The sequence below is a fragment of the Pseudomonas sp. LBUM1657 genome, from assembly GCF_059716075.1.
The window spans coordinates 1,952,773-2,875,518 of sequence record NZ_CP166799.1 but is presented as its reverse complement, the minus strand read 5'-3'; the positions used below and the strand labels follow the sequence as shown (position 1 = coordinate 2,875,518).

The 922,746-nt window shown below is 59.0% G+C and carries 833 protein-coding genes, 13 tRNA genes, 3 rRNA genes, 1 other RNA gene and 20 pseudogenes (1 of these 870 only partly in view); 421 read left to right on the top strand and 449 right to left on the bottom strand.

Annotated features, from left to right (window positions below):
- Nucleotides 1-72: 72 nt before the first annotated feature.
- Nucleotides 73-1,368: a serine/threonine transporter gene (locus ACA055_RS13300; protein ID WP_497684054.1), complete on the bottom strand. Its 1,296-nt coding sequence runs from the start codon at nt 1,366-1,368 to the stop codon at nt 73-75.
- A gap of 379 nt (nt 1,369-1,747) precedes the next feature.
- Between ACA055_RS13300 and ACA055_RS13295 the strand changes: the two genes are divergently transcribed.
- The 6 genes from ACA055_RS13295 (at nt 1,748) to ACA055_RS13270 (ending at nt 7,249) form a co-directional block, all read left to right on the top strand.
- Entirely contained in the window at nt 1,748-2,131 is a 384-nt protein-coding gene (locus tag ACA055_RS13295) for a tautomerase family protein (protein ID WP_497684053.1), read from the top strand.
- Nucleotides 2,132-2,162: 31 nt separating this feature from the next.
- Nucleotides 2,163-2,771 carry a TetR/AcrR family transcriptional regulator gene (locus ACA055_RS13290; RefSeq protein WP_497684052.1) on the top strand — a complete coding sequence of 203 codons (609 nt, stop codon included), beginning with the start codon at nt 2,163-2,165 and terminating at the stop codon, nt 2,769-2,771.
- A gap of 79 nt (nt 2,772-2,850) precedes the next feature.
- Nucleotides 2,851-3,816 (top strand): 2-hydroxyacid dehydrogenase, encoded by a 966-nt coding sequence (locus ACA055_RS13285; RefSeq protein ID WP_497684051.1) that lies wholly within the window; start codon nt 2,851-2,853, stop codon nt 3,814-3,816.
- Nucleotides 3,817-3,960: 144 nt separating this feature from the next.
- The gene (locus tag ACA055_RS13280) at nt 3,961-5,028 is read left to right on the top strand and encodes a phosphotransferase family protein (RefSeq protein WP_497684050.1); all 1,068 of its coding nucleotides are present in this window, start codon (nt 3,961-3,963) and stop codon (nt 5,026-5,028) included.
- A gap of 34 nt (nt 5,029-5,062) precedes the next feature.
- Nucleotides 5,063-5,830: an SDR family oxidoreductase gene (locus ACA055_RS13275; protein ID WP_497684049.1), complete on the top strand. Its 768-nt coding sequence runs from the start codon at nt 5,063-5,065 to the stop codon at nt 5,828-5,830.
- A gap of 303 nt (nt 5,831-6,133) precedes the next feature.
- Nucleotides 6,134-7,249, top strand: a complete 1,116-nt coding sequence (locus ACA055_RS13270) for a Gfo/Idh/MocA family protein (protein WP_497684048.1) — start codon at nt 6,134-6,136, stop codon at nt 7,247-7,249.
- A 473-nt stretch (nt 7,250-7,722) separates the two neighbouring features.
- On the opposite strand, the gene ACA055_RS13265 is transcribed toward ACA055_RS13270, so the two are convergent.
- From ACA055_RS13265 to ACA055_RS13250, 4 genes are all read right to left on the bottom strand, one after another.
- Nucleotides 7,723-7,971 (bottom strand): DUF1652 domain-containing protein, encoded by a 249-nt coding sequence (locus ACA055_RS13265; protein WP_497684047.1) that lies wholly within the window; start codon nt 7,969-7,971, stop codon nt 7,723-7,725.
- A 195-nt stretch (nt 7,972-8,166) separates the two neighbouring features.
- Nucleotides 8,167-9,663 carry a PAS domain S-box protein gene (locus ACA055_RS13260; protein ID WP_497684046.1) on the bottom strand — a complete coding sequence of 499 codons (1,497 nt, stop codon included), beginning with the start codon at nt 9,661-9,663 and terminating at the stop codon, nt 8,167-8,169.
- Nucleotides 9,664-9,910: 247 nt separating this feature from the next.
- Nucleotides 9,911-11,194 carry a Zn-dependent hydrolase gene (locus tag ACA055_RS13255; RefSeq protein ID WP_497684045.1) on the bottom strand — a complete coding sequence of 428 codons (1,284 nt, stop codon included), beginning with the start codon at nt 11,192-11,194 and terminating at the stop codon, nt 9,911-9,913.
- A 142-nt stretch (nt 11,195-11,336) separates the two neighbouring features.
- Complete coding sequence (locus ACA055_RS13250) at nt 11,337-12,821, bottom strand: NCS1 family nucleobase:cation symporter-1 (protein ID WP_497684044.1); 1,485 nt, start codon at nt 12,819-12,821, stop codon at nt 11,337-11,339.
- 623 nt (nt 12,822-13,444) lie between these two features.
- On the opposite strand from ACA055_RS13250, the gene hydA reads away from it, so the two are divergent.
- From hydA to preA, 3 genes are all read left to right on the top strand, one after another.
- Nucleotides 13,445-14,884 carry a dihydropyrimidinase gene (hydA, locus tag ACA055_RS13245; RefSeq protein ID WP_497684043.1) on the top strand — a complete coding sequence of 480 codons (1,440 nt, stop codon included), beginning with the start codon at nt 13,445-13,447 and terminating at the stop codon, nt 14,882-14,884.
- 154 nt (nt 14,885-15,038) lie between these two features.
- Nucleotides 15,039-16,406, top strand: coding sequence for an NAD(P)-dependent oxidoreductase (locus ACA055_RS13240; protein ID WP_497684042.1), 1,368 nt, complete (start codon nt 15,039-15,041; stop codon nt 16,404-16,406).
- On the top strand, nt 16,407-17,681 hold the full coding sequence (gene preA, locus ACA055_RS13235; RefSeq protein ID WP_497684041.1) for an NAD-dependent dihydropyrimidine dehydrogenase subunit PreA: 1,275 nt from the start codon (nt 16,407-16,409) through the stop codon (nt 17,679-17,681). It begins immediately after the preceding gene.
- Between the two features lie 115 nt (nt 17,682-17,796).
- Here preA and ACA055_RS13230 read toward each other — a convergent pair whose 3' ends face one another.
- Nucleotides 17,797-18,417, bottom strand: coding sequence for a TetR/AcrR family transcriptional regulator (locus ACA055_RS13230; RefSeq protein ID WP_497684040.1), 621 nt, complete (start codon nt 18,415-18,417; stop codon nt 17,797-17,799).
- 140 nt (nt 18,418-18,557) lie between these two features.
- Here ACA055_RS13230 and copC (ACA055_RS13225) point away from each other — a divergent pair, with 140 nt between their 5' ends.
- From copC (ACA055_RS13225) to ACA055_RS13185, 9 genes are all read left to right on the top strand, one after another.
- A complete protein-coding gene (copC, locus tag ACA055_RS13225) occupies nt 18,558-18,923 on the top strand; it encodes a copper homeostasis periplasmic binding protein CopC (protein ID WP_497684039.1) in 366 nt (121 codons plus the stop codon).
- Between the two features lie 3 nt (nt 18,924-18,926).
- Entirely contained in the window at nt 18,927-19,784 is an 858-nt protein-coding gene (gene copD / locus ACA055_RS13220) for a copper homeostasis membrane protein CopD (protein ID WP_497684038.1), read from the top strand.
- A 251-nt stretch (nt 19,785-20,035) separates the two neighbouring features.
- Nucleotides 20,036-21,331, top strand: coding sequence for an OprD family porin (locus tag ACA055_RS13215; RefSeq protein ID WP_497684037.1), 1,296 nt, complete (start codon nt 20,036-20,038; stop codon nt 21,329-21,331).
- 201 nt (nt 21,332-21,532) lie between these two features.
- Nucleotides 21,533-22,357: an NAD-dependent epimerase/dehydratase family protein gene (locus tag ACA055_RS13210; protein WP_497684036.1), complete on the top strand. Its 825-nt coding sequence runs from the start codon at nt 21,533-21,535 to the stop codon at nt 22,355-22,357.
- A gap of 53 nt (nt 22,358-22,410) precedes the next feature.
- Entirely contained in the window at nt 22,411-23,304 is an 894-nt protein-coding gene (locus ACA055_RS13205) for an SMP-30/gluconolactonase/LRE family protein (RefSeq protein WP_497684035.1), read from the top strand.
- Nucleotides 23,305-23,356: 52 nt separating this feature from the next.
- Complete coding sequence (locus ACA055_RS13200) at nt 23,357-24,328, top strand: TRAP transporter substrate-binding protein (protein ID WP_497684034.1); 972 nt, start codon at nt 23,357-23,359, stop codon at nt 24,326-24,328.
- Nucleotides 24,329-24,407: 79 nt separating this feature from the next.
- Nucleotides 24,408-24,935 (top strand): TRAP transporter small permease, encoded by a 528-nt coding sequence (locus tag ACA055_RS13195; protein ID WP_497684033.1) that lies wholly within the window; start codon nt 24,408-24,410, stop codon nt 24,933-24,935.
- On the top strand, nt 24,936-26,216 hold the full coding sequence (locus ACA055_RS13190) for a TRAP transporter large permease (protein ID WP_497684032.1): 1,281 nt from the start codon (nt 24,936-24,938) through the stop codon (nt 26,214-26,216).
- 186 nt (nt 26,217-26,402) lie between these two features.
- Nucleotides 26,403-27,272 (top strand): aldose 1-epimerase, encoded by an 870-nt coding sequence (locus tag ACA055_RS13185; protein WP_497684031.1) that lies wholly within the window; start codon nt 26,403-26,405, stop codon nt 27,270-27,272.
- An 8-nt stretch (nt 27,273-27,280) separates the two neighbouring features.
- Here the strand turns inward: ACA055_RS13185 and ACA055_RS13180 are convergent, their stop codons facing one another.
- The 13 genes from ACA055_RS13180 to pedF all read right to left on the bottom strand — a co-directional run bounded on the left by ACA055_RS13180 (nt 27,281) and on the right by pedF (nt 40,768).
- Complete coding sequence (locus ACA055_RS13180) at nt 27,281-29,008, bottom strand: PAS domain-containing hybrid sensor histidine kinase/response regulator (protein ID WP_497684030.1); 1,728 nt, start codon at nt 29,006-29,008, stop codon at nt 27,281-27,283.
- The gene (gene ercA, locus ACA055_RS13175) at nt 28,992-30,155 is read right to left on the bottom strand and encodes an alcohol dehydrogenase-like regulatory protein ErcA (protein WP_497684029.1); all 1,164 of its coding nucleotides are present in this window, start codon (nt 30,153-30,155) and stop codon (nt 28,992-28,994) included. Before ercA ends, ACA055_RS13180 begins: the two co-directional genes overlap by 17 nt.
- A gap of 231 nt (nt 30,156-30,386) precedes the next feature.
- Complete coding sequence (gene pqqE / locus ACA055_RS13170) at nt 30,387-31,529, bottom strand: pyrroloquinoline quinone biosynthesis protein PqqE (RefSeq protein ID WP_497684028.1); 1,143 nt, start codon at nt 31,527-31,529, stop codon at nt 30,387-30,389.
- Nucleotides 31,507-31,779: a pyrroloquinoline quinone biosynthesis peptide chaperone PqqD gene (gene pqqD, locus ACA055_RS13165; protein WP_497684027.1), complete on the bottom strand. Its 273-nt coding sequence runs from the start codon at nt 31,777-31,779 to the stop codon at nt 31,507-31,509. The genes pqqE and pqqD overlap by 23 nt, the downstream gene beginning before the upstream one ends.
- Complete coding sequence (pqqC, locus tag ACA055_RS13160; protein WP_497684026.1) at nt 31,776-32,528, bottom strand: pyrroloquinoline-quinone synthase PqqC; 753 nt, start codon at nt 32,526-32,528, stop codon at nt 31,776-31,778. Before pqqC ends, pqqD begins: the two co-directional genes overlap by 4 nt.
- Nucleotides 32,529-32,654: 126 nt before the next feature.
- Complete coding sequence (gene pqqB / locus ACA055_RS13155) at nt 32,655-33,569, bottom strand: pyrroloquinoline quinone biosynthesis protein PqqB (RefSeq protein WP_497684025.1); 915 nt, start codon at nt 33,567-33,569, stop codon at nt 32,655-32,657.
- Between the two features lie 55 nt (nt 33,570-33,624).
- Nucleotides 33,625-33,696: a pyrroloquinoline quinone precursor peptide PqqA gene (gene pqqA, locus ACA055_RS13150; protein WP_003253598.1), complete on the bottom strand. Its 72-nt coding sequence runs from the start codon at nt 33,694-33,696 to the stop codon at nt 33,625-33,627.
- Between the two features lie 256 nt (nt 33,697-33,952).
- Nucleotides 33,953-35,473, bottom strand: a complete 1,521-nt coding sequence (gene exaC, locus ACA055_RS13145) for an acetaldehyde dehydrogenase ExaC (protein WP_497684024.1) — start codon at nt 35,471-35,473, stop codon at nt 33,953-33,955.
- A gap of 182 nt (nt 35,474-35,655) precedes the next feature.
- Nucleotides 35,656-37,434 carry a PQQ-dependent methanol/ethanol family dehydrogenase gene (locus ACA055_RS13140; RefSeq protein ID WP_497684023.1) on the bottom strand — a complete coding sequence of 593 codons (1,779 nt, stop codon included), beginning with the start codon at nt 37,432-37,434 and terminating at the stop codon, nt 35,656-35,658.
- A gap of 277 nt (nt 37,435-37,711) precedes the next feature.
- The gene (locus ACA055_RS13135; protein WP_497684022.1) at nt 37,712-38,650 is read right to left on the bottom strand and encodes a quinoprotein relay system zinc metallohydrolase 1; all 939 of its coding nucleotides are present in this window, start codon (nt 38,648-38,650) and stop codon (nt 37,712-37,714) included.
- A gap of 16 nt (nt 38,651-38,666) precedes the next feature.
- Entirely contained in the window at nt 38,667-39,428 is a 762-nt protein-coding gene (locus ACA055_RS13130; protein WP_497684021.1) for a quinoprotein dehydrogenase-associated SoxYZ-like carrier, read from the bottom strand.
- On the bottom strand, nt 39,425-40,303 hold the full coding sequence (locus ACA055_RS13125) for a substrate-binding periplasmic protein (RefSeq protein WP_497684020.1): 879 nt from the start codon (nt 40,301-40,303) through the stop codon (nt 39,425-39,427). The genes ACA055_RS13130 and ACA055_RS13125 overlap by 4 nt, the downstream gene beginning before the upstream one ends.
- Nucleotides 40,304-40,306: 3 nt before the next feature.
- Nucleotides 40,307-40,768, bottom strand: coding sequence for a cytochrome c-550 PedF (gene pedF, locus ACA055_RS13120; protein ID WP_497684019.1), 462 nt, complete (start codon nt 40,766-40,768; stop codon nt 40,307-40,309).
- A 253-nt stretch (nt 40,769-41,021) separates the two neighbouring features.
- On the opposite strand from pedF, the gene exaA reads away from it, so the two are divergent.
- On the top strand, nt 41,022-42,914 hold the full coding sequence (exaA, locus tag ACA055_RS13115; protein ID WP_497684018.1) for a quinoprotein ethanol dehydrogenase: 1,893 nt from the start codon (nt 41,022-41,024) through the stop codon (nt 42,912-42,914).
- Between the two features lie 97 nt (nt 42,915-43,011).
- Nucleotides 43,012-43,662 (top strand): pentapeptide repeat-containing protein, encoded by a 651-nt coding sequence (locus ACA055_RS13110; RefSeq protein ID WP_497684017.1) that lies wholly within the window; start codon nt 43,012-43,014, stop codon nt 43,660-43,662.
- A 114-nt stretch (nt 43,663-43,776) separates the two neighbouring features.
- Here ACA055_RS13110 and ACA055_RS13105 read toward each other — a convergent pair whose 3' ends face one another.
- The 3 genes from ACA055_RS13105 to ACA055_RS13095 are packed head-to-tail and all read right to left on the bottom strand — an operon-like array spanning nt 43,777 to nt 45,799.
- On the bottom strand, nt 43,777-44,415 hold the full coding sequence (locus ACA055_RS13105; protein ID WP_497684016.1) for a response regulator: 639 nt from the start codon (nt 44,413-44,415) through the stop codon (nt 43,777-43,779).
- Complete coding sequence (locus ACA055_RS13100; protein ID WP_497684015.1) at nt 44,412-45,674, bottom strand: sensor histidine kinase; 1,263 nt, start codon at nt 45,672-45,674, stop codon at nt 44,412-44,414. The genes ACA055_RS13105 and ACA055_RS13100 overlap by 4 nt, the downstream gene beginning before the upstream one ends.
- 2 nt (nt 45,675-45,676) lie before the next feature.
- Complete coding sequence (locus tag ACA055_RS13095) at nt 45,677-45,799, bottom strand: hypothetical protein (protein ID WP_497684014.1); 123 nt, start codon at nt 45,797-45,799, stop codon at nt 45,677-45,679.
- 158 nt (nt 45,800-45,957) lie between these two features.
- Between ACA055_RS13095 and ACA055_RS13090 the strand changes: the two genes are divergently transcribed.
- From ACA055_RS13090 to ACA055_RS13065, 6 genes are all read left to right on the top strand, one after another.
- A complete protein-coding gene (locus ACA055_RS13090) occupies nt 45,958-47,142 on the top strand; it encodes an ABC transporter substrate-binding protein (RefSeq protein ID WP_497684013.1) in 1,185 nt (394 codons plus the stop codon).
- A gap of 36 nt (nt 47,143-47,178) precedes the next feature.
- Nucleotides 47,179-48,138: a YVTN family beta-propeller repeat protein gene (locus ACA055_RS13085; protein WP_497684012.1), complete on the top strand. Its 960-nt coding sequence runs from the start codon at nt 47,179-47,181 to the stop codon at nt 48,136-48,138.
- Nucleotides 48,135-48,866: an ABC transporter ATP-binding protein gene (locus ACA055_RS13080; RefSeq protein WP_497684011.1), complete on the top strand. Its 732-nt coding sequence runs from the start codon at nt 48,135-48,137 to the stop codon at nt 48,864-48,866. Before ACA055_RS13085 ends, ACA055_RS13080 begins: the two co-directional genes overlap by 4 nt.
- Nucleotides 48,863-49,654 (top strand): ABC transporter permease, encoded by a 792-nt coding sequence (locus ACA055_RS13075; protein ID WP_497684010.1) that lies wholly within the window; start codon nt 48,863-48,865, stop codon nt 49,652-49,654. The genes ACA055_RS13080 and ACA055_RS13075 overlap by 4 nt, the downstream gene beginning before the upstream one ends.
- A 227-nt stretch (nt 49,655-49,881) precedes the next feature.
- On the top strand, nt 49,882-50,439 hold the full coding sequence (locus tag ACA055_RS13070; protein ID WP_497684009.1) for a PQQ-dependent catabolism-associated CXXCW motif protein: 558 nt from the start codon (nt 49,882-49,884) through the stop codon (nt 50,437-50,439).
- 56 nt (nt 50,440-50,495) lie between these two features.
- Nucleotides 50,496-51,161 (top strand): response regulator, encoded by a 666-nt coding sequence (locus tag ACA055_RS13065; protein ID WP_497684008.1) that lies wholly within the window; start codon nt 50,496-50,498, stop codon nt 51,159-51,161.
- Nucleotides 51,162-51,299: 138 nt separating this feature from the next.
- Here ACA055_RS13065 and nahK read toward each other — a convergent pair whose 3' ends face one another.
- From nahK to ACA055_RS13045, 4 genes are all read right to left on the bottom strand, one after another.
- On the bottom strand, nt 51,300-53,894 hold the full coding sequence (gene nahK / locus ACA055_RS13060; protein WP_497684402.1) for a hybrid sensor histidine kinase/response regulator NahK/ErcS': 2,595 nt from the start codon (nt 53,892-53,894) through the stop codon (nt 51,300-51,302).
- Complete coding sequence (gene nosP, locus ACA055_RS13055) at nt 53,863-55,026, bottom strand: nitric oxide-sensing protein NosP (RefSeq protein ID WP_497684007.1); 1,164 nt, start codon at nt 55,024-55,026, stop codon at nt 53,863-53,865. Before nosP ends, nahK begins: the two co-directional genes overlap by 32 nt.
- A gap of 256 nt (nt 55,027-55,282) precedes the next feature.
- On the bottom strand, nt 55,283-56,467 hold the full coding sequence (locus ACA055_RS13050; protein WP_497684006.1) for a porin: 1,185 nt from the start codon (nt 56,465-56,467) through the stop codon (nt 55,283-55,285).
- A 209-nt stretch (nt 56,468-56,676) separates the two neighbouring features.
- Nucleotides 56,677-57,483 (bottom strand): sulfite exporter TauE/SafE family protein, encoded by an 807-nt coding sequence (locus ACA055_RS13045; protein WP_497684005.1) that lies wholly within the window; start codon nt 57,481-57,483, stop codon nt 56,677-56,679.
- A 163-nt stretch (nt 57,484-57,646) separates the two neighbouring features.
- On the opposite strand from ACA055_RS13045, the gene ACA055_RS13040 reads away from it, so the two are divergent.
- Nucleotides 57,647-58,510, top strand: a complete 864-nt coding sequence (locus ACA055_RS13040; protein ID WP_497684004.1) for an MBL fold metallo-hydrolase — start codon at nt 57,647-57,649, stop codon at nt 58,508-58,510.
- A gap of 119 nt (nt 58,511-58,629) precedes the next feature.
- The gene (locus ACA055_RS13035) at nt 58,630-61,611 is read left to right on the top strand and encodes a fibronectin type III domain-containing protein (protein ID WP_497684003.1); all 2,982 of its coding nucleotides are present in this window, start codon (nt 58,630-58,632) and stop codon (nt 61,609-61,611) included.
- Nucleotides 61,612-61,732: 121 nt separating this feature from the next.
- On the opposite strand, the gene bkdR is transcribed toward ACA055_RS13035, so the two are convergent.
- A complete protein-coding gene (gene bkdR, locus ACA055_RS13030) occupies nt 61,733-62,221 on the bottom strand; it encodes a Bkd operon transcriptional regulator BkdR (protein WP_016985245.1) in 489 nt (162 codons plus the stop codon).
- Between the two features lie 185 nt (nt 62,222-62,406).
- Between bkdR and ACA055_RS13025 the strand changes: the two genes are divergently transcribed.
- The 5 genes from ACA055_RS13025 (at nt 62,407) to ACA055_RS13005 (ending at nt 68,650) form a co-directional block, all read left to right on the top strand.
- Nucleotides 62,407-63,642, top strand: a complete 1,236-nt coding sequence (locus tag ACA055_RS13025) for a 3-methyl-2-oxobutanoate dehydrogenase (2-methylpropanoyl-transferring) subunit alpha (RefSeq protein ID WP_497684002.1) — start codon at nt 62,407-62,409, stop codon at nt 63,640-63,642.
- A gap of 1 nt (nt 63,643) precedes the next feature.
- On the top strand, nt 63,644-64,702 hold the full coding sequence (locus ACA055_RS13020; RefSeq protein WP_497684001.1) for an alpha-ketoacid dehydrogenase subunit beta: 1,059 nt from the start codon (nt 63,644-63,646) through the stop codon (nt 64,700-64,702).
- A complete protein-coding gene (locus tag ACA055_RS13015; RefSeq protein ID WP_497684000.1) occupies nt 64,703-65,974 on the top strand; it encodes a dihydrolipoamide acetyltransferase family protein in 1,272 nt (423 codons plus the stop codon).
- Nucleotides 65,975-65,977: 3 nt separating this feature from the next.
- A complete protein-coding gene (gene lpdA / locus ACA055_RS13010) occupies nt 65,978-67,360 on the top strand; it encodes a dihydrolipoyl dehydrogenase (RefSeq protein WP_497683999.1) in 1,383 nt (460 codons plus the stop codon).
- Nucleotides 67,361-67,630: 270 nt separating this feature from the next.
- Complete coding sequence (locus tag ACA055_RS13005) at nt 67,631-68,650, top strand: branched-chain amino acid aminotransferase (RefSeq protein WP_497683998.1); 1,020 nt, start codon at nt 67,631-67,633, stop codon at nt 68,648-68,650.
- 177 nt (nt 68,651-68,827) lie between these two features.
- On the opposite strand, the gene ACA055_RS13000 is transcribed toward ACA055_RS13005, so the two are convergent.
- The 10 genes from ACA055_RS13000 to ACA055_RS12955 all read right to left on the bottom strand — a co-directional run bounded on the left by ACA055_RS13000 (nt 68,828) and on the right by ACA055_RS12955 (nt 78,219).
- Nucleotides 68,828-69,586 carry a LuxR family transcriptional regulator gene (locus tag ACA055_RS13000; RefSeq protein WP_497683997.1) on the bottom strand — a complete coding sequence of 253 codons (759 nt, stop codon included), beginning with the start codon at nt 69,584-69,586 and terminating at the stop codon, nt 68,828-68,830.
- Nucleotides 69,587-69,676: 90 nt separating this feature from the next.
- Complete coding sequence (locus ACA055_RS12995; RefSeq protein WP_497683996.1) at nt 69,677-70,270, bottom strand: anthranilate synthase component II; 594 nt, start codon at nt 70,268-70,270, stop codon at nt 69,677-69,679.
- Nucleotides 70,267-71,742, bottom strand: a complete 1,476-nt coding sequence (locus ACA055_RS12990; protein WP_497683995.1) for an anthranilate synthase component I family protein — start codon at nt 71,740-71,742, stop codon at nt 70,267-70,269. Before ACA055_RS12990 ends, ACA055_RS12995 begins: the two co-directional genes overlap by 4 nt.
- Before the next feature lie 537 nt (nt 71,743-72,279).
- Complete coding sequence (locus tag ACA055_RS12985) at nt 72,280-73,152, bottom strand: alpha/beta fold hydrolase (RefSeq protein ID WP_497683994.1); 873 nt, start codon at nt 73,150-73,152, stop codon at nt 72,280-72,282.
- Nucleotides 73,153-73,181: 29 nt separating this feature from the next.
- Nucleotides 73,182-74,066: a DMT family transporter gene (locus tag ACA055_RS12980; protein ID WP_497683993.1), complete on the bottom strand. Its 885-nt coding sequence runs from the start codon at nt 74,064-74,066 to the stop codon at nt 73,182-73,184.
- A 7-nt stretch (nt 74,067-74,073) separates the two neighbouring features.
- Nucleotides 74,074-74,685 carry a flavodoxin family protein gene (locus ACA055_RS12975; RefSeq protein ID WP_497683992.1) on the bottom strand — a complete coding sequence of 204 codons (612 nt, stop codon included), beginning with the start codon at nt 74,683-74,685 and terminating at the stop codon, nt 74,074-74,076.
- A 4-nt stretch (nt 74,686-74,689) separates the two neighbouring features.
- Nucleotides 74,690-75,376, bottom strand: a complete 687-nt coding sequence (locus tag ACA055_RS12970; RefSeq protein ID WP_497683991.1) for an iron-containing redox enzyme family protein — start codon at nt 75,374-75,376, stop codon at nt 74,690-74,692.
- Entirely contained in the window at nt 75,369-75,923 is a 555-nt protein-coding gene (locus ACA055_RS12965; RefSeq protein WP_497683990.1) for an acetyltransferase, read from the bottom strand. The genes ACA055_RS12970 and ACA055_RS12965 overlap by 8 nt, the downstream gene beginning before the upstream one ends.
- Before the next feature lie 12 nt (nt 75,924-75,935).
- Entirely contained in the window at nt 75,936-77,291 is a 1,356-nt protein-coding gene (locus ACA055_RS12960) for a phenylacetate--CoA ligase family protein (RefSeq protein ID WP_497683989.1), read from the bottom strand.
- Nucleotides 77,292-77,433: 142 nt separating this feature from the next.
- Nucleotides 77,434-78,219, bottom strand: coding sequence for an ArsR/SmtB family transcription factor (locus tag ACA055_RS12955; RefSeq protein WP_497683988.1), 786 nt, complete (start codon nt 78,217-78,219; stop codon nt 77,434-77,436).
- Between the two features lie 82 nt (nt 78,220-78,301).
- Between ACA055_RS12955 and ACA055_RS12950 the strand changes: the two genes are divergently transcribed.
- The gene (locus ACA055_RS12950; protein ID WP_497683987.1) at nt 78,302-79,429 is read left to right on the top strand and encodes a cytochrome P450; all 1,128 of its coding nucleotides are present in this window, start codon (nt 78,302-78,304) and stop codon (nt 79,427-79,429) included.
- A 140-nt stretch (nt 79,430-79,569) separates the two neighbouring features.
- Here ACA055_RS12950 and ACA055_RS12945 read toward each other — a convergent pair whose 3' ends face one another.
- Nucleotides 79,570-79,908 carry an FKBP-type peptidyl-prolyl cis-trans isomerase gene (locus ACA055_RS12945; protein WP_497683986.1) on the bottom strand — a complete coding sequence of 113 codons (339 nt, stop codon included), beginning with the start codon at nt 79,906-79,908 and terminating at the stop codon, nt 79,570-79,572.
- Nucleotides 79,909-80,052: 144 nt separating this feature from the next.
- Between ACA055_RS12945 and ACA055_RS12940 the strand changes: the two genes are divergently transcribed.
- The 5 genes from ACA055_RS12940 to ACA055_RS12920 all read left to right on the top strand — a co-directional run bounded on the left by ACA055_RS12940 (nt 80,053) and on the right by ACA055_RS12920 (nt 85,951).
- A complete protein-coding gene (locus ACA055_RS12940; protein ID WP_497683985.1) occupies nt 80,053-81,117 on the top strand; it encodes a M4 family metallopeptidase in 1,065 nt (354 codons plus the stop codon).
- Nucleotides 81,114-81,437 carry a protealysin inhibitor emfourin gene (locus ACA055_RS12935; protein WP_497683984.1) on the top strand — a complete coding sequence of 108 codons (324 nt, stop codon included), beginning with the start codon at nt 81,114-81,116 and terminating at the stop codon, nt 81,435-81,437. Before ACA055_RS12940 ends, ACA055_RS12935 begins: the two co-directional genes overlap by 4 nt.
- 103 nt (nt 81,438-81,540) lie before the next feature.
- Nucleotides 81,541-82,614: a diguanylate cyclase domain-containing protein gene (locus ACA055_RS12930; RefSeq protein ID WP_497683983.1), complete on the top strand. Its 1,074-nt coding sequence runs from the start codon at nt 81,541-81,543 to the stop codon at nt 82,612-82,614.
- 261 nt (nt 82,615-82,875) lie between these two features.
- Complete coding sequence (locus ACA055_RS12925; protein ID WP_497683982.1) at nt 82,876-84,684, top strand: monovalent cation:proton antiporter-2 (CPA2) family protein; 1,809 nt, start codon at nt 82,876-82,878, stop codon at nt 84,682-84,684.
- A gap of 160 nt (nt 84,685-84,844) precedes the next feature.
- Entirely contained in the window at nt 84,845-85,951 is a 1,107-nt protein-coding gene (locus ACA055_RS12920) for a DNA alkylation repair protein (protein ID WP_497683981.1), read from the top strand.
- Here the strand turns inward: ACA055_RS12920 and ACA055_RS12915 are convergent.
- Nucleotides 85,932-86,504: a cytochrome b gene (locus ACA055_RS12915; protein WP_497683980.1), complete on the bottom strand. Its 573-nt coding sequence runs from the start codon at nt 86,502-86,504 to the stop codon at nt 85,932-85,934. The genes ACA055_RS12920 and ACA055_RS12915 overlap by 20 nt on opposite strands.
- A gap of 207 nt (nt 86,505-86,711) precedes the next feature.
- Here ACA055_RS12915 and ACA055_RS12910 point away from each other — a divergent pair, with 207 nt between their 5' ends.
- From ACA055_RS12910 to ACA055_RS12880, 7 genes are read left to right on the top strand one after another with little or no spacing between them, the layout of a single operon-like run.
- Complete coding sequence (locus tag ACA055_RS12910) at nt 86,712-87,389, top strand: thermostable hemolysin (protein ID WP_497683979.1); 678 nt, start codon at nt 86,712-86,714, stop codon at nt 87,387-87,389.
- Nucleotides 87,379-88,860: an AMP-binding protein gene (locus tag ACA055_RS12905; RefSeq protein WP_497683978.1), complete on the top strand. Its 1,482-nt coding sequence runs from the start codon at nt 87,379-87,381 to the stop codon at nt 88,858-88,860. Before ACA055_RS12910 ends, ACA055_RS12905 begins: the two co-directional genes overlap by 11 nt.
- Nucleotides 88,857-89,531 (top strand): iron-containing redox enzyme family protein, encoded by a 675-nt coding sequence (locus tag ACA055_RS12900; RefSeq protein ID WP_497683977.1) that lies wholly within the window; start codon nt 88,857-88,859, stop codon nt 89,529-89,531. Before ACA055_RS12905 ends, ACA055_RS12900 begins: the two co-directional genes overlap by 4 nt.
- The gene (locus ACA055_RS12895; RefSeq protein WP_497683976.1) at nt 89,518-90,327 is read left to right on the top strand and encodes an SDR family oxidoreductase; all 810 of its coding nucleotides are present in this window, start codon (nt 89,518-89,520) and stop codon (nt 90,325-90,327) included. Before ACA055_RS12900 ends, ACA055_RS12895 begins: the two co-directional genes overlap by 14 nt.
- Entirely contained in the window at nt 90,324-90,968 is a 645-nt protein-coding gene (locus ACA055_RS12890) for a tetratricopeptide repeat protein (RefSeq protein ID WP_497683975.1), read from the top strand. The genes ACA055_RS12895 and ACA055_RS12890 overlap by 4 nt, the downstream gene beginning before the upstream one ends.
- Nucleotides 90,969-90,979: 11 nt before the next feature.
- Nucleotides 90,980-91,642, top strand: a complete 663-nt coding sequence (locus ACA055_RS12885) for a response regulator (RefSeq protein ID WP_461950205.1) — start codon at nt 90,980-90,982, stop codon at nt 91,640-91,642.
- The gene (locus ACA055_RS12880) at nt 91,639-93,060 is read left to right on the top strand and encodes an ATP-binding protein (RefSeq protein ID WP_497683974.1); all 1,422 of its coding nucleotides are present in this window, start codon (nt 91,639-91,641) and stop codon (nt 93,058-93,060) included. Before ACA055_RS12885 ends, ACA055_RS12880 begins: the two co-directional genes overlap by 4 nt.
- A 190-nt stretch (nt 93,061-93,250) precedes the next feature.
- On the opposite strand, the gene ACA055_RS12875 is transcribed toward ACA055_RS12880, so the two are convergent.
- Nucleotides 93,251-93,466 carry a DUF4287 domain-containing protein gene (locus ACA055_RS12875; RefSeq protein ID WP_497683973.1) on the bottom strand — a complete coding sequence of 72 codons (216 nt, stop codon included), beginning with the start codon at nt 93,464-93,466 and terminating at the stop codon, nt 93,251-93,253.
- 76 nt (nt 93,467-93,542) lie between these two features.
- Nucleotides 93,543-94,427 carry a LysR family transcriptional regulator gene (locus ACA055_RS12870; protein ID WP_497683972.1) on the bottom strand — a complete coding sequence of 295 codons (885 nt, stop codon included), beginning with the start codon at nt 94,425-94,427 and terminating at the stop codon, nt 93,543-93,545.
- A gap of 120 nt (nt 94,428-94,547) precedes the next feature.
- On the opposite strand from ACA055_RS12870, the gene ACA055_RS12865 reads away from it, so the two are divergent.
- From ACA055_RS12865 to lldD, 3 genes are all read left to right on the top strand, one after another.
- Nucleotides 94,548-96,197, top strand: coding sequence for a GMC family oxidoreductase (locus ACA055_RS12865; RefSeq protein WP_497683971.1), 1,650 nt, complete (start codon nt 94,548-94,550; stop codon nt 96,195-96,197).
- A gap of 154 nt (nt 96,198-96,351) precedes the next feature.
- Nucleotides 96,352-97,974 carry an MFS transporter gene (locus ACA055_RS12860; protein WP_497683970.1) on the top strand — a complete coding sequence of 541 codons (1,623 nt, stop codon included), beginning with the start codon at nt 96,352-96,354 and terminating at the stop codon, nt 97,972-97,974.
- 102 nt (nt 97,975-98,076) lie between these two features.
- Nucleotides 98,077-99,219, top strand: a complete 1,143-nt coding sequence (lldD, locus tag ACA055_RS12855) for an FMN-dependent L-lactate dehydrogenase LldD (RefSeq protein ID WP_497683969.1) — start codon at nt 98,077-98,079, stop codon at nt 99,217-99,219.
- Nucleotides 99,220-99,273: 54 nt separating this feature from the next.
- Here the strand turns inward: lldD and ACA055_RS12850 are convergent, their stop codons facing one another.
- On the bottom strand, nt 99,274-99,642 hold the full coding sequence (locus ACA055_RS12850) for a DUF427 domain-containing protein (protein ID WP_497683968.1): 369 nt from the start codon (nt 99,640-99,642) through the stop codon (nt 99,274-99,276).
- 336 nt (nt 99,643-99,978) lie between these two features.
- Between ACA055_RS12850 and ACA055_RS12845 the strand changes: the two genes are divergently transcribed.
- From ACA055_RS12845 to ACA055_RS12825, 5 genes are all read left to right on the top strand, one after another.
- On the top strand, nt 99,979-101,928 hold the full coding sequence (locus ACA055_RS12845) for a DNA topoisomerase III (protein ID WP_497683967.1): 1,950 nt from the start codon (nt 99,979-99,981) through the stop codon (nt 101,926-101,928).
- Nucleotides 101,929-102,005: 77 nt separating this feature from the next.
- Nucleotides 102,006-102,635 (top strand): glutathione S-transferase family protein, encoded by a 630-nt coding sequence (locus tag ACA055_RS12840; RefSeq protein ID WP_497683966.1) that lies wholly within the window; start codon nt 102,006-102,008, stop codon nt 102,633-102,635.
- A 47-nt stretch (nt 102,636-102,682) separates the two neighbouring features.
- Nucleotides 102,683-103,186 carry a GNAT family N-acetyltransferase gene (locus ACA055_RS12835; protein ID WP_497683965.1) on the top strand — a complete coding sequence of 168 codons (504 nt, stop codon included), beginning with the start codon at nt 102,683-102,685 and terminating at the stop codon, nt 103,184-103,186.
- Between the two features lie 521 nt (nt 103,187-103,707).
- Nucleotides 103,708-104,037 (top strand): hypothetical protein, encoded by a 330-nt coding sequence (locus ACA055_RS12830; protein ID WP_059405521.1) that lies wholly within the window; start codon nt 103,708-103,710, stop codon nt 104,035-104,037.
- Between the two features lie 139 nt (nt 104,038-104,176).
- On the top strand, nt 104,177-104,479 hold the full coding sequence (locus ACA055_RS12825; protein ID WP_497683964.1) for a hypothetical protein: 303 nt from the start codon (nt 104,177-104,179) through the stop codon (nt 104,477-104,479).
- Here ACA055_RS12825 and cynR read toward each other — a convergent pair.
- A complete protein-coding gene (cynR, locus tag ACA055_RS12820; RefSeq protein WP_497683963.1) occupies nt 104,465-105,370 on the bottom strand; it encodes a transcriptional regulator CynR in 906 nt (301 codons plus the stop codon). The genes ACA055_RS12825 and cynR overlap by 15 nt on opposite strands.
- Before the next feature lie 121 nt (nt 105,371-105,491).
- On the opposite strand from cynR, the gene cynS reads away from it, so the two are divergent.
- The 3 genes from cynS to ACA055_RS12805 all read left to right on the top strand — a co-directional run bounded on the left by cynS (nt 105,492) and on the right by ACA055_RS12805 (nt 107,227).
- Nucleotides 105,492-105,959, top strand: a complete 468-nt coding sequence (gene cynS / locus ACA055_RS12815; protein WP_497683962.1) for a cyanase — start codon at nt 105,492-105,494, stop codon at nt 105,957-105,959.
- A gap of 87 nt (nt 105,960-106,046) precedes the next feature.
- Nucleotides 106,047-106,706 (top strand): carbonic anhydrase, encoded by a 660-nt coding sequence (locus ACA055_RS12810; protein ID WP_497683961.1) that lies wholly within the window; start codon nt 106,047-106,049, stop codon nt 106,704-106,706.
- A gap of 119 nt (nt 106,707-106,825) precedes the next feature.
- Nucleotides 106,826-107,227 carry a RidA family protein gene (locus ACA055_RS12805; protein WP_497683960.1) on the top strand — a complete coding sequence of 134 codons (402 nt, stop codon included), beginning with the start codon at nt 106,826-106,828 and terminating at the stop codon, nt 107,225-107,227.
- On the opposite strand, the gene ACA055_RS12800 is transcribed toward ACA055_RS12805, so the two are convergent.
- The 3 genes from ACA055_RS12800 to ACA055_RS12790 form a co-directional block, all read right to left on the bottom strand.
- A complete protein-coding gene (locus ACA055_RS12800) occupies nt 107,217-108,107 on the bottom strand; it encodes a LysR family transcriptional regulator (protein WP_497683959.1) in 891 nt (296 codons plus the stop codon). The genes ACA055_RS12805 and ACA055_RS12800 overlap by 11 nt on opposite strands.
- Before the next feature lie 133 nt (nt 108,108-108,240).
- Nucleotides 108,241-108,591, bottom strand: coding sequence for a BON domain-containing protein (locus ACA055_RS12795; protein WP_497683958.1), 351 nt, complete (start codon nt 108,589-108,591; stop codon nt 108,241-108,243).
- Between the two features lie 153 nt (nt 108,592-108,744).
- A complete protein-coding gene (locus ACA055_RS12790) occupies nt 108,745-110,247 on the bottom strand; it encodes an aldehyde dehydrogenase family protein (RefSeq protein WP_497683957.1) in 1,503 nt (500 codons plus the stop codon).
- A 165-nt stretch (nt 110,248-110,412) separates the two neighbouring features.
- Here ACA055_RS12790 and ACA055_RS12785 point away from each other — a divergent pair, with 165 nt between their 5' ends.
- The gene (locus ACA055_RS12785) at nt 110,413-111,201 is read left to right on the top strand and encodes an N-acetylmuramidase domain-containing protein (protein ID WP_497683956.1); all 789 of its coding nucleotides are present in this window, start codon (nt 110,413-110,415) and stop codon (nt 111,199-111,201) included.
- A 16-nt stretch (nt 111,202-111,217) separates the two neighbouring features.
- Here ACA055_RS12785 and glsB read toward each other — a convergent pair whose 3' ends face one another.
- Complete coding sequence (gene glsB, locus ACA055_RS12780) at nt 111,218-112,126, bottom strand: glutaminase B (protein WP_497683955.1); 909 nt, start codon at nt 112,124-112,126, stop codon at nt 111,218-111,220.
- Between the two features lie 365 nt (nt 112,127-112,491).
- Here glsB and ACA055_RS12775 point away from each other — a divergent pair, with 365 nt between their 5' ends.
- Genes ACA055_RS12775 through ACA055_RS12765 form a run of 3 tightly spaced genes read left to right on the top strand, consistent with a single transcriptional unit; the run spans nt 112,492 to nt 114,019 of the window.
- Nucleotides 112,492-112,695: an HvfA family oxazolone/thioamide-modified RiPP metallophore gene (locus ACA055_RS12775; RefSeq protein WP_497683954.1), complete on the top strand. Its 204-nt coding sequence runs from the start codon at nt 112,492-112,494 to the stop codon at nt 112,693-112,695.
- Between the two features lie 56 nt (nt 112,696-112,751).
- On the top strand, nt 112,752-113,267 hold the full coding sequence (locus tag ACA055_RS12770; RefSeq protein ID WP_497683953.1) for an HvfX family Cu-binding RiPP maturation protein: 516 nt from the start codon (nt 112,752-112,754) through the stop codon (nt 113,265-113,267).
- Between the two features lie 53 nt (nt 113,268-113,320).
- The gene (locus ACA055_RS12765) at nt 113,321-114,019 is read left to right on the top strand and encodes a dienelactone hydrolase family protein (protein ID WP_497683952.1); all 699 of its coding nucleotides are present in this window, start codon (nt 113,321-113,323) and stop codon (nt 114,017-114,019) included.
- A 162-nt stretch (nt 114,020-114,181) separates the two neighbouring features.
- On the opposite strand, the gene ACA055_RS12760 is transcribed toward ACA055_RS12765, so the two are convergent.
- Both ACA055_RS12760 and ACA055_RS12755 read right to left on the bottom strand, forming a co-directional pair.
- On the bottom strand, nt 114,182-115,150 hold the full coding sequence (locus tag ACA055_RS12760; protein ID WP_497683951.1) for a nitrilase-related carbon-nitrogen hydrolase: 969 nt from the start codon (nt 115,148-115,150) through the stop codon (nt 114,182-114,184).
- Nucleotides 115,151-115,254: 104 nt separating this feature from the next.
- Nucleotides 115,255-116,187: a GlxA family transcriptional regulator gene (locus ACA055_RS12755; protein WP_497683950.1), complete on the bottom strand. Its 933-nt coding sequence runs from the start codon at nt 116,185-116,187 to the stop codon at nt 115,255-115,257.
- Nucleotides 116,188-116,312: 125 nt separating this feature from the next.
- Between ACA055_RS12755 and ACA055_RS12750 the strand changes: the two genes are divergently transcribed.
- From ACA055_RS12750 to ACA055_RS12735, 4 genes and pseudogenes are all read left to right on the top strand, one after another.
- Nucleotides 116,313-119,804: a hypothetical protein gene (locus ACA055_RS12750; protein WP_497683949.1), complete on the top strand. Its 3,492-nt coding sequence runs from the start codon at nt 116,313-116,315 to the stop codon at nt 119,802-119,804.
- Nucleotides 119,805-119,826: 22 nt separating this feature from the next.
- Nucleotides 119,827-120,312 (top strand): adenosine-specific kinase, encoded by a 486-nt coding sequence (locus tag ACA055_RS12745; protein WP_497683948.1) that lies wholly within the window; start codon nt 119,827-119,829, stop codon nt 120,310-120,312.
- Between the two features lie 182 nt (nt 120,313-120,494).
- A pseudogene (locus ACA055_RS12740) lies at nt 120,495-120,656 on the top strand (LysR family transcriptional regulator); the annotation flags it as partial.
- 223 nt (nt 120,657-120,879) lie between these two features.
- Complete coding sequence (locus tag ACA055_RS12735) at nt 120,880-123,090, top strand: LTA synthase family protein (RefSeq protein ID WP_497683947.1); 2,211 nt, start codon at nt 120,880-120,882, stop codon at nt 123,088-123,090.
- A gap of 16 nt (nt 123,091-123,106) precedes the next feature.
- Here the strand turns inward: ACA055_RS12735 and ACA055_RS12730 are convergent, their stop codons facing one another.
- The 3 genes from ACA055_RS12730 to ACA055_RS12720 all read right to left on the bottom strand — a co-directional run bounded on the left by ACA055_RS12730 (nt 123,107) and on the right by ACA055_RS12720 (nt 125,434).
- Nucleotides 123,107-123,781, bottom strand: coding sequence for a phosphoribosyltransferase (locus tag ACA055_RS12730; protein WP_497683946.1), 675 nt, complete (start codon nt 123,779-123,781; stop codon nt 123,107-123,109).
- Between the two features lie 42 nt (nt 123,782-123,823).
- Complete coding sequence (locus tag ACA055_RS12725; protein WP_497683945.1) at nt 123,824-124,711, bottom strand: universal stress protein; 888 nt, start codon at nt 124,709-124,711, stop codon at nt 123,824-123,826.
- A 102-nt stretch (nt 124,712-124,813) separates the two neighbouring features.
- Nucleotides 124,814-125,434, bottom strand: a complete 621-nt coding sequence (locus ACA055_RS12720) for a cell wall hydrolase (RefSeq protein WP_497684401.1) — start codon at nt 125,432-125,434, stop codon at nt 124,814-124,816.
- Nucleotides 125,435-125,635: 201 nt separating this feature from the next.
- Here ACA055_RS12720 and ACA055_RS12715 point away from each other — a divergent pair, with 201 nt between their 5' ends.
- The 10 genes from ACA055_RS12715 (at nt 125,636) to ACA055_RS12670 (ending at nt 135,227) form a co-directional block, all read left to right on the top strand.
- A complete protein-coding gene (locus tag ACA055_RS12715; protein ID WP_497683944.1) occupies nt 125,636-126,487 on the top strand; it encodes a CAP domain-containing protein in 852 nt (283 codons plus the stop codon).
- 348 nt (nt 126,488-126,835) lie between these two features.
- Entirely contained in the window at nt 126,836-128,197 is a 1,362-nt protein-coding gene (gene chrA / locus ACA055_RS12710; RefSeq protein ID WP_497683943.1) for a chromate efflux transporter, read from the top strand.
- A 189-nt stretch (nt 128,198-128,386) separates the two neighbouring features.
- Entirely contained in the window at nt 128,387-128,977 is a 591-nt protein-coding gene (locus ACA055_RS12705; RefSeq protein WP_497683942.1) for an amino acid synthesis family protein, read from the top strand.
- A gap of 43 nt (nt 128,978-129,020) precedes the next feature.
- The gene (locus ACA055_RS12700) at nt 129,021-129,854 is read left to right on the top strand and encodes an alpha/beta fold hydrolase (protein ID WP_497683941.1); all 834 of its coding nucleotides are present in this window, start codon (nt 129,021-129,023) and stop codon (nt 129,852-129,854) included.
- Nucleotides 129,851-131,332, top strand: coding sequence for an aldehyde dehydrogenase (locus ACA055_RS12695; RefSeq protein ID WP_497683940.1), 1,482 nt, complete (start codon nt 129,851-129,853; stop codon nt 131,330-131,332). Before ACA055_RS12700 ends, ACA055_RS12695 begins: the two co-directional genes overlap by 4 nt.
- A gap of 12 nt (nt 131,333-131,344) precedes the next feature.
- Entirely contained in the window at nt 131,345-131,830 is a 486-nt protein-coding gene (locus ACA055_RS12690; protein WP_497683939.1) for a flavin reductase family protein, read from the top strand.
- A gap of 128 nt (nt 131,831-131,958) precedes the next feature.
- Entirely contained in the window at nt 131,959-133,434 is a 1,476-nt protein-coding gene (locus tag ACA055_RS12685; RefSeq protein WP_497683938.1) for an NAD-dependent succinate-semialdehyde dehydrogenase, read from the top strand.
- A complete protein-coding gene (locus tag ACA055_RS12680) occupies nt 133,431-133,820 on the top strand; it encodes a carboxymuconolactone decarboxylase family protein (protein ID WP_497683937.1) in 390 nt (129 codons plus the stop codon). Before ACA055_RS12685 ends, ACA055_RS12680 begins: the two co-directional genes overlap by 4 nt.
- 88 nt (nt 133,821-133,908) lie before the next feature.
- On the top strand, nt 133,909-134,661 hold the full coding sequence (locus tag ACA055_RS12675) for a GntR family transcriptional regulator (protein WP_497683936.1): 753 nt from the start codon (nt 133,909-133,911) through the stop codon (nt 134,659-134,661).
- A 2-nt stretch (nt 134,662-134,663) separates the two neighbouring features.
- Nucleotides 134,664-135,227, top strand: a complete 564-nt coding sequence (locus ACA055_RS12670; RefSeq protein WP_497683935.1) for an NUDIX hydrolase — start codon at nt 134,664-134,666, stop codon at nt 135,225-135,227.
- A 495-nt stretch (nt 135,228-135,722) separates the two neighbouring features.
- Here the strand turns inward: ACA055_RS12670 and ACA055_RS12665 are convergent, their stop codons facing one another.
- The gene (locus ACA055_RS12665) at nt 135,723-136,019 is read right to left on the bottom strand and encodes a DUF1330 domain-containing protein (protein ID WP_497683934.1); all 297 of its coding nucleotides are present in this window, start codon (nt 136,017-136,019) and stop codon (nt 135,723-135,725) included.
- 71 nt (nt 136,020-136,090) lie between these two features.
- Here ACA055_RS12665 and ribBA point away from each other — a divergent pair, with 71 nt between their 5' ends.
- The 7 genes from ribBA to ACA055_RS12630 all read left to right on the top strand — a co-directional run bounded on the left by ribBA (nt 136,091) and on the right by ACA055_RS12630 (nt 144,283).
- Nucleotides 136,091-137,200, top strand: coding sequence for a bifunctional 3,4-dihydroxy-2-butanone-4-phosphate synthase/GTP cyclohydrolase II (gene ribBA, locus ACA055_RS12660; RefSeq protein ID WP_497683933.1), 1,110 nt, complete (start codon nt 136,091-136,093; stop codon nt 137,198-137,200).
- A gap of 329 nt (nt 137,201-137,529) precedes the next feature.
- Nucleotides 137,530-138,555: an ABC transporter substrate-binding protein gene (locus ACA055_RS12655; RefSeq protein WP_497683932.1), complete on the top strand. Its 1,026-nt coding sequence runs from the start codon at nt 137,530-137,532 to the stop codon at nt 138,553-138,555.
- Nucleotides 138,552-139,496 (top strand): ABC transporter permease, encoded by a 945-nt coding sequence (locus tag ACA055_RS12650; RefSeq protein WP_497684400.1) that lies wholly within the window; start codon nt 138,552-138,554, stop codon nt 139,494-139,496. Before ACA055_RS12655 ends, ACA055_RS12650 begins: the two co-directional genes overlap by 4 nt.
- Before the next feature lie 6 nt (nt 139,497-139,502).
- Complete coding sequence (locus ACA055_RS12645) at nt 139,503-140,312, top strand: ABC transporter permease (RefSeq protein WP_497683931.1); 810 nt, start codon at nt 139,503-139,505, stop codon at nt 140,310-140,312.
- Nucleotides 140,313-140,328: 16 nt separating this feature from the next.
- Nucleotides 140,329-141,483, top strand: coding sequence for an ABC transporter ATP-binding protein (locus ACA055_RS12640; protein WP_497683930.1), 1,155 nt, complete (start codon nt 140,329-140,331; stop codon nt 141,481-141,483).
- A 248-nt stretch (nt 141,484-141,731) separates the two neighbouring features.
- A complete protein-coding gene (locus ACA055_RS12635) occupies nt 141,732-143,108 on the top strand; it encodes a pyridoxal-phosphate dependent enzyme (RefSeq protein ID WP_497683929.1) in 1,377 nt (458 codons plus the stop codon).
- Nucleotides 143,105-144,283, top strand: coding sequence for a trans-sulfuration enzyme family protein (locus tag ACA055_RS12630; RefSeq protein ID WP_497683928.1), 1,179 nt, complete (start codon nt 143,105-143,107; stop codon nt 144,281-144,283). Before ACA055_RS12635 ends, ACA055_RS12630 begins: the two co-directional genes overlap by 4 nt.
- Nucleotides 144,284-144,346: 63 nt before the next feature.
- Here ACA055_RS12630 and ACA055_RS12625 read toward each other — a convergent pair whose 3' ends face one another.
- The 3 genes from ACA055_RS12625 to ACA055_RS12615 form a co-directional block, all read right to left on the bottom strand.
- Nucleotides 144,347-144,727 (bottom strand): RidA family protein, encoded by a 381-nt coding sequence (locus ACA055_RS12625; protein ID WP_497683927.1) that lies wholly within the window; start codon nt 144,725-144,727, stop codon nt 144,347-144,349.
- 267 nt (nt 144,728-144,994) lie between these two features.
- On the bottom strand, nt 144,995-146,671 hold the full coding sequence (locus ACA055_RS12620; protein WP_497683926.1) for an MFS transporter: 1,677 nt from the start codon (nt 146,669-146,671) through the stop codon (nt 144,995-144,997).
- A gap of 376 nt (nt 146,672-147,047) precedes the next feature.
- On the bottom strand, nt 147,048-148,454 hold the full coding sequence (locus tag ACA055_RS12615; protein ID WP_497683925.1) for a purine-cytosine permease family protein: 1,407 nt from the start codon (nt 148,452-148,454) through the stop codon (nt 147,048-147,050).
- A gap of 325 nt (nt 148,455-148,779) precedes the next feature.
- Between ACA055_RS12615 and ACA055_RS12610 the strand changes: the two genes are divergently transcribed.
- The 6 genes from ACA055_RS12610 (at nt 148,780) to ACA055_RS12585 (ending at nt 156,541) form a co-directional block, all read left to right on the top strand.
- A complete protein-coding gene (locus tag ACA055_RS12610) occupies nt 148,780-149,265 on the top strand; it encodes a flavin reductase family protein (RefSeq protein WP_056740501.1) in 486 nt (161 codons plus the stop codon).
- Nucleotides 149,266-149,473: 208 nt separating this feature from the next.
- Complete coding sequence (locus ACA055_RS12605; RefSeq protein WP_497683924.1) at nt 149,474-150,517, top strand: LLM class flavin-dependent oxidoreductase; 1,044 nt, start codon at nt 149,474-149,476, stop codon at nt 150,515-150,517.
- Nucleotides 150,518-150,579: 62 nt separating this feature from the next.
- On the top strand, nt 150,580-150,732 hold the full coding sequence (locus ACA055_RS12600) for a hypothetical protein (RefSeq protein ID WP_497683923.1): 153 nt from the start codon (nt 150,580-150,582) through the stop codon (nt 150,730-150,732).
- A gap of 133 nt (nt 150,733-150,865) precedes the next feature.
- Nucleotides 150,866-151,543, top strand: a complete 678-nt coding sequence (locus ACA055_RS12595) for a cysteine hydrolase family protein (protein ID WP_497683922.1) — start codon at nt 150,866-150,868, stop codon at nt 151,541-151,543.
- 5 nt (nt 151,544-151,548) lie between these two features.
- Nucleotides 151,549-152,910, top strand: coding sequence for a purine-cytosine permease family protein (locus tag ACA055_RS12590; RefSeq protein ID WP_497683921.1), 1,362 nt, complete (start codon nt 151,549-151,551; stop codon nt 152,908-152,910).
- A 448-nt stretch (nt 152,911-153,358) separates the two neighbouring features.
- On the top strand, nt 153,359-156,541 hold the full coding sequence (locus ACA055_RS12585) for a hypothetical protein (protein WP_497683920.1): 3,183 nt from the start codon (nt 153,359-153,361) through the stop codon (nt 156,539-156,541).
- 79 nt (nt 156,542-156,620) lie between these two features.
- Here ACA055_RS12585 and ACA055_RS12580 read toward each other — a convergent pair whose 3' ends face one another.
- Nucleotides 156,621-157,409 carry a DeoR/GlpR family DNA-binding transcription regulator gene (locus ACA055_RS12580; RefSeq protein WP_497683919.1) on the bottom strand — a complete coding sequence of 263 codons (789 nt, stop codon included), beginning with the start codon at nt 157,407-157,409 and terminating at the stop codon, nt 156,621-156,623.
- Nucleotides 157,410-157,534: 125 nt separating this feature from the next.
- Here ACA055_RS12580 and ACA055_RS12575 point away from each other — a divergent pair, with 125 nt between their 5' ends.
- On the top strand, nt 157,535-158,425 hold the full coding sequence (locus tag ACA055_RS12575) for a serine hydrolase domain-containing protein (protein ID WP_497683918.1): 891 nt from the start codon (nt 157,535-157,537) through the stop codon (nt 158,423-158,425).
- 271 nt (nt 158,426-158,696) lie between these two features.
- Here ACA055_RS12575 and ydiJ read toward each other — a convergent pair whose 3' ends face one another.
- Complete coding sequence (gene ydiJ / locus ACA055_RS12570; protein WP_497683917.1) at nt 158,697-161,732, bottom strand: D-2-hydroxyglutarate dehydrogenase YdiJ; 3,036 nt, start codon at nt 161,730-161,732, stop codon at nt 158,697-158,699.
- Nucleotides 161,733-161,889: 157 nt separating this feature from the next.
- Between ydiJ and ACA055_RS12565 the strand changes: the two genes are divergently transcribed.
- Entirely contained in the window at nt 161,890-162,774 is an 885-nt protein-coding gene (locus tag ACA055_RS12565) for a LysR substrate-binding domain-containing protein (RefSeq protein ID WP_497683916.1), read from the top strand.
- A gap of 387 nt (nt 162,775-163,161) precedes the next feature.
- Here the strand turns inward: ACA055_RS12565 and ACA055_RS12560 are convergent, their stop codons facing one another.
- Both ACA055_RS12560 and ACA055_RS12555 read right to left on the bottom strand, forming a co-directional pair.
- Nucleotides 163,162-163,422 carry a hypothetical protein gene (locus ACA055_RS12560; RefSeq protein WP_497683915.1) on the bottom strand — a complete coding sequence of 87 codons (261 nt, stop codon included), beginning with the start codon at nt 163,420-163,422 and terminating at the stop codon, nt 163,162-163,164.
- Nucleotides 163,423-163,533: 111 nt separating this feature from the next.
- Entirely contained in the window at nt 163,534-163,776 is a 243-nt protein-coding gene (locus ACA055_RS12555; RefSeq protein WP_123410673.1) for an HP1242/YdcH family protein, read from the bottom strand.
- Between the two features lie 218 nt (nt 163,777-163,994).
- Here ACA055_RS12555 and ACA055_RS12550 point away from each other — a divergent pair, with 218 nt between their 5' ends.
- Nucleotides 163,995-164,516, top strand: a complete 522-nt coding sequence (locus ACA055_RS12550) for a DUF4142 domain-containing protein (RefSeq protein ID WP_497683914.1) — start codon at nt 163,995-163,997, stop codon at nt 164,514-164,516.
- A 56-nt stretch (nt 164,517-164,572) separates the two neighbouring features.
- Here ACA055_RS12550 and ACA055_RS12545 read toward each other — a convergent pair whose 3' ends face one another.
- A complete protein-coding gene (locus ACA055_RS12545) occupies nt 164,573-164,842 on the bottom strand; it encodes a hypothetical protein (RefSeq protein ID WP_497683913.1) in 270 nt (89 codons plus the stop codon).
- 250 nt (nt 164,843-165,092) lie between these two features.
- On the opposite strand from ACA055_RS12545, the gene ACA055_RS12540 reads away from it, so the two are divergent.
- From ACA055_RS12540 to ACA055_RS12515, 6 genes are read left to right on the top strand one after another with little or no spacing between them, the layout of a single operon-like run.
- The gene (locus ACA055_RS12540) at nt 165,093-165,944 is read left to right on the top strand and encodes an STAS domain-containing protein (RefSeq protein ID WP_497683912.1); all 852 of its coding nucleotides are present in this window, start codon (nt 165,093-165,095) and stop codon (nt 165,942-165,944) included.
- Between the two features lie 4 nt (nt 165,945-165,948).
- Nucleotides 165,949-166,311 (top strand): STAS domain-containing protein, encoded by a 363-nt coding sequence (locus ACA055_RS12535; protein ID WP_217870352.1) that lies wholly within the window; start codon nt 165,949-165,951, stop codon nt 166,309-166,311.
- Nucleotides 166,308-166,712: an anti-sigma regulatory factor gene (locus ACA055_RS12530; RefSeq protein ID WP_497683911.1), complete on the top strand. Its 405-nt coding sequence runs from the start codon at nt 166,308-166,310 to the stop codon at nt 166,710-166,712. Before ACA055_RS12535 ends, ACA055_RS12530 begins: the two co-directional genes overlap by 4 nt.
- On the top strand, nt 166,709-167,719 hold the full coding sequence (locus ACA055_RS12525) for an ATP-binding protein (protein WP_497684399.1): 1,011 nt from the start codon (nt 166,709-166,711) through the stop codon (nt 167,717-167,719). Before ACA055_RS12530 ends, ACA055_RS12525 begins: the two co-directional genes overlap by 4 nt.
- Nucleotides 167,712-168,587, top strand: coding sequence for a sensor histidine kinase (locus tag ACA055_RS12520; protein WP_497683910.1), 876 nt, complete (start codon nt 167,712-167,714; stop codon nt 168,585-168,587). Before ACA055_RS12525 ends, ACA055_RS12520 begins: the two co-directional genes overlap by 8 nt.
- Entirely contained in the window at nt 168,577-170,520 is a 1,944-nt protein-coding gene (locus ACA055_RS12515) for a PAS domain-containing hybrid sensor histidine kinase/response regulator (protein WP_497683909.1), read from the top strand. The genes ACA055_RS12520 and ACA055_RS12515 overlap by 11 nt, the downstream gene beginning before the upstream one ends.
- Before the next feature lie 107 nt (nt 170,521-170,627).
- Here ACA055_RS12515 and ACA055_RS12510 read toward each other — a convergent pair whose 3' ends face one another.
- From ACA055_RS12510 to ACA055_RS12500, 3 genes are all read right to left on the bottom strand, one after another.
- The gene (locus tag ACA055_RS12510) at nt 170,628-173,264 is read right to left on the bottom strand and encodes an excinuclease ABC subunit UvrA (RefSeq protein WP_497683908.1); all 2,637 of its coding nucleotides are present in this window, start codon (nt 173,262-173,264) and stop codon (nt 170,628-170,630) included.
- 142 nt (nt 173,265-173,406) lie between these two features.
- Nucleotides 173,407-175,518, bottom strand: coding sequence for a hybrid sensor histidine kinase/response regulator (locus ACA055_RS12505; protein WP_497683907.1), 2,112 nt, complete (start codon nt 175,516-175,518; stop codon nt 173,407-173,409).
- Between the two features lie 181 nt (nt 175,519-175,699).
- The gene (locus ACA055_RS12500) at nt 175,700-176,389 is read right to left on the bottom strand and encodes a GntR family transcriptional regulator (RefSeq protein ID WP_497683906.1); all 690 of its coding nucleotides are present in this window, start codon (nt 176,387-176,389) and stop codon (nt 175,700-175,702) included.
- Nucleotides 176,390-176,529: 140 nt separating this feature from the next.
- Between ACA055_RS12500 and ACA055_RS12495 the strand changes: the two genes are divergently transcribed.
- The 7 genes from ACA055_RS12495 to ACA055_RS12465 all read left to right on the top strand — a co-directional run bounded on the left by ACA055_RS12495 (nt 176,530) and on the right by ACA055_RS12465 (nt 183,897).
- The gene (locus ACA055_RS12495; RefSeq protein ID WP_497683905.1) at nt 176,530-177,615 is read left to right on the top strand and encodes an ABC transporter ATP-binding protein; all 1,086 of its coding nucleotides are present in this window, start codon (nt 176,530-176,532) and stop codon (nt 177,613-177,615) included.
- A gap of 1 nt (nt 177,616) precedes the next feature.
- On the top strand, nt 177,617-178,534 hold the full coding sequence (locus ACA055_RS12490) for an ABC transporter permease (protein WP_497683904.1): 918 nt from the start codon (nt 177,617-177,619) through the stop codon (nt 178,532-178,534).
- A complete protein-coding gene (locus ACA055_RS12485; RefSeq protein ID WP_497683903.1) occupies nt 178,531-179,319 on the top strand; it encodes an ABC transporter permease in 789 nt (262 codons plus the stop codon). The genes ACA055_RS12490 and ACA055_RS12485 overlap by 4 nt, the downstream gene beginning before the upstream one ends.
- 14 nt (nt 179,320-179,333) lie before the next feature.
- Nucleotides 179,334-180,386: an extracellular solute-binding protein gene (locus ACA055_RS12480; protein ID WP_497683902.1), complete on the top strand. Its 1,053-nt coding sequence runs from the start codon at nt 179,334-179,336 to the stop codon at nt 180,384-180,386.
- Nucleotides 180,387-180,526: 140 nt separating this feature from the next.
- Entirely contained in the window at nt 180,527-181,723 is a 1,197-nt protein-coding gene (locus ACA055_RS12475) for an amidohydrolase family protein (RefSeq protein ID WP_497683901.1), read from the top strand.
- An 11-nt stretch (nt 181,724-181,734) separates the two neighbouring features.
- Nucleotides 181,735-183,222 carry an amidohydrolase family protein gene (locus ACA055_RS12470; RefSeq protein ID WP_497684398.1) on the top strand — a complete coding sequence of 496 codons (1,488 nt, stop codon included), beginning with the start codon at nt 181,735-181,737 and terminating at the stop codon, nt 183,220-183,222.
- 12 nt (nt 183,223-183,234) lie between these two features.
- A complete protein-coding gene (locus ACA055_RS12465) occupies nt 183,235-183,897 on the top strand; it encodes a flavin reductase family protein (protein ID WP_497683900.1) in 663 nt (220 codons plus the stop codon).
- Between the two features lie 179 nt (nt 183,898-184,076).
- Here the strand turns inward: ACA055_RS12465 and ACA055_RS12460 are convergent, their stop codons facing one another.
- From ACA055_RS12460 to ACA055_RS12440, 5 genes are read right to left on the bottom strand one after another with little or no spacing between them, the layout of a single operon-like run.
- The gene (locus tag ACA055_RS12460) at nt 184,077-187,154 is read right to left on the bottom strand and encodes an error-prone DNA polymerase (protein ID WP_497683899.1); all 3,078 of its coding nucleotides are present in this window, start codon (nt 187,152-187,154) and stop codon (nt 184,077-184,079) included.
- Complete coding sequence (locus ACA055_RS12455) at nt 187,151-188,566, bottom strand: Y-family DNA polymerase (protein WP_497683898.1); 1,416 nt, start codon at nt 188,564-188,566, stop codon at nt 187,151-187,153. The genes ACA055_RS12460 and ACA055_RS12455 overlap by 4 nt, the downstream gene beginning before the upstream one ends.
- 7 nt (nt 188,567-188,573) lie before the next feature.
- The gene (gene imuA / locus ACA055_RS12450) at nt 188,574-189,191 is read right to left on the bottom strand and encodes a translesion DNA synthesis-associated protein ImuA (RefSeq protein ID WP_497683897.1); all 618 of its coding nucleotides are present in this window, start codon (nt 189,189-189,191) and stop codon (nt 188,574-188,576) included.
- A complete protein-coding gene (lexA, locus tag ACA055_RS12445; RefSeq protein ID WP_497683896.1) occupies nt 189,191-189,808 on the bottom strand; it encodes a transcriptional repressor LexA in 618 nt (205 codons plus the stop codon). Before lexA (ACA055_RS12445) ends, imuA begins: the two co-directional genes overlap by 1 nt.
- Before the next feature lie 38 nt (nt 189,809-189,846).
- Complete coding sequence (locus ACA055_RS12440) at nt 189,847-190,764, bottom strand: LysR family transcriptional regulator (protein ID WP_497683895.1); 918 nt, start codon at nt 190,762-190,764, stop codon at nt 189,847-189,849.
- Between the two features lie 103 nt (nt 190,765-190,867).
- On the opposite strand from ACA055_RS12440, the gene ACA055_RS12435 reads away from it, so the two are divergent.
- Both ACA055_RS12435 and ACA055_RS12430 read left to right on the top strand, forming a co-directional pair.
- The gene (locus ACA055_RS12435; RefSeq protein WP_497683894.1) at nt 190,868-192,610 is read left to right on the top strand and encodes an amidohydrolase; all 1,743 of its coding nucleotides are present in this window, start codon (nt 190,868-190,870) and stop codon (nt 192,608-192,610) included.
- 108 nt (nt 192,611-192,718) lie between these two features.
- Nucleotides 192,719-193,456: a TorF family putative porin gene (locus tag ACA055_RS12430; protein WP_497683893.1), complete on the top strand. Its 738-nt coding sequence runs from the start codon at nt 192,719-192,721 to the stop codon at nt 193,454-193,456.
- Between the two features lie 142 nt (nt 193,457-193,598).
- On the opposite strand, the gene ACA055_RS12425 is transcribed toward ACA055_RS12430, so the two are convergent.
- The 10 genes from ACA055_RS12425 to ACA055_RS12380 all read right to left on the bottom strand — a co-directional run bounded on the left by ACA055_RS12425 (nt 193,599) and on the right by ACA055_RS12380 (nt 203,043).
- Nucleotides 193,599-193,892 (bottom strand): DUF971 domain-containing protein, encoded by a 294-nt coding sequence (locus ACA055_RS12425; protein WP_497683892.1) that lies wholly within the window; start codon nt 193,890-193,892, stop codon nt 193,599-193,601.
- Nucleotides 193,889-194,851, bottom strand: a complete 963-nt coding sequence (locus ACA055_RS12420) for a HEAT repeat domain-containing protein (RefSeq protein WP_497683891.1) — start codon at nt 194,849-194,851, stop codon at nt 193,889-193,891. The genes ACA055_RS12425 and ACA055_RS12420 overlap by 4 nt, the downstream gene beginning before the upstream one ends.
- Nucleotides 194,848-195,696, bottom strand: coding sequence for an ABC transporter ATP-binding protein (locus tag ACA055_RS12415; protein WP_497683890.1), 849 nt, complete (start codon nt 195,694-195,696; stop codon nt 194,848-194,850). The genes ACA055_RS12420 and ACA055_RS12415 overlap by 4 nt, the downstream gene beginning before the upstream one ends.
- Entirely contained in the window at nt 195,696-196,478 is a 783-nt protein-coding gene (locus ACA055_RS12410; RefSeq protein ID WP_497683889.1) for an ABC transporter permease, read from the bottom strand. Before ACA055_RS12410 ends, ACA055_RS12415 begins: the two co-directional genes overlap by 1 nt.
- A gap of 136 nt (nt 196,479-196,614) precedes the next feature.
- The gene (locus ACA055_RS12405) at nt 196,615-198,021 is read right to left on the bottom strand and encodes an ABC transporter substrate-binding protein (protein WP_497684397.1); all 1,407 of its coding nucleotides are present in this window, start codon (nt 198,019-198,021) and stop codon (nt 196,615-196,617) included.
- Between the two features lie 276 nt (nt 198,022-198,297).
- On the bottom strand, nt 198,298-198,543 hold the full coding sequence (locus ACA055_RS12400) for a 4Fe-4S dicluster domain-containing protein (RefSeq protein ID WP_007946457.1): 246 nt from the start codon (nt 198,541-198,543) through the stop codon (nt 198,298-198,300).
- A gap of 24 nt (nt 198,544-198,567) precedes the next feature.
- The gene (locus ACA055_RS12395) at nt 198,568-200,313 is read right to left on the bottom strand and encodes a fumarate reductase/succinate dehydrogenase flavoprotein subunit (protein ID WP_497683888.1); all 1,746 of its coding nucleotides are present in this window, start codon (nt 200,311-200,313) and stop codon (nt 198,568-198,570) included.
- Complete coding sequence (locus ACA055_RS12390) at nt 200,310-201,062, bottom strand: GntR family transcriptional regulator (RefSeq protein WP_497683887.1); 753 nt, start codon at nt 201,060-201,062, stop codon at nt 200,310-200,312. The genes ACA055_RS12395 and ACA055_RS12390 overlap by 4 nt, the downstream gene beginning before the upstream one ends.
- Before the next feature lie 111 nt (nt 201,063-201,173).
- Nucleotides 201,174-202,139, bottom strand: a complete 966-nt coding sequence (locus tag ACA055_RS12385; RefSeq protein WP_497683886.1) for a Gfo/Idh/MocA family protein — start codon at nt 202,137-202,139, stop codon at nt 201,174-201,176.
- Nucleotides 202,140-202,155: 16 nt separating this feature from the next.
- Nucleotides 202,156-203,043, bottom strand: a complete 888-nt coding sequence (locus tag ACA055_RS12380; protein ID WP_497683885.1) for a Dyp-type peroxidase — start codon at nt 203,041-203,043, stop codon at nt 202,156-202,158.
- Between the two features lie 258 nt (nt 203,044-203,301).
- Between ACA055_RS12380 and ACA055_RS12375 the strand changes: the two genes are divergently transcribed.
- Nucleotides 203,302-204,927 carry an NADP-dependent glyceraldehyde-3-phosphate dehydrogenase gene (locus tag ACA055_RS12375; protein ID WP_497683884.1) on the top strand — a complete coding sequence of 542 codons (1,626 nt, stop codon included), beginning with the start codon at nt 203,302-203,304 and terminating at the stop codon, nt 204,925-204,927.
- A 46-nt stretch (nt 204,928-204,973) separates the two neighbouring features.
- A complete protein-coding gene (locus tag ACA055_RS12370) occupies nt 204,974-206,014 on the top strand; it encodes an FUSC family protein (RefSeq protein ID WP_497683883.1) in 1,041 nt (346 codons plus the stop codon).
- A 14-nt stretch (nt 206,015-206,028) separates the two neighbouring features.
- On the opposite strand, the gene ACA055_RS12365 is transcribed toward ACA055_RS12370, so the two are convergent.
- Entirely contained in the window at nt 206,029-206,922 is an 894-nt protein-coding gene (locus ACA055_RS12365; RefSeq protein ID WP_497684396.1) for a DMT family transporter, read from the bottom strand.
- A gap of 135 nt (nt 206,923-207,057) precedes the next feature.
- Here ACA055_RS12365 and ACA055_RS12360 point away from each other — a divergent pair, with 135 nt between their 5' ends.
- The gene (locus tag ACA055_RS12360) at nt 207,058-207,495 is read left to right on the top strand and encodes an Lrp/AsnC family transcriptional regulator (RefSeq protein ID WP_497683882.1); all 438 of its coding nucleotides are present in this window, start codon (nt 207,058-207,060) and stop codon (nt 207,493-207,495) included.
- 65 nt (nt 207,496-207,560) lie between these two features.
- Here the strand turns inward: ACA055_RS12360 and ACA055_RS12355 are convergent, their stop codons facing one another.
- Nucleotides 207,561-208,232 (bottom strand): Bax inhibitor-1/YccA family protein, encoded by a 672-nt coding sequence (locus ACA055_RS12355; protein WP_497683881.1) that lies wholly within the window; start codon nt 208,230-208,232, stop codon nt 207,561-207,563.
- Nucleotides 208,233-208,355: 123 nt separating this feature from the next.
- Between ACA055_RS12355 and ACA055_RS12350 the strand changes: the two genes are divergently transcribed.
- A tRNA-Ser gene (locus ACA055_RS12350) sits at nt 208,356-208,443 on the top strand.
- A gap of 210 nt (nt 208,444-208,653) precedes the next feature.
- Here the strand turns inward: ACA055_RS12350 and ACA055_RS12345 are convergent.
- From ACA055_RS12345 to ACA055_RS12315, 7 genes and pseudogenes are all read right to left on the bottom strand, one after another.
- Nucleotides 208,654-209,517, bottom strand: a complete 864-nt coding sequence (locus tag ACA055_RS12345; protein ID WP_497684395.1) for a methyl-accepting chemotaxis protein — start codon at nt 209,515-209,517, stop codon at nt 208,654-208,656.
- Nucleotides 209,512-210,294: pseudogene (locus tag ACA055_RS12340) on the bottom strand (MCP four helix bundle domain-containing protein); the annotation flags it as partial. The gene ACA055_RS12345 and the pseudogene ACA055_RS12340, both read right to left, overlap by 6 nt.
- A 188-nt stretch (nt 210,295-210,482) precedes the next feature.
- A complete protein-coding gene (locus ACA055_RS12335) occupies nt 210,483-211,802 on the bottom strand; it encodes an outer membrane protein transport protein (RefSeq protein ID WP_497683880.1) in 1,320 nt (439 codons plus the stop codon).
- A 152-nt stretch (nt 211,803-211,954) separates the two neighbouring features.
- Entirely contained in the window at nt 211,955-213,856 is a 1,902-nt protein-coding gene (locus ACA055_RS12330; protein WP_497683879.1) for an acyl-CoA synthetase, read from the bottom strand.
- Between the two features lie 2 nt (nt 213,857-213,858).
- Nucleotides 213,859-214,815: a fumarylacetoacetate hydrolase family protein gene (locus ACA055_RS12325; RefSeq protein ID WP_497684394.1), complete on the bottom strand. Its 957-nt coding sequence runs from the start codon at nt 214,813-214,815 to the stop codon at nt 213,859-213,861.
- A 175-nt stretch (nt 214,816-214,990) separates the two neighbouring features.
- Nucleotides 214,991-216,082: a VOC family protein gene (locus tag ACA055_RS12320; protein WP_497683878.1), complete on the bottom strand. Its 1,092-nt coding sequence runs from the start codon at nt 216,080-216,082 to the stop codon at nt 214,991-214,993.
- A gap of 84 nt (nt 216,083-216,166) precedes the next feature.
- Nucleotides 216,167-216,781, bottom strand: a complete 615-nt coding sequence (locus ACA055_RS12315) for a TetR/AcrR family transcriptional regulator (protein ID WP_497683877.1) — start codon at nt 216,779-216,781, stop codon at nt 216,167-216,169.
- Between the two features lie 228 nt (nt 216,782-217,009).
- Here ACA055_RS12315 and ACA055_RS12310 point away from each other — a divergent pair, with 228 nt between their 5' ends.
- A complete protein-coding gene (locus ACA055_RS12310; RefSeq protein WP_497683876.1) occupies nt 217,010-218,248 on the top strand; it encodes an NADH:flavin oxidoreductase/NADH oxidase family protein in 1,239 nt (412 codons plus the stop codon).
- Nucleotides 218,249-218,252: 4 nt separating this feature from the next.
- Here the strand turns inward: ACA055_RS12310 and ACA055_RS12305 are convergent, their stop codons facing one another.
- The 3 genes from ACA055_RS12305 to ACA055_RS12295 all read right to left on the bottom strand — a co-directional run bounded on the left by ACA055_RS12305 (nt 218,253) and on the right by ACA055_RS12295 (nt 221,912).
- Nucleotides 218,253-218,900 (bottom strand): TetR/AcrR family transcriptional regulator, encoded by a 648-nt coding sequence (locus ACA055_RS12305; protein WP_497683875.1) that lies wholly within the window; start codon nt 218,898-218,900, stop codon nt 218,253-218,255.
- 2 nt (nt 218,901-218,902) lie between these two features.
- Nucleotides 218,903-220,561, bottom strand: coding sequence for a bifunctional 3-(3-hydroxy-phenyl)propionate/3-hydroxycinnamic acid hydroxylase MhpA (gene mhpA / locus ACA055_RS12300; protein WP_497683874.1), 1,659 nt, complete (start codon nt 220,559-220,561; stop codon nt 218,903-218,905).
- Nucleotides 220,562-220,976: 415 nt separating this feature from the next.
- Nucleotides 220,977-221,912, bottom strand: a complete 936-nt coding sequence (locus tag ACA055_RS12295; RefSeq protein ID WP_497683873.1) for an AraC-like ligand-binding domain-containing protein — start codon at nt 221,910-221,912, stop codon at nt 220,977-220,979.
- A 571-nt stretch (nt 221,913-222,483) separates the two neighbouring features.
- On the opposite strand from ACA055_RS12295, the gene oxdA reads away from it, so the two are divergent.
- The 6 genes from oxdA (at nt 222,484) to ACA055_RS12265 (ending at nt 228,889) form a co-directional block, all read left to right on the top strand.
- On the top strand, nt 222,484-223,542 hold the full coding sequence (gene oxdA / locus ACA055_RS12290) for an aliphatic aldoxime dehydratase (RefSeq protein WP_497683872.1): 1,059 nt from the start codon (nt 222,484-222,486) through the stop codon (nt 223,540-223,542).
- A 133-nt stretch (nt 223,543-223,675) separates the two neighbouring features.
- On the top strand, nt 223,676-224,545 hold the full coding sequence (locus ACA055_RS12285) for a transporter (RefSeq protein ID WP_497683871.1): 870 nt from the start codon (nt 223,676-223,678) through the stop codon (nt 224,543-224,545).
- A 211-nt stretch (nt 224,546-224,756) separates the two neighbouring features.
- Complete coding sequence (locus ACA055_RS12280) at nt 224,757-226,271, top strand: amidase (RefSeq protein WP_497683870.1); 1,515 nt, start codon at nt 224,757-224,759, stop codon at nt 226,269-226,271.
- A gap of 96 nt (nt 226,272-226,367) precedes the next feature.
- Nucleotides 226,368-226,967 carry a nitrile hydratase subunit alpha gene (nthA, locus tag ACA055_RS12275; RefSeq protein WP_497683869.1) on the top strand — a complete coding sequence of 200 codons (600 nt, stop codon included), beginning with the start codon at nt 226,368-226,370 and terminating at the stop codon, nt 226,965-226,967.
- Nucleotides 226,968-227,006: 39 nt separating this feature from the next.
- On the top strand, nt 227,007-227,669 hold the full coding sequence (gene nthB / locus ACA055_RS12270; protein WP_497683868.1) for a nitrile hydratase subunit beta: 663 nt from the start codon (nt 227,007-227,009) through the stop codon (nt 227,667-227,669).
- Nucleotides 227,666-228,889: a GTP-binding protein gene (locus tag ACA055_RS12265; RefSeq protein ID WP_497683867.1), complete on the top strand. Its 1,224-nt coding sequence runs from the start codon at nt 227,666-227,668 to the stop codon at nt 228,887-228,889. The genes nthB and ACA055_RS12265 overlap by 4 nt, the downstream gene beginning before the upstream one ends.
- Before the next feature lie 233 nt (nt 228,890-229,122).
- On the opposite strand, the pseudogene ACA055_RS12260 reads toward ACA055_RS12265, so the two are convergent.
- From ACA055_RS12260 to ACA055_RS12170, 19 genes and pseudogenes are all read right to left on the bottom strand, one after another.
- Nucleotides 229,123-229,716: pseudogene (locus tag ACA055_RS12260) on the bottom strand (transposase); the annotation flags it as partial.
- The gene (feaR, locus tag ACA055_RS12255; RefSeq protein WP_497683866.1) at nt 229,694-230,635 is read right to left on the bottom strand and encodes a transcriptional regulator FeaR; all 942 of its coding nucleotides are present in this window, start codon (nt 230,633-230,635) and stop codon (nt 229,694-229,696) included. The pseudogene ACA055_RS12260 and the gene feaR, both read right to left, overlap by 23 nt.
- Before the next feature lie 117 nt (nt 230,636-230,752).
- Nucleotides 230,753-232,240: an aldehyde dehydrogenase family protein gene (locus tag ACA055_RS12250; RefSeq protein ID WP_497683865.1), complete on the bottom strand. Its 1,488-nt coding sequence runs from the start codon at nt 232,238-232,240 to the stop codon at nt 230,753-230,755.
- 21 nt (nt 232,241-232,261) lie between these two features.
- Nucleotides 232,262-233,137 (bottom strand): SphA family protein, encoded by an 876-nt coding sequence (locus tag ACA055_RS12245; protein ID WP_497683864.1) that lies wholly within the window; start codon nt 233,135-233,137, stop codon nt 232,262-232,264.
- 69 nt (nt 233,138-233,206) lie between these two features.
- Nucleotides 233,207-234,877: a GMC family oxidoreductase gene (locus ACA055_RS12240; RefSeq protein ID WP_497683863.1), complete on the bottom strand. Its 1,671-nt coding sequence runs from the start codon at nt 234,875-234,877 to the stop codon at nt 233,207-233,209.
- 147 nt (nt 234,878-235,024) lie between these two features.
- The gene (locus tag ACA055_RS12235) at nt 235,025-235,648 is read right to left on the bottom strand and encodes an NIPSNAP family protein (RefSeq protein ID WP_497683862.1); all 624 of its coding nucleotides are present in this window, start codon (nt 235,646-235,648) and stop codon (nt 235,025-235,027) included.
- A gap of 134 nt (nt 235,649-235,782) precedes the next feature.
- A complete protein-coding gene (locus tag ACA055_RS12230; RefSeq protein WP_497683861.1) occupies nt 235,783-236,781 on the bottom strand; it encodes a 3-hydroxybutyryl-CoA dehydrogenase in 999 nt (332 codons plus the stop codon).
- Entirely contained in the window at nt 236,778-237,884 is a 1,107-nt protein-coding gene (locus ACA055_RS12225; protein ID WP_497683860.1) for an NAD/NADP octopine/nopaline dehydrogenase family protein, read from the bottom strand. Before ACA055_RS12225 ends, ACA055_RS12230 begins: the two co-directional genes overlap by 4 nt.
- Nucleotides 237,885-238,101: 217 nt before the next feature.
- On the bottom strand, nt 238,102-239,283 hold the full coding sequence (locus tag ACA055_RS12220; RefSeq protein WP_497683859.1) for an alpha-hydroxy acid oxidase: 1,182 nt from the start codon (nt 239,281-239,283) through the stop codon (nt 238,102-238,104).
- Between the two features lie 140 nt (nt 239,284-239,423).
- The gene (locus ACA055_RS12215) at nt 239,424-240,701 is read right to left on the bottom strand and encodes an OprD family porin (protein WP_497683858.1); all 1,278 of its coding nucleotides are present in this window, start codon (nt 240,699-240,701) and stop codon (nt 239,424-239,426) included.
- 225 nt (nt 240,702-240,926) lie between these two features.
- Entirely contained in the window at nt 240,927-241,427 is a 501-nt protein-coding gene (locus ACA055_RS12210) for a flavin reductase (protein WP_497683857.1), read from the bottom strand.
- 19 nt (nt 241,428-241,446) lie between these two features.
- Nucleotides 241,447-242,406 carry a PDR/VanB family oxidoreductase gene (locus tag ACA055_RS12205; RefSeq protein WP_497683856.1) on the bottom strand — a complete coding sequence of 320 codons (960 nt, stop codon included), beginning with the start codon at nt 242,404-242,406 and terminating at the stop codon, nt 241,447-241,449.
- 79 nt (nt 242,407-242,485) lie between these two features.
- On the bottom strand, nt 242,486-243,226 hold the full coding sequence (locus ACA055_RS12200; RefSeq protein WP_497683855.1) for an SDR family NAD(P)-dependent oxidoreductase: 741 nt from the start codon (nt 243,224-243,226) through the stop codon (nt 242,486-242,488).
- Nucleotides 243,227-243,236: 10 nt separating this feature from the next.
- Nucleotides 243,237-243,716, bottom strand: coding sequence for an aromatic-ring-hydroxylating dioxygenase subunit beta (locus tag ACA055_RS12195; RefSeq protein WP_150632637.1), 480 nt, complete (start codon nt 243,714-243,716; stop codon nt 243,237-243,239).
- 15 nt (nt 243,717-243,731) lie between these two features.
- Nucleotides 243,732-245,006 carry an aromatic ring-hydroxylating oxygenase subunit alpha gene (locus ACA055_RS12190; protein WP_497683854.1) on the bottom strand — a complete coding sequence of 425 codons (1,275 nt, stop codon included), beginning with the start codon at nt 245,004-245,006 and terminating at the stop codon, nt 243,732-243,734.
- A 53-nt stretch (nt 245,007-245,059) separates the two neighbouring features.
- Nucleotides 245,060-245,593, bottom strand: coding sequence for a nuclear transport factor 2 family protein (locus ACA055_RS12185; protein ID WP_497683853.1), 534 nt, complete (start codon nt 245,591-245,593; stop codon nt 245,060-245,062).
- 16 nt (nt 245,594-245,609) lie between these two features.
- Complete coding sequence (locus ACA055_RS12180) at nt 245,610-245,969, bottom strand: IacB protein (protein WP_084317862.1); 360 nt, start codon at nt 245,967-245,969, stop codon at nt 245,610-245,612.
- Between the two features lie 26 nt (nt 245,970-245,995).
- Nucleotides 245,996-247,168, bottom strand: coding sequence for an acyl-CoA dehydrogenase family protein (locus ACA055_RS12175; protein ID WP_497683852.1), 1,173 nt, complete (start codon nt 247,166-247,168; stop codon nt 245,996-245,998).
- Nucleotides 247,169-247,194: 26 nt separating this feature from the next.
- Complete coding sequence (locus tag ACA055_RS12170) at nt 247,195-248,307, bottom strand: amidase (protein WP_497683851.1); 1,113 nt, start codon at nt 248,305-248,307, stop codon at nt 247,195-247,197.
- A gap of 789 nt (nt 248,308-249,096) precedes the next feature.
- Here ACA055_RS12170 and ACA055_RS12165 point away from each other — a divergent pair.
- The 7 genes from ACA055_RS12165 (at nt 249,097) to ACA055_RS12135 (ending at nt 257,420) form a co-directional block, all read left to right on the top strand.
- Complete coding sequence (locus ACA055_RS12165) at nt 249,097-250,248, top strand: ABC transporter substrate-binding protein (RefSeq protein WP_497683850.1); 1,152 nt, start codon at nt 249,097-249,099, stop codon at nt 250,246-250,248.
- A 107-nt stretch (nt 250,249-250,355) separates the two neighbouring features.
- Nucleotides 250,356-251,393 (top strand): branched-chain amino acid ABC transporter permease, encoded by a 1,038-nt coding sequence (locus ACA055_RS12160; protein WP_497683849.1) that lies wholly within the window; start codon nt 250,356-250,358, stop codon nt 251,391-251,393.
- Nucleotides 251,390-253,192 (top strand): branched-chain amino acid ABC transporter ATP-binding protein/permease, encoded by a 1,803-nt coding sequence (locus ACA055_RS12155; RefSeq protein ID WP_497683848.1) that lies wholly within the window; start codon nt 251,390-251,392, stop codon nt 253,190-253,192. The genes ACA055_RS12160 and ACA055_RS12155 overlap by 4 nt, the downstream gene beginning before the upstream one ends.
- Nucleotides 253,189-253,983 (top strand): ABC transporter ATP-binding protein, encoded by a 795-nt coding sequence (locus ACA055_RS12150; protein WP_497683847.1) that lies wholly within the window; start codon nt 253,189-253,191, stop codon nt 253,981-253,983. The genes ACA055_RS12155 and ACA055_RS12150 overlap by 4 nt, the downstream gene beginning before the upstream one ends.
- 75 nt (nt 253,984-254,058) lie before the next feature.
- Nucleotides 254,059-255,045: a ketopantoate reductase family protein gene (locus ACA055_RS12145; protein WP_497683846.1), complete on the top strand. Its 987-nt coding sequence runs from the start codon at nt 254,059-254,061 to the stop codon at nt 255,043-255,045.
- 23 nt (nt 255,046-255,068) lie between these two features.
- On the top strand, nt 255,069-255,833 hold the full coding sequence (locus tag ACA055_RS12140; protein WP_497683845.1) for a class II aldolase/adducin family protein: 765 nt from the start codon (nt 255,069-255,071) through the stop codon (nt 255,831-255,833).
- A gap of 27 nt (nt 255,834-255,860) precedes the next feature.
- Entirely contained in the window at nt 255,861-257,420 is a 1,560-nt protein-coding gene (locus ACA055_RS12135) for a methyl-accepting chemotaxis protein (protein ID WP_497684393.1), read from the top strand.
- Nucleotides 257,421-257,438: 18 nt separating this feature from the next.
- Here ACA055_RS12135 and ACA055_RS12130 read toward each other — a convergent pair whose 3' ends face one another.
- Nucleotides 257,439-258,419, bottom strand: coding sequence for an AraC family transcriptional regulator (locus tag ACA055_RS12130; RefSeq protein ID WP_497683844.1), 981 nt, complete (start codon nt 258,417-258,419; stop codon nt 257,439-257,441).
- A 326-nt stretch (nt 258,420-258,745) separates the two neighbouring features.
- On the opposite strand from ACA055_RS12130, the gene ACA055_RS12125 reads away from it, so the two are divergent.
- Nucleotides 258,746-260,089 carry a spinster family MFS transporter gene (locus tag ACA055_RS12125; protein ID WP_497683843.1) on the top strand — a complete coding sequence of 448 codons (1,344 nt, stop codon included), beginning with the start codon at nt 258,746-258,748 and terminating at the stop codon, nt 260,087-260,089.
- A 111-nt stretch (nt 260,090-260,200) separates the two neighbouring features.
- The gene (locus ACA055_RS12120; RefSeq protein ID WP_497683842.1) at nt 260,201-260,677 is read left to right on the top strand and encodes a MarR family winged helix-turn-helix transcriptional regulator; all 477 of its coding nucleotides are present in this window, start codon (nt 260,201-260,203) and stop codon (nt 260,675-260,677) included.
- On the opposite strand, the pseudogene ACA055_RS12115 reads toward ACA055_RS12120, so the two are convergent.
- From ACA055_RS12115 to ACA055_RS12100, 4 genes and pseudogenes are all read right to left on the bottom strand, one after another.
- A pseudogene (locus ACA055_RS12115) lies at nt 260,671-260,823 on the bottom strand (phage holin family protein); the annotation flags it as partial. The gene ACA055_RS12120 and the pseudogene ACA055_RS12115 sit on opposite strands and share 7 nt — an antisense overlap.
- Nucleotides 260,824-260,955: 132 nt before the next feature.
- Nucleotides 260,956-261,174 carry a hypothetical protein gene (locus ACA055_RS12110; protein ID WP_497683841.1) on the bottom strand — a complete coding sequence of 73 codons (219 nt, stop codon included), beginning with the start codon at nt 261,172-261,174 and terminating at the stop codon, nt 260,956-260,958.
- Between the two features lie 377 nt (nt 261,175-261,551).
- Nucleotides 261,552-261,743: pseudogene (locus ACA055_RS12105) on the bottom strand (hypothetical protein); the annotation flags it as partial.
- Nucleotides 261,744-262,071: 328 nt separating this feature from the next.
- Entirely contained in the window at nt 262,072-262,314 is a 243-nt protein-coding gene (locus ACA055_RS12100) for a hypothetical protein (RefSeq protein ID WP_497683840.1), read from the bottom strand.
- A gap of 58 nt (nt 262,315-262,372) precedes the next feature.
- On the opposite strand from ACA055_RS12100, the gene ACA055_RS12095 reads away from it, so the two are divergent.
- From ACA055_RS12095 to ACA055_RS12020, 16 genes and pseudogenes are all read left to right on the top strand, one after another.
- Nucleotides 262,373-262,672 carry a hypothetical protein gene (locus tag ACA055_RS12095; RefSeq protein ID WP_497683839.1) on the top strand — a complete coding sequence of 100 codons (300 nt, stop codon included), beginning with the start codon at nt 262,373-262,375 and terminating at the stop codon, nt 262,670-262,672.
- A gap of 83 nt (nt 262,673-262,755) precedes the next feature.
- A complete protein-coding gene (locus tag ACA055_RS12090) occupies nt 262,756-262,959 on the top strand; it encodes a hypothetical protein (RefSeq protein WP_497683838.1) in 204 nt (67 codons plus the stop codon).
- A gap of 33 nt (nt 262,960-262,992) precedes the next feature.
- Nucleotides 262,993-263,181, top strand: coding sequence for a hypothetical protein (locus ACA055_RS12085; RefSeq protein WP_497683837.1), 189 nt, complete (start codon nt 262,993-262,995; stop codon nt 263,179-263,181).
- Between the two features lie 664 nt (nt 263,182-263,845).
- The gene (locus tag ACA055_RS12080) at nt 263,846-264,073 is read left to right on the top strand and encodes a hypothetical protein (RefSeq protein WP_497683836.1); all 228 of its coding nucleotides are present in this window, start codon (nt 263,846-263,848) and stop codon (nt 264,071-264,073) included.
- 271 nt (nt 264,074-264,344) lie between these two features.
- The gene (gene psrA / locus ACA055_RS12075) at nt 264,345-265,436 is read left to right on the top strand and encodes an iron-containing alcohol dehydrogenase PsrA (protein ID WP_497684392.1); all 1,092 of its coding nucleotides are present in this window, start codon (nt 264,345-264,347) and stop codon (nt 265,434-265,436) included.
- A gap of 121 nt (nt 265,437-265,557) precedes the next feature.
- On the top strand, nt 265,558-266,853 hold the full coding sequence (locus tag ACA055_RS12070) for an MFS transporter (RefSeq protein WP_497683835.1): 1,296 nt from the start codon (nt 265,558-265,560) through the stop codon (nt 266,851-266,853).
- A 54-nt stretch (nt 266,854-266,907) separates the two neighbouring features.
- On the top strand, nt 266,908-267,780 hold the full coding sequence (locus ACA055_RS12065) for a LysR substrate-binding domain-containing protein (RefSeq protein ID WP_497683834.1): 873 nt from the start codon (nt 266,908-266,910) through the stop codon (nt 267,778-267,780).
- A gap of 85 nt (nt 267,781-267,865) precedes the next feature.
- Entirely contained in the window at nt 267,866-268,693 is an 828-nt protein-coding gene (gene phnX, locus ACA055_RS12060; RefSeq protein ID WP_497683833.1) for a phosphonoacetaldehyde hydrolase, read from the top strand.
- Between the two features lie 370 nt (nt 268,694-269,063).
- Nucleotides 269,064-270,230 (top strand): 2-aminoethylphosphonate--pyruvate transaminase, encoded by a 1,167-nt coding sequence (locus ACA055_RS12055; protein WP_497683832.1) that lies wholly within the window; start codon nt 269,064-269,066, stop codon nt 270,228-270,230.
- Between the two features lie 274 nt (nt 270,231-270,504).
- Nucleotides 270,505-271,848: an MFS transporter gene (locus ACA055_RS12050; protein WP_497683831.1), complete on the top strand. Its 1,344-nt coding sequence runs from the start codon at nt 270,505-270,507 to the stop codon at nt 271,846-271,848.
- A gap of 39 nt (nt 271,849-271,887) precedes the next feature.
- Nucleotides 271,888-272,715 carry a phosphonoacetaldehyde hydrolase gene (phnX, locus tag ACA055_RS12045; protein ID WP_497683830.1) on the top strand — a complete coding sequence of 276 codons (828 nt, stop codon included), beginning with the start codon at nt 271,888-271,890 and terminating at the stop codon, nt 272,713-272,715.
- A 75-nt stretch (nt 272,716-272,790) separates the two neighbouring features.
- Nucleotides 272,791-274,311 (top strand): acetaldehyde dehydrogenase ExaC, encoded by a 1,521-nt coding sequence (gene exaC, locus ACA055_RS12040; protein WP_497683829.1) that lies wholly within the window; start codon nt 272,791-272,793, stop codon nt 274,309-274,311.
- A 113-nt stretch (nt 274,312-274,424) separates the two neighbouring features.
- Nucleotides 274,425-275,450 (top strand): annotated as a pseudogene (locus ACA055_RS12035) (HAMP domain-containing protein); the annotation flags it as partial.
- Between the two features lie 144 nt (nt 275,451-275,594).
- Complete coding sequence (locus tag ACA055_RS12030) at nt 275,595-276,308, top strand: methyl-accepting chemotaxis protein (protein WP_497684391.1); 714 nt, start codon at nt 275,595-275,597, stop codon at nt 276,306-276,308.
- A 99-nt stretch (nt 276,309-276,407) separates the two neighbouring features.
- Nucleotides 276,408-278,363: an acetate--CoA ligase gene (gene acs, locus ACA055_RS12025; RefSeq protein ID WP_497683828.1), complete on the top strand. Its 1,956-nt coding sequence runs from the start codon at nt 276,408-276,410 to the stop codon at nt 278,361-278,363.
- Nucleotides 278,364-278,604: 241 nt separating this feature from the next.
- Nucleotides 278,605-278,889 carry a hypothetical protein gene (locus tag ACA055_RS12020; RefSeq protein WP_497683827.1) on the top strand — a complete coding sequence of 95 codons (285 nt, stop codon included), beginning with the start codon at nt 278,605-278,607 and terminating at the stop codon, nt 278,887-278,889.
- A gap of 527 nt (nt 278,890-279,416) precedes the next feature.
- On the opposite strand, the gene ACA055_RS12015 is transcribed toward ACA055_RS12020, so the two are convergent.
- Nucleotides 279,417-279,686, bottom strand: a complete 270-nt coding sequence (locus tag ACA055_RS12015; protein ID WP_497683826.1) for a hypothetical protein — start codon at nt 279,684-279,686, stop codon at nt 279,417-279,419.
- Between the two features lie 70 nt (nt 279,687-279,756).
- Between ACA055_RS12015 and ACA055_RS12010 the strand changes: the two genes are divergently transcribed.
- Together ACA055_RS12010 and ACA055_RS12005 are read left to right on the top strand one after the other, a co-directional pair.
- Nucleotides 279,757-280,047, top strand: a complete 291-nt coding sequence (locus tag ACA055_RS12010) for a hypothetical protein (protein ID WP_497683825.1) — start codon at nt 279,757-279,759, stop codon at nt 280,045-280,047.
- A gap of 311 nt (nt 280,048-280,358) precedes the next feature.
- Nucleotides 280,359-280,568 (top strand): hypothetical protein, encoded by a 210-nt coding sequence (locus tag ACA055_RS12005; RefSeq protein ID WP_497683824.1) that lies wholly within the window; start codon nt 280,359-280,361, stop codon nt 280,566-280,568.
- Between the two features lie 232 nt (nt 280,569-280,800).
- On the opposite strand, the gene ACA055_RS12000 is transcribed toward ACA055_RS12005, so the two are convergent.
- The gene (locus ACA055_RS12000) at nt 280,801-281,331 is read right to left on the bottom strand and encodes an efflux RND transporter periplasmic adaptor subunit (RefSeq protein ID WP_497683823.1); all 531 of its coding nucleotides are present in this window, start codon (nt 281,329-281,331) and stop codon (nt 280,801-280,803) included.
- A gap of 263 nt (nt 281,332-281,594) precedes the next feature.
- Here ACA055_RS12000 and ACA055_RS11995 point away from each other — a divergent pair, with 263 nt between their 5' ends.
- Nucleotides 281,595-281,789 (top strand): hypothetical protein, encoded by a 195-nt coding sequence (locus ACA055_RS11995; RefSeq protein ID WP_497683822.1) that lies wholly within the window; start codon nt 281,595-281,597, stop codon nt 281,787-281,789.
- A 427-nt stretch (nt 281,790-282,216) separates the two neighbouring features.
- A complete protein-coding gene (locus ACA055_RS11990; RefSeq protein WP_497683821.1) occupies nt 282,217-282,714 on the top strand; it encodes a YkgB family protein in 498 nt (165 codons plus the stop codon).
- Between the two features lie 96 nt (nt 282,715-282,810).
- Here the strand turns inward: ACA055_RS11990 and ACA055_RS11985 are convergent, their stop codons facing one another.
- Nucleotides 282,811-283,653 (bottom strand): AraC family transcriptional regulator, encoded by an 843-nt coding sequence (locus tag ACA055_RS11985; protein ID WP_497683820.1) that lies wholly within the window; start codon nt 283,651-283,653, stop codon nt 282,811-282,813.
- Between the two features lie 397 nt (nt 283,654-284,050).
- Here ACA055_RS11985 and ACA055_RS11980 point away from each other — a divergent pair, with 397 nt between their 5' ends.
- A complete protein-coding gene (locus ACA055_RS11980) occupies nt 284,051-284,758 on the top strand; it encodes an SOS response-associated peptidase family protein (protein ID WP_497683819.1) in 708 nt (235 codons plus the stop codon).
- Nucleotides 284,759-284,811: 53 nt separating this feature from the next.
- Entirely contained in the window at nt 284,812-285,060 is a 249-nt protein-coding gene (locus tag ACA055_RS11975) for a hypothetical protein (protein ID WP_497683818.1), read from the top strand.
- 176 nt (nt 285,061-285,236) lie between these two features.
- Here ACA055_RS11975 and ACA055_RS11970 read toward each other — a convergent pair whose 3' ends face one another.
- On the bottom strand, nt 285,237-286,160 hold the full coding sequence (locus ACA055_RS11970; RefSeq protein ID WP_497683817.1) for a LysR family transcriptional regulator: 924 nt from the start codon (nt 286,158-286,160) through the stop codon (nt 285,237-285,239).
- A 175-nt stretch (nt 286,161-286,335) separates the two neighbouring features.
- Between ACA055_RS11970 and gbd the strand changes: the two genes are divergently transcribed.
- The 11 genes from gbd to ACA055_RS11915 all read left to right on the top strand — a co-directional run bounded on the left by gbd (nt 286,336) and on the right by ACA055_RS11915 (nt 298,780).
- Nucleotides 286,336-287,475, top strand: coding sequence for a 4-hydroxybutyrate dehydrogenase (gbd, locus tag ACA055_RS11965; protein WP_497683816.1), 1,140 nt, complete (start codon nt 286,336-286,338; stop codon nt 287,473-287,475).
- Between the two features lie 85 nt (nt 287,476-287,560).
- Nucleotides 287,561-288,340 carry an enoyl-CoA hydratase-related protein gene (locus ACA055_RS11960; protein WP_497683815.1) on the top strand — a complete coding sequence of 260 codons (780 nt, stop codon included), beginning with the start codon at nt 287,561-287,563 and terminating at the stop codon, nt 288,338-288,340.
- Nucleotide 288,341: 1 nt separating this feature from the next.
- Nucleotides 288,342-289,547: a CaiB/BaiF CoA transferase family protein gene (locus tag ACA055_RS11955; RefSeq protein ID WP_497683814.1), complete on the top strand. Its 1,206-nt coding sequence runs from the start codon at nt 288,342-288,344 to the stop codon at nt 289,545-289,547.
- Nucleotides 289,548-289,634: 87 nt separating this feature from the next.
- Nucleotides 289,635-290,678: a TRAP transporter substrate-binding protein gene (locus ACA055_RS11950; RefSeq protein ID WP_497683813.1), complete on the top strand. Its 1,044-nt coding sequence runs from the start codon at nt 289,635-289,637 to the stop codon at nt 290,676-290,678.
- Nucleotides 290,679-290,693: 15 nt separating this feature from the next.
- Entirely contained in the window at nt 290,694-292,592 is a 1,899-nt protein-coding gene (locus ACA055_RS11945) for a TRAP transporter large permease (RefSeq protein ID WP_497683812.1), read from the top strand.
- 67 nt (nt 292,593-292,659) lie between these two features.
- The gene (locus ACA055_RS11940) at nt 292,660-293,118 is read left to right on the top strand and encodes a thioesterase family protein (RefSeq protein ID WP_497683811.1); all 459 of its coding nucleotides are present in this window, start codon (nt 292,660-292,662) and stop codon (nt 293,116-293,118) included.
- Nucleotides 293,119-293,135: 17 nt separating this feature from the next.
- Nucleotides 293,136-294,095, top strand: coding sequence for an amidohydrolase family protein (locus ACA055_RS11935; RefSeq protein ID WP_497683810.1), 960 nt, complete (start codon nt 293,136-293,138; stop codon nt 294,093-294,095).
- Entirely contained in the window at nt 294,088-295,047 is a 960-nt protein-coding gene (locus tag ACA055_RS11930) for an amidohydrolase family protein (RefSeq protein WP_497683809.1), read from the top strand. Before ACA055_RS11935 ends, ACA055_RS11930 begins: the two co-directional genes overlap by 8 nt.
- Nucleotides 295,048-295,078: 31 nt before the next feature.
- Entirely contained in the window at nt 295,079-296,656 is a 1,578-nt protein-coding gene (locus ACA055_RS11925) for an aldehyde dehydrogenase (NADP(+)) (protein ID WP_497683808.1), read from the top strand.
- Nucleotides 296,657-296,787: 131 nt separating this feature from the next.
- The gene (locus ACA055_RS11920) at nt 296,788-297,360 is read left to right on the top strand and encodes a PPC domain-containing DNA-binding protein (protein WP_497683807.1); all 573 of its coding nucleotides are present in this window, start codon (nt 296,788-296,790) and stop codon (nt 297,358-297,360) included.
- 112 nt (nt 297,361-297,472) lie between these two features.
- Nucleotides 297,473-298,780, top strand: a complete 1,308-nt coding sequence (locus tag ACA055_RS11915) for an OprD family porin (RefSeq protein ID WP_497683806.1) — start codon at nt 297,473-297,475, stop codon at nt 298,778-298,780.
- A 105-nt stretch (nt 298,781-298,885) separates the two neighbouring features.
- On the opposite strand, the gene ACA055_RS11910 is transcribed toward ACA055_RS11915, so the two are convergent.
- Nucleotides 298,886-299,923 (bottom strand): GGDEF domain-containing protein, encoded by a 1,038-nt coding sequence (locus ACA055_RS11910; RefSeq protein ID WP_497683805.1) that lies wholly within the window; start codon nt 299,921-299,923, stop codon nt 298,886-298,888.
- Between the two features lie 171 nt (nt 299,924-300,094).
- On the opposite strand from ACA055_RS11910, the gene ACA055_RS11905 reads away from it, so the two are divergent.
- Nucleotides 300,095-300,325: a DUF6555 family protein gene (locus tag ACA055_RS11905; protein ID WP_497683804.1), complete on the top strand. Its 231-nt coding sequence runs from the start codon at nt 300,095-300,097 to the stop codon at nt 300,323-300,325.
- Between the two features lie 177 nt (nt 300,326-300,502).
- On the opposite strand, the gene ACA055_RS11900 is transcribed toward ACA055_RS11905, so the two are convergent.
- Nucleotides 300,503-300,700, bottom strand: coding sequence for a YbdD/YjiX family protein (locus ACA055_RS11900; protein ID WP_497683803.1), 198 nt, complete (start codon nt 300,698-300,700; stop codon nt 300,503-300,505).
- A gap of 15 nt (nt 300,701-300,715) precedes the next feature.
- Nucleotides 300,716-302,776 carry a carbon starvation CstA family protein gene (locus tag ACA055_RS11895; RefSeq protein ID WP_497683802.1) on the bottom strand — a complete coding sequence of 687 codons (2,061 nt, stop codon included), beginning with the start codon at nt 302,774-302,776 and terminating at the stop codon, nt 300,716-300,718.
- A 367-nt stretch (nt 302,777-303,143) separates the two neighbouring features.
- Between ACA055_RS11895 and ACA055_RS11890 the strand changes: the two genes are divergently transcribed.
- The 3 genes from ACA055_RS11890 to ACA055_RS11880 all read left to right on the top strand — a co-directional run bounded on the left by ACA055_RS11890 (nt 303,144) and on the right by ACA055_RS11880 (nt 305,735).
- Complete coding sequence (locus tag ACA055_RS11890) at nt 303,144-304,505, top strand: cache domain-containing protein (RefSeq protein ID WP_497683801.1); 1,362 nt, start codon at nt 303,144-303,146, stop codon at nt 304,503-304,505.
- A gap of 33 nt (nt 304,506-304,538) precedes the next feature.
- A complete protein-coding gene (locus ACA055_RS11885) occupies nt 304,539-305,171 on the top strand; it encodes a response regulator (RefSeq protein WP_497683800.1) in 633 nt (210 codons plus the stop codon).
- 123 nt (nt 305,172-305,294) lie between these two features.
- Entirely contained in the window at nt 305,295-305,735 is a 441-nt protein-coding gene (locus tag ACA055_RS11880; protein ID WP_497683799.1) for a phage infection protein, read from the top strand.
- A 257-nt stretch (nt 305,736-305,992) separates the two neighbouring features.
- Here the strand turns inward: ACA055_RS11880 and ACA055_RS11875 are convergent, their stop codons facing one another.
- The 4 genes from ACA055_RS11875 to ACA055_RS11860 form a co-directional block, all read right to left on the bottom strand.
- Nucleotides 305,993-307,339, bottom strand: a complete 1,347-nt coding sequence (locus ACA055_RS11875) for a glutamine synthetase family protein (RefSeq protein WP_497683798.1) — start codon at nt 307,337-307,339, stop codon at nt 305,993-305,995.
- Between the two features lie 22 nt (nt 307,340-307,361).
- Nucleotides 307,362-307,916, bottom strand: a complete 555-nt coding sequence (locus ACA055_RS11870; RefSeq protein ID WP_497683797.1) for a helix-turn-helix domain-containing protein — start codon at nt 307,914-307,916, stop codon at nt 307,362-307,364.
- Between the two features lie 25 nt (nt 307,917-307,941).
- A complete protein-coding gene (locus ACA055_RS11865) occupies nt 307,942-309,231 on the bottom strand; it encodes an NAD(P)/FAD-dependent oxidoreductase (protein WP_497683796.1) in 1,290 nt (429 codons plus the stop codon).
- Nucleotides 309,232-309,390: 159 nt separating this feature from the next.
- Complete coding sequence (locus tag ACA055_RS11860) at nt 309,391-310,593, bottom strand: NAD(P)/FAD-dependent oxidoreductase (protein ID WP_497683795.1); 1,203 nt, start codon at nt 310,591-310,593, stop codon at nt 309,391-309,393.
- Between the two features lie 319 nt (nt 310,594-310,912).
- Between ACA055_RS11860 and ACA055_RS11855 the strand changes: the two genes are divergently transcribed.
- Nucleotides 310,913-311,476 (top strand): RrF2 family transcriptional regulator, encoded by a 564-nt coding sequence (locus ACA055_RS11855; RefSeq protein WP_497683794.1) that lies wholly within the window; start codon nt 310,913-310,915, stop codon nt 311,474-311,476.
- A 3-nt stretch (nt 311,477-311,479) separates the two neighbouring features.
- Here the strand turns inward: ACA055_RS11855 and ACA055_RS11850 are convergent, their stop codons facing one another.
- Complete coding sequence (locus ACA055_RS11850; RefSeq protein WP_497683793.1) at nt 311,480-311,815, bottom strand: hypothetical protein; 336 nt, start codon at nt 311,813-311,815, stop codon at nt 311,480-311,482.
- A gap of 58 nt (nt 311,816-311,873) precedes the next feature.
- Nucleotides 311,874-312,092: a hypothetical protein gene (locus tag ACA055_RS11845; protein WP_497683792.1), complete on the bottom strand. Its 219-nt coding sequence runs from the start codon at nt 312,090-312,092 to the stop codon at nt 311,874-311,876.
- Nucleotides 312,093-312,262: 170 nt separating this feature from the next.
- Here ACA055_RS11845 and ACA055_RS11840 point away from each other — a divergent pair, with 170 nt between their 5' ends.
- Nucleotides 312,263-312,544 carry a hypothetical protein gene (locus tag ACA055_RS11840; RefSeq protein ID WP_497683791.1) on the top strand — a complete coding sequence of 94 codons (282 nt, stop codon included), beginning with the start codon at nt 312,263-312,265 and terminating at the stop codon, nt 312,542-312,544.
- 32 nt (nt 312,545-312,576) lie between these two features.
- Here ACA055_RS11840 and ACA055_RS11835 read toward each other — a convergent pair whose 3' ends face one another.
- Nucleotides 312,577-312,780: an SPOR domain-containing protein gene (locus ACA055_RS11835; RefSeq protein WP_497683790.1), complete on the bottom strand. Its 204-nt coding sequence runs from the start codon at nt 312,778-312,780 to the stop codon at nt 312,577-312,579.
- A 220-nt stretch (nt 312,781-313,000) separates the two neighbouring features.
- Here ACA055_RS11835 and ACA055_RS11830 point away from each other — a divergent pair, with 220 nt between their 5' ends.
- Nucleotides 313,001-313,357 carry an NUDIX hydrolase gene (locus tag ACA055_RS11830; RefSeq protein WP_497683789.1) on the top strand — a complete coding sequence of 119 codons (357 nt, stop codon included), beginning with the start codon at nt 313,001-313,003 and terminating at the stop codon, nt 313,355-313,357.
- Nucleotides 313,358-313,362: 5 nt separating this feature from the next.
- Here the strand turns inward: ACA055_RS11830 and ACA055_RS11825 are convergent, their stop codons facing one another.
- The 8 genes from ACA055_RS11825 to ACA055_RS11790 all read right to left on the bottom strand — a co-directional run bounded on the left by ACA055_RS11825 (nt 313,363) and on the right by ACA055_RS11790 (nt 320,852).
- Nucleotides 313,363-314,136, bottom strand: a complete 774-nt coding sequence (locus tag ACA055_RS11825; protein ID WP_497683788.1) for a 1,6-dihydroxycyclohexa-2,4-diene-1-carboxylate dehydrogenase — start codon at nt 314,134-314,136, stop codon at nt 313,363-313,365.
- A gap of 7 nt (nt 314,137-314,143) precedes the next feature.
- On the bottom strand, nt 314,144-315,157 hold the full coding sequence (benC, locus tag ACA055_RS11820; RefSeq protein ID WP_497683787.1) for a benzoate 1,2-dioxygenase electron transfer component BenC: 1,014 nt from the start codon (nt 315,155-315,157) through the stop codon (nt 314,144-314,146).
- A 10-nt stretch (nt 315,158-315,167) separates the two neighbouring features.
- Nucleotides 315,168-315,656: a benzoate 1,2-dioxygenase small subunit gene (gene benB / locus ACA055_RS11815; protein WP_497683786.1), complete on the bottom strand. Its 489-nt coding sequence runs from the start codon at nt 315,654-315,656 to the stop codon at nt 315,168-315,170.
- A complete protein-coding gene (benA, locus tag ACA055_RS11810) occupies nt 315,653-317,017 on the bottom strand; it encodes a benzoate 1,2-dioxygenase large subunit (protein WP_497683785.1) in 1,365 nt (454 codons plus the stop codon). Before benA ends, benB begins: the two co-directional genes overlap by 4 nt.
- 265 nt (nt 317,018-317,282) lie before the next feature.
- Nucleotides 317,283-318,242 carry an AraC family transcriptional regulator gene (locus tag ACA055_RS11805; protein ID WP_497683784.1) on the bottom strand — a complete coding sequence of 320 codons (960 nt, stop codon included), beginning with the start codon at nt 318,240-318,242 and terminating at the stop codon, nt 317,283-317,285.
- Nucleotides 318,243-318,421: 179 nt separating this feature from the next.
- Nucleotides 318,422-319,351: a catechol 1,2-dioxygenase gene (gene catA, locus ACA055_RS11800; RefSeq protein ID WP_497683783.1), complete on the bottom strand. Its 930-nt coding sequence runs from the start codon at nt 319,349-319,351 to the stop codon at nt 318,422-318,424.
- A 51-nt stretch (nt 319,352-319,402) separates the two neighbouring features.
- A complete protein-coding gene (gene catC / locus ACA055_RS11795) occupies nt 319,403-319,693 on the bottom strand; it encodes a muconolactone Delta-isomerase (RefSeq protein ID WP_497683782.1) in 291 nt (96 codons plus the stop codon).
- Between the two features lie 10 nt (nt 319,694-319,703).
- Nucleotides 319,704-320,852 (bottom strand): muconate cycloisomerase family protein, encoded by a 1,149-nt coding sequence (locus tag ACA055_RS11790; protein ID WP_497684390.1) that lies wholly within the window; start codon nt 320,850-320,852, stop codon nt 319,704-319,706.
- Nucleotides 320,853-320,979: 127 nt separating this feature from the next.
- Between ACA055_RS11790 and ACA055_RS11785 the strand changes: the two genes are divergently transcribed.
- Nucleotides 320,980-321,882, top strand: a complete 903-nt coding sequence (locus tag ACA055_RS11785) for a LysR family transcriptional regulator (RefSeq protein ID WP_497683781.1) — start codon at nt 320,980-320,982, stop codon at nt 321,880-321,882.
- Nucleotides 321,883-321,895: 13 nt separating this feature from the next.
- Here the strand turns inward: ACA055_RS11785 and ACA055_RS11780 are convergent, their stop codons facing one another.
- The 4 genes from ACA055_RS11780 to ACA055_RS11765 all read right to left on the bottom strand — a co-directional run bounded on the left by ACA055_RS11780 (nt 321,896) and on the right by ACA055_RS11765 (nt 324,890).
- The gene (locus ACA055_RS11780) at nt 321,896-322,795 is read right to left on the bottom strand and encodes a polysaccharide deacetylase family protein (RefSeq protein ID WP_497683780.1); all 900 of its coding nucleotides are present in this window, start codon (nt 322,793-322,795) and stop codon (nt 321,896-321,898) included.
- Between the two features lie 148 nt (nt 322,796-322,943).
- The gene (locus ACA055_RS11775) at nt 322,944-323,891 is read right to left on the bottom strand and encodes an ABC transporter substrate-binding protein (RefSeq protein WP_497683779.1); all 948 of its coding nucleotides are present in this window, start codon (nt 323,889-323,891) and stop codon (nt 322,944-322,946) included.
- A 162-nt stretch (nt 323,892-324,053) separates the two neighbouring features.
- The gene (locus tag ACA055_RS11770) at nt 324,054-324,374 is read right to left on the bottom strand and encodes a DMT family transporter (RefSeq protein WP_497683778.1); all 321 of its coding nucleotides are present in this window, start codon (nt 324,372-324,374) and stop codon (nt 324,054-324,056) included.
- Between the two features lie 60 nt (nt 324,375-324,434).
- Complete coding sequence (locus ACA055_RS11765) at nt 324,435-324,890, bottom strand: carboxymuconolactone decarboxylase family protein (protein WP_497683777.1); 456 nt, start codon at nt 324,888-324,890, stop codon at nt 324,435-324,437.
- 92 nt (nt 324,891-324,982) lie between these two features.
- Between ACA055_RS11765 and pdxR the strand changes: the two genes are divergently transcribed.
- The 3 genes from pdxR (at nt 324,983) to ACA055_RS11750 (ending at nt 327,787) form a co-directional block, all read left to right on the top strand.
- Complete coding sequence (gene pdxR / locus ACA055_RS11760; RefSeq protein ID WP_497683776.1) at nt 324,983-326,401, top strand: MocR-like pyridoxine biosynthesis transcription factor PdxR; 1,419 nt, start codon at nt 324,983-324,985, stop codon at nt 326,399-326,401.
- A gap of 115 nt (nt 326,402-326,516) precedes the next feature.
- Nucleotides 326,517-327,149 carry an FMN-dependent NADH-azoreductase gene (locus ACA055_RS11755; protein ID WP_497683775.1) on the top strand — a complete coding sequence of 211 codons (633 nt, stop codon included), beginning with the start codon at nt 326,517-326,519 and terminating at the stop codon, nt 327,147-327,149.
- 38 nt (nt 327,150-327,187) lie between these two features.
- On the top strand, nt 327,188-327,787 hold the full coding sequence (locus ACA055_RS11750; RefSeq protein ID WP_497683774.1) for an LOG family protein: 600 nt from the start codon (nt 327,188-327,190) through the stop codon (nt 327,785-327,787).
- A gap of 108 nt (nt 327,788-327,895) precedes the next feature.
- Here the strand turns inward: ACA055_RS11750 and ACA055_RS11745 are convergent, their stop codons facing one another.
- On the bottom strand, nt 327,896-329,170 hold the full coding sequence (locus tag ACA055_RS11745; protein WP_497683773.1) for a glucarate dehydratase family protein: 1,275 nt from the start codon (nt 329,168-329,170) through the stop codon (nt 327,896-327,898).
- Complete coding sequence (locus ACA055_RS11740) at nt 329,167-330,564, bottom strand: MFS transporter (protein WP_497683772.1); 1,398 nt, start codon at nt 330,562-330,564, stop codon at nt 329,167-329,169. The genes ACA055_RS11745 and ACA055_RS11740 overlap by 4 nt, the downstream gene beginning before the upstream one ends.
- 106 nt (nt 330,565-330,670) lie before the next feature.
- On the opposite strand from ACA055_RS11740, the gene ACA055_RS11735 reads away from it, so the two are divergent.
- The gene (locus ACA055_RS11735) at nt 330,671-331,573 is read left to right on the top strand and encodes a LysR family transcriptional regulator (RefSeq protein WP_497683771.1); all 903 of its coding nucleotides are present in this window, start codon (nt 330,671-330,673) and stop codon (nt 331,571-331,573) included.
- Between the two features lie 39 nt (nt 331,574-331,612).
- Here the strand turns inward: ACA055_RS11735 and ACA055_RS11730 are convergent, their stop codons facing one another.
- The 3 genes from ACA055_RS11730 to ACA055_RS11720 all read right to left on the bottom strand — a co-directional run bounded on the left by ACA055_RS11730 (nt 331,613) and on the right by ACA055_RS11720 (nt 334,078).
- A complete protein-coding gene (locus tag ACA055_RS11730) occupies nt 331,613-331,840 on the bottom strand; it encodes a hypothetical protein (protein WP_497683770.1) in 228 nt (75 codons plus the stop codon).
- A 41-nt stretch (nt 331,841-331,881) separates the two neighbouring features.
- Entirely contained in the window at nt 331,882-332,820 is a 939-nt protein-coding gene (locus ACA055_RS11725; RefSeq protein WP_497683769.1) for a LysR family transcriptional regulator, read from the bottom strand.
- Between the two features lie 127 nt (nt 332,821-332,947).
- Nucleotides 332,948-334,078 carry an alkene reductase gene (locus ACA055_RS11720; protein ID WP_497683768.1) on the bottom strand — a complete coding sequence of 377 codons (1,131 nt, stop codon included), beginning with the start codon at nt 334,076-334,078 and terminating at the stop codon, nt 332,948-332,950.
- Nucleotides 334,079-334,423: 345 nt separating this feature from the next.
- On the opposite strand from ACA055_RS11720, the gene ACA055_RS11715 reads away from it, so the two are divergent.
- The 4 genes from ACA055_RS11715 to ACA055_RS11700 all read left to right on the top strand — a co-directional run bounded on the left by ACA055_RS11715 (nt 334,424) and on the right by ACA055_RS11700 (nt 336,599).
- On the top strand, nt 334,424-334,870 hold the full coding sequence (locus tag ACA055_RS11715; protein WP_497683767.1) for a GNAT family N-acetyltransferase: 447 nt from the start codon (nt 334,424-334,426) through the stop codon (nt 334,868-334,870).
- A gap of 103 nt (nt 334,871-334,973) precedes the next feature.
- Entirely contained in the window at nt 334,974-335,474 is a 501-nt protein-coding gene (locus ACA055_RS11710) for a GNAT family N-acetyltransferase (RefSeq protein ID WP_497683766.1), read from the top strand.
- A gap of 93 nt (nt 335,475-335,567) precedes the next feature.
- Nucleotides 335,568-335,867 (top strand): hypothetical protein, encoded by a 300-nt coding sequence (locus tag ACA055_RS11705; RefSeq protein ID WP_497683765.1) that lies wholly within the window; start codon nt 335,568-335,570, stop codon nt 335,865-335,867.
- Between the two features lie 60 nt (nt 335,868-335,927).
- The gene (locus ACA055_RS11700; RefSeq protein WP_497683764.1) at nt 335,928-336,599 is read left to right on the top strand and encodes a class I SAM-dependent methyltransferase; all 672 of its coding nucleotides are present in this window, start codon (nt 335,928-335,930) and stop codon (nt 336,597-336,599) included.
- A 123-nt stretch (nt 336,600-336,722) separates the two neighbouring features.
- On the opposite strand, the gene ACA055_RS11695 is transcribed toward ACA055_RS11700, so the two are convergent.
- On the bottom strand, nt 336,723-337,418 hold the full coding sequence (locus tag ACA055_RS11695) for a tRNA (adenine(22)-N(1))-methyltransferase (RefSeq protein WP_497683763.1): 696 nt from the start codon (nt 337,416-337,418) through the stop codon (nt 336,723-336,725).
- Between the two features lie 199 nt (nt 337,419-337,617).
- Here ACA055_RS11695 and ACA055_RS11690 point away from each other — a divergent pair, with 199 nt between their 5' ends.
- Together ACA055_RS11690 and ACA055_RS11685 are read left to right on the top strand one after the other, a co-directional pair.
- Complete coding sequence (locus ACA055_RS11690) at nt 337,618-338,202, top strand: hypothetical protein (RefSeq protein WP_497683762.1); 585 nt, start codon at nt 337,618-337,620, stop codon at nt 338,200-338,202.
- 163 nt (nt 338,203-338,365) lie between these two features.
- Nucleotides 338,366-338,680: a hypothetical protein gene (locus ACA055_RS11685; protein WP_497683761.1), complete on the top strand. Its 315-nt coding sequence runs from the start codon at nt 338,366-338,368 to the stop codon at nt 338,678-338,680.
- Nucleotides 338,681-338,825: 145 nt separating this feature from the next.
- Here ACA055_RS11685 and ACA055_RS11680 read toward each other — a convergent pair whose 3' ends face one another.
- Entirely contained in the window at nt 338,826-339,695 is an 870-nt protein-coding gene (locus tag ACA055_RS11680; RefSeq protein ID WP_497683760.1) for a LysR substrate-binding domain-containing protein, read from the bottom strand.
- 99 nt (nt 339,696-339,794) lie between these two features.
- Between ACA055_RS11680 and ACA055_RS11675 the strand changes: the two genes are divergently transcribed.
- Both ACA055_RS11675 and ACA055_RS11670 read left to right on the top strand, forming a co-directional pair.
- Nucleotides 339,795-340,730, top strand: a complete 936-nt coding sequence (locus tag ACA055_RS11675) for a DMT family transporter (RefSeq protein WP_497683759.1) — start codon at nt 339,795-339,797, stop codon at nt 340,728-340,730.
- 280 nt (nt 340,731-341,010) lie between these two features.
- A pseudogene (locus tag ACA055_RS11670) lies at nt 341,011-341,253 on the top strand (IS5/IS1182 family transposase); the annotation flags it as partial.
- Nucleotides 341,254-341,298: 45 nt separating this feature from the next.
- Here ACA055_RS11670 and ACA055_RS11665 read toward each other — a convergent pair.
- Entirely contained in the window at nt 341,299-342,516 is a 1,218-nt protein-coding gene (locus ACA055_RS11665; protein WP_497683758.1) for an MFS transporter, read from the bottom strand.
- Between the two features lie 129 nt (nt 342,517-342,645).
- Between ACA055_RS11665 and ACA055_RS11660 the strand changes: the two genes are divergently transcribed.
- Nucleotides 342,646-343,284 carry a TetR/AcrR family transcriptional regulator gene (locus tag ACA055_RS11660; RefSeq protein WP_497683757.1) on the top strand — a complete coding sequence of 213 codons (639 nt, stop codon included), beginning with the start codon at nt 342,646-342,648 and terminating at the stop codon, nt 343,282-343,284.
- 154 nt (nt 343,285-343,438) lie between these two features.
- Here ACA055_RS11660 and ACA055_RS11655 read toward each other — a convergent pair whose 3' ends face one another.
- Nucleotides 343,439-344,689 (bottom strand): MFS transporter, encoded by a 1,251-nt coding sequence (locus ACA055_RS11655; protein WP_497683756.1) that lies wholly within the window; start codon nt 344,687-344,689, stop codon nt 343,439-343,441.
- Between the two features lie 99 nt (nt 344,690-344,788).
- Here ACA055_RS11655 and ACA055_RS11650 point away from each other — a divergent pair, with 99 nt between their 5' ends.
- Entirely contained in the window at nt 344,789-345,760 is a 972-nt protein-coding gene (locus tag ACA055_RS11650) for an AraC family transcriptional regulator (protein WP_497683755.1), read from the top strand.
- A 323-nt stretch (nt 345,761-346,083) separates the two neighbouring features.
- On the opposite strand, the gene ACA055_RS11645 is transcribed toward ACA055_RS11650, so the two are convergent.
- Nucleotides 346,084-347,217, bottom strand: coding sequence for an aminotransferase class V-fold PLP-dependent enzyme (locus tag ACA055_RS11645; RefSeq protein ID WP_497683754.1), 1,134 nt, complete (start codon nt 347,215-347,217; stop codon nt 346,084-346,086).
- A gap of 255 nt (nt 347,218-347,472) precedes the next feature.
- On the opposite strand from ACA055_RS11645, the gene ACA055_RS11640 reads away from it, so the two are divergent.
- Nucleotides 347,473-347,886 (top strand): MerR family transcriptional regulator, encoded by a 414-nt coding sequence (locus tag ACA055_RS11640; protein ID WP_497683753.1) that lies wholly within the window; start codon nt 347,473-347,475, stop codon nt 347,884-347,886.
- Between the two features lie 11 nt (nt 347,887-347,897).
- Here ACA055_RS11640 and ACA055_RS11635 read toward each other — a convergent pair.
- Nucleotides 347,898-348,038 (bottom strand): annotated as a pseudogene (locus ACA055_RS11635) (NAD-dependent epimerase/dehydratase family protein); the annotation flags it as partial.
- Complete coding sequence (locus ACA055_RS11630) at nt 348,019-348,933, bottom strand: LysR family transcriptional regulator (protein ID WP_497683752.1); 915 nt, start codon at nt 348,931-348,933, stop codon at nt 348,019-348,021. The pseudogene ACA055_RS11635 and the gene ACA055_RS11630, both read right to left, overlap by 20 nt.
- Nucleotides 348,934-349,073: 140 nt before the next feature.
- Between ACA055_RS11630 and ACA055_RS11625 the strand changes: the two genes are divergently transcribed.
- Together ACA055_RS11625 and ACA055_RS11620 are read left to right on the top strand one after the other, a co-directional pair.
- Entirely contained in the window at nt 349,074-349,469 is a 396-nt protein-coding gene (locus ACA055_RS11625; protein ID WP_497683751.1) for a RidA family protein, read from the top strand.
- Between the two features lie 230 nt (nt 349,470-349,699).
- Nucleotides 349,700-350,080, top strand: a complete 381-nt coding sequence (locus tag ACA055_RS11620; RefSeq protein WP_497683750.1) for a hypothetical protein — start codon at nt 349,700-349,702, stop codon at nt 350,078-350,080.
- Nucleotides 350,081-350,401: 321 nt separating this feature from the next.
- Here ACA055_RS11620 and ACA055_RS11615 read toward each other — a convergent pair whose 3' ends face one another.
- From ACA055_RS11615 to ACA055_RS11600, 4 genes are all read right to left on the bottom strand, one after another.
- The gene (locus ACA055_RS11615) at nt 350,402-351,028 is read right to left on the bottom strand and encodes a 3D domain-containing protein (protein WP_497683749.1); all 627 of its coding nucleotides are present in this window, start codon (nt 351,026-351,028) and stop codon (nt 350,402-350,404) included.
- A 233-nt stretch (nt 351,029-351,261) separates the two neighbouring features.
- Nucleotides 351,262-352,659, bottom strand: coding sequence for a hypothetical protein (locus tag ACA055_RS11610; RefSeq protein WP_497683748.1), 1,398 nt, complete (start codon nt 352,657-352,659; stop codon nt 351,262-351,264).
- A gap of 660 nt (nt 352,660-353,319) precedes the next feature.
- The gene (locus ACA055_RS11605) at nt 353,320-353,610 is read right to left on the bottom strand and encodes a hypothetical protein (RefSeq protein ID WP_497683747.1); all 291 of its coding nucleotides are present in this window, start codon (nt 353,608-353,610) and stop codon (nt 353,320-353,322) included.
- Between the two features lie 169 nt (nt 353,611-353,779).
- Nucleotides 353,780-354,349 (bottom strand): DJ-1/PfpI family protein, encoded by a 570-nt coding sequence (locus tag ACA055_RS11600; RefSeq protein WP_497683746.1) that lies wholly within the window; start codon nt 354,347-354,349, stop codon nt 353,780-353,782.
- A 291-nt stretch (nt 354,350-354,640) separates the two neighbouring features.
- Between ACA055_RS11600 and ACA055_RS11595 the strand changes: the two genes are divergently transcribed.
- Both ACA055_RS11595 and ACA055_RS11590 read left to right on the top strand, forming a co-directional pair.
- Nucleotides 354,641-355,654, top strand: coding sequence for a DUF3800 domain-containing protein (locus ACA055_RS11595; RefSeq protein ID WP_497683745.1), 1,014 nt, complete (start codon nt 354,641-354,643; stop codon nt 355,652-355,654).
- A gap of 346 nt (nt 355,655-356,000) precedes the next feature.
- Nucleotides 356,001-356,777 carry a hypothetical protein gene (locus ACA055_RS11590; protein WP_497683744.1) on the top strand — a complete coding sequence of 259 codons (777 nt, stop codon included), beginning with the start codon at nt 356,001-356,003 and terminating at the stop codon, nt 356,775-356,777.
- Between the two features lie 129 nt (nt 356,778-356,906).
- Here ACA055_RS11590 and ACA055_RS11585 read toward each other — a convergent pair whose 3' ends face one another.
- The 3 genes from ACA055_RS11585 to ACA055_RS11575 all read right to left on the bottom strand — a co-directional run bounded on the left by ACA055_RS11585 (nt 356,907) and on the right by ACA055_RS11575 (nt 360,728).
- On the bottom strand, nt 356,907-357,638 hold the full coding sequence (locus ACA055_RS11585) for a carbon-nitrogen hydrolase family protein (protein WP_497683743.1): 732 nt from the start codon (nt 357,636-357,638) through the stop codon (nt 356,907-356,909).
- A 178-nt stretch (nt 357,639-357,816) separates the two neighbouring features.
- Entirely contained in the window at nt 357,817-358,890 is a 1,074-nt protein-coding gene (locus ACA055_RS11580) for an NAD(P)/FAD-dependent oxidoreductase (protein WP_497683742.1), read from the bottom strand.
- A gap of 410 nt (nt 358,891-359,300) precedes the next feature.
- Nucleotides 359,301-360,728 (bottom strand): GGDEF domain-containing protein, encoded by a 1,428-nt coding sequence (locus ACA055_RS11575; protein ID WP_497683741.1) that lies wholly within the window; start codon nt 360,726-360,728, stop codon nt 359,301-359,303.
- A 542-nt stretch (nt 360,729-361,270) separates the two neighbouring features.
- Here ACA055_RS11575 and ACA055_RS11570 point away from each other — a divergent pair.
- Together ACA055_RS11570 and ACA055_RS11565 are read left to right on the top strand one after the other, a co-directional pair.
- Nucleotides 361,271-361,507 (top strand): hypothetical protein, encoded by a 237-nt coding sequence (locus ACA055_RS11570; protein WP_497683740.1) that lies wholly within the window; start codon nt 361,271-361,273, stop codon nt 361,505-361,507.
- A gap of 179 nt (nt 361,508-361,686) precedes the next feature.
- Nucleotides 361,687-362,330: pseudogene (locus tag ACA055_RS11565) on the top strand (transposase); the annotation flags it as partial.
- 175 nt (nt 362,331-362,505) lie between these two features.
- On the opposite strand, the gene ACA055_RS11560 reads toward ACA055_RS11565, so the two are convergent.
- A complete protein-coding gene (locus tag ACA055_RS11560; RefSeq protein ID WP_497683739.1) occupies nt 362,506-363,327 on the bottom strand; it encodes a glucose 1-dehydrogenase in 822 nt (273 codons plus the stop codon).
- A gap of 80 nt (nt 363,328-363,407) precedes the next feature.
- Nucleotides 363,408-364,364 (bottom strand): threonine dehydratase, encoded by a 957-nt coding sequence (locus tag ACA055_RS11555; RefSeq protein ID WP_497683738.1) that lies wholly within the window; start codon nt 364,362-364,364, stop codon nt 363,408-363,410.
- Nucleotides 364,365-364,460: 96 nt separating this feature from the next.
- Here ACA055_RS11555 and ACA055_RS11550 point away from each other — a divergent pair, with 96 nt between their 5' ends.
- The gene (locus ACA055_RS11550) at nt 364,461-365,267 is read left to right on the top strand and encodes a helix-turn-helix transcriptional regulator (RefSeq protein WP_497684389.1); all 807 of its coding nucleotides are present in this window, start codon (nt 364,461-364,463) and stop codon (nt 365,265-365,267) included.
- A 5-nt stretch (nt 365,268-365,272) separates the two neighbouring features.
- Here the strand turns inward: ACA055_RS11550 and ACA055_RS11545 are convergent, their stop codons facing one another.
- Nucleotides 365,273-365,854, bottom strand: coding sequence for an eCIS core domain-containing protein (locus tag ACA055_RS11545; RefSeq protein WP_497683737.1), 582 nt, complete (start codon nt 365,852-365,854; stop codon nt 365,273-365,275).
- 264 nt (nt 365,855-366,118) lie between these two features.
- On the opposite strand from ACA055_RS11545, the gene ACA055_RS11540 reads away from it, so the two are divergent.
- From ACA055_RS11540 to ACA055_RS11530, 3 genes are all read left to right on the top strand, one after another.
- Nucleotides 366,119-366,625 carry a sigma-70 family RNA polymerase sigma factor gene (locus ACA055_RS11540; RefSeq protein WP_497683736.1) on the top strand — a complete coding sequence of 169 codons (507 nt, stop codon included), beginning with the start codon at nt 366,119-366,121 and terminating at the stop codon, nt 366,623-366,625.
- On the top strand, nt 366,622-367,590 hold the full coding sequence (locus ACA055_RS11535) for a FecR domain-containing protein (RefSeq protein WP_497683735.1): 969 nt from the start codon (nt 366,622-366,624) through the stop codon (nt 367,588-367,590). The genes ACA055_RS11540 and ACA055_RS11535 overlap by 4 nt, the downstream gene beginning before the upstream one ends.
- A 99-nt stretch (nt 367,591-367,689) precedes the next feature.
- Nucleotides 367,690-370,125, top strand: coding sequence for a TonB-dependent siderophore receptor (locus ACA055_RS11530; RefSeq protein WP_497683734.1), 2,436 nt, complete (start codon nt 367,690-367,692; stop codon nt 370,123-370,125).
- A gap of 286 nt (nt 370,126-370,411) precedes the next feature.
- Here the strand turns inward: ACA055_RS11530 and ACA055_RS11525 are convergent, their stop codons facing one another.
- The gene (locus tag ACA055_RS11525) at nt 370,412-370,975 is read right to left on the bottom strand and encodes a carboxymuconolactone decarboxylase family protein (RefSeq protein WP_497683733.1); all 564 of its coding nucleotides are present in this window, start codon (nt 370,973-370,975) and stop codon (nt 370,412-370,414) included.
- A gap of 12 nt (nt 370,976-370,987) precedes the next feature.
- The gene (locus tag ACA055_RS11520) at nt 370,988-372,316 is read right to left on the bottom strand and encodes an aspartate aminotransferase family protein (protein ID WP_497683732.1); all 1,329 of its coding nucleotides are present in this window, start codon (nt 372,314-372,316) and stop codon (nt 370,988-370,990) included.
- A 360-nt stretch (nt 372,317-372,676) separates the two neighbouring features.
- Between ACA055_RS11520 and glnH the strand changes: the two genes are divergently transcribed.
- From glnH to ACA055_RS11495, 5 genes are all read left to right on the top strand, one after another.
- A complete protein-coding gene (glnH, locus tag ACA055_RS11515; protein ID WP_497683731.1) occupies nt 372,677-373,420 on the top strand; it encodes a glutamine ABC transporter substrate-binding protein GlnH in 744 nt (247 codons plus the stop codon).
- 31 nt (nt 373,421-373,451) lie between these two features.
- Nucleotides 373,452-374,108, top strand: coding sequence for a glutamine ABC transporter permease GlnP (gene glnP / locus ACA055_RS11510; protein WP_497683730.1), 657 nt, complete (start codon nt 373,452-373,454; stop codon nt 374,106-374,108).
- Nucleotides 374,105-374,827, top strand: a complete 723-nt coding sequence (gene glnQ / locus ACA055_RS11505) for a glutamine ABC transporter ATP-binding protein GlnQ (protein WP_497683729.1) — start codon at nt 374,105-374,107, stop codon at nt 374,825-374,827. Before glnP ends, glnQ begins: the two co-directional genes overlap by 4 nt.
- 9 nt (nt 374,828-374,836) lie before the next feature.
- Nucleotides 374,837-375,877, top strand: a complete 1,041-nt coding sequence (locus ACA055_RS11500; RefSeq protein ID WP_497683728.1) for a C45 family autoproteolytic acyltransferase/hydrolase — start codon at nt 374,837-374,839, stop codon at nt 375,875-375,877.
- An 87-nt stretch (nt 375,878-375,964) separates the two neighbouring features.
- Nucleotides 375,965-376,870 (top strand): MurR/RpiR family transcriptional regulator, encoded by a 906-nt coding sequence (locus ACA055_RS11495; RefSeq protein WP_497683727.1) that lies wholly within the window; start codon nt 375,965-375,967, stop codon nt 376,868-376,870.
- 112 nt (nt 376,871-376,982) lie between these two features.
- Here ACA055_RS11495 and ACA055_RS11490 read toward each other — a convergent pair whose 3' ends face one another.
- The 3 genes from ACA055_RS11490 to ACA055_RS11480 all read right to left on the bottom strand — a co-directional run bounded on the left by ACA055_RS11490 (nt 376,983) and on the right by ACA055_RS11480 (nt 379,664).
- Complete coding sequence (locus ACA055_RS11490; protein WP_497683726.1) at nt 376,983-377,468, bottom strand: RES family NAD+ phosphorylase; 486 nt, start codon at nt 377,466-377,468, stop codon at nt 376,983-376,985.
- Nucleotides 377,465-377,971 (bottom strand): Xre family toxin-antitoxin system antitoxin, encoded by a 507-nt coding sequence (locus tag ACA055_RS11485; RefSeq protein ID WP_497683725.1) that lies wholly within the window; start codon nt 377,969-377,971, stop codon nt 377,465-377,467. The genes ACA055_RS11490 and ACA055_RS11485 overlap by 4 nt, the downstream gene beginning before the upstream one ends.
- A gap of 361 nt (nt 377,972-378,332) precedes the next feature.
- Nucleotides 378,333-379,664, bottom strand: a complete 1,332-nt coding sequence (locus tag ACA055_RS11480; protein WP_497683724.1) for an aminotransferase-like domain-containing protein — start codon at nt 379,662-379,664, stop codon at nt 378,333-378,335.
- A gap of 89 nt (nt 379,665-379,753) precedes the next feature.
- Between ACA055_RS11480 and ACA055_RS11475 the strand changes: the two genes are divergently transcribed.
- The gene (locus tag ACA055_RS11475; protein WP_497683723.1) at nt 379,754-380,650 is read left to right on the top strand and encodes a DMT family transporter; all 897 of its coding nucleotides are present in this window, start codon (nt 379,754-379,756) and stop codon (nt 380,648-380,650) included.
- A gap of 115 nt (nt 380,651-380,765) precedes the next feature.
- On the opposite strand, the gene ACA055_RS11470 is transcribed toward ACA055_RS11475, so the two are convergent.
- The 3 genes from ACA055_RS11470 to ACA055_RS11460 form a co-directional block, all read right to left on the bottom strand.
- On the bottom strand, nt 380,766-381,401 hold the full coding sequence (locus ACA055_RS11470) for a Vgb family protein (protein ID WP_497683722.1): 636 nt from the start codon (nt 381,399-381,401) through the stop codon (nt 380,766-380,768).
- 35 nt (nt 381,402-381,436) lie between these two features.
- Nucleotides 381,437-382,657, bottom strand: a complete 1,221-nt coding sequence (locus ACA055_RS11465; RefSeq protein WP_497683721.1) for a helix-turn-helix domain-containing protein — start codon at nt 382,655-382,657, stop codon at nt 381,437-381,439.
- A 197-nt stretch (nt 382,658-382,854) separates the two neighbouring features.
- Nucleotides 382,855-383,415 carry a MarR family winged helix-turn-helix transcriptional regulator gene (locus tag ACA055_RS11460; RefSeq protein WP_497683720.1) on the bottom strand — a complete coding sequence of 187 codons (561 nt, stop codon included), beginning with the start codon at nt 383,413-383,415 and terminating at the stop codon, nt 382,855-382,857.
- Nucleotides 383,416-383,536: 121 nt separating this feature from the next.
- Here ACA055_RS11460 and ACA055_RS11455 point away from each other — a divergent pair, with 121 nt between their 5' ends.
- The 3 genes from ACA055_RS11455 to ACA055_RS11445 all read left to right on the top strand — a co-directional run bounded on the left by ACA055_RS11455 (nt 383,537) and on the right by ACA055_RS11445 (nt 385,377).
- Complete coding sequence (locus tag ACA055_RS11455) at nt 383,537-383,800, top strand: DUF2024 family protein (RefSeq protein ID WP_497684388.1); 264 nt, start codon at nt 383,537-383,539, stop codon at nt 383,798-383,800.
- Between the two features lies 1 nt (nt 383,801).
- Nucleotides 383,802-384,080 (top strand): Rho-binding antiterminator, encoded by a 279-nt coding sequence (locus ACA055_RS11450; protein WP_497683719.1) that lies wholly within the window; start codon nt 383,802-383,804, stop codon nt 384,078-384,080.
- Nucleotides 384,081-384,402: 322 nt separating this feature from the next.
- On the top strand, nt 384,403-385,377 hold the full coding sequence (locus ACA055_RS11445; protein ID WP_497683718.1) for an EamA family transporter: 975 nt from the start codon (nt 384,403-384,405) through the stop codon (nt 385,375-385,377).
- Between the two features lie 99 nt (nt 385,378-385,476).
- Here ACA055_RS11445 and ACA055_RS11440 read toward each other — a convergent pair whose 3' ends face one another.
- Entirely contained in the window at nt 385,477-385,677 is a 201-nt protein-coding gene (locus ACA055_RS11440; protein ID WP_497683717.1) for a YbdD/YjiX family protein, read from the bottom strand.
- Between the two features lie 344 nt (nt 385,678-386,021).
- Here ACA055_RS11440 and ACA055_RS11435 point away from each other — a divergent pair, with 344 nt between their 5' ends.
- Genes ACA055_RS11435 through ACA055_RS11425 form a run of 3 tightly spaced genes read left to right on the top strand, consistent with a single transcriptional unit; the run spans nt 386,022 to nt 390,003 of the window.
- Nucleotides 386,022-387,320, top strand: a complete 1,299-nt coding sequence (locus ACA055_RS11435; protein WP_497683716.1) for a sialidase family protein — start codon at nt 386,022-386,024, stop codon at nt 387,318-387,320.
- Entirely contained in the window at nt 387,317-387,934 is a 618-nt protein-coding gene (locus tag ACA055_RS11430; RefSeq protein WP_497683715.1) for a hypothetical protein, read from the top strand. The genes ACA055_RS11435 and ACA055_RS11430 overlap by 4 nt, the downstream gene beginning before the upstream one ends.
- Before the next feature lie 32 nt (nt 387,935-387,966).
- Entirely contained in the window at nt 387,967-390,003 is a 2,037-nt protein-coding gene (locus tag ACA055_RS11425; protein WP_497683714.1) for an LTA synthase family protein, read from the top strand.
- 31 nt (nt 390,004-390,034) lie between these two features.
- Here the strand turns inward: ACA055_RS11425 and ACA055_RS11420 are convergent, their stop codons facing one another.
- Nucleotides 390,035-391,084 carry a GlxA family transcriptional regulator gene (locus ACA055_RS11420; RefSeq protein ID WP_497683713.1) on the bottom strand — a complete coding sequence of 350 codons (1,050 nt, stop codon included), beginning with the start codon at nt 391,082-391,084 and terminating at the stop codon, nt 390,035-390,037.
- Nucleotides 391,085-391,200: 116 nt separating this feature from the next.
- Here ACA055_RS11420 and ACA055_RS11415 point away from each other — a divergent pair, with 116 nt between their 5' ends.
- The 6 genes from ACA055_RS11415 to katG all read left to right on the top strand — a co-directional run bounded on the left by ACA055_RS11415 (nt 391,201) and on the right by katG (nt 398,686).
- Nucleotides 391,201-392,250: an ABC transporter substrate-binding protein gene (locus ACA055_RS11415; protein WP_497683712.1), complete on the top strand. Its 1,050-nt coding sequence runs from the start codon at nt 391,201-391,203 to the stop codon at nt 392,248-392,250.
- A 15-nt stretch (nt 392,251-392,265) separates the two neighbouring features.
- On the top strand, nt 392,266-393,333 hold the full coding sequence (locus ACA055_RS11410; RefSeq protein ID WP_497683711.1) for an ABC transporter ATP-binding protein: 1,068 nt from the start codon (nt 392,266-392,268) through the stop codon (nt 393,331-393,333).
- Nucleotides 393,330-394,172, top strand: coding sequence for an ABC transporter permease (locus ACA055_RS11405; protein ID WP_497683710.1), 843 nt, complete (start codon nt 393,330-393,332; stop codon nt 394,170-394,172). The genes ACA055_RS11410 and ACA055_RS11405 overlap by 4 nt, the downstream gene beginning before the upstream one ends.
- On the top strand, nt 394,169-394,957 hold the full coding sequence (locus ACA055_RS11400) for an ABC transporter permease (protein ID WP_497683709.1): 789 nt from the start codon (nt 394,169-394,171) through the stop codon (nt 394,955-394,957). The genes ACA055_RS11405 and ACA055_RS11400 overlap by 4 nt, the downstream gene beginning before the upstream one ends.
- A gap of 36 nt (nt 394,958-394,993) precedes the next feature.
- Entirely contained in the window at nt 394,994-396,007 is a 1,014-nt protein-coding gene (locus tag ACA055_RS11395; protein WP_462022764.1) for a proline racemase family protein, read from the top strand.
- Between the two features lie 423 nt (nt 396,008-396,430).
- Nucleotides 396,431-398,686, top strand: a complete 2,256-nt coding sequence (katG, locus tag ACA055_RS11390) for a catalase/peroxidase HPI (RefSeq protein ID WP_497683708.1) — start codon at nt 396,431-396,433, stop codon at nt 398,684-398,686.
- Nucleotides 398,687-399,076: 390 nt separating this feature from the next.
- Here katG and ACA055_RS11385 read toward each other — a convergent pair whose 3' ends face one another.
- The 6 genes from ACA055_RS11385 to ACA055_RS11360 form a co-directional block, all read right to left on the bottom strand.
- Nucleotides 399,077-399,739, bottom strand: a complete 663-nt coding sequence (locus tag ACA055_RS11385) for a hypothetical protein (RefSeq protein WP_497683707.1) — start codon at nt 399,737-399,739, stop codon at nt 399,077-399,079.
- Between the two features lie 191 nt (nt 399,740-399,930).
- The gene (locus ACA055_RS11380) at nt 399,931-400,137 is read right to left on the bottom strand and encodes a hypothetical protein (protein WP_497683706.1); all 207 of its coding nucleotides are present in this window, start codon (nt 400,135-400,137) and stop codon (nt 399,931-399,933) included.
- A gap of 128 nt (nt 400,138-400,265) precedes the next feature.
- Nucleotides 400,266-400,625, bottom strand: a complete 360-nt coding sequence (locus ACA055_RS11375; protein WP_497683705.1) for a DUF6124 family protein — start codon at nt 400,623-400,625, stop codon at nt 400,266-400,268.
- A gap of 503 nt (nt 400,626-401,128) precedes the next feature.
- Nucleotides 401,129-401,746, bottom strand: coding sequence for a hypothetical protein (locus ACA055_RS11370; RefSeq protein ID WP_497683704.1), 618 nt, complete (start codon nt 401,744-401,746; stop codon nt 401,129-401,131).
- 593 nt (nt 401,747-402,339) lie between these two features.
- A complete protein-coding gene (locus tag ACA055_RS11365) occupies nt 402,340-402,651 on the bottom strand; it encodes a putative antibiotic biosynthesis monooxygenase (protein WP_497683703.1) in 312 nt (103 codons plus the stop codon).
- Between the two features lie 24 nt (nt 402,652-402,675).
- Nucleotides 402,676-402,888, bottom strand: a complete 213-nt coding sequence (locus tag ACA055_RS11360; protein WP_497683702.1) for a putative antibiotic biosynthesis monooxygenase — start codon at nt 402,886-402,888, stop codon at nt 402,676-402,678.
- A 33-nt stretch (nt 402,889-402,921) separates the two neighbouring features.
- On the opposite strand from ACA055_RS11360, the gene ACA055_RS11355 reads away from it, so the two are divergent.
- Nucleotides 402,922-403,182 (top strand): hypothetical protein, encoded by a 261-nt coding sequence (locus ACA055_RS11355; protein ID WP_497683701.1) that lies wholly within the window; start codon nt 402,922-402,924, stop codon nt 403,180-403,182.
- Between the two features lie 81 nt (nt 403,183-403,263).
- On the opposite strand, the gene mqo is transcribed toward ACA055_RS11355, so the two are convergent.
- The gene (mqo, locus tag ACA055_RS11350) at nt 403,264-404,910 is read right to left on the bottom strand and encodes a malate dehydrogenase (quinone) (protein ID WP_497683700.1); all 1,647 of its coding nucleotides are present in this window, start codon (nt 404,908-404,910) and stop codon (nt 403,264-403,266) included.
- 384 nt (nt 404,911-405,294) lie between these two features.
- Between mqo and ilvD the strand changes: the two genes are divergently transcribed.
- Nucleotides 405,295-406,977 carry a dihydroxy-acid dehydratase gene (gene ilvD, locus ACA055_RS11345; RefSeq protein ID WP_497683699.1) on the top strand — a complete coding sequence of 561 codons (1,683 nt, stop codon included), beginning with the start codon at nt 405,295-405,297 and terminating at the stop codon, nt 406,975-406,977.
- Here the strand turns inward: ilvD and ACA055_RS11340 are convergent.
- On the bottom strand, nt 406,974-407,924 hold the full coding sequence (locus ACA055_RS11340; RefSeq protein WP_497683698.1) for an aromatic alcohol reductase: 951 nt from the start codon (nt 407,922-407,924) through the stop codon (nt 406,974-406,976). The two genes, ilvD and ACA055_RS11340, sit on opposite strands and share 4 nt — an antisense overlap.
- A gap of 100 nt (nt 407,925-408,024) precedes the next feature.
- Between ACA055_RS11340 and ACA055_RS11335 the strand changes: the two genes are divergently transcribed.
- From ACA055_RS11335 to ACA055_RS11325, 3 genes are all read left to right on the top strand, one after another.
- The gene (locus tag ACA055_RS11335; RefSeq protein ID WP_497683697.1) at nt 408,025-408,426 is read left to right on the top strand and encodes a winged helix-turn-helix transcriptional regulator; all 402 of its coding nucleotides are present in this window, start codon (nt 408,025-408,027) and stop codon (nt 408,424-408,426) included.
- Nucleotides 408,427-408,587: 161 nt separating this feature from the next.
- Nucleotides 408,588-409,172 carry a hypothetical protein gene (locus ACA055_RS11330; protein WP_497683696.1) on the top strand — a complete coding sequence of 195 codons (585 nt, stop codon included), beginning with the start codon at nt 408,588-408,590 and terminating at the stop codon, nt 409,170-409,172.
- 40 nt (nt 409,173-409,212) lie between these two features.
- The gene (locus ACA055_RS11325) at nt 409,213-409,560 is read left to right on the top strand and encodes an HNH endonuclease (RefSeq protein WP_497683695.1); all 348 of its coding nucleotides are present in this window, start codon (nt 409,213-409,215) and stop codon (nt 409,558-409,560) included.
- 42 nt (nt 409,561-409,602) lie between these two features.
- Here ACA055_RS11325 and ACA055_RS11320 read toward each other — a convergent pair whose 3' ends face one another.
- From ACA055_RS11320 to ACA055_RS11310, 3 genes and pseudogenes are all read right to left on the bottom strand, one after another.
- On the bottom strand, nt 409,603-410,328 hold the full coding sequence (locus ACA055_RS11320; RefSeq protein ID WP_497684387.1) for a methyl-accepting chemotaxis protein: 726 nt from the start codon (nt 410,326-410,328) through the stop codon (nt 409,603-409,605).
- 132 nt (nt 410,329-410,460) lie between these two features.
- Nucleotides 410,461-411,216, bottom strand: a pseudogene (locus ACA055_RS11315) (MCP four helix bundle domain-containing protein); the annotation flags it as partial.
- A 144-nt stretch (nt 411,217-411,360) separates the two neighbouring features.
- Nucleotides 411,361-412,095, bottom strand: coding sequence for a DUF72 domain-containing protein (locus tag ACA055_RS11310; RefSeq protein WP_497683694.1), 735 nt, complete (start codon nt 412,093-412,095; stop codon nt 411,361-411,363).
- Nucleotides 412,096-412,252: 157 nt separating this feature from the next.
- Here ACA055_RS11310 and ACA055_RS11305 point away from each other — a divergent pair, with 157 nt between their 5' ends.
- The 4 genes from ACA055_RS11305 to ACA055_RS11290 all read left to right on the top strand — a co-directional run bounded on the left by ACA055_RS11305 (nt 412,253) and on the right by ACA055_RS11290 (nt 414,696).
- Entirely contained in the window at nt 412,253-412,684 is a 432-nt protein-coding gene (locus tag ACA055_RS11305; RefSeq protein WP_497683693.1) for a nuclear transport factor 2 family protein, read from the top strand.
- Nucleotides 412,685-413,069: 385 nt separating this feature from the next.
- A complete protein-coding gene (locus ACA055_RS11300) occupies nt 413,070-413,522 on the top strand; it encodes an Ohr family peroxiredoxin (protein ID WP_497683692.1) in 453 nt (150 codons plus the stop codon).
- Nucleotides 413,523-413,612: 90 nt separating this feature from the next.
- Nucleotides 413,613-414,065 carry an Ohr family peroxiredoxin gene (locus ACA055_RS11295; RefSeq protein ID WP_497683691.1) on the top strand — a complete coding sequence of 151 codons (453 nt, stop codon included), beginning with the start codon at nt 413,613-413,615 and terminating at the stop codon, nt 414,063-414,065.
- A gap of 163 nt (nt 414,066-414,228) precedes the next feature.
- Nucleotides 414,229-414,696 carry a MarR family winged helix-turn-helix transcriptional regulator gene (locus tag ACA055_RS11290; protein WP_497683690.1) on the top strand — a complete coding sequence of 156 codons (468 nt, stop codon included), beginning with the start codon at nt 414,229-414,231 and terminating at the stop codon, nt 414,694-414,696.
- 25 nt (nt 414,697-414,721) lie between these two features.
- Here ACA055_RS11290 and ACA055_RS11285 read toward each other — a convergent pair whose 3' ends face one another.
- A complete protein-coding gene (locus tag ACA055_RS11285) occupies nt 414,722-415,111 on the bottom strand; it encodes a c-type cytochrome (protein ID WP_497683689.1) in 390 nt (129 codons plus the stop codon).
- Entirely contained in the window at nt 415,108-415,599 is a 492-nt protein-coding gene (locus ACA055_RS11280; RefSeq protein ID WP_497683688.1) for an Lrp/AsnC family transcriptional regulator, read from the bottom strand. Before ACA055_RS11280 ends, ACA055_RS11285 begins: the two co-directional genes overlap by 4 nt.
- A 142-nt stretch (nt 415,600-415,741) precedes the next feature.
- Between ACA055_RS11280 and ACA055_RS11275 the strand changes: the two genes are divergently transcribed.
- Nucleotides 415,742-416,959, top strand: a complete 1,218-nt coding sequence (locus ACA055_RS11275) for a diaminopropionate ammonia-lyase (RefSeq protein ID WP_497683687.1) — start codon at nt 415,742-415,744, stop codon at nt 416,957-416,959.
- 3 nt (nt 416,960-416,962) lie between these two features.
- Here the strand turns inward: ACA055_RS11275 and ACA055_RS11270 are convergent, their stop codons facing one another.
- Together ACA055_RS11270 and ACA055_RS11265 are read right to left on the bottom strand one after the other, a co-directional pair.
- Nucleotides 416,963-418,051 carry a polyamine ABC transporter substrate-binding protein gene (locus tag ACA055_RS11270; RefSeq protein WP_497683686.1) on the bottom strand — a complete coding sequence of 363 codons (1,089 nt, stop codon included), beginning with the start codon at nt 418,049-418,051 and terminating at the stop codon, nt 416,963-416,965.
- A 52-nt stretch (nt 418,052-418,103) separates the two neighbouring features.
- Nucleotides 418,104-419,405, bottom strand: a complete 1,302-nt coding sequence (locus ACA055_RS11265) for an NAD(P)/FAD-dependent oxidoreductase (protein WP_497683685.1) — start codon at nt 419,403-419,405, stop codon at nt 418,104-418,106.
- 167 nt (nt 419,406-419,572) lie between these two features.
- Between ACA055_RS11265 and ACA055_RS11260 the strand changes: the two genes are divergently transcribed.
- From ACA055_RS11260 to ACA055_RS11250, 3 genes are all read left to right on the top strand, one after another.
- Nucleotides 419,573-420,469, top strand: coding sequence for a LysR substrate-binding domain-containing protein (locus ACA055_RS11260; protein WP_497683684.1), 897 nt, complete (start codon nt 419,573-419,575; stop codon nt 420,467-420,469).
- Nucleotides 420,470-420,621: 152 nt separating this feature from the next.
- Entirely contained in the window at nt 420,622-420,972 is a 351-nt protein-coding gene (locus ACA055_RS11255; protein ID WP_497683683.1) for a DUF6152 family protein, read from the top strand.
- A complete protein-coding gene (locus tag ACA055_RS11250) occupies nt 420,972-421,481 on the top strand; it encodes a DUF6644 family protein (protein WP_497683682.1) in 510 nt (169 codons plus the stop codon). Before ACA055_RS11255 ends, ACA055_RS11250 begins: the two co-directional genes overlap by 1 nt.
- A gap of 6 nt (nt 421,482-421,487) precedes the next feature.
- Here ACA055_RS11250 and ACA055_RS11245 read toward each other — a convergent pair whose 3' ends face one another.
- The 3 genes from ACA055_RS11245 to ACA055_RS11235 form a co-directional block, all read right to left on the bottom strand.
- Complete coding sequence (locus ACA055_RS11245; protein WP_497683681.1) at nt 421,488-421,709, bottom strand: hypothetical protein; 222 nt, start codon at nt 421,707-421,709, stop codon at nt 421,488-421,490.
- A 106-nt stretch (nt 421,710-421,815) separates the two neighbouring features.
- Entirely contained in the window at nt 421,816-422,568 is a 753-nt protein-coding gene (locus ACA055_RS11240; protein WP_497683680.1) for an SDR family oxidoreductase, read from the bottom strand.
- Between the two features lie 23 nt (nt 422,569-422,591).
- On the bottom strand, nt 422,592-423,008 hold the full coding sequence (locus ACA055_RS11235) for a nuclear transport factor 2 family protein (protein WP_497683679.1): 417 nt from the start codon (nt 423,006-423,008) through the stop codon (nt 422,592-422,594).
- A gap of 128 nt (nt 423,009-423,136) precedes the next feature.
- Here ACA055_RS11235 and ACA055_RS11230 point away from each other — a divergent pair, with 128 nt between their 5' ends.
- From ACA055_RS11230 to ACA055_RS11210, 5 genes are all read left to right on the top strand, one after another.
- Nucleotides 423,137-424,057 carry a LysR family transcriptional regulator gene (locus tag ACA055_RS11230; protein ID WP_497683678.1) on the top strand — a complete coding sequence of 307 codons (921 nt, stop codon included), beginning with the start codon at nt 423,137-423,139 and terminating at the stop codon, nt 424,055-424,057.
- A 127-nt stretch (nt 424,058-424,184) separates the two neighbouring features.
- A complete protein-coding gene (locus tag ACA055_RS11225) occupies nt 424,185-424,955 on the top strand; it encodes an alpha/beta hydrolase (protein WP_497683677.1) in 771 nt (256 codons plus the stop codon).
- Nucleotides 424,956-425,084: 129 nt separating this feature from the next.
- The gene (locus tag ACA055_RS11220; RefSeq protein ID WP_497683676.1) at nt 425,085-425,342 is read left to right on the top strand and encodes a DUF2790 domain-containing protein; all 258 of its coding nucleotides are present in this window, start codon (nt 425,085-425,087) and stop codon (nt 425,340-425,342) included.
- Between the two features lie 110 nt (nt 425,343-425,452).
- Nucleotides 425,453-426,124: a heavy metal response regulator transcription factor gene (locus ACA055_RS11215; protein ID WP_497683675.1), complete on the top strand. Its 672-nt coding sequence runs from the start codon at nt 425,453-425,455 to the stop codon at nt 426,122-426,124.
- Nucleotides 426,121-427,536: a heavy metal sensor histidine kinase gene (locus tag ACA055_RS11210; protein ID WP_497683674.1), complete on the top strand. Its 1,416-nt coding sequence runs from the start codon at nt 426,121-426,123 to the stop codon at nt 427,534-427,536. The genes ACA055_RS11215 and ACA055_RS11210 overlap by 4 nt, the downstream gene beginning before the upstream one ends.
- A gap of 66 nt (nt 427,537-427,602) precedes the next feature.
- Here ACA055_RS11210 and ACA055_RS11205 read toward each other — a convergent pair whose 3' ends face one another.
- On the bottom strand, nt 427,603-428,256 hold the full coding sequence (locus tag ACA055_RS11205; protein WP_497683673.1) for a peroxiredoxin: 654 nt from the start codon (nt 428,254-428,256) through the stop codon (nt 427,603-427,605).
- 101 nt (nt 428,257-428,357) lie between these two features.
- Nucleotides 428,358-429,185, bottom strand: coding sequence for an AraC family transcriptional regulator (locus ACA055_RS11200; RefSeq protein WP_497683672.1), 828 nt, complete (start codon nt 429,183-429,185; stop codon nt 428,358-428,360).
- A 133-nt stretch (nt 429,186-429,318) separates the two neighbouring features.
- On the opposite strand from ACA055_RS11200, the gene ACA055_RS11195 reads away from it, so the two are divergent.
- Both ACA055_RS11195 and grxC read left to right on the top strand, forming a co-directional pair.
- The gene (locus tag ACA055_RS11195) at nt 429,319-429,837 is read left to right on the top strand and encodes a carboxymuconolactone decarboxylase family protein (RefSeq protein WP_497683671.1); all 519 of its coding nucleotides are present in this window, start codon (nt 429,319-429,321) and stop codon (nt 429,835-429,837) included.
- Between the two features lie 30 nt (nt 429,838-429,867).
- Complete coding sequence (grxC, locus tag ACA055_RS11190) at nt 429,868-430,119, top strand: glutaredoxin 3 (protein WP_497683670.1); 252 nt, start codon at nt 429,868-429,870, stop codon at nt 430,117-430,119.
- A 59-nt stretch (nt 430,120-430,178) separates the two neighbouring features.
- Here the strand turns inward: grxC and ACA055_RS11185 are convergent, their stop codons facing one another.
- The gene (locus ACA055_RS11185; protein ID WP_497683669.1) at nt 430,179-430,508 is read right to left on the bottom strand and encodes a hypothetical protein; all 330 of its coding nucleotides are present in this window, start codon (nt 430,506-430,508) and stop codon (nt 430,179-430,181) included.
- 186 nt (nt 430,509-430,694) lie between these two features.
- On the opposite strand from ACA055_RS11185, the gene potE reads away from it, so the two are divergent.
- The 4 genes from potE (at nt 430,695) to ACA055_RS11165 (ending at nt 435,510) form a co-directional block, all read left to right on the top strand.
- Nucleotides 430,695-432,104, top strand: a complete 1,410-nt coding sequence (gene potE, locus ACA055_RS11180) for a putrescine-ornithine antiporter (protein WP_497683668.1) — start codon at nt 430,695-430,697, stop codon at nt 432,102-432,104.
- A complete protein-coding gene (locus tag ACA055_RS11175) occupies nt 432,101-434,386 on the top strand; it encodes an Orn/Lys/Arg family decarboxylase (protein WP_497683667.1) in 2,286 nt (761 codons plus the stop codon). Before potE ends, ACA055_RS11175 begins: the two co-directional genes overlap by 4 nt.
- A gap of 171 nt (nt 434,387-434,557) precedes the next feature.
- Nucleotides 434,558-434,959, top strand: a complete 402-nt coding sequence (locus ACA055_RS11170; protein ID WP_497683666.1) for a hypothetical protein — start codon at nt 434,558-434,560, stop codon at nt 434,957-434,959.
- A 269-nt stretch (nt 434,960-435,228) separates the two neighbouring features.
- On the top strand, nt 435,229-435,510 hold the full coding sequence (locus tag ACA055_RS11165) for a DUF3303 domain-containing protein (protein ID WP_497683665.1): 282 nt from the start codon (nt 435,229-435,231) through the stop codon (nt 435,508-435,510).
- Nucleotides 435,511-435,577: 67 nt separating this feature from the next.
- On the opposite strand, the gene ligD is transcribed toward ACA055_RS11165, so the two are convergent.
- The 3 genes from ligD to ACA055_RS11150 are packed head-to-tail and all read right to left on the bottom strand — an operon-like array spanning nt 435,578 to nt 440,554.
- Nucleotides 435,578-438,166, bottom strand: a complete 2,589-nt coding sequence (ligD, locus tag ACA055_RS11160; protein WP_497683664.1) for a DNA ligase D — start codon at nt 438,164-438,166, stop codon at nt 435,578-435,580.
- The gene (locus ACA055_RS11155) at nt 438,163-439,158 is read right to left on the bottom strand and encodes a methyltransferase (RefSeq protein WP_497683663.1); all 996 of its coding nucleotides are present in this window, start codon (nt 439,156-439,158) and stop codon (nt 438,163-438,165) included. Before ACA055_RS11155 ends, ligD begins: the two co-directional genes overlap by 4 nt.
- 10 nt (nt 439,159-439,168) lie before the next feature.
- Nucleotides 439,169-440,554: an iron-containing redox enzyme family protein gene (locus ACA055_RS11150; RefSeq protein WP_497683662.1), complete on the bottom strand. Its 1,386-nt coding sequence runs from the start codon at nt 440,552-440,554 to the stop codon at nt 439,169-439,171.
- A gap of 193 nt (nt 440,555-440,747) precedes the next feature.
- Here ACA055_RS11150 and ACA055_RS11145 point away from each other — a divergent pair, with 193 nt between their 5' ends.
- Nucleotides 440,748-441,179: a cupin domain-containing protein gene (locus ACA055_RS11145; RefSeq protein WP_497683661.1), complete on the top strand. Its 432-nt coding sequence runs from the start codon at nt 440,748-440,750 to the stop codon at nt 441,177-441,179.
- Between the two features lie 141 nt (nt 441,180-441,320).
- On the opposite strand, the gene ACA055_RS11140 is transcribed toward ACA055_RS11145, so the two are convergent.
- Nucleotides 441,321-442,043 (bottom strand): tellurite resistance TerB family protein, encoded by a 723-nt coding sequence (locus tag ACA055_RS11140; RefSeq protein ID WP_497683660.1) that lies wholly within the window; start codon nt 442,041-442,043, stop codon nt 441,321-441,323.
- Between the two features lie 188 nt (nt 442,044-442,231).
- Here ACA055_RS11140 and ACA055_RS11135 point away from each other — a divergent pair, with 188 nt between their 5' ends.
- The 3 genes from ACA055_RS11135 (at nt 442,232) to ACA055_RS11125 (ending at nt 444,735) form a co-directional block, all read left to right on the top strand.
- Nucleotides 442,232-443,419, top strand: a complete 1,188-nt coding sequence (locus ACA055_RS11135) for an alkene reductase (RefSeq protein WP_497683659.1) — start codon at nt 442,232-442,234, stop codon at nt 443,417-443,419.
- 200 nt (nt 443,420-443,619) lie between these two features.
- Entirely contained in the window at nt 443,620-444,342 is a 723-nt protein-coding gene (gene pcsA / locus ACA055_RS11130; protein ID WP_497683658.1) for a phosphatidylcholine synthase, read from the top strand.
- 6 nt (nt 444,343-444,348) lie between these two features.
- Nucleotides 444,349-444,735 carry a DUF488 domain-containing protein gene (locus ACA055_RS11125; protein ID WP_497683657.1) on the top strand — a complete coding sequence of 129 codons (387 nt, stop codon included), beginning with the start codon at nt 444,349-444,351 and terminating at the stop codon, nt 444,733-444,735.
- A gap of 71 nt (nt 444,736-444,806) precedes the next feature.
- On the opposite strand, the gene ACA055_RS11120 is transcribed toward ACA055_RS11125, so the two are convergent.
- Nucleotides 444,807-445,880, bottom strand: a complete 1,074-nt coding sequence (locus tag ACA055_RS11120; RefSeq protein WP_497683656.1) for an NAD(P)-dependent alcohol dehydrogenase — start codon at nt 445,878-445,880, stop codon at nt 444,807-444,809.
- A 201-nt stretch (nt 445,881-446,081) separates the two neighbouring features.
- Between ACA055_RS11120 and ACA055_RS11115 the strand changes: the two genes are divergently transcribed.
- Complete coding sequence (locus ACA055_RS11115) at nt 446,082-447,008, top strand: universal stress protein (RefSeq protein WP_497683655.1); 927 nt, start codon at nt 446,082-446,084, stop codon at nt 447,006-447,008.
- Between the two features lie 3 nt (nt 447,009-447,011).
- Nucleotides 447,012-447,125, top strand: a pseudogene (locus ACA055_RS11110) (metal ABC transporter ATP-binding protein); the annotation flags it as partial.
- Nucleotides 447,126-447,144: 19 nt separating this feature from the next.
- Here ACA055_RS11110 and ACA055_RS11105 read toward each other — a convergent pair.
- Nucleotides 447,145-447,957, bottom strand: a complete 813-nt coding sequence (locus ACA055_RS11105) for a class I SAM-dependent methyltransferase (RefSeq protein ID WP_497683654.1) — start codon at nt 447,955-447,957, stop codon at nt 447,145-447,147.
- 37 nt (nt 447,958-447,994) lie between these two features.
- A complete protein-coding gene (locus ACA055_RS11100; protein ID WP_497683653.1) occupies nt 447,995-448,264 on the bottom strand; it encodes a DUF4242 domain-containing protein in 270 nt (89 codons plus the stop codon).
- Between the two features lie 181 nt (nt 448,265-448,445).
- Between ACA055_RS11100 and ACA055_RS11095 the strand changes: the two genes are divergently transcribed.
- Nucleotides 448,446-449,438, top strand: a complete 993-nt coding sequence (locus ACA055_RS11095) for an AraC family transcriptional regulator (protein ID WP_497683652.1) — start codon at nt 448,446-448,448, stop codon at nt 449,436-449,438.
- A gap of 9 nt (nt 449,439-449,447) precedes the next feature.
- Here ACA055_RS11095 and ACA055_RS11090 read toward each other — a convergent pair whose 3' ends face one another.
- The 3 genes from ACA055_RS11090 to ACA055_RS11080 form a co-directional block, all read right to left on the bottom strand.
- Nucleotides 449,448-450,677 (bottom strand): cytochrome c biogenesis protein DipZ, encoded by a 1,230-nt coding sequence (locus ACA055_RS11090; RefSeq protein WP_497683651.1) that lies wholly within the window; start codon nt 450,675-450,677, stop codon nt 449,448-449,450.
- 85 nt (nt 450,678-450,762) lie between these two features.
- A complete protein-coding gene (locus ACA055_RS11085) occupies nt 450,763-450,975 on the bottom strand; it encodes a hypothetical protein (RefSeq protein ID WP_497683650.1) in 213 nt (70 codons plus the stop codon).
- A gap of 47 nt (nt 450,976-451,022) precedes the next feature.
- Nucleotides 451,023-451,286: a DUF2790 domain-containing protein gene (locus tag ACA055_RS11080; protein WP_497683649.1), complete on the bottom strand. Its 264-nt coding sequence runs from the start codon at nt 451,284-451,286 to the stop codon at nt 451,023-451,025.
- A gap of 306 nt (nt 451,287-451,592) precedes the next feature.
- Between ACA055_RS11080 and ACA055_RS11075 the strand changes: the two genes are divergently transcribed.
- The 5 genes from ACA055_RS11075 to ACA055_RS11055 all read left to right on the top strand — a co-directional run bounded on the left by ACA055_RS11075 (nt 451,593) and on the right by ACA055_RS11055 (nt 455,954).
- Nucleotides 451,593-452,333, top strand: a complete 741-nt coding sequence (locus tag ACA055_RS11075) for a response regulator (protein ID WP_497683648.1) — start codon at nt 451,593-451,595, stop codon at nt 452,331-452,333.
- Nucleotides 452,330-453,637, top strand: coding sequence for an ATP-binding protein (locus ACA055_RS11070; RefSeq protein WP_497683647.1), 1,308 nt, complete (start codon nt 452,330-452,332; stop codon nt 453,635-453,637). The genes ACA055_RS11075 and ACA055_RS11070 overlap by 4 nt, the downstream gene beginning before the upstream one ends.
- A 154-nt stretch (nt 453,638-453,791) precedes the next feature.
- Nucleotides 453,792-454,424, top strand: a complete 633-nt coding sequence (locus tag ACA055_RS11065; protein ID WP_497683646.1) for a CDP-alcohol phosphatidyltransferase family protein — start codon at nt 453,792-453,794, stop codon at nt 454,422-454,424.
- On the top strand, nt 454,411-455,010 hold the full coding sequence (locus tag ACA055_RS11060) for a lysophospholipid acyltransferase family protein (protein WP_497683645.1): 600 nt from the start codon (nt 454,411-454,413) through the stop codon (nt 455,008-455,010). Before ACA055_RS11065 ends, ACA055_RS11060 begins: the two co-directional genes overlap by 14 nt.
- On the top strand, nt 455,007-455,954 hold the full coding sequence (locus tag ACA055_RS11055; RefSeq protein WP_497683644.1) for a phosphatidate cytidylyltransferase: 948 nt from the start codon (nt 455,007-455,009) through the stop codon (nt 455,952-455,954). Before ACA055_RS11060 ends, ACA055_RS11055 begins: the two co-directional genes overlap by 4 nt.
- 83 nt (nt 455,955-456,037) lie before the next feature.
- Here ACA055_RS11055 and ACA055_RS11050 read toward each other — a convergent pair whose 3' ends face one another.
- From ACA055_RS11050 to ACA055_RS11040, 3 genes are all read right to left on the bottom strand, one after another.
- Nucleotides 456,038-456,796, bottom strand: coding sequence for an HvfC family RiPP maturation protein (locus ACA055_RS11050; RefSeq protein WP_497683643.1), 759 nt, complete (start codon nt 456,794-456,796; stop codon nt 456,038-456,040).
- Nucleotides 456,789-457,628, bottom strand: coding sequence for an HvfB family MNIO-type RiPP peptide maturase (locus ACA055_RS11045; RefSeq protein WP_497683642.1), 840 nt, complete (start codon nt 457,626-457,628; stop codon nt 456,789-456,791). Before ACA055_RS11045 ends, ACA055_RS11050 begins: the two co-directional genes overlap by 8 nt.
- A 143-nt stretch (nt 457,629-457,771) precedes the next feature.
- Nucleotides 457,772-459,106, bottom strand: a complete 1,335-nt coding sequence (locus ACA055_RS11040) for an acetamidase/formamidase family protein (protein WP_497683641.1) — start codon at nt 459,104-459,106, stop codon at nt 457,772-457,774.
- A gap of 507 nt (nt 459,107-459,613) precedes the next feature.
- On the opposite strand from ACA055_RS11040, the gene ACA055_RS11035 reads away from it, so the two are divergent.
- A complete protein-coding gene (locus tag ACA055_RS11035; protein WP_497683640.1) occupies nt 459,614-460,660 on the top strand; it encodes a class I SAM-dependent methyltransferase in 1,047 nt (348 codons plus the stop codon).
- 88 nt (nt 460,661-460,748) lie between these two features.
- Entirely contained in the window at nt 460,749-461,591 is an 843-nt protein-coding gene (locus tag ACA055_RS11030) for an NAD-dependent protein deacetylase (protein ID WP_497683639.1), read from the top strand.
- 120 nt (nt 461,592-461,711) lie between these two features.
- On the opposite strand, the gene ACA055_RS11025 is transcribed toward ACA055_RS11030, so the two are convergent.
- Entirely contained in the window at nt 461,712-462,614 is a 903-nt protein-coding gene (locus tag ACA055_RS11025; RefSeq protein ID WP_497683638.1) for a LysR family transcriptional regulator, read from the bottom strand.
- 149 nt (nt 462,615-462,763) lie between these two features.
- On the opposite strand from ACA055_RS11025, the gene ACA055_RS11020 reads away from it, so the two are divergent.
- Genes ACA055_RS11020 through ACA055_RS11010 form a run of 3 tightly spaced genes read left to right on the top strand, consistent with a single transcriptional unit; the run spans nt 462,764 to nt 465,357 of the window.
- On the top strand, nt 462,764-463,462 hold the full coding sequence (locus ACA055_RS11020) for a CoA transferase subunit A (protein ID WP_403139705.1): 699 nt from the start codon (nt 462,764-462,766) through the stop codon (nt 463,460-463,462).
- Between the two features lie 36 nt (nt 463,463-463,498).
- Complete coding sequence (locus ACA055_RS11015) at nt 463,499-464,164, top strand: CoA transferase subunit B (RefSeq protein WP_497683637.1); 666 nt, start codon at nt 463,499-463,501, stop codon at nt 464,162-464,164.
- Between the two features lie 11 nt (nt 464,165-464,175).
- A complete protein-coding gene (locus ACA055_RS11010; protein ID WP_497683636.1) occupies nt 464,176-465,357 on the top strand; it encodes an acetyl-CoA C-acetyltransferase in 1,182 nt (393 codons plus the stop codon).
- Between the two features lie 129 nt (nt 465,358-465,486).
- Here ACA055_RS11010 and ACA055_RS11005 read toward each other — a convergent pair whose 3' ends face one another.
- Both ACA055_RS11005 and ACA055_RS11000 read right to left on the bottom strand, forming a co-directional pair.
- Complete coding sequence (locus ACA055_RS11005; RefSeq protein ID WP_497683635.1) at nt 465,487-466,089, bottom strand: NADPH-dependent F420 reductase; 603 nt, start codon at nt 466,087-466,089, stop codon at nt 465,487-465,489.
- Nucleotides 466,090-466,109: 20 nt separating this feature from the next.
- Nucleotides 466,110-466,862, bottom strand: coding sequence for a 3-oxoacyl-ACP reductase family protein (locus ACA055_RS11000; protein WP_497683634.1), 753 nt, complete (start codon nt 466,860-466,862; stop codon nt 466,110-466,112).
- 111 nt (nt 466,863-466,973) lie between these two features.
- On the opposite strand from ACA055_RS11000, the gene ACA055_RS10995 reads away from it, so the two are divergent.
- From ACA055_RS10995 to ACA055_RS10980, 4 genes are all read left to right on the top strand, one after another.
- Nucleotides 466,974-467,876 (top strand): LysR family transcriptional regulator, encoded by a 903-nt coding sequence (locus ACA055_RS10995; protein WP_497683633.1) that lies wholly within the window; start codon nt 466,974-466,976, stop codon nt 467,874-467,876.
- Nucleotides 467,877-468,148: 272 nt separating this feature from the next.
- A complete protein-coding gene (locus ACA055_RS10990; RefSeq protein ID WP_497683632.1) occupies nt 468,149-468,943 on the top strand; it encodes a hypothetical protein in 795 nt (264 codons plus the stop codon).
- Nucleotides 468,944-469,001: 58 nt separating this feature from the next.
- Entirely contained in the window at nt 469,002-469,919 is a 918-nt protein-coding gene (gene yddG / locus ACA055_RS10985) for an aromatic amino acid exporter YddG (protein ID WP_497683631.1), read from the top strand.
- A 116-nt stretch (nt 469,920-470,035) separates the two neighbouring features.
- Nucleotides 470,036-470,623 carry a DcrB/PsbP domain-containing protein gene (locus ACA055_RS10980; protein WP_497683630.1) on the top strand — a complete coding sequence of 196 codons (588 nt, stop codon included), beginning with the start codon at nt 470,036-470,038 and terminating at the stop codon, nt 470,621-470,623.
- 3 nt (nt 470,624-470,626) lie between these two features.
- Here the strand turns inward: ACA055_RS10980 and ACA055_RS10975 are convergent, their stop codons facing one another.
- Both ACA055_RS10975 and ACA055_RS10970 read right to left on the bottom strand, forming a co-directional pair.
- A complete protein-coding gene (locus ACA055_RS10975; protein WP_497683629.1) occupies nt 470,627-471,343 on the bottom strand; it encodes an alpha/beta hydrolase in 717 nt (238 codons plus the stop codon).
- Between the two features lie 197 nt (nt 471,344-471,540).
- A complete protein-coding gene (locus ACA055_RS10970; RefSeq protein ID WP_497683628.1) occupies nt 471,541-472,320 on the bottom strand; it encodes an ABC transporter substrate-binding protein in 780 nt (259 codons plus the stop codon).
- A 332-nt stretch (nt 472,321-472,652) separates the two neighbouring features.
- Here ACA055_RS10970 and ACA055_RS10965 point away from each other — a divergent pair, with 332 nt between their 5' ends.
- Nucleotides 472,653-473,297, top strand: a complete 645-nt coding sequence (locus ACA055_RS10965) for a type 1 glutamine amidotransferase (RefSeq protein WP_497683627.1) — start codon at nt 472,653-472,655, stop codon at nt 473,295-473,297.
- Nucleotides 473,298-473,351: 54 nt separating this feature from the next.
- Here the strand turns inward: ACA055_RS10965 and ACA055_RS10960 are convergent, their stop codons facing one another.
- The gene (locus ACA055_RS10960) at nt 473,352-473,786 is read right to left on the bottom strand and encodes a rhodanese-like domain-containing protein (protein WP_497683626.1); all 435 of its coding nucleotides are present in this window, start codon (nt 473,784-473,786) and stop codon (nt 473,352-473,354) included.
- Between the two features lie 101 nt (nt 473,787-473,887).
- On the opposite strand from ACA055_RS10960, the gene ftrA reads away from it, so the two are divergent.
- On the top strand, nt 473,888-474,862 hold the full coding sequence (ftrA, locus tag ACA055_RS10955) for a transcriptional regulator FtrA (protein WP_497683625.1): 975 nt from the start codon (nt 473,888-473,890) through the stop codon (nt 474,860-474,862).
- Nucleotides 474,863-474,980: 118 nt separating this feature from the next.
- Here the strand turns inward: ftrA and cobF are convergent, their stop codons facing one another.
- Nucleotides 474,981-475,736 (bottom strand): precorrin-6A synthase (deacetylating), encoded by a 756-nt coding sequence (gene cobF, locus ACA055_RS10950; RefSeq protein ID WP_497683624.1) that lies wholly within the window; start codon nt 475,734-475,736, stop codon nt 474,981-474,983.
- The gene (locus ACA055_RS10945; protein WP_497683623.1) at nt 475,733-476,308 is read right to left on the bottom strand and encodes a histidine phosphatase family protein; all 576 of its coding nucleotides are present in this window, start codon (nt 476,306-476,308) and stop codon (nt 475,733-475,735) included. Before ACA055_RS10945 ends, cobF begins: the two co-directional genes overlap by 4 nt.
- 580 nt (nt 476,309-476,888) lie before the next feature.
- Between ACA055_RS10945 and ACA055_RS10940 the strand changes: the two genes are divergently transcribed.
- The 3 genes from ACA055_RS10940 (at nt 476,889) to ACA055_RS10930 (ending at nt 480,042) form a co-directional block, all read left to right on the top strand.
- Nucleotides 476,889-477,905: an arginine N-succinyltransferase gene (locus tag ACA055_RS10940; protein ID WP_497683622.1), complete on the top strand. Its 1,017-nt coding sequence runs from the start codon at nt 476,889-476,891 to the stop codon at nt 477,903-477,905.
- Nucleotides 477,906-477,966: 61 nt separating this feature from the next.
- On the top strand, nt 477,967-479,001 hold the full coding sequence (astA, locus tag ACA055_RS10935) for an arginine N-succinyltransferase (RefSeq protein WP_497683621.1): 1,035 nt from the start codon (nt 477,967-477,969) through the stop codon (nt 478,999-479,001).
- 171 nt (nt 479,002-479,172) lie between these two features.
- The gene (locus ACA055_RS10930; RefSeq protein WP_497683620.1) at nt 479,173-480,042 is read left to right on the top strand and encodes an isocitrate lyase/PEP mutase family protein; all 870 of its coding nucleotides are present in this window, start codon (nt 479,173-479,175) and stop codon (nt 480,040-480,042) included.
- 176 nt (nt 480,043-480,218) lie between these two features.
- Here ACA055_RS10930 and ACA055_RS10925 read toward each other — a convergent pair whose 3' ends face one another.
- Together ACA055_RS10925 and ACA055_RS10920 are read right to left on the bottom strand one after the other, a co-directional pair.
- A complete protein-coding gene (locus tag ACA055_RS10925; protein ID WP_497683619.1) occupies nt 480,219-481,460 on the bottom strand; it encodes a M20/M25/M40 family metallo-hydrolase in 1,242 nt (413 codons plus the stop codon).
- Between the two features lie 212 nt (nt 481,461-481,672).
- Nucleotides 481,673-482,746: a diguanylate cyclase gene (locus ACA055_RS10920; RefSeq protein WP_497683618.1), complete on the bottom strand. Its 1,074-nt coding sequence runs from the start codon at nt 482,744-482,746 to the stop codon at nt 481,673-481,675.
- A 193-nt stretch (nt 482,747-482,939) separates the two neighbouring features.
- Here ACA055_RS10920 and ACA055_RS10915 point away from each other — a divergent pair, with 193 nt between their 5' ends.
- The 3 genes from ACA055_RS10915 (at nt 482,940) to hglS (ending at nt 486,866) form a co-directional block, all read left to right on the top strand.
- On the top strand, nt 482,940-484,394 hold the full coding sequence (locus tag ACA055_RS10915) for a flavin-containing monooxygenase (RefSeq protein ID WP_497683617.1): 1,455 nt from the start codon (nt 482,940-482,942) through the stop codon (nt 484,392-484,394).
- 22 nt (nt 484,395-484,416) lie between these two features.
- Complete coding sequence (locus ACA055_RS10910; RefSeq protein ID WP_497683616.1) at nt 484,417-485,373, top strand: alpha/beta fold hydrolase; 957 nt, start codon at nt 484,417-484,419, stop codon at nt 485,371-485,373.
- A 110-nt stretch (nt 485,374-485,483) separates the two neighbouring features.
- Nucleotides 485,484-486,866 carry a 2-oxoadipate dioxygenase/decarboxylase HglS gene (gene hglS, locus ACA055_RS10905; protein ID WP_497683615.1) on the top strand — a complete coding sequence of 461 codons (1,383 nt, stop codon included), beginning with the start codon at nt 485,484-485,486 and terminating at the stop codon, nt 486,864-486,866.
- A 52-nt stretch (nt 486,867-486,918) separates the two neighbouring features.
- On the opposite strand, the gene ACA055_RS10900 is transcribed toward hglS, so the two are convergent.
- Entirely contained in the window at nt 486,919-487,596 is a 678-nt protein-coding gene (locus ACA055_RS10900; RefSeq protein ID WP_497683614.1) for a type 1 glutamine amidotransferase domain-containing protein, read from the bottom strand.
- 424 nt (nt 487,597-488,020) lie between these two features.
- On the opposite strand from ACA055_RS10900, the gene ACA055_RS10895 reads away from it, so the two are divergent.
- The 8 genes from ACA055_RS10895 (at nt 488,021) to ACA055_RS10860 (ending at nt 498,281) form a co-directional block, all read left to right on the top strand.
- Nucleotides 488,021-488,539 (top strand): Hcp family type VI secretion system effector, encoded by a 519-nt coding sequence (locus tag ACA055_RS10895; RefSeq protein WP_497683613.1) that lies wholly within the window; start codon nt 488,021-488,023, stop codon nt 488,537-488,539.
- A 132-nt stretch (nt 488,540-488,671) separates the two neighbouring features.
- Complete coding sequence (locus tag ACA055_RS10890; RefSeq protein ID WP_497683612.1) at nt 488,672-490,714, top strand: type VI secretion system Vgr family protein; 2,043 nt, start codon at nt 488,672-488,674, stop codon at nt 490,712-490,714.
- A complete protein-coding gene (locus tag ACA055_RS10885) occupies nt 490,707-491,594 on the top strand; it encodes a DUF4123 domain-containing protein (protein ID WP_497683611.1) in 888 nt (295 codons plus the stop codon). Before ACA055_RS10890 ends, ACA055_RS10885 begins: the two co-directional genes overlap by 8 nt.
- A gap of 168 nt (nt 491,595-491,762) precedes the next feature.
- Nucleotides 491,763-495,206 carry a toxin VasX gene (locus ACA055_RS10880; protein ID WP_497683610.1) on the top strand — a complete coding sequence of 1,148 codons (3,444 nt, stop codon included), beginning with the start codon at nt 491,763-491,765 and terminating at the stop codon, nt 495,204-495,206.
- Nucleotides 495,199-496,254, top strand: a complete 1,056-nt coding sequence (locus ACA055_RS10875) for a DUF6708 domain-containing protein (RefSeq protein WP_497683609.1) — start codon at nt 495,199-495,201, stop codon at nt 496,252-496,254. Before ACA055_RS10880 ends, ACA055_RS10875 begins: the two co-directional genes overlap by 8 nt.
- Nucleotides 496,255-496,282: 28 nt before the next feature.
- The gene (locus ACA055_RS10870; protein ID WP_497683608.1) at nt 496,283-497,377 is read left to right on the top strand and encodes a DUF6708 domain-containing protein; all 1,095 of its coding nucleotides are present in this window, start codon (nt 496,283-496,285) and stop codon (nt 497,375-497,377) included.
- A gap of 121 nt (nt 497,378-497,498) precedes the next feature.
- On the top strand, nt 497,499-497,642 hold the full coding sequence (locus tag ACA055_RS10865) for a hypothetical protein (protein ID WP_497683607.1): 144 nt from the start codon (nt 497,499-497,501) through the stop codon (nt 497,640-497,642).
- Nucleotides 497,643-497,861: 219 nt separating this feature from the next.
- Nucleotides 497,862-498,281 (top strand): hypothetical protein, encoded by a 420-nt coding sequence (locus tag ACA055_RS10860; RefSeq protein WP_497683606.1) that lies wholly within the window; start codon nt 497,862-497,864, stop codon nt 498,279-498,281.
- A 55-nt stretch (nt 498,282-498,336) separates the two neighbouring features.
- Here ACA055_RS10860 and ACA055_RS10855 read toward each other — a convergent pair whose 3' ends face one another.
- The 6 genes from ACA055_RS10855 to ACA055_RS10830 all read right to left on the bottom strand — a co-directional run bounded on the left by ACA055_RS10855 (nt 498,337) and on the right by ACA055_RS10830 (nt 504,433).
- Nucleotides 498,337-499,158, bottom strand: a complete 822-nt coding sequence (locus tag ACA055_RS10855; protein ID WP_497683605.1) for a VanW family protein — start codon at nt 499,156-499,158, stop codon at nt 498,337-498,339.
- Nucleotides 499,159-499,741: 583 nt separating this feature from the next.
- Nucleotides 499,742-499,915: a hypothetical protein gene (locus ACA055_RS10850; RefSeq protein WP_497683604.1), complete on the bottom strand. Its 174-nt coding sequence runs from the start codon at nt 499,913-499,915 to the stop codon at nt 499,742-499,744.
- A gap of 11 nt (nt 499,916-499,926) precedes the next feature.
- A complete protein-coding gene (locus ACA055_RS10845) occupies nt 499,927-500,169 on the bottom strand; it encodes a hypothetical protein (protein WP_497683603.1) in 243 nt (80 codons plus the stop codon).
- Between the two features lie 62 nt (nt 500,170-500,231).
- Nucleotides 500,232-501,302, bottom strand: coding sequence for a lipocalin-like domain-containing protein (locus tag ACA055_RS10840; protein WP_497683602.1), 1,071 nt, complete (start codon nt 501,300-501,302; stop codon nt 500,232-500,234).
- Nucleotides 501,292-503,763 carry an FtsX-like permease family protein gene (locus ACA055_RS10835; RefSeq protein ID WP_497684386.1) on the bottom strand — a complete coding sequence of 824 codons (2,472 nt, stop codon included), beginning with the start codon at nt 503,761-503,763 and terminating at the stop codon, nt 501,292-501,294. The genes ACA055_RS10840 and ACA055_RS10835 overlap by 11 nt, the downstream gene beginning before the upstream one ends.
- A 1-nt stretch (nt 503,764) precedes the next feature.
- Nucleotides 503,765-504,433: an ABC transporter ATP-binding protein gene (locus tag ACA055_RS10830; protein WP_497683601.1), complete on the bottom strand. Its 669-nt coding sequence runs from the start codon at nt 504,431-504,433 to the stop codon at nt 503,765-503,767.
- 137 nt (nt 504,434-504,570) lie between these two features.
- On the opposite strand from ACA055_RS10830, the gene ACA055_RS10825 reads away from it, so the two are divergent.
- Nucleotides 504,571-506,544 carry an alkyl/aryl-sulfatase gene (locus tag ACA055_RS10825; RefSeq protein WP_497683600.1) on the top strand — a complete coding sequence of 658 codons (1,974 nt, stop codon included), beginning with the start codon at nt 504,571-504,573 and terminating at the stop codon, nt 506,542-506,544.
- Nucleotides 506,545-506,682: 138 nt separating this feature from the next.
- Here ACA055_RS10825 and ACA055_RS10820 read toward each other — a convergent pair whose 3' ends face one another.
- The 5 genes from ACA055_RS10820 to ACA055_RS10800 all read right to left on the bottom strand — a co-directional run bounded on the left by ACA055_RS10820 (nt 506,683) and on the right by ACA055_RS10800 (nt 514,539).
- Nucleotides 506,683-508,068 carry a DUF1254 domain-containing protein gene (locus tag ACA055_RS10820; protein ID WP_497683599.1) on the bottom strand — a complete coding sequence of 462 codons (1,386 nt, stop codon included), beginning with the start codon at nt 508,066-508,068 and terminating at the stop codon, nt 506,683-506,685.
- Nucleotides 508,065-509,411, bottom strand: a complete 1,347-nt coding sequence (locus tag ACA055_RS10815) for a DUF1254 domain-containing protein (protein WP_497683598.1) — start codon at nt 509,409-509,411, stop codon at nt 508,065-508,067. Before ACA055_RS10815 ends, ACA055_RS10820 begins: the two co-directional genes overlap by 4 nt.
- A gap of 165 nt (nt 509,412-509,576) precedes the next feature.
- A complete protein-coding gene (locus tag ACA055_RS10810; RefSeq protein ID WP_497683597.1) occupies nt 509,577-510,914 on the bottom strand; it encodes a DUF1329 domain-containing protein in 1,338 nt (445 codons plus the stop codon).
- 11 nt (nt 510,915-510,925) lie between these two features.
- Nucleotides 510,926-512,752, bottom strand: a complete 1,827-nt coding sequence (locus ACA055_RS10805; protein ID WP_497683596.1) for a DUF1302 domain-containing protein — start codon at nt 512,750-512,752, stop codon at nt 510,926-510,928.
- 947 nt (nt 512,753-513,699) lie between these two features.
- The gene (locus ACA055_RS10800) at nt 513,700-514,539 is read right to left on the bottom strand and encodes an AraC family transcriptional regulator (protein ID WP_497683595.1); all 840 of its coding nucleotides are present in this window, start codon (nt 514,537-514,539) and stop codon (nt 513,700-513,702) included.
- Nucleotides 514,540-514,634: 95 nt separating this feature from the next.
- Between ACA055_RS10800 and ACA055_RS10795 the strand changes: the two genes are divergently transcribed.
- The gene (locus tag ACA055_RS10795; protein WP_497683594.1) at nt 514,635-515,555 is read left to right on the top strand and encodes a LysR family transcriptional regulator; all 921 of its coding nucleotides are present in this window, start codon (nt 514,635-514,637) and stop codon (nt 515,553-515,555) included.
- Nucleotides 515,556-515,602: 47 nt separating this feature from the next.
- Here the strand turns inward: ACA055_RS10795 and ACA055_RS10790 are convergent, their stop codons facing one another.
- Nucleotides 515,603-516,517, bottom strand: coding sequence for a LysR family transcriptional regulator (locus ACA055_RS10790; protein WP_497683593.1), 915 nt, complete (start codon nt 516,515-516,517; stop codon nt 515,603-515,605).
- 71 nt (nt 516,518-516,588) lie between these two features.
- Here ACA055_RS10790 and ACA055_RS10785 point away from each other — a divergent pair, with 71 nt between their 5' ends.
- Nucleotides 516,589-517,629 carry an AraC family transcriptional regulator ligand-binding domain-containing protein gene (locus ACA055_RS10785; protein WP_497683592.1) on the top strand — a complete coding sequence of 347 codons (1,041 nt, stop codon included), beginning with the start codon at nt 516,589-516,591 and terminating at the stop codon, nt 517,627-517,629.
- 114 nt (nt 517,630-517,743) lie between these two features.
- Here ACA055_RS10785 and ACA055_RS10780 read toward each other — a convergent pair whose 3' ends face one another.
- Nucleotides 517,744-519,441, bottom strand: coding sequence for a sulfatase-like hydrolase/transferase (locus ACA055_RS10780; RefSeq protein WP_497683591.1), 1,698 nt, complete (start codon nt 519,439-519,441; stop codon nt 517,744-517,746).
- Between the two features lie 389 nt (nt 519,442-519,830).
- Between ACA055_RS10780 and ACA055_RS10775 the strand changes: the two genes are divergently transcribed.
- The 17 genes from ACA055_RS10775 (at nt 519,831) to ACA055_RS10695 (ending at nt 538,636) form a co-directional block, all read left to right on the top strand.
- On the top strand, nt 519,831-521,183 hold the full coding sequence (locus ACA055_RS10775; protein ID WP_497683590.1) for a UDP-glucose dehydrogenase family protein: 1,353 nt from the start codon (nt 519,831-519,833) through the stop codon (nt 521,181-521,183).
- Nucleotides 521,180-522,238: an NAD-dependent epimerase gene (locus ACA055_RS10770; RefSeq protein WP_497683589.1), complete on the top strand. Its 1,059-nt coding sequence runs from the start codon at nt 521,180-521,182 to the stop codon at nt 522,236-522,238. The genes ACA055_RS10775 and ACA055_RS10770 overlap by 4 nt, the downstream gene beginning before the upstream one ends.
- Entirely contained in the window at nt 522,235-522,981 is a 747-nt protein-coding gene (locus tag ACA055_RS10765; protein ID WP_497683588.1) for a sugar transferase, read from the top strand. Before ACA055_RS10770 ends, ACA055_RS10765 begins: the two co-directional genes overlap by 4 nt.
- Nucleotides 522,982-523,629: a CpsD/CapB family tyrosine-protein kinase gene (locus tag ACA055_RS10760; protein ID WP_497683587.1), complete on the top strand. Its 648-nt coding sequence runs from the start codon at nt 522,982-522,984 to the stop codon at nt 523,627-523,629. It begins immediately after the preceding gene.
- A gap of 22 nt (nt 523,630-523,651) precedes the next feature.
- The gene (locus tag ACA055_RS10755) at nt 523,652-524,677 is read left to right on the top strand and encodes a polysaccharide biosynthesis/export family protein (protein ID WP_497683586.1); all 1,026 of its coding nucleotides are present in this window, start codon (nt 523,652-523,654) and stop codon (nt 524,675-524,677) included.
- A gap of 17 nt (nt 524,678-524,694) precedes the next feature.
- The gene (locus ACA055_RS10750; protein WP_497683585.1) at nt 524,695-526,287 is read left to right on the top strand and encodes a GumC family protein; all 1,593 of its coding nucleotides are present in this window, start codon (nt 524,695-524,697) and stop codon (nt 526,285-526,287) included.
- Nucleotides 526,284-527,369: a glycosyltransferase family 4 protein gene (locus ACA055_RS10745; RefSeq protein WP_497683584.1), complete on the top strand. Its 1,086-nt coding sequence runs from the start codon at nt 526,284-526,286 to the stop codon at nt 527,367-527,369. Before ACA055_RS10750 ends, ACA055_RS10745 begins: the two co-directional genes overlap by 4 nt.
- Entirely contained in the window at nt 527,366-528,733 is a 1,368-nt protein-coding gene (locus tag ACA055_RS10740) for an O-antigen ligase family protein (protein WP_497683583.1), read from the top strand. The genes ACA055_RS10745 and ACA055_RS10740 overlap by 4 nt, the downstream gene beginning before the upstream one ends.
- Nucleotides 528,730-529,698 (top strand): glycosyltransferase family 2 protein, encoded by a 969-nt coding sequence (locus ACA055_RS10735; protein ID WP_497683582.1) that lies wholly within the window; start codon nt 528,730-528,732, stop codon nt 529,696-529,698. Before ACA055_RS10740 ends, ACA055_RS10735 begins: the two co-directional genes overlap by 4 nt.
- A complete protein-coding gene (locus ACA055_RS10730; RefSeq protein ID WP_497683581.1) occupies nt 529,691-530,827 on the top strand; it encodes a glycosyltransferase in 1,137 nt (378 codons plus the stop codon). Before ACA055_RS10735 ends, ACA055_RS10730 begins: the two co-directional genes overlap by 8 nt.
- A 12-nt stretch (nt 530,828-530,839) precedes the next feature.
- Nucleotides 530,840-531,841: a polysaccharide deacetylase family protein gene (locus tag ACA055_RS10725; protein ID WP_497683580.1), complete on the top strand. Its 1,002-nt coding sequence runs from the start codon at nt 530,840-530,842 to the stop codon at nt 531,839-531,841.
- Complete coding sequence (locus ACA055_RS10720) at nt 531,838-533,142, top strand: oligosaccharide flippase family protein (RefSeq protein WP_497683579.1); 1,305 nt, start codon at nt 531,838-531,840, stop codon at nt 533,140-533,142. The genes ACA055_RS10725 and ACA055_RS10720 overlap by 4 nt, the downstream gene beginning before the upstream one ends.
- Nucleotides 533,139-535,058: a hypothetical protein gene (locus ACA055_RS10715; RefSeq protein ID WP_497683578.1), complete on the top strand. Its 1,920-nt coding sequence runs from the start codon at nt 533,139-533,141 to the stop codon at nt 535,056-535,058. Before ACA055_RS10720 ends, ACA055_RS10715 begins: the two co-directional genes overlap by 4 nt.
- 86 nt (nt 535,059-535,144) lie before the next feature.
- Nucleotides 535,145-535,834 carry an N-acetyltransferase gene (locus ACA055_RS10710; protein ID WP_497683577.1) on the top strand — a complete coding sequence of 230 codons (690 nt, stop codon included), beginning with the start codon at nt 535,145-535,147 and terminating at the stop codon, nt 535,832-535,834.
- A gap of 4 nt (nt 535,835-535,838) precedes the next feature.
- Nucleotides 535,839-537,065: a GNAT family N-acetyltransferase gene (locus ACA055_RS10705; protein ID WP_497683576.1), complete on the top strand. Its 1,227-nt coding sequence runs from the start codon at nt 535,839-535,841 to the stop codon at nt 537,063-537,065.
- Complete coding sequence (locus ACA055_RS10700; RefSeq protein ID WP_497683575.1) at nt 537,037-537,828, top strand: ChbG/HpnK family deacetylase; 792 nt, start codon at nt 537,037-537,039, stop codon at nt 537,826-537,828. Before ACA055_RS10705 ends, ACA055_RS10700 begins: the two co-directional genes overlap by 29 nt.
- Nucleotides 537,829-537,943: 115 nt before the next feature.
- Nucleotides 537,944-538,636: an N-acetyltransferase gene (locus ACA055_RS10695; protein WP_497683574.1), complete on the top strand. Its 693-nt coding sequence runs from the start codon at nt 537,944-537,946 to the stop codon at nt 538,634-538,636.
- Between the two features lie 157 nt (nt 538,637-538,793).
- On the opposite strand, the gene ACA055_RS10690 is transcribed toward ACA055_RS10695, so the two are convergent.
- Nucleotides 538,794-539,600, bottom strand: coding sequence for a methyltransferase domain-containing protein (locus ACA055_RS10690; RefSeq protein WP_497683573.1), 807 nt, complete (start codon nt 539,598-539,600; stop codon nt 538,794-538,796).
- A gap of 179 nt (nt 539,601-539,779) precedes the next feature.
- On the opposite strand from ACA055_RS10690, the gene ACA055_RS10685 reads away from it, so the two are divergent.
- Nucleotides 539,780-540,166 (top strand): hypothetical protein, encoded by a 387-nt coding sequence (locus ACA055_RS10685; protein WP_497683572.1) that lies wholly within the window; start codon nt 539,780-539,782, stop codon nt 540,164-540,166.
- A gap of 3 nt (nt 540,167-540,169) precedes the next feature.
- Here ACA055_RS10685 and ACA055_RS10680 read toward each other — a convergent pair whose 3' ends face one another.
- The 3 genes from ACA055_RS10680 to ACA055_RS10670 form a co-directional block, all read right to left on the bottom strand.
- Entirely contained in the window at nt 540,170-541,600 is a 1,431-nt protein-coding gene (locus ACA055_RS10680; protein WP_497683571.1) for a sigma-54-dependent transcriptional regulator, read from the bottom strand.
- Nucleotides 541,569-543,062 (bottom strand): sensor histidine kinase, encoded by a 1,494-nt coding sequence (locus ACA055_RS10675; RefSeq protein ID WP_497683570.1) that lies wholly within the window; start codon nt 543,060-543,062, stop codon nt 541,569-541,571. The genes ACA055_RS10680 and ACA055_RS10675 overlap by 32 nt, the downstream gene beginning before the upstream one ends.
- Before the next feature lie 476 nt (nt 543,063-543,538).
- Nucleotides 543,539-544,987, bottom strand: coding sequence for a sensor histidine kinase (locus ACA055_RS10670; RefSeq protein WP_497683569.1), 1,449 nt, complete (start codon nt 544,985-544,987; stop codon nt 543,539-543,541).
- A gap of 281 nt (nt 544,988-545,268) precedes the next feature.
- Here ACA055_RS10670 and ACA055_RS10665 point away from each other — a divergent pair, with 281 nt between their 5' ends.
- From ACA055_RS10665 to ACA055_RS10650, 4 genes are read left to right on the top strand one after another with little or no spacing between them, the layout of a single operon-like run.
- Nucleotides 545,269-546,615, top strand: coding sequence for a hypothetical protein (locus tag ACA055_RS10665; RefSeq protein ID WP_497683568.1), 1,347 nt, complete (start codon nt 545,269-545,271; stop codon nt 546,613-546,615).
- Between the two features lie 35 nt (nt 546,616-546,650).
- Nucleotides 546,651-548,897, top strand: a complete 2,247-nt coding sequence (locus ACA055_RS10660) for an Ig-like domain-containing protein (RefSeq protein WP_497683567.1) — start codon at nt 546,651-546,653, stop codon at nt 548,895-548,897.
- 60 nt (nt 548,898-548,957) lie between these two features.
- The gene (locus ACA055_RS10655) at nt 548,958-549,419 is read left to right on the top strand and encodes a curlin (RefSeq protein WP_497683566.1); all 462 of its coding nucleotides are present in this window, start codon (nt 548,958-548,960) and stop codon (nt 549,417-549,419) included.
- A 27-nt stretch (nt 549,420-549,446) separates the two neighbouring features.
- A complete protein-coding gene (locus ACA055_RS10650; protein ID WP_497683565.1) occupies nt 549,447-550,898 on the top strand; it encodes a curlin in 1,452 nt (483 codons plus the stop codon).
- 231 nt (nt 550,899-551,129) lie between these two features.
- Here ACA055_RS10650 and ACA055_RS10645 read toward each other — a convergent pair whose 3' ends face one another.
- Nucleotides 551,130-551,486 carry a DUF6124 family protein gene (locus ACA055_RS10645; RefSeq protein ID WP_497683564.1) on the bottom strand — a complete coding sequence of 119 codons (357 nt, stop codon included), beginning with the start codon at nt 551,484-551,486 and terminating at the stop codon, nt 551,130-551,132.
- 1,094 nt (nt 551,487-552,580) lie between these two features.
- Here ACA055_RS10645 and ACA055_RS10640 point away from each other — a divergent pair.
- Nucleotides 552,581-554,109, top strand: a protein-coding gene (locus ACA055_RS10640; RefSeq protein WP_497681942.1) for an IS3 family transposase whose coding sequence is annotated in 2 segments (ribosomal slippage) — nt 552,581-553,022 and nt 553,022-554,109 — 1,530 coding nt in all. Because the reading frame shifts where the segments join, the coding sequence is not laid out codon by codon here.
- A gap of 265 nt (nt 554,110-554,374) precedes the next feature.
- Here the strand turns inward: ACA055_RS10640 and ACA055_RS10635 are convergent.
- The 20 genes from ACA055_RS10635 to ACA055_RS10540 all read right to left on the bottom strand — a co-directional run bounded on the left by ACA055_RS10635 (nt 554,375) and on the right by ACA055_RS10540 (nt 576,714).
- Nucleotides 554,375-555,241 carry a CsgG/HfaB family protein gene (locus ACA055_RS10635; protein ID WP_497683563.1) on the bottom strand — a complete coding sequence of 289 codons (867 nt, stop codon included), beginning with the start codon at nt 555,239-555,241 and terminating at the stop codon, nt 554,375-554,377.
- A gap of 31 nt (nt 555,242-555,272) precedes the next feature.
- Nucleotides 555,273-555,692: a curli assembly protein CsgF gene (locus ACA055_RS10630; RefSeq protein WP_497683562.1), complete on the bottom strand. Its 420-nt coding sequence runs from the start codon at nt 555,690-555,692 to the stop codon at nt 555,273-555,275.
- Entirely contained in the window at nt 555,689-556,081 is a 393-nt protein-coding gene (csgE, locus tag ACA055_RS10625) for a curli production assembly/transport protein CsgE (RefSeq protein WP_497683561.1), read from the bottom strand. Before csgE ends, ACA055_RS10630 begins: the two co-directional genes overlap by 4 nt.
- Nucleotides 556,078-556,620: a type II secretion system protein gene (locus ACA055_RS10620; RefSeq protein WP_497683560.1), complete on the bottom strand. Its 543-nt coding sequence runs from the start codon at nt 556,618-556,620 to the stop codon at nt 556,078-556,080. Before ACA055_RS10620 ends, csgE begins: the two co-directional genes overlap by 4 nt.
- Nucleotides 556,595-556,969: a type II secretion system protein gene (locus ACA055_RS10615; RefSeq protein ID WP_497683559.1), complete on the bottom strand. Its 375-nt coding sequence runs from the start codon at nt 556,967-556,969 to the stop codon at nt 556,595-556,597. The genes ACA055_RS10620 and ACA055_RS10615 overlap by 26 nt, the downstream gene beginning before the upstream one ends.
- Before the next feature lie 4 nt (nt 556,970-556,973).
- Entirely contained in the window at nt 556,974-557,447 is a 474-nt protein-coding gene (locus ACA055_RS10610; protein ID WP_497683558.1) for a type II secretion system protein, read from the bottom strand.
- 2 nt (nt 557,448-557,449) lie between these two features.
- The gene (locus ACA055_RS10605; protein ID WP_497683557.1) at nt 557,450-559,297 is read right to left on the bottom strand and encodes a secretin GspD/PilQ domain-containing protein; all 1,848 of its coding nucleotides are present in this window, start codon (nt 559,295-559,297) and stop codon (nt 557,450-557,452) included.
- Entirely contained in the window at nt 559,294-559,803 is a 510-nt protein-coding gene (locus ACA055_RS10600; protein ID WP_497683556.1) for a hypothetical protein, read from the bottom strand. The genes ACA055_RS10605 and ACA055_RS10600 overlap by 4 nt, the downstream gene beginning before the upstream one ends.
- The gene (locus ACA055_RS10595) at nt 559,803-560,351 is read right to left on the bottom strand and encodes a GspMb/PilO family protein (protein WP_497683555.1); all 549 of its coding nucleotides are present in this window, start codon (nt 560,349-560,351) and stop codon (nt 559,803-559,805) included. The genes ACA055_RS10600 and ACA055_RS10595 overlap by 1 nt, the downstream gene beginning before the upstream one ends.
- Nucleotides 560,338-560,883, bottom strand: coding sequence for a PilN domain-containing protein (locus ACA055_RS10590; RefSeq protein ID WP_497683554.1), 546 nt, complete (start codon nt 560,881-560,883; stop codon nt 560,338-560,340). The genes ACA055_RS10595 and ACA055_RS10590 overlap by 14 nt, the downstream gene beginning before the upstream one ends.
- A 1-nt stretch (nt 560,884) precedes the next feature.
- Nucleotides 560,885-561,688, bottom strand: coding sequence for a hypothetical protein (locus ACA055_RS10585; RefSeq protein ID WP_497683553.1), 804 nt, complete (start codon nt 561,686-561,688; stop codon nt 560,885-560,887).
- Nucleotides 561,669-563,375: a GspE/PulE family protein gene (locus ACA055_RS10580; protein ID WP_497683552.1), complete on the bottom strand. Its 1,707-nt coding sequence runs from the start codon at nt 563,373-563,375 to the stop codon at nt 561,669-561,671. The genes ACA055_RS10585 and ACA055_RS10580 overlap by 20 nt, the downstream gene beginning before the upstream one ends.
- Before the next feature lie 84 nt (nt 563,376-563,459).
- Complete coding sequence (locus tag ACA055_RS10575) at nt 563,460-563,993, bottom strand: response regulator (protein WP_497683551.1); 534 nt, start codon at nt 563,991-563,993, stop codon at nt 563,460-563,462.
- A gap of 221 nt (nt 563,994-564,214) precedes the next feature.
- Nucleotides 564,215-565,168, bottom strand: coding sequence for a peptidylprolyl isomerase (locus ACA055_RS10570; RefSeq protein WP_497683550.1), 954 nt, complete (start codon nt 565,166-565,168; stop codon nt 564,215-564,217).
- 13 nt (nt 565,169-565,181) lie between these two features.
- Nucleotides 565,182-566,732 carry a cytochrome c/ABC transporter substrate-binding protein gene (locus ACA055_RS10565; protein ID WP_497683549.1) on the bottom strand — a complete coding sequence of 517 codons (1,551 nt, stop codon included), beginning with the start codon at nt 566,730-566,732 and terminating at the stop codon, nt 565,182-565,184.
- A 9-nt stretch (nt 566,733-566,741) separates the two neighbouring features.
- Nucleotides 566,742-567,365, bottom strand: coding sequence for an SCO family protein (locus ACA055_RS10560; protein ID WP_497683548.1), 624 nt, complete (start codon nt 567,363-567,365; stop codon nt 566,742-566,744).
- Nucleotides 567,362-568,018 carry an SCO family protein gene (locus tag ACA055_RS10555; RefSeq protein ID WP_497683547.1) on the bottom strand — a complete coding sequence of 219 codons (657 nt, stop codon included), beginning with the start codon at nt 568,016-568,018 and terminating at the stop codon, nt 567,362-567,364. The genes ACA055_RS10560 and ACA055_RS10555 overlap by 4 nt, the downstream gene beginning before the upstream one ends.
- Before the next feature lie 12 nt (nt 568,019-568,030).
- The gene (locus tag ACA055_RS10550; protein ID WP_497683546.1) at nt 568,031-569,983 is read right to left on the bottom strand and encodes a cytochrome D1 domain-containing protein; all 1,953 of its coding nucleotides are present in this window, start codon (nt 569,981-569,983) and stop codon (nt 568,031-568,033) included.
- Between the two features lie 75 nt (nt 569,984-570,058).
- A complete protein-coding gene (mnxG, locus tag ACA055_RS10545) occupies nt 570,059-575,899 on the bottom strand; it encodes a manganese-oxidizing multicopper oxidase MnxG (RefSeq protein WP_497683545.1) in 5,841 nt (1,946 codons plus the stop codon).
- A 206-nt stretch (nt 575,900-576,105) separates the two neighbouring features.
- Nucleotides 576,106-576,714, bottom strand: a complete 609-nt coding sequence (locus tag ACA055_RS10540) for a lytic transglycosylase domain-containing protein (protein WP_497683544.1) — start codon at nt 576,712-576,714, stop codon at nt 576,106-576,108.
- Nucleotides 576,715-576,909: 195 nt separating this feature from the next.
- Between ACA055_RS10540 and gspG the strand changes: the two genes are divergently transcribed.
- Together gspG and ACA055_RS10530 are read left to right on the top strand one after the other, a co-directional pair.
- Complete coding sequence (gene gspG, locus ACA055_RS10535; RefSeq protein WP_497683543.1) at nt 576,910-577,344, top strand: type II secretion system major pseudopilin GspG; 435 nt, start codon at nt 576,910-576,912, stop codon at nt 577,342-577,344.
- Nucleotides 577,345-577,359: 15 nt separating this feature from the next.
- Nucleotides 577,360-578,547: a type II secretion system F family protein gene (locus ACA055_RS10530; RefSeq protein WP_497683542.1), complete on the top strand. Its 1,188-nt coding sequence runs from the start codon at nt 577,360-577,362 to the stop codon at nt 578,545-578,547.
- 194 nt (nt 578,548-578,741) lie between these two features.
- On the opposite strand, the gene ACA055_RS10525 is transcribed toward ACA055_RS10530, so the two are convergent.
- A complete protein-coding gene (locus ACA055_RS10525) occupies nt 578,742-580,184 on the bottom strand; it encodes a catalase (RefSeq protein WP_497683541.1) in 1,443 nt (480 codons plus the stop codon).
- A gap of 383 nt (nt 580,185-580,567) precedes the next feature.
- Here ACA055_RS10525 and ACA055_RS10520 point away from each other — a divergent pair, with 383 nt between their 5' ends.
- On the top strand, nt 580,568-581,512 hold the full coding sequence (locus ACA055_RS10520; RefSeq protein ID WP_497683540.1) for an alpha/beta hydrolase: 945 nt from the start codon (nt 580,568-580,570) through the stop codon (nt 581,510-581,512).
- Between the two features lie 3 nt (nt 581,513-581,515).
- Here the strand turns inward: ACA055_RS10520 and ACA055_RS10515 are convergent, their stop codons facing one another.
- Both ACA055_RS10515 and ACA055_RS10510 read right to left on the bottom strand, forming a co-directional pair.
- A complete protein-coding gene (locus ACA055_RS10515; RefSeq protein ID WP_497683539.1) occupies nt 581,516-583,330 on the bottom strand; it encodes an ABC transporter ATP-binding protein in 1,815 nt (604 codons plus the stop codon).
- Nucleotides 583,327-584,367: an AraC family transcriptional regulator gene (locus ACA055_RS10510; protein ID WP_497683538.1), complete on the bottom strand. Its 1,041-nt coding sequence runs from the start codon at nt 584,365-584,367 to the stop codon at nt 583,327-583,329. The genes ACA055_RS10515 and ACA055_RS10510 overlap by 4 nt, the downstream gene beginning before the upstream one ends.
- A gap of 167 nt (nt 584,368-584,534) precedes the next feature.
- Here ACA055_RS10510 and ACA055_RS10505 point away from each other — a divergent pair, with 167 nt between their 5' ends.
- The 5 genes from ACA055_RS10505 (at nt 584,535) to ACA055_RS10485 (ending at nt 587,903) form a co-directional block, all read left to right on the top strand.
- Nucleotides 584,535-585,386 carry a 3-hydroxybutyryl-CoA dehydrogenase gene (locus ACA055_RS10505; protein WP_497683537.1) on the top strand — a complete coding sequence of 284 codons (852 nt, stop codon included), beginning with the start codon at nt 584,535-584,537 and terminating at the stop codon, nt 585,384-585,386.
- The gene (locus ACA055_RS10500) at nt 585,373-586,032 is read left to right on the top strand and encodes a TetR/AcrR family transcriptional regulator (RefSeq protein ID WP_497683536.1); all 660 of its coding nucleotides are present in this window, start codon (nt 585,373-585,375) and stop codon (nt 586,030-586,032) included. The genes ACA055_RS10505 and ACA055_RS10500 overlap by 14 nt, the downstream gene beginning before the upstream one ends.
- A gap of 87 nt (nt 586,033-586,119) precedes the next feature.
- Nucleotides 586,120-586,533, top strand: a complete 414-nt coding sequence (locus ACA055_RS10495; protein ID WP_497683535.1) for a VOC family protein — start codon at nt 586,120-586,122, stop codon at nt 586,531-586,533.
- Between the two features lie 138 nt (nt 586,534-586,671).
- On the top strand, nt 586,672-587,100 hold the full coding sequence (locus tag ACA055_RS10490; RefSeq protein WP_497683534.1) for a YajG family lipoprotein: 429 nt from the start codon (nt 586,672-586,674) through the stop codon (nt 587,098-587,100).
- Between the two features lie 41 nt (nt 587,101-587,141).
- Complete coding sequence (locus tag ACA055_RS10485; RefSeq protein WP_497683533.1) at nt 587,142-587,903, top strand: bestrophin-like domain; 762 nt, start codon at nt 587,142-587,144, stop codon at nt 587,901-587,903.
- A gap of 96 nt (nt 587,904-587,999) precedes the next feature.
- Here the strand turns inward: ACA055_RS10485 and rrf are convergent.
- The 6 genes from rrf to ACA055_RS10455 form a co-directional block, all read right to left on the bottom strand.
- Nucleotides 588,000-588,115: ribosomal RNA gene (gene rrf, locus ACA055_RS10480) — 5S ribosomal RNA — on the bottom strand.
- A gap of 156 nt (nt 588,116-588,271) precedes the next feature.
- A 23S ribosomal RNA gene (locus ACA055_RS10475) occupies nt 588,272-591,163 on the bottom strand.
- A gap of 237 nt (nt 591,164-591,400) precedes the next feature.
- Nucleotides 591,401-591,476: transfer RNA gene (locus ACA055_RS10470), tRNA-Ala, on the bottom strand.
- A gap of 30 nt (nt 591,477-591,506) precedes the next feature.
- Nucleotides 591,507-591,583, bottom strand: a tRNA-Ile gene (locus tag ACA055_RS10465).
- An 82-nt stretch (nt 591,584-591,665) separates the two neighbouring features.
- Nucleotides 591,666-593,204 (bottom strand): 16S ribosomal RNA (locus ACA055_RS10460).
- The 16S, 23S and 5S rRNA genes sit together here with 2 tRNA genes alongside, the layout of an rRNA operon.
- 862 nt (nt 593,205-594,066) lie before the next feature.
- Nucleotides 594,067-594,282 carry a TOBE domain-containing protein gene (locus ACA055_RS10455; protein ID WP_497683532.1) on the bottom strand — a complete coding sequence of 72 codons (216 nt, stop codon included), beginning with the start codon at nt 594,280-594,282 and terminating at the stop codon, nt 594,067-594,069.
- 174 nt (nt 594,283-594,456) lie between these two features.
- Here ACA055_RS10455 and ACA055_RS10450 point away from each other — a divergent pair.
- The 4 genes and pseudogenes from ACA055_RS10450 to ACA055_RS10435 form a co-directional block, all read left to right on the top strand.
- Nucleotides 594,457-594,679 (top strand): annotated as a pseudogene (locus ACA055_RS10450) (hypothetical protein); the annotation flags it as partial.
- 42 nt (nt 594,680-594,721) lie between these two features.
- Nucleotides 594,722-594,994 (top strand): annotated as a pseudogene (locus tag ACA055_RS10445) (PAS domain-containing protein); the annotation flags it as partial.
- Nucleotides 594,995-595,201: 207 nt separating this feature from the next.
- On the top strand, nt 595,202-596,287 hold the full coding sequence (locus tag ACA055_RS10440) for a methyl-accepting chemotaxis protein (protein ID WP_497684385.1): 1,086 nt from the start codon (nt 595,202-595,204) through the stop codon (nt 596,285-596,287).
- Nucleotides 596,288-596,385: 98 nt separating this feature from the next.
- Complete coding sequence (locus ACA055_RS10435) at nt 596,386-596,622, top strand: hypothetical protein (protein ID WP_497683531.1); 237 nt, start codon at nt 596,386-596,388, stop codon at nt 596,620-596,622.
- 121 nt (nt 596,623-596,743) lie between these two features.
- Here ACA055_RS10435 and ACA055_RS10430 read toward each other — a convergent pair whose 3' ends face one another.
- The 3 genes from ACA055_RS10430 to ACA055_RS10420 are packed head-to-tail and all read right to left on the bottom strand — an operon-like array spanning nt 596,744 to nt 599,291.
- On the bottom strand, nt 596,744-597,505 hold the full coding sequence (locus ACA055_RS10430; RefSeq protein WP_497683530.1) for a PAS domain-containing protein: 762 nt from the start codon (nt 597,503-597,505) through the stop codon (nt 596,744-596,746).
- Nucleotides 597,506-598,177 (bottom strand): response regulator, encoded by a 672-nt coding sequence (locus ACA055_RS10425; RefSeq protein WP_497683529.1) that lies wholly within the window; start codon nt 598,175-598,177, stop codon nt 597,506-597,508.
- Complete coding sequence (locus tag ACA055_RS10420) at nt 598,146-599,291, bottom strand: ATP-binding protein (RefSeq protein WP_497683528.1); 1,146 nt, start codon at nt 599,289-599,291, stop codon at nt 598,146-598,148. The genes ACA055_RS10425 and ACA055_RS10420 overlap by 32 nt, the downstream gene beginning before the upstream one ends.
- Before the next feature lie 226 nt (nt 599,292-599,517).
- Here ACA055_RS10420 and ACA055_RS10415 point away from each other — a divergent pair, with 226 nt between their 5' ends.
- The 9 genes from ACA055_RS10415 (at nt 599,518) to folD (ACA055_RS10375) (ending at nt 610,589) form a co-directional block, all read left to right on the top strand.
- Nucleotides 599,518-600,030, top strand: coding sequence for a dimethylamine monooxygenase subunit DmmA family protein (locus tag ACA055_RS10415; RefSeq protein ID WP_497683527.1), 513 nt, complete (start codon nt 599,518-599,520; stop codon nt 600,028-600,030).
- The gene (locus ACA055_RS10410) at nt 600,027-600,956 is read left to right on the top strand and encodes a PDR/VanB family oxidoreductase (RefSeq protein ID WP_497683526.1); all 930 of its coding nucleotides are present in this window, start codon (nt 600,027-600,029) and stop codon (nt 600,954-600,956) included. The genes ACA055_RS10415 and ACA055_RS10410 overlap by 4 nt, the downstream gene beginning before the upstream one ends.
- Nucleotides 600,957-600,965: 9 nt before the next feature.
- Nucleotides 600,966-601,982 carry a heme-dependent oxidative N-demethylase family protein gene (locus ACA055_RS10405; RefSeq protein WP_497683525.1) on the top strand — a complete coding sequence of 339 codons (1,017 nt, stop codon included), beginning with the start codon at nt 600,966-600,968 and terminating at the stop codon, nt 601,980-601,982.
- A gap of 37 nt (nt 601,983-602,019) precedes the next feature.
- On the top strand, nt 602,020-603,150 hold the full coding sequence (locus tag ACA055_RS10400; protein WP_497683524.1) for an aminomethyl transferase family protein: 1,131 nt from the start codon (nt 602,020-602,022) through the stop codon (nt 603,148-603,150).
- A gap of 33 nt (nt 603,151-603,183) precedes the next feature.
- On the top strand, nt 603,184-604,050 hold the full coding sequence (gene purU / locus ACA055_RS10395; RefSeq protein ID WP_497683523.1) for a formyltetrahydrofolate deformylase: 867 nt from the start codon (nt 603,184-603,186) through the stop codon (nt 604,048-604,050).
- Between the two features lie 43 nt (nt 604,051-604,093).
- A complete protein-coding gene (locus ACA055_RS10390; RefSeq protein WP_497683522.1) occupies nt 604,094-605,461 on the top strand; it encodes a trimethylamine monooxygenase in 1,368 nt (455 codons plus the stop codon).
- A gap of 15 nt (nt 605,462-605,476) precedes the next feature.
- A complete protein-coding gene (locus ACA055_RS10385; RefSeq protein ID WP_497683521.1) occupies nt 605,477-607,819 on the top strand; it encodes a trimethylamine N-oxide demethylase in 2,343 nt (780 codons plus the stop codon).
- A 72-nt stretch (nt 607,820-607,891) separates the two neighbouring features.
- A complete protein-coding gene (locus ACA055_RS10380; protein WP_497683520.1) occupies nt 607,892-609,571 on the top strand; it encodes an APC family permease in 1,680 nt (559 codons plus the stop codon).
- Between the two features lie 85 nt (nt 609,572-609,656).
- Nucleotides 609,657-610,589: a bifunctional methylenetetrahydrofolate dehydrogenase/methenyltetrahydrofolate cyclohydrolase FolD gene (gene folD, locus ACA055_RS10375; RefSeq protein WP_497683519.1), complete on the top strand. Its 933-nt coding sequence runs from the start codon at nt 609,657-609,659 to the stop codon at nt 610,587-610,589.
- Nucleotides 610,590-611,358: 769 nt separating this feature from the next.
- Here folD (ACA055_RS10375) and ACA055_RS10370 read toward each other — a convergent pair.
- From ACA055_RS10370 to glnT, 5 genes are all read right to left on the bottom strand, one after another.
- Nucleotides 611,359-612,684, bottom strand: coding sequence for an ammonium transporter (locus ACA055_RS10370; RefSeq protein WP_497683518.1), 1,326 nt, complete (start codon nt 612,682-612,684; stop codon nt 611,359-611,361).
- A 138-nt stretch (nt 612,685-612,822) separates the two neighbouring features.
- Nucleotides 612,823-614,151, bottom strand: coding sequence for an FMN-binding glutamate synthase family protein (locus ACA055_RS10365; protein ID WP_497683517.1), 1,329 nt, complete (start codon nt 614,149-614,151; stop codon nt 612,823-612,825).
- A 20-nt stretch (nt 614,152-614,171) separates the two neighbouring features.
- Nucleotides 614,172-614,855, bottom strand: a complete 684-nt coding sequence (locus tag ACA055_RS10360; RefSeq protein ID WP_497683516.1) for a protein glxC — start codon at nt 614,853-614,855, stop codon at nt 614,172-614,174.
- A gap of 11 nt (nt 614,856-614,866) precedes the next feature.
- Nucleotides 614,867-615,772, bottom strand: coding sequence for a class II glutamine amidotransferase (locus tag ACA055_RS10355; RefSeq protein WP_497683515.1), 906 nt, complete (start codon nt 615,770-615,772; stop codon nt 614,867-614,869).
- Nucleotides 615,773-615,844: 72 nt separating this feature from the next.
- The gene (glnT, locus tag ACA055_RS10350; protein ID WP_497683514.1) at nt 615,845-617,179 is read right to left on the bottom strand and encodes a type III glutamate--ammonia ligase; all 1,335 of its coding nucleotides are present in this window, start codon (nt 617,177-617,179) and stop codon (nt 615,845-615,847) included.
- A 276-nt stretch (nt 617,180-617,455) separates the two neighbouring features.
- Between glnT and ACA055_RS10345 the strand changes: the two genes are divergently transcribed.
- From ACA055_RS10345 to ACA055_RS10315, 7 genes are all read left to right on the top strand, one after another.
- Complete coding sequence (locus ACA055_RS10345; RefSeq protein WP_109755155.1) at nt 617,456-618,061, top strand: helix-turn-helix domain-containing protein; 606 nt, start codon at nt 617,456-617,458, stop codon at nt 618,059-618,061.
- Nucleotides 618,062-618,301: 240 nt separating this feature from the next.
- Nucleotides 618,302-619,168 carry a formyltetrahydrofolate deformylase gene (gene purU / locus ACA055_RS10340; protein WP_497683513.1) on the top strand — a complete coding sequence of 289 codons (867 nt, stop codon included), beginning with the start codon at nt 618,302-618,304 and terminating at the stop codon, nt 619,166-619,168.
- Nucleotides 619,165-620,070 carry a bifunctional methylenetetrahydrofolate dehydrogenase/methenyltetrahydrofolate cyclohydrolase FolD gene (gene folD / locus ACA055_RS10335; protein ID WP_497683512.1) on the top strand — a complete coding sequence of 302 codons (906 nt, stop codon included), beginning with the start codon at nt 619,165-619,167 and terminating at the stop codon, nt 620,068-620,070. Before purU (ACA055_RS10340) ends, folD (ACA055_RS10335) begins: the two co-directional genes overlap by 4 nt.
- Complete coding sequence (locus ACA055_RS10330; protein WP_497683511.1) at nt 620,052-621,293, top strand: FAD-dependent oxidoreductase; 1,242 nt, start codon at nt 620,052-620,054, stop codon at nt 621,291-621,293. Before folD (ACA055_RS10335) ends, ACA055_RS10330 begins: the two co-directional genes overlap by 19 nt.
- Before the next feature lie 13 nt (nt 621,294-621,306).
- On the top strand, nt 621,307-621,609 hold the full coding sequence (locus tag ACA055_RS10325) for a sarcosine oxidase subunit delta (protein WP_497683510.1): 303 nt from the start codon (nt 621,307-621,309) through the stop codon (nt 621,607-621,609).
- A complete protein-coding gene (locus ACA055_RS10320) occupies nt 621,606-624,503 on the top strand; it encodes an FAD-dependent oxidoreductase (protein ID WP_497683509.1) in 2,898 nt (965 codons plus the stop codon). Before ACA055_RS10325 ends, ACA055_RS10320 begins: the two co-directional genes overlap by 4 nt.
- Nucleotides 624,504-624,506: 3 nt before the next feature.
- Nucleotides 624,507-625,103 carry a sarcosine oxidase subunit gamma gene (locus tag ACA055_RS10315; protein ID WP_497683508.1) on the top strand — a complete coding sequence of 199 codons (597 nt, stop codon included), beginning with the start codon at nt 624,507-624,509 and terminating at the stop codon, nt 625,101-625,103.
- A gap of 108 nt (nt 625,104-625,211) precedes the next feature.
- Here the strand turns inward: ACA055_RS10315 and ACA055_RS10310 are convergent, their stop codons facing one another.
- Nucleotides 625,212-625,694, bottom strand: coding sequence for a substrate-binding domain-containing protein (locus ACA055_RS10310; RefSeq protein WP_497683507.1), 483 nt, complete (start codon nt 625,692-625,694; stop codon nt 625,212-625,214).
- A pseudogene (locus ACA055_RS10305) lies at nt 625,693-626,502 on the bottom strand (glycine betaine ABC transporter substrate-binding protein); the annotation flags it as partial. The pseudogene ACA055_RS10305 and the gene ACA055_RS10310, both read right to left, overlap by 2 nt.
- Nucleotides 626,503-627,019: 517 nt before the next feature.
- Between ACA055_RS10305 and ACA055_RS10300 the strand changes: the two are divergent.
- Nucleotides 627,020-627,961: a LysR substrate-binding domain-containing protein gene (locus ACA055_RS10300; protein WP_497683506.1), complete on the top strand. Its 942-nt coding sequence runs from the start codon at nt 627,020-627,022 to the stop codon at nt 627,959-627,961.
- Nucleotides 627,962-627,995: 34 nt separating this feature from the next.
- On the opposite strand, the pseudogene ACA055_RS10295 reads toward ACA055_RS10300, so the two are convergent.
- A pseudogene (locus ACA055_RS10295) lies at nt 627,996-628,177 on the bottom strand (hypothetical protein); the annotation flags it as partial.
- Between the two features lie 212 nt (nt 628,178-628,389).
- Between ACA055_RS10295 and ACA055_RS10290 the strand changes: the two are divergent.
- On the top strand, nt 628,390-629,130 hold the full coding sequence (locus ACA055_RS10290) for a type II toxin-antitoxin system HicB family antitoxin (RefSeq protein WP_497683505.1): 741 nt from the start codon (nt 628,390-628,392) through the stop codon (nt 629,128-629,130).
- Nucleotides 629,131-629,314: 184 nt separating this feature from the next.
- On the opposite strand, the gene ACA055_RS10285 is transcribed toward ACA055_RS10290, so the two are convergent.
- Complete coding sequence (locus ACA055_RS10285; protein ID WP_497683504.1) at nt 629,315-629,512, bottom strand: hypothetical protein; 198 nt, start codon at nt 629,510-629,512, stop codon at nt 629,315-629,317.
- 71 nt (nt 629,513-629,583) lie between these two features.
- Here ACA055_RS10285 and ACA055_RS10280 point away from each other — a divergent pair.
- Together ACA055_RS10280 and ACA055_RS10275 are read left to right on the top strand one after the other, a co-directional pair.
- Nucleotides 629,584-630,190, top strand: a pseudogene (locus tag ACA055_RS10280) (site-specific integrase); the annotation flags it as partial.
- A 463-nt stretch (nt 630,191-630,653) separates the two neighbouring features.
- A complete protein-coding gene (locus ACA055_RS10275) occupies nt 630,654-631,787 on the top strand; it encodes a saccharopine dehydrogenase family protein (RefSeq protein WP_497673088.1) in 1,134 nt (377 codons plus the stop codon).
- Between the two features lie 115 nt (nt 631,788-631,902).
- Here the strand turns inward: ACA055_RS10275 and ACA055_RS10270 are convergent, their stop codons facing one another.
- Both ACA055_RS10270 and ACA055_RS10265 read right to left on the bottom strand, forming a co-directional pair.
- On the bottom strand, nt 631,903-634,572 hold the full coding sequence (locus tag ACA055_RS10270) for a winged helix-turn-helix domain-containing protein (RefSeq protein ID WP_497673087.1): 2,670 nt from the start codon (nt 634,570-634,572) through the stop codon (nt 631,903-631,905).
- Between the two features lie 177 nt (nt 634,573-634,749).
- On the bottom strand, nt 634,750-635,508 hold the full coding sequence (locus tag ACA055_RS10265; RefSeq protein WP_497683503.1) for an SDR family NAD(P)-dependent oxidoreductase: 759 nt from the start codon (nt 635,506-635,508) through the stop codon (nt 634,750-634,752).
- A 229-nt stretch (nt 635,509-635,737) separates the two neighbouring features.
- On the opposite strand from ACA055_RS10265, the gene ACA055_RS10260 reads away from it, so the two are divergent.
- The 3 genes from ACA055_RS10260 (at nt 635,738) to ACA055_RS10250 (ending at nt 638,103) form a co-directional block, all read left to right on the top strand.
- Nucleotides 635,738-636,925, top strand: coding sequence for a thiolase C-terminal domain-containing protein (locus ACA055_RS10260; RefSeq protein ID WP_497683502.1), 1,188 nt, complete (start codon nt 635,738-635,740; stop codon nt 636,923-636,925).
- Between the two features lie 39 nt (nt 636,926-636,964).
- On the top strand, nt 636,965-637,222 hold the full coding sequence (locus tag ACA055_RS10255; protein ID WP_497683501.1) for a hypothetical protein: 258 nt from the start codon (nt 636,965-636,967) through the stop codon (nt 637,220-637,222).
- Nucleotides 637,223-637,296: 74 nt separating this feature from the next.
- Nucleotides 637,297-638,103 carry an MBL fold metallo-hydrolase gene (locus ACA055_RS10250; protein ID WP_497674205.1) on the top strand — a complete coding sequence of 269 codons (807 nt, stop codon included), beginning with the start codon at nt 637,297-637,299 and terminating at the stop codon, nt 638,101-638,103.
- Between the two features lie 21 nt (nt 638,104-638,124).
- On the opposite strand, the gene ACA055_RS10245 is transcribed toward ACA055_RS10250, so the two are convergent.
- Complete coding sequence (locus tag ACA055_RS10245) at nt 638,125-639,189, bottom strand: AraC family transcriptional regulator (protein ID WP_497673083.1); 1,065 nt, start codon at nt 639,187-639,189, stop codon at nt 638,125-638,127.
- Nucleotides 639,190-639,375: 186 nt separating this feature from the next.
- Here ACA055_RS10245 and ACA055_RS10240 point away from each other — a divergent pair, with 186 nt between their 5' ends.
- From ACA055_RS10240 to ACA055_RS10210, 7 genes are all read left to right on the top strand, one after another.
- Nucleotides 639,376-640,392, top strand: a complete 1,017-nt coding sequence (locus ACA055_RS10240) for an AraC family transcriptional regulator (protein ID WP_497683500.1) — start codon at nt 639,376-639,378, stop codon at nt 640,390-640,392.
- A gap of 117 nt (nt 640,393-640,509) precedes the next feature.
- A complete protein-coding gene (locus ACA055_RS10235; protein WP_497683499.1) occupies nt 640,510-642,039 on the top strand; it encodes a DUF1254 domain-containing protein in 1,530 nt (509 codons plus the stop codon).
- 35 nt (nt 642,040-642,074) lie between these two features.
- Nucleotides 642,075-643,568: a DUF1254 domain-containing protein gene (locus ACA055_RS10230; protein ID WP_497683498.1), complete on the top strand. Its 1,494-nt coding sequence runs from the start codon at nt 642,075-642,077 to the stop codon at nt 643,566-643,568.
- 143 nt (nt 643,569-643,711) lie between these two features.
- Nucleotides 643,712-644,986, top strand: coding sequence for an acyl-CoA dehydrogenase family protein (locus ACA055_RS10225; protein ID WP_497683497.1), 1,275 nt, complete (start codon nt 643,712-643,714; stop codon nt 644,984-644,986).
- A gap of 115 nt (nt 644,987-645,101) precedes the next feature.
- The gene (locus ACA055_RS10220; RefSeq protein WP_497683496.1) at nt 645,102-646,670 is read left to right on the top strand and encodes an AMP-binding protein; all 1,569 of its coding nucleotides are present in this window, start codon (nt 645,102-645,104) and stop codon (nt 646,668-646,670) included.
- Nucleotides 646,671-646,727: 57 nt separating this feature from the next.
- On the top strand, nt 646,728-647,579 hold the full coding sequence (locus ACA055_RS10215; protein ID WP_497683495.1) for an SDR family NAD(P)-dependent oxidoreductase: 852 nt from the start codon (nt 646,728-646,730) through the stop codon (nt 647,577-647,579).
- A gap of 37 nt (nt 647,580-647,616) precedes the next feature.
- Nucleotides 647,617-649,065 carry an arylsulfatase gene (locus tag ACA055_RS10210; protein ID WP_497683494.1) on the top strand — a complete coding sequence of 483 codons (1,449 nt, stop codon included), beginning with the start codon at nt 647,617-647,619 and terminating at the stop codon, nt 649,063-649,065.
- On the opposite strand, the gene ACA055_RS10205 is transcribed toward ACA055_RS10210, so the two are convergent.
- The 9 genes from ACA055_RS10205 to qhpR form a co-directional block, all read right to left on the bottom strand.
- Nucleotides 649,040-650,716 (bottom strand): 3-(methylthio)propionyl-CoA ligase, encoded by a 1,677-nt coding sequence (locus tag ACA055_RS10205; protein WP_497683493.1) that lies wholly within the window; start codon nt 650,714-650,716, stop codon nt 649,040-649,042. The genes ACA055_RS10210 and ACA055_RS10205 overlap by 26 nt on opposite strands.
- A 56-nt stretch (nt 650,717-650,772) precedes the next feature.
- Nucleotides 650,773-651,741: a WD40/YVTN/BNR-like repeat-containing protein gene (locus tag ACA055_RS10200; protein ID WP_497683492.1), complete on the bottom strand. Its 969-nt coding sequence runs from the start codon at nt 651,739-651,741 to the stop codon at nt 650,773-650,775.
- 14 nt (nt 651,742-651,755) lie between these two features.
- Nucleotides 651,756-654,116 (bottom strand): efflux RND transporter permease subunit, encoded by a 2,361-nt coding sequence (locus ACA055_RS10195; RefSeq protein WP_497683491.1) that lies wholly within the window; start codon nt 654,114-654,116, stop codon nt 651,756-651,758.
- A gap of 64 nt (nt 654,117-654,180) precedes the next feature.
- Entirely contained in the window at nt 654,181-656,034 is a 1,854-nt protein-coding gene (locus ACA055_RS10190) for a DUF1302 domain-containing protein (RefSeq protein ID WP_497683490.1), read from the bottom strand.
- A gap of 30 nt (nt 656,035-656,064) precedes the next feature.
- Complete coding sequence (locus tag ACA055_RS10185) at nt 656,065-657,429, bottom strand: DUF1329 domain-containing protein (protein WP_497683489.1); 1,365 nt, start codon at nt 657,427-657,429, stop codon at nt 656,065-656,067.
- 66 nt (nt 657,430-657,495) lie between these two features.
- Complete coding sequence (locus tag ACA055_RS10180; RefSeq protein ID WP_497683488.1) at nt 657,496-657,879, bottom strand: hypothetical protein; 384 nt, start codon at nt 657,877-657,879, stop codon at nt 657,496-657,498.
- Entirely contained in the window at nt 657,876-658,268 is a 393-nt protein-coding gene (locus tag ACA055_RS10175) for a c-type cytochrome (protein WP_497683487.1), read from the bottom strand. The genes ACA055_RS10180 and ACA055_RS10175 overlap by 4 nt, the downstream gene beginning before the upstream one ends.
- The gene (locus ACA055_RS10170) at nt 658,265-659,722 is read right to left on the bottom strand and encodes a flavin monoamine oxidase family protein (protein WP_497683486.1); all 1,458 of its coding nucleotides are present in this window, start codon (nt 659,720-659,722) and stop codon (nt 658,265-658,267) included. Before ACA055_RS10170 ends, ACA055_RS10175 begins: the two co-directional genes overlap by 4 nt.
- Before the next feature lie 194 nt (nt 659,723-659,916).
- Nucleotides 659,917-660,927, bottom strand: a complete 1,011-nt coding sequence (qhpR, locus tag ACA055_RS10165) for an AraC-like transcriptional regulator QhpR (protein WP_497683485.1) — start codon at nt 660,925-660,927, stop codon at nt 659,917-659,919.
- A 263-nt stretch (nt 660,928-661,190) separates the two neighbouring features.
- Between qhpR and ACA055_RS10160 the strand changes: the two genes are divergently transcribed.
- Genes ACA055_RS10160 through ACA055_RS10145 form a run of 4 tightly spaced genes read left to right on the top strand, consistent with a single transcriptional unit; the run spans nt 661,191 to nt 662,938 of the window.
- Nucleotides 661,191-661,367, top strand: coding sequence for a hypothetical protein (locus tag ACA055_RS10160; protein WP_497683484.1), 177 nt, complete (start codon nt 661,191-661,193; stop codon nt 661,365-661,367).
- A 56-nt stretch (nt 661,368-661,423) separates the two neighbouring features.
- Nucleotides 661,424-662,239 carry an acid phosphatase gene (locus ACA055_RS10155; protein ID WP_497683483.1) on the top strand — a complete coding sequence of 272 codons (816 nt, stop codon included), beginning with the start codon at nt 661,424-661,426 and terminating at the stop codon, nt 662,237-662,239.
- 31 nt (nt 662,240-662,270) lie between these two features.
- Complete coding sequence (locus ACA055_RS10150) at nt 662,271-662,816, top strand: hypothetical protein (RefSeq protein ID WP_497683482.1); 546 nt, start codon at nt 662,271-662,273, stop codon at nt 662,814-662,816.
- On the top strand, nt 662,816-662,938 hold the full coding sequence (locus ACA055_RS10145; RefSeq protein ID WP_497683481.1) for a hypothetical protein: 123 nt from the start codon (nt 662,816-662,818) through the stop codon (nt 662,936-662,938). Before ACA055_RS10150 ends, ACA055_RS10145 begins: the two co-directional genes overlap by 1 nt.
- Before the next feature lie 128 nt (nt 662,939-663,066).
- Here ACA055_RS10145 and ACA055_RS10140 read toward each other — a convergent pair whose 3' ends face one another.
- The 16 genes from ACA055_RS10140 to thrS form a co-directional block, all read right to left on the bottom strand.
- The gene (locus ACA055_RS10140; RefSeq protein ID WP_497683480.1) at nt 663,067-663,441 is read right to left on the bottom strand and encodes a cupin domain-containing protein; all 375 of its coding nucleotides are present in this window, start codon (nt 663,439-663,441) and stop codon (nt 663,067-663,069) included.
- Between the two features lie 20 nt (nt 663,442-663,461).
- Entirely contained in the window at nt 663,462-663,950 is a 489-nt protein-coding gene (locus ACA055_RS10135; protein WP_497683479.1) for a hypothetical protein, read from the bottom strand.
- Nucleotides 663,951-663,976: 26 nt separating this feature from the next.
- The gene (locus ACA055_RS10130) at nt 663,977-666,412 is read right to left on the bottom strand and encodes an efflux RND transporter permease subunit (protein WP_497683478.1); all 2,436 of its coding nucleotides are present in this window, start codon (nt 666,410-666,412) and stop codon (nt 663,977-663,979) included.
- Between the two features lie 36 nt (nt 666,413-666,448).
- Nucleotides 666,449-667,507, bottom strand: a complete 1,059-nt coding sequence (locus ACA055_RS10125) for a WD40/YVTN/BNR-like repeat-containing protein (protein ID WP_497683477.1) — start codon at nt 667,505-667,507, stop codon at nt 666,449-666,451.
- A gap of 78 nt (nt 667,508-667,585) precedes the next feature.
- Complete coding sequence (locus tag ACA055_RS10120) at nt 667,586-668,947, bottom strand: DUF1329 domain-containing protein (protein ID WP_497683476.1); 1,362 nt, start codon at nt 668,945-668,947, stop codon at nt 667,586-667,588.
- Nucleotides 668,948-668,980: 33 nt separating this feature from the next.
- Nucleotides 668,981-670,810, bottom strand: coding sequence for a DUF1302 domain-containing protein (locus ACA055_RS10115; RefSeq protein WP_497683475.1), 1,830 nt, complete (start codon nt 670,808-670,810; stop codon nt 668,981-668,983).
- A gap of 68 nt (nt 670,811-670,878) precedes the next feature.
- Nucleotides 670,879-672,042, bottom strand: a complete 1,164-nt coding sequence (locus ACA055_RS10110; RefSeq protein WP_497683474.1) for a thiolase C-terminal domain-containing protein — start codon at nt 672,040-672,042, stop codon at nt 670,879-670,881.
- A 421-nt stretch (nt 672,043-672,463) separates the two neighbouring features.
- A tRNA-Pro gene (locus ACA055_RS10105) sits at nt 672,464-672,540 on the bottom strand.
- Nucleotides 672,541-672,629: 89 nt separating this feature from the next.
- Nucleotides 672,630-672,986, bottom strand: a complete 357-nt coding sequence (locus ACA055_RS10100) for a MerR family transcriptional regulator (RefSeq protein WP_003179985.1) — start codon at nt 672,984-672,986, stop codon at nt 672,630-672,632.
- Nucleotides 672,967-673,269 carry an integration host factor subunit alpha gene (ihfA, locus tag ACA055_RS10095; protein WP_002553164.1) on the bottom strand — a complete coding sequence of 101 codons (303 nt, stop codon included), beginning with the start codon at nt 673,267-673,269 and terminating at the stop codon, nt 672,967-672,969. The genes ACA055_RS10100 and ihfA overlap by 20 nt, the downstream gene beginning before the upstream one ends.
- Nucleotides 673,270-673,272: 3 nt before the next feature.
- Complete coding sequence (pheT, locus tag ACA055_RS10090; protein WP_497683473.1) at nt 673,273-675,654, bottom strand: phenylalanine--tRNA ligase subunit beta; 2,382 nt, start codon at nt 675,652-675,654, stop codon at nt 673,273-673,275.
- Nucleotides 675,655-675,680: 26 nt separating this feature from the next.
- Nucleotides 675,681-676,697: a phenylalanine--tRNA ligase subunit alpha gene (gene pheS / locus ACA055_RS10085; RefSeq protein ID WP_007905876.1), complete on the bottom strand. Its 1,017-nt coding sequence runs from the start codon at nt 676,695-676,697 to the stop codon at nt 675,681-675,683.
- 109 nt (nt 676,698-676,806) lie between these two features.
- Nucleotides 676,807-677,163 (bottom strand): 50S ribosomal protein L20, encoded by a 357-nt coding sequence (gene rplT, locus ACA055_RS10080; RefSeq protein WP_007905879.1) that lies wholly within the window; start codon nt 677,161-677,163, stop codon nt 676,807-676,809.
- Between the two features lie 28 nt (nt 677,164-677,191).
- Nucleotides 677,192-677,386 carry a 50S ribosomal protein L35 gene (gene rpmI / locus ACA055_RS10075; RefSeq protein WP_002553160.1) on the bottom strand — a complete coding sequence of 65 codons (195 nt, stop codon included), beginning with the start codon at nt 677,384-677,386 and terminating at the stop codon, nt 677,192-677,194.
- 60 nt (nt 677,387-677,446) lie between these two features.
- Nucleotides 677,447-677,998 carry a translation initiation factor IF-3 gene (gene infC / locus ACA055_RS10070; protein ID WP_172435341.1) on the bottom strand — a complete coding sequence of 184 codons (552 nt, stop codon included), beginning with the start codon at nt 677,996-677,998 and terminating at the stop codon, nt 677,447-677,449.
- A complete protein-coding gene (gene thrS, locus ACA055_RS10065) occupies nt 677,998-679,920 on the bottom strand; it encodes a threonine--tRNA ligase (RefSeq protein WP_010455934.1) in 1,923 nt (640 codons plus the stop codon). Before thrS ends, infC begins: the two co-directional genes overlap by 1 nt.
- A 374-nt stretch (nt 679,921-680,294) precedes the next feature.
- Between thrS and ACA055_RS10060 the strand changes: the two genes are divergently transcribed.
- On the top strand, nt 680,295-680,597 hold the full coding sequence (locus ACA055_RS10060) for a hypothetical protein (RefSeq protein ID WP_497683472.1): 303 nt from the start codon (nt 680,295-680,297) through the stop codon (nt 680,595-680,597).
- 292 nt (nt 680,598-680,889) lie between these two features.
- The gene (locus ACA055_RS10055; protein ID WP_007905882.1) at nt 680,890-681,102 is read left to right on the top strand and encodes a cold-shock protein; all 213 of its coding nucleotides are present in this window, start codon (nt 680,890-680,892) and stop codon (nt 681,100-681,102) included.
- A 72-nt stretch (nt 681,103-681,174) separates the two neighbouring features.
- Here the strand turns inward: ACA055_RS10055 and ACA055_RS10050 are convergent, their stop codons facing one another.
- Together ACA055_RS10050 and ACA055_RS10045 are read right to left on the bottom strand one after the other, a co-directional pair.
- Nucleotides 681,175-681,495 (bottom strand): I78 family peptidase inhibitor, encoded by a 321-nt coding sequence (locus ACA055_RS10050; protein WP_497683471.1) that lies wholly within the window; start codon nt 681,493-681,495, stop codon nt 681,175-681,177.
- Between the two features lie 165 nt (nt 681,496-681,660).
- Nucleotides 681,661-681,966 (bottom strand): hypothetical protein, encoded by a 306-nt coding sequence (locus tag ACA055_RS10045; RefSeq protein WP_497683470.1) that lies wholly within the window; start codon nt 681,964-681,966, stop codon nt 681,661-681,663.
- A 132-nt stretch (nt 681,967-682,098) separates the two neighbouring features.
- Here ACA055_RS10045 and ACA055_RS10040 point away from each other — a divergent pair, with 132 nt between their 5' ends.
- A complete protein-coding gene (locus ACA055_RS10040) occupies nt 682,099-682,305 on the top strand; it encodes a hypothetical protein (RefSeq protein ID WP_497683469.1) in 207 nt (68 codons plus the stop codon).
- Nucleotides 682,306-682,340: 35 nt separating this feature from the next.
- Here ACA055_RS10040 and ACA055_RS10035 read toward each other — a convergent pair whose 3' ends face one another.
- The 8 genes from ACA055_RS10035 to ACA055_RS10000 all read right to left on the bottom strand — a co-directional run bounded on the left by ACA055_RS10035 (nt 682,341) and on the right by ACA055_RS10000 (nt 689,972).
- Nucleotides 682,341-683,369: a nucleoside hydrolase gene (locus ACA055_RS10035; RefSeq protein ID WP_497683468.1), complete on the bottom strand. Its 1,029-nt coding sequence runs from the start codon at nt 683,367-683,369 to the stop codon at nt 682,341-682,343.
- 43 nt (nt 683,370-683,412) lie between these two features.
- Complete coding sequence (gene rbsD, locus ACA055_RS10030) at nt 683,413-683,817, bottom strand: D-ribose pyranase (RefSeq protein ID WP_497683467.1); 405 nt, start codon at nt 683,815-683,817, stop codon at nt 683,413-683,415.
- Nucleotides 683,814-684,731 (bottom strand): ribokinase, encoded by a 918-nt coding sequence (gene rbsK / locus ACA055_RS10025; protein WP_497683466.1) that lies wholly within the window; start codon nt 684,729-684,731, stop codon nt 683,814-683,816. Before rbsK ends, rbsD begins: the two co-directional genes overlap by 4 nt.
- A 41-nt stretch (nt 684,732-684,772) precedes the next feature.
- Nucleotides 684,773-685,792, bottom strand: a complete 1,020-nt coding sequence (locus ACA055_RS10020) for a LacI family DNA-binding transcriptional regulator (RefSeq protein ID WP_497683465.1) — start codon at nt 685,790-685,792, stop codon at nt 684,773-684,775.
- 3 nt (nt 685,793-685,795) lie between these two features.
- The gene (locus tag ACA055_RS10015) at nt 685,796-686,773 is read right to left on the bottom strand and encodes an ABC transporter permease (RefSeq protein ID WP_497683464.1); all 978 of its coding nucleotides are present in this window, start codon (nt 686,771-686,773) and stop codon (nt 685,796-685,798) included.
- The gene (locus ACA055_RS10010; protein WP_497683463.1) at nt 686,770-688,323 is read right to left on the bottom strand and encodes a sugar ABC transporter ATP-binding protein; all 1,554 of its coding nucleotides are present in this window, start codon (nt 688,321-688,323) and stop codon (nt 686,770-686,772) included. The genes ACA055_RS10015 and ACA055_RS10010 overlap by 4 nt, the downstream gene beginning before the upstream one ends.
- A 56-nt stretch (nt 688,324-688,379) precedes the next feature.
- Nucleotides 688,380-689,336 carry a sugar ABC transporter substrate-binding protein gene (locus ACA055_RS10005; RefSeq protein WP_497683462.1) on the bottom strand — a complete coding sequence of 319 codons (957 nt, stop codon included), beginning with the start codon at nt 689,334-689,336 and terminating at the stop codon, nt 688,380-688,382.
- Nucleotides 689,337-689,522: 186 nt separating this feature from the next.
- On the bottom strand, nt 689,523-689,972 hold the full coding sequence (locus ACA055_RS10000; protein ID WP_497683461.1) for a hypothetical protein: 450 nt from the start codon (nt 689,970-689,972) through the stop codon (nt 689,523-689,525).
- A 348-nt stretch (nt 689,973-690,320) separates the two neighbouring features.
- On the opposite strand from ACA055_RS10000, the gene ACA055_RS09995 reads away from it, so the two are divergent.
- The 3 genes from ACA055_RS09995 (at nt 690,321) to ACA055_RS09985 (ending at nt 692,553) form a co-directional block, all read left to right on the top strand.
- Nucleotides 690,321-691,409 carry an asparaginase gene (locus ACA055_RS09995; RefSeq protein ID WP_497683460.1) on the top strand — a complete coding sequence of 363 codons (1,089 nt, stop codon included), beginning with the start codon at nt 690,321-690,323 and terminating at the stop codon, nt 691,407-691,409.
- 180 nt (nt 691,410-691,589) lie between these two features.
- Nucleotides 691,590-691,859, top strand: coding sequence for a DUF1654 domain-containing protein (locus tag ACA055_RS09990; RefSeq protein ID WP_497683459.1), 270 nt, complete (start codon nt 691,590-691,592; stop codon nt 691,857-691,859).
- Between the two features lie 4 nt (nt 691,860-691,863).
- Entirely contained in the window at nt 691,864-692,553 is a 690-nt protein-coding gene (locus ACA055_RS09985) for an endonuclease (RefSeq protein WP_497683458.1), read from the top strand.
- 55 nt (nt 692,554-692,608) lie between these two features.
- Here ACA055_RS09985 and ACA055_RS09980 read toward each other — a convergent pair whose 3' ends face one another.
- Both ACA055_RS09980 and ACA055_RS09975 read right to left on the bottom strand, forming a co-directional pair.
- Nucleotides 692,609-693,517 (bottom strand): siderophore-interacting protein, encoded by a 909-nt coding sequence (locus ACA055_RS09980; protein WP_497683457.1) that lies wholly within the window; start codon nt 693,515-693,517, stop codon nt 692,609-692,611.
- Between the two features lie 103 nt (nt 693,518-693,620).
- Nucleotides 693,621-693,974 carry an SPOR domain-containing protein gene (locus ACA055_RS09975; protein WP_497683456.1) on the bottom strand — a complete coding sequence of 118 codons (354 nt, stop codon included), beginning with the start codon at nt 693,972-693,974 and terminating at the stop codon, nt 693,621-693,623.
- A gap of 250 nt (nt 693,975-694,224) precedes the next feature.
- Between ACA055_RS09975 and csrA the strand changes: the two genes are divergently transcribed.
- Nucleotides 694,225-694,419, top strand: a complete 195-nt coding sequence (csrA, locus tag ACA055_RS09970; protein ID WP_007938114.1) for a carbon storage regulator CsrA — start codon at nt 694,225-694,227, stop codon at nt 694,417-694,419.
- 222 nt (nt 694,420-694,641) lie between these two features.
- Here the strand turns inward: csrA and ACA055_RS09965 are convergent, their stop codons facing one another.
- The 5 genes from ACA055_RS09965 to ACA055_RS09945 form a co-directional block, all read right to left on the bottom strand.
- Nucleotides 694,642-695,097 carry a DUF2214 family protein gene (locus ACA055_RS09965; protein WP_497683455.1) on the bottom strand — a complete coding sequence of 152 codons (456 nt, stop codon included), beginning with the start codon at nt 695,095-695,097 and terminating at the stop codon, nt 694,642-694,644.
- Between the two features lie 169 nt (nt 695,098-695,266).
- Nucleotides 695,267-695,461 carry a hypothetical protein gene (locus ACA055_RS09960; protein ID WP_497683454.1) on the bottom strand — a complete coding sequence of 65 codons (195 nt, stop codon included), beginning with the start codon at nt 695,459-695,461 and terminating at the stop codon, nt 695,267-695,269.
- A gap of 108 nt (nt 695,462-695,569) precedes the next feature.
- The gene (locus ACA055_RS09955) at nt 695,570-696,169 is read right to left on the bottom strand and encodes a trypsin-like peptidase domain-containing protein (RefSeq protein ID WP_497684384.1); all 600 of its coding nucleotides are present in this window, start codon (nt 696,167-696,169) and stop codon (nt 695,570-695,572) included.
- 550 nt (nt 696,170-696,719) lie between these two features.
- The gene (locus ACA055_RS09950) at nt 696,720-696,914 is read right to left on the bottom strand and encodes a hypothetical protein (RefSeq protein WP_497683453.1); all 195 of its coding nucleotides are present in this window, start codon (nt 696,912-696,914) and stop codon (nt 696,720-696,722) included.
- Nucleotides 696,915-697,265: 351 nt separating this feature from the next.
- Nucleotides 697,266-697,342 (bottom strand) — tRNA-Val (locus tag ACA055_RS09945).
- A 183-nt stretch (nt 697,343-697,525) separates the two neighbouring features.
- On the opposite strand from ACA055_RS09945, the gene ACA055_RS09940 reads away from it, so the two are divergent.
- Complete coding sequence (locus tag ACA055_RS09940; RefSeq protein WP_497683452.1) at nt 697,526-698,809, top strand: NAD(P)/FAD-dependent oxidoreductase; 1,284 nt, start codon at nt 697,526-697,528, stop codon at nt 698,807-698,809.
- 10 nt (nt 698,810-698,819) lie between these two features.
- On the opposite strand, the gene ACA055_RS09935 is transcribed toward ACA055_RS09940, so the two are convergent.
- The 35 genes and pseudogenes from ACA055_RS09935 to leuC all read right to left on the bottom strand — a co-directional run bounded on the left by ACA055_RS09935 (nt 698,820) and on the right by leuC (nt 738,440).
- The gene (locus ACA055_RS09935) at nt 698,820-699,464 is read right to left on the bottom strand and encodes an RraA family protein (protein WP_497683451.1); all 645 of its coding nucleotides are present in this window, start codon (nt 699,462-699,464) and stop codon (nt 698,820-698,822) included.
- A complete protein-coding gene (locus ACA055_RS09930) occupies nt 699,455-700,237 on the bottom strand; it encodes an IucA/IucC family C-terminal-domain containing protein (RefSeq protein WP_497683450.1) in 783 nt (260 codons plus the stop codon). The genes ACA055_RS09935 and ACA055_RS09930 overlap by 10 nt, the downstream gene beginning before the upstream one ends.
- Nucleotides 700,234-701,025, bottom strand: coding sequence for an ABC transporter ATP-binding protein (locus tag ACA055_RS09925; RefSeq protein ID WP_128870248.1), 792 nt, complete (start codon nt 701,023-701,025; stop codon nt 700,234-700,236). The genes ACA055_RS09930 and ACA055_RS09925 overlap by 4 nt, the downstream gene beginning before the upstream one ends.
- A gap of 12 nt (nt 701,026-701,037) precedes the next feature.
- Nucleotides 701,038-702,069, bottom strand: a complete 1,032-nt coding sequence (locus ACA055_RS09920; protein ID WP_497683449.1) for a FecCD family ABC transporter permease — start codon at nt 702,067-702,069, stop codon at nt 701,038-701,040.
- Nucleotides 702,062-703,051, bottom strand: coding sequence for a FecCD family ABC transporter permease (locus ACA055_RS09915; RefSeq protein ID WP_497683448.1), 990 nt, complete (start codon nt 703,049-703,051; stop codon nt 702,062-702,064). The genes ACA055_RS09920 and ACA055_RS09915 overlap by 8 nt, the downstream gene beginning before the upstream one ends.
- Complete coding sequence (locus ACA055_RS09910; protein ID WP_497683447.1) at nt 703,048-703,968, bottom strand: ABC transporter substrate-binding protein; 921 nt, start codon at nt 703,966-703,968, stop codon at nt 703,048-703,050. The genes ACA055_RS09915 and ACA055_RS09910 overlap by 4 nt, the downstream gene beginning before the upstream one ends.
- Complete coding sequence (locus ACA055_RS09905) at nt 703,961-705,808, bottom strand: IucA/IucC family protein (RefSeq protein WP_497683446.1); 1,848 nt, start codon at nt 705,806-705,808, stop codon at nt 703,961-703,963. Before ACA055_RS09905 ends, ACA055_RS09910 begins: the two co-directional genes overlap by 8 nt.
- A 4-nt stretch (nt 705,809-705,812) precedes the next feature.
- A complete protein-coding gene (locus tag ACA055_RS09900; protein WP_497683445.1) occupies nt 705,813-706,586 on the bottom strand; it encodes an HpcH/HpaI aldolase family protein in 774 nt (257 codons plus the stop codon).
- The gene (locus ACA055_RS09895; protein WP_497683444.1) at nt 706,580-708,451 is read right to left on the bottom strand and encodes an IucA/IucC family protein; all 1,872 of its coding nucleotides are present in this window, start codon (nt 708,449-708,451) and stop codon (nt 706,580-706,582) included. Before ACA055_RS09895 ends, ACA055_RS09900 begins: the two co-directional genes overlap by 7 nt.
- Before the next feature lie 20 nt (nt 708,452-708,471).
- Nucleotides 708,472-709,899 (bottom strand): DHA2 family efflux MFS transporter permease subunit, encoded by a 1,428-nt coding sequence (locus ACA055_RS09890; RefSeq protein WP_497684383.1) that lies wholly within the window; start codon nt 709,897-709,899, stop codon nt 708,472-708,474.
- On the bottom strand, nt 709,896-711,107 hold the full coding sequence (locus ACA055_RS09885) for a type III PLP-dependent enzyme (protein WP_497683443.1): 1,212 nt from the start codon (nt 711,105-711,107) through the stop codon (nt 709,896-709,898). Before ACA055_RS09885 ends, ACA055_RS09890 begins: the two co-directional genes overlap by 4 nt.
- A complete protein-coding gene (locus ACA055_RS09880; protein ID WP_497683442.1) occupies nt 711,100-712,881 on the bottom strand; it encodes an IucA/IucC family protein in 1,782 nt (593 codons plus the stop codon). Before ACA055_RS09880 ends, ACA055_RS09885 begins: the two co-directional genes overlap by 8 nt.
- 210 nt (nt 712,882-713,091) lie before the next feature.
- Complete coding sequence (locus tag ACA055_RS09875; protein WP_497684382.1) at nt 713,092-714,468, bottom strand: diaminobutyrate--2-oxoglutarate transaminase; 1,377 nt, start codon at nt 714,466-714,468, stop codon at nt 713,092-713,094.
- 356 nt (nt 714,469-714,824) lie between these two features.
- Complete coding sequence (locus tag ACA055_RS09870; RefSeq protein WP_497683441.1) at nt 714,825-717,239, bottom strand: TonB-dependent siderophore receptor; 2,415 nt, start codon at nt 717,237-717,239, stop codon at nt 714,825-714,827.
- A 67-nt stretch (nt 717,240-717,306) separates the two neighbouring features.
- The gene (locus tag ACA055_RS09865; RefSeq protein ID WP_497683440.1) at nt 717,307-718,257 is read right to left on the bottom strand and encodes a FecR domain-containing protein; all 951 of its coding nucleotides are present in this window, start codon (nt 718,255-718,257) and stop codon (nt 717,307-717,309) included.
- Nucleotides 718,254-718,763 carry a sigma-70 family RNA polymerase sigma factor gene (locus tag ACA055_RS09860; RefSeq protein ID WP_497683439.1) on the bottom strand — a complete coding sequence of 170 codons (510 nt, stop codon included), beginning with the start codon at nt 718,761-718,763 and terminating at the stop codon, nt 718,254-718,256. The genes ACA055_RS09865 and ACA055_RS09860 overlap by 4 nt, the downstream gene beginning before the upstream one ends.
- A 381-nt stretch (nt 718,764-719,144) precedes the next feature.
- A tRNA-Asp gene (locus tag ACA055_RS09855) sits at nt 719,145-719,221 on the bottom strand.
- Between the two features lie 93 nt (nt 719,222-719,314).
- Nucleotides 719,315-719,391, bottom strand: a tRNA-Asp gene (locus ACA055_RS09850).
- A 55-nt stretch (nt 719,392-719,446) separates the two neighbouring features.
- Nucleotides 719,447-719,522, bottom strand: a tRNA-Val gene (locus ACA055_RS09845).
- A 280-nt stretch (nt 719,523-719,802) separates the two neighbouring features.
- A pseudogene (locus ACA055_RS09840) lies at nt 719,803-720,565 on the bottom strand (SDR family oxidoreductase).
- Nucleotides 720,562-721,773, bottom strand: a complete 1,212-nt coding sequence (locus ACA055_RS09835) for an O-succinylhomoserine sulfhydrylase (RefSeq protein ID WP_497683438.1) — start codon at nt 721,771-721,773, stop codon at nt 720,562-720,564. Before ACA055_RS09835 ends, ACA055_RS09840 begins: the two are co-directional and overlap by 4 nt.
- Before the next feature lie 64 nt (nt 721,774-721,837).
- Complete coding sequence (gene purF / locus ACA055_RS09830; RefSeq protein ID WP_007935163.1) at nt 721,838-723,343, bottom strand: amidophosphoribosyltransferase; 1,506 nt, start codon at nt 723,341-723,343, stop codon at nt 721,838-721,840.
- A gap of 41 nt (nt 723,344-723,384) precedes the next feature.
- Entirely contained in the window at nt 723,385-723,945 is a 561-nt protein-coding gene (locus ACA055_RS09825) for a CvpA family protein (protein ID WP_497683437.1), read from the bottom strand.
- Nucleotides 723,946-724,043: 98 nt separating this feature from the next.
- The gene (locus tag ACA055_RS09820; RefSeq protein ID WP_497683436.1) at nt 724,044-724,715 is read right to left on the bottom strand and encodes an SPOR domain-containing protein; all 672 of its coding nucleotides are present in this window, start codon (nt 724,713-724,715) and stop codon (nt 724,044-724,046) included.
- Nucleotides 724,699-726,006 carry a bifunctional tetrahydrofolate synthase/dihydrofolate synthase gene (gene folC, locus ACA055_RS09815; RefSeq protein WP_497683435.1) on the bottom strand — a complete coding sequence of 436 codons (1,308 nt, stop codon included), beginning with the start codon at nt 726,004-726,006 and terminating at the stop codon, nt 724,699-724,701. The genes ACA055_RS09820 and folC overlap by 17 nt, the downstream gene beginning before the upstream one ends.
- The gene (gene accD / locus ACA055_RS09810; protein WP_497683434.1) at nt 726,003-726,923 is read right to left on the bottom strand and encodes an acetyl-CoA carboxylase, carboxyltransferase subunit beta; all 921 of its coding nucleotides are present in this window, start codon (nt 726,921-726,923) and stop codon (nt 726,003-726,005) included. The genes folC and accD overlap by 4 nt, the downstream gene beginning before the upstream one ends.
- A gap of 220 nt (nt 726,924-727,143) precedes the next feature.
- Nucleotides 727,144-727,767, bottom strand: coding sequence for a phosphoribosylanthranilate isomerase (locus ACA055_RS09805; RefSeq protein WP_497683433.1), 624 nt, complete (start codon nt 727,765-727,767; stop codon nt 727,144-727,146).
- A 63-nt stretch (nt 727,768-727,830) separates the two neighbouring features.
- Complete coding sequence (gene truA / locus ACA055_RS09800) at nt 727,831-728,655, bottom strand: tRNA pseudouridine(38-40) synthase TruA (protein WP_497684381.1); 825 nt, start codon at nt 728,653-728,655, stop codon at nt 727,831-727,833.
- Nucleotides 728,656-728,966: 311 nt separating this feature from the next.
- Nucleotides 728,967-731,612, bottom strand: a complete 2,646-nt coding sequence (locus ACA055_RS09795; RefSeq protein WP_497683432.1) for a FimV/HubP family polar landmark protein — start codon at nt 731,610-731,612, stop codon at nt 728,967-728,969.
- A 208-nt stretch (nt 731,613-731,820) separates the two neighbouring features.
- Entirely contained in the window at nt 731,821-732,831 is a 1,011-nt protein-coding gene (locus tag ACA055_RS09790) for an aspartate-semialdehyde dehydrogenase (protein WP_497683431.1), read from the bottom strand.
- Between the two features lie 265 nt (nt 732,832-733,096).
- Complete coding sequence (gene asd / locus ACA055_RS09785) at nt 733,097-734,209, bottom strand: aspartate-semialdehyde dehydrogenase (RefSeq protein WP_054052925.1); 1,113 nt, start codon at nt 734,207-734,209, stop codon at nt 733,097-733,099.
- A gap of 69 nt (nt 734,210-734,278) precedes the next feature.
- Nucleotides 734,279-735,361, bottom strand: a complete 1,083-nt coding sequence (gene leuB / locus ACA055_RS09780) for a 3-isopropylmalate dehydrogenase (RefSeq protein WP_497683430.1) — start codon at nt 735,359-735,361, stop codon at nt 734,279-734,281.
- An 80-nt stretch (nt 735,362-735,441) separates the two neighbouring features.
- A complete protein-coding gene (locus ACA055_RS09775) occupies nt 735,442-736,209 on the bottom strand; it encodes a class I SAM-dependent methyltransferase (protein WP_497683429.1) in 768 nt (255 codons plus the stop codon).
- Between the two features lie 156 nt (nt 736,210-736,365).
- A complete protein-coding gene (leuD, locus tag ACA055_RS09770; RefSeq protein WP_497683428.1) occupies nt 736,366-737,010 on the bottom strand; it encodes a 3-isopropylmalate dehydratase small subunit in 645 nt (214 codons plus the stop codon).
- 11 nt (nt 737,011-737,021) lie between these two features.
- Nucleotides 737,022-738,440, bottom strand: coding sequence for a 3-isopropylmalate dehydratase large subunit (gene leuC / locus ACA055_RS09765; RefSeq protein ID WP_497683427.1), 1,419 nt, complete (start codon nt 738,438-738,440; stop codon nt 737,022-737,024).
- A gap of 150 nt (nt 738,441-738,590) precedes the next feature.
- Here leuC and ACA055_RS09760 point away from each other — a divergent pair, with 150 nt between their 5' ends.
- Entirely contained in the window at nt 738,591-739,481 is an 891-nt protein-coding gene (locus tag ACA055_RS09760; RefSeq protein ID WP_497683426.1) for a LysR family transcriptional regulator, read from the top strand.
- A gap of 66 nt (nt 739,482-739,547) precedes the next feature.
- Complete coding sequence (locus tag ACA055_RS09755) at nt 739,548-742,826, top strand: PAS domain S-box protein (protein ID WP_497683425.1); 3,279 nt, start codon at nt 739,548-739,550, stop codon at nt 742,824-742,826.
- Between the two features lie 46 nt (nt 742,827-742,872).
- Here ACA055_RS09755 and ACA055_RS09750 read toward each other — a convergent pair whose 3' ends face one another.
- From ACA055_RS09750 to gltX, 10 genes are all read right to left on the bottom strand, one after another.
- Nucleotides 742,873-743,319 carry an Hsp20 family protein gene (locus ACA055_RS09750; protein WP_497683424.1) on the bottom strand — a complete coding sequence of 149 codons (447 nt, stop codon included), beginning with the start codon at nt 743,317-743,319 and terminating at the stop codon, nt 742,873-742,875.
- 121 nt (nt 743,320-743,440) lie between these two features.
- Nucleotides 743,441-744,400, bottom strand: a complete 960-nt coding sequence (locus ACA055_RS09745) for a tRNA dihydrouridine synthase (protein WP_497683423.1) — start codon at nt 744,398-744,400, stop codon at nt 743,441-743,443.
- 167 nt (nt 744,401-744,567) lie between these two features.
- On the bottom strand, nt 744,568-745,023 hold the full coding sequence (locus ACA055_RS09740; protein ID WP_497683422.1) for an acyl-CoA thioesterase: 456 nt from the start codon (nt 745,021-745,023) through the stop codon (nt 744,568-744,570).
- A 47-nt stretch (nt 745,024-745,070) separates the two neighbouring features.
- Nucleotides 745,071-745,904 (bottom strand): alpha/beta fold hydrolase, encoded by an 834-nt coding sequence (locus ACA055_RS09735; protein WP_497683421.1) that lies wholly within the window; start codon nt 745,902-745,904, stop codon nt 745,071-745,073.
- A 28-nt stretch (nt 745,905-745,932) separates the two neighbouring features.
- Nucleotides 745,933-746,472 (bottom strand): TetR/AcrR family transcriptional regulator, encoded by a 540-nt coding sequence (locus ACA055_RS09730; protein WP_497683420.1) that lies wholly within the window; start codon nt 746,470-746,472, stop codon nt 745,933-745,935.
- A gap of 183 nt (nt 746,473-746,655) precedes the next feature.
- Nucleotides 746,656-746,731: transfer RNA gene (locus ACA055_RS09725), tRNA-Glu, on the bottom strand.
- A gap of 80 nt (nt 746,732-746,811) precedes the next feature.
- Nucleotides 746,812-746,887, bottom strand: a tRNA-Ala gene (locus ACA055_RS09720).
- Between the two features lie 53 nt (nt 746,888-746,940).
- Nucleotides 746,941-747,016: transfer RNA gene (locus ACA055_RS09715), tRNA-Glu, on the bottom strand.
- A gap of 79 nt (nt 747,017-747,095) precedes the next feature.
- Nucleotides 747,096-747,171: transfer RNA gene (locus ACA055_RS09710), tRNA-Ala, on the bottom strand.
- Nucleotides 747,172-747,359: 188 nt separating this feature from the next.
- Nucleotides 747,360-748,841: a glutamate--tRNA ligase gene (gene gltX / locus ACA055_RS09705; protein WP_497683419.1), complete on the bottom strand. Its 1,482-nt coding sequence runs from the start codon at nt 748,839-748,841 to the stop codon at nt 747,360-747,362.
- Nucleotides 748,842-748,938: 97 nt separating this feature from the next.
- Here gltX and ACA055_RS09700 point away from each other — a divergent pair.
- Nucleotides 748,939-749,056: pseudogene (locus tag ACA055_RS09700) on the top strand (LCI fold-containing protein); the annotation flags it as partial.
- Nucleotides 749,057-749,230: 174 nt separating this feature from the next.
- On the opposite strand, the gene uvrB reads toward ACA055_RS09700, so the two are convergent.
- Nucleotides 749,231-751,246, bottom strand: a complete 2,016-nt coding sequence (gene uvrB, locus ACA055_RS09695; RefSeq protein ID WP_149417093.1) for an excinuclease ABC subunit UvrB — start codon at nt 751,244-751,246, stop codon at nt 749,231-749,233.
- Nucleotides 751,247-751,584: 338 nt separating this feature from the next.
- Here uvrB and ACA055_RS09690 point away from each other — a divergent pair, with 338 nt between their 5' ends.
- Nucleotides 751,585-752,781 carry an amino acid aminotransferase gene (locus tag ACA055_RS09690; protein ID WP_497683418.1) on the top strand — a complete coding sequence of 399 codons (1,197 nt, stop codon included), beginning with the start codon at nt 751,585-751,587 and terminating at the stop codon, nt 752,779-752,781.
- Between the two features lie 235 nt (nt 752,782-753,016).
- Nucleotides 753,017-753,217 carry a hypothetical protein gene (locus ACA055_RS09685; RefSeq protein WP_497683417.1) on the top strand — a complete coding sequence of 67 codons (201 nt, stop codon included), beginning with the start codon at nt 753,017-753,019 and terminating at the stop codon, nt 753,215-753,217.
- Here ACA055_RS09685 and ACA055_RS09680 read toward each other — a convergent pair.
- Nucleotides 753,214-753,444, bottom strand: a complete 231-nt coding sequence (locus ACA055_RS09680; protein ID WP_008007186.1) for a hypothetical protein — start codon at nt 753,442-753,444, stop codon at nt 753,214-753,216. The genes ACA055_RS09685 and ACA055_RS09680 overlap by 4 nt on opposite strands.
- Before the next feature lie 227 nt (nt 753,445-753,671).
- On the opposite strand from ACA055_RS09680, the gene ACA055_RS09675 reads away from it, so the two are divergent.
- Nucleotides 753,672-753,747, top strand: a tRNA-Asn gene (locus tag ACA055_RS09675).
- Between the two features lie 119 nt (nt 753,748-753,866).
- Here ACA055_RS09675 and ACA055_RS09670 read toward each other — a convergent pair.
- Nucleotides 753,867-755,384: a nucleobase:cation symporter-2 family protein gene (locus ACA055_RS09670; protein ID WP_497683416.1), complete on the bottom strand. Its 1,518-nt coding sequence runs from the start codon at nt 755,382-755,384 to the stop codon at nt 753,867-753,869.
- A gap of 258 nt (nt 755,385-755,642) precedes the next feature.
- Between ACA055_RS09670 and ACA055_RS09665 the strand changes: the two genes are divergently transcribed.
- Nucleotides 755,643-755,924 (top strand): BrnT family toxin, encoded by a 282-nt coding sequence (locus tag ACA055_RS09665; RefSeq protein WP_497684380.1) that lies wholly within the window; start codon nt 755,643-755,645, stop codon nt 755,922-755,924.
- A 3-nt stretch (nt 755,925-755,927) separates the two neighbouring features.
- Nucleotides 755,928-756,257, top strand: a complete 330-nt coding sequence (locus tag ACA055_RS09660) for a BrnA antitoxin family protein (protein WP_497683415.1) — start codon at nt 755,928-755,930, stop codon at nt 756,255-756,257.
- 93 nt (nt 756,258-756,350) lie between these two features.
- Here ACA055_RS09660 and ACA055_RS09655 read toward each other — a convergent pair whose 3' ends face one another.
- The 6 genes and pseudogenes from ACA055_RS09655 to ACA055_RS09630 form a co-directional block, all read right to left on the bottom strand.
- Nucleotides 756,351-757,178, bottom strand: a complete 828-nt coding sequence (locus tag ACA055_RS09655) for an arylamine N-acetyltransferase family protein (protein ID WP_497683414.1) — start codon at nt 757,176-757,178, stop codon at nt 756,351-756,353.
- Nucleotides 757,179-757,285: 107 nt separating this feature from the next.
- Nucleotides 757,286-758,080, bottom strand: coding sequence for an exodeoxyribonuclease III (locus ACA055_RS09650; protein ID WP_497683413.1), 795 nt, complete (start codon nt 758,078-758,080; stop codon nt 757,286-757,288).
- A 180-nt stretch (nt 758,081-758,260) separates the two neighbouring features.
- Nucleotides 758,261-759,251, bottom strand: a pseudogene (locus tag ACA055_RS09645) (DUF1254 domain-containing protein); the annotation flags it as partial.
- 143 nt (nt 759,252-759,394) lie between these two features.
- Nucleotides 759,395-760,966 (bottom strand): sensor domain-containing diguanylate cyclase, encoded by a 1,572-nt coding sequence (locus ACA055_RS09640; RefSeq protein ID WP_497683412.1) that lies wholly within the window; start codon nt 760,964-760,966, stop codon nt 759,395-759,397.
- Between the two features lie 256 nt (nt 760,967-761,222).
- Complete coding sequence (locus ACA055_RS09635; protein ID WP_497683411.1) at nt 761,223-761,990, bottom strand: aldolase; 768 nt, start codon at nt 761,988-761,990, stop codon at nt 761,223-761,225.
- 17 nt (nt 761,991-762,007) lie between these two features.
- The gene (locus tag ACA055_RS09630; protein WP_497683410.1) at nt 762,008-762,712 is read right to left on the bottom strand and encodes a haloacid dehalogenase type II; all 705 of its coding nucleotides are present in this window, start codon (nt 762,710-762,712) and stop codon (nt 762,008-762,010) included.
- Nucleotides 762,713-762,823: 111 nt separating this feature from the next.
- Here ACA055_RS09630 and ACA055_RS09625 point away from each other — a divergent pair, with 111 nt between their 5' ends.
- Nucleotides 762,824-763,666 (top strand): LysR family transcriptional regulator, encoded by an 843-nt coding sequence (locus ACA055_RS09625; protein WP_497683409.1) that lies wholly within the window; start codon nt 762,824-762,826, stop codon nt 763,664-763,666.
- A 118-nt stretch (nt 763,667-763,784) separates the two neighbouring features.
- Here the strand turns inward: ACA055_RS09625 and ACA055_RS09620 are convergent, their stop codons facing one another.
- Nucleotides 763,785-764,576 carry a WaaZ-like lipopolysaccharide core biosynthesis protein gene (locus ACA055_RS09620; RefSeq protein WP_497683408.1) on the bottom strand — a complete coding sequence of 264 codons (792 nt, stop codon included), beginning with the start codon at nt 764,574-764,576 and terminating at the stop codon, nt 763,785-763,787.
- 189 nt (nt 764,577-764,765) lie between these two features.
- Nucleotides 764,766-766,517 (bottom strand): L,D-transpeptidase family protein, encoded by a 1,752-nt coding sequence (locus ACA055_RS09615; RefSeq protein WP_497683407.1) that lies wholly within the window; start codon nt 766,515-766,517, stop codon nt 764,766-764,768.
- 80 nt (nt 766,518-766,597) lie between these two features.
- On the opposite strand from ACA055_RS09615, the gene ACA055_RS09610 reads away from it, so the two are divergent.
- The 9 genes from ACA055_RS09610 (at nt 766,598) to dusA (ending at nt 774,707) form a co-directional block, all read left to right on the top strand.
- Nucleotides 766,598-767,302 carry a murein L,D-transpeptidase catalytic domain family protein gene (locus ACA055_RS09610; RefSeq protein WP_497683406.1) on the top strand — a complete coding sequence of 235 codons (705 nt, stop codon included), beginning with the start codon at nt 766,598-766,600 and terminating at the stop codon, nt 767,300-767,302.
- Between the two features lie 149 nt (nt 767,303-767,451).
- The gene (locus ACA055_RS09605; RefSeq protein WP_497683405.1) at nt 767,452-769,143 is read left to right on the top strand and encodes a copper resistance system multicopper oxidase; all 1,692 of its coding nucleotides are present in this window, start codon (nt 767,452-767,454) and stop codon (nt 769,141-769,143) included.
- A 10-nt stretch (nt 769,144-769,153) separates the two neighbouring features.
- Nucleotides 769,154-770,041 carry a copper resistance protein B gene (locus ACA055_RS09600; protein ID WP_497683404.1) on the top strand — a complete coding sequence of 296 codons (888 nt, stop codon included), beginning with the start codon at nt 769,154-769,156 and terminating at the stop codon, nt 770,039-770,041.
- Nucleotides 770,042-770,096: 55 nt separating this feature from the next.
- On the top strand, nt 770,097-770,480 hold the full coding sequence (copC, locus tag ACA055_RS09595; RefSeq protein WP_497683403.1) for a copper homeostasis periplasmic binding protein CopC: 384 nt from the start codon (nt 770,097-770,099) through the stop codon (nt 770,478-770,480).
- Between the two features lie 3 nt (nt 770,481-770,483).
- Complete coding sequence (gene copD, locus ACA055_RS09590; protein WP_497683402.1) at nt 770,484-771,419, top strand: copper homeostasis membrane protein CopD; 936 nt, start codon at nt 770,484-770,486, stop codon at nt 771,417-771,419.
- A gap of 87 nt (nt 771,420-771,506) precedes the next feature.
- The gene (locus ACA055_RS09585; RefSeq protein ID WP_497683401.1) at nt 771,507-771,896 is read left to right on the top strand and encodes a hypothetical protein; all 390 of its coding nucleotides are present in this window, start codon (nt 771,507-771,509) and stop codon (nt 771,894-771,896) included.
- A gap of 101 nt (nt 771,897-771,997) precedes the next feature.
- Nucleotides 771,998-772,390 (top strand): hypothetical protein, encoded by a 393-nt coding sequence (locus ACA055_RS09580; protein WP_497683400.1) that lies wholly within the window; start codon nt 771,998-772,000, stop codon nt 772,388-772,390.
- 232 nt (nt 772,391-772,622) lie between these two features.
- Nucleotides 772,623-773,414, top strand: a complete 792-nt coding sequence (locus tag ACA055_RS09575; RefSeq protein WP_497683399.1) for a transporter substrate-binding domain-containing protein — start codon at nt 772,623-772,625, stop codon at nt 773,412-773,414.
- Between the two features lie 297 nt (nt 773,415-773,711).
- Nucleotides 773,712-774,707 carry a tRNA dihydrouridine(20/20a) synthase DusA gene (gene dusA, locus ACA055_RS09570; RefSeq protein WP_497683398.1) on the top strand — a complete coding sequence of 332 codons (996 nt, stop codon included), beginning with the start codon at nt 773,712-773,714 and terminating at the stop codon, nt 774,705-774,707.
- Between the two features lie 93 nt (nt 774,708-774,800).
- Here the strand turns inward: dusA and ACA055_RS09565 are convergent.
- A pseudogene (locus tag ACA055_RS09565) lies at nt 774,801-775,108 on the bottom strand (undecaprenyl-diphosphate phosphatase); the annotation flags it as partial.
- 653 nt (nt 775,109-775,761) lie between these two features.
- On the opposite strand from ACA055_RS09565, the gene ACA055_RS09560 reads away from it, so the two are divergent.
- The 5 genes from ACA055_RS09560 to rfaH all read left to right on the top strand — a co-directional run bounded on the left by ACA055_RS09560 (nt 775,762) and on the right by rfaH (nt 780,373).
- Nucleotides 775,762-776,502 (top strand): winged helix-turn-helix domain-containing protein, encoded by a 741-nt coding sequence (locus ACA055_RS09560; protein WP_497683397.1) that lies wholly within the window; start codon nt 775,762-775,764, stop codon nt 776,500-776,502.
- Nucleotides 776,503-776,510: 8 nt separating this feature from the next.
- Nucleotides 776,511-777,287, top strand: a complete 777-nt coding sequence (locus ACA055_RS09555) for an EAL domain-containing protein (protein WP_497683396.1) — start codon at nt 776,511-776,513, stop codon at nt 777,285-777,287.
- Between the two features lie 34 nt (nt 777,288-777,321).
- On the top strand, nt 777,322-777,993 hold the full coding sequence (locus ACA055_RS09550) for a winged helix-turn-helix domain-containing protein (RefSeq protein ID WP_497683395.1): 672 nt from the start codon (nt 777,322-777,324) through the stop codon (nt 777,991-777,993).
- A 360-nt stretch (nt 777,994-778,353) separates the two neighbouring features.
- Nucleotides 778,354-779,748, top strand: a complete 1,395-nt coding sequence (locus ACA055_RS09545) for an undecaprenyl-phosphate glucose phosphotransferase (protein WP_497683394.1) — start codon at nt 778,354-778,356, stop codon at nt 779,746-779,748.
- 118 nt (nt 779,749-779,866) lie between these two features.
- Nucleotides 779,867-780,373 (top strand): transcription/translation regulatory transformer protein RfaH, encoded by a 507-nt coding sequence (rfaH, locus tag ACA055_RS09540; protein WP_497683393.1) that lies wholly within the window; start codon nt 779,867-779,869, stop codon nt 780,371-780,373.
- 138 nt (nt 780,374-780,511) lie between these two features.
- On the opposite strand, the gene ACA055_RS09535 is transcribed toward rfaH, so the two are convergent.
- The 19 genes from ACA055_RS09535 to ACA055_RS09445 all read right to left on the bottom strand — a co-directional run bounded on the left by ACA055_RS09535 (nt 780,512) and on the right by ACA055_RS09445 (nt 801,794).
- On the bottom strand, nt 780,512-782,602 hold the full coding sequence (locus ACA055_RS09535; RefSeq protein WP_497683392.1) for a YjbH domain-containing protein: 2,091 nt from the start codon (nt 782,600-782,602) through the stop codon (nt 780,512-780,514).
- Nucleotides 782,599-783,366, bottom strand: coding sequence for a capsule biosynthesis GfcC family protein (locus ACA055_RS09530; RefSeq protein WP_497683391.1), 768 nt, complete (start codon nt 783,364-783,366; stop codon nt 782,599-782,601). Before ACA055_RS09530 ends, ACA055_RS09535 begins: the two co-directional genes overlap by 4 nt.
- On the bottom strand, nt 783,363-784,022 hold the full coding sequence (locus ACA055_RS09525) for a YjbF family lipoprotein (protein WP_497683390.1): 660 nt from the start codon (nt 784,020-784,022) through the stop codon (nt 783,363-783,365). The genes ACA055_RS09530 and ACA055_RS09525 overlap by 4 nt, the downstream gene beginning before the upstream one ends.
- 15 nt (nt 784,023-784,037) lie before the next feature.
- Nucleotides 784,038-785,153: a polysaccharide biosynthesis/export family protein gene (locus ACA055_RS09520; protein WP_497683389.1), complete on the bottom strand. Its 1,116-nt coding sequence runs from the start codon at nt 785,151-785,153 to the stop codon at nt 784,038-784,040.
- A gap of 89 nt (nt 785,154-785,242) precedes the next feature.
- Complete coding sequence (locus ACA055_RS09515; RefSeq protein WP_497683388.1) at nt 785,243-785,479, bottom strand: hypothetical protein; 237 nt, start codon at nt 785,477-785,479, stop codon at nt 785,243-785,245.
- A 338-nt stretch (nt 785,480-785,817) separates the two neighbouring features.
- A complete protein-coding gene (gene rfbD / locus ACA055_RS09510; RefSeq protein ID WP_497683387.1) occupies nt 785,818-786,708 on the bottom strand; it encodes a dTDP-4-dehydrorhamnose reductase in 891 nt (296 codons plus the stop codon).
- 2 nt (nt 786,709-786,710) lie between these two features.
- The gene (gene rfbC, locus ACA055_RS09505; protein WP_497683386.1) at nt 786,711-787,250 is read right to left on the bottom strand and encodes a dTDP-4-dehydrorhamnose 3,5-epimerase; all 540 of its coding nucleotides are present in this window, start codon (nt 787,248-787,250) and stop codon (nt 786,711-786,713) included.
- The gene (rfbA, locus tag ACA055_RS09500) at nt 787,247-788,125 is read right to left on the bottom strand and encodes a glucose-1-phosphate thymidylyltransferase RfbA (protein ID WP_497683385.1); all 879 of its coding nucleotides are present in this window, start codon (nt 788,123-788,125) and stop codon (nt 787,247-787,249) included. Before rfbA ends, rfbC begins: the two co-directional genes overlap by 4 nt.
- A 52-nt stretch (nt 788,126-788,177) precedes the next feature.
- Nucleotides 788,178-789,248 (bottom strand): dTDP-glucose 4,6-dehydratase, encoded by a 1,071-nt coding sequence (gene rfbB / locus ACA055_RS09495; protein ID WP_497683384.1) that lies wholly within the window; start codon nt 789,246-789,248, stop codon nt 788,178-788,180.
- Nucleotides 789,249-789,326: 78 nt separating this feature from the next.
- Nucleotides 789,327-790,733, bottom strand: coding sequence for a mannose-1-phosphate guanylyltransferase/mannose-6-phosphate isomerase (locus ACA055_RS09490; protein ID WP_497683383.1), 1,407 nt, complete (start codon nt 790,731-790,733; stop codon nt 789,327-789,329).
- A 53-nt stretch (nt 790,734-790,786) separates the two neighbouring features.
- The gene (locus ACA055_RS09485) at nt 790,787-791,893 is read right to left on the bottom strand and encodes a DUF1972 domain-containing protein (RefSeq protein WP_497683382.1); all 1,107 of its coding nucleotides are present in this window, start codon (nt 791,891-791,893) and stop codon (nt 790,787-790,789) included.
- Complete coding sequence (locus ACA055_RS09480) at nt 791,886-793,031, bottom strand: glycosyltransferase family 4 protein (RefSeq protein WP_497683381.1); 1,146 nt, start codon at nt 793,029-793,031, stop codon at nt 791,886-791,888. Before ACA055_RS09480 ends, ACA055_RS09485 begins: the two co-directional genes overlap by 8 nt.
- 19 nt (nt 793,032-793,050) lie before the next feature.
- Entirely contained in the window at nt 793,051-794,115 is a 1,065-nt protein-coding gene (locus tag ACA055_RS09475; protein ID WP_497683380.1) for a polysaccharide pyruvyl transferase family protein, read from the bottom strand.
- Nucleotides 794,112-795,287 carry an MATE family efflux transporter gene (locus ACA055_RS09470; RefSeq protein ID WP_497683379.1) on the bottom strand — a complete coding sequence of 392 codons (1,176 nt, stop codon included), beginning with the start codon at nt 795,285-795,287 and terminating at the stop codon, nt 794,112-794,114. The genes ACA055_RS09475 and ACA055_RS09470 overlap by 4 nt, the downstream gene beginning before the upstream one ends.
- Before the next feature lie 19 nt (nt 795,288-795,306).
- The gene (locus tag ACA055_RS09465; protein WP_497683378.1) at nt 795,307-796,383 is read right to left on the bottom strand and encodes a glycoside hydrolase family 5 protein; all 1,077 of its coding nucleotides are present in this window, start codon (nt 796,381-796,383) and stop codon (nt 795,307-795,309) included.
- Nucleotides 796,358-797,269 carry an O-antigen ligase family protein gene (locus ACA055_RS09460; RefSeq protein ID WP_497683377.1) on the bottom strand — a complete coding sequence of 304 codons (912 nt, stop codon included), beginning with the start codon at nt 797,267-797,269 and terminating at the stop codon, nt 796,358-796,360. The genes ACA055_RS09465 and ACA055_RS09460 overlap by 26 nt, the downstream gene beginning before the upstream one ends.
- 356 nt (nt 797,270-797,625) lie before the next feature.
- Nucleotides 797,626-798,792 (bottom strand): acyltransferase family protein, encoded by a 1,167-nt coding sequence (locus tag ACA055_RS09455; protein ID WP_497683376.1) that lies wholly within the window; start codon nt 798,790-798,792, stop codon nt 797,626-797,628.
- 293 nt (nt 798,793-799,085) lie between these two features.
- A complete protein-coding gene (locus tag ACA055_RS09450; protein ID WP_497683375.1) occupies nt 799,086-801,314 on the bottom strand; it encodes a polysaccharide biosynthesis tyrosine autokinase in 2,229 nt (742 codons plus the stop codon).
- Between the two features lie 39 nt (nt 801,315-801,353).
- Complete coding sequence (locus ACA055_RS09445) at nt 801,354-801,794, bottom strand: low molecular weight protein-tyrosine-phosphatase (protein ID WP_497683374.1); 441 nt, start codon at nt 801,792-801,794, stop codon at nt 801,354-801,356.
- 467 nt (nt 801,795-802,261) lie between these two features.
- On the opposite strand from ACA055_RS09445, the gene galU reads away from it, so the two are divergent.
- Both galU and ACA055_RS09435 read left to right on the top strand, forming a co-directional pair.
- Nucleotides 802,262-803,095, top strand: coding sequence for a UTP--glucose-1-phosphate uridylyltransferase GalU (galU, locus tag ACA055_RS09440; protein ID WP_497683373.1), 834 nt, complete (start codon nt 802,262-802,264; stop codon nt 803,093-803,095).
- Nucleotides 803,096-803,446: 351 nt separating this feature from the next.
- Nucleotides 803,447-803,626 (top strand): hypothetical protein, encoded by a 180-nt coding sequence (locus ACA055_RS09435; RefSeq protein WP_497683372.1) that lies wholly within the window; start codon nt 803,447-803,449, stop codon nt 803,624-803,626.
- 37 nt (nt 803,627-803,663) lie between these two features.
- Here ACA055_RS09435 and ACA055_RS09430 read toward each other — a convergent pair whose 3' ends face one another.
- Both ACA055_RS09430 and ACA055_RS09425 read right to left on the bottom strand, forming a co-directional pair.
- Entirely contained in the window at nt 803,664-804,293 is a 630-nt protein-coding gene (locus tag ACA055_RS09430; RefSeq protein ID WP_497683371.1) for a hypothetical protein, read from the bottom strand.
- Nucleotides 804,294-804,394: 101 nt separating this feature from the next.
- Nucleotides 804,395-804,769, bottom strand: coding sequence for a hypothetical protein (locus ACA055_RS09425; protein ID WP_497683370.1), 375 nt, complete (start codon nt 804,767-804,769; stop codon nt 804,395-804,397).
- Nucleotides 804,770-805,384: 615 nt separating this feature from the next.
- Here ACA055_RS09425 and tal point away from each other — a divergent pair.
- On the top strand, nt 805,385-806,311 hold the full coding sequence (gene tal / locus ACA055_RS09420; RefSeq protein ID WP_497683369.1) for a transaldolase: 927 nt from the start codon (nt 805,385-805,387) through the stop codon (nt 806,309-806,311).
- A gap of 69 nt (nt 806,312-806,380) precedes the next feature.
- Here the strand turns inward: tal and rssC are convergent, their stop codons facing one another.
- The 3 genes from rssC to ACA055_RS09405 all read right to left on the bottom strand — a co-directional run bounded on the left by rssC (nt 806,381) and on the right by ACA055_RS09405 (nt 809,087).
- The gene (gene rssC / locus ACA055_RS09415) at nt 806,381-806,863 is read right to left on the bottom strand and encodes an anti-sigma factor antagonist RssC (protein ID WP_007935262.1); all 483 of its coding nucleotides are present in this window, start codon (nt 806,861-806,863) and stop codon (nt 806,381-806,383) included.
- The gene (gene rssB / locus ACA055_RS09410; RefSeq protein ID WP_497684379.1) at nt 806,860-808,044 is read right to left on the bottom strand and encodes a two-component system response regulator RssB; all 1,185 of its coding nucleotides are present in this window, start codon (nt 808,042-808,044) and stop codon (nt 806,860-806,862) included. Before rssB ends, rssC begins: the two co-directional genes overlap by 4 nt.
- A 353-nt stretch (nt 808,045-808,397) precedes the next feature.
- Nucleotides 808,398-809,087, bottom strand: a complete 690-nt coding sequence (locus ACA055_RS09405; RefSeq protein ID WP_497683368.1) for an MlaA family lipoprotein — start codon at nt 809,085-809,087, stop codon at nt 808,398-808,400.
- Nucleotides 809,088-809,287: 200 nt separating this feature from the next.
- Here ACA055_RS09405 and pcrP point away from each other — a divergent pair, with 200 nt between their 5' ends.
- Nucleotides 809,288-809,908 (top strand): HAD superfamily inactivated hydrolase PcrP, encoded by a 621-nt coding sequence (gene pcrP / locus ACA055_RS09400; protein WP_497683367.1) that lies wholly within the window; start codon nt 809,288-809,290, stop codon nt 809,906-809,908.
- A gap of 109 nt (nt 809,909-810,017) precedes the next feature.
- Complete coding sequence (locus ACA055_RS09395) at nt 810,018-810,281, top strand: DUF4404 family protein (protein WP_497683366.1); 264 nt, start codon at nt 810,018-810,020, stop codon at nt 810,279-810,281.
- A 170-nt stretch (nt 810,282-810,451) separates the two neighbouring features.
- Here ACA055_RS09395 and queF read toward each other — a convergent pair whose 3' ends face one another.
- Together queF and copI are read right to left on the bottom strand one after the other, a co-directional pair.
- Nucleotides 810,452-811,282: an NADPH-dependent 7-cyano-7-deazaguanine reductase QueF gene (gene queF, locus ACA055_RS09390; RefSeq protein WP_497683365.1), complete on the bottom strand. Its 831-nt coding sequence runs from the start codon at nt 811,280-811,282 to the stop codon at nt 810,452-810,454.
- 60 nt (nt 811,283-811,342) lie between these two features.
- Nucleotides 811,343-811,864: a copper-resistant cuproprotein CopI gene (gene copI / locus ACA055_RS09385; RefSeq protein ID WP_497683364.1), complete on the bottom strand. Its 522-nt coding sequence runs from the start codon at nt 811,862-811,864 to the stop codon at nt 811,343-811,345.
- 155 nt (nt 811,865-812,019) lie between these two features.
- On the opposite strand from copI, the gene ACA055_RS09380 reads away from it, so the two are divergent.
- Nucleotides 812,020-812,700, top strand: a complete 681-nt coding sequence (locus ACA055_RS09380) for a heavy metal response regulator transcription factor (RefSeq protein WP_497683363.1) — start codon at nt 812,020-812,022, stop codon at nt 812,698-812,700.
- Nucleotides 812,700-814,049, top strand: coding sequence for a heavy metal sensor histidine kinase (locus ACA055_RS09375; RefSeq protein WP_497683362.1), 1,350 nt, complete (start codon nt 812,700-812,702; stop codon nt 814,047-814,049). The genes ACA055_RS09380 and ACA055_RS09375 overlap by 1 nt, the downstream gene beginning before the upstream one ends.
- 106 nt (nt 814,050-814,155) lie before the next feature.
- Here the strand turns inward: ACA055_RS09375 and ACA055_RS09370 are convergent, their stop codons facing one another.
- The 3 genes from ACA055_RS09370 to ACA055_RS09360 all read right to left on the bottom strand — a co-directional run bounded on the left by ACA055_RS09370 (nt 814,156) and on the right by ACA055_RS09360 (nt 817,408).
- The gene (locus ACA055_RS09370; RefSeq protein WP_497683361.1) at nt 814,156-815,400 is read right to left on the bottom strand and encodes a lipoprotein-releasing ABC transporter permease subunit; all 1,245 of its coding nucleotides are present in this window, start codon (nt 815,398-815,400) and stop codon (nt 814,156-814,158) included.
- 66 nt (nt 815,401-815,466) lie between these two features.
- The gene (gene lolD / locus ACA055_RS09365; protein WP_497683360.1) at nt 815,467-816,150 is read right to left on the bottom strand and encodes a lipoprotein-releasing ABC transporter ATP-binding protein LolD; all 684 of its coding nucleotides are present in this window, start codon (nt 816,148-816,150) and stop codon (nt 815,467-815,469) included.
- Between the two features lie 7 nt (nt 816,151-816,157).
- On the bottom strand, nt 816,158-817,408 hold the full coding sequence (locus tag ACA055_RS09360) for a lipoprotein-releasing ABC transporter permease subunit (RefSeq protein WP_497683359.1): 1,251 nt from the start codon (nt 817,406-817,408) through the stop codon (nt 816,158-816,160).
- Between the two features lie 94 nt (nt 817,409-817,502).
- On the opposite strand from ACA055_RS09360, the gene ACA055_RS09355 reads away from it, so the two are divergent.
- Nucleotides 817,503-818,084 (top strand): PilZ domain-containing protein, encoded by a 582-nt coding sequence (locus tag ACA055_RS09355; protein WP_497683358.1) that lies wholly within the window; start codon nt 817,503-817,505, stop codon nt 818,082-818,084.
- Nucleotides 818,085-818,098: 14 nt separating this feature from the next.
- Entirely contained in the window at nt 818,099-818,821 is a 723-nt protein-coding gene (locus tag ACA055_RS09350) for a glycerophosphodiester phosphodiesterase (RefSeq protein WP_497683357.1), read from the top strand.
- Nucleotides 818,822-818,863: 42 nt separating this feature from the next.
- Here ACA055_RS09350 and sthA read toward each other — a convergent pair whose 3' ends face one another.
- Nucleotides 818,864-820,258 carry a Si-specific NAD(P)(+) transhydrogenase gene (sthA, locus tag ACA055_RS09345; protein WP_007907752.1) on the bottom strand — a complete coding sequence of 465 codons (1,395 nt, stop codon included), beginning with the start codon at nt 820,256-820,258 and terminating at the stop codon, nt 818,864-818,866.
- Nucleotides 820,259-820,465: 207 nt separating this feature from the next.
- Nucleotides 820,466-821,455: an FAD:protein FMN transferase gene (locus tag ACA055_RS09340; RefSeq protein WP_497683356.1), complete on the bottom strand. Its 990-nt coding sequence runs from the start codon at nt 821,453-821,455 to the stop codon at nt 820,466-820,468.
- Between the two features lie 193 nt (nt 821,456-821,648).
- Here ACA055_RS09340 and ACA055_RS09335 point away from each other — a divergent pair, with 193 nt between their 5' ends.
- Nucleotides 821,649-822,947, top strand: a complete 1,299-nt coding sequence (locus tag ACA055_RS09335; protein ID WP_497683355.1) for an MFS transporter — start codon at nt 821,649-821,651, stop codon at nt 822,945-822,947.
- Between the two features lie 118 nt (nt 822,948-823,065).
- Here the strand turns inward: ACA055_RS09335 and ACA055_RS09330 are convergent, their stop codons facing one another.
- The 5 genes from ACA055_RS09330 to ACA055_RS09310 form a co-directional block, all read right to left on the bottom strand.
- Complete coding sequence (locus ACA055_RS09330; protein WP_497683354.1) at nt 823,066-824,505, bottom strand: efflux transporter outer membrane subunit; 1,440 nt, start codon at nt 824,503-824,505, stop codon at nt 823,066-823,068.
- Nucleotides 824,506-824,514: 9 nt separating this feature from the next.
- Nucleotides 824,515-826,665, bottom strand: coding sequence for a glycosyltransferase family 2 protein (locus tag ACA055_RS09325; RefSeq protein ID WP_497683353.1), 2,151 nt, complete (start codon nt 826,663-826,665; stop codon nt 824,515-824,517).
- A gap of 1 nt (nt 826,666) precedes the next feature.
- The gene (locus ACA055_RS09320) at nt 826,667-827,911 is read right to left on the bottom strand and encodes a hypothetical protein (RefSeq protein WP_497683352.1); all 1,245 of its coding nucleotides are present in this window, start codon (nt 827,909-827,911) and stop codon (nt 826,667-826,669) included.
- Nucleotides 827,908-829,113, bottom strand: coding sequence for an HlyD family secretion protein (locus tag ACA055_RS09315; RefSeq protein ID WP_497683351.1), 1,206 nt, complete (start codon nt 829,111-829,113; stop codon nt 827,908-827,910). Before ACA055_RS09315 ends, ACA055_RS09320 begins: the two co-directional genes overlap by 4 nt.
- Nucleotides 829,114-829,640: 527 nt before the next feature.
- Nucleotides 829,641-831,104 carry a glyceraldehyde-3-phosphate dehydrogenase gene (locus ACA055_RS09310; protein WP_497683350.1) on the bottom strand — a complete coding sequence of 488 codons (1,464 nt, stop codon included), beginning with the start codon at nt 831,102-831,104 and terminating at the stop codon, nt 829,641-829,643.
- Between the two features lie 365 nt (nt 831,105-831,469).
- On the opposite strand from ACA055_RS09310, the gene mfd reads away from it, so the two are divergent.
- From mfd to ACA055_RS09295, 3 genes are read left to right on the top strand one after another with little or no spacing between them, the layout of a single operon-like run.
- Nucleotides 831,470-834,919 (top strand): transcription-repair coupling factor, encoded by a 3,450-nt coding sequence (mfd, locus tag ACA055_RS09305; protein WP_497683349.1) that lies wholly within the window; start codon nt 831,470-831,472, stop codon nt 834,917-834,919.
- A gap of 10 nt (nt 834,920-834,929) precedes the next feature.
- Nucleotides 834,930-835,496: a CsiV family protein gene (locus tag ACA055_RS09300; protein WP_497683348.1), complete on the top strand. Its 567-nt coding sequence runs from the start codon at nt 834,930-834,932 to the stop codon at nt 835,494-835,496.
- Between the two features lie 11 nt (nt 835,497-835,507).
- A complete protein-coding gene (locus ACA055_RS09295) occupies nt 835,508-838,198 on the top strand; it encodes an SNF2-related protein (RefSeq protein ID WP_497683347.1) in 2,691 nt (896 codons plus the stop codon).
- Between the two features lie 120 nt (nt 838,199-838,318).
- Here ACA055_RS09295 and ACA055_RS09290 read toward each other — a convergent pair whose 3' ends face one another.
- From ACA055_RS09290 to ACA055_RS09280, 3 genes are all read right to left on the bottom strand, one after another.
- Nucleotides 838,319-839,056 (bottom strand): S-methyl-5'-thioinosine phosphorylase, encoded by a 738-nt coding sequence (locus tag ACA055_RS09290; RefSeq protein ID WP_497683346.1) that lies wholly within the window; start codon nt 839,054-839,056, stop codon nt 838,319-838,321.
- 12 nt (nt 839,057-839,068) lie between these two features.
- Nucleotides 839,069-840,067: a beta-N-acetylhexosaminidase gene (nagZ, locus tag ACA055_RS09285; RefSeq protein WP_497684378.1), complete on the bottom strand. Its 999-nt coding sequence runs from the start codon at nt 840,065-840,067 to the stop codon at nt 839,069-839,071.
- A gap of 170 nt (nt 840,068-840,237) precedes the next feature.
- Nucleotides 840,238-840,945: a TetR/AcrR family transcriptional regulator gene (locus ACA055_RS09280; protein ID WP_105339557.1), complete on the bottom strand. Its 708-nt coding sequence runs from the start codon at nt 840,943-840,945 to the stop codon at nt 840,238-840,240.
- 229 nt (nt 840,946-841,174) lie between these two features.
- Between ACA055_RS09280 and lexA (ACA055_RS09275) the strand changes: the two genes are divergently transcribed.
- Together lexA (ACA055_RS09275) and sulA are read left to right on the top strand one after the other, a co-directional pair.
- Nucleotides 841,175-841,783 (top strand): transcriptional repressor LexA, encoded by a 609-nt coding sequence (gene lexA / locus ACA055_RS09275; RefSeq protein ID WP_054054288.1) that lies wholly within the window; start codon nt 841,175-841,177, stop codon nt 841,781-841,783.
- Between the two features lie 11 nt (nt 841,784-841,794).
- On the top strand, nt 841,795-842,268 hold the full coding sequence (gene sulA, locus ACA055_RS09270) for an SOS-induced cell division inhibitor SulA (protein WP_497683345.1): 474 nt from the start codon (nt 841,795-841,797) through the stop codon (nt 842,266-842,268).
- A gap of 94 nt (nt 842,269-842,362) precedes the next feature.
- On the opposite strand, the gene ACA055_RS09265 is transcribed toward sulA, so the two are convergent.
- The 7 genes from ACA055_RS09265 to ACA055_RS09235 all read right to left on the bottom strand — a co-directional run bounded on the left by ACA055_RS09265 (nt 842,363) and on the right by ACA055_RS09235 (nt 850,823).
- Nucleotides 842,363-842,596, bottom strand: a complete 234-nt coding sequence (locus tag ACA055_RS09265) for a hypothetical protein (protein ID WP_140893639.1) — start codon at nt 842,594-842,596, stop codon at nt 842,363-842,365.
- Between the two features lie 153 nt (nt 842,597-842,749).
- The gene (locus ACA055_RS09260) at nt 842,750-843,274 is read right to left on the bottom strand and encodes a DUF6586 family protein (RefSeq protein WP_497683344.1); all 525 of its coding nucleotides are present in this window, start codon (nt 843,272-843,274) and stop codon (nt 842,750-842,752) included.
- 140 nt (nt 843,275-843,414) lie between these two features.
- Nucleotides 843,415-846,042, bottom strand: a complete 2,628-nt coding sequence (gene topA, locus ACA055_RS09255) for a type I DNA topoisomerase (protein WP_497683343.1) — start codon at nt 846,040-846,042, stop codon at nt 843,415-843,417.
- A gap of 114 nt (nt 846,043-846,156) precedes the next feature.
- Nucleotides 846,157-846,393 carry a DUF1653 domain-containing protein gene (locus ACA055_RS09250; RefSeq protein ID WP_007953059.1) on the bottom strand — a complete coding sequence of 79 codons (237 nt, stop codon included), beginning with the start codon at nt 846,391-846,393 and terminating at the stop codon, nt 846,157-846,159.
- A 99-nt stretch (nt 846,394-846,492) separates the two neighbouring features.
- The gene (gene fadA, locus ACA055_RS09245; RefSeq protein ID WP_007944141.1) at nt 846,493-847,668 is read right to left on the bottom strand and encodes an acetyl-CoA C-acyltransferase FadA; all 1,176 of its coding nucleotides are present in this window, start codon (nt 847,666-847,668) and stop codon (nt 846,493-846,495) included.
- Between the two features lie 29 nt (nt 847,669-847,697).
- A complete protein-coding gene (gene fadB, locus ACA055_RS09240) occupies nt 847,698-849,845 on the bottom strand; it encodes a fatty acid oxidation complex subunit alpha FadB (protein ID WP_497683342.1) in 2,148 nt (715 codons plus the stop codon).
- Between the two features lie 540 nt (nt 849,846-850,385).
- A complete protein-coding gene (locus tag ACA055_RS09235; protein ID WP_497683341.1) occupies nt 850,386-850,823 on the bottom strand; it encodes a hypothetical protein in 438 nt (145 codons plus the stop codon).
- Nucleotides 850,824-850,927: 104 nt separating this feature from the next.
- Here ACA055_RS09235 and ACA055_RS09230 point away from each other — a divergent pair, with 104 nt between their 5' ends.
- Nucleotides 850,928-851,365, top strand: coding sequence for a universal stress protein (locus ACA055_RS09230; protein WP_008151425.1), 438 nt, complete (start codon nt 850,928-850,930; stop codon nt 851,363-851,365).
- Between the two features lie 127 nt (nt 851,366-851,492).
- On the opposite strand, the gene ACA055_RS09225 is transcribed toward ACA055_RS09230, so the two are convergent.
- Complete coding sequence (locus tag ACA055_RS09225; protein WP_497683340.1) at nt 851,493-853,412, bottom strand: ATP-binding cassette domain-containing protein; 1,920 nt, start codon at nt 853,410-853,412, stop codon at nt 851,493-851,495.
- 213 nt (nt 853,413-853,625) lie between these two features.
- Between ACA055_RS09225 and ACA055_RS09220 the strand changes: the two genes are divergently transcribed.
- Entirely contained in the window at nt 853,626-855,554 is a 1,929-nt protein-coding gene (locus ACA055_RS09220) for a transglycosylase SLT domain-containing protein (protein ID WP_497683339.1), read from the top strand.
- An 80-nt stretch (nt 855,555-855,634) separates the two neighbouring features.
- Here ACA055_RS09220 and ACA055_RS09215 read toward each other — a convergent pair whose 3' ends face one another.
- Nucleotides 855,635-857,428, bottom strand: a complete 1,794-nt coding sequence (locus ACA055_RS09215; RefSeq protein ID WP_497683338.1) for an ABC transporter transmembrane domain-containing protein — start codon at nt 857,426-857,428, stop codon at nt 855,635-855,637.
- Between the two features lie 274 nt (nt 857,429-857,702).
- Here ACA055_RS09215 and ACA055_RS09210 point away from each other — a divergent pair, with 274 nt between their 5' ends.
- Nucleotides 857,703-857,882 (top strand): PA1571 family protein, encoded by a 180-nt coding sequence (locus ACA055_RS09210; protein ID WP_497683337.1) that lies wholly within the window; start codon nt 857,703-857,705, stop codon nt 857,880-857,882.
- 186 nt (nt 857,883-858,068) lie between these two features.
- Here ACA055_RS09210 and pdxB read toward each other — a convergent pair whose 3' ends face one another.
- On the bottom strand, nt 858,069-859,211 hold the full coding sequence (pdxB, locus tag ACA055_RS09205) for a 4-phosphoerythronate dehydrogenase PdxB (RefSeq protein WP_497683336.1): 1,143 nt from the start codon (nt 859,209-859,211) through the stop codon (nt 858,069-858,071).
- A gap of 304 nt (nt 859,212-859,515) precedes the next feature.
- Here pdxB and ACA055_RS09200 point away from each other — a divergent pair, with 304 nt between their 5' ends.
- Nucleotides 859,516-860,925, top strand: a complete 1,410-nt coding sequence (locus tag ACA055_RS09200) for an MATE family efflux transporter (RefSeq protein WP_497683335.1) — start codon at nt 859,516-859,518, stop codon at nt 860,923-860,925.
- Here the strand turns inward: ACA055_RS09200 and tusA are convergent.
- Nucleotides 860,922-861,173, bottom strand: coding sequence for a sulfurtransferase TusA (gene tusA, locus ACA055_RS09195; protein WP_007907805.1), 252 nt, complete (start codon nt 861,171-861,173; stop codon nt 860,922-860,924). The genes ACA055_RS09200 and tusA overlap by 4 nt on opposite strands.
- A 179-nt stretch (nt 861,174-861,352) precedes the next feature.
- Nucleotides 861,353-862,426 (bottom strand): 23S rRNA (cytidine(2498)-2'-O)-methyltransferase RlmM, encoded by a 1,074-nt coding sequence (gene rlmM / locus ACA055_RS09190; protein ID WP_497683334.1) that lies wholly within the window; start codon nt 862,424-862,426, stop codon nt 861,353-861,355.
- A gap of 222 nt (nt 862,427-862,648) precedes the next feature.
- On the opposite strand from rlmM, the gene acnA reads away from it, so the two are divergent.
- The 3 genes from acnA to ACA055_RS09175 all read left to right on the top strand — a co-directional run bounded on the left by acnA (nt 862,649) and on the right by ACA055_RS09175 (nt 868,090).
- On the top strand, nt 862,649-865,390 hold the full coding sequence (gene acnA, locus ACA055_RS09185) for an aconitate hydratase AcnA (protein ID WP_497683333.1): 2,742 nt from the start codon (nt 862,649-862,651) through the stop codon (nt 865,388-865,390).
- Between the two features lie 239 nt (nt 865,391-865,629).
- Complete coding sequence (locus tag ACA055_RS09180) at nt 865,630-866,421, top strand: CPBP family intramembrane glutamic endopeptidase (RefSeq protein WP_497683332.1); 792 nt, start codon at nt 865,630-865,632, stop codon at nt 866,419-866,421.
- A 103-nt stretch (nt 866,422-866,524) separates the two neighbouring features.
- Entirely contained in the window at nt 866,525-868,090 is a 1,566-nt protein-coding gene (locus tag ACA055_RS09175; protein WP_497683331.1) for a methyl-accepting chemotaxis protein, read from the top strand.
- Nucleotides 868,091-868,295: 205 nt separating this feature from the next.
- Here the strand turns inward: ACA055_RS09175 and ACA055_RS09170 are convergent, their stop codons facing one another.
- The gene (locus ACA055_RS09170) at nt 868,296-868,982 is read right to left on the bottom strand and encodes an alpha/beta family hydrolase (RefSeq protein ID WP_497683330.1); all 687 of its coding nucleotides are present in this window, start codon (nt 868,980-868,982) and stop codon (nt 868,296-868,298) included.
- Nucleotides 868,983-869,077: 95 nt separating this feature from the next.
- On the opposite strand from ACA055_RS09170, the gene ccoN (ACA055_RS09165) reads away from it, so the two are divergent.
- The 8 genes from ccoN (ACA055_RS09165) (at nt 869,078) to ccoP (ACA055_RS09130) (ending at nt 875,985) form a co-directional block, all read left to right on the top strand.
- Complete coding sequence (ccoN, locus tag ACA055_RS09165; RefSeq protein WP_497683329.1) at nt 869,078-870,502, top strand: cytochrome-c oxidase, cbb3-type subunit I; 1,425 nt, start codon at nt 869,078-869,080, stop codon at nt 870,500-870,502.
- Between the two features lie 10 nt (nt 870,503-870,512).
- Entirely contained in the window at nt 870,513-871,121 is a 609-nt protein-coding gene (gene ccoO / locus ACA055_RS09160) for a cytochrome-c oxidase, cbb3-type subunit II (RefSeq protein WP_497683328.1), read from the top strand.
- A 3-nt stretch (nt 871,122-871,124) separates the two neighbouring features.
- Nucleotides 871,125-871,331 (top strand): cbb3-type cytochrome oxidase subunit 3, encoded by a 207-nt coding sequence (locus ACA055_RS09155; RefSeq protein ID WP_497683327.1) that lies wholly within the window; start codon nt 871,125-871,127, stop codon nt 871,329-871,331.
- Nucleotides 871,328-872,281 (top strand): cytochrome-c oxidase, cbb3-type subunit III, encoded by a 954-nt coding sequence (gene ccoP / locus ACA055_RS09150; protein ID WP_497683326.1) that lies wholly within the window; start codon nt 871,328-871,330, stop codon nt 872,279-872,281. The genes ACA055_RS09155 and ccoP (ACA055_RS09150) overlap by 4 nt, the downstream gene beginning before the upstream one ends.
- Before the next feature lie 482 nt (nt 872,282-872,763).
- Nucleotides 872,764-874,206 carry a cytochrome-c oxidase, cbb3-type subunit I gene (gene ccoN, locus ACA055_RS09145; protein ID WP_497683325.1) on the top strand — a complete coding sequence of 481 codons (1,443 nt, stop codon included), beginning with the start codon at nt 872,764-872,766 and terminating at the stop codon, nt 874,204-874,206.
- A complete protein-coding gene (gene ccoO, locus ACA055_RS09140) occupies nt 874,206-874,814 on the top strand; it encodes a cytochrome-c oxidase, cbb3-type subunit II (protein WP_010456412.1) in 609 nt (202 codons plus the stop codon). Before ccoN (ACA055_RS09145) ends, ccoO (ACA055_RS09140) begins: the two co-directional genes overlap by 1 nt.
- Before the next feature lie 5 nt (nt 874,815-874,819).
- Nucleotides 874,820-875,005 (top strand): CcoQ/FixQ family Cbb3-type cytochrome c oxidase assembly chaperone, encoded by a 186-nt coding sequence (locus tag ACA055_RS09135; RefSeq protein ID WP_003175465.1) that lies wholly within the window; start codon nt 874,820-874,822, stop codon nt 875,003-875,005.
- Nucleotides 875,002-875,985, top strand: coding sequence for a cytochrome-c oxidase, cbb3-type subunit III (gene ccoP, locus ACA055_RS09130; RefSeq protein WP_497683324.1), 984 nt, complete (start codon nt 875,002-875,004; stop codon nt 875,983-875,985). The genes ACA055_RS09135 and ccoP (ACA055_RS09130) overlap by 4 nt, the downstream gene beginning before the upstream one ends.
- 78 nt (nt 875,986-876,063) lie before the next feature.
- Here the strand turns inward: ccoP (ACA055_RS09130) and ACA055_RS09125 are convergent, their stop codons facing one another.
- Complete coding sequence (locus ACA055_RS09125) at nt 876,064-877,059, bottom strand: metallophosphoesterase family protein (RefSeq protein ID WP_497683323.1); 996 nt, start codon at nt 877,057-877,059, stop codon at nt 876,064-876,066.
- A gap of 394 nt (nt 877,060-877,453) precedes the next feature.
- On the opposite strand from ACA055_RS09125, the gene ccoG reads away from it, so the two are divergent.
- The 8 genes from ccoG to ACA055_RS09085 all read left to right on the top strand — a co-directional run bounded on the left by ccoG (nt 877,454) and on the right by ACA055_RS09085 (nt 885,988).
- A complete protein-coding gene (gene ccoG / locus ACA055_RS09120; RefSeq protein ID WP_497683322.1) occupies nt 877,454-878,869 on the top strand; it encodes a cytochrome c oxidase accessory protein CcoG in 1,416 nt (471 codons plus the stop codon).
- Nucleotides 878,870-878,880: 11 nt separating this feature from the next.
- A complete protein-coding gene (locus ACA055_RS09115) occupies nt 878,881-879,420 on the top strand; it encodes a FixH family protein (protein ID WP_497683321.1) in 540 nt (179 codons plus the stop codon).
- 155 nt (nt 879,421-879,575) lie between these two features.
- Nucleotides 879,576-882,026 carry a heavy metal translocating P-type ATPase gene (locus tag ACA055_RS09110; RefSeq protein ID WP_497683320.1) on the top strand — a complete coding sequence of 817 codons (2,451 nt, stop codon included), beginning with the start codon at nt 879,576-879,578 and terminating at the stop codon, nt 882,024-882,026.
- A gap of 24 nt (nt 882,027-882,050) precedes the next feature.
- Nucleotides 882,051-882,269: a cbb3-type cytochrome oxidase assembly protein CcoS gene (gene ccoS / locus ACA055_RS09105; RefSeq protein WP_123360015.1), complete on the top strand. Its 219-nt coding sequence runs from the start codon at nt 882,051-882,053 to the stop codon at nt 882,267-882,269.
- A complete protein-coding gene (locus ACA055_RS09100) occupies nt 882,262-882,945 on the top strand; it encodes a sulfite exporter TauE/SafE family protein (protein WP_497683319.1) in 684 nt (227 codons plus the stop codon). The genes ccoS and ACA055_RS09100 overlap by 8 nt, the downstream gene beginning before the upstream one ends.
- Nucleotides 882,946-883,147: 202 nt before the next feature.
- Nucleotides 883,148-884,530, top strand: a complete 1,383-nt coding sequence (hemN, locus tag ACA055_RS09095) for an oxygen-independent coproporphyrinogen III oxidase (RefSeq protein ID WP_497684377.1) — start codon at nt 883,148-883,150, stop codon at nt 884,528-884,530.
- A 95-nt stretch (nt 884,531-884,625) separates the two neighbouring features.
- Nucleotides 884,626-885,360 (top strand): fumarate/nitrate reduction transcriptional regulator Fnr, encoded by a 735-nt coding sequence (gene fnr / locus ACA055_RS09090; protein WP_497683318.1) that lies wholly within the window; start codon nt 884,626-884,628, stop codon nt 885,358-885,360.
- 79 nt (nt 885,361-885,439) lie between these two features.
- Nucleotides 885,440-885,988 carry an adenine phosphoribosyltransferase gene (locus ACA055_RS09085; protein WP_497683317.1) on the top strand — a complete coding sequence of 183 codons (549 nt, stop codon included), beginning with the start codon at nt 885,440-885,442 and terminating at the stop codon, nt 885,986-885,988.
- 134 nt (nt 885,989-886,122) lie between these two features.
- On the opposite strand, the gene ACA055_RS09080 is transcribed toward ACA055_RS09085, so the two are convergent.
- From ACA055_RS09080 to dnaX, 5 genes are all read right to left on the bottom strand, one after another.
- Nucleotides 886,123-887,271 carry an acyl-CoA dehydrogenase family protein gene (locus ACA055_RS09080; RefSeq protein ID WP_497683316.1) on the bottom strand — a complete coding sequence of 383 codons (1,149 nt, stop codon included), beginning with the start codon at nt 887,269-887,271 and terminating at the stop codon, nt 886,123-886,125.
- 172 nt (nt 887,272-887,443) lie between these two features.
- Complete coding sequence (recR, locus tag ACA055_RS09075; RefSeq protein WP_497683315.1) at nt 887,444-888,046, bottom strand: recombination mediator RecR; 603 nt, start codon at nt 888,044-888,046, stop codon at nt 887,444-887,446.
- A 65-nt stretch (nt 888,047-888,111) separates the two neighbouring features.
- Nucleotides 888,112-889,146, bottom strand: coding sequence for an NADPH-dependent curcumin/dihydrocurcumin reductase (curA, locus tag ACA055_RS09070; RefSeq protein WP_497683314.1), 1,035 nt, complete (start codon nt 889,144-889,146; stop codon nt 888,112-888,114).
- Nucleotides 889,147-889,420: 274 nt separating this feature from the next.
- Nucleotides 889,421-889,759: a YbaB/EbfC family nucleoid-associated protein gene (locus tag ACA055_RS09065; protein WP_008028561.1), complete on the bottom strand. Its 339-nt coding sequence runs from the start codon at nt 889,757-889,759 to the stop codon at nt 889,421-889,423.
- Between the two features lie 66 nt (nt 889,760-889,825).
- Nucleotides 889,826-891,901, bottom strand: coding sequence for a DNA polymerase III subunit gamma/tau (gene dnaX / locus ACA055_RS09060; protein WP_497683313.1), 2,076 nt, complete (start codon nt 891,899-891,901; stop codon nt 889,826-889,828).
- Between the two features lie 144 nt (nt 891,902-892,045).
- Between dnaX and ACA055_RS09055 the strand changes: the two genes are divergently transcribed.
- Nucleotides 892,046-892,795 (top strand): substrate-binding periplasmic protein, encoded by a 750-nt coding sequence (locus ACA055_RS09055; protein WP_497683312.1) that lies wholly within the window; start codon nt 892,046-892,048, stop codon nt 892,793-892,795.
- A 44-nt stretch (nt 892,796-892,839) separates the two neighbouring features.
- Here ACA055_RS09055 and ACA055_RS09050 read toward each other — a convergent pair whose 3' ends face one another.
- From ACA055_RS09050 to ACA055_RS09020, 7 genes are all read right to left on the bottom strand, one after another.
- Complete coding sequence (locus ACA055_RS09050; RefSeq protein WP_497683311.1) at nt 892,840-894,540, bottom strand: putative bifunctional diguanylate cyclase/phosphodiesterase; 1,701 nt, start codon at nt 894,538-894,540, stop codon at nt 892,840-892,842.
- Between the two features lie 294 nt (nt 894,541-894,834).
- Nucleotides 894,835-894,931: signal recognition particle sRNA small type (gene ffs, locus ACA055_RS09045), an RNA gene on the bottom strand.
- A 135-nt stretch (nt 894,932-895,066) separates the two neighbouring features.
- The gene (locus ACA055_RS09040) at nt 895,067-896,233 is read right to left on the bottom strand and encodes a zinc-binding metallopeptidase family protein (RefSeq protein WP_497683310.1); all 1,167 of its coding nucleotides are present in this window, start codon (nt 896,231-896,233) and stop codon (nt 895,067-895,069) included.
- A gap of 172 nt (nt 896,234-896,405) precedes the next feature.
- Entirely contained in the window at nt 896,406-898,763 is a 2,358-nt protein-coding gene (gene ligA / locus ACA055_RS09035) for an NAD-dependent DNA ligase LigA (RefSeq protein WP_497683309.1), read from the bottom strand.
- 91 nt (nt 898,764-898,854) lie between these two features.
- Complete coding sequence (zipA, locus tag ACA055_RS09030; RefSeq protein WP_497683308.1) at nt 898,855-899,709, bottom strand: cell division protein ZipA; 855 nt, start codon at nt 899,707-899,709, stop codon at nt 898,855-898,857.
- A 258-nt stretch (nt 899,710-899,967) separates the two neighbouring features.
- Nucleotides 899,968-903,456: a chromosome segregation protein SMC gene (smc, locus tag ACA055_RS09025; RefSeq protein WP_497683307.1), complete on the bottom strand. Its 3,489-nt coding sequence runs from the start codon at nt 903,454-903,456 to the stop codon at nt 899,968-899,970.
- A 2-nt stretch (nt 903,457-903,458) separates the two neighbouring features.
- On the bottom strand, nt 903,459-904,118 hold the full coding sequence (locus ACA055_RS09020) for a GntR family transcriptional regulator (protein ID WP_497683306.1): 660 nt from the start codon (nt 904,116-904,118) through the stop codon (nt 903,459-903,461).
- 266 nt (nt 904,119-904,384) lie between these two features.
- Here ACA055_RS09020 and xdhA point away from each other — a divergent pair, with 266 nt between their 5' ends.
- The 4 genes from xdhA to guaD all read left to right on the top strand — a co-directional run bounded on the left by xdhA (nt 904,385) and on the right by guaD (nt 910,521).
- On the top strand, nt 904,385-905,839 hold the full coding sequence (gene xdhA / locus ACA055_RS09015; protein ID WP_497683305.1) for a xanthine dehydrogenase small subunit: 1,455 nt from the start codon (nt 904,385-904,387) through the stop codon (nt 905,837-905,839).
- Nucleotides 905,832-908,231, top strand: coding sequence for a xanthine dehydrogenase molybdopterin binding subunit (gene xdhB, locus ACA055_RS09010; RefSeq protein ID WP_497683304.1), 2,400 nt, complete (start codon nt 905,832-905,834; stop codon nt 908,229-908,231). The genes xdhA and xdhB overlap by 8 nt, the downstream gene beginning before the upstream one ends.
- 116 nt (nt 908,232-908,347) lie before the next feature.
- The gene (gene xdhC, locus ACA055_RS09005) at nt 908,348-909,193 is read left to right on the top strand and encodes a xanthine dehydrogenase accessory protein XdhC (RefSeq protein ID WP_497683303.1); all 846 of its coding nucleotides are present in this window, start codon (nt 908,348-908,350) and stop codon (nt 909,191-909,193) included.
- Between the two features lie 23 nt (nt 909,194-909,216).
- On the top strand, nt 909,217-910,521 hold the full coding sequence (gene guaD / locus ACA055_RS09000; RefSeq protein WP_497683302.1) for a guanine deaminase: 1,305 nt from the start codon (nt 909,217-909,219) through the stop codon (nt 910,519-910,521).
- Between the two features lie 181 nt (nt 910,522-910,702).
- On the opposite strand, the gene ACA055_RS08995 is transcribed toward guaD, so the two are convergent.
- On the bottom strand, nt 910,703-911,467 hold the full coding sequence (locus ACA055_RS08995) for a GntR family transcriptional regulator (protein ID WP_217834020.1): 765 nt from the start codon (nt 911,465-911,467) through the stop codon (nt 910,703-910,705).
- Between the two features lie 357 nt (nt 911,468-911,824).
- Here ACA055_RS08995 and ACA055_RS08990 point away from each other — a divergent pair, with 357 nt between their 5' ends.
- Nucleotides 911,825-913,015, top strand: a complete 1,191-nt coding sequence (locus ACA055_RS08990; RefSeq protein ID WP_497683301.1) for a benzoate/H(+) symporter BenE family transporter — start codon at nt 911,825-911,827, stop codon at nt 913,013-913,015.
- 83 nt (nt 913,016-913,098) lie between these two features.
- On the opposite strand, the gene ACA055_RS08985 is transcribed toward ACA055_RS08990, so the two are convergent.
- The gene (locus ACA055_RS08985; protein ID WP_007896965.1) at nt 913,099-913,443 is read right to left on the bottom strand and encodes a YggL family protein; all 345 of its coding nucleotides are present in this window, start codon (nt 913,441-913,443) and stop codon (nt 913,099-913,101) included.
- Between the two features lie 232 nt (nt 913,444-913,675).
- Between ACA055_RS08985 and dacB the strand changes: the two genes are divergently transcribed.
- Nucleotides 913,676-915,136, top strand: a complete 1,461-nt coding sequence (dacB, locus tag ACA055_RS08980; protein WP_497683300.1) for a D-alanyl-D-alanine carboxypeptidase/D-alanyl-D-alanine endopeptidase — start codon at nt 913,676-913,678, stop codon at nt 915,134-915,136.
- A 143-nt stretch (nt 915,137-915,279) separates the two neighbouring features.
- Here dacB and ACA055_RS08975 read toward each other — a convergent pair whose 3' ends face one another.
- Both ACA055_RS08975 and rlmKL read right to left on the bottom strand, forming a co-directional pair.
- A complete protein-coding gene (locus tag ACA055_RS08975; RefSeq protein WP_497683299.1) occupies nt 915,280-917,679 on the bottom strand; it encodes a sensor domain-containing diguanylate cyclase in 2,400 nt (799 codons plus the stop codon).
- A gap of 142 nt (nt 917,680-917,821) precedes the next feature.
- A complete protein-coding gene (rlmKL, locus tag ACA055_RS08970) occupies nt 917,822-920,092 on the bottom strand; it encodes a bifunctional 23S rRNA (guanine(2069)-N(7))-methyltransferase RlmK/23S rRNA (guanine(2445)-N(2))-methyltransferase RlmL (RefSeq protein ID WP_497683298.1) in 2,271 nt (756 codons plus the stop codon).
- 529 nt (nt 920,093-920,621) lie between these two features.
- Here rlmKL and rmf point away from each other — a divergent pair.
- On the top strand, nt 920,622-920,837 hold the full coding sequence (gene rmf, locus ACA055_RS08965; RefSeq protein WP_003223300.1) for a ribosome modulation factor: 216 nt from the start codon (nt 920,622-920,624) through the stop codon (nt 920,835-920,837).
- Between the two features lie 251 nt (nt 920,838-921,088).
- Here rmf and ACA055_RS08960 read toward each other — a convergent pair whose 3' ends face one another.
- Nucleotides 921,089-922,114, bottom strand: a complete 1,026-nt coding sequence (locus ACA055_RS08960; RefSeq protein ID WP_497683297.1) for a quinone-dependent dihydroorotate dehydrogenase — start codon at nt 922,112-922,114, stop codon at nt 921,089-921,091.
- A gap of 230 nt (nt 922,115-922,344) precedes the next feature.
- Here ACA055_RS08960 and ACA055_RS08955 point away from each other — a divergent pair, with 230 nt between their 5' ends.
- Nucleotides 922,345-922,746: the start of a CmpA/NrtA family ABC transporter substrate-binding protein gene (locus tag ACA055_RS08955; protein ID WP_497683296.1), read on the top strand. It continues 810 nt past the right edge of the window; 402 of the gene's 1,212 nt are visible here — the first part of the coding sequence; it begins with the start codon at nt 922,345-922,347; its stop codon lies off the right edge, out of view.

Genomic DNA, 922,746 nt, shown 5'->3' with positions numbered 1-922,746 from the left:
CCCCGCACGTCCCCCAAAAAAAACGGCCAACCCACAATGCGGATCAGCCGTAATTCATCAAATCAAATCAAATCAAAAGAAGCCCGCAGCCCTCAAGCACTCAACGACCAACGCCGAAATCGCCACCAGCCCCACCGCCGCCACAAAGACATTGGAAGCCTGACCCCGAAAACGCGCCATCGCCGGCACCTTGCGAATTGCATACATCGGCATCAAAAACAGAATCGCCGCGATGATCGGCCCACCGAGCGTTTCGATCATCTTGAGAATGCTCGGATTCAGCGTAGCGACAATCCAGCACACCACCAGCATGAAAGCTGCAGTCATGCGGTCCAGGGTCTTCGGTGCCGGACGCTTACCGGTTTTCACGATCAGACCTTTAAGCCCTTCGCTGGCACCGATGTAATGCCCCAGGAACGACTTGGAAATCGCCACGAACGCGATCAACGGCGCCGCGAAGGCGATGGTCGGGTTGCTGAAGTGGTTGGCCAGGTACGACAGAATCGACAGGTTCTGCGCCTTGGCTTCGGCCAGTTGGGCCGGCGACAGGGTCAGTACGCAACTGAAGACGAAGAACAGCACCATCACCACCATCAAAGCGTGGGCACGAGACAAAATCTGCGAGCTGCGCTCTTCGGCGTGAACGCCGTAACGACGCTTCTGGTCCACGGCGAACGCCGAGATGATGGGCGAGTGGTTGAACGAAAACACCATCACCGGAATCGCCAGCCACAGGGTGTGCAGCAACGCCGACGGCTCAGGCAGCGTGGACGCGGTGGCCAGGATGCCGCCGTTCCAGTGCGGAATCAGGAACACCGCCAGGAACAGCAGCGCCACGATGAACGGATAGACCATCAGGCTCATGGCCTTGACGATCGCTTGCTCGCCGCAACGCACCACCGCCAGCAGGCCGAGGATCAGCACGAACGACAACACCGCGCGCGGTGGCGGCATGATGTGCAGTTGATGCTCAAGGAAACTGCCCACGGTATTGGTCAGGGCCACGCTGTAGATCAGCAGGATCGGGAAGATCGCGAAGAAGTACAGCAAGGTGATCAGCGCGCCGGCCTTGATTCCGAAATGCTCTTCCACCACTTCGGTGATGTCCGCGCCTTCGCGTCCGGACAACACGAAGCGGGTCAGGCCACGGTGTGCGTAAAAAGTCATGGGAAATGCCAGCACCGCCAGGATCAGCAACGGCCAGAAGCCGCCCAGACCCGCGTTGATTGGCAAAAACAGCGTGCCGGCCCCGATGGCCGTGCCAAACAGGCCCAGCATCCAGGTGGTGTCATGGCGATTCCAGCTTGTAAGAGTCGCTGGTGTCGCCGCTACATAGCGTTCGTCGACGCTATTGGCCTGATCATTCATCCGGTGGGATCTCCGCATTCCGGTCAGTTGCTACCCGGTCAGGACGAGTCGGAAAAACCCGACAGGCAGCGCCCTGGCCGAAACAGGGGCGCGATTGTCCGGGATTAGTGAACAGAAGCAAAGACTTAGCTGAGGAATGGTTGTGCAGATCAGATGACGGCGAGCACAAAGCCCCCTGTGGGAGCGGGCTTGCTCGCGAAAGCGGCTTCTCATTAAACATCTCTGTTGCCTTACACACTGCCTTCGCGAGCAAGCCCGCTCCCACAGGGATTTACAGTGTCTGGGAGATCTTCTTTCATCACCGCACAGCATTCCTCGCTTGATAAAGGTCTTCCATCATGTATTTTAAATCGACCTGCATTCCTCTTGGAGTCAACCCATGCCACTGGTTCGCGTCGACATCAAAAAGCATCAGGACCCCACCCACGCCAAACGCATCGGACAGTTGATCTACGCCGCCATGCACAGCGCCATCGGCGTTCCGGAGAATGATAATTTCCAGATTCTTGCCGAACACGATGAACAGCATTTCATCTTTGATCCCGGATACCTGGGCATCGATCGCACCGACAATCTGGTGGTGATTCAGATCACCCTGAGCGAAGGCCGCACCGTCGAGCAGAAAAAACTCCTCTACAAAACCATCGCCGAGAGCCTTAACGCAGAGCTGTCGGTGCGCCTGGAAGATATTTTCATTAACCTGGTGGAAGTGAAGAAAGAGAACTGGTCCTTCGGCAATGGCATTGCCCAGTACGCCCTCTGATTCCCACCTTTTATCTACCTGTGAGCCCCCAATGCCCCGAGTCTCCCGCAAGCAAGCCGAACTCAACCGCGAGATCATCGTCGAGGCCGCCATGCGGCTGTTTCGTGAGCGCGGTTTGCACGGGATCAGCGTTGTCGATGTGATGGGGGCTGCCGGCCTGACCCATGGCGGCTTTTATGGGCATTTCGAATCCAAGGAGGCCCTGGCGCGGGAGGCCAGCGGCCGCGCGTTCGAGGAAGCTGCCGGACGCTGGAAGGAACGGATCGCCGCCCATGACGATAAAAGCGCCGCCCGCCAGGCCTTGATCGAGCCGTATCTGTCCGCCGTCAGCCGTGACAATCCGGGCGAGAGCTGTCCGGTCGTGGCCTTTGCCGGGGACATGTGCCACGAAGCCGGCGAGAGCGCTTTGCGTGAAACGTTCATGCAAGGCCTGAACAACCTGCTCGACACGTTGGGGCCGTTGATGGATTCAGACGATCCCCAAGGCAACCGGCAGCAAGCGTTGGTGCAGTACTCGCTGATGGTCGGGGCGCTGACACTGGCGCGGGCCACCCGTGGCGATGCCTTGTCGGATGAAATCCTGGAGGCTGCGCACACCTTCCTGACGACTCAAAAATCTTTCTCTCCTGTTCCGCTATGATCATCTGATAGAGCAGCAACCTTTGGTGATTGCCAAAGCGTTCTGAGCTTCCACTTTCCGACGCCGACAGGAGCCCAGCATGCCCGCAACCGTTCTGGTACTGGTTGAAACCATCAATGATTACCTGCCCATTCTCGAACATCAGGGCTTTCACCTGATTCTCGCACCCACCCCTGCCGAACGTGCAGAAGCCATTGGCCGCCATGGCGCTCAGATCGACGCCGTACTGACCCGCGGCCCCTTGGGCTTGTATGCCGATGAAATCGCCAGGTTGCCCCATCTCAAGATCATCTGTGTGATCGGCGCCGGTTATGAACACGTCGACCTGCAAGCCGCCGCGGACCGAGGCATCACCGTCACCAATGGTGCGGGGGTCAATGCCTCCTCGGTCGCCGACCATGCCATGGCGATGCTCCTGTCGCTGGTGCGCGACATCCCCCGCTGCGACGCCGCCGTGCGCCGGGGCGAGTGGCCGAAAATCATGCGCCCTTCCCTGGCCGGCAAACGCCTGGGCATCCTTGGCCTCGGTGCCGTCGGCATGGCGATCGCCAAACGGGCCGCCAACGGCTTCGATATGTCGGTCAGTTACCACAACCGCCAGCATCGAAGCGACGTGCCCTACAGCTTCTGCTCGACGCCCACCGAACTGGCTCGGGCCTCGGACTTTTTGATCGTCGCCACCCCCGGTGGCCTGGGCACCAAACACTTGATCAACCGACCGGTGCTCGACGCTCTGGGCCCCAACGGATTCATCGTCAATATTGCCCGGGCCAGCGTGATCGTCACCGCCGACCTGATCTGCGCGCTGGAGCAACGGCGGATCGCCGGCGCTGCGCTGGATGTCTTCGATGCCGAACCGCAAGTGCCGGATGCACTCAAGCTGTTGAGCAACGTGATTCTCACCCCGCATGTTGCCGGGCTGTCGCCCGAGGCCACCCAAGGCACCGTGGAGCTGGTGGGTCGCAATCTGGTGGCGTTCTTTTCTGGCGACCCGGTGCTCACGCCCATAGACCTGCCGGCCAGCGAGATAAAGGCAGTGCTATAAGGGTGATTCAAACAGGTGTATCAAAAGCAATGATTGCCCGGCAACACGCTCACCTATAAGGGCCGTTCGTGGTTGTGGGTGCCGGGTGCGCGCATTAGATTAGCCAATAGTCTCAGGCCTCCAGAATAAGCAGAAGGGATAAGCATGGCGCTTACTGACCAGTCCACCCGTATCCGCACCGGCGAAGAACTCGATGCCAGCCTGATCGATCCGTACCTCAAGGCCCATATTCCGGGTCTCAGTGGTTTGCCTGCAATCAGCCAGTTTCCCGGGGGTGCGTCCAACCTCACCTACTTGCTGGAATACCCGGAGCAGGAGTTCGTCCTGCGTCGCCCGCCGTTTGGCCACAAGGCCAAGTCCGCCCACGACATGGGCCGCGAATTTCGCATCCTCAATCAGCTTCGGGACGGCTTTCCGTATTGCCCCAAAGCTTACGTGCACTGCACCGATGAATCGGTGATCGGCGCCGAGTTCTATGTGATGGAACGGGTCAAAGGGATCATCCTGCGCTCCGAACTGCCGACGGAACTGGGTCTGGATTCCGCGAAAACCGAAACCCTGTGCAAGAGCTTCATCGACAAGTTCGTTGAGCTGCACCGGGTCGACTACAAGGCCTATGGCCTGGGCGACCTCGGCAAACCCGAAGGTTATGTGGCGCGCCAGATCAAAGGCTGGAGCGAGCGCTACGAAAAAGCCCTGACCCCGGACGCGCCGCAGTGGGAAACGGTCAAAGCCTGGCTCAACGACAAGATGCCGGCCGATCACCCGACCTCCAGCATCGTTCACAACGACTACCGCTTCGACAACGTGATCCTCGACCCGGACAACCCAATGCAGATCATTGGCGTACTCGACTGGGAACTCACGACCCTTGGCGATCCGCTGATGGACCTGGGCAACACCCTCGCCTACTGGATCGAGGCCGGTGATCCGGCGCCGGTGCAACTGATGCGCCGTCAGCCGAGCCATGCCCCGGGCATGCTGACCCGCCGTGAGTTCGTCGATTACTACGCAGAGCGCTCAGGCATCCAGATCGACAATTTCGACTTCTACTACACCTACGGCCTGTTCCGCCTGGCCGGCATCGTGCAGCAGATCTACTACCGCTTCTTCCATGGTCAGACCCAGGACAAACGCTTCGCGCAGTTCATTCACATGAACAAACTGCTGGAGCAAATGAGCTTGCAGGTCATCCAGAAATCCAGCCTCTGATCGCGCCACAGGCCCCCAATAACAAGGAAAACCCATGTCCAAGACTCAGTTGTTCGACCTCGACGGCAAGATCGCTTTCGTGTCCGGCGCCAGCCGCGGTATCGGTGAAGCCATCGCCAAACTGCTGGCCCAGCAAGGCGCCCACGTGATCGTCTCGAGCCGCAAACTCGACGGCTGCCAGCATGTGGCCGACGCGATCATTGCTGCAGGTGGTAAGGCCACGGCTGTTGCCTGCCACATCGGCGAAATGGAACAGATCACTCAAGTGTTCGCCGGCATCCGCGAACAGTTCGGGCGCCTGGACATTCTGGTCAACAACGCCGCGACCAACCCGCAGTTCTGCAACGTGCTGGACACCGACCTCAGCGCTTTCCAGAAAACCGTCGATGTGAACATCCGCGGCTACTTCTTCATGTCGGTGGAAGCCGGCAAGCTGATGCGCGAAAACGGCGGCGGCAGCATCATCAACGTGGCCTCGATCAACGGCATCTCGCCGGGGATCTTCCAGGGCATCTACTCAGTGACCAAAGCGGCGGTCATCAACATGACCAAAGTGTTCGCCAAGGAATGCGCGCAGTTCGGCATCCGCTGCAACGCCCTGCTGCCGGGCCTGACCGACACCAAATTCGCCTCCGCGCTGGTGAAGAACGACGCGATCCTGAAAACGGCGTTGCAGCAGATTCCGTTGAAGCGTGTGGCGGACCCGAGTGAAATGGCGGGCGCGGTGCTGTACCTGGCCAGCGATGCCTCCAGCTACACCACGGGCGTTTCCCTGAACGTGGACGGTGGTTTCCTGTCCTGATCCGGTGTTTTGAATAAAAAGAAAGGCAGCCGATTGGCAAATGCCGGTCAGTTGATGCAGAACCTGTGGGAGCGGGCTTGCTCGCGAAGACGGAGTGTCAGTCGATATTAATGCTGACTGATACACCGCTTTCGCGAGCAAGCTCTCTCCCACATGGATTGCGTTTAACTGATCGGTCATTTGCCGATTGGCTGCCTTTTTTTGTCGACCCTCAATAAAGTAATTTAATTCTATAATTTGCATATACCGAATATTTATTCCATAAATAGCCTTCCTGGAAACAAAACCCAAAGGACCCCGGCTATGCACGAACTCGGTATCGGACTCATCGGCACAGGCTTCATGGGGCGCGCCCATGCCCTGGCGTTTCGCAATGTCAGCGCAGTCTTCGAATTACCCCTGAAACTCAAACTCGCAGCCCTGGCCGATGCCGACCCGCAGCGCGCCCGGCATTGTGCCGATGCCTGGGGTTTCGAAACCGCCCACAGCGACTGGCAACAATTGATCGATGATCCTAAGGTCAATCTGATCGCCATCACCACACCCAATCACCTGCACTACCCCATGGCCATGGCTGCGCTGGCTGCCGGCAAACCGGTGTATTGCGAAAAGCCCTTGGCGGTGAATCTGGAGCAGGCCAACGCCATGCGCCTGGCGGCCAAAGCCGCGGGCGTGGTGACGCGGGTGGGTTACAACTACCAGCACAACCCGATCATCGGCCTGGCGCGCGAACTGATTCAAAACGGCGAGCTGGGGCAGATCATCAGTTTTCAGGGTGAGTTCAGCGAAGACTTCATGGCCGATCCTGCTTCACCCTGGTCCTGGCGTTGCGACGCCGCGCATGCCGGTGGTGCGCTGGCGGATCTGGGCAGTCATTTGCTGGCGATGGCTCGTTACCTGGTGGGCGACGTGGAATCGGTATGCGCGGATACCCAGACCGTGCATGGGCAACGCCCCGCCACCGCCGGCGGCCAGGAGCAACGCGACATCGCCGTGGACGATCAGGTCCACGCCCTGCTGCGATTTGCCAATGGCGCGCGAGGTACGTTCAGCAGCAGTTGGCTCAAGCACGGTTACAAGAACCACCTGAGTTTTGAAATCAGCGGCACCCAGGGCACCCTGGCGTTCGATCAGGAACGCCTGAATGAACTGCGTCTGTATCGCGCCGGAGAAGAAGGCTTCCAGCGCTTGCTGGCGGGGCCGAACCTGCCAGGTTACGCGGCGTTCAGTCCGGCTGCCGGGCATCAACTGGGCTACAACGAACTCAAGACCTTGGAGGTCCATGATCTGGTGATGGCGTTGACCGGGGTCAATCAAGGGGGAACGGATTTCGAGCAGGCGTGGGAAGTCGAACGCCTGGCGACGGCGATTCGCCTGGCAGCGCGGGAGTCGCGGTGGGTCAGGATCGAGGAAGTCTAAACAAACACTCAGCGGGTGCCGCCAGCAAAAAAAACACTGGCGGCACCCACAAACAGATGGACGCTTACTGAGTGACACAACGCGTCAGGGTGGTGACCCGGGTCACCTCCCCTTCAGCTTTCATGTCACCCTGCACATCGGTAGTTTCCGAAGTATCACAGGTCCGCTGGGGAGCTGGCGGCGGCGCGGCGGGAGGTGGCGGAGGCGGACTGGCACAGCCGCTGAGAATCGCTGTGAAGAATGCAAACGACAGTGGAGCGAAAACGCGTTTCCCAAGACTTTTCATAGGATGACCCGCGATAAGTGATCGATACCTTCGTGTGACAACAAAACAACACCGGAAAGTTCACGGGTCGGTCACAGAAAAATCACTTTCACATCAATTATCGATAGCCGAGCACCCTGCCAGCACCCGAAAACAAGGCTTTCCTGCGTCCTTGCAGCCCTCTAAAACGACAGTAAGACGCCAGTGCCTACGACGTTTCGGAACGATGCAAACCATTGCTCTCAAGTTCGTAGCGCAACTCTTCAACCAACGCCGTCACCGCCTCCGGTGACCTGAGCCTTGCCACATTCAATCCACTGACCACCAAGTCCACTTGGCCGGACACCGGATGGTAGAGCTTCACCGTCAACGAATTATCCCCCGTGAGCGTGCAGTCACAGGCCAACGGCGAAAAACTCCGCTCCAGTTGCATACGTAATTGCGCTAGATAAATCATCCCGATTCACCCTGCCAACAGCACGAAATCAACCGCACTGATGAACTGCTCGCTACTCATGTGACTGTTCCTTTAGCTGTTTCGAAGAGGACGCAATACCCGACCCGAAGACCTGTATCGCACCCTTACAGCCTAAGAACTGTAGCACCCTGCCAGAACATCAATTTGCACCCTCCCGCTTAGTGCATTTGCACCTTACTGCTGGCCCTTGGGTCGCCACTCGGTAGAGAACAATCCACGCTCGCGCGCCCAGACAATCGCCTCGCTGCGACTATGAACATCAAGCTTGGAATACACCGTCGATACGTGATTGCGCACCGTATTGGGCGCCAGTTTCAGCCGCGCGGCGATTTCCTTGTCGGCCAGGCCTTCGCAGATCAGGCCGAGCACATCGCGTTCCCGAGCCGTCAGGTCGGTGAAGGACACACTGGGCAATTTCGGTGATTTGACGTGTTTCACGTTGGCGAGTTTTTCGATCAGCGTGCGGCTGAACCACGAGGCATCTTTCATCACCTCTTCAATCGCCGACACCAGTTCCAGCTCCGTGCGTTTTCGCTCGCTGACATTCATCAACACCAGCAAGTAGCACGGGTTGTCCTGAATGTTCACGGTGTCGGCGGAGACGGCGCAATCGATCTCCTCGGCGTCTTTTTTACGCACACGAACATCGACGCGGTCCAGGCTTCCGGTTTTCTCCAGCGCCGCGAACAGCCGGGTACGCGCGCCTTTGTCCTGGATGAAATCGATCTGCGCGATGGTCTTGCCGAGCACTTCTCCGCTGGGATACGCGAAGGTATCGAGGAACGCTTCGTTGACATCCATCACCACCTGATCGCCGGCATTGCACACCAGGATCGGCACAGGGGTCAGGCGAAAAGCCTTGGCAAAACGCTCCTCACTCTGACGCAGGGCGACTTCGGCCTTATGCCGGGGCTCCACGTCGACAAACGAAAACAGCATGCACGGCTCGTCGTTGAGCTCGAGCGGCTGACCGGCGACGATCACCTGCTTGTTGCCACCGCCACACAACTGCAGCTCCGCCTGCATTTGCGGAATGGTCACCCCTTCGCGCAGCCGCTGCTTGGCCAGGTCTTTGTTTTCAGCCCCCTCCAGCACGTCCAGTTCGTAGGTCGAACTGCCGATCACTTGATCCCGGGCATAACCGGTCATTTCCAGGAAGCCCGGGTTGACTTTGATGTAGCGCAAATCGCTGAGGCGACAGATCACCGCCGGGGCGGGGTTGGCGTTAAACGTCTTCTCGAAACGCTGCTCGGCACTGGCCCACTCGGTGACATCGTCCATGATCAGCACCAGCGATTCCGGCTCACCGCGACTGTCAGCCAGCACCATGCTGCGCACGCTGTGGACCCAGGTGCGCTCTTCGTCATCGACCGGGGTCAGTTCAACCAGCACATCGCTGAAGGTCTCGCCGCGGGCAACGCGATTGATCGGATAGTTGTCGGCCGGGACCGGATGATTGTTGCGATAGCGCAGGGTGAAGCGCTTGGCGTATTCCCCGACATTCACCCCCAGGTCGCTGACCTGCTCGACGCCGTGCATGGCCAGCGCGGCGTCATTGGCCCAGAGGATGGTCTGGTCGAGCTCCAGCAGAATCACCCCATCGGACAGCCCGGCGATGATCTGCTGTAACTGACGGCGATTGGTTTCGGTGGTCAGGACGTCCTGGCTCATTGGATCTCCACGGGTACGGCGGCGCATTGCCGCGCCGGCCTGTGAAGTTACGACCGCTGGGGGTGCCGATAGTGCAAACAACCACCAGTGGAAGCGGGCTTGCTCGCGAAGGCGTCATGTCAGGCGACATTGATGCTGGATGTCACGGCCCCTTCGCGAGCAAGCCCGCTCCCACAGGATTTGTGTCACTGCACGGGCAACGAATCCCGCAACGCCGCCAACTGTTCTCCAGCGCGCGTCACAGGTTTCAGGCAGCCAATTGACCGCTGGCAATCGCCGCCGAAGCCGAGAGCATCGCCCGCAGCAAAACCGCGCACCCGGCCGCCAAATCATCCGGCGCGGCGTTTTCGATTTCGTTGTGGCTGATGCCGCCTTCGCACGGCACGAAGATCATCCCGGCCGGGCCGAGTTCGGCGAGGAAGATTGCGTCGTGCCCTGCTCCGCTGACGATGTCCATGTGCGACAGGCCCAGGCCTTGCGCCGCACCGCGCACCGCGTCGACGCAGCCCTTGTCGAAATACAGCGGCGGGAAGTCGGCAGTGGGTGTCAGTTCGAACGTCAGGCCGTGCTCATCGCAGGTGGTTTCGATGACCTCGCGGACTTCGGCGATCATCGAGTCCAGTCGTGCCGGTTCCAGATGCCGGAAGTCGAGGGTCATGCGCACTTCACCGGGGATGACGTTGCGCGAGCCCGGATACGCTTGCAGGCAACCGACGGTGCCGCAGGCGTGGGGTTGATGGCCGAGGGCGGCGCGGTTTACGGCGCCGACGATGACTGACGCACCGACCAGGGCATCCTTGCGCAAGTGCATCGGGGTCGGGCCGGCGTGGGCTTCGACGCCGCGCAGTTTCAGGTCGAACCATTTTTGCCCGAGGGCGCCCATCACCACACCGATGGTTTTGCGTTCGTCCTCCAGAATCGGCCCTTGCTCGATGTGCGCCTCGAAATAGGCACCGACCGCGTGACCACTGACCTTGCGCGGGCCGGCGTAGCCAATCGCGTTCAACGCTTCGCCGACAGTCACGCCTTCGGCATCGACCTTGGCCAGGGTTTCTTCGAGGGTGAATTTCTCCGCGAACACACCGGAGCCCATCATGCACGGGGCGAAGCGCGAACCTTCTTCGTTGGTCCAGACCACCACTTCCAGCGGCGCCTCGGTTTCCACGCCGAGGTCATTGAGGGTGCGCAGCACTTCGACCCCGGCCAGCACGCCAAAGCAGCCGTCGAATTTGCCCCCGGTGGGTTGCGTGTCGATGTGACTGCCGGTCATCACCGGGGGCAGGTCCGGGTTGCGGCCGGGGCGGCGGGCGAAAATATTGCCGACGGCATCAATGGTGACGGTGCAGCCGGCCTCCTCGCACCAGTTCACAAAAATGTCCCGGGCCTGGCGGTCGAGGTCGGTCAGGGCCAAGCGGCAGACGCCGCCCTTGACCGTGGCGCCGAGCTTGGCCAGGTCCATGAGCGACTGCCACAGGCGATCGCGGTTGATGTGCTGATGGGTGGACTGCAGAACGTCTACAGCAGCGTTCATGGTGATCTCCTCAGGCAGTTGTTATAGGTTTCTTCAGGCAAATCCTTGGTGTGTATGAGGCCGCCTTCGCGAGCAAGCCCGCTCCCACAGGGGAACGCATTTCATAATGTGGGAGCGGGCTTGCTCGCGAAGAGACCGTCCCTCACACCGGAGATTTCGCGACAGACGGGCTCGGACGCACAACGCACAACCCGTAATAAATCAGCCCGCCCAGGGCCGAGCCGGTGAACCAGCCGTAGCTGTAGAACCAGCTGAATGCATCGCTGCCCAGTGACAACAACGTCAACACCACCGGTACGCCGAAGGCGATGAAGCCGAACCAGTTCCACGCCGGGTAAACGTCGTCACGGTAAAGGCCGGCCAGGTCCAGTTGCTGTTTCTTGATCAGGAAATAGTCCACCACCATGATCCCGGCGATCGGCCCCAGCAGGCTGGAATAGCCCAGCAACCAGTTGGAATAGACCGTTTCCAGACTGATGTCGGAGACAATCAGCCCGAGCTTTTTCAGCAGTTCATGGCCCATCAACAACAGCCCGACCACACCGGTCAGGATCACCGCCGTGGTCCGGTTGATGACTTTGGGCGCGATGTTCTGGAAGTCGTTGGTCGGCGACACGATATTGGCCGCAGTGTTGGTGGACAGCGTGGCGATGATGATCAGCGCCATGGCCAGTGCCACCCACACCGGGCTCTGGATATGACCGATCAGCGTGACCGGATCGGAGACCGTGACGCCCACCAGTTTCACCGACGCTGCGGTCATCACGACGCCGAGTGCAGCGAACAGGAACATCGTCAGGGGCAAGCCGATGATCTGCCCGATAATCTGGTCCTTCTGGCTTTTTGCGTAGCGACTGAAGTCTGGGATGTTCAGGGACAAGGTGGCCCAGAACCCGACCATGGCGGTCAACCCGGCAGCGAAGTAACTGACCACGCTGGCCCCTTCCGGACGCTTGGCCGGGATCGCCAGCAACTCGGTCATCGACACGTTCGGCATGGCCCACACCAGCAGCCCCAGACCGACCAGCACCAACAGCGGCGCAGACAGGACTTCCAGCCACTTGATCGACTCGGCGCCGCGGATCACCACCCACAGGTTCAGCGTCCAGAACACCATGAAGCCGATGACTTCACCGGTGCCACCGAGGGATTTCCAGCCCTCGAACACCGAGCCCAGAAACAAGTGGATGGCCAGCCCGCCAAACATTGTCTGGATGCCGAACCAGCCGCAGGCCACCAAGGCACGGATCAAACACGGAATGTTGGAGCCGAGGATGCCGAAGGACGAGCGCAGCAACACCGGAAACGGGATGCCGTACTTGGTGCCGGGAAACGCGTTCAGGGTCAGGGGGATCAGCACGATGATGTTGGCAAATAGAATCGCCACCAACGCTTCGCCAACGCTCAGACCGAAATAAGCGGTGAGCACGCCGCCGAGGGTGTAGGTCGGCACGCAGATCGACATGCCGACCCACAATGCAGTGATGTGCCATTTGTTCCAGGTTCGTTCGTGCACCTTGGTCGGTGCCATGTCGTGGTTATAACGGGGACTGTCGAGGACGTCGCTGCCGGCTTCGAGCTCGAACAAGCCGTCGCGCTCGGTCACTTGCGATCTGATCTGTTGCATGGCCGCTCCACTGTTCTTTTGATTATTTTTGCTCATCAGGGGCTGGCGCCAAGGAGCGCGAGCCGGACGATGGCCGGAGAAACTGACAACTTTTACGGACCGGCCAAGGTGTCAGCGGCGGCATCAATAAACGTGCCGGGTGCCCCGCTTGCGCATCGGGCAGTGCCATAAAAACTTTGTAATCAACTGATGTTTATCAGTTTTATTTATTCAACCATTGAATCCCCGGTGACTTGCCACATCACTCAGGCCGAATGCCAGGCAAGTTGTCCGAACAGTCAGGACTCAATCTGGTGCATCAAACTTTTTTTCAACGTTGCGCATCAACCATAGACCATCCTCAAGCAGCTGATTTCTCATAGAAAATCTCGTCTATTTTTGGAACCTGTCAAGTGCGTCAAAATGGTGAAAGGGCTCACCATTTTGGTGATTTTCAGTTTTAATCTTTATTTATCAATTGGTTAAATAAGTAATAAGCTTATAAAAAATATTCTTGCTGATTCCTTGAACTCAGACTAGCTTCTATTCCTGACAGCGCTGACAGGAATACACCTGTTTGCGTCGGCTTCATATAAAACATTTAGAACCGGCACAAGTCGGTCATTGCCTGCGAGGAACTCGGAATGTCTCTGTTGATCCGTGGCGCCACCGTTATTACCCATGATGAAAGTTACCGTGCTGACGTCTATTGCGCCGACGGCGTGATCAAGGCCATTGGTGAAAACCTTGATGTTCCCGCTGACGCCGAAGTGCTCGACGGCAGTGGCCAATACCTGATGCCCGGCGGCATCGATCCACACACGCACATGCAACTGCCCTTCATGGGCACCGTGGCCAGCGAAGACTTTTTCAGTGGTACGGCGGCAGGTCTGGCCGGTGGCACCACGTCGATCATCGACTTCGTGATTCCCAACCCGCAGCAATCCCTGATGGAAGCGTTTCATCAGTGGCGCGGCTGGGCGGAGAAGTCGGCCTCGGATTACGGTTTCCACGTCGCCATCACCTGGTGGAGCGAGCAGGTCCGCGAGGAAATGGCCGAGCTAGTCAGCCAGCACGGGGTCAACAGCTTCAAGCATTTCATGGCCTACAAGAACGCGATCATGGCAGCCGACGACACCCTGGTGGCGAGTTTCGAGCGTTGCCTGGAACTGGGCGCGGTACCCACTGTGCATGCGGAAAACGGCGAGCTGGTCTATCACCTGCAACGCAAGTTGATGGCCCAGGGCATGACCGGCCCTGAAGCGCATCCGCTGTCGCGTCCTTCGCAGGTGGAAGGCGAAGCCGCGAGCCGGGCCATCCGCATTGCCGAAACCCTGGGCACGCCGCTGTACCTGGTGCATGTCTCGACCAAGGAAGCCCTCGACGAAATCACCTACGCCCGCAGCAAGGGTCAACAAGTCTATGGCGAGGTATTGGCCGGGCATCTGTTGCTGGACGACAGCGTCTACCAACATCCGGACTGGCAGACTGCGGCCGGTTACGTGATGAGCCCGCCCTTCCGTCCTCGCGGCCATCAAGAAGCGCTTTGGCACGGACTGCAATCGGGCAACCTGCACACCACCGCCACCGACCATTGCTGTTTCTGCGCCGAGCAAAAAGCTGCTGGCCGGGACGATTTCAGCAAGATCCCCAACGGCACCGCCGGTATTGAAGACCGCATGGCGGTGCTCTGGGATGAAGGGGTGAATACCGGGCGTTTGTCGATGCAGCACTTCGTTGCCCTCACCTCCACCAACACCGCGAAGATCTTCAACCTCTATCCGCGCAAGGGTGCGATCCGCGTTGGCGCCGATGCGGATCTGGTGCTGTGGGACCCGGAAGGTACGCGGACGATTTCAGCCAAGACCCATCACCAGCAAGTCGACTTCAACATCTTCGAAGGCAAGACCGTGCGCGGTGTACCGAGCCACACCATCAGCCAGGGCCGACTGGTCTGGGCCGATGGTGATCTGCGCGCCGAGCGTGGCGCCGGTCGGTATATCGAGCGGCCGGCGTATCCGGCGGTGTTTGATTTGCTGAGCAAGCGGGCTGAGCTGAACAGGCCGGTTGCCGTCAAGCGCTGAGATCGAGGCCTACGGCCTTCGCGAGCAAGCCCGCGCCCACAAGGAAACGCAGTTCAAATGTGGGAGCGGGCTTGCTCGCGAAGAGGCCGGCCCAGACAACACAAAAACCAATGCCCATCAGAGGCAGCACCTCAATAACCGTGAGGCCAATACCGTGATCAAGTCCCTGAACCACCTCCCGCATTCCCACGAGAATGCGGCCGCCCTCGCCGGCCATTTCACTGATCTGGCGCCGCCACTCAACGATCGTCAGGCCCATCTGGAAGCCTCGCGCTGCCTGTATTGCTACGACGCGCCGTGCGTGAATGCCTGTCCCAGCGACATCGACATTCCGTCGTTCATCCGCAATATCCATCAGGAAAACGTTCAGGGCGCCGCGCAGAAAATCCTTTCGGCGAACATTCTCGGCGGCAGTTGCGCCCGGGTTTGCCCGACGGAAATTCTTTGCCAGCAAGCCTGCGTGCGTAACAACGACCATGAGTGCGCACCGGTGCTGATCGGCTTGCTGCAACGCTACGCCGTAGACAACGCGCACTTCAGCGAACACCCGTTCCCCCGTGCGGCGGCCACCGGCAAACGCATCGCCGTGGTGGGTGCCGGTCCGGCCGGACTGTCCTGCGCTCACCGCAGTGCGATGCATGGCCACGACGTGGTGATTTTCGAAGCACGGGAAAAGGCTGGCGGCCTCAACGAGTACGGGATCGCCAAGTACAAACTGGTGGACGATTACGCGCAAAAGGAACTGGATTTTCTGCTCGACATCGGCGGCATCGAAATCCGCCACGGACAGAAACTCGGTGAAAACCTGACCCTCAGCGAACTGCACCAGCAATTCGACGCGGTGTTCCTCGGCCTCGGCCTGGCCGCCAGCAAACAACTGGGCCTGGCTCACGAGGATGCGCCCGGTCTGCTCGCCGCCACCGAATACATCCGCGAACTGCGCCAGGCCGATGACCTGACTCAACTGCCGGTCGCTGACCGCTGCATTGTCCTTGGCGCCGGCAACACGGCTATCGACATGGCGGTGCAAATGGCGCGTCTGGGGGCGCATGACGTCAATCTGGTGTACCGCCGCGGTGTCGAGGACATGGGCGCCACCCACCATGAACAAGACATCGCCAAGGCCAATCAGGTGCGGCTACTGACTTGGGCTCAACCCGAAGAAGTGCTGCTCGACGATCAAGGCCAGGTACGCGGCATGCGTTTCGCCCGCACGCACCTGGTAGATGGACGCCTGCAAACCACCGGCGAAACCTTCGAGCTGGCTGCCGATGCGGTCTTCAAAGCCATCGGCCAAGCCTTCGACGCCGACGCCCTTGCCGACCCACTGGCCCGCGAACTCAAGCGTCAGGGCGACCGAATCCAGGTGGACGAACAGCTGCGTACGAGCATCCCCGGCGTGTATGCCGGCGGCGACTGCACCAGCCTCGATCAGGACCTCACCGTGCAAGCGGTGCAGCACGGCAAGCTGGCAGCCGAAGCCATCAACGCCCAACTCATGCTCAACGTGGAGGCTGCGTAAATGGCCGATCTCTCGATTGTCTTCGCCGGCATCAAAGCCCCCAATCCGTTCTGGCTGGCCTCCGCGCCACCGACCGACAAAGCCTACAACGTGGTCCGCGCCTTCGAGGCCGGCTGGGGTGGCGTGGTCTGGAAAACCCTGGGGGAAGACCCGGCGGCCGTCAACGTGTCGTCGCGGTATTCAGCGCATTTCGGCGCCAACCGTGAGGTGGTGGGTTTCAACAACATTGAGCTGATCACCGACCGTTCGCTGGAGATCAACCTGCGGGAAATCACTCAGGTCAAAAAGGACTGGCCGGACCGCGCGCTGATCGTGTCGCTGATGGTGCCTTGCGTCGAAGAGTCCTGGAAACACATCCTGCCGCTAGTGGAAGCTACCGGCGCCGACGGCATCGAGCTGAACTTCGGCTGCCCCCACGGCATGCCGGAACGCGGCATGGGCGCGGCGGTCGGCCAGGTGCCCGAATACGTCGAGCAGGTCACCCGTTGGTGCAAGACCTATTGCTCGCTGCCGGTGATCGTCAAGCTCACGCCGAACATCACCGACATCCGCGTCGCCGCCCGCGCGGCGCACCGGGGCGGTGCCGATGCGGTGTCGCTGATCAACACCATCAATTCGATCACCAGCGTCAATCTGGAACGCATGGTCGCCAATCCCGCCGTGGGCAGCCAAAGCACCCATGGCGGGTATTGCGGTTCGGCGGTCAAGCCGATTGCCCTGAACATGGTCGCGGAAATCGCCCGTGACCCACAGACCCAAGGCCTGCCGATCTCCGGCATTGGCGGCATCGGCAGCTGGCGTGACGCGGCGGAGTTCATTGCCCTGGGCAGCGGCTCGGTGCAGGTGTGCACCGCGGCAATGCTGCATGGTTTCCGGATTGTCGAGGAGATGAAGGACGGTTTGTCACGCTGGATGGACAGTCAGGGTTACGCCAGCGTGGCGGATTTTTCCGGGCGTGCGGTGGGCAATACCACCGACTGGAAGTACCTGGACATCAACTATCAGGTGATCGCCAAGATCGACCAGGAGGCCTGCATCGGCTGCGGTCGCTGTCATATCGCGTGCGAAGACACCTCGCACCAGGCAGTTGCCAGCCTCAAGCAGGCGGACGGCACGCGCAAATATGAAGTGATCGATGATGAGTGCGTGGGCTGCAACCTGTGCCAGATCACCTGCCCGGTGCAGGATTGCATCGAGATGGTGCCGATGGAGAACGGCAAGCCGTTTCTGGATTGGAATCATGATCCGCGCAACCCCTACCATGTCGCCCTCTGAGGCAGGTGCTGACTGAACTGACGCCTTCGCGGGCAAGCCCGCTCCCACATTGGAATGCGTTTCAAATGTGGGAGCGGGCTTGCTCGCGAAGAGGCCTGCAGCCACACCGCCCTTTTCAAGGCTCCAACCCAATTCCCCGCAAAATCACACTCGTCACCGTCTGCACCGCCCGTTCGAACTGCATGTCCGACAACGGCTGGTGATCATTCAGAATATTCACCTGATGATCGAAGTCGGCGTAGTGCTGGGTCGAGGCCCAGATCATGTACAGCAGGCTCGACGGTTCAACCGGCAGGATGCGTTTGTCGTCCACCCACTGGCGAATTTTCGCTTCTTTCATCTTGGCCCAGTCGTACAGGCTCTCGTCCAGTGCCGCGCCCAGGGTCGGCGCGCCATGGATGATTTCATTGGCCCAGACTTTGGAGCCGTAAGGCCGGCTGCGGGAGTGGTTCATCTTGGCGCGGATGTAGCTGCTGAGCACCACGCGCGGGTCGTCAAACATCTCGAAGCACAAGGCGTCCTGCTTCCAGACTTCCAGCAGATCGAACAACACCGCGCTGTACAGCTCGGTCTTGGTGCTGAAGTAGTAATGCAAATTGGAACGCGGCAGTTGCACTTCGGCGGCGATGTCCGCCATGGCGGTGCTGCCGAAACCTTTTTCGGCGAAGACTTTTTCAGCCCCCAGCAGAATTTTCTCGACGTTACTGCGGCGAATCTCGATCTTGTGATTGCCCATGAGGGCTCCCTGACTACAGCGTTGGTCAAGACTAGCACCCGCTCTACGTCGCGGCGACAGGGGAAAACCAAACTTCGTACATCTCGGTTCGCGCAGGTAAACTGAGCGCCTCTTCGAATCTGCCTCAGAGGTATTCACCGATGCAGCTCAACAAAGCCCTGACCTCCTTCGTCCTCCTCGGCTCGCTGTTCGCCGCCTCGTCGGTGTTTGCCCACGCGCATCTGAAAAGCCAGACCCCGGCCGCAGACAGCACGGTGAGCGCACCGTCGCAGCTGCGCCTGGTGTTTTCCGAAGGCGTTGAAGCAACCTTCACCAAAGTCAGCATCACTAAGGACGGCGCCGATGTGCCGGTCAAAAATCTCGCCACCGAAGGCACTGACAAGAAGACGTTGATCGTCACTCCGGCTGCACCGTTGGCGGCTGGCGATTACAAAGTCGAATGGCACGCCGTGTCGGTCGACACCCACAAAAGCGAAGGTGCGTACCGCTTCAAGGTTGGTCAGTAATTCATGACGAGCGCGATGGTGCTGTGCCGTTTCCTGCATTTCACCGTGGTGCTGATGCTGTTCGGGGCCTGGGTCTTCAAGCCTTTGCTGTTGGGCCGTGAGGCGGTGCTGGATCACCCTCTGGCGCGAGTCACTCGCTGGCTCGCGGCGGTGGCATTGGTCAGCGGCATCGGCTGGTTGCTGCTGATCACCGCCAGCATGGCGGGATCGTGGAACGCAGCATTCGATCCGTCGACCCTGCGCCTGGTGTTGGGCAATACGTTTTTCGGTCAGGTCTGGACCTGGCATATGCTGCTCAATGGTTTACTGGTGGTGTTGCTGCTGACGCCATTACGCACCAGCCTGCCCTTGCGCATCACCCTGAGCGGCCTGTTGCTGGCCACCCTGGCCCCGGTCGGTCATGGCGCAATGCTCGACGGCCTCAACGGCCAACTGCTGATCCTCAATCAGATCATTCACCTGATCTGCGTCGGCGCCTGGCTCGGCGGTTTGATGCTGTTGGTGATGATCCTTCGGCAACCGGCCGGGCATGCCGTCGGCGCGATATTGCAACGTTTCAGTGGCATCGGTTATGCCTTGGTCGCGGGGTTGTTGATCACCGGTTTGATCAATGTGCGGGTACTGACCGGTGCCTTCTGGCCGACGCCGTTGCTGTCCGGGTTCGCGTTGATTCTGTTGATCAAGGTGGTACTGGTCGCCGCGATGCTGGGCCTGGCGTTGTTCAATCGGTTGCGGATCAACGGCTGCGAGCAGCGCCTGACGACATTGCGCGCCAGCGTGATGCTGGAGTGGCTGCTGGGGATCGGCGCAGTGGCGGCGGTTTCTTTGCTCGGCACCCTGCCCCCGATGATCAGCGGCTGAAACGCAAATCCAACTGTGGGAGTGGGCTTGCTCGCGAAAACGGTCGAACATTCAACATTGATGTCGGCTGGTACTCCGCTTTCGCGAGCAAGTCCGCTCCCACAGGTTTTCATCGGCCTACCACTGCCCCGGTTAAGTCATCGTATAACTTCTGATTGACATTCCCTGAACCCCTCGCAAATAATCGCCCCCAATGTTGTACGACGACGTATGACAAAAATAAAAACAATAAAGAAATAGGGAGCGTCACAGTGAGCCAGCTCGTCCGCAATTCCTCCGTTTGCACCCCTCGCCCGACCCTTGCACGCCGTCATACCCTCGGCCTGATCGGCTGCAGCAGCCTGTTCTTCGCACTGCCCATGACCGGCAATGCCGAAGGCTTCGTTGATGACACCAAGGCCACGCTGAACCTGCGCAACGCCTACTTCAACCGCAACTTCACCAACCCGGCCTATCCCCAGGGCAAGGCTGAGGAATGGACGCAAAGCTTCATCCTCGATGCCAAGTCCGGGTTTACCCCAGGACCCGTCGGTTTCGGCGTGGATGTGCTGGGCATGTACTCGCAGAAGCTCGACGGCGGTAAAGGCACCGGTGGTACACAGTTGCTGCCGATTCATGATGACGGCCGTCCTGCCGACAACTTCGGCCGTTTGGGCGTGGCGCTGAAAGCCAAGGTGTCGAAAACCGAATTGAAGGTCGGTGAATGGATGCCGGTGCTGCCGATTCTGCGCTCCGACGACGGCCGCTCACTGCCGCAAACGTTCCGCGGTGGACAGATTACCTCGACAGAGATCAACGGCCTGACGCTCTACGGCGGTCAGTTCCGTGGAAACAGCCCCCGTAACGACGGGAGCATGGAAGACATGTCCATGAACGGCAGGGGCGCGTTCCTTTCGGACCGCTTCAACTTCGGCGGTGGTGAATATGCGTTCAACGAAAAACGCACTCAGGTCGGTGTCTGGTACGCCGAACTGACCGACATTTATCAGCAGCAGTATTTCAACCTGAGCCACAGTCAGCCCATGGGCGACTGGACCCTGGGCGCCAACCTCGGCTTCTTCAACGGCAAGGAAGACGGCAGCGCCCTGGCCGGCGACATGGACAACAAAACCACGTTCGCCATGCTCTCCGCCAAGTACGGCGGCAACACCTTCTATGTCGGCCTGCAGAAACTCACTGGCGACACCGGCTGGATGCGCGTCAACGGCACCAGCGGCGGCACGCTGGCCAACGATAGTTACAACGCCAGTTACGACAACGCCAAGGAAAAATCCTGGCAGGTGCGTCACGACTACAACTTCGTCGCCCTCGGCATTCCCGGCCTGACCATGATGAACCGCTACATCAGCGGCGATAACGTGCACACCGGGGCGATCACCGATGGCAAGGAATGGGGCCGCGAATCGGAACTGGCCTACACCGTGCAAAGCGGCGCACTGAAAAATCTCAACGTGAAATGGCGCAACGCGACCATTCGCCGGGATTTCAGCACCAATGAATTCGACGAAAACCGAATCTTCATCAGCTACCCGCTCTCGTTGTTGTAAGGCGTTTTATCTGCCCCGCTGATAGGTCGTTATCACAATGATCTATTTCAGCGGTTGGTCGAATTGAGTCCTGGACGACCCTCCGTCAATTTCCACCAAAGTCGCGTTGACAAGAGCGGGAAAGGCTAACGATACTTCGATCCAGTCATACGACAACCTACAACAAAACAAATAACAATGAATGCATGCTCAGGGATTGCCATGACGACTACTTCCACAACTCGCACCCCTTTCAATCGCCTGCTGCTGACCGGTGCTGCCGGTGGCCTTGGCAAAGTCTTGCGCGAAAGCCTGCGGCCTTATGCCAAGGTGATTCGCCTGTCAGACATCGCCGACATCACCCCGGCCCTTGATGATCGCGAAGAAGTCGTGCCCTGCGACCTCGCGGACAAACAAGCAGTGCATCAACTGGTCGAAGGCGTGGACGCGATCCTGCACTTCGGTGGTGTGTCGGTGGAGCGCCCGTTCGAAGAGATCCTCGGTGCCAACATTTGCGGCGTGTTTCACATCTACGAAGCCGCGCGCCGGCATGGCGTAAAGCGGGTAATTTTCGCCAGCTCCAACCACGTGATCGGCTTCTACAAGCAGGACGAAGTCATCGACGCCCACTCCCCTAGCCGCCCGGACGGCTACTACGGCTTGTCCAAGTCCTACGGCGAAGACATGGCCACGTTCTACTTCGACCGCTATGGCATCGAGACCGTCAGCCTGCGCATCGGCTCTTCGTTCCCGGAACCGCAGAACCGCCGAATGATGAGCACCTGGTTGAGCTTCGACGACCTGACGCAATTGCTCGAACGCGCGCTGTACACCCCTGACGTCGGCCACACCGTGGTGTACGGCATGTCCGACAACAAGCAGATCTGGTGGGACAACCGCCTCGCGAACCACTTGGGCTACCAAGCCCGGGACAGCTCCGAAGTGTTCCGTGACAAAGTCGAAGCCCAGCCGATGCCGGCCGCCGATGATCCGGCCCGCATTTACCAGGGTGGCGCCTTCTGCGCGGCCGGCCCGTTTGGTGACTGAGCCCGCACACTTCACTTGATCCCCACAACAAAAACCCAAGCGAATGAGTTGCCATGCAAGCCGAATTGATTGTCGATGCCCGAAATGCGGTCGGTGAAAGCCCGGTGTGGGTGCCTGAGGAAAACGCCCTGTACTGGGTCGATATTCCCGCCGGGGGCCTGCAACGCTGGAGTGCCGAAACCGGTCATGTCCACGCCTGGACAGCCCCGGAAATGCTCGCCTGCATCGTGCGTCACAGCGACGGTGGCTGGGTAGCCGGAATGGAAAGCGGGTTTTTCCATCTGCACCCGCACAACGATGGCAGCCTCGACAGCGAGTTGCTTGCACACGTCGACCATGCCCGCCCGGACATGCGCCTGAACGATGGTCGTTGTGATCGTCAGGGGCGTTTCTGGGCCGGCAGCATGGTGCTGAACATGGGTGCCAATGCTACCGACGGCACACTCTATCGCTACAGCGCCGGGCAAACCGGACCGCTTGAGGCCCGGCTTGGCGGATTCATCGTGCCCAACGGCCTGGCGTTCAGCCCGGACGGACGGACGATGTACCTGTCCGATTCACACCCGTTGGTCCAGCACATCTGGGCCTTCGACTACGACCCGGCAAGCGGCACGCCATCCAACCGCCGAGTGTTCGTCGACATGAATCAGTTCCCCGGCCGCCCCGATGGCGCCGCCGTCGATGCCGAAGGCTGCTACTGGATTTGCGCCAACGACGCCGGGCTGATTCACCGCTTCACCCCCGACGGCCGACTGGACCGTTCTCTTGCCGTACCGGTGAAGAAGCCGACCATGTGCGCCTTCGGCGGCAGCCAACTGGACACCCTGTTCGTGACCTCGATCCGCCCCGGTGACGACCATGACGAACAGTCACGGGCCGGCGGCGTGTTCGCCCTCAATCCTGGCGTGAAAGGTTTGCCAGAACCTGCGTTCAACCCTTCGCTGTAACTGCTTCTGCTGCGCCTTGAATACAAAAATAACAAGACTGGAGAGACAACCCATGGACTTCAAACGCACCTTGCTCGCCGCTGCACTCCCACTGGCTTTCACCCTCAGCAGCGCCGCCCAGGCGTTGGAAATCAAATTCGCCGACATCCACCCTGCCGGTTATCCGACCGTGGTGGCCGAGGAACAGCTGGGCAAAACCCTGGTCGCCGACAGCGGCGGCAAACTGACTTTCAAAATGTTCGCCGGCGGTGTGCTCGGCTCGGAAAAAGAAGTGGTCGAACAGGCCCAGGTCGGCGCCATCCAGATGGCTCGGGTCAGCCTCGGGATTGTCGGGCCGGTGGTGCCGGACGTGAACGTGTTCAACATGCCGTTCGTGTTCCGTGACCAGGCGCACATGCGCAAAGTCATCGATGGTGAAGTCGGCGACGAGATCCTCTCCAAAATCACCGATTCCGAATTCGGTTTGGTCGCCCTGGCCTGGATGGACGGCGGCACACGAAACATCTACACCAAGAAACCGGTGCGCAGCCTCGCCGACCTCAAGGGCATGAAAATCCGTGTGCAAGGCAACCCGATGTTCATCGAGACCATCAATGCCATGGGCGGCAACGGCATTGCAATGGACACTGGCGAGATCTTCAGCGCCTTGCAGACCGGCGTGATTGACGGCGCGGAAAACAACCCGCCGACCCTGCTCGAACACAACCATTACCAGAACGCCAAGTTCTACAGCCTGACCGGCCACCTGATCTTGCCCGAGCCGATCGTGATGTCGAAAATCACTTGGGACAAACTCACCCCCGAGCAGCAAGTGCTGGTGAAGAAAACCGCCAAGGCCGCACAGGCGCAGGAGCGTACCCTGTGGGACGCAAAATCGGCCAGCAGTGAAGAAAAGCTCAAGGCTGCCGGCGTCGAGTTCATCACCGTCGATAAGAAACCTTTCTATGAGGCCACCGCTTCGATCCGCGAAAAATATGGCGCGCCTTATGCCGACCTGATCAAGCGCATCGAAGCCGTTCAATAACCCTCTGTTGCATTTATGAAAGGCCCGGCGCGACTGACGTGGGTGTAGGTCAGTGCGCGCCCGGTTACGGTGGAACCCGATGAAGAATTTGCTGCTGCGTATCAACGACAGGATTTACATGACCTGCATCTGGGTGGCCGGCCTGTCGATCCTGACCATTTCCCTGATCATTCCCTGGGGCGTCTTTGCCCGTTACGTCCTTGGCACCGGTTCAAGCTGGCCGGAGCCGACCGCGATCCTGCTGATGATGGTCTTCACTTTCATCGGCGCGGCGGCCAGCTATCGCGCCGGTGCGCACATGGCCGTGGCCATGGTGACCGACCGCATGTCACCCGGGCAGCGCAAGGTATGGAGCATCGTCTCGCAACTGTTGATGGCGACCATTTGCCTGTTCATGACCATCTGGGGCACCAAGCTGTGCATGTCCACCTGGAACCAGTTCATGAGTTCCCTGCCGACCCTGCGCGTGGGCATCACCTACATGCCGATCCCCGTGGGCGGCCTGCTGACGTTGATCTTTGTCCTGGAAAAACTCTTGCTCGGTGACCAGAGCAACCGTCGGGTCGTGCGTTTCGACCTGGTTGAAGAAAGCGAAGGTGCCGCATAAATGGACGCTTTGATTCTGATTGGCAGTTTTCTCGCTTTGATCATGATCGGCATGCCGGTCGCTTACGCCTTGGGTCTTTCCGCGCTGATCGGTGCGTGGTGGATCGACATTCCGTTCCAGGCCGTGATGATTCAGGTCGCCGGTGGCGTGAACAAATTTTCCCTGCTGGCCATTCCGTTCTTCGTGCTGGCCGGCGCGATCATGGCCGAGGGCGGCATGTCCCGGCGACTGGTGGCGTTTGCCGGCGTGCTGGTCGGGTTCGTGCGCGGCGGTCTGTCACTGGTCAACATCATGGCCTCGACGTTCTTTGGCGCGATTTCCGGTTCCTCGGTGGCTGATACGGCGTCGGTAGGTTCGGTGTTGATTCCGGAAATGGCACGCAAGGGCTACCCACGCGACTTCGCCACCGCCGTGACGGTCAGCGGCTCGGTGCAAGCGCTGCTGACCCCGCCAAGCCACAACTCGGTGCTCTACTCGTTGGCCGCTGGCGGTACGGTGTCGATCGCGTCGCTGTTCATGGCCGGCGTGGTGCCGGGCCTGTTGATGAGCGCCTGCCTGATGGTGCTGTGCCTGATCTTCGCCAAAAAGCGCAACTACCCCAAGGGCGAAGTCATTCCCCTCAAGCAAGCGCTGAAAATCTGCGGTGAAGCGATGTGGGGCCTGATGGCCATGGTGATCATTCTCGGCGGTATTCTGTCGGGCATTTTCACCGCCACCGAATCAGCGTCCATCGCGGTGGTCTGGTCCTTCTTCGTGACCATGTTCATCTACCGCGACTACAAGTGGAGCGAGCTGCCCAAACTGATGCATCGCACGGTGCGGACGATTTCGATCGTGATGATCCTGATCGGCTTCGCCGCCAGCTTCGGCTACATCATGACCCTGATGCAGATCCCGTCGAAGATCACCACGATGTTCCTGACCCTGTCGGACAACCGTTACGTGATCCTGATGTGCATCAACTTCATGCTGCTGTTGCTCGGCGCAGTGATGGACATGGCGCCGCTGATCCTGATCCTCACGCCAATCCTGCTGCCAGTGATTCTGGGCATTGGCGTGGACCCGGTGCACTTCGGCATGATCATGCTGGTGAACCTGGGGATCGGTTTGATCACACCGCCGGTGGGCGCGGTGCTGTTTGTGGGCTCTGCCGTGGGCAAGGTCAGCATCGAAAGCACCGTCAAAGCGCTGCTGCCGTTCTACGGCGTGCTGTTCCTGGTGTTGATGGCCGTGACCTACATTCCGGCGCTGTCGTTGTGGTTGCCGCGTTTGGTGTTGTAACAACTGTACCCCTCCGTCAGACGAGGGGTACACGCATCCTTGTGGGAGCGGGCTTGCTCGCGAAAGCGGTCTGTCAGTCAGCCAATATGTTGAATGTGATTCCGTCTTCGCGAGCAAGCCCGCTCCCACAGGCTTCGCCAGCTGCTACTTCTATCACCGGGTTCTTCCATCAAGAGTTCAGTTCCGATGACACCAAGACTTCTGACGCTCGAAGACGACTTTACCCACCTCACCCTAGCCCCCGAACTCGGCGCCAGCATCGTCAACTGGACCGTGCGCAGCACGGGCCAGCCGCTGTTGCGCCACAGCGACGCCCACGCACTCAACACCGGCCTGCCCGGCAAACTGGGGTGTTTTCCCCTGGTGCCCTGGTCCAACCGGATAGCCGAAGGCGGCTTTGATTGCCCCGACGGCTGGCTGGCCCTGACACCCAACAGCCTCACCGATCCCTTGCCGATTCATGGCAACGCCTGGCAACAGCCGTGGCAGGTGGTTGCACACACTCACGATGAAATCGTCCTGCAACTCGACAGCACAACGCCCTTCGCTTATCGCGCCCGGCAACGTTTCCATCTGAGCGACGGCAAACTGAGCGTCGATTTGCAGGTCACCCATCTGGCCGAACAGGCTGCCTGGCATGGTCTTGGGCTACATCCGTATTTCCCCCGCACTTCAGCCACCCGGTTGCAAGCAAAGGCTCGGCAGGTCTGGTTGTGCAACCCGTCAAAACTGCCAACACACCTCAGCGATTTACCCGCCGTATGGGATTTTGCGCAGCTCAAAGACTTGCCCGACACACTGGTGGACAACGGCTTCTGCGAATGGGACGGCCACTGCCTGATCCAACAACCCGAACTGGGTTATCAACTGGAATGCCAAGCCACCGGCAGCGACTACTACCTACTTTATTGCCCGGTGGGCCTGGGATTTTTCTGCATCGAACCGGTGAGCCATCCGGTCAATGCGCACCATCTGCCCGGTCGACCGGGGTTGCGATTGCTGGAACAAGGTCAATCCGTGGAGTCCGGTTTCAGCCTGCACTACCGTCCCCTCTGACCTCGCCTCTACCCCAGCATTTGGCTCAACACGGCGCGCAGCTTGCCGGGTTTCACTGGTTTGTTCAGCAGCGGTGCTTCGAGCCGTTGCAAGGAGCGTCGACACTGGTCAGTGCGGTCGGCTGTAATGATGACCGCCGGAATAGTCGTGCTGAAATGCTCGCGCAAATGCCGGACCACTTCACAGCCCACCACTCCATGGTCCAGGTGATAGTCCGCCAGAATCAGTTCCGGCGCCTGTCCGCGCAGAGCGACCAGCGCTGACGCCTCATCCGTGGCGGTGACCACCTCGCACCCCCACTGCCCCAGCAACGCACTCATGCTTTCCAGAATGCTCACTTCGTTGTCCAGCACCAGCAAGCGGCGGCCCGGCAAGGGGTTGCCGGCACCAGGCTGGGGCGCCGCCAGGCTGATAGGCAGCGGAATCTCATGGGATATCGGCACGTCGATGCTGAACATCGAACCGCGTCCCGGCCGCGAATGAACCTGAATCCTGTAATCGAGAATCTTGGCGATGCGCTCGACAATCGCCAGCCCCAGGCCCACGCCTTTGCGGTCGGAGGCGCGGCCGACATCGAGCTGGTTGAATTCGAGGAAGATCGAATCCAGCCGATCCGCCGCGATCCCGCGCCCGGTGTCCCACACTTCCAGTCGCAGCATTTCACCCCGACGCCGGGCCCCCAGCAGAATGCTGCCTTCGTCGGTGTAGCGGCAGGCGTTGCTGAGGAAGTTGCGCAGGATTCGCGTCATCAAGCGCAAGTCGGTGTTGATGGCGTAATCGCCCACGTGTGCCCGCAATTTCAACCCGGTGGCCTCAGCCACGGACTGGAACTCCGAGACCAGTGGCCCGAGCAATTCGTCGAGGCGGTACAGGGCGATGTCCGGTTTGACCGCCGCCTGATCGAGCCGGGAAATATCCAGCAAATCGGTGAGCAAATCTTCCGCCCCTTCCAGGGCCTGGTGAGTGCGCTCTACCAGCACCTGCTCCACCTCCGGCAAGGTGCGCTCGCGCAAGGTCGAAATCAGCAACCGCGCCGCGTTGAGCGGTTGCAGCAGGTCGTGACTGGCGGCGGCGAGGTATTTGTCCTTGCTGCGATTGGCCGCTTCGGCGGCGTCACGGGCGTCGCGCAAGGCCTCGGCGATCTGTTTGCGCTGGGTGATCTGCTGTTGCAGGTTGCGGTTGGCTTCGAGCAATTCGTCGGTACGCGCGGTGACGCGCTGTTCCAGTTCATCGTTCAGTTGTTGCAGGCGCTGCTGGGCGAGTTTGCGTTCGGTGATGTCAGCGACAAAACCTTCCACCAGCCCTTCCTGATCAGGTTTGAGCAACAGGTTCATCAACACGTCGAGGCTGCTGCCGTCCTTGCGCCGTAGCTGGGTTTCGTAACCGTGCAGGCTGCCCTGATGCCTGAGGATCTCGCCGATGTTTTCCAGCTCTTGCGCACCGCCGACAAACAGATTGCTCGCCAGGTCCGCCAGGGAAAACAGCACCTCCTGCGGGTCCTGATAACCGAGCATCCGCGCCAGTGCCGGATTGGCCGCGCGCATGCCTTCGAGCAGGCTGGCCTGGAAGATCCCGTGCACGGCGTTTTCGAACAACCACTTGTAGCGATTGCGCTCGGCCTCCAGCTCGTCCAGCCGCGCGGCGAGTTCCGGGTAGTGACTCTTGCGCGCCGAATGGCTGCCTAATCCCAGTAACCCGGCCAGCGCTCGTTGCTGTTCGTCAGAGGGCTTCGCCATAGACGACCTCGACATCACGCTGACTGGATTCGCGCGGGTTGGTGAGGATGCACGGGTCGTGCATGGCGTGTTGCGACAGGAACGGAATGTCCGCCATGCTGACCCCGTGCAAACCGAGGGTTTCATGGAAGCCGATGGCGCGCTTCAGGGCGATCAGATGCTCCACCAGACGTCCGCAAATCTGCCGGTGATTCAAGCCACGGCAATCAATGCCGAACGTCTCGGCGATCACCTTGAAGCGATCAGGTGCCGAGTTGTAGTTGAAGGCCACCACGTGTTCCACCAGCACCGCGTTGCACAAGCCGTGGGGCAAGTCGAGAAAACCGCCCAGGCTGTGGGACATCGCGTGCACTGCGCCAAGGATCGCATTGGAGAACGCCAGCCCGGCCTGCATGCTGCCGAGCATGATTTTCTCGCGCAGGACAATGTCTGTCGGGTTGGCGATCATTTGCACCAGATTGCCGTTGATCAGCCGCATCGCCTCCAGCGCATGGGGATCGGTCAACGGCCCGTGCCCGGTGGAAACGAAGGCTTCGATGGCATGTACCAAGGCGTCGATGCCCGTACAGGCCGACAGGAACGGGTCCATGCTCAGGGTGGTTTCCGGGTCGATCAACGACACGTCCGGCACCACCGCTTTGCTGACGATGGAGAACTTCATGCGTTCTTGCTGGTTGGAGATGATCACGAATTGCGAGACATCCGCCGAGGTGCCGGCGGTGGTCGGAATCAGAATCAGCGGCGGGCTGGGCACGCGGATGGTGTCCACGCCTTCGAACTCGAGGATGCTGCGACCGTGGGCGACGACGATGCCGATACCTTTGCCGCAATCCATCGGGCTGCCACCGCCGACCGCCACGATGACATCGCAGTGGTTTTCCTTGTACAACTCGGCGCCGAGCATGACTTCTTCGACCCGCGGGTTGGGCGAAACGTCGCTATACAAGAAGTAATCGATGCCTTGGGCTTGCAGGCTGGCCTCGACATCGGCCACCCAACCTGCGGCAATCACGCCGGGGTCGCTGACCACCAGCACCTTGCGAGCACCGAAGGTCTTGGCGTAGTTGCCGACGTTGTGCCGGCAGCCGGCACCAAAAATGATTTCGGGCGAAACGAATTTACGCAGTTGGCTGAGATTCTGGCTCATTGGAAAGCCTGTTTTTATTGTTTTGAAAGGTAGAACCCACACTAAAGCATCCGGCTGCGAATGCAATCAGACCAATGGGTAGCAGGGTGAACCCAGACTTTGTACTCACCGCCATTCAACTGTGGGAGCGGGCTTGCTCGCGAAAAGTGGGTCAGTCGTCATCAATGTTGAATGAGATGCCGCCTTCGCGAGCAAGCCCGCTCCCACAGGGGATTGGTGTCAGCTTCCGATTCATCCGCGATAGATCAGCCGCGAAGCCTTCTCATTGCGCAGCGTCAGGTGTTCCATGCCCAGCCCCGGCGCATCAGCCTCCTCGCGGGCCTTGAGGATCACGCCGTGGTGCGGTGATTTGCTGCACACTGGGTCGGCATTTTCGGCATCGCCGGTGAGCATGAACGCCTGGCAGCGGCAACCGCCCAGATCCTTGTGTTTTTCATCGCAGGAGCGGCACGGCTCTTTCATCCAGTCATCGCCACGAAAGCGATTGAAGCCGAACGAGTCGGTCCAGATGTGCTCGATGCTGTGCTCACGCACGTTGGGAAACTGCACCGGCAACTGCCTGGCGCTGTGGCAAGGCAACGCCGTGCCGTCCGGGGTGATGTCGAGAAACAGGTTGGCCCAGCCGTTCATGCAGGTTTTCGGGCGTTCTTCGTAGTAATCCGGGGTGACAAAGATCAGCTTGCACGGGTGGCCCTGGGCCTCAAGCCGTTCGCGATACTCGTTGGTGATCCGTTCGGCACGCTGCAATTGTTCCCGGGTCGGCAGCAGACCGACGCGGTTGAGCTCGGCCCAGCCGTAGAACTGGCACGTGGCCAATTCGACAAAATCCGCTTCCAGCTCCAGGCACAGTTCGATAATCCGGTCGATTCGGTCGATGTTGTGCCGATGGGTGACGAAGTTCAGCACCATCGGGTAACCCTGGGCCTTCACTGCCCGGGCCATGGCGAGTTTCTGCGCAAAGGCTTTGCGCGAGCCGGCGAGCATGTTGTTGACCGCTTCGTCGGCGGCCTGAAAGCTGATCTGAATGTGGTCGAGCCCTGCGACCTTGAAATCACGCACCTTCTGTTCAGTCAGGCCGATACCCGAGGTGATCAGGTTGGTGTAGTAACCCATGTCCCGGGCAGCTTTGATCAACTCCGCCAAGTCCTGACGCACCAACGGCTCGCCACCGGAAAACCCCAACTGCGCAGCGCCCATCTCGCGCGCCTCACGGAACACCCGGATCCATTCTTCGGTGCTCAATTCCTCGCCCTGTTGAGCAAAGTCCAGCGGATTGGAGCAATACGGGCATTGCAGCGGGCAACGATAGGTCAGCTCTGCCAGCAGCCACAGCGGCGGGCCGGGAGGTGAATCATTCGATCCAGAATTGCGCATGAGCCACCTCCAGAAACGCCACCACGTCCTCGTCGATTCCCGGCACGCCGGGGAAACTTGCGGACAGTCGATCAATGATCGCCGCCACGCTGCGCTGGCCATCCACCAGATCGAGGATCTGCCCGGCACTGGCGTTGAGTTTGATCATGCCTTCGGGGTACAGCAGCACGTGACAGTCCTGGCGCGGCTCCCATTGCAGGCGAAAACCCTGGCGCAAGGACGGTGACTGCTCGCGATTGATCAGGCTCACAGGGCTATCCCCCGGTGCCAGACGTTTTCGGCGGTGACGGTGTGATACGGCGGGCGTTCCAGCTCGTAGGCCATGCTCATGGCGTCGAGCATGCTCCACAGCACGTCGAGCTTGAATTGCAGGATATCCAGCATCCGTTTCTGCCCCGCCAGCGTGACGTAATGCGCGAGGGTGATGCGCAAACCATGCTCGACATCGCGCCGGGCCTGACTCAAGCGTGTGCGGAAATAGTCGTAACCGGCAACGTCGATCCACGGGTAATGGGTCGGCCAGGCGTCGAGGCGGGACTGGTGGATTTGTGGCGCGAACAGTTCAGTCAGGGAACTGCTGGCCGCTTCCTGCCAACAGGCGCGGCGGGCGAAATTGACGTAGGCGTCCACAGCAAACCGCACGCCGGGCAATACCAGTTCCTGGGAAAGAATCTGTTCACGATCCAGCCCCACCGCTTCGCCCAATCGCAGCCAGGCTTCGATGCCGCCTTCGCTGCCGGGGACACCGTCGTGATCGAGAATCCGTTGCAGCCATTCCCGGCGCACATCGCGGTCCGGGCAGTTGGCGAGGATCGCGGCATCCTTGAGCGGGATGTTCACCTGGTAATAGAAGCGATTGGCGACCCAGCCTTGAATCTGTTCGCGTGTTGCGCGACCGGCGTACATGGCTTGGTGGAATGGATGATGGATGTGGTAGTAGATGCCTTTGGCACGCAGGGCAGCTTCGAATTCGCTGGGGGACATTGGGGTGTCAGTCATTGCGGTTCTCCTGGAAGCTCTGCGGTGTCTGGTCTGGCGCCTTCGCGAGCAAGCCCGCTCCCACAGGGTTTTGTGTACACCGCAGATCCCATGTGGGAGCGGGCTTGCTCGCGAAGAGGCCATTCGCTACAGCACAATATCCATGCCGTCATAGGCCACCTCGACGCCACGCCGCTCCAGCAACGCCCGCTCTGCCGAGTCTTCATCGAGGATCGGATTGGTGTTGTTAATGTGGATCAGCACCTTGCGCTGGCGGGTAAAACCCTCCAGCACCTCAAGCATCCCGCCGGGGCCGCTTTGCGACAGGTGCCCCATTTCACTGCCCAGGCTCTGGCCGACTTCACACACGCGCATCTCGTCGTCGCGCCACAGCGTGCCGTCCAATAAAAGGCAATCGGCGCGCTGCATCCAGCCCAGCACTTCTTCATCGATTTGCCCCAGGCCCGGTGCGTAAAACAGCGATGCGCCGCTGCGCAGGTCTTCGATGAACAGGCCGATGGTATCGCCCGGCTGCGGATTGCCGCGATTGGGCGAGTACGGCGGTGCGTTGCTCACCAATGGAATCGCACGAAATTGCAGGTGTTCGCAGGCCGCGATGCGGAACGGCTCGCGGTCCAGGCCAATGGGTTGCCACTGCAAGCCACCGTTCCAGTGCTCGAGCATGGTGAACAACGCAAAGCCGCTGCTCAGGTCCTGATGAACCCGCTCGGTGCACCACACCGAATGCGGGCAGCCTTCGCGCAGGCTCAACAGGCCAGTGCAATGGTCGATCTGGCTGTCCAGCAGAACAATGCCGGCAATACCGGTATCGCGTAACCGGCGCGCAGGTTGCAGCGGCGCGAAACTCTCGAGTTGCGCGCGGATGTCCGGTGACGCATTGCACAGCACCCAGTCCACACCGTTGTCGCTCAGGGCAATCGACGACTGCGTGCGCCGTTGCGCCCGCAGGCTGCCGTTGCGCATACCGGCGCATTGGCGGCAGTTGCAGTTCCACTGCGGGAAACCACCGCCAGCGGCGGAACCAAGAATGCGAATGTGCATGGGCGCTGCTCCAGAAGGCAGGCCCGGCCAACGCAACGGCTGGCCGGGTGAACAATCAACGGTTGGCGAAATACATCGTCACTTCGAAGCCAATGCGCAGATCGGTAAACGCGGGTTTAGTCCACATGGGTCAATCCTCTTCTTGTTCCGGGCGATTCCGGTAAAGCCATTAATGCACGGGGCATCAGGCACCCGAATGCTACTTTCGAACGAGGTGGCGGCGTGCATTGGTAGGGGGTGTGCGCTGACATTGGAAACACACAAAAACCAATGTGGGAGCGGGCTTGCTCGCGAAGACGGCATCACATTCAACACATTCGTTGATTGACACTCCGCTTTCGCGAGCAAGCCCGCTCCCACAGGGTTTGGGGTGTGCTTGTGGGTTAGAAGAAGCCCAACGGATTGATGTCGTAGCTCACCAGCAGGTTTTTGGTTTGCTGGTAGTGGTCGAGCATCATCTTGTGGTTTTCACGGCCGACACCGGATTTCTTGTAGCCACCGAATGCGGCATGCGCCGGGTACAGGTGGTAGCAGTTGGTCCACACGCGACCGGCCTTGATCGCCCGGCCCATGCGGTAGGCGCGGTTGATGTCGCGAGTCCACAGGCCGGCACCGAGGCCGAACTCACTGTCGTTGGCAATTGCCAGGGCTTCGGCTTCGTCCTTGAAGGTGGTGATTCCCACCACCGGGCCGAAGATTTCTTCCTGGAACACGCGCATCTTGTTGTGGCCCTTGAGCAGGGTCGGCTGGATGTAATAACCGGTCGACAGATCACCTTCAAGACGCTCGGCCGCGCCGCCAGTGAGCAACTCGGCACCCTCCTCCTGGGCAATTTTCAGGTACGAGAGGATCTTGTCGTATTGCTGCTCGGACGCCTGGGCGCCGACCATGGTTTCGGTGTCCAGCGGGTTGCCGCGCTTGATCTTGACGATCTTCTTCATCACCACTTTCATGAAATCGTCGTAGATCGATTCCTGCACCAACGCCCGGGACGGACAGGTGCAGACTTCGCCCTGGTTGAAGAACGCCAGCACCAGGCCTTCGGCCGCTTTTTCGATGAATTGCGGTTCGGCGTTCATGATGTCTTCGAAGAAGATGTTCGGCGACTTGCCGCCCAGTTCAACAGTCGACGGAATGATGTTTTCGGCCGCGCATTTCATAATGTGCGCGCCAATCGGGGTGGACCCGGTGAACGCAATCTTGGCAATGCGCTTGCTGGTGGCCAGCGCTTCACCGGCTTCACGGCCGAAACCTTGCACGATGTTCAGCACGCCGGGCGGCAGCAAATCGGCGATCAGCTCGGCGAAAATCATGATCGACAGTGGCGTCTGCTCGGCAGGTTTGAGCACCACGCAGTTACCGGCAGCCAGGGCCGGGGCGAGTTTCCAGGCGGCCATCAGCAGCGGGAAGTTCCACGGAATGATTTGCCCGACTACGCCCAGCGGTTCATGGAAGTGATAGGCGGTGGTCAGCTCGTTGATCTCGGCGGCACCGCCTTCCTGCGCGCGGATGCAACCGGCGAAGTAACGGAAGTGGTCGGCGGCCAGCGGCACGTCGGCGTTCAGGGTTTCGCGCACGGCCTTGCCGTTGTCCCAGGTTTCAGTGACGGCGAGGATTTCCAGGTTCTGTTCGATGCGATCGGCAATTTTCAGCAGCACCAGCGAGCGGTCCTGGGCCGAGGTCTTGCCCCAGGCATCGGCAGCGGCATGGGCCGCGTCGAGAGCTTTTTCGATGTCGGCGGCGCTGGAGCGCGGGAACTCGGCGATCACTTCACCGGTGACTGGCGAGCTGTTGGTGAAGTACTCGCCATTGACCGGCGCGACGAACTCGCCGCCGATGAAATTGCCGTAGCGCGCCTTGAACGTCACGACGGCGCCTGGTGTTCCGGGTTGTGCGTAGATCATGGTGGGCCTCTGTCTGGGTCGATGCCTGTTGGGTAAACAGGCGATGAACCGATAGTAGAGAGCCCCGCGTGCCAGACGAATGCGCCGTTGGCAGGGGGCGTCTCGTTATTTGGTAGTAGGTTTTGCACAAACCATTGTGGGGGCGAGCTTGCTCCCACAGTGTTTGTGCGGTGGGCTTTGTTTTAGTGCTTGGCCACCACCAGATCTTTGGGCAACTTGAAGGTCCAGAGCATCCCGCCCTGGTTGAAGTCCTTGATGCGCTTGGCCACTTCGCCGCCCCACAGCGGCACGGCACCCCCCCAACCGGACAGCACCGAGACATACTGTTCGCCATCCATTTCCCAGGTCACGGGTGAGCCGAGCACGCCGGAGCCGGTCTGGAATTCCCAGACTTTCTCGCCGGTCTTGGCGTTGAATGCCTGCAGGAAACCTTCCGGCGTTCCGGTGAACACCAGGTTGCCCTTGGTGGTCAGCACCCCGCCCCACAGCGGCGCGAAGTTCTTGTGGCGCCAGACTTCCTTGCCGGTTTTCGGGTCGATGGCCCGCAGCACGCCGATGTAGTCATCATTCAATGGCTTGATGGTGAAGCCGGCACCGAGGAACGCCGCGCCTTTCTTGTAGGCGATGCCTTCGTTCCAGATGTCCATGCCCCATTCGTTGGATGGCACGTAGAACAGTCCTGTGTCCTTGTTGTAGGCCATCGGCATCCAGTTTTTCGCACCAAGGAATGCCGGGGCTACGAATACCGAACTGCCTTTGGCTTCACTGCCCGGTGCGCCCGGTCGGCTGGCTTCGTTGTAGATCGGCCGACCGTCTTTATCCAGGCCGGTGGCCCAGGTGATTTTGTCCACGAACGGGAATCCGCGGATGAATTTGCCGTTGGTACGGTCCAGCACGTAGAAGAAACCGTTTCGGTCAGCAGTGGCGGCGGCTTTGATTTCTTTGCCACCTTCGGTGTAGTTGAACGAGACGAGCTCATTCACGCCGTCATAGTCCCAGCCGTCGTGGGGCGTGCTCTGGAAGTGCCATTTGATGGTGCCGTCGTCCGGGTTGAGCGCCAGGCGCGACGACGAGTAGAGGTTGTCGCCAGGACGCAGGTGCGAGTTCCATGGCGCCGGGTTGCCGGTGCCGAACAGCAGCAGATTGGTTTCGGGGTCGTAGTAGCCACCGAGCCAAGGGGCGGCGCCGCCGGTTTTCCACAGATCGCCGGGCCAGGTCTTGCCCGCTTCGCCTCCGGAGATGCCGTTTTCTACAGCCTTGCCGTCCTTGTAGACGTACCCCATGTGACCTTCGACGGTCGGACGGGTCCACAGCAGGTCGCCATTTTTCGGGTCGTAGGCTTCGATCTTGCCGACCACCCCGAACTCGCCACCGGCCACGCCGGTAATCAGTTTGCCGTTGATCACCATGGGCGCGGCGCTGATGGAGTAGCCTTCCTTGTGATCGGCGACCTTCTTGCTCCAGACCACTTTGCCGGTGTCCTTGTTCAGCGCCACGAGCTTGGCGTCGAGGGTGCCGAAGAACACCAGGTCACCATACAGTGCGACGCCTCGGTTGATCACGTCACAGCACGGGCGGATGTCATCGGGCAGGCGCGCATCGTATTGCCAGAGTTTCTTGCCAGTGCGTGCATCCACCGCGAACACTCGTGAATAGGAGCCGGTCATGTACATCACGCCGTCCTTGATCATCGGCTGTGCTTGCTGACCGCGTTGCTTTTCCCCGCCAAAGGAGAACGCCCAGACCGGCCGCAGGTCCTTCACGTTGTTGACGTTGAGGGTGTCCAGCGGACTGTAGCGCTGACCCTGGACGCCCAGACCGTTGGTGACGATCTGCTCAGGGTTCTTGGGGTCCTGGAGGATTTCCTGATCAGTGACGCCGGCCAGGGCGCTGCCGGACAACAGCATGGCACTGAGCAACAGGCTCAAGACGAAAGGTTGGCGACGTGCGGGTTGGGTCATGACGGCTGCCTCTGCGGTTTTTGTTATACCCGGGAAATTTTCCCGGTCTGGTGCAGATTCTTGGGCGCCGCCGCCCTTCCAACAATTGCCCGCAGTGCTGAGATTGCTAGTTCCTTAGTACCGGGTCGCAGGTGATGAGTACCATCAAATCTGTGGTCCACACCCATCCACTGTGGGCGCGAGCTTGCTCGCGATGGCGGTGTATCAACCGACATAAATGTTGAATGTTACGGCCTCATCGCGAGCAAGCTCGCTCACACAGGGGGGCTGTGTTTGATCATTTTGCCGCGGCGGAATCGACTCGGGTCATCTGCCCGCGCTCGTAACTCGGGTACAAATGGCTGACGCTGCGGATCAGCTCGTAGCGGCTCAGGTTGATGCCTGAAAACCGTTCGGGGATGGGGCTGCGGATCATCTCGGTCATGTCGGTGCCGTTGGCAGCGCCGTCGCGCATCAACTGATCGAGCCAGCCCAGGTAATCGCGCATCTGCTCGAAGGGCTTGATGTCCGTGGCCACCGGGCCATGACCAGGCACGACCAACGTCCACGGCAAACCTTGAAGCGTGGCAATGTCCCCCAGCCACACCGACAGCCCCGGACTGTTGGGCGTCGTTAACGCCCGTTGGTAAAACACCAGATCCCCGGCAAACAGCACGCCGGTTTTCCGGTCGAGAATAACCAGATCCGCGCCGGTGTGCCCACCCAGGCTCAGCAGGCGCAGATCGTGATTCCCAAAACTGAGTACACCGGGCGTCAGCGTCCGGCTTGGCAATACCACTTCGGTGCCGCGCATCCAGTCGCCTACCAGTCGATACAGGTTCTCGGCCATGGCATCGCCCTGCTGCCGCAGCAGGTCGGTGGTGCCGGTCAGCGCGCCGATCGGCACGTCGCTGAACGCTTGGTTGCCCAGCACATGATCAGGATGATGATGAGTCAGCAACACCTGGATCACCGGTTTGTCGGTGGTCGCGGCAATCGCCTTGCGCATCGCTTCCCCGTAGCGTCGGGACGGCCCGGTATCGATCACCACCACGCCGCGCTCGGTGACGATGAACGCGGTATTGACGATGTTGCCGCCGTTGGCCTTGGCGAAATGGTCGGTGCTGCCTTCGAGCAGCCAGGTGTCTTCGGCGATCTGCCGCGGCTTGAGTGAATAGTCGAGGTCGGCCAGGGCCGGCAGGCTCAGGCTCATGAACAACAGCAGCATCCAGCGCATCACGCGCTCCTTGGGGTCAGGGTATGGCCGCATCGAATTGATTGCCGCTGTTGTCGCGCAACAACAGACGCGTCGGCCCTGCCCCTTCGATATCGAAGGCCAGGCTGGGGTTTTCGCTGACGGCGGGAAACAACTCGAGACGGGCCAGCAACTGATCGTGCTGGTCGCGCAGTTCGGCCTGGTTGATGAAGAACTCCGGGATGCCGCTGACCATGCCGTTGTCCATCGGGTGCGCCACTTGCAAACGCACGCGGCTGAAATCGCCACGGGGATAACGCCCGCCGAACACTTCGCCGAGGTGGTCTTCCCAGCCCGCTTGAGTGCGTACCACGCTCGGCGCCGTGCACCCACCACCCGCCGCATCGATCAGCGTCGAACCGACATGCCACAGCCCGTCGCGAGTCAGCACCGCCGCGCGCAAGGGCGTCGCCTGTTCGATACGGATGCGGATCGACAGCCACGGCAGCACGCCATTGAACGGTTGGAAATCGACGATTTTCGGCAAGGGATTGAGTTCGGCCCAAGCGAGGATCTTCACCACCTCGCCCTTGAACGCACGGGCGTCGATTTCCAGTGGAACTTGCCGGGCGTCTTCAGCGAAGGGCGGCGCGAGCAGCTTGACCCGATCATCGAATACGAATGGCGCATCGCCCAGCATCTGCTTGTGATAGAAGGCCCACATCACCGACGGCACCGGGTCTTTGCCCGGTTCGATGTTCGCCGCATGCGCGGCCATGGGTAGCCAGCAGGCCAACAGACAACTCGCTCGCCAATTCACTGTTGATACATCTCGGGCACGTCATAGCGCAGGCCGTAATGGCCGTAAATGGTCTTGACCGAGCCGTCGCGGATCAACGCTTCCAGCGCCTCCTCCACGGCATAAGCCAACTGACGGTTGCTTTCATGCACCGCCATGCCAATCTCCCAGAGCTGTTTACCCATGTTCGGGTAAGCGTTTTCCGCCAGCGCCAGTTTCGGGTCCGCCGCCAGGTGAACCTGCCAGTCGATCTCGCCACGCATCGCCATGACGGCGTCGACTTCACCGGCCTTCATGGCAGCGAAGGCCTGGGGTACGCCAGGATAATGGTGGGTTTTACCCGCAAGCATGCCGTTGAACACCGAGGTCAGGTAGAACGACGGCACGCTGTCGACCTCGACGCCGATCGGATGCTGCTCGAACACCGCAACGCTGCCGACCTTGTCCAGCCGGCGGCGGTCGAAGGCGACTTGCCATTGTTCGCTCTGGTACGGCCCGAACATCACCACATGACCGTTTTCCAGCTCGCCCAGTTCGTTGCGTTTGCGCGCGTAGTCCTGGTCATAGGGCACGCGCATCATCAGGTCGGCCAGTTGCTGATCGTGCAATTGACTGGCACGCCAGATGTAGTCGCGCAGGTCGTCGTCAAGCTTTTCGCCGGCGGGCGCCCACATCAACGTCAACCGCACGCCAAGCGCCCTGGCCAGCGCCTGGGCGAGTTCGACATCAACACCCCGTGGCTGACCGGCATCTTGAAAGCTGTAGGGGGCGAAGTCCTTGTAGACCGCTACTTTCAGCTCCCCGGCAGCGATCATCTGGTCATAGGTACGGACCTGCGCCTGCGCCATCTGGCAGCACAGCAACACAGTGCTGATCAACACAGCGAGCAGGCGCATGGATTACTCCTCGACGTGAACGCTATCCAGGTATGTGCGTACCGCCCACAAGGCTTCCTGGCTCAGGTAGTCGGCCATTTTCGGCATGTACACCCGGCCGTCACGCACGGCGCCGTTGCGAACGCGCTCGACGAACCATTCATCACCGGCGTCGCCGACATCGAGCATGCGCAGATCGGGAGCGATCCCGCCGGACTTGGCTTCCAGGCCATGACAGGCCGCGCAGTTCTGGTTGTAGGCCGATGAGCCGATTTCCACGGCCTTGTCGTGTTCCTTGGAAGTGCGGTAAGGGTTCACTGCCGCCCAGCCATCGGCATCGACCTGCACGCCAGCGTCCTTGATCGCGGTCAGTCCCTGGGTTGCGACGGCCTGGGGCACGACGTTGCCGTGGGCCCAAGCGGAACCTGCATTGATAAAACCGGCCAGCAGTCCGGCAACGAGCAAGGCGTTGCGTTTTGTTGTCATTGTTATGCCCTCAGGATTGCACGCAAAACCTCTTGGCAGAGGCTATGGCAACCATCTTAGGAATCCCGTTGCGCCAGCCCCATGCTGCTTTGGTGCCCGCCGTCTAGTCCCTTGGTAGTAAGGCTTGTGACGCACTCCCAAATCAGGTGCTGTACGGGAAGTTTTCCCGGCAACAGCGGGACTTTTTCCGTATGCGGCAACGGCGGCGCGCACCAACCTGTGCAGGCCAAAACCTCCACTGGGAACTGCAACCATGACAATAAGATCGCTACCCGCCCTTTCCCCTTTGACCCTCGCCGTGCAAGCTTTTTTGCTGGTGGGCAGCCTGTCCCTGAGCACGGCGAGCTACGCCGCGACAGCCCCGGCCGCCCCCACCCGCAACGTCAGTTGGGAAGACATTGCCAACGATCACCTGACCACCAAGGACGTGCTGCAATACGGCATGGGCACCAACGCCCAGCGCTGGAGTCCGCTGGCCCAGGTCAACGACAAAAACGTATTCAAGCTGACTCCGGCCTGGTCGTACTCGTTCGGTGATGAGAAGCAGCGCGGCCAGGAATCCCAGGCCATCGTCAGCGATGGCGTGGTGTACGTCACCGGTTCCTATTCGCGGGTATTTGCCCTGGACGCCAAGACCGGCAAACGCCTGTGGACCTACAACCATCGCCTGCCGGACAACATTCGTCCGTGCTGCGACGTGGTCAATCGCGGCGCGGCGATCTTTGGCGACAAGATCTACTTCGGCACCCTCGATGCGCGGTTGGTCGCACTCGACAAAAACACCGGCAAGGTGGTCTGGAACAAGAAATTCGGCGACCACGCCGCCGGCTACACCATGACCGGCGCCCCGGTGCTGATCAAAGACAAGACCAGCGGCAAGGTGCTGTTGATTCACGGCAGCTCCGGGGATGAGTTCGGCGTGGTCGGGCAACTCTTTGCCCGCGACCCGGACACGGGCGAAGAAGTCTGGATGCGGCCCTTCGTCGAGGGTCACATGGGCCGGTTGAACGGCAAGGACAGCACCACCACCGGTGACGTCAAGGCACCGTCCTGGCCAAATGATCCGACCACCGAAACCGGCAAGGTCGAAGCCTGGAGTCACGGCGGCGGCGCCCCTTGGCAGAGCGCCAGTTTCGATCCCGAAACCAACACCATCATCGTCGGCGCCGGCAACCCTGGCCCGTGGAATACCTGGGCGCGCACGTCCAAGGACGGCAATCCCCACGACTACGACAGCCTCTACACTTCGGGCCAGGTCGGTGTCGACCCGAGCACCGGCGAGGTGAAATGGTTCTACCAGCACACCCCGAACGATGCCTGGGATTTCTCCGGCAACAACGAGCTGGTGCTGTTCGACTACAAGGACAAGGATGGTAAAACGGTCAAGGCTACCGGCCACGCGGACCGCAATGGTTTCTTCTACGTGGTGGATCGCAACAACGGTAAATTGCAGAACGCCTTCCCCTTCGTCGACAACATCACCTGGGCCAGCCACATCGACCTCAAGACCGGCAAACCGGTTGAGAATCCAGGCCAGCGTCCGGCCAAACCGTTGCCGGGCGAAACCAAGGGCAAATCGGTGGAAGTGTCGCCGCCATTCCTCGGTGGCAAGAACTGGAACCCGATGGCCTACAGCCAGGACACCGGCCTGTTCTACATCCCCGGCAACCAGTGGAAAGAGGAATACTGGACCGAGGAAGTGAGCTACAAAAAAGGTTCGGCTTACCTCGGAATGGGCTTCCGCATCAAGCGTATGTACGACGATCACGTCGGCAGCCTGCGCGCGATGGACCCGACCACGGGCAAGGTGGTCTGGGAACACAAAGAAGCGCTGCCACTGTGGGCTGGCGTGCTGGCGACCAAGGGCAACCTGGTGTTCACCGGCACCGGCGATGGCTTCTTGAAGGCCTTCGATGCGAAAACCGGTGCGGAGCTGTGGAAGTTCCAGACCGGCAGCGGCATCGTCTCCCCGCCGATCACCTGGGAACAGGATGGCGAGCAGTACGTCGGCGTGACCGTCGGTTACGGCGGCGCGGTACCGTTGTGGGGCGGCGACATGGCCGAGCTGACCAAACCGGTGGCTCAGGGCGGGTCGTTCTGGGTGTTCAAGATCCCGAGCTGGGACAGCAAGGTGGCGAAGAAGTAAGCCTCGCCACTCTGATCGTTCCCACGCGCTGCGTGGGAATGCAGCCCCGGACGTTACGCGTCCGCCCGGTTTTCTCCGTCACCCTGAGAATCCAGCCATGAAATACCTGCCTCTTTTTCTTCTGCTCTCCTGCACGCTGGGCCACGCCGCCGATGACGGCGACGACACCCCACTGATCATCAACGGCTGCACCATCGCCGCACACAGCCAATGCCCCGGCGCCAACCTCAAAGGCGCCAACCTGAGCAATCAGGACTTGCGCAGCATGAACCTCAGCGGCGCCGACCTGCGCGATGCCGATTTGCGTCATGCCCGACTCGACCTCGCCAACCTGGAAAAAGCCCAGCTGCAAGGCGCCAACCTGACCCGCGCCAGCCTGCAACAAAGCAACCTGCGCCTGGCTGACTTCAGCGGTGCAACGTTGATGGCGATCCAGGGTTGGGGAATGTTCGCCCAAGGTGCGCAATTCCAGGATGCCAACCTCAGCGGCGCCTACCTGCAATTCGCCCGCCTCTCCGGCGCCAAACTGCACAACGCCAACCTGCGCGCCGCCGATCTGGAAATGACCTGGCTGAGCAAGGCCGATCTCAAAGGCGCCAACCTCGGCGATGCCAATCTGCAGGAAGCCAAGTTTGGGGAAAGCAATCTGGAACAGGCCAACCTCAGCGGGTCGCGGCAGCACTATGCGAATTTTCAGGATGCGAACATGGAGGGATGCACCGGGTGCCCGACGACCTGGAACAAGTGAGCTTGATCCACAACACAGCCCCCCTGTGGGAGCGAGCTTGCTCGCGATGGCGGTGTATCAGTCAACATCAATGTTGGCTGGAAGGCCTCCCACAGGATCGTCCGGTGAGCTGAATTAACTGGCCACCCGCACCACCCCCATATCAATCCCCAAATGCACCAGTTCAGTGTGCGAGGTGACCTGCAGTTTGCTCTTGAGCAAGGTCAGGTGATTGGAAACGGTTTTGCTGCTGATGCTCAGCTGCTCGGCAATCACTCGCGCCGGGGTCCCTTTAGCGAGCATCACAAAAATCTCCAGCTCACGCTGGGTCATGCTCTGCAACCGCGGATCACTGGCGTCCTGTTGCGGATGACACGCCAATTGAGTAGCCAGCGGCTGTTCGATATAGGCATGACCCGCAAGGATCCGCCGCACCGCCTCAATCAACACCTCAGGCGCCGAGCTTTTGGTCAGGTAGCCCGAAGCGCCGGCGTCCAGCGCCTGGCGCACCAACGGCAGCTCATCGTGCATGCTGAAAAACAGCACCCGCAGTTGCGGCAAGCGCTGACGCAGCCGCCGTGTCGTTTCCAGGCCACTGATCCCCGGCAAGCCGAAATCCATGATCACCAGATTCGGTACGGCTTCCTGAACCCGGGTCAGCGCTTCTTCACCCGTGGCCGCTTCACGGACTTCCATCGCCGGCAGCACCGCCCGCAACAGACTGGCGTAGCCCTGACGGACCACCGCATGGTCATCGACCAGCAGAATATTCATGACGCCTCCAAAGGCATGCTCAAGGCCAGCGCCCAACCGGCGCCGGGGTGGCTGAAGATTCGCAGCTCGCCGCCCAGGCTGCGGGCGCGTTCGAACATCGAATACAAACCGACGCCCGGCCGCTGGGGCTGTTGTGCGCCGCAACCGTTGTCGCGAATCAGCAAACGCAAATGTCCGCCGCGATAGTGCACGCGCACCCGCACCTGACTGGCACCGGCGTGCCGGGCGATGTTGGTCAATGCTTCTTGCAACAGGCGGTAGAGATGGATCTTGTTCGGCGCGGACAACGGCGGCAACTGCGCGCTGACCCGCAATTGGCAATTGATCCCCTGCCGCCCCTGCCATTGATCCACCAGCAGACCGAAGGCTTCGGCCAGCGGCAGGTGTTGCAACACCACCGGATACAGGTCGTGCACCAGCGCTCGAAAGCCTTGTTGCAAGTGCTCGCAATTGTGTTCCAGCTCTCGCACCGTACGCTCCACCGCCACGGGTTGATCGGCGACCAGCCGCAACAGGCAGGCCTGAGCACGTATGCCCGCCAGATACTGACCGAGGTCATCGTGCAGGGTCTGCGCCAGATGGGTGCGTTCCTGTTCCTGCACCTTCAGCAACGTCTGGGTCAGTTGCGTGTTGTCGGCGCGTGCCTGCTCCAAGGCTTCGGTCATGCGGTTGAAATGCGCCGCCAGTTGCCGCGCCTCCGGCACACCTTCCGCACGCAAACGAACCTTGAGTTGGCCGGCGCAAACCTGCTCCAAGGCGCGCAGCAGCTCATCGAGCAGCCCCATGCCCCGGCGAACGGCCCAGCGAATGGTCAACAGACTCAGCAACAACGCCAGGCCACACAGGCTCAGCAGTTGCTGCAGGGAATCCCAGACCTCATCGATCTCATCCCGCGGGTCGACCGCGATCTGTACACGCCGGCCATCCTGCAGGTCCAGAACCCGTGCACTGTGCCGGGCTTCAGCAAACAACAGACGCCCAAGCCAGGCGTCGACCCCGTCCTGGACTGGCGACCGTTGCGCTTCGCCCGCCTCCAGCCAGCGCACGCGCACATGACGCAAGCTGCTCGTCAATTTCGGCTGCAGGGCGGCGGGATCACGCTCGGCGGTTTCGCTCAGGTATTCGACCACCGCTTCGGCGGATTGCAGCTCGCGTTCCACATCCTCCACCGCCTGGTGTACCAGCAAGCCCATGCACGCCAGGGTAACCAGGGCGAAAAATCCGCAGACCCAGAGGTTGATCCGCCACAGGGCCGACACGCCTAGCGCCCCGGTGTCGCGGGCAATACCACCAACGGCGCGGGGCGCGGGCCGTGGAGCTTGTCGACGCCGATCAGGGTCAGGATCAGTAATAACGGCAGGAGCAGCGCTTTGAGAATACGCATGGTCGATCTCCTCCAGAGTGATGGCCGTTATTGCCCATGCTAAAACCGCGCCGCCCGGAGCGAGTTACTACCTTGGTACTGGCTGACTGGTACTTTCTGCATATTTCTTTCTGCCTCGCAGGCTTCCTATGCTGGCGCTACCTGTAATGGAGTGCCCTATGCGCCAGCTTGCCCCTTACGCCTTGATCTACCTGCTGGCGATTGCCTGCGCCGCCGGGCTGGCGACCCAGAGCCAGGCCGCCGATGCGCCGTTGCAGGTGCAGATCGGCTACCTCGGCTATCGTCCCGACACAGGCCCGCTGCTGTCGAACATCATTCCCGAACCGGTCGATGCCGGCCTGCGCGGGGCCGAGTTGGCGATCACCGATAGCAACAGCACCGGACGCTTTCTCAACCACAGCTACAGTCTGGCCAGCGCCAATGTCGACACCCCGGAAGCCCTGCTCGACGCGGCCAAAACCCAGCACGCACAAGGCCTGCGGCTATTCGTGGTGAATGCGCCGGCTGCCACCCTGCGGCAACTCAGTGCCGCCCTGCCCGACAGCTTGCTGTTCAACGCTGGCAGCCCCGACGACAGTCTGCGCAGCGCCGACTGCCTGCCAAACATTCTGCACAGCCTGCCGAGCCGGGCGATGCTCGCCGACGCGCTGGCGCAATTTCTGGTGGTGCGCAAATGGCAACGGGCGCTGCTGATCGTTGGCCCGACCCCGGACGATCAGGCCTACGCCGCCGCCCTGCGCCGCGCCGCCAAACGCTTCGGATTGAAACTGGTGGCAGAAAAAGCCTGGAGCTTCGACAACGATCAACGCCGCAGCGCCCAGGCCGACATGCCGCTGTTCACCCAGACCGCCGAGTACGACGTGGTGCTGGTGGCGGATGAACGCGGCGATTTCGGTGAATACGTGCCCTACCAGACCTGGTACCCACGCCCGGTCGCCGGCACCCAGGGCCTGACGCCGGTCGGCTGGCACAAGACCGTGGAAACCTACGGCGCCGCCCAATTGCAAAAACGCTTCGAAGCCCTGACCGGACGCTGGATGAACGACCGGGATTTCGCCGCGTGGATCGCCGTGCGCAGCATCGCCAGCGCGGTGAGCAAGCTGCGCCAGGTCGATCCCGTGGCGATCCGTCAGCTGGAAATCAGCGACCAATTGCCCCTGGACGGTTTCAAGGGGCGCAAGTTGAGTTATCGCCCGTGGAACGGTCAGTTGCGCCAGCCGATCCCCATCGTGCAGCCCCGGGCACTGGTCAGCACGTCGCCCCAGGACGGTTTCCTGCACCCGTTCAACGAAATGGACAGCCTCGGTTATGACAAACCCGAGGTGAGCTGCCGCTTTCCCTGATTGCAATCCACAACAACGACAACAAAGGAATCTGCCATGCGCCGCACCCTGCTTTCCTGCGCCCTGCTGCTCGCCGCCGGGCACGCCGCCGCCAGCACCGCCTGGGTCTCCAACGAAAAGGACAATAGCCTGAGCCTGATCGACCTGCAGACCCTGCAAGTTACCGACACCCTGCCCGTCGGCCAGCGCCCGCGCGGCCTGTTGCTGTCCCACGACAACAAGCTGCTGTACATCTGCGCCAGCGACTCGGACCGGGTCCAGGTGATGGACGTGGCCACGCGCAAGATCATCAAGGAACTGCCCTCGGGAAAAGATCCCGAGCAATTCGCCCTGCATCCGAATAATCGCTGGTTGTACGTCTCCAACGAAGACGATGCGCTGGTGACGGTGATCGACACCGAGACCTCCAAGGTGCTGGGCCAGATCAGCGTCGGCGTCGAACCCGAAGGCATGGCCGTCAGCCCGGATGGCAAGTGGGCGGTGAACACCAGTGAAACCACCAATATGCTGCACTGGATCGATACCAGCACCCAGACCCTGGCCGACAGCACCCTGGTGGATCAGCGGCCGCGTTTCGTCGAATTCGCGCCCGACGGCTCGAAGCTCTGGGCTTCCGCGGAAATCGGCGGCACGGTGACCATTCTCGACGTGGCAACGCGCAATATCCTCAAGACCCTCACCTTCCAGATCAAGGGCGTGCACCCGGACAAGGTCCAGCCGGTAGGGATCAAGCTCAGCGCCGACGGCAAGTATGGTTTCGTCGCCCTCGGTCCGGCCAACCATGTGGCGGTGATCGACGCCAAGACCTTCGAAGTTCTCGATTACTTGCTGGTCGGTAGACGTGTCTGGCAGATGGCATTTACTCCGGATCAAAAGCAACTGCTGGCCACGAACGGCGTCAGCGGCGATGTGTCGGTCATCGATGTCGACAGCCTCAAGGTGGTCAAATCGGTCAAGGTCGGGCGTTATCCGTGGGGCGTGGTGGTGACCCCATGAACGCCTTGGAAGTCAGCGACCTGAGCTTCGCCTATGGGGCGCGAGAGGCGCTGCGCCAAGTGAGTTTCAACCTGGAGCCTGGGCGTTTCGCGGCGCTGTTGGGGCCGAACGGCGCGGGGAAATCGACGCTGATCGCCCTGCTCACCCGACTCTATGATTTGCAGCGGGGTGACATCCGGGTGGGCGGCTGTTCGTTGCGCAACGCGGCACACCCGGCGCTCAAGCAGTTGGGCGTGGTGTTTCAGCAAAGCACCCTGGACCTGGACCTCAGCGTCGAGCAAAACCTGCGCTATCACGCCGCGCTGCATGGGATGTCCAGGCGTCAGACCGGAATCCGGGTCGACGCCGAACTGGCCCGTCAGACGCTGACGGAGCGCCGCCGTGAGCGGGTGCGCGAACTCAACGGTGGCCATCGCCGTCGGGTGGAAATCGCCCGGGCGTTGCTGCATGAACCGCGCCTGCTGTTGCTCGACGAGGCCAGCGTCGGCCTCGACCCGGCCAGTCGCCTGGCGCTCAATCAACACATCCGCAACCTGTGCCGCGAGCAGAACATCAGCGTGCTCTGGACCACTCACTTGCTGGATGAGGTGCAGCCCAGCGACGACTTGCTGATCCTCCATCAAGGCCGGCTGGTGGCCAGCGGACAGGCAAACGTCCTGAGCCTGGTACATGGCGGCGACCTTGGATCGGCCTTCGCTCGCCTGACCACCTCTGGAGTTGCCCGATGAATGCCTACTGGCAGTGTTTGAGCGGCATAGTGCTGCGCGAATGGCTGCGCTTTGTGTTGCAGCGCACTCGATTTCTCAGTGCCCTGGTTCGGCCGCTATTGTGGCTGTTGGTGTTCGCTGCAGGTTTTCGCGCAGCACTCGGTATCGCCATCATCGAGCCCTACGACACCTACATTCCCTATGAGGTGTACATCATCCCGGGCCTGGCCTGCATGATTCTGCTGTTCAACGGCATGCAGGGATCTCTGTCGATGGTCTACGACCGGGAAATGGGCAGCATGCGAGTACTGCTGACCAGCCCCCTGCCCCGGACCTTCCTGCTGTGCAGCAAACTCTTGGCCACTTCACTGATTTCGCTGTTGCAGGTATACGCCTTTCTGGCGATTGCCTGGGTGTACGGCGTGCAACCGCCGGCCATGGGGCTGTTGATCGCCTTGCCGGCGTTGTTGCTGGTGGCGTTGATGCTCAGCGCGCTGGGCTTGCTGCTGTCCAATGCCATCCGCCAACTGGAGAACTTTGCAGGGGTGATGAATTTCGTGATTTTCCCGCTGTTTTTCCTGTCGTCGGCGCTGTATCCGCTGTGGAAGATGCGCGACTCCAGCGAGTGGTTGTACTGGCTTTGCGCGTTGAACCCGTTTACCCATGCGGTGGAGCTGGTGCGGTTTGCACTTTATGAACGCTTCAATCTGTTGGCGCTGGCGGTGTGCTTGGGGCTGACGCTGGTGTTCGCTCTGCTCGCTGTGCTTACCTTTAACCCGCAGCATGCGGCGTTGCGCAAATCGAGCTAACCACACAACGCCCCCTGTGGGAGCGAGCTTGCTCACGATAGCGGTGTGTCAGCCAACATCAGTATTGGATGTGATGCCCTCATCGCGAGCAAGCCCGATCCCATAGGGGATTTGCGTTGATCAGGGGTGAAATTACTACTTTAGTACTGCTTTACCTGTCTATCGTCGCATTCCCAACGCACCGCGACTGGCATGTAATGGGTTCATAACTATAAGGATTGAACCCCATGCCGCGTGCCCGACGTCGTCTGCTACGCCCTTCCCTCGCTGCGCTGTCGCTGAGCCTGTGGCTGGGTGCCGCGCAGGCTGACACACCGCTGTTCTCCGCCGACGGTTATCGCATCAGCCTCTATCGCAGCCCGACGCCGAATCAGCTCCAGGGCGCCGCCATCATCGACACGCCGGCCCTGCAAACCCTACTCATGCAAACGCCGCGCCCGCTGCTGATCGACGTCTACCGCCGCCAATGGTTGCAAGGGCGCTTCATCGAAGACCAGCCCCACGAGAACCTGCCCGGCAGCCATTGGCTGGCCAATACCGGCGACGGTGATCTGACACCCGCATGGCAAGACTATTTTGCGCGTAACCTGAACACATTGACCGCAGGCGATCCGGCGCAACCGCTGGTCTTCTACTGCCGCTCCGATTGCTGGCTGAGCTGGAACGCGGTAAGACGCGCCGCCGCCATGGGCTATAAGTCAGTGTATTGGTATCGCGATGGCCTGGATGCCTGGCAAGCGGCGAATCTACCCGTTGTGCCGGCTCAGCCCGAGCCCTTTCCCTGACACGAGCGCTTGCCTGCTGTTGCCACACCATAATGAAAATAATGAGGTGAAAGGCTATGTACAAAATTCTGATTGCCGACGATCACCCGCTGTTTCGCGAAGCCATTCATAACGTCATCAGCGATGGTTTTCCGGGGAGCGAGGTCATGGAAACCGCCGACCTCGACAGCGCCCTGGCGTTGACCCAGGACCACGATGACCTGGACCTGATCCTGCTCGACTTGAACATGCCCGGCATGCACGGCCTCAACGGCCTGATCAACCTGCGCAACGAGGCGCCGACCATTCCGGTGGTGATTGTCTCGGCCGAACAGGACAAACAGATCGTGCTGCAAGCCATCACCTACGGTGCGGTGGGTTTCATCACCAAATCCTCCCCCCGGGTGCAGATGACCGAAGCCATCCAGCAAATCCTCAACGGCAATGTCTATCTGCCGCCGGACATCATCCGCACGCAAAAACCCGGCACCCACCGCCGCATGAACGATAACCCGAGCTTCCCCCCGGAACTGCTCCAGGCCCTGACCCGCAAACAATTGCTGGTGCTGGAACGCATGACCAAAGGCGAGTCGAACAAACAGATCGCCTACACCCTGGAAATCGCCGAAACCACGGTCAAGGCCCACGTCTCGGCGATCCTGCGCAAACTGAATGTGCACAACCGCGTGCAGGCAATTTTGAGCGCCGGGGATATTGATTTCGGGTCTTATTTGCGGCGTTGACTCTGGTAGACCGAGTCGCCCCCATCGCGGGCAAGCCCACTCCCACAGGTTCTGCAGTGTTCAAACAAACTATGTTCCAACACCAACCCTGTGGGAGCGGGCTTGCCCGCGATGAGGCCAGTGGACACACCAGAATACTCAGGGGCGCCCGAGCAAATGACTCATCGCCGTTTTCAGCTTCATCGGCCGCACCGGTTTATGCATCAAGGTATGCCCCAACTCGCGAATCTGCAGTTTCAGCTCATTGCTGTAATTGGCGGTGATCATCATCGCAGGAATGGCTGAACCGCGACGGGCATTGATGCGGGCCACGGCATCGACGCCGTTCTGATCGTCATCCAGGTGATAGTCGGCGATCAGCAAGTCGGCTTCTTCATGGTAGTTGTCCACTTGCCGCGCCAGGTCTTGCTCCGACAGCGCCGTCACCACCAGACACCCCCAGCCTTCCAGCAAAGTTCGCATGCCGGCACAAATCGCCGCGTCGTTGTCCAGCACCCACACCCGCGCGCCGCGCAGACGTTCAAGCATCGGCTCACTCATCAGCAGACTCGGCAGCGCCTTGGGTGCCGTGGCACTGAGCGGCACTTCGACGGAAAACATCGAGCCCCTGCCCGGCCACGAACGCACGTGAATCCGATGGCCGAGAATCCCGGCGATTTTTTCCACGATCGCCAGGCCCAGACCCAAACCGCGATCCTGATCCGGGCGTTGCACGTCACCGCGCTTGAACTCCTGAAAAATCTCTTCCAGACGGTTTTCGGCAATACCCATGCCGCTGTCCCAGACCTCGATCGACAACCGTTGATGATGACGTCGGCAACCGAGCACCACGCGACCGCTGTAGGTGTAGCGAATGGCGTTGCTCAGCAGGTTGCGCAGGATGCGCGCGAGCAACTGAACGTCGCTGCGCACCAGCGCCGAACACGGGATGAAATGCAGCTCCAGCCCTTCGCTGCGCGCAATCTGGGTGTATTCGACGGCGAGATTTTCCAGCAAATCGCTCAGGGCGAACGGCGCAATATCAGCCTTGATCACGCCGGCATCGAGCTTGGAAATGTCCACTAAAGTGCCCAGCAGGTTTTCCACGTCTTCCAGGGAATTGCTGACGTTGCGCACCAGAATCTCGTTCGCCACTGGTTCCCGGCGTTCCAGCAAGGCACTGGTGAATAATCGTGCGGCATTCAGCGGTTGCAATAAATCGTGGCTGACGGCGGCGAGAAACTTGGTTTTTGACAGATTGGCCTGCTCGGCTTCGAGTTTGGCCTCGCGCAGGCGAGATTCCACCCGCCGACGTTCGTCGATTTCCCGCAACAGCTGGTCATTGAGAGTGGTCAGTTCCGCCGTGCGTTCCCGCACACGCAGTTCAAGATTCTGATACGCCTGGTGCAAGGCCTCGGCGGTGCGCCGGCGCTCGGTGATGTCGCGAATCAACACAAAAATCCCCACCACTTCCCCGGTGGCCAAACGATTGGGCACGTAGGAGCGCAGCATGTAGCGCTCCTGATTGTTGATGTTGGTTTCGGCAAATTCGAACGTCACGCTCTCACCGGCCATCGCCCGAGCAACGTAGGCTTCCAGGCGTTGGTAATGCTGCTCGCTGTGCACTTCCCGCAAGCTCTGCCCGAGCATCACGCCCCGGGGCCTGCAGTACCATTCTTCGTAAACCTTGTTGGTGAACTCGTAGACCAGATCGGCATTGAGGTAGGCGATCAACGCCGGCACATGGTCAGTGATCAAGCGAATCCAGCGCTCGCTTTCGCTCAGCGCTTCGGCGTGCTGATAACGTTCAGTGATGTCGGTGAAGGTGTTGACGAAACCGCCGGTGGGCAACGGATGGGTACGGATTTCCAGCACCCGGCCGTCGTAGAGGCGCTGCTCGCATTCCTGCACCGGCCGCCCGTTGGCATCGCGACTGGCTGGGGTCAGCAGGTTCAACTCGCTGTCAGCGATGACTTCGGCAAACGGGCGATGAGCGGCCACCGGCGCAAGGCCGCTGAGTTCGAGGAACCGCCGGTTCCACAGTTCAAGGATGCCCTCGGCATTGACCATCGCCACGCCTTGGGACAGGTTGTCGACCGCTCGTTGCAACAAATGGGATTTCTGTGCAACGGCCTGTTCGCGGCGCACGGTTTCGCTGAGTTTGACGTCAGTAATGTCGGTGAACAGGATCACCCGCCCGCCTTCCTGGGTCGGCCGTTCGCTGACTTGCAGCCAGCGACCGTTCTGCAAGCGGAACAGCAGGTTCTCGTCAGCCTGCCCGCGGGGTTCCTCGGTGAACAGTCCGGTGGCCATCATCAGCCGTTTGACCTCGCCCAGCCGCATGCCGGCGTTGATCCGCACCCGGCTGTTGCCCCAAAAGGCTTTGAAGCGGCTGTTGAACAGCACGATCCGCTGGTCCGCATCGAACAGCACGAAGGCGTCGGAGATGCTCTCGATGGCGTCGATCAAATGCTGATGGGCAGTTTCCGCGCGCAGGCGAGCTTCGCTGAGCAAATGATTGCCCGACTTGAGTTCGGCCATTGCCTGGTTCAGGGCGTCGGTGCGCTCACGGACCTGTTCAGCCAGCACCACCGAATGCTGGAACGCCGCGTACGGGTCATTGCCGCGGGTAATGCCGGACTCGATCCGCTCGATCAGCGCGCCATTGATGCGCCGCAACTTGTGGTTTTCATGGCGCAGGCCGGCGAGTTGAGCCTGGAGCTCAGCGATGTCCAGGGGACCGGCCTCGGGCAATGGCAACCCCGGTGAAGGTCTGGTTGATGTGCATGCCATTGAATTGTTCTCCGTAGGAGTTGAAACCCATCACCCGTTGCTCACGCAAAAACGCCCCGATCTGCTCGAGACTGCCGCCGTCTTCCAGTTCCAGACGCCTGAGAAAGCAATCGCAACCGATGGTCAGCAACAGGTCGCCGAGGCGCTCCTGCAAACCGTCGAACAGGGATTGCAGATTCGGCAGCATCGGGCCTGGAGTCATGACCGTGAGCACGATGCCGTTTTCCACCGCGCAGTAAAAACTCAGGCTCAGGTCCGGATGCACCTGCTGAATGGCCCGCACGTAATATTGATCGTTGATCCGCACCGCCAGCGGGTGCGCGGCGAAGACCCGGTGATCGAGTTCGGCCACCGGCACACCGATGTGCCGGGCGTACTCCTCGGCGGCGGGTTCGGCGTTGAGTTCAAAGACCCGGCGCGAGAGGCTGTCGGCCCCGGTGACCACCAGTTTCTCCGCCCTGGGCAGGATGTGGTGGGTGGTGAACACTTCGAAATCCAGCCAGGTGTTGACCAGCACCACCACCGCCGCGCCGCTGTGGAACTCGCCGCCGAAGTAAACGTGGGTGTGGGTCAGGTAGTTGTCGTCGCCGGCCGAACCGCCGAAATGCGGAATATCGCCCAACGCCGCACTCAAGGCAGCGAGGACTATTTCCTCGCGGCTGGACAAGCCATCGAGCAGAGTGAGGGCAAAGCTGTTGCCCTTGATCGGCGCCAGGGTGTTGCTGCGACAGCCACTGACCAGCCGCTCGACCATCTGCTGAGCATCGATCAGGCTGAAATGTTCCATCTCGTCGATCAGCTCGACGGCGATGGAAAAATGCCGATGATCGAAGCCGACGGCCGTGACGCAATTGCGGCCGTAGCCCAGCGGAGTGATTTCCCCGGCGCTGGTGCAACCCACCAGGCGGATGCCGCCGAAGCTTTGTTGCAAGGCCTGCCCCAGCGCCTGCAAGTCGTACTCGGCGGAACAGAAAAACAGCACGAAGCCCAAATGCGGATGCAGTAACTGCCGCGCCAACTCCTGAGCCACTTGCTGGGCATCGGTCGCCTGGGACATTGCACTGACGACACCTTCACTCTGGACCTGCTGCATCGTCGCCTCCCGCAGGTGCGCATGTATGAGGCACGAGTGTACGAAGCCTGCGGGCCGGGACGTATGCTACTTGGGTAGCGGGTAGCCGCTTCGATGGGATGAGAGCGGTGCCGTGCATCTGGAAAGCACCACACATCCCCTGTGGGAGCGGGCTTGCTCGCGAAGGTGGCCTGCCAGTCACAATGATGGTGTCTGACACTCCGCTTTCGCGAGCAAGCCCGCTCCCACATTGGTTCGGCGTCATGCCAGACTCGGGTTACCAGGTCAACACCGCCCCCACCGCAAACGTATCGGTATCTTCGTTCTGGGCGCTGGTGTCGTGGCCGTTGATTTCGAACTGGTTGTACTCGGCCACCAGCTTCAGGTTGTCGTTGACGTCATGAAACAGCGCAATCCCGCGAGTTTCGTAATCCGCGCCGCTACCGACCACGCCGTTGCCGTCGTCCTTGGTCTTGCCGTACGACAAGGCCAGGCGGTTCTTGCCCAGCTTGTAGGAGCCCTGCAGCAAATAACCGTCACTGTCGACGTTACGCAGGGTCGGCTCGCCCGCATTGTTGGTAAAGAACGGATTGATGCCCTTGGCCTGGAAGCCGGAACCGGTCAGCGACAACCCGCCCATCTTCGCCTGCACGCCGTAGCCGACGCCTTTGGACGTGATGGACTCGACAGTGGAATCGGTGTTGTCCGAGGTCTGGTAGCTGCCGTTGATCCAGCTGTAGATCTTCGCCCCGGCCAGGTCGAACTGGTAGGTGATCTCGCTCTCGGTACGCGGGTTTTCCTGGTAGGCCTTGCCCGTCGGGCTGCTGTCGTTGGTGTCCACCGGGTCCATGATCCCCACCGCCACCCGCAGGCCGTCCATCACGGGCGTGCGGTAGGTGATCTGTGAGGTCGGGAACGGGTACGGATAACCACTGCCGATATTGCCGAACGACACCCCGCCACCATCCACCAAACCCAGGGTGTCGCTGACCTGACCGTAACCGGTGAGCAACTCGTCCAGCAGGATGTTGGAGCGGGCAAACAGACCGAAGTCCTTGCCGATCAGCACTTCGCCCCACTCCGGATTAGCCACCGTGCCGTAGAACTGGCGCACGTCGATGGCAGTATCGGTACCGTTGGTTTCGCTGTCGTTGATGGTCACCCAGAACGAGGACCGGGCGCCGAGCTTGAGGTCATCGACCTGCTTGCCCATGTTGAACCCAAGGTAGTTGGGCAAAAACCCCATCTTAACCCGCGACTGGCGACGGTCGTATTGCTCGCCGGCACGGTCCACATCGCTGTTCACAAAGAAGGCGTTGATGTAGCCATCGGTGGAAAACGTGGTCTGGTCCTTGTCGTACAGCATGATCTCGGCCTCGGCCATCGGGCTCAAACCCAGGGTCGACAGGCTGGCGATGAAGGCAGGCAAATAACGATGCTTGAAGTTCTTATTGTTGTGCATGACGCGCTCCGCAACGGGGGACTTGATGTCGGAGGCGATTATCGAAAGGTGACCGGCGGGGTCATACGCTGCCTTGGAGGCAGTTGCCAGGTGCTTTGGATTGGCAGGTACAGCGCGGCAAGTTCGGCGTAAGACCGGGCTCTGGGAAGGCCCGGAACTTAGGGTGTACGCCTGTGGAGCGGACTGGCGCCCGGAGGAAGCGGTACCTGCTAGACGCCTGCTCTAAACAGCATGTAGGCAGCGACCACCACACAGACGGAAGCGAAGCCGATTTGCAAGGTGCGGGCCGGTACTTGCGCGCACAGTTTTCGGCCAATGATCATGCCGACGATGCTGGCGGCGATGAAGGCGTAACCGAGGCTGTCGATTCGCACCCCGGCGTGAAACGCGCCGATCACGCCGATCGCGGAAATCAGGCTGATGACCATCAACGACGTGGCGACGATCCCGCGCATCTGCACGTCGGTGAGTTGCTTGAAGGCCGGCACGATCAGAAAGCCGCCGCCCACCCCGAGCAGTCCCGAGACAACCCCGGTCACCGCACCGAGTGCCGCCAGGGTCGCGGTGCATTTGGCCGTCCAGGAAAACCGCCCGGTCTGCTGATCGAGCATGCAGTTCTTCTGGCCCCAGTTGGCGTGACCATGATCGCTCGGTCCTTCGTCCTGCCGTTCACGGCGCAGCATCCGCCAGGCCACCATGACCATCAGCAGGCTGAACAGGATCATCAGGATTTTTTCCGGCAACTGATGGGCGAAGTAGATACCCACCGGGGAAAAAATCGCCCCCAACAATGCAATCAACAGCGCGGCGCGATAGCGCACCAGTCCGTGGCGCAAACCATCGATGGCCCCGACCGCCGCCGCACTGCCTACCGCAAACAGCGCGACGGGTGCGGCTTGGGTCATGGTCAAGCCCAACCCCAGCACCAGGGCCGGTACCGCAAGAATCCCGCCACCGGCGCCGGTCAATCCGAGGACCAGGCCCATGACCACGCCAAAAAAACTTGCCAGCAACATAAAACACTCATGATCCGCGAAAAAAAGCCGGGTTCGCCCGGTATCGATTGAGTGACAGGATAGAGCCTGCGCAGCTTTTTTCATTAATTGAATGGATGCGGGGCTGGTCAACCCAGGGAAAATGAAACTACCCTCAAAGCCTGTCCCAAAAGAAACGGCCACCATGCCCCCCTTGATTGAAGCCTTCCTCGACCCCGCCTCATCGACCTACAGCTACGTGATTTATGAAGTCGATGGCGACCAATGCGCGATCGTCGACCCGGTACTCGACTACGACCCGGCCGCCGGCCGCACCGGCACCAGCCAAGCCGACAAAATCATCGCCTTCGTGCGCGAACATCAGTTGCACGTGCAATGGCTGCTGGAAACCCACGCCCATGCCGATCACCTGTCCGCCGCGCCCTATCTGCGTCGGGAACTGGGTGGCAAGATCGCCATCGGCGAATCGATCAGCAAGGTTCAGGGTGTGTTCAAGACCCTGTTCAATCTTGAGCCGGAATTTCGTATCGATGGTTCGCAGTTTGACCATCTGTTCGCGCCGGACGAGTCATTCCGCATCGGCAGTCTCAAAGCCACGGCTCTGCATGTGCCCGGCCACACGCCGGCGGACATGGCGTATTTGATCGACAGCAATATGATTCTGGTGGGCGACACACTGTTCATGCCCGACGTCGGCACTGCACGCTGCGACTTTCCCGGTGGCAACGCCAACCAGATGTTCGCTTCGATCCACAAGCTGCTGGCCTTCCCTGCCAGCGTGAGCCTCTACGTCTGCCACGACTACCCGCCCGAAGGCCGCGAGCCTCAGTGCATGAGCACCGTCGGCGAGCAGCGCAGAAGCAATATCCACGTTCGCGACGGCATCGACGAAGCCGCCTTCGTCGCCATGCGCACCCAGCGCGATGCCGGGTTGGGCATGCCGACGTTGTTGCTGCCGGCGATTCAGGTGAATGTAAGAGCGGGGAATTTGCCGCCGGTGGAGGATAATGGCGTGACTTATCTGAAGATTCCGATCAATCGGTTGTGAAAACATCCGCGGAAAACCAGCAAAAAACAGACCAGTACAACTAACAGTTCTGCTAGTTACGCCAACTTTCAGAACAGCGCAGGATTCATGCCTCTATATTTTTTTTCAGGGGCATAATCATGAATAACGATCCAATCGGTACACCTGTCACTTTGGAAACAGTTCCATCTGACGCTATTGAGCCCAGAACGAACTACAGCCGCTGGATGACCGAGATCGCCTCGGAAATCGCGCATTTGAAAGTGCATCAACTGGCCATCCCTGGTGCGCATAACTCGGGGGTCGACAAGGCGGGAACCTTTGGGCTTGAGGAAATGTTGGGGGCCAACCAGAACAACTCTTTTCCTCAGCAACTGGCCGCCGGCGCACGCTATCTGGATTTGCGCCTGGTTGACAGCACTTATAATAAGCCCAACTCCGATGGTCAACTTGCAAGCTGGACGCGTGTAGAAGTGTTTGAGTTCAAGCATGGCCCCGTAAGCGCAGGTCGGCACTTGCAACATTTAATTGAGGCCGTTAAAAATTTCAGCAACTCTAATCCGGGTGAAATTATAATCCTTGATTTTCATACGTACGATCGAGGTAAACATTCACACACCAGCCTTTATCGACTCCTACCTAAGTTCGATCCAATCAAAGAATACTTAATCCCGCGCGAAGCTAACAACTTGAGTATTGCAGACATTCGTCAACAGTATCCTAAAGGCCGCATCATTTTTGCCTTCGATCACAATTATCCAGAACCCCCAAGACCAGACCCTGTCCCTGGACAACCAGCGCCAGACCCAGAAGCCCCAAACCCCAACGATAAATGGCCGAGCGAGGTCGTGCAGAGAAAACAGATATGGGGTACTTTTCGACACGAATGGAGCTCTGCTGAATCCGAACAAAACACAGCATTGTTCACCACTAACACAATGAAATCCCCTCCAGGAAATAATTACTGGGTGCTCTCTGCCACCGCTCGCAATAGTTCAGGCGCAATGAATCTGAACAGGAATAGTCCGATACGAACAGAAGCATTCAAAGACGGATTTCTGAATGCCAAAATCGTTATGGTCGACTTCATTGAAACCGAAGAATCTAAAATCAGCGTAGTGGATCGCTGCATCGATTTAAATAGACGCAGGGGCTCAGATAAATCCAAGCCAAGCACTCCAGCAAATTTGACTGTAGAAATAATGGATGAAGATTTAGTCAACGGCACAAAACAAAATACATTAAAACTCAACTGGACCACTTCCACCGACAATCTTGGTGTGCGACTGTATCAAATTTATCGAAATGATAATATTATAATCTCCACAAGTAACAACCCTTACGAACTAAAAAACCAGCGACTGCTAAATAGCTCATTTAAAGTTAGAGCCGTAGACAACTCAGACCATGTCTCAGACGACTCCAACACGGTCGACCTTATTCAAGACGTCACTCCTCCAACCATTCCCACTGATTTAAGATTCACTTATATTAGTCATCGCGCAGTGACTTTTGACTGGACAGCCTCCTTGGATGAAGCAGGAATACAACACTATGAAGTGTATCTAAACGGAACACTCGCAAAAACTGAAACACGCACCACATGCCTTCTAAACGACCTGGAAGCAACTGAAAAATACGAAATAACCCTTCGCGCAAAAGATATTAATGGATTTTACTCAGAATACACGACACTAACACTTCACCCACGCCCAACCTTAATCAACCCTAAAGTAAACATTGCTGAATACAACGAAGAAACGGGATTATATAACGGCCACGTCGTTTGGGAAATAACTGCAGAGCCTCAATCTGAGTTGACGATATGGTACCAGGTCTGGATAAATGAGAACGACATGAGGATCATTGCTCATGAGCCAGAGGTACACCCCAGCTTCAACTTCACGGCTAGACCGGGTGAAGAAATTCGTCATCACTGTGTAATGTGGGCCAAGGGCCCGAGCAACGCACTGGCTATAGATGACTCTATATTAGACAGAGATGAGAACGTACTGGGCATGTACAATCACGACTTCGTTTTTGATGACACAGCACCAGAGCAAATTACAGATCTAAAAATAAACCATCGTACACCAGCCAGAACCACTATTTCCTGGACACCCTCCACCAACCCAAACGTAATAAACTACGCAATTTCGCTGAATGAGGCCGTTCCAGTACTCGTTTCGGCTTCAACAAACACCTATACATTTGAAAATTATTCAGCAGACAAAGATTTTCTTCTAGAGGCATGGGCAATTAATAGTTTAAGCTTTTGCTCCGTTCCAGAGTCGGTCGAAATTGATATGACACCCCCCGTACCACCAACGGATCTCGAGGCGAGTCGAATAACTAACAGAAAAGCTGTCACCCAATGGAAGTACTACGGAGACTTATCTAAACTCGTATGCTTTCAGGTCTGGAGCAACGACGAATTTATTGAAAATATCCCTACCACTAGTCGCTCCTACTCCTTCACAGAACTTAATCGAGGCATTCCCAACACACTTAAAATCAGGGCATTAAGCAAAATTGCCCTACCGTCAGAATTCGCTGAATATCTACTTGAACCGGCCATCGAACCACCGGACGACCTGCAAGTGCTTAATGTCACAAGTACATCCGCCACGGTAAAATGGACGCAATATTACGGGGCATTGAAATACACCCTACAAGCTAACTCCAATACCCCTATTGATGTTTTAGCCCCGAGTGACAGTTGTGAAATCAGCGGCTTGACTCCAGATACCGCGTACACCGTAACCGCGAAAACTGTATACAGCGCGGGCACTTCAGGGCCTGCGAGCATCCTTCTAAATACGATGGCTGCCGAGATCGACCCTTCAAGGCTTCCAGTAAATTACCACGTCGCCTCCCACGGTAATGTGCTCGTCCGCCTACAATGGGATAGACCCGTAAAACATGGATGGGGTGGCTATGTAATGGAGTCAGAGCTTGGCACAGAAAATATTGCAGGCCACATAACCTCCTGGTACAACAAGAGCCTTCTGGAAGTAGGCAAAGTATACACATTCAAACTCTACGCCACTTATCCCGATGCGGAGGATAATGAACAACACTTCGTAACTATAAGTATCATAGGCAAGGGAATCGAAGGATGAATACACGTCATATCCATGATTGTTACTATTTGCATGGTGTGTAGACCTTATCATTTCCGATAAAGCCTAGCGGCGTTGGCTTTTGCCTGAAGTGGAGCGCGCTACAACGCGCTCCACTTTTTTAACTCCCCAACGTCAACCCATTCGCCGGCAACGGCAGCGCGGTCTTGTACCGTACCTGCTTGAGCGCAAAGCTCGAACGAATGTTCGCCACGCCCGGCACCTTGGTCAAAAAGTCCATCATGAAGCGTTCCAGCGACTGAATGGTCGGCACCAGCACACGGATCAAGTAGTCCGGATCGCCGGCCATCAAATAGCACTCCATCACTTCCGGGCGATCCGAGATTGCCTCTTCGAAATGCTGCAACGCCTCTTCCACCTGTTTCTCCAGGCTGACGTGGATGAACACATTCACATGCAGCCCCAGCAGGTCGGCATCCAAAAGAGTTACCTGCTCGCGAATCAGCCCCAGTTCTTCCATGGCCTTGACCCGGTTGAAGCACGGTGTCGGCGACAGGTTGACCGAGCGTGCGAGGTCAGCGTTGGTGATGCGCGCGTTCTCTTGAAGGCTGTTGAGAATGCCGATATCGGTACGGTCCAGTTTGCGCATGAGACAAAACCACCTGTTTTTTGTGTTTATGCAGATTTTTTATCCTCAAATGATCTGCAACGCAACGAAACAGAGAGAAATATTCTTCTTAGGCCGGCCTATGATTGTTGTAGGACAAGATTCCTTTTACCGAAGGAAATCTGTCAGCTCACTACAAGAAATTCACAAGATCGAGCGTAGAAGCCATGAATCAAGCGTACGAACCGCTGCGCCTGCACGTTCCCGAACCATCGGGCCGTCCCGGCTGTAAAACCGACTTCTCCTACCTGCATCTGACCGACGCAGGCCTGGTGCGCAAACCCTCAATCGACGTTGAACCCGCCGACACGGCTGATCTGGCCAAGGGCCTGATTCGCGTGCTCGACGATCAGGGCAATGCCCTCGGTCCGTGGGCCGAACGCGTGCCGGTGGAGATCCTGCGCAAAGGCATGCGCGCCATGCTCAAGACGCGGATCTTCGACAACCGCATGGTCGTCGCCCAGCGTCAGAAAAAAATGTCGTTCTATATGCAGAGCCTTGGCGAAGAAGCCATCGGCAGCGCCCAGGCCCTGGCCTTGAACATCGACGACATGTGCTTCCCCACCTACCGTCAGCAAAGCATCCTGATGGCGCGGGAAGTGCCGCTGGTGGACCTGATCTGCCAGTTGCTTTCCAACGAGCGCGATCCGCTCAAGGGTCGTCAGTTGCCGATCATGTACTCAGTGCGCGATCACGGCTTCTTCACCATTTCCGGCAACCTCGCCACCCAATTCGTACAGGGTGTGGGCTGGGGCATGGCGTCGGCGATCAAGGGCGACACCAAAATCGCCTCGGCCTGGATCGGCGACGGCGCTACCGCTGAATCCGACTTCCACACCGCCCTCACCTTCGCCCACGTTTATCGCGCGCCGGTGATCCTCAACGTGGTCAACAACCAGTGGGCCATCTCTACGTTCCAGGCGATTGCCGGTGGTGAAGCCACGACGTTCGCCGGTCGTGGCGTGGGTTGCGGCATCGCGTCCCTGCGGGTCGATGGCAACGATTTCATCGCGGTCTACGCCGCCTCGGCCTGGGCGGCAGAACGCGCCCGCCGCAACCTCGGCCCGACCATGCTCGAGTGGGTCACCTACCGCGCCGGCCCGCACTCGACGTCCGATGATCCGTCCAAATACCGTCCTGCCGACGACTGGAGCCACTTCCCGTTGGGGGACCCGATTGCGCGCCTCAAGCAGCATTTGGTGAAGATCGGTCACTGGTCCGAAGAGGAACACACCGCTGTCAGCGCCGAACTCGAAGCCGAAGTCATTGCTGCGCAGAAAGAAGCCGAGCAGTACGGCACCCTCGCCGGCGGCCAGATTCCGAGCGCCGCGACGATGTTCGAAGACGTCTATAAAGAGATGCCGGAGCACTTGAAGCGCCAGCGTCAAGAGTTGGGGATCTGACATGAACGATCACAACAACAATATCGAGCTGGAAACCGCCATGACCACCACCACCATGACCATGATCCAGGCCCTGCGCTCGGCCATGGATGTGATGCTTGAGCGTGACGACAACGTGGTGGTGTTCGGCCAGGACGTCGGCTACTTCGGCGGTGTGTTCCGCTGCACCGAAGGCCTGCAAAACAAGTACGGCACCTCCCGGGTGTTCGACGCGCCGATTTCCGAAAGCGGCATCGTCGGTGTTGCCGTGGGCATGGGCGCCTACGGTTTGCGCCCGGTGGCCGAGATCCAGTTCGCCGATTACGTTTACCCGGCGTCGGACCAGATCATTTCCGAAGCCGCCCGCCTGCGTTATCGCTCGGCCGGCGAGTTCACCGCCCCGATGACCCTGCGCATGCCTTGCGGCGGCGGCATCTACGGCGGCCAGACCCACAGCCAGAGCATCGAGGCGATGTTCACTCAGGTCTGTGGTTTGCGCACGGTCATGCCGTCCAACCCTTACGACGCTAAAGGCCTGCTGATCGCTTCCATCGAAAACGATGACCCGGTGATCTTCCTTGAGCCGAAACGCCTGTACAACGGCCCGTTCGACGGCCATCACGAACGCCCGGTTACCCCGTGGTCGAAACACCCGGCCGCGCAAGTTCCGGACGGTTACTACACCGTGCCGCTGGACGTTGCCGCCATTACCCGTCCGGGCAAGGACGTGACCATCCTGACTTACGGCACCACTGTTTACGTGTCGCAAGTCGCTGCCGAAGAAACCGGGATCGATGCTGAAGTCATCGACCTGCGCAGCCTGTGGCCGCTGGACCTGGAAACCATCGTCAAGTCGGTGAAGAAAACCGGCCGCTGCGTGATCGTTCACGAAGCGACCCGCACCTGCGGTTTCGGCGCCGAACTGGCCGCCCTGGTGCAAGAGCATTGCTTCCACTACCTGGAAGCGCCTATCGAGCGCGTCACCGGTTGGGACACTCCCTACCCGCACGCACAAGAGTGGGCGTATTTCCCTGGCCCGACCCGTGTGGGCGCGGCTTTGCATCGGGTTATGGAGGTCTGAATGGGCACGCACGTTATTAAGATGCCGGACATTGGCGAAGGCATTGCAGAAGTTGAATTGTCGGTGTGGCACGTCAAGGTCGGCGACATGGTCGTCGAAGACCAGGTGCTGGCCGATGTCATGACCGACAAGGCGATGGTCGACATCCCATCTCCGGTCCATGGCAAGGTCATTGCGTTGGGCGGTGTGCCGGGCGAAGTCATGGCGGTCGGCAGCATCCTGATCAGCATTGAAGTCGAAGGCGCGGGCAACGTTAAAGAGTCGGCTCAGCCAGCCGTCACCAAAGAAGCACCGGTTGCAGCCCCTAAAGTTGAAGCCGTGGTTGAAAGCAAACCCGCCGCGGCCGCTGCGCCACGTCCGGCCGTGTGCCAAGGCCCGATGGTTGCTCGCGAGGCCGATGAGCGTCCGCTGGCCTCCCCGGCCGTGCGCAAGCATGCGCTGGATCTCGGCATTCAGCTGCGTCTGGTACGCGGCACCGGCCCTGCTGGTCGAGTGTTGCACGAAGACCTCGACGCCTATCTGGCCCAGGGTCAACAGCCGCAATCCACCGCTGCTGCCGCTTACGCCCAGCGCCACGACGAAGAACAGATCCCGGTCATCGGCATGCGCCGCAAGATTGCCCAGCGCATGCAGGACGCCACGCAACGCGCCGCTCACTTCAGTTATGTCGAAGAAATCGACGTCACTGCCGTGGAAGAACTGCGCGCGCACCTGAACGAAAAACACGGTGCGACCCGTGGCAAGTTGACCTTGTTGCCGTTTTTGGTCCGTGCCTTGGTCGTTGCCCTGCGTGACTTCCCGCAGATCAACGCCCGTTACGACGACGAAGCCCAGGTCATCACCCGCCTCGGCGCGGTGCATGTCGGCATCGCCACCCAGGCTGACATCGGTCTGATGGTGCCGGTGGTGCGTCACGCCGAAGCCCGCAGCCTGTGGGACAGCGCCACGGAAATCTCCCGCCTGGCAACTGCCGCGCGCACTGGCAAGGCCAGCCGCGATGAGCTGTCCGGCTCGAGCATTACCCTGACCAGCCTCGGCGCCTTGGGCGGGATTGTCAGCACTCCGGTGCTGAACCTGCCGGAAGTGGCAATCGTCGGCGTCAACAAAATCGTCGAACGCCCGATGGTCGTCAAAGGCCAGATCGTGATTCGCAAGATGATGAACCTCTCCAGCTCCTTCGATCACCGGGTGGTCGATGGCATGGACGCGGCGCAATTCATCCAGGCCGTCCGTGGCTTGCTCGAACAACCCGCCACCTTGTTTGTGGAGTAAGTAATGCAGACTCTCAACACCACGCTGCTGATCATCGGCGGCGGCCCTGGCGGTTATGTGACGGCGATCCGTGCCGGTCAGCTGGGCATCTCGACCATTCTGGTGGAAGGCGAATCGCTGGGCGGCACCTGCCTGAACATTGGCTGCATCCCGTCCAAGGCGTTGATCCACGTCGCCGAACAGTTCCACCAGACGCAACACCACAGCCAGCATTCGGCATTGGGTATCAGCGTTTCGGCGCCCACCCTGGACATCAGCAAAAGCGTCGAGTGGAAGGACGGCATCGTCGACCGCCTGACCACTGGCGTTTCAGCGCTGATGAAAAAGCACAAGATCCAGGTCATTCAAGGCTGGGCGAAAGTGATCGACGGTAAAACCGTTGAAGTCGGCGACACGCGCATTCAGTGCGAGCACCTGGTGCTGGCCACCGGGTCGAAAAGCGTCAACCTGCCGATGCTGCCGATTGGCGGGCCGATCATCTCCTCCACCGAAGCCCTGACGCCGACGTCCGTGCCAAAACGTCTGATCGTGGTGGGTGGTGGTTACATCGGTCTGGAGCTGGGCATTGCCTATCGCAAGCTCGGCGCCGACGTCAGCGTGGTCGAGGCGCAGGATCGTATCCTGCCGGCCTACGACGCCGAACTGACCCAGCCGGTGCATGACGAACTAAAAAAACTCGGCATGAAGCTTTACTTGAAACATAGCGTCGAAGGCTTTGATTCAAAAGGAAATACCCTACAAGTTCGCGACCCGAACGGCGATACCCTGAACCTGGAATCCGATCAGGTGCTGGTGGCGGTCGGGCGCAAACCCAACACCCAGGGCTGGAACCTCGAAGCGCTGAACCTGGACATGAACGGTTCGGCGATCAAGATCGACAACCGCTGCCAGACCAGCATGCGCAACGTGTACGCCATCGGCGACCTCAGCGGCGAACCGATGCTCGCCCACCGGGCCATGGCCCAGGGCGAAATGGTTGCCGAACTGATCAGCGGTAAATCCCGTGAGTTCAATCCGACTGCCATTGCTGCCGTGTGTTTTACCGACCCCGAACTGGTGGTGGTCGGCAAGACGCCGGACGAGGCCAAGGCTGCTGGTCTGGACTGCATCGTTTCCAGTTTCCCGTTCGCGGCCAATGGCCGGGCGATGACCCTGGAGTCGAAAAGCGGCTTCGTGCGGGTCGTGGCGCGTCGGGACAATCATGTGATTGTCGGTTGGCAGGCGGTAGGTGTGGGTGTTTCGGAGTTGTCCACGGCGTTCGGCCAGAGCCTGGAAATGGGCGCGCGGCTGGAAGACATCGCCGGCACGATTCACGCGCATCCGACGTTGGGCGAAGCGGTGCAGGAAGCGGCGTTGCGTGCCTTGGGGCATGCATTGCATTTGTGATCCCGGGAGATTGATGGCGCTGGTGATGCCCCCTTCGCGAGCAAGCCCGCTCCCACACTGGATCTGCGGTGTTTGCAGGTTATAGGGCAAACAGAGATCGAATGTGGGAGCGGGCTTGCTCGCGATTTCTCAAGGGCAACATCATTTATCTGCCAATCACCCGATAGTCCGGGCTGCGAAATGGGTCCGGAATGAAGTATTGTTGTCCCCATCCAAAAAACGTCAGAAGCCTTGAACCGTTTCGACGGTTGTTCAGTGATAGAGGGTGTCATGGGTAACGAAAGCATCAATTGGGACAAGCTGGGTTTTGACTACATCAAGACCGACAAGCGCTATCTGTCGTACTGGCGTAATGGCGAGTGGGACAAAGGCACCCTGACCGAAGACAACGTGCTGCACATCAGCGAAGGCTCGACTGCCCTTCACTATGGCCAGCAGTGCTTCGAAGGCATGAAGGCCTACCGTTGCAAGGACGGCTCGATCAACCTGTTCCGCCCGGACCAGAACGCCCTGCGCATGCAGCGCAGCTGCGCACGCCTGCTGATGCCATTCGTGGAAACCGAGCAGTTCATCGAAGCCTGCAAAGCAGTGGTCCGCGCCAACGAGCGTTTCATTCCGCCTTACGGCACCGGCGGCGCGCTGTACCTGCGTCCGTTCGTGATCGGCGTGGGTGACAACATCGGCGTGCGTACTGCCCCTGAATTCATCTTCTCGATCTTCTGCATCCCGGTCGGCGCCTACTTCAAGGGCGGCCTGACCCCGCACAACTTCCTGATCTCCAGCTACGACCGCGCGGCCCCACAAGGCACCGGTGCAGCCAAGGTCGGCGGTAACTACGCCGCCAGCCTGATGCCAGGTTCCCAGGCCAAGAAGGCGCACTTCGCCGACTGCATTTACCTGGACCCGATGACCCACACCAAAATCGAGGAAGTCGGTTCGGCCAACTTCTTCGGGATCACCCACGACAACAAGTTCGTGACCCCGAACTCGCCGTCGGTACTGCCGGGCATCACCCGCCTGTCGTTGATCGAGCTGGCCAAATCGCGCCTGGGCATGGAAGTGATCGAAGGCGACGTGTTCATCGACAAGCTGTCGGACTTCAAAGAAGCCGGCGCCTGCGGTACAGCAGCAGTGATCACGCCAATCGGTGGCATCAGCTACAACGACCACCTGCACGTGTTCCACAGCGAAACCGAAGTCGGCCCGGTAACCCAGAAGCTCTACAAAGAGCTGACGGGCGTACAGACCGGCGACATCGAAGCGCCAGCGGGCTGGATCGTCAAGGTTTGATCTGACGCTCCCGCGGCATCGATGCCCTCCATTGCCTTGGCGATGGGGGGTTTTTTTTAGCTTCTTCAGGCAAACCTGGCGTTTTGCTCAGGCGTGTCCTGGACGCCGCCTACCGCTTGGGGCTGGAAACGCTGGCCGATGCGCACCGGTCAATGGAAGGGATAAACAGATGGATTGCTACAGTGAAATCAATCCCTGCGCTAACGCCACGCCTACCGCTTGCCGACGGCTGAAAGAGCCCAGTTTTCGGCTGGCATTGGCGATATGAAAATTGATAGTGCGTTCCGAACAGCCCAGGATGCAGCTCATCTCCCAAGTCGTTTTACCCACCCCAGACCATTTCAGCACTTCACACTCTCGCAGGGTCAGGCTGCTGAATTGCTTGCCTGGTTCTTTCAAGTGTTTCTGCGATCCTTCCAAAAGGAACGGAATCAGCATGAAGAGCTTCCCTAGGGCGGCATTCAGATCATCGTCGTATTCATCATTGGAATTCAGGCATTGAGCGACATTGAGTGAGCCGAACTTTTCGTTACACCGCAGAGGAATGCTAACACCTTGTAAAAGGCCATACCCCTCACGTGCTTTCCAGAACTCATTGGACCTGCCTCGCGCCTGCCTCCGTGCGGCCCCCCAGAAGAGCGGCACAAAGTGGTGGCGACAATGCCTGATTATCGGGTCCACCTGAATAAAGTTCTCATCCTTATATCGACTGAGCCAATCAGAAGGGTAAGTCGTTATGATTCTATTGAAAGGATCATTTGTTGTAGAGGACCCCAGGCTCAGCAAGTAGCAGTCATAGCCGATTCGACGCAGGACCTTGCGTAGATGGCTTTCCCAGTCACGCCGGTGCGAATCCTTGGCCAAAACGGAGAAGTCATCCAATACCTCTTCGAAGTTAATCCTCAGGAGTTCTTTTTTTCTATATAAGTCATCCACGATGAATCCCTGCACTCATAGAAGCTTTTTTTCGATACGGTGAAACATTGAAGACACGGGTTGCGACACAGGCAACCCATTGTCCGCCGCTTATGCCTTTATTTTTCGACAGTGCTGGTCTATGAAACTTTTGAATATTCCAAGACCATCTTCCGTCAAAATACTCTCGGGATGGAACTGGACACCCTCTATCGGATGCTCGCGATGCCGCACCCCCATGATGTATCCGTCATCACTTGAGGTGGATGTCACCGCCAGCTCCTCGGGGAAGTCTTTGTTATCGATAATCAGCGAATGGTAGCGTGTCGCCTTGATCGACTTGCCATTGGTATGGGCGTACACGCCGTGCCCATCGTTATTTATCATGCTTATCTTTCCATGCATGACATGTGCAGCCCGAATGACCGAGCCCCCGAAAGCCAGGCCAATAGCCTGATGCCCAAGGCATACACCCAATAGGGGAAGGCGCCCTTTAAAGTGCTGGATCACCTCGATATATCCGGCTTCCAGTGGATGGCCGGGCCCAGGTCCCAGTACACAAAAGTCCGGGCCATACGCTTCAATCCTTTTAATCAAGTCCGGAACATCATTGCGCTCTACGTGGGTTTCCAGACCCAACTGCTCAAGGTACTGGCTGATAATAAATACAAAGCTGTCATAGGCATCAATCAGGAAAACTTTCATTGCAGCATCTCCTTTCCGGTAACGGCGCGATAAACAGAACCCATTTTGTAGAATGTTTCAGTCCACTCTTTATCCGGAACCGAATCTGCGACGACCCCTGCGGAAGCCCGCAAATAATAGGTGCCGTCTTTATGAACCGCTGAACGAATACACAAAGCCGTATTGACGCTACCGTCGAACCCGATCAGGCCGACTGCTCCGGCATAGATTCCACGGCGGTTGTTTTCCATGCTTTCGATAATTTGCATCGCCCGAATCTTCGGAGCTCCCGTCATGGTTCCCGCCGGAAAAGACGCCTTGATAACATCAAAGGCATCAAATCCTTTTCGCAATAAACCGCGTACATTTGACACCATGTGATAGAGATGGGAGTACTCCTCTACCAACATCAACTCATCGACCTCAAGTGATCCTGGCTGGCAGACGCGACCAATATCGTTTCTGCACAAATCCACCAGCATCAAATGCTCCGCTCGCTCTTTTTCAGAGCGTGTCATGCTCAGGATCAACTCGCTGGAAGGTACACCGGGCGTTTTTCCGACGGTTCCGGCGATGGGTCTCATCTCGATCAGCTCGTCCTTGATGCGGACAAACAACTCGGGGCTGGCGCCGATCAAGTCGACCCCGCCCAAGTTAGCCAGGTACATGTAGGGCGACGGGTTGTTTTGGCGCAATGCCCGATAGACGTCAAAGGGCTTGAGCGGCGTATCAACCTGCACCTCATGACCCAATTGAATTTGATAGATATCGCCTTGGCGAATATGCTCCAGAGCCTTGTCGACCCAGCCAAGGAACTGCTCTTTTTCCACAGTGTCGCGAGCAACCGTAACGGAGGGGTAAACAATCGGCGCGTCAGAGGCCGGACTGCCCACGGCATCGGCCAACAGTGCGGCATAGTCATCGGTGCTGCGGGACTTCCATAGAGAACAATTGTTAACCATGACATCCACGGTTCCGTTGGCGTGGAAATACACCAGCGTCTGAAACACGGTCAAGGCAATAATCGGATAGTCATAGGTTCGCTTGGTCAGGTCCGGAATATCTTCGACAAACCTGACACTGTCATAGGAGAGGTAACCAAAAAAAGCGAGACTGGGATTAGACTGGCGCGGGACATCAAAAGGTGTTTGTAACGCACGCAGTAAATCCCATACTGCATCATTCGAATCAATGTTAATACGTCCACAGTTGTCCAGAATAATCCCTCGCTCCGACAGTGAACTTCTTAAATGAGCTGTGAGCCGGTCATTACCCTCGAGTGTCGCGTACCCCTCATAAATCTTAACCGCCAGTAGTGGCTCCATTCCGATGATAGTCGCCCTACGATCGCGACTGGGGCCAGACAGCGATTCGAGAATAAAGGACTTATCGGGTCCTAGTGCTTTTGCAGCCGCTTCGTATACAGCAAGTGGATCGCATTTCATGCGTTCAGTGTGTAGTTGAACACTGACGGGGGTCGGTATCCCACTCATATAATTACTCCTTTATTATTACTAATCGCTCACACAGATGAGAGTCGAACGCACAGGGCGACGCCTCAAACTGCCAAGCAGTTCAATCAGCTTGATTATTGATATGGAGGATCCGTCAATCAGGCGGGCGCACGGGGTCACGCAAAGAGATGCCTCGAAAAAGAGACAGAACTTTACCGCACCATTCGTGTAATACGATTTTCGATTAAACAACCACGAAAGATCGAATCACAGCGCTCGGCTATTTAATGAATCACTGTTTTGGGGTGTTTGACTGAAGCAGACAGCAAGACACCGGCGGTTGCTAAATTAGCGACGCCAGATATTGCTTTTGAAAACCGAAAGATGGGCAGTGTTGGACTCGGATGAGGACCCGAGGGAGTTCTTCAGCACTGATAGTCGGTAATACATTTAAGACTTCCTGTGTCTTGAAAGGCATTGCAGGAGTGATTCCTGAATGCCCATCGGATACTACTGATAGGTTCAATACTGGTCAACCTACAATTACCCAGGTTTGTAGACGTTCCAAAATCGCCGTCAGTCAAGAAATCGCTGGATAGCGCCCAGGGTCTGGTCGGCACACTCCAGATACGGAATATGCCCGGCCCCCTCGATGATGCAGACACTTGCCCGCGGCAAGAGGCTGTTGACCTCATCCAGACAGGAAACATCGAACACCCGATCATTGCTCCCCCATACGATCAAGGTCCGGGCCTGAACGTCTGCTAGCCGCATTTGAAGCGGGTAGAGTCCAGCCCCCTTGAAGTCCCCCAGTATTTTCCCGACCCTCGCATAGCGAAGCGCGCCCTTGATAGCCAGAGCCTTTGCCAGAAAGGCCGGGACCTTGGGGGCTTGAGTAAACACGATATCCCAAAGCCGCTGCATTTCACTGACCGACCGATACCCAAACGGATGCTCGCCAGACTCAAAAAACTGGCTCATTGCAGGACTTGACCTAACCGCCGGCAAGCCGGCGGGTGCCATTGCGATTAAACGTGAAACCTGTGCCGGATAAGCGGCTGCAAAAAGGCAGGCAATGCAGCCGCCAATGGAGCTGCCGATCAATACGACGTTTTTGAGGGACTGCGCATCAAAAAACGCCTTCAGCCGCTCCACTTGAGCCGCGGGGCTGTAGCTTAGCGTGCCGTCGAACGAGGACTCGCCCTCACCGGGCAGGTCCAGAAAAACGCAGTTGTAAGCGTCCACCAACGAGTAAATCCACGGTCCCCACTGATCCTTGCTGGCCCCTAATCCATGGAGAAACACCAGGGTGGGTCCGGCCTCGTGGGCGCTTGAGCGCAAATAGGCGATCTCGTAACCATCTGCCTTCCAGCGGCGGATTTTAAGTCTGTAGCGAAACCGGTTTTTCCAACGCAAGGCGAACAATGCCAATTGACCTGGCCACTTCATGAAAAATCACCTCTCAACGGGTTCGCCGATCAATCGGCCAGGTTGTTGCCTGCGCAAGCCTGCCTGGTTTGCAGGCGAACCTGGCAAAGTCCGACACCGGCCAAAACCGCTACACCGCCGACGACGAGACTCAGCGATAGGCCTTCTTTCAGGAGAAGCTGACTGACCGCGACCGCAAACACCGGCACCAATAACAGAAACGGCGTCAGGCGCTGGACAGGGTGTCGGCCCAAAAGCCAATACCACAGGCCAAATCCAATCAGCCCGCCACTGACGGCGGTATACAAAACAGCGGCCCAGGCCGTCGGACTGGCCGTTAGGACTGCCCCCCATGCGTGCCCCTCAACCGCAGCCGAAACAATCAGCAACTCTGGCGCAGCAATCAACGCTGTCCACGCGCTTATCGCCACCGGGTTGAAAGGTCCCCACCGTTTCGTGAGCAACGTTCCCACGGCGAAGGCAAAAGCTGCGGCAATCACCAGCAATATTCCCGACAACGCACCGCCCTTGCCGACGCCGCCTACTACCGTCAGCACGCCAAGCAGCGCGATGACAATTCCCCCCACGACGGGCAAAGCGATACGCTCCCCCAATACCGCAAAGGCCAGCAACAAGGTAAAAGGTGTCGCCAGTTGATAAGCGACAGCAGACGTCGAGGCATCTACTCGCGAAATGCCGCAATACAGCAATCCGAAATGGAGCGCCCCCACCAGGGAAGCAATCCAGAACACTTGAAGCACTTCACTGCGTTTGGGAATTCCGCAAAAAGGCACTAACACAGCGGCCATTAAGGCGAAGCGCATCGCGACCATCAGGATAGGCGGAAGCTCCTGCCCGCCAATTTTAACCGCCGTCACTTGTGCCCCCCACAAGAACGCCACCAGTACGGCTATCAAAGAATCTCGAATAGGCATTTATCCATCATCCCGTTTGAAATTGGACTTGCTTGAGTAGGCGCAGACGCTCGGCACCGCGACGGGGTCGTTCGTTCAACTTGTGATAGTGCTCGACGAGGCGATCCAGGGTTTCCCGCAGGGCCTGTTCCGCTTCCGGGTCCTGAACCAGTTGCGTGTTGAACGTGGCCGGAAACCCCGAACCGACCAGCACCATTTTGTTCAGCAGGACGTTAAGCACCACCTGGCCAAATACCGCCGTGTGACCGTATCGACGCCCCACCACCGCCACCGCTGCAAGCTTGTCTTTCAACGGGCGCTCACGGGGACGCATGAAGCCATATCCCACACGCTCCAAAAACGCCTGGAAACGGCTGTTGGTTCCATAAGCATGCATCACCGGCAGGTACAGGATGGCGTCCGCGTTCACCATTTCATCAACAATCGTGGCGACATCGTCCTGCAGGGAACAATCGATGTGTGAACAGGCGTTATCGGCATCGCAGTAGTCGATACGATAATCGCGAAGCCAGAGATCTTCGACCGAGGCGCGTCCCTCCAGGTGGCGTCGAATCAACGACACCACCCGACTGCTGACCCCGTGTGCCCGGCTTGACCCGACAATGACGATCAGCTTCATCAGTTCAAGACGCCTCGGCCAATGGCGCGTGAGCGAGACGCTCATATTCCAGCAGCGACTCTTCCAGCAACTGGCCGGTGAGGTACAACGTCACCCTCGCCACTTCTTTGATCAGCGCCCGCTCTCCATCCGTCTTCACCGCGCGCTGCATCGCCAGGCGCACTTCTTCGGAGTGTTTTTCATCAATAGTCGAATGAGCGACAAAAAACGTCATCTGCTCGTCTTTAAGCCCCAGGTCTACGCGGAACTTGTTCAGGATGGGTTGGATGTGGTCATACACCTCTTCCGCCCAATAGCTGTACCCCAAACGGGCAATCGGTCCCAGGCGGATGGCCACATCGTTCAGGTAAGCGATCAGCGCCTGAGTGGGAGGAAGCGGTGCAGGCATCGACGCAGGCAAGGCACCGATGGACTCCAAGTCACGAATAACCATTTTCTCGTGGCCCAGCTCTTCGAGCGCGTGCTTGTAAACGAACCGCAGCAGCGTTGTCTGGGACGGATCTGCGCTGAATGCACAAGCGGCCTGATTGATCGAGTTGAACCGGGTGTAATGATAAACCTGAAGCATTACCTGCTGATAAAGCTCGACGGTAATGGGTTGCTCAAGACTGTGACTCCAATAACGGCCTTTTTTGATTTTGGCCCATCCACTGTCAACAATGGCATCCAGCTCCTTAAAAAAATTATCCATGAGCTACTTTCCCTTTTATGGTGTTAAAGACGGTTTCCAGTTCCAGGTAAACCAGACTGTAATCACGTGATGATTGATGATTCTTCCAAGTAATGTCGTCGGCCAGAACATGCCCTCCGATATCGACATACAAGGCAGCCAAGCGCCCTCGACACAAAGCCGAGATGTATCGAAACTGCGTGTTGGCCTTCAACCAAATTGCTGTTTGCAAAAGAAAGAACCTTAAGTGCAAACCGCCTCGGTACTTCTCATCCAACACCAGCCGATTGGCATCAAAGGAATCCATTGGATGAGCAAAATATTGCCCCACATTAATGACCCGCTCGACAAAGCTCATGCCATGCCCTAACGGGGTTATCCGCAGGGCGCCGACAATCTCGTTTCCATCCAGATAAGCCATGTGGTACGAGTAGGTATCGCGTAATGCCTCGGCATCGGAAAAGCTTTCCTCGCTGGCGGGATTGTCACCAATGTAGCGAGATCTTAAAGCGCAGATTTTCTGGAACAGTTCACTTTTCGCCGACACGATTTGCACGGACATGCTCATACAGTGCCCTCACTATCGGCTGCGTTGATCGACAATTCGCGCTTCTTTCCAGCTGAACCAACTGCCCAGATTCACGTGATCATCAAGGTCATCGACCATCATGATGGTCGCCTCCACCCCCAGGCGCTCACGCACACGCTCACGAATCAGCAGCGTCAATTGACTGCGATCACCTTGGTAGAACCTGGACATTTCCATTTTGGCGATCACCGTATCCCTGCTGTTCACGCAGTTGATAACGATTTGATAACCCAGGCATTGCTCGACACCTTCAAGTAGCGCCTGTTCGATCTGGCCCGCCGTGAAGGCTTTGCCGTTAAGGGTCATGGCGTCTTTGACACGCCCGACCACCTTCATCACTTGCCCCAGGGCGATCGGTTGTTTCTCCGTTTTTTGAATGGAGACCAGGTCCCCCGTACGGTAGCGAATCAGGGGTTTCACACCGTCGATCAGCATGGTGACACACAGCTCACCTTCGCCACTGTCACCCAGACTCTCGCCCGTTTGCGGGTTCAATACCTCAAAGATGTAATTGAGCCGATGAGGCATCAGTTGGTCGCTGGTATTGGCAGCAGCAATGATCATTGCTTCCTGGGAGCCATATAGACTGTTGTACGCTTCGCAGCCCCAGAGGCTGTACAAATTGTTCTTCAAGGCTGGTGTACAAAGTTCACCGCTCATCATGAACGCCCGCAAATGAAAGTCCTCGCGCGGGTTGAAACCCAGCCGCTCGGCTTCCTTGGCCAGTGCCAGCAGCAGTCCCGGTGCCGAAGCGACTACACCGATTCGCAAGTCTTTCATCAACTGGAGCGTCTTGGGATAACCAATGACCGGGGAATGTGGCCAGATTTTGGCGTTACAGACACCCAGTTGATGACAGACATCACCCAAGGTGTCGCCGAAGGAATGCACTTCAGTCGGGCCCATGACGCCTACAACGGTTTTCTCTGTAGGGAAATGTTTTTCCAACACCGCCTGATAGGCCATCGCGAGTTGTTTGTTACTGGCGTAACTTTCTTTTTTATCACGCGGGCAAGGGGTCGCCGGGCCGGTTGTGCCGGTGGTCTCATAATAATAAATACTGTCTTCCAAGGTGCCAGACAAAATGTCCAGCATGGAATCTCTCAAATCGTCCTTGGTCGTAAAAGGCAGTGAAGAAAGATTTGCCAGCGTGACGCCTTCGACATCAATATCTTTAAAGTGTTTGCCATAGAAAGCGGATTTGCTCTTGACGTGTCGGAGTACTGTGTTAAGCCGTTCTTCGTGCCAATGTTTAAGGTCGTCTTCACTTAATGTATTGGTCCAATACGCCCGGTGAATATCGTCATACTTCACAGTGAACTCATCAAACCCCTTTCTTGCACCCATAACTTGCTCCCTCATCGACATTTATGTTCTTCGCCATTAAGGCTGCCCTCTCTGGGTGCAGACATTAACAAGCCACGAAAAACCATATACCTGTCTACTGAAGCAGTTGTTGGCGCGAAAACTATATGCTAGTGCCGACCTCTCAAGAGGAGGCTTGTCTGGGCAAAGGCGCAGGACTGGCGATCGCGCGGCGTCGGGTCTCGGTGGATACGGGTTGTGCTGTCGTTACCTGAGCCGGCAGTTCAACGGCAAACCGACTGCTGAATTCCTTACGCCCCGCCGCCGTCAACGCCAGCGCCCGACTGTCCAGATCCTGGGTGACCCATTTGCGCTTGATCGCGGTTTGCAACAAGGCCGCCCCCAATGAGCCGCCCAGATGCGGCCGACGCATGCTCCAGTCCAGACATGGGCAGGCAAAGCGTCGCCGCAAGGTACTCAGGTCTTTGACTTCGATCCCCAAGCCTTCGAATAACTGTTCGCCGGTGTCGCTCAGCTGATAAACCTGCTCATCGGTTTCCAGCAGCCACCCCGCCTCGATCATCCGGTCATGCAGCAACACCGCCAACGTGCCGGCCATGTGGTCGTAGCAGGTGCGAGCGAATTGCAGGCGATCCGGCGTGCGTGAGTTGAAGGTCGGCGCGGTGTTCTGGCCGATCACCATCAACGCTTCCAATGCTTGGGCCACACGTTTGTCCGCCAGGCTGTAATAACGATGGCGGCCCTGGACATGCAAGCGCACCAGCGCCAGATCCTTGAGTTTGGCCAGGTGCGCGCTGGCGGTGGAGGCGCTGACCTCGGCAATCGCCGCCAGCTCGGTGCTGGTGCGGGCGTGGCCGTCCATCAACGAGCAGAGGATTTTCGTCCGGGCCGGTTCCGCAATGGCCGCGGCCACATGAGAGATGCCAATGTCGTGTTGTTCTGCGTTCATATTTCGCTCCCGGACGAATCAAGGCCCTTTTGAACTGGAGATAGTAGCAACACTTTTCCAACCCAGAACGAGGCTGCGAACCATGGACCCGATCATCGCTGCGACTCATGTCGATCCGTATCCCTACTACGCGCAATTGCGCGCCGACGGTGGGCTGGTTTTTCATCAGGGACTGAAACTGTGGGTGGCCAGCACTGCCCGCGCCGTCGCGGCGGTGCTGGCGCATCCTGACTGCCACGTGCGGCCTTCCAGTGAGCCGGTCCCCAAGGGAATTGCTCAAGGCATGGCCGGCAAGGTGTTCGCTCAGTTGATGCGGATGAATGACGGGGAGCGCCAGCGTTGCCCGAGATCGGCGATTCAGCCGGGGCTGGCGCTGATTGACGTCAATGAAGTCAATGCATTGGTGGGCGCCAGGCTGATCACGCCGGGCGCCGACGGTTTGTACAAGGCCATGTTCCGTGGACCAGTCTGTGTGGTGGCGGCATTGCTGGGGTTCTCTCCCGCTCAGGGCCGGGCCATCAGCGAGCTGACCGCTGACTTCGTGGCATGCCTGTCGCCCCTCAGCGATCAAACCCAGCTGAACGCCGCCCATGCCGCGGCTGAACAGCTGCGCGGTTACTTCGTCGAACTGCTGGATGAGCCGGGCAACCAAAGCGCTCTGCTCAGCGGCATCCGCCAGCGTTTCGCCGCGACAGCGAACGACCCTGAACAGCAGATTGCCAACCTGATCGGGCTGTTTTCCCAGACGTATGAGGCCACTGCCGGGTTGATCGGCAACGCATTGCTGACGTTGATTCGAAATCCGTCATTACAGAGCGCACCGGCACGCATCGACGACCTGCTGGCCGAGGTCCAGCGCTTCGATCCGTCAGTGCAGAACACCCGTCGCTTCGTGGTCGCGCCTTGCGAGATCGAGGGTGTGAGCCTGAACCCCGGCGACGTGATTCTAGTGCTACTGGCTTCGGCTAATCGCGACCCACAGCTCAACGACACTCCCGACGCCTTCCTCCTCGACCGTCCGAACCGCCGCAGCTTCACCTTCGGCGCTGGCCGCCATCAATGCCCGGGGCAGGCTCTGGCCATGAGCATCGCCAGCGCCACGCTGACGCAGATTCTGGCGATGAAGCCCGCACTGGACCGCCTGAGCTGGCACTACCGCCCTTCCCTCAACAGTCGGATTCCGCTCTTTACCGATCTGCCGGAGGACTGACCGACCGCGTTATCGTTCTTCGCGAGCAAGCCCGCTCCCACATTGGGTATGTGTCGTTCACAAAGCCCTGTGGGAGCGGGCTTGCTCGCGAAGACGGCCTGACCAACGACGCATCACTTGCGCCGTAATGCAGCACCCGCTCAATCATCCCGCGTCAGGACTTCCAGCAATTCAATCTCAAAAATCAGGTTCGAATTCGGCGGTATCGCCCCCATCGTGCGCTCGCCATAAGCCAGATGCGCCGGCACCAGCAACTTGCGTTTGCCGCCAACCTGCATGCCCATAATCCCTTGATCCCAGCCCTTGATCACCCGACCCGTGCCAATCACGCACTGGAAAGGTTTACCCCGGCTGTAGGAAGAATCGAATTCCGTGCCGTCTTCCAGCCAGCCCCGGTATTGGGTGGTAATCAATGCGCCTTTGACGGCGGCTTTGCCGTCGCCCGGCTCAAGGTCGATGATTTGCAACTCGTCGTTCATGGTTCGTACTCGTTCACGATCGCCCGGTGATTGGGCGCGGACGCAGGTTTTCGCAGAAACCGGCGCTGAAGGCAATCCACGGAACCGAAAGACCGCCAGCGGCTCACATGAGTAACGACCTCGTACTCAGGAAAGGATGCTCTGATGACCGATTCATCACCGCTGTACAGCTTCATCCCGCCCTACATTCTCAACCGTATCATCGCCCACGGTTCCGAGCATCAGCGTTCCAGCGCCCAGGCCACGCTGATCCATATCCGCCGCCTGCTGCCCAACCCAGGCCCGCCTTCGCGCCCTCCGAAAAACGCGATCCTGCCGCAGCCCGGTCAACCCGGCGTGGCGCAGCGCAGCATTCACGATGCCCAAGGAAAAATGCTCCTGCCCGGCATGCCCGTACGGCTTGAAGGCCAGGCGGCGACCGGCGATCCGGCGGTCGATGAAGCCTACGACGCACTGGGTGCCAGCTATGATTTCTTCTGGAACGTGCTGGGTCGCGACTCCATCGACAACAAGGGTTTTGCGCTGATCGGCAGCGTGCATTACGGCCAGGACTACGAGAACGCCTTCTGGAACGGCGCGCAAATGGTGTTCGGTGACGGCGATGGCGAAATCTTCGAACGTTTCACTCGCTCGCTGGATGTGATCGGTCACGAGTTGACGCACGGCGTGATCGAAAGCGAAGCCGGTCTGGTGTACGCCAACCAGTCCGGGGCGTTGAATGAATCGCTGTCCGACGTGTTTGGCGTGCTGATCAAGCAACACGTGTTGGGCCACACTGCCGAACAGGCTGACTGGCTGATCGGCGCGGACCTGCTGACACCGCGCATCAAAGGGGAAGGTTTACGCTCGATGGCCCATCCGGGCACGGCCTATGACGACCCGTTGCTCGGCAAGGACCCGCAACCGGATCACATGCGCAAGTTCGTGATCACCCAGGAGGACAATGGTGGGGTGCACATCAATTCGGGCATCCCCAATCGGGCGTTTTATCTGGCGGCCACGGCACTGGGCGGGTTTGCCTGGGAGAAAGCCGGCCGCATCTGGTACGACACGCTGTGCGATAAACGCCTGAGCAGCGAGGCATCTTTCAGTGCCTTCGCGCGATTGACCGTCGAGCATGCCCGGCACGGGTTTGGCGCGAAGGAAGTCGAGGCGGTGCGACACGGTTGGTCTGAAGTGGGCGTCAATCTGGCTCAGGAGGATAAATGAAAACCTTGCCACCCCTGGACGACAATGCTGTGGTGCGTGTCTCCCGCCAGGGCGGCATGGCGGCGATTCACTCCTTGACCCGCCCCCGAGAGATCGAATTCGCCCAATGCGATGCCGACCAACGCGTGCGCATCTGTTCGTTACTTGAGGGTTGTCTGCCACTGATGAGTGCTTCCTCTGGCCAGGGCGACCAGCGCTTTTATCAAATCGAAGTGCGCTACCGCAGTGGCGAGCAGGACGATCAAATGGTGATGAAGGTGCCTGAAGACCGGGCACCCGGGGAGTTGGTGCATCTGTGGGACAAAGGCGAGCTGTTATAATCGTGACGGGCCTCGCAATAGAGGCTGATGATTGAGGCCGGTGTGAACTAACATAGGCACATCTCTCCCGATACGGCTGATACGCCACGATGGCAAACCCTGCATGAATGTGGACTGGACCAGCGCCGCCATCGGCTCGGTAATGCTCGCCGTGATCGTCGCGCTGATCTGGCGCGAGCGCTCGCTGCAAAAGCAGCTGGCCGAAAGCCGAGCACTGATCGATGACTTGTCCAGAGGGCAAAATATCCACCAGGACGGCGACATCGAACGCTTTAAACGCAGCCAGTATTTCGCCCGCATCGGCACCTGGGACTGGGATGTCGACACCGACAAGCTCTACTGGTCGGACGCAATCTACGGCATGTTCGGCTTCAAAATCGGCGAAGTAACGCCCTCCTACGCACTGTTCTGCGCCTGCGTCCACCCGGACGACCGGGCCAAGGTCCGGGCCGGTGAGCTGCGTTGCCTGGAAACCGGTGAAAATCATGACGAGGAATACCGGGTCATCTGGCCCGACGGCACCATTCGCTGGTTGCGCGAGACCGGCAATGTGGTCAAGAACGAGCAGGATGCAACGATCAAGATGATGGGCGTGGTGCGCGACATCACCGAAGAAAAAGCCTCCGCCAGTTACCTGCAGCACCTGGCCCATTACGACCCGTTGACCGGCCTGCCCAATCGGCTGGTGCTCGAAGAACGCCTGTCCGAAGCGCTGGAACAGGCGCGCGTCAGCGCAACCAGGGTGGCGCTGGTGTTTGTCGACCTCAATGGTTTCAAGGCGATCAACGACCACTACGGTCATGCGGCCGGCGACCGGGTACTGGTCACCACCGCCACCCGGCTGAAAAGAATCCTGCGTTCAACCGACACCGTCGCCCGTATCGGCGGCGACGAATTCGTGGTGATTCTGCAAGGTCTGCCCCAGAACAACAGCTTGCAAGACGAAGCCCGGCGCATCTGCCAGAAAATCTTCGTCGAACTCTCACCGCCGGTGACCATCGGCAACGACCAGCGCCACATCGGCACCAGCCTTGGCGTCGCGGTGTTCCCCGACCATGCGCCGAGCATGGACCGGCTGATTCACATTGCGGACCTGGCGATGTACGAGGCCAAGCGCAGTGGGAATAATCAGTATCGATTGGGCACTCAGAGCCCGGTGCGCGCTCATAGCGAATGATTCTGTTCAGGATTGCTCGGTTGCCGTTGAGATTGCCTTCGCAGGCAAGCCCGCTCCCACAGTGATTCCGGTTGATCACAGATCTTGCGTACACCCATTAAACCCTGTGGGAGCGGGCTTGCTCGCGAAGACGGCAGCACAGCCAACATCGATGTGACTGAAAAACCGCTTTTGCGAGCAAGCCCGCTCCCACAGTAGATCTTCGGGGAGTCCAGCCTTTATCCTTGTCGCCCCCGCCGTATCGAGTCGTTGGAGTTAGCCATGCCCCATGAAGGCAACCTGTTGCAAGCCGCTGTCGTCTTTTTGCTCGCGGCGGTGCTCACCGTGCCCTTGGCCAAGCGCCTGCAATTGGGGGCTGTGCTGGGTTATCTGTTTGCCGGGGTGATCATCGGGCCGTCGGTGCTGGGCTTGATTGGCAATCCGCAAAGCGTCAGCCATATTTCCGAACTCGGGGTGGTGTTGCTCCTGTTCATTATCGGCCTGGAGCTGTCGCCGCGACGTTTGTGGGTGATGCGCAAATCGGTGTTCGGCGTCGGTCTGGCGCAGGTGCTGCTGACCGGGTCGGTGATTGGCGTGGTGGCGTTGTTCATGTTCGGTCAGTCGTTGAACAGCGCGATCGTGCTGGGCCTGGGTCTGGCCCTGTCGTCCACTGCTTTTGGCCTGCAAAGCCTGGCCGAGCGCAAGGAACTGACCAGCCCCCATGGGCGTTTGGCGTTCGCGATCCTGCTGTTCCAGGACATCGCCGCAATCCCGCTGATCGCCATGGTGCCGCTGTTGGCCGGCGGCGATCACACCAGCACGGCGACCGAGGATGTGAACCACGGTTTGCGGGTGCTGGGCAGCATTGCGGTGGTGGTGATCGGCGGACGTTATCTGTTGCGCCCGGTGTTCCGCGTGGTGGCCAAAACCGGTTTGCCGGAAGTCTCCACCGCCACCGCGCTCTTGGTGGTGATCGGCACCGCGTGGCTGATGGACCTGGTCGGCGTGTCGATGGCGCTCGGTGCGTTCCTCGCCGGACTCCTGCTGGCCGACTCCGAATACCGTCACGAGCTGGAAGCCCAGATCGAGCCGTTTAAAGGTCTGTTGTTGGGGCTGTTCTTTATCAGCGTGGGCATGGGCGCCAACCTGAGCCTGCTGCTGAGCGCGCCCATCACGGTGTTGGGCCTGACCCTGTTGCTGATCGCAATCAAACTGCCGCTGCTGTTCGTGGTTGGTCGATTGGCCGGTGGTCTGGGCAAGGTTAATGCCATTCGCCTCGGCATCGTGCTGGCAGCCGGTGGTGAGTTTGCCTTTGTGGTGTTCAAGATCGGTCGCGACCAAGGTCTGTTCGAGCCACGCCTTTACGACTTGCTGGTGCTGACGATTACCTTGTCCATGGCCCTGACGCCGTTGCTGTTACTGCTGTGCGCACGCTTGGTCAGCCCCAAGGTCCAGCCTGTGGTGGTGCCGGAGAAATTCCGCGAAATCGACACCGACACACCGCGGGTGGTGATCGCCGGCATGGGCCGGATGGGGCAGATCGTGGCGCGGATCCTGCGGGCGCAGAACATCAAGTTCGTCGCCCTCGATACCTCGGTGGAAACCATCGAACTGTCCCGCAGCTTCGGCGGTGTGCCGGTGTTCTACGGCGACCCGATGCGCCCGGAAATCCTCAGTGCGGCCAAGGTCGAGCAAGCGGAATACTTTGTCATCGCCACCGACGACCCGGACACCAACATCAAGACCGCCGAGCTGGTGCACAAGCTCTACCCCCACATGAAAATCATCGCCCGGGCGCGCAACCGTCAGCATGTGCACCGATTGGTGGACATTGGCGCCGAGGCGATTCGGGAAACCTATTACTCCAGTCTGGAAATGAGCCGGCGTACGCTGGTCGGGCTGGGGCTGACCCAGGCTCAGGCGGACGCGCGGATCAAACGCTTCAAGCATCACGATGAACAAGTGCTGGAAGCCCAGCACGCAATTTATGACGATGCGGCGAAGGTGCTGCAGACCGCCCAGGAAGCCCGGGCGGAACTGGCAAGGTTGTTTGAGGCGGATCAACTGGAAGAGGAAGCGGGTAAGAGTTGAGGTGATTGAGAGGGCCTCTTCGCGAGCAAGCCCGCTCCCACACTGGATCTCGGTCGTACATAAATCCTGTGTTCACCAAAGGCCCCATGTGGGAGCGGGCTTGCTCGCGAAGAACGATAACGCGGTACTTCAGGTAAACCAGAAATCACAAGGAACCACGATGCCGGACCAATCCTCCCCCGCCCTGAAAGAAATCTTCAACGTCGAACGCCTCCAGCACATCGCCACCGAAATGACGGCGGTCTATCCCGAGTTCGATGCCAAAGCCTTCCTGAAAATGGCCAACGAAGGGCTCGCGCAATTGTCGATCATGCAGCGGATGGCCCGGGTCAGCGAGTGCCTGCATGCAGTCTTGCCGTTGAGTTACGAAGAGACGCTTGAGGTGCTTTACGCCCTCGCCCCACGTCTGAACAGCGGCTTTGTCAGCATCTCGTTGCCGCATTACGTCGCGATGTATGGCGGTCATGCGTTCGAGCAGTCCATGGCAGCGCTGAAATACTTCACCGCGTTCGGCTCCTCGGAATTCGCGATCCGCCATTTTTTGCGCAGCGATATCAAACCCACACTGGCGCGGATGCACGACTGGTCCCTGGACGACAACGAACATGTCCGGCGCCTGGCCAGCGAAGGCAGCCGACCGCGCTTGCCCTGGTCGTTTCGCCTGGAACAGGTTCAGGCCGATCCGACCCTGGCGGCGGCGATCCTCGACAACCTCAAGGCCGATAACAGCCTCTACGTGCGCAAATCCGTCGCCAACCACCTCAACGACATCACCAAGGATCATCCCGACTGGGTGCTGGACCTGATCGAAGGCTGGTCACTGGACAACAAACACACCGCGTGGATCGCCAAACAGGCTTTGCGCAGCCTGATCAAACAAGGCAATCAGCGGGCGCTGGCAATCATCGGTGCGGGCGGCAAGCCTGAGGTCGAGATCATTGATGTGAAAGTGGAACCCGCAGTGATCCGCCTGGGTGAGAAAATCACCCTGTCTTTCACCGTGAAATCCACCGTGCCGGACAGTCAACGACTGGTGATCGACTACGCCATCGATTACGTCAAAGCCAATGGCAGCACGTCGGCGAAGGTGTTCAAGCTCAAGGCCCTGACGCTGCCCGGCAAGGCTGCCGAGTTCATCGCCCGTGGCCAGCACATCAAGGAGCTCACCACCCGCAGGCACTACCTTGGCCCGCATGCCGTGCACATTCTGGTGAACGGTGAACGCCTGGCCAGCACGGGGTTCGAGATTATCGCTGCCGCTGATTGAGGGCATTGCCGTTACGGCCGGGCAGCATGCGCGTCAGGGTGTTGTCGCGAACCCAATAGTGATGGAACAACCCCGCCGCCGCGTGCAATCCAATGAGCCAGTAACCGGCGCTGCCGATCAGTTCGTGCCAATACTTGAACTGCTTGGCCAGGGCCGGATCGACTGCCACTGGCGATGGCAGTAAAAAACCGAAATAAGGCATTGGCTTGCCACCTGCCGACAGCATCAGCCAGGCCAATACCGGCGTGGCGATCATCAGGCCATACAACGCCAGGTGCATCAGATGCGAAACAGTGGTCTGCCAAGTGGGCAGTGCCGGTGTAATGGGCGGGCGCGGGGTGAGCCGCCCGAGCAAGCGGACCCAGACCAGCACAAAAATGCTCAGCCCGAATAATCCATGCTGCCCGAGAAAAAGGCTCCTCAAGGTATCGCCGCGCGGCAACAGGCCCTTGATTTCGATGCAACCATACACACCGATAAACAGCGCCAGCATCAGCCAATGCAAAGTGATCGACAGCTTTGCGTACCGCTGTGTTGTTGAATCGTGGGTCATAGTGAACCTCATGAATGTCAAAACCGACTGCCGACTCATTCGCGCAGCCCGGGTCCGGTGGGGCACCGAACCGACTGGCGTCACCCTGCCCGCCCAGCCTTAAGACAATCTGAAGACAACCCCAAAACACTCTTTTCACCACCTTCAGACTCCGTTAAGAAATGCCTCGGATACTCCTTCCAAACTTACCCCGGGAGGCGTCTTCCAATGCTCCATTTCGACTGGAACATTCCTTTGCCCCTGCACTTCGGCAAAGGCGAAACACCACAAATGAGTCTGGCTAGAGCGTTACCGGACGAGCCCCAGCGTCCAGTTTTCGAAGCCTTTATCCAGCAACGTTTCCGCAAGGCCCATGGGGCCGACATCCGTCATTTCATGCCTGAACTGTTTGGCATGAATAACGCGTCGGGTGGGCTCTGTGCCGTAGCCGGTGTGCGGCTGGCGAATAGTGAAGCGCTGTTTCTGGAGCGTTACCTGGACGAACCGATCGATCCGCTGATCAGCGCCGCTGCTGACCGCCCCGTGGACCGGGCCGGTATCGTCGAGGTGGGTAACCTGGCCGCCAGCGACACTGGCAGTGCGCGAATGAGCATCATCGCCATCACTTACCTGTTGGCCATGGGTGGCCTGGAATGGGTGGCGTTCACCGGCAACATCGGCCTGGTGAACAGTTTTCATCGCCTGGGCTTGAAACCCGTGACCCTCTGCGCGGCCGACCCCGCGCGGCTGGGCGACGACCGCCATAGCTGGGGCAGTTACTACGAGAGCAAGCCCTGGGTGCACGTTGGCAACATCCGCGCCGGTTTTATTCATTTGCGCAATATCGGGATGTTCAATCGCCTGGGGTTGTCGTCGTCCTTCGAGGAAGCCAGCCATGTCGCCTGAAATGGAGCGCTTCAAACAGACCCTGCGCCGCCATGCTGAACGCAAGACCAATGCCACCGCGCTGTGGGGTGATCAGCTGAAAATGGACTACGCCACGCTCTATGCCGAAGTGGTGTATCGCCAGCAGCGTCTGCGCGATGAAAACGTCAACGTGGTTGCGCTGGCCCTGGACAATGGCGTCGAGGCGATGCTCTGGGACCTTGCCGCGCTGTTCGAAGGCCTGACCTGCCTGACGTTGCCGCCCTTCTTCAGCCCGGCTCAACGCAGTCATTGCCTGGAGCAAAGCCAGGCCGGTCTGGTAATTGCTGATCCGGGGCTGGACGCCGAACTGCAAGCAGCCGCCTACGAAAAAACCGGTGAGTTCTGGCGCCGCACCTTTAGCGGCCCGAGTCGGCTGCCCGAAGGCACCGCCAAACTGACTTTCACCTCCGGCACCACCGGCACACCGAAAGGCGTGTGCCTGAGCGCCGAGAGCATTTTGACCGTCGCCCGCGAGCTGGATCAGGCCAGCAAACCCACCCATGCGCAACATCATCTGACCTTGTTGCCCTTGGCAATACTGTTGGAAAACCTGGGTTGCTATGCCGCGTTGTATGCCGGCGCAACCCTGAGTCTGCCCAGCCAGAAAACCCTGGGCATCCAGGGCGCCAGCGGTGTTGATGTGCCGCGACTGCTGGATTGCCTGGCCACCCGTGCGCCCGAAAGCTTGATTCTGGTGCCGCAGTTGCTACTGGTACTGGTCAGCGCAGCGGAACAGAAAGCCTTCAGGCCCTACGCGTTGCGTTTTGCCGCCGTGGGTGGCGCGCGGGTTTGCGAAGCGTTATTGCATCGCGCGCAACGCGTCGGCATACCGGTTTACGAAGGCTACGGGCTGTCGGAGTGCGCGTCGGTGGTGTGCCTAAATCGGCCTGAATCGCGCCGCCCTGGCAGTGTTGGCCGACCCCTGCCCCGTCTGGAGATTCGTCTGGCCGAAGACGGCGAAGTGCTGATCAAGGGATCGACCCTGCTCGGCTATCTGGGAGAGGCGCCGCACACCAGTCAATGGTGGCCCAGCGGCGATCTCGGCGAGTTCGATCCCGAGGGTTTTCTCTACCTCAAGGGGCGCAAGAAACATCAATTCGTCACCAGTTTTGGCCGCAATGTGAACCCGGAGTGGGTCGAGGCCGAATTGACCCAACGCCGCCATATCGCCCAGGCCTTTGTCTACGGCGAAGCGATGCCGCGTAACCATGCGCTGCTCTGGCCCCACCGCGCGGATTGCACCGACGAAGAACTGGCCGCCGCCGTGACTGAGGCCAACGAGGCCTTGCCCGACTACGCCCAGGTCCATGACTGGACACGTCTGGTTCAACCCTTCACCCCCGCCAATGGCCTGCTGACCGCCAATGGTCGCCCGCGTCGCGACGCCATCGTCGAGCGTTACCGGGCGCAACTGACCGAATTCGCACTTTCTGAGGAATCCGCATCATGAGTTTTTTCGACACCTTGCAAGAAGCCACTCAGCAAGAACGCCACACGCTGTTCAATCTGCCGATTATCCGTGATGCCCTGGAGGGTAAAGTCAGCCTGGAAAGCTACCGCGCCTTCCTCGCGCAAGCCTATTACCACGTGCGCCACACCGTGCCTTTGATGATGGCCTGCGGTGCGAAATTGTCGATGCGCCTGGAATGGCTGAGTGAAGCGGTATGCGAGTACATCGAGGATGAATACGGCCACGAACAATGGGTGCTTAACGACATCGAAGCCTGCGGCGGCGACAAAGACGCGGTGCGCGAAGGTCGTCCCTGCATGCCGATCGAATTGATGGTCAGCTTTCTCTACGACCTGATTGCCCGGGACAACCCGGTCGGACTGTTCGGCATGGTCAACGTACTGGAAGGCACCAGCATTGCCCTGGCCACCCACGCCGCCGGCAGCATTCGCGAACGGCTGGACCTGCCGGAAAGTGCCTTCAGCTACCTCAGCACGCACGGTTCCCTGGATATCGAGCACATGCAAACCTACCGCCGACTGATGAACACCCTTGACGATCCGGCCGATCAGGCCGCCGTGATTCACGCCTCCAAAGTGGTGTACAGGCTTTACACCGACATGTTCCGCGGCCTGCCGCGTGACGGGGAGAACCTGCATGCGCCTGTCTGAGGCTCGTGTGGTACTGACCGGTGCCAGTGGTGGCATCGGCCTGGCGATCGCCACCGCCTTGTGTGCCAGTGGTGCCAAGGTGTTGGCAGTGGCTCGGCATCGGGAACCGTTGGAGCCTTTGCTCGATCGCTATCCGCAACATTTGTACTGGGTGGGGGCCGACCTGACGTTCCTCGCCGACCGGCGCAAAGTACTGGCCGCAGCGCAAGCCATCGACGGAATCAACCTGCTGATCAACGCCGCCGGGGTCAATCACTTCGCCATGCTTGAACAACTCGATGACAGCGACGTCAACGCGATGCTGGCGGTGAACATCAGCGCTCCGATCTGCCTGACCAAGATATTGCTGCCGCTGCTCAAGCAAGCCGAAAGCGCGATGGTGGTGAATGTCGGTTCGACCTACGGCTCCATTGGCTACCCCGGTTACGCCAGCTATTGCGCGACCAAATTTGCCTTGCGCGGTTTTTCTGAAGCCCTGCGCCGGGAACTGGCGGACAGCCGGGTCGGTGTTTTGTATGTCGCGCCCCGTGCCACCCGCACGAGCATGAACAGCCCGGCGGCGCAGGCTTTGAATGACGCACTCAAATTCAATGTCGACGACCCGCAAATAGTCGCCTCGGCGGTGATGCACGCCATCGCCGGCGACCGCCGCGACTTGTACCTTGGCTGGCCAGAGCGCTTTTTCGTGCGCCTGAACAGCCTGCTGCCCAATCTGGTGGACCGTGGTTTGCGCAAGCAATTGCCACTGGTCCGCCGCCTGAGTCAGAAGCCCGACAACGAGCATTTCAAACCATGAAAAAAATTGCCGCTTTCCTGTTGCTGGGAGCCTTGAGCCAAAGCGTCTGGGCCTTGGATAACGCCGACCAGCAACGCCTCAACGGCATCCAGCAAAGCTGGGCGCACATTCAATATGAGTTGCCCGCGGACCAACGCACTGTGGCTTTCGAAAAACTCGCCGTCCAGGCATCGGCGTTCACTCAGGAACGCCAATCGGTGGCCGAGGCCTGGATCTGGTCCGGCATCGTCACCAGCAGTTGGGCCGGTGCCCAGGGCGGGCTCGGGGCGCTGAGCAAGGTCAAGGATGCGAAAGTCGATCTGGAAAAAGCCCTGGCCCTGGACCCCAAAGCCCTGCAAGGCTCGGCCTACACCAGCCTGGGCGCACTGTACGATCGCGTACCCGGCTGGCCCATCGGCTTCGGCGACGCCGACAAGGCGGAGCAATTGCTTAAACAAGCCTTGCAACTGAACCCCACCGGCATCGACAGTCTGTACTTCTGGGGCGATCACCTCTACCGTCAAAAACGTTACAGCGAAGCCAGGGGCGCGCTGCAAAAAGCCTTGCAGGCAGACCCAAGGCCAGGCCGGGAAACCGCCGACGCCGGGCGCCGCAAAGAGATCGAAGCATTGCTGGTGGACGTGAACAAGAAACTCGACTGACAGGAGCACGTGTGCGCTTATTACTGATCGAGGATGACGTGGCCCTGGGCGAAGGCATCCATCAGGCCCTGGGCCGCGAAGGTTACACCGTCGACTGGCTGCAGGACGGTAGCAGCGCCTTGCATTCGCTGCTCAGCGAAACTTTTGACCTGGCGGTGCTTGACCTCGGCCTGCCACGCATGGACGGCCTCGAAGTGTTGCGCCGCTTGCGTGACAGCGGCTCGAACCTGCCGGTGCTGATCCTTACCGCCCGGGATGCCACCGAAGACCGCATCGCCGGGCTCGACGCCGGCGCCGACGATTACCTGATCAAACCTTTCGATCTGGCCGAACTCAAGGCGCGTCTGCGGGCTTTGTTGCGCCGCAGCGCCGGCCGTGCCCAGGTGCTGATCGAACATGCGGGCATCAGCCTCAACCCCGGCACTCAGCAAGTCAGCTATCAGGGCGAGCCGGTGGCCCTGACGCCCAAGGAATATCAACTGCTCCACGAACTGCTCTCACCACCCGGCCGGGTCATGACTCGCGATCACCTGATGCAGTTGCTGTACGGCTGGAACGAAGAAGCCGAAAGCAACACGCTGGAAGTGCACATCCATCACCTGCGCAAGAAGTTCTCCACCGACCTGATCCGTACCATCCGCGGTGTCGGTTACCTGGTGGAGGAACGTCGATGACTTCGATCCGGCGGCGCACCCTCACGCTGATCATCGGCTTGATGCTCGCCGGTCTCGCCGTGATCAGCGTGCTCAACCTGCACGACAGCAATCACGAAATCGCCGAAGTTTACGACGCCCAATTGGCCCAGAATGCCCGACTGTTGCAGGGTGTGATGCGCATGCCGCTGGCCAGCAAGGAACACATCGAGCTGTATCAGGCGTTCAACAAGGCCTTGAGCGAAGCCGTGCCGAGGGTCGATGGCCATCCCTATGAAAGCAAGATTGCCTTTCAAGTCTGGAATCGTCAGGGCGAAGTGCTGGTGCACACCGCCAGCGCGCCCTCCTTCACCGCGCCCCCGACGAAACCCGGTTTCAGCGATGTGGTGGACCTGAACAACCGCCACTGGCGCGCGTTCCTGCTGGAAGACAAACTCAATGACCTGCGGATCTGGGTCGGCGAACGGGACGATGTGCGTTCGGACCTGGTGGATCGGATCGTGCGCCATACCCTGTGGCCCAATGTACTGGGCAGCCTGATTCTGGCGGCGATGGTCTGGCTGGCCATCGGCTGGGGTCTCAAGCCTCTGGCGGATATGGCGGCAACGTTGCGGGCGCGGCATAGCGGCTCGCTGGAGCCGCTGCAACTGACGCCGTTGCCCAGCGAACTGGAACCGATGCAAGCGGCGCTCAATCGCATGCTCGCGCAGATTCAGGAGGTGCTCGCTCGCGAGCGACGCTTCATCGCTGATGCTGCCCATGAAATGCGCACCCCCCTGGCAGTGCTGCGGGTGCATGCGCAAAACCTGCTCGAGGCTGGCACTGAACAGGAGCGAAGAGAATCACTGGAATTTCTGATTGCCGGTGTCGACCGCGCCAGCCGCCTGGTCAATCAGTTGCTGACCATGGCCCGCCTTGAACCTAAAGCCGTGTCGCCAGTGCTGCACAGCGTCGACCTGACTGAAACGGTTCGCGACAGCCTGGTTCAGCTTACGCCCTGGCTGTTGAGCAAGAACCTCGAGCTGACATTCGACGTCAACGACCGTCCTTTCAAAGTGGTCACCGATGCCGCCGCCATCGACATCGCCCTGAACAACCTGATCACAAACGCAGCCAACTTTTCCCCCGAACACGGCGTTATCACCGTTCAGTTAAGTCAGGCGGACGGGTTCTATTCACTGAGTGTCGAGGATCAGGGGCCGGGTATCGACGAGGCGGATCGCGGGCGTTTGTTCGAACGGTTTTATAGCCGTGGAAATGCTCACGGGGCTGGATTGGGGCTGACAATCGTCAACACCATCGCAACTCGGCTGGGTGGACGGATCACACTGGTCAACCGACCTGAAGGCGGGTTGCGGGCAACCCTGTCAATTCCGGACGACCATTCCCGCACGCCTTTACAGCCAACCACGCTCCAGTTGCCGCGAATGCTTGAGTGATCACAGCGGGGTCTTGCGGTAATGCCGCCGAGCGCCTTCGCGGGCAAGCCCGCTCCCACAAGGACTTGTGGCGCCCCCAACACTCAACAACGACACCAAACCCTGTGGGAGCGGGCTTGCCCGCGAAGACGGCCGAACATCCAGCATCCCTTTCACTGCCATGCCACGCTGCAAGCCGCTTACAGGTGGCTCACGTTTTAGCGCTCGCCAAATGATGCGCGACCAAAGCGTTGGCATGGCCATGCCCCATACCGTGTTCAGTTTTCAGCCACGCCACCATCTCCATATGCTTTTTCCCGCTCACTGTTCCCAGCAGAGCCAGCCAGTGGTCGATTGGCTGACCGTATTTTTTTTCAATTGAGGGGAAGTACGACGCCGGCCCTTTTACTTTTGTATCGTCAGTCATGCTGCAAGCTCCCTTTATCACGACGGAGTGTCGGATAACGCTCCTTGTCGTCATGCCATAGATTGGATGCCAAACGCTATCCCAGCAACAACCCCTGCTCGCGCTCACACAACTCCACCACGTAATCCCACAACACCCGCAGCCGCACCGATTTGTGCAACTCGCGGCGGGTGCTGATCCAGTAGCTGCGCTGGATGCTCTCATCCGGCAGCAACGGCACCAGACCGGGATCTGCGCTGGCCATGTAGCACGGCAGCACCGCGATCCCCAGGCCTGAACGCGCGGCCTGTTGCTGGGCGATGACGCTGGTGCTGTGGAAGACCACCTGCGGGTTGCGGCAGAAGCTGTTGAGGAACATCAGTTCCTGGCTGAACAGCAAGTCGTCGACGTAACCGATCCAGGCATGTCGGCCGAGGTCGTCGCGGCTGTGCAGCGGTGGCGAGCGATCCAGATAGTCCTGGCTGGCGTAGAGCGCCAGGCGATAGTCGGTGAGTTTGCGAGTCACCAGCATGTCGGCGGCCGGGCGTTCCAGGTGGATGCTGATTTCCGCTTCGCGGTTGAGGATGCTGACAAACCGCGGCACCGCCACCAGTTCTACTTCCAGCCCAGGATAGCGCTCGAACAGCCCGTTCATGCGGCTGGCGAGGAACATGATGCCCAACCCTTCCGTGACCCCGACGCGGATCTTGCCCAAGGGCGCCGTGGATTGGGTGATCTCCTCTTGGGCCAGCAACGCGACGTTTTCCATCGCTTCGGCGTGTTTGAGCAGCGCTTCGCCGGCTGGGGTCAGCTCATAGCCTTGGGCGTGCTGGACAAACAGCGCGGTGCCGAGGCTTTTTTCGATGGCCTCGATGTGCCGGGCCACCGTAGCGTGGGTGGTGTTCAAGCGGCGGGCCGCGGTGAGCAAACGCCCGCTACGCTGCAACTCGAGAAAAAACCGCAGGTCATTCCAGTCAAACATGAGTCATCCTTGAAGCCAGGTGTTTAAAAACGCACAGCAGGTGCGTAAAAACTAACATTCTTTTGACGAAAGCTAACAACTAGGATGGGCCACAACAAGAACAACAATACGAGGTCACGGATGCAGACTTCCCAGGATGAATACGACTACATCGTGGTCGGCGCCGGGCCGGCCGGGTGTTTGCTGGCCAATCGATTGTCGACCGACCCGCAAAACCGGGTGCTGCTGCTCGAAGCCGGCGGCCGCGACAATTATGCGTGGATTCATATCCCCGTGGGTTACCTGTTCTGCATCGGCAACCCGCGCACCGATTGGTGCTTCAAGACCGAAGCACAGTCCGGCCTGCAAGGCCGCGCCCTGAGCTACCCGCGTGGCAAGGTGCTCGGCGGTTGTTCCTCGATCAACGGCATGATCTACATGCGCGGCCAGGCCGGCGACTACGACAGTTGGGCCGCCGACGGCAATCCCGGCTGGAGCTGGGACGACGTGCTGCCCTTGTTCAAGAAAAGCGAAAACCATTTTGCCGGCGCCTCTGAGTTTCATGGCGCTGCCGGCGAGTGGAGGATCGAACGCCAGCGCCTGTCCTGGCCGATTCTGGACGCATTCCGCAACGCCGCCGCGCAAACCGGCATCGCCAGCATCGATGACTTCAACCAGGGCGACAACGAAGGGTGCGGCTACTTTCAGGTCAATCAGAAAGCCGGCATCCGCTGGAACGCGGCCAAGGCGTTTCTCAAACCGATCCGCCATCGCCCCAATCTCACTGTGCTGACCGACGTTGAAGTGGATCGCGTGCTGCTGGAAAACGGCCGTGCCTCAGCGGTCAGCGCACGTTGGAAAGGTCAGGCGAGAACCTTCAAGGCACGCAAGGAAATCGTCCTGTGCGCCGGCTCTGTGGGTTCACCGAGCATCCTGCAACGTTCCGGGATCGGTCCTCGCCCCCTGCTGCAACGCCTGGGGATCGGCGTTGTCCATGAGCTGTCGGGCGTTGGTGGCAATCTGCAGGATCACCTGCAACTAAGGCTGATCTACAAACTGGAAAACGCCCGCACCCTGAACCAAATCGCCGGCAGCCTGTGGGGCAAAATGGGCATGGGCCTGCGTTACCTGTATGACCGCAGCGGCCCGCTGTCCATGGCGCCGAGCCAGCTCGGTGCCTTCGCCCGTTCGGGGCCGGAGCAGACGTCGGCGAATCTTGAGTACCACGTGCAGCCGTTGTCCCTGGAGCGCTTCGGCGAGCCGTTGCACGCCTTCCCCGCCTTCACCGCGTCGGTCTGCGATTTGCGTCCGCAAAGCCGCGGCCGGGTGGAGATTCGCTCTGCCGACCCACAGGAAGCGCCGCTGATTCAGCCTAATTACTTGAGCCACCCCGAAGACCTGCGGGTCGCCGCCGATGCCATTCGCCTGACCCGGCGCATCGTCGCCGCGCCGGCCCTGCAAGCGTTCAGACCGGTGGAGTACCTGCCCGGTGACAGTTTGCAGAGCGAAGAAGAGTTGCATGAAGCCGCCGCGCGAATCGGCACCACAATTTTCCATCCGGTGGGCACCTGCCGAATGGGCAACGACGCGGATGCCGTGGTGGATGCGCAACTCAAAGTCCACGGCATCCCCGGCCTGCGCATCGCCGACGCCTCGATCATGCCGCGCATCACGTCGGGCAACACCTGTTCGCCGACGCTGATGATTGCGGAGAAAGCCGCACAATTGATCCTCAACCCTGCTGTAGACACCACACCTGTGGGAACGAGCTTGCTCGCGATGACGGAATGACATTCAACATCATCGTTGACTGACCCACCGCTTTCGCGAGCAAGCTCGCTCCCACAAAGGTTGCATTTGATTCACGGACATCGAGCATCACCCCCTGCAAGGAACACGCAACATCAGTGGAACAACAAAAACAATCACTGTGAGGGATACCGATATGTCAGAACATGTTCAATCTCTGGACGCCGTGCCTAGCGCGGACACCAGTCGCGACACCCAAAAAGTCATCTTCGCTTCGTCCCTGGGGACGGTGTTCGAGTGGTACGACTTTTTCCTGTATGGCGCGCTCGCGGCGGTGATCAGCAAGCAGTTTTTTGCCGGGGTCAACGACACCACGGCGTTCATCTTTGCGCTGATGGCCTTCGCCGCCGGTTTCATCGTGCGGCCATTCGGCGCCCTGGTGTTCGGCCGGTTGGGGGACATGATCGGGCGTAAATACACGTTCCTCGCGACCATCGTGCTCATGGGCCTGGCGACCTTCTGCGTCGGCTTGCTCCCGAACTATGCGAGCATCGGCATCGCCGCGCCGATCATCCTCGTGGTGCTGCGCATGCTTCAGGGCCTGGCCTTGGGCGGTGAGTACGGCGGCGCCGCGACTTACGTGGCGGAACACGCGCCCATGGGCAAACGTGGCTTCCACACCAGCTGGATTCAGTCCACCGCCACCCTCGGCTTGCTGCTGTCGTTGCTGGTGGTGCTCGGTTGCCGCTACTTCACTGGCGACCAGTTCGAAGTCTGGGGCTGGCGGATTCCGTTCCTGTTTTCGATCTTTCTGCTGGCCATCTCGACCTGGATTCGCCTGAGCCTGCACGAGTCGCCTGCGTTCGTGAAAATGAAAGAGGAAGGCAAACTCAGCAAAGCGCCGATCCGCGATTCCTTCGGCAAATGGGAAAACCTCAAAGTCGTCCTGATTGCCCTGTTCAGTATCAATGCCGGGCAAGCGGTGACCTTCTATGCCGCACAATTCTACGTGCTGTTCTTCCTCACTCAATTCCTGAAAATGGACCCCGCCGTGGCTAACGGCCTGCTGATCATCAGCGTGACGATTGGCGCACCGTTCTTCATCTTTTTTGGCTGGCTGTCGGACAAGGTCGGACGTAAACCGGTGCTGATGATCGGCCTGTTGCTGGCCACTGCGCTGTACTTCCCGATCTTCAAGTCCATAGCCCATTACGCCAACCCGGCCATCGACCTGGCCAGCCGCCAGGCACCGATCACCGTACTGGCCGACCCGGCCACCTGCACCTTCCAGTTCGACCCGGTAGGCAAGGCGAAATTTGATAGCCCTTGCGACAAGGTCAAAACCTTCCTGGTCAAACAGGGCCTGCCCTACAGCAGTGAAGCTGCTCCGGTCGGCAGCACCATTCAGGTGAGCATCGGCGAGGTAAAAATCGATGGCTACGACGAAGCGGCTCTGCGTGGCGCAGTGACCCTGGCCGGGTATCCGTCTCAAGCCGACACCCAGCAGGTCAACAAACCGATGATCGTGGCGCTGATGGTCGCGTTAATCATCATCTCTGCCATGTGCTACGGCCCGCTGGCGGCGCTGATGGTCGAACTGTTTCCGACCCGCATCCGCTACACCTCGATGTCCCTGCCCTACCACATCGGCAACGGCTGGTTCGGCGGGTTCCTGCCGACGGTGTCGTTTGCCTTGGTGGTGTACACCGGGGACATCTTCTATGGGCTTTGGTACCCGGTGGTGATTACCGGGGTGAGCCTGGTGGTGGGGATGATCTGCTTGCGTGAGACCAAGAACGTGGACCTGGATACCAACTGACAGCCAGTGCAAAAAAACGCCCCGCAAAGCGGGGCGTTTTTCGTTAACCTGATCCAACGCTCGACGCAACCATCGCCCCGCCACTCACCAGACCGAGGCATCATGATCATTTCATCCGCATCCGACTATCGCGAGGCAGCACGTCGCAAACTCCCGCGTTTTTTATTCGATTACATTGATGGCGGCGCTTATGCAGAGCACACGCTGAGGGCTAACAGTTCTGATTTGGCGGACATCAGCCTTCGTCAGCGCATTCTGAAAAACGTCGAAACGTTGAGCCTTGAAACCACCCTCTTCGATCAACGACTTTCAATGCCCATCATATTGGCGCCGGTCGGTCTGACAGGCATGTTCGCCCGCCGTGGTGAAGTGCAGGCGGTAAAAGCAGCGGAAAACAAAGGCATCCCGTTGTGCCTCTCAACCGTATCGGTGTGTTCGATCGAGGAAGTCTCGTCCCAAAGCCAACAATCGATCTGGTTTCAGCTGTATGTGTTGAAGGACCGAGGCTTCATGAAAAATGCACTGGAGCGCGCGAAGGCCGCCGGTGTGAAGAACCTGGTGTTTACGGTGGATATGCCCACGCCCGGCGCCCGATACCGGGATGCGCACTCGGGCATGTCAGGCCCTTTTGCGGCATCGCGACGAATTTTCCAGGCGATGACCAAACCCGATTGGGCCTACAACGTCGGCATGATGGGGCGTCCGCACGATCTCGGGAATATATCGAAGTACCTAGGCAAAGCTGTGACGCTCGAAGACTACATGGGCTGGTTGGCCAATAACTTCGACCCATCGATCAGTTGGAGCGATCTGGAGTGGATTCGTGATTTCTGGAAAGGCCCGATGATCATCAAAGGCATTCTCGATCCCCAGGATGCCAAGGACGCGGTCAGCTTCGGTGCGGACGGCATTATCGTGTCGAACCACGGTGGCAGGCAGTTGGACGGTGTGCTTTCTACGGCCAAGGCGCTGCCGCCCATCATGCAAGCCATCGGTGATGATCTGACGGTGCTGGTCGACTCGGGCATTCGCTCGGGGCTGGATGTCGTACGGATGCTGGCGCTGGGTGCGAAAGGTGTATTGCTGGGGCGTTCCATGGCCTATGCACTGGCCGCCGACGGTCAACGCGGGGTGGAAAACATGCTGGATATTTTCGCCAAGGAAATGCGTGTGGCCATGACGTTGACCGGGGTGACCTCGATTGGTCAGATTGATGAGTCCACGCTGGTGAGTGCTGTTCGATGAGTTGAACGCCAGCCCCCAAAAAAAGCCCCGCTAATGCGGGGCGGGAAACAGCAACTACTCGACATCTTTGAGAATCTCAAATGTCACTTGGTCGGGATAGAACGCCAGGTAACCGCGAATCTGTTCCACCGACACTTTGGGGTCTTCATAACTCCACACCGCGTTGGCGCCTTCATGCCCCGGGATCTGCAAACTGAAATAACTGGCATCGCCCTTGTACGGGCAATAACTCGTGTGATCGGTGCGGGCATAATACTTTTCGTCGATGTCCTCCCGCGGGACGTAATACACCGGCGGATAATTCGCCTCCAGAAGCACCAGCGCACGCGCGGAAGCGGCCACCTGAATTCCGTGAAACTTCACCAACAGGCAGCCGGGCTGCTCGGCAATGGTGATGACAGGGCTAGGACCGGAGCTTTTCATGGAAAACGTTCCTCATGACGGTGATGAACCTGTAGGAGCAAGCGGTGCGGCGTTCCGACCTGCCCGCGATGGGCTGAGCAGCAGCCCTGAAACCTGAAACCACGATTTATCAGGTATAACCCAAGTTTCGTCATCACGACGGCTTCGCAGCCGAACGGGGGCCTTCCGGTTAACGGCCTTACAACGCTTCAAACGTCTATAGGCCGAGTCGTCGCACCCGGCACTCGCAATCCGTTGCAACACCCATGGCTGTACATCCATACAGATAAAGATTGCCCCAAGGCTCATCACCCGCCATTCTGTGCACCTCTCGAACACTGATCGACGATGGTGGCTATGCGGCTGTACCTCTGTGAAAAACCCTCCCAGGCCAAAGACATTGCGGCGGTGCTCGGCGCCAAACGTCGGGGTGACGGTTGCTGGCTGGGAACAGACGTCACGGTGACCTGGTGCATTGGCCACTTGCTGGAAACCGCGCCGCCGGATGCTTACGACGCGCGATACAAACGCTGGGTGCTGGCGGATCTGCCGATCATTCCAGAGAAGTGGAAAATGACCGTCAAACCGCGTACCGCCAGCCAATACAAGGCGGTCAAGCGGCTGCTCGGTGAGGCCGATGAACTGGTGATCGCCACAGATGCCGACCGTGAGGGCGAAATGATCGCCCGGGAACTGGTAGAGCATTGCCGGTATCGCGGGCCGATCCAGCGGCTATGGCTGTCGGCGCTGGACGATGCTTCGATCCGCAAAGCCCTGGCGGCTCTCAAACCGGGGGCCGAGACTTTCAGCCTCTATCACTCGGCACTAGGCCGCTCCCGGGCCGACTGGCTGATCGGGATGAACATGAGCCGGTTGTTCACCCTGCTGGGCCGTCAGTCCGGTTATCAGGGCGTATTGCCGGTCGGTCGGGTGCAAACGCCGACCTTGCGTCTGGTGGTGGATCGCGATCGCAGCATTGCCGATTTCGTACCGGTCGCTTATTGGGCCATCGACGTGCAACTGCTGCAGGATGGCACCGCGTTCACCGCCCAATGGCGTTCGGCTTCCGAGGTTTGCGACGATCAGGATCGCTGCCTGAATCAGGTGTTGGCCCAACAGGCGGCTGCGGCAATTGCCGGCGCGGCGAGTGCCCGGGTGATCAAGCTGCGTACCGAGCGGATGCGCGAAGTGGCGCCGCTGCCGTTCGATCTGGGCACCTTGCAGGAAGTCTGCTCGAAGAAGCTCGGTCTCGGCGCCCAGGAAACCCTCGATATTGCCCAGGCGCTTTACGAAACCCACAAAGTCATCACCTACCCGCGTAGCGACTGCGGCTACCTGCCGCTGAGTCAGCACAGCGAAGCGCCAGGCATTCTGGCGGCGCTGCGCCAGGCTGATCCGGCGCTGAACGCCTTGAACGACCACCTGGAGCCTCAGCGGCGCTCACGGGCGTGGAACGATGCCAAGGTCAGCGCTCACCACGGCATCATTCCCACTGCGGCGGCGAAGAACCTTGAACGACTGGCGGGCAAGCAACGGGCGGTCTACACCCTGATCCGCGCGCGTTACCTGGCGCAGTTTCTGCCCAATCATGAATACGACCGCACCCAGGCCGACTTCGACTGCGCCGGTGAAGCCTTGCGTGCCGTCGGCAAGCAGATTGTCGAGCCCGGTTGGAAGCGTGCCTTGCCCGAGGCCCTCGCCCCGGCCAAGGGCCGCGAAGCACCGGCCCCGCAAACCCTGCCGACGCTGACCGAAGGTTGTGAATGCGCGGTGGCCGACGTGAAGCTCAAGGACCTCTGGACGCAACCGCCCAAGCCGTTCACCGAAGGCGATCTGATCAAGGCGATGAAGAACGTCGCCAAACTGGTGGAAGATCCACTGCTCAAGCAAAAACTCAAGGACACCACCGGCATCGGCACCGAAGCGACCCGCGCCTCGATCATTCAGGGCCTGCTCGATCGCGGTTACCTGATCAAGAACGGCAAGGCACTGGCCGCAACGCCGGCGGCGTTCAGCCTGATCGATGCAGTGCCGCGCGCCATCGCCGATCCGGGGACCACAGCCATTTGGGAGCAGGCGCTGGACATGGTGCAGAGCGGGGAAATGAGTCTGGAAGAATTCGTCACCAAACAGGCGGCATGGATGAGCAAGCAGGTCGCCCGCTGCGCCGGTCTGAGCCTGACCATCAGCGGACCGGCCAGCCCCGCGGGTCGTGCGGCGACACCGTGGAAGAACAAGCGAAAACCGGCGAAACGCAAACCATCGGCCGGCACTAAACGCGCGGCCAAACCGGCGAGCAAGGCTTGATGGCACTTCGAACAGACCAAGAGGGTCTAGAGTTCTTCAAGCCCGGCGACAGCCCCATTTCTGAAAAGGCACCGACCATGATTATCGTGCATCACCTGAACAACTCCCGGTCCCAGCGTATTCTCTGGCTGCTGGAAGAACTGGCCATCCCTTACGAGCTGAAGCTGTATCAGCGCGACCCGAAGACCAATCTCGCACCACCGGAGTTGAAAGCGATCAATGCCCTGGGCAAATCGCCGATCCTCGAAGACGGCGCGCAGAAGCTGATCGAATCCTCCGCCATCGTCGACTACCTGATTCGCCGTCACGGCCAGGGTCGCCTGCAACCCGATCCCTCCACCGCCGCCTACGACGAATACGTGCAGTGGCTGCACTTCGCCGAAGGCTCGGCCATGTTGCCGCTGATGCTCAACCTGTACGTGGGCCGCCTGGGTGAAGCCGGGGCGCCGTTGCATCCGCGGATCAACTCCGAAATCGCCAATTACCTGGGTTATCTCGACACCGCGCTGAGCCAGTCTGCTTACCTGCTGGGCGATGAGTTCAGCGCCGCCGACATCCAGATGAGTTTTATCGGCGAAGTCGCCAGAGCCCAGGGCAAGCTGGGCAACTATCCTCATGTAGCGGCCTGGATCGAACGCTTTCAAGCACGTCCGGCCTATCAAGCCGCGCTGAAAAAGGGTGGGAAATACGACTTCGCCCCACATTGAGCGATCACGTTCGGGCCAAGGATGGCCTGCGCATCAGGAGCCAACGCATGCCTTCCATAGAACTGCTCGCCGCCCGGCGCGACGATCTGGAAACCATCGAAAACCTGATGCAGTTCTACACCTACGACTTCAGCGAGTGGCTGCCGCTGAAGCTCGGCGAACACGGTTTCTTCAACATCCTGCCCAAACTGGATTACTGGCGACAACCCGCGACAAAGCCGTTTCTGATCAAGGTCGACGGAGAACTGGCGGGGTTCGTGACGGTGGATGACGAAACCCGTTTGCACGGTGCCGAGCACAACATCGGCTACTTGTTTGTCAGTCGGCGATTCCGTGGCCAAGGTGTCGCGATGTTTGTCGTTTCAACCCTCTTGCGCCAATGCCCCGGTCAATGGCAGATTTTCCATATCGACGCGAACCAGCCTGCACGGCTGTTCTGGGCCAGAGTAATGCCTGAGCTCACCGGTGGCGGGTTCACGCTGCATCAACTGCCGGTAGACGGCTACCCCTGCACCTTTTACCGCTTCCAGACCTCGCCGCCATCGCCCTGACCAGCGCTTCCCATCCCCGTTTTCTAATTCCAAACAGCTTTGTCCGACAATATGTAGTGCATGAAAATAATCACTACAAAACCGTTGACGCGTTCGATTTGCCCTTGCATGATGCAGACATCTCCCCGATCGGGAGTACCGGCAACACGTTTGAGCAAGCTCGTCTGACCGCCGAGCTGTTTTCCCCGGATACACGCTGCCCACAAGGCAGATTGAAGAAGCTGACCTGGCCTGAACGTCCAGTACAAGGGACGAGAAGCGCTGGCGATCAATCCTCATGAAGCTTGTGGCCGACCCTGAAAATGTCGGCAGTGGCTCCAGGTTTTCGCCGCTTCTCTTCGTTGTGACGCTATTGCGTAGCAGTTATTCAACACGACTACATGCAACAGACGCGGGACCCCGTCAATTTGGCGGCCGACCGCTGACGTCCTGGTTTCGGTGCCAGGGATCAACTAACCGATGGGCTACCTGTATTAGCGAATCAACTTTGAAAGATCACCAAATGGTCAAGGGGCTTTATTATGAATCTGAACAATCAACCTACTATCGATGAACTGGCTCGTATGTTCGCTGCGCAAAAAGACAGCCATGACAGCCACATTCTGTGGATCAGCAAGTCGGGCCAGGTTCATATCGACTGCCTGTCGCCTCACGCTCATGAAGCGGAGTTCGACAAGAACAACCAGAACCTGCTCGCCCGACTGAAGATGTACCGTCGCGGCCAGGGCTATGTCGGCAAGAAAGCCGCGGCCGACAAGGACTTTATCGGTAATGTTCTGCAAACGCTGAAACAGGCGTGGGCATCGATGCAGAACCAGAACGAAGTTCGGGTGATTGACCGGTTCTACTGATACCTCCCAGGGGTTTTATCCCACCCCACAATAAAAAGGCCCCGCTCGTACTATCGAGCGGGGCCTTTTTGTTTGTCCCGTGCTCAGCAAACAAAGCTATCGTTAACCATACGCACTGCCGGGCCACTGGAGAGTTGTGATGACAAGAATCCTGACATTCCTGCTGTTGTTGACAATGACCCATGCTGCTCAGGCGAACAGCGTCGCCGGCGTGCCCTCGTTCATTGTGGAGTGTCCCGGAAAACTCCTCGTCCAGGCGGATCAGGACGGGCCGGTGCTGATCAACAGCAAAGAAGCCGATACCAAAGCCATCAGCGACCGCAAGTTCGAAGCGAAAGGTGCAGGCGTCACGCTCTCGATCGTCCTCGCCGATGACGACTCTGTGAGCGTGAGCTCCACGGGCAATAAGCCCAATGGTGTGTGCGAATCAGTGGATGATTGACTTCGTCGGCTCGACTGCGCTCGCGTCCAATACCAGCTCCATAAAAGCCACCGACGCCGCACTGTGATAGTTGTTTTTACGCCGAAGCAGCGCCGCTCCTCGCTGGGGCGCCTCCCCTGATAACGGAATTCTGCGCAACGCACGGTCCTGGGTGGCGATGGGTTCTGGAAGGATGGTGGCGATGGCTGTATGCCGAATGACTTCCAGCAACGTGCTCACCGAATTGACCTCGATCACCACCTTCGGCGTGATCTGCTCCTGGGCAAAATAATCATCGATACGCGTGCGGGTTACGAAATCCTTGGCCAGCAACGCAAACTCCAACTGCGCCACCGCCTCGGCGGACAACGCACCCTGACTTTCGTACAACGGATGATCCCGCCCCACCATCACCCCCAGCGTCTCGGTAAACGCCGGGATCGACTCGATGTCGGCATTTCTGACCTGGGTAAACGCGATGGCGATGTCCAGTGAGTCATCCACCAGCCCCGCCTCGATATCGTCCATCGACAACTCGAAAATCTCCAGGTGGATGTTCGGAAACCGCGCCACATAATCTCGTACCAACGGCCCGACTAAATAGGCCATGAAGGTTGGCGTCATGGCCAGCCGCAAGGTGCCGCGGGACAAATCCTTCACGTCATGCAGCGCGCGTTTGCCGGCCTCCAGTTCCACCAGCACCCGACGTGCACACTCGATGTAAGCCGCACCCGCATCGGTGGGCTTGACCGTGCGCGAGGTACGGTCGAACAGGCTGACGCCCAGGGTTTCTTCCAGTTGCCGGATTTGCTGGGACAGGGTCGGCTGGGAGACATGCAGCGCCTCGGCGGCGCGGGTGAAACCACCGTGGTCGGCGACCGCCAGCAAATAACGCAAATGTCGAAGCAGCATGATATTTTCAACTATAGGCAGCACTTATGCATTGCATTGTATATCGGTCTTGGACGCTATGGATTGATCGGGAGAAGATTGCTTCACACCCAAGCAACACAACGCCGACAGGAGAAACCCCATGCAACAGTCCCACGCCTACAACGACCCAAGTCTGACCCTGACCACGTCGATCCTCGATGCCAAGGCGCGCAAAAACCTGTCCTGGCAGGACCTCACCGACGGCACAGGCCTGGGCCTGGCCTACGTCACCGCCGCCCTGCTCGGTCAGCATCCGCTGCCGGAAAGCGCCGCCAACGTGATTGGCGAAAAACTGGACCTGGATGCCGACGCCGTGGCCCGCCTGCAGATCATCCCCCTGCGCGGTAGCCTCTCGGGGATTCCGACCGACCCGACCATCTACCGCTTCTACGAAATGATTCAGATCTACGGGACGACGTTGAAAGCCCTGGTTCATGAGCAATTCGGCGACGGTATCATCAGCGCAATCAACTTCAAGCTCGATATGAAAAAAGTCGAAGACCCGGAAGGCGGCTCCCGCGCAGTGATTACCCTCGATGGCAAGTTCCTGCCATTGCGTCCTTTCTGATTGGATTGCAGCCCGCACTCATGTGCGGGCCTGACCCGATCCCCCAATCACTTTGTTCACTCACCAGATACGTCTGGAGGATGCCCCATGAAAGCGCTCATCGATGGTTTTTTGAAGTTTCAGAAAGAAGCCTTTCCGCAACGTACCGATTTGTTCAAACACCTGGCGACCACGCAACACCCCGGCACTCTGTTCATCACCTGTTCCGACAGCCGTGTCGTGCCGGAACTGCTGACCCAGCAAGAACCCGGTGAGCTGTTCGTGATCCGTAACGCCGGTAATATCGTGCCCTCCTACAGCCCGCACCCCGGTGGCGTGTCGGCCACGGTCGAATACGCCGTCGCGGTATTGGGGGTCACCGACATCGTGATTTGCGGCCATTCGGATTGCGGCGCCATGACCGCCGTCGCCACGTGCAAATGTATGGACCACTTGCCTGCGGTCAGTGGCTGGTTGCAGCACGCCGAGTCGGCGAAAGTCATCAACGAATCCCGCCCTCACGCCAATGACGCGGCGAAGGTTAGTTCGATGGTTCGGGAAAACGTCATCGCCCAACTGGCCAATATCCAGACCCATCCGAGCGTGCGGCTGGCGCAGGAAAAAGGCCTGCTGAACCTGCATGGCTGGGTCTACGACATCGAGACCGGTTCGGTCGACGCGCTGGACGACACCCGTCGTACTTTTGTGTCACTGGCCGAGCATCCGACCACCTGCGCGGCGTATGGGCAAGCGGTCGAAGCCGCCTGAAACGTCGTTCACCGATTATCCATATGCATGGACAGTAATGGCAGAGATGATGGCTATTGTTCCTCTATTCAACCTATTAGCATCGATGCCAAATGAGTAGCCATGAATAGAGGAACACCATGAACAAGCCCGAATTTTTCGCCACCCCTGGTTACGGGGAACATCTGCGGGATGCATTGCATTACTCGCAAGCGGTAAAGATTGGCAATCGCGTGGAGACGTCAGGCCAGGGTGGCTGGGATGACGATCTGCACATTCCCGACTCCCTCGCGGACGAGATCGCCCAGGCATTTCGAAATCTTGAGCGAACCCTGGCGACCGCGGGGGCGGGTTGGGAGCATGTTGTCCACGTCAATTCTTACCACGTTGGAGGGTTTCCCCCGGAGGTCAACGAGGTGATGGTCAGGCTGTATCGCCATTACATGCCCGACCACGCGCCAATCTGGACACAGGTAGGCGTCGCGGCGCTTGGACTTCCTACCATGCGCGTGGAAATCCGCGTGACGGCCATTATTCCCTGAAGGTCTGAATCACCCAGTCGATGAACACCTTCAAGCGCGCGGTTTGATGTCGATTGGGGGGATAGATCACGTGAAAAGGCATGACGGGGCGCGACCATTCTTGCAAAACGGGGACTAATTCGCCCGCGTCCAGATAAGGCTGAACAATGCGCCGAAAGTGCTGCCCGATGCCCAGGCCTGCGAGCATCATCTCTTTAAGGCCGTTACCTTCATTCGTCGAAAATTCGCAGTGACCGATCTCGTACCGATCGGTCCCGCGTTCGAAGATCAAGGGTTCCGGCTTACCCGAAGCAGCAAAGAAGTAGCCTGCCTTAACGTGGTTGGTCTGCAGATCGACGGGAGAGGAAGGCGTCCCCTTGCACTCAAGATAGGTCGGTGTCGCGCAGGTTACATAACTGAGGTCGAGGAGTTTGCGCCCGATCATCGTCATGTCATCCAGTTCGCCGGCACGAATCACACAGTCCACGCCTTCGCCCACGATATTGACGGGCCGGTCACTGATACCCAAAGCGATGGTGATATCGGGATACTCGCGATGAAAATCCGTCAGCGCCGGTATCAACAGACAATTAGAGAATGACGCTGGTGCATCAATTCTCAGGTGTCCGCTTGGCTTGAGCTTGTTACCCCGCGCCGCGTTGTCCACTGAGTCCAGTTCGGCAACCAGACGCATGGCATGGCTGTAGTACTCCAGCCCGTCCGAAGTGGCGGCGACCGCACGAGTGGTTCGATGCATCAGCTGGATGCCCAGATGCTTTTCAAGATCGGTGATCAGCTTGCTGACCGTCGAACGCGGCAGCGCCAACTGGTCTGCTGCCCGGCTGAAAGAGCCTGTTTCCACAACACGTACAAACGCACGCATGGCCAAAAGTTGATTCACTGTCGTCTACCCGCCTCGATGAACACGCAGCCGCATTGTCCATGCATCTGCACAGTGGCGTCAGGAATTTGGTTTTTGTTTGATCGATGCCGCGCGCCCGGTCCACGGGAGCGCGGCATCTGCGGATCCTTCGTTATTTGTCGTCCGTCTTCGTCGACGATTGTGGCGGACGCTCGGCGGTTTCTTCAGCGTTGGGCGCTTCTGGATAACTGCCTGGCGTGAACACGTGAGTCTGCAAGCCGCTGGCCTCGACGTCGATCACACCATGAACCGAACGAGTCAGGCCAATCGCCTGCTCACATTGTCTGTGGGTGTTGACGCGGCCGCTTAACACCACCGTGCCCGCATGGGTTTTGACATGGATATTCAGGCCAAGGCTGGTGTCGGCCTTGGTCAGGGCCGACTTCACCCTGGCGGTAATCCATGTGTCGTGAGCAACCATCTCCAGGTTATGAGAATAATGCTCAAAGGAATGACGTTTCATGGTGCAACCCTCTGTCACTGATCAGAAGCACTGTCCATCCCGATTGCTGTGCTCTCTTCCTCTCTGACGAGCGTTACGGACACTTGATTCGTTTTGGCGTGCTCGCCACGCAAACACAGACACACATTAATTATAGTGCGGCCTCGTGCGGTCTCAGCGTTTGACCGACAGATCGGTCTGCGTCATGCGGCTGCGGATGGTGAACACGCCATCTCCCGAAAGAATCGCGCTGCGCGCAAACAGGCGACCGCTTTCCCAGTTCGAAAGCCCCAGTTCCGGCTTGTTCAGCGCGTACTGTCCGTCGACCCAGCGGGTAATCCCGTTGCCGACAAAAGGCGCGTTGACCGCGTTGTAGAAGCGTTCCTGAGCCTCGGCATCCTCACTGATCAACGACACGGTGAACTGCGGGCTGTAGCGATTGAACAATGCGATGGCGCTGTCCAGGTCGTCGACGATCTTCAGACTGACTTCCGGGGTTTCTTCCCATTCCCACTCGCGACCCAGTTGATCCTCGGGCAGCGGTTCGGCCTGCTGCTCGGTCTGATAGCCCTCGGCGCGGTACACCTCGACACTCGCCGTTTGCCAATCACTCGGCAAGTACGACTCGCTGCCCTCAACGATGTGCAACTTGCAGCCCTGGCCCCGTGCGGCACCGGCCTGTTGCAGGGCTTCGAGAAACAGCGGCAGCAATTCGGCGACGCGGTCGCGGTGAATCAGGCAGACGTTCATCGTGTTGCAGACCTTGCGGTCCAGCGAGTTGCGCACCACGGCCGCAAAGCGCTTGGCGTCGGCGTCCTTGTTCGCTATCAGCCAGGCGCCACCGGTGCCATGCAGGCTCACGGCGGTGCCGGCTTGTTGGGCAATGCTGCCCAACTGACTGACGGCCCGACCCGAACCGCGGGCCACCGCCAACGACAGACGCCGGTCGGCGAACATCGCCCAACCCGCTGCGTGATTGACGCTTTCCACCAGCGACACTGCGCCGGTCGGCAAACCGGCTTCGGCCAGTGCTGGGTTCAATGCATGGGTGACGATCGCCTGGGCGGTGCCCAAGGCATCGCTGCCAATGCGCAGCACCGCGGTGTTGCCGGTGCGCAACACACCAGCGGCGTCGGCGAATACATTTGGCCGGCCCTCGAAAACGAACGCGACGATGCCCAGGGGCGAGACCACTTGCTCGACTTTCCAGCCGTCATGCTCGACGCAACTGATCACTTTGCCACGGGACGCGGACGCATTTCGCCAGGCCCTGAGGCCGGCAATCATGTCGCGACGCATGCGCTCATCGGCCAGTAGTCGCGTGGTGGAACGCCCGCGTGCCTTGGCGCGTTCGATGTCGGCCAGGTTGGCGGCTTCGATCAAGGCCCAGCCATCCGGGGTTTCCAGGCGTTGGGCAAACAGATCGAAGAATGCGCTGATCGCCTGATCCGACACCGCGGACATGGCGGTGAATGCCGCTTCGGCGCGTTCGATCGCAACGCAGGCCGCTTGCCGGTCAGCCACCGGAATCAGCAACAACTCGCCACTCACCTGCTCCACCAACAGGTGGTCGCCGGGCTGAAAGCGCGCCGCCAGTTCGGGGCTGACCACAGAGACACGATTACCCGCGAAAGGGATTGGCGTGCCAGCGACTAGACGTTCGAGCGCGAGAGACATTAAGCGGTTTCACCATGCAGTGGGCGGCCGGAAAATGTATAGGAAAATCCGGGGAGCGTCATTAACCGCACGCCTGACCGATGATCGAAAACCCGGCGACGAATCCCCCGGCCCTCCTACGCTAAAGGGGTAAATCAGCGTTTCCTGTACGCGAAGGAGCCTGTCATGAGCGATGAATTCAAAAGTCATGGATCGGCTCTTGACGACGAAGGTCTGGCGAATGCCCTGGACCTTGCCAAAGTCAGTGCCGCGCAACTCTGGGCTGTTCTGGCAGTAGAAACCTCCGGCTACGGATTCTTTCCCGATCGCCGTCCGAAAATCCTTTACGAACGTCACGTCTTCAGCCGCCTGACCCACCAGACATTCGACGCGCAACACCCCGGTATCAGCAGCAAAACCCCTGGCAACTATGGCGCCTCGGGGCAGCACCAGTATGACCGTCTGAACCTGGCCATCGGCCTGAACAGGAACGCGGCGCTGCAAAGTACCTCGTGGGGACTGGGTCAGATCATGGGGTTCAATTTCGGGCAAACCCGTTCAGCGGATGTCGAGGCGATGGTCAAGCGGATGGTCGTGTCCGAAAACGAACAACTGCTTTGTACCATTGGCACGCTGATCGAAGGCGGCTCGGTGGCGGCGTTGCGGGCCAAGGACTGGGCCAACTTTGCACGCCGCTACAACGGTCCCAACTACGCCATCAACCACTACGACCTGCGCCTCAGCGCCGCGTATCAGAAGTTCAACTTTGGAGGTAGCCCGGACCTGAGGATTCGTATGGCACAAACCTACCTGACGTACCTGGGTTGGCATCCCGGCGCGATCGACGGCATCGTCGGCAAGCAGACCCGGGATGCAATGAACCTGTTCCAGGCACAAGAGCACCTGGATGTCACCACTGTGCTGAACGATGAAACGCTCGAATGCTTGCGCAGTCGCATCGAAGCCTTGCCGTGATCCGGTGCTGCCGACTCTAGAAAACCGACCAGCCAATCCGCTGACTCAGCAACTCCAGCGCGGCCATGCCCACGAGGGAGTTGCCGGCGGTGTTGAGTTCCGGTGACCAGACGCACACCGTGAATCGCCCGGGCACCACCGCGACAATTCCGCCCCCCACCCCGCTCTTGCCGGGCAAACCGACCCGATAGGCAAAGTTGCCGGCTTCATCGTAGAGGCCGCTGGTGGCCATGATCGAGTTGACTTGCTGGGTTTGCCGAGCGCTCAGGATCTGTTCACCGCTGTGCTTGCAGAAGCCGTCGTTGGCCAGAAAACAGAACGCCCGGGCCAGGTCCACGCAATTCATGCGCAGCGCGCAATGGCTGAAATAGCTGCGTAGCACCGCTTCGACATCGTTGTGAAAATTGCCGAACGACTGCATCAGGTAAGCCATCGCAGCGTTGCGTGCGCGGTGCTGGTACTCGGATTCGGCGACCTTGCCGTCCACCAGCACCTGCGGGTTGCCGGACAAACGCCGGACAAAATCGCGCATCGACAGCGCGGGTGCGGCAAAGCGCGACTGGTTGATGTCGCAGATCACCAGCGCGCCGGCATTGATAAACGGATTGCGCGGGCGGCCGCGCTCGAACTCCAGTTGCACCAGCGAGTTGAACGGTTGCCCGGAAGGCTCGTGCCCCAGGCGCGACCAGATGGCTTCGCCCGAGTGTTCGATGGCTTGCACCAGGCTGAACACCTTGGAAATGCTCTGCACCGAGAACGGTGTATGGGCGTCGCCAGCGCAATACAGCTCGCCGTCATTGCCATACACAGCAATGCCCAACTGATCGGCGGCCACCGTGCCGAGCGCAGGAATGTAGTCAGCCACCTTGCCCTGGCCGATCAGGGGCCGGACAGCGTCCAGGATTTCGTTCAACAGCGTTTGCATGCCGGGTTCCGAAGTCTCGCCCCATGGGATTGCGGGGACACTGACGCTAGACGCCACTGGTCGGAGGCGGATCACAATCTCGAAACACCACTGATCCCCTGTGGGAGCGGGCTTGCTCGCGAAAGCGGTGTGTCAGACAAATCACCATCGCCTGACACACCGCCTTCGCGAGCAAGCCCGCTCCCACATTTTTTGTTTTGTGTTGGCTGTGTATCAGTGTGTGTACAGCCGCCCTCCTGACACATCAATCCCTCATAACCCCAGGCCAAAGACACATCGCAGATACACCCGCTTGGTGAAATGAGCCTCTCGATTGGCCAAGCCGATCAAAGCGCTCAACTCACTCAATGCTACGGAGTATCACCATGTTTAAGCTCTCGACTTCTTCCCTGACCCTCGGCCTGATCATCGCGGGCGGCCTGGCTTTGTCCAACATCGCTTCGGCCTCCGAGTCCGAGGCGTTCAGCATGAAGCAACTGGCCCACGGCTACAGCCAGGTTCAGGCCGACACCGCTGAAAAACCCGCCGAAGGCAAATGCGGTGAAGGCAAGTGCGGCGACGGCGAGTAACCCTTTTCGCGCAACACGCCGTGCCCCAAATCCCTGACTGAACGGAGCTCAAACCCATGAACACCTCACTCTCGTCGGCCGTCAAAGGCCTGCACCTGAACCTCGACCGTGCCGGTAGCTGGATCGCGCCCCTGACCTTGCGGGTGTTCCTCGCCTGGGAGTTCTTCGAGTCAGGTCTGGAAAAATTCAATGGCCAGAACTGGTTCGCCGATATCCAGGACCGCTTTCCATTTCCGTTCAACCACGCGCCGGCCACGCTGAACTGGGAACTGTCGCTATGGGCCGAACTGATCTGCGCCCTGGCCTTGCTGGTCGGCCTGGGAACGCGAATTTCGGCGATCATTCTGATCGTGGTCACTGTCGTGGCGACCGCTGCCGTTCACTGGCCGGCCGATTGGTCTACATTGAGTGAGCTTGCCCAGGGTTACGCCATCAGCAACAAGGGGCACGGCAACTTCAAACTGCCGCTGATCTACCTCGCAGCCCTTCTGCCGCTGTTGCTCTCGGGTGCCGGCAAGCTCAGCCTCGATGCGTTGCTGGCTCGATTCTTCTGGCGGCGCAACAATCGCTGAAATGCTACCGTGGCAGGCTCCACCCTCCACCTCACTTGTAGACAGGAGCCACCATGAGCGTGACCACCCAATGGATCGAGATCGACAGCGCCGACGGTAAATTCGGCGCTTACCTGGCGATTCCGCATACCCTCAAGGGTCCGGGGATTGTGCTGATCCAGGAGATCTTCGGCGTGAATGAACACATCCGCTCGGTCGCCGAGCAGTACGCGGCCGACGGCTACCTGGTGATCGCACCGGATCTGTTCTGGCGCAGCGGCCAGCGCATCGAACTGACCTACGACGAAGCTGGCTGGAAACGCGCCGTCGAATTGATGAACGCCACCGATATCGACAAGGCACAGGCCGACATCGAACTGGCCATCGACGCTTTGAAAGCCCAGCCGGGTCTGGACGGAGGGATTGCTTCCATTGGTTACTGCTTCGGCGGCTTGCTGTCGTACCACACGGCCGCCAACGGTCTGGTGGACGTGGCGATCGCCTACTACGGCGGAGGGATCCAGAATCAACTGGACCGAGCCGATGAAATCGAAGTGCCGCTGCTGATGCACTTCGGGGAAGCGGACAGCCACATCCCACTGGAAGCCGTGGAGAAGATCGCCGAGCGTTTCGAGAACAACGATAACGTGGAGATTGTTGTGTATCCGGAAGCCGAACATGGCTTCAACTGCTCCCATCGCGACAGCTACAACCAGCGCGCAGCGGCGGAAGCCCATGGCAACACGTTGATCTTTTTGGGCCAGGAACTGTAAGACCGGGTCGGCAAAAAAAGGGGACTTCCATCGTTGCGATGGAAGTCCTTTTTTTGCCCCTGTGCTGGCCTCTTCGCGGGCAAGCCACGCGCCCACATTGTCATGCATTCGCCTGTGGAGCGTGGCATGCCCGCGAAGAGGGGCGACACAGTTTCAAGCCGGTTAAAGATCTTCCATTGTGTCGATCACTGCCAACTTCGGATGCGCACTGCGCTCATGCACATGAGCGGCGGGCGTGCGGTCGATCAGCAGGCTCAGCAGTTCCGGACGGCTGTAGTGACCGCGGGAATCCATCATGCGTTTGCGTTTGTCGATCAGGCTCATGTCGAGGTCGACGATGACCTCGCCTTCGCCTTCGGTCAGGGCGCCCAGCACCACGCCGTCCGGGCTGATGATCGCGGTGAAGCAGCCACCGGAAATCGGGCCGATGGGGCAACCGGTATCGGCCATGATCTGCGCCTGTTGCTCTGAATTGAGCCAGGCGGTGGAGTTGACCACGAAGCACGCCGATTCCAGCGCATGCTGGCGGATGTTGACCTCCATTTGCGACGTGAACAGTGGGCCGGCAAAAGACCCTGGGTACATCGAGGCATGGATCTGTTCGCCATCGGCCATCAAGGCGTACCGGGCCAGCGGGTTGTAATGTTCCCAGCACGCCAACTGGCCGATGCGCCCTACCGCGCTGTCGGTGGCACGCAGACCGGAGCCGTCGCCCATGCCCCAGATCATGCGTTCGTGGTAGGTCGGGGAAATCTTGCGGCGGTGCTGGATCAGGGTACCGTCGGCGTCGAACAGCAACTGCGCGTTGTACAGCGTACCGCCGTCACGTTCGTTGACGCCGATGGACACGACCATGCCGGCCTGTTTGGCGGCGGCGCCGATGGCATCGGTGGCGGCCGACGGCACGGTCACAGACTGGTCCTGCAGTTTGAGGTGTTCCGCAGCCATTTCGAACGGCGACTGCACGAACGAGAAGTACGGGTAGTAAGGCACGATGGTTTCCGGGAACACGGCGAACTGCACGCCTTGCTCTGCGAGTTCGAGAATCTTTTGTATGACTTTGTCGACGGTGCCTTCACGGCTGTAAAGCACCGGGCTGATTTGTACGGCGGCGGCTTTGACGAGGGTCATGGCGGTGATCTCATTGAGGAAATGGACTTCAACGAGATCAAGATTACGACAATAATATTTAGTCCTGAATGTCGTATACACAACCTTTCAGGACATCGCGAACATCAGCCTCGATTAGCCCGCTGGATCACTTGCGGCGGTTGACCGAATGCGCGGATAAACGCTCGGCGCATACGTTCCCGATCGCCAAAACCGGTCTCCGTCGCCACAACATCGATGGCGTGGCGGCCAGTTTCCATCATCAGACGCGCGGACTCGACACGCAGGTTTTCAATGGCCTTGGCCGGTGATTGACCGGTTTCGGCGTGGAACACACGGCTGAACTGCCGCGGACTGAGGTTAGCCGCGCTGGCCAGTTCTTCGACCGACAGCGCGGACTTCAGATTGTGCTTGGCGTAGGTCAACGCTGCCTGGATGCGATCAGTCTTGGGCTCCAGTTCGAGCATCACCGAGAACTGTGATTGCCCTCCCGCGCGCCGGTGATACACCACCAATTGCCGGGCCACCTTTCGCGCCACTTCCGCGCCCAGATCCTTTTCTACCAGGGCCAGCGCAAGATCGACGCAAGCGCTCATCCCCGCCGCCGTCCAGAGGTTGCCGTCGTTGATGAAGATACGGTCCTCTTCCACCTTCACTTTCGGGTACGCCCGCTGCAACGCCGGGGCGTGACACCAATGCGTGGTCGCCCGCCTGCCATCCAGCAAACCGGCCTCGGCCAACGCGATGGCGCCGGTGCAGATCGACCCCAGACGCCGGGTGCTCCGGCTGGCGTCGCGCAAAAACTCCACCATGCCAGGCGATACCGGACGGATCAGGTTGTCGCCCATCACCAGCAGCGTGTCGAACGAGCGCTGGTCGAACGCCGTGGTTTCCACGCCAAAACCGGCGGAGGTCTGCACCGTACCGCCGTGCTCGGACAGCAAGGCAATGCTGTACACCGGCTCGGCGGTGGCGGTGTTGGCCAACTCGAACGTGGCGCACATGGCCAGGCCTAGTACCTGAAAACCGGGGTAAACGATGAGTCCGATGTTATGCATGACAGCAGTCTCTTTGACCTTATAAGTGGTGTAACGCGTTATTCAGCCATTGGTTTTGCACTGTACGCCCTTATTGGGTCTATACATAACTGTAATCAATTGGCCGAAAACAAGAGGCACAGGCCATGGACAACAAGGGTTCAGGCACGAATCTGGCCTTCTGGCTGCCAGGCAGTGCGGTCATCCTCAGTCTGGTGGTCTCGATGTTCGCCCTCAACCGCGAACCTTTCCTCGAACCGCGGCCCGTCGGCGCGCAGTTTCAGGCGCAACTGCCTATCGAAGCGAGGCTATGGCAAGACCCTTTCGATGCGGTCGAGCGCTATCGCAAGAAGCTCACGGACAGCCAGAACCCTGACGTTGAAAAGGTATGCAGTCCCGATATTTCTCCCTTGCCCGGAGAAAAAACCGCCCCCGACATCATGGTCGCGCTGGTCGAAGGCGGCCCTTACGCCGATGAAGTCGAACGCCGTCGGCGCATCCGCTATGCCCTGCTGGCGGGGTTCAAGAATTCCCATCGTGTGCCGGATCAAGAGCAGTACATCCATTGCTTGAGACTGTCCGCCGACCTGTCGCTTGATGCGCCGCAGAAAAGCGGTTTCGTCGACGCGCCCTATGAAATGTTCGTCTCCAATCCATTCGACCCGCCGACGTCACTTGAAGGCGCCCCGCCACCGCCTGACCGAACGATCGTGTTCTGGCTGAAACAGGACGCGCTCGGGTCAACCCCACTGCAGCAACTGGAAAAACTACGCCAGACCCTGAGAAACAAAGTCGCTATGGCGTGCTCTCCACTGCCGTGTTCCGAGCCACCTGGCAATGGCGTCATGAAGGTGATCGGTCCTTCTACCTCGACCGTCTTGCGCGACATGTTCCAGGACCAGGACATCGGCAAAGCCACTTCGACGATCGAGATCTATTCGCCGCTGGCCACGGCCGATAACGAGACACTGGATCGCGGGTACACAAAGCTTTCTCCACCGCTGGCGAACAGAGTGCCGATGAAGTTGCTGCGCACCGTCAGCGACGACGGCACCATGACGCAGCTGATGCTGGAGGAGCTGAAGTTGCGCCGTGTCGATCCGGCCACCGGCGTGCGGTGCAGCGAAGGCAAACTGCGACGGGTCGGATCACCGTGCACCCGCGATCTTCGTCGCAGCGGTAATCGCATTGCCTTGATTTCCGAATGGGACAGTTTCTACAGCCGCGCACTGATCGAAAGCTTCAAAGCGCAGGTGGCCAACGATGCCCGCCTGGGCAGCGACGAAAAAAACCACAGGGACGTGGTCGATCAGTGGATTTTGCGCTTCAGCTATTTGCGCGGCCTTGACGGACGCTTGCCGGAGGAGTCCGCGAGCAACGACAAAAGCGCCAGTAGCGATCCTGGCAAGACCGGCAAAGACGCCGGCCAAATCGATCTCAGCCCGCTGGAAAAATCCGATGGCAATTCCCAGCTCGACTACCTGCGACGCCTCGCCGACCATATCGCCCGCGAGGACGCGGCCTATCGACGCAACGGCGAAAGCGGCATCGGGGCAATCGGCGTATTGGGTGTCGATGCCTACGACAAGCTGTTGGTGTTGCAGGCCCTCAAGAGTCGGATGCCGTACAAGCTGTACTTTTCCACCGACCTCGATGCACGCATGTTGCAACGGGGCCAGGCGCAAACCACCCGCAACCTGATCCTGGCCGCGCCCTATGGACTGACGCTTACGCGCGCCCTGCAACAGGACGTCCCGCCGTTTCGCGACAGCCTGCAAAGTTCGGTGTTCATCTCGGTGCTGGCCGCGCTGGCGCCGCAATCCTTCGACGCCAAGCGCGCGAAGTTCGACTATTCCAAATCCGAACTGCTGTCGCCGGGCATCTATGAAGTGGGCATCAGCGGCTTCATTCCCCTGGCGAGCCGACTGACCGCCTCGCGCCCCGCCAATTGTGAAGCCCCGACACAATCGCAATCCGATCGAGGCGTACGCCCGCACGACCTCATGGCGCTGCGCTGCCTTCAGGATCGATCGCCACCGCCCTACCCCGAAGCCTCCAAATCAGTGCGCGAGCGATTCAAGCAAACTCAATCCTTCTACTGGGCCGGGCCGCTGACGCTCACGTTGCTGGTGCTGGCCGGGTTCATCGTCTGGTGGCGGATCGAGGGCCCGCACAATGACCACGACGCACGGCTGGCCTGGGTCCGAGGTGTGCCGATAACGTTGTTTATGGTGGCGGCGGTCTGCGCATTTATCGCCACGCGGTTCTGGCACGCGGAGTTCCTTTGGTTCACGTTCGTGCTGATCCTGCTGGGTATCTTCTCTTCGAACCTGATCCGGCGCTCCACGCGGCAACTGGCGGTCGCCCAGGACCCGACGGGCAGCGCAAACACTGGCGTATACAACGCCCGGGCGTGGTACATCGTCGTTCCCTTGGTGATGTTTATCCTCGGATTGATGTTGGCCTATCAGATGCGCAGCACCTTGACGAGCGACGGCCTGGGCGAGCCGATGTTCCTGTTTGAAGGCATCAGTGCCTGGCCAACCGTGGCCCTGCGTCTGCTGGCGATCCTGATATCGCTTTCGGCATTGGCATGGGGCTGGCGCAACCTGCGTATCAACCGGGCCGAGATCGAAACCACCTACCATTTGCGCCTGCACATGCGCCAATACGAGATGACCTTGTGGGGCCAGTTTCGGCGCCTGATTCGCAGAGGCCGAGACTGGACATTCCGCCGTTGGTGCAACGAACTGGGCCACTGCCTGCTGCTGATTTTCTTCCCGCTCATGAGCCCCAGCGATGAATGGTCAAAGACCTGCGCCCCTGCCCAGGCGGCCTGCACCGATGGGCGCAAGATGATCTCGATTGCACGCTTCTGGGGTGAGCACTGCGTCTGCGGTTCCTTCGGCGCCCGGATGCTGCGGGCGATGCTCGCCACTTGGGTGTACGTCGTGGTCACCAGCGTGTTGTTCGTCGTCTGGCCGATGGAGGGGATGCCCGTTCGCGGTGAGTCGGTGTGGTGGATGCTGAGCTGGCTGATGCCAACCCTGGTGTTCCAGGTCCTGGTGTTCTGGGTGGTGGACGCCAATCTGCTGCTGTCGCGGTTCATCCGCCATCTCAGCGAGCATCACGCGATCTGGCCCGGGACGTTGCAACTGGAGCACAAGGAAACCTTCGGGATGCTCAGGCATCCCTGCATCGACGAATGGGTGGATTTGCAGTTGATCGCCAAACGCACCTCCGCCGTCAACCGCCTCATCTACGCGCCCACGGTGGTCATGCTGATCCTGCTGGCCTCGCGCAGCAGCGTATTCGATAACTGGCCAACACCGCCCGGCCTGATCATTTCGTACCTGGTGACGGCGCTGCTGCTGCTCTTCTCTGCGCTGTCGCTGCGGCGTGCGGCAGAAAAGGCACGCACGGTGGCCTTGCAACGACTGGACAGCTATCTGCTGGAGACCGCTGACACCACGCCCGGCTACGCCAAGTTCAAGATGATCCGCGAGCGGGCCGCGACGCTCGATTCCGGCTCGTTCTCGCGTTACTCCGAGTCCCCGCTGATCAGGGCGCTGCTGCTGTCGTTGACCGGCATCGGTGGCTCGGCCATTGTCGATGCATTGAACTATGCGAAATTCTAGCCGGTGAACGGAGGTGTCTGAGATGCAACTCATCACAGTGAAAATCGACAAGCCACAAGACACGAACTTCATTTTTGGCCAGACGCATTTCATCAAGTCCGTCGAAGACATCCACGAAGCGTTGGTCAATGCCGTGCCCGGTATCCGGTTTGGCGTGGCCTTTTGTGAAGCGTCCGGTCAATGCCTGGTGCGTTGGTCCGGCACCGATGACGCCATGCTCGAACTGGCCCGCAAGAATGCGCAAGCCATCGCCGCCGGCCACAGCTTCATCATTTTCCTCGGCGACGGTTTCTATCCGCTGAACGTGTTGAACACGGTGAAAATGGTCCCGGAGGTGTGCCGTATTTTTTGTGCAACGGCCAACCCGACTGAAGTGATTGTCGCTGAGACGGAACAAGGGCGAGCGATCCTGGGCGTCGTGGATGGCTTCTGTGCCAGCGGCATTGAAGGCGACGAAGACATCCAGGACCGCAAAAACCTGTTGCGCCAGATCGGCTACAAACTATGAGTGGCCGGGACAACATTCGGTCAACCGGGCGCTGAACGTCACACCGTTCAGCGCCCGGTCCTTTACGCCTGAGAGGCTTTTTGCAGGCCTGGCAGCACCGAACCTGCGCCCATCGCTGAATGAGCAGGAATCACCTCTGCCTGAGCCGTCTCGGATTTCTCCTCTTCGGCCTCGCCATTGAGCGCCTGGTGCTGGAAGACCAGACACCGACCCGTGCAGATGTCTATGCCGTTTACCCGCAACAATTGCACCTGTCGGCACGGGTGCGCAGCCTGATCGATTTCCTGGTTAAGCGCTTCAAAAACATCGACCATCTGGATGAGCCGGAATCGACACTCGATTGAGTTTTAAACAGCCTGAAACAGTTAATGTTCAAGGCGGTAAACAGCCGTCAAAGCGCTCTGGCATGGGGCCTGGCGGCAGTAGTTGCCCCCTGTATGACGCTGTTCATACGATCAATCGGCTCAATACCTGACGCCCGCCTCATTGAATAACACGATCGATGTGCCGCTCTTGATATCATCCAGCACACTAATATGAAGATTTAATGGCTGGAAGGTCTTTTTTGTGAACGTCATCCGTCCCTGGTTGCGGCATCCCTACGCCCGACTCATCGCCCTGATCGGCCTGGTGCTGATCGTACCTGTGTGCCTGCGCGCGGCACTGGGCTGGACCGATCCTCTCGGTTATCTGTCTGACCTGGGCATTGCCGGCCTGATGATCGTCCTGCTGCATCGCCGTCCCTGGTGGCTGGCACTGCCGGTGTTGTTGGCCTGGGGTGTCATGACGCTGGCGAGCGCCGAACTGGTCAGTGCCGTGGGCCGTTTGCCCAATGCCTCGGACCTTCACTATCTGATCGATCCTCAATTTCTGGAAAATTCTACCGGTGGCGGTTTCGCCCAACCCTGGCTGGCCGCCGCCCTGTTGTTCGGGCTGATGGCTTGGCTGATCACGCTGTGGATCGGCCGTTCGACACCCGCCCCAGGCTTGCCCCGAAAGGCCTGGGCCGCCCCGCTTCTGCTCTTGATTGCCCACGGAAGCGCTCAGCATTTCTACCCGTCCGATGCCGATCAATGGCGCCTGTTCAACCTGCCTCATCAGCTGCTGGCCACCAGCGTTGGCGAGCTGCAAATGCGCGCCGAGGATTGGCTGGAAGGTGATGTCGTCGATGTTCCACCGCAGATGGCGGGGCTCACTCAGCTCGATCTGGACGCAGAGAAACTGCTCGCGGAACCGGGACGCGCACGCAATGTATTGATCGTCGCGCTGGAAGGCATTCCTGGCGCTTACATCGGCGTCAATCGCCAGGCCTTGCACAGCAGCTATCAAGAAAACCTCATGCCCACTCTCAGTCGCTGGGCAGAACGCGGCATGAATACGCCGGACTATGTGCTGCACAGCCACCAAACCATTCGCGGCCTGTACGCCATGCTTTGCGGCGATTACGACAAGCTCGACAACGGCACGCCCAAGGGCGTCGAGATGCTGACCCAGAACGAGCGCAACCAGTCTTGCCTGCCGGCCCAGTTGCACAAAAACGGTTTCGCCACTCATTACCTTCAGGGTGCCGGCCTGCGCTTCATGGCTAAAGACAAAATCATGCCGCACATCGGCTTTGATGCCACTCACGGCCTGGAATGGTTCACCAACAGCAACTACCTGGAATTCCCGTGGGGCAAGGATGACAAAGCCTTCTTCGAAGGCGCCCTGGATTACGTCGAGCAACTGGGCAAGCAGGAAGAACCGTGGATGCTGACCCTGCTGACCGTTGGCACGCACCAACCCTACTCGGCTCCCGACGATTACCTTGAGCGCCACGACACACCCAAGCAGGCGGCCGTCGCTTATCTGGATGATGCCCTTGGGGAATTCCTCAGCGGCCTGGAACGTCAGGGCATCTTGAAAGACACGCTGGTGGTGATCACCTCGGACGAATCTCACGGCATCGATGGCGTGCGCCTGGCGTCCTCCTGGGGTTTCAACCTGATGCTGGCACCCGAGCAGGATCAGTTGCCCAAGGTGAAGTCCGGCGTGTACGGCCATGTCGATCTGAGCGCTTCGATACTCGACTATCTGGCGTTGCCAGTCCCGTCGGCCTTGAGCGGTCGCTCGCTGTTTCGACAGTATGAAACGGGCCGCGAGATCATGTCGTTCACCAACGACAAGCTGCGTTATCACGATGGCCAGGGCACCTTGACCGAGTGTGACTTTCAGCAGCGTTGCCGGTATTACACCAGCGAAGGTTTCATCGCCGAACGCGTGACCTTTGCCGGTCAGTACGGCGGCCAGCGTGCTCGACAAATCACCGCAAGAGCCACGGCCCTGGATCATTCGTTGCTGCGCACGCCGCTCAACCAGCATTACCAGTTCGGCAGCCCGGCCATTATTCCGCTGCAAGCGCAGATCAAGGATGACTGGGCCGACAACCTGATCGGTGCCCAGTATCTGGAAATGCCCAAGGGCTCACAAACACGGGTACGTCTGACCGTGCGCTCGCTCGATCCGCAGCAAAATGCGTACATTCTGCTCAAGGCCAAGGAGCTGGAGCAGGATGTCCCACTGGGCCTGCCGGCGGAAATGGTTGTCACGGCGGATCAGCCGCTGGAAATGGATTTCAGTTTTGATAATCCAGAGCCGCGCAAGGCCTTCTCCTTCCATCTATTGGGTTATGGGTTCGGTGCCGTTGAGGTGAGCGACTTCAGCGTCATAACCGAGGTACCGGGGCAAGAGGAGCCTCAAGCTGAAACCATCGACGACGATATTGCCCAATCGAGTTGAGTTTTCGTACCCCAACCTATTCAGCGGAGCCGTCCGTGCCGGACTCCCGCTGCCAGGCCCGCTGCAACAAATCGATGACCTCTCGATCCGGGGTCTGGGAAAAATCCATGTACCAGTGGCCGATGGACATGAACCACTCGGGCATGACCGGGCATATCAGCTCATCCACTTCACTGCGCAGCGCCTCGGCCGTTTCCTGCGGCGCCACGGGCACGGCAACGACGATGCGGGACGGCGCCTGCACCCGCACCGCGTGGATCGCCGCCATCATCGAAGCGCCTGTCGCCAGGCCGTCGTCGATCAGGATCACCAGCTGATCCTTGAGTTGCACCGGTGCCCGCGTTCCCCGGTAAACCTGCTCACGACGTAACAGTTCCCGGGTTTCCCGTGCGACCACCGCATCGAAACCAGCCCGATCAATCGGGTGAGCCCGCAGCGCGTTTTCATTACGGATTTGTATACCGCCGCTGGCAATGGCGCCCATGGCGAACTCCGGCTGGGACAGAACCCCGAGCTTGCGCACCAGCATCAAGTCCAGGCGAACCTTCAGGGCCGTGGCCACTTCAAAGGCGACCGGAACACCGCCACGGGGCAAGGCGAGGACGATGACATCGGGTCTATGGGCGTATTTGCGCAGCGGTTCCACCAGACGTCGACCGGCCGCTGCCCGGTCCTGCAAGATGGTTTGCATTTTTGAAAACCTCCTCAGGCGATCTTCGTCTGGTGGCCACCCCTAGACCGCCAGAACGCTGCAAGGCACCTGATACAGAATATGTTCGGTTGTGCTGCCCAGAAGTTTTTCCAACCCATGGGATCGGGTGCGGCCCATCACGATCACATCCACTTGATGCGCATTGGCGAACTGGCTCAACACCGAGACGGGATGCCCCTTGATGAAATGTCGACGATCAGAGGGCACACCAAACCGACCGGCCAACGCGAGGAAGGATTTTTCCAGGTCTTTGCGCAACTCCCTGGTCAACTCCGACAGCGTCAGAGCGCCACCTAAATCCTCCAGAAAGGCTGCCGAAATGTCACAGGCGTACAGCAAGTGCAACTCGGCATCACACTGCAGCGCGAGACTGGAAGCCTGCTTGATGATCCGGTCATTGAGCTCGTTGTCCGCCGACCCGTTCTCCAGCACTTCGACCGCTGCCACGATCTTGCGCGGCAAGGCGTAGCCACTCCCGCCAATCAGATAAACCGGCACCGGACAGTGGCGCAGCAGGTGCCAATCCAGCGGGGTGAAGAACGCGCGCATCAACGCAGGTTCATGCTGCACCTGCTTGATCAACAGATCGGGCTGCATTTCCGTGACGTGTTCAAGGATGGCTTGCTGCATGTCATCAGCCCATGCCACTTCCGTGGTGACGCCGAGCCCACTGTCACGCAGTGTTTTTGCCTGAGCCTCGAGCCAAACGTGATGCTCCTGCAGGTAGTTCTCCCGAGCCGTCTCACGCACGCCTTCTTCGAGCAGTGACAAAACATCCAGCGATTTGATCAACGCGGCGATATGCAGACTCGCACCGCTGGCATCGGCCAGCGCGGCTGCATGGTTTATCGTCTGGGAGTGACGCAGCACCGGGTTGATGATCAGTAAAAGGCGTTGATACTGGCTCATGATCTGACTCCAGACAGGTGGATCTTCGCTGGATCAGGCACCAGCGTTTATCCAGACTCCACCCACATAGTCTTCCTGACGTTGATCTATATCAAATCGGGTTCAATGCGACGCCCCACCACGCGGCTTATAGAAGCGAAACCTGCCGATCACGGCCGTCCTGATGTACTTCCTGGACCAGTCGGGCTTTACGTTCCTGTCATGGAAGTAGGTCGCGCCAAGGGATCGATCGGCGAGTTGCTTGTTGAGGGCCTTGCGCGCAATTTCCTTGGCAATCGTATATTCGGTGTCTTCCTTGACCTGATCCGCACGGCCATCGCACCACCATGAGAACTGACAGTTGCCGGTTTCAGATCCTTGCTTGACCACTGCGCACACCGTATCGGGAAAGCCTTCATTGCCCAGTCGATTCATCACGACACTGGCGACGGCTTCCATCTCGGCGGTTTCACGGCCCTTGGCTTCCCAGTAAATGGAACGCGCCAGGCAGGTGATGGCATCGTCCAGCGGCGCGGCGCCTGCCGGGTCGACCGCCTGGACTTCGGAGGTGGTGATGGCTTCGGATTTGGGCACCGGCAGCTCGGCGCCCTTCTCCGCCGCTTTCTGCTCCAGGACCTCGGCCTTGTCTTCGGCCACTTCCTGTTTTTGCTCTTGCTCGGATGCCAGTGCCTGGCCGCCAAGAAGGGTGATTGCCAAGCAGGACGCTATCCAGATAACTCGCATGATGGACCCTTTTGACCGGACCGGATTTGAGCAAGAAACGATCGGCACTGGCGCGAGCCACAGGGGTGGCTTTGCTTGATTGTAGTCGTCAAAAGTCATTCCAGGCGACGCACAATAAAGTGCATTTCGGCGCGAAAAGGCATTGCGCTCGCAGGGGGGGAATCGCGCATCATGGGCGCAGTCTGTTCAAGGGAGATTTCCATGCGTGTCCTGTCATCCGTTATGCGTCTTGCCACGTTGTCACTGGGTCTGTTGTTCGCGATGAATGCGCTGGCGGTCGACGAGAAACAACTGATCGACGCGATCAACCTCTACCGCAGCCAGCCGCAAAGATGCGCGGGGCAGGCATCGCCGGAGCTGCCACCGCTGGCCGGCGATCCACGGCTGGCGCTGTCCGCCACCGGCATCGGCAATCTGCAGCAGGCGTTGGTCACCGCCAATTATCAGATGGTCAACGCGCAGGCGATCAGCTTGTCCGGGCCGCGTGACGCGCAGTCCGCCATGACGGCGATTCGCGAGAGCTTCTGCCAGGTGGTGCTGGACCCGCAATTCGTCGATGTCGGCGTCAGTCATCAGGACCGTGAGTGGCGCATCGTGCTGGCGCGTCCGCTGTTGTCCGGGCGCCTGGGCGACTGGCAGGCCGAAGGCCAGAAACTGCTGGCCGAAATCAATGTCGCGCGCGCCCGGCCGCAGCAGTGCGGCACGCAATCCTTTGCCGCCACCACGCCACTGGCCTGGAATGCCACGCTGGCGACGGCGGCCGAAACCCATTCCCGGTCCATGGCCAACAACAACTACTTCGATCACAAGGACCGCGATGGCCGCACACCGGGTGATCGGGCGGAACTGGCGGGTTATAGCGGTCAGGGAATCGGCGAGAACATCGCCGCCGGCCAGGACACCGTGCGCAAAGTGGTCGATGGCTGGCTGGCCAGTCCCGGTCATTGCGCCAACCTGATGAAAACGGAATTCAGCGAACTCGGCGCGGCCTATGCGGTTGATCCGAAGAGTGACTCGGGGATCTACTGGACGGCGATGTTTGGTACGCCGTGAGTGTCCGGCTACTGAATCAGACACTGTCCCAGCGCATCGAACACCACGCGATGCGCTGAACAGGCGCCAATCATCATTTCTTTCGATCATTTACATCATGACGGCCAATTTTTTATTTTCGTGCGAGTTGTTCAAGATGGCTGCACTTTTAGTATTCCGGATGAAGACTTCATGAATCTCAATTTTGCGTTTGCGTGCATGATCGTCGTGTCGTTCACGATCGCGTTGGTCCACGGTTGATCGACAACGGCCGCCCCATTAAAAGTGCCCTGACATCCCCGACTATCCAAACCGGCCCCTCACGGCTACTGTCATTGGCTCAAAGCGCATTGAAAAGGGAGCAACCGCTTGAGCCAGTCGCCCTCCTCGGCCACCGAACAGGATCTGCAAAAGCCTGAACCGATTACCCTGCGCGAAGCTTTCCGTTTCTGGCTCATGCTCGGCTTCATCAGTTTCGGCGGGCCGGCCGGGCAGATTTCGATCATGCATCAGGAACTGGTCGAGCGACGGCGCTGGATATCGGAGCGGCGGTTTTTGCATGCACTCAACTACTGCATGTTGCTGCCCGGCCCCGAGGCTCAGCAACTGGCGACCTACATCGGCTGGCTGATGCACCGGACGTGGGGCGGCGTGATAGCCGGCGCGCTGTTTGTGCTGCCGTCGCTGTTCATCATGATCGCGCTGTCCTGGGTGTACATCGCCTTCGGTGAAGTGCCGGTTGTGGCGGGATTGTTTTACGGGATTAAGCCGGCGGTGACCGCGATTGTGGTGCAGGCGGCCCATCGTATCGGCTCCCGAGCCCTGAAGAACAACTGGCTATGGGGCATCGCCGCCGCGTCATTCGCGGCGATCTTCGTGTTCAATGTGCCCTTTCCGCTGATTGTGCTGAGCGCGGCAGTCATTGGTTATGTCGGCGGACGCCTTGCCCCGGAGAGGTTCAGGGTCGGCGGCCACAGCGCTACCCACAAATCATTCGGTCCTGCGTTGATCGATGACGACACCCCTGCCCCCGAACATGCCCGATTCAGCGGTTTGAAACTGCTGCGCCTGGGGATTCTGGGCGCCGTCCTGTGGGCACTGCCCATGGGAATACTCATCGCGCTGTTTGGCTGGGCAGGTACGCTGACCCAGATGGGCTGGTTCTTTACCAAAGCGGCACTGCTGACGTTTGGCGGCGCGTACGCCGTGCTGCCGTATGTTTATCAGGGTGCAGTCGGCCATTATGGGTGGCTCACACCGACACAGATGATCGACGGTCTGGCCCTCGGCGAAACCACCCCCGGACCGCTGATCATGGTGGTGGCCTTCGTCGGTTTTATCGGTGCCTATGTTCATCAGGTCTTCGGCCCCGATCAGGTATTCCTCGCTGGCGCCCTCGCCGCCACGCTGGTGACCTGGTTCACCTTTCTGCCTTCGTTCCTGTTCATCCTCGCCGGTGGTCCACTGGTGGAGTCCACTCACAACGAGCTCGGATTCACCGCGCCTCTGACCGCGATTACCGCAGCGGTGGTCGGAGTGATCCTCAATCTCGCGTGTTTCTTTGGCTATCACGTGCTCTGGCCCAACGGCTTCGGTGGCCACCTCGACTGGCCTTCGGCGCTGATCGCGATTGCAGCGGCCATTGCGTTGTTTCGTTTCAAACGCGGCGTTATCCCGGTGCTGATTGCCTGCGCCCTGGCAGGATTGGTCGTTCATCTCTTACAGCCTTAAAAGCCATTCGCTGAAGTGACGCCCGTCGGGGCGTCACTGAGCGCATGCGGCTTCCCACCCTTCAGTCCCCCCGTCTTTGTGCTTTTTGTCGCCTTCCGACCAGAAACTCATTTCTGGCTCTTGCGCATCCGGTATTATGGTATACCATCAGACGCACAGACACTTCTTATCCCCCATACGGAGCAGCTCATGAGTTTCGAAATCCGCAAGATCGTCAGCTATGTCGAAGAAACCTTTATCGAAGGCGGCAAAGCCACCGATACGCCAGTGACCATGGTCGGTCTGGCCGTGGTGATGAAAAACCCTTGGCTGGGTCGCGGCTTCGTCGAAGACCTGAAACCGGAAATCCGCGCCAACTGCTCCGACCTCGGTGCACTGATGGTTGAACGCCTGGTGGGCATCATCGGCGGTGCCGAGAAGATCGAGGCTTATGGCAAGGCTGCCGTGGTGGGCGCCGACGGTGAAATCGAGCACGCCTCTGCCGTCATCCACACCCTGCGCTTCGGCAACCATTATCGCGAAGCGGTGAAAGCCAAGAGCTACCTGAGCTTCACCAACAAGCGCGGCGGCCCGGGCACCTCGATCCAGATTCCGATGATGCACAAGGACGACGAAGGCCTGCGTTCGCACTACATCACGTTGGAAATGAAGATCGAAGACGCGCCGCGCGCCGATGAAATCGTGGTGGTCCTGGGTTGCGCCGATGGCGGCCGCCTGCACCCACGCATCGGCAACCGTTACATCGACCTGGAAGAACTGGCAGCGGAGAACGCTCAGTAATCAAGGTCAGTCACTACAACAAAAAGGCATGCAGGAGCGCTCCATGATTCGGCTCACCGCTGAACACACCCCGGCTGGCACCAGTTACCTGGCGACCGGCCAAGGCCAGCCTGTGGTTTTGATCCACGGCGTGGGCCTGAATAAAGAAATGTGGGGCGGCCAGGTCGTTGGCCTGGCCACGAAATACCGCGTGATTGCCTACGACATGCTGGGGCATGGCGCCAGCCCGCGACCGGAAAGCGGCACCCCTTTGCTCGGTTATGCCGACCAGTTGCTGGAGCTGCTCGATCACCTGCAATTGCCTCAGGCGACGGTGATCGGTTTTTCCATGGGCGGGTTGGTCGCACGGGCTTTTGCCCTGCATTACCCGCAACGCCTGCAAGGCCTGGTGGTGCTCAACAGCGTGTTCAATCGCAGCGCAGAACAACGCGCCGGCGTCATTGCCCGCACCGCTCAGGCGGCTGAACACGGGCCGGATGCCAACGCCGAAGCCGCCCTGTCTCGCTGGTTCAGCCGCGAATACCAGGCGGCCAATCCCGCTCAGATCACCGCCCTGCGCCAGACCCTGGCAGGGAACGATCCGCAGGGTTACCTGACCACCTACGAATTGTTCGCGACCCAGGACATGTATCGCGCCGAGGACCTGGCCAGCATTCAGGTGCCGACACTGGTCGCCACCGGCGAACTTGACCCGGGCTCGACACCGGAAATGGCCAAACAATTGGCCGAGCGCATTCCCGGCGCGACAGTTGCCGTACTCGCCGATCAGCGGCATATGATGCCCGTAGAATCGCCGCGCCTGGTCAACCAGCTGTTGCTGGAGTTTCTCGCCACCGCGCACTCCCGACAAAACCAGATAAAGGGGATCGTTGCATGACACTCGCACGCTTCCAGATGTGCATCGGCGGTGAATGGGTCGATGCCCTGTCCGGCAAGACCTTTGAAAGCCTGAACCCGGCCCTGGCCGAAGCCTGGGCGCAATTGCCCGATGCCGATGAAGCCGACGTCGAGCGCGCCGTGCAGGCCGCGCAAACGGCCTTCGACAGCCCGGCCTGGCGCGGCCTGACCGCCACCGCTCGCGGCAAATTGCTGCGACGCCTGGGCGATCTGATCGCCGAAAACAAAGAACAACTGGCGCAGCTGGAAAGCCGCGACAACGGCAAGCTGATTCGCGAAACCCGCGGCCAGGTCGGCTACCTGCCGGAGTTCTTCCACTACACCGCAGGCCTGGCAGACAAGCTCGAAGGCGGCACCCTGCCCCTCGACAAGCCCGATCTGTTTGCCTACACCGTGCACGAAGCCATGGGTGTGGTCGCCGCGATCATTCCCTGGAACAGCCCGTTGTACTTGACCGCGATCAAACTGGCCCCGGCCCTTGCGGCGGGCAACACCATCGTGATCAAACCATCGGAGCATGCTTCCGCGACCATTCTTGAGCTGGCCCGTCTGGCTTTGGAAGCAGGCATCCCGCCAGGCGTGGTCAACGTCGTTACCGGCTACGGCCCAAGCACTGGCGCAGCCCTCACCCGCCATCCGCTGATCCGCAAGATTGCCTTCACCGGTGGTGCAGCCACGGCGCGGCATGTGGTGCGCAGCAGCGCCGAGAACTTCGCCAAGCTATCCCTGGAATTGGGCGGAAAGTCGCCGAACATTATCTTCGCCGACGCCGACCTCGACAGCGCCATCAACGGCGCGATTGCCGGGATCTACGCAGCCTCAGGACAGAGCTGCGTCTCCGGCTCGCGACTGCTGGTGCAGGACGAAATCTATGACGAGTTCGTCGAGCGACTGGTCGAACGCGCCAAACGCATCCGAATCGGCAACCCACAGGAAGACAGCAGTGAAATGGGTCCGATGGCTACCGCGCAGCAACTGGCGGTGGTTGAAGGCCTGGTGGCCGATGCCATCGCCGAGGGCGCGCGTCTGCGTCTGGGCGGCAAGCGTCCGCAGAATCTGGGCGAAGGTTGGTTCTACGAGCCGACGTTGTTCGAATGCGATCGCAACTCGATGAAGATCATGCAAGAAGAAGTCTTCGGTCCGGTGGCTTCGGTCATCCGTTTCAAGGACGAAGCCGAAGCCCTGGCGATCGCCAACGACTCGCAGTTCGGCCTCGCCGCCGGCATCTGGACCCGCGACCTGGGCCGCGCCCATCGCCTGGCCCGTGACGTGCGCTCCGGGATCATCTGGGTCAATACCTACCGCGCCGTTTCGGCCATGGCGCCGATTGGCGGCTTCAAGAACAGCGGCTATGGACGCGAGAGCGGCATCGATTCGGTGCTGGCCTACACCGAGCTGAAAACAGTGTGGATCAACCTCTCCCAGGCGCCGATGCCTGATCCGTTTGTGATGCGCTAGGAGTCCTGCGAAATGATCGAACCCGGCATTTACAAAGACGTCATGAGCTCGTTTCCATCCGGGGTCACGGTGGTCACCACCCTGGACCCGGACGGCGGCATCGTCGGCATTACCGCCAGCGCCTTCAGTGCGCTGTCGATTGATCCGGCACTGGTGCTGTTCTGCCCCAACTACGCCTCGGACACTTACCCGATCCTGCGCGACAGCAAGCAGTTCGCGATTCACTTGCTGTCCGCCGACCAGACCGCCGAAGCCTATGCGTTCGCCGGAAAAGGCAAGGACAAGGCCAACGGCATCGACTGGCACCTCAGCGCACTGGGCAACCCGTTGCTGGGCAAAGCCACGGCGATCATCGAGTGCGAACTGTGGCGTGAATATGACGGAGGTGATCACGCGATCATCGTCGGCGCGGTGAAGAATCTGATTCTGCCCGAGCTGCCGGTGACGCCGATGATCTACCACAAAGGCAAGCTGGGCCCGCTGCCCACCCTGGCCTGATGCTTTTTTCATGTGGGAGCGGGTTTGCTCGCGAAAGCGGTGGGTCAGTCAATATTGATGTCAACTGACACACTGCTTTCGCGAGCAAGCCCGCTCCCACAGGTCCCCCCCATTTTTCAGGAGCCAGCATGAGCCCAGCAGCTTCGCAACTGTTCCGCCAGCAGGCCTATATCAACGGCCAATGGCTGGATGCGCCAGACGGTGCGCAACAGGACATCTTCAACCCGGCCACCGGCGAGCTGATCGGCCGGGTGCCGAATCTTGGCGCCGAGCACGCCCGTCAGGCCATCGTCGCGGCCAATAAAGCCTGGCCCGCGTGGCGTGCGCTGACCGCCAAGGAGCGCAGCCAGACGCTCAAACGCTGGCATGCCCTGATGCTGGAAAACGCCGATGCATTGGCAGAAATCCTCACTCTCGAACAAGGCAAGCCACTGGCCGAAGCCAAGGGCGAAATTCTCTATGCCGCCAGCTTCATCGAGTGGTTCGCCGAGGAAGCCAAACGCATCTACGGCGACACCATTCCCAGTCACAAAGGTGATGCGCGCATCGTCGTCAGCAAAGAGCCGATCGGTGTCGTCGCGGCCATCACCCCGTGGAATTTCCCGGCGGCGATGATCACCCGCAAGGCCGGTCCGGCGCTGGCGGCCGGTTGCCCGTGCATCGTCAAACCGGCACCGGAAACACCGTTCTGCGCCCTGGCCATGGCCGCGCTGGCAGAGCAGGCCGGGATTCCACCGGGCATTTTCAATGTGATCACCGGCGACGCCGTGGCCATCGGCGCCGAGCTGACGGCCAGCCCGCTGGTGCGCAAGCTGTCGTTCACCGGTTCCACCGCCATTGGCAAATTGCTGATGGCGCAGTGCGCGTCGACGCTGAAAAAAGTTTCTCTGGAACTGGGGGGCAATGCGCCCTTTATCGTCTTCGATGATGCTGATCTGGAGCGTGCCGTGGACGGCGCCATGATCGCCAAATTCCGCAACGCCGGGCAGACCTGCGTCTGCGTCAATCGCTTCCTGGTGCAGGACGGCATTCATGACGCCTTCGTCACGCGGCTGGCCGAGCGCGTGGCTCAACTGCAAGTCGGCAGCGGTTTCGATGCAGGCGTCAATCAGGGCCCGCTGATCAACGAGCGTGCCGTGGCCAAGGTTGAAGATCACGTTCAAGACGCGCTGGCTCAGGGCGCCCGATTGCTCTGCGGTGGCGAACGCCATCCGCTGGGGCACGGGTTCTTCCAGCCGACGGTTTTGTCTGGCATCACCACGCAGATGAAAGTTGCCAGGGAAGAAACCTTCGGCCCGCTGGCAGCGGTGTTCCGCTTCGACACAGAAGCCCAGGCTGTGCACCTGGCCAACGACACCGAATTCGGTCTTGCCGCTTATTGCTACACCCGGGATCTGGGCCGCGCCTGGCGCATGAGCGAAGCGTTGGAGTACGGCATGGTCGGAATCAACGAAGGGTTGATTTCCACTGAAGTCGCACCTTTCGGCGGGATCAAATCCTCGGGGCTGGGCCGCGAAGGTTCCAAGTACGGCATCGATGATTACCTGGAACTCAAATACACCCTGATGGGTGGGCTCGACGACTTTGGGAGCACACGACGATGAGCAACGAGAAGTATGAACAAGGGCTGAAAATCCGCACCCAGGTGCTGGGCGAAGCCTACGTGAACCGCTCCATCGAGAACGCCGACGACTTCACTCGACCGCTGCAGGAGATGGTCACCGAATACTGCTGGAGTCACGTCTGGGGCCGTGAGGGCTTGTCGCTTAAAGAACGCAGCATGATAAACTTGGCCATGATTTCGGCCCTCAACCGGCCTCACGAACTCAAGCTGCATGTGCGTGGCGCCTTGCGTAACGGGCTGACTCGTGAACAAATACGCGAAATTCTGCTTCAGGTCGGTATTTATTGCGGTGTCCCCGCTGCCGTAGACAGTTTCCGGCTTGCCCGTGAAGCGTTCGCCGAATCCGATGCCGAGGCCTCCAGTTAACCCTTGGCTGTTTGATCTGACCGAGCACGGAGATTCTTGCGATCGAAGTGCTCTTTTTGCATGGACAGCCACATTCAGAGCGGACCCCATGAAACGCCTGCCACTCGACGACAGCTTCAAGGTCAATCGCAACCCCGTTACCCTGCGCGAAATCGTGCTGGATAAACTGCGAAGCGCCATCATGAACTTCCAGCTTCTGCCGGGAGACCGTCTGGTCGAGCGCGATCTGTGCGATCGCCTGGGCGTCAGTCGCACCTCGGTACGCGAAGCCTTGCGTCACCTGGAATCCGAAGGCCTGGTGGAATTCGCCGACGCCAAGGGACCACGGGTCGCGATCATTACGCTGGCCGATGCCGTCGATATCTATGAGCTGCGTTGCGTGCTCGAAGGCCTGATCGTCCAGCTGTTTACCCTGCGCGCCAAGGCCAAGGACATCAAGGCCCTGGAAAAAGCCCTCGAGGAAAACCGCAAGGCCCTCAAGGACGGCGAGCTGCAAACGGTCATCGACTCGGTCCAGGGTTTTTATGACGTGCTGCTCGAAGGCTCCGGCAACCATGTCGCGGCGCTGCAGTTGCGCCAGTTGCAGGCACGAATCAGCTATTTGCGCGCAACCTCGGTGTCCCAGGAAAACCGTCGTGGTGCGAGCAATCAGGAAATGGAGCGGATTGTCGAAGCGATCAAGAGCGGCGATCCCCTCGCCGCCCACCAGGCCTGTGTCAACCACGTGCGCGCCGCCGCGACGGTCGCCCTGGAATACCTCAAGCGCAAGCAGGAAGAGACCGGGGCGATCCCTGAGATCACGCTGCCGATCGCGCTTAAAGAACCCCGCATAGGTCGCTGAAGATGTTCAGCCCGAGCTTTTGTCCAAAGTGCGGCGGCAATGACCTCAGGTCTCAGCTTCCGCCGGGCGATACGCACGAGCGCCTGATGTGCTGCGGCTGCGGCTACATCCATTACATCAATCCGAAAATCATTGCCGGCTGCATCATCGAGCAGGACGGTAAGTATTTGCTTTGTCAGCGCGCCATCCCGCCGCGTCCTGGCACCTGGACGCTGCCGGCGGGGTTCATGGAAGGTGGCGAGACCACTGAACAAGCGGCGTTGCGGGAAGTTTGGGAAGAGAGTGGCGTGCGTGCGGAAATTCTCTCGCCCTACTCGATTTTCAGCGTGCCGAAGATCAGTGAGGTGTACATCATCTTCCGTGCCATCGCTCTGGAGATTACCGGGCAGTTCGGGCCGGAAACCCTGGACTACAAATTCTTCGCGCCCGAGGATATTCCCTGGGACAGCATTTACTACCCGGCGATCCGGCAGATTCTTGAGCGCTATATCGAGGAGCGGCAGGCTGGGGTTTATGGGATTTACATTGGTAACGACGATACCGGCAAGATTCACTTTATTCGGTAGTTGCCTCCGTTGGTCGTGTACATATCCGTTTCTTTGGTAACGGCGGCTGGCGGTTTCGCTTTTACAGCGAGTCACTTTCGAAAAGCGCGAAAGTAACCAAAGCGCTTTTGCCTCTTCCGTTCGGCCCTTCGCTTAGGCTCAGGGTGCCCTCGCTCCGGTCCTGCTCCGTGGGGGCGGTGCGTCAAGATCAAAAGCTGCAGGCGAGCTAACGCTCGGCCTGTTGAGTGGGGAAAAGCGAAAGGTGTACGCCGATCCATTGTGGGAGCGGGCTTGCTCGCGAAGCTGTTGATCTTGCCGCTGCTGTTGCCGTTGCCGTTGCTTTGGATCTGATCGCCCCTTTCCCAGAGGCCGAACGCAGGTATTGCGCAGGGGGCAGCTCGGCATGGATAGCCGATCGCAGCGGGCCCCCGGAGCAATGCCGGAGCGAGGCTCCGAATGGCGGGGCAAGATCCCGGTCGGCTTTCACGAGCTCCAGATTGTGTGATGTCCCACAAATCACAACGGCGCCACCCCCTCGACAATAATGATCTCCGCCCGGGCCACACCCTCACGGTGCCGTTTCGCCTCCTGATATTCCTCAGACTGATAGCAGGCCAACGCCTGTTCGTAGGAGTCGAACTCGATCACCACGTTGCGTTGCGGCGTCGGCCGCCCTTCCAGCGCTTCGCTACGCCCGCCCCTGGCTAACATCCTCCCGCCATACAACGCGAAAGCTGCCGGCGCTCGCTGGGTGTATTGGCTGTATTGATCGGGGTCGGTGACATCTACATGAGCAATCCAGTACGCCTTCATAGTGACCTCTCGGTTTATTTTGTATTATGGTATACCACATAATATTTCCAACAAACACTGAGAATCCTTACATGGCCTTCAACAGCATCGAAGAAATAATCGAAGACTATCGGCTAGGCAAAATGGTGCTGCTGGTCGATGACGAGGACCGGGAAAACGAAGGTGACCTGCTGCTGGCCGCCGACTGCTGCACAGCGGAAGCCATCAGCTTCATGGCCCGTGAAGCCCGCGGCCTGATCTGCCTGACTTTGACCGACGAACACTGCAAGCGCCTAGGGCTGGAGCAAATGGTGCCGAGCAATGGCAGCATGTTCAGCACGGCGTTCACCGTGTCTATCGAGGCCGCCGTCGGCGTGACCACCGGCATCTCCGCCGCCGATCGGGCCCGTACCGTTGCCGCCGCCGTTGCCGCCAATGCCGGGGCCACCGACCTTGTACAACCGGGCCACATCTTTCCATTGCGTGCCAAGGAAGGTGGCGTGCTGACCCGCGCCGGTCACACCGAAGCCGGTTGCGACCTGGCGCGTCTGGCCGGTTTCACCCCGGCCTCGGTGATCGTCGAGGTGATGAACGATGACGGCACCATGGCCCGGCGTCCGGACCTGGAAGTGTTCGCGCGCCAACACGGGATCAAGATCGGCACCATCGCCGACCTGATCCACTATCGCCTCAGCACGGAACACACGGTGGTGCGCATCGGAGAACGTGAACTGCCGACCGTGCATGGCACCTTCCGCCTGATCACCTTTGAGGATCGCATCGAAGGCGGCGTGCACATGGCAATGGTCATGGGTGATTTGCGCCGGGATGAACCGACGCTGGTGCGCGTGCACGTAATCGATCCCTTGCGTGATCTGGTTGGCGCTGAATACAGCGGCCCTTCCAACTGGACGCTTTGGGCGGCCTTGCAGCGCGTGGCCGAAGAAGGTCGCGGCGTGGTGGTGGTGCTGGCCAATCATGAGTCGTCGCAAGCGTTGCTCGAGCGTGTGCCGCAATTGACCCAACCGCCACGACAATTCAGCCGTTCGCAGTCACGCATCTATTCTGAAGTGGGTACCGGGGCGCAGATTCTGCAGGATCTCGGCGTGGGCAAGCTGCGCCATCTCGGCCCACCGTTGAAGTACGCCGGTTTGACCGGCTACGACCTGGAAGTGGTCGAAAGCATTCCCTTCACCGAGTGATTCGATGGGGCTTGCCCCTGTGGGAGCGGGCTTGTTCGCGAAGAGGGAGTGTCAGTCGACATTGATATTGCCTGACACACCGCTTTCGCGAGCAAGCCCGCTCCCACAATGGATTGCGTTGAATGACTAACCTGGGACAAGCCCCAGGATCACAAAAAATCCACGTTTGGCTGATAGCCGGTAAGGCAAAGTGCTTGCAGAAAGTTTGGAATACCATAATATGATATTCCATAGACCGGACGACCATAACTGGCCCGATGGACCTGCTGCTCCCGATAGGCGGGCACTCAAAAGCCCCCGCTCATAAACACAACAATGAGGGCGTGAAAATGGTGTTGAACAAACGTGCAACCGCAATACTGTTTGCGGGACTTCTGAGCGTGACCAGCCAGGCGTTGATGGCGGCCCAAAGCGTCAACTTCGTCAGTTGGGGTGGCAGCACCCAGGATGCGCAAAAACAGGCCTGGGCCGATCCGTTCAGCAAGGCCAGCGGCATCACGGTGGTCCAGGATGGCCCGACCGACTATGGCAAACTCAAAGCCATGGTCGAAAGCGGCAATGTGCAGTGGGACGTGGTCGATGTGGAAGCCGACTTCGCCTTGCGCGCCGCTGCTGAAGGCCTGCTCGAACCCCTCGATTTCTCGGTGATCCAGCGCGATAAAATCGACCCGCGGTTTGTCTCCGATCACGGTGTCGGTTCGTTCTTTTTCTCCTTCGTCCTCGGCTACAACGAAAGCAAGCTCGGTGCCAAAAAACCTCAAGACTGGTCCGCGCTGTTCGACACCAAGACTTACCCCGGCAAACGCGCCCTCTACAAATGGCCAAGCCCTGGCGTGCTCGAGCTGGCCCTGCTGGCCGATGGCGTAACCGCCGACAAGCTCTATCCGCTGGACCTGGATCGCGCCTTCAAGAAACTCGACACCATCAAGAAAGACATCGTCTGGTGGGGCGGCGGTGCGCAGTCGCAACAGTTGCTGGCCTCCGGCGAAGCGAGCATGGGGCAGTTCTGGAACGGCCGGATTCACGCCTTGCAAGAAGACGGCGCCCCCGTCGGTGTGAGCTGGAAACAGAACCTGGTCATGGCTGACATTCTGGTGATCCCGAAAGGATCGAAAAACAAGGACGCCGCGATGAAGTTCCTGGCCAACGCCAGCAGCGCCAAGGGACAGGCCGACTTCTCCAACCTGACCGCCTATGCGCCGGTCAACGTCGACAGCGTGTCGCGCCTGGATTCGGTGCTGGCCCCTAACCTGCCGACTGCCTACGCTAAGGATCAGATCACTCTTGATTTCGCGTACTGGGCCAAAAACGGTCCGGCCATCGCGACACGGTGGAACGAATGGCTGGTCAAATGAAAATGACGGCAACCGCGTCCCGTCAACCCACTTCGACCGGGAGCGCCGCTGGCGCTGCCGGCTCGGCTTCCGGCAAGGCGGCTGTGATGACGCAATCCCCTTCCCTGGCACAGCGCTGGCGTGGCGCGGGTAACCTGATCCCCGCCTTGTTGTTCCTCGGCTTGTTCTTTCTGGCGCCGTTGATCGGCCTGCTGCTGCGGGGCGTTCTGGAGCCCGTACCGGGGCTGGGCAACTACGAACAGTTGTTTGCCAACTCTGCGTATGCCCGAGTACTGCTCAACACCTTCTCGGTAGCCGGACTGGTAACGCTGTTCAGTCTGCTGCTCGGTTTTCCATTGGCCTGGGCCATCACCCTGGTTCCCCGGGGCTGGGGTCGCTGGATCCTCAACATCGTGCTGCTGTCGATGTGGACCAGCCTCCTCGCCCGGACCTATTCCTGGCTGGTGCTGCTGCAAGCCTCCGGGGTGATCAACAAGGCGTTGATGGCGATGGGCATCATCGATCAGCCGCTGGAGATGGTGCATAACCTCACTGGCGTGGTGATCGGCATGAGCTACATCATGATCCCATTCATCGTGCTGCCGCTGCAGGCGACCATGCAGGCCATCGACCCGATGATCCTGCAAGCCGGTTCGATCTGTGGCGCCAGCCCCTGGACCAACTTTTTCCGGGTGTTCCTGCCACTGTGCCGGCCGGGATTGTTCTCCGGTGGCCTGATGGTGTTCGTGATGTCCCTTGGGTACTACGTCACCCCGGCGCTGCTGGGTGGCGCGCAGAACATGATGCTGCCCGAGTTCATCATTCAGCAGGTGCAATCGTTCCTCAACTGGGGCCTGGCGAGCGCCGGTGCCGCGTTGCTGATCGTCATTACGCTGGTGTTGTTCTACTTCTATCTGAAGCTTCAGCCGGAATCCCCGGTTGGCGCCAGCAACGCGAGGTAAGCCGTCATGCTCCTGACCCCCAATGCCATGAGCCGGCGCATGCGCTTCGGCTTGTATTTCACGACGGGTTTGATCGCGCTGTTTCTGCTGCTGCCGATCGTGTTCATCGTGCTTCTATCCTTCGGCTCGTCCCAGTGGCTGGTGTTCCCGCCACCGGGCTGGACGCTGAAATGGTACGGCCAGTTCTTCTCCAACCCCGAGTGGATGAACGCGGCCATGGCCAGCCTCAAGGTCGCGGTGCTGACGACTTTCTTCGCCGTGGCGCTGGGCTTGCCGACTGCTTTCGCATTGGTGCGTGGCCGCTTCCCCGGTCGGGAAATGCTCTACGGCCTGTTCACCCTGCCGATGATCGTGCCGCTGGTGATCATCGCGGTGGCGGTGTATGCGCTGTTTCTCAAGCTGGGCTACACCGGGACGATGTTCGCGTTCGTGGTCAGCCATGTGATCGTTGCCTTGCCGTTCACCATCATCTCGATCATCAACTCGCTGAAGCTGTTCGATCAGTCGATCGAGGATGCGGCGGTGATCTGCGGTGCGTCACGCCTGCAAGCGGTGTTCAAGGTGACCTTTCCGGCGATTCGTCCGGGGATGGTGGCCGGCGCCCTGTTTGCGTTCCTGGTGTCCTGGGATGAAGTGGTGCTGAGCGTGATGATGGCCAGCCCGACCCTGCAAACCCTTCCCGTGAAAATGTGGACCACCTTGCGCCAGGACCTGACGCCCGTGATCGCCGTCGCTTCGACGCTGCTGATCGGCCTCTCGGTATTGGTCATGGTGATCGCCGCCGCCGTTCGCCGGCGCAATGAAATCCGCGCTTGAGCGCCAGGAGTACGACATGAGTGCAGTGATCAAAGATTCCGCGCAGCAAAATGACCAGCCTCTGGTAAGCCTGCGCAACCTGAACAAGCACTACGGCGACTTCGCCGCCGTGGACAACATTTCGCTGGACATCAAGGACGGTGAATTCCTCACCTTCCTCGGCTCCAGCGGCTCCGGCAAAAGCACCACCCTGTCGATGCTCGCCGGCTTCGAAACGCCGAGCAGCGGCGAGATCCTGGTCAATGGCCAATCCCTGGTCAACGTGCCGCCGCACAAGCGCGACATCGGCATGGTGTTCCAGCGTTATTCGCTGTTCCCGCATTTGTCAGTGCGCGACAACATCGCGTTCCCATTGGCGATTCGCAAACTGGCGAGCGCCGAACGTGAACGCCGGGTCGACGCGATGCTCAAGCTGGTGCAACTGGAACAGTTCGCCCATCGCCGCCCTTCGCAGCTTTCCGGTGGCCAGCAGCAACGGGTCGCCATCGCCCGGGCGCTGGTTTATGAGCCACGCATCCTGCTGATGGACGAACCCCTCGGCGCCCTCGACAAGAAACTGCGCGAAGACTTGCAGGACGAGCTGCGCCAGTTGCATCGGCGTCTGGGCATCACCATCGTCTACGTGACCCACGATCAGGAAGAAGCCATGCGCCTGTCCCAGCGCATCGCGATTTTCAGCCACGGCAAGATCGTCGGCCTGGGCAGCGGCTACGACCTTTACCAAAATCCGCCGAATGCGTTTGTCGCCTCGTTCCTCGGCAACTCCAATTTCCTCAAGCTCAAGGCCCAGGGCAACGCCGTGGCAGGTTTCGAAGGTCAGGCGCTGTCCATACGCCTGACCGCCGGCCTGCAAATCGATCAGGATGTGCTGCTGATGGTTCGCCCGGAAAAAGCCTTGGCGTTGAGCGTCCAGCAAGCCATTCAGGAACCGCTGGCCGCTGGCTGGAACGAAGTCTCGGCCAAGGTCGTGGAAGTGTTGTTCCTTGGCGAAAGCCAGACCTGCAGCGTGGTGACCGCGGGCGGCACGTCGATGACCGTCAAGGCGCTTTCCGCTGCCGGCATGCCGCTCAAGGCCGGCGACCCGGTGCAAGTGCGTTGGGCCACCGCCGATGCCTGCGTGTACACCGAATGGACCGAAAGCGATCTGAACAAGGCCGCCGGCGCCCATTAATCCCTGGCCCATGCCAGTGGGCCAGCCGTCACGTGTCACCCTCTGGTCGCCGCAGCGTCGGGCTGCGGCGGCCGCTTCCCTGCTCGCATTTTCCCTCTTTCAGACGCTACCGACTGGCTGTGCACAGTTGCGGGTGGCGCAATCCCGGCCTATGGTCCAAGCGATGAATTGCTTGCGACTGGCGCGTGATGATTGGCCGCTGGTTGCTGTCCATCCAGTGCGGGTTTCCCGCAGCGAGAGGTGAAGACATGCCCAACGATTCCCGCCCCGCCGTACTCGAACTGATCGGCAATACGCCGCTGGTGCGGGTCAGCCGCTTCGATACCGGCCCGTGTACCCTGTTCCTCAAACTCGAATCACAGAACCCCGGCGGCTCGATCAAGGACCGCATCGGCCTGGCGATGATCGACGCCGCCGAACGTGATGGCAGCCTGCGACCCGGCGGCACCATCATTGAGGCCACCGCCGGCAATACCGGCCTGGGCCTGGCCCTGGTTGGCCGCGCCAAGGGCTACCGGGTGGTGTTGGTGGTACCGGACAAGATGTCCACCGAAAAGGTCTTGCACCTCAAGGCCATGGGCGCCGAGGTGCATATCACCCGCTCCGACGTCGGCAAGGGCCATCCCGAGTACTACCAGGACGTTGCCGCCCGGCTGGCGCAGGAAATTCCCGATTCTTTCTTCGCCGATCAATTCAACAATCCGGCCAACCCGCTAGCCCACGAGTGCAGCACCGCACCGGAGATCTGGGCGCAAACCCAACATGATCTGGATGCCATCGTCGTCGGCGTCGGTTCGGCCGGCACGCTGACCGGGCTGACGCGTTTTTTTCGTCGCGTGCAGCCTGACCTGGTCATGGTGCTGGCTGATCCGGTCGGCTCGGTGATGGCCGAATACAGCCGCAGCGGTACCCTCGGCACGCCCGGCTCCTGGGCGGTGGAAGGCATCGGCGAAGACTTCATCCCATCGATTGCCGACCTGTCCAGCGTGCGCCACGCCTATTCCATCAGCGACGAAGAAAGCTTCGATCATGCCCGCCAACTGCTGCGCGCCGAAGGCATTCTCGGCGGTTCTTCGACCGGCACTTTGCTGGCGGCGGCGCTGCGCTACTGCCGTGAGCAAACCGAACCCAAACGCGTGGTCAGCTTCGTCTGCGATACCGGCACCCGCTATCTCTCGAAGGTTTACAACGACCAGTGGATGAGCGATCAGGGCCTGCTGCAGAGCAAACGCTATGGCGATCTGCGCGACCTGATCGCGCGGCGCTTCGAGGATGGCCGGGTGATCAGCGTAGGTCCGGACGACACGCTGCTCACCGCCTTCCAGCGCATGCGCCTAGCGGATGTCTCGCAACTGCCGGTGCTGGTGGGCGGACAGCGGCTCATCGGCGTGATCGACGAGTCCGATATTTTGTTTGGCGTGCACGAAGACGCGTCGCACTTTCGTAGGCCCGTCTCCAGCGCAATGACCGACAAACTGCAAACCCTTCCGCCCGGCGCCAGTCTGGCGGAGCTGGAGGCGGAACTCGACCGCGGGCTGGTGGCGATCATCGCTGACGCCTCGGGCTTCCACGGCCTGATTACCCGCGTCGACATGCTCAATCACTTAAGGAGATCCCTCGCATGAGTCAGCACGATGAAACCGCCCCGCCACGCGCCTTCGCCACCCGCGTGATCCATGCAGGACAGACGCCCGACCCGACGACTGGGGCGCTGATGCCGCCGATTTACGCCAACTCCACCTATTTGCAGCAGAGCCCCGGGGTGCACAAGGGCTTCGACTACGGGCGCTCGCACAATCCGACGCGCTTTGCCCTGGAGCGTTGCGTCGCGGACCTCGAGGGCGGCACCCAGGGCTTCGCCTTCGCCTCCGGGCTGGCGACGATTTCTACCGTGCTCGAACTGCTCGACGCTGACTCGCACATTGTTTCCGGCAATGACTTGTATGGCGGTACGTTCCGACTGTTCGACAAGGTACGCCGGCGCAGCGCCGGGCATCGTTTCAGTTTCGTCGATCTGACCGACCTGTCGGCATTCGAAGCAGCGCTGCAGGACGACACGCGGATGGTCATGGTCGAGACGCCGAGCAATCCCTTGCTGAGCCTTACCGGCCTGGCGGCCATCGCGCGCATCTGCCGCGACCGAGACATCATTTGTGTGGCCGACAACACCTTTGCCAGCCCGTGGATACAACGTCCACTGGAGCTGGGCTTCGATATCGTGCTGCACTCGACGACCAAGTACCTGAACGGCCACTCCGACGTGATCGGCGGCATCGCGGTGGTCGGGCAGAACGCGGAACTGGCCGAGCGCCTGGGTTTCCTGCAAAACGCGGTGGGTGCCATCGCAGGTCCGTTCGACGCCTTTCTCACCCTGCGCGGCGTGAAAACCCTGGCGCTGCGCATGGAGCGTCACTGCAGCAATGCGCTGGAACTGGCGCAATGGCTGGAGCGTCAGCCGCAGGTCGCGCGCGTCTATTACCCGGGCTTGCCGTCACACCCGCAGCACGAACTGGCGCAGCGTCAGATGCGCGGTTTCGGCGGGATGATTTCCCTCGACCTGAACAGCGACCTGGCCGGTGCCAGGCGTTTCCTCGAGAGTGTGCAGATCTTCGCCCTGGCCGAAAGCCTGGGCGGCGTTGAAAGCCTGATTGAGCACCCGGCGATCATGACCCACGCCACCATCCCCGTAGAAACCCGCGCCAAGCTCGGCATCGGCGATGCGCTGGTGCGTTTGTCAGTGGGTGTCGAAGATGTCGAAGACTTGCGTGCTGACCTGGCTCAGGCGCTGGCGCGGATCTGAGCGATGGGTTGAAAGCAGCCGGTAATGACCGGCTGCTTTCGGCTGTGGCCGGTATCCGCAGACTCAGCCCTTGGCCGCCATCGCGGTCACTTCCACGCGCATGCCTTCAACTGCAAGAGCGGCTACGCCAACGGCAGCGCGAACCGGCCAGGGTTTGGCGAAAAAGCGCTGGTACACCTCGTTGAACGCGGCGCGATCGGCCATGTCGGTGAGGTAGATGGTCAGGTGCAGAACCCGGTCCATGGAACTGCCGGCGCGCTCCAGCGCTACCTTGAGCGCCTGCAGGGTGCATTCGCTCTGCTCGACGATGCCACCCAGCTCCAGATCGCCGTTGGCGCGGGTAGGAATCTGCGTGGAGACCAACAAGCCGCCGAAACCGGCGACGTCTGAGGAGATGGATTCCGGGTCGGGATCGGGCAGGAAGGTGATGTCGTGGTTTGCCATGGGGATCTCTTGCTTGAGGTGATTAAGGTGGCGGCTAGTTTACAGCCCCATCGTCAGGCTGTTCGTGATTTAGCTCGACAACATGCAAGGCAAGCAGATGGGCGCTCAACGTATGAATTTGTGGGAGCGGGCTTGCTCGCGAAGAGGGCGGCAAATTCGGCATCACTATTGACTGCCACGCCGCTTTCGCGAGCAAGCCCGCTCCCACAAGGGATACCCGCAGTCAGGAAAATTGCCCTCTCCCTTGCGAGAGAGGGCGGATGCATCTTAGGTGTGATGAATTTCCCGATCCTTGGTTTCCGGCAGGAAGAACGTACCCAGAATGGCCGTCATCACGGCGATGACGATCGGGTACCACAGCCCATAGTAGATATCACCCGTGGCCGCGACCATGGCGAACGCCACCGTAGGCAGGAAGCCGCCGAACCAGCCATTGCCGATGTGGTACGGCAGCGACATCGAGGTGTAGCGGATGCGCGCCGGGAAGAGTTCCACCAGCCACGCGGCGATTGGCCCGTAAACCATCGTCACGTAGATCACCAGGATGGTCAGGAGCAGCAGCACCATCGGGTAATTGGTCTTGGCCGGGTCGGCCTTCTCGGGGTAGCCGGCGTCCTTGAGGGCGGTACCGAGGGTGGCGGTAAAGGCGTCGTTGCTAGTCTTGAAGTCGGCGGCCGGCATGCCGGTGCCCTCGAAGCTCTGGATCACCTTATTGCCGATGCGCACCTGCGCGACAGCGCCCGGCTCGGCCTTCTCGTTCTCATACGGGATGGCCCTCTTCGCCAATACGGTCTTGGCCAGGTCGCAGGAGCTGGTGAATTTGGCCTTGCCCACCGGGTCGAACTGGAACGAGCACTGGGCGGGATCGGCAACCACCGTGACCGGATTCCGCTCCTGCGCGACGAACACGTCGGGGTTACCGTATTGGGTCAACGCATGGAAGATCGGGAAGTAAGTCACCGCCGCCAGGATGCAGCCCGCCATGATGATGCCCTTGCGGCCGATGCGGTCGGACAGGCTGCCGAATATGACGAAGAACGGCGTGCCGATCAGCAGCGAGCCGGCAATCAGCAGGTTGGCCGTCTGCGCTTCGATCTTCAGCGTCTGCAACAGGAAGAACAGCGCATAGAACTGCCCGGTGTACCAGACCACCGCCTGACCGGCAGTACCACCGAGCAACGCCATGATCACTATTTTGAGGTTGTCCCAGCGGGCGAAGGATTCGGTCAGCGGCGCCTTGGAGGACTTGCCTTCGGCTTTCATTTTCAGGAACACCGGCGACTCGCTGAGCTGCAGGCGGATGTACACCGAGACAATCAGCAGCAGGATCGACAGCAGGAACGGAATCCGCCAGCCCCAGGCCTCGAAGGCTTCAGTGCCGAGGATCGTGCGGCAGGCGAGGATCACCAGCAGCGAGAGAAACAGACCGAGGGTCGCGGTGGTCTGAATCCACGAGGTGAAGTAACCGCGCTTGCCCTTCGGCGCATGTTCGGCCACGTAGGTCGCGGCGCCGCCGTACTCACCACCCAGGGCCAGGCCTTGCAGCAGACGAAGGATGATCAGGATGATCGGTGCTGCCACGCCGATGGTCGCATAGCCAGGCAGAAAGCCGACGATGGCGGTGGAGACACCCATGATGACAATGGTGATGAGGAAGGTGTGCTTGCGCCCGATCATATCGCCCAGCCGGCCGAACACGATGGCGCCGAACGGGCGCACGGCGAAACCGGCGGCGAACGCGAGCAGAGCGAAGATGAAGGAAGTGGTCTCGTTGACGCCGGCGAAAAAGTGCTTGGCGATAATCGCGGCGAGTGAGCCATAAAGGTAGAAGTCGTACCACTCGAATACGGTGCCCAGGGACGAGGCGAATATGACCTTGCGCTCCTCCTTGGTTATCCCGTGTTTGGGCGCACTGCCCGTGGCTGTATTGTCGATTGCGGCCATGATTCTTCTCCGTCTTGCTCTTATTGAAGGCCGGAGTACCTCACTACCGTTGCCGCACCCTGGCCCTAGGGCTGATGTTATCGGACTACGAATTTCGCGAAGCATGGAAACAGGCTGACCGCCTCGCATCGCTGCAAGGTCCCTTGAAGCATAATCACCTTCTCGCAGATATCCACTCGACTGCACTGTCAAACGGCTATTAAGGCCTGCGAGATATCACGCGACGCGTCAGGGTGGCGCTCCGCTGATATCTGTTTGTTAGGAATAGGCCATTGTCTGGAAGTTCGATTTAATTCACGAGGCAGTTGCAGCGAACCTCACCAAACGAAAATGCCCGGCAGACGCCAGGCATTTTCAGACGAACACAAGACTTCGACTAGTCGGTGTAACCGAGTCGCGTCGCCCGGCTCTCCTGCGCCTGGCCGCGGGTGGCCAGGCAGTAATACAACGGGCACGTCACCACCAAACCCACCAGCCAGGAAAGGTCGGCGCCTTCGATAAGGTTGGCGTACGGCCCGACATACAACGACGTATTGGCGAACGGCAACTGCACGATGATGCCAATGAAATACGCAACGATCGCGTGCAGATTGAAACGCCCATAGATCCCGCCATCAGCCCGGAAGATCGACGCAATGTCGTAGCGGCCGCGTTTGATCAGGTAGAAGTCAATCAGGTTGATTGACGCCCAGGGCACGAGCACCAGCAACAGTGCCAGGATCAGCCCGATAAACCGGGAGATGAAATCCGCCGAAGCACCCAGCGCGACCAGGCAGCAGCCGGCCAACACGACACTCGACAACACCACCCGCAGCTTGATGCTTGGCGTCCACTGGCTGGCGAAGGTCTGGATCGAGGTGATGATCGACAGCACCGCGCCGTACAGATTCAAGGCGTTGTGGCTGATGATGTTGAGCAAAAACAGCACCATCAGAATCGGACCGAGCCAGCCGGTGGATTGCTTCACGGCGGCCATGGCTTCGGTGCCTTCCGGGGTCGCCAGCACCGCCACCGCGCCAAAGGTAAACGACAGAATGGTGCCCAGTGTCGCGCCCAGGTAAGTGGCCCAGAACGGCTTGGCAATCCCGATATCCGCCGGCAGGTAACGCGAGTAGTCAGAGACATAAGGCGAGAAGCTGATTTGCCAGATGATGCCCAGCGACACCGTCGCCAGCCAGCCCGACAGGTTGAAACCACCGCGGCTGAAGAAGTCCGCCGGCAAGTCATGGGCAAAGATATAAAGGAAGCCGGCGAGCAAGGCGCTGCCCATGACCCAGGTGCCGATGCGATTGAGGGTGTGAATGAAGCGATAACCGATCACCCCGATCGCGGTGGCGCTGAGGGCACCGATGAGGATGCTCGCTGGCACCGGAACCGATGGCGCGATGCCGACGATCGATTTGCCGGCCAGCACGATGTTGGAGATGAAAAAACCGATGTAGATGAGCGCCGCAAAGAACACGATCAGCAGCGCGCCATAACGGCCGAACTGGCCGCGGCTCTGGACCATCTGCGGAATGCCCATGCGCGGGCCTTGGGCCGACGCCAGCGCAATCACCACACCGCCGAGCATATGCCCGAGGACAATCGCCAGCAGCCCCCAGAACAGGTCGAGATGGAACACCTGAACCACCATGGCGCCGGTCACGATGGGCAGCGGCGCAATGTTGGTGCTGAACCATAAGGTGAACAGATCGCGGGCCTTCCCGTGGCGCTCTGCGAGGGGGACATAATCGACCGTGTGATTCTCGATCAGGGGGTCTTGCCGGGACATCTGGGACATATGCATGAACTCGAGTTTGTCTGATCTTATATTTGTATGAAGCCAAACCGGGGGGACTCTTTTGGCCGCCCCTCAGATGCGAACCATATTATGGTATTCCAACTTTTTAACAAGGCTGATCCGGCGTTTGGGGGCGCATCTGATCTGAAAGATTGGCCTGCTTCCACGTGCTCTTCCAGGCTACGAGCCCCGTATTTGTTGAGTCTAAGACCGAAAACATACGTTTATCGGTAAGCAGAAAAAGCCCTTGCAAACTATGTATTACGGTATACCATCAGACCTACAAACCCATAAAAACCGTATTTCAACACCCGAGGACAGTCCCATGATCGATGCCGCCATCTACAAACAAGTCATGGGCTCGTTCCCGTCCGGTGTCACCGTCATCACCACCCTGGACGACGACGGGCAAATCGTCGGCCTGACCGCCAGCGCTTTCAGCTCGCTGTCCATGGACCCGGCCCTGGTGTTGTTCTGCCCCAACTACAGCTCCGATTCTTATCCTGTCCTGATCAAGAACAAGCGCTTTGCCATTCATGTGCTTTCCGGTGGCCAGCAAAGCGAAGCCTATGCTTTCGCCCGCAAAGGCAAGGACAAGGCGCAAGGCATCGAGTGGACGTTGAGCGAGTTGGGCAATCCGATCCTGGCCAACGCCACTGCAGTCATCGAATGCGAACTGTGGCGTGAATATGAAGGGGGCGACCACGCGATCATGGTCGGCGCCGTGAAGAACCTGATCGTGCCCCAGCAGAACGCCGGGCCACTGGTGTATTGCCACGGCAAGATGGGCGCCCTGCCCGTTCTTGCGTGACCCCGATATCAACTGAATAAGCAAAGACCCTGTGGGAGCGGGCTTGCTCGCGAAAGCAATCCGTCAGACAACATCACCGTTGACTGACACTCCGTCTTCGCGAGCAAGCCCGCTCCCACAGGTTCAGCGACTGCTGCAATAGAAGTATTTGCGGATATTTCGTATTATGGTATACCAGACAGACAATAAAAGATCCGAGGTAAGCGTCATGAAATTTTCCCTGTTCGTACACATGGAACGTTGGGACGAAAGCGTCAGCCACCGCCAGCTGTTCGAAGATTTGACCGAGCTGACCCTGATGGCCGAGGCCGGCGGTTTCAGCACTGTCTGGATCGGCGAACACCACGCCATGGAATACACCATCTCGCCTAGCCCGATGCCGCTGCTGGCCTACCTGGCGGCCAAGACCACCACCATTCACCTCGGCGCCGGCACCATCATCGCGCCGTTCTGGCATCCGCTGCGGGTTGCCGGTGAGTGCGCTCTGCTCGACGTCATCAGCAACGGTCGCATGGAAGTCGGCCTGGCTCGCGGCGCTTACCAGGTTGAATTCGACCGCATGGCGGGCGGCATGCCGGCATCGAGCGGTGGCCAGGCGCTGCGGGAAATGGTTCCGGTGGTGCGCGCGCTGTGGCAAGGCGACTACGCCCATGACGGCGACATCTGGAAATTCCCGACGTCCACCAGCGTACCCAAGCCGATCCAGAAGCCAAACCCGCCGATGTGGATCGCCGCCCGCGACCCGGACTCGCACAACTTCGCGGTGGCCAACGGCTGCAACGTCATGGTCACGCCGCTGATGAAGGGCGACGAAGAAGTCCTCGACCTGAAGAACAAATTCCAGACCGCCCTGGACAACAACCCGGACGTGCCGCGCCCGCAGCTGATGGTGCTGCGTCACACCCACGTCCATGCGGTCGACGACCCCGAGGGCTGGAAAGTCGGGGCCCAGGCGATCTCGAAGTTCTATCGCACGTTCGATGCCTGGTTCGGCAACAAGGAAGTACCAGTCAACGGCTTCCTGGCGCCAAGCCCGGAAGAGAAATTCGCCGCTCGCCCGGAGTTCGAACTGGAGAGCCTGCACAGGACCGCCATGATTGGCACCCCGGAAGAAATCATTCCGCGCATCAAGTACTACCAGGAACTGGGCGTCGACGAATTCAGCTTCTGGTGCGACAACAGCCTGCCCCATGCGGAGAAGAAAAAATCCCTGGAGCTGTTTATCAAGCACGTGGTGCCAGCGTTTCGCTGAGTCCGCCACCCTGCTCCCGGACGCGAAGCCGGGGGCCTGACTGACGTGTAGGGTCGATTCCAATGATCACTGGTCGTCTCCCATCACTCGCCCTCCCCTCCGGCGCCGCGCAGGTTTATCTGCGCGGTGAATGGACCGCTTCGCACCTGCATTTCAAGCGCCTGCGCGCCAGCGTCGCCGCCAAGCAGAACGGCTTCTGGCAAATAGTTCACTGAGCTCATCCGAACAGGAATTCACGCACCTCCACGTCTGGGAATCGCCAGGCGTGTGCGGTGCATTGTGCTTCGGCCCGGATCGACCCGGGCTGGCGGGACGTGAAAGCGTCCTGCCCATGATCAGGTTTGCTCAATGAACAATAACAACGCGCTGTTGATCATCGACATGCAACAGGAGGACGGTTTCGTCCTGGAACACTTCGACACGGTGGTGAACCATACCGCCGCCCTGCTCGAGACCGCCCGCCGCCAGCGGGTGCCTGTCATCTATACCCGCCATATCAACCAGGCCGACGGCAGTGACCTGCCCCGTGGCGAGCCTCGCGCGGCCGACGGCGGCCCGAGCAGTTACCGCGCCGGCACCCGGCAAGTGGAAATCATCGAACGTCTGGCGCCGCAGCCGGATGAACTCATCATCGACAAGGGCCGCTACAGCGCCTTCCACCGTACCGACCTGGATGCCCGACTCAAAGCCATGGACATCGACACGCTGATCATCAGCGGTGTGTTGACCGATGTCTGCGTGCTCAGCAGCGTATTCGATGCCTTCGCCCTGGGTTATCACATTCGCCTGGTCAGCGACGCCTGCACCACGACCACCCTGGCCGGACACTACTCGGCGCTGTTGATCATGGCCAACTGGGTCTATGCCCTGGAAATGCTCACCTGCGCCCAATGCCTGCGGGCCCTGGAATATCGCGACTACCTGAGCCTGATCCCCGAACGCCCGGACGTCTTCGCCCACCAGCCCCATGAGCTGCAAAGCACCATCGCCCGCCTGCAAGACCACCTCGTCCGGACTCAGGAGTGATCGCCATGCACGTCGAAAAAAGAAGCATCGATTTCATCCCCGAAGCCGAACGCCATGGCAAGCCCGGCTCACTGTTCTTTATCTGGTTCGGCGCCAACATGAATATCACCACCATCGCTTCCGGGGTGTTGCCGGTGGTGATGGGGCTGAACCTGTTCTGGAGTGCGCTGGCAATCATCATCGGCTCGCTGTTGGGGGCGATTTTCATGGCCTCCCATTCCGCCCAGGGGCCGAAACTGGGCATCCCGCAGATGATCCAGAGCCGCGCCCAATTCGGCGTGTTGGGGGCGGTGTTGCCGCTGCTGTTCGTGATGCTGATTTACCTGGGGTTCTTCGTCAGCAACACCTTGCTCGCCGCCCAGGCGCTGGCGTCCGTCAGTCCGTTGCCGGTCGACGAGAACATCTATCTGATCGGGGCGTTGTGCTTCGTCGTCGCGCTGTATGGCTATCGACTGATTCACCGTTTGCAGAAGCTGTTATCGATCCTCTCAGTGGGGGTGTTCATTGCCGCCACGCTGTTCGCCTTGCAACTGCCGATCCCGGCCGAACAATGGCTGCCAACGGGCTTCTCGTTGTCGAAGTTCCTGGTGGCGGTGAGCATAGCCGTGACCTGGCAGCTGTCCTACGCACCTTATGTCGCCGACTATTCGCGCTACCTGCCTAGCCGCACACCGACCGCTCAGGTGTTTTGGTACAGCTATGCCGGGACGGTGATCGGCGGCGCGTGGATGATGATCCTGGGTGCCATCCTCAGCGTTGGTATCGGCGATTTTTCCAGCAACGTCGGCGGGCATGTCGCCGGGCTGTTCGGCAGCGGCGCCGTGCTGCTGTTTGCCTTCATCGTCTATGGCCAGGTGTCGATCAACGTGTTCAACCTGTACGGGGCGTTCATGTCGACCATCACCGTGATCGAACCTTTCGCCCGGCTCAAGGTGACACCTCGGGTACGGGGCCTGTTCATGCTGGTGATCAGCCTGGTGGCGACAGCCTTGTGCACCATCAGTCAGGACGACTTCATCAACTTCTTCCTCAACTTCATTTTCTTCATGAGCTACTTCCTGATCCCCTGGACGGCCATCAACCTGGTGGACTACTACTGCCTGCGCAAAGGCCGGTACCAGATCGATGACATCTTTGACCTCAACGGCGTTTATGGGCGGATCAACTGGATCGCGTGTGGCAGTTTCCTGCTGGCGATTGCCCTGGAAATCCCGTTCATGAACACCACGCTGTATGTCGGTCCGGTCGCCACGGCGCTGGATGGCGTGGACCTGGCCTGGTTGGTCGGGTTGCTAGTGCCCGCTGGCAGTTATTACTGGCTGATGAAACTCGGCAAGCGCGCCCACGGTATCGGCGAACTGTCTTGATCAACCCCTGAAAACCACAATTAACTGTGGGAGCGAGCCTGCTCGAGAAAGCGGACCAACAGCCAACATCGATGCTGAATGTGCCGGCCTCTTCGCGAGCAAGCCCGCTCCCACAGGGGGTTTTGTCCCGGGCGCTGAGACCGCGACCCACCTCAATCAACTGTGGGAGCGGGCTTGCTCGCGAAAGCGGACTAACAGGCAACATGATGTTGAATGTGCCCAGGTTGCGTTTACTCCATAGCCGTTCGTCTTATCGGGTTGCGCTGTCAATATTTCGCAACCTTACTGCTAGGGTGGCACGGCGGCATCAGGATTCGGCGCACCTGTACTCACTGCCGTCTACAAGCAACGTGGTTTCGATTTTCTCCGCCTCCAGGAGGATCGGCATGGCAGTCGCGTTCTACGGTCAACGCTTTGCAAGCAAGCGCCGTGTCTGTCGGAGAACGCCATGACGCCGTTCGCAATCTTGATGCTGCTTGTTGCACTGTGGGCCTTGTGTCACTTCTGGCTTGTGCCACTCAGCAAAGATCGATGGAAGGCGGTCGATCTTCGAGAAAAAATGGCCCGTGCAGGCAGCCTGGTCGTGCTGGAGAGAGTCCGGGATCTATCGGGGATAGGGGCCATCGTTATTTTCACCGTGATCCTGCTCGTATGGGCATGCGGTTTCCTGGCCACAAGCACCAGCGTCGTACCACAAACGGTTTTTGACTCAGCACAATCGATCTATGAAGTGACCCGGGAAATCGGCAGCCAATACGGCACAACGCTGGGCATCCTCGGTTTACTCGGCGCCGGCCTTTCGTTGTATTTTGCCGCGCGCCAGGCACGCGAGCGTGTTGCTCAGGCCTGGAGCACCAAAGCCCAGCAGCTGCATGACACACTCATCGAAGACCCCTCCCTGCTGGAAATAGCTCGCTCGGACCCGGAACTCAGTCCACTGGTTGCCAGGCTCGATGAGCTGGTTGAACGCCTGGTCGCACACGAAAGCGGCACGCAAGACGCTGCGCTGTCCCATGATGAGCTGGAGCAAACGCATAACCAGGTCTCAGAAGTGCTGTCGATTCTGGCGGTCGAATGGGCGCGCAAAGACCTCAATTTCGAAGAGGCGGTGACCCGTCCAACCGAACAAGAAACCTTGCAGCCCCCTGGTCGCTGGCGGCGCCTGTTGCGCGTGTTTTCCAGCGAGCGATTGGGCAAAGATCTCGGCCTGGTGAAGAAGCCGCTGTCTTACATCACCACAGCACTGCTCATTCTTTCTCTGATGGGCTGGAGCGCCGAACCACTGGCCAACAGCATGCAATTGATGGTGAACAACCTGCGGATGAATGCGGCAGATCAACACGCCCAGCGTGAGATGGAAGAAGCGCTGTCGGCAATCCCCCCGACGCTGACGCCCAACTCCGAGCCAACCGAGCAAAATGCTTTTGCCCCCACCGTCCAGGCCGCCACCCGACTTGTCGCTCGGGCGGCCCTCAGTGAACTGACACGCAGCACGGCCCTTGAGCAATGGGTGCAGGTAAAGCGTTCAAACCGCAGTGAGTCCGAGTTTGTCCGGGCTGCCTTGAACGAGCAACGCATCGAAGTACCTGCCAATGCCGACAGCGCGACGAAAGCCCGGAGGGAAGTTGCAGCGACACTCGGCGATGTTGTCGAGGACAAGGCAGGCTTTGCTAATGCACAAAAACAGATCGAGCAAGCAATAGAACCCTCTGTCGCTCGCCTCAAACAGGAAAACCCAAAGCTCTTCGAAAAATTAATCGCGACGCTCGAACGCCGTTACGGCACCCCGATCGCACCGCTGGATGCACAAGGAAAACTGATTGCCCAAGTACTGGACGAGGCCTTTGGGGCCACAGATGTCAAACCCACGACAGAATTGGGCAAACAAGCGCAAAAACTGGTTAAAGACCTGGGCAATAACGCCGTCAGGACCTGGACAGAAACCTGGGCGAAGAACTGGGTGACCGAAGCACTCATCAGCGCCGCCCGACCTAATGTTTTGGCCGTGGCGGCGCGTCAGGCTTCCTTTGACGCAACAGACGACGTTCGCAATCTGGTCAGGTCGCTGATGAATGCCGAAGGCCAGGGCTGGACTTCAAACCCTTTAGCCCTGCGCGAAGCAAAAGTCGCTGAGGCGGTCAGTGCCAAGGTGGCTGAGTTTCATCAGCCCGAAATGAAAGCGGCATTGGCTGAACGCCTGGGTGGCTATGATCAACTGTTCCCCAGTGACTTGCAGGACAGTCCCTCCCCTCACGGCCGCAGTATGGGTGGTAACGCCACACCAAACGCAGGTGGCGCGTACGCCGCAGACCGAACATTCAATCGCACACGGGCCACCAACTTTACGGTGGCTTCAAAAAGCTTTCGTGTGCGGGGGGTATTGATCGGCCAGGACACTCACCCGGCCGGGATTGACGCCAACCAGATTCGCTGGACCCTTCAACCGGCATCAGGCGGCACAACAACCAAAGTCACCTTGGAGATCCTGTCGAATGATCGTTGGGTGAATCTGGGCGTCTATGATGCGGCAATCGTCAACCAGGCTCTGCGCTACGCATCAGATGGTCGAGTGGTGGCCGTCACGATTGCTCCGGGTGACGGCAAAATGATCCGTCGTGTGACGTTCACTCATCCCGTGCTGACCGACACGCCACTGGGGTGCAGAGTGGTAGAAGCCGATCGAATTATCGACACGTTCAGCTTCTCCAACAGCCTTCCCAACAACATGAAGAACCTGTCATCGGACCGACAACAGACCAGTCGCTGGTTGCGCATTGTCAATCTGACAGAAGCGCTGGCGACGCTTGCCCCCAATGCGGAATGTCCCAAAAAGCAAATCGACAAGTTGATGTCAAAAGATGAGGTCGAGGCGGCGCCAATCACCCCTGCGCTGCGAAAGTCGCTGGAAGCTTTCACGACCCAACACGAACAGAAGTTGTCAGGCTCCGGACGTATCCTCGACACCGCACAAACCTGCATGCAAGTCAGCAATGCTCAACTGAGCACCTGCTTGTGCGAAAAAGCCAAAGGTATAGGCCTGCCGGATCAGTACTGGTTTGCTGAGGATCACACCTCTCAGTTTCGTGAGCGTGCGGTGTCAGCCGGAAAGGACTGGTCATGGATGAAACGTTCCCCTGACCATCTTGGAAACATCGACCTTTGGGTGCACACAACCTTCTCACTTCGAAACGCGCAGGTTCCCGGAGAAGTGACCGACGAAACGACCGCCACTGCGTTGGATTTTCCTGCGGAGGAACTCCAGCAATTGCGCCAGGAAGTCTCGAGCCGTCTGCCAGCTTATGTGAAAACGCAGTTGAAAAGTCCTTCGTACGGCGACTTCATGGCGCCGCTGGAAGACTTCGTGCTACTGCAGCGCTTCTTTCGTACCGCCCTGGCAGGTGGCCTTGGGCAAGATTTCCCAGTGATTCAGCTGATCGATCTGGAGCGCGAAACACGCAACTTTGTCCCCTACCAACCCACCATCCGCTGGGAAGAAGTACCTGAAGCCAAACTGATGGAAGCCCTTGGACAGACGGACCCCGAAGCGCAGGAAAATTATAAGCGTTGGTTTCAGGATTATTTTTTACGTTTGGCGACCGATCAGGCCATGTGTGATCGCGTGTCGAAATGACAGGAATCACCGTCGACCGGTTCAGGCCACAAATACCAAGGCCAACATCAATCTAATGTGGGTTTTGTGTTGGATGGTTTCAAACCTGCACCTGCACCACCTCGATCCCCAGCCGTCGATAATCCTCGACGTTGCCCGAGGCCACCTGCTGCTCAGTGATCAGCGTATGCACCCGGTCACACGGCGCGACCACGAAAGGCTCCACCGCCCCCAGTTTGTCCGCCGTGGTCACGGCCACCACATGAGAAGCGCTGGCGAGCATCGCCTGTTTCACCGGCACTTCATCGAAATGCAGGGAGCTGATGCCGACGTCCGGGTGAATGGCGCAAACCCCAGTGAACAGCACGTCAGCCTTGATGCCCTCGATCAGCCGCAGGGTTTCGTGACCGCTGGCAGACATCGTCGCGGGATTGAGCTGACCGCCCGCCACAATCACCTTGATGCCTTTGTATTCAGCCAGGGTGATCGCAATCATCGGCGAGGCGGTGACGGCCGTGATGGCAATGTCCGAGGGCAGCGACCGGGCAATCTGTAGCGTTGTGCTCCCCGAATCGAAAATGACAATTTGGCCATCCTGCACCCGGCGCGCAGCCAGTTGCGCCAAGTGGGTTTTCACCTCATCGGTTTCACTGACCCGAGTGAAAAAATCCTTGCCGGTGTCCTTGGGTCGCGGCAGCGCCCCGCCGTGCACCCGCTGCACCAGACCGGCAGTGGCGAGCTCCGACAGATCGCGGCGAATGGTGTCTTCGGAAACGGCGAAATGCTGACTCAGCTCCGAGGCCATGACCTTGCCGTCGCGTTCGAGGATCAGGAGGATTTTCTGCCGACGTAGATGAGGGAGTTCCGCTGCTGAATGCTGCTCGTGCATGTTTTTGCCTGTTTGTGCATGATGATGCGTGTTTAAGCAAGATTAGCCAAAGTCTGATCCGAACACAATTGGCAGAAGGCTTTCTGGCAAACTCCGCCGACGCCTCCCTCCAGATCAGTGACCCCATGCTTTTTTCCCTTGTATCGAACGGCTCCCCTCTCCCGCCTGAACAGCCTGATGCCACCGTTCCCTGGTGGAGTTTTACCAAGACCGTATTGGCCGCTGCCGCACTGGCGTTGGTGCGCGATGGCTTGATCGGGCTTGACGACTTGGTACCTGAAGGCCCCTTCACCCTGCGCCAACTGCTGCGACACGAGGCCGGGCTGGCGGATTACGGCGAGCTCGCCGACTACCACGCCGCCGTTGCCCGCCATGAAACACCCTGGTCGGCTGATGACATGCTGCAACGTCTTGACGCCACCCGGCTGCGCTACCTACCGGGAGACGGTTGGCGCTATTCGAACGTCGGCTATCTGTTTGTCGCCAGACTACTTGAACGGGTGACTGGCCTCGCGCTGGAAGAGGCTCTTGCTCAACGCGTGTTTTCACCTCTCGGCTTATTTCGTGTACGCCTCGCAAAATCACACGCCGATCTGGACGGTGTGAACATGGGCGCTGCGCCAACCTACGACCCAGGCTGGGTTTATCACGGCCTGCTCGTCGGCCCGCTGGAAGAGGCCGCTCTTTGCCTGGACCGCCTGCTGGCCGGCCAATTCCTGCCCCACGCACTGCTGCAGGAAATGCAAACGACACGCGCACTCGGCGGACCGATTCCCGGGCGTCCGTGGATGTCACCGGGTTACGGCCTCGGTTTGATGCAAGGTCCGGTGGAAGGTGGCTTGATCTTGAGCGGACACACCGGCGGTGGCCCGGGCAGCGTAATCGCGGTTTACCGATGCGCGAAGGACGATGCCAGCGCGTGTTGCGCAGTCTTCTGTGAAGGCGACAACGAAGGCGCTGTTGAAGCAGCGGCCGTGGGCCGTTTGTCGGCAATCCTGATGGAAAAACCCATGTAAAGGCGCCCCTGCGCGCCGCGCAGAACCGACGTCATCATCAGACTAAAATCAGCGTCTGGTCTGGGGCTCGGACTGGCCGCACCCGCCTATCCCCGTGCCCATGCCCAACCCGCTCCCGCAGGGGATCGAGGGCATGCCGAGCCAGAGCGAGGCACCGAACGAAATGGGGCAAAAGCGCTTTGGTTACTTTCGCGCTTTTCGAAAGTGACCCGCCGTAAGGGCGGAACCATCAGTGGCCGTTACCGCAGGAATGGATAGGCACACCGGCGCCTCAACGCCGATAAACATCCAACAGCACCTGCAACGGATGGCGCAGGGTTTGATCAGACAGACGCTTGACCTGACTGCGGCACGAGTACCCCGTGGCCAACGCCTCTCCCTGTTCAATCGGAGCCGCGACATGGCCAGCCCAAGACTGCTCGAAGATCGTCACCGACGTGGCTTTGTTCCGCGCCTCATGGCCGTAGGTACCCGACATGCCGCAACACCCCGTCGCCTGCGTCGTCAACCGCAGCCCCGCGCGCTCGAACACCTGCTCCCACTGGCGGGTACTGGCAGGCGCATTGGTCTTCTCGGTGCAGTGGGACAACAGACGGAAACCAACATCCGTCATCTGCCCTGACCGTTCTGGCAAAACAGCCAGCAGCCACTCTTGGAGCAGGCCCACTGACGGACAGTTTTCGATACCCGGCACCTTGAGGTATTCCTGGCGGTACACCAGCGTCATCGCCGGGTCCAGCCCCACCAGAGGAATGCCAAAACTCGCCAGTACTCGCAACTGATCGGCACTGCGCACCGCCGCACGATTGAAGGCTGCCGAAAATCCCTGCACCTGCAGCGGCTTGCCATTGGGGCTGAACGGCGCCAGGTAAACCTGATAGCCGAGCCGGGAAATCAGCTCGATCAGGTCCACCAGCAAAGGCGTCTCGAAATAACGGGTAAACGCGTCCTGTACCAAGATGACGCTACGGGCACGCTGCTCCTCGCTGAGCGACGACAGCGTTTGCGGTGTCGCCAAGCGCACCTGCCAACGCTGCATCGCTCCGTGAAAATCGAAGCGGCTGAGCAACGGACTGTCCACCATCCCGGCATGCCGTTTCAAAAGCCAGCTCGTGAAATTAGCCCCCATCAGCGCGTTGTACACACCAGGAATCCTCGCCATGTACGGCACGGTGTATTCGAGTGAAGCAATCAGGTAATCGCGCAGCGGGCGCAAATAACGGGTGTGATAGAGCTCCAGAAAACGCGAACGAAACTCCGGCACATTGACCTTCACCGGGCATTGTCCCGCGCAGGATTTACACGCCAGGCACCCCGCCATGGCGTCGTACACCTCATGGGAAAAGTCCTGCGCGCCGTTGCGTTGTGCCCGGCTATTGCGCCAACGCCGGGCGAGACCGCTGAAAAAAGCAGGTTGGCGACAGGCGTCCGACAGCACATCAATACCGGCCTCGCCTTGCAGACGCAGCCATTCGCGAATCAGCGCAGCCCGGCCCTTGGGCGAATGAATGCGCTGGCGAGTGGCTTTCCACGACGGGCACATGGCGTCATCGGGATCAAAGTTGTAGCAGGCGCCATTACCATTGCAGTGCATCGCCGTGCCATAACTTTTCCAGACCCGCTCATCGATCTGCCGATCCAGATCACCTCGCAGCGGCACTTCGTCGACTTTCAGCAACTTCGCCGTAGAGGAAATCGGCGTCGCGATCTTGCCGGGATTGAGTTGATTGAATGGGTCGAACGCCCCTTTGAGCGCTTGCAACGAAGCATAGAGTTCGCCAAAAAATGCAGGCGCATATTCCGAGCGCAGGCCTTTGCCATGTTCGCCCCACAGCAAGCCGCCATAACGCTGAGTCAGCGCTGCAACGCCATCGGATATCGGCCGGACCAGCGCCGCCTGAAGCGGGTCTTTCATGTCGAGGATGGGCCGCACATGCAACACGCCGGCATCGACATGGCCAAACATGCCGTACTGCAAGCCATGGCTGTCCAGCAGATCGCGAAATTCGGCAATGTAGTCGGCCAGCCGCTCAGGGGGGACGGCGGTGTCTTCCACAAAGGGCTGTGGCCGCGCTTCGCCCTGAATATTGCCGAGCAGCCCGACTGCCTTCTTGCGCATGCCGTACACCTTGGTGACCGCCGCTTGCCCGACGGCCAAGGTGTGCCCCAGGCGTTCGACGCTCGTGTCGACGGTTAGATGCTCGATAAAAGCCGTCACCCGCACCTGAAGTTCTTCGGCATCGTCGCCACAGAATTCGACCAGGTTGATGCCCAGCGTCGGTCGCTCGGCACTCGTCGGAAAATACTCCGCCACGCCGTGCCAGACGATGTCCTGCATGGCCAGCAACAGCACTTTCGAATCGACAGTCTCGATGGACAACGGTTTGTGCGCCAACAACGCACGAGCATCGCGCAAGGCGTCCATGAAACCGGCGTAGCGGATATTGACCAGCATCGTGTGCCGGGGAATCGGCAGCACATTCAGTTTGGCCTCGACCAAAAACCCCAACGACCCTTCAGCGCCGCACAGCACGCTGTTGAGGTTGAAGCGGTTGTCGGCTTCGCGCAAATGGGCCAGGTCGTAACCGGTCAGGCAGCGGTTGAGGTCCGGGAACCTTGCCTTGATCAAGTCGCCCTGCTCTTCCGCGATGCGCCGGGCACAGCGATAAACCTCACCGACACGGTCCTGGCGGGCGCACTCGATTGCCAGTTCAGCCTCATCCAACGGACGGCCATTCAAGTGCTCGCCACCGCGCAGAATGGTGTTGAGTTCAAGCACATGGTCACGGGTCTTGCCGTAGGTGCAACTGCCCTGGCCACTCGCGTCGGTGCTGATCATGCCGCCAATTGTCGCGCGATTGGACGTGGACAGTTCCGGCGCAAAAAACAGCCCGGACGCCTTCAACGCGGTGTTGAGCTGGTCCTTCACGACACCGGCTTGCACCCGCACCCAACGTTCCTCGACGTTGATTTCCAGAATGCGATTCATGTGCCGCGACACATCGACCACGATGCCATCGGTCAATGACTGGCCATTGGTTCCGGTGCCCCCGCCGCGTGGGGTAACGGCGACTTGTTCGTAACCGGGTTCGGCCATCAATCGGGCAATGCGCGCCACGTCATCGGCGTCCAGGGGGAACACCGCCGCTTGCGGCAAACGCTGATAGATCGAGTTATCGGTGGCCAGGACAACGCGGCTCGCGTAACCGTCGCTGATCTCACCTTTGAAACCGCTGGCAGCCAGGTCCGAAAGAAACTGACGGTAGTTCGACGTCAATGCAGTGGAAGGCAAAAGCTGAGCGATCATCGTGGTGGGTCTCGGGTCGAAATCAGGTCAATCAACGAAGAACACTTGTAGGCAGCGAATGATTACGCCAGTCTCCTTCGTCACAGAGCGCCAATGTTCATTGGATACGACGCTCACCACAAACGAATATTGCACCCGACATTGATGACTAAAACGAATGAATCCCAGACTGCTGACTCCCTCCATGTCGCTGCTGCTGGCGTTTGATGCCGCCGCGCGACACGAAAGCTATACCCGTGCGGCCCAAGAGCTGTCCCTGACCCAAAGTGCGGTCAGTCGCCAGGTGCAAACCCTGGAGAAGTTATTGGGCATGCGTTTGTTCAGTCGCGAAGGCCGACAAGTTATCCTCACCGACGTTGGCCGCATGTATCAGCGCGAACTGGGCGAAGCGCTGGGGCAGATTCGCAGCGCCACCCTTCAGGCGATGGCCTTTCAATCAGGCATTCATAGCCTGCGCCTGGCCACCTTGCCGACGTTTGGCTCGAAATGGCTGTTGCCACGCTTGAAGGATTTTTACACGGCGCACCCCGGCATGACCGTGCACTTGCACTCGCGCATTGAGGCCATTGATTTTGATACCAGCGAAATCGATGCGGCGATTTGCGTGGGCAGCGGCGACTGGCTCGGCCTGACCGCGCATCGGCTGCACACTGAAGAGTTGGTGGTGATTGCCAGCCCGCAACTGACCAAGACACAACGGATAGAAGCCGAACAACACATTACCGCTCAGCTCCTGCTCAATGTCAGCAGCAACGCGCAGGCCTGGGCCGAGTGGTTTTCCCACCATTCCCTGCCCCATCGATCAATGCGCATCGGCCCCAGTTTCGAAATGACCTCGCACTTGATCCAGGCGGTGCGGGTCGGCATTGGCATCGGCCTGGTGCCGCGCATTCTGGTCGAGGATGAACTGCACAACGGTGAACTGGCCTGCCTGGGTGAGCCGATCATCAGCCGCCGCAGCTACTACCTGGTGTACCCGACCCGCAATGAAACCCTGCCCTCGTTGAAGGCCTTTCGGGACTGGTTGATGCAAACGCTGTAACAACACAAACCAATGTGGGAACAGGCTTGCTCGCGAAAGCGGTGTGTCAGGCACATTTATATCGACTGACACACCGTCTTCGCGGGCAAGCCCGCTCCCACAAGGGATTTTCAATCACCACAAATTGGGTGTTCGGCGCAGATCAAATGTGGGAGCGGGCTTGCTCGCGAAAGTGGTGTATCAGCCAACGGCAATGCTGACTGACACTACGCCTTCGCGGGCAAGCCCGCTCCCACAAGGGATTTTCAATCACCACAAATTGGGTCTTCGGCGCAGATCAAATGTGGGAGCGGGCTTGCTCGCGAAAGCGGTGTATCAGCCAACGGCAATGCTGACTGACACTACGCCTTCGCGGTGCAAGCCCGCTCCCACAGGGGATCGGTAGGGTCATCGTGGATCGATCTCGCCGTCCCTCTCTGCATTGTCCGTTTCTTCGCGCACTCTTTCCGGGTCCATGGTGGTGGAGTCATCCTCGTCCATCGGAATGGCACCTTCGTTATCGGGCAGTTCGTCGATGCCCGGTTCATCGTCCGGGTTGACGGTGGTTCGGCCGGGACTCAGGGGCTCGGGATGGGTGGGCATCGGGTCGTAGCCACCCTGTTCTTCGCTGGGATACTTTTCTTTGTTGGAGAAGGTTGGATCAGTCATTTAGGCACCTCGCATGGAGCCGTACAGTCGGACTCTGATCATTCGAGGTGCCGGTATTTATCGCCGTTCCAATTTTTCAGTCACCGCTGGTCGGTGGCTGGACACGGCGCGTCAGGATGACGCCTGGAGTTGTTTGACGATCTTGTCCTTGACCTGCAATCGCTGTTCCTTGAGCTTTTTCAGAGTGTCGTCGCTGGGGGCATCCGATTGGGCGGTTTCAGCCTTGACCACCTCGGCGTCCGCCTGCGAATACTTGTTGATCAGTGAATCCAGTAACGGATCCTTGGTGCGTTTTTGCTGGATAACTTCCTTTGGAATGTTCAGGTCCAGATAAAGGTTGTGTGGCACCGGCATGGAACACCTCCGTTTGTTGATCGGTGGCAAACGCGAATCGATTGCGCTCACCAACTATCAGAATGGCCTTGGTTAGCCGGTTCTGTCGACCGCCTATCAGACCAGTGGCGCCCGTTCGTCGTCCTGTCGCAAATGCGATAAAACCTTTGTCCGCTCGTCGCCCTCCACAGATTAACGATCACTCGATCGCCCATGAAAACTTGTGTGGAGAATAACCAATGGACGGATTTACCCTGCGCCACCTGACTCTGGCCGTCGCCTTGAGCACCAGCATGGGCATGGCCTGCGCTGCCACCTCCAATGACTTCGTCGATAAAGCGGCCGCGGGCGGTATCGCGGAAATCGAGACCAGCCGATTGGCCCTGGAAAAAAGCGCGTCGGCCGACATCAAGGAATTCGCCAACATGATGATCACAGATCATTCACAGGCCAACGACGAACTGGCCGCGTTGGCGAAAAAGAACGACATCGAGGTGCCGGACACCACGACGCTGGTCAAGCAGGCGAAAGAGAAAATCCTCGACATGCGCGACGAGTCCTTCGACGCGGCCTACGCCAACAACCAGGTGAAGGCCCACGAAGAAACCATCGAGTTGTTCAAGAAAGAAGCCAACACGGTGACGGACGACAAAGTCAAAGGTGCCACGGAGCTGAAAGGTTTCGCACAAAAAATGTTGCCGGGTCTGGAGAAGCATCTGGAGATGGCGAAAAAACTCCAGGCCGCCCATCCGAGCAAATAACTTCAACCCAAAAAAAAGGCCGCATCAATGGATGCGGCCTTTTTCTGAGTCCGGGTTTAACCGCCATCGGTGTCAATGTCGGCGTCGGTGTCGTCGCTTGGCTTCGGCCGGTCCGGATTCGGTTTGAAGCCAGGGCTGAACTCATTGTCGTTATCGGTGTGGCGGTTCTTCTGGTCGACCGCCTCATCGGCACTTTCCGGGGCCGCGGTTTCTCCCTGGCGTTGACTGCCGGGTTCACCCGGAACCTTGGGGTCAATCGCCGGATCATTTCTACGGACCGTAGCCCCCGTTTGATCCTGCTCCTGCGTCATCGGTTCTTCTTTCATAAGTACCTCATTCATCACGGCATGTGCGCGGCTGAAACAGTCGGCCTTGTAGATTCGAAGCCTTGCGGCACGCAACGTTCCATCAAATGGATCACTGTCCCTGCAGGAGCCGGCAGCGCCTACTAGAGTCCATAGGCACCGAATGAAAAAAACCTGGCAGAACAACCAACTATTTCATACGGCAAATGTCACTGATTTGACCGGTCGTTTTTTGGGGAACCGGCCCACACTTTCAAGGAGTCAACGTCTCATGGCGGCACTGCAAACCAGTACACTCGATGCGATAAAAATAAACCAGGCGCAACTGCTCGCCGAATGGACAAACCGCCTCGAGGCCAGCGGTGCCACGCGCAATCTGAAAGAGCAGGAGCTGAAGCAGCAGACATCGGAGTTTCTGCAACTGATCATTACAGGCCTCGAACACGGCAACAGCCAGAACGTTGCGGCCACTGGCTGGGATGAAATCCGACAGTTTCTCGAAAAGCTTTCCCATAGCCGCGCCCTCCTCGGCCAGGACTCGCACCAGACCGCCAGTTTCATTTTTGCGCTCAAAGGCCCGCTGTTTGCGCTGCTGCAAAATCACTATCAAGACAATCCGGCGCTGCTGGCTGAACAACTCTGGGAAGTTTCCGAACTGCTCGACGCCTTGGGCATGCATACCATCCGCACCTTCCAGAAGTCCCGCGAAGCGGTGATCAAGCGCCAGCAGGAAGAGTTGCTGGAACTCTCGACCCCGGTGGTCAAGCTCTGGGACGGTGTATTGGCACTGCCGATGATCGGCACCCTCGACTCACAACGCACGCAGGTCGTGATGGAATCGCTGCTGCAGCGCATCGTCGACACCGGGTCGGAAATCGCCATTATCGACATCACCGGTGTGCCGACCGTCGACACCCTGGTGGCGCAACACCTGCTCAAGACCGTTACCGCCATTCGCCTGATGGGTGCCGATTGCATCATTAGCGGCGTACGCCCGCAGATTGCCCAGACCATTGTGCATCTGGGGCTGGATCTACAGGGCGTGGTGACCAAGGCCAACCTGGCCGATGCCCTGAAACTGGCGCTGACGCGGCTGGGACTGACTGTCAGCAAGGCGGTCTGAGCCGATGGAGCGCATTCCGATTTTGCAGATGGGCGACTTCCTGCTGGTGACCATCCAGGTCGACATGCATGACCAGTTGGCCCTGACCCTCCAGGACGACTTGTCCGAGCGCATCAGCCGCACCTCGGCCCGCGGGGTACTGATCGATATCTCCGCGCTGGACATGGTGGATTCGTTCATCGGCCGAATGATCGGCACCATCTCCGGGCTGTCGAAAATCATGGATGCCCAGACCGTGCTGGTGGGCATGCAGCCGGCGGTGGCCATCACACTGGTGGAACTGGGCCTGACCCTGCCCGGCGTCAGCACGGCGCTGAACGTCGAGCGCGGCATGAAACTGTTGCAGGACCGAGTACGCGAACAATGACCGTGCGCAGCAGCGGCACTCACCCGATTCACATCGAACAGGACGTGGTCCTGGCTCGGCAGATGGCGCGCAAGCTGGCCACCGAGTGCGGCATGCGCCTGATCGACCTGACCAAACTGGTGACCGCCGTCAGCGAGCTGGCGCGCAATACCATGGTCTATGGCGGTGGTGGCGACATGGACTGGCAAATCCTCGACGAGAACTCGCGCATCGGCCTGCGCCTGACCTTCCGCGACGAAGGCCCCGGCATCCCCGACATCAAACTGGCCATGACCGACGGCTGGACTTCCGGCAGCGGCCTTGGGCTGGGCCTGACCGGGGCCAAGCGTCTGGTGGAAGAGTTTGAGCTCGATACCGCGCCCGGCAAAGGCACTCGCGTGACGATCACGCGATGGACATGAACATTGGCGGTTCCATCACCCAGGTGCTGCCGATCGAAGACACCAGTCAGATCGGTCATGCTCGGCGCTTTGCGCAAAAACTCGCGGAACAACACGGCTTCGACGCGACCGATGCCGGGCGTGTGGCGCTGGTGGCCACCGAACTTGCCAGCAACATTCTCAAACACGCCACCCGGGGTGAATTGCACCTTCGGGTGTTGCCCCGCGCTTCAGGTGCTGGCATCGAAATACTCGCCATCGACCGGGCCCAGGGCTTCGACTTGCAGGCGTGCCTGACCGACGGATTTTCCACCGGGGGCACCCAGGGCATCGGGCTGGGGGCCGTGTCTCGCCAGACCGAAGTGTTCGACGTCTATGCCGACTCACGGGGCGCCGTGTTGCTGACTCGGTTGTATCCGCGCAGTGACAAGGCGCCGGATCGACGGATCGGCGTCAGCCAGCATTCGTTGCACAACGACCCCGCTTGCGGCGATGTCTGGCACCTGGCGTTTGACGGAACACACATCAGTGCCCTGGTGATCGACGGACTGGGGCATGGCGAAGAGGCCGAGCGTGCGGCTCGGGCTGGGGAAAAAACCTTTGCCCTGTCGCCGTTCGCCTCACCGACGCTGCTTCTTGAAGACATTCATCACGCCATGACCGGCACCCGCGGCGGTGCCTTGGCCATCGCGCAGTTCGACGGCAGCAGCGATGCACTGAGATTCGTCGGTATCGGCAATATCGGTGCCTGCTTGATCGCCGTGGACAAATCCCGGGGCCTGGCCTCCCACCCCGGCATCGTGGGTGGCCAGTATCGAAAGGCGCAACCCTTTGACTATGCTCAAGTGAACGGACAGCTATTGATCATGTACAGCGACGGCCTGCAGTCCCGTTGGAACCTGCAAGATTACCCCGGCCTGGTGCATCGCCATCCCGCCGTGATTGCCGCCATTCTGCACCGCGACTTCTGCCGTGGACGGGACGATGTCACGGTGTTGGTCATTGCCCTGGAGGCAGCCCATGGCTGAGACACCCATGAGTCAGGTTGACGAACAAGCCGCGCTGATCGCGCAATTGCAGGGCGAAGCCAACGCCCTGCGCGAAGAACTGGATGAAACCAATCAGGGCGTGTTGGCGTTGTACGCCGAACTCGATAACCAGGCTGAACAGTTGCGTCAGGCCTCGGACCTCAAAAGCCGTTTCCTCTCGTACATGAGCCACGAGTTTCGCACGCCGCTGGGCTCGATCCTGAGCATCACCGGCCTGTTGACCGATGAGCTAGACGGGCCTTTGAGCCCCGAGCAGCATAGGCAGGTGGCCTTCGTCAGCGGTGCCGCCCGCGAGCTGAGCGACATGGTCGACGACCTGCTCGACCTGGCGAAGATCGAAGCCGGGCGCATCACCATTTCGCCCGCCTGGTTCGACATGTTTGACCTGTTTTCCGCCCTGCGCGGCATGTTTCGCCCGATTGTCGATGCCACCGCCGTGGACCTGATTTTCGAAGAGCCAGTCGGCCTGCCCCGGCTTTACACCGACGACAAGAAACTCGCGCAGATCCTGCGCAATTTCATTGCCAACTCACTGAAGTTCACCACCCGCGGCGAAGTCCGTGTTTCGGCACGGCTGGAAAACAGCACCCACGTGCGTTTCGCCGTCAGCGACACCGGAATAGGTATCGCCCCGGAGCTACATGGCGCATTGTTCGAGGACTTCTCTCAGGTCGATTCCCCCTTACAAAAACGTCTTCGCGGAACCGGTCTCGGACTGTCCCTGTGCAAACGCTTCTCGGCGTTGCTGGGTGGCGAAGTCGGGGTCCAGAGTACGCCGGGGATCGGTTCGACCTTCTTCGTGATCATCCCGCTGGCCATCGCCATGGAGCCCGCCGATGAAACGTGACACGCGCCTGCTGATTGTCGACGACAACATCGCCACACGCTACGCCCTGCGTCGGCGCCTGGAACGCCATGGCTACGAGGTGCTCGAAGCCGGCACCGGCACCGAGGGCCTGGTGTTGATCGACAGCGTCGCGATCGACGCCCTGATCCTCGACGTCAACCTGCCGGACATGAGCGGCTTCGACATCGTGCGCAAGCTGCGCTCCGAACCCGCCACCGCCCTGCTGCCGGTGATTCATGTGTCGGCGGCCTCGATCCAGACCGGCGACATCATTACCGGCCTCGACGCCGGCGCCGATGCCTACCTGATTCACCCGGTGGACCCGGATGTGTTGCTGGCGACCCTGCGCACCTTGCTGCGGGTACGCGAAACCGAAAATGCCCTGCGCGAAAGCGAGGCTCGGTTCAGAGAAATCTTCGTCAATGTGTCGGCGCCCATCGCGGTGCTGGATGCGCAGCTGAAAGTGCACGAATGCAACCATGCCTTCTCTCAGCTGATCCAGGACAACCTCGACGCGGACACCCTGCGCGAGTGCTTTGCCGAGGATCAGCGCGCGATCATCGACGAACTGCGCCTGCGCCTGGCCTATGGCGAGCGCTGGAAAGGCACCCTGAGCATGCGGGTGCAAGGCGAGGTGCGCGACACCGAGTGGCAGATTTCGCCCTACCGCACACCGGAATTGAGCCTGGTGTTCGTCGAGGATGTCACCGAACACCGTCACCGCGAACGCTCGCACCTGGCGCGGCTGGACGATGCCACCACCCAGTTGGCTAAGGAAGTCGCCGAGCGTGTTCGCACCGAAGCGCAGTTGCTGCAAGTGCAAAAAATGGATGCACTGGGCAAGTTGACCGGCGGCATCGCCCATGACTTCAATAATTTGCTGACCGGCATCATCACCAGCCTGGAGCTGATCCAGAAACGCATCGCCGCCTCGCGCACTGACAAGGTCCAGTTTTACACGGAAGCGGCCTTGAGTTCGGCCATGAGCGCCGCTTCCCTGACCCATCGCCTGCTGGCTTTCGCCCGCCAACAACCGCTCGATACGCGACCGGTGGATATCAATGAGCACGTGCGTTCCCTTGAGGATCTGCTGGGGCGGACCATCGGCGAGCGCATCGCCCTGAAACTGGAATTGACCACCAAGTCTGCCATCGCGCTGGTCGACCCGATTCAGCTCGAAAGTGCCATGCTCAACCTGGTGATCAACGCGCGCGATGCCTTGCCCCAGGGCGGCAACATCTGGGTCAGCACCTATGCCGCCTATTCCCACGGCGACCCTAATCTGGCCGATGGCGCGTACGTTGCCTTGTCGGTGCGCGATGACGGGACCGGCATTGAACACAGCGTGATCGACAAGGTGTTCGATCCGTTCTTCACCACCAAACCGCTGGGCCAGGGCACCGGGCTGGGGCTTTCGTCCATCTACGGCTTCGCCCGGCAATCGGGCGGCGATGCGCACATCCGCAGCGTGGCCCGGCGCGGCACCGAAGTCACCATCATGCTGCCAGCCAGCTCCGACCCCACGGCCGCCCAAGCCGAACCGGCGGCGGTGGATCATCAGGGCTCAGGCGAACACGTGCTGATCGTCGAGGACATGCCATCGGTGCGGATGTTCGTCGCCGAAGTATTGGTCGATGCCGGTTATCGCTGCACTCAGGTGGGCGACATCGAAAGTGCCCTTGAGCGCCTGCAGAACGATGAGTCCATCAACCTGCTACTGACGGACGTCGGGCTGCCGCGCATGAGCGGTCGCGAGTTGGCGGATGTCGCGCGCGGCTGGCGCGAAGGGTTGCCGATCCTGTTCATGACCGGCTACACCGAAACCGCGATCAACCGTCAGGTGTTCCTGGGCGACGGGATGGAGATGCTGATCAAGCCGTTCCAGATCAGTGAGCTGCTGGGCAAGGTACGGCGCACGCTCGACGGCGCCTGACAGACCGATTCGCGAGCAAGCCCGCTCCCACACTGAATTTGTGCCATCCACAAATCCCCTGTGGGAGCGGGCTTGCCCGCGAAGGCGCCCGCGAAAACACCGCCGACTCAAACAGAGCCGAGAACCCTGGCCAAAAACGGTCCCGTCCGGCTCTTTTTACTGCCGGCAACTTTCTGCGGCGTCCCGCTGACGACAATCTTCCCGCCCTGATCCCCCGCCCCCGGACCGATATCGATCACCCAGTCACTCTGCGCCACCACACGCATTTCATGCTCGACGACGATCACCGTGTGCCCCGCTGTCACCAGCGTATTCAACTGTTCGAGCAAACGATCGACGTCCCGAGGGTGCAACCCGGTCGTCGGTTCATCCAGCACGTAGAGCGTCGCCCCACGCTGGTTGCGCTGCAATTCGGTGGCCAGTTTGATGCGCTGGGCTTCACCGCCCGACAACTCGGTCGCCGGCTGGCCGAGGCGCAGATACCCCAGGCCGATATCGCGCAGCACCTCCAGAGAACGGCGAATGCCGGGTTGTTCGGCGAACACCTCGACAGCTTCGTCCACCGTCAACTGCAACACCTGGGCGATGCTCAAGCCTTGCCAGGTGATCGCCAGCGTCTCGGGGCTATAGCGGGCGCCATGGCAAGTCGAACATGGCGCATAAACGCTGGGCATGAACAGCAACTCGACGCTGACAAAGCCCTCGCCCTCGCAGGTGGCACAGCGACCCTTGGCGACGTTGAAGGAAAATTGCCCGGCGTCGTAACCCGCGGCTTGTGCCTCAGGAGTTGCGGCGTACAGCTTGCGCACGTTGTCGAATAGCCCGGTGTAGGTTGCCAGGTTCGAGCGCGGCGTGCGGCCGATGGGTTTCTGATCGACTTGCACCAGGCGCTTTACCGATTCCAGCCCCGCAGTGACCTGCCCACCGCTGACTTGCGGCGCATCGTCCTCAAGGCTCAGCTCTTGCGACTCGCTGTCACTCGCCGCGCGCCCGAGGTGCGCACCGACCAGTTCGAGCAACGCCTGGCTGACCAGGCTCGACTTACCGGAACCGGAGACACCGGTCACCGAAGTGAAACAGCCCAATGGAAACTCGGCGCTGAGGTTATTCAAGTTATTGCGGGTGATGCCTTCGAGTCTCAGCCAATCGCTCGGCTTGCGGCTGACCCGTGGCTGGGTGACTTGCTCGGCGAACAGGAAGGCGCGGGTCTGGGAGTTCGTTACCTCGGCCAATCCTGGCGGCGGCCCGCTGTATAGAATCCGGCCGCCATGCTCGCCCGCCGCCGGGCCGACGTCGATCAGCCAATCGGCACGGCGCATGGTTTCCAGGTCATGCTCGACCACAAACAACGTATTGCCCGCGGCTTTCAAGCGTTGCAGGGCTTCGAACAGCGCCTCGCCATCCGCCGGATGCAGGCCGGCCGACGGTTCATCCAGTACGTAAATCACGCCGAACAACTGCGAACCCAATTGCGTCGCCAAACGCAGGCGCTGCAACTCACCGGACGACAGGGTCGGCGTGCTGCGCTCCAGGGCCAGGTAACCGAGGCCCAGGTCGGTCAGGGTGCTGACCCGCTCCAGCAAATCCTGGGCAATCCGCTGCGCGGCCAGGCGTTTTTCCACCGACAGGTTCGGCGTGTGGCGCACATCCGGTGCATTGGCGTGGCCACTGGCACCGTGGGCGACGCGCTGCTCACGGGCCTCGCGGGTTTGACGGTGGGTCAGCACTTCACCCGCTTCTTCCGCCTGTTCGAGGTAACTGTGCGCCGCCACTGGCTTCAACACGTCGGCCACTTGCAGCAACGGCATCTGTGACAGTTCACCGATGTCGTAACCGGCAAAGGTCACCGACAACGCCTCGCGCTTGAGTCGTTTGCCGTCGCACAACGGGCACGGTCTGCCGAGCATGAATTGCGAGACGCGCTTCTTCATCAACGCGCTTTGGGAATGGCTGAAAGTGTGCAGGATGTAGCGTCGGGCGCCGGTGAACGTGCCCTGGTAACTCGGTTCCATTTTGCGCTTGAGCGCGACTCTGGTTTCTTCGGGGGTGAGCCCGGCATACACCGGAACCGTCGGCGTCTCTTCGGTGAAGAGAATCCAGTCGCGCTGCTTTTTCGGCAGATCGCGCCAGGGTTTGTCGACGTCGTAGCCCAGGGTCACCAGGATGTCGCGCAGGTTCTGTCCCTGCCAGGCCGTGGGCCAAGAGGCGACGGCGCGCTGGCGAATGGTCAGGCTCGGGTCGGGGACCATCAGGGCTTCGGTCACTTCATAAACCCGACCCAAGCCATGGCAATCGGCGCACGCGCCCTGGGGTGTGTTGGGCGAGAAATCTTCAGCGTACAGCATCGGCTGTCCCGGCGGATAACTGCCGGCCCGGGAGTACAGCATGCGGATCAGGCTCGACAGCGTCGTCACGCTACCCACCGACGAGCGCGTACTCGGCGTGCCCCGCTGTTGTTGCAAGGCCACGGCGGGCGGCAGGCCTTCAATGGAATCAACATCCGGCACCCCGACCTGATCGATCAGCCGCCGCGCATACGGCGCCACGGATTCGAAATAACGGCGTTGCGCTTCAGCGTAGAGGGTCGAAAACGCCAGGGACGACTTACCCGAGCCGGACACGCCGGTGAACACCACCAGGGCATCACGAGGGATATCGACGTCAACGTTCTTGAGATTGTGTTCCCGGGCGCCGCGCACCCTGACCATGCCGGAGGGAGGGTTGGAGGTGCGCTTTGACGTCATCGGGTGGCCTTAATTAGATAGCTGAAAAAACACCGGTCCAGTGTGGGAGCAGGCTTGCTCGCGAAAGCGGTAGACCAGGCAACATCTCTGTTGAATGTTAAATCGTCTTCGCGAGCAAGCCCGCTCCCACCTTTGGATTGGTTTAACCGTTGAGCACCGTGCGAACCATTCGGGTCAGCGCTTCGGGGCCATAGGGTTTGCTCAGCAAATAGGTGTCAGGGCTGAGCTGATGGTTGCGCGAGATAATGTCACGGGTGTGGCCCGAGGTGAACAAGACCGCCACCGGTGGCGTCTGCACCTTGGCCCAGGCCGCGAGGTCGGAACTCTTGATCAGGCCGGGCATGACCACGTCGGTGAAAATCATGTCCACCACCGCGCCGTCCAGCAACATCTCCATGGCCACGTCACCGTTGGCGGCCGTCAGGACCTGATAACCCTCTTCGTTGAGCAATTCCACCGCCGAAACGCGCACCGCTTCATTGTCCTCGACCACCAGAATGGTCTCGTGGCCGCCGCGGTGCTGCGCCTCCGGGTTGGTCGTTTCGCTGGGCATCGGCTTCAGGCTGCGCGGGAAATACAACTGCACCCGAGTGCCTTCCCCGACGACGCTGGAGATCTCGATATGCCCGCCGCTCTGTTTGACGAAACCGAACACCATGCTCAGGCCCAGCCCCGTGCCCTGGCCATCGCCCTTAGTGGTGAAAAACGGTTCGAACGCCTGTGCCAGCACCTGCGGCGACATGCCGATCCCCGTGTCGGCCACCGTCACGCGAACGTAGTCGCCGGCAACGATGCCTTTGCCTGCGCAAAACTTGCTGTCCAGGGCAACGTGCCCGGCGCTCAAGTCAATGGTGCCCTCGCCGTGCATGGCATCCCGGGCATTGATCGCCAGATTGAGAATGGCGTTTTCCAGTTGATTACGGTCCACGAAGAGGTGCCATGACTCCTCCGGCGCCGTCACATTGATCTGGATGGTTTCCCCCAGCGCGCGCTGCAGCAATTCGCCGAGTTCTTCGAAAATCTGTCGCGGATCGCAAACCGCGGGTGACAGTGGCTGGCGACGAGCGAAGGCGAGTAACTGCGAGGACAGTTTGGCGCCGCGTTCGACGGCGGCAATCGACGCACTGACCCGGCGCTGCACGTTGGCGTTATCCGGCTCATGGCGGGCCAGCAAGTGCAGGTTGCCGGCGATCACCTGCAACAGATTGTTGAAGTCATGGGCCACGCCGCCGGTGAGGCCGCCGATGGCTTCGAGTTTCTGTGACTGACGCAGTTGCTCTTCCGCCGCCAACCGCGCTTCGACTTCATCGGCAACCCGCTGTTCAAGGTTGCGGGTGAACTTGAGCAAGGATTCTTCTGCGACCTTGCGCACGTGGATGTCGATCAACACCCCGGGAAAGCGGAACGGTTGGCCCTGCTCATTGAACTCGCAGCAGCCGCTCGCCTGCACCCACAGATAATTGCCATCCGCGCGCAGGACCCGGTATTCGGCGTTGAAGGGTTCGCCGGTTTGCACCGATTGATTGACCTGTTCCTGAACCCAACTGCGGTCGTCGGGATGGATCTGTGCTTCGGCGATGTCCGTCGGCAAATCGGCCAGGTTTTGTTCGGGCGGGTAGGAAAACGTGCGGGCAAAGCGCTCGTCGCCGGAGAGCACGTTGCCCTTGATGTCCCAGACAAACGAGCCGAGCAAGGCCCCGGCATTGAGCGCCAGGCGCACCCGTTCGTTGTCGGCACGATAGGCGTCTTCGGCTTCCTGGCGTCGGCGTTCAGAAATCACGTGCTCAGTGGTCTCGACCACCATGGCCATGACCCCGGCCGGACAACCGCTGTCATCGGCAACCGGGCTGTAATAGAGGTCCAGCCAGACGTCTTCGGGGACGCCGTCCCGCAAAAGCACAAGCTCTTTATTGCGATAGGACAAGGTGCCGCCGGCCAGGCAGGTACCCAGCACGTGACGGTTGAAATCGGCCACCTCCGGCCAGCCCAACTCCACCGGAGCGCCCAGCAGATACGGATGGCGGCCGCCGGCGAACTCCGAGTAAGCATCGTTATAGATCATGTACCCGGCCCGGCCCCAGAGCATCACCATCGGCAGCGGAGACGCGAGCATCAGCTGCACCGCGCTGCACAGGCTTCTGGGCCAGGTGTCGATGCTTCCAAGCTCGGTCAGGTTCCAGTCGAACGCGCGGATGCGCCCGGCCATTTCACCGTTCCAGCCAGCACACCCGTGGCTAACGTCTAGAAACTGCATTGACTGGCTCTGTATCCCTGTAATTGACACGGCTTGAGGGATCGCAACGGCGTGAGGTCGGTGCGTGCCCGTTTGTTTCGAGCCTCACCGACGCCAATGGTTTCATAGAGGTTAGCTGAATCACATCGTCCGGGATTTTGTGGCAAAGGAGCTTGCCCTTGAGAGGCTCCTTTAGCAGTCACTAAACCTCAATCAAATGCTTGAGCGGGTGATACCCGGTTTTCAACGTAGCGGCGACGTCGAGGATGGCCTTCTCGATGCCATTCAAATGCATGCAGGTCAGCTCGATCGCGGCGCTCTGATTCCCCGCTTCGATGTACTCGATCAGCCGCAGGTGTTCGTTGTCACGACAGGCTTCATGGCTGTCGTCATCCAGCGCGGCGGCGTACAGCGAGGCGCGGGAAATCAGCTTGCGGAACCAGTCCAGCAGCACCGGGTTGTTCAGGCTCTGGGCGAGTTTGATGTGGAACTCGCCGAGCAAGTGAATCAGCCGCTCGTGGTCGCCACTCCTGGCCGCTTCATCTTCCAGCAGCAGGTGATCACGCAGGTCCTGGGTTACGGCGGTATCGCGCCGACGGCAGAGCTCGGTGACGATGCCGATCTCGACCAGGCGCCGGGTTTCGAACAGCGAGCGGATCTCTTCGTCACTCGGCAACGACACCGACGCACCTTTGTTGGGCTCGGTGGTGACCAGGCCGTCAGCCTCCAATTGCTTGAGCGCAGCACGAACCGACGTTCGGCTGACATTGAAAAGTTCGGCCAGCGACGCCTCGCCCAGCTTCATCCCGGGACGCAACGTGTGTTTGCTGATCGCCTCGTAAACCCCTTGGTAGACGCGGTCGACCGTGGTTTCCAGTTTCTTATCCGCCATTGGGTCACTCCTTTTGCGCTGGGCAACCATCCCCCGCCAGTGAACAGCCGTTGAAAAAGGGGGTTGCACGAGCAGATTAATCCGGTTATTTCTAGATTGCATCCAGATATTGCATACAATAATTAGAGGATTGCACCATTATGGGTCAACCAATAGCTATCGAAGTGCGTAACGTCTCCAAGCGGTATTCCGACGATCCGGGGCTGGCTCCAGCCCTCGACAACGTATCAGTCGACATTGCCGACAACGAATTCTTCACTCTGCTCGGCCCTTCTGGCTGCGGCAAAACCACCCTGCTGCGGACCATTGCCGGCTTCGAGCATGTCAGCGAAGGCGAGATCCGTCTCGCGGGCGAACCGGTCAACGATCTGCCGCCGTTCAAGCGTCGGGTCAACACGGTCTTCCAAAGCTACGCGCTGTTTCCCCACATGAGTGTCGCGCAGAATATCGCCTTCGGCCTCGAGATGCAGGGTCTTGATCGCGAGCAAACAGCGCAGCGTGTCGATGAGATGCTGGCGCTGGTGCAAATGCAACACCTGGCCAAGCGCAAACCCGCCGAATTGTCCGGTGGTCAGCAGCAACGCGTGGCGCTGGCCCGGGCGTTGGCGCCGAAACCCAAAGTCTTGTTGCTGGACGAACCGCTGTCCGCGCTCGACCTCAAGCTGCGCAAGGAAATGCAGGTCGAACTCAAGCGCGTGCAGAAAGAAGCCGGGATCACTTTCATCTTCGTCACCCACGATCAGGAAGAAGCGTTGACGCTCTCCGATCGCATCGCGGTGATGTCCGCCGGCAAGATCCTGCAGATCGGCACGCCCAATGAGATCTACGAACGGCCCAAGCATCAGTTCGTCGCCCAGTTCATCGGCGACATCAACTTCCTCCCCGGCCACCTCAAGCGCGGCCAGCAGAACGAAAACCTCTTCGTGCCCAGCGGCATGCCAGTGGAAATCCCCTGCCCGGCTCAGGGCTTCGACGGCTCGCGGGTGCAACTGGCGTTCCGTCCGGAGCGTTCGCAGTTGGTTGACCCGACGCAACCGCACCACCTGCGCGGCGTGATCGAGGCGGTGTTGTATGTCGGCACCGCCACGCTCTATCAGTGCCGCTTGAACAACGACATCAAAGTCATGCTGCGCGAGAACAACGAAGGCCTGAACCGCGGCCGGGTGGTGGGCGATCGCGTCGCGGTCAATCTGCCGCCCCACGCCTGCCTGTTGATGGAGGCCTGAAATGAGCGTCAGCAGCACTTCTCCCGCCCTCAACCGTGCGCTGTTGCTCAGCCCGGTGGTTCTGACCCTGCTGGCCCTGATCGCCATTCCACTGGGCATCATGGGCTACATCAGCCTGTTGCCGCGCAACGTGTACGGCGGCGTCGACTGGCAGGCCGACTGGCAATTGCAAAGCTATGTGCAGCTGTTTTTCCAGGAAGGTTTCGACGGTGAACTGGAGCTGAACTGGGTCTATGCCCAAGCGCTAATGCGCTCGGTGTTCCAGGCCGGAGGCACCACGTTGCTGTGCTTCCTGTTCGGTTTCCCCGTGGCGCTGTGGATGTCGAGCCTGACACCGCGTCGGCGCAACCTCATGGTGTTGCTGATCACCATCCCGTTCTGGACCAACCTGCTGATCCGCAACTACGCCTGGCTGATCATCCTGCGCGAACACGGCTGGGTCGCCCAGAGCCTCAATGCGCTGTTGCCCCAGGCCGGCGGCATCACCCTGCTCTACAACGACTTCGCCGTCAGCGTCGGGCTGGTCTACAGCTTCCTGCCGTTCATGATTTTGCCGATCTACTCGACCCTGGAAAAACTCGACTGGCGCCTGGTGGAGGCCGCCTATGACCTGGGCGCCAATCGCTGGCACGCGTTGCGACGGATCATCCTGCCGCTGTCGATGCCGGGGGTGATTGCCGGTGCGCTGCTGGTGTTTGTGCCAAGCCTCGGCGCCTTCATCACCCCGGCGATTCTCGGCGGCGGCAAGACGCTGATGATCGGCAACCTGATCCAGCAACAGTTCGGCACCGCGCGCAACTGGCCGTTGGGCAGTTCGCTGTCGTTCCTGCTGCTGGGGATTCTGCTGCTGTCCCTGGTGCTTTACGCCCTCTATAGCCGCAACGCCGCCAAGACCCACCGCCCCGGAGCCCAAGCATGATCGCCCTGCACCTGAAAAAACTGCCCCTGACCCGGGAAGTCAGCCTGCTGATCCTGGCCTATCTGTACCTGCCGATCTTCGTACTGATCGCTTATAGCTTCAACGCCAACCGTTCGGCGACGGTGTGGACCGAGTTTTCGTTCGCCTGGTACGGACGGATCCTGGCGAACCCGTCGATCCAGACCGCGGCGCTTAACTCGATCATTGTCGCCAGCATCGCCACGGTCTGCGCCACCGCCATTGCGCTGCTCGCCGCCTTGGCGACGTACCGGCCGTTCTACGGACAGAAGATGGTCGAGGGCGGGATCAACCTGCCGCTGATCCTGCCGGAGATTGTCACTGCCGTGGCCACCCTGCTGCTGTTCATGGCGCTGGGGATCAAGCTCGGATTGCTGACGGTGATCGTCGCGCACATCGGCTTCTGCATTCCCTTCGCGTACCTGCCGATCCGTGCGCGGCTCAATGACCTGGACAAGAGTCTGCTGGAAGCGGCGAACGATCTGTACGCCAACCCGTGGCAAGTGTTTCGCCGCGTGACCTTGCCGCTGCTGTGGCCGGCGGTGCTGTCCGGTTCGGTGCTGGCATTCGTGGTCAGCCTCGACGATTTCATCATGACCTTCTTCGTCGCCGGTCCCGGTTCCACAACGTTGCCGGTGTACATCTTCTCGGCGATCAAGGCCGGCGTGACGCCGGAGATCAATGCGATTTCAACCCTGATGCTGCTGATTTCCATCGTGCTGGTGGTGCTGGCCTTCTGGCTGGGACAGCGCGGCAAAAACCAATGAGCCTGGAGCAAAGCATGAAAACAAAAAGCATACGTTTCGCTGTCGCTGGTCTGGCCCTCAGTTGCTTCACCGCGTTCAGCGCCCAGGCCGCCGAGCCCAAGCAACTGTTCTTCTACAACTGGACCGACTACTACCCGGTCGATTTGCTGGCCAAGTTCGAAAAGGAGACCGGGATCAAGGTCACCATGGACGGCTACGACAGCAACGAAACCCTGCTGGCCAAATTGCAGGCCGGTGGCGCGGCCTATGACGTGATCGTGCCGTCGCAATCGATCATGCGCACGTTGATCAACCAGAATTTGCTGCTGCAAATCGACGCGTCGAGCCTGCCGAACTTCCAGCACGTGAAACCGGCGTTCCGCGACCCGAGTTTTGACCCCGGCCGCAAGTTCTCGGCGCCCTATCTGTGGGGCACCACCGGGTTTTCCTATGACAGTGCCCGCGTGCCTGGCGGCAAGCTGGACGACTCGTGGAAAGAATTCTTTGAGCCGCGCAAGGAACTGCAAGGCCAACTCGCCGCCCTCGATACGTCCAGCAGCGTGATCAACGCCGCCAGTCATTACCTGAATGTCGACGAATGCAGCGAAAACCCGCAGGACGCCAAGCGCATTCTGGAGCTGCTGCAAAAACAGAAACCATTCCTGAAGATGTACAGCTCGGACAACACCGTCGACCGCATGGCCTCCGGTGAAGTGATCATGATGCAGAACTGGAACGGCTCCACCGCCCGGGCCACTTTGCAGAAGAGCAGTATCAAGTACGTCTACCCGCGCGAAGGCCTGGCGATGTTCCAGGACAACTTCGCCGTTCCGAAAAGCGCCCCGCACCCTGGCAACGCGAAGATCTTCATCGACTGGATGATGAAACCGGAAAACGCCGCCGCCGTGTCCAACGCCATCGCCTACGCCAACGGCATCCAGAGCGACAAATTGATCGACGGCAAATGGCAGGTCATGGACGCCATCAACATGCCCGACGAATTCGCCTCGCGCCTGCGTCCAGAGAAGGAATGCAGCAACAAGGCGCGGGAGCTGCAGGACCGGATCTGGGCGAAGCTCAAGGGCTGATTGCCTGGCTTGAGACCGAGTCGCGGCCTTCGCGAGCAAGCTCGCTGCCACAGAGGTTTTGTGTACACCGCAGATCCAATGTGGGAGCGGGCTTGCTCGCGAAGAGGCCCTTCCACACACCACCGAATTTGAGGTTTGCAATGACCCAACCCCGCTGGCTGCGCAACGTGCGCCCCTACGGTTCAACCGCCGAAGACCTGTTGATCGAAGACGGCCGGTTCACCCAACGTCGCCCGGCCTCGACCACCGAGCTACTCGCCACCGACATCGACGGTCACAACCATCTGCTCACTCCAGCCTTGGTGGAAAGCCACGTCCATCTGGACAAAACCCTCTGGGGCCAACCCTGGCGCCCGAACAGCGCCGGCCCGACGCTCAAGGATTACATCGCCAACGAACGCCGCGTGTTGCGTGAAGTCGACGCGCCGATTGCCCATCGAGCCGGCGCCCTGCTGGAAAACTGCATCGCCCGTGGCTCGTTGACGATGCGCTGCCACGTCGACATCGACCCAGACTTCGGCTTGCGTCACGTCGAGGCCATGCAACAACTGCGCGAACGCTACCGCGACCTGATCGACCTGCAACTGGTGGTGTTCCCGCAAACCGGCCTGATCAGCCGCCCCGGCACCGCCGCACTGATGCGCGAAGCCATGGCCCTGGGCGTGGAAAACGTCGGCGGACTCGACCCCTGCGGCATCGACAACGACCCCATCGCCCAGCTCGATTTCGTGTTCAACCTGGCCAGCGAGTTTGATCGCGGTGTGGACATTCACCTGCACGACAAAGGTGAGCTGGGTCTGTGGCAAATCGCGCTGATCGCCGATTACACCGAGCACTTCGGGCGCCAGGGCCGGGTGATGATCAGTCATGCGTACTGCCTGGGCATGTTGCCGTGGAGTCAGGTCAAACCGGTGGCCGAGCGTCTTGCGACGCTGGGCATTTCGCTGATGAGTTCGGCACCGGCCGATTGTGCCGTGCCGCCGTTCCTCGCGTTGCGCGAGACCGGGGTGAATGTCTGCCTGGGCTCGGATGGCATTCGCGATGCCTGGTCGCCCATGGGTAACGGCGACATGCTGGAACGGGCGATGCTGCTGGCGTTTCGTTTCGACTTGAACAAGGACGAGGAACTGACGGCAGCGTTTGAAGCGGCGACGGTGAATGGCGCTCGGGCCCTGGGCTGTGAAGCTTACGGGTTAGAGATCGGTCAACCGGCAAACTTTTTGCTGATGCCGGTGCAGACCTTGGGTGAGGCCGTGGTGTCGCGACCCGTGCGGCAGGTTTATCGCGGCGGCCGGTTGATCGCCTCCGGTGGGCGCTTGCTGGACAGTCGTCTGTGAAACGCATGCCTGTGAAAAGAGTCGCCCTCAAAGCCAGTTGCGTGGTCGGTTTCGACGGCACGCAGCATGTGTTGTGGCGCGACGGCGAAGTGGTGTTCGAAGGCGCCCGCATTGTGTTTGTCGGGCGTGGTTATCCGGGATTGGTGGATCAGTGGATCGACTACGGCAATGCCTTGATCGGTCCGGGTTTTATCGATCTGGATGCTCTGGGGGATCTCGATTCCACGGTGCTGACACTCGACAACGGCGATGAACGCGACATGGGACGGATGTGGTCCGAAGACTATCTGGTGGCGGGTCCGCGAGAAAGTTTCAGTGCCGATGAAGAGGTTTTCAAATACCGCTATGCCTTCACTCAGTTGATCCGCAATGGCATCACCACGGCCATGCCGATCACTTCGATGTACTACCGCGAGTGGGCCGAGACTTACGACGAGTTTGCCGCGGTTGCCGGTGTTGCCGCCGAGTTGGGGCTGCGGACTTACCTCGGGCCCTGCTACATGAGCGGCATGAGTTACTGGCGCACCGATGGAATTCTGGGGCATCACTGGGACGAAACCCGGGGCATGGCTGGGCTGGATGCGGCGGTGCGGTTTTTCCAGGATTTCGATGGCACCCACGGTGATTTGATTCGCGGCGCGCTGCTGCCAGACAGAATCCAGACCTGCACCCCGGGGCTGTTGCAACGCACCGCCGCGTTGAGTCGGGAATTGAATGCGCCGATGCGTTTGCATTGCTGCCAGGGGCTCGGCGAGGTGGCGATGGTTGAACAACTGCGCGGTTTTTCACCGCTGGGCTGGCTGGAGAATTTGGACCTTTTGACTCCGCGCAGCCTGCTGCCCCACGGCATCTACACCCGTGGCGACGACGACCTGCAACGGGTGGTGGATAGCGGCGCGAGCCTGGTGCATTGCCCGGTGGTATTTGCCCGGGATGGCGAGGCGCTGAACTCGTTCGGGCGCTATCGGGCCAAGGGCATCAACTTCGCCTTGGGCACCGACACCTGGCCGGCGGATTTGCTGGAGAACATGCGCCAGGGGTTGAACATCGCTCGACTGATGGAGGGCGGCAACTCACTGACCAGCACGCTGGACCTGTACAACGCCGCCACCCTCGGCGGCGCCAAAGCCCTGGGCCGCGACGATCTGGGTCGGTTGGCGCCGGGGGCCAAGGCCGACATCACGGTGTTCAGCCTGCGCGGCCAGCACCTGGGGCCGCTGTTCGATCCACTTAAAAACCTGGTGCTGGCCGGACGCGGTGACGACTGCGTGGCCAGCTACATCGATGGCCGCTGCGTCATGCAGGACGGTCAGGTCCGGGGCGTCGACTACCCCGCTCTGCAACGCCAGGCCCAACAACAATTCGAAAAACTGATGCGCAGTCACAGCGATCGGGCGTTCGGCCAACCGGACTGGAAAGGTCTGTTCAAACCGGCCATCCCGTTCGCCGACGACTACAGCGCGCATGCGCCGCTGAGCGCGATTGATCCACTTCTTTAGAGATTTCTGCCCATGCAAAGCTTCGACTTCAGCACATTGAGTGCGCGGGACAAGTACAAGATTCTGATTGGTAGCGTAGTGCCTCGGCCGATTGCCCTGGTGACCACCATCGACGGCGAAGGTCGCATCAATGCGGCGCCGTTCAGCTTCTTCAACGCCCTTTCGGCCGATCCGCCGATCCTTGCATTGGGCGTGGAAAACTACGGCGACCAGAGCCCCAAGGACACCACCCGCAACATCCAGCTCAACCAGGAATTCACCGTGAACATCGTCAGCGATGCCCTGGTGGAAGCCATGAACGTCTGCGCCGTGCCATTCGCCCCTGGGTTCGACGAACTGACCGCCGCCGGCCTCACCGCCATCCCCGGCACCACGGTCAAATGCCCGCGGATCGGCGAAGCACCCGTGGCCCTGGAGTGCCGGCGGATGATGGCGCTGTCCATCGGGCAGTCGCGGGAAATTATCTTCGGGGAAGTATTGATGGCCCATGTCCGGGATGAGCTGATCGACCCGAAAACCCTGTACATCGATCAATTGGGGCTCGATGCGATCGGCCGGATGGGCGGCCATGGGTATGCGCGCACACGGGATTATTTTGATTTGCCAACACGTTCGTTGCAGGCGTGGACGGATGCGCCCGGGGGTGGCGAAAGGTTTTGGCCTATGACCAAGTAATCAGCCATCACCCATAACCTGTGGGAGCGGATTTGCTCGCGAAGAGGCCGGTACATCCAGCAGCTGCTGTGACTGATACTCCGCCTTCGCGGGCAAGCCCGCTGCCACAGGGTTATCGGGTGTTCTCAGATTCCGTGATCAACTGTTCCCACAGTTGAAGCAAGCCTCTTTGCCACAGATCAGCGGAAATCCCGGCTACGCACACTGATGCCATCCAGCAACGAACTCAAGTCGCTCAAGCGGCCGGCAATCAGGTGTCGCACCTCGCCTTCCTTCTCCCAACGCCCATCGACCTTTAGCAATTGCGAGCCGACCAAGACCCGCCGCTGCCGGTCGGCCAGGTCGCGCCAGACCACCACGTTGACGTTGCCGAATTCATCTTCAAGGGTGACGAAGGTCACGCCACTGGCAGTGCCCGGCCGTTGTCGACCGGTCACCAGCCCCGCAACGCTGACCGGCCGCCCATGCTCAACATCGAGCAATTCCTTTGAACTGCGACAGCGCCGGGCTTTCAATTCACCCCGCAACAACGCCAGCGGATGCGGCCCCAGGGTCGTGCCGACACTGGCGTAATCGGCTTGCAGGTCCTCGCCCACCGTAGGCTTGGGCAGGTACACCGCGGGTTCCTCCTGACTGGGCAAACCACAAAACAAACCGAGCTGTTTCTGCACCCCCGCCACTTCCCAGCGCGCCCGATGACGGTCACCGGCCAACCCACGCAGCGCTCCGGCATCGGCCAGTTGTTCCTGGGCGCGGGCATCGAGGTGCGCCCGCTCGCCGAGGTCGGCGATGTCGATAAACGCCCCCTTCGAACGTGCAGTTTCGATACGCCGGGCATCGTCCTCGCGAAACCCCTTGATCATCCGCAAACCCAGGCGAATCGCCGGTTGCGCGCCGGTGATCGGTTCAAGGCTGCAATCCCAATCGCTGGCCCGCACGTCCACCGGGCGAATCTGCAAATGATGCCGGCGCGCGTCCTGCAGTATCTGGTCCGGGCTGTAGAAACCCATGGGCCAGCTGTTGATCAGCGCACAGGCGAAGGCCGCCGGCTCGTGGCATTTCAACCAGCAACTGGCGTAGGTCAGCAAGGCGAAACTGGCGGCGTGAGACTCGGGGAAACCGTAGCTGCCGAAGCCTTTGATCTGTTCGAAAATCTGCGCGGCGAACTCTGGTGTATAGCCGTTTTTCTTCATCCCGGCGGCTAGGCGCTCCTTGTGCGGTTCGAGCCCACCATGGCGTTTCCAGGCCGCCATGGAGCGGCGTAACTGATCGGCCTCGCCGGGACTGTAGTCGGCGGCGACGATGGCGATCTGCATCACCTGTTCCTGAAACAACGGCACGCCGAGGGTGCGTTTGAGCACTACCTCCAGTTCCGCAGAGGGGTAGATTTCAGGTTCTTCCTTGTTACGCCGCCGCAGGTACGGGTGCACCATGCCGCCCTGGATCGGCCCCGGGCGGACGATCGCCACCTCAATCACCAGGTCGTAGAACTTCACCGGTTTGAGCCGGGGCAGCATCGACATCTGTGCCCGAGACTCGATCTGGAACACGCCGATGGTGTCCGCGTGACCAATCATTTCATAGGTTTGCGGGTCTTCGGCCGGCACTGTCGCCAGGCTCAGGTCAAGGTTTCGGTGGCGACGCAACAGGTCGAAACAGCGACGAATTGCACTGAGCATGCCCAACGCGAGGATATCGACCTTGAGCAGCCCGACCGCGTCCAGGTCGTCCTTGTCCCACTGAATGATCGTGCGCTCGGCCATGGCCGCGTTTTCCACCGGCACCAGGCTGTCCAGAGGCTGCTCTGAAATCACAAAGCCACCGGGGTGCTGGGACAGGTGCCGGGGGAAACCGATCAGCTGGCCCGTCAAACTCAGCACCCGACGCAACACCGGACTGTCAGGGTCGAAACCGCCTTCACGCAGACGCTCCACGGGCGGTGTTTCATCACTCCAGTGGCCGCAGCAGTCAGCCAGGGCATTGATCTGATCCGGCGGCAAGCCCAAGGCCTTGGCCACGTCGCGCACCGCGCCGGCCGCGTGATACGTGCTGACCACCGCGGTCAGCGCCGCGCGGGTGCGACCATAACGCTGGAACACGTACTGCAAGACTTCTTCACGGCGCTCGTGTTCAAAATCAACGTCGATGTCCGGCGGTTCGTTACGCTCCTTGGAGAGAAAGCGTTCGAACAACAACGTGGTGCGATCCGGATCGATTTCCGTGATCCCCAAGGCAAAGCACACCGCCGAGTTGGCGGCAGAACCGCGGCCCTGGCAAAGAATGTGTTGCTCACGGGCGAAACGCACAATGTCGTGCACCGTCAGGAAATAACTTTCGTAGTCCAGTTCGGCGATCAGCTCCAGTTCCTTGTCGATCTGCACCAGTACTTCGGTTTTCGGCCCTTTTGGCCAGCGCCATTCAATGCCCTGATCAGTCAATTCACGTAGCCAAGACGTAGCCGTATGACCGTCAGGTACCAACTCGCGGGGATACTGATAACGCAACTGGCCAAGGTCGAACGTGCAACGCCGGGCGATGCTCAGCGTTTCGTCGAGCAGTGCCTGGGGATAGAGATCGTGCAAGGCATCGAGGCTACGCAAATGCCGCTCGCCATTGGGGTGCAGGCGCAACCCGGCCTCGGCCACCGGCAGGTGATGACGGATCGCAGTCATGGTGTCCTGCAAGGCGCGACGGCCACGGGCGTGCATGTGCACATCGCCGCTGGCCACCGCCGGGATTCGCAGCTCCCTTGCCAACATCAACAGCGCGTTCAGCCGTCGGGTATCGTCCTGGCCCCGATGTAACTGGACCGCCAGCCACAGGCGTTCGGTGAAGGTCTGCTTCAGCCAGTGACCGTGTTCAAAATCATCGACAGTGTCCGGCACCCACAACCCCAACAACCCCGGCAATGGCTCGCTGAAGTCCTCTCGCAGCACTTGATATTGGCCTTTCTGCGTCCGGCGTCGGGCTCGTGTTATCAGCCGGCACAGGCTCTGGTAACCCTCCAGGTTTTCCACCAGCAGTACGAGTTTCGGGCCGTTATCGATGCGGATTTCGCTGCCAATGATCAGCGGCAGCTCCACGGATTTGGCCGCTTGCCAGGCGCGAACGATGCCCGCCAGGGTGCATTCGTCAGTGATCGCCAGTGCTTGATAGCCCTGCTTTTTCGCCCGTTGAAACAGTTCAAGTGCACTGGAAGCACCGCGCTGGAAACTGAAGTTCGACAGGCAGTGCAGTTCGGCATAGTCGACGCTCATGCGAACCAACCCTGCAGCCACAACGGGCCGCCCTCACCCACCGCACGATAGGCCCAGCCCTGCTGGCCGGAACGGGTTTCGATCAGGTAGTAATCCCGACGCACGTCGGCGCCGTCCCACCAACCGGACTCGATGCGTTCCGGTCCCATGAGGATGCGCGTCGAGCCTTCATGGACCGCCAACGGTTCAGTCAGCAGCCAGCCCGGCCGTTGCACGGCGCAGATCCCCGCACAGAGCTGACTGTCGGCACTGGCCTGCCACGCGCGCTCAGGTCGGTGATCGGCCTGAAATCGCAAGCCGTGCACCGCATCATCCCCCAGCCGTGCACGCAGGCGTTCGCGCAATTGTTCCCAGGGCAAAGACTGTTGCGGGCGATCGTCGAACAGTTCCTGGTACTGAGGGACGAAGGCCGGCAAGTCTTCGGCGCGCAGACGAAAACCACGCACCGGAGCCTCGACCTGAACCTGTTCCAGCCGCCCCCGGGCCAGTTCGAAGAGCATGGCCGGATCGCGCTCGGCGCTGAGCAGGCCGACCTTGATCACGGTGTCCGGCAACCCGGCGTGTTCCAGGTGCAGGTCAAAGCGCTGCACGCCGCTGTCCCGACCGCAAAGGAAGGCAGAAAGATCGCCGGTCAACCGGCGTAATGGAAACAGCAGCGCTTGATGGGACTGCACGTCGAAATTGAGCTCGATGCGCACATCGAAGCGGTCCGGCGGCAGGTAGAACGCCAGCGCCAGCCGCCGCGTGCCCAGCAAGGCATCCAGATGCTTGAGCACCTGGGCCTCGAAACGCCGGGCCAGACTATGCCGGGGCAACGCCTGCACCTGACTCAAGGTGCGCAACCCCATGCGCGCCAACGCCGTGGCGACGCTCGCCTCCCACCCGATCCGGTCGATAGGCAACTGCCCCAGGTGATGCTGCAAGGCTTGATCGTCGGGCACGACCAGTCCGTCATAAGCGTTGGCCAATACCCGTGCCGCCACCGGGTTGGGCGCGGCAACGATGCGATGGCGAAACCCCAGTTCCCCGAGTTCGGCCCGCAACCGCGCCTCGAATTGTGGCCAGGCGCCGAACAAGCCCAGGCTGGATTCGATTTCAAACACCACCGCACGGGGGTAATGCACACTGACTTGGGAACTGAAGCGGTAAGCCCAGGCGGCCAAAAACTGCTGCCAGTGTTCGATCTCGGCGGCGTCGTATTCCGCCGTGACAAAGCCTTTGCTCAGGGCCTGCGCGGCGGTCATGGATTGGCCGGGACGCAAGCCCAGCGCCCGCGCCGAAGCGTTGACCGCCTGCAACACTCGGCGCTGGGCCGGACCGGTCAGCAGCGCCAGCGGTTCATCGGGATCGGGGCGCTGACGCAGTACCGCGTCCAGCGCCAATTGCGGGAAGAGAATGCAGACCCAGCGCATGGCAACCTCAATGCCCCACGGCAAAGGCAATCGGCGCCGAACGGGCCAACCCGCCCCGGCACTTGAGCACCCGCAATTGCGCGGGCCTGGCATCGATGGCAATGCGCAAGGCTGCTGGCGAAGGGTTGATGGCTTCATTGATCGAGCGATAGGCAAACGCCAGGGTCTGGCCGGTTTCAGCCGCCACCTGCAAGCGCCGCAACGCGCGGTCATCGGCCCTGTGCGGCCAGCACAACACCGCACCGCAACTGCCCGAACGCAGGCATTGTTCCGCCGCCCACAGCGCATCGCGTTCGCTGGCCTGGATGATCGACAACTGGCGCAGATCGACCCCGGCGTTCTGCCAGGCCTGGGGATACGGCACGTAAGGCGGTGCCACCAGCACGATGCGCTCACCCGCCGCAGACAACCGTGCCAGCGCCGGCCATACCAGTTGCAATTCACCGACGCCCTGCCCGGCCAGCAGGATTTCCGTCAGCGCCGCTTCCGGCCAGCCACCGGTGGGCAACGCCGCATCCAGCGCGGCATGCCCGGTGGGTTGCGGGCTGACAGCCGGTGGCGCAGGCCGGCCCTTCCAGACCTGGCCGCCATTGAACAGCGTATCCAACGCAACGACGGCGCCCATCACCCTTGCCTCACCAGACCGCAGAATACCCCTTCGATGGCCAGGTCCTGATCGGCCCGAACGATGATCGGTTTATACGCCGGGTTGCGCGGCAACAGGCGCACGGCGTCGCCGACCCGTTCGAAACGCTTGATGGTGACTTCCCCGTCGAGTCGCGCGACAACGATCTGGCCGTTGACCGCCTCGGGATTGCGATGCACCCCCACCAGATCGCCGTCGAGAATGCCGTCCTCGATCATCGAGTCGCCCCGGACCCGCAACATGTAGTCCGGCACTCGGGAGAAAATCGACGGATCAAGCAGCAAGCGGCTGTGCACTTCGGCATCGGCCCCGATCGGCGCACCCGCCGCCACCCGCCCGAGCACTGGAATATCCAGCAACTCGGGGCGAGCCGGTTGCCCGAGCAAGCGAATGCCCCGGGCCTGATGCGGATTAACCTCGATAAACCCGGCTTCGGTCAGCGCCAGCACATGCTTGCGCGCCACGCTGCGGGAGGCGAAACCGAACGCCTCGCTGATTTCAGCGAGGCTCGGAGACTGACCGTGCTCGGCGATGCGATCGCGGATAAAGGTCAGGATGGCGGTACGGCGGGGAGTGAGAGTCGTCATGGAGTACATTTGTACTCTTTCGAGGTTTTCCTGGCAACAACCGCCAGTCAGCTCAAGCCACGAGCGGCCAGAAACGCGGCGATGTAATCGATAAACGCCACGACTTTGGCCGTTGCCCGCCGATGACTCGGGTACACCGCCAGAATGTACGAACCAAAACTGTCCGGATCGATGTCGTAGTCGGCCATCACCCGCACCAGCCGACCGTCGGCCAGATACGGCGCGGCACTCCACAGCGGGGTATGCAGCAGCCCGCGCCCGGCCAGGGCATTGGCCAGCAGCAAGTCATAATTGTCGCTGCGCAGCCGCGGCGCTTGTGGCTGCGGCAGGCTCAGGCGCTGCCCGTCGCGCTCGGCCCACCAGAATTCGCGGCTGAGCAAAGGATGGCGATACAACAGCCATTCGTGGTCATCCAGAGTCTGCGGTGTCACCGGTAGCGCCTTGCGCGCCAGATAAGCCGGGCTGCCACACAGCGCCAGGCGATTGCTGCCGACGACGCGGGCAATCAGCCCCGGCAAGTCGTCATGGCCTTCGCGCAAGGCCAGGTCGTAGCCGCTTTCCAGCAGGTTGACGAACTCGTCGCACAGGTCCACTTGCAGATTGATCTGCGGGTATTGCTCAAGAAAACCGCCACACACCTGATCGAGAAAAGCCTGCCCATAAGCCAGCGGCGCGGTGATTTTCAGGCTGCCGCGCAGACCATGCTGCAACTGCTCGATTTCCTCACCGGCTTCCTCCAGCCGTTGCAACACCTGGCGTGCGGTTTCCAGGTAAAGCCGACCCGATTCTGTGAGCAAAATCCGCCGGGTACTGCGCTCGAACAACCGGGCGCCGAGTTCGGCTTCCAGGTGATTGACCGCTTTGGTCAGGGCCGACGGCGTCTTACCCAGTTGTTCGGCAGCGCGGCTGAAACTGCCCAATTGCGCCGTGACCACGAACATTTTCAATGCACCGAGCTTGTCCATACTTTTTCCATTCAGGCAAAAACGTTTTTCGTGAGTGAGGCGTTCTGCTGACCGCGACAAGCCACTAATCTGGCCATCAGACGCAATAACAAGGAAACATTCAATGAAAAGATTCATCCCGAATCTGTTGATGGCCGCCGTAAGTTTTGCCTCGATGGAAGCCATGGCCGCCACTGATCTGGTGTTGCTCAATGGCAAGATTTTCACCGCCGACCGCGCCCAACCGAAGGTGCAGGCGCTGGCGGTGCAGGACGGCAAGGTGCTGCAAGTCGGTAGCGACGCGCAGATCAAAGCCTTGATCGAATCAGGTACCCAAGTGATTGACCTGGGCGGCAAGACCCTGATGCCCGGCCTGATCGACAGCCATTCCCACGCCATTTTCGGCGGTCTGGAAAAGGTCTCGGCCAATATGGAAGACGAGGTGGTCGACCTCGATGAACTGGAAAAACGCCTGCGCGCCTGGCGGGAAGATGGCAAGGCCAGACATGGCGATATCCTGAGCGTGGCCGGCATGAGTTCGGTGTACTGGGCTCAGGCCGAAGCCTTTGGCAAAAAATTCAACAGTGGCGAATGGGCCAAGATACCCGTGGTGTTCACCGGCAGCGACCACCACACCGCCTGGGCCAACAACGTCATGCTCGAACGCGCAGGGATCGACGCCGCCCTGCTCAAGTCATTGCCAGCCGCCGAGGTCGATACCATTGGCAAGCGCGCCGATGGCAGCCCCAACGGGTTTCTGGTGGACGCCGGTTGGGACCGGGTCGCCTCGAAAATGCCGGTACCCAGCGCCGCCGACATGCTGAAAGCCGCGCAAACCGCCGTGCGTTACAACAACAGTGTGGGCATCACCGCGTGGATGGACCCCGCCGCCAACGCCGCCCCCGGCGAGCCGGTATTCGCCCTCAAGCCCACGGATAAAACCGTCGGCGTATTGCCGGTTTACAAAGCACTGTCCGAAACCGGTGGCATGACGGCCCACGTCGCAGCGCTGCTGGTGGCCAATTCGAAAAGCGTGCCGGCCGATCTCGATACGCTGGATAACGTTCGGCAGCAATTCCAGGGCATCCCCAACCTGACGTTGCCGGGCATCAAGATCTTCGCCGACGGTGTGATCGAATACCCGGCCCAAAGTGCGGCGATGATCGATCCCTACACCAACTCCCAGAAACAGGGCGAGTTGCTGATCGATCCCAAGCAGTTCGGCGAGCTGGTCAGCGCCATCGATCAACGCGGCTGGCTGGTGCACATTCACGCCATCGGCGACCGCGCGGTGCGCGAAGCCCTGAACGGCATCGAACAGGCGCGCAAGGACCGGCAAAGCGGCGTGACCCACTCGATCACGCACCTGCAAATGGTCAATCCGAAAGAGTTTGCGCGGTTCAAACCACTCAACGTCAGCGCCTCGATGCAACTGCTCTGGGCCACCGCCGACGACTACACGCTGGACATGATCAAGCCTTACGTCAGCGCCCTCGCGTTCCGTTACCAATACCCGGCGCACTCGCTGCTCAAACAGGGTGCAACCCTCGCTGGGGCCAGCGACTGGCCGGTGTCTTCGCCCAATCCGTGGAACGCCATGGCGCAGGCGATTACCCGCGACGGTCCACTGGGCGTGCTCAACGCCGATGAACGCATCGACCGCGAAACGATGCTCTACGCCTACACCCTCAACGCCGCTCGCACCATCGGGTTAGAGAAGCAAATCGGCTCGCTGAGCCCCGGCAAACAAGCCGACTTTATCGTGCTGGACCGCGATGTGCTCAGCGTCGATAACAAAGCCCTGCACGACACCCAGGTGCTGCAAACCTGGTTCGCCGGTCGCGAAGTCTACGCACCCACCCTCTAAGAAAAACCATCTGTACCCACTGCCCAGCCCCGCGCTCGTTGCCGGGGCTCGGCGCAGCCTTGCCCCAAAAAAACTGCCCATAACAACCACAATAGCGGGACGCAACCCATGAAAGCTTTCACCCTGTTCGCCCTCGGTTCTTTGAGTTTGCTGCCCTTGAGCAGCCAGGCCTTGCCCTTGAATGACGACTTCGCCGTGTTGGTGGACCTGACCCTGGCCAGCGACTATCGCACCCGCGGCATCTCGCAAACCCAGAACGACCCTGCTGTACAGGCGGGTGCAACGCTTGCGCACAGCAGCGGCCTGTATCTGGGGGCATGGAGTTCGAACGTGGATTTCGGCGGCGGCCTGAAAACCCGGCAGGAAGTCGACTACTACGCCGGTTGGCTGTGGCAGGCCACCGACGCCGTCAGCCTGGACGTGGGCTATCTCAAATACGCTTACCCGAAAGAAAGCCAGTTCAATCAGAGCGAGGCCTACGGGATTCTCAACGTCTATGGGGTGAAACTCGCGGCCTATTACTCCGCCGATGCGCCGGGCATCGACAGCAAGCAGAGCTCGCTGTACAGCTACGTCGGTTACGAAACCGAATTGCCCTACGGCGTGGGGCTGAAACTTCGCTATGGCGAGATGGACTTCAAGGACCCGCACCTGTACTCGGGCTCAGGCGAGGCCGAGGATGCTTATCGCGAATGGGAGGTCAAACTGACTCATGAACTGGCGGGTGTGCTGGTCGGTTTGAGCTACATCGACACCGACCTGTCGAAAAGCGAATGCACCAGCAACTATGGGTTTGGTGATGTATGCAGCGCGACTGTGGTGGCGAGCATTAGCAAGTCCTTCTGATCACCACTACTCCTGTGGGTCGATCACCCATCTTGTTTCAACCTCGATCAAATGTGGGAGCGGGCTTGCTCGCGAAAACGGTGTGTCAGTCACCATCAATGTTGCCTGGCACGACGCCTTCGCGAGCAAGCCCGATCCCACATTAGATTGCAGTCACTTCAATGCCGAGTTGTGCCAGGTAGGGCCATGGGTAGATGCCGCGTTCGTGGCCGTCGCTGAACACCAGTTGCAGGCCGTAGCCTTGGGCATTGAGTTCGATCACCTGCACGCGGGGGTCGACCTTTGGTGTCAGGCCTTGCAGCCGGAAAGCCCGGCATTGGGAACATGGGCACTGTCGGCGTAACTCGGCATGATCGAGCAACTGTTCACGGCCATCCGGCCAGTTCAATCGCAACTGCTTTTTGCTCCGGGAGTTGCCAATCGCCAGCGGGTTCATTGCAGCTGACTCAACGCAATGCGCACGGCTTTGCGCACTTCCGGGTCGCCGTCGTCTTGCGCGGCTTGCAATGGTGCGATGGCGCCTCGATCGCTCAGTTCACCCAGGGCCAGGGCCGCTTCCTTGCGCAGGTTGCTGATGCGGTGGCCGAGGGTTTCGATCAGCGCGTCGAGGGCTGGCACGTAACGCAAGCGGCCGAGGCTGCGGGTGGCGCGCAGGCGGACTTGCCAATAGTCATCGCTCAAGGCTTCGACCAACGCGGGACCCGCGTCGGCGTGCCCGACCTTGCCCAACGTGGTAGCGGCTTCTTCGCGCACTTGCCACGCTGAATCCTGCAGCGCCTGGCGCAGGGCCGGCAGCACGTGTGCCTCGGACGCCAGGCCCAAGGCTCCGGTGGCGGCGCGGCGGACTTCGGTGTCCGGGTCATCACTGGCCAATCGAGCGAGCGCGGGCAACGCATCGAGTTGCTTGAGCCAACCCAGCACACCGACTGCTTCGCGTCGGACATTGGCGTCATCATCATTCAACGCCCCCGTGGCAGCCTGCGCAGCATCGGGAAAACGCAGCTCGCGCAATGCCCTGAACGCGGCGATGCGCACGCTGATGTCGGCATGCCCGGTCCACGGCAGAATCACCCTGCCCGCCGCTTCACTCTTGAGCAGACTCAGGCTCTGCGCGGCGGCGGCTTGCACGGCCGAGGAAGGATCGGTCAGGGCCTGGCACAGCGCCTCGACGACCGGCTCGTCCTCCCAGGCTTCCAGCAACCGCGCGGCTTCGGCACGGACTTCTTCGGTGGGGTCTTCAGCCAGTCGATTGACCAGCCAAAGCAAGCCCTCCGGTTCTTCGAGATCGGCCAGTTCGATCAGGGCGATCCGGCGCACGCCGGGGTCTTCATCGGTCAGGCGCGGTTGCAGGGCGAGAATGTCGTCGTTATCGGTCACATCGAATAGAGAGGTCATAGGGCAAATCGCGGCAGTTTGTTTTCTGGGGGAAGTCCGAGAGGGTTCAGGCGCGGTAGCTGCCGACCGTCTTCGTGACGCAGTAACTCAAGGCAATGACGCTTCAAGCGAGAAAACTCATGGCTGGTGACCAGCTCGGTGGTGCGCGGTCGTGGAAAATCGAGGCGCAAGTCTTCGATGATCCGACCGGGGCGAGAGCTCATGACCAGCAGCCGATCAGCGAGGAACAAGGCTTCGTCGATGTCATGGGTGACGAACACCACGGTGGTGCGAATGCGCGTCCAGATGTCCAGCAGTAGCTCCTGCATGTTCAACCGGGTCAGGGCATCGAGGGCACCGAAGGGTTCGTCCATCAACAACAGGCGCGGACGGTTGATCAACACCCGGGCGATTTCCACCCGCTGCTGCATGCCGCCGGACAGCTGATCCGGCCAGCGCTCGGCAAACCCTTCGAGGCCCACCAGGGCAAGGATTTCGTCGGCGGCTTTGTGACGTTCCGCTTTGCCGATGCCGCGCATTTTCAGGCCGAAGGCGACGTTATCGCGCACCGTGCGCCACGGAAAAAGTGTGTGCTGCTGGAACACCATGCCGCGCTGGGGCGACGGCGCCGACACGTCGACGCCATCGACTTTGAGGCTGCCGGCGCGGGGTTGCAGGTGCCCGGCCAGCGCGCCGAGCAAAGTGGATTTGCCACAACCGGACGGCCCGAGAAGGCACACAAACTGCCCCGGCTCGATCTGGCAGTCCAGGCCTTGAACGGCCTCGAAAGCGGCACTGCCCTTCCCCAGACTGATCGACAAACCGCGAATATCGATTCGCCCTTCAGGGTGTTGAAAAACGCTCATCAGGCTTTTCCTCGTGGTCGATGCCAAGGCGTGAACAACCCGCCCAGCTTTTTGATCAGCAGACTGCTGCCCATCCCGAGTACGCCGATCAGCAACATACCGACCACGATGTCGGCGTAGTTCTGGATGGTGTAGGACTCCCAGGTGTAATAGCCGATGCCGAATTGGCCAGAGATCATTTCCGCGGTGACCAGGCAGAACCACGAAGTGCCCATGCCAATGGCCAGGCCGGTGATGATGCTTGGCGCGGCGCCCGGCAGTATCACCTCCAGCAAAATGGCCCGGCGCCCTGCCCCGAGGCTTTTTGCCGAGGCGATCAGTCGCGGGTCGACGCCTTCGACGCCGTGCACGGTATTGAGCAGGATCGGGAACAATGCGCCGGTGAAGGTGATGAAAACCATCGACAGCTCCGATGAGGGAAACATCAGGATGGCCAGCGGAATCCACGCCACTGCTGGGATTGGACGCAGGACTTCCAGCGGCGGCAGCAATAAATCTTCAGCCCATTTGGAGCGACCGATCGCCAGGCCCAACGCGATACCGATGATCAGCGCCGCGAGGTAACCGGCGAACACCCGGCCGAGGCTGCTGCTTAGGTGTTGCGCGAGTTTTCCGGAGTCACCGAGGCCAAGGGCTGCTTCGATGACCGCCAATGGCGTCGGGACGTTGGCGAAGGTGACCAGGCCGAGGTTCCAATGGCCACTGGCGGCGAGTTGCCAGAACAGGAGGCAGAGCAGCAGTGAGGCAGCCCTTGGAATCCAGCGTAAATATGATCCGTACACAATAATTCCTCTCAACCGAGATCCTGTGGGAGCGGGCTTGCCCGCGAAGGCGGTTCAACATTCAACATCGACGTCGACTGACATACCGCTTTCGCGGGCAAGCTCGCTCCCACAGGGGGTTGCGGTGCTTTGGCGGTTAGCGAACAGCAACGGCCTGGGTAGTGGCGTCTGTGAAGTCGAAGACTTTTCCGCCCTGGGCCGTAGCGAATTGCTGGGCCTGGCCTTTGAGCAGGAACGCGCTGAGCCGCCCTTTTGCGTCACTGGCAAACCACGCCTGATCCGCCAGCAACTTGATCCCGCTATCACTGGCCTGGGCATACACCGCGCGGATGTTTTTGCCTTCCTGCTTCAGCCCGGCCAACGCGGTGAACGCCGCTTCCGCCGAGGCGTACTGACGGACTTTCGGTTCGCCCCGCACCCAGATCTCCGCCACATGACTGAAGTCGGTGATGGCTTTACCGCTCAGCGCATCCACTGCCTTGAGCGGCGTCTGCCCGTAATCGGCCAGTTGCGCGGTGTAATCCAGGTTCGAGGCCTTGAACGCGGCGCGGATGTACTGGTCGTCGATGAAGGTATTCAGGTCGAGTCCGCGATCAGCCTTCTTCAACAGCTTGAGGGTATCGATGGCGGTACCAACGGCCTGACGGTATTCCGGCTTCCAGCTCAGGTCGCGGGTCTGCACGCCGAGCGGACCGTGGAACAGGTAATTGACCTCGGCGTCGACACCCGTGACCGTGGCGATCAGCTCGCTGTATTTCTCCGGTTCAGCCGCCAGCAACTGGTTGGCTTCGATGCTCGCGCGAAGATAAGCGACAACAATCTCCGGGTACTTTTTCGCGTAACTCTGATCCACCAACGCACCATGGAAAGTGGGCGCATTGGCCTGGGAGCCGTCATAGATCTTGCGCGCGAAACCTCGGCTGGTGAAAAGCTCGGCGAAAGGAACGAAGTCAGCGTGGGCTTCTATTTTTCCTGCCTGCAACGCCGAACCAGCGACTTCCGGCGCCTGGGCGATGATGTTCACATCCTTGAGCGGGTCCCAACCCTGGGCCGCCACCGCCCGCAGCAACATGCCATGGGCCGTGGAGGCGAACGGCACGGAAATGGTCTTGCCTTTCAGCTCCGCCAAGGACTGAACGCTCGAAGCGCTCGGCACCACGATGCCGTTGCCACTGCCCTTGATACTGCCCGACAGCACGCTGATAAACAGGCTGTGCTTGCCCGCCGTTTCGAACGCCACACCGTTGAACGAACCGGGAAAATCGGCCATGGCGCCGAAGTCGAGTTTGCCGGCGACCATCTCGTTGGTCAGGGGTGCGCCGCTGGTGAAGTTCTTCCACTGCACCTCGTATTTGGCGTCCTTGTACTGGCCGTCGTGGGGCAGGTATTTGTCCAGCAGGCCCAGTTCGCGAATCAACAGGCCGCCAGCGGCGCAGTTGATCGTGGTGTCCTGGGTGCCGATGGCAATGCGGATGGTTTCGGCCGAAGCCGACAGGGTGAATGAGGCCAGTACCAGACCGGCAAATGCCGCACGCAGCAATATTGGCAAAAACATAGGTATATCCCCTCGAATCATTTTTTGGATGTTCGTCTCCGCCACGATCAGGGCGCGGTGGGAAACGAGGGGTGTTTCAATCAGGCGTCCGGTGTTGCCGGATGGCTTTTGGGTTGTTTGAGTCAATCTCTTCGCGGGACTTGTGGCTGGCTTCGATCCCTTGTGGGAGCGGGCTTGCTCGCGAAGGCGTCCTTTCTGTCAATGGGGATGCAAGCTGTGCCGGCCTCTTCGCGAGCAAGCCCGCTCTCACATTGGGACTGGGTTTCAACGTAACAGGTAAGGGATTTCGACTTTCACCGCTCCGGTCGGGCAGTCCTTTTCGCACGGCATGCAGTACCAGCACTCGTCGAAGGCCATGTAGGCTTTCTGGGTGGCCGGGTTGATCGCCAGCAGGTCCATCGGGCAGACATCGACGCACACGGTGCAGCCCTTGTGGGCGATGCAAAGATCCTCGTCGACCGTGACGGGGGCGTTGGATCGGAAGAAGATTTCCTGGGGTTGATAGGCCATTTCACACGCTCTCTTTTGTGATGCTCAGGCAGCAAAGGCACCGACCCGTAGCCGGTCGTAGGCCTGCATTTCATCGGCGTCCAGCGGGATGATGTAAGGCTCGACGGCTTTCTTGAAACTGGTCATCAAACCGTCTTCACCCTTCTTCAAGTGGCAATGACAGAACCAGTCGCTGTCGTTGCGTTGCGGGTGATCAACCCGATAGTGGTAAAGCCCCCAACGACTTTCAGCGCGAAACAGTGAAGCCCGGGCAGCCATTTCGGCGCAGTCGCGGATCATGCTGACTTCCATGGCGCGCATCAGTTCGTGGGCGTTGTGAGCCTTGATCTGATCGAGGTCGCGCTGGATATCGCTGAAGCGTTGCAGGCCGATCTGCATTTTCTTGGTCACTTTCGGCGGTTGCAGGTAGTCGTTGACGAAGCGGCGCAGCTTGTACTCGACCTGGGCCGGCGGCAGACCGTGTTCGCGATCCAAGGGTGCGTAGACCCGGGCTTTTTCGGTTTCGATCTGCTTGGAATCGACCGCTGAAAACTCGCGACCGGCGACAAAATCCGCCGCGTTGTTCCCGGCAAACCAGCCATAGGTGAACGCGCCGAGCATGTAGTTATGCGGCACGGCGGCCATGTCCCCCGCGGAGTACAACCCCTTGACCGAGGTCTCGGCCTTTTCGTTGACCCACACTCCGGACGCCGAATGCCCGCTGCAAAAGCCGATCTCGGAGATGTGCATCTCGACCATCTGCGTGCGGTAGTCGGTACCGCGATTGGCGTGGAACTGGCCGCGACTCGGGCGTTCGTTGCTGTGCAGGATCTCTTCGATGTTCTGGATGGTTTCCTCGGCCAGGTGATCGAGCTTGAGGAACACCGGGCCGTTGCCGCTTTCGAGTTCCTGGTGGAACTCCCACATCATCTGGCCGCTCCAGTAGTCACACTCGATAAAGCGTTCGCCCTTGTTATTGGCGGTGTAGCCGCCCAACGGGCCGGTGACGTAGGCGCACGCCGGGCCGTTGTAATCCTTGATCAACGGGTTGATCTGGAAGCACTCGAGGTTCGAAAGTTCGGCCCCGGCGTGATAGGCCATGGCGTAACCGTCACCGGCATTGGTCGGGTTTTCGTAAGTGCCCATCAGGTAACCCGAGGACGGCAAACCCAGACGTCCGGCGGCGCCGCAGCACAGGATCACGGCTTTGGCCTTGATCACGTGGAAGTCGGCGGTGCGGCAATCGAAGCCCATTACACCGTTGACCGCGCCCGCTTCGTCCGTCAGCAAACGAGTGCAAACGAGACGATTGGTGATGCTCACCCGCGCCCGCTTCAACTGGCGATACAGGACTTTCTTGATGTCATGCCCTTCCGGCATCGGCAGCACGTAGGCGCCCATGTGGTGGACCTTTTTTACCGCGTAGTCGCCGGTCTCGTCTTTCTCGAACTTCACGCCCCAGCGGTCCAGTTGCTCGATGGTTTCAAAACTGTGGGTCGCATAGGCGTAGACCGCAGCCTGATTGACGATGCCGTCGTTGGCGATGGTAATTTCCTTGGTGTACTGCTCCGGCGTCGAGTGGCCGGGAATGATCGCGTTGTTCAGGCCGTCCATGCCCATGCTGATCGCACCGCTGCGTTTGACGTTGGCCTTGTCGATCAGCAACACCCGCAGATCGCGGTTACGTTCCTTAGCCTTGATCGCCGCCATGGGACCGGCGGTGCCGCCGCCGATCACGACGATGTCGTATTCCTGTTCGAGCGTCTTTCTAGTCGTGGAGTTGTGGGTCATACCTGATCCCCCTTTTGCCGGTCGATTCGCAGGCGGTACTGGAACGCATCGCCACGGTAATAAAGGTGTTCGAAGTCCAGGGGATGGCCTGAGGCATCGTGGGTCAGGCGCTCGATGCGCATGATCGGCGAGCCGGGTTCGACGTTGAGTGCCTGGGTCAGATCGCTGTCGGCCAGCACCGCATCGATGGCCAGATCGGCGTGACCGAGGGCCAGGCCGCAGTCGTTCTCCAGGATCAGGAAAATGTCGCGGGTGACCAGATCGGCTTTCTCCAGACGCTCGCCGATGGCTTGGGGCAGGTAAGTGATTTCCAGCGAGATCGGCTCACGGTTGATCAGCCGCACCCGCTTGATCTGCGCCACGGTCTCGCCTTCGGCGACCTGTAAACGCTCAGCAACAAGTTTGTCGGCAGGAATGGATTTGAAACTGCGCAGGCGGTTGATCACCTCGTAGCCGCGCCCGGTCATGGACTCGGCCAGGCCTTGCAGGGTACTCACGTTCTGGAAGGTTTTCGGCTTGGCCACGAAGGTGCCTTTGCCATGAATCTTGAAGATCAGCCCTTCTTTTTGCAGATCGCTAAGGGCCTGACGCACGGTGATGCGGCTGACTTTGAACAGCGCGCCGAGCTCGCTTTCGGAAGGCATCTGGCTGTCTTGCGGATACTCGCCATCGAGAATGCGAGTGCGCAGAACATCCCGCAGTTGGGTGTGCAGAGGAACGCTGCTGAGAGAAAGAACGTTATCGGTCATGGCAGATCACTTGTTATAACGAGTTATGACGTGATCTTAAAGTTCTAATGGGGGCTTGAGAAATATTGTTTGGGTATAAGGTTAGATTCGCCGACCGATCGCAGATACGCCTTAGCGTTTGAGAATCTGGTCCATCACCCAGTCGGTTTTCAACGCTTGCTCGGCCACCGCCGGATGCGGTGTTTCACCACGAATGTGCGCGTTCATGCCCAGCACGTGATGCCACTGGATGTGCTGGTGATTCTCGAAGTGCAGGCTGAGGCTTTCATCGGCCTCAAGCTGCACCGGGTGCTCATCGAACACTGAGAAAGTGATCCGGCCTTTGCTGCCAATCATCTCGACCCGATCTTCGCGGCGGTCCGCGACGAAGTTCCAGCAACCCATGCCCAGCGCCCCGGAGGCAAACCGCCAACTGGCGCTGACGGCATCTTCAGCGGCATACAAACCGACCTGTCGAGCGGTAAACCCGGCGACTTCGACGATGTCACCGAGCAAGTACTGGAACAGGTCGAAACCATGGCTGGCCAGGTCCGCGAAGTAGCCACCGCCAGCGATTGCCGGATCGGTACGCCAATTGTCGGCGCCATCGAGATCCGCTGCGGACGGGGCTTTGGTCAAGGTCCAGGTCAGATGGCGGACCTCGCCAATTCGCCCCTCTTCCAGCCATTGCCGCACTTGCTGGAAGCGCGGCAACGAACGACGGTAGTAGGAAACGAACAGGTGCAGCCCGGCGTCGGCAAAGACCTTGTGCATCTCCAGGCTTTGTCCGGCATTCAGCGACATCGGTTTTTCCACGCAGCAATGTTTGCCGGCAGCGGCCACCTTCAGGGCGTAAGCGTGGTGACTGTCGGGTGGCGTGGCAATGTACACCGCGTCCACCTCGGGATCGTTGATCAGCGCATCGACGTCGGTGTAGAACCGGGCAATGCCGTGACGCGCGGCATAATCGGTCACCGCGTCCAGACGCCGCCCCATCACCGCCACCAACGCCGAGCCCGGCGCCTTGTAAAAGGCCGGCCCACTCTTGCGTTCAGTGACATCCCCACAACCAATCATGCCCCAGCGCACCACGTTCATCGTCACTCCTTGATCGTTAGCCGACGCGCAATGCGCGCAGGTCCAGATGTCCGTCCTTGAGTGGCGGACACCAGTAGTAGCCGCCGGTGATCGGGCGGCTGATGCGGTACAAACCGTCGGTGATGCCGTCTTCCAGACCACTCATGCGGCGCAGTTGGGCTTCGAAAGCATCAAGGGAAAAACCGAAGGCCAGGAACATCAGGCCGGCGCGTTCGCCTTCGATCCACGGCATCGAGCGGCGCACCACGAACGCCTCGGGAGCGAAGCTTTCCTGGGCGGTGCGTTTGACGTGTGCGGAAATAGGTGCGTCATCGAGCTCTTCGTTATCGCTCAAGCGGCGGCCCATGATGTCGTCCTTTTCATGGGACGGCATCGCGTGGAAGCCCTTCAGATCATGCTGCCACTGCTGGATCGCGGCGAAACTGCCACCGACCATACCGTCGGCGCCCGCACTCACCAGCGCAGCGGTCACGGCGGCTTCGTCGTGAGGGTTTTCGGTGCCGTCTTCATAACCGGTCAGGTCGTGGCCGGTAAGGTGGCGGAAGGTTTCGTTCATCTGTACCAGGCGGAAGGCCGGCGCCAGGGCGGTTTCAAGTTCGGTGCTGCGATTGAGCAATTCACCACGGTCGACACCGTGCAGCCAGCACCAAAGGGCGTGTTGGGTCGACGGGTTTTCGACGCCGACACCGGTCAGCGCAGGAAAGGTGCGCAGACCTTCGATTTGCCCCTTGAGGGCCTTGACCAGGGATTCACCGAAACCGACCACAGCCGATTTCCCGTCCACCAGCCCCTTCAGGTTTTCGAGCGCAGCCGGCAGTGCAGCGACGGATTCGAGTGCGAAGAACATATGACGGGCTTGAGGCGGAACGGGGGTGGCGAGAATGCCCGGCTGGTAGTAACTCATATGAACTCCTTCAGAAAGAGCGCGAAGTTTAACCGCAGCATCGGCCGTTGTGTGTTCTTGGGTCAAAAGATCACGTTTCAGGAAGCGAGCAAAACGGTCTACGCTTGAAACACAAGATTCAGACCACCACCCCTCTGCTCTGCCCATCGCCGCTCGATTGCAGTTAAAAAGTCGAGCCATTAAGGCGTATAACCTTTGAAGTGATTTCCGAACTGGAAGCCGCCAGCGCATGGCTTACACCACATACGGGGTAGCGACATGACCACAGCACACATCCTTGCCAACCTGTTTCCCTCAGCCGGCAGTATCCCGGAAAAATACCGCCTCGACGGCCAGACCGAACAGCGTGAGTACCTGGTCGACGGCGAACTGAAAACCTGGCCCGGCGCCCTCGCCCAAGTCCGCAGCCCGGTGTACCTGACCGGCGAAAACGGCGATGAACAAGTCATCCTCGGCAGCACGCCGCTGCTCGATGCCGAGACCGCATTGACCGCCCTCGACGCCGCCGTCCGCGCCTATGACCGGGGCCAGGGGCTGTGGCCGACGATGCGCGTGGCCGAGCGCATCCAGCACGTCGAAACCTTTTTGGGGCGCATGCGCGAACAGCGCGAAGCCGTGGTCAAGTTGCTGATGTGGGAAATCGGCAAGAACCTCAAGGACTCGGAGAAAGAGTTCGATCGCACCTGTGATTACATCGTCGACACCATCAACGCGCTCAAGGAACTCGACCGTCGCTCCAGCCGCTTCGAACTGGAACAAGACACCCTCGGTCAGATCCGCCGCGTGCCAATGGGCGTGGCGTTGTGCATGGGACCTTACAACTACCCGCTGAACGAAACCTTCACCACGTTGATCCCGGCACTGATCATGGGCAACACCGTGGTGTTCAAACCGGCAAAACTGGGCGTGCTGTTGATTCGCCCGCTGCTGGAAGCCTTCCGCGACAGTTTTCCGGCCGGGGTGATCAATGTTATCTACGGCAGCGGTCGCGAAACCGTCAGCGCGCTGATGGCCAGCGGCAAGATCGATATTTTTGCCTTCATCGGCACCAACAAGGCCGCCAGTGACTTGAAGAAGCTGCATCCAAGACCGCACCGTTTGCGTGCGGCGTTGGGTCTGGACGCGAAAAACCCTGGCATCGTTTTGCCCGAGGTGGACCTGGACAACGCGGTCAGCGAGGCCCTCACTGGCTCCCTGTCCTTCAACGGTCAGCGCTGCACCGCGTTGAAAATCCTCTTCGTCCATGAGGACGTGGTCGAGGCGTTCATTGAGAAATTCAACGCCAGACTCGCCAGCCTGAAACCCGGCATGCCATGGGACAGCGGCGTGGCGCTGACGCCGTTGCCGGAAGCGAGCAAAGTCGATTACCTGCATTCGCTGGTGGCGGATGCCGTGAGCAAAGGCGCCACCGTGGTCAACCCGAATGGCGGTGAGGCGCGGGCGTCTTTCTTCTACCCGGCGGTCTTGTTCCCGGTGACGCCGCAGATGCGCATCTATCAGGAAGAACAGTTCGGCCCTGTGGTGCCGATCGTGCCTTATCGACACCTGGACACCGTGATCGACTACGTTCTGGAATCGGACTTCGGCCAGCAATTGAGCATTTTCGGCACCAACCCGGTGGCCGTCGGCCGGCTGGTGGACACCTTCGCCAATCAGGTCGGGAGGATCAACCTCAACGCCCAGTGCCAGCGCGGTCCGGACACCTACCCGTTCAACGGCCGCAAGAACTCCGCCGAAGGCACGCTGTCGGTTCATGATGCGCTGCGAGTGTTTTCGATTCGGACACTGGTGGCGACCAAGTTCCAGGAGACAAACAAAGAACTGATCAGCGAGATCATCAGCGGACGCAGTTCGAGTTTCCTGACCACCGATTACATCTTCTGAGGAGAAAAGCCTGAGCACCTTCACAGCCCATCGACTGCCACCCCTGATGCGCCGACTGCTGCGTCCCTTGTTGGACCCGTATCGGCGCTATCGCCACGCCCGAGTGATCCATGCGGTTCGCGTGTCGCTGGGCTTGCTGGCAACGATCCTGCTGACCACCGGCATCAACCTGCCCCACGGTGAGTGGGCGTCGGTGACGATGCTGGTGGTGATCGGCGGTTTGCAGCACCACGGCAACATCGGCAAAAAAGCTGCCGAGCGCGCCATTGGCACGTTGATCGGGGCTGGCGTCGGTTTGCTGTTGGTGGCGCAAGAGGCCTGGCTGGGGATGCCGTGGCTGACCTATTTCGCGATGTCGGTGGTCTGCGGGTTTTTCTCGTACCACGCCATCGGTAAGGGCGGTTACACGGCGCTGCTGTCGGCGATTACCGTGTTCATCGTCGCCGGGCATGGCGATAATCCGGTCACGGACGGCCTGTGGCGCGGGGTCGACATCCTGATCGGCATTGCCCTGGCCCTGGCGTTTTCCTTCGCCCTGCCGCTCTACGCGGTTTATTCCTGGCGCTACAACCTGGCCGATGCCTTGCGCGACTGCGCGACGATCTACGGACGCATCATCAATGGCCAATCGGTCACCGATGACGAACACCTCAAACTCATAGGCCGCTTGAATACGTTGATGGTGCAGCTGCGCTCGCTGATGCCGTCGGTGTCCAAGGAAGTGCGGATTTCCATGACCGAACTCGACGCTATCCAGCGCCATTTGCGGATGTGCGTCAGCACCCTGGAAATCCTCGGCAACACCCGACCGGATGCCAATGACCCGCAGGCCATGGCCCATCTGCAATCGGCATTGAAAGCCGAGCATCGACTGATTCGGGTGCAGCTGATCGGTATGGCCCGGTCGCTGAAATCCGGTTGGTCCCAACGCCTCAGTCGGCCGATTGAACTGCCGTCAGACTCAAGCCTGGACGCACCGGTCTACAGTCCGCTGGATGGTTACCGGCTGTTGATCCGTCAGATGGCTGTCAACATCGGCGAGATGCGCCAGCGACTGGCCAAGACGGCGCCGCGCTGGAACATCTGACGCCTGTTTACGGTTTACTGCACAACCGCACGACGAAACTTCAGGCTCCAACCCTGTTGCATCCCCGCAGCGGCCAGCAGAATCGCGGCGACCCCGATCCATTGCAGCACCTCCAGCCGATGACCAAAGGCAAACCAGTCAACGAATATCGCCGCAATCGGGTAGATGAACGACAGCGCACCGGTCAGTGCCGTTGGCAGTTTTTGAATCGCGCCGTAGAGCAGCACGTACATCACGCCGGTGTGGATAATGCCGAGGGTCACCAGACTGGCCCACGCGCTCGGCGCTTGGGGCAGCGCGGAAAAGTGCGCGAATGGCGCGAGTAACAGCACGCCGGTGCTGACCTGGATCAGCGCGATCAGATGCGGCGGCGTACCGGTCAGGCGTTTGATGATCAACGCGGCAATCGCATAAAGGAACGCGGCGCCCAGTGCCAGAGCGATCCCCACCAGGTAATCATTACCGCCCTCGCCCTGCTCGCCGTGAGCGCTGACAATCGCCAGCATCCCCAGAAACGAAATGCCCAGCCAGAACACCTTCTGCAGGGTGATTTTTTCGTTCAGGAATAACGCGGCCAACCCCACCAACATGAACGGCTGGACGTTATAGACCGCCGTACCAATGGCGATCGAGGCGCGGGAATAGGAGGCGAACAACAGCACCCAGTTGCCGACAATCGCCACGCCGCTGAGCACTGCCAACAAAAAAGTGGTGCGGGTCAGAATGCCTGGACGCAGGAAGCCGAATGCCGCGCAGATCAGCAGCAAGGTGCCGGCACCGAACACGCAGCGCCAGAACACCACGTCCAGCACCGGTTGCCCGGACACCAGCACAAACCAGCCGATGGTCCCGGAGATCAGCATGGCGGCGGTCATTTCGAATGACCCGTGACGAATTGTTTTGTCCATCATCAGACTCCTGTGTTTGAGCCCAAAGTATGCCAATCCACCAGGGGGCTTCTCCAGCGAAAAAATCAGGCTAAACTTTGTTTCTGCCTTTTTTATCAAGGCGGTTTTGATCAATTGCCTAATAGGGGTTTTGCCATGACCGACGGTATTGACCAAGTGCTGATCAGCGCTTTGATGGAAGATTCGCGGCGCTCGCTCAAGGCCCTGGCGCAGATCAGTGGTCTGTCCTCGCCCAGCGTCGCCGAACGTCTGCGTCGCCTCGAAGAACGTGGCGTGCTCAAGGGCTACACCGTCGAGATTGATCCCAAAAGCTTCGGCTATCAGCTTCAGGCCATTGTCCGCATCCGCCCGTTGCCAGGCCAGTTGCAGGAAGTGGAGCGGCAGATACAGGCCATCCCGGAGTTCACCGAGTGTGACAAGGTGACCGGCGACGACTGCTTCATTGCCCGCCTGCACGTGCGCTCGATGGAACAGCTCGACACCCTGCTCGACCGCCTTAACACCCACGCCGAAACCAACACGGCGATCGTCAAGAAAACCCCGGTCAAGCGCCGGCTGCCACCGATGGCATGAATGCCGGGCCAAATCGCAGGCAATAAAAAACCCGCCGTAGCGGGTTTTTTACTCAAGGCTGTCGATTAATCATCGCGGCTCATGATGCCGAACAGCTGCAACAAGCTGACGAACAGGTTGTAGATCGATACATACAGGCTGATGGTCGCCATGATGTAGTTACGCTCGCCGCCGTGAATGATGGCGCTGGTCTGGAACAGAATGCAGACCGACGAGAACAGCACGAAACCTGCGCTGATCGCCAGTTGCAGACCGCTGATCTGGAAGAAGAAGCTCGCAACCACCGCGCCCAGCAACACGAAGAAACCCGCCGTGATGAAACCACTGAGGAAACTCATGTCCTTGCGGGAGATCAGAACATAGGCCGACAGGCCGCCGAACACCAGCGCAGTCATCGCGAAGGCCGAACTCACGACTTCAGCACCGCCCTGCATGCCCAGGTAGCGGTTGAGGATCGGGCCGAGCAGGAAACCCATGAAACCGGTCAAGGCAAATGCCGACACCAGGCCCCAGGCCGAATCACGGAGTTTGTTGGTGAGGAAGAAAAGGCCGTAGAAACCGATCAGCACCACGAAAATGTTCGGGTAGCCGACACGCATCTGCTGAGCCACATACGCCATCACGCCACTGAATGCGAGGGTGAGTGCGAGTAAGCCGTAAGTGTTGCGCAGGACGCGGCTAACCTCTAGCTGCTCGACCTGCACGCTGTTATTAACTGCGTAATCCTGTTCGCGCATGGCGACACTCCTGTTGGTTTGAAACGTTCAGTCGCAAAGATCATAACAGACGCTCTGTAACAAGCTATGCACAGAGTTTGACAGTGTGTTTCATTCAGGTATTATGGCGCCCGCAACGCAAACGGAGGTGTGGCCGAGTGGTTTAAGGCAACGGTCTTGAAAACCGTCGACTGTAACAGGTCCATGAGTTCGAATCCCATCGCCTCCGCCATATTTGTACCGACAAAGCCCTGATTAATCAGGGCTTTGTCGTTTCTGGGGTTTGAGGATTGGATTCCCCTGTGATGCAATCGTTTCCGCATCTTTTCAGCCATTTCCGCAACCTCTCAGAAAAGCAGATCAATGAAAACAGCGAATTACACCGCCTTGTTAGGTGCGTTTGCTCAGTGTTCAGGGTCAACTAAACTGGATTCAGTTCCCCTTAAAGCTTGAACTGCGCTATCAGGGCATTGAAGGAGACGGCCAGCCGCGACAGTTCCTGGGTCGAAGCGCTGGTCTGGTTGGCACCCGCAGCGGTCTGGGTCGAGAGGTCCTGGATGTTCAACAGATTACGGTCCACCTCACGGGCGACCTGGGCCTGTTCTTCGGACGCCGAAGCAATCACCAGATTGCGCTCGTTGATGGTGACGACACTGTCTGTAATCTTCTCCAGCGCCGCACCGGCGTTCCGGGCCAGTTCCTGAGTGTCGGAGGCCAGCGACAGGCTTTTACCCATGGCGGTGACGGCCCCGTTAGCGCCCGATTGCACGGTGCTGATCATGCTTTCGATTTCTACAGTCGAGGCCTGGGTGCGGTGGGCGAGCGCGCGCACTTCATCGGCCACCACCGCAAACCCGCGCCCCTGCTCGCCCGCACGAGCAGCTTCGATGGCAGCGTTGAGTGCCAGCAGATTGGTCTGTTCGGCGATAATGCGGATCACGTCCAGTACTTTGCTGACCTCCCGAATTTGCCCGGCAAGTTCAGTCACCGTCTCGGTCGACTCGGTGATCCCTTCCACCATGGTGCTGATGCCCACGAGCGTGTGGTCGACCTGACTGCGGCCATGAGCAGCGTCTTCGGTTGCGGCTTTAGAGGCCTCGGAGGTCGACATGGCGTTGCGCGCCACGTCCTCGACTGCCGCAGTCATTTCATTGACAGCGGTGGCCGCTTGCTGGATTTCGTTATTCTGCTGCGTCAGGCCACGGGTACTTTCCTCGGTCACGGCGCTCAGCTCTTCGGCGGCCGAGGCCAACTGGTTCGAGGCGCTGGCGATCTGCGCAATGGTGTGCTTCAAGCCGCCTTGCATGTCCGCCAAGGCATTGAGCAGTTGCCCCGCTTCATCGCCACGGGTAGTGGAAATGCTCTGGGTCAGATCGCCACCGGCAATGCGCTGGGCACTCGCGACGGCCACCGCCAACGGGCGAGTGATCATGCGCGTAATCAGAATGCCCAGAGCGACAGCCACCAGAAAGGCGATCACGATCCCGAGCAACAGGATCAGCGTGGAGCTGGCTTCGAGTTCCTGCGCACCTTCGGCACTTTCTTTGATCTTCCGCTTGTTCGAATCGATCATGGCTCGCAGGTGATCTCGGGCATGAATGAACACGTCAACCGACAGAGCATTCAAGCGCAGGCGTGCTTGCGCAAGATCGCCGGCGTCCACCGACTCAATGACCTTCCGTGCACCTGCCACATAACCGGGCCAGATTTCTTTGTACTTGTCCCCCGCTACCCGCTCATCAACCGCCAGAGGTGTGGCACGGTAGGTCGCGAAAGCATCTTCTGCCCGAGCCAGATCCGTCGCCAGGTTCTGGCGGACACGCGCCTTGTCCGTTTCGGACACATCGCCGGCGTGAGCGTCAAGCAACCGGTAAAGTCCGCGGTTGTGAGCGACCAGGCTGGTCATGGTCTCGTTGATGTTGCCCACTGAGACCAGGCTGTTGGAAAAGGTCAAAGACAGCGCAGTGGCCAAACGGCTGATCCCCACCATTCCCAACCCACCCACGGCGAGAGTGATCAGGGCACAGATGACGAACGAGGTCAAAAGCTTGGTGGAGAATTTGGACTGATTGAGAAGGTTCACGGGGCAAACTCGATGGATTGGAGGTAGTTAATTGGAAAACGACCACTACCGCGAAAGTATTCGCGGTAGTGGGTGCTGATAGACAAACAGAAGTGCATCACCCCCGTTGGGATAGTTGATTAACGATTAAGGTGAACCTTAAGGAAGGCTCGCAAAAAACGACTTTGTTAAGAATGAAGTCGTGTCGCTTAGTACCGATAGGTAGCCTGCACTGAAACTCCATTCGCACTATTGTCGTAGTTGGCGCTGTATTCAGGTTGAACACCGGAATTGTTCGCTTGGTTTACCGAGACTTTGGAATCCCAGAGATAACCATAAGCAAAGTCTATGGTCAGATCGGAATTCGGCGAGTAAGCACCACCCAGGGTGACGGCCTGGCGATTCCCGACCGGAATGCGCACGCTGCGATCGGCATTTCTGATTGGCGAAGGATCATAGGCGTAGCCTGCGCGCAGCAGCCATTGCTGGTTCAATTGATAGGAGGCGCCCACTGCGGTGCTCCAGGTGTCGCGCCAGTTCATTTCTTCGATCACATGTCCCAGACCAGCCGCCTGGCCCATGGGGGAAAGACCGCTGTTGACTGCCTCGACCTTCTGGATCCGGCTCCATCGTTTCCAGGTGGTCCCCACATAGCCCGTCCAGCGACTATTGAAATGATGGGTAATAGACGTGTCCACGGATTCGGGCATAGTGAGGTCTATCTTGTTGTCATACTTTCCGTCCAGCGGGATAACGCTCGGGGAGCCAGAAACTTCAGTATGCCCTTCGAGTTCATAGTCCACCTTCGAGTGATAGTTAATCCCCCAACTGGTTGCCTCAGTAAAGTCAACCAGGATGCCTACGTTGTAGCCAAGTGCCGTGTCATCGCCTTTGATGGTGACCAGTGTGTCCTCGCCGTTGTTCAAGGCGCCGGTGGCCAGGTAATTCTGAAGCTTTGCATTGAAACGGTTTATGGTCGGTCCGCCACCAATGGACACGTAATCATTGATCCGCCAGGCAATGGTGGGCTGCAGGGTTACTTCCTTGGTCGTGCTATAGGAACCATGGTAGCGGCCCTGAAAAGAGCTCTCGTAATCATTGATCAGACCACTCGGCGCATAGAGGCCCAGACCAATCGAAAAGCGATCATCAAGTGGCGTCGACATATAAGCGAAGGGCACGACTCCCAAAGGTACAGAGTCCCCTTTATTCGTTCCTGGGGCACTGCTCTGCGCATCACTGATGTCGTCGCTCACCGAGACGACCGCGGCCCCGCCGGAAATCTCACTACGCTTCAATTTGGTCAAACCGGCAGGATTTCCAAAGATGGTGCTGGCGTCCAGCGCGGATGACGATCTTCCCGCATAAGCTGTACCCGCACTACTTGCACTTTGCTCGTTCAAGGCAATGCCATTGGCGCCCGCGCTTGTTGAAACGCTGAGTATTGCCGCGGCACCTGCGAATTTCATCCAGGAAGACACTTCTCGCACAGCTGAGAGACACGGGGTTGCACGGTTGCTCAGTTTCATTTCCCACCTCGTATTGTTTTTATTGATTGGTGCGCAGGCAAAGCTTTGCCTTCCGGTGCACTTGGCAGTGCCGGTCGGCGTTGATCGAAGTTGTGAAAAAGGCCCTGGCTGACGACTACCAGGGCCGAGGGGCCGAACTTACAAAGTCAGGATCATTTGAGCCACTCCACCTGAAAGCTATAGAGACCAAGAAGGAGGGCCAGGGACTCTTGATCTCTCCCGGCCCGGATGCACGCGACTAATCCACGTTGTTCATGCTGTATAACCTCGACCTCAATGCCCTTCAGACACATACGTTCCACTTCCTGCCAAACTACTCGGGTCACCTCGCGCTGCTGCAAGGCGGGCTTGAAGATTTTGCCAACCGCCGTCAATGGCAGTGCTTCGAGGATTTCGATCCGCTTGGGAATAGCCGCCCGCTCACTGATGTGGCGCTGAGCAAACTGCTCAAGTGCTTCAACATTGCAGACGTGGCCGGGGCGCAGTTGCACGTAGGCGACTGGCACTTCACCCGAATACGCGTCCGGGCTGCCGATGGCCGCCGCCAACGCCACCGCTGGGTGGGCTTGCAGAGTCTCCTCGATTTGTTTGGGATCGATATTGTGGCCGCCGCGGATGATCAGCTCCTTTTTGCGCCCGGTCAGCCAGAAGTAGCCATTTTCATCCTGGCGACCCAGATCGCCCGTATTCAGCCAGCGCTGACCATCGATCTCGATCCACAGGCCCCGGTTATGGCTTTCCTCAACGTAGCCCTCGAACAGGTTCGGACCCGTGATGGTGATCAGGCCAATTTCGTCGATGTCGGCGTCGCGCAAGTACTCTCCAGCGTCATCGAGCATGATTGCGCGCATGTCCTGGTAGGCAATCCGTATACCGATGGAGCCGATGTAGCGCTCGCCATGGGGCGGATTAACCGAGGAGACGCAAGCCCCTTCCGTGAGGCCGTAGCCTTCGAGGATCTTCACCCCGGTACGGCTCTCAAACTCCCGGAAAAGTTCGACCGGCATCGGCGCGGCACCACACATGGCATAACGAAGGCTGGACAGGTCGCGGCCTTTCAGCTCGTTTTGCAACAGTGCGGAATAGACGGTTGGAACGCCGGAGAAGAAGTTGATGCCGAAGTGCTCAACAATCTCCCAGAAGCGTGGGATCACACCCTCGCCGCGATAACCCTGCGGCGTGCCGAGGATGACATGATCACCTTGGGTCCAAGGCATCAGGCCTGTCACCAGCTGTGCATTTACGTGGAACAGCGGTAATCCACAAAAAATGACCTGGCGGCTCCCCTGTGGTTGCATGTGCGTAGCCATGGCCCATGCATTGAAGACCTCCGCCCCATGGGTTCGCATTGCTATCTTGGGTAGCCCGGTGGTACCGCCGGTGCAGAAATAAGAGGAACGATCCTCAGGGCGGAATTGCCGACCGCTCTTTAGGTGCGTACCTGGCTGAGCGTCCATTAGCGCTCTTAACTGGTGAATCGTGGCCCCCCTGTGCAACTCACGTTCTTTTTCTGCCAGGGCTTCAAGGGCTTCACGCTGAGCTACATCAACATAAGGGCCCATGCCAACCCAAATGACGTGCTTGATCTCGGGAAGTTGATCCAGCTGCGAGGCCAGCTTAGGCCAAAGGTCACTGCCCGGCGTCGGTGCGAGCGTTACCACCACGCTGGCCTTGGCGGCCCGTAGCAAGGCAGCCATCTGTTTGGCCTCTTGCAGCGGATTGATCGCCATGACGACACCGGCCGCTTCACCCCCCCAGATGGTGAAATGGGTTTCCGGCAGGTTGGGCAGGATGAAGGCCAGCACTTCACCCGGGGTAATGCCCAGGTCGTGAAAGGCATTCGCCGCGCGAGTGATATCTTCGATGAGTTCGGCATAGCTCCAGTGGTGGGTATTCCTGAAGCTGGTAGCGTCGACGAAGAAACTCAGTGCAGGCGCGTTGGGGCTAAGCTCGGCGGTACGTTTCAGCGCTTCATAGGTGCTGGAATCCAAGCCACGTTCCGCCAACGGGACCTGCTCGATATTTTCAATGTCATTCAGCGATCGCACCATCATCGTCAGGCTTCCTCTACGACTCGGTTACGTTGCACGCCCAGGTCGATCACGCCATCCTCGCTGCGAATGCGCGCTTCGACCACGTCTCCGGCCTTGAGGTACTGCGTCCGGCCCTCTTGTGCCTTGAGGAAAAGCTTCCACTTGGTGGCTTCTGGCAAAAGGGCTGCAATGCGCATTTTACCGGGCGAAGGGATCGTTAGAGCGCAGCCGGCAGGCGTACCAGTGGCGATCAAGTCTCCAACGGCGAGATCTTGCAAGGCAGAAAGTTCGGTCAGGGTTTCAGCGGGGCCGTAAACCAGGTTGGCCGTGCTGTCGTCCTGTCGCACCTGGTCGTTCACCGTCAGGCGCAGCTGCAGTTCTTTCAAGTAATGAATGTTCGAAGCATCCAGAAGGCACAGGTACGGGCCGACCGGGCCGAAAGTGCGGTAGCTCTTGCCCTTGTAGAACTGCATCTGGGGAATCTGAATGTCACGAGCCGAGTAGTCATTGACAATGACGACGCCTGCAATGAACTCATGCAGATTGGCGTCGGTGACAGCAATAGCGCCGGTGATCGAACGCTTCATCACAAGGCCCAGCTCGATCTCGTAATCAAGGAAGCGCACGTGGCGCGGCTTGATCAGGTCGCTGTCAGCCGCCACCAGGCAACTCATCGCCTTGGTGAAGATCATGTTGAATTTCTTCGCATCAGGGTCCATGCCTGACTCGATCATGTGCTGACGGTAATTGGCACCCTGGCAGACAAACTGCTGGTTACGGGTCACCGGCGACAGCAGTTTTACTTCGCCCGCCTCCAACTCCGAACCTTTCAGTTGAGCGAGGTCGTCGAGACTGTTCTGGCTAATGAAGTCACCGGTGGTTTCGAAAACACCAGGGACAACTGTGATACGGCCCTGGCGAAGCACGCCCCAGTGGATACCGTTCTGATATTCAAAGCGGACTACGTGTACAGCAGACATTGAAGGTACTCCTGGAGCGGCGTTTGTCCCGCGTTCAGTGGCGCGGGAACTGTGGTGTTGTTCTAAAGGCGGGCTGGCAACGGTGTAGACCCACGCACCGCCAGCAATCAAAGCGCCGGCTTTAAGCACGTCCCGCCGGCCAAACCGGGTTGAGTTGTCCGACATGGCGGCAGCTCTACCCGAACATCCGCATGAGTGTTACCAACTTTCGAATGGTCAGGTCCGGGCTGCGTCGAAGGTTGCGGATCAGCAGAAGCACATTGGTCAGGTTCATCTTGGGTTTGGTAAAACTCTTGGGCATACGCTGCCCCCACTGCGCCATTGCCTCGGGACTCACCGGATGAATGCCCGTAGGCCGAGCGGCCGTGAAAATATCCCCGTCGCAGTAATGCTCGTGCTTGTCGCCCCAAGGGTCTTGCCAGTAATCGAAGATCTGACTGCCCAGAATGTGCCGGCCGATGCCCCATGAGTGCGCCCAACCCCGCTCTCGCAGGACGCGCTGCCCCATACCCACGGCGTCTGCATCGACGACTTCATAGGCGCTATGGCTGTAGGTAGCCATGAACCCTTGCGCAATCGCGAGCGTATGGTGATTCGCGGGAATATCACCGAGATCAAGGCGCATGAAAGTGACGATAGGCGTGCCGTCGGGGAGTACCTGAACATCGCTGGGAATAAACCCGAAATGCTGCGTATACCAGGCACAGGTCGCTTGATAGTCGGCCACTTCAATGACGATGTGACCCAGTTTGAGTACTTCAGGGGGAGCAATCGGCGGGCGCTGCGTGGCGTTGATTCGCGGGTGTTCCTGCGCCAGATTCCAGTTGAGAGGAGCTCTATGTGCCAGCGTCTTGCCTGGCGTCTGGTCGCAGACGGCTTCCACAATGAAACCGGAAGGATCCGTCAGTCTGACGTAATACCCTTTACCCGGATGTTCCGATTTCTCGACCGATGAGGCACCCGGGATTCGAGTGAGCTTTTCCAGATCTTCCAGGGACTGCACGGCAAGTCCGAACCCGATAAAACGTGCATGTTCGGCCCGTTGGACACGGTAACAATAGGCAGTGGCGTCGGTGGCCCGCATATAGAGCGTATCGGCCTCCTGCCGACTTACCGTCAGGCCGAAATCAGTCAGGAAACGCGCCGCCTCATTCAAGTCCGGCCGCTGGAAGATCAGGTGAGTCAGATCCTGGGCCTTTACCGTCGGCTGCGGATGCCGCGCGGGGTGTGGTGTCGCCAACCGGTGCAATTCGTTTTTGTTGTTCATTGTTCTTGTTTTCCGGGTTTTTAGGGCAAAGCTGTCCCGAACCCCTGAAAATCAGGGGTTTATCCAGTCAAGTCAGTTACGGATTCAGTCGAGAGATGGAAGTGCCGGCAACTCCATGGTCGCCAACGCACGCGCCTCCTCTGACGGCACACCCAATGCCCGCAATACCAGCTCGGCAGTATCAGAGCCCGACTCGCGCCACGTTCGGTGCCCTTCCAGTACAAGGAAAATCGAGCCAAGCACGCTGCTCGATATCAACGTCAGTACCGAGAGCAATTGCTCCTGCGCAAACGTGTAGCGCCCAGTGGTAAGCCCGCTCAGCAGATCCTTAGTCGCCTGGCTGCTGAACATTTCGCGCAACGCAGAATTGCTCATGGCGAATTTATGGATGAACGCGCCCCACTGGGAGTCTTCGTGCGCTCGACGAATGAAGAATCGAATGCCATTGGCAAGGCGATGAGCCGGGTCCGAGAGGGAATCGAAGCTCTTGTTGACGCGCTCATGCATCTCCCTCGCGAGATGACTGGCGACCGCCTCGAACAGGCTTTCCATGCTGTCGATGTTGCTATAGACCGTTCCGCGCGCCACGCCAGCCTCTTGCGCGAGGTCGAGGATGTTTACTTGTGAGGTGCCTCTCTCGGCGAACAGGCGAAAGGCAGCTTGATGGATGCGGCGCTGTGTTGGATTCAGGGATTCCACGGTTCTCTCTCCAGGATTACCTTATGGACCGATTGAACACTTGTGTTCATTTCACGTCAACCATATTTTTAAGTAGCTTGGTTTTTCTGCCTGAAAACCAGCTATAAACCTAATAATTAGGACATCATGAGTGAGTTAGCCGGATCAATAAAAGCCCCGCATATTGACATAATTGAACACGCGTGTTCAATTATGTTGGCGGACCTTTTATCAGCTGAAGGACAGAACATGACCGGCTCAAATCTCTTCAAACCGCTTCGATTGCCCAACGGCACGGTGATTCCAAACCGGATCGCCAAGGCTGCCATGGAGGAGAACCTTGCCGATGAGGATCACGCTCCAGGGGAAGCGCTGGTCAAGCTCTATCGGAGTTGGGCGGAGGGTGGTGCCGGTCTGATCATCACTGGCAACGTCATGGTTGACCGTCACGCCTTGACCGGACCCGCTGGTGTCGTGCTTGAGGACGATCGGAACCTGGGCAGGTTCAAGCTATGGGCCGATGCTTGCCGCAGCCGTGGAGCCCAGGCCTGGATGCAAATCAATCATCCCGGACGGCAGCTGCTGGCTTCAATGGGGCAATCGGCAAGAGGCCCCTCCGCAGTGGCGGTCGATATCCCCGGCCTTTCAAAAGCTTTTGTGCCGCCCAGGGCTTTGGAGGAGCAGGAGATCGAAGAGCTGATCGGGCGCTATACCCAAGCGGCGGTGCTGGCCGAGCGTGCCGGATTCACCGGCGTGGAGATTCATGCTGCGCATGGCTACCTGTTCAGCCAATTCCTTTCGCCCCTGACCAATCGGCGTGACGACCGCTGGGGCGGCACCCTCGAAAATCGTGCGCAAATTTTATTGAAAACCATCGACGCAATTCGCCAGCGAGTGGCACCGATCTTTTGCGTCGCTGTGAAGCTCAACTCCGCGGACTTTCAGCGCGGCGGGTTCGATGCCGCGGATGCGGCTCGCGTGGTGGAAATGCTTAACGCCAAGGCGGTCGATCTGGTCGAGTTGTCGGGTGGCAGCTACGAAAGCCCGGCCATGCAGGGACAAACCCGCGATGGCAGCAGCCTGGCTCGAGAGGCTTACTTTCTCGAATTCGCGGAGAAAATAGGAGAAATAGCGCGCATGCCACTGATGGTCACCGGCGGTGTGCGTAGAAAGGAGGTCGCGGAGCGGGTGGTGAGCGGCTCGGTGTCGATGGTCGGACTTGCCACTGCACTGGCAATCGAGCCAGCCCTGCCGAGACAGTGGATGGCAGGTCGGGACACCAGAGTGGAGCCCATCGTCGTCCGCTGGAAAAACAAGACGCTGGCATCGCTGGCAGTGGCGTCGGTGATCAAGAAGCAGCTCGGCTTGTTGAGTCAAGGCAAACGGACAAAACCCGGGACGTCGCCACTCATGGCATTGATCGGCAATCAACTGAAGGCTCGTCGCCAGGCGAAGAGCTATCGGCAATGGATTGATCAAGCCAGGTAGAGGATCAGGCCGGTAGCGGCTTGCCCGCGATTTTCCTGGCTCTGGCAGGTGTGACGCCCAGAGCCTGGAGAATCATTTCGGCGACCCGCAGATCGTGCTCCGCCACTGCACGCCCCTCGACAACTGAGCGCATTGCTCCGGTTGTGCATGACAGGACTATATCCAGGGCGACCCCTTCGTCCTCGTAAGCAAACGTACCCGCACGCAGCCCCTCACGCAGATCGCCCAGTACATGGTCAGCCAGACGCGAGCGCATTGCCTGGTCGAAATGGATGATGCGCAGCAGCGCATTCGCCCACTGGTGGTCGGCCGCGGCCCGGCACACAAACATGCGCACGCCGATCGAAAGCCGCTGTGCGCCGCAGTGCACGCCCCTACTCATGGCGGAAATGGCATCGGAGAACTCGGCAGCCATGGCGATGCCCACCGCCTCCAGCACTTCGTCGCGAGTTCTAAAATAGTTGTAGATGGTGCCGTTGGATACTGCGGCTTCCGCAGCGACCTCGAGCAGTGCGATCTCCCCCACTTCCTTGCGCGCGATAAGGCGTAATGCCGCGTCCACCAGGCCGCGACGGGTGCGCTCACGCTTCTTGTGACCTCTCGTGAGAGGTTCTGGCGCATCAGCTTCTAAAGGAAGTGTGGGGGAATGCATGATCAAGCTCGTAATCTAATGGGCTCGTTGATGGTAATGGAAACGCTGTCCGGAGTGGCGCCTTCGCTAGCCAGCAGGTTCCTGCAGTCTCGAAGAAGGCTGCCGACCTCTGAGCCAGGGGCGTGGTGCATGATGATACGGTCGGGGCGAACCGCGACGAGCGTTCCCTTGGCAGCCAGAGGCAGGATCTCATGGTTCATGTCTTCGATGAAGTCACAGCTGCCGCCGGAGCGTTGACCGCGTGCTCTGATCTCTAAAAAGTGGCCTCCCATTTTTTCCCAGGAAACGATCTGATCAGGGGTGAGCAGTGACAACGGGTCAACACCGAATCCAACCAGGGTCAGGCTATCTCCCAGAGCATCGTCGCTCAGTTTGATCTGCTTTTGCAGGTTGCGAATCCAGGATTGGGGAAACAGGCTGCCACGTACCAGCTTGTCGCCCCGGCGATGCTGCACGAACAGGCCGTGTTTGAAGGTGTTCTTCGGCTTGATGTCCAACTGTTCGAAGTACCTCCTGGTAGTGGGCGTCAACGCCAGCGTGCGCATCAGGCCGTGGACAAAGAAAGCGGCGATCTTGTTTTTTGGCATCACCAGACGGCCCATGAGTTTCGCCAGATTGATCATTGCCCGGGCATGGGGGCGGCGCTCGACGTCATAGGTATCGAGTATTGCAGGCGTGGCATGGCCACGAAGGACCCAGGCCAGTTTCCAGGCAAGGTTGGCGCCATCTCGAAGTCCCGCAACGAGGCCTTGCCCGACAAAAGGAGGCGTGATGTGCGCTGCGTCGCCGGCGAGAAAGACGCGCCCCTTGCTGAATCTGTTGCAGCACCGCGCGTGGAATCGATACACCGCCTTGCGCTCGATTTCCAGCTCCTGCGGGTTGATCCATGGCGCGATCAGCCGGGCTATGCTTTCCGGGCTTTCCAGCTCTTCCCGGGACTCGCCGGGTTGCAGCATGAACTCCCAACGCTCCCTGCCGCCGGGTGCCGGCATGTGCGGCGTCGGGCGGCGCGGATTACAGAGAAACTCAACGTGATCAATCGCTGACTTATGCCGGTTCTTGACATCGACAATCAGCCAATCCTCCGCATAGGTCTGCCCTTCGAATTCCTGGCCAATCAGCCCTCTGACCCTGGAGCTAGCGCCATCCGCTCCGATCAGGTACTGGGCGCGAACGGAATGCGACTGCCCATTCTCATCCCGTACGGAAGCGAAGACGCAATCCGACACTTCAACCAGGCTCTCCAGCTCGAAGCCACCCAGGCTGGTCACGGTTTTTAGCCGGGAAACCTGGCCGCGCATCGCGTGCTCGAGGTCGGGTTGATAGAACGTCACGAGTTTCGGATGGCCGTCGACGCACCCCTCGGTATTGGCTCGACCGAACTGCCCGAGTACCGGGGAGTGCATCTTCACTTCAGGGATAACGATCTTCTCGAAAGCGTCTTCCGACAAACCGGCTTGTTGCAGGATGCGCAGCGCTTCGTTGTCCAGAGCAATGGCACGCGGCATCAGTACGACGTCATGGACCTTGTCCAGTACCAGGGTCGTGACCCCATAGCGGCCGAGCAGCGCAGCGATGGTCGCACCTACCGGACCATAACCGATAACCAGCACGTCGACGGCGGCGGGAGGCAATTCGCAAACTTTCTTGTTGTTGTTCATCTCGGGCCCTTGTTGTGATTGAAGTCGTGAGACGCGAGGTCTCATCGTCAGGCAAGGTCAAGGTATTCAATATTGAGAGATTTTTCAATATTGATATTTTTGTCATTAATTTTTTAGGATCATGCTCAACCCGCGATGGGGCCAAGGGGCGAGCCGAAGTGCGCGGCGTGAACCGAGTTTGCGCGTGTGCCAGTTTCCGACCGGCGATGCTTGGCTTCAGCGCCGATCAGCGTTGTAGACCAGGGCTCAGATCAAAGAACAAACAGATCGCCTCTCTGCAATGCTCAACATCGCCCCCTTCAACCTCGGCACGGCCTTGGGCCGGCTGGCCTACGTGCCCATTGCCGGCGCACTGGCGGCATTCATTGCCATGGGCACACTCTGGTTTCAAATGAACCCACGTGAGTGGCCGTTCTCAATTCCGGCGCAGGAGTGTATGAGGAGCCACACCAAAGGCCTTGCGAAAGGCATGACTGTAATGGGAGAAATCGGAGAATCCGAAATCCAGTGCAGCTTGAGAAATGCTGCGTACCTGGCCGCGTTCTATTGCCTCGCGACTCGCCAGCAGGCGTTCTTTCCAGATCTCCGCGACCGGCGTTTTCTGGTAACGGGCGAAAGCGCGCGTGACGGTTCGCGTGGACACATAATGCACTTGAGCGATGCGCTCGATCGACAGGTCTGGATCGGTCAGATTCTGGTGGATGTAATTCATGATCCGACCATAAAGATCCAGCTCCTCATGGGTCGTCTTCAAGTCCTGGAGTTCCAGGCTAATCGCCAGAAGGTCAAGCAAGGTGTTGGAGTAGCGGCTGGATAGCCCCTCGTCTTGAAGGCTCGCAGGAATGCTCGCCGCTTGACGCAACATCTCGCGCAAAGGAATCACCCCTGGACGGCGATCGTCCAGAACCACGGCGGTGCAACCTGCTACGCCTGGCAACCGCTGGCTGAGCAACTGTCGCGGAATGCGGACCAGGTGGTTCTCGGTACCACCCAGGCTGAATCGGAACGTTTGTGATGCGTCATAAAGAAACAAATTGTCCGCCGCCAGCGTTGCCCTACGCCCTGCCTGCTCCAGTTCACCAAAGCCTCGCCGGGTGAAACCCAGCCACAGATCCTCATCAGGACCGCTGCGCAAATGCTGGGGCGAACGCTCCCAAAAATGCAGTGGCGAGGACAGCGTACAGATGTCCAACGGCCCCATGCCGTGCACCTCCAGCGCACCGTCGAAATCGCTCTGCGACAATGGTTTGCTGTCCGCCGCCAGGCAGTGACGGCATACCACTTCTTTCCAGTAATCAAAGCGACGTGGAGCCGCAACGGCGAGGGTCGAATACTGATTGCTATGACTCATGGCATTCACCTCGGCGGCGACTGAACAACAAGGGTGACGGTAACGTTGGTTCCCTGCAGAGCAATTAGCAGGCCACTCTCCGTTTGGGTTGCCAACTCCACGCGCGCCTGAAATGGCAGACGCTCGTACGCTCGGGATAGAGGCTGCGTGAGCGAGTCCCGCTAACGCTTCACACAGATGACGCCTGCCCGTTATCCGGCGCCTGATGGAGCGCGCGCACCAATTCGGCTCATCGTAAACCTGTTTTCAGGGCCTGTCCTTTCTAGCCAAACGGTTGTCCGTACGAGCCAAGCGTACGGCGCCGTCCCCGCCTAACTTCTACCCACACCGTGCCCCTACAACCACGACTGATGAGGCGTCCCATGCAACCGCCAGAACAGCAGCGACAGTCCGATTCATCCTGGCTTTTGCAGATGCGCGACTTGGCACCTGAAGAGTTCGCCACCTACTTGATAGAGCTGGGCGCTCTGGCGCTGCGACGCCGACTGGATGCACCAACATCCAGACACCCGCGCCCGTCGAAACGTTGAACAGATAACCGTACACCAAAAATAAAACCAAGGAGCCCACCATGGAATCTGCGATCGATAAGCACCTCAAATGTCCGCGCACGTTGTCTCGTCGCGTCCCTGATGAGTACCAGCCCCCCTTCCCCATGTGGGTTGGACGCGCCGATGAGCAACTGGAACAAGTAGTGATGGGGTATTGGGGTGTGCAATACCGCGGGGAGGACCAGCGTGAAGCAGCCCTGAACACCATGCGCCACATTGCCGCCAGCCTGAGTTTGTCCGATGGCCCTCTGAGCCATGACCTGACTCACCACACTGACAACAGTGGCTACGACAACCTGATGATCGTCGGTTACTGGAAAGACCCCGCCGCGTATTGTCGTTGGCTGCGCACGCCTGAGGTAATCGAATGGTGGTCCTCGCAGGACCGCCTGAGCGACGGTCTCGGTTACTTTCGGGAAATTGTCGCGCCACGGGCCGAGCAGTTCGAGACGCTGTATGGCTTTCGCGATGAGTTGCCCGGCGTTGGCGCCGTGATGGACACCATCAGCGATGAAATCGAAGAACACGGTTACTGGGGATCGATGCGTGACCGCTTCCCGATATCCCAGACCGACTGGATGGCTCCTTCCGGCGAACTGACGGTCATCGTTGGCGACCCGGCCAAAGGTGGGCGCGTGGTCGTGCAAGGCCACGACAATGTCGCGCTGATCCGCTCCGGACAGGACTGGGCTGATGCTGGCGAAGAAGAACGATCGCTCTATCTCAACGAAATTCTGCCGACGCTGCAGGCGGGTATGGACTTCCTGCGTGACAGCGGCAAGGACCTGGGTTGCTACAGCAATCGCTTCGTGAATTACATCGACCTGGACGGCAATTTTCTGAACCTGAGCTACAACATCGGTCACTGGCGCTCCCTGGAAAAACTCGAGCGCTGGGCCGAATCCCATCCGACCCATCTGCGGATCTTCGTGACCTTCTTTCGGGTCGCCACCAGCCTGTCGAAGCTACGCCTCTATCACGAAGTCTCGGTATCCGACGCCAAGGATCAAGTGTTCGAGTACATCAACTGCCACCCGCAGACCGGCATGTTGCGTGACGCGGTGATCCCTAAAACCTGACGTTTGACGCGACCCTGCGTCCACGGGCGGTCTTGATCCGGATTCCGCCCTGACACAGACCTCACCCCCAAACATCTTTTGGCCCCCATCTCTAGCGCATGGGGTTGGGGGCCCTTTTGCCAGGAAATCGATCATGAAGTTGAGTCGCTCGTTACTCGTGCTGGGCATGCTGCCCTTTGTCAAAAGCCAGGCCATCGAGGTAGCTCCAGGTGATTTCGAGCCATTGCCGGCTGGCGCCAACGCCTTGCTGCTCTACTACCAGCACGCCGACCGCTCGGATCTGTACCAGAACGGCCACAAGGTCTCCGACGACGCCAGGCTCAGTTCGGACATCGGTATCCTGCGGTATGTGCACGCCATCGGCCTGTCAGAAAACCTCTCATGGGAACCGCAGATTCTGTTGCCTTTCGGCCAGATGAACGCCTCGGGAGATATCGGTGCCTTGGGCGATACCCGCGGCATCGGCGACCCGATCATCACCGCGCCGCTAAAGTGGACGCTGCCCACCGCGAACAAGGACATCTTCGCTTTGGCACCCTACCTGTCCTTTCCGGTGGGGAGCTACGACAAGAACGATGCCTTGAACCTCGGCGAGAACCGCTGGCGCGCCACGCTACAGGCGGCGTACATCCACCATTTTTCCCCGAAATGGGCGCTGGACACGGTGGCCGAAGCCTCTTGGGTGTCGGCCAACAATGACTTCGGCTCGACCGGGGCGAAGCTGGAAGAAAACACCCGCTACGAGTACCAGGCCGCCGTGCGCTACAACTGGACGCCGAGCACCACCTTCGCCGTTGGCGGCGGCTACATCACCGGCTCGGCGACCACCGTCAACGGTGTCGATCAGCACGACGGGGTTTCCACCTCCTACGGGCGTTTCACCGTCACGCACTTCATCGAGCCCACGCTGCAGATTCAGGCCCAGATCGGCACCGACATCGAGGTCGAACAAGGCTTCAAGGAAGGCGCACGCCTGAACCTGCGCGTCTTGAAAGTGTTCTGAGCGCGCCACGCTCGGCAAGTTGTCCTTTTCAACCAAGTGGCTGTCCTTCTCAGCCAAGCAAATGCCGAGAGGGATGCCTAACTTGAACCCTGTTACCCACATCGATTGATGTCGCTTCAGGTACCCGGCGCGAGGTGTTTTGCGAACACCGTCGAACGCTCCCGTACTGACTGACCCGTCGTCGATCACAGACAAAAAGAATAGGAAAACCATGGCCATTGTTCGCCCTACCCTCGACCAACTGCAGGACATCGCTGGCCGGCTGAATATGCAGCTGACCCACGAGCAGGCAGCGGAATACCTGGCACTCATGCAGCCAAGTTTCGACGCATATGACTTGGTCGACGAGTTGCCGGATTTCACCCCGCCGGTGCGCTACGACCGCAGTTCGGGCTATCGCCCGTCGAACCCGCAAAACCTGCTCAACGCCTGGTATTACAGGACCGAGGTGAATGGCGCCCGTAAGGGCAAACTTGCTGGCAAGACTGTTGCGCTCAAGGACAACATCTCCCTGGCTGGCGTCCCGATGATGAACGGCGCCGCCCCACTGGAAGGCTTCGTACCGAACTTCGACGCTACCGTGGTCACCCGTTTGCTCGACGACGGGGTCACCATTCTGGGCAAGGCGACCTGTGAGCACTACTGCCTCTCCGGTGGTAGCCACACCTCTGATCCGGCGCCCGTACATAACCCGTATCGGCACGGTTACGCCGCTGGCGGCTCCTCCTCCGGCAGCGCTGCGTTGGTGGCAGCCGGCGAGGTGGATCTGGCGGTTGGCGGCGATCAAGGCGGCTCGATCCGCATCCCTTCAGCGTTCTGCGGCACCTATGGCATGAAGCCGACCCACGGTCTGGTGCCCTACACCGGGATCATGGCGATCGAGGCCACCATCGACCACGCCGGTCCAATCACCCGCAACGTGCGTGATAACGCGCTGATGCTGGAAGTCATGGCCGGTGCCGACGGGCTCGATCCTCGCCAGGCGGCCCCTCAAGTCGACGCCTACTGCGACTATCTGGAGAGAGGTGTGAGCGGGCTGCGGATCGGCATCCTGCAGGAAGGCTTCCAGCTGGCCAATCAGGATCCACGTGTTGCCGACAAGGTACGCGGCGCCATCGCCCGACTCGCAGCCTTGGGAGCTCGCATAGAAGAGGTCTCCGTTCCCGAGCACAACCTGGCAGGTTCGCTGTGGCACCCCATCGGCTGCGAAGGCCTGACCATGCAGATGATGCATGGCAATGGCGCAGGTTTTAACTGGAAGGGGCTCTACGACGTCGGCCTGCTGGATAAACAGGCCGGTTGGCGCGAACAAGCGGACGCATTGTCCGCGTCGCTCAAGCTGTGCATGTTCGTCGGCCAGTACGGCCTGGAACGCTACAACGGTCGTTTCTACGCCAAGGCACAGAACATCGCACGTTTCGCCCGGGCCGGTTACGACAAGGCACTGGAGACCTATGACCTTCTGGTCATGCCGACCGTGCCGATCATTGCCCAACCTCACCCCGAAGCCGATTGTTCGATCACCGAGTACGTGGCCCGTGCGCTGGAAATGATCGGCAACACCGCGCCGCAGGACATTACCGGCCATCCGGCCATGTCGATCCCGTGCGGCCTGGTGGACGGCCTTCCCGTTGGGTTGATGTTCGTTGGCAAGCACTATGCCGAAGGCACGATTTACCAGGCGGCGGCAGCGTTCGAAGCCGCTGTCGACTGGAAGACGTTGTAAACCTGCCTCCCCCCCAAACCTCCCGGATATCAATAAAAAAACCGGGGGGCAGTTCTTCACTTTTTTGACCGTGTTAAACCGATGAGGAGTTACACCATGAGCGCCACTGTATCCCCAGCATCCACTTCGACGCCCAGCGAGCGGGCCTGGGCCTTGTTCAAGGTTATGAAAGACAAGGAACTGATTCCAGAGGGCTATATCGAGCAGCTGACCGAATTGATGGTGCACCAATGGAGCCCGGAAAACGGCGCCCGTGTAGTCGCCAAGGCCTGGGTCGATCCACAGTTCCGGGAGTTGTTGCTCAGAGACGGCACCGCAGCGTGCGCGCAGTTCGGTTTCACCGGCCCGCAAGGCGAATACATCGTGGCCCTGGAGGATTTGCCCCAGCTGAAAAACGTCATCGTCTGCAGCCTGTGCTCTTGCACTAACTGGCCGGTCCTGGGGTTGCCGCCGGAGTGGTACAAGGGTTTTGAGTTCCGTGCACGTCTGGTTCGTGAAGGACGCACCGTGCTGCGTGAGATGGGCACAGAGTTACCAAGCGATGTGGTTGTCAAAGTCTGGGATACCAGCGCAGAAAGCCGCTACCTGGTCCTGCCCGTAAGGCCCGAAGGCTCCGAGCACATGAGTGAAGAAGAGCTTCAGAAACTGGTGACCAAGGATGTGCTGATCGGGGTTGCCCTGCCCTGCGTACGTTGACCCAAAAGACTCTTCTTCTAATTTTCGGAGGTTTTTATTATGGATGGCTTTCACGATCTCGGTGGTTTTCAAGGCTTTGGCAAGGTTCCCCATGTCATCAATAGCCAGGATTACAAGCAAGTATTCAAACAAGAATGGGAACACCTGGCTTACAGCCTGATGTTTATCGGCGCCGACCAGTTAAAAAAATTCAGCGTCGACGAAATCCGTCACGCCGTCGAACGACTTGATGTCCGCCAGCACGTTGGCACGCAATATTACGAACGCTACGTCATTGCCACGGCCACCTTGCTGGTCGAAACCGGCGTCATTACCCAGCACGAACTCGATCAGGCGCTGGGTTCACCCTTCAAATTGGCCAACCCTCCCCACGACAAGGGCCGCCCCGCCATCACCGGCCGCCCGCCATTTGAAGTTGGCGACCGGGTGGTGGTTCGCGACGAATACGTGGCCGGCCACGTGCGGATGCCGGCCTACGTGCGCGGCAAGGAAGGCATCATCCGACACCGCACCTCGGAAAAATGGCCGTTCCCGGATGCCATCGGCCACGGCGATTTGAGCGCGGCGCACCAGCCGACCTATCACGTTGAATTTCGCGTAAAGGATCTGTGGGGTGATGCCGCGGACGATGGCTTCGTGGTCGTCGACCTGTTCGAAAGCTACCTGGACAAGGCCGTCGACGCGAAAACGGTGGCCGCATGATTGACGGGGCCCTGTCGGTCCGGTTGCCGGTGACGGTCCTTTCGGGCTTCCTCGGCTCCGGCAAGACGACCCTGCTCAACCACATCCTGCGCAACCGCGCAGGTATGCGGGTCGCGGTCATCGTCAACGACATGAGCGAAGTCAACATCGACGCCGAGGACGTGGCGCGCAATGTGTCGCTGCACCGCGGCAGCGATGAACTGGTCGAGATGAGCAACGGCTGCATCTGCTGCACACTGCGCGCCGATCTGCTTGAGCAGATCAGCCTGCTGGCGCGACAGCAGCGCTTCGATTACCTGCTGATCGAGTCCACCGGAATCTCCGAACCGATGCCGGTCGCCGAGACCTTCGCCTTCCTCGACTCGGAAGGTTTCAGTCTGAGCGAACTGGCGCGGCTCGATACCTTGGTCACCGTCGTCGACGGCAGCAACTTCCAGTCGCTGTTGGCCTCGCGGGACACCGTCGGCGGCGATGACGAAACGGGAACGCCATTACGCCACTTGTCCGACCTGCTGATCGAACAGGTGGAGTACGCCAACGTCATCCTCGTCAGTCGGCTGGACCTGATTGGCGAGAAAGGCTTTCTGGAACTGAGCGCCCTCCTCGCGGGCCTCAATCCGAAGGCGGAAATCCTGCCCATGACCCACGGTGCCGTCGATCTGTCGAAGATCCTCGACACCGGCCGCTTCGATATGCCGAGTCTGGTGCAGTCACCCGGCTGGATGAAAAGCCTGGAATCGAGTGACGATCGTCCTCCCGAGTCGGACACCTATGGAATTGCTTCGTGGGTGTATCAGGAGCGTGCGCCACTCCATCCGCAGCGTTTGCTGGAGTTCCTGCAGCTGCCTTGGCAAAACGGGCGGCTACTGCGTTGCAAAGGCTACTTCTGGGTTGCCAGTCGGCATCTGGACATCGGCATGCTGGTGCAAAGTGGCGGGCAATTTCGTTGGGACTATGTCGGGCGCTGGTGGACATTCATTGCGCAATCGCAATGGCCTCAGGATGACTATCGCCGCGAAGGGATAATGGCCAAATGGGACGAGATCACCGGGGATTGCCGGCAGGAAATCGTCTTCATCGGTCAGGGTATCGACCTGGATATTTTGAAGCGGCAACTGGACGCCTGCCTGCTGACCCCTCAAGAGATCATGGCAGGTCCACAGACGTGGCCAACCTTGCCAGGCGCAACAGCCTTCGACCTCAAGGCATTGTCACCCTGATCGCTCGGCGACCCTCCATTCAATGCACCCACTTTAGCGAGGTGTGAGTTGACGGGAGATTTGGCACAAAATGGCACTGTGTGCCCCGCACAGCATTTTTATTATAGAACAATTACTTAGCTCTCTTTTTAGTGCCAAAGTTGCCGCAAAGCCAAAAAGCAACTTTGAAGCTGTTTTAGCGGGGGTATTTGGCACTGAACCCTGTTCTAACGCCCGTCGCTGCTGTTTGCGCCGATTTTCTCTTCCAGTCGCACGGCGTTGGTCTCAGAGGAATTGGGTTCTTGCCGATCAGCAGTATCGAGCGCGGCCAAGTAACGGCTGATGCTCGATTCAATTTCTTCCATTCGCCGCTTCATTTTGGCGCTGTTGAAATTGCGGTCGCGGTTGTTGACCGCCTTGAATTTGCTGCCGTCGATGGCGACCAGATTTTCTCCGAATAATCCCAACTGCTGACAGAGCACAACGAACTGGCGGCAGACGCCTCGGATGGCATTGCTGTTGTCTTTTCGGAAGTTGACGATGGTCTTGAAATCCGGCATCAAACGCCCAGTCAGCCACATCAGTTCGACGTTGCGCTGGGCTTCTCGCTCCAGACGTCGACTTGTCTGAATACGGTTGAGGTAGCCGTAGATATAGATCTTCAGCAGGATCACGGGATGATAAGCAGGTCGGCCAATATCCGCCGGTATGACGCCTTCAAAGCCCAGCTTGACCAGGTCGAGTTCGTCGACGACGCGCACCGGATTGGTATCGCTGACGTAGTCGTCGAGGCTTTCGGGAAGCAAGGTGCTTTGACCTCGATGATCACCTTGAATGAAGCGCTTCATGGGCGATTGCCTTCCTTTGCCGGTACTCACGCGGGGAACAGGCATGCAGGCTCCTGAACACCCGTGAAAAATGCGCGGCATCCTGATACCCCCAGGCGAACGCAATGTCGGTGATCGAACGGTGCGCCAGCGCCGGCTCCAGCAAAGACAACGCCGCCTGCTCCAGACGCTTGCGTTGAATGTAGCGGCACACCGATTCGTTGTCGCTCTCGAACAACCGGTACAACTGCCGTACTGACATGCGCATCTGTTCGGCAATACTTGCCGGGCTCAATTGCGCACTGCTCAGTTGCTCGCGAATCAAACGCTCTGCCTGCAGGCGCAGGGAGTCCACCGGCACATTACGCAGATCGTATTGCATCACCGGTTGCAGTAGCGAGATCAATGCGTTCTCAAGCGCCCCGCCCTCTTCGGCATTGGCCCAGTGGTCCAGCTCGCCGGAAGCGACCTGGCGAACCATGGTGCGCAGCAATTGGCCGCTCATGCCCACGGTCGACAGCTTGCCGTAACGACAAGCCTGACCGCGCAAGGCATCAAGTTTATCCCGAGGAAGGTGGATCGACACATGTCTAAACAGTCCGCGAGGCAGCATCTCGATTGCCCGTGCCGAATCCAGCAATGCCAGTTCGCCTACCTGCAGTTGCAAGGTATGGCTTTCCAGGCGAATTTCCATAGCCCCCTGCTGTTGCAGCACCAGAAAGCAAAAGCGATCGTCGGCGCGATCAGTGCTGCCTTTGCGGCGGCTGATGGAGCCGGCGTTGCTACGGATATGGGCGACCTCCGTGCCACCCAAGTTACGCCGCTCGATTTCGCCTATGAACAAGGACTGGCTATGGGCATAGCGCGTGGCGAACCGACCGCAGACCTCCTCGACGTTGAGGTTCCAGTGGTGTAGGTCGGTAGCAGCGTGCTCAATCATGAGGCCCTCCTGCGGTGCGGCGCGTATATTTAATGCACCTTTCACGTGATTTAGGAGATTTATTCCCGTTTCCATATGCTATGCATACAACGCGCCAAAACAGGGATGGCCGATCGCTCAATAACGAATCATCACCGACTTCAACTCAGTGTAATCCTCGATGAATGCACTGCCGAACTCCCGTCCTACACCCGACGCCTTGCTTCCGCCGAAGGGTACCGAAGGGTCGAGGAAGGTGTGCATATTGACCCATACCGTGCCCGCCTCGATCTGCGGAATCAGGCGCAACGCCTTGCTCAAATCGTTGGTCCAGAGACTCGCAGTCAGACCATAAGGCGAGTCGTTCATCCACTCCACCAATTGCTGCTCATCATCGAACGGCAGCACACAGACGATCGGGCCAAACGTCTCTTCGTGCAGCAACGGATCGTCCGCTCCATTGGCCAGGACCACCGTCGGTTCGACGAAGTATCCTGCCCGCTCCACAGCACGGCCGCCGCATACCACGCGGTTGCTCGCATGAGCACGCCGGAAGAAGCCGAGAATTTTTTCAAAGTGCACACTGTTGGCTAGCGGCCCAAACTGCGCTTCGGCGTCCAGCGCGTTACCGATGCGCAATTGCCCCAGCGCCTTGCCTAGTTTCTCGGTTAACTCAGCGACCAGCGAGCGGTGCACGTACAAACGCTCCGGCGCCGCGCACACTTGCCCCTGATGGACGAAGGCCGTCTGCACAATGCCCGCCACCGCGCCATCGATGTTGGCATCGGCAAGAAACGCCGCGGCGTTCTTGCCACCCAGTTCCAGCGTTGCGCGGGTCAGGTTGGCTGCCATCGCCGCCTTGCCCACCGCCAGGCCGGTCGGCACTGAACCAGTAAAGGCGACTTTGCGCACCTGGGGATGTTCGATCAACTGCTGGCCAATCGAGCCGCGACCGTTGAGCACGTTGAACACACCCGCAGGAATGCCCGCTTCGATAGCCAGCTGCGCGATACGCAGCAGGGTCAGGGGCGTGAATTCGCTGGGCTTGATCACGACGGTGCAGCCTGTGACCAGTGCCGAGGCGATCTTCCAGATGCCGATCATTACAGAAAAATTCCACGGGACGATACCGGCTACTACCCCCACCGGCTCACGACGAGTAAACGCGGTGTACTGCTCGCCGGCAAAGGACGGTAGAGACGGCGTCATGGTCTCGCCAGTGATCTTGGTCGCCCAGCCGGCAAAATAACGCAGGAACACTACGCTTTGAGCGATCTCCAGACCGCGCGCCAGGTTGATTGACTTGCCCGAGCACACAGCTTCAATCTGCGCGAGTTCGTCACCGTTGGCTTCGATCAGGTCGGCCAGCTTGTTCAATAACACGCCTTTGACATAGGGCAACGTCTGCGCCCAGCTGCCCTTGAAGGCTTTAGCGGCGCCCGCGACGGCACGCTCGACCTCGGCCGCCGAGGCCTCATGGACGTTGGCCACCGTTAGCGCGGTAGATGGGTCCACCACTGCGAAGGTGGGCGTCTGTGAGTCGGCCTGGTATTGGCCGTCGATGAAATGCCCATGCTCGCGGGCGAGAAATGCCTGCACTGCAGGCAGCAGTTGAATGTCGGTCATGATGCCGTTTCCTTGAAAAGTTTAGAGAGGCAGCGCGATGTTCAGCCAGAGCTTGTCGCCCTCGGGGCGGTTCTGCACATCGAACTCGTGCTGCACCCGAATGGCGACGTTGATGCCGTTCTTCGCCGTGTAGGCCGCCTGCGGACCCAGTGCGAAGGCACGGCCCTTGAAGTCGCCCAGTACCGCGCCGTCACCGCTGTCACCAGTAAGCTGCTTGTAGGCGTAGCCGCCGACACCGAAGGCCCATTGGCCGACATGCTTGGCCGCAACGAAATCGGCATGCAGTTCGTTGCCAGAACGATAATCGGTGGCGTGGTTCTCGAAGTTGTAATCGAACATGGTCTTCATCGAGAACTCGTAGCCGGCAGGGTTCAGATAGGTGAAGTCCACCAATGGCTCGATCGTCAGATAGTTGCGTCCAACGTTGGCCAGATCGTTCTTATCGTAGTTGCCGGTAGGCAGGTACAGGTCCACCCCGGTAATGACGTGCCAATTGCCGAAATGCCAACCGAGTGCGATCGGGTCGAAGATGAAATCGCCGATACCGTCCTGCCGCTGACGCCCGCCGTTGAGGTTCTTGACGTTGACATCGGCGTACACGAGGAACGCATGCATGGCCCAGTCGCCGCCGAGGATTTTCTTATCGGTGACATGGATCAGCCGCGCGATGCTGGCGAAAGTGGCGACCTCGAAATCATCGAACACCGGCGACTTGTTCTTGAACGAGTCGGCGCTGTAGAACATGTTGTAATTGACCAGATAGGTTCCCGCCGGCGGCATGTAGCCGGTAAGGAAGCCCTCGCTACCGTTGGCGTACGCGCCACCCCCGCCTTCAGTGCCCCAGGCCAGGTTCGACAGGGCTAGCCCCAACCCTATTACAGCCAGTTTCTTGTACATGCGAATACCTTTTTGCAGACGACAGGAGGCCGTCCCGCCGCCCATCGGCGGGATCGTTACGAAGGACGGTCAAGGGTTGGGTTTGGCGTTCCGGGTGCTTTGCGGCACCCGAGCAGCAGGCTCTTGGCCGAAAACGGCCGCCGGGTTGAGGATGAAGTGGGCTCCGCGCTCGCCGATCATGATCGACGGCGCATTGGTGTTGCCGCTCGGTACCTGCGGGCAGATCGAGCAATCGACCACACGCAGGCGTTCAACGCCATGCACGCGCAATTGCAGGTCGGTTACTGAGGTGGCCGGATCGGTTCCGATGCGGCAGGTGCCGGCAGGGTGATAGACGGTCTTGATGTTCTGGCGCATCCATTTCTCGATGGCGGCGGTGTCATCCCAGCGCACGTTATTCGGTTCGATTACCTCTTTCACCAGCTTAGCGAGCGCTGGCTGCTGGAGCATCTTGAGGCCCAATTGCACGGCGCGGATCTGGCCGGCCACGTCTTGCGGGTCGGCCATGAAATTGGCATCGATGCGGATCGGCGCCTGTGGGTCGCGGCTGCTGAGCAGTACCTGTCCACGGGATCTGGGTTGCAAGTGGCCGACTTTGATGGTCAAGCCGTGTGCGCCCGCAGCGGCCTTTTCACCTGGAGTGTTGTCAAAGTTATCGAGCACCGGGAGGAAGTGCAGCTGGATATCCGGACGACCGCCTTCACAGGTGTCGACAAAGGCGCCGCCCTCGAGGATGTTCGAGGTCATCAGCCCGGTGCGCGTTGTCAGCCACTGTGCGACGTGCTTGAGCGCCCTGAGACCCTTGTCTTCACCGAAAAAACTGTTGTTGCCATGGATAGTGGCGTTCACCGACATGTGCAAGTGGTCGTGAAAGTTCTTGCCGACCGGAGCGTCTACCAGGCACTCGATGCCCATAGCCTCCAGGTGCTCCCGGGGGCCGACGCCCGATAGCATCAGCACTTTCGGGCTGCCGATGGTTCCCGCGCTGACCACCACTTCGCGGCGGGCAGTGGCGCGTACTGTCCTGCCGTCAGCGCCGCTGTATTCCACACCCACGGCCACGCCTTGGTCGATAAGCACCTTGTGCACCAAGGCATCGGTGACCACGGTGAGATGGCCGTCACCTTCTACCGCTTTGAGGTAAGTACGTGCGGTGCTGGCGCGCGCGCCATTGCGGGTGGTGGTCTGGTAGAAGCCTATTCCGTCCTGGCGGGCTCCGTTGAAATCGTTTACATAGGGTACGCCAAGCTCCTGGCCGGCGCGTACGAAGGCCATGGTCAGCGGGTGACGGTAGCGGCTTTCGCTGACAGGCAGCGGCCCGTCCTGGCCGTGGTACTGGTCGCCAAGGCTTTCGTTGGCCTCGGCCTTCTTGAAGAACGGCAGCACGTCGTCATAGGACCAGCCAAGGCAGCCCCACTGATTGGCCCAGTCGTCATAGTCCTGGTGCTGGCCGCGAATGTAGATCATGCCATTGACCGAGCTGCCACCGCCGAGCACTTTGCCTTGGGCGATAATCATCTCGCGGTTGTTGCAGTGCACCTGGGGCACTGTCATGTACGGCCAGGACTTCTGCTGGAAGACCTTGACCACTGTCGCCGGCATGCTGTGGAACGGGCTGTTGTCCTTGGTCCCGGCTTCCAGCAACAGGACCTTGCCGGCCTTGGCCTGGATCAGCCGCGCCGCCACCACGCAGCCAGCAGAGCCGGCCCCCACCACGATATAGTCGAATACTTCGCTCATTTCAGGCTTCCGGTCGGTAAGGTTCGCAGGGTAGCCCGCGCTACATGGGCGCGGGCCTTGATGGCTTCAATTAAAGCGCGTGGCAGCCCGCGATACTTGCCTGGCGCTGACAAGAACTTGGACAATCTCGCCAGCCCGAAAAACGGTTTAATGCAGAGGTGAAAACGCCGCCGGAAGGTACACCGTCGACTGCATCTCGCGCAGCTGTGGCGCGGAGTTCTCCGGAGGCCAGACGCCGTCGCGGACAGCTCGGGTGCGCACGTCCAGGCGTTGTTCGAGCGAGTCGTAAGGCCAGATGTGCAGGTATCGCGGCAACTGACCGTCGGTGGCGTAGAAGGCTGCATACATCGGGGAGTAGTGCGCGCTGGTTCGCGGCCCTACCGCTTTTTCCCAGCCCTTGAGCGTGGGTGCCAGGCCCGATGGCACGAGGTCGTATACGCGAAGTTCGTAGAACGGCCCGTGGCGCCCGGCAGGCAGCGGCTGGATAAAGGGAAACAATGTGTAGTTTTCAACGCGCATGTCCGTCAGATACGCCTCGATGCCAAACGCGTCGGCACACAACAGATAACGTTCGCGCTCAGCCTGGCGAGACGCCTCGTCGGCAAAACCACGCAACACCGCGATCTGATTCAGCGGGCCGATTTCCGACGCCCAGCAGCCGATCAGTTTTACTGCGGCGTCATCGACAACCAGGCGCTGCTCCAGACAAGCCATGGCAGTGGCGACAGTGCGCACCCGCACGGTGAACGTGATCAATTCGTACAGCTTCATGACAACCTCGATTCAGGACCAGTCAAATGCGTGGATGACCTTCATCCACCACGAAAAAACCGACGCAGCCATAACGGCGCGCCGGTTGTGCAACCAGGTCGTGAAGCTGTCGCGATCACACGTCAGCTCCGCGCTCAGGACGTTGCCACGCCACCGTTGAACACCGGCGACAGCCCCATCAACTCAAGCTTGCGGGTGAACTCACCCAGCCTCTGCAGTTTGTAGGCCTCCAGGTCAACGTCCTGGTAATCATAAAAACCCTGACCTTCACGCAGCCCGTTCCGTCCTTGCGCCATGTTCTCGGCAATGACTTTGGGTGGCAGGAAACGCGGATCGATGGCTTCAGCCAGGTAATGGGAGGCATAGAACAGAATGTCGCCGCCGCCCCAGTCGATAAACTCAAGCATCCCCAGCACGGAGAAACGCAGACCGAAACCGACGCGAATCGCGGTGTCGATGTCCTCGGCGCTGGCCACTCCCTCCTCGACCATTCGCGCTGCTTCATTCATCGCCAGTGCCTGGATTCTCGGCACGATGTAACCGGCTGCCGGGGAGCATTGCACGGGCACTTTGCCAATTCGCTTGAGCAATGCCATCAGGCGTTGCACCACCTGCGGGCAGGTGTCCTCGCTGCGGCTGACTTCGACCAGCGGCATCAGGAACGCCGGGTTGAGCCAATGGGCATTGACGAAGCGTTGCGGGTGCGTAACCAGTGCCGCCAACTGCGTCACCAGAAAGGTCGACGTCGTCGATGCAATCACTGTTTCATCGCCACATGCCGCACTCAGCCAAGCGAAAGTCCGGGCCTTGAGTTCAAGCACTTCAGGCACTGCTTCGAACACGACGGCGGCACTGTGCAGATCGTCGCCACTGCCCTCGCGATCACTCAAGCGTAAATGGCTCAGCACCTGTTCGACTTGTGCCGGATGGAGTGTTCCCAGGCGTGCAAGCGTCGCCAGTTCGCCGCGCAAGTGACCCTCGATCTGGCGGAAGTAGCGGTCTTGCGCCGCATGATCACGTTGCTTGATATCGATCAGGGTCACCGGCAGTCCGGCGAACATGAACGCCAAGGCAATGCCCTCGCCCATGCGCCCCGCGCCGACGACACAGATGCGTTGCGTATCGGCGCTCATGCCTGCAATCCCTGGCTCAGGTACTGCGCCATTTCGCTGCGGCTCAGTTGATCCAGTCCGAGGTTTTCCAGGGTTCTACCCTCGGCGTACAGGTCGATGCCACTGACCACCGTGGCCAGACTCAACAAGCCTTGAGCGACCGGCGTCGGCACGCCGGCCCAACGCCCGACCGACACCAGAAACGATAAGCCCAGTCGTGTGTCTTCAAGCATGTAGCGGTGCTTTTGCAAGTCGATGTCTTCACGCCAGTCGCCGCTGTCGGTCAGTTTGCCGTGAGCGCCGCGACCGTACATCCACTCATCGCCGTCGGTGGCGTAATGATCGGCCAGCGGGAAATGCGGCGCGCCATAGCCCAGCGCTTCACGAACGGAAATACGCTCGGCGTCGAGGGCATTGGTCACGCGACGAATCGAAGGCACAGTGCCTTCGTTGTGAATGTCCCAGGTCTCGAAATGCTCAAGTGGACCCGCGTTCATCAGGATCAACGGCGGATGAATGATCGGCCCGGCGTTCATCAGCGCGCCGCTGAGCGCATCTTCGATGGGTTCGATGCTGGGGTAAGCCTCGCGCAATACCGCGAACGCCGACTTGCTCAAACGACTCGGAAAAACCCCGGTCGGCAGACGGGTCGCGTAGCCGCTGATCACCACCTGGTTATCGCCATGTTTGCGCGCCAGATAGGGCAAGGTGCCGGTCTCGGCAAACGCCACCTCACTGTGATTCCCCACCTTCGCCATTGCCTGGGAGAACACGATGCTGCCGAACGTCCCCGGCGGCAGGAACACCACTTGTCCGTCGCGCAACAAGGGAGCCAGTTCGCTGGCAAGGGCCTCGTGGGAGGTCGACGGCAAGGCAATGACCAACAACTGTGCATCGGCGATGGCCTGTGCCAGATCGGCCGTCAAGGTCAGGGCATCCCCGACCTGCCCCAGGCTCAAGCGTCGTTCGCCACGAAAGTCGCGCACGAGCAGATGGCCGAGGCCTTGCAGTTTTTCCAGCGCAGCACTGTCCCGGCGCCACAACCGCACCGAATGGCCTTTCTCCGCCAACTCTATCGCTGCCGCGTAGCAACCGTGACCACCGCCGATAACACTGATATTCATGAAAGCACTCCTGTAGAAGAGCCTCGATCCTAGCAACGGCCCCGGCGAGCCACTGCCCGAAACGCGCAAGCGTCATTCCGATTCTGCAACGCAATAAACGGGTCGAGTGCGACCACAATCAGTGTGGGAGCGGGCTTGCTCGCGAAGGGGCCGGTGCATTCAACATTGATTTCGTCTGACACGTCGCCATCGCACGTAAGCTCGCACCCACAAATGCTCAAGCGCGTCGTCGCTCGAACACGCTGTCGCCGTCAAGGTGGTTTAGGTGGGTGCAGCCCATCAGGTTCATGGTCCGCGCCAGTTCTTCCGTCAATACGTCCAGCACCCGGCCAGCACCGTCTTCACCTGCCACCGCCACGCCGTAAAGGGTGGAGCGCCCTAGCAGCACAGCATCGGCGCCAAGCGCGAGCGCTTTGACGATGTCGCTGCCACGCCGGATCCCGCCATCCAGCAGCAGGCTGAGTTTGCCTTTCGCCTGGGGCGCGATGGCCGCCAGTGCATCGAGGCTGCCGAGGGCACCGTCCAGTTGGCGGCCGCCGTGATTGGACACCACCACACCGTCGAGCCCGAGGACGACAGCTCGCTCCACATCGGCCGGATGCAACACACCCTTGAGCAACAGTCGCTCGCCCCATTGATCACGCAGACGCGCCAGCATGTCCCAGTCGAGCAAGGTGTCCATCTGCTTGCCGATAAACGCCATTGACCCCAAGGGATTGCGCTCGCTCGGCGGCAAGTAAGGTTCAAGGTTGCCCATGCCGGGCAGCCCCGATGGCCACATCACTTGCTTGAGCCAACGCGGGTGACGGACAACGTCAAACTTGTTGCGCAATGTCAGCTGTCGCGGCCTGGCGAAACTGCGTCGGTCCCACTCGCGATTGCCTAGCACCATCGCATCACAGGTCAACACCAGAGTCCGGCAACCGACAGCGGCGGCTCGCTGCAGCAAGTTTTTTTGCACCGCCGGATCGCGCATGGCGTACAGCTGAAACCACAGGTCGACACCAGGCGCCGCCGCGACAAGGTCTTCAAGTGAAGTGTTGGACGCGGTGCTCAGGCTGAACGGCAAACCACGTGCCGTTGCAGCCCTGGCCAAGTGAATGTCGGCATCGCGGTGCAGCAGGCCGTTGTAGCCCGTCGGCCCGATCAGCATCGGCATTGGCAGCACCTTGCCGAACAACGCGCGAGACGTGTCGGGCGCATGGCAGGGCACCATGGCTCTGGCGTGCAAACCATAAGCACTGAACGCGTCGAGATTATCCTTGAGCGTCAGTTCGGCTTCCGCGCCGCCGCTGAGGTATTCCCAGACGAAGTAAGGCACGCGTCGCCGGGCCATGTCGGCCAGTTCGGCAATGCTGTGCACACGATTCAAGTCGGAACCGGTATAGAAACGACGCATAGGTCATCCTCGTGGGGCGGATAATAACCGCTGCGAAAAAAAGCCCGGAAGGAGCGATCCGGGCAAAAGAAAACCAGTGTTGAAAAACCTTTGCCCGATGCGCGGGCAACCCGGAAGCCGCGAACGGCTCCCGGTGGATTTCAGAACTTCCAGGTGTAGGTGGTGATCAGGCGGTTCTCCTGATAGTCCGCACCCGACGCACTGCCATTGCCATAACGCGTCTTGACGTCAATGCGGCGCCACTCGAAACCCACATCTTTGAGCGGACCGCTTTGCACCACATAACCGAGCACGATGTTGCGTTCGCTTTCGACGTTTTGGTCGAGGGCATTGTTGCCCCGGTCGACACCCGTGCCGCGCATGTAACGCGTCATCAATTTCAGACCCGGCAAACCGATGCCCGCGAAGTTGTAGTCATAACGCAATTGCCAGGAGCTTTCGTTCGGCTTGACGAACGCCACTGTCGACCAGTTCACCAGGTAAGGCTGCGGTGCATAGCCGTTGAGCGTCGGGAATGTCGACTCGCCAAGCATGCGCTGATAGCCGACACCGAACGCATGGGCCCCCTTCTTCAGGGTCGTCATGATCCCATAGGACTTGTTATCGATGTCGCCGTATAACGCCTTGCCGTCCTCGCTGTTATTGAAGTAACGGAGGTCGGTCTTCAGGCCGTAACCGGCCCCCAGATCATGGTTATAGGTCAAGCCCAGGTAGTGTTGTTTGTAGATATCTTCCAGCTGACCGAAGAAGTAAGTACCGGACAAGTTCGGAGTAAACGCATACGTGGCGCCACCAAAATTCAAACCGTCACTGCGACGTTTAACGTTGGGCCCATTGAACAAGTACATCTTCTCGGTATTGGAAGACTCCCGGGAACTGATTTCGGTAAAACGGCCACCGGTCAGCGTCAGGTTGTCCACTTCTTTCGATTCGAGCTGCACACCGTGATAGGTGGTGATTAATTGCCGCGAGTCGTCTATGTATGCCACCGGCAACGTCGGTCGAAGTTCACCAATCTTGAGTTCGGTTTTGTTGTAACGAACCTTCCCGGTCAGCGCCGCACGGCCATAGTCCCGGACTTGTTCGCCCTTGCTGGTGTCGTACGGAATGATGCTGTCCGGACCACGGCCACCGCCGCCATCCAGGCGATAGGCGTACTGCGCCGAGAGGTCCAGGCCAAACTGCAGCGTGCCTTCGGTGTAACCCGAGATCGCGCGAAAATCGAAGCCTTGGGTCCAACTGCCGATCCGTGATTGCGGCGCATCATGCTGTTTGAAATCACGGTCGATATAGAAGTTGCGCATTCCCAGACTGACTTGGCTGTCGTCTACGAAATCAGCCTGCGCAACCATCGGTGTGAAGATCCCCATCACGGCCGCAGTGGTGACGCCACGGCTTACCCAGCTCTTCTGGAACATCGAACTTTCCTTCTTTTTTACATGCACGAAGGCACGACTAGTGGAAGCAGATCAATTCAGCAAAAGTGCAACTTTGGCAGTCAATCCGCAGTATTGTTTTTATAACCACTTACTGCAAAAAAGTCGTAACGCAGCCGTTCGCCAGAACAGCGAAAACCGCTTTATAGTTATTCTAAACACTCAACGAACAGGGAAGTCTTATCGTTTTTTTTGGGCAAACCAACATCAGGAAGTTGCTTTAGAGGCATTCCCCAAACGGTGGTAGGCGCGATTGAAATACACCAGGCCTTCCTGGCTGTCGCCATTACGGATGCCCAACACTTCACAATAGAAAATTGTGTGCGATCCCACTTCATGAGCCTGGGCGATGCGGCAGTCGAAACTGACCAGTGACTCATCAAGCAGCGGTGCACCGCTCTCCAGGGTGCTCCATGATGCGCAGGAAAAGCGCTGTTCGGTATCGAGATTGCGGTTGGAGAACGCCCCCGACACCTCTTGGTGCCCAGGGGTCAGCACGTTGACGCTCAGCACACCGTTGCTCTTGAAATGCACGTTGGAAAACGACGAGCGATTCATGCACACCAACAGCGTCGGTGGCTGGTCGGTCACGCTGCACACCGCCGAAGCGGTAAACCCGAAACGACCCGCAGGACCATCGGTAGTGATGACCGAAACCGCGCCACCAAGCATTGCCATTGAGTTACGAAATCCAGTTGTATCGACCATGGTCTTACCCTCCGGTCTATCAGATATCCAGCACCAGCTTCTTGGACTTGGCCCGGGAACAGCACACCAGAATCTGGTCATTGGCAGATTTTTCGTCATCCGTGAGATAGACGTCGCGATGATCCGGTTCGCCTTCGATAACGTCGCACAAGCACGTACCGCAAACGCCTTGCTCACACGACACTTCAATCTTGATGCCCACGGCTGTCAGCGCATCGACGATGCTCTGGCCCTCGGCAACCTGTACGGTCTTGCCGCTACGCTGGGCGACCACTTCAAAACCGGCGCCTGAAGCGTCGACTTCGACCTGGAAGTATTCGCGGTGCACATGATCGTCGGCGTAACCCGCCTCCAGGGCCTGGGCAATGACCCAATCCATGAAACCGGCCGGCCCACAGACATACACGTGTACGCCGGCTTGTGGAGTGCCCAGCACTTTTGGCAGGTCGAGTTTCTGTTCGGCGGCTTCGTCGTCAAAGTGGGTGTTCAACCGCGACGCAAAAGCAGCGTTACCCAGTTCCTCGAGAAAGGCGCTGCGACTACGCGAACGGCCGCAATAATGCAGTTCGAAATCGCTGTCGCGGGCATTCAGCGCGTAGGCCATGGCGACCATCGGGGTGATGCCGATACCCCCGCCGATCAGGATCGAGCGCCTTGCATCGCTGGCCAGCGGAAAGTGATTGCGCGGCAGGCTGATCTCGATTTCGCGACCTTCCTGCAGCAGTTCATGCACCGCCACCGAACCGCCACGCGAGGCGGGATCCCTGAGTACGCCCAAGCGATAGGCGCCAGCGTTGGCCGGATCACCGCACAGCGAATACTGGCGAACCAGACCGGTCTTGAGGTGGATATCGACATGCGCGCCCGCCTCGAAGGCGGGCAAAGGCTGTCCCGTCGGATCACTCAGATCCAGTACGACAACACCTTCGCCCTGTTCTTCGCGCTTGCGCACGACGACTTTCAATAATTGATCGCTCATACAGGACCATCCCGATTTCGTTGTAAGGGGGCACATCTCGGCACCCCCGACTGCTTTTTCAAACCGTGTAACCGTGGCCTCAGCGCATGAAGATCCCGCCGTTCACATCCCAGGTCGCCCCGGTGGTGAAGTAGGCGTCTTCGCTGGCCAGTTGCACGATCAGCTTGCCGATGAACGCGGCGTTGCCCAATTGCTTGACCGGGATCGCCTCTATCAGTTTTTCCAGGCGCTCGGGCGGCACGGCGGCATGCACCGCCGGCGACTCAATGGGGCCCGGTGCGATGGCGTTGACCGTGACACCGGACGCTGCCAGCTCCTTGGCAAAGATCTTGGTCAAGGTAATGATGGCGCCCTTGGACGCGGCGTAATGCGCGCCGGTCGCGGTGCCGCCGTTCTGCCCGGCCAGGGAAGCCATGTTGATGATCCTCCCGTAACCCCGGGCCGCCAGATAGCTGCCGAACACCTGGCAACCGACAAAAGTGCCGCGCTGATTGACGCTCACAACACGGTCGAACTCTTCCGGGCTGATCTGCATCACCGGTGTGGTCATGGTCATCGCGGCGTTGTTCACCACCACCTGCAATTCACCCCAATGCGCCACGACGGCCGCCAGCGCGTCTTCGAAATCGGCCTTGCTCGACACATCGAGCTTGAGCGCCAGGACCCGTTCGCCCGTGGCATCGAGTTCAGTGGCGGTGGCCTGTGCCGATTCCAGCGAACGGTCGCTGATCACGACCCGATATCCGGCGCTCAGCAGTTGCTCGGCAATGCTTTTGCCCAGCCCCTGGGCCGCGCCGGTGACCAATGCAACCTGTGTCATGGCAGCGTCCTCAAAGGATGTAGCCGATACCGGCGAGGGTATCGGTGGAGTTGATCAGCTGAATCAGCTTGCGCTGAATCTTGAAACTGTCACCGCTGCGCACCAGTTCAAACGTGACATCGGCGGTGTACTGTTTGAGCACATCCTTGCGGAACTCGCGCAGGTTCTGCGCACAACGCACGGTGACAATTCCGTCTTCATCTGACAGCACGCGAAAGCGCGACTGACTGCGCACGGTGCGCGCTCGCGGGGTGGTCGAAATCGATTCGCCGCTGGTCAAACGGGTGACGCGCAACTGACGCATGTGGTGATCGTCGTAGGCGTAGTTCAGGGTGTTCTCGAAGTCGGTTTCCAACGGATCGATCGGGATGATGTAGGTCGCGTTCTCGGTCCACAGATCGAGCCATTCGACGAAATCGCCGTGGTCGAGCATGTCCGCTTCCTGCCAGATGAAAGCGCTGACTTGGTTGAGCAATTGCAGATTGTTCATGGTGTTCTCCGTCACTCAGGCCGACATCATCTTTTTCCACTGCTGGTAGCCAGCGCGCATTCCGGTCTCGGCGCTCACATCGCTCACCAGCCCGTCTTCGGACGCTTTTTCACCCGGCAAGCCGCGGTTGAGCATGATCCACAGATCGGTGCCGGCACTGGCGCCGCGCTGTACGCGCTCCCAGGCTTCGGAGTCGTCCGGGGTGCCAAAACCCATCGGGCCCTGGAAGTGTTCATGCAGGCGCAGGCGATAACGGTTGGCCACGGCCGGGCCACCGTCCATGGTGATGACGGCGTGATGGATTTCGGTTTCGTTCACCGCGATCGGTTGCAACACCCGGAAGAACGCCATGGAACAGGCGATGTTCGGGAACAGGTTGAGGTTGAAGCCCGAGCCGCCTACCGCGCGCACGATGCGTCGTACCGATTCTTCGTCCTGACCTTCGGCGCGCAACTGCGCGGCCAGGTCTTCGAAACGCTCCGGGATCGGCAAGTCGAGGTTGGCGTCCAGGTCGACCAGGTCAGGGATCATCACCATCACGCTGTGGCCGTTGCCCAGGTCTTCGACATAGCCCGGCCCTTCAACGAAGTCGAACAGCTCCAGGGTCTGTTCATCCACGGAGGACAGGAACGACTTGTGCACCAGCGGGAAGTGATACGCGTCGGTGGTGTTTTCCAGCTGGATCTTCCAGTTGCCGGGGAAGCGGAAGCGGTGCTCGCCACCCACTTTGACCGGGTAGCCGGCGCCCTGCTTCATGAACAGGTCGATCCACTTCTTTGCCGGACCGAGGAAATCGGCGAGAGGCTCGATGTCATCCTTGAAGGTGGCGAAGATCATGCCGTTGTATTGCTCGACACGCAGGCTGACCAAAGGCAGTTCACCCTTGTCCAGGCAATCGGCGTAGCTTTCCGGGTGCGGCACACCGCGCAGGCTGCCATCCAGGGCGTAGCTCCAGCCGTGATAAGGGCAGACAAAACTGTTGGTCTTGCCCTTCTTGTGTTCGCACACCGTTGCGCCACGATGGCGGCAGCGGTTGAGCAACACATGCACTTCTTTCTTGCGGTCGCGCACGACGATCACCGGCTGCTTGCCGATATAGGTGCTCTTGTAGCTGCCGGACTCCGGGATCTCGCTGGCGTGAGCGACCCAGATCCAAGTGCTGTAGAAAATCTTGTCCAGTTCCTGATCGAAGATCTTGCCGTCGGTGTACAGCGACGTGTGAACGCGGTCATGCAGGACCAGGTCGGAAGGTCTGGCGTCGAGCGTTACGGTGTTTATCAGGTTACTCACGATCACTCCTCGTCGGCATTGTTCGCCGACTCTAAGAATTCTGGGTGTTACTTTCAGGACTGGCCGGACTTACCAGGCACGGGCAGGTGCGCGGCACTGTTCCAGGTGTCTACCGGTCGGCTGAACAGGTTCTCGGTCTGAAAATGCGCCATGCGCCACTGCCCTTGTTCCTGGGCGAACCGCACGGTCAGGCGGGCGCTATTGAGATGCGAGGCACCCGAGGCAAAGGTCGAGGTCTGCAACATCACCCAACTGGCATCTGCGGTCTCACCGCTGACCCGGATCAGTTCCGAGGTCAGGAAGTGCACGTTCAGCGAAAAGTGCGCCGGTTCGACCATGTAGGTCGCGAACATCGCTTTGATCGCCTCACGCCCGTGGTAACCGCCGAAGCTGTTCTGGTACTTGGCACCCTTCCCTTCCCAGACCGCCTGCTCGGTGAACAACCCGGCCAGTTCCTCGAGCGGGGAATCCACGCCCAGCTCGTCGCACAAAAACATGTAGCGATTCATGCAGGCGCGGATCGCGTTCTCGCTTTCCAGCTGCTCGAGCCGCTGTTCCAGTGCGCGCAAATGCTCGTGTGATGACATGGCGACTTCTCTCGACTCAGCGCTGGATGATCAGTTCGCGACCAGTACGGGCCTCGACCTTGCAGTACTTCCAGAGTTTGTAAGGGCCATTGCCGACATCCGTGGTGCGGAACAGATTGCACGCGGCGTGGACGGTCTCGATGTCGGGCACATCGGCCAACAGGTAAGTCGTCCAGGGCCAGCCGGCGGACGGGCCGACCATGCTCTGATCGTCGTCCATGTTGCCCAGCACCGTGACGCCCGGCAGATCGGCGATGCCGTTCCACATGGCGCCGAACGCGGCCCAGACTTCCAGCGCTTCGGGACGCGGAGCATCGAAGAAGTTTTGGTTGATGCCAATGCAGAACAGAACTCGCAGGGCTTTTTTATCGGTCATGGGGTTCACCAATCAGTAGGAAAAAATTACAGGTAGCCAGGCAACGGCTTGTTGCCGAAGAAGATCGCGCCGGCGTTCTGGTAGGTCATGTCGCCCATGAAGGCGTGCTGTGTAATGACTTGGGTGTCGTTGACAAAACGCGACAGTGGGCTGGTGCGGTAGACGCCGCTCATGCCCGAAAGCATTTGCGCGGTGCGCGCGACATCGGCCGCGACGCGGGTGGCGTGGGTCGAAGACAAGCGCAGCATATTGGTCTGCTCGACGCTCACCGGATCACCGGCCAATACACTGCTCCATGCATCGTCGATGGACTGGTAGAACCACGAACGAGCGGCGCGCAGCGATGCTTCGGCCTTGGCCATCTCGACTTGGGCCAGCGGCCGGTCGGACAACGACGGCGCACCGGTCACGGAGATTCGTCCACTGGCCATGCCGCTCAACTCATCGAGTGCCGCGCGAGCAACGCCGAGGCCGACCACCGACAAGACCTGAGTGGCGAAAGACAGCGACGGGTAGCGGAAGAACGGCTCGTCAAGATTCGATGGACCGCCGCGCACGAAGGTCCACTCCTCCGGCACCACTACGCCTTCGACGACGACGTCATGGCTCCCGGTGCCGACCAGGCCAACGACGTTCCAGGTTTCCTCGATCTGCACCTTTTCCCGAGGCATTACCGCCAGTCGTGGCAGGCCGAGCATCTCGCCGTTTTTCGGGCTGATGCCCACGCCGATCAGCGAGGCACCCATGCAACCGCTGGAGAACTTCCAACGCCCGTTGACCTCCAGACCACCTTCAACAAAGGACGCAGGTTGCGGTGGAAAGATCCCGCCGGCGAACACCACGTCAGGCGAGTCGGCGTAGATTTTCTTGATGGTTTCCAGCGGCAGCGCAGCCAGGTAAACCGGGCTCATCCCGAAGCTGGCGACCCAACCAGCGGACCCGTCGGCGATGGATATGTCTTCCACCATCTGGCAAAACTCGGCCGGCGAACGCTCGTCGCCGCCGAAGCGCTTGGGCACCAGGGCCCGATAGACACCGAGCTTGCGGAACTGCTCGATAACGTCCTGCGAGATGAATTTTTGTTGGTCGAATTCTTCGCTTCGAGCACGTGCACGAATCTCGACCAGCAGTTTCTGAAACGCTTCATTCGCCGTGATCGGCACGCGGTGCTGGTGATTCAGCTCGCTTGGCGCAGTCATGGGTTTCTCCATAGTAAGCATGACGATTACTCTTCCAGGCGCCGGACCAGCTCGCGGGCGACTGCACACAGCAGTTCGTCCGCGCCATGGGCGGCAATGAGTTGAAGGCCTACCGGGAGTCCCGAGGCGCTTTCCAGAGGAATGCTCAGAGCCGGATGACCGGAAAGGTTGAAAGCGCGCACCAGGGAGGTCATGCCCAGGGCAGCGCGAGTGTCGGCCGCATCGGCGACCAGCAACGGGAAGTCGGGCATGGTCGGCATGGCCAGAATCGGGGTGACGGTTAGGGCCGCGTCCACTTCTGCGATAAACGCGCGACGGATGATTTCGGCTTCTTCAACGGACTCGGCCGAGGTCAGACTGGCGGCGCGCAGACGGTCGGCGACATCGCTGCCGACCCGACCGGTTTGCAGAAGATGGCCACACGCTGCCCAGGTTTCGGCGTTGATAATGACCATGCCGGCGCCATACGCTGCGGCCATGCCGGGCAGCGTCTGCTCAAGCAACTTGAAGCGCGAACGGCCCAGCGCCTGGTTCACCACCGAGTGGATCTGTTCGTTGGCCTCTACCGCTACGACGCCGATAGCAAGATGCTCAGGCACCGGGATGGAGGTGAATGTGGGATCGATGATGCACATCGCTTCAATCAGGCGATCCATATCCAGCGCCAGAGGGCCTACGCAATCCAGCGTGCTGTGCGCTGGCATGACGCCCTGACGGCTGACACGGCCGAAAGTTGGCTTGAGACCAAATACGCCACAGCACGTCGCTGGAATCCGTACCGAGCCTCCGGTGTCGGTGCCCAATGCGAAGTCGCAAAGGCCCGCCGCCACCGCGGCCGCCGAACCACTGGAAGAGCCGCCCGGTATATAGCCCGGATAGCGCGGATTGGACGCAGTGCCGGTCCAGGCGTTGAGGCCGGTGGTGCCGAATGCCAATTCATGAAGGCCGGTTTTACCGGTGATCCGGCAGCCCGCCTCCAGAACACACTGAACCACTTTTGCATGTTCGCCGGCTGCCGGTGCATCGGCCAGTGCGTAGCTTGAAGCGCGGGTCGCATAGCCACCGATATCAATGGTGTCTTTCACCATGACCGAAAGGCCGCTCCCACCTAAAGCCAAATCCTCGACAACGATCGACATGCTCTTTACCTGTTCGTTATGTCTCACCAGAACGGAAGTCCTCGGTATGGAAGCCGAGGCAAACGCTTAAATCTAAAATCGTAATATTTACGTGAAATGTCAATTGAATTTTACCAAATAAAAGAGTGTGTATTTTCGGTGCAGATTTTCCCTTTTCGCACCAACGACGTGCAGTTTGGTAACACCACCGCAAAAACCAAAAAACATTAATATTTGGTATATTTTGCTTATTAATCATATATTTATAGTTATCAAACAATCCGAAAGCGACGAAACATCTAGAAAAATGTTGAGTCATGCCCTCCCCAAAAAGCCAAACAAAAAAAATAAATCAGCCCAAAAATTGCAGCTCAGAACACCGTAAAAATTAGCTATTTTTTTGAGTTTTTATAGGCTGAATTTTTGCCATTTGAAGGCTTCCTTGATCCAGATCAAAGCCTTGTTCGGCATGGCGTGATGCGGGTTTTTCCCGCCCTCCGGATAGCCCCCCCGTCAGACCTTCGGATCACCTCGGCCGGATCACCTCGAAGCGTGCGCATCAGGCATCGCAGTAACGGTTTTCTGCCATGCACCGAAAAATTTCTGGCATGCAATCTGCTTTTGTCCTCTTCGCCTTCGACCGATCGTTCATGGTCGACCGGCACCCTGATGGCTCGGTAACCGACCATGGGTGTCGCCGCAGTTCGATAACTAAAACAGGGCCGTACCTTGGGCCGTACTCGCACCACGTGATGGTCGGGACGGCAGGCCATTAGCCTTTTGCAGCGTTGCAACTCTTCGGAGAAAGTCATGCTTTTCAGAAAAGCCGTGTCCACGTTGTTGTTGAGTGCCGCCTGCGCCGCCGCTGCGCAGGCGGATGTGAAAGTCGGTGTCATTACCTCCTCCACCGGACCGATCGCACTGGTCGGGCTACCACAGAAAAACACCGTGCCGTTGCTGCCGACCCAGGCCGGCGACCAGGTGGTGAAGTACATTTCTCTGGATGATGCGAGCGACCCGACCGCTACGGTGAAGGCGCTGAAAAAGCTGATCGACGAAGAAAATGTCGATGCCATCATTGGCCCGAGCGGTTCGCCTAACGCCATGGGCGTGATCCAGTTTGTCGCCGAGGCTGGCGTACCGTTGCTGGCACCGGTTGGCACCGCCGCTGTGGTGCTGCCAATGACCGAGCAGAAGAAATGGGTATTCAAGACCACGCAGAACGATGACCTGATCGCCAAGGCACTGTTCGAACACATGGCCAAAAAAGGCGTGAAGACGCTCGGCTTCATCGGCACCGGCGACCCTTATGGCGAGAACTGGGCCAAAGTAATGGCCGGCCTGGCAGCGCAGCAGAACATCAAGGTCGTGGCCAACGAGCGCTTCCAGCGCCAGGACACTTCGGTCACCGGGCAGAGCCTGAAAATTCTTGCCACCCGCCCCGACGCAGTGCTGGTCGCAGCGCCGGGCAGCTCGGCCGTGATGCCGCAGACGACCCTGTTCGATCAGGGCTATCGCGGCCAGGTCTACCAGACCCACGGCGCAGCACTGCAAGACTTCCTCAAGCTGGGTGGCAAGAAGGTCGAAGGCACCGTTTTGGCCGCCAGCCTGATGCTCGTACTCGATGAAATCCCGGACAGCCACCCTTCGAAGAAAATCGCCAGCGACTACACCACGGCTTACGAAAAGCTCAACGGCAGCAAGCCGGCGACCTTCGGCGGGAACACCTTCGATGCCGGTCTGCTGTTACAGCAGGCGATCCCGATTGCAGCCAAGAAAGCGGCACCGGGTACTCCCCAATTTCGTGCGGCCCTGCGTGATGCACTTGAGCAAAGCCAAGAATTGGCTGGCACCCAAGGCGTTTACAACATGACGCCGCAGGACCACAGCGGCTTCGACGAACGCGGTCGCGAATTGATCGTGGTCAAGAACGGCAACTGGATGTTGTTGCACGACAACTGATCGAAACCCGGGCGCACAGTCCGCTGCGCGCCCAGCCCGATTGCCGACGGGTCGACCCGCGCCGGCAAGCGGGCCTGATATTCAATCTGTAGAAAAGAGCTCTCATTATGAATTTCCAGATAGCCATGCTGCTGGGCCAGGACGGTATGACCAACGGCGCGATCTACGCACTGTTGGCCCTGTCGATCCTCCTGGTGTTCACCGTGACCCGGATCCTGCTGATTCCCCAGGGTGAATTCGTGACGTACGGCGCCTTGACCATGGCCACTTTGCAGAGTGGTCACCCGACTGCTCTGGTCTGGCTGCTGCTCGGCCTGACGCTAATCGACTGTGTGCTCGATATTTGGGGCGCGGTGCGTTCAAGTCAGGCCTTTCGGTTCCCCGTGCGCATTCTCTTCAAGCTCGGTTATGCAAGTCTGCTGGCGGTGTTGATCAACACCTTGCCGTTGGCCGAATTGCCGATGGCCGTCCAGGCCTTGTTGACGCTGGCGTTGGTGGTTCCGCTGGGGCCGCAAATCTACCGCCTGGTGTTCCAGCCGATCGCCTCGGCCAGCTCCTTGGTCTTACTGATTGTGTCGATCGCGGTGCACGTCAGCATGGTCGGTATCGCGCTGTTGCTGTTCGGCCCCGAAGGAGCCCGCACCCAACCGTTCTCCGAAGCCGGCCTGGAACTGGGTCCGGTCACCTTCAACAGCCAGACGCTCTGGGTGCTGGCGGTGTCCCTGGGGCTGATCGTCGGACTGTATCTGTTCTTCGAGCGCACGCTCTATGGCAAAGCCCTGCGCGCCACCGCGGTTAACCGCATGGGTGCCAGGCTGATGGGTATTTCGCCGACCCTCGCGGGCAAGTCGACCTTCTTGCTCGCGGCGCTGATTGGCACGCTCTCGGGGATCCTGATCGCACCGATCACCACGCTGTATTTCGACTCTGGTTTTGTCATCAGCCTCAAAGGCTTTGTCGGCGCGATCATCGGCGGGCTGGTCAGCTATCCGGTCGCCGCGCTCGGCGCCCTGGCGGTGGGTCTGATCGAAGCATTCTCAATGTTCTGGGCCAGTACCTACAAAGAGATCATCGTGTTCACGCTGATTATTCCGTTCCTGCTTTGGCGTTCGTTCACCAGTCGTCATGTGGAGGAAGAAGAATGAATTCGCGCTATCTGTTGCTTGCCCTGTTGCTGGTGGTAGGCGTCGCGCCGCTGCTGCTGCCGCCGTACTACGTTACCCTGCTCAATTACATCGGCATGTACGCCATGGTCGTATTGGGGCTGGTGCTACTCACGGGTGTCGGCGGCATGACCAGCTTCGGTCAGGCCGCGTTCGTCGGGCTGGGCGCCTACACCTCAGCCTACCTGACCACCACCGAGCAATTGCCGGCCTGGCTGGCCTGGGCAGGGACGTCACCGTGGCTGACGCTGCTGGTGGGCGTGGTGCTCACCGCCTCAGTGGCACTGATTCTCGGCGCTCTGACGCTCAAGTTGTCGGGGCATTACCTGCCGCTGGGAACAATTGCCTGGGGCCTTTCGCTGTACTACTTGTTCGGCACCCTGGAATCCCTGGGCGGCCACACCGGCGTCGGCGGCTTGCCATCGATTTCATTGTTCGGTCTGAAGCTGGATAAGGGCGAGAATATTTTCTACCTGATCTGGGCCCTGCTGTTGCTGGCGATCGTCATCACGCAGAACCTCCTGAATTCTCGCGAAGGCCGCGCCATTCGCGCACTCAAGGGAGGCCAGGTAATGGCCGAGTCGATGGGGGTCAACACCTTCCGTTCGAAGATGGTGATCTTCGTCATCTCTGCGGTGTTCGCAGCCATTTCCGGCTGGCTCTATGCGCACACCCAACGCTTCGTCAACCCGACACCCTTCGGCCTGAACATGGGCATTGATTACTTGTTCATGGCCCTGATTGGCGGTGTCGGCAGCGTGTGGGGCGCCCTGCTCGGCGCGGGCATACTGACCATGCTCAAGCAATGGTTGCAGGACTGGTTGCCGCACCTGCTGGGTAACACCGGCAACTACGAAATCATCGTATTCGGCATCCTGATCGTAGTGCTTATGCAGCGCGCACCTGGTGGTCTGTGGCCACTGCTGACGCGCCTGATACCGCCCCGCTTCAGGGTTCGCGCCAAGGTTCGAAATGTCGACGCCAAGACTGCGCCCCTGCCGCGCCGGCAACTGCCCAAACATGGCGAACTGATCCTTGAAGCGCGGCATGTGACCAAGCGCTTCGGCGGACTGGTGGCAAACAACGACATGAGCCTGGAAATCCGCTCGGGTGAAATCCTCGCGCTGATCGGCCCCAACGGTGCCGGCAAAAGCACCATGTTCAACCAGCTCTCCGGTGTCGATACACCGAGCAGCGGCGATGTGCTGTTCATGGGTCAAAAGATCAACGGCCTGAACTCGCGGCAAGTAGCGCGCATGGGCATGAGTCGCACCTTTCAGCACGTGAAACTGCTGGGCAACATGAGCGTGCTGGAGAACGTCGCGATTGGTGCGCATTTGCGTGGCCAGCAAGGCGTGCTGTCGGCGGCCCTGCACCTGGATCGTCGCGAGGAAGCCGAACTGCTCGGCGAAGCCAGGCGTCAGCTGGAACGCGTAGGCCTGGGAGACTACTTGCATGAAGAGGCCGGGAGCCTGGCACTCGGCCAACAGCGGATTCTGGAAATCGCCCGCGCCTTGTGCGCCGATCCGTGCCTGCTGCTGCTCGACGAACCCGCCGCCGGTCTGCGCCTGAAAGAAAAGGAAGCCCTTGGCATCCTGCTCAGCCGCCTGCGCAGCGAAGGCATGGCGATTCTGCTGGTCGAGCACGATATGGACTTCGTCATGGGCCTGGTCGATCGCGTGGTGGTCATGGAGTTCGGTCAGCAGATAGCCCAGGGCCTGCCCGAAGACGTACAGAAGGATCCGGCCGTGCTCGAAGCCTATCTGGGAGGAGTTGAATGATGAACATGCAAGTGGAACCGCACCTCGCACCGCGCAACCAGGTCGACGACGCCGTGCTTGAGATCAAGGACCTGAGCGTGGCTTATGGCAAAGTCGAAGCGCTGAGCAACGCCAGCCTGACGGTCGGCAAGGGCCAGATCGTAACGGTGATCGGCCCCAACGGCGCCGGCAAGACCACCCTGCTCTCGGCCATCATGGGCGTGCTTGGCTCCCGGGGTCAGGTGCATTTCGACGGCAGTCTGGAAACCTTGCCGGAAGTGGAAGTGATGGTCTCGCGGGGCCTGGGCCTGGTGCCGGAAAAACGCGAATTGTTCACCAGCATGAGCGTGGCCGACAACTTGCTGCTCGGCGCTTTTCAACGCCATCGCCGAGGCGACCGTCGCTACAGCGAGACGCTTGGCGAAATCTACGAACTGTTCCCACGCCTGTGGGAACGCCGCGAGCAATTGGCAGCGACGTTGTCCGGCGGTGAACGGCAGATGCTCGCCGTGGGCCGGGCGCTGATGGCCAAGCCCAAACTGCTGATGCTCGACGAGCCGAGCCTGGGCCTGGCGCCGCTGATTACCCGCGAGATTTTCCGCATCATCACGGCGCTGCGTGATCAGGGGGTGTCGATCCTGCTGGTCGAGCAGAACGCGCGTGCCGCCCTGCGGGTGGCCGATTACGCCTATGTGCTGGAAACCGGCCAGATCGCCATGCAGGGCCCGGCGCAGCAACTGGCTGACGACCCACGCGTGATCGAAGCCTATCTCGGCCTGGCCAGCAAGCACCAGGAAATGCTCGCCAACTGACCGCCGCCCTGCCCCGGCGCCCGAAACGGCGTCGGGTCCGGCCTTCCAAGACCTTTCTGATCATCCGGAGTCACGATGAACGCTTCCCCCTTGCGCATCGGCATCGCCGGTGCCGGTGCCATCGGCTGCACACTGGCGGCCCGTCTTGCGGGTAACGGCCATACAGTCAACGTACTGGCCCGAGGTGAAACCCTGACTGCCATCCGCCGTGACGGCATCCACTTGTCCGATCTGGACGGTCACCACCACGTGCGAGTCGAGGCCAGCGACGACGCTGCCAGCCTTGGCGAGCAAGACCTGATATTTCTCTGCACCAAGGCACAAGCCCTGGCCAGCCTGCTGCCGCAGATGCAACCGATGATCGGTGCCGAGACGGTGGTGATCCCGGTGGTCAACGGCGTGCCGTGGTGGTACTTCCACGGCGAAGGTGGACGCTACGACGGGCTTCGGGTGAACGCGGTCGATCCGCAGTCGATTCTCAGCCAGGCCCTGGACCTGCGTCACGTGATCGGCTGCGTGGTGTTCATCACCGCGCACTGCCCGGCCAACGCCGTGGCTGAATCGAACACGCCGCACCTGATGATTTTCGGCGAACCCGACAACCGCCTCAGTCCCCGCCTGGAGCGTGTGCGCGCATTGATCGAATGTGTCGGCATCGAAGCACGAGCCACCGACCGCATCCGCGACAATCTGTGGACCAAGATCATCGCCAACCTCACCTCCAATCCACTCTCGGTAATTACCGGCGCGACCCTCGATCAGCTTTACAGTCTTCCGGAGTTACGCGACCTGGTCAGCAGCTGCCTGCACGAAACCTTGCTGACAGCCGCCGCGTATGGCGCGCGCGTGAGCATCGATCCACGGACCTTTCTCGAACTTGGTGCTGGCATGGGCGCCGTGCGCACTTCAATGCTGCAGGACTATGAGAAGGGCCGTCCTCTGGAGTTGGCCGCCATCGGTGACGCGGTGCTGGAGTTGGCCGACAGCATGGCGATCCCGATGCCCGTTACTCGACACCTCATTGCTCTGGCACGCTTTCGCGGCGAACAGGCCCGTCACTGACTCACTACGACAAGGACTCCGACATGGACCATTTCCCATTGGCAAAACCGCAGGCTTACAGCGACGAAGAATGGGCACTGCGCGTGCAACTTGCGCACTGCTACCACCTGGTGGATTTCTTTGGCTGGACCGAGACCATCTTCAACCATATTTCCGCACGCCTGCCCGGCCCGGCGCACCATTATCTGGTCAATCCGTTCGGCCTGAATTACACCGAAGTGACGCCCCAGAACCTGCTCAAGGTCGACCTGCACGGCAAGAAGCTCGAAGACTCGCCCTATGACGGCAACCCCGCCGGTTTCGCCCTTCACAGCGCGGTGCACGGTGCCCGTTCGGACATTCAGTGCCTGATCCATACGCACACCACGCCGATTTCGGCCATCGTCATGAAAAAGGCCGGTTTTGCCCATAATGACTTTTACGGTGCGCAACTCTACGGACGGATCGGCTACCACACCTTCGAAGGCATCACGCTGTTCGATGACGAAAAAGCCCGGATGATCGACAGCCTTGGCGACAAGCACATCCTGGTGCTGCGCAACCACGGCATTGCCGTCGGCGAAAGCAGCATCGCCAAGGCGTTCTTCCTGTTGTGGACCGTGCAGCGCGCTGCCGAAATCCAGTGCCAGGCGGGTGCGCTGGGCGGTGAAGACAATCCGCTGCCGGAAGACATCAGTCAAAAGTGCGCCGAACTCACGGCCATGCTCATTCGGGACAGCGGTTTCGCTGTGAAATTCTTCGACGCCATGGTTCGCAAAATGCGCGCCGAACGCGGCCAGTGCCGGTAATCGCGGGAGCGTTCAGTGGCTAACTCAATGGAACACACGCCGCCGGCCACCTTTTCGGCGCTGGAAGAAATCCCGATCTCACGCCTGGATACCCGGGGCCATTTGATCGCCTGCAACGACGCCTATCTGGCGCTCACCGGCTACGGTCGGGAGGATTTGCTGAACCAGCCGCATGAACTGATCAATCACCCGCTGATGCCCAAGCGAGTCATCGACCGAATGTGGAAGACCCTGCGCAGCGGCGTGCCGTGGACAGCACCCATGATGGGCCGCGATAAACAGGGCACCACCTTCTGGTGCAATCTTTATGTGGTACCGCTGCTCGAGGGTGGTCAGCTGAACGCGCTGGGGACGGCTTATCACCCGATGGACGCCGCCCAAAGCCTGCGAGCGGAGAAACTCTATCGACGCTTGAATGACGGCCTCGGACCGCTGACATTTGCCCGGCGCGTGCAGGAACACGCCAGCAGCCAGGGTATCGCGTGGCTCTTGGGCCTGATGATCACGGGCGCCATGATCGGTGAACAAATCGACCTGGCACCGGGCCTACTGGTGCTCGGCGGAGTGCTCGCCTCAGCCTGGCAGTGGCGAGCCAGACAGCGCGCGGATGTCCGCCGGATCATGGCCCGACATGATCAGGTCTACAGCGATGCCTTGCTGGCATCGCTTCAAGACGGCAGCGCCTGCGTCGCCAACCGTTTTGACATGGCGCTCAACAGCCAGAACACGCGGATGCGCACGGTCATGGCGCGCATCCGGATCAACGGCGAGACCGTGCGTCAACGCGCGCAAGAATCGTCGGCACTGGTGCAGACCCAATCCGGCCATCTGCAACGGCAACTTGAAGAGGCCGAGCAGTCCGCCGCCGCCGTCCATCAAATGAGCGCCACGATCCAGGAACTGTCGCGCAACCTGCAACACGCGGCCGAGGCCACCCAAGCCGTGGACCGCCTGGCTCGCGATGGCGACCGGATGTCCGGGCAGAGCCAGCGTTCGATGACTAGCCTGTGCACGTCGGTGGAGGAAATTGGTCAGGCGGTCAGCCGCCTGGCGGAATCGATCGAATCAATCAGCGGCGTCGCTCATGTGATTCGCAGCATCGCCGAACAGACCAACTTGCTGGCCCTGAACGCGGCCATCGAAGCTGCGCGTGCCGGGGAGACAGGACGCGGTTTCGCGGTGGTCGCCGATGAGGTGCGCAGCCTCGCTACCCGAACCCGCGAATCCACCGAGCAGATCCAGCAATCCATCGAGCAATTGCGCGACGGCAGTGCCCTGGCGCTGGCCACAGCACAACGCGGCGAATCGGCGGCGCGAGAATCCCGCGAGGATGTGGCCCAAGTACAAACGGCGCTGCGGCGCATCTGCGAGGAAGTCGGGCAGATCTCCGGCATGAGTTTGCAGATGGCCTCGGCCATCGAACAACAAGGTCAAGTCGCGCAAGAGATCAATGGGCAGATTTCCCAGATCGTGAACCTGGCGCAAACCAGCAGAGATCAGTCCCGACGCAGTACCCAGATCGGCGAGGAGCTGCATCAACTGGCCAACTCCCAACTCGATCTGGCCCAGCGTTTTCTACAAGGCTGAGCGGTTCATCCTCAAGTATCAGGCCTGACGTCGCAGGGTCTCGGAAGGCAGGCAGCCGTACTGCTTGCGGTACTGCATGGCGAAATGACCGAAGCTGGCGACCCCGTGACGCAACAGGATATCCGTCACGCTGTCGGCCGGGCCGGCCTGCTGCAGGGCTACGTGAACCAAAGCCAGCCGACGAGTGCGGACATAGTCACTGGGGGTTTGCTGAAGAAAGCGCGCAAAGCCATTTTGCAAAGTGCGGATCGACACGTCGCAGAACTGCGCCAGGCTCGCTAGCGCAATCGGTTCGGCCAGGTGCTGCTCGATGTAGTCCCGGGCCTTCTTGACGTGGCGAGGCATTGGTTGGCACTGGTCTTGCAGCAGATCGACCGAATAATTGTGCGGCAACTGGGTCAGCAGCACCGACAGCAAATAGTCCGACAGGCTCCCGCCCATACCTGGGGTCAACAGCGTCTGGGTGGCGTCGCCATAGAGCTGGCAGATGTAGTCCAGGGTGGTGCGTACCGTCGCCATGCCCGGATGCTCGGCGTCGACCTGAATATCGAAAACCAACGGCTGACGCAAACGCCGGTTGAGCAACACTTGCAACTGGCGCTCCAGGGCTTCGCGATCGACGCGCAAAATCAGGTTGCGGCAGTCCTTGTCGATACGGATAAAACTGCGCTCGGAAGGCGAAGAAATGGTCAGCCCACCCTTGCGCAAAATCGCGCTCTGCTTACCCAGGCTGACAATGCCACTGCCTTCCAGGGTGACCCGAATCAGGTAGTAGTCGCGGATATCACCGGCGTCGATTTCCACCGGCGCGCCGTAGTGCAGGTCGAACAATGCCGAACTGCCGAAAAAGACGCCATACAGCTGCGATTGCAGGGTACCGCCCTGCTGCATTTTCATCTGGTGGGGCCACAAATACTGACTGACCCGATCCTTGACCTCGCCGAACCCACCGGAACTCAGAAGGCAATGGTGACGGAGCGAAGAGCGTTCATCGAACATGCTGAAGCACCTCCAGAAAATGACAACGTTGCCCGCAGGCATATCGATAATTTAGTGGAAATGGAAAGCAATTTTCACGCCATGGAAACGCTTTATGCGCGCACGGAACAGCCTCTGCGCCTGGCGCATAGAGTCAAGGCAAACAACGGCTTAAAAGGGTCTTGCAGCACACACAAGCCAAGCCATTGGCAACCTGGAACCGCACAACAAAACCAATAAACGCACCAGGGTAGGCACTCGGGTAACGATGGCGTCACCGATACACCCAACTGCAACAACCGCTGCCGCCGACTGAATGATTGCCAACCCTGAAGGGGCCAAACAGCATGACCAGCAAAACATCGACCGAGGTCACCCGTAAAAGCTATGCCTACGAATGGTATGTCGTTGCCGTTTGCATGCTGGCCTACATTTTTTCGTTTATCGATCGTCAGATCCTGGCGTTGATGATCGAACCAATCAAACACGATATGCAGTTATCCGATACCCAATTCAGCCTGCTGCATGGCCTGGCTTTTTCGCTGTTCTATGCCTTCATGGGCATGCCCATCGCGCTGCTGGCGGACAAATTTTCCCGTCCGAAAATCATCGCCATCGGCATTGCGTTCTGGAGCCTGGCGACGGCCCTGTGCGGGGTGAGCAAAAACTTCCTGCAGATGTTTATGGCCCGCATCGGTGTCGGGATTGGTGAAGCGGCGCTGTCGCCGGCCACCTACTCGATGCTCAGCGATATGTTCCCCCGGGAAAAACTCGGGCGCGCCGTGGCGATCTACTCGATCGGCTCGTTCATCGGTGGCGGCGTGGCCTTTCTGATTGGCGGCTACGTCATCGACTTGCTGAAGAACCTCGACAGTGTCGCCGTACCGCTACTGGGCGAAATGCGGCCATGGCAGGTGACGTTTTTTCTGGTGGGACTGCCGGGCATTCTCGTTGCCCTGCTGATTGCCCTGACCATTCGCGACCCGGCTCGCAAGGGCTTGAAGCTGGATGCGGCGGGTAATGTCCACGCGCCCAGCATGAAACAGGCATTCAAGTTCCTGGCAGTGCACCGCAAGACCTTTTTCTGCCACTACCTGGGGTTTTCGTTCTACGCGATGACGCTGTTCTGCATGCTCAGCTGGACCCCGGCCTTCTATATGCGCAAATTCGGCCTCGCCCCTAGCGATACCGGCTACATGCTCGGGATCGTGGTGCTGCTGGCCAATACCAGTGGCGTGTTTTGTGGCGGTTGGCTGATCGACTGGCTGGCGAAAAAAGGCTACAGCGATGCGCCGATCCGTGCGGGAGTCATCGGGGCAATCGGCATGGCCGTGCCCGCCATCGCGTTCACCCAGGTCAGCGAACTGTGGATGTCCGTAACGCTATTGGCACCGGCGATGTTCTTCGCTTCGTTTCCAATGCCGGCGTCAACCGCGGCCATGCAGATCCTGCCGCCGAATCAGATGCGAGCGCAGATCAGCGCGCTGTTCCTGCTGATTTCCAATCTGATCGGCCTGGGTCTTGGTACCACGCTGGTCGCGTTGCTCACCGACCGGCTATTCCAGAACCCGGCCATGGTCGGCTCGTCCATTTCCATGCTCAATGCCTTCGCAATCGCCCTCACCCTTCTCTTGCTGATCAAGGGTTGCCGACACTTTCGTGAAAGTCTCAAACACGAAGGCCTCGCCTGAAGGCTTTACCTAAGGCACGCTTCGGCGTGCCTGCTGGTTTTTTGCTGCGGGCGGCGCGACAATGGCGCCCGCTATCAAACCCAGTTCACCAGAAAGACTACGCCAACCTTTATGACCACCCCGAAAAAGCGCCTGAGCCGATACAACCCCGCCAGCGAAGACTTCAAGAAGGAAGAGTTTCCCTTCTACTGGCTGGCTCGCCTGCATGGCCGCTACTCCATGGCCATGGAGAAAGCGCTGAAGAAAATCGATATGGATATCCCGCGCTGGCGGATTCTGTTCATCCTCAAGGAAAATGGCGAGTCGAGCATTTCGGAAATCTCGATCCATGCCATCGCGAAACTCTCAACCATTACCAAAATCGTGTATCGCATGAAAGCCGACGGGCTGGTAGAGACCAATACCAGCACCAGTGACGGGCGCGTGACTCAGGTCTCACTCACCGATGTCGGCCGCCATACCATCGAAGAAATCCAGCACGGCACCAGCGATATCTTCCGCACAAGTTTCAAAGGCCTGACCGAGGCCCAGATCACCAAACTGAACGGAACACTGGAAAAAATATTCAATAACCTGCCGGAAGACTGACCCGCAACGACCAACGACCCACAGATCAGCGCTTCGAAAAAGATTCGACGCTTACTGGTTTCTTTTGCGTTGTACATGACGCGCAGCAGGGATACGGTGACGGCCATAATTACGCCCTGCCATAGCGAGTTCGAGAGGGCCTCCATGAGCTTGGCCCACGTGCCTGGCTTTCAGGCATGGCAGGCATCCGGGTGTTCTCCCTCTCGGGGAGCATGAACGAAAAAGCCCCAGCAAATGCTGAGGCTTAGTGGATATGAGTGGGCTAATGAAGATGTCACTTAATTGTTTGAACGTGACGAGTCATCTTCATCAGGATTTTCAGTTTTGTTAGGTTCTTTCCAATCTTCAGGCCTCTCACGATCCGGTGCCCCGGGATTCCTCATCGGATCTGTCTCAGCAGGGCCGCTAGGTTTCACCGGTGGATCGTTCGAATCAGGCATCGGTTTAGAGGGCACTGAGCCGCCTTGTCCGTTTTCGTATTCAGTTTCGTTAGCCATACGCACCTCAATGATTGAGGTCCAGTGATTCTGGGCCATACACATGGGAGGACCGGATATTGCTGCCAGTGCTATCGAGTAGACGAACGGGATCACTGATTTGTTGGCGCTGGCTGTATGGGTTACCAATGCTGATTCCGTACATCGCACTGCCCGGCTATCGACGTCCAGGCCTTCCCGAGGGGCTATCCTGGCTACAGGTGAGTTCGAGGCGTAAAAAAGCCCGCTCTGTGCGGGCAACTGGAATGATTCGAACTTGTTCAAGCACCTGATTCAGGGTCGCTAGCAGGCACGCCGCGAGCCTCCTTATCTTCTTCGTCCTGATCATTCATCTGTGGGTCTGCGTCCGGATCATCTACGCGGCCGCTTTTCCCAGGTTCTGGATGCTCACTCGATACCGAGTTGTTGGCATCCACATCCGACATTTCCTCGTCGACAGGTGCTTCGTCGTCCGCAGGCAGCGGAACCTCAGGTTCTTTCCCTTTAGGATCATGGCCTGTTTCGTTATCAGTGCCGGCCGTTACGCCCTGCTGAGATTTGTTTCCAGAAGCATTCTCGTCAATGTCCATGCTGGCTCTCCGTTCTGATGCGCGGGATGTCCGTGCTTGTATATGAGAGCGAGCAAATCATTGCACGTGCCGAGCAATGGACGAACGGCGAAAACAGAAATCTGGCGAGGCTTTCGCGTCATTTGGGCACTACTTCAATGAGATGTCCAAGATCACTAGTGCTGATCGATTTGCTGGAAGCCGCCCATCCAATGACCGCGCCAAGCGCCGTCCAGATGATGTCAGCCAAGAAAAGGGCCTTTTGCGAAGGCGCTTTAATTGCTTGTTCTGTCCCGTCCTGAATAAGGTTTACACCTTCTGATCTGTTTTTCAGGAGGGCGTAATGGAATTAGCCAAAAGGTGTAGCCAATTCGCCCAGCGCCGGAAAACGGTCCAGCTCGTTGTCTCCGATCAAGGGGAAGTATCCGTAATCCTCCTTGAACCGCAACGCCGCCAAAGTAAGGGCGCGAACCAAGGCGCTCGGCTGAACTTCACGCTTCAGCGCTTCCACTTTGATGGCGATGTAGGCGTCGTCATTCAGGCGCGACTTAAGCTGATGAGCGTTGCGATGCGTATTGTTGCCGTAGGCCATGGGTTCGCTTCAAGGACACTTATTTGCAAGCCAATAAGGAAACTTATAAATTCCGTGGATGAGTACACTCGCCGAAAGAATCAAATCCGCACGAATTCACGCCAAGCTGAAGAGCGAGTACGAAAAACAAATCGATGCATTGCCTATGCCCACGACCGAAGCTGGGCGTCTGCAGCAGTGCCAGAACTTCAGCAGAGATGCCTTGCTGGAAATGCCAGGGAATGTGGAGGCAAACAAAAACTCATCGCTATTCGAAATTGGCGATTACTCAAGGGCTATCGCTGTCAAGCGCCGGATGGTCGCGATGAAGTGCACCAGGGCCGAAAGGCAGCCTTGGAATGTGAGCGAAGCTGAGTGAGAGCCAGTCCATGCAATCGAGCAGGCAATGTATTTGCGCTAAAAATTGAAAGACAGAGCACTGCCCTGCAGAAGGGTTACTGAATGTCGAAGAAACAGCCGGAAAGTAAAGCTGCAGCGACAGCTGCTGAAATTGAGCGCGCAATCCAGGCCCTGAACAAAATGGCTGAGCGGCTTTGGGGAGATGGTCGGGAGACCGAGGCGAAAGCCCTTCTTGATGCCTTGGATTCTCTAAACCGGGCGCTGGACCGAATCAGGATTGGCGAAAGTCGCAGGGTTCTTCATTGAAGACCTTCTAGATCGGGAACGAGGGCTTATGGCATGGCGCACTCACTTCAATACCAGATAACCGAATCCGTTCGCGTCGTTGAGATCGAGGTAGGCAAGCTGCTCGATTTGGCAGCGATGTTGAAAGACGATGGAAATGATGTCCTGGCGACAGCTGTCTCGAACCAAGCGAATAAGCTGCTTGAGGCTGCGGTGGCACTGAGAATCGCGATGGCGGGGTGAATTCCAACTGATGCCTCAAGATCGACTGATCTGCTTACGCTGATAAGGTGAAAAGGTTTGCCGGTGACGTCATCTGGCAAGGTGTACATGGCTCCCGTTAGCGGGTCGAGTTGCGGCCGCATTTTCCGGCGGCGACGTCAAAACCTTCGCGAAGAACTTGCTCGGTCCGAGCGACCACATCAACGGCATGAGCGAAGTTCATTCTGATTCCAGATCCGCCTGGATGCGGGCAGCAATAGTAGGCGCCCAGTTCTGGCCAGTAATTTGATACGTTGAACGCTTTTTGCTGACGACTCGAATCGAATAGCTCTCTGCTGAGGGGGTGACTGGCGTAACGAACAGTCATGTTTGTTCAAAATTCATCGAGACCGCCGGCCTGAAGGTGAAGCCATGATCATCCCAGTAGCCGCCCTCGCCGACATGGCCTGGCTCATCTACTCGGGACCGGGGTAAGAAATAAGCCCACCCTGACCAGTTGCGGCCACTCAGCATTTCTCTGAAACACCTGGCAGGGCGGACTACTGAACCCTATTCGAGTGAGGCTTTCTCGTATATCAGCTATTCCCTGATACCCACCGTCAGCGCCCCCACCGAACTCACCCGACTACACACCAAAACCTTACAACTCACAGCCTGCTGGTGAACGGCGGGCGAGGATTTCTGCATGTCCGAATTGATCGTTGCACGGCAGATGGCCTTTCGCGCGGAAGGCGAGGACTGCATCGCCGACAAAGCTGTTCTGCTTGAGGTCGTGGACTTCTCGAAGAACGGAGAAATTGAAGTCGCTCTCACCGCCACAAAACTGATCGGCAAGCCGCGCATCTACCTGGCCGTTTCTCTGCCAGAACTGATCGCCAAGGGAATGGCGATGGTCGGCAGCACCAAACTTTAATCACCTTCTGCCGCGCGGCATGGAGCAACGCTATGGAAACTGAAATCGTCTCAGACGCCCGCATGAAGCTGGGCATGATCTCCCCCACCATCGCTGCCCCCTAACCACACCCGCAATGAGCGCCGATGAAGGGATGTTCCGCGCGCATCTGCAAATTAGCGCCCAGCGCTATCGGCCCAGCCGATTCAAACCCAGGAATTATCGATTTGTGCTGTTGTGGATAGACCGCGAGCATGGGGTCACTTCCAACAACAAAAACAAAGGACCCACCATGACTGCCCGATTCCACAATCCAGTTGATACACGTTTCGGCTGGGGCAGCCTACTCGAGCTTGCCGACATCACCGAAAACCAAAAAGTCGCCCTTGTAACCTTTCCCGAAGCCCGCGGGCTGGGGTTGGTGGACCGCATTCAGGATCTATTGGGCGACCGGCTGGTGTACGTGATTGAGGATGTCCAGCCCAACCCGGATGTTGCCCAATTGCGCGACACTTATGAGCGTTTTTGGCAGGATGCAGGCGATTGCTATACTGTCATTGCCGTAGGCGGTGGCAGCGCGATCGATACGGCCAAGGCGTTAATCGTGGGCACCGAATCCGGACGTTTTGACGAATTGCTCGCGTTGCTGGCAACCGGTAAATCCTTCGTGCCTGCCCGGAGCAAGTTGCTGATTGCGGCTCCAACCACGGCAGGTACCGGCAGTGAAGTCACCCCTTGGGCAACAATCTGGGACTCCGCCAGCCAAAAGAAATACTCCCTGCATCTGGAATGCACCTGGCCCAAAGTGGCGATTGTCGACCCGCAGCTGATGCTGACAGTTCCAGGTGGCGTCACGGTCTCTACGGGCCTGGATGCGCTGTCGCATGCCCTGGAGTCGATCTGGAACATCAACGCCAATCCGGTATCGGACACCTTCGCCATCTCTGCCATCACCGACATTCTGGAATGCTTGCCGTTGCTGCGTCGTGACCTGTCCAACAAGGACTTGCGTTCGAGAATGGCGCTCGCAGCACTCAAGGCCGGACTGGCGTTTTCCAATACCAAGACTGCACTGGCCCACTCTATTTCCTACGAAATGACCCTGCGCTACGGCTTGCCCCACGGCATCGCCTGTTCCTTCACGCTTCCGTTAGTGCTGGGTCTTGCCTGGGGCCATGACGAAGCGCGCGACCGGACCTTGCAGCGGATCTTCGGCGACGACTTGCACAAGGCTCAGACCCAGTTGCGCGAGTTCCTGCACAGCCTTGATGTGAAGACGGAGTTTGCCGACTACGGCATCACGGCAAAGGAAGCTGAAGAGATGATTCAGTTCGCCCTGCAGGGCGCACGCGGTAAAAATTTCATCGGCTCGAAAGCTGCCTAGAGCCTGTCCATCCCAAGCACTTCCAGCGGCGTAACGAGCCGCGACGATTTCCTGCCGCATCCACAAAAGGATGCACCTTCCGACGCCCTCGGAAGGACCGAACAATAATAAGGAAAAGATCATGAATCGTGCCCAAACCATGCCAGGTCTCGCGGTATCCACCTCGTCGTTTCGAGTCGCCCAGTGGCGCATGCTGCTGGCCGCCATGTTCTGTTATCTGTTTTTCTACACAGGACGACAAACCTTCGGTTTCGCCATTCCAGGCATCCAGGCCGAGTTCGGCTTTACCAAGGAACACCTTGGCTGGGTATCGGCCGCCATGCTCTGGGCCTACGCCATCGGCCAGGCCATCAACGGCAACCTCGCCGACAAGTTCGGCGGTCGACGCATCATGACCCTGGGTGCCGTGCTTTCCTGTGGCGCCAACTGGGTGACCAGCTTCGCCGGTAGTTTCGCCGCGTTGATCCTGCCGTGGAGCATCAACGGTTACTTCCAGGCATTGGGCTGGGCGCCGGGCAGCCGGCTGATTTCCAACTGGTGGAGCACCGGTGAACGCGGCAAGGTGTATGGCTTTTACGTGTTCGCTGCCGGCTGCGCGTCAGTCCTGTCCTACGTGACTTCCATCGTGGTTCTGGAAGTGCTGCAACTGGAGTGGCGCTGGATCTTCCGTTTGCCCGTGCTGCTGATGCTGGCAGGCGGCATCATCTTTTATCTGGTCGCCCGGGAACGTCCGCAGGACATGGGTTTCGAACCGCTCGCTGATACGGGCGTCGCCAACGCCGATGACAAAAATCACGAAGTGGCCAATGGCGAAGTCGAAACCTCTACGCAACGCTACAAAGCCGTTTTGAAGAACTTCCGCTTGATCATTGCTGCCGTGTCCCTGGGTTTCCAGAACGCCGCTCGCTATGGCTTGATCGTCTGGGTGCCGGTGCACTTTCTGGGTGCCGACTGGAAAAGTGGCGACAGCATGATCGATCCGAAGTGGATTACCGTGGCCCTGCCGGTCGGCATGGCCATCGGAGCCCTGAGTAATGGCTGGATTTCCGACAAGTTGTTCGGCTCGAAACGCTACCTGGCGATCATGCTCTACATGGTCCTGGGGGCAGGTACCAGCCTGTGGATGTGGACGCTGGCGCCGCACAGCGCGACCGGTCTTATAGCGCTCTTCCTTTGCGGGTTCTTCGTTTACGGGCCTGCGTCCAGCTTCTGGGCACTGTGCCCGGACCTGGTCGGAGCAAAGCGTGCTGGCACGGCAACCGGCGTCATGAACTTCTCGTCCTATCTGTTCGCCGGCCTGGCGGAACCGCTGATCGGCAGTATGCTCGACAGTACCGGCAACACATCTTTGATCTTCATCGTGGTCACCTCGGCATGCCTGTGCAGTGCGGTGGTCGCGTTGTTCATCAGGCGCTGACGGCCCGGATGGATGCTTGAATGACAGGCGACGACTCAGGAACAGGATCTTTTCATGTACCAGTACCACAAGTGGTTACGTTCCTTTCATGCGGTGGCGAAGACCGGCAGTTTCACCCTCGCCGCCGAGTACCTGAGCGTCGGTCAGCCGACCATTAGTGAACAGGTCAATGCGCTGGAGAAGAAGTTCTCCGTGGAACTCTTCCACCGTCGCGGTCGCTTTATCGAGATGAGTTCGGCGGGGCATAAGCTCTATGCGATCACCCAGGGCCTGTTTGGCCAAGAGGATGAAGCCGTGCAACTACTGCAAAGTTTCAAGCAACGTAAAACTGGCATGTTGCGATTGGGCGCGGTCTCGCCGCCCATCGCAATGAACCTGACCTACGAGCTGATGCAGCGCTATCCGGACATCGAGCTCGAAACATCGTTTTCCCCTGAAAAGGAAACCCTGGATCGACTGTTCAACTTTGATATCGACGTGGCGATTCTTGCCCTGTCGGAATTCGACGAGCGCTTCGATACTCAGCTTTACCGACGCTATCCGATTATTGCCGTCGTACGCGATGACCATCCTTGGGCACAACAGAAAGAGGTGTACGTCGATCAGATCAGCAGCGAGAAATGGGTCCTTCGCGAAAAAAGCTCACGCACTCGCCAATTGGTGGAAGAAAGCTGCAAGCGCCTTGACGTCGAGCTGAACTGCGTCATGCAGTTAAACAGTCGCGAAGCCATCGTCCATGCCATCGCCAAGGGCATCGGTATTGGTTTCGTTTCTGCCGTGGAATACGCGCAAACGCCCGGCACAAAACCGATCACCTTTGTCGATCACCCGTTCTCGATCGACTACCACCTGTGTTGCCTCGGCATCCGCAGAAACCGACCGATGATCGCGGAGTTGTTCGACTCGAATCCAACGCCGGCAACCTGATCCCGAAAACATTTCACCCATCCATAGGCTTACTTCTTGGTGACGAGAGGGACGGCCATCTCATACCTAAAAGTGGAGATTCACCATGCACTACAAACAACCCACTCAACTGCAAGCCGTGGTCCTGGACTGGGCGGGCACCGTCGTTGATTTCGGTTCATTCGCGCCTACGCAAATTTTCGTCGAGGCATTTGCCGAGTTCGGCGTGGCCGTTTCCCTGGAGGAAGCTCGAGGCCCCATGGGCATGGGCAAGTGGGATCATATCCGCACGTTGTGCAACCAGCCGCAGATTGCCGAACGCTACCGTGCCGCCTTCGATCGCCTGCCGACCGATGAAGATGTCACCGCGCTGTACGAGCGCTTCATGCCACTGCAAATCGAGAAAATCGCCCTGCATTCGGCATTGATTCCCGGTGCCTTGGACGCCATCGATGCCTTGCGCGACAAGGGCCTGAAAATCGGTTCTTGCTCCGGTTATCCGGCGGTCGTCATGGAAAAAGTCGTCGAGCTGGCTCGGCAAAACGGCTATGTCGCCGACCATGTGGTCGCCACCGATGAAGTACCCAATGGTCGCCCGCACCCTGCTCAGGCGTTGGCCAACGTGATTGCTTTGGGGATCAGCGACGTCGCCGCTTGCGTGAAGGTCGACGACACCTGGCCGGGCATCCTGGAGGGCCGCAGCGCCGGCATGTGGACGGTCGCACTGACTTGTTCCGGAAACGCATTGGGCCTGACCTACGATCAGTACAAGGCCCTGCCCTCTGACAAGCTGGCCGCAGAACGCGCCCGCATCACCAGGATGTTCGAAGGCTCCCGTCCGCATTACCTGATAGACACCATCGTCGAACTACCAGCGGTCATTGAAGACATCAATGTCCGACTGGCGCGCGGAGAAACTCCACAGGGTTACTGACGCGATACGACTTCTGGCTGAAGTGGCCGTCCTGTGGACGGCCGCATTTCAGGTGGAAAGTTCAGAACCGGCCGATGGCAAATCAGGTTGGGACGCTGTTGCTCGAATGACAAATTCCGCATGCAAATAGAACAGCGCAAGCTCACCGCAACGACTCCCTGAAGACCGGACGTAACCACCACAATCCCGGATTAAATCACGACGCTCAAATCGTTTAATTCGAGTCTCGCATCGGTCGAACCAATACCTGCGACAAATAAGCTCAGCTTATTTATGAAATACGATAAAACGATTTTAGTTATTTATGATTCATTGCTTTCATCACGCCATGCATCACTCCTCACAACAACAATACCGCCGGAGAAGATTCATGACCAAAGCCGAATTCCCGATTACCCAGCCATTGGCGACGCCTGTCTTGGGTGAACCCTACCTGCTGACCCCTGGGCCTCTGACTACTTCCAAAGCAACAAAGGAAGCGATGCTGCGCGACTGGGGCTCATGGGATGGTGCCTTCAACCAGGTCACCGCCGAAGTGCGACAAACACTCCTCGGCATGGCCGGCGTGCAAGACGATAGCTTCGCCTGCGTCCCGCTGCAGGGCAGCGGCAGCTACTCGGTAGAAGCTGCCCTGGCCTCCGCCATCCCGCGTGAGGGCAAAGTGTTGGTATTGATGAACGGTGCGTACGGCCAGCGCGCGACCAAAACCCTGGAATACCTCGGCCGCGCCTGCATCACTCTGGACAAAGGCGACTACTTGCCACCGCAGCCTGAGGAAGTAGATGCGCTGCTCAAAGCCAATCCGGACGTGACCCACGTCTTTTTGGTCCACTGTGAAACCAGCTCCGGCATCCTCAACCCTTTGCGCGAGATCGCCGACGTGGTTAAGGCCCACGGCAAGAGCCTGATCATCGACGCCATGAGCACCTTCGGCGCAGTCCCGGTGACAGTCAATGAAATCAGCTTTGACGTGCTGGTGTCCTCGGCCAACAAGTGCATCGAGGGCATACCCGGCTTTGGCTTCGTGATTATCCGCCGCTCGGTGTTGGAGTCCGCCAAGGGTCGCGCCAATTCGCTTTCCCTCGATCTCTATGAGCAATGGGTCTACATGGAACGCACCGGCCAATGGCGCTTCACTCCGCCCACCCACAGCGTGGTCGCCTTCCACAAAGCCTTAGAACAGCACGCGATCGAAGGTGGCGTGCAGGGTCGTCTGATGCGCTATACGCGCAACCGCGACGTCCTGGTGAGTGGCATGCGTGAACTGGGTTTCCGAACCCTGCTGGAAGATTGCTGGCTGTCGCCGATCATCACCACGTTCTTTTGCCCCGAGCATCCAAACTTCGAATTCATGCGTTTCTACGATGAGCTCAAGACCCGCCAATTCATCATCTACCCGGGCAAGCTGACGCAGGCTGAAAGCTTCCGCATCGGTTGTATCGGTCAGATCGACGAATACATCGTCCACCAACTGCTACGCGCCATCGCTGACAGCCTCGTGGCGATGGGCGTGGACATGCCAAAACCGGCAGCCTGATCGACCCCTTTCAAGATCCTTGTCGATTCGAGCATAGGTGCAATGGGTAGCACCTCTGGATAGGGATCTTTTTTTTAACCATGGATCCGGTGACTTATCGCTCGGCAGCGCCGAGCAGGAGTCAGCGATCGCAGCAACTTAATACTTGAAGTCTGATGCCATCCTCACCGCCATCTAATCGGTGTCGTGTACGTGGACGGACTTCTGTATCGAAAACAAAAACAAAAACCAATTAATTTGCGCTGTCTGGCACCTCATACGGGATCAGAACACCATGAACAAAAACACCACAGGCCCTCTCGCAAGCGGCTGGAAATCCCTCCAGCGTTGGCGCGTGCAGGTTTTCCTCATCACTTGGGTGGCCTATGCCGCCTTCTACTTCACCCGCAAAGCTTTCTCTGTCGCCAAGCTCGGTATTGGCGAGGACCCAAGCTTCATGCTCGAAAAGGCCATGATGGCCAATCTCGACGCCCTCTACTTGGCAGCTTATGCCTTAGGTCAGTTTCTTTGGGGCAATTTTGCCGACCGCTTCGGACCGAGGGTCGTCGTACTGAGTGGCCTGGTTATCTCGGCTCTGGCGGCGCTGCTCATGGGCACCTATGCCACTTTACCGATATTCGTCTCCTGCATGCTGGTACAGGGCCTGGCTCAGTCCACCGGTTGGTCAGGCTTATGTAAGAACCTCGGCAGTTTCTTCAGTACCGGCGAACGTGGCCGTGTAATGGGCTACTGGTGTACCTGCTACGCCTTCGGCGGTTTAGTAGCAACTCCATTTGCCGGTTGGTGGGCCTACCAGGCTTACCACGACTGGCGCATAGCGTTCATCAGCAGTGCTGTGGTGGTGCTGGTGGTGGCGGTGTTGTTCTTTTTCCTGCAACGCAACCGGCCGGAGGACGTAGGTCTGCCTCCTGTCGAGATCGAGATCGAACCCATCAGCAACGTCATTGTTCCGCGCGAAAGTATGTGGGCTGGCTTACGCACCGTAATGAAAAATCGAACCGTGCTGGTTCTCGGCCTCGCCTATTTCATGCTCAAGCCCGCGCGCTATGCAATTCTCTTGTGGGGCCCGGTCATCATCTACGAACGGATGCCTTCGATCGGCAAAGTTGCCTCCGCTATCGTACCCACCGCGTTTGAATTAGCGGGTCTAGTAGGCCCGATCCTTATAGGCATCGCCTCAGATAAGTACTTCGGCGCTCGTCGCATGCCGGCCTGCGTCCTTAGCCTGGTCGTCCTCACCATCTGCCTGGGGTTGTTTGTTCCTGCGATGCAGAGCGGCAGTCTTTACATGGTGGTCGGCCTGCTATTCATGATGGGCCTGACACTTTACGGGCCGGATTCGATGATCAGCGGCTCGGCTGCCATTGATTTCGGTAGCAAAGACGGAGCGGCCTCCTCCGCAGGCTTCGTCAACGGCTGCGGTTCGATAGGCGCGATCCTCGGCGGCCTGCTGCCAGGTTACTTCGACACCATCACCGTGTTCCTGGTTTTCACCGGCGCTGCACTTCTGGCCAGCCTGATGTTGGTGCCATTTTGGAACAGCCGCCCGAAAACAGTGGAAAGCCAACAGTCTGTCTTGGTCCCGGTACAACCGGTCATCGTCGGCACCAACTCCTGAACTCTGACTCTGCACCTTCCTTAAACTGGAGCTTTCACCATGCACTATAAACAACCCACACACCTGCAAGCAGTCGTCCTGGACTGGGCCGGCACCGTCGTTGATTTCGGTTCGTTCGCACCAACTCAAATCTTCGTCGAAGCCTTCGGTGAGTTCGGTGTCGCTGTCTCCCTGGAAGAGGCCCGCGGCCCGATGGGCATGGGCAAGTGGGATCACATCCGCACGCTGTGCAACCAACCGCAGATTGCCGAACGCTACCGTGCGGCCTTCGATCGCCTGCCGACCGATGAGGATGTCACCGCTCTTTACGAGCGATTCATGCCGCTACAGATCGAGAAAATCGCTCTGCACTCGGCCCTGATTCCGGGTGCACTGAACGCCATTGATGCCTTGCGCGACAAGGGCCTGAAAATCGGTTCGTGCTCCGGTTATCCGGCGGTGGTGATGGAGAAAGTCGTCGAGCTGGCGCGGAAAAATGGCTACGTCGCCGACCACGTTGTAGCGACTGACGAAGTACCCAATGGACGCCCGCACCCGGCTCAGGCCTTGGCCAACGTGATCGCCTTGGGGATCAGCGACGTCGCCGCTTGCGTGAAAGTCGACGACACCTGGCCGGGCATCCTTGAGGGCCGAAGCGCTGGTATGTGGACGGTCGCCCTGACCTGTTCCGGCAACGCATTGGGCCTGACCTATGATCAGTACAAGGCTCTGCCTTCCGACAGGCTGGCCCAAGAGCGCAACCGCATCATCAAGATGTTCGAAGGCTCTCGCCCGCACTATCTGATCGACACCATCGTTGAATTGCCGGCAGTCATCGAAGACATCAACGCTCGTCTGGCACGTGGAGAAACCCCTCAGGGCTCCTGACCGCGCAGGGCTTGTGCAACTGACAGGGCCGTCCCGCGGGCGGTCGCAACCAAAAAACAACAAGAGAACCCCACCATGAACTACGCCCAACCTGGCACTCCCGGCGCCATCGTTTCCTTCAAGTCCCGTTACGGCAACTACATCGGCGGCGAGTTCGTCGCACCGGTCAAAGGTCAGTACTTCACCACCACCTCGCCCGTGAATGGCCAACCGATTGCCGAATTCCCGCGCTCCACCGCCGAAGACATCGACAAGGCTCTGGACGCTGCCCACGCCGCTGCTGATGCCTGGGGCAAAACCTCGGTTCAGAACCGCTCCCTGGTGCTGCTGAAAATCGCCGATCGCATCGAACAAAACCTGGAAGTCCTGGCCGTTACCGAAACCTGGGACAACGGCAAAGCCGTGCGCGAAACCCTCAACGCCGACATTCCGCTGGCCGTGGATCACTTCCGCTACTACGCCGGTTGCATCCGGGCCCAGGAAGGCAGCTCGGCCGAAATCAACGAACACACCGCGGCGTATCACTTCCATGAACCGCTGGGCGTGGTCGGGCAGATCATCCCGTGGAACTTCCCGATCCTGATGGCCGCCTGGAAACTTGCCCCAGCGCTGGCTGCTGGTAACTGCGTGGTGCTCAAGCCTGCCGAACAAACTCCACTGGGCATTACCGTGCTCATGGAGCTGATCGGCGACCTGCTGCCGCCCGGCGTGCTGAACGTGGTGCAAGGCTATGGCAAAGAGGCCGGTGAGGCCCTGGCCACCAGCAAACGCATCGCCAAGATCGCCTTCACCGGCTCGACCCCGGTCGGCTCGCACATCATGAAATGCGCCGCCGAAAACATCATTCCGTCCACCGTGGAGCTGGGTGGCAAGTCGCCGAACATCTTCTTCGCCGACATCATGCAAGCCGAAGAAACCTTCATCGAAAAAGCCGCCGAAGGCCTGGTGCTGGCGTTCTTCAACCAGGGCGAAGTCTGCACCTGCCCTTCTCGCGCACTGGTGCAAGAGTCGATCTACGACGACTTCATGAAAGTGGTGATGAAGAAAGTCCTGTCGATCAAACGCGGCGACCCACTGGACACCGACACCATGGTCGGCGCCCAGGCGTCCGAGCAGCAATTCGACAAAATCCTTTCGTACCTGGAAATCGCCAAGGGCGAAGGCGCCGAGCTGCTGACCGGCGGCAAGGTGGAAAAACTCGAGGGCAACCTGGCGACCGGGTATTACATCCAGCCGACCCTGCTCAAGGGCACCAACAAAATGCGGGTGTTCCAGGAAGAAATCTTTGGCCCGGTGGTGAGCATCACCACCTTCAAGGACGAAGCCGAAGCCCTGGCCATCGCCAACGACACCGAGTTCGGCCTGGGCGCCGGTCTCTGGACACGCGACATCAACCGCGCCTACCGCATGGGCCGCGCCATTAAGGCCGGTCGTGTGTGGACCAACTGCTACCACCTGTACCCGGCGCACGCCGCGTTCGGTGGCTACAAAAAGTCCGGCGTCGGCCGTGAAACCCACAAAATGATGCTCGACCATTATCAGCAAACCAAAAACCTGCTGGTGAGCTACGACATCAATCCGCTGGGCTTCTTCTAAGACTCAGTCACGGCCGCAGTAAAGACCAAGTCAGGCATCTCGACAGCAAACCTTGCTATCGAGATGCCTTGAACTGATCGACCAATTAATCGCCAGACCCTCCGGAGCCCTCGATGAAAATCCGTTACAAGGTAAGCCTTGTGGCTGCTTGTGTGCTGTTCGTGACGACCAGTGTCCTGTCGCTGGTCCAGGTAGAGCAGATACGTACTATTTTGCGTCACCAGGTCGAGGCGAGCATCTCCGAATCGAGTAATGCTGTGGCGCGTCAGATCGAAAATTGGCTGAGCGGCAAGCTACGTCTGATGGATTTGGCGTCCCAAGCGATCGACCGTCAGTACAGTGCGCAAGCGACCCAACGCATCATCGATGCGCCCATTCTGAAAGACGAATTCAAGCTGGTATTCGGCGCCTTTGAGTCTGATGGAAAACCCATCAAGAACACTGCCGCATGGAATCCCAAACCTGACTATGACGGTCGCACCCGCCCCTGGTACGCAACTGGCAAGGCAGGTAGCCAAGCAGTTTTAACCGAACCCTACAAGGACTCCACCACGGGTGAAATTCTGATCTCGGCTGTCGCCCGGATCAGCGATGCGGGTCAGTTGCTCGGGGTGTTTGGAGGCGACATCCGTCTGACTTCGGTTGCCGATGCCATCAATACGCTGGATTTCGGTGGGGCCGGTTATGCATTCCTGCTGAGCAAAAGTGGCAACATCATTTCCCATCCGAACGAGGAACTGAACGGCAAGCCCTACAGCCAGCTTTTTGCAGGAGGCGTCCCACCGCTCGACGGTCAGCTTCAGGAAGTCAGAAGCGGCGAAAAGTCCCTCCTGGTGTCCTTCATCCCGCTCTCCAATCTCAAGGGCATGGATTGGTATATCGGTGTGGTGCTGAATCAGGACATCGTCATGGCCGCAGCTCAAACACTGAGCTGGCGAGCCGTCATTGGTACAGGGCTGGGCGTGTTGCTTAGCCTGTTGGTGTTGGGGCTGCTGGTAAGGCGACTCCTCCGTCCCCTGGATCAACTCAAGGAATCGTTGGCAGACATCAACCGCGGAGAAGGTGACCTGACCCGCCAACTACCCGTGGTCGGCAACGATGAAATTGCGCTGGTCGCCGGGGAGTTCAACCAGTTCCTGCAGAACCTGAAAGCACTCATTGGCGATGTGAAAAACAGCTCGCAACAAGTTCGTGAGAGCACCACGGCGACGTCATGTGAAGCGGATCAGGCAGCCAACCGCGTACAGGTTCAATTACAGGAACTGGATCAACTGGCCACCGCCATGACCGAGATGGCCTCGACAGCCGAGGACGTGGCGCGCAACGCTCAAACCGCTGTCAAAGCGGCCATTGCTGCTAACGAAGAAACAGCAGACGGGGTTGCCCTGGTTTCCAAATCGACGGGGGCCATCAAGCGCTTGGCAGAGGAGATGGACACCACCGGTCATGCGATCAATGAGTTATCCATGCTCAGTCAAAGCATCGAATCCATTGTGGCAGTCATCACCAGCATTGCTGATCAAACCAATTTGCTCGCACTCAATGCGGCCATTGAGGCAGCCCGCGCGGGTGAATCGGGACGCGGGTTTGCTGTAGTGGCTGATGAGGTGCGCTCACTGGCTTCGCGTACTCAGCAATCCACACAGGAAATACGCGAAATGATCGACCAGTTGCAGACGGGTGTGAAGCACGCCCAAGTGCGAATGCAGCAAAGCCGCGACACTGCCAGCAAGACTGCCGGAGATGCCAATGCAGCAAACGAAACGCTCGAGCGCATACGTGAGGCGATTTATCGCATCAATGACATGAACCTGCAGATTGCCGCTGCCGCAGAAGAACAGAGTGCCACGACCGAGGAAATCAATCGCAACACGACCAACATCCGCGATATCAGTCTTGAAGTATCCGGCAGTGCAGACAAGCAGGTTCGTCAATGCTCAGTGATGGTGGACCACGTCGGCCAGCAAGACAAACTTCTCAGTCGCTTCAAGATTTGAATTTCGCCATTGAGGTTATTAGTGGTGGGTCAACGCGGCATTGGTCCGAGCTACAAAACAATCGATCACAAAAACAACTATTCCACCGAGGTAGAAAAGATGAGTGCGGCTTCCCTGTATCCCGTTCGTCCCGAGGTTCTGGCCAATACGCTGACTGACGAGGCGACCTACAAGGCCATGTACCAGCAGTCCGTCGTCAACCCGGACGGCTTCTGGCGTGAACAAGCCAAGCGCCTCGACTGGATCAAGCCTTTCACCACGGTCAAGCAGACTTCCTTCGACGATCACCATGTCGACATCAAATGGTTCGCCGACGGCACCCTGAACGTTTCCTACAACTGCCTCGACCGTCATCTGGCCGAGCGCGGCGATCAAATCGCGATCATTTGGGAAGGGGATGACCCTGCCGAAAGCCGCAACATCACCTACCGTGAACTGCACGAACAAGTCTGCAAGTTCGCCAACGCCTTGCGCGGTCAGGATGTACACCGCGGCGACGTGGTGACTATCTATATGCCAATGATCCCCGAAGCCGTGGTCGCCATGTTGGCATGCACCCGGATCGGCGCGATTCACTCGGTGGTATTCGGTGGTTTCTCGCCGGAAGCCCTGGCGGGTCGCATCATCGACTGCAAATCCAAAGTGGTGATCACCGCTGACGAAGGCATTCGCGCCGGCAAGAAGATCCCGCTCAAGACCAACGTCGACGACGCGCTGACCAACCCGGAAACCAGCAGCATCCAGAAAGTCATCGTGTGCAAGCGCACCGGTGGCGACATCAAGTGGAACCAGCATCGCGACATCTGGTACGAAGACCTGATGAAAGTGGCGGGCAGTGTTTGCGCGCCGAAAGAGATGGGCGCTGAAGAAGCGCTGTTCATCCTTTACACCTCCGGTTCTACCGGCAAGCCGAAGGGCGTACAACACACCACCGCCGGTTACCTGCTGTATGCAGCCATGACCCACGAGCGCGTGTTCGACTACCGTCCGGGCGAAGTCTACTGGTGCACCGCCGACGTCGGCTGGGTCACCGGCCACAGTTACATCGTCTACGGCCCGCTGGCCAATGGCGCGACCACGCTGCTGTTCGAAGGCGTGCCGAACTATCCGGACATCACCCGGGTGGCGAAGATCGTCGACAAGCACAAGGTCAACATCCTCTACACCGCGCCAACCGCGATCCGCGCGATGATGGCCTCGGGCAAAGCCGCTGTTGAAGGCGCCGATGGCAGCAGCCTGCGTCTGTTGGGTTCGGTCGGTGAGCCGATTAACCCGGAAGCGTGGGATTGGTACTACAAGAACGTCGGCCAGTCCCGTTGCCCGATCGTCGACACTTGGTGGCAGACCGAAACCGGCGGCAACATGATGAGCCCGCTGCCGGGGGCTCACGCCCTCAAGCCTGGTTCGGCTGCACGTCCGTTCTTCGGCGTGGTGCCGGCGCTGGTGGACAACCTGGGCAACATCATCGAAGGCGTTGCCGAGGGCAACCTGGTGATTCTCGATTCTTGGCCGGGTCAGGCGCGCACGCTGTACGGCGACCATGACCGTTTCGTCGACACCTACTTCAAGACCTTCCGCGGCATGTACTTCACCGGTGACGGCGCGCGTCGTGACGAGGATGGTTACTACTGGATCACCGGTCGCGTGGATGACGTACTTAACGTGTCCGGCCACCGCATGGGCACCGCCGAGATCGAAAGCGCGATGGTCGCTCACCCGAAAGTCGCCGAAGCGGCCGTGGTCGGTGTGCCGCACGACATCAAGGGGCAAGGCATCTATGTCTACGTCACCTTGATCGGTGGCGAAGAGCCGACCGAGCAACTGCGCCTGGAACTGAAAAACTGGGTGCGTAAAGAGATTGGGCCGATTGCTTCGCCGGATGTGATCCAGTGGGCGCCGGGGCTGCCGAAAACCCGTTCGGGCAAGATCATGCGCCGCATTTTGCGCAAGATTGCTACGGCTGAATACGACGGGTTGGGGGATATCTCCACCCTGGCCGATCCGGCTGTGGTGCAGCATTTGATTGATACACACCGAAGCATGAATGTTGCTTAATACTCGACCTGGCCCATCTGGGTTTTGAATGTGTCATTTCAGCCAATATCGACCGGCCTGCTTTACCATTCCGCAGTTCTGCTCAAGATTTATATTTGTACGTTAAAGCTCTGATTATTCGGAGCTTTTTTGTTTCTTTGGATGAGTGAACGCTTCTCCACTCCTGCCGCTCGTCAGACTCCCAGCACGCTCCCTCTCCTTTATTTTCCAATGCAGTACACCCCCGCACGGAAGATTCAAAATGAACAAAAAAATCGCGGCTCTCACGCTCACCGGACTTCTGTCGACCTGCTCGCTCCATGCGCTTGCTGCCGAGACGACAGCTCAGGGATCCGCCCTTCCACCTGGCGCTACTATTCCCGGGGTCAACCAGGCTCATGGCTCTGAATCCAACGAGGAAAAGGCCAGCAAAAAGGGCGAGGAAGCTTCGGGATCAAACTCAGGCGCCGATTCGGAAACTCTTGAAAAAGAAGCCGACTCGACGGACGACGGAGAAAAACAAAGCGGTAGCCGCTCTGAAAGCTAAGCGTCACCGATGCCGCTCTTTTTTGCCCGTTCACAAGTTTTTCACGGCTACATACCTATGCTGCTATCCGCTCCTTCATGATCCCTTTAGCCCGCGCTCCCCATCGCGGGCTTTTCTTTGGCTGAGATTTGACACTCTTCTGCCCCGCGGTTGCCTGAGGGCAGCGCCTGAGCGGAGATAACGCATAACCGGAGAGGAAACTTATGACCAGGTCGTTGGCAATGTACTCATCGTGCCTTGATGGCTCGACGCTTCTTTGCCGATCCTGGCTTCTTTTCCTGGATGAATAGCGAGGTGAACGCCAGCTGAAAGGCAATGATGTAAAAGAAAACAGGCTCGACAGGCCACTGAAAGAAAATAGAGGCGACCCAGCAAAGCATTAGTACCCCGGCAGCGATCAGTCGATGTCGTTTCGATATCCGATTCGAAACTTTCGTTGCCCACGCATTTGAATCCGAGTACCACCCCATTGCGCCATTCCCTAGCTCTGCTCTATCGAGCGGAACTAAATACCCGATTAAAACGAATCATGCCAGCCGTATCAAAGGGAGGCCGATGACCGCTTCCCCATTGCACTGTCCCTTTGTCTGATTAGAGGAGCTTTCAGCACGCCAGGTATTTGAAGACGCTGGCGAGTGCCTGAGTTCAAACCAAGGAACAAACTTGCCGAGTCGAGGCAATCTCAAACCGAGATTCAACGCCCTTAACAACCATGCAATGGCCTCCTTTTTGAACTTGGAGAGTATGCGCATCAGCAGGCAGGAAAGCAGCGATGAAAACAGGAAGATGCCGCTCATCCGCTGGCCCGCACCTTCCCCTCACCGACTCTTCCAATGCTGTGTGAATCACACATCAGGAAGTCTCGCCATGATGAACCATAAAATTGCTGCGCTTACTCTCGCCGGGATCATGTCTGCTTGCTCGCTGTATGCGATCGCCGATGAGAAAACCCCGGAAGGAACGCCCTCGGCCGATGGCACCAGCCAAACCCGTCAGCCGGCGCCTGAGAAAACAAACGCCGATCCAGATGCAGGATCGCTGCCCAAAGGGGCAGATGGCGGAACGACCGACAGCGGCCCAACGCCTTCCGGCTCCAAGACTGGCAGCGGGGTCGGTGGGGGCAGCAGTAGCGGTGGAAACAGTGGTGGCGGGAGCTGATCGCGCCAACAAAAGCCGTCTGGCCCGCAATCTTCGACTGCGGGCTTTTTTTTGCATCGGTGCATCGGTGCATCGGTGCATCGGTGCCAATCGACACTCACCGCACAATGCGTTTTTAGCTGCCCCTGAGCAGCTCCACACCACCATTCGTCGCCTGTGAAAACTCAGCGCCAAAACTCGGTCATCTCTGGCTTAGGGATTGCAAAGGCCGGTCGTAGCAGCCGCAGAACGACGTATTTCTGACGCGGAGGCCATCCAATCAACGATCAAGGACTCCAGCGATACGCTTGGTCAGTCACCGGAGATGTAACGTGTCAACTCTCAATGAAATCGCAGCGAACCACGCGAGAATGGCAAAGGCAAAAGAAGCAGAGTCGACCGGGCTGAGCGAGCGACATCTTCAAATAGTGGGTAGTTTCGAAATCCCATCCAATGATGAGCAGCAGCAGCACATGCCACTGCACCTCATCGTCGGCGTGCAGGACAACCACCCCGGACACGCCGCTGGCTACGTGCTCTGACGTTTCCCTCGCCAGCCGCTTCAGTGACGAGCGGGTCGGGCTGCAACGGGCGAGGCGAACAATCGTCAGCTGAAGTGAGGCGCTTGCCGCCTCCCTTCTGAATCGGTGCCCACCCTGACCAGTTTGTTGGCCATTCAGATCCCTCTGAAACACACCTGGCCGGGCAAGCAGTGCTGACTTTACCCAGAGCGGCGTCACGTGTCCCGAACACAAGGCTGAACAAAACTAACATTCAGCCTGCCGGTGAACGGTGTTTCAGACCTCCCGGGCATCCAGGCTGGCAACGGCAGGCTGCGAATGGTGAGGTGCTGCGTCGTGGCCGGTTGCTATTGGGGTGGAAGGTGTGAAACGAACGGCCAGTTGACGCAGCAGTACCCAGGGCCAGACGCGCCTTGGCACTGTCACGGGCTGCTTCGGCTTTAGCCAATACCGCCTGATATGGGCGCGGGTCGATGGTGAACAGCGGCGCACCCTTCTTGACCACCTGACCTTCCTGAAAATGCACGGCATCAATCGTACCGTCGACCCGCGGGCGAATCTGGACGTGCTCAATGGCCTCGATACGTCCGGAGAAATCGCTCCACTCGGTGACGACCCGTTCGGTGACCTGGGCCACCCCGACTGGAGTCGCTGCGTTGGTCGCTTGAGCAGCGGGTGCCGCAACAGGTTCAAACAGTTGATAACTGCCGATCCCCAGTGCTACTAATACGCCGACGGCGAGCACCCGTTTGTTTTTCTTTAGCATTGGCTCTGAAGTCTTCATCTTAGATCCCGGAAACTTGAAAGTGACAACCAACTACTGAGCAGTTCAGGCTCAGCCAGCGATTTTTACGTCGTCACAATAAGATCTTGTTCAGTTATCCCAAATAGCCAATTTTCGATAAAGCCTCTATACCGCCGCCGACAAGCCAGAGACTAATTGGTCAGCCAATTTTCTGGTGAATTGGATATTTCAGCCACTTATACATTCACCTAACCTAGCCCTGCGAATCACACACCGTGATTCACTCTACGACGGTGACCATCATGAAAAAAATTCTAATTGCAGCAACTTTGGCTTGTTCAGCTTTTAGCAACTTGAGCTTTGCAACAGACGGCAGCGACCGGCTGATTAAACGAATAGAGGCTCACGCCCAAGAAATTAAAGCGAAAAATGAAAAGGCCCGGAACGACATTCAGAGCACTGCAAAATCCACCAGCAGCGCGCCATCAAAAAGTTGATTAAACATAGGCACCACCTCCTCCACCGACACACGATAAATATTTATCCTTCGCCAATTAAACTTCGCGGAGGATAAATTCGTTGTCTAGGTGTTAGTTTCGCCATACGAAACTGTTCCTCTATAAGTTACTTCTCACCCATCCACATTTCCCGCATAGACTTCACATACTCTTCGTATGCTGCAACGCCCTCCTGCCTTGTCCCTGTTTCGATACCCGATGCCCATCCCGCTGCCGTTTGGCGAGGATATGCGCTGATTCAGACTGCGTCCCAGCCGTCCTTAACGTGCCTCCTCCTTCTGAAAGCGTCAGTGAAATTGGACGATCTGCATTGAATGCTGTCCATTCAGAACAGTAAAAATTCAAATCAGCGGTAACAATAGCTTCACTCCCAACGTACTCCGCGCTGGGCTTCTGGAGTTAAATCATGAACCCATTGAATGTTACCAGCACCTTGTCAAACAGATTGTCCGTTGGCACTAAAACCATGGAAATCGGAACCTACGGTATTTATCTTGCGCTCGCCATTATTTACTTCTGGTTCGGCGGCATGAAGTTTACGCACTATGAAGCAGAAGGACTCGTTCCGCTTGTCAGCAACAGCCCGTTCCTGGGATGGGTTTACAACATTTTCAGCGTAGATCTGTTTTCCAGCCTGCTCGGCGTCCTGGAAGTATCAATTGGCTTGCTTATCGCAGGTCGCCTGATATCGCCAAAGCTCTCATTGATTGGCGGTGCCTTGTCAGCCGGGTTATTTTTCACAACGATAAGCTTTATGTTCTCGACGCCAGGCGTTATTGAACCGAGTCTCGGTTTCCCGGCGATCAGTGTAGCTCCGGGCCAATTCCTCCTGAAAGACATTGGATTGCTTGCCGCCTCTATATTCATCGCGGGCCATTCGTTGATTAAACTGGAAACCCGTTGAACTTATAAGTTTGCGCAAAAAGGGTCTGAAACAGCCTGTTTCAGACCCTTTTCCCTTTCAGCGACTCAAGATCACAACGAAAGTTAAGAGATACCATCAAGCGATGTTCTGCCCCGCGCCATCCAAGGATTTCAACCAGTCTCGCGGGCTGTATCCCGTCTTGCGACGAAACGCGCGAGCAAGCGCCGAGGGGCTTTCATAACCGACCTCGTCTGCGATCAGCGTAATCGCCCGCCCTTCGCGTAGAAGCTTCTGCGCCACACTGATACGCCAACTCAGCAAATAATCCGTAGGCGTCTGCCCTAAAACAGATCGGAAATGCGCGGCGTAGGCAGCGCGCGACATGTTCGACTCACTGGCCAGCTCGGCAACGGACCAATCACGTTGAGGTGCGTTATGCATCTGAACCAGCGAGCGCGCCAGTCGCGAATCGGCCAACCCGGCCATCATTCCGGTATTCAACTGCTGGTGATCAAGGAGATGCCGGAACAGCAGGATGATCAGCAGCTCGAACAAACGATCCAGTACAGCCGCCCGTCCACAATGCACGCCTGCTGCCTCGGCAAACATCCATTGCAGCGTATCGGCCAGCATCGGTAGCTCATCCAGTGGCAGCACCAATAGATCCGGTAGTGAACCCGACAACGGGTTACCGGTTCCCCCCGTAAACTCCATTGACGCACACAGCAACTGAGCACCTTCGGGCTCACTTGGGATGAGTTGATGCCGGGTTGGGCGTGGCAGAAAAATCAGACAGGGCCGGATAAGCAGCAAGTCGCTACCATCAGCACCCTTTAAAGTGACTTGACCGGCCTGCAGCAGGTGAATATGACCGCGATGGTCAGCGCCATCGTATGACGCCACGCCGCAAAGGTTGCCACTGTGAAACAGGTTTGCGCGCACGCCGAACTGAGACAGCAACGTAGACAGACGATCCATAGGGCATCTCATGCAAGACCCGGGTCTATGGATAGTATCACCAACAATTCAGGGTCGAATGATGCCCCTGTTTACCTGCCCCTGATCGCTAGAACATCCACCTCAGCAGCACGTGGGAGGCGATCCAGGGCGACGCCACGGCCACGCCCCATTGAAGAAGGAAGCAAATGGACAAGTAAGCTGCAAAAAATTTGAGCATCGTCCGCCTCCCTTGGCGAATCCACGAAATTCCCAGCGCAATAGAAGGGTTCAAGCCAGCATTCGAACGCGTTAACCCCACCCATTCGCCCGTAATGCTTCGACGCAACTGAATGCTTACAGTTCAACAACCTGCGCTGCACATCTATAAATAGTCGAATATTGGTCTACGCTGAAAGATCAACGTGAGGATCTGGCCGTGTGCGGGAGACTTTCACAGTACCGAGGTATTCATGATTTCGTGGCGGTGCTCAGCATTCCCGATGCCTTGATCAACCACACCGGGGATCGGCCGTTCGAGTTGTACAACGCCGCGCCGTCGACTCAGCTCGCCCTCTTCCACCAGGAAGGCAACGTTCTGCATGCCGACTGGGTGCGCTGGGGATGGCGCCCGCACTGGGCGAAGGATCGAGCCGCGCCGATCAATGCCAGGGTTGAGAAAGTGGCCCACGGGCCATTCTTCAAAGCAATCTGGCCGAACCGGGCAATCCTCGCGATCGATAACTGGTTTGAATGGGTGGATGAAGGAGAGCCAAAAAAGCAGCCCTACCTGATCCGCCGTCGGGACCGGGCACCGATCCTGTGTGCCGCCATCGGCCAATACCCGACCGCCGCGCATGGACCGGGAGAGCATGATGGTTTCGTCATCATCACCGCCGACAGCGCGGGTGGCATGGTGGACATCCACGACCGGAGGCCAGTGGCACTGTCACCGGAACTGGGTCGCGAATGGCTGGATCTGGCGACACCCAAGGAACGAGCCGAACAGATGGCGCTGTTCCAGGGCGAACCGACCGAGGCATTCGAGTGGTTCAAGGTTGATCGGGCAGTCGGCAACGCGCGAAACCAGGGCGCCGAATTGATCGAGCCGACTGGCGAGGTGATGGACGGACATGAGACTTCGTGAACAAATGATTATCAGCATCTAATGTAAGAAGGGGGCGATACGCCTATATCGTCATGAGCAAGGACCACCATCCTCTGATGGTGTTCATGACCGAGGTCGGAACACGCGGCGCATGGCCGGTAACTGACAGCAGGGAGCATGCCGGCAATTATGAGGATTGGATGAAGCACGAGGGTGACGCCATGCTCCTGAAAGCCATATTCATCTACTGGCCACTGCTGTCGATCTTGATCGCCACAGTTCTGTGTCGACTCATTCACAACGCCAAGCTCACCGACCGGGCATTGGAGAAACGTCCATGATCCGCGCCGCCTACCCATGACCTGAGTAATACCCATCGCAATGCGCTAAACCTTTCCCCCCAATCATCGGCAACCCAACCTGTCGGTTTCAAACTCCGCGCCTGCAACAAATCAGATTTGCGTAAAACGCACGAATGCGGGCGTCCAAAGCAGTGCACCATCTTGATTGCCCGTTTCTAAGCAGGGTTCAACAGCGCCTCTCGTAACAGCCTGGCCGCCGGTGAGTCGGGCACGCCTTTGCGCGATACCAGTTCATAGGGTTCGCTGCGCGAGGTGATGGGCAGCGGCAACGTGGTGGTGAAACCGTAGCCGGAGCAGAACTTCGCCACGTCGGTGGACACCAGCGCCACGAGGGTCGGGTTTTCCTGAAGCAGCGACAAGGTGGCGAAGGCCGACGTGGTTTCCAGCAGATGCACCGGGAAACGCAGGTCGGCCTCATGAAACTCCCGCTCCAGCAGCAAACGCATCGGCATGTTCGCGCGATAGACGACCCAGCGGTAATCCACCAGGTCCTTCAGGGACAAACGCCGGGCGTAGGCGAACGGATGCTGGGTACTGGCGATCACCGCCAACGTTTCTTCGACGAATGTCGCGCTCTCATACAAGTAGGGGGTGGTGCTGATGGTGGTACGACAGATCGCCAGATCCAGGCGTCCGGCATCGAGTTGGCTGAGCAGTGCGGCGCTGGTGTCTTCGACGATCTCGATAGACAGCTTCGGGTGGTCGGCAATCACCCGACTGATCGCGGTGGTCAGCAACGGGACGGCGCCCATGATAGTGCCGACCGACACCCGTCCGCCCTCGCCGCTCATGATGCCGATGATCTCTTCGCGCAGGTGCGCGAGGTCAGTCTGGATCAGCCTGGCGTAACGGATGACCGAGCGCCCGGCATCGTTCGGTTCAAGCCCGCGGTTAGTGCGGGTGAACAGCGAAGTACCGAAGGTGGTTTCAATTTCTTGCAGTGCCTTGCTGGCACCGGGCTGTGTCAGCGCGACCTGTTTGGCCGCGCCCAGCAAGGAGCCGTGCTCATCAAGGGCGATCAACAAGCGAAGTTGCTTGATGTGCAGGCGGGACATGATCGAGTTCAGTGAGGGCGTCATCAGGGTTAACTAAAAGTTATAGAGGTATCGAAAGTTGTCAGTATCGGGGCTCGCCACGACGGCCCTATAGTCCGCCCCACAACCAGGCAATGCAATGGGTTTGACCAGAGAGCGAAAGCACTCCCGCCGCAGACCGATTGCAACAATAACAATCCTGTATAACTTGTGGTGAATCATGTCCCTCATCAATTACGTCACCAAGATCCAGTTCGGCTACGACAGCCTGGCGCATCTGGCCGCCGAAGCCGAACGTGCGGGCATTACCCGGCCGCTGATCGTCACTGACATCGGCGTGCGCAATGCCGGCATCGTCGACAAAGTCATCGCCGCCCTTGGCAGTAGCTGCCTTCCCGCGATTTTCGACGCCACCCCGCCCAATCCCAACGAACACGCCGTCCGTGAAGCCGTCGCGCAATACCGCAGTGGCGAGTGCAACGGCATCATCGCCGTCGGCGGTGGTTCTTCGATCGATCTGGCCAAAGGCGTCGCTGTTTGCGCCACCCACGATGGCCCTCTGCAAAGCTTTGCGGTGATCGAAGGCGGGCTGGATCGCATCACGTCTGCCACGGCGCCGTTGATTGCGATTCCAACCACCGCCGGCACCGGCAGCGAAGTCGGCCGGGGTGCGATCCTGATCCTCGACGATGGTCGCAAGGTAGGCGTCATCTCGCCTTATGTGGTGCCTCGCGTGGCCATCTGCGATCCGGAACTGACCCTCGGCCTGCCGCCGATGTTGACCGCCGCAACCGGCATGGACGCGATTGCGCATTGTATCGAGACGTTCATGGCGCCGGCCTTCAACCCCGCGGCCGATGGCATCGCCCTCGACGGCCTGTGGCGCGCCTGGGAACACATCGAGCGCGCGACCGCTGAACCAGGCGATCGCGAAGCCCGGATGAACATGATGAGCGCGTCCATGCAAGGCGCGCTGGCCTTCCAAAAGGGACTGGGCTGCGTGCACAGCTTGTCCCACGCCCTGGGCGGCATCAATCCGAAACTGCACCACGGCACCTTGAACGCCATCTTTCTGCCGGCGGTCGTGCACTTCAATGCCAACGCCCCCACCGTTCGCGACGAACGCAAGCTTGAGCGCCTGCGACACGCCATGGGCCTTGGGGCCGACGCCAATATCGGCACAGCCATCGAGGACATGACCCGACGCCTCGGCCTGCCGACCCGCCTGCGCGACATCGGTGTCGACGAGAGCCTGTTTGCCGGCATCGTCGAGGGCGCGTTGCACGATCACAGCCACAAGACCAACCCCCGCGAAGCGTCCTCCGCGGACTACCTGTCGATGCTCGAACAGTCGCTGTAAACAGCCGCTATCCAACAACAATAAATCAGGAGGCAGCCGCAGCGTCGAACACGTCCCCACGTGATCCGACGCCAGCGGAACAATCATGAAGCCCACCGTCCTTATCGAACGGCAAGCGTCCATTGCCCTCGTCACCCTCAGCCATCCGGGAAAAATGAACGCCCTGACCTTGTCCATGTGGCAAGACCTGGGTGATGTCATGACCGAACTGTCCGCTGACCCCACCGTACGCTGCGTCATGTTACGTGGTGCGGGCGAACAAGCCTTTGCCGCGGGCGCCGATGTCGGCGAGTTTCCAGCGGTACGCGCCAACCAGGCACAAGCCCGTGTGTATGCCGAAGTCACCTCGGCGGCCATGCGCGCGGTTGCCGACTGCCCGCATCCGGTGATCGCGATGATCCACGGCGTGTGTGTCGGCGGCGGCCTGGAAATCGCGGCACTGTGCGACCTGCGCATCTGCGGCACCTCCAGCCGTTTCGGTGCGCCGGTCGGCAAGCTGGGCCTGGTCATGTCCTATGACGAAATGGCCGGCCTGGTAGCACTGGCGGGACGCTCGACCACCCTGGAGATTCTTCTTGAAGGTCGCATTCTCGACGCCAACGACGCCTACGTGAAAAACCTCGTGACCCGCGTCGTGCCGGACGCAGAAGTCGAGTCCGAAACCCTCGCCACCGCCAAACGCATCGTCAACGGCGCGCCCCTCGTCGCCCGCTGGCATCGCCAGGCCGCACGCCAGCTTGAAGCCGGCGTCGCACCCACCGCAGAGCAGATCGACGCGAGTTACTCCTGCTACGACACCGAAGATTTTCAGATCGGTCTGAACGCTTTCATCGAGAAAGCCAAACCACAGTTCAAGGGGAAATAACATGGGACCGCTGACAGGAATGCGCGTTGTAGAACTGGCTCACATCATGTCCGGGCCAGTGTGCGGAATGATGCTGGCCGACATGGGCGCCGACGTGGTGAAGGTCGAGAAAGTCCCGGGCGGTGATGATTCGCGCCGCTTCTCCCCGATCATGACCAGTGGTGAATCCGCTTCGTTCATGGTGGTGAACCGCAACAAGCGCGGTATTGGCCTGAACCTGAAAACCGACGGTGGCCGTGACGTGTTGCGCCGGCTGCTGCTGGACGCCGACGTGGTCACGGAAAACTACCGCGCCGGCACCATGGAGAAATTCGGCCTGGGTTATGAAGATTTGAAGCTCATCAACCCCGGGCTGATTTACTGCGCGATCTCCGGCTATGGGCGCAGCGGGCCATTTGGCGAGAAAGGCGGTTTCGATCTGATCGCTCAGGGCATGAGCGGCATGATGAGCATGACCGGTGAAGCCGGGCGTGAACCAGTCAAGGCCGGCTCCCCCGTGGCCGACATCAACTCCGGCATTCTCGCCGCCCTCGGCATTTGCGCAGCCTATGCCGCCAAACAGAAAACCGGCCTCGGGCAGATGGTCGACACCTCGCTGTTCGAAGCCGGCCTGCAACAGATGTACTGGCCGGCGGCCGCGTATTTCGCCGACGGCACCATCCTGCCGAAGATGGGTTCGGCCAACTCCACCAGCGCGCCGTATCAGGTATTCCGCACCGCGGATGGCTGGATCAACATTGGCGCCGCCAACCAGGCCAACTACGAACGTCTGGTCGAGGCCCTGGCCGTTCCGCAACTCAAGGCCGACCCACGCTTCGCCAGCAACGCATTGCGCATGGAGCATCGCCTGGCCCTGGTGGAAATCCTCAACGAAGTCTTGGTCGCGCGCACCACCGATGAATGGATGGTGTTGTTCGACAACCTCGGCTTGCCTGCCGGGCCGGTCCTGGACATCGCCGCCGCACTGGACCACCCACAAACCAAGGCACGCGGCATGGTCGTTGAAACCGAACACCCCACCGAAGGCCGGGTGCGCGGCATGGGCCTGCCGATTCACTTCTCTGACATGGACAACGCCGCGCCGCCGACCAGCCGCCCGGCGCCACTGCTCGGCGAACACACCCGCGAAGTGCTGAAAGAAAGCGGCTACGCGGAAGATGAAATCGACGAGTTGATCCGATGCCAAGCAGTGGTGGCACTGGCGTAACGCAAAGCCCGCTCCCACAAGGAGCAGCGCTCGCTTAACTGATCCGCTGTTTTTTAGAACAACAACAAAAACAAGAAGGTGAATAACATGAGCCGTATCTTGACCGAGGCCGTAAGCCGCCGATCATTTCTAGTGTCTGCCGGCGTCACCGTGGGCGGTGCATTCGCCGCCAACCTGCTGCCCTCCAGCGTCTTCGCCGCCACCAAGCCCATCGTGTTGCGCTACACCAGCAGCCTGCCCGACACCCATCCGTTGAATATCCAGATGAAGGCGGCTTCACAAGCCATCAAAGCCGAAACCAACGGCGCCGTGGACCTGCAGGTGTACGCCAACGGCGCCATGGGTGGCGACACCGACATGCTGTCCCAGGTGCGCGCCGGTGCAATCGATTTCATTCCATTGCCAGGCGCCATTCTCTCCACGCTGGTGCCGGCCATGTCGATCGAAAGCATGCCGTTCGCGTTCAAGGACTACGACACGGTCTGGGCCGCGCTGGACGGCAAGCTGGGCGAGTACGTGCGCGCCAAGACCGCCAAGGTCGGCTTGATCCCGATGGAGAAAGTCTGGAACAACGGCTTTCGCCAGATCACCAGTTCGACGCGGCCGATCTACACCCCGCAAGACCTCGCCGGTTTCAAACTGCGCGTGCTGGTCAGCCCGCTGTGGACGTCCATGTTCAGCGCCCTGGGCGCCTCACCGACCGGCATCAGCATTAACGAAACCTACTCGGCGCTGCAGACCAAAGTGGTCGATGGCCAGGAAAACCCGTTGGTGGTCGTCGAATCCGCGCGTTTCTATGAAGTGCAGAAGTACTGCTCCATGACCGACCACATCTGGGGTGGATTCTGGATTGTCGCGTCGGGCAAAACCTTTCCAAAACTGCCCGCCGATGTGCAGGAAATCGTCTCGCGGCAGATCAACGCCGCAGCGCTGGTTCAGCGTCAGCAGGTGATTGACCTCAACACCAGCCTGGAACCGTCGCTGACGGCCCACGGCATCACCTTCAACAAAGTCGACCGTTCATTGTTCAGGACCGATTTGCAGTCCAAGGGCTTCTACACCCAATGGAAAGAAAAGTACGGCGATGAAGCCTGGAGCTTGCTCGAGCAGTACGCGGGTCAACTGTCCTAAGCCGGAGACAAGGTCATGAAAAACGAAATACCAATGACGGAAGTTTCTCCCGCTGAAGGACTCAGCCCACGCCAAACCACGTTTCGCCTCGGTCGTGCACTCGACACGGGGTTGCGCTGGTTGACTGAGGGCAGCGCTGCATTGCTGGTGGTCGTGGAATGCACGCTGCTGTTCTGCAATGTGTTCTCCCGTTACGTGCTCAATCAACCCATCGTCTGGGGTGACGAACTGGCCTCGCTGCTGTTTCTGTGGCTGGCGATGCTCGGTTCGGTGGTGGCGATGCGTCGGGGCGAGCACATGCGCCTCACCTCGTTTATCGGGCGCCTGCCCCGGGAAAAACGCGCCTTTGTCGACACCTTGGGCGCGGTGATCGTCATCACCTTCATCGGGCTGCTGTTCACACCGGCCTGGGAATACGTCAGCGACGAGTGGATCATCACCACCGCCGCCCTCGAAATCCCCAACGCCTTTCGCGTATCCGCCATCGCGGTCGGGCTGAGCCTGATGCTGATGACGTGTGTTGCGCGTCTGCTGACCAGCGCCCGGTTGATCGACTTCTCTGTGTCCGTGGCGATGCTGGCTTCCCTGGCAGCCTTGCTATGGGTGGCTGAAGGCACCTTGCTGTTGATGGGCAACTGGAACCTGATCGTCTTCTTCATGATCGGCGTCATGGCGATGATCGTCCTCGGCGTGCCGATCATGGTCGCGTTCGGCTTGGCCACGGTGGCTTACCTGTCGACCATGACCAGCACCCCCCTGACCCTGGTGGTCGGCCGCATGGACGAAGGCATGGCGAGCCTGATTCTGCTGGCCATCCCGTTGTTTGTGTTTTTGGGTGCGTTGATCGAAGCCATGGGCATGGCGCGGGCGATGATCCGCTTCCTGTGCTCGTTGATCGGCCATGTGCGGGGCGGCCTGTCTTATGTGCTGATCGGCGCCATCTACCTGATCTCCGGGATTTCTGGTTCGAAGGCCGCCGACATGGCCGCCATCGCGCCAGCGCTGTTTCCGGAAATGAAGAAACGCGGCGAGGATGAAAACGAACTGGTGGCGATGCTCAATGCGTCCGGAGCGATGTCGGAAACCATTCCGCCGAGCCTCGTGCTGATCACCATCGGCTCAGTGACCGGGGTGTCGATTTCCGCGCTGTTCACCGGCGGTTTCATGCCGGCGGTGGTGGGTGCGATCGCCATGGCGGCGGTGATCTGGTGGAAAAACCGCAAAGGCGCTGTCTCCACCGGCAAACGCGCCAGCGGCAAGGAAATCGGCCATTCGCTGTTGGTCGCGGTGCCTGCACTGGCGCTGCCCTTCGTGATCCGCACCGCCGTGGTTGAAGGCGTTGCCACCGCCACCGAAGTTGCCGCCATCGGCGTGGCCTACACCTTCATCGTCGGTTTGCTGTGCTACCGCTGCTTTGACTGGCGCCGCCTGTATCCGATCCTGGTCAGCACCGCTTCGTTGTCCGGGGCGATTCTGATCATCATCGGCAGCGCGACCGCCATGGCCTGGGCGCTGACCCAGTCGGGGTTCTCCCATCAGTTGGCGCAAGTCATGTCGACGGTGCCGGGAGGTGCGATGGGCTTCCTGATCATCTCTGCGGTGGCGTTCATTCTCCTCGGCAGCTTTCTGGAAGGCATCCCGGCCATCGTGCTGTTCGGCCCGTTGCTGTTCCCGATTGCCAAGGCCATGGGCATCCACGACGTGCATTACGCCATGGTCGCGATTTTCGCCATGGGTCTGGGCCTGTTCGCGCCACCATTTGGCGTGGGCTTCTATGCCGCGTGCGCCATTGCCAAGGTCGATCCCAGCGGCGCCATGCGTCGCGTCTGGCCTTATCTGGGAGCGCTGGTTGTGGCCCTCGGAGTGCTGATCGCCGTGCCATGGATTTCCATCGGTTTCCTGCCTACTCGCTGAATCACCCTTTGATAGCCCGGCCGATGGTCGCAGCCCCGACTGTCGGCACTCAAACACGAGGTTTCTTATGAATTTCTCCACGCTGGAAGCAGGCACCGCCACCGAGCGCCACCTGATCGTCGACCAGGAACGCACCATCTCGTTTCTGGGTGAGGACTTGCGTATCTACGCCACTCCCCGCTTGGTGGACGACATCGAGCAGACCTGTCTCGACTACCTGCTGACCTTCCTCGATGAGGGCGAAAACACGGTCGGTGCAGCGGTCGATATCCGTCACGTCGGGGCCACGTTGCTGGGCATGTCGGTCAGCATCGCCGCCACCGTGACGCGGATCGAGGGGCGCAGCATCACCTTCAATGTCGAGGTGCGCGATGACGTGGAACTGGTAGCTACCGCGGCGCATACCCGGGTGGTGGTGAACATCGCCAAACTGCGCAGCCGCGTTCAGGCCAAGGCCGAAGCGGCCGCCGCTGGAGAAGTCGAAGACGGCGTGCTCAGCCCTTCCCAATTCGCCGCCTCGCGCTGAAGCAAAGGGACGACGTCATGATCACGCTGCATGAACGCAACGGCTTGCCGAACCTCGCGGCCGAGGATGCTCTACCGATTGTCGATGCTCACCACCACCTGTGGGATCTCGGCAACGGTCGCTATCCGTGGCTGCAAGACGAGTATCACGAGGAATTCTTTCTCGGCGATTATCACAGCCTGTGCCGTAATTTCTTGCCGGAGAACTACCTGGCCCTGACCGAAAACCAACGCTTGGTGGGCACGGTGCATGTCGAGGCCGAGCGTGCCCGTGATGAACAGGTTGCCGAGACCCGCTGGCTGGAACAGGTAAATGCCCGCTACGGTTTCCCAAATGCCATCGTTGCCCACGCCTGGTTCGATCGCGAAGACAGTGCAGAGATTCTCGCCGCCCAGGCGGCCCGGCCATTGGTGCGGGGCATACGCTCCAAACCGGTTACCTCGCCGTCGCCGGATGTCTCGATTGCCGGGGCACGCGGAACCATGCAGGACCCGAAATGGCTGGAAGGTTTTTCGCGGCTGGCTGAGCACGGTCTGTCGTGGGATCTGCGCGTACCGCCGTGGCACCTGGTCGAAGCGGCCGAAGTGGCGGCGATGTTTCCGCACATCCGCATCGCCCTGAACCATACCGGTTTCGCCTGGGATCGCAGCCTGGAAGGCATCACGCGCTGGCGCAATGGCCTGGAAGCGCTGGCCTTGCAGCCCAACGTGCAAATCAAGCTATCGGAGTTCGGCCTCAAGGATTCGCCCTGGCGCTATGACGATAACCGGATGGTAGTCCTGACCGCGCTGGAGATCTTCGGTCCCGAGCGCTGCATGTTCGCCAGTAACTTTCCGGTCGCTGGTTTACGCGCGTCCTACGACACCATCGCCGATGGCGTGGCCGCGATGCTCGCGCCCATGGGTCGTGCCGTGCAGGAAGCGGTGTTCGCTGGTAATGCACGACGCTTTTATCGTCTGGAGCAGCAGCATGAATGACGTATCGACCATCGACTGGCGCACGCGTTTTCTGGCCAGCGGCGAGGACGCGGACTTACCGATCGTCGACGCTCACCAACACTATTTCGATATCGAGGCCCATTACTACCCGTGGCTGAACGACCGGCCGTTGCGAGCGTTTCGTTATGGCGATTACTCGTCGATCTGTCGCACTTTTCTGCCGCAAGATTATCGCCGGCTGACGGGCAGCCATCGCATCGTGCAGACGGTGGTGATCGAGGGTGAGTGGGACCCTGCGACGCCCGCCGATGAGGTGGAGTTTGTCGCGTCGCTGGCAAAAACCGAACCCACCCTGGCGGCCATGGTCGGGCAGGCCTGGCTGGATCGCGAAGACGCTTCAACCCTGTTGCGCCAATACGGCGAGCACCCGCTGGTGCGCGGCGTGCGCCACAAACCCACGGTGACCAGTCGTGAGGCATGGCGCGAAGACTTTGCCGCGCCCGGTTCCATGCGCGATCCCCGTTGGCGCGAGGGTTACGCACAACTGGCGGAAAACGGCCTGCACTTCGAATTGCAGGCCCCGTGGTGGCATTTGTCGGAGGCCGCCGAGCTGGCCAGAGACTTTCCCGACGTGACCATTGTGGTCAATCACACGGCGCTGCCGGCTGATCGTTCGGACGAAGGGTTGGCGGGTTGGCGTAACAACCTCGCGTTGCTGGCACGGGAGCCGAACGTCGCACTGAAAATTTCCGGTATTTGCATCCCCGGCAAGGCGTGGCCCGTGGCGTTGAACCGCGTTGTGGTGAACGACGCGATTTCGATTGTCGATGTCAGCCGCTGCGCGTTTGCCACCAACTACCCGGTCGATGGCGTGGTCAACGGCCTGAGCGAAGTCCTCGACGGCTTCAAAGCCATTGTCCGGGACCGTTCCCTCGCCGATCGGCTCGCCCTGTTTCATGACAACGCCCGGCGAATTTACCGGCTCACTTGATTCCTATTTGAACAGCCCTTCAGGAGTTCCCATGTTTGAAGTTTCAGGTCACAACTACATCGCTGGCAGCCGTTCGGCAAAAGGCTCGAACACACTGCAAAGCCATGACGCCAGCACCGGCGAAACACTGCCATATGCGTTCCATCAGGCCACCGTGGATGAAGTGAATGCGGCCGCAGAAGCAGCGGCCAGCGCTTACCCGACGTTCCGCAGCCTGTCAGCCGCCCGACGCGCCCAGTTTCTCGATGCCATTGCCACCGAGCTTGAAGCGCTGGACGAATCATTCATTGCCCTCGTATGCCAGGAAACCGCCCTGCCCGCCGGGCGTATTCAAGGTGAGCGAGCGCGCACCAGCGGCCAGATGCGCCTGTTCGCCACGATGCTGCGACGCGGCGATTTCTACGGCGCACGCATTGATCGTGCGCTGCCGGATCGCCAGCCTTTGCCGCGACCTGACTTGCGCCAGTACCGCACCGGGCTCGGTCCGGTCGCCGTGTTCGGGGCCAGCAACTTCCCGCTGGCCTTTTCCACCGCTGGCGGCGACACCGCATCCGCCCTCGCCGCCGGCTGTCCGGTGGTGTTCAAGGCCCACAGCGGCCACATGGCTACCGCCGATTACGTCGCCGACGCGATCACTCGCGCGGCGAAAAAAACCGGTATGCCTGATGGCGTGTTCAGCATGCTCTACGGCAGCGTCGGTGAGGCGCTGGTCAAGCATCCGGCGATCCAGGCCGTGGGATTCACCGGATCACTGCGCGGTGGTCGAGCGTTGTGTGACATGGCGGCCGCGCGTCCTCAACCGATCCCGGTCTTCGCCGAGATGAGCAGCATCAATCCGGTCCTGGTGATGCCCGACGCACTCAAGATGCGGGGCGAAAAGATCGCCACCGAACTGGCCGCTTCCGTGGTGTTGGGTGCGGGTCAGTTTTGCACCAACCCAGGCCTGGTACTGGGCATTCGCTCGCCGGAATTCACAGACTTTCTCGAACGTTTTACTGTCCTGATGGGCGAACAATCCGCGCAAACGATGCTCAACGCAGGCGCGCTGAAAAGCTATTGCCACGGTCTGGAAAACCTTCGCGCACACAGCGGCATGACGCACCTGGCCGGTGCCGAACAACAGGGCAACCAGGCGCGGCCGCAATTGTTCAAAGCCGATGTCAGCCTCTTGATCAACGGTGACGAGCTGCTTCAGGAAGAAGTCTTCGGCCCGACTACCATCGTGGTGGAAGTCGCCGACCACGCCGAGTTGATCCAGGCACTGCACGGTTTGCGCGGCCAGTTGACCGCCACGCTGATTGTCGAAGATTCGGAGCTCAACACCCTGGGTGAAGTGCTGTCGCTGCTGGAACAGAAAGTCGGACGCGTGCTGTTCAACGGCTATCCAACCGGCGTCGAAGTCTGCGACGCCATGGTTCACGGTGGGCCGTACCCCGCCACTTCCGATGCGCGCGGCACGTCGGTCGGGACGTTGGCGATCGATCGTTTTCTGCGTCCGGTGTGTTACCAGAATTGCCCCGACAGCTTGTTGCCCGAAGCCCTGAAGAACGCCAACCCGCTGGGCATTGCCCGATTGGTTGACGGTGTCAGCAGTCGCGATGGGCTTTAAGTCACCCAGGTCCACCTTCAACTAACACCCACTGATGACCACAACTCCCGCGTCTATTGAGAAATAGGCGCCGGGCACTCTCGTCTCAAAAAAACGCCGTACACACAAAAACAAAAACCAGAGGAAGCCCCATGCACGTTCAACTTCACCCGAAACACCGCTTTTCCAAATTGATGTTGGCCGTTACCGCCGCCGTGATGATCAACGCCACGGCCACTCAACTGGCGGTTGCCGAAACCGCACCGACCGCGACGAGCGCACCCATGCAATGTGCAACCGAAGCCACACCGCGCTACACCAAAACCCCCACCGGCTACCTCATGGTGCTGCGCATGGGCGACAACGCTTTCAAGGAACTGACCAAGCTGGCCGTCGCCGAAAAGATCCCGAGCGCCTCCATCAGCGGTATCGGCTTCGGTAACGTGAAGTTCGGTTTCTGGAACAAGGATAAAAAAGACTTCGACGCCAAAACCTTCAGCAACGTCGAAATGGCCAGCATTACTGGCTCAGTGGCCTGGAAGAACGACCAGCCTTCCATCCACATGCACGGTGTCGCCGGTGACGCCACCTTCCAGGCCTATGGCGGCCACATCCTCGACTTTGAAGTCACCACCGGCTCCATGGAAATCACTGTGATCGTCCATCAGCGCCGCCTGGAACGCGGGATTGACCCATGCATCGGCGCGAACGTGTTGGGTATTTAACTCAAGACTCTCTAACCCAAGAGCATCGCTCCCGCAGGCCGCTTACTTATGGGCACCTGCTACAGCGGGAGCCAGCCTCCTAAATTCAAACTACAAAAAAGGGGCGTTTTACATGAGCAAGAAGAACACCGTTGTTACTTTCGCGTTGGGCGCTATTGCACTCAGCACCCAGGCGCAGGCGGACTTCCTGAGTGACAGCAAAGCGACGCTGGGGATGAGAAACTTCTACTTCAATAACGACAACCGTGATGGCACGGCCACACCTTCGAAAACCGAAGAGTGGGCGCAGGGTTTCATGCTGGACTACAAGTCGGGCTACACCGATGGCACGATCGGTTTTGGCGTCGATGCACTGGGGCTGATGGGGATTACGCTGGACAGCGGCAAAGGAAGGCATGTCGGCAGCAGCATGATCCCTTCGGACAGTGATAACAGCGCCGTCGATGACTGGAGCCGGTTGGGGTTGACCGGCAAGGTCAAAGTCTCGAAAACCGAACTTCGCCTGGGCACGTTGATGCCGAAATTGCCGGTTCTGGTGGCCAACGACGGCCGCCTGTTGCCGCAGACATTCGAAGGCGGCCAGATCACCTCGGGGGAGTTCAAGGATCTGACCCTCACCGGTGGACGGATCGAACATGCGACGGGCCGGGGTTCAAGCGATCAGACGGGGTTGGCCGCCACCGGCGGCACCCGTGAAAGCAACGCATTCGACTTCGCCGGTGGCGACTGGAAAGTCACCAAGGACCTGACAGCCCAGTACTACTACGCCAACCTGGACAACTACTACACGCAGCAGTTTTTCGGCCTGATCCACACGCTGGCGATCGCGGACGGTCAATCCCTGAAAACCGACCTGCGTTACTTCAAGACAGATTCGTCCGGTGAAAACAGCTCGGGGACCACAGGCTACAGAATCAGTGGCTTCACCAAGGGCGGTGATGGTGAGATCGACAACCGCACCTGGAGTGCCGCGCTGGTTTACACCGTGGGCGGCCATGGCATCACGGCGGGTTACCAAAGCGTGTCGAGCGGCAGCAACTTCACTCAGCTGAGCCAGGGCAATCTGCCCGACAAGGGCGCCGGCGGGGCCAGTCTTTATCTGTATACCGATCGCCTGATTCAAACCTTCACCCGCGCGGGCGAACGCACCGCCTTCGGTCAATATGCCTATGACTTTGCAGCCATGGGTGTACCTGGCCTGAAAGCATCGGTCATGTACCTGAGCGGGGACAATATCAAGACCACAACGGGCGACAACCAGAAGGAATGGGAGCGAGATATCAGCCTGGATTACGTGATTCAGTCCGGGGCGCTTAAAGGTGTCGGATTCGGCTGGCGCAACGGCAAGTCCAACAGCGAGGCAGCCCGGGATCAGGATCAGAATCGCTTGATCGTGAGCTACAGCATTCCTCTGCTTTAACACCGCGACGCCCGGTATTACGCGCACTTCGAGGATGCTGGCCTGGCCTCTTTACCTCAGCGCCGACACGGAGTCAGCGCTTTGTTTTGACTGACCAGGGGGTGATCACTGCACCCGATTGCGCCCGTTGCGCTTGGCCAGGTAGAGCGCATCATCGGCACGGGTCAGCAGACTGTCCAAGGTGTCACCGGCTGTGGAAAGCGCGACACCGAAGGACGCCGTTACCGTGTCGAGTACCGTTTCCGTGACGCGCGCCTTGATCCGCAGTGACTGGATTTTCAAGCGCAGCTGTTCAGCAAACGCCCGCGCACTGTCGAGATCGGTGCAGCCTTGCAGGATCACGCAGAACTCCTCTCCCCCATAACGTGCCGCCATGGCGTCGGCCGGCAGCGAGTTACGCAGCACTTGCCCGACGTGTTCGAGTACGCGGTCGCCCAATGGGTGACCGTACTGGTCATTGAATTGCTTGAAGTGATCGATATCGAGCATGACCAGCGCGACGGTCTGCGGCGCCTTGCTCATGGCTTTTTCCAGCACGCGGTTGAAGGCGTTTCTGTTCAGCACCTGGGTCAGGCCATCCAGGGTGGCGGCCAGGCTGGTCTGCTCCAGTTTGTCGCGCAGGGATTTGATTTCGTTTTGCGCGGCGCGCAGCTGGAAGAGAAACAGTGCTTGCTGATCCTGCATCAGCTGAGTGCTCTGTTGCAGCTCGTTGAGAATCGCCGGCAAGGTTGTGTCGACCGGTGCCTCGAGCATTTCCAGGCAATGCCCCAGGCTGGTCTGAAAGTTGCGGCTGCCATTCACGCTGCGCGTGACGTCCCGCTCCATGTCGTCGACCAGATTGATCGCCTGCTGCTGCCCGGCCCGGGCATCCTCCAGTTCGTCGCGAATGATGTATTCGCGAAACAGCTTGGAGGCGGATTCCGGAGGGAAACTGTCGAAGTCTTTGACCATACGATCCAGGTGGCGATTGAGTTCGGGCTCGACGCCTTTGCTATAGGTGTACCAGAGGGCGTAGTGCACTGGATTGGGCGGAATGTTGTGACGCACCATCAGCGGCACCGCCTGCTTGAGCAACGCAGCCGCTTCGCGGGAATCCTCGGGATATAACGCCAGGGCCGTAGCACGCATCTCAGATTGGTTCATGCCATCACTTGATCAAGGGAAAAACTGAAGTGCGTGGAGCATAACCTCAGCCAAGGCAAACAGCCATTTCCGTGCGGGCTGTGTTTCGGAATAAAAAATAGAGGAACGTTCGAAAAAAAATGAACTGGCGATGAGCCACTAATGTCGGAGCGGCATCACCTGGAGAATCGGATGACCCGCCCTCGGCATTTTGAAATCACCTACTGTCTGAAAAAGACCCGGCACCTCTTTGTCCAGCCCGACTCGCACATGACTGATGAAGATGCCTGGTACTACGCATGCCTGCACGCTGGCGTGGGGCTTTTGTATGGGGAATACCACGATCAACAGAATCATGCCCTGCTGCGCGAACATGCTGAACAGAGCGGTTTGACGCAGGTGAAATGGGAAGAGCTGCCGTAAGGGCTACTCAGACAAAACCGGAGCAATAATGCCCGATGCATGTCAGGTAAGGTTCGCAACTTGTGGGAGCGGGCTTGCTCGCGAAGACGGTGTGTCAGTCAGCAATAATGTTGAGTGACAGATTGCATTCGCGAGCAAGCCCGCTCCCACAGGGGTTGCGTCAACCTGGGCGTCGGATCAACAGCACTTCGGCCCAGCCTTGCTTCCGTAACGGGCTTCCTGACGTTCCCGGAAGAACATCTCGTAGTCCATCAACGGTTTATCCGGGTGCTTGGTTTGCATGTGCTCGACGTAATTGTCGTAGTCGGGCATGCCGACCATCAGGCGTGCGGCCTGACCGAGGTATTTACCTAGATGACTCAGGTCATTGAACATGGGCACCCTCCTCCATCACGCTTCCGGCAAAGCCTGGTATGGCGCTTCTTTATCCGTACGTTCCTTGGTACCCCAGGCAGCGATGCCGACCTTGAGCGCAAAGAACAGGATGCTGAACACCACCAGCAAGAACAGCGCCGTCAGCGTTGCGTTGGTGTAGGCGTTGTAGATCACGTGGTGCATCTGCTCGATGCTCTTGGCCGGCGCGAGGATCTGACCATTGGCCAACGCATCGCTGTACTTCTTGGCCAGGGCCAGGAAACCGATCGCCGGATTGGCGTCGAACAGCTTGATGAAACCTGCGGTGGTGGTGCAGATCAGCAACCACACGGCGGGCAGCATGGTCACCCAAACGTAGCGCTGACGCTTCATTTTGATCAGCACGACGGTGGCGAGCATCAACGCGATACCGGCCAGCATCTGGTTGGAGATACCGAACAGCGGCCACAAGGTGTTGATGCCACCCAATGGGTCGATCACGCCTTGATACAGCAAGTAACCCCACATTGCCACGCAACCCGCTGTTGCGATCAGGTTCGCGGTCCAGGATTCGGTGCGTTTCAGCGCCGGCACAAACGAGCCGAGCAAATCCTGCAGCATGAAGCGTCCGGCACGGGTACCGGCATCGACTGCGGTCAGAATGAACAGTGCTTCGAACAGAATCGCGAAGTGGTACCAGAACGCCATGGTGTTTTCACCCGGCAGGACACTGTGCAGGATCTGCGCGATACCGACCGCCAGGGTCGGTGCACCGCCAGCACGGGCCAGGATGGTGGTTTCACCAATGTCCTTGGCCACCGCTTGCAGGGCTTCCGGGGTAATTGCAAAACCCCAGCTGCTGACGGTCTGAGCGACCGAAACAGCATCAGCGCCAACAATGGCCGCCGGACTGTTCATGGCGAAGTACACACCCGGCTCAATCACCGAAGCAGCCACCATGGCCATGATCGCCACGAAGGATTCCATCAGCATGCCGCCGTACCCGATGTAGCGGGCATGGCCTTCGCTGGCCAGCAGCTTCGGCGTGGTGCCCGAAGCGATCAGCGAGTGGAAACCCGAGACCGCGCCACAGGCGATGGTGATGAACAGGAACGGAAACAGGCCACCCTTCCACACCGGTCCAGTGCCATCGATGAACTGCGTCAGCGCCGGCATTTTCAGGTCGGGCATGGTGATCAGGATGCCGATCGCCAGCGCCACGATGGTGCCGATTTTCAAGAAGGTCGACAGGTAATCACGCGGGGCCAGAATCAGCCACACCGGCAGTACCGCGGCGACAAAACCGTAGCCGATCAGCATCCAGGTGATTTGCACGCCGGTGAAGCTGAACGCCTTGGCCCAGACCGGATCGGCGGCAATCTGCCCGCCCAGCCAGATGGAACCCAGCAGCAGAAACACGCCGATGACGGAGATTTCACCGATACGGCCCGGGCGGATGTAGCGCATGTAGATGCCCATGAACATCGCGATCGGGATGGTCGCCATCACCGTGAACATGCCCCATGGGCTTTCGGCCAGGGCCTTGACCACGATCAGCGCCAGCACCGCGAGGATGATGATCATGATCAGGAAGCAGCCAAACAGCGCGATGGTCCCGGGGATGCGGCCCATTTCTTCACGGACCATATCGCCCAAGGAGCGGCCATTGCGGCGGGTGGACATGAACAGGACCATGAAGTCCTGAACGGCACCGGCCAGCACTACACCGGCAATCAGCCACAGCGTTCCGGGCAGGTAGCCCATCTGCGCCGCCAACACCGGGCCGACCAGCGGACCTGCGCCAGCGATGGCTGCAAAGTGGTGACCGAAGAGTACGTGTTTGTTGGTCGGTACGTAGTCCAGACCATCATTGTTGAGCACAGCCGGAGTGGCTCGATTGGGATCGAGCTGCATCACTTTATTGGCGATGAACAGGCTGTAATAGCGGTATGCAACGAGGTAGATAGCGACTGCTGCGACTACGATCCAGAGGGCGTTGATGGCTTCGCCGCGGCGCAGGGCCACGACACTCAGCGCAAACGCTCCCAGGACAGCCACGGCAAACCAGGCGAGGTGTTTAGCCAGACGGGTGGTCATTGCGTGTCTCCTGCCGACAGCCAGTGGACTGCGGCGGTAATTTTTTATAATTGTGTCCGCGGTGCGGAGCTGGCCCAATATCCGCGCATGCCGTCTACAAATAAATCCGCGTTACTACGTACGCGGCGTCTACGTAGTTCTACGTAGATGGGTGGGAGCGGGCTTGCTCGCGAAGACGGTTTATCAGACGACATTGATGTTGAATGACGGACCGTCTTCGCGAGCAAGCCCGCTCCCACAGGGGTATGCATTTCAACTGGCGGACATCCCATCCGGCGGTCATTCCGTCCAGCAGCGCTACTGGACGCACGCATCTTTGGCATATGATGCCGGGCCATCGCCTCCTTCGGCCCGGTCAGGAGCCCAGATGCAGCTCAAACACAAAATCGTCGCGCTCGGGATTCTGCCACTGGTGTTGGCGATCGCCGTTATTTGCGCGCTGGTGATTTCCCTGAATCGCCAACTGGGTGATCAACAGGCGCAGTTGATCGAAGACAGTATTCTGGCCAGCAAGCGTGCCGAACTGAAAAACTACGTCGAAATGGCGCAAAGCCTGATCGCCCCGCTGTACGACGATGGCCACGGTGACGAGCGCGCCCAGCAGCAAGTGCTCGAAGAACTGCGCAAGCTCAGCTTCGGCATCAACGGCTACTTCTTCGTCTACGACCGCGAGGGCCGCAGCCTGATGCACGCGCGTCAGTCAGAGCTGGTGGGCAAGTACTTGTGGGACATGAAAGACCCGCACGGCCTGCCGGTGATCCAGGCGTTGCTGAAAAGCGCCGAATCTGGCGAAGGTTTCCAACGCTACGCCTGGAACAAACCCTCCTCCGGCCAGGTGACCGACAAGCTCGCTTATGTCGTGATGCTGGATCGTTGGGGCTGGATGCTCGGGACCGGCATCTACCTCGAGGACGTCGAGCGCGCCACCCAGCAGGCCCGTGACGAGGTGGCCCAAGGCATTCGCAAAACCATGCTGGCGATTGCCGCGGTGGCCTTGGTGGCGGTGCTGTTTGTGTTCGCCAGCGGCATGACGCTCAATGTCAGCGAGCATCGTCTGGCCGACAAGAAACTGCAGCGCCTGACCCAGCGCATCGTCAGCCTGCAGGAGGAAGAACGGTCACGGGTTTCCCGCGAGCTGCACGACGGCATCAGCCAGGTACTCGTGTCGATCAAGTTTCAATTCGAACTGGCCAGCCATGTATTGGAGAATGGACAAGACAAGGGCTTGAACATTTTAAGAGAAGCCACGGAGCGCCTGGGGGATGCGATTGGCGAGGTTCGCAGCCTTTCTCACGACTTGCGCTCATCGCTGCTCGACACCCTCGGCCTGCCAGCGGCCATCGGTCAACTCGCCGCAGAATTCGAGCAGCGCAGCGGGCTCACGGTGAGCTACGACGATAACGAATTCGACTGTCTTCTGGTCGATGGCGCCGCGGTCTCGTTGTTTCGCATCGTGCAAGAAGGCCTGACCAATATCGAACGCCACGCCCAGGCCCGCAACGTCTCCATCACACTGCACGGGTCTGAAGATGGCGTACGGTTGACGGTGGTCGATGACGGTATCGGTTTCAATGTCACCCAGGTAGAACGTCGTCACGCCGGCATTGGCCTGCGCAATATCCGCGAACGTGTCGAGCATTTTGGTGGCCAGTTCGCGCTGATATCGATGCCGGGAAGAAGTGAGCTGGACGTTCTGCTGCCGATGAAAATGCCCGGTGCCAAACGCTGACGTACCCCATTACAACAAGAGTGAATGCTTGCGATGAACCTGCCCTACCCGATTCGCGTCGCCCTGGTCGACGATCACTCCCTGGTCCGCGATGGCATCAAAGCGCTGCTGGCGGTCATGGCGCCCCTGGAAGTGGTGGGAGAAGCCGAGAACGGCGCCGATGCGATCGAGATGGTCGGGCGCTGCCAACCGGACCTGTTGCTGGTCGACATCAGCCTGCGGGACATGAACGGGCTTGAGCTGACCCGGGTGCTGCGCAGCCAGTACCCGTCGCTCAAGGTGCTGGTGCTGAGCATGTACGACAATTATGAATACGTGAGTGAGTCCGTTCGCGCGGGTGCCAGTGGCTATGTACTGAAGAACTCACCGTCACGGGAAATCATTGCGGCGATCGAAGCCATCGCCAGTGGCGGGACGTTCTACAGCGCCGAAATCGCCCAGCGACTCATCGCCGATAAAAGCACGGACAACGAGCTGACACCCCGCGAGAGTCAGGTGTTGTACAAGATGGCCCAAGGCCTGAACAACAAGGAAATGGCTCGCGAGCTGGACATCAGCGTGCGCACGGTAGAAACCCATCGCTTGAGCATCCGTCGCAAACTCAACATCGACAAACCCGCAGCCCTGGTCAAATACGCGATCGATCACGGGATCATTTCCCGGTAGGGGCCGCCCGCCGCAGCCATTGACTGCGTCAATAGTCACCATTAACTCAATGAAGTTCTCTTAAAAACTCCGGGGCGTAACATCGCATCCATACCAAACAACTACACCCCGGAGCACACCATCATGAAACGCCAAATCCTCCTCAGCATCGCTTTCTCGGTTTTTGCAGTTAACGCTTTCGCCGCTACCGCTGCTCACCCGGTTGTCGCTGAAGGCGGCTCGGATCGTCTGATTGAAAGTCGTGTGGCTGAAGGTGGCTCGGATCGCCTGATCGAGAATCGCGTTGCTGCTGATGGTTCGGATCGTCTGATCGAAAACCGCGTTGCCGCTGATGGTTCGGATCGCTTGATCGAGAACCGCGTTGCCGCTGATGGTTCGGATCGCTTGATCGAGAACCGCGTTGCCGCTGATGGTTCGGATCGTCTGATCGAGAATCGCGTTGCTGCTGATGGTTCGGATCGCTTGATCGAGAACCGCGTTGCCGCTGATGGTTCGGATCGTTTGATCGAGAATCGCGTTGCCGAAGGTGGTTCCGACCGCCTGATCGAAAGCCGCGCTGCATGAATGAATAGCTCTACAGCAGTACTCAACAAAAACCCGGCCTCACCAGCCGGGTTTTTTATGGTTAACGCATCGAATTTCAGGCAAAAAAAATCCCAGGCAGCTGATGGACGCCTGGGACTTAAAAATGCATAAACCGTGGTGGTGAACGCGGGGCGAATATTACGGAATATTTCGCCCTGTAACAAGATATTTTGATTCACCAATCAGTTACTAAGTCTGCTAACCCCTTATATATCCACACTATTTTTAAGGTTTCGCTAGAGGAACCAGCGATACTCACGCGCATTGATGTCCTGCATGAATGCCAGATGGTCCTGACGCTTGTTCTCACAATACACATCGACAAACTCCGCCCCCAAACCCTCGCGCAGCGGCCCATGGCTTTGCATTGAACCCACGGCTTCCAGCATTTCCCGCGGGAAATCGACCCCGCTGGCACGGTCTTCGTTGAGTGACGGGATCGGTTCGCGACCGACTTCCAGTCCTTGCTCCAGCCCTACCAGAATCGCCGCCAGCACCAGATACGGGTTGGCATCGGCGCCCGCGAGGCGGTGCTCGATCCGCAGGTTTTTCGCGTCTGAATCAGGCACCCGCAGGCAAGCGTCACGATCTTCGAAGCCCCAACTGGCACGTGTCGCGACGTTCACCGTACCGCTCAAGCGACGCATGGCGTTGTGATTCGGCGCAAAGATCGGCATGCAGTGCGACAACATTTCAAGGCAACCAGCCACCGCGTGACGCAACGTCTGTTGCCCGTTCGCTGCCAACAGGTTGTTCCCGGCTTCATCGTATAGGCTGACATGCACATGCATGCCACTGCCGGGGTGCTCCAGGTAGGGTTTGGCCATGAAGCTGGCTCGGTGATGGTGCTTGAGGGCCACGCCGCGTGTGCTGCGGCAGAACAGAGCGGCCCAATCAGCAGCACGCAGACCGTCATCCAGATGACCGAAATTGATCTCGAACTGGCCAGGGCCCAGCTCGGCGGTGATCACCGTGGCATCGATGCCTTGGGCTCGCGCGGTCTCGACCATTTCATCGAGCACCGGCGCAAATCTCGACAGCCGCTCGATGTGCATGTTCGGCTGATCATCCGCATCACCTGTGAGCGCATCGCGGGGGAACTGAGGCAAGCCGTCTCGTAACTGGCTATCGAACAGATAGAACTCCAGTTCAAACGCAACCACCGGGAAAATCCCTTTGCGGCCGAGCCGCTGCAGCACCTGCGCCAATACTTCGCGCGGCTCGAAGACGATGGGGTTTTCTGTGCCGCTTGAGGTGATCAGCATCTGCCCCAGCGGCTGTTTTTCCCAGCTCACGAGTTTGAGCGTACCGGGCACCAGGCGACGGGGTGCATCCGGATCGCCGTCGTTGAAACAGTAGTCGCCGATTTTGAACAGCCCGCCCTGGGTACCCAGCAACACGCAGTTCTGCGGCAACTTGAGCGCGCTGCCGGTGGCCACTTTTTCGAGCATGTCGATCGGGTAGCGCTTGCCGTAAAAATGCCCGGGGATGTCCAGGGAAATCAGGTCCACGTAACGCACATCCGGGTAGCGCTGACGAAACGCGCGAACCTCGGCCAGCAGATCAGAGCAGACAGCATCCATCGTTGTGTTCCTTGTTGTTTTATCAGGTGTAAACCCAAAGCACTCGAGTGAGCTGGTCCGAGAGATTGCCGTAACGACAATGGGTATGACTGGCCAGTTGAAAACTGTCACCGGTGCGCAATGTCACCGGCTGATCGTCATCCAGCCACAGCGTCAACTCACCCTCCAGGACGTAGCCACCCTGCTCCGAGCTGTCATTCATATGCCGATCACCGCTGCTGGCGCCGGGCTCCAGTTGGCTTTCAAGCATCGAGAAGGACGCGCACATTTTCGGCGAGACCAGGATGTCGGTAATGCCGTCGGCGTAGTACAGCGTGCGTCGCTCATCCGGTCGGGTCACCCACGGCAAGGCCATGGGTTTGGGCAAACTGTAGAAATAGGTGGTCGGTACGCCCAGGGTTTCGCTGATGGCCGTCAGGTCCGCCACCGTGGGGCGCGACAACCCGCGCTCGACTTGCGAGAGAAAACCGACGGAGCGACCGATTTTGTCCGCCAATTCCTTCAGGGTGTATTTTTTGTGTTTGCGCAGGTCCTGGATCAGGATCGCCAGCGCCGAGATTTCTTCTTGCATGTCCATCTAATGGCTTCCAGAAATTGACGCTTCAAATGCTATCGCGTAGTCGATACCAGGCCTTGCCGATGGCTTCCAGCGGGGCCGCCAGGTATTGACCACCCGGAAAGCTGCCGTTGACCAGCCCCTGGTACAAGGCCAACTCATCCGGCTGGCCGAGTATCGCGTCGGATACCGCTCGCGCTCCGGCCAGTGTCGGCAACACACCATGCCCGGAGTAACCCTGTAGCCAGTAAAGATCGCCGCGCCGCCCGATATCGGGCGTGCGCTTGAGCGTGAGGTCGATGTGTCCTCCCCAGGCAAACTCCAGTTCGATGCCCTTGAGCTGAGGAAACACACGCTCCAGATACGGACGGGTCGCGGCAGCGATGTCCTTCGGCATGCCGCCAAGGTAGGTGCAACCGCCGCCGAACAGCAGTCGGTTATCCGGTGTGCGCCGGAAATAATCGAGGACAAACTGATTGTCGGTGACGCACACATTGCTCGGTATCAACGCGCTCGCCTGTTCCTTCGTCAGTGGCGCGGTAGCGACCTGATAGGTGCCGACGGGCAACACACAACTCGACAGTTTCGGATCGAGCCGATCCAGGTAGGCGTTGCACGCCAGCACCAGCACATCGGCCCGAACGCGACCGCGTTCAGTGGTGACCACGTAGCGGCCACCCTCTTCGCGATAATTCAGCGCTTTGCTTTGCTCATGAATGCGGCCACCGGCACGTTCGATTGCAGCGGCCAGGCCAAGCGCCAGTTTCAGCGGGTTCAAATGCCCGCCTTCGGGATCAAACAGACCGGCCTGATAACGCTCGCTGGCAACCCATTGCGGCAACTGCGCACGCGGGATGAATTGCAAACCATCGTGCCCCCACTTGTGACTGGCCTCGTGTTGCCACTCTGTCAGCAGATTGACCCGTCGCGGCATCACTGACGTCCAGAGGTGGCCCGGCCGATAGTCACAATCGAAATCATGGCGTCCAGGCAAGTCGCGCAACTCCCGCGCCGCCCAGCGCATGCCGTCCCACAACCGGCGCGCGCGTTCATAACCCAGCGCGGCCTCCAGCGGCGGCATGTCACACGACCAACCGAGAATCGCCTGACCACCATTGCGCCCCGAGGCCGCCCAAGCCACCCGACTGGCTTCCAGCAGCGTCACGCGTTTGCCGGCCAGGGCCAGGCGCAAGGCGGTATGCAACCCACTGAAACCGGCGCCGATGATCAGCACTTCGGTGTCCAGCTCGCCCTCCAGCGCCGCTCGATTGAACAAGCGATCAGCGCAGGTGTGAGCGTAATAGCTGGCGACGTGCTGGGTGGATTGCTGAAACATGCGGGCCTCATGAAATTTTGTACTTATAATTTCATGAAAAAATACATGGTAAATTTCACAAGCGCAACGCTCCATCACGCAAAAAAAAATCCCGTCCAGGAGAACCCGGACGGGATTTTTGTCAGTAGATCGCGTCAGCGAGACAGCGCTATTGGCCTATCAGGCAATCGGGATCAGTGGGTCCGCGGCTGCCCAGGCTGCTTCGCGGTTGGCTACCGGTGGGTAGATCCACTGGGTGTTGATTTGCGTCTTGAGTGCCTTGCCTTCCTGCTTCACCAGTTTGACCTGACGGTCCCAACCTTCGGTGTACACCGCGCCCCAGGCCCCAAGATCCAGGCACGTCACATACTTGGGCTGGCTGTACGGCGTCGGGTCGACACCCAAAATCTGCGCGGCGACGTTGTTGCCGGCGTGACGGCCCAACACGATGGCGTGCTGGCAAGTCATCAAGGCGTAGTTACCAATGTCGTCGGTGGCTGCATAGGCAACGTCGCCGGTGGCGAAGATGTCGTCCTGGCCAATGACTTTCAGATGGCTGTCCACATGCAGACGGCCAAGGTGATCGCGTTCGCCAGGAATCTGCTCGGTCAACGAGCTGGCACGTACACCGGTGGTCCAGATCACGGTTTTAGAGTCGATGCGCTGGCCATCGGACAGGCTCACACCGTTTTCATCGACGGAAACGACTGACGCGTTCAAGTGCCATTTCACGCCGGTTTCACTGCTGGCTTCCTCGATCGATTTAGCGATTTCGGGGCCCATGGAACCGCCAATTTTATCGCCACGGTCAACGATGATCACGTTGATGTCGCCACGATCACCCAGAATTTCCCGCAGGCGCGCCGGCATTTCAGTCGCCGTTTCGATCCCGGTGAAACCGCCACCGGCCACCACTACGGTATTTCGAGCCTTGCTTTGCGGCTGGTCGGCCAGGGACTTGAGGTGGTTTTCCAGGCGAACGGCCTGTTCGATCTGGTCGACGTCAAACGCATAGTCGGCCACACCCGGTGTGTCCGGTGTGGCGAGACGGCTACCGGTGGCCAGAACGAGTTTGTCGTAGCTGCACACCTGTTTGGCGCCCGAAGCGTCGGTGTAGCCGACTTGTTTTTGCTCGACGTTAATCGTCTCGGCGGCGCCCTTGATGAACTTGACACCGACTTCATCGAACAGATCGCCGATCGGAGCAGCCAGTTGGTGGGCATTGGGCTCGTAGAAACGCGGACGAACACGCAGCTCGGCCTGAGGCGCCAGCACGGTCACTTCAACGTCATTGTGACCATGGATGTCGAACAAACGCGTGGCGCTCAACGCCGTCCACATGCCACCAAACCCTGCACCGATAACCAGAATATGTTGTTTCATTTGTAAGCTCCGGGGATAACCAAGTGATGAAAATTGTTTTGGGCCGGGCTCATTGAGAGCATGCGAACACGACGCCTCTGCCAAAGCGCGTTCTGCTGTCGACCTGACAACTACGACTCTATTGATCCTAGTTAAACGCTGCAACCTGTTTTTTACGATGGTTGCAATCGATCAAATTGATACCTCCGCCTGAGCGCAGGAAAACCAATAGCAGCAAGGGCCTATCAATCAGGATAAAAATCCCTCGCGAAATATATGGCTCGTTGCCTGGCTCACTATCAGCTGCTAACATTTACGACTAAATTTGTCGGAGATCGATATGTCTCTTTATAGCGCGGGCGTTGAGTACGGCATTCATTGCCTGATTTTTCTGGTGGGGAATGGCGGCGACACCCGTGAGGCGAGCGTGCGCGACCTCGCGGAGCTGCAAGGCGTGCCGTTGGACTATCTGGCGAAAATCTTCACCAAACTGGCCAAGGCAAAACTGGTGGTGGCCACCGAAGGCGTGCGTGGCGGGTTCAGGCTGGCCCGGCCTTCAGACGAAATCAGTCTTCTGGATATCGTCAATGCCATCGACGGCCAGAAGCTGATCTTCGATTGCCGAGAGATTCGCGGTCGGTGTGCCTTGTTCGAAGGTTCCGCGCCGGAGTGGGCGCTGGACGGTCACTGCTCGGTCCATGCCGCCATGATGACCGCACAGAAACGCATGGAAGACGCCCTCGCCCAGCAGACCATTCTTGACCTTGCAAGAAGGGTTGGGCGCAAGGCCCCGGCAGAGTTCGGCGTGCAGGTGGAAAACTGGATGAACGAGCGCCGGGAAAGGAAAAGTGGTGCGAGCACCAGTGACGACACGCTCATCCAAGTGACGGATATCTCCGGTTGATGCTTACAGACAGTCGCGCACGGCCTTGCGCAGTGCGCCTGTTTTCGCCCAAGGCGGTCCCTGGTAAAGCGATACGTGACTGCCATCCTTCGACTTCACGATATCCACAATTTCGTCTGCCGTGATGATGCTGGGCGCAGTGATCCTGTAGCCATTGGAAATCGCCATTTGAGTGGTGCTGGGTATCTCCCGCTGCCAAAGTGGCAGAACGCACGCGGCGTAGTTTTTTGGCACCTTTTCGCTGAACTTGCTGACATTCGGCTCACCTGGCACCAGGGAGGCAGGCAACGAACAGCCCGCCAGCGAACCCAGCACGATTCCCCCAATCAACATCCGCATAACGCTTCCTTATCCCGAAAAAAATAAAATGTAGCGCGTCGTCAACCAGACATCCATCTCAATGGGTCGCGTCGTGATCGCCCGGGTCCGGATAGGACCGTGCGTTCAGATAGGTCATCCATCGTTCATACGCCTCATGCTGCCATTGTGTGACCCGCTCCCATTCCGGGCCGCTGAGCTGATGTGCGGAAATCAGTTTCATCATTTCCGTGGTGGCCGCGTCCAGATCGACGATCAGCTCATGGGCGTGAAATCGAAAGTCATCGGTAGTCGTCATTTGAAGTTGCCTCGCCCTAGCGAACATTCATTACTTCAGTACGACATCAGATCTGCACAGTTGCGTTCATTTTCCCGACAGAAGGCTGTACTCATGGTTCAGACGAACAAACCGTCCCGAGCGGGGAAATGGGTCTAAAATTTTGTAGCGGAGATGTTCAGGAGGTCATCATGTGGCTTAACGAATCTGAAAACGAACTGAGACGAGACCTGCAAAGCGTTGCGTCGGACCTGAGATGGTCGGCGGTGGAGCTATTGCGCATCGCGGACCAGTTAAAGCAGGCCGGCAATGATGTGGATGCGCACGCGGCCCTGCGGCTGTGCGATTTGTTTCAAGGCGATGAACAGCGATTGGCGGGCTATGCCGAAGAAGTGAAAGCCAAGACCATCAGTCGAAACAAGCATGACAGCTCCGGCGGCATGAGCGGAGGCGGCGGTTCTCCTGAACCATGAAAAAGCCCCGGTTAACCGGGGCTTCAAGCGCACTATTGATCTGACTTCTGGCTGATGACAGGCCGGTTCGATCTGGCCCTGTAGCCGGGAAGCGACGCCGCATAGGCCAGTGCTTCTTCTCTGCTACCAAAGGATCCAAGGCGGTCACCTTGGGTGCACACCCGCCACGGGCCATTGTTCACGCTGAGTACGTCATATCCGTTCATGTGCATCTTGTTGAGCATCGGAACACTCATAGTCACCTCCTTTTCGGCAGTGATTAGCCACGATTGACTTGGCTACCTTACACCCGGCCCTTGCCGAAGTGCAGACCAGACGTCGCGCCAGCGATTGCACGCTCCATTGCACTTTCAACGTTGCGGACAACTCCAATCTTTCAAGCACGTGCCTGGCCGGCCTCGGCTTGAATATTGCATTTTTATGACTGTTTTATGACAACTGGCGGTTAAGTGACACATGAAAGTACGCGCGACAGTCATCTGCGAGCATGACCGGCATATTCTCCTGGTGCGAAAGTCCGGCTGTCGCTGGACGCTGCCCGGCGGAAAGGTCGAGCTCGGTGAAACCGTCGCGGGCGCGGCCATGCGCGAACTTCACGAAGAAACCGGGCTCGGGGTCGACGGTTTGCTGTACTTGATGGAACTGGAAACGGGCAGCACCCGGCACCACGTCTACGAGGCGTCGGTGCTGGGTGAAGCCCGCCCGCAAAACGAAATCTTCGATTGCATCTGGTATCCGCTGGACGCGGTGCAGAATCTGAACACGAGCGACGCCACGCTGAGGATCGTTAAAGCGTTCCAGCGTCGCTTGTAGGTTATTCAGCCCTGATCGCCGCCGCCGACCGGCATGATCATGCCCGTGATGTAGGACGCCTCGTCGCTGGCCAGAAATAGAATGGCAGCCGCCTGCTCATCCAGCGTGCCGTAGCGTTTCATCAAGCTGCTGTCGAGGGTCTGGTCGACAATCTGTTGATACCACACCTTCTCTTGCGCGCTCTGCTCGGCACTGTTGCGCGGAACCATCCGCGGCGGCGCTTCGGTGCCACCCGGCGCGGTGGCGTTGACCCGCACGCCACGTCCGGCGGTTTCGAACGCCAGGCACGCGGTCAGCGCATTGACACCACCCTTCGCCGCGCCGTACGGCACGCGGTTGACGCTGCGGGTGGCAATGGAAGACACGTTGACGATCGCGCCACTCCCCTGTTCAAGCATGATCGGCAACGCGGCATGGCAGCACCATAACGTCGGGAACAACGAACGGCGGACTTCAGCCTCGATCTGCTGTTCTTCGTAATGCTCGAACGGCTTGGCCCAGATCGTCCCACCGACGTTGTTGACCAAAATATCCAGACGGCCGAAGCGCTCGACGGTGGTTTGCATCACGCGGCTGCATTCGCTGTATTGCTCAAGGTCGGCGGTCAGTGCCAGCACCTGACTGCCCTGCCCCAATTGCTTCTGCACCTCGAACACCAGGTCCGAGCGATCGACCAGAATCAACCGCGCACCTTCCGCCGCCATGCGTTCGGCGACACGCCGACCAATGCCTTGAGCGGCACCGGTAATCAGCGCGACCTTGTCGTGAAATCTGTTCATGGGCACCTCATGCCGCGCTGGCGGCAAACTTCTCGTAGTAGAAATTCGCCGGAGCGATACCTTTTTCGCGAATGAACTGGCTGACCGCCTCGACCATCGGCGGCGGACCGCACAAGTAGACATCGACGTCACCATCGTTCAGATGCTGCGGCTCGATGTGTTGGGTCACGTATCCCTTGAGCGGGTGCTGGCTGTCGGGGCTGGCGACACAGGCGCTGAAGCTGAAGTTGGGGATTCGGGCCGCGAAGGCTTCGAGCCGATCCATTTCCACCAGGTCGAAATCGTTGGTCACGCCGTAGATCAAATGCAGCGGATGTTCGCTGCCCTGCTCGGCGATTTTCTCCAGCATCGCGGTGAACGGCGCCAGACCGGTGCCGCCGGCCAGCAGCAACAACGGACGGCGGATGTCGCGCAGATAGAAACTGCCCAACGGCCCCGCCAGGCTCATGCTGTCGCCGGCCTTGGCCATGCCGGTGAGGAAGCTGCTCATCAAGCCGCCGGGCACGTTGCGAATCAGGAAGCTGACTTCGCCATCACGCTGCAGCGAGCTAAACGAATAGGCGCGAGTCAGCTCGCTGCCGGGAATCCCGAGGTTCACATATTGCCCCGGCAGGAACGCCAGTTTGCTCAGGGCTTCACCCTTGATCGACAGCGCAATGGTGCTGTCGGACAACTGACGCACAGCGCTGATGGTGGCGTCATAGCTGGTCTGACGGGTGCGGCAGACATCCGAAGAGGTCGGCACGCGGACCACGCAATCGCTCTGGGCACGCATCTGGCAGGTCAGGACAAAACCTTGCTCGGCCTCGTCGGCACTGAGCGCGTCTTCAATGTATTCCTCGCCCAGGTCGTAGGTGCCGGCCTCGGCGAAACACTTGCAGGTACCGCAGGCGCCGTCGCGGCAGTCCAGCGGAATATTGATGCCCTGGCGGTACGCAGCATCGGCCACGGTTTCGCCGGCATTGGCGTCGATGAACCGAGTGACGCCGTCTTCAAAATTGAACGCGATGGAATGAGTCATGACGGCTGCCTCACAGGTGATAAACATCGATGACCTGGCGAACGTAGTCGTTCTTCAGGATCACTTTCTTGGCCTTGATCAGCGGGTTTTTACCGCGAACATCGAGGGTGTAGAAACTGCTGCCGAAATAGCTGTCGACGGTCTTGTAGCGAAAGCTCAGGGTGTGCCAGTTGAAGCGCACCTTGCAGAGCCCGTCGGCCTGTTCGAGCAGCTCGATGTTGCTGATGTTGTGGGAGGTGCGGGTGTCCGGGATGCTCGCACTGGAACGCTCGGTCTTGATGCGGAAGATACGGTCTTCCAGGCCGGTGCGATTGCCGTACCAGATCAGCGAGATTTCCCGCTGCGGGTCCTCGGTCAGTTCATCGTTGTCGTCCCAGGACGGCATCCAGTACGTCGCGTCCGGGGCGTACATCTCCAGCCACTCGTCCCATTGCTTGTCATCGAGGTAGCGCGCTTCGCGGTAGAGAAAGTCGCGCACGGCATCAAAGGTGATGGTCATTGCACGGCCTCCACAGCGATCAATCCGGACTGTTCGGCAGCCAATGCCTTGAGCATCGTTTGCTGCCAATACTTGTGTTGCAGCACGAACAAACCTTCGTCTTCGGTGCGCACACCGCTGAGCAGCGGATGCAGATCGATTTCCTTGGCCGCCTCATCGGCGCCTTCGACCCAATGCTCGGCGCCACGGGACATATCGTTCCACGCCGTGACGCTGCCCTCATAGCTGGTCTGGCAGGAGCGAAACTCTTCTAGATCGTCCGGGGTGGCCATGCCGCTGACGTTGAAGAAATCCTCGTACTGACGAATCCGGCTCGAACGCGCGGTGTCGCTTTCGCCTTTGGGGGCGATGCAGTAAATGGTGATTTCCGTGCGGTTGACCGAGATCGGCCGGGCGATACGAATCTGCGAGCTGAACTGGTCCATCAGGTACACGTTCGGGTACAGGCACAAGTTGCGCGAGTTCTCGATCATCCAGTCGGCGCGGGCCTTGCCGAAGTCCTGGGCCAGTTCGTCGCGACGCTCGTACAGCGGACGATCTTCGGGGTTCGACCAACGGGTCCAGAGCAACATGTGGCCCTTGTCGAAGGAATAGAAACCACCGCCCTGCTTGGCCCAACTGCCGGCACTCATGGTCGGATTGCAATCGCCGGCCTCGCGCTGCTTGCGCTGGTTCTGGGTGGCCGCGTAGTTCCAGTGCACGGAGCTGACGTGATAACCATCGGCGCCGTTTTCGGCAGTGAGTTTCCAGTTGCCTTCGTAGATGTAGCTGGAAGAACCGCGCAGCACTTCCAGGCCATCGGCGGACTGGTCGACGATCATGTCGATGATCTTCGCCGACTCGCCCAGATGCTCGACCAACGGCACCACATCAGCCTTCAGGCTGCCGAACAGGAAGCCGCGATAGGATTCGAAACGCGCAACTTTGGTCAGGTCGTGGGAGCCTTCGCAATTGAAGCTCGCCGGGTAGCCGGCCGCTGCCGGGTCCTTGACCTTGAGCAGCTTGCCGGAGTTGTTGAAGGTCCAGCCGTGAAATGGGCAGGTGTAGGAGCTTTTGTTGCCGGACTTGTGCCGGCACAGCGTCGCGCCGCGGTGGCTGCAGGCGTTGAGAAAAGCGTTGAGCACACCGTCCTTGTTGCGCGCGATGAAGATCGACTGGCGCCCCATGGTGGTGGTGTAGAAATCGTTGACGTTGGGGATTTGGCTTTCGTGGGCCAGGTACAGCCAGTTGCCTTCGAAGATGTGTTTCATCTCAAGGTCGAACAGCCGCGGGTCGGTGAACATCTCGCGCTTGCAGCGATAGAGGCCCTGTTCTTTGTCATCTTCGAGCAGGGAGTGAAGGTATTCGGGTCGCAGGGACATGGCCGCCGCCTCCATTGTTTTTATTCAGGCAGGGCCATGCTAGGACGGGGGGATGGGGCGGACTATCCGATGGGTGCAGACCTGTATCCGTTTTGTGCAGAGGGGATTTTCAGCAGAAACCGGGCCTGCCGAAATGCATGTCCACCAAGACTCGGACCCTGTGGGAGCGGGCTTGCTCGCGAAGGCGGTGTGCCAGGCAAGATCAATGTCGACTGACACGCCCTCTTCGCGAGCAAGCCCGCTCCCACAGGGTGTCGAGCTGTGCTCAGTGACGGCGCTTGAGGGTATCGGAAGGCAACTCGCCGAACTGCTTGCGGTAGCTGTCGGAGAACCGCCCCAGGTGCAGGAAGCCGTAATCCATCGCCACTTCCGTGACGTTGCGCACGTTGCAGGTCGGGTCGCTCAGGCAGGCGTTGATGCGTTCGAGTTTTTTCTGCCGGATATAATTTTTCGGCGTGGCACCCGCATTGCGCTCAAACAACCCGTACAGCGAACGCAGGCTCATCCGCGCCTGGCGCGCCAGTTCTTCGCTGTCGATGTCTTGCTTGAGGTTGCACGCGATGTAATCGGCGATCGCCTCGAACGTGGTCGACTGCGAGCCGAGACTGATGCGGCTGACATTGGTCTTCATCAGGCTGAGCATCTTGCTGACGATGATCTGCGCGTAGTGCTCCTGCACTCGGGGAATCTGCTCGGTGGCCTCTGCCTCCTGGCAAATCATCGCCAGCAGACCGACAAAACCTTCCAGCTGATCGAGCTGATAACGGTTTTCCAGAAACCGCACGCCCTGCCCCGGATACCGCCAGCGCTGCTCCTCACACACCGATTCCAGCAAGCGGGTGGGGACTTTCAGGATGAATTTTTCGCAATCGTCGGAATAGGTCAGGTCCACCGGATCGTCCGGGTTGATCAGCAGCAACTCGCCGGGAGCGAAGTAGTGTTCCTGGCCATGGCCGCGCCACAGGCAATTGCCACGCAACAGCACTTGCAGGTGATAGATGTTCTCCAGCGCGCCCGAAGTCACCCGCACGCTACCGCCATAGCTGATGCGACACAGGTCAAGGCTGGCAAACTTGCAGTGATTGAGACTGGCCAGCGGCTGCCCGGCCCGGGGCATCAGGATGCAATGATTGCCGACATGCTGATTGACGTAGCCCGACACGGCGTAAGGATCGGCGTGGTCGAACACTGTGCTGCGCTGACTCAATAATTGCGCTTGCATCATCGGGTCACTCTCATTGTTGTTATGGTTTGCATCAGACCATTCTTGAACAGTGCTCGCAACAGTGTGTCAGTAGCCTGAGATGTTGGATGTGCTGGCCTCTTCGCGAGCAAGCCCGCTCCCACATGACCACGAGATAAACGGTCGGTTATCTCGTGGTCCGGTTCCGCTGTTCGAGGATATCAGTCCTCGAGCGCGCGGACCCGCTCGTGGCGCTGCTGTTCATCGGGTTGCGCGGATGACTGCAGGGTGAAATCGAAATCGATTTCAGCAAAACGACCACTGACACCGTGCGCCGCTGCGCGCTGTGGATCGTCACTGAAGGTGATTTTGGCAATCAGCTCGTCACGGGTGGCATAGGCAAAGTCGTCGTGCAGGTATTGATCGCCGTCGAGGTTGATCTGGGTGGTCAGATGGCGATGATCCGGCGCGGAGATGAAGAAGTGAATGTGCGCCGGCCGCTGGCCATGACGGCCCAGTTGATCGAGCAGTTGCTGGGTCGGACCGTCCGGCGGGCAACCGTAGCCCGACGGCACGATGCTGCGAAAGCGATAACGACCCTCGGCATCGGTGACGATGCGACGACGCAGATTGAATTCCGATTGAGTGGTATCGAAATAGGAATACGTGCCGCCCGTGTTGGCATGCCACACATCCACCACCGCTCCGGCGAGTGGTTCACCAGCGGTGTTGCGCACCTGGCCCTGCATGAACAGCACCACCCCCGGATCGACGCCATCATCCAGCCGCGCTTCGGCATTCGACAGCGGCGCACCCGCCACGTACAGCGGCCCTTCGATGGTCCGCGGTGTGCCGCCAGCCTTGCCGGCCTGCTCGTCTTCGGCGTCCATCAACAGGTCGAGGTAATGTTCCAAGCCAATCCCCGCCACCAACAGTCCGGCCTCCTGACGCGCACCCAGCACGTTGAGGTAGTTGACGGCTTTCCAGAACTCTTCTGGCGTCACGGCCAGGTCTTCGATGATGTTCACCGAATCGCGCAGGATGCGGTAAACCAAGGCCTTGGTGCGTGGGTTACCGGCGTCGTTGAGCAGGCCGCTGGCCTCTTCGAGAAACTTCTGGACACTGGCAGTGTGGGAAATCTTGACGTTCATGGTGGTTCCTCATCTTGTAATTATTAGCGTAGCGAACTGAACAGGCTGGGTTCAGCGGTCATCCTCGCGAATCGAAGAAGGATGCCGGCACATCGCGGTGACCTCGATGGCCATGTACGGGTACAGCGGCAGTTGCATGAGCAGGTCGTGCAGCTCTTGAACGCTGTCGACATCGAACACGCTGTAATTGGCATAGAGCCCGGCGATGCGCCACAGGTGCCGCCACTTGCCCTGCTCTTGCAGGCGCTGGGCCAGGGCTTTCTCGTCAGCCTTGAGCTTGGCGGACGTTTCCGGATTCATGTCGACCGGCAGATTCACGGTCATTTTTACGTGGAACAGCATGATGCACTCCTCAAACGTGATGAAGGACAGTGGAGGTCTTGTCGCGACGGAAAAACGCCAGGCGCTCTTCATCCAGGCTCAGGCCCAGGCCCGGTGTTTTCGGGACGTGCAACTCAAAATCGCGATAGACCAGCGGCTCGCTGAGAATGTCTTCGGTCAGCAACAGCGGACCAAACAACTCGGTGTCCCAAGCCAGTTTATTCAGGGTAATAAAGGCGTGGGCCGACGCCAGGGTGCCAATTCCGCCTTCGAGCATGGTGCCACCGTAAAGGCCAATACCGGCCGCTTCCGCGATGGCGGCCGTTCGCAGCACGGCGCGTGGGCCGCCGTTCTTGGCGATCTTCAGGGCGAACACCGAAGCGGCGCCTTCGCGAGCCAGATTGAACGCATCTTCTACGCATTCGATGGATTCGTCGGCCATGATCGGCGCCGGGCTCATGGCGTTCAGGCGCGCCATGCCGGCGCGGTTATTGCGCGAAATCGGTTGTTCGATCAGGTCGATGCCGTTGGTGCCCAAAATCCGGCAGGCGCGCAACGCAACCGCTTCGTCCCAGGCCTGATTGACATCGACCCGCACACTGGCGCGGTCGCCCAGGGCTTTCTTGATCGCAATGACATGGGCTAGGTCGCGATTGACTTCGCCGGCACCGATTTTCAGTTTGAAAATCCGGTGGCGGCGCAGGTCGAGCATTTCTTCCGCTTCGGCGATGTCCTTGGCGGTGTCACCGCTGGCCAGGGTCCACGCCACCGGCAGCGCATCGCGAACGCGACCACCGAGCAACTCGCTGACCGGCAGGCCGAGGCGCTTGCCCTGGGCGTCGAGCAAGGCGGTTTCGATACCTGATTTGGCAAAGGTGTTGCCACGGATGCTGCGTTCCAGGCGCAACATCGCGGCATTCACATTGCCGCTGTCCTGGCCGAGCAGCAACGGCGCGAAGTGTCGGTCGATGTTGGTTTTGATGCTGTCGGGGCTTTCGTTGCCATACGCCAGGCCACCGATGGTGGTGGATTCGCCGACGCCTTCAATGCCATCGGCGCAGCGCACGCGGATGATCACCAGGGTCTGGTTCTGCATGGTGTGCATCGCCAACTTGTGCGGGCGGATGGTCGGCAGATCGACGATGATCGTCTCGATCGATTCAATGGCTGTTGCAAGCATGTCGATACCCGTCAGGTTCTTGAAGTTCTGCAACCGATTCTCGTACGGCTTTTTCCGGGCGGCCAATATAGAATTGGTCTGACTCGATACCTTTAAGGTATGCAACCGACTGACTTCAGGAGGCCCTATGGAACTGCGTCACCTGCGTTACTTTCAGGTGTTGGCTCAAACCCTCAACTTCACCCGCGCCGCCGAACTGCTGCACATCGCCCAGCCGCCCTTGAGCCGGCAGATTCAGCAACTGGAGGACGAGCTCGGGGTGCTGTTGCTGGAGCGTGGGCGGCCGCTGAAGCTGACCGACGCCGGGCGGTTTTTCCATGAACATTCCACTGCGCTGCTGGAGCAACTGGGCAAGGTCTGCGACAACACACGACGGATCGGTTTGGGCGAAAAGACCTGGTTGGGTATCGGCTTTGCACCCTCGACCCTCTATGGCGTGCTACCTGAACTGATTCGCCGCTTGCGCAGCGGTGAGCCCTTGGAGCTTGAACTGGGGCTCTCGGAAATGACGACGTTGCAACAGGTGCAAGCGCTCAAGGCCGGGCGTATCGATATCGGTTTCGGCCGAATCCGCATCGACGACCCGGCCATCACCCAGACTGTCTTGACCGAAGACCGCCTGGTCGCCGCCCTCCCCGCCGGCCACCCGTTGCTGGCCGGGCCGATCAGCCTGCGCGAACTGGCGAAAGAACCCTTTGTGCTGTACCCCGGCAACCCGCGCCCCAGCTACGCCGACCATGTGATTGGCCTATTCGAATCCTATGGCGTGAGCATCCATGTGGCGCAATGGACCAACGAGTTGCAAACAGCCATCGGTCTGGTGGGGGCAGGCATCGGGGTCACGCTGGTGCCGGCCTCGGTGCAGTTGCTGCACCGCGACGACATCGGCTTTACCCCGCTGCTGGAAGACAACGCGACGTCGCCGATCATCCTCAGCAGGCGGGTTGGCGACGTGTCGCCGGGGTTGAATCATTGTTTGCGGATGATTGATGAGCTGCAACCGCGGGACTCACCAGTATGCCCGCCGTAACCCGGCGTGCATTTCAACGCGCATCCCCATCCCAAAGCCAGTTCCAGATGCCCGGCAATTCAACCGGGGCTGAACTGTCCCTGACGGTGCGCGCCGTGGCCGCCCGTTGCAGCGCTGCCGTATCGTCGTAAAAAGGCTTCTCTGCCAGTTTCAACCCGGTTGAATGGGCGCTATCGAGGAGGATTTGCAGGTATTCGCGAGTATGCCGGGCGGTGTAGCGATTCAGGTCATGGAACGTTACCACCACCGGAATCACGCCATCCACCACCGGCAGTTCTCCAAGGGCGATGCGTTCGCGCACTTCGGACAGTGAGCGCAGCATATGAGCTCGCCGCCGCGGGCTGGCGTTGAAACCCCAGACCTTACCGTCATTGGCACTCAGGTCGGTCAGCAGCACCTGCAGGCCATGCTGCTGATAGGCCGCGAAAGTGCGTTTGTCGTAGTTCCAGAACGGTGGACGCAGCAACGTCGGTGGCGCGCCGGTGATCGCGGCGATATCGGCGCTGCCGTTGCTGAGGGATTGCTCCAGCTCTTCATCGTCCAGGGAGCGATGATTGCTGTGCCCGGAGGTGGCGGTGTGCAAGCCCAGAATGTGACCTTCGGCGTGCTCCCGGTGCATGATCTGGCGCCCCAACTCACTGCCACCGGCCCGTGAGGCACGGGTCTGCACGAAGAACACCGCTTTGATAGCCGGTTGCAGCGGGTTAAGCGCAAGGCTGTCGAGCACGGTGACGGTAGGATTCCAGAAGCTCGATGCACTGGGACCGTCATCGAAGGTCAGCAGAAAACGGATCGGTGCTTGCGCGCGCAGACGCTGTTCGGTCTGCGGCGTCATTTCGATGGGAGCAGCGATGCAACCGAGCAGACCGACTGCGATGGCGAACGCCGATAGAACCTTGACCAACTGTTTCATGTTTTGCCTTGGGCCAGACCGTTACGGTCAACACTTCAAATGGCAAAAACCCCTCGCCCTTTCATCCTTGGTTGGCCCGCACGTCGCTGCGAGCCCAGGTTGGATAAGGGTAGACAGTGTTTGGTTCCGGCGCTGACCGGCATGTTGGTTATTGGGCAAACGCCTGCTGGAAGGAGTTGTCGATAATCGGCGCCGTGGCCAGTGCGGCCGGCAGTGCCTTGACCTTGAACAGGAAGTCCGCGGTGCTCTGCAAATCCTTGGCGGCCTGCGCATCCACCGGGCCGACGGTCATGTGCGCCTGGCGCAACCAATGGCGCGAGACGTTCTGATCGAGGTTGGCCTTCTTCGCCCACAGGTCGGCGTACTCGTCCGTGTGGTTGTCGACCCAGACCCGGGCTTTTTTCAGGCGCACCAGGAAGTCGGCAATGGCTTCGCGCTTGCTGTCGATCGAGGGCGTCGACGCGGCGATGGCGCTCAGGCCGGGCATCAGGTTCTTGGCGGTCAGGATCGGTCGCGCGCCAGAGAACAGAATCTGCTGCGAAATGTAGGGTTCCCAGACCGGGAACGCGTCGATGCTTCCTTGAGGCAACGCGGCTGCGGCATCGATTGGCATCAGTTTGATGAAGTCGACGTAGTCTTCCGGCAGATCAGCTTTTTCCAAGGCGCGCAGGGTCAGTTGCTGGCTCCAGGCGCCGGGCCAATAGGCGACTTTCTTGCCCTTGAGATCGGCGATCGTCTTGACCGGCGAATCCTTGGGCACCAGCAAGGCGATGGTGTCCGGGTTCTGCCGCGAGACGCCGATCAGCTTCACCGGCGCTTGTTTGGCGGCGAGAAACAGGAAACCTGAATCGCCGAGAAACCCCAAGTCCAATGCGCCGGTGTTCAGCGCTTCGGCCAGCGGCGCGGCGGCCTGGAAGTGCTTCCAGTCGACGGTATACGGCGCCCCTTCCAGCACACCCGATGCCTCGACCGAAGCGCGAACGTTGTAGTAGTTCTGATCGCCCACATGCAGGACGACAGGCTCGGCGGCGTAGGCAACTGGCGCGGCAAACAGGGCGCTGGTCAACAGACCGCGTACGAATCGGGACAGGTTCATCGGGGGCTCCTTGAGAGTGAATGCGATAGACCATAACGCTCTTACAAGCAGCTTCTGAAATTCGATTTACGCATAAGCTCATGACCGGTCACGAACAGTGTTTGCCCAGCAACAGTGACTCAACAGACTGTGTTCCCCGGAACAGCGCTGAGGTGAGCCTGGTCAGTTTCCCGAGACCAGTTTGAGCCCGATAACGCCGGCCAGAATGACCACCAGGCAGAAGATTCTCAGCGGTGTCGTGGCGTCGCCCAGCAGCGCCATGCCCAGAATCGCGGTGCCCGCCGCGCCGATTCCGGTCCAGACCGCGTAGGCCGTTCCCACTGGAAGCGTACGAAGGGAGAGTGAAAGCAGAAAGACACTCGACAAGCCGGTGGCGGCCGCCAGGAGTCCTGGGGTTAATCGGGTGAAACCTTCAGAGCCCTTCATGAAGAAGGCGAATGCGATTTCGAGAAGGCCAGCGAGGCCAAGCAGTGCCCATGCCATAAGTAAAAGGTCCGTTATGTCGACTCGCCAGGCGCTGCCGCCTGGCGAAGGTTGTGGGGATCAGGCTTTTTCAGAGGCCGCGGGTGTCGAGCGGAACGTAATGCCGAATCGGTTGAAGGCGTTCATCAAGCCGATTGCATAGGTCAGGTCAGCCAGTTCTTTATCGCTGAACTCAGCCGCAGCCGCCGCATAGTCGGCATCGGGAACACCGGTTTCGGCCACACGGGTGACGGTTTCCGCCCAGGCCAGTGCAATGCGTTCACGGTGACTGAACACGTCGCCTGCATCGCGCCATACGGGGACCAATACCACCTTGTCCACCGCAACACCGAGTTTGAAAAGGTCGCGAGAATGCATGTCGATGCAATAGGCGCAGCCATTGATCTGCGACACCCGCAGGTACACGAGATCGATCAGTTCTGGTGCGAAGCCGCACTTCTGAAGGTAGACATACACGCCACCGAAAGCCTTGTAGCCTTCCGGCGAGGCGCTAGCGTAGTTGAGACGGTTATTCATGATGGTTCCTCATGTGGGCTGTTTGAAGGACTCCATCGTGCTGCGGCTTGGCCTATGTTAAAAGGTCCATGATCTATCTTGAGTTCTAGGCCATGACCCAGCCCGTCAACCGTTTTTCACCCCTCGACCCCACCTCCAAAGAACCGATCTACCGGCAAATCTACTGGCGGTTTCGCGGGGCGATCACCGACGGTCTGCTCACGCCGGGAGACCGGATTCCCGCGGCGCGGGCACTGGCCAAGGAACTCGGTCTGGCGCGTGGGACCATCGATACCGCGTACTCACTCCTGACCGCCGAAGGGTACATCCAGTCACGTGGCCAGGCCGGCACCGTCGTGGCGCCGGGCATCAGCGTCAGGACAGCCGCTGCCCCCTCCGAGCCAATATTCAATCCGGCCAAAAACAACTCAGTCAGGAACAAGGCGCCGGTCCTGCCCTTTCAAATGGCCCTCCCAGCGCTGGATGCCTTTCCGCGAAAAATCTGGGCGCAAATCGGCGCACGGTGCGTGCGCGCCACGCGGATCGCGGACATGGCCAATCCGTCGGTCTTTGGCCTGGAGTCGTTGCGCACCGCAATCGCCACCTACCTGCAAGTTGCGCGGGGCATTACCTGCCAGCCCGCCCAAGTGTTCGTGACATCGGGCTATCGAAACACCCTGGCCTTGATCGCTCACGCACTGCTGAAACCCGGAGACCAGGTACTCGTCGAAGACCCCGGCTACCCCCCTACCCGCCAGTTGCTGGAATATCTTCAGATTCAGGTCGCCCCCGTTCCGGTTGACCAGGACGGCATGCGGGTTGCGCAAGGTGTGAACAGCGCGCCGGATGCACGTGCGGCAGTCGTCACGCCGGCCCATCAGAGCCCGTTGAGCATGTCACTGTCGCTGCCACGACGCCTGGAACTGCTGGAATGGGCGAGCCGGCAGCAAGCCTGGATTATCGAAGACGACTACGACGGCGAGTACCGCTATATCAGCCGCCCGCTGCCCGCGCTCAAGAGCCTGGATCGCGATGGCCGGGTGCTTTATGCCGGCACCTTCAGCAAGGTGTTGTTTCCTGGCATCCGCCTCGGCTATCTGGTGGTGCCCGAGGCGCAGGTCGAACGTTTCGAACACGTCAGCCAGACCTTCCTCGGCGGCTGCCCGGAACTCACGCAAGCGATCGTCGCGACCTTTCTGACCGAGGGCCATTTTGCTCGGCATATCCAGCGCATGCGCAAACTGTACGGCGAACGCCGGGAAGCGACCGCCCGAGGGCTCAAGAAAGTCCTGGGCGACCACATCCGCCTTGATGCCCAGCCTGGCGGCATGCACCTGATCCTTCGATTTACCGAGCAGCAGTCCGACCGTTTGCTGGTCGAACGCTTGCAGCAAGTGGGTATCTACGCCGAAGCCCTGACCGATTGGGGAATCTGTGCCGAGATGGACGCCGCGCTGCTGCTCGGCTTTGCCAATATCGACTCGCAGGACACTGCCGAACACCTTGGAAAACGCATCCTGGCGCTGTTGTGAAGGGATGGGTGCCAATGATCATGGCCTATTACAACACCCGATTCTTGGACCTTTTCCACTGATCCAAGAGATCCCATGATGGACCCTGTTCCCCACGCACACCACAGGATCCGACATGAAAATACTGCGCGTGATTTGCAGTCCACGAGGGGCATCCTCCGAGAGCTATCGGCTCTCGCAAACCCTCATCAATAACCTGATCGACAGCCATCGCGGTTGTGATTTCAAGATTACCGAGCGCGGCGTCGGCGCACTCGCGCATGTCGACGCGGAGTACGCCGAGGCCGTGAGCACACGGCGAGACCCCTCAAACACAGGCGTGGCCCATGGCGCCTTGCTTCAATCCGAGCAGTTGATTCGAGAATTGGAAAGTGCCGATTACCTGGTGATCGCAACGCCGATGCATAACCTGACCATTCCTTCAGCATTGAAGGCCTGGCTCGACCATGTGATTCAAGCAGACAGAACATTCCGGATTACCCGTGAAGGCAAGGTCGCCTTACTGCGCGACCGTCCCGTCTTCGTCGCCGTCTCCTCGGGTGGAACGTTCTCTACCGACAATGCCCAGCAACCTGACTTCCTGACGCCTTACCTGAAAGTGGCGCTGGCGACGATTGGCTTGCTGAACGTGAAGTTCTTCTCTGTTGAAGGGACCGCTCAACAGCCCAGTGCCTTGAACGCCACGCGAGAAAATACCGCACGGGAAATGGCGGCTTATTTTTCGAACCGCCTGCCAGTGGCCGTTTAAATCACTCAATCCTCCGTGCAATCAACCGGTAAAAATCGATGCCCACACCCACGACTCTGCGCAGCATTGCTGTGTTCTCCGGTTCCAACTTCGGCTACAACCCCGAGTATGTCGAAGGCGCAAAAGCGTTAGGTCGGGAAATTGCAAAACGCGGCCTGCGCCTGGTTTATGGCGGTACCGACAAAGGGTTGATGGGCGTCATGGCCGATACGGTGCTGGCCGAGGGCGGTGAAGTCATCGGCATCATTACCCGTCTGCTGTCCGACCTCGGGCACCTCCACCCTGGCTTGACCCGGCATGAAGTGACGCATGACATGCGCAGCCGCAAGACGCGCATGAGTGATTGCGCCGATGCATTCATTGCCTTGCCTGGCGGGTTGGGGACATTTGAAGAGTTGTTCGAAGTGGCGACATTGACGCAACTGGGTGAACACCACAAAGGCGTTGCCTGCCTGAACATCGGCGGCTTTTTCAACCCGGTGCGCAGCCTTCTCGACCATGCGGTGAAAGAAGGCTTCATGAAAACCGAACACAACCAGATGCTGATCTTCAACACCGATCCGGCAGCCCTGATCGATGCGCTTGAACAGTGGCAAGCCCCGACCGTCACGAAATGGATTGGCCCTGCGGGTGCCTGATCACGATTTCCGGCCTTGGTGATGCTGCTCCCAAAACTTTTCACCAAGGCCTTTTTTATTCGTGCTTGAAACCGGTGCCTTGCCTTGTCGGCCAGGCACCGGACGACATCAAAAACGCGGCTTGACCGTTTTCCACTCCGGCTTGTAGCGCTGCATTTGTTTGACGTCGTCGCGCTGGCGAATGCCGCAGGTCAGGTACTGGTCGTGCAGCTTGCCCAATTGGTCGTGATCCAGCTCCAGGCCCAAGCCGGGTGCGCGGGTGATTTTCACGCAGCCATCGACAATGGGTATTTTGCCGCCCTTGATCACTTCTTCATCCGGCTCCTGCCAGGGGTAATGGGTGTCGCAGGCATAGTCGAGGTTTGGCACCGCGGCGGCGACATGCGCCATGGCCATCAGGCTGATGCCCAAGTGCGAGTTGGAATGCATTGACACGCCAAGGCCAAAGGTGTCGCACATTTTCGCCAACGCCTGGGTGTCACGCAGGCCGCCCCAATAGTGGTGGTCGGCGAGGACGATCTGCACGCTGTTCAACGCGATGCTGCGGCGAAACTCATCGAAGTCAGTGACCACCATGTTGGTCGCCAGTGGCAGGCCGGTGCGTTTGTGCAGCTCGGACATGCCCTCCAGGCCCGGCGTCGGGTCTTCGTAATATTGCAGATCGTCACCCAACAGCTCGGCCATGCGGATCGAGGTTTCCAGCGACCAGTTGGCGTTCGGGTCGATCCGCAGCGGGACGCCGGGAAAGGCCTTTTTCAGCGCCTTGATGCACGACACCTCATGCTCCGGTTCCAGCGCACCGGCCTTGAGCTTGATGCTCTTGAAACCGTACGCCTCAATCATGCGCCGGGCCTGAGCCACGATCTGTTCTTCATTCAGCGCTTCGCCCCAACTGTCGGGCTTGTACGGCGAATCAACATGCTGGGCGTACTTGAAAAACAGATAGGCGCTGAACGGAATCTCGTCGCGGATCGCCCCGCCCAGCAAGTCCACCAACGGCACGTTCAACGAGTGCGCCTGCAAATCCAGAAAGGCCACTTCGAACGCCGAGTACGCGTTACTCACCGCTTTGCTGGCATGAGAGCCCGGCGCCAGTTCCGCGCCGGCAATGCTGGCGGGTTTGTTCGCCGCCACAGTGGCCTGCACGATGGCGCGCAATTGATTGAGGTTGAACGGATCAAGGCCAATCAGCTGGTGCTGCAGTTGTTGTTGAATCGCCAGCGCCGGCGCGTCGCCATAGCTTTCGCCCAGACCAATGTAACCATTGTCGCTCTCGATCTCGATGATCGAGCGCAGCGCGAAAGGTTCGTGGATACCACTGGCATTGAGCAGCGGCGGATCGCGAAAGGCGATGGGGGTGACGGTGACTCGCTTGATTTTCAAGAGGCTGCTCCCTTTGGATCTGAACTCAATACTGGATGACTGATGGATTTAGTGGCCGCCGCGTCTTCGGCAGGTTGGCCGGCCAGTGCGCGGAGCGCGTCGCCACGGGGTGCCGTGCGGGCGAAAAAGATCACCACCGCCGCCACCATCGAAGTGGCTGCCAGACCATACAAACCGCCTTCGATCGAGCCGGTGGTCTGCTCCAGGAAACCGAACGCGGTTGGCGCGACGAAGCCACCGAGGTTGCCGATGGAGTTGATCAAGGCGATCACCGCCGCGGCGATGCGTGCATCCAGATAACCTTGCGGAATCGGCCAGAACAGCGCCGAGGCCGCCTTGAAACCGATGGCCGCAAAACAGATGGCGACGAAGGCGAAGATCGGCCCGCCGGTGGTGGACATGAACATGCCGAACGCGGCGATCACCAGGGTCAATGCCACCCAGGCTTGCTGGTGTTTCCATTTGCTGGCCATGGCGGCAAAGCCATACATGGCGATGATGGAAATGATCCACGGAATCGAGTTGAACAGGCCGACCTGGAAATCGCCGAGGTTGCCCATTTTCTTGATCATGCTCGGCAGCCAGAACGTGGCGCCATAGATGGTCAGGGCGATGGAAAAGTAGATGAAGCAGAACAGTGCGATTTGCCTGTCGGCCAGCAACTTGAACATCGACGGCTTGACTGTCTGCGTGGCTTCGCGGGCCTGTTGTTCCAGCGCGATGGCACCGATCAGTGCGTCCTTTTCTTCGGCGCTCAGCCACTTCGCTTCACGCGGATGCGATTGCAGCCAGAACCAGACAAACCCGCAAAGGACGATGGAGGCAAAGCCTTCAATCAAGAACATCCACTGCCAGCCGTGCAGGCTGAGCCCGCTGACGTTCAGCAGCGCACCGGACACCGGGCCGGAAATCACCGAAGCGATGGCCGAACCGCTGAGAAAAATCGCCATGGCCTTGCCCCGCTCGGTCGACGGCAGCCATTGGGTGAAGTAGTAAATGATGCCGGGGAAAAAACCCGCTTCTGCGGCGCCAAGAATGAAGCGCAGCACATAGAAACTGGTTTCGCCGCGCACAAACGCCATGGCCATGGCGGCAGCGCCCCAGGTAAACATGATGCGCGTCAGCCAGGCACGCGCACCGTAGCGTTGCAGCAGCAGGTTGGAAGGCACTTCGAAGATGGCGTAACCAATGAAAAACAGCCCGGCGCCCAGACCGTAGGCGGCCGCGCCGATGCCCAGATCGGTTTCCAAATGGCTGCGCACAAAGCCGATGTTGACCCGGTCGATGTAGTTGACGATGAACATCACCACGAACAGCGGCAGCACATGGCGCTTCACCTTGGCCGCTGCGCGGGCAAGCACATTTGGGTCCGGCGGACTCTGGAGGGTATTCAAGGGGCAACTCCCGATCATTGTTTTTTTAGGGACGGGCCGATGATGGACGCGGCAATTGTTCCCGTCTAATCTAACTTGGCATTCGATTGATACCTGGATTAGATCAATGTTCGAACTCACGCAACTGCGTTGCTTCACCACGGTCGCGACCGAACTCAACTTCCGCCGTGCCGCCGAACGACTGAACATGACGCAACCGCCCCTCAGTCGACAGATTCAGCTACTGGAACACCACCTCGGCGTCGAGCTGTTCACCCGCACCACCCGCAGCGTCGCCCTGACTGCGGCCGGCCGTGCCTTTTTCATCGAAGCGCAGAACCTGCTGGAGCGCGCCCAGCAAGCCGCCGTCACCGCCCGACGCTTCGCCGAGGGTGACATCGGTTCGGTCAACATCAGCTTCGTCGGCAGCGCGGTATACGAATTCCTGCCCAAAGTCATCACCGAAGCTCGACTCAAACAGCCCCATGTGAAAATCGATCTGTCGGAAATGAACACCTACCAGCAGCACGAAGCCCTTCGTGCGCGCCGCATCGATCTGGGCATTGTCCGCGCGCCCCTACTGGAACCGGGCTACGCCACCGAGTGCCTGGTGCGCGAGCCGTTTGTCCTGGCCGTGCCCAGCAATCACCGGTTGGCCAATGCCGAGACCGTGACGGTCAACGACCTCGACGCGCAACCGTTCCTGATGTACTCCCACGCCGCCTATCCGCCGTTCAACGAACTGCTCACCGGCATGCTTCGCTCTGCCCGCGTCGCCCCGGAATACGTGCAATGGCTCGGCTCTTCACTGACAATCCTGGCGTTGGTCAACGCCGGCATGGGACTGGCCCTGGTCCCTCGTTGCGCCACCAGCGTGGTGTTCAAGAATGTGGTGTTTCGCGATATCGATCTGGGCGAAGGCGTACAAAGCGAACTGCATTTGATCTGGCGCGAGAACAATGACAATCCGGCGTTTGCGATGTTGCTGGAGGGGATTCGGACGGCTGTGCGGGAGGGTTGGGGGTTGTGAATTGTGTAGGGAGGATGTGGGCACCAACCATCAACCGGGTTAATCGACGACCTTAATCTGCGTCAGCCCTACCCGCTCAGCCTGCTCTAAAATCTCCCCCGGCGTCGCGTCCGCCGTGGGCATGATCAGGCTGTTCTCTCCATCCCCAAAATGCAGTTGTAGCAGATGCATCGCCGCCTCATGGACGGGCAGCCGAGGCTGCTTGAGTTCGAACATGTGGGTGCGGGGCTCGCCGTTGAACAGGTATTCAACTGTGTAGTTGCGCATGGCGGAATCCTCGTAATGGGAAAAGTGGTCAGCAGTAGCAGCTATTGTGGAGCATCCCCCAAGTCATTCCAGTAGGGCGGCGTGCCAATCGCATCAAGGAAGTAGTTCCACACCACGCGTACCTTCTGGGACCTCAACCGATTCTCAGGGGATAGCAGATGTATCTGGCTGGGTGACTGCTCCACCGAACCTTCCCACTCGGGCAAAAGCCGAATGAGCTGCTTCTTGAGGAAGCTGTCTCTGCTAAACAGCCACGAAGGAAAAAACACGATGCCCCTGCCTGCGAGCGCTGCTTCCACCAGGACCTGCCCATTATTGCTTCGCAACGGGCCATGGACCTCGATGATCTGCGCGTTGTCGCTTCCGGGCTGCCGAAAATACCAGCGCTGCGCCCCTCCCGTTCCTTTGTAAACCAAACAAGCATGGTTCTGAAGGTCCTGCGGCGAGCTGGGGTGGCCATACTTTTCCAGATACTCTGCGCTAGCGCAGAGCACGTACATCTGGTCGCAGATTTTCCGGCCAATCAAGCCGGAATCCTCTAAATGTCCGACCCGGAATATGATGTCTGCACCTTCCTGAACAGGATCAATAAAGGCATCAGTGACGGTAAGCTCCACAGTCAATTCCGGGTACTTGTCATACAGACCGTTCAACAGCTTCACGATGTGTAGACTACCGAACGCGACGGGCGCGTTGATCCGTACTAGGCCGCGAATCTCTCCACACTTGCCACTGACCTCCTCATCGGCCGCGTCCAGCAATTCCAACACTTCTCGAATCTGTACGTAATACCGCTCACCCGCATCGGTCAGCTTTACCGCGCGCGTATTTCGATACAGCAGTTGCTGACCAACCTCCCGTTCCAGGGCCGCGATGAAACGCGATACCGAGGAGGCTGGAACACGGAAGTGACGCGCCGTCGCAGAGAAGCTGCCGGTGACGGCAACCATTGCAAAGTATCGGTGCGCTTTGAGATGCATGGGAAATCTCCGCCAGCGGGTCCGCTGAAATCATCAGGATGCGGTGACCAGTGGAGCATTTTCCGTCATCGAGCACGACCGAAATCTGCACGTTACAGATCGGACGGTTGTTACCGAGCTAGCCATCTCAATCTTGATGCGGGGCGTAATCGATATAGCCTTGCGCCCCGCCACCGTAAAAGGTTTCGCGCTTCGCCTCGGTCAGCGGCCATTCATTTTTCAGACGCTCCACCAGATCAGGGTTGCTGATGTAGGGCGTGCCAAATGCGGCGAGATCGATAACGCCGTCATTGATCAGCTCTTCTGCACGCGCGCGTGTCATGCCGCCAGCCAGTATGACCGCCGTGTCAGCCAGTTTCGATTTCATGATCGACAGAAGATTGATAAACGCCGCTTTCGGGCCGCCACCGCCACCTTCAGTCCCAGGGGCAGGGAAACCGGACTGATCCATGACATGAACGTACGCCAATTGGCGAGCGCCTATCTCGGCAGCAAGCGCGGTATAGGTTTCATCGATCTCGTCATACAAGGGCATGTCAAAGAGCTGCCCGTAGGGCGAAATGCGTATGCCCACACGGCCTGCGCCAATTCGGGCAACCACCGCGTCAATGACTTCCAGGGTGAACCGAAGACGGTTGGCCAACTCACCTGCCGAATACTGGTCTGTACGATCATTTACCAATGGATTCAAAAATTGCTCATGCAGATAACCATTGGCACCGTGAATCTCTACACCATCAAAACCCGCCTCGACTGCATTTTCAGCCGCTTGTGCGAACTCACCAACGATTCGCGAGACCTCGTCTGTCGTCAGCTGACGGGGCGCAGGCGGCGCCACCAGCGCCGGAGATCCATCAGCGTCGTATCCGAACGCTGTCGCGCCAACGGGCTGCTTTGTTGTGGCGCTCACAGGCAGTTTTCCACCTTCCTGGATGGAAGGATGCGAGACACGACCCACGTGCCAGATTTGCGCGAACATCTTGCCGCCAACGGATTGGACCGATTGAGTCGTGAGGCGCCACCCGGCGATTTGCTCGGCGGTGAAGATGCCAGGATTGAAGAGGTAGCCCTGCCCTTCACGGGATATAGGAGTGCCCTCGCTGACGATCAAGCCAGCGGTCGCGCGTTGCGTGTAGTACAAGGCAACACGCTCGTCGGCCGCATCATTAGGTGCGCGAGAGCGAGTAAGCGGCGCCATGACTACACGATTTTTGAGCGTGGTGTCGCCCAAGTGGAATTCTTCGAAGAGTTTCGACATTGGAGTTTCCAGGATTTATGGGTGGCATGTTGATTAGCTGCGAGGCATGCAGGTGATGCGGGGCGCCTTGAATCTACGCTCGTTCAACCTGCTGACTCATGGAGGAATCTCATACAGATCTGATGAATTCCTAAGGTGTACAGAGGCTAACTTGATGTTCTTAGAGCCACAATCCGTGCGAATTGCAAATGACTATTGCTTTTTTAGCAACGCGTGGAAGTATATTTCTCGACTTGCGCGTTCAAACGTGTGATGTGGGGCTGAACAGAAGGCGTATGCGTTGACCTGGCACTGCCGAACATCGTTCCGGTAAGGTAAAGAGCCGTTACAAGTCGAGGGCTTCAGGTGAATGAAGTGGTAATCCAGCAGATCACGGCGCTTCCTGCGCAGATCCGAATACTGGAGAAAGAGGCAATCGCGGAGGGATTCAGATTTCTCACTCGCTTGATTGCCGAATGGGAAACCGGGACCAATCGCTTCGATGCCCCTGGCGAATGCCTTATGGCGGCGTATCTGGATGGCCGTTTAGTAGCTATTGGAGGCCTTTCATATGACCCGTATGCGCAGAAGGACATCGGCAGGCTGCGCAGGGTGTATGTCGCGCGCTCATCAAGAGGTCAACACGTAGGAAGAAGCATCGTGAGTCATCTTCTCGAATACGCCGCTCAGCGATTCCGAATCGTACGTCTATCCACCGACACCTCGGGTGGAGCGGTATTTTATGTTCGGTGCGGCTTCCAACCTTTAGAGGATGACAATGCCACTCACATGAAGCTTCTTGAAAATGCTTGATGCGGACATTGTCACCCTACCAATGGCTGATTTCGGCTAAAAGTGGGGAGTTGCTCCACTGCACAATTATCCAAGTAGTTCTACCAGTAAGGGGAGCGATCCTATGAAGCCCGTCAAAATTCGTACCCTGCAAAGCACTGATGCTGAGGCGTTGCTGACCTTTGAACTGGACAATCGAGACTGGTTCGAGCGCCACATTGACGCGCGCGATTCTGCTTTTTACTCGGTGCAGGGCGTCACCAACCACATTACGGCTTATTTGTCTGATTTTGCCGCCGGAACCTGGCACCCATTTGTCATCGAGGAGCCTGGCGGAAAAATAGTGGGTCGAGCAAACCTGAAAGGCATCGACATGTCCGAGCGGTCGGCAGAAGTCGGCTATCGGATTGCTCAAAGTGCTTGCGGACGGGGACTGGCAACGCTGGCGGTGAGGCATCTGATCCAGGAGGCGCAGTTGCAGTGGAACCTTAAACAACTGGTTGCCAACGTATACGCTGCAAATATCGGTTCGGCAAAAGTACTCGAACGGTGTGGCTTCTCGGTCGAACATGTATCTCGGCAAGAAGGGGCAGAGCAGGAGTTTCGGTTCGGCCTGTCGATTTAGATGAGTGACCGATTGGACAGGTGCAACACCGTCTAATCTGAGTACAGCACGACCTCAAGCACGCCTCTAGCCTTTTGATACAGGGGAAACGGGATGACCGGAAAATCTGCGCGCCAATGCTCGCCATGGTTCCTGCCTTCCCTGCTCGCCATCAACCTGGCGCTGACAGCGGGATGTGCAGGCAACGCTGCCACGGCTCGCTATTCGGCCTCAAACATAGGCTCAAGTTGCTACGCAAAAGCGCTACCCACTGCCGGCGAGGGCGGCCTGGCTTGGGGCTCTACTTTGAACATGGCTCGCAAAAAATCCATGAATAACTGCATACGCTATGCCGGCCGATCCGGTGGCACGCCGGATACCTGCCAAGTGGTGTTGGCGGAGTGCAGAAATTAATAGCTTGGCAGTGAAGCGAGCCGTTGGGTTCGCGGTCAACCATCAACGCCGGACATCGAAATGCCAACCCCCGAATCCACCCTCCTCCAAAGCTGGCACCACAACGCCCAATCGTGGATCGAAGCCATCCATACCGGCACCATCGAAAGTCGCCTCAAGGTCACCAACCAGGCAATCCTGCTGGCGGTACTAGGTCGCCAGCCCGAGCGCGTGCTCGACCTTGGCTGCGGCGAGGGTTGGTTGTTGCGTGCGCTGGCTGAACGGGCCATTGAGGCGGTCGGTGTGGATGGCGATGCGACGCTGGTCGAGGCGGCGCGGGCGGCAGGTTCTTCGCGGGTACATTTGGCGAGCTATGAAGAGTTGGTGGAAGCGAAGGTGGACATCGGCAGCGACTACGACCTGATCTGCGCCAACTTCGCCCTGCTGCACCAGGACATCATCCCGCTGCTCGCCGCCATGTACGCCCTGCTCGCCCCCGGCGGCGTGCTGGTGATCCAGACGCTGCATCCGTGGACCGCGGCGGCGGGCGACTATCAGGACGGTTGGCGGGAAGAGACCTTCGCTGGGTTCGAGGGGCAGTGGCAACCCATGCCCTGGTACTTTCGCACTTTGTCCAGTTGGCTCAATGCCCTGGACATGGCCGGTTTTTGGCTGGCCGGCTTGCAGGAGCCGCAGCACCCGCAAAGTCCTGTGCCGCAGTCGTTGCTGTTGGTGGCTGAGCAGCGCAAATAATCAGGCAACATCCGGATAAGACGCTTTGTCCGTTACTGACCGGTTTCTGGCTGCCATTTCTCGCCTGTCTTCACCTTGCCGGGCGCCGCTCGGCGACTTTTCGTACAAACCCTGGACCGGGGCTCAACCTAGCAGCTCGGTGATCCACCGCGCATGCCGCGCGATGTCTTGCACCTTCTCCTCGGGCACGGCTTGCCGCGCCCGGGCAAAGTGGGTCAGGGTCCGCTGCTTCTGGCGCAGCCTGCGTTGCCACTTGAACAGGAACGCCGGGCTGCGGGCCTGCATCTGCAGCGGGCCGAAGTACAGTTCTTCGGCGGTGTACACCACAGGCCCGGCGCGCTCGGCGACGATGATTTCGTAGTCGAAGCGGTTTTCCCGCAGCAATTCCTCGCAGACGATGCGGTAGCCATTTTCCATCAGCCATTGGCGCAGTGGCTGCTCGCCGCCGTTGGGCTGCAGGATCAAGCGCTCCTGGCCGCTCAGACGCGTCTTGCCGCTGTCGAGGATGTCGCGGATCGTTTCGCCGCCCATGCCGCAGATGCTGATCGCCGTGATCCCGTCTCCCGGCTCGATCGCCGCAAGCCCATTGGCCAGTCGCACGGTGATCCGCAAGTCCAGGCCATTCTCGCGCACGGTGCGTTCGGCCGAGCGAAACGGCGTCAATGCCACCTCGCCGGCCACCGCCGCCGCGATGGCACCACGGCGCATCAACGCCACAGGCAGGTAACCGTGATCCGAGCCGATATCGGCCAGGCACGCACCTGCTGGCACATGCGCAGCCACGCGCTCCAGGCGCATGGACAATGTCTGTTCGTTCAACTGCAGCCCCTTTTCACCACGAACCTCCGGCAGCTTTGGCCAGATCAGGGCGCGATTCTGTCGAGCAACGCCGTGCATTTCAAATTTATGCGACCGGGGCCATCGTTCGCCCTGTACCGACTGCTCGCCTATCGCCCCAACGCGAACCATGGTTATGGGCCGCTTGTTGGTGACTTTTGAGGAGTGTATGGACCGGGGAATGGTTGCAGCCCTTCGTGACAGGCTGAAATCGGCCATAAGCGGTCAATCACCCGATGAAATTTGCCTTGCCCCCTTCAATGTTGTATGTAATCCCACGCACATTCAGTGCATAAAATGGTTCGCAGGAATGGACACCAGTTCCCTCACATTTCAACAGTTGTTTCGTCCGGGAAGCTCCTCAAATGGCTGCACCGTGGCCGAACGATTCTCCATCGATTTTCTGATTAACGGACGTTCGTTGCTCAATGCTCTCGTCTTAGCTGATGGTGGTCATTCAGATTTCATGGGCTGTTTCGTCAAGGGCTTCCCGGAGCCAAACAGCCTATCTAACTCTCGCCTACTTTTACGCGAACACGCTGAAACAGAAAGTGGTCGTATACTCCTTTACATCTGCCCCGAGTGCGGCGACATCGGGTGTGGCGCCTACTCAGTATATGTTCGCCAAAACGATGACTGTTTCACTTGGGATTCCTTTGCTTACGAGAACGGCTATGAAGAGCCTCAAATCATAGACGGTGTTGGCCCCTTCACATTTGAGAAGCATGCATATGAGGCAGCTATCACCGATGCGGCGGCTTTCTAAAAGGTAATTCAGCAGCCCTATTGCAGACATCTGCAACGGGCACAATCGGCCAGAAGGAGTCACTGGACACCTCTGCCGTCAGTCGCTAGCCTCAGCCGTCACTGACATTTAGGTGTCTCACAAACTCTTCACATACAGCCAAAAGTCAGGAGCCGGCACACCTATGGCCTACGAACTTCATATTGTCAGACCAATGGAAATAGCTCTTGAAGAATGGCAATCACTTTGCGCAAGTGATCCATCGATGAAGCTAGAAAACGAGTTTGCTCGCAGAAATCCCGTCACCGGTGAAACCATTGTTTCCAGCGGGAAAAACTCAGCAATTTGGACGTCTCCACTAACACAGCAACAATATCTCTTTGATTATCGCAGGGGGATGATTTCCTTCGTCTACAGCGATGCGGCAATCATTAAGGCCAAGGAAATTGCGAAAGCACTCGCAGGCAGTATTGAAGGAGATGAAGGTGAGGCATATTGAAAATAGCTTGATGACGGATGCTCTCTAGCGTCGTCTCAGCGGATTTCACCTGCTAGCTGCCGACTGGCCGCTATGGGTCGTTTTCTGCCTCTCGCGACAGGCTGAAATCGGCCAAAATCGGTCGCTCGCTACTGATTCCGACGCGTTAACACTCAAAGCCATGACTGATCAATCCCACCAACACCTCCCCTGCCTCACTCAACTCCCCCGGGGCCAACATCAGTCGTAATTCATGCACGGGTAGCTCAGGAAACCCGTCAGCAACAGTCAGCACGCGCATGCCTTGACGCGCTTGGGCACGGTCGACGATGCCAATGGCCAATCCGGCCTCAATGGCGGTTTCCAATGCAGTGACCCCGGCGCTCATGATCACCGCCCGCCAGCGCCGACCTTGCTGGGTCAGCGCGTCAACAGCCACGCTTCGATACGGGCAACCCTTGCCGTGCAATGCAAGGGGGACCGGTTTGGTGAGGTCCTGTATGTAGTCGTGGGCGGCAACCCAGACCGGTTGCGTGATGCCGAAGGTCTTTATGCAGCGCATCTGCGACGTAGCACCATCAACCGGCGCCACTAACAGCGCCATATCCAATTGCCCACGCTGAAGGCGGGTGTTCAAGCGGCCACTGGCACCGGTTTCTACCTCCAGTTCTATGTAAGGAAAATCCGCCGTCAAGTGCGGCAGCGTACAACCCAGTACCGCGCCGGCGTACTCCTCGGAAATGCCCAGTCTGACTCGCCCACTGGCCACCGGCGCGGTAAAGCTGGCAAGCAGTTGGTCGTGGAGCCGTAATAGTTCGGCGCTTTGCAGCGTAAAGCGCCGGCCCAGAGGAGTCAGGCTCACTGTCTGATTATCGCGCTCCAACAAGCGCCCCCCTGCCACTGCTTCCAGGCGACGCACATGCAGACTGACCGCCGATGGGCTCTTGTTCAAAAAGCTTGCAGCAGCCAGGAATTGCCCAAAGCGCACAATCGCATGAAAAGTTCGCAGCAATTCAATATCAAGCGCTTCGGTCATGGTTTATAAATCCTGCATCAGTGGTTCTGATCGTATCGTTTGATTGCATCAGAGTATTACTCATACCATCGAACTCAGCCCCCTGTCAGGTGCCATTCGATGAACGTTATTCAAACTCGCTTATCACTTTTGACTAGCGGCGTGTTGCTGTTGGCCATGGTCGTCAGCTGGAGCTCTGGTTTCATCGGTTATCGCTACGTGGCCGATCAGGGAAGCGTCTATCTGGCCTCTTTATGGCGCTTCATCCTGGCGGCGGCGGTGTTGCTGCCCTTCGCTTGGGCGGGTTTGCGTGAATTACGCGGCAGTGATGTTGCACATCAAGGACTGCTGGGGTTGTTCGCGATTGGCGGTTACATCGGACCGATCGCTGGATCCATTCAACTGGGTGTGGCGCCGGGCACTGCCTCACTCATCGCCAACCTATTGCCACTGACGATTGTGATGTTGGCAGGTTGCGTGCCTGGGCAGCGCACGCACGGCTGGCAGTGGGTGGGCTTGGCGCTGTGTCTGACCGGCATGCTGGTGGCCAGCGGTACTAGCGTCGAATGGGATGCCGCTGACCTCTGGGTTTACAGCTTGCCACTGCTGGCAGTCCTCTCCCTGGCGGCGGCCACGCTGTACCAGAAAGCTTCGCCCGGTACATCGATGCCTGCCCCGACTGCGCTGTTCATTCAGGTATGTGCAGTGATCCCGGTGTTTACGGTGCTGGCCTGCCTCGAAGGGGAAATACGGCCGCCGACCAGCGCAGGCTTTGCAGGGGGCGTTTTGTGGCTAGTGGTCTTCGCGACCTTGGGTGGCTATGGATTTTACTGGCTGTGCCTGCAACGTTTCAGCATTCAACGCATCAGTGGTGCACTTTTTCTGACACCACCGGTGACCATGATTTGGGCATGGCTGCAGTTCGGCGACCCGTTGACCGTCAGTGCAATAGTGGGTGTCGGATTGACCCTGCTGGGATTGCTATTGCTGGGGAGGAGCCCAGTGGACGGGCTTCGTTCCAGCAAAGCCAGCCGGCGCGAAAGTTGCTCTTTATAAAACACGGGTGGCGTGCGCCGACGATTAATGAACGTTTTAGCCAATTTGTTGCATCGACCGGTTGAATCCACAGTCGATTGCAGCCCTTCGCGATAGGCAGCCATCGGCCGATTCTGTTGAAAAATGTAGATTCAGTTCCCTGATGGCGAATAGAACCCTGATTTTCGAATGCATTCATCCAGAGCTTGATCTGGGGATTCTCCTTGGTAGGAAGCCTCCAGAAACTCCAAAGACTTGGCAACCACGTCCAGGCTTACATCTTTGAAAGTTACAACCCAAAGAATGGCGAGCCTTCAAGAACGAGCGTTCGCACGTCACCAAAGTCAACACCATCATCTTCCGATCCAGACAGACCGACTGCGCGACGTGTCCGATGAAAGCCAAGTGCTGCCCGAACACTGCGTTTCGCAAGATCGCCCGCAGCGTCCATGAAGCCGCTCGGGGTGTGGCTCGGCGCATCGCAGCGACGGCGCAATACGTGCGCTCTCGCCACGAGCGTAAAAAGGTCGAAATGTTGTTTGCTATCGATTTAAGGCCGCCCCCTCAGATAGCCGCTTTTTCATGTGGTTTAGTGCCCCGTAACCGCAGGCCTGCCAGCCCCACGCGGGCCCGATTTGAAGCCGTGAACCCGAGCGTTCCAGACAATTGCAAACCCCACACCCACCAACACCACCATTGCCCATGGAAATGCGGCGACGCCCCACCTATCCAGCAACACCCCACCCACCACCCCACTCCCAGCAATCGCGCTATTCCAGGCCACCACATTCAACGACAACGCCACATCCGCCCCATCCCCCGCCGCATCCGCCAGTGCCGTTTGCAGCAACGTCGCCGCCCCACCGAAGCTCAACCCCCAAACCGCCACGCCGATGTAGATCATCTCAGGCACGCTACCCAAAAAACCTAACATCACGCAAACGGCCGCAAACGCTGCCAAGCTCACCAACACAGTCTTGCGCAACAATGGCTCAACCAATTTGGCAGTCACCCAAATCCCCACCAACGCCGCAATACCAAACACCAACAACACCAAATCCACTTGATCCCCCAACCCCGCCGGCGCCACAAACGGTGCGATGTAGGTGTAGAGAATGTTGTGTGCCAGCATCCAACTGATCACCACCGCTAGCACAGGTTGTACGCCCGGCGTGGTCAGCACGGTGCGCAGCGACATGCGCTGGTGCGCGGCTTGGGGTGGGTAGTCAGGGACTTTCACCAGTACCCAGGCGATCAGCACCAGGGTCAGGGCCGACATGATGCTGAAGGTGGTGCGCCAACCCACGAGGCCGCCCAGCCAGGTGCCGAGGGGCACGCCCAGGGACAGAGCAATCGGTGTGCCGACCATCGCCAGCGCCAGCGCCTTGCCCTGTTGATGGGGCGCAACCATGCGGCGTGCGTAGCCGGCCAGCAGGCTCCAGGCCAACCCCGCCGCGACACCGGCGAAGAAGCGCGCCACCAGAGTCACGCCGTAATGGGATGACAGCGCGGTGATGGAATTGAACAGCAAGAAACCGACGATGGTCAGCAGCAGCACGTTACGGCGGCGCCAGCCGCGGGTGGCGATGGTCATGGGGATGACCGCCAGCATCGAGCCCAGAGCGTAAGCGGTGACCATCTGGCCGGCCATGGAGGGGGAAATCGCCAGGCCTTCACTGATCAGCGGCAACAGGCCAGCGGGCAGGGTTTCGGTGACGATGCAGATGAAGCCGGTCATGGCCAGAGCAAGCAACGCGCCGATGGGCAGGCGGTCGGGCGCTGCCGATAAGGTGATTGAGGGTGTCACGGGAGACTCCTTGAGCGAGGATTTCAGATTTAAATACTGATCGATACAAATGTTGAGGGCAGCCAGCGCTCGTTGTCAACGACTTATGTATCGACTAGTATTTATCTCGTCATCCAGAGGAGCCTTGAAATGGCGCAAATGGGCCGCCCCCGCACCTTCGACCGCGACCACGCCGTGGAACAGGCCTTGCACCTGTTTTGGCAACACGGCTACGACGCGACCTCCCTCGCTCAGTTGAAAGCCGGACTCGGTGGCGGGATCTCCGCGCCGAGTTTTTACGCGGCGTTCGGTTCCAAGGAAGCGTTGTTTGATGAGTGCGTGCAGCATTACCTGGCGACCTTCGCCCTGGTCACCGAATGCCTGTGGGACGAGAGCCTGCCGCCACGCCAGGCCATCGAGACCGCGCTGCGCCAGTCGGCGCGCATGCAATGTGAAGAAGGCCATCCCAAGGGCTGCATGGTGGCCCTCGGCGTGATGAGCGCGCCCAGCCCAGAGAATGCGCGGGTGGTCAATGCCCTGACCCAATCTCGCGCCCGCACTCGCGCGGGGATTTTGGCGTGTGTTGAGCGGGGTGTCAGTACCGGTCAGTTGCCGGGCAATATTTACGCGCCCGCGATGGCTACGGTGTTCGACAGTTTCCTGCAGGGTATTTCCATCCTTGCTCGGGATAACACGCAGCATGGGGTCATTGATGCGGCCATCACCCAAGTAATGCTGACGTGGGACATTGCTGCCTCTACCGAGCCACCCACCTATTGCAATGGTTAAAAGGGACTGATCGATTTAGCCGGTGAATGATGTGTGGGAAGCCAAAGTTTGTACCATAGGCTGTTGCGAAACTTTCTTTTCAACCGCTTCACTCAATAAGCAGCAATCGGCCAGAAGCAGCTATTCGCTGAATCCGAACCAGCGACCACGCATCTTAAAGATGCAGCACCGGACCAGCCTCAGCGCCGTGCCCTGGCGCTTCGAGCTTGACCCGCATCCCGATCAACAGCGCTGCGAGCAGCATCAGGATACCGGCGGCGACAAATACGCCGGCGATGCCACTGAAACTGAACATGGCGCCCCCGGCAGCGGCACCCGCAGCGATCGCCGACTGCACCGAGGCCACTACCATTCCTCCCGCGCTTTCCGCCTGATCTGGCACCGCCCGGGCTACCCAGTTTGACCACGCCACTGGTACACCGCCGAAAGCCATGCCCCAAAGTGCCAACAACAACGCCTGACACGGCACAGAAGCAGGCAGCAACACCAGGGCTAATGCTGCAACGCCGACCAGCGCAGGCATCAGTACCATCGTCCCGCGCGGGCTACGTTCAAGTAGCCAGCCGGCCAGCAGCGTGCCGACGAAGTTAGCCGCGCCGAAACTCAGCAGCATCAACGCCAATCCTTCGGCCCCCACGCCGGTTGTGCTTTCCAGAAACGGCCGGATGTAGGTGAACAACGCGAAGTGCCCTGTGTGCACCAGCACGCAACCCAGCATGCCCACGGCAATGCCGGGACGCAGCAGCACTTCAAGCACCGTTCTCAACCGCGCCGTCCTGCGCGGTGCCAGAGGCGGCAGCGTGAAAAGCTGGAAAACCAGCGTCACTACCCCGACGGCGGCGGCCGCTACAAAGGCACTGCGCCAGCCATACAGTCCGCCCAAATAGCTGCCGAGCGGCACCGCCACCACAGTGCCCACTGCAATACCGCTGAAAATAATCGACAGGGCCCGCGGCAGCAGCGCCGCCGGCACCAGGCGCATCGCCACTGCCGCCGCCATGCTCCAGAAGCCGCCCAGTGCGATGCCTAGCAAAATCCGCATGATCAGCAGCACCATCAGGCTGGAAGAGAAAGCCACCAGCAAGTTGGAGGCAATCATCAGCGTGGAAAAGCACAGCAATACCACTCGCCGGTCGATCCCTCGCGTCAAGCCTGGCACCAGTAATCCGGAGAACAGCGCCACTACCGCCGTCACTGTCACCGCCTGCCCCGCCAAGGCTTCCGACACCCCCAGTTCAACGGCCATCGGCGTCAGCAAGCTGGCCGGAAGGTACTCCGCCGTCAACAATCCAAACACGCCCATCGCCAATGAAAATACCGCCATCCAGGCCGGCGTCGCTGGCTCTACATCAGCCTCGTTGCCAAAGCGCACATCATCTACAACGTCACACACCCCATTACTCATCACTAAATACCTCTGGAAATTATCTCAACCAGAAGTCTATGGACGCAGACCAGGATGTTCTATGATGCAAAGTCTTTAGTTTTTGACCGAAACCCCGAAATGACCTCTCTAGATCAGTTCGCCTTATCGTCCGATCTCATCAACGAACTGTTGCGCGGCATGCGCCTGCGGGGCGTAGAGTACCGTCGCATCCAGGCCGGCCCCTCTTTCGGATTGGGCTTCGCAGCCAAACCAGGGCACGCCTATTTCCACTTCCTCGCCGTCGGCACCGCCGTCCTGCGTGCGGGAGACGGCACTTTGTACGAGTTGTCGGCCGGCAACGCCGTGTTTATCGCCCAGGGTGAAGCCCATCAGCTTCTCTCAAGCCTGGACGTCCCCGCCCAGGACATCGGCAGCTTCGACGCGGCCCCTCTCGGCGATGCGGTCTGCGCCGTGGATGCTTCCCCTGGTGCCGATGCCAGCCCCAGCACCATTATCTTCAGCGGCTGCATGGAGTTTGAACTCGGCAGCATGCAAGGTCTCGGCGGGTTGATGCCAGATCTGATGCTGATTGATGCCAGGGGGCAGCGTTACCCTGGGCTTATGCCGATTCTCGCCTCCATGGAGCGCGAAGTTCGCTCCGCACGCGTCGGCTTCGCAGGCATCCTCGCTCGTCTCGCCGACGTAGTGGCGGCGATGATCGTGCGCGGCTGGGTTGAATGCGCCTGTGGCAATGCCTCTGGCTTGGTGGCCGCATTACGCGACCCCAGGCTGGCCCACGCACTCCTGGCGTTGCACCGAGAGCCGGCGCGTGACTGGACCGTGGCGGAACTGGCGGCGCAATGTCATACCTCCCGTTCGGTGTTCGCGGAACGCTTCCAGGCCACTATCGGCATTCCCCCGCTGCGCTATGCCACGGAGCTGCGTATGCGCCTCGCCAGTCAATGGCTGAGCCTCGAGCGACTGCCTATTGAGACCGTGGCGCTGCGTCTGGGCTACACCTCGCAGGCGGCGTTCAGCCGCGCCTTCAAGCGCATCACCGGCCAGCCACCCGGCGCCAGCCGGCAAGTGGCTCGTTCTATTGCATCCTGAAGTACGAAGATGTGGAGTGTGCATAGACACTTGTATCGATTTGGTAATCCCCGATGTGAACGGCTGGTATGGGTCGATCCAAGTCATACAGCCGCCGATCATCACGCCCCGTGAAAGGCTTCGTTGGAAACCTTTTCTGATAACGCTGAAGGGCGCACGTGTCAGTAAGACGCGTGCACGTGCTTTCCCTTATGGTTCTAACATGACGTCCGGGCGACCAGCGTCATATTCGTCGAAGATCAGCGCATGGGCCGGCAGTGCCCAGGGCAGGATGCCTTCCTGGGATTCACAAGTTCGGAATGTGCTGCGGGCAAGATGAGGGCTTAGTTAACCATCACCTCGTCCAGTGCCTGCTCGAGGGTGCTGACCGTGCGATCGATATTTTGCAGTTTTTCGAGTCCGAACAGACCGATGCGGAAGGTCTGGAAGTCGGCCGGCTCGTCGCATTGCAACGGCACTCCGGCGGCGATCTGTAGGCCGTGGTTGGCAAATTTCTTACCGCTCTTGATGTCGGCATCATCGGTGTAGCTCACCACTACGCCAGGGGCCTGAAAGCCGACTGCGGCTACGCTTTTGATGCCTTTGCCGGTCAACATTGCGCGCACCCGATCGCCCAGAGCCTGTTGTTCGCCGCGGACCTTGTCGAAACCGTAGGCTTGCGTCTCTTTCATCACTTCGTTAAATCGCGCGAGGGAATCGCTGGGCATGGTCGCATGGTAGGCATGTCCGCCCTGTTCGTAGGCCTGCATGATCTGAAGCCACTTTTTCAGGTCGCAGGCGAAGCTGCTGCTATGCGTCTGTTCGATGCGCTCGAGGGCCAAAGAACTGAGCATGACCAGGGCGCAGCAAGGGGAGGCGCTCCAGCCTTTCTGCGGTGCGCTGATCAGCAGGTCGACTGCGCATTTCTGCATATCAACCCAAAGCGTGCCTGAGGCGATGCAGTCCAGCACGAACAGGCCACCCACCGCATGCACCGCGTCGCCGACGGCCCGCAGGTACTCGTCGGGCAGGATAATCCCTGATGAGGTTTCAACGTGGGGGGCGAAGACAATCTGCGGCTTCTGCGCCTGAATGGCTGCCAGCACTTCGTCCAGAGGGGGTGGAGCGTAGGCAGCCTGGCGACCAGTGTCGACCGGTCGGGCTTTCAGCACCGTGGTGGCCGCCGGGATGTTGCCCATCTCAAGGATCTGGCTCCAGCGATAACTGAACCAGCCATTGCGTATCACCAGGCATTGCTGGTCGGTGGCAAACTGTCGCGCCACCGCTTCCATGCCAAATGTGCCGCTGCCCGGGACCACCGCAACAGCCTGGGCGTTGTAGACCTGTTTCAGGGTCCTGGAAATGTTCTTCATCACGCCTTGAAATGACAGCGACATGTGGTTGAGCGAGCGGTCGGTGTAGACCACTGAGTACTCAACCAGCCCCTCGGGATCGATACTGGGATATAGCTTTGACATGGGTGACTCCTTGGCAGAGATCTCAGTGGTATCGACCCTGCCCTAAGCCTTGGCAAATGACAAGATTGCTTGGGATTGAATTGCGACTTCTGTCGAGCGGCTGGCATCATCAGGTCGATTACTGGACGTAGCAATGCTCGCAGGTGGCTGCTGAGTTGTGGGAGGGTGGGCCTTAAAGGTTCCTACCTCCTTACGTTCGGTCGATAACGACCAGTTACGAATGGGGCCGAAGCTGGATGAGGGAGGGGGCGGAATATGTATATAGGTGAACTTGCCAAGTTATCGGGATGTACTCCCAAAGCCATTCGTTTGTATGAGCAACTGGGCCTGCTGTCCCCACAGCGCCATGGCAGTTATCGGCTGTACACGGCCCATCACTTGACGCTGGTGCAGATGATCCGCAGCGCCCAGGCGGTGGGGTTCAAACTGGGGGAGATGAGCGAGTTGCTGGCAGCCAAGAAACATCAGGCACCGTTTCCCCTGGCACTGGCCAATCAGGGCATCGAGCTCAAGCGCTTAGAGTTGCAAGCGCAGATCCTCGCCTTGCAGAATCGGGAGCAGCACCTGACGCAGTTGCAACAACAGATCAACCGGAAATTCACCCCCACGTCGGTGCCTGGCGTTGCGTCCAGTATCAGCGCACCAACAGGTGCGCAAACGCCTGCTTGAGGGCGTTCTGCGGCGACGGAGCTGACATACACCACACGCTGGACCCCGGCCTCGGCGGCGGCGCGCAGCACATTACGCGTACCTTGCACGTTGACGTCGACGATCTCGGCGTGTGATGGGTTTACACCTGTTTCACCCAACCACCGGTGCATGCTCGGCCATCAATTCCATTACCCAGTCGATAAATACCCGCACCTTGGCGCTGACATGGCGATTCGGCGGGAATGCCAGATACATCGGCATTGGCGCCATGTGCCAGTCTTCAAACAGCGACAGCAGCTCGCCGCTGACCAAGTGCGGTTTGGCCATGTACTGCGGTAGCCAGAGCATGCCCAGACCAGCCAGGCCGGCGGCGAGGTACGCATTGCCGTCGTCGACCGTCAGTTGCGGGCGGCCCTGGGCCTCGATGCGCTCCTCACCCCGCTGCATCGCGTAGGGCAAGGTTTTGCCTGTACGAAACCAGAGGAAGCCGACGGTATTGTGCCTGCCCTCCTCCAGCTCACGGGGGTGCGCCGGCGTACCGAAGCGCTGCAGATAGCCGGGCGCGGCATAGATGCCGAGTTTCAAATCGCCCACATGCCTTGCCACCAAGGACTGATCGGTGATCTCGCCGCCACGCACCACGCAGTCGACGTTTTCGCCAATGATGTCGACGATGCGATCGCTCACGCCCACGGTTAGCTGAATTTCCGGATAGCGTGCAAAGAACCCCGGCAAGGCTGGTATAAGCAGCATTCGCGCCAGTGGGCTGGGTACATCCACCCGCAGCCGCCCGCGCGGTGTCATCGACGCGCTGGACAAGCTGGTCTCGGCGTCGTCCATATCGACCAGTAGCCGGACGACGCGCTCGTAGTAGGCCGCGCCGTCGGCGGTGACATTGACCTTGCGTGTGGTGCGGTTGAGCAGGCGTACGCGTAGCCTCGCTTCCAGTTGCTGAACGAGCTGCGTCACGGTGGTCTTGCTCATGTGCAGGGTGGCTGCCGCCTTGGTGAAGCTGCCAGTTTCCACCACTCGGGCAAAGGCCTGCATTGCATCGAAACGGTCCATTTCACGCCTCACTCGGGTCTGGATAGTTTGGATTCTACAAACAGTCATGACCAGAGTTGCCCGTTTATTCAGGTCGGTGGTCTTTTTATAGTGGCTCCACCGTAAACACCGGGCCGCGATGGCCCTGAAGGAGGTATGCAATGACCAGCAAACGTGATGTCGTTTTCCCGCCTGACCGCCATGCATTGTACGAGCTCCACCGCTACTCGCCGGCGATTCGCTCCAACGGTTTTCTGTTCGTATCCGGTCAGGTCGGCAGCCGCAAGGATGGCTCGGCCGAGCCGGACCTCGCGGCACAGGTTCGCATGGCCTTCGCCAACCTCAACGCGATCCTGGCCGAGGCCGGCAGTAGTTTCGAGGATGTGGTCGACACGACCATCTTCATGGTCGACCCCGACTCGAAATTCGAAACCATCTGGGAAGTGGCGGCCGAGTACTGGGGCGAAGCTCCCTACCCGACGGCGACCGCTATCGGCGTGACCTGGCTGTCCGGCTTCGACTTCGAGATCAAGGTGATCGCCAAACTACCGCAATAGAGCCAGCCAAACCCCTCCTCCGACCGCCAAAGGGAACCATTTTGTTTTTCCTGGAGCGACCCTCCACTCCCGGTCGGTTTCTGCCTGATGTCACCGTCCGCTTCTGACGACGATCAGACGCTTGATGCCAAAAAGAGGTGGAGAGTTGATTCTGGCAAGCGATGAGCAGACATTTTTTTGCGATTTACTCTGATACGCTGCTGAAACACTCGTTTACAGGAGTTGTTCGCATGATTGGCAAGTTAATTTCGACGGGGTTCAGTTTGGCCACCTTGCCCGCCCGCCTGACTTTTCGCAGCGTCCGCGCCTTGGCCATGACGCCTGCCGAAGCCGGCCGCCTGCTGGCGGACATGCGTCAGGCATCGGATCAGGCAGTGCAGGAACTCCAGGGGCTGTTGGCCAACGTCGATGCGGACATGACCCACAAAACGGCGCACCTCAGTGCTGCCGACAAGCGCCTGGCAGCCGAACTGGCCCTGCACGCCGCCGAACAACACCTGAACATGGCCGCGATCAACATTCTGCGGGCCGTATGGCTGACGCTTCACTCGACGCCGAACTTACCGCCAAGCGAGCTTGATAAGCGGCTTGAACAGAGACGTAACGACTAACAGACCGTCCGGCGGATCGGTCGATCCGAACGAGAAATGAGAGCTCAGCATCCTTGAATCGGCGCTTCATGTGCAGGTGGGGTTTATGGAGCGCTTACGATCTTCGATCCAAGGGCGAGTGTCGATTTTGAAAAGTTTGGGTAGAGAAATTGCACTCCACTTGACCATAAACTTAGTCACCATGATCGGTAGAGAGCTGCCCATCGCTGCCGGTGGCCACAGGCAGAAATCGGCCAGAAGCGGACCCTCAAAAGCATCTACGAACACAGGGGCGATTCAAGTTGGCGTTCTCTCCCACCACAGCTCGTAGCGAGACGCTCCTTAGCGTCGTGAATCTAGTCGGTGCCTGCTGCGCAAGAAGCTCTCGATAGCAGGATCTGAGACCACGCCAGCCTCAAACGCATGCTTATCCCCACGAATCACCCCTGGCAGGCAATTAGTTGAGGTAGTTCCGCAGAATACGTCTACATGCCAACCCTTTATGCCCCCTCCCTTATCGCCAGCGAAGAAGTAGCCGTCATGTTCCACAACCACTCCTGACGGAAGCTTAACAGAAGCCCCTCTTGCACTGGGAGCATATACTACAGACCCTATTGGAATATATTTACTATCCACAGAAATTGTTCGAAGAGGCACAAGTTGATAATCCCTAACCCCATCTCCAAACCTCCCTTTGCTAATATAAAATTGAGATTCCCCCGTGCTCAGTATCCACTCATCCCCCTTCTTGTTTGGATCTATATTTAACACAGCACTACAATCAACTTGAGATCTCGCCTCACGACCACTGTAGTTGAGCATCCTAACCTGCCACTTATAGGAAACCTCTATAGTCCCTTCAATAGCGGCAAGACACCACTCTCGATAGGAAACATTGTCAGAAAGGGCCACTCCGTTTATGTCCCTAAACGGAATACCATCCACTGCAACTGAAGGTGCCTTGTGCACATAATAATGCGTTGCCCATAGTAATTTATCCAGCTTAACAGTAGACGGCGGAGGATTTAAATTGAATTCATCCTGCTCTCCCCCCAGCCATCACATTCACACTCACAAGACAAACAACCAAAACCGGAATTAAATAGCGCATTTTAGCCACCCTGCATGGAACCAGGCCCTGCCCTACGAAAAAGGCAAGCTGAGTCTGTGCCAAGACACAGCCCCAGCCAAACTCTGTTGACTCATAGCCCCACAAGTCGAGTTTTTTGCATTTCAGAGTTCAAACAACGACTCACGCCATCCTTCTCTCCGTAAAGGCTATCCTGATCCTTCGACACAGTTATACTTTCAATTTTTGAGCTTTTATCCGCAGTAGCCTCTCCGACCTTATAAAGGCGATCAACAGCAACATAAACATAGTAAGGTTTGGACTTTATTATCTGAACAAAAGCAGCCTCATCATACGTCATAAATGTATGACAAAGAGGCATAGAGTCACTCAAGTTAATATATTCAGACACAGTGGACACGCCGAGCTCACGGCTCTTATCAGAAAACTTCGTATTAGCCATAAGAACCTTCTCGGAACGACCATTAAACAAGCGTCTCAAGAACGACGTGTCATACTCACTTAATGGCTCAACAATCTCATCAGCTAGGATTTTGAATGTTAACTGTTTAGTAGGTGACGGCAGTGGTTGCGCTAAGCAATCTTCGACCATTCCTGTGGTCAGATACTTCCTATGATTTGTTAAGAGATAGGACTCTAGAAGCCTCTGCAAGTCGGACTGATTAAGGCTATCCCTATATGTGGCACTCAGAAGATCGCATTCTCTTGTAACTGTGGCTAACCCCCCGGCCTTAAATGCCCCTCCCTCAGTAGCTCTACGCGCGACCAATACCTCATTAGGTGATTTCCCACCACTAATAGTCTTACTCAGTATTTGGCCATACGCGGAGGTATCCAGGACAGAATCCTTGGAAATACGCTGAAAGGTAAGTAGCGTCCTTGGGGCGGCATCACCAATAGTTCCTTTCAGCGTCGCCTTGCTTTCGTGGTTTTGAACCCCTGGAATATCAAAGTCAACCACATAGTCAAGGCCCGACCTAGCCGCTTGTTCGTATGCATTGACTAGAAACGGCAGCACAGCATCAGTAACAGGCGCACTAATAAGATTAGACTTATCACCAAGGATTGTCTTCGCCACATTAACTAAGTTAGTAATTCCATCAATTTTCTCCTCTGACACATAAATAAGACCAAGTTGGTGACCTGGTTTAGTTGAGCCAATCAGCAATTGTCCATTTAAGCTTTTTTCGCGATATTCATGAATAGTGCACTTACCTGTCTTATCGTCATAGCTCATATTTAACACCGGAATCTTGTCCAAAGTAACCACGAGCGATGCCTTGTTACTCTTACCAATCAAACTACGCACCACCGAACCCTTAAAGCTATCAACGCAGAACGCTGGCATCGCATATGTATTTATGGCTATAACCTGATACTGATCATCCCTGGCTTGCACAGAGTCCGACAACTCAAAATATACAGTAATATCCTTCTTTCCCCACGCATGCGCACTCGGAACTATCATCAGACACATCAGACTAAAATATGCCGCTAGATATTTTTTCATACTACCTCCTTGTTATGCCTTTCTTGTCAGATCATGACAAATAGCCATAAGGCTATAGACCATTCCTTTCACTCATGCAAATCCAGCATGAGGAACAGTCCCTCCATATAGGTAGGCGCGATAAGGAAGTGTCGAATTAGCTAGGTCAGCGTGGCTATGACCTAGCTCGAATGGTCAAGATGCCCTAGTGTTCAAGCGTTGGCCTGGATGGCCGCTCATCAATGAAAGGACTCCGCATGCGCTTCCTCCCCTATCTGTTCGTTGCTCTTGTGTCGACCATTTGAACAGCCCCGGCTTTCCTGGAGGCTGTTCAGCCTAAATGCCGTCCTAATTCAATCAACGCCTGCTTCTGGCCGATTGCTGCATGTCGCGAAGGGCTCCAGTCGGCCAAAAGCAAACGTCCATCAATGACCGCTTCCTACCGATTCTGTTGAAAAAGTCGGCTTCGGTTTCCAGGGCAGAAAAGTACGCGTCGTAGATTGAAATCCTAACTTTCGGCAGTGGCTTCCTTGCTCAGATTTCACGTAGCAGCGCGCAAAAGAGGTGTTTCCACCCATCAATTTTCGAGCAGTTTGGAGAAACCGACTTTTTCAACACAATCTACCCTTAGCCGTCATTCGAATGCGGATTGACGAACATTACCCAGATATCTAGGGATGTTTAGAGCTTCGAAGCCTGAATGGCTGCTTCGAGCAAAGGGCCCGTGATCCGGCGGCCATTGTAATCATCGACAAAGTAATTGATTCGGTTAGCCAGGTGCTGAATGGATAGCCAGCCCAAGCCTCGGTAGTCACGCAATTCCTCATCGTTGAGCTTAATCAGGCATTCGTAACTCACAAAAGACGCCTCGCAGTTGACGAGGACATAGATTGAGCCATCTCCTGCGCGAAGAACATGCCAGTAGTCGTCCGTAGTGTGATATGTCGCAGGGGCGAGCTGAACCAGATCCATGTTTGATTTTCGTACGTTACCTTTCAGTTTCTAACCATAACATGACTGCGAGCGCACAATTCTCGAATGCCTGCTATTGGCCGTTTGCTGCCCCTCACGACAGGCAGCAATCGGCTGAGCAGCCACTCGAACACATCACCTGGATCAGCTGTTTTGTAGGACGAAGCGGTCACCGATGTTCCGCTGCCAACATTGACCTGAACTGAGAAATGATCTCTGAAGATAGCCCGGCACCTTCGAACACTGCGCAGGTGAAGCTAACGGGTGCAGGGCCTGGAGCAGTTATGATGCGGTCTGCAACCACAGCTACCGGACTGTTTCGATAAAGCGTGCGCCCTTCATAACCTTCGGCATTCTGTTTTAAGAAGTCAGCGCTGTTCGAGGTATGAGGAACCGTGTCGAGAAGCCCGGCCCTAGCAAGTGCCAGCGTTCCCCCACAGATACCGGCAATTGTCGCTCCATTTGAACGACTAGCATGAAGAAAGCCTCGAATATCCGGTGCTTCTGCACTTTCCCAGACCATTCCTCCAATGACGACAACAACGTCCGGTTTCCAGTCCAGACATTGTTGCAAACTGCTATCGACAGTTACAGCCAATCCACCCTGCGAGCGGAACTGCCCCGTAGCAGAAGCGAAAAACCTGACGTCGATCCCGTAAAACGGGGACGCAGTTCCAGCAATGAAAGCATATTCCCAGTCCGCAAAACCGGGTGTCAGTATCAATCCCACACGTGCCATCAGTCAGAATCCTCCATGAATGCCAATAACATTTGGCGACAACAAACATACATCAAGGGTTGCTTTGGGTCGATTGAAGCCCCTTGCGACAGGCAGCGATCGCCCTGTAACTGCCGCTCGGAACTATCGACGAATCTAGGGGCGATTCCCAATTTCCCTGAAGCCCAAACTCACGCCGCGCCTCTCTGGAACAAATACCACTTCACAATGCGTCACTATGATGAGTAGGGTCTGCCCGCTAAATTCGACGCCCGTCACTCGTTGGCCTGCTAGGCGCAGCATGGAGAAATTATGCGAATTTTTATCGACGAGTCAGGATCGTTCGCCTATGCGCCCGATCCCAATGCTTGGAGCACCGTTGGCGCAGTCGTTATCTTGGACGAGGCTATGGACGCGGCTAAAACCGCACTCCAACAATTCAAAGTGGATAATGGTTTTCCCCCAACTGAGGAGTTGAAGCTCGGGAAAGTTCGCGATGAGTTGAGCTACTTTCGACTTTTGAACCGGCTCGCTCAGTTAAATTGCACGCTTTATGGACTGGCAACAAACGCTCACCTCAATACCCCCGAAGCTGCACGCGGACATAAATTGCAGGCCGCCAAAGGGTTGGTGAAGCATATTGACAGGATGGTTCATCAAAGCATGAAAGACAGTATTCTAAGCCTCTCCAAGCAATTGCTTGCGTTGTCAGATCAGCTCTATATCCAGTTCACCTGTCAAATTCAATTGATGCATTACGTAATTTCGCAAGCGGTGACCTACTACGTCCAAGTCAGCCCTGAGTCTTTGGGCTCATTTGTATGGCGCGTGGATCAAAAAGAACCTGCAAGAAAAACTGAGTTCGAAGATGTGTTCGAAAAGCTTAGCCCACCATATCTACAAACGTTATCTATAGATGATCCACTGCCAAGAGTCGAAGGCTTCGATTACAGCCATATGGCAAAGTACGATTGCGCAGAGGAGCCAACGTATCTCAAAGAGCAATACGGAGTTGATGTTGACCTAAGCGATGTATTGGATATCGGAAGGTTGATAAGAGATGACATCCAATTCGTTGACTCTCGAAGCGATTTTGGCATTCAGCTGGCTGACCTCGTGGTGTCAGGGTTAAGGCGATGTCTGAGAAAGGAGTTCAATGACAACCTAAGAGCTGCGGCGTTTTTAGGACGGTTAATGGTCGGACGTGGGCGCGGTCAGCAACCGTTGCTGCTGTTATCACTCGGCGAGGAAAAGGCACTGGACAAGCCTACTGAACGTCTTGTCAGAATGATGAAGCGGCAGCAACGTCCCATGATCCGTGAATGAGACGTTGGTATTGCCAACCTTCCACGCCCATCCAATGCCCGTCCAATTTAGGTAGATTTCTATTCTGCACATATACACAAAAGATGTCTGAGGTGAGTGGCCGCTTATGGCCGAAAGTGGACGGTGGACACGGTGATGGCAAATGAGTAGTGTCACCGATACTGATATCAAATTTGGAGGGTGGCAGGGCTTTCCGTCATCCAGTCGCGTCTCTCCCAGAGCTACCGCGACCACCTCAAAGCTAGACAGGGACTAACAGGGCGACAAGGAACATTATGCGACACGCCATCGCGATTAAAATCGCGACATGGCATATCAATGACAGTTGGCTTCATGGGCGAGACTTATGCCAAGCTTTGTATGGGACAGAGACACAGAGGATGCATGGAATGAACCCTATGAGTATGGGGGGCAAGAGCAGTTTCATCGAGAGGCTTGTAAAGTTCTATCATCAATAAAATGTCACTATGCAGAAAAAGACATGCACTTTGATCGAGATGAACAAACTCTCGACAAAGCGATCTGGCTAATACAAATAGATGCCTTAGAGGCGATAATAGATGCCTTGAAATTAACAGAAGAAAAGAGGCATCGAATTGCCTCGCGCTTATTTCGTGATGCGGTAGAAACAATGGATATTTCGGCCTACTTTTATTTGGCTGGTGACGGAGCAAGGAAAGATCTCGCGAAGTGGTATAACAACGAAGTCATTCCACATAGGGTATTTAGAGAATTCATAAAAAAATTCGAATGCCAGGATAAAGCTAAAAACTTAAGCAATCTTTACAGCGACCTCAGCAAGTATACGCATAGGACACATAGTGCGATAACCAAAAGCTACCTGCTCGGCAGAAACAACAAAATTGCCTATGATGGCTTTTCCGAGACCGGTTTTAGAGTACTTCCGCATGTCATATCTCTTTCGTATGCAATAATCGCAGCATTAATCAAAAGATTTATCACGATTGCCGAAAATAGCCATCAAATCGACTCTGCCAAAGTTCGCGATATTTGGGCAACATCATTGGAGCAAGAGACAGTACCAAGACGCTTTGGTCCAGGGCCAGGCCAGATACTAAGAAGCGCTCCTATAGCGTTTGAGCTAAAGTTGGATGAAGATTAACTGAATTGTCCCTAGTTTTGCTGATGGGTTGAGTGTCTGCTTTTGGCCGTTTTCTGCCTGTCGTGACCGGCTGAAAACGACCCAAAGCAGCCGGTCATCTTGGAAGCGACGGTGAGCATGAGCGGGATTTCAAACCAGGCTGAAAATGCTCGCTTCTCCAGTCTGTACATCGTACGCAACTAATGCCTCTTGAAAGGCGTCAGCGCTGCAAACGAGTTCACCGTGACTGTTCCAGATGGCAGAACAACCTGCTGCTACAAAGTCGTCGGCGGTGCCTATACAGTTCGCCATCATCACCGTCATGGAATGCTTTTTAGCAATCATCGGATAATGACTGTTTGCCGATGCAATACCTCCCTCAGACTTGGCCACGCTTGCCAAATACACCTGAGCGCCTGACTCTGCGGCTTGTGCGGCGTGGCTTGGTAGCAGTGACTCGTAGCAAATGGCGGGTGCAAGGACAAAATTTTCCTGACTCAGCACAAGCTTCTCGGTGCCCGGAGTGAAAAAAGGTAATTCGTCGAAATGTAGATGCTGTTTTGAATAGCTCGTGCGCTCCAGGCCGGGCTGGAAGGTGATCATGCTGATCTCGGTGCCTTTAGTTCCCTTCGTTGGCGCGCCAACAGCGATGGTCATCCCATATAGGTCGCTTAATCTCTGGAACTCATCAAAACGGCCGTCGCTCGGATGCACCGCCAAGACCTCAGCCAGCCTCGGTTCGTAACCGGTGAGGGAAAGCTCGGGAAAAAGCACGAGATCGGCGCCTTGGCTTGCAGCCAGGTGGATGACATCAATGTGTCTGGTGATGTTTTTCTGATATTCCCCGGGTACAGGGAGGATCTGCGCAGCGATTAGCTTCATTTCCCGTCTCGCTTCCATGTGTAGGGTTAACTTCGAGAGTGACTGAACGTTTGCTCAGCCTCTGCTTAAAGTCAATGCATGCTGCACGAACGTTGGCAGTTTGAAAAGTGCGTACGCGGGAGTTTGCACGAACGCCAATGGCCGCTCCTGGCCGATTGCCGTCTCACAAGAGGATCCATTACGCTTGGAAGAATCGATCGGGCCGGCATGGGCAAAGGGCACTGGACGGTTTGTCATCAATGATCTCCTCGCTGGCCAGGCGTCCCACTACCGCCGCCAAAGTAATTCCAGGGTGCATTGCACAAACATAAACGCCGCCCACTTTTGGTAGATAACCGATGACGGGGATGCCATCGGCAGGCATGGGCCTAAGTCCGACACAAGCCCATTCCGGATCTATGGAAACAACACCATGGAGTTCGTTCTGGATTGTCTTGGCAGTTCGAAGCGCTATCGCTGCCGGCTGATTTTCCATGGCGTCGTCCAAGTAATCTTCTGCCGCCAGCAACGCACCATCCGAACTTTGCCTCACTTCCATTTCAGGGCTGGAGATGAGGGTGTGCACGAGGTTGGGTTGTGACTTGTAACGGATGAAAATGGCAGGCGAGGCCTCTATTGGCAGGGACACTTCAAGCATGTCAGTCAGCTTCGAGATGCCTGTCCCGGCTGCCAATACGACAATATCGGCATCGATGATGCCTATTGTAGTTTCGACTCCGATCACCTTTGCACTCTGGGTTACAAAACCGAGCACTCGCGTCTGAGTCAGAGTTTTCGCCCCATATGCCTCGGCACCTGCGATTAACGCATGCGAAACCGCCACTGCATCCAGCGCCCCTTCTTCAGTTGCATTTAAAGCAGACTGAGGAGGGTTCTTTAAATTTGGTTCAAGGTCGAGAATCTGCGATCGAGACACCAGGTTTGCCGAAGTCTGGTTACCTGAGATCGGCAGCGCTCCACTCGCCATCACGCTGTAAGACAAGGCACCTGTCCATCGTATTTTCAGACCAGGCAGCTGCGTTTCGAGTCGGCGGTACTCCTTGATTGCAGAACCGCGCAGTTGCGCAATTGGGTCAGGTTCGGGGTGTGAGGTATTGATCCAAGCGAATGAACTGCCAGTCACTCCCGAAGCTATACCTTCAGCCTCGACCAAGGTGACATTCGCGCCTTTACCTGCCAAGTGATACGCCAATGACGCGCCCACGATGCCTGCACCAATGACAACGACTCGTTTGCCCTGACCATTTCCCATATCAACCTCCGTTCTGTCGATGTGCCGATGGTATGACAGCTGGATGATTTCATGACATGAGAACCTGATCGTTCAGGACGCTTTTTGAGTGTCTGCTTCTGGCCGATTGTGTTGAAAAAGTCGACCCGGGCAGGATGCTCATGCATTGAGCGGTGAAAACGCCTTTTTTGCGCGCTGCCACGTCAATTCTGAGCCCTGATCCGTCTGCTCAAAACACGGATTTAAATCTCAGACGCGTGCTTTTCTGCCGTGGAAACCGAAGCCGACTTTTTCAACAGAATCGGCCGATTGCTGCCTGTCGATCGAAGGACTCCACAGCCCTTTTGAAGGGAGCGCTCCGAATGTGGAGATCGAATAACGCCCAATGCTGAGGTGCAATGCCGACGTTTTCAGAGGCTTCGAGATGATGGTCAGGGCAGAGATTGGAGGCTGGTTTTGATGGTAGTGACCACACGGTTACGGCCTTCATGTTTAGCGTGATATAGGCGTTGATCGGCTATACGCAGAATTGCCTCGATGGTGTCGCCGTCGCGTCCAAATTGCGATACGCCGATGCTCACTGTGACCACGGTTGGCCACTGCAGGCCATGAAAAGAATTATTTGCAACGGTGCTTCGCAGGCGCTCAGCGATTACATGTGCGCCTTCAAGTGAAGTCTGAGGTAGCAGTATCATGAATTCTTCTCCGCCCACTCGGGCTACACCGTCATACGGCCGGATCGAATCGAGGCATTTCTCCACGAAACTCTTCAGGATGTCATCGCCTACCTGATGCCCGAAGCGATCGTTGATGGACTTGAAATTATCCAGATCGAGTGCCAATACGGAGAACGGCTCACCGCCGCGCTTGGTCCGGCCAATTTCGACTTCGACCCGCTCCATGAACCGACGCCGATTATCAGCGCCTGTCAGGGGATCAGTCGCCGCAAGGTGCCCGAGCTCTTGATTGGTGCGCTGGAGTTCCTGCAGGGCGCTCTCGGTATACGCCATCGCTTCGGCAAGACGCACCATCAACTCCTCTTGGCTGTAAATCTTCGAGAACGACCGCGTGGTGAGAAACGCTTGCACGACCCCATAGCTCAACATGAAGAATCCACCGGCAAAGATCGCGTGAGCGAGCCACCACATATGGTTCCACGGACGTGCAAGGATGAAGGCAAGAGATGACAGCGCGAACGCGGTGACCGAGATAACAAAAATCATCATCAGCGGCGAACGGATACGGCGCAGCAGGAGCATTGCCACGGTCAATGTGGAAAGAACGAGGGCACCACCTTCCATCGAGAGGCGCACCGCGAGGTTTCCGGCGATCGGCGAACTTGCGACGTACGCCACTGCCACGTCAACCAGCAGGAACAGTCCTATCCAGGTCAGCCACGGGCGGGACTTCATTCGTTGGTCCGCGGCATCAGGTGGGCGGTGGTACGACAGCATTCCGACTAACAGTAGAGTCGCCATGACGAGTCGAGAGGCCGGACCATAAAGCAGGAAGAGCCAGATATTGTGGTGTGCAAGCCCGGTGAACGCACCATGCAACGCGTAGATCAGCACAAAACCGAGAAAGCCAAGCGTCATCCAGCGCAGCAGCGGGTCTCCCGATGACTGATAGCAGCGCCACGTTACGTACGTCACAAACAAGCCTTCCAAGGTGGCTGCCGTGATCGCAATGATATGGAACAGGTGGTTCTCGAATTTAAGGGTGGGGTCTTGAAAGACGTATAAGTAGCCAATCAAAAAGGCCGGAACAAACGCAAATCCGACGAGCAGTAAGTAGGCGTAAACCTTGACCATAAGGCGAACGGCTTCAGGTGGCTCGCCGCTGGCAATGAGATTGCTCATGGTTCCCTCCAAGTTCAAATCCGTTTAGCCAACACCGGTCCGATGATGGCTCCAAAGCCGCCCACATGCCAACGGCCCCTCGCATCATTACGCAGATATGGGATGGACCGATCTATGGCAATTTTAGACTCCTTACCAATTTCTGCTTCAGAAACAGGTAAAGATGTTCACGCGAACGCAACACACTAGTAAAGAATGTCTCGTTATTCTCATCGGCCAAGGATTAGCTGTCCTTTCTTAAATTCAGGTGGAGATCATGCCTGGACTAGCGGAGTTAGCTAGATGACTTTGCCGGCCGAGGTGATTGCCCCAGCCTCCCTAGTCATAGGAAGATATCCGATGGGGCCGCTTTGGGTCCGATTTCAGTCAGTCGTGAGAGGCAGGAATTGGCCGATCGCTACCGATCGTGGATGGCTGTTATGGGTCGATTCTGTTGAAAAAGTCGGCGCTCGGATTCAGTCTCTTCTACAGAGCCGATCCATAACGGCCGTTCCATCAGAGTTTCGGGCACCATAACGACCTTAAAAAACAGAACCTCGAATATGAATCATGAACTTTGGCAGGAACCTGATGGCTGTCAGACCTTTTGTCTAGCCGGTGCTCAAGGTGATGGTGCGCGTGCGCTTATGCATTCGGAAGCGAAGCTTGTTTGGGAGGTCGAGGCTGAAAGTCATTTTGAAGCGATGACTAAATATTATGCGCACATGCAGTGGGGCGAATACCTGACGGACTTTCCCGAACAAGACAAGACTTACTACAGAAAACTGGGCTGGGAATGACCAGTCAAGAGTCGGATAAAACTGCGGAACCCTCTTTATCTGATAACCACTTGCCATGGTCTGCTTTGGGTCGACTTTGCTAAGAATGGCGCTCCTGTGTCGTCTACGGCAAAATCACTCCATCGGCCAGCGGGAGATTACGCAGCATGATGGGACAGTTATCGAGTGGGCAGGAGTGACTGTTTTACTCGTTCAACCTTGAAAATCACATCCCAGCCAATCACCTTCTGCGCAGCATTGAGTACCCAATCATTCGACCTTTTCCAAAAATCGACACGGCCGTTTTCGGGACAGTGATCTGTTTCGCTGGTTGTTCAACGAGGTGCTGCGTCGCTGCATGGACACAGGCCTGGTCAAGGGCGAAGGCTTTGCCGTGGACGCCAGCATCATCAAAGCAGATGCGAGTCGGCAACGCGGCGTGCCGGGAGATGAACAGGTCAACTGGAGCGATCCGTCCCTGAGCACCCGCGCCGTGCGTGAGTACCTTGAAGCCCTTGATGAAGAGGCTTTGGCCGAAACGCTGCCGAAGCGTTTATCACTGACTGATCCTCAGGCTCGCTGGACCGCTGCTCCAGGCGGCCCGGCGTTCTACGCTTACTCCACGAATTATCTGATCGATACCGAGCACGGCGTGATTCTGGATGTGGAACCCACACCGGCTCATCGCACGGCCGAGGTCGAGAGCACCAAGACGATGATCAATCGCGTTGACACGCAGTTCGACATCAAGCCGCCTGTGCCGGTGTGGGACAAAACTGAGCGCAAGAACGACAGTTTATCGAGCACCGATTTCCACTGGAATGAAGAGGCTGAGGAATACCGCATTTGCAGCCCCCTCGCAGTGGCGCTACACCCCAGCTTGCTCGTTGAGATTTACCTCCGGCCCTGGCTGGCGCAGGCCCCGTGTCAGCCAGTGAGGCAAGCCTCTCCAATTGCCAACCAGCCGACCAGAAAGCCCAACTGGCAGCCCAGCATCTGCCGGGCCTCTCCCTGCTGAGCTATGTCCCGCCGTCATCCACTGTTGCAGGTGTCGCGGCCGTGCCGGCCAAGAGCCCACCATCAATATTGAACTCACTGCCGGTCATGTACGTCGCTTCGTCCGAGGCAAGTAACAGAGCCAGAGCCGCAACTTCTTCGGGCATGCCGAAACGCCTGAGCGGCGTGTCTCGAACCAGGGCGGCCATTCGCTCTTCACGACCGGCGTCGGTGCCCAACATTGGCTCCCACATGGGTGTGAGAATCGCCGCAGGATGAATCGAGTTGCACCGAACTTTGAGACCTTGCTCGGCGCAGTAGAGCGCTACCGTTTTTGTGTGATTGCGCACTGCGCCCTTGGACGACGCGTACGCCGCGGCGCCCGGAATACCGACCAGGCCTGAGCGAGAGGAGATGTTGATAATGGAGCCTGATCCTGGATTTCGCATAGCGCGGATGGCGTACTTGCAGCCGAGGAATACACCATCGAGATTGGTTCGGTGCACGGCGCGCCAGTCCTCCAGACGTGCATGTTCCGGATCATGCAGCACGGCGCCTTGCTCAAATCCGGTGATACCTGCGTTGTTCACCAGGACGTCCAGCCTGCCGTGCTCCGTCAGGATTTGCGTCGTCACTTGCTGCCAGTCTTCTTCGCTGCGCACATCAAGGCGCAAGTAACTGGCGTGCTGACCCAGTGAGCTGGCAACACTGCGGCCGAGTTCGTCGTTTATGTCAGTGACGTAGACAAAGCAGCCCTCTTCTACGAACAGTCGCGCAATCGCGGCGCCAATCCCTTGGGCGGCCCCCGTTACGATCGCAATCTTGGAAGTGAGTTTATTGGCCATGGATGTAGCGACTCCCGAGGTTGATGTGCGCCAAGCGTAGAGAAATCAGTCTACGCCGAGCAGCGGCAATCCTGCCTTTGTCACTGAATCACGCTTGCATACACCGACCGATCAACATTCCCGCCGGACAGGATCACCCCTACCCTTTTTCCCACCATCGTTTCACGCTCCTGAATAAGCGCCGCCAGGGCCGCCGCACCTGCCCCTTCAGCGAGGTTGTGGGTATCGGTGTAATACACGCGCATGGCCTCGGCAATCTCGTCATCGCTGACGGATACGATTCGTGCCGCAGCCGCCGCGTAGATGGCAAAGGCGGCGGGAACCGGTTTGCGCACGGCAAGGCCGTCAGCGAAGGTATTCGCCGTGGCGGTTTCGAGGATTTCTCCAGCTTCAAACGACAACCTGGCGGCCGCAGCCTCAGTGGAAACCACGCCCACCACCCGGGTTTTCAAGCCCAGAGCGTCGCGGGCGGCGATCACCCCGCAAATTCCCGATCCGCATCCAATCGGCACGTAGACGGTATCCAGATCCGGCGCGGCCTTGAACAGCTCCAGCGCATAAGTGGCCACGCCTTTGACCAACTCGACATGGAACGGCGGGACCAGATAGAGGCCATGCAATTGCGCCAGGCGCGCGGCCTCTTCACGGGCTTCATCAAAGTCGCGACCACACTCGACCACTTCGCCGCCAAAGCCGCGCATGGCATTGTTCTTTTCTACCGAATTACCTTGCGGCACTACAATCAACGCCCTCAAACCGAGCGCGCCGGCCGCCAGCGCGAGGCTCTGGCCATGGTTGCCGCGGGTAGCGGTGACAATGCCCTTGACGTCTGGGTGCACGGTTTTGAGCCAGTGCATGAAGGTAATGCCACCACGCACCTTGAAAGCGCCGGTAGGTGTATGGTTTTCGTGCTTGACCCACACAGTGCAACCCAACCGGTCGGCCAGCAGTGGCCAAGCGTACTGGGCAGTGGCAGGCATTACTTGGTACACGTGGCGCGCCGCTTGTTCGATATCGTCGCGAGTCAGTCTGTGCATGAGTCGTCTCCCTGAGGTTTTGCCCAGTCTAGACACGGGCGAATCTCGCCGGCTTTCAAAAAACTGACCTGACTTTTGCCTACCCTCTTCATTACTATGGTGCTCATGAACCGTCGAACCCGCCTCCTGCCCCCGACCCAGCCTGAACCGGTCCGTCGTATCGAGGCTGGGCCATGGGCGATCGAGTTGCTGCCCGGCGCCGCTTACGCGACACGATATGTAGCGACCCAGGCGGCGATTGGTTTTGCCTTCGATAGCCAGCGAGGTCTGCACGCCATCGGCAGCGATCGAGTACATCCCTTCGACGCCATACCCAATGGCTTGGCGTTCGTCCCTGCTGGTTGTGATGTGTTGTCCGAATCACCCAGGGGCGGTGAATATCTACGGGTGATACGCACCGACGGTGTTGCGTTGGCTGGGGACCGTGCATTCAACAATCGTATTGATCAGCAAGCCATTACCCTCGCGCTGCGAATGCGCGCAGCGCTGTTACAGGCCTCAGTGGAGGACGATTGGGAGGCATGGGCACTCGCATTGGCTGAACGGGCGAAGGACAACGTAGCGTTGTCGGCGCCACCCCAAGGCTCCATAACCGGTGGCCGGATGCGTCTGCTCGACGAGTTCATTGATGCTGGCCTCGCGGGCCCGTTGGATGTACAGGCGATGGCGGGGTTACTTGGATTGTCCGAAGGGTATTTCATTCGAGCATTCAAGAACGCAATGGGCAAAAGTCCACATAGCTATCTGATTGACCGACGCCTTGCCAAGGCCCGCGCACTGATGCGCGATTCGACAGCCCGGCTGGCGGAGATCGCCCTCACCTGCGGTTTTAATTCCCAGGCGCACATGGCGACCACTTTCAGGCAACGCCTTGGAGTCAGTCCGGCAAAACTGCGTAAGTAGTCGAGTCAGTATGTCCCTTCCCGCACCGACCGTCTGACCTCAGCCTGTATGGCATAAGCCGGCGCCTCCACAGCATTGAAATCTTGTGTATACCGCTGGGCAAATCCCTCTACGCCCCATTCCAGATACTGCTGCACATGCTTTAACTCGTGAGCCCAGAGCGCGATGTTCTGTTCTGCGGTTTGAGCGTCCCGGAAGAGAATGATGTCGATCAGCGTCACGGCACCGACATCGGGGTTTTGCAGCATGGCGGTAGCAGCGCTGAATTGGCCGTTGTCGCTCACTTTGTATCGCGCGGTATCGAGGACGCCGGGGTCGTACCAGCGCAGCAGTTGCTCCCGGATGTGCGGCGGAATGGGTTGGCTACCGGCGCTGGCTGCTTCGGAACGGGCTTGGGTCAGCCACAGCGCCAGGGCGGGTGCCGCAATCTGGTAGAGGCCATTAATCTGTCCCAGGTCTGGCAGGCAGATGCAGCCGTCCAGGCACACTTGTTTCTCGCCGGCTGGACAGGCGTTGGTCTGGGCTGGCACTTCAAGAGTCAGGCAAAGAACAAACAGCGCCACCAGGCGCGTGGTGATGGGCGGCATTGGGTGCTCCAGGGACGGACGCAGCGCGAACAGCGGGTCACCATTGATCGACGGCCCGCAAGCTTTAGCGTAGTCCCGAACCAGGCGCCCCCAAGATAATCGCAGGAAGGCAATCGACCAATAGCTGTCGCTTGCTCCAACTGTGCGGCGCCTTTGGCTCTTTCATCCGACCAGACACTGATCCGCTTCAGCCAGGATTGCACTGTCGCTCATCACACAGGTAGTATTGAGAACGATTCACACTAACATCTGGAAAGACGACCAGTGCAATCTCCTCCATCCCGTAAGCTGGGATTCTTTTTCAGCGATCATCATCGTTGGCTGCTGCAGCATATTCATCGACATCTGCGCAATCACGCGGATGCAGAGGACACCGCCGCCGATACGTTTTGCCAGATGCTGGTGGCACGCGTCGATCCGGACAGTATCGAACAACCTCGTGCTTACCTTTCGACCATTGCTCGCCGGCTGATCTTTGACCGTCATCGTCGGCGCAAATTGGAGTTGGCCTACCTTGAGCGCTTGTCCGTTCTGCCCGAGGCGCTGGCCCCCTCCCCCGAAGAACAGCTGCAGCTGATCGAAGCCCTGGTGGCCATCGACCGGGCTATCGACGGATTGCCGATGGTCGTCAAGGCTACGTTCCTCTATAGCCAACTGGATGGTCTGAGCTATGTCGCAATTGCGCAGAAGCTGGGGCTGTCGGAGCGCACTGTCAGCCGTTATATGAAACAGGCTTTGCGTCAGTGCTATCTATGCGAAATATCGCCATGAGCAAGCCACGCCTGGACCCTGTCAGTGAGCAGGCCATCGACTGGATGGTAAAGCTTCGCGCCGGTACGCCCGATGCCGCACTGCAAGAACGGTTCAACGCATGGCTGGCGATGGATCGTGCGCACAGCCAGGCCTGGGCAACATTACAGGAGCGTCTCGGCGGTTCGTTCAACACGGTTCGCGCGCTGGATCGACGCTTACCCGGTCACGCCGGCGAAGCCCGCCAAGTGCTATTGCAGCCTCAGGGTTCGCGCCGCGACGCCCTGCGCGTGATCGCCGGTCTGGGCCTGCTCGGAGGCGGTATGTGGCTAGGCGCACGGAGTCAGCTGGGCGACGCGCTGCTGGCTGATCTGCACACTGGGCGCGGCGAGCGTCAGAGTTTCAATCTGGCCGACGGCAGTCGCCTGAGCTTGAACGCCAACAGCGCGGTGGATCTGCGCTTCGATGACAAGCAACGGCTGGTGATCCTGCGCCACGGTGAACTGGTGATTGAAGTGGCGCCCGATCCCCAACGTCCGTTGCGCGTGCGCACCGCTGAAGGTGAAGTGCGCGCGTTGGGTACCCGATTCCTCGTTGCCCAGGAACGAGATGCCAGTCGACTGGTGGTATTGCAGCACTCGGTCGAAGCACGGTTGTTCGATGGCACAGTGCGAGTTGTGCAAGAAGGTCAGTCGGTTCTGCTGCACGCCCGGCAAATTGCCCTCGTCAGCGGCGATCAGCGCCAGCGCGCCGACTGGCTGAGCGGGAGGCTGAATGTGCTGGACGAATCCCTTGATCAAGTGGTCGACGCCCTACGCCCTTACAGTCGCGGTTTTGTGCGCGTGGCTCCCGAGGTTCGAGGCTTGCGCGTCCAAGGTGTGTTCCCGCTTGATGATCCCGACCGGGCGTTCAGTGCTCTGGCGGAAACCCTGCCTATACGGGTGGATCGCTACAGCCCGTGGTTGACGCTGATTGGCTCGAAGTAAAACGGTGAAATTTTTTTTGTAAATCGATCTTATTTGTGTCCGGTTTTCATTTCTCATCCCACCTATCTCCTGACACTTCCAAACAAACAGGAGAATGTTGTGTTCAACACATGGCCCCACGCCCTTTCCGTCGCCGTTGCCCTGGCAACCCTGGCGAGCCCTGCCCTGGCGCAAAACTTGACCTTCAATCTGCCGGCCGGCCCACTCGCCAGCACGCTTAATGCAATCGCCGGCCAGAGCGGGCAAATCATTTCGCTGGAGCCATCGCTGGTGCAGGGCAAACAGGCGCCATCGGTGATCGGCCAGATGCCGGTCGAGCAAGCGATGCAGAAGGCACTGTCGGGCAGCGGCTTGCAGTTACGCGTGACGGATCAAGGCAACTTCAGCGTCGAACCGGCCCCGGACAACAACGCGGCGCTGCAATTGGGTGTCACCAACATCGTTGAACGCAGCACCGACGCCACCACCGAAGGCTCGGGCTCCTATGCCGCGCGGGCAGTGACCATCGGCAAAGGCACTCACACGCTCAAGGAAATTCCGCAGTCGGTCACCGTGATGACCCGCAAGCAAATGGATGACCAAGACCTCACCGATCTCAAGGACGCGGCCAACAAGACCACCGGACTGGTCGGCGTTCAAGGCGTAGGCAAGGGTATGATCCTGACCTCCCGCGGTTTCCAGATCGATGACTGGCAGTACGACGGCGTACCGATCCCGCGCAACACCTATGCGCTGGGCAATTGGGCTACACAAGACCTGATCTTCTTTGATCGCATGGAAGTGCTGCGCGGCGCGTCAGGCTTGCTTCAGGGCACCGGCAGCCCCGGCGGCGCAATCAATCTGGTGCGCAAGCGCGGCCAGAACGCCCCGACCGTGACCGTCACCGGCAAGGCCGGCTCCTGGGATCACTACGGCCTGCAACTGGATGCCGGTGGGCCGCTGAACCAAACCGGCACCGTGCGTGGCCGTTTCGTTGCCGACGAAGACCAAAGCGATTCATTCATCGACTACGAGTGGAGCAAGACTCACTCGCTCTATGGCGCACTGGACATTGATCTGCGCGACGACACCACACTTGGCCTGGCTGTCAGCCATTCGGATGCCGAGTCACGTCCGATGATCCGCGGCTTGCCTCGCTACGCCGACGGCAAACCCATCGATCTGTCGCGTTCAACCTACACCGGCGCGCGCTGGAACCATTCGGAAATCGATGTCACCACCGTCTATGCCGATCTGGAGCACCGTTTCAACGACGACTGGGCCTTCAAGGTCGGCGCCGTGCGCATGACTGAAGACAACAGCGCGAAAAACCAACGGCTGCAAAGTAGCGGCAATGGACTCCAAGCCGATGGCAGCGGCGTGCAATACGCCGACTTCGTGACGGATTTCGATTCAACCAAGATCGGTCTGGACATGAACCTCATTGGACGCTTTGAAGCCCTGTCCATGCAGCAGGAAGTCATGCTGGGGGGCAACTATGCCAAGTTGACCTCGGATGACCGCTTCGCTCGAACCTTCAATAACAGCACTGACACGATCTTCGGCATTGATCACAACCGTCCCGAAATCAGCTACGACGGTTTGCTCAATACCCCCGGTGGTCGTGCGACGCCAAGCAAGTACGACATACGCCAGAAAGGCCTGTACGGCAGTTGGCGGGTCAAGCCGTTCGAGCCGCTGACCGTCGTGCTCGGCGCCCGGGTCAGCTGGTACGACTACAGCTACAAGTCATGGACCCAGGCCGCGTTCAGCGACGTTGCTATCGCCGACCCTGAAAGCAGTACCAACGAAACCGGAGAAGTAACGCCCTATGCTGGCATCGTCTATGACCTGAACCGCGAATGGGCGGTCTATGCCAGCTACACCGATGTATTCGAACCACAAACCTCCCGCGAGGTGAGTGGTTCGGTGCTAAAACCGGTAATCGGCAGCAACTATGAAATCGGCCTCAAGGGAGAACTGATGGATGGCCGGGTCAACACCTCCCTTGCCGTGTTCCGCTATGACCAGGAGAACCGTCCCGTCAACGACCTGGCTTCGGGCTTCGCCTGCGATGGTTGGTACTGCTCGACGGCATCAGGAAAAGTTCGCAGCCAAGGGATCGACGCAGAGATCAGCGGCGAAGTACTCACCGGCCTGCAACTCTTTGCCGGTTACACCTACAACACCACCAAGTACCTCGAAGACCCGGTCAACGAAGGCAAGGTCTTCAGCACATGGACGCCTAAACACATGCTGCGGGTCTGGGGCGATTACCAGTTCAGCGGTGACTGGAACCGTGTCAGCACTGGCCTGGGCTTCACGACCCAAAGTCATACGATGGGCTACGAACACACGTTCGACGTGCCAGGTTATACCGTGTGGAGTGCCCGCGTTGGCTACCAGCTCACGCCGGAGATCGGATTGGCGCTAAACGCCAACAACCTGTTCGACAAGCATTACTACACGGCGGGATACAACCAACTCAATGGCAACAACAACTTCGGCGATCCGCGCAACGTGATGTTCAGCGTGAAGTACACCCCGACGTTCTAACACTGAATAACGTGGTTCGATCCCGATCTCTTGGTGCGAACCCGGCCGCAATCCGTTTCTGGCGCAGCTATCGGCCAGAAGCGGACACCGATCCGGCATCCTCGTACGAAAGCCCCGACTCAAAAAACTCCACGAAGCAGCCGAGCGCCCTCGATTTCCACTTCCCTTCGGCTACCGACATCAAAGCCACAGTGCGCTGCATTAGCCTGCCATTTGTCCTGATGGGCAGGCCGTACCCTTTGACCGTGACGACAAACATGCGTGGATCAACTTGCGCCAAAGGCGCTCAGGGCTCAACGAATGGCAGAGGTGCGTCGGTATCACGGCGAACAGAAAAGACATTCAGGGTCATCGCAACCAGTGCGTAATATCCGAAGAGACCTATCAGCTCGACGACAGCGGGCTCTCCAAATGCTTGTACCGCTTGTGCGTAAAGACTGTCGTCGACACGGCGAGTTTCGTACAGCGTCTTGCCCACTCGATAAACCAGCCGTTCATCCTCCAGGGTGAATTGCGGGAGTGTCTGCTGACGCAGCGCCTCGATTATTGGATCAGCCAGACCCGCCGAGCGCGCGATCGGTTCATGAATCTGCCACTCGGCCTGGGACTGCCACCATGAAGCGGTGAACAGGATTGCCAGTTCGGTCAAACGCAATTCCAGACGAGTGCCATAACGGCAGAACGCGCCCAGTCGCTGTGCATGGTTGGCCAGTTCCGGGCTATGAATCCAGGCCAGGAAGGGGCCGTCCAGATTGCCTCGCGGGCCGCTGAGGATCTCCTTGAGAACCGCGCGCTGGGCCTCATCCATGTGTGCTTCGTCCAGCGATGTCAGACGCGATTGAATAGCCATGACGATAATTCCTCAGAGACCTTTAAGCGTGATATTGACGGCGCTCAAGAGTTTGTCAGCGATCTCATCGAGGTGATGGTCCTCAAGAATGAACGGCGGAGCCAACAGAATGTGGTCGCCATACTGCCCGTCGATGGTTCCACCCATCGGGTAACACATCAGGCCTTCAGCCATGGCGGCTTTCTTGAGTTTGGCGTGCAATTTAAGCGCGGGATCGAATGGCGCCTTGCTGTCGCGATCGGCCACCAACTCAATGCCATGGAATAAACCACGCCCCCGAATGTCCCCGACATGAGGATGATTGCCCAACCGCTCGACCAGACGCGTGCGCAGCCCCTCGCCCAGTTGGTTGACCCGCGCCAGCAAGCCGCGCGACTCGATGGCTTTCTGTACCGCCAGTGCTGCGGCGCAGGCCGTGGCATGACCGATATAGGTGTGGCCATGCTGGAAAAACCCAGAGCCATTGGCGATGGCGTCGCGGATTTTCTTGCTCACCAGGGTCGCGCCGATCGGCTGATAACCTGCGCCCAACCCCTTGGCGATGGTGATCAGGTCCGCGGTAATCCCCTCCTGCTCGGCAGCGAACAATGAGCCGGTGCGGCCCATGCCGCACATGACCTCGTCGAGAATCAACAGAATGCCGTGGCGATCGCACACCTCGCGGATTCGCTTGAAATAGCCAGGCACTGCGGCGACGGCTCCCAAGGTCGCGCCAACCACGGGCTCGGCAACAAACGCCATGACGTTTTCAGCCCCCAGACGCAGTATCTCGGCTTCCAGTTCGGCGGCCAGGCGTACGCCCAAGGCCTCTGCGGTTTCCCCCTGTTGTTGCTCGCGGTAGGCATAGCAAGGGCTGACATGACTGACGCCGATCAGTAGCGGTTCGAACTGCTTGCGTCGCCATTCGTTACCTCCCGTGGCCAGCGCACCGAGCGTATTGCCGTGGTAACTCTGCCGACGGGCGATCAGGTGCTTGCGCTGTGGCTGGCCAATCTCGATGAAATATTGGCGGGCCAATTTCAACGCGGCTTCCACCGATTCGGAACCACCCGAAACGAAGTACACCGATTCAATCCCTTCAGGGGCGCGGGCCACGAGAAAATCCGCCAACTCCTCCATCACTTGCGTGGTGAAGAACGAAGTGTGCGCATAGGCCAACTGGCCGACCTGCCTGCGCACAGCCTCGATGACATCGGGATCACTGTGGCCCAGGCACGACACGGCAGCACCGCCACTGGCGTCCAGGTAGCGGCGACCGTTGCTGTCGATCAGATAGGGACCATCGCCTTGAACGGCCATTGGGTAGCTTTGTGTAAGGCTGCGATGAAAGACGTGGCTCATGATCCCCTCCCGGTTAGTGAGGCAAATAATATGTGCAAAACCCATAATTGCAATATTTTTTTGCGCTAAAAAACCTGACCGCTTCTCTTCTCAACCCCCTTAATCACTAGTCCCTGCTGGCTAAAAGGCAATTAAACACGACAATATCGCCACGCAAAAAATATTTGCACTAACAAAAAATGCACGTATATTTTGCTTCAAAGCATACGTTTCGTGCGCCTCCTCTTTCAGGTGGCTAGCCGGGCTAAAAACAAGAACAGTGGAGTGAATCTCGCAAATCACTCGAAAAAATTGACTGCCGCTATCCCAACCGCCCCAGGCTCGCCCCGGGGCTTGTATTCCCCTGAAGAGAAAATACGCATGAAGAACTTTCTGAAGGCATCACTGGCTGTAATGGCACTGATTACCGCGTCGGGCTCCTTTGCCGCCAGCAAGGAATTGCTCGTGGCAACAGACACTGCGTTCGTTCCTTTCGAGTTCAAACAGGGCAACGAATACGTTGGCTTCGATATCGACCTGTGGGCAGCAATCGCCAAAGAAATGGGCGTCACCTACAAGCTCAAACCGATGGATTTCAACGGCATCATTCCCGCCCTGCAGACCCGTAACGTTGACCTGGCGCTAGCCGGGATCACCATCAAGGAAGAGCGCAAGCAGGCCATCGACTTCTCCGATGGCTACTACGACAGCGGCTTTCTGCTGATGGTCAAAAGCGACAACGACACGATCAAGGGTGAAGCGGACATCGCCGGCAAGACCCTGGCCGTGAAAAGTGGCACCTCGGCAGCCGACTATGCCAAGGCCAATCTGAAGGCGAGCGACCTGCGCCAATTCCCCAACATCGACAACGCGTACCTGGAACTGCGTACCGGCCGCGTCGATGCAGCCATGCACGATACGCCCAACGTTCTGTACTACATCAAGACGGCCGGTGAAGGTCAGGTCAAAGCCGTCGGCCAACAGATGATGGCCCAGCAATACGGCATCGCGTTCCCCAAGGGCAGCGAGCTACGCGAACAAGTCAACGTCGCGCTGAAGAAAGTCCGTGAAAACGGAACGTATGCGCAGATCTATCGCAAGTGGTTCGGCACCGATCCGCAATAACCCCTGCCCTTCACTCAATAGAGAATTCAGCATGCATTTCCAATGGAGCGCCATTTGGGATGCGCTACCGGTCCTGCTCGAAGGCGCCAAACTGACCTTGTGGATTTCGATCCTGGGTTTGATCGGTGGCGCCATCATCGGCGTAGTCGCGGGCTTTGCCCGCGCCTACGGCGGTTTTTTCAGCAGCCGTGTTGCGCTTGTGTTTATCGAACTGATTCGTGGCACCCCGATCATGGTGCAGGTCATGTTCATCTACTTTGCCCTGCCGATGATGATCCCGGTGCGCATCGATCCGTTCAGCGCAGCGGTGGTAACCATCATGCTCAACTCCGGCGCTTATATCGCGGAAATCACCCGCGGCGCGGTGTTGTCGATCCACCGGGGATTTCGCGAGGCCGGGCTCGCGCTCGGTCTGTCGAAGCGAGACACCTTGCGCTACGTCATCGCACCGCTGGCATTCCGGCGGATGATCCCGGCGCTGGGCAACCAATGGATCGTCAGCATCAAGGACACCTCACTGTTCATAGTCATTGGTGTCGCCGAGCTGACCCGCCAGGGTCAGGAAGTCATTGCCGGTAACTTCCGCGCGATGGAAATCTGGTCAGCGGTGGCGATCATCTACCTGATCATTACGCTGGTACTGAGTCACGTGCTGCGGCGCATGGAATCGAGGCTGAAAATCCTATGATCGACTTCAAAGGAGTCTCCAAGCACTTCGGCAGCACGCAGGTGCTGCACGACATCAACCTCCAGATTGCCAGCGGCGAAGTGGTGGTCATTATCGGCCCTTCGGGGTCGGGAAAATCGACGCTGCTGCGCTGCATCAACAAGCTTGAGGAAATCACCGAGGGGCAGTTGATGGTCGATGGCCTGGAGGTCAATAACCCCAAGGTCGATGAACGACTGATTCGTCAGGAAGCCGGCATGGTCTTCCAGCAATTCCACCTGTTCCCGCAGATGACTGCATTGCAGAACGTCGCCTTCGGTCCGGTACGGGTGCGTGGCGCCAGCCGCAAGGATGCCGAGAAGCTCGCCGCCGAACTGCTGGCAAAAGTCGGTCTGGCGGACCGCGCCAATCACTACCCTTCCGAGCTCTCCGGTGGGCAGCAACAGCGAGTCGCGATTGCCCGGGCACTGGCGGTCAAACCCAAGCTCATGCTGTTCGACGAGCCGACCTCGGCGCTGGACCCGGAATTGCGGCATGAAGTGCTGACCGTCATGAAAGCGTTGGCAGAAGAAGGCATGACGATGGTGATCGTCACCCACGAAGTGGACTTTGCCCGCAAGGTCGCCACTCGCCTCATTTTTATCGACAAGGGCCGCATCGCCGAGGATGGACCGCCAGCCGAGTTGATCGCCAATCCGCCCAGCCCGCGCCTGCGGGAATTTCTACAGCACGTGTCCTGAGGAGATGTCATGACGTTGTCCCACATTCATCTGGATGGAAACGCGCACGCAATCGGTCATGCCCTGGGCGTCTTCGGTCGTGATGCGGTGCTCCGGCACTTGCGCCCCCTGGCACTCTGGCAACACCTTACTTCTCTGGCACACACACCGAAAGCCGTGCAGATGCGTCAGGCGGTGCAAAAAGATTTTCCTCGTTACTGGCAGGAACTCGAAGGGCTGGCGGCCGGTTTGCAATTGCCGCTCGATGAAGTGTTCATGTGGAATTGCCGGGGTGACTATGTGCATCAGCAGAGTGTGGATGGCTGCACCACACTGTTCGGCCCTGCCAACGGCGGTATGTTGATCGCCCACAATGAAGATGGCTTTCCTCAACTCAGGGGCCACTGTGCACTCGCGCATGTCAAACCTGAGTCGGGGCTGGCGTTCAGCAGCTTCGTCTACCCAGGCTCCCTGCCTGGACACACCCTGGCCGTCAACGAGTGTGGTCTGGTGGCGACCGTCAACAACATCCGCCCAGTCCATATTCCAGCCGGTGTCCCTCGACAGATTCTGGGGCGTGCAACCCTCGATGCCCGCTCCATTGATGAGGCAATTGCCATAGTGACCCGCGCCGACCGCGCGGGGGCTTTTCACCATACCTTTGGCCAGGCCGGAAGCAGCCGAGTGGTCAGTGCCGAGGCCAGTGCCGAAGGCAGCAACGTCAGCGAAATTCAGCGACCAAGTGGGCATTCTAACCATCTGATCGCGCCATCGCTGAGTCGACTCCAACAGCGCATTACCGCCAGCTCCGGTGCCCGGCAACTGTGTATTGACCAACGTCTGGAGCAACTGCCAGGTGATCTGGACGCCGATATATCGCTCAGTATTCTGCGTGATACTTCGGGTGGACACCTGCCGGTATACCGCACCGCTGCCGATGATCCGGATGAAGAAAACACCCTGGCCACGGGGGTCTTTTTGATCAGCGCCAACGCCGTGGAGTGGCGGATTTATACGCAGCCGAACACTGACCAACCAGACATTGAAGGCGTTGTGCCTCTCTCGCGGTAGAATGGCCAATTTTCACGCGTCGCAGCATCGATCACCCGAACACTCAAGGTGGAGTGGCGACCGTTCAATAGCCAATGGATGCCCCTGATGACTAAAGCTTCGGCAGAATTACCCGACACGTTGGATGGCCTCAAGCAATTGCTTGAGGCCATCGAGCGGCGCGAAGTGGACATCGCCTTGGGCAGCAGCTCCAGGCGCGTGCTGATGGCGCTGATCGAATCCCCGCAACGCACCGCTGTTTCTTCGATCAGTGAGTTGGCGGAGCAACTGGACGTCAATGCCTCGACACTGTCCCGGCTGGCACAACGCCTGGGCTATGGTGGCTTCAGCAAATTGCAGGACGTGTTTCGCCGGGAGATTACCGAGGGCAAGCATTTCTACAGTGATCAGGCCTCTCGGCTGGTGGTTAATGCTGACGACAAGGACATCCTCAATCAGTTGACGCGTCTGGGTCGCCAGGAAAGCGCCAACATCGCCAGCATGATTGAGCAGGTCGATCCCGACGTGTTTGTTCAAACGGTCGACCTGCTGGCCAGTGCCCGCCGGGTGCGGATCCACGGCATGCGCCAATTCAATTCACTGGCGCTCTTCATGTCCTACGGTCTGGGCATGTTGCGCCCGGATGTGGCGGCCCTCGACTCCAGTCGCCAGGGTGTGGCCGATGCCCTTGCGCAACTGGATGAGGGCGATGTACTGGTCGTTTCCAGTTGCTTCCCCTACACCCCCAGCGTTCTGGCCACTGCCGAGGTGGCGGCCCGCCACGGGATCAAAGTCATTGCGCTGACCGACTCGTCCAGCTCGCCACTGGCCAAGGTTGCATTGCACAGCTTCTACGTACCCAATCACAGTCTGTTTTTCAGCAACAGCATGTGCGCCTTCATGCTGCTGGCCCAAGGTTTGTTGAGTGCCGTTGCCAGCAAGCTCGGCGAGGTATCGGTATCGGCATTGAAATATCGGGAGGCCCTGATCGACGAACTCAATGCTTCGCTGTGAGGCTAGGCCCCATGAACTTTCGAGCTCTGTTCATCCTGGCCGTCGAGAAGCCAAACCTCCAATTTACTTGGGTGGTTATCGCGAAAACCACACCGCCAGGCAAATCTCACACTTACACCAACCAAGTATCCAACCCAAAGCGCTTCTGAGACACAAGCTTGAAATGATCCGTGGCCAAGTCACAGCTCACCAGCAGGTTCCACGAATGGCGGGTAACCGCAGACGGGATAAGCACGAAGGGATGCTCGACCAGCAGCTCGTCAGCAAACTGCTGCTGATTGGGCGATAGTTGAGACGGGATGAGCCAATTCGGGTTCGGCACATCTTCGGGCTGAACAACCTTGATGAGATTCGAATCCAGTACTTCGAAACACGTCAGCACGTGAGGCACCCTATCCAGCGTATCGAAGCCTGCGTGGACCGCAACTTCCAGAATGGCCGTGGACGGGTCGGCGGAAGCGTAAACAACCCGGCGGCCGGGTGGGTTCCATCGGCCACCGGATAATTGCGCACCAATGCCACTGTCCCACGTGTCCTTGAAGACCTCGCGGTCGAGACGCCAAGCGTGCCACTTCCCATCCCAGGGCAAAGGATTCATTGATAGACCCCGTGTTCAATCCGGGTCAAATAGTCCTCGACGGCCTGGAAGCCGAGCGAGTTGTCGATCAGCTCCAGCGGTATATTCCCGTCCAGGTATTTGCAGGGCTTCTTCAACCAGTCCTCAGCCAGCTGCTGATCGCCAAACACGTTGATGGCGTGCTCCAGGGCCTGCGCATACTGGAAGGCGACGGTGCTTTGTTGCTGGTTTAGCCGCACGGGTTTGGTCTCCTTCGCTAAGCGCTGGACGGTCCTGACGGACTTCCCTGTTATCCGCTGAACAAGGCCGTGCGCCATGTAAAGATCGGATGTAGAAAGCATGTCCCTGACGTCGTTCAGATCAAAGCCTTCCTGTGTGTATCGGATGATCAACATGCGCGTATCACCTTTGCGCCCCTGTAACAGCACCTCAGTCGGCTTTACGCTGACCTTCTTTGCCTCCGCTGCCACGACTGCTATTTCTGTGGATTTGACGGTTGGCTTGTTTGCTTCATCTGCATTCATACCGATTACCCTCATACGACATTTGACGCAAGGATAACGCCAAATGTCGCTACTTGGGCAGTTGAGTTTGTCGGCTAGCATGTATCGCTCCCGGTACCGATCCGTCCTTACAGCATGCAATGAAGCCAAGCCTGCTGGGCGCCAGGCGGGCGAACCTCTCTTGCGTGACTGGAACTACCACGCTAACCGTCACACTTCCGACGGCCAACCTGAAAAACATGTCAGACGATTCCACGATTTTTTTGAAAGCATTCACTCGCCGTAGGTCGCGCGTTCAGTCCCACGCTGTGTGACTTTGCGAAGCTACAACCTCTGACGTCATTGCCTACAGATGCGACAGAACCGCCGGCTAGTCGCCCGCCTAAGAATATGCCCCAACCACCCACTTCACTTTCTCCAACGCCTCCCGAAGCGGGCTCATGTCCGCAGAGCCCAGCGCCAACCGAATGGCATGCGGAACATGGGCCGATATCGCAAAAGGTTCGGCGGTTGAAACCGCCACTTTTTCACGCAGCAACGCGGCGGCGACCTGGTCGGCCCTTGCGTCTTCGGACAACGGTAGCCAAAGAAAATAGGACGATGGGTGAGTCACGCACCCAAGTCCCGCCAGCACTTCAGCGGCCAGGATTTGCCTGGCCTGGGCGTCCCGACGCTTTTCATCTTCCAACTGCATGACGGTGCCGTCGTCGAGCCACGCGCTCGCAATCGCTGTCATCACGCCCGGGGTATTCCAGGTGGTGGCCCTGATGATTCGTTCCATCGCGGGCACCTTTTCGGTCGGGGCGACGACAAAGCCGACGCGTAATCCAGTGGCCACGCTCTTGGATAGGCCTGAAACATAAACAGTCCTTTCGGGAGCGAGTTCCGCCAAGGGTGCCGGTGAATCTTCGACCAGGAAGGCGTAAGCGGCGTCTTCAATAATCAACAGCCCATGCCTGCGCGCAATCGTCACCATGGCCTCGCGTTGCTCGGCATCCATCACCCAGCCCAGTGGATTGTGCAACGTCGGCATCGTATAAACCGCCTTGACGCGCCTGGCCCGGCACAGTTTGTCCAGCGCCTCCAGATCAGGTCCGTGAGCGGTTGCGGGAATGGGCACGATTTCAAGGTGCAGTGCTTCGGCCAGCACCTTGAATCCTGAATAGGTCAACGCATCCGCGGCAATCACATCACCGGGTTGCAGCAGCGCCATCATCGTCACGGTCAACCCGTGCTGGGCCCCGCTGACCATCAATACTTGCTCAGCCTCGACCGTCAGTCCTCGGGCGCGCAGATGACGCGCCACCGCAGCGCGCTCATGCAGGCGCCCGGCGTGCGGCTGGTAACGCAACAAGGATTCCAGATCGCCGGACAATGCGAGCTGGCGCAGCGCACTGCGCAACAGTTCAGCCTGGCCTGGCAGCGATGGGTAGTTGAAGTTGAGATCGGTCATACCTGTGGCAACGACTTTCTGATCGACGCCCAAGCCAGGAGCCAGCGAAGTCTCCCGCACAAAAGTGCCGCGCCCGGTCTCCCCGCTGACCAGGCCCATGGCTTCGAGCTCGGCATACACCCGACTCGCCGTCACCAACGCCAGCCCTTCTGTCGCTGCCAACTGGCGGTGCGTCGGCAAACGCGTGCCAGGCGACAATCGTCCGCAACGGATATCCGCCGCTAAAGCATCCACCAGTGATTTGTATCGTGAGCGAGGCATGCCGGGATGTATCCATGACAATATTTTGATTGTATTAATCTTCAATCATACGATGCAGCTCGTGCAAACAAAATTGAGTGTGCCTCGAAATGGAACGTGCATCGAAGCTGCAAAACCCGGTGATGGAAAAGACCGCGAGCGGATGGCTCAACGGCTTCATCGGCGTGCTCATCTTCAGCGGTTCGCTGCCGGCCACACGGTTGGCGGTTCTGGAATTCGACCCGGTTTTCCTGACCGTGGCCCGAGCCACCATCGCGGGCGTTCTGGCGCTTTGCTTGCTGCTGCTCTTTAAAGAACAGCGTCCTGGCAAACATCAACTCCTGCCTTTAGCGATCGTGGCCTTGGGCGTTGTGTTGGGGTTTCCGCTGCTGACCGCGTTGGCGCTGCAGTATGTGACGTCGGCACACTCCATTGTCTTCGTTGGCCTGTTGCCGCTGGCCACCGCTGCGTTCGGTGTCTTGCGTGGAGGTGAACATCCCCGCCCGGCGTTCTGGTTTTTCTCGGTGCTGGGAAGCGCACTGGTGGTGGGCTTTGCGGTTTCCCAGGGCCTGACAGCCAATCCCGTGGGGGACATTCTCATGTTGCTGGCGATCCTCGCCTGCGGACTGGGTTATGCCGAAGGCGCGAAGCTTTCACGGACGCTGGGAGGCTGGCAGGTCATCTCGTGGGCCTTGGTGCTGTCGCTGCCCGTCATGATCCCGCTGACCTGGTTCCTGGCACCGCCTTCGTTCTCCGGCATCAGCGCATCGGCGTGGGTCAGCCTGGCTTATGTATCGATCTTCAGCATGCTGGTCGGTTTCGTATTCTGGTATCGCGGGCTTGCCCAAGGGGGGATTGCCGCCGTCGGTCAGCTTCAGCTGCTACAACCGTTTTTCGGACTGGCACTGGCGGCCACGCTGCTTCATGAGCAGGTCAGCATTGGCATGCTGGGGGTTACTGTTGCGGTGATTCTTTGCGTGGTTGGGGCGAGGAAGTTTTCGAAGTAGGCGAGTATTTCGCTGGCCGGGCGGGCCTCTTCGCGAGCAAGCCCGCTCCCACATTTGAACGCGTTCTCCTGTGGGAGCGGGCTTGCTCGCGTAGATGGCGATACGGTCTGTCAGACTATCTTGGCCGCCGCACCGCCCTTACCTTCCCGCTCGCACCGCCGCCGCCGCAGAAGAACTGATCGGCGCCATCGGATTCAAGTCCCGAGACCCCGACGCCGACCGGCATCTTCAGACTTTCCAGCACCTCGCCGGTTTGCGGGTCGATGCGCCGCAATTCGCTCCCTTCCTCTTCCCACGTGCCATGCCAAAGCTGGCCCTCGACCCAGGTCACCCCGGTGACAAAGCGGTTGGACTCGATGGTACGAAGCACAGTCCCGGTCTCGGGATCGATCTGATGAATTTTCCGGTCGCGGTACTCACCGACCCACAGCGTCCCTTCAGCCCAGGTCAATCCTGAGTCGTTACCACCGCCGGGCGCGGGGATGGTGTTGAGCACGCGTCCGGTCTTCGGGTCGATTTTCTGGATGCGATCCTCGGCGATCTGAAACAGGTGCTGGCCGTCGAAGGCGGTGCCGGCATGGGCGGCGACATCGATCGAGCGCAGCGTCTGGCCGGTCGCGGGGTCCAGGGCGTTGAGTTTTTCGCCGCTGGCAAACCAGACGTGCTGACCGTCCCAACTGACGCCATGGACCGTGTCGACGCCGGCAAAGGGGCCATATTCACGGAGGATTTCTGCTGCTGACTGTTTCATGTCGTTGTCCTCTTTACGGGTGGGTGGCGTTCATCCTAGTCACCGGGCAGAGGAACCGGGAGTAACAAGGTCGTCGCGAAACCCGGCACCGGCGGGGTCATCCAGCGACGCGTGCGGCCGTGACCGAACGACTGCAGTTTGCCGCTGGAGGCCAGTTCGTCGAGTGCGCGTTGCACCGTCCGTTGGCTGGTGCCAAGGGCAAGTGCCAGGGCAGAGCTCGACCACGACTCACCGTCAGCGAGCAAGGCAAACACCGCCGCATGTTTCTCTTCGACCGGCTGTGCCAACACCACAACATCAGGGGTAGCCAGCGGCACCAGGGCAAATCCGCGTTGGGTCGCCGTCACGCCGGCCAGCGGTTTGAGCGCTGCGCGCAGTCGTCCGATTTCGACGCGCAAACGCGCGCGAAGGGACTCATCGGTGTGCTTCAAACGAAAGGCCCGGGTGATGAGGACTTCCCTCGGCACGTCGGCGGGCCAGGCTTCGGCCAGGGCCCGTGCGATGGCGAACAACACCGGGCGCGTGGCGAGGGAAACCGACATGCCGGCGCCACGCACAGCATATCGACACGCGTCCACGACCAGTGACGTTGACGCGAGCAGCGCTTCGACGTCATCCAGCAGCAAAGGCGTTTGCTCGCCATGGGCAATCAGCCGCGCCGCGGGAGTGTTCAGGACGAGGGATACGTTTTCGACTTCTGCCGTCAGCGCAGGAATGGCTGCGTCGCGTGCGGCGTGCTCGGCTCTGGTGAGAGCCGCCCGCGCTTTTTTCGTGTCGAGTCGTCGCATCGCGATTCCCGCCACAACCAGTTCATGGGCGGCGCGTAATGCCGGCGGCAATGGAGCGGGATCAAGTTCGGCGAGCAGCCCTTCGGCCTCATCGAGCCGCCCGATCAGCAGCAGACGCCGAATTTGCAGATACCGCGCAAGGGCAGCGTTGGCCCGATCACCGTGGGCTTCCAGCGTGATCCGCGCCGAGTCGAGCGCCTTCACCGGCCAACCCAGGTCCCGGGAAGCCAGTGCGATCTCGGCCTCGGCGACCACACAGCGCGCCCGGGCCACGGCCTCCTTTGGACCAAACGCCCTCGCCGCCTTCTGCACCAGCGCCTTGGCCCGAACCAGATCACCCAGTTGCGCCATGGCGATACCCCGAAGCGCAAGCGCTGGAGCGTCTTCTCGCAGCGCGACCCGGTTCAGCGCGCCGAGCGGATCACCCGCGGCCAGTGCTTGCGCTGCGGCTGTGATCAGCGAGTCCATCTGAATCCCGTCACATTGGTCACTCCTTTGTCGGATACCCGCTGTGAGTCTATCTCATGGGATTTTCTGTGCTTGTGCGGCCGTCTTCGCGGGCAAGCCACGCTCCCACAAGGGTTATGTGTCGATTACCCATCCGGTGAACGACGTCGATCCGCGAAGAGGCCCGCACAGTCAGTCAATATCCTTCCTGCAGATGCTCAATCATGCGCATCTTCGGGCAAGCGATGCTCCCGACAAATCAGCTCGATTTCCTGTGATTCCAGAGGCTCCTGAGTCAACCCACAAAAGGGCCCTCCCGCCACCGTCTGATGGAAGCGGCAGCTGCGGCAAAGCCCGAAGCTCGGCACGTTCTCCCCTTGCTGAATATGTCTCAGCAGCTCCAGCAGCAACCCTTCCAGCTCCTGTGACCGTGCGCCCATGCGCCTGGCCGCGGCGACGAGAAAATCCGGGGGGATAACGGCGCCCAGGAGCGTCCGGGCCGGCGCAGTCAACGCCAGGTGCACGCTGCGTTTGTCTTTGGCGTCCTGGGTTTTGGTCAGCAGCCCTTTGCTTTCCAGCGCCTTGAGCGATTGCGAGACCGTGCCCTTGGTCAGCCCCAGGTACTCGGTGACCGCCAACGGTGTGTTGGAGTAGCGATTGCAGCGCCCGAGGTACATCAGCGCGCTCAACTGAATCGGTTGCAGATCCGTCAACTTCGGGTGCTCGCGGAACCAGACGCGCGTCAGGCTCGACAGCCTTTCCAACAAATCAAATAACACGGGGCATTTCCTGATCAACAGCGTTGATAAATAGTATCGGATAAAAACCTTGTGGCAATAAATCGATTTACCGTAGGCTTTGTGGTGTCGATTCGAAACATAACCCGAAGGAGAGCAAATGATGAACGTAAAAGTATTCGATACCCACGTGCGCACCAAAGACGGCCGCTACCTGCACTTCGATGTGTTGATCGACAGCAACGACGCCGAACTGGCGAAGTCGTACGCCCGCCGATTCCTTGATGAACAGGGCGTTCAGGACGAAGATATTTCGTTGAATGAATGCCGGTTCTGCCACGTTGAACCGACGAATCCGGTGGTGGCCGAGGCGATCGCCAGGCAAGGTCACTTCATCATCAAACTGCAAGGTTGCGAGGAGAAATGACATGAACGCGTATCAGCCCTTGAACTGCGATCTGCATGACTATCTGGAAATCGCCTGCCTGCGCGGCTATCGACTGGACATCGAGCTGATCGATGGCGCACGCCTGATCGCCAAGGCGCTGACCACGCGAACTTCCAGCAACAAGGAAGAATTCCTCTGCCTTGAAACGGCGGAAGGCCCGCAGGAGGTCCGCCTGGATCAACTGCTGGCCGTTACGCCGCTGGATGAAAATGCGCAGTTTGGACGGATCGTGTTGGCGGGTGCGGTCTGCGCTTTCTAGTATTGGCGGTTTCAATGCCCGTTTGCGGCTGTGTTTGTGCTGCCGTCTTAGCGGGCAAGCCACGCTCCCACAAGGTGAAATGTCGATCACCCTTTCTGTGAACGATGCCAATCCACTGTGGGAGCGTGGCTTGCCCGCGAAGAGGCCCTCAAAAACACCACACACATAACAACCTCCCCCAACCCGCCAAGTCATACGACCTCTTCGCCTTTTTACTTGCCCGGCAAACTCAAAAACGGTACAAACCCCCTCAAGTTGTACGACAACATCAAAACCAAGCCATCCACTGCCAAGATGGCACGTACCGTTTCGAGCCCCCGCCATGACTCGCGAGACCGTCCAAACCGCTTCCTCTCCATTCCCTCGCCACCTCGCCGTGCTGATTTTGCTGTGCATGGGCTGTGCGTTCGCCGGCAACCATGTCGCGGCTCGGGTGGCGTTCGATGATGGCGCCGGTGTGTTGCTGGCGATTCTGATGCGCTCGGGCGGGACGTTGCTGGTCTTGGCCGCGATGGTGTTGTGGCAGCGCCAGAGTCTGCGCTTGCCGCCGGGCGCCTGGCGTTGGCAACTGATATTGGGATTGCTGATCACCGCGCAGAGCCTGTGCCTGTATTCGGCCGTCGCCCGGGTCCCGGTGGCGCTGGCGTTGCTGGTGGCCAATGTCTTTCCGATCTTGCTGGCGCTGCTGACCTGGGCGCTGGGCGGATCGCGACCGACCGCGCGCACCGCCACGCTGATGGGCCTAATTCTGGTGGGACTAGTGTTTGTATTGGATGTGCCGGGACGCCTGTCAGCCAACACCAGCGTCGGCCCGAAGTGGTTGCTCGGTGTGGCGCTGGCCTTCTGCGCCGCCAGCGTCTTTGCCTGCGCACTGTGGATCACCGACCACAAACTTTCCCAGGTGCGTGGCTCGGTGCGCAGCCTGCTGACCATCTTTATCGTCTTCAGCAGCGTCAACCTCGCCGGTTTGACCGGTGCCCTCCCCGGCGGCCTGAACCTGCCGGCGAGCAACACCGGATGGCTGGCACTCGCCACCCTGGTCGTGCTCTACGGCACCGGGTTTATCGTGCTGTTCATCTCGGTGCCGCGCCTGGACATGCCGCGAAATGCGCCGGTGATGAACATCGAGCCGCTCGCGACGTTGTTGATGGGGTGGATCGTGCTGGACCAGATGCTCAGCGCCGGGCAGGTCATCGGCGGTGTGATCGTGGTCACCGGCATTGTCCTGCTGACCTACCGCAAGACCGATCGCCCTCAAAGCAAATTGACCTCCGGCGCGAAACCGCAATCTCTCTAGAACTGCCGATTTTAATCAGAAAAACAAAAAGCCCCGCCCCTTTCAGAAGGGACGGGGCTTTTTTGCTGACCACCGATCAAGCGACCGATCGAGAAGCACTCAGCAGCAACGCGTCGTGCATGCCCGTTTGCCGTAGCGTGCTTCCTGGCGCTCACGAAAAAACGCTGAATAGCTCATCACCGGCTCGTCCGGATGATTGAGCGCCATTTGCGCGACATAGTTGTCGTAATCCGGAACGCCCACCATCAGGCGCGCGCTCTGGCTGAGGAACTGGGCGGCTTGCTGCAGTTTGCGGAACATGGCAACGATCTCTCTGTGTAGTCTGGGTGCGTTCCATGAAACCGCGCGCATGTATCTGTAATGTGTCAGCGCCTGGGGGATTTGTATGTTCAAGTAGCAGCGACCTCGGCCGGTGAGCTGCGACTTTTTCGACGATCGGCAATGAGGGCTGATTTATCCCGTCGATTCGAAGCACCAACCCTCTATTCCGGCCCTTTCAACCTGGCGCCCGGAATTCGCTACTCGGCCCGCAGGCACGCTACAAACATTTGCTTACAAAACAGCCATTCATAAAAATCGATCCTGTACTAACGGGTGTTACGTTACTGCGCTTAATCGGGCCATGAAGTTGCCTAGCAGTAATGATGCGCATCAAATTACCCAGTATCCCTGCCCTCGGTGCTTACCTCGCACTGACCTGCTTGTTTGCGTCTGCATGGTTCGTCAATCCTGCCAATACGCACTCCTCCTTTGCCCTGATCAGTCCGGTGATGGCCGTGGCCGGTCAAGTGGCCAAGCCCATTTATACCAGCCGTTTCGCCTCCTCCGGGCTGGTGGACTTCGTGCATTCCTCGGCGGTGACAGCCCTGCCTGACGGTAGCCTGATGACGGTCTGGTTCGCCGGCTCTCGCGAAGGCGCCTCCGACGTACAGGTGCGCTCCGCGCGTTTCGACGCGAAAACCGGTGAATGGGGAGCGGAACAGGTACTGGCGACCCGGGATTCGACCCAGCAAGGCACGCAAAAATACATTCGCAAACTGGGCAACCCGGTGGTGGCACTCGCGCCGGACAATCGCTTGTGGTTGTTCTACGTGTCCGTGTCCATGGGTGGCTGGGCCGGCAGTGCGGTCAATGTGATGGTTTCAGACGACTTTGGTGGAAGTTGGTCCGCACCACGCCAGCTGATCACTTCACCCTTCCTGAACATCAGCACCCTGGTCCGGTCGGCACCGGTGTTCCATGCCGACGGCTCCATCGGCTTACCGGTCTACCACGAGTTTCTGGGCAAGTTTGCCGAGTACCTGTACTTGAGCGCAGACGGTGACGTGATCGACAAATTCCGCATCAGCCACGGCACGAATTCATTGCAGCCCACAGTGGTTCCACTGGATGGGCAGCGCGGCATCGCCTTGTTGCGCTATGCCGGCAATACCCATCACCGTGTCCTGGCGACTCGCACGGAAGATGCCGGGCAAACCTGGAGCGAACCGTATCCGCTCGACCCGTCGAATCCGAACTCTTCGCTGGCAGCCGTCGCGACACCCGAACACGGGTTGCTGGTAGCGCTCAACGACCTGCAAGAAGGTCGCTTCAAGCTGAGCCTTTATGGCACTGACGAAAAAATGGACGATTGGCGCTCGTTGCGGGACCTGGACAAATCACCGGATTCATCCGGTGCTGCGTTTTCACCCGAGGCCTACAAGGAAATCATCGGCAAAGAGTTCCGCGGTTCCAGCGGCGCGCTTCGCCAGCCACTTGAGGCGCAATTCCTGAACAACCTCGACAACCGTGTCTGTAAGCGCGGAGTGTGTGAGTTTGAATATGAATATCCGTACTTCATCCGCAGTCCCGACGGCATGTATCACCTGGTTTATTCCTGGAACAACACTTTCATCAAGCACGTCACCTTCAACGAAGCGTGGCTGTCCGAGCGTCTCAAATGATTAACCTTTGGCAAGCCCATGTCAGTTTCGCACTGCTCATCTTCCTGGTGCTGCCCTCTTTCGGGTTGAACAGGGTTGCGCGTATCGCGCTGCTGGTTGCATTGCTGGCCGCCAGTTTCATACCGCTGGATGGTTTGTCGTTGGCCGTGTATTTGCGCAGCCACATCGATGACCTGGCGATCACGACGTTGGTGTTCATGGTGTGGGGCTGTTTACGTCGACTGGGTGTCCTGGCGCCCGCGCCGCTGGATAAAACCATCGTAATGATCATCTTTGCCGTGTTAGCGCTGGTGCTGTACCCGGCAACGCTAGGGTTGAGTGACCTGGACCCTTACCGGTTCGGCTACAGCCCGCGTCCGATGCTGATTTTCTTCGCGCTGCTCACCTTGGGCCTGTTTTACCTGCGCAACGGCCTGGCCGTCGTGATGTTGGCCTGCGCGACCCTGGCCTTCGTCGCCGGGATAAAACCTTCGCAAAACTACTGGGATTACCTGGTTGATCCGCTGCTGGGTCTGTATTGCTGCGCGGCACTTGTGATGCTTGCTGTGCGCTGGACCTATGGTGCGCTGATCAAGCGGCGCGGCTCAGCGCGAAACGTATCTGGATCTGTTTGAGATTCAACGACATTTTTTACAGGGGAACATGGATGGGTTGGCTGCAATCGAGACGTTTACATTACTGGCTAGGCGCAACAGCGATTCTGTTCGCGCTGTTTGCACTGCTGCGGGTGGTGTTCTTTTTCGGCTTTTCCGGTTTCGACGCCAAAGCCCTGATCAATGAAGATGCCGCCCTGGAAACCCTGGGCATCGGCTTTCGTTTCGACCTGCGCCTGGCCATTCTGGTGATGGTGCCGTTGGCGTTGCTGGCCTGGATTCCGCGCTGGAACCTGGTCGGCAGTCGCCTGCTTCGCCGGATCGCCCAGGTGTATCTGGTCGCCATGCTGAGCGCCCTGCTGCTGATCTACATCATCGATTTTGGTCATTACGCGTACCTGGGCGTGAGGATCAACGCCACCGTGCTGCGCTTCATCGAGGATGCGCAAATATCCCGCGACATGGTCTGGCAAACCTACCCGGTGATCTGGATTTCACTGGGTTGGCTGGCCACGGTTGTACTGGTGACACTGGCCCTGACGCGTCTGGAACGCGTGACGCTGGACCGCCCTCGCAAGCGCATTCACCCGCTGTCCTTGATATGGGGTGGCGTGTTGATGGTCGTGGTGGTGCTGTTGGGCATCTTGGGCCGTGTCGAGAACATGAACCTGGAAAACCCTGTGCCGCTGCGCTGGAGCGATGCGTTTTTCTCGGGCAATAACCAGGTGGCCGCGTTGGGCCTGAACCCGGTGATTTTCCTTTACGACACGGTCAAGGTCGGTCAGTCGCGCTATGACGAAGCGCAGGTGCGCGAACACTACGCAGCAATGGCCAACTACCTGGGCGTCGACAAGCCCGATCCGCAAACCCTGAATTTCGTCCGTCACCAGGCGCCACAACCCTACAAAGTCCCCGGTTCCCGGCCACCGAACGTAATGTTCGTCATGCTTGAATCGCTGGGCACCAGCGCCGTCGGCGCCTATGGCAACCCGATCAATCCGACGCCCAACATCGATCGCCTGGCCACGCAGAGCTGGTTCTTCGAGCACTTCTACGTGCCGGTCACGGGCACCGCAAAAACCGTGTGGGCCAGCATTACCGGGGTGCCTGACGTCACGCGTCAGGAAACCGCGACGCGTAACCCGCTGATCACCAAACAGCACTCATTGATCAACGCCTTCACCGGTTACGAGAAGATCTACACCATCGGCGGCAATTCCGGTTGGGCCAACATGAATGCCTTGATCCGGCAGAGCATCGACGGCGTTCGCCTGTTCGAAGAGCGGGATTGGAAATCGCCGGTGGTGGATGTCTGGGGCATTTCCGATCTGGATCTGTTCAAGGAAACCGACCAGATCCTGCAAGCACTGCCCAAGGACAAACCGTTCTTTGCGTATGTGCAGACGGCTGGCAACCATCGCCCCTTTACGATTCCCAAGACCAATGACGGGTTCGAGGTCAAGCACCCCACCCTGGCGGAAGTCCAGGCCGCAGGATCGCGCAGTGTCGAGCAATACAACGCCGTGCGCTTGCTGGACTTCAACATTGGACGCTTGATGGAAATCGCCAAGGCTGGCGGCTGGTACGAAAACACCATTTTCGTGCTGTTCGGCGACCACAACACCCGTATCGCCCAGATCCCTTTCCTGGCACCGGCCTATGAGCAACTGGGCCTGGAAAGCAACGCTGTCCCGATGATCATCCACGCACCGGGGCTGATCGGGACGCGCAAGGTCAAGGAAGCGGTTGGCCTGGTGGACTTGCTGCCAACCGTGGCGGGCATGTCCGGTCTTGAGTTCCGCAACGGCGGCATGGGTCGTGATATCCAGCAGCCGGCGCCCGAGGGTGAACGCGTGGTACCACTGGTATTGCGTGAGGGGACGTTCCCATTGATCGCGGGCGTGACTCAACACTACATGGTGCAGATGGAACACGACGGCAGCTCGCCGACGCTCCACGACCTGGCCTCACCGACGCCGCTGGACAACGTGGCGCCGCAGAACCCGGAAGAGTTCAAGCGCCTGTCAGAACTGACCCGCGCCATGCATGAAACCTCAAGGTTGATGCTGTACCAGAACGTGCGTGAATAACGGCTTCAGCCTAAAAGCCCGTGTCTCTGGTTCAGAGCGCGGGCGAATCAGTCTGCTGCCCCTGGCGCTGAAACTCACGCGGGCACACGCCGAATCGGGCTCGAAACTCGCGAGAGAAATGCGCACCGTCGGCAAACCCGCAATCCATGGCGATCTGCGTGATGCTGCTGTGACTGTTCACCAGCAACCAACTGCCGTACTCGACGCGTAGCGAGCGTTGAAACTCCATCGGTGAAATGCCCAGCGACTGCTGGAAGGCGCGTGTCAGCTGCCGCCGCCCAAGTCCCACATACCGCGCGATGGCATCCAGGGTGGGCAAGCTGTCCATGCGTTGCTCGATATAGTGCGCGGCCTGTCGAACCCTCTCATCCTTGATATCCGCCAGGTTTGCATAGAAATGCGCCTGCGGTTGCCGCCCTTGGCGAATCCCCTGCAACATCATATGCCGCACCGCCTGCTGGGCTTTTTCACGCCCGCAATGCCGCGTCACCAGATACAACCCCAGATCGATCGCGGCCGTTGAGCCGGCACAGGTAATCAGATCGCCCTCGTCAATGAACAGGTGATCGACCGCCGCCGGCGTTTTCGGAAAACGTGCGCGGAACGCATCCAGCACATTCCAGTGCACGCACACCGAACGATTTCCCACCACGCCCGCTTGTGCCAGCGCGAACGTGCCCGTGCAGATGCCCAATAACCGTGTGCGACTGTTCGCGGCGCGCTGCAGCCAATCACGCAAGTTGTTGGGCAGGTAGGTGTTGGGGTAATCGTTACCGCCACAGACGGCCACATAGTCGAATTCGTCGAGGTTCTCCGCCAGGCCGCCGGACACCTCCAGCACAATTCCGGCGCTGGAGGTTCGCGGCAATCCATCGACACTCATCACCCGCCACGCGGTATGAATCTGCCGACTGCCGCCCCCCAGGTCGGCGGACAAGCGCAGCACATCCACGAAACCTGAAAACGCCGCCAGCGTGAATTGGTCCAGCAGGACCAACCCCACCGACAGCTGCGGTCGAACAGCCGCCTCGGCACCGGGCCGATCAGGCGAAGCGTGGCTATCGTGATGGATCTGAGTCATTTTGGGCATGACCTAACTATTCAACTTTAAGACCCCAGTGTGCAAGCGCTCGCCTCGATGTTACGAGCAAGATGCAGACAAGGGGAACAGTACAACAACGCCCCAGAGGACATGAGATGAGACTTAAAACTCGCAATAAAATCACAGTCGCGCTTTCCCTGGCAGGCTGCATCTCCTCACAAGGCGCCATGGCGGATCAGCAAAAGCTGACCGTCGCGTTGTACGGCGGTAACTGGGGTGAGGCCTTCCTCAATTGTGTTGCAGAACCTTTCACGAAGGCGACCGGGATTCCCGTCGCCGCGGAAGTCGGCACCTCGACCACCACCCTGGCGAAACTCCAGCAGCAGAAGTCCAGCCCGACCATCGACGTGGCGTGGATGGATGGCGGCATCAGCGAACTCGCCTATGCCGCCGGTGTACTCGCCGATCTCGACCCGGCTGCCATTCCAAACCTGAAGAACGTCGTGGATAAAGCGGTGTACACCGATGCCGGCCATACCTTCGCCGTCAGCAGCGGTTATTACTCCCTCGGCCTGACCTACAACACCAAGGAAATCAAAGACGCACCCACCAGTTGGAAGGATCTGTGGAAACCGGAATTCGCCGGCGCCATTGCCCTGCCCTCGCCCGCCAACTCTTCCGGGGTGCCGTTTGTATTCTTCATGGCCGATGTCTGGGGCATCGACCGCAGCAACCTCGCGCCGATCTACGAAAAGCTGGGTGCGCTGGACACCGCACTGTTCTTCGACAGTTCGGGCGCCGCCACCAACGCCTTTCAGAGTGGCGAAGCGATCATCGGCGCGCACTTCAACGTCGGTGCCTGGGACTTGATCGATAAGGGCGCGCCCATCGGTTTCACCATTCCCAAGGAAGGCGCATGGGCCACCGACGCGCGCCTGCACCTGATCAAGGGTGCGGGCAACAGCAAGGCCGGCGAGCAATTCATCAACACCGCGCTGACCAAGGAAGCGGCGTCCTGCCTTGCCGGCAAGCTGTACCTGGGGCCAGCAGTCAAAGGCGTGGAAGTCTCCGATGACGTGGCGCGCAAGTTGCCATGGGGCGCGGGCGGTTCGGTCAGCGACCTGCGCCTGTTCGACTGGGCACAGATCAACGCGCAGCGCGCGAGCGTCACCAACGACTGGAACCGCAAAGTCTCCGCCAACTAGCTCAAGAGGTCTGCAATGTCAGTGTTATTGAGCATAGACAGCGTCTGCAAAAGCTTTGGGCCGTTCCAGGCACTGGACAACATCCACCTGGACATCGAGCAGGGCGAATTCATCGTCCTGCTCGGCCCCAGCGGGTGTGGCAAGACCACTCTCCTGCGCTCCATCGCCGGTTTCATGCAGCCCGATTCCGGGACCATTTCGATCGATGGCCAGGATGTCAGTCGGCTGCCGCCGTATCGTCGACCGCTGAATACGGTCTTTCAGAATTACGCCCTGTTTCCGCACATGACCGTATTGGAAAACGTGGCGTACGGACCCCGGCGCCAAGGTGTCAATCGCAGCGACGCCCGGGCTCAGGCTCGAGAAGCGCTGGCGCTGGTTGGCCTGGAAGCGCTGGAAGATCGTTTCCCGCGCGGGATGTCCGGTGGGCAGCAGCAGCGTGTGGCGCTGGCACGCGCCATCGTCAATAAGCCGAAACTGCTGCTGCTCGATGAGCCGCTCTCGGCGCTGGACATGAAACTGCGCAAGCGCATGCAGCTGGAACTCAAGCATCTGCAGGCCAAGCTCGGCATTGCGTTCATCTTCGTCACCCACGACCAGGAAGAAGCGATGACCATCGCCGACCGCATTGTGGTGATGAATGCCGGGCGCATCGAACAGACCGGTTCCAGCAGCGAGATCTACAGCAAGCCGGCCTCGCGCTTCGTCGCGGACTTCATCGGCGAGGCCAACCTGATCGGCTATGAGGCCAGCGATAACGGTGAGATCCGCCTGGCGATCCGTCATAAACCGATGTTGAGCGACGCAAAAAATCTGTTGCCTCGCGGGGTGGCCGTCCTGCGCCCCGAGCATTTGCAGGTGCTGGATACCTCAAGCCCCGAGACCGCCAACTGCTACGAAATCCAGGGCACCGTGACCGATATCGTCACCGTGGGCAGCCACACCTTGATCCATACGCAAATTGATGGGCAGCCAATCGTGGCGCGCACCATGGGCTTCCCCAGGGCCGACCTGATGGCCGGCAGTGCCGTGCGCCTGGGCTTCAACCCGGCTCATCTGCACTTGATCGGGGAGTCGGTATGAAACGCAAGACGCTCGCCCCGCTATTGATGCTCTTTGCGGCATTGGCGTTTTTCACGGCGTTCTTTCTCGCACCGTTCGCCGTGGTGATCTTCGCCAGCCTGACCCAGGGCGCCGATCAGGCGTTCACCCTTGACCACTACATTCGGGTGTTGGGCGATCAATACCACTGGGACGTGATCCTGGTGACCTTCCGCATCGCCGCGCTGACTACCGTGATCTCGTTGCTGCTCGGCTACCCGCTGGCCTGGTACTTAGTGCGTGTCGTGAAGTGGCGAGCCTGGCGCCGAGCTTGTGTGATCTTGCTGGTGGTGCCGATGTTCACCAGCAACATCGTCCGCTCGTTCGGCTGGATGGTGCTGCTGGGGCGCAAAGGGCTGGTGAACCAAAGCCTGATGGAAACGGGGCTGATCGACACGCCGGTGCGTTTCCTGGGCACTGAACTCGGCATCCTGATCGGCATGGTGTACATCCTGCTGCCCTTCATCGTGCTGGCCGCCGGCAACGCCCTGGCGCAGGTCGACCCGGCCTACGAACAAGCCTCCGAGGACCTCGGTGCCAGCCCTCGTGCGACCTTTTTCCATGTGGTGCTGCCACTGACCATGCCCGGGATCATCTCCGGCTCGATCATGGTATTCACCCTGGCGGCCAGCGCCTACGTCACGCCGGCACTGCTGTCGGGTGGCCGAATCTCGGTGCTCTCGATGCTGATTTTCCAGCAATACAGTTCGGTCTTCGACTTCAACTACGGCGGCGCGCTGAGTGTCGTGTTGCTGATCTTTACCTTGATCATGGTCGGGTTGGCCGGACGCGTCGGCAGTATCCGAGGGAGCAACCAATGATGACTCGCATGCTGGTTCGACTGGTGGCCTGGGCCGTGCTTGGCTACATGCTGCTACCACTGGTGGTGATTCTCGGCGTCTCGTTGACCGCCTCGTCTTTCCTCGCGTTCCCACCCCAAGGCTGGACGCTGGACTGGTACGGCAAGATGCTCAGTGACCCGAGCTATGTCGCCTCCTTCGCCACAAGCACCCTGCTGGCCCTGGCCGCGACCGTTGTCGCCGTGCTGCTCAGCGTACCGGCCGCACTGGCGATGGCGCGTTACGAGTTTCCCGGCAAAGGCGCGATCCTCGCGGCCCTGACTTCACCGCTGGTGTTCCCGCACATCGTCCTGGGCGCCGCGCTGTTGCAGTTCGGCGGCTACTTCGGCCTGACCCGCAGCTTTCTCGCGCTGTTGATTGGCCACACGGTGATCATCTCGCCCTTCGTCCTGCGCTCGGTGCTGTCCATGCTGACCCCGGAGCAACGCGCCCTGGAAGAAGCCTCCAGCGATCTGGGCGGAACACCCTGGGCCACCTTCTTTTTCGTGGTGCTGCCGCAGATCCGACCGGGGATCGTGACCGGGTCGATCTTTGCCTTCATCTCGTCATGGATCAACGTGGAATTGTCGATCTTCAACACCACCCCGGACCTGAACACCATTCCGGTGAAACTCTTCAACTATGTGCAGTACACCGTCGACCCGACCATTGCTGCCGCGTCCGGCGCAACCATTATCGTCGTCGTAGCGGCCGTGATCATTCTTGATCTGTGCATCGGCCTCGACCTTTTGTCAGAACGCAAATAACCCCCCTCGTACATCCCGTAAGCCAGGAGTTCAGTCATGCGCATGCAAGACACGTTCGATGTCATCTATACCCATACCGAAGGCGAACCACTGTGCATCGTGCACAGCGGCATTCCCTACCCCGCCGGCTCCAGCATTCTGGCCAAGCGGGCCTTTCTCGAGCAGAACTATGACTGGCTGCGCAAGGCGCTGATGCAGGAGCCTCGCGGTCACAAGGACATGTTCGGCGTCTTCCTCACCCCGCCTTCAAGCAGTGAATTCGACGCCGGCCTGATCTACATGGACGGCAGCGTGTACTCGCACATGTGCGGCCACGGCACCATTGCCGTGAGCATGGCGATGGTTGCACTGGGCCTGGTGCCGCGCGGCGCCGATGGCATCACCAAAATCCGCTTCGAAACCACCGCAGGACTGGTGGTCGCCGAGGTGGCGTCCGAAGGCGAAAACGTACTCTGGACCCGTTTTGAAAACGTGCCCGCCTACGTCGCGGCCCAGGATATCCCCGTGCACCTGCCCGGCTATGGCGATCTGAAAGCCGACCTGGTCTGGGGCGGCAACTATTTCGGCATCGTCGACCTGACCAACTGCGACCTGCGCATCAGCCCGGAAAACGGCAGCGAACTGTCGCGCCTCGGCCTGCTGGCCCGTGACCAGATTCAGAAACAACTGAAGATCCAGCACCCGACCGAGGCCCACATCAACGACCTCAACTTCATCACCTTCTGGCACCCTGCCACGATCGAAGGAGCGTTCTACAAGAACGTCCACGTCTTCAGCGCCGGTCAGCTCGATCGCTCTCCCGGCGGCACGGGCACCAGCGCGATGATGGCGATGTTCGAGGCACGGGGAAAACTGGGGCTCAATCAACCCATTCTGTCTGAAGGCCTGCTGGGTAGCGGCACTTTCGAAGGTTGCCTGCTCGGCGAAGTGGACCTGAACGGAACCCGCGCGGTGCGCCCGACGGTCAAGGGCACGGCGAGCATTTTGGGCACGTCGCGCTGGGTGATCGAGCGAAACGACCCTGTCGGCGCAGGTTTCGTCGTCAACTGAGTGGCCGCAGCACCGCACCTCCTGAGCACTCGTCTGCCGCAAACGCCCGTTGCACTGCATCGGGCGTTTTTTTTGCGCGCTAATCCCCAGCCCTCGGTTAAAAGATTCTGCCTATCGTGCCCCAACACTCCACCTATTAGCTGACTTCCCGACTGGGGTCTAACCTTAATCTGGCGCCGGCAACATAGCTGGCCGGTAGAGAGCTGATAAGGAGACAGGAATGAGTCAAAAGCGTGACTAGGCCTCCCGTGGGCCATCGTGCAGGCACGTCGATTGCCGCTGTTGAGCATTACCCCGTGGTCGAAACAATCAGTTGATCGAATTGCTGGCCCTGCAGCCTGTGTCATTGATTTGGCTCGTCGCTATCCAACGCCCAGCCCGGGCCGGATAGCTGGATGAACACGACCTAAAGGTAGCTCACACATGGCAAATGAATCGAAATGCCCGTTCAATCACGCCGCTGGTGGTGGCACGACGAACCGCGATTGGTGGCCGAACCAACTGAATCTGAAGATCCTGCACCAGCACTCGTCCCTGACCGATCCCATGGACGAAGGCTTCAACTACGCCGAAGCGTTCAAAAGCCTGGATTTTGAAGCGGTCAAAAGAGACCTGAATGCGCTGATGACCGATTCGCAAGACTGGTGGCCAGCGGACTTCGGTCATTACGGGCCGCTCTTTATCCGCATGGCCTGGCACGCCGCAGGCACGTACCGCACCGGTGACGGGCGTGGTGGCGCCGGCTCCGGCCAGCAACGCTTTGCGCCGCTCAACAGTTGGCCGGACAACGTCAGCCTGGACAAGGCACGCCGGCTGCTCTGGCCGATCAAGCAAAAATACGGGCGTAACATTTCCTGGGCAGACCTGATCGTCCTCACGGGCAACGTCGCCCTGGAGTCCATGGGCTTCAAGACCTTTGGATTTTCCGGCGGTCGTCCGGACGTCTGGGAACCGGATGAAGACGTCTACTGGGGCTCGGAAAACAAATGGCTGGGCGGCGACACCCGCTACGGCAAAGAGAACGAACCCATGCAAGAGCCCGGCGAAGGGCCGCTCGTTGCCGAGCCGGGGGAAAACGAGGAGAGCCGCACCGAACAGGGTCGCAACCTGGAAAACCCGCTCGCCGCCGTGCAAATGGGCCTGATCTACGTGAACCCGGAAGGCCCGGAAGGCAACCCCGATCCGCTCGCGGCCGCGAAAGACATTCGCGAGACCTTCGGGCGCATGGCGATGAACGACGAAGAAACCGTCGCACTGATCGCCGGCGGCCACGCCTTCGGCAAGACCCACGGAGCCGGACCTGCCGACAACGTCGGCGCCGAACCCGAAGCCGCTGACATTCACCAGCAGGGTTTGGGCTGGAAAAACAGTTTCGGTACCGGCAAGGGCCCGGACACCATCACCAGCGGCCTGGAAGTGACCTGGACCACCACCCCCACCAAATGGAGCAATAACTACCTGGAAAACCTGTTCGGTTTCGAGTGGGAACTGAGCAAGAGCCCGGCGGGCGCGAACCAATGGGTCACGAAAAACGGCGCTGGCGCCGGCATCATTCCGGATGCCCACGACCCGTCCAAACGTCGCAATCCGACCATGCTGACCACCGACCTGTCGCTGCGATTCGACCCGATCTACGAACCGATTTCACGGCGCTTCCTGGAGAATCCGGAGCAGTTGTCCGATGCCTTCGCCCGCGCCTGGTTCAAGTTGATCCACCGCGACATGGGGCCGCTCTCGCGCTACCTCGGCCCGGAAATGCCGGCCGAAGAACTGCTGTGGCAAGACCCTATTCCGGATGTCGATCATGAGTTGGTCAACGACAGTGATGTCGCCGCACTCAAGAGCAAACTTCTGGCCTCGGGCCTGTCGGTCTCGCAGCTTGTATCAACGGCTTGGGCGGCAGCTTCCAGCTTCCGTGGCTCCGACAAACGCGGCGGTGCCAACGGCGGACGCCTGCGTCTGGCCCCACAGAAATTCTGGCAGGCCAACCAGCCTGAGCAACTGGCAAACGTGCTGGCGAAACTTGAAGGCATACAGCGCGAGTTCAACAGTGGCGGCAAGAAAATCTCCTTGGCCGACCTGATCGTCCTGGCTGGTAGCGCCGGCGTCGAACAAGCAGCGAAAAATGCCGGCCACAGCGTTACGGTGCCTTTCACACCTGGTCGGATGGACGCCACGCAAGAGCAAACGGATGTGGAATCCTTCGGGTTCCTCGAACCTATCGCCGATGGCTTCCGTAACTACCTCAAGTCTCGCTACCGCGTATCGGCTGAGGCGCTGTTGATCGACAAGGCGCAACAACTGACCCTCACCGCACCCGAAATGACCGCGCTCATCGGCGGCCTGCGCGTGCTGAACACCAACGTCGGACAAACCAAACACGGCGTATTCACCCAGCAGTCGGAAGCTTTGACCAACGACTTCTTCAAAAACCTGCTCGACATGGGCGTGGAATGGAAACCGACTTCGGAGGCCAATGAAGAGTTTGAGGGGCGTGATCGCAAAACCGGCGCAGCGAAGTGGACGGCGACGCGTGTCGATCTGGTCTTTGGCTCCAATGCGCAGTTGCGGGCTTTGGCGGAGGTCTATGCCTGCGACGACGCGAAAGAGAAGTTTGTAAAAGACTTCGTAGCGGCGTGGGCCAAGGTGATGAACCTGGATCGGTTTGATCTGAAGTAACGCCAGCGTACTGCTGGAAAACCGCAACGCCTCCCTCGTGGAGGCGTTGTGCTTTTTTCGGATCGCTGGAATGACTAAACGGGGGAAATCGTCGCAAGCACACCAATCAAGATGGTTAACACCAGAAAACCACCCAGGAAAATTGCCATCTTGGCCATCGGGGCCTCCGAAATTGTGAAGGTGCGGTGCAGCGGTTGCTGCGACTGCGGAGCGTGCCGTCATTGTGAGCCTGAGGGCGGGTGCATTACAGACGCAGATGGCGAAGGAAAATACGGATCAGACTAAAATCCACTTACGCAAAAGCCCGCTGACCGTTACCGGTTCAGCGGGCTTTTTATTGCTCATCACGTAGAAACTCAGGCTTTTTAGCAGGTCGCTTGCCGCGTCTTCTCATCCGCCGAGCGCGATGATCGCGGCGATGAGTACGGCGCCGGTGATAGCCATCGCGACGCCGCCCAACCATGGTTTTGCGCCTGCATATCGCGCAAGTATCCAACCGGCGATGAACAGCACCCCGAGCCCGACCAGATTAGACAGACGTACGGCGAGAGCCGTCTGATCAAGCAGCAGAAACGGCACCACAAGAGGGAATGTTGAAAACACCACCAACAGGAAAACGCCGACTGCGCCCTTGAAATCATCCCAGCCGAGGCGCGGCTGCGCCGGCATCGCTGATAACTGGATCAGGCGACGACGTAGCAATTCCAGCTCCTCAGTGCCGGCCGCTGCCATGAGACGCGGCGGTAATGCCTCAGCAATAAGCGCTTGCCCGGCGGCCGCATCGGCCGTCCCGCATAGACTTGCGCGCAGGGTGCGGTTGCGCGTGCGCTCGATCAGGGTTCGCAGCAAATACATCACCGCATCCGCGAGCCCCCAGGCGAGGTTGCAACCCAGCGCCGCGATCATCATCGTACGCTCCGCCTCCTGGCCAGCCGTCGCCACGCTGATTGTTCCTGTGAAAGTCATCGCCATGAGCAAGCCGAAGATGACCTCCGTGACTCGCTCGACAGGATCAAGCACACGTGCCCTCTTTTGTACTCCAGTACTTTGCATGGGTTCATCCTCGCCACGACTGCGTCCGCGCGATGCCCTTTAGGTTCACAAGCCAGAGCACCCTGGGGCATGTCTCAACCCACTTGATTGTAGTTTGAAAAAATCTTGTCCTCCTGCGGCGTCGGACTTCCACCAACGGAACCCAATGCTCAGCAAGCGTCCGGTGATCACGCCTGGCGAATGGCGGTGTGCTACGGAAAAATGAACTGTTTCATGGCTGCCATTATTGCGATCACCAGAACGGCGAGTCCCACTGCGCAAGTCCATTCGGATTCCGAGGTATAGGCAAACCAAGAGCCCTTCGATGGGTGTTTACCTAGCGTGACAAGCCTCACGATGGGCCAACCAACAGGAAAGCAGATGCCGCGAAAAATCACTTCGATCAGTGGATCAAGCACGCTCGTAGGTCCTTTTTTTGGGCGGTAGCAACGATTGTAGCGTCTGGTCATTTCACTGAACCAAGTGATAGATGAACGCTTAACAACTGTGGCGAGGGAGTTTGCCCTCTCGCCACAGCAGACCGTACCTACGCAGGCGGATCAATCTGATCCAGCACCCGGTTCGCCGTGATCTCCGCCAGCATGATGCTGTTTGAAATGCCCAGCAGCGCATTGCGCGACCCACCGTCCAGATGATCCACCAAGTGATGGACCATCACATCGACCGAGGCCAGCGTCTCGACCAGATAAACCATCAGGGTTTCGGTATTGATCGCAGGGTCCACGGTAAACAGCGAGCTGGGTGTGCGCGGTGTGGCTTTGATATCGGCCGTCGAGGGGAAGTGAAAATCGAGTGCGCGTTCGGCGGCCTCGTTGAGTTTTTTTGAATCGGGTTCGTACGGGGATGCTGGATCGGTGTCTGGCGGGTTGGGTGTGACCTTGAACATTCGCTGATACTCCTGAATGGAGCCGCTAATGCTTCTCTACTAAAAGAAGGGTGGCGGCTGTACGCAGGTTAGTAGACCGGGGAGTATCAGCAATTACCGGCGCGCCGAAGCGCCCTGCGCACAGCCACCATCAAGTAAAGGTAGGGAATTACCTGCCTGACAGAGCTTTTGCACTTTGCTGATGACACCAAGGGCTACTAAACCCGACCACTGAAGGGCAGTGGCAGGGAAACGATAGAGGCTAGCCCCACGGCGCACAAGCCGGCGGATTCTGGCGTACCCGTAGGCAACGGCGCAAGGTCTTGTGGCTTTCAGGAAGTAACCCACAGCGCTTTTAAACATGCACTCGTGCGCGACGTTTAATAATCGGGTATGCGCGTCTTACACGAGGTGAAGGCTCGAGATTTCAAAGATGAATTTGACGTTTTTTGAAGTTGACCGCCGCAGATGTGGTGCAGAAAAAGCAGGCGGCCCTTTCCTCGTCCCCTTTCCTCCCAGTCTCGCTAAGAGGAGTGAGTAGCTCGTGGGAGCGATGCGATCATTTGATCAAAGGCCGCTACCGCATACCTTCCATCAAGGCTTTTCAAAGTCGGCATCGCTGAAGGAAAACCGAACTGCACCCGGCCGGGAAGTACCTTTTCGATGGCGGAGTACCAGTTTAAAAGAGCAGTTTGGAGTCGCACGTGTAGCTCAAATCTACCCCGTCGGCGGTTCGTGTCTGCTTGAGCACGCTGTCGCGCGAGCTGCGGATCGATGCTGCCAACAATGTAATAGTCAGCGAAGCCAATCCGCCTCTGGGCTATCGTTTCTCGTGTAGCCGCCAACTCCAATCGCCAGTCGTGTTCGCTTGCCTCGCCGATTTGCCAAAGGCTCCAAATGTAGTGGAGCTTGAGGGGATCGCTGTCGCACAAAGCCCACGAAGACATTTCTTCCATGGCGAGCGCTGCCTGCCAGCGATCTACGTTTCGCTCTGCCCAGAAAGTTGCCGCTCCGACTGGGTCTTGCAGTCGATCCGGCTCGTCCTTAAAACGTCCATTTTCAGGAATGACATGCTGCCCTCCATGCTTTGCGCACCAAGTGGTTTTCCCGCTAGCGCTGATACCGTCGACAACTAAAATCATGGTTCTGACTGCTTCGAAAAATGTGAGAAAAGTGAGAAAAGAAGACGAAATCTATTTTTGCCGCATCAATGGACCCGCAACGCAACTGGGCTCGTGGCCACCGCACAAGCTTCCTAAGTTCGGTCTGTCTCGAGCGCGAACACCCGACGGCTAAGCGACGCCAAATACGCCAAACCAACCACATCGAAAAAAACCCATCCCCGAGTCCTAACTGAAAAAGCCTTAACGGCTTGGCCAGGAAAAATACTCAGCGCATTACTTGTCGATGAGACTTCGTGAGACTTGTTTCCGATATAAGGCGCATTTCTGGAGTCAAGAAGACCGACGTGCAACGTACCGGATACGTCCGGAAGGCTCAGGAGCAAGGTTTCGCCAGTTGCCAAACGTCCAACAACCGCACCATTAAAGAAAATTACTAGCGGGACGCTCCAGCCGTAGGAATTATCAAATAAACCCTTCTTCCGATGAATCGTGATTTCCATGTCCCGCCCTTAATGTGGTGATCACACAGAGTATCCGCATTTTGACGACCAGCTATCCGGTCGCTCGATAACAACGCCCCCCCAAAAAGCCATCAACAACAACCACCAGCCTCATCCCAACAACCACCGCGACATCAACCGCGTCATCATCGGCATCAACCAATAAACCATACTAAACGACACCAACCCCGAAACCATCACCTTGAATCCCCAGACCGGCACCCACAGGCCAGACAGTTCAAGCAGCGCCGCCACCCCCCAAGGCACAAGCACGGTCAATGGCAATACGATCAACCAGGACAGTAACCATTGTTTCCATCGCGCAACGGTCACCCGACCTTGCAGCGGCTCGAACCAGAATTTCGAATCGTCGTCTGTACGGTGGTAGTCCTGGCGCAGCCAGGGCAAGGACTCGCGCAACAAGGCGTGACGTACCTGGGATTCCAGTCAAGCCATGACATGGGCCTTGCTGACAAAGCGCAGGATGATCGCGTAGCGCAAGTGCGAGCCAACTGGTTTGACCACATCCGTCGCCAGGTAACCCGGAAACTGCCGGTGGGCGTCGATGGCCTTGTTCATCCATTGTTCATACAACGCCTGATGCTGCGGATTGACCTCATGCACAATCACACTGACGCCAACTTCGGCGTCGATGCTCATGGTTGTTGCCGCCTGAGCATGGCCCGCTGGTAGATGCGTTCGCGTGCCAGAATCATCGGGTCGTGGCTGGGGGCAATGCCGTCGGGTATGTCACTGGTGCACGACTTCATTGATCGAGGGCAACTGGTCGTGGTTCTACCGGACTGGGCTCCGCGAACTGAAATGATCTACGCCGTGTTCGCAACCCGGCAGGGGATGCTGCCGTCAATGCGGATGCTGATAGATTTCATGGTGGAGCAATTCAAGTTATTGGATGACCCTGCGCGCGGGATGCGGGTGACTCCATTGGTTTGATGCCCTGCTTCAGAACACCGCCGACAAAAAAAAGCCCGCTAACCGTCACCGGTTTAGCGGGCTTTTTGATCGGTCTTCTACTTACAAAGCCATATCACTAGCAGCATTAGCCTTCGGCGCCTTAGGCGCTTCAGCCGGAGCAGCAGCCGGAGCCACCGCCTGACCCATCGCCGGTGGCGGAGTCAGTTGCAGCACTTTGGAGGTGTAAGCCCACTCCTCGGCCACCTTCTCAGGACTACCATTCAACTGAGTGCCATAGCTCGGCACGATCTGGTGCAGCTTCTCCTGCCAAGCAGGGCTCGCAACCTTGTCCTTGAACACTTTCTGCAGCACGGTCAGCATGATCGGCGCAGCGGTCGAAGCGCCTGGCGATGCACCCAGCAATCCGGCAATGGAGCCATCAGCAGAAGCAACGATTTCGGTACCCAGTTTCAGCACGCCGCCCGCCGCTTCATCACGCTTGATGATTTGCACGCGTTGGCCGGCTTGCCACAGGCGCCAGTCTTCGGCTTTGGCGTTCGGGAAGTATTCTTTCAGGGCGTTGAGGCGGTCTTCGTCGGACAGCATCAGTTGGCCAGCAAGGTACTCGACCAGCGGGTATTCCTTGATGCCGACTTTGGTCATTGGCCACACGTTGTGCGTGGTGGTGGTGGTCAGCAGGTCCAGGTACGAGCCTTCTTTGAGGAACTTGGTGCTGAAGGTCGCGAATGGGCCAAACAGGATGACGCGTTTGCCGTCCAGGACGCGGGTGTCCAGGTGCGGAACTGACATTGGCGGTGCGCCGACGGAGGCTTTGCCGTAGGCCTTGGCCAGGTGTTGTTCGGCAAGAGTCGGGTTTTCGGTCACGAGGAACGAGCCGCCTACCGGGAAGCCTGCGTATTCCTTGGCTTCAGGAATGCCGGACTTCTGCAGCAGGTGCAGTGCACCGCCGCCCGCGCCGATGAACACGAACTTGGCGTCGGTTTCGGTTTTGGTGCCGTCTTTCAGGTTTTTGTAGCTGACGCGCCAGCTGCCGTCGTCGTTCTTGGTGATGTCCTGCACTTCGCTGGACAGTTTCAAGTCGAACTTCGGGGTGGTCTGCAGGTGCGCAACGAACTGGCGGGTGATTTCGCCGAAGTTCACGTCGGTACCGATTGGAGACCAGGTGGCCGCGATTTTCTGGTTCGGGTCACGCCCTTCCATCATCAGCGGAACCCACTTCTTGATCACAGCCGGGTCTTCGGAGTACTGCATGCCGGCGAACAGCGGGCTCGCTTGCAGGGCTTCGTAGCGCTTTTTCAGGAACTTGATGTTGTCATCGCCCCACACAAAGCTCATGTGCGGTGTGGAGTTGATGAACGAACGCGGGTTTTTCAGCACGCCTTGCTGAACCTGCCAGGCCCAGAACTGACGGGAGATCTGGAACGCTTCGTTGATTTCAACGGCTTTCGGGATCTGGACGTTGCCCTTGTCGTCTTCCGGGGTGTAGTTCAACTCGGCCAGGGCGGAGTGACCGGTACCGGCGTTGTTCCAGCCGTTGGAGCTTTCCTGGGCGACGCCGTCGAGGCGCTCGACCATTTCCATCGACATGCCAGGTTCCAGCTCATTGAGCCATACACCCAGGGTTGCGCTCATGATGCCGCCGCCAATAAGCAGCACATCGACTTTCTTTGCCTCTTCCGCGTGAACGGAAGTGATCCCCATCGACAAAGCCAGCCCCAGCAGGGCCGTGTTCATTTTTTTAAACATCTGTAGCACCTATGATAAAACGCCATCCGCCCTTCCATCTTCAGTTGCGAGGCCCTTGTTTCACGGCATTCAGGCAGGATGTCGTGGGTTCTCGCACATCAGATTGGAGGGTGGGCACACAAGGCCGACGTGTTCCATCGACCTCAGTTTATATGTCCCTACTGAACTGACTTTTTATCTTTATTGGTCTCAGCTACTTGAGCGACAGTGATTCTGTTGGCGCGTCTCGAGGACACGCAAACTGAATAGGTCAAAGCAAGTTAGGGTGAAGAATATCACGACACGGCAAACCCGCGCGTCTGTTCCCGACCTGATAGTCCGGGCACAAGCGCTGAGCCCACTATACTGATCCTGTTTTTCTCGATGAGCCTGTGGGGAACAGTCATGAGCGACAAAGACGATCTGCGTAAATATTCCTCTCAAGTGGTCGATGGCGTGGAACGCGCGCCCGGGCGCTCCATGTTGCGCGCCGTGGGTTTCACGGACGAGGACTTCAAAAAACCGCAGATTGGCATCGCCTCCACGTGGGCCATGGTCACGCCGTGCAACATGCACATCGACAAACTGGCGATCGAAGCCGAAAAAGGCGCGAATGCCGCCGGGGCCAAGGGCGTCATTTTCAACACCATCACCATTTCCGACGGCATCGCCAACGGCACCGAAGGCATGAAGTATTCGCTGGTGTCGCGGGAGGTGATCGCCGATTCCATTGAAGTGGTGGCCGGTTGCGAAGGCTTTGACGGGCTGGTGACCGTGGGCGGCTGTGACAAGAACATGCCGGGGTGCCTGATCGGGATGGCGCGGCTGAATCGCCCTTCCATCTTCGTGTACGGCGGCACGATTCGGCCGGGCGCGGGCCACACCGACATCATTTCCGTGTTCGAAGCTGTGGGCCAGCATGCGCGGGGGGATATCAACGAGATCCAGGTCAAGCAGATCGAGGAAGTGGCGATTCCCGGGCCCGGTTCCTGCGGCGGTATGTACACGGCCAACACCATGGCCTCGGCCATTGAGGCCTTGGGCATGAGCCTGCCCGGTTCCAGCTCTCAGGACGCCGTCGGCAGCGACAAGGCGTCGGACAGTTTCCGCGCCGGCCAGCAGGTCATGGAGCTGCTGAAGCTGGACCTCAAACCCCGCGATATCATGACCCGCAAAGCCTTTGAAAATGCGATTCGCGTGGTGATCGCCCTCGCTGGCTCCACCAACGCTGTGCTGCATCTGCTGGCCATGGCCCATGCCGTGGATGTCGAGCTGACGCTGGATGATTTTGTCGAGCTGGGCAAGGTCTCCCCGGTGGTGGCCGACTTGCGCCCCAGCGGCAAATACATGATGAGCGAACTGGTCGCCATCGGCGGCATCCAGCCGTTGATGAAGCGCATGCTCGCGGCCGGCATGCTGCATGGCGATGTACTGACGGTGACCGGCAAGACCCTGGAGGAAAACCTGGAAAACGTGCCCGACTATCCCGAAGGCCAGGACGTGATCCTGCCCTTCGATCAGCCCGTCAAGAAAGATTCGCACCTGGTGGTGCTGCGCGGCAACCTCTCGCCCACCGGTGCCGTGGCCAAGATCACCGGCAAGGAAGGCCTGCGCTTTGAAGGCACGGCTCGCGTCTACCATGGCGAGGAAGGCGCGTTGGCCGGCATCCTTAACGGCGAAGTCGAGGCAGGCGATGTGATCGTGATTCGCTACGAAGGCCCCAAGGGCGGCCCCGGCATGCGCGAAATGCTCTCACCCACTTCTGCAGTCATGGGCAAAGGGCTGGGCAAGGACGTGGCGCTGATCACCGACGGGCGTTTCTCCGGTGGCTCGCACGGCTTTGTGGTGGGGCATATCACCCCCGAAGCCTTTGATGGCGGCCCCATCGCGCTGATTGAAGACGGCGACAAGATCACCATCGACGCCGAAACCCGGCAGATCACAGTGGATGTCTCCGACGCCGAACTGGCCGAACGCAAGACCCGCTGGGTACGCCCGGAATCCAAATACAAACGCGGGGTGCTGGCCAAGTATGCGAAGACCGTGTCCAGCGCCTCGGAAGGCGCTGTCACGGATAAATATCTTTAGATGACTTTGACACTGCGCCAGTTGCGCGAATGCAGAGCAAGCCACTGTTCCAGCGTAACGAGGTCAATGTGTTCTTTGGCGTTGAACGTGCTTGCCTTGTCCCAAGCCACGCCCCGACCCTCGGCGAACACCAGGCGATATTTGCTCAGTTGATCGTCGGGCGCCTTCGCCAGTTCAGCCTTGAGTATCGGCACACTCCACGCCACGCGAGAAATCTTGCGAGCGAGTGCGGACTCCACGACGTCCGCCAAGTGCGCATAGGTGATCGTATCGCCGGCCACGTGCAGAATCTGGTTCGCAAACGGTGGCTGCGTAAACACGATTGTCGCGGTGAGCAGGCCGATGTCCTCAGGCGTGGTGATCGTCAATCGCGTGTTCCAGTCCCCGAGCGCATGAACTCTGCTATTGGCCAGATCGACGACGCCGAAGGCGGGATCGAACAGGAAACTGGTGAACATGCCAGTCGATACGATCACCCACTCGATACGCTGTTGAGCACGCAACAGGTTGCGCACGTGCAATTGCTCGTCAAACAGATCCTGCGCGCTGCCAGGGCCGATCACGTCGTAATCCACACCGAATTGCCATGGGAAATAACGTTTGACTCCGGATTCGATGGCCGCTTGAGCCAGTTTGATCTGCGTACCTGGCCCTGCTGCAAATCCTACACAGCTGATCACCGTATCAAAGGGCGCAAACAGTGCCGCCAACTCGCCCACCGTATCCTTCGCGATATCGCCACTCACGGTTTTGATGCCCAATGCGTGCAGCTCTGATAGCTGCGCGAGCCGGCCCGGGTCTTGAGTCTCAATGGCCGAAGCGCGAAGCAGAACGGCCACGCTGGCCCCCGAAGCCTGGGCGGACAGTTCCCGCATCACAGCCATGCCCAGTTCGCCGGCGCCGAGCACCAGGATGGTCCGGGAGCCGGTGTTTTCGTTGTTGCCCATGGTGTTTCTCCTCATCGCAAGATGACTGAAATTCAGCAATCATGCTGGCACCCTTCGACGCCACGCATAAGTAGGCACACGGGTGATACCGGAGAACCGATTGGACATTTCAGACATTATCAATAGGTCAAAAGCGGCCTGCGAAGCGCTGAGTGCCGATGACGACGGACTCAAACGCGAAGTACTGACGCACGCCGGTAATCGCTGGTCATTGGGGATTGTTTACGCGCTGGGCGTTGCAGGACCACTGCGCCACGCCGAAATTGGCCGGCGTATGGAAGGCGTGACTCAGCGCATGTTGACCCGGACATTACGCCAGTTGGAACGCGATGGCCTGGTCTTGCGCCATGACTACCACGAAGTGCCGCCACGGGTGGAATACGAACTATCCACACTGGGGACCGGGCTGCTGGAGAACATGATCCCGCTGTGGAATTGGGTGATGGATAACGCGGCCGGTTTCCGTGCGGCAAGAGCGGAGTATGAAAAGGGAATTAAATGAATCTGTCCCCTTTTCCCAGCAGAAACGCGATCTCTGTGGGAGCGGGCTTGCTCGCGAAGAGGCCTTCACCATCAACGGAGATTGAAGGAATCCGTCCGCCTTACTCTCTCAAGTCAACTATCGTCAGTTTTTGATCAATGTGCACTCTCAAGGAAGCACTCATGACGGATACAGCGGTACTCCAAGGCGCGCATTTCCAACACTTGCTCACCCAAGATCCATTGAAGGAAGCGACTGTTTTTTGCCAAGGCTCAAGCAGCATGCTTTTTGAGCGAAGCGGCAGGCTTTATCGCCTTACCCGTGAGGGTTGTGGTCATAATTTCCTTGCCCAGCAGTGGGCCCATGGCAACCGTAATGTGGTCGAGGTTATTCATGATTACGGTGCTGTTGGCCGTTCCGACTTTGCCCACTCAGACAACGAAAAAGAGTTCTACTGGCTAGCCGAAGTGGAACGGCTGGTCACTTTTGATGAGCACGAAGAGCCTGTGCTGGCCAACCTGTTAGCAGGATTTTTGGATGACCAGGATGAGTTACCTGGCAACGCGGTGCTTGCTGAACAGTGCCGCTCTTTAGCCGAGGAACATCCAGATTTGGCCGGTCTGTTGAGAACGCTGGCTGACGCTGCGGACTTTGCCGAGCGCAATGAGGTCAGCGCCGATGCCAAGCTCGACAACATCATGCGACGCCCCTCTACGGGGGAGCTTGTCTGGACCGATCCGGTGGATGGTTGCTTTTATGCGTTGTAGTCGCCGCGCCTCATAAACCGAGTGTTTGGGGTATCTGAAAATGCCAATGTGTACGAAGTGCGGTGGAACCCGGTTCAATAGCTGGAATCGTTGTATGGACTGTCGCAACGGACGAGCCAAGGTTCGGGCGCTGCGCCTGAAAGAGAACGGAGGGACTCACACTGAAGGTGAGTGGAGAGAATTACTTGACCGTTCCCCTTCGTGCGCTGAGTGCGGGCGGCTATGGTCCGTCATTCCGCGCAGGCCAGACCCGCGTTACAAAAACGTATGGACCAAAGGGCACAAATTGCCTGTTTATCACGGCGGGACCGACGACATTCTGAATATTCAGGCCGAGTGCTATGAATGCAACTTCAAGAAAAATGCAGGCGCCTTGAAGAAACGCTAATGCGTGACGCCTAAGCCCGGCTTGGCCGGGCTTATCTAACCCTCAAAGCCGAAACCGATCCACCGACTGCGAGAGCTTGCCCGCCAGGGTCGACAGTTCATCGGTGGTCGAAGCCGTCTGGCCAATGACCTTGCTGTTGCCTTCGGACATGCCCGCGATCATTTCCACCTGATGGGCGATTTCGTTGCTGGCCAGGCTCTGTTCACCGATGGTACGGGTGATGTCGTTGACCAGCTGGGTTGTGTTCAGAGTCGCTTCGAGGATTTCACGGATGGCGCGCTCGACGTCGGCAGTCACGGCCATGCCTTTGTCGACCTGCGCAACGCCCGCCTCCATGCTGGTCACCGCCTCGCGGGTGCTTTGCTGGATGCGTGAGACCATGCTGGCAATTTCCTGGGTGGAGGCGCTGGTGCGTCCCGCCAGGCTGCGTACTTCGTCGGCCACCACGGCAAAACCGCGGCCCTGCTCGCCGGCGCGTGCGGCCTCGATAGCCGCGTTGAGCGCCAGCAGGTTGGTTTGATCGGCAATGCCCTTGATCACCTGAATGATGCTGAAAATTCCTTCGGACTCTTTGTCCAGCGTGCGGATCACCTGGGCCGACTGCTGCGCCGAGCGCGCAATCCCGTCCATGTCGTTGACCACCTGATGGATCACGCGGCCGCCATCCTTGGCCAGTGCCTCGGCCTGGTTGGCCATGTTCAGCGCACGTTCGGCATGCCGGGTGATTTCTTCGATGCTCGCGGTCATTTCGCTGGCGGCCGCGGCCATGGTGCTGGCCGCCACGCTTTGCTGCTGACTGCTGCCGGCGACCTGATGGCAGCCACTGCTCAATTGCTCGCTCATGCCGCTCACACCGTGGGCGTTGCTGCGCACGACTTCGATCATGCCGCGCAGGTCGCGCTGCATGGTTGCGAGGCTGCGAATCAACGCGCTGGCTTCATCGTTGCGGGTGGGTTCGGCAATCGGTTCGCTCAGGTTGCCATGGGCGATGCTCTCGGCAATGCGGCTGGCAGTCTGCAATGGCCCCATGATGCTCAGAATCACCCAGCGTCCCTGGGCGAGCAGCAACAACAGGCTGGCGATGAGCACGCCACCGAGGGTGAAGTTGGCGTTGCTGATCGCCTGCGAAGTACCTGCACTGGTCTGATGGGTGTTGGTTTCGATCAGTTCGCTGAGGGCCGCCATCTGATCTTCCAGCTGGCTGAATGCGGTATTGAAGCTGCCCAGGTCTTTTTGCGCGGCCTCCGGATTTTCAAGCGCCAGCCCGACGATCCGTTCGGCAGTAGTGATGTAACTATCGAGACTCGGCTTGATTTTGTTCAGGCCCGCTTTGATGGTGTCGTTGACCGGCAACTTGAGGTTGTCACCGAGCAGTTCACGAAAATTCGTCGCATGCTCCGCGATGGAGCTGCGCACCTCTGCCTGGGTGCTGGTGCTTTTGCCCAGCCCGACCACCATCGCCGAGAGAGCATCCGCGCGTAACGCATCGTGCATCATGTCGGCTTCGAGGTGATTGCGCAGCGCGGTCATGCTGACCTCGTTGGCACTCACGGCTTCAGCCATCTGCGCATTTCCCAAGTAACTGACCAGGCTCATGATCAAAGCAGTGAGCACACCGGTGCCAATCAGCAACAATAAACGTAGTTTTATCGACACGTGGTGGTTCCCCTGACAGGTGGATAAAGCCCTCCGCGGAAGGCTTTTCTGAACAGGTTATCGACCTCGCCAAGCGGGAATTGAAGGCTATTTCCATACGCTCGTTTTTTTGCGACATGCGGTAGTCGCGCCCGCCACGAGGTATCAGGTTTCAGGAATAGCGTGAGTCTTGCAGCCCAGAAGTTCTTGCAGGGTCAGCGCGTTGCCCACTGCAAAACCGCTGGCGGTGTTATCGAAGATGCACCAACTGACGATGCCCGGTTTCACCTGCTGCGCCAGCGCCGCCAATCGGCTGCGGTCATAGTCGCTGTGATAGATGCGCGGCGAGCCATGCCACCGCCAGTAATGAATCCCCGGCCAACCGCCCGGTGCGTCGCCACCGGTTATGGGCGATGGATCGGCAGCGACCCGCCCGACTGTCTGCTCGATCAATAACGCGCCAGCGTTTAACCAGCTTTCATGTCGTGGTTCAAGCACCACCGCTCCTGCGTAACGCTGGCGCAGCGCCCGGAAAAAGGTGGTGGCCGTGGCTTCGTCAAAGGCTAGCGACGGCGGCAACTGAACCAGCAGGCAACCCAACGCATCGCCCAGCGCGGTGCACGGGGATAGAAACTCGTCCAGCAAACACTCACAGCCCTGCAATCGCTGAACATGCGTGATGAGCTTGGGCACCTTGACCGAAAAACGAAACGCCGCCGGTACCGACTCTGCCCAGCGTTGATACGTTTGGGGTCGATGGGGGCGATAAAACGAACTGTTGATTTCAACCGCCGTCAGTTGCGACGCATACCGCTGCAGATGCGTCCCGTGGGCAGGAAACAGTGGCCAGTGCTCACGAGGCAGGTTCCAGCCGGCACAGCCGACGTAAACCGATGGCATCTGAATCGCTCCCCTTGCTCATTTTCCGGAACACGGCCCGGGTCTTTAACTTCGAGAAAAGCCCTCGGTGCAAGTTCGTTTTTTCTCAATCCCATGCTAGGTTGTACGATGACCGATGAGTCGTATGTTTATCACCCACAACAACAAGGAAACACCCATGAAAAAAGTGAAACTGCTGATTGGTTTTCTATGCCTGTTCAGTGGCTATGTAGCGGCCGGCCCCGCTTCGGGGGACAAGGAGGTTGCGCAAGCTGTCGATCATCTGACCCAAGCCATGTTGCACAAGAACATCCCCCAACTGAACGCGCTGACCGCCGAGAACCTGACCTATGGGCATTCCAGCGGGAAGATCCAGGACAAGAAAGCCTTCATCGCCGATATCGAAACCGGCAAAAGCGCCTTCAAGACTCTTGAGATGCAGAACCAGACGATCACCGTGTCAGGCGATGTAGCACTGGTCCGCCACCACTTCTCGGCACAAGCCCTCAAGGGCACCGAAGTGATTCCAACCGAAATCGAGAACTTCCAGATCTGGCAAAAACAGAAAGGCCAATGGCTGCTGGTAGGACGGCAAGCGTTCAAGTTCTGATGGTTGCGTAATCCAAGGAGAATGGACGAAACCCATTCCCCTTTCTCATCTCGAAATGCAGCGCCGATCATCTTCAGCCAAGGCCAGCGAGCCTGATAACTCCTGGCCTTCTACTCGAACAAATACGGCTGACGGATGAACCCGTGCCTGGTTCTTGATTTCGATGTTCACGTCGAGGTCGTGAAACAGACGGCGCGCGGGCCAAAGACTGAGCCGCATAAGGCGCACCTCTGGTTGACGCTGTATTGACACGACCGCTCGTCGCCTGCCCCTGAAAATCCCCCTTGACTTCAATTTCCTTCTGCGCGAATATTATTTCCATCGCATACGACTGAATCGCATACGATAACAAATTCAACCCACTACAACCTTGAGAGTCCTTCCCATGAGCAAGATCGAAAAAGTACTGGCCACCGGCAAAACCCACACCATCGTCAACGCCGCTGGCAACACTTCCCGTGGCCATAACGGCAATCTCGACATCACGCTGTCGTCGCCAGGAAGCGCCAACCCGGCCCATGTGTTCACCGCTATCCAGCCGCACCCGACCGCAGAGCAATTGTTCGCAGGCGCATGGTCGGCCTGCTACATCGCCGCGGTGGGCCTTGTGGCCAAGGACATGAAAGTAACGCTGCCGGACGGTTTCTCCGTCGATATCGAAGTCGATCTGGGCCAGACCGGTAATGCCTACTTCCTCCAGGCCCGACTGAATCTTCGCGTACCAGGCCTGGCGAATGACGTCGCGACTGAATTGGCACACGCCGCAGACCAACTCTGCCCGTACTCCAAGGCAACCCGCGGCAACATCGACGTAGCCCTGAACGTTTTCACGGCGTGATACCGGCTGGCAATTTTTTAAATTTCAAATACATCGCATGCGATACAAGCGCATACAATTAATGTCTATCGAAACAATGAGGAATCACCCATGAGCAAGATCGAAAAAGTACTGGCCACCGGTAAAACCCACACCACCGCCAGCAGCACTGGCAACACTTTGCGCGGTCATAACGGCAGCCTCGACATCACCCTGTCGTCCCCCGGCAGCGCGAAGCCAGCGCACGTGTTCGCAGCTACCCAGCCGCATCCGACTGCCGAGCAACTGTTCGCCGGCGCATGGTCGGCCTGCTACACCGCCGCCGTCGGACTCGTCGCCAATGAAATGAACGTGGTGTTGCCGTCTGACCTGTCCGTCGACATCGAAGTCGATGTAGGTCAGACCGGCCCGGCCTACTTCCTCCAGGCTCGCTTGACGCTGCGCGTGCCGGGTCTGTCGCAAGAAATCGCGACGACGCTGGCGCACACCGCCGACCAAATCTGCCCGTACTCGAAGGCGACACGCGGCAACATCGATGTGGCCCTTAACGTCCTCACGGCGTGATGCACCGCGCAGCCGGTTCGACGTGCCCTGTGCGTCGAACCGGCCGCCGGCCGCCACTGTCGCAAACCTGCGACCAATAGTTGGCGCACTTCCGACATGATCGTGTACGCCGTATAGTTTGGTACTTGCGAGATATCAGTCTTTCTGGCCAAAGAGGTAACCCATGAAACCCACCGACAAGGCGGCCCCCGCTGACCCGAAGCTTTCCGACTTCCTGTGTTTTGCGGTCTATTCCACGAACCTGGCCTTCGGCAAGGCGTACAAGCCGATACTCGAGCAATTCGGGCTCACCTACACGCAATACATCACCATCGTTGCGCTCTGGGAAGAAGAGGACGTGACCGTCGGTAGCCTCGGCGAAAAGCTGTTCCTGGAATCGAACACGCTCACGCCGATCCTGAAGAAACTGGAGGCGATGGGGTATGTGCAACGCCAGCGCGACCCTGAAGACGAACGCCAGGTGCGGGTCAGCCTGACGAAAAGCGGCCGACAGCTACGGGAAAAACGCGCGGAAATGGGCCTCTCCGACTCGACGGGTCTGGACGCGGACGAGTTCGCGAAAATCCAGAAGGCGGTCGTCCAGCTGCGCAACAATCTCATCCGCTCGACGAAAAACGGGAATGAGCCTTAGCCGGCCGGACTGAGGCAATCGCGCCTTACTGCGGCTGAAAAGTCTGAAGGTAGGCCAACAGGTTTTCGATCTTTTCGGGGTCGCTGAGCCCCCAGAAAATCATGCGCGTTCCGGGGACCAAACCTTTGGGATCTTCGAGGTACGCGGTCAGTGTTTCGCGGGTCCAGACCACGCCGGACGATTTCATGGCGTCGGAGTACAGGTAGTCCGTCGTGCTGCCCGCATGGCGCCCGAAAATTCCGTTGAGTTGCGGACCAAAAGCCCCCCGCGCCGAATCCCCGACTTGATGGCACCCTCCGCAAATCCGCTTGAACAGTTTCCCTCCCGCCTCGGCATCGCCGGCCGCCGCTGCTGGCGTACTGAATAATCCTGTGCCGAGCATTAAAGCCAAGGTGAGTACGGCGGTTTTCTTCATGTTCTGCTCCAGATCTGCGGTTCCTCGCTTTCAATCGGAATCTGCAAACCCACCTTCACATTGCTCATCGACACCAGCGTCTTGAATCGCTTCACGTTGTTGTTCTCGAAAAACAGCACCCGCGTCAGCTCCGTGTACTGCTCCATGTTTCGCACAGTCAGCACCAGCACAAAATCCCACTCCCCGGCCACGTAGTAACACTGCTGCACTTGAGGGCAACCGGCGAAGCTGCGTTTCATCGCATCCAGCAAATCGAGGCGCTCACTTTCCACTTCCACCTGGGCGACGATGGTCAACGGATAGCCGAGTTTTTCCGGGTCAGCCACAGCCACGGTGCCTTTAATGACGCCGTCCTGGGTCAGACGTTTCAGGCGTCGATTCACAGCAGCCGATGAAAGATTGACCCGCGCGCCTAGCTCACTTTGGGACAGGCTGGCGTCCTGCTGGACTTCGGCGATCAGCTTCAGGTCGAAGGCATCGAGACTCATACGGGTGGGCTCGCAATAAAATTGATGTAAACCGCGTAGATACGCACTGAAAATCCATTATCGACATGGATAACAAGCAATCAGTGTACGGGGTGCGAGATATTATTTCAGGACACACATCGCCCCACACCTGGAGCCCGCGATGCTGATTGCCAATCCAAACGCCGCCCGTCATGCCTACCCGGACGAGCTGAAAGCCCTCCTGAATATCCGGACAGCTAGCGAGAGCCGCACCTGGCTCGCGTACTGGAATAGGCTCAATCGCGTCGGCACCCCGTTGTTCAGCCTGCCAGACTTGGCCGCCCGCCTTGGCGTCGCGCAACTGTGGGTGAAGGATGAGTCGAGCCGCTCGGAACTGGGCAGCTTCAAAGCCTTGGGCGCACCGATCGCACTGGTGCGGTTGATCCTGCGGCTGTTCCCTGATCAACACTTCGAACCCCAAGGCCTGTTGACGGGTAAGTACCGCGACGCGCTCGCCGACTTCACGGTGATCAGCGCCACCGACGGCAACCATGGCCGCGCCCTCGCCGCCGCCGCGCAAAGTGTCGGGTGCCGCTGTGTGATCGTGTTGCACGCCAACGTCAGCCTCGAACGAGAACAGGCCATCGCCGCCTATGACGCGCAGATCGTGCGGGTCAGCGGCAACTACGATGAATCGGTGCAAGAAGCGGCGGCGCTGGCCGTCGAGCATGGCTGGCAGGTGGTGTCCGACACTTCTTATGAAGGCTACGAAGACATCCCTCGGGATGTGATGCAAGGCTACGGCACCCTCGCTGCGGAAATCGTGGAACAAAGTGGCGGCCAATCCTTCACACACCTGTTTTTGCAGGGCGGCGTCGGCGGTCTGGCGGCGGGTCTGGCGAGTTACTTCTGGGAACTGAGTGGCGCCGGACGTCCGCACATGATTGTTGTCGAACCCCGGCAAGCCGACTGCCTGTTCCAGAGCGCCCTCGCCGGCCATGCGACGAAAAGCCAGGGCTCGGTGGACTCGGTCATGGCGGGACTGGCCTGTGGTGAAACCTCGCCCCTGGCATGGAAATTCCTCCAAACCAGCATCGACCATTTCATGACCATCGAGGATGACGACGCGGTCAACGCCATGCGCCTGCTGGCTCACGGCAGTGATCGCGACGTCCCGTTGATTGCCGGTGAATCGGCCGTGGCCGGCCTCGCAGGCCTGATCAATATCCTTGAGTCACCCTCGCTGGCCGCCGAGACCGGCATTGATGAACACTCGCGCATTCTGCTGATCAGCACCGAAGGCGCCACCGCGCCTGCGGTGTACGCCGAGCTGGCAGGTGAAACCGCGGAGTCTGTGTTGCAACGTCAAAGCGCCTGGTTGCAACGTCACACCCGCTGATCGCTATGTATTGGTTTTCAACTTGGTCCACAGACGCGTACTCAGCCGTGCGATGGCCGCCGGCAGATCCTCGACGGTAAACAACTTGTCCATCACGTTTTTCGGCGGGTAAATCGCCAGGTCCTGTTTCACGGCTGGAACAACATACTCATCCGCCGCGATGTTGGGGTTGGCGTAATGGATGCTGTTGCTGATGTTGGCAATGACTTGAGGGGTCAACAGGTAGTTCATGTAAGCGTACGCGTCCTTCTCGTGCGGCGCGCTTTTGGGCATGACCACCATGTCGAGCCAAAGGGTCGAACCTTCATCAGGGATCGAATAGGCGATGTCGATTCCGTTGTTGGCTTCCTTGGCACTGGCGGCGGCCTGCACGATGTCGCCATTGAAACCAATCACCGCGCAGACATTGCCGTTAGCCAGGTCGCTGATGTACTTGGAGGCGTGAAAATATTGAACGTAAGGCCTGATTTTCAACAGCGCCTGCTCGGCTTTCTTATAGTCCGCCGGCTCGTGGCTATGGGGTGGCAGCCCGAGGTAATTGAGGGTGATCGGCAGGATCTGCGTCGGATTATCGATAATCGCCACACCGCACTCGCTCAGCTTCTTGATGTTGTTCTCATCAAAAAACAGGCTCCAGGAATGGGTGACATCGGTGTTGCCGAAGATCGCTTTGATTTTCTCGACGTTGTAACCAATGCCGGCGGTGCCCCACATGTAGGGATAGCCGTACTGGTTACCCGGATCATTGACTTCCAGTTTTTTCATCAACGCCGGGTCAAGGTTTTTCCAGTTGGGTAGCTGACTTTTATCGAGCTTCTGGATCGCCCCAGCCTTGATCAATCGGGACAGAAAATGGTTCGACGGACTGACCACGTCATACCCGGTATTGCCCGTCATCAACTTCGATTCCAAGACTTCGTTGCTGTCGTGGATGTCGTAAGTTGCCTTGATCCCCGTTTCCTTGGTGAAGTTGGTCAAGGTGTCTTCGGCGATGTAGCCGTTCCAGTTGGAAATATTGACGACCTCATCCGCGTAAGTGGCGGCCGACAATGTTGTCAGCACGACCATCAGGGAAATTTTGTTGATGCGCATGTTCAATCACCTTTCTTGATGAGCTTTTATTCTTTTTGAGTCGCCGGATTTTCTAGATTTCTGTTCTGGCCCTGACCGCCTCCACGCGCATTCGAAGCATGGCACCGATGTCGAGCAAGGGTTTGGGCGGGAGCCAGCCGGGCTGCGCCCTGTGCATGACCGACCGCAATATTGGCGAGCTGGCACCCGAGGCCATTTCGGCGAGCAGCCGTCCCCAAAGCGTGCCGCGCGCAACGCCCGAACCGTTGCAGCCGGCCACGGCGAACAACCCCTCTTCGACCTTGGCAAAATAAGGTTGGCCGGTGCGTGAGGCGCTCAGGTGTCCGGTCCAGGTGTATTGAATATCCGCCTCGGTCAACCCCGGAAAACGTCGCTGCAAACCCAGCACATGGTGTTTTCGACGGTGCAGCAGATCGCTGTTGGACAAATCCCGGGAGCGGTATTCCGCGGTGTTGCGGATCATCACCCGCCGATCCGGTGTCAGCCGCACCGTGGCACCGAGTGGCCGGGTGGACAGCACGCCCCACGGGTCGACAGCGCCGATCGCTTGAAACTCCGCGTCGCTGAGCGGCCGCGTAAGGCTGGCGCTGAGCTCCATCGGGAATGTTGCACTGTCGTCGATGCCGGCACGTGGGATGAAGGCGTTCAGGCACACCAGCACCTGCTGCGCCTCGATGCACCCCTCGATGCCATTGGCGCGAATGCGCCCTTCACCCAAACGTTCCAGGCCAGTGATATCGGTATTTTCATACAGGGTCACGTTGTCCGGCAGCGCATCCAGCAGCCCCTTCACGTACTTCGCCGGTTGCAGCAATGCGTTGCCATTGCCGCACCAGATCGCAGCCTGGTAATGCCGGGTTCCCAGTTTCTCGATCAACTGTTCACCTTGCAGAAATTGCGCTGAGGCGCCGACTGCGCGCAGCGTCGCAAGTTTGGCCTCGACATGGGTCAGCTTGCCGGGATCGTTGACGGCGAAGAAATAACCGGCGTCCCTGAAATCGCACTGGATGTCATGTCGGGCAATGCGCTGACGGACTTCTTCGCTGGCGGCGCGGGAAATCGAGGTGTCCACTTCAAAACCGGCAAATCCCTGTCCCCCCATCAACTCATCATCGCCCGGATGTTCGTGGGCCACCACGAAGCCTGAGTTGCGCGCCGACGCCCCTTGCGCGGCTCGTTGTCTGTCGACGACGACGATGCGTGCCTGAGGGTGCATGTCGGCGAGCGTGTGCGCGGCGCACAGCCCGGTGATCCCGGCGCCGATGACCAGCCAATCGGCTTTTTGCGTGCCGTACAGGGGAGCGCGACCCGGTGAATGACCGGCCTGCGCAATCCAGCCACATACATTTTCCATGCGTCACCTCATTTGACTGTCGTTCTGCGCGCCGCCTCGATCCAAAGCAGGACTGCATGCAGTAATCGCATGACCTAGTTTGTGATAACGGTCGCTAGAGCTAGAATCTATAAGGTCTTTAATCAATCAACCAACGTTATAAAATCATCGAGCTATTCTGAAAACGCATGGATAAAATTCGCCACGTTCCCTCTCTCCAGGCCCTGCAGGCACTGGTGGAAGTCGCTGATTCGGGCAGCTTCACTTTGGCGGCGCAAACGCTCTGCCTGACTCAAAGCGCCGTGAGCCGCAAGATTCAACAATTAGAGAGTCACTTCGGCGTCCCGATGTTCGTGAGGAGCAGCCGCAGTATTCGACTGACCCCTGAAGGCGAACAGGTGCTTGCCAGCGCCCGGAATATCCTCGAGCAATTGAAGATGCTCGAGGATCGGCTTTCTCCGCAGAAACGCCCGTTTCGTATCCGCATGCATGTGTCGCTGGCGGTGCGCTGGTTGCTGCCGAAACTGAGCGATTTCTACCGAACTCACCCGGACATTTCCTTGTCGATCGAGACCGTGGCGACGGAGATCGTCGAGCCGGCCAGCGACAGCGACGCCTACATCCTCTACCTGCCCGAGCCCTCCAGTGATCCTGATTGCCTGACCCTGTTCGACGAAACGCTGGTTCCGGTGTGCGCCCCTGGCTTGGGCAGCCCGACCCGGCCACTGGCGTCGGTGGAGGATCTTGTCGGCTTCCCGCTGCTGCATCGGTCTGCGGACAAGCAAGCGTGGATTGAATGGCTGGACGCCAACGGCGCCAGGTCGTTGGAGGACTACAGGCACATCCCCTTCAACCTCGACGAGTTGGCGCTCGATGCCGCCGCACGAGGCCTGGGCGTGGCGATGACCGACTTGACGCTGGCAGCGGAATCCATCGATCGCGGTGTGCTCATCGTCCCTTTCGGTCAACCGTTGAAGACCCGAGGGATCTACTCGCTGTGCCTGCAACCTTCGGCCGCCTCACATCCGGCGTGTTCGCTGATCATGCAGTGGTTCGCCCGGCAAACCGAACAGGACGCAGGTTGATTCACAGCCAGATACATTCTTTGCCGCGCGTACTTCGGCACGCTGCAATTGGCCGACTATTCTAAAAACCATCTGCGGCAACACTTTCTAGCCAGACAACAGGTGAATCGAGCCTTGGGTTAATCAACAACCTGCAACAGGAGAACCGTGTCATGAACGTCATGCTCAAGGGCATTGGAGTGTCATTGCTACTGGTTACAACGGCGGCATTCGCGCATCACGGCTGGAGTGAGTACGACTCAAGCAAACCCTTGCAACTGAGCGGTACGATCGAGGAATCCGGCTACTCCCATCCCCACGGATTCGTGAATCTCAAGACCGCCGACAAGACCTGGAACGTGGTCCTGGCGCCGCCATCGCGCATGGAGAATCGTGGTCTTTCCAAGGAAATGCTGGCGGTCGGCAATCAGGCCACCGTGGTCGGCTATCAGAACCGCAACAAACCCGATGAATTGCGGGCAGAACGCATCACGATTGGCGACAAAACAATAGAGTTGCGCTGATGGAGTCTACAAACACCGGAGGACCCGGTCCGCAAGGCTGGCTGGACTGGCTGGATGCTTCGCAACTGGGGGCCGCCATGCGCGGCGAGCTGTGGCTTTATCCGCTGGTCGAAGTGATGCACATCATTGGATTCATCGTGCTGGTGGGCGCGGTCTTCATGTTCGACTTACGGGTGCTCGGATGGTCGAAGGACATTCAAGTCACGGCCCTGGCCCGCCACCTTCTGACCTGGGCGGTCGCGGCCCTGCTGTTGATCGTTCCGGCCGGGCTGATGATGTTTACGGCCCACCCCCATGACTTTGCTTCCAACGACATTTTTATCCTGAAGCTGAGCCTGATCGCCACGGCAGGTCTGAATGCCGTGCTGTTCCACGTGGGTGTCTACCGTTCTGTCATGCAGTGGAACACGGGGGTCGCAGCGCCTGGCGTGGCAAAAATCCAGGCGCTGTTTTCCATGGCGTTATGGGTCAGCGTGGTGCTTTGCGGCCGGCTGCTGGCCTATACCTGACGGGCGCTACGTTCCACCGCCCACGCCTTCAATCGCATTGGCAAAAGCGACGCCGGCCTCGCGGACCAGCTTGCGCCATTCAGTGCTGGTAATCAGTCCCGTGCGCTCCATCTCATCGGCGGCCTTGAGCAGTTCGTCATACTGTTCTTCAGCATCCATGCGGATTTCTGGTTCCTTCAGGAGTCGATACCACGCCGCCAACGCCTCCTCTTTTCGATCATCGTTCATGGCCAAACTCCATCCAAAGGGCTGTCCTCGTTTGGAAGCCTGGCCATGGATGACCGTTCCTCGGTTCCGACATACGGCGAACGCTCTAGCGCGTCCGCTTTAGCGGTCAGGCGCCATAACCACCGTCGATATCCAACACCGCGCCGGTGACGTAGGACGCTTGCGGGCTGGCCAGGAACAGGATGCCGGCGGCCACTTCCTCGACGCCGGCGTAACGCTGCAGTGCGAGCGTCGCGAACAGCACGGGCACGGCTTCCTTGAAGGGCGCCGCCATGTCGGTATCCATGACGCCGGCCTGAACCACGTTGACGGTGATGTTGCGCGGCGCCAGGTCCCGAGCGGCACCTTTGGAGTAACCGACAATGGCGGCCTTGGTGCCCGCGTAGTCAGCCAGACCGGGGAAACCCGCACGAGTGGCGACACCCGAACCGATGGTGATGATCCGACCGCCCTCGCCCATCACTTTGACGGCCGCGCGAATGTTGGCCACTACGCCGGCGACATTCACCGCCCATTGGCGATCCATGGCGGTGTTATCGATATCCGGGCTGTCGATCGGCAAGCCCTGATTCGCGAGTGCGGCGTTGTTGACCAGGATGTCCAGTCGACCGAAATGCTCCACCACGGCCTGGATCAACCCCGGCGCCTGGCTGACTTCACCCTGGTCCGCCTGAAAGGCTGCTGCCTTCACCCCTTTGGCCTCAAGTTCACGGACCAGCGCTTCGGCCTTGTCCGCCGACGCCACATAACTGATCGCCACCTGCGCGCCTTCGTCCGCCAACGCCAGTGCCGTAGCGGCACCCAGGCCACGTGAACCGCCGGTAACCAGGGCGACTTTACCTTCGAGTTGTTTCGTCATTTCAGTGTCCTCGCGTTTGCATTTCATGACGACCGAGCCGGACGCGCGAACGCCTCGGCAATGGCCAGGGTGTCCTCATAAATATGCATCCGGATGATCTCGCCATTGGTCACCATCAGATGCATGGCAACCGGCGTTGCCATCTGCTGCCCGTTGCTCACCAGTACATGACTGAAATACCCGAACACCACGGCGTCCTCGCCATCCACAATGATCTTGTCGATACCGACTTCGCTCTGGCCGGGCTCGAAATGCGACCACATGCTGCGTAAATACGGGGCGACTTCATCGCGGCGGGTGCGTGCGCCAGCCCAGGGCAAGCGCGTTGAATCAGGTACGAACCAGTCGATTGTCTCGGCGAAGAGTTCAGCGACACGGTCGGGGTCACCTTCGCCCAGGCGTTGGAAAAAAGCGTCTACGGTGCTGCGGGTGATGGACATGCGGGGCTCCCGTCATCAGTTGAAGCTCAAAACCGCCAAGCGGCAATGGCCTGACTATGCGCGCATCAATCAGGACGGATAAGTCCTGAATCGGTAGTATCAGTTTCAACCAAAAGTTGGAGCCAACCATGGAAACCTTGGGCAATCTCGAATCCTTCGTGCGCGCAGCCGAGGCCTTGAGTTTTTCCGAAGCCGCCAGACGCCTGGGGGTTTCGCCCGCGGCAGTGAGCAAGAACGTCGCGCGCCTGGAAACCAATCTGGGTATCCGCCTGTTCCATCGCAGCACCCGGCGCCTGACGCTGACCGAAGCGGGTGAACGTTTCTACGGGGAAGTCGTCGGCAACCTGGAAAATATCCAAGGCGCCATCGCCAACCTCGTGGATGCCCGCCATGCACCGGCCGGGCGCTTGCGTGTCAGCCTGCCACCCTCCCTCGGTTTCGATTACATCCTGCCGTTGCTGGAAACCTTCAAGCGTCGCTATCCAGACATCGTCCCTGACTGGCACCTGGAAAATCGTCGCGTTGATTTGATCGCCGAAGGTTTCGATGCCGCCATCGGTGCCGGCGTGGAGTTGGTGCCCGGCGTGGTCGCCCGGGAACTGGCCAAACTGCATGTGGTGGCTGTGGCCGCGCCTGGCTTTTTCGCTGATCGGCCACTGCCAGGCACGCCTGCCGACCTGCTGGGACTGGATGGCATTGTCATGCGTTCGACCCACAGCGGCCGGTTGTTCAGCTGGACCTTGCGCAACAAGCGCGACGAAGCGTTCGCCCTCGACCTCAAACCCTCGCTGATCATGAATGACCCGGAAGCGATTTGCCGTTGCGCGGTCATGGGCCTGGGGGTCGCGCTGGTGCCAATGGATCGCGCCTACGCCTGGCTGGAACGCGGCGACCTGATCCGCTTGCTGCCGGAGTGGTACGTCGACCTCGGTGCAATTTCGATTTACTTCTCCGGGCAGAAACTATTGCCGGCCAAGACCCGCGTGTTTGTCGACTTCCTGGTGGAGCACTTCCAGACACAACTGGCGCCGCACTTTCGCGCAGACTGAACGCCTTGCATTACAAACTTGTCATCGAGTTGTCAGCGTAGCCAGCACCCTCGCTTCATACAGTGGAGTCGTCAGTCACCCGCACCGAGTGACACGCCTCCCACTGATGATGACAAGGGTCGATACCATGAAACCATTGAGCAAACTCTGCCTGATCGCCGCCAGCCTGTTGATGCTGGGCACCGGTTCCGCCATGGCCGCTACCGTCGCGCCAGTCAAGGCCAACAACGTCGTGCTGGTGCACGGCTCCTGGGCCGATGGCTCTAGTTGGTCGGACGTAATCTCCCGGTTGCAAGCTGCCGGCCTGCACGTCACTGCCGTGCAAAATCCGCTGACCTCGGTGGCCGACGACGTCGCCGCCACCCAGCGTGTGCTCAATCAACAAGACGGCCCGACCGTGCTGGTCGGCCATTCGTACGCCGGCACCGTGGTCAGTGAAGCCGGGGTCGATCCGAAAGTCAGCTCCCTGGTGTACGTCGCCGCCCGGGCGCCGGACGCCGGTGAGGACTTCGTCGCACTGTCCGGCAAATACCCGACCATGCCCGTGCGTGCCGGCACCGAAGAACACGACGGTTTCGTCAGCCTGAAGCAGGACGCCTTCCTCAAGTACTTCGCCAGCGACGTGCCCCACGACAAAGCGATGCAGTTGTTCGCCGTGCAGCAACCGATCGCCAAGACCCTGTTCACCGACCGTACCACCGCAGCGGCCTGGCACACCAAGCCGTCCTGGTACGCGGTCTCAAGCCTCGACCAGACCATCAATCCGGATCTGGAGCGCTTCCTCGCCAAGCGCATGGGCGCGACCACCATCGAGTTGCCGTCGAGCCACTTGTCCCTGGTCTCCCACTCCAAGGAAATCGCTGACCTGATCCTCGAAGCCGCCGGTCGCCAACCGTAATCCCGGCGCCGTTTCATTACACACTTGTCATTGAACTGTTGGTCGGCTGTCCGGATCGCCTGGTTAACCTGAACCCACTGCCCGGACAACCCATCGGCAGCCAACCGCCCCTGTATAGAGGGAATCATCATGAAAATGTCAGTCCTTGGTTTTGCTGCCCTCCTCGCCACCGGTTCGGCGTTTGCCGATACCCAAAGCGCCGAACCCGTCATCCACGACAAGACCGGTTTCTTCGTCCACCTGGATATCGCCAAAGACCTGTCCAGCAATAACATCACGCAAGAATGCGGCATCGTCCCCGCACAGCTCATTTATCTCGATCATCAAGGTCGCAAGCACGTGCTGGATTACCAGGTCCAGGGCATGGGATGCATTGGCGATAATTGATCAGACGCCTGTCGTCACAGAGGATCGGGCTACACTGGCGCCACCGGCCTGTCACTGTAGCCCGCCTCCGTCGCTGTAAATTTTGCTGACACCGAACCAGGCAGATCTCCATGAATATCCTTGTAGTCGAAGACGAACCCAAAGCCGGTAATTACTTGCTCAATGGCCTGCAGGAACTCGGGTACTCCGTCAGCCTGGCCCGTGACGGCGCCGATGGCTTGCACCTGGCCCTGGAGCACGATTTCGACGTCATCGTGCTGGACGTGATGATGCCGAAAATGGACGGCTGGGAAGTGCTGCGCCGCTTGCGCAAGGAAGCGGACACGCCGGTGTTGTTTCTCACCGCACGGGATGACATCGCCGACCGCATCAAGGGCCTCGAACTGGGCGCCGATGATTACCTGATCAAGCCCTTTTCCTTCGCCGAACTGGTCGCGCGCCTGCGCACCCTGACCCGACGTGGCCCCACTCGCGAAGAAGAACAACTGCAGGTCGCCGACCTGCAAATCGACGTGCTCAAACGCCGGGTCACCCGCGCCGGCGTGCGGATCACCCTGACCAACAAGGAATTTGCCCTGCTGCACCTGTTCGCCACCCATCAAGGCGAGGTGCTGTCGCGTTCGATGATCGCGTCCCGGGTCTGGGACATGAATTTCGACAGCGACACCAACGTCGTGGATGTTGCGGTTCGGCGGCTGCGCCTGAAAATCGACGATCCGTTTCAGCTCAAGTTGATCCACAGCGTACGCGGCATTGGTTACCGCTTCGATACGCAACCATGAACGATCGCACTTCCCGACTTCGCCACTCGTTGACGCTGCGTCTGGCGCTGGTATTTGCCTTGCTCGCCTTTGTCTCGCTGACCCTGCTCGGCGTGGCGCTGTACCGCGACCTGGAGCGCGAGCTGATCCGCCGCGACGACGCCGCCCTGGTGAACCGCATCGATCAGTTGCGCACCTTCCTCAACGACAGCAACACCCTGGAGCTGATCAAAACCAAACCGGCGATTTTCCAGAACATGCTCGGCAATCGCGAGGCGCTGCTGACCATCGGCGCGCCTGGGCAAAAACCCTTGCTGGTGGTCAACCCCGGCAACCTCGCCGTGCCGTCGCTATCGCCGGTAGCCATGGACCACCCGCTGAGCCTGGCCGACGTGCAGCATTATCCGAGTGTGGATGGCGTGCCCTTTGCGGCGGTGGCGGCGACCATCGACTCCGGCGATCTGGGCAGCCTGCAAGTGGTCACCGGGCGCCTGATGACCGAGCGCACCGCAGTGCTCGCCCGTTACCGGCTCAACGTCTACTTGTTTGCCAGCGTGGCCGCGATTCTGCTGGCCCTGTCCGGTTACCTGCTGGTGCATCGCGGCCTGCTGCCCGTGCGACGCCTTGCCCGACACGCCCACGGCATCGGTGTCGGCAACCTCACCGAACGCCTCGACAGCCAGGGCGCGCCACGGGAACTGCTGCCGATGATCGAGGCCTTCAACGCAATGCTCGACCGCCTCGGCAAAGGCTTCGTGCAGTTGGGTCAGGTGTCCACCGACATGGCCCATGAACTGCGCACGCCGATCAATAACCTGCTCGGCGAAACCCAGGTCGCCCTGCAACAAAACCGCAGCATCGAACACTATCAGCAGTTGCTTGCCTCCAATGTCGAGGAGCTCGAACGCCTGGCCCGCATGCTCGACAACATGCTGTTTCTGGCCCGCACCGATCCCGCCAGTGCCCTGCGTCAACGCCAGGAACTGGATGCCGCCGATGAAATGGAACGCATGGCCGACTATTTCGAAGGGCCGGCCGCGGATGTCGGGATCAGCATCGATGCCCAGGGCAGCGGGCTGATCTGGGCAGAACCGATGTTGCTGCGCCGCGCCCTGGCCAACCTCTGCGCCAACGCCATCAAATACGGTGCGCCGCATTCCGAGCTCTGGATACGGGCAATCCCCGCGGCCGATGGCATCCGTTTGCAGGTACGCAATCACGGCCAGACGATTGCGGCCGAACATTTGCCGAGGTTGTTCGAGCGCTTCTACCGTGTCGATGAATCCCGCGAACGTTCGGCCCACTCCAACGGACTGGGCCTGTCGATCGTGGCGACCATCATGCAGCTGCACAACGGCGCTTACAGCGTCACCAGCGCCGAAGGCATCACCTGTTTCGAACTGTTTTTTCCGGCGCGCCAGCTGGACGAATGACAGTGACGGCTCCCGTTGCAGGAGCCGTCGATGCGGTCTGATCAGTGCGCGATGAAGGACAGACGGTTACTTCGGTTGCGCCACCGTGCGCAAGTAAGGTTTCACCGTTTTGAAGCCATCCGGGTACTTCTTCTTCGCGTCCTCGTCAGAGACCGAAGTAGGAATGATCACGTCCTCGCCCGGACGCCAGTTCACCGGGGTGGCGACGGTATGTTTGGCGTTCAGTTGAAGCGAATCGAGCAGACGCAGCACTTCATCGAAGTTGCGCCCGGCACTCATCGGGTAGATCAGCATCGCCTTGACCTTTTTGTCCGGGCCGATGATGAACACTGAACGCACCGTGGCGTTGTCCACGGCGGTACGTGTTCCGCCACTGGCATTGGGGTGAATCATGTCGTAGAGCTTCGCCACCACCAGGTTTTCATCGCCGATCATGGGGTAGTTGACCGCATGGCCCTGGGTCTCTTCGATGTCTTTGGCCCAGTCCTTGTGATTACTCACGGGGTCGACACTGAGCCCGACGATCTTGGTGTTGCGCTTGTCGAATTCTGGCTTGAGCCCGGCCATGTAGCCGAGTTCAGTGGTGCACACAGGGGTGAAATCCTTGGGATGCGAGAACAGGATGGCCCACTTGTCGCCGATCCATTCGTGGAAATTGAGCGTGCCTTCAGTGCTCTCGACAGAAAAATCCGGTGCTTCGTCGCCAATACGAATGGCCATGTACGTTCTCCTCACTGTGAAGGGTAGGGAAACTCTGGAGCCTTCCAGTATAGGAGAGGTTGAAGAATTCGTTCCGCGCGCCGCCGAACTGCTGCTCGAAACTATCGCTGCTTTGCGCCCTGCACCCACTCCCTCGGACTGGCGCCTGTTTTGCGGCGAAACGCCCGGGCCAGCGCCGAAGGGCTTTCGTAGCCGACTTCATCGGCGATCAGCGCAATGGCCTTGCCTTCACGCAAGCGTTTCTGGGCCAGGCTGATGCGCCAGCTCACCAGATAATCGACCGGTGTCTGCCCCACCACCAGGCGAAAGTGTTCGGCAAAACTGGCGCGGGACATGTTGGCCGCCGCCGACAGTTCGGCCACGGTCCAGGCCTTGGCGGGTGTGTCGTGCATGAGGCTCAAGGATCGCGCCAGGCGCGGGTCGGCGAGGCCGGCCATCATCCCGGGACTCTGATCACGGCTGGTCAGAATGTGCCGCAGCAACTGAATCACCAGGACTTCGAACAGGCGGTCCATCATCGCTTCGCGACCACAGATACCGCCGAAGGCTTCGCTGAATAACCAATCCAGCGTGCCGGCCATGGTCGGCACTTCTTCGAGATCAAGGATGAGGTAGTCGGGCAAGGCGGCAGCCAGTGCATTGCCGGCGCCGCCATCAAATGTCAGCGAGGCGCACACCAGTTGAGTGTCGGACGCTTCAGATGCAAACAAACGATGGCGGTACGGTCGAGGGAAAAAAATCAGCGTGGGTTTGTCGAGCAGGATGTCTCGCTCATCGGCCAGTTTGAGGGTCAGCTCGCCTGCCTGAAGCAAATGCAGATGCCCGCACGCCTGATTGCCATCAAAGCCCGTGGCGCCGCAGAACGTGCCGCTGTGGAAGGTGCCGGCACTCACGCCGAAATGCGTGAGCAAGGTGGACAAGCGATCCATGGAAAGCTCCCGAGGGCATATTTGGACGATCTGTCGCATATCCTCGACGATTTGCACCCTGAAGACCAGCCACCCTCACTAGCATGGACCCCGTACCCAGCGCATATCGCGCTGCACGCTACGGAGATCCACCATGAGCCGCCTCACCACCCTGAGCCTTGAACAAGCCACCGACGTCACTCGCCCGCTGCTGGAAGGCGTGCAGAAAAAAATCGGCTTTTTGCCAAACGTCTTCAAGACACTGGCCCATGCGCCTGCAGTGCTTTCCTCCTATCTGCAACAGTCCGTGGCCTTGGGCAAGACCTCGTTGAGCGCCACGGAAAAAGAAGCGATCTTTCTCGCCACGTCCCAGGTCAACGGTTGCGACTACTGCCTGGCGGCCCACACGCTGTTTGCCGGCAAGGCCGGGCTCTCCGGGCAAGACATCCTCAGCGCTCGCCAGGGCCAGCTCAACGCATTTGCCACCCTCGCCCGACAAATCACCGAAAGCCGTGGTCACTTGAGCAGCGAACAGATCGAAGCGGCGCGCGCAGCCGGCATCGACGACGCGAAGATCATCGAAGTGATCGCCCACGTGGCTTCACAGACCCTGACTAATTACCTCAACAACGTCGCCCTGACCGAGATCGATTTTCCTGCGATCGATGCTTGAACCAGACATTTCTCTTCGGGAGTACACGCTATGAACACGGTCACGCTTTACACCACCGACACCTGCCCTTACTGCCGCAACGCCAAGGCGCTATTGGCCAGCAAGGGCGTAACGCCCCGGGAAATCAACGTGCAATCGGACCCCGGGAAATTTCAGGAAATGCTCAGCCGAAGCGGTCGTCGCACCGTCCCGCAAATCTTTATCGGCGACACGCATGTCGGCGGCTTCGACGACTTGGCCAAACTGGATCGTCAGGGCGGTTTAGTGTCGATGCTGGCCTGAAGCTGACCCGGCCACCCTCCTGTGGCGTTACAGGGGCGTGCCGGGTGATGTGGAACCCGTCATTTGCGCGCCACCTTGTACCTGACGCAATCCTCATAAAAACTCGCCCGCAGCGCAGCGGGCTTGATCCGCGATTGACTGTCGTAGGTCTGCTCGGTAATGCCCATGGCCATCATGCGCATCCATGGCTTGCTGAACCTGTAGGTCTGTAGTTTCTGGCGTGCGGCATACAAAGAGACGCCCGATAGTTTCAGTTCTTGGGCCTTCGCCGCCGTTCCCGCGCCCCAACTGCACATATAGCGGTCATTCGACGCCAACTCCTTGGCCTGGACAGAAACTGCAACGCTCGCCAGGCCAAATGACATCAGCGTGATCAATACATTCCGCATTCAAATCAGTCCCTAAGCACCTGAAAATAAAATGATTCTGGCTGTAACTTCAGCGCTTCGGGGCCAGCAAAATGCCCTTATCTGCGGCGCGCACCGCAATGGCGTATGCCTGACTGGCATTTCTTGCGACATTTTATTCCTTTGCTATAGCTAACAGTTCCCAACGCAATCGAGTGAGGCAACGGAATGTCAGTCGCAAAGAAAATGACGGTGGGGCAACTGACGATGTTGACGGCCGTCAACATGTTGGGCTCAGGCATTGTGCTGCTGCCGACAAAACTCGCCGAAGTCGGCGGTATTTCCATTCTTTCCTGGCTGATCACGGCCACCGGTTCCCTGGCGCTGGCCTATGCCTTTGCGCGCTGCGGCATGCTCAGCCGAAAGACCGGGGGCATGGGCGGTTATGCCGAATACACGTTCGGCAAGGCCGGCAACTACCTGACGAACTACACCTATGGCGTCTCGCTGTTGATTGCCAATGTGGCGATCAGTATTACGGCGGTCGGCTATATCCAGGTGCTGTTCGATGTGAAGCTTGATTCCATGCAGGTGGGTCTGGCGACCATTGCGTTGTTGTGGATCACCACGTTCGCCAACTTCGGCGGCGCGCGGATTACCGGCAGGATCGGTGCTGTCACGGTCTGGGGGGTGATTGCGCCAGTGGTGCTGGTGTCCACCATCGGCTGGTTCTGGTTCGACAGCAGCGTTTACGCCGCCGGGTGGAACCCTCACAACATGGGCTGGCTGGAAGCCGCGGGTGCATCGGTGGCGATCACCTTGTGGGCGTTTCTCGGCCTGGAGTCGGCGTGCGCCAACACCGACGCGGTGGAAAACCCCGAGAAGAACGTGCCCATCGCCGTGCTCGGCGGCACCCTCGGCGCGGCGGTGATCTACATCGTGTCCACCAACGTCATCGCCGGCATCGTCGACAACCCGGAACTGGCCTCTTCCACCGCGCCCTTCGGGTTGGTGTTTGCCAAGATGTTCAACCCGATGATCGGCGACATCGTGATGGGGCTGATGGTCCTGGCCTGCGTCGGTTCGTTGCTGGGTTGGCAATTCACCATCGCCCAGGTGTTCAAGAGCTCGGCGGATACCGGCTACTTCCTGCCGATCTTCGCCAAGGCCAATAAGGCCGGCACGCCGATTGTCGGCATGTTGATTCTGTTGGCGGGTCAGACGGCGTTGGGATTCCTCACCATCAGCCCTGACCTGAGCAAGCAGTTCGACATTCTGGTCAACCTCGCGGTGGTCACCAACCTGGTGCCGTACATCCTCTCCATGGCCGCGTTGATGACCATTCAAAAAGTCTCCAACGTACCGCCGACCACAGCGCTGGCCACCAACATCGTGGCCTGGGTGGCGACGGCCTACAGCTACCTGGCGTTGTACAGCTCGGGCGAGCAAGCACTGATGCTCGGCGGCGTGGCGACCATCTTCGGCTACACGCTGTTCAGCTTCGTCAACAACCGCCTGATCGCACTCGAAGCGCTCAATAACAGCGTACCGACGCAGACCGTCAGCGCGCAGCACATCACGGGCGAACCCGTGCCGGTGAACAATTTGCAAACAGCTACCGTGGAGGTTTCATCATGACGGAATATAGACACTTGCTAGGGATGCTCACCCTGCTCGTCAGCAGCCCGCCAGACAAACGCACCGTCTTTGGCCGCGCCTTGAATCAGTTGATCAACGATGTGGAGGAACGCGCCATCAGCGTACTGGTGTCGGAGAGCCTGAGCGACGCCACCTCGATCCTGCATTCAGACCCCGCCATTCAATGCGTGCTGCTCAGCTGGGAAATGGACGACAGCGAAGGCCACCATGAATGCATCAAACTGCTGACCAGCCTGCGCGAGCGCAACACCCGCGTGCCGGTGTTCCTGATCAGCGACCGCAGCACGGCGTCGAGCATTCCGCTGGTGGTCATGCAGCACGCCGACGACTTCATCTGGCTGCCCGAGGACACCAGCCGCTTCCTGAGCGGACGTATCCTGGCGGCCATCGAACGCTACCGCCACGCGGTGCTGCCGCCGATGTTCGGGGCACTGCTGAAGTTTTCCCGTTCCTACGAGTATTCGTGGCATACCCCCGGTCACGCGGGCGGCACGGCATTTCTCAAAAGCACGGCGGGCCGGGCGTTCTACGAGTTCTTCGGGGAAAACCTGCTGCGTTCGGACCTGTCGATTTCCGTCGGCGAACTCGGTTCGCTGCTTGATCACAGCGGGCCCATCGGTCAGGGCGAGCGCTACGCCGCCAAGGTGTTCGGCGCGCACCGCACTTACTACGTGACCAACGGTTCGTCGACGTCCAACCGCGTCATCCTGATGGCCAGCGTCACCCGCGATCAGATTGCCCTGTGCGACCGCAATTGCCACAAGTCCGCCGAGCATGCAATGACGTTGTCCGGGGCCATTCCGACTTACCTGGTGCCGACCCGAAATCGCTACGGCATCATCGGCCCGATCCTGCCGCAAACCCTGAGCGCCGAAGGCGTGAAAGCCGCCATCGCCAACAACCCGCTGGTCAAGGCCGGAATTGACCCCACGCCGATCCACGCCATCGTCACCAACTCCACCTACGACGGCCTGACCTATAACGTCACCCGCGTCGAGGAACTGTTGGGGCAGAGCGTCGATCGCCTGCATTTCGACGAAGCCTGGTACGGTTACGCGCGTTTCAACCCGCTGTATCGCGACCGCTTCGCCATGCACGGCAGCCCGGACGATCACGACGATTCGCGCCCCACCGTGTTTGCCACGCAATCAACCCACAAATTGCTGGCGGCCCTGTCCCAGGCGTCGATGATTCACGTGCGCAACGGGCGCAACCCGATTCCGCACGGGCGCTTCAACGAGTCGTTCATGATGCACGCCTCGACCTCGCCCAACTACGCGATCATGGCCTCTTGCGACGTCAGCTCAGCGATGATGGAAGCGCCCAGCGGGCAGATCCTGACCACCGAATCCATCGAGGAAGCCATCGCTTTCCGCCAAGTCATCTCACGCATGCACAACGAGATGCTCGGCAAGAACGAATGGTTCTTCACCTGCTGGCAGCCGCCGTCAGTCAACGTTGGCGGTGCGGCGCGGCCATTCCATGAAGTGGACCCGGTGTTGCTGAAAACCGAGCCGGACTGCTGGGTGCTTCACCCGAACGAGGTGTGGCACGGCTTCGGTGACATCGAGGACGGCTACTGCATGCTCGACCCGATCAAGGTGTCGGTGCTCAGCCCGGGCATGGGCGACGACGGCAACCTGCTGGACTCCGGCATCCCCGCCTGTGTGATCACCGCTTATCTGGGGCGCCAGGGCATCGTGGTGGAGAAAACCACCGACTTCACGATCCTCTTCCTGTTCTCCATCGGCATCACCAAAGGCAAATGGGGCACCCTGGTCAACGCCCTGCTCGACTTCAAACGCGACTACGACGACAACCTCGAACTCGAGGTGTGCCTGCCCGACCTGCTGACCGCCAACCAGCAGCGCTACGCCGGCATGGGCCTCAAAGACCTGGCCGATGACATCTTCCGCGCCATGAAGAAACACAAAACCACGGCCACCATGGCCCAGGCGTTCGGCATGCTCCCACAAGCCGAATTCAGCCCGGTGGAGGCGTACGAAAAACTGGTCAAGAATCAGGTCGAACTGGTCACGCTGGAAGAAGCCGCCGGGCGGATCGTCGCGACCGGCATCGTGCCGTATCCACCGGGCATTCCCTTGCTGATGCCGGGTGAAAACGCGGGGCCTGCGGACGGTCCGTTGCTGGCCTATCTCAAGGCGCTGGAAAGCTTCGACAAATCCTTCCCCGGCTTTACCCATGACACCCACGGGATCGAAAGCGAAGCCGGGGTGTATCGCTTGCTGGTGTTGAAATGAAGTAAGCCGGATCTTCGGCTCACACCCACCCAATGTGGGAGCGGGCTTGCTCGCGAACGCGGAGTGTCAGTCGCCATTAATGTCGGCTGACACCACCTCTTCGCGAGCAAGCCCGCTCCCACAAGGTTTCGTATGGGCAAACCCGGCCGAAGCGCTCTATGATTGACCCCCATGACGACTTCGCCTCCGATCCGCCAACCCTGCCCGCCCGGCGCTTGCGACTGCGGGCGTGACCCGCTGCTGGACACACCGGGCGCGGACGTGCGCATCCTGTTTCTGACCCGTTCGGAGGAAAAGCGCCTGATCGAACGCCTGGAAAACCTCCAGAGCCTGAGCGACCTTGAACGGTTGCAACAGCGGATGTACGACCAACTGGGCATCCGCGTGGAAATCGCCCCCGGTTTTAACGAAGTTCGGACCATGCGCGGCATCGGCATCTCCATCGCAGAGTTGCCGGGGCTGTGCCGCAAAACCCGCCAGTCGATTCCGGCCGCCATTCGCCGCGGTCTGGAGAAACATCCCGAGGTTGCCTTTGAGCTGCTCAATGCCAACGACCTGTTGCGTGATGCGTGAGGTCCAGCCCCGCCTCAGATCCTTCGCTCTCCGCTCCGGCCGCTGCCAATGTTTCGCGGGTGATACAGACGCTTTTCTCGGTCCCTGAACAAATGCAAAGCAAGAGATCAGCGGTCATACACGCAGGCTCGGGCACTGCTATGCCTTCTCATGGGAGTAGTCGTTGAGAGGCCGGCCAGGATGACCGGCAACAAAAGCGTGACCGTGGTTCCGGCGCCAGCCAGGTGCGCGAACATCGACAGGTGCCAGTCCGTGACAGGAGGTGGCAGATGTTATTCATGGTCAGTTGGTCAATCAGTCCACAAAACCGCAACAGCGTGATCAAGCGCTATCTCGAAACCAAAGGCCTTCCGCCCGATGGCGTGAAGATGCTGGGGCGATGGCATGCCGTCGGTGGTTCCACCGGTTTTGGCATCGCAGAAACCAATGATGTCGTACTGATTCAGAAGTGGGTGCTGCAATGGAATGACCTCATGAGCATGGAGGTCCATGCGGCGCTGACCGATGAGCAGGCGGGGCCGTTGCTTCAAGCCGCGTTGGGCAAGCAATAATCTTCGGGGCGGCGGGCGCTGCTCGCCGCCCGGCTACAACACGTGCGGAGTGGCAGACGGGGAATGGTTATTTCTTCATCCCGACCCGTCGCCGCATCTCGGCGGTGATCGTCTGCCTGGTTTTCTTCAGATCCGCCCAAGGTTCATCCCCGACTTCCGCCAGGCGTTCATGCACGGTGTGCACATTCCATTGGTTGCCACCCTTGAGCTCGGCCACTTCTTCTGGAAAGACCGGCACCGACACCGGCAGCCCTTCGCGAGTGCGCACAGCGTAGGCGCAGATGGTGGTGGCGCCCAAGCCGTTGCGCAGGTAGTCAATGAAGATCCGCCCGACCCGGTTCTTGGGGCCGGACACGGCGGAAAAACGCTCCGGCAGCAACTTGGCCATGTGGCTGACAATCGCGTGGCTGAAATCCTTGACCTCATCCCAACCGAGTTTGCGTGTCAGCGGCACCACCAGGTGAATGCCCTTGCCGCCGCTGGTCTTGAGGAACGCCTTGAGCCCCAGTTCATCGAGCACCGAGAGGGTCAGTTGGGTCGCTTCGACCATGCTTTTCCAGGGCAGCGCCGGGTCCGGGTCGAGGTCGAGAACGAAGCGGTCGGGTTTGTCGAGGTTGTCCGAGGTGGCATTCCAGGTGTGCAATTCCACCGTGCTCATCTGCACCGCGCCGATCAAGGCTTCGGCGTTGTTGATGATCATCACCGGTTGGCCGGTGAGTGCCTTGTCCAGGGTGGTGATTCCGGGAATGGCCAGGCGCTCGGCGTTTTTCTGGAAGAACAATTCACCGGCAATGCCGTCCGGGGCGCGTACCAGCGCCACCGGGCGGTCCTTGAGTTCGGGGAGAATCCACTCGGCGACGCTGGCGTAATACTCGGCCAGTTGCACTTTGGTCGTGCCGCTGGTGGCATCGATGACCCGGTCGGGATGTGTAATGCGCACCTTGCCGTCACCCAGGCCGATTTGTGATGGCGCAGGCGCGGCTTTCTTTTTCGCGGCGGTGGCAGGTTTTTCCGCAGTGCCTTTTTTCGCGGCTGAAGTTTTCACGGCTTTCGGACGCTCCTCGGTGATGTCTTCGGCTGGTTTGTCATCGCGCAGGCCATGGAACACCGCGTGACGCACCGAGCCGTCCTTGGTCATTTCGGCAAAGGCCACTTCCGCCAGCAACGTAGGTTTGAGCCAATGCACGCCCTTGGCGTCAAAACCGGTCGGCGGATTGACCACCGACGGCTTCTTCGTCTGCAGCGGTTTGAGCTGCGCGTAGATGCTTTTGAGGGTCGTCTCGTTGAACCCGGTGCCGACCTTGCCGGCATAGCGCAACTCACCGCTGTCGCGGTCATGCAGGCCCAGCAGCAACGCACCGAACGCATTGCGCGAGCCTCTCGGGTCGGTGTAGCCGACGATGACGAATTCCTGCCGGTGCTTGCACTTGAGCTTGATCCAGTCACTGCTGCGCCGGGACACGTAAGGCGAGCCGATACGCTTGCCGATCAACCCTTCCATGCGCATTTGGCAGGCGCTGTTGAGCAAGGCTTCGGGGTTTTCGCCGAAGGCGTCGGAGAAGCGCAGCAGCGGGTCTTTATTGGGTTTTAGCACCGTCGCCAGCGCCGCCCTGCGCTCTTCGACCGGCACCTCGCGCAGGTCCACGCCGTTGAGGTAAGGCATGTCGAACAGGTAGTAAACAATGTTGCCGCTGCGGCCCGAATCGAAGGCGTTTTGCAGCGCCTGGAAGTCCGGCACGCCGTGCTCGTCGGCCACCACCATTTCGCCGTCGAGCCACGCCGATTCGAGGCCCAGCGCCACCAGCCCTTCGGCTTGTTTTGGCAACTTGTGCGTCCAGTCGTGGCTATTGCGGGTGAACAGCTTGACCTCGCCGTGATCGATGCGGGCCATGATCCGATAGCCGTCGAACTTGATCTCATAACTCCACTCACCGCTCGGGGCTTTTTCCACCAGCGTCGCCAGTTCGGGTTTAAGCAGGTCCGGCAGTTTGGCCTTGTGGGCGCCGGTCAGCGCTGTGGACTTTTCCTTGCGCGTCGGGGCCGCCGGTTTCTTGATCGGTTTGGGTTTGTCCGCAGTCTTCGCCTTCTTGGGAACAATGGTCCGGTCACTGAGCACGCTGTCGGGCTCGGCGGCGACCACGTCGTAATCGCTTTCAGGTTTGGCCGCGCCGTCCTGGTGCTTGATCAGGAACCATTGCTCCTGTTTGCCCGGCATGTGGGTGCGCACCAGGTTCCACAGGCCGCCGAGTTTCTCGCCTTGCAACTCGAATTTCAGCTTGCCCTTGGCGTAGGCCTTGGCCGGATCTTCCTGGGGAATCCACACGCCACGGTCCCAGACGATCACATCGCCAGCGCCGTAATGCCCTTCGGGAATGCTGCCCTCGAACGTGGCGTAGTCCAGCGGATGGTCTTCGACGTGGACCGCCAGGCGCTTGACCTTGGGGTCCAGCGACGGGCCTTTCGGCACCGCCCAACTTTTCAGTGCGCCATCGAGTTCCAGGCGAAAGTCGTAATGCAGGCGCGAGGCGTCATGCTTTTGAATGCAGAATTGCAGGGCATGGTTTTTTGCGGTTTTTTTGCTTGAGCGTTTGGCGGCCGGTTCAGAGGTGGCCGAAAAATCGCGCATGCGGTTGTAATCGTCCAGGTTCTTGTTCATTGCACACCCGCAGGCGATGTCACGATTCCCCCGATGCCCGGGCCGATGCGCGTGACGATCAGTGCGACAACGGCAATGCGCTCCACCCGCTGATAACCGGTGGTCAGCAGTTCTTCGCCGAACACATCGGGGTCGAGTTCGCGGTAGGTCCAGCCGAACAGCGGTGCTTCCAGGCGCGGGATCAGCGCGTCCAGAAACGGGTCGCGACCGTCGATCATCGCGACCCCGGTGTACAACACCAGGGAGCCGCCGGGCGCCAGTCGATACAGGGCCTGCTCGACAATGCGCAATGACAACTGCGCGCCGAGCGCCCCACCGCCATGGCGGTAAGCACGCTCAGCCGGGTCGGCCATGTAGGGCGGATTGGCGACGATCAGGTCGAAATTGCCGTCGACGTCCTGCAGCACATCACTGGCCTCGACGGTGATATTGGCCACTTCGGCCAGCGCTACGTTGACGGCCGTCATGCGTAGCGCCGCCGGGTTGATATCGACCGCTAACACCTCGGCCTCACGACGCGCGCGGGCAATCACAATCGCCCCGACGCCAGCGCCGCAACCGATGTCCACGGCGCGTCTGATCGGTGCGAAGTTTTGTTGCAGGTGCGCATGAATCAACTGCGCAAAACGGTAGGTGTCCGGGCCGAAGAACACCGCATCAGCGGCTTCGGTGGGGAAGCCCGAATGCACGAACAGCAGATCGTCCAGGCTTGACCAGCGCACGCGGCTTTTCAGCCGACCGTTGCTTTCTTCGAGGACGCCGGCCTGATGCAACTGGCGCTGTTCGTCCACCGACAACAGGCCGGGTTCGAACGTTCGTGACCAGCCGAACACATCGCGCAGGGTCCGGGCGTTTTGGCCGAAGGCGCGATCATTGACCCGCTGGTGGGTCAGCGGCGTGGGGGTGATGAAACGGTAACCGTCGGCCTGCAAGCGGCGCCCCAGTTGCAGCAAGGCCAGATCGGCAGCGCCGAGTTGCTCTTCCTGATTCATGACGTGCTCCCTATCGAAGACTGGATTTGAGTTCGATAAACCGGCGCGTGGCCAGCAGGCCAGCCGGGTGGGAATGCCGGTGGGCCGACAGCCACGGGATCAGCACCTGCATCTGCTCGTGGGCGGCACGTCCTTCGAGTGCGGTTTGCAGGCTCTGGATATCCGGGTCACTGGCGGGCACGGGGAGTTCTGTCGTGTTGCTGGCACCGCGGCGGGCCGCGGCCGGTGCACGCTCAGGTTTCCAGTTTCCGCCAATCCAGTCATGCAGCAACTGTTTTTCATAAGGGCTGAACACGCCGAACATGGCCGCGCCGTCACCGTCGATCAATTGCCAGAACCGGCTGGCTTGCGGGTCCTGGTGACGTTTGATCCAGCCCTTGTTTTCCAGGGCCACGAGGAAGCCTGGCAACTGTTCCGGCGCCGACAGCCACTGATTGACGGTCTTGCCTTCAAACCGGCAGTAATCGGAATGCATGTGCTGGCCGAACGGGCGCTTGCGCTCAAGCATGCTCAGCAGTTCGCCGTACAGGTCGAACGACTCGATGATCGCGCGACTGCCCTGCCCCAGATCATTGAGCCGATAACCCAGCGCAACCCTGCGCAAAAAGGCTTCGCGGTCGCCTTCCACCGGCATCAGCTGCAGCACCGACTGCACGGCTTTTTGCGCATGACCGGTGCTGGCATTGTCGATGGTCACGTGCAGGGTGAAGTAATAGGGATCAATGCCCAACTCGCTGAGCTCATATGAGCTGATCAGCAAATGCAGGGGCAGTTGTTCATAGCCGAGGTTATAGCCGATCACCTCCGGTAAAAAATCTTCACTGCAATAGCCCAAGGCCAATTGCACCGCACCTTGCAGGTAACGTTCATCAGGGATCATCCCGCCGTCCTGCAAGCCATGTTCGGCGAGCAGTTTGCGGTAGATCACCACGTGATTCTGCGCCGGATTACCCTCGCCCAACTCTTCCAGATAGGTACAGATCAGGCCTTCGAAACGCGGGTCACGCCAGTGACTCAGCAACCCGAAGAGCCAGGCACCGTCCACCAGTTTGGTCGGGGCCACCGCTTGCAGGAAAAACAGCGCGTGCGCCTTGTTGCTGAAGAACTGCCGCGGCCCGCCGTCCTTGCGCTGTTGCAGGTAGTCGGCGTATTGGCGGGCGACCTCGACACTGTGGTGTTCAACCCAGGTTTGCAGGCCTGATAGATCCTGCGGCATCTCTTCTGGCAAGCCCGCTGCTTGCTGCAGTTGCGCCTGCAGGAAGGTGTGCGCGAGCGCGCGCCTCTGCTCGGCATCGTCGCCCAGCAGGAGTAACTCGTAGGTTTGCTTGATGCTGCCGGCGCCGGGAATCGAATGTTCTTGGGCAGGCCTGGATTCAAGTCGTGTCAGGACAGTCATGGATTTTTCTCTCGCTCTCGAGCCACTGGCAGGACGCTGGATCAGTACGTCTCTAATTCAGCAGAGCGACCGCTGCGAAGAAAAATTCCATTGGGGTTGAAAACGCCCGGACAAACGGCCTGTGACGCGGCACTTGGCTTGCACTGAAGTGAATATACTCAACGGGTGTGGACTCATCCGTCGGAGAGCAGTCATGCGAACGGTTCATGTCATCGAATCGGGAAAAACCCCCGTGCCGGTCAACGTCGTGGGTGAGGCGATCACGATTCTCGCCGGTGGGGATCTGACCAAACCGTTTGAGGTGCATATCCAGGAGGGTGTGCAAGGGGGTGGACCGCCGCCGCACTTTCATCCGTGGGACGAAGCGTTCTACGTCATCGATGGGCAGGTCGAGGTGACGGTCGAGGGTAAATCCACCACTGTCTCGACCGGGGGTTACGTGCATATTCCTGCAGGTTCGGTCCATGCCTACAAGAACATCAGCACCAGGGCGAAAATCATTGGCGTGGTTTCCGATCCACGAGGCGGGCAGTTCTTTGCGGCAATGGACAAGCTCAAGGTGCCCGAGGATTTGCCGCGGATTTTTGAAGTTGCCGAAAGCTATGGCGTTACGTTTTTGGTGTAGGGGGTTGAGCAGGTCGACCGCGTTATCGTTCTTCGCGAGCAAGCCCGCTCCCACATTGGAACTGTGTTCACAGGACTAATGTGGGAGTGGGCTTGCTCGCGAAAGCGGCCTGACAGCCACCGGATTTTTTACGGATACCCGTCAAGCAACGCCCCCCTTGGCCTGCTGCTCCAGATGCACTTGCAGATCCGGATCGATACCCAACGCGGCTGCCAGTTCATCCAGGTAACTGCGTTCGGCATCCTGCTGATCATCCACCAGCATCACACTGGCCAGGTACATCTCCGCCGCCATGCCAGTGTCCGTTGCCGATTGTGCCACATCGGCGGCATCCAGCGGCCGGGCGACTTCCTCGTCCAGCCATTGCTGCAGTTGCGGGTCGTCGGTGTGGCGACCGATTTCGGTGCTGATCATGTGCTTCTCGGCGTCGTCGATCCGGCCATCCGCCTTGGCCGCCGCAATCAACGCACGGAGGATCGCATGACTGTGATCCTCGACTTCCGGGCCGGATAGAAGATCGACCGTGCGCGGCGCCTGTTGCGGTGCCGTAGCCTGGCTGCGTTGCCAGGCCTGATACGCCTGGAACGCCATCATCCCGAGGGAAGCCAGCGCCGCGTAATTAGTGCCGCCACCAGAGCGGGTGCGCGTCGAGCCGCCCATCGGTGAGCCGCCGCCCAGCAGGCCGCCAAGCAAACCACCCAGGCCACCACCCCCGGCGCTGGAACCGGCGCCACCACCCAACAGGCCACCGAGCAATCCACCGAGGTCGCCGAGCCCACCCTGGCCCGACGCGCCGCCGCCCCGTTGCGCCGTCGAGCCCTGGCCGGCCCGCAAAAGTTGTTCGAGCAGATCGCTGGTGTTCATGACGATGTCCTCTTCGATAGGCGTGATCCCGTCAGGCAACAATAGTCCTCGCCGGCCATTGCGCCACCCTGACTGACTGACCCTTTGTCGCCTCGGTTGGTAATCCTGCGGAGGGCAACCATATTTAATGCCCGGCTATTTTTAGCCCGGCTGCATTGCTGCGGACACTTAAACAGGAGGTACAGCTCATGTCTGACACCACCGAATCTGCCACGTCCAGCGAACAACTATTCCAACCGATCAAGCTCGGGCGCTACGAGCTGCCGCACCGGATCGTCCTGGCGCCCCTGACCCGCTCGCGCGCCGGTCAGCCGGGCAACGTTCCGACAGCGCTCAATGCCACTTACTACGCCCAACGCGCCTCGGCCGCGCTGATCATCACCGAAGCGACCCAGGTCTCGATGCAGGGCCAGGGCTATGCCTGGACGCCGGGTATCCACACTCATGAACAAATCGAAGGCTGGCGGCGGGTCACCGATGCCGTGCACGCGGCCGGCGGCAAAATCTTTTTGCAACTCTGGCACGTGGGCCGCATTTCCCATCCGGCGTTGCAGCCGGACGGCATGCTGCCGGTTGCGCCTTCGGCCATCAAACCTGACGGCTCGGCCTTTATCGAAAACGAAAACGGCGAAGGCGAACTGGTGCCGTTCGTCACTCCGCGGGCCTTGCAGATCGAGGAGTTGCCTTACCTGGTCAAGCAATTCGAGCGCGGCACCCGAAATGCCCTGAGTGCCGGTTTTGACGGGGTCGAGGTGCATTGCGCCAACGGCTACCTGTTCGACCAGTTCATCAATTCCGGGACCAACCAGCGAACCGACCAGTACGGTGGTTCGGTCGAAAATCGCGCTCGTCTGACCTTGGAAGTGATCCAGGCAGTCTGCGAGATCTGCGGGCCGGATCGGGTCGGCGTTCGCCTGTCACCGTCGAGTACGTTTAATGACATCAGCGACGACAACCGCGAGGAAACCTTCGGCTACCTGGCAGAAAAGCTCAACGACTACAAACTCGCCTATCTGCATCTGGTCAACCCGGCAATCGCCGCGCTCGAGCAACACACGACGCCCTCCCCGGAAGCGGAGCGGATGGTTGCGCTGATGCGCGAGAAGTATCGCGGCACCTTGATGCTGGCCGGTGGCTTCGACCATGACAGCGCCGAAGAATGGCTTAAGCAAGGCAAGGCTGACCTGATCGCCTTCGGCCGCAAGTTCCTGGCCAACCCCGACCTGCCGGAACGCTTTCGCCGGCGCGCGGCGCTTAATGCCGAAGACCAGGCCACCTTTTATGGCGGCGGTGCCAAGGGCTATACCGACTATCCCTGCCTGTCCGGCGAGCGTTGCGAGGAAGCGAAACCTTGTGTTGATGAAAGTTGGCGCTAACCGAACACTCAGGCCCCCTTTACGCACCGTCTAATACCCCGGATTTCTCCGGGGTATTTTTTTGCAGCGCAGCTAAGATTCATAGGTGGTGAACCTTATTCCCGGATTTCCGGTCGATACCTGCAACCCGACCAGGTTTGCCGCCGCCCCCGATCATGAGGGTGATGACTGGCTTGCTTCACTTTCTGGAGAACGCCCCCGTGATATCGACCCTACACATTGCCAGGCTCAAAGCATGGGGCGCCCATGGTTTTACCGCCACCGGCGTGGTCACTGCCTTCCTCGCGACACTGGCCCTGCTGGAAAACCAACCTACCAATTGCCTGCTGTGGCTGGGCGTGGCGCTGATCGTCGATGGCCTGGACGGCGCGCTGGCGCGCAAGGTCAATGTGCAATCGGTGCTGCCGAGTTTCGACGGCTCGGTTCTCGATCTGGTGATCGACTACCTGACCTATGTGTTTATCCCGGCGCTGTTCATCTATCGCTACATCCCGTTGCCGGACTACACGCTGCTGCTGACGGTGTCGCTGATTCTGGTCTCATCGCTGTTTTGCTTCTGCAACGTCAACATGAAGAGCAAGGACAACTATTTCCAGGGCTTCCCCGCCGCCTGGAACGTCGTCGCCCTGTGCCTGTACATCATCGCCCCGACGCCGTGGATCACCTTTCTCACCGTCATCGGCCTGGCATTGTTGACCGTCACCCGGATGAAATTCCTTCACCCGTTCCGCGTGCGCAAGTTCATGCCGATCAACATTGCGGTAACGGCCATCTGGCTGCTGTGCAGTTTGTCGCTGGTGGTCAACCATCCCGTGATCAACCCGATGGTGATGGGGCTGTGGTTGCTGATGTCGGCTTACTTCCTGGGGATCTGCATTTGGCGCACGGCGCTGGAGTGGTTTGACGGGTCGCGGCACAAGTAACCCGTCATGCCCATCCATATCGTGCGACTCGGTTCACCGCGCTTGCCTGATGAAGGCCTGCGGATCGGCACGGTACGCCGCCCACCCCGTGGCGTGCCGAAGGCCGAGTTTGCCAGTCGCGATTTTTATGATGTGTGGCAGCCGTTGCTGTCGCCCAGTGCCGAATTGGTCGCAGAAGCCAAGGCTGCGGAGGATGAAAAAGCCTGGGAGGCTTTCCGGCGCAAGTTCAAGGCAGAAATGAACCACCCGGCGCCCAATCATCTGCTGGACCTGTTGGCCGCCCTCTCCCATCAAACCTCGCTGGCCGTTGGCTGCTATTGCGAGGATGAAGCGCACTGCCATCGTTCCGTGTTGCGGGAATTGCTGGAATCGCGCGGCGCCATGGTTGCCTAGGTGCAGCGAACACCACAAAACCCTGTGGGAGCGGGCTTGCTCGCGAAAGCGGTCTCCAGGTACCCACATCCTCAAGGCGTAATCGCCACCTTCATCACGCCATCCCGCTGGTGCGCAAACAACTCATAGGCGGCTTCGATGTCGTCCAATTTGAAGTGGTGGGTCACCAGCGGCGACAGATCCACCCCACCGCTGTCCACCACCGCCATCAACCGGCGCATCCGCTCTTTACCGCCGGGGCACAGGGTGGTGACGATGCTGTAGTCCCCCAGCCCTGCGGCAAAAGCATCGAGGGGGATGCGCAGGTCGCTGGAGTACACCCCCAGGCTGGAGAGACGGCCACCCGGACGCAGCACCCGCAGCGCCGACTCGAAAGTGCCCTGGGTGCCAAGCGCTTCGATGGACACGTCCACACCCCGGCCATCGGTCAGGGCCATAATCTGCTCGACCACGTCGCCGTCCTTGAAATTGACCACATGGGTCGCCCCCAACTGCCGCGCGACGCTCATCCGCTCAGGCACGGCATCGACGCCGATGATCGTGGTCGCACCTTTAAGGCGTGCACCCGCCACCGCACAGAGACCGATCGGCCCGAGGGCAAACACTGCAACGGTATCGCCAATGCTCACCTCGCCCCGCTCCGCCCCGGAAAACCCGGTAGACATGATGTCCGGGCACATCAGCACCTGTTCGTCGCTGAGGCCATCGGGGATCGGGCACAGATTAGCCAGCGCATCCGGCACCAGCACGTATTCGGCCTGACAGCCGTCGATGGTATTGCCGAACTTCCAGCCGCCGGTAGCGCGGAAGCCATGGCGGGTGTCCGGGCCGTCCTGTGAACCGCAGCCGCACAGGCAAGCGTAGCTTTGGCCGCTGGGGGTGATGGCGCCGGCAATTACCCGTTGCCCCTCGACAAAGCCGCGCACCTGCGAGCCCAGCCGTTCGATGATGCCCACCGGTTCGTGACCGATGGTCAGCCCTTTGGCCACCGGGTATTCACCGCGCAGAATGTGCACGTCAGTGCCGCAAATGGTGGTGGTCGTGATGCGGATCAGCGCATCCAGCGGACCGACCTCGGGGATCGGTTTGTCGTCGAGCACGATGCGGTTTTTCTCAACGAATATCGCGGCTTTCATGGTTGCCATGGCAGGTCTCCTGAGCTTGCACGTTCGCTTGAGTTCAGCACGAACCCCAGCCTGCGCCGGACAGACAGACGGAAGGTTGATCATGGTCAATACTTAGGAGATTGAATGCCTGTCGAATGACCGCACGTCGGGCGGCATTGTCGGCGTCTCATCGTCAGTTAGAGCGTCGGCCACTGCCCGTCAACCCACTGGAGGATTGTCATGTCTGGTCAATCACGCTTCATGTTGGTCGCATCTCCACTGATGGAGCACAGCCCCGCCTTCGACCGGGCGGCGGCGCTGGCCAAGGCCGAAGACGCAGCGCTGCACATCGTCGCCTTCGACTATCTGGAAGGTCTGGCGACCGCCAGTCTGGTCAACGAAAAGGCCCTGGAGCAGATGCGCCTGGGCTACGTCGATCGCCACCGCGCCTGGCTTGAGGAACAGGCCCGCCCCTTGCGTAAAATCGGCGTGCACGTCACCACGGAAGTGACCTGGGTCGAACGCCCGCTGGAAGAAATCCTGATTCACCTCAAAGAACAGCCGATGGACGTGCTGATCAAGGCGCTGGAGCACGAATCGCTGCTGTCGCGGCTGATGTTTACCCCGCTCGACGTGCATTTGTTGCGCGAATGCCCGGTGCCGCTGCATTTCGTCAGCCATGCCGTGCATGCCTTGCCACGCAAGATCGTCGCGGCCGTCGACCCCTTCCATCGTGATGATCACTACAAGACCTTCAACGACCGGATTCTTCACGAAGCGTCGAAATTGGCGAGCGCCTGCAATGCCGAACTCGATGTGGTCTACGCCTATGACCTTTCGTCCATCAGCGCGGACGAATTCGGCTTCGATAACGGGTCGGCATTCTTCCATTCGGGCAAGGCCAAGACCTTGTTCGACTACCAGGAAGACGCTTTCAACGACCTGGCCGAACGCAACGGGATTGCCCCGGAGCAGCGGCACATGATCATGGGCAACCCGGCCAAGGTCCTGACCCGTTACGTCGATGCCTATGACGTCGACGTGATTGTCATGGGACGGGTCGGCCATCGCGGCCTGGGCCGGCTGATCGGCAGCACGGTGGAACACCTGCTGTACAAAATGCCGTGCAGTGTGTGGGTGGTGTATACCGAGCGGCTGGATGAGTAACAGATCCACCAGACACCACAATCCCCTGTGGGAGCGGGCTTGCTGGCGAAAGCAATCTATCAGTCGACATCGATGCTGACTGACACTCCGCCTTCGCGAGCAAGCCCGCTCCCACAGTGGGTTTTGTATTGGCAGATCAACGCCGGGTGATCACCACTTCAAGGTATTCACTCGGCACCACCAGCGACTTGTCTCCCGCCCGGTTCAGTCGGTTCAGCAGTTCAGTCAGGTCATCTTCAAGCGCCTGGGCACCTTCGGGAGGCAGCGCGCCGAACGCCTTGTGGACCGGGCCGTACCATTTGCGGAACGTGTCGATGAAGTGTGCGGCCGAGCGGTAGCGGAAGTTGAAGTTCTTGCGCGTCACCTGGACCAGGAAGTTGCGATCATCAAATTGTGAGTGCAACCAGGCCTCGGTGCCCCACTGCGAAGGTGGTTGCGCGCCCGCTGGTGGCGGCATGTGCCGGCCCAGTGTCTTGAACATCTGGCCGACGAAACCTTCAGGCGTCCAGTTGGCCAGACCGATCCGCCCACCCGGGCGACAGACTCGCGCCAGTTCCGCGGCCGCTTTGGGCTGGTCCGGCGTAAACATCACACCGAAGGTCGAAAGCACGACATCGAAGCTGGCATCCTCGAACGGCAGGGCTTCGGCATCTGCCACTTGAAAAGTCACTTCCAGGCGCTCAGCCTTCGCCCGGTCTTCGCCGCGTTCAAGCAACGCGGCCACGTAGTCGGTAGAGGTGACATGGCAGCCACGGCGAGCGGCAGCAAGCGTCGCGTTGCCGTTGCCGGCAGCCACGTCGAGCACGCGTTCATCGCAGAGCACGTCGCAGGCTTCCGCCAGCTCCTCGCCGACAATCTGCAACTTGGTGCCGATGACGGCATAGTCGCCGCTGGCCCAGGCGGCCATCTGACGGTTTTTCAGGGCAGTAAGATCAATGGGGGTACTCATGGAGTCTGCTCCGTAACGGATTGGAACGCGCGACGGCCTAATCGGCCGTGGTGGGATCGATGATGTTCGTGACCCGGGCAACGCTGTTGGCAGGAAAACCTCCCTGCCGGGCGTGCTCCCGGACGAGCTCTTCATTCGGCGCGATGTACACGCAATAAAACTTGTCGCCGGTGACGTAACTCTGAACCCATTGCACTTCTGGCAAATCGCGCAACACCTTGCAGGACTTTTGCGAGATGGCTTTCAAATCCCTTTCTGACAGTGTTCCGGCGCCCGGAATCTCGCGTTCAATGACGAACTTCGGCATGGAAACCTCTCTTTATTGTTATTGATGACAGGGTCGACAGAGCCTGTGCATCAACTATCGCGCCGGGACACGCTGGCGTCCTGCCCGATCGTCGGCCAACACTGTCCGATCGTCCGGAGGTTTCACGCATGGCTGCGACAGGCTCACAATCAAAAGCTGTCCGCCAACACGGGAAACCATCATGGATGCCCTGTCCCAGACCTTGCGCGTCGTCCGCCTGGTCGGCGCGATTTTCATCAACGCCAGGTTCACCGCGCCCTGGTGCTACCAATCACCCAGCGCCGATACGGCCGCGCCGTTTCTGGAGCCCGGCGCCGAACGGGTGGTGATCTTTCACTTGATCACCGAAGGCGAGTGTTTCGTCGAACTGGGTGATGATCCCCCTCTGCTGCTAACCGCTGGCGATGTGGTGGTGTTTCCACAAGGGGACGCCCATCGCATGAGTTCCAGACCGGGACTCGCGCCCGCCACAGGCGCGCGGCTGGACGTGGTCCTGGCGCGCCGTCCACGGCAGTTGAGTTACGGCGGTGGCGGCGCGGTCACGCGGCTGGTCTGCGGTTATCTGGCCTGCGATACGCGATTGGCAGGCATGTTGCTGACAGGGTTGCCGTCCGTGGTCAGGGTCAATGTGCGCGGCTCGAATGCCGGCATCTGGCTGGAGTCGTCGGTGCGCTATGCGCTGGCCGAAGCCCGCTCGCCCCGCCCCGGCGGCGAAGGGGTGCTGGCGAAACTGGCCGAGGTGTTGTTCATCGAGGTGCTGCGCCTGTACATGCACCAACAGGGTGAAGGTCGTACCGGTTGGCTGGCGGGTGTGGGTGACCGGATTGTCGGGGCTGCCCTGAATGCGCTGCACAAAAAACCTTGTCACGCCTGGACGCTGGATGAACTGGCGCGCACCGCCGGTGCGTCAAGATCAGTGTTGGCGGAACGGTTTCAGCAATTGGTGGGGATTTCGCCGATGCAGTACCTGACCCAATGGCGGATGTTGCTGGCGGCGAATCTGTTACGCAGCAGTAACAGTTCGTTGATGCGGATTGCCGAAGAGGTGGGCTACCAGACCGACACGGCGTTCAGTCGGGCGTTTCGGCGTGAGTACGGAGCGCCTCCGGCGGCATGGCGGCGCAGTCAGGAGAAAAAACCAATGGCCCACGGCGCGGAGCCTGTGAGCCATTGATTTGCAGGGTTACGCGGCGGGTGCGGTAGCTTTGGCGTCTGCCTTGGCCTCTTCCAGCAACTGCTGAATCATCTTCTCCTGAGTCTCGTAGCGACCTTCACCAAAGTGGGTGAAACGCACTTGGCCCTTGGCATCGATCAGGTAGTGAGCGGGCCAGTACTGGTTGTCGAAGTTGCGCCAGATCGCATAGTTGTTGTCGATCGCCACCGGGTAGGTGATGCCGAGCTTTTTCACTTGATCCTTGACGTTGTCGATGATGCGTTCGAAGCCGTACTCAGGGGTGTGGACGCCGATCACCACCAGGCCATCCTTCTCGTACTTCTTCGCCCAGTCCTTCACGTACGGCAAGGTGCGCTGGCAGTTGATGCAGTCGAAGGTCCAGAAATCCACCAGCACCACTTTGCCTTTGAGGGACTCGTTGGTCAGCGCCGGCGAGTTGAGCCATTGCACGGCGCCGGCAATCGATGGCATGGGGCCTTGGGCGTTGTCCATGGACGAATCGGCCTTGACCTTGCTGACGAAGTAATCGACGACTTTCGGTACGTTTTCCAGCACGCGTTTCTCGACACTGGTGATGCCCTCGGACGAGGCGCCGGCCAACAGTGTTTTGTCTGCGCCGGTGGAAATCACCGCCGCAGCGGCCAGCACCGCGACACCGGTACCACGACGCAGCCAGCCGGTGACCGGGACCGACGATTTCAAGCGATTGACCAGGCCGCGACCGGCGAAGATCAAGGTGCCCAGGGACAAAGCGCTGCCCAGGCCGTATGCCACCAGCAACAAACTAGTCTGGGCGTTGGCGCCTTGCAGCATGGCACCGGTGAGGATCACGCCGAGGATCGGCCCGGCGCACGGCGCCCAGAGCAGACCGGTCGCGACACCAATCATGACCGAGCCCAACGGGCCGGACATTTTGCGGGTATCCGGATCGAGGCGGTTGCCCAGCAACACGAACGGACGGGCCAGCCAGCCACCGATCCGGGCGGAAATCAGCGACAGGGCGAACATCACCAACACGATGAGGGCCACGTGGCGACCCGTGTTGTTGGCTTGTACCACCCACTCGCTGCTGACTACGGCCAGGCTGGAGATCAGGGCGAAGGTCAGGGCCATGCCGCCAAGGGTGAGCATGATCGAGGACCGTGTGCGGTCGACACCGGCAAACAGGAACGGCACGACCGGGAGGATGCAGGGGCTGAGGACGGTCAATATGCCGCCCAGGAAAGCGATGAGTAACATGAAGTTCACCTTGAAAGTATGAGGGTGGCAACTCACACACGTCCCCTGTGGGAGCGGTGGTGTTTACGGAAAAAGTGTCTGGCGATTAAGCCGTCTGGTTATCCAGCTGCTGGCCCTGTGGCGTGCGGCTGGAGCCATCCTCTGCGAGAAAACCGTTAGTGCCCTTCTCGCCCACTGGTGTCAGTTGGAAGCAGGTGGCGCTGCCACAGCTGTTCTGTTCAACCGCGCCATTGGCATGGGCGGCTGCGCCGGCTGCGGAGAAGGCGATGGCGGTCAAGACGCGGGTGACGTTGTTCATGATGTTCTTCCTGTTTCAAAGGGGATGGGCAATGGCGTTCGAAGCACTCAGTTATCCGAGTTGCAGCCGTCAGCAAATTTGCGGTAGTCCAGGACCTGGGTTTTGTTGTGGGAATCCAGGTAGGTCAGTTGGGCATCCACAATCCCGCAGGAAGGCGTCGCGTCCTGTTTCAGCGACACCACTTTCTTGATGTCCAGGTGCGTGCCGTAGGTGTAGGTTTTAGGGGTGACATCGGCTTCGGCGCGGGCCGAAAACGTGCAGATGTTCAGGGCGGCAAACAGGCAAGCGGCGTAGACGGCTTTGGTGTTCATGGTGATTTCCTCAAGGCTTCAATAGGTAGTTCGTTAATTGGGCCGAGGCGTCTTGGCTTGCCTCGATGGAACCTATTAGAAGCCCCCGAGGTATCCCGCATGTGTCGGGAACAGGCGTGTGTAAATCGGTACGTATCAAAGCCGGGCCGGGATACAGAGCGATACAAAACCGCTGGAAATGGGTGTTTTTGCGTTTACGTGTATCCGCCGATACGCCAGATACACTGCAATACAAAGGGTTGCGGGCGAGCGGGCAAAGGCTCGATAGACTGCGTGACATCCCCCACATACAGAGGCTTGGCCCCCATGGAACATGTCGATCACATTCTCATCGTGGACGATGACCGCGAGATCCGGGAACTGGTAGGCAATTACCTGAAGAAGAACGGCCTGCGCACCACCGTCGCCGCCGATGGACGACAAATGCGCGCCTTCCTCGAATCCACGCCGGTGGACTTGATCGTGCTCGATATCATGATGCCCGGCGACGACGGCCTGATGCTGTGCCGCGAGTTACGCGCCGGCAAACACAAGGCCACGCCGATCATGATGCTCACCGCCCGCAACGATGAAACCGACCGCATCATCGGTCTGGAAATGGGCGCAGACGATTACCTGGTCAAGCCGTTCGCGGCCCGTGAATTGCTCGCACGCATCAACGCCGTGCTGCGCCGCACACGGATGCTGCCGCCGAACCTGGTGGTCACTGAAAGCAGTCGTCTGCTGGCTTTCGGGCGCTGGCGCCTGGACACGTCGGCCCGGCACTTGCTCGATGAAGACGGCACCATGGTCGCCTTGAGTGGCGCCGAATACCGCTTGCTGCGGGTGTTCCTCGATCATCCTCAGCGGGTGCTCAATCGCGACCAGTTGCTCAATTTGACCCAGGGCCGCGACGCCGATCTGTTCGACCGCTCCATCGACTTGCTGGTCAGCCGTTTGCGTCAGCGCCTGCTGGACGATGCCCGGGAACCGGCGTACATCAAGACCGTGCGCAGCGAGGGCTATGTGTTTTCCCTGCCGGTGGAAGTCCTCGGTGCACCGTCATGAAACTCTTTCGTTGGCCCCAAACCCTCGCCTCGCGGCTGTCGCTGATCTTTCTGATCGGCTTGATTCTCGCGCAGGCGCTGTCTTTCGGTGCGCAGTACTACGAGCGTTACGAAAGCGCGAAAACCACCATGCTGGGCAACCTGGAAACCGACGTCTCGACCTCCATCGCCATTCTCGACCGCTTGCCGGCTGAAGAACGCGCGAGTTGGCTAAAACAACTGGATCGGCGCAACTACCGCTATTTGCTAAATGAGGGCTCGCCGGGCATTTCCATGAACGATGCACCGATTGCGATGACCTCGATCAAAGAGGCGATCGGCAAAGATTACCCGATGACCGTGACCGACATCCCCGGGCCGAATAAACACTTTCAGGTTCATCTGAAACTGGCGGACGGCAGCCCGGTGACCATCGACGTGCGACCGGCGATGATGCCGTTGTCGCCGTGGTTGCCCATCGTGTTGCTGGGTCAACTGGCGCTGATGCTCGCCTGCACCTGGCTGGCGGTGAGAATCGCCATCCGCCCCCTGACCCGTCTTTCCGATGCCGTCGAAACCCTGGACCCCAACGCCCACCCGGTGCAACTGGACGAAAAAGGCCCGACCGAAGTCGCCCATGCCGCCAGGGCATTCAACGCGATGCAGGCGCGCATCGCGGCCTATCTGAAAGAACGCATGCAACTGCTGGCGGCGATTTCCCACGACCTGCAAACCCCGATCACCCGCATGAAATTGCGCGCCGAATTCATGGACGATTCCAGCGAAAAAGACAAACTCTGTAACGACCTGGGCGAGATGGAACACCTGGTGCGCGAAGGCGTGGCCTACGCCCGCAGCATCCATGGTTCCACCGAAGAAAGCCGGCGCACCGACCTGGATTCGTTCCTCGACAGCCTGGTGTTCGACTATCAGGACATGGGCAAGGACGTCCAGCTCGGCGGTAAAAGCGATGCAGTGATCGACACCCGCCCCCATGCCTTGCGGCGGGTGCTGGTGAACCTGACGGACAACGCACTGAAGTTTGCCGGCGCCGCTGAATTGTGGGTGGAAGCAAAAAACGGCAGCCTGTCGATCAAGGTCATGGACCGTGGTCCGGGGATTGCCGCGGAAGAACTGGCGCATGTGATGGAGCCGTTCTATCGCGTGGAGAATTCACGCAACCGCAGCACCGGTGGCACCGGGTTGGGCTTGGCGATTGCACAGCAATTGGCGTTGGCGATCGGGGGATCGTTGACGTTGAGTAACCGTGAAGGCGGTGGGTTGTGTGCGGAGCTTAAATTGCCGGCTCGCAGAGTCGGTGGGTAAACACGCCGCACATGGATCGGGCATTGCCTATAAATCCTGGTAGGCCCGGAAAAAACCAAAAGAACCACGACCGGAGGAAAGTCTTTATATTGCTGGACGCACTCACCGCTACAGTGCAACCAGCAGTACTCATCATTGATATGGACATTGGCTAATGGATGACAACAGAAGACCCATCAAGACGCGTTCTGCGGGATGGGCGAAACGCATCACCGACCTCCTGGTGAAGAGAGACATTTCCCCCAATCAGATTTCCGTCGCCAGCATCGCTTTCGCGCTCGCCGGCGCCGTGGCACTCAATATTGATAACGGTGTGATCGGCTCGATCCTCTGTGCTGTCGGCATTCAGTTGCGCCTGCTGTGCAATCTCTTCGACGGGATGGTGGCGATAGAGGGTGGCAAGAAATCCGACATCGGCAGCCTCTACAACGAATTCCCGGACCGTATTGCCGACAGCCTGCTGATCGTAGGGCTTGGGTATGCCATCGGGTATTCGGACCTCGGATGGCTGGCTGCCCTGGCCGCGGCACTGACGGCGTATGTCCGGGTGTTTGGCGGCTCGATCGGTCTCAAGCAGACCTTCATGGGCCCGATGGCCAAACAGCACCGGATGGCCGTGATGACGGCGGGCCTGCTGCTCAATACCGTCGAAGCAAGCCTGTATGGCAGTCACTACGTGCTGCTGATTTCGCTGGCGATCATCGCGATTGGCTCAGTCGCTACCTGCGTCACGCGAACGCTGGCCATCTCCAAGCAGCTAAAGGGTGCCCATCATGTGGATCAGTAATGCGCTGATTGCTGTCCTTCGATTTGTCATCGGCGTCACGGCCCGATGGGAGAGCCCACCGGATCTCTCACGCCAGCGCATCTATTTTGCCAATCACACCAGCCATATGGACACCCTGGCAATCATCGCCGCCCTGCCCCCCGAGGCCAGGGCGAACGTGAAGCCGGTCGCTGCAGCCGATTATTGGGGGAAGAACAAATTTCTGTCGTACATCTCCCAGAAAGGGCTCAATGCCGTGCTGATTGAACGCAACCCGGCGCCTGGTCAAAACGTTCTGGAGCCGATTTTTGATGTCGTACGGGCCGGCCATTCGATCATCATTTTTCCGGAAGGCACTCGATCCAGCCAGGCGTTGCCCGGGGAATTCAAATCGGGGCTTTACCGGTTGAGCGAGTCCTTCCCCGATGTCGACCTGGTGCCCATTTACCTGGAAAACCTGCATCGCTCCATGCCAAAAGGCAAACACGTCCCTCTGCCCATTATCTGCACGATCCGGATCGGCAACCCGATAGAAAGGATTGCTGGCGAGGAAAAACAGGTGTTCCTGGAACGGGCGCGTGATGCCATTGTGAGGCTGTCGAAATGAGTCTTGAAACACGGTTTTTATGGTTCTTCTTTGGCATCGCTTGCCTGCTGGCGATTGCTTCACTCACCGGCCGACTACTGGCCAAACGGGCCAAGACAGAAGGCGCGATCTCGACCATCGAAAACCTCAACCAGCGAGTGAATGCCTGGTGGGGGATGGTCATCATCTTCTTCGTTTCCTGGCTGCTTGGCCCCAATGCAACGGTCGTGCTGTTCGGATTCATCTCGCTGTTCGCGCTCAGGGAATTCATCACGCTGACACCCACCACGCGAGGCGATCATAACGCCCTGTTTTCGGCGTTTTTCATCCTGATTCCGCTGCAATATATCCTGATCGGCACGCACTGGTATTCGATGTTCACGCTGTTGATTCCGGTGTATGCATTCCTGCTGCTACCGGCGATTGCGGTGCTGAGTCAGGACACTGACGGCTTTTTGGAGCGGACGGCCAAGATCCAGTGGGGCGTGATGATTTGCATCTATTGCATCAGTCACGCGCCGGCACTTTTGCTCCTGGACCTGGAAGGGTTCAAAGGTCAGAACGCACTTCTGCTGTTCTACCTGGTGTTCGTCGTTCAGTTGAGTGACGTGTTGCAGTACGTGTTCGGGAAGCTCTTCGGTAAGCACAAGGTTGCGCCGCTGGTGAGTCCGTCCAAAACGGTGGAAGGACTGGTGGGTGGCGGTCTGTCTGCAACGCTGATTGGCGGCTGCATGTTCTGGATGACACCGTTCAGCTTCTGGGAATCACTGATGATGTCGTTCGTCATCGTGGTGATGGGTTTCCTCGGTGGCCTGGTCATGTCGGCGATCAAACGCAGTCTGAGCGCCAAGGACTGGGGGACCATGATCAAAGGTCACGGCGGAATGCTCGACCGGATGGACTCGATTTGCTTCGCGGCACCGATCTTCTTTCACATGACGCGGTATTTCTTCTCCGCGCAATAAAAAATCGGCACCACCAAACGCCTGTGGGAGCGGGCTTGCTCGCTCCCACATTCGGGTTTTGGTGATTGGGGGATTGCGTTCGGTCAGGCCGTTACGCCAACCACTCCTTCCCCATGCATCTGCCGCAACAACGCCAACCCGCTGTCGATGAACTCCGGCGACCCGGTGGCCCCCGCCTCCACCGCCAACCCTTCCCGTTGCGCACGCCCGTCCAGTTCAGGAAATTCCTCAATCCGCTGTAACAACCGCCATGCCAACGGGCTCAGTTCGGAAAACTTCACACTCCAGTCCTCCGATCGGCGAACCAATAACAACGTCGGCTGCGCCGGTGGCGTGTCAGGCTGGTAATCCGGCCCGACCAATTGCACCGGCCAGCCATAGGCCAACGGCCAGGCCAGTGGTGAAACTTGCAACGGTCGCTCCAGGATCAACCCGGCATCACTTGGCGCCAACGGGTCGGCATCGGACTGTTGCAGCGCCATCTCGACCCATTCGTAATGCGCCAGCTCCACCATGAACGGCGGCCAAGGCCCAACGGTCAATGCGGGCGGCTCAGCGGCGAGAAACTCGACAAACTCCCTGGCGATCTCACCGAATTTCGGCGTGTGAGCGCGATAGTCCCGCAGGAAGATTCGCACTAGCGAACGCCACTGCTCATCACCCAGAATTCTGATCAGCACCGGAAAGGTCCCGCTGAGCAACGACGACAGATTGGCGAACACCAGGTCGCGATACACCTGCACCCGCGCAACGTCCATCTCGGCCGGCGGCGCGCAGTGATCGGGATCGCGCAGGTACAGACCCAAGGTATTTTGCTGCTGAAACAGACTCGGCTTATCCACGGTTCACCCCCTGGGATTGCAGGCGGCGAATGGTCTGCAGCTCGGCCACTAATTCGGAAAACGCCGGGAAGTTGAAATCCCGTTCGAGCAACGTCGGTTGCGCGCCGAACCGGGCATACGCCTCGGCCAGCAACGACCAGACCACAGGTTTTACCGAAGCCCCGTGGGTGTCGATTTTCAATGTATCGGACTCATCGAAGTGCCCGGCCACGTGCATGGCCACCACCCGGCCCGAGTCGATACCCGCCAGAAAAGTCTGAGGATCGAAGCCGTGATTGATCGAATTGACGTACACATTGTTGACGTCCAGCAGCAGGTCGCAGTCGGCTTCGCGCAGCACCGCGTTGGTGAATGTCAGCTCGTCCATGTCCTGCTGTGGCGCGGCGTAGTAGGAGACGTTTTCCACGGCCAGGCGCCGGCCGAGGATGTCCTGGGACTGACGAATTCGCGCGGCAACGTGATGCACCGCTTCTTCGGTAAAGGGCAACGGCAACAGGTCGTACAGGTGACCGTCATCGCTGCAGTAGCTCAGGTGCTCGCTGTACAGCGGCACGTTGTATTGATCGAGGAAAACCCGAACCTCTTGCAAAAACCCGACATCCAGCGGCGCCGGTCCGCCCAACGACAGGGACAAACCATGACACGACAACGGATATCGCTCGGCCAGGGCCCGCAATGCCGCGCCATGAGCGCCACCGATGCCGATCCAGTTTTCCGGTGCGACTTCCAGAAAGTCGAAATCACCCACCCGGGCGGCCTGGAGGTCCTTCATTAAACCGCGACGCAGGCCGAGCCCGACGGAGGCCTTCGTGGATGTGAGGGGGGTCTGCATGATGTCGATCTCAAGGGTTGCCGATTCGGAATCACAGTTAACCGAAGCGGTGTATCGGGTCTGTGTTCGTGTCCGGCAGTAAATCGCAGCGGATGTATCAGCAGCGGGCCTGTACACACTGTGGTACAGACCCGTTTTCAGGGTTATGCCAGGTCGTATTTTTCGCGCACCAGATGGCCGATGCCGATACGGTCCAGCACATTCATCGGGCACAGGAACGTCACGCGCACGGTTCCTGGCAAGCGGCTGATGTCGATCGAGCCGGTGATGGTGGCGCGGTTGAGCACTTCGTCATAAGGCAGACCGGTGACCGCAGCCGCGCGTTGCAAGCCGTTCTCCACCGCGACGTTGAGGTTCTCGCCGCTGCCGATAAAGGTGATCGGCCCGCTCTGCTCGATCTCGTGCTGGCCCCAGCGCTCGCCCAGCTCACGGACTTTCTGCCGTTGCTCGGCGTTCATCGGCCGAGCCATCGGTGGCAGATCGTCGAGGTTTTGCAGGAGGATCGGCCCTTCGAGGGTGAGGTTTTTGATGACTTGCACCTGTACTTCGGTTTCCCCGGAGCAATCGGTGGCATGCCCGGCGATTTCGCCGTTGCCCTGCTGGGCATGCATGTCGCCCATATACACGCCAGCCCCCGGCACTTTCACCGGGCAGATCAGCACGCAGCCTTCGCGGATCGAGTTGGTGTCCATGTGGCCGTCGGTCTTGGCGACGTGCAGCTCCTCGCGGGTCATGCCGAAACGGTGTGGCGCGCCGATCAGGTACTGGCCGAAGTCGGCGCAGTTGTGGGAATCGGGCAGATCCCGGGACGGCGTGGTGCCGATGTTGCCAAGGAACGGCCGCATGTGCGCGGCAACGCCCGGCATGTCGGCGCGGGCCAGGGACAGGATCGAGTGCTGGGCGGCGAATTCCGGTAGCGCCGACATTTCGGACGCATTGCCGGCCAGTTGATTGGCGACGTCTTGATTGACGGTCAGGCTCACCTGATTCTGCGCATCGAACACAATCACGTAGCCGTGGCTGAAGCGGAACGCGCTGACTTCGGCGCCACAGTTGTTACAACGAATCGAATCTTCGCCGATGCCTTCGACATAGCTGGCCGGATGTTCGGTGCCGCATTTGTTGCAAAGCTTGGAGACAAACGGATCGCCGTGATAGCGCCCCTCTACAAAACTCATCACCCCTGACGAAGTGGCCAGCGAAGTGACTCGCATGCTTTTGATCTTGATTGCCACCGCGTCGCCGATTTCGGCACCGGCAATCGCGACCGGTTGCGTCACTTCATGGCCACCTTCGAAGGCCGGCGTGATCATCGGTCCCCAGCAACCCGGCGGTGTACCGGTGATCAGGGTGCCACCGTCGGCCAAAGGGCCCAGCATTGGCTGGCTCGGGCCGATGATGCCGCTGGTGTAGTGATCGACGCGCAATCGAGCCACAGGCGTTGAATTCAGGTCGGGTTGAGGCAGGAGCGTGGTCATTGTTGTCCCCTTGTCCGCAGACGGTGCGGAACGGTATCAGGCGCAAAAAGGCCGCCTGCTGCGACGACCATGAAATGACGTCGGCCACCCCTTTTAAGGGCGTCAAACGGTCTTCCCAGTTCATCGCAGGTTTGTATCTGGTCTGTGTTCGGCAGTACCCCGGAGTTAGAGGGCACTGTATCGGGAGGGAGTCTGGATACATTGGGATACATGCAATCCGCGCGGTCACAGCTGTCCCCTGTGGGAGCGGGCTTGCTCGCGAAGGGGCCGTGTCAGTCGACATCAATGTTGAATGCCAGACCGCTTTCGCGAGCAAGCCCGCTGCCACAAGGGACTTCGTCGCGCCAGGCACCGCCGCACCAACTCCGGACTAAACTTAATGATTACCCCCCTCCAGGGGGACGCAGGACGCGGTTTCCGTCCTGTTCATTTCCACGACCACCGCCCAGAGATCAACACCTCGAAAACCTGCCTCTGGACCGTGATCCTGCTGAAGGAGCACACGTGATGGACGAGGCCAGACTGAACGATTTCATGGGCAAACTGGTAAACGACATGGGCGGCGCGGCGATGCTGGCCAACGTCATCCTCGGCGAAGAGCTCGGGCTGTACCGGGCCATGGCCGACAGTCAGCCAGTCACCCCTGAAGCACTCGCCGACAAGACCGGCTGCAACACCCGCCTGCTGCGCGAATGGCTCAGCGCCCACGCCGCTTCCGGCTACATGGAACACCGCGACGGCCAGTTCCGCCTGCCGGAAGAGCAGGCCCTGGCGTTGGCCATCGAAGATTCGCCGGTTTATATCGCCGGCGGTGTCGGGGTGGTTGCATCGTTTTTCCATGACAAGGACAAACTGGTCAACGCCATGCGCGGCGACGGTGCCCTGCCCTGGGGCGATCACCACCCGTGCATGTTCAACGGCACGGAACGGTTCTTCCGCCCTGGCTACAAAGCGCACTTGGTGGCCGAATGGCTGCCGGCCCTCGAAGGGGTCGTCGCCAAACTGGAAGCCGGCGCCAAAGTGGCAGACATCGGCTGCGGCCACGGCGCATCCACCGTGATCATGGCCCAGGCGTTTCCGGATTCACGGTTCGTCGGCTTCGACTACCACGCACCTTCAGTCACCGTCGCCACCCAGCGCGCCGAAGAAGGCGGGGTTTCCGGGCGTGCGCGATTCTTCCAGGGCACGGCAAAAAGCTACCCCGGCGACGACTATGACCTGGTCTGCTATTTCGACTGCCTGCACGACATGGGCGACCCGGTGGGCGCGGCGCGGCACGCCTATGAATCGCTGAAACCGGACGGCACGGTGCTACTGGTGGAACCGTTCGCCAACGACTCGCTCGATGACAACGTCACCCCCGTTGGCCGGTTGTTCTACGCGGCCTCGACGTTCATCTGCACCCCGAACTCGCTGTCCCAGGAAGTCGGCCTCGGGCTCGGTGCCCAGGCTGGGGAGGCGCGGTTGCGCAAAGTGTTCACCGAGGCCGGCTTCAAGACGTTCCGGCGGGCCACGGAAACGCCGTTCAACCTGATATTGGAAGCGCGTAAATAAGCACGGAACTTCACCCGGACAGATGACCTGCCCGGGTGATTGGCAAATGCTACCCTGCAAACACTCAAGGCCTTCCGGAGTGTTGAACATGCCTGGCAGCTCCACCCGCGATCCACTCGACCGACTTCGGCAGTTTATGGCCGATCAGCCGTTTGCGGTCTTGACCGGTGCCGGTATCAGCACCCCGTCGGGCATTCCCGATTACCGCGACAACCAGGGTGTGCGGCGTGGCCGGCAACCGATGATGTATCAGGAATTCCTGTCCGCGCCCGAGTCCCGGCGACGCTATTGGGCCCGGGCGATGCTCGGCTGGCCACGGGTGCGCCAAGCCAGGCCGAACGCAGCCCACGAAGCCCTGGCCAGTTTGCAAAGTGCGCAGCAGATCAGCGCGCTGATCACCCAGAACGTCGACACCTTGCACGACCAGGCTGGCAGCCATGACGTAATCGAACTCCACGGCAGCCTGCACCGGGTGCTGTGCCTGGACTGCGGAATGCGCAGCGAGCGAGATTCGATCCAGCACTTGATGGAAGCGCAAAACCCGTATCTGGCCGGGGTGGACGCGGTGCAGGCACCCGATGGCGACACCCTGCTCGACGCGGCGTTTGAAGCACGCTTTCAAGTGCCCCGCTGCCCCCATTGTGCTGGCGAGCGCATGAAGCCGGATGTGGTGTTTTTTGGCGAAAACGTGGCACAGGCAACGGCGGCCAAGGCAATGGCTGCGATCGAACAGGCTGCTGGGTTGTTGGTGGTAGGGTCTTCGTTGATGGCGTATTCGGCATTCAGGCTGTGCCGGGCGATGGCGGATCAGGGCAAGCCGCTGATTGCGATCAACCTGGGCAAGACCCGGGCAGATGACATTCTCGATCTGAAGATAGAGGCGTCGTGCGAACAGCTTCTGCCCTTATTGGCTCAGCACCTGACCACCTAGAAACTGAAGATCCCCGACCCTGTGGTAGCGGGCTTGCCCGCGAAGAGGCCGGCATATCCAGCATCAATGTTGCCTGACACGCCGCTTTCGCGAGAAAGCCCGCTCCCACAAGTATTGTGTTTATCGCGAGGATAGGCGCGCGCTAAGGTTTTGTTCCTTGAGAATATCGAACAACGCCTGCGCCGCCGCCGACAGTTCAACCCCCGGTTTGGTCAATACGCCGATGGCCCGTTCCACCACCGGGTCGCGCAAGGTGATGCACCGCGCGCCCAGTTCGCGCATTTGCCCGGCGCACAAGGCCGGCACCGCGCTCACCCCCAAGCCACTGGCAACCATCCTGCCGACCGTCGCCAGTTGATGGCTTTCGAACTCCACCGGCAACTTCATCCCCCGCGTCTGCAAGTGTTCTTCCAGCATCACCCGCACCGTGGACGGTCGTTGCAAGGTGATGAACGGCTCCTTGAGCAAGGTCTGCCAGTCGATCTCGCCCAGTTCGGCGAGCGGCGAATCAAACGGCACCACCGCCACAAACCGGTCCATGTACAACGGCGTGAACGCCAGCGATGAACTCTGCGTCGGCTCAAACGCCACCCCCAGTTCCACCTGTCGGTCACGTACCATTTCCAGCACCTGCTCGTTGATCACATCGTTTACCGTGACATTGACCTTGGGATAACGGGCGCGGAAAGTCTTGAGGATCGGCGGCAGCAGGTTGCCGGCAAACGACGGCATCGCCGCCAGGGTCACTCGCCCGCGCTGAAGGGTGAAGCGCTGGCGCAGTTCATCTTCGGCATTGTCCCAGTCAGCGATCAGCCGGCGCGCCAATGGCACCAGCGATTCACCTTCCGCCGTCAGCGCGACGTTGCGGGTGTTGCGGGTGAACAATCGTCCGCCCAGCCCCTCCTCCAGCGCCTTGATCGTCAAGCTCAACGCCGATTGCGACAAGTGCAGCCGCTCGCACGCCACGGCAAAACTCAAACTTTGGGCCACGGCCAGGAATGCGCGGATCTGCTTGACTGTCATGACCACTGTCTCCAACGTAGTACAGGCTTTGATTGGTGAGTTTTATCTATCAATCAACCTTAAAAATCAACTTAACAAATAAATCCTCCGGCGAGACACTCCATCCCATACGGCTAGCCAGCCGCCCACAAAGAATAAAAGAGGTGCATATGGCAGGTTTCGACAAGCGCGTGAGTTCCTACGAGGAAGCTCTGGCAGGTCTTGAAGACGGCATGACCGTGATCGCTGGCGGCTTCGGCCTGTGCGGGATTCCGGAAAACCTCATCGCTGAGATCAAGCGCAAAGGCACGCGTGACCTCACCGTGGTTTCCAACAACTGCGGCGTCGACGGTTTCGGCCTCGGTGTCCTGCTGGAAGACCGCCAGATCCGCAAAGTTGTGGCCTCGTATGTGGGCGAGAACAAGATGTTCGAGGAGCAACTGCTGAGCGGCGCCATCGAAGTGGTCCTGACCCCTCAAGGCACCCTGGCCGAAAAAATGCGCGCGGGCGGCGCCGGCATCCCGGCCTTCTTCACCGCCACCGGCGTCGGCACCCCGGTTGCCGACGGCAAGGAAGTGCGCGAATTCCATGGTCGCAAGTACCTGATGGAAGAATCCATCACCGGTGACTTCGCCATCGTCAAAGGCTGGAAGGCCGACCATTTCGGTAACGTGATCTATCGCCACACCGCCCAGAACTTCAACCCGCTGGCCGCCACCGCCGGCAAGATCACCGTGGTCGAAGTCGAAGAAATCGTCGAACCCGGCGAGCTGGACCCGTCGCAGATCCACACCCCTGGCATCTACGTCGACCGGGTCATTTGCGGCACGTTCGAGAAGCGCATCGAACAGCGCACCGTGCGTAAGTGATCCCCTGCCCCCGGACCGAATGAAGGAATAACAACAATGGCACTTTCCCGCGAACAAATGGCTCAACGCGTCGCCCGCGAAATGCAAGACGGCTACTACGTGAACCTGGGCATCGGCATTCCGACCCTGGTCGCCAACTACATCCCTGAAGGCATGGAAGTCATGCTGCAGTCGGAAAACGGCCTGCTTGGCATGGGTCCTTTTCCTACTGAAGAAACCATTGATGCCGACATGATCAACGCCGGCAAACAAACCGTGACCGCCCGTATCGGCGCGTCGATTTTCTCCTCCGCCGAATCCTTCGCGATGATCCGCGGTGGCCATGTCGACCTGACCGTACTGGGCGCCTTTGAAGTAGACGTGCAAGGCAACATTGCCTCGTGGATGATTCCGGGCAAACTGGTCAAGGGCATGGGCGGTGCCATGGACCTGGTCGCCGGTGCTGACAACATCATCGTCATCATGACCCACGCGTCCAAGGATGGTGAGTCCAAGCTGTTGTCCAAATGCAGCCTGCCGCTGACCGGTGCCGGTTGCATCAAGCGCGTACTGACCGACCTGGCTTATCTTGAAATTGAAAACGGCGCGTTCATCCTCAAGGAACGTGCCCCCGGCGTCAGTGTTGAAGAAATCGTCGCCAAGACCGCCGGCAAACTGATCGTGCCTGATCATGTGCCGGAAATGCAGTTCGCTGCTCAGTGAGGAAACATTCCATGCAAGAAGTCGTCATTGTCGCCGCCACCCGTACCGCCATCGGCAGTTTCCAGGGTGCCCTGGCGAATGTGTCCGCCGTTGACCTGGGCGCTGCGGTGATCCGTCAGTTGCTGGCGCAAACCGGCCTGGACGTTGCTGAAGTCGATGAAGTGATCATGGGCCAGGTATTGACCGCCGGCGCCGGGCAGAACCCTGCACGCCAAGCCGCGATAAAAGCCGGCCTGCCGTTTACCGTACCGGCCATGACCTTGAACAAGGTCTGCGGCTCGGGTCTGAAAGCCCTGCACCTGGCGACCCAGGCGATCCGCTGCGGCGATGCCGACGTGATCATTGCCGGCGGCCAGGAAAACATGAGCCTGTCCAACTACGTCATGCCCGGTGCCCGCACCGGTCTGCGCATGGGTCACACACAAATCGTCGACACCATGATCAGCGACGGCCTATGGGATGCGTTCAACGATTACCACATGGGCATCACCGCCGAGAACCTGGCCGACAAGTACAGCCTGACTCGCGAACAACAGGATGCCTTCGCCGCAGCCTCACAGCAGAAAGCCACGGCCGCCATTGAAGCCGGGCGCTTTGCCGATGAGATCACGCCGATCCTGATTCCTCAGCGCAAGGGCGATCCGTTGTCCTTCGCCACCGACGAACAGCCACGGGCCGGCACCACCGCCGAATCCTTGGGCAAACTGAAACCTGCCTTCAAAAAGGACGGTTCGGTGACTGCCGGTAATGCGTCGTCACTGAACGACGGTGCCGCTGCCGTGATCCTGATGAGCGCCGAAAAAGCCAAGGCCCTGGGCCTGCCGGTGCTGGCGAAAATCGCCGCCTACGCCAACGCGGGCGTCGACCCGGCCATCATGGGCATCGGTCCGGTGTCGGCCACTCGCCGCTGCCTGGACAAGGCCGGTTGGTCCATTGATCAACTGGACCTGGTCGAAGCCAACGAAGCCTTCGCCGCACAATCGCTGGCGGTGGCCAAGGATCTGGAATGGGATCTGGACAAGGTCAACGTCAATGGCGGCGCCATCGCCCTGGGTCACCCGATCGGTGCGTCGGGCTGCCGAGTGCTGGTGACGTTGCTACATGAAATGATCAAGCGTGACGCCAAGAAAGGCCTCGCCACCCTGTGCATCGGTGGTGGTCAGGGCGTGGCTTTGGCGCTCGAACGAGCGTAAAGCGTTCAACAGTCTGTGCGGGGGCCCACGAAGATCCGCCGCAGTCTGGTAACACCCCCGGTGCGACTCATGTCGCACCGGGTCCTACCGTTATGCACTCTTTATAGCGGGACGCGCTTTGTCTGGTCTTCAGGCAAATTTCACCAGGTTCAAAGCCGGCAGCGGACCGCCTGGAAACTGCACCAGTCTCGCACCGACGCTTAACTCCCCCAGATCAACCCCGAAGAAACCCAAGCGCTCGATCAACGCCGCCACTTGAGCTTTCGCCTCAGCATCATCCCCCGAGAAGAACAGCACCCGGCGACCACCCTCCGCCGTTGGATCGCCATCGACCAAGTGCGCCTGAAGGTGATTGAACGCCTTCACCACCCGCGCCCCCGGCACCCATTGGGCAAACACTTCGCTGGACGTACGCCCCTGCAAATCCACGGCCTTGAACGACGGTGCCTCGATCGAGTTATTGGCGTCGATGACAATCCGTCCACCAAAATCCGGCAACCCGGCCAGCGCCGTCGGCAACTTCGACCAGTTGACCGCTACCAGCACAATGGCTTGTGCCGCGGCCTCTTCGCGAGTTCCGGCACGCGCCGTCGGCCCGAGCTCTTCCACCAGCGAAGTCAGGGTGTGCGGGCCGCGACTGTTGGCGATGACGACTTCAATGCCCTGACGGGACAGTGCTCTGGCAAACGCTGCGCCGATGGCGCCGGCGCCGATGATTCCGATAGTGGTCATGGTGTTCTCCTCAACAGTAATCAGGCGGTGAAGCCGCCGTCGGCGATGATGTCCGCAGCGGTGACAAACGCCGCTTCCGGGCTGGCCAGGAACGCAACGACACTGGCGATTTCCTCGGGTTTGCCGTAGCGGCCGATGGCAATGCCAGGGCCGACGATTTCGCTGACCGGCCCGCCATCCGGGTTCATGTCGGTGTCAGTCGGGCCGGGATGAACGGTGTTGACGGTGATGCCCTTGGGTCCGAGATCACGGGCCAGGCTGCGGTTGAAACCGGCGATGGCGCCTTTGGTCAGGGTGTACAGCGATGCGGTCGGGAACGCCGCGTAATGGGTCATCGACGAACCGATATGCACGATCCGACCGCCCGCCTTCATGTGCCGCGCGGCTTCCTGGGTGGCGACAAACACGCCGGTGACGTTGACCGCGATCATGCGTTGGTAATCGTCGAAGCGGATGTCCTGGATCGGCCCGCCGAGGGCAATGCCGGCGTTGTTCACCAGGATGTCGAGACTGCCGAAAGCTTCAAGGGTGCGGGTGACCGCAGCGCGCACGGCGGCCGGATCACCGGCATCGGCAGCAATCGCCAACGCGCGACCGCCGGCGGCTTCGATGGCCTGCACCACCTCAAGGGCTTTGGCCGGGGATGCGCTGTACGTCAGCGCAACGCTGGCACCGTCGGCCGCCAGGCGTTTGGCAATCGCCGCGCCAATGGAGCGGGAACCGCCGGTGACCAGTGCGGTTTTGCCGGCAAGAGGAAGTTGGGGTGTTGTCATGGTTTTCACTCCGTGGATTGGGGATGGAGTGAATAATGCGCTTGCCATTAGGGCTTGATTAGAGGGTAATGCCTTGAATGATCTTCAAGCATTTATAGTAGGTGTTGTGCCATGGAAACCCTCGCCAACCTCGAATCCTTCGTGCGCAGTGCTGAAACCGGGAGTTTTTCCGCCGCCGCGCGGTTGCTTGCGTTGACCCCCGCTGCGGTCAGTCGCAACGTAGCGATGCTCGAACGCAATATCGGTGTGCGGCTGTTCCAGCGCTCGACCCGCAAGCTGTCGCTGACTGAGGCTGGCGAGGGTTTTCTGGCGAGCATCGGTGGCAATCTGGAAGCGTTGCAGGCGGCAATCAGCGCGGTGAGCAGCGACCGGGGTGAACCGGCGGGCGTGCTCAAGGTCAGCCTGGCGCCGACATTTGGCATCGGTCATATCTTGCCGCTGCTGCCGGCGTTTCTGGCGCGTTATCCGCTGATACGCCCGGAATGGCATTTCGAAAACCGTGCCGTGGACCTGATTGCCGAAGGGTATGACGCGGCCATCGGCGGCGGGTTCGAGTTGACGCCTGGGGTCGTCTCTCGGACGTTGGCGGCGGCACATGTCGTGGCCGTCGCCTCCCCGGCCTACCTCGCCACCTGCGCAGCGCCCGCCAGCCCGGCGGACTTGTCCAGGCACCACGGCATCGTGATGCGCGGCACCCGCACCGGGCGGATTCGCCAATGGGTCATGCAAGATCGTGCGGGCCATGAAGCACCGGCCCTCCTGAACGAAACCATCGTCCTCAATGACCCGGCCGCCATGCGCGAAGCCGCAATTCTCGGTCTGGGCGTGACCCTGCTGGTGTTGCCCGACGTGCAGGCCAATATCCAGCGCGGCGAACTGGTGCGCCTGCTGCCCGATTGGCACGCCGATGCGGGGCCGATCTCGCTGTATTACCCGAGCCGCACATTGATGCCGGCCAAGACCCGGGTATTTATTGATTATGTGGTTGAGGCGTTTCAAAGGAAGACCGCGTAATCGTTCTTCGCGAGCAAGCCCGCTCCCACACTAGATCTTGTGTGAACACATAATTGGTGAACAACAGAGATCAAACGTGGGAGCGGGCTTGCTCGCGAAGAGGCCCGCCCGGGCGATACAACTTATGGCTTAAAACTGCAGGATCAACCAGCGGACGTTTCACCCCGCACTCCCAAAGGCAGCAACTTTGTATACAAAACCCCGCAATCCTTAGAGCAATCCGCCGCCCGCGATGCTAACGTTGCCGCCTCACACAAGTCGGAGATGCGTGCGTGCTGATGCTCAAACTGCTGGTGATTCCAGGATTTCTGTTGCTGATTTCCCTGGCGGGTAAACGCTGGGGGCCGAGCGTGGCCGGTTGGCTGTCTGGATTGCCGGTGGTGGTCGGGCCGATTCTGTTTTTCCTGGCTATCGAGCAAGGCGAAGTGTTTGCTGCCCAATCGGCGACGGCCGCGCTATCGGCGATGTTTGCGATGATTGCGTTCTGCGTGACCTATGCCCAGGTTGCACAACGCACGGGATGGCCGTGGGCGCTGACCCTTTCGTTGCTGGTCTGGGCCATCGTGGCCGTGGCGCTGTCATTGATTCCGCCTTCCCTGTTGTTCTCAGTGGTCGCTGCCGCCACCGCTCTGCTGGCAGCGCCCTACCTGTTTCCCTCGGTGCAGCCGATCATTTCGGGCCCGGCGCCGAAGTCCGACAAACTGCTGCTGCGCATGATTGCCGGCGCCCTGCTCACTCTTGCGGTCACCTTGCTCGCCAGCACGGTTGGCGAACGCTGGAGCGGTCTGCTCGCCGTGTTCCCGGTGTTGGGCAGCGTGATGGCGGTGTTTTCCCAGCAAACCCGCGGGCCGGCGTTTACCGCGGCATTGCTGCGAGCCACTGCCACCGGGATGTATTCGTTCGCCGCGTTTTGTCTGGTCTTGGCGCTGGCCTTGCCACCTATGGGCCTGAGCGCGTTCGCCCTCGGCGTTGCGGTGTCGGTGGGCATGCTCGGGGTGACCCGGCGCTTGCTGGCCAAACCGGCGATCCCCGTGGTGGACGCTGGACGAACCGCGATCAAGCGCTAAGCTGCTTCACATCCAGCGGGCCAGGATGTCGCCCGCTCAATGTGCTGAAGGAACAGACATGGCCACGTCTCGCGTCCGTAGTGCTCAATCCGCCACAGCGGTTGGTGTGATCGCGATCTTTCTCTGGTCCTGCCTGGCGTTGTTGACCACCCTCACCGAAGGCATCCCGCCGTTTGAGCTGCTGACACTGAGTTTCGCCGTGGCGTTCGTTGCAAGCCTGATGATTCTGGGCCGACACGGGCGCAGCGGTTTTAGCAGCTGGCGCCAACCCTGGGCGGTATGGGCGACGGGGTTTGTCGGAATTTTCGTTTATCACGCGCTGTATTTTTTCGCACTCAAGGCCGCGCCAGCGGCCGAAGCCAGTCTGATCAACTACCTGTGGCCCCTGTTGCTGGTACTGTTTTCCGCCTTCGCCGCCGCAGAAAAGCTGCACAAACGACAAGTGCTCGGCGCCGTGCTGGGCCTGGCGGGCACGGCGTTCATCATGCATCAACGCGGCTCGGACACGAGCGCCGCAATGCCAATCCCCGGTTACCTCGCCGCGTTTGGCTGTGCATTGATCTGGGCCGGCTACTCGGTGTTCAACCGGCGGTTCAGCGAAGTACCGAGCAGCATCACCGGTGGCATCTGCGGTATGTCTGCCGCGGCCGGGCTGATCTGTCACCTTGCCTTCGAAACCACGGTATTGCCCGACGCCCGCCAATGGACGGCGATTATCGTCCTAGGCCTCGGTCCAGCAGGTTTGGCATTTTTTGCCTGGGACCACGCCACCAAACACGGCAACCTGGCCACGCTGGGGGCGCTTTCCTACCTGGCGCCGCTGATTTCCACCGTGTTGCTGATCGTCGTCGGGCGCAGCCATGCCAGCCCGATCCTGATGATCCCCGCCCTGCTGATTATTGCCGGTGCGGTGATCGCCACGTCGCAACCGACGGTAAAAGCCCCTGCAACCCCTTCGATCATTTCGCACAAGTAGAATCAGGTGTAATCCAAAGCCTGTGGCGAGACCGTCCGTTACACCGCGCTGGAATGCGTCACAACCTCCATGGGATGATCGCCCCCGAAGCGCACCCATCCCCTGGAGATTCACGAATGTCACTGTTGAGTAAAAAAGCCCTTGTCCTGTTGCTGACAGCGGCTGCCAGCCTGGGAGCCTTGAATGCGCAGGCCGCCAAGGCCACTTCCGGCGATACGGCGCCGGTACAGAAAGTCTCGATGCTCGGCGGCAAGTTCACGTTCAACTTGCCCAAGGGTTTCATTGCCAACCCGCTGCCGGCCGGCGACGCGGCCACCGGCACCGCCGGGGCAACGGGCACCATGTACACCAACCAGGCCACCAAAACCGTGGTGATTGCGGCTGAAAACACCATTCCCGGCGGCGTCAACGTCAAGGACAACGACGGTCAATTCCTCGACTCTGCGGTGGCCAACTTCGCCACCGAACAAGCCAGTGCGCTGCCGGACTTCACCAAACTCAGCGAAAAGAGCCTGACCCAGAAAGGCACAGGCCTGGGCCTGCGGCAGATCGACAGCACCGCCACCCAGGGCGGCGGCAAGACCCTCGATACCACGGTGATGGCCGCTTCCGGCACTCGCATGGCCATCGTTCAGGTCATTTCCCGCCTCAAAGACAATGCCGGCCACGAGACGCTGGTCAAACAGATCGTTTCCGGAAAATGAGACTCAGGGATTGAGGCGCTGCAACCAGGCGCTCAAATCCTGCATCTCGACGGCGCTGATGCTGTGAGCAACGCCGGGGTAGGCATGAAACTCAGGCTTGAGTGACAGGCTCTGCAACAAGCTGTCGGCCTCGGTGCCGTCGTTGTAGGGAATGCTTTTGTCCGCGGTGCCATGACCGATGAAAATCGCCAGATGCTGGCGTTTTTCATCCGGTTTCAGCTCGGACTTGAGCACCGGCAGAACCCGCCCGCTCAACGCGGCAATCCCGCCGAGCGCCTCGGGATGACGCAGGGCTACCTCGTAGGACATCATCGCGCCCTGACTGAAACCCACCAGGAACACCTTGTTCGATTCGGTGTGATATTTCTTCGCCGCCTGTGCGACGAAATCCAGCAACACCTTGCCGCTGGCCTTCAAGTCATCAGTCTCGCCGTTGTAGGCGCCTTCACCCTTCTTGCGAAACCACTGGTAACGCCCCTCTTCCATCACCATCGGTGCCTGCACCGACAGGTAGTTGTATGACGCGGGCAATTCATCCTTCATGTCGAACAGATCCTGCTCGTTACTGCCGTAACCATGGAGAAAAATCACCAGGGGCTGATTGCGCGATTCGGGGTTGGCCTGCTCCAGGTACTTGAGCGGCAGATCGGTGTGCAACGGGACTTGAGCGTGGACGGCGGCGGAGGCCAGCAGCGTCAGCAGAGCGAGAAATTTCAACATTAAACCTTCCTTCACATCGCGCAGGATTCGGGGCAAAGCCTAACACTGTGAAGCTTGATGTCGATGATGGCCCGGGTATCTGCGGCGATTTTGCGGTGCCTTCGCGGGCACCGCTTCCACAAGAGATCGCAGCCAGATTCCAAGACAAAAAAAATGGCCACCGCATCAACGGTGGCCACTTTATTTAAACGGCTGGATTAATGGCCGTACACATCAAAGTCGAAGTACTTGTCCTGCACTTGCTTGTACTTGCCGTTGGCGCGGATTTCGGTGATGGCGGTGTTGAATTTGTCCGCCAGCTCTTTGTCACCCTTGCGCACAGCAATACCGGCGCCGCCACCGAAGTACTTGGCGTCTTCGTAGGTCGGGCCAACGAAAGCGAAGCCTTTACCGGCGTCGGTTTTCAGGAAACCGTCGTCGAGGTTGACCGAGTCGGCCAGCATCGCGTCGAGGCGGCCAGAGACCATGTCCAGGTTGGCTTCCTGCTGGGAGCCGTAACGCACCAGGATAATACCGGCCGGTTGCAGCACTTCAGTGGCGAAGCGGTCGTGGGTACTGGCGCGCAGCACACCGACTTTCTTGCCCTTGAGCTCGGTCAGCGGGTCCTTCACGTCGGAGCCTTCCTTCATCACGAAGCGCGCCGGCGTGTGGTAGTACTTGATGGTGAAATCGACGTTCTTTTTGCGATCGTCGGTGATGGTCATGGATGACAGAATGGCGTCGATTTTCTTGACCTTCAGTGCCGGGATCAGGCCATCGAACTCTTGCTCGACCCAGGTGCACTTCACTTTCATCTGCTCGCACAGTGCATCACCGATGTCCACATCGAAACCGGTGAGTTTGCCGTCAGGGGTTTTCATCGAGAATGGCGGGTAACCGGCTTCGATACCGATGCGGATCGGCTTGGCGTCTTCGGCCACGGCGGTCAGGGACATCATCGACAGTGCCAGGGCACCGAACATCACTAGCTTCTTCATTTATAACTCCTGTGTGCGGAGGCTTTTATTGGCAGCTTTCGATTCAGCTTTCGGTCCATCGTTTTCTGTGAGTGAGGCCCGAAGTGGCCGGCAGTCTAGAGCGGCTTCAGGAGGGCAAATTGCGTTTAAGCGACAAATACTTATAGAAAAGTGGCCGCCGGATTCGGTAGCGAAACAGCGTGCGCCAAGGCGGTGCAAGGACTGTCAGACAATCCTTGGATTCAGATAAAACCTACGGGAATCTGGCCTTAATCTGACTGAATGGTCTGACTGGTGATGAGCGATGTTTTACGGCACATTGAGCGCCACTGCGTCCCCAAGAGAAAAGCGCGATGCCTGCCTTGAACCTGATCCAGCACCACCCTGCCGAAGGACCGGGCGCCATTGCCGAGTGGGCCGCGTCCCGGGGCGTGACCCTGAATGTCTTTCGCGCCGACCTCGGCCAGTTGCCGCCCGTGAGTGCGGCACCGGTGATTATGTTGGGCGGGCCTTATGAGTCCAATGCCGGGCCGGCATGGCTGGAAGCCGAACGTCAGTGGCTGGCGGGTAGCCTGGATCAGGGCGCAGCAGTGTTCGCCATTTGCCTCGGCGCGCAGTTGCTGGCGTTGAGTCTGGGCGGGAATGTGCGGCGGATGGATCAAACAGAAACCGGCTGGACTCTGGTGACGTTCGCCGATGGCCAGACATTAAAGGTGCTGGAGTGGCACGAAGACGCCATCGACCTGCCGCCAAACGCGCAGCTGTTGGCCAGCAGTGATCAATGTGAGCAGCAGATGTATGGCGTCGGGCCGGCGCGTGTTGGGTTGCAGTTTCATCCGGAGTGGAATGCCAAGTCGGTGGCCATACTGAATGAGCATTTTGCCGATGAGTCGCCGTTGCCGCGTGGCCAACCGGACAGCGCCGCCTATGCCACCGTGTTCGAGTGGTTGCAGGCGACGCTGGATGGGTGGTGGGCAGCTTCGACAACCAGTCGCTGATCAGGTGGCAGGAGCGCTTCCTGTGGCGAGGGGGCAAGCCCCCTTGTCACAAAATCAGCATTCACAGCCGATGGACATTGCGGTACGCCGTACCGCAGCAGTACTCAACTCAAATCCCTCATCCAGCCACCCGGTCACCCCGCCAATCATCTCTTTCACCGGGTAACCCAGCGCCGCCAGTCTCACCGCGGCCTTGTTGGCGCCATTGCAGTGCGGTCCGGCGCAATAGACCACGAACAAGGTGGATGTCGAATAACTTGCCAGACTTTCAGCAGTGATCAGTCGTCCCGGAATGTTGATCGCGCCCGGCACATGGCCGCGCTCAAACGCCAGCGGACCGCGCACATCCACCAGGACAAAATCCACATCGCCGGCCTGTTGGCTGCCATGGACGTCGGAACAGTCGGTTTCAAAAGTCAGACGGTTGCTGAAATGCATCAGGGCGATGGCCGATGGGGCGGCGGGTATTTCGCGGACCAGGCTGGTCATGGGTCGTACTCCAAAGTCTCAGTGGGTGTGAGAAGACTTTATCGCCTCGCTACTTGACGCTACAGTGGCGCACAAGACACTCACCGGGAACTTTCCGCCAAATGCAGCCCACCCCTGGATTGGTCGCGATTCTGGCCTACGACGGCCTGTGTACATTCGAATTCGGCATCGCCGTGGAAATCTTCGGACTCGCCAGGCCGGAGTTCGATTTCCCGTGGTACGAACATCGGATCGCCGCCGTGGATCAGGGCCCGATGCGCGCCATGGGCGGCATTCACGTGCTGGCCGATGGCGGCATGGAACTGCTCGAGCAAGCCCGGACCATCATCATTCCCGGCTGGCGCGACCGCAACGCTCCGGTGCCCGAGACTTTGCTCACGGCCCTGCGTCAGGCCCATGCCCGGGGCGCGCGGTTGCTGTCGATTTGTTCGGGAGTGTTCGTGCTCGCGGCCACCGGTTTGCTCGACGGTCACGGCGCCACCACGCACTGGCGCTACGCTACTGAGTTGGCCGAGCGTTTTCCGAACATTCTGGTGGACCCGGACGTGCTCTACGTCGATTCGGGTCAGCTGATCACCTCGGCCGGCAGCGCAGCAGGCATCGATGCCTGCCTGCATCTGGTGGCGCGGGACTTCGGTACCCAGGTAGCCAATTCAGTGGCGCGGCGGCTGGTGATGTCGCCGCAACGCACGGGCGGTCAGGCGCAGTTCATTCCGACACCAGTCAGTCCTACACCGCGTAGCGATCTTTCGCGCGTCATGCAGTGGGCACGCCAGCGCTTGCATGAACCGCTGGAGGTGCGCGAACTGGCCAGTGAGGCGGCCATGAGTGAAAGGACTTTTCTGCGCCGTTTCACCGAAGCCACCGGCATGCCGCCCAAGGCCTGGTTGCAGCATGAACGGCTGGGACGGGCTCGTGAACTGCTGGAAAGCACCAGCCAGAACACCGACCAGGTTGCCGAGCAATGCGGTTATCGATCGGTGGAAAGCTTCCGGGTGGCGTTTCGCAGCGTGGTCGGGGTGCCGCCGTCGGTGTATCGGGAGCGGTTTGGGCGGGAGGTCAAGGCCAGTTCTTGAGGTGTTCTTTAGGGCCTCTTCGCGAGCAAGCCCGCTCCCACATGGATTCTGTGGACATTGGAGATCCACTGTGGGAGCGGGCTTGCTCGCGAAGAGGCCAGATCAGACAACAAACGCCTCAGGGCTTACGCAACAGATAGGTATCCATAATCCATCCATTGGCCAGCCGAGCCGCCTTGCGCACCCGTTCAATCTCCTCCGCCACATCCTTCAGCTTGCCGCTGATGAGGATTTCATCCGGCGTCCCCAGGTAAGCCCCCCAGTAAATTTCAGTCTGCTGATCCACCACCTGGTGATAGGCATCTTGCGCATCAAGCATCACCACCAGACTGTCAGCCTCGCTCACCTGCCCCGCCGCCAGTCGCCGGCCGGTGGTGATTTCGATCGAGCGCCCAATGCGATTCAGCGGCACCTTATGCCGGGCCGCCAGGGCCTGGACGCTGGTAATGCCGGGGATCACTTCAAACTCGAACACGCAACGGCCTGATGCAAGAATCGCCTGCAAGATCCGGATGGTGCTGTCGTACAACGCCGGATCGCCCCACACCAGAAAACCGGCGCACTGGTCGTCAGTCATTTCCTCATTGATCAGCCGTTCGAAGGTCAGCTGCTTGGCAAGGTTCAGATCTTCGACACTGGTCTTGTAGTCCACATCACCCCGCTCGCGTTCCGGGCTGTGGGCCTCAACGAAGCGATAGTCGTGGTCGGTGATGTAACGCTCGCAGATCTCGCGGCGCAGGTCGATCAGCTTGTCTTTGTCCTGCCCCTTGTCCATGAGGAAAAACACGTCGACAAGGTTCAGTGCCTTGACCGCTTGCATCGTGATGTAGTCGGGGTTGCCGGCACCGATGCCGATGACCAGAAGTTTTTTCATGAGTGTGTTCCTTCAGGGGCAGTGCCCGGCAAACGCAGGCGCCAGCAGCCGTTGAACCGCAACTCGACAGCGGACAGCGGTTCGACGTCAATCAGGTTGAACGCCGCGCTGCGCAGCACCTGCGTCAGCGCGGCACGAATGACAAACGGATGGGTGATGGCAACGACGTGCCCCGGTGTCGCCGTCAGCGTTGCCAACCATGCGGCCACGCGCTCACCGAGTTGCGTCACCGACTCGCCCCCGTGGGGCGCCAGGCTCGGATCATCGAGCCAGGCCTGGAGCGTTTCAGGCTCGGACTTTTGCAGGTCGGCGATCCGCGCACCACTCCAGCGTCCGTAATCGCAGTCCCTCAGCGCCGCGACAATCTCCACATCGTCGCCGAACAAACCGGCCGTTTGCCGGGTTCGCAACTCAGGCCCACAAACCAGGCGCGGTGTCCCGTTGAATTGAGCACGACGAGAACGCCTTGCCGATTGCCAATCCATCTCCAATGGCTCATCCGTAGGAAAACGCGCCAGTTTTTGTGCGACGGTTCGAGCGTGGCACATCAGGGTCAAACGGGTTGCCTGCACGAAGGATCACTCTGTTGAAGGGAATGGGCACCGGCATCAAGCCGCGAACAAGCGACTAATTGTGCCGCAAGACGGGCCATTCGGGGTGTTTCGTTTCTGTCGGCAACATGGGCTCGTTAACTCATTTCACCCGTGAAAAACGGCTACCTCCGATACCCTTATAGGCGATGACCTACAAGCTCAATCGACATCCGTGTAGCCCCCGTCACACGGGCATCTCGCCCCGTTTCAGGGCTTGGGAAGCCCGCACAAAAATTAACTAGACAGGCAGCGGGCGTTAAATAAATACTGGTTTAACTGATGATCAATTGAATAAGACACCCCCATCCAGCAGGAGCCCGGATGCCCTCTCTCAGCGACATCGACCACCGCTTTCGCTCCCCGGAGCTCAGTTGTTATCCCGACCAGCACTTCAACAATCTGGGCGCGAGCAAAGTACTGCCGCCCCTCAGTAACGGCTGACAAGAAAAAGAGCGGCGCTTGGCAAAGCTCAGGCGACCGTCGATTCAATGCGTGGAAACCGACAGTGATAGTCAGGTTCGGTCCTAACCACCGGACCCTTTGATACAGGAGTGCATCCATGCTGGTCCTACGTCCAGTCGAGTTAACCGATCTGCCCCAGCTACAGCGGCTGGCTCGCGAAAGCCTGGTGGGCGTCACGTCCTTGCCGGACGACACCGAACGCTTGCGCGAGAGGATTCTCGACTCCTGCGCCTCGTTCGAAAAAGACGTCCAGGGTCATGGTCCGGAGAATTACTTCTTCGTGCTGGAGGATCTGACCACCGGGCATTTGGCGGGGTGTTCGGAAATTCTCGCCACTGCCGGTTTCGGCGAGCCGTTCTACAGCCTGCGCAACCGGCACTTCACCAGCGCCTCGCGGGAGCTGAACATCGAGCACGGCGTACCCGCGCTGTCGTTGTGTCACGACCTCAGCGGCCATACCCTGTTGCGGGGTTTTCATATTGACGCGGGTCTGGTGCGAACGCCGTTTTCCGAGCTGCTGTCACGGGCGCGGTTATTGTTCATTGCCGCTCATTCGCGGCGCTTTGCCGACGCGGTGATCACCGAGATTGTCGGTTTCAGCAGTGATGAAGGACAGTCGCCTTTCTGGGATGCCGTGGGCAAGCATTTCTTCGACTTGCCTTACGCCGAAGCGGAGCGGCTCTGCGGTCTGGAGAGTCGCACGTTCCTCGCTGAATTGATGCCGCAATACCCGATCTATGTGCCGATGCTGCCCCAGGCGGCGCAGGACTGCATCGGACGCATCCACCCTGATGGTCAGGAGGCCTTCGATATCCTCGAGCGCGAAGGGTTCGAAACCAACAGCTACATCGATCTGTTCGACGGCGGCCCGACCTTGTATGCGCGTATCTCCAGTATCCGCTCCATCGCCAGGAGCGAGACCGGCATAGCGAAAGCAGGTTCGCCAATCGATGCCCGTGGCCGCTACCTGGTCAGCAACGACGCGCTGAAGGACTATCGCGCGATCATTGCCGAACTGGATTACCACGCCGGGCAACCTGTGGCCTTGAGTGCCGGGATGTGCGCGGCCCTGAACGTGACCGAAGGCAGCCCGATCCGGTTGGTCGCCCTGTGAGCATCACCCGGCCCCGTGCCCAACGACAGTGTCCGAACGGGCGCGAAGAAGGAGCTGCATCATGATTGTCCGTCCGGTTCACGTCACCGACCTGCCCGCCTTGCAGGCGCTGGTGCGGCAGGCGGGCCGCGGGTTGTCCACACTATCGGCCAACGAAGATCGCCTGGCGCACCGGTTACGCTGGACGCAACGGACCTTCGCCGAACAAGTCGAGCGCGCCGATGCCGACTACCTGTTCGTGCTCGAAGACGACGATCAGCAAGTGGTCGGTGTCAGTGCCTTGGCGGGGGCCGTTGGCCTGCGCGAGCCTTGGTATAACTACCGGGTCGGGTTGACGGTCAGCTCATCACCGGACCTTGGCATCCAGCGGCAGATCCCGACATTGTTCCTGAACAACGAAATGACCGGGCAATCGGAAATCAGCTCGCTGTTCCTGCGACCCGATCAAAGAAAGGGCAGTAACGGCCGATTGCTGTCGTTGGGGCGCTTGATATTTGTGGCCGAGTTCCCGCATCTGTTTGGCGACAAACTCATCGCCGAACTCCGTGGCAGTGCCGACGAACAAGGCCGCTCGCCGTTCTGGGACAGCCTGGGCCGGCACTTTTTCAAGATGGATTTCAGCCACGCCGATCACTTGTCGGGGCTGGGCAACAAATCGTTCATTGCCGAACTGATGCCACGCCAACCGCTCTACACCTGCCTGCTCACTGAACAGGCCCAGGCGGTCATCGGCAAGGCTCACCCGAACACCGAACCGGCACTAAAAATCCTCAGCGCCGAAGGCTTTGCTCATAAGGGCTACATCGACATCTTCGACGCCGGCCCGGTCATCGAAGCCCCGGTTTCGACAATCCGCACCGTGCGCGACAGCCAGGCATTGGTGCTTGCCATCGGCACACCGGACGATCAGGCCCCGATCTGGCTGATCCACAACCGCCGCCTGGAAAACTGCCGCATTACCACCGCCCCGGCGCGACGGGTGGGCAACAGCCTGATCGTTGACCGCCTCACCGCCAAACGCCTGCAACTGCAACCCGGCAACTCGGTACGTGCCGTGCCCCTGCTGAACCAACAGCAACAGGCAGTGGCGGCGTGATCACGCGCTCCCTCGCCACAAAAGCCAGCGTGCTAAAAAAAAGCCCTCCGACTAAAAGACCGGAAACCCGGTAAATTCGTCATCATTCTCCCCCTCTCCACGTGATAGCCTTTTGTTCCTTCGGCGTTGACACTTTTGCTCAAGCCCTTCCATTCCATTGGTGGAACTCATATGTCCAGGCTTTCTCATCAAGATTTGCGCCGTAACTTTCGTGAATTGTTCGCTTCCAACGCCTGCTATCACACGGCCTCGGTGTTCGACCCGATGTCGGCCCGCATCGCCGCGGACCTGGGTTTTGAAGTGGGTATCCTCGGCGGTTCGGTCGCGTCGCTGCAAGTACTGGGCGCCCCCGACTTTGCCTTGATCACCCTCAGCGAGTTCGCCGAGCAGGCCACCCGCATCGGCCGCGTGGCCCAACTACCGGTCATCGCCGACGCCGACCACGGTTATGGCAATGCGCTCAACGTGATGCGCACCATCGTCGAACTCGAACGCGCCGGCGTGGCAGCCCTGACCATCGAAGACACCCTCTTGCCAGCCCAGTTTGGCCGCAAGTCCACTGACCTGATCACCGTTGCTGAAGGTGTCGGCAAGATTCGCGCAGCACTGGAAGCCCGGGTCGATTCGGAGATGGCAATCATCGCCCGCACTAACGCGGGGATCTTGCCGGTCCAGGAAATCATCAGCCGCACCCAGCATTACCAGCAGGCGGGCGCCGACGGGATTTGCATGGTGGGGGTGCAGGATTTCAACCAACTGGAACAGATCGCCGAGCACCTGAGCGTGCCGCTGATGCTGGTCACCTATGGCAACCCGCTGCTGCGCGACGATAAACGCCTGGCCGAACTGGGCGTACGGGTCACCATCGACGGTCACGGCGCGTACTTCGCCGCGATCAAGGCCACGTACGACAGCCTTCGGGAACAACGGCAGATCTTTACCCAGGCCTCGGACCTGAGCGCGACCGAACTGACGCATACCTATACTCAGCCTGAGGAATATATCCGTTGGGCGGAAGAGTTTATGAGCGTCAAGGAGTGATGGTTCAGTCATTGTGATGGTGTGGGCTGACCCGACGCTTTCGCGAGCAAGCCCGCTCCCACATTGGATTTTCTGTGAACACATTATTTGTGTACGCCAGCGATCCAATGTGGGAGCGGGCTTGCTCGCGAAGGGGGCCAGATGCCACGCCGCCGCATGACGATCGATTGCGAGGCTTATTTCTTGGCCAACTCCATAATCATCCGCGACAGCAGATAAATCCGCGGCGCCACGCTTTCCACCTCCGCGTATTCCTCCGGCGTATGAATATTCCCGCCAACAATCCCGAACCCGTCCAGCGTCGGCGTACCCACACCGGCTGACAGGCTGGCATCCGCCGCGCCACCACTGCCCTCTTCCGTCAACTTGCGGCCAATTTCTCCGTAAATGCCCTGGGCCATGGCCATCAACCGATCCGACTCCGCCGTTTGCGGCATGGGCGGCAAACCGCGCTGCAGTGTGGTGGTGACTTCGGTATCAGGAATCAGCTTGTCTTTGGAAACCCGCGCCAGGTCCTTCTCGATCCGGTCAAACTCTTCCGGCACCGCGGCCCGCACATCGGCCTTGGCCGTGGCTTGATCGGGAATCACGTTGGTCCGGTCGCCGGCCTTGAGCACGGTGAAGTTGATGGTGGTTTTCTTCTCAGCATCCCCCAGTTTGCCGAGTTGCAGGATTTGGTGCGCCGCTTCCATTGCCGCGTTGCGCCCCAGTTCCGGCGCGACGCCGGCGTGGGCCGCCTTGCCTTTGACTTCGACCACGGCGGTGGCGCTGCCTTTACGCCAGACCACCAAGCCATCCGCCGGGCGGCCCGGTTCGAGGTTGAGGGTCACGTCGTGGGCCTTGGCAGTTTTCTTGATCAGGTCGGTGGCCACATCCGAGCCGGTTTCTTCGCTGGCGTCGAGCAAGAAGGTAATTTGTGCGTAGTCCTTGAAATCGAGGTTTTTCAGGACTTTCAGCGCGTAGATGCCGGCGACGATGCCGCCCTTGTCGTCCATCACACCCGGCCCGTAGGCGCGACCGTCCTTGATGTGGAATGGCCGCTCGGCGGCGGAGCCTTCCTTGAACACCGTGTCCATGTGCGCCATCAGCAGGATTTTCGCCTTGCCGGTGCCCTTGAGGGTCGCGATCACGTGGCTGCTGGTGTCCGGGGTATTGGGCACCCGTTCGATGGTGGCACCGAGTTTTTTCAGTTCTTCGATGGCGATGTCGCTGACTTTCGTCAGGCCCGGCTCATAACCGGAACCGGAGTCGATATTCACCAGCCGCTCCAGCAGTTTCAGGGCTTCACCCTTGTACTGTTCGGAATCGGCGAGGATTTGTTTGTGCGGTTCGGCGAAGGCTGCGGGGGCGAAAACGCCGAGGGCGAGGGTCAGGCCAAGGCTGGTGGCCAGCAGGGAGCGAGGGCGATTAAACGTCATGAATCGATCCTTGTTTCGTGTCGGGAAGCTCAAACCCTACCTGACTGAGCCGCGCGGCTCTATACCGAATGCGACGCCTACGGACCTGAATGACCGAAGATCCCTGTGGGAGCGGGCTCGCTCGCGAAGAGGGAGTGTCAGTCGACATCAATGTTGCCTGACACACCGCCTCCGCGAGCAAGCCCACTCCCACAGGGGAATTGTGCAGGCCTTCAGACCGAGTCGAGCAACTCGCGATGGGGCTTGCCGTCGCTGCAACAGATGACGCGATTGCGCCCGGTGGTCTTGGCTTCGTACAGCGCCTGGTCGGCATCATTGAGCCACAGGGTCGCGTCGGTGTGGGCCGGGTTGAAGGCGGCCAGACCGATGCTCAGGCTGACTTTCAGTGCCGGGTTCTGCTCGTAGCCCAGTGTCGCGAAGCGGTCCCGGAGTGCATCCATGGCGGCGGCAGCGCTGTTCAGGGGCAGGTCCGGAAGGATCACGCAAAACTCGTCGCCCCCATAGCGCCCGGCAACATCGGCGGCCCGCAGGTTCTGCTTGAGCATCTTGCTCAGCTGCCGCAATACGATGTCCCCGGCGACGTGGCCGTAGGTGTCGTTGATGATTTTGAAATGATCGATGTCGATCAGCGCAATCGCCCCGCCCTGATGTTGGCGCTGGCAACGCTGGAACTCGACTTCCAATTGGTCCTTCCAGGCGCCATGGTTCAGCAGGCCAGTGAGGCTGTCGGTGCGGCTCAGGGCCAGCAGCTCGCGTTTATGCCGGCCAAGGGTCGTGGCCTGGCGGAAGCAGATCCAGCCAAGGGCCAACGGATAAAGGGTTAACAGCGGCAGGCAGGCATACAACTGCAACGGGCTGGTGTGGGGGATGAAGGCCGGTGTAAAGACCAGCATTCCGATTCCGATTCCGAGAATTTGCGCGACGGTTCCTACCAACAGAAAACGCAAGCCACCGATCGCGACATTGTTCATCGCCATCATGGCCAGCGTGGCCGCGCTGGGGAGCGGGTTGAACTGCATGGCCGCCACCCAAAAGCCGCCAAGAAAGGCATCCACCAGGATGTTGCGGTGTTCCGCATGGAAGGGAACCTTCGCTCGGCGTGCCCATTGATACGCCACGTGCGGCCAGAGAATGCCGTTGAGCAGCATCAACACCCAGACCCACGGCGCCGGGTCGAGCGGATACATCGCCGCACCCACGCACAGCAGCCCCAACGCCAAACCCAGGGTACGCGACGTGTAGAGCCTCCTGGCCAGTGAAAGTCCTTTTCCTCCCGTTTTTCCCATTGGGGCCTCTATGCCACTGAACGGAACCTGATAACACCGGGGTTGCGGGTGTGCAGGAAGTCTATCAGGGCAACGTTAAATAGCCATCGCCGGCTGGCGGGCTGAATACCCAGGCATAGCCATGAGGCGAGCGCCGGATGTTTGGCTATACATGAAGAGAGGGTTCAATAAACAACGATAAAAAAGGAGACCCATGCAGACCTTTCACGTGTTGATCATCGGCAGCGGTTTTGGCGGCCAGTGCGCGGCGATCAATTTGCTCAAGGCAGGCATTGACGATTTTCGTCTGTTGGAACGGCGGGACTTTTTCGGCGGCACCTGGTGCCAGAACACTTACCCCGGCGCGGCCGTCGATGTGCCCTCACCGCTCTATTCCCTGTCCTTCGCCCCCTACCGCTGGACGCAGATGTTCGCCGAACAGGCCGAACTGCACCGCTACACCCAGTACGTGGTGGAGCATTTCGGCCTGAGGGACAGAGTGGAACTGGCGGCCAATGTCGAGCGCGTCGAATGGGACGACGACGCCAAACGCTGGGCGGTCCACACCGGCAGCAAAGGCGCGTTCTATGCCCGGTTCCTGATCAACGCCACCGGGCCGCTGAGCCAACCCGTCATCCCACACTTCGAGGGCCAGGAACGGTTCCAGGGCAAGACGTTTCACACCAACCATTGGGATCATGCCTACGATTATCGGCATAAACGCGTGGCCATCGTCGGCAGTGGCGCCAGCGCGGCTCAGGTCATCCCGGCGATTGCCCCGGACGTCGAGCATTTGCATGTGTTCCAGCGCACGCCCCACTGGGTCTTGCCCCGGGCCGACCGCACCTTTGGGCCCTTCCAGCGCTGGTTGCTGGGCTTGAAACCGGCCTACAAGCTGCTGCGCTGGATGCTCTACTGGCAATTCGAAACCCGGGTGATTGCCTTCAAATATTCGAGGCCGGCGATCCGCATGGTCCAGCAGTACGCCCTGCGCTTCCTCAAACGCCAGGTGCCTGACCCTGAACTGCGCCGAAAACTGACGCCAGATTTCACCATCGGCTGCAAACGGGTGATTGTCTCCAGCACCCTGTACCCGGCGCTGGGTCGCGGCAACGTGACGCTGCACAGCCGCGAGCAAGGCATCGCCGCCCTCGACGAAACCGGCATCGTTACCCAGGACGGCCAGCACATCGACGTCGACCTGATCGTCTGGTCCACCGGTTACGACGCCACCGACGGGGTGATTTCCTACCCCGTTACCGGAAAAAACGGCACCCGGCTGAAAGATGTCTGGGCCCTCTACCCCCGCGCCTATCTCGGCACCAGCCTGCCGGCGTTTCCCAACCTGTTTATCGTCACCGGGCCGAACACCGGCATCGGCCACACTTCGGCGCTGTTTATCATCGAATCGCAGATGAACTACATCCTCGACTGCATTCGTACGGTGAAAAATCGAGGTTTGCGTAGTATCGAAGTACGCCCCGAAGCCGAACGTACCTACACTGAAATGATTCATAGAGAAATGGAACGTACCGTGTGGAAGTCCGGAGGCTGCCACAGTTGGTATCAAAGCAAGAGCGGTCATGTGATTGCGATGTTTCCGGGGTTCAGTTTCAGCTATCACCGGTTGACCAGGGCCCTGAAACCCGCTGATCACATTCTGTCCTGATCCTGTAGAAGGAAAATGCCTGATGCTCGTGTTGGTTGTCGCACTCGCAGTTTTCGCGGCCTGGAGCTGGTTGAGTTACCCGGCCATCGGCCATTGGCTCTATGACTTGAATATGGCGATAGAGGCCAAGCTGTATCGGCTGCACAAAATCGTCGTGCCGATAGCGGAAATGACCGTCTCGACCTGGCAAGGCGGGCCGTACGAAGCCTCCAGCAGTGTGCTGATGCTCCATGGTTTCAGCGCCGACAAGAACATCTGGCTGCGCTTTGCCCGGCACTTTGTCGGCAACTATCGGGTGATCATCCCCGACATCGCCGGTCATGGCGAAACCGGCTTTAAGGCCGGCGGCGGCTACGACATTCCCTTGCAGGCCAAGCGGATGATCCAGTTGCTCGACGTCTGCGGCGTCGAAAAAGTCCATGTGATCGGCAATTCCATGGGCGGTTACATGGCGGCGTGGCTCGCGGCCACTTACCCGGATCGTATTGTTTCGGTGGCCCTGATCGACCCGGCGGGCGTCACCGCCCCAGAGATCAGTGACCTGGAACGGCATTTGGCGAAAGGCCACAACCCGTTCCTGATTCATTCACGGGAAGAATTCCGCCGTTTTTACGCCATGACCATGGCCGAACCACCGTGGGTACCGGGGGTGATACTGGACGCCATGGCCCAGCGTTATGAACAGAGTTGCGAGGAACTGGAAGAGATCTTCAGGGACTTGCGCGCCAGCCCGCCAATGGAACCGAAACTCCCTGACATCAAGGCCCCGGCGCTGTTGTTGTGGGGGCACAAGGATCGCTTGATCGACGTCAGCAGCGTGGCCATCTGGAGTAAAGGCATTGCCGACCTGCGCGTGGAAGTCTGGGACCACACCGGCCATATGCCCATGGTGGAACATCCGACGGGCACGGCGCGCTTGTATCGGGAGTTTTTGGCATCGCTGCGCTCGGAAAGCCCTCAGGATCAGCGACTGCACTGATCAAGCAGTCCTTTGCAGAATGAAGTTCGTCAGAAACTTCGTTTGTCGGCACCGCTGAAGGCTGCGATCTTTTCCCACATCCTTCACGTCACCGCGCCAGGAATTTTTGCATGAGCCACCCGAACTTCGTCAGCCCTGACCTGATCCGCCAACGCTTCTCCAAAGCGATGTCCGACATGTACCGCGAAGAAGTGCCGCTGTACGGCGCGCTGATGGAACTGGTGGAACAGACCAACCGCCACGTGCTGGACAGCGAGCCGCAGATTGCCCGGCAGTTGAACAGCACTGGCGAAATCCAGCGCCTGGACCTGGAGCGCCACGGCGCGATCCGCGTCGGCACCGCCGATGAACTGGCGACCCTCGCCCGGCTGTTCGCGGTGATGGGCATGCAACCGGTGGGTTACTACGACCTGACCCCGGCCGGCGTGCCGGTGCATTCCACCGCGTTCCGTGCGGTGCATGAAGCGGCGTTACAGGTCAGCCCGTTCCGAGTGTTCACCTCGCTGCTGCGTCTGGAGCTGATCGAAGACCTGGAGCTGCGCGCCTTCGCCCAGTCGGTGCTGGACAAGCGTTCGATCTTCACGCCTGCGGCGCTGATCCTGATCGAACGCGCTGAAATCCAAGGTGGCCTCACCGAACAAGAGGCCCAGGACTTCGTCGAGCAAGCCCTGGAAACCTTCCGCTGGCACCACAGCGCCACCGTCACCGCCGAGCAGTATCAGAAACTCAGCGCCCAGCATCGACTGATCGCTGACGTCGTGGCGTTCAAAGGCCCGCACATCAACCACCTGACGCCGCGCACCCTCGACATCGACATCGTCCAGGCGCAGATGCCCGCCCACGGCATTACGCCCAAAGCAGTGATCGAAGGACCGTCCCGCCGTCGATGCCCGATTCTGCTGCGCCAGACCAGTTTCAAGGCGCTCGATGAGCCTGTCGCCTTTACCGATCAAGACAACACCAACGGCAGCCACAGCGCACGCTTCGGTGAAATCGAGCAACGCGGCGCTGCACTCACCCCCAAGGGGCGAACGCTTTACGACCGTTTGCTCAATGCCGCCCGGGACGAACTCAACGACTTCCCCAACGAAGCCAATGCCGCACGCTACAACGCGCTGATGGCGCAACACTTCAGCGAATTCCCTGACACCATCGAGGGCATGCGCCAACAGGAACTGGCGTACTTTCGCTACTTCGTTACGGAAAAAGGCCTGGGGGCCGAGGAATTGAAATCCTTGTCGCTGGAGGATCTGCTCAGTGGCGGGTATCTGCGGGTTGAACCGCTGGTGTACGAAGATTTCCTGCCGGTCAGCGCGGCGGGGATTTTTCAGTCGAACCTTGGAGATGCGGCACAAACCCACTATGGGGTGCATTCGAACCGGCAGGCGTTCGAGAAGGCGCTGGGGCGGTCGACCATTGATGAGTTGGAGTTGTATGCGCAGACGCAGCGGCGGTCGATCGAGGCGTGTTTTGCATCATTGACCGATCGCTAATCAACACCGAACTGTAGGAGCCCGGCGTGCCGGGCACCTACTACGTTTGTGTTTACTTCAGCTTCGCCAGCAGCGCCTCAGCCGTTGCCTCAGAAGACGCCGGATTCTGACCGGTCAGCAGCAGGCCATCAGTGACCGTGTAGCTCGCCCAGTCATCGGCCTTGGAGTAAATACCGCCCCTCTCCTTGAGCATGTCTTCCACCAGAAACGGCACGACGTTCGTCAGTTGCACAGCCTCTTCTTCGGAGTTGGTGAACCCTGTCACGCGCTTGCCCTTGACCAACGGTTGGCCGTCCTCGTCCTTGGCATGACGTAACACACCGGGGGCATGACAGACCGCCGCGATGGGCTTGCCGGCCTTGTACAGCGCCTCGATCAGCGCGATTGAAAAAGTGTCTTCGGCCAGATCCCAAAGCGGGCCATGGCCGCCGGGAAAGAAAATCGCGTCATAATCTTCGGCTCTCGCGCTGCTCAACAAAGCGGTAGATGCCAAGGCGGACTGAGCTGCGGAGTCTTTGCGGAAGCGGTCAGTCGCCGCGGTTTGCGCGTCCGGCTCGTCGCTTTTAGGGTCCAGCGGCGGCTGGCCGCCCAACGGCGAGGCCAAAGTCAGTTGAGCGCCGGCGTCCTTGAAGACGTAATACGGTGCGGCGAATTCTTCCAGCCAGAAGCCGGTTTTCTTACCGGTGTCACCCAATTGATCGTGGGACGTTAGAACCATCAGGATTTTCATGTCGTTCTCGCTCCATTACAGGGTTATTCGCACGCTCAACGGCGCACGGGGGACCTGTGTGATGGACCCTTCGCTGTGTCAGTTTGTTTCACTTGTCACTCGCGAGCCTTGAGTGATGGCGCGAAGCCTTGATGCGCAAGAACTTGCGCAGTTCACCCGCTAAAAAGAACATTCCCTCTCCCGCATCCCCGACTCAACAAGGCCTCCAGCCCAGTGCGCAAGAAGTTGCGCAACGGTGCGCAACTTCTTGCGCACGCCGGTGACGTTTCCTACATGAAAACAATAAATATCCTACGCACAAAACCTCAAGACATTGTTTTATATAAGTTTTTTCATGAATGGCACAAACCTTGATCTGTAAGAAGTACCCACCGGGCGATACCGCCTCCCGGGCACCCTCACTTACTAAGCAAGGAGAGCATCCATGGCTACACCAGCGTATATGTCCGTCACTGGCGAGAAACAAGGTCTGATCACTGCTGGCGCCTTCACCGCCGACTCCGTTGGCAACACCTACCAGGAAGGTCACGAAGACCAGGTCATGGTTCAGGGTTTCAGCCACGAAGTGATCATCCCGCGTGACCCGCAGTCCGGCCAGCCTACTGGTCAGCGCGTGCACAAACCTGTCGTGATCACCAAGGTGTTCGACAAGGCTTCCCCGCTGCTGCTGGCTGCCCTGACGTCGGGCGAGCGCATGACCACTATCGAAATCAAGTGGTACCGCACCTCGGCTCAAGGCACCCAAGAGCACTACTACACCACCAAACTTGAAGACGCGATCATCGTCGACATCAAGGACTACATGCACAACTGCCAGGACCCGGCGAACTCGCACTTCACCCACCTGGAAGACGTACACTTCACCTACCGCAAAATCACCTGGACCCACGAAGTATCCGGTACTTCGGGTTCCGATGACTGGCGTTCCCCGGTCGCTGGCTAAGTCTGGCCGACCGTTTCAAGCATCGGCCAGCTCTGCTGGTCGATGTTGTTTACGCCCCTCCAGAATTTTCGCGTCCGCCAGCACCCTTCTCGGGTACAGGTGTTCGCCGCAGCACTGCACGAGGAACAAGGGATGTTCGCGCCGGCCAACCAGACTCACTTCAGCCTGACCATCGAAGGTCTCAAGAACGACTTTCAGGTACTCGCCCTCAACGGTCGGGAAGCCATCAGCCAGCCCTTTGTGTTTGAGGTGGAACTGGTCAGTGAACAGCCATCCCTGGACCTCGAAAGCCTGCTGCACAAACCGGCCTTCTTGCAGCTTGCACAGAACGGCACCGGCATCCATGGCCAGATCTATCGCGCCGCCCAGGGTGATTCCGGCAAACGCCTGACCCGCTACGCGGTGACCCTGCGTCCGCAGCTGTCTTACCTGGCGCATCGCATCAACCAACGCATCTTCCAGAACCTCACGGTGCCGAAAATCATCGGCATGGTCCTCGAAGAACACGGCATCCAAAGCAATGCCTACGCATTCAACGTCGGGGCGATTTATCCTGAGCGCATTTACTGCGTCCAGTACGATGAATCGGACCTGCAGTTCGTCCAGCGCCTGTGCGAGGAAGAAGGTATCCACTACCACTTCCAGCACAGCGCCACGGCCCACAAACTGGTGTTCGGCGATGACCAGACGGTGTTCCCGAAACTCGCGCCCGTGGCCTATCAGCAAGACTCCGGCATGGTCGCCAACGACCCGGTGATCAAGCGCTTCGACCTGCGCCTGGAAACCCGCACCAGCCGCATCACCCGCCGCGACTACGACTTCGAAAAACCGCGCCTGACGCTGGAAAGCGAAAACCGTGGCGACGCCCTGCCCGACCTCGAAGACTACGACTACCCCGGTCGTTTCATCGACCGCGAACGCGGCAAGCACCTGGCCAAACGTGCCCTCGAACGTCACCGCAGCGACTTCCAGCTCGCCGAAGGCAAAAGCGATCAGCCGTTGCTGGTCAGTGGCCACTTCCTGGCCCTGACCAAACACCCAAAAGCCAAATGGAACGACCTGTGGCTGCTGACCGAAGTCCTCCACGAAGGCAAACAGCCGCAAGTGCTGGAAGAGTCGGTCACCAGCGACACGACCCAGCTCAAGGACGATTTCCACCAGGGCTACCGCAATCGCTTCCAGGCCACGCCGTGGGACGTGCCGAACCGCCCGCCCCTGACCCAGAAAAAACCGCGCATCCTCGGCAGCCAAAGCGCTGTGGTCACCGGGCCGAAAGGTGAAGAGATCCACTGCGATCAATACGGCCGCGTCAAAGTGCAGTTCCACTGGGATCGCGAAGGCCAGGCCGACGACAAGACCAGCTGCTGGCTGCGCGTCTCCTCCGCCTGGGCCGGCGCCCACTACGGCGGCATCGCCATCCCGCGCATCGGCATGGAAGTGCTCGTCACCTTCCTTGAAGGCGACCCCGACCAACCGCTGATCAGCGGCTGCCTGTACCACAAGGAAAACGTCGTCCCGTACGCATTGCCGGCGAACAAGACCCGCACCACCTTCAAGACCCTGAGCTCGCCGGGCGGCGCAGGCTTCAATGAGCTGCGCATCGAAGACAAAAAGGGCCAGGAACAAATCTTCCTGCACGCCCAGCGCGACTGGGACGAAAACGTCGAGCACGACCAGAAAATCCGCGTCGGCAACGAACGCCACGACACCGTCGAGCAAAACAGCTACAGCGAATTCAAGGCCGAAGAACACCACACGGTCTATGAAGATCGCAAAGTCGAAACCCGCGCGAACGACCACCTGACCGTGGGCGTGAACCAGCACATCAAGATCGGCACCGGGCAATTCATCGATGCCGGGCAAGAGATTCACCTGAGCAGCGGCATGAAAGTCGTGCTCGAAGCCGGCAGCGAACTGACGCTGATCGGTGGCGGCAGCTTCATCAAGATCGATTCCGGCGGCGTGACCCTGAGTGGGCCGGTGATCAACATCAACTCGGGTGGTGGACCGGGTAGCGGGACGGGCGCGGCGCCGTTGTTGCCGGGGGCGTTGAAGCAGGCGGACGCGGACAAGGCCGGTCAGTTGCTCGTGCCAGCGCAGCGGCAGGCGCTGATGCAGAAAAAACCAATCTGCGCGATCTGCGAGAAGGCCAAATTGGAGGCGCAAAATGCTTAAGTCGCCGTGGCCGCTGGAGAACGGGTTGCCCCAAGGCCTGCCATGGAATGGCACCGTCGGCTTACTGCTGGATGGCGTCAGTGTCGAGAAGCTGCCTCAGCATCTTTATCAATGGTCGGAAAATCCTGTTTTCGAGCCTCTCTACCTAGGCACCCACTGGGCCGAATTGGGTGACGTTTCGCCGTGCCTGATTCAGATAAAAGCGCAAAACAATCCCATTCTGGCGAAGTTTCTGGCTCAGCCCCGCCAGGAGTGGGGCTACCTCGTGCTCAGTGATCAACCCTGGGAGCGAATGGTTGACCACTTCCGCTGGCTGACCAGCGTCATGCACCCACAAGGTGAAGAAGTGCTCCTGCGCGTGGCCGATCCTGCCGTGGCCCATGCGCTGCTCAGCCACGCTGAAACCATCAAGGACCCTACCCTGTTCGGTCCCTGCTCGCAGATTGTCACCGCCGACGCGGCACTGGGTTGCTGGCACATAGACCAGCGACCAGGCCAAGCATCCGAACCCAATCACAGCACACTCTACCGCTTGAGCGACGAGCAACTGAGCCAACTGGATGAAGTGAATTTCCGCAGCATCGTCCTGCGCCTCGACGAACACATGCACGAATACTTCCCGTCCTATCAGGCACAATCAACGCCCTTGCAACGCTGGGAACACCTGCACGCATTGGCTTCAACCTCCTACGATCGCGGGTTCAATACCGAACTCGACATCACCCTCTATGCCAACATTCACGGCTTTTTGGGCGAACAGGCGCTGGAGGAGCATTCGGACCTGGATGCGGTTCTGAAGACCCCGTCGGAACAAACGCCCGCTCAGCGACTCGAACGGGTCGCTGATATTGCCCAGGAACGGGCGGCAAAACCGGATTGATAGAGAGTGCTCAAGCGAGCATCACTCTTTGCCTAACAGGCAGCTTTTTGTGAGACTGCGCCGCGCATTGGTAAAACCACCGGCAGCAACACTCACGTCATCACCAAGAACTGAGCAAATGGGTGAACCAATCCGCCCTTGCTACCCGATGCTGGAAAGGAATTCCGAATGAGCCAGACAGGTAAGAATCCAAACGCAGTCGACCTGCCCCGCAGCGATGCCAAGTGCTCCACCGGCGGCTGTTCGCAAATGAAGCAAAAACTTCAGCTGATTCCCCTGCGCTATGGACTTGTCGAACGGCTCGACCCTTCTTCCGAATTATCGCTTCCTTACAAAACCGTCTCGCGCCCAATGGGGATTCGCCTGCTGCGCGATGGCTGGCTTTACATCATCGATAACACGACCGGTTATTTGCACGAATACGAGGTCAAGAATGGCATCGTCACCAAGTGCATCTGGAAAGGCAAAGAAGCCACTCAAGACAAGCGTACGGGTTCCGCAGGCGAAAACGCTCTGGTCTTCACGCGTGGCAGCTCCCTGCACATAGCCTATGCCGAAGTGCAATGGACCGCCGCCAAGTGCTCGCAGATGCTCAAGTCGAGCAAAGAGCGCGACCTGTTCATGCAGAAAGTAAATCTCTCTAAAGGTGACGTGGAGAAAGGTGGTCCACATCTGCTGACTGACAAGCAAGCTGAAAAGTGGATCGCAGAAGTTGCAGAGAAACCTGCTACACAAGCACCACCGGCAGGCGCACACCCTGAGGAAAGTAAGGACTACATCTGGGAAGACCAGAAGGACTTGTTCAAGTCGGCTCAGCTCGGCACCCTGAAAAAATCGTTGCTGGCAGCCTATGAAAAAGACCATTTCTTTCTGGTATTCAAGGACAGCATTGGGGTAATGCGAGATCTTGCCGAGCAGCAGGACAAAGTGGTTGGCTGGATCGATGAATGGGTACTCAAGGAGAAAAACGACCTTAAGTACTCAATCGGTAACTACATCGAAACGCTCATGGTGGTCAGCGATAACTCTGCCCGACAAGCGGGTACCAGCGATGCCTTGTTTGAAAAAACCTCACCTGAGCAACGACAAAAAATCTATGACTACGTTAATTCGCGAAATGAATATGACGGAGCGAGAACCAACACCACTGATCTGCCGCAGAGAGTAAGCCGGGTTCGGGTACCCAACCCAAAGGTTGGCGCCGCTTACAAGGTCATGAACAACAAAAAGCAGGAAATGATCGACTCCCTCGGCAAAAGTCTTTACAGCGATCTGGAAGATGACATTGAGGTGTTGGAAGACAAAAGTCATGCGGCGGTGCAAGGCAAGGGCTTGGGTGCTCGTGGTATTCACGACCTTGTTCGCTACAAGGAGATGAACAACTACCTGGAAACCGAGCGTTCCCATATGAAGCGCTGGACCTCTCGCCTGAACCGAATTACCGATGATCGGGTGGGGCTGTTCACCAAAAGCGAGTACCACATGAGTGCGTGGTATTTCGATGCGGATGTGCCGGATCAGTTGAAGTCGGCGCTAGTCACTGAACAGAACTGTGTCCGGGATCTATGCCGTACAGAAGACAGTTTAAAACTAGTTGGCGAATATCTGCATGGAGCTCCCTATTACAGTCTTCCGGCATTTGCCAGCCATCTTAATCTTGAATTCTTTCTCAAGAAAAAAGGTGACTTGCTGAAGTGGCTGGATGATGGGAGAAACCTGAGGGGTGGATTGGATGACGCAAAAGCTCGGGCTGACGCCATGGGTGCGTTCACTGGCCGTTATTGGGCAACGAATTTGACCCCAGACGCCTTGAGTTTGAGTCACGCAATCAGTGCGGCCTATTCACCAGCGGTCGCGCTGCGCTTACAGAATTGGCTTTCTGATTTACAGGAAAAGCTCAACGGCGCTGAACTTAATTCGCATCTGGACAAATTCTCAACCCATACCAACCGGGCACATCGCTTAGCGACGCATAACGCTCTGCAAAACGCTGGTATCACACCGAAAGTAGCCACCGCGCAGGACAAACAGTTTTTTCTGGAGCGAATGGGCAGACTTGGAAAAATTCTGGAGACTGAGGATCAATTAATTCGTGACCGAAATCGCGCACAGAAAGAAAGCAAGCGTCGTGTTCCGAGTAGCGATGAGCAGGCCCAGGCCAGACAAACGGCAGCAAAATCTGAAAAAATAGAGTTAAACCGTCAATTATTTATGCTTCGCAAAGAGCGTCAGGCACTGTCTGCACAGATACAAGAAAGCATTGTCACGACGAATACGTTGACTACAGGGTATGTAGGGGTCCGGCTAACGCTTGAGACCCCACAGCAAACATTGTTAAATAATGAAATAGCTAAATTGAAGCAAGGCGCATTAAGAGGGTACGGCGAACCCGGTGCAGGGCTTTCAGCTTTCAAAAGCGGTGTAATACCCATGGCTGCACTATTTTTTCAAGTACGAAATCTCGGCGATGCTATCGAAACTTGGAAAAACATCCCCGGCAGCAAATCACTGAAAGAGCAAGTTGTTGGAATTGGTGCGTTCACAGGAGCCACCGCTGCAGCGTTATCGGTCTATCAAAATGCACACATTTCGGTGGCAGATAAAGGCTTTAGGGCAATTACAACCAGCTCAGCAGGAAAGTCCGGAGGGCTTTTCGCCGCAAAGCTCGGAAGATTGGGACTCGGACTGGGCGTCGTGATTGCGCCTTTAACATTGATCGGTTCCGTCGGTACCAGTTGGGACAACTGGGACAAATGGACTGATGCATTACTAACTGGAACGGCAGGTGAAAAAGCAGGAGCGTTAATGGCGCTCACTGGTGATGTAGGAAATACAGGAATCGCAGTTGCTACAACGGTCAGAGGTTTTTGGGATATTGGGGTAATAGGCCGTACTTACGTTACCGCCGCACCAAGCCAACGCGCTGCAGCGATAGGTTACGTTTGGGGAACGCGGGGCGTGCGCTTCCTCAGTTTCTCCGCCCGATTGACTCCATGGTCGCTAGGGCTCACGGCCCTACAATTGGGGGGAGAGGCGTTGTTCAACTATTTCAACCTTGATGATCAACAGCGTTGGATGTTGAGTTGCTGCTGGGGCAATGAAAATAAACAATGGGATATGCCAAAACACGCTCAAGCCTTGGCCGAGGTCAACCTGCGCCCTGTAATAACCGATGTAGGAATTGTTAAGCGACAACTGGATGGGACGAGTGTTCGCGCCCTGACTTTCGATTTCCCTGGAGTAAGTTTTGAAAGATTGAACAAAACTCCTCTCCGCGTCCAGGCTGAATTGTCGGCACAGTTAACGCGCCCTGCGGTGGATGTTGGAGAGTACATACGAGACAATTTCCAGCTAGCCAGCATTAACCCAATGAAACTCCAGCTAGAAATCCCAGAAGATTGGTGCGGCGAGCAATCTCAACTCAAGTTACGCTTGAGCATTCAACCCGACTTAGCTGCTGCGCCACTGAAGGCCGAAGACAACTATCTATTCTATCCCGTGTCACTACGTTTCTCCGGCATCAACAAGCCCCTTAGAGGCGACTCTTCAATTAAACCAAATCAAACCCCTTTGAAATGGGTTGACGTTAAACCGGAGCATTTACATGCCTGAGAATAAGCATGACCGCCTGCCTCATGCTGGAGACTTCGAAAATGGATCCGGCACTGAAATTATTTACTTATCACCTAAACCTATTCCTACAGGCATGCCGCCTATAAGCGCTCGTCAATTACATCGTACGGCTAATGACGCTTTCCTTGACTTTGCTGTTGGTCGTGGGAACTTCGAGTTCATGGCACGTGCAGGTATTGGATCTGTGATATTTCTTGTTGTGCTATTATTTACCATTACCGGATACCTGTCTTGGATAAGACGGCACATGGAGCCCTTTCTAGCCAGCTGGTGGGATTTTTTCTCAGGCATTGCAGTTTGGGGGATTATAATACCGCTCGCCATTTTATATTTTATAATTTTTGTTGTTGCAGCCCATCAAGTAACGAAACATCCACCCATTCGCTTCAACCGACAACGACGAGAAGTAGTTTTCATTCCTAAGAAAGGAGCCCCCCCCCGCTACATTCCTTGGGAAACAACTATTGCATGCGTGTCAGTAGGCCAACTCATAACGCAGTATGCCGTAATACCCGAGTACAAATTAATGATTGGGTTACGTGACGTCAGCACTGGCGATGTACTTTGGTCTACCGTCCCTAGCGGAAACTTAAGCATGGCAGTTTCGGAGTGGGAAGCAATCCGTGCCTATATGGAGGAAGGGATCGCTGCCTTACCCTCAGATCAATCTAACGAGCTAGAGGAAGGAACTGTCGATTATTTTAATTTATGCCGCCGCAACTACCGTCTAGATCACTCTTTTTTAAGATACGCCTGGGGCTTTTTAACGATTCAATTTTTCAGCGGTTGGACTTTGCCCTGCTACATTTCTGGCTGGGTCAACAATCGGCCTAAAGCAGGGTTCCCTAAAGAAGTCCTGGAGTGGTCAAAGCCACTTCCAGTCGACCAACACGCTGCCCCTAGTGAAGAGTTACTCAAGGAAAGCGCCGAAATCCGGAAAGCGTTTGCCAAAGGCCAAACCTTGCTGGATTACTTCAAGGTGAAATTTGCCAAACCGGTTGAAGAGTCTGAAGCGGCAGCCTCCTAAGTCGTATTCACTTTTTTGGTTATCTCGCATGCCATCAATACCTAAGCAGTACGACGAGCTCGACACTAAACAGCAGCGCCCTGTCGCTGGGGAAACCCGTCGTATTGCCACGGGAGAGGCTCTGTTTTTCTCGCCACTGCCGGTTCCGACCGGGCAAATGCCGATGGATTTGGGTGCAAGCTTTGTCGAAGTCAACGACACCTATTTGGACTTGGGTAGTAGCAACCTCACCAAGTCTTTCCAAGCAAGAGTAGCGGCGTCCCTTCCTACAGTCGCGGTTATCGTTTGCCTTCTTGTTCTCCCGACTCTGATGGGCTTCGCATCATTCATAAATCCATTCGGGCGGAGCTTTTGGTTTTACTTCAGTGACTTTTTTGAGTTTGGATTGTTGCTAGCACTCTGGAGCGGGGCGGGAGCAGCGCTCATTGGCCTATACGCGATTATCAGCACCACCCGAACCAAAGCCCGTACTCGCCCCATCCGCTTCAACCGCCAACGCCGAGAAGTCTGCTACTTCCCGGACGGCTCCGACGTGCCGGTGATCCAGCCTTGGGAAGAAATGGTGGCGTGGATTTCGGTCAGCACCGGCTTTACGGGGGTTGGCGTCATCAGCAGCTACACCTTCGGCATGGCCATAGACAATCCCAAGGCCGATACAGTGCACTTTATGACCCAAGAGGTCATGACGCCAGTTCATGGGCTAGGCAAATGGGAAGCCATCCGTGTTTATATGGAAAAAGGCCCGGAGTTCTGCCCAGGTAAAGCCCCCTACGAAGGTCGTCACACCTTCGATAAAGAACGCGAAGATATGCTCGAGGAATACCAGCACAACGAGCGTTCCGCTCTTGGGGTTGGTTGGTGGTACCTGACCCATCTGATCACCTGGTGGCGTTTCCCATATTGGGTAGCGGAATGGGACCACCGTTTCAGCATGAAATCTTTACCTGATTCCATTGCTGAATGGTCTAAACCTCTACCACTTGACCAGTGGGCCATGCCCTCTGCTGCGCTGAAAGAGCAGAGTGCGAAGATCGAAAAGGCTTTCGCTCAAGGGCAGGATTTCATGACGTACTTCAAGGCAAATCTGAACGACACAAAGGCAGAAGCATCAGCAAATAGCTGAACAACACGGGGGGAGCAATCAGGCCTTCCGCTACCGGTGACGCAACGCTTTAAAGTTGAAAACGATTTTTTGGCAGTGAAGGCATCGATGGAACGAGCTGACCGGAACTCAAGGAAATTGCATGGCTCTGAAAGACCTCATAAAACAGGCGAATGCAAAGTATGGAGCCCCGCCTACCGCAGTTCTCAGCGCTGATGTACCGACGGGGCAACTCCCTATGGAACTGTTTATCACCGATGAACACACCGAACATTTTTGTCATTAAAAACCGGCGATGGTACTGACCGCGGGCGCCTAACGGGGTTAATGGCGCTAGGAGCGATTCCATGTTTACTAGTAGCCCTATGGCTAGTCGCGACCGGAAATGGTGATTATGACGGTGTCAGCAATGCTCTGATTGTGGCCGTTCCGATGCTAGTAATTCCCTTCTTATGGGAGATTTTTCGCCAGCTACCTTTGCCTATAATTTTCAATAGACGTACTCGTGAAATCTACTTTGACAACAATGGGGAAGACCCTTGATATGCAAAAAGGCTTTTGGGAATACATTCGGTCTTACATGAACAACGGCCCTTGGTTTGATAAAGAGGGGAATCCTAGTAACTCCGACAAATTCGTTAAAAGCCAGATAGCATCGAACCTTAAGCAGTCGGAATTTCTTGGTCATACCCGTCAAGTCATTGCTGAGAAGAAAGCCGCTGCCAGCGGTAAAAATTACTTAAGCGGCAGTGATGCCGCGATGTTCTTGGGAAACCTGTTTTTTTACCCATCGCACCTCATTCAAGATTTCACCTACAAAATCGCTAAGCGTCGTTCCCGTAATCGCTGGTCAAAACTCGTGCTTGAACGCCTGCGGCCCGATGGCCCGACCACCAGATTGGTTGACCTTGAGAATCAAGGCTAGCTCATGACCTATTTTAAATAAAAAAAACGGGCGATCTTATGATCGCCCGTTTTTTTTATCCATCCACCTCCAGCAAACTTTCCTCAACCTCATACTTGACCACCACCCGATTTTTATAAAGCCGCTCACTCTCCAACACCCGACTCTCCTGCCCTTTGTTCCTCACCTCTCGCCAGATTTCGTTTTCTCGAAAAACCCGACCACCCTCGCGCACAAATCGATGCCCAAGTTGATAAACGTGATACCGAAACTCTCTCGCCTGATCGCATAATAATTCCCCTTCCAACTGCTGCTCAGCCACATTCAGTTTCAACTGAAAGTGTCGATCCGTCGGGTTATGCAACACCAGGTCAATGTAGTTGTAAAAAATCGCCGCGCCGGAACCGAAGGGTAGAACCCGACCCTCATCAGGAAACGGATCGAAACTATGATTCGAGCGTTCAACCACCACCAACGGCGAGTGAATGGCCATCCAGTGAATCAGGTTGCTCAGTTGACAAATTCCGCCGCCTACCCCACTGCGCGCTTCACCAAATGACAGCTCCATTCCTTCGACGTACCCGCGTTTGCGGGTGGGGCGGCCCACGAGTCGGCAGAACGAAAAGTATTCTCCGGGGCCTATGACGACGCCGTCGATGCTGGCCACGGCCAGTTTCAAGTTGATGACTTTGCTGTGTTGCAGGGCAAGATCGGAGTTGCCGAGTTTGCGGATCAGTTTGGAGGTGTGCTTGAGGTAGCGGAACGGCAGCCGGGTTGCGGCGTCTTTCGGATGCGCGTAATGCTTGCGGGAGAAGCGCCAGGCCAGTTGGCGGAATAGTCTTTTTTGCCACACGCGCAGCCAGTAGAGCGCTGGGTGGTAGAGGGAGAGTGGTTTCATCCGTGTCACAACGGCGACCGTCGTTTTCATCCTTGATTTTGAAAGTGCTTTGCATCTTGACGCAATAATGCGCTGCGTATTGCACCTCGATAAGGTGTTCGCCCAGTGTAATGGCCTTGGCAATCCATGCACCGGTAAAGAGCCCTGACACTGGGCGAACGGGAAGTATTTTAATAGAAGTGGGTGAATATGTCCGCGTATATGAACATGAAATTTTTTCGAGCAACATTAATTAAATGTCAGCCCAAATACTATTATGACAAGCCACGCAAACTCACCAGTTCGACCATTAAAACTGATTGTTCCTATACAAAAAATTGTACAGGAACAATCAATATATAGAGCTAATACTCAACTTTCGTGTTGGCTGGTCACTTTTAATATATCGGTATAGGTCACCACGACACTCTGCCCTACTTTCAAATCCTTCAGTTTTTTCTGAACTTCAGGTCTTTCAACGTCGACGGTTTTGGATTGGCCGGCAAGGTTTTCGAAGGGTCATCTGGTTATCCTTTGATGGGTGGCAGCGGACGGCTCTGAATCAAGGTTCAGCGCCATCCATGCCGATCAGCATAGACGCTGATCAGGGATTTTTTGCAGTTTCTTGCGCGGTGGATTCGCCGCTCTCGGTGCCCTTGCCGCTTTCCTTGCGTCGGGTCGGATCGGTGGGGCGCAGCGCGTCGTTATCGCGCTCGACTTCGCCTGGTGGGCGCGGCTCGTCGGGGTGTTCCGAGGTATCAACCGGCTTGCGACTCATGGTGGTTCTCCTCAGGCTTCGGGATCGTCGACTTCGTGGGCGACGTTCACGGCGGGTGAGTCCTTGTGGGACTGTTCGGCTTTGCTCTTCAGCGCCTGCCACTGTTCAAGGTCAATGGCGCCCTGCCCCAACAGGTCGTCGGCCACCCGCAACAGTTCACTGTAATGGGCGTCGGGGGACTGTTGCCAGTAGGCCTTGTCTTCAAACAGGCGCTGCCAGGACGCAAGGTCAGGGGGTTTGAGGTCTTCGCTCATGGCGGGCTCCTGTGAACGGGCTTATTAAATTAGGAGGCCATCGCTCTGGCGAGAGTTCCGACTCAATACCCGGTCATTTCCAGATAGCCCTGCCCGCCCTGGCTGCCGCTCAACCGCACGGGTCCTTCCCAATAAGGAATGCGCAAATTCATCCAGGCATGGGGGTTTAGGGCATCGAGGGTGATGTCGAGGTGTTTGCCGGGGATTTTGATCGACCAGCGCACCGGCATCGAGCGCCCTGCCACGTTGGCGGTGTCTTGCGGTGTGAGGCTGATGTCGCTGGCGTGCAACAACTGCGTCCGGCCCTGAGCATCGATCCATGTGCCCGTGAGATAAGGATCGCCCTCCTTGTGCCGCATGCGGTAGAGCATCACGTGCTCACCGCTGTCCAGGTGCAGGGAAAACCAGTCCCAACCGGTCTGATTGGCCGTCAGCGGCTGGCTGCTCCATTCGCGATCGAGCCAGGCCGGGCCGCTTACTTGATAATTTTTCCCATCGATTTGCAGCGCACCGCTGGCCTGAAAAAACGGCTGACTGTAGTAGTACGACGCCTGGCCCTGTTCGGATTTCTGGCTGAAACCCTTGTCCCCATGCAGCACCAGCGGTCGTGTGGACGTCAGCCGTAATTGGTAGTTGAACCCCTTGTCCCGAGCGCTGAGTTGCAGGTCGGCCAACGGATTTTCCGGGGTGGCCTGACTGCTGAAACGCCAATCGTCGATCCACGCATTGAACGGCGTCACGCTAACGCCGGCCTGGTCGACGCCGCCACGCGCGTAGCGTTCGGCGGCGTAATGCGTGGTAGCCGAGGTCACTGCCGCGTGACCGAGCCAGATCGTCTGATTGCCCCAGCCGGCCACCTCGGGCACGGCGCTCAAGGCACTGCGAAACAGAGTCCACTGCACGCCGAACTCGTTGCCCTGATCGTCCTTGAGGTTGGCGGTGACGTACCACCATTCAATACGAAAACCGTCGTGAGGCCCGTGATCCGCCGGGAAGCTGAACACCCGCCCGGGCACCACCGGGGTGAACGCCGCCGCCTGATTGCCCAGCCCCGCGAAGCCTTTCTCATCAGGCACCGAGTTATCGCAGCCGCCGAGCAAGGCCAATAACAATACGCCGACCTTAATCCTCATGAGCAAACGTCCTCAGCAGGTCCGCCGGTTGCGTGCGATACAGCGAGTACAGCGGCCACGCCGAGGCCAGCAACGTCGCGAGCAGTGCCAGCCCCATCAACTGCAACAATTGCAGCGGGAACACCCGCAATGGCAGACGCCAACCAAAGGCCTGGACGTTGATCACTGTGTCCAGGCACCAGGCCAGGGCGATGCCCAACGGCAACGCCAGCACCAAGGTCAGCACCGCGAGCAACCAGGTTTGCCCGAGGTTGAGCAGCATCAATTGTCGACGCGTCACACCCAACGCCCACAATGGCGCCAGTTGCCCGAGGCGGCTCTGGCTCTGGGTCAGCAGGCTGATGAACAGCGCCACCCCCGCCACGCACAGGGTCAGGCTGTTGAGCGCAGCGGTCGCGGCGAAGGTGCGTTCGAACACTTGCGTCGACCAGCCCTTGAGCCGGGCCTGGTCGACGATGCGGCTGTCCTCCAGGGCGAAGCGTGCTTGCAGCGCAGTCAGGAACGCCGGGATCGACGCGGGGTCGATACGCAGGTTGAAACGGTTCGGCGTCAGCTGCGGCCAGCCGCGCAGCAGATGATTGACGTTAACCAGCACGTGGCCCTTGGGATTGCCGTAGTCGGCGTAGATGCCGACGATCTGTGGCGACCACGGGCCGCTCGGTGTGGGCAGCGTCAGGTGGTCGCCGAGACGTACGTTCAACCGGCGGGCCAGTTGTTCGCTGAGCATCAGCGTGTCATCCGTGGCCAGGCGATCCCACGGCTTGTCGCCCAAGGCTTCCAGCAACGGCCAGTGCTGGCGATAGGTCGGGTGGTCGATCACGCCGAAGACATCCGTCGGCCAGCCCTGCAACTGGATCGACACCTGCCAGTTGGGCAGCACCGCCGTGAGTTGTGGCTGTTGTTCGAGCCAGGTGTGCAGTTCTCGGGCCTGGGCCGGGTTTTGTGGATTGAGGTAGAGCTCGGCGGTCAGCCGTTGTTCGAGCCAGTTGCTGAAGGTCTGGCGAAAACCGGCGGTCATGCTGCCGGCACCGATGTTCGCCGCCAATGCCAGGAGTAGCGCCATCAACGCCAGACTCAGGGCCGGCAGTTGCTGACGGCAATCGGCGAGAAACCACTGGCCGAGCACCGATCGACTGCGGCTCAGCACCAGGTTCAACACGGCACTGAGCACCACCGGCAACGCCAACGCGGCACCGAGCAACAGCGCCCCCATCAGCACAAATCCACTGGCCAGGCTGTCGCCCCGGAGCAACGCCAGCAGCGCGATCACGGCGGCCACCGCCGCGACCCAACCTTGACGCCGCAACCAGCGCGCGTGGGCCTGATGCCACGCCTGCGGGTCAGCCAGGGCCAACAACGGCAGGCGCGCAGCGCGCAACAGACTGTTTGCACCGGCCAGCAACGCACCGAGCAAACCCAGGCCAACGCCGCTCAGCCACCACAACGGACTGAGGTTCAACCGCCCCGGCACTTCGGCACCGTATAACCCGCGCAGGCTGGCGGCGACGTCCGGCAACAATACGCTGGCCAGCAAGTAACCGCTGACGACTCCGGCGAGCCCACCGATCAATGCCAGGCCACCCAGTTCAACCGCCAGACAAGCAATCAGCATTCGAGCACTGACGCCGCAGGCGCGCAGGGTTCTAAGCAAGCTTCGGCGTTGCTCCAGCGCCAGCCCGATCGCGGCGTGGACGATGAACAGGCCGACCACGAAAGACAGAAAGCCCAAAGCGTCGAGATTCAGGTGAAAACTTTCGGTCAGGCGCGACAGGTTGTTTTCTTCGCCGCTGGTCTTGAGTTGGAGCTGCCCCTTGAATTGATCCGGCAGGTTCGCGGTGAAATCCTTCGGTAACAGCAAACGCGACAGTTGATCCGGCAAGCCCAGAATCTGTTGAGCGAAGCCAATGTCTACCAACAACAAACCGGGTGCCATATCGGTTTGCACACGCAGCGGCGGCAATGCCACACCGTTCAAATTCAACGGCTGTTCACCCTCGTGCAGACCCAGTGCCTGCAAGGTCTGCGGCGAAATCCAGGTGCTGCCCGGCGGGCTGAAAAACTCAACGACCTTTGCGATATCCATCGCCTGTCCGGCCACTGCGGAACCGGCCGGCAACGATACCGGTTCGATCCCCATCAACTGCAAACGCTGGTCTTCATGGCCCTTGAGCGTCACCCGACCTTGCAGCACCGGCGACACCGGCCAACCTGCGCGACGCAGGTCGACAAACACTTGCTGGGAGAACGTCGCGCCACTGGGCGCACTGAGACTGGCCTGCGGTTCACCGCCGATCAGCTGACTGGCCCGGGCATAACTTTCCCGCGCCTGGCTGTTCAATGCTTGCACACCGGTCAACAGACTGGTGGCGAGCCACAGCCCGGTCAGTACACTGAAAAACTGCACCGGGTGCTGCCGCCAATGGCTGAGCAGCGCCCGCAGGGTTTCGCGAAAGACTCGCACTTCAGCGCTCGTCCGCGCCAGCCAGGCGACCACGATGCAGCACCACCTTTTCCGCCAGCCGCGCCGCGACGCGGTGGCTGTGGGTGACCATCAACAAAGTGGTGGGACTGTCGTGGAGCAGTTCCAGCAATAACTTCAACACCTCATCGCTGGTGGCTTCATCGAGGCTGCCGGTGGGCTCGTCGGCCAGCAGCAATTTTGGCTGCGACGCCAGGGCCCGGCCCAGCGCGACCCGTTGTTGCTGGCCGCCGGACAACTGCTCCGGATAACGCCGCAGCAAATCCGCCAAGCCCAGGCGCTGCACCAGATGCGCCTGCCAATGCGGATCATGCCGCCCGGCCAGGCGTGCCTGGAACGCCAGATTGTCCTCGACCCGCAGGCTGCCGATCAGGTTGAACTGCTGGAACACCAGGCCGATTTCAGTCCGTCGCCAGTTCGCCAGTTGCCCTTCGCTCATCTGTTCCAGACGATGCTCGCCGCTGCGGATGCTGCCGCTATCGACCTTGTCCAGCCCGGCAATCAGGTGCAGCAAGGTGCTTTTGCCACTGCCCGACTCGCCCATCAGCGCCAGGCTGCTGCCGGGTTTCAGCGTCAGGTCGACGCCTTGCAACACCGGCAGCGGACCTTGCGGTGTGGCGTAGCTTTTGAAGACGCCCTGGACTTCAAGCATGGCAAAACCCGTTCGATAAGCGTGAGGCAAGGATAGCGGCCCTGAATGTTTTTTGTCCGTCGATGATTGCGGCCCCGCTTGACCGCCGCCCTACCCTCGAGGCTGGTCTAACCATAACGATAAAAAACGGAGACGCCATGCCTCGTTTCACTTTGAGCCCTCGTGGCCTGTTGGCCTGCCTGATCACCGCGTGCCTGACGCAACCGGTGGTTGCCGCCGATGTGCCGGCCGACGCCAGTTCACTGACCACGGCCAACAATGCCGCAGTCCTGCAACACCTGCCCTTCAGTGACCGCACTGATTACGAGTCCGTCGGCCGGGGCTTGATTGCGCCGTTCAAGGGCCAGATCAAGGACGCGGCCGGCAAGGTCATCTGGGATATTCAGGCCTACGACTTCCTCGCCAAGGATCAGGCCCCGGGCTCGGTCAACCCGAGTCTGTGGCGCCTGGCCCAACTCAGCGCCCATGCCGGGTTGTTCGAGGTCAGCCCGAAGATCTATCAGGTGCGCGGCCTCGATGTGGCCAACATGACGATCATCGAAGGTGACGACGGGCTGATCATCATCGACCCGCTGACCATGGCCGAAACCGCCAAGGCTGCCCTGGCGCTGTACTACCAGAACCGTCCGCAGAAACCGGTGGTGGCGGTGATCTACAGCCACACCCACGTCGACCATTTCGGTGGCGTGCGCGGGGTTATCGACGAGGCCGACGTCAAGGCCGGCAAGGTCAAGGTGTATGCGCCGTCGGGGTTCATGGAACACGTGATGAGCGAAAACGTGTACGCCGGCAACGCCATGAGCCGGCGCGCCCAGTATCAGTTCGGCAGCCTGCTGCCCCGTGGTGAAAAAGGTCAGGTCGATTCAGGCATGGGCAAGAGCCTGCCCACCGGCGGCACCATCACCCTGATAGAACCCACTGACCTGATCGGCAAAGAACTGGAAACCCGCACCATCGCCGGGCTCGAGGTGGAATTCCAACTCACGCCGGGCACCGAAGCGCCATCGGAAATGAACCTGTACCTGCCGCAGCTGCGCGCCTTGTGCATGGCGGAAAACGCCACGCAAATGATGCACAACATTCTCACTCCGCGCGGCGCGCCCGTGCGTGACGCCAAGGCCTGGGCGCAATACCTGGACAGCAGCCTGGCGCGCTACGGCGACAAGAGCGACGTGCTGTTCGCCCAGCACAATTGGCCGACCTGGGGTGGCGAGCGGATTCGCACTTTCCTCGCCGATCAGCGCGACATGTACGCGTTTCTCAACGATCGCACCTTGCACCTGCTGAACCAGGGTCTGACGCCGATGGAAATCGCCGAGAACATGCAGAAACTCCCCGGCGCGCTGGAGCAGAAGTGGTACACCCGCGGTTACTACGGCTCACTCAGCCATAACTCTCGGGCGGTGTATCAGCGTTACATGGGTTTCTACGATGGCAACCCGGCCAACCTCAATCCACTACCGCCGGTGGACACCGCCAAGCGCATGGTCGAGGCCATGGGCGGTGGCGCGGCGGTGATCGAGAAAATGCGCGCAGCGATGGCCAAGGGTGACTATCGTTGGGCGGCGCAGTTAGGCAATCAGTTGCTGTTCGCCGAACCGGACAACGCACCGGGCCGCAGCGCCCAGGCCGACGCGCTGGAGCAATTGGGTTATCAGAGCGAGAACGCCACCTGGCGCAACATGTACCTGACCGGGGCGATGGAGTTGCGCAATGGTGTGCCGCAACATGCAGGCAGTTCGGTGTCGGTGGACATGGTGCGGGCGATGACGCCGGACATGTTCTTCGACTACCTCGCGATCCGCTTGGACAGCGACAAAGCGGTCGGCCATGACCTGACGCTGAACTGGACGTTCGAAGATCAGCACAAGGATTTCAACCTGACCTTGCGCAACGGCGTGCTGACTCACCGTGCCGGGCTCAACCCCGAAGCGGATGCCAGTGTGAGCCTGAGCAAGGCGACTCTGGAACAGATCAGCCTCAAGCAACTGGATTTCCCGACAGCGATTCAGAAAGGATTGATCAAGTTGCAGGGGGATGGGAAAAAGCTTGGGGAGTTGTTGGGCAGCCTTGATACGTTTAGTCCGCAGTTCAATATCGTGACGCCTTGATGGGGTAGCGCGGGAAAACCGCGTCGCGCCCTTCGCGAGCAAGCCCGCTCCCACAGGGAACTGTGTCAGTCCCAAGTTTTTGTGAACGACACAAATCCAATGTGGGAGCGGGCTTGCTCGCGAAGGCGATTTATCAGACTACGCCTGAATCACTTCAACCGCCGGCATCCGCCACTGCTGTTCAATCACCTGCCGCTCTGGCCCGTACAACCGCAAGATCACGGTAAACGCCCCACTCGATGGTGTCGGTAGCCAGTTGCTCTGTTCTTGCGGCGCCGAAGGCTGCATCAGCAACGTCAGCCCTCCATCCGCATCCAGCTGCATACGATCGCGGCTGCTCAGGCAATACCGATCGATAGGATTGGCGACCAATTGTCGGTCTGGCAAATCGTAAAGCGTCAACGACCAGAACTCGCTGACCGGTGGCAGTTGCCCCGGTGCGAACCGCAGTTGATAGCGACGCCCGCCCTGCAACGGCTGGCCCTGATTGTCCTGGCGGCTGCCCAGATAAAAAGCCTCTTCGACGCTGTTGCCGTAGATACCAACGGCCGCTGCAACGGCACGGTTTTGGTAGTTGCCCTGCAACGCCTCGCGAGTGCCGAACATGCCCAGGGTATTGCGCACTTTTCCAGACGCCGTTTGCAGCTGCACCTGAGCATCCTGAATCCCGGCGATCAACGCCTGACGCACATCCACCGGCAACGCCGCGACATCGAGGCCCTGACCGGGAACGATGCCTATACGCGCGAACCGGGCGCGCATGGCTCGTTCGGACGGATGCGTCGGGCACAGGGTGAGGATTTGGTTCAGTACCGCAATGAATTCGAGACCCAACCCGGTCTTGCTGTCCCACGCCGGCCAAGCCATCGCGGGCGCCGCGACGGGCGCAGGGCTGCCGGTGTATTCATGCAACGGGCGCAAGCGGTATTGCTGCTGCAAGGCGCGCACGGCCGGTAGATCATCGGCGTTTTTCAAACCCGAGCGCCCGAGCACCATGACGATCTCGGTTTCGCTGCGCAGCACAGCCTTGATGCCGGCCGGGGTCGCCCCCTGCCAGTCGGGCCCGGCGATCAGGTAATCCCCCGCCTCACGCCCGGTGCTGAGCACGCCGACGTAGGCGAAGTTGTGGGTGTACTGGTCCACCAATTGGTGAACGTAATAGCGGTCATCGGCCACCGCCGGAACGCTCAACACTTGTGGCTCGCTGCGCAGATCGAGCCAGGCCCAGGAGTATGGCGTGTCGTTGTTCGGGGTGACGATTTCGCGATTTTTCGGGGTGTAGAGCTCGCTGTAGTGACGAAAGCGATTGAAGCCGCCGACGTACTCCGGCGCAGCCGGGTTGAGTACCTGTTTTTCCATGGTCTGGTAATGCATCAGCATCGGGTAGGCGTAGATCCATGCTTCCTGCGCAATGGCTCGAAGATCATCCGGCCCCGCAGCCAACAACCAGCGTGGAAACATCAGACTCCCGCCCAGCACCCCCATGCTACCCAGCACGCGACGACGGCTGAAAATCATGTTCATGGCTCGACCCTCGCAATGGTCGGCAGTCGATAACTGCCATCAAGCGCCCCGTTTTTAGGCAGGTACAAACGCAGCAGCAGATTGAACGGACCTTCGGGCGTCGGCAGCCAGTTGCCTTGCAGCGCTTGCTTCGGTGCATCGGGTTGCAGGATCAGGGTCAACCCGCCATCGGCGTCGTACTGCAAGTCGGGGCTGCGATCGCCCAGGGCGTAACGCTGGATCGGATTGGCGGCGAGCAATTGGGTTTTGCCGTCATACAAGGTCAGTGACCAGAAGGCGTTCACCGGCGGCAATTGTCCGGAGGGGAAATGCAAACGATAGGTTTTGTTGCCATCCAGTAGCTGCCCCTCGGCATCGTGCAACGCCATCGGATACACCGCCTCAACCGGGTCGTTGGCGTAGATGTACCGCCAGGCCACCGCCGCACGGGTCAGGTCATCGTCGCCGAATTTACCGACATTGCTCGGTGAACGGAACCAGCCTTGCTGTTCCACTGAGACCCGGCTCGACGCTGCACGCACTTGCTCACGGCCCGCTTCGGCGCCTTGGGCAATCGCCTCGCTCAAGTCCGCTGGCGGTTCGAACGCCGCGCCCGGTTTCACCCCAATGGCGGCAAAACGTGCGAGCTTCTCGCGCTCGCTGGCGGTCCATTCATGCAATGGCGAAAGCGCATTGAATTGACTGAACAGCGCCTGAGCCGGCCCTTGTTTGGTGTCTTGATACGGCGGTAATTGCAGCGTTGCCAGGTTCGGCGCAGTACCACCGGTTACCCTGGACAACGGTTGCAGCGCATAGCCCATCAATACTTTCGCGGCGTCCTTTTGATCAGCTTCGCCCTTGACCTCGGTGCGGCCGAGCAAAAACACCAGGCGACTGGGTGAACGAATCACACCACTGAAACCCTTCGGCAATTCGCCCTGCCAATCCGGTCCGGCGATCAGGTAACGCCCCGCCCCGTTTCCCGTAGCGCGGGTGCCGATGTAATCGAGGTTATCGGTGCGCATATCGACCAGTTGAAAGCTGTAATAGCGCCCTTGCACCGCCGGCACGTCCAGAACCACCGGTTCGCTGCGCAAATCGAGCAAGGCCCGGGAATAGAAGGTGTCGTTGTTCGGCGACACCACTTTGTTGTCCTGCGGACCGAACAGTCGCGGCTCGCTGTAGAGCCGGTTGAACGGCAGCTTGGCGGCGATGGCGGTGAGCACTTTGTCGTGCTCGGCGGTGGCGTAGGCGAACACGTAAGCCTCCTGGGCCAACGCCTTCGCCTGAGGTTGATCGAGGGTTGCAGCGTGAACGGTGCCCAGGCTTGCGCCCAGGGCCAGAGCGGATATCCAGTAGCGCATGGCAGATCTCCTGGCAGACATGAAAAAGCGGCACACTTCATCTCCACTGTGGGAGCGGGCTTGCTCGCGAAGGCGGCGTGTCAGGCAACATTGATGGTGACTGAGACACCGTCTTCGCGAGCAAGCCCGCTCCCACATTTGATTTTTTGTGGTGCCGAAGAACGGTTACTTGGCCCAGCGCCGCAAATCCGAAGGGGTGTAGTCATCGGTTTTGGCGGCGAAGCCGACGCGCATCGGTTCGGTCTCTTCGTTGGCCAGACCGCCGGCGTAATAGCGTCCGGAAATCAGGTCATAAGAGGTTTCCAGCACGTTGTAGGTGAAGCCATGGTCGTACTGCTGAATCGCATGCAGTTCACCGCTGCGCCACAATTCACCGCGGCTGTCGTACTGGTCCGACTGGGCGATCTGCCAACTGTCCTCGTCCACATAGAACCGACGTTTGGCGTAGATGTGCCGGGCGTTGGGCTTGAGGGTCGCTTCCACCACCCACACTCGATGTTTTTCGTAGCGGGCCAGGTCCTGGTTGACGTGGTTGGGCTTGATCACCTCGTCGTACTTGAGGCCGTGGCTGCCGATCTTGTAGCTGTTGTACGGGATGAACAGCTCCTGCTTGCCAATCAGTTTCCAGTCGAAACGGTCCGGCGCGCCGTTGTAGCCGTCGATGTTGTCGGCGGTGATCAGGCCGTTGCTGTAACGGGCACTGTTGTCGTAGGCGATCATCGGAGCGCGGCGCACGCGACGTTGACCGGGCAGGTATTGCCACGCCGACCGCGGCTCGGCGACCTGGTCGATCGGCTCATGCACCAACACTGCTTCGCCGGACAGCCGCGCCGGCTCCAGCACCCGGCTCTTGAACATGAACAGGATATTGGAACCCGCTTCGAGCCCACCAACGGTGTCGGCAAAGTTGATCAGCGACTGGTTGCGCACGTAGCTGGTAGCGCCGTTCTCACGCACCAGCGCCGAGCTGCTGATGCGCTCGTAACTGCCGCCGCGATAACGGGTCATGTGGTTCCACATCACCTCCAGCCCTTCGGTGGGCAACGGAAACGGAATGCCTCGCGTGTAGTCATGCAATCCATTGCCGCCGTCGGCCAGGCTGGTTTTGGCGACGTTGTCGCGGCTCTGGTCCAGCACATCCTTGGGTAGATTCGCGCTGCGATGGGTCGGGTAGATGTTCATTTTGTAGCTGTCGGGAAAGCGCTTGAACAACGCGATCTGCCCTGGGCTGAGAAACGCTTGATGCTGCGCGAGGTTTTGCGCCGTGATGGTGAACAAAGGTTTTTCCGCGGCATACGGGTCGCTGTAACCGCCCTTACTGTCGACGGTGCCGGCGTTACTCGCAAGGCCACCGGTCCAGGCCGGAATACTGCCGTCGGCATTGGCAGACATTTGTGACCCCATGGGGGTCAATGTTTTGCCCAGGGCGGCCGAATCGGTGCCTTTGGCCTGGGCCAGGCCGACGCTGCAGGCCAGGGCCAGCACGCACAATTGCATACGCATAATGGTTCTCCTTAGAAATCTGCCTTGAAGCTGACGGATGCGAAATCGCGGTCGTCGAGGATGCTGTAGTCGTTGGAACCGAAGAACGCGTTGTAGGCCAGTTCCACGCTGTAATCGTTGAAATACGTGCCGGTCAGGCTCAGGCCGAGGGCTTGCTGACCTTCCTGGAACGGACCTTGTGGATCGTAGGAATACCCCGACACGTCATGCCGCCAGTTGACCGCCGGAATCAGATTGATGCCGGGCAGCACGTCGCTGTACTCCAGGCTCGCGCGCAGGCGATAACCCCACGACCAATCGGTGGCGAAACCCTTGTCGGTGCAGTACTGATTGGTCACGCCGGAAGCCACGGTGTTGCAGGGTGTGCCGTTGCGCGTGGCACTGCGGCCGAACGCGGCGTTGCGGCCCAGACGCTCATCGCCGAGGTCGTCGATATGCACGACGCCGGCCTCGCCGAACAGGCTCAGGCGGGTGGCGCCCAGCACATTGTCGAAGGCCTGGGTCGCCGAACCGGTCATCTGCCAAACACCCTTGCGCTCCCAACCGTCATAGCGGGAACCGCGATTGATGTTGAAACCAGGCGGCAAGTCGACCCAGGAACTGCCCGCCGGCCCGGAAATCACCGCGACGTTGATGTCCGGCGCGTTGATCGACAGTGGCATGTTCGGCCGGTAGCTGATTTCACCGGCCAGGGAAATGCCGCTGTTCGGTTCGACGCCATTGAGGCTGATGCCGTAGAGGCGGATGTTCTCCGGAAACGCCGCCGCGTAGCTCGGTGCCTGAATGCCACCGGGGAAGGTTCCTGGCAGGCCGACGTTCTTCGCATCGAGGGTGAAATACGGCAGCCGCGAGTGGTAGTTGATGAAGTAGATCGCCGCTTCGGCATCGTTCAGCGCCGGAATCATCTGGCGCAGGGCGAAGCCGAACTGCCCGTTGTCGGACGGCGATTCATTGCCCCGGGTCGTGGCGTACAAACCGGCGGCCTGCATCTGTTGATCGGTCTGCACCTGGCCCAGATACAACGGCCCGCAACCCTTCTGGATCGCATCGCTGCTGGCGAAAAACGTGCCGCAGCCGTCGAGTACGCTGGGACGCCAGTTGTATTGGTAAAAGCCTTCTAGGTTGGTGGTGTCCGACAACCCGAAGCTGAAGGAGACCATCTCCACCGGCAACTGGCCTTCCTTGATTTCCACGCCTGGGCGGTTGAACGCCGAAACGTCCAGCGGGTTGATCACGTTGATGCCGTTCTGGATCAGCAGCGACTCACCCCAGGACAACACCTGATTGCCGACTTTCACGCTCAACGGATGCTCGGCCACCTGGAAGTCTTTCCAGACATAGGCGTCGAGCATCTGGAAACCCTTGAACTTGGACAGGTCGTCCCAGCCCGAATCGTCGAAATCCTTGAAGCGGCCATCGCGGGTTTCGTAGGCATGGTCGTACCAGTATTTGAAGCGAATGAACGCGCCCTGGCCCTGGCCATCGAGACTGAAATCGGTGAGGCCCTTGAAGTTCTGCGAGATGGGGTCGCCCTTCTCGAAGTTCAGCCGATTGTCGTCGGCGCTGACGCTGGTGCCGTTGGCTTGAACGCCTTGGGCCTGCAAGGCGTTGGCGCGGGTCATCAGGCTTTTGTCGGGATTTTGCGTCGACCAGCTGCTGCCCAGGGTCAGCGTGGTTTTGGTCGATAGGCTCCAGTCTTCGTTGATGTCAAAACTGGTGGCATGACTGGGCCCCGCGAGGACAGCAAGAATCGCCAGCGCAAGGGGTTGCGGGCGGGTGTGGCCAGGCCGTGGAAGTCGTTGGAGGACTGCGGCTGTGGCCGAGCGTTTTCTTATCATTATTAGGCTCCGGTCAGGTTTACTCAGCCCGGACACGGTGCCCAACAATCGGCGACGACACGCAAGCGATGGCCGACAAAAAATAATCATCAGCTTGATTGGTGATGTCTGTGATTTCTGTGATTTCTGTGATTTCTGGGGGCTAGGATGGTGTGTATATCCGTTTCTGCGGTAACGGCCACCTATGGTTCCGCTCTTACAGCGGGTCACTTTCGAAAAGCGCGAAAGTAACCAAAGCGCTTTTGCCACTTTCGTTCGGTGCCTCGCTAATGCTCGGCATGCCCTCGCTCCGGTCCTGCTCCGTGGGCCCGCCGCGATCGGCCATCCATGGCCGTGCGCGGCTAACCCGGCATCCATGCCGGGTTGCCCACTGCGCAGAACCTCCACTCGGCCTCTCGAGGGGCGGTGCGTCAAGATCAAAAGCGGCAGGCGAGCTAACGCTCGGCCTGTTGAGTGGGGAAAAGCGAAAGCTGTACGCCGATCCATTGTGGGAGCGGGCTTGCTCGCGAAGCTGTTGATCTTGCTGTTGCTTTTGCTTTGCTTTGCTTTGCTTTGCTTTGCTTTGCTTTTGCTTTTGCTTTGCTTTGGATCTGATCGCCCCTTTCCCAGAGGCCGAACGCAGGCATTGCGCAGGGGGCACCGCGGCAAGGATGCCGCGGTAGCCGCCCCCGGCCATGGATGGCCGATGGCGGCGGGCCCCCGGAGCAATGCCGGAGTGAGGGCATGCCGAGCCCAGGCGAGGCACCGAATGGCGGGGCAAAAGCGCTTTGGTTACTTTCGCGCTTTTCGAAAGTGACTCGCTGTAAAAGCGAAACCGCCAGCCGCCGTGACCGCAGCAACGGATATGTACACAATCAAAGAGCAGTCGTTACCGCAGAAACGGATATGTACACCACCAAGAAGCCGCCGCTACCGCAGCAATGGGCATGTACGCCATCAAAGACCACCTACAACCCCAACCGAAACTGCTTGGGCGTAATACCAAACTGTTTGCGAAACGCCCGAATAAAGTTACTCGGCTGGCGATACCCCAAACGCTCGGCAATGCGTTCGATCGGCTGATCCCCTGCGGTCAACCAATGCCGCGCCATCTCCAGACTGTCACTGCGCGCGTGTTGCGCAGCCTCGGTCTGCCAATGCCGAAGCATGCTCTGATGCAAAAACGGATTGGCACCGAGCAACGGCTCATCAAGGCTCGCCAAGGGCAGTTGCAGGCACGGATGCGGCCCCTCCGCCACCTCGATACCGACGCTGCGCAACCACTGGCCGGCCGCTTGTTGCGGCGTCAGGCTGACACCGACAAACACCTGATCCGGTGCCCGTCCGAGACGTCGGGCGATGTTGCGCACCAGGCTCAACGTCGCCGCATCCAGCCCGAAGAAATGCGGCTGTAGGTGAGCCCCGCGCAAATGCAGACGGGCCTGCCCGTCGACCTCCTCAAGCTCGGCCACCACGTAGTTGGTCACCCGCGGCAGGAACTCGACGAAACAATTCAAACTGGCCCGCAGCGTCGCCGCAGAATCGAGCAAAATATTCAGGCCTTGCAGACAGGTGGTCGCCATGCCGTTGACCAGTTCACAGCCGAACATCGGACCCGCACCCAAACGTTCGCATTCGCTCCACAACTGTTCGACCAGGTGCGCGGGAACGTGCAGGCCCTGCCCGTCCAGCCACGACAGACTGATGCCGGCACGCTGCAACAGCTGGTCCTGACACAAGCCGGACTGCCGGGCATGACTGAGAATGGTGCGGGTAAAAGCGCTGGAAGCGAACGGTTGACTGGTCATGACGAACTTCGAACGAGAAGACAGGGTTGTACTTATGCCAGCCGCCGTGATATCGATCCAATGCATTAAAAGTATCCGTAAAATGCAGGAGACGCATGATGGACTTACGGCAGCTTCGCCACTTGGTGGCCCTGGCCGACTACCGCAGCTTCGGCCGTGCCGCCGAGGCGATCAATCTCAGCCAACCGGCTTTCAGTCGTAGCATCCAGACCCTGGAACGCGATCTCGATTGCGTGCTGGTAGAACGCAGCAGTCGTGAGTTTCGCCTGACCGGCCAGGGCGAATTGGTGCTGCAACACGCCCGGCGCCTGCTCGCCGGCAGTCAGGCGTTGCACAACGAATTGACCCAATACAACGGCCTGACCGGTGGTGAGCTGCATTTCGGCAGCGGCCCGTACCCGGCGCAACTGTTGGTGCCCGAGGCGCTGGCCGAATTCATCCAGGCCCATCCGGCGATTCGCACCAGTTTCCACCTCGGCGACTGGGAGCAATTGTCGCTGTGGCTGCGTGAGCAACAGATCGAGTTTCTGGTGGCCGATGCCCGTTACTTCACAGGCGATCCGCAGTATCAGGTTCAATTGCTGCGACCTCGGCGCGGGCGGTTTTTCTGCCGGGTCGATCACCCTTTGGCAACGCGTAAAGCGCTGTCCCTGCGCGCCCTGCTCGACTACGCCGTGGTCGGCACGCGGATTCCGCCGATGATCCGCAAGATCCTCGCCGACGTGCAGGGCGAGCCGGACTTCAACCCCAGTGTCGAATGCGCGCAATTCGACGCCATCCGCCGGGTGGTGATGCACTCCGACGCGGTGGGCATCGCGACCATGGAAGCCCTCACCGAACTGGCAGATCAAGGCCTCATACGCCTGCTGGATTTTGCCGACGTGCCCAGCGACGACCCCGGTTTGCAGCTGCATTACGGCATCGTCAGCCGCGCCGGGTATTCCCTGACGCCGGCGGCGCTGGCGATGGTCGATGCGATTCTGGCGGTGGACCGGCGTTTGCTCGCGGCGAACTAAGCCCTGACGGAACACCGCACTCCCACAGGATTTGTGGTTCGTCAATTTCAGGCGCGACGTGCCAACAACTGCAACGCCCGCGGTTCACCCAAGGCACGCAGCAAGCAATGCATCGCTTCTTCGCGGCTGCGTTCAAAGCGGTAGCGAGCCTCGATGTACAGCGCCAGCTTCAGCTCCACCGGTTCGTCCAGCGGCAGCGGCACCTGCTGCAACCCCAGCACACTGGCAACCCGGCTCGGCAGGCTCATGCCGAATGGCTGTCGATCGGCAATCAGCCTGGCAGCCAGGGTGCTCTGGGTATTCACTGCCAACGTCCGGCGCAGGCCTTTCAAACCGAGGTGCAAGTCCACCGGGCTGAGCCCGTCGCGGCGGCTGGAAATCTGAATCTGCGGCTGTTCCAGATAGGCCTGCAGGGTTCGCGGCGGCTCTTTTAGCGCACTGCCATAGGCAAACACGTAATGGTCGGCCGGTAGCACCTGTTTGTGCAGCCCGGCAAGACCGGCCAGCGGCTGATCGAGGTCGATCAGGATGTCCAGTTTGCCGCTGGCCAGTTCCTGCAAGGCATCGCGACGGCGTGGCTGGAAGTAGCGCACTTGCCAGTCGGCATGGGGTGAATCGAGCAGTGCGTCGAGCAGCACCGGTTGCAGGCAATCCAGGCAACTGATGCGCAGCAACGGGTTGTTCTGCCGCGCCGCGGGGATCATGCGCAAACCGTCGCGCAAGGATTCCAGGGCGGCACGCACGTAGTCGGCCAGACGGTGCGCGACCAATGTCGGCGTCACTCCCAGACGGCTCTTGATGAACAGCGGGTCACCGCACAATTCGCGCAGGCGCCGCAGGGCATTGCTCATGGCCGGTTGCGACAGGCACATCACCTCGGCGGCGCGAGTGACGCTGCGCTGCTGGTAAATCGCATCGAAGGCGAGCAGCAGGTTGAGGTCGAGCTGGCGTAAATCAAGCATGGTCTTGCTCCGGCAAATCGCTTAACGTCGGGCAGCCTAACCAGTGTCCGCAAACATGCTGTGAGCCCTACATGACAAAAAGCGATCAGCCACCGGCCAATGCGTTTTACGCGCCGACCTTGCTGCCGGCCATCGAAGAATTGCTGGCCCGAGGCATTGCCCGGGAGGCCCTCGAAGGCTTGTTCCACCGCAGCCTGTTCGAGCTGCGCACGCCGTTCATGCGCATTCCATTGTTCCTTTCGCGGCGTTTTTGGGCGTTCGCCCTGGAGCAAAGTGGCGACCCGTTGATCGGTCTGGCGGCAGGCCGGCGCTTCGTTTCCACCGCCACCAATGGCCTGACGTACCTGTTCGATGTCGCGGCAACGCTGGAAAGTGCCTGCGCGTATTTCGAGCGCTTCTTTCCGTTCTTCAGCGGGCATTTCCAGGCGCAGATCGTGCGCGACAATGACGGAATCGAGCTGCGCTTGCTCGACTGCGGCAGCGTGAAGGCCAGCGCACCGATTGCCGATTACATCCTCATCAGCCTGTGCAGCATGCTGCGCCGAAAATTCCTCGCCAGCGGTCTGGAGCGTGATCCGGTTCTCGGCGTTGGCCTGGCCTGGCCTTGCACGGCCAGTCCTCAAGCTCATGAGCGGGCGTTTCGCGCGCCGGTGCAATGGGGCCAGCCGCATCATTCGATTCGCCTCGACCCACAGATGTTCGTGGCAGCGTTGACTCCCGGCAATCATGAACTGGAACAGACACTGGTGGAGTTGCTGGAACAGACCCGGCGCAATAGCGAGCCTACGTTGCTGGAGCAAGTCAGCGACCATTTGATCGCCGATCTTGCCCATGCAAACTGGCAGCAGTTTTGTGTCGATCATCACGTGCTTGAACGTACGGCGGCACGGCGCTTGAAGGCGCTGGGCTGGAGTTTTTCCGAGTTGCTTGATGAGTATCGTCGCTGCCGGGCCGAAGATTTTCTACAGGCGGGGGATCTTGAGCTGGTGGAGATTTCCGATCGGCTGGGGTACAGCGATGTGCAGAGTTTTAACCGTGCGTGTTTGAGGTGGCTCGGGTGTGCGCCGGGGGTGTATCGGGCACGGTGGGTGCTGGCTTCAGGTCCGCGGTGAATGGGCGGACGCCTTCGCGAGCAAGCCCGCTCCCACACTGGATCTACGTGACACCGCAGATCCCCTGTGGGAGCGGGCTTGCTCGCGAAGAGGCTGGCTCAAACAATCGAGGTCTTACTGCCCCACTGCAACACTGGCAGGCGCCTGCGACGGCGTGACAATGCTGTTCAAATCAATGTACTTCCACTCAGGCTTCGCCCCGAGCCGTGCATTGAAGCGATAGTTGAAGGTGAAGTCGTCCACGGTCGGCACACTCAACGGCTTGCCATACACCGCTTCAACCCCCGCCAGGTCATACCCCATCAACTGCAGCAGGGTCGGGAAGATGTTGTAGTGGCTGGAGCGATCCTTGTTCCCCGCCCACTGCGCCTGCCAGTCCAGGGTCTTCAACCCGTTGCCCTGAATAACCACCAGCGGCACCAACCCCTCCTCCTCTACCGGGTCTCCGCCACAGTGCGTGTTCAACCCGGGATTGCCCCGCTCATGCAAATCCTGGCCATGGTCCGAGGTGTAGATCAGCACTGCATTGTTCAGATGCGCTTGAGCAAGAACCCGTGAGAAAAACTCCCCGACATTCCACAACAGCGTGTTCTTGTAGGCATTGCGGTACAGCAGCCAATCGTCCGGCTGGCCATTGAAACCATCGCGCTTGCCCGTTTCAGCGACTTCGACAAACTGCCCTCGGGGCAGGGTTGGACGGTAGGCCATGAACGCATCCGGAAACTTGTCGTGTACCGGGAAATGCGCCCCCACCTTGTTGACCACCACCAGTTGCGATTGGTCGTCGTTAATCAGCTCGATCATCTTCGCAGCGGCAGCCATGTCGCGTTCAGGCACGCTGGTCTGATCGAATTGCACGAACTGATCGATGTCCTTCTTCTCTGCATCGTTCATCAGGTTCTGCAAACGGCCACCGGTCGTTTGGGCGTCGATGTAGACGGTGCTCAAACCGGCCTTTTTCGCGTACTGCCAGATCGACGGCAGCGTGCTGTTGATCCGCACGTAGTCGGCGCGGGTGCCGCCGTAACGCAACGTGATGTTGGTATCGACGCTGCAATTGGCAATGGAGGCGGCGTAGCCATAGTTGAAGATCGCGACGCCGGGCTGCGGGTCCTTGAGATTGCTGTGCACACCGAACGGCGCGTTGATGTCCAGGTAGTTGCCGGAAATGCTCTCGTCGATGATCAGCACAATGTCATGGCCCACCGGCTTATCGGTACGCACCAGTTTCACCGGCTCACGCGGGCCGACGGTGTTGTGCAGGGACTCATAGGTAAACAGGTTCAGGTAGGCCAGCGGCGTGTACATGATCGGCAGCCCCCGAGCCCCCTCACCCGCCCGCACAAACAGCACGGCACTGAGCAGCAGCACGCCAAGCACCGGCGCGGCCACCAACAGCGCACCTGGCAATGGCAGCCGCCGGCGTGGCTTGAGCCCGATGCCAAACAGCAGCAATAAACCGCCGAGCACGCCGCTGATGATCGCATCGCGGTACTGAATAGCCGCTTCCTGGATGAACCCGCCGGAATACACCAGCGACACAAAGCTGCTGTAGGTCAGGTAATCGGCCGTCACCCGCGTATAGACATCGAAAAACACCGCCGAGGCAAACATCGTCAAGGCGAACAGATGACGAATGAGGGTCTGGCGGATGTACGCGGTCATGAACAGCGCCACCGTCAGCACGACGAACATCCCGCCAAACAGCACCACGGCAAAACCGATGCCCATGGCGCTCAGGCGTTCAAGGTAATAGTCGTAATGACTGAGCAAATAGAGAACTAACAGCAGCTCTTTGAGATATCGAATCATTATCTTTCCGAAGTTCGCACAGGGCATTTGGCCAATAGAATGTCGGCCATTTTTTGACACTAGCACCGGGCCATCAAAGCGCAAGAAATGTCGGACTTTTCCAGAAAGCGTCAAAAAATTGTTGACTCAAATCTGACACACTCAAACGGCTCCAGCCCTTGTAGTTCAGGCCTTACGACCGTTTATCGTTTTCTTCAAGATGTGGAAAACCCGTCAAAACCGGGGCAAATCCAGCAGCGGCAAGGGCTTGATGGCAAATAGCCCCCAAAAACGGGGGTTTCTTACCTAAGCAACATGTCATTTTGCTGACACGCTTTCCCATGGCTGGGCTATACCCCTTTTGACAGTCTCATTTCAGTCTTCTCCACCGTCTTACGAGGCACGCCAATATGGACGTGAGCGTATTTGGTACGGGCTATGTCGGCCTGATACAAGCAGCGGCACTGGCCGATGTCGGACATCGTGTCTTATGTGTCGACATCGATCCCAACAAGATCAAGCAACTGCAACAAGCAGTGCCGCCGATCAGCGAACCGGGCCTTTCCGGCACGCTGGAAGAGAACATCAAGGCCGGCAGATTACTGTTCACCACCCAGGCCAGCGACGCGGTCGAACACGCCGAGCTGATTTTCATCGCAGTCGGTACGCCCGCCGATGAAGATGGCTCCGCCGACCTCAGTCATGTGCTGAATGTAGCCCGACAGATCGCCAGTTTCATGGAGGCCGATCGCACACTCATCATCAAGTCCACCGTGCCGGTCGGCACGGCGGACCAGGTGGCCGCCACCGCCAACGAAGAACTGCACCGGCGTGGCAAAGACGCGCTGAATGTGCGCGTGGTGTCCAACCCCGAGTTTCTCAAGGAAGGCAGTGCCCTCGCCGATTGCATGCGCCCGGACCGGATCATCGTCGGCACCGATGACGAACAGGCGCGCGAGCAACTGACCGAGCTCTACGCACCGTTCAGCCGTAACCGTGAAAAGATCATGTTCATGGACAACCGCAGTGCGGAGCTGACCAAGTACGCGGCTAACGCGATGCTCGCCACCCGCATCAGTTTCATGAACGAACTGGCCAACCTCACCGAACTGCTGGGGGCTGACATCGAAGCGGTGCGCAAAGGCATCGGTTCGGACCCGCGCATCGGTTACCACTTTATCTACCCCGGTTGCGGCTTCGGCGGTTCGTGCTTCCCCAAAGACCTGCGTGCCTTGCTGCACACCGCTGAACACAACGGCATGCCACTGCGTCTGTTGCGCAGCGTCACCGACGTCAACGACAGCCAGCGGCACATCCTGTTCAGCAAACTGAAAGCGCAGTTCCCTGGCGGGCTGGCCGGCAAATCCATTGCTATCTGGGGCCTGGCCTTCAAACCCAACACCGATGACATGCGCGAAGCACCCAGCCGCTACCTGATGGATGCGCTGTGGGCCGAAGGCGCGAGCGTGCAGGCCTACGATCCGGAAGCCATGTCCGAATGCCGGCGCATTTACGGCTACCGCCGCGACTTGCACCTGTGCGCCACCCGCGACGACACGCTGGAAGACGCCGATGCCCTGGTGATCTGCACCGAATGGAAGAACTTCCGAGTGGTCGACTTCGACCTGCTGGCGAGCAAACTGCGCTCGCGAGTCATCGTCGACGGGCGCAACCTCTACAACCCGGAACACGTCGCGGCGGCCGGTTTGCACTACAGCGGCATCGGCCTTCGGCACATCGTTCCCGAGGCGCCACGTCCATGAAGATACTCGTGACCGGAGCGGCCGGATTCATTGGTGCCCACTGTGTGTTGCGGCTGTTGCGCGACGGGCACCAGGTAAGCGGGCTGGATAACTTCAACGACTACTACGACCCGCAACTCAAACACGATCGCGTGAATTGGGTGCAGGAACAGGTCGGCAGTTTCCAGCTCGATAAGGTTGACCTGGCCGATGCCCCGGCCATCGAAGCACTGTTTGCCCGCGAACAACCGGAAGTGGTGATTCATCTCGCGGCGCAGGCCGGGGTGCGTTACTCACTGGAAAATCCCCGGGCCTACCTCGACAGCAATTTGAGCGGATTCCTCAACATCCTCGAAAGCTGCCGCAATCACCCGGTCAAGCATTTGATCTACGCCTCATCCAGCTCGGTGTACGGCGTCAACCAGCACACGCCTTACTCGGTGAAGGACGGCGTCAATCACCCGCTGTCGCTGTACGCGGCGACCAAGAAAGCCAACGAACTGATGGCCCACAGCTACAGCCACCTGTTCGGCATTGCGTGCACCGGCCTGCGCTTTTTCACCGTGTATGGCCCTTGGGGTCGGCCGGACATGTCGCCGATCCAGTTCGCCCGGGCGATTGCCGAAGGCCAGCCGCTGAAGTTGTTCAACTACGGCGAACACCAGCGCGATTTCACCTACATCGACGACATCATCGAGAGCATTGCCCGACTGATCGATCGGCCACCGCAAGCCAACGTTGAATGGGACCGTGAACAACCGGACCCGGCCACCAGCATGGCGCCGTGGCGGATCTACAACATCGGCGGCCAGCACCCGGTGGAGCTCAAGGATTACCTGGCCCTGCTGGAAAAACACCTCGGGCAAAAAGCCCAGGTCGAGTTGCTGCCCCTGCAACCCGGCGACGTACTCAACACTTGCGCCGATGCCAGCGACCTGGCACGCGCCACCGGTTTCCAGCCACGTATCGAGCTGGATGATGGACTCGGGCGCTTCATTGCCTGGTTCCGCGATTACTACCCACTGCCTATCGCCAATGCGCCGCTCGCGGCTGAATTTCAGCGGAGGAACCCATGACTGAACATGAACAAGGTGTGCCGCTCCAACAGATGCGCCGTGACAAGCGCCTGGACCCGGAGCACAGAAGGCGCCTCGATTCTGCGATTCACATGCAGGGTCGCGGCTGGATAACCGGTCGTGATGGCGGTCGACCCTGGACGCTGTCGCGCACCAACCGGGTCGTCGCCTGCTTCGGCGCGCTGGTGATCCTGTTGCTGATCTCGCCAGTGCTGCTGGGTCTGGCGCTGGCCGTCAAGTTCAGCAGCCCTGGACCGGTCATGTTCGTGCAAAAACGCACCGGTTATCGCGGTCGCGCTTTCGGCATGTACAAGTTCCGCACCATGGTGGCCAACGCCGAGGAGCTCAAGGAGTCCCTGCGCCATCTGAACAAACACGGTAAGGACGCCATCGATTTCAAGATCGACAAGGACCCGCGGATCACTGGCATCGGCAGCTTCCTGCGGCGTAGCAGCCTCGACGAGCTGCCAAACCTGATCAATGTGGTGATGGGCGACATGCGCCTGGTGGGCCCTCGGCCGACCTCGTTCAACGCCTACCGGTACAAGGACAACCACCTTGCCCGCCTGAGCATCTACCCCGGCATGACCGGTCTATGGCAGATCTCCGGGCGCAGCAATATCGACTTCGACCAGCGCGTTGAGTTGGATCTCAGCTATATCGCCGAGCAGAGCCTGTTGCTTGATCTGAAGATTCTGTTGAAAACCCCTTTCAAAGTGTTCAGCGGCCACGGAGCAAGTTAAATGGACGGTTCATCAACCAAAAGCCTGACGATAGCGAACCCGAGCGAGTCCAACCTGACCTCGACAGTGCTCGATCAAGATCTGCGGATCCTATTCCTGACCGCCGCCAACCCCGGCGCGGGCACGACCACCAGCGCCCTGGTGCTGGCCAGCCAACTGGCACAGATGAGCAGCGGCCAGGTCCTGCTGGTCGACGCCAGCCAGTCGGCGACCAACCTCACGCAGCAATTGGGCCTGACAAAAGAGCGCGGTTTTCGCGACCTGCTGTTCAACACCCAGAGCCCGCCGTTGCTGCAGGATTGCGTGGTGAACGTGTCGAGCCTGCCCTTCCACATCCTGCCCAACGGCCGGTATGTGCGCGGCACCGAGCACCTGACACCCGAACGCTTGAGCCCGTTGCTCGATCAACTCGGCAGTCAGTATCGCTTCGTGGTGATCGACGGTGACGCGGTGTACTCCGCCGCCGAAACCCTGGTCATCAGCACTCAGGTGGACGGCGTGATCATGGTCGTGCGCTCCGAAGATACCCGCTGGGAATCGGCCCAGGCCGCAGCCCTGCGCTTGTCCCAAGCGGGCGCGAAACTGGTCGGCAGCGTGTTCAACCGACGCAAGTACTACATGCCGAAATGGCTCTACAAAAACCTGTAAGCAACCGCTAAAGGATGACGACATGAACGCCAAAATGCTTGTCCTGCTGTTGCTGCCGCTTGCGGGTTGCTCCAGCACTTCCGAAACCCAAAGCATGCCGGTGCAGATTCTCACGGCCGCACCGGCCAACGCCCAGGCCACCGACATGCCCAAGGTCGAACAGACCTTGCGGCCCCAGGATGTGCTGGACGTGATCTTCCGCATCAGCACCAGTGGCTCGGACGCCTACCGCATTCAGTCCGGTGACCAGATCGGCCTGAACTTCACCGCCGCCAGTCAGCTCAACGGCAGTCAACTGGTGCTGCCCGACGGCACCATCGAGCTGCCGGGCGCCAACACCTCGGTGAAAATCGCCGGGCTGACGTCCGAAGAAGCGCGTCAGGAAATCCAGCGCGCCTATCAACGCAAGCAGCTGTTCCAGCCCAACCGCAACCAGCTGTCCGTGCAGGTCATCAGCCCGCTGAGCAATGAGGCCAACCTCAAGAGCGCGCTGAACCACCCGGCCACCGGCATGAGCCGGGAGATCACCGTGGGCACCGATGGCTATGCGAGTTTTCCGGAAATCGGCTCCGTGCCGCTGCAAGGCATGACCGTCAACCAACTGGAAACCTTTCTCAACCAACGCTACGCGAATTTGCCAGGGCGGATGACGGTCGACGTGCTGCTCAAGTCCACCGCGGGTAACGAAATCTATGTGCTGGGTGAAGTCGCGCAACCGGGTTCCTACCCGATCCGCCGGCCGGTCTCGGTGCTTGAAGCGCTGACCCTGGCCCGTGGCACCAACGTCAAGGCACGGCTCGATTCGGTGGTGATCATGCGTCGCAACGGCAACCAGGTTCAGGCCCGGCACTACGACGTGGAAGAAGCCCTGGCCGGCGATGCGTCGCAGATCGCCTACCTGCAACCGGACGACATGCTCTACGTGCCCAAGACCAAACTGGCCAGCGCCGGTGAGCTCGCACGGCAACTGGCGGACGTGGTGTTGTTCCAGGGCGTGGGCTTCAGCTTCGGCTACCGCGTCGACAACAAAGACAGTGACAGCAACTAACTCTCAGGTGACCGACCATGAATCCAAAGGAAAACTACCTGCATGAGTTCTTCAGGATCTTCTTCTCCAACAAACAGTTGGTAAAACGAGTCTTCCTGATCTTTGCAGTGATCGTGCTGGTCCTGCCGTTGATGCTCAAACAGAGCTTCGACATCACCGCCCAGGTGATCGTGCAGTCCAAAAAACTGTCCCAGGGGGACGCCACAACCTCCCTTAATCAGGAGAACGCTTCGTTCATTCCACCGTCCCTGGCGGACATGGAAACCGAGAGCAATATCCTGCGTTCACCAGCCTTGATCCGGCAGACCATCAGTGAACTGCGGGACAAGGGTGAATACGCCCCTGTACCCGGCGTGTTCAACAAATGGGTGACCCAACCGTTCAAGCAATATGTCAGTACGCCGCTGCGCGAGAAGGTGATCAACCCATTGCGCAACACCCTCGGGCTCGAGACCGATCCGGTGCGGGACACCACGCTGGATACCCTCACCCAACAGGCCATCGACAGCCTGACAATCGAGACCCTGCCCGGCTCCAACGTGATCTCCATTGCCTACAGCTTTGACGATCCGGCCCAGGGCACACGGTTTGTCGCGGCGCTGCTGCAAAACTACCTGTCCAGCCGTCAGGCGCTGCAGTCGATCGACCTGCCACAAAGCTTCTACGAAACCAAAAAGATGCAATATCAAGTGCGTCTTGATGGCCTGGAAGGCAATCGGCTGGCGTTGCTCGAAGGTGTCGGCTCGTCCGATCCCAAGGAAGAAATCACCTTCCGCCTCAACGCCATCAACACCGAGGAGCAAGCGCTCAACCTGTATCGCGATCGCCTGCTGCAAAGCCAACGCTGGCTCGAGTACCTGAAAACCAGCCTGGCCACCGCCAGCAACTCCAAACTCAACGACTACACCTTCCCCTACACCTTCACCACCACGGTGGACAACGTTGCCTTCGAAGATCGCGAGATCAAACAGATGGGTGAAGCACTGACCACTCAGGTCAGCCGCTACATGAACGATCTGGCGATCTTCCAGCCCAGCAGTGAACCGATGTTGCTGACCCGCGAGCAAATTGCCCGCACCCGTCAGCAGTTTTTGAAAGTCGTCAGCAACCGGATTCAGGAACGCACCAACGACCTGGCGATTGTCAGCTCGGTGATCGACCAGAAAACCGCGCGCATTGCCGAGTTCAAAAACCGCATCCACCAGCTGCAGGTCACGCAAAGCAAGCTGCGGCAGATGGACACCGAGATCAACGCGTTGCACGCGGCGTTCTCCACTTATGCCCAGCGCTTCGCCGAAAGCAGCAGCGCCCGTTCGCTGGACAACGATTTGTCCAACGCCCGGGTTCTCAGCCCGCCGTATGAACCGACCGAAGCCGCGTTTCCAAAACCGATGCTGATCATCCCATTCGGGCTGTTCACCGGTCTCTTGCTGGCGATCGCCCTGGTCTATGTGCGTGAGTTCTTCGATCATCGCTTCAAGCACCCAGCGCAAATCACCCACGAACTGGGCCTGCCGGTGCTGTTGGTGATCAACGATCAGAACATCGAACCAACCAATCCACACAGCAACTGGAGCGTGCCTGGCCTCGTGCATTGGGTGCGCAATTGAACGCGCCGCTCATCCCTTCCCTGCCGATCATTCATTTGCTCAGCAGCGGTGGCTTCTACGGGGCTGAGCGGATGCTGCTGGACCATTGCCTGGCGACGCCGGGGCAGCACCAAGTGCTGTTTCTCGATGCGCCGCCAGCGCTGATCGAGCGGTTTCGCGAAGCTGGGGTCGACTGTCGCGGCTGCGCGGGACTGGGGGAATTATTGGGGCATTTGCGGCAGCGGCGGCCAGAACGGCCGCTGATCAATACGCACAACTTCAAGGGCCTGTTGTTTGGCTGGGTCGGCGCAACGCTGTTGCGCCTGCCGCTGGTGATTACGCAGCACGGTTTCACGCCGCGCAGTCGCAAGCAGAAGTTCTACACCTGGCTGAGCCTGCAACTGTGCCGCACCGCCTCGGTGGATCGCGTGGTCTGCGTCGCCGAAAGCATTGCCGTGCTGCATCGCCAGGCCAGTGTGCGGGCCGAAAAGCTGCAAGTGATTCCCAATGGTTTGCCGGCGGCCGCCCTGTTGCCCCACATCACCGAACATCCGCGTTGGCTGGCCGGTTATGTCGGGCGACTGAGCAGTGAAAAAGGTCCGGACCTGTTTCTCGATGCACTGATTCCGCTCTGTCAGCAACACCCGCAACTGGACGCCGTGATGCTCGGCGACGGCCCGGAACGGGACAGCCTGATGGCGCGGATCAATGCAGCCGGGTTGCAGGACCGCATCACCCTGCCGGGTTACCAGACCGACATGAGCCTGTGGTGGCGACAACTCGATGCGCTGGTGATCAGCTCGCGCACCGAGGGCACGCCGATGATTTTGCTGGAAGCGATGCAAGCCGGGGTGCCAGTGGTGGCGTTTGGTGTCGGCGGGATTCCCGATGTGCTGGAAGATCGGCACAACGGCCTGCTGGCGACACCCGCCGACAGCACTGCCCTCGCCCGCCAGATCGGCACCTTGCTGACCGAACCGGCGCTGGCTCGCGACCTGATCGACAACGCAAAACGTACGCAACTGGATCGCTACGACCTCAAGGCCCTGGCCGAACGCTGGTCGCAGCTTTATATCCGTACTGCACGGGAGGCACGCGCGTGATCATTCCGCTCTCGATCGTCAGTTTGCTTTGCCTGGTCTGCCTCGCTTTGCTGGCCAGTCCTTTTCCATTTCTGGCGCCGGGAGCGGTGCTGGGCCTGGTGGGTTTCGCGGTGCTGTATCGCAAACCCACCTGGGGTCTGCTGGGTATCGCAGCGCTGGTGCCCTTCGAAGGTTTCTTCAAGGAAAGCGCGTTTTCCGGTACCAAATTCATCGGTGCGTCGCTGGCAGTGATCCTGATGCTGCAACTGGCCCTGCGGCAGATTCCGTCCGAGCGCCTGCGCAGTAACATCTGGCGCTACCTGATCGGATTCATGGCGCTGTATCTGCTGAGCCTGCTGAGCACCGACAACATGGGCATGTCGATGGGGCATCTGCGCGAACTGAGCGTGGGCCTGATTCTGTTCGTGATCACGCTGCTGATCGGCCGCGAACTGAATTTTGATCTGTTCGCCCGGCTGGTGACCGTCAGCGTCACCCTGACTTGCTTGCTGGCGATGTTCTCCAGCAAATATCAGGACCAGGGTCGCGCCGCCGGCCTGCTGGAAGACCCGAACGCGTTTGCCATGTTGATCGCCTTCGCCGTGCCGCTGGGCTTGCTGTTGGTGATTCGCAGTCCGAACATGTGGCACCGGTTGTTCTGGTTGGCCTGCTGCATTTTGCTGCTGGGGGGCATGACCAAGACCGAATCCCGTTCGGGCCTGGTGGTGTTGTTTTTCAGCTTGATGATCGGTGTCTGGCACTACCGCGCCAACCTGACGCGTATCCGCCCGCGTTATCTGGGGTTTGCCATGCTCGGCATCGCGATCGTGATTCCGCTGGCCATCGCTGCGATGCCGCCCGGTTACGTCGCGCGCATCCAGTCCTTGAGTATCTTGAGCGCCGGTGCGAAGGCTCAGGATGAATCCCTCGGTCGCCGCGCTTCGTACCTCGTGGTCGGCAGCCAGATGATCCGCGAAAACCCGCTGCTGGGTACCGGGCCTGGGACATTCCCGCTGCACTACGCCACCACCGGTTATGCCAAGGCCTTCTCGGCCAACCGCAAGATCGGCGACCTGTACCGCCGCGCCCACAACACCTACCTGGAAATCTTCAGCGAACTGGGGCTGCCCGCCGGCTTCCTGTTTGTCGGCATGTTGGCGCTCGGGTTGTACAACCTGACCCACGCGCGCCAGGCCTGGTTGGCGAGAGGCAATGGGCCGCAGTCCGATTTGCTGACGCACCTGAGCATGAGTTATCTGGCGCTGACGCTGTTTTTGATATTCCTCAGCGCACCGAATCAAAAGTACGTGTGGATCATGCTCGCCCTGACCAGCGTGCTGCGCCTGAAAGCCGAAGAAACTCCCCTGACGGAGGCCAAGGTATGAGCCGTATCAGTATCGTCATCCCGATGTACAACGAAGCCCACCACATCACCCGGACCCTGCTCGCCGCGCAACGCGCCGCCAATGCCGCGGGGCTGGAATGCGAGTTGATCGTGGCCGACAACGGCTCCGAGGATCAGGGGCCGCACATTGCGCGGCAAATGGGGGCACGGGTGCTGGTGTTGCCGGGCTTGCTGATCGGCGCGTTGCGCAATCGCGGGGCCGCCGTTGCCACAGGGCAATGGCTGGCCTTCCTCGATGCCGACATCGAGGTGCCCGAGGACTGGCTCACGCTGTTGTTGAAAATCGAGCCCGCGGTTCAGGTCGACGTCCTGGGACTGGACCTGCACACCCCCGCCGAAGCCCCGTGGTATGCCAGTGCCTGGCAACGTCGCATGTTGCGTCCGAACGATGAAACGGTGCAAACGGTGCGATGGCTACCCAGCGCCAACCTGCTGATGCGCCGCCCCTGGTTCGATAAGGTCGGGGGTTTCAATGAAAGCCTGCGTACCGGCGAGGACAAGGACTTCACCATGCGCCTTTCCCATGCGGGCGCACGCCTGCTGTCGGTCAACCAGAGCGTCGCCCTGCACTGGGGTTATGAGGGCAGTTGGCGCGAATGGATGGGCAAGGAATTCTGGCGTCAGGGCAGTCACCTGCAGTTACTGCGCAGCAACGGGATGAGTATGCGTTTGGTACGGTTCCCGATGCTGTCGCTTGCCGCCTGGGTGCTGGATATTGCGGCGATCTTTGCCCTGCTCAACGGCCAGTTCCATCTGACGTTCTTCCTGTTGCTGGTGACCAGCCTGCCCGCGCTCGCCTTGAGCCTGCGCCAGAGCCTGAAACACCGCGACCCGGGCCTTTCGCTGCAACTCTGGGGCCTGCATTGGGTGCGTCTGCAACTGGCTGGCGCGGCGTTCATCCTCAGTCTTTGTCATTGGAATGCCAGGAGACCTGCCCGTGGCTGAATTCATTTTCTGGTTGTGCCTGTTGTTGCCGGTGTATGCCTACCTCGGCTACCCGCTGCTGCTGACGCTGCTGGCGCCGTTCTTTGCGGCGCGCCGTCATGGGCCGCCAGCACCGATGGACGTGAGCATCGTCATTGCCGCGCACAACGAGGCCCGCCACATCGAAGAGAAACTGCGCACCGTACTCGCCCAGGACTATCAGGCGCGTTCGCTGCAAATCATTCTGGCCAGCGACGGTTCGACGGACGACACGGTGGCCTGCGCGCAAAACGTCATCGACCCGCGAATCACCGTGCTCGACCTGCCTCGCCAGGGCAAGGCCGCCACGCTGAACGCCGGCGTTGCCCTCAGCACCGGCGAGATTCTGGTGTTCACCGATGCCGACAACCAATGGTCCCGCGACACCCTCGGCCATTTACTCGCGCCCCTGGCTGACCCCGACGTGGGTGGCTGCGCCGGGCACATGCTGATCCCGGTGCCGGGCAAAGGCCTGAGCCTGGGCGACAGCCTCTATCGGCATTACGAAGGCTGGCTGCGCAAAGTGGAAAACCGCACCGGTTGCATGGTCTCCGCCGACGGCGCCCTGCTCGCCCTGCGCCGCGAGTTGTTCCAGAACATTCCGGCAGAGGTCAACGATGATTTCTTCATCAGCACCTGCGCGCCGGTGGCGTTCAAACGCATCGTCTATGTGCCCGAAGCGCGGGTGATCGACCAGGGTGTCGACGAGGCCGACAAACAATTCCGCCGCCGTCAACGGGTCACCGTCGGCGGTCTGCAAAGCCTGGCCCAGCGCCGCGAGTTGCTCAATCCGCTCAAGCATGGGCTGTACGCGATTGCGTTGATCAGCCACAAGTTGATCCGGCGTCTCGCGCCGATCCTGCTGCTGCCATTGCTGCTGAGCAATTTCTGGCTGTGGGAAGAACACGGTTTCTATCGCCTGAGCCTGGTCGCACAACTGCTCGGTTACGCGGTCGCCATCGCCGGCCTGCTGGACTCGCAACACCGCTTGCCCAAACCCTTTCGCCTCGCCGCGTTTCTTCTGGTGACCCTTGCCGGGATGAGTATCGGTTTGTGGCAGTTCCTGCGTGGCCAGCGGTACGCCCAGTGGAACCCCGAGCAAAATCGTTGAGAGGACCGAGCCATGGCGATCAAACAATTATTAAAGCGCACCAGTGGCTGGCTGTACCTCAACTCGCCGGTAGGCCGCAGTCAACTGCACGGCGCCGGGGTGATCCTGATGCTGCATCGGGTGCTGGCCAGTGACGACGCCGCCGCCCTGCCCCATCGCAATGAACTGTGCGTCGGGCCGAAAGCTTTCGAGCATCTGTTGGTCTGGCTGAAAAAACACTTCGACTGCGTGCCGCTGATGGAGATCCTGCAACCGGGCACGCAGCGCTCGGAGCGGCCCAAAGTGGCGTTGACCTTCGACGACGGCTGGCGCGACAACGCCTTGAACGCTTTCATGCTGCTAAAGAAACATCAGGTGCCGGCGAGCATTTTCCTGTCCACGGATTTCATCGGCAGCCGCCAGCGTTTTTGGTGGGAAAGCATCGGCGAAACCCTCTGGAACAGCCATGGCGAACAAGCCCGGACACACCTGATCGAATGCCTGCAACAGGTCGGTCGCCCGCTGCCAGCGTTGCTCAATGATGCGGATGTGCAGCGCCGTAGCCTGGCACTTTTGCATTTCCTGCAAAGCCTGAAAACCCTGCCCCCGGAGGAGCTCAGTCGCCTGACCGATGCGTGTCCGGAAGAGTCGATGCCACAAGCGCTGGACTGGCACCAGGTGCGCTCGATGGAAGCCTCCGGGCTGATCCGCTTCGGTCCTCACGGCGCCAGTCACGCGATTCTCACCGGCCTCGACGATCAGCGTCTCGACGAAGAACTGAGCCGCAGCCGCGACGCGCTGTTGAACGGCTGCAACCGTCCGCTGCCGGTCTACTGCTACCCCAATGGCGACAATGACGCGCGGGTTCGCCAACACGTGGCCGAGCACCATTTCCCCTTCGCTCTGGGCACCGGCACGGGGATCTATCGGGGTGTCGAAGATCCGTTGGCCCTGCCACGGTTCGGCGTCAGCCAGCGCATCGCGCGCAATCCGCAGCTGCTGTCGTGGCGCATCTACCGCGGAGCCCGTCCATGAGCCGCAGCCACTACCTCAAGCATTTGGCCCTGAGCATGGGCACCAAACTGGCGATGATCGCCCTGCGTTTGCTGCGCAATGTGTTGCTGGCGCGGATTCTCGGGCCCAGCGAACGCGGCTTGTTTGCGCTGCTCAGCACCCTGCCCGACTTGATCAGCGCCGCCACCAGCGGCGGACTGAATTCGGCGGTGGGTTTGCAGGCTGCAAAGCAACGGCCCATGGGGTTGCTGCTGAGTCAGGTGCTGGTGTTCGGTTGTTTGCTCGCCGGTCTGCTGACCTTGCTGGTGGTGGCGTTGACACGGGAGTTCGGCAGCGAATTGGACATCACCACGCAACTGGGTTTGCTCGCCTGGTTATTGCTGATGGCGGTGCCGCTGACCGTGCTGAAAAGTGGCCTGCTGACGTTGCACAATGCATCGGGCGGTGTGGTGGCGTTCAATGTCTTGCGGCTGGTGGAATCCCTGGCGCCGCTGCTGCTGTTCCTCGCCTTGTTCTGGATGTGGAAAGACGCTGCGCTGGAAGCCGCGCTGATCAGTTGGCTGGCCGGTATCAGCCTGGTGGTACTGGCCGGTTGGTTCTGGCTCAAACGTGCCCAGCCACTGAAGCTGCAATGGGATCGCGCCAGCCAGAACGAATTGCTGCGCTACAGCGCCCGCAGCCATCCGGATTTGCTGTTTCAGCAAGTGATCCTGCGCTCCGACTATCTGTTCATCGGCGCGCTGCTCGGCAGCACTGCGCTGGGTCATTACGCCATGGCCAGCGCCGCCGCCGAGTTGCTGCTGATCGTCCCCGAAGCGGTGACCACGCCGCTGATGAAACGCCTGCTGCAACAGGAAGAAGGCATCGAAAAAGTGACGCCACTGGCCCTGCGCCTCACCGCCACGGTGATGCTCGGCGCCTGCCTGACCATGGCCGTGATCGGTGAATGGCTGATCATTACGCTGTTCGGCGCCGCCTACCAGCCGGCCTATCCAGCGTTGCTGGCGCTGCTGCCGGGGCTGCTCGGCCTGTGCTACGCGAGCATCCTGCGCCTGGACCTGCTGGGCAAGAACCGCCCCGGCACGATATCGCTGCTGATGGGCCTCGGCGCCTTGCTCAACCTGGCGCTGAACCTGGTGCTGATTCCGGCTTACGGCATCGTCGGCGCGGCGGCGGCCTCGTCCATTGCCTACCTGGCGGTGACCATTGCGCTGCTGGTGATGTATTGCCGGTTGAGCCACGTACCGGTCTGGCAAACCCTGATCATCCTGCCCAGCGACGTAGCACCGATGCTGCTGATGCTGCAACGGAAGTCGGCATGAAACGCCTCGCGCTGCTGTTGGCCCTCGGCCTCTCGCTCAGCGCGCAGGCTGCGCCGATGCGTTGGGCCGACATTCGCGACGGCAGTCTGTACCTGCAACCGGATCATCCCGACACACTGACCGTTCGCTGGGTGCCGGCCTGGCAGGCGGATGCCAATGAAGAACGCCTCTACCTGCTGGACGGCCGAGGCAAACTTCAGGGCGAACGACTGATTGCCGCCAGCGAATCCCGCGGCACCCAGAGTTGGCCGCTGGCACCGAGCGCCTCCAGTTATCGACTGGAAATTCCAGGCTACAGCTTCCGCAGTTACCGGATCGAGCACGACGAACGCACGGTGGCGCTGTTTGCCCCGGCGAAAGTGCATTTCAGCGCCGAAACCCGCGATGGCGATGAGCTGTATTTCAAGGTCGCCGCCGGTGAACACGCGGTGCTCGCCGGCAAGTTCCATGGCGGTGTCAGCGCCCTGCAAGCCCAGCGGGAGGGCGACGGTCAACAACTGTCGCTGACCCTCAAGCCCCACCGCGCCTATTGGCAGTTCGATCAGGTCGAGTTGCCCGTGACCAAGGCCGATCAGGTCTGGCGCCTGCGCCTGCAAGGCGGCGGCAAAGCGGCGTTCTGGCTCGACGGCAGTGCCAACCTGTTTGCGCAAAATCCGCAGCAGCTCAAACCCCTGCGCGAAGACGACGGCCAGACCCGACTGACCTTGCACGATAAAGTGCTGGGCAACACGCCAAACCTGGGCATCGCCCTGCCCTACGTGATGCCGCCTGAATCCAGTTATGCGGTACTCGACGCCCTCAAACCACGAGCGGCTACCTATTACAGTTTCGTCGACATCACCGCGAAGAATCCGCACTACGAAGACGCATTCCGTCAGCTGTATCAGGACCGTTTCGGCATCACCCAGGACATCACGCTGTTGGCCGGCAGCCAGCGCCAGGCCGACCTGCGCGCCGACACCACGAGCAACGCCGGCCTCGACGCCTGGCTCGCCGCGACCCGCGCCCTGGGCGGCAAAGGCACCCACTACATCGGGTTTGCCGACGAGCCGAACCTCAATTACCCGGACTACGCCAGCTATCAAAGCATCTTCACCAGCATGGCCCGGCAAGTGCGCAGCAATCCCGCCAACGCCAAGGCCGGCGTGCGCATCGTCATGCCCGCCAGTTCGCGGTTGGTCAACGGTCCGTTCGCCAACAACGCTGCCGACAAACGCGGCATCGACTGGGCCAAACGCATGCTGGCCGAATCCGGTGAGCAGATTGACGCCCTGGCCTGGCACGAATGGATGATCCGTGACCTGCTGGCCACCCGGGTCTACCGCGACAGCGTGCGCCGCGCTGCCAACCTGGTGGGCCTCGATGCCCAGGGCCGTCCGCGCAAGGCCTTGCTGCTGGACCAGACCAACATGTCCAGCGGCTCCAGCCTGAGCCCCTACGATCAGGAAACCCACTTCGCCTCCCTGTGGTGGACCTCGGTGGTCATCAACTCGGCCCAGGACGGTTTGCTGGACATGCTGAGCTGGTTCCAGGCCGCCGACGAACCGAACTACCCCAAAGGGATGTTGCGGGTTCTGGGCGAAAATCGTTTCGAACTCAAACCCGTCGGGCTGGCCCAGCAGTTCATCCAGCGGCACTGGCTGCACGACGTGATGTGGCTGGAGAACGACGCCTTCGAAGTCGATGTCCTGGCCATGGCCGAGGACCACAAACGCAGCATGCTGGGTGTCAACAAAGGCAAGCGGCTGCAGCGTGTGGCGTTGACCGGGGCGATGTGTCCGTTGACCAACGGCTCATTGCGTTACTTTGGCGCCGACAACCGTAGCCGCGACGCGCCATTCACCTGCCAGAACGGACGCGTCAGCTTTGAACTGCCGGGGGAAACCCTGTTCGCCCTGAGCTGGAGCGCCTCATGAACTCTCATCTAATGCTTTGCCACGCGGGCTTCTCGCCGTGCGTTGCATCACTCCACTCACGGTGTAGACCGTCAGGAGTCAATAACATGAGTATTTTGAAGAAGCTCAGCAATCACATCAGGCAAAAAGGACTGCGTGCCACCTTCAAAAAAGCATGGAAGCATTTCGTATATTCCCACGAGGAACTGCTGTGGATGGAGCGCGACCTCGTCAGCCCGGTGCCACCCCATAGACTCAAGTCCTACCCGCCACTGCACGTGGTCACCATCACCCCGGACAATACCGGGGCCTTCACACGTCACTTCGGTGACCGGGTAGACACCATGACCGAACTGGCCCGGGAAGGTCACACCGGACAGATGCACCTGGACGACAAGGGTGACGCGGTGGCGTTCATCTGGGGCGCCTCTCGGGACTACCACGACCGGCACTACTACAGGTGCTGGTTCCCGGTGAAAGAAGGCGAGTTCTTCGAGTTCGGCGGGGAACTGACCCGGGCCTACTGGGGCACCAAGTTGTCGATGGACCTGCAAACGGAGCTGTGGAAAGCCATGCACGCCCAAGGCTGCCACACGGTGGTGGACGTGTGTGAGTGGCACAACGTCCCGGCCCTCAAACTGCACATTCGCACCGGATACAAGGAACAGGGACGGGTCATGAACGTGTACGAACTATTTGGCCGCTGGCGCTTCTATCGCGAAACCCGCTACACCGGCTCACGCCTGGATGCCTTGCGCAAACCAGAACGCTCACCTGTTACAGCCAAGGCGGCCTGAGCCTATGACAGCGCGATTTGAATGGCGTACTTCGTTGTGCGCCGCAGACTTTCCCGCAGCGGCGTATGAAGCGCTGCGTCTGCGAGTGATGGACCACACGCCGTTCAACGCGCTGGCCTGGATGTCTGCGTCGGAACAGGCACTGACGGCCGACGAACGCTTGCACGTTCTGCTCGGCTGGCAGGGTCAGGAACTGGTCTTGTGTCTACCGCTGGTGGCGTCCGTCGAGCGTTTCGGCGGACTGCCGTTCAGGGTGCTGCATCACCTGGGGTATCCGCTTACCGACCGCCTCGCACTCCTCACTTGCCTGGACGCTACGGACATGCGCAAGGCGTTGATCGAGATTCGCCGTCGCCTGCACCATGCCCTGCTGCAACTTAATGAACTGTCCGAACCGGTCGGCGCCGAAAGCGCCCTGACCGAATGGATGACCCATAGCTCCGCCGGTGAACGGCGCCTCAGTTGTCGAGCGCCGGTGCACCTGATCAGCGACGCCGATCGCCAGGAAGTGTCTGGCGATCCGCGCTACAAACTGCGCCGGGCGCGCAAACGAATTGCCGCGTGCGGTGCCCAGGTTCGGCGCATCACCCCCGACGCTTCGACCATGGGGCCGTTGTTGCAGGCCATCAGTGAGGTCGAAGCAGTGAGCTGGAAAGGCGATGAAGGCGTCGGCATTTTTGCCGATGAGCGTCATCGCCAATGGATGGACCGGGCCTTCACCGCCCTCGCCGCCCAAGGGTTGGTGCGGGTGGTGGTGCTGGAGCTGGACGGACGCTGCATCAGCTATCGCCTCGGGTTGCTGGAACAGGGTCGGTTGTACGATTACAACCTGGCGTTCCTGCCGCAATACGCCGACCTGGGCAGCGGTCGAGTCCTGCTCGAAGAGTGGATTCGTTGGGGCCTGGACGATAACTGGCACTGGATCGATGCTTCGCGCGTCAGCCTGGAAAACTCCAGCCATCAACTCCATGAGCGCATGACCGGGCAACTGGAACACTGGCGCTGGAGTTTCTATTCCTGGCGCCCCGAGGGCCTCGCTTTGGGGCTGGCCCTGCGACTCTGGCAGCGGCTCAAACCTTCGGTGCAAAAATGGCGAGCCCGGCGTGCGGCGTCCGCCGCTACACCAACACCCATCGCCGCTTCTGTGCCTGCTCCTGTAGCCAAACCGACTGCACCCACCGAAACAATCATGGAGGGAGAACATGCCTCGACAAGTCATAGTCAACGCTGACGATTTCGGCCTCAGTGCCTGCGAAAACGCAGTGATCCTGGGGGCTTTCCAGGCCGGGATCATCAGCTCCGCCACCGCCATGGCTAATATGCCGGCCTTCGAAGCGGCGTGCGTGCTGGCCCGGCATCCGCTGCTCGAAGGCCGGATCGGGCTGCACTTCAACCTCACCTACGGCCGGCCATTGAGCCAGTCGATTCTGGGTCGAACGAACTTCTGCGACGGTGCCGGCGTATTCGACCTCAACCTGCCGCGCCATCGCGTGTGGCTCAACCGCCGGGATCGGGCCGCGGTGCTGGAAGAACTCGAAGCGCAATGGCAACACTGCCTCGACAATGGCTTGCGTCCCAGCCATCTGGATTCCCATCAGCACGTGCACAACATTTGGCCGATCGGCGAGATCGTCGCCCGCTTCGCTGCCCGCCAGGGCGTTGCCGTGCGATTGGCACGCAATCTGGGGCAAAACCTGAGCCTGCCCAAGCGTGTCTTCAAGGAATTGCTCAATCATCGTTTGCGCAGCCTCGCCGGCGTAACCGCCGATTATGTCTGCACGCCAGTGGACCTGCGCGATATCGAAGTGCCGACCGACGGCGTACTGGAAATCGTTGCCCACCCGACCCAGCTCGGCGCCGATTTCGGCGACGCCTACCTGCTTCCAGATGAGTCGCTAACCCGCGTGCTAGAGCGGCGCCTGCACGGTGTTCCACGTATTTCCTACGGTGTCGTCAGCCAGTTTATGCAGTCCGGCACAGCGGCACTGGAATGAGCTACATAAGTTGCAACAAATTCAAAAATGGCGCTTTGACATTAATTTGCAACCTTGATCTATACCCATCAAAAGCGTTTCCAACCACACCCTGGCCCCGGCTAAGGAGAGCGTCATGAACGTCATCGACAAGCTTCGCGAACGCATCAAACAAAAAGGTCTGGGCCGCACGTTCAACACGTTGTGGAAGCGTTATGTGTTCTTCCACTGGGAGCTTTTGTGGATGGAGCGCGACCTGGTCAGCCCCGTGGCGCCGCACAAACTGCGCCCGTATCCCAAGGTGCGTCTGGTCACCATTACGCCCGAAAACGCCACGGCGTTTACCAAGCACTTCGGTGACCGGGTCGAAACCATGGCCGAACTCGCCGCTGAAGGTCATACCGGGCAGATGTACCTGGACGATGAGGGCCATGCGATCGCCTTCATCTGGGGCAGCATGCGCGACTACCACGACCGTCACTATTACGGCTGCTGGTTCCCGGTCAAACCGGGTGAGTTCTTCGAATTCGGTGGCGAGATGACCCGCGCCTTCTTCGGCACCAGCCTGTCGGTGGACGCCCAGATCAACCTATGGGCGGCAATGGCAGCCCAGGGCTGCAACAAGGTGGTGGACGTCTGCGAAACCCACAACATCCCGGCGCTGAAACTGCACATCCGCATGGGCTATCACGAACAGGGCCGAGTCACCCACGTTTATGGCCTGTTCGGCCGCTGGCGCTTCTACCGCGAAACCCGCTACGAAGGCTCGCGCCTGGACCCACTGCGCAAACCGGGTCGGCCGGTGGTCACGGGGGCGGCGAACGCTTGATGTCCTGAGGAGGCTGTTCCACCGCTTTCGCGAGCAAGCCCGCTCCCACAAGGGATCTTCAGCGAACACAGCAATTGTGTTCAACGACGATCAACTGTGGGAGCGGGCTTGCTCGCGAAGGCGTCAATCGCAGCACCACATTATTCAGTCCGGAATCTCAGTGCTTCACCGCCACTAAAGTGAAACACAACGGCAACTGCGCCACCTGCTGCTGATAACGGTCATAGAGTTCCTCGCGGTTGGAATGCGGGTACTCCTTGAAGTGGCTGATCTGCAGCCCCGCCTCGATCGCTCCGCTGAAGAGCGCGCCCAGGGTGTGGACAAACCAGTAGGACGTTGCGGCCTGCTGTTCGACTTTACCCTCGTAGACAATCGGCTGATCCTGCACAAAAGGCTCGCTGCGAAAGTACGAGCTTTCGGGACGGTAGGGATCGGCCGACTCGGGATCGAACATTTCCAGGAACGGGTGGGTTTCGTACACCACCAGTGCCCCGCCCGGCCTCAGCGTTTGCGCGACGTGACGCATGAATTCGCCGATGTCCGGCATCCAGTTCAATACGCCAATGGTGATCAGGGCCATATCGAAACGGCCATGAAGCTCACGCGGCAGGTGATGGATATCCGCTTCGACGAATTCGGGTTCGTGGGGCGAGTGTGATGCCAGCTCCCGTGCCTGATCGAGAAAGGCCTCGGACTGATCCACACCCACGACGCTGCGGGCCCCCAGCGCAAACAGCGAAAGACTTTCGCGACCGTTGTTGCAGCCCAGTTGCACAACATCCTTGCCGTCGACACCCACCTGTTCCAACAAACCGGTCAGGGTTTCATCCAGGCAGGAAAAATCCCCATGAGCCACGGCGATCAAAATGGCCTGCCATTCAGCGGTGTCTTTGTGGTGTCGGGCGGAGTCGTTCCAGGCATCGCGGTTGCTGGCGATGGCTTTTTCTTTTGTCGGCATTTCCATTGCGCGCTCCAGATCTCGGGTCTTGATTGACCGGCACGAGTCTAGGTCAGCGTTCTGAAAAAACCCATTTGGCGATTGTTGGAATCTTGTAATCCGGGCCTCGCGAACGCGTGCCTGTACGAGAGCTATAGTTAATGGCCTTGGGGAAATGCGGGAAAACCGATTTCGCAGGTGCTGCCATGAACAAAACCGAATCGACGCTGCTGCTTGCCCTCTGCCTGACCGTCATCACCGGCGCTCACGCGGCCGACAACCTGACGCCCACCAGCGACTACAGCAGCGACTTCAACTATTACGGCGCGGATCAACCTTTCGCCCATCCTGTGCCGCCCTCCCTGAGCACGGTGCCGCCGCGTTCATACATCCCGACAGCCCCTCAGGATTTCATCCCGATTGCGAGCCAGCATGAGTTCTCAGACTCAAGATTGCCGACGGTAGCCGATGCCACCGTTCGAGTATTCATCCGCTCCTACGATTCGCAACGCGGCATCTACGTGAACGAAGAAGTCCTCGATCCCACCTGCCTGCTCGCGTGCCTGAGCCGTCAGGGGCCGGTGATGCAATGACGTCTACCACTGGCGTTTGTCCGGGCGCGCGAGGCCGAGTTTTTCGATCCGGTAACGCAGCATGTCGCGGCTCAGGCCCAGCAGCCGTGCAGATTTGGTGACGTTCCAGTCGGTCTTGTCGAGCATCTTGCGCACCATGTCGCGCTCCACTTCCGGCAGGTTCATCGACTCGGTGCCGTTGTAGGTCGGACGTGGTTCGCTGTGTTGGGGTTCCTGTTGAAACGCCAGCGGCTCGTCCACCAGGCTCAGGCAGACGTTCAACTGATGGGCGGCAATGGTGTCGCTCTGGGCCAGCAACACGGTTTGCTCAAGCATGTTGCGCAATTCGCGCACGTTGCCCGGCCAGCTATAGCTGAGCAGCAACGCTTCGGCCTGGTCGCTGAAATGCAGGTGCGGCTTGCCATAGCGTTTGCCGTGGATCGCCAGAAAGTGCCGGGCCAGCAGCAAAATGTCCTGGCCGCGGGCATACAGGCGCGGGACCTTGATCGAGATGATGCGCAAGCGAAAGAACAGGTCGCGGCGGAACTTGCCCTGCTGGACCATTTGTTCGAGGTTGCAGTTGGTGGCGCTGATCACCCGCAAATCGACCTTGCGCTCCTTCACCGAGCCGACCCGGCGAATGGTGCGGTCTTCCAGCAGCTTCAGCAGTTTGGCTTGCAGCAGCAGGTCCATTTCGCCGACTTCATCGAGAAACAGCGTGCCGCCATCGGCCGCTTCCACCAGCCCGACGCGACGGTCCTTGGCGTCGGTGAAGGCGCCCTTCTCGTGACCGAACAATTCCGACTCCACCAGGTTGGACGGAATCGAGGCGCAGTTGAATTCAATGAACGGGCCTTTACTGCGCGGACCGTCGAAGTGCAGCGCACGGGCCACCAACTCCTTGCCGGTGCCCGTCTCGCCTTCCACCAGCACGGGCGGCAAATCGGTGTTGGCCATCCGCCGCTCGGCGTCCAGCAACTGGCCAATGGTGTCTTTCAAATAGTGCATCGGCGCCGATTCGCCAATCATCGCCTGCACCCCTGACTTCTGCGCCTCACGCTCTTGATAGAACGACAGCGTGCGCTCCATCCGGTCAGTGGCCAGGGCCTTGTCCAGCAGCAATTTGAGTTCCGGCAAGGCCACCGGTTTGGTGACGTAATGGAAGGCACCTTCTTTCATCGCCACCACGGCGTCTTCGACGTTGCCGTAACCGGTCATCATGATCACTTTCAGATCCGGCGCGCTGATGCGCAGCTTCTGGATCAGGTCGTGACCGCTCATGCCCGGCAACGAGTTGTCGGTCAGCACCACGTCCGGGGCAAACGTACCCAATTGCTCCAGCGCATCTTCAGCCGAATGGCAGACCGTTACCTCGAAGTCTTTGCGCTCCAGGTAGGTCTGAATATTCTCGGCGAGGAGTTCATCATCCTCGACCAGCAGTATGCTGTGCTCCATATTCCCCTCCCGTTGCTACTTTGAAATTAAGACGCACGCGGGTTCCTTCCTGCTCCTGGCTGGTGAGTTCAACCGAGCCTTCGAAACGCTCCATTATTCTTTTGACCAGGGCCAGGCCCACGCCCAACCCGCCTTGTTTGGTGGTGAAAAACGGCTTGAAGACCATTTGCTGCTGTTGTTTGCTCATGCCCTTGCCGGTGTCGCTCAGGGTCATGGACAAGTGCCCCGACTGCGGCGAGCCGATATCGATACTCAGCACGCCACCCTTGGGCATGGCTTCCAGGGCATTGGCGAACAGGCTATTGAGAATTTGCGTGAGCAGCACTTGCTGACTGACCACCGGCGGGCAACTGTGCGGCGTGAAGCGCACCTCGACGCCGGAGCGCTTGATCAACGGTTCGAAGGCACTCAGGGTATCGTCGATGACCAACACCAGGTCCACCGTTTCGTAGTCGTCATTCACCGGCCGCAGCGACACCAGCAACTCGCGGACCCAGCGCGACATGCGATCGACCTGACTGATGATGTCGCCGATGTTTTTCTGCGCATTCTGGCTGGCGACTTCCTGGGCCAGTTCGGCGCTGGATCGAATGTTCGCCAACGGATTGCGCAGGCTGTGAGCAACCGCCGAAGACATCTCCCCCAGCGCGACAAAGGTTTCGTTGTTGATCAGTTGCTTCTGCTGGCTCTGCAGCAGCATGGCCGCACGCCGCACAATCCAGAACAGCCCCAGGTAAATCGCCACCCCGCCGAGCAGGGTCGCCAGCCAGATCTCCTTGAAGCCACGCTGGATGCGCTCGACCAGGTCCGTGGGTTCCTTGTAGATCTCCACCATGGCAATCACTTTGCTCTTGTCGGCATTGAACATCGGGATGTAGTTCTCGATGAACATATGTTTGGGTGCACGAGGTAATTGCTGTTCGGGACGTTCCTCATCGACCTCGTGGTAGCTGGTGGATACCGCTTCCTTCATTTCGAAGGACTCGTCCAGCTCATCGTCGTCTTCAATGCGCACACCGATCAACGCGGGGTTAGTCGACCAGACCACGGTGCGATCGAGGGCGTATACCGTGGCCAACAACAGGTCCGGAAGATTCCCTACGTGATCGAGAAACTCGATGCGCGCGGAGGCCCGGGTTTCTGGCGTAACGTCGGTATAGGCGTGGTCATCGCGCGGGTCGAGCATTTCGCCCATGGTTCTGTTCGGGGTAATCGAGGCGTGGCGAATTTCGGCATCCCCCATGGCCTGAACGAACTGCGCGGTCAGCATGGAATCGCGCTCGATACTCTCCTCGACCACGAACCGCGTGGAAATGTAACCCAGCCCCAGCGCCACGGCGGCGATGATGAAAAAACTGCCCAGAGAAAACCAGCGCAGTAAATTGAACTGTCCGCGCCAGCCCTGGCCTCCTGCTGTCGGGGTGTCCGGCGCAGGCATTTTTTGTTGTTCCAGTATCTGCATAAGGGGTTTTCCTGGATGCAGGCATTGAGTCTTTTCAGCCGCATTCCCGATCAGTGTAGGTGGCATTGATCGTGATTGACGGCCGCACTGATAGTATTTCGCCGCTATTGCATCTGCGCCGATCGAAGCGGTTGTTGGCGACGGGTTTGTACGTGTAAAAAAACCACGATGGATTGCGCAGCGTTCTCATTCAGGCGCAGATTTTGAGCAGGGTCAGCGCCATCGTCAGCAGGACGCTCAATGGGATTACAAGACCGAACCACTTGAAGGGGGAACTGCGAATGACTGTCCATCACCAGCCGCCTCGACGTCTTGAAGGAGGTGATGGTGGTTCTGCAAGGAACTCGCCAGATGTAACAGTTTTATACGAAAGAATTAATACTCAACAAAACAACGACCTACCAAGGTTCTGGTGCCGTGCCCAACAAATCGACTGGGGCATCCCACCCGCTAATGGGGAAAGCTCACACCCAATGTCAGGGAACCAGCCTGAACGACAGCCGCACACTCGTGCCCTCGCCCTCACGGCTGTCCAGGGTTACCTCTCCACCGAAACGCTCCATGATCCGCTTGACCAACACCAACCCCACACCGAGCCCGCCTTGCTTGGTAGTAAAAAACGGTCGGAAGGCCATGCTGCGCTGTTCTTCGGTCATGCCTTTGCCCGTGTCGCTCACCATCAGGCAGACGCCCCGGGAATCGGTCGACTCCAGCGTGATCGTCAGCGTGCCACCGCTGTCCATGGCTTCCACTGCATTGGCCAGCAAACTGTTGAGAATCTGGGTCAGTTGCACTTGTTGACTCAACACCATGGGCGTCTGCGTCGGCTCGAACACAACGTGGACCCCGGCCTTGGCGATTTGGTGCTCGAAGGCCATCAGACTGTCGTGCAGCGCTGCTACCAGATTCACCGGTTCGGACTCGTCATTGAGTGGGCGCAAGGATTGCAGCAGCTCCCGCACCCACTTCGACATGCGGTCGACCTGGCCAATGATGTCGTTGATGTTCTTGTGCGCCGTGCCGCCGTCGAACTCCAGCGCCAGTTCGGCGCTTGAACGAATGGTCGCCAACGGGTTGCGCAAACTATGGGCCACCGCCGACGACATCTCGCCCAGGGCCACAAAGGTTTCGTTGGTGATCAGTTGTTTTTGCTGGGCCGCCAGCAAGATCGCTGCCCGGCGCACGATCCAGTACAACCCCAGATAAATCAGCCCGCCCCCCAAGGCGGTGGCCAGCCAGATCAGCACCAGACCGCGCACCATGCGGTTGATCAGGTCCTTGGGTTCCTTGTAGATCTCGACCATCGCCGTGACATTTTTGCCATCGGCATCGAACAGCGGAATGTAGTTCTCGATAAAGATGTATTCCGGGGGCGTCACGAACTTCTGTTCCATGCGGGTTTCATCGACCTCGTGATAGCTGGCCGACACGGGAATCTTGGAGGAGAAGGCCTCATCCAGGTCATCGTCGGTATGGATCATGGTGCCCATCAATGCCGGGTTGGTCGACCAGATCACCATGCGGTCGGGGGCATAGATGTTGGCCAGGATCACGTCCGGCAAATGCGCGATATGGTCGAGGAACTCACCCCGGGCATTGGCACGGGCCATTGGGTCGACGTCGGGGAAGTCCTTGTCTTTGCGCGGGTCGAGCAACTCGCCCATGGTCCGCACGTTGGGAATTGCCACGTGGCTCACTTCGGCCGAGGCAATCGCCTGAACGAACTGCGACGTCAGCAAGGCATCGCGCTGCACGCTTTCGGTAATCACAAACCGCGTGGACACCGACCCCAGCGCCACCGCCACCGTGCCGATCACCGCCATGCTGATGAGCGAAAACCAGCGCAGCAGATTGAATGGCTGCTTGCGCGCGCGCAGTCGGACATCGACTTCCTCGGACTGGAGTGTTTTTGCAGGCATGCTCATGGACGTTGTTCTCGACGATTCCCCTATAGGGTTATAGCCCACTAATGGCCGATCGCCCGACCTTGGGTCTCGTCCCCCCCACCTCCCCCGTTCCCCCATCTGCCCCCAATGCTGGGGACAGTGGCCCTTTCCCCACGACGGGCTTTCTGCTGCCGTCTCTACGTCACATGCCGGTGTTCCGGGCCTCTGCCGCGCGTTTTCGGCGGTTGGTATGGAAGTTGCCGAAGCTCTGTTAACTGACCCATCCCTACGGGGCAGGTACTCTGATAGAGGGAATACTCATGCACCCTTTACTGTCCAAAACTGCGGCCGCCCTGGTCGTTAGTGCTCTAGCCCAAGGCGTCGCTCAGGCGGCGCTGTATGCCGTCGATCCCGGACCCTACCTGCCCGCCAACGGCTTTTTCGCCGCCTGGTATCAGGACACCCATGGTCGAACCCTTGACCTGTGCCTGTCCAAGGCCGTCAGCTCAAGGGCCCCCGGTGCACCCGGCGCGCCTTCGTACATGTGTACGTTGCTGCCGACTCCCGGGGTCTTCGACGACACGCAACCGATCGTCTTCCCGACCAACTTCCCTGACGAGACGTTCTGGTTCACCGCCGATGCGGCAATCGTCGATGCCGCCAGGGGCATCGATCTGTCCTTCGGCACCGCCATCGAAGCAGCCTTCGCCGCTGAAGAACCCATCGATGGTGACCAGCTCAGCTTTGCCCGTGTGCGCATTCGCATCGATGTGCCCACCGCCGGCACCTACATCGTCACCCACCCCTATGGTGTCGACGTATTCGACGTCCCTGTCCCCGGACGGCGGGCGATCAACATGACCCGCGACATCGGCGTCGGCACGCCGAAAACCTACGACGGCGCCTTGCGCGGTGACGTCGGTCCGTTCCTGCGCAGCGTCAACGGCCCCTACACCGAAACCAATCCGCTGACCGGCGCGGCCGAGCAATTCGTCGGCGACCCGAACCTCGAGGAAGCCGTCACCGGCAGCCCGTTCAACACCAACTTCGTACGCATCGAAGGGCCGAACGGCCTGGATCTGCGCACCACGTTGTTTTCCATCTCCGGCAAGTTGTCGACGGTGGTCCGGCCGACGCCAATGATCACCCAGCGCAGCACCTACTCGCGCAAAGCCGGTGAAAGCGCGCCGGTGGCCCAGCAGGATGTATTCGTGATGGCGCCACCACCGCCCGCCACCGCCACAGTGACCAGCAGCACTCCGGCACTGACCATGAGCGAAGCCAACACCGCAGGCAACTGGTACGCGCAGTCCGCGGTCAACCCGACCTTGCCGAGCACCGTGCAGGTAACCGCCGATAACTCCGTGGCGATTCCCACCAGCACACCGACCACCTTATCCATGGCCCTGACCGACCTGGTGGTGATCCAGCGTGCCGAATACAGCCTGAGCTCCGGGCAGCTGACGCTCGTGGCCTCGACCAGTGATGAAACCTCGCCACCGGTGCTCGTTGCCACCTCCGCCGGCGGGGCCGCCATCGGCGCCCTCAGTGGCGAAGGTGCGGTGAAAACCCTGGCGACCGGGATCTCGCCGATTCCACCGGCCAGGGTTCGAGTGACGTCATCCAATGGCGGCAGCGACACCGAAGAAGTGGTCATCGTGCAATGAACGCTCACATGCCCAGATCCTCATCAGGAGGCATCATGAACAATTGGCCACGCCTGGCGCTCAACGCCCTGGGACTGACTCTATCGCTGTCCGGCAGCGCTTTCGCCCAACTCGCCGCTGTCGACCCCGGCCCTTATACCTTTGCCACGGGGAAATTCCCCATGTGGTATCAGGACAACAACCAACTGAAGATGGAACTGTGCCAGTCCCGGGCCGCAAGCTCGCGGGTGCCGGCCACCGTGCCACCGTCCTACATGTGCGTCCTCGCGACGGAACCAGGCGTCTATGACGACGCGCAGCCGATGGTCTTCCCCGACAACTGGCCGGGAGAAGCCTTCTGGTTCGCGGCGGAGACCGAGATCCCGCAAGTCGGCAACAGCGGCTATGAACTGGAAGTCTACGTGGCCGCGGTCGAGGCCGCGTTCGGCTCGGAAACCCCCATTGATGGTGATCAGGTATCGTTCGCGCGGATCCGTCTGCGGGTCTCGGTGCCGACCGCCGGGGTCTACACCATCACCCACCCTTACGGGGTGGAAACGATCAACGTCACCACGACGGGTCGTCGCGCCATCAACATGACCCGTGACATCGGCATCGGTGCGCCAGGCAATTTCAGCGGTGTGCTGAACGGCAACATCGGCCCGTTCCTGCGCAGCGTCAACGGCCCCTACACCGAAGTGAACCCGGACACCGGCGCAGTTGAAACCTTCGTCGGCGACCCGAACCTCACTGAAGCGGTGACTGGCAGCCCGTTCAACACCAACTTCGTGCGTATCCAGGGACCGGCCGGGACCATCCAGACCAACCTGTTCACCGTGTCCGGCAAAGTCCTCGACAACCGTGCGCAAACACCGGTGGAGATTGACCGCGCCACCTACCGGCGCACCCCGTCGGGCACTGGCAACAGCACCCGGGTCGAAGTCTTTGGCAAATCGACCAACAGCTCGAGCCTGTGCTTCCGCGAAACGGTTGCCCTGGTCCCCGGCCCGCCACTGTCACCGTGCCTGATCAACATGACGGGCGACAACAACGGCTTGTTCTTCGGTCAGCGCCTGTTCAACGGCAGCGTGCCTCCGGTCGTGGTGGTCACCGCCACCAACCCGACCGGCACCACCCGGCCAACGGCAGTGTCGAGCAAAGTCACCGACGTGGTGAAAGTCCAGACGGCTCGCTACAACTGGAGCAATCACAGCCTGCTGATCGAGGCCACCTCGTCTGACGAAGTGGTGGTGCCGGACATGGTCGCTCAGGGTTACGGACGTCTGTCGAAGTCCGGCACGCTGCAACGACTGACCGTCTCTGATCTGCTGCAGCCACCCGCCACCGTCACGATCAAATCCGCCGCGGGCGGCAGTGACACCGAGCCTGTCGTGGTGGTCGGCGCAGCACCGGAGGTCGGCGAAAACGAGGCGCCACTGGCCGTTGCCGATACCGGCAGCACCAGCTTCGGTGTGCCGATCACCCTCAACCTGCTGGCCAACGACAGCGACCCGGACGGCAACACGCCACTGAGCATCACCGCGTTGACCCAACCGGCCGCAGGCCAGGGCACCGTGGCGTTGAGCGGCACGGCAGCGGTGGTCTACACCCCGCCAGCCGTCGTCAATGCACCGCTGACCACGACCTTCACCTACAAGGCTCAAGACGTCAAAGGCCTGGCCTCGACCGCTGCGGCGACCGTGACCATCACCGTGGCGCCTAACCAGTCTCCGGTGGCCGTCGTCGACAGCATCGCGACACTGGGCGTAGCGGTACCGATCAACGTGCTGGCCAACGACACCGATCCGGAAGGCAACGTGCCGTTAACCGTCACCAGCCTGACCCAGCCAGCGGCCGGTCGCGGCTCCGTCAGCACTGACGGCACCGTGGTCACCTACACCCCACCGGCCACGGTCACCACGGCCTTCACCACAACCTTCACCTACATCGCCAGGGACGCGTTCGGCGCTCTGTCGGCCCCGGCGACGGTCACGGTGCAAGTCTCGCCACGGCCTGCTGCGGAAACCTTCGCAGTGACAGCCGCCACGGTGACGGCACGTTCCAACAACCGCTTCAACTGGGACTTCACGGGCACCTCATCGGTAATCACCGGCAACACCATCACCATCCAGGTAACCACCCCAACCGGGCTGGTGACGCTGGGCACCACCGCAGTGCCGTTGACCGGTCGCTGGAGGCTGACGGTGAGCAACAGCACCACGGTGATCCCGTCGGCTAACCCGACCGCGACCATCCGCTCGTCCCAAGGCACCCAACGCACGGTCTCCGTCAACGTGCAATAAGCCCCCGCCCCACTGACCGGATTGGTCAGTGGGGCAGGCCACTTTCCACAGGAAAACGCCATGAAAACGTCGACCGCCGCCCTGCTCTGCCTGCTTCTGCTTTGCAGCAGTGCGGGCGTGTGGGCTGACGATTTGATGGAGAACGACGACCTGGCTCCGGGCGCCGACCTCGGCGAACTGCCACCGCCGATTGGCCAGCAAGCGCTGATCGATCAGAACGGCCAGGCCAACATTGCGCTGTTGCAACAGAACGGCCAGTCGCTGCTCGGTCAGATCGTCCAGTCGGGCAGTAACCAGGAGGCGTACATCCTGCAACAAGGCAGCGACCTCATGGCCCTGATCACCCAGCAAGGTTCTGGCAACAACGCCGCGATCACCCAAAACGGCAGCCACAACCGCGCGCAGATCGCCCAGAACGGCAACAACAACGACGCCAGCATCGACCAGGCCGGCACGGGGCTTTCAAGCGCCGTGACCCAGTCGGGAAACGGCATGAGCGTTTCGGTCAAACAATATCGCTAAAGCACTGCACCACTTGGAGGTTTCATCATGTTCAAACTGACGCCCCTCACCGCCGCCATCCTGGTCATTGTCAGTGCCCAGGCGATGGCCGACGACAGCGTTTCAACCCAAGCCCAGGTCGGTACCGCCAACATCGCCGAGGTGAAGCAACTCCAGGCCAGCTTCAGTACCGCCACCCAGACCCAACTCGGTGAAGGCAACGACGCGGCCGCCAAGCAAGACAACGCCACCAGCACCATCACCCAGGACCAGATCGGCGACTTCAACGCCGGTTACGCCGAACAGCTTTATGACAACAGCAGCACCATCGCCCAACAACAGCTCGGCGCCTTCAACGGTGCCCATGCCAGCCAGTCGGTAGGCGAACTCGGTGGCAACCAGGCGCTGCAACAACAGCAAGGCACCGGCAACTTCTCCCTCATCTACCAGGAAACCCAGGACAGTGCCACCGGCACCACCTTCCAGTGGGGTGACAGCAACGAAGCCAACATCGAGCAGTTCCTGTTCGGCTCCGGTAACAACGCGACGGTCATTCAATTCGGCACCGCCAACTACGGCACCGCCGAACACATCGGCCACCTGGCCGGCCAGATCAACATCAACCAGGCCGGCGAAGGCAACTACGCCTATGGCGACCAGAGCTACGGTGATGGCGGAACCGTGACCATCAACCAGCTTGGCGACATGAACGGCACCGAAGTCTGGCAAGACACCCAGCTCGCCAGCCAGGCCACCGTCGACCAAATCGGTGTGAGCAACGAAACCATCGTCGACCAGAGCTTCGGCGACAACAACGTCGCCCAGGTGCTGCAAGTCGGCGACCTCAACGCCATCTACGCCGACCAGTTCGAATCAATCGGCTCGGCCCTGGCGCTGTACCAACAGGGCACGGGCAACATGCACCTCACTTATCAGAGCGGCGACAGCCACGTGCTCACCGCCAACTCGGTGGGTAACGACAACAAGGTCTACGCCAGCAACTGGAAAGGCCCGCAAGCCGGTGGCCAGTTCGGCAGCAACCAGCGCGCAACCGTCAACCAGGTCGGCACCGGCAACATCGCCAACTTCACCCAGGACGGCGTGGGCCACATCATGACCACCAACCAGACCGGCACCGGCAACAAAACCACCGTCAGCCAGGCCGACACCTACAACGAGCTGTACTTCGACCAGAATGGCAGCGACAACATCCTCATCGCTTCCCAACGCGGCACCACCAACATGGCCCAAGGCACCAGCACCGGCACCGGCAACAGCACCGAGTTCGACCAGTCCGGCACCGGCAACCAGGCGTTCACTACACAGCTGTATGGCAGCGATAACATGATCACCGTGAAACAGGCGGACACCATGAACGTGGCGTATGTGACTCAAGGTGGGACCGGGAACATTGCCAATGTTGATCAAAGTGGTGTGACGCAGATGGCGACCGTGCAGCAACTGGGGACTGCTAACCAGGCGACTGTTTTGCAGCAGTAAGCGTGCGGCAATAAAAAACCGCGGTCCTTTGGTGGAGGGTCGCGGTTTTTTATGGCTCGGAGTTTATCCGTCAGAGATTGGTTGACCGTGAGGCCGCCTTCGCGAGCAAGCCCGCTCCCACACTGGATCGTGTTCGTACGCAGATTTTGTGCACGACACAGATCCATTGTGGGAGCGGGCTTGCTCGCGAAGAACGATAACGCGGTCCACCTGAAGTAAAGGGTGTGGCGGTTACCCTTGTGGATCGATGTTATCCAGCGCCCGGTTCACCGCCAGGTCGGCCAGCATGATCACCTGCTGAATACCCAACAACATGCTGCGCTGCGGCCCCTCCACAAATGTTGCGAAATCACTGGCCATCACACTCGCCGAAGCCAGGGATTCACAGGCGTGAGCCAACAGGCTTTCGGTGTCGATGTCCGGGGCGATGATGAACATCGTGCTGGGCTTGCGTTCGGGGGTGTCTTTTTGGGGATTGAGGTAATGGTCGAGCGCGCGGTCGGCGGCTTCGTGGAGTTTTTTTGAATCGGGTGATGCGTAGGGGGAAACGTCGTCGGTTTCTGGGGGGTTGGGTGTGGCTTTGAACATGGTGACACTCCTTTGGAAAATAGCGCCACCAGAACCTGTCGCTAAACAAGTAAGGGTGGCGGCTGTACGCAGGTTAGCGAACCGGTCAAAGGCACCCGGTAGACCCGAAGGTCTCCCACATACAGCCACCATAACGTAATTGCAGACGTCAAAAATCTGCAAGAAAGTCTGGAACACTGATGCACTTTGAATGGTCCGGGTCGCTAAACCCGGCCGCTGAATTGTCAGCGGCCCGGAAACGATAAAGACTAGGCACAAAGCGCACAAGCCGGCGGATTCTGGCGTAGTTGTAGGCAACGACGCAAGACGATGTAGCTCTCATGACGTTACGCTAAACGACTTTTAAACAAGGCTCTCAGATCAGTACACATTCCCTGTGGGAGCGGGCTTGCTCGCGAAGGCGGAGTGTCAGCCAACATCAATGCTCAATGGCACACCCCCTTCGCGAGCAAGCCAGCTCCCACAGTTGGACTGGGTACATCTGCGGGAGATGGGTCGGCTCGAAGGCCGCCATCGCAGGCAAGCCAGCTCCCACAGTGAATCCAGTACACATGCCTAAATCAGGTCGTCTGTCAGGACGCCTTCGCGAGCAGGCTCGCTCCCACAGTTTGGACTGGATACATCTGCGGGAGATGGGTCGGCTATTAGGCCGCCATCGCAGGCAAGCCAGCTCCCACAGTAAATCCAGTACACATGCCTAAATCAGGTCGTCTGTCAGGACGCCTTCGCGAGCAAGCCCGCTCCCACAGTTGAATGGCGTACACCCAACCAAACCACGAGGCCGAGCGTTAGCTCGCCTCGCCAGCTTTTGATTTGCCCGCCCCTTCGGGAGGCTGAGTGGAGGTGTTCATCCGGGGAGTGGCGCGCAGCGCCGTTCGACGCAGTCGAACACGCTGCATGTAGGTCGTCGCGAAGCAGACCGGAGGGCAGTGTCCCCGGATGGATACCGGAGCGAAGGAACGCCGAGCTTTAGCGAGGGGCCGGACGCTCGGGGCGAGACCTTTTGGTTCCTTTTGGGGCGTTCCCTCCGTGTCAGGCTACCTGTCGCCCTTGTTGATTGACTCATTCATTCAAGAGGGCGAAGGTGTTTTGCAATGTCCAAGCGCTATGACGAAGACTTCAAAGATTGGGTCGTTCTGCAAATGATGCCGCCCCTCAATCGCTCAGTGGCGGAACTCGCCGTTGCGCTTAATCTCACGCCTCAGTCACTGCGAAACTGGAGACAAATGGCTAGAGATAAAGGTTTGATCGTGCCGGGAAACGGCAAGACCAGTGATCAATGGTCCAGCGCCGATAAATTCAACGCTGTGATGGAAACCGCACCGTTGAGTGAGGTGGAAACCTCTCAATACTGCCGGATCAAGGGCATCTACCCGGAGCAAATCCGTCAATGGCGCGAGACCTGCCAAAACGCCAATATTCTTGCTGATCTGAAACCCAGCGTAGAGAAAACTGCCGAGCAACGGCGGATTAAAGAGTTGGAACGTCAGTTGATCCGGTCAGATGCTGGACGTGCTGAGGCGGAGGCTTTGCTGGAACTCAGAAAAAAAGCCAATGCGATCTGGGGCAAGGACAAGGAAGACTGATCGACGCCTCTGATCGTACGCAAGCCATGAAGTTGATTGCAGACGCGGTGCTGAATGGCGCTCGTCGATATCGAGCGTGCAATGAGTTGGGGTTGAGCCTGCGCACAGTCCAACGCTGGCGACACGCTGGCTGTGATCGACGACGACTGGCTCAACGGGCAGCTCCGGCTAATAAGCTCAGTGAGACAGAACGCCAAGCGGTGCTTGATGCTGCCAATCAGGCTGGCTACGCCAGCCTCACCCCGCACCAAATCGTTCCTAAGCTGGCCGATGCAGGCATCTACCTGGCCTCGGAGTCGACGTTTTATCGTGTGTTAAAAGCAGCCAATCAAAACGTGCGTCGCGGCAGAACCAAAGCCCCGAAACGCAGGGTGCTGACGACGCATCGCGCTGACAGCCCCAATCAGGTGTGGTGCTGGGATATCACCTGGTTGCCTAGTACCGTCAGAGGTCGGTTTTTCTACTGGTACATGGTCAAGGATGTTTACAGCCGCAAGCTGGTCGCCAATGAAGTACATGAGGTGGAGTGCGCCGAACACGCGTGCGAACTGCTCAGGAAGGGGTGCTTACGTGAACACACAGCGGGTCGTTCGCTGGTGCTGCACTCGGATAACGGGCACGTGATGAGAGGTTCTTTGTTGCGTGAAAGTATGGTTGCGCTGGGCGTCGAGCCATCCTTTAGCCGGCCAAGGGTGAGCAACGATAACGCCTATGCCGAGGCACTTTTCCGCACCGCCAAGTACTGCCCACTCTGGCCGGATCAACCTTTTGATACGGTCACTGATGCAAGGCTTTGGGTGCAGAAATTCATAGAGTGGTACAACGAAGATCACCGCCACAGCGCCTTGAAATATGTGACGCCGAACGAACGTCACGAAGGCAAAGCGACGGTTTTATTACAAGCTAGAGCAGCACTTTATGAAGATGCCAGGGAAGCTAATCCGAATCGCTGGAGTACTCGGACACGGAACTGGAAGCTGGCAGATGCGGTGTATTTAAACCCAGAGCGCCCTGAAGTTAAGGGCGCAATGGGCTAGTCGCAGCTGTACTAAGGCGACAGGTACCTTGACACGTACCGCGTTTGCCAAAAGGGACTCGCTGTAAAAGCGAAACCACAAGCGGCCGTTACCGCAGGAATGGATATGTACCCGGTCAACAAACGATAGGTCGTCTGTCAGGACGCCTTCGCGAGCAAGCCCGCTCCCACAGTTTGGACGGGGTACATGTACGAAATTGGTCGGCTATAAGGCCGCCAAGATCCACATCAAAGCCAAACCAGGTCGGCCCGAAGGCCGCCTCGGTTCACTCCTCCTCACCCTCAGGCACAACCTTGGCCTGAGTCAAATACCGATCCAACGTCTCATCCTGCAACGGCGCCGTCTTATCCCCCGCCACCTGCCACATCTTGCGCTCAATCCCCTGGGCCAGAAGATGCCCCACCGCCGCCTCGATCGCCGACAACACACACAACTGCGCCGGCTCGTTCGTGGTGTACCCGACCTCAGCCTCAAGCAACTTCTTGAACTCGATGAACTTGAACACCCCGGCACTGCGGGCCACGGAGTAAATGGTCTTGCTGGTCATCACATTGGCCAGGATCTGCCCGCTGCGCACATCCACCGCCCGCAGGTTCACCGTGACTTGATCCACCCGATACTCGCGGGAAATGTCGATGCCCAGATAACGCGCCCCTTCCCCACCGCTGCGCACGTTGGTGTCGTACGCGATAATCCCGCCCTCGAGCATCATGTTTGCGGCTTGCAGCGGTGGCAACTCGCCCTGGATATTCATAGGCGTATTGGCCTTTTTCTGCGAGGCGCGAATGATCTTGCGCTCGGTCAGCAGGTTCTGCAGCCCTTCACGTTCCAGCACCACAAACCAGCCACTGGCCTGCATGGCATCCATCAACATGCTCGCCGCGCCCTGGGTCACGCTGGTGGAAAACGAACTGGCCGGGGTTGGTTTGTACTGCCCGGTCTGATCCCGGAAGCCATACACCACCGCCATCAACCGGCCTTTGGGTCGTGGCATGTTGATCAAGTCGTAATAAGTCGACGCCCGTGGTGTCAGGGTCGGTGATTCGGTGTCCTGTTCGGCCGGCACGGTGTCACGCAGACTGCAACCTTGTAATGCCGCCAGCATCAGCCCCAGCGCAATTATCTTTTTCATGTCCTTAACTCCCCGTTGACCCGAATCCCCGTCAAGGGGCCAGGCCATTCACCTGGATTTCCGAAACTTCACCGGTCACTCGGTCGGTCACTTCAATAGTCAGTGCGCCGGAGTCATCGATGACGTTAACGATAAAAGCGTCAGTGGACAGGCTCCCCGTATTACCGGTGGAGATGTTGTCCAACAACTGCCCGAGCAACCGCGACTGCAGCTGACTGCTGAAGCGCTCAAGGGCTGAAGTCCCGGCCAGCGAGGCACGGCTTTTCAAGTCCGGATCGTCGTAGTCGTTTTGCGCCTGGGCGTTATTGAGCAGCCAGGTTCCGTTCAACGGGTTGCCGCCGAACGATGGATTGATGGGCGTGTAGACCAGCTCCGTGGCCTGGACCAGGCCGCAACTGCCAAGCCCGAGCAACCAAACGCCGGTGCTGTGCAAGAACGTTTTCGTTTTCATAATTCGTCCCTCTCAAGGTCCGTGGTGTCCTGTAACAAGGCTTCCAGCTTGCGCTGGACGATCTGCCCGCGAACCCAGTCGGCGGCGTCATAGGCCTCGTCCTTGAGCTCCACGGTGTTCGGCGGCAGGAAGCGCCGATAAACCAAACGCTGCTGATATTCCACGGTCACCAGGCTGCCCCAGCGTGCCGAGGGTCGTTCGCGTACCACCAGGTTGAAATCCATCGGGCTGGTGGCGCGCAGACGTTCACTGAACGCGTAATAAAATTCGTGGCCGATGTGCGAGATCGTGTCGTCGACGATGAAGCCCTTCATTTCGTCCTCCTCGTCGGCCGCTACGAAGGACGTCATCAGCATCAAGACCAGGGCTGGCAGCCAGTGTCTGTTCATGGCGTCAGCGCCCCGACGCCTGGTTTTGTCGATGGACCTTTCGGCCCGGACGCGCCATCGAGAAAGGCTTTCTCGGCCACGAACTGCCAATCCGAATAACTCGCCATGCCGGTGAAATCCGACCACTGGGCAGGGAAGTCCACCTGCTTGAGCGGTTTGTCTTTGGAGGGGCTATAGAGGCCGGTGATACGTCCGTCGAAACCGCGCATCAACGTCCATTCGCCACCGCCAATCGGGTCCGGGTACAACTGACGAATATGGTGTTTGGCGTTGGGAAAGCGCTCGTCCTGCAACAGGTCCGCCAGTTCTTTCGGGTACTGGGCCAGGCCCGGCGAACTGCGGTAGTAGCTGCGCAACGCCTGGGCATACTGGGTGCCGACCCAAAGCAACTGGTGTTCGCGATCACGGCGTGAGGCGGTCGACCACACTTCGCCGGCACTGGCCAGGCCCATGCCCATCACCATGATCAGGAACAGCACGCCCAGGTAAGTGAAACCCGCCTGGTTAGAGGCCTTACCACTCGGAATAAAGGCTGCCATCACGCGCCCTCCCTGTGGCACCGCTTTTAATATCGGCGACCCCGCCCGGCACGCCGTCAGGCGGCGCCACCATCACCCAGAGGTCCTTGCGTTCGGCGATCGGGTCCGTCGGCGGCACCCGCAGGTAACGCTGCTCGACCAGTTGTTCGATGGAATCGGGATAGCGCCCGGTGTCGCCGTAATAGTGATCCAGTGCTTCGCGCATCGCCGACAGGCTCTGGCGCAGCGTGGTTTCTTTCGAGGCCTCGAGGCTGTTGAAATAGCGTGGCAAGGCGATGGTCATCAGGGTCGCGATGATTGCCATGACCACCATCAGTTCCAGCAAGGTAAAACCTTTTTCCCGATGCATAGGCTCACCACTCGCGGTAGTTGATTCCGTTGAGCCCCTTGCCGCGAGCCTGGGAGTAAACGTCAAAGACGTCTTCGCCCTCCCGCGGGTTTTGAGCCGTACTGTCATAGGAGCGCAGGCCCCAGCCGCCTTCGTCATCACGCTTGACCGGTGCCAGCGGGTCTCGGGGCAGGCGCCGCAGAAAGTAAAACTTGGCCCCCTTGGCGCTGCGCACATCACGTACGCCATCCACCAGCATTTGCAGGTTTGGTGGATAGCCGCTGCTGTTGAGCGACTTCTCGATGTAGCCGGCGTCGAAAGCCCGTTTGTAAGCGTCGATGGCATCGCGAATCTGGTACAGCGCGGTGCGCAGGTCCTGCTCCTTGCCACGGCGCACCACGGTCTCGGTCAGCGGCGCGGCCATACTGGCCAGCAGGCCGATCAGGGCCAGCGTCACGACGACTTCGATCAAGGTAAAACCGCGTTGCGAGGCGTTCATGATCAAGGCTTCTCGACGACAACAGTGGTGGTAGAAGCGACCGGCCGATCGATGTGCTCAGGCTGAATCGATTGCATCCGGCGATCCGGCGCCTGGATGTGCATGCTGGTTTCGGTGCCGGTCGGGAATTCCATGTCCGACGGGCTCTGGTACGGCAGGTTGCGCACGATCCGCGGGGTGATCGACAGCACCAGTTCCGATTTGCCGACGGTGTCCTTGTTGCTGCCGAACAAGCGACCGAGGCCGGGAATGTCACCAAGGCCCGGGATCTTGTTGCCGGTGGCGCCATGGTCGTTGCGCATCAGGCCGGCGAGGATCTGGGTTTCGCCGTCATGCAGGCGCAGGGTGGTTTGTGCGTTGCGGGTGTCGACCTGGACCGGAATGGTGCCCTGGCGAGTCGGTTCCAGCGGTGTGGCGTTACTCACTTCCAGGGCGATCTTGATCGCCACTTCGTTGTTCAGGTGCACGGTCGGCTGCACTTCGAGCTTCAGACCGACGTCCAGGTAAGTGACGCTTTCGGTGATCACCGGGCCCTGGGTCGAAGGCACCGATGTGGCGCTGATGATCGGCACGCGCTGACCGATATGGATACGCGCCTGCTCGCGGTTGCTGACGCGAATCACCGGGCTGGCCAGGGTGTTGATGTCGTTGTCCTGGGCGTTGATCTTGGCCTGTGGCGACGGCGAGATGGTGATCCGGCTAGAGTTGATGCCTTTAAGTTGATCGAGAATGGTCACGGCCGAACCATCGCTGTTGACCACACCGAAGGTGTTCGGCCATTGCAGGCCGAGGTCGAGAATCCGCTGGGTAGCGACTTCCATCACCTCCACTTCCAGCACCACTTCAGGGTTGGACTGGTCCTGGGATTGCAGGAGTTTCTCGGCCATGCGCACGGCGTCTTCGGTGTCGCGCATGGTCAATGTGTTGAGGCGTTCATCGACGAACACGTCGCGGGTCTTGAGCATGGTTTTGACCATATTCAGCGCGGTGTTGGCATCGATGCTGGTCAGGTAGAAGGTGCGCATCACCAGCTCTTGATAATCCTTGAGCTTCTGCGGCGAGTCCGGGTAGATCAGCAAGGTGTTTTCGTTCACCACTTTCTGGTGCAGCTGGTTCTGTTGCAGCAGCAGTTCCACGGCGTCTTCGATGCGCACGTCACGCACGAAGATGGTGGCTTTCATGTCCGGGCGCAGGTCCTTGTCGAAGATGAAGTTCAACCCGGCGACCTGGGACAGCACCTCGAAAATCACCTTCAGATTGGCGTCGCGAAACTCCAGGGTCACCGGCCGGTCGAGACGGGTGCGCAACTGCGGATACGGAATCACGTTGCGGCTTTGCACCAGACGAATATTGCCTTGCAGTTCCAGGGCGCCGTCGTTCTTCGGGTCCAGTTCGAGGATCTGTCTTACCTGGCGATCGGCGCCGTAGATGTCGCCGCGCCGCAAGTCGCCGCGAGCCAGTTCGAGTTTGTCGTCCAGGCTGCGCATGTGTTCGAGTTGACGCACGGCATCCTGGGCGCGGCGGTTGTTCGGTTCGATGGTCAACACCCGGCCGTAACCCATGCGTGCCGACGCGAAATCACGCTGGGCGCGATCCATGTCGGCCTGGGTCAGCAGCGCCGTTACTGCACGGGCACGGCCGCTGGTCAGGGCCAAGTGCAGCTCGGTATTGCGAGGGTTTTCACGCAGGCCTTCCTCGATACGGGCCAGGCCGGCTTCGTACTGTCCCGACTCCATCAGGTCAGTCCCTTCTTCCTTGGCGACCTGCGCCGAACTGCACGCGGCCAGTCCTGCACAGAGGCAGACAAGGCTCATCAGCGCTCCTATCGTCTTACGGCATGATCTGTTCATTGCGTGCTCCCCACAGACAAGGTCTGGGACAAATGCAGAGGCAGGTAGATCAAGCTCAGTTCCACATCGGAAATGCCCTCGATCCGCCAGGTTTCGTCGATCACATCCCCTTTGCGCACGACGTATATTTTTTCGCCGTTCTGCAAAAACACTTGCAGGTCGGAGCGGTCATCCAGCTTGCCGATGAACTGGAAAGGCAGAGGCGGTGCAGTGGGGACTTGCACCACCGGGATTACAGTGACGGGTTGTTCGGTGACGACGGCGAGCTGTGGCGCAGCCTTCCAGCTACGGGCGCCGAACAGATCGCCTGCCGGGCTCAGGTCCTTGATCACTGCCGGTTTGCCACTGGCAGGTGCGGCAGGCAGCGCGCCGCGGGTTTTGCTTTTAGTCGGAGCGGCCACGGCGGCGACCGAGTCGTCAGATGGCATGAAGTAATCGGGCAACCAGGTCAGCGCCGCCGCCACACCGAAGAACGCCACCCAGCCCACTACGCGTTTGGTATTCATCATGACCTCGACAGGTAAAGGGTCATGCGGATCCGGCCGGTCAGGTCGGTGTCGGCGATTTTTTTACGTTGGAACTCCACGTCCTCCACCACCACCGCCGGTAGCTGCCCGAGCAAGGCGTGCAGGAAGCGTCGCAGTTGTGGGTAGCTGCCACGCACCGGCAGCAGAATCTGATAACGGGCCAGATGCGTCTTGGGATCGATGCCCAGGGAATATTCACCGCGGGCCAACGTGATGCGCTCCTGCGCCGCCAGCGCGTAAATCTTGTCGATGGCCACGGTGGCCTGGGGCTGGGACGGCAACTTGCTGCGGAAATCGTCGAGTTGACGTTGCGGCATCACCGGAGCGGCGACCGTGCCCTCTTCGACCTTGGCCAGGTACTCGCCGGCTTCGCGGGTCTGCTGGCTGAGGGTTTGCAGCGACTGCCAGTCCGGCACCAGGCTGACCAGGCCGTACATCAGCGTCAGTATCAGCAGCGCCAGCCCTGCCAGACCGGGCACGCCCAGGCCTTGCAGGTATTCGTGGACGATCAATCTAGGGATTTGCATCGCCGATCTCCCAGCTAGCCGACAGGTTGAATTGCACCGGGTGTTCCGGCACGTTGGCGACGATTTCATGGCTGAGCAGCGACACATCGGACAGCTCGTCGCTGGCTTCGAGGTGGCGGTGGAAGGCGAGCATGGCTTCCAGATCCCGTGCTTCGGCGCTGATCCGGACCTGGCCTTTGCGGGCATCCGGGGTCAGGGTCAGCAAGGCGATGTCGTCGCGCGGTATGGCTTCGAGCATGGCGAAGAGGCGTTCCCAAGGCCGGCGCAATTGCTGGGACACTTTGCGCATCTCGGCCAGGTTCTGCGCCTGCTCGCGGGTTTCGGCCGGAGTCAGGCTTGTCTTGGCGCCGCTGTCGCCGGTGAGTTCACGCTGGGCCGTTTGCAGATGGCCTTGTTGTTGCGCGGCCTGTTCACTGAGGTGCTGCTGAATCAGAAGGCAGGTCAGCGTCAGTACCACGCCACCGGCCAGCAGACCCCAGCCCAATGGACCGGAGCGACGACGCGGCTGGAAGTCGAGCATCAGGGCGCGCATGTCAGGCCACCGCCCGGGACATGACGTACAAACCATCGCGTACGGTTGTCCGGCCTTCTTCGAGGGTGCGCAAATGCACACCGGGCACATCTGGCTGCGCATCGAGACGCGCTGGCGCATGCAGGTAAACGTTCAGCGGCCGTTCGCTGGCGGACGCCTGCAAGTGGCTTTCTCGGCCGATCAAAGCGGTCAGTGCGGCATCGCTGTCGCTGCTGCCCACCGAACGCACCGCCGTCCAGCGCCCTTCCCGCGCCAGCAGCAACACGCTGCGCACGGGCTCGGCGACCACGAACAGGAAGTCACCGGCGTCGAGGCTTTTGTCGAAGTGGTTGAACGCCGCCATCAGGTACGGTTGCACCGAACGCAAGCGCAGGCCGCGGCCAGTGACCAGCGTGCGCAGACGCTCCAGCAAGTCCTGAGGCAGGGCCGAGGCGATGCGGTCGCAGCCCGCCGGTTCCGCCGACAGCACCAGGCTCCAGGGTTGAGTCGGAGTGCCATAAAGGTCTTCGAAACAGAGTCGGGCAAATCCGAGCAATTCGTCGGGGCTGCTGATCTGGTCGCTCCAGGGCACCAGGCAAAACCGGCTGAAGTGCCCGGAGATCACCACGCTCAATTCAGCACCCGCACGGGTGTGTTCGGCCAGCAGCCGGTCAAGGGTGTCCAAGGCCACGGCCCAGGCATGGAAGCCTTCATCGATGAAGCCGACGCTGCCCAGCCACAGGGTTTCACTGCCCTGGCGCTGACCGAGGCCGACACCACTGGCGCCGAGGACGGCGACATAACGATCACGAGACAAAAGTGACACGATTGATCTCCTCGAGCGTGGTCCGCCCCTCTTGCACCAGGTCCAGTGCCGACTCGCGCAACAGGCGCAAGCCACGACTGCAAGCCAGGGCCTTGATTTTCGAAATGGGTTGGCGTTCGACGATCATTTGCCGCAACTCGTCGTCCAGGTGCAGCAGCTCGGCAATCGCCGTACGCCCGCGATAACCGGTGCCCCGGCAATGTCCGCAGCCCTTGCCGTGAACGAAGTGGTAGTGATCGACCTGTCGCGGATCGAGCCCCGAGAGACGCAGTTCCTCATCGGTGGGGTTGCTCGGCGTGCTGCAACTGGCGCAGACCAGACGGATCAAACGCTGGGCCAGCACGGCATTGAGGGCGGAGACGAGGCTGTAGGGGTCGATTTCCATTTGGGTGAACCGGCCGATCACGTCGAACACGTTGTTGGCGTGAATGGTGGTGAACACCAGGTGCCCGGTGAGCGCCGATTGCACGGCGATCTGTGCGGTATCGGGGTCGCGGATTTCACCGACCATGATCTTGTCCGGGTCGTGGCGCAGGATCGAGCGCAGGCCTCGGGCGAAGGTCAGGCCTTTCTTTTCGTTGACCGGGATTTGCAGCACGCCCGGCAGTTGATATTCCACCGGGTCTTCAATGGTGATGATCTTGTCCACGCCGTGGTTGATCTCGGTGATCATCGCGTACAGCGTGGTGGTCTTGCCGCTGCCGGTAGGGCCGGTCACCAGCACCATGCCATAGGGTTCGGCGGCCAGTCTGCGCAACTGGCGCAGGGTGTGTTCTTCAAAGCCCAAGGCCTGCAATTGCACGCCACTGACCTTGTCCGCCAGGTCTTGTTTGTCGAGCACCCGCAGCACCGCGTCTTCACCGAAAATGCTGGGCATGATCGAAACCCGGAAGTCGATTTGCCGGCCGCTGATGCCGATCTTGAAGCGACCGTCCTGGGGTACGCGCTTTTCGCCGATGTCCAGTTCGGCCATGACCTTGACCCGGGAAATCACCTGCTCGGCGAACTCGCTGCCCTGGATTTTGCTGATGTTGTTGAGCACGCCGTCGATCCGGTACTTGATCACCAGACCGCTGCCGGTGGTGCCCAAATGGATGTCACTGGCGTGCATTTTCAGCGCGTCGTACAAGGTCGAGTTGACCAGCTTGACCACCACACTCGCGTCTTCGCTGATGCTGGTCAGGGACAGGCTTTGCAGGGTATCGATTTCGATATTGGCGTCGGCCTGGGCGTTGAGCGACTCCACCGCGTGGAAGCTTTCTTCGTGGCGCGCCAGGTAAGCTTTCAGGTCGTCGGCATGCACCAGATAGAGCGGCGCGCCGTGCAGGCAGTCATCGATCCAGGCCAGGCGTGACGCATCGAAGGGGTCGGCAAATACGCCGATGACCGCATCGTCGTGACGCAACAGGATGAATTCGCGCTTGATGCATTGGGCCAGGGTGACCCGGTCGAACACCGGGGTGGCTTGAAACAGGCTGTCGGTGTCGAGCACCGGATAATGCAGGGTAGCGCCGAGGCACTCGATGAAGGGCATGGGGGCCAGTTCGCACAACACCCCGAGGGCTTCCAGTATCCGTTCGCCGGAACTGGCGGCGCGGGAGCGTGCCTGGGCCAGTTGTTCACTGGAAAATCGTGACGGTACACAGTCCAACAGCGCCGGTTCGACGGCAAGGGATAGACGGTCCATGGCATGCTCTCCAACGCCGGGGGCTTTGAGCCCTGTCGACGCGGCAGGCCATTGCGGCGATTGCCGGAACGTCTTGTCGCGCCACTACTCCCCGGTGAGCAATTGTTCGTCGTCTGGTGCCCTGGACGTCGGCGGACTTCGTCGACGATCCGCCAGCACCCAACTGCCGTCGTACAACTGCAGCGGGAAACTCTCGGTCCTGCTCTGGCGTCGTTCGACAAAACCTTCGGATGTGCTCATGCCTGCTTTGGGTTCGCGCTCCATCCCCAGAAGGTCGCAGACTGCTCGGGCCAATTCCGCCAATGGAAACGGTTTGAACAGGATATGACTGACTCCAAGTTGCCTGGCCCGCTCACACACTTCAGCGGTTGGGTGCCCTGTAATCAGTACAAAGTGACAGTTCCTGTTCTGGCGGACAGCATCGAGCACCTCAAAGCCTTCCATATCGGGCAAGCGGTAATCGAACACCATCACATCGGGTGCGAACTGTTCGGCTTCGCCGATACCCGTCACACCGTCATGTGCAATCCGAACGTCCAGCGCTTGCGCCTGAAGGTAATCCTTGAGGTTTTGTGCAAGCAGCTGTTCGTCTTCGACAACCAGTACTTTGTTTAACAAGGTCGACTCCTTGAAACCGCAGGTCCGATGTTCCAGTCCTGGGAGTGCGTGCCTTAATGAGGCTAACGCACACTTCATGCCAGGCTGAGCGCCGGTTTTTTTACCGCTACACGTCTTTGATTTTCATGAAAAAACCATTTCGTCCAGAAACCCCATCCCCCAAAGGCGGGGACGCGCTCGGATGTGTGCTGAAGCTTTCCCCCACTATTGGGGGGGAACCTTCAATCATCGTCAATCCGTTCGATTCGGTTGCTTGATCGCAGTTGCCCCAGAACCTGTAGACGAACACGGGTCTGTTGCTGTCGGGCAAGGTACGCCCTGACCATCTCAAGCCCCTGCTCCTCTGAGACATCGGTCGCCTCCAAGTGGTTCTGCACATTGATCAGATGCCAGCCAACGGCCGTGCGTACCGGTTCACTGACCGCCCCAGGTTTCAGGGCAAAAGCGGCCGCTTCGAATTCAGGCAGCATACGCCCACGAGGAAAGTAGCCCAAATCCCCGCCCTTGCTGGCGGATTCGTCTTCGGAACCGGCCCGGGCCACGCTGGCAAAGTCTTCCCCCTGACGGATTTTCACCCGCATCTCCTCTAAGCGTAGTCGCGCGGCCTCGACTGTGGCGGAATCCGCGCCCTGGGGCACTTTGATCAGGATGTGCCGCGCCTGGATCTCCGCTGGCCGGCTCATCTTGGCGCGATTTTCTTCGAAAAACGCACGGACCTCTTTTTCGTCCGGCGCCGAGACTTGGGTGAGTTGCGCAAACATCTGCTGGGCCGCGAGGTCCCGACGGGTGTACTCGGTAAAAGCGGCCTCGTCGAAACCGGCGTCTTCCAGGCGCCGGGCGAACTTCTCGGCACCGCCGATGGCCTGGCGGGTCTGGTCGATCTGGCTTTGCACCGTGGCATCGCTGACCACCACCCCGCGCTTGACGGCTTCCTGCCACAGCAATTCCCGGTCGATCAAGGTGTCCAGGGCCGCCTGACGCAGTTGCTTGTACGCCTTGGGACTGCGAATGCTGGCCACTGCCCGGCCCTGGTCTTCCAGAAACTCGGCGAAATAGCGCTCCAGGCGGAACTGGGAAATCTCCTCGCCATTGACCCGCGCAGCCACCGGGCCATTGTTGCAGAACGCCACGGGCGCCCACATTGTCAGCAGGATCAGCAGAGTATTGAGTTTCATGATCGACCTCCGGTCAGGGCGTCGCGGCAATGGGTTTGTAAGGAGCGACCAGATAAAAACGCTGGCCGGGCAAGTCAACGGTAACGATATGCGCGCCGCTCAGGCCCAGGCGACGACCCGGACCGAAGCTGATCAGCGGGGTCAGGCCGGTATCGAAGTCATGCAGGCCTTCCAGGGCACTGATGAGTTTGTCGCGGCTGGCGTCGCGTCCGGCCTGCTTCATGCCTTCGCTGAGCAGCAGCATCGAACTGAACGCGCCGACTTGCAGCACCGCATGCTGACCGCCGAGCCCCTGGTGCTTGCGCAACTGGGTCAAGGCCAGACGCCCGGCCATCGTCCAGTCACTGGGTACGAACGGATAGGCCAGAAACACCCGCCGGGAAAAATCGTTGGGCACCTGCAACAGATCACCGGCCACCTGGTTCGACGCGGCGAACAGATAAGGCACTTGCCCCGCTGTCTGCAAGCGCGCGGCAAGGCGACTGAAACCGCCGCCGCTGCCCAAGTAAAACACTGAGCGCGAGCCCAGCGGCAACGTGTCCTGTGCCGAGTCGTAGAGTTGCAGACTGACATTTTGCCAAGCGCGATCCTGCAAGTATTGAGCGAGGTTCTGCGCCGCCAGCCGCTGGCCGGGTTCATCCGGGTAAGTGATCAACGTCGGTCCCTGAAGCACACGCAAACTTTGGGTGGCGTAATCGGCCAGCGCTATCAGCTGTTCGCGCAACCCCGGCAGCGGTTCGAAAATCTGCCGACTGGCCTGGGCCGTGCCCAGCAACGACAGCGGCCCGATCAGCGGAATCCCGGCCCGTTCCAGGCGCGCAGGCAGGTCCGCATCCAGCGCCGGTGCCAGCGGCGCGATCAGGGCGAACACCTGTTCCTGCTCGATCAATCGGTCCAGCGCCTGCTCGGCACTGGCGCGATCCGGGCCAGGGTCGACGATGGTCAGGCGCAACTGTCGGCCATGAATACCGCCCGCCTGGTTGATCCGCGCCACGCTGCCATTGAGCACCGCCGCGACCGTGGCGCCCTCATCGCGCAACGGTCCCCGGCTCGGCAACAAGGTACCCAAGTGCAGACTGTCGGGGGTCAGGCCCGGGTCGCGGTCATTGGCCAGGCGCTTGAGGTAGGCCGTCAGGTTGCGCTGATCATTCATCGACAACACGAATCTCGGCATCGCCGGGTCGAGCCGATTGTTGGCCGGATCGCGACCTTCCTGGACCGCTCGCGCCAACGTGCCTTCGGTGTACGCAGGGTAACGACGTCCATTGATCTGCTGCTGGCCGTAGGTGCTGGTGAGCCGCGACCAGCTCAGGTCCGGCGGTCGCACCCCGCCTTCCGGTCGCCCCAGACCATCGGCGCCGTGACAATTGGCGCACGGCAGGCTGGTGGCCGGCAGCAGCATACCCGCTGAACCGACCCGGGCCATGATCGGCTCACCGCTCCCGGACAGCCCTTCGCGGTACAGCCGTTTGCCGGCGGTTTCGCTGGGACTCAGCGGCACCGCATGGGCAGTCAGGCTGATGCCACCCAGCAGTAGCAGGCCGAGAACGAGAGAGGTTTTCATGGCGCGGGCTCAACGACCGACCAAGGGCATTGTCAGCAACTGCAAGCGCTGGGCAATGGCGGCGGCCGGGGCGTCGGGACGGATCTTGCTCCAGCGTTTGTTCGCTACGTCACCGACAATCAGCTGCGTGGAATGCTGCTCGGGGGTCGGCACGATCTGGCCGATGCGGCTCAGTACAAGGTCCATTTGCGCCTTGTCGCCAGTTAGAAAAAGCCAGTGGGGCCCATCAACGCCCTGTTTCAAGGTGTAAGCCTTGAGTACCGCCGGGGTGTCCCGCAGCGGATCACTGGTAAGGGAGATAAAAGTGATGCCATCGGCCTTGTCACCCAACACTTCGCGAACCTCCTTGAGTTTTTGGGTGATCAGCGGGCAGGCATCGTTGCAGCTGGTGAAGATCACGTTCAGCAGTACGATCCGGTTTTGCAGCGCGTCGCTGTAGAAGCGCAGGGTTTCACCGTTCTGGTCCTGCAACGGGGTGTCGGTGAACCAGGTTTTTGCATCGCGAGTGCCGGTTGCCGGGGGCGCTACGGCGGCCACCGTTGGCGCGGGTTCTTCGTGCCCTTCGTGGGAAAACGCCATAAAGCTGATAACGCAAAAAAACATCGTCAGGATGATCAAGGCGAGGGCTTTCATGGCTGATGCTCCATGGCAATGGCGGTGTGTTTGGCGTGGGTGTTGCGCTCGCCGCTGAGTTTCTCTACTTCACGGATCAACACGGCCGGGTCGGTGAAGCCGTAATAGCGGGTCCAGTGACGGTTGTTGCCGTCTCCCACCAGGATCAGTGGCTGATGGCTTTTGAAGTCGCCGCTGAAAGTGCCGAGCCCCTTGAGCGTTGCATTGATCGATTGCGAGGAGCCGGTCAACCAGCTCCAGCCCGGACCGTTCTGGAAGCTGCGGGCGTAGTCGTTCAGGCGCTTGGCGTCGTCGCGCTGTGGGTCGATGCTGATCGACACCAGTTGCACCTCGGTGCCGACTCGCGAGCCCAGCTGTTTCTGCACCTTGCCCATGATCGAGGACACCACCGGGCACACCGTGGTGCAACTGGTGTAGATGAAACTCATGACCACGATCTTGTTGGTCACCAGGTCTTTTTCCAGGCGTACCGCTTTGCCGTTGTGGTCCACCAGCGCGACGTCGGCGAACTTGACCTGGGCGCTCTCCGAACTGGCGGTTTTGGCCGGCATGTCATGGCCGGCGTGCTCATCCGCCGAGTGGGCCAGGGCTTGACCGATACCGGCGGCCAACAGGCAGAACGTCAGCAATCCACAGTGTGCGACTCGGTTCATGTCAGATTCCTCTTAGTGGGCATGGCCGGGAAGGACCCGAACGCTGGCAAACGTCTTGTCGTCGAAACCGGCGCCCAGCGACGCCGCGCGTACGTGCAGGTACCAGGCGCCGTTCTGGTCGAGGGTCACCGGGGCTTCATAAACCCCGTTGCCAACTTCCAGCGCCGCAACTTCCTTGGCCCGGGATGTCGGGGCGAGGAAGTAGCGCACCAGCACGTCCTTGACCCCGCTGCGCTGTTCCTTCTGATTGCCCTGGACAATGCGAAAACGTACGACGTAAGGACTGCCGAGGTGGGCCGTGGACTTGTCGAGCATGAACTCCACTTTCGGCGCCACTCGGTGTTGGGCGAGTTGTTTATCGGCCTCAACCAAGGTGCTGAAGCAATGGATGATGTTCGGCTGATTGAGCATGAAGGCGACATCGAAACGCCCGGCTGGCGGCAGTTTGATCCGCGCGCTGTACAGTCCCGGCTCGACTTCGCGCAGGCTGCGGTCGATGACCATCGCCGCGCGCGCCACTTGCCCGCGATTGGGATAACCGGACATCGGCGCGTTCATGCCTTCGGCGTAGAAGTAGGTGGTGTTGTCCACCGGGTTGACCACAAACACCGCGTTGTCGTCCCGTGACACCGCCAGGCTCGACGCCAGTGGCAGATCACCCGCCAGGCGCGGTGCCTTAGGTCCGGCTTCAAAGCCCTGGCTGATCGGCGTACGACCTTCGCCCAGAGACGCCAGGTTAATCATCGTCACCTTGGACGATGCCAGCCCGCGAATGTAGGCGTAGGCCTTGGTGAACACCACTTGATAGGGTTCGGCGGACACGTCCAGTTCATGGATCAGTGAGTCGGTGGCCGCGTCGATCACCGAGGCCTGGTTCTCCAGGGTGTTGAGCACGATGCCGAAACGACCGTCAGCGCTGAACCCCATCGGACCGAGCCCCTGTTTCACCTTGATCACCCGGCGTACCGCGAGGCTCGCGCCATCAACCACGGTCACCGTGCCGTCCCGGCCATCGGCCACATACACCGCCTGGGACAGCGGCGAGTACGCTACCGACAACGGGTGCGAACCGGTCTTGAGCTGTTTGCTGATAGTCAGGCTGGCGATGTCGATAATGCTCAGCGTGCCGTCATCGCGGTTGGTGACGAAGGCGTAGCGGCTGTCCTTGCTGAAGGCGATTTCGTGGTGCCCGGCGCCGGTGGCCAGGTGCTTGAGTGGCTTGAGGCTGCTGCTGTCGATCACCGTGACGCCGGACTCCTCGGCCGTCTTGGCATTGTTGCCGACCCACAGCAGACGCTCATCCGGTTGCAACGCCACGCGCACCGGGTTGCTGCCGGCGGCCACCGAGTCGATCAACTTGAATTGCGCGCTGTCGATCACCGCGATTTCACCGGCGGTCGGCATCGAGATAAACACCCGTTTGTTGTCCCTGGGCGTGACCCAATCCATCGGCGGCTGCTTGATATCGATCCGCGCCATGGTGCTGGTGATACCGCCCACCGACACCGATGGATCGACCACCGAGACGCTGGCATCGCGGTTCATCACCAGCAGGAAGTAGCTGTTCAGATCGAGCAACGGCTTTGCGCCGATGCTCGATTTCAGGAACACCCCCACCCGCGACTTGCAGCTTTTCTCACGACCCTGGGCCTGGTCGGCGGCGACGGCTTCCGGGTCCAGCCAGGCGCCGGGATTGACGCCCGACAGTGGCTGGCCCGAAGTGCTGTCCGTGATCCGAAAGCGTACATCGGCGAATTCACCCTCGCGCACCACGCCGTCCTCGGCCAGCGGCTTGACCTCCAGGGTCACCAACACGCCGTCTCGCTCAAGCTTCTGGCCGCTCCAGGTGTCTGGCACCGCAACCTCGCTGAGCATGTCCGGCTGCGCCGTGCGCCATACCCCCAGACAGATCAGCGCCAACCCCACAACCAGCGCGAGTCCGGCCACTTTGATGGTCCTGTTCATAACGCATCTCCCCTTCAGATCTGTGTCTGCCTATCTCCCACAGGGGTGGTGCCATCCACCACCCCATCGTGGTTGCTACGGAGCCGGAGCCGGAGCCGGAGCAGGTTCTGGTTCGTTGGTCACCCGCAGCAATCCCCATAGCCCTGCGCTGTTGCCGAAGGACGCGTTGTCGCGGAACAGGTAGTCCCCCGGAATCGCATTGATGCCACCGGCGCTCGGGTGCATGGAGCTGAAGTGCGCCGCCGGCAGAACGCTTTCGCGGGCGCCGATGTACATCGACATCGGGTTGTAGCCGAACCGCACCGAACCTACGCCTGGCGTACTCATCGGATAGCCACCGGGATCGCTCTTCTCTGACAGGAACGGGTTAACCGACCAGACGTGACCATCGAGCTGGAAGGTCGAACCACGGCTGCCACCGGATGGCATCAGGGTGTGCATGCGGAACGGTTGACCCGGTTTCACATACATCACCGGCGTTTGCGGATCGCCGCCCACCAGCGCGTTGCTGTAGGCCATGTGCGCGTTCGGCACGTCGGCATACCCATGACCGTCGGCGTGACCGAACGGTGCATCAGGCGCCAGTCCGAAGCGGTACCACATCGGCTCGGCCTTGTAGTTGATGGCCATGCCGGCGTTGTCCTTCGGATCGTTCGGTACGCCGTTGCCTTCCGAGGCGATGCCTTCCACCGGCCGACCACTGGCCCAGCGCATGTTCAGGGCTTTCTGCCAGACCATCGCAAAGTCGCGGTAGACAGGCTGCCCCGGTGCAGTGACCGTGGCCGAGGTGCGCCTTGCATCGTCAACCCAGGTGGCGCCGACAGGCAGGATGCTCATCGCACCACCCAGGCCTTTCTGCGGTTGCTTGATGACGTCCGCCGGGGTGAAGTTCAACCCGCCGAACTCGATCGCCGTGGCATTGATGTTGTCGACACTGCGGCCCAGTTGCGTCACCGGTTTGCCTTCACGCTCCAGGTGCCCGGCGTAGTACTGGTAAGTCCGGGTCGGGTACGCGCCGCTGCTGCCAACCCGCGGTGGCACGGTCTGGGTCGGGTTGGCGCCGACGTTGGTGCCGTCGGATTTGGTGATGTCGTATGCCAGCAGTTGCGCATGCAGGCCAACGTGGCTGGACGGCCGCAGCAGGTTGTTGTTGAAGGTGGTCGATCCTTGGCCATCGTTGCGATTGCGTTTGACCAAGCCTTGCAAGATCGCAGTCTGGGCCAGGTCCGGCATCACGCTCGGCAGGCGGTTTTCCAGGGTGATGTTGATGCAGTCACCCGCGGCGGCACGCAGCACCAGCGGTTCGACAGGTACACCCACCTTGAGCTTGCCGGTGGCCGGATCGAGGTCGGATTTGCGCACATACATGATCGCGGTCGGATCATGCAATGGCCCGCTTTGCCCGCCGATGGTGAAAGTCTCACCGTCTTCAAGGTCGGTCACGGTGACCTGCGGAATGCTGACCGCCCGTGAGTTGAACACCAGGGTGCCGCCCGCCGGATTCAACGGTCCGCCGACGTGTTGCCCGATCCCCGCCGGGTCGCCGATTGGCAGCGCCAGCGGGTTGCGGAGAATGTCGTTGGCCAGCGCGGCGACCACTTCATAGTTGCGTTGCACCGTTGGCCGGGTGCCGATGCCGTTCGGGTTGGCACTGATCCGAGGGCAGCTGCCGTCGAACGCCACGGTGTTGCGCATACCGGCCGGTTTCGGGTTGTTCGGCAGCGCGAACAGATCGCTGCGTTGCGCGGTGTAGTTGCGCATCACGCCCCAGATCCCGTTCCAGTAACCTTCCAGCGAAGCGTCCATCGAGTACAGATAGTCACCCGTGGTCGCCGCCGAACTGGACAGCATCGAAACCGGCGCGATGAAGCCCATCTGCTCAGAGATCCCGATCATTTGCGACGCGCGCCAGCCGGAGTTGGAGCTGTTGCCGAAACCGGAACCGCTTTGCAGCCATTTCACCCCGTGCAGGGTCACGTTGTGCTCTTCTTCGTGACCGCCGGCGTGTACCCGCAGCCGCACGTTGTCACCGGTGTAGGTGCGCAGCATCGGCGTGAACGGGTCGCCCGGTTCAGTGCCACGGTTGACGTGTGGCGGGAACAGGGTGGTGCCGCCGGTAGGGCCCGTGGCCGAGGTGATCAGGTTCGGCGCCAGGTTCATCGCCGGGATCGCACGGTCGGTGCGGCTTTGCATGGCATACGCCAGGTCGCCGCCGAGGCCATCGGCCTGCATGCCGCGCTTGCCGTCCGGGCCGACCTTGTTCGGGTCGTACACCCGCAGGGCCAGCGGTTCGTTGCGGTAGTTGACGACGAACATGCCAGGGTCATCCACCGAGATTGCCTGTGGGCAAGGCCGGCTTGGGCAGCCCGGCATCACGCCGCCACGGACCTCGACGACCGCTTCGAGCAGCTCGCTGGTGTTGTCACGCACCGGCGGGTTGATTGCGTAGCGGAAGCTGTCGGCCGTGGCTGGGTACGCTTGCGGGTTCGGCACGCCATTGGGGCCGGCGCCAACGTACACACCCGCTTCATAGGCGTGCTGGAAGTCGCTGTATTCGAGGAAGAACTCACGGAAGCTGTCGTTCTTGCCGTCGCCATCGATGTCACCCGTGGAGACCACCGCTTGCCACGACGTCGGCCCGCCGTCCTGCCGCGCGCCGCTGTACAACGGCTCGCCGGTTTCGGCGTGGAACCAGGTGGAACCGGCCGGTTCAGCCAGCACAGTGGCGTACAGACCAATCTGTTGGTGAGTCGATGGGCCCAAGTGGTCGTGGGTGAAAATGGTCCCCAGGCCACGGTCGATGCCTTTGGCGTTGATCACCGGATCGACGAACCAGCGCTGCATCGCCGTGCGCGCCCCGACCCAGTCCGCTCGCCCATATTGGCCGAAGTACGGATGCACCTTGGCTTTCGGGCAGGCTGGGGTGTTGTCACGCGGGTCGGTGCCTTCGCACTGATTGAACTCGCGAATAGCGTGGATGCGCTCTTGCACCGCACCTGGGGAAAGTACGCCGTCTTCGTAGTTCCAGCCGTTGGACGAACCGTCGGCAGACACCAGGTCCCATTTAGGCAGGTGAATGTGCTGGCCGATCACGTCGGTCGGCGTGCGCACCTGATAGTCGTCCATCTCATAGACGGCCGGGATCAGGTTGGTTTGCTGATACTGCACGCAGTCGAAGGTGTTCATGCGCATCACCAGCGGTTCTGGTGGGCGCTGCTTGGTGATCACCGGCCAGGCGTCCTCCCACAGGGCGAGGATGCGCGCTTGCGGGAAGTGGTAGCCGACTTTATTGTAGACCGCGTCGAACTGAATGTTCGCGGCTTTGTAGATGCGCGGACGGTCGGCCGTGAAGGTCGACGAACCGATGAACGACATGCCGTCGAGCCGTTCACCGCTGGCGAACTCGCCGGTGCCGGCGCTGCTGCTCAGGCGTTTTTGCCGGTCATCCATGCACGGCTCGTAGAACGGTGCGCCAGCCATCGGCAACGCGCCGTTGGTGCGGAAGTTGCGCGCCACCACTTGATTACCTGGCAACACCGCGAAACTCGGGTGCTCTTTTTTGGCGTGGAACGCCATGGCCGCCTGTTCGACTTCGGTGCCCTCTTCCGGCAGGTAAATCGGTTTGGCACGGGTCACCGACTTGGAGAAATCCAACGACGTGGTAATGGTCTCGGCTTCACCACCGGCAGAGACGCCGTCCAGGGTATGACGCCCCAGGCCACCGTCCCAGCCACCGGACTGAGCCGGGTCAAGGTTGGCCCACAAGGCATTGCCGCTAGCCTTCAGGCTCTGGGCCTTGGCGGCGTCGAGCATGTCCAGTGGCGGAGTTGGCGGACGTTGGCCGACCGAACTTTCCATGCCGCCGATCCAGAACGGATAGCCAGGGTTTTTCAGGCTGCCGTCGGCATTGCGGTTGGCTTCGCTGCGATCCACCAGGGCCAGGGAACCGATGGCCTGAGGGCCGCCAGTGCCGCCGTGATGTTCACCGTCATCGTCCCCCTCGTCATCGTCGCCACCGGCTACCAGGGTCTGGCCGATTTTCGGCACGACCGCGACTTTGCCTGGCATCGGCGGCATGGCTTTGCCCGGCAGCGGCACGACCGCTGGAATCGGTGTACCGGCAATAATCTCGCCATCGGGCAAGGCCCGGGCGCCAGCGGCCGGTTTACCGCTGCGAAGCGCGTAAGGTTCGCTGTGGTAGCCATCGGTACCTTGCTGGGACACTTCCAGTTTGGTGCCTTCTTCAAACACATCATGCACCCGCCACATGCTCCACATGCCTTGGGCGAAGTGCGGGTAGAAGTGGCAGTGATAGATCGCATCGCCGGCGACGCGGTTGCGGTTGCCCGAACCACCGTTGGCGATTTCATAGGTGTAACCAGCGCCCGGGCCGATGCCCTGGGCATCCAGGTAGTCGGAGTTATCGTCATTGGGGTTGAACAGCCACTGGTGCCCGTGCAGGTGGAAGATATGCTGCTCGTAACCGTTGTGGGTGTTGCGGAATTTGACGAAGTCACCGATGTAGCTGTGGTTGACGTTCGACGGCTCGGCCGGGAACAGCGCCATGGTCGCCTTGACCCCGACCTGATCGGCTCGCGGTACTTCACCGGGACGAATGTTTTCCAGGCCTGAGTTGGCCGGCACGTCCACCAGCATCGCTACGTCGCCAACGGTGTGGGAACTGAGGAAGAATTCTTCATAGGCGCAGGACAGGCAATCATGCATCGGCCCCACGCCCAAACGGTTGGCGACCACCTCGGCGCCCATGCCGCCGGAGCCATAGTTGATCATGAACGAATCGCGGGTCGGCTCCAGCACGTGGGCCATCACCGGGTCTGCCCAGTAGGCGGGAAACGCCTGGGTCACTGCGGTTTCATCCTGGAATTGGGCGGCGAAATCCCGGAACGGCTCCAGCCGATTGGGTACCGCCGGATTGCGTTTGCCCACCGCTTCCAGCGGATAAGTCGACGGCGGGAAGCTGCCATCGGCGTTGCTGCCCATCACAATCGCGTCGGTTTCGCTGGAGATGATTTCATTACCGTCGACCATGCTCAGGATCGGTGTGCCAGCCTTGCCTTCACGTATCCATGGCTCGCGTTGTGGGTAGCGCGCCTGGTAATCCACGATCGGCTGACCGGCCGGCGTGCGGCCCACACTGGCCATACGCATCTCTTCTTCAGTCACGGTGTTGCGATAGGTGCGGCCGCCCTTGGGCACCACCACCACTTCCGCGAACAGCCCGTTGGCCACGTTGCCCGCGGTGCCTTCACTGCCAAAAGAGGCGCCACGGCTGCTGGCGGAAAACGCGCCTTCACGCTCGGCGTACAGGGTGTAGGAACGGGAAGCGCCGGGGGCAATCAAGGTATTGGCGTTGCGCCCGGTGAATGAGGAAATGTCGTCGATGCTGTTGACCGCCTGCATGCCGTTGATCTGCAAGCCGACATGGCGGTCGGTGACCTGCTCATCCGCCTTGAAGTTGTCGTGGTTTGGGTCCTCGATCCCTTCCTCTTCCTCGCCTTCCTCTTCTTCGCCACCGTCGCTGTGGGAGCCCGGGTTGGCCTGGTACGCCAGCAGGTTCTGCAGGTTGATGGTCAGGCAATCACCGGCGGCGACGCGCAACACCAGCGGCCGCGGACGCTTGTCGGGCCGCAGCGAGACCTTGCCCGGAACCGCCGCGCCCCCCTGTGCCAGCGACATCTGATGGTCATCGACCACGTCGCGGCGCAGGGCGAACATCATGCCGTTGATGTTCTGCGCGCCGAGGCGGTTGAACATCAGCGGCTGATCGAACGCCACGACGTTGGCCACCAGATTGCGCTCGCAGCGCGCAGCCGCTTCAGCCAGCTCGATGCCCAGCATCGACCCCACCAACAGCAGCAAGTTTAAATAGAACCGGGCGTTGGATGTGCCGGACATGATCACGGACCTCGCTGTGGGTGCTCACAGGAAATAACTTCTGACAAATTCCCTTGAGCAATCCGCATGCCATAAATAATTTAGTTGTTTTTCAGCAACTTACATAAACGACTTGATAACCCGGGGGATATTCCCCACCCATTCCCCCCTTTCCGGGTCGGGCCCTGTTGCCCCACTGTTGGGGAAACTTGCCCCACTGCCACCGGTCACAGCGGCGCGTCCACGGCCAGCCCCTGCAAACGCCGGTACTGGCGCAAAACACTGGGCACATAACGCTGGGTTTCGGCGAACGGCGGGATCACCCGGCCACGGCTGAGCACCGCTTCAGGCCCGGCGTTGTAAGCCGCCACCGCGAGGCTGATGTCGTTGTCGAACAGGTTCATCAGGCGCTTGAGATAACGGGCACCTCCCTGGATGTTGGCCTTGGGGTCGTAGACGTCGGTCACCCCCAGTTCCCGGGCAGTGTCGGGCATCAATTGCATCAACCCGCCGGCCCCCCTGGGGGATGTCGCGCTGGAGTTGTAGCGGGACTCGGCCTGGATCACTGCGTGCAGCAGCGCCGCCGGTAACTGATTGGCCGTTGCCGCCGCCGAGACCAGCTCGGCATAGGGTTGCTTGGCAATCATCTGCGGTTGCTGATCAATGCTGACCTGGGCTGATTCGGGCTCGGAAATCACCCGTTCATAGGTGCGGCCGGGACGGTGGACATTGGACAAAACGTAGCTGCCCTTGGTGTCCACGGAAACGAACACATCGGCCTCGGCGATGCCGGTCAGCAGCAGCCAACCGAGCAATCCTGCGGTAAATGTTTTCATGTTCATGCCTCCCCTGACCGGCCCCGAAAAATGGGGGTAATGCCCCAATGGCCGGTAGTAAACGAGGCATACGCAAGCACTGTGCCGGATGCGCGAAGGCCCGTGACACGGGGGGTTCAGCAGGATAGGGAAGCATGAGCATGGCAATTGCATAAGCCTTCATGGCGACCCTTCTGCCGATTGTGTGAGGTCATCATGAATCAACGTCTGTGTTGTGCCCCGCGAACTCAACGCGGGTTCACCCTGCTCGAACTGTTGGTGGTGCTGGTGGTGCTGGGGCTGTTGGCCGGCATCGTCGCACCGAAGTATTTCGCCCAACTGGGCCGCTCCGAAGTGAAAGTCGCCAAGGCGCAAATCGAAGGCCTGGGCAAGGCGCTGGACTTGTATCGTCTGGAGGTCGGTCATTACCCGTCGACCGAACAGGGTTTGCAGGCGCTGGTCACCGCGCCCAGCGATGAAACCCGCTGGACCGGCCCGTACCTGCAGAAAAAACTACCCCAGGACCCGTGGGGCCGTAACTACACCTATCGCCATCCGGGCGAAAACGGCGAGTACGACTTGCTGTCCATGGGCAAGGACGGCCAACCCGGCGGCGAAGGCGAAAACGCCGAAGTCACCAGTTGGCAATGACAGGGGAGGACGACCATGCGCTTTCATCTCAAGGCAGTGGGCAAGGCCGGCGTGGTCTCGATGACGGTCGAGGCCCCTGGCCACAGCGAAGCCCGGCGCATCGTCGAAGACCAGGGCTTGCGAGTGGTCAGCTTGCACGTCGAGCGGCACTGGCGGGCGTTGCGTTTGCAAAAGCGCGAGACGTTCAACTTGGTGCTGTTCAGCCAGGAACTGACCACCCTGATCAACGCCGGCCTGCCGTTGATCGACGCACTGGAAAGCCTGGCGGAAAAAGAAAACGCGCCCCAGGCCCGCAAGACCTTGAGCGAACTGGTGCGCCTGCTTTATGAAGGCAAATCGTTCTCCCAGGCCCTCGGGCAATTGTCCGCGGTGTTCCCGCCGCTCTATGTCGCCCTGGTGCAATCCAGTGAAAAGACCGGTGCCGTGGGCGACGCTCTGGGCCGGTATGTCAGCTATCGCCAGCGCATGGACGAGGTTCGCCAGAAGATCGTCAGCGCTTCGATTTATCCGTTGCTCTTGCTGGTGGTCGGCGGTGGCGTGGTGTTGTTCTTGATGGGCTACGTGGTGCCACGCTTCAGCCTGGTGTTCGAAGGCCTGGGCTCGAACCTGCCGTGGTTGTCCCAGGTCCTGATGAGCAGCGGCATGTTCCTGCACGCCCATCAAGGCGAATTCTTCGGCACACTGGCGGCGATCGTCGTCGCCCTCGCCTTCCTCCAGCGCCAACCGGCCTTTCGCCGGGGCGTGGATCGCCTGATTGAAAAACTCCCGGCCGTCCATCAACGCATCTTCATGTACGAACTGGCACGCTTCTACCGCTCTCTGGGGATTCTGCTGCAAGGCGGAATTCCCCTCGTCACCGCCATGGGCATGGTCCGCGGCTTGCTCACCGTTGCCTCTCGCGTGCGCCTGGATCAGGCCTGCGAACGGGTGCGCGAAGGGCAGTCGCTGTCCGCCGCGCTGGAACTCAACCACCTGGTGACCCCGGTGTCCCTGCGCTTGCTGCGCGCCGGCGAACAGTCCGGCAACCTCGGGCAAATGATGGAACGCAGCGCCGACTTCTACGACGAAGAAATCAGCCGCTGGATCGAGTGGTTCGTGCGCTTGTTCGAGCCGTTGCTCATGACCTTTATCGGGCTGTTGATCGGGGTGATCGTGATCCTGATGTACATCCCGATTTTTGAGCTGGCCTCAAGCATTCACTGACACAAATCCCTGTGGGAGCGGGCTTGCTCGCGAAGGCGGCGTGTCAGGCAACTTCATTGTTGAATCAGAGACCGCTTTCGCGAGCAAGCCCGCTCCCAAAGTTTGGACTGTGTACATCTACGAGAGGGACGTCCGGCTCTGTAGCAGCAGCCGAGCTTGCGAGGCTGCGTTCGACTGCTACAGATGCGTTACGGTTACCCCAGTGGCACCAAACGCTCCAACGCCTCAGCCACCCCACGCCCATACGCCGGATCCGCCTTGGTGCAGTTGTCGATATGACGCTGGCGGATCGCCTGCGGTACGCCGTTCATGGCCCGCGCCGTGTTGTCGAACAACAGTTGCTGGCACACCGGGTCCAGCAGACGGAACAGATTGCCCGGTTGCTCGTAATGGTCCTCCTCAAGCCGATGATCATAGTGCTGGGCAAAACCCTCCAGCGGCAGCGCTGGCTCGGCCAGTTCGGGCGAGTCTTGCCATTCACCCACGCTGTTGGGGAAATAACTGGCGGTACCGCCCAGGTTGCCATCGGTGCGCATGGCGCCGTCACGGTGATAGCTGTGCGCCGGGCAACGCGGGGCGTTGACCGGGATGTGATTGAAGTTCACCCCCAGGCGATAGCGCTGCGCATCACCGTAGGAAAACAGTCGCGCCTGGAGCATGCGATCCGGGGAGAAGCTGACACCCGGCACGACGTTGGCCGGGGAAAACGCCGCTTGTTCGATTTCGGCAAAGTGATTCTCGGCGTTGCGATTGAGCTCCATGATGCCCACTTCAATCAGCGGAAATTCACCGTGGGGCCAGACCTTGGTCAAGTCGAACGGGTTGTGTCGATAGTTGAGCGCCTGCGCTTCTTCCATTACCTGGATGCAAAGCTTCCAGCGTGGAAACTGGCCTTGCTCGATGCGCTCGTACAAGTCCCGCAGATTGCTTTCGCGGTCTTGGCCGACCACCGTTGCGGCCTCGGCATCCGACAGGTTTTCGATGCCTTGCTGGCAGACAAAATGAAACTTCACCCACACCCGCTGATTGTCGCGGTTGATCAGGCTGAAGGTGTGACTGCCGAAGCCGTGCATATGGCGGAAACTGGTGGGAATCCCGCGATCACTCATCACGATGGTCACCTGGTGCAGCGCTTCGGGCAGCAGGGTCCAGAAATCCCAATTGCTGGTGGCGTTGCGCAGGCCGGTGCGTGGGTCGCGTTTGACCACGTGGTTGAGGTCGGAAAAACGCAGCGGGTCGCGAAAGAAAAACACCGGTGTGTTATTGCCAACAATGTCCCAGTTGCCTTCGTCGGTGTAGAACTTCACCGCGAAGCCACGGATATCGCGCTCGGCATCCGCCGCACCGCGCTCACCGGCCACCGAGGAAAAGCGCACGAACAGCGGGGTTTCCTTGCCCACCGAGCTGAAGATATTGGCTTTTGTGTAACGTGTGATGTCATTGGTGACGGTGAAGGTGCCGTAGGCGCCAGCGCCCTTGGCGTGCATGCGTCGTTCGGGAATGAGCTCGCGGTCGAAGTGGGCGAGCTTTTCCAGCAACCAGATGTCTTGCAAGAGCGCCGGCCCACGGGGGCCGGCGGTCTGGATATTGAGGTTATCGACCACCGGCGCGCCGGTGGCGTTGGTCAGCTTCTTCATGGCCAGGTTCTCGATTATTACAGCTCATCAGGAGCGAAAACCGGCGCGAATCTACGCCCGCGCCGGGGTAGACAATCAGCTTAGAACCTTTCACCAGTTTTGCCGCAACAGTGTCCGCGGCTCCGATAAGCACTGAAGTCAAACAAGAGAAATGCTTAAGACCACCACAGTCCCTATGTGAGCGGGCTTGCTCGCGAAGACGGCTGCACATCCAGCATTAAAGTGACTGACAGAGCGCTTTCGCAAGCAAGCCCGCTTCCACACTTAATCCTGGGGCAGCAATTTGTAACTTATTGCCCCCCTACGGTGGTCGGAAAAAAGCACGCGCCCCCGAACGCATCTGTTAAAACCGCTGCTTCATGAATGTGCCAGTGGACCGCCCCATGCCCTCTTCCCTTCTCACTCGTCTGCGTCGACGCTGGCTGCCGCTGCTGTGCATGGCCGCGCTGATCGTCGGTCTGCCCGTGGGTTGCGGGGTACTTGAGCAAAAGGAACGCGAGCTGTTGTTCCGCATCGAACCGGGCAACGCCAGTTGGTACAGAGGATTGCCAAGCAGCGTTCAGGAATTCGAGCTGCAACCCAAGAGCTTCAAGGCCGGACAAAGCATCCATGGCTGGTGGTGGCCAGCGGAACGGGCCAATGCGCCGGCGATCCTTTACCTGCATGGGGTGCGCTGGAACCTGACCGGGCAACTGTTCCGCATCCAGCAACTGCAAGCGCTGGGCTATTCGGTGCTGGCCATCGACTACCGTGGTTTCGGCCAGAGCAATGGTGATCTTCCCTCGGAAAGTACGGTGTACGAAGATGCGCGTGTCGCCTGGGAACGCTTCAAAATCCTGCAACCGGATGCCAATAAACGGCTGATCTATGGCCACTCACTGGGCGGCGCGGTAGCTATCGATCTGGCGGCCGAACTGGGCGAGAAAGCGATAAAGGATCACACGCCCGTGCCGGCCCGGGGGTTGATCATCGAGTCCACGTTCACCACCCTCGCCGACGTCGCCACGGCGGTGGCCAACACCTCGCTGCCGGTACGCTGGTTGCTGTCGCAGAAATTCGATTCCATCGACAAGATCGCCGGGATTCACATGCCGTTGCTGGTGGTCCATGGCCTGGATGACCGCTACGTGCCGCCGCGCTTCAGCGAGCAGCTGTTCAACGCGGCACTTGAACCCAAGCGCTTGCTGCTGGTGCCCGGGGCGACGCACAACAACAGCATGAGCCTCGGTGGGCAGACCTATCGCAAGGCGCTGGACACTTTGATGCAATCGAAGCCGCCCGCGCAGGTTGCCGGGCCGACGGTGGCGCGAGGCTCTCGGGACTCTTGAGGTTTATCGATAACCGCGCGCCTGCAAGTCGAACAATTGCGCGTAACGCCCACCGGCTGCCACCAGACTGTCGTGATCACCCCGTTCAAGGATCGCCCCCTGATCCAGCACAATGATGTGGTCTGCATTGCGCACACTGGAAAACCGGTGGGAAATCAGCAGGGTCATACGCCCTTGAGTGTGCTGGCTGAAATGCTCGAACACCGCCGCTTCCGCCGCGGGGTCGAGCGCTGACGTCGGTTCATCCAGAATCAGAATATCGGCATCACGGCGCATGTAAGCGCGGGACAATGCGATCTTCTGCCATTGCCCGCCGGAGAGCTCCTGCCCACCGGCAAACCATCGGCCCAGCTGCGTGGCATAACCCCGATCCAGACGCTCGATAAACGGCGCGGCCATGCCCTCGGCGGCGGCGGCCTGCCAGCGCTGTTCATCGCTGAACGCCAGGGTGTCGCCCACACCAATATTCTCGCCGACTGAGAATTGGTAGCGAATATAGTCCTGGAAAATCACGCCGATGCGCCGACGCAACGCATCTTCTTGCCAGGCCTGCAAATCGCTGCCATCCAGCAGAATGCGTCCCTGATCCGGTCGATACAGGCGGGTCAGCAGTTTAATCAACGTGGTCTTGCCCGAACCGTTCTCCCCCACCAACGCCACACTGTGCCCTGGCACAAGGTGCAGATCGATTCCCACCAGCGCGGCCCGACTCGAGCCCGGATAGGTGAAACCGACGTTCTCGAACCGCAAGCCATCACCGGGCACCGCGCCTGTCGTCAGGCTGCCGGAATCCGCCACAACGGGTTCGGCCAGGTATTCATACAGGCTCGACAGGTAGAGGCCATCCTCGTAAAGACCGCTGATGGCGCTCAGACTGCTGCTCACTGCAGTTTGCCCCTGCTTGAACAGCACCAGATACATGGTCATTTGCCCAAGGCTGATGTTGCCATGGACGGTATCGACCACGACCCAGGCATAGGCCAGATAAAACGCACCGGTGCCCAGCAGTCCAAGCACAAATCCCCAGCCATCACGTCGCAACGTCAGTCGTCGGTCTTCGGCATAGAGACGAGCGAACGTCTCGCGATAACGCTTCAACAGCAGCGGCGCGAAGCCGAACAGCTTGACCTCTTTGATGTAGCCCTCATGGGAGAGCAGCGTCTCGATGTAGTTCTGCTGCCGGCTCTCGGGTGCACGGCGGGTGAACAAGCGAAAGGCATCCCCGGAAAAATGCGCTTCGGCAAAAAACACCGGCAACGCACCGACCACCAGCAACACCAGCGCCCAAGGCGAAAAATGTACCAGCAACACGCCGAAGCTGATCAACACGATCAGGTTCTGGATCAGCCCCAGGGACTTCATCACCAGTGCCAACGGTCTTGTCGAAGCTTCACGCCGCACCCGAACCAGCTTGTCGTAGAACTCGGAATTCTCGAACTGCACCAGCGATAACGTCTGGGCCTTCTCCAGAATCATCGTGTTGACCTTCTGCCCCAACTGCACCCGCAACAGCGACTGCTGGACCGACAGCGCACGCTGGGTCCCGGACAGCAACGCGAGCACGCCCGCTTCAAACAACACATACCGCACGACAGGCCATAACGGCGCACTGCCCTGCTGCGCATGCAACTGCATGGCGAAAACCACCGCATCAACGATGCGCTGCCCCAACCAGGCCGCCAGCGCCGGCAGCACCCCGGCGATCACTGTCGCCAGAACGAGTCCCAGAAACAGTCCGCGAGACGTTCCCCAGACCAGCAGCAAGGCACGTCTGGCCTGATCGAGCAGCGAAGTGAAACGGTCAAGAACAGCGCTCACTCCGCCGGCTCCGCCGATGTCCCGAGTCGCTTGTCCTCAAATCTTGCGCGGTATCGACCCGGACTTTCTCCCGTCCACTTCTTGAACGCCCGATGGAACGCGCTTGGTTCCTGGAAGCCAAGCTGCTCGGCAATGTCGCTGATGCTCGCCCGACTCTGGCGCAGTTGCTCGAAGGCAACGCCACGGCGCACTTCGTCCTTGATCTCTTGATAGGAGCAGCCTTCGCGCTCCAGTTTTCGGCGGAAGGTGCTGGGGCTCAAATGCTGTTCCAGGGCGAACGCTTGCAGGGTCGGCCATTGGCTGTAATGGCTGTTGCGCAGGCGCTGGTGGACCTGCGATGCGAGGCCATGCTGGTTACGGAAGCGGATCACCAGCCATTGCGGCGCCGTGCGCAAAAACACTTTGAGCGAGGCCAAATCTTGAACCACCGGCAGGCGCAGGTAGTGACTGGCAAATTCGATTTCTGTGCGCTCGGCGCCAAAGGTCAGGTTCGGTCCCCAGAGCAAACGGTCATCGCTGAGGGAGATTCGCTCGTGGCGAAAATCCGCGCGATCAATGGGAATACGCCGACCGCCCAGCCAGCACAGCAGACTAATCATCAACACCAGAAACGTCTCCTCGCCCAAACGACGGACATCACTGTTTGGCGAGTGGTTCTGCAAGCTGATCACCGCGCGCTTGCCGCGCACCGTCAGCGTGCCGCGAAAGTCATGAAGGAACAGCGCGAAATTGGCCAGGCACTGGCGCATGGCTTTGTGCAGGTCTGGCTCTTGAATCAATGCCCGGCAGATCAAGGCGAAACTGCCCGGCGGCAGGCCATGGGAGTCGAGCCCGAAAAATTCGTCGTTCAGCTCACGAATCTGAATCAGCCACAGCGCGGCAAACGCACTCGCCGGCACTCGCGCGGTGGGCTGCTCCATCAGCGCCGGGTCGATGCCTGCCTGCTCAAGCACAGCCCTCAGGCGCTGTGGGTTTTCCTCCAGCCCATGAAGCATTGCCTGCACGAAGTAGGCGGCCACCGAGTCCTTTTCCCGCATGTGAACGCTACGCTCCCCATCACCTGAAATGGCAAAAAACACCAGTGCCGTTGAACAGTTTCGGCATAGGACAACCGCCCTGCCGGCTCTAGACTCGCGGCCAATAGTACGCCTTCAGCCGTCACGACGGCCAAGGTATCGCAGGGTTTGATTGGAAGGACGGGTACATGAATCTGCAAAACATTGGCGTGATCGGCGCAGGCACCATGGGCAACGGCATCGCTCAAGTGTGCGCCCTGGCCGGTTTCAACGTGACCTTGATCGACATTTCCGAAAGCGCCCTGCAAAAGGCCATCGCGACGGTCGGCAAAAACCTCGACCGACAGATCACCAAGGACACACTGACGCCAGAACAAAAACTCGCCGCCCTCGACAAGATCCGCACCAGCACCGATTACAGCAGCCTGCAAAATGTACAGCTGGTGATCGAAGCCGCTACAGAAAACCTCGACTTGAAACTGCGGGTGCTGCAACAGATCGTCGCGCAGGTGAGCACCGAATGCGTGATCGCCTCGAACACGTCGTCGCTGTCCATCACCCAACTCGCCGCCAGTGTGAGCCAGCCTGAGCGCTTCATCGGCCTGCATTTTTTCAATCCAGTGCCGGTGATGGGCCTGATCGAAGTGATCCGCGGCCTGCAAACCAGCGATGCCACCCACGCCCTCGCGCTGGACATGGCCACCACCCTCGGCAAAACCGCAATCACCGCCGGCAACCGCCCGGGCTTCGTGGTCAACCGGATCCTGGTGCCGATGATCAATGAAGCGATCCTGGTGTATCAGGAAGGCCTGGCCAGTGCCGAAGACATCGACGCCGGCATGCGTTTGGGCTGCAATCAGCCGATCGGCCCGTTGGCCCTGGCCGACCTGATCGGCCTGGACACCGTGCTGGCGATTCTCGAAGCCTTCTACGACGGCTTCAACGACAGCAAGTACCGTCCCGCTCCGCTGCTCAAGGAAATGGTGGCCGCCGGCTACCTGGGACGCAAAACGGGGCGTGGCTTCCATGCCTATGCCTGAGCGTTGCTCACGTTTCGCCGAGTACCGGGACAAGGTGCTGGAGCTGTTCGCTAGCAAGGGCTTCGGCCAGGTCGGCATGCGTGAACTCGCAACGTGCCTGGGGCTCGCCCCGGGCTCGTTGTATCACCACTACCCCAGCAAACAGCACCTGCTGCTCGATCTGATCGAAGAGTTCTACGAAGAGCTGCTTGCAACTCTTGGACGCATTGAGCAACAGGCCCCGGCAAAACGCGACAAATTGCAGGTGCTGATCCGAGCGCATCTGAATCTGCATCAGGAGATGCCTTGGCATTTTCGCCTGGCCGAGCGCGACAGCGGTTGTCTGAATGAAGAGCAACAAGAACGCGTGCGGCAATTGCGCGAGCAGTACGAACGCAAGTTGCTGCTGATGCTCGGCGGCCGATCCCGATTCAGTGAGCAGGGCTGTTTGGCGGCCGGGCACGCTATTTCCACTCTGCTCAACAGCGCCCCCAGCTGGCTGGCACAGCATTCGCTGGATGAACAAGAACGCGATGAACTGCTGGAGAACCTGGTGAGTGGGGCCATCGAGCGCTTGTTGGTGGTGCGACGCACCCATGAGGCAATAAGCCTGGCCCACCCAATAGGAAAAACATCTAAAAAAACCCAGGCACCCGCCGCGTTTTAGCGCTTTGCTACCCAGTCAGCCCATCGGAATTCACTGACGAACCAGACGTCAAACCGATGTGTACCTTCAATGACCGGGAGCTGAAACATGAAAATCAATCCCTACCTCATCTTCAACGGCGACTGCAAAGCCGCCTTCACCTTCTACGCTCAAGCCCTGCACGGCCAGATCGAAATGATGACGACCTTCGGTGAGAGTCCGGCTCATAACGAATTTCCGGCGGACCTGCACAACCTGATCATCCACACCCGCCTTTCGCTGGGCGATCAGGCGATCATGGGTTCGGACACCACACCTGATCGCCCCACGGATGAAATGGCCGGTTGCTCGGTGTCGCTGAATGTCGACAGCATTGCCGAGGCGGAGCAAGTCTTCACGGCACTGGCGGAAGACGGCAGCGTACAAATGCCACTGGAAAAGACGTTCTGGGCGGAGCGCTTCGGAATGCTGGTCGATCAGTTTGGTGTGTCGTGGATGGTCAATTGCGAAAAGGATCAGTGAAGCAACCTTATCGGCCGAATTTATTCAAGGCATGAAAAAGCCCAACCTTAAAGGTTGGGCTTCTGGCAACTCCGGGACCGTCTGCTACCGTCAACAAGCCACCCCGAATAGCAGCGGATTCTTCGGAGAAAACCAACTATGCCAGCCCATGACGTGTCTTGGTCCACCCGTTTCAAACTGTCACTCCTGGCCGGAGGCCTCACGGCCACCCTGCTTGCGCTAAGTGGTTGCGCCACTGTCGATGCGCAGACCACTGCCTACGTGGGCGTCGAGCATCCCGCACCGACGATGGCCAGCGAGGTCGTCGTGCTGCGCACCGAGCCCCTGCGCCCGCATGTTCGACTGGGTGAAGTGCTCATCGATGCCAGTGTGGAGCCTGCCCCACCGATTGCCGAAGTCGAACAAAAACTTCGGGAAGAATCCGCCAAACTCGGCGGCGATGCCGTAGTGGTGGTCTATGACCATATCCAGGCGGTGGGCGCCTACGTCAGAGGCGGGGTATGGAGTCGTGATGTAGAAACTATCGAGGGACGCAAACTCAAAGGCATTGTGATCAAGTACCGGTAGTACCCGCTCGCACCCGAAGACATCGTCAACGGAGGCTTAACTTGAATGATCTGGTGATCGCACTCATCGTGTTCGTCTGCCTTTTTGGCAGCGCATTGCTGGGCTCATATGTGCGGGAGCGATTGCCAAGCCATCATCTAAGCGACGAGTCCGTCGCCGTCGTGAAACTTGCCACAGGCCTCATCGCTACAATGTCGGCGTTAGTGCTCGGCCTTCTTGTCTCCTCAGCCAAAGGCACGTTCGATACGGCCAATGCCGAACTCGAGGGGGTTGCGGCGAAAGTGGTTCAATTCGACCGGATGTTGGCACGCTACGGCACAGACACTCAACAAGTCCGTACCCAACTCAAGCACAACTACGCCGAAGTCGTGCAAGTGCTCGCCTCCCGTGATCGGTCTGAGCTGGAAAAACTCGATAGCCCCGAAGCGATAAGTCGCTCAGAAGCGCTGCAACGTCAGGTGGAAGCGCTGGCCCCAACAACCGATGTTCAACACGCGCTCAAGGCGTCGGCCTTGCAAGTGATGGATAGCGTATTTGCCGCGCGCTGGCTGACCCTGCTGCAGTCCAATCACTCGATCCCTCCTGTCATGCTGGTGATTCTGGTGGCATGGCTGGCGATTATCTTTAGCTCGTTCGGTTTGTTCGCACCGCGCAACGGCACGATCGTGGCCGTGTTGATGATGTGCGCGCTATCGACAGCGGCGACTATATTGCTGGTGGAGGAGCTGAATCGACCGCTGGATGGGTTTATCAGTGTGTCCCTGGAGCCGATGCGGCATACGTTGGGTCGACTGGGGCAGTAGCAGCCTGGAGGAGTTGTCCGATGTTGCTGTGTGAACTTTCCTGCAGGCAAAACAAAACCCCTACCTGCATACGCAGATAGGGGTTTCGGAATTTAATCTTGACGATGACCTACTCTCACATGGGGAAACCCCACACTACCATCGGCGATGCATCGTTTCACTACTGAGTTCGGGATGGGATCAGGTGGTTCCAATGCTCTATGGTCGTCAAGAAATTCGGGAGCCAGGTCGTGGGCCTTTACAGGTTCACGCTCCAGCGAATGGGTATGCGATAGTTTGTGTGTTTGTTTCTCGAACTTTCGGTTCGTTGCGTCTTCACACACCGCAATCTGGTGCCCTTTCAGGCCAACAAATTGCTTGGGTGTTATATGGTCAAGCCTCACGGGCAATTAGTATTGGTTAGCTCAACGCCTCACAGCGCTTACACACCCAACCTATCAACGTCGTAGTCTTCGACGGCCCTTCAGGGGACTCAAGGTCCCAGTGAGATCTCATCTTGAGGCTAGTTTCCCGCTTAGATGCTTTCAGCGGTTATCTATTCCGAACATAGCTACCCGGCAATGCCACTGGCGTGACAACCGGAACACCAGAGGTTCGTCCACTCCGGTCCTCTCGTACTAGGAGCAGCCCCTCTCAAATCTCAAACGTCCACGGCAGATAGGGACCGAACTGTCTCACGACGTTCTAAACCCAGCTCGCGTACCACTTTAAATGGCGAACAGCCATACCCTTGGGACCGGCTTCAGCCCCAGGATGTGATGAGCCGACATCGAGGTGCCAAACACCGCCGTCGATATGAACTCTTGGGCGGTATCAGCCTGTTATCCCCGGAGTACCTTTTATCCGTTGAGCGATGGCCCTTCCATACAGAACCACCGGATCACTAAGACCTACTTTCGTACCTGCTCGACGTGTCTGTCTCGCAGTCAAGCGCGCTTTTGCCTTTATACTCTACGACCGATTTCCGACCGGTCTGAGCGCACCTTCGTACTCCTCCGTTACTCTTTAGGAGGAGACCGCCCCAGTCAAACTACCCACCATACACTGTCCTCGATCCGGATAACGGACCTGAGTTAGAACCTCAAAGTTGCCAGGGTGGTATTTCAAGGTTGGCTCCACGCGAACTGGCGTCCACGCTTCAAAGCCTCCCACCTATCCTACACAAGCAAATTCAAAGTCCAGTGCAAAGCTATAGTAAAGGTTCACGGGGTCTTTCCGTCTAGCCGCGGATACACTGCATCTTCACAGCGATTTCAATTTCACTGAGTCTCGGGTGGAGACAGCGCCGCCATCGTTACGCCATTCGTGCAGGTCGGAACTTACCCGACAAGGAATTTCGCTACCTTAGGACCGTTATAGTTACGGCCGCCGTTTACCGGGGCTTCGATCAAGAGCTTCGCGTTAGCTAACCCCATCAATTAACCTTCCGGCACCGGGCAGGCGTCACACCCTATACGTCCACTTTCGTGTTTGCAGAGTGCTGTGTTTTTAATAAACAGTCGCAGCGGCCTGGTATCTTCGACCGGCATGAGCTTACGGAGCAAGTCCTTCACCCTCACCGGCGCACCTTCTCCCGAAGTTACGGTGCCATTTTGCCTAGTTCCTTCACCCGAGTTCTCTCAAGCGCCTTGGTATTCTCTACCCAACCACCTGTGTCGGTTTGGGGTACGGTTCCTGGTTACCTGAAGCTTAGAAGCTTTTCTTGGAAGCATGGCATCAACCACTTCGTGTTCTAAAAGAACACTCGTCATCAGCTCTCGGCCTTAGAATCCCGGATTTACCTAAGATTCCAGCCTACCACCTTAAACTTGGACAACCAACGCCAAGCTGGCCTAGCCTTCTCCGTCCCTCCATCGCAATAACCAGAAGTACAGGAATATTAACCTGTTTTCCATCGACTACGCTTTTCAGCCTCGCCTTAGGGACCGACTAACCCTGCGTCGATTAACGTTGCGCAGGAAACCTTGGTCTTTCGGCGTGGGTGTTTTTCACACCCATTGTCGTTACTCATGTCAGCATTCGCACTTCTGATACCTCCAGCAAGCTTCTCAACTCACCTTCACAGGCTTACAGAACGCTCCTCTACCGCATCACCTAAGTGATACCCGTAGCTTCGGTGTATGGTTTGAGCCCCGTTACATCTTCCGCGCAGGCCGACTCGACTAGTGAGCTATTACGCTTTCTTTAAAGGGTGGCTGCTTCTAAGCCAACCTCCTAGCTGTCTAAGCCTTCCCACATCGTTTCCCACTTAACCATAACTTTGGGACCTTAGCTGACGGTCTGGGTTGTTTCCCTTTTCACGACGGACGTTAGCACCCGCCGTGTGTCTCCCATGCTCGGCACTTGTAGGTATTCGGAGTTTGCATCGGTTTGGTAAGTCGGGATGACCCCCTAGCCGAAACAGTGCTCTACCCCCTACAGTGATACATGAGGCGCTACCTAAATAGCTTTCGAGGAGAACCAGCTATCTCCGAGCTTGATTAGCCTTTCACTCCGATCCACAGGTCATCCGCTAACTTTTCAACGGTAGTCGGTTCGGTCCTCCAGTTAGTGTTACCCAACCTTCAACCTGCCCATGGATAGATCGCCCGGTTTCGGGTCTATTCCCAGCGACTAGACGCCCTATTAAGACTCGCTTTCGCTACGCCTCCCCTATTCGGTTAAGCTCGCCACTGAAAATAAGTCGCTGACCCATTATACAAAAGGTACGCAGTCACCCAACAAAGTGGGCTCCCACTGCTTGTACGCATACGGTTTCAGGATCTATTTCACTCCCCTCTCCGGGGTTCTTTTCGCCTTTCCCTCACGGTACTAGTTCACTATCGGTCAGTCAGTAGTATTTAGCCTTGGAGGATGGTCCCCCCATATTCAGACAAAGTTTCTCGTGCTCCGTCCTACTCGATTTCATGACCAAGAGATTTTCGCGTACAGGGCTATCACCCACTATGGCCGCACTTTCCAGAGCGTTCCGCTAATCTCAAAGCCACTTAAGGGCTAGTCCCCGTTCGCTCGCCACTACTAAGGGAATCTCGGTTGATTTCTTTTCCTCAGGGTACTTAGATGTTTCAGTTCCCCTGGTTCGCTTCTTAAGCCTATGTATTCAGCTTAAGATACCTAACTTATGTTAGGTGGGTTCCCCCATTCAGACATCTCCGGATCAAAGTCTGTTTGCCGACTCCCCGAAGCTTTTCGCAGGCTACCACGTCTTTCATCGCCTCTGACTGCCAAGGCATCCACCGTATGCGCTTCTTCACTTGACCATATAACCCCAAGCAATCTGGTTATACTGTGAAGACGACATTCGCCGAAAATTCGCGATTAAACTCACAAATTTTACCTTAGCCTGATCCGTTACCAGTGAAAGTAACGTTCAGTCTATCTTTCTATCACATACCCAAATTTTTAAAGAACGATCTAATCAAAGACTAGAAATCAACATTTAACCTTCACTCGAAGGAAATGCTCATTTCTAAGCTCTACGTGTCAGAAGCAGTTAGTGGTGGAGCCAAACGGGATCGAACCGTTGACCTCCTGCGTGCAAGGCAGGCGCTCTCCCAGCTGAGCTATGGCCCCGTATTTCTACAGGCGTTTCCCACACAAAATTGGTGGGTCTGGGCAGATTCGAACTGCCGACCTCACCCTTATCAGGGGTGCGCTCTAACCAACTGAGCTACAGACCCAATTTCGGGCTGCTTCTTATCGTCTTCTTCAATGAATCAAGCAATTCGTGTGGGAACTTATGGAGCAGCTGATGTCGTCGATTAAGGAGGTGATCCAGCCGCAGGTTCCCCTACGGCTACCTTGTTACGACTTCACCCCAGTCATGAATCACACCGTGGTAACCGTCCCCCCGAAGGTTAGACTAGCTACTTCTGGTGCAACCCACTCCCATGGTGTGACGGGCGGTGTGTACAAGGCCCGGGAACGTATTCACCGCGACATTCTGATTCGCGATTACTAGCGATTCCGACTTCACGCAGTCGAGTTGCAGACTGCGATCCGGACTACGATCGGTTTTGTGGGATTAGCTCCACCTCGCGGCTTGGCAACCCTCTGTACCGACCATTGTAGCACGTGTGTAGCCCAGGCCGTAAGGGCCATGATGACTTGACGTCATCCCCACCTTCCTCCGGTTTGTCACCGGCAGTCTCCTTAGAGTGCCCACCATTACGTGCTGGTAACTAAGGACAAGGGTTGCGCTCGTTACGGGACTTAACCCAACATCTCACGACACGAGCTGACGACAGCCATGCAGCACCTGTCTCAATGTTCCCGAAGGCACCAATCCATCTCTGGAAAGTTCATTGGATGTCAAGGCCTGGTAAGGTTCTTCGCGTTGCTTCGAATTAAACCACATGCTCCACCGCTTGTGCGGGCCCCCGTCAATTCATTTGAGTTTTAACCTTGCGGCCGTACTCCCCAGGCGGTCAACTTAATGCGTTAGCTGCGCCACTAAGAGCTCAAGGCTCCCAACGGCTAGTTGACATCGTTTACGGCGTGGACTACCAGGGTATCTAATCCTGTTTGCTCCCCACGCTTTCGCACCTCAGTGTCAGTATCAGTCCAGGTGGTCGCCTTCGCCACTGGTGTTCCTTCCTATATCTACGCATTTCACCGCTACACAGGAAATTCCACCACCCTCTACCATACTCTAGCTCGACAGTTTTGAATGCAGTTCCCAGGTTGAGCCCGGGGATTTCACATCCAACTTAACGAACCACCTACGCGCGCTTTACGCCCAGTAATTCCGATTAACGCTTGCACCCTCTGTATTACCGCGGCTGCTGGCACAGAGTTAGCCGGTGCTTATTCTGTCGGTAACGTCAAAACAGATACGTATTAGGTAACTGCCCTTCCTCCCAACTTAAAGTGCTTTACAATCCGAAGACCTTCTTCACACACGCGGCATGGCTGGATCAGGCTTTCGCCCATTGTCCAATATTCCCCACTGCTGCCTCCCGTAGGAGTCTGGACCGTGTCTCAGTTCCAGTGTGACTGATCATCCTCTCAGACCAGTTACGGATCGTCGCCTTGGTGAGCCATTACCTCACCAACTAGCTAATCCGACCTAGGCTCATCTGATAGCGCAAGGCCCGAAGGTCCCCTGCTTTCTCCCGTAGGACGTATGCGGTATTAGCGTCCGTTTCCGAGCGTTATCCCCCACTACCAGGCAGATTCCTAGGCATTACTCACCCGTCCGCCGCTCGCCACCAGGTACAAGTACCCGTGCTGCCGCTCGACTTGCATGTGTTAGGCCTGCCGCCAGCGTTCAATCTGAGCCATGATCAAACTCTTCAGTTCAAACATCTTTGGGTTTTTAAGAAACCCTAAACTTGGCTCAGCAATCGTTGGTTACATCTTTGATTTCTCGCGGAGTAACTTGTGATGCTGATAATCTTGTTGACTATCAGTCTGACTCCACAAGCACCCACACGAATTGCTTGATTCAGTTGTTAAAGAGCGGTTGGTTAAGATCTTTCGTCTCAACCGAGGCGCGCATTCTACAGCAGCCTCTGTTGCTGTCAAGCGGTTATTTTCCGAAGTTTTCAAAGTTTCCTCTGCAACTTCAACCACTTGCGCTTTCGATCTCTCGTTAGCGGGAGGCGAATTCTACAGCGTTACTCGCTGCTGTCAACACCTCTTTTTCACCGCTGTCGACCGAGAAGATCGAACCGTCAAAAGAGCCACACAACCCTGCCCTTTCAACTCCTTCCAGGCTTCGATGACCTGAAGCAACTCGCTGTCGAAAACTGCGTAACTCTTTGTTTACCAAGGAGTTTTCCGTTTCGACTGCGCCGGAAGTGGGGCGAATTATAGACGTCCAGAATCTGCCGTCAACCGTTAATTACACCTTGCTATCAATAACGAGCAGATAGCCTTTAAAACAGCACGCACCCTCTATAAAGGAAGGCAAATCCATCCTTCTATATAGAAGGAATCCTCATCTCCCCATTTTCACCGACAACTTGAGCATATTGGCTATGCCCAGACCCGATTACCGCGCTGGCCTGCCAGCTCCCTCAACAGCAACAGCGCGCCCAGCTTTGCCAGCATGTGACTGATCCAGGAGGTCAAGGGTTTTCGGGGCTCCTGGGAACAACGGCTTCGAGCTCGGCCCAATTGAATGTGGGCAAAGAGAGTCGAAGCCCTGGGTTTCAAAATCTCAGAGCTTGGCGATCGAAACCTCGGTGGATTTGACGAATGCAATGACCTCGCTACCGACCTTCAATTCAAGATCGCGTACTGAACGGGTGGTAATCACTGAAGTGACGATGCCGGACGCCGTTTGCACATCGATTTCGGAGACCACCTCGCCTTCCACTATTTCCTTGATGATGCCCTTGAACTGGTTCCGAACGTTGATCGCTTTGATGGTCATGGTAAGGCTTCCTGTCTGATGTTGGGCAAATGCGCACCGATGCGCAGGCCTTCAAAGTGCACCTGTTACGCAAACAACAAAAGGAATAAATATCTATTTATTTATTACTTAATCGAATATTAAAGGCTTCCAAGCTAATACCTAAAAATTATTTATGCTTTGATTTTTAGAATCATGAACGTAGAAACAGTCGAGACGGCCAACACCCATCGCAGCTGTCAGGTACAACCTGTGAAAAGCGATCAGTTGGGTGAGCAGCAGAAAATCGCCAATGCTTTTTTTTGCCGCAGGTTTATTACCCAAATCGACGGATGCGAAAGACATCCGTATCTGCACCGTAAGGCAGTCTCCGACCATTGACCTGCTCTTTCAGACAGACGTGCTAACCTTTTCATGATAGCTGCCGATGCCTCTATCTTAGGGCATAGGAGCAATACAGATGAGAAACAACCAACCGGTTACGCAGCGCGAGGTTGCCCTTGGACCTCAACAGAAACTCATCTCGACTACGGATGCACGAGGGGTTATTACCTACTGTAATGACGCCTTCGTAGAAATAAGCGGTTTCGACAAGGCCGACCTGATTGGCGCCCCGCAAAACATCGTTCGCCATCCTGACGTGCCATCCGCCATATTTGCCCATATGTGGGGCGCCCTCAAACAGGGCAAGCCCTGGATGGGCATCGTCAAGAATCGCTCCAAAAAGGGTGACCATTACTGGGTCAACGCTTACGTCACTCCGGTTTTCGAAGGCAGCCAGGTCGTGGGTTACGAATCGGTCAGGGTAAAACCTACGGCTGAACAGATCCGCCGCGCCGAAGCCCTCTACAAGCGTATAAGCCTGGGAAAGTCGGCTGTCCCCGGCAGCGATACATGGCAACCCGCTCTCCTGGACTGGTTGCCGTTCCTGGCGATGGGCCTGGTGGGTACTTTGGGTGGTGTTTTCCTCAGCACACCTGTGGCGCTCGCCGTGACTGCAGGCGTCTCGGTGCCGATCGGACTGATCGCCGCACGCTGGCAAAAACGAGGGACGCTGCATCTGTTGGAAACCGCTGAACCCTCGACCTCCGATCAACTGATCGCAAAAATGTACAGCGATGAACGCGGCCCTCAAGCACGTCTTGAAACTGCATTCGTGAGTCAGACATCACGCCTCAAGACTTGCCTGACACGATTACAGGACACAGCAGAGCAACTCACCAGCCTGGCCGGAAAATCTGACGTTCTCGCCTCCGACAGTTCCCGTGGACTTGATCGTCAGCGAATTGAAACCGAGCAAGTATCGGCAGCCGTCAACCAGATGGCGGCGACCACACAAGAAGTCGCAAGCCACGTCCAGCGCACCGCTGACGCCACCCAGGAAGCCAACGTGCTGACCGGACGTGGACGCGATGTGGCCCGGGATACCCGTGAAGCCATTCAGCGCCTCTCGGCTGTTGTGGGAGAAACCGGGCTGACAGTGGCGCAACTGGCCAAAGACAGCAATGAAATCGGTACAGTCGTCGACGTCATTAAAGGCATCGCCGATCAAACCAACTTGCTTGCCCTCAATGCCGCCATCGAAGCCGCGCGCGCCGGAGACATGGGTCGAGGCTTCGCCGTGGTCGCGGACGAAGTGCGTCAGTTGGCGCAACGCACCACCCAGTCCACGACCCAGATCCACAGCCTGATATCCAAGCTGCAGATCTCGTCCAATAACGCCGTAAAGACCATGGAAAGTGGCCATCGTCAGGCCGAAGAAGGCGTAGCGTGGGTGCTTGAGGCAGACAAGGCGTTGGTCGGTATCAGTGAAGCCGTTGCGAACATTACCGACATGACCACCCAGATTGCTGCAGCGACTGAAGAACAAACCGCTGTTGCAGAAGAAATCAGCCGCAACATCACCACCATCGCGACCCTGGCAGATCAGACGTCTGAACAAGCCAGGCATTCGGCGGACCTGAGCAAGGAACTAACCCAGACCGCTAAAACTCAGTATTCATTGGTCGAGCGCTTTAACCGATAACCTGCCAAAGCAACTCATCACGAAGCCCGCTGAGTGCGGGCTTTTTGTTGTCTGCGGTTCCCGCCTGCTACGCTTTCCTTCTCAATGGAGGAAACGCCATGCCAGACGATCCAACCCCAGCGCTGCTCCTTGGCATCTGCCAGAACATCACGGCCCTTGGCTCTGCTATCGAGGAGATCGGCATCTGGATCAATCAGCAAGGCTCCACGGATGCGTCCAACCGAATCAAGGAACATCTAAAGGTGCTGGAAGGCAACAGAGATGCCATTGCCGGGTTGATGGCTGATCTGATAGCGAGGAACAAGCCTGAAGAGGAGGAAGAACCGGAGGATTGATCATCATCACGCCAACGCAAACGGGTCGTCTGACCGCTGCTCGCGCTAGGCGCCTTGGCATTCTAGGTTCTTACTTGCCGGGTTCGACGCACTTCTGGTTGTCTCTTCCTCCAATCTCCGTTCAGCGCCCCAGGTTCTGGCCACCGCTGCGCTCGAAAATCGCCCCCTCGATCCCCAGTACTTCACGCGTGTCGGCATAGATCCCGACACCCTTTTCCCAGACATGCTTGATCGACTGATCAGCGCAGCGAATCCGGTAATTGAGCTCGAACGGCTCCTGTCGCGATAAGGCATATTGCACCTCGCGCCAGACGTAATCGGCATCCTGCGCCAGGATCAGGCTGTTGTAGGTGAACTCATGGTTGTCCACCAGCCGCTCGGGTGGATACCCGGTCAGTTGCAGGCAACCGGCACTGACGAACTCCATGGTCCAGTCGCGGTTGTTGCGGCCGCGATAGATCAGCCCCGGCATGCTGTCCAGCAGGCTCATGCTGCTGCGCTGACTGGCCTGCAAGGCAATCTCGCGGCGCTTGTGCGCAGTAATGTCCCCGGCCACCAGATAGAAACACTGAGGCCCGCGCTTCAGGCTGACTTCGACCCAGCGCAGCTCCCCCGAAGGGTGAACAAAGCGCAGCCGCTGGTTGAAGGAGCCCTCGGGGCGCCGACGCAGTTCATGCAGGGCCTGACGCCACAACGAACGATCTTCGTGGTGCACATAGTCGATGAGGTTGCGCTCCGGTCCAGGCAGATCCATCAGCTCGACCCAGGCCAGGTTGAAGTGGGCGATCTGACCGCTATCGCGCAGTTCAAGCAACGCCGCCGGAAAGCGATCCATCAGGTGCAAGGGCGGTGTCTGCACGAATGCCTCTGGCCGTTCCATCATCTAATGACGCTCCTCGTGTCTCACAGAAGCGCCGTTGTGCACCCACGCCGCGAGCTCCAGGCGCGAGTGCAGGCTGAGCTTCTGCAATAGATTCCTCACATAGATTTTGACCGTGCCATCGCTGATCCCCAGTTGCCGGCCGATCTGTTTATTGCTCATGCCGGCGGCGATCAGTGCCAGAGTCTGCCCCTCGCGCTCGGTCAGGTTGCCGGTGTCGAGCGGATCCGAATCGTGCGCAGGCCGGTGCACCGATTCGCCCTGATCGGCCAGCAGGGCAATCAGGGTCGAATCCAGAACGATCGCGCCCTTGTGGCAATTGCGCATGTAAGCCAACAACGCATCGGGCTCGGTCTCTTTGAGTACATAACCGCTGGCCCCGAGGCGCAGGGCCGTCAACAGTTCGGCACGATCCATCGACGCGGTGAGCACCACCACCTGGCATTCGAGGCGCAACTGACGCAGTTCATCGAGCACCTGCAAACCGCTCAAACCGGGCATGTGCAGATCAAGCAGGACCTGCTGCGGTGCCAGGCTCACGGCCAGGTTGATGCCTTCGCGACCGCTGGCGGCCTGCCCCACCACTTCGAAATCGTCACTGGCGCCGAACAGCTGTGCCAGGCCCTTGCGGAATAGCGGGTGATCATCGATCAGTAATAAGGTCGTGCAGTCCATCGAAACTCCCCTGTGGCAGGTCCTGTTGGTGGCTAAGGCCAAGGCGTACGCGAACCCCATGCGGGCGGATCGCTTCAATGGTCAGCCGGGCGCCAATGCTCGCGGCACGTTCGCGGATAATCGCCAGGCCGAAATGGTTGTCCTCCCCCGATGCCGGGCTCAGGCCGATGCCGTCATCCTCAACCGATACCGCGACATCGCCGTCCTGACTTTGCCGCAGCTCGATGCGCACATGCCGCGCATGGGAATGGCGCACCGCATTGGCCAAGGCCTCGCGAATGATCTGCAAAATCTGCAATTCGGTTTCCGGGTTCAAGGCATCGTCGGCCAGGCGATTGTCCAGTTCGAAGACGATGATGCAGCGCCGCGAGAACTCCGCGACCGAATCGGCCAGGGCCTGGCGTAGCGAGCGCCCGTCCATGGTCAGGCGGGCGCTGGTGATCAGCTCGCGCACCTGGCGTTGCAACTGGCTCAAGCCGCCACACAGTTCCTGCAACGCAACGCTGGCTTGCCCCGGCTCGCCCAGTTGCGACTGCAGCAAACACGCTTGGAACGACAGGTAACCCAACTGCTGAGCCACCGAATCGTGCAGCTCGCGGGCCAGGGCGCCGTGCCGGGACGTGGCCTGTTTGCGCTGTTGCTCACGGGCGTGGCGCAGCAAGTGCACGGTCACGCCCACTGCCTGCGCCGTCTCCTCCAGCAACTGCCGCCAGCTAGCACCGACCGGTTGTGGGGTATCGAGCACCAGCACTCCTTTGTTCGAATCGTCGCTTTGCGCCAAGACACACAGCAGGCGATGCACGCCCCGTTGCCGGCAAGGGCCGCAGACCTGAGCTGTATCAGCCACTTTCGAGTCACGCCAAGGACAACCTTCCATGTCCTGGCAGCCCTCGAGCAGTCCGCGCCGCGCCGGGCCCAGGTCCTCGCCACCGAGGATCAGATTCAGTTTGCAGGTGGGCAGCAGTGCTTCGAAACGGTCCAGAAAACCCGACAAGGCACCGTCAGCGTGCACCTGGCTCAAGGGCAACCCGGCCAGCAGCCTGCGCACGCTGCGCGCCTGTTCGGGACGGATACGCCCCAACCAGAGCGGCCACCACTGCGGTCGTGTTCGCACTCTCGATAACTCCCCGTCCAGTTGCTCAGCCCTGAGTGAAAGACCAGCAACTTCCATGCCCCGAACACCCGTCGCGCAAGGCTTATCTCCAAAGACATAGCCCTTTTTCCGGATTGAGAAGATTTTCTTCATAGGAAATTATCTTCCCCAACAGGAAACAACATCCCCTGTCCAACGCCACCTTTCTCGCCCTTTCGACAGGCGCGGATCAGCCAGGAAAGCCAGCATGACGGATAGACACAGCGCCGCCCCGGACCGACTTCACAGCCTCCCGCGCTATCGCCAGTCGCCTCCTCGCGAAACTGCCACCCGGCACATCGTGGCCATGCAATCGGCAGCCGCCTGCGCGCCCTTTGTCGCAGAACTTGAACAGCCTGTGGTGCTGAACAGCGAGAACGCCGATTTTGCTCGACGCCTGCATCAGGTGCTGGTCAGCGCCACCGTCGGCAGCCAGCTCTACATCATGGGCGACGAGGCCTTTATCTGGCGCATCCACGGCGAGGCCCGCAGCGCCGGGCTGGAAGATGACGAGATCGACATCACCCGCACGATTGCCGGCCCGCGCCTGGTGTATTGCGTGCACTGCAGCCTGACCCAGGCCGCCGGGCCGGAGCCGCTGCAGACCTGCATCGGTTGCGCCGTCGGGTTGGAAGTCCGCGAACACTTTTCCCGCCGCCTGGGTGCGTACCTCGGCGTCTGCACCAACCCCGACCAGCCTTACGCCGGAGTCCGGTCATGAGAGCCGTACTCGAAGTGCGGGTCAGCGCGGAGCGAATGCTCACCCCGGTGGTGCGCGAACTCACCCTGCAGTCTTGCGCCGGGCCCCTGCCGGGATTCTCCCCCGGCAGTCATGTGCAGGTTCACCTACCCCTGTCCGAGGGCAAGGTGCGCAACGCCTATTCACTGACCGGCAACCCGGCGGACAGCCAGCAATACCGCATCGCCGTACGCCTGCAGGAAGCCTCCCGCGGAGGCTCACGATATCTGCACCGGCATGTCCAGGTCGGCGACACACTGCAGATCTCGCCGCCGGCCAATCTGTTCGCCCTGCACTCGACCGCCAGCCTGCACATCCTGATCGCCGGTGGCATCGGCATCACACCGTTCATGGCCTACATCGCAGCCCTGGAACAACGCCAGGCCCGATTCGAATTGCACTTTCTCTACCGCCCGGGCCTGAGCGACGCCTATGTCGAGGAGTTGCAACAACGACTGGGGTCGCGATTGCACACCTACTCCAGCCGCCCGGACCTAAGCCAGATCCTGTGCGACCGACCGCTGGGCAGCCACGTCTACACCTGCGGCCCGCAACCGTTGCTCGACGCGGTTCGACAACAGGCCAAGGCCCTCGGCTGGCCACCCGCCCGAGTGCACTGGGAAGCCTTCAATGCCGCGCAACCGGGCCGGCCCTTCGACCTGGAACTGCTGCGCAGCGGCCAGCGCCTGCGGGTCGGGGCAGAACAAAGCCTGCTCGAAGCGCTGGAATCCGCCGGGCTGCAGATTCCCAACCTGTGCCGCGGCGGGGTCTGCGGCCAATGCATGACCCGTCACGTGGGCGGCGACATCGAACACCGCGACAGTTTTCTGAGCCCCGCCGAGCAGGCCGACTTTCTCATGCCCTGTGTCTCCCGCGGCTGCGGCCCTTGCGTTTCGCTGGATCTTTAGGAGTCGACCATGACCATTCAATCAAGCCCCGTGCAGAGCTATCGAGACGACTTCAGTTTTCGCAACAGCCCTACGGCGATCCGTCGTTTCCCCTTCCCCTTCACCGAGGACAGCTACCTGTACTCGGTGAACATCGAACCGGCGACCTCCCGGGATCCCGGCTCGATTTACCAGCACGGGTTCGACATCGACGAACACTACCGTTCTGAAATGGCCGAACGCGCCCTGGTACTGGACAAGGATCCTCGCCGTTACCTGGTGATGCCGCATATGCAAGTGGCCGCTTGGGATGCGCTGCAGATGCTCATGGAGCACCTCGCCGCCGACTATCCGCAGTGGTTCACCCTCGAGCGTGACAGTGACAACTGGCATTGGCGCAACCAGCTGCTGGATATCGATCAGCGCTTTGTGTTCGGTGATGCCACGAGTCTGCCCTGCGAGCCGCTGGAGTTCATCGGCCGCCAGGTGCAGGGGGATTTCGCCCTGCTCGACCAGCGCGACGGCGATCTGTACATGGACGCCGGGATGGTCACCAGCCCGGCCGACTGGTCCCTGGCGTTCGATGCCGGCATGAGTTTCAAGCAGTGGCATTCGCCGGTGCCCATGGCCCACCAGATGGGCATCTTCGATCGCGCGCTGAAGTACCTGCTCAACCTGCAAGTGGAGCAACCGGTGCGGCGTCTGAACTGGACGCTGACCATCAACCCGCGCCTGGATTCCTCGCCAGAGACTTTCCATGAATGGGGTGCCGACCGCGGCCGCATCACCGCCGAGAACGTCGGGCAACAGGTTCATCTGCGGGTCGAGCTGCAAGTGATGGCCCGTCTGCCGCGCAGCAACGCGGTGATGTTCAGCATCCGCACCTACCTGATCAGCATGGATGAACTGGTCACTCAGCCCGGCTGGGGCTGCCGCCTGCACCGAGTGCTGCGCGACCTGCCCGAGCCGATCGCCGACTACAAGGGCATGAGCCGCTACCGACAGACACTGGTCGAGTGGCTGAGCCGCTTCGATCCGCAAGCCTGACACTTTCCTGATTTCCCCCTCCGACAAGGACCTTCACATGGCTCATTCATGGCGTATTTCTGCACTGGCCGAACGGCACCGCGCACTCGGCTCGAACCTCGAAGACTGGAACGGCATGGGCACCGCCTGGACTTACAGAAGCGACCTTGCCGATCACCATCAGGCGATCCGCACCCGTGCCGGGCTGATGGACGTGTCCGGGTTGAAAAAAGTCCACTACGTCGGCCCACACGCCGAGAGCCTGCTGCAATGGGCCACCACCCGCGACATCGCCAAGCTCTACCCCGGCAAATCGGTGTACGCCTCGATGCTCGACGAGGACGGCAAATTCGTCGATGACTGCATCGTCTACCGCACTGGGCCCAACGCGTTCATGGTGGTGCATGGCGCCGGCAGCGGCCACGAAATGCTGGTGCGTTCATCCCAGGGCCGGCAAGTGGCGGTGTTGTTTGATGACGACCTGCACGACCTGTCGCTGCAAGGCCCGCTAGCGGTGGACTTTCTCGCCGAGCACGTCCCCGGGATCCGTCAGCTGCCTTACTTCCATCACCTGCAAACCCGCCTGTTCGACCGCCCGGTGATGATCTCCCGCACCGGCTACACCGGCGAACGCGGCTACGAGATTTTCTGCAAGGCCGCCGATGCCCCGGCACTGTGGGACATGATTCTCGAACAAGGCGCGGGCCTGGGAATCATCCCGTGCGCCTTTACTGCCCTGGATTGGTTGCGGGTGGAAAGCTCGTTGATGTTTTTCCCCTACGACAACTCCCAGATGTACCCCTTCTCCGATCAGAAGGCCGGCGACACTCTCTGGGAAATGGGCCTGGACTTCACCGTATCCCCGGACAAACGCGAGTTCCGCGGCGCCGAGGAGCACTTCCGGCTGCGCGGCCAGGAACGCTTCAAGATCACCGGCGTGTTGCTCGAAGGCGTGCGCGCCGCCGAGGCCGGCGACACGCTGTGGCAAGGCAACCAGCAAGTCGGAGTGATCACCTGCGGCATGTATTCGCGCCTGAGCAAACGCTCCATGGCCATCGCTCGGATGAGCGTCGCCTGCTCGATTCCCGGCATCGCCTTGCAGGTACGTGGCAGCCAGGAAAGCGCCGCCGTGACCCACGCCCTGCCCTTCGACGATCCGGAAAAAACCAAACGCACGGCCAAGGGCTGAACCTCCCCTTTACTTGCAACCAGGGAACCTTCGATGGACACCTCCAACGAACATTACATTCTCAAGATCAACTGCCCGGCAGCGTCCGGCATCGTCGCCGCCATCACCACATGCCTGGCGGCGCAGCAGTGCTACATCAGCGAGCTCGCGCAATTCGACGACGAGTTCACCGGGCAGTTTTTCATGCGCGCCGTGTTCCGTTTCAACACCGGCGTGACCGGCGATGTCGGTGCCCTGCGTGAAGATCTGGGCGACCTGGCCAGCGGCTTCGACATGCAGTGGCAACTGTTCTGTTCAAGCCAGCCGACCCGAGTGCTGCTGATGGTCAGCAAGTTCGACCACTGCCTGACCGACCTGCTGTATCGCCACCGCAAAGGCGAAATGGACATGCACATCACTGCCGTGGTTTCCAACCACCTGGATCTGCGGGCAATGGCCGAACGCGAAGGCATCCGCTTCATCTACCTGCCGATCACCAAGGACAGCAAGGCCAGCCAGGAAGCCGAGTTGATGCGCATCGTCGAGGACACCCAGACCGACCTGGTGGTGCTCGCCCGCTATATGCAGATCCTGTCCGACGGTCTGTGCCAGCAGCTGTCCGGTAGGGCGATCAATATCCATCACTCGTTCCTGCCCGGCTTCAAGGGCGCCAAGCCCTATCACCAGGCCTACGACCGTGGCGTGAAACTGATCGGCGCCACCGCCCACTACGTCACCAGCGACCTCGACGAGGGACCGATCATCGAGCAGGAAATCCAGCGAGTCGACCATACCCACCTGCCCGACTCCCTAGTCGCCATCGGCCGCGACACTGAAACCGTCGCTCTTTCCAAGGCCTTGAAATACCACCTGGAACACCGGGTGTTCATCAACCAGGACAAGACAGTGATCTTTCGCTGAGCGGACCTGCTTTTTATCTCCAAAGCCATTACGAGGCACGATCATGACGTTACGCGTGGCAATCATCGGCGCCGGCCCTTGCGGCATGGCGCAACTTCGAGCCTTCCAGTCGGCCCGCGACAAGGGCGCCGACATCCCGGAACTGGTCTGCTTCGAGAAGCAGAACGATTGGGGCGGCATGTGGAATTACACCTGGCGCACCGGTCTGGACGAAAACGGCGAGCCAGTGCACGGCAGCATGTACCGCTACCTGTGGTCGAACGGACCGAAGGAATGCCTGGAGTTCGCCGACTACACCTTTGAAGAACATTTTGGTCGCCCCATCGGCTCCTATCCACCACGGGAAGTGCTCTGGGACTACATCAAGGGACGCGTCGAAAAAGCCGGGGTACGGGATTACATCCGCTTCAACAACGTGGTGCGCCAAGTCACTTTTGATGAGACCAGTCAGCGTTTCACCCTGTACGCCCACGACTACAACAGCGACACCCTGACTTGCGAAGAATTCGACTACGTGATCAACGCCTGCGGCCACTTCTCCACGCCCAAGGTGCCGTACTTCGAAGGCTTCGAGCAGTTCGCCGGGCGCATCCTGCACGCCCATGATTTTCGCGAGGCCCTGGAATTCAAGGACAAGGACCTGCTGATCGTCGGCAGCAGCTATTCCGCCGAGGACATCGGTTCGCAATGCTACAAGTACGGCGCCCGCAGTATCACCAGCTGCTACCGCACCGCGCCCATGGGTTATGCCTGGCCAGACAACTGGGAAGAAAAACCGCTGCTGCAACGCCTGGAAAACAACCGCGCGTACTTTATCGATGGCAGTAGCAAGCACATTGATGCGGTGATTCTTTGCACCGGCTACAAGCATCACTTCCCCTTCCTGCCGGACGCACTGAGCCTCAAGACCGACAACCGTTTGTGGCCGATGAACCTCTACAAAGGCGTGTTCTGGGAACCCAACCCGCGGCTGATCTACCTCGGCATGCAGGACCAGTGGTACTCGTTCAACATGTTCGATGCCCAGGCCTGGTATGCCCGCGATGTGATCCTTGGACGCATTCAGCTGCCAAGCCAGGCCGAGATGAGCACCGACAGCCAGCAATGGCACGAGCGTGAGCAGACGCTGGAAACCAACCAGCAGATGTTCGAATACCAGGGCGCCTACATCCAGCACTTGGTGGACGCCACCGACTATCCCAATTTTGACATCGCCGCGGTCAACGAGACCTTCCTGCACTGGAAGCATGACAAGGCGGAAAACATCATGGGCTATCGCGACAAATCCTACCGCTCGCTGATGACCGGCACCCAGTCACCGCCCCACCACACACCCTGGCTGCATGCGCTCGACGACTCGATGGCGGCGTACCTCGCTGAGCCGCCGACATCCATCAAATCGGTCGGTTGACCCGGGAATTTCATCATGAATGCACCTCGTGTATCTCACCCCCGGGAGCCCGGATTGTTTGCCCGAGCCCCGACGCTTGAGCGCTATCGGGTGGCTGCGGGCGGCCTGACGCTGGTGACTTTGCAGCCCGGCGATAGCCTGCAGGTGATCGACCTTGAAGGTCGACAACCCTGCGAATTGCTGGCTGTTGATGCCACCGGTCGCAGCACGCTGACGGACTGGGCGTTGAGCGGTTCGGCAGCCTGCGGGTTCATCGACGCACGGCTCGCCGAACCGACCCTGCAGGCTCGGCGCATCAATCAGGCCTTGAGCCGACGCGGTATTGATCCGCAACGCCTGCCCAGTGCCGCGTCACTCTGGGACGAGGACAGCCCCGCCGACTTCAGCCGCCACTTTGTCGCCAGCGATGAGCTGCTGGTGATCGTCGCAGCACCGGCCGGGCCGACCGCCGTTGACCGGCAATACCACCCCAGCGAACTCCGGGTGTGGGTGACACGGGCCAATCCCTCGTCGCTGCTGCTGCCCTCCCTCCCGGAACCCCTGGGTGAACTGCTGGACGAGTTCACCCTTCACCCCGGCACCGCCCACAGCTACACCGTCGGCAAGGGCCAGTATGTGCAAGTGCTGGATGTCGCCGGGCGCCAGTGCTCGGACTTCGTCGCCCTGGATCAACGAGCGCTGGATCGCGGTCTGGAGCTGGACCTGGATCAGACCGTTACCCGCACATTAAACGGCAGCGCCTACCCGGCACCGGGACTGTTCTCAAAGTTTTTCGACCGGCAGATGCAGCCGATGCTCGAGGTAGTGCGTGACACCGTCGGCCGCCACGATTCCTTCGCCCTGGCCTGCGCCGCGCGCTACTACGAAAGCCATGGCTACTTCGGGCACGACAACTGCAGCGACAACCTCAGCCGAGTGCTCGCGCCCCATGGGGTCCAGGCCCGCAATGGCTGGCCGGCGATCAATTTCTTCTTCAATACCGGGATCGATGCGCACCAGCAAATGACCCTGGATGAACCCTGGTCGCGCCCCGGCGATTACGTGCTGCTGCGGGCCATGACCGATCTGCTGTGTGGCAGCACCTCGTGCCCGGATGACATCGACCCGGCCAATGGCTGGAACCCGACCGATATCCATGTCCGCATCTACAGCGAAAAGGAGCGCTTTTCCATCGCCATGAGCACTCGAACCACGGCCGATGCCGACCCGATTCTCACCCGTGAGTCCGCATTTCACTCACGCACCAGCGCCTTGACCGGCAGCTTCGTCGACTACCGCAACTGGTGGCTGCCACTGCGCTATGACGGCTATGGCGCGATCGAGGAATACCTCGGTTGCCGCGAGCGAGTGGCGGTGATGGACCTGACCGCCCTGCGCAAATTCGAAATCATCGGCCCCGACGCGGAAGCCTTGTTGCAGTACTGCCTGACCCGGGATGTACGGCGCCTGGCGGTGGGTCAAGTGGTCTACTCGGCGATGTGCCACGAACACGGCGGCATGCTCGACGACGGCACCCTGCTGCGTTTGGGCCCGGACAATTTCCGCTGGATCTGCGGCGAGGACTACGCCGGGGTTTGGCTGCGCGAGCAGGCGCAGAAGCTCGGAATGAAAGTCTGGATCAAGTCCGCCAGCGAGCAGATTCACAACCTGGCGGTGCAAGGCCCGATGAGCCGCGAGCTGCTCAAACAAATGGTCTGGACCCCACCCAACCAACCAAACCTGGAAACCCTGGGCTGGTTCCGTTTCCTGGTGGGCCGCCTGGACGGTTACGACGGCTGCCCGCTGATGATCTCGCGCACCGGCTACACCGGCGAACTGGGCTACGAAGTCTGGTGCCAACCCGAGGATGCCGAGCAGGTCTGGGACCGGATCTGGCAACTGGGCCACCCCCTGGGCCTGGTGCCGCTGGGCCTGGAAGCGCTGGATATGTTGCGCATCGAAGCCGGGCTGATCTTCGCCGGCTACGAGTTCAGCGACCAGACCGATCCGTTCGAGGCCGGTATTGGTTTTAGCGTACCGCTGAAAAGCAAAACCGATGACTTCATCGGTCGCGAGGCCCTGCTGCGGCGCAGCGCTCATCCCGCCCACAAGCTGGTAGGCCTGCAACTGAGTGGCAACGAAGGTGCTCACCACGGCGACCCGGTGTTCCACGGTCGGGCCCAGGTCGGGGTCATCACCAGTGCCTGCCGCTCGCCGCTGCTGGCCAGCAATATCGCGCTGTGCCGGGTGGACGTGGCCTGCGCCGACATCGGCACAGCGTTGGAGATTGGCAAAGTCGATGGCCTGCAGAAGCGCATCAGCGCCACGGTCACCGCAGCGATTTTCTACGACCCGGACAAGAGCCGGGTACGCAGTTGATCGACCTTACGAGCCTGTGCGCCACCTTTTGACTGCCCCACTACAACGTTACTCAAACATGGGAATACGAAGATGGAAGCGACGACGTTCGAGGCCGTACCGCAGGCCGCCAGCTCAGTGGGCAGCCTGCACCGCAAGATCGATTGGCGCGGGGCTTTCTGGGTCGCCAGTGGCGTGCCCGCCCTGGTGCTGTTCTCTATCGGCGCGATTGCCGCCACGGTTGGCAAGCCGGCCTGGATCGTCTGGATCGTGTCGATCCTGTTCGGCTTTATCCAGGCCTTCACCTACGCCGAAATTGCCGGGCTGTTCCCGCACAAGTCCGGCGGCGCCTCGGTCTATGGCGCGGTCGCCTGGGTGCGTTACAGCAAGCTGATCGCACCGGTGTCTGTGTGGTGCAACTGGCTGGCCTGGTCACCGGTGCTGTCGATCGGTTCCGGGCTGGCGGCCGGTTACATCCTCACCGCACTGTTTCCAGCCGATGCGCTGATCAACACCTGGCAACTGACCCTGCTCGACCTGGGCTGGATCAAGAGCGGCCTGTCGCTGCGGATCAACGCGACATTCGCCATCGGCCTGTTGATCCTGCTGACGGTGTTCGCCGTGCAGCACGGCGGCATCCTGCGCTCGGCACGCCTGACCCTGGTGCTCGGTGTGACCTCACTGATTCCCTTGCTGCTGGTGGGTGTCGTGCCGTTGTTCACCGGGGATGCGGCCCAGGCCAACTTTCTGCCGTTGTACCCGCTGGCCCATGACGCGGCCGGGCAAGTCATCGACGGGCCCTGGGATATTTCAGGCTGGTCGCTGATGGCCGGCGGGCTGTTCATGGCCGCGTGGTCGACCTACGGCTTCGAAACGGCGGTGTGCTACACAAGAGAGTTCAAGGACCCCAAGCGTGACACTTTCAAGGCGATCTTCTATGCCGGCCTGTTGTGCATTCTGGTGTTCACCCTGGTGCCCCTGGCCTTTCAGGGTAGTCTCGGTCTCGGTCAACTGGTAACACCGGCAGTGCTCGATGCCAGCGGCGCGGTGGTTACCCCGGCGGTCTATAGCGGACTGTTGTCGCCGGCGATCTACAGTGGCATGGGCGTCGGCCAAGTCATGGCGGACAGTATCGGCGGCGGCAAGCTGGTGGCCAACATCGTGCTGATCATGCTGGTCCTTGCCACCTTGCTGGCGATCATGACCTCGATGTCCGGTTCGTCGCGCACCCTGTATCAGGCGTCGGTGGATGGCTGGCTGCCGAAATACCTGGGCCGCACCAATGAACACGGCGCCCCCACCGCTGCGATGTGGACCGACCTGTCTTTCAATCTGCTGCTGTTGCTGATGTCCGACTATGTCTTCGTGCTCGCGGCGTCCAACGTCAGCTACATCATCTTCAACTTCCTCAACCTCAACGCCGGCTGGATCCATCGCCTGGACCGTCCCGACTGGATACGCCCGTACAAAGCCCCGACCGTGCTCCTGGTGGCCGGCGGCGTGCTGAGTTTCGTCAACCTGGCGTGCATGGGATTGGGTGCCGATATCTGGGGGGCCGGCACTTTGATGACCGGCCTGTTGCTGGCGCTGTTGATCCTGCCGGTGTTCTGCTACCGCCACTACGTCCAGGACAAGGGACGCTTCCCGGAAGCGATGCTCAGCGATCTTTACATTCAGGCCGATGCCGGTCAGAAACGCGCCGGCTGGTTGCCCTATGCCACGCTGATCGCAGGTGTATTGGTGGTGTATGGCTGTCATCAACTGGTAGCCTGAGCGCCCATGCCTGCAGGTCTCTGATGGATCATCGGGGTGCAACGACGCCTCGATGATCACTTCGCCCCTATCAATCAAGACAACGGTGACTCTTTTGATCAGCACCACCCCTGCACTTGCCCGCGATATCGACGGCAAAGCCATCTCAGCCCGGGTTCTCGACGAGGTTCGAGAAGAAGTTCTGGCCCTGGCCGGACAGCAAATTTATCCCGCCCTGGCCGTGCTGCTTGTCGGTGAAGACCCGGCCAGCGAGGTCTATGTGCGCAACAAACTGCTGCGGGCCCGGGAGGTCGGCATCCGTTCCCTGGAGTACCGCCTGGCGCAAAGTGCCAGCCAGAACGAGGTGCTGGAACTGATTGCGCAATTGAATGCCGATGCTTCTGTGAACGGCATCCTGGTGCAGTTGCCCTTACCGGCTCATATCGACGAGCAGGCGGTGATTCATGCCATCGACCCGATCAAGGACGTGGACGGCTTTCATCGGGAAAACGTCGGCGGTCTGGTGCAAGGCATGGAGGTACTGACCCCGTGCACGCCCAGCGGCTGCATGCGTTTGTTGCAGGAAACCTGCGGTGACTTGAGCGGCTTGCACGCGGTGGTCATCGGCCGTTCGAACATTGTCGGCAAACCCATGGCGACCTTGTTGCTGCAGGCCAACTGTTCGGTCAGCGTGGTGCACTCGCGCAGCGTCGATGCCCCGGCGCTGTGTCGGCTGGCGGATATCGTTGTCGCAGCGGTGGGTCGGCCACATCTGATCGATGCCAGCTGGCTCAAACCCGGGGCGGTGGTGATCGATGTCGGCATTAATCGCATTGTCAGCGAATCCGGTAATCGTCTGGTCGGTGATGTTGATTATGCCAGCGCGCGCACCGTCGCCAGCGCGATCACGCCGGTGCCCGGTGGCGTCGGGCCAATGACTATTGCTTATCTGCTGAAGAACACCCTGATCGCCAGCCAGTTGCAGCGTACTGTGGGGCTTGGCGGGTCGCTGGTGGTCGGGGTGCCGGTGGTGGGTTGAGGTCGAGGGGGCGGTGCATCAAGATCAAAAGCGGCAGGCGAGCTAACGCTAGGCCTGATGAGTGGGGAAAAAAGCGAAAGCTGTACGCCAATCCATTGTGGGAGCGGGCTTGCTCGCGAAGCTGTTGATCTTGCCGTTGCTGTTGATCTTGCCGTTGCTTTTGCTTTTGCTTTGCTTTGGATCTGATCGCCCCTTTCCCAGAGGCCGAACGCAGGTATTGCGCAGGAGGCAGCTCGGCATGGATGCCGAGCTAGCCGCGCCCGGCCATGGATGGCCGATCGCGGCGGGCCCCCGGAGCAATGCCGGAGTGAGGGCATGCCGAGCCTAGGCGAGGCACCGAATGGCGGGGCAAAAGCGCTTTGGTTACTTTCGCGCTTTTCGAAAGTGACTCGCTGTAAAAGCGAAACCGCCAGCCGCCGTGACCGCAGCAATGGATATGTACACGATCAAAGAGCAGCCGTGACCGCAGCAACGAATATGTACACGATCAAAGAGCAGCCGTGACCGCAGCAACGAATATGTACACGATCAAAGAGCAGCCGTGACCGCAGCAACGAATATGTACACGATCAAAGAGCAGCCGTGACCGCAGCAACGGATATGTCCACTAAAGAAAACCCGGTCGACTTTCAGGCCGTCATCGTAGGCAAGCCAGCTCCCACAGTTGACCGGTATACATCCACAAAATCCCGCCATCGCGAAAAACCCGGTCAGCAGCAACGACAGGGTTTTGCGCGAGTTCAAGACAGGTATCGATCAACCGTCAGGATCAGTGGTTGTAGGCACGCTCGTTGTGCTCGGCCAGATCCAGCCCCATGTCTTCGACCGACTCATCGGCACGCAAGCCAACCAGGGCGTTGACCACTTTGAGAATGATCCAGCTGATGACGAAGCAATAGACCGTCGTCAGCAGCACACCCTTGATTTGCGCCACGACCTGGGCACCCATGGTCACGCCTTCCACCAGGCCGCCCAGGGACGGGACGCAAAACACACCAGTCAACACCGCACCGATCATCCCGCCGATGCCATGCAAACCGAACACGTCGAGGCTGTCGTCATAGCCGAAGCGGCGCTTGAGCACAGTGACGCTCAAGTAGCAGAACACCCCGCACAACAGGCCGATGGCCAGTGCGCCACCGACGCCCACATACGCGCACGCCGGCGTGATCCCCACCAAACCGGCCAAGGCACCGCTGGCGAGACCCAAAGCACTCGGTTTGCCGACCTTGAACCACTCGGTGAACATCCAGCCGAGGATACCGGCGCACGCGCCCAGTTGAGTGTTGAGCATGACGATGCCGGAGGTGCCGCTGAGTCCGCCACCGGAACCGATGTTGAAGCCGAACCAGCCGACCCACAGCATCGCCGCACCGGCCATGGTCAGGCTCAGGTTGTGGGCTGGCATCGGCGTATTCTGGTAGCCCTTGCGCTTGCCGAGAATCAGGCACGCGGCCAGCGCGGCGACACCGGCATTGATATGCACGGCGGTGCCACCGGCGAAATCGAGGACGCCCCAGTTATGCATCAAGGCACCCGAACCACCCCAGACCATGTGCGCCACCGGGGCATACACCAGGGTGAACCACAGGGCCATGAACAGCAGCGCCGCCGAAAACTTCATGCGCTCGGCGAACGCCCCGGCGATCAGCGCCGGAGTGATGATGGCGAAGGTCATCTGGAAGGTCACGAACACCCCTTCCGGAATGTCGCCGACCAGGCTGTCGGGGGTCATGCCGGCCAGAAAAGCCCTGTTCAAACCGCCGACAAAACTGTTGAACGTCACCTGCCCCTCGACCATGCCGGTGCTGTCGACCACCATGCTGTAGCCATAAATGACCCACAGCACACCGACCAGGCCGGCGATGCCGAAGCATTGGGTAAACAGCGACAGCATGTTTTTCGCCCGTACCAGACCGCCGTAAAACAGCGCGAGGCCTGGCAGGCACATGAACAACACCAGCACTGCCGCCGTGATCATCCAAGCGGTGCTGCCAGTGTTCAAGGTGGGTGCATCGGCCGCCTGCGCAAGCGGCACGAGCGTACCGGCCACCAATAAGCCAAGAAGGGATTTGCCGAGAAGACGATTGACCATGTTCAAAGCTCCTGCAAAAAAATGGTAGATGTCTGGCAGTGAGCAACTGTGATTTCCTGGGCCTCTTGGCGGACCCGTCAATCTGATCGTTCTGATGGTTCCCACGCATGCGTGGGAACCATCGTCATCAGTCCCTTTTCAGTAACCGGAACCGGAGCCCGGAATCCAACTGGTCCCCGCCAGCGGCACCCGCGCCATGGCCGCCGACTCCACCGTCAATGCCACCAGATCCTCGGGATCAAGGTTGTGCAGGTGCGACTTGCCGCACGCACGGGCCATGGTCTGGGCTTCCAGCACCAGCACCCGCAGGTAGTTGGCCAGACGTCGCCCGCCTTCCACCGGATCGAGGCGCTTGGACAGCTCCGGGTCCTGGGTGGTAATCCCGGCCGGGTCGCGGCCGTTCTGCCAGTCATCATAGAAACCGGCAGCCGAGCCGATTTTTTTCAGTTCCTCGTCCAGACGTGGATGGTTATCGCCCAGTGCAATCAGCGCCGCCGTACCGATGGCCACCGCATCCGCACCCAGCGCCATCGCCTTGGCGACGTCGGCTCCGTTGCGAATCCCTCCGGAAACGATCAACTGAACCTTGCGATGCATGCCCATCTCTTGCAAAGCCTGTACCGCTTGGGGAATGGCCGACAAAATTGGAATCCCGACGTGTTCGATGAACACTTCCTGAGTCGCTGCGGTACCGCCTTGCATGCCGTCGAGCACAATCACGTCAGCCCCGGCTTTTACCGCCAACTTGACGTCGTAGTACGGCCGGCTCGCGCCAATCTTCACGTAGATAGGCTTTTCCCAGTCGGTGATTTCCCGCAGCTCGGCAATCTTGATCGCCAGGTCATCCGGGCCAGTCCAGTCCGGATGACGGCAGGCGCTGCGCTGGTCGACACCGATCGGCAAGGTACGCATACCCGCCACCCGCTCGGTGACTTTCATCCCCAGCAGCATGCCGCCGCCACCGGGTTTGGCGCCCTGCCCCAAGACGATCTCGATGGCGTCAGCCTTGCGCAAGTCGTCCGGATTCATGCCGTAGCGGGACGGCAAATACTGATAGACCAAATGCTGCGACTGGCCGCGCTCTTCCGGGGTCATTCCACCGTCGCCGGTGGTGGTGCTGGTGCCGGCGATGGTCGCACCGCGGCCCAAGGCTTCCTTGGCATTGGCCGACAACGCACCGAAACTCATGCCGGCGATGGTCACGGGGATCTTCAGGTGAATCGGTTTCTTGGCAAAGCGATTGCCGAGGATCACATCGGTGCCGCACTTCTCCCGATAGCCTTCCAGCGGGTAGCGCGAAACGCTGGCGCCGAGGAGTAGCAAGTCATCGAAATGCGGCAGCTTGCGCTTGGTGCCACCACCGCGAATGTCATAGATGCCGGTTTCGGCGGCACGCTGGATTTCCTGGATGGTCAGGCGGTCGAAGGTGGCCGACTCGCGCAGCACCGGAGGGGTTTTGTCAGTCATATCTATTCTCCTCGCGCGGATCAGTACGCGGACGCGTTATCGACTTTGAAGTTGTACAACTGACGGGCAGAGCCGTAGCGCTTGAAGTCAGCCGCCTTGTGCTCGAAACCGGCACGGTTGAGCAACACTTGCAGTTCTTCCAGGTGCTCGGCGCGCATCTCTTTCTCGATGCAATCGGAGCCCAGGGATTCGACGGTGCCTTTCACATAGATGTGGGTCTCGTACAACGAATCACCCAAGGCATCACCAGCATCGCCACACACCACCAGACGCCCGGCCTGGCCCATGAAGCAGCTCATGTGGCCGATGCTGCCACCGACCACGATGTCGATACCCTTCATGGAAATCCCGCAACGGGCCCCGGCATCGCCTTCAATCACCAGCAAGCCACCATGGGCCGTGGCACCGGCCGCCTGGGAAGCGCTGCCCTTGACGCGGACGTAGCCGGACATCATGTTTTCAGCGCAACCGACGCCGACGTTGCCGTGGACGGTGATCGAGGCCTTCTGATTCATGCCCGCGCAGTAATAACCGGCGTGGCCCTGGATATCGATGGACACGGCTTCATTCACGCCAACGGCGAGGTTGTGCTTGCCGTTCGAATGAGTGACTACCCACTCGCGGTCTTCAACGTTGTTCACCTGGTCGTGCAGCGCCTGGTTGAGTTCACGCACGGTGGCAATGGAAAGATCGATAGTTTTCATGTGTGCGTTCCTTAAGCTGACTCGCGTTCCCAGATGTACATGGTGGCCGGTGCCGGCTCCCAGACCTTGGCGTGTTCAATGCCCGGCAGGCTCGACAACGCCTGGTATTCGGAGGCCATGGCGACGTAGTCGTCGGTCTCGGCGAGGATCGCCGGCTTGCAGGCGATCGGATCGCGGATCACCGCAAAACCGTTGCGGGTGCCAATGGCGAAGGTGAAGAAACCGTCCAGATCTTCCAGCGAGTGATCCAGCGCCTCTTTCAGCGAGTCGCCCTGTTGCAGACGCCAGGTCAGGTAGCCGGCGGCCACTTCGGTGTCGTTGTCAGTCTCGAAATGGATGCCTTCACGCTTGAGTTCCTGACGCAGGCGGAAGTGGTTGGACAGCGAACCGTTGTGCACCAGGCACAGGTCGGCGCCGGTGGAAAACGGGTGACTGCCTTCCATGGTCACCGCACTTTCAGTGGCCATTCGGGTGTGGCCGATGATGTGGCTGCCCTTCATGCCGGCGAGGCCGAAACGTTGGGAAATTTCCTGGGGCAAGCCCATGCCCTTGAGAATTTCGATGCTCTGGCCGGCGCTCATGATGCGGATGCTCGGCGCCAATTCGGCGAGGGCCAGACGTACCGGCGCCTCTTCAGCATGGATCTTGAGCACGGCGGCGCTGGCGTTCTGGAACCAGTCCAGCGAACAGCCGAGACGCCCTTCCAGCTCGCCCATCAGGGTTTTCCAGTCGAAGCCTTCGGTGGTCGCCTGCAAGGTCAGCTTGACCCAGCCGTCCGCCACTTCATCGCCGTAAATGGCAAAGCCGGCACTGTCCGGGCCACGGTCAGTCATGGCCTGCAACATGGGTTCGAACAGCTTGCCGAGCTGGGATTCCAGCTGCGGATTTTTCAGGTAAAGACCTACGATTCCACACATATCAAGTCTCCTTCGGAGGCAGTGAACGCCCGACGCCGTGCCGGGTGCCCGAATGGTTGTCAAAGTGCACAGTCAGAAAAATTCGGTGTAACGCTGAATCTCCCAATCGGAGACGTGGCGGCTGTATTCCACCCACTCCATGCGCTTGAGTTTGATGAACTCGCCCACGATCTGCGGGCCCAGCACCTCGGCGAACAGCGGGTCGGCCTCCAGCGCATCGCAGGCTTCCTTGAGCGATTGCGGCAGGGTCTTGATGCCCCGCGCGGCAATCTGCTCCAGGCTCAAGCTGTAGAGGTTTTCGTTGCAGACGTGGTCGATTTCCAGCTGACGGTCGATGCCGTCCAGGCCGGCAGCGATGATCGCGGCGCTCACCAGATAGGGATTGCAACCGGCGTCTGGCAGGCGAAATTCCAGACGACCGTAAGGCACCCGCACCATGGCCGAACGGTTGTTGGCGCCGAAGGCAATAAAGGCCGGCGCCCAGGTCGCACCGGACAACGAGTTGCCCACCACCAGACGCTTGTAGGAGTTGACCGTCGGCGCGGCGAACGCACAGAGCGCCGGGCCGTGGGCGAGCAGGCCGGCGGCGAAGTGATAGGCCAGTTTCGACAGGCCCATGCCGCTCGGGTCGCTGACATCATGGAACAGGTTCTTGTTGTCGGCACTGCTGATCGACAGGTGAAAGTGCATGCCGTTGCCGGCGCGTTTCGGGTCAGGCTTGGGCATGAACGAACAGATCATGCCCAGATCATTGGCGATCTCGCCGGCGGCCATGCGGAAGAACGTGAAGCGATCCGCCGAGGTCATGGCGTCGCTGTAGGTGTAGTTGATCTCGAACTGGCCGTTGGCGTCCTCGTGGTCGATTTGGTAGACCTCGAAATCCACCGCCTGCAAGGCTTCGGTCAGCCGTTCAAGGAACACTCGGGAACGCGACAGGCCCTTATAGTCGTAGCAAGGCTTGTCCAGGTTGTCGCTGGGGTCGACCAATTGCAGCTTGCCCTGCACATCACGCCGCATCAGGTTGAACTCGGGTTCCAGACCTGTGTTGAGAGTCCAACCTTTCTCCTCCAGGCGCCGCACCTGCTGTTGCAGCACATAACGACTGTCATAGGGATGCGGCTTGCCATCGACATGGCCGATGCACACCACCCGTCCATAACCCGGTTGCCAAGGCACCGGCGTCAGGGTGGACAAATCGCCGCGGGCCATGAAGTCCGGGCCGTGAGGTTCCATGCCCATGCCGCTGATCGCGAAACCGGCGAACCCAGCCCCCTCCTCGGCGACTGCCTTGAGCCCACAGATCGGCACCGACTTGGTTTTGGCCGCACCGTGAATATCCACAAATTGCGCAAGCACGTACTTGATCCCGTGCTTGTCGATAATGCGCTGGGTTTCTGCTGGCAACATTGCTCGTCACTCCTCGCGAAAGGCAAAACATTCTGGATTGGCCTTGACCGTCTTTTTATTCCTAAAAAGAAAGTTAGTTTCCCAATAGGAATGCAAGCCCCTTGCCAGATTCGCGAGTGGAACGCCGATACGCCGTAAATGGCGCTTTTGTACTGTATATATGGGAAAATTCTTTTCCCCGTGGGAATACTGCCCGATGGATGCGGACCGAACGCCGCGATTTGCACTTTCTCAGTGCGAAACTAATATTACTGAACGGAAAGTGTGCAGGATCTGATGACTATGCCGACCGAAACCGCCCCGCGCCTCAAGCTTGAGCAATACCTGGGTTTGCAGATCAAGCGCCAACGCCAGGCGCAGGACCTGAAATTGTCGGACGTGGCCAAGATTGCCGATATCAGCCAGGGCATGTTGAGTAAGATCGAAAACGCCCAGGTCTCCACCAGCCTCGATACCTTGAGCCGGCTATGCGACGTGCTTGGCTTGCCACTGTCCAAGCTGTTCAGCGAATACGACCAGCAAGACGGCAGCGCGCTGCTGGTCAAGGCCGATCAGGGCATGGAAGTCGTTCGCCGAGGAACCGAGAAAGGACACACCTACCATTTGCTCAATCACACCCGCGGGCCGAAGAAGAGTTTCGAGGCTTACATGGTGAGCATGGATGATGCGAGTGAGGAGTTTCCGACTTTCTCCCACCCCGGCACCGAATTCCTGCACTTGCTGGAAGGTGAACTGATCTATCGCCACGGCAATCAGCTGTACCGTATGGAGGCTGGTGACAGCTTGACCTTCGAAGGCGAAATCCCGCATGGGCCTGAGCAACTGGTGCAGGTGCCGATTCGTCTGCTGTCGATCATGAATTACGGCAACGACAAAGAATAACGTCCCCTTTTCCCCCCGCTTTGCCCGCCTTGAGGCCGACCCACGTCGGCCTCAAGCATTTTCCTGCCAGTTAAAAAACTTTCACAAAACCCCTAGACGCCACGCCCCCACTTCCCCTATAAAGCCACAAGCAGGAATAATTTATTCCCCACAAGAAAATGCGCTCATGGATGAGCCCGCTGTCTGCTGACATTTTTTTCGCTATGCGATGAGCTGCCGCCATCATCCCGAGGACGTGTCATGCAACACGAAAAAAACCATTTCATCATCAAGATCACCTGTCCCGCGGTGTCCGGCATTGTCGCCGCGGTCACCACTTACCTGGCGGACAACGGTTGCTACATCGGGGAGATGGCGCAATTCGATGACGACTTCAGCGGCCGCTTTTTCATGCGCGCAGTATTCCGCTTCAACGACGGTCACCCAGGCGACCTGCAACAGATCAAGGACGGTTTCACCGACGTCGCCCAAGCATTCGACATGACCTGGGAGTTGCACGACACCCGTGAGCCGATGCGCGTGCTGCTGATGGTCAGCAAGTTCGATCACTGCCTGACCGACCTGCTCTACCGCTACCACAAGGGCGAGATGGACATGACCATCACCGCCATCGTCTCCAACCACCTCGACTTGCGGCCCATGGCCGAACGTGAGGGCATTCGCTTCATCTACTTACCGGTGACGAAGGAAACGAAGGCCCGGCAGGAAGCCGAGCTGATGAAGATCGTCGACGACACCGGCACCGAACTGGTGGTGCTGGCGCGCTACATGCAAATCCTCTCTGACGACCTGTGCAAGCAACTCTCGGGGCGCGCGATCAACATTCACCATTCGTTCCTGCCCGGCTTCAAGGGTGCAAAACCCTATCACCAGGCCTACCAGCGCGGGGTGAAATTGATCGGTGCCACCGCCCATTACGTCACCAGCGACCTCGACGAGGGACCGATCATCGAGCAGGAAGTACAGCGCGTCGATCACGTCTACCTACCCGACGACCTGGTGGCCACCGGACGTGACACCGAAACCGTGGCCCTGTCCAAGGCGGTCAAGTACCACTTGGAACACCGGGTCTTTCTCAACCAGGACCGAACGGTGATTTTCCGGTGAATACGCCCCGACTGATTGACGGCAAAGCCGCTGCCGCCCGCGTACTGGAGCAGGTCCGCAAAGACGTGGACAGCCTGCGCGAGCGAGACATTCAACCGGCACTGGCGGTGATTTTGGTGGGCAGCGATCCGGCCAGCCAGGTCTACGTGCGCAACAAGATCCTGCGCGCCGAAGACGTCGGCATCCGTTCTCTGGAATACCAGCGATCCACGGACACCAGCACCGAACAACTGCTGAACCTGATCGCCACGCTTAATGCGGATCGCACAATTAACGGCATTCTCCTGCAACTGCCGCTACCGTCGCATATCGACGAACTGCGTGCGCTTCAGGCCATCGCCCCGGACAAGGACGTGGATGGTTTCCACAGTGAAAACGTTGGCGGTCTCAGTCAGGGCCGCGCCGTGCTTGCGCCCTGCACGCCCAGCGGCTGCCTGTATTTGCTGGAGCAAACCTGCGGCGATCTGCGCGGCAAGCACGCCGTGGTGATCGGCCGTTCGAACATCGTCGGCAAACCCATGGCGGCGCTGCTGCTGCAAGCCGATTGTTCGGTGACTGTGCTGCATTCGCGTAGCCCGGATCCGCAAGCCCTGTGTCGTCAGGCAGACATCGTCATCGCCGCTGTCGGCCGTCCAAGGCTGATCGACGCCAGTTGGCTCAAGCCGGGCGCCGTGGTGATCGACGTCGGTATCAACCGCATCGAGGACGATGGCCGCAGCCGTCTGGTGGGCGACGTCGACTTCGACAGCGCCCTGACCCAGGTCGCGGCAATCACCCCGGTTCCCGGTGGTGTCGGCCCGATGACCATTGCCTTTCTGATGAAAAACACCGTGACCGCGGCCCTTGCGCAACACCAGGCCCTACGCAGCCAATCGGAGGCCGTATGCCATTCAATCTATTGAAATACGGGCTGAGTTCGGAATACCCGGTAGAAGTAGATTTGCCGCCACCAAAGGAACTCAAGTCGAGCTATGACGTGGTGATCATCGGTGCCGGCGGTCATGGCTTGGCCACCGCCTATTACTTGGCCAAGTACCACGGCATCACCAATATCGCGGTGCTGGAGAAGTCCTATCTGGGCGGCGGCAATACCGCGCGCAACACCGCGGTGATTCGCTCCAACTACCTGACCAGCGAAGGCGTGCGTTTTTATGCCGAGTCGGTGCGGATGTTCCAGGCGCTGTCCAACGAGTTCGATTTCAACATCATGTATTCCAAGCGCGGCCAACTGACCCTGGCTCACACCGATGCCACGGTGCGTTCGTTCCGTCAGCGCGCCGAGGTCAACAAACACTTCGGTGGCCGTACCGAGATGATCGACCGCCAGCAGATCCACGAGCTGGTGCCCAGCCTCAACCTCGACCCCGGCCACTTACCGGTCATCGCCGGGCTCTGGCATATCGACGGCGCCACCGCGCGCCATGACGCGGTGGCCTGGGGTTACGCCAAACAAGCCGCCAAGCGCGGCGTGGAAATCCACCAGCTCACCGAAGTCCAGGACCTGATCATCGAGAATGGCGCCATTACTGCCGTCAAAACCAATCGCGGCACCATCAAATGCGGCTGCGCGGTGCAGGCGATTGCCGGGCACAGTTCCTTGCTGATGGCCAAGGCCGGGATCCGCTCACCGATCCAGACCTTCCCGTTGCAAGCGATGGTCACCCAGCCGTTCAAACCGTTTCTTGATCCGCTGGTGAGCTCCTCCGCCCTGCACTGCTACGTGCAGCAAACCAGCCGTGGCGAAGTGGTGTTCGGTGGTGGCTCCGACCCCTATCCGCTGTTCAACACTCGTTCCACACTCGACTTGAAGGAAAGCCTGCTGGCTCACGCCATCGAGATGTTCCCGTTCCTGGCCAACGCCAAACTGATGCGCCAATGGGCCGGCATTACCGACATGACCCCGGACTACAGCCCGATCATGGGCCTGTCGCCAGTGAAGAATTACTACCTCGACGCTGGCTGGGGAACCTGGGGCTTCAAGGCCACGCCTATCTGCGGCAAGACCATGGCCGAACTGGTCGCCAGCGGCGGCAAAGTGCCGGAGCTGATCAAACCCTTTGGCCTGGAGCGCTTCTCGACCTTCCAGCAAGTCAACGAAATGGGCGCCACAGCGGCCAGCCACTGACGGAGAGCGGACTATGAAAATCATGAATTGCCCGCTCAACGGGCCGCGCAATATCAGCGAGTTCACCTATGGCGGTGAATTCAAACCCATGCCCGACCCACTGACGTGCAGCGACGGCGAATGGGCCGACTACGTGTTCAACACCGAGAACCTCGCCGGCGTCGTGCGCGAATGGTGGATGCACACGCCCTCCAGCTACTGGTTTCTGGCGGAGCGGCACACCGTCACCGACGAAATCCTCCGTACCTTCGATCCCAAAGAGATCTTCAGCACCCGTGTCGAATTCAACGCCGCCGCCAAGGAGATCGCAGGATGAACCGCCTACCCGCCCCCATGGGCCTGCTGATCGACCGTGATCAGCCGCTGGATTTCAGTTTCGATGGCGACCGCTATCAGGGCTTGCAGGGCGACAGCATCGCCAGCGCCCTGTTGGCCAACGGGCGTTTCCTGATCTCCCGCTCGTTCAAATACCATCGCCCGCGCGGCCCGCTGACCATGGCCGGCCAGGACGCCAACAGCCTGGTGCAACTGCCCGAAGAACCCAATGTGCTGGCCGACGCTCACGCGCTGTCCGCCGGTTTGCAGGTCACTGCGCAGAACGTCAACGGCTCGCTGGACAACGACCGCGATGCCTACCTGGGCAAGTTCTCCAAATTCATGCCCGTGGGTTTCTATTACCGTTCGTTCTACAAGCCCAAGGGCATGTGGAAAGTCTGGGAACCGATCATTCGCAAAAAGGCCGGCCTCGGTGTGCTCGACCTGACCTTTCGACCCGAGTACTACGACAAGGCCTATCTGTTCACCGACGTTGCGGTGATCGGCGGCGGCCCCGCCGGGCTGCACGCGGCGCTGACGGCGGCCAACGCGGGGGCGAAGGTTCTACTCATTGAGCAGCAGCCGATTCTCGGTGGTTCGCTGACTTATGCCCGCTTCGATATCGAAGGCAAAAGAGCGCAATCCCTACGCCGCGAACTGCTCGCGGCTGTGCAACAGCATGCCAACATCCAGATCCTGACCGAAGCCACCTGCAACGCCTGGTTCACCGACAATTACCTGCCAGTGATTCAGGGCAAACGGATGTACAAAGTGCGCGCTCGCCAGTGCCTGGCGTGCAGCGGCGCCTTCGACCAGCCGGTGGTCTTTCGCAACAACGACCTGCCGGGCGTGATGCTGACCAGTGCCGCGCAACGACTGATGAAGCTGTACGCGGTCAAGCCGGGTAAGCGCGCCGTGGTGCTGACCGGCAACGATGACGGTTACCTCGCCGCCCTGGATCTACATGATCAAGGGGTGGAAGTGGCCGCGTTGGTGGACTTGCGTAACGCGCCCGGCAATACCGCCCTGCTGGGTGCCTTGGCGCAACGCAAGATTCGTTGTCTGAGCAACAGCACTGTGTACGAAGCCCTGCACGAAAAGGGTATGCGTCATGTCACCGGCGTCGACGTGCGCAAGATCACGGCACAAGGTCAGGTCGCCGAGAGTGGGCTACAGCTGGATTGCGATTTGCTGTGCATGTCCGCCGGTTACATGCCGGTCTATCAACTGCTGTGCCAGGCCGGCGGCAAACTGGCCTATGACGACCAGCGTGCGGAGTTCACCCTTAGTGGCCTGCCGAAGAATCTCGCGGTCGCAGGCTCGGTCAATGGTCGTCACAGCCTGGACAACGTGATTGCCGACGGCGTGAATGCCGGTGCCGACGCCGCGTTCGCGCTGGGCCTGACGGTGGGCACCCAACGCTCGCCGTTTCGCAGCGAGGCTCGGGTCAACTTCAATTGGCCGATCTTTCCTCACCCCAAAGGCAAGGACTTCGTCGACTTCGACGAGGACCTGCAAGTGGCCGACATCGTCAACGCGACCAAAATCGGCTATCGCGACGTGCAACTGGTCAAGCGCTATTCGACCGTGGGCATGGGCCCGTCCCAAGGCCGTCACTCGGCGCTGCCGACCGCACGGCTGGTGGCTTGGGCGACCCAGCGCAACATCAGCGAAACCGGTGTGACGACGGCGCGACCACCGTTTGTGGCCGAGAAGCTGGCGCACGTCGCCGGGCGCGCGTTCGACCCGTACCGGCAAACGCCGATGCATGCCCGACACCTGCAAGCGGGCGCGAAGATGATGCCCGCCGGCATCTGGCAACGCCCGGCCTACTACGGCAGCGCCACGGATCGCGAGGCATGCATGCAGGCCGAAGCCCTGCACGTGCGCAACAAGGTCGGCCTCATCGACGTTTCGACGTTGGGCGGCCTGGATGTGCGCGGCCCGGACGCCGCCGAACTGCTCAACCGGATGTACACCTTTGCCTTCCTCAAGCAGCCGATCGGCCGCTCCCGGTATGCGCTGATGACCAACGAGCACGGGGTGGTGATCGACGACGGAGTTTGTGCACGTTTCGCCGAGAACCATTTCTACGTCACCGCCACCACCAGCGGTGTCGACCGGATCTATCAGCAGATGCTCAAGTGGAACGCGCAATGGCGTCTGGACGTGGATGTCGCCAACGTCACCGCGGCCATTTGCGCGGTCAATGTCGCCGGGCCCGATTCGCGCAAGGTGCTGGAACTGGTCTGCACCGATCTGGATCTGAGCGCCGACGCCTTCCCTTATCTGGGCGTGCGTCAGGGCACGGTCGCAGGCATCAAGGCGCGCTTGCTGCGGGTCGGTTTTGTCGGCGAACTGGGCTATGAAATCCACGTCCCGGCGCGCCACGGCCTCAAGCTCTGGGACGCCCTGATGGACGCTGGCAAGGCGCATGACATCCGCCCCTTCGGCGTAGAAACCCAGCGCCTGCTACGCCTGGAAAAAGGCCACGTGATCATCAGTCAGGACACCGACGGCATGACCCACCCGGCGGAAATCGACATGGGCTGGGCGGTCAGTCGCAACAAACCGTTCTTCGTCGGCCGGCGCTCAGTGGACATCCTTGAAGCCCAGCCGCTGAAACGCAAACTGGTGGGCTTCACCCTGCCCAGGAACGGCCCGCAACCACTGGAAGGACATCTGGTGCTGAACGGCCCGGACATCAGCGGCAGCGTCACTTCCTGCGAATATTCCTCCACCCTCGGCAAGGTCATCGGCCTGGCCTACGCCGGCATCAACCAGAGCACTGCGGGGCAACGGATTCCGATCCGCGTCGAAGGTGGCATCGTGGTCCAGGCCGAGGTTGTGCAGTTGCCCTTCTTCGATCCCGATAATCAACGCCAGGAGCTTTAACCCATGACCAGCCTGAGAGAACAACTGCGCGTCGGTCAGCACGCACTGACTTCGTTGCGCGGCTGCGGACTGGCGGATTTAACCGACCTGCCTCGGGTGGGTTTTCGCGGCGCATACAGCGCCGAGTACCTGCACAGCCGCGACTTCGTCCTGCCGGACGCGCCCAACCGCACCGTGATTCAAGCCGATGGCAGCCAGGTAGCGCGCCTGTCGCAGACCGAATACTTATTGCTGGGCAGCCACGAGGACCAAGGCAAACGAATAGCTGACGAAGAGGCCCGCTGGGAGCTCGATCATCAGGCCAACTACCTTCTGCCGCGCCAGGACAGCCATGCCTGCTTTCAACTGACCGGAGAACATTTGAGTGAGGTGATGGCTAAACTCTGTGGCGTTGATCTGAGCCCGACGGCGTTCGGCCCGGGAGCGGTGGCACAAACGTCGGCGGCACGAATCAACGTGATCGTGATTAACTCCGGCACCGCGCAGCAGTCAAGCTTTCACATCCTCTGTGATCGGGCGTCGAAGGCGTATTTCCGAGAGGCATTGCTGGACGCGATGGAGGAGTTTTCCGGGTTGGCAACGGATGGAACAACAGCCTGACAGTTCTACTGGTCACTTCGAAGGTATTGTCCAGACATGAAAAGCCCGACCTTTTCAGGTCGGGCCAAGTCATTGAACCATTGGGTCGGGACGGCGTGATCAGTCAAATCAAGCGAGTGTCGGATATCCTAGTTCACTTGCTCTCTGCTGGTAGTCAAGTACCAGCTGGTAATCCTCAATACTGGACCTGACAAAACCTTTTAGAGCCAGGGTTTGAGATAACAGAGGTGCCTCTTTCAAGCACGCATTGAAAGCACCAATAACAGACAAACAAATCTCGTCCGTTGTCGTAATAGCTCCAATCAGCGGCAATGCAGGGCTACTTGCAGTGGCCTCAAGAATACGTACGCCCTGAAGGCGACTTGGCTCATGAAGTTGTAAGTAACCAAAGGTGACGGCATCGATACAGGCCAGGTCCGCCACCCCTTGAGCTACCATATCCAAACTAATAACATGGGCACCACTGAGCAATACCTTACGAAAGAACCTTCCATCGCGACTAAACGGAGCGACTTTATGACGAAACAAATTCATACCAGAATTGGAATCATATCCATTCAGCGCTGCAACACTGTCATAAAACTCAGACAATAGTGAGTTTGCTCGGCAACGAACTTCCGCCGATGGGATGCTCGTTATTCTGATCCGACAAAGTTGCCCAAGAAGCCTCGCTGAAAGGGGGCTCTTCAAGCTTAATAAACTTGAAACGCCCCATCAGCGGAGTCGGTGACCAGTAGTAGAACAGCACCGGTTGGCGCTGACGTATTGCGGAACTGATCGCAGTATCAAGTGCCGCACCGGTGCCGGTGCGGAAGTTGGTAAAACTATCCTGCAGCGTATAAGCCTTGAGCTTCTGGCTGTTAACTAACTCGCAGGTCCAACCACTTGGGCAATTGAGGAATCGTCCCTTGGACGGTTCCTCGGGATCACTGAACAAATTCTTATAGCGTGATAAATCGGCTACAGACTTTAGATCCGGCGCCATCGGCTCAATACCCTGTTCCGGATCACCCTTGACGACATACTCCGGCACCCACCACCCCTCGGTAGCTCCCTGAACAGTCTCTCCGACAGAAAATACTTCTCCGGCTTTTTCTGCCTCTCGCCAAATCGGGCTACGCCCCGCCCATTGTTCCGCCGATACCTGAATGTCGTTGTGTCGCAGGGCATTTTCCATGGTAATGGTATTGCCTGGCAAAGCATCGGTCTGACAGCCATAACCTTTTTCCAGTACGTAACGCAGTACCTCAGTTGTGAACATTCCGCTTTCCCAATTTAAGCCAGCGAATATCACCGGTTTTGGATAGGGACAGTTAATGCCATTGGCAGCGAAAGATACTCGGCTCGTCAGAGCGGCCACCAACACTAAACAGGTGAAGGCGATGCGAGATATAGACATGTAGTACTCCTTTGCATGAAACACGATGAATTCTGAGTAAGCCGTACTTGCGCACCCGCACAGCGACTACTAATCCGCAGTAAGTTGCAGCCACACAGGCACACTTGCACAGACATGAACAAGCTTCTTGATTAGGCAAAAAAACAGACCAGACTTTCGGCGCATAGCGCAATAAATAACCGGTGGCGTTTTAGATAGTTATTTTTTCCACAACGAAACTCAGAACCCTCTTTTAGGGCTGAAAAAAGTTGCACCACGTCAGTGACATCTTCGCGCAAAGTGCCGTGCTTGAAGTTGGCCGTTGCTAGCGAAGTGGAATATTCATCCGCCCCCAAAGGTATCTCTCAACATTAGATATCTTGTTCTGCTGATACTCCGTCAGTCATCCGCCATAGCGGCTTCAGTGAAATAGAGAAAGGGATCGCCAATCGACGCATCCATGCGCTGGACAGTGATGTATAGACAGGCATGAACAGGCTAGACTCTATGATTACTGGAGTAAATACGGTAATTTCTCATGCAATCCATGCTTTCAGATCATGTATTAGTCAACCCTAACTTCAGCCGCCGCTTGCCACCATTGCATGCGCTGGAAGTGTTCGCCGCGGCAGCTCGCTGTGGTACGTTCAGTCGCGCCGCCAAAGAGCTTTTTGTCACTCAGAGCGCCATCAGCCGCCAGATTCAACAGTTGGAGGAGTACCTGGGGGTAATACTCTTCGTTCGCCATAAGACCGGCCTTCGACTGTCTCCTGAAGCTAAAGCATTGCTGCCAGTGGTCGATGATGCTTTCGCGCGACTGATGAACACGTGCAACAGCCTACGCAACGCAGGCCAAGTACTGACCTTACGAATGCCTCCCACCCTAGCGACACGCTGGTTTCTACCGTTGCTACCGGGACTGCAGACCGTGATTCCGGATATGGACGTACGGGTTACCACCTATGACGCTTGGGAACCACGCTTCGAAGATAGTGACATTGATGCTGCGATCATCCAGGGACGGGGTGACTGGAAGGACGTCGAGGCGATTCCCTTGATGCAAGAGCGGTTAACGCCGGTCTGTTCACCAGAACTCGCGAAGCTCCTGACCGAACCTGCCGATCTGAGGCATCTCCCGCTACTGCATTGTATTCCGGTACAAGGCTGGAGCCGTTGGCTGGAGGCGGCCGAAGTGGATGGTATAGCCGCCCACCGAGGACAATCGTTCGACACCCTGGATCTCGCTTTATCGGCGGCGACCCGCGGACAAGGCGTCGCCCTGGGGGATTTGAATCTGGTGCGCGAAAGTCTGGACGACGGTGTGCTTGTTGCTCCGTTCGATATCGAACTCAATCAAGGGATCTCTTACTATCTGATCTATCCGACTCAACGTGCCCAACTACCAAAAGTTCGTGCGCTACGCGAGTGGCTTCAAGCAGCCACACTACGTACCTGTTCGCCTTCCCCTCCTAAGCCCTGAGCATAACCAGGCAGCATCGCAGGGTGCTGCCGGACTACAACCGCTTTTTGGTGCCGCTGATATTGCCTTTTGCGGCCCCGCCGCCACCTCCAGCAGCCCCACCCCGCCGCCAGATGCCTTACTACCCGCGATCAATGGCGCGAACACCGTGTCGTTTGCCAATTCTGCTTTCAGCTCATCCAGCGTTACCGCCGAGAACTTGCCCGGCTGGCCGAGAGAATAGTCGCCAGAACAAAAACAACACACAAGTGTTGTACCAATACAAAAATGTAGTATTGTTTCCTCATCCAAACAACGAAGCGAGATGATGAAGTTCAGCGAGTTCAGAAGACGGTTGAAGGCCCATGGGGTGACCTTCGAAGCAGGCGCTCTGAGAGCCCAGTTCACCACCTCTGAATTGGAACTCATCACCTTGAGAAGGGGTGACCATGTACGACTATGCAATACGCTTTGAACGGGACGCCGCCGGTGTGGCCGTGTTCTGCCGGGATTTACCAAAACTTAACAGCTTCGGCGATAGCCGCGAGCGCGCAATCAGCCAGGCCCTGGACGCATTAGAAACTACGCTCTCGCTGTACGTTGAAGAGCGTCGCCCTATTCCCCCGGCGTCCGCTGCACTGGAAAAGGAACACGTTGTTCGGTTGCCAGTGGTGACCCTGGCGAAGATTGAGCTGTGGAACGAAATAATGAAGCGGGACATGCGCAAAGCCGACCTATGTCGGTTACTCGGTGTTCACCAGGCCCAAGGTGATCGGCTGGTCGACTTCCTGCACGTATCGAAAATGGAGCAGTTGGAAGCCGCGCTACTGGCACTCAACGTTCGAATTAAAATCACTACTGAAGAAGCGCAAAATCCTATGAATATTTGGATTGACCTACCCGAGTCGCGAGCCGGAACCCGTTTTACCGTGGGCCAATTGGTTGAACGCTTTCAAGCATCTGGCAGCCGTGAACTTGTGGTCGGAAAGTCCAACGGCAACCTGGCCGATGTGAAAAGCCACAGTGTCGACTTCATTCTCAGAAGCGTTTTCGCCTCGGACAATAAGCGCAATACTCGTCAGGCCACGATCCCAGTAGTCGATGCAATCGTAGCATCCGGCAAATTCCGACGGTCGCGCATGGTCGACCCGCTGACCAACAAAGAAGTCGACAGCCTGGCTTTGATTTGATTACTCGACCCTTGCCCTGTCCGCTATCGACGTCCAGGCCCTCCGTATAACCGCCCTGGCTGCGGTGAATTTGCTACGGTTCAAGTCGGCTACAGCCGCACTCCCAGCTCGGAGCAATGTGTGTGGTTGAGCCAAAACGAAAAAGCCCGACACAGTGGCCGGGCTTATTAACTAAACGTAATCATTAGGGCCCGGGATGCTCGCTCGACACCAAATTGTTGGCATCCACATCTATCATTTCTTCATCGACTGGTGCTTCGTCGTCCGCTGGCAGCGGAACTTCAGTTTCTTTCCGCTTAGGATCATTGCCTGTTTCATTGTCCGTAGCGCTCGTTACGCCCTGCTGGGATTTGTTTCCAGGAGCATTCTCATCAATGTCCATACCGACCTCCGTTCTGACGCGCGGAATGCCCGTGCTTGAACATGAGAGGTTACGGAGCATTGCAAGTGCCCTTGTGCCGGATAGGCGAGTTGCTGCAGGCCGAATGGAAAAATGTCGATCTGGACCGGCAGACCTGGTTCTTACCCAGTGAAAACGTCAAGGGCACTCGCGGCAAGAAACAGGACCACCATGTCTTCCTCTCCCCTTTCGCGCTGTATTTATTTCAGGAACTCAAGACCTGACCGGAGACTCTCAGTGCTGCTTTCCCAACAAGCAGGATGATGTGAAGGTGGTGAGCAACAGGTGGGTGACCGCCAGGCCCGGTTCAAAAACCGTAAAGCCCTCTCCAGACGGCGTCATGACGATACCCTGGTCCTTGCCGACGGCCAGAACGGTGACTGGACGCCGCATGACCTGCGCCGCACAGGCGCGACCATGATGCGGGCTTTGGGTGTCAGCCTGGACGTTATCGATCGCTGTCAAAACCATGTTCTGGCTGGCTCTCGGGTGAGGCGCCACTACCTGCATCACGATTATGCCGAAGAGAAGAAACGCGCCTGGGACCTGTTGGGCGATCGACTCAGTGCGGTGTTGTCCTCAACCTACGAGCACCCACCGACCGAGTCGATGATGTCATTTCCAGCGTACGCCGCCGCTGGAGCACTGCCGCCTCCATAGGTCAGATTCATAGTTTCGTAGGTATCGTCTAGCGCTTGCTTCGGGTTGATCCCGGACGGTCGTGAGCGGAAGAAATCGGCCAAAAGTAGTCATTTCCTGCTCCCGTTGCTCAACCTCTCATTGCTGAGCGGTAACGTCCCGTCCTGTGGGGGTGTCCAGAATATTGAAATCTTTCAATGCCCCCCGGTATGGGGGGGCGTCAAGGGTATCGAACTCACTATTTTTAAGCGGTGCAGGAAGCGGTGTTATTTATCGTTTTGCCTGTATTGACGACTTGAACATTCAAGGTGCAGCGCGGAGCGACGGCAGTTACAGCCCCCCGACAATATCGAGATGTACATACCCGAGACGCCCGGCAAAGCCGACGGTTTTTGCCAGGTAAATCTTGGATTTCGCGGCTTCTGCGAACTGTCGTGCATCGCTCCGCCTGTCTCGCATACCCAACAACATCAAGAGAATAAAAATGGCTAAGTATCCCGTCGTTGTCTATGGCGCCAGTGGTTACACCGGCATGCTGATTATGGATTGGCTGATCGATCAGAACATTGCGTTTACCGCTGTGGCGCGCGATGCCGGGCGTACCCGTGAAATGATGGCGCAGCGTGTGGTGCGACTGGAGTCTGCCACCTACGAAATCATCGAAGTCGACCATACGGTCGAATCGCTGACCCAGGCATTCCGGGGTGCCAAGGTCGTTTGCAATACCGTAGGACCGTTCGCCAAATTCGGTCTCACCACTGTCGAAGCCGCGCTTAATGCCGGTTGCCACTACCTGGACACCACCGGCGAGCAGTCGTACGTGCGTAGTGTTCGCGACCAGTTTGGCGAGCGCTACGCCCAGGCCGGCCTCCTCGTTTCGCCTTCACTGGCGTACATGAATACCTTCTCGGAAATAGCCGCCGAACTGGCGCTCGAACACCCCGGCATCGACTCGCTGGAAACCTCGGCGTTGTGCCGTGGCCAACGCGGTGTCGGTGCTGGTGTAACGGTCGGTTCCACCGCTTCTATCTTCGAGATGTACCGCGCCGAGCATTGCTACCTGTGGGACAAGAAACTGGTGGCACACCCGGTCGATGCTTCGTTCTTGATCCCTTCGCCCCACTTCATGCAACCAGTGTTCGCCTTGCCATGGGGCGGCACCTCGTTGCCGATCTATTTCGAGAATGATCCGCGCGTGCGTTCCTGTGTTTCCTGCGTCGGTTTCTACGACAACGACGCGATGAAGATGGTGCATTCGCTGCATAAGAAGTGGGAAGCCGAATACAAGCATCTTCCGGCTGATGCTCAGGATGAGGTACTCAAGGACATTGTCCAGGCGACAACCCCGGCGATGCCCCCCCGCGAACGCACGACCCTGATGCGTACGGTCGACACCGCGATCGGCCGCGGGCAGCTCTCTGCCGTGCGCGCCGAAGTGCTCGGTACCACGGCTTACATTGCCACCGGTGCCCTGCAGGTGGCGGGTGTGATCAAGCTGCTCGACGGCGACACCGCCAAAGTGGGCTTCGCGTCCGGCTCCAAGGCATTTGGTCACCGCTATCTGCTGGGCTTCTGCGAAGAACGCGGTTTGGCTCGCGCCGTTGTCACCAAGCTCTGATCAGCAACACAGCGGCACGTCGCGCCAGCCCGCTGGCGCGATCCACGCAAGTGAAGGTTTCGGTGGAATCGGCAGTTATTCAGGTCTGAATCAGGTAAACCCGGACGCATCACACTCAACCAGACGACTCAAGAATACCCAGCATGTAGGCGCGGTCCACCACATGCCTGCGGGTGCCGGCATGAAATTTTCCGTACAGGTTTTTCAGATGCCACTTCACGGTTTCATCACCGACATTCAGTGCCAGGGCTATCTGTTTGTTCGTCAGGTTGCGTGCCAGCAACTGCAGCACTTCCCTCTCTTTGGGCGTCAGCAGTCGGCTGGGCGAAACGCCTGTAGCCATGGGCTCCTGCCGTCGAACAGGAACTGACGGGGTGGTTTCCTGCGCAAGCAATCGTACATCTTTGTTGTGGACCTTCTGCGCCCACGTGACGAGATCGGGATGGGTGTCCTGCAGGATACGCTGCAGGCCGTAGGTGTCGGCCAGGCTGACAGCTTCGAGCAAACAGGGCAGCCCTTCCCCGCCTGAATCTTTGAGCGCCAATGCCTTGAGCAACTTGACCTGAACGATTTCGCGACCACGCTGTAGATGCTCGGCAAGCTCGTTTGCCACGGCGAGCACGTTCAGCATGGCCTGCCAGTCGCGCTGGACGAGACAGACGTAGGCGTTGCTCAGCCCGGCCAACAGGGCCAGTTCCTGCCCCAGCAGACCGCATTGTTGGCGAGCGACGTCTGGCACCAGCGCATCCAGCCGTCTCCAGAGTGCCTGGCAAGAATCGCCTCGGCCATGCAGCGCATGGAGGCGGATTTGCTCACCCAGGGCCACCATGCAGAAACGTGCGATGCCCCGCTCCTCGCCAAGCGCGAACAATGCCGTCAGCAAGTCATGGCCGCGATGTGGCTGCCCTTGCAATACAGCCAGACGTGCCGCCGTGAGAAAACCCATCGCAATCGCATCCGGCGACGCCAACCGCTCGACGACATCCAGTCGATTGGCGAGTACTGTCGTGGCCTCCTGGATCTCACCGCGTTCCAGAAGCACCGTGGCCAGTCCACAAGCAAGCATCACCGCCACCGAACTGCGCCGGCCGATATCCTGTTCGGCGCGCAGCAAGCTTTTGCGAAAAGCATCCTCGGCAGGCGGCATACGCCCTTCGTACAAGTAGGTCATGCCCACGACCCACTCACCATACCCACGGATGCCATCGAGCCCCGGGGTCCACGTATAGTGCGGCGCGCGCTGAAAGATGCGTCGGGCTTTTTCCGGTTGCCCCTGGAACAACGTAATGCGGGCGACCAGATTGGCGACGATGGCTTGCAGCTTGATCGAACCGGAAGACAATTTGTCCATCCACGGAGCGAGCAGCGCCATTGATTCGTCTGGCTGGTCGGCAAAATAGGCTGCAGCGGTCGCTATCGCCGCCGCTTCGCAGCGCGTTTCGTCGTCCGCGGCCGGGTCCTGTTCAATACAGGCGATCAACCTCGCCGCTTCGATATGTCGCTCGCTCATCGCCAGAGCCCAGCCCGCCGCCAGGCATAAACGCGGACGGGACTCCACTTCCTCGGCAGGCAACTCTTCTACCCATTCCAGCACCCGGCTGAACTGGCCGCGCAGCATGACCTCGTAAAGGCATTGTTCGATCATCAGATAGCCCTTGCTGGCCTGCCCGGCCAGCAAGTATTGCCGCGCCGCCTCCTCGAAAAAGGCATTCGCTTCCAGCCAGTTCGCGGCCCGCTCATGAAGGGCCTTTCGTTGCGCCTGCGGGTAGTCGCGAAAACGACTCTGCAAAAACTCTCGGGCCAAGGGATGAAAGCGAACCCAGTCGCTGTCGACCCCTTCGGCGAAGATTGGCGTCGAAGCGCATAACTCATGCAGCATCTCCCCTGCCCGCTCACTGCCGGTAAGTGCAGCGCAGAGTGAAGGATGAATGACTTCCAGCAGGGAGAGGCAGGTAATGAATTCGATTTGTTCTACAGACAGGCGGGTGACCAACCTATCGACGAAATAACCCTGGATATCACCGGAACAGGCCGAGAGATCCTCGACGGCGGTTTCCAGATGGGCACTCTTCTCAATCGCCGAAATCGCCAGTTGCAACCCCAGCGGCCAACCTTCAGTGATTTCATGCAGGCGCAGGCACAGATCAGCGTCGATGCGTGTTCCGAAACGTGTGCTTAGCAATGCGACGGTCTCTTCGGCACGGAAGCGCAAGACATCCACGGCGATCCGGACATACAGCCCTCGGGCCAGAAGATCAGTGGTGTTAAGGCTCAGGCGACGACGCGATGACATGATGATGCGCAGGTTGGCCGGGGCATTGTGCAGCAGGTAAGTCAGGCAATGGCGGATGGTAGGCTCGGGCAATGCGTCCGCTTCATCAAGGATCATGACTGCCTCGCCGCCGAGGTCGGCCACTTCAGCCAGCCAGTGGGTCAGCCCTTCCAACTCGTCGCGGCCACGGCCGGTGGATCCATCACTGGTACTTGCAAAGGACTGCCGGCCGCTGCCCAGAGCCATCGCCGCAGCCAGCCCTTGGGCAAGACGGCTGCCATCGTCACGCGCATCCAGGGTGAGCCACGCAACCACTGCCCCGCGCGACAAAAACTCCCGTCGCCATTGCGCCAGCAGCATTGTCTTGCCGAAGCCGGCCGGCCCTTGCACGCTGATCGCCACCTTGTCCGCCAGTTCGGGAGCATCAATGCTCAATCGATCGCGCAACTGCGCTCCCCTCTGGCTGCGCGGAGGGGTGGTCTTGAGCACCAGTTCAGGCTCTATGCGATCCACGTTGGCGATGCCTCTCTGCAATCCCGTGCACGGTATGAAAGAGACCGGGTATCGATGGTTGGCGCCATCAATACCCTACTCATTGGTTTGTTCCAGCGTATCGGCCTTGCGTATAGACGATAGCCCTGGAACGGCTAACACGGCTTCATTTTATAAAGCGGGCTTACGCCCTGGAACTCAATCCGGCAGCGCAAAGCCTGCGGTCAGCCCGCCGTCCACGGTGTGGCACGAACCATTGATATACGCAGCCTTGTCCGAGGCCAGCCATGTCACCAGGTTGGCGACATCTTCCGGAGTGCCCGCACGGCCACCTTGCGGAACCATAGCCTCCAACATGGCCTGCTCGTTCTTGCTGAGGTTGTCCTCGGTCATGGCGGTGCGGATGTAACCGGGGGCGATGGCGACGCTGCGAATGTTCTGCCGTCCATGCTCCAGCGCACAGGCCTTGGTCAGCCCGATAACACCATGCTTCGCGGCCGTGTAGTGCGGCAGGGTCGCCATGCCCACCAGGCCATCCACCGACGCCGTGTTGATGATAACGCCACCGCCGGTGGCCAGCATGGCCGGAATCGCCGCTCTGGCGCAAAAGAAGACGCCGTTTAGATTGATATCAATGACACGGCGCCACTCGGCTACGGACACGTCGCCCGTCCGCCCACGAACCCCGCAGATGCCGGCATTACTGAACAGCACGTCAACCCGCCCGAACCTTCTGATCGCACTGTCCACCATGGCCTGACAGGCGGCTTCATCCGCGACATTGGTGGGAACAACGATCGCGTTGTCGCCAATGACTTCAAGGGTCTCCTGCAGCCCTTTTTGATCGACGTCCGCCAGCACCAGGTTCGCACCCAGGCGGGCAAACTGGATGGCTGAAGCACGACCAATGCCATTGGCAGCGCCCGTCACGATGACAACCTTTCCGGTAAATTCCACGGTCAATCTCCTCACTCATGCCCGATGGGCTTTCTTGTTCACCGTCAAGCTATCCCTCCGCCTGCCTCTGGGCTTGTCCTTGCAAGCACAAATCTTGTCCCAAGCAATACGGACGCCGCACAAGGCCGATTTGTCCCTGCATGCCTGACTTGTTATCAGGTTGCTCCCCTGCCAATTACAAACGGCAAGCATTGTGGATACTGGCCATCACCTTGATGAAGGAGTCGCTATGAGTACCGATATTGTTATCGCCGGAGTAGGCATGGTGCCCTTCCGCAAACCGGGTCAATCGGAAAGCTACGATGTCATGGGCGAAAAAGCCGCACGGGCAGCGCTCAAGGATGCCGGCATCGACTATGCGCTGATCGAGCAAGCCTTTTGTGGCTACGTCTACGGCGATAGCTGCGCAGGACAGACAGCGCTCTATCGGGTGGCTATCAGCGGCATCCCGATTTTCAACGTCAACAACAACTGCGCCAGTGGCTCTTCGGCGTTTGCCTTGGCGGTTCAGGCTGTCCGGGGGCAGCAGGTCGAATGCGCCCTGGCGCTCGGATTCGAACAGATGCCCGCAGGCGCCATCGACATGGTCTTCCCTGACAAGGTCAGCCCGCTGGCGCGACACTCGGAAGTAATTGCCGGACTCATGAACCTCAGCGACGAGGAGCGCGATATGCCACCGGCAGTCTGCATGTTCGGCGCCCAGGTCGACGCCATGCTGGAAATGGGCGTGACCGAAAAGACCTTGGCCGAGGTGTGCGTCAAATCGCGTAAGCATGCCGCCAACAATGAAAACGCCATTTTTCGCACGCCGTTGACGGTCGAAGAAATCCTCGCCACGAAACCTATCTTTCGCGGGCTGCGGAAAAACTTCGCCTGCCCACCGAGCTGTGGTGCCGCCGCAGTCATTGTCTGTACACCGGAATTTGCCCGCGCCCATGGCATCCGCGCAGACGTGCGTCTCGTCGGTCAGGGCTGGTGCAGTGATCAGCGTAGTTATTTCGAAGGCAGCGTCATGGATGCCATGTTCCAGGCACTGAGTCGTGATGCGGCCAGCAAGGCCTATGAAGATGCCGGCATCGGGCCGGCGGACGTCGACGTCATCGAGTTGCACGACTGTTTTGCCAGTAATGAATTGGCCACTTACGTGGCGCTGGGCCTGTGCAAGGAGGAAGAGTTGAATGATTTTGTCGCTTCGGGGCGTGGCACCTATGGCGGCCCATGGGTGATCAACCCGTCGGGCGGCCTGCTGGCTAAGGGGCACCCGTTGGGAGCTACAGGATTGGCGCAACTGACAGAACTGACCTGGCAGCTACGCGGCCAGGCTGGAGCACGACAGGTCCCGGGGGCAAGGGTGGCGTTGCAGCACAACGGCGGACTGGGCAGCGCGGGATTCGTGCACATTCTCAAGAAATATTGAACCCCCCGGTCGGGCTCTGACAAAAAAAGAGGCACTCATTTGAAAGCGCTACTGAAACTCTTATGCATCGCAATCTACGTCCTCGGCCTCGCAAGCGCCGTTGGCTTACTGCCGGCAGCGTGGTCATTCTGGAAAACAGTTGCAGCCGTACTACTGGTCGCCCACTTGCTTGAGATCATCGTCATGTTCAAGTACGTCAAGCGCTACCGGGGCTCGCTGGGTGCAAGTCTGGTCCTTACGCTGCTCTTTGGTTTTCTGCACTGGAAACCTTTGATGCAAGTGAAAGAACGTCCGTGAACATCAGGGTACGCATTGTGAATTGCACGATTTCCACGCTGGACGGCAAGCGCCGCAAGCTAGACGGAGGGGTAATGTTCGGCAGCACCCCGCGCGAGTCCTGGGCCAGTTGGGTCAAGCCCGACCATGACAACCGGGTCGAACTGGCTTCTCGCGGGTTATTGGTGCAACAGAACGGGCGCAATATCCTCGTGCTGGCCGGTGTCGATGGTCTGTTGGCTCCGGCGCCACGAACCTGTCGCTGCCAGCCGGGCAGTCCTGGCCTGCTGGATTGCCTGAACCGGCATGGCTTGAATGAACACGACATCCATGTGGTGTTGCTGACTCATCTGCATGCGCAATTACCGGCCGACCTGAGTGCGATGATCAAGGACGGCGAGACACCTCGCTTGCTGTTTCCCGCGGCGCGCTACATCACCAGCAAACGTCACTGGACACGGGCACGGCAGCCCCATCCGCGCGATCGGGCGCTGTTTGTGGCGCAGATAGTGCGGCAATTGGAAAGCAGCGGTCGGCTGGATCTGATCGAAGGCCCCGACTGTGATCAGCTCGGTTCCGGTTGGCGCTTGCATGTCAGCGATGGCTACACCCCCGGGCAACTATTGCCGGAGATCGACTTGCCCGGCGGCCCGGTGATATTTGCCGGTGACCTGGTGCCGGGGCGGCAATGGTTGCAACTGGATGTGACCAGCGCCTACGACCGCAACCCCGAATCCTTGATCGACGAGAAAGAACGATTACTGGACTACCTGGTGGCCAGCGGTGGCCGACTGATTCTGCCGCGTGACCCCGAGGTCGCGATGGTCAGCGTCATGCGTGACCGGCAATCGCGTTACGTGCCATTCGACCCGTATCAGGTGCTCAATGGCTTCGACACTTGATCGCGATTACGCCCTGCCCTGTCAGCGCTCCAACCCGAGGCTCTGGCGATATTGGCTCGGTGCCATGCCAGTCCAGCGCTTGAAGGCACGGGTGAAATTGCTGACTTCGGAAAAGCCCAGGGAAAAGGCAGCCTCCGTCACCGACACCGAGCTGCGCGACATGAAGGCGAGTGCATTGGTGCGTCGTGTATGGTCGAGGATTTCCTGAAAACTGGTATCCCTGGCAGCGAGCTTCAATTGCAAACCACGGGTACTGATGTGCAGCCGCTCAGCCACTCGATCCTTGTTCAGCGAACGCGAGGACAATTCGCTGCTGACAATGGCCCGGACACGATTGACGATATCGCCCCGTTCAATGCGTTGAAGGTACTCCATCACCGTGCGGTCATGGCTCAAGGCAAGTTCCTCGTTGGCACCTGGCAGTCTCTTGTCCACCAGGTCGAGATTCATTGTCATCACGATCTCGGGGCGGCCGAATTCGACCTCGCATTGGAAGTACTCGGAAAAGACCTGTGCCATGCCTTCAGAGTCAGGTCGGATCAACTCGAGTTTGCTCAAACGAAATCGATTGCCGGAAATGGTCCGCAAAAGCGTAAAGATCAAGGCGATGTAGGCGTCGTGTGTTTCATGGCACACCTGCGCCCCCGGTACGCTTGAAGTGATGAGCAGGAACGTGTTGTTTCGCTCCTCTACGCGGATGTTGGCATTCTGCGAAATGACACGGTAAAGCGAACTCAGCCGTTGCGCGAAGTCCCGTATGGAAATGCTGGCCAGCAGGGCAAAGCCCATCGCATGGAGGTTGGCGGGACGCAAGGTTTCGCCGGCCCGCAGGCCGAAACACGGATCGCCTGTGGCCTGCACGGCCGCGGCATAGAGCTTTGCGATCGTTTGATTATCGATGCGCAACATCGGATCGGTGGTCGCTGGCAACATCACCCCGCAGGATAGAAAGACCTGATCCGCGCAAGCACCATGATTTTCGAGCGCTTCAGCAATCGCAATGGCATAGGCACCAATGATCGATGAACCACGGTTTTGAGTGTCCGGCGCAACGCCGTCTTTCAGCGTCCGATGCGCTTCACCCACATCGCAGTACTCATTGCTTATCGTCAATGTAAAAACCTCTGATTGTCCAACTCGGCAACGAGCGGTATTGCCTCGACTGACAGACCCCATTTTAGGCACCGGCGCAGGCGCCAATTTTGTTAATGCATGCCAAACATTTGTGATTGAATGCCATTTATGGCAGCCACCAGATCAAGGAGCAGTGGTATGACCCCGTACATGCGCGGTTGGGTGCTGCAGGGCTTCGCGAACCTGATAGAGGAACTGGGTGGCGATGCGGCGGGTTACGAGAAACGCTTTCAACTGCCGCTACAAGGGCTTGATCAAAGTGAAGTACCGATTCCTGGCTCAGCGCTGATCCGCTTGATGGAAGCTTGCGCCGACGACCTGCAATGCCCGGATTTCGGCATTCGCCTCGGTACGATGCAGGGTCGCGCTCCGCTCGGTCCGGTGATGCTGGCATTGACCCAATGCGCCACTGTAGGCGAGGCGATCGGGGCGGCTGCGCGGTTCATCAGCTTGCTGAACCCGGCCGTGGAACTGCAATGCCAGAGCATCGCCGCAGGGCTGCGTCTGACCTATCAGATCAAAGTGCCCAGAGTTGGCATCGCGCGCCAGTTTGAACAATGGTGCCTCATGGCGGGCGTCCGTGTTTTTCAAATACTGGCCGGTGCCAATGCCCGGCCGCGGGGAATTTTCTTCACCCATGCACCCTTGCAACCGAAGGATTTCTATTCCCGTACTTTTGGTTGTCCGTCGAAATTCTCACAAGCTACTTTCGGGCTCGAATTTTTTGCAAGTGATACTGCGCGCCCGATGGACGGCAACGATCCAGAGATGAAGGCCCTCGTCACCGACTATCTGGAGCGAATTGCAGACGCGTCCGGGCTCGACCTCGAACACCAGATGGATGCGCTGATTCGTAAACTTCTGCCGACCGGCCGTTGCACGCTCGACACCATCGCCAGCCATTACTTCGTCAGCGTTCGCACCCTGCAGCGGCGCCTGGATGATCAAGGGCTGGCATTCGAGAAGCAGGTGGACGATATCCGTCGTGAACGTGCTGCCTTGTATCTCAGTGATCCGACGCTGCGAATCTCCCAAGTGGCGCTGTTGCTCGGTTATGCCGAGCAAAGCTCGCTATCACACGCGTTCAAGCGCTGGTATTCGATGTCACCCAGTGCCTGGCGCCGCGTCCATCCGGAATCGCATCACGCCGTGTGACATGCAATCACAAATTTTTGTCGTGCATTAACAAACCATTGATGCGGCGCAGTTCGCAGAATATGCCAGCCAAAATCGGTTGGATGACTTCGTCCGCATCAATGGAGAACAAGAAGAATGACATTGCCCCCAACGAGCCGTGCAGGAAGAGCTGGACGCAGACTTGAATCGTCCCTCTTCATCGTGCTCGGTTTACTCGTGGCTTCTACGGCAGTTGCCCAGACCTACAAGACCGACATCCCGCCTTCGATCGTGACCCCCGACACCCTCGAGACACGGCTCGGTACCCTGCGCTTCACCGACGGTTTTCCAGACGATGCGACGGTGCAGAAGGTCTACGACAACCTCGACTTCCAGCGCGGCGTGCAGGCGTTCATCTCGACGATTCCCGCTGCATCGCAGGTGGCAATGCGTAGAGGGATCAGGTCGCTCGGTCCAGACAACGGAACCCTGTTCATCACCGAGACCCTGATGGACTCCAGATCGCTATTCCTGACGGGCAACAGCGAAAGTGTCTATGTGTCGGGATGGATCGATCTGAAGAACGGACCGGTCGTGATCGAAAGCCCACCCAATACCCTCGGCTTCGTCGATGACTTCTGGTACCGCTACGTCACTGACCTCGGTAATGCCGGTCCCGACAAGGGCCAGGGCGGCAAGTACCTGTTACTCCCTCCAGACTACGAGGGGGAAGTGCCGCAGGGTTACCACGTATTCAAATCTCGCACCTTCAACAACTGGTTCGCCAGCCGTGGTTTTGTGGTGAACGGTGACCCGAAACCTGCGGTCGAGAGCTTCAAGAAGCAGTTGCGCATCTATCCGCTGGCGCAGGCCGCCAATCCACCGGCGACCACCTTCGTCAACATCTCCGGCAAAACGATCAACACCATCCATTCGATGGACTTCTCGTTCTTCGAAGAGGTCAACGAGGTGGTGCAGGAGGAGCCGAACTCGGCGCTCGATCCTGAGACGCTCGGACTGCTCGCCGCCATCGGCATCGAAAAAGGCAAGCCATTCGCGCCTGACGCGCGGATGAAAAAAATTCTCACCGAAGCGGCGTCGGTCGGCGGCGCTACTGCGCGCGCAATCGCCACCAGGCCCCGTTCGCAGGATGCCTATCACTACCCGAACAGTGCCTGGCGCAAGCTGTTCGCCGGCGGTGACTATCAATTCCTGCAAGACGACGTCCGCCAGCTCGACGCCCGCTTGTTCTACTTCTTCTATGCCACCGTCAATACCCCCGCGCTGGTCAGGAAGATGATCGGTGTCGGCTCGCAATACGCGGCGGCATTTGTCGACGCAAAAGGCCAGCCACTCGACGGGGCCAAGAACTACCGGCTGCACCTGCCGCCGAACATCCCGGCGAAAAACTTCTGGTCAGTCGTGCTCTACGACAATCAGACACGCTCGATGCTGCAGACCGACCAGCAGTTCCCGAGCATCGGCAGTCAGCGCAAAGGCATCGTGATCAACCCCGATACCTCGGTAGACCTGTACTTCGGTCCCAAGCCGCCACCCGGCAAGGAAAGCAACTGGGTGCAAACCCTTCCCGGCAAAGGCTGGAACACCCTCCTGCGCCTCTACGGCCCGCTCGATGCCTGGTTCGACAAGACCTGGCAACCGGGTGAAATCGAAGAGATCAAGTGACCCTTTTGGCGCGGACAAATGTAAGGAATAAATTGATGAACATCAGACTTGCGATGCTGATGCTGCTCGGTGCCTCCACGGTGTCGTCGGCATTCGCCCAGAACTACAAAACGGACATCCCGCCTTCGATCGTGACACCCAACAACCTCGAGACGCGGCTCGGCCCCCTGAGGTTCACCGACGGTTTCCCGGACGAGGCGACGGTGCAGAAGGTCTACGACAACCTCGACTTCCAGCGCGGCGTGCAGGCATTCCTCACGGCCATGCCGGCGGCTTCGTTGTCGGCGATACGCAAGGGCATCACCGAGTTCGGACCGGCCAACCAGACCGTTGCGCTGTTTGAGAACCTGATGGATGCCAAGTCGCTGTTCCTGACGGGCAACAGCGAAAGCATCTACGGCTGGGCCTGGATCGACCTCAAGGACGGACCGATCGTCATCGAAAGCCCACCCAACACCCTCAGCATCATTGACGACTTCTGGTTCCGTTACGTCGGCGACCTCGGCAACGCCGGACCCGACAAGGGCAAGGGTGGCAAGTACTTGCTGCTGCCGCCGGGGTACGACGGCCCCGTGCCGGAAGGCTACTTCGTGTTCAGGTCACCGACCTTCGGCAATGTGTTCATCACCCGGGCGTTTCAGGTCAATGGCGACCCGAAACCTGGCGTCGAGAACATCCAGCAGCACCTGCGTATCTATCCGCTGGCGCAGGCCGCTAAGCCGCCGGCGACGACCTTCGTCAATGTCTCGGGCAAGGCGTTCAATACCATCCACGCCATGGACATCAACTTCTTCGACGAGGTCAACGAAGTGGTGCAGGAAGAGCCAAACGCGGCGATGGACCCGGAAACGCTCGGCCTGTTGGCCGCCATCGGTATCGAGAAGGGCAAACCGTTCGTGCCTGACACCCGAATGAAGAAGATTCTCACCGAGGCTGCAGCCGTCGGCAGCGCCACGGCACGCACTCTCACGTTCCGCGCGCGCATCAAGGATTCGTATTTCTATCCGAACAGCGCCTGGGGTACGCCCTTCATCGGTGGCAGCCATCGCTACGAGCGTGACGGCGTTCGCTTGCTCGACGCACGCACGTACTTCTACTTCTACGCCACCGGCAACACACCGGCGATGATCGCCAAAATGGTGGGCGTCGGGTCGCAATACGCGACCGCATTCGTAGACGCCAATCAGCAGCCTCTTGATGGAGCCAAGACCTACCGGCTGCACCTGCCGGCCAATATTCCGGCGAAGAACTTCTGGTCGATCGTGCTCTACGACAATCAGACGCGCTCGATGCTGCAGACCGATCAGCAGTTCCCGAGTATCGGCAGCCAGCGCAAAGGCATCGTGATCAACCCCGATACCTCGGTGGACCTGTACTTCGGTCCCAAAGCGCCGCCCGGCAAGGAGAGCAACTGGGTCCAGACCACATCGGGCAAAGGCTGGAACACGGTGCTGCGCCTGTACGGCCCGCTTGAGCCATGGTTCGACAAGACCTGGCGGCCAGGTGAAATCGAGGAAGTGAAGCCGTAACCCCATCGTGCCGACTCCGGCCTGGCGAGCCCCCTCAAATGAGGGTCGCAGAGACAAGTGCTGTGCCCGATTCGATAAGTCGGCGTTTTCGTTACGGATTACTCTCGGTCAATCGGTTGGAACAATAACAAGAGGAATTATCGATGTTCGATCTGGAGAAAATTGTCGAGCCTGTGCTGGGCCTTTGCGGTCTGGAAAGTGACTTGACGGAAGAAGAACGGGCCATTCAGGAAGTGGCGCACAGCTTCGCCAAGAACGTCATGCGCCCGATCGGCGTTGAGCTGGACAAAATGACTGCCGAGGAAGTGGTTGCGCCGGGCTCTCCCCTGTTCGACTACATGCGTCAGGTGCACGAATCCGGACTGCTCGATCTCGGCGCGCTGGCGGCGATGGACAGCCAGCAGAAGTCGCGCATCATGCCGATCATCTTTGAAGAGCTCGGCTGGGGCGATTCGGGGCTGGCTATCGCCACGTTGGCCTCCTCTTTCCCGGCATATGCAGCGCACAACAGCGGCAACCCGGAAATCATCGAGCGATTCGGCGCACTCCCTGGCTGCTGGCTCGCGACCCAGCCCGACCGCGGCAGCGATATCGTCGACATCGATGCCGACCTGGTCCAGCGTGGCAACAAACAATCGCGCGGCAATCTTTATGCACGAGTCGTCGGCGATGAAGTGATCATTCAAGGCCAGTCCTCTGCTTGGGTGTCGTATGCGCCACTGGCCCAGACTGCGCTGGCCTACATCCCTTGCGACTACGGCAATGGCCTGGAGCATGAAAATGGCGCTGGACTGAATCACATCGCCATCCTCATCCCGCTCGACCTGCCGGGTGTCTCGAAGGGCAAACCGCTGGAAAAACTTGGCCAGCGCGCCCTGCCCCAGGGTGAGATCTATTTCAATGAAGTCCGAGTGCCGAGGAAATATGCGCTCGCCGAGGGTGAAGCGGCCATCACCAGCTTCTTCGGCGCCTTGACGTTCGGCAACATGGAAATGGCGGCGACCTTCACCGGCGTGGCCCGCGCAGCCTTCGAGCATGCGCTGGCGTATGTTCACGAGCGCAAGCAAGGCGGCACACCGATCATCAACCATCAGAGCGTGCAGCTGCGGACCTTCGATTTGTGGCAGAAAGTCGAGCTCTCACGTGCGATTGCCCATCGCGTGTTCGCCTACAACTACAGCGAAAAAGGCCCTCACCTGCTGGCGTCGATTACCAGCAAGACCTACGTCACCGAGACGGCGTTCCAAGTGGCCAGTGAAGCGCTGCAACTGTTCGGTGGTAATGGCCTGACGAAGGAATACCCGATCGAGAAGCTCATGCGCGACGCGCGGGCATCGATGATCGAGGATGGCGAAACCAACGTGCTCAAGCTCAAGGGGATGCGCTGGCTGAGCCGCGCCTACCAACGCGCCAACTGATTCCCTAACGCCCCAATTAACCACATTCCCGGGCTGCCAGATATGCAGCCCGAGGATAACGCTGTGTCGAAAAAGCCAGTCGTTGTGGAAACCTGTTTAATGGAGTGCATTTGCCATGCGGATCATCGATCACTTCGATAACGCCGTTCGTTTTTACCCGCACAATCTGGCCTTCGTCGACGTTGGCAACGATGCCAGCGCAGTGACCTATGCCCAGGCGGCTCCAGTGACGCAAGCCATTGCCGGCGCGATCGCCCATAACGGGTTCAGTGCCGGTGGCCATGTCGGCGTTTTGGCTCCCAATAGCACTGTCGCCTTCCTGGCGCTGCTGGGCGTGTTCCGCGCACGTTGCGTCTGGCTGCCGGTCAATCCGCGCAACACGGTGGCGGCCAATGTGGATTTGTTCAATGACTTCGAGGGCGAGCTGCTGCTGTTCCATAGCACCTACGCCAATGAGGCAGCGCAACTGAAGGAGCGTTGCCCCGGCCTTCGGCAGCTCGTTTGCATCGACGGCGATTGCGGCGTGGGGACTTCCCTCGCGACCTGGTCGCAAGGTGCACCGGCGAGCTACATCCCGGCCGTGGGAACGGGCAGCCTGGATGATACCTTTGCCTTGTACCCCACGGGTGGTACGACCGGAAAGTCAAAGGGAGTGATGATTACCCATCGCAACATCCATACCTTCTTCAGCAACTTCTACGCGCACTTCGATTATCACGACAGCACGTGCCATCTGGTGGTGGCGCCCATGACCCACACCGCCGGCCTCACCGGGTGTCTGCACTTCGCGCGTGGCGGGACCAACGCGATCATGGCCGCCGCCGTCCCTGAAGCGGTTGCCGACGCGATTGAACAATACAAGGTCACCCATCTATTCCTGCCGCCGACCGTGCTGTACATGCTGCTGGCGTTGCCTGATATCCGCCAGCGGGACTATAGCTCGCTGAAGCATTTCCTGGTCGGCGCTGCGCCGACGTCACTGGAGAAACTGAAGGAAGCCGTGCAGGTGTTCGGCCCGGTCATGTCCGAGGCATTTGGTCAGTCCGAAGCACCGGCGGCGATTACCGCCAAAGCGCCCTGGGACTACATCGGCGCGGACGGCACGATCAATGAAGCACGCCTGCAATCCATTGGCCGGCCCTGCGTACTCAATACCGTCGGCATCCTGAATGACGAAGGTGAGGAAGTCGCGCGCGGTGACGCGGGGGAAATCTGCATCCGCGGCGATCTGGTGACGCCAGGCTATTACAAGAACCCCCAGGCGACTGCCGAAGTCCGTCAACAAGGCTGGCACCACACCGGTGACGTCGGGGTCATGGCCGAGGACGGCTATATCACCATTGTCGACCGCAAGAAGGACATGATCATCACCGGTGGATTCAACGTTTATCCGAACGAAATCGAACAGGTACTGACAACCCACGAAGCCGTTCAGGACTGCTCCGTGATCGGAATTCCTGATGACAAATGGGGTGAAGCGGTGAAGGCGATTGTCCAGCTCAAGCCTGGCAAGAGTTGCACGGATGACGACCTGATTGCGCTGGTCAAGGAACGGTTGGGGAGCGTCAAGACCCCGAAGAGCGTCGATTTCATCGAGCAATTGCCACGCAGCCCGGCGGGCAAAGTGCTGAAAACCGAACTGCGTAAAGCGTATTGGCAGGGTAAGACCAGGGCTGTGCACTGAGCATTCCCCCGCCTACGACCGCTTATTTCTGCAACGACAACGGCATTGCGAGCAATCATGAAACTTGAACAGAAATACCCGGCAAAACGCGCCTTCGTGACGGGTGCCGCCAGCGGTTTTGGCCTGGCCATCTGCATGCATCTGGCAAGCAGAGGCTGGAAACTGCTGATCGCCGACATCAACGCGAAAAGACTGGAGCAGGCCGAGGCGCAGTTGCGCCAACGCGGCGCCGAGACCTTCAGCATGGTGTTGGACGTCACCCGGCAAGAGGCCTTGCATGACGCAGCCAACACCGTCAAACAACTGTGGGGCGGCGTCGACCTGGTGTTCAACAACGCGGGCATTGCGTCGGCAGGCATGATCGATGACCTTCCCCTGGAAGAGTGGGAAAAAGTCATCAACGTCGACCTGTGGAGCGTGATTTATGGCTGCCGCGCCTTCGTGCCTTTGCTCAAGAATCAGGGCGGCGGCTGCATCATCAACACGGCATCCAGCGCCGGGACCTTGTCCGGGCCTGAAATGTCGCCCTACAACGTGGCCAAGGCTGGCGTCGTGTCCCTGTCGGAGACCCTCAAGTCCGAACTCAGCGGCTTTGATATCGGCGTCACCGTGGTGTGCCCGACCGTGTTCGCGACATCGCTGGGCGACTCGCTCACCAGCGAGCGGTCTATGGAAAAGCGCCTGCTGGCCCAACTGAAAAAGTCCCGATTCACCTCCGAACACATTGTCGACGATGTGTTTCGCGCGCTGGAAAAGGGCCGCCTCTACGTCATGACCCAGCCTGACGCCAAATGGGCCTGGCGACTCAAACGCTGGATGCCGGAAACCTACTTCCGCCTGATTGCCTATCTGTACCGTAACCGGAAGTGGCTTTACGCCGAGCAGGATGAAGCTGACCGATTGATTTGAACCTTGAAAGTCAACGCGCAACCTTTGAGAAAAATCAATGCAACGTATCTGGCCACTGTCGTTTCTGATCATACTCATGGGCTGCGCAAATGCCCAAGACAAACCCAATGTCGTCATCATGCTGGCCGACAACGTCGGCTATGGTGACCTTGGCGCCTATGGTGCGGGCGAGGTCCGGGGCATGCCAACCCCGAGCATCGACCAGTTGGCCAGCGAAGGCGTGCGCTTTACGCAATTTCTGGTAGAGCCAGGTTGCACGCCCTCGCGCGCGGCGCTGCAAACTGGACGATATTCGCCACGTGCAGGCCTTGGCAGCATCATCGTCGCGGGTACGCCGAATACGCTCCAGGCCAATGAAGTGACACTGGGCGAGCTGTTCAAGAGCCAGGGCTACGCGACGAGCTACATTGGCAAATGGCATCTGGGGGCAAGCGAGCAAAGCTGGCCGACACGCCAGGGCTTTGACCAGTACAGGGTTGGCGTAATCGAAACCAGCGATAGCACCCTGTATCGCGACAGTATGCAGCGCACCGGACTACCCGAGGCGCAGATCTCGGCGTCCGAGGCTGCCATCTGGGAGTCCGAGGCAAACGGCGATCTCAAAAAAATCCGCCCTTATACGCTGGACTACCGCCGACAGGTGGAGGGCGATATTGCCAATTCGGCGGTGGAATATATCCAGCGCCAGGCCAAAGCGCATGAACCGTTCTTCCTCTTCGTAGGCTGGACCAATACGCATTACCCGTCCCTGGTCGCTCCCGAGTTTGACGGCAAGTCGCGGATTGGTCCTTATGGTGACGCGATCATGGAGCTCGATCATCGCACCGGCCAAGTGTTGGACGCCATCAAGACCGCCGGCATCGAAGACAACACCATCGTGATCTGGCTGTCCGACAATGGCGCTGCACCGACTGAGGGACCGCCCGAGTTCCGCGGAGGCTCGAACGGCCCGTTCCGTGGCGAGCTCGGCGATGCGCTGGAAGGGTCATTGCGTGTGCCGGCCATGATCAAGTGGCCAGGCAGGATCGTGCCACGGGCGAGCAACGCGATGCTGTCCATCCACGATGTCTTTCCGACGCTGGCGAAGATCATTGGCGCACCGATTCCCGCAGATCGGCCGATCGACGGCGTCGACCAGAGCGATCTCCTCATCGGTAAGCAGGCCGCTTCAAAGCGTGAAAGTCTGATCACCTTCATCGGTGACGAAATCGTTGCCGTGCGTTGGCGGCAGTTCCGCATCTATCCGAAGCAGTTCATCAGTTCGGCCGGCAATCCCTCCATGGCTGGCGTTGGCGGCTACCGCGCCGAACTGACCGGTTATCCATCGATCTTTAATATCGAGCAGGACCCCCGTGAGGAGGTCAATACCGTCGCGGTGAACGCTTGGGTCCTTGCTCCGTATATGAAGTTGATCGGCGAACACCTGAAGTCACTCGAACACTATCCCAATCCAAAAGCCGTCAATCTGACGAAATTTGGCGGGTGATGTCCTTGCACAAATTGTCCTCTTCCAGGCGATAGTCGCGGAACTGCTCGCGCAACTTCATTTTTTGCAGTTTGCCCGTTGCCGTATGCGGCAGTGCCTCGACGTAAGCGACGTCGTCCGGCAGCCACCACTTCGCGACCCGGGTTTCAAGGTATTCCAGCAGTTCTTCCTTGCTGGCTGCCTTGCCGGGTTTGATCACCACGACCAGCAACGGTCGCTCCTGCCACTTGGCATGGGGAATACCGATAACGGCTGCCTCGGCCACCGCTGGATGACCGACGGCGGCATTCTCCAGGTCGATCGAGGAAATCCACTCGCCACCAGACTTGATGACATCCTTGGCACGATCAGTGATTTGCATGTAGCCATCGCAATCGATGGTGGCGATATCACCGGTGTCGAACCAGCCGGCATCATCGAGAATGCTCCCGCCCTCGCCCCGGAAATATTGCTTGGCAATCCAGGGGCCCTTGACCAGCAGATGACCGGAGGCCTTGCCGTCACGGGGCAACTCGGTGCCCTCCTCGTCGACGATCTTCATGGACACCCCGAACAGCGCCCGCCCCTGTTTGGCCTGCAGATCGAGCCGTTCAGCCGCCGAAGCATCGCGGTGTTTGGGCAGAAGGTTGCAGACTGTGCCCAGCGGTGACATCTCGGTCATGCCCCAGGCATGCAGCACCCGGGCATCGAAACGGGTTTCGAATGTCTCGACCAGTGTCCTCGGTGCTGCCGCCCCGCCAATCACTACCCGGTTCAAACGCAGGTCCGCCGCCGGGTCCAGGCCACAGGACTCGACGTGTTGTTGCAACATCATCCAAACCGTCGGAACGCCCAGGGCCAGGGTCACCTCCTCGGTACGCATCAGCTCGTAAAGGCTTTCGCCGTCCAGCGCCGGCCCCGGTAGCACCAGCCTTGCGCCGCACATGGCCGCCGCGTAGGGCATGCCCCAAGCATTGACGTGGAACATCGGCACCACCAGCAGCGCCGAATCCGCCGACGACAGGCCAAAGCCCTCCGATGTGCACAGCGCCATGGAATGCAAAATCGAGGAACGGTGCGAAAACAGCACACCTTTCGGATTGCCAGTGGTGCCCGAGGTGTAGCACATCGAGGAAGCCGTCCTTTCATCGAGTACAGGCCAGTCGTACTCACTGCTCTGGCCGTTTATCAGGTCCTCGTAACACAGCAGATTGGGCACCTCGATGTCCGGCATCCGGCTGCGATCCGTCAGGGCGATGAAAGCTTTGACGGTCTTCATCCGGGGCGCGAGCTGCTCTACAAGCGAGGCGAACGACAGATCGAAAAACAGGTATTGGTCTTCAGCATGGTTGGCAATGAATTCGATCTGCTCAGGGAACAGCCGCGGGTTGATGGTATGCAAGACTGCCCCCATTCCCGACACAGCGAAATACAGCTCCATATGCCGGTAACCGTTCCAGGCCAGGGTGCCGATCCGCTCACCGGGCTGCACCTGCAGGATGGTTAGGGCATTGGCCAGTTGTTTGGCACGCCTGCCTATATCGGCATAGGTGCAGTGGTGCAAGGGCCCTTCGACCGTGCGCGAGGCAATTTCGCTCCTCGGATGCGCCATGAGCGCGTGTTCGAGGACCGACGAAATGAGTAGCGGTTGATCTTGCATCAATCCCAGCATGGCGTTGTGCTCCATCCAGATTCTTGTTTGAGTGTGCCGGTCTGCACCGGCGCGGATTAATGGGTATCCGTCAGATCCTGCGTCAACACACCTTGTGGGCCGAACAGCGCAAGTTGTCCATCGCCCAGCAGCGCGAGTGCGGCGAGGTTCTGCCGATCGGCGCGGACCTGCGCCTTGAAGCGTTGCAAACCCTGATCGGCGACGGCCACCAGCCCGCCATTGCCCACCAGCGCTACGCGACCGTCGTTGAGCTGGACGACCGCAGTGATGGCTTCCTGGCTGCCGCTGTCCCTGGTTTGCCAGGTATCGCCCAGGTCGTCGCTGACCAGCACCCGTCCGCTCATGCCCACCAACAGAACGCGGCCGTCGCGCAGGCTCGCGCCTCCCCACAACGAGCCGTTGACGCCGGTGTCCAGGGTTTCCCAAGTCGTGCCATTGTCGGGAGACCGGTAGGCGTTACCACCCTCCCCGGCGATGAATAGGTGACCATTGCGTCCGGTAAAGATCTGGTTGAGGTGGTAATCGTCGCCATCGTTGCTCACGCTCAAGCGCTGCCAGCTGCGACCACCGTCGCGGGTTTCGCTGGCGAAGCCGTAGGCGCCGACGACAATGCCGTGTTGGGTGTTTTCGAACCACACCGACAGCAGCACTGGCTTGCCTTCCAGCGGCGGTTGTAACGTCCAGGTTTCACCGCCGTCCTTGGTGCGAAGCAACACCCCGCCATGCCCCACGGCCCAGCCGTTTTGCCCATCGGCGAAACTCAGCGCCGTCAGCAGCCCATCCACCGGCACGACTTTGGCCTGGTGCCACTGCTGGCCATCGACAGAGTGCACCACCACGCCGTGATCACCCACGGCAACAAGGCCGGCGCCCACCTGGGTGACCGCCACCAGTGGCGCCTGTTGTGCCTGGGCCAGGCGCATGGCCGATAGCTCGGCGCCGTGGCTATGGAGCACCTGCCCTGCCAGGCCGAACAACGCAGCGATGGCTAACAGGCGTGGCAGCGAAATCGTTTTGTTCGACATTTCACGTCCCTCGATCAATGCGCAATCAGAGGCGCACGGACAGGCCCCCGCCGCGGTATCAGCACGTCCAGCATCACTGCAATGGCCGGTAGCAAGGTGATCGCCATCAGCATGTTGACCATGAACATGAAGGTCAGCAGCAACCCCATGTCGGCCTGGAATTTCAAGGCCGAGAACGACCAGGTCGCCACGCCGATGGACAAGGTGATGGCGGTAAAAATAGTTGCCACTCCGACCTCGCGCAGGGCAAGTTTGAACGCCGTGACGATGTCCTGCCCTTCGGCCAGGTGCAGTTGCAGGCGGTTGTAGATGTAGAACGCGTAATCCACGCCGATACCCACGGCCAGCACCATCACCGGCAAGGTGGCGACGGTCAGGCCAATGTCCAGCGACTTCATGAACCAATAGCCGAGGAAGGTCGCCAGGGTCAGCGGAACACAGCAGGCAACCATCGCCCGCCAGTCGCGATAGACCAGAAGCACCAGCAGCACGATGGTCAGGTAAACATAGAGCATCATCGGCAACTCGGAGGTTTCGACGATTTCGTTAGTGGCCGCCTGCACCCCGGCATTGCCACTGGCAAGACGCACGGTGATGCCGTTCATGGGGTGTTCCGTCCGATACTGCTGCACCGCTGCGACCACGGTTTTCAGGGTGGTCGCCTTGTGGTCGGCCAGGTACAGGTTGATCGGCAGCACCGTGCAATCGGCGTTGTACAGGCGCAGCACCTCGGGCACCTGGCGCACGGCTTCACCGATGCTCAGTTCATCGACCGGCAGCGCTGCCCATTTCGGATTGCCCTCGTTGACACCCGAGGCTGAGAGCTTAGTCAGTGCCGGCAACGATTGTGCCGACAACACCCCCGGCACGTTGGCCAGGAACCAGGTCAGGCGGTCGGCGTAAGCCATGACTTCATGTTGGTAGCAACCGTTTTTCGGCGTTTCCACCACCACGGTGAACAGGTCCAACCCCAGGCCGAAATGACCGACCACGCTTTCCACGTCCTGGTTGTAGCGCGAGTCGCTGTGCAACTCGGGCGCCCCCGGCAACACGTGGCCGACATGTCGACCCTGGCTCTGCCAGACGGCAATACCGAGCAGCACCAGGCACAAAACCGAACCGATCGCCGCATTACGTGTTTCGGCCAGGTGCCCGAGTTTGCTCATCACACCATCGCGCCAGGCTTGAAGGCGTTTGACCCGGTTGACGTAGGCCTGGTCGAAATGGAAGAAGCTGGCCAGCACCGGCAGCATGATCAGGTTGGTGATGATCTTGTAGGCGACCCCGACCGAGGCGGTAATCGCCAGTTCGCGAATCATCGGAATCGGTACCAGCACCAGCGTTGCAAAGCCGACGAAGGCGGTTATCAGCGCCAATGAGCCCGGAATCAACAAGCCGCCGAAACTGCGGCGAGCGGCGGTCATCGCATCGGCGCCGTTGCACACTTCCTTGGAGATGAAGTTGACCTGCTGCACGCCATGGGACACGCCAATGGCGAACACCAGGAACGGCACCAGAATCGCCAGCGGATCAAGCCCGAAGCCGAGCAAGGTGATGGTGCCGAACTGCCAGACCACCGACACCAGCGAACAGCACAGCGGCAGAAAGGTCAGTACCCAGGAGCGGGTGTACCAGTACACCGCGGCCAGGGTCAGCAGGAAGGCCAGCGCAAAAAAGCCCATCACGCTGGTCGCGCCGGCGCCGATGTCGCCCATTTGCTTGGCGAAACCGATGATCTGCACGTCATAGGCGCTGTCGGCATACTTGGCGCGGACATCGTCTTCCAGGCGTTTGCTGAATTCCAGGTAGTCCAGGCGTTTGCCGGTCTGCGGGTCCGGGTCGGCGAGTTCGGCCACCACCATGGCCCCCGAGTAGTCGTTGGCCACCAGGCTGCCGACAAAGCCGCCCACGATGGTGCGATCACGGATGCCGACAATCGCCTGCTCATCAAGGGTGCCGACCGTGACGTCACCGCCGATCACATCCTCGGCCTTCATGCCCTCCTCGGTGATCTGCACCGCGCGGGTATTGGGGGTCCACAGCGAAGTGACCGTGCGCCGGTCGATGCCCGGCATAAAGAACAGTGTCTGGGTCAGGTCGTAGAGCCGGGTCATGGCCTGCGTGTTCCAGATGTCGCCGTTTTTGGCGCGCAGGACCACGATGACGCGGTTGGCACCAAACAGCACGTCCCGGTATTTGTTGAAGGTTTGAATGAATTCGTGCTGCTGGGGCAGCTGCTTGTCGAAACCGGCTGACATGCGCAGTTGCGAGGCGAAACCGGCCATGACCAGTGTGACGAGTGCCAGCACCGCCAAGGTCGACAGACGACGCCGAAAAAAGAACCGCTCGAGACCGAGCACCAGAGAAGCCAGCATGGTGAGCCTTCCTGAAATACGGGAATAAGCTTCCCTCAGCCCATGGCCGAGGGAAGGCACGACGTCAGAACGAGTAGGAAATGTTGCCGCTCAAGAAATCACGGTCAGCCATCAGGTTGTTGTCCCCGCCTCCCCAGTACTGCACCCATTGCAATCCACCTTTCCAGCGGTCGCGGTAGTTGAACAGCAACGAACTGGTCAGCGACTTGCGACCTTCGACGAAAGGCAGGGCGTTTGGCGTGGTGCCATGCACGTCATGCGCAAAGTCCAGTTGCGGCGTCAGGGTGATCCCGGTGCCGAACAGGTTTGGGTAATTGATACCCAGCTCGGTCACGTAGCCCCATGAGGTTTTATCCGGCAGCGAATAATCCGGCAGGAAGTAAGGCGTCTCACCCGAGGTGTCCAGGTCCGGGTAATGGGTGACCACCGCCTCAGTCAGCAGGAAGCCGTCGGACGCGCCCACACTGGTCGGGATAAACCCGAGCGGGTCGTTGGCCGAGAAGGTGTAGATGGCATTCACGTGAGCCTGCCATTTCTTCTCTTCGACGAAACCTTTGCTGGTGCCGGTGTCGTACACGCTGAACTTGTTGAACTCACTGGTGAACGCCTGGCCAAAGGGCACCGTGGGGTCGATGCCGACGCTGTCATTGGGCCGATAGGACAACTCCGCCCCCACGGCCACCGGCCCGACCATGGTATTGAGCGACAGGCCGTACAGGTTTTTGTCTTCGCCGTAATTCCAGAAGTAGTTGTCGATCAACAACGCGTCCGGATTGGACGTAGCGGTGTAGCCGACGAAGGGCAACTTGTCGTGATAGCGCTGGTAGAAGAAACCAAACTCGGTCGCGATCTCCTCCACTGTCCAACGCAGGGCGATACCATACTGGCCGCTGTTCTTCGCCGAGCGCTCACCGGCATAGGGAACCGCGAGGCCATTGGCAACCAATGTGGCGTCGTCCAGGCCGCTGATCGACGGCTCGCCGCAACGACCGGTGGGTGTCAGCGAGGCACAGGTACCGGCACCGAGAAGGCCATCGACCGTACTGGTCGAGTAATAGATCGGCCGGTTGCCCTCGCCCACCACATCGGAGTTGGAATAGTAGGTACCCACCGGGTCGATGCCGTACGCGTTCCACTTGAACTGGTAGTAGGTCTCAAGGTTCAGGTTTTCACTCAATCCCAGGTTGAACGAGGCCATGGGGGCCGGGACGAAGACCTCCTTCAATTGGGTGCCGGGCGTATGGTATTTCGTCAGGTTGAGGGCATTGATCTGGTTGATGCCGCCTGTGACGAAAATCTCTTCGCCCCAGCTGATCACCTGGTTGCCGACCTTGACCTTGGCCGGCATTTCACCCAAGTCGAAGCTCTTGGCCACCCACAGGTCGAGCAGGTCGACGCGTTCGGTGGCTTCGCGATCGGCATTGTCATCGAGTTCGGTGCGCCGGGTGTTATCCATCTTGAAGTCTTTCGACCAACTGACCCGACCCAGGGCACTCCAGCCATCACCGAACTTCAGGCTCAGCTCGTGGGTGCCCTTGACGACTTCGGAGAACACATCGTGTTTGTTGTAGTTCTGGTCGCCATCGTCGGAGTTGGTGTAATTGATATCGGCATTGGCGTAGCCGTTGCCTCTGCTCAGGTTGTAAAACTCCCCCAGCCCGGTATTGGTACCGTCGTTACAGCCGCCGCTGTCACCACCGAGTAAATGGCAATCAGGCGATTGCATGCGCGTGGCGAAGCCGTATGACAGCGTGGAGTCGAAACTGCCGGAAATGCCATCCTCGGAACCAAAGCGCATGGCATGACTGGCATCCATCCACATCAGGCTCGAGGCGGCCATTACTGCCAGGGTCAGACTGTTTTTAGCGCGCGCGAAGCCTGGCGCGGCTTGGGCCGCGCCTTTTTTATTGTTGTTCATAGCTCTACCTTTACGCGAGGTTGCTGCTGCTTAACGTTCGCCGCTGCGGCGCAGTTCGTTGGAGTTGAACAGTTTGTCGCTGACCCGGCCTTCGAGACCGGCGGTCAGGTCGAGAACCTCGCCCTCCTGGGTAAACCCGTCAGCGATGTAGCGCCGAGCGACGAGGTCGTAGCTCACGTACTCGAAGCCGGTGCAGGACTGGGTCTGAGGGTTGGCCCAGAGGCTGCCTTCCTGCACGCGCCAGAGATTGCCCTTGGCGTCGTACATGTCCACGTGCAGCAGCGCCCAGCTGTCTTCATCGACGAAGAACACACGCTTGGCGAATGAATGGCGCTTGTCCGCCTTCACCGTGGCTTCCACCACCCAGACACGGTGCTGCTCATAACGTTGGGCGTCGCGATTGAGGTAGTCCTGGCCCATCAGGTTCTCGTACTTGTTGCTCTTGTCGACCAACTTGTAGGAGTTGTAAGGCACCATCATTTCCTTCTTGCCGAGCAGCTTGAAGTCATAACGGTCCATCGCCCCGGTAAACATGTTGATCTGGTCGACGAAGTACAGGCTGTCGGTGCCGGCAATCGGGTTGTCATAAGCGAAGGACGGTGCACGCCGCACACGGCGCTGGCCGGGGAAGTAGATCCAGGAGTCCTGCGGCTTGTCCAGGTAACCGTGCACCAGATACATCTCGCCAGCCCGCGATGGCGGTGTCAGCACGTCGTAAAGCATCTTGGCCTCGAAGTCGCCGGCATCGACCGGGCTTTTGACCGCCGCATCGTTGTAGGGGTAATACTCGCTGGCCCATTGCTTGAGTTCGGACAGCTCACCGCTCTTCTCGCGAAGCAGCATCGACACCTGGGCGCGACGCCCCTTGGCCATGTAGCGCAGCTTGTAGTTCCACATCACTTCGATGCCACTTTGCGGCACCGGGAAGGGAATCGCAGCGCCAGCCGCTTGCTCGAGGTTCCAGCCGTCACTGCCGATCTTGCTCTGTGCGGCGAATGCTTTGGTGCGTTGGGCAATTTCTGTCGGGAAGGAACAGCTACGGTGCGTCGGGTAGACATCCATGCGGTAGCCAGGATAGGCCTTGATCAGCTCCACCTGACCGGCAGGCAACTGTGCCTGATACTGCGCCAGGTTCTTGCCATTGATGGAGAACAGCGGCTTGTCGGTGCCGTAGGGGTCGCCGTGGCCAGGTTTCCAACCGGCCGGAGCCTGGGTCAGTCCGCCGCTCCAGGCTGGAATGCTGCCGCTGGCATTGCCGGCTTTTTCTGCACCGAACGGCGTCAACTCGTTACCCAACCTTGCCAGATCGGCCGAGGTGGCCGCCTGGGCGCCGCCAGCGCTGAGCAGTGCCAACAAAGCGCTGCACAGCAGGGATTTCTTGAAATGAATACTCATGATCACTCTCCCATTGTAATTATTGTGCAGGAGCGCCCGGCGCATGACGCCGGGGCGAAACGTCGATCAGGCGCAGACTGGCCGGGCGGCAACCCGGCTGGCGCACCAGCCGAAGCCCAGGGCTGAACTCAGGTAGACCGCTGCCAGCCCCCAACCGAGCGGGTTCATCGCACCCGTCATGACCGCCTGAATGATGATGCCGGCACACACAAGATCGGAGCCGATCAGCAACAGCGCGTCACGGCGTGGCAGGTCTTCGAGACTGCGGATGAACCAGAAGCCCAGACCGACAGCGAGGTACGTAGCACCGAGGAGACGGCCGAGGAGCATGCCGTCGACTCCCAGTGGCATGCCCACCCAGCGGAAGATCAGGCTTGGGTCGACCAACAGCAGCGCAGCGACAGCTACGGTCAGCAGACACTTGGGTTTGGTGTAGATCGTGATGCTCATGAGTGGGGTCCTTGTTGACTGAGGAAACAGGTAAGAGCCTGACGATCCTCTGCCTGGCGCAGGCCACCGAAGGCCATGGCAGTGCCGGGCAGGAACGTCATGGGGCCACTGAGGAAGGCGTCGAGCTTTTCCGTATCCCAGGTGAAACCCGCCTGCTCCAGCGTTGGCGTATAGGCGAAGCCTGGGGCTGAACCTGCCTTGCGACCGAATACGTCACCGAGCTTTGGCCCGACCTTGTGTTCGGCGAGTGAATGGCAGGTTGTGCAACGGGTTTCGAAGAGCTTCTGGCCAGCACCCGGGTCGCAGGCTTCAGCAGCCTGCGCGGGCAAACTGATCAGCCCCAATAGCCCGAGTGCGGCGCACAGATGATTGGCGTAGCGGCCAGTCATCCCAGCAGTTCCTTGGCTCGCACGGCCACTTTGCTGCCAGCGCCGATGGCGCCGGAAATGCTGCCGCGCCATCCCTCGCCGTGGTCACCCTGGCCGAAGAGAATACGTCCGCGATCCTTCTGGAAATGCGCGTAGTACTTCTCGAACCATTCCGGTCTGTAGCTGGCGTAGGTGCCCAAGCTGTAAGGGTCCAGTGTCCATTCGTAGCCGTAGGTACTTTCGACCTGGATGCCAGGGAAGAGCGGCTCCAGAATCGCCTCGACGGCCTTGTTGTCGTAGATATCGATCTTGCTGGGGTCGTTGCCAAAGGCGACAAAAACTGTGTGGTCGTCACTCACGTAATGCGGCATTACCAGGCTCAGCGGGTAGCTGGAGTCGGCCATGGCGGTGACTTTCGCCAATTTGGTGTAGCCACCCTTGGCCTTGATGTAGAGCTTGATCCCTACGCCACAGTGCTTCTGTTTGCCGGCCTCGATCAGGACCGGGTCCAGCGCCGGCGAGAACTCGACGTTGGGCAGCACGTTCATCGGCAACGCGATGATCACGCTGGCGGCCACTATCCTGTCGCCATTTTGGGTGGTGACCACCGTGTGATCGCCCTTGTCCTCGATCTTCTTCACCGGCGTCGATAGGCGAACTTCCGGCTTGCCGTCCTCGATCATTTTGTTGATCAGGGCGATGGTGCCGTCCTTGAGCTTGTAACGGACGAGAGCGTCGTTGAAACCCTGCAGGTTCCAGCCTGAAAGCGCCCAATAACGCAGCATGTCAACGTAGGAAGTCTGGTCCAGCGGGGCATGCGACGTCGCGCTGACGAAACTATCGACCGCCACCCGCTGCACCGGGTTGAGCTTGAGTTCATCCAGACGTTGCAGAGCAGTGCGCTTGTCACGGCGGATGATTTCGTTCCATGTGTACCCGGAATCGAAGGGGCGATCCCAGACCTGGCGCGCCTCGGTGTAGAAGGCATCGAACGCTTCGTACAGCGGCAACAACTGCTCGCCGGTCAGCTTGTGGGTGGTGTCACCAACCCTGACCACATACTCTTCGTTCTCGAACGCCACGCTGCTGACCGGAGTCTCTAGAACCTCCAGGCCATAACGTTCTTTCTCGGCCCAGACAGAGTCCTGCGACCAGTGAATCCAGGCCCCCCCCATCTCCACCTTGTGACCGTCGAACTCGGAGGTGAAGGTGCGTCCACCCAGGCGGTTGCGCGCCTCCAGCAGCAGGGTCTTGTAGCCGTTCTTGCGGCTGTCGCGAGCCGCCGTGACACCGGCGAAGCCACCACCGATCACCACCACGTCATAGTCGCAACCGGCAGTCTTGCAGTTATCGCCAGACGCCGCCGTGGCATGGGTCATTACGCCTGCCCCCGCGACAGCAACTGCGCCCACTCCGGCGCCGCGCAAAAACTTGCGACGGCTGACGCCCTTGGCGCCGTTCTCATGCTCTGCCATTCACCCACACCTCTTGTTTTTGTTATCGGTGGCGGGCATGCAGCGCAGCTAAAAAGATTCCGGTCTAGCCAGACAACGTCAGCCGGGAAAGGTCATGCCCACCTCAAGGACAGAAGCTAACAGTGGAGGTGCGCAGGGTCTTGCCAGCGTGCGTCAGAACCGTTGACATCTGACGTCAGCCGCAAAAAAAAATATCAGGAGTGGTTGGTCTTGGCTTGCAGGCGATATTGCTGCGGCGAGACTTGAGTCCAGCGACGAAAGGCGCGGCTGAATGAACTGCATTCGGCGTACCCAAGCAGTAAGGCGATTTCAGTCAGGCTGTATTGGGCCTGCGCCACGTAGGCTTCGGCCAGTGAACGACGCACGTCCTCGACCAGCAGCCTGAATTCCACCTGGTGTTCAGCCAGGCGCCGTTGCAGTGTGCGCGGGCCCAGGCCCATGCTCTGCGCCACCATTTCCAGACTGGCCCCGCCGCTGCTCAGGCTGCTGGCGATATGGCTTGCGAGTTGGGCGAGCAGATCGCTGGCAGGTGCCCTGATCTGTCGCTGCTGTTCGAGGAAGGGTTCCAGTGCCTGGTACAGGCGTGGGTCGGCGGTGCGTACCGGCATATCCAACAGTGCAAGCGGGAAATATAGGCGATTGTCCGGCTGCTTGAAGTGCAGCGGGCATGCAAGCACGTCTCGATGTAACGACAGATCGGCCGGCGTCCCATGCTCGAAGTCCGCCCTCTGCGGCGTCAATCGAGGGTTCTCGGTGATCTCCCGCAACAGGCTGAGGAAGAAGCCAATCGCGAACTCGGAGTCCTGGCGGCGCCGCACGATGGTCGGATCGGTGCACTGGTAAGACAGGATGACTTGCCCCCCGTCGATTTCGAAATCCACCCGAATAGCGTGAGCCAGCACCACGGCGAAATGGCTCATGCAACGCAGTGCCAGAAGGATGGTCGGCGCACTGCGTATCGCTTGACCATAGGCGCCAAGGGCGGTGCTGACAGTCTGGATGCCGATGCGCAGGCCGATCGACGCATCCACCCTGCGCCCGAGGATCTCCCAGAGCTCGACATAATTCGCGGCGGGAATCTCCACATCGGGGGTATGCAGAATACGCTCGTCCAGGCCCGCCTCGGCCAGGTACGGGGCGAACAGTTCTGCATTCACGCGGAAGAAGCTCTCGGCGAAGATGGTCTGGGCACTGGGTTTGGACATGCTGGATAACGCCGAATGACGCCCTTTTCCGGGCAGGTAGTTCTTATAGGGCTCAGGGCCCCTGTCCCGATGACATGGCCGAACCTCAAGACATCCTAAAGGCCATGAAACATTTTGCAAAGACTCTTCGGCCGGACATCTTTCAGGGGGGCTTTATTCAATCGTCACCCCCCCACCAAGGGGGGTGAAGTCGTTTTCAGCCCCGATAAAGTCAAGACACAACAGTACGTCCCATCACTCAGCGCTTTCGAGCAGGTGAACCGATGAAAACAATAATAATGCTGTGTGTCATTGCCTCACTGACAGCAATGGTGGCTGTCGTCACCACACGCTTTGACGACGTTTCGCTGGAGTCGCTACGCCAGGCCCGGAACGAATGCCAGGCGGTGAATGCCTACGCCTGCCTCAAGCCTTCGGTGAATTTTGCCTCGCTGCATTGATCGTGCTCTTAGCGTCGAATTCCAGGTTATTGCACACCCGATGAATGAGGTAGTCCGTGAATCACCGATCCTTCTGGCTCGGAACCAGTCTTGCCCTATGCGTGGCTGCTGCGTATGCCGATGCACCTGCCCAACCGGCAGCCGTACCTGAGCTTCGCCCCGGTCTGTTGACTGGTTATCTGTTACCTGAATCCTTACCCAACAGCCGCGCATTGCTTGCGGCCCCTCCCGAACAGAATTCCGCCGACATGGCGCGGGACGAAGCGATTTCTCGCGCCACCCTCGCCTTACGGGATACATCGCGATGGTCTTTGGCAACCGCCGACAACGATTTGCGGTTTCCGCAAGCCGCCGAGACGTTTAGTTGTGCATTGAATGCCACGGTCAGCAGCGAAGACACACCCTACCTGTATCAACTCTTGCGTCGCTCGCTGACCGATGCCGGACTGGCAACCTATGCAGCCAAGAACTTTTACGTTCGCACACGGCCGTTGGTGGTGAATCAGGCACCTATCTGTGCCCCGGACGCGGAACCCTTGAAAAAAGACGGCTCCTACCCATCCGGACACAGCGCCGTCGGCTGGGCATGGGCACTGATCCTGTCCGAGATGGCACCTGAGCGAACCGATGCCCTTCTGGCTAGGGGTTTTGCCTATGGACAAAGCCGAGTGATTTGCAATGTGCACTGGCAGAGCGATGTCGACGCCGGACGACTTATCGGCGCGGCCGCAGTCGCTCGTCTGCACGTTGACCCTGTATTCCTCGCCGACCTGGATATCGCCAAGCGGGAACTTACTGCGGTACGCGCGAAAGGTCTGAACCCGCCACGCGATTGCCAGGCAGAGACACAGTCACTCGCTACCCACCCTTAGTGGCGCCCCTCCATGCAAAGGAAACATTCATATGAGCAACGCAACAATGGCCATCGTCGGTGACGAAGCGACCGTCACGCCCGCTGAACTGGGTTGGACATTCATTCGCTGGGGTCTTGGCCTGTTCATCACCGGATTTGCGGTCGGTTTCATTCCGATCCTGCACTACATGGTCGGCGCCCAGCAGGGCGATGTTGGCCCGGTATTCCTGAAGAACGTCACGCTATGGTGGGGCTGCCCCGCGGTCCTGGCCGAGATGACACTCAAGATCGGCAGCCTCGGCATGATCGCTATTGGGTTGTGCTATCTGGCCACGATCCGCCAAGGCGCGGCGTCGAACGTTTCCCGCCTTGAGCACATTGCACCCAAGCTTTGCGCCTACGGCCTGATCGCCGAACTCGTGACAGCCGGTGTGGGCTTTTACGTCGGCAACAAGATCTGGCCGAATTTCTATTTCGAACCGGTACAGGCTGGAAAAAACCTGTGGCTCGCTGCGCAGGGACTCAGCATCCTCGTCTACTTCGTCGGTGTTTGCTATGCGGTCGCGGGCGTACGCCGGGCGGCGGTGCAACGGTGATGACAAATTATCTGCGCAAGTGGTTCTGGCAAAACGGACGTTGGCAGGTCATTGCCTGGGTCTGCGGCATCGCAGCGGCGTCAAACTGGGTCTATTCAGGCATGCCGATGATTTGCCACTGAGTGCGTGTCAACCAAGCCAGAACCAAAAAGCCCGGCAGCGCATCGCATGCCGGGCTTCTTTTTTGCTGCATTTAAAGTTACCCGGTAAAGCAGGAAATACGTCAGCTCATCAGCGCATCCATGTGCACCTAAATATCCGTACTGGCAGAAAAAAAACTCTTGCGCGCTTTTTCTGATTTCACATCCCAGACTACGGTTGCTCCCTTGCGAATAAACCAGCTACGGCCATCGCCACCCATATAGGTGACGCTATTGCCCGCTTCATCGGTTATCTCGATTTCACCGTCAATTAACGTTGCCAGCTCACTAAAGGGATAAGTGAAACAGAAACGACCTTTCGTGACTTCAAACAGGCCTGTAGCCAATGGGGCCTCTCCCCCGCCAAAGTCTAAGCGGGCATACAGTTTTATTTCCGTTTCAGACAATGTCTTTGCGCCCAGGCTCTCAGGTGAGCCGATGTAAACGAGTTCATCATCTTTGTTTGCGGATGAATAGGTGATCATGGATGCTCCTTCTGCTCTGGTTACACTTCAATTGTCGGCAAGGGGTAGCGCAACTCTCCGATCATGTCATCCAGAGAGCCGCGCGGATGGCACGTGCTTTCCATGGTCAGCCATTTGAGGATGGCTGACTCGTGACGAACCATTGACTGGGCTATGTCGCGATCCTCTTCGGGACAAATGCGCGCGATCTCTTCAAAGCGCGACAGGAAGTTCTCAACGACAGGTTTGATGACGCCGGAAAATTCCTGGAGGTTAGCGGCTGACTGATAGGCGCTGACAATGGCTCCAACATCACTCAGGTCCATGTTCTCGCTCAGAGGTACGCCGTACTTGAACAAGAAGGGGCGCAAGCGCGCTTTTGTTTCGGTTTCAAGTTGCAGCAAAGTACCGAAGTGGTATTGATCGCGTTCGCTTTTCGCCACCTCGATCAGCGCGAGTGCAAGGGCTTCACCAAATATCTCGCTCTCATGCAGTTCGCGAATCCACGCAGGATATTCCACAGCCGTCATACAGTTACTCCACTGTTTGTCTTGTTTTAATGTGCGCGTCGGAGCAGGAAATGCGACAAGGCAGGAATTAACACCAACGCCCCGATCATGTTCCAGATGAACATGAAGGTGAGCAGGATGCCCATGTCGGCCTGGAACTTGATTGGCGACCATGCCCAGGTAATCACACCTGCTGCCAGGGTGATCCCCACCAGCGCCACAACCTTGCCGGTGAACGCGACGGAGTTTTTGTAGGCCTCGGTCAACGACAGACCCGCACGTTGCTGGGCCAGCTGGACGCTGAGCAGGTACAACGCGTAATCGACACCGATACCGACGCCCAACGCAATCACCGGCAAGGTGGCGACCTTCACGCCCATCCCCAGCCAGACCATCAACGCTTCACAGAGAATCGACGTCAGCATTAACGGTACGACAGCCACCACCACGGCCCGCCAGCTGCGGAAGGTGATGAAACACAGCACGATCACTGCGCCATACACGTAGAACAACATGGTGCGGTTGGCGTCGCGTACGACGATGTTGGTCGCGGCTTCGATCCCGGCGCTGCCTGCGGCGAGCATGAACTGACGATCGTCATTGCTGTGTTCGCGGGCGAACTGATCAGCCACTTTCACCACATGGTCGAGGGTTTCCGCCTTGTGATCCGAGAGATAAGCGATCACCGGCATCATCGAGCAGTCGTTGTTGAACAGCTCAGGGTTGTTCACCGAAGCCTGTTGCGCGCCGTAGTTGAGTACATCCTGATTGCGCGCGATGGTCAGCATTTTCGGGTTGCCCTCGTAGGAACCCGCCGTGATCTGCCGCACCGCATTGACCAGCGACACGGTGGTCTGCACGCCCGGTTGCTGTTGCAGCAACCAGCCGAGACGGTCTGCTTCCACCAGGGTTTCGTACTTCAGGCAGCCTTCGCTGGCGGTTTTGACCATCACCGCGAACTGGTCGCTCGACAGTGAGTAGTTGGCGGTGATGTAGGCGTTGTCGCGGTTGTAGCGCGAATCCGCACGCAGCTCAGGTGCACCCGGATCGAGGTCACCGATCTTCAAGTGCGTGCTGACCACGAAGCCACCCACCGCCATCAACCCCGCAACCACCACCGCCACCGTCGCCCAGCGGCGTTCGGTAAAACGGTCGAGCAGGTTCCACAGACTGCCGAGTCCCTTGCCTTTGAGCTCCTTGTTTTCCTGACGCAAGCTGCGCGCCGCCGCTTTCGGGCTGACACCCCAATAGGACAGCAGCACCGGCAGCAACACCAGGTTGGTGAAGATCAATACCGCCACGCCAATGCTCGCGGTGACGGCCAGGTCCTGGATCACTGGAATGTCGATCAGCATCAGCACCGCAAAGCCCACGGCATCGGCCAGCAACGCGGTCAACCCGGCCAGGAACAGCCGGCGGAAGGTGTAACGCGCGGCGATCAGCTGATGTGTGCCGCGCCCGACGTCCTGCATGATCCCGTTCATTTTCTGCGCGCCGTGGGACACGCCGATGGCAAACACCAGGAACGGCACCAGAATCGAAAACGGGTCGAGCGCGTAGCCGAACAAGGTAATCAGCCCGAGTTGCCAGACCACGGCCACCACCGAGCACAGAATCACCAACGTGGTGCTGCGTACGCAACGGGTGAACAAATAAATGATGGCGGTGGCGATCAGCGCCGCAGCGCCGAAGTACATCATGATCAGCAGCAGGCCATCGATCAGATCGCCCACCAGTTTGGCGAAACCGATGACGCGGATTTTGATCGGGCCTTTGCCCTCCTCTCCGGCCTTGTGCAGCGCGCTGCCATCGGCAAATTCGAATTTGTTGCGAAGCTGCTCCTCGAGCATCCGGGAAAAGCGGTGATAGTCGATGGCTTCGCCGGTGACCGGGTCTTTCTCCAGCAGTGGCACCACAATCATGCTCGACTTGAAGTTATTGCCGACCAGGTTGCCAATGATGCCGGAGCGGGCGATGTTCAAGCGCAATTGCTCGACGCCACTGGCCGAGCCGTCGTAGGAGTCCGGCATGACCGGGCCGCCACGGAAGCCCTCCTCCGTGACCTCGGTCCAGCGCACAGCCGGCGTCCACAACGACTTCATCCATGCGCGATCGACACCCGGTGTCAGAAACAAGGCATCGTTGACCTGCTTGAGCACGTCCAGGTATTTCGGGTCGTAAATGTCACCGTCGGTGTTTTCCACCACCACCCGAACCGTGTTGCCCAGCCCTCGCAAGGACTGGCGATTCTCGAGGTAGTTTTTGATGTAGGGCTGACTCTGCGGAATCATCTTTTCGAAGCTGGCATTGAGCGTCAGCCGCGTGGCCGCGAAATAGCTCAGCAATACCGTCACGATCAGGCAGCTCAGCACCACCAGCAGGCGGTTATTGAAGATCAGGCGTTCAAGGAAATTGCCGGAGCGTGCATCGAAGCCCTTGAGCTCCCGGATCACCGGCATCGTATCGAGGTTGTAGTTACCCATGACGTGGCTCGTCTCTTTTTATTCTGTGAAGTGGGCTCATTCGAAAGGCAACTGGCGCAAGCCCTGGGCACCCGCGACCACCACGAAGCCTGACCCGACGGCCTGCGCCGCAGCGGCAGGTCCCAGGCGGTCTTGTGGCTTTTGCGTGAAACCTGCACCTTCATCAGAACTGACAAGGACATGGCCGGCCTGGCTGATCAAAATGATTCGACCGTCTGCCGTTACGGTGCTTGCGGTGATGCTCGAGGACAGGCCTAGTTCAACCTTGTGCCAGTTCGCGCCGTGATCAACGCTGCGATAAACATTGCCCCGCAGGCCATAAATGAGTACGGCGTCCGGCGTGCCGGTGATGCCGAAATAGCTGCCGCTGTAGGGGGTAGGCACATTGACGAAGCGCTGCGTTGCCGGGTTCAGTTTCAGCACCACACCTTGTTCGCCGACAATGAACAGGTCATCCCCGATTGCACGCATTCCGTAGAAGTTCAGCGCGCCCGGGTTGTCGGTTCGCTCCATCAGCGGAACCCAGGTCTTGCCGCCATCGTCGGTGCGAAAAATCAGGTTGAATGCGCCGACGACGTAGCCGGTTTTCTCATCTGAGAACCACACGTCCAGAAAGGGCTTGTCCGCCCCGTCGTCAATCATCCGCCGGGCTTCGGCTAATAACGCGTCATCCGGCGCCGCTTGCCGCTGATAGTGTTCGAGCATGATCTGCCCGACCTGACGTCCATCGAGCTGGCGCTTCCAGGTTTCACCCCTGTCATCGCTGTGCAACACAATGCCGTCATGTCCCACCGCCCAACCCTGATTCGGGCTCGGGAACTGTACGGCCACCAGGTCGGAACTCACCGGCACTTGTGCCTGATGCCAGCGGATCCCGCTATCATCGGAATAAAAAATATGCCCTCGCTGGCCGACGGCGACCAGGCGTTTTCCGGCACTGGTCAACCCGGTAAACATTCCGCCAATGGCTTTTTCACTCTGAATCGCCGGACTCGACAGCGTGTCCACAAAGTCCGCGGCGACCACGGCTCTGCTAAACGGCACGGCCAATGCCACGGCTAACGCAGTGAGCGTTATCCATCTAAATGTATTCATGAGGTTTACTCGGCAAAAAAAGCCGCCGAACAGTGCGAGACACACTGTCGGCGACCAAAAAACACCTGCGTTTATGGCTTAGCGAATGCCCGTGCCAGCCAATGACTCAGGTGCCCACTGCGCTTTCGAAAGCGGGTCGATGTACTTGATGCCGCCATACGGGCCATAGATGCCGGTGATGTTGTAGCTGCCGGAGACAAAGTCATAAATCATGTGATTGTCCGAGTTCGGTGCCTGCACGTCATAGCTGTAAGCCAGGTGCGCAAAGGAGCCGCGGTACAGCTTGCCGCTGGCGTCGTATTCATCCGAGGCCAGGGCAATCCAGCTGTCTTCGTCGAGGTAGAAGGTGCGCTTGCTGTAGATGTGGCGTTTGCCCGGTTTCAGCGTCGCTTCGACGACCCACACACGATGCAGCTCCCAGCGCATCAAGTCGGGATTGACGTGGTTCGCCGTGGTGATGTCCGCCGCTTCCTTGTGATAGTTCAGCTTGTAGGTGTTGTAAGGAATGATCATTTCCTTCTTGCCGACCAGCTTGAAGTCGTAGCGGTCTAGTGCACCGTTGAACACCCAGGCATCGTCATAGGTCGAGGCACCGGCCGAGCCAGGGTTTGGCGTGTCATAAGCGATGTCCGGCGCGAGTTTGATCCGGCGTTGGCCTGGCAGGTATTGCCAGCCACGACGCTCCATTTTCAGCGGGTTGACGGCATCCTGCACCAGGATGGCTTCACCCGCGCGGCGGGCCGGGGCCTGGTAATAGAGTTTGGTCTTGAAGAACAGATCGCTCTCTTTCGCCGGGTCGGTACGTTTCGGATCGTAGAGCGGGTATTCGAGAAAGGCGTTACCGGTCGTGGCCAGAATCGCCTTGCCGGAACCGTCGACGTTCCAGGAATCGTATTTGAAGTTGGTGGCGTAACCCTGATAGCGCAGCAGGTGGTTCCACATGGCCTCATAGCCATCTTTCGGGATCGGGAACGGCACGCCTGGCAGCGCGTTCTCCAGGGCGACACCACCTTCGAGGGTTTTGGTGCCGACGGCGTTTTTCGCGGTGTTATCCAGCAACCGCTGCGGCAGCGCGACGCTGCGATGGGTCGGGAACACATCGACCCGGAACGTCGGGTAACGCTTGAGCAACTCTTGAGTGGTGGCGGTCAGTTTGCCGGCGTACTGAGCAATGTTTTTGCCATCGATGACGGCACGCGGCTTGTCAGCCTCATAAGGGTCTGGACGAAATGAACTGCCCGACTGGTAACTGGCTGGCGGCGTGGTGAGGCCGCCGGTATAGGCCGGAATGGTGCTGTCGGCATTGCCGGCCTTTTCAGCGCCGACGCCTGTCAGGCTGGTGCCCAGTTTGGCCGCTTCATCCGGGGAAACTGCTGCGTGTGCCGCACCGGCAAGGGCGACGGTCAAGGCAGTGAACATCAGAGAATTTACGAACTTCATGGAGTGACTCCTGCTATCAAGCAAAGACTTCGATCAAATGGTCGTTTTGAACGTCAAAGTGACCATGCCCCGATCCTTGAGCTGAGGCTGAGTACCGCCGAAAGCAGTGGTCTGCCCCGGTACGCAGTTGTACTGCCCGTTGGCACCTGGTGCGGCGCCCTGACCCTGGGCGCCCACACCACCGGCGGAGCCGCAAGTGTCGAACGGACCAAAGTTGTCCACGTATTTCAGGTCAAAACGGTACTGGTTCTGGACATCCATACCGACGCCCACCGAATAACTGCCAGAGTCCTCGTTACCGCCGAGTTGGATAGCCGAGTTGCCATTGAGGCCGACGTTGTAGGTCATCGGCATATACATATCGATGCCGGGGAACACCTGATACCAGGTCGGGTTGAAGTTGACGCCAACGACGTAGTTGTCCTTGGTGACCTTGTCGACACCGTGGTACCAGTCTTCGCCCTTGAACAGTTGCTTGTTGTCCGTGACGTCCAGCCAGCGGCTGTAGGCGAGTTCGACCAGCAGTGAAGAACTGTCCCAGACCGGCGTGTCGCCAAAGGTGGTCAGGCCGTTGAGCACCGCGTGCACGGTGTTGCCGCGGGCCACGCCGTTTTCGCCGTTAAAGCTGCCAATGAAACCTGGCAAACCGGCGGCTGACGCGGCCGGGCTGACGGTGCCCGCCACGCTGGCCAGGGGCATGTTCTCGCGGTAGTTCAGGTCGAAACCGACGCTGACCCCCGCGATGCTTTTCGACAGGCTGATGCCGTAGATATCGATATCATCGACGTAGAACTGGTTGTAGCTGCCGATGTTGCCGGAGATCAGTTGCGCAGGGCCGACAGCCGTTGGCTGCAAGGCCAGGTTCGGCAGAATGTCGGAGGTATTGCGGTAGTAGACACCCAGGGTGCCTTGCAGCCATTCCGGGCTCCACTTGGCCATTAACCCGAAGTCGCCGTGCTTATCCGGGGTGAAGGTGTGGCCATTGCTCAGGCGCAGGAACTGATTGGCACCGATCGGGCCAGGGGCACCGAAAAACGGATTCTGTCCACCAATCAACGACAGGTTGTGCCCACCACTTTGGATGCCGTCGTTAAACCCAAGATAGGTGCCAGACTCCGGTAAACGCGCGGCATCCCAGTCGAGAAAGTACTGTGCAGCGAGCGTCAGTTCCGGATTGAGCGTGAAGCTTGTGGACAACTGATTGCGCGGAATGAACAGTTCTTTGGCTTCCGTTCCGGGTACCGCCAACGCCTTGGAAAGGTCAAGGCCGGACTGCCCATAACTGTTGCCATGAGCAAAGGCTAGAAGGCTCTCACCCCAGTAGAGGGTGTGCTTGCCTGCCTTGCCACTGAGCAGCGATTCATCGCCGACTTCCGTACTGCCAAAGACGAAGGCATCGAGAATTTCGGAGGAAGGACCGTTGTAATAGCGATCGGCGTAACCGCTGATATGCCGTGAGTCCGGCACCCCGTGGTTGAGCTGGTTGGTCGACGCATTATCGCTGCCGACATCATCGTAGGCATGGTCGTACCAGGTGTTGGCGCTGACGCGAAAGCCAAGCTTCTGCTTGTAAACCACGTCCAGTTCGGACAGCACATCCATACGCTGGGAAACCGCGCTGCCGGAGGAGAAATTGCGATTCCCGTCATTGTTGTTCCACGAATTGGCCAACTTGCTGTTGGCTGATTCAACCCGCTGGGCATAGTTGAGCTTCACCGTGTTGTCGAAACGAACCGCCAGGTCTTCATTTCCTGTGTCGATTTCCACTGCGTGTGCGTGTGTTATGCCCAGACCCGCCAGGATGGCTGAAGTCAGCAACCCCTTGCGGAAGTTTGCATGGCAGATCTTATTATTTTTGTTCATCTAACTTGCCACCTGCTCAATGGTTTACGAAAAAACATGGGTGAATTCATCGCTCGAGATGCTTGCGATCAAGTGCGCTGCAAAAGAGTGACCGACACGGCCCGACCCAGCGCGGCACTGTGCTGGAGTGCTGTACGGGCACCTGCAATCTGCCTGCCTTTGGCCGTGCCACGCAGTTGCCACACCAGCTCGACCAATTGCGCCAACCCGGTGGCACCCGGGGCGTGCCCACGTCCCAGTAGCCCACCCGATGGACACACCGCATTCATCTGTCCTTTCAGGCGATGACCGAGCTGCACAAAACGGTCTATCTCTTCCTCTCGGCAAAAGCCCAGTGCCGCGCTGTTGACCATGAAGTCACCAACGCTTTGGTCATGCAGCTCAACTACATCGATGTCTTCCGGTCCCAGGCCAGCCTGCTGATAGGCGTGTTGCGCCACGCGCCGGGTGGTCGCCCGTCCCAGCACATCAAGCACACAGCCGGATTCTTGTTCCGACGTACAGTCACTGCCTCTGGCACTCGCCAGAACGGTCACCTCAGCCCGAGCGCCAAAGCGCAGGGCGAAGGCCGGGGAGCAGATCAAGACCGCCGCCGCACCGCAGGCCGGCGGGCTAAGGTATGGTGGGAGCCAACCATCACGATCCGGAACGCGGTTCAAAAGAGCGTTGGGATTGACCGCGGCTTGAGCCCGCGCCCGACTGAGCACGTCATCGAAGCAACGCTCGGCGATACCCATACGGGTCAACAGCCAACTGGTTTGTGCAGCAAAAAGTACGGCCGGATGCTGCCGGCGCTCTAGAATGACGATGGAATCCCTAGCGTGCCCGTCCTGCTTGAACTGATCGCGAACGGGATCCTTCAACCCAAAAAACTCACGATTGGAAATCCGTGCGGGCATGCACTCGGCACCAACGACCAGTACACACTCGGCTTCACCGCACAGAACGCTGTGGCGGGCCAGTTGAAAGGCACTGCTGGCCGATGCACATCCATCGCTGAGGTTGAAAATCGGGACGCCCGAGTAGCCGATCCGGGACAGCATCTGTTCTCCGATAGCGGCGTCGCCATGCACGCACGAGGTAAAGACCTGATCGACTAGGTCATAGTCGATTCGTGCATCTTCCAGCGTCGAACGAATGGCCTGCCCCGCCAACGCCGCGTGACTGTCACAGCCACCCAACGGGAGAAACGGCGCCATACCTACGCCGGCGATCAGCACTCTTTCAGTCATATGCCCTGCTCCCCGCCAGCCGATACGCAACGAAACGTTTGTTGAGTCCAGACTATTGCGTAGCCGATCAGCGTCCCCCCCATCGTCGGGGGGGGGAGTGGCTTGAAATCGATTGGGGGAGTTGAAGGGCGATCCGAACGGATCACTTTGGGTCTACAACACTGGGAGGCCTGGATTCAGTCTGCGGCTTGAAACGCCCCAAACTTGCGAGTCGTGGCAGGCAAGAAGCGGCTAGGCCAATTCAGCAATTCGGCGTTCGATAGTCATAGCCTGAAACGCTCTGCTGAAAGACCGCGGGACAAATTCCGACCTTGGTATCACAGCCGAAGATTCCACCCAGAGCCAGTCGTTTTGTAGGGGTAAAAACGACTTAAAATAAAAAGGGGTCGCGAGATAAAATCTCGCAACCCCTTGAATTATATGGTCGGGACGGAGTGATTCGAACACTCGACCCCTAGCACCCCATGCTAGTGCGCTACCGGACTGCGCTACGCCCCGACTAGGCGTTGATACTGTTCCTCTGCTCGAAGAACGCTCAAGAATATATCGCAAGCTTTTGAAAACTGGAAGTATTTAAAAGCAGGAATTTATTTCTTGAGAACTACCAGAACATCTTCCAGCTCAGCAATCATCTGGCGAATCATTTGCTTGTACTGAGTGGTGTCGTCTTTGGCTTCATCGCCGGACAAACGCAAGCGTGCGCCGCCGATGGTGAACCCCTGATCATAAAGAAGCGCGCGGATCTGCCGGATCATCAGCACGTCTTGTCGCTGATAATACCGGCGGTTTCCGCGGCGTTTGACGGGGTTGAGTTGAGGAAACTCCTGCTCCCAGTAGCGCAGCACGTGCGGTTTTACCGCACACAGCTCGCTGACTTCACCAATGGTGAAGTAGCGTTTGCCTGGGATGACGGGTAGCTCGTCGTTATGACTTGGTTCCAGCATAAGCCTCAACTCGGGCCTTCAACTTCTGCCCTGGACGAAAGGTGACCACACGGCGAGCCGTGATCGGGATTTCTTCTCCCGTTTTCGGATTGCGGCCAGGCCGCTGGCGTTTGTCCCGAAGGTCGAAATTTCCGAAACCGGACAATTTGACTTGTTCGTTGTCTTCAAGAGCGTGCCTGATTTCTTCAAAAAACAGTTCGACCAATTCCTTGGCCTCCCGTTTATTCAGGCCCAGCTCTTCATACAGACGTTCCGCCATCTCAGCTTTCGTCAGAGCCCCCATACGTCACTTCCTTAACGTGGCGTTCAACCTTTGTTCGAGCGAGGTGAGGATGTTTTGCGTCGTCGTATTCACCTCATCGTCATTAAGAGTGCGCGATGGATGCTGCCAGGTCAAGCCAACTGCAAGGCTTTTTCTATCAGGATCAATGCCTTTACCCTGATACACGTCAAATAGCCTGAGGTCCGTCAGCCATTCCCCTGCATTTTCACGGATTACGTCCAATACGGCGCTGGCAGCGACGTCTTTTTCGGCGATCAGTGCAAGATCACGACGTACTTCAGGAAAGCGCGACAACTCCTGGAATTTAGGCATTTTACCTAACGCCACTTCGGCAAGAACCAGCTCGAAAACGAAGACCGGACGGTCGAGACCGAGGGTTTTCGACAATTCAGGGTGGATAGCGCCGACGTAACCCACCAAACGACCTTCGCGCTCGATTTGCGCGGTTTGACCCGGGTGCAACGCAGGGTGCTTGCCTGGCACAAAAGTGAAAGAATCCAGAGCGCCGGCAAAGCCCAGCACCGCTTCCACGTCAGCTTTGACGTCGAAGAAGTCCACGACATCGCGACCTTGGGCCCAGCCTTCCGGAAGACGGCTACCGCACACCACACCCGCCAGCATTGGCTCTTGCTTCAAGCCGTCCAGCTGACCGACAAAGCGCAGGCCGCTTTCGAACAGACGGACACGATCCTGTTGCCGGTTCAGGTTGTGCTGAAGCGCCTTGACCAGCCCCGGCCATAGCGACGAACGCATTGCAGCCATGTCGTTTGAAATCGGGTTGGCCAGCAGAAGCGGTTCTACACCCGGATTGAACAGCTCGAATTGTTTCGGATCGATGAAGCTGTAAGTGATCGCTTCCTGGTAACCGCGGGCCACCAGCAGACGACGCAGCTCAGGCAGATCGCTACGCGCTTCAGCCTTGGCTTGCGGCGCCAGACGAGCTTGCGGGTAGCGGACCGGCAGACGGTTGTAACCGTACAGACGAGCCAGCTCTTCGATCAGATCGACTTCGAGGCTGATATCGAAGCGATGGCTTGGCACTTCTACGCGCCACTGCCCCGCCCCATCAGCAGAAACGGTCAGACCCAAAGCGTTGAGCAGACGCTCGACTTCGGCGGAATCCATTTCCATGCCCAGCATCTGGGTGATGCGTTGGGCACGCAGGGTGACCGGCGCGATCTTCGGCAGGTGCTGCTCGCTGACGGTTTCGATGATCGGGCCAGCTTCGCCGCCAGTGATTTCCAGCAGCAGGCCAGTGGCGCGCTCCATGGCTTCACGGGCCAGTTGCCAGTCCACACCACGCTCGTAGCGGTGCGAAGCATCGGTGTGCAAGCCGTAGGAACGCGCCTTGCCAGCGACGGCAATCTGATCGAAGAAAGCGCTTTCAAGGAAAATATCGCGAGTGGTCGCGGTGTTGACGCCGCTGTGCTCGCCCCCCATGACGCCGGCGATAGCCAGGGCGCGGGTGTGGTCGGCGATCACCAGCGTATCGCTACGCAGGCTGACTTCCTGACCGTCGAGCAGCACCAGCTTCTCGCCTTCTTCGGCCATGCGCACGCGGATACCACCATTGATTTCGGCGAGATCGAAAGCGTGCAGCGGTTGACCCAGCTCCAGCATCACGTAATTGGTGATGTCCACGGCAGCGTCGATGCTACGAACGTCGGCACGACGCAGACGCTCAACCATCCACAAAGGCGTAGGCTTGGACAGGTCGACATTACGGATCACACGTCCCAGGTAGCGCGGGCAAGCAGCTGGTGCCAGCACTTCAATCGAGCGCACTTCATCGTGTACGGCAGGAACGGTGGCAATGACCGGACGGGTGACTTCGGCGGCGTACAGCGCGCCGACTTCACGGGACAGACCGGCCAGGGACAGGCAGTCGCCGCGGTTCGGGGTCAGATCGACCTCGATGCTGGCGTCGTCCAGGCCCAGGTACTCACGGATGTCCTTGCCGACTGGCGCATCAACCGGTAATTCCATCAAGCCGTCGTTGCCTTCACCGACCTGCAGCTCTGCCTGCGAGCACAGCATGCCGTTGGATTCAACGCCACGCAGCTTGGCTTTCTTGATTTTGAAGTCGCCCGGCAGTTCGGCACCAATCATGGCGAAGGGAATTTTCAGGCCCGGGCGCACGTTTGGCGCACCGCAAACGACTTGGAAAGTTTCCGAGCCATTGCTGACCTGGCAAACGCGAAGCTTGTCGGCGTCCGGGTGTTGCTCGGTGCTCAGCACCTCACCCACGATCACGCCACTGAATTCACCGGCGGCCGGCGTAACGCTATCGACCTCAAGACCGGCCATCGACAGACGAGCGACCAGCTCATCGCGACTTACCTGCGGGCTTACCCAGCCACGCAGCCATTGTTCACTGAATTTCATCCTGCTCTCCTAAGAATTCGTTACGACTAGCGAAATTGCGCGAGGAACCGCAAGTCGTTGTCGAAGAACAGACGCAAGTCGTTCACGCCGTAACGCAGCATGGCCAGACGCTCGACGCCCATGCCGAAGGCAAAGCCCGAAAACTCTTCCGGGTCGATCCCCGACATGCGCAGCACGTTCGGGTGAACCATGCCGCAGCCCATGACTTCCAGCCAGCCAGTCTGCTTGCAGACGCGGCAGCCTTTACCGCTGCACATCACGCATTCCATGTCGACTTCAGCGGAAGGCTCGGTGAACGGGAAGTACGACGGGCGGAAACGCACGGCCAGTTCTTTTTCGAAGAACACGCGCAGGAACTCTTCGATAGTCCCTTTCAGGTCGGCGAAGTTGATATCGCGGTCGACCAACAGGCCTTCGACCTGATGGAACATCGGCGAATGGGTAATATCGGAGTCGCTGCGATACACACGGCCTGGGCAGACGATGCGGATCGGCGGCTGTTTCGATTCCATGGTGCGGACCTGTACCGGCGAGGTATGGGTGCGCAACAGCATGTTGGCATTGAAATAGAAGGTGTCATGCATCGACCGGGCCGGGTGATGGCCTGGGATGTTGAGCGCTTCGAAGTTGTGGTAATCGTCTTCGACCTCAGGGCCTTCGGCGATGCCGTAGCCGATGTGGGTGAAGAACTGTTCGATACGTTCCAGAGTACGAGTGACCGGATGCAGACCACCCGAGGTCTGACCGCGGCCAGGCAGGGTCACGTCAATGGACTCGGCAGACAGTTTGGCGGCCAGATCGGCCTCTTCAAACAGTGCCTTGCGGGCATTGAGAACCTCTGTGACACGCTCCTTGGCAACGTTGATCAGGGCGCCGACTTGCGGACGCTCTTCTGCCGGCAAATTCCCCAGGGTCTTCATCACCTGAGTCAATTCGCCCTTCTTGCCAAGGTAGTGAACCCGGATTTGCTCCAGGGCATTGATATCTTCAGCGCTTTGCACAGCCTCTAGTGCTTGAGAGACGAGCGCATCCAGGTTTTCCATGTACAGACTCCAGATACAAAATAGGGGAAGAGCTTGAAGGCTCTTCCCCTATTTATGACGTTTAACACCTGGCCCCACAGAGGTGAGGCCGGGTGACTGTCGGGGGTACTTAAGCCAAGGTGGCTTTAGCTTTCTCGACAATCGCAGCAAACGCCGCTTTTTCGTTCACTGCCAGATCAGCCAGAACCTTACGGTCGATCTCGATGGACGCTTTTTTCAGGCCGGCGATGAAACGGCTGTAGGACAGACCGTTGATACGTGCACCAGCGTTGATACGAGCGATCCACAGAGCGCGGAACTGACGTTTTTTCTGACGACGGTCACGGTAGGCGTATTGGCCTGCCTTGATTACCGCTTGCTTGGCAACACGGAATACGCGCGAACGAGCGCCGTAGTAGCCTTTAGCAAGTTTCAGAATTTTTTTGTGACGTTTACGGGCAATGACGCCACGCTTTACACGAGCCATGAGTTACTTCCTCTATTCTTGACTAAAATTAACGAAGGCGCAGCATGCGCTCGACTTTTGCAACGTCAGACGGATGCAGCAAGCTGCTACCGCGCAGTTGACGCTTACGCTTGGTCGACATTTTAGTCAGGATGTGGCTCTTGAAAGCGTGCTTGTGCTTGATACCGTTAGCAGTTTTCAGAAACCGCTTAGCAGCACCACTTTTAGTTTTCATCTTTGGCATGTTCGGATACTCCGCATTCAGTTGATAAACATAATCGCAAGGCCTGCCGTGCCCTGTTGATTACTTCTTCTTTTTCGGGGCGATGACCATGATCAGCTGGCGTCCTTCCATCTTAGGATGCTGTTCGACCGAACCGTACTCGAGCAAGTCACCTTCAACTCGCTTGAGGAGTTCCATCCCCAGCTCCTGGTGGGCCATCTCACGGCCGCGGAATCGCAAGGATACCTTGGCCCTGTCCCCATCACTCAGGAAACGTACCAGGTTGCGCAGTTTTACCTGGTAATCCCCTTCCTCCGTCCCTGGACGAAACTTGATTTCTTTAACCTGAATCTGCTTCTGGTTTTTCTTGGCCGCGGCAATCTGCTTCTTCTTTTCGAAGATCGATTTGCCGTAGTCCATCAGTTTGCAAACAGGGGGTACTGCATCGGCGGAAATTTCCACCAAATCCAGTTTGGCCTCTTCAGCCTTAAGAAGCGCGTCTTCAATTGACACAATCCCAAGCTGTTCACCTTCAGCTCCAATTAACCGAACCTCGCGTGCCGAGATATTCTCGTTGATCGGGGCTTTCGGTGCAGCTCGTTTATCTTGTCTCATTTCACGCTTAATAATAATTACTCCGAATCTGGGCGACCACGCCGGGAAACCGCTTGCGCGAGAAACTCAGCGAACTGGGCGACGGGCATCGAGCCCAGGTCAGCACCTTCACGAGTACGCACAGCGACAGTCTGCATCTCGACTTCCCGATCTCCGATAACCAAGAGATAGGGAACCTTGAGCAAAGTATGCTCGCGGATTTTAAAGCCGATCTTTTCATTTCTCAAGTCAGACTTGGCACGAAATCCGCTTTCGTTGAGGGTTTTTTCAACCTCGGCAGCAAAATCGGCCTGTTTATCAGTGATATTCATGATCACTGCCTGGGTCGGAGCCAGCCACGCGGGGAATGCACCCTCGTAGTGCTCGATCAGGATTCCGACGAAACGTTCGAAGGAGCCCAGGATCGCCCGGTGCAACATCACCGGGTGCTTGCGACTGTTGTCTTCGGAGACGTATTCGGCTCCCAGACGGACAGGCAGGTTAAAATCGAGCTGAAGGGTACCACACTGCCAGACACGGCCGAGGCAATCTTTCAGCGAGAACTCGATCTTCGGACCGTAGAACGCACCCTCGCCCGGCTGCAGATCGTACGGCAGGCCAGCGCTATCAAGGGCTGCAGCCAGGGCAGCTTCGGCGCGGTCCCACAACTCGTCGGAACCGACGCGTTTTTCCGGACGAGTGGACAGTTTCATCTCGACGTCTTTGAAGCCAAAGTCGGCATAGACATCCATCGTCAACTTGATGAACGCTGCGGATTCCGCCTGCATTTGCTCTTCGGTGCAGAAGATGTGGGCGTCGTCCTGAGTGAATGCACGCACGCGCATGATGCCGTGCAGCGCACCCGATGGCTCGTTACGGTGGCAGGCACCGAACTCGGCCAGACGCATCGGCAACTCGCGGTAGCTTTTCAGGCCCTGGTTGAACACTTGCACGTGGCAAGGGCAGTTCATCGGCTTGATGGCGTAGTCGCGATTTTCCGACTGCGTGGTGAACATATTGTCGGCGTAGTTGGCCCAGTGCCCGGATTTCTCCCACAGGCTGCGGTCAACGACTTGTGGAGTCTTGATCTCCAGGTAACCGTTGTCGCGCTGAACCTTGCGCATGTACTGCTCAAGCACCTGGTACAGCGTCCAGCCGTTAGGGTGCCAGAACACCATGCCCGGCGACTCTTCCTGGGTATGGAACAGGCCCAGGCGCTTGCCGATCTTGCGGTGATCGCGTTTTTCAGCTTCTTCGATGCGCTGGATGTAAGCCGCCAGCTGCTTCTTGTCGGCCCAAGCGGTGCCATAAACGCGCTGCAGTTGCTCGTTCTTGGCATCGCCACGCCAGTAGGCGCCGGACAGCTTGGTCAGCTTGAAGGATTTCAGGAAGCGAGTATTCGGCACGTGCGGGCCGCGGCACATGTCGACGTATTCTTCGTGATAATACAGACCCATGGCCTGCTCGTTCGGCATGTCCTCGACCAGGCGCAGCTTATAGTCTTCGCCACGGGCCTTGAACACTTCGATCACTTCGGCGCGCGGAGTGACTTTCTTGATCACGTCGTAATCTTTTTCGATCAGCTGCTGCATGCGCTGTTCGATGGCGGCCAGGTCGTCCGGAGTGAAAGGACGTTCGAAGGCGATGTCGTAATAGAAGCCTTCGTCGATGACCGGACCGATGACCATCTTGGCCGTCGGGTACAACTGCTTGACCGCGTGGCCAACCAGGTGGGCGCAAGAGTGGCGAATGATCTCCAGCCCCTCTTCATCCTTTGGCGTAATGATTTGCAGCGTGGAATCGCTGTCGATGATGTCGCTGGCGTCAACCAGCTTGCCATTGACCTTGCCGGCCACGGTGGCTTTGGCCAGACCAGCACCAATGGATGCGGCGACCTCGGCTACGGAAACCGGGTGATCGAATGAACGTTGACTGCCGTCGGGAAGAGTAATAGTTGGCATGGCGCCTCCTCTCCTAGTGGTGACCCCTACCAAAGGTCACGTGGGTTGGGATGAGCCAGTACAAGATCCGATCCAGGCCATTCAATAACGAACGCCTGCCTTACAGCGGCAGGAGCCTTGCGGCCAACCGGAAAACCGAACCAGAGTGACTGGGATTCAAATCAGGGGTTATTCGCGCCTCTGCCGCCACCGGGGCTCAAGGCCATCCGGAGCCTGCAAACGCCCGAGCGAGGCATGCTAGCACAGATGAACGGTCGTCGCGGTAGCGAGGTTTCTGCCGGGGCAAATCAGCTGTTTTTATGCCAGAGTGCTGAACTTGAACGCCGCTTTACCCCTCAGATAACAAGACATTGACCCAAAAGGAGCATCCCAGCATGCGTCTGAATCGTTTATTCGCTGTAATCGCCCCCATCGTTCTGTTGCTGCCGCTGGCTGCCCATGCCGATTGGCCGAAGGGCGAGCGCGAGAAATACATGGCTCAGTGCACCCAGGCAGCCACGCCTCAGATCGGCGCTGCAGCGGCGAAGTCTCACTGCGCGTGCGGGGCCGATGCAATCAAATCGTACCCGGCCGGCGACATTCAAGCGTTGATGGACAACACGGCCAGTGACGCCCTGAAACAAAAGGCACTGACTCAGATCTCAGCCTGCAAAGCCGATAACAAGGCGAAAAAATAAGCCCGACAGAACGCTTTGAAGGCCTTATCAGCCGATGAAAAGCCTCTGAAAACCGTTTTTTCGTACAATTTATGCAGGTTTTACAGGTTTTTTTATTGTCTTTACTTTTGGCTGAAAGCCTTTTAAAACGGGGCTTGTAGCCAAACATAGCCACAAAGAAAACGCGGCTGCAGGGCAAACAGCACGTCCGGGGGGCTCCCAAAGCGAACATTTCGACTATGATACCCCGGTGTGCCCAGTTGGCCTGAGCAGCACAGCACTACTGAAAATATATGTTTCTTGGAGATACACCATGTCTAATCGCCAAACCGGCACCGTTAAATGGTTCAACGATGAAAAAGGCTTCGGCTTCATCACTCCTCAAGGTGGCGGTGACGACCTGTTCGTACACTTCAAAGCTATCGAAAGCGACGGTTTCAAAAGCCTGAAAGAAGGCCAGACCGTTTCCTTCGTGGCTGAGAAAGGCCAAAAGGGTATGCAAGCTGCACAAGTCCGCGCTGAGTAATTTTCAGCCGCACTAAAAAAACCCCGTCCATGTGACGGGGTTTTTTATGGGTGAAGCAAAAGCCTGAAGCGATCAGCCGCAGTTGACGCGGGTGACAACCCGATTGGCATCGGTGTTCAGGTTCAAGCGATCGGAGCGGTACTCCAGGGTCACCATATCGGTGGGCATGAGGAACCGCGCATTCTGTGCGCCTGCGCGGGTGCGCGCCTGCTCCAGCAGCTCTGGCGAAGCCTTTTTGCCAATGGTGAATTCGGCAGCTTTTGCCTCACAACGACTGTGCCCCGTGTCAGTTGTCGTGACAGGGTCAGTTGTCGACTCGGTGGAGGTAGTGCTGCAACCGGCCAGCATGGCAACGGCCAACAAAGTACCCAATGACGCGAGCTTCCAAGGCATGAAGCCTCCTTTTTTCAATAGTTAAGCTGAGATCGTGCGACCGCCAATCTGGCGTTTGGTTTCACAGGGAGTGCTAGCACCCTGCCCTCGATCCGGATACGCGGCGAGTTTGCCTGAGCATCCACTGTCGTTCATCCCGCAATCGTGACTGAATATGAACAGTGCTCAATAGACGTCAATGTAGTCGTACAGTGGCTTCGGCCAGTTCTCCTTCAGCGCATTGAAGATCTGCATGACCCAGACCTCGTCGCTGGCAGCGACCAATCCCACATAACCGGACCCCTTGGCCCACGTCTCCAGGCGAAACAGCAACCCGTCGATGTCGGTGCCACCCACGACACCCGACGAAATGTAGGCGATGCCGCCTTTGGTCACGCGCAGCTGGGTGTGTTCATCGTCGCTGGCAGAGGCCAGCATCTGGCGCACTGCCTCAAGGGTCAAGCCGTCAGGCGTGTTCAAATCTATCTGCACAGCATGGTCCTTGGAAAATCGTTAAGGACCAAGTGTCGCATAGCCCTCTTCTCATGCCTAAGTCGGAGTGCCAAACGCCGCGCAAAATGGTTAACTCGTCACTCAGACTTTCCCGAATTCACGAGCGCCATCATGACCACCGTAAGTATCGACGCCGACATCAAAGCCAAGTGGCCACTGGGTCACAGCTCCTACAGCCCGGGCAGCCCGGAAGAGTTGGCAATCATTGGTATCGATCTGTTGGTCAAAGAACTCGGGACGCAAGCCGCCCAGTCATTCATCGCACAGATATTCGAGAAATACCCCGCAGACTACATAGGCCTGATAGACAGTCAGTAAAAAAACCCACAGGCTGGCACCTGCGGGCGTGAGCTTTACTTCAGACGAGCCAGACGCTCAGTCAGTAGATCGAAGAACCCTTGGGCGTCGCCGCTTTCAACCCAGAACGCATTCTTCTCAGCCTTCAAGCCGTCATACCAGTCAACGATGGTTTGGCCGAAGGTCGGGCCTTCACGGCTATCCACCACTACGTTTACCGAACGGCCAGTAAACAATTCTGGCTTGAGCAGGTAAGCGATGACCGTGGCGTCATGGACCGGACCACCCGGAATGCCGTAGTGCTCCATGTCGCCTTTGACGTACTCATTGAGAATATCGCCTACCAGCTTGCTGGCATTGTTGTTCAATGCGGCGATCTGTTTCAGGCGCGCTTCGCTGGTCAGGATCTTGTGGGTCACGTCCAGCGGCAGATAAGTCAGCTTGACGCCACTTTTGAGCACGACTTCCGCAGCCTGTGGATCAGCGAACAGGTTGAACTCGGCCACCGGGGTGATGTTGCCACCGTTGAAGTGCGCGCCTCCCATGATCACCACTTCCTTGATGCCCTGAACGATTTCCGGTTCCTGGATCAGCGCCAGGGCCAGGTTAGTCTGCGGCCCCAGCATGGCAATGGTGATGCTATGTGGCTTGGCGGCTTTCAGGGTATCGATCAGGTAGTTGACCGCATTGCCCTTGGCCAGGCCCTTCTTCGGCTCATGCACGGTGACACCCGACAGGCCTTCCTTGCCATGGATGTTCTCGGCGTAAATCGGCGTGCGCATCAGTGGTTTCGGTGCTCCGGCGTAGACGGGAACCTCCTCGCGCCCTGCCCACTCGCGAGCCAGACGCGCATTACGCGAAGTCTTGTCCAGCCGAACGTTGCCGGCGACGGTAGTCAGCGCGCGAATGTTCAGTTCTTCTGGTGACGCCAGGGCAAACAGCAAGGCAACCACGTCGTCGGCACCCGGGTCGGTGTCGATGATCAGGTCGATCTTTTCCGCCGCCTGGGCGCTTGTTGCGGTAATCAGGGACAAAAGCAGCAGACTCCGGAACAGGTGATGCAATTTCTGAGCATAGCGGTACATGGCGCACTCCTTGTGCGTGGAAAATCGGAAACACAATGACGAACTAGAACGTTACCCCAGCCACCAGCACGATGTTGCAGTACGGCTGACATTCGCCTGTACGAACGATCGCCTTTGCCTGTCGGCTGAGGACTTTGAATTGGTCATGACTGAGCAGTTCACGCTGCCCCAGCGCACCTGCAGCATTCAGTTCGTCCAGCGTCGCCAAGGCCGATGGCTGCTTGTCCCGGATCTCCCGAGCCAGCACATGGCTTTCGACCTGCATTTCGCTGAGCACAACCTTCAAGGTGCTGACGAAATCGGGGACACCGTGGGTCAGGGCCAGGTCGATCAATTCAACGCCTGGTGGTACCGGCAGACCTGCATCACCGATCACGACTATGTCGCCATGCCCCAGGGACGCGATCAGCCGCGACAGCGCGACGTTAAGCAGAGGTGTCTTTTTCATGGTGCGTTAAAGGCCTGTACGTCGGACAAATCAGGAATCGAGGGTTGTGCGCCAGCCCGAGTGACCGACAACGCCGCGGCGACCTGGCCAAACCGGATGGCTTCAGCTTCGGTTTTACCGGCCGCCAGGGCCGCAGCGAAACCGCCGACAAAGGTATCGCCGGCCGCCGTGGTGTCGACAGCTTTCACCTTCGGTGCAGGGAAATGCTCAAGGCTCTGGCCATTGGCGAACAGCGAGCCTTGGGCACCGAGGGTGATAATGACCTTGCTCGCGCCCATGGCGATCAACTGCGTCGCGGCGGTTTCGGCGGTTTCCAGGGAGTCCACCGGCAAACCGCTCAGGGCCGAAGCTTCGCTTTCGTTGGGAATCAGGTAATCGATGGATGCGTACCAGTCCGCCGGCAGCGGCCGACTGGCGGGCGCCGGGTTAAGGATCACGACCTTGCCCAGCTCACGGCCGCGCTTGAGCGCATGGCCGACAGTGGCATCCGGCACTTCCAGCTGACAGATGATCACATCCGCCGCCTGCAATACCGCGTCGAAACGATCGATCACTTTCGGCGTCAACGCGCCGTTGGCACCGGCAACGATCACGATGGCGTTCTGACTGTTGTCGTCGACCACAATCAACGCCACGCCGCTGGCACCCTCGACGGTGCTGACCGCCTGACAGTCGATCTGCTCGACCAACAACGCTCCGCGCAACTGTTCGCCATAGGCATCGCTGCCCACACATCCGATCATCGACACTTGCGCCCCCAGACGCACCGCCGCCACCGCCTGATTCGCGCCCTTGCCACCGGAGACGGTGACAAACGACTCGCCGATCAGCGTTTCACCGCCACGGGGCAACCTTGGCGCCCGGGTGACCAGGTCCATGTTCAGACTGCCGATTACCACTACTTTTGCTGGCATACATCACTACTCATCAATTCTGTTTCAGCGGCATTTTCAGTTCAGCGGTACTCTGCAAACACGCCGGCCAGAGGCGCAGTCGATTCCCGCAAGACAATACTCGGCGTCACGATCCGTTGATCGGTAGCCATATCCGGCGTGGCGATCCTGCGTAAAAGCACTTCGGCCGCCATTTCGCCGAGTTGCAGGATCGACTGGCCCACGGTGGTCAATGCCGGGTACACGTAACGACTCATCTGGATATCGTCGAAGCCGATCACCGACAGCTCGGTGGGTACACGAATATTGCGCTCGGCGGCGGCTCGCAGCACGCCAATGCCGATCATGTCGTTGCCGGCGAAGATGGCGCTGGGCGGGTTCTTTTCCAGCAGGATCGCGGCGGCGCTATAACCGCCGGTGCTGGTGAAGTCACTTTCCAGCATGCGCCCCTCGGACACTTCGACGCCCGCCTCTTTCAGGGCGCGGCAGTAACCTGCCAAACGCATCTGTGCCACGCTGGTGCTCGCCGGCCCGCCAATCGTCGCGATGTCCCGATGCCCCAATTCCAGCAGATGCCGAGTGGCCAGATAGGCGCCGTATTCGTGATCGATGCGCACCATATCGGCATTCACACCGTCCAGGCCGCGGTCGACGATCACCATCGGCGTGCGCACGCCCGCCAGGCCTTGCGCCAGCCCCGCGTCACCGCCGGCCGATGCCACGATCAACCCGTCGATGCGTTTTTCCAGCAAGACACGCAGGTAGCTGCGCTGCTTGTCGGGGTTGTCGTCGGAGTTACAGAGGATCACGCAATAGCCATTACGCTCGCAGTAATCCTCGATGCCCCGGGCCAGTTCGGCGAAGTACGGATTGAGGCTGTTGGGCACCAGCAGACCGATGGTCGCCGTGGTTTTGGCCTTCAGCGACCGGGCCACGGCACTCGGGACGTAGTCGAGCGTCTTGATTGCCGCCTCGACCTTGATCCGCACTTCTTCACTGACCGGCCGGGTCTTGTTCACCACGTGGGACACCGTGGTGTACGAAATTCCCGCAAGCGCTGCCACATCCTTGATCGTTGCCATGACTCAGGTCCGCCGGCTTGCGCGTTGACTGCGATAAGTATCAAGCACCACCGCCACCACGATCACCGCGCCGGTGATGATGCGCTTGGTCGGTTCGGTCGCTCCGATCTGCGCCAGACCTGCCGCCAATACGGAGATGATCAGAACCCCGAAAAATGTGCTGATGACCGAACCACGACCACCCATCAGGCTGGTGCCGCCGATCACTACCGCGGCGATCACTTGCAGTTCCAGACCGGAGCCGGCATTCGGGTCCGCCGCTTCCAGACGGGAAATCTGAAACAGCGCGGCGATACCGGCCAGCAGTCCCATCAGACTGAATACCAGAATCTTGTAGGGCTTTGGATTGATCCCTGCCAGACGTACAGCTTCTTCGTTGGTGCCAATGCCGATCAGGTAGCGACCGAACACAGTGCGGGTCAGCACAGCCTGGGCAATGAAGATGATCAGCAAGGCGATGATGAACGACGGCGAAATACCGAAGGCAATCGGGTTGGACAGCCAGGCGAAGGCATCACCGATATAAGCCGTGCGCGAACCGGTCATCTGGTACGCCACGCCACGGGCCATTTCCAGCACGCCGAGGGACACGATGAACGACGGAATCCGCCACGCTACCGTGATCGAGCCGGTAATGGTCCCGGCCAATGCAGCTGCCGCCATGCCGAGCAGCGCCGCCGGCAGTACGCTCCAGCCCCAGCCGAGAATCGCCACGCTGACCGTCGACGCCGCGAGGGCCAATACCGACCCCACCGACAGGTCGATACCGCCGATGATCAACACAAACGTCATGCCGACCGCCAGGACCATCAAATCCGGAATCTGGTTGGCCAGGGTGCTGAAGGTATCGTAAGACAGAAAATGGCTGCTCAGAATCGAGAACAGCGCGACCATCGCCAGCAAGGCACCGGCCAGCCCCAGATAGGTGCCGAGGCCGTAAAAGTTGCCACTACGTTTACCGGCGGACGTTGCAGTAGTCATGGAAGATCCCTAGGCGCCGCTTCGTTGAGCAGCGCATCACGTTTTTGGTAGCCGGCGAATGCGGCGGCAAGCAAGTCATCCTGGGTCCAACTGTCGCGCTCGAAAGTATCGATCAGGCGCCCCGCCGACAGCACGCCGATCCGGTCGCAGATCAGCATCAGCTCACGCAGGTCGCTGGACACCACCACCAGTGCTTTGCCCTGACGGGTCAACTCACCGAGCAAGGCATAGATATCGAACTTGGCACCGACATCGATGCCTCGTGTCGGCTCGTCGAACAGCAGCACCGCGCAATCGCGCTCCAGCCAACGGCCGATCACGACTTTCTGCTGGTTGCCACCGGACAGTTCCGACACCAGTTGCGTCGGACTGGAACTGCGGATGCGCATGGCGTCGATCTGTCGCTGGGCCAGGGCCATCTCGTCATCGTTGTTGACGAAGCCGCCGCTGGAAATAACCGGCATGTTGCCCAAGGCAATGTTGGCGCTTATCGATTGAGTCAGCAGCAGGCCTTCGCCCTTGCGGTCTTCGGTGATCAGGGCGATGCCGTGACCGACCGCATCAGCCGGGGAGCGAATACTGACGACTTGCGCAGGCGACCCCAGCGCAACCGTGCCGCTGTCCGCGATGTCGGCGCCGAAGATCAGGCGCAGCAACTCGGTGCGCCCTGCCCCGATCAAACCGGAAATCCCGAAAATCTCGCCGGCGCGCACTTCGAATGACACATCACGAACCTTGTCGGACCGGGTCAGCCCTTTGACCGTCAACGCTGGAGCGCCAATCTTGCGTGGTCCCATGTCGATGTGTTCGCCGAGCTCGCGCCCAACCATCAGGGTGACCAGTTGCTCACTATTGTAATTGGCCATTGGCTCGACGCAGACCAGGTTGCCGTCGCGCAATACCGCGATGCGCTGGGCGACCCGTGCCAGTTCTTCGAGGCGGTGGGAGATATAGATGATCGACACGCCGCGAGCCTGCAAGCGAGTGATCTGTTCGAACAGCATCTCGACTTCACGGGCTGTCAGCATCGCGGTCGGCTCGTCGAGGATCAGCACGTGGCAATCGCCGATCAGGTTGCGGGCGATCTCCACCATTTGCTGGTGACCGATGCCCAGTTCGCCGACCAGGGTGTCCGGGTCGATCGCGTCGAGACCGACCTGAGCCATAGCCTCGATCGCCGCCTTGCGCAGTTGCTTGCGGCTGATCCAGCCGCCATTGCTGGGCAGGTTGTCGAGAAACAGGTTTTCCGCGACCGACAGGGTCGGTAGCAGATTGAGTTCTTGCATGACCATGCGGATGCCCAGGTCTTCGGCCTGGGTCCGGCTGCCGGGATGGTAATCCTGCCCCTGAAACTGCATCTGGCCGGTGGTCGGTGTGACCAGCCCGCCAATGATTTTCGACAGGGTGCTTTTGCCGGCGCCGTTCTCGCCGGTCAGCGCCAGCACTTCGCCGCGCATCAGCGTCAGGTCGATGCCGGTCAGAACCGGTTGGGCGTAGGTCTTGCCGATACCGCTGACCGAAAGGACAGCGTTCGGGGCGCAAACGGACATAAAAACTCTCCATGTGCTCGCCCCGACGGGCGAGCACCGTTGTGTCGCTAGAAGGACTACTTGGTAACCAGCTCTACCGGAGTTTCGATGACGCCGTTGGTGCCGCTGTCGACTTTCTCGCCTTTGATAATTTTCAGCGCCGTCTCGATGCCGAACACCGCTTGCTGGGCAGCGAACTGGTCAGCGGTGGCCAGGACGCGGCCATCCTTGAGCATTGGCTTGATGGCGTTGATGTTGTCGTAACCCACCACTTGCACCTTGCCGGCCTTGCCCGCGGCACGTACGGCAGACACTGCGCCGACGGCCATGCTGTCATTGCCGGCCAGCAGGGCTTTGGTTTGCGGATATTCGCTGAGTATCGAGGCCGCCACTTTGTTGCCTTTGTCGATTTCCCAATCACCGGATTGCAAGGACACGACCTTGATCTGCGCCGCTTCCATCGCATCCTTGAAACCGGCAGTGCGGGCCTGGGCGTTGGTGGTGGTGGACACACCTTCGATGATGCCGACCTCGTCACCGGCCTTCAGTTGCTTGGCCAGGTACTCGCCCACCAAGCGCGCGCCTTTGCGGTTGTCCGGGCCGACAAATGGAACGGTGATGTTTTTGCTTTTGACGACGGCCGGGTCCAGTTGGTTGTCGATGTTGATCACGGTGATACCGGCATCGATGGCCTTCTTGATCACCGGCACCATGGCCTTGGAGTCAGCTGGCGCGATGACCAGCGCATTGACCTTGGCCAGAATCATTTGCTCGACGATACGCGTCTGGCCGGCGGTGTCGGTTTCGTCCTTGATGCCATTGGAGATCAGGTCGAAATCGGCGGAGTGTTCTTTCTGGTAAGCCTTGGCGCCATCTTCCATGGTCAGGAAAAATTCGTTGGCCAGGGATTTCATGACCAGCGCGACTTTGGGTTTTTCAGGGGTTTCGGCGAAGGCCGAAGAGACAGGCAACGCGGCGGATGCGGCAGCCAGCATAGCGACAGCGAGAAGACGTCCAGCGAATGGCAGCTTCATGGATTCACTCCGATCTTATGATTATTCTGAGCAACGTTTGCGCTGACGCAGGCTTCATCGCATTCGCCGATGAATAGCCCCTCGAAAGCGACGCGCAAACGTTTGCGTTGATCGAACTATGCGAACCCTGTCGACATTTGTCAACGACCCGTTATGTGTATTGGTTAGCAAAGCCAACCATCCACATCACGCGGTCGTGCTGACAATACTGCCAGTGCTGGAGTCTTTGGCCAGCTCTTTCACCAGATTGCCAGTGACTTGAGCCAACGCGCCGGTGGTATCGGCGATTTGCCCCTGGAGCGACATGACAGCCGTGGCCTTGGCTTCCGGTGTTGGATAAGACCTGGCCTGAGCGGCGGCCAATTGCTGCTGTTGTTCACGCAGTTGTTGCTGCAATTCCTGCATACGCTTGAGCAGCATCTTCACGGCGATGCTTTGGCTGCCTTCGCTGTCTGCTTTGTTTTCGGCTTGAGCGCCGCCACCGGTTCGGACCTGAGTTGCGTCACCCTCTTCCTCCTTGCCCAGCAGTTGCGTCGAGGCCTCGGTTGTCGATTCGCTCAAGGCTTTGATGGTAGCCGTGGGCTTGCCACCGATAGTGATTGCGCCCGCGTTTGGAAAACCGACACTAAACGACATGTGAACTCCGTTAATAAGATCCTTTAGGGAAGCATCGACCTGTGCACGGGTTTCTTTAGCGCTGATTTACGATCCGACAAGACGACTAGTTCAACAGAGGCTGTAGTCCTTTTCGGAAAGCCGAACAGAAACGCTACACATATTCGGAAACTCGGACAAAAAAGCCGATCACCGCCGCGAAGGGGCGTCTAAATATTGCAACAAATCATAAGGTTAAACGTATTTTTCGATTCAAGGTTTGACTGGTACAGATCCTGCTCTTCTCCTACACCCCAAGCGTTCAGATCAGCCTGGGGCGTATCTAGATGAACCTGCATCAGCACTGTCTCACTACTAGAGAGAAAAATAATGACATCTGCTTTCAAGACCTTCGTTCCGGGCGCCTTGGCCCTTCTGCTACTCCTGCCCACCGCCCTTCAGGCGAAAGAAGTCGAAACCCGACAGAAACTGGCAAACGTGGTGATCCTGGCCACCGGCGGCACCATTGCCGGCGCAGGCGCCAGCGCCGCGAACAGTGCCACCTATCAAGCGGCGAAAGTCGGCATTGAACAACTGATCGCCGGGGTCCCGGAACTGAGTCAATTGGCCAACGTGCGTGGCGAACAGGTCATGCAGATCGCGTCCGAAAGCATCACCAACGACAACCTGCTGCAATTGGGTCGCCGTGTGGCCGAACTGGCGGACAGCAACGACGTCGATGGCATCGTCATCACCCACGGCACCGACACCCTGGAAGAAACCGCCTACTTCCTGAACCTGGTGGAAAAAACCGACAAGCCAATCATTGTCGTGGGCTCCATGCGCCCAGGCACCGCGATGTCGGCAGACGGCATGCTGAACCTGTACAACGCCGTGGCCGTGGCCAGCAGCAAAGACGCCCGCGGCAAAGGCGTACTGGTGACCATGAACGATGAAATCCAGTCGGGTCGCGATGTCAGCAAAATGATCAACATCAAGACCGAGGCGTTCAAAAGTGCTTGGGGCCCACTCGGCATGGTGGTCGAAGGCAAATCCTACTGGTTCCGCTTGCCAGCCAAGCGCCACACCATGGACTCCGAATTTGACATCAAAACCATCAAGAGCCTGCCTGACGTCGAAATCGCTTATTCCTACGGCAACGTCAGCGATACCGCCTACAAAGCCTTGGCTCAGTCGGGCGCCAAAGCCATCATTCATGCCGGTACCGGCAATGGCTCGGTGTCTTCTCGCGTTGTTCCAGCCCTGCAAGCCCTGCGCAAGGACGGTGTGCAAATCATTCGTTCTTCCCACGTCAACGCCGGTGGCTTTGTACTGCGAAATGCCGAACAGCCTGACGACAAATACGACTGGGTCGTCGCGCATGACCTGAACCCGCAAAAAGCCCGCATCCTGGCCATGGTCGCGCTGACCAAGACCAATGACAGCAAAGAGCTGCAACGGATGTTCTGGGAATACTGATTCGTCCTCGCCCGACCGACTCCGGTCGGGCACTGCTTTCACCACTTGCCAGCCTTGGGTGAGTGGTTCCTGCATCTGATAAAAAAACTCCCCTAGTCCTACACCAAACGGTAAAAACCGCTGTCAGAGGATTTTCTTGAATTTTAAGCAGTTGCGAAAACGCTTACAGTTAAATACTGTATGCACGTACAGCTTAATAAGGATAATTCCGTGGCCACCACCTCTGCCTCTCCTGACTCCTATGAACGCCTGGGTATGCGCGTTCAGAAACTCATCAATTCCCCCACCGCCCAGAAAGCCAAAGCAGCACTGATCTTCCGCCTCCCGGACGAGCCCGTGGACGAGTGGGAACGCCTGCTCGAAGAAATCGACGAGAACGATAACGTCACCCTCGCCTATCGCGACGATGGCGGTGTGCAGATTTTCTGGGTTGTGCCGAAGGAAGACTGAGTCAATGAGTGTCCGTTGTTTAGCTTTACTGTTTCTCTTCTTCGCCGTGGGCGCCCAGGCTGGCGCCCCACGCACCTTCAACGAAGCCAAGAAAGTCGCGTGGAAACTCTACGCGCCGCAATCCACCGAGTTCTATTGCGGCTGCAAATACACCGGCAACAAGGTCGACCTTGCGGCCTGCGGGTATGTACCGCGCAAAAACGCCAAGCGCGCATCCCGCATCGAGTGGGAGCACATTGTTCCGGCCTGGCAGATCGGCCATCAACGCCAGTGCTGGCAAGAAGGCGGGCGCAAGAACTGCACGCGTTACGATCCCACCTACCAGAAGGCCGAAGCTGACCTGCATAACCTGGTGCCGAGCATTGGTGAGGTGAACGGCGACCGCAGCAACTTCAGTTTTGGCTGGCTGCCGGTGCAATCGGGTCAATACGGCTCATGCCTGACGCAGGTCGACTTCAAGGCGAAGAAGGTCATGCCTCGCCCTTCCATTCGCGGCATGATCGCCCGGACGTATTTCTACATGAGCAAGCAGTACGGGTTGCGCCTGTCGAAACAGGATCGGCAACTGTACGAATCCTGGAACAAGACCTATCCAGTGCAGGCCTGGGAACGTCAGCGTAATCAGAGCGTGGCGTGCGTAATGGGGCGCGGTAACGAGTTTGTCGGCCCGGTAGACATGAAGGCCTGCGGCTAAGCGCTTGCAGAAAACACAAAGGCCTCGGGTTTGATCCCGAGGCCTTTTTTCGTTTCTAACCGCCGACTTTATTGTAGCGCCAGTAGCCCATCAGGTTGAGTGACTCCTGGGCAATGCCGCGCTCCTTGATCAAGTATTTGCGCAGGCTCATCACTGCGACGGTTTCCCCGGCGATCCAGCCATAAAAACCATCGCCTGACAGCGTCGATGTTTCCCAGAGGATGTCCTCGTCCACATCGACTTCCGCCAAGTCCGCCGCGTAGAACGCCTTCGAAGAAGACGATGGCAAAATCGCCCGACGGACCGTGTCAACCATCAGCGATCCCGCCCCAGTGGCCGCGTGATCACGAATCAGCCACTCCACGGAAAGCCCCGGCCAGTCAGGAACCGGCAGCGCATCATCTCTGCTGTCCACTTCAAAAAATGCCTGGGTTATCGGTGGCTCGGCAAGAGCCGCCATCTCATCCAGGATGCCAAGCGCCGCCGGCAATGCGGTGGCATCGGCGACCAGTAACAGATGCTTGAGCTGCTGGGGTGGCTTCCACTCGAAACCTCCCGCGTCTTGCGCCGAAAACTGGCGATCGGGTGCGACGATCTGAATCGGCTCGCCCAGTGCCGCATTAATTGCCCACCGCGATGCAGGACCGGTTTCTCCGTGCAACACGAAGTCGATATCCACTTCGCCCTGCTCGGCCCGCAAATGGCGAATGGTGTAGGTACGCATCGCTGGGCGCTGGGTATCGGGCATTGATCGGTAACGTGCGTACCAGCCATCGTCGTGGGCGAGCCTGGCTGGTGATCCGTCCACGGCTGGAAAAAACAGCTTCACGCGTTGGTCTGGAGCCCAGGTCGCCATCTCGGTGACCATCGGGCCGGCCAGCGTGACACGCATCATATGAGGGCTGAGGGTCTGTTTCTGCCGCAGGACCGCGTCGAATATTTTGTAAGGACTGGCGGAGGGCATCGGGGGAGCTCCTTCTGGAAATCAACAGTGACTACGTATAGATACGAGTCACCGTGGACACCCTTTAAGTTGCTCCGCCGAACAGCGCCTGCGAAACCGACGGCTACTGAGCCGACGGTCGCTCGAAGACCAGCACTTCGATGTTCTGTTTCTTGGCCCGGACAAGCGCTGCGGTCACATCTGCATGCTTGGCCTCAGCCTCGGCTTTCGAATTGAAGGGTCCGATCAGAATCCGCGTCTTGCCATTTTCCTTGACGACATTGGGCACGAAAGCGTGCTCGATCAGCCAGCCGCTGAGGTCGCTGACCGCCTGAGTCGTTTCGCCTCGTACTTCGAGATCCCATTGTGGTGCAGTTGCCACCGCCGTTGCCGGCTGCGTTTTTTGCACCTCAACACGCTTGCCCTCACCGCATCCCGCCAGCGCCAGTACCGCGATTACTAAGACCATTTTGCGCACAACGCTTCCCTCAGAATGCTTAAAGCGAGGATTTTAACATTCATGAATACTTCCCGAGTGCCGTAAAATGGGCTCAAAACAACGAGAATGATGGTTGCGGCCTCTGTATAGTTACGCCTTGGGAATTAATGCAGCATCTGCGCGTCAGAAAGAGGCACCCAAACCGTGAGACTTCGCACTAATCTATACATACCACCGACCTCTGCACTGTCCGAATCAGGTGCCCTACAAAGCAATCAAGGAGAAGACCATGCTGATACTCACCCGCAAAGTCGGTGAAAGCATAAATATTGGTGACGACATTACGATCACCATTCTGGGCGTTAGCGGCCAGCAAGTCCGGATTGGCATCAATGCCCCGAAAGACGTTGCGGTGCACCGCGAAGAAATTTATCAGCGCATTCAGGCTGGCCTGACCGCCCCGGACAAGCCACAAACTCCCTGAATCCTGTTGCAGTCAGTAGCCAGCCCGTTCGCTCCGGAACCACGGCTGGCTAAGATTCAAGCGTAGCATCGCCCTTCTTTTACTCGCTCGCCCACCTTCTCAAGCATTTATGGCATTTCCCAGGGATGCCGTCGGGATCAGAAGCCGATACTACCGGCAAGTCTCACATCATGACTGTCAGACGTTTCGGGTTAACCCCGAGGAATAGCCGGCTTTACTCGACTAACCAAACGTCACACCGCGCGCCATGCCTGTGGCTGCCACAACCATCAGCAACACCAGCAACGCTTCGATATGACTGATCCGTGCAAACAACTTCGCACGGCCAGTATCGACAGCCGCGCCACGCCCCAGCGCAATCCGCCACTTGATCAGCGTCACCATAGGCGCAACTTCAAGCAACAGAATCAGGATGAATAGGGTCAACTTGAGATGGAACAGCGGCTGATGAAGATAGTAGTCAGTACCCTTTTCGAACCCGCCGAAGGCGCGCATCCCACCGGTGATCAGTAGAATGACGGCGGAGATGCCCCACAGGTTGTCCGCGATCAATACGCTGCGAGCCTCGCCCACCCCGGCAGCCAGACGCCGAAAAGCCGTACCGCGAACCAGCACGGCCCAGAAGCCCAAGGCAAACGCCAGCAGGTGAACCGCCGCAAGAAACCAGTGAGACAGCATCGAGACACTCCTGTCAGAACGAAGATGAGTAAGCCTGTCAGTAGTAGCCTATGAAACGAGGGCTTGCATCACGGGGGGACACGATCAGGCGCCTGATCGTCCGAGCCAGAACCGTTGAGTCATTGGTGAGATCCAGATGAAAAAGCCCAGCGCGAGGGCTGGGCCATGGTCATTTTCTGTTTTCCATCATCTTGTCGGCGAGCGCTTTCGCCCTTTCAATCAACAGGTTCTGCCTGTCTTCGTGAGTAGCTCCTCCTACAACGGGTGCCGTCAGATTGCTTTCTGCAATCAACGCAGCGCAAAAGTATTGATCCCAAACAGTCCTGTTCTCGGATGCCTGTTTATTCATTTGGTCGGCGATCATATGCGGCTCCTTTTGATGAGGTAGCTCTACAAGTTTACGCCCGAATCGCAAACAAACCGCGTCGATCAAGACATTCGGCACGTCCTGTGCGTGAGCGATAGCTAAAAGCTACTTCGCGGCAACTTTCGCGCCATGTGGATCGTTAAGCTTTACCTGCATCAGCTCCCACTCACGCTGAATGATGGAATAAGGAACAAAGATACTGATCCTCTCAGCCGCCTTAACCCCGGGATGAAAGCTCAGATCGTTCAGTGTGGTGGAGTGAAAACCGATATTGATGCCCACAATACTGCCGTCACTGGCAACAACTGGCCCACCCGACATCCCTTTAACTAGCGGGGCATCGTGGATGGCATACTGCTCGCCGCTGCGTTCTTCGGCATTGACGAAAGGCGTTTGATACACCTTGCCTTTCCCGGTGGCGGTCATCATGTATGGGCTGGCCCCCACGGAAACAATGCTCTCGCCTACACGTGGCGCCCGCCATGCTGGATAGCGGCCAGTGGCTTTGTGCTTAATGAATACGAGGTCGCAGCCTGTGCTGCAGCTGTATTTCACATGAGGGATGAGCGGGGTGTGGCGGGTCGTGACGGCGTAATCCTCGTTCCACTGCACCGCCGAGGCCATATAGACATATGGCAAAGGAAAGCCCGAGAAGACTACAAAGTATGAATCGTTAGCTGGCCCCGAAAGATCGGGTTTGACCATGCCGTTGCATCCTGCAGTTATTGCTCCTATTAACAAGTAGGCCATGAATTTGATCATGATGTATCACCGACTTATAGGAAGAATATGACTGTTTTTTGTTGTCAGTTTTTTGTCATTTGTTGAGACTTAGTTCTCCTTGTCGCGCCTTTAGTTGTGAGCTTCGTTATTTATGGCTGAGGATGTAATGACGCGCACGAATAAATTGCGCTAAGGCTAATTACCTTTTAATCCACCGCCGAAGTTCAAATAGTTGGCGTCGATAAAACGTCAGTAGCGATAACTAAAAACATCATTCGCTATGACAGGTCATCGGCACACCGGCGAGTTTCTTTAGCGTGATTAGCAAGGCGGTAAATTGGGATTTGAACGGCGCGGAACGAGTCCGGCAGGCTTCTACATTATCGCGTTCACGCTTTTTTCACGTTCCGGCGCGTAACGTCGGTTCTGCTCCTTGCAACACCTTAAGCCCGCTAATCCCCATCGCGGGCTTTTCTTTGCCTCAATTTCGAGGAACGGGCTGCAATCTCAAAGTCCGCATGATCAGGGCGAGTCACCCGGCCCCGCCCATACACTCTGCGGTGCTGGCAAGCGCCATCCCTGCTTGCTGAACGAGCTTTCGCCACTCATCGCTAGTGATGAGGTCCGCACGCTCCATGTCATCAGCCGCCTTCAACAATCTGAAGTACCTGTCCTCTGCACCAATTTTGGTTTCAGCCAAAGTGAATAGCTTGCGCCAGGCTGTCATGGCCAGCCTTCGTTGTGCTTCTCTCATTGGACCCCCTGTGATCATCTTTGGGAGTTGATAGCAGGCAACTGGGAGCGTTCATTCCCATGACACACTTTACCGACCAATGGTGGCAGTACGCCACACCCGGTAAAGCGGGAATACATTCAAGCGTTGATGGAACCTGCGGACGAGAAGATGACGAAGCACGATCAGGAGGGGCACGACGAAAAGGAAGTCGAGTACCTGGAGGTGGGTGCCGAGTTGGCGTCTGGAGTGGAATTTTGCAAAAGCTTTGCAAATCGCAGGCAACAAAAAAGGGCCCACCTTTCGGTGAGCCCTTCTAGACCGCCCAGCAGAGCGGATTTTGTTTGGTAGGCGCGATTGGACTCGAACCAACGACCCCCACCATGTCAAGGTGGTGCTCTAACCAACTGAGCTACGTGCCTGCTGTGTGGCGGCATTCTACGGAATTCCGGAGGGGTGTCAACACCTTTTTTCGAGCTAACCCTATGAATATGCAAAATATTTAATTTCGCTGCGACAAAGAAGATTTTGCGGTGGCTGGCGGTCGATTTTTAACTCGGGTAGGATCGATGCACTCGTAAAATATATTAAACAGAGGCAGCAGGATGGCGAACACTTCCTACCCAGAGTCCTATTACGCCGCATCGGCCAACGCGGTTCCGCCGCGCCCGGCGTTGCAGGATGACGTGGAGACTGACGTCTGTGTGATCGGTGCCGGTTACACCGGTCTGTCCTCTGCCCTGTTTCTACTGGAGAACGGTTTTCGGGTAACGGTTCTGGAGGCGGCGAAAGTGGGTTTCGGGGCGTCGGGACGTAATGGCGGCCAGATCGTCAACAGCTATAGCCGCGACATCGATGTGATCGAGCGCAGTGTCGGCCCCAAGCAAGCCCAGTTGCTGGGGCAGATGGCGTTCGAGGGCGGTCGGATCATTCGTGAGCGGGTCGCCAAATATAATATCCAGTGCGACTTGAAGGACGGTGGTGTGTTCGCCGCCATCACTGCCAAGCAGATGGGCCATCTGGAATCCCAAAAGCGTCTGTGGGAACGCTACGGCCATACGCAGCTTGAGCTGATGGATCAACGACGCATCCGTGAAGTGGTGGGTTGTGATCAGTACATCGGCGGAATGCTCGACATGAGCGGTGGCCACATTCATCCGCTCAACCTGGCGTTGGGCGAAGCGGCGGCTGTGGAGTCGTTGGGCGGCACTCTCTATGAGCAGTCGCCGGCGGTGCGCATCGAGCGCGGCGTAAACCCGGTGGTGCACACACCTCAAGGCAAGGTCAGGGCCAAGTTCATCATCGTTGCCGGCAACGCGTACCTCGGCAACCTGGTGCCAGAGCTGGCAGCCAAGTCAATGCCCTGCGGGACTCAAGTCATCACCACCGAACCCTTGGGCGAAGAATTGGCGAAAAGCCTTCTGCCTCAGGATTACTGCGTCGAAGACTGCAACTACCTGCTCGACTACTACCGTCTGAGCGGCGACAAACGTCTGATTTTCGGTGGTGGCGTGGTGTATGGCGCTCGCGACCCGGCGAACATCGAGGCGATCATCCGGCCGAAAATGCTCAAGGCCTTCCCGCAACTAAAGGACGTGAAAATCGATTACGCCTGGACGGGAAATTTCCTGCTGACCCTGTCGCGCCTTCCTCAGGTCGGACGACTGGGCGACAACATCTACTATTCCCAAGGTTGCAGCGGCCATGGCGTGACCTACACGCACCTGGCGGGCAAGGTACTGGCCGAAGCGTTGCGTGGCCAGGCCGAGCGTTTCGACGCGTTTGCCGACCTGCCCCACTACCCTTTCCCGGGCGGACAAATGCTGCGTACACCCTTCGCCGCATTGGGCGCCTGGTATTACGGATTGCGCGACAAGTTCGGGTTCTGAGCGCAAGACGTTACGCAGGCTTCGAACCCTGGCAGGCATTGAGCCGTAGCAAGAATTCGGCTCTGCGCCTCTGGTCCATTTCCTCTTTGACCAACAGCTCGGGAAGCAACTCGGCCGCCTGCCGGGGATCGAGAATGAAGACACCGTCGTCGTCACCGATGGCCAGGTCGCCCGGCTGTACCCGAACCTCGCCCACATTGATCGACTGATTGACTTCCCCGCGGGCGCCAATGCCGCGAGTGGTGTACGCGCTGACGTCCCGGCAAAAGATCGGCAAGCCATGTCGACGCAACGCGCTGACATCCGTGACCGCACCTGACACCACCACCCCGGCCAACCCTTTGATCAACCCGGCCAGGGTGCGCAGCTCGCCCCAGCAACCACACTCCTCATCGCCCACACATTCGATCACCAGCACGTCGCCCGGCTCACTCAACAACAGGGCCTCACGCAGAATGCTGCCATCCGGCGGGAAGACTTTGACGGTGACGACATTGCCGACCATGCGGATGTCGTTGAACAACGGCTTAACCCCGCGCAGGAAGCCGCGGTCGGAAAAATGGCCGATGGTTGACGAAGAGATCGACTGATACGCGTGGAGCAACTCCGGGCTAACGAGTTTTTGGCGGGCGGCAATCTGGTCACTCATCGGCATTTCCCCGGGCGTAGCAATGGGCAGGTCGAACAGTATTCAACGGGCTCGGAGGCCAGATAGTAGAAGCAACAGGTTCGTCGAAAACGAATGCTGCGCTGGCCGTCGTCAACCGGTGTCGGCGGTCGGCGGAAATGGCTCAGCGGATTGTAATCGAGGCCGAACAGTGAAGGTTCTGCCTCGGTCAGCAACCACTTGAAGTCCGCTTCATAGCGTTCGCGCACCGACGGTTCGTCAATTTTCGCCATGCGTTTTTCATACAACGAATACACGCGTACGGCGGTGTTTTCCCACAGGATGCGTCGTGAAACCCCACTCACCCGGTTGAAGGTTTGCCACAGAGGTTTCAGCAGCCCGGCAAACAGTGCTTGCACCAGGGTTTCCCGCCAGGCTTCGCGCTCACCGGGTTCACAGGTCAGCGGCAAAGCGTGAGCCAGCGGCAGCGACGACGTCCACAGCCCGTCATCGTGGCCGAATTCGATCACCGTGTTGTCCAGGGACAGCAGCAGTCCTTTGTCGTACACCGACATCGCGTACAAACAGGCACCAGTCGCCAGGAACGACAAGCGTTTGCCCAGCAGCGAGGCAGTGATCGCCCGAGACGGTGAGCCAATGACCGGCGACAATTCATCCAGCAAACGCGCGCACAGGTCCTCCTGCAACAGGTCACGGGCCATCAGCGAGCGTAACGGATCACGCTCGGCACAATCCTTCAGACGCAAGCCACCGCCAAGCACGTTCCACTCTTGCGCGGTGAAGTGGTCAGCCAGACTCATTGCGGCAATTCCCGACCAAACGGGATGCACATCGGCGTACCGAAGAACGGATCAGGAATGATTCGACAGTTAAGGTCGAACACGGTCTTCACCAATGCCTGAGTCAAGACGTCTTCGGGCCGGCCCTGGGCAAATGCCGTACGCTCATGTACTGCGACCATATGGTCGGCATAGCGACAAGCCAGGTTGAGATCGTGAAGCACCATGATGATGGTTTTGTTCTCGAGCCGGTTGAGGTCGCGCAGCAGATCCAGTACCTCGATCTGGTGAGCCAGGTCGAGGAAGGTCGTCGGCTCATCCAGCAGCACGATGCCGGTGTCCTGTGCCAGGGTCATGGCGATCCACGCACGCTGGCGCTGCCCGCCGGACAAGGCATCCACCGGTCGATCGGCCAGCGCCTGCAGACTGGTTTGCTCCAGCGCACGATTGACCATGGCTTCATCCTCGACCGACCACTGCTGCATCCAGCTCTGATAAGGGTATCGGCCCAAGGCTACGAGCTGGCGAACGGTAATACCCTCCGGCGCTGTCGGCGTCTGAGGCAGGATGGCTAACTCGCGCGCCACCGCCGCCGTGGACTTTTGCTGGATATCCACACCGTTGAGGATCACCGAGCCTTGCTGCGGTTTCAGCAGTCGGGCAAAGGATTTGAGCAGGGTACTTTTGCCGCAGCCGTTGCTGCCGATCAGTACTGAGATCTTGCCCTTGGGCAGTTGCATGTCCAGCGCGTCAATAATCACCTGACGCTGATAGCTCAGGGTCAGGCCGCGACTTGCAATCGACGTCATACGTTGAATTCCTTAATGACGCTGTTTAATCAACAAATAGAGAAAAAAGGGTGTGCCCAGCACGGCGACAAAAATGCCCGCCGGCAGATCCAGGGGCAAGAACAGCGTGCGCCCGACCAAGTCCGCCAGCATCACCAGGTTGGCCCCGACCAGCGCCGCCATCACGGCCTGCCCCGCGAAACCGGGTGCCACCAGACGCTTGGCAATGTGCGGCGCAATCAGCCCGACAAAGGCGATCGCCCCACCCCAGGCAATGGCCGCACCGGCCAACGCCACACTCACCAGCAACAAACCCGCCCGCAGCCATTGCACGCGAACGCCGATGCCTTGGGCCAGGTTGTCATCGAGCTGTTGCACCATCACTTGACGGGCGAGCAGCACCAGCAACGGGCAAATACCCAACAACCAGCCAGCCAGCGCGAGGGGTTCGGGCCAACTGGCGCCGTACACGCTGCCGGTCAGCCAGACATAGGCCGACAGGGTGGTGGTCAGTGGACTGAACACCAGAATGAAGGTGGTCGCCGCCGTCAACATCGCCGAGACACCCACGCCGATCAGCACCAACCGCAGCGGCGAGGCGCCCTGCTTCCACGCCAGCAGATAAATGGCCAGTGTTGCCAGCGCCGCACCGAGCATCGCGGCCAAGGGCAGAAATTGTTGCCCGAGCGTCACCGACAGGAGCGACAGGTAAAGCACCGCACCGGCGCTCGCACCGCTGGTGATGCCCAGAAGGTCAGGCGATGCCAGCGGATTGCGGATAATGCTTTGCAGGATCAGCCCGGAGACCGACAACGCCGCCCCCACCAGCGCCGCCAAAACAATACGTGGAAAACGCAGTTGCTCGACGATCAATGTCAGGCTGGCATCCTGGTTGGAAAACAGGATTCGCAGCACCTCGAAGGGCGAGAGAATCACCTTGCCCAGCGACAACGAGCCGAGCATTACCAGCCCGGTGGCCACCAGCGCCGCCGCCAATCGCCACCAGGTGCTGAGGTTGACCTGCCGGGAATATCCACCCCGGCGCCAGGTCAAAATCTTATCCATAACGACCTCCACGCCGGGCCAGCAGAATGAAAAATGGTGCGCCGAACAGCGCCGTCATGACCCCCACCGGTACTTCCTGCGGCAGGATCACAACCCGCGACAGGGTATCCGCCAACAACAGCACAATGGCACCCAGCAGCGCACAACCGGGCAGCAACCAGCGATGGTCGATGGACAATCCCTTGCGCACCATGTGCGGCACCAGCAAGCCGATAAAACCAATGCTGCCGGCCAACGCCACCGCGCTACCCGCGAGGCAGATCACCAGCACGCTCATCAGCAGCCGGATCAGGCCGGTGCGCTGCCCCAGCCCCGTGGCGATCTCTTCCCCGGCGTTCAGCACGTTGACCTGCCCGGCCAGCAACAGCGCCCCCGACAAGCCGAGCACAGCACACAGCAACAACGGTGCAGCGGTCGACAGGCTGCGTTCGGTCAACGAACCCGCCATCCAGAACAGCACCGTGTCCAGTCCATCCTGATTGACCACCAGCAACGCCTGGCTGAAAGCGGAGAACAGCGCAGCCATCGCCGCCCCCGCCAGCACGATGCGCAGCGGACTGAGACTGCCCTGCCCCATGTTGCCGATCAGCCACACCAGGCACCCTGCCACGGCAGCGCCAAGGAACGCGCACCACAGCCAGGCATCCGGCGATGCCAGCGAGAAGATCGAGGAAAACAGGATGATAAAAAAGGTCGCACCAGCATTAATCCCGAACAATCCGGGTGATGCCAGCGGATTACGCGTCAGTGCCTGCATCAGGGCACCCGCGACCGCCAGGCTGGCGCCTACGGAAATCGCCATCAAGGTGCGCGACAGGCGCGTGGTGGTCACCAGCACATGACTGACACTCAACGGGTCGGGATCGACAAGCGCCGTGGCAATTTCTGGCAGTGGAATCCAGGTGGCACCCACCGCCAGGCTCAACACACAGCACATCAGCAACACGACACCCGCGCTGCACAGCTTTGCAGCAGGACTCATGAAGCCACCTGCGCAGCAGCCACGCGGGCGACATCGTCGAGCATCAGGTTCGCCCCCAACATGCCGCCCGACAGACTCCAGGCGATGCCATCGACCTGCCACACTTGCCCCTGCTGCGGGGCACGCATTTGCCGCCACAGCGGATGTTGCACCAAGCTCTCGTAGTTTCGCTGCACGGCTGCGTTCTGCGCGCGCAGAAAGACAAAGAAGATGTCGGCATTCACCACCGCAAGACTTTCCTTGCTGGTGAGTTTGATCGACACCCCGCTCGCCTCGCGGCTGTTGGCACTCCAGTTGAAGCCCAACTCGCTGATCACGGAACCCGGAAAACTCGCCGGCAGATAGCTGCGGATGTGGTCTTCGCGTATATCCAGAATCGATACCGTCGGCGGCCAGCGGCCAGCAAACGTCTGCTGCAATTGTTGACGCAGTTGCGCCACACGCTGCTGCCAGCGATTCAGAATCTCGTCGACCCGCTGTTGTCGCTGCAATGCAGCGCCCATCAGCGCCAGGGTCTTTTTGAATTCAAACACTTCTTCCAGCATCAGCACCGGGGCGATCTGCCTGAGCAACGGCGCAATGCGTTCATGGCGAAAACGCGAAGCCACAATCAAGTCCGGCTTGAGCAGCGCGATATCTTCGAGACTGGGTTGGGTCTCCAGCCCGACATGGGGCACCTGCTCCAGTGCCGCGCGCAAATACCGGTAGGTCGGTTTTTCACTCCAGGAATCAACCACGCCACAGGGCGTCACGCCCAACATCACGGCGCAGTCGGTGGCTCCCTGAAACAGGGTGATCACCCGCGGCGACGCAGTGTCGACCGCGGCCCACGCCGGGGTGGAAATCCTGAGGGCGAGCGCCCCCAGGGACAGGCGCAACAGCGTGCGCCTGGAGGGATGGTGTCGCGGTTCAGGCATCACGATCGAGCCTGTGAAACGGATTGACCACGTGCCCTTTGCCAAACGGCATGCTGCCAGGGCCACCCGCGCGTTCGATCATCGGGGTGAGCAGCAATTTCTGCGGCCAGTGCGGCGCTTCGAACAACTGGTGCTTGATCATGGTCCGTGCCTCGGCATCAAATTCGATGGTGTCGATCAACTCGTTGAGCACCTCGCCCATCGCCGTCCACAACGTGGTCGCCGGCAATGCGTAGACCTCAGCCAGCGTATCGATGATGGCGCGGAGGTTGACCTGAATCCCCAGGGTCTGCAACCAGAACAGCAAGTCTTCAGGGCGATCGTGATACAGCGTGTTGGTGTGCCCTTTCTTCAGCCGGTAAGCCGGATCGGCCAGGCCGTTGCGCTCCAGCCACGGCACGAAGATGCGCAACGAATCGTGATCGCGCAACAGCAGGCCCTGGGCATAGCCGGCCTTCCACACCAGCACCGCATTCTGCCCGTGGATTTCCCCCAGCATGCCGATGCGGAACATCCGCAGATTGATGTCGAAGAAGCTGTAGCAGAGCTCACGGAACAGGGTCATCACCGACGCAGCATTGGCCGGCAACTGGCGGTAGTTCATCCAGTCATCAAAGAAATGCTGGTTGCTGCCCGGCAGTGGCGTGCCCAGTGCCGCCATGGGCACCAGTCGGGTGCCCGGATCTTCCAGCAGCGCAGGCGGATAGCCGCGAACCATCGCCGACAAGTGACGCGGCGCTTCGTCAAACAGCGTCGCATCCGGCGGCATGAACGCCCACCATTTGGTTTCATCGCACAAATGCAGGGACTGTTGCAGGGTTTCATCCTTGCCCAACGCCTGGCGCAACAACGCTTCACTCAGGCCGCCGTTGATCATTTTCACCGCGGGCAGATAACGCGAGGCGCCCAGCGAATAGATCGCCATTGGCAACTTGAGGTAATCGGCACTGTTGAAGCATGGCGTCATCGAGCGCAACGACGAGGTGGCGAAGAAATCACCGTCGGTGAAGTCCAGTCGATGGCAGTCGCCCTTGGCGAAAGCGTCGGCGAGTTGCGCGTCCAGCACGTGTTCGAACTGCCATGGGTGCACCGGCAGCGCAATGTGGCTCTGGGCAATGCCCCGTTGTTGCAGCTCTTGTTGCAAGTCGGCCTGCAACAGCGGCGGCAACAGATAGTGGGCAGGATAACTTTGCGCCAGATCGGTCACACCGTCGCCGCATTGCAGCAACGTGCGGTCGACCGCGACCCAGTTCAGCGCCACCGGCCGGGCGAATTCCGCCTGATACTGCTGATATTCCGTCTCGCTCAAACCCTGCTTGGCCTTGGCCAGCGGATGATAGGGACGATCACGCAGCGAAGCCCATTGCTCCATGGTCAGGAAGAAGTCCGCGTTGCTTTTTTCGAGCAAGCGTTCGCTGTCGACTCGATGGGCCAAGGACAACTCGGTTTGCCGAACGCTGGTGCGCAGCACATCCAGGAACAGGGCAAAACCCTTTTCATTGTCCTGATAGCGATCAGTCATCCCGGCCAACACCTGGGTCATGAAGGCCTCGGGTGACAGCGCGATGAGCTGGTCATTCTGTCGCGCCAAAACCGGTGTGCCCGGCACTTTCTCCCATTGCTGGGTAATACCGGGACGCAGGGCAATGACGATGCAACCCTGTAGATCGCTTTGCCATTCCCAGATCCGTTGCCCGGCGCTCAAGCCGGAAAATGGCTGATCGGCCGATGACGAGGGCGCCACCAGGTTCAGCGGTTCGGTACCGAAAAAATGTTCGGCCAGCAAACAGTCGACCAGATCCTGCATCACCCTGTCGGCGGCCATTGCGGTGAAGTTCATCCGATTATTTTCCTTCTGCTGAAGTGGCGGCCAATTTGGCCTGGAGGGCACGAAAAGCGATGCCACGCTCGTCACCCAAAACAAAACTTTTTACGCCGCGGGCCAACCATCGCTCATGGTCGCCCGGCTGACGTGGAATGGCGCAGTACGGCACGCCCGCGGCACTGGCCGCCTGCCAACTGGCGAGCAGCGCTTGCTGCACCTCGGGCCGGTCGAGCTGCCAGGGCATGCCCATCGATTGCGACAAGTCGGCGGCCCCTTCGAGGATCATGTCCAAGCCAGGCACCGCAGCAATCTCTGCCGCTCGCCGCACACCTTCTGCGCTTTCGATCATCGCCACGACCATGATTTGCTCGTTGGCCAGCCCGATGTATTGCGCCAGGCTGTGCTTGCCGAACGCACCAGGCCGCCCGGCATTCAGGCTGCGGTTGCCCTGCGGATGGTATTTGCAGGCTCGAATGCTCTCGGCCAGCGGTTCGGGACCTTCGATCATCGGCAACACAATGCCCTGGGCTCCGCCATCGAGCAGGCGCAGCAAGGTTTTCGGGTTGAGATCCGCCACCCGTACCAGCGGGGTCAGCGCGTAACTTTCGGCGGTGCGGATCATGTTCTCCACGGTTTCCGGATTGATCAGCACGTGTTCCATATCGATGATCACGAAATCGAACCCGGCATCGGCAATCAGTTCGATAGCGGCCGGCGCCGGAATCGAGCTGATCAGGCCGTAGACCGGCTCCCCCGCTCCAAGCTTTTGCTTGAGTAGATTGGTCCTCAGCATGCTTGCGGCCGGAAAGCGTGCAGCGGATTGGGCACCGATTTGAAACGACGTTCGCCGTCGCCCAGCAGCCGACGCTTGGTCAGTTCTTCAACCTCATAAAACGGCGCGAAGACATCAAACGCCGCATAGCGCGGGCGGTGTTGCGGATGGTCGTCCTGGTAGGCGGTGATCACCTCGGCGGTCATCTGCCAGAACCTTGCTTCCTCCAGCTGATAGTGCTGATGCAGGAAGATCGCCATCTCGGCCAGGGCGATGAAAAAGAATGAATCACAGGAAAAATCCCGGACTGCATTCAAGTCGTCGGTGAGGATGAACGAGTTGCGATTGAGCTTGGCGTGGCTGGCAGGCAGCGGCACCAGGGTCGGACATAGATCCGGGCGCCCCAAGTGCTGCGGTGAATAGCGCACGCCGTCGTGGAAGTCTTTCAGGGCAATACGTTGCGGCCAGCCCTGCTTCACGATCAGGACGATGTTCTGCCCATGGGATTCCATGCCGATGCCTTCGGCGTACAGCATGTGGATGATCGGCGATACCGCCACCTGCAACAGTTGACGCGTCCAGGCATGCAGGCCGTATTGGGTGATCCAGGCATCGATGAACGGGGTCTGTTCACCGGTGCCGTAGCGATTGTCCACGGAGCTCAAGCCATTGAACGGCACCGCTTGCTCGTCGTCTTGCAGGTATTGGTGAATGCTTTCACGCCACAATGTGCCCATCGTGCCGTAGGCCTGGGACATCCGCGTGGCGGGCAGGTGATCGTAGTCAAAACTCACGCCGACCACTTCACCGAGAATCACAAAGCCAAGGTCACGAGCGGTGCTGTCGCTGCCGATCAGTTGCTGCAACCAGTCGGTGATGATCGGGCCATTCATCACCGTGTGCCGGGCCAGAATGCGTGTGCTGGAGGTATTGGTCATGCTCAGCGCAAGCTTGACGTAAGGCCGCTTTTTTTCCGTGACGTTGGCCAGGGTGCGGATCGACTGCTGCGCCTGATAGCGATCATCCGTGGTGCCCAGATAGATCACTTCACCGCTGACCAGTTCTGGGTAAAAAACCGGAACGATGACGTTTTCCCACTGCCATGGATGCACCGGCATCAGCCAGTAATCACCCATCGACTTGCCTTGGTCGGTGAGGCTCTCAGCGAGTTGCTGCCAGCGCTGAAGCCCGAATTCCTGCTGGATGAATCCGTTGTAATCCAGGTGCTGCGAGATATTCATCGCCCCACAGGATTTATCCACCGCCAGCCAGACAATGGCGATGGGCGCGGCAAACTCCGGCCCGTAGCAGGCGTTGTCCTTGAGCGAGAAACCGATGCGCGATTTGTAGCAAGGGTGATAGCTGTGGGCGTCCATGAAGTGCTGTTCCAGCGCATCGACATCCAGCTGATGTGGCGGCTTGGCCGCTTGATAGCCCTGGCTGCGCGACTGTAGATCCTTGAGGAAAGTCTGCTCCAGTTCATGGATGAAGCGTGGCAGGTGCGGGCTGTCCTGAACTTCGCTCAGCAGCTCCGCCAATGCCTGATGAAGATGCGGTCGGTGGTGCTCGCCCAAGGCATCCACGCGTTCGAGGCTGGCGTAGTCGAGGCGGATCAGCTCGAAGCTGGCGCTGAGCAATCCATTGCAGCGGTATTCCACTGGCCGTTGTTGGGCATCGAGGCCGCTGACGATAAAACGATGCTGGCCGCCATCCAGAGGCGAATGACGATACGGCAGCACGTTTTCATACAGCAGCGTTTGCAGCAGTTGACCGACCACGCGCGGTTCCACTTGCTGATAGTGGCGGGGATCGGCCGTCGCCAGCCAGACGCCTGGTGTTGAATCCGGAACGTGAAGTCTTGCCTGTGAAGAAGTCGTCATAGTCATAACCTTGTCCGTGAAAAGAATTAACGGTGTTCGAGGGCTGAGGGCAGTGCCTCGGCCGGCTCGTCGGATACTGGAAGTGGAAAGCGCCAGGCACAGGGCAGTGCCAGCAGAATGAGGACGCCGGTGGCCATGAAGACTTCGCTGATCGCCCCTGGACTGGCCATCGAAACAACCCCGTCCCCCGCCTCGGCGGTCAGGCGGAACTCCAGCCACAGCGAGGCAATCACGATGGCCAATGACGACACGAGGCGGCGGGAAATGTTGTTCATCGCCGCGCCTTGGGTGACCATCGGTTCGGGCAGCGCATCGAGCCCGGCGGTGGTGATGGGGATATAGGACAGGCCCAGCCCGGCGCCGCGGACCATCATCAGCAAAAACACCACACCGATTGAAGCGCCGGCCCCCAGCATGCCCAATCCAAGGGTGGCGCCACCGGTCAACAACAACCCCCAGAGCACTACCCCGTGCGGGCCGTGACGGTCCAGCCACTTGCCGCCCAGATGCCCGAACAGACTGGCGAACATCGCCGTGCACAGCAGTGACAGGCCGGTCCAGATCGCGCTGTAGCCCATGACCATTTGCACCAGCAATGGCAGCAGGACCAGGCACTCGAACATGCCGACTGATTGCACCACCGCGATGATCACGCTCAAGCGATAACCGCGCAGCGCAAAGATGCGCAGGTTGAGCAGCGGCGCGGCCCGGTTCAGTTCCAGTCGCACAAACGCAACCAGGCACAGGATGGCCATCAGCAACAGGCCAAGATTGAAAGGATCGGTCAGGGCCTCGGCGTGACGCAGTCGGCCAACGGCGACCATCAGCAGGCCGATGCCCGTCGCGATCAGCAGGTAACCCGCCAGGTCAAAAGGTTTGCGCTCTGACGCTTCAGAGGGCGGAAGCACGCCGACGCCAAGGATCAGCGCCAGCAGGCCAATGGGCACATTCATCAGGAACAGCGAGCGCCAACTGAACCACTCCAGCATCAGGCTGCCGCACAACGGTCCCAATGCCGGCGCCAACATGACCGCCGCGCCCCACAGGCCGGTGACCCTGCCCCGCTCGCCCTTGGCGTACACCGAAAAAATGATCGCCAGCGACAGCGGAATCATCAGCCCGCTGGCGATGCCTTGCACCACGCGCGCGGTGATCACCAGCGCGATGGAGTTGGCCAGCGCCCCCAGCAGCGAACCGCAGACAAACAACGCCACGCCCCACAAATACAGGGATTTGCGGCCCATGCGCTGACTGAGAAAACTGGTGAGGGGCATGGTCATGCCCATGCTGACCATGAACGCGGCCACAATCCAGGTGGCCAACAGCGGACCGATGTCAAAGGCCTCCATGAACGCCGGCAATGCCGGATTCAGCGAACTGTTGTTCAAACTGACCGTCAGCGTACCCAACAGCACATTGACCACTACCAACCAGCGCGGAACGGCAAACGTCAATCCCACGATGCGACTCCGGCCTCTTGCACAAACACCTGCGGCGGTCGCGGATGACAGAGGAAGTCAGCATGAGAGATGTTGTAGCCGTAGGCCCCCGCCAGCGGCAGCACCAGCATGTCGCCGATATCCACCCCGGTGAGTGGGCAATCACGGCTCAGCACATCCTTGGGCGTACAGAGCTGCCCGACGACAGTCCAGGTCTGCTTCGTCGCTGCCGAGGTCACCCGATGCCGGGGCAAATGAATGACCGGGTGATCATGGCCCTGGGCAACCGGCAAACGGAACTGGTGGGTGCCACCGCGGCAGACCAGGAAGTGCTTGCCGTGACTGGTTTTCTTGTCCAGCACTTCGATGGCGTAGTAGCCGCAGAAGGCGCTGATGAAACGGCCGGGTTCGAAACGCACGATGGGCACATCGGCACAGGCTGCAAGGCTCTGCCCCAGATGCGCGCACAAGCGTTGCCAATCGAACTGCTGCGAACCTACGTAATTGACCCCGATGCCACCGCCCACATTGAGGTGGGTGATCGCCGCAGGATTGGCCGACAACGCCTTCCATTGCGGCCAGCGCTCCAGGTACAGATCAAGCAGTTGTTCGTGGCGCTCCACCAGCGACTGGTGGGACATCGCATGCACATGGAAGCCCTTGAGCCGCAGGTGACTGGCGTTGTCGACCCAGCTCACCGCCTGGGCCAGTTCTGACTCATCGATCCCGAATGGGGTGGCGGTGCCGGCCATCGCCAGTTTGCTGGACAGTGGCGATGGCAGTTCAGGGTTGATGCGCAGCAATACGTCCTGCACGCGCCCTGCTTCCAGCGCCATCCGTTGCAGGCGGACGATTTCATTCAGGCTTTCGATGTGAATCGCTTCGACCTGGTGTTGCAGCGCCGAACGCAGGTCGGAATCCAGTTTGCCGGGGCCGGAAAAAATGAACGGCTTGCGCGTCGGGCAGGCCTGGAGGCGATCGATTTCGCCGCCGGAGGAAATCTCGAACCCGTGCACCAACGGCGCCACGGTGGCAAGAATCTGCGGTTCACTGTTGGCCTTGATGGCGTAGTAAAGCTCGACGCCTTCGGGGAGTGCCGCCATCACCTGCGTCACGTGCTGCTTCAGCGCGTCCAGGTCGTAGATGAACAGGGCCAGCGGATCTTCGTGTTGTGTGCGGGCCTCGTCGATGGCGGCCACAACTGCTGCGGGCAGCTTATCCATGCTTGGCCTCCTTGCCCCACGGGGACACCAGACTGACATAGCTGGCCTGGCGATCAGCCTTGGCTGCCAGGCGCACTTTCAGATTGGTTTTGCAGGCAATCGGCTGACCGGCGATCAGCGCATCCAGCTCCGGCGCGGTGCGGGTCAATTCGGCGCGGATGCTGATCAATTGCTGCTCCACCCGTTGCCACATCAACGGCGCCAGGTGGGGACGTCCCCAACTCAGGGCCAGCACGGCCTCGGACAAGTTGTTGACGAACAGGCAATAAACGATGCGATTCCAACCTTGCTGACGGGAATAAAGCAACGACTCGCGCACCCTGGGATGAACGTCTGCATCAATCCGCGAGGCACCCAGCTCATCGGTCAGTTTGACCCCTTCGAAATCCCGTAGCAGCAGGCGTTGCGGACGACCGTTGTCATGCACCAATACGCTGTTCTGCAAATGCGGCTCCATCACGATGCCGTGATTGAAGAACAACGCCAGCACCGGCCGTAGCAACAACGCCTGATAGTCGTCGAACCAGCTCAGCAGTTGTTGGTCGTGGATGTCGTCGCCGTTGAACCGGCTCAGGAACTCATGCACCAGCGGCCGTAAATGCAGGCCACGAGCGAACAGCGTACCGGCCATGATGCTGCAGTCGGTGCCGCTGTCGAGGCAGAAGTTCTCCCGCAGGATCGCCCCGGTCTGTTCGCGGAACCAGTGGCTATCGGCTTCGCTGGCGAGCTGCGGCGCCCAGCTCAACAGACCCGGCTCGGCCACCACCGAGAGCCCGCCAAGGGTTTCGGGTTGGGTCAGTTGAAGGTTGCGGAATACACGGTCGATCAACAGTGCGCTTTCCAGCTCGTACCAGGCGTTTTTCCTGACGCAATTGGTGATGCGCACATTCAGCGAACCCTTGATGAAAAACTCATGATCCTCGATGTACCACGTGCGGATGGACGCGGTGGGATTGGCCATAAAACCTGTGGCGCCAAGATCGACGATGGTCGCGGATTTCAGCAAACGCTGAACCCGGCCATCCTGCATGAACAACTGCGCCTGCACCGGGTGCATGCAGATAACCGCATGCCCTGGCCGCGCCTGCGCTTGATCGGCAAAACCGGCCAGCACTTGGGCTTTGCTCAGGCCGTTGGCGCCGACGCTTAATCCTTCCAGCGGCACTTCGAAAAGGTGCAACGGCGTGCGAGCCTGGAATTCCGGCGCATAGGTTTCCTGGGCCAGATGCGCCGGCCACAGGCGCGCCTTGGGTGCCGGGTGATTCGGATGACCGAACCACAAGCCCTGTTCGCTGGCCAGGTAACCGCTGAGCGGGTCCGAGTCCTTCGGTGTGTTGTGGCCGACGATGGCCGCGGTCAGCAACTGGCTTTGCAACACCTGATCCAGCAACTCGTCGTTACTGGCGCGGGTCATGTGTTCGCACGCCGCGAGCAACTGCTCGACGAACTCGGCAAATCTCAGGCTCGACCAGTCGCCCTCACCGCGCCGGGCATAGACGTCTGACAGGTACCGGTGACTGCCGAGACCATCACGCCGGTCCACCATCACAAAGAACTGCTGCTGGTTGGGCAGGCTGATGGTCAGTGGAATACCCTTCCATTCCAGGCCCTCCAGATAACTACCCGGGGCGATACCTTGCATCTGCGTCGGCCAACTGTAACTAAGGCAGTTTTCCGGCAAGGCGAACTCTTTGATCAAACAATTAAGCAACGCGCTCGTCGTCGCCAATTCACTGACCATATTGGATAAAACACTGCGATCTGGATGATTCATGGGTGCTCCACAGTAGCCCGTGAGGTCACTGAACTCGTTATATCGCGGAAAAATAAGTTGCTGGCCGACCGCTTTAACAGCCGACAGAGCTCCACGAAACGACATCACTTCGCTGAACTTTTTAATAATCAGACGGCTATCAAAGTTACGTGCGCCAACGTCATCAAACCGAAACTCGGCGTGCTGTTAACACAACTTCGATTGACTCATTCAAGGGCGCAACTGCAATAAAGCTGCCGCCATGGCGTTATCAAGACGCTGGATCACTTGCTGGCATTGTTCATCATCGATAATCAAGGGCGGCAACAAGCGGATGACATTACCCTTGCGCCCGCCGCGCTCCAGCAACAGGCCTTGTTTGAAGCACTGTTGCTGGATGGCCGCGGCCAGTGCCGGGTCCATCGGGAAATGCCCGTGGCGATCAGCCGGCTGACGCTCGTCGACGATCTCGATACCCAGCATCAAACCGCGACCGCGCACTTGGCCAAGGGCCGGATAATGCGCCTGCAACTCGACCAGCCGGTCCTTGAGCCACTGGCCACGGCGCTCGGCCTGGGCGGCGAGGTTTTGCTGTTGCAGCACCTGCAACGTGGCCAGCCCGGTGGCCATGGCCATTTGGTTGCCGCGGAAGGTGCCGGCGTGGTTGCCGGGCTCCCAGGCGTCGAATTCACGACGGATGCCCAGCACCGCCATGGGCAAACCGCCACCGACCGCTTTGGACATGACGATCAGGTCCGGCTCGATGTCGGCGTGTTCGAAGGCAAACATCTTGCCGGTGCGGGCGAAACCGGCCTGCACCTCGTCGAGGATCAGCAAAATTCCGTGCTTACGCGTCACCTCGCGGATCGCCCGCAGCCAACTCGCCGGGGCGCAGTTGACTCCGCCCTCACCCTGCACCGCTTCTAGAATCACCGCCGCCGGCAGTGACACGCCGCTTTCGACGTCTTCGATGAACTGGGTGAAATAGTGGGTCAAGGCCTGAACCCCGGCCTCACCGCCAATGCCCAGCGGGCAACGGTATTCGTGGGGGTACGGCATGAACTGCACCCCCGGCATCAGGCTGGCGATGGCATTTTTCGGCCCGGTATTGCCGGTCAGGGCCAGGGCGCCGTGGGTCATGCCATGGTAGGCACCGGAAAAACTGATGATGTTGCTGCGCCCGGTGAAGGTCTTGGCCAGTTTCAGCGCCGCCTCCACCGCATCCGCCCCGGACGGCCCGCAAAATTGCAGGCAGTAATCACGGCCCTGGTTCGGCAACAGGCTGAGCAGGGTTTCGCTGAAGGCGTCCTTGACCGCGGTGGTCAGGTCCAGGGTATGCATCGGCAGGCCTGAGGCGAGGAAGCTGTCGAGGCTGGCCATGATGGCCGGGTGATTGTGCCCCAAGGCTAAAGTGCCGGCGCCGGCCAGACAGTCAAGGTAAGTATTGCCCTCGACGTCGGTGACCCAGACCCCATGCGCCTTGGCGATTGCCAGTGGCAACTTGCGTGGATAACTGCGCACATTGGATTCGAACTTGCTTTGTCGAGCCAGATAGTCGGCATTGGTTTTTTGCAAAGTGTTAGAGTGCAATACGCCATCATTCAACATCGGTTCACCCTCGTTAAATTCGATATGCAACTTATTCTCATTAACAAGCTGTTGCAACTATTTCTTTGGACTTATTTGGAAAATTGCATATAGCGATTTTAACTACTTTGAAAAAAACTCAGACACGCAAAAGACCAAGTTAATAAACCTGGTTCAAACTTCGGAAGTGCCATGATCTAGCCATGATCTTGTAATGCAACTGACAACTTCTATATAGATTACCGACGAACAGAAACTTATACGCAAGTGTCTTGATTCTTCATTAACTGATGGTGTGCATATGTCCTTCCTCTCTACGAATCAGGTCATGGCCCAAGAATGACGCCCCGATCCCTGGGGCGCGTGAAGCGGGTGAATCAGAAATCGACGGTGGCCGAAAGGAGGTAGGTGCGCGGGGTCGATAGCGTCAAGCCAGGCTCGCTGTCATCCGAGGCCCCGGCCGAACTCCAGTAGCGCTTGTCCGCCACGTTCTCGACATTGGCACGCACAGTGACGTTCGTTTCATCAACCTTGAACGCATAGCGTGCGCCGACGTCGAAACGCTCCCAGGAGTCGATTTCCTTGTTGTTGGACTGGTCCAGAAACTGTGAGCTTGAATAGATGCCACGGCTGGTCAGGGTCAGGCCCTGAACGGTCGGTACATCCCACTCGGCGCCCAGGTTGACGTTGTATTTCGGCGTGGCAGGCGCCCGGTTGCCGTCGAAGGTGCCATTGGTGGTGTCCTTCAACTCGCTGTCGATGTACATGACACCGCCGAGCAGGCGGAAACCGTCGAGCGGCTCACCGAACACACTCAGCTCCACACCCGTGTTTTCACGCTTGCCGTTCGGGCCGAAGACCCGCGTTGTGGCGTTGGTTTCATAAGCTGGTTGCTTGATCCGGAACACGGCGGCGGTCACCGCGAACTTACCGGCGTCATACTTGGCGCCGACCTCGACCTGGCGGCTGATGAACGGCGGGAATATCTCGTCCTCGTTCACCGAAGTCGACGGTGCGATCTTGCCCTGGCTCAGGCCTTCCATGTAGTTGGCATACAACGACAACTTATCGGATGCCTTGAACAGGATGCCGCCCGACGGCGAGACCTTTTCCTCATCGTAGGCAGTGTCGCCTTTGACGTTATCGGTCCAGTCATCAACCTTCACCCGCTGCCAGCGGGCACCGAGGGTCAGCAACAGCCGGTCATCGAAGAAGCCCAGCGTGTCAGACAACGCCACGCCACTGAAGCGGTTCTCGGTGTAGACCTTCGAATCCTGTCGGGTGGGTCTGACCGGCGTTGGGGTTTCCACGGGGTTATAGATGTTGCTGTTGGCCGCGCCATAACGGGCACCGCCGTTTTCAAAGTCCATGTAGAAATAGCTGGCAGCCAGGTTGATCTCATGGCTCACCGGGCCGGTATGGAACCAGTTGCGCACGCCCGCCGTGGCCGTCCGGACATTTTCGTCACGGGTAAAGTCACGCGGCTGAACGCTGAAATCGCCAGCGTCGTTGGTGACTGCAACGGCATGCCGGAGAAAGTCATGATTACTTTTGCGCGCGCCCACACCGCCGTACAACATGACGTTGTCGCTGACATCGAATTCGCCGTTCACCGTACCGAACGTGTCGTTCGTACTCGCCTGGCTCCAGGGCTGTGCATAGTTGCGGCGCACGTCGTTGGGATTCGGAACCTTCGCGTTGGCGTTGACTTGCACGCGTTCTTGCGGGGCGTCGGTATCGCGCTCGGTACGCCCGATGTCCGTCGAGAGTCGCAGGCGTTCACCACGGAAATCCAAACCCAGTACGGCCATCTCGCGGTCGACATTCTGGTGATCCCATTCGGTGTCGCCGGATTGCTTCACGCCGTTGAAACGAAGACCGAACTTGTTGTCTTCGCCGAAGCGCCGGCCAACATCCACGGCCCCTCCGACCTGACTGTCGGAAGCATACATACCGGTAAACGAAGTGATGGGCTTGTCGGTTGCACGTTTGGGCACCACGTTGATCCCGCCACCGACGCTGCCTCGCGGCGAGATGCCGTTGATGAGCTGGCTCGGGCCTTTGATGACGTCGACGCGGTCGGCCATCTCCATGTCGATCGTATAGGTCGGCAGGATGCCGTAGAGACCGTTGTAGGCGACATCACTGTTGAACAGACTCAACCCGCGAATGGTGAACTGCTCATAACGCCCACCCGCCGGGTTGGTGGCGCGAACCGAGGGATCGCTGGCGATCAGGTCGCCCAAGGTACGCGCCTGCTGGTTCTTGACCGCCTCGCTGGTGTAAGTGGTCATGCTGAACGGCGTTTCCATGAAGTCGCGCGAGCCCAGCAAGCCTTGCGAACCGCGGCGCGCGACCTGGCCGCCGGCATACACGTCGCCGCCGGTCGAATCAGAGGCACCGAGAATCGAGGTGGGGGCCAGTTGCAGGCTGCTGCCTTCTGGTGCTGGGGTCAGGATGTACGCCTGTTCGCCGACTGGCTGCAGTTGCAGTCCGGAACCCTGCAACAGCCGGGCAAAGCCCTCCTCGACCGCGAAGTCGCCGGAAAGCCCGGTACTGTTGCGACCGCTGACCAGCGCGGGGTCCACCGAAAGATTGACCCCGGCCAATCCGGCGAAGCGGGTCAATGCGGCGCTGAGGCTACCGGCGGGTACCTGGTAACTGCGCCGAGCACCGTCTTCGGCCGCGACAAACAATGGACAGGCACTCAGACTCAACAACAGGCTCAAGTGCAACAACGGGCGCAGCCTGGAAGAACCCAGACGCGTACTGCAGGGCATCACTACGGGCATTGAGAATCTCTCTGATTTCGTTTCACTTGCCTTGAATGACAAGCGATGCGAAAAAAGGGGACACGCCTTAAACAATATTTTTGCGCGGCAGCAGCGTAACCCAGTAGCGGGTTCGCATATGCACCTCCAGCGGTAGGCTGGCCGCCAGCAGCGCCAGGATGCGATCGGTGTCTTCCAGTCGGAAACTGCCCGTCACTCGCAGTGATTCGAGTTCCGGTTCCCAACGCAGCAAGCCCGGACGATAAGTGCTGAGTTCGCGCAGAAAATCGCCCAAGGGCTGGTTCTGCGCCATCAACACACCGTCACGCCAGCCTGGGGCAAGCACATCGAAGGGTTCGACGCTTCCGGCACCCATCGCCTGAAGGCTGACTTGCTGGCCGCCGCGCAAAGAAAAGGCAGCACCCTGCACAGGCTGCAACTGGACCGAACCCTTGAGCACCGACACCTTGCAGCCCGCCTGGCCCTGACGAACACACACCTCGGCCTGACTGACGATGACCTGCCCGAACCGGGTCTCTATCGTCAACGGAGAGACGCCGGGCACGTTCAAGGCTATTTCGCCTTCCACGAGCCGCAGATGCCGGCGCTTCAAGTCCACATCGACGGCCGTGGCCGTATTCAACTGCAGCGAACTGCCATCGGCCAGCCGGACTTTTTTGCTCTCGCCAGTAGCGGTACGCAAGTCTGCCCGCCAGACGTCCAAGGGTAGCTGCCGACTGATCAGCCAAGCGGCGGGCACCAGCGCCACCGCCCCTACGGCACGCTTGAGCACCGTGCGACGACTCGTCTGCGGTCGATCCAGGCTTGCCATGGCCAATGCCGACGGCAGATCCGCAAAACGTTGGCGCAAGAGTTGGGCTTTCTGCCAGGCCTGTTCATGACTGGGATGGCTGTCACGCCAGTGCTGCAGGTTGGCACGATCGCGTTCATTGGCGGCGCCTGATTCCATGAGCGCCAGCCATTGAGCGGCAGCCCGCACGACTTGTCGGGCTTCCGCCGAAGGTGGCGAACCGATCACAATTCCACCAGCAGACAATGTTCGTAGGCTTGAGCCATGTAACGCTTGATCGTGCGCTCGGAGACTTGCAGACGCTCGGCAATCTCGTGATAACCCAGGCCTTCCAACTGGCTCCAGAGAAATGCCCGTCGCACCGCGGTCGGCAATCCATCGAGCAATTCGTCCAGGGCTTGCAGGGTTTCCAGAAGCAACCACCGCTGCTCGGGCGACGGCACACAATCTTCCGGCAGCAGGGCCAGGGCATCGAGGTATGCCTGCTCCAGGCTGCGCCGCTTATAGAAGTTGGCCAAAAGTCGCTTGCCGACTGTCGCCAGATAGGCGCGAGGTTCCTGCAGGTCGGCAATTTGCTGCGAGCTGGCGAGAATCCGCACAAAGGTATCCTGACTCAAGTCCGCCGCATCACATCCATTACTCATGCGTCGTCTCAGCCAGCTTTCCAGCCAGCCACGATGGTCGCGGTACAAGTCGTGAAAGTTTTGCGCCGCCGGCATCGCTGCATCACTCATGTCAAGAAACCCTGCGCCAAGAAATATTTTAAATGCGACTCATTCTAATTAGTGTTGTGACGCCAAACCAAGCCCTTTGTGCGGTTTACATTCAGAAAAAAACTTTATTTCATGAATCAGAGACAAGCATATCGACTGCGCAGCCCCGGTTAAGAGGGCCTCAATGCTGTTGAGGGAGATGGTAAAAAAAGACAGGATTCGATGCGCACCCGCATGGGTCGCGGACAAGAAGACTTGAGGATGAGAGGAAAAGCCAAATCGCAGACACAAAAAACCCCGGTCTTTCGACCAGGGTCTTTGCTATCGACTCGAAGTAGACGCTGGATGTACCAGCAGCTTGCTTCGTAGCTCCAAGGCGTTCAGTGGGCCTTGAGGCAGATATGGCGCAGCGGACGGGACTCGAACCCGCGACCCCCGGCGTGACAGGCCGGTATTCTAACCGACTGAACTACCGCTGCGTATCGCTTTGGACTTGCGCCCAAGTAACTCGTCTGACTGAAAGGCTTCGAGGCTTTTCAATCTCGAACCAGGTGAACCTGACTCGGAAAATATGGCGCAGCGGACGGGACTCGAACCCGCGACCCCCGGCGTGACAGGCCGGTATTCTAACCGACTGAACTACCGCTGCGCGTCGGTGGAGGCTTTTAAAAGCTTCCATCTTGCTTTCGCAAGACTCTCGGAAGTGGTGGGTGATGACGGGATCGAACCGCCGACATTCTGCTTGTAAGGCAGACGCTCTCCCAGCTGAGCTAATCACCCGTTTGCATCTCCGAGGCCGCGAAATTTACGCAGGTGCCGAAGCTAAGTCAATAGCCTGCTTGAAGTTTTTCTGAAAAAGACCAAATCATGTGATTCCACGCAGTGTCGGCAACAGCTACCAGCACTCTTGTGCAGTCAGACCGCTTTCGCGAGCAAGCCCGCTCCCACAGTTGATTTTCGTCGTACACAAAACCGATGCCCGCTATAGAGCCCCTGTGGGAGCGGGCTTGCTCGCGAAGACGGCGGTACATTCAACATCAATACTGGGGCCGTGCTCGGACTACTCGCTGTAAATCATCTTCTTGGTCATGCCGCCATCGATCACGAACTCCTGCCCCGTGACGAATCCGGCGTTCTTCGACAGCAGCCAGGCCACCATCGCCGCCACGTCCTCGACCGTCCCTACCCTCCCCGCCGGATGCTGGGCATGGTCGGCATCGGTCAGCGGTTCGGCTCGCCGCACTGCCGGGTCTCGCGCATCGATCCAGCCGGGACTGACCGCATTGACGCGAATTTCCGGGCCAAGGCTGATGGCCAACGCGTGAGCCGCCCTTGCTCGCTGCATAAGCCTCCGTGTCGGGCTCCGACTGTCCGGCGCGGGTCGAGACCAGGTTGACGATCGCACCGCTGTGAGCACGCAGATACGGCGCACAGTGCTTGGCCAACAGCATCGGGCCACTGAGGTTCACCGCCAGCACCCGATTCCAGTACGCCAGGCCGAGGCTTTCCAGAGTGATGTTGTGCGGATCGGCCACCGCTGCGTTGCACACCAGCGCATCCAGACGTCCGAATTGCCCCAGCACCTCGGCGACACCCAGCGCCACCTGCCCTTCGTTCGCGACGTCCATGGCAATAAACCAGGCATTGTCGCCAAGCACCTTCGCCACTTTCGAACCGCGCACGCGGTCCAGGTCCGTCAGCACCACCTGCCAGCCTTCGCTGATCAGCCAGGCCGCGATCCCCAGACCGATGCCCCGAGCAGCACCGGTGACCAGTGCAACGCGGCCATTGGTGCCGGTGGTCGGCGTGGTCAACTCGATCACAAGGCAGCCAACCCGCGCGCCAGATCGGCTTGCAGGTCGGCCACGTCTTCCAGACCGACCGCAATGCGGATCAGGCTGTCACGAATGCCCGCAGCTTCACGCTCTTGCGGCGCCAGACGGCCGTGGGATGTAGTGCTCGGGTGGGTGATGGTGGTTTTGCTGTCACCCAGGTTGGCGGTGATGGAAATCAGACGGGTCGCATCGATAAAGCGCCAGGCGCCCTCTTTGCCGCCCTTGACCTCGAAACTGACGACCGCGCCGAATCCCTTCTGCTGACGAAGCGCCAGCTCGTGTTGCGGATGACTCTTGAGGCCGGCGTAATGGACTTTCTCGATGCCGTCCTGCAGCTCCAGCCACTCAGCCAGTTGCTGGGCGTTGGCGCAGTGAGCCTTCATGCGCAGGCTCAGGGTTTCCAGGCCCTTGAGGAAGATCCAGGCATTGAACGGGCTCAGGGTCGGCCCGGCCGTGCGCAGGAAACCGACCACTTCCTTCATCTGCTCGCTGCGGCCAGCCACGACACCGCCCATGCAACGGCCTTGGCCGTCGATGAACTTGGTCGCCGAATGAACGACGATGTCCGCGCCCATTTTCAGCGGCTGTTGCAACGCTGGCGTGCAGAAGCAGTTGTCGACCACCAGCATCGCGCCTTTGGCGTGAGCGATTTTCGACAGTTCGGCGATATCGACCAGTTCGGCCAACGGATTGGATGGCGACTCGACGAAGAGCAGCTTGGTGTTGGCCTTGATCGCCGCATCCCAGCCGGACAAGTCCGCCAGGGGCACGTAATCGACTTCGATCCCGAAGCGCTTGAAGTATTTTTCGAACAGGCTGATGGTCGAGCCGAATACGCTGCGCGACACCAGTACGTGATCGCCGGCGCTGCACAGACTCATCACCACCGCCATGATCGCCGCCATGCCAGTCGCCGTGGCGACAGCCTGCTCGGCGCTTTCCAGGGCGGCGATGCGCTCTTCGAACGCGCGAACGGTCGGGTTGGTGTAGCGCGAGTAAACGTTGCCCGGCACTTCCCCGGCAAAGCGTGCGGCCGCGTCGGCGGCGGTACGGAATACGTAGCTGGAAGTGAAGAACATCGGATCACCGTGTTCGCCTTCCGGCGTACGGTGCTGACCGGCGCGTACGGCCAGGGTATCGAACGCTACGCCTTCGAGGTCGCTGTCCAGCCGACCGGCATCCCAATCCTGACTCATGCTGTCACTCCTTGCCTTGCTCTTTTAGTAGATACAAAACCGGCCCCTCAGGGCCGGTAATTACTCAGTTGTTGTACAGATCGATGATCGCACTGACTGCCTGCGTCTTGACCTTGGAGGCATCGTTGCGTGCCTGCTCGATCTTGTTCAGGTAAGCCTCGTCGACGTCACCGGTCACGTACTGGCCGTCGAACACCGCGCAATCGAACTTGTCGATCTTGATCTTGCCGCCACCGACCGCTTCGATCAAGTCAGGCAGGTCCTGATAGATCAACCAGTCGGCACCGATCAGGTCGGCCACGTCCTGGGTCGAACGGTTGTGGGCGATCAGCTCGTGAGCGCTCGGCATGTCGATGCCGTAGACGTTCGGGTACCGCACAGCCGGTGCCGCGGAGCAGAAGTAAACGTTTTTGGCGCCGGCTTCGCGAGCCATCTGGATGATCTGCTTGCACGTCGTGCCGCGAACGATGGAGTCGTCCACCAGCATCACGTTCTTGCCGCGGAATTCCAGCTCGATGGCATTGAGCTTCTGGCGTACGGATTTTTTCCGTGCAGCCTGGCCCGGCATGATGAAGGTCCGGCCGATGTAGCGGTTCTTCACGAAGCCTTCGCGGAACTTGACGCCCAAGTGGTTCGCCAGCTCCAGGGCTGCGGTGCGGCTGGTGTCCGGAATCGGGATGACCACGTCGATGTCGTGATCCGGACGCTCGCGCAGGATCTTCTCGGCGAGTTTCTCACCCATGCGCAGACGGGCCTTGTAGACCGACACGCCGTCGATGATCGAGTCCGGACGCGCCAGGTAGACGTGTTCGAAGATGCACGGGGTCAGGGACGGGTTGGTCGCGCACTGACGGGTGTGCAGCTTGCCGTCTTCAGTGATATAGACCGCTTCGCCCGGTGCCAGGTCGCGAATCAGGGTGAAACCGAGCACGTCCAGGGAGACGCTTTCGGAAGCGATCATGTACTCGACGCCTTCGTCGGTGTGACGCTGACCGAAGACGATCGGGCGGATACCGTGCGGGTCGCGGAACCCGACGATGCCGTAACCAGTCACCATCGCCACGACTGCATAGCCGCCGACGCAACGGTTGTGCACGTCGGTGACGGCAGCGAACACGTCTTCTTCGGTAGGCTGCAACTTGCCGCGCTGAGCCAGCTCGTGTGCGAACACGTTGAGCAGCACTTCCGAATCGGAGTTAGTGTTGACGTGGCGCAGGTCAGATTCGTAAATCTCCTTGGCCAGCTGTTCAACGTTGGTCAGGTTACCGTTGTGCGCCAGGGTGATGCCGTAAGGCGAGTTGACGTAAAACGGTTGGGCTTCGGCCGAAGTCGAGCTGCCCGCGGTCGGGTAACGCACATGGCCAATGCCCATGTGCCCGACCAGGCGCTGCATGTGACGTTGGTGGAACACGTCACGTACCAGGCCATTGTCCTTGCGCAGGAATAACCGGCCATCATGGCTGGTCACGATACCGGCAGCGTCCTGGCCGCGGTGCTGGAGGACGGTTAGCGCGTCATACAGCGCCTGATTGACGTTCGACTTACCGACGATACCGACGATGCCACACATGCGACGCAACCCCTACTTAATGGATCTGAACTGAACACAACTCACTGAGGCGTTTTGGCCATCGGCAAGAGGTGTTCCTTGAACGGTATATCAGCGGGTACGCTGATTCCGCTGGCAAGCCACTGACTGCTCCACCCGAGGATCAGGTTTTTGGACCAGTCTGCGACCAATAGAAATTTTGGCACGAGCTGTGACTCTTGCCACCACCCGTCCTGCTGTACCGGCCCCAAGCTCAACAGCCCGACCGCCACGACCACCAGCAACACGCCACGCGCGGCGCCGAAGGCCATGCCGAGGAATCGATCGGTCCCGGACAGCCCGGTGACGCGAACCAACTCGCCGATAAGATAATTGATCATTGCGCCTACGATTAACGTGGCGACAAACATGATTGCACAGCCCGCGATCACGCGAGCCGATGGCGTTTCGATGTATCCGGTGAGGTACTCGGACAATGAACCACCGAACATCCAGGCGACGACTCCTGCGATGATCCAGGTCACCAGCGATAATGCTTCTTTGACGAAGCCGCGGCTCAGACTGATCAATGCGGAGATGGCGACGATTGCAACGATCGCCCAGTCAACCCAGGTAAATGGCACAGTGCAGCCTACAGACGGATAAGGCGGCGCATTTTAGCAGAGCCCATGCTTATCGGTAAGCTGCGATTGTCAGTGCATTTCAATCGGGTCGATAGTTTTTAACCGCGCTCAGGCTGGAAACGCACCACAAAACCCTTGAGGTTCTGCTGACGGTTCAACAAGTCACGCAGACGATCGGCTTCTGCACGCTCGATCAGCGGCCCGACGAATACGCGATTCTTGCCGTCGGCCGTCCGGATATAGGCGTTGTAGCCCTGACTGCGCAGGGTTTTTTGCAGGTTTTCCGCGCTTGCACGGTTCGACAGGCTCGCAAGTTGCACCGACCAACTGACCGACAAGCCGTTTGCATCGACGCGGCTTTGAGTCGTATCCGGCTTTCCTGGCGCGGCCGTGATGGGTTGGCTAGGCGCAGTCGTGGGCTTGTTGACCGGAGCCGGTGCCGGCGCAGGCGGCGGCGTGACCGGTTTGGCGACCGGAGCCGGGGCGACGGGCACACTCGGTGCAATCGGCGTCGACGAGGCCTCTTGCTGAGCGATTTCGTCATCGCTCGGCACCGGTTCCTGCGGCAAGGCTTGCGGCTCAGGCACCACCACAGGCTCGACCTGCACTTGCGGCATCGCAGGCGCTTGCGGTGCGGCCGGCGCTTCGACCGTCACTTGCCGCTGCTCATCCTGGCGGGAAAACAGCATGGGCAGGAAAATCACCGCCAGCGCCACCAGAACCAGGGCGCCGACCATACGCTGCTTGTATGCCTTATCCAGCAATGCCATTTGCCGCTTCCTCCGTGGAGCGCCGGGCCAGCCATTCAAGGGCCTCGGCGACACAATAAAATGATCCGAACAACAGAATCTCGTCGTCGCTCGTCGCCAGCGCGCACTGCCCTTCCAGGGCGGCGGCCACACTGTCATAGGACGTTACTGAAGCGCCAAGGTTCTGCAACGCCCCATGCAAATCGGCAACCGGCCGAGCACGCGGCGAATCCAGCGGCGCAACCGCCCATTGCTGGACACTAGCATTCAATTCGCCGACAACACCATCCAGATCCTTGTCCGCAAGCAATCCGAATACTGCCAGACGCTTGCCGGTCGGTGGTCGACTGGCCAGACGACGGGCCAGATACTCGGCCGCATGGGGGTTGTGCCCCACGTCCAGCAACAGGTTCAGATGCTTGCCCTGCCAGTCGAACTGGCGGCGATCAAGACGACCGACCACCCGCGTCGCCTGCAAAGCCTCGATAATCTGCGCATCCACCCAAGGCAACCCGAGCAACAGATACGCCTGCATCGCCAGCGCAGCGTTTTCCATCGGCAGATCGAGCAGCGGCAAGTCATGCAACTCGACTACATTGCCCTGCGCATCAAGACCGCGCCATTGCCAGTTGTGATCGGTGATACCGAGGTCAAAATCGCGCCCACGCAGGAAAAACGGGCAGCTGAGCTCGCGCGCTTTATCCAGCAGAGGTTGTGGAGGGTTCAGATCGCCACAGAGCGCAGGCGCGCCCTGGCGGAAAATACCGGCTTTTTCGAAGGCCACGGACTCGCGGGTATCACCCAGATAATCCGCATGATCGACGCCGATGCTGGTGACCAGCGCCATGTCGGCGTCCACCACGTTGACCGTGTCCAGGCGCCCGCCCAGGCCGACTTCCAGCACCACGGCATCGAGATTGGCCTGTTGAAACAGCCAGAACGCCGCCAGGGTGCCCATTTCGAAATAAGTCAGGGACGTTTCACCGCGACCCGCCTCGACTGCCGCGAAGGCTTCGCACAGTTCGGCGTCAGTGGCTTCGACGCCGTTGACTTGCACCCGCTCGTTGTAACGCAGCAGGTGCGGAGAATTGTAGACACCCACTTTCAGGCCTTGCGCCCGCAGCAACGAAGCCACGAACGCACAGGTAGAGCCCTTGCCGTTGGTGCCGGTGACCGTGATCACCCGAGGCGCCGGCTTGCCCAGTCCCATGCGGGACGCTACCTGTTGCGAGCGCTCCAGGCCCATATCGATGGCCGAAGGATGCAACTGCTCAAGGTAGGCGAGCCACTCGCCAAGGGTACGTTGGGTCATATGTTGGCAGGCACCGGCGGAACCACGATCGGCTCGATGGGTGCGGCGACGAATTTCGGCGTCGGCTTGCCGGTCAGTTGGGCCAGCAGGTTACCCAGACGCGGACGCAGTTCCTGACGGTGAATGATCATGTCGATTGCACCATGCTCCAGCAGGAATTCACTGCGCTGGAAGCCTTCCGGCAGTTTTTCGCGCACGGTTTGCTCGATCACGCGCGGACCGGCAAAGCCGATCAGGGCTTTCGGCTCACCGACAATCACGTCGCCGAGCATCGCCAGACTGGCGGAAACACCGCCGTAGACCGGGTCGGTCAGCACCGAGATGAACGGAATGCCTTCTTCACGCAGACGCGCCAGCACCGCAGAGGTCTTGGCCATTTGCATCAGCGAGATCAGCGCTTCCTGCATCCGCGCACCACCAGAGGCGGCGAAGCAGATCATCGGGCAACGATTTTCCAGCGCATAGTTGGCAGCGCGAACGAAACGCTCACCAACGATGGCACCCATCGAACCACCCATGAAGGAGAATTCGAAGGCCGAGACCACAACCGGCATGCCCAGCAAGGTGCCGCTCATGGAGATCAGTGCGTCTTTTTCGCCGGTCTGCTTTTGCGCAGCGGTCAGGCGATCCTTGTACTTCTTGCCGTCGCGGAATTTCAGACGGTCGACCGGCTCCAGGTCCGCGCCCAGTTCAGCACGGCCTTCGGCGTCGAGGAAGATGTCGATGCGCGCGCGTGCGCCGATACGCATGTGGTGATTGCACTTGGGGCAAACGTCCAGGGTCTTTTCCAGCTCCGGACGATACAACACAGCCTCGCAAGACGGGCATTTGTGCCAAAGACCTTCAGGCACCGAGCTCTTCTTGACCTCGGAACGCATGATCGAAGGGATCAGTTTGTCTACTAACCAGTTGCTCATGCTTTCTTTCTCCAGTACCGGCGGCCCGAACGCTCTGGTTCGCAGCCCCGCGTATGCCCTTGAGCTAAATTCATGTGTGCGGCGATGATCGATGGGCAGCCGGGTCAGTGAAGCGTGACCTGCGTACAACCCAAAAACCCTCAGCCATGCCTGCTTTATGTAAGTGCGCCTGTTTTACACACAGCAGTGGACGGCGGCAGTCTGCCAGCCGTCACATCAACTACGTGCTACTGCGTACCGCGCTAATGAATGCCTGAATCTTTGCGTGATCCTTGATGCCCTTGCTCGCCTCTACCCCGCCGCTGACGTCCACGGCATACGGCCGGACCCTTGCGATTGCCTCGGCGACGTTATCCGCGGTCAAGCCGCCAGCGAGGATGATCGGCTTGCTCAAGCCTTGCGGTATCAGTGACCAGTCGAACGCTTCGCCGGTTCCGCCGGGAACGCCTTCGACATAGGTATCGAGCAAAATACCGCTGGCGCTTGCATAAGCGTCGCATGCCGCCGCGATGTCATCCCCGGCCTTGACCCGCAACGCCTTGATGTACGGACGGTGCCAGTCTTCGCAGTCGGCCGCGGTTTCGTCACCATGGAACTGCAACAGGTCCAGCGGCACGGCGTCGAGGATTTCCCCCAACTCGCAGCGGCTGGCGTTGACGAACAAACCCACGGTGGTCACGAATGGTGGCAGCGCCTTGATGATCGAGCGCGCCTGCTGAACCGTCACCGCCCTCGGGCTTTTGGCGTAAAACACAAATCCGATGGCATCGGCCCCGGCCTCGACCGCTGCCAACGCATCTTCTATGCGGGTAATCCCACAAATCTTGCTGCGAACGGCGGACATATCGAGAAAACCCCACGGCAAATCCGAGAAAGTCCCGGATGGTAACAAAAGCGTTCGAGGGCGTCAGCCGTCAAGTTCCGAGAAACCGGTCAAGAAGTGCGGCCCGATGTAACGCTCGGGCAATTCGAACTCGTCCCGGTATTCGACCTGCACCAGATACAAGCCGAACGGGTGCGCGGTCACCCCGCCGGAACGGCGAATGCGGCTCTCCAGCACGTCCTTCATCCACTCTACCGGGCGCTCGCCGGCACCGATGGTCATCAGCACGCCGGCAATATTTCGCACCATATGGTGCAAGAACGCACTGGCGCGGATATCCAGCATGATCATCTTGCCGTGGCGCGTGACGCGCAGGTGATGCAGCTCCTTGATCGGCGACTTGGCCTGGCACTGCCCGGCGCGGAAGGCGCTGAAGTCGTGGGTGCCGACCAGGTATTGCGCCGCTTCGGCCATGCGCTCGACGTCCAGCGGACGGTGGTTCCAGGTGACTTCTTCGTTCAGGTGCGCCGGACGGATCTGATCGTTGTAGATCACGTAGCGATAGCGCCGTGCGATCGCCTTGAACCGTGCGTGAAAATCCGCGGGCATAGCCTTGGCCCAACTGACGCTGACGTCGTGGGGCAAGTTGATGTTGGCGCCCATGACCCAGGCTTTCATCGTACGCTCGACCTGCGTATCGAAATGCACCACTTGGCCGCAGGCATGCACGCCGGCGTCAGTGCGCCCGGCGCAGAGCAGCGACACGGGTGAGTCGGCGACTTTGGACAAAGCCTTTTCGAGGGTTTCCTGCACGGTGAGCACGCCGGAGGCCTGGCGCTGCCAGCCGCGGTAACGCGAGCCTTTGTATTCGACGCCCAGCGCGATCCGGAAAAAGCCGTCGGCCGCCATTTCGGCGGCCGGATTATCTATATTTGCCAAGGAGTGACAGCCTGCTGATGTACGCGAAGGCGGGCATTATAAGGCTGACGGACCGGGACGCCAGTGCAACAGTCGATCCTGTATTGAATGCGAAGGCCCCTTCGCGGGCAAGCCCGCTCCCACAGGGGATTGGTGCCGGGCACAAATGCTGCGGACAACACGATCCAACGTGGGAGCGGGCTTGCTCGCGAAAGCGGCCTGACAGACACCCTCGCACCATCGCTCAAACAAAAACGGCAGCCTCAATGGGCTGCCGTTTTTGTTTATGCCGTGTCGATGACTCAAGCCAGGCGCGAAAGCATTTCCTTGGCTTCGCTCTTCTGACCGTCATCGCCCTCGGTAACCACCTCATTGAGGATGTCCCGTGCGCCATCGGCATCGCCCATGTCGATGTAGGCCTGGGCCAGATCGAGTTTGGTGGCGACTTCGTCAGTGCCGGAGAGGAAATCGAATTCCGGCTCGTCCGCTGCGGAAGCCAAGGCGTCTTCGGCGGTGAAAGTCGGCTCGCCCAAGTTCTGGGACAGACGATCCAGCTCAGCGTTGACGTCCTCCAGCTCCGCCGCAAAGGCATCCGGCGCACCTGGAGTATCCATTTCATCCAACAACGACAGATCGAAGTCGGCGGGCAACTCCAGATCGTCCTGGGCAACTTCCGGAGCCGCCGATGCTGTCACAGGCAAGTCCTTGATGTCGTCGTCCAGGCTCAACAGGAAATCGTCTTCGGCCAGGGTCGCTGGCGAAGCATTGCTGCCGAGGTCCATGTCCAGATCGAAGTCCGACAGGTCGTCGAGGTTTTCCTTTATTTCAGTCTGCTGCTGCAACACCGACTCGAAGCTCAAATCGTCATCCAGCGGGAATTCATCGAGTTCAGCCACAGCGTCTGGCTCAGGTACAACCACGGCCGGAGAAGCGGTTTCCAGATCATCCAGACTCAGATCGAAGGCGCTGTCGAAGTCGTCATCGGCCAATGCCGGCGCAGGTGTTTCTGGCTCATCCAGCAGCAGATCCTTGACGTATTGCGCGTCCAGCTCGGCAGCGACGGCAGCCGCTGCGATGCCGCCAGCCGCCGCAATGGCCATGGCCGGGAAGCGGCTTTTCAGTTTTTCGACCTGGGCAAAGTTGTCACCGTTGGCCACCAACTGGCGCTCCTGGGCGACGAACGCATCACGGTCGCCCTGCTGACCGTAGACTTCCATCAGTTTCAGGCGCAAATCGCTGCGCTGTGGCTCTTGCTTGATGCCATCTTCCAGCAACGCGGCAGCCTGATTCAAACGACCAGCGTTGATGTGCGACTGCGCCTTGCTAAGAACGTCGTCATCGCGCTCGAAAGCAGGCGATACCAGAGGTGCGGCGATCGGCGGCGTGACCACCACCGGAGCGATCACCGGAGCCGGGGCCGGAGCGGGTTTCGGTGCTGGCGCAGAAGCAGGAGCCGGTGCGGTCGCGAGTTTCACGCTCGGCGGCGGAGTTTCCAAACCTTCGAAGCTGCTTTCCGGCAGGTCGTGATCAGCAGAAAATTCCTGCTCCTCGGACAAGGCGCGGGCCATGCGCAGATGCTTCTCGGCTTCTTGCTGCGCTTTGCGGCGACGAGCCAGCAACAGCAGCAGGAACAGCAGCACCACGGCACCGCCACCGGCCAGACCCAGAAGCCACGGATTGGTCAGCAGCTCTTTGAATTGCTGATCGTCGGACGCTGCAGGCGTCGGCTCGATTGGTGCCTCGGCAGGTGCCGGAGCCGGCGTTGCCTCAGGTGCAGCCGCCGCAGGGGCTGGCGTTTCCGGTGCAGCTTCTGCAGGGGTTGCCGCAGGGTTGGCCGCCAGTTCGGCAGTGATCGCTGGCGCAGTCGCAGCAGCCGGTGCACCCGCAGCGCCGTCGGCTTGCAACTTGGCCAGTTGATTGTTTTTCAGCTCGATCAGGCGTTGCAGCTTGTCCAGCTGACTTTGCAGATCGGCCATGCGGCTTTTCAGTTCCTCGTTGTCACGACGGGTCGTGTCGAGGCTTTCCTGGGTGACGGCCAGCTTGTTGCCCAAGGCCTTGGCGTCGCCTGCGGCACCTTTGCCACCGGCCTTGCCGGTCTCGGCAGACACCAGGCTCAGATTGTCCCTGGCGGCTTGCGAAGGTGCGCCATCACCGCGAGGACGTTTGGTCGCATCGAGTTGTTGTTGCCCGGCACCGGTCTTCGCGACGTAGCGACGCCCCTGACGCCACGCGGTGTTCTGCGCGGACACTTCGGCGATGGCTTTGGTTTGCGGCAGGCTGGTGCTCTGCGCCTGATCCGGCAGACGCAGCACCTGACCGGTTTTCAGGCGATTGATGTTGCCGTCGATGAAGGCATCCGGGTTCAACGCCTGGATGGCCAGCATGGTTTGCTGAACCGACCCGCCATTGCGCGCCTTCGCAGCGATTTCCCACAGGGTATCGCGCGGCGTGGTGGTGTACTGGGTCGGTTTGGTCGCACCAGTGACAGGCGCGGCAACGGTTTGAGTCGGTGCAGGCTGCGCAGCCGCTTCGGCGGTCTGCGGCGAGAATTTGGACGGATCGAGCAGCACGCTGTAATCGCGCAGCAGTCGACCGTTGGGCCACATCACCTGAACCAGGAATTTCACCATCGGCTCGGAGAGGGGCTTGCTTGATGTCACACGCAGGATGCTTTTGCCGCTGGCGTTGAGCACCGGAGTAAAGGTCAGGTCGTTAAGAAACGCCTGGCGATCGACACCGGCCTTGGCGAAATCTTCGGGCGAAGCCAGGCTCGGCACCACTTCGGCAGCGGTGAGATCCTTGACGTCGAGCAACTCGATTTCCGCCACCAAAGGCTGGTTCAGCGTCGACTTCAGGGTCAGTTCCCCGAGCCCGAGGGCATGCGCCATACCGGAGGACAGCGCCGAGGCGGCCGCTATTGCTAACACCAGTTTGCGAACTTGAACCATAGCCTCATCCTTTGTTTGAACATTCCTCGGCCAGCGAGAAGGTGTTGATGCCGCTGCCGTAAGGCATTGCGCGCGGCGGCGAAGGGTCGTCGCGCGCGATCGTTTCATTCATGCCACGCGAAGCCCCGGAAAGTGGCTCGCCTACAGCAATCCGGCCAAGCATGGTGCTCGGCCGGGATCATTCGAAAAAGTTGTTGCCAAGTATCTTTTACAGCAGGTCTTTTATCAACAATTCAGCCACCTGCACAGCATTGAGCGCGGCGCCTTTACGTACGTTATCTGACGTCAGCCACAAATTAAGTTCCGACAGGTCGTCGATACCATGGCGAACCCGACCAACGTAGACCACGTCCTGCCCTACCGCGTCGCCCACCGGCGTCGGATAATCGCCGGCTTCTACCAGCTCGATACCGGGCGCGTCTTCCAGGGCGGCGTTGACTTTCGTCAGGTCGATGTCGCTCGCAGACTGCAGGGTCACGTTAAAGCTATCGCCAAAAAACACCGGGGCTTGAATGCAAGTGACGGAAATCTTTAATAAAGGCAGGGCCATGACCTGGCGCAGCTCGCGCACCAGACGTTTTTCCAGCAGCGTATGACCTTGGTCATCCGGCTTGCCGACCTGCGCCAACAGGTTAAAGGCCATCTGCCGATCAAAGAAAGTTGGCTCCAGTGGACGCACATTGAGCAGCTCAGCGGTTTGGCGGGCCAGTTCGGTCACAGCCTCGCGACCTTGTGCAGAGACGGCCAGGCTGGCGGTCAGGTTGATGCGTTGCAGGTCGAGCAAACCGAGCAACGGCGCCAGTACTACCGCCAGCGTGGTCGCTGACGGGCTTGGGCTGCTGACCTGAAACGGCTTTTTCAATCCGGCGAGGACGCCAGCGTTGGCTTCGGGCACCACTTGCGGCGCTTGATCGGCTGGCAAGGCGCCGGACAGGTCGATCAGCGAGCAACCGGCCGCCACGGCACGGGAAGCGAAACTCAGGGTGACGGCCGGGCCGGCAGCGAAGAACACCAACTGGACCTTGCTGAAGTCAAACTCATCGACCTCCCGCACCCGCACGTTCTTGCCGCGAAACGGGACCGAATGCCCGGCCGATTCGCTGCTGGCCAGCAGGTGCAGGTTGCCGACCGGGAAGTCGCGCTCTTCGAGAATCTGCACGAGCGTTTCGCCGACAGTACCGGTGGCGCCGATCACGGCGATATCAAAGGACTGGCTCATGGTTCTATCTCTGGCGAAACGGGGGAGCGGCACTTTACCGGCTAGGGGGCATGGAGGCAATTCTGCTCGGGACAGGTGGTGTTGTGCCGGTCTCTTCGCGAGCATGCCCGCCCCCACATTGATCGCGAGAACACCACAGATCAAATGTGGGAGCGGGCTTGCCCGCGAAGACGGCCTATCAGGCGCCCGGTGAGTTTCAGCTTGTCGGGGAATAAAAAAACCCGCACCTCTTTCAAGGCACGGGTTCTTTCATTGCTTCAATCGATCAACGCTCGAGCAGAATCCGCAGCATGCGACGCAGCGGTTCGGCCGCGCCCCACAGCAGTTGGTCGCCAACGGTGAACGCGCCGACGTACTGCGTGCCCATGTTCAGCTTGCGCAGACGGCCAACCGGGACGTTCAGGGTGCCGGTGACTTTCGTCGGGCTCAGCTCCTGAATGCTGGCTTCGCGGTTGTTCGGCACCAGCTTGACCCAAGGGTTGTGCTGGCTGATCAGCCCTTCGATGTCGGCGATCGGCACGTCTTTGTTCAGCTTGATGGTCAGCGCCTGGCTGTGGCAACGCATGGCGCCGATGCGCACGCAGATACCATCCACCGGGATCGGACTCTTGAAACGCCCGAGGATTTTGTTGGTCTCGGCCTGGGCCTTCCACTCTTCACGGCTCTGACCGTTCGGCAGTTCCTTGTCGATCCACGGGATCAGGCTGCCGGCCAGCGGTACGCCGAAGTTTTCGGTCGGGTACGCGTCGCTGCGCATGGCTTCGGCGACACGACGGTCGATGTCGAGGATGGCGCTGGCCGGGTCAGCCAGTTGATCGGCGACAGCCGCGTGGGTCGCGCCCATTTGCTTGATCAGTTCACGCATGTTCTGCGCGCCGGCACCGGAGGCCGCCTGATAGGTCATGGCGCTCATCCACTCCACCAGACCGGCTTCGAACAGACCGCCCAGGCCCATCAGCATCAGGCTGACGGTGCAGTTGCCGCCGATGTAGTTCTTGGTGCCCGCGTCGAGCTGCTGGTCGATGACCTTGCGGTTCACCGGGTCCAGCACGATCACCGCGTCATCCTGCATGCGCAGGCTGGAAGCGGCGTCGATCCAGTAACCCTGCCAGCCGGCTTCGCGCAGTTTCGGGAAGACTTCGCTGGTGTAGTCGCCACCCTGGCAGGTCAGAATCACGTCGAGGGTTTTCAGCTCTTCAATGCTGTAAGCGTCTTTGAGCGGAGCAATGTCCTTGCCCACGGACGGGCCTTGGCCACCGACATTGGAAGTGGTGAAAAACACCGGCTCAATAAGATCGAAATCCTGCTCTTCCAGCATCCGCTGCATGAGCACGGAACCGACCATACCGCGCCAACCGATCAGACCTACACGTTTCATCGCAACTACACCTTCTTTAAAAAGTGGGCCGCTGCTTTCAAGAGTGAAAGTTGCAGCGGGCCCGAGAGATTACAGATTCCGCAGCGCGGCGACTACTGCGTCGCCCATTTCCTGCGTCCCGACTTTAGTGCAACCCGTCGACCAGATGTCGCCGGTGCGCAGGCCCTGGTCCAGGACCAGGCTCACGGCTTTCTCGATGGCATCGGCTGCATCCTGCAGATTGAAGCTGTAACGCAGCATCATCGACACCGACAAAATGGTCGCCAGCGGGTTGGCGATGCCTTGACCCGCGATGTCCGGCGCCGAACCGTGGCACGGCTCGTACATGCCTTTGTTGTTGGCATCCAGGGACGCCGACGGCAGCATGCCGATAGAACCGGTGAGCATCGACGCCTGGTCGGACAGGATGTCGCCGAACAGGTTGTCAGTGACGATCACGTCGAATTGCTTCGGTGCACGCACCAGTTGCATGGCGGCGTTGTCGACGTACATGTGGCTCAGTTCGACGTCCGGGTAGTCCTTGGCCACTTGCTCGACGATTTCGCGCCACAACTGGCTGGAGGCCAGCACGTTGGCCTTATCCACCGAGCAAACCTTCTTGCCACGCACCCGCGCCATGTCGAAACCGACACGGGCGATGCGGCGGATTTCGCTTTCACTGTACGGCAGGGTGTCATAAGCCTGGCGTTCGCCGTTTTCCAGCACGCGCACGCCGCGCGGGGCGCCGAAGTAGATGCCGCCGGTCAGTTCACGGACGATCAGGATATCCAGACCGGCCACGATGTCGGCCTTCAGGCTCGACGCTTCGGCCAGTTGCGGGTAAAGAATCGCCGGACGCAGGTTACCGAACAAGCCCAGTTGCGCACGGATTTTCAGCAGACCACGCTCAGGACGGATGTCACGTTCAATGGTGTCCCATTTCGGACCGCCCACGGCCCCCAGCAGAACAGCGTCAGCCGCACGGGCACGCTCCAGGGTTTCATCGGCCAGCGGCACGCCGTGCTTGTCGATGGCGGCGCCACCGATGACGTCGTGGCTCAGTTCGAAGCCCAGGCTGTACTTGTCGTTGGCCAATTCCAGCACCTTGACCGCTTCGGCCATGATTTCCGGGCCAATACCGTCACCTGGGAGAATCAGAATCTGCTTGCTCATGCTTTCCTCATGTCATCAGTCGGTGTGCCCTTGGGGCACGCCCGGAAAAAGTCTATCGCTCGGCGGCTATCGTTCAGAGCTTACCGTTCAGCCCACAGCACCAGCACATCTGTACTGAACGAACCATCGGCCTCAATCTCAAAATATTCGCGTACTTCGTTGCCCATCGACTGCTGCAACTCGCGGATCGCCGCGCGCATCACCTGCGGCGTGCGCATGCGTTCGACCCAGGAGGTGTACTCCAGGCGCAGCCGTTGACGCGTGGTGCTACGGGTATGCAACCCCGCTTCGCTGACCTGACGCAACCACTCGCCGGCGGAATAATCGCGCACATGGCTGGTGTCGCGCAGTACTTCGACGCTTTGCAGGTAAGTGTCGAACAACGGGCTGCCCGGTGACAACACGTCGATGAACGCCGCCACCCCGCCCGGCTTAAGCACCCGACGGACTTCCCGCAGGGCTAAGCCAAGATCGCTCCAATGGTGTGCCGAATAACGGCTGAAAACGAAATCGAACTCGCCATCGGCGAATGGCAAGCGCTCGGCGGCGCCGTTGACCGTGGAGACATTACTCAAGCCACGATCGACTGCCGCGGCGGCGACCACGTCGAGCATCTGCTGCGACAGGTCGTAAGCCACCACTTCCTTGACCAGCGACGCCACGTGAAAACTCACGTGACCGGCGCCGCAGCCGAGGTCCAGCACCCGGGCATCGCCCTGCCCTGCCAGTTCAGCCTGTAGCAGAGCGAACTCGGTACCTTGAGCGTGCACGGCACTGCTCAGGTAGGCCGAAGCCTGTTCACCGAATTGCTTTTGTACAACCTGAGTGTGCTGGGCGGTGCTGGTCATGGGACTTCCTTTTTGGGGTTTAGCCTTGTGTTGTCTGGACTGCCGTCTTCGCGAGCAAGTCCGCTCCCAGATTGGTGCTGAGTACACCGCGAGCCCAATGTGAGAGCGGGCTTGCTCGCGAAGAGGCCGGCGCTGCCTACATCAATTTCAGATCAATCACGCGTCGCGAAACAACCAAGGCTGGCTCGCACGGTGCTTGGCTTCAAACGTCGCAATCGCTTCATGGTCCTGCAGCGTCAGGCCGATATCGTCCAGGCCATTGAGCAGGCAATGCTTGCGGAACGCATCAATCTCAAAGCCCAACACTTTGCCATCCGGACGGGTCACGGTCTGGGCTTCCAGATCAACCTGCAACTGATAGCCAGGATTCGCTTCAACCTGCTGGAACAGTTCATCAACATCAGCGTCGCTCAGGATGATCGGCAGCAAGCCGTTCTTGAAGCTGTTGTTGAAGAAGATGTCGGCGTAGCTCGGCGCGATGATGCTGCGGAAACCGTACTCTTCCAGCGCCCACGGCGCGTGTTCACGGCTGGAGCCGCAACCGAAGTTTTCACGGGCCAGCAACACGCTGGCGCCTTGATAACGCTCGGCGTTGAGGACGAAGTCCTTGTTCAGCGGGCGCTTGGAGTTGTCCTGATACGGCTGCCCAACATCCAGGTAGCGCCATTCATCGAACAGGTTCGGGCCGAAACCCGTGCGCTTGATCGACTTCAAGAATTGCTTCGGAATGATCTGGTCAGTGTCGACGTTGGCACGATCCAAGGGCGCGACAAGACCAGTGTGCTGGGTAAAAGCTTTCATGCTGCGCTCCTTTAGATCAATTCACGGACGTCGACGAAACGACCGTTCACAGCGGCGGCGGCGGCCATGGCCGGGCTCACGAGGTGCGTACGGCCACCGGCGCCCTGACGGCCTTCGAAGTTGCGGTTGGAGGTCGAGGCGCAATGTTCGCCCGACTCCAAACGGTCCGGGTTCATCGCCAGGCACATCGAGCAGCCTGGTTCGCGCCATTCGAAGCCGGCGTCGAGGAAAATCTTGTCCAGGCCTTCGGATTCAGCCTGGGCCTTCACCAGACCCGACCCCGGCACCACGATGGCCTGCTTGATGGTCGACGCCACTTTGCGGCCCTTGGCGATGACCGCCGCAGCGCGCAAATCTTCGATCCGCGAGTTGGTGCAGGAGCCAATGAACACGCGGTCCAGCTGAATGTCGGTGATCGCCTGATTGGCGGTCAAACCCATGTACTTCAAGGCGCGCTCGATGGAGCCACGCTTGACCAGATCCATTTCCTTGGCCGGATCCGGAACGTTCTGATCGACGGCCAGCACCATCTCGGGCGACGTGCCCCAGCTGACTTGCGGTTTGATCTGGGTCGCGTCGAGCTCGACGATGGTGTCGAACTTGGCGTCCTTATCAGTCACCAAATCTTTCCAGGCTTCTACGGCCAAGTCCCATTCCGCGCCTTTCGGGGCGAATGGACGGCCCTTCACATAAGCCACGGTTTTTTCGTCAGCCGCCACCAGACCTACGCGAGCGCCGGCCTCAATGGACATGTTGCAGATGGTCATGCGGCCTTCAACGGACAGATCACGAATCGCGCTACCGGCGAATTCGATGGCGTGGCCGTTGCCGCCGGCGGTGCCGATCTTGCCGATCACGGCGAGGACGATGTCCTTGGCAGTCACGCCGAACGGCAGTTGGCCCTCGACCGACACCAGCATGTTCTTCATTTTCTTGGCGACCAGGCACTGCGTGGCGAGCACGTGCTCGACCTCGGAAGTGCCGATACCGTGAGCCAGGGCACCGAACGCGCCGTGGGTCGAGGTGTGGGAGTCGCCGCAGACCACGGTCATGCCCGGCAACGTCGCGCCCTGCTCCGGGCCGATAACGTGGACGATGCCTTGGCGCACGTCATTCATCTTGAATTCGACGATGCCGTATTCGTCACAGTTATCGTCGAGGGTCTGGACCTGCAAACGCGAGACCTGGTCAGCAATGGCTTCGATGCCGCCCTTGCGCTCCGGGGTGGTCGGTACGTTGTGGTCCGGGGTCGCGATGTTGGCATCGATACGCCAAGGCTTGCGCCCGGCCAGACGCAGGCCTTCGAAGGCTTGCGGCGAGGTCACTTCGTGGATGATGTGACGATCGATGTAGATCAGCGCAGAGCCATCGTCGCGCTGCTTGACCAAATGCGAATCCCAGAGCTTGTCGTAGAGCGTTTTGCCGGCCATCAGACGGTTTCCTCATCAGCTTGTTTCTATGCCCTGGGTTTTGAACAGGTTCAATAACCCCTTGGCTTGTGAGGTCGATCCTAGGGGGTTACATTAAATAACTCAAATTCATATTTTTTATGCTTTGGATAACCAACTGGAATACACCAAATGGATCTGGCCAACCTCAACGCTTTTATCGCGATCGCCGAGACCGGGAGCTTCTCCGGGGCCGGTGAACGGTTGCACCTGACGCAACCGGCGATCAGCAAACGCATCGCCGGGCTGGAGCAGCAATTAAAGGTGCGGCTGTTCGATCGCCTGGGGCGGGAAGTCAGCCTGACCGAGGCCGGACGCGCGCTGTTGCCGCGGGCCTATCAGATTCTGAATGTACTGGATGACACCCGCCGTGCTTTGACCAACCTGACCGGCGAAGTGACCGGCCGTCTGACCCTGGCCACCAGTCACCACATCGGCCTGCATCGTTTGCCACCCTTATTAAGGGAATTCACCCGACGTTACCCGCAGGTGGCGCTGGATATTCAGTTCCTCGATTCGGAAGTGGCCTACGAAGAAATCCTCCACGGCCGCGCGGAACTGGCGGTCATCACCCTGGCACCGGAGCCCCACGCGCTGGTCAAGGCCACGCCAGTGTGGGACGACCCGCTGGATTTCGTGGTCGCTCCAGAGCATTCGTTGATCAGCAACGGCCCGGTCAGCCTGGCGGATATCGCCCTGCACCCGGCGGTGTTCCCCGGCGGCAATACCTTTACCCACCATATTGTCCGGCGCCTGTTCGAGGCCCGGGGGCTGACGCCGAACATCGCCATGAGCACCAATTACCTGGAAACCATCAAGATGATGGTCTCGATTGGCCTCGCCTGGAGCGTGTTGCCGCGCACCATGCTGGATGATCAGGTTGCACGAATACCTTTGCCGGGCATACAACTCACTCGCCAGCTAGGCTATATCCTGCACACCGAAAGGACGCTGTCGAATGCGGCACGGGCCTTTATGGCCCTGCTGGATGCACAAATCGATCTGCCAGGGACTCAAGGCTAAGTTGTGCTACTGCTATAGAGCCGCGAATCGCTGTGCCTAACGCCCAATTCAGCACAAGGCTTGCCAATGCCGAAATCTGTTGACCGTGTTCCGCCAATGCCGCGTATACAGGCGCTTGACCCAAAACGGTCCGAGCAGAGCTGGGAAAGTGCCCCGCAATTGCTGGCCGCCCTCAACGGCGCACGTTTGGGCGCCTGGTACTGGGACATCGAGCGCGGGCAGATCAGTTGGTCCCGAGGCACTCAGGCATTGTTCGGTTTCGATCCCCGGCAGCCCCTGCCGGCCGATCTGGAATACCTCGACTTGCTGCCCCCGGAGGATCGGGCGAAAACCATTCGCGCCTTCCACGCGGTGATCGCCGGTGCGCCACTGGAGCAGGCAATGCATCACCGCATTCGCTGGCCCGACGGCAGTCTGCACTGGCTGGAAATCAATGGCAGCCTGTTGCCGGACAAACACGGCCGGCCACGGATGATTGGCGTGATCCGCGAAATCACCCACCAGCGCCAGCGCGAACAGGCGTTGAGCAGTTCGGAAAAACGCTTCGCGACGCTGTTTCACCTGTGCCCGAACATGGTATTGCTGACCCGCCAGGAAGACGGCCTGATCACCGAGGCCAACCAGTATTTTGAAAGCCTGTTCGGCTGGCCCGTTCAGAACGCCATTGGCCGTACCACTCTGGAACTGGGCCTTTGGGTGCATCCGGAGCAACGGGCGCAACTGGTCAAGGCCACCAAGGCCAAAGGCGAACTGACCAGCATGGAGGTGCAATTTCGCGCCAGCAATGGCCAGATCCACGACGGTATTCTTAGCGCCCAAAAAGTCGAACTCGAAGGCCAGCCGTATTTGCTGAGTACGTTTCTCGACACCACCGAACGCAAGGCCGCCGAGCATGCCCTGAAAGACAGCCAAGAACGCCTCGACCTGGCCCTGGACTCGGCGCAACTCGGAACGTGGGACTGGCACATCCCTAGCGGCATGCTTTACGGCTCGGCCCGTGCCGCCCAGTTGCATGGATTGGAAGCCAAACCCTTCCATGAATCCTTCGAAGCGTTTTTTGAAGGCGTACCCGGTGAAGAACGCGACAACATGCGCGACGCCTACCGCAGCCTGCGCGAAGGCCCGGCCGGCAACTATCAGGTGACCTACCGCGTGCAACTGGCCGACGGCAGCTCGCGCTACCTGGAAAGCCGCGCCCGGCTCTATCGCGATAACAATGGCGCGCCGCTGCGCATGGCGGGCACCCTGCTCGACATTACCGATCAGGTGGAGCGCGAGCAGAGGCTGGTAGCCTCCGAAGAAAAATTCGCGACGCTGTTCCAGGTCAGCCCGGACCCAATCTGCGTGACCCGCCAGGACACCGGCCAGTTCATCGAGATCAACTCCAGTTTTTCCCAGACCTTTGGCTGGAGCACCGCCGATGTCATTGGTCGCAGCGCCGACGAAATCGGCCTGTGGGATGCCTCGGCGAAAAGCCTGCAACGAATCGAACAGGTGATCCGCGAACAGGGCCTGAACAACGTGGCGATCCTCGTCCAGCACAAAGACGGACAATCCCTGACCTGCGTGATTTCCAGCCGACAGATCAGCGTCGGCGACCAACCGTGCATCGTCACCACCCTACGCGACATCACTCAGCAACAACGTTCGGAGGCGGCGCTCAAGGCCAGCGAGGAAAAGTTCGCCAAGGCGTTCCACTCCAGCCCCGACGCCATCACCATCACCGAGCGCGATACCGGGCGCTATCTGGAAGTCAACGATGGTTTCTGCCGCCTCACGGGTTACCGCGCCGACGAAGTGGTCGGCCGCACCGTGTATCAGGTGGGTATCTGGGCCGAAGAAAAACAACGTTCGGCGCTGTTGGCTGAACTACAGATCAAAGGCCGGGTGCACCACCAGGAAATGCTCGGGCGCAACAAGCGCGGCGAGTTGCTGACGGTGGAAGTCTCGGTGGAACCGATCACCCTCAACGAAACCGCTTGCCTGCTACTGACCGCGCGAGACGTCAGCCTGCTGAAAAACGCCGAAGCGCAGATCCGTCACCTGGCCTACCACGACCCGCTGACCAACCTGCCCAACCGCGCACTGCTGATGGATCGCCTGAGCCAGCAAATCGCCCTGCTCAAACGCCACAACCTGCGCGGCGCCTTGATGTTCCTCGATCTCGATCACTTCAAGCACATCAACGATTCGCTCGGTCATCCAGTCGGCGATACGGTGCTGAAAATCATCACCGCGCGCCTTGAAGCCAGCGTGCGCATGGAAGACACCGTCGCGCGGCTGGGCGGTGATGAGTTCGTGGTGTTGCTCAGCGGCCTCGAAGGTTCACGCAACGAGGTCAGCGCCCAAGTCCGGGACCTGGCTGACACCTTGCGCGAATTGCTGTCGGAGCCGATGTTCCTCGACGGCCAACGTTTGCAAGTAACGCCGAGTATCGGTATTGCGCTGATTCCCGATCACGGTTCGACGCCGACCGACTTGCTCAAACGCGCCGACATCGCCCTCTATCGGGCCAAGGATTCAGGCCGCAACACCACGCAGATGTATCACAACACCATGCAGAAGGCCGCGAGCGAGCGCCTGCGCATGGAAACCGACCTGCGCCTGGCCCTTTCCCGAGGCGAGTTCCGCGTGCACTACCAACCCCAGATCGATGCCCGGGACAACCGCATCGTCGGCGCCGAGGCCCTGGTGCGCTGGAACCATCCGGTACTCGGTCCGCAATCGCCCACCGAGTTCATCAAGGTGCTGGAGGACAGCGGGCTGATTCTGGAAGTCGGCACCTGGATCGTCGACGAAGCCTGCAGCGCCTTCAAACAGCTGATGGCCAAGAACCTGATAGATCCGCTGGACTTCAGCCTGTGCGTCAACATCAGCCCGCGACAATTCCGCCAGACCGACTTCGTCGAACGTATCGAGCACAGCCTCGTCAGTCACGGCCTGCCCTGCTCGCTGCTGAAACTGGAAATCACCGAAGGCATCGTGATCCAGAACCTGGAAGACACCATCAACAAAATGCGTCGCCTGAAGAAACTCGGCGTGAGCTTTGCCATGGACGACTTCGGCACCGGTTACTCCTCACTGACCTACCTCAAGCGCCTGCCGGTCGACACCCTGAAAATCGACCAGTCATTCATCCGCGACGCCACCACCGACCCCAACGACGCCGAGATCATCCGCGCCATTGTCGCCATGGCCCGCAGCCTGGAATTGAAAGTGATTGCCGAAGGGGTGGAGACGCCAGAACAGCTGGAATTCTTGCAGGGGCTGGGCTGCTATTTCTATCAGGGGTATTTGCACAGCCCACCGCTGCCGGTGGAGGAGTTTCAAAAGCTGCTCAAATGACGAACACAAAAAAGGGCGCCAGTGGCGCCCTTTTCATTGCTCTGACTCAGTGCTGCAGAGCCGGTTTTTGCGTCCCATTGATTGGGATGCGTTTGGCTTTCGCCTCTTCCGGAATCACCCGCAACAGGTCGATGCTCAACAAACCGTTGCTCAGACCGGCGGCCTTGATTTCGATATGGTCCGCCAGACGGAAGGACAGTTTGAAGGCACGCTGTGCGATGCCCTGGTACAGATAAGTGACGTCTTCGGTCGCGTCACGTTTGCCGCCACTGATGGTCAGCACACCCTTTTCCACTTGCAGGTCCAGGTCTTCTTCCTGGAAACCGGCGGCCGCTACGACGATGCGGTATTGGTCGTCGCCGTATTTTTCCACGTTGTAAGGTGGGTAGGTGCTGCCTGGCTCGTTGCGCAGCGCGGTTTCGAACAAGTCATTGAAACGGTCGAAACCAACAGAGGAACGGAACAGTGGAGCCATGGAAAATGCAGTACTCATGATTCAAATCTCCTGAAAACATATCAGCAAGTTTTTTGTCTCCGCGACCCGAATTCGGCATCGCGTAATCCTTAAATAAGGACCGCTGATTGCTTTTCAAGAGATTATTTACAGATTTTTTTCAGGCGGCTTCAGCCACCTGAAGACCCAGCAAACGCGAGACATGATCCAGTTCAGTCTCGCGACGCAGAACGGTGAAAAGCTCTACCGCTTCGGGATAATTGCGGGTCAGCATCGCCAGCCACTGCTTCAAGCGACCCGGCGATTGGCGTGCCGTCATCTGCGCCTTGGCTTGCAGCCAGAAGTCCTGAATCAGCGGCAGCAACTCGGCCCAGGTCATCTCGACCACTTCCTCACCGGCGCGCGCCGCGGCGATTTGCCGGGCCAGATCCGGGCGCGAGACCAGGCCGCGACCGAGCATGATGTCCTCAACGCCGCTGATTTCGCGGCAACGACGCCAGTCTTCGACGCTCCAGATATCGCCGTTGGCGAACACCGGGACCTTGACCACGTCTTGCACCCGAGGAATCCACTCCCAATGGGCCGGCGGCTTGTAGCCGTCAGTTTTGGTTCGTGCATGGACCACGATATGCGCCGCGCCACCTTCGGCCAGGGCCGTGGCGCACACCAGCGCGCCGTCGGGACTGTCGAAACCGAGGCGCATCTTGGCGGTCACCGGGATGTGCGCCGGGACGGCACGACGAACATGCTCGACAATCTGGTTCAGCAACTCAGGTTCTTTGAGCAGCACCGCGCCGCCGCGAGACTTGTTGACGGTCTTGGCCGGGCAGCCGAAGTTCAGGTCGATGACCTCGGAACCCAGTTCGCAGGCCAGCGCGGCGTTTTCCGCCAGGCACACCGGGTCAGAACCCAGCAGTTGCACGCGCAACGGCACGCCAGACGCGGTCCGGGCACCGGTCAGCAGTTCAGGGCCGAACTTATGGAAATAGGCAGGCGTGAGCAGCTGATCGTTGATCCGAATAAACTCGGTCACGCACCAATCGATACCGCCCACACGGGTCAGCACGTCCCGCAGGATGTTGTCGACCAACCCCTCCATGGGCGCCAAAGCAATTTGCATGAAAAACACACTCAACGAAAAACGTGCGGCAGTTTACTGGATGCGCGAGAAATCTGCAGAACATCGCAGATCCCTTGTGGGAGCGGGCTTGCTCGCGAAAGCGGTGTATCAGTCAGCATTAAGGTTTTCTGACACACCGCTTTCGCGAGCAAGCCCGCTCCTCACATTTAGATTTTGGTGGCTTCCAGAGTTTGCGACAGCAACGCCGGACCGTAACCCTCAATGAACTCCGCCGGCATGCGCTTGGGTTTGCCGGTGGACAGTTCGATGCAGACGAAGGTGGTCTGGGCCCGCAGCAAGGTGGTGTTGTCGCTAGGGCGCTTCAATTGGAAGTGGCGGGTCATTTTCAGGCGCTGGTCCCAATCGACGATCCAGGTCGCCAACTGCAACTCATCGCCTTCATAGGCTGCCGCCAGGTAGTCAATCTCGTGCCGCACCACCGCCATCGCGCGATCCAGCCGCCGATACTCGACCAGGTCCAGGCCAAGCCGCTGGGAATGGCGCCAGGCACAACGTTCGAGCCAGGTCACGTACACCGCGTTATTCGCGTGGCCCAGCCCGTCGATGTCTTCGGCGCCTACCTCCAGATCAATAATAAATGGCGTTGCCCGATCCCAGCCCATGTCCCGCTCCCGGTCAGATTATTCGACCGGGGCAGTGTAACGGATGCTCAAGCCGATTGGCGCGATTGCAGACTGCGACCGGCCAGCAGGGATAGCACGCCATCAATCACCCGAGGGTCGGCCAGTACCCGTTGATGTCCGCCCTCTTGCAGGCGCAACAGGCGACTGTCGAACCAGGCCTCGTGAATGAGTTGCGATTCCTTGACCGGGACATAGCAGTCATCTTCGGCATGCACGATCAAGCCGGGCATGTCGAGCTGGTAGTGCGCGACATCCAGCGTCGCAGCGCGCATGCCAACGTCTTTCTCGACCTGACGAATGAACGCCGAACGGGCTTTTGGCGGTAACCGTACATAGCGCGCGAAGCCGCGCAGCACCCCAAGAATTCGCGCCGGGGCGGCAATGGTGACCAGGGTTTCGGTGCGCAAACCCAATTGGACCGCGAGCATCGCGCTGGCGCCGCCCATGGAGTGACCGATGACCGCTTGCAGCGGCGGCAATTCGGCAGCGGCTTCAAGCATGGCCCGGGCAAACAGCACCACATTTGCTTCGCGACCAGGCGAACGACCGTGAGCCGGGCCGTCTAGCGCGACCACGGTATAACCGGCATCGACCAGCGCCGTGATCAGGCTGGCGAACTGCGTTGGCCGCCCTTCCCAACCGTGCATCAGCAAGACCGCTGGCCCCTGCCCCCAACGCAGTGCCGAGAGGCCGAAGCGCAAGGTGATTCGCTCGGATTTGGCCAGCAGCGGCAATTCCCAATCACGGGGCGGTAGTTCCCGTGGAGTCATGAACGCCAGTCGCATTTTGCTCGCCACCAGTTTCGGTGCGAACCATCCCAAGGTGCCATTAACGCCACGAACCCACTTCAACGTGCTCATCGCTAACTCCCAAGGCTCTGCCTTCAGGTCATAGCACCGCCGACTTGGCGGCGCGCAGCAATCGATCGGACAACTCTCCTGGCCCCAGCGCGCGTGCCAGAGACAAACCACCGACCATCAAGGCCATGTCGGCCAAGGCTTTGTCGGTGTCTTCCGGGCTGGCCGCCAACTGCGCGACCATCAACTCCACATGCTCATTCAACGCCACACGAAACTCGTCCGGCAGACGACCCAGCTCACCGACCGAAGCCGGAATCGGGCACGCATGCTCGGTGGAGTCACGGTGTTTACGCGACAGATAAAACGCCGCGACCAAGGCGCGACGCTCTTCACCGGTCAGCTCGGCATCCATGTCAGCGATCAAGCCACGGCGATGACCGAGCAGTTGCTTGAACGCTTCCAGCATCAACGCGTCCTTGCTTTCGAAGTGGGCGTAGAAACCGCCGACCGTCAGGCCGGCCGCGCCCATCACTTCGCCCACGCTCGGCTCGGCCGGGCCGCGCTGAATCAGCGCCGCACTGGCAGCCTTGAGGATGCGTTCGCGGGTTTGAGCTTTTTTATCGTTCATCGTTGCCTCCGAATATTACGACTAGAATATTATTCTCATAATAATTTTCCGCAAGTCGTGGATGTGACCGCTGGTCTGAAGAACAGTTTGAAGAAAATGGGGGATTTGGCCAAACGCCAGACAAACAAAAGGGCCATTCAATAATTGAATGACCCTTATAAAATCCCGCAGAGCGGGTAATCGTGGCGTCCCCTAGGGGACTCGAACCCCTGTTACCGCCGTGAAAGGGCGGTGTCCTAGGCCACTAGACGAAGGGGACGCAAAACCTTCTATACAACTGATCAGTGCTGAGAGCTGATCGATTCAAGACCGGTGTGGCCAGACCTTGAACTGTAAAATTGGTGGAGCTAAGCGGGATCGAACCGCTGACCTCCTGCATGCCATGCAGGCGCTCTCCCAGCTGAGCTATAGCCCCGGATTTTTCGCCTCGCGGCGGAGCGACATCTTGCAACATCGCTTCTGTAAAACTGGCGTCCCCTAGGGGACTCGAACCCCTGTTACCGCCGTGAAAGGGCGGTGTCCTAGGCCACTAGACGAAGGGGACGCAAACCCTTCTATACACCTGATCAACGCTGAGTGTTGATCGCTTCAAGGCCGGTGTGGCCAGACCTTGAAGTGTAAATTGGTGGAGCTAGACGGGATCGAACCGTCGACCTCTTGCATGCCATGCAAGCGCTCTCCCAGCTGAGCTATAGCCCCTCATCGCTGAGGACGGGGCGAATCTTAATGGCGCATCGGAAAGCTGTCAAACTTATTTTCAACAATTTCTAAAATTTTTTGTCGCCATAACAATCACTTACCGCCCTCCCCCCGAAAAACGGGGGTGGCGCCGAAGATCACGACCAAATGATCGCAGCCTCCGGCAGTTCCTACAGGGTCAAACGGCCTCAGGCGATGTTGCCCAGGAGTTTTTCCCACTCCTTGTTTTCCTTCTTCGACACGCCGCCCAGCAGGTCGATCGCCTGGCGCAGACGGAAACGGGTCAGGTCCGGACCGAGGATTTCCATCGCATCGAGCACCGACACCGAACTGGCCTGGCCAGTGATCGCGGCGAACATCAGCGGCATGGCGTCGCGCAGCTTCAGTTCAAGGGATTCGACCACCGCCTGAATCGTTGCGGTGATGCTGTCCTTCTTCCACTGCCGCAGGCTTTCCAACTTCCACAGGATCAACTGCATCAACTGACGAACCTGATCGCCCGAGAGCTTCTTGGATTCGAACAGCTTCGCATCCGGATTCACGCCACCGGCGAAGAAGAACCCGGCCAGCGGTGCGACCTGGCTGAAGGTTTCTACCCGGCCCTGCACGTGTGGCGCGATCTTCATCATGTATTCAGGGTTCAACGCCCAGGTCTGCAAACGGCTGGCAAACTCTTCCACCGGCAGATCACGCAACCACTGGCCGTTGAGCCACGACAGTTTCTCGATGTCGAAAGTCGGCCCGCCGAGGGAAACGCGTTTCAGGTCGAAGTTGTCGACCATTTCCTGCAGCGAGAACTTCTCGCGTTCGTCCGGCATCGACCAGCCCATGCGGCCCAGATAATTGAGCATCGCTTCCGGCATGAAGCCCATGCGCTCGTAGAACGTCACCGACGTCGGGTTCTTGCGCTTGGACAGCTTGCTCTTGTCCGGGTTACGCAGCAGCGGCATGTAGCACAGCTCCGGTTGTTCCCAGCCGAAGTACTCGTAAAGCAGGATGAGTTTCGGTGCCGATGGCAGCCACTCTTCGCCGCGCAGAACGTGGGTGATGCCCATCAGGTGGTCATCGACCACGTTGGCCAGGAAATACGTCGGCAGGCCGTCGGTCTTCATCAGCACTTGCATGTCCATGCGATCCCACGGGATCTCGACGTCGCCACGCAGCATGTCAGGCACCACGCAGATACCTTCGCTCGGCACTTTCATGCGGATCACATGAGGTTCGCCGGCAGCCAGGCGGCGCGCGACTTCCTCCGCAGACAGCAACAGCGCACGGCCGTCGTAACGCGGGGTTTCGCCACGCGCCATTTGCTCGGCGCGCATCTGGTCCAGTTCTTCAGCGGTGCAGAAGCACGGGAAGGCATGGCCCATCTCGACCAGCTGCTGGCAATACTTCTGATAGATGTCGCCGCGCTCGCTCTGCCGGTATGGACCGTGCGGGCCGCCAACGTCCGGGCCTTCGCTCCAGTCGATACCCAACCAGCGCAGGGCGTCGAAAATCTGTTGTTCGGACTCGCGGGTCGAACGCAGTTGGTCGGTGTCTTCAATCCGCAGGATGAACTCACCGCCATGCTGCTTGGCAAAGCAGTAGTTGAACAAAGCGATGTAAGCGGTACCTACGTGGGGATCCCCGGTAGGCGATGGCGCGATGCGAGTGCGGACGGTGGTCATGGCAAGTCTCGAAATGAAGATAAAACAAAGGGCGAATGGTAACAGGCGTTGCCCGCCCGGCTCCAGTGAGCAGGGCATTTAAGCCAAGGTTGCTTTCCTGTTGATCGTTCTGCTGATTGCCGGTGGCTTTGTTGCCCAGTGGTTTTTTCAAGGGACGGTTTTATGAAAGCACCGACAACACTTATGTCCAACGCCGCGAATCGAGCAGGATCGGTTGGGCAGTGAGACGGCGGCGGGGTTGAAGGCTGGGGAAGCGCATTAGCTGTAAATTGCGGAGTTCCATTAGACGCCTTCGCGAGCAAGCCCGCTCCCACATTGGTTCTGCGTCGTTTACAGATCAAGTGTGGGAGCGGGCTTGCTCGCGAAGAGGCCAGGTCAGGCACAGCAAATCAAACAGTGATCAACCGATCCCGCAACTTGCCAATCTCATCGCGCATCTGCGCCGCGGCCTCAAACTCCAGATCCCGCGCCAACGCGTACATCTTCTCTTCCAAGGCTTTAATGCGCTTGGCGATTTCGCCCGGCGAGCGCAATTCGGCTTCGTATTTGGCGTTTTCCTCGGCGGCCTTGGCCATGCCTTTGCGCTTCTTGCTGCGCGAACCCGGCACGGTGGCGCCTTCCATGATGTCGGCAACGTCCTTGAACACGCCTTTGGGCGTGATGCCATTGGCCAGGTTGAAAGCGATCTGCTTGTCGCGACGACGCTCGGTTTCGCCAATCGCCCGCTCCATGGAGCCGGTGATGCGATCCGCATACAGAATCGCCCGACCATTGAGGTTACGCGCCGCCCGGCCGATGGTCTGGATCAACGAGCGCTCGGAACGCAGGAAACCTTCCTTGTCCGCATCGAGAATGGCCACCAGCGACACTTCCGGCATGTCCAGGCCTTCACGCAGCAAGTTGATTCCCACCAGCACATCAAAAGTGCCAAGGCGCAAATCGCGAATGATCTCGACCCGCTCCACGGTGTCGATGTCCGAGTGCAGATAACGCACGCGCACGCCGTGGTCGGCGAGGTAATCGGTCAGGTCTTCGGACATGCGCTTGGTCAGCGTGGTGACCAGCACCCGCTCTTCCAGCGCCACGCGCTTGCCGATTTCCGAGAGCAAATCGTCGACCTGGGTCAGCGCCGGACGGATCTCGATTTGCGGGTCAACCAGGCCGGTCGGGCGCACCAGTTGCTCGACCACGCGGCCGGCGTGTTCCGCCTCGTAATTGCCCGGCGTGGCCGAGACGAAAATCGTCTGCGGGCTGATGTTTTCGAACTCGTCGAAACGCATCGGCCGGTTATCCAGCGCTGACGGCAGGCGGAAACCGTACTCCACCAGTGTCTCTTTGCGCGAGCGGTCGCCCTTATACATGGCGCCGACCTGCGGCACGCTGACGTGGGATTCGTCGATCACCAGCAAGGCGTCGGCCGGCAGGTAGTCGAACAAGGTCGGTGGTGCCTCGCCGGACGCGCGACCCGACAGGTAGCGCGAGTAGTTTTCGATGCCGTTGCAATAACCCAGCTCGAGGATCATCTCCAGGTCGAAGCGGGTGCGCTGTTCAAGGCGCTGCGCTTCGACCAACTTATTGTTGGAACGCAGGTAGTCCAGGCGCTCCTGAAGCTCGACCTTGATCCCTTCGATGGCGCCGAGCAGGGTTTCCCGTGGCGTTACGTAGTGGCTTTTCGGATAGAACGTGAACCGCGGCAACTGGCGGGTCACTTCGCCGGTCAATGGATCGAAGGCGGAAATCTTCTCGACTTCATCATCGAAGAGTTCAATGCGGATCGCTTCAAAATCGGATTCTGCCGGGTGGATATCAATCACATCACCGCGCACGCGAAAGGTCGCACGAGCGAAATCCATGTCGTTGCGGGTGTATTGCAGGTCGGCAAGACGTCGCAGCAAGGCACGCTGATCAAGCTTGTCACCGCGATCCACATGCAGAACCATCTTCAAATAGGTTTCCGGACTGCCCAGACCGTAGATGCACGACACCGTGGTGACGATGATCGCGTCTTTGCGCTCCAGCAACGCCTTGGTTGCGGACAGTCGCATCTGCTCGATGTGGTCGTTGATCGAGGCATCTTTCTCGATGAAGGTATCCGACGACGGTACGTAGGCTTCGGGCTGGTAGTAGTCGTAGTAGGAAACGAAGTATTCCACCGCATTGTTCGGGAAGAACGCCTTGAACTCGCCGTACAACTGCGCGGCCAGGGTTTTGTTCGGCGCCAGGACAAGGGTCGGACGCTGTACCTGGGCGATGACGTTGGCGATGCTGAAGGTCTTGCCCGAGCCGGTCACACCGAGCAACGTCTGGTGCGCCAGCCCGGCTTCGATGCCCTCGACCATCAGGCGGATGGCTTCCGGCTGATCGCCGGCGGGCTCGAAGCGGGTGACTAGCTGGAATTCAGACATGAAATACCCTCTGGGTCGCGCCCGTCCGAACGAACCGGACAGCAACGAGAAAGACCGCAAACGGCTGACGCCGCCCGAGGAAAAAACTGGATTGTGCTCAATGTGGAGCCGATTGCCATCGCTTTCAAGGCAAACGTCCTACATCGCGTAAAGACTTTGACGACACCAATCGACTAACGGTCGAAAAATAATCGGAAAAACTTAGCGTAAATGCCGAATCGTCTGTCGCCATCAATCGCAGATGGCCTCTATACTAGCTCCCCGTTTATGCACCGCTCTAGTGCATTCGGCTGGAGCGCGACACGTCCCTCCACACTCCATTCAGAGCCGCCGCAAAAATGAGCCTGTTCTCCGCTGTCGAAATGGCACCACGCGATCCAATCCTGGGCCTCAACGAAGCATTCAACGCCGATACCCGTACCAATAAGGTCAACCTGGGGGTCGGTGTTTACTGCAACGAGGAGGGGCGAATTCCACTCCTGCGCGCCGTTGTCGAAGCCGAGACGATTCGCGTCGCTCAACACGCTTCCCGTGGCTACCTGCCAATCGACGGCATTGCCGCCTACGACCAGGCCGTGCAGAAACTGCTGTTTGGCAATGATTCGCCGCTGATCGCTTCCGGCCGTGTCATCACCACCCAGGCCGTTGGCGGTACTGGCGCCCTGAAAATCGGCGCCGACTTCCTCAAGCAACTGCTGCCGAACGCCGTCGTGGCGATCAGTGACCCAAGCTGGGAAAACCACCGCGCACTGTTCGAAACCGCCGGTTTCCCGGTGCAGAACTACCGTTACTACGACGCCGCGACCCACGACGTAAACCGTGCCGGCCTGCTGGAAGACCTGAACGCCCTGCCGTCTGGCTCGATCGTTGTGCTGCACGCTTGCTGCCACAACCCAACCGGCGTGGACCTGAGCCCGTCGGACTGGAAAAACGTTCTGGACGTGGTGAAAGCCAAAGGTCACGTACCGTTCCTCGACATGGCCTACCAGGGCTTTGGCGACGGCATCGATGAAGACGCCGCCGCCGTGCGTCTGTTCGCTGAATCGGACCTGACTTTCTTCGTTTCCAGCTCGTTCTCCAAGTCCTTCTCGCTGTACGGCGAGCGTGTAGGCGCCCTGTCGATCGTCAGCGAATCGAAAGAAGAAAGCGCGCGCGTGCTGTCGCAAGTCAAGCGCGTGATTCGCACCAACTACTCCAACCCACCGACCCACGGTGCAAGCATCGTCGCCGCCGTGCTGAACAGCCCGGAACTGCGCACCCAGTGGGAAGAAGAACTGGCAGAAATGCGCCTGCGGATTCGCGGCATGCGCATCCAGATGGTCGATCTGCTGGCGAAAAACGCTCCACAGCGCGACTTCAGCTTCGTCGGTCGTCAGCGCGGCATGTTCTCCTACTCCGGCCTGACGGTTGAACAAGTGACCCGTCTGCGCAGCGAGTTCGGCATCTACGCCCTGGACACCGGCCGCATCTGCGTTGCCGCGCTGAACCAGAGCAACATCGACGTGGTAACCAAGGCCATCGTTGCGGTGATCTGAATCGTCGAGTGATATGAAAACGGGAAGCCCCAAGGCTTCCCGTTTTTTATTTGTCTCAGATAAATCTCAATGCAACGACCGACGGCTCTAGACTGCACACATATCCAATGTAGGAGCGGGCTTGCTCGCGAAGGCGATCTACCTGTCACATTGATACTGAATGTGCCGCCGTCTTCGCGAGCAAGCCCGCTCCCACAGGTTTTGTGTACACCCGAGAATTCTTACGAGAACCCACATGAAAAACGATGACCTACGTGCCGACCGCGATGAGCTGGACCACTTCGTGCCTCGCACCCCGGCCAAACGCGGTAACAACCTGGTGATGCAAGTGGCGGCCGGCGTGTTTCTCGGCGGCCTGGCCCTGTGGCTGGTGCAACTGGCCGCGACGCTGCTGTACACCAAGCTGATGCTCGCCACCGTGACCTTCGGCGGCTAGGCCAGTTCGGTTGCACGCTGGCTGGCGGCGTCGTCATAGGCGACATACAGCGATTCGGCGACCTGGCTTTTGATCGCCTTGGTGCTTTCCAGGCCCAGGACAAAACCTTCGGCCTTGCCGCCCGCGCGGTTCAATTCGTCAGCGGTGCTGGCCTGAGTGATGGCGTCGAACAGTTTCTCGGCGTGCGGGCCGACACCTTTGGGCAGGCTGATCTGAGCGATGCTCATGCGAACACCCCGTGGTGTCGAGGTGCGATGGTTGGGTGATTCATGGCGCGTACCTTTTCGGCGAATGGCCGGCAGCGCGTGTAACCACTTCCGGGCGGCCATGGTAGACCTCTGGGGCGATTCTGGTAACCGCCAATCGCCGATAAACCACCGTCCGTCCCGACGAATACCTCAAGCCGCTAACTGATGCTTGACTTCTCTTTTTGAATCAGTAACATACACGCCATTCCGCGATAGCTCAGTTGGTAGAGCAAGTGACTGTTAATCACTGGGTCCCTGGTTCGAGTCCAGGTCGTGGAGCCAGACAGCAATATCTAAAAGCCCCTGAATCGAAAGATTCAGGGGCTTTTTTGTGTCTGATGGAAAGTAAAAAGGCCGATCTGTCTATTCAACAGATCGGCCTTTGTTAGCGAGTGCAGCCGTCAGACATGTTCACTGCTTTTTGCATGCAACGACCGCGGCTCTGCATGCCCGTGGTCCGTCTCCACCACCGGGATCTCCTTCCCGTCGCAATCGTGCAACTTGCCTTCGCTGAAATAATCCCCTTCGCGCAATGCCGCCAGGTCCTGGTAACGCAGAACCCGCTCGGTACCGGCGGCAAACACCGATTGCTGATCGGAGTTACCGGCCGTGAGGTGGTTGAAGGTCAGGTTCAGCACAATGGCCATGATTGCCGAAGAGCTAATGCCTGAATGGAAGATCGTCGCGAACCAGCTTGGGAAGTGGTCGTAGAAGTTCGGTGCGGCGATGGGGATCATGCCGAAGCCAATGGAGGTGGCGACGATGATCAGGTTGACGTTGTTGCGGTAGTCAACCTTCGACAGCGTACGAATACCGCTGGCCGCCACGGTGCCGAACAGCACGATGCCAGCGCCACCGAGCACGGAGGTCGGCACGGCGGCGATGACCCGGCCCATGAACGGCAGCAGACCGAGAACCACCAGGAACAGGCCGCCAGTGGCTACCACGAAGCGGCTCTTGATGCCGGTCACGGCCACCAGACCGACGTTCTGGGCGAAGGCGCTTTGAGTGAAGGAGCCGAAGATCGGCGCGATCATGCTCGACAGCATGTCGGCACGCAGACCGTTGCCCAGACGCTTGGAGTCGACCTTTGTTTCGATGATTTCGCCGACGGCAAGGATGTCGGCCGAGGTTTCCACCAGGGTCACCATGACCACGATGCACATCGACAGGATCGCGGCGAAGTGGAAGGTCGGCATGCCGAAGTGGAACGGTGTCGGGAAGCCGAACATCGGGCCCTGGGTGACGGACGAAAAGTCTGCCATGCCGAGGAACACCGCGATGACCGTACCGATGACCATGGCCAACAGAATCGACAAACGTGAGATGGTCGCGCTGCCGATCTTGCTCAGCAACAAGACCAGCACCAGCGTCACCGCCGCCAGACCAATGTTCGCCATGCTGCCGAAGTCCGGGGCATGGCTATTACCGCCCATGGCCCAGCGTGCGGCCACCGGCATCAACGTCAGGCCAATGGTGGTGATCACGATTCCCGTCACCAAGGGCGGGAAAAACTTGGTGATGCGAGAGAATACCGGCGTGATCAACAGGCCGATTAGAGACGCGGCAATCACCGCACCCAGAATCGATTGAAACCCGCCCTCACCACCGCTGCTGACAATCGCCACCATGGTCGCGACGCCCGAGAACGACACGCCCTGTACCAACGGCAACTGACATCCGAAAAACGGTAAACCCAGGGTTTGCAGCAACGTGGCCAGCCCCCCCGCAAACAATGATGCAGCAATCAACAAACCGATGTCCGCCGGCGAGAGCCCGGCCGCCTGACCAATGATCAAAGGCACCGCGACGATGCCGCCATACATGGTCAGAACGTGTTGCAGGCCATAAGCCATATTCGCGCCGACCCCGAGATTTTCGTCCTCGGGCCGTTGGTGTGAAACATGGGGCGTTTTCATGGTTGGGGGGTTCCCTGGTTTTTTGTTATGCGCACACTGTATGCAAGACTCAGGACAAATGTCTATAGAGTTGTATACAACTTATCGGTCACATAATGGACACATGGCCACAAGGCCCTTTGTTCACACCGGTCCTCCTCGATAAAAATTTTTGAAATACATCCCGCCTCAGCCCCCTCCTTTCCCCCACTAGTCTTTTGAGCTCCTGGCGACAGTCGGCAAGGACGCCCTCTTTTATATACATATAAAGTATGCATAATTAAGTCATTCGAAATTCAATATCACAAAGCAAAAAACGCAGCCAACAAACTCAAGCACAAAGGCATCAGCCTCGCAGAGACAGAGCCGGTGTTTTACGACGAACGAGCCCTCACAGTGCAGGACGACCATCATGACGAACAGCGGTGGATCACCATGGGGATGGATGCCAAAGGTCGCTTGCTGGTGGTTGCGCATACGTACCGCGATCCGAATTTCGTTCGAATCATTTCCGCGCGCCTCGCCACCAAAAACGAGCGTCGCCAGTACATGGAGGGTTGACCCATGAAAGACGAATACGATTTCAGCAATGCCAAACGCGGAGCGGTTGCCCCCGGCAAAGGCAAGACCCGCATTACGATCATGCTCGATGATGCCGTCATAGAAGCTGCTCGCGCTCGCGCAGAGAACGAAGGGTTTGGTTATCAAACGGTGATCAACAACACGTTGCGACAGGTCTTGCTCAGCAATAAAGGCAAAACCGCAGAGCCCGCCGTGAATGCTGGACATCTCAAAAAAGGAATAACGGCTTCCGAGCTGAAAAACCTGGAGAAAAAACTGTCAGAGGCCCTGAGCGAAATCCATCGTGTGATGGAATCTGACGTCCGGCCCTGAATAAATCCCGATTGCCCGCGATGAGTAGTCAAATCAAAGAAAAGGGGCAGAGTGATCGAGTCCGTCCCTTTCTCGTGGCACTACGTTTGCCCACTACGCAGGTTTGATCAGCTGTCCCAGCATCCGTTTCAACGCCACGTGCACCGGCACCCGAATCCCGAATTCACTCTCTAACAGCCCGATCAACTCATCCACATCCGCCACCTGCCGGCGTTCGCTCTCACGGCCCATTCGATGTATTGCAAAACTGTCGTTGTTGAGCGTGCGCCGCCAGCCCTCCCCCGTTCGCGCCACCATCAGTTGTCCGGTGAAGGACGATTCAGGATGCGACGAGACGTACCAGTTGCCGACGGCGTAATCGATGTCTTCCTGACGTTGCAGGTCGAAGATATACATCGCCCGCCATTCGCCCGCGACCTTGGCGCGAAGGGTGTAGCCGTCTTCATGTGGCTCGATGCGATAGGGTTCGTGAGGGGTGAATTGTTCGGCCGCAGTATCGAGCAGCAGCGGTGCGGTAGGGACCATGCCGCCGAAGCCGACATCGGTGATGTAGCGCACGCCGTCCAGGATCACCAGGCTCAAGCGGTGGGTACGGGCGGTCCAGGCTCCCTCCGGGTGACCCATGACCACACGGCCACTAATGCCGCGTGCGTCGAAGCCCAGTTCCTGGAGCAAAGCCAGGAACAGGTAGTTGAGTTCATAGCAGTAACCGCCGCGTCCATCGTGCAGGATTTTTTGCTCGATGGATGGCAGGTCGATGAGCACCGGCTCGCCGGATAACGTGGTGAGGTTTTCGAACGGGAAAACGCCGGTGTGACGCCATTGAAGTTGACGCAGTGTTTCCAGGGTCGGCGCCGGAGGCGCATCGAAGCCCAGGCGCTGCAGATACAACGCGCGGTTCGTCAGGCTTGGCTCGCTCATCGTTCAGTCCTTGTGCACGGAGGCCGCGGATCGCTCCGCTGATTGGCGCCATGTATAAGGGATAAACAGGTTCGACTGACAATTGATTTAGCCAATCAACCTGAACATCAACGCCGCTTACGCGCGCCCAGCTGAATCCATGTCGGTGCGTGGTCACTGGCATGGGGTTCGTTACGGACCCAGGCATCGACTCCGGCCTCCTTCAGATAAGGACTCAATGCCGGATTGAGCAGCAGATGGTCGATGCGCAGCCCCGAGTTCTTCTGCCAGTGCTGCCGGAAATAATCCCAGAAGGTGTAGAGCCGGTCTTGCGGATACAGATGGCGCAGGGAGTCGGTCCAGCCCTGATCCAGCAACCGTTGGTAGCATTCGCGGCTTTCCGGTTGCAGCAGTGCGTCCTTGAGCCAGGAGCGCGGGTTGTAGATATCCATATCGGTGGGTACCACGTTGTAGTCGCCCGCCAGCACGACGGGATGTTCACTGCCCTGCAGATCCTTGGCATAGGCAATCAGACGTTCGAACCATGCCAGTTTGTAATCGAACTTCGGCCCCGGCTGTGGATTGCCATTGGGCAGGTACAGGCAACCTACCAGCACGCCGTGCACCGCGGCTTCCAGATAGCGGCTATGGGTATCGCTGTCATCTCCCGGCAGGCCGCGCCGACTTTCCAGCGGCTGCGCATCCCGCGCCAGAATCGCCACCCCGTTCCACGACGATTGCCCCTGCCAGATCGCGCCGTAACCGGCGGCCTCAAGCTCGGCGGCAGGGAATGCCGTGTCGACTGACTTCAGCTCCTGCAAGCAGGCGATGTCCGGTTTTTCTCGCTCCAGCCAGGCCAATAGATTGGGCAGCCGGGCGCGCATGCCATTGACGTTGAATGTCGCGATTCGCAGATTCTTCATGGGCCGGCGCTCCTGGAGGCGAGGTGTCTAGGGTGTGACACCGGCATGTTTGGGTGGTTGCGTCGGCAGATTCATGTAGGGCGGGCGTCTTCGCGAGCAAGCCCGCTCCCACATTGATCTCCAGCGCAGGCAAAATACGTGTCCGGCATAGATCTATCGTGAGATTGGCTTGCTTGCGAATTGGGCGACGACCGCACGCTTGAGGTAGTAGTTGCCGTAGACGTGTTCATCGACCTGCCGTTGGCCACGCGAGCGAGGGTTTCAACCTTGATTTCATCAGTGCCTGCGCTTGCTCCGGCACCGCTTGCAGCGCTGCTTTGACGGCGGGGTCCAGCGCATTGAAGTCAAACGGCTTGCCGGGGTTGATGCCGATCCGCTGCATCTGCGCGAGCATCGGTGGATCGGTGATGTGCGCGGGATGCTCTTTGAGCAATTCGGCGGCGTAGGCGAAATACTTATCCGTCGTCATCGTGTCGACCTGGATCTTCGGCGGGGTTTTCACGTCCACGGCCGGGTCGACGTTCGCGCTGATCGACTCGGGGCTTTTGCCCATCCGCGACAATGGCGTCACAGTGTAGCCGGCCTGGATCTTGTGCACCGCCGCGTAGTCTGCCGCGCCGTCGGTCTGGGTACGGCCGATGACCCAGACAAAAGGCGTAGGCGCCGGCAGATGATTCAACCCCGCCGGCACTGTCCCGGCCCAGCCCGGTGGCGTCACCAGAAACTGCCCGGCCTGGGTACCGGTAGTGCGCCAGCCCGGCGAGGCGAACACATCGGTCCAGATATCGAGCATCGGCAGCAGGTAGAAACGCCCGTCCGTGTCCGGCGCGGCGATGATCAGGGGCTCTTTGGTCAAGTCGAGCCCGGCGATGGAATACAACGTGTCGAAGTCGGAGCGCACCACGCCTTTGAAATCCGCCGGTGGATACTCCGGCACACTCACAAACATATTCATCGGGCCCTTGGGGAATTCCTTGCCCGGTTCGATGTTGGTGAATTGCTTGCGGGTGATGTCCATGGTCAACAGTGGGTAAAAATAGACGTAGGCATCAATCCCGATGGCGTGGGCTTCTTCGGGTGTGACTTTCGATTGAGCAAGGCTTGCGAGCGGAAAAACAGCGTAGGCGGCAACGGTTAGAGCAACGGCTGTCAATGCTTGGGTTATCAACATTTTGGCGATCGTCCGTGCTGTGGGGAGATCTGCCGGAGGCGGCAGAGCTAACGCAACTCTAGACGATCATTTGAAGTGAATCTGACAGGCAGACAGCCGGATCAACAGGGTGTTGCAGGGGTGAAACAACCGCGCGCAGAGACTCACCGATCAGAGCGAATCAGTGCCTCCACGCCGCCCTCCATCGACAGCACCGACGCACGATTTCGCCCGGAGTGCTTGGCCTGATACAACGCCGCGTCCGCCCGTTCGATGAACACTTCCATGCTGTCGCGCCCGGTAGGCACGAATGCATAACAGCCGAGACTGACCGTCACGTAGCCGGTGGGCGAACCGCTGTGGGTGATGTTCTTGTCCATGACGCTGCGGCGGATCTGCTCGGCAATCACCAACGCGCCGTGAAGGTCGGTATCGGGCAGCAGGACTGCAAACTCCTCACCGCCATAACGCACCGCCAGATCGGCTTTTCGATGGCAGCACCCTTTCACCGCCCGCGCCACTTCAGCCAGGCAATGGTCACCCGCCACGTGGCCGTAAGCGTCGTTGTAGCGCTTGAAATAATCGATATCGAGCATGATCAGGCTCAGCGAACTCGACTGCCGGGCACCACGTCCAAACTCGATGTCCAGCGCCCGCTCGAACAGTCGACGATTGGCCAGGCCGGTCAGGCTGTCGTGGGTCGCGATCAGCTTCAGCGCTTCCTTGGCCTCGCGTAAATTCGCCTCGACTCGCTCACCGACACGCACCTGATGAATGAACACCCAGCCGAACAGCCCCACACCCAGCACGACCAGCGCCACGATGAGGCTGGATTGAAGCGCTTTGGCGTACCAATCCCTGAGAATCGCATCCCTGGACGATGCCGCAGAGACCACCAGCGGATAACCGTCGAGCTGGCGGTAGCCGTGCAACCGGACGATGCCATCTATTAGGGAGCTGAACATCGCGTTGCCGGAGGTCGCGTGGGGCAGGAGGTTCTGAAAGATTTCTCCCTTGGCCAGTGACGTGCCAATCTGCGCTTCCACAAACGGCCGGCGCGCCAGCAACGTTCCGTCAGTCAACGCCACAAACATCGAACCGTTGTCATCGATGCTGAAGCTTTTGAAGTACTGATCAAAGTACGACATCTTGATCCCGGCCAGCAGCACGCCCTGGAAGTGGCCGTTCTTGTCGCTGACCCGCTTGGAAACCGGAATGATCCACTCGCCATTCTCCCGACTGCGAATCGCCGGCCCGATGTGCGCGAGAGAGGACACGTTCTGCTGGTGGAACTTGAAGTACTCCCGATCAGACACGCCCGCGCCGTGCATAAGATTCTCGAAAGAAGTGACGACCCATTGCCCCTTTTGGTCGAACAGAAATATTCCGTGCAACTGACTCAGCGCCTGCACCCGACGGGCGAATGTTTTCTGCAAGCGACGCTTCTGGGCAGGGCCGAAACCGTCGACCTGAATCCAGTCCGCCAGACTGGTCAGCACCAGGTCGGCTTTCATGAAGGTGTCTTCGGCCTGCTGCGCCATGGCTCGCGTCAGGTTTGACGACGCCACTTGCGCCACCGCCAGATCGTGCCGGCGCGACTGTTCCAGTTGCAGGTACAGCAAACCGCACAGGCATAGACACACGACAGCGATAAACAGCACCGCTGCTTTGCGCAGAGATAACCGTTTCGAGGTGACGCCCGTGGCGTTGTGCGGTTCGTGAAGAAGGATAGGCAAAAGCTCGTCCTGTAAGGGTAAGGCATGGGCAAAGGCCCAAAACCCTTATTTTTTGTGAGCTTAGTCTACGGGATGGCAAGGGGGCAATGCGCTTGGGTTCAACCGTAGGATTTGGGATACCACTTCGCGAGCAAGCCCGCTCCCACATGGATGGCGGTGTACACAGAAATCATGTCCGCTGGAGATTAACTGCGGGAGCGGGCTTGCTCGCGAAGAGGCCCTGCCAGTCACAGCAAATCTCCAACGCTCCAATCCTCTAATGTGGCAACCGCCGCATCGCGCTCTGCAAATGCGCCCGTGCGCTTTCGGCATCCCCCAGACGCATCTGTTCATAAGCCCGCTGGGCGATCTCATGGGGTACCGGTTTGAGTTCACGCTGAGTCGCCATCGCCATCAGCTGCACCTGTGCGGCACGCTCCAGGTAATACAAATCGTCCCAGGCTTCGGCGATCGTTGGCCCGCCGACAATAATGCCGTGATTTTTCAGAAACAAAATATCGGCATTACCCATGACTCTGGCAATCCGGTCGCCTTCGGACTCATCGAGGGCCAGGCCGTTGTAGTCCTCGTCCACTGCCGTGCGGCCGTAAAACTTCAACGCCGTCTGCCCCAGCCATAACAACGGCGGGCCTTGCAGCAGACACAACGCCGTGGCGTGGGGCATGTGCGTGTGGAAGGCCACTTTCACCCTCGGCAGCTGTTTGTGCAGCCGCGCATGGATGTAGAACGCGGTCGCTTCCGGCTGCCCCTCGCCATCCACGACATTGCCGTGGAAGTCGCAGACCAGCAGATTCTGCGCCGTCACCTCAGCAAACGCGTAGCCGTAGGGATTCACAAAAAACAGATCATCCCGGCCCGGCACCATGGCGGAGAAATGGTTGCAGATGCCCTCCTCCAAACCATGCAGCGCCGCCAGTTGAAAGCACGCCGCCAGCTCTGTGCGCGCGGTGATGGCGGCTGGCGAATCCAGATTGAGATCGCGATAACGCGAGGGACGGGAACTGCCTGCAAGGGTGTGTGCCATGGCGATGACTCCGTGGTTTACCAGCCAAGGGATTTGAACAAGGGCACGACCTGGTCCAGCGTGCTCAATATCGCATCAGGTCGATAGTCCGGCAGTAATTGCCGACCGGTGCCGCGGTCGATCCAGACACAACGAAAGTGCATGTCCCGGGCGGCCGTGTGGTCCAGCGTCGGGCTGGCGCAGATATGCACTGCCTGCTCGCGGCTGACATCCAGTTGTTCATGAGCGTAGTCAAACAACCGCGGATTTGGCTTGTAAGCACCGGCCTGCTGGGCCGTGATGACCCGATCGATATACCCGCCCAGTTGCGCGACATTGCCGGCGATGATGTCGTCATCGGTGTTGGACACGATGCACAGCTTGAACCCCATCTCCTTGAGTTGCGCGAGGGTCGCGATCACTTCGGGAAACGGTGGCATCCGCGGGATCGCCCCGGCCAGCCGCTGACTGTCTTCGGGCGCGCTCGCCAGCCCCAATTCCTCCAGGGCGAGATGCAAACCGAGCGTGCTCAACTGACGAAACGAGTGATGCGGCGGGAGCTGTTCCAGTCGATGTTCATGCCGGTCGTACACCTCGATCAACTGCTCGACATCAACGGAGTGGTCGTCCTTGGCGCGCAAGATCTCGGCGACGACAGCCTGCAAGCCTTCATCCCATTGGATCAGCGTGCCATAGCAATCGAACGTCAGCCACTCGGGGCGCGGGGTGTTTTTGAGCGTCATGTTCGTATCCTCTGAAAGGGTGATCTTCAGATTACGAGTCCTTGGTGATAGTGTGAAATTAAATTAGTATCGATACTTCAGTGGAAAATCAAATATCAACAGAGGCCCGCCATGCTCGATCTCGAGTTGCTCAAGACCTTCGTCTGCGTGGTCGATGAAGGCAGCTTCACCCGCGCCGCCGAGCGCGTGCATCGGACCCAATCCACCGTCAGCCAGCAGGTTCGCAAACTGGAAGACCTGGTCGGCAATCCGTTGTTGCTTCGCGACCGGACCGGGCAGAACGTTAGCGTCACCGAGCATGGCGAACTGCTGATTCACTATGCCCGGCGCCTGCTGGCACTGTCTTCGGAAGCGGTCGAAGCCCTCGCCAGCGACCTCGATCTGGAAATCCTGCGCGTCGGCGTACCGGAGGATTTCGACGCCCGGCGCATGGCAGTGATCCTCGCCGGGTTCAACCGGACCAGACCTGAGGCTCGCCTGGAAACCTTCAGCGGCATGAGCACTGATCTCAAGCAGAAACTCGCGGCAGGTGACATCGACATCGCGCTGGTCAAGCGCGAACCGGACAGCGGACCGTGTTGGGCAGCCTGGCCGGAAGTGCTGGTGTGGGTCAAAGGTGCGGGGGTGGACTCAGCCAACGGGGTGCTGCCCCTTGCGCTGTTTCCCCAAGGATGCATTTATCGGCAGCGGGCGATCCGCCTGCTGGATGTGGCTCAGCGGCCCTGGCGCGTTACGTTCGGCAGCCACAGCCTGACGGGCATTCAGGCTGCCGTGGCCTCCGGGCTGGGCGTGTCGGTGCTGCCTGCTTCGGCGGTACTGCCTGAACACAGTGTCTGCACCGATCTGCCCGAGTTGCCGCCGACGGAATTAGCATTGATCAGCCGGGAGGGTGCGCTGACCGGGTTGCAGCGGGCGTTGGTGGAGTTTTTGCGGGAAGAGTTGGAGCGCGCCTGATCTCTACGTCGAGCCGAGCGCGCGGGTTCATGAAGTCATGGACGCTACAGGCAAAAAAATTGGGCGCCCCCATGGACGCCCATTTTTTCTTTATGGCAGATTCCTGGCCGCAAAACCTTCAAATCATCTTATCGATCTCATCCAGCGTCACCCGCGGAACTAGCTCACCGGGAATCCGCGAGGAATTGGACAGGTTGTAGACTTGAAAATCATCATCCACGACGTACTTCGACAAGATCTCGAATGACGGCAGGATCCTCGTATAAAAGTGTTCATCGAGGGTACAAGGTGAAACAAACTTGCCTGCCTCTTCATAAAAGCGACCCACCGACTGATCCAGGTCGACGCCCACCAAAAACACCTTGGTAAACCCAACGTGATAAGCAATTTGCAGCGCCAGGTACGCCACTGTGCGGGCGTCGAAAAAACCTCGCTTAAGGTTCTTGCTGAAACCGAGGCTTCTATTACGGCCAGTGCCAAGTTTTCGACTTCTGACGAGTTCTTTATCTCGCCGAAAAACCAGTTCGCTCCAGGAAAGCTTTGGCGCCCGCGTCAGCAAATAAAGTTCACCCTCGGGTGCAAGCGCTTCATGCTGGATGTGGTCTTCCCACACGGCTACCCGCTGACTGATGTGCATGGCTTCAGAGAAAAGATTGGGTTGCTCTCGGTAAAAAGCTTCGTCCGTGCAAGCGTAAAAGAACGGTTTGATATCAGACCCGATGAACATCGAGATGGCCCCGTTCATGGTGATCATCGGAATATCTGCAAAACGCTCCAGCGGAAAGCCTTTCGCAGACGCTCCTGAGGCGATGATAAACACCGGACCTTTTTGAATGTTGCGACACTCATCGAAGTCATGCACATCAAGCTGACTTGTAGTGAGTGACGATTTTTTTTGCGCAACATCCATCTTCAGATTCCCTATCCCTTTGCATCGTTCATCGACGTCAATTTGCATTGTGATAGTTTTCAACCGGTGAGCCAACCGCTTAGCTTCACTCTGCGACGGAGCGCAAAGGTTGATGCAGAGCGCTCGCGTCATTCAAACGCCGATGATCAGGCCTTTTTACAACGATAATAAATACAGCATCCGTTTTGGCTACAGGTTATTTTGCCCCGTCACCATCGAGGGGGTACCTGCTCGCAGCCAATCCAGAACGGGCAATTGCGAAGGCCTGTTCAATCCCCGCAGTACAGCAGAGTCGTACCCGTATATGTCGGGTTTGAACACCACTCGACCATCGCTCCCCAGGTCTACCGTCCAATACGCCAACAGCACCGGTACTTTGACCGGAAGCCTGATGTTTTCGGTCTTGCCAGTGGCTAGCTGTGCCTGAATCCCGGCGCTATTCCAACGCACCGGATCGTTGAACAACAGCTCTACCAGTTGCAGCGGATTTTCAACCCGTATGCAGCCTGAACTGGTGGCACGGAACGTTTGAGCAAACAGTTCGCGATGGGGCGTGTCGTGCAGATAAATCGCGTAGTCATTGGGAAACCGGATAACCACCTGGCCCAGCGAGTTATCAGGACCGGCGTCCTGTCGCAGGGTCAGGCCGCGGGGGTGGCTCCAGTCGACAGTCGACGGATCGAGCACATTACCCTCTCGATCAATCACCCGGATACGGTTGGCGGCCAGGTAGCCAGGATCACTTTGAATCTTCGGCAGCATATCTTTGACGAGAATCGTTGGCGGCACGGTCCAGGTCGGGTTGAACGTGACGTAGGTAATCTCGGATTGAAACACCGGTGTACTGCGAAACGGTTTACCGACCTGTACCCGGGAACGCCATATCGCCTTGCCGTCGCGGTAAAGAGCCACTTTGTACCCGGCAATGTCGACGATGACAAAAGTGCCCTGGAGTTTGTACAACAACCAGCGCGCACGCTCCATGTTCACCCGGACCTGATCGATACGTGCATCGACCGACACGTTCAACGCAGCCAGCGTCGCCGCCCCCGCAACGCCGTCCGCGCCGAGGTATTGTTCGGACTGGTACTTCTTCACCGCGGCCGTGACACTTTCATCGTAATCCGTGCGCTTCGTCGCTTGCGGGGCCAGATAACCACCTGCCACCAAACGGGCACGCAACTGCGCGACAGAAGCGTCGTCCATGCCAGGCTTGAGCGACTGCCCTTCGGCAATCTTTGGCCATCCTCCCGCATCCCGAATCCTGCGCAACTGCGCCAGGCCTTCGCGCAAGCTTCGGTAAACCGTTTCCTGTGGCGGTGCTTTAGCGAACGCAAGCGCCACATCATGAGCATCAAGTGAGGCAAAGAAGTTATTCATGTCGTCGCGAGGATCGACGCCGACGGGATCGAAATTCCAATGAATGTCCAGACGCGATGGATCGACCTTGCCGCGGCGTAACTGCAGCAGTGCGGTGATGAAAGTCCGGGTCGCCGCGATATCGAACGCCGCCCGTTGCGCCGGGGTTGGCGCTGTACTTTGCATCGACGCTCTGGCTGACGCCAACACATCAATATGAAAGTCCGCCGGGTCCAGTCCATCGGCCTGGGTGTCGCTGAGGCTTTTCAATAACTGGATGACATCGCTGTCGTTCGTCCAGGCCGGGCGATAACCGCGATGCATATAAAAATCCATGACGACGCGGTCCGGATCCACCCGTAGATGACGCGGAGAAGTGAGTAACGGAGGAAACGCTGAACTCAAGGGCAAAAGCGACGCCTGAATCGCCTGGCCGACGATATCGTCAGGTGCTGCCCCGGTTCTGCTGCTGACCGGAGATACCAGCTCAATCGCCGAAGTTTGCCCGATTGTTGCGCCGCTGATCAGAAAGCCCATAAAAAAGATGCGGCTTATGACGAATAACCTTGTTAAGTGCCCCATGAATAATCCTTAATCTCCCGTATTCAACGGCTAGCCTCCTGCCCACTGCTAGACTCGAACCATTACTGTGAGACTTACATATGGCGCCAGACCGCTTTGGCTTTTTATTCACCGTCCTGCTGCTGACGTCAGTCTCGGTACCGGCAGCCTACGCCGATTCGCTTGAGGCCGCGCTGGTCAAAGCCGCACCCGACGCTAACGCCAAAGTCATCGGTCTGGCCGTACGTGCCTCCCAATGCAGCTTGGCCCAAGGCGCGGCACCTGTCCAAAGACTGGCCGTCATCGACTACTCCCTGCCGTCGACCGAACAACGTTTGTGGGTGTTCGATCTTAAAAAGCGCAAGTTGCTGTTCCATGAACTGGTCGCCCATGGCCGAAACAGCGGCGAGAACATGGCGGTCAAGTTCTCCAATCAGAATGAAAGCTTCGCCACTAGTCTGGGCTTGTACCGAACCCAATCGAGCTATGTCGGGCAGAATGGCTACTCGTTGCGTATGGAAGGGTTGGAGCCGGGTTTCAACGACAATGCGTTCGAGCGCGCGATCGTCATTCACGGCGCACCTTATGTCAGCCCGGTACTTGCCCGAGCGAACGGCCGGATCGGTAGAAGCCTGGGCTGTCCGGCTGTGCGGCCGGCGATTGCGCATAAGCTGATCGACTCGATGAAGGACGGGCAGTTGTTGTTCTCGTACTACCCGGATCAGCGTTGGTTGAAGTCTTCTTCGTATATCAACTGCGGTGGTTCCACCGTGGCCGATGCGTCCAAACCTGATACACATCTGTAAGAAAGGGCACCCGTCCAGCGGCGCCCTCCTCCCGCTTCACTGCTCCTGAACCTGTCAAAACTGTAATCTGCGCCTCAGCCTGCTGAAAGGCAGCGCCCGGTAGCCTCGTCCTCAACTTCTCTCCAAACTGACGGACCGGGAACAACGGCATGCACTCCAACACATCTCGACGCACCTTCGTGAAGGGGCTGGCCGCAGGCGGGCTGCTAGGCGGTCTCGGGTTATGGCGCACGCCTGTCTGGGCGGTCACCAGCCCTGGCGAGGCGAATGTGCTGGCGGGTTCCGAGTTTGAGCTGTTCATCGGCGAAACCCCGGTCAACATTACCGGTAACCCGCGTACCGCCATGGCCATCAACGGCGGCATTCCTGGCCCCTTGTTGCGCTGGCGTGAAGGCGACACGGTCACGTTACGGGTGAGGAATAAACTCAAGGACACCACTTCCATTCACTGGCACGGCATCTTGCTGCCGGCCAACATGGACGGTGTGCCGGGGCTGAGCTTTCACGGCATCGAGCCAGGTGGCGTGTACGTCTACCAATTCAAGGTCCGGCAGAACGGCACTTACTGGTACCACAGTCATTCGGGCTTTCAAGAACAGTCCGGCGTCTATGGACCGTTGGTGATCGACGCGAAAGAGCCGGAGCCTTTCCAGTACGACCGCGATTACGTGGTGATGCTCACTGACTGGACCGACGAAGACCCGGTTAGCCTGATGAAAACCCTGAAAAAGCAATCCGATTACTACAACTACAACAAGCGCACCGTGGCTGATTTCATCCACGACGTCAGTGAGCAGGGTTGGAGTTCTACGGTCGCCGATCGAAAGATGTGGGCCGAAATGAAGATGAATCCGACGGACCTGGCCGACGTCAGCGGCGCGACTTACACCTACTTGATGAATGGCCAGGCGCCAAACATGAACTGGACCGGCATGTTCCGGCCGGGCGAAAAACTGCGGCTGCGGTTTATCAACGGCTCTGCCATGACGTACTTCGACGTGCGTATTCCCGGTTTGAAAATGACGGTGGTCGCGGCAGACGGTCTGTACGTAAAACCGGTGAGCGTCGACGAATTTCGCATCGCGGTGGCGGAGACGTTCGACGTAATCGTCGAGCCGACCCAGGACGCCTACACCTTGTTCGCCCAGTCGATGGATCGGACCGGCTATGCCCGCGGTACGCTGGCGGCGAAGGCTGGTTTGTCTGCACCGGTGCCGCCACTGGATCCTCGGCCACTGGTGACCATGGATGACATGGGCATGGGCGGGATGGATCACGGCAGCATGGCCGGTATGGATCACAGCGCCATGCAAGGCATGCAGTCTCATCCCGATACGGAAAACAACAACCCGCTGGTGGACATGCAAGCCATGAGCACCGCCCCCAAACTCGACGACCCGGGCCTGGGCCTGCGCAACAACGGTCGCCGCGTCCTGACCTATTCCGACCTGCACAGCACCTTTGAAGACCCGGACGGCCGCGAGCCCGGGCGCACCCTCGAACTGCACCTTACCGGTCACATGGAGAAATTCGCCTGGTCGTTCAACGGCGTGAAATTTTCCGACGCCGAACCGCTGCGACTCAAGTACGGCGAGCGGGTCCGGGTGGTGCTGGTCAACGACACGATGATGACCCACCCGATCCACCTGCATGGCATGTGGAGCGACCTCGAAGACGAGAACGGCCAGTTCATGGTGCGCAAACACACGATCGACATGCCACCGGGCTCCAGACGCAGCTATCGGGTCACCGCCGATGCGCTCGGCCGCTGGGCTTATCACTGCCATCTCCTTTATCACATGGAAATGGGCATGTTCCGTGAAGTTCGCGTAGAAGAATGAGGCGCTACCCATGACCAGACTCACTACGATCCCTTTGGTGCTCGTGACAGCGGGCCTGACACTCTCTTCGGCATTGGCCGCCACCAACGACATGCAGGGCATGGATCATAGCCAGATGAACGGCATGGACCACAGTCCAATGCAAAACATGGACGACGGCCAGATGCAGCCCGCCGCACCGCCCCAAAGTCGCACACCGATCCCCACATTGACCGATGCCGACCGCGCTGCCGTATTCGTCAGCCCGGCCGGCCACGCCGTGCATGACACTGCGCTCAACCACTACTTCCTCGCCGACAAACTCGAATGGCAGGATGCCGAAAACGGCAGCACATTGGCCTGGGACCTCTCGGGCTGGATCGGCAGCGACGTCGATCGCCTGTGGCTGCGCTCCGAAGGTGAACGCACCAACGGTAAAACCGAAGACGCCGAAATCCAGGCGCTTTGGGGCCATGCGATTTCCCCATGGTGGGACGTAGTGACCGGCGTTCGTCAGGACTTCAAACCCGGCGCCCCGCAAACCTGGGCCGCGTTCGGCGTACAGGGTATGGCCCTGTACAACTTTGAAGCGCAAGCCACAGCCTTCATCGGAGAAGATGGCCAAACTGCCGCGCGCTTTGAAGGCGACTACGACATCCTCCTGACCAACCGACTGATTCTGCAGCCGACCGCCGAACTCAACGTCTATGGCAAAAACGACCCGCAACGGGGCATCGGTTCCGGCCTGGCCAATACCGAAGCCGGCCTGCGCCTGCGCTACGAAATCCGCAGGGAATTCGCGCCGTACATTGGTGTGACCTGGAACCGCACTTACGGCAAAACCGCCGATTACGCCACCGACGAAGGTGAGGACCGCAGCGAAGCACGCCTCGTCCTCGGCGTTCGGATGTGGTTCTAAAACGCACTCACTCAACCAGCAAAAAACAACCGCTTCGAGCGGAAAGAGGTCTTGCATGCGCATGTTCAAAACCACCGTTGTTGCCCTCGCACTTTCTGTCGGACTGTTCATGAACGCACTGGCTCAGGCCCACCCGAAACTGCTGTCCTCCTCTCCAGCCGAAGGCGTGGCTGGCGGGGCGCCGGGCAAGATCGAACTGCACTTCTCCGAAAACCTCATGACCCAATTTTCCGGCGCAAAACTGGTCATGACCGAAATGCCCGGTATGGCTCACGCCCCCATGCCCGTGAAAGCCAAAGTCACCGGCGGTAGCGACCCGAAAACCATGATCATCACCCCGCTCTCACCACTGCCCGTCGGTACCTACAAAGTCGAATGGCGCGCGGTGTCTTCAGATACTCACCCGATCACTGGCAACGTCACGTTCAAAGTGAAGTGATTGATGAGCGATTCGATCAGCATTGCCCTGCGGTTTGCGTTGTATGTGGATTTGATGCTGTTGTTCGGGATGGCGCTGTTTGGGTTGTACAGCCTTGAAGGACGGGAACGGGTGTCGGGGGCGGTGTTGCCGTTTCGGTCGATGCTGGCGGGGACGGCGGTTCTGGGAGTGCTGTTGTCCGCGGCCAGCATGGTGGTGATGGTGAGTGTGATGAGCGGGGAATCAGACTTTGCCCAGCTGCGTCCACATATCGAGATGATGGTGTTTGAGACGGACGTAGGTCTGGCCTGGACCGTTCGGATCGTTGCGATGGTTGTCGCCGGATTGGCCGTCATGCTCAACAAACGCGTCCCCGGCCTCAGCTTGCTGATGGCGTCTGTTGCTGGCGGCATTGCCCTCGCCAGCCTGGCCTGGAGTGGCCATGGGGCGATGGATGAAGGCAGTCGTCGGTATTGGCATTTCGCGACCGACATTCTTCATTTACTGGCAGTGGGCGCCTGGCTAGGCGCGTTGGTCGCGTTTGCGTTGATGACAAGGATCAACGCGCTGTTAATCGAAGAAGGCATCAGACTACTGGCTCGGGCGGTCACTCGATTTGAATCGGCAGGCGCTCTGATCGTGGTGATCGTCACAGTGACGGGGGTCGTGAACTACCTGTTCATTGTGGGCCCCAATCTTAATGACGGGTTCCTCACCACCTACAGCGTTTTGCTGTTCATCAAAGTGGCGTTGTTTGCAGGAATGCTGGTGCTCGCCGCGTTGAACCGGTTTCACCTTGGGCCGCTTTTGGAGAGGTCGATGCGGGAAGGGCAACATCGGGTGGCGGCGAACGCCTTGCGGCGCAGTGTAGTGGTGGAATTGGCGACGGCAGTGTTGATTGTTGGGCTGGTGGCTTGGCTGGGGACGCTGAGCCCGGAAATGGAAATGAGCGCGGAGTAACGTAAAGGGGGATCATTTGATATGGATCAACGACAGCCTCCTGCCCTGGACTAAGCTCAACATACCCCCTCAGTTCGAATACACGACATGTTCTGGTTCCGCTCTCGCCTACCGCTGCTGATCCGCCAAGTGCTCGCACTGTGGATGTTGGCCTGTGCGGTAGCGGCTAGCCAGGGATGCCTGAGCCTGCCGCCTCATGACCTGGCCGCCGCCCATGAAATCAGCAACCTCAGCCATAACGACAGTCACGAGCAGCATGCCAGCGGTTGCCTGCAATACTGCGAACGCACCGCTACAGCATTGAGCCCCACACTGACCTTGCCTACCGACCAACACACCCTTTGGGCCACCCTGCTTCTACTGCCCGTACTGATTCTGAGTGCCCGCTCCTCGACTCCGTTCGCCTTCCTCACCTTACGCCGCCCGGCGCCACCCCGGCCACCTGCCCGCCTGCGCTTCGTTCGTTTCAACGATTAAAACCGTCATCCGAGCGCCTGGAATTCCTGTCGCACGCTTCGCGGCGCCCCTTTAGCGCGGCTCAATACTTCCTGTACCTCCCTGATTCCCTGGAGATTCCCATGCACAAATACTTCAAATCACTCGTCGCCGCGCTGCTCATCAGCAGCCCATTGGTTGCTCTGGCCATCGACGAACATCACCCCGACACACCGCCAACCACACCGGCTATCGCCCCTACACAAGACAAGGCCATCAGCGAACAGATGCAAAAAATGCAGGCAGCCCACGAAAAAATGATCACTGCCAAAACCCCGGCCGAACGCCAGGCCGCCATGCAGGAAGGCATGGTCACAATGAAGGACAGCATGGGGGTAATGCACAACCATTGCCAAGGCATGGGGATGGGCAAAGGCATGACCGGCGGCAAGGACCGCTCAGACCAGATGATGGGCATGATGATGAAAATGATGGATCAGCAATCGAGCATGATGAAGATGCCCATGGGGCAATAACCTCCCCAAAGAAGCGCTTGACCTTGCCATCAAGGCAGGGCCGACCATCGATTCCCATAATCACAGCGAGGCATGTCACTCACAGCAATCAGGATGACATCAAGGCCAGTCCACAGACGGACAAAAAAAGGGCGCCAGTGGCGCCCTTTTTCGTCGCTGATGACAGTCGAGAAGTTGCGTCACTACACTAATCCCACTTCCAAACCTGCCCCATCACAAAAGCCCAATTACAATGAAAAGCATAAAAAACACGATGATGCTCAGTGGACTGATCGCTCTATCCTTCGGCGTTCAGGCACAGCAAGCCGCTTCACATCTGGACACCGTCCAGCAACAAGGCCAACTACGCGTTTGCACGACCGGTGACTACAAACCCTATACCTACAAAGCCGAGAACGGCGAGTACTCGGGGATCGACATCACCATGGCCCGCTCGCTCGCCGACAGCCTGGGCGTCAAGGTCGAGTGGGTGCAGACCACCTGGAAAACCCTGATGCCCGACATGCTCGCGGGCAAATGCGACATCGGCGTCGGCGGGATCTCGGTCACTCTGGAACGGCAAAAAAAGGCCTTCTTCAGCACCACCCTGGATGTCGACGGCAAAATCCCTCTGGTGCGTTGCGAAGATCAGGCGCTGTACCAGACCGTCGAGCAAATCAACCAACCTTCCGTGCGCCTGGTTGAACCGGCCGGCGGTACCAACGAGGCTTTTGTTCATGCCTTTCTACCCAAGGCGCAACTACGGCTTCACGATAACGTGACCATCTTCCAGGAGCTGCTGGACAAAAAAGCTGATGTGATGATTACCGATGCTTCGGAGGCGCTGTATCAGCAGAAGCTTAAACCCGGTTTATGTGCGGTTAATCCGACACAATTTATGCAATACGGTGAGAAGGCTTATTTGTTGCCGCGTGACGACATCAGCTGGAAGTTGTATGTCGATCAATGGCTGCACTTGGCAAAGGTGACGGGTAATTACCAAAAAGTTCTGGGGCAGTGGATAGCAACGCCAGAGACTAAATAGCCCGTTTTAGTTGCCGACACATCCCCTGGGCCCGCTGGCGAAGCCTGTGCCCAACGGCGAAGCAATGGCAAAATCAGAGCTCACGGAGTCTCAGGCAGCCCGCACAACGGCGGACATATTTCCGCCGTTGCGGCGCACTTTAATCGTGTAGCAATTCTCTTTCTATAACAGCCACTACGCCCGCAGCTTTCACCACACCACAACCGTGAAATCCAACGGCCGAGACTCGTCTCAACCCCTTCTGTTCAATCCTGATAAACTCCCCATCCTCAAGCCCCACCCATTCCAGAAACGCCAATGCCCCTAATCGCCGCCACACCCGCCCCACTCTCCCGCCGCTTCTCCGTCGCACCCATGATGGATTGGACTGACCGCCACTGTCGTTTTTTCCTGCGCCTGCTCTCCAAACACGCGCTCCTCTACACGGAAATGGTCACCACCGGCGCGCTGCTCAACGGCGACCACGACCGCTTCCTGCGTCACAACGAAGCTGAACATCCACTCGCTCTGCAACTCGGTGGCAGTGTCCCCTTGGATCTGGCCGCCTGTGCGCGTATGGCCCAGGACCACGGTTACGACGAGGTGAATCTGAATGTCGGCTGCCCGAGTGATCGGGTGCAGAACAATATGATCGGTGCGTGCCTGATGGGGCACCCGCAGTTGGTGGCCGATTGTGTGAAGGCAATGCGCGATGCGGTGTCGATTCCGGTGACGGTGAAGCATCGGATCGGGATTAATGGACGGGACAGCTACGAGCAGTTGTGTGATTTCGTCGGTACGGTTCGGGATGCCGGGTGCACGAGTTTTACGGTGCATGCGCGGATTGCGATTCTGGAGGGCTTGTCGCCGAAGGAGAACCGCGATATTCCGCCCCTGCGCTATGACGTGGCGGCGCGGTTGAAGGCGGACTTTCCGGAGTTGGAGATCATTTTGAACGGCGGGATCAAGACGCTGGAAGCTTGTCACGAGCATTTGCAGACGTTTGACGGCGTCATGCTGGGCCGTGAGGCGTATCACAATCCCTATGTAATGGCTGAGGTGGATCAGCAGCTGTTCGGCAGCACGGCGCCGGTGATCAGCCGGGCTGAGGCACTGGCGCAGTTGCGGCCTTACATTGCTGCGCACATCGATGCGGGTGGTTCGATGCACCATATCACCCGGCATGTGCTGGGACTGGGCACCGGGTTTCCGGGCGGGCGCAAGTTTCGGCAGTTGTTGTCAGTGGATATCCATAAAGCTAAAGAACCTTTGGCCTTGCTGGATCAAGCGGCGGAGTTGCTTGAGGGGCGTTAACGTTAAACGCTTCTTACCACCAGGCTGCTTGCTCCCAAGTCTGATGGAAATTTCAGAGTGCAGCAGTCGCAGTCCAGTTGGCCCATCACCGGCGATAAACTTGAGCAAACCGCGCACGGCAATCATGGCGAAAAAGAACGCCGTCACGAACCGAAGGCAAAAACTGGCAGGTCACCGGACTGGAACACATCCCGATACTTATAACCTGAGTAAACGGCGGCACCAACCATCGTTTGCATAGCCAGGAAGAACGGAAACTCTGTGGCTGCCTTGCGTGACAGACCAATCTACAGCCCGCCGATAATGGTCGATCCGGAACGCGAAGTGCCCGGGATCATCGCTAGGCATAGTGCGAGACCGATCTTAAGGGCGTCGATCCAGCGCATATCGTCAACATGATCCACAGCCCCCCTAATACGGTAGTCCATCAATCCCCCATTAGGCCCTCCTACTACTGAACATGAAGAATTTGTTGGCTATTCGATCACTTGAAATCTGATAGCAGCACATCGAAATAGCAACGTTCATCGGAAACAAGGAACCCGTTGATTACCTCTTTATTTATCCTTGATAAAATCCATGAGTCCAACTGGAAATTAAAACGCATTACGGCACACATTAAAACTCAATGTTATTAAATGTCCAGGATTGACATCGCGAATCTAAACGTTATATAGCCGTTATTATTGGATAGTATCCCACTGAAGAAAACTCGAACTTGTATTTCAAGTAGCCTAGTCCTGCAGCTAGATAACGTCGCCATTTAAAACTACAAGAAACATGAGATTTAGCCGTATGTACAGCCTATTGATCCGGAAAATCGGGATATCGAGACAAAAGATGGCACAATGCTATGCCTTGTCAACCCAGGAGAATGTCCTAGATGGTTCAGCACCAGAATCACAGAAGAGCAAAGGATCATGTCAAATTCGACAGCAATGTTAAAAAAATCGTGATGAGCTACTGAAAAATCCGTGAAATGTTACCAATTGTCAGTCACAAATGAGAATCGGTGCTTTAACATCCAAATGTCAGCACCCAGCCGAGTCAAAGCATGATGCTTACAGGGAAAATAACGACTTCAACCCACAGCCACGCGAAGGAGGAGACCGGAATTCTCGCCATTGGGCGGACCCCCGCACTCGCTGAGGGCTTCAGAGAACTAGTCGCAAGCCACGTAGGCAATGATGTACCCGTTGATGCAACGTGCTACAGCAACTCATTCAATAAAAGCAAGAATCCTAATTCGTACCGTGCGGTTTTTATCGTCATTGACAGTCCCCAGGCGTTTATTGAAAGCCTCGCCCTGGTGGAAAATATTCGCGCCGACAACTTGGCACTAATAATTTTCGTCGCGATTACGGGGAAAGGCACCTATAACAAGATGAAATACTATTTTGCAGGGGCCGACCATTGTATTAAATTCAGTAGTTTCCCGGAGGAAAATACTGACGTACTTTCCGAGTTTTTTGATAGTGCAGAATGGCAGGAAAAACATAGCCTGCTTTTAGACCCTACTCGTATGTGCCTTATTGGGGACTATAAAAAGCTGGATGTTTCATTTGCAGAAATGAATATTCTTGAGGCTTTTTCTCAAACAAAGAACCAAATATTGAGCCATGATGAAATCGCCAAAATCATGGGGCTGAATATAAACTTTTATGACCCAAGAGCCTTGGAAAAGTCTATTAGCCGCCTTCGCGGAAAAATAAAAGGCATGTATGGCACCAATGCCATTCAAAGCATTCGCGGGCATGGATACCGTTTAATCAGGGGTCTGATCTCAACCGCCTGATTATTAATATGCAAGGGAGTTATTGCATTATGAACGCAATGGGGAGCGTGCCACACTTCGACTGTGCGAATCATTACCTATCTCGACAATTAATTTTGACTCGCGATGACCGCCCGTTTGGCAGCGAGATCAGAATACAGTTTGACGACAGTCAGGGTCTGCCCGCTCATGCATCCTGCGCACTTACGGCGCGAGAAATGAGTGGCATCTATAGTGAAGTGATCATGCAGACTCGGCTGATTGCCTTTTCGCTGAAAGATCGCAACACATCCAGCGAAAATAAATACTTAAGTCGAAGATTCGTTTGCGTACGGCAGGCAGATCTCGTCAACTCTGCGCTGACAGAAGAGTTGATACAGTCCAGTGGCGCCCTGCGTGATCTTGGCCAGACACTGGTTATCGCTCTAAATGAGCTGCCCCTCTCGGCAGTCAGTTTCGCGGATAAAAAGAAAATCCTCCACAACGTGTATCTCTTGAAAGATCACGGCATAGAAATCGCCTTCGACGATTACAACATCCACGATGAAAGTATCGAAATCTTTACAACTCTGAATTTATTCGACTATATAAAGATCTCCGTTTCAAGCCTAGACTTGAGCCTCAAACTCACTGGCAACCCAGAACTATTCAATCGACTCCACGAACGCATGACCATGCTGACTCACAACACCAAAGTCTCCTTTATAGCTGACAGAGTCGAGCATGCCGCCAGTCATATACTGGCACGAGCGTTGCCCTTTGATTACTTCCAAGGGAGCCATTACTCCCCTGCCGACAACCTTTAAACCAAATACCAGGCGTGCACTTCAGGAGAGAGACATGGAAAGCAGCACAACCCTCCCCAGAAAATACTTTGTTGTCGTTACTCATAGTCCGGCATTACAACTTGAACTTGAGGCGTTATTATCGAGCAAGCGATATAACTCCTTCGGCACATCACAGGCAAAAATGTTTGTGGAAGGTGCCCCACCTTCTTCTGCCCCTAAACTTATGGAGTTCATTTTCCCGCAGGTGGCCAGAATGGTCCCTCCCGTTATCAAGCATGATACACAGCGCATACTCTCGACATTTGAATCTGAGTGGCGATCTGCGCAGGCCGACACTTTCCACTCACTTGTAGATGAAGCTCAGGATAACAACAGGAACTCTCTGTCCACGGTGGCCAAATCGCACTTTCCATTCAGTGAATCATGGCGATTGAGCAATGGCAGCGGCGCTTTGGTCAAAGATGATGTTGAGATTGTCTTGACTGGCCTAGAGGCCGCACTGGTTGAAAAGATGTTGCACCATGACGATCGCGTAGTCAGTAAAGACGATCTTATCCGGAGCATTGGCAGAGAACCCGAGCACTATCGTGGTCTCGAGATGTGCCTAAGCCGACTACAGGAAAAGTTTAAGAATGCCAGTAACGGCGAACGTCTTTTTCGAGCAGTCAGAAATCGTGGCTACTGCCTGATACAGAAAATCACACGCGGAAAAAGCCTCACCTGACTCAATTCAAAAGACGATCTGGTAGTGCAAAACAAAAATAAAAAAGCACCTCCACTTATGTTAACACCTGCCTTTTCCTAACCTTTGAAAACCCCTCCTGCACATAGCACCCACCGCTTAAATATCGACAATTTCTAACGCCGACCTCTTCCTTGCATAACAACAAGATGCACCTGTCATGCGTTAAAAGTCGTCAGACAGCCTTCCTCCCAATAAATTAATCTATTCACTGATGAGAGCGCCGCACGCTGGCGTTTCGCTCGTTAACGCAATGCCATCTTATAAAAACAATAATTTTTGCTTAATAAACTTTGGCTGTTGTCTGTCAACACGCGAATGGACGTATTTTGGGGATATCGCATGGTTAACAATCTTCGTATCAATCGAAATACCAACCTCAAAGGACTGACCTTCTGGGGACAGTGGGCGCTTGGGATGGGCTTTGTTGTTGCCCTGTTATATCTACTGGTTTATTACCAGACAGGAACGGTAGAGTTCTACTACCGCGTGTGCGCCATACTAACTGTGCTGGCATCGGTCCCCGCCTACTCATGGTGTGGTGTCTATGCAAAGAAGGATAACTACCTGGCAGGGCTGGGACGGTTACTGATGGGCTGGTCAATGACATTAGCGGCGTTAGCTATAGTCGCCTTCATCTGTAAGGCCAATGAACTATTTTCTCGTCAAATCATTTTGGTATGGGCTATCTGTAGCTACATCGGGCAGGCATTGTTGTATGTCCCGCTCCATGGTTTTTCGAAGTACTACCAACGGTCACTTCAAAGTGAGCGTAAAACGTTGATCGTTGGTACTGGCGAGCTGGCATTGGGATTGGCTAACAAACTTCGTACCCTCGAGCACTTCCCCTTGGTCGGACTGGTAAGTTCCGACACCACCCCCTTGCTGGAAGCGGGTTCTCCACCTGTCGTAGGCCCACAGGAGGAACTACTGGAGCTGATCAAGACTCATGACATTCGACGTCTGTACATCACGCTGCCCCTGAATGAAGCAGCAAAGATCGAAGCCATGTATATCGACTTGCTGGATGCCAACGTCGACGTCGTCTGGGTTCCGGACCTGAACAGCCTGACACTGCTCAATCACTCGGTAAGTGATGTGGACGGCCTTCCGGCGATCTATTTGAATGAAAGCCCACTGACTAGCCAACCCACCGCCGCGCTGAGTAAAAGTCTGCTCGATAAAAGCGTGGCATTGATGGCCATTATTCTTCTAAGCCCGTTACTGCTGATCATTGGCCTGGCCGTCAAACTCACCTCCCACGGCCCGGTTTTCTTCAAGCAGGATCGTCACGGGTGGAACGGCAAGGTCATCAAAGTCTGGAAGTTTCGTTCGATGCGCGTGCATGACGATCATGAGGTCAAGCAGGCCAGTCGTAACGACTCGCGGATTACCCCTATCGGACGTTTTATCCGTCGCACTTCAATCGATGAGCTGCCGCAGTTGTTCAATGTCCTGCAAGGTCATATGGCGTTGGTCGGGCCACGTCCTCATGCCGTTGCGCACAACGACTACTACTCTGGCAAGATTCTCGCCTATATGGCTCGCCACCGAATCAAACCGGGAATTACCGGGCTGGCTCAAATTAACGGGTGCCGCGGCGAGACCGACACCATCGACAAGATGCAAAAGCGCGTCGAAATCGACCTTAAGTACATCAATAACTGGTCGCTGTGGCTGGATCTTAAAATCCTGGTGAAGACGCCGTTCACCTTGCTGTCAAAAGACATTTACTGACGGCCAAGCCTTTAGCTATTGAGTGTGCGCCAGGAATAAATCAGGGGACGAAAGTCCCCTTTACCTTTGGTCCGGCGCACGCTCAAGACCACCAACTCGCCCAGTAAGGAAGACTCGTATGAACACGAGTGAACAATTCGCCACGCCCGCCTGGTACCTGATCCACTGCAAGGCCAAGCAGGATGAGCGCGCCGAGGAAAACCTGCAGCGTCAGGGTTATCAATGCTATCGCCCGACTTATCGACGTGAGCGTCTTTTGCGGGGCAGGCGACAAACCCTCTGCGAGTCGTTGTTTCCCGGCTATCTGTTTATCCAGCTCAGCGCGCACGACAACTGGGCGCCATTGCGTTCGACACGAGGGGTATTGAGGACGGTCAGTTTTGGCGGGCAGCCTGCAGCGATTGCAGATGAGGTAATCGGTCACCTGCAACTGCGTGAGCGCGAATCATCGGAAGAATCACTGCTGACCGAGGGTGACTTGGTGCGCATCAACCAGGGTTCTTTTGCAGAGCTGGAAGCGCTATTTCTCGGGATGGATGGTGATGAACGGGTAATATTGCTGATGAACTTCCTGCAACGGGAACAGCGTATCAACCTGCCGCTTTCGAGCATCACCAGACTTTAAGTACTGAGCGCCACAGGAAAGTTGCCGAGTGCAGGCGACTTTCAAGCAGTGCCCCGCTCAACGCCCCTTCCTAGTACTACCTTCTGACCGTCCACAACAGCGATCTACAGGGTTACTCGCCCTGTAGATCGTCAGCCCTTACTCCGTGATTTTCTCGAAGTTGCGATAGAACAAATCACTGTCGCGGCTATCCGTCATGCTGTGCAGCGAATAACTGCGATTAAGCCGTGCACCACCATCCCGGGTCAAAGGCGCCCAGACGATATTGGCGCGACGCATCGTCGACACACTCATCAACTCGTCGAATGGGATGGAGATATAGATTCCCTTGTCGAAACTACCTTCGCCATACTCTTCTTTAGTGGCCGTGGTCAGTGTGACCCAGCCACCGAATCGCACTCCATTGCTGAACTCACGTGACAGATCGATCGTGGTCCCCCAGTCGCGGGCCAGATAACGTCCGACGCTGACGGCTGCCTGAGCGTCGAAAGGCAAGTCGGTATAGCCTGAGATGTGGCCAGTGACAGTCGAGTAGTCACGCAGACCAAAACCCTGATCAAAGTCACGTTGGCGAACGTAGTTCAAATCAGCGCCTACAGACCATCGCTGGCCTGCCGGTCGAAAGAGCACCTCACCGCCGACACCAGCAAACATGGACTCCAGATAGCCCCCATAAACCATGCCGTAAAGATCCTTATCCAACTGTCTGGCATGGTTGAACTGGAATGTAGGCATGGTGACATCAGAGGTCGTCAAATACTGGCGCAAGTCCGTACGCACGCGAGGTAATCCGCTAGGAGCGTCATAGGTGAACTTGTCATAGTTGTTCAACAAGTTGACGCTCAACAAACCGCTCCACCAGGTGTTACGAGTAAAGCGATATTCAGCGTCCGCATCGGCAGTGACCTGATAGAGCATACCGTCAGGCCCACCGATGTTTTGTTTGTAGCCCAGACCCAGCCCATAAGAGAAAGGATCCCGCGCCTCTGTGTAGAGCGTGGTCTCGGTGTGTGGTACCGCGGCGTTGACCTCAGTGGTGCGATGCAGGTCTTTGAGTTCCTCTTCGTTTTTGACCACTTGGCGAAACGTTTCGCGGGGCACACTGGTTTCCTCCAGTGGCATGTCGTATCGCTTGTTCACCAAGGTGAACCAATCGATATCGTCGTTGACGCTGTTGTCCAGAATCCGGCTGGCCCGGCCCACGGCTTTCGCCGAATAGAAGTAACGCGACTGCTCGCCGTAAACCAACAATTCAGACCCACGCTGGGTGATGCGCTCTACTTTATAGCCGGCATTGCTCTGCAGGCGTTGGGACACATTGGCCCAATTGACCTGATCCGGAGAAGTGACCGGCACCTGGGCCGGAAGAGGTTCCGCTGGCGGATCAAAAGTCTTTGCCGGCGTCTTGCGGGTGGAAAAGTTAGTGTGCAGGGTAATACCGAACATGGCGGTATTGCCGCGTTCCCAGGCCGCGCTGAGGTCAATCGAGTCAGTCAGTTTGTAGACTGCGCCGATGTTGATCGGCGAGTCTTGCTTGATGACGTTATCGAGTGGCTCGTTTTTATAGTCATTGCCTTCGTATTCGAGTTTCAGGCTAAGGGGAGCCCAGGGTGTCTGATAAGACACACCGCCAAACAAAGAAGGGGATCCTCTGAAGTAGGAATCCGTATTCACATCACCTGCTCTGGCAACCGCAGCACTGCTTTGCGGACGATCATCGAATTTGTCGCCGAAGACGGCAAGCGGGTTAGTGAAATCGCCGCGATTACCGATGTAGCCCCAGGCGATGCCGAGGCTGAAATCAATATTGCCAGCACGTTTGTTGGCCACGAAGTATTCACTGGAGAACAATCCGGTACCACCGATATCCCGGAAGCCCAACGCTACTTCTGGCAACCAGTGGCTCTCCTGCCAGAGGCGGGCTTTGGCATCGATCGCCTTGTCCTTGAAGCTTTGGTCCCCACTAAATGACTCAGGTCCGTACGCACGGTTGGTAATGGCGGTATATCGAAACGAGCCTTCAAGCCAATCAAAGGGCTGTAGCGAAAGACTGTAACGACTGTAGGGGTCAGTTCGACTGGCATTGACACTCAACTCGCCGGCCGGAGCCATACGCGCGGTGGGTGTTTGCAACAGACCCACACCACCGAAATCATTCTGGGTATAACGCGGCTCTCCATGAGCCAAACCACAAGGTAACAACAGGACTGCTGCAAAACGTAACTTCAAGGGGCCACCTCAGCCACAGGTTGAGTGGCGAGAAATTCGGCCAACTGCTGGTTGAGTTCGGGGGTGGGCGGGTCAAGATCATCGTTCTTGATCGGCACCAGGATTTTGCTGCCGGCGGCGGGCCAATGCCCGTCCTCCCGATTCCACAAGGCGATTCCGATCCGCTGGGTGTGACCATCCGGCTGGATAATCCACAGGTAATCCTTCTCGGCGTCGGCCGAGGCCTGACAAGAGCGCAGATAGTCCCGTGCTTCCTGCATCGCGCGATACGGCAGCCGGCACGGCTGAGCGACAGCCCCCAATACCTCCACGGTATCGGGGCGCATTGGATAGACGAGGCGGTCGCCGTCATCGAGACGATCGTTCAGGGCAAACCCGACCTCTACGGCAACAGGGTCAAGGATCGCCGCCTGGCGACCCGTGACCGGCAACCGACCGACCTCCTCAAAGAGGCGATCCGCCAACGCGGCCCTGGCAGGCTTTTCAAACAGCAAGGCGCCACGCTGCAGTACTTTCAGATCAAACAATACGCCGACTTTCAGCCGGCGCTGTTGTTCCAGCAACGGCTGGCGCAACCAGGCGGCAGCCAGCCAGTAACTTTCTGCATTGGGTTGCGCAGCCGTAATAACATCCAGCAAACGTGCTCCCGGTTCGATCTTGAATTGACCAGGGCTGCGAACATCACCACTAACAGTAACGTCGGCATGACTCAGACTTGAGCCGACTAACAGCAAGCCCGCAAACAGTAAGTTCAGACGCTTCAATTAATAGCTCCCTGCTCAGAACGCAACTGAATGACCTTCAGGGAAATTTGGGGCGTTAAATGCTGCTCGCTCTGAATGACTAAACCATCCCGTGGCCGGACCCAATAACGATTGACGGCATGGAAATCTATTTCAGGTGCGTCGATGCGCTCATCGACACGAAGCAAGGAATACGACTTGTTCATCACCTTGACGTCTTCGATGCCTTCCTGGGTAAACCGGCTGTTTACGACAATCCCGACGTGGTAGCCGTCATAGATATCGATCCAGCGGGTGCTGCTATAGCCTTCAGGCAGTAGATGCAGACCACGCTTGAACGGCGATTCGCCGTCCCAGCGGGTACCATCGAGGTTGGGTCCCAGGCCGACGCTGCGCACGATCAAACCGTCGCGCATCAACAGCACCTGCTTGCCCGCCGCGACCCAGAACTGCAGGTCGCCACGCTGGCGAATCATCGCCATGACGCCCTCGCTGGAGGACGTGGTGACTTTGATCTGAGGAAAGGGAACAGCGTCTACCTGGGCCTGGGTCAACTCCAAAGAGTCGGGCCCCACAGTGGACGCTTTTAAAGTATCGAAAGAGGCTTTCATCAGTGGGTTACACCCACACAACATGAAAGCCATCGCCCAGTAGGCGCTGCTGCGCAAAATATTCACGGGTAGACTTTGCCCTTATCTGCTGCCGGCTTCGCTCATGTCATTTCTAGCAGCTGCGCCTATGCCGACGATGGATGCAGACGGAACCAACTGGCTGATAAAGCGATTCCAGCGGGTAACATTGGCAGGCCCGACATAGACCACATCCTGCGCTTGCACATCAAAACGTGTTGCCAAGGCCATGGCAGACGGCGAGTTGGCTTCCAATTGGAAAATCTTCGCCGGCTCCTTATCGAGGTTTTCGACGCCCCGGATTACATAAACGGCGTTGCCATTAGAGGTTGTCTGGTTCAAGCCACCCACCGTGCCCAACACATCGGACAGGTTCATGGTTTTAGTCTTGAAGCTCAACGCCCGAGGCTGGACAACTTCACCCATGACATAGATACGCTTGCGATCGTTGTAGGCCAGATAGAGCTGATCGCCACCCTTAAGGTAGACATTGGGCAATTGGGAGTTGTTCTGACGGTTCAACGAGTCCAGATCCAGCTTATATTCGTGCCCATCACGAGTAAGGATCAGACTTGAAAGATCAGCATTCAAAGGATCGATGCCAGCAGCACCTACTGCCTCCACTACACTCAGCGGTGTTGTGGTAAGTGGCTGTTGCCCAGCCCTGAGGACTGCTCCAGAAACAATCACTTTTTGGCTGGCGAACCGTAGAACACTGATGTCTACTTGTGGACTTTCAACAAACTGCGACAATCGACCGGATATATAGTCACGCAACTCTTCAATTGTTTTACCGGCGGCTGCGACATTGCCAACATAGGGGTAAAATAGAGTTCCGTCGGGGCGAACAAGACGCCCGTTTGCATCGATTTGCTGCTGCGGACCGGAAGGAGCAGTTAATTCAGGATGGTCCCAAACCGTAATAAACAGCAAATCATTGGCGCCAATACGATAACTTTCCGGCGAGTAGCGTAACAACTCAGATGGAATGTTCTCACTTACTTGAGCGGCCGCGTTCATAGCGATCAATTTTGGCGTGATAGGGATCAGTTCAACACGACTGCTCTCAGGTGCTCCATCACGAACGATTTGGCTGGTGTCCATATGTTGACCAGGAGAAAACATGCAGCCTTGCAAAGTAATACTTGCCAGTATGGCAACAGAAAAATTACGAATCATATTGGCACTACGCTAGTTGAGAGCACATCCAAAAAAACAAGGCCACCCAGGTAACCCTGTGTGACCTTGTTCAAACACCGCCAGCTATTTCAATTACTGGTACCTGTGGTACCTGTGGTGCCACCAGTACCGCTAGTACCACCATTAGAACTTCCGCCACTGTTGGACGCGGCTACTACACCCGCGACAACCGCAGCGCCGACCAGCAAACTTGTACCGACGGTGACCGAGCCGACCACCGGAGTACTCAGTGTGAGCGGCTCCTCTACCGCCATTGCTGAGGTACTCAAGATACCTAACAATGTGACAGCAAATAGCTTTTTCATATCAGACTCCTTCTCGATATACAGGATTTGATACTAAGTACCAAGAAGCGAAAGACTGAACAGACACCGACAAATAAAAACCTAAAACGACTGTGTCCGCTCCCCCTTTACCTTCTGTAGATCATGTCACTGACAGATCATCTATGCCACTGATTGCGCGTAGCCCGACCGACCACCTGCCGCATAGATAATGGCTACAGTTTTTTTAACATCAGTTGATTTGTCTAATAAACTCAGCAGGTTCAGGGACTTTCCAGTGTACGGCACTGGATTTGAACTGCTTGATTTTTGCGAAGAATGTTATTAATGGTCGGCTTTACATCGCTGATTTTCAATCATCAAACGCTGCGACGCTCTCCCAACTTCTGAAGAACCGACTGGAGCTCTTGCACCCAACTTTTTGGTAGCAAACCGTGCGTGTCGGCCAGCTTCTCACAGTCCAGCACCGACCACCCAGGTCGCTTGGCTGGCGTTGGATATTCCGCGGTGCTGATGGCGTTTACCTGTGGGGACTTTTCCAGCAAGCCAAGGCTGACAGCCTGTGTGAATATCTCGTTGGCAAAGTCATGCCAGCTGCACGCAGGCACACCACTGTAGTGATACACACCCCAACTCAGACGTCCTTCCCGTTGAAAAATCGCAGCCAGTGCCCACAGCGTATCGGCAATGCTGCCTGCTGAGGTCGGCCCCCCGTGCTGGTCAGCGACGACAGACAACGTGTCCCGATCGTTTCCAAGCCGAAGCATAGTCTTCACGAAGTTATTACCGTGCGCACCAAACACCCAACTGGTTCGGAGAACCAGATGGCGCGAGCACTGCTCCAACAGTCGTTTCTCTCCAGCCAACTTACTCAACCCGTATACGCCGGTAGGGCTGGTTATGTCATCGGGCGTGTATGGCTTATCACCCTCCCCGCTAAACACATAGTCCGTGGAGATATGCAGGAGCGGAATGCCCAGTTTTTCCGCAGCTGCCGCGAGTAGTCCCACACCGTCCGAGTTAACCGCATAAGCACTCTCGGTTTCATATTCAGCCTTGTCCACTGCGGTATAGGCCGCAGCGTTAATGACCAGCTCGGGTTTGACTGCGTCAAACACTGCCTGGATCTGCCGGGCATTACTAATATCCAGATCTTGTGAACCATAACCGAACACGGCAAAACCCGCAGGTGCTCGCTGGAGCAGTTCGTATCCGACTTGGCCGTAAGCACCGGTAACAAGAACACGCATATTCATTTCCTGCCTAATAGAGCTTGCAAGCTTGGGTTATGCAGGTCTTTTTCCGAAAGCCTGGGTGTTTCCAATGGCCACGGAATATTGACGTCAGGGTCATTCCAAATGAGACCGCCCTCTTCTTCTGGATAGTACAAATCGGTGCACTTGTATTGAAAATCGGCAATATCACTCAATACACAGAACCCGTGGGCGTACCCCGGTGGAATCCACAGTTGAAGATGATTATCTGCCGTCAGTTCAACGCCTACGAACTCTCCGCAGGTCGGAGACTCGGGGTTGATATCGACCGCCACATCGTAGACGGCGCCGCGCGTAACCCGGACTAATTTACCCTGGGGTCGAATACGCTGGAAATGCAAACCACGCAATACGCCATATTGAGACCGCGAGTGATTGTCCTGTACGAAAGGTAAATCAATTCCGGCGTCACGATAGCGCGGCTCCTGGTAGCACTCCACAAAGAAGCCGCGCTCATCGCCAAACACCTTGGGTTCGATAATTAGAACGCCGGGCAAATGGGTCTGGGTGACATTCATTTTGAAGGCCTCGCTGTCAACAGACCTGCCAGGTACTGGCCATAACCGGTCTTATGAAGAGCGGTGGCTTGCTTGTCCAGCTCCGCAGCACTCAGCCAGCCCTGGTTAAAGGCAACTTCTTCCAGGCACGCGACCTTCAAGCCTTGACGCGCTTCGATCGTCTGAACGAAATGCCCGGCTTCCATCAATGAATCATGAGTGCCGGTGTCCAGCCAGGCAAAACCACGCCCCAATACGCTGACGTGCAAATCGCCCCGTTGAAGGTATGCATTATTGATGTCAGTGATTTCGAGCTCACCGCGATGGGAGGGCTTCACCTGCTTCGCGATCTGCACTACATCGTTATCGTAGAAATAAAGTCCAGTGACCGCATAGTTAGATTTCGGGTGCTTAGGCTTTTCTTCGATGGAAATAGCTTTTCCGTTACCGTCAAACTCCACCACGCCAAAACGTTCTGGGTCAGCAACATGATAGCCAAATACCGTGGCACCGGATTGACGTTGCGCCGCCTCCAGCAAGTTTCCGCTAAAACCATAGCCATAGAAAATATTGTCGCCCAGCACCAACGCAACCTTACTATCACCGATAAATTCCTCTCCAATAATAAAAGCTTGGGCTAAACCATCTGGTGTAGGTTGTTCGGCATAGCTGAGTTTGATACCAAAAGAAGATCCATCACCTAATAGTTTCTCAAAATTAGGTAAGTCTTCCGGGGTTGAAATAATTAATATTTCGCGGATACCAGCAAGCATCAACACCGACAACGGATAGTAAATCATTGGCTTATCATAAACGGGCAACAGTTGTTTAGATACACCGCGGGTGATGGGGTGCAAACGGGTGCCGGAGCCTCCCGCGAGAATAATGCCTTTCATATTGGGATTCCCTTCGAAGCTGAGCGAGAACAGAGGTAGTTTTTGTCTGGTTTCAGGCGGATTGGCCAAGACGTTCTGGTTGGTACTGACCACTTAATACCCGTTGCCACCACTCTTGATTGTGCAAATACCAGTGCACCGTTTTACGCAGGCCGCTTTGAAAAGTTTCCTGAGGACGCCAACCTAGTTCAAGTTCAATCTTGCCGGCATCAATGGCATAACGCAGATCATGACCAGGCCGATCTTTGACGAAGGTAATCAAGTCGCGATAACGCTCGACACCTGCGGGTTTCTCAGGCGCCAACTCTTCGAGCAGGTCGCAGAGACTCTCGACTACCTCGATATTGGTTTTTTCATTGTGGCCACCGATGTTATAGGTCTCACCGGCCTCGCCTCGCAGCAACACCTCGCACAACGCACGGGCATGGTCCTCGACAAACAGCCAATCACGAATCTGCAAGCCATCGCCGTACACCGGCAACGGCCTGCCATGCAGGGCGTTGAGAATCACGTGAGGAATCAACTTCTCGGGGAAGTGATACGGACCATAGTTGTTCGAGCAGTTGGTGACCAATACTGGCAAACCGTAGGTACGTTGCCAAGCGCGTACCAGATGGTCGGAACTGGCCTTGGACGCGGAATAAGGAGAGCTTGGAGCATAGGCAGTGGTTTCACTGAACAGGCTATCGAGACCTTCTAAATCGCCATAAACCTCATCTGTGGAGATATGGTGGAAGCGGAACGCTTGCTTGTTCTCCTCAGCCAACCCGTTCCAATAGCGCCGGGTAGCTTCGAGCAAGGTATAAGTTCCCACAATATTAGTCTGGATAAAGTCTGCAGGACCATCAATGGAGCGATCGACGTGAGACTCGGCCGCCAGGTGCATCACCGCATCCGGACGAAACATCGTGAATACTTCGTCCAGTGCCTGAGCATTACAAATATCGACTTTAAAGAAGTGATATTGCGGCGATTCGGCAATGCTGGACAGCGAATCGGGATTACCCGCATACGTCAGCTTGTCCAGGTTCGCGACCCTAAACGTGGTTTCACTTATCAGGTGGCGTACCACTGCTGATCCAATGAAACCGGACCCACCGGTAACGAGGATATTTTTAAACATGAGTGGAGACCCTGACTACAAGATAAAATATTGAATCAATGATGGGTAGCCGCTATTGGGCTAGGGAGAAAGGCGGCGTCATGCGCGGCCGTACTTATCTTCAAACCTGACGATATCGTTCTCGCCCAGATAAGATCCCGATTGGACCTCTATCAACTCCAGGGGGATAACCCCGGGGTTCTCAAGAGCGTGCACTTGACCAATAGGTATGTAAGTCGACTGGTTTTCTGTAACCAAATAAGTCTTCTCGCCGTTAGTAACTTTCGCGGTACCGCTCACTACGATCCAATGCTCGGCGCGATGGTGATGCATCTGCACAGATAGCTTCGCTCCTGGCTGCACAGTGATACGTTTGACTTGATATCGAGAGCCTTTATCGATCGAGTCATACACACCCCATGGGCGATAGACTTCTCTATGGTTAACATGCTCGTGGCGATCAGCTCTTTTGAGTTGCTCGACAATTTTTTTAACGTCTTGTACTTGGTCCCTGTGTGCAACGAGGATTGCGTCGTTGGTTTCAACAATTACCAAGTCCGAAACGCCAATGGTTGCAACCAAACGACTATTAGCATGGACATAGGTATTGAATGTGTTTTCACTGAACACATCTCCCTTCAGCACGTTACCCTCGGTGTCTTTTGCAAAGGTGTCAGACAGGGCTGCCCACGAGCCTATATCGCTCCAGCCGGCATTCATGGTAACCATGACGGCGTCGGAGGTATTTTCCATTACCGCATAGTCAATAGAGTCCTCGGCGCAAGTAGCGAACAATGCACGGTCGACCCGAGTAAAATTCGAGTCCTGCGAACCATTGTTCAAAGCCTCGATACAGACAGAGAGGATTTCCGGCCGGAACTTTTGTAGTTCCTCAAGATATCGACTCGCGCGAAACAGAAACATTCCGCTGTTCCAGAAGAACGAGTTGGTTAGCAAGTACTCCTGAGCCAGCGCCATGTCAGGTTTTTCGACAAACCGGTTCACCCGATAACCACCGCCCCCAACACCTTCGCCCTTCTCGATATAGCCATAGCCTGTTTCAGGATACGTTGGCACGATACCAAAGGTGACTAACTTACCGTCCTTGGCCAGTGGCAACGCGCCCCTGATACTCTCTTGGAAAGCTGCAACATCTTTGAAGCTATGATCCGCCGGCAAGATCAACAGAATCGGATCTTCATCTCCAGAAGTTGCCTGCAACGCCGCCAGTGCAACCGCAGGTGCGGTGTTACGACCTATGGGCTCAAGCAGAATATTGGAATCTTCAAGCCCCAATTTGCGCATCTGCTCAGCGGCGAGAAATCGGTGCTCTTCATTACAAATCAGTCGTGGTGACTGTATATCCAATCCATCAAGTCTCTGGATGGTGGACTGGAGCAAAGAGAGGTCACTATCGGATAACGCCAGAAACTGCTTGGGATTCAGTTGGCGCGAAAGCGGCCAAAGGCGCGAACCCGTACCTCCAGATAAAATAACCGGAATCATTTAGAACCTCATCGAAAAGCAATAGTTGAGATAAGACTGAAGTGGTTGATGTCTTATGAAGTGTGCCATTCAATAAACAGCTGTTCATATTCGCTCAACACCTTCTCCCATTTGAAAGACTCAGAAAATCTTACTGTGCCCGCTTGCTTCATCGCCGCAATACGTTCCTCATCACTCAGCAATGTATCCAGAAGTAGAGAAAGAGAACCTCGATCAGTAAAGTAAGCAGCACTTTCACCCACGACCCAACGGTTAAATAAATTATCGTGAGCAATAATTGCGCAACCGGCACCCAGCGCTTCGACTAAAGACGGATTGGTGCCACCAACGCGATGACCATGCAGATAGAACCGACTGAAATACCTGAGCGACTGAACGACTTTCGAATCGTAGATGGCACCAGGAAATATCACTTCGCTACTGGCTGCATCCAATACCTTTTTATGATACTCATTGGTGCTGGGAGTAAAGTTTCCAAGCACGACAAGCTTATGATTTCTGACCGATGAACTGAAAGCAGCAACCATTTCCAGAAAGGAATTTTCCGGTTCCGGCCTTGCGATAATGATAGAGAAGTTCTCTGGCTCTAAAGCGAACGCAGTCAATACTTCAATAGAAGCGGATTTAACTTCATCCCCACCATAGGGAATCATGGTTATCTTATCGGCTCTCACCCGTGTTGCGAGATGTTCTTTAATTTTCGGGTGGTCGGCTACCAAATGATTGCCTACCCAGCACCCGAACCTTTCATTTAACCAGAACCAGGTCTTGGCTATTCTCCCCCACTTCTCTCGACGCCATTCAATGCCGTCCATATTGATAATATTGACCTGGCCCTTCAGGCGCTGAAGGAGATTGAAAATGGCAGTGTTATACCCCAACGTCAGAAACAGACCCTTTTCCCCCAAGGCATGCCACACGGCCTTGAAGTCGAAAACAACGGTACCCAATGCGCCGTCCCTAGAGACAGGTATGTGAATTCGACGAATACCGTTCCAGTCTGTTTCCGTGATTGGACCCGTTCCGACTTCCTGACAATAAACGGTTATCTTCCAACCCTTAGCCTGCAAATAGACCGCCAGCTTTTCAGCAAATGTCTCAAAGCCTCCGTGCTGTGCCGGGATGCCTCTTATACCTAGAATCAACAAATGCCTACTCATGAGTTTCAAACACCTTAATATGCAGACGCGCTACGCGGGTCCAATCATGCTTATCTATCATCGTGGTCCGGGCACGCTGCGAAATTTTCTCAGCGGTACCTGAGCCCAGCGCCACAATTATCTGTTGAGCCAAATCCTGCGGATTATCAGTTTCAAACAAAAACCCATTTTGATTTTCATCGACGACTTCAGCCATCGCGGGCAACCGTGAAGACACAGTAATACAGCCATACGACATGGCCATTAGCAACACACCGCTTTGATAGATCTTCTTATAGGGCAACACAACCACATCGGCGGCGGAGTAATAAAAATCAACATCCTCATCTTTGATGTACCGGATATGTGGTATCACAACATCAGATATATTTTTTGACTTAATTAACTCTTCATAACCCTCAAATGAATCCTTCCAGACCTTCCCGGCGATCAATAGCACGGCTTGGGGTTCAAGCTGAGACACGATCTCCATGGCGTTTAAAAGTACATCTAAACCCTTTACCTTTTTGATCTGCCCAAAAAAAAGTATTAGCTTTTTATCGTCAGGCAGTGCCAGATGCTGGCGCGACAACGCGGGGTCTTGTCTTTGCACAAAAGGAAGATAGTTACCATGTGGTATAATAGATATTTGCTTTTTTATGCCTTGAGCAGAAATCACGCCCTGCAATTCTTGCCGAGAGAACTCGTTATGAACGATAAACTCCTCAGGAGCCCTCAGGATAGCGGTGTGGGTGCGAGTCAGAGAATTTCCCGAAAATGACTCAACATCATGAATGGTTGCAATTATCTTTACCCCACTCATCTTTAACAGCTTGCACGTTATCAATTCGAGCAGCGAATATTGAAAGAAATGCAAATGGCAGACTTTTCCGCCTTTTTTCTTTATATCTGCAATGGACCTTATCAGCGCAATGACGAATCGAAGCAGCCTGACAAACTTATTAGACTTTCCGTAAACGCCCTTGAAAAACTTATTTATTGTAAAATTACTTGAACTTCTCTCAAGCGATTCAGGGCATGTGTAGAGATTGACACGTGCATTATTTAGAACCAGTCCTTGCCCAAGGCCAGTATTATAATAGTTCATCCCTCCGTGCCCTCCCACTGGTTCGATGATAAAGTAATCAAAATAACCCATGGAAAAATCCTTATTCAACTTAATTTAACGATTGATATATTTCGCAAATAGTCGATTGCGCCAACTGTCTATGCGCGCTCTTCTCGTTTGTAAAGCCAGAAGCGTATTCAGGCACAAAGGTTTGTATCGCCCCTCTGTGAATTAGACATTGAGCGGTTTGAGTTTCAGAGGTAAATTTCTTATTTTTATCGGAGTAGTTATATAAAGAAAAAGGAGTACCTAGCGAGTAGGCGACTACTGCAGGATGCAATCGAGCGCTGAGTAGATGCCTTGCTTGCTTTATAAATGAAATCGAGTTATCGATATCACAACCTGAAATCTTAAGCACTGAAACACCTTTATCCTTCAATGCATTTTCAGCATACAACGATACTTCAGTATCAACCTCAGAATCAGCATTAAAAATTCCAACTCTATTAACGCCCAAATCACTACATATCTTGAGCGCAAGGTCTAACAACTGACTACAAATATCACTACTAGATTGATCACCATAACCTTCAAGATCACGCAAGCACAATACGATGTAATCACCCGCTTCACACAGATCATTTACCATATCGTTTTTACTTATATCGAGGGCATAGGCAAGATCTACAGATTGTTTAATTTTTCCGATGCGGGCCCAAGGATTTATTGTTTTTACAATCTGTAGAGAAGCTTTATCTCTAACATAAAACGTTTTGGCTATAACGGTTGCGAAAAACAATATCAATCGGGTTTTTAATTTTTTATGATTATCGACGCCAATACTTGCATAGATAATACTGGCACCGAATAGACGACCTAACGCCATGTACTTGATCCCACCAGTACCGCCCTCATCCATGAAGCAAGTTCCACCACCCCAAACGATCGCGGAGCTTTTTATAACACTCTTGTATACCTGCATTCTATTAGCACTATTAAGTTCCACCACGCCGATCTTGTTGATCTCGATAAAACTTTGATTTCTTAGCGACTCGCCATCACCGTACGTTAAGACTGTAAATTGCACCCCTGGCTTCTGCATTGCCAGGAGCGACTTCAGCATTAGAAGATCACCGAAGTTATTTCCATAATACCCAATAACAGAAACATTCATACTTTGATGCTCTTTCTATAAAGAATTAAGTACGAGATGGCTATGAAGAACTCGCTAGCCACGATGCTTGCACCAATGCCTTTGGCTTCGAAACACATAAACAATATAAATAAACAGACTTGCAATACCACGCCGACACCGGCGATCATTATTTTCCTACTTACCCATTCCTCGCTCAACAATCCGGCGCCTAACGGTGTCGCAAAAAACCTAAAGGGAATAGATAGGGCAGCAATCTGTAATACCTGCCCCGCATAATCATATTCACCACCGAAAACCAAACGTACGATATCCTGAGAGTAGCCGCATAATCCGGCAGCAAATATAGATCCTACTGCAAACGAATACATTGCATGCTTAATGGGTACTGACTTCTCATGACTTGAGAGAGAATGATATTTTTTTATCAAATAGGTGTTAAACACTGTATTTGGCGCTATATACAGCGCAGTGAGCAATGTATTACATATTGCTAGATACCCTGAATAAGTAGACCCATAAATCAAGCCTAATAGAGAAATAGGAATCTGCAACTGAGCTATATTCAGCGCACCATTTAATGAATATTTAATAGAGTCTTTAAGAAATCCAACAACTTTCAATCCTGCGTTTTTTTTGTGGCGCGTTAACAGTGCTAGGCACAACACTGCGCAAAATATATTGGCACCTCCCAGAGCGCCTGCGGCGCTATTCAAACTAGGAGTGATCACATAAAAAACCGTAGCAACAATCAGAACTCTTGAGAGAGGTACAACAACCTGCCCGAACGAAATTCGTAGAGAGCTACTCCTGAGTTGCCCTTGGGTTATCACTATTGCTTGAGAGGATAACGCTACAACACCCGTCGCCAGAGCTACCGCCTGAAAAATACCGATTCCGGCACCGTACAGCAGAGCGACACTCACCAGATAAGCACCTAAGGTATTGAGCAAAAGGCAAGCGTATGCAATTTGCACATACTCAGCATATTCATCCGGTTTCCGACTGACTCTTCTAAGAAGCAGGCTATTAACTCCGCTGAATGCCAAAGCTCCGAGGGTTATAGTGATAGCATTAGAGAATGATATAAGTCCAAAGCTGGACGCATCCAACGCCCTACTTAATATCACTTGAAGTAAAAAAGTTGTGCCAGCGGCACCAAAAGAAGAAATCAACAACTGAATTGCCTTCAAGTAAAACTCCTACTCGCCCTCAATCTGAGGTCTGAAATCGATCATTTAATTTGAAGTGAGCTTTCAGCAGCGAATATTTTTTTGATGCCGAATCCGGAGCTAGTCCTTTTTTTGTAAGTGATAATTTAGGATTCCAGATATCCGCTTCTTTATAGGAGTGATAGAACCAACTCCAGCCATTGCGCTCAAACAACTCAAGCAGCGTGTTCATATACAAATCAGAGTCATGAACCGGGCTATAATTCGAAACACTAAATTCCCCTACTACTACCGACCCTGGATAGCTTAAGACTCGACACAGTGTTTTTTTGAAATATAGGTCCAAGCCTCTCTCGCTTCTCAGCAAGAATGGCAAGCGCTGATTTTTAGGGAAGTTATGAACTCCCTGATGCGTAAAATCCCCTGGATCATAATAATGCAGACTTCCAATTATCTGCTTATTATCAATCAAGTGCGTGATTTCGCTCCAGTTAGATCGCTGTCCATTTGGAATACCATTCGGTTGAATGGTTATGCGTGGCTGGATCAGAACCAACTTTCCGGGGGAGACGTCCAGGATGGTTGTTGAAATTTTCTGCAAAAAAACAAGATATTCATTAAGTTCTGTAGGTGCGGGCTCATTTACTATGTCATAGCCAATCACCGCGGTTTCATCTTTGAAACGCTCTGCCAGTTGGCTATAGCTTTCGATCAGATTTCGCTGCAATTCAGCGTTACGCCAATACTCATCATCTTTGGATCCCGAATATTTTTTGACATTACCGGGAAACGTATGAATATCGATCACGAGCAATATATTATATTTTTTTGCATAGATAATGTAGTTATCAAGAACCGCAACTGCGGCACTATCTAATCCGCCTTTATCATCAAATAGTGGACGTGAAGCAAAGGCGACCCGCACAGCATTAACATTTAGACTATCAAGATCCTTGAAATCTTGATCAGTAAGATTCAAGTCGATATTAAAGCCTCTTAACTGCATACCGACCTTATAGTCCTGAACTCTTCTTTCGGACGCGAATGAGCTAAACGCGAATGCAAAAAGCATCACAAAAAGCAAAGCGTTTCTAAGCATATCGTTTTGCTCGATCATTGAGAGCGCAGATAATTCCAAAATTTATCCAGATAATAGCTTGGATACTATCGGCTCGAAATGACCAGCCCTGAATCCCGGTAATCAATATGGCAATAATAGAAACCATTGCGGCCGCGGAAGCATTATTGACAGCCACACCGCGCCCTCTCTTAATTGTATTCTTGTGAATTTTGTAAACACCGAATATTAGCGCCAAATAGCTAACAATCCCTAGAATCCCGGTTTCCGCCATGACCAACAGGTACATATTGTGTGCGGGATATCTGAAACTCTTTGAAGCCCCAAATTCGTCGTACTTCTCCATTACATCTACAAAGTTATTCCACCCCACACCAATGAGTGGATGCTCTACAAACATATTCAGAGCGATTTTTGCCAAAATCAGTCTCGATGTAGTGCTCGACTCCGGCGCATCAAAAAAACGTGCATATAAATTTTCCAGGTTATAAATAGCACCGGCCAAAATTACGACAGAAAACACCAACGAAGTGTAGACAATTTTTTTGTTTCTTAAAATCGAACTCCCATTTGGGCGCTTAAAATAGAACAAACAAAGACCTACTACAAAAAAATACAGTACGATCTGAGTTCGTGAGTAAGTCAGGCAAATAACCACAAATCCCGCGGCGATTGCGCTGATATACAGCATTCTGCCCCGACCATTAACGGCCCCATATACGCAAAACGGCAGTAACAATACGGTGAATAGGGACAGCAAAGCCGGATGCCTTAACGTACCCGTGACTCGGGTAATACCATTTTCTACAAAGAGTTCTTTAACCTGCTGAGCATCCTCAGTAACATCACCGGTTGCCAATTGATAAGCCGCATACAAAGTCTCAAACAGTATCAGCAGCGCCGTTACTTTTGTGAATTTTTCCATGGACTTACCGTCTTGGAAAACCGACCTTACCACTAAGAACAAAACTATGATTTTCCAATGCCTGAAGATTTCATATAGCGTAAAACTCACAGCTTCCGAATTAATTATTGACACAGATGACAGAACGACAAAACAAATAGCCATTCCGGTGATCCGATCAATTTTAATCTTTTCAAGGTTGATTTTTTTACTGAAGAAGATGATTGATACAAGTATCAATATTAGGAATATATCGTAGGGCGCAATGGATAGCTCCGCGCCCCCAAGATGTATTTCCGCTCCTGTCAATCGATATCTCAGATTGAATGCCGTCGCCACCAATAACAATGGAAACAATATGTAGTTGACGAGGACCCTTACTGGCATTTTAGTTCTCTAGCATAAATTGAAGCAGCTACTCTCTTGCCTATATCAATAAATGGCATCTCTACATACCGATGAATTAACGTCGAAACCGCATAAGTCAACAGTATTGAGAGGCAAATAAACATCGCTGTCTTATCGCTACTTAAATAGCCTAACTCTCTCGCTAGGATAAGCACCAAGTCAATTATAAGGATATGGATCAAGTAGGTGGAGTACGACAGCACACCCAACCTGACCAAAACAGCATTCCTTAAAGGCGCTTTCAATAGTTCGAAGGCTTTGGTTATCAAAGGCAGTTCCAGCCTGCTGTTGAGCTTGAGTACGATGGCTAACATCGACCATAAAGTGATAGAGGCAAAACTGGCAAAGGAACGGGTAATCAGACCAACCGCCAATACTATGACGACGATTAAAAGTCCATTTTTCAACGCACTACCTTCATCGCGCCTAATCAAGTCATGGGTCAGCATGCCTATGATGAATACGGGTAGTTTCACTAGAATAAAACTGCCATAAGAGAATGTCAGGCTTGATTTGGTCAGCAGCAACAGCGCAAGCAAACTTGACGCAACAAGTAGTTCCTTGCCTCGTTTAAGCAGAAACGCCGCCATGATAAACGGTGCGATTAGGTAGAACTGCCATTCCAGAGTGAGACTCCACGCCGGAGCCAAAAAGGAATCCCCTGAATGTGCAAGCCATTGATCCGGAATCACTCCCTGCAGCAATAGCAAGCAGGGAAGTAGGTAAGCCGCAATATTACTCGTTATGCTCGTCCAGTAACTCTCAATAGCAGCCACTTGCCCTGGGGTATTCCAAGGCATCTCCATGCGAACACTCATCCTGTCGTTAAATAATAATACGGCCAGGAACATAGCCAGCAGATAGATTGGAATGATTCTGAAAGCTCGGCGAATAATATATGATCCATAGCCGCTATTTTTACCGCATAGTGCCTTTGCGATAAAAAAGCCACTTAGACAGATAAATATGTCTACCGGAATGGCGGTGGCCAACAAAAACTCGTTAACCATGGACGGTACATAGCCTATCGACTGACGAAAGCAAGAGTAGAGATGGCCAAAAACGACCCACCACGCCATCAAGCCTCGAATAGACTCCAGCTCTACGTAAAATCCTTGTTTATCTGCTATAGCCATCTTTATCTCAAATATCTATTAGGAGGCGCCACTTTAGATTTAATAACTAACAGCAATTACTTCCCAATTAGTTAGATCCGAGCCACAGGCTTCTCGTCAGAAATTTTTAGTTTTCCACGCTACCGCCCCAGGATTTATAGTCATTTTCCTGAGAACGCGGCACGCTTATTCTCCCACTAACCCCGATACTTACTTAGCATCCCCCGCCCCGCTTAAGTAAGTATCGCAACAACTCATACTCTAATTTTTATCCGATGAATCCAACGGCAACTGAACCAAGCGTGGCCACGCAATCAACTGAGGTCTGATTTATACTCATAGTTGTAATAGCCATATGCACCATATCCGTACTTTGCCGAAGCACGTTTTTCCACTCCATTAAAGATGGCGCCTTTCAACTCGATCCCGTTTTGTGCGAATCTGCGGATGGTGAGTTCAACTTCTCTTGATGGGTTAAAGCCGTAACGAGCAACAATTAAACTCGTTCCGGCCTGCCGACCAACAATTGCAGCATCTGTTACGGCTAACAGCGGCGGAGTATCCAGGATTACTAGGTCATAGAGTTCGCTAACTTGCAACAGGAACTCAGTGAAATTCCGATGCATTAGCAACTCTGAAGGATTAGGAGGTATTTGTCCGCGACTGATGAAATCTAAATTTTCAACATCTGTCTTATGAATCGCGGTTGCAAGGTCACAGCGTTTCGCCAAGACATCGGACAACCCATTAGTACTTGATGTGTTCAAAACTTTGTGGATGTAACCTTTGCGCATATCCACATCAATCACTAATACGCGCTGGCCTGTTTGTGCGATCACCGCTGCCAGATTGACGGAAACAAATGTTTTGCCGACTTGCGGGCTAGGGCCAGATATCATCAAGCAGTTGTTGTCAGCTTCATGCATCGCAAAATGCAGGCTCGTGCGCAAGCTACGTAGTGCTTCAATCGCTAGATCTGTTGGGTGGTTGATAGCCAATAATGAGAGGCCCTTGTCCGTAGACTTGCCGCCCCGCTTAATTTTTTCCTCTTCTACTTTTTGCAACACGCTATAAGGAATGGACGCATATACCGGGAGCCCAAGCTTCTCGATGGCTTCCGGCGTCTCCAGTCCCCGATTCAGCGCTTTGCGCAGCAGGACTAGCAATATCGCCAGGAATCCGCCAAGGAAAGTTGCAATCAACACAATCAGGATTTTTTTGGGTTTAACCGGTTTGATTAGGTTCACATCCGCCGTATCAATCAAACGCACATTACCTATGGTCCCGGCTCGCATTACGTCCAGCTCTTGAGATTTGTTCAATAGCTGCGTATAGATCGCGGTACCTACCTCGACATCACGATTCAGGCTGAGTAGCTCTTGCTGTGTAGAAGGAAGGTCTTGGACCCTCTCTCCCAATTTTTGTTGCTTACTACTCAATTCACTAATCTGAGCGAGCAGCGCACGGTAGGCTGGATGTTGCCGGGTGAATTTTCTGTCCATCTCAGCCTGTTGCAGCTTCAGCTGAGAGATAGCGGTATCCAGCGCCACAATCTGGTCCAGAATAGCTTTGGTTTCCAGGCTGATATCAACGGACTTGGTGCGAGTCTGGTACGAGTTGAGAGCATTTCCGGCCTTTTCTAGGTCGCCCTTGACCTGAGGCAGTTGTTCCTTCAAAAACTCCAGGCTTTGAGCAGCCTCAGCTGACGTGCGCTGGACGTTTTGCTCTACATAGAGTTCGGAGATTTTATTCAGTATTTTTACAGCTAGCTCAGGCTCTGTGCTCTCTAACGCCAGCCCGATAATGCCTGATTCTTTCCCTCGTTCCGTGACATCCAGTGCTTCTTGATAATCCAGAATACTAGTCAAGCGCGGTTTGCGGACTATACGAAATCTGGCCCCCGGGTTGGCATGCATCTCCTCAACAAAAATTTTAGCTCCGCGCTCATTGATGACTTCTCCGATCTGACCATCGACAAGCAACTCGTCATCTTCATCAAACAGCTGGAAATCACCATTCTTACCAGCAATAAATGTTAGTTTCTTAGCTAACTTATCTTGCGGCAAGTCAAGTTGGGTTATTTTTAATTCCTCGCCACCCCAAGCATAACTGTCCATACCAAGCCATGGACTGGCTATTTCACCAGGGTTGGAATTTTTAAAACGACGAGCCAAAAACTCACCAAATACTGGAAAATAAATGGGCTCTACGTTAATTGCCAACCCTAGCTCATCGACCGTCTTGCCAATCACCGCACGAGACTTGATCAGTTCAATCTCGGTAGCAGAGGGCGATTCTTTCCCCAACATGCTGCTGACATCGGAGAAACCCAGCAGGTCATTCTTTTTAGCTTCTACCTGCAGCAGCGCATTGGCCTGAAAGACCGGCGTAGCCAACACCGCATATGCCGCCCCCGTCACCATAAAGGCACCGGTGATGGTAGCAATCAGCCATTTATGGTCAATAAGTGTTCCAAACAAGCCGAGAAGATCGATCTCGTCATTGTCGTCTTCCCGCACGTTGATTACTGGCGCTTGCTGCATAAGTCGGATTTGCCTTGATTGCGATTCAAATAGTGGCTATCAGCGTGCTAGACGCTGCGCCCATGCGTATACGGCTTCTTCTATCAGCGCATAAGCGTGTAAAAAAGCGGGTTTTCCTTGACGGTAGGGATCACTGATTTCACGGTCGTCTTGCCATTTACCCAGCAGGAAGACTTTGCCCCGCGCTTCCGGCGCAATGCTGAGGACACCGGAGACATGACGTTTCTCCATCACCAATATGAGATCTGCCCCACTGACAGATTGACGCGTTAGCTGCATGGCTTTGTGATCCATTGGCAAATGACCGTGCTCTTGAAGCACGGATTGCGCAGTCGGTTCTATTGGATAGTCGACCATTGCTGCCAAGCCAGCAGATTTGACCTCGATATCTGGTCGAGATAATGCGTCTCGCATTAGGCTTTCGGCAGTAGGGCTGCGGCAGATGTTGCCAATACAGACGATCAGAATTTTTTTAACCATGGCAACCTCCCTGTACCTGATGTAATGAGCTGTTATAGATTGATACAACAAGCAATCAAAAATAACATTTACGAAACACTCATTTCTTCCACAGCTTATTTGTTTATAGGAAGGTGGCATTTCCCTATCATCTGGAAAACGCATTGAGCATTTTCCATGATGAAAATCTTAACTGCGAACGCACGACGACATCAACCTTTAATGCCAGGCAATTACTTATTGGCACAGCACAAAGACCTATTCAACAAATAAAGATGGACATTAAATAACATTTACTTTATCCGCCAGACGTAACTTAACATTTTCGGTTTTTCATACGCTTTCTACAACATCTTATGGTATTTATTACAAGAATACAGAAGCCATCATCTTTTCAGCGCTAGCAACTTTATAAAATGCGATGACATGAAGTTCCTTTGTTATTTTTGTTATTAACATTTCTATCGTATATATAACAGGACACCTACATGATCCGTAAATGCCTATTCCCCGCAGCTGGCTACGGCACTCGCTTTTTGCCCGCCACCAAGGCCATGCCCAAGGAAATGCTGCCGGTTGTGAATAAACCTCTGATCCAGTACGGCGTAGAGGAAGCGCGGGATGCGGGTCTTCAGCATATGGCGATCGTTACTGGTCGCGGCAAGCGGGCCTTGGAGGATCACTTCGACATCAGTTACGAGCTGGAACACCAGATTCGCGGTAGCGAAAAGGAGAAGTTCCTTTCGGGCACTCGTGAGCTGATGGAGACATGCACCTTCTCCTACACCCGTCAGGTGGAGATGAAGGGGCTGGGGCACGCCATTCTTTCTGGCCGGCCATTAATCGGTGACGAGCCGTTTGCGGTGGTGCTGGCTGATGACCTGTGCTTGAACCTGGAAGGCGATGGTGTGCTGTCGCAGATGATTGCACTCTACAAGCAGTTCCGTTGCTCAATCGTGGCCATCCAGGAAGTGCCCAACGATCAGACGCACAAGTACGGGATTATCGCTGGCGAGCAGATTCGCGAAGACATCTATCGGGTTAACAGTATGGTTGAAAAGCCTAAACCGGAAGATGCTCCTTCCAACCTGGCGATTATTGGCCGCTATATTCTGACGGCCGATATCTTTGACCTGATTGCCGATACCGAGCCTGGCAAGGGCGGGGAAATCCAGATTACCGATGCGTTGATGAAGCAGGCACAACAGGGATGTGTACTGGCTTACAAATTCAAAGGGCACCGCTTTGATTGCGGCGGCGCAGAAGGTTATATCGACGCGACCAATTTCTGTTACGAGAACTTGTATAAGAAAGGCTTGTAATCGGTATTTTTTTAGCTCTTGGGCGCCGCGTTTCTGAGCGGCCATAAACCTTTTGCATGGCAGACCACTATGAACGCTTCCAGATCACCAATTGACTCTGTCTACAAATCGCTGGACCCTTTTGCACCAGGCAATATGGTTATGGGGCGGGAGTTCACCGAGGGTAACAGTGGATTGATGGCCTGGTTGCGGACATACGAAATCCCCCCCTCCTCTTCCTCTCCACAACCAAGGTTACTTGTCGAACGCATTGGGCTCTTTCCTTCCTCTGGGGAGATTCGATGCACCGTTCGTAATCCGGTTGCCGTACTGGAGGATCTTCGGTCCCTGTATGGCAGTCAGGCACTGGACATGGACGAGAGCGACGGATTGAGCCTGACGTTCACCGAATGGCGCTGCAAGATCCACTTCTCGGAGACAGAACGCGAGATCCTGTTGAACGTTGAGAGTCGTGGTGATGTGGCGCTGATGCAGTTGAAAACTGCAGAGCTGCTGGCGCGGATTGAAGAGAAGAGCAGTTGTGAGTCCTAGCGTTGTCGTTTCACCCGGACTCGCGCTCAATCAGGATCTATAACCGTGACGACCCGCCAATGGTCCGCCAGTGAGGTTCCAAAACAGCCTTTTCGGCCCCCGAAAGGCTCACTGCAAGTGAATTGAGAATTCCCTCAGCGGTGTACTTAGGAATGCTCGTACTCAACAGGATGACCGTCAGCCCTAAACCCAGTACCGGCAGTGGAATTTTGCGAACTTCCTTTTTCTCCAGCCTGATAAGAAACACGCAGGCCGCAGCAGAACCTACAACCGCTCCGGCAATGGCTTCCGACAGAGGATGCAGCGACTGCCCGACATACTGGACGCTGAACCACCAAGTCGAGAGCAGCCCCGCCCCCAGCGCCAGCCATCTAAGACGGTGGTCCAGTTGGCGCAATAGCAAACTCAGGACAACGGTCGACACCAGGCAGGCGTTCATCGCGTGGCCGCTGATAACTGCGATATCCAGACTTTCCAGGCCGATACCCCAGCCCTTGAACAGCACTTTGCTGAGGCCGACGACGAAATAGGCAGTGGACAATACGCCTAGCCATAGGAGGGCGAATTTTTTCGATGCGGTACACCACAGCCAGCCGGCCACGACCAGGGCTGTTGGCAGCATAACGGTGATGCCGGCGTATTGGACGATGTATAGTTTTGAATCCAATTCACTTCCTCGAGTAAGTCCTGCCATTCAGTACAGCGTCAGGACTTTGTCGTGCATCATGCAGTTGTTCAATGATTTGGATCTCGAGTGCGAGCCTGGATTCAGCGATCCAGAAAGCACTTCAAGCGATTCTCTACGACAGCCACCGAATAGCTCGCGACATGCATCGCCAGCCCATCCTCCACCAACGCCTCCAACAAGGCCGTTTGTGCCTCAAAACGCAGATCGCGATTGAGCTTTCGTGCCGCGTGCATTTGATCGATCAATAGGTGAGTCACTTGATATGGGGTGCTGACTCTCAGGCGCCCCAGCCAGACGGGAAGTTTCTTTGCAGATTTACGTTGCCGGATACCCGTTAGACCCGTGGAGTAATTCGGCGAAGTGTCTTTTGAAACCTCGACGATCTCTTCAAACACGTCGGTCAACTTTTTTAATACATAGCCCAGCATCAGATCATCAAAGGCATCCAAACACATGCACCTCTTCACTTTGTGAAGTCATTTCTACCGAACGCACACTCGTTATTGTCACATTACACTTTATTTAGTTTGGATATTGGACGTATTCTAACGACCGTACAGCAGCCAAATAACATAACGATCGCAACTGCCCAACTTGAATATTACTGACCTTTAATAACAGGCACTGGAAACAACAATGCAAAGGACATGCAGCAATACTGCAGAGCCGCACTTGTTATTGGCCGGGTTCGGACAGTTATCGCGAAATATAACAACGCAGCAATGACTTCATAGATTGTGTAATTACACCTACAGTAATGCTCGCGTTAATCTGAGTGTTTAAGTGGCCAATCCAATTGTTCAGCAGTGTGGTTGAAGCGCCAAAATTACCTTTGTGAGGGCGGTTGCGTCGTTGCTACTGTCGGATCGGAGGCTCGGTTGCAACGGGTCAACCATCCACCGAGTTGAACCTGTGCGCCCGCCTGGCATCAAACTCAACGATACGACGCCCCGCCTTTCAAACACCTGTTTTCAGGTTGTTGCCCCCGGGACCATTGATCCGCATACATACCCTTGAGTGGCTGTCAGCGCTCGGGTAATGTCAACAGACCCATAGGACAGAGCACGCCCATGACTTCCAAGCTGGAACAACTCAAGCAAATGACCACCGTGGTTGCCGACACCGGCGACTTCGAAGCTATCGCTCGCGTTAAACCCGTGGACGCAACCACCAACCCTTCCCTGCTGCTCAAAGCGGCGGCCATTTCCGGCTATGCCGAGTTGCTGAACGCATGCGTCAGCGACTGCAAGGGCGATGTCGGCCTGGCCAGTGACCGTTTCGGCGTCGCGGTGGGACAAGAAATTCTGAAAGTGATCCCTGGCCGTATTTCTACCGAAGTGGATGCGCGCCTGTCGTTCGACACTGACGCCGTATTGAAGCGTGCGCACCGTTTGATCGACCTGTATGAAAAGGCGGGTATTGGCCGCGACCGCGTGCTGATCAAGATCGCCTCCACTTGGGAAGGCATCCGCGCCGCTGAAACTCTTGAAAAGGAAGGCATCCAGACCAACCTGACGTTGCTGTTCTCGTTCGCTCAGGCCGCGGCTTGTGCTGATGCGGGTGTATTCCTGATTTCCCCGTTCGTGGGCCGCATCTACGACTGGTACAAGAAGGCCAATGGCAACGACTACACCGGTGCGGATGATCCGGGCGTGCAGTCGGTGACGCGCATCTACAACTACTACAAGGCCAATGACTACAAGACCGTGGTCATGGGCGCGAGCTTCCGCAACCTTAATCAGATCGAACAGCTGGCCGGTTGCGACCGTTTGACCATCAGCCCGGATCTGCTGGAGAAACTGGCGGCGGACACTGGCAAGCTGGAGCGTAAATTGGCTCCGGGCCATGCTGGCGAAGCGCGTTTGAGCTTGAATGAAGCGCAGTTCCGTTGGTTGTCCAACGAGGATGCGATGGCGACCGAAAAACTGGCTGAAGGTATTCGTCAGTTTGCTCGGGACCAAGAGAAGCTTGAGGCTCTGCTGCAAGCCAAGCTGTAACTGCTTCGCAATGCAAAAAGGGCGAACCTTGGTGGGTTCGCCCTTTTTTATGCGTGTGTCTCAGGGAGATCAGTGACGCTCGAGGGCGTTCACCAGGTCATGAAACGCTTCACGATTGGAGTCGTTCAGGCCCATCAGGATTTTGTGTGCTTCGAGCACTTTGATCCGCACGACTTCTTCGGACTGATCCTGGTCTGGCAGGTCGGTCAGGCACTCAGGGCACGGGATCGGGCGATCAACGATGTTAAACACTTGCTCGAAGCCCATGGACTGCAGCAGACGGGTGATGTCTTCGTGGGTGGTGACGACGGTCGGCAGCAGGCCAACCTTTTGCCGCGACAGGATCGACAGCTTGGCCAAAAGGCCAAGGGTGGTGCTGTCGATGCTGCGGGTTTCGGTCAGGTCGATCACGATCGCGTTGAAGTTCAACGCCGTGAAGATCCGCTCAATAGTCGCATCCAATGCCGAACACAGGGTCAGGCGAACTTCACCGACGAACTTCAGGACGAAGGTGCCGTCCTGCTCGGCGAACTGGATTCTACCGGTACTCATTGAAGATTCCTGCTCAACACCAACAGGGCGATATCATCCGGCATCTCCCCTAGCGTGGCCAATCCAAAAACCTGCCGCAGACCATCCAGGCTGCCGCCCGCTGCCTTGACCCGTTCGGGCAAAGCCGCTTCTTTTTCTTTGAGTGTGGGTTCTGGCAAAAGGTCCAGAATGCCATCGGACATCAGCGTCAGGCTGAACGTCGGCGGCAGCTCCAGTACGTGGTCTTCGTAGGTGGCTTCATTAAAGAGCCCCACCGGCAGACCGCGCCCTTCCAGATAACGAACACTGTCTGGCGTGTACAACACAGGCAACGGCAAATGACCACCGATGCTATAGGTCAACAAACCTGTCTCCTCGTCGATGACTCCACCGACCATTGTGACGTGTTTACCCAGCTTACAACTGATCAGGCCTCGGTTGATATGACCAAGGACCTCTGAAGGCTTGAATTCCGGCAATGTACCGCTGCGCTTGGACTCGAACAGCAAGCGTGTGGTCATGAATTTCAGCAGTACGGTAACGAAGGCTGAAGAAGCGCCATGACCGGAAACGTCCGCCAGGTAGAACGCTACCCGACGCTCGTCGACCCGAAAGTAGTCAACGAAATCACCCGACAGGTACAGCGACGGGATGATCTGGTGAGCAAACTGGAACTCGTCGATGGTCCAGGGGCTGACCGGCAGCATGTTCATCTGTACCTGGCGACCGGCATTCTGGTCTTCCTGGAGCAGGTTCAGGCTGGCAGCGAGCTCGCGGTTGGCCTTTTCCAGCTTCTCGCGGTAGCGCTGGTTTTCCAGCAGCAGGCGCGCACGATCCAGGGCCCGGCGCACAGAGTGCTCGAGCACAGCCAGATCTTCGAGAGGCTTGATCAGGTAGTCCGCCGCGCCCAGGCGCAGCGCCTCGACCGCGTCGTTCATCACGCCGGCGCCCGAAACCACGATCACCGGGGTTTGCGGCGACAGCTCGGTGACCTGACGGATGAGTTCGAGTCCGCCCATCTGCGGCATGCGCAGATCGCAGATGACCAAATCGGGCTTGTCTTGCTCGAATACCTGAAGACCCTGCTGGCCATTGCTGGCCTGCAAGACGCTGAAACCACTGTCTTCCAAATAGGCGGCGAGGCTCGCGCGCACTACTTCGTCATCATCGATTATCAGCAGCGTGGCACTGGTTTTTGGCATGTGGGCAAACGGCGCCAGAATTAGGTTGGCGTAGCAGGCAGGGGTTTTGGCCCGGCTCACACTACTGGATTCGCTTTCTAGCCTCTCTGTTGCACTGTTTTCGAGCATTTGCCCTACACACAGGTCCACCAGAGGTGCCCTTCTAAGGCGCAGACGGTACTCCCATCCGCGGGGCGTTTCAAGCTCACGCCGATGGTCGCTTGACGTCTTTCCATTTCAAATCACCGGGAGTTATAAGAACAGGCAAAACCGTAACTCAATGGAAGGTTCTTGCCGGTGGGTGAAACGCCCCCGCAAGCCAAACGAAAGAAGGCGGCCCAATCGGCCGCCTTCTTCGTTTTTACCGGTCGAGATCAAAAATCGTCTTCGACCTGGCCGTCTTTGACTCTGAATTCGCGGTTCTGCAAGTACGCATTGCGAATGAAGATGTACTTGTCGCCGCTGATCAACTTCTCGCTCGACAACAGGCTCGCGCGGGTGTCGACGATGTTCAGGCCGAAGATCGAGTTACGCACGGGCACGTCGTTGATGTAGCGGTACGGACCGGTGTAACCGTCGACATACTTGGACGGCGCATCACGCAGGGTGCTTGGGCCCAAGAACGGCAACATCACGTATGGGCCGCTGCCCACGCCCCAGTAACCGAGGGTCTGACCGAAGTCTTCGTCATTGCGTTGCAGGCCCATCTTGGTGCCCACATCGAAGAAGCCCAGCACGCCGAAGGTGGTGTTGAAGATCAGGCGCGCGGTATCGACACCTGCTGCGGCGGGTTTGGCCTGCAAGATATCGTTGGCAAGGTTGGTAACATCACCGACGTTGCGGAACATGTTGTGGATGCCGTCTTCAAGGAACTGCGGCGTAACGAACTGGTAACCCTGGGCCAAAGGCTTCAGCGCGTAGGTATCGAGCACGTCATTGAATTTGTAGATCGGACGGTTGATGCTTTCCCAAGGATCGTCTTCCGAGGCTGCCTGGGCAACAAACGGAACCACCAGCACACTGGCGCACACACAAAGCTGAGCTAGATGATTGCTCCAGCGCATAGAAAACTCCTTGGATTGTTACTGGCGCGGGCGCTCGGCCCAAGCGATAAGCTGGCTAGTATAAGACGGAAAGGCTGCTTTAGGCAGCACCGTGCGAGGCCGCGTGCGGACGACACGTTATGACTGCGCGAGATTCATCCCCCTGTCACTCAACTGTCACCATCGCCCCTTAGCCTTGAAACTATTTCAAGGACGTTGATATGCCGCACGCCGAAACCTTGCCCCTCGCTGCACCCAGCCTGACCGCCGTGCTGTTCGGCCTCAGTGGTTGCCTGGTGGATTTTGGCGCACGCACACGTCAGCACGGCAGCCACGCGGCCGAACATGCCGAGGCCACACCCGGTGCTCTGGATAGCCTGCGCAGTCTGCAGCGTCAGCAGATCCCCTGTGCCTGGCTCGATGAATTACCCCCCGTCCTCAGCCAAACGCTGGCCGCCGCTTTACCGGAATGGATCAAACCTTCGCAACACCTCGCAACAAACAATCCGTGGCCGGCACCGCACGCCTGCTGGCAAGCCTTAATGGCATTGAATGTCGAACGGCTGGAAGGTTGCGTGCTGGTCAGCGGCGAACCGCAATTGCTGCAAGCGGGACTGAATGCCGGATTATGGACGATTGGCCTGGCGTCCTGCGGCTCGCTGTGCGGATTGGCGCCCAACGAATGGCAGGCGCTGACGCAGCAGGAACGGGAATCCAGACGCGGCAAGGCAACGGTGCAGTTGTTCAGTCTAGGCGTGCACTCGGTGATCGATCACCTGGGTGAACTCGACACCTGCCTGGCTGACATTAGTTTGCGCCGGCACAAGGGCGAAAAGCCCTGATCGAGATCATGCAGGTTGCGCGGGAGTGGATTAATCTAAAGGTCAGCCATAGACCTTTGGCGTGCTGCTGCGGTCTATGCCAGTGCCTATCGATAAAAGGAAGAACGCCATGCCTGCCCGCGAACTGCAAGAACAGCTCAATACTCTGCGCGAGCAATTGGAACAGAATCCGCCGCTGACTGAAGATGAACGCGCCGACCTGCACGCGCTGATGCAACAGATCGAACTTGAACTTGAGCTCGAAACCAAAACCCAGGACTCCAGCCTCTCCGATAATGTGAACCTGGCCGTCGAACGCTTCGAACTCGAACACCCTACCCTTGCCGGGACCTTGCGCAACATCATGCAAACCCTGGGCAACATGGGGATCTGACCCCCCGAACGCAAAAAAGCCCCGCTATCGATAGCGGGGCTTTTTCATATCCGGGATCTGCAATGCATTCCCTGTGGGAGCGAGCTTGCTCGCGATGGCTGAGTGTCAGCCAACATCAATATTGGATGTGCTGACCTCTTCGCGAGCAAGCCCGCTCCCACATTTGATCTTCATTGACGGACTAAGCGGTGATTGGGCAGTTGAACGGATTCGGTACTGCGATACGGGTTGATGTCCAACCCGCCACGGCGCACATAACGTGCATACACCGTCAGTTTCTCCGGTTTCAGCAGCCGCTGCAGATCAAGGAAAATCCGCTCCACACACTGTTCATGGAAGTCGGAGTGTTGACGGAAGCTCACGATGTATTCCAGCAAACTCGCGTGATCCAACGCGGCGCCGCGATATTCCACCGCAACACTGCCCCAGTCCGGCTGACTGGTTACCGGGCAATTGGATTTGAGCAAATGGCTGTGCACGCTCTCTTCGATAATGCGCGATTCATCGCAGCGCAGCAGCTCAGGACGCGGATGCTCGTAGTTGCTGACGCTGATATCCAGATCATCGATGCACACACCCGGCAACGCCACGACACCTTCGGCTTCAACGTCGTTGAGGCTGCGAATCCGCACGCCAACCAGTTTACCCGCTGCGGCCGACAAGTCCTTCGCCAACGTCGCTTCAAGGCTTGCAGTGTCGGTGAACGGTGTCTGGTTCAGGGAATTCAGATACAGCTTGAACGACTTGGATTCGATGATGTTCGGCGAATCCGCCGGGATGCTGAATTCGCCGATTGCCACCACCGGTTTGCCCGACGGCAACAGCCACGACAGCTCGAAGCAATTCCAGAAATCCACACCCTTGTACGGCAGGGTTTCAGCCGTCAGGCCCAGCTCGGCCCATTTCGCGGTGCGCGGGATCGGGAACAGCAAAGACGGCGTGTAGGTGGCGATGTATTCGCTGGACTTGCCCAGCGGCGAGTGTTCGGCTGCGGGATGCATGGCGGAAACCTGACTGAAGAATCAGCGGATTCTACCAGCCTTTGCCCCCGCCTTGAGTGCTTACTGACTGACAGTCAACTTGCCGACCATGCCTGCCTGATAATGACCTGGAATGTTGCAGGCAAATTCCAGGTTGGTGGCCTTGGTGAAAGTCCAGGTCAGCTCGGCGGTTTTGCCCGGTTCGACCAGCACGCTATTGGGGTCGTCGTGTTGCATTCCATGCCCCATGCCGGCCATCGAACCGTGGTCCATTTCCTTCATACCTGTAGATGTGAGCATGCCGCTCTGCTGCATCTTCATCATTTCCTGCTGATGCCTGGCGTGCATCTCCGCGTCACCGAGGTTGAATTCGTGCAGCAACTGACCTTTATTCACCAGCACGAAACGCACCGTCTCCCCGGCCTTGATATCGATGGCCTTGGGCGTGAACGACATGTCGCCCATCACCACTTCAACGCTGCGAGTGGCCTTGGCGGCCGGGGCCGGTTGCCCGAAGTCGTAGGTATGCGCCGGCGCGGCCTCCAGCTGCAAACTGAGCATCAGCAAGCAACCGGCCAACACCAGACGATTTCGCAAAAACATAGTCGCACTCCAACAAGATGAGGTTCAGCCTGTGGGAAATTCTAGCCCGATGCCGCTGCCAGCGACCTGACACGCAGATTACAACTTTGTCAGGTTGGCCTGCGGCGGCCTCGCTCACGGTATAACGCTTACGTTCCATTTGCCCCGGGTTACCCATGAAACTGCTGATTGTCGAAGACCAAGCGAAAACCGGCCACTACCTGCGCCAGGGCCTGACCGAGGCCGGCTTCAACACTGAGTTGGTAGCCGACGGCAGCACCGGCCAGCAACTGGCGCTGAGCGGCGATTACGCCTTGTTGATTCTCGACGTGATGCTGCCCGGTCGCGATGGCTGGCAGATTCTACAAGCGGTGCGCGGTGCCGGCCTCGACACGCCAGTGCTGTTTCTTACCGCGCGAGACGCCGTGGAAGACAGGGTTCACGGCCTGGAACTGGGTGCCGACGATTATCTGGTCAAGCCTTTCGCCTTCTCCGAACTGCTGGCCCGGGTCCGCAGCCTGTTGCGGCGCGGTAGCGCCCCGCCCCAGGAAACCAGCCTGCAACTGGCCGACTTGCGCCTGGACCTGATCCGCCGCCGGGTCGAACGCAGCGGTCAGCGCATCGACCTGACCGCCAAGGAATTTTCCTTGCTGGAAATGCTCCTGCGCCGTCAGGGCGAAGTGCTGCCCAAGTCGCTGATCGCTTCACAAGTCTGGGACATGAACTTCGACAGCGACACCAATGTCATCGAAGTCGCAATCCGCCGTCTGCGCTTGAAGATCGACGATGAATTCCCGAACAAGCTGATCCACACCGTGCGCGGCATGGGTTACGTCCTCGAAGAGCGCCCCGCCTGATGCGTCGACTTTCGTTAAGCGGTCGTCTGGCGCTGCTGTTTGCCGCGTGTACCGCCGTGGTGTCGCTGTTTGCCGGCGTGTTGTTCAGCCGTGCCAGCGAGGCGCACTTCGTCGAACTCGATCAACAGTTGCTGGATGGAAAATTGATTGGTTTGCGCCGTGCGCTTCACGACGTTCAGTCGAGTGAAAGCGAAATCAAACTGGCCGATGAATTGAGCCGGCAGGCTGATCTTTCGCTGCGGATCACCGGTAGCGATGGCCGACGATGGTATGACAGCTCGACGCGTATACCGAAGGTATTGCCTCCTGAGTCTGGCTTGTCGACGGTGAGCGATGAAGGTACTGACTTTCGCGTGCTGAATGCTCCGCTGCACCCGGAAAAATCCGACTCGCCGCAATTGACTCTGCTGCTGGACATCACTCACCACCAGCACTTTCTGCAACGCATGCAGCGCTTGATTTGGCTGACCGTGGGTTTATCGGCCCTGGCCACCGCCCTGCTCGGGGCCTGGGCGGCGCGCAGTGGGTTGCGGCCGTTGCGGCGCATGAGTGCGGTTGCCAGTGGTATTTCTGCGCAATCGCTGAATGCACGCCTGCCCGAAGAAAACATGCCACCAGAACTCGCGGAAATGGCCCACAACTTCAACGCCATGCTCGGACGCCTCGACGACTCTTTTCAACGGCTCTCGGCGTTCTCCGCCGACATCGCCCATGAACTGCGCACGCCGCTGTCGAACTTGCTGACCCACACTCAGGTCACCCTCACCCGCCCACGCCCCATCGAGGATTACCGCGAAGCGCTGCACAGCAACCTCGAAGAACTGCAATGGATGGCGCAACTGGTCAACGACATGTTGTACCTGGCCAAGTCTGACCACGGGTTATTGATACCCAAGCGCGAAGCGCTGGAACTGTCCGAAGAAGCGGATTTGCTGTTGGAGTTCTTTGCGCCGCTGGCCGAGGATGCACAGGTGACATTGAGCCGAGAAGGACATGCGCACATGGTGGGTGACCGCAGTATGTTGCGACGGGCGCTTTCCAATTTGCTGGACAACGCGTTGCGGTTTACACCGACCGATGGCGAGGTTCGGGTAAAGATTATCGAGCAGCCGCAGGGTTTGAGATTGAGTATCGAGAATACGGGGGACGGGATTGACCCGGTGTTGCTGCCGCGTCTGTTCGACCGTTTCTACCGCGCAGATCCGGCGCGCCGTGAAGGCAGCAGTGAACATGCGGGATTGGGTCTGGCGATCACCCAGTCGATCATTCGTGCCCATGGCGGGCAGATTCGTTGCGAATCGAATCAGGGGTTGACCCGGTTTGTGATCGAGCTACCAAAGAAGGATTGAGGCCAGCAGGGCTGCCCCCTTCGCGAGCAAGCCCGCCCCCACAGTAGACCGAGTCGACTCAGTCCAATGTGGAAGCGGGCTTGCTCGCGAAAGCGGTGTAACAGCTTTACGAATACCGCAACGCGTAAGCCGGGTCGATCTTCGCCGCCCGCCAGGCCGGATACACCGTCGCCAAAAAGCTCAACACAAACCCTGCCGAGCAGATCAACAACACATCCCCACTCTGCAATTCGGATGGCAGATTGCTGATGAAGTAAACGTCGGAACTGAAGATGTGCTGCCCGCTGATCCGCTCCACCCACCCTACCAGCTCGCTGACATTTAGCGCCGCAATCACGCCGAGCACGCCGCCGATCAAGGTGCCGACAATCCCGATCACCGTGCCCTGGACCATGAAGATCGCCATGATCTGCCCCGGTGTGGCGCCGATGGTGCGCAGGATCGCGATGTCCGCGCCCTTCTCGTTCACCACCATGATCAAGGTCGCGATGATGTTGAACGCCGCCACCGCGACGATCATCAGCAACAGCAGCCCGATCATGGTTTTTTCCATCTTCATTGCGCTGAACAGGCTGCCCTGGGTGTGGGTCCAGTCATCCGCCCGGTAAGCGGTGCCCAGGCCCGAAGCCACGTCGCTCGACACTTTCGGCGCGGCGTACAGATCTTTCACCGCCAGGCGCACGCTCTGCACCTGGTTCGGCTGCCAGCGCTGCATCTGCGCGGCGTCGGCCACGTGGATCAGGGCCATGGAACCATCGAGTTCGGCGCCGACCTTGAACACACCCACCACGTTCAGCCGCTGCATGCGCGGGGTAATCCCCCCCGGGGCGTTACTGACTTCCGGCACAATCAGGGTGATTTTGTCGCCGACGTTCAAGCGGAAGCGCCGAGCGGTGATCTCACCGACTACCACGCCAAATTCGCCCGGCTTCAAGGCATCGAGACGCCCCTGGACAATATGCTTGGCAACGATCGACACCTTGCCTTCGAGCGCCGGGTCAACGCCACTGACCTGGATCGGCTGCATCGTGCCCTTGTAGGACAGCATGCCTTCCATCTCGGTGAACGGCACGGCGGCGGTCACTTCCGGATTTTTCATCGCGGCCGCAGCAACCGGCTGCCAATCATCAATCGGATTGACGCCGACGATGGTCGCGTGAGGCACCATGCCGAGGATGCGCGAGCTCATTTCGCGTTGGAATCCGTTCATGACCGACAGCACCACAATCATGGCCAGCACGCCGAGGGCGAGACCGATCATCGAGGTCATCGAGATGAAGGAAACAAAGCGATTGCGGCGCTTGGCGCGGGTATAGCGCGCGCCTATAAAGATCGATAACGGTCTGAACATTCGCTGGGGCACCGTATAAAAATAAATGACCCGACGCGCTTTTCAGTCGCGTCGGGTTTCGGTCAATCAGATGGGTGTCAGGAAACCTTCCTGCAAATGCAGGACGCGGTCCATCTGGCGAGCCAGGGTCATGTCGTGGGTCACCACCAGGAACGCCGTGCGCATCGAAGTGCTGAGTTCCAGCATCAAATCCTGAATGCCCTGGGCGGTGTGGGAGTCGAGGTTGCCGGTCGGCTCGTCGAGCATCACCAGGCCCGGCTTGTTCACCAGGGCGCGGGCGATGGCCACACGCTGACGTTCGCCACCGGACAATTCGGCTGGCTTGTGTTCCAGGCGATGGCCCAGCCCGACCCGCTCCAGCAACGCCGTCGCACGCTGACGTGCTTCCGGAATCGCGGTTTTACCGATCAGCAGCGGCATGCAGACGTTTTCCAGCGCAGTGAACTCAGGCAGCAAGTGGTGGAACTGGTAAACGAAACCCAGCGACCGATTGCGCAGCAAGCCGCGAGCCTTTTCGTTCAGGGCCGACAGCTCTTCACCGGCCAGCCAGACGCTGCCCTTGGTCGGCGTGTCGAGGCCGCCCAGCAGGTTGAGCAAGGTACTTTTGCCCGAACCCGATGTGCCGACAATCGCCACGCGCTCACCCGGATGCAGCTCCAGTTGCAGACCGGCCAGAACCTCTACCGACTCCGGACCTTCCTCGTAGGATTTGCCCAGGTTGCGGCAGCTCAGGATTGCTTTATCACTCATGCCCGACTCACTCATAACGTAGCGCCTCCGCAGGCTGGGTGCGCGCGGCACGCCAGGCTGGATACAGGGTGGCGAGAAAACTCAAAATCAACGCCGCGGCGCAGACCATCAACACGTCCTCGCTCTGCACTTGCGACGGCAGGTAATCGATGAAGTACACGTCGGCATTGAGGAATTTGTGCCCGATCAAGCCCTCAAGCGCAGAGATCGCGGCGCTGACGTTCAGCGCGGCGAAGATCCCGAGCACGGCGCCGATTGCCGTACCGACCACCCCGATGACCGTGCCTTGAACCATGAATGTGCGCATGATCGTGCCTGGCGTCGCGCCGAGGGTGCGCAAAATCGCGATGTCGCCCTTTTTGTCGTTTACCACCATCACCAATGTGGAAATGATGTTGAACGCTGCCACAGCGACGATAAGCAGCAACAGCAGGCCGATCATGGCTTTCTCCATGCGGATCGCCTGATACAGATTGCCGTGGGTGCGCGTCCAGTCGCGGGCGTAAAAGCGGTCTTCGCCGAGCTGCTGGGCGATGTTCCACGCGGTGCGCGGCGCCTGGAACAGATCGTCGAACTTCAGGCGAATCCCTTGGACCTGATCCGGTTTCCAGCGATGCAGCTTCGCCAGATCCTGCAGGTTGGTGACGCCCAGGTAACCATCGATTTCACCGGCGCCGACATGGAAGATGCCGACCACGGTAAAGCGTTTCATGCGCGGAAACATCCCGGCCGGGGTCACGGTGACTTCCGGCGCCACGAATGTCAGCTTGTCACCGACAGCGGCGCCGAGCTTGGCGGCGGCCTTGTCACCGATGACGATGCCAAAACTGCCGGGCGCCAGGTCGTCGAGTTTTCCCTGCAGCATGAACTTGTCAATGATCGACACCTGCCGCTCCAGCGCCGGGTCAATGGCATTGAGCAGGACTTTGGAGACCTTGCCGTTGTTGGTCAGCAAACCCTGCATCTGAGTGAACGGCGCAACGGCCGTCACCTGCGGGTTCTGCTTGACCTTGGCGGCCAGGCTTTGCCAGTCGCTGATCGGCTCGCCGGACTCGATGGTCGCGTGGGGCACCATGCCCAGCACGCGGGTGCGCATCTCATGATCGAAGCCGTTCATGACCGACAGCACCACAATCATCACGACCACGCCAAGGGCGAGTCCGATCATCGAGGTCAGGGAAATGAATGACACAAAATGATTGCGACGCTTTGCACGGGTATAACGCGTGCCAATAAATACGAAGAGAGGTCTGAACATGTCGGGGCTTGTTCGGAGGGAAAAGGAACGTCCTTGTGGCGGGGGTCGATAACCAGCTTTACACTCAGACCACCGCCGCTACCATGGGTTCGCCATGTCGACATTAGATGAAGAAGATCGCCGCGAATACTACCGTATCGAGGACACGATCGCACTGGAAATTCGGCCCCTGTCCGCTCCCGAAGCCGCAGGCCAGGAAGTGTTGCAGGATGCTTCCCCCCTCTTCAACTTGCTCAGCGAACTGCACCTGAGCGAATTCGAGTCGCAACACCTGTTGCGCCAGATCAGTGAGCGCGACCGCAACCTCGCGGCGTTCCTGAAATCCCAGAACAAACGCATCGATTTGCTCAGCCAGGTGATCGCCGTCACCGTGCTTGGGCAGATCGGCGAGCCGCAGCCAGTGATCATTTCCGAAGGCGGCCTCGACTTTCAGCATCCGACGCCCATTGCCGCGGGTGCACACCTGTCGGTCAAACTGGTGCTGATGCCCCAAGCGCTCGGCCTGTTGCTGCGCGCGCGCGTCACCCATTGTGATCGCAAGGGCGGCGGCTATGACATTGGCACCGAGTTCGAATACCCCACCGATGCCCAGCGCCAGTTGCTGGCGCGCTACATCTTGCAGAAGCAGGCCCAGGAACGACGCCTGGCCCGCGAACAAAACGAATCAGGCATTTAATTTAAGGAAGAACCGTGACCCTCATCTACGGCCATCGCGGCGCCAAGGGCGAAGCACCGGAAAACACCCTGAACAGCTTTCAGCAGTGTCTCAAGCACGGCGTGCGCCGCTGCGAACTGGACCTGCACCTGTCCAAGGACGGCGAGTTGATGGTCATCCACGACCCGACTCTCAAGCGCACCACCGACCGTCGCGGCAAGGTGGTCGAGCATACGGCGGCGGAGCTGGTGACGTACGACGCGCGCAAGGGCGGCCCGGGCTGGATCAAGCCTTGCCCGATCCCGACGCTGGAAGAGCTGTTCGAGAAATGCGATTTCGAGCACTGGCAGCTGGAAGTCAAAAGCGCTTCACGCACTCGCGCCGCAAGCACCGTGCTGGCGATTCGCGAAATGGCTCAGCGTTTCAATATGCTCGACAAGGTGACGATCACCTCGAGTTCGCGGGAAGTGTTGAAAGCCGCACTCGACCTGGTCCCGGACGTGTCACGCGGATTGGTGGCCGAATACGCCTGGCTCGACCCGTTGAAGGTCGCGCAAAGTTATGGCTGTGAGATTCTGGCGCTGAACTGGACTCTGTGTACGCCGGAACGCCTTCAGAAGGCGCAGCGTCAAGGGCTGCATGTGTCGGTATGGACAGTCAACGAGCCCGCGCTGATGCGCAGACTCGCCGACTTCGGCGTTGACAGCCTGATTACAGACTTTCCCGGTTTGGCCAGCGCCACGCTCGAGAATTGCTGAAATCGGTCTCCCCGGCCGGCTCAGGCCACCGGCCGGAGCCGCTCAAAAAAGCCGGTTGAGGCCATCGTATGCCGCTACCCGATAGGCTTCAGCCATGGTCGGGTAGTTGAACGTCGTGTTAACGAAGTACTTCAGGGTGTTCAGCTCGCCCGGCTGGCTCATGATCGCCTGACCGATGTGCACGATCTCCGATGCCTGATAACCGAAGCAGTGAACGCCCAGCACTTCCAGCGTTTCACGGTGGAAGAGGATCTTCAGCATGCCCTGAGGCTCGCCGGCGATCTGTGCACGCGCCATGCTCTTGAAGAACGCCTTGCCGACTTCGTAGGGCACTTTGGCCTGGGTCAGCTCCTGCTCGTTCTTGCCGATCGAGCTGATCTCCGGAATCGTGTAGATCCCGGTCGGCACGTCGTTGACGAAGCGCCAGCTGTTGTTATCAACGATGCTGCCAGCGGCCGAACGGCCCTGGTCGTGGGCGGCACTGGCCAGGCTCGGCCAGCCGATCACATCACCGGCACCGTAAATGTTCGGTACGCAGGTGCGGTAGGCTTCGTCGACTTCGATCTGGCCACGGCTGTTGACCTTCACGCCGATGTTTTCCAGACCCAACTGATCGGTGTTGCCGGTACGGCCGTTGCACCAGAGCAAGGCGTCAGCCTTGATCTTCTTGCCGGACTTGAGGTGCAGGATCACGCCGTTGTCCACGCCTTCGACGCGGTCGTAGTCTTCGTTGTGGCGAACCGTGATGTTGTTGTTGCTGAAGTGGTAACTCAACGCCTGGGAAATTTCCGAGTCGAGGAAGCTCAGCAACTGACCGCGGTTGTCCACCAGCTCAACCAGTACACCCAGACCGCTGAAGATCGACGCGTACTCGCAACCGATAACGCCGGCGCCGTAAACGATGAGTTTACGCGGGGTGTGGCCGAGGCTGAGGATGGTGTCGCTATCGTAGATACGCGGGTGGTGGAAATCGATGTCCGCCGGGCGATACGGGCGCGAACCGGTGGCGATGATGATGTGCTTGGCCACCAGTTTTTCGACCACGCCGTTGGCGCAGACCACTTCGATGGTTTGCTCGTCGGCGAAGCTGCCGGTGCCGAAGAACACGTCGACGCGGTTACGAGCGTAGTAGCCGGTGCGCGAAGCGACTTGCTTGGAGATCACTTTCTCGGCGCTTTTCAGAACGTCCGGAAACGAAAACCAGCGCGGCTCACCAATGGCCCGGAACATCGGGTTGGTGTTGAACTGCATGATCTGCCGGACAGAGTGACGCAGTGCCTTGGACGGGATGGTACCCAGGTGGGTGCAGTTGCCGCCGACCTGGCGACGGCTATCGACCATCGCCACCTTGCGCCCTGCTTTGGCGGCGTTCATTGCCGCGCCTTCTCCCGCTGGGCCGGAACCCAGCACCACCACGTCGTAGTTGTAGACAGCCATGCGTACTCCTCAGAACAGGCCGCGGCGCCATCGGCACCTGCGGCTAAATCACGCCGATCTGCGGCGTGAAGGAACAATTTGGGGCCAGTGCAGAACCCGGACACAGTCTATAGAAGCGTCAACGCCGGGCACATTAACCCTTGGTCGCGTCGTAGGCTAGTTTTGCCTGCACTACAACGCCAGTCTTTGCTGCTTGCATCGCCGCAATCACTCGGTTTTTGCGCCACTGAGACGCTCAAAAGCGTGACTTGCGCGTGTGACGAAACCTGTATCGGCACGAATCACAAAGAATGCACCGATGTCGTGTTTTTCCGCGTAGTCCCAACCACGTTCAGGACCGAGAATCAGCAACAGCGTCGATAATCCATCGGCCATCAGCGCTGAAGGATGAATCACCGTGACTGACGCCAAGGTGTGTGAGACCGGCGCACCGGTACGGGCATCGAAGGTGTGGGGATAACGCCGACCGTCCTGCTCGAAATAGTTGCGGTAATCGCCGGAAGTGGAAACGCCGTAGCCGTCGACGGCGATGATGCGCTCGGCCACTTGCTGATCGTCGCGGGGTTCTTCCAGGGCGATGCGCCACGGCGAGCCGTCGAGTTTTTTGCCGGCAGCCTTGAGTTCGCCGGTGGCTTCGGCGAGGTAACTGTCGATGCCCAAGGCCTCAAGCCTCCCGGCGATCCGGTCGACAGCATAGCCAGCGGCGAGACTGTTGAAGTCGACTTCCACCGGGGCATCTTTACACAACCGATCGCCGTCGATGCGTAAGTGACCATATCCAACGCGCTGTCGCGTCAGGGCCAAGGCGTCGGCGGTCGGCACTTTTTCTTCCCGGGACTGGGGCCCGAATCCCCACAGGTTGAGCAGCGGCTCCACCGTCAAGTCGAAGGAGCCGTCGCTTTGGGATGACAACTGCTCGCCCACACGGATCAATTCGAGCACAGGGCCAGGCATGACCTGACAGCGACCGGCCGGCAGTGCGTTGAAGCGTACGGTGTCCGAGTCGCTGCGATAGGTCGAGAATTGTCGATCCACTTCGGCGAGGATATTTTCTACTTCGGCCTGCACCGCTTTCGGCCCGGGCGTGGAGGAATGTCTTACGTATTGAATGGAATAACGACTGCCCATGGTCGGGCCGTCGAAGCGTTCCAGGCTGTCGCCGTTGCCACAACCGGACAAAACGCCGGCCAGCACCACAAGTCCACTCCACCGTCCAGTTAACAAATCTTCATCTCCCCTCAAAACCGCGCCCGCCATTATGGGCCTCAGAGCGCATGGGAGCGAGGTCTGCCAGTGCCCGTCAGTAAGACGCAAAACCTGTGGGAGCGAGCCTGCTCGCTCCCACAGGTGCAGCGTTTCAAACAAGACTTACCAGCGTGAGTACCTACAAATGTCTTCCAATACGAGCAAAGGCAAAGCGATTTTTCGCGTTGTCAGCGGTAACTTTCTCGAGATGTTCGACTTTATGGTCTACGGCTTTTACGCCACGGCCATTGCCAAAACCTTCTTCCCTGCCGACAGCGCTTTCGCTTCCCTGATGTTATCGCTGGCCACCTTCGGTGCCGGCTTCCTGATGCGCCCATTGGGGGCGATTTTCCTCGGTGCCTATATCGACCGACACGGTCGACGCAAAGGGCTGATCATCACCCTCGCGATGATGGCCGCCGGCACGGTCCTGATTGCCTGCGTGCCGGGTTACGCCTCGCTGGGCGTTGCTGCGCCGCTAATCGTACTATTCGGTCGTCTGCTACAAGGCTTCTCGGCCGGCGTGGAACTGGGCGGTGTGTCGGTCTACCTCGCCGAGATTTCCACCCCGGGCCGCAAGGGCTTCTTTGTCAGTTGGCAGTCCGCCAGTCAGCAAGCGGCGGTCGTGTTCGCCGGCCTGCTCGGCGTGGGTTTGAACCACTGGCTCAGCCCGGAACAAATGGGCGACTGGGGCTGGCGCGTGCCGTTCCTGATCGGCTGCATGATCGTGCCGGTGATCTTCGTGATTCGTCGCTCGCTGGAAGAAACCCCGGAATTCCAGGCGCGTAAACACCGCCCTACCCTGCGGGACGTCGTCCGCTCGATCAGCCAGAACTTTGGCATCGTCATCGCCGGTATGGCGTTGGTGGTGATGACCACCGTGTCGTTCTACCTGATCACCGCCTACACCCCGACCTTCGGTAAAGCCGAACTGCATTTGTCGGATCTGGATGCGTTGCTGGTGACAGTGTGCATCGGCCTGTCGAACTTCTTCTGGCTGCCGGTCATGGGTTCTGTGTCCGACAGGATCGGACGCAAACCCTTGCTGCTGGCAGCGACGATTCTGGCGATCCTCACCGCCTACCCCGCCCTGTCATGGCTGGTAGCAAACCCGAGCTTCAGCCACCTGCTGATCGTCGAGTTGTGGCTGTCGCTCCTGTATGGCTCGTATAACGGTGCCATGGTCGTGGCGCTGACAGAGATCATGCCGGTGGAAGTTCGTACAACAGGCTTCTCCCTGGCCTACAGCCTGGCAACAGCCACCTTCGGTGGGTTTACACCAGCGGCCTGTACGTATCTGATTCATGTGCTGGACAACAAGGCTGCACCAGGGATCTGGCTTAGCGGTGCGGCGGTGCTGGGGCTAATCGCAACCTTGGTGTTGTTCCGTGGCAACCGGCATGAATTGCGGACGGCTCAAGCGGCTGTGGTCGGTGGCGCCTGACAGATCGCCATCGCTTGCGCTCCCACAGGTTTGGTGGTGCTCACACAATTGTGATCACGACACAAATCCAATGTGGGAGCGAGCTTGCTCGCGATGAGGCCGGCAAAATGATTACAGGTCAACGATCCGCCACCTTCAACGACCGACTCCACCCCCCACCCAATGCCTTATACAACGTCACCTGATTAATCTCCCGCGCCAGTTCCAGCTGCGCCCATTTCTGCTGCGCATCGAACAGCGAACGCTGTGCATCCATGGTGGAAAAATAGCTGTCCAGGCCGGACTCGAAACGTAACCGCGATTGCCGATACGCCTCCTGATAATCCCCTACCAGCTTTTTCTGAAACTCAACCTGCGTGAGCATTTCCTGGCGAGCATTCAAGGCGTCGGCCGCCTCGCGAAAAGCGTTCTGCACCGTGGCTTCGTAGGCCGCCACTTGACCGTCGAACCGAGCATGACTGGCATCCACCTGAGCCCGCCGCGCTCCCCCATCGATCAACGGCAATGATCCCGCCAGCGCCACCGACCAGAACTCCGCCGGCCCACTGAGCAACCGGGAAAAATCTCCCGTCAGGCTGCCCAGCGCCGAGGTCAGGGAAAAGGTCGGGAAGTACGCACTGCGAGCGGCGCCGATATCCGCGTTGGCTGCACGCAATTGGGCTTCGGCGGACATGATATCGGGTCGGCGTTCAACCAATGACGAGGGTAGACCGGCCGGCACGTCGAGCGTCGCCAACTGTTCCCCCAGCGCGCCGGTTGGCAGCAACCCCTCCGGCATCGGTTGCCCCACCAGCACCCGCAGCGCATTCAGGTTCTGCGCCACTTGCATGCGATAGGTGTTGACCTGCACTGCCGCAGTATTGGTCTGCGCATCCGCCTGGTGGACGTCGATCCGCGCACTGGAACCAAGGTTGAAACTCTTGCGTAACAACTGCCCGTAGCGGTCCTGGGATTGATAGGTGGTCTGGGCGAGGTTGAGTAAATGCTGGTTGGCCTTGAGGCTCAGCCAAGTGTTGGCAACTTCGCCGATCAGCGCCAGCCGCGCCGTCTGATAATCCGCCTCTGACGCCTCGTAACGCGCACCGGCGGCGTTTCGCTGACTGCGGATGCGCCCGAAAAAATCCAGTTCGTAGGAAGTGAAACCGCCCGTTGCCTGAAAGGTGTTCGCGATGCTGCCGGACGTATCACCACCGCCCGGTGTGCGCACCAGCGGTGGCAGCTTGCTGCGCCCGGCGTACGTGTCGATGCCGATCTTAGGAAAAAGTCCTGACCGCGCGCTGTCATAACCGGCCCTCGCCTCTTCGACACTGGCCGCGAACTGCCGCAGGCTGCGGTTATTGCTCAGGGCCAGTTCGATCAACTGGCGCAGTCGGTCATCGACCACGAAGCCACGCCAATCCTTGTCGAACGCCTGCTTGCCGCTGCAACACTCACCGGCGGTGTTGGCCGGCCATTGCTGATCGATCGGCGCGTCGGGTTTCTCGTACGTGGGCTCCAGCGAACAACCGCCGAGCAACACCAAAGACATGAACCATGAAGTGGGTAAGCAACTGTTCATCGCGCGCACCTACAAGCGTTGGCCGAGCAAAGCTCGCAAGGGAGAAAGCAGCACAGTCCACAGACCTGACCTGCCGACACTGATGTGCGGCAGTGGCTGTTTGTGCGAACGAACACTGACCGGCCGCCATCGAGGCAACGGGACGTAAGACGACGCCTTGGCCCGCGCAGGCAAACGCGGTCCCATGCGTTTTTCACCCAGCAATGAACGGCGCAGCAAGGTGCCGAACGCCAACGCCGGTTCAGCCTTGCTGACCACGTTGATAGTCGCGTCGCTGAACAGCCGCGCAATCAATCGCCGACGCAATGCTTCATCAAGGTCGGCAAATCTCAAGCCCAACTGGTCGTCGCCGTGATTGCGCATGACTTCGACGTCGAGCCACCCGAGTTTGTCGATCCATATCTGACCGCAAAGCCCCGGTTTGATCGAGGAGGCGAAGGCGCAGCTCAAGGACGCGCCGCTGAGGGAAATATCCACCAGGCGACCGGGAAGGACTTTGCCGCCAAAGCGGAAACCGGTGGGTTTGTCGAAGGGAAAACGCTCTTCGCCGTGTAGTCGTGGTCGGTCAACACAGGCCACCAGGGTTGCCAGGTTGTAGACCAGCGCGACAACCGTCCAGCACAGATTGAACAGCATGTTGCCGTCGAACGAGGCGGCGGTGCTGATGGCGATGTAAGCACCGATCTGCGAGAACAGGGTCAGCGCGAAAAAGAATCCGAACAGCTTCCAGTGCACCATCGTGCGCGAACGATCGAGGCCTTTGGCAGTCACTTTGAACGGCCGCCCGAACGGCCGGATCATCGCGCTGAAGAGGGTGGCAGTGACCGCCAGAGAGGCAACGATCTGCGTGACCTCGGTAAAAACAGGCAAGGTGCGCCGATCCGTGACCCAGGTCCCGTAACCCCAGAATGCAATCAACGCTGGCATGCCGAAGGCGAGGAAGTCGACCGGATTGGCGTAAAAACCGGCGATGCCGAAATACCAATACAGCACCGGCGAGACCAGCATCATCAAAATGAACGGCTTGGAGAACCAGTGCATCAGGCCATGCACGTAGTGCAAGCGGTCATTGAGCGTGTAGCCACTGCCACGCAGCGGACCGTCCTTGAGCAGCGCCACCTGAATGGTGCCCAGGCACCAGCGCCCGCGCTGGTTGATGTATTCGGTCAGACCCTCGGCAGACAGACCGATCGACAGACGCTCATTCAGCCAGCGCGTGACGTAGCCTTTTTGCAGCAGTCGATAGGTCGTGTAGATGTCTTCGCAGACCGAACCTGTGGGAAAACCGCCGACCTCGGTGATCAGATCCCGACGCACAACGAAGGAGGTGCCAACGCAAAATGCCGCGTCCCAGCCATCCTTGGCGGGCTGGAACACATCAAAGAACACCCGCTGTTCATCCACCCAGCAGGCAGACGTGCCGAGGTTGTGCTGGATCGGGTCGGGGTTGTAATAGAACTGCGGCGTCTGCACCAGACCGACTTTGGGGTCGTCGAACAACCCCAGCGTGCGCATCAGGATCGGTTGCTGCGGGGCGAAGTCGGCGTCGAGCACCAGAATGTATGGCGCATTACTGCCGGCCGCAGATTGGCGCAAGCCGTTGTTCAGATTGCCGGCCTTGGCGTGTGAGTTGTCGGGGCGCCGCGCGTATTGCACGCCGACCTCGGCGCAGTAATCGCGCAACCAGTCGCGGCGCGTATCGTCGAGCACCCAGAGGGTGAAGTTGGGGTAGTCGATAGCCTGGGCGGCAATGATGGTTTTTTCCAGAATGTCCAAACCTTCGTTATACGTGGCGATAAACACGTCCACCGCTGGCACGTTCGCGCCCTGGGCGCGGAGCCGCCGCTCGCCCGCATCAGCCTCCTGGGTGTGATCCGAGCGACACAGCATCACGACGATAGAAAACAGCGTGTAACCAATCGCCAGCATCTCGAAGAACAAAAAGGCGTATGCCCAGACCGTGACAAAGCCTGAATGACTGTCGGGCAACGTGTCGCGAATCCGCCAGGCTGCGTAGTTGACCAGCAACAACGCGGTGATCGCGCCGAAACCGGCACGCGCCACCCATTGATCCCGATGGGTCAGACAGGTGAACAGAATCACCACCGCCAGCGTCCAGAAATTGATTTGCAGCAGTTGCAGCGAGTCCAGTGCCTGCATGTCAGTCAGCCTCTAGCGAACCGGTAAAGGGATTGACGCCGGTGGCCGCAATCGCCGCCCACGCTGTAGCGCCCAAGTGAGGCAAGTGGTAATAAAAAAAGTCATTGGTGACGGAGTCCGGGCCTATGGCCAGCCCGGTACTGATGCGCGGCGCCGGTGTTGCAAACAGCCAGCCGTTGCCCGCCTCTTGGGCGAGCAACACGCTCCACAGCGGTTGCGCCTTGTCACTCAAACCGTTCAATTGCGCGACGGCAGCGGCCTGGGCGGTGCCTTCGGTCCATAAGCCGTCGGGGTCACGGTTGAAACCGTAACCTTCGCCGGCGCGGTGAGCGTGGTCGATGAATGCGAAGACCCGACGCCAGTCCTTCGGTGGATCGTGCAAAGCGATCAATGGCCAGATCTGCGCATCCAGACCAGAGCGCACGCGGTCCGAGGTTTGGCCATCCGCTCCGGTACCAATCAGAAAGCGCCCTTCTTCAGCGTCCCACTGGCTGTACACAAACTGCCGGGCAATCCGCGCCTGCCGCGCCGTCTCCTGATCCGGCGCCACATTGTTGAGCGCCGACCACGCAGCCGCCAGATCGACGTTGTGCTCGGTGGACTTCCAGTTTTGCTGGACCTGTTTGGAAAAGTACCCGTAATAGCCACCACTGAAACCGGCTGGCGATTGCCCGTCGTAGGTGTTTTGCTGCGACCAGCGCAAGGCTTGTCGCGCAGCCTCAAGGTAAGACGCCTCGCCGCTTTGGCGAAAAGCTTCCAACAAGGCCAACGCTGCCCAGGCCTGATTGCCGGTGGCGCTGCTGACTTGATAGGCGTCCTGATTCCAGCCGTTGCGCTCGGTACTCCAGTAGCCCGGCAATTTCATAGACGGCGCACCGACCGGGCCGGCAGCGTAGGCATTGCGCAGTCGTCCATCCTGATATTCCGGATCGTGGCGCGTGGCGAACGCCAATGCATCGGCGATCCGCCGCGCCGACTCGGCCTTGCCACAGGCAAACAGCGCAATGCTCGCCAGAGCGTTATCGTAAGTGAACGCTACGCCGCGCAATGCCAGGATCGGCGCAGGCTGGCCATCCAGCGGCGGGTAGCTGGCCACCAGCACCGGACCTGTCGGCAAGGACGTCACGGCCCGATCCAGCGCCGCACAGGTCATCGCCGCCAATTGCGGCCTCGCTTGCGTGGCCAATGCAGACACTCCGCTGGCAAGTAGCATCAAACCCAGCATTCCTCGAAAAACGATATTCATGGCCGCGAGACCTCGGCACTCGCCCACAACCCGGGATTGCAGGTCATGGCGCGCTGAGTGGCAGTCAAATCGGCGGCAAACGTACCGACGACGTACACCGAGTTCTGTTCGGCGTAAGGGAACGGCACGCTGTAGGTGTTGGCGCGAATATCCGAAGCGCTGGACAGTAACTGCACCACGCTGGCTTTGAGCGGTTGATCCAGGCCGCGGATTTTCACTGTGAGGACGCTGTCGCGGTCGATCTTGCTGGCCATGCGCTCGGGGAACACCGCTATGACGTAGCTCTGCGCGCAATCAGTGGCCCGCAGCAAAGTCGATCCGGCCTGCACCAGCGTGCCCTGTGGCGCCAACAGCTCCTGGACGGTGCCTGGTGAATACGCCACGACGTCATAACCGGCCATCAACTTGACGCGATTCTGTTCGGTTCCGATCAGTTGGTTAAGGTTGTCGAGTTCCTGTTGATAGGTCGCGCGATTGCGCGCCTGATTCTCCAGGCTGAGTTTGAGTGTGGTCATTTGCGCACGGAGGTCGAACATGCGCAGTTGATCGGGATCCAGGTAAACCTGTTTATTGGCGGCACTCACATCGCCGTCGTTGATCCGCAATTGCGAACGCACCGACTCGGCTGCACCTTGTAATGAAGCCAACTGGGCTTTGGATGAGGCAACCACCGCGCCACTCACCGCCCCTTGAACGAACAATTCGAGATTGCGTTCGACGGTTTCCTGAGCATCCATCAACCGCGCACTGGCGGCACTGCTCTCGGCTTTCAGGGCCCTTTGGGTAAAGAGTTGGCGGGTATGGAATGCCGTTTGGTATTGCTGGCTGGTTTTCTCCAGCGCCTCGTAATACTGCTGATCGTGCTCAGCCTGACTGGCTGAAGAGGACAGCTGTTGCTCAAGGGTCAGGCGCCGGGTTTGCAGGGCCAGCAAGGTTTCCTGATTCGCTCGCGGGTTTTCAACGACGGCAATTTTCTGGCCCTGGACAAACGTCGCGCCGGGTTTGACCTCCAGTGCGCTCACCACACCGTCAATCGGCGTTGTCAGCAGTATCACCGGCGCATTCAAAATCGCCCGTGTGGCTGAGGCCGACACCAACGGCATCAGCAACGTCGATAACAACAGCCAAACAATAAACCCAAGAACTCCCAAACCAACCAAACGGGGTAACAGTGACAATAGCCTTGAGCGCTCTTCAGCCATGTTCAACTCTCCCGATAGACCAACCGCGTAAAAGCCAGGCAATAACAGGCCGTGACCGCAAGACACTTTTGGCAGGGTAAGCAATGCAAAATAGTTTTCTGGACGGCAACTAAGCCGACGCTGTTTATCTGGATTTATTGTGATGTGAGCAGGAATGAGATTCCTGTCTTTTTGGAGAGTTGCTGTACAGCGGAGTCATCGCAAGTGTTACGAGCCCGAGGCAGAGCGGGCGTTGTCATTGGCGACACTAGATTCAGCGCTTTGGAGTGTCAAGCATCCGAAGGAAACAATTAAATGACGTCAAATATGTATCGCACGGAAGATTGGATCCGTTTTAATTATCCAAAGCCAGATAGCCGACAACTGTTTATTTTTATTAGGAGTTTTTATTTTTTATATTCAAATAAACTTTGTATCGAATTTTAGATAATTCTTAATTCTCAGCCGGAAAGATTAAAACGATATAAGTGGAACACAAACAAAAACGCCCCGACCAAAGTCGGGGCGTTTTCATGTGCAGCTAACGCTTAGCGCGGGAATGCTGGCGGGTTGACCCCGGCCATGTCTTCCATCACGCGAACGACCTGGCAGCTGTAACCGAATTCGTTGTCGTACCAAACGTACAGAACAACGCGGTTGTCTTGGCAGATGGTCGCTTCAGCATCCACGACGCCTGCGTGGCGCGAGCCAACGAAGTCGGTGGAAACCACTTCCTGCGAGTTGACGAAGTCGATTTGCTTATGCAGATCGGAGTGCAGCGCCATGTAGCGCAGGTACTCGTTCATCTCTTCACGGGTAGCGGCTTTCTCAAGGTTCAGGTTGAGAATGGCCATCGACACGTTAGGCGTCGGAACGCGGATCGCGTTACCGGTCAGCTTGCCGGCCAGCTCAGGCAGAGCCTTGGCTGCAGCGGTGGCAGCACCGGTCTCGGTGATGACCATGTTCAGCGCGGCGCTACGACCACGGCGATCGCCCTTGTGGAAGTTGTCGATCAGGTTCTGGTCGTTGGTGTACGAGTGAACGGTTTCAACGTGACCATTAACGATGCCGAACTTGTCGTTGACTGCTTTCAACACCGGCACGATGGCGTTGGTGGTGCAGGAAGCGGCGGAAACGATCTTGTCGTCAGCGGTGATTTCGCCGTGGTTGATGCCGTGAACGATGTTCTTCAACTTGCCTTTACCCGGCGCGGTCAGAACAACGCGGTCGATACCCGGGCAAGCCAGGTGCTGGCCGAGGCCGTCGGCGTCACGCCATACACCGGTGTTGTCCACCAGCAGCGCGTCTTTGATGCCGTACTGGGTGTAATCCACTTCAGTCGGGTTCTTCGCGTAGATAACCTGGATCAGGTTGCCGTTGGCGGTGATGGTGTTGTTGGCTTCATCAATAACGATGGTGCCATCGAACGGACCATGAACCGAGTCGCGACGCAGCAGGCTGGCACGTTTGACCAGGTCGTTCTCGGCGCCCTTGCGGACAACGATGGCGCGCAGACGCAGGCCGTCGCCACCACCGGTTTTCTCGATCAGGATGCGCGCCAGCAGACGGCCGATACGACCGAAGCCGTACAGGACAACGTCGGTGCCTTTGCGAGCGGAAACGTTCTGCTGGCCAACCACGTCAGCCAGTTCTTCACGGACGAACTGCTCGGCAGTACGGCCATTGCCTTCGGCCTTGAATTTGACCGCCATCTTGCCCAGGTCTACCGAAGCAGCACCGAGCTTGAGCTCGCTCATAGCCTTGAGCAGCGGGAATGTTTCGTGGACGGACAGTTCGCTGTCGTCGGACTGGCGATGGCGAGCAAAGCGGTGAGCTTTGAGAATCGCGATGACTGAACGATTGATCAGGCTGCGGCCATAGATCGAGCTCACCACGTTGTTGTTGCGGTAGAGCTGACCGATAAGCGGAATCATCGCTTCTGCGAGTGCTTCACGGTCGATCCATTCACCAAGACACTGGTCGGGCTTCTGAGTCACGGGAACCTTCCACATATGTAGGGGCAGAAAAAAGGGGCTACATTATGCCGCCGAGTCCCTCTCGTAGCAATGCGCGCCTGTCGCACGACCGGTAACAAAATCCTGTTCAAAAAAATAACGCCCCGCTCCAGCCCAGTAAAACCGGGGCTTTCAGCACTGTCAAATTTCCGGAGATAACGCGCTCTTGTCTGTAACCCTCCGTAACACGAGCTCGTTTTGCCACTACATATTCAACAATTTTCGCTAAAAAACGGCTCGATTTTGTCTTTACCACTACATTTCGTCCAACCTGCGTAATAGACACAGTCTGCAACTGACAGGCGGCACCCGGGGCCGCTACAATTACCGACTTTGTCGCAACGCTTGGAGCTCAACCTTCCGTGCCCGTTCTGCGTCTACCGCTTCTCCCTGCCGCGGCAGGTAAACAGCACTGGGGCAACCTGCCCGGTGCCGCCCTTAGCCTGGCGATTGCCGAGGCTGCCAGCGCTGCCAAGCGCTTTACCCTGCTGCTGACCGCCGACAGCCAAAGTGCCGAACGGCTGGAACAGGAGCTGAGTTTCTTCGCCCCGGATTTGCCTGTATTGCATTTTCCGGACTGGGAAACCCTGCCCTACGATCTGTTTTCGCCTCACCAGGACATTATTTCCCAGCGAATTTCTGCCCTTTATCGGCTGCCCGAGCTCAGTCATGGCGTTCTGGTGGTGCCGATCACCACGGCCCTGCATCGCCTGGCGCCGACCAAATTCCTGCTGGGCAGCAGCCTGGTGCTGGACATCGGCCAGAAGCTCGACGTCGAGCAAATGCGCACTCGACTTGAGGCCAGCGGCTATCGATACGTTGATACGGTCTACGAGCACGGCGAATTTACCGTACGCGGCTCGCTGATCGATCTGTTCCCGATGGGCAGCAAATTACCGTTCCGGATTGACCTGTTCGACGACGAAATCGAGACCCTTCGTACATTCGATCCGGAAAACCAGCGCTCCATCGACAAGGTTGAAACCGTTCGCTTGCTGCCAGCGCGCGAGTTTCCGCTGCAAAAGGACGCGGTCACCCGCTTCAAGGCGCGGTTCCGTGAGCGTTTCGATGTCGACTTCCGTCGCTGCCCGATCTTTCAAGACTTGAGCAGCGGGATTACACCGGCCGGTATCGAGTACTACCTGCCGTTGTTCTTCGACGAGACCTCCACGCTGTTCGATTACCTGCCCCAGGACACTCAGGTGTTTTCCCTGCCCGGTATCGAGCAGGCGGCGGAAAACTTCTGGAACGACGTGCGCAATCGCTATGAAGAGCGCCGCGTCGATCCCGCCCGTCCTTTATTACCACCGGCCGAGTTGTTCCTGCCGGTGGAAGATTGCTTCGCGCGCCTGAAGAACTGGCCACGAGTGGTGGCCAGCCAGCAGGACGTGGAAACCGGCGTCGGCCGCGAGCGCTTTCCCGCCCGGGAACTGCCGAACCTGGCCATCGAAGCCAAGGCCACCCAACCGTTGGCGGCGCTGGCGGGGTTCCTCGATGAGTTCCCCGGTCGCGTGCTGTTTACCGCCGAGTCCGCAGGTCGTCGTGAAGTACTGCTGGAATTGCTTGAACGCCTGAAGCTGCGGCCGAAAACCGTCGACAGTTGGCCGGACTTTGTCGCGAGCAAGGAGCGCCTGGCGATCACCATCGCGCCGCTCGACGAAGGTCTGGTGCTGGATGATCCGGCGCTGGCCCTGGTAGCCGAAAGCCCGCTGTTCGGTCAACGCGTGATGCAGCGCCGTCGCCGCGAGAAACGCGCCGACGCCAACAACGACGCCGTCATCAAGAACCTCACCGAGCTGCGCGAAGGCGCGCCGGTGGTGCACATCGATCACGGGGTCGGCCGTTACCTCGGTCTGACGATTCTGGAAATCGACAACCAGGCCGCTGAGTTCCTGACCCTCGAATACGCCGAGAACGCCAAGCTGTACGTGCCGGTGGCCAACCTGCACCTGATTGCCCGTTACACCGGCAGCGACGACGCCCTGGCCCCGCTGCACCGACTCGGCTCCGAGACCTGGCAGAAAGCCAAACGCAAAGCCGCCGAACAGGTGCGCGACGTGGCCGCCGAGCTGCTCGACATCTATGCCCGCCGCGCCGCTCGCGAAGGGTACGCCTTCGCCGACCCGAAGGCCGATTACGCGACCTTCAGTGCCGGCTTCCCATTCGAAGAAACGCCGGACCAGCAAACCACCATCGAAGCGGTGCGCACCGACATGCTCGCGCCGAAACCGATGGACCGCCTGGTCTGTGGCGACGTCGGGTTCGGCAAGACCGAAGTGGCAATGCGCGCGGCGTTTATTGCGGTACATGGCGGTCGTCAAGTGGCGATTCTGGTGCCGACCACCCTGCTCGCCCAGCAGCACTACAACAGTTTCCGCGACCGCTTTGCCGACTGGCCGGTGAGCGTGGAAGTCATGAGCCGGTTCAAGTCGACCAAGGAAGTGAACGCTGCGGTCGCGAACCTCGCCGAAGGCAAGATCGACATCGTCATCGGCACGCACAAGCTGCTGCAGGACGACGTAAAAATCAAAAACCTGGGGCTGGTGATCATCGACGAAGAGCACCGTTTTGGTGTCCGTCAGAAGGAACAGCTCAAGGCCCTGCGCAGTGAAGTCGACATCCTCACCCTGACCGCCACGCCGATTCCGCGCACGCTGAACATGGCGGTGTCGGGCATGCGCGACTTGTCGATCATTGCCACGCCGCCGGCCCGTCGCCTGTCGGTGCGCACCTTCGTCATGGAGCAGAACAAGAGCACGGTCAAGGAAGCCCTGCTCCGTGAGTTGCTGCGTGGCGGGCAGGTCTACTACCTGCACAACGACGTCAAGACCATCGAGAAGTGCGCCGCCGACCTCGCCGAGCTGGTGCCGGAGGCGCGGATCGGCATCGGCCACGGGCAGATGCGCGAACGCGATCTCGAACAAGTGATGAGCGACTTCTACCACAAGCGTTTCAACGTGCTGATCGCCTCGACCATCATCGAGACCGGCATCGACGTGCCGAGCGCCAACACCATCATCATCGAGCGTGCCGACAAATTCGGCCTGGCGCAGTTGCACCAGTTGCGCGGTCGCGTCGGTCGCAGTCACCACCAGGCTTACGCCTACCTGCTCACACCGCCGCGCCAGCAAATCACTCCGGACGCGGAAAAGCGTCTGGAAGCGATCGCCAATACCCAGGACCTCGGTGCAGGTTTCGTGCTCGCTACCAACGACCTGGAAATCCGTGGTGCCGGCGAATTGCTCGGTGACGGACAAAGCGGACAGATTCAGGCCGTCGGTTTCACGCTGTACATGGAAATGCTCGAACGCGCGGTGAAGTCGATCCGCAAGGGCGAGCAACCGAACCTCGATCAACCGCTCGGCGGCGGTCCGGAAGTCAATTTGCGAGTACCGGCGTTGATTCCCGAAGACTATCTGCCGGACGTTCATGCACGACTGATTCTTTACAAACGCATCGCCTCGGCCACCGACGAGGAAGGCCTCAAGGACTTGCAGGTAGAGATGATCGACCGTTTCGGCCTGTTACCGGAGCCGACCAAGAACCTGATGCGCATTACCGCGCTGAAATTGCAGGCCGAGTTGCTGGGCATCAAGAAAGTCGACGGTGGCCCGCAAGGCGGCCGAATCGAGTTCGCGACGCAAACGCCCGTCGACCCACTGACGCTGATCAAACTGATCCAGAGCCAGCCCAAACGCTACAAATTCGAAGGCGCCACGATGTTTAAATTCCAGGTGCCGATGGAGCGCCCGGAAGAGCGCTTTAATACTGTAGAGGCGCTGTTTGAGCGCCTCATTCCGAAAACTGCTTGAAGGACGCCGCATGCGCCTGTTTCGCTCACTGACCTTGTTGATTGCCCTGGTCACCCCTACGGCGTTTGCCGATGATCTGTATCAGGTCGAAATGATTCTGGTGCGGCAAAACGCCGTGCCCGCCATTGTCAGCCGCGCCGCTCCGGAAGACTGGGCTGCGGGCGCCCAACGCATCAGCCCCGACAGCTTTCGCACTCCAAGCCTGAATCCTGAAGTGGAAAAGCTCGCCTCCAGCAACAACTACACGGTGCTGCTGCACAAGGCCTGGCAGCAGACCCTCGGTGAAGAAGCCAGCAAAGTCGCGATCAGCGACGGCGCGGAACAGTTCGGCCAGTTCCCTATCGAGGGTACGCTGAGCCTGAAACTGGGGCGTTTCACTGACGTTGACGCGGATTTCTGGGTCAATCAAATCGACGCCAATGGCCTGGTGACCGCCAGCGAACGCCTGAAACAGGAAAGCCACACCAAGAACGGCCAGCTGAATTTTCTCGACAACGGCCACCTCGGCCTGCTGATCAAGATCACCTCGCTGACCGCCCCTGCGCCTCGGCCAGTCCCCGATGAAATTCCGGACTGATTGAAGTCCCTATGTCCGCGACCCTGAGCAAACCCCTGGCACCTTCCTGGGTCAGCCGATTCAAGGAACAGAGCCTGGAGCGTGGCCGCCGCTACGCGCTGGAGAATCGCGTCAGGATCGTCGAGGCTGGTGACGCCACGATCGTCGCCGCATGCGAAGGCTCTGGCGGCAACGTTTACCGTCAGACCATTCGCCTGCGCGAGTCGGCCAAAGGCACGTTGCTGATGATCGACGCGACCTGCACCTGCCCGGTCCATAGCAACTGCAAACATTGCGCGGCGGTGCTGCTGCAAGTCCAGGAAACCCTCGCCTACCCAGCGGCGGCAAAAGACGCCGAGCTACTGGAAAAACTTCAGGCAGTGCTGGAAAACCGTAGCCCCAAGGCACTACCGCAAGTACTGATGGATAACGTGCAACCGGTGCCGCGCCTGTGGCTGGCGAGCGTCGAGTTCAGCGCCTTCGAGCCGCGCAACGGCAAGATGCAACGCTACATCCAGCATCGCGCGGCACTGTCTTTTAACTATCTGGATGAATACGTTAGCGGGCAGAAGAACGCCGACATTCTGATTCGTCAGGAAACACAGACGTTACGGATAAAACGTCACCCGGAAGTCGAACAGTCCTACAGGGAGCAGCTACGAATCCTCGGATTCAAAGTCGCGACCCGACAAAGCAAAGCCTTGCCGGAAAGTGCCGGCGAGCTCTTCGAGATGGTCAACGACAGCGCCTGGCTGACCTTCACCCTCAACGAGCTGCCGAAACTGCGCACCCAGGGCTGGGAATTGCAGATCGATGAGGATTTCGGTTTCGACCTGACCGCCGTCGACGACTGGTACGCCACGGTCGAGCAAGCGCCGGAGCGTGACTGGTTCGACCTGGAACTGGGGATTATCGTCAACGGAGAACGGCTGAGCCTGCTGCCGATCCTGTTGAACCTGATGCGCTCCCACACCGAAATCCTCAACCCGGAACGCCTCGCCCGCCGCCGCGACGACGAGCTGATCCTGGTGAACATCCCCAATCGGCCGAACTCGGAGTACGGACCGATGCAAGTCGCCCTGCCCTTCGGCCGCTTGAAACCGGTGCTGGCGACCCTGGGCGAGTTCTATCTGCAAGAACCCGGCGAAACCACGCTGCGCCTGAGCAAGGCCGACGCTACTCGACTGAATCCGCTGGAAGGCATCCCGCTCCTGTGGGAGGGTGGCGAGCAAATCCGCACTTTTGCCCAGCGCCTGCGAGACATCAAGGATCACACCGCAAGTGCGCCAGAAGGCCTGAACGCAACCCTGCGTCCGTATCAGCTGGAAGGCTTGAGCTGGATGCAGTCGTTGCGACAACTGGAAGTCGGCGGAATTCTCGCGGACGACATGGGCCTGGGCAAAACCCTACAGACCCTGGCGCACATTCTCACCGAGAAAATCGCCGGGCGCCTCGACCGTCCTTGCATGGTGGTGATGCCCACCAGCCTGATCCCCAACTGGCTCGACGAAGCGGCGCACTTCACGCCTCAACTCAAAGTGCTTGCGCTGTATGGTGCCAGTCGCAAAAAGCACTTTGAGAATCTGACCAACTACGACCTGATCCTGACCACCTATGCACTGCTGCCCAAAGATGTCGAACGCCTGGCCGCGCTGCCGTTGCACGTACTGGTTCTGGATGAGGCGCAATACATCAAGAACCCCAACAGCAAGGCCGCCCAGGCTGCCCGTGAGCTGAATGCTCGCCAGCGCCTGTGCCTGAGCGGCACACCGCTGGAAAATCATTTGGGCGAGCTGTGGTCGCTGTTTCACTTCCTGTTGCCCGGGTGGCTCGGTGATGTGAAAAGCTTCAACCGTGATTACCGTGTGCCGATTGAAAAACGCGCCAGTGAAGTAAGACTTCAGCACCTTAATGGTCGGATCAAACCATTCCTGCTGCGTCGAACCAAGGAGCAAGTCGCCACCGAATTGCCGCCGAAAACCGAGATCATCCATTGGGTCGAACTCAACGAAGCCCAGCGTGACGTGTACGAAACCATGCGCCTGGCGATGGACAAGAAAGTCCGCGACGAGATCAACCGCAAGGGCGTTGCGCGCAGTCAGATCATCATTCTTGAAGCGCTGTTGAAGCTGCGTCAGGTGTGTTGCGATCTGCGCCTGGTCAACGACGCTGCACTGCCCACTCGCGGCAGCACATCAGGCAAGCTCGACAGCCTGATGGATATGCTTGAGGAATTGTTCGAGGAAGGTCGGCGGGTGTTGCTGTTTTCGCAGTTCACTTCAATGCTGTCGCTGATCGAGGACGAGCTGACAAAACGCGGCGTTGCCTATGCGCTGCTGACCGGACAGACCCGTGATAGACGCACACCAGTGAAGGACTTCCAAAGCGGCAAGCGTCAGATCTTTCTGATCAGCCTTAAGGCTGGCGGTGTTGGCCTGAACCTGACCGAAGCGGACACGGTGATCCACTACGATCCGTGGTGGAACCCGGCGACAGAAAACCAGGCGACTGACCGTGCGTATCGCATCGGTCAGGAGAAACCGGTATTCGTCTACAAGATGATTGCCCGGGGCACGGTAGAAGAGAAGATTCAGCATCTGCAGAAGGAAAAATCCGACTTGGCGGCCGGCGTGCTGGATGGGCGCAAGGCCGGGGACTGGAAACTGCAGAGCGATGATATTGAAGCGCTGTTTGCACCGTTGCCGGATAAATTCGAAAAGTAGCGGTGCTTGATCGACCGCTTTCGCGAGCACGCCCGCTCCCACATTTGATCTTCGCTGTGACACGGTTCCTGCGTGGGAGCGAGCTTGCTCGCGAAGGGAGTCACTCGGTATTACAAATACTCAGCCAACCAGCACCCGCGCCAATGTCGACTTAACCTTCCCCATCCCGTCATGCAACGCCTGCTCGATCTCGGCCATGGTGATCACCGCCGACGACTTGCCCGCCGCCGGATTCACCACCAGCGCCAGGCACGCGTAATCCAGCTCGAGCTCACGCGCCAAGGCCGCTTCCGGCATCCCGGTCATGCCGACAATGTCGCAACCGTCACGTTCCAGTTTCGCAATTTCGGCAGCGGTTTCCAGCCGCGGGCCCTGAGTGCAGGCATACACCCCCTGACTGCTGTAGGCGACGCCTTCGGCCGCCAGCGCCGCGATCAACTGCTGACGCAGCGGTTCACAGTAGGGATAACTGAAGTCGATGTGCGTGACCTGCTCCAGGTTATCGGCGAAATAGGTGTGTTCACGACCACTGGTGTAGTCGATCAGTTGATGCGGCACGCAGAAATGGCCGGTGCCCATCGCGGCATGAATCCCACCCACGGCATTGACTGCCAGAATGGCTTCGGCGCCTGCCTGCTTCAGCGCCCAAAGGTTGGCGCGGTAGTTCACCTGGTGCGGCGGAAAACGGTGAGGATGACCGTGACGGGCGAGGAACAGCACCTCCTTACCCGCGTACTCACCGATCTGCACCTCGGCCGAGGGCACGCCGTAGGGAGTGTCGACCGCCAAAGACTGACGAATGCTCAAGCCTTCAAGTTGAGTCAGGCCGGTGCCACCGATAATCGCGTAAACCGTCATTACTAGACGTCCTTAATCAATCAGTTGAGCTTCTTTGAGCGCACCGACGGCTGCCAGCCAGCGTGGGTTCTGACGGTATTCGGTGTTGGCATACGACTGGCCGCGCATCCGCGCGATACGCTCTGACGGTTTGACCTTCAGACGCTGGGCGGCGCTCAGGGCCAATTCCGCAGCCGCGCGGTCATTGCACACCAGGCCCATGTCACAACCGGCACTCAGCGCAGCTTCGATGCGACTGGCGGCATCGCCCACCACGTGGGCACCGGCCATGGACAGGTCATCGCTGAAGATCACACCGTCAAATTGCAGTTCGCCGCGCAGGATGTCCTGTAACCAGCGACGGGAGAAACCGGCCGGCTGGGCATCGACTTGCGGATAGATCACGTGAGCCGGCATGACTGCGGCCAGTTGCTTGCTCAATTTGGCGAAGGGCACCAGATCGTTGGCGCGGATCTCGTCCAGGCTGCGCTCGTCATTGGGGATCGCAACATGGGAATCCGCCTCGGCCCAGCCGTGACCCGGGAAATGCTTGCCGGTGGCAGCCATGCCGGCGCTGTTCATGCCGCGAATGAATGCGCCGGCCAATAGCGCTGCGCGCTCAGGATCACCTTCGAAGGAGCGAGTGCCAACCACGGCGCTGCGCTGGTAATCGAGATCCAGCACCGGGGCGAAGCTGAGGTCAAGGCCGACCGCAAGAACTTCGGTCGCCATGATCCAGCCGCACTGCTCGGCCAGGTACTCGGCATTCGGGTTGTCGGCGATGGCACGCATGGCTGGCAGTCGTACGAAGCCCTTACGCAGACGCTGGACCCGGCCACCCTCCTGATCCACCGCCAGCAGCATATCGGGACGAATGGCGCGGATCGCGGCGCTCAACTCGCGCACCTGGCGCGGATGCTCAATGTTGCGGGCGAAAATGATCAGCCCGCCCACTTCCGGTTGACGCAACAATTGGCGATCTTCAGCCGTCAGCCAGGTACCGGCGACGTCCACCATCAACGAGCCTTGCAGGCCAGCAGTCATAGAGATTCCTTGAAAACGATAAACCCGGTTTGCACGCATTCGCAGCCTTGGGCTGGGCCCGGCAGGTCGGCAAAAAATAGTGGGTACAGGTTCAAAACGAGAGTCGGCATGGGCGGCTAGCTTAGCGGAAGTAAGCTGCCGCGCCCACCCGTGCGCGGTTAAACCTTGGCAGCAACCGGGGTCGATTTGCTGCGCGGTCGCAATTGCGCGGTGGCCATGGCCGTGTCGGTCACGCCGGTTTCGGCACGCATGCCGGCTGCCAGGAACGGCACCATCAGGCGCATCACTTGCTCGATGGAGGTGTTCACGCCGAAGTCAGTTTCGGCAATTGCACGCAAGGCTTTGATACCGGACATGCTGAACGCCGCAGCACCGAGCATGAAGTGCACGCGCCAGAACAATTCAATAGGTGGAATTCGTGGCGCGGCTTCGTTGACCAGCATCATGTAGCGGCGGAACACCTTGCCGTACATGTCTTCCAGATAACGACGCAAGTGGCCCTGGCTCTGACTGAAAGCCAGGCCCAGCAAGCGCATGAAGATAGACAGGTCGTTGCCGCTGCGTGGCTGCACCACCAGGGCTTGCTCGACGAGGATTTCCAGCAGCTCTTCAAGTGTCGGCTTGTTCTCTGGCTTGGCCTGGCGTCGCTCCAGCTCTTTATCCAGGCTGATGCAGAACGGCCCGAGAAAGCGCGAGAAGACGGCCTGAATCAGCGCCTTCTTCGAACCGAAGTGATAATTCACCGCTGCCAGATTGACACCGGCCTTGCTGGTGATCAGGCGCAACGAGGTTTCAGCGAAACCTTTTTCCGCGAACAACTGCTCGGCAGCATCAAGAATGCGTTCAACGGTTTCCGACTGGGCCATGGCTACTCCGCCTGACAAACACTTGTTTGAAACATACGTTTCAGCCCTAGCCTTGTCAAGCCTGGCGGTTCGTTTTGGGAATGGTCGGTCAGCTATTTAAGCACACAACGGCAAAGCTTCAATCAACCGGCTGATCGACCGTCCAGCGGCTGGCAAAAAAAGGGGCATTGCCAAGACCGTTCCACTGTATATAATCCCAGTCACTGTATAAAAAGACAGAGCGATCAATATGCTAAAGCTGACGCCACGCCAAGCAGAGATTCTGGCCTTCATCAAACGCTGCCTAGAAGACAACGGCTACCCTCCGACCCGCGCGGAAATCGCTCAGGAACTGGGTTTCAAGTCGCCCAATGCGGCGGAAGAACATCTCAAGGCGCTGGCCCGCAAGGGCGCGATCGAGATGACGCCTGGTGCTTCCCGCGGCATTCGCATTCCTGGCTTCGAAGCCAAGGCCGACGAGTCTACCCTGCCGATCATTGGCCGCGTGGCTGCCGGCGCTCCGATTCTCGCCCAGCAGCACATCGAAGAATCCTGCAACATCAACCCGACCTTCTTCCATCCCCGCGCCGACTATCTGCTACGGGTCCATGGCATGAGCATGAAGGACGTGGGTATTTTCGACGGCGACCTGCTGGCAGTTCACACCACCCGTGAAGCCCGCAACGGTCAGATCGTGGTAGCGCGGATCGGCGATGAAGTGACCGTAAAACGCTTCAAGCGTGACGGCAGCAAAGTCTGGTTGATTGCCGAAAACCCTGAATTCGCCCCTATCGAAGTGAACCTGAAAGATCAGGAACTGGTGATCGAAGGCTTGAGTGTCGGCGTCATTCGCCGCTAAAAGGAGGCTTTATGCAGTTCCCACACACATCACAGCAAGCCCAACTGCCGTTGTTCGAGGCGTTCATGGTGCAGCCGTTGGCGCCGATCCTGAAAGAAGTGGTCGAGTCGCCCTGGAGCGCCGAGCCTGAAGTTTTCAGTGAGTTGTCACTGCGTGGTGCGGCCGGAAACTGCCTGAACCTTCTGGCACCGATCCTCAGGGAACTGAGTCAGGATCAGGACGCGCGCTGGCTGACACTGATCGCCCCGCCCGCCAGCCTGACCCAGGCCTGGTTGCGGGACGCGGGCCTGAATCGCGAACGCATCCTGTTGTTGCAACCGCGCGGCACCCAGAGCGCTCAGCAACTGACTTGCGAAGCCCTTCGCCTGGGCCGCAGTCATACGGTCGTCAGCTGGCTCAACCCACTGAACCCAACCTCTCGCCAACAGCTGATCAGCGCCGCCCGGACCGGGGACGCACAAAGCCTGAATATTCGATTGGGTTAACTGATAAACAATGCGCGCCTGGAACAGCGCGGGGCTTCTCCAAGGACAGAGAAGCCGATCTGTAGCGGCATCCGCAAGAAACCGACGGGCGGGATCAATGCAGAACCCGCGAGCCCTCATCCGTATTGAATTCACCTTCAACCAGGCGTCCGGCCATCTGAACGCCGACACTCAACATCGCCTTGGCGACTTCCACGTGCTGGCCTTGCAGGAACGCTTTGGCATCCTCGGAGAAATCCAAAGTAACCAGAGAACCCTCGTCCTCGGCCCTGCGCAGCTCGATACGGCCGTCTGGCAACTCGACAATTTCTAGAAAGGACGTTGGCATAAAGGTCTGTTCTCCACGAAAGGCGGGGATTATATAGGCATCGGCCAGGCTTCGCTCGGGATCTTGACCAGATGCCATCACGAAGAGAAATTTCTGACAACACTCATCCCTGAACGGACATCCCGCGGGACCATCCGTCAAACACTCCATCCTTCAGCACTCGTTCAATCCTTCGCGAAACCGAATCGCCAGGCCTTTGAGGTTCTGACGCCAGCTCTCCAGCTCTTCCCGGCTCAGCTCCTGTGGAGCCTCTTCTTCATCCAGGTTCACGGCCAGAATCAGCGGCTGCGTTACATCGCCTTTAGGCTTGTGCGGTGCCCGTGGCGGCTGAAACAGCGCTGCATGGGCCGCCATCAATTTGGCCAGCCAGGTTTCCGGGTTCTGCGCCAGTTCGACCATCTCAGCCATTTCAGGAATGGCGATCGCTTCCAGCACTTCACGGGTCAGTAGCATCTCCGCTCGAGGCGCATTGGCCTGAGGCAGTCGATAGAAACCGGCGATTTCATGGCACAGTCCCAACAGCGCACCGTACAGGTGAAACAACGCCGATTCGCGTCCGGCCTGAATCAGCGCCAGGGAGTTCATTGCCCGCCCTTCTTCGGCTCTGGCGAGCGCTTCGAGCGACAGGCCGGCGAAATAAATCTTCTGGTTGGTACGGGTATAGAGTTCGTGGGCCATGACGGCAGCCTCCACAACGAAATAATTGCTTCACGCAGATCCAACAGTGTCGTGGATCACCTGCGCTTCCCGCAAGCACAAAACAAAAGGCCGCATGAAAACCCGAGGGTTGTCATGCGGCCTTTTGTGTACAGCGCCTGTTAAGCCTTGGTTGCAGGACGCTTGTCTTCAACCGTCCATTTGCCGCCGTCGAAATACGCCTTCCAGCCAGTCGGCTTACCGTCGACTTCAGTCTGCACGTATTGCTCTTTGGTCTTGCGGCTGTAACGGATCACTGCCGGAAGGCCATCCGGATCTTTCTTCGGCGCTTCACAAAGGAAGTGATACTTCGGATCGATCTCGTCCTTGTGCGGCACAATTTCCATGACCAGCGGAGCACGGGTCTCGCGGTTTTTCGGGAACTGGCTGGCCGCCAGGAACAGGCCGGACGCACCGTCGCGCAGGATGTAGGTGTCGTTGACCTTTTCGCATTTCAGCTCAGGCATCTTCACCGGGTCCATTTTCGGCGGCGCCGCATCACCACTTTTCAGCAGTTTGCGGGTGTTCTTGCAGGTTGCGTTGGTGCAACCGAAGAACTTGCCGAAACGGCCGGTCTTGAGCTGCATTTCGCTGCCGCACTTGTCGCATTCCAGGCTCGGACCTTCGTAGCCCTTGATGCGATAAGTGCCCTCTTCGATTTCGTAGCCGTCGCAATCCGGGTTGTTACCGCAGATGTGCAACTTGCGCTTCTCGTCGAGCAGGTAAGCGTCCATCGCCGTGCTGCAGATCGGGCAACGGTGCTTGCCGCGCAGAACCAGGGATTCCGATTCACCCTCGTCATCCGCGGCGATTTCATCACCCGGCACCAGGTTGACAGTAGCCTTGCAGCGTTCTTTCGGCGGCAGGCTGTAGCCCGAGCAACCAAGGAACACGCCGGTCGAGGCCGTACGAATCTGCATCGGGCGACCGCATACCACACACGGAATGTCAGTCATTACCGGCTGGTTGGCGCGCATGCCGCCTTCGGCGCTTTCGGCTACTTCGAGTTTCTTCTTGAAGTCGCCGTAGAACTCGTCGAGTACATTTTTCCAGTCACGCTCGCCCTGGGCCACATCGTCGAGATTCTCTTCCATGCCGGCGGTGAAGCCGTAGTCCATGAGATTGGAGAAGCTCTCGGCCAGACGTTCGGTAACGATGTCACCCATCTTTTCCGAATAGAAACGACGGTTGTGCAACGCCACGTAGCCGCGGTCCTGAATGGTCGAAATGATCGCTGCGTAGGTCGAAGGACGACCGATACCGCGTTTTTCCATCTCTTTTACCAGGCTCGCTTCCGAGTAACGCGCTGGCGGCTTGGTGAAGTGCTGGCTCGGATCAAGCTTGATCAGCTTCATCGCATCGCCCTGAGCCATGTCTGGCAGCACGTCGTCGTCACCCGGCTTGGTGATTTGCGGCATGACGCGGGTGTAGCCGTCGAACTTCAGGATGCGGCCCTTGGCGCGCAACTCGAAGTCACCGGCACCGACGGTGACAGTGGTCGACAGGTATTGGGCCGGCAGCATCTGGCAAGCGAGGAACTGGCGCCAGATCAGCTCGTAGAGCCGCTCTGCATCACGCTCCATGCCCGACAGCTTGCTTGGCTCGGTGTTGGCGTCAGACGGACGAATCGCTTCGTGAGCCTCTTGTGCGCCTTCCTTGCTGCTGTAGACGTTCGGGGTTTCCGGCAGGTACTTCTTGCCGAACTCGCCTTCAATATAAGTACGCGCCATCGTCACGGCATCGGCCGAGAGGTTGGTTGAGTCGGTACGCATATAAGTGATGTAGCCGGCTTCGTAGAGACGCTGGGCCATCATCATGGTTTTCTTCACACCGAAGCCCAGGCGGTTACTCGCGGCCTGCTGCAGTGTGGAGGTAATGAACGGAGCCGACGGCTTGCTGCTGGTCGGTTTGTCTTCGCGCTTGACGATGCTGTAGCTGGAAGCCTTGAGCTTTTCCAGCGCAGCCATGGCCTGGGCTTCGTTGAGCGGCTTGAAAGCTTCGCCTTTCTCACGGGCCACGTCGAAGCGCACGGTGGCGCCTTTGGCGGTGCCGAGGTCGGCGTGAACTTCCCAGTACTCTTCCGGGTTGAACGCACGGATTTCGCGCTCACGCTCGACCACCAACTTCACGGCAACCGATTGCACGCGACCGGCGGACAGGCCACGGGCAATCTTGGCCCACAGCAGCGGCGACACCATGTAACCCACCACGCGGTCGAGGAATCGACGCGCCTGCTGAGCATTTACACGATCGATGTCCAGCTCGCCCGGCTTGGAGAAGGCTTCCTGAATCGCCTTCTTGGTAATTTCGTTGAACACCACGCGCTTGTAGCGGCTGTCGTCACCACCGATGGCTTCGCGCAGGTGCCAGGCAATGGCTTCCCCCTCGCGATCCAAGTCGGTTGCGAGATAGATGGTGTCAGCATCCTTGGCGAGCCGGCGCAGCTCTTCGATGACCTTTTCCTTGCCCGGGAGGATCTCGTACTTGGCTTTCCAGCCATGATCGGGATCGACACCCATGCGCGAGACCAGCTGCTTGCGCGCTTTCTCTTTCGGCGTGAGCACCGGACCTTCACCCGCGGCGGCCTTGCCGCGCTTGGCGGCAGGCTCTTTGCTGGCGCTAGCCGAACCGCTGGTGGGCAGGTCTCGGATATGGCCGATACTCGACTTCACCACGTATTGGTTACCCAGATACTTGTTGATGGTCTTGGCCTTAGCCGGGGATTCCACAATGACCAGCGATTTGCCCATGGATCAGAAAATTCCTGAATTCTAGAAGTGAAAGGCGGTTGGCGCCTGACGCGGCACCGCTATATATAGTGGCTACAAGGTGAGGTCAAGCGCAGGGTTCGGCGCGATCTCAGCTTATGGCTTGGAAAAAAGGCTCGGTTCGGCTTGCACCAAAGCAAAGCGTGGCACCTGTTCACCGTCAACCTCGACCGACTCCAGGAACATGCTCAGGGGACGCACCCAAAAGCCGTAATCGCCATACAGGGCTTGGTAGAAGACCACTTCTTCTTCGGTTTCCGAATGCCGCGCAACACTGAATACGCGGTACTGCGGACCTTTGTAATGCTGGTAGAGCCCAGGTTGTATCGGCATGGTTTGGCCCTCACTCAAATCTTTTCAAAATAAAAACAAAAATAAATTCAGAAAAACAAAAACCGGGGCACTTGGCCCCGGCTTCCGACAACGAAACGCTTAAACGCGTTCGAAGACGGTGGAGATGCCTTGGCCGAGACCAATGCACATGGTAGCTACCCCGAAGGTGCCGCCATTTTGCTTCATCACGTTCAGCAGAGTGCCGGAGATACGCGCACCGGAGCAACCGAACGGGTGACCCAGGGCGATCGCGCCGCCGTGCAGGTTAACCTTCTCGTTCATCTTGTCGAGCACTTTCAGATCTTTCAGCACTGGCAAGGCCTGTGCGGCGAAAGCTTCGTTGAGTTCGAAGAAGTCGATATCGTTAATCCCAAGGCCCGCGCGCTTCAGTGCTTTCTGTGTCGCCGGTACTGGACCATAGCCCATGATTGCCGGGTCCACACCTGCCACTGCCATCGAGCGAATCACCGCCATAGGCTGGATACCCAGGTCTTGTGCACGCTGCGCCGACATCACGATCATGCACGAAGCACCGTCGGTGATCTGCGACGAAGTACCGGCGGTCACGGTGCCACCCTTAGGGTTAAACGCTGGCTTGAGAGCTGCCAGGCTTTCCAGGGTGGTTTCCGGACGAATGGTTTCGTCGTAGTCGAACAGTTTCAGGAAACCGTTCTCGTCGTAGCCCTGCATCGGGATGATTTCGTCTTTGAACTTGCCTTCCAAAGTCGCCTTGTGGGCGAGTTGGTGGGAGCGCACGCCGAAAGCATCCTGTTGTTCGCGAGTGATGCCGTGCATTTTGCCGAGCATTTCAGCGGTCAGGCCCATCATGCCCGAGGCTTTCGCCGCGTACAGGGACATGTGCGGGTTCGGATCGACACCGTGCATCATGCTCACGTGACCCATGTGCTCGACGCCGCCGACGACGAACACGTCGCCGTTGCCGGTCATGATCGCTTGCGCGGCAGTGTGCAGCGCGCTCATCGACGAGCCACACAGGCGGCTGACGGTTTGACCGGCAGCGGTGTGCGGGATCTGCGTCATCAGGGACGCCATGCGCGCGATGTTCCAGCCCTGCTCCAGGGTCTGGTTTACGCAGCCCCAGATCACGTCTTCGACTTCGTTCGGGTCGACCTTGACGTTGCGTTCCAGCAGTTTGCTGATCAGGTGCGCCGACATGTCTTCGGCGCGGGTGTTGCGGTGCATGCCGCCCTTGGAGCGGCCCATCGGAGTACGACCGAAGTCGACAATCACGACGTCTCTAGGATTCAAGCTCATATATTCACTCTCACTCTAGTTGGGGGCGCTTAACCGAAGAAGCTCTGGCCGTTTTTGGCCATTTCACGCAGCTTCGCGGTCGGGTGGTACAGCGCGCCCAAATCAGCGTACTGGTCAGCCAGGGCAACGAACTCTGCAACACCGATCGAATCGATGTAGCGCAGCGCACCGCCACGGAATGGAGGGAAACCAATACCGTAGACCAGACCCATGTCGGCTTCGGCGGCGGTTTCGACGATACCGTCTTCCAGGCAGCGCACGGTTTCCAGGCACAGCGGGATCATCATCCAGTTGATGATGTCTTCGTCAGTGACTTCGCGCTGTTCGAAAACGATCGGCTTGAGCACTTCCAGCACCGACGGATCGGCGACTTTCTTCTGCTTGCCCTTCTTGTCGGTCTCGTAGGCGTAGAAGCCCTTGCCATTCTTCTGGCCCAGGCGCTTGGCTTCGTAGAGCACGTCAATGGCCGAACGACGGTCGTCTTTCATGCGGTCAGGGAAGCCTTCAGCCATCACGTCACGACCGTGGTGGCCGGTGTCGATGCCGACCACGTCCATCAGGTACGCCGGGCCCATTGGCCAGCCGAATTTTTCCATGATCTTGTCGATACGGACGAAGTCCACACCAGCGCTGACCAGCTTGGCGAAACCGCCGAAGTACGGGAACAGCACACGGTTGACCAGGAAGCCCGGGCAGTCGTTGACGACGATCGGGTTCTTGCCCATTTTCTTGGCGTAGGCAACGGTGGTGGCAACAGCCAGCTCGCTGGACTTCTCGCCACGAATCACTTCAACCAGGGGCATCATGTGCACCGGGTTGAAGAAGTGCATGCCGACGAAGTTTTCCGGACGCTTGAGGGCCTTGGCCAGCAAGGTGATGGAAATGGTCGAGGTGTTGGACGCGAGGATGGTGTCCTCTTTGACCTTGTCTTCGACTTCGGCCAGAACGGCTTGCTTGACCTTCGGGTTCTCGACAACGGCTTCTACGACCAGGTCGACGTGACCGAAATCACCGTAGGACAGGGTCGGACGAATACCGTTAAGCACTTCAGCCATTTTCGCCGGGGTCATGCGACCTTTATCAACGCGGCTCACCAGCAGCTTGGCGGCTTCAGCCAGACCTTGCTCGATGCCGTGCTCGTTGATGTCTTTCATCAGGATCGGCGTACCTTTAGAGGCCGACTGATAAGCGATACCGCCACCCATGATGCCGGCGCCCAATACGGCGGCCTGCTTCACGTCCTTGGCGATTTCGTCGTAGGCCTTGGCCTTTTTCTTCAATTCCTGATCGTTCAGGAACAGACCTATCAAGCTCTGCGCAGCAGAGGTCTTGGCCAGTTTGACGAAACCAGCGGCTTCGACTTCCAGCGCCTTGTCGCGACCGAAGTTCGCGGCTTTCTGGATGGTCTTGATCGCTTCGACCGGCGCCGGGTAGTTCGGGCCAGCCTGACCGGCGACGAAACCTTTAGCGGTTTCGAAAGCCATCATTTGTTCAATGGCGTTCAGCTTGAGTTTCTCAAGCTTCGGCTGACGCTTGGCCTTGTAGTCAAACTCACCGGAAATGGCGCGCTTGATCAGTTCCAGAGCGGCTTCCTGCAGTTTCTCAGGAGCAACCACTGCATCGACTGCGCCGACTTTCAACGCGTCTTCAGGACGGTTTTCCTTGCCGGCGGCAATCCATTCGATGGCGTTGTCGGCACCGATCAGGCGGGGCAGGCGCACGGTACCGCCGAAGCCCGGGTAGATGCCCAGTTTGACTTCCGGCAGGCCGATCTTGGCCTTGGTGGACATGACGCGGTAGTCCGCCGCCAGGCACATTTCCAGACCGCCACCCAGGGCGATGCCGTTGATCGCGGCGACTGTCGGGACGTTGAGGTCTTCGAAATCGCTGAAAATCCTGTTGGCTTCGAGGTTGCCTGCAACAAGCTCTGCATCAGGCAGCTTGAAGTTCTCGACAAATTCGGTGATGTCGGCGCCGACGATGAACACGTCCTTGCCACTGCTGACGATCACACCCTTGATCGAAGCATCTGCCTTGATGGTGTCTACGGCCTGACGCAGTTCGTTCAGGGTTAGACGGTTGAACTTGTTGACGGACTCACCCTTGAGGTCGAATTTCAATTCGACGATGCCACTTTCAAGAGCCTTAACCGTGATGGCTTTACCTTCGTAAATCATCAACTGATCTCCACGATATGGAAGCTGAACAGTACACGTCGGACGCAGGCAACTGGCTTGGCAGGGACGCTTATCGTCGATGCTACGCCAATCCACCCGGCACACCCGCCAACGCGATAGTCGGGATTCTGTAGGAGCGATCTGTAATACAAACGCTCAATTCATACGCCCGTTTGATTTGGGTACGTCACCTTCACGGAATTTCCGACAATTGTCAATCGCCCAAAATACGGGTTTAAACGCGACTTTCCGGTCATTTCCGTAACGCGAAGATCTTCAACACGCCGAGGCATGTGAGGCCATTCATAGGATCAATAGTTAGAAAAGTCGCCCTAATTTGCGGCAGCCTTTGTTTAAGCAGCTACGCTGGCGGGACCCTGAGGAAAATTTTTGAACGCTTTTGGTGAATACCCGGCGTAAGATCAGCGCCACACAGAATTACCGGCCTGCCTGGCCAACTCCAGCCCGATGATGATGTCGGGCTTTTTATTGCCTGTCAGTCAGAGGTTTCGCGCCATTGCAGCGCGAATTTTCTGAACGTTATGCCAGCGCTTTCAGCACCGCATCAATCTCCTGCAATACAGTCGCTTCGCCCTTCTCGCCCCAATACAAGGTGATCATTTGTTTGTCCGCCTCGACCTTGTAGACATTGGCCGGCAACTTTTCGAAATGAATCAATAACGCCGGATCCTCGCAGACCTCCTGCCACTGGTTCACCCACACACCCGGCGCTTTTTGCCAGTAACTCCAGCACGCCGGCCGATTGCCACGGCGCGGCCGATGGTACTGGGCGCAAGGGCTCGGCGGCTCCTGGCTGAGCCAGTGCGGCCAATCCTGAGGCGCCAGCTGCATGGCCAGCCCGATGCGTCGCGCCTCCATGCGCAGGGCCATGCGCCCGCTCTGGCCACGAGACGGCCGCAACCATGCCAGCGGACTCAGCACCACCAACAGGATTGACACCACTATCCAGACCGTCATATCTGTACTCCCGATTCTTGATGAGCGCATTCAGTCACTTTGAAACCAATGCGCTTGAAACCAGCCATACTTACCACTATTGCAATCCTCAGGAGGAGCACCTCATGCCCTACAACCACATTCTGGTCGCTGTAGATCTAACCGAAGAGTGCGACCCTGTAATCCACCGTGCTCGCGAACTGTCGGTGAGCAACGGCGCGAAGTTGTCCCTGGTACATATTGTCGAGCCGATGGCCATGGCCTTTGGCGGCGACGTACCGATGGACCTGTCACAACTGCAACAACAGCAGTTCGATCAGGCCAAGGAGCGTCTCGACCGACTGATCGTTAAGTATCCGGAACTCTCCAAGGAATACAGCCACCTGACCTACGGCCAGCCACGCCAGGAGATTCATCATCTGGCCAAGGAGCAAACCTGCGACTTGATCGTGGTGGGCAGTCACGGCCGGCATGGCCTGGCGCTTCTGCTGGGCTCCACCGCCAATGATGTACTGCACGGTGCACCTTGCGACGTACTCGCGGTTCGCCTGATCAAAAGCTGACATTACACAGTTCATGTGCGAGCAAGCCCGCTCCCACATCTGATCTGCTTGCGACTCACAGATCGCAATGCATATGAAAAGCCCGGCGCTCATCACTGAACGCCGGGCTTTTTTATAGCAGGATCAATCAGGCATCCAGCTCGGCCCAGCGCTCGACCATGATCTCGAGTTCAGCCTGCAACTGCTCCAGCTGAGCAATCACCGCCGCGGTCTCGGCCGCAGGACGCTGGTAGAAACCGGCATCCGCCATTTGCGCTTCAACGGCTGCGATCTGCTGTTCCATGGCCTCGATCTGACCTGGCAAGGCTTCCAGCTCACGCTGCAATTTGTAGCTGAGCTTCTTCTTCGCCACCGGCGCTTCTACTGCTGCCGCGACCGGTGCCGGTTCAGCAGAGACAACTGCAGAGTTCAGGTCGGCCTTGCCAGACTTGCTCTCGGTCACGCCCAGCAGGCGCGGCGAGCCGCCCTGACGCAGCCAGTCCTGATAACCACCGACGTATTCGCGAACCTTGCCTTCACCTTCGAAGACCAGGGTGCTGGTGACCACGTTGTCGAGGAATGCCCGGTCGTGACTGACCATCAGCACGGTGCCGTTAAAGGTCAGCAAGACCTCTTCCAGCAACTCGAGGGTTTCGACGTCGAGATCGTTGGTCGGTTCGTCGAGGACCAGCAGGTTCGCCGGTTTGCTGAACAGTTTGGCCAGCAACAGACGGGCGCGCTCACCACCGGACAGCGCCTTGACCGGCGTACGTGCACGCTGAGGGCTGAACAGGAAGTCGCCAAGGTAGCTCAACACGTGACGGCTCTGACCATCGATATCGATGAAGTCGCGACCTTCGGCCACGTTGTCGATCACGGTCTTTTCCAGGTCCAGCTGATGGCGCAACTGGTCGAAGTAAGCCACGTCGATGCGCGTCCCCTCTTCCACTTTGCCGCTGGTCGGTTGCAGACCGCTGAGCATCAGTTTGAGCAGCGTGGTCTTGCCGGTACCGTTGGCGCCGAGCAGACCGATACGATCGCCGCGCTGCAGGACCATCGAGAAATCCTTGATCAGGAACGGGCCGCCCGGGTGAGCGAAGCTCACGTTCTCGAGGACCATGACCTGCTTGCCGGACTTGTCGGCAGTGTCCAACTGAATGTTGGCCTTGCCGGTACGCTCACGACGCTCGCTACGCTCGACGCGCAGGGCTTTCAGTGCGCGCACGCGGCCTTCGTTACGGGTGCGGCGAGCCTTGATGCCCTGGCGGATCCAGACTTCTTCCTGGGCCAGCTTTTTGTCGAACAGCGCGTTGGCGGTTTCTTCAGCAGCCAGACTTGCTTCTTTATGCACGAGGAAACTGGCGTAGTCGCCGTTCCAGTCGATCAGGCCGCCGCGATCCAGTTCCAGAATGCGGGTCGCGAGGTTCTGCAGGAAGGAACGGTCGTGCGTGATGAACAGCACGGCGCCCTGGAAGTCCTTCAGCGCTTCTTCAAGCCACGCGATGGCGCCGATGTCCAGGTGGTTGGTCGGTTCGTCGAGCAGCAGCAGATCCGGTTCGGAAACCAGGGCCTGAGCCAGCAGGACGCGACGACGCCAGCCGCCGGACAATTCGGCGAGGGTCTTGTCGGCGGGCAACTGCAGACGGCTCAAGGTGCTGTCGACCAGTTGCTGCAAACGCCAGCCATCGCGGGCTTCGAGGTCGTGCTGGACGTGCATCAGTTTGTCCAGATCGGCGTCGGTGACGATGTTCTGGCTCAGGTGGTGATACTGCGCGAGCAGCTCGCCGACACCGTCCAGGCCTTCGGCCACCACGTCGAACACAGTCCGCTCGTCGGCTACTGGCAATTCTTGCGGCAATTCGCCAATCTTGAGGCCAGGTGCGCGCCAAACGGAGCCATCGTCAGGCTTTTGGTCGCCCTTGACGAGCTTCATCATGCTGGACTTGCCAGTGCCGTTGCGGCCGATGATGCACACCCGCTCACCACGGGCGATCTGCCAGGACACCTTGTCCAACAACGGCATAGCGCCGAAAGCAAGGGACACATCGCTGAATTTGAGCAGGGTCATGAGCTTCTCCAAAAACCGGGCGCGCATTCTACCTGACTTGAGGCTTCAGAAGGCCGGCAATTTCACCTTCGCAGCACTCTGCATGACAAATGTTGCGAACTGATGCAGAGAGGCCGGCAAAGCTTTCGCCCGCTGCTGGCAAAAGGCTAAGCTACAGATTATTCAGTGTGGGACTTGCCCGCACTTGTCATGATTTCTCTGCCCGGACGTCTCATGCGCAGTCGCCTTTTCAGTCTTTTATCCTGTTTACTTCTTTCTGCCGCTGCCGCTCAATCCGCCCAGGCGGTGGACCTGTCCACCCAGCGCCAATATTACGATGAAGCCAAGCGCGCCCTGGCCAAGGGCGACACCGGCCCTTATTTCCGTTACAGCCAGGCCTTGCGCGATTATCCGCTGGAACCGTACCTCGCTTACGACGAACTGACCGCGCGCCTTAAAACGGCGAGCAATGCCGAAATCGAGAAGTTCCTCGCCGAACACGGCGACCTGCCCCAGGCCAACTGGATGAAATTGCGCTGGTTGCGCTGGTTGGCGGAACGCGGCGACTGGGCGACCTTCGTCAGGTACTACGACCCCAAGCTCAATTTCACTGAACTGGACTGCCTGAACGCCCAGTACCAGATCGGTCACAACCAGAAATCCGAAGGCTATGCCAACGCCAATAAACTCTGGCTGACCGGAAAATCCCAGCCCGCCGCGTGCGATGCGTTGTTCGGGCAATGGGCCGCCGAAGGCCAACTGACCGAGCAGAAACGCTGGGAGCGCGCCAAGCTTGCCGCCCAGGCGCGCAACTATCCGCTGGCAAACAGCCTGGTCAACGGCCTGACCACCCTCGCCCCTCGGGGTCGTTTGTTGATCGACGTGGCGCAAAAACCCGAACTGCTCAACGATCCGTCACGGTTCATTCCGGCCGATGAGCCAATGTCCGACGTGGTCAGCCTTGGTCTGCGCCGCCTGGCGCGGCAGGATCCTGACCGGGCCATGCAGATGCTCGATGGTTACGCCAACAGCATGCACTTCTCCCGTGACGAAAAAGTTGCGATCGCCCGGGAAATCGGCCTGACCCTGGCCAAACGGTTCGACAGTCGCGCACTGGACGTCATGACCAAGTACGACCCGGAACTGCGTGATAACACCGTGTCCGAATGGCGCTTGCGCTTGCTGCTGCGCCTGGCTCGCTGGGACGATGCCTATCAATTGACCCGGCGCTTGCCCCAGGATCTGGCGACCACCAACCGCTGGCGCTACTGGCAGGCTCGTAGCCTGGAACTGGCGCAACCGCAGAATCCGGAAGCGCAAAACCTGTACAAGAATCTGGCCCGCGAGCGCGACTTTTACGGTTTCCTCGCGGCCGACCGTTCGCAATCACCTTACTCGCTGAACAACAAACCACTGGTGCTCAGCCAGGCACTGGTCAACAAGGTTCGCAACACGCCTGGCATCCGTCGCGCCCTGGAGTTCCACGCCCGTGGGCAGATCGTTGACGGGCGCCGCGAGTGGTACCACGTCAGCCGCCACTTCAGCCGTGACGAAATGGTCGCCCAGGCGAAACTGGCCTACGACTTGAAATGGTATTTCCCGGCGATCCGCACCATCAGTCAGGCGCAGTACTGGGACGACCTGGACATTCGCTTCCCGATGGCCCACCGCGAAACCCTCGTTCGTGAAGCCAAGGTCCGTGGCCTGCATTCGAGCTGGGTGTTCGCCATCACCCGCCAGGAAAGCGCCTTTATGGACGACGCCCGCTCCAGCGTCGGCGCCAGCGGCCTGATGCAACTGATGCCCGGCACCGCCAAGGAAACCGCGCGCAAGTTCAGCATTCCACTGGCCTCGCCGCAGCAAGTGTTCGATCCGGACAAAAACATCCAGCTTGGCGCCGCTTACTTGAGTCAGGTCCACAGCCAGTTCAACGGCAACCGCGTCCTCGCCTCTGCGGCCTACAACGCCGGCCCCGGTCGCGTGCGTCAGTGGCTGCGCGGCGCAGACCACCTGAGCTTCGATGTGTGGGTGGAAAGCATCCCGTTCGACGAAACCCGCCAGTACGTGCAGAACGTGTTGTCGTACTCAGTGATCTACGGCCAGAAACTCAACTCACCGCAACCGCTGGTGGATTGGCATGAGCGCTACTTCGACGATCAGTGACCCTGCCTGGAAGCGCTGACAAAAATGCCCGCATCGGTTGATGCGGGCATTTTTTTTGGGTGCTCCACTAGGTCTGTTACTTAGTCGGTTACCGGGTCGGTGAGCGCGCTGTGCCCATCACTGAACTGCAACGCCGCCAGCCGCGCATACAGCGCATTGCTGGCAATCAACTCCTGATGCGTCCCCACCGCCACCAGTTTCCCCTGGTCCATCACCGCAATGCGATCGGCGTTTTTCACCGTGGCCAAACGGTGGGCGATGACCAGGGTGGTGCGGTTTTTCATCAGGCTCGGCAGGGCTTGTTGAATCAGGTGTTCACTCTGGGCGTCGAGGGCGCTGGTGGCTTCGTCGAGCAGCAGGATGGGCGCGTCTACCAGCAACGCCCGGGCGATGGCCAGTCGTTGGCGCTGGCCGCCGGACAAGCCGAGGCCGCCGTCGCCGAGGTGTGTCTGATAGCCGTTGGGCATTTGTTCGATGAAGTCATGGGCGTAGGCGATTTTCGCTGCTTCCTGAACTTGCTCCAGCGTCGCCGCCGGGTTGCCGTAGCGGATGTTTTCTTCGATGCTGCCGAAGAACAGGGCCGGGTTTTGCGAAACCAGGGCGAAACAGCGGCGCAGGTCCAACGGGTCGAGTTGAGTCAGCGGCACGCCATCGAGCAGGATGCGTCCTTCGGCGGGGTCGTAAAAACGCAGTAGCAGGTCATACACCGTCGACTTGCCGGCGCCGGACGGCCCGACCAGCGCGAGGGTTTCGCCGGCATTGATGGTCAGATTCAAACCATCGACGGCAAAGCTTTCGGGACGCGAGGGGTAGGAAAAACGCACGTCTTGCAGCGCCAGGTTTCCCTTCACCCGTTCCGGCAAAGTCACCAGGCCCGTGCTCGGGGGTTGGATGATGTTCTTAGAGCGCAGCAACTCGGCAATCCGTTCAGCGGCGCCAGCGGCACGCTGCAACTCGCCGATCACTTCGCTCAACGTACCGAACGCGCTGCCGACGATCAGGCTATAAAAGACAAACGCCGCCAGTTCCCCCGCCGAAATCCGCCCGGCAATGACATCCATGCCGCCGACCCAAAGCATCACGCCGACCGCGCCCAGCACCAGGACGATCACCAGAGTAATCAGCCAGGCGCGCTGGAAGATGCGTTTGCGCGCGGTGTTAAACGCCTCTTCTACCGTTACGGCAAAACGCTGCTCGTCCTGAACCTGATGGTTGTAGGCCTGTACGGTCTTGATCTGGCCCAGGGTTTCGGAAACATAACTGCCGATATCGGCAATCCGGTCCTGACTCAGGCGCGACAGGCTGCGCACGCGTCGCCCGAAAATCAGGATCGGCGCGATCACCAACGGCAAGGCGACCACCACGATACTGGTGAGTTTGGGGTTGGTGATAAACAGCAGGACGATCCCGCCGATCACCATCAGCAGATTGCGCAGAAACAGCGACAGCGACGAGCCGATCACCGATTGCAGCAACGTGGTATCGGCCGTCAGCCGCGACTGGATCTCGGAGCTGCGGTTGTCTTCATAGAACCCCGGATGCAGGTAGATCAGATGGTTGAACACCTGGCGGCGGATGTCGGCGACAACGCGCTCACCAATCCACGACACCAGATAGAAGCGCGCAAACGTGCCGATCGCCAGACCGATAACCAGCAGCAGGAACAGGCCGATGGACTGGTTGAGCAGATGCGGCGACTGGGTCATGAAACCCTGATCCACCAACAGTCGAATGCCCTGCCCCATGGACAACGTGATGCCTGCGGTGACGATCAGCGCCAGCAGAGCACCGAAGGCCGGCCAGCGATACGGCGCGAGGAAACGACTGGCCAGGCGAATCGCACGGCGTTGACGGGCAGAGAGCATCGGGATCATCCAGGTACGCTACAGAGCAAGTGATAAAGGCCAGCCTACACCGCTCAATGCAGTGAAACCCTATAAAAAGGCAACTTTGTAAATCACAATGAGTCACTTTAATTATGTCCGCAAAGACCATGCCCTAGACGCTATTGGTCTAAAGTCCGGGTGGCAACACCGGGCTATTTCTGGTGGACTGGTGTTGCCGCCGTGGAAAGATCGTACGGAGTTGTCATAGCCCGGTCACCTGGCGGTTCTACAGTAAGCACACAACCTGATGAGGAGACAGGCCATGTCCTTGCAAAACAGCAGCGATGACCAGATTCAAGTGATCCGCACGCAGCCAGATCAGTCTCTGGGTTGCTCAATCATTGACGAACAAGGGCACGAAGTACCGATCACTGAAGACATGATCCAGGACGCTTGCCGCGAACTGGAACAGCGATTGGTCAAGCCTGCCGAAAAAGAGTGATATAGCCACCGTCTTCTTGACCCGGCCCGGATGGCCGGGTTTTTTATGGGCGCTGATCCGGCAATGGCGGTGCGGCCTTCGCGAGCAAGCCCGCTCCCACTGGGGATCTTCAGTGAACACAGATTTCGTGAACGACAAAGATCAAATGTGGGAGCGGGCTTGCTCGCGAAAGGGCCGACTCGATCCCTAGATCGCCTCCGCCCCCAACGCCACCACCATCTGCCGCAAAGCAGGCGAATCGCCTTCGATCCGCACTTTCAACCCATCAATCTCCCGTCGCGACGGATAATTTTTGCGCAGCACATCAAATGCCGCACGCTGCTCACTCACAGTGCCTACAAGACTGCGGCGGAAATCCGCGTCGTCACGGCGCGGGTCGTACACACCACGGCACACCATCGCCAGCGCCCAGGCCGGATCGCTGTCCGCATTCAAGGTCACGTGTGACACCCATGGCTCCGGGAGCAAATCGCTCAGGCTGACCTGCTCCGGTTGCCCGAGGAACTGGCAGTACGCCTGATAAATCTGCGCCGTCCCGCGCTGTTTGCCATCGAGGCTGTAACCGGCAATGTGCGGGGTCGCCAGCACGCAGAGTTCGGCCAGTGCCACATCGACCTCCGGTTCACCTTCCCAGACGTCCAGCACCGCTTGCAGGTCTTCGCGTTCCAGCAGCACCTCGCGCAGGGCAGCGTTGTTCACCACCGGACCACGGCTCGCGTTGATCAGCCAGGTGCCGGGCTTGAGTTGGTTCAACTGCTTTTTATCGAACAGATGCCAGGTCGACTGTGCACCGTGCTTCTTCAACGGCGTGTGCAGACTGATGACGTCACACTGTTCGATGATCTGCTCAAGGCTGACGTAATCACCCCCTTCAACCGCTTGCCGCGGTGGATCACAGACCAGCACCTTCCAGCCGAGGCCTTGCAGGACCTTGATCAGCCGGCCGCCCACTTCGCCGGCACCGACCACGCCGTAGGTGCGCTGAGTCAGGTCGGCGCCTTCGATTTCGGCGAGGGTCAACAGGCTGCCGAGGACGTAATCGACCACGCCCCGGGCATTGCAACCGGGTGCGCTGGACCAGGTGATGCCGGCCTGTTGAAAGTAATCAAGATCCAGGTGATCGGTGCCAATGGTGCAGGTACCAACAAAACGCACCTTGCTGCCTTCGAGCAACGCGCGGTTGACGTTGGTCACCGAGCGCACCAACAGCACATCGGCCTGTTCGACGCTGGCGCGGTCGATGGAACGTCCCGGCACCCGGCGGATTTCCCCGAAACCCTCAAAGAAGGCGTCGAGCAGCGGAATATTTTCGTCGGCAACAATCAGCATGGCAGGCTCCTTTGGCGGATCGGCAGTGTAGGCGGAGATGCCGGTGGTGGGCCAGCGGGCATTGTTCACCTTGACTATGAAGGGACTACTCATCCTGTGGGAGCGGGCTTGCGCGCGAAGAGGGAGTGTCAGTCGACATCAATGGTGCCTGACACACCGCTTTCGCGAGCAAGCCCGGCCCCACAGTGTTCTCGAACATCTCGAGAAGCCGATTACAAATCGCTAACACAGGACTTTTCCTGACCGTTGCGTCAGGGCGTAGAATGCGCCGCCTCGTGCATCAAAATCTTTGGACGCTTCGCCTTTGAATTCCGCAACCGACCGCCCCGCCGCTACTTCCCTCACCCGCCCGGCCCGTGTTCGCCTGGAGCTGAAAAACCTGCTCGGCCTGGCGCTGCCGATCATGATCGCGCAACTGGCGACCACCGCCATGGGCTTCGTCGATGCGGTGATGGCTGGCCGGGTCGGCCCGCGGGATCTGGCGGCGGTGGCACTGGGCAACTCGATTTGGGTCCCGGTGTTTCTGTTGATGACCGGCACCCTGTTGGCCACAACGCCAAAAGTCGCCCAGCGTTTTGGCGCCGGCACCCACAGCGAAATCGGCCCGATCGTGCGCCAGGCATTGTGGCTGGCGCTGGTGGTGGGATTGATGGCGACCGGCATGCTGCTCAGCGCCGAACCGATCTTGCACCTCATGAATGTCGACCCTGAGCTGATCGGCCCGTGCATGCAGTACCTGCACGGCATCGCCAGCGGCTTGCCCGCCGTCGCTTTCTACCATGTGCTGCGCTGCTTCAGTGATGGCCTGGGGCGCACCCGGCCGGCCATGGTGCTCGGCCTGTGCGGGTTGGCGCTGAACATTCCACTGAACTACGTCTTCATCTATGGCCACTTCGGCGTGCCGGCCATGGGTGGCGTCGGCTGCGGCTGGGCGACGGCGATCGTGATGTGGGTGATGGCCCTGGGCATGGCCGGCTGGGAGCGCTGGGCACCGGCGTATCAGTCGAGCCAGTTGTTCAGCCGTTTCGACTGGCCGCAATGGTCGGTGATCAAGCGTTTGCTGGGCATCGGTATGCCGATCGGGATTGCGGTGTTCGCCGAGTCGAGCATCTTCGCGGTGATTGCGCTGCTGATCGGCAGCCTCGGCGCCACCGTCGTCGCCGGGCACCAGATCGCGCTGAACTTCAGCTCGCTGGTGTTCATGATCCCTTATTCCCTGGGCATGGCCGTGACCGTGCGGGTCGGCCAGGCGCTCGGCCGCGAGCAACCTCGTGAAGCACGCTTCGCCGCCGGTGTCGGCATGGGCACCGCCCTGGCTTATGCGTGTATTTCCGCGAGCATGATGCTGTTACTGCGTGAGCACATCGCAACCATCTACACCGCCGACCCAACGGTGATTCAAGTGGCGGCCATGCTGATCGTGTATTCGGCGCTGTTCCAGTTTTCCGATGCCATCCAGGTCACCGCGGCCGGCGCCTTGCGCGGTTATCAGGACACGCGGGTGACGATGATCCTGACGTTGTTCGCTTACTGGGGGATTGGTCTGCCGGTGGGTTACGCCTTGGGCCTGACCGACTGGTTCGGCACACCAAGCGGCCCGAGCGGACTGTGGCAGGGTTTGATCGTGGGCTTGAGTTGCGCGGCGCTGATGCTGTCGATCCGCCTGACGCGCAGCGCACGCAAGCGGATCCGCATCAGTCGGTCGGCGGGTTAAGCGAGTTTCTTGCGAATCCAGTAGAGGTAGGTGCCTGCCTCTTCGTGCTGCGCGACCAGTTCGTGGTCGAGAAACACGCAGAACTTGGGAATGTCGCGACGGGTCGACGGGTCGGTGGCGATCACCTTGAGCAAGCCGCCGGGCACCAGGTCACGGATGTGCTGGTGCAACATCATCACCGGCTCCGGGCAGTTGAGGCCGGTGGCGTCGAGGGTGCCGTCTACCGGCGTATCGATCATTTCACTCATGATTCACTCCTGAAACTTGCCGGCATTGTCGCGCATTGCCGGGTGTTCGGTCATCTGTGGCATAACGCCGTCACTTGTGGGAGCGGGCTCGCTCGCGTAAGCGGTGTTTCATTCAACATTGAAGCCGACTGACACACCGCTTACGCGAGCAAACCCGCTCCCACATTGGTCTGCGAGTATCAGCGGGACTTGGTTTTTTTCACGTCGAGCCGGCGCAAATGGCAGGTCACTTCTTCGCGGTCGTGATACAGCTGCTTGCAGCCGATCTCGACCCGGATGCCGCGCTCCTTGAATCCGTCGGCGATGCGCTCCAGCAGACGCTTCACTTCGGCGTAACGCTGCTTCATCGGCAGCTTGAGGTTGACCACCGCTTCGCGGCAATGCCCCTCGCCAATCCATTCTTCCAGCATCGCGGCGTTGCGTGCCGGTTTCTCGACGATGTCGCAGACCATCCAGTCCACCGGCTGCCTTGGCTTGAAAGTGAAACCATCGGCCATCAAATGCTGCACCAGACCAGTTTCCATCAGGCTTTCAGCCATCGGGCCGTTGTCGATCGCGGTGACCAGCATGCCGCGATTGACCAGTTGCCAGGTCCAGCCGCCCGGCGCGGCGCCCAGGTCGACACCAGTCATGTCGCTGTGCAGGCGCTCGTCCCACTGATCACGCGGGATGAAATGGTGCCACGCCTCTTCCAGTTTCAGCGTCGAGCGGCTCGGCGCCTCGCGCGGAAACTTCAGGCGTGGAATACCCATCGGCCACATCGCCGAGTTGTTGGATTCCGCCAGGCCCATGAACACTTCGCGGCCACTTTTAAACGTCAGCAACAGCCGTGGCTTGTGCGCATCTTCCACCAGCTTGCCGGCCGCCATCAGTGCCTTGCGCAAGTGGCCTTCGAACTTCTTGCAGAAGTTCGACAGTTCCTTGCCGTCGTTGGTGTCGACCATTTCCAGCCACAGGCTGCCGCACAACGGAAAGTCCGCCATGTGCGCAAGGATTACGCTGATGCGATCAGTTTCCGGCAGATCAATGAAAATCCCGCGAGCCCATTGGCGCGGGAAGATCAACTGGTCGAAACGCTGGCCGCGCATCAGGCGCTCGGCGCCGTCTTCTTCGGTGCAGATGAATTCGGCGCAGGCGCTGGCGGTCTTGGCCTTGGCATAACCGGCCACGTTCAGCCGTGCGGCGTGTTCGGAAATCTCGGAACAAACTTCGCTTTCGAAGCCCGGCCGGCAATGCATAAAGAGGGTGTTCATTCTTACTCCTGGGCAGTTGGCGAAGAATTCAGCCACTGCGCGATGCCCAGGCTTGCGTTGAAGCAAAGCCTGTCACGAAAACCGGCGCATGATAGCCGAGATCGGAACCTTGGACTCGACCATAGAGTCCAGTTATTAGCTTTAACGAATGAACAGGGCTAGGTTAAATGCTCTGTCTGTCCCGTCAGTCCGTAGCCGTGCGGATCTAAAGGAGTCATTTCAATGCCGTCCCTCGATAGCCTGAAAACCCTTAAAACCTTACAAGTCGACGACAAGACCTACCACTATTTCAGCCTGCCCGACGCTGCCAAGAGCCTCGGCGATCTCGACAAGCTGCCCATGTCGCTGAAAGTGCTGCTGGAAAACCTGCTGCGCTGGGAAGATGAAAAAACCGTCACCGGCGCCGACCTCAGGGCGATTGCCGCCTGGCTCAAGGAGCGTCGCTCCGATCGCGAAATCCAGTACCGCCCGGCGCGGGTGTTGATGCAAGACTTCACCGGCGTTCCCGCCGTGGTCGACCTGGCCGCCATGCGTGCCGCCATGGCCAAGGCCGGTGGCGATCCGCAGCGGATCAATCCGCTGTCGCCGGTGGACCTGGTGATCGACCACTCGGTGATGGTCGACAAGTTCGGCAGTTCAAGCGCCTTCGAACAGAACGTCGACATCGAAATGCAGCGCAATGGCGAGCGCTACGCGTTCCTGCGCTGGGGCCAAAGTGCCTTCGATAATTTCAGCGTGGTGCCGCCGGGCACCGGCATCTGCCATCAGGTGAATCTGGAATACCTGGGTCGCACGGTGTGGACCAAGGACGAGGATGGCCGCACCTACGCCTTCCCCGACACCCTGGTCGGCACCGACTCCCACACCACCATGATCAACGGTCTCGGCATACTGGGTTGGGGTGTTGGCGGGATTGAGGCGGAAGCGGCGATGCTCGGCCAACCGGTGTCGATGCTGATTCCGGAAGTGATCGGCTTCAAGCTCACCGGCAAGCTCAGGGAAGGCATCACCGCCACCGACCTGGTGCTGACCGTCACCCAAATGCTGCGCAAGAAAGGCGTGGTCGGCAAATTCGTCGAGTTCTACGGCGACGGCCTCGCCGACCTGCCGCTGGCCGATCGCGCGACCATCGCCAACATGGCCCCGGAATACGGCGCCACCTGCGGCTTCTTCCCGGTGGACGACGTAACGTTGGAATACCTGCGCCTGTCCGGGCGCCCGGTCGAAACCGTGAAACTGGTCGAGGCCTACAGCAAGGCGCAAGGCCTATGGCGCCTGCCGGGCAAGGAACCGGTGTTCACCGACAGCCTGGCGCTGGACATGGCCAGCGTCGAAGCCAGCCTCGCCGGGCCGAAACGCCCGCAGGACCGAGTGTCGTTGCCGGATGTCGCGCAAGCGTTCACTGATTTCCTCGGCCTGCAATTCAAACCCACCAGCAAGGAAGAAGGTCGCCTGGAAAGTGAGGGCGGTGGTGGCGTCGCCGTGGGTGCCGCCGATTTGATCGGCGAAGCGGACTACGAGTCTGAAGGCCATACCTACCGACTGAAAAACGGCGCGGTGGTAATCGCCGCGATCACGTCCTGCACCAACACTTCCAACCCGAGCGTGATGATGGCTGCCGGGCTGGTGGCGAAGAAAGCCGTGGAAAAAGGCCTGCGACGTAAACCGTGGGTGAAAAGCTCGCTGGCTCCGGGCTCGAAAGTGGTCACCGATTACTACAAGGCTGCCGGCCTGACGCAGTATCTCGATGAACTGGGTTTTGCCCTGGTCGGTTATGGCTGCACCACCTGCATCGGCAACTCCGGGCCATTGCCGGAGCCCATCGAAAAAGCCATCCAGGCCGCCGACCTGACCGTCGCCTCGGTGTTGTCGGGCAATCGAAATTTCGAAGGTCGCGTGCATCCGCTGGTGAAAACCAACTGGCTGGCCTCCCCGCCGCTGGTCGTTGCCTATGCGTTGGCCGGCACGGTGCGGATCGACATCAGCAGCGAACCATTGGGCAACGACAAGGACGGCAATCCGGTTTACCTGCGGGACATCTGGCCGAGCAGCAAAGAGATCGCCGACTCGGTCAATCAGGTCAACACCGCCATGTTCCACAAGGAATACGCCGAAGTGTTTGCCGGCGACGAGCAATGGCAGGCAATTGAAGTGCCGCAAGCGGCGACGTATGTCTGGCAGTCGGACTCGACTTACATCCAGCATCCACCGTTCTTCGATGACATCGGCGGCCCGCCGCCGGTGGTCAAGGATGTGACAGGCGCCCGGGTGCTCGCGCTGCTCGGTGATTCGGTGACCACCGACCACATCTCCCCGGCCGGCAACATCAAGGCTGACAGCCCGGCAGGTCATTACCTGCGCGAGAAAGGCGTGGAACCACGGGACTTCAACTCCTACGGCTCCCGTCGCGGCAACCACGAAGTGATGATGCGCGGCACGTTCGCCAACATCCGGATTCGCAACGAGATGCTCGGCGGCGAAGAAGGTGGCAATACGATCTACATCCCTACGGGGGAGAAGCTGCCGATCTACGACGCCGCGATGCGTTATCAAGCCTCAGGCACGCCGCTGGTGGTGATTGCCGGGCAAGAATACGGCACCGGTTCGAGCCGCGACTGGGCGGCCAAGGGCACCAATCTGCTGGGGGTCAAAGCGGTCATCGCCGAGAGCTTCGAGCGGATTCACCGCTCCAACCTGGTGGGCATGGGCGTGCTGCCGTTGCAGTTCAAGCTGGACCAGAATCGCAAGAGCCTGAACCTCACCGGCAAGGAAACCCTGGATATCCTGGGCTTGACCGGCGTCGAGCTGACACCGCGAATGAACCTGACGCTGATCATCACCCGTGAAGACGGCCGCCGCGAGAAAGTCGAGGTGTTGTGCCGGATCGATACGCTCAATGAGGTGGAATACTTCAAGTCGGGGGGGATTTTGCATTACGTGTTGCGGCAGTTGATTGCGTCATGACGGCTTGCTGAAAACAGACACCGCCTTCGGGCGGTGTTTTTGTTTGGGTCCGGCGTCCCTATAATCGCGCGCCAGTTGCATAAGTGTTACGAACGACACAAAACCACTTGTGGGAGCGGGCTTGCTCGCGAAGGCGGTGTATCAGCAAATTCAATGTTGAATGACACATCGCTTTCACGAGCAAGCCCGCTCCCACAAGGGACTGAGGCGCACCGCAGATTTCCACTCAAGGACTCCACATGTTTTCTCTGCCATGGACCCACCTGGCCCTCCTCTCCCTCGGCTACGGCATGGCCCTGACTTTCGGTCACCTTGGCTGGCTCGCCGGCATCTCAGTCGCGTTGCTGCTGTTCGCCGGTTTCGCTGTTCGCCAACAGCAAGTCCCGATCGGTCGCTACCTGGGGCACGGCTTGTTTATTTTCCTGGCCCTGGCGCTGGCGATGCACTGGCTCCCCGGCTTCTACAACGGTCGCGTCATTCATCCACAACGCTTCACCGACGACGCCGTGCGGTACGCGATGTACCTGAATCTGGACAAACCCCTGATCGGTTTCTGGCTGCTGCTGGTTTGCCCGTGGATTATCGGCCGACGTTCACTGCGGCTTTCCTTGTATGCCACCGCGATGGGGCTGACCCTGAGCGCCGTGCTGGCCCTGGGTGGTGCGTTGTTGCTGGGTGTCATCAGTTGGGCCCCGAAATGGCCGGACCAGGCCTGGCTGTGGGTGCTGAACAATTTGCTGCTGGTGACGCTCGTTGAGGAAGCGCTGTTTCGCGGCTACATCCAGGGTGGCCTGAGCAGGCATTTCAAAAACCTGCCCTACGGCGACAACCTGGCCCTGCTGCTGGCCTCGCTGGTGTTCGGCCTGGTCCACGCCGGCGCTGGCTGGCAGTGGGTGCTGCTGTCGAGTCTGGCGGGGGTCGGCTATGGACTGGCCTATCGCTTCGGGGGGCTGGGTGCGGCCATTGCCACTCATTTTGGCCTGAACCTTCTGCACTTCGGGCTCTTCACCTATCCGATGCTCGCAGGCTGACGCAAGGGTCGTTTTGCGACGCACCGCTGATTCCTGAAAAATAATTTCAATAAATGGCTGGCGATGCCGACACCCTGTCAAAGCCTTGCGGATTGAAAAAGCCATGCGTAACAACCAGCCTATTACACAACGCGAACGGACCTTCCCGGCTCAGCAACGGTTGATTTCCACTACCGATGCCAAAGGCGTGATCACCTACTGCAACGACGCGTTCGTCGAGGTCAGCGGATATTCTCGCGAGGAACTGATCCGTGCACCGCACAACCTGGTCCGTCACCCCGACGTCCCGGCCGCGGTATTCGCGCACATGTGGGGCACATTGAAACAAGGCTTGCCATGGATGGGCATTGTCAAGAATCGCTGCAAGACCGGTGACCACTATTGGGTGAACGCCTATGTCACGCCGGTTTTCGAAGGCAATCAGGTGATCGGTTACGAGTCGGTGCGGATCAAACCCACCGCCGAACAGATCCGCCGTGCCGAAGCGCTTTACCAACGCATCAACCAGGGCAAGTCGGCGATTCCTTCAACAGATAAATGGTTGCCTGTGCTTCAGGACTGGCTGCCGTTCATTCTGGTCAGCCAGTTGAGTTTCATGATCGGTGCCACGCTGACGTCCCAATGGGGGTTTGCCTTGGCCGCCGGCCTGTCGGTGCCCCTGGGCCTGATGGGTCTGAGCTGGCAACAACGTGGCCTCAAGCGTCTTTTGGTCCTGGCCGGGCAAACCACCTCCGACCCGCTGATCGCGCAGATGTACACCGACAGTCGCGGCGCACAGGCGCGTCTGGAGATGTCGATCCTCAGCCAGGAAGCCCGCCTGAAAACCTGCCTGACCCGTCTGCAGGACACCGCCGAACACCTGAGCGAGCAAGCGAAACAGTCCGACACCCTGGCCCACAGCAGTTCCACCGGCCTGGAGCGTCAGCGCGTCGAAACCGAGCAAGTGGCCACCGCCGTCAATCAGATGGCTGCCACCACCCAGGAAGTTGCCAGTCACGTGCAGCGCACGGCCGACGCCACCCAGGAAGCCAATCGCCTCACCGGTCGCGGCCGCGACATCGCCGGGGAAACCCGCGACGCCATTCAGCGCTTGTCGGTGGTGGTCGGTGAAACCGGTCTGACGGTGACTCAACTGGCCAAGGACAGCGACGAAATCGGCGGTGTGGTGGATGTGATCAAAGGCATTGCCGACCAGACCAACCTGCTGGCCTTGAACGCGGCCATCGAAGCGGCCCGTGCCGGTGAGATGGGCCGCGGGTTTGCGGTGGTGGCCGACGAAGTCCGTCAACTGGCGCAACGCACCAGCGAATCCACCGGGCAGATCCACGCCCTGATCGCCAAGCTCCAGCAAACCGCCAGCACCGCAGTGCAAACCATGGAAGCCGGGCACCGCCAGGCCGAAGAAGGCGTGGCACGGGTACTGGAAGCGGACCAGGCATTGGTGGGAATCAGCGAAGCGGTGGCCAACATCACCGACATGACCACCCAGATTGCCGCGGCGACTGAAGAGCAAAGCGCGGTGGCCGAAGAAATCAGCCGCAACATCAGCAACATTTCGCACCTGGCTGACCAGACCTCGGAACAGGCACAACACTCGGCGCTGTTGAGTGAAGAACTGACCAAGACCGCGAATAGCCAGTATTCGTTGGTGGAGCGGTTTAATCGTTGACGGTTGATTGAAATACAAAACCCGGACGGTGAAAGCTTCCGGGTTTTTTATTGCCAGTTTGAAATTTGTATTGCCTGGCAGACCGCATTCGCGAGCAAGCCCGCTCCCACATTGGATCTTTACCGGACACAAAACCTGTGTTCACTGAAGATCCAGTGTGGGAGCGGGCTTGCTCGCGAAGAGGCCCGGACCGCCACCACAAAGATTACAGAAGAAACGCGGACACCCTGCTGGCCGCCGCCGCCAAATGCTGCTCATGGGTAAACCCCGACGCCTTCAACGGCTTCAAATCATGATCTCCCGCTGTCAGCCAAAACACCTCGATGCTCGGTGACAGTTCATACCCTTCAACCGCCTCACGATTACCCAACGCATCCCGCTCCCCCTGCACAATCAACGTCCTGGTCTTCAGCGCAGCCAAATGCTCGACCCGAGGCTTCTCCGGTTTGCCGACGGCATAAAACGGATACCCCAGACATACCAACCCATCCGCGCCCAATTCATCCGCCAGCAAACTGGCCATCCGCCCGCCCATGGACTTGCCCCCGATGGCCACACGCCCAGCGACATGGCGTCGCACCACGGCATACACCTCACGCCAGCACTCCAGCAATTTGGGCGCCGGGTTCGGGGGACGTTTGCCACCATCGATGCGTCGCTGCGCCATGTAGGGAAACTCGAAGCGCACCACGTTGACACCATGCGCAGCAAGGCGCGCAGCCATGTCGTTCATCCAGGCGCTGTCCATCGGCGCACCGGCGCCGTGGGCGAGAATCAGCGTCACAGGTTCAGCCGAATCCTTTGAAGCAGCCTCATTCCACAACCATCCCTGTTCCCGCAGGCACTGCGCCCATTGATCCCCGTCAATACTGGCCTTGTGCTCTTTGTCCATGCTTGCCTCGCTTTTAGTCTGCCTATAACTCCAGGCGAAGGAAGCGTTGCCTTGCGCATACGCCTTCACTTCGGCTGAACCGTGGATGGGGAACCATGAACACTACTATCAGTACCGCCTACAACTACAAGGTGGTCCGCCAATTCGCCATTATGACGGTGGTGTGGGGCATCGTCGGCATGGGGCTCGGGGTTTTTCTCGCTGCCCAGTTGGTGTGGCCCGAACTCAACTTCAACCTGCCGTGGACCAGCTTCGGCCGCTTGCGCCCGTTGCACACCAACGCAGTGATCTTCGCTTTCGGCGGTTGCGCCCTGTTCGCCAGTTCGTTCTATTCGGTGCAACGCACCTGCCAGACGCAATTGTTCGCGCCGAAAATCGCCGCGTTCTGCTTCTGGGGCTGGCAAGTGGTGATCCTCCTGGCGGCCATCACCCTGCCATTGGGTTACACCAGCTCCAAGGAATACGCCGAGCTGGAATGGCCGATCGACATTCTGATCACCATCGTCTGGGTCGCCTACGCCGTGGTGTTCTTCGGCACGATCATGAAGCGCAAGACCAAGCACATCTACGTCGGCAACTGGTTCTTCGGTGCGTTCATCATCACCGTGGCGATTCTGCACATCGTCAACAACGTTGAACTGCCGGTGAGTTTCACCAAATCCTACTCGGTGTATGCCGGTGCGACCGACGCCATGGTGCAGTGGTGGTATGGCCACAACGCCGTAGGCTTTTTCCTCACCGCCGGCTTCCTCGGGATGATGTACTACTTCGTGCCGAAACAGGCCGAGCGTCCGGTGTATTCCTATCGCTTGTCGATCGTGCACTTCTGGGCGTTGATCACCCTGTACATCTGGGCCGGTCCGCACCACTTGCACTACACCGCATTGCCGGACTGGGCGCAGTCGTTGGGCATGGTGATGTCGCTGATCCTGCTGGCACCGAGCTGGGGCGGGATGATCAACGGGATGATGACGCTCTCGGGCGCCTGGCATAAGTTGCGCAGCGACCCGATCCTGCGCTTCCTGGTGGTATCGCTGGCGTTCTACGGCATGTCGACCTTCGAAGGGCCGATGATGGCGATCAAGACGGTCAACGCCCTTTCCCATTACACCGACTGGACCATCGGCCACGTGCACGCCGGCGCCCTCGGTTGGGTGGCGATGATTTCCATCGGCGCGCTGTACCACATGATCCCGAAAATCTTCGGCCGCACGCAGATGCACAGCATCGGCCTGATCAACGCGCACTTCTGGCTCGCGACCATCGGCACCGTGCTGTACATCGCTTCGATGTGGGTCAACGGCATCGCCCAGGGCCTCATGTGGCGCGCGGTGAACGCAGACGGCACGCTGACCTACTCCTTCGTCGAAACCCTGGTGGCCAGCCACCCAGGCTTCGTCGTGCGACTGGTGGGCGGGGCGATCTTCCTCTGCGGCATGTTCCTGATGGCTTACAACACCTGGCGCACCGTTCGGGCCTCGCAGCCTGCCGAAGTTGCCGCTGCCGCGCAGATCGCCTGAGGAGTCCGCGATGAAACACGAAACCATCGAAAAAAACGTCGGCCTGCTGCTCTTGCTGATGGTCCTGGCCGTGAGCATCGGCGGTCTGACCCAGATCGTCCCGCTGTTCTTCCAGGACGTGACCAACAAACCGGTGGAAGGCATGAAGCCCTACACCGCGCTGCAACTGGAAGGTCGCGACATCTACATACGCGAAGGCTGCGTAGGCTGTCATTCGCAGATGATCCGGCCGTTCCGCGCCGAAACCGAACGCTACGGCCACTACTCGGTGGCCGGTGAAAGCGTCTGGGATCACCCGTTCCTGTGGGGCTCGAAACGCACCGGGCCGGACCTGGCGCGCGTCGGCGGTCGCTACTCCGAAGACTGGCACCGCGCGCACTTGTACAACCCGCGCAACGTCGTGCCGGAATCGAAAATGCCCGGCTATCCATGGCTGGTAGCCAATCAACTCGACAGCAGCAATACCGAAACGAAAATCCGCGCCATGCGCACCCTCGGCGTGCCGTACACCGACGACGACATCGCAGGCTCCGTCGCCTCGCTCAAGGGCAAGACCGAAATGGATGCCCTGGTCGCCTACCTCCAGGTGCTCGGCACTGCCATCAAGAGCAAGAGGTGAGCCATGGTCTTTGAATTCAGCAGTGGAATGATCCGCGGCCTGGGCACGGTCGTGGTGTTCGTGGCCTTCATCGGCCTGACGCTGTGGGTGTTCAACGGCAAGCGCAATCCGGAATTCGCCGAGGCGCGCCTGCTGCCGTTTGCCGATGAGCCACAACCCGACAACGCCACCACCCAAGAACCTGCAACAACAAGGAGTACCCGGCCATGACCACCTTCTGGAGTACGTGGATCTGCGTACTGACCATCGGCAGCCTGATCGGCCTGACCTGGCTGCTGATCGGCACCCGCAAGGGCGAAACCAAGGGCAGTGTCGACCAGACCATGGGCCACAGCTTCGACGGCATCGAGGAGTACGACAACCCGCTGCCGCAGTGGTGGTTCATGCTGTTCGCCGGCACGTTGGTGTTTGCTGTGGGTTACTTGATTCTTTACCCCGGCCTGGGCAACTGGAAAGGCGTGTTGCCGGGTTATCAGGACGGCTGGACCGGCGTGCATGAATGGGAAAAGGAGATGGACAAGGCCGATGCGAAGTTCGGACCGATCTTCGCCAAATTCGCCGCCATGCCTGTGGAAGAAGTGGCCAAGGACCCGCAAGCACTGACAATGGGCGGACGCCTGTTTGCCTCCAATTGCGCGGTGTGCCACGGCTCGGATGCCAAGGGCGCTTTCGGCTTTCCGAACCTGGCCGACAGTGACTGGCGCTGGGGCGGCACTGCCGACACCATCAAGACCACCATCCTCGGCGGGCGCATGGCGGCGATGCCAGCCTGGGGTGAAATCCTCGGTGACGCCGGCGTGAAAAACGTTGCCGCTTATGTGCGTCATGAGCTGGCCGGCCTGCCGTTACCGGACGACAGTGGTGCCGATCTGCACGCCGGACAGCAAGCGTTCAGCACGATGTGCGTAGCCTGTCATGGGGCAAACGGCCAAGGCACTGAAGCCATGGGGGCGCCGAACCTGACGCAACCGGCCGGATTCATCTACGGTAAAAGCCTGGCGCAGCTGCAACAGACCATTCGTCATGGTCGACAGGGCCATATGCCGGCGCAAAACGAACTGCTCGGTAACGATAAAGTGCAATTGCTGGCCGCTTATGTGTACAGCCTGTCACACGGTCTGAATACAGAGCGTTTGCAGGCTGAAGGCAAAGACGAATAATTCTCGACCGCTTTGCTGCCGCATTCACCCGGATGCGGCAGTTCCCTGCTCCTTTGCGACCAAGTGTCGCACCCTCCGTTAGTCCTCCTTTCGGTTCCCCAGATTCGGGTCTAAGCTTCCCCCGATGCGGACTGGCAGATGCCGGTTCCAGGTCAACCCGACCCGATGTGTTCGACGATTGTGCTCGATGACAGGCCGCAAAGGCTGGTAGATACCGGCTGTCGTGCCAGTTGCCATTGATCCCTTGTTCGCCTTCTTCGAACACACCCCGTTACATCCGACCTGATCCCTTCGACTTTTACGTCCGCTGCGACATTTTGTCCATGGGCAATTTTGACCTTACGCGACGCATGGAAAGGCCGCAGAATCAGCTTTTGAAAGCATTGACCCAGGTCATGGCGCGTTGCAATGACCCCCCGCTTTCTCCATACTTGCGGCCGATTTTTACTCCTAATAAAACACCCAAACCGTGGAACCTTAGAATGAGCACAGCAATCAGTCCGACTGCTTATAACTATAAGGTAGTCCGCCAGTTCGCCATCATGACGGTGGTCTGGGGGATCCTTGGCATGGGGCTCGGTGTCTTCATCGCCTCGCAACTGGTCTGGCCGGAGTTGAACTTCGGTCTGGCATGGACGAGCTTTGGACGCCTGCGCCCGCTGCACACCAACCTGGTGATTTTTGCCTTCGGTGGTTGTGCTCTGTTTGCCACTTCTTATTACGTCGTGCAGCGAACCTGCCAAACGCGACTGATTTCCGACAGCCTCGCCGCCTTCACCTTCTGGGGTTGGCAAGCGGTGATCGTCGGCGCGATCGTTACCTTGCCGATGGGTTTCACGACCACCAAGGAATACGCGGAACTGGAATGGCCCCTGGCTATCCTGCTGGCCATCGTCTGGGTTACCTACGGTCTGGTGTTCTTCGGCACCATCGTCAAGCGCAACACCAAGCACATCTATGTGGGTAACTGGTTCTACGGTGCCTTCATCGTTGTGACGGCGATGCTGCACATCGTCAACCACGCGTCCCTGCCGGTCAGCTTCTTCAAGTCCTACTCGGCTTACTCGGGTGCGACGGATGCGATGATCCAGTGGTGGTACGGCCACAACGCGGTCGGTTTCTTCCTGACCACGGGCTTCCTGGGGATGATGTACTACTTCGTTCCGAAGCAGGCCGAGCGTCCGATCTACTCCTATCGCCTGTCGATCGTGCACTTCTGGGCGCTGATCACCCTGTACATCTGGGCCGGTCCGCACCACCTGCACTACACCGCACTGCCGGACTGGGCTCAGTCCCTGGGCATGGCGATGTCGATCATCCTGCTCGCGCCAAGCTGGGGCGGCATGATCAACGGCATGATGACCCTCTCGGGCGCCTGGCATAAGCTGCGCACCGACCCGATCCTGCGCTTCCTGGTCGTGTCCCTGGCGTTCTACGGCATGTCGACCTTCGAAGGCCCGATGATGGCCATCAAGACCGTCAACTCGCTGTCGCACTACACCGACTGGACCATCGGCCACGTTCACGCCGGTGCCTTGGGCTGGGTGGCGATGATTTCGATCGGCGCGATCTACCACATGATCCCGAAACTGTTCGGTCGTGCACAGATGCACAGCATCGGCCTGATCAACACCCACTTCTGGCTCGCGACCATTGGTACCGTTCTGTACATCGCTTCGATGTGGGTCAACGGCATCACCCAGGGTCTGATGTGGCGTGCAATCAACGATGACGGCACCCTCACCTACTCGTTCGTCGAAGCGCTGCAAGCCAGCCACCCTGGTTTCATCGTTCGCGCCCTGGGCGGTGCGTTCTTCGCCAGCGGCATGCTGTTCATGGCCTACAACGTATGGCGTACCGTACGTGCCTCGAACCCGGCTGAAGCCAAAGCCGCTGAACAGATTGCTGTAGTTGGAGCTCACTGATGAAGCATGAAGCAGTCGAGAAGAATATTGGCCTGCTGGCCTTCTTCATGGTTATCGCCGTCAGCGTCGGCGGCCTGACCCAGATCGTTCCGCTGTTTTTCCAGGACGTCACCAACAAGCCGGTCGAGGGCATGAAGCCTCGCACCGCCCTTGAACTGGAAGGCCGCGACATCTACATCGCCAACGGTTGTGTCGGCTGCCACTCGCAGATGATCCGCCCGTTCCGTGCGGAAACCGAACGTTACGGCCACTACTCGGTCGCCGGTGAAAGCGTCTGGGACCACCCGTTCCTGTGGGGTTCCAAGCGTACCGGTCCGGACCTGGCCCGTGTCGGCGGTCGCTACTCCGATGACTGGCAGCGTGCGCACTTGTACAACCCGCGCAACGTAGTGCCCGAGTCGAAAATGCCGGCCTACCCGTTCCTCGTGGAAAACAAGCTCGACGGCAAAGACACCGCCAAGAAAATGGAAGTCTTGCGCACGCTCGGCGTCCCTTACACCGACGAAGACATCGCCGGCGCCAAGGATGCTGTGAAGGGCAAAACCGAAATGGACGCGCTGGTGGCCTATCTGCAAGGCCTGGGCACCATCATCAAAAGCAAACGGTGATTTAGATGGATATCGGGATGATTCGTGGCCTGGGCACCGTTGTTGTGATGGTGGCCTTCATCGGTCTGGCGTTGTGGGTGTTCAGTCCCAAGCGCAAGTCGGAGTTTGAAGACGCGACCTTGCTGCCTTTCGCGGATGATCCCGAAGCCATCAAGCACGTCGAGCAAGCTTCTAGGAGTAACAAAGAATGACTACGTTCTGGAGTCTGTACGTCACAGTCCTCAGTCTCGGCACCATCTTCGCCCTGACCTGGCTGTTGCTGTCCACCCGCAAGGGCCAGCGCAGCGAAGCCACCGAAGAAACGGTTGGCCACTCCTTCGACGGGATCGAGGAGTACGACAACCCACTGCCAAAATGGTGGTTCATGCTGTTCGTGGGCACCATCATTTTCGCGCTGGGCTACCTGGTGCTGTACCCGGGCCTGGGCAACTGGAAAGGCCTGTTGCCGGGTTACAACTACCTCGATAACGAAAAGCAGACCGCGTTCGCCAACGGCCAGACCGGCTGGACCGGCGTTCACGAGTGGGAAAAGGAAATGGCCAAGTCGGACGCCAAGTTCGGCCCGATCTTCGCCAAATTCGCCTCCATGCCCATCGAAGAAGTGGCCAAGGACCCGCAAGCCCTGAAGATGGGTGGCCGCCTGTTCGCCTCCAACTGCTCGGTCTGCCACGGCTCCGACGCCAAGGGCGCTTATGGCTTCCCGAACCTGACCGACGCCGACTGGCGCTGGGGCGGTGAGGCAGAAACCATCAAGACCACCATCATGGGCGGCCGTCATGCGGTCATGCCGGCGTGGGCTGAAGTGATCGGCGAGCAAGGCGTGAACGACGTCGCTGCGTTCGTGCTGACCAACCTCGATGGCCGCAAGCTGCCGGAAGGCGCCAAGGCCGACCCGGTTGCCGGCCAGAAGCTGTTCGCCGCCAACTGCGTGGCGTGCCACGGTCCGGCAGGTAAAGGCACCCCAGCGATGGGCGCACCTGACCTGACTCACCCGGGCGCGTTCATCTATGGCTCGAGCTTCGCTCAACTGCAGCAGACCATCCGTTACGGCCGTCAGGGCCAGATGCCTGCGCAAGAGCAACTGCAAGGCAACGACAAGGTTCACCTGTTGGCCGCTTACGTCTACAGCCTTTCTCACGGCGAGAAAGCACCGGCTGCGGACGCCCAGTAAAGGCAAACGCTTGATGCAATGAAAACGGCCCCGCCCATGTGAATGTGCGGGGCCGTTTTTATTCCAGCCTCAACCCGCTTACTTCAAGACAGGAATGACCCTCACGACTTCACGGCTGGGCCAGTTACTGTTGTATACGGCGCTGACCCTCAGAGACTGTCGATCTTCGGTGAAACTGGCAATCAGATAGGTTTGCTGAGAAGCAGACCCGCTCATGAATACCGGCACACTGCCAAATAGCTCCCATTTTCTGGCATAGATATGCATCCCTACCCCCCGGTGATCATGCCCGCCAAAGACAGCCGTCACCTTGTAATGGCTAATCATCTGTTTAAACCGGGAAATCTGCGCATCACTGCCTGCCCAGTCATAAACCTTGTGCATATTGAGAATAATAATCTTGCCCTGTGCTCTCGCGCTTTTCAGATCGCGCTCAAGCCAGTCCAGCGCATCCGTAATTTCAAAGGACGTTCGAGCAATCGGATTACCCGAAGTAAAACTAGTGGTGTAAGTCGGCTCATTATTCAATTGAACAACATGCACATCACCAAAACCCTTTGAGTAGGCTAGGCTGCCGTAATACATCGTCTCAAGACCTGCACTTCTTGCCGCCAGATCCATGGACACGCCCTTCCCCCAATAACGCGCCTTGAGGTCATTGATACTTCCGGCCGCACAATTATTCCAGAAGCAATCATCTACGTTATTGGCGTAATCATGATTACCCAAGCCGTAGTCATAGAGCCCTAGCAACTTGTTCTCGAAAACACTCCTCATGTACGAACGCTCATTACCATGGCCGAACGCCGTGATATCTCCATTAATCATTACAGGTATACGGGACGCTCCGCCGTTAAGACGTCTGAAGCTCGCAATATCGGAATACTGCAATTCAATCAACTCTTTTGATCGAGCTTCCTTATTGGGATCTGGCACACCTTTATCGGTCAGATCACTCCAGGGATACTGTGAATCAGAGGCAAACACCAAGTGCTGCGGAGTTTCAGCAAAAACAACAGTTGCACCCAAACAATTAACCAAAATCAAGGCGTAGCACGCCAGCCATTTATCCATTGATAATTTCATTGAATTCCATTTCCATTGATATTGATCAGCCGTTATTAGCGGCCATTGCGTTAAAAACGCAAAATACATTGAGCTCTGGCAATTCACAATTCAATGGAACTTATAGATCAACAGAATATATGTCCGACACTTCGTTAGTTGAGATCAAAAAATGAACAGCCTCTAACGAGTACTGACCGAGCGGCTATACTCAAAAGTCAATTGACCTGCATCACGTTTTGTTACATCTGCTACACCATTCGTGATTTTTCCCCAACGCGACCAAAGGTCGCACCCTTGGGCTAGAGCGACAGGCGTATCATTGCGCCACTGCAACACCTCTTTTTGACCGCGGTCGGCACGTACTGACCGAGGCATTTTTCCACTGCCGTGGGATGCAATGATGAGCAACCAGATTCCGGTACACGACGTCACTCCACCCACCAAGAACGCGAATAACAGCGTCGACCTCTACGCCTCTCGGGAAAAGATCTACACCCGCGCCTTCACCGGCTTGTTCCGCAATCTGCGAATGATGGGCGGGGCCGCGCTGTTCCTGCTGTATTTCGGTACGGTCTGGCTGAACTGGGGTGGTCATCAGGCCGTCTGGTGGAACCTGCCGGAACGTAAATTCTTTATCTTCGGTGCGACCTTCTGGCCTCAGGACTTCATCCTGCTCTCGGGGATTCTGATCGTCAGCGCCTTCGGCCTGTTCTTCATTACCGTGTACGCCGGTCGGGTCTGGTGCGGCTATACCTGCCCGCAAAGCGTCTGGACCTGGATTTTCATGTGGTGCGAGAAGGTCACCGAAGGCGACCGCAACCAGCGCATCAAGCTCGACAAAGCGCCCATGAGCGCCAACAAATTCGCGCGCAAGTTAAGCAAACACACGATGTGGTTGTTGATCGGCCTGGTGACCGGCCTGACTTTTGTCGGTTACTTCTCGCCGATCCGCGAACTGACCCTCGATTTCTTCACTGGCGAAGCCGATGGCTGGTCGTATTTCTGGGTCGGTTTCTTCACCCTCGCCACCTACGGCAACGCCGGCTGGCTGCGTGAGCAGGTGTGCATTTACATGTGCCCGTACGCGCGCTTCCAAAGCGTTATGTTCGACAAGGACACGATGATCGTTTCCTACGATCCGCGCCGTGGTGAATCCCGCGGCCCGCGCAAGAAAGGCGTCGACTACAAGGCCATGGGTCTGGGCGACTGCATTGACTGCACCATGTGTGTCCAGGTGTGCCCAACCGGTATCGATATCCGCGACGGCCTGCAAATCGAATGCATCGGTTGCGCCGCGTGCATCGACGCCTGCGACAGCATCATGGACAAGATGGATTACCCGCGCGGTCTGATCAGCTACACCACCGAGCACAACCTGTCCGGGCAAAAAACCAATAAACTGCGCCCGCGCCTGATCGGCTATGCCGTGGTGTTGCTGGCGATGATGGCGTTGCTGGCGGCCGCGTTCTTCATGCGTTCCCTGGTGGGCTTCGACGTCAGCAAGGACCGCGTGCTGTACCGCGAGAACGCCGAAGGCCGGATCGAAAACGTCTACAGCCTGAAGATCATGAACAAGGACCAGCGCGACCACACCTACGTACTGGATGCCACCGGCCTGCCGGACCTCAAGTTGCAAGGCAGGCGCGAAATCAAGGTCGCCGCCGGAGAGATCATGAGCCAGCCGGTCGAGTTGTCCGTCGCACCGGAAAAACTGCCATCGAGCACCAACGAGGTGAAATTCATCCTCAAGGATGCCGATGACGACAGCATCCACGTTGAAGCCAAGAGCCGATTCATCGGCCCACAAATTCGTTGAGAGAAGTGATCATGCCCGCAGCAAATGCCGCAAGTCCCTGGTACAAGCACCTTTGGCCGTGGATCATCATCGCCATCCTGGCCTGTTCGGTGACCCTGACCTTGTCCATGGTGACCATCGCGGTGAAAAACCCGGACAACCTGGTCAACGACAACTATTACGAGGCCGGCAAAGGCATCAACCGCTCCCTCGACCGTGAGCTGCTGGCGCAGACCCTGCTGCTGCGCGCCAGCGTGCATCTGGATGGCGTGACCGGCGAAGTCGACCTGCGCCTGAACGGCAACAGCCAGCCACAAACCCTTGAGCTGAACCTGATCTCGCCGACCCAACCGGAGAAGGATCGCAAGATCACCCTCGCCCGCAGCGGGACCGAGCAAGGCCGCTACATCGGCCAGGTGAACGACAAAGTCGATGGCCGCCGCTTTGTCGAATTGCTGGGGGTGCAGGACGGGAAAACGTGGCGCATGTTCGAGGAAGAAGAGGTCAGCCATGACAAGGATCTGCTGCTGGGTGACGAACCGCTGCAAGGTGCGGAAGACCTGAAGAAATAAACGCTGCGCTTCGCGCATTCGCGAGCAAGCCCGCTCCCACAGTGGATCTCCTCGTACACAAAGTTGTGCACGACACCGATCAAATGTGGGAGCGGGCTTGCTCGCGAAGAGGCCCTACCTGACGACAGAGATTCAGCGGCATTAGTGAATATCCGATGACCACGCCAACCCCCTGCTACCACTGCGCCCTGCCCGTCCCGGCCGGCAGCCGCTTCACCGCTGCCGTCCTCGGGGAAACCCGCGAGTTCTGCTGCCCGGGTTGCCAGGCGGTGGCCGAGGCGATTGTCGCCGGTGGGCTGGAAGGCTATTACCAGCATCGCAGTGAAGCATCGGCCAACCCCGAAGCCTTGCCGGTGCAGTTGGTGGATGAGCTGGCGCTCTATGATCGCGCTGACGTGCAGGCACCCTTTGTCCGTCACGAAGGTGAACTCGCCGAAACCACCCTGTTGATGGAAGGCATCAGTTGCGCCGCCTGCGGCTGGCTGATCGAGAAACACTTGCGCGGGTTGCCGGCGGTGGCCGAAGCGCGACTGAACCTGTCCAACCATCGCCTGCACGTCCGCTGGGCCGATGCGCAATTGCCGTTGAGCCAGGTACTGAGCGAGCTACGCCACATCGGTTACGCCGCACACCCTTATCAGGCGGACCGCGCCAGTGAACAATTGGCCAGCGAAAACCGCCTGGCCCTGCGCCAACTCGGCGTCGCCGGGCTGCTGTGGTTCCAGGCGATGATGGCAACCATGGCCACCTGGCCGGAATTCAACATCGACCTCAGCCCCGAACTGCACACCATCCTGCGCTGGGTCGCGCTGTTCCTCACCACGCCTATCGTGTTCTACAGCTGCGCCCCCTTCTTCAAGGGCGCCATGCGCGACTTGCGCACCCGGCACCTGACCATGGATGTGTCGGTATCGCTGGCCATCGGCAGTGCCTACATCGCCGGGATCTGGACGTCGATCACCGGGGTCGGCGAGTTGTATTTCGATGCCGTCGGGATGTTTGCACTCTTTCTGCTGGCTGGGCGTTATCTGGAACGTCGCGCCCGGGAACGCACTGCCGCCGCCACCGCGCAACTGGTCAATCTGTTGCCCGCCTCGTGTCTGCGCCTGAGTAGCGACGGCCAAAGCGAGCGGATTCTGCTGAGCGAACTGCGCGTAGGCGATCAAGTGCTGGTGCATCCCGGCGCGATCCTGCCGGCTGACGGCAAGATCCTCGATGGCCAGTCGAGCATCGATGAGTCCCTGCTGACTGGCGAATACCTGCCGCAACCCAGAACGCTGGGGGATGCCGTCACCGCCGGCACCCTGAACGTCGAAGGCGCGTTGACCGTCGAGGTCATGGCCCTGGGTCAAGACACCCGACTGTCCGCCATCGTCCGCCTGCTGGACCGTGCCCAGGCAGAAAAACCACGACTGGCAGAAATCGCCGACCGCGCCGCGCAATGGTTCCTGCTGCTGTCGCTGATCGCCGCCGCGTGCATCGGCCTGCTCTGGTGGGAACTGGATTCGTCGCGCGCCTTCTGGATTGTCCTGGCGATGCTGGTCGCGACCTGCCCGTGCGCTTTGTCCCTGGCCACGCCGACCGCCCTCACCGCCGCCACCGGCACCTTGCACAAACTGGGTTTGCTGCTGACTCGCGGCCATGTGCTCGAAGGTTTGAACCAGATCGACACCGTGATTTTCGACAAGACCGGCACGCTCACAGAAGGTCGCCTGGCGCTGCGGTCGATCCGCCCCCTCGGTGCGCTCGATAGCGATCAATGCCTGAGTCTCGCCGCCGCATTGGAAAACCGTTCCGAACATCCGATTGCCCGCGCGTTTGGCCGCGCGCCCCTGGCCGCCGAAGAAGTCCACAGCACACCGGGTCTTGGCCTCGAAGGCTTGGTCGGTGAACAACGCCTGCGTATCGGCCAACCGGGGTTTGTCTGCGAGCTCAGTGGCGCGGCGGTGCCGGTGATGCCGAATGAAGCCGGCCAATGGCTGCTGCTCGGTGACCGCCAGGGACCGCTGGCCTGGTTCGTCCTCGACGACCGCTTGCGCGCCGACGCACCGGCCCTGCTCGCGGCCTGCAAAGCCCGGGGCTGGCGCACGCTGTTGCTGTCCGGCGACAGCTCGCCGATGGTCGCCAGCGTCGCGTTTGAATTGGGCATCGACGAAGCCCGTGGCGGCCTACGTCCCGACGATAAATTGCAGGTCCTGCAACAGCTACACAAGGAAGGTCGCAAAGTATTGATGCTCGGTGACGGGGTCAACGATGTGCCGGTGCTGGCCGCCGCCGACATCAGCGTGGCCATGGGTTCAGCCACGGATCTGGCGAAAACCAGTGCCGACGCTGTGCTGCTGTCGAACCGCCTCGATGCGTTGGTACAAGCCTTCAGCCTCGCTCGGCGCACCCGTCGGGTAATCATCGAGAATCTGCTGTGGGCCGGGCTGTACAATGGCCTCATGTTGCCGTTCGCCGCCCTCGGCTGGATCACACCGGTATGGGCCGCGGTCGGCATGTCCATCAGTTCGTTGACCGTGGTGCTGAACGCCCTGCGCCTGACTCGCATGCCGAGCGCGCCTGCCGCCAGCGCCACGCCAGAAACCCGCCCGCTGCCGGCCTGAGCCGCGCGGGCATGGAGTCCACCGATGCCAGCTCTCTACGTGATGATCCCGGCCGCGCTGCTGATCGTGGCCATCGCTATCTACATTTTCTTCTGGGCGGTCGACAGCGGTCAGTACGACGACCTCGACGGCCCGGCCCACAGCATCCTGTTCGACGACCAGGACCCGAATCACAAGGCAGCGGTCGACGAAGCCAGCGGCCATCCGGCCAAGCCGGACGACAAGGCGCCCCCACATGTTTGAGTTGGCGCCACTGTTGGTGTCTGCGGTGATTCTCGGCCTGCTCGGTGGCGGGCATTGCCTGGGTATGTGCGGCGGTTTGATGGGCGCGTTGACCCTGGCGATTCCCAAGGAGCAACGCAGCCGACGCTTTCGACTGTTGCTGGCCTACAACCTGGGGCGAATTCTCAGCTATGCCGCTGCCGGTGTGTTAATCGGCCTGGCGGGCTGGGCAGTGGCCAACAGCCCGGCGGCGATGTTCATGCGGATCATTGCTGGACTGTTGCTGGTCGCGATGGGGCTGTACCTGGCTGGCTGGTGGAGCGGCCTGACCCGCATCGAAAGCCTCGGTCGCGGCCTGTGGCGGCATATCCAGCCAGTTGCCAACAAACTGCTGCCGGTATCGAGCCTGCCCCGCGCATTACTGCTGGGCGCGCTCTGGGGCTGGCTGCCGTGCGGGCTGGTTTACAGCACCTTGCTGTGGTCGGCGAGCCAGGGCAATGCGCTGGACAGTGGATTGTTGATGCTCGCCTTCGGGCTCGGCACCTGGCCGGTGCTGCTGGCCACGGGCCTGGCGGCTGAGCGGGTCACGGCGTTGTTGCGCAAACGCAGCGTGCGCATGACCGGCGGTTTGCTGGTGATTATGTTTGGCATCTGGACCTTGCCGGGGCCGCATCAGCATTGGCTCATGGGGCATTAGATCGGCGGTGCGCCCTTCGCGAGCAAGCCCGCTCCCACAGGTTTTGTAAACACTGCAAATCCGGTGTGGGAGCGGGCTTGCTCGCGAAGAGGCCCGCACCAACAACACAAATCTCGACCCGTTGATGCAAATCAAGATGCCCCTACGCCGCGCCCCCTAGACTCGCTGACACTGCCAGCCTATCCGGGGGAATGCCCGCATGATGCTCGACGCCATTCGTTGGGACACCGATCTGATCCGCCGTTATGATCTGGCGGGCCCGCGCTACACCTCATATCCGACTGCCGTGCAATTCGACGGGCATGTCGGCACCTTCGACCTGTTCCACGCGCTGCGCGAAAGCCGCAAGGCCCTGCGCCCGTTGTCGCTGTACGTGCACGTACCGTTCTGCGCGAACATTTGCTACTACTGCGCCTGCAACAAAGTCATTACCAAGGACCGCGGCCGCGCGCTGCCCTATTTGCAGCGCCTGGAACAGGAAATCCAGCTGATCGCCTGCCACCTCGACCCGGCACAGAAAGTCGAGCAATTGCACTTCGGTGGCGGCACGCCGACTTTTCTCAGTCACGACGAACTGCGCCAATTGATGGCCCGGTTGCGCAAAAGCTTCAATTTGCTGGACGACGATTCCGGCGACTACGGCATCGAAATCGATCCCCGCGAAGCCGACTGGTCGACCATGGGCCTACTCCGTGAACTGGGCTTCAACCGGGTCAGCATCGGCTTGCAAGACCTTGACCCGGCCGTGCAACGAGCGGTCAACCGCCTGCAAAGCCTGGAAGAAACCCGCGCGGTGATCGACGCGGCCCGCACGCTGCAGTTTCGTTCGATCAACATTGATCTGATCTATGGCTTACCAAGACAGACACCTGAGAACTTCGCCCGTACGGTCAATGAAGTCATCAGCCTGCAGCCGGACCGGCTGTCGGTATTCAACTACGCGCACCTTCCAGAACGCTTCATGCCGCAACGACGGATCAACAGCGACGAACTGCCGACCCCGGCGCAGAAACTGGAAATGCTCCAGGGCACCATCGAGCAACTGACCGCAGCCGGTTACCGCTACATCGGCATGGACCACTTCGCGCTGCCCGACGATGAACTGGCGATTGCCCAGGAAGAATCGACCCTGCAACGCAACTTCCAGGGCTACACCACCCATGGTCATTGCGATTTGATTGGCCTGGGCGTGTCGGCCATCAGCCAGATCGGCGACTTGTACTGCCAGAACAGCAGCGATCTGAATCAGTACCAGAACGCCCTGGCTTGCGCGCAACTGGCGACCAATCGCGGCCTGTTGTGCAACGCCGATGACCGTCTGCGGCGCGCGATCATTCAGCAACTGATTTGCCATTTCAGCCTGGAGTTCGCGCAAATCGAACAAGCCTTCAACATCGATTTCCGGGGCTACTTCGGCGAACTCTGGCCGCAACTGCAGGGCATGGCCCGGGACGGACTGATCGAACTGGACAACGACAAAATCACCGTACTGCCCGCCGGACGCTTGTTGGTGCGCTCAGTGTGCATGGTGTTCGATGCGTATCTGGAACAACAGAATCGCCAGCGGTTTTCGCGGGTGATTTAAGGCCGTGTGGCAAATTCGCCACACGCTGGCCTGAATGTCCTCCCGTGGGTTACCCTTACGTCTTATGTGTGTTTTTTCCCACAAGGATTTAAGAAATGTCCGAGCCAGTAAAACTGCGCGCTCATAGCCAGGCCCATTGCAAGGATTGCAGCCTGGCTCCCCTCTGCTTGCCACTTTCTCTGAATCTGGAAGACATGGATGCGCTGGACGAAATCGTCAAACGTGGCCGCCCGTTGAAAAAAGGCGAATTCCTGTTCCGCCAGGGCGACACCTTCGATTCCGTTTATGCAGTTCGCTCTGGCGCCCTGAAGACCTTCAGCCTGAGCGATGGCGGCGAAGAGCAGCTCACCGGCTTCCACCTGCCGAGCGAATTGGTCGGCCTGTCGGGCATGGACACCGAAAAGCATCCCGTCTCGGCGCAAGCCCTGGAAACCACGTCGGTGTGCGAGATTCCATTCGAACGACTCGACGAACTGGCCGTGCAACTGCCGCAACTGCGCCGTCAGTTGATGCGCGTGATGAGCCGCGAAATTCGCGACGATCAACAAATGATGCTGCTGTTGTCGAAGAAAACCGCCGACGAGCGCATCGCCACCTTCCTGGTCAACCTCTCGGCACGCTTCCGCGCCCGGGGTTTTTCGGCCAACCAGTTCCGCCTGAGTATGTCGCGTAACGAAATCGGCAATTATCTGGGCCTGGCGGTGGAAACCGTGTCCCGGGTGTTCACGCGTTTCCAGCAAAACCAGCTGATCGCCGCCGAAGGCAAGGAAATCCACATCCTCGACCCGATCCAGCTCTGCGCCCTGGCCGGCGGTTCAATCGAAGGCTGACGATGCCGGTTGCGGCTGAGCGAAACAGTTCAGCCGCCGTTATACTGCGACGTTTGCAGCCTGCCAGGACACCTCGACGATGGTCTTCGACTCCTTCGACATCAAATCCCTGATCCGCCCCGTGATCGATTTCCCCAAGCCAGGCGTGATCTTTCGCGACATCACCCCGTTGTTCCAGTCGCCCACGGCCCTGCGCCTGGTGATGGACAGCTTCGCCCACCGTTATGTCGAGGCCGACTTCACCCACATCGGCGCGATGGACGCCCGTGGGTTCCTGATCGGTTCGGTACTCGCTTATCAGCTGAACAAGCCGCTGGTGCTGTTCCGCAAGCAAGGCAAACTGCCGGCCGACGTGCTGGCCGAAGGTTATGCGACCGAGTACGGCGAAGCCTTTCTTGAAGTCCATGCCGACAGCCTGTGCGACGGCGATTCGGTGGTGATGTTCGATGACCTGATCGCCACCGGCGGTACGCTGATTGCGGCGGCGAACCTGATTCGGCGGATGGGCGCGCGGGTACATGAAGCGGCGGCGATCATTGATCTGCCGGAGTTGGGTGGATCGCAGCGGTTGGAAGACATGGGGATTCCTACTTTTTGCCTGACCCAATTTGCGTTGAGCGATAAGTAAGCGGCGCCTGCACGGACGCCTTCGCGGGCAAGCCCGCTCCCACAGTGATCTTTATCGTACTCACGATTTGTGTCTACCGATGATCCCCTGTGGGAGCGGGCTTGCCCGCGAAGCGTCAGCCGCCACACCACCGACTAAAGCCCCATCTGCTTACTGATGATTTCGTTCATCACTTCCCGCGTACCACCGCCGATCGACAGAATCCGGTTATCCCGGTACAGCCGTTCCACCAGGCTCTCGCGCATATAACCGAGGCCACCCAGGATCTGCACGGCATCCGTGGTGATCCGGTCCGCCGTGTCAGTGGCAAAATTCTTGGCCATGGAAATCTCCTTGATCACACTCTGCCCCGCCGCCATTTTCGCTGCCTGGCGATAGGTGAATTCCCGTGACACCTCCAGCGCCGTGGCCATTTCAGCGAGGCGGTGCTTGAGCACCTGAAACTTGCCGATAGGTTTGCCAAAGGCTTCGCGCTGACGAGCCCATTTCAGGCTCTCTTCCAGGGCCAGTTGCGCGGTCATGTTGGCCATTAGCGCCAGGGCCAGGCGTTCACTCTGGAAGTTGCCCATGATGCAGGCGAAGCCCATGTTCTCGGCACCGATCAGATTTCCTACAGGCACCCGGCAATCGTCGAAGAACAACTCGGCGGTGTCCGACGCCCACCAGCCCATTTTCTTCAGCTGACGGCCGACCGTGAAACCCGGCGTGCCCTTTTCGATCAACAGCAGGCTGATACCGCCGAAACCCGGCGCGCCGGTACGCACCGCAACGGTGTAGAAGTCCGCGCGAACGCCACTGGTAATAAAAGTTTTGCTGCCGCTGACCCGGTAGAAATCACCGTCACGCACGGCGTGGGTTTGCAGGTTGGCAACGTCGGAGCCGCCGCTGGGCTCGGTCACGGCCAGGGCGCTGATCTTCTCGCCAGCCAGCACCTGAGGCACCACGCGGTCGCGCACTGGCGGCCTGGCCCACTTGAGAATCGGCGGCAGACCGATGTCCAGCGAGCCGAGCCCTGCCACCAGACCACCGGAGCCGCAACGCATCAGTTCTTCGCTGGCGGCGATCTTGGCGAACAGGTCACCTTCGTGGCTGCCTCCCAGAGCTTCTGGATAACCGATCCCCAGAATCCCCGCCGCACCGGCCTTGAGGTAGAGCTCACGGGGAAAGCTTTCCGCTTCTTCCCACTGGTCGATGTCCGGAAGAATCTCGCGCTCGACGAAACGTCTGACGCTGTCGCGGACCAATTGGTGGCTGGGATCGAAGTATTCCTGAAAGGCAGGCATCGGCGAGCTCCACTGAAGGTTCAGCGAAGTTAACCGAGCGCTTGCTTGGTTTTCAAGGGGATTGTGTGAATCTGAGGGACCGAGGTGCGCCCTTCGCGAGCAAGCCCGCTCCCACAGGAGAACGCGATCCAATGTGGAAGCGGGCTTGCTCGCGAAGGCGACAGTTCAGACGCTACAAGGTAATCGGCTTACGCCCCGCAAACGAATGCGCCAACGTCCCGCCATCCACCAGCTCCAGCTCGCCCCCCAACGGCACGCCATGGGCGATGCGCGAGGCAATCAGGCCTTTATTGCTGAGCAACTGAGCAATGTAGTGCGCCGTGGCTTCACCTTCCACCGTCGGGTTGGTGGCGAGGATGACTTCCGTGAACGTGCCCGCCTCTTCAATTCGCGCCAGCAGTTGCGGAATGCCGATGGCTTCTGGCCCGAGCCCGTCGAGAGGCGACAGATGGCCCTTGAGCACGAAGTAGCGACCGCGAAAACCGGTCTGTTCCACCGCATAGACATCCATCGGCCCTTCCACCACGCAGAGCAAGGTGTCGTCGCGACGGGTGTCGGCGCATTGCGGGCAGAGGTCGTCTTCGGTCAGCGTGCGGCACAACCGGCAGTGCCCGACCCCTTCCATGGCCTGGCTCAATGCCAAGGCCAGGCGCGAGCCGCCGCTGCGATCACGTTCGAGCAACTGCAACGCCATGCGCTGGGCGGTTTTCTGACCCACACCCGGCAAAGTTCGCAGGGCGTCGATCAGTTGGCGAATCAAAGGGCTGAAGCTCATGGGGAAAAGTCCGACAAAACAACGAGACGCGGTTTATACCCGCGCCTCTGTTTAGCGTCAATTACTCAGTCCTGCGCGACCCGCACGACCAGTTTGCCGAAGTTGCGTCCTTCCAGCAGACCGATGAATGCCTCGGGTGCGTTCTCCAGGCCATCGACCACGTCTTCGCGGAATTTCACCTTGCCTTCACGCACCCACGGCGCCATGGCACTGACGAATTCCGGCTGACGGTCACCGTAGTCGTCGAACACGATGAACCCCTGGATGCGCACACGCTTGGTCAGCAGCGTGCGCTGCAGTTGCGGCAGGCGATCCGGGCCGGTCGGTGCTTCGTGGGCGTTGTAGGAAGCGATCAGGCCACAGAGCGGAATCCGCGCCTTGGGCTTGAGCAGTGGCAGCACCGCGTCGAACACCTTGCCACCGACGTTTTCGAAGTAAATATCGATGCCTTCGGAGCACGTCCTGGCCAATTCATCGGCGAAGTTCGGGCTCTTGTGGTCGAGACAGGCATCGAAGCCGAGTTCTTCAACCACATAACGGCATTTCTCCGCACCACCGGCCACACCGACTACGCGCAGCCCCTTGATCTTCGCCACCTGACCGACCACCGAACCCACCGCGCCGGATGCAGCTGCGACCACCAGGGTTTCACCAGCCTTTGGCTGGCCGATGTCCATCAGGCCCATGTACGCGGTCATGCCTGGCATGCCCAGCACGCCCAACGCCATCGACGGGCTCGCCAACCCCTTCGGCACCGGAATGATGTTGCGACCGTCGCTGATGCTATGGCTTTGCCAACCGGTGACGCCCACCACCAGATCACCTTCATGGAATTTCGGGCTCAGCGAGCGCTCGACCCGACTGACAGCACCACCGGTCATTACCTCGCCGATTTCCACTGGCGCAGCGTAGGACGGCGCATCACTCATGCGTCCACGCATGTAGGGGTCCAGCGACAGATAAAGGGTCTTGAGCAACACCTGACCGTCGGCCAGGTCCGGCAGCGCTTCCCGCTCCAGGCGAAAATTCTCCGGCGTCGGCGCGCCTACCGGGCGTGACGCCAGGACGATACGTTGGTTGAGGGTCAATGCTTGTGGCATGTGAGCGTCTCCTTTGATCGGTGAATTTGCCGGTATAGGGGAGCAGACCTTTGTGGCGGTATGGCGTTCGATGTTTCTTCCGGGGAACCGGGTCGACTTCTTCGCGAGCAAGCCCACTCCCACATTGGATCTCCAGTGTTCACAAATCCAATGTGGGAGCGGGCTTGCTCGCGAAGGCGGCATCACAGGCTCCACATCTCCAACAGCCAGAAACAAAAATGCCAGGCGCTATGCCTGGCATTTTTTTGTAGCCCATCCGACGTGCTTTAGCGAATCAGAATGGCAGTTTCATGCCCGGTGGCAGTTGCATACCAGCGGTCATGCCGGACATCTTGTCCTGGCTGTTGGCTTCGATCTTGCGCACGGCATCGTTGACGGCGGCGGCGAATACAGCCTCCAGCATCTCTTTGTCGTCTTCGCTCAGGCCTTCGACCAGGCTTGGGTCGATGGTCACACGCTTGACGTCATGACGACCGGTCATCACCACGGTGACCATATCGCCACCGGCCTTACCGGTGACTTCGGCGTTGGCCAGTTCTTCCTGCATCTTGGCCATTTTTTCCTGCATCTGCTGCGCCTGCTTCATCAGGCCGGCCATGCCACCTTTCATCATGGTAATCACCTCAAAGTACTTGGATAAAAACAACGCCCGGCCCGTTCGGCCGAACGCCTTCAGTTATTAGCCCTGACTGACCAAGGCGTCGACAGGTTCAATAGTATCGTTACGGATGACTGCACCGAACTGTTGCATCATTTGCTGGATGAACGGATCACCATGGATCGATTCCTCCGCCTCGCGCTGACGGTCGACACGCCGGCGAGAAGCCGCCTGGGCCGGGGTTTCCTGCTCGGGCTTGATCAGCTCGATGCTCAGGCTCAGCGTACGCCCGTGAAACTGATTCAGCGCATCGTTGAGGCGGCGCTGTTGAGTCGCGTTGAACAAGGCGCTGTGGGCCGGGTCCAGGTGCAACAGCCAGTTGTCGCCATCGACGGCGATCAGCGTGCAGTTGGCGGCGATGCTGCCGGTCATGCCGGACACTGGCAGTTTCGGGAACAGTTCCAGCCATTGCAGTGCCAGCCCGGTGGCCGGCATGGCGGCCGGTTCAGGCTCGGGTTCCGGCACAGGCTCGGCGGTGTGTTCGCTGGCCAGTTCGTCGAGGTAGCTGTAGGCCGAATCCATGTCCGGCTCGATGTAGTCCTCGTCCAGCGGCGGTTCGTCGTCCTGGTCCACGCCCGGGGTGGCGGCATCGACTTCGGTCACGGACGGTTCCGGGATCGGCGCGGCAGCCCACTCTGGCGCATCCGGCACCACGCTGTCCGGCGTGGGTAACGGCATCGGTGGCAGATCGGGTTGTTCGCTGCTGGTTTCCAACACCGGCTCAACGGCGGGCTGCTGGACGACTTCGGGCTCGACCGGGTCATTCCACGGCAGATCGACGATCTCTGCGACCGCTACAGGCTCAACGACTGGCTCAGGCACGACAACGGGCGCAACCGGCTCAGGCGCGGGAACAGCCACCGGAGCAACGACTGGCGCAGGTACGACGGGTGCAACTGCCGCAGCGACTACCGGCGCAACACTCGGCGCGGCAGCCACTGAATTTGCGGAATCAACTGTGGCCTGGCTGATCCCCACTGGCTTTAGCGGTTGCCTCGGTGCGTCCGCGGTGTCCGCCGGTCGGAATGCGAGCATTCGCAGCAAGACCATTTCGAAGCCACCACGGGGGTCGGGCGCCAGCGGCAAGTCGCGACGGCCGATCAGGCCCATCTGGTAGTAGAACTGCACGTCTTCGGCCGGCAAGGCCTGGGCCAGCGCCAGCACCCGATCGCGGTCGCCGTGACCGTTGTCGACACCTTCCGGCAAGGCTTGGGCAATGGCGACCCGGTGCAGCACATTAAGAATTTCCGACAGCACGCCATTCCAGTCCGGCCCTTGTTCGGCCAGATGACGGACGGCTTCGAGCAACGCCTTGGCGTCGCCTTCGATCAGTGCATGCAGCACGTCGTAGACCTGACCGTGATCGAGCGTGCCGAGCATCGCCCGCACGCCGGCGGCCATGACCTTGCCTTCACCGAAGGCGATCGCCTGGTCGGTCAGGCTCATGGCGTCGCGCATCGAACCGTCGGCGGCGCGGCCCAGCAGCCACAGCGCATCATCTTCGAACGGCACGTTCTCGACACCCAGCACGTGGGTCAGATGCTCGACCACCCGCTCAGGCGTCATGTTTTTCAGGGAAAACTGCAGGCACCGCGACAGAATCGTTGCAGGAAGCTTCTGCGGATCGGTGGTGGCCAGGATGAACTTGACGTAGGGCGGCGGCTCTTCGAGGGTTTTCAACAGCGCATTGAAGGAATGGCTGGAAAGCATGTGCACTTCGTCGATCAGGTAGACCTTGAAGCGCCCGCGGCTCGGGGCGTACTGCACGTTGTCGAGCAGTTCGCGGGTATCCTCGACCTTGGTCCGGCTCGCGGCGTCGATCTCGATCAGGTCGACGAAACGACCCTCATCGATTTCGCGGCACACCGAGCATTCGCCACAAGGGGTCGAAGTGATACCTGTTTCACAGTTCAGGCATTTGGCGATGATCCGCGCGATGGTGGTCTTGCCGACCCCGCGGGTACCGGTAAACAGATAGGCGTGGTGCAACCGCTGACTGTCCAAGGCATTGATCAGAGCCTTGAGCACATGGGTCTGGCCGACCATTTCGCGGAACGAGCGCGGACGCCATTTACGTGCAAGAACCTGATAACTCATCGAAAACCGTCGCAACTAAGGAACAGAAGCGGCTAATGCTAGCGGAGCAAGGCCAAAATTGCATCCAGTGCGCTCGTCTAATCTGGCTAAGATGGCCGTTGGGGGGCTTTTATCGGCTCGGTTTTTTTCAGTACCGGAGCATTTATGCGGTTGGCTTTGGGGGCATTGTTGTGGATCAGCCTGGACGTCGCTGCCGCCGAGGCACCCCTGCGCTTCGTGGTGCCTGACAGTTGGGCGATGCCGATGGTGCAGCTGGAACGCGGCCGCCCTACCCAGGGCATCCTGCATGACGTCATGGTCAGCCTCGCCACCCAGGTCGGCGCACCGGCCGAATTTCACGTGTTGCCTCGGGCGCGAGTGCAAAGCGCCATGGAACACGGCGAGGTCGATATCCGCTGCTATGCGGCGCAATCCTGGCATCCGAATCAGTCCGGAGACTACATCTGGAGCATTCCGCTCTGGACGCAGCCCGACGTATTGATCAGCCGGCATGACCCGCTGACCTCGGTTCTTCCGGTGAATTTGTCGCGACAATCCATCGGCACCGTCCTGGGCTACAGCTACCCGACCCTGCAACCGCTGTTCGACGCCAACCGGTTGCACCGCGAAGACGCACGCAATCAGGAACAAGTGCTGGAAAAACTCCTGGCTGGCCGCTATCGCTATGCCGTCAGCAATCAATGGACCCTGGACTGGTTCAATCAGCGCCTGTTGCCCGAACGGCAACTGCAAGGCGTGGCGGTGCTGCAGGAACACAGTGTCGGCTGCTACGTGCGCAACGACCCCAAGGTGCCCGTGCAGCGCATTCTGCGCACGTTGCTGCGAATGAAAATGTCCGGTGAGATCGATGACATCATCCGGCTCTATGTCGGCGGCGAGCTGGGCACACCGTAAACCCGCTCCCACATTTCGATCTTCATTTGCCGGACCGGCGATACTCAGGCTGTCTGATCCAGCACCTGCCATTGCAGCGGTGCCACAAAACCTTCGACCCAGCCTGGCACCTCGCCAGGCGGCATTGGACGGGCAATGAAATAGCCCTGGGCGATCTCACAGCCCAGCTGCAACAACAGCTCACCGTGCTCGATGCTTTCCAGTCCTTCGGCGATCACCTGCCGACCAAACGCGCGGGCCAGGCCGATCACCGCCGTGGTCAGGGCCAGGTCATCGCGATCATGAAGAATGTCGCGAACAAAGGACTTATCGATCTTGATGGTTTGAGTTTGCAAACGCTTGAGGTAGCTCAGAGAGGAATGACCGGTGCCAAAGTCGCCCAATGAGAACTGCACCCCCAGCGCCCGACAGGCCTGCAAACAGGCACTGACATGCTGAATGTTCTCGATGGCCACCGACTCGACAATTTCCAGGTCCAGCAGCCGCGGCGCAACCTGAGCATGTCGAGCGAGCACCTGGCTCAGCCGGTCGACGAAATCCGCCCGCTGAAAATGCCGCGCCGCGATATTGATGCTGACTGGCCAGTTCTTCCCTGCTAGTTGCCAATGGTGCAGCTGTGACAGGACCTGATCCATCACCCATTCACCGATGTCGATGATCAGGTCCGTCTCCTCTACCGCCGGCAAAAACTCCCGCGCGGGCACGGTGCCGTTTTGCGGATGCTCCCAGCGCAACAACGCCTCGAAACCGACGACTTCGCCACGACGCATGTTCACCTTGGGCTGGAAATGCAGACGCAATTCACCCAGGAGCAGCGCCTGGCGCACTCGCTCGACCGTTTGATGAGTGGCCTTGACCTCCTGATCCCTGGAAACGTCGAACAAATGAAAGCGATTACGCCCGCTCTGCTTGGCCACGTACATGGCCTGATCGGCATGACGCAGCAGGGTTTCGGCATCTTCGTTGTCATGGGGAAACAAGGTGACGCCGATGCTGGCAAATACATTGAGATCTTTTCCACGCACCGAATAGGGGGCCGAAATCGCCCCCAACACCCGGCTCAACGCCCCGTGCAATTCCGGCAGATCGCGCACATAACGCAGGACCAGGACGAACTCGTCACCGGCCAGCCGCGCCACCACATCTTCGCCGCGCACAATGTTGCGTAACCGCTCGGCCACCTCCACCAGCAACAGATCACCACTGGCATGTCCGTAGCCATCGTTGACTGCCTTGAAACCATCGAGGTCGAGCATGCACACCGCGAGCGGGATGTTTTCGAGCCGCGAGAATTCCAGCGCCTGATCCAGCAGATCGGAGAGAAACGCGCGATTGGGCAAACCGGTCAGGACGTCATGCCCTACCCGCCATTGCAAGGAATGCAGCAGCTGGCGCTTTTCGCTGATGTCGAAACGAATCGACAGGTAACGGTCAATTCGCCCGGTCGCGTCATCGAGCACCGGTACCATGGTGCTTTCGACCCAATACAGGCTGCCATCCTTGGCGCGATTGCAGATCTCGCCTTTCCAGACACTGCCCAGCGCAATAGTGCGCCACATGCCGGCGAAGAAATCAGCGGTGTGCTGGCCAGAATTGAGGAGACGATGATTCTGCCCGAGCAGTTCTTCGCGGCTATAGCCGGACACGGCGCAAAATTGATCGTTGACATAGGTGATCCGGCCGCTCAGGTCGGTCTCGGAAAAAATCGCTGCGGCATCCACAGCCCTGCGGTATTTCTCATCCATGAGTCGCGCTCAGTGTTGCTAGCGGTGGTACCGAAAAAATTTTAAACCTGGATCCAAGCGTCAGATGCTACCGCAAAGTTGATTGCTGCGGTTGATCCGTCTCAGCCAAGCGCCTTAAGCAAGAATAAAAAAAGGAGGCCGACCTGGTGTGACAGATCGGCCTCCTTTTTTGTGTCGCTCTCATAATCGGAAACGACAAAACACCGCCATGGACAAGATCCATTGCGAAACAACAAGACAGTATTTTTTGAATAGATAACGCGAAAGAGGATTCGCGGTGCGTTATGGAGGCAACCCCACCAGCCACACCCCGGCACACAATGTTCCCGCTGTGGCTGCTTCCTTCCGGATCTGACCAGGTTCACGGGTAATCGTTGCGGGGGGACCGATGGGATCACCATAACGACGCTCACCTGACGGCGAGCCGCGCCATTGTACCTATCTGAGACGAAGTTACAACCGTCGAGGCCGATTAAAAAATATGAATCAGGTCAAGGACATGCACAGCCCCTTAAACACCGCAGTCCTACAGGTCCTGCACCACCTCATCCGCCCTGCCGCCCTCCTGCTGGATCACCAGGTGGATGAAATGCAACTTGGCGATCACTGACGGCGGCAGGACAAACGGATAGAAGTCCGGCTGCCCCATGCTGCGCGACAGCTCATTGAGCATGCCGGCCAGTTCGATCCATGCATTGACGAACGACAGGAACGCCGCACCGCCAGGATGCTGTGGATCGTAGAGCGTGCTGGACGGAAACGGCTGATAGTCGAAGTCCATTTCCCGCGCGCTCATGCCAAACCCCAACGCCGTATCCACTGCGTCCATCATGTGCAGGTAGTGAGCCCAGGTTTCGGCCCAGTCCTCCCAGGGATGCATGGTCGCGTAGGCGCTGACGAAATGTTGCTGCCAGTCCAACGGCGCGCCTTGTTGGTAGTGGCGGTCAAGGGCATCGGCATAGCTGGCACGCTCGTCACCAAACAGGCCGCGAAACGGTTCCAGCCATTTGCTGTTGGCGATCAGCCGATCCCAGTAGTAATGCCCCACCTCATGACGAAAATGCCCGAGCAGCGTGCGATAAGGTTCATGCATTTGCACCCGGACCTGCTCGCGATGGGCGTCGTCAGCTTCTTTGATATCGAGGGTGATCAGGCCGTTGGCATGACCGGTGGTTGGCAGATTGCCTTCGAGGTCGACACCGATAAAGTCGAAGGCCAGGCCGGTCTCTTCATTCACGGTTTTTGGAATCACCTGCAAACCCAGGCTGACCAACTGTGCGACCAGACGCCGCTTGGCCGTTTCAACCTGGCGCCAGCGCTCGTGGTTTTCGGCAATCGACAGGTCGGGGATGGTGTGATTCAGGCTGCATGCGATGCACAACGCATCGTGATCATTGGCGGGCAGCAACCAATTGCACGCGGCCGGGGAATCGAGATTGGCGCAGCGGCGAAAAACACCCGCGTCGGGATCGGCATCGAGAACCCAGGTATCCGCATGCGGGCCAGGCTGCAGCGACGACAAGCGACTCTGCTCTGGCTGATAGCCCAATACCGCCGAGCAGGCGAGGCACTGGCTGTTGCGAAAGAACAGCGACTGCCCGCACCGGCACTGCCAGACCTTGCTGTTACGCGAGCTCTCGCCGATGAAGGGCGCGGCGATGCGTGTGCTGAGCTGTTCGAAGAAGCGGTACATGGCGATCTCTCCCTGGGGCTTGCCAAGACTAGATCATGGATAGGTATCGATCGTTCCCGCTTTTTGCGCAACGGCGAATATTGCCTTCGCGAGCAAGCCCGCTCCCACATTCGCCCGCATTCCTTCGGGAGAACCGGGTTAAATGTGGGAGCGGGCTTGCTCGCGAACGGCGTTACACCGTTATGTTGTGTTTGCTCAAAAACCCGACAAACGCTTCTTCATCCAGCACCTTCAACCCCAGCTCATTCGCCTTGGTCAATTTCGAACCCGCGCCCGGCCCCGCGACCACGCAATGGGTCTTGGCCGACACCGACCCGGCCACCTTGGCGCCGAGGCTTTCGAGCTTGTCCTTGGCCACATCGCGGCTCATCAATTCGAGCGAACCGGTCAGCACCCAGGTCTGCCCGGCCAGCGGCAAGCCTTCGACGACTTTCTTCTCGCTCTGCCAGTGCATGCCGAAATCGAGCAACTGCTTTTCGGCGGCTTCAGCAACCTGGCGATTTTCAACTACCGCAAAGAACTCCCGAACCGAATTAGCCTGCTTCTCCGGCAGCGCCTGGCGCATGTCCAGCCAGTCGGCGCTCATGACCCCTTCCAGCGAGCCAAACTTGTCAGCGAGCTTCTGCGCCCCGCCCGGCCCCACCGACGGAATGTGCAGCTTGTCGAGGAAACCGCCCAGCGTGGTGCTGGCAGCAAACTCGGCGCCCAGTTCGCCCTGATCCTGAATCTGCATCCCATGCTTGAGCAGGTCAGCGATCACCTGCTGGTTATGCGTGTCTTCGAAGAAGCTGTGAATCTCGTGCGCCACTTCCAGACCGACATCCGGCAAGTACGTGAGCACTTGCGGCAACGCCCGCTGAACCCGCTCCAGCGAACCCAGGGAGCGCGCCAGCACCTTGGCCGTCTCTTCGCCGACATCGGGAATCCCGAGGGCGTAGATGAAGCGCGCCAGGCTCGGTTTCTGGCTGTCTTTGATGGCACTGAGCAGGTTCTTGCTCGACAGCTCGGCGAAGCCTTCGAGATCGACGATCTGCTCGAACGTCAGCGCGTACAGATCGGCCGGCGAGCTCACCAGTCCTTCGTCCACCAATTGCTCGACGCTCTTCTCGCCCAGACCCTCGATGTCCATGGCGCGACGGGAGACGAAGTGAATGATCGCCTGCTTGAGTTGCGCACCGCAGGCCAGTCGACCGACGCAGCGATACACCGCGCCTTCGCTGACGGTCTCGCGACCCTTGCTGCGCTTGACCAGTTGCGTGCGTTCGACATGGGAGCCGCACACCGGGCATTTCTCGGGAATCTGCACCGGCCGGGCATTGTCCGGGCGACGCTCGGCGACCACTTGCACCACTTGCGGAATCACATCGCCGGCGCGACGGATGATCACGGTGTCGCCGATCATCAAACCCAGACGCGCCACTTCGTCCATGTTGTGCAACGTCGCGTTGGCCACGGTGACACCGGCCACCTTGACCGGTTTCAAGCGCGCCACGGGCGTTACAGCGCCCGTGCGACCGACCTGGAATTCCACGTCGAGCAGTTCGGTGAGTTCTTCCATGGCCGGGAATTTGTGGGCAATCGCCCAACGCGGTTCGCGAGCGCGGAAGCCCAGTTCACGCTGGGAGGCGATGCTGTTGACCTTGAACACCACGCCGTCGATTTCATAGGGCAGCGCGTTGCGGCGCTCGCCGATATCGCGGTAGTAATCCAGGCACTCATCGATGCCATGGGCCAGCTTCAGTTCGCGGCTGATCGGCATGCCCCAGCCCTGCAACTGCTTGAGATTGCCGATGTGCGTATCAGCGATATCCGCCGAAATCTGGCCGATGCCGTAGCAGCAGAATTCCAGCGGACGGTTGGCGGTGATCTTCGAATCCAGTTGACGCAAACTGCCCGCTGCCGCGTTGCGCGGGTTGGCGAAGGTCTTGCCGCCGACCTCCAGTTGCGTGGCGTTCAGTCGCTCGAAACCGGCCTTGGACATGAACACTTCGCCGCGCACTTCCAGGGTCGCCGGCCAGCCGGTGCCATGTAGTTTGAGCGGAATGTTGCGCACGGTGCGCACGTTGACGCTGATGTCTTCGCCAGTGGTGCCGTCGCCGCGTGTCGCGCCGCGCACCAGCACGCCGTCCTGATACAACAGGCTGACCGCCAGGCCATCGAGTTTGGGTTCGCAGCTGTATTCCACTGCCGCGCCGCCACCGAACAAGTCACCGACCGGCAGGTCCAGCCCTTCAGTCACCCGACGATCGAACTCGCGCATGTCGGTTTCTTCAAAGGCATTGCCGAGGCTGAGCATCGGCACTTCGTGACGCACCTGGGTGAACGCCGACAGCGCCGCGCTGCCGACGCGCTGGGTTGGCGAGTCGCTGGTGATCAGGTCGGGATTGGCCGCTTCGAGGGCCTTGAGCTCATGGAACAGCCGATCGTATTCGGCGTCCGGTATGCTCGGCTCGTCCAGCACGTGGTAGCGATAGTTGTGCTGATCCAGCTCAGCGCGCAGTTCTAGAATGCGGTTTTTGGCGGCGGTCATGGGTGTTCTCTCATAAAGCAAAAGAGCAGCCGAGGCTGCTCAATCTATTTTGCCGATCGTCCCGCGCGCGGCGCGGGAACAACCTCTTGGATCAACGCTTCTGGGTCAGGGCGCGACGTTCGAATTCAACGATGCGCTGACGGTAGTGCTCAATGGTCTGGGCGGTCAGCACGCTGCGCTGGTCGTCTTTGAGTTCGCCGTTCAGCTCCTGGGACAGTTTGCGCGCCGCAGCCACCATCACGTCGAAGGCTTGCTTCGGATGACGCGGCCCTGGCAGACCAAGGAAGAAACTCACGGCCGGTGTGCTGAAGTGGTCGATGTCGTCCAGATCAAAGACGCCTGGCTTGACCGCATTGGCCATGGAGAACAGGACTTCACCGTTGCCGGCCATGCTTTCGTGGCGGTGGAAAATATCCATCTCGCCAAAACGCAGCCCGCTTTCCAGAATGTTCTGCAACAGCGCCGGGCCTTTGAAGCCGGCAGCGTCGCGGCAGATCACACTGATCACCAACACTTCTTCCGCTTGTGGTTGTTCCTTGTCACTGGCCGAGGCCGCGGACTTGGTGTCATCCGGGAAATCGTCGTCACGGCTGCTGAAGCTCGGGCCGCCATCCAGATCCAGGTTGAGGTTCAAGTCACCCTGGGATGGTTCACCCTGACCACGCTTGCCGCGTTTGGAACCCGACTCGCGAGGCTCACGGGCAGGCATGCTCACCGACGGCAGATCGTGCTCGTCCAGTTGCGGTTCCTTATGGTTATCCAGGACGCGGGGCGGGCCCAACAGCTCGGCGCTGGTGTCCTCGTCCGGCAGATTGGACAGACTTCTATCAAGACGGAATTTCAGTTTTCCCTTGCCGCCGCGCATGCGACGCCAGCCATCGAAAAGAATACCGGCAATGACAATAATGCCGATGACGATCAGCCACTCGCGCAGACCGATTTCCATGTAATCCCGTGCCTCTATAAAAAATGCTGAAAAATAAGGGGTTTACAACTCGCAAACCGCTTTAAAACGTGGCGCCAACTCTATGTTCTGACAGGCGTTTTGCCCACGTATACGAAAAATTGACATTAAACTAGCACGACCAAAGGCAACTTTACACCGTCTACCACAATGGCTTGAGCGAATATGTCGATTGGCCAGCAAGTCGAGACCGGTAATTCGCCCTGCTTCTGGCGAATACATGCCTTGCCAGGCCACGACTCAGGCCTCCACCATCGCCATCGCCTCCTCGACATCCACCGCCACCAGACGCGAGCAACCCGGTTCGTGCATCGTCACGCCCATCAGTTGATCGGCCATTTCCATGGCGATCTTGTTGTGGGTGATATAGATGAACTGCACCGTCTGCGACATCTCTTTGACCAGCCGTGCGTAGCGTCCAACGTTAGCGTCATCCAATGGTGCGTCAACTTCATCGAGCATGCAGAACGGCGCCGGATTCAACTTGAAGATGGCAAAAACCAGGGCCAATGCGGTCAGGGCTTTTTCGCCACCGGAGAGCAAATGGATGGTGCTGTTCTTCTTTCCTGGCGGCTGCGCCATGATCGTTACCCCTGTATCGAGTAGATCTTCGCCCGTCAGTTCCAAATAGGCGCGTCCTCCACCGAAAACTTTTGGAAAAAGGGCCTGTAAACCACCATTGATCTGATCAAAGGTATCTTTGAAGCGGTTTCGGGTTTCCTTGTCGATCTTGCGAATCACGTTCTCGAGCGTATCCAGCGCTTCCACCAGATCGTCGTTCTGGGCATCCAGATAACGCTTGCGCTCGGATTGTTGCTGGTATTCGTCGATGGCCGCCAGGTTGATCGCGCCGAGGCGCTGAATCCGCGCGGCAATGCGTTCGAGTTCTTCTTCGGCGTCTTTCTCGCTGGCTTCGGCCAGCAACGTGGCGAGCACGCCGTAGAGGTCGTAACCGTCTTCCAGCAACTGATCTTCCAGGGTCTTGCGGCGCACGGTCAGGGCTTGCCATTCCATGCGTTGTTGTTCGAGCTGGCTGCGGATCAACTGCGATTGTTGTTCGGCCTGGTTGCGGCGCTTCTCGGCGTCGCGCAGTTCGCGGTCAGCGTCTTCCAGGGCGATCTGCGCGGTCTTGAGTTCTTCGTCGACGGTCATGCGCTTGTCGAGCAACTCTTCGAGTTTCAGCCGCAGTTCTTCCAGCGGTGCCTCGCCCTCCTCCAGATTGAGGCTCAACTGTTCGCGCTTTTCGGTGAGGCGCTCGGACTGCATCTCCAGCCGCTCCAAGGCCTGACGCGTCGAGTCGTGTTGCGCCTTGAGCGAACCCAATCGCACGGCCAATTGATGCGCGTGATCCTTGTGCTGCCGGGCTTCCTGACGCACTCGATCAAGGCGTTCACGCAGGCTGTCACGCTGGGCCAGCAGCAGCTCGCGCTGCTCGGTGTCCAGCGCCATGCTGTCGAGGGCCTCCTGCAATTGCAGGCGCGCTTCGCCGATGCTTTCGTGCTCCAGCGCGCGTTGTTCGCTCAACTCGATGAGTTCTTCGTCGAGACGGGTACGACGCAAAGTCAGTTGTTCGACCTTGGCTTTGCCGGCGGACAACTGGGCTTTCAACTCGCCTTGTTGACGGGCTTCGTCTTGCAGCAAACGGCGCAAATGTTCGCGGCCGTTTTCCTGCTGACGCTGTTGCGCCCGCAGGTTTTGCAATCGGGTTTCCAGGGTTTCGACCGTGCCTTCGCGCTCTTCGCGCTCAAGGACCAACTGCTGGATTTCCTGACCACGGGCCAGCACACCGCTTTCCGCTTCGCTGGCCCGGCGCACGCGCAGGAAGTGTCGTCCGACCCAATAACCATCGCGGCTGATTAGGCTCTGCCCAGCAGCCAATTGACCTCGCGAGGCCAGAGCTTGCTCGAGGCTGTCGACGGGCTTGACCTGTCCCAGCCATGGCGACAGATCGATTTGCGCCTCGACCTTGTCCAGCAAACTTCCGGGCATGCGCACGCCATCGCTGGCCGGGCTGAGCAAGCGCAGATCGCCCTGGGCAAACCCGGCCAGATCGAAATCGCCGAAGTCATCCACCAGCACCGCTTGCAGATCGGCACCCAGCACGGTTTCCACCGCCAGCTCCCAACCCGCTTCAACCTTCAGGCCTTCGGCCAGCCGCGGGCGATCCGCCAGATGCTGTTCGCGCAGCCATTCGGCGGTGCCGGTGCCGGGATCGAGTGCGGCTTGCTGCAAGGCTTCAAGGGAGGCAAGCCGACCGTTGAGGCGCTGCAAATCGCCCTGTGCCTGCTGCTGATTCTGTAAGGCCTGCTGCAGTTCCTGACGCAGCTGCTCAAGGCGTTCGACCTGCGCCTCTTCGCTGGCCTGTAAATCTTCAAGCGTCGCCTCGCTGGCGGCCAGTTGCTCGCTGAGCTCCATGATCGCCGCGTCTTCCGGGTCCGCCGAAAGCAACGCGCGCTCTTCGCCAAGACGCTTCTGGCGATCGGCCAACCGCTCCATGCTGGTTTCCAGCTGCTGGATCCGCGACTGCTGCACTTCCGCCTGACGACGGGGCTCGGCGGCGGTGAGGTTGAACGTGTCCCACTGCTCCTGCCAGCCGTGCATGGTGGTTTCGGATTCTTCCAGTGCCGCGGCGGCTTCTTCGGCGGCGGCGCTGGTGACTTCCTGCTCCGGGGTGAGCATGTCCAGCTCTTCGCCCAGGGTCAGCAGCAACGTGCGGTCATGGCCCAAATGAGATTCGGTTTCCAGGCGCGCGCGCTCGGCTTCCTTCAGGTCGTCCTGCAACTGACGCAAACGTTGCTGACCGTGCTGGATGCTCTGCTCGACCCGGGCGATGTCGCCGCCCACCGAATAGAAGCGCCCTTGCACCAGATTGAAGCGCTCGGACAGGTCGTGGTGCCCGTCACGAAAGCGTTCGATGCTCGCATCGGCGTTGCGCTGCTCGGCCACCAGGGCCTCGAACGTGACTTCCTGCGTGCCGATGATCGCTTCGCGCTGGCCGACCTGTTCGTTCAATGCCTGCCAGCGCAGGGCCGACAGTTGAGCCTTGAGCTGACGCTCCTCGCCTTTGTATTCCTGGTACTTCTTGGCGGCCTCGGCCTGGCGGTGCAAGCGTTCGAGCTGACGCTCAAGCTCTTCGCGCAGGTCGGTCAGGCGCTCAAGGTTCTCGTGGGTGCGGCGGATGCGGTTTTCGGTTTCGCGTCGGCGCTCCTTGTACTTGGAGATGCCAGCTGCTTCTTCAATGAAGTTACGCAGGTCTTCGGGCTTGGACTCGATCAGCTTGGAGATCATCCCCTGCTCGATGATCGAGTAGCTGCGCGGGCCGAGGCCGGTGCCGAGGAAGATGTCGGTGATGTCACGGCGACGGCATTTGGTGCCGTTGAGGTAATAAGTGGTCTGGCTGTCGCGGGTGACTTTGCGGCGAATGGAAATTTCCGCGTAGGCGGCGTATTCACCGAGCAGCGTGCCGTCGGAGTTGTCGAACACCAGTTCGATACTCGCCTGGCTCACCGGTTTGCGGCTGGTGGAGCCATTGAAGATGACGTCGGTCATCGACTCGCCGCGCAAGTTCTTGGCCGAGCTCTCGCCCATCACCCAACGCACGGCGTCGATGATGTTCGACTTGCCGCAACCATTGGGCCCGACCACCGCCGCCATGTTACTGGGGAAGTTCACCGTGGTCGGGTCGACGAAGGATTTGAACCCCGCCAGTTTGATGCACTTGAGCCGCACGCTTAAGCGACCGTCAGGGCAGAGATCACCAGATCGCAGCTGCGCTGGGCGTAGGCCGTCAGCACCACGCGGATCTGCGGGAAATCACGGGCGATGACGGCCGCGAGCAAGCGTTCGAACAGCTCCAGGAACTCGCTCATCGACGCCTTGCGCTGATCCAGGGCGAGGAAATACGCGCGGCTCATGGCTGGCTGCAGGTTCTCGACGGTTTCCTGCAAGTACGGGTTGTTGGCGAACGGGTACGCGGCGCGCATCACATTGAAGCTGTCGTCGACGAAGGTGCGAATGTCCTGGCGCTCGTAACTGGCGGTCAGGCGCTGCTGGATCTGCACGAACGGCGCCAGGTCGGCCTGGACCTGCCAGCCGCTGGCCACAGCGTTGCCGAGCAAGATATAGAGCTCGCTCATCAGCGTGCACAGGCTCTGCACCTTGTGGGCGGTGAGTTCGGTCACGTGGGCACCGCGTCGCGGCAGGATCGCGATCAGGTGGCGACGCTCTAGAATCAGCAACGCCTCACGGACCGAGCCGCGACTGACATTGAGGGCCAGCGTGACCTTCTGTTCCTGGATGCGCTCCCCGGGCTTCATTTCGCCGCGAATGATACGTTCAGCGAGGTGGTGAGCAATTTGCTCGGCGAGGCTGTCCGGCGCCTTGAACGTCATGGTTGTCCTTCAAACTCTTCGATTTGCACAAGCGGCGCAGTGTAGCGCAATTGATATGGCATGGCGGAGTGCCCACTCGGCGGTTTTTGGCACGATTCAAGCAAAAAGCAGGCTATCGCGTGAGGGTCAATAATGAAGAAACCCATCGTTTATCGACAAAATGCATTTTCCTGACCTTTAAGTCAGAAAATCATTGACCGGAAAGTCAGACCTGCTAAATTCGGTTCAAGTCGGTTAACAACAATAATGAGTCTGCGAGGCCTTCCGTGATCCAGTTTTTACTTAACCAGGAACTCCGTAGCGAGCACGCCCTGGACCCAAACCTGACCGTGCTCAATTATCTGCGCGACCATGTGGGCAAACCCGGCACCAAAGAAGGCTGCGCCAGCGGTGACTGCGGCGCGTGCACCGTGGTGGTCGGCGAGCTGCAGACGGATGACGATGGCCGCGAACACATTCGCTATCGCAGCCTCAACTCGTGCCTGACGTTCGTTTCGTCACTGCACGGCAAACAACTGATCAGCGTTGAAGACCTCAAGCACAAAGGCGAACTGCACAGCGTGCAAAAAGCCATGGTCGAGTGCCACGGTTCGCAATGCGGTTTCTGCACGCCGGGCTTCGTCATGTCGCTGTTTGCCCTGCAAAAGAACAGCGATCAGCCCGACGCCCATAAAGCCCACGAAGCCCTGGCCGGCAACCTTTGCCGCTGCACCGGCTATCGGCCGATCCTGGAAGCCGCCGAGCAGTCCTGCTGTGGCAAGCAACCCGACCAGTTCGATGCCCGTGAAGCCGACACCATTGCGCGCCTGAAAGCCATCGCCCCCACCGACATCGGCGAACTCAACAGTGGCGACAAGCGCTGCCTGGTGCCGCTGACCGTGGCCGACCTCGCTGATCTGTATGACGCCTACCCGCAAGCCCGCCTGCTGGCCGGTGGTACTGACCTGGCGCTGGAAGTCACCCAATTCCATCGCACCTTGCCGGTGATGATCTACGTCGGCAACGTCGCCGAAATGAAGCGCATCGATCGTTTCGACGATCGCCTGGAAATCGGCGCCGCGACCGCCCTCTCCGACTGCTACGACGCCTTGAAGGCCGAGTACCCGAACTTCGGTGAACTGCTGCAACGCTTCGCCTCCTTGCAAATCCGCAACCAGGGCACCCTGGGCGGCAACATCGGCAACGCGTCGCCCATCGGTGACTCGCCACCGCTGCTGATTGCGTTGGGCGCGCAGATCGTCCTGTGCAAGGGCGAAACCCGCCGCACCATGGCCCTGGAAGATTACTTCATCGATTACCGGGTCACCGCGCGCCAGGAAAGCGAGTTCATCGAGAAGATCATCGTGCCGCGCGCCAGCATCGAACAACTGTTCCGCGCCTACAAAGTGTCCAAGCGTCTGGACGATGACATCTCTGCGGTCTGCGCCGCGTTCAATCTGCGCATCGACAACGGTGTGATCGCCGACGCCCGGGTCGCCTTCGGCGGCATGGCGGCCATTCCGAAACGCGCCAAGAACTGCGAAACCGCGTTGCTCGGCGCGCCGTTCAACCACACCACCGTCGAACGCGCCTGCGCTGCTTTGGCCGAAGATTTCACGCCGCTCTCGGACTTCCGCGCCAGCAAGGAATATCGCCTGCTCAGCGCGCAGAACCTGCTGCGCAAGTACTTCATCGAATTGCAAACACCGCACATCGAGACTCGGGTGACCGCTTATGTCTAACCATCACGCCGTAGAGAAGACCCAGGCCGAACTGGCTGAACTGTTCGCCAAGGACCTGACCACCGGTGTCGGCCGCAGCGTCAAGCACGACAGCGCCGCCAAACACGTGTCCGGTGAAGCGCAGTACATCGACGATCGCCTGGAGTTTCCAAACCAGCTGCATGTGTACGCCCGCTTGTCGGACCGCGCCCACGCGAAAATCATCAGCATCGACACCAAGCCTTGCTACGCCTTCGAAGGCGTGCGCATCGTCATCACCCACGAAGACGTGCCCGGCCTGAAAGACATCGGCCCATTGCTGCCGGGCGATCCGCTGCTGGCCATCGACGATGTGCAATTCGTCGGTCAACCGGTGCTCGCCGTCGCGGCGAAAGACCTGGAAACCGCACGCAAAGCCGCGATGGCGGCGATCATCGAATACGAAGATCTCGAACCGGTGCTGGACGTGGTCGAAGCCCTGCGTAAACGCCATTTCGTGCTCGACAGTCATACCCATCAGCGTGGCGATTCGGCGACTGCGCTTTCTACCGCAGAGCATCGCATCCAGGGCACGCTGCACATTGGCGGGCAGGAACACTTCTATCTGGAAACCCAGATATCTTCGGTGATGCCGACCGAAGACGGCGGCATGATCGTCTACTGCTCGACCCAGAACCCCACCGAAGTGCAAAAACTGGTGGCCGAAGTTCTGGACGTGTCGATGAACAAGATCGTCGTCGACATGCGCCGCATGGGCGGTGGCTTTGGCGGCAAGGAAACCCAGGCGGCGAGCCCCGCGTGTCTCTGCGCAGTAATCGCGCACCTGACCGGCCAGCCAACCAAAATGCGCCTGCCGCGGGTCGAAGACATGCTGATGACCGGCAAGCGTCACCCGTTCTACGTTGAGTACGACGTGGGCTTCGACAGCACTGGTCGCCTGCACGGTATCGCCCTGGAACTGGCCGGTAACTGCGGTTGCTCACCGGACCTGTCGGCGTCGATCGTCGACCGTGCGATGTTCCACGCCGACAACTCGTACTACCTCGGCGATGCAACCATCAACGGTCACCGCTGCAAGACCAACACTGCGTCGAACACTGCGTACCGTGGCTTCGGCGGTCCGCAAGGGATGGTCGCCATCGAGGAAGTGATGGACGCTATCGCCCGGCATCTGGCCCTTGATCCGCTGGCAGTGCGCAAGGCCAACTACTACGGCAAGACCGAGCGCAACGTCACCCATTACTACCAGACCGTCGAGCACAACATGCTCGAGGAAATGACCGCCGAACTGGAAGAAAGCAGCCAGTACGCCGAGCGCCGCGAAGCGATCCGTCGCTACAACGCCAACAGCCCGATCCTGAAAAAAGGCCTGGCGCTGACCCCGGTGAAATTCGGTATTTCCTTCACCGCCAGCTTCCTCAACCAGGCCGGTGCGCTAGTGCATGTCTACACCGACGGCAGCATCCACCTGAACCACGGCGGCACGGAAATGGGCCAGGGTCTGAACACCAAAGTCGCGCAAGTCGTGGCCGAAGTATTCCAGGTGGAAATGGACCGGGTGCAGATCACCGCGACCAACACCGACAAGGTGCCAAACACCTCGCCAACCGCCGCTTCCAGCGGTGCCGACCTCAACGGCAAAGCCGCACAGAACGCGGCGGAAATCATCAAGAAGCGTCTGGTGGAATTTGCCGCGCGGCAGTACAAGGTCAGCGAAGAAGACGTGGAATTCCACAACGGCCACGTGCGCGTTCGCGATCACATCCTGACCTTCGAATCACTGATCCAGCAGGCGTATTTCGCCCAGGTGTCGCTGTCGAGCACCGGGTTCTACAAGACGCCGAAAATCTTCTACGACCGCAGCCAGGCCCGTGGTCGCCCGTTCTACTACTACGCCTTCGGTGCGGCTTGCTGCGAGGTGATCATCGATACCCTGACCGGCGAGTACAAAATGCTGCGCACCGACATCCTCCACGACGTCGGTGACTCGCTGAACCCGGCGATCGACATCGGTCAGGTCGAGGGTGGTTTCATCCAAGGCATGGGTTGGCTGACCATGGAAGAACTGGTGTGGAACAACAAGGGCAAGCTGATGACCAACGGCCCGGCGAGCTACAAGATTCCGGCTGTGGCGGACATGCCGTTGGATCTGCGGGTGAAGCTGGTGGAAAACCGCAAGAACCCGGAAGACACGGTGTTCCATTCCAAGGCTGTGGGTGAGCCGCCGTTCATGCTCGGCATCGCCGCGTGGTGCGCGATCAAGGACGCCGTGGCGAGCCTGGGTGATTACAAGCATCAACCGAAAATCGACGCGCCGGCGACGCCGGAGCGGGTGTTGTGGGGCTGTGAGCAGATGCGCCAGTTGAAGGTGGCGAAGGCCGTCGAGGCTGAGCCGGAGTTGGCTTCGCTTTAAGGACCGAGGCGCGGCCTTCGCGAGCAAGCCCGCTCCCACAGTTGATCGCATTTCAATGTGGGGGTGAGCGGGCTCGCGAAGAGGCCAGAACAGACAACAGAGATGTTGAGGTGAATATGTATAACTGGATCGACGCCCTCGCCGACCTGCAAAACCGGGGTGAACCCTGCGTGTTGGTGACCATCATCGAAGAGCTCGGCTCGACGCCGCGCAATGCCGGTTCGAAGATGGTCATCAGCGCCACCCAGACGTTCGACACCATCGGTGGCGGGCATCTGGAATACAAGGCCATGCAGCTCGGTCGCGAGATGCTTGCCAGCGGCAAGCAGGACACGCATCTGGAGCGCTTCAGCCTCGGTGCCAGCCTGGGCCAATGCTGCGGCGGCGTGACCGTATTGCTGTTCGAACCGATGGGTCAGATCCAGGCGCAGATCGCCGTGTTCGGCGCCGGCCATGTCGGTCGGGCGCTGGTGCCGCTGCTCGCCAGTCTGCCTTGCCGGGTGCGCTGGATCGACTCGCGTGAAGCGGAGTTCCCGCAACAGATTCCTCACGGTGTACGCAAGATCGTCAGCGAAGAACCGGTGGATGAAATCGACGACCTGCCCGCCGGCAGCTACTGCATCGTCATGACCCACAATCACCAACTCGACCTCGAACTCACCGCCGCCATTCTCAAGCGCAACGACTTCGCCTACTTCGGCCTGATCGGTTCGAAGACCAAACGGGTGAAGTTCGAGCACCGCCTGCGTGATCGCGGTTTCGACAGCGCCGTGTTGCAACGCATGCGCTGCCCGATGGGCATCGGCGAAGTCAAAGGCAAGTTGCCTGTGGAAATCGCCATCTCCATCGCCGGCGAAATCATCGCCACCTATAACGCCAACTTCGGCCAGCACACCGCCAGCGCCGGATCATCGATTGCCAAACTGCTGCCTGCTTCACGCCGCAGTCAAGCATCGAACTAAAAAGCCACGAATAGAGAACCCCCATGCCTCTGACTCGCAAAGCCTATCGCGCCGCCATTCTGCACAGCATCGCCGACCCCGCCGAAGTGGGCATCGAAGCCTCGTACGAGTATTTCGAAGACGGCCTGCTGGTGGTCGACAACGGCCAGATCAGCGCCCTCGGCCACGCCAGCGAATTGCTGCCAACGCTGCCGGCCGATATCGAGATCACTCATTATCAGGACGCGTTGATCACCCCGGGCTTCATCGACACCCACATTCACTTGCCGCAAACCGGCATGGTCGGTGCCTACGGCGAGCAATTGCTGGACTGGCTCAACACGTACACCTTCCCGTGCGAAAGCCAGTTTGCCGACAAGGCTCACGCGGACGAAGTCGCGGACATTTTCATCAAGGAACTGCTGCGCAACGGCACCACCACTGCGCTGGTGTTCGGTAGCGTGCACCCGCAATCTGTGAACTCGTTCTTCGAAGCCGCCGAGCAACTGGACCTGCGGATGATCGCCGGCAAGGTGATGATGGACCGCAATGCACCGGACTATTTGACCGACACCGCTGAATCCAGCTACGTGGAAAGCAAGGCGCTGATCGAGCGCTGGCACGGCAAGGGTCGCTTGCATTACGCGGTCACCCCGCGCTTCGCTCCAACCAGCACCCCGGAACAACTGACCCTCGCCGGCCAGTTGCTGAGCGAATTCCCTGACCTGTACATGCAGACCCACATCAGCGAAAACCTGAAGGAAGTCGAGTGGGTCAAAGAGCTGTTCCCGGAGCGCAAGGGTTACCTGGACGTTTACGATCACTACCAACTGCTGGGCGAGCGCTCGGTGTTCGCCCACGGCGTGCACCTGTGCGATGACGAATGCGCGCGACTGGCTGAAACCGGCTCGGCGATTGCCTTCTGCCCGACTTCGAACTTCTTCCTCGGCAGCGGCCTGTTCAACCTGCCAATGGCCGAGAAGCACAAATTGAATGTCGGCCTCGGCACGGACGTTGGTGGCGGCACCAGTTTCTCGTTGCTGCAAACGTTGAACGAAGCCTACAAGGTCATGCAGATGCAAGGTGCGCGACTGAGCCCATTCAAATCGCTGTACCTGGCCACCCTCGGCGGTGCGCGTGCGCTGCGTCTGGAAGACAAGATCGGCACCCTGCAACCGGGCACCGATGCGGACTTCCTGGTGCTGGACTACAACGCCACGCCGCTGCTCAGCTATCGCTTGAAGCAAGCCAATAACATTGCCGAGACGTTGTTTGTGTTGATGACGCTGGGGGATGACCGGACGGTGTTGCAGACGTATGCGGCGGGGAACCAGGTGCATCAGCGATAAGGTTTTCCGGGCATAAAAAATCCCCCGTCGCTTTGATAGCCCGGGGGATTTTTATTGCCTGTCCTATCGCCTTCGCGAGCAAGCCCGCTCCCACATTAGATCTCCAGTGCACACAATATTTGTGTACGACATAGATTCAATGTGGGAGCGGGCTTGCTCGCGAAGAGCGCGCCGCGGTCTATCAGAGTTTCGCGACCGGCCGCCCTGGCTTCTTGGTTTGCAACAAATGCGAGAACACCGCATGCAAATCATCCGACGCACTTTCTTCGTCGAGGTTGAGTTTGCTGTCGATGTGATCCATGTGATGCATCATCAGGTCCACCGCCAGTTCACCGTTGCGCGCTTCGATGGCGTCGATCAACTGGGTGTGCTCGTCATAAGAGCAATGGGAACGGTTGCCGCTTTCGTACTGAGCGATGATCAACGAAGTCTGGGACACCAGGCTGCGCTGGAAGCTGATCAGCGGTGCGTTTTTCGCCGCTTCGGCCAACTTCAAGTGGAACTCGCCCGACAGGCGGATACCGGCACCCCGATCGCCACGGGAGAAGCTGTCGCGTTCGTCGTTGACCATCTGTCGCAACTCGGCAATCTGCTCGGCAGTGGCGTGTTGCACCGCCAGCTCGGTGATCGCCCGCTCCACCAGACGCCGCGCCAGGAACACCTGACGGGCTTCTTCGACGCTCGGGCTGGCGACGACAGCGCCGCGATTGGGTCGCAGCAGCACTACACCTTCATGGGCCAGACGCGACAGCGCGCGGCGAATGATGGTGCGGCTGACCCCGAAAATTTCCCCCAGCGCTTCTTCGCTCAACTTGGTGCCGGGCGCCAGACGCTGTTCGAGGATGGCCTCGAAGATATGCGCGTAGACAATATCGTCCTGGGTACCGCTGCGGCCGGCTTTGCCTGCTCGCGGTTGTTTCTTTAGGGGCTGCAACTGTTCGTTCATGGGCACTCGAGTCGGGAGAACTGCGGCGAATAGACCGTGACTGTAATACGGCACAGTGGGTCGCTGGCAAGTATCGCGTAAAAAACACCGCGATTGTACACAATGGAGGGTGGCAACACGACTGTACGGCTGTTTGTCGCCTCCGCTGTATTGCAACGATTCCTTACGTTTGAGTTTAGGCTTGAACCCGGAATCCGCCGCCTTAACGCAACCTCCTGTGGGAGCGGGCTTGCTCGCGAATGCGGTGTGTCATTCAGCATTAATGTCGACTGACACACCGCATTCGCGAGCAAGCCCGCTCCCACAGGGTTCAGCGGCGTTTCAGGCATCTTTATCAGTACAAGGAACACCGCCGTCATGAACGACGCTACGCACACGCAGCTCCGCCCTCTGGCCGACACAACACCGTCGGCCATCGTCGCCGGGTTCATCGCCATGATGACCGGCTACACCAGCTCACTGGTGCTGATGTTCCAGGCCGGTCAAGCGGCGGGCCTGACCAGCGGGCAGATTTCGTCGTGGATCTGGGCGATCTCGATTGGCATGGCGGTGTGCTCGATCGGTTTGTCCCTGCGCTATCGCACACCGATCACCATTGCCTGGTCGACCCCCGGCGCCGCGTTGCTGATCACCAGCCTGGGCGGCGTGACGTACGGCGAAGCCATCGGCGCCTACATTACCTGCGCGATACTGGTGACGATTTGCGGTTTGACCGGCAGCTTCGAACGGTTGGTGAAAAAGATTCCGGCCTCGCTGGCCGCGGCTTTGCTGGCGGGGATTCTGTTCAAGATCGGCAACGAGATCTTCGTCGCGGCTCAGCATCGCACTACGCTGGTATTGGCGATGTTCTTCACCTATCTCGTGGTCAAGCGCCTGTCGCCCCGTTATGCGGTACTTGCCGCGCTGTTGATCGGCACGGCGCTGTCCGGATTCATGGGTTTGCTGGACTTCAGCGGTTTCCACCTGGAAGTGGCGACACCGGTCTGGACCACGCCGCACTTTTCTCTCGCCGCGACCATCAGCATCGGTATCCCGCTGTTTGTGGTGGCGATGACGTCGCAAAACATGCCCGGCATCGCCGTGTTGCGCGCCGACGGTTACAACGTCCCGGCCTCGCCGCTGATCACCACTACCGGCATCGCCTCGTTGCTGCTGGCGCCGTTCGGGTCCCACGGCATTAACCTGGCGGCCATCAGCGCGGCGATCTGCACCGGGCCGCATGCCCATGAAGATCGCAACAAGCGCTACACGGCGGCCGTCTGGTGCGGGATTTTCTACGGGATCGCCGGGGTGTTCGGCGCGACGCTGGCGGCGTTGTTCGCGGCATTGCCGAAAGAATTGGTGCTGTCGATTGCGGCGCTGGCGTTGTTCGCCTCAATCATCAATGGCTTGAGCATTGCCATGACCGTAGTGAAGGAACGAGAAGCGGCGCTGATCACCTTTATGGTTACCGCGTCGGGGCTGACGCTGTTTTCCATCGGCTCCGCGTTTTGGGGGATTGTCGCGGGGGTGTTGACGCTGGTGATTCTGAACTGGCGCAAGGCCTGAGGCCCCCTTCGCGGGCAAGCCATGCGCCCACAAAAAACAGGCATAAAAAAACGGCGACCCTTGGGTCGCCGTTTTTCAGGACATCAGGCTACCGGATTGATCGGCTTTTCCGGGTACCAGACGTCGATCAGCGGGCTGACGGTCGCTTCAGTCAGTTCGCTGCGGCCTTTGAGCCAGGCTTCAACAGCGGCACGCTGCTCTTCGGACACCGAGCCACGCTTCTGCAGGCAAACCAGACCGAAGTCGTCGCCGCCAACATAGCCCAGACCGTTGGCTTCCATGGCTTCTTTCAGGAACGCGTCGAGGAAAGCATCAATGGCCTCATCAGCCAAATCTTCTTTGAAATCCAGGTTCAGTTCGAAACCCAGCTCTTGAAATTCATCGACGCACAGTTTTTTGCGCAGACGCTGGGAACGGTTAGTCGCCATTGGAACAATCCTCATAAGTAATAACGGGCGGCACTTTAGCAGTTTAAGGCGCTGATTGCCCGTCTCTCGGCAGCGCCACGCCTACCGTCGGTAAAAAATAGCGGATTAGAAGACCAGGGTACGGCACAAGCCGCTACACCTTGGGGCATAATGCCGACACTTTCATGACCACTGAGGGAATTTATTTTCATGCCCTCGTCTTTTCCCCCTCGGCTGTAGGGTTTTATTACAGATGATCAAATCTTTGCGTCCCTTGTTGCTGGCCAGCCTTCTTCTTCCCCTGGCCCTCCCCGTTTCCGCTGCCACCATCAACACCGCTCTGTCGCCCAATGTTGAAAAAGCCCTCAAGGCCAGCAAGATGCAGAGCAACGCCCTGTCGCTGGTGATGATCCCGCTGAACGGTCCGGGCAACCCGACCATTTTCAACGCTGACGTCTCGGTCAACCCGGCCTCGACCATGAAACTGGTCACCACCTACGCCGCGCTGGAAATGCTGGGCCCGAACCACCAGTGGAAAACCGAGTTCTACACCGACGGCACCCTCAGCGGCGGTATCCTCAACGGCAACCTGTACCTCAAGGGTGGCGGCGATCCGAAGCTGAACATGGAAAAACTCTGGCTGCTGATGCGCGACCTGCGCGCCAATGGCGTGACGCAAGTCACCGGGGACCTGGTGCTGGACCGCAATTTCTTCGTGCAACCCCAACTGCCGGAGTTCAACGATGACGGCAATGACGATAACAAGCCGTTCCTGGTCAAGCCCGACTCACTGCTGGTCAACCTCAAGGCCCTGCGCTTTGTAGCGCGCAACGACAATGGCCGGGTCCTGGTGTCGGTGGAACCGCCGATTGCCAGCATCCGCATTGAAAACCAGGTCAAGGCGATCAATTCCAAACAATGCACCGGTGGCGTGCGTTACAACCCGGTTCCCCAGCCCGATGGCAGCGTGACCGTGACCGTCGGCGGCCAGTTGGGCGAAGGCTGCAGCTCCCAGACTTACCTTTCGTTGCTCGACCACGCGACCTACACCGCAGGCGCCGTGCGGGCGATCTGGAAGGAACTGGGCGGCAGCATTCAGGGCAGGGACCTTCTGGCGCCAACGCCGAAAGGCGCCAAGGTCCTGGCTCGGGCCTTTTCGCCGGACCTGGCGGAAATCATCCGCGACATCAACAAATACAGTAACAACACCATGGCCCAGCAACTGTTCCTGAGCCTGGGCCAGAAGTTTCGGACCGAGGCCGACGGTGACGATGCGAAGGCTGCGCAACGTGTCGTGCGTCAGTGGTTGGCGAAGAAAGGCATTACCGCGCCGCACCTGGTGATGGAGAACGGCTCCGGCCTGTCCCGCGCGGAGCGTGTCAGCGCTCGTGAAATGGCCGCGATGCTGCAAGCCGCGTGGCGTAGCCCGTACGCCGCCGAGTTCATCAGCTCGATGCCGATTGCCGGCACCGACGGCACCATGCGCAAACGCCTGAAGACCACTGCGATGCGCGGTGAAGCCCACGTCAAGACCGGCACCCTGAACACCGTTCGCGCGATTTCCGGCTACAGCCGCGACGTCAATGGCAATACCTGGGCGGTGGTGGCGATTCTCAACGATAAAGCCCCGTTTGGCGCTTCCTCGGTGCTGGATCAGGTGCTGCTGGACCTGTACCGCCAGCCGAAACTGCCGGAAACGGCTTCGGTGTTGTAAAAGGCACCCTAGATCCAATGTGGGAGCGGGCTTGCTCGCGAAAGCGGAATTCCAGTCGACATTAATGCTGAATGACACACCGCTTTCGCGAGCAAGTCGAATCGTCGCACCGCCGCGCCCACAGGGTCTGCGTACAGCCTGGGTTAGTTCATCTGTGCCTCAACCCGATCCCGTCCTGCCTGCTTCGCCGCATACACCCCCGAATCCGCCCGCAGCAACAGCGCATCCGCGCCCTCGCCGACGCGCCAACTGGCAATTCCGAAACTCGCGGTGACGGTCCCGACCCCCTCGATCGGAGAGCTGCGCAGCGCTTGCCATAACTGCAAGGCCAGGACATGGGCATGCTCGCCGTCGCTATCCGGGCAGAGCACCATGAATTCCTCGCCCCCCAGGCGACAGAACACGTCAGTGCGGCGCAGCCGATGGCCGATACGCTCGCACACCGCTTGCAGTACACGGTCACCCACGGCGTGGCCATGCAGGTCGTTGATGCGTTTGAAGTGGTCGATGTCGAGCATGATCACCGAAAACTCGCCGCCACCACGCTCGACCCGGGCCATTTCAGTGGTCAGTCGCTCCTGGAAATAGCGGCGGTTGTGGATGCCGGTCAGGGAGTCAGTGATGGACAGCGCCCGGAGCTCTTCTTCCACTCGTTTCAGATCGGAAATGTCCGAGATATAGCCATGCCAGAGCACCCCGCCACCGGGCAATTCCTCCGGGGTCGCCTCCCCGCGGACCCAACGCAGGCCGCGCAGGGGCAGTTGCACACGGTATTCCTCACGCCAGGGGCTGAGGGTATCCGCCGACGCCCGGATCGAGGCGCGCACGCGAGTGGTGTCCTGGGGATGAATCCGGGTAAAAATCGCCTCGGCGTTGAGCAACAGCACATCCGGATCGAGTTCATAAATCTCGCGAATACCGTCGCTGGCGTAGATCACACTGAAGCGCCCGTCGAATTCCATCTTGAACTGGTAAATCCCGCCGGGCACATGGGCGCTGAGTTTCTTCAACAGCAGGTCCCGTGCCGCCAGGGCCTCGTAGACTCGCTTGCGTTCAGTGATGTCGATGCAGATCGCCAGGTGACCGACCCACAGGCCTTGTTCATCGAGCACCGGAGTCGCCAGCATGTTCACCGCCAGATGACTGCCATCGCCCCGGACCAGCGTCCACTCCCGCGCTTCGTGACCGCCCTCCTCGCCCCCCTCGACCAACATCGCCTGACACGTCGGAATCGGCTTGCCATAGCGCGCACTCAACTCCGCCGAGCGTGCGATCAGCTCCCGGGGCAGGTGCAGGTTTTCCAGGGTCATGCGACCCACCACCTCAGCGCTGGAGTATCCGAGCATCTGCTCGGCCCCGGCATTAAAGGTGCTTATAACGCCGCGCAGGTCGGTGGCGATGATGGCCACCTGAGTCGCGGCATTCAGCACGCCGCGCAACTGGCCATGGGTGCCGCGCAATTCCTGCTCACGGGCGTGCAGTTCCTGGGTCCGCTGTTCCACCATCTTCACGGCCCGTTGGCGCTGACTGACCAGCACATAGAGCAAGGCGCTGAGCAACAGGCTGAGCAAACCGCCCAGCACCACCAGGCTGCTCACCGAAGAATGGTTGGCCTGAAGGAAAGCCTCACTGGGCTGGATATCGACCTGATAATCATGGTCGGCCAGTCGCAGCAACCGGGTCGCGGCCAACTCACTGGGGGCGGGCCCGTTAGGAGATTCAAACAGTACTTCGTGCTTATCGTCTGTGGATAAGTCGAGGATGCGCACCGATAGATAATCCCGGCCCGCCTCCGGCAATCCATCCGCCAGCAACTGGCGCATGCTGATTACCGCCATCACATACCCGTACGGTTTCGTCGACGCCGCGCTCGGGTTATTGCGCGGTGAGATCGGCGCGACCAGCAAAACGCCCCGCGCATAGGCGGGCTCGATACTCACCAGATGCATGGGTTGCGACACCGCCATGTCGCCGCGCTGATCGGCCCGCTCAAGGGTGGAACGGCGCAGGGGCTGGGCCAGCAAGTCATAACCCAGCGGCGAGCCGAGTTTGCTTTGCGTCTGGCTGAAGAGCACTGCCACGTACTCGTCCCGTTCGGCCGCCAGTTGCAGTTGGCCGTCGGCATTGAGTTCACGCAGGGTGAAATCGGGCAGCCCCTCTTCACGCACCTTGCGTTCGAATTCCGCCCGCTCGGCACGGCTGACCCGCAGCGCGAACGAATAGGCTTGTGTCCGGTGCAGCAGGAGTTGGGTGTAGCCGTCGAACTCCTCTCGGGAAACCGAGTCGGAATTGGCAAAGAACCGGCGCAGGCCATCGAGGCGCTGCTCCTGATCTTCGAAACGTTCTTCGATACGGCTGTAACGTTCACTGGCCAGCAGTTGAAAACGTTGCCGCAATTGATGGTGAAACAGATTCAGCGTCGACCAGGCCAGCAATCCGGTGAGAATCCCACCGACGAGCAATACCAGCAGCGCGACCAGCCAGGCCGAAACGTCTTCACTGATAAACCCCAGGATCTTCGGGCGCACGGCGTGCAACGACATAAATACAACTCAAAACGCCAGGTGCGGGAAAGCCCATTGGCCATGGGTTGAGTTATAGCTATTAGCCACTAATTTGACCAGCACTGAAAGAAGCCAAGAGCCTTTAAAAATCAAGGCTCTGTGGATCCAATCAAATTAGCCTTTAACGGGCCATGATTTTCCATGCGCGGTGGATCTTGCCATTACGGGCAAAATCCGGATCGATGGTTTGTGCGGTGATTTCCTCGACCGCGTAACGCTCGGTCAGATTGTCCTCAAGCACGAACTTGCGGAAGTTGTTGGAGAAGTACAACACCCCACCCGGCGCCAGGCGCGCCATGGCCAGGTCGATCAATTGCACCTGGTCACGCTGCACGTCGAAGATCCCTTCCATGCGCTTGGAGTTGGAGAAGGTTGGCGGATCGATGAAGATCAGGTCGAACTCGTCACGGCAGGCGTCGAGCCAAACCATCACGTCGCCCTGCTCCAGGCGGTTCTTTTCGGAGAAACCGTTCAGCGACAGGTTGCGACGCGCCCAGTCCAGGTAGGTTTTCGACAGGTCGACGCTGGTGGTGCTGCGCGCGCCGCCCTTGGCGGCATGAACACTGGCGGTCGCGGTGTAGCTATAGAGGTTGAGGAAACGCTTGCCCTCGGCCTCTTTCTGGATGCGCATGCGCATCGGCCGGTGGTCGAGGAACAGGCCGGTGTCGAGGTAGTCGGTGAGGTTCACCAGCAACTTCACGCCGCCTTCGTTGACCTCGACGAACTTGCCTTGTGCAGCCTGGCGTTCGTACTGCTTGGTGCCGCTCTGACGCTCGCGACGTTTGACCACCACGCGGTTTTTGTCGATGTTCAAGGCCTGCGGAATGGCCGCCAGGGCATCGAACATCCGTGCCGAGGCTTTTTCCGGATCGATGGATTTCGGCGCGGCGTATTCCTGGACGTGGACCCAATCCTGATACAGATCGATGGCCATCGAGTATTCCGGCATGTCGGCATCGTAGACGCGGTAGCAGTCGATACCTTCACGCTTGACCCACTTGCCCAGGGCCTTGAGGTTCTTTTGCAGGCGGTTGGCGAACATTTGCCCGCCTTCGCTCAAGCGCGGTTGCTCGATCACCACCGGTGCCGGTTTGATCGGGTTGCCGTTCTTGTTGTACTTCTCGTACTTGCCCGGCGCCACGTCGTTGCCTTCGACTTCGACTTCGGCCTGCTCACGTTCGATCTGACGCTGTTCCGGGGTGCGACGCTCACCGGTGACGAACTGGTCCGGCGTGACCTTGATCAGCAGCAATTTGCACGGCAAGGCGCCGTTCCAGAACGAATACTGTTTGTGGCTGCGAATGCCCATGCGCTTGCCCAGGTCCGGGGCACCGGTGAACACCGCCGCTTCCCAGTTCAGGCAGGCCTGACGCAGACGCTCGCCGAGATTCTGGTAGAGGTAGAGCAAGCTCGCCTCGTCACCCAGACGCTCGCCGTACGGAGGGTTGCAGATCACCAGGCCTTTCTGGTTCTGGTCTGGACGCGGTTCGAACGTACCGACTTCGCCCTGATAGATCTTGATCCACTCGCTCAGACCGGCACGTTCGACGTTGTTGCGGCCCGGTTGAATCAGGCGCGGGTCGGCTTCGTAACCGCGAATCCACAGCGGCGGCTTGGCCAGGCCGGCTGCGCAACGCTCGGTGGCTTCTTCGTGAAGTTTTTTCCACAGCGCCGGCACGTGTCCGAGCCAGGCGGTGAAGCCCCACTGCTCGCGACGCAGATTCGGCGCCATGTCGGCGGCGATCATCGCCGCTTCTACCAGGAACGTACCAACACCGCACATCGGGTCAGCCAGCGCGCCGCCATCGGCAGCAATGCGTGGCCAGCCGGAACGGATCAGGATCGCGGCCGCGAGGTTTTCCTTCAGCGGCGCCGCACCCTGCTGCAAGCGGTAACCGCGCTGGTGCAGGCTGTGACCAGAAAGATCGAGCGAGAGGATCGCTTCGCCGCGGTCCAGGCGCAGGTGAATGCGCAGGTCCGGGTTGAGCTTGTCGATGGATGGACGATCGCCTTGCGGGGTGCGCAATTTGTCGACGATGGCATCTTTAACTTTCAAGGCACCGAAGTGGGTGTTGTCGATGCCCGAGCCGTGACCGCTGAACTCGACGGCCAGGGTGCCGTCATTGAGCATGTGGTCCTGCCACTCGATGTCCAGCACGCCATGGTAGAGGTCTTCGGCGTCCTTCATCGGGAAACGCTTGAGCACCAGCAGCACCCGGTTCGCCAGGCGCGACCACAGGCACAGACGGTAAGCGGTTTCCATGGTTGCCATGCCGCGCACGGCAGAGGTGTGCTCACGCGCTTCTTCAAGGCCAAGCCCGACGGCTTCCTCGATGAGCAGGCCTTCAAGGCCTTTTGGGCAAGTGAGGAAGAGTTCGAAACGATCGGACATGGGAATTCCAGAACCTTTAGCTGAGTGAACCGGCAACGCATTGCCGGCCCGGTTTTCAATCAGGCGCTTTTCTCGAAGAGCGCCCGCGTGGCACGAAGGTGTGCCGTCCCACCCCTGCTGCTCGGGTTAAAAGAGCTTAGATGCAAAGGCAGATAAAAAAGTTGAAGCAACAAAATGTCATAAGTCGACCCTTCGTCGAATAATCCCCTGGGTAACAGGAGCCATTCTCACTAAAGGATTAACCCCATCATCCAGCGCGGGGCCGATCATACCGGGGGTTTGGCGAATAAACACGGACCAGACATCCGGTTACTTATGGCCATACCACCTTAACGGTTACGTCCTTATGACAAAACGATCATTCCCTCGATGTGACGCATTGGTTAGAACTCAACACAGGTTGACGTCGCAACGGCGTCAACACCTTGGCTCGCGACGCCGGCAGCGAGCCCCAACGGCAGATATTTTCTGCCAGACCTCGATTGAGGTCGACGCGATAAATACAGTCAACAAGTGAGGGCAACACCCTATGAGAAGACTTAAGCGTGATCCGTTGGAAAGAGCATTTTTGCGCGGATATCAATATGGCGTTGGTGGCAAATCCCGTGAGCTTTGCCCATTTACTCTACCGTCGGTACGCCAAGCCTGGATTAACGGCTGGCGAGAAGGACGCGGCGACAACTGGGACGGTATGACCGGCACTGCGGGAATCCACAGACTCAACGAACTTCACGCCGTCGGCTAACACAGGGCACACACTCCGACACGACAATCTGAATACTGAATGACTTAACCACGCACGCCCCATCCGGGCGGCGGGCTCCGGCCCAGGGGCTCCTTCGAGGAGCCCTTTTTTATGCCTGCAAAAACCCAATCTCGACCTGCACACCAATCAACTGTGGGAGCGGGCTTGCTCGCGAATGCGGTGTGTCAGTCGACATCAATGCTGACTGACACAACGTTTCGCGAGCAAGCCCGCTCCCACAGGTTCTTCGTTTACCTTGAGCGCAGGGCAGCGATGGCGTCGACGGATTCACGAATCAGCGCCGGGCCTTTATAGATGAAGCCGGAGTAGATCTGCACCAGGCTCGCACCCGCAGCGATTTTCTCAGCCGCATGCTTGCCCTCGGTAATGCCGCCCACGGCGATGATCGGCAAGCGGCCGGCCAGTTCGGCGGCGAGCACCGTCACTGTGTGTGTGCTCTTGTCGCGAACCGGAGCACCGGACAGACCGCCCGCCTCGTCGCCATGCTCCATGCCTTCGACGCCCACGCGGCTCAGGGTGGTGTTGGTGGCGATCACCGCGTCCATCCCGGTTTCAATCAGCGCTTGTGCGACCTGCGCAGTTTCCTCGTCGGTCATGTCCGGCGCGATCTTGATCGCCAGCGGTACGTGTTTGCCATGACGCAGGGCCAGTTCCGCCCGGCGCGTCGCCAGGTCAGCGAGCAACTGCTTGAGCGAGTCGCCGAATTGCAGGCTGCGCAGGCCCGGCGTATTCGGCGAGCTGACGTTGACCGTCACGTAGCTGGCGTGGGCGTAGACCTTGTCCAGGCAGATCAGGTAGTCATCGACGGCACGCTCCACCGGGGTGTCGAAGTTCTTGCCGATGTTGATACCCAGCACGCCCTTGAACTTGGCTGCCGCGACACGAGCCAGCAGGTGATCGACGCCGAGGTTGTTGAATCCCATGCGATTGATGATCGCCTCGGCTTCCGGCAGTCGGAAAATCCGTGGTTTCGGATTACCCGGCTGCGGACGCGGGGTAATGGTGCCGATTTCGACAAAACCGAAACCCAGTTGCGCGAAACCGTCAATGGCCGCGCCGTTCTTGTCCAGACCCGCCGCCAGACCCACCGGATTCGGGAAGTCCAGGCCCATGACGTTCACCGGCATTTTCGCCGGCGCCTTGCACAGCAAGCCGTTGAGTCCCAAACGCCCGCCCGCGCCGATCAGGTCCAGGGACAGATCGTGGGAGGTTTCCGGGGAAAGTTTGAACAACAGCTGACGGGCCAGGGTGTACATGGGCGGCTTTGACTCGAATGGCGGCGAAATGAGGCGGCGATTATAGCCGGGCATCGGCGTCGCAAGCGAGGCGCACGAAAAAATCAGCGGGCGATGGCATATGCCTTGCACCGGTATAGGCATCAGCACTCATGCCAACGACGGGATGAGTCGAAAGACAAAGGCGTCGTCACCCGGCTTTGCTCGCGCGAGGGCCAGGGACGACGCTTTTTTTTGGAAGGTGTTTAGCCATGAATGAAACCACAGCGGGCCCACTGGCCTGGGTCAATGGAAGCGATGCCCCGGAAAAGACCGAAATCAACCTCGGCTTCATGGCCCTGAGCGATTGCGCCTCGGTGGTGGTCGCCGCCACTCAGGGCTTCGCCCAGCCCTACGGCCTGACCCTGAACCTCAAGCGCCAATCATCCTGGGCCAATTTGCGGGACAAACTGGTAAGCGGCGAGCTTGATGCCGCCCACAGTCTTTACGGTCTGATCTACGCCGTTCACTTGGGCATCGGCGGCATAGCCCCCACTGACATGGCAGTGCTCATGGGCCTGAATCAGAACGGCCAGAGCATCAACCTCTCCCACGGGTTACAGGCCTTGGGCGTGACCAGTCCTGAAGCACTGGATCGGCACGTGCACCAAAGT

Excerpts from the sequence above, each read along its gene's own strand:
- ACA055_RS13300 (WP_497684054.1), bottom strand. The coding sequence starts at position 1,368 with ATGAATGATCAGGCCAATAGCGTCGACGAACGCTATGTAGCGGCGACA.
- ACA055_RS13295 (WP_497684053.1), top strand. The coding sequence starts at position 1,748 with ATGCCACTGGTTCGCGTCGACATCAAAAAGCATCAGGACCCCACCCAC.
- ACA055_RS13290 (WP_497684052.1), top strand. The coding sequence starts at position 2,163 with ATGCCCCGAGTCTCCCGCAAGCAAGCCGAACTCAACCGCGAGATCATC.
- ACA055_RS13285 (WP_497684051.1), top strand. The coding sequence starts at position 2,851 with ATGCCCGCAACCGTTCTGGTACTGGTTGAAACCATCAATGATTACCTG.
- ACA055_RS13280 (WP_497684050.1), top strand. The coding sequence starts at position 3,961 with ATGGCGCTTACTGACCAGTCCACCCGTATCCGCACCGGCGAAGAACTC.
- ACA055_RS13275 (WP_497684049.1), top strand. The coding sequence starts at position 5,063 with ATGTCCAAGACTCAGTTGTTCGACCTCGACGGCAAGATCGCTTTCGTG.
- ACA055_RS13270 (WP_497684048.1), top strand. The coding sequence starts at position 6,134 with ATGCACGAACTCGGTATCGGACTCATCGGCACAGGCTTCATGGGGCGC.
- ACA055_RS13265 (WP_497684047.1), bottom strand. The coding sequence starts at position 7,971 with ATGATTTATCTAGCGCAATTACGTATGCAACTGGAGCGGAGTTTTTCG.
- ACA055_RS13260 (WP_497684046.1), bottom strand. The coding sequence starts at position 9,663 with ATGAGCCAGGACGTCCTGACCACCGAAACCAATCGCCGTCAGTTACAG.
- ACA055_RS13255 (WP_497684045.1), bottom strand. The coding sequence starts at position 11,194 with ATGAACGCTGCTGTAGACGTTCTGCAGTCCACCCATCAGCACATCAAC.
- ACA055_RS13250 (WP_497684044.1), bottom strand. The coding sequence starts at position 12,821 with ATGCAACAGATCAGATCGCAAGTGACCGAGCGCGACGGCTTGTTCGAG.
- hydA (WP_497684043.1), top strand. The coding sequence starts at position 13,445 with ATGTCTCTGTTGATCCGTGGCGCCACCGTTATTACCCATGATGAAAGT.
- preA (WP_497684041.1), top strand. The coding sequence starts at position 16,407 with ATGGCCGATCTCTCGATTGTCTTCGCCGGCATCAAAGCCCCCAATCCG.
- ACA055_RS13230 (WP_497684040.1), bottom strand. The coding sequence starts at position 18,417 with ATGGGCAATCACAAGATCGAGATTCGCCGCAGTAACGTCGAGAAAATT.
- copC (WP_497684039.1), top strand. The coding sequence starts at position 18,558 with ATGCAGCTCAACAAAGCCCTGACCTCCTTCGTCCTCCTCGGCTCGCTG.
- copD (WP_497684038.1), top strand. The coding sequence starts at position 18,927 with ATGACGAGCGCGATGGTGCTGTGCCGTTTCCTGCATTTCACCGTGGTG.
- ACA055_RS13210 (WP_497684036.1), top strand. The coding sequence starts at position 21,533 with ATGACGACTACTTCCACAACTCGCACCCCTTTCAATCGCCTGCTGCTG.
- ACA055_RS13205 (WP_497684035.1), top strand. The coding sequence starts at position 22,411 with ATGCAAGCCGAATTGATTGTCGATGCCCGAAATGCGGTCGGTGAAAGC.
- ACA055_RS13200 (WP_497684034.1), top strand. The coding sequence starts at position 23,357 with ATGGACTTCAAACGCACCTTGCTCGCCGCTGCACTCCCACTGGCTTTC.
- ACA055_RS13195 (WP_497684033.1), top strand. The coding sequence starts at position 24,408 with ATGAAGAATTTGCTGCTGCGTATCAACGACAGGATTTACATGACCTGC.
- ACA055_RS13190 (WP_497684032.1), top strand. The coding sequence starts at position 24,936 with ATGGACGCTTTGATTCTGATTGGCAGTTTTCTCGCTTTGATCATGATC.
- ACA055_RS13185 (WP_497684031.1), top strand. The coding sequence starts at position 26,403 with ATGACACCAAGACTTCTGACGCTCGAAGACGACTTTACCCACCTCACC.
- ACA055_RS13180 (WP_497684030.1), bottom strand. The coding sequence starts at position 29,008 with ATGGCGAAGCCCTCTGACGAACAGCAACGAGCGCTGGCCGGGTTACTG.
- ercA (WP_497684029.1), bottom strand. The coding sequence starts at position 30,155 with ATGAGCCAGAATCTCAGCCAACTGCGTAAATTCGTTTCGCCCGAAATC.
- pqqE (WP_497684028.1), bottom strand. The coding sequence starts at position 31,529 with ATGCGCAATTCTGGATCGAATGATTCACCTCCCGGCCCGCCGCTGTGG.
- pqqC (WP_497684026.1), bottom strand. The coding sequence starts at position 32,528 with ATGACTGACACCCCAATGTCCCCCAGCGAATTCGAAGCTGCCCTGCGT.
- pqqB (WP_497684025.1), bottom strand. The coding sequence starts at position 33,569 with ATGCACATTCGCATTCTTGGTTCCGCCGCTGGCGGTGGTTTCCCGCAG.
- exaC (WP_497684024.1), bottom strand. The coding sequence starts at position 35,473 with ATGATCTACGCACAACCCGGAACACCAGGCGCCGTCGTGACGTTCAAG.
- ACA055_RS13140 (WP_497684023.1), bottom strand. The coding sequence starts at position 37,434 with ATGACCCAACCCGCACGTCGCCAACCTTTCGTCTTGAGCCTGTTGCTC.
- ACA055_RS13135 (WP_497684022.1), bottom strand. The coding sequence starts at position 38,650 with ATGCGCTGGATGCTGCTGTTGTTCATGAGCCTGAGCCTGCCGGCCCTG.
- ACA055_RS13125 (WP_497684020.1), bottom strand. The coding sequence starts at position 40,303 with ATGCGCCTGCTCGCTGTGTTGATCAGCACTGTGTTGCTGTGCTGCCAG.
- pedF (WP_497684019.1), bottom strand. The coding sequence starts at position 40,768 with ATGACAACAAAACGCAACGCCTTGCTCGTTGCCGGACTGCTGGCCGGT.
- exaA (WP_497684018.1), top strand. The coding sequence starts at position 41,022 with ATGACAATAAGATCGCTACCCGCCCTTTCCCCTTTGACCCTCGCCGTG.
- ACA055_RS13110 (WP_497684017.1), top strand. The coding sequence starts at position 43,012 with ATGAAATACCTGCCTCTTTTTCTTCTGCTCTCCTGCACGCTGGGCCAC.
- ACA055_RS13105 (WP_497684016.1), bottom strand. The coding sequence starts at position 44,415 with ATGAATATTCTGCTGGTCGATGACCATGCGGTGGTCCGTCAGGGCTAC.
- ACA055_RS13095 (WP_497684014.1), bottom strand. The coding sequence starts at position 45,799 with ATGCGTATTCTCAAAGCGCTGCTCCTGCCGTTATTACTGATCCTGACC.
- ACA055_RS13090 (WP_497684013.1), top strand. The coding sequence starts at position 45,958 with ATGCGCCAGCTTGCCCCTTACGCCTTGATCTACCTGCTGGCGATTGCC.
- ACA055_RS13085 (WP_497684012.1), top strand. The coding sequence starts at position 47,179 with ATGCGCCGCACCCTGCTTTCCTGCGCCCTGCTGCTCGCCGCCGGGCAC.
- ACA055_RS13080 (WP_497684011.1), top strand. The coding sequence starts at position 48,135 with ATGAACGCCTTGGAAGTCAGCGACCTGAGCTTCGCCTATGGGGCGCGA.
- ACA055_RS13075 (WP_497684010.1), top strand. The coding sequence starts at position 48,863 with ATGAATGCCTACTGGCAGTGTTTGAGCGGCATAGTGCTGCGCGAATGG.
- ACA055_RS13070 (WP_497684009.1), top strand. The coding sequence starts at position 49,882 with ATGCCGCGTGCCCGACGTCGTCTGCTACGCCCTTCCCTCGCTGCGCTG.
- ACA055_RS13065 (WP_497684008.1), top strand. The coding sequence starts at position 50,496 with ATGTACAAAATTCTGATTGCCGACGATCACCCGCTGTTTCGCGAAGCC.
- nosP (WP_497684007.1), bottom strand. The coding sequence starts at position 55,026 with ATGCAGCAGGTCCAGAGTGAAGGTGTCGTCAGTGCAATGTCCCAGGCG.
- ACA055_RS13050 (WP_497684006.1), bottom strand. The coding sequence starts at position 56,467 with ATGCACAACAATAAGAACTTCAAGCATCGTTATTTGCCTGCCTTCATC.
- ACA055_RS13045 (WP_497684005.1), bottom strand. The coding sequence starts at position 57,483 with ATGTTGCTGGCAAGTTTTTTTGGCGTGGTCATGGGCCTGGTCCTCGGA.
- ACA055_RS13040 (WP_497684004.1), top strand. The coding sequence starts at position 57,647 with ATGCCCCCCTTGATTGAAGCCTTCCTCGACCCCGCCTCATCGACCTAC.
- ACA055_RS13035 (WP_497684003.1), top strand. The coding sequence starts at position 58,630 with ATGAATAACGATCCAATCGGTACACCTGTCACTTTGGAAACAGTTCCA.
- bkdR (WP_016985245.1), bottom strand. The coding sequence starts at position 62,221 with ATGCGCAAACTGGACCGTACCGATATCGGCATTCTCAACAGCCTTCAA.
- ACA055_RS13025 (WP_497684002.1), top strand. The coding sequence starts at position 62,407 with ATGAATCAAGCGTACGAACCGCTGCGCCTGCACGTTCCCGAACCATCG.
- ACA055_RS13020 (WP_497684001.1), top strand. The coding sequence starts at position 63,644 with ATGAACGATCACAACAACAATATCGAGCTGGAAACCGCCATGACCACC.
- ACA055_RS13015 (WP_497684000.1), top strand. The coding sequence starts at position 64,703 with ATGGGCACGCACGTTATTAAGATGCCGGACATTGGCGAAGGCATTGCA.
- lpdA (WP_497683999.1), top strand. The coding sequence starts at position 65,978 with ATGCAGACTCTCAACACCACGCTGCTGATCATCGGCGGCGGCCCTGGC.
- ACA055_RS13005 (WP_497683998.1), top strand. The coding sequence starts at position 67,631 with ATGGGTAACGAAAGCATCAATTGGGACAAGCTGGGTTTTGACTACATC.
- ACA055_RS12995 (WP_497683996.1), bottom strand. The coding sequence starts at position 70,270 with ATGAAAGTTTTCCTGATTGATGCCTATGACAGCTTTGTATTTATTATC.
- ACA055_RS12990 (WP_497683995.1), bottom strand. The coding sequence starts at position 71,742 with ATGAGTGGGATACCGACCCCCGTCAGTGTTCAACTACACACTGAACGC.
- ACA055_RS12985 (WP_497683994.1), bottom strand. The coding sequence starts at position 73,152 with ATGAAGTGGCCAGGTCAATTGGCATTGTTCGCCTTGCGTTGGAAAAAC.
- ACA055_RS12980 (WP_497683993.1), bottom strand. The coding sequence starts at position 74,066 with ATGCCTATTCGAGATTCTTTGATAGCCGTACTGGTGGCGTTCTTGTGG.
- ACA055_RS12975 (WP_497683992.1), bottom strand. The coding sequence starts at position 74,685 with ATGAAGCTGATCGTCATTGTCGGGTCAAGCCGGGCACACGGGGTCAGC.
- ACA055_RS12970 (WP_497683991.1), bottom strand. The coding sequence starts at position 75,376 with ATGGATAATTTTTTTAAGGAGCTGGATGCCATTGTTGACAGTGGATGG.
- ACA055_RS12965 (WP_497683990.1), bottom strand. The coding sequence starts at position 75,923 with ATGAGCATGTCCGTGCAAATCGTGTCGGCGAAAAGTGAACTGTTCCAG.
- ACA055_RS12960 (WP_497683989.1), bottom strand. The coding sequence starts at position 77,291 with ATGGGTGCAAGAAAGGGGTTTGATGAGTTCACTGTGAAGTATGACGAT.
- ACA055_RS12955 (WP_497683988.1), bottom strand. The coding sequence starts at position 78,219 with ATGAACGCAGAACAACACGACATTGGCATCTCTCATGTGGCCGCGGCC.
- ACA055_RS12950 (WP_497683987.1), top strand. The coding sequence starts at position 78,302 with ATGGACCCGATCATCGCTGCGACTCATGTCGATCCGTATCCCTACTAC.
- ACA055_RS12945 (WP_497683986.1), bottom strand. The coding sequence starts at position 79,908 with ATGAACGACGAGTTGCAAATCATCGACCTTGAGCCGGGCGACGGCAAA.
- ACA055_RS12940 (WP_497683985.1), top strand. The coding sequence starts at position 80,053 with ATGACCGATTCATCACCGCTGTACAGCTTCATCCCGCCCTACATTCTC.
- ACA055_RS12935 (WP_497683984.1), top strand. The coding sequence starts at position 81,114 with ATGAAAACCTTGCCACCCCTGGACGACAATGCTGTGGTGCGTGTCTCC.
- ACA055_RS12930 (WP_497683983.1), top strand. The coding sequence starts at position 81,541 with ATGAATGTGGACTGGACCAGCGCCGCCATCGGCTCGGTAATGCTCGCC.
- ACA055_RS12925 (WP_497683982.1), top strand. The coding sequence starts at position 82,876 with ATGCCCCATGAAGGCAACCTGTTGCAAGCCGCTGTCGTCTTTTTGCTC.
- ACA055_RS12920 (WP_497683981.1), top strand. The coding sequence starts at position 84,845 with ATGCCGGACCAATCCTCCCCCGCCCTGAAAGAAATCTTCAACGTCGAA.
- ACA055_RS12915 (WP_497683980.1), bottom strand. The coding sequence starts at position 86,504 with ATGACCCACGATTCAACAACACAGCGGTACGCAAAGCTGTCGATCACT.
- ACA055_RS12910 (WP_497683979.1), top strand. The coding sequence starts at position 86,712 with ATGCTCCATTTCGACTGGAACATTCCTTTGCCCCTGCACTTCGGCAAA.
- ACA055_RS12905 (WP_497683978.1), top strand. The coding sequence starts at position 87,379 with ATGTCGCCTGAAATGGAGCGCTTCAAACAGACCCTGCGCCGCCATGCT.
- ACA055_RS12900 (WP_497683977.1), top strand. The coding sequence starts at position 88,857 with ATGAGTTTTTTCGACACCTTGCAAGAAGCCACTCAGCAAGAACGCCAC.
- ACA055_RS12895 (WP_497683976.1), top strand. The coding sequence starts at position 89,518 with ATGCGCCTGTCTGAGGCTCGTGTGGTACTGACCGGTGCCAGTGGTGGC.
- ACA055_RS12890 (WP_497683975.1), top strand. The coding sequence starts at position 90,324 with ATGAAAAAAATTGCCGCTTTCCTGTTGCTGGGAGCCTTGAGCCAAAGC.
- ACA055_RS12880 (WP_497683974.1), top strand. The coding sequence starts at position 91,639 with ATGACTTCGATCCGGCGGCGCACCCTCACGCTGATCATCGGCTTGATG.
- ACA055_RS12875 (WP_497683973.1), bottom strand. The coding sequence starts at position 93,466 with ATGACTGACGATACAAAAGTAAAAGGGCCGGCGTCGTACTTCCCCTCA.
- ACA055_RS12870 (WP_497683972.1), bottom strand. The coding sequence starts at position 94,427 with ATGTTTGACTGGAATGACCTGCGGTTTTTTCTCGAGTTGCAGCGTAGC.
- ACA055_RS12865 (WP_497683971.1), top strand. The coding sequence starts at position 94,548 with ATGCAGACTTCCCAGGATGAATACGACTACATCGTGGTCGGCGCCGGG.
- ACA055_RS12860 (WP_497683970.1), top strand. The coding sequence starts at position 96,352 with ATGTCAGAACATGTTCAATCTCTGGACGCCGTGCCTAGCGCGGACACC.
- lldD (WP_497683969.1), top strand. The coding sequence starts at position 98,077 with ATGATCATTTCATCCGCATCCGACTATCGCGAGGCAGCACGTCGCAAA.
- ACA055_RS12850 (WP_497683968.1), bottom strand. The coding sequence starts at position 99,642 with ATGAAAAGCTCCGGTCCTAGCCCTGTCATCACCATTGCCGAGCAGCCC.
- ACA055_RS12845 (WP_497683967.1), top strand. The coding sequence starts at position 99,979 with ATGCGGCTGTACCTCTGTGAAAAACCCTCCCAGGCCAAAGACATTGCG.
- ACA055_RS12840 (WP_497683966.1), top strand. The coding sequence starts at position 102,006 with ATGATTATCGTGCATCACCTGAACAACTCCCGGTCCCAGCGTATTCTC.
- ACA055_RS12835 (WP_497683965.1), top strand. The coding sequence starts at position 102,683 with ATGCCTTCCATAGAACTGCTCGCCGCCCGGCGCGACGATCTGGAAACC.
- ACA055_RS12830 (WP_059405521.1), top strand. The coding sequence starts at position 103,708 with ATGAATCTGAACAATCAACCTACTATCGATGAACTGGCTCGTATGTTC.
- ACA055_RS12825 (WP_497683964.1), top strand. The coding sequence starts at position 104,177 with ATGACAAGAATCCTGACATTCCTGCTGTTGTTGACAATGACCCATGCT.
- cynR (WP_497683963.1), bottom strand. The coding sequence starts at position 105,370 with ATGCTGCTTCGACATTTGCGTTATTTGCTGGCGGTCGCCGACCACGGT.
- cynS (WP_497683962.1), top strand. The coding sequence starts at position 105,492 with ATGCAACAGTCCCACGCCTACAACGACCCAAGTCTGACCCTGACCACG.
- ACA055_RS12810 (WP_497683961.1), top strand. The coding sequence starts at position 106,047 with ATGAAAGCGCTCATCGATGGTTTTTTGAAGTTTCAGAAAGAAGCCTTT.
- ACA055_RS12805 (WP_497683960.1), top strand. The coding sequence starts at position 106,826 with ATGAACAAGCCCGAATTTTTCGCCACCCCTGGTTACGGGGAACATCTG.
- ACA055_RS12795 (WP_497683958.1), bottom strand. The coding sequence starts at position 108,591 with ATGAAACGTCATTCCTTTGAGCATTATTCTCATAACCTGGAGATGGTT.
- ACA055_RS12790 (WP_497683957.1), bottom strand. The coding sequence starts at position 110,247 with ATGTCTCTCGCGCTCGAACGTCTAGTCGCTGGCACGCCAATCCCTTTC.
- ACA055_RS12785 (WP_497683956.1), top strand. The coding sequence starts at position 110,413 with ATGAGCGATGAATTCAAAAGTCATGGATCGGCTCTTGACGACGAAGGT.
- glsB (WP_497683955.1), bottom strand. The coding sequence starts at position 112,126 with ATGCAAACGCTGTTGAACGAAATCCTGGACGCTGTCCGGCCCCTGATC.
- ACA055_RS12775 (WP_497683954.1), top strand. The coding sequence starts at position 112,492 with ATGTTTAAGCTCTCGACTTCTTCCCTGACCCTCGGCCTGATCATCGCG.
- ACA055_RS12770 (WP_497683953.1), top strand. The coding sequence starts at position 112,752 with ATGAACACCTCACTCTCGTCGGCCGTCAAAGGCCTGCACCTGAACCTC.
- ACA055_RS12765 (WP_497683952.1), top strand. The coding sequence starts at position 113,321 with ATGAGCGTGACCACCCAATGGATCGAGATCGACAGCGCCGACGGTAAA.
- ACA055_RS12760 (WP_497683951.1), bottom strand. The coding sequence starts at position 115,150 with ATGACCCTCGTCAAAGCCGCCGCCGTACAAATCAGCCCGGTGCTTTAC.
- ACA055_RS12755 (WP_497683950.1), bottom strand. The coding sequence starts at position 116,187 with ATGCATAACATCGGACTCATCGTTTACCCCGGTTTTCAGGTACTAGGC.
- ACA055_RS12750 (WP_497683949.1), top strand. The coding sequence starts at position 116,313 with ATGGACAACAAGGGTTCAGGCACGAATCTGGCCTTCTGGCTGCCAGGC.
- ACA055_RS12745 (WP_497683948.1), top strand. The coding sequence starts at position 119,827 with ATGCAACTCATCACAGTGAAAATCGACAAGCCACAAGACACGAACTTC.
- ACA055_RS12730 (WP_497683946.1), bottom strand. The coding sequence starts at position 123,781 with ATGCAAACCATCTTGCAGGACCGGGCAGCGGCCGGTCGACGTCTGGTG.
- ACA055_RS12725 (WP_497683945.1), bottom strand. The coding sequence starts at position 124,711 with ATGAGCCAGTATCAACGCCTTTTACTGATCATCAACCCGGTGCTGCGT.
- ACA055_RS12720 (WP_497684401.1), bottom strand. The coding sequence starts at position 125,434 with ATGCGAGTTATCTGGATAGCGTCCTGCTTGGCAATCACCCTTCTTGGC.
- ACA055_RS12715 (WP_497683944.1), top strand. The coding sequence starts at position 125,636 with ATGCGTGTCCTGTCATCCGTTATGCGTCTTGCCACGTTGTCACTGGGT.
- ACA055_RS12705 (WP_497683942.1), top strand. The coding sequence starts at position 128,387 with ATGAGTTTCGAAATCCGCAAGATCGTCAGCTATGTCGAAGAAACCTTT.
- ACA055_RS12700 (WP_497683941.1), top strand. The coding sequence starts at position 129,021 with ATGATTCGGCTCACCGCTGAACACACCCCGGCTGGCACCAGTTACCTG.
- ACA055_RS12695 (WP_497683940.1), top strand. The coding sequence starts at position 129,851 with ATGACACTCGCACGCTTCCAGATGTGCATCGGCGGTGAATGGGTCGAT.
- ACA055_RS12690 (WP_497683939.1), top strand. The coding sequence starts at position 131,345 with ATGATCGAACCCGGCATTTACAAAGACGTCATGAGCTCGTTTCCATCC.
- ACA055_RS12685 (WP_497683938.1), top strand. The coding sequence starts at position 131,959 with ATGAGCCCAGCAGCTTCGCAACTGTTCCGCCAGCAGGCCTATATCAAC.
- ACA055_RS12680 (WP_497683937.1), top strand. The coding sequence starts at position 133,431 with ATGAGCAACGAGAAGTATGAACAAGGGCTGAAAATCCGCACCCAGGTG.
- ACA055_RS12675 (WP_497683936.1), top strand. The coding sequence starts at position 133,909 with ATGAAACGCCTGCCACTCGACGACAGCTTCAAGGTCAATCGCAACCCC.
- ACA055_RS12670 (WP_497683935.1), top strand. The coding sequence starts at position 134,664 with ATGTTCAGCCCGAGCTTTTGTCCAAAGTGCGGCGGCAATGACCTCAGG.
- ACA055_RS12665 (WP_497683934.1), bottom strand. The coding sequence starts at position 136,019 with ATGAAGGCGTACTGGATTGCTCATGTAGATGTCACCGACCCCGATCAA.
- ribBA (WP_497683933.1), top strand. The coding sequence starts at position 136,091 with ATGGCCTTCAACAGCATCGAAGAAATAATCGAAGACTATCGGCTAGGC.
- ACA055_RS12655 (WP_497683932.1), top strand. The coding sequence starts at position 137,530 with ATGGTGTTGAACAAACGTGCAACCGCAATACTGTTTGCGGGACTTCTG.
- ACA055_RS12650 (WP_497684400.1), top strand. The coding sequence starts at position 138,552 with ATGAAAATGACGGCAACCGCGTCCCGTCAACCCACTTCGACCGGGAGC.
- ACA055_RS12645 (WP_497683931.1), top strand. The coding sequence starts at position 139,503 with ATGCTCCTGACCCCCAATGCCATGAGCCGGCGCATGCGCTTCGGCTTG.
- ACA055_RS12640 (WP_497683930.1), top strand. The coding sequence starts at position 140,329 with ATGAGTGCAGTGATCAAAGATTCCGCGCAGCAAAATGACCAGCCTCTG.
- ACA055_RS12635 (WP_497683929.1), top strand. The coding sequence starts at position 141,732 with ATGCCCAACGATTCCCGCCCCGCCGTACTCGAACTGATCGGCAATACG.
- ACA055_RS12630 (WP_497683928.1), top strand. The coding sequence starts at position 143,105 with ATGAGTCAGCACGATGAAACCGCCCCGCCACGCGCCTTCGCCACCCGC.
- ACA055_RS12625 (WP_497683927.1), bottom strand. The coding sequence starts at position 144,727 with ATGGCAAACCACGACATCACCTTCCTGCCCGATCCCGACCCGGAATCC.
- ACA055_RS12620 (WP_497683926.1), bottom strand. The coding sequence starts at position 146,671 with ATGGCCGCAATCGACAATACAGCCACGGGCAGTGCGCCCAAACACGGG.
- ACA055_RS12615 (WP_497683925.1), bottom strand. The coding sequence starts at position 148,454 with ATGTCCCAGATGTCCCGGCAAGACCCCCTGATCGAGAATCACACGGTC.
- ACA055_RS12610 (WP_056740501.1), top strand. The coding sequence starts at position 148,780 with ATGATCGATGCCGCCATCTACAAACAAGTCATGGGCTCGTTCCCGTCC.
- ACA055_RS12605 (WP_497683924.1), top strand. The coding sequence starts at position 149,474 with ATGAAATTTTCCCTGTTCGTACACATGGAACGTTGGGACGAAAGCGTC.
- ACA055_RS12600 (WP_497683923.1), top strand. The coding sequence starts at position 150,580 with ATGATCACTGGTCGTCTCCCATCACTCGCCCTCCCCTCCGGCGCCGCG.
- ACA055_RS12595 (WP_497683922.1), top strand. The coding sequence starts at position 150,866 with ATGAACAATAACAACGCGCTGTTGATCATCGACATGCAACAGGAGGAC.
- ACA055_RS12590 (WP_497683921.1), top strand. The coding sequence starts at position 151,549 with ATGCACGTCGAAAAAAGAAGCATCGATTTCATCCCCGAAGCCGAACGC.
- ACA055_RS12585 (WP_497683920.1), top strand. The coding sequence starts at position 153,359 with ATGACGCCGTTCGCAATCTTGATGCTGCTTGTTGCACTGTGGGCCTTG.
- ACA055_RS12580 (WP_497683919.1), bottom strand. The coding sequence starts at position 157,409 with ATGCACGAGCAGCATTCAGCAGCGGAACTCCCTCATCTACGTCGGCAG.
- ACA055_RS12575 (WP_497683918.1), top strand. The coding sequence starts at position 157,535 with ATGCTTTTTTCCCTTGTATCGAACGGCTCCCCTCTCCCGCCTGAACAG.
- ydiJ (WP_497683917.1), bottom strand. The coding sequence starts at position 161,732 with ATGATCGCTCAGCTTTTGCCTTCCACTGCATTGACGTCGAACTACCGT.
- ACA055_RS12565 (WP_497683916.1), top strand. The coding sequence starts at position 161,890 with ATGAATCCCAGACTGCTGACTCCCTCCATGTCGCTGCTGCTGGCGTTT.
- ACA055_RS12560 (WP_497683915.1), bottom strand. The coding sequence starts at position 163,422 with ATGACTGATCCAACCTTCTCCAACAAAGAAAAGTATCCCAGCGAAGAA.
- ACA055_RS12555 (WP_123410673.1), bottom strand. The coding sequence starts at position 163,776 with ATGCCGGTGCCACACAACCTTTATCTGGACCTGAACATTCCAAAGGAA.
- ACA055_RS12550 (WP_497683914.1), top strand. The coding sequence starts at position 163,995 with ATGGACGGATTTACCCTGCGCCACCTGACTCTGGCCGTCGCCTTGAGC.
- ACA055_RS12545 (WP_497683913.1), bottom strand. The coding sequence starts at position 164,842 with ATGAAAGAAGAACCGATGACGCAGGAGCAGGATCAAACGGGGGCTACG.
- ACA055_RS12540 (WP_497683912.1), top strand. The coding sequence starts at position 165,093 with ATGGCGGCACTGCAAACCAGTACACTCGATGCGATAAAAATAAACCAG.
- ACA055_RS12535 (WP_217870352.1), top strand. The coding sequence starts at position 165,949 with ATGGAGCGCATTCCGATTTTGCAGATGGGCGACTTCCTGCTGGTGACC.
- ACA055_RS12530 (WP_497683911.1), top strand. The coding sequence starts at position 166,308 with ATGACCGTGCGCAGCAGCGGCACTCACCCGATTCACATCGAACAGGAC.
- ACA055_RS12525 (WP_497684399.1), top strand. The coding sequence starts at position 166,709 with ATGAACATTGGCGGTTCCATCACCCAGGTGCTGCCGATCGAAGACACC.
- ACA055_RS12520 (WP_497683910.1), top strand. The coding sequence starts at position 167,712 with ATGGCTGAGACACCCATGAGTCAGGTTGACGAACAAGCCGCGCTGATC.
- ACA055_RS12515 (WP_497683909.1), top strand. The coding sequence starts at position 168,577 with ATGAAACGTGACACGCGCCTGCTGATTGTCGACGACAACATCGCCACA.
- ACA055_RS12510 (WP_497683908.1), bottom strand. The coding sequence starts at position 173,264 with ATGACGTCAAAGCGCACCTCCAACCCTCCCTCCGGCATGGTCAGGGTG.
- ACA055_RS12505 (WP_497683907.1), bottom strand. The coding sequence starts at position 175,518 with ATGCAGTTTCTAGACGTTAGCCACGGGTGTGCTGGCTGGAACGGTGAA.
- ACA055_RS12500 (WP_497683906.1), bottom strand. The coding sequence starts at position 176,389 with ATGGCGGATAAGAAACTGGAAACCACGGTCGACCGCGTCTACCAAGGG.
- ACA055_RS12495 (WP_497683905.1), top strand. The coding sequence starts at position 176,530 with ATGGGTCAACCAATAGCTATCGAAGTGCGTAACGTCTCCAAGCGGTAT.
- ACA055_RS12490 (WP_497683904.1), top strand. The coding sequence starts at position 177,617 with ATGAGCGTCAGCAGCACTTCTCCCGCCCTCAACCGTGCGCTGTTGCTC.
- ACA055_RS12485 (WP_497683903.1), top strand. The coding sequence starts at position 178,531 with ATGATCGCCCTGCACCTGAAAAAACTGCCCCTGACCCGGGAAGTCAGC.
- ACA055_RS12480 (WP_497683902.1), top strand. The coding sequence starts at position 179,334 with ATGAAAACAAAAAGCATACGTTTCGCTGTCGCTGGTCTGGCCCTCAGT.
- ACA055_RS12475 (WP_497683901.1), top strand. The coding sequence starts at position 180,527 with ATGACCCAACCCCGCTGGCTGCGCAACGTGCGCCCCTACGGTTCAACC.
- ACA055_RS12465 (WP_497683900.1), top strand. The coding sequence starts at position 183,235 with ATGCAAAGCTTCGACTTCAGCACATTGAGTGCGCGGGACAAGTACAAG.
- ACA055_RS12460 (WP_497683899.1), bottom strand. The coding sequence starts at position 187,154 with ATGAGCGTCGACTATGCCGAACTGCACTGCCTGTCGAACTTCAGTTTC.
- ACA055_RS12455 (WP_497683898.1), bottom strand. The coding sequence starts at position 188,566 with ATGCGCTGGGTCTGCATTCTCTTCCCGCAATTGGCGCTGGACGCGGTA.
- imuA (WP_497683897.1), bottom strand. The coding sequence starts at position 189,191 with ATGGGCGCCGTCGTTGCGTTGGATACGCTGTTCAATGGCGGCCAGGTC.
- lexA (WP_497683896.1), bottom strand. The coding sequence starts at position 189,808 with ATGTACTCCATGACGACTCTCACTCCCCGCCGTACCGCCATCCTGACC.
- ACA055_RS12440 (WP_497683895.1), bottom strand. The coding sequence starts at position 190,764 with ATGGACAAGCTCGGTGCATTGAAAATGTTCGTGGTCACGGCGCAATTG.
- ACA055_RS12435 (WP_497683894.1), top strand. The coding sequence starts at position 190,868 with ATGAAAAGATTCATCCCGAATCTGTTGATGGCCGCCGTAAGTTTTGCC.
- ACA055_RS12430 (WP_497683893.1), top strand. The coding sequence starts at position 192,719 with ATGAAAGCTTTCACCCTGTTCGCCCTCGGTTCTTTGAGTTTGCTGCCC.
- ACA055_RS12425 (WP_497683892.1), bottom strand. The coding sequence starts at position 193,892 with ATGAACCCGCTGGCGATTGGCAACTCCCGGAGCAAAAAGCAGTTGCGA.
- ACA055_RS12420 (WP_497683891.1), bottom strand. The coding sequence starts at position 194,851 with ATGACCTCTCTATTCGATGTGACCGATAACGACGACATTCTCGCCCTG.
- ACA055_RS12415 (WP_497683890.1), bottom strand. The coding sequence starts at position 195,696 with ATGAGCGTTTTTCAACACCCTGAAGGGCGAATCGATATTCGCGGTTTG.
- ACA055_RS12400 (WP_007946457.1), bottom strand. The coding sequence starts at position 198,543 with ATGGCCTATCAACCCCAGGAAATCTTCTTCCGATCCAACGCCCCCGTC.
- ACA055_RS12395 (WP_497683888.1), bottom strand. The coding sequence starts at position 200,313 with ATGACCCACAACTCCACGACTAGAAAGACGCTCGAACAGGAATACGAC.
- ACA055_RS12390 (WP_497683887.1), bottom strand. The coding sequence starts at position 201,062 with ATGACCGATAACGTTCTTTCTCTCAGCAGCGTTCCTCTGCACACCCAA.
- ACA055_RS12385 (WP_497683886.1), bottom strand. The coding sequence starts at position 202,139 with ATGAACGTGGTGCGCTGGGGCATGATTGGTTGTGGGGATGTCACTGAA.
- ACA055_RS12380 (WP_497683885.1), bottom strand. The coding sequence starts at position 203,043 with ATGAGTTACTACCAGCCGGGCATTCTCGCCACCCCCGTTCCGCCTCAA.
- ACA055_RS12375 (WP_497683884.1), top strand. The coding sequence starts at position 203,302 with ATGACCACAGCACACATCCTTGCCAACCTGTTTCCCTCAGCCGGCAGT.
- ACA055_RS12370 (WP_497683883.1), top strand. The coding sequence starts at position 204,974 with ATGCGCCGACTGCTGCGTCCCTTGTTGGACCCGTATCGGCGCTATCGC.
- ACA055_RS12365 (WP_497684396.1), bottom strand. The coding sequence starts at position 206,922 with ATGGACAAAACAATTCGTCACGGGTCATTCGAAATGACCGCCGCCATG.
- ACA055_RS12360 (WP_497683882.1), top strand. The coding sequence starts at position 207,058 with ATGACCGACGGTATTGACCAAGTGCTGATCAGCGCTTTGATGGAAGAT.
- ACA055_RS12355 (WP_497683881.1), bottom strand. The coding sequence starts at position 208,232 with ATGCGCGAACAGGATTACGCAGTTAATAACAGCGTGCAGGTCGAGCAG.
- ACA055_RS12345 (WP_497684395.1), bottom strand. The coding sequence starts at position 209,517 with ATGCAAGGCGGCTTGAAGCACACCATTGCGCAGATCGCCAGCGCCTCG.
- ACA055_RS12335 (WP_497683880.1), bottom strand. The coding sequence starts at position 211,802 with ATGAAACTGAGCAACCGTGCAACCCCGTGTCTCTCAGCTGTGCGAGAA.
- ACA055_RS12330 (WP_497683879.1), bottom strand. The coding sequence starts at position 213,856 with ATGATGGTGCGATCGCTGAATGACATTGAAAATATCGAGCAGGTCCCG.
- ACA055_RS12325 (WP_497684394.1), bottom strand. The coding sequence starts at position 214,815 with ATGTCTGCTGTACACGTAGTCCGCTTTGAATATCAGAACGGTATCCAC.
- ACA055_RS12320 (WP_497683878.1), bottom strand. The coding sequence starts at position 216,082 with ATGAACAACAAAAACGAATTGCACCGGTTGGCGACACCACACCCCGCG.
- ACA055_RS12310 (WP_497683876.1), top strand. The coding sequence starts at position 217,010 with ATGACCGGCTCAAATCTCTTCAAACCGCTTCGATTGCCCAACGGCACG.
- ACA055_RS12305 (WP_497683875.1), bottom strand. The coding sequence starts at position 218,900 with ATGCATTCCCCCACACTTCCTTTAGAAGCTGATGCGCCAGAACCTCTC.
- mhpA (WP_497683874.1), bottom strand. The coding sequence starts at position 220,561 with ATGAACAACAACAAGAAAGTTTGCGAATTGCCTCCCGCCGCCGTCGAC.
- ACA055_RS12295 (WP_497683873.1), bottom strand. The coding sequence starts at position 221,912 with ATGAGTCATAGCAATCAGTATTCGACCCTCGCCGTTGCGGCTCCACGT.
- oxdA (WP_497683872.1), top strand. The coding sequence starts at position 222,484 with ATGGAATCTGCGATCGATAAGCACCTCAAATGTCCGCGCACGTTGTCT.
- ACA055_RS12285 (WP_497683871.1), top strand. The coding sequence starts at position 223,676 with ATGAAGTTGAGTCGCTCGTTACTCGTGCTGGGCATGCTGCCCTTTGTC.
- ACA055_RS12280 (WP_497683870.1), top strand. The coding sequence starts at position 224,757 with ATGGCCATTGTTCGCCCTACCCTCGACCAACTGCAGGACATCGCTGGC.
- nthA (WP_497683869.1), top strand. The coding sequence starts at position 226,368 with ATGAGCGCCACTGTATCCCCAGCATCCACTTCGACGCCCAGCGAGCGG.
- nthB (WP_497683868.1), top strand. The coding sequence starts at position 227,007 with ATGGATGGCTTTCACGATCTCGGTGGTTTTCAAGGCTTTGGCAAGGTT.
- ACA055_RS12265 (WP_497683867.1), top strand. The coding sequence starts at position 227,666 with ATGATTGACGGGGCCCTGTCGGTCCGGTTGCCGGTGACGGTCCTTTCG.
- feaR (WP_497683866.1), bottom strand. The coding sequence starts at position 230,635 with ATGATTGAGCACGCTGCTACCGACCTACACCACTGGAACCTCAACGTC.
- ACA055_RS12250 (WP_497683865.1), bottom strand. The coding sequence starts at position 232,240 with ATGACCGACATTCAACTGCTGCCTGCAGTGCAGGCATTTCTCGCCCGC.
- ACA055_RS12245 (WP_497683864.1), bottom strand. The coding sequence starts at position 233,137 with ATGTACAAGAAACTGGCTGTAATAGGGTTGGGGCTAGCCCTGTCGAAC.
- ACA055_RS12240 (WP_497683863.1), bottom strand. The coding sequence starts at position 234,877 with ATGAGCGAAGTATTCGACTATATCGTGGTGGGGGCCGGCTCTGCTGGC.
- ACA055_RS12235 (WP_497683862.1), bottom strand. The coding sequence starts at position 235,648 with ATGAAGCTGTACGAATTGATCACGTTCACCGTGCGGGTGCGCACTGTC.
- ACA055_RS12230 (WP_497683861.1), bottom strand. The coding sequence starts at position 236,781 with ATGAGCGCCGATACGCAACGCATCTGTGTCGTCGGCGCGGGGCGCATG.
- ACA055_RS12225 (WP_497683860.1), bottom strand. The coding sequence starts at position 237,884 with ATGAATATCAGTGTTATCGGCGGTGGTCACGGTTGCTACGCGGCAGCG.
- ACA055_RS12220 (WP_497683859.1), bottom strand. The coding sequence starts at position 239,283 with ATGCGTCGTTTCTATACCGGTTCCGACTTGAATCGTGTGCACAGCATT.
- ACA055_RS12215 (WP_497683858.1), bottom strand. The coding sequence starts at position 240,701 with ATGTTCCAGAAGAGCTGGGTAAGCCGTGGCGTCACCACTGCGGCCGTG.
- ACA055_RS12210 (WP_497683857.1), bottom strand. The coding sequence starts at position 241,427 with ATGGTCGATACAACTGGATTTCGTAACTCAATGGCAATGCTTGGTGGC.
- ACA055_RS12205 (WP_497683856.1), bottom strand. The coding sequence starts at position 242,406 with ATGAGCGATCAATTATTGAAAGTCGTCGTGCGCAAGCGCGAAGAACAG.
- ACA055_RS12200 (WP_497683855.1), bottom strand. The coding sequence starts at position 243,226 with ATGACACAGGTTGCATTGGTCACCGGCGCGGCCCAGGGGCTGGGCAAA.
- ACA055_RS12195 (WP_150632637.1), bottom strand. The coding sequence starts at position 243,716 with ATGAACAATCTGCAATTGCTCAACCAAGTCAGCGCTTTCATCTGGCAG.
- ACA055_RS12185 (WP_497683853.1), bottom strand. The coding sequence starts at position 245,593 with ATGTCATCACACGAGCATTTGCGCGCACTGGAACAGCGGCTCGAGCAG.
- ACA055_RS12180 (WP_084317862.1), bottom strand. The coding sequence starts at position 245,969 with ATGACCGATAAAAAAGCCCTGCGAGTTCTGTTCTGCATTGGCATCAAC.
- ACA055_RS12175 (WP_497683852.1), bottom strand. The coding sequence starts at position 247,168 with ATGACTGCGCCAAGCGAGCTGAATCACCAGCACCGCGTGCCGATCACG.
- ACA055_RS12170 (WP_497683851.1), bottom strand. The coding sequence starts at position 248,307 with ATGTCGATCGTTGTCGAGGATTTGGCTTTAGGTGGGAGCGGCCTTTCG.
- ACA055_RS12165 (WP_497683850.1), top strand. The coding sequence starts at position 249,097 with ATGCTTTTCAGAAAAGCCGTGTCCACGTTGTTGTTGAGTGCCGCCTGC.
- ACA055_RS12160 (WP_497683849.1), top strand. The coding sequence starts at position 250,356 with ATGAATTTCCAGATAGCCATGCTGCTGGGCCAGGACGGTATGACCAAC.
- ACA055_RS12155 (WP_497683848.1), top strand. The coding sequence starts at position 251,390 with ATGAATTCGCGCTATCTGTTGCTTGCCCTGTTGCTGGTGGTAGGCGTC.
- ACA055_RS12150 (WP_497683847.1), top strand. The coding sequence starts at position 253,189 with ATGATGAACATGCAAGTGGAACCGCACCTCGCACCGCGCAACCAGGTC.
- ACA055_RS12145 (WP_497683846.1), top strand. The coding sequence starts at position 254,059 with ATGAACGCTTCCCCCTTGCGCATCGGCATCGCCGGTGCCGGTGCCATC.
- ACA055_RS12140 (WP_497683845.1), top strand. The coding sequence starts at position 255,069 with ATGGACCATTTCCCATTGGCAAAACCGCAGGCTTACAGCGACGAAGAA.
- ACA055_RS12135 (WP_497684393.1), top strand. The coding sequence starts at position 255,861 with ATGGAACACACGCCGCCGGCCACCTTTTCGGCGCTGGAAGAAATCCCG.
- ACA055_RS12130 (WP_497683844.1), bottom strand. The coding sequence starts at position 258,419 with ATGTTCGATGAACGCTCTTCGCTCCGTCACCATTGCCTTCTGAGTTCC.
- ACA055_RS12125 (WP_497683843.1), top strand. The coding sequence starts at position 258,746 with ATGACCAGCAAAACATCGACCGAGGTCACCCGTAAAAGCTATGCCTAC.
- ACA055_RS12120 (WP_497683842.1), top strand. The coding sequence starts at position 260,201 with ATGACCACCCCGAAAAAGCGCCTGAGCCGATACAACCCCGCCAGCGAA.
- ACA055_RS12110 (WP_497683841.1), bottom strand. The coding sequence starts at position 261,174 with ATGGCTAACGAAACTGAATACGAAAACGGACAAGGCGGCTCAGTGCCC.
- ACA055_RS12100 (WP_497683840.1), bottom strand. The coding sequence starts at position 262,314 with ATGGCCTACGGCAACAATACGCATCGCAACGCTCATCAGCTTAAGTCG.
- ACA055_RS12095 (WP_497683839.1), top strand. The coding sequence starts at position 262,373 with ATGAGTACACTCGCCGAAAGAATCAAATCCGCACGAATTCACGCCAAG.
- ACA055_RS12090 (WP_497683838.1), top strand. The coding sequence starts at position 262,756 with ATGTCGAAGAAACAGCCGGAAAGTAAAGCTGCAGCGACAGCTGCTGAA.
- ACA055_RS12085 (WP_497683837.1), top strand. The coding sequence starts at position 262,993 with ATGGCGCACTCACTTCAATACCAGATAACCGAATCCGTTCGCGTCGTT.
- ACA055_RS12080 (WP_497683836.1), top strand. The coding sequence starts at position 263,846 with ATGTCCGAATTGATCGTTGCACGGCAGATGGCCTTTCGCGCGGAAGGC.
- psrA (WP_497684392.1), top strand. The coding sequence starts at position 264,345 with ATGACTGCCCGATTCCACAATCCAGTTGATACACGTTTCGGCTGGGGC.
- ACA055_RS12070 (WP_497683835.1), top strand. The coding sequence starts at position 265,558 with ATGAATCGTGCCCAAACCATGCCAGGTCTCGCGGTATCCACCTCGTCG.
- ACA055_RS12065 (WP_497683834.1), top strand. The coding sequence starts at position 266,908 with ATGTACCAGTACCACAAGTGGTTACGTTCCTTTCATGCGGTGGCGAAG.
- phnX (WP_497683833.1), top strand. The coding sequence starts at position 267,866 with ATGCACTACAAACAACCCACTCAACTGCAAGCCGTGGTCCTGGACTGG.
- ACA055_RS12055 (WP_497683832.1), top strand. The coding sequence starts at position 269,064 with ATGACCAAAGCCGAATTCCCGATTACCCAGCCATTGGCGACGCCTGTC.
- ACA055_RS12050 (WP_497683831.1), top strand. The coding sequence starts at position 270,505 with ATGAACAAAAACACCACAGGCCCTCTCGCAAGCGGCTGGAAATCCCTC.
- phnX (WP_497683830.1), top strand. The coding sequence starts at position 271,888 with ATGCACTATAAACAACCCACACACCTGCAAGCAGTCGTCCTGGACTGG.
- exaC (WP_497683829.1), top strand. The coding sequence starts at position 272,791 with ATGAACTACGCCCAACCTGGCACTCCCGGCGCCATCGTTTCCTTCAAG.
- ACA055_RS12030 (WP_497684391.1), top strand. The coding sequence starts at position 275,595 with ATGACCGAGATGGCCTCGACAGCCGAGGACGTGGCGCGCAACGCTCAA.
- acs (WP_497683828.1), top strand. The coding sequence starts at position 276,408 with ATGAGTGCGGCTTCCCTGTATCCCGTTCGTCCCGAGGTTCTGGCCAAT.
- ACA055_RS12020 (WP_497683827.1), top strand. The coding sequence starts at position 278,605 with ATGAACAAAAAAATCGCGGCTCTCACGCTCACCGGACTTCTGTCGACC.
- ACA055_RS12015 (WP_497683826.1), bottom strand. The coding sequence starts at position 279,686 with ATGAGCGGCATCTTCCTGTTTTCATCGCTGCTTTCCTGCCTGCTGATG.
- ACA055_RS12010 (WP_497683825.1), top strand. The coding sequence starts at position 279,757 with ATGATGAACCATAAAATTGCTGCGCTTACTCTCGCCGGGATCATGTCT.
- ACA055_RS12000 (WP_497683823.1), bottom strand. The coding sequence starts at position 281,331 with ATGAAGACTTCAGAGCCAATGCTAAAGAAAAACAAACGGGTGCTCGCC.
- ACA055_RS11995 (WP_497683822.1), top strand. The coding sequence starts at position 281,595 with ATGAAAAAAATTCTAATTGCAGCAACTTTGGCTTGTTCAGCTTTTAGC.
- ACA055_RS11990 (WP_497683821.1), top strand. The coding sequence starts at position 282,217 with ATGAACCCATTGAATGTTACCAGCACCTTGTCAAACAGATTGTCCGTT.
- ACA055_RS11985 (WP_497683820.1), bottom strand. The coding sequence starts at position 283,653 with ATGGATCGTCTGTCTACGTTGCTGTCTCAGTTCGGCGTGCGCGCAAAC.
- ACA055_RS11975 (WP_497683818.1), top strand. The coding sequence starts at position 284,812 with ATGAGCAAGGACCACCATCCTCTGATGGTGTTCATGACCGAGGTCGGA.
- ACA055_RS11970 (WP_497683817.1), bottom strand. The coding sequence starts at position 286,160 with ATGACGCCCTCACTGAACTCGATCATGTCCCGCCTGCACATCAAGCAA.
- gbd (WP_497683816.1), top strand. The coding sequence starts at position 286,336 with ATGTCCCTCATCAATTACGTCACCAAGATCCAGTTCGGCTACGACAGC.
- ACA055_RS11960 (WP_497683815.1), top strand. The coding sequence starts at position 287,561 with ATGAAGCCCACCGTCCTTATCGAACGGCAAGCGTCCATTGCCCTCGTC.
- ACA055_RS11955 (WP_497683814.1), top strand. The coding sequence starts at position 288,342 with ATGGGACCGCTGACAGGAATGCGCGTTGTAGAACTGGCTCACATCATG.
- ACA055_RS11950 (WP_497683813.1), top strand. The coding sequence starts at position 289,635 with ATGAGCCGTATCTTGACCGAGGCCGTAAGCCGCCGATCATTTCTAGTG.
- ACA055_RS11945 (WP_497683812.1), top strand. The coding sequence starts at position 290,694 with ATGAAAAACGAAATACCAATGACGGAAGTTTCTCCCGCTGAAGGACTC.
- ACA055_RS11940 (WP_497683811.1), top strand. The coding sequence starts at position 292,660 with ATGAATTTCTCCACGCTGGAAGCAGGCACCGCCACCGAGCGCCACCTG.
- ACA055_RS11935 (WP_497683810.1), top strand. The coding sequence starts at position 293,136 with ATGATCACGCTGCATGAACGCAACGGCTTGCCGAACCTCGCGGCCGAG.
- ACA055_RS11930 (WP_497683809.1), top strand. The coding sequence starts at position 294,088 with ATGAATGACGTATCGACCATCGACTGGCGCACGCGTTTTCTGGCCAGC.
- ACA055_RS11925 (WP_497683808.1), top strand. The coding sequence starts at position 295,079 with ATGTTTGAAGTTTCAGGTCACAACTACATCGCTGGCAGCCGTTCGGCA.
- ACA055_RS11920 (WP_497683807.1), top strand. The coding sequence starts at position 296,788 with ATGCACGTTCAACTTCACCCGAAACACCGCTTTTCCAAATTGATGTTG.
- ACA055_RS11915 (WP_497683806.1), top strand. The coding sequence starts at position 297,473 with ATGAGCAAGAAGAACACCGTTGTTACTTTCGCGTTGGGCGCTATTGCA.
- ACA055_RS11910 (WP_497683805.1), bottom strand. The coding sequence starts at position 299,923 with ATGAACCAATCTGAGATGCGTGCTACGGCCCTGGCGTTATATCCCGAG.
- ACA055_RS11905 (WP_497683804.1), top strand. The coding sequence starts at position 300,095 with ATGACCCGCCCTCGGCATTTTGAAATCACCTACTGTCTGAAAAAGACC.
- ACA055_RS11900 (WP_497683803.1), bottom strand. The coding sequence starts at position 300,700 with ATGTTCAATGACCTGAGTCATCTAGGTAAATACCTCGGTCAGGCCGCA.
- ACA055_RS11895 (WP_497683802.1), bottom strand. The coding sequence starts at position 302,776 with ATGACCACCCGTCTGGCTAAACACCTCGCCTGGTTTGCCGTGGCTGTC.
- ACA055_RS11890 (WP_497683801.1), top strand. The coding sequence starts at position 303,144 with ATGCAGCTCAAACACAAAATCGTCGCGCTCGGGATTCTGCCACTGGTG.
- ACA055_RS11885 (WP_497683800.1), top strand. The coding sequence starts at position 304,539 with ATGAACCTGCCCTACCCGATTCGCGTCGCCCTGGTCGACGATCACTCC.
- ACA055_RS11880 (WP_497683799.1), top strand. The coding sequence starts at position 305,295 with ATGAAACGCCAAATCCTCCTCAGCATCGCTTTCTCGGTTTTTGCAGTT.
- ACA055_RS11875 (WP_497683798.1), bottom strand. The coding sequence starts at position 307,339 with ATGGATGCTGTCTGCTCTGATCTGCTGGCCGAGGTTCGCGCGTTTCGT.
- ACA055_RS11870 (WP_497683797.1), bottom strand. The coding sequence starts at position 307,916 with ATGGACATGCAAGAAGAAATCTCGGCGCTGGCGATCCTGATCCAGGAC.
- ACA055_RS11865 (WP_497683796.1), bottom strand. The coding sequence starts at position 309,231 with ATGTTTCAGCAATCCACCCAGCACGTCGCCAGCTATTACGCTCACACC.
- ACA055_RS11860 (WP_497683795.1), bottom strand. The coding sequence starts at position 310,593 with ATGAAACAACATATTCTGGTTATCGGTGCAGGGTTTGGTGGCATGTGG.
- ACA055_RS11855 (WP_497683794.1), top strand. The coding sequence starts at position 310,913 with ATGTCTCTTTATAGCGCGGGCGTTGAGTACGGCATTCATTGCCTGATT.
- ACA055_RS11850 (WP_497683793.1), bottom strand. The coding sequence starts at position 311,815 with ATGCGGATGTTGATTGGGGGAATCGTGCTGGGTTCGCTGGCGGGCTGT.
- ACA055_RS11845 (WP_497683792.1), bottom strand. The coding sequence starts at position 312,092 with ATGACGACTACCGATGACTTTCGATTTCACGCCCATGAGCTGATCGTC.
- ACA055_RS11840 (WP_497683791.1), top strand. The coding sequence starts at position 312,263 with ATGTGGCTTAACGAATCTGAAAACGAACTGAGACGAGACCTGCAAAGC.
- ACA055_RS11835 (WP_497683790.1), bottom strand. The coding sequence starts at position 312,780 with ATGAGTGTTCCGATGCTCAACAAGATGCACATGAACGGATATGACGTA.
- ACA055_RS11830 (WP_497683789.1), top strand. The coding sequence starts at position 313,001 with ATGAAAGTACGCGCGACAGTCATCTGCGAGCATGACCGGCATATTCTC.
- ACA055_RS11825 (WP_497683788.1), bottom strand. The coding sequence starts at position 314,136 with ATGAACAGATTTCACGACAAGGTCGCGCTGATTACCGGTGCCGCTCAA.
- benC (WP_497683787.1), bottom strand. The coding sequence starts at position 315,157 with ATGACTCATTCCATCGCGTTCAATTTTGAAGACGGCGTCACTCGGTTC.
- benB (WP_497683786.1), bottom strand. The coding sequence starts at position 315,656 with ATGACCATCACCTTTGATGCCGTGCGCGACTTTCTCTACCGCGAAGCG.
- benA (WP_497683785.1), bottom strand. The coding sequence starts at position 317,017 with ATGTCCCTGCGACCCGAATACCTTCACTCCCTGCTCGAAGATGACAAA.
- ACA055_RS11805 (WP_497683784.1), bottom strand. The coding sequence starts at position 318,242 with ATGATGCAAGCGCAATTATTGAGTCAGCGCAGCACAGTGTTCGACCAC.
- catA (WP_497683783.1), bottom strand. The coding sequence starts at position 319,351 with ATGAACGTCAAGATTTCCCACACTGCCAGTGTCCAGAAGTTTCTCGAA.
- catC (WP_497683782.1), bottom strand. The coding sequence starts at position 319,693 with ATGCTGTTCCACGTAAAAATGACCGTGAATCTGCCGGTCGACATGAAT.
- ACA055_RS11790 (WP_497684390.1), bottom strand. The coding sequence starts at position 320,852 with ATGCTTGCAACAGCCATTGAATCGATCGAGACGATCATCGTCGATCTG.
- ACA055_RS11785 (WP_497683781.1), top strand. The coding sequence starts at position 320,980 with ATGGAACTGCGTCACCTGCGTTACTTTCAGGTGTTGGCTCAAACCCTC.
- ACA055_RS11780 (WP_497683780.1), bottom strand. The coding sequence starts at position 322,795 with ATGAAACAGTTGGTCAAGGTTCTATCGGCGTTCGCCATCGCAGTCGGT.
- ACA055_RS11775 (WP_497683779.1), bottom strand. The coding sequence starts at position 323,891 with ATGAACCTGTCCCGATTCGTACGCGGTCTGTTGACCAGCGCCCTGTTT.
- ACA055_RS11770 (WP_497683778.1), bottom strand. The coding sequence starts at position 324,374 with ATGGCATGGGCACTGCTTGGCCTCGCTGGCCTTCTCGAAATCGCATTC.
- ACA055_RS11765 (WP_497683777.1), bottom strand. The coding sequence starts at position 324,890 with ATGAATAACCGTCTCAACTACGCTAGCGCCTCGCCGGAAGGCTACAAG.
- pdxR (WP_497683776.1), top strand. The coding sequence starts at position 324,983 with ATGACCCAGCCCGTCAACCGTTTTTCACCCCTCGACCCCACCTCCAAA.
- ACA055_RS11755 (WP_497683775.1), top strand. The coding sequence starts at position 326,517 with ATGAAAATACTGCGCGTGATTTGCAGTCCACGAGGGGCATCCTCCGAG.
- ACA055_RS11750 (WP_497683774.1), top strand. The coding sequence starts at position 327,188 with ATGCCCACACCCACGACTCTGCGCAGCATTGCTGTGTTCTCCGGTTCC.
- ACA055_RS11735 (WP_497683771.1), top strand. The coding sequence starts at position 330,671 with ATGTTCGAACTCACGCAACTGCGTTGCTTCACCACGGTCGCGACCGAA.
- ACA055_RS11730 (WP_497683770.1), bottom strand. The coding sequence starts at position 331,840 with ATGCGCAACTACACAGTTGAATACCTGTTCAACGGCGAGCCCCGCACC.
- ACA055_RS11725 (WP_497683769.1), bottom strand. The coding sequence starts at position 332,820 with ATGCATCTCAAAGCGCACCGATACTTTGCAATGGTTGCCGTCACCGGC.
- ACA055_RS11720 (WP_497683768.1), bottom strand. The coding sequence starts at position 334,078 with ATGTCGAAACTCTTCGAAGAATTCCACTTGGGCGACACCACGCTCAAA.
- ACA055_RS11710 (WP_497683766.1), top strand. The coding sequence starts at position 334,974 with ATGAAGCCCGTCAAAATTCGTACCCTGCAAAGCACTGATGCTGAGGCG.
- ACA055_RS11705 (WP_497683765.1), top strand. The coding sequence starts at position 335,568 with ATGACCGGAAAATCTGCGCGCCAATGCTCGCCATGGTTCCTGCCTTCC.
- ACA055_RS11700 (WP_497683764.1), top strand. The coding sequence starts at position 335,928 with ATGCCAACCCCCGAATCCACCCTCCTCCAAAGCTGGCACCACAACGCC.
- ACA055_RS11690 (WP_497683762.1), top strand. The coding sequence starts at position 337,618 with ATGGTTGCAGCCCTTCGTGACAGGCTGAAATCGGCCATAAGCGGTCAA.
- ACA055_RS11685 (WP_497683761.1), top strand. The coding sequence starts at position 338,366 with ATGGCCTACGAACTTCATATTGTCAGACCAATGGAAATAGCTCTTGAA.
- ACA055_RS11680 (WP_497683760.1), bottom strand. The coding sequence starts at position 339,695 with ATGACCGAAGCGCTTGATATTGAATTGCTGCGAACTTTTCATGCGATT.
- ACA055_RS11675 (WP_497683759.1), top strand. The coding sequence starts at position 339,795 with ATGAACGTTATTCAAACTCGCTTATCACTTTTGACTAGCGGCGTGTTG.
- ACA055_RS11660 (WP_497683757.1), top strand. The coding sequence starts at position 342,646 with ATGGCGCAAATGGGCCGCCCCCGCACCTTCGACCGCGACCACGCCGTG.
- ACA055_RS11655 (WP_497683756.1), bottom strand. The coding sequence starts at position 344,689 with ATGAGTAATGGGGTGTGTGACGTTGTAGATGATGTGCGCTTTGGCAAC.
- ACA055_RS11650 (WP_497683755.1), top strand. The coding sequence starts at position 344,789 with ATGACCTCTCTAGATCAGTTCGCCTTATCGTCCGATCTCATCAACGAA.
- ACA055_RS11645 (WP_497683754.1), bottom strand. The coding sequence starts at position 347,217 with ATGTCAAAGCTATATCCCAGTATCGATCCCGAGGGGCTGGTTGAGTAC.
- ACA055_RS11640 (WP_497683753.1), top strand. The coding sequence starts at position 347,473 with ATGTATATAGGTGAACTTGCCAAGTTATCGGGATGTACTCCCAAAGCC.
- ACA055_RS11630 (WP_497683752.1), bottom strand. The coding sequence starts at position 348,933 with ATGGACCGTTTCGATGCAATGCAGGCCTTTGCCCGAGTGGTGGAAACT.
- ACA055_RS11625 (WP_497683751.1), top strand. The coding sequence starts at position 349,074 with ATGACCAGCAAACGTGATGTCGTTTTCCCGCCTGACCGCCATGCATTG.
- ACA055_RS11620 (WP_497683750.1), top strand. The coding sequence starts at position 349,700 with ATGATTGGCAAGTTAATTTCGACGGGGTTCAGTTTGGCCACCTTGCCC.
- ACA055_RS11610 (WP_497683748.1), bottom strand. The coding sequence starts at position 352,659 with ATGAAAAAATATCTAGCGGCATATTTTAGTCTGATGTGTCTGATGATA.
- ACA055_RS11605 (WP_497683747.1), bottom strand. The coding sequence starts at position 353,610 with ATGGATCTGGTTCAGCTCGCCCCTGCGACATATCACACTACGGACGAC.
- ACA055_RS11600 (WP_497683746.1), bottom strand. The coding sequence starts at position 354,349 with ATGGCACGTGTGGGATTGATACTGACACCCGGTTTTGCGGACTGGGAA.
- ACA055_RS11595 (WP_497683745.1), top strand. The coding sequence starts at position 354,641 with ATGCGAATTTTTATCGACGAGTCAGGATCGTTCGCCTATGCGCCCGAT.
- ACA055_RS11590 (WP_497683744.1), top strand. The coding sequence starts at position 356,001 with ATGCCAAGCTTTGTATGGGACAGAGACACAGAGGATGCATGGAATGAA.
- ACA055_RS11585 (WP_497683743.1), bottom strand. The coding sequence starts at position 357,638 with ATGAAGCTAATCGCTGCGCAGATCCTCCCTGTACCCGGGGAATATCAG.
- ACA055_RS11580 (WP_497683742.1), bottom strand. The coding sequence starts at position 358,890 with ATGGGAAATGGTCAGGGCAAACGAGTCGTTGTCATTGGTGCAGGCATC.
- ACA055_RS11575 (WP_497683741.1), bottom strand. The coding sequence starts at position 360,728 with ATGAGCAATCTCATTGCCAGCGGCGAGCCACCTGAAGCCGTTCGCCTT.
- ACA055_RS11570 (WP_497683740.1), top strand. The coding sequence starts at position 361,271 with ATGAATCATGAACTTTGGCAGGAACCTGATGGCTGTCAGACCTTTTGT.
- ACA055_RS11560 (WP_497683739.1), bottom strand. The coding sequence starts at position 363,327 with ATGGCCAATAAACTCACTTCCAAGATTGCGATCGTAACGGGGGCCGCC.
- ACA055_RS11555 (WP_497683738.1), bottom strand. The coding sequence starts at position 364,364 with ATGCACAGACTGACTCGCGACGATATCGAACAAGCGGCGCGCCACGTG.
- ACA055_RS11550 (WP_497684389.1), top strand. The coding sequence starts at position 364,461 with ATGGTGCTCATGAACCGTCGAACCCGCCTCCTGCCCCCGACCCAGCCT.
- ACA055_RS11545 (WP_497683737.1), bottom strand. The coding sequence starts at position 365,854 with ATGCCGCCCATCACCACGCGCCTGGTGGCGCTGTTTGTTCTTTGCCTG.
- ACA055_RS11535 (WP_497683735.1), top strand. The coding sequence starts at position 366,622 with ATGAGCAAGCCACGCCTGGACCCTGTCAGTGAGCAGGCCATCGACTGG.
- ACA055_RS11525 (WP_497683733.1), bottom strand. The coding sequence starts at position 370,975 with ATGGCTATTCAATCGCGTCTGACATCGCTGGACGAAGCACACATGGAT.
- ACA055_RS11520 (WP_497683732.1), bottom strand. The coding sequence starts at position 372,316 with ATGAGCCACGTCTTTCATCGCAGCCTTACACAAAGCTACCCAATGGCC.
- glnH (WP_497683731.1), top strand. The coding sequence starts at position 372,677 with ATGAAGAACTTTCTGAAGGCATCACTGGCTGTAATGGCACTGATTACC.
- glnP (WP_497683730.1), top strand. The coding sequence starts at position 373,452 with ATGCATTTCCAATGGAGCGCCATTTGGGATGCGCTACCGGTCCTGCTC.
- glnQ (WP_497683729.1), top strand. The coding sequence starts at position 374,105 with ATGATCGACTTCAAAGGAGTCTCCAAGCACTTCGGCAGCACGCAGGTG.
- ACA055_RS11500 (WP_497683728.1), top strand. The coding sequence starts at position 374,837 with ATGACGTTGTCCCACATTCATCTGGATGGAAACGCGCACGCAATCGGT.
- ACA055_RS11495 (WP_497683727.1), top strand. The coding sequence starts at position 375,965 with ATGACTAAAGCTTCGGCAGAATTACCCGACACGTTGGATGGCCTCAAG.
- ACA055_RS11490 (WP_497683726.1), bottom strand. The coding sequence starts at position 377,468 with ATGAATCCTTTGCCCTGGGATGGGAAGTGGCACGCTTGGCGTCTCGAC.
- ACA055_RS11485 (WP_497683725.1), bottom strand. The coding sequence starts at position 377,971 with ATGAATGCAGATGAAGCAAACAAGCCAACCGTCAAATCCACAGAAATA.
- ACA055_RS11480 (WP_497683724.1), bottom strand. The coding sequence starts at position 379,664 with ATGCCTCGCTCACGATACAAATCACTGGTGGATGCTTTAGCGGCGGAT.
- ACA055_RS11475 (WP_497683723.1), top strand. The coding sequence starts at position 379,754 with ATGGAACGTGCATCGAAGCTGCAAAACCCGGTGATGGAAAAGACCGCG.
- ACA055_RS11470 (WP_497683722.1), bottom strand. The coding sequence starts at position 381,401 with ATGAAACAGTCAGCAGCAGAAATCCTCCGTGAATATGGCCCCTTTGCC.
- ACA055_RS11465 (WP_497683721.1), bottom strand. The coding sequence starts at position 382,657 with ATGGACTCGCTGATCACAGCCGCAGCGCAAGCACTGGCCGCGGGTGAT.
- ACA055_RS11455 (WP_497684388.1), top strand. The coding sequence starts at position 383,537 with ATGAACGTAAAAGTATTCGATACCCACGTGCGCACCAAAGACGGCCGC.
- ACA055_RS11450 (WP_497683719.1), top strand. The coding sequence starts at position 383,802 with ATGAACGCGTATCAGCCCTTGAACTGCGATCTGCATGACTATCTGGAA.
- ACA055_RS11445 (WP_497683718.1), top strand. The coding sequence starts at position 384,403 with ATGACTCGCGAGACCGTCCAAACCGCTTCCTCTCCATTCCCTCGCCAC.
- ACA055_RS11440 (WP_497683717.1), bottom strand. The coding sequence starts at position 385,677 with ATGTTCCGCAAACTGCAGCAAGCCGCCCAGTTCCTCAGCCAGAGCGCG.
- ACA055_RS11435 (WP_497683716.1), top strand. The coding sequence starts at position 386,022 with ATGCGCATCAAATTACCCAGTATCCCTGCCCTCGGTGCTTACCTCGCA.
- ACA055_RS11430 (WP_497683715.1), top strand. The coding sequence starts at position 387,317 with ATGATTAACCTTTGGCAAGCCCATGTCAGTTTCGCACTGCTCATCTTC.
- ACA055_RS11425 (WP_497683714.1), top strand. The coding sequence starts at position 387,967 with ATGGGTTGGCTGCAATCGAGACGTTTACATTACTGGCTAGGCGCAACA.
- ACA055_RS11420 (WP_497683713.1), bottom strand. The coding sequence starts at position 391,084 with ATGACTCAGATCCATCACGATAGCCACGCTTCGCCTGATCGGCCCGGT.
- ACA055_RS11415 (WP_497683712.1), top strand. The coding sequence starts at position 391,201 with ATGAGACTTAAAACTCGCAATAAAATCACAGTCGCGCTTTCCCTGGCA.
- ACA055_RS11410 (WP_497683711.1), top strand. The coding sequence starts at position 392,266 with ATGTCAGTGTTATTGAGCATAGACAGCGTCTGCAAAAGCTTTGGGCCG.
- ACA055_RS11405 (WP_497683710.1), top strand. The coding sequence starts at position 393,330 with ATGAAACGCAAGACGCTCGCCCCGCTATTGATGCTCTTTGCGGCATTG.
- ACA055_RS11400 (WP_497683709.1), top strand. The coding sequence starts at position 394,169 with ATGATGACTCGCATGCTGGTTCGACTGGTGGCCTGGGCCGTGCTTGGC.
- ACA055_RS11395 (WP_462022764.1), top strand. The coding sequence starts at position 394,994 with ATGCGCATGCAAGACACGTTCGATGTCATCTATACCCATACCGAAGGC.
- katG (WP_497683708.1), top strand. The coding sequence starts at position 396,431 with ATGGCAAATGAATCGAAATGCCCGTTCAATCACGCCGCTGGTGGTGGC.
- ACA055_RS11385 (WP_497683707.1), bottom strand. The coding sequence starts at position 399,739 with ATGCAAAGTACTGGAGTACAAAAGAGGGCACGTGTGCTTGATCCTGTC.
- ACA055_RS11375 (WP_497683705.1), bottom strand. The coding sequence starts at position 400,625 with ATGTTCAAGGTCACACCCAACCCGCCAGACACCGATCCAGCATCCCCG.
- ACA055_RS11370 (WP_497683704.1), bottom strand. The coding sequence starts at position 401,746 with ATGATTTTAGTTGTCGACGGTATCAGCGCTAGCGGGAAAACCACTTGG.
- ACA055_RS11360 (WP_497683702.1), bottom strand. The coding sequence starts at position 402,888 with ATGAGCATCGACGCCGAAGTTGGCGTCAGTGTGATTGTGCATGAGGTC.
- ACA055_RS11355 (WP_497683701.1), top strand. The coding sequence starts at position 402,922 with ATGCGTTCGCGTGCCAGAATCATCGGGTCGTGGCTGGGGGCAATGCCG.
- mqo (WP_497683700.1), bottom strand. The coding sequence starts at position 404,910 with ATGTTTAAAAAAATGAACACGGCCCTGCTGGGGCTGGCTTTGTCGATG.
- ilvD (WP_497683699.1), top strand. The coding sequence starts at position 405,295 with ATGAGCGACAAAGACGATCTGCGTAAATATTCCTCTCAAGTGGTCGAT.
- ACA055_RS11340 (WP_497683698.1), bottom strand. The coding sequence starts at position 407,924 with ATGGGCAACAACGAAAACACCGGCTCCCGGACCATCCTGGTGCTCGGC.
- ACA055_RS11330 (WP_497683696.1), top strand. The coding sequence starts at position 408,588 with ATGACGGATACAGCGGTACTCCAAGGCGCGCATTTCCAACACTTGCTC.
- ACA055_RS11325 (WP_497683695.1), top strand. The coding sequence starts at position 409,213 with ATGCCAATGTGTACGAAGTGCGGTGGAACCCGGTTCAATAGCTGGAAT.
- ACA055_RS11320 (WP_497684387.1), bottom strand. The coding sequence starts at position 410,328 with ATGGCCGCGGCCGCCAGCGAAATGACCGCGAGCATCGAAGAAATCACC.
- ACA055_RS11310 (WP_497683694.1), bottom strand. The coding sequence starts at position 412,095 with ATGCCATCGGTTTACGTCGGCTGTGCCGGCTGGAACCTGCCTCGTGAG.
- ACA055_RS11305 (WP_497683693.1), top strand. The coding sequence starts at position 412,253 with ATGAAAAAAGTGAAACTGCTGATTGGTTTTCTATGCCTGTTCAGTGGC.
- ACA055_RS11300 (WP_497683692.1), top strand. The coding sequence starts at position 413,070 with ATGAGCAAGATCGAAAAAGTACTGGCCACCGGCAAAACCCACACCATC.
- ACA055_RS11295 (WP_497683691.1), top strand. The coding sequence starts at position 413,613 with ATGAGCAAGATCGAAAAAGTACTGGCCACCGGTAAAACCCACACCACC.
- ACA055_RS11290 (WP_497683690.1), top strand. The coding sequence starts at position 414,229 with ATGAAACCCACCGACAAGGCGGCCCCCGCTGACCCGAAGCTTTCCGAC.
- ACA055_RS11285 (WP_497683689.1), bottom strand. The coding sequence starts at position 415,111 with ATGAAGAAAACCGCCGTACTCACCTTGGCTTTAATGCTCGGCACAGGA.
- ACA055_RS11280 (WP_497683688.1), bottom strand. The coding sequence starts at position 415,599 with ATGAGTCTCGATGCCTTCGACCTGAAGCTGATCGCCGAAGTCCAGCAG.
- ACA055_RS11275 (WP_497683687.1), top strand. The coding sequence starts at position 415,742 with ATGCTGATTGCCAATCCAAACGCCGCCCGTCATGCCTACCCGGACGAG.
- ACA055_RS11270 (WP_497683686.1), bottom strand. The coding sequence starts at position 418,051 with ATGCGCATCAACAAAATTTCCCTGATGGTCGTGCTGACAACATTGTCG.
- ACA055_RS11265 (WP_497683685.1), bottom strand. The coding sequence starts at position 419,405 with ATGGAAAATGTATGTGGCTGGATTGCGCAGGCCGGTCATTCACCGGGT.
- ACA055_RS11260 (WP_497683684.1), top strand. The coding sequence starts at position 419,573 with ATGGATAAAATTCGCCACGTTCCCTCTCTCCAGGCCCTGCAGGCACTG.
- ACA055_RS11255 (WP_497683683.1), top strand. The coding sequence starts at position 420,622 with ATGAACGTCATGCTCAAGGGCATTGGAGTGTCATTGCTACTGGTTACA.
- ACA055_RS11250 (WP_497683682.1), top strand. The coding sequence starts at position 420,972 with ATGGAGTCTACAAACACCGGAGGACCCGGTCCGCAAGGCTGGCTGGAC.
- ACA055_RS11245 (WP_497683681.1), bottom strand. The coding sequence starts at position 421,709 with ATGAACGATGATCGAAAAGAGGAGGCGTTGGCGGCGTGGTATCGACTC.
- ACA055_RS11240 (WP_497683680.1), bottom strand. The coding sequence starts at position 422,568 with ATGACGAAACAACTCGAAGGTAAAGTCGCCCTGGTTACCGGCGGTTCA.
- ACA055_RS11235 (WP_497683679.1), bottom strand. The coding sequence starts at position 423,008 with ATGTCCATCACCCGCAGCACCGTAGACGCTTTTTTCCAACGCCTGGGC.
- ACA055_RS11230 (WP_497683678.1), top strand. The coding sequence starts at position 423,137 with ATGGAAACCTTGGGCAATCTCGAATCCTTCGTGCGCGCAGCCGAGGCC.
- ACA055_RS11225 (WP_497683677.1), top strand. The coding sequence starts at position 424,185 with ATGAAACCATTGAGCAAACTCTGCCTGATCGCCGCCAGCCTGTTGATG.
- ACA055_RS11220 (WP_497683676.1), top strand. The coding sequence starts at position 425,085 with ATGAAAATGTCAGTCCTTGGTTTTGCTGCCCTCCTCGCCACCGGTTCG.
- ACA055_RS11215 (WP_497683675.1), top strand. The coding sequence starts at position 425,453 with ATGAATATCCTTGTAGTCGAAGACGAACCCAAAGCCGGTAATTACTTG.
- ACA055_RS11210 (WP_497683674.1), top strand. The coding sequence starts at position 426,121 with ATGAACGATCGCACTTCCCGACTTCGCCACTCGTTGACGCTGCGTCTG.
- ACA055_RS11205 (WP_497683673.1), bottom strand. The coding sequence starts at position 428,256 with ATGGCCATTCGTATTGGCGACGAAGCACCGGATTTTTCTGTCGAGAGC.
- ACA055_RS11200 (WP_497683672.1), bottom strand. The coding sequence starts at position 429,185 with ATGGATCGCTTGTCCACCTTGCTCACGCATTTCGGCGTGAGTGCCGGC.
- ACA055_RS11195 (WP_497683671.1), top strand. The coding sequence starts at position 429,319 with ATGAGCCGCCTCACCACCCTGAGCCTTGAACAAGCCACCGACGTCACT.
- grxC (WP_497683670.1), top strand. The coding sequence starts at position 429,868 with ATGAACACGGTCACGCTTTACACCACCGACACCTGCCCTTACTGCCGC.
- ACA055_RS11185 (WP_497683669.1), bottom strand. The coding sequence starts at position 430,508 with ATGCGGAATGTATTGATCACGCTGATGTCATTTGGCCTGGCGAGCGTT.
- potE (WP_497683668.1), top strand. The coding sequence starts at position 430,695 with ATGTCAGTCGCAAAGAAAATGACGGTGGGGCAACTGACGATGTTGACG.
- ACA055_RS11175 (WP_497683667.1), top strand. The coding sequence starts at position 432,101 with ATGACGGAATATAGACACTTGCTAGGGATGCTCACCCTGCTCGTCAGC.
- ACA055_RS11170 (WP_497683666.1), top strand. The coding sequence starts at position 434,558 with ATGACGACTTCGCCTCCGATCCGCCAACCCTGCCCGCCCGGCGCTTGC.
- ACA055_RS11165 (WP_497683665.1), top strand. The coding sequence starts at position 435,229 with ATGTTATTCATGGTCAGTTGGTCAATCAGTCCACAAAACCGCAACAGC.
- ligD (WP_497683664.1), bottom strand. The coding sequence starts at position 438,166 with ATGAACAAGAACCTGGACGATTACAACCGCATGCGCGATTTTTCGGCC.
- ACA055_RS11155 (WP_497683663.1), bottom strand. The coding sequence starts at position 439,158 with ATGAATCAGGAAGAGCAACTCGGCGCTGCCGATCTGGCCTTGCTGCAA.
- ACA055_RS11150 (WP_497683662.1), bottom strand. The coding sequence starts at position 440,554 with ATGACTGTCCTGACACGACTTGAATCCAGGCCTGCCCAAGAACATTCG.
- ACA055_RS11145 (WP_497683661.1), top strand. The coding sequence starts at position 440,748 with ATGCGAACGGTTCATGTCATCGAATCGGGAAAAACCCCCGTGCCGGTC.
- ACA055_RS11140 (WP_497683660.1), bottom strand. The coding sequence starts at position 442,043 with ATGAACACCAGCGATCTGCTCGAACAACTTTTGCGGGCCGGCCAGGGC.
- ACA055_RS11135 (WP_497683659.1), top strand. The coding sequence starts at position 442,232 with ATGTCTGACACCACCGAATCTGCCACGTCCAGCGAACAACTATTCCAA.
- ACA055_RS11125 (WP_497683657.1), top strand. The coding sequence starts at position 444,349 with ATGCCCATCCATATCGTGCGACTCGGTTCACCGCGCTTGCCTGATGAA.
- ACA055_RS11120 (WP_497683656.1), bottom strand. The coding sequence starts at position 445,880 with ATGGCAACCATGAAAGCCGCGATATTCGTTGAGAAAAACCGCATCGTG.
- ACA055_RS11115 (WP_497683655.1), top strand. The coding sequence starts at position 446,082 with ATGTCTGGTCAATCACGCTTCATGTTGGTCGCATCTCCACTGATGGAG.
- ACA055_RS11105 (WP_497683654.1), bottom strand. The coding sequence starts at position 447,957 with ATGAGTACCCCCATTGATCTTACTGCCCTGAAAAACCGTCAGATGGCC.
- ACA055_RS11100 (WP_497683653.1), bottom strand. The coding sequence starts at position 448,264 with ATGCCGAAGTTCGTCATTGAACGCGAGATTCCGGGCGCCGGAACACTG.
- ACA055_RS11095 (WP_497683652.1), top strand. The coding sequence starts at position 448,446 with ATGGATGCCCTGTCCCAGACCTTGCGCGTCGTCCGCCTGGTCGGCGCG.
- ACA055_RS11090 (WP_497683651.1), bottom strand. The coding sequence starts at position 450,677 with ATGTTACTCATCGCTTTCCTGGGCGGCATATTGACCGTCCTCAGCCCC.
- ACA055_RS11085 (WP_497683650.1), bottom strand. The coding sequence starts at position 450,975 with ATGAACAACGTCACCCGCGTCTTGACCGCCATCGCCTTCTCCGCAGCC.
- ACA055_RS11080 (WP_497683649.1), bottom strand. The coding sequence starts at position 451,286 with ATGAACACCAAAGCCGTCTACGCCGCTTGCCTGTTTGCCGCCCTGAAC.
- ACA055_RS11075 (WP_497683648.1), top strand. The coding sequence starts at position 451,593 with ATGGAACATGTCGATCACATTCTCATCGTGGACGATGACCGCGAGATC.
- ACA055_RS11070 (WP_497683647.1), top strand. The coding sequence starts at position 452,330 with ATGAAACTCTTTCGTTGGCCCCAAACCCTCGCCTCGCGGCTGTCGCTG.
- ACA055_RS11065 (WP_497683646.1), top strand. The coding sequence starts at position 453,792 with ATGGATGACAACAGAAGACCCATCAAGACGCGTTCTGCGGGATGGGCG.
- ACA055_RS11060 (WP_497683645.1), top strand. The coding sequence starts at position 454,411 with ATGTGGATCAGTAATGCGCTGATTGCTGTCCTTCGATTTGTCATCGGC.
- ACA055_RS11055 (WP_497683644.1), top strand. The coding sequence starts at position 455,007 with ATGAGTCTTGAAACACGGTTTTTATGGTTCTTCTTTGGCATCGCTTGC.
- ACA055_RS11045 (WP_497683642.1), bottom strand. The coding sequence starts at position 457,628 with ATGCAGACCCCCCTCACATCCACGAAGGCCTCCGTCGGGCTCGGCCTG.
- ACA055_RS11040 (WP_497683641.1), bottom strand. The coding sequence starts at position 459,106 with ATGACCACGCTCCTGCCTCAACCCGACCTGAATTCAACGCCTGTGGCT.
- ACA055_RS11035 (WP_497683640.1), top strand. The coding sequence starts at position 459,614 with ATGGACGAGGCCAGACTGAACGATTTCATGGGCAAACTGGTAAACGAC.
- ACA055_RS11030 (WP_497683639.1), top strand. The coding sequence starts at position 460,749 with ATGCCTGGCAGCTCCACCCGCGATCCACTCGACCGACTTCGGCAGTTT.
- ACA055_RS11025 (WP_497683638.1), bottom strand. The coding sequence starts at position 462,614 with ATGACAGTCAAGCAGATCCGCGCATTCCTGGCCGTGGCCCAAAGTTTG.
- ACA055_RS11020 (WP_403139705.1), top strand. The coding sequence starts at position 462,764 with ATGGCAGGTTTCGACAAGCGCGTGAGTTCCTACGAGGAAGCTCTGGCA.
- ACA055_RS11015 (WP_497683637.1), top strand. The coding sequence starts at position 463,499 with ATGGCACTTTCCCGCGAACAAATGGCTCAACGCGTCGCCCGCGAAATG.
- ACA055_RS11010 (WP_497683636.1), top strand. The coding sequence starts at position 464,176 with ATGCAAGAAGTCGTCATTGTCGCCGCCACCCGTACCGCCATCGGCAGT.
- ACA055_RS11005 (WP_497683635.1), bottom strand. The coding sequence starts at position 466,089 with ATGACCACTATCGGAATCATCGGCGCCGGCGCCATCGGCGCAGCGTTT.
- ACA055_RS11000 (WP_497683634.1), bottom strand. The coding sequence starts at position 466,862 with ATGACAACACCCCAACTTCCTCTTGCCGGCAAAACCGCACTGGTCACC.
- ACA055_RS10995 (WP_497683633.1), top strand. The coding sequence starts at position 466,974 with ATGGAAACCCTCGCCAACCTCGAATCCTTCGTGCGCAGTGCTGAAACC.
- yddG (WP_497683631.1), top strand. The coding sequence starts at position 469,002 with ATGGCCACGTCTCGCGTCCGTAGTGCTCAATCCGCCACAGCGGTTGGT.
- ACA055_RS10980 (WP_497683630.1), top strand. The coding sequence starts at position 470,036 with ATGTCACTGTTGAGTAAAAAAGCCCTTGTCCTGTTGCTGACAGCGGCT.
- ACA055_RS10975 (WP_497683629.1), bottom strand. The coding sequence starts at position 471,343 with ATGTTGAAATTTCTCGCTCTGCTGACGCTGCTGGCCTCCGCCGCCGTC.
- ACA055_RS10970 (WP_497683628.1), bottom strand. The coding sequence starts at position 472,320 with ATGAAGAAGCTAGTGATGTTCGGTGCCCTGGCACTGTCGATGATGTCC.
- ACA055_RS10965 (WP_497683627.1), top strand. The coding sequence starts at position 472,653 with ATGCCTGCCTTGAACCTGATCCAGCACCACCCTGCCGAAGGACCGGGC.
- ACA055_RS10960 (WP_497683626.1), bottom strand. The coding sequence starts at position 473,786 with ATGACCAGCCTGGTCCGCGAAATACCCGCCGCCCCATCGGCCATCGCC.
- ftrA (WP_497683625.1), top strand. The coding sequence starts at position 473,888 with ATGCAGCCCACCCCTGGATTGGTCGCGATTCTGGCCTACGACGGCCTG.
- cobF (WP_497683624.1), bottom strand. The coding sequence starts at position 475,736 with ATGAAAAAACTTCTGGTCATCGGCATCGGTGCCGGCAACCCCGACTAC.
- ACA055_RS10940 (WP_497683622.1), top strand. The coding sequence starts at position 476,889 with ATGCTGGTCCTACGTCCAGTCGAGTTAACCGATCTGCCCCAGCTACAG.
- astA (WP_497683621.1), top strand. The coding sequence starts at position 477,967 with ATGATTGTCCGTCCGGTTCACGTCACCGACCTGCCCGCCTTGCAGGCG.
- ACA055_RS10930 (WP_497683620.1), top strand. The coding sequence starts at position 479,173 with ATGTCCAGGCTTTCTCATCAAGATTTGCGCCGTAACTTTCGTGAATTG.
- ACA055_RS10925 (WP_497683619.1), bottom strand. The coding sequence starts at position 481,460 with ATGACGTTTAATCGCCCTCGCTCCCTGCTGGCCACCAGCCTTGGCCTG.
- ACA055_RS10920 (WP_497683618.1), bottom strand. The coding sequence starts at position 482,746 with ATGGGAAAAACGGGAGGAAAAGGACTTTCACTGGCCAGGAGGCTCTAC.
- ACA055_RS10915 (WP_497683617.1), top strand. The coding sequence starts at position 482,940 with ATGCAGACCTTTCACGTGTTGATCATCGGCAGCGGTTTTGGCGGCCAG.
- ACA055_RS10910 (WP_497683616.1), top strand. The coding sequence starts at position 484,417 with ATGCTCGTGTTGGTTGTCGCACTCGCAGTTTTCGCGGCCTGGAGCTGG.
- hglS (WP_497683615.1), top strand. The coding sequence starts at position 485,484 with ATGAGCCACCCGAACTTCGTCAGCCCTGACCTGATCCGCCAACGCTTC.
- ACA055_RS10900 (WP_497683614.1), bottom strand. The coding sequence starts at position 487,596 with ATGAAAATCCTGATGGTTCTAACGTCCCACGATCAATTGGGTGACACC.
- ACA055_RS10895 (WP_497683613.1), top strand. The coding sequence starts at position 488,021 with ATGGCTACACCAGCGTATATGTCCGTCACTGGCGAGAAACAAGGTCTG.
- ACA055_RS10890 (WP_497683612.1), top strand. The coding sequence starts at position 488,672 with ATGTTCGCGCCGGCCAACCAGACTCACTTCAGCCTGACCATCGAAGGT.
- ACA055_RS10885 (WP_497683611.1), top strand. The coding sequence starts at position 490,707 with ATGCTTAAGTCGCCGTGGCCGCTGGAGAACGGGTTGCCCCAAGGCCTG.
- ACA055_RS10880 (WP_497683610.1), top strand. The coding sequence starts at position 491,763 with ATGAGCCAGACAGGTAAGAATCCAAACGCAGTCGACCTGCCCCGCAGC.
- ACA055_RS10875 (WP_497683609.1), top strand. The coding sequence starts at position 495,199 with ATGCCTGAGAATAAGCATGACCGCCTGCCTCATGCTGGAGACTTCGAA.
- ACA055_RS10870 (WP_497683608.1), top strand. The coding sequence starts at position 496,283 with ATGCCATCAATACCTAAGCAGTACGACGAGCTCGACACTAAACAGCAG.
- ACA055_RS10865 (WP_497683607.1), top strand. The coding sequence starts at position 497,499 with ATGGCTCTGAAAGACCTCATAAAACAGGCGAATGCAAAGTATGGAGCC.
- ACA055_RS10855 (WP_497683605.1), bottom strand. The coding sequence starts at position 499,158 with ATGAAACCACTCTCCCTCTACCACCCAGCGCTCTACTGGCTGCGCGTG.
- ACA055_RS10850 (WP_497683604.1), bottom strand. The coding sequence starts at position 499,915 with ATGAGTCGCAAGCCGGTTGATACCTCGGAACACCCCGACGAGCCGCGC.
- ACA055_RS10845 (WP_497683603.1), bottom strand. The coding sequence starts at position 500,169 with ATGAGCGAAGACCTCAAACCCCCTGACCTTGCGTCCTGGCAGCGCCTG.
- ACA055_RS10840 (WP_497683602.1), bottom strand. The coding sequence starts at position 501,302 with ATGAGGATTAAGGTCGGCGTATTGTTATTGGCCTTGCTCGGCGGCTGC.
- ACA055_RS10830 (WP_497683601.1), bottom strand. The coding sequence starts at position 504,433 with ATGCTTGAAGTCCAGGGCGTCTTCAAAAGCTACGCCACACCGCAAGGT.
- ACA055_RS10825 (WP_497683600.1), top strand. The coding sequence starts at position 504,571 with ATGCCTCGTTTCACTTTGAGCCCTCGTGGCCTGTTGGCCTGCCTGATC.
- ACA055_RS10820 (WP_497683599.1), bottom strand. The coding sequence starts at position 508,068 with ATGAACATGATTTTCAGCCGTCGTCGCGTGCTGGGTAGCATGGGGGTG.
- ACA055_RS10815 (WP_497683598.1), bottom strand. The coding sequence starts at position 509,411 with ATGCGCTACTGGATATCCGCTCTGGCCCTGGGCGCAAGCCTGGGCACC.
- ACA055_RS10810 (WP_497683597.1), bottom strand. The coding sequence starts at position 510,914 with ATGCGTATGCAATTGTGCGTGCTGGCCCTGGCCTGCAGCGTCGGCCTG.
- ACA055_RS10805 (WP_497683596.1), bottom strand. The coding sequence starts at position 512,752 with ATGATAAGAAAACGCTCGGCCACAGCCGCAGTCCTCCAACGACTTCCA.
- ACA055_RS10800 (WP_497683595.1), bottom strand. The coding sequence starts at position 514,539 with ATGACCAGTCAACCGTTCGCTTCCAGCGCTTTTACCCGCACCATTCTC.
- ACA055_RS10795 (WP_497683594.1), top strand. The coding sequence starts at position 514,635 with ATGATGGACTTACGGCAGCTTCGCCACTTGGTGGCCCTGGCCGACTAC.
- ACA055_RS10790 (WP_497683593.1), bottom strand. The coding sequence starts at position 516,517 with ATGCTTGATTTACGCCAGCTCGACCTCAACCTGCTGCTCGCCTTCGAT.
- ACA055_RS10785 (WP_497683592.1), top strand. The coding sequence starts at position 516,589 with ATGACAAAAAGCGATCAGCCACCGGCCAATGCGTTTTACGCGCCGACC.
- ACA055_RS10780 (WP_497683591.1), bottom strand. The coding sequence starts at position 519,441 with ATGATTCGATATCTCAAAGAGCTGCTGTTAGTTCTCTATTTGCTCAGT.
- ACA055_RS10775 (WP_497683590.1), top strand. The coding sequence starts at position 519,831 with ATGGACGTGAGCGTATTTGGTACGGGCTATGTCGGCCTGATACAAGCA.
- ACA055_RS10770 (WP_497683589.1), top strand. The coding sequence starts at position 521,180 with ATGAAGATACTCGTGACCGGAGCGGCCGGATTCATTGGTGCCCACTGT.
- ACA055_RS10765 (WP_497683588.1), top strand. The coding sequence starts at position 522,235 with ATGACTGAACATGAACAAGGTGTGCCGCTCCAACAGATGCGCCGTGAC.
- ACA055_RS10760 (WP_497683587.1), top strand. The coding sequence starts at position 522,982 with ATGGACGGTTCATCAACCAAAAGCCTGACGATAGCGAACCCGAGCGAG.
- ACA055_RS10755 (WP_497683586.1), top strand. The coding sequence starts at position 523,652 with ATGAACGCCAAAATGCTTGTCCTGCTGTTGCTGCCGCTTGCGGGTTGC.
- ACA055_RS10750 (WP_497683585.1), top strand. The coding sequence starts at position 524,695 with ATGAATCCAAAGGAAAACTACCTGCATGAGTTCTTCAGGATCTTCTTC.
- ACA055_RS10735 (WP_497683582.1), top strand. The coding sequence starts at position 528,730 with ATGAGCCGTATCAGTATCGTCATCCCGATGTACAACGAAGCCCACCAC.
- ACA055_RS10725 (WP_497683580.1), top strand. The coding sequence starts at position 530,840 with ATGGCGATCAAACAATTATTAAAGCGCACCAGTGGCTGGCTGTACCTC.
- ACA055_RS10720 (WP_497683579.1), top strand. The coding sequence starts at position 531,838 with ATGAGCCGCAGCCACTACCTCAAGCATTTGGCCCTGAGCATGGGCACC.
- ACA055_RS10715 (WP_497683578.1), top strand. The coding sequence starts at position 533,139 with ATGAAACGCCTCGCGCTGCTGTTGGCCCTCGGCCTCTCGCTCAGCGCG.
- ACA055_RS10710 (WP_497683577.1), top strand. The coding sequence starts at position 535,145 with ATGAGTATTTTGAAGAAGCTCAGCAATCACATCAGGCAAAAAGGACTG.
- ACA055_RS10705 (WP_497683576.1), top strand. The coding sequence starts at position 535,839 with ATGACAGCGCGATTTGAATGGCGTACTTCGTTGTGCGCCGCAGACTTT.
- ACA055_RS10700 (WP_497683575.1), top strand. The coding sequence starts at position 537,037 with ATGCCTCGACAAGTCATAGTCAACGCTGACGATTTCGGCCTCAGTGCC.
- ACA055_RS10695 (WP_497683574.1), top strand. The coding sequence starts at position 537,944 with ATGAACGTCATCGACAAGCTTCGCGAACGCATCAAACAAAAAGGTCTG.
- ACA055_RS10690 (WP_497683573.1), bottom strand. The coding sequence starts at position 539,600 with ATGGAAATGCCGACAAAAGAAAAAGCCATCGCCAGCAACCGCGATGCC.
- ACA055_RS10685 (WP_497683572.1), top strand. The coding sequence starts at position 539,780 with ATGAACAAAACCGAATCGACGCTGCTGCTTGCCCTCTGCCTGACCGTC.
- ACA055_RS10680 (WP_497683571.1), bottom strand. The coding sequence starts at position 541,600 with ATGGAGCACAGCATACTGCTGGTCGAGGATGATGAACTCCTCGCCGAG.
- ACA055_RS10675 (WP_497683570.1), bottom strand. The coding sequence starts at position 543,062 with ATGCAGATACTGGAACAACAAAAAATGCCTGCGCCGGACACCCCGACA.
- ACA055_RS10670 (WP_497683569.1), bottom strand. The coding sequence starts at position 544,987 with ATGAGCATGCCTGCAAAAACACTCCAGTCCGAGGAAGTCGATGTCCGA.
- ACA055_RS10665 (WP_497683568.1), top strand. The coding sequence starts at position 545,269 with ATGCACCCTTTACTGTCCAAAACTGCGGCCGCCCTGGTCGTTAGTGCT.
- ACA055_RS10660 (WP_497683567.1), top strand. The coding sequence starts at position 546,651 with ATGAACAATTGGCCACGCCTGGCGCTCAACGCCCTGGGACTGACTCTA.
- ACA055_RS10655 (WP_497683566.1), top strand. The coding sequence starts at position 548,958 with ATGAAAACGTCGACCGCCGCCCTGCTCTGCCTGCTTCTGCTTTGCAGC.
- ACA055_RS10650 (WP_497683565.1), top strand. The coding sequence starts at position 549,447 with ATGTTCAAACTGACGCCCCTCACCGCCGCCATCCTGGTCATTGTCAGT.
- ACA055_RS10645 (WP_497683564.1), bottom strand. The coding sequence starts at position 551,486 with ATGTTCAAAGCCACACCCAACCCCCCAGAAACCGACGACGTTTCCCCC.
- ACA055_RS10635 (WP_497683563.1), bottom strand. The coding sequence starts at position 555,241 with ATGAAAAAGATAATTGCGCTGGGGCTGATGCTGGCGGCATTACAAGGT.
- ACA055_RS10630 (WP_497683562.1), bottom strand. The coding sequence starts at position 555,692 with ATGAAAACGAAAACGTTCTTGCACAGCACCGGCGTTTGGTTGCTCGGG.
- csgE (WP_497683561.1), bottom strand. The coding sequence starts at position 556,081 with ATGAACAGACACTGGCTGCCAGCCCTGGTCTTGATGCTGATGACGTCC.
- ACA055_RS10620 (WP_497683560.1), bottom strand. The coding sequence starts at position 556,620 with ATGGCAGCCTTTATTCCGAGTGGTAAGGCCTCTAACCAGGCGGGTTTC.
- ACA055_RS10615 (WP_497683559.1), bottom strand. The coding sequence starts at position 556,969 with ATGCATCGGGAAAAAGGTTTTACCTTGCTGGAACTGATGGTGGTCATG.
- ACA055_RS10610 (WP_497683558.1), bottom strand. The coding sequence starts at position 557,447 with ATGAACGCCTCGCAACGCGGTTTTACCTTGATCGAAGTCGTCGTGACG.
- ACA055_RS10605 (WP_497683557.1), bottom strand. The coding sequence starts at position 559,297 with ATGAACAGATCATGCCGTAAGACGATAGGAGCGCTGATGAGCCTTGTC.
- ACA055_RS10600 (WP_497683556.1), bottom strand. The coding sequence starts at position 559,803 with ATGAATACCAAACGCGTAGTGGGCTGGGTGGCGTTCTTCGGTGTGGCG.
- ACA055_RS10595 (WP_497683555.1), bottom strand. The coding sequence starts at position 560,351 with ATGCAAATCCCTAGATTGATCGTCCACGAATACCTGCAAGGCCTGGGC.
- ACA055_RS10590 (WP_497683554.1), bottom strand. The coding sequence starts at position 560,883 with ATGCGCGCCCTGATGCTCGACTTCCAGCCGCGTCGTCGCTCCGGTCCA.
- ACA055_RS10580 (WP_497683552.1), bottom strand. The coding sequence starts at position 563,375 with ATGGACCGTCTATCCCTTGCCGTCGAACCGGCGCTGTTGGACTGTGTA.
- ACA055_RS10570 (WP_497683550.1), bottom strand. The coding sequence starts at position 565,168 with ATGAAACTCAATACTCTGCTGATCCTGCTGACAATGTGGGCGCCCGTG.
- ACA055_RS10565 (WP_497683549.1), bottom strand. The coding sequence starts at position 566,732 with ATGAAAACCTCTCTCGTTCTCGGCCTGCTACTGCTGGGTGGCATCAGC.
- ACA055_RS10560 (WP_497683548.1), bottom strand. The coding sequence starts at position 567,365 with ATGAAAGCCCTCGCCTTGATCATCCTGACGATGTTTTTTTGCGTTATC.
- ACA055_RS10555 (WP_497683547.1), bottom strand. The coding sequence starts at position 568,018 with ATGAACCGAGTCGCACACTGTGGATTGCTGACGTTCTGCCTGTTGGCC.
- ACA055_RS10550 (WP_497683546.1), bottom strand. The coding sequence starts at position 569,983 with ATGAACAGGACCATCAAAGTGGCCGGACTCGCGCTGGTTGTGGGGTTG.
- mnxG (WP_497683545.1), bottom strand. The coding sequence starts at position 575,899 with ATGTCCGGCACATCCAACGCCCGGTTCTATTTAAACTTGCTGCTGTTG.
- ACA055_RS10540 (WP_497683544.1), bottom strand. The coding sequence starts at position 576,714 with ATGAAAACATTTACCGCAGGATTGCTCGGTTGGCTGCTGCTGACCGGC.
- gspG (WP_497683543.1), top strand. The coding sequence starts at position 576,910 with ATGAATCAACGTCTGTGTTGTGCCCCGCGAACTCAACGCGGGTTCACC.
- ACA055_RS10530 (WP_497683542.1), top strand. The coding sequence starts at position 577,360 with ATGCGCTTTCATCTCAAGGCAGTGGGCAAGGCCGGCGTGGTCTCGATG.
- ACA055_RS10525 (WP_497683541.1), bottom strand. The coding sequence starts at position 580,184 with ATGAAGAAGCTGACCAACGCCACCGGCGCGCCGGTGGTCGATAACCTC.
- ACA055_RS10520 (WP_497683540.1), top strand. The coding sequence starts at position 580,568 with ATGCCCTCTTCCCTTCTCACTCGTCTGCGTCGACGCTGGCTGCCGCTG.
- ACA055_RS10510 (WP_497683538.1), bottom strand. The coding sequence starts at position 584,367 with ATGCGGGAAAAGGACTCGGTGGCCGCCTACTTCGTGCAGGCAATGCTT.
- ACA055_RS10505 (WP_497683537.1), top strand. The coding sequence starts at position 584,535 with ATGAATCTGCAAAACATTGGCGTGATCGGCGCAGGCACCATGGGCAAC.
- ACA055_RS10500 (WP_497683536.1), top strand. The coding sequence starts at position 585,373 with ATGCCTATGCCTGAGCGTTGCTCACGTTTCGCCGAGTACCGGGACAAG.
- ACA055_RS10495 (WP_497683535.1), top strand. The coding sequence starts at position 586,120 with ATGAAAATCAATCCCTACCTCATCTTCAACGGCGACTGCAAAGCCGCC.
- ACA055_RS10490 (WP_497683534.1), top strand. The coding sequence starts at position 586,672 with ATGCCAGCCCATGACGTGTCTTGGTCCACCCGTTTCAAACTGTCACTC.
- ACA055_RS10455 (WP_497683532.1), bottom strand. The coding sequence starts at position 594,282 with ATGACCATCAAAGCGATCAACGTTCGGAACCAGTTCAAGGGCATCATC.
- ACA055_RS10435 (WP_497683531.1), top strand. The coding sequence starts at position 596,386 with ATGCCAGACGATCCAACCCCAGCGCTGCTCCTTGGCATCTGCCAGAAC.
- ACA055_RS10430 (WP_497683530.1), bottom strand. The coding sequence starts at position 597,505 with ATGATGGAACGGCCAGAGGCATTCGTGCAGACACCGCCCTTGCACCTG.
- ACA055_RS10425 (WP_497683529.1), bottom strand. The coding sequence starts at position 598,177 with ATGGACTGCACGACCTTATTACTGATCGATGATCACCCGCTATTCCGC.
- ACA055_RS10415 (WP_497683527.1), top strand. The coding sequence starts at position 599,518 with ATGACGGATAGACACAGCGCCGCCCCGGACCGACTTCACAGCCTCCCG.
- ACA055_RS10410 (WP_497683526.1), top strand. The coding sequence starts at position 600,027 with ATGAGAGCCGTACTCGAAGTGCGGGTCAGCGCGGAGCGAATGCTCACC.
- ACA055_RS10405 (WP_497683525.1), top strand. The coding sequence starts at position 600,966 with ATGACCATTCAATCAAGCCCCGTGCAGAGCTATCGAGACGACTTCAGT.
- ACA055_RS10400 (WP_497683524.1), top strand. The coding sequence starts at position 602,020 with ATGGCTCATTCATGGCGTATTTCTGCACTGGCCGAACGGCACCGCGCA.
- purU (WP_497683523.1), top strand. The coding sequence starts at position 603,184 with ATGGACACCTCCAACGAACATTACATTCTCAAGATCAACTGCCCGGCA.
- ACA055_RS10390 (WP_497683522.1), top strand. The coding sequence starts at position 604,094 with ATGACGTTACGCGTGGCAATCATCGGCGCCGGCCCTTGCGGCATGGCG.
- ACA055_RS10385 (WP_497683521.1), top strand. The coding sequence starts at position 605,477 with ATGAATGCACCTCGTGTATCTCACCCCCGGGAGCCCGGATTGTTTGCC.
- ACA055_RS10380 (WP_497683520.1), top strand. The coding sequence starts at position 607,892 with ATGGAAGCGACGACGTTCGAGGCCGTACCGCAGGCCGCCAGCTCAGTG.
- ACA055_RS10370 (WP_497683518.1), bottom strand. The coding sequence starts at position 612,684 with ATGGTCAATCGTCTTCTCGGCAAATCCCTTCTTGGCTTATTGGTGGCC.
- ACA055_RS10365 (WP_497683517.1), bottom strand. The coding sequence starts at position 614,151 with ATGACTGACAAAACCCCTCCGGTGCTGCGCGAGTCGGCCACCTTCGAC.
- ACA055_RS10360 (WP_497683516.1), bottom strand. The coding sequence starts at position 614,855 with ATGAAAACTATCGATCTTTCCATTGCCACCGTGCGTGAACTCAACCAG.
- ACA055_RS10355 (WP_497683515.1), bottom strand. The coding sequence starts at position 615,772 with ATGTGTGGAATCGTAGGTCTTTACCTGAAAAATCCGCAGCTGGAATCC.
- glnT (WP_497683514.1), bottom strand. The coding sequence starts at position 617,179 with ATGTTGCCAGCAGAAACCCAGCGCATTATCGACAAGCACGGGATCAAG.
- ACA055_RS10345 (WP_109755155.1), top strand. The coding sequence starts at position 617,456 with ATGACTATGCCGACCGAAACCGCCCCGCGCCTCAAGCTTGAGCAATAC.
- purU (WP_497683513.1), top strand. The coding sequence starts at position 618,302 with ATGCAACACGAAAAAAACCATTTCATCATCAAGATCACCTGTCCCGCG.
- ACA055_RS10330 (WP_497683511.1), top strand. The coding sequence starts at position 620,052 with ATGCCATTCAATCTATTGAAATACGGGCTGAGTTCGGAATACCCGGTA.
- ACA055_RS10325 (WP_497683510.1), top strand. The coding sequence starts at position 621,307 with ATGAAAATCATGAATTGCCCGCTCAACGGGCCGCGCAATATCAGCGAG.
- ACA055_RS10320 (WP_497683509.1), top strand. The coding sequence starts at position 621,606 with ATGAACCGCCTACCCGCCCCCATGGGCCTGCTGATCGACCGTGATCAG.
- ACA055_RS10315 (WP_497683508.1), top strand. The coding sequence starts at position 624,507 with ATGACCAGCCTGAGAGAACAACTGCGCGTCGGTCAGCACGCACTGACT.
- ACA055_RS10300 (WP_497683506.1), top strand. The coding sequence starts at position 627,020 with ATGCAATCCATGCTTTCAGATCATGTATTAGTCAACCCTAACTTCAGC.
- ACA055_RS10290 (WP_497683505.1), top strand. The coding sequence starts at position 628,390 with ATGTACGACTATGCAATACGCTTTGAACGGGACGCCGCCGGTGTGGCC.
- ACA055_RS10285 (WP_497683504.1), bottom strand. The coding sequence starts at position 629,512 with ATGGACATTGATGAGAATGCTCCTGGAAACAAATCCCAGCAGGGCGTA.
- ACA055_RS10275 (WP_497673088.1), top strand. The coding sequence starts at position 630,654 with ATGGCTAAGTATCCCGTCGTTGTCTATGGCGCCAGTGGTTACACCGGC.
- ACA055_RS10260 (WP_497683502.1), top strand. The coding sequence starts at position 635,738 with ATGAGTACCGATATTGTTATCGCCGGAGTAGGCATGGTGCCCTTCCGC.
- ACA055_RS10250 (WP_497674205.1), top strand. The coding sequence starts at position 637,297 with ATGTTCGGCAGCACCCCGCGCGAGTCCTGGGCCAGTTGGGTCAAGCCC.
- ACA055_RS10240 (WP_497683500.1), top strand. The coding sequence starts at position 639,376 with ATGACCCCGTACATGCGCGGTTGGGTGCTGCAGGGCTTCGCGAACCTG.
- ACA055_RS10235 (WP_497683499.1), top strand. The coding sequence starts at position 640,510 with ATGACATTGCCCCCAACGAGCCGTGCAGGAAGAGCTGGACGCAGACTT.
- ACA055_RS10230 (WP_497683498.1), top strand. The coding sequence starts at position 642,075 with ATGAACATCAGACTTGCGATGCTGATGCTGCTCGGTGCCTCCACGGTG.
- ACA055_RS10225 (WP_497683497.1), top strand. The coding sequence starts at position 643,712 with ATGTTCGATCTGGAGAAAATTGTCGAGCCTGTGCTGGGCCTTTGCGGT.
- ACA055_RS10220 (WP_497683496.1), top strand. The coding sequence starts at position 645,102 with ATGCGGATCATCGATCACTTCGATAACGCCGTTCGTTTTTACCCGCAC.
- ACA055_RS10215 (WP_497683495.1), top strand. The coding sequence starts at position 646,728 with ATGAAACTTGAACAGAAATACCCGGCAAAACGCGCCTTCGTGACGGGT.
- ACA055_RS10210 (WP_497683494.1), top strand. The coding sequence starts at position 647,617 with ATGCAACGTATCTGGCCACTGTCGTTTCTGATCATACTCATGGGCTGC.
- ACA055_RS10205 (WP_497683493.1), bottom strand. The coding sequence starts at position 650,716 with ATGCTGGGATTGATGCAAGATCAACCGCTACTCATTTCGTCGGTCCTC.
- ACA055_RS10200 (WP_497683492.1), bottom strand. The coding sequence starts at position 651,741 with ATGTCGAACAAAACGATTTCGCTGCCACGCCTGTTAGCCATCGCTGCG.
- ACA055_RS10195 (WP_497683491.1), bottom strand. The coding sequence starts at position 654,116 with ATGCTGGCTTCTCTGGTGCTCGGTCTCGAGCGGTTCTTTTTTCGGCGT.
- ACA055_RS10190 (WP_497683490.1), bottom strand. The coding sequence starts at position 656,034 with ATGAACAACAATAAAAAAGGCGCGGCCCAAGCCGCGCCAGGCTTCGCG.
- ACA055_RS10185 (WP_497683489.1), bottom strand. The coding sequence starts at position 657,429 with ATGAGTATTCATTTCAAGAAATCCCTGCTGTGCAGCGCTTTGTTGGCA.
- ACA055_RS10180 (WP_497683488.1), bottom strand. The coding sequence starts at position 657,879 with ATGAGCATCACGATCTACACCAAACCCAAGTGTCTGCTGACCGTAGCT.
- ACA055_RS10175 (WP_497683487.1), bottom strand. The coding sequence starts at position 658,268 with ATGACTGGCCGCTACGCCAATCATCTGTGCGCCGCACTCGGGCTATTG.
- ACA055_RS10170 (WP_497683486.1), bottom strand. The coding sequence starts at position 659,722 with ATGGCAGAGCATGAGAACGGCGCCAAGGGCGTCAGCCGTCGCAAGTTT.
- qhpR (WP_497683485.1), bottom strand. The coding sequence starts at position 660,927 with ATGTCCAAACCCAGTGCCCAGACCATCTTCGCCGAGAGCTTCTTCCGC.
- ACA055_RS10160 (WP_497683484.1), top strand. The coding sequence starts at position 661,191 with ATGAAAACAATAATAATGCTGTGTGTCATTGCCTCACTGACAGCAATG.
- ACA055_RS10150 (WP_497683482.1), top strand. The coding sequence starts at position 662,271 with ATGAGCAACGCAACAATGGCCATCGTCGGTGACGAAGCGACCGTCACG.
- ACA055_RS10145 (WP_497683481.1), top strand. The coding sequence starts at position 662,816 with ATGACAAATTATCTGCGCAAGTGGTTCTGGCAAAACGGACGTTGGCAG.
- ACA055_RS10140 (WP_497683480.1), bottom strand. The coding sequence starts at position 663,441 with ATGATCACCTATTCATCCGCAAACAAAGATGATGAACTCGTTTACATC.
- ACA055_RS10135 (WP_497683479.1), bottom strand. The coding sequence starts at position 663,950 with ATGACGGCTGTGGAATATCCTGCGTGGATTCGCGAACTGCATGAGAGC.
- ACA055_RS10130 (WP_497683478.1), bottom strand. The coding sequence starts at position 666,412 with ATGGGTAACTACAACCTCGATACGATGCCGGTGATCCGGGAGCTCAAG.
- ACA055_RS10125 (WP_497683477.1), bottom strand. The coding sequence starts at position 667,507 with ATGAATACATTTAGATGGATAACGCTCACTGCGTTAGCCGTGGCATTG.
- ACA055_RS10120 (WP_497683476.1), bottom strand. The coding sequence starts at position 668,947 with ATGAAGTTCGTAAATTCTCTGATGTTCACTGCCTTGACCGTCGCCCTT.
- ACA055_RS10115 (WP_497683475.1), bottom strand. The coding sequence starts at position 670,810 with ATGAACAAAAATAATAAGATCTGCCATGCAAACTTCCGCAAGGGGTTG.
- ACA055_RS10110 (WP_497683474.1), bottom strand. The coding sequence starts at position 672,042 with ATGACTGAAAGAGTGCTGATCGCCGGCGTAGGTATGGCGCCGTTTCTC.
- ACA055_RS10100 (WP_003179985.1), bottom strand. The coding sequence starts at position 672,986 with ATGCTGGAACCAAGTCATAACGACGAGCTACCCGTCATCCCAGGCAAA.
- ihfA (WP_002553164.1), bottom strand. The coding sequence starts at position 673,269 with ATGGGGGCTCTGACGAAAGCTGAGATGGCGGAACGTCTGTATGAAGAG.
- pheT (WP_497683473.1), bottom strand. The coding sequence starts at position 675,654 with ATGAAATTCAGTGAACAATGGCTGCGTGGCTGGGTAAGCCCGCAGGTA.
- pheS (WP_007905876.1), bottom strand. The coding sequence starts at position 676,697 with ATGGAAAACCTGGATGCGCTCGTCTCTCAAGCACTAGAGGCTGTGCAA.
- rplT (WP_007905879.1), bottom strand. The coding sequence starts at position 677,163 with ATGGCTCGTGTAAAGCGTGGCGTCATTGCCCGTAAACGTCACAAAAAA.
- rpmI (WP_002553160.1), bottom strand. The coding sequence starts at position 677,386 with ATGCCAAAGATGAAAACTAAAAGTGGTGCTGCTAAGCGGTTTCTGAAA.
- thrS (WP_010455934.1), bottom strand. The coding sequence starts at position 679,920 with ATGCCAACTATTACTCTTCCCGACGGCAGTCAACGTTCATTCGATCAC.
- ACA055_RS10060 (WP_497683472.1), top strand. The coding sequence starts at position 680,295 with ATGCGTCTGAATCGTTTATTCGCTGTAATCGCCCCCATCGTTCTGTTG.
- ACA055_RS10055 (WP_007905882.1), top strand. The coding sequence starts at position 680,890 with ATGTCTAATCGCCAAACCGGCACCGTTAAATGGTTCAACGATGAAAAA.
- ACA055_RS10050 (WP_497683471.1), bottom strand. The coding sequence starts at position 681,495 with ATGCCTTGGAAGCTCGCGTCATTGGGTACTTTGTTGGCCGTTGCCATG.
- ACA055_RS10040 (WP_497683469.1), top strand. The coding sequence starts at position 682,099 with ATGACCACCGTAAGTATCGACGCCGACATCAAAGCCAAGTGGCCACTG.
- ACA055_RS10035 (WP_497683468.1), bottom strand. The coding sequence starts at position 683,369 with ATGTACCGCTATGCTCAGAAATTGCATCACCTGTTCCGGAGTCTGCTG.
- rbsD (WP_497683467.1), bottom strand. The coding sequence starts at position 683,817 with ATGAAAAAGACACCTCTGCTTAACGTCGCGCTGTCGCGGCTGATCGCG.
- rbsK (WP_497683466.1), bottom strand. The coding sequence starts at position 684,731 with ATGCCAGCAAAAGTAGTGGTAATCGGCAGTCTGAACATGGACCTGGTC.
- ACA055_RS10020 (WP_497683465.1), bottom strand. The coding sequence starts at position 685,792 with ATGGCAACGATCAAGGATGTGGCAGCGCTTGCGGGAATTTCGTACACC.
- ACA055_RS10015 (WP_497683464.1), bottom strand. The coding sequence starts at position 686,773 with ATGACTACTGCAACGTCCGCCGGTAAACGTAGTGGCAACTTTTACGGC.
- ACA055_RS10010 (WP_497683463.1), bottom strand. The coding sequence starts at position 688,323 with ATGTCCGTTTGCGCCCCGAACGCTGTCCTTTCGGTCAGCGGTATCGGC.
- ACA055_RS10005 (WP_497683462.1), bottom strand. The coding sequence starts at position 689,336 with ATGAAGCTGCCATTCGCTGGACGTCTTCTCGCTGTCGCTATGCTGGCT.
- ACA055_RS10000 (WP_497683461.1), bottom strand. The coding sequence starts at position 689,972 with ATGTCGTTTAGTGTCGGTTTTCCAAACGCGGGCGCAATCACTATCGGT.
- ACA055_RS09995 (WP_497683460.1), top strand. The coding sequence starts at position 690,321 with ATGACATCTGCTTTCAAGACCTTCGTTCCGGGCGCCTTGGCCCTTCTG.
- ACA055_RS09990 (WP_497683459.1), top strand. The coding sequence starts at position 691,590 with ATGCACGTACAGCTTAATAAGGATAATTCCGTGGCCACCACCTCTGCC.
- ACA055_RS09985 (WP_497683458.1), top strand. The coding sequence starts at position 691,864 with ATGAGTGTCCGTTGTTTAGCTTTACTGTTTCTCTTCTTCGCCGTGGGC.
- ACA055_RS09980 (WP_497683457.1), bottom strand. The coding sequence starts at position 693,517 with ATGCCCTCCGCCAGTCCTTACAAAATATTCGACGCGGTCCTGCGGCAG.
- csrA (WP_007938114.1), top strand. The coding sequence starts at position 694,225 with ATGCTGATACTCACCCGCAAAGTCGGTGAAAGCATAAATATTGGTGAC.
- ACA055_RS09965 (WP_497683455.1), bottom strand. The coding sequence starts at position 695,097 with ATGCTGTCTCACTGGTTTCTTGCGGCGGTTCACCTGCTGGCGTTTGCC.
- ACA055_RS09960 (WP_497683454.1), bottom strand. The coding sequence starts at position 695,461 with ATGATCGCCGACCAAATGAATAAACAGGCATCCGAGAACAGGACTGTT.
- ACA055_RS09955 (WP_497684384.1), bottom strand. The coding sequence starts at position 696,169 with ATGGTCAAACCCGATCTTTCGGGGCCAGCTAACGATTCATACTTTGTA.
- ACA055_RS09950 (WP_497683453.1), bottom strand. The coding sequence starts at position 696,914 with ATGACAGCCTGGCGCAAGCTATTCACTTTGGCTGAAACCAAAATTGGT.
- ACA055_RS09940 (WP_497683452.1), top strand. The coding sequence starts at position 697,526 with ATGGCGAACACTTCCTACCCAGAGTCCTATTACGCCGCATCGGCCAAC.
- ACA055_RS09935 (WP_497683451.1), bottom strand. The coding sequence starts at position 699,464 with ATGCCGATGAGTGACCAGATTGCCGCCCGCCAAAAACTCGTTAGCCCG.
- ACA055_RS09930 (WP_497683450.1), bottom strand. The coding sequence starts at position 700,237 with ATGAGTCTGGCTGACCACTTCACCGCGCAAGAGTGGAACGTGCTTGGC.
- ACA055_RS09925 (WP_128870248.1), bottom strand. The coding sequence starts at position 701,025 with ATGACGTCGATTGCAAGTCGCGGCCTGACCCTGAGCTATCAGCGTCAG.
- ACA055_RS09920 (WP_497683449.1), bottom strand. The coding sequence starts at position 702,069 with ATGGATAAGATTTTGACCTGGCGCCGGGGTGGATATTCCCGGCAGGTC.
- ACA055_RS09915 (WP_497683448.1), bottom strand. The coding sequence starts at position 703,051 with ATGAGTCCTGCTGCAAAGCTGTGCAGCGCGGGTGTCGTGTTGCTGATG.
- ACA055_RS09910 (WP_497683447.1), bottom strand. The coding sequence starts at position 703,968 with ATGCCTGAACCGCGACACCATCCCTCCAGGCGCACGCTGTTGCGCCTG.
- ACA055_RS09905 (WP_497683446.1), bottom strand. The coding sequence starts at position 705,808 with ATGAACTTCACCGCAATGGCCGCCGACAGGGTGATGCAGGATCTGGTC.
- ACA055_RS09900 (WP_497683445.1), bottom strand. The coding sequence starts at position 706,586 with ATGCTGAGGACCAATCTACTCAAGCAAAAGCTTGGAGCGGGGGAGCCG.
- ACA055_RS09895 (WP_497683444.1), bottom strand. The coding sequence starts at position 708,451 with ATGACTATGACGACTTCTTCACAGGCAAGACTTCACGTTCCGGATTCA.
- ACA055_RS09885 (WP_497683443.1), bottom strand. The coding sequence starts at position 711,107 with ATGGATAAGCTGCCCGCAGCAGTTGTGGCCGCCATCGACGAGGCCCGC.
- ACA055_RS09880 (WP_497683442.1), bottom strand. The coding sequence starts at position 712,881 with ATGAATCATCCAGATCGCAGTGTTTTATCCAATATGGTCAGTGAATTG.
- ACA055_RS09875 (WP_497684382.1), bottom strand. The coding sequence starts at position 714,468 with ATGTTGAATGATGGCGTATTGCACTCTAACACTTTGCAAAAAACCAAT.
- ACA055_RS09870 (WP_497683441.1), bottom strand. The coding sequence starts at position 717,239 with ATGCCCGTAGTGATGCCCTGCAGTACGCGTCTGGGTTCTTCCAGGCTG.
- ACA055_RS09860 (WP_497683439.1), bottom strand. The coding sequence starts at position 718,763 with ATGAGTGATGCAGCGATGCCGGCGGCGCAAAACTTTCACGACTTGTAC.
- ACA055_RS09835 (WP_497683438.1), bottom strand. The coding sequence starts at position 721,773 with ATGAGTCAGGATTGGGATGCCGGTCGGCTGGACAGCGACCTCGAAGGC.
- purF (WP_007935163.1), bottom strand. The coding sequence starts at position 723,343 with ATGTGTGGCATCGTCGGTATCGTCGGTAAGTCGAACGTCAATCAGGCG.
- ACA055_RS09820 (WP_497683436.1), bottom strand. The coding sequence starts at position 724,715 with ATGGCATTGCTGGATAAGGCATACAAGCAGCGTATGGTCGGCGCCCTG.
- folC (WP_497683435.1), bottom strand. The coding sequence starts at position 726,006 with ATGACCCAACGTACCCTTGGCGAGTGGCTCGCCTACCTTGAGCAGTTG.
- accD (WP_497683434.1), bottom strand. The coding sequence starts at position 726,923 with ATGAGCAACTGGTTAGTAGACAAACTGATCCCTTCGATCATGCGTTCC.
- ACA055_RS09805 (WP_497683433.1), bottom strand. The coding sequence starts at position 727,767 with ATGTCCGCCGTTCGCAGCAAGATTTGTGGGATTACCCGCATAGAAGAT.
- truA (WP_497684381.1), bottom strand. The coding sequence starts at position 728,655 with ATGGCGGCCGACGGCTTTTTCCGGATCGCGCTGGGCGTCGAATACAAA.
- ACA055_RS09795 (WP_497683432.1), bottom strand. The coding sequence starts at position 731,612 with ATGGTTCAAGTTCGCAAACTGGTGTTAGCAATAGCGGCCGCCTCGGCG.
- ACA055_RS09790 (WP_497683431.1), bottom strand. The coding sequence starts at position 732,831 with ATGAGCCAGTCCTTTGATATCGCCGTGATCGGCGCCACCGGTACTGTC.
- asd (WP_054052925.1), bottom strand. The coding sequence starts at position 734,209 with ATGAAACGTGTAGGTCTGATCGGTTGGCGCGGTATGGTCGGTTCCGTG.
- leuB (WP_497683430.1), bottom strand. The coding sequence starts at position 735,361 with ATGAGCAAGCAGATTCTGATTCTCCCAGGTGACGGTATTGGCCCGGAA.
- ACA055_RS09775 (WP_497683429.1), bottom strand. The coding sequence starts at position 736,209 with ATGACCAGCACCGCCCAGCACACTCAGGTTGTACAAAAGCAATTCGGT.
- leuD (WP_497683428.1), bottom strand. The coding sequence starts at position 737,010 with ATGAAAGCTTTTACCCAGCACACTGGTCTTGTCGCGCCCTTGGATCGT.
- leuC (WP_497683427.1), bottom strand. The coding sequence starts at position 738,440 with ATGGCCGGCAAAACGCTCTACGACAAGCTCTGGGATTCGCATTTGGTC.
- ACA055_RS09760 (WP_497683426.1), top strand. The coding sequence starts at position 738,591 with ATGGATCTGGCCAACCTCAACGCTTTTATCGCGATCGCCGAGACCGGG.
- ACA055_RS09755 (WP_497683425.1), top strand. The coding sequence starts at position 739,548 with ATGCCGAAATCTGTTGACCGTGTTCCGCCAATGCCGCGTATACAGGCG.
- ACA055_RS09750 (WP_497683424.1), bottom strand. The coding sequence starts at position 743,319 with ATGAGTACTGCATTTTCCATGGCTCCACTGTTCCGTTCCTCTGTTGGT.
- ACA055_RS09745 (WP_497683423.1), bottom strand. The coding sequence starts at position 744,400 with ATGCAAATTGCTTTGGCGCCCATGGAGGGGTTGGTCGACAACATCCTG.
- ACA055_RS09740 (WP_497683422.1), bottom strand. The coding sequence starts at position 745,023 with ATGGGCTGGGATCGGGCAACGCCATTTATTATTGATCTGGAGGTAGGC.
- ACA055_RS09735 (WP_497683421.1), bottom strand. The coding sequence starts at position 745,904 with ATGAGCACGTTGAAGTGGGTTCGTGGCGTTAATGGCACCTTGGGATGG.
- ACA055_RS09730 (WP_497683420.1), bottom strand. The coding sequence starts at position 746,472 with ATGAACGATAAAAAAGCTCAAACCCGCGAACGCATCCTCAAGGCTGCC.
- gltX (WP_497683419.1), bottom strand. The coding sequence starts at position 748,841 with ATGACCACCGTCCGCACTCGCATCGCGCCATCGCCTACCGGGGATCCC.
- uvrB (WP_149417093.1), bottom strand. The coding sequence starts at position 751,246 with ATGTCTGAATTCCAGCTAGTCACCCGCTTCGAGCCCGCCGGCGATCAG.
- ACA055_RS09690 (WP_497683418.1), top strand. The coding sequence starts at position 751,585 with ATGAGCCTGTTCTCCGCTGTCGAAATGGCACCACGCGATCCAATCCTG.
- ACA055_RS09685 (WP_497683417.1), top strand. The coding sequence starts at position 753,017 with ATGAAAAACGATGACCTACGTGCCGACCGCGATGAGCTGGACCACTTC.
- ACA055_RS09680 (WP_008007186.1), bottom strand. The coding sequence starts at position 753,444 with ATGAGCATCGCTCAGATCAGCCTGCCCAAAGGTGTCGGCCCGCACGCC.
- ACA055_RS09670 (WP_497683416.1), bottom strand. The coding sequence starts at position 755,384 with ATGAAAACGCCCCATGTTTCACACCAACGGCCCGAGGACGAAAATCTC.
- ACA055_RS09660 (WP_497683415.1), top strand. The coding sequence starts at position 755,928 with ATGAAAGACGAATACGATTTCAGCAATGCCAAACGCGGAGCGGTTGCC.
- ACA055_RS09655 (WP_497683414.1), bottom strand. The coding sequence starts at position 757,178 with ATGAGCGAGCCAAGCCTGACGAACCGCGCGTTGTATCTGCAGCGCCTG.
- ACA055_RS09650 (WP_497683413.1), bottom strand. The coding sequence starts at position 758,080 with ATGAAGAATCTGCGAATCGCGACATTCAACGTCAATGGCATGCGCGCC.
- ACA055_RS09635 (WP_497683411.1), bottom strand. The coding sequence starts at position 761,990 with ATGGCACACACCCTTGCAGGCAGTTCCCGTCCCTCGCGTTATCGCGAT.
- ACA055_RS09630 (WP_497683410.1), bottom strand. The coding sequence starts at position 762,712 with ATGACGCTCAAAAACACCCCGCGCCCCGAGTGGCTGACGTTCGATTGC.
- ACA055_RS09625 (WP_497683409.1), top strand. The coding sequence starts at position 762,824 with ATGCTCGATCTCGAGTTGCTCAAGACCTTCGTCTGCGTGGTCGATGAA.
- ACA055_RS09620 (WP_497683408.1), bottom strand. The coding sequence starts at position 764,576 with ATGGATGTTGCGCAAAAAAAATCGTCACTCACTACAAGTCAGCTTGAT.
- ACA055_RS09615 (WP_497683407.1), bottom strand. The coding sequence starts at position 766,517 with ATGGGGCACTTAACAAGGTTATTCGTCATAAGCCGCATCTTTTTTATG.
- ACA055_RS09610 (WP_497683406.1), top strand. The coding sequence starts at position 766,598 with ATGGCGCCAGACCGCTTTGGCTTTTTATTCACCGTCCTGCTGCTGACG.
- ACA055_RS09605 (WP_497683405.1), top strand. The coding sequence starts at position 767,452 with ATGCACTCCAACACATCTCGACGCACCTTCGTGAAGGGGCTGGCCGCA.
- ACA055_RS09600 (WP_497683404.1), top strand. The coding sequence starts at position 769,154 with ATGACCAGACTCACTACGATCCCTTTGGTGCTCGTGACAGCGGGCCTG.
- copC (WP_497683403.1), top strand. The coding sequence starts at position 770,097 with ATGCGCATGTTCAAAACCACCGTTGTTGCCCTCGCACTTTCTGTCGGA.
- copD (WP_497683402.1), top strand. The coding sequence starts at position 770,484 with ATGAGCGATTCGATCAGCATTGCCCTGCGGTTTGCGTTGTATGTGGAT.
- ACA055_RS09585 (WP_497683401.1), top strand. The coding sequence starts at position 771,507 with ATGTTCTGGTTCCGCTCTCGCCTACCGCTGCTGATCCGCCAAGTGCTC.
- ACA055_RS09580 (WP_497683400.1), top strand. The coding sequence starts at position 771,998 with ATGCACAAATACTTCAAATCACTCGTCGCCGCGCTGCTCATCAGCAGC.
- ACA055_RS09575 (WP_497683399.1), top strand. The coding sequence starts at position 772,623 with ATGAAAAGCATAAAAAACACGATGATGCTCAGTGGACTGATCGCTCTA.
- dusA (WP_497683398.1), top strand. The coding sequence starts at position 773,712 with ATGCCCCTAATCGCCGCCACACCCGCCCCACTCTCCCGCCGCTTCTCC.
- ACA055_RS09560 (WP_497683397.1), top strand. The coding sequence starts at position 775,762 with ATGATGCTTACAGGGAAAATAACGACTTCAACCCACAGCCACGCGAAG.
- ACA055_RS09555 (WP_497683396.1), top strand. The coding sequence starts at position 776,511 with ATGCAAGGGAGTTATTGCATTATGAACGCAATGGGGAGCGTGCCACAC.
- ACA055_RS09550 (WP_497683395.1), top strand. The coding sequence starts at position 777,322 with ATGGAAAGCAGCACAACCCTCCCCAGAAAATACTTTGTTGTCGTTACT.
- ACA055_RS09545 (WP_497683394.1), top strand. The coding sequence starts at position 778,354 with ATGGTTAACAATCTTCGTATCAATCGAAATACCAACCTCAAAGGACTG.
- rfaH (WP_497683393.1), top strand. The coding sequence starts at position 779,867 with ATGAACACGAGTGAACAATTCGCCACGCCCGCCTGGTACCTGATCCAC.
- ACA055_RS09520 (WP_497683389.1), bottom strand. The coding sequence starts at position 785,153 with ATGATTCGTAATTTTTCTGTTGCCATACTGGCAAGTATTACTTTGCAA.
- ACA055_RS09515 (WP_497683388.1), bottom strand. The coding sequence starts at position 785,479 with ATGAAAAAGCTATTTGCTGTCACATTGTTAGGTATCTTGAGTACCTCA.
- rfbD (WP_497683387.1), bottom strand. The coding sequence starts at position 786,708 with ATGCGTGTTCTTGTTACCGGTGCTTACGGCCAAGTCGGATACGAACTG.
- rfbC (WP_497683386.1), bottom strand. The coding sequence starts at position 787,250 with ATGAATGTCACCCAGACCCATTTGCCCGGCGTTCTAATTATCGAACCC.
- rfbA (WP_497683385.1), bottom strand. The coding sequence starts at position 788,125 with ATGAAAGGCATTATTCTCGCGGGAGGCTCCGGCACCCGTTTGCACCCC.
- rfbB (WP_497683384.1), bottom strand. The coding sequence starts at position 789,248 with ATGTTTAAAAATATCCTCGTTACCGGTGGGTCCGGTTTCATTGGATCA.
- ACA055_RS09490 (WP_497683383.1), bottom strand. The coding sequence starts at position 790,733 with ATGATTCCGGTTATTTTATCTGGAGGTACGGGTTCGCGCCTTTGGCCG.
- ACA055_RS09485 (WP_497683382.1), bottom strand. The coding sequence starts at position 791,893 with ATGAGTAGGCATTTGTTGATTCTAGGTATAAGAGGCATCCCGGCACAG.
- ACA055_RS09480 (WP_497683381.1), bottom strand. The coding sequence starts at position 793,031 with ATGGGTTATTTTGATTACTTTATCATCGAACCAGTGGGAGGGCACGGA.
- ACA055_RS09475 (WP_497683380.1), bottom strand. The coding sequence starts at position 794,115 with ATGAATGTTTCTGTTATTGGGTATTATGGAAATAACTTCGGTGATCTT.
- ACA055_RS09465 (WP_497683378.1), bottom strand. The coding sequence starts at position 796,383 with ATGATCGAGCAAAACGATATGCTTAGAAACGCTTTGCTTTTTGTGATG.
- ACA055_RS09460 (WP_497683377.1), bottom strand. The coding sequence starts at position 797,269 with ATGGAAAAATTCACAAAAGTAACGGCGCTGCTGATACTGTTTGAGACT.
- ACA055_RS09455 (WP_497683376.1), bottom strand. The coding sequence starts at position 798,792 with ATGGCTATAGCAGATAAACAAGGATTTTACGTAGAGCTGGAGTCTATT.
- ACA055_RS09450 (WP_497683375.1), bottom strand. The coding sequence starts at position 801,314 with ATGCAGCAAGCGCCAGTAATCAACGTGCGGGAAGACGACAATGACGAG.
- ACA055_RS09445 (WP_497683374.1), bottom strand. The coding sequence starts at position 801,794 with ATGGTTAAAAAAATTCTGATCGTCTGTATTGGCAACATCTGCCGCAGC.
- galU (WP_497683373.1), top strand. The coding sequence starts at position 802,262 with ATGATCCGTAAATGCCTATTCCCCGCAGCTGGCTACGGCACTCGCTTT.
- ACA055_RS09435 (WP_497683372.1), top strand. The coding sequence starts at position 803,447 with ATGGACGAGAGCGACGGATTGAGCCTGACGTTCACCGAATGGCGCTGC.
- ACA055_RS09425 (WP_497683370.1), bottom strand. The coding sequence starts at position 804,769 with ATGTGTTTGGATGCCTTTGATGATCTGATGCTGGGCTATGTATTAAAA.
- tal (WP_497683369.1), top strand. The coding sequence starts at position 805,385 with ATGACTTCCAAGCTGGAACAACTCAAGCAAATGACCACCGTGGTTGCC.
- rssC (WP_007935262.1), bottom strand. The coding sequence starts at position 806,863 with ATGAGTACCGGTAGAATCCAGTTCGCCGAGCAGGACGGCACCTTCGTC.
- rssB (WP_497684379.1), bottom strand. The coding sequence starts at position 808,044 with ATGCCAAAAACCAGTGCCACGCTGCTGATAATCGATGATGACGAAGTA.
- ACA055_RS09405 (WP_497683368.1), bottom strand. The coding sequence starts at position 809,087 with ATGCGCTGGAGCAATCATCTAGCTCAGCTTTGTGTGTGCGCCAGTGTG.
- pcrP (WP_497683367.1), top strand. The coding sequence starts at position 809,288 with ATGCCGCACGCCGAAACCTTGCCCCTCGCTGCACCCAGCCTGACCGCC.
- ACA055_RS09395 (WP_497683366.1), top strand. The coding sequence starts at position 810,018 with ATGCCTGCCCGCGAACTGCAAGAACAGCTCAATACTCTGCGCGAGCAA.
- queF (WP_497683365.1), bottom strand. The coding sequence starts at position 811,282 with ATGCATCCCGCAGCCGAACACTCGCCGCTGGGCAAGTCCAGCGAATAC.
- copI (WP_497683364.1), bottom strand. The coding sequence starts at position 811,864 with ATGTTTTTGCGAAATCGTCTGGTGTTGGCCGGTTGCTTGCTGATGCTC.
- ACA055_RS09380 (WP_497683363.1), top strand. The coding sequence starts at position 812,020 with ATGAAACTGCTGATTGTCGAAGACCAAGCGAAAACCGGCCACTACCTG.
- ACA055_RS09375 (WP_497683362.1), top strand. The coding sequence starts at position 812,700 with ATGCGTCGACTTTCGTTAAGCGGTCGTCTGGCGCTGCTGTTTGCCGCG.
- ACA055_RS09370 (WP_497683361.1), bottom strand. The coding sequence starts at position 815,400 with ATGTTCAGACCGTTATCGATCTTTATAGGCGCGCGCTATACCCGCGCC.
- lolD (WP_497683360.1), bottom strand. The coding sequence starts at position 816,150 with ATGAGTGATAAAGCAATCCTGAGCTGCCGCAACCTGGGCAAATCCTAC.
- ACA055_RS09360 (WP_497683359.1), bottom strand. The coding sequence starts at position 817,408 with ATGTTCAGACCTCTCTTCGTATTTATTGGCACGCGTTATACCCGTGCA.
- ACA055_RS09355 (WP_497683358.1), top strand. The coding sequence starts at position 817,503 with ATGTCGACATTAGATGAAGAAGATCGCCGCGAATACTACCGTATCGAG.
- sthA (WP_007907752.1), bottom strand. The coding sequence starts at position 820,258 with ATGGCTGTCTACAACTACGACGTGGTGGTGCTGGGTTCCGGCCCAGCG.
- ACA055_RS09335 (WP_497683355.1), top strand. The coding sequence starts at position 821,649 with ATGTCTTCCAATACGAGCAAAGGCAAAGCGATTTTTCGCGTTGTCAGC.
- ACA055_RS09330 (WP_497683354.1), bottom strand. The coding sequence starts at position 824,505 with ATGAACAGTTGCTTACCCACTTCATGGTTCATGTCTTTGGTGTTGCTC.
- ACA055_RS09325 (WP_497683353.1), bottom strand. The coding sequence starts at position 826,665 with ATGCAGGCACTGGACTCGCTGCAACTGCTGCAAATCAATTTCTGGACG.
- ACA055_RS09320 (WP_497683352.1), bottom strand. The coding sequence starts at position 827,911 with ATGAATATCGTTTTTCGAGGAATGCTGGGTTTGATGCTACTTGCCAGC.
- ACA055_RS09315 (WP_497683351.1), bottom strand. The coding sequence starts at position 829,113 with ATGGCTGAAGAGCGCTCAAGGCTATTGTCACTGTTACCCCGTTTGGTT.
- ACA055_RS09310 (WP_497683350.1), bottom strand. The coding sequence starts at position 831,104 with ATGTGGAAGGTTCCCGTGACTCAGAAGCCCGACCAGTGTCTTGGTGAA.
- ACA055_RS09300 (WP_497683348.1), top strand. The coding sequence starts at position 834,930 with ATGCGCCTGTTTCGCTCACTGACCTTGTTGATTGCCCTGGTCACCCCT.
- ACA055_RS09295 (WP_497683347.1), top strand. The coding sequence starts at position 835,508 with ATGTCCGCGACCCTGAGCAAACCCCTGGCACCTTCCTGGGTCAGCCGA.
- ACA055_RS09290 (WP_497683346.1), bottom strand. The coding sequence starts at position 839,056 with ATGACGGTTTACGCGATTATCGGTGGCACCGGCCTGACTCAACTTGAA.
- ACA055_RS09280 (WP_105339557.1), bottom strand. The coding sequence starts at position 840,945 with ATGGCCCAGTCGGAAACCGTTGAACGCATTCTTGATGCTGCCGAGCAG.
- lexA (WP_054054288.1), top strand. The coding sequence starts at position 841,175 with ATGCTAAAGCTGACGCCACGCCAAGCAGAGATTCTGGCCTTCATCAAA.
- sulA (WP_497683345.1), top strand. The coding sequence starts at position 841,795 with ATGCAGTTCCCACACACATCACAGCAAGCCCAACTGCCGTTGTTCGAG.
- ACA055_RS09265 (WP_140893639.1), bottom strand. The coding sequence starts at position 842,596 with ATGCCAACGTCCTTTCTAGAAATTGTCGAGTTGCCAGACGGCCGTATC.
- ACA055_RS09260 (WP_497683344.1), bottom strand. The coding sequence starts at position 843,274 with ATGGCCCACGAACTCTATACCCGTACCAACCAGAAGATTTATTTCGCC.
- topA (WP_497683343.1), bottom strand. The coding sequence starts at position 846,042 with ATGGGCAAATCGCTGGTCATTGTGGAATCCCCGGCTAAGGCCAAGACC.
- ACA055_RS09250 (WP_007953059.1), bottom strand. The coding sequence starts at position 846,393 with ATGCCGATACAACCTGGGCTCTACCAGCATTACAAAGGTCCGCAGTAC.
- fadA (WP_007944141.1), bottom strand. The coding sequence starts at position 847,668 with ATGAGCTTGAATCCTAGAGACGTCGTGATTGTCGACTTCGGTCGTACT.
- fadB (WP_497683342.1), bottom strand. The coding sequence starts at position 849,845 with ATGATTTACGAAGGTAAAGCCATCACGGTTAAGGCTCTTGAAAGTGGC.
- ACA055_RS09235 (WP_497683341.1), bottom strand. The coding sequence starts at position 850,823 with ATGACGGTCTGGATAGTGGTGTCAATCCTGTTGGTGGTGCTGAGTCCG.
- ACA055_RS09230 (WP_008151425.1), top strand. The coding sequence starts at position 850,928 with ATGCCCTACAACCACATTCTGGTCGCTGTAGATCTAACCGAAGAGTGC.
- ACA055_RS09225 (WP_497683340.1), bottom strand. The coding sequence starts at position 853,412 with ATGACCCTGCTCAAATTCAGCGATGTGTCCCTTGCTTTCGGCGCTATG.
- ACA055_RS09220 (WP_497683339.1), top strand. The coding sequence starts at position 853,626 with ATGCGCAGTCGCCTTTTCAGTCTTTTATCCTGTTTACTTCTTTCTGCC.
- ACA055_RS09215 (WP_497683338.1), bottom strand. The coding sequence starts at position 857,428 with ATGATCCCGATGCTCTCTGCCCGTCAACGCCGTGCGATTCGCCTGGCC.
- ACA055_RS09210 (WP_497683337.1), top strand. The coding sequence starts at position 857,703 with ATGTCCTTGCAAAACAGCAGCGATGACCAGATTCAAGTGATCCGCACG.
- pdxB (WP_497683336.1), bottom strand. The coding sequence starts at position 859,211 with ATGCTGATTGTTGCCGACGAAAATATTCCGCTGCTCGACGCCTTCTTT.
- tusA (WP_007907805.1), bottom strand. The coding sequence starts at position 861,173 with ATGAGTGAAATGATCGATACGCCGGTAGACGGCACCCTCGACGCCACC.
- rlmM (WP_497683334.1), bottom strand. The coding sequence starts at position 862,426 with ATGAACACCCTCTTTATGCATTGCCGGCCGGGCTTCGAAAGCGAAGTT.
- acnA (WP_497683333.1), top strand. The coding sequence starts at position 862,649 with ATGCCGTCCCTCGATAGCCTGAAAACCCTTAAAACCTTACAAGTCGAC.
- ACA055_RS09180 (WP_497683332.1), top strand. The coding sequence starts at position 865,630 with ATGTTTTCTCTGCCATGGACCCACCTGGCCCTCCTCTCCCTCGGCTAC.
- ACA055_RS09175 (WP_497683331.1), top strand. The coding sequence starts at position 866,525 with ATGCGTAACAACCAGCCTATTACACAACGCGAACGGACCTTCCCGGCT.
- ACA055_RS09170 (WP_497683330.1), bottom strand. The coding sequence starts at position 868,982 with ATGGACAAAGAGCACAAGGCCAGTATTGACGGGGATCAATGGGCGCAG.
- ccoN (WP_497683329.1), top strand. The coding sequence starts at position 869,078 with ATGAACACTACTATCAGTACCGCCTACAACTACAAGGTGGTCCGCCAA.
- ccoO (WP_497683328.1), top strand. The coding sequence starts at position 870,513 with ATGAAACACGAAACCATCGAAAAAAACGTCGGCCTGCTGCTCTTGCTG.
- ACA055_RS09155 (WP_497683327.1), top strand. The coding sequence starts at position 871,125 with ATGGTCTTTGAATTCAGCAGTGGAATGATCCGCGGCCTGGGCACGGTC.
- ccoP (WP_497683326.1), top strand. The coding sequence starts at position 871,328 with ATGACCACCTTCTGGAGTACGTGGATCTGCGTACTGACCATCGGCAGC.
- ccoN (WP_497683325.1), top strand. The coding sequence starts at position 872,764 with ATGAGCACAGCAATCAGTCCGACTGCTTATAACTATAAGGTAGTCCGC.
- ccoO (WP_010456412.1), top strand. The coding sequence starts at position 874,206 with ATGAAGCATGAAGCAGTCGAGAAGAATATTGGCCTGCTGGCCTTCTTC.
- ACA055_RS09135 (WP_003175465.1), top strand. The coding sequence starts at position 874,820 with ATGGATATCGGGATGATTCGTGGCCTGGGCACCGTTGTTGTGATGGTG.
- ccoP (WP_497683324.1), top strand. The coding sequence starts at position 875,002 with ATGACTACGTTCTGGAGTCTGTACGTCACAGTCCTCAGTCTCGGCACC.
- ACA055_RS09125 (WP_497683323.1), bottom strand. The coding sequence starts at position 877,059 with ATGGATAAATGGCTGGCGTGCTACGCCTTGATTTTGGTTAATTGTTTG.
- ccoG (WP_497683322.1), top strand. The coding sequence starts at position 877,454 with ATGAGCAACCAGATTCCGGTACACGACGTCACTCCACCCACCAAGAAC.
- ACA055_RS09115 (WP_497683321.1), top strand. The coding sequence starts at position 878,881 with ATGCCCGCAGCAAATGCCGCAAGTCCCTGGTACAAGCACCTTTGGCCG.
- ACA055_RS09110 (WP_497683320.1), top strand. The coding sequence starts at position 879,576 with ATGACCACGCCAACCCCCTGCTACCACTGCGCCCTGCCCGTCCCGGCC.
- ccoS (WP_123360015.1), top strand. The coding sequence starts at position 882,051 with ATGCCAGCTCTCTACGTGATGATCCCGGCCGCGCTGCTGATCGTGGCC.
- ACA055_RS09100 (WP_497683319.1), top strand. The coding sequence starts at position 882,262 with ATGTTTGAGTTGGCGCCACTGTTGGTGTCTGCGGTGATTCTCGGCCTG.
- hemN (WP_497684377.1), top strand. The coding sequence starts at position 883,148 with ATGCTCGACGCCATTCGTTGGGACACCGATCTGATCCGCCGTTATGAT.
- fnr (WP_497683318.1), top strand. The coding sequence starts at position 884,626 with ATGTCCGAGCCAGTAAAACTGCGCGCTCATAGCCAGGCCCATTGCAAG.
- ACA055_RS09085 (WP_497683317.1), top strand. The coding sequence starts at position 885,440 with ATGGTCTTCGACTCCTTCGACATCAAATCCCTGATCCGCCCCGTGATC.
- ACA055_RS09080 (WP_497683316.1), bottom strand. The coding sequence starts at position 887,271 with ATGCCTGCCTTTCAGGAATACTTCGATCCCAGCCACCAATTGGTCCGC.
- recR (WP_497683315.1), bottom strand. The coding sequence starts at position 888,046 with ATGAGCTTCAGCCCTTTGATTCGCCAACTGATCGACGCCCTGCGAACT.
- curA (WP_497683314.1), bottom strand. The coding sequence starts at position 889,146 with ATGCCACAAGCATTGACCCTCAACCAACGTATCGTCCTGGCGTCACGC.
- ACA055_RS09065 (WP_008028561.1), bottom strand. The coding sequence starts at position 889,759 with ATGATGAAAGGTGGCATGGCCGGCCTGATGAAGCAGGCGCAGCAGATG.
- dnaX (WP_497683313.1), bottom strand. The coding sequence starts at position 891,901 with ATGAGTTATCAGGTTCTTGCACGTAAATGGCGTCCGCGCTCGTTCCGC.
- ACA055_RS09055 (WP_497683312.1), top strand. The coding sequence starts at position 892,046 with ATGCGGTTGGCTTTGGGGGCATTGTTGTGGATCAGCCTGGACGTCGCT.
- ACA055_RS09050 (WP_497683311.1), bottom strand. The coding sequence starts at position 894,540 with ATGGATGAGAAATACCGCAGGGCTGTGGATGCCGCAGCGATTTTTTCC.
- ACA055_RS09040 (WP_497683310.1), bottom strand. The coding sequence starts at position 896,233 with ATGTACCGCTTCTTCGAACAGCTCAGCACACGCATCGCCGCGCCCTTC.
- ligA (WP_497683309.1), bottom strand. The coding sequence starts at position 898,763 with ATGACCGCCGCCAAAAACCGCATTCTAGAACTGCGCGCTGAGCTGGAT.
- zipA (WP_497683308.1), bottom strand. The coding sequence starts at position 899,709 with ATGGAAATCGGTCTGCGCGAGTGGCTGATCGTCATCGGCATTATTGTC.
- ACA055_RS09020 (WP_497683306.1), bottom strand. The coding sequence starts at position 904,118 with ATGACGTTCAAGGCGCCGGACAGCCTCGCCGAGCAAATTGCTCACCAC.
- xdhB (WP_497683304.1), top strand. The coding sequence starts at position 905,832 with ATGTCTAACCATCACGCCGTAGAGAAGACCCAGGCCGAACTGGCTGAA.
- xdhC (WP_497683303.1), top strand. The coding sequence starts at position 908,348 with ATGTATAACTGGATCGACGCCCTCGCCGACCTGCAAAACCGGGGTGAA.
- guaD (WP_497683302.1), top strand. The coding sequence starts at position 909,217 with ATGCCTCTGACTCGCAAAGCCTATCGCGCCGCCATTCTGCACAGCATC.
- ACA055_RS08995 (WP_217834020.1), bottom strand. The coding sequence starts at position 911,467 with ATGAACGAACAGTTGCAGCCCCTAAAGAAACAACCGCGAGCAGGCAAA.
- ACA055_RS08990 (WP_497683301.1), top strand. The coding sequence starts at position 911,825 with ATGAACGACGCTACGCACACGCAGCTCCGCCCTCTGGCCGACACAACA.
- ACA055_RS08985 (WP_007896965.1), bottom strand. The coding sequence starts at position 913,443 with ATGGCGACTAACCGTTCCCAGCGTCTGCGCAAAAAACTGTGCGTCGAT.
- dacB (WP_497683300.1), top strand. The coding sequence starts at position 913,676 with ATGATCAAATCTTTGCGTCCCTTGTTGCTGGCCAGCCTTCTTCTTCCC.
- ACA055_RS08975 (WP_497683299.1), bottom strand. The coding sequence starts at position 917,679 with ATGTCGTTGCACGCCGTGCGCCCGAAGATCCTGGGGTTTATCAGTGAA.
- rlmKL (WP_497683298.1), bottom strand. The coding sequence starts at position 920,092 with ATGTCCGATCGTTTCGAACTCTTCCTCACTTGCCCAAAAGGCCTTGAA.
- rmf (WP_003223300.1), top strand. The coding sequence starts at position 920,622 with ATGAGAAGACTTAAGCGTGATCCGTTGGAAAGAGCATTTTTGCGCGGA.
- ACA055_RS08960 (WP_497683297.1), bottom strand. The coding sequence starts at position 922,114 with ATGTACACCCTGGCCCGTCAGCTGTTGTTCAAACTTTCCCCGGAAACC.